810 protein-coding genes, 43 tRNA genes, 17 rRNA genes, 1 other RNA gene, 12 pseudogenes and 2 riboswitches (2 of these 885 cut by a window edge) are annotated in these 922,746 nt (G+C 44.5%); of the genes and pseudogenes, 366 read left to right on the forward strand and 517 right to left on the reverse strand.

The window, feature by feature from the left end; translation table 11 throughout:
* Positions 1-86 carry the beginning of a GTP 3',8-cyclase MoaA gene (moaA, locus tag IHV80_RS11115; protein WP_017632500.1) on the reverse strand. The gene continues 904 nt to the left of window position 1, outside the view, so 86 of the gene's 990 nt are visible here — the first part of the coding sequence; the start codon lies at positions 84-86; the stop codon falls past the left edge of the window.
* Positions 75-227: riboswitch (molybdenum cofactor riboswitch) on the reverse strand. Its footprint overlaps the gene before it by 12 nt.
* A 194-nt stretch (positions 228-421) precedes the next feature.
* On the opposite strand from moaA, the gene IHV80_RS11120 reads away from it, so the two are divergent.
* Positions 422-1,309, forward strand: coding sequence for a YvcK family protein (locus IHV80_RS11120; protein ID WP_192889092.1), 888 nt, complete (start codon positions 422-424; stop codon positions 1,307-1,309).
* Between the two features lie 88 nt (positions 1,310-1,397).
* On the opposite strand, the gene luxU is transcribed toward IHV80_RS11120, so the two are convergent.
* The 3 genes from luxU to uvrB form a co-directional block, all read right to left on the reverse strand.
* The gene (gene luxU, locus IHV80_RS11125) at positions 1,398-1,742 is read right to left on the reverse strand and encodes a quorum-sensing phosphorelay protein LuxU (RefSeq protein ID WP_065103213.1); all 345 of its coding nucleotides are present in this window, start codon (positions 1,740-1,742) and stop codon (positions 1,398-1,400) included.
* A 23-nt stretch (positions 1,743-1,765) separates the two neighbouring features.
* Entirely contained in the window at positions 1,766-3,154 is a 1,389-nt protein-coding gene (gene luxO, locus IHV80_RS11130) for a quorum-sensing sigma-54 dependent transcriptional regulator LuxO (RefSeq protein ID WP_017111109.1), read from the reverse strand.
* Positions 3,155-3,470: 316 nt separating this feature from the next.
* Positions 3,471-5,501: an excinuclease ABC subunit UvrB gene (gene uvrB, locus IHV80_RS11135; protein WP_017111110.1), complete on the reverse strand. Its 2,031-nt coding sequence runs from the start codon at positions 5,499-5,501 to the stop codon at positions 3,471-3,473.
* Between the two features lie 509 nt (positions 5,502-6,010).
* On the opposite strand from uvrB, the gene IHV80_RS11140 reads away from it, so the two are divergent.
* The 10 genes from IHV80_RS11140 to IHV80_RS11185 all read left to right on the forward strand — a co-directional run bounded on the left by IHV80_RS11140 (position 6,011) and on the right by IHV80_RS11185 (position 14,564).
* A tRNA-Asn gene (locus IHV80_RS11140) sits at positions 6,011-6,086 on the forward strand.
* Positions 6,087-6,440: 354 nt separating this feature from the next.
* Complete coding sequence (gene rsxA / locus IHV80_RS11145) at positions 6,441-7,019, forward strand: electron transport complex subunit RsxA (protein ID WP_004734039.1); 579 nt, start codon at positions 6,441-6,443, stop codon at positions 7,017-7,019.
* Between the two features lie 2 nt (positions 7,020-7,021).
* A complete protein-coding gene (gene rsxB / locus IHV80_RS11150) occupies positions 7,022-7,615 on the forward strand; it encodes an electron transport complex subunit RsxB (RefSeq protein ID WP_004734040.1) in 594 nt (197 codons plus the stop codon).
* A 7-nt stretch (positions 7,616-7,622) separates the two neighbouring features.
* Positions 7,623-10,190: an electron transport complex subunit RsxC gene (rsxC, locus tag IHV80_RS11155; protein WP_192889093.1), complete on the forward strand. Its 2,568-nt coding sequence runs from the start codon at positions 7,623-7,625 to the stop codon at positions 10,188-10,190.
* Positions 10,190-11,236, forward strand: coding sequence for an electron transport complex subunit RsxD (gene rsxD, locus IHV80_RS11160; protein WP_192889094.1), 1,047 nt, complete (start codon positions 10,190-10,192; stop codon positions 11,234-11,236). The genes rsxC and rsxD overlap by 1 nt, the downstream gene beginning before the upstream one ends.
* Before the next feature lie 12 nt (positions 11,237-11,248).
* On the forward strand, positions 11,249-11,878 hold the full coding sequence (rsxG, locus tag IHV80_RS11165) for an electron transport complex subunit RsxG (RefSeq protein ID WP_192889095.1): 630 nt from the start codon (positions 11,249-11,251) through the stop codon (positions 11,876-11,878).
* Entirely contained in the window at positions 11,878-12,570 is a 693-nt protein-coding gene (locus IHV80_RS11170) for an electron transport complex subunit E (protein WP_192889096.1), read from the forward strand. The genes rsxG and IHV80_RS11170 overlap by 1 nt, the downstream gene beginning before the upstream one ends.
* A 206-nt stretch (positions 12,571-12,776) precedes the next feature.
* Entirely contained in the window at positions 12,777-13,412 is a 636-nt protein-coding gene (nth, locus tag IHV80_RS11175; protein WP_010437137.1) for an endonuclease III, read from the forward strand.
* Between the two features lie 102 nt (positions 13,413-13,514).
* Entirely contained in the window at positions 13,515-13,931 is a 417-nt protein-coding gene (gene gloA, locus IHV80_RS11180; RefSeq protein WP_004734046.1) for a lactoylglutathione lyase, read from the forward strand.
* A gap of 198 nt (positions 13,932-14,129) precedes the next feature.
* The gene (locus IHV80_RS11185; RefSeq protein WP_004734047.1) at positions 14,130-14,564 is read left to right on the forward strand and encodes a DUF2753 domain-containing protein; all 435 of its coding nucleotides are present in this window, start codon (positions 14,130-14,132) and stop codon (positions 14,562-14,564) included.
* Between the two features lie 102 nt (positions 14,565-14,666).
* Here the strand turns inward: IHV80_RS11185 and motY are convergent, their stop codons facing one another.
* Positions 14,667-15,548 carry a flagellar protein MotY gene (motY, locus tag IHV80_RS11190; RefSeq protein WP_192889097.1) on the reverse strand — a complete coding sequence of 294 codons (882 nt, stop codon included), beginning with the start codon at positions 15,546-15,548 and terminating at the stop codon, positions 14,667-14,669.
* Between the two features lie 188 nt (positions 15,549-15,736).
* Between motY and rnt the strand changes: the two genes are divergently transcribed.
* From rnt to IHV80_RS11210, 4 genes are all read left to right on the forward strand, one after another.
* Positions 15,737-16,381 carry a ribonuclease T gene (rnt, locus tag IHV80_RS11195; protein WP_017061178.1) on the forward strand — a complete coding sequence of 215 codons (645 nt, stop codon included), beginning with the start codon at positions 15,737-15,739 and terminating at the stop codon, positions 16,379-16,381.
* Positions 16,382-16,445: 64 nt separating this feature from the next.
* Positions 16,446-17,771: a Na+/H+ antiporter family protein gene (locus tag IHV80_RS11200; RefSeq protein ID WP_102434030.1), complete on the forward strand. Its 1,326-nt coding sequence runs from the start codon at positions 16,446-16,448 to the stop codon at positions 17,769-17,771.
* Positions 17,772-18,031: 260 nt separating this feature from the next.
* On the forward strand, positions 18,032-19,375 hold the full coding sequence (locus tag IHV80_RS11205; RefSeq protein ID WP_192889098.1) for a response regulator: 1,344 nt from the start codon (positions 18,032-18,034) through the stop codon (positions 19,373-19,375).
* A 46-nt stretch (positions 19,376-19,421) separates the two neighbouring features.
* Complete coding sequence (locus IHV80_RS11210) at positions 19,422-23,771, forward strand: transporter substrate-binding domain-containing protein (RefSeq protein WP_192889099.1); 4,350 nt, start codon at positions 19,422-19,424, stop codon at positions 23,769-23,771.
* Positions 23,772-23,814: 43 nt separating this feature from the next.
* Here the strand turns inward: IHV80_RS11210 and IHV80_RS11215 are convergent, their stop codons facing one another.
* On the reverse strand, positions 23,815-24,444 hold the full coding sequence (locus IHV80_RS11215; RefSeq protein ID WP_192889100.1) for a DsbA family protein: 630 nt from the start codon (positions 24,442-24,444) through the stop codon (positions 23,815-23,817).
* Between the two features lie 96 nt (positions 24,445-24,540).
* A complete protein-coding gene (locus IHV80_RS11220; RefSeq protein WP_017076187.1) occupies positions 24,541-24,879 on the reverse strand; it encodes a Grx4 family monothiol glutaredoxin in 339 nt (112 codons plus the stop codon).
* A gap of 269 nt (positions 24,880-25,148) precedes the next feature.
* Here IHV80_RS11220 and sodB point away from each other — a divergent pair, with 269 nt between their 5' ends.
* The 3 genes from sodB (at position 25,149) to IHV80_RS11235 (ending at position 27,429) form a co-directional block, all read left to right on the forward strand.
* Positions 25,149-25,733 carry a superoxide dismutase [Fe] gene (gene sodB / locus IHV80_RS11225; protein ID WP_004734050.1) on the forward strand — a complete coding sequence of 195 codons (585 nt, stop codon included), beginning with the start codon at positions 25,149-25,151 and terminating at the stop codon, positions 25,731-25,733.
* Positions 25,734-25,967: 234 nt separating this feature from the next.
* Positions 25,968-26,471, forward strand: a complete 504-nt coding sequence (locus tag IHV80_RS11230; RefSeq protein ID WP_264158385.1) for a VC2046/SO_2500 family protein — start codon at positions 25,968-25,970, stop codon at positions 26,469-26,471.
* A gap of 274 nt (positions 26,472-26,745) precedes the next feature.
* Positions 26,746-27,429: an SDR family oxidoreductase gene (locus IHV80_RS11235; protein ID WP_192889101.1), complete on the forward strand. Its 684-nt coding sequence runs from the start codon at positions 26,746-26,748 to the stop codon at positions 27,427-27,429.
* Positions 27,430-27,649: 220 nt separating this feature from the next.
* Here IHV80_RS11235 and adhE read toward each other — a convergent pair whose 3' ends face one another.
* A complete protein-coding gene (adhE, locus tag IHV80_RS11240) occupies positions 27,650-30,364 on the reverse strand; it encodes a bifunctional acetaldehyde-CoA/alcohol dehydrogenase (protein ID WP_192889102.1) in 2,715 nt (904 codons plus the stop codon).
* Between the two features lie 640 nt (positions 30,365-31,004).
* Between adhE and IHV80_RS11245 the strand changes: the two genes are divergently transcribed.
* Together IHV80_RS11245 and IHV80_RS11250 are read left to right on the forward strand one after the other, a co-directional pair.
* Positions 31,005-31,643 carry a YchE family NAAT transporter gene (locus tag IHV80_RS11245; RefSeq protein WP_192889103.1) on the forward strand — a complete coding sequence of 213 codons (639 nt, stop codon included), beginning with the start codon at positions 31,005-31,007 and terminating at the stop codon, positions 31,641-31,643.
* A 146-nt stretch (positions 31,644-31,789) separates the two neighbouring features.
* Positions 31,790-32,635, forward strand: coding sequence for an ion transporter (locus IHV80_RS11250; RefSeq protein ID WP_192889104.1), 846 nt, complete (start codon positions 31,790-31,792; stop codon positions 32,633-32,635).
* A gap of 63 nt (positions 32,636-32,698) precedes the next feature.
* Here the strand turns inward: IHV80_RS11250 and IHV80_RS11255 are convergent, their stop codons facing one another.
* Complete coding sequence (locus IHV80_RS11255; protein WP_192889105.1) at positions 32,699-33,220, reverse strand: prepilin-type N-terminal cleavage/methylation domain-containing protein; 522 nt, start codon at positions 33,218-33,220, stop codon at positions 32,699-32,701.
* A gap of 120 nt (positions 33,221-33,340) precedes the next feature.
* A complete protein-coding gene (asd, locus tag IHV80_RS11260; RefSeq protein WP_017107353.1) occupies positions 33,341-34,459 on the reverse strand; it encodes an aspartate-semialdehyde dehydrogenase in 1,119 nt (372 codons plus the stop codon).
* Positions 34,460-34,969: 510 nt separating this feature from the next.
* Between asd and nhaC the strand changes: the two genes are divergently transcribed.
* A complete protein-coding gene (nhaC, locus tag IHV80_RS11265; RefSeq protein WP_192889106.1) occupies positions 34,970-36,406 on the forward strand; it encodes a Na+/H+ antiporter NhaC in 1,437 nt (478 codons plus the stop codon).
* Positions 36,407-36,487: 81 nt separating this feature from the next.
* Here nhaC and IHV80_RS11270 read toward each other — a convergent pair whose 3' ends face one another.
* The 3 genes from IHV80_RS11270 to yejK form a co-directional block, all read right to left on the reverse strand.
* Positions 36,488-37,666 carry a chemotaxis protein gene (locus IHV80_RS11270; RefSeq protein ID WP_192889107.1) on the reverse strand — a complete coding sequence of 393 codons (1,179 nt, stop codon included), beginning with the start codon at positions 37,664-37,666 and terminating at the stop codon, positions 36,488-36,490.
* 75 nt (positions 37,667-37,741) lie between these two features.
* Positions 37,742-39,142 (reverse strand): Hpt domain-containing protein, encoded by a 1,401-nt coding sequence (locus IHV80_RS11275; protein ID WP_192889108.1) that lies wholly within the window; start codon positions 39,140-39,142, stop codon positions 37,742-37,744.
* A 106-nt stretch (positions 39,143-39,248) separates the two neighbouring features.
* Positions 39,249-40,253: a nucleoid-associated protein YejK gene (yejK, locus tag IHV80_RS11280; RefSeq protein ID WP_017111125.1), complete on the reverse strand. Its 1,005-nt coding sequence runs from the start codon at positions 40,251-40,253 to the stop codon at positions 39,249-39,251.
* An 84-nt stretch (positions 40,254-40,337) separates the two neighbouring features.
* Here yejK and IHV80_RS11285 point away from each other — a divergent pair, with 84 nt between their 5' ends.
* The 3 genes from IHV80_RS11285 to IHV80_RS11295 all read left to right on the forward strand — a co-directional run bounded on the left by IHV80_RS11285 (position 40,338) and on the right by IHV80_RS11295 (position 42,631).
* Positions 40,338-40,565 (forward strand): YejL family protein, encoded by a 228-nt coding sequence (locus tag IHV80_RS11285; RefSeq protein WP_102433952.1) that lies wholly within the window; start codon positions 40,338-40,340, stop codon positions 40,563-40,565.
* Between the two features lie 28 nt (positions 40,566-40,593).
* Positions 40,594-42,402 carry a DUF3413 domain-containing protein gene (locus IHV80_RS11290; RefSeq protein ID WP_192889109.1) on the forward strand — a complete coding sequence of 603 codons (1,809 nt, stop codon included), beginning with the start codon at positions 40,594-40,596 and terminating at the stop codon, positions 42,400-42,402.
* Between the two features lie 138 nt (positions 42,403-42,540).
* Positions 42,541-42,631: transfer RNA gene (locus tag IHV80_RS11295), tRNA-Ser, on the forward strand.
* A gap of 456 nt (positions 42,632-43,087) precedes the next feature.
* On the opposite strand, the gene IHV80_RS11300 is transcribed toward IHV80_RS11295, so the two are convergent.
* From IHV80_RS11300 to IHV80_RS11310, 3 genes are all read right to left on the reverse strand, one after another.
* Positions 43,088-43,240 (reverse strand): hypothetical protein, encoded by a 153-nt coding sequence (locus IHV80_RS11300; protein WP_192890786.1) that lies wholly within the window; start codon positions 43,238-43,240, stop codon positions 43,088-43,090.
* Positions 43,241-43,309: 69 nt separating this feature from the next.
* Positions 43,310-44,494 (reverse strand): NnrS family protein, encoded by a 1,185-nt coding sequence (locus IHV80_RS11305; RefSeq protein ID WP_192889110.1) that lies wholly within the window; start codon positions 44,492-44,494, stop codon positions 43,310-43,312.
* A gap of 28 nt (positions 44,495-44,522) precedes the next feature.
* Positions 44,523-44,966, reverse strand: coding sequence for an RrF2 family transcriptional regulator (locus tag IHV80_RS11310; RefSeq protein ID WP_192890763.1), 444 nt, complete (start codon positions 44,964-44,966; stop codon positions 44,523-44,525).
* Between the two features lie 259 nt (positions 44,967-45,225).
* On the opposite strand from IHV80_RS11310, the gene IHV80_RS11315 reads away from it, so the two are divergent.
* Positions 45,226-45,316 (forward strand) — tRNA-Ser (locus tag IHV80_RS11315).
* A 65-nt stretch (positions 45,317-45,381) separates the two neighbouring features.
* Here IHV80_RS11315 and IHV80_RS11320 read toward each other — a convergent pair.
* Positions 45,382-46,302 carry a histone deacetylase family protein gene (locus tag IHV80_RS11320; protein ID WP_192889111.1) on the reverse strand — a complete coding sequence of 307 codons (921 nt, stop codon included), beginning with the start codon at positions 46,300-46,302 and terminating at the stop codon, positions 45,382-45,384.
* Between the two features lie 110 nt (positions 46,303-46,412).
* On the opposite strand from IHV80_RS11320, the gene IHV80_RS25335 reads away from it, so the two are divergent.
* Genes IHV80_RS25335 through IHV80_RS11330 form a run of 3 tightly spaced genes read left to right on the forward strand, consistent with a single transcriptional unit; the run spans position 46,413 to position 48,259 of the window.
* Entirely contained in the window at positions 46,413-46,538 is a 126-nt protein-coding gene (locus IHV80_RS25335; protein ID WP_264158386.1) for a hypothetical protein, read from the forward strand.
* Between the two features lie 25 nt (positions 46,539-46,563).
* Complete coding sequence (locus IHV80_RS11325) at positions 46,564-47,250, forward strand: SDR family oxidoreductase (RefSeq protein WP_192889112.1); 687 nt, start codon at positions 46,564-46,566, stop codon at positions 47,248-47,250.
* 7 nt (positions 47,251-47,257) lie between these two features.
* Complete coding sequence (locus IHV80_RS11330) at positions 47,258-48,259, forward strand: DUF3080 domain-containing protein (protein ID WP_192889113.1); 1,002 nt, start codon at positions 47,258-47,260, stop codon at positions 48,257-48,259.
* Between the two features lie 53 nt (positions 48,260-48,312).
* Here the strand turns inward: IHV80_RS11330 and IHV80_RS11335 are convergent, their stop codons facing one another.
* The 3 genes from IHV80_RS11335 to IHV80_RS11345 form a co-directional block, all read right to left on the reverse strand.
* On the reverse strand, positions 48,313-50,274 hold the full coding sequence (locus IHV80_RS11335; protein WP_192889114.1) for a DNA topoisomerase III: 1,962 nt from the start codon (positions 50,272-50,274) through the stop codon (positions 48,313-48,315).
* A gap of 127 nt (positions 50,275-50,401) precedes the next feature.
* Positions 50,402-50,950, reverse strand: coding sequence for an NAD(P)H nitroreductase (locus IHV80_RS11340; protein WP_192889115.1), 549 nt, complete (start codon positions 50,948-50,950; stop codon positions 50,402-50,404).
* Positions 50,951-51,138: 188 nt separating this feature from the next.
* Positions 51,139-53,148, reverse strand: coding sequence for an NADPH-dependent 2,4-dienoyl-CoA reductase (locus IHV80_RS11345; RefSeq protein WP_192889116.1), 2,010 nt, complete (start codon positions 53,146-53,148; stop codon positions 51,139-51,141).
* Between the two features lie 279 nt (positions 53,149-53,427).
* On the opposite strand from IHV80_RS11345, the gene sppA reads away from it, so the two are divergent.
* Positions 53,428-55,278, forward strand: coding sequence for a signal peptide peptidase SppA (gene sppA / locus IHV80_RS11350; RefSeq protein WP_192889117.1), 1,851 nt, complete (start codon positions 53,428-53,430; stop codon positions 55,276-55,278).
* Between the two features lie 118 nt (positions 55,279-55,396).
* Positions 55,397-56,413: an asparaginase gene (ansA, locus tag IHV80_RS11355; RefSeq protein ID WP_192889118.1), complete on the forward strand. Its 1,017-nt coding sequence runs from the start codon at positions 55,397-55,399 to the stop codon at positions 56,411-56,413.
* Between the two features lie 107 nt (positions 56,414-56,520).
* On the opposite strand, the gene IHV80_RS11360 is transcribed toward ansA, so the two are convergent.
* Positions 56,521-56,802: a YeaC family protein gene (locus IHV80_RS11360; RefSeq protein WP_192889119.1), complete on the reverse strand. Its 282-nt coding sequence runs from the start codon at positions 56,800-56,802 to the stop codon at positions 56,521-56,523.
* 113 nt (positions 56,803-56,915) lie between these two features.
* On the opposite strand from IHV80_RS11360, the gene IHV80_RS11365 reads away from it, so the two are divergent.
* Positions 56,916-57,722: a DUF2989 domain-containing protein gene (locus IHV80_RS11365; protein WP_102438818.1), complete on the forward strand. Its 807-nt coding sequence runs from the start codon at positions 56,916-56,918 to the stop codon at positions 57,720-57,722.
* 141 nt (positions 57,723-57,863) lie between these two features.
* On the opposite strand, the gene msrB is transcribed toward IHV80_RS11365, so the two are convergent.
* Entirely contained in the window at positions 57,864-58,262 is a 399-nt protein-coding gene (msrB, locus tag IHV80_RS11370; RefSeq protein ID WP_029225933.1) for a peptide-methionine (R)-S-oxide reductase MsrB, read from the reverse strand.
* A gap of 358 nt (positions 58,263-58,620) precedes the next feature.
* On the opposite strand from msrB, the gene gap reads away from it, so the two are divergent.
* Together gap and IHV80_RS11380 are read left to right on the forward strand one after the other, a co-directional pair.
* Positions 58,621-59,616 carry a type I glyceraldehyde-3-phosphate dehydrogenase gene (gene gap / locus IHV80_RS11375; RefSeq protein ID WP_029223576.1) on the forward strand — a complete coding sequence of 332 codons (996 nt, stop codon included), beginning with the start codon at positions 58,621-58,623 and terminating at the stop codon, positions 59,614-59,616.
* 243 nt (positions 59,617-59,859) lie between these two features.
* Positions 59,860-60,744, forward strand: coding sequence for a D-hexose-6-phosphate mutarotase (locus IHV80_RS11380; RefSeq protein ID WP_192889120.1), 885 nt, complete (start codon positions 59,860-59,862; stop codon positions 60,742-60,744).
* Between the two features lie 80 nt (positions 60,745-60,824).
* Here IHV80_RS11380 and IHV80_RS11385 read toward each other — a convergent pair whose 3' ends face one another.
* Positions 60,825-61,799, reverse strand: a complete 975-nt coding sequence (locus IHV80_RS11385) for a nucleoside hydrolase (protein ID WP_192889121.1) — start codon at positions 61,797-61,799, stop codon at positions 60,825-60,827.
* Between the two features lie 204 nt (positions 61,800-62,003).
* Between IHV80_RS11385 and rlmA the strand changes: the two genes are divergently transcribed.
* The 8 genes from rlmA to IHV80_RS11425 all read left to right on the forward strand — a co-directional run bounded on the left by rlmA (position 62,004) and on the right by IHV80_RS11425 (position 69,604).
* Positions 62,004-62,819: a 23S rRNA (guanine(745)-N(1))-methyltransferase gene (rlmA, locus tag IHV80_RS11390; RefSeq protein WP_192889122.1), complete on the forward strand. Its 816-nt coding sequence runs from the start codon at positions 62,004-62,006 to the stop codon at positions 62,817-62,819.
* Positions 62,820-62,894: 75 nt separating this feature from the next.
* Positions 62,895-63,854, forward strand: a complete 960-nt coding sequence (locus IHV80_RS11395) for a ChaN family lipoprotein (protein ID WP_192889123.1) — start codon at positions 62,895-62,897, stop codon at positions 63,852-63,854.
* Positions 63,855-64,107: 253 nt separating this feature from the next.
* The gene (locus IHV80_RS11400) at positions 64,108-64,461 is read left to right on the forward strand and encodes a hypothetical protein (protein WP_192889124.1); all 354 of its coding nucleotides are present in this window, start codon (positions 64,108-64,110) and stop codon (positions 64,459-64,461) included.
* 170 nt (positions 64,462-64,631) lie between these two features.
* Entirely contained in the window at positions 64,632-66,518 is a 1,887-nt protein-coding gene (locus IHV80_RS11405) for a BCCT family transporter (RefSeq protein WP_054542240.1), read from the forward strand.
* Between the two features lie 193 nt (positions 66,519-66,711).
* Positions 66,712-68,289: an alkaline phosphatase gene (locus tag IHV80_RS11410; RefSeq protein ID WP_192889125.1), complete on the forward strand. Its 1,578-nt coding sequence runs from the start codon at positions 66,712-66,714 to the stop codon at positions 68,287-68,289.
* Between the two features lie 205 nt (positions 68,290-68,494).
* Positions 68,495-68,803, forward strand: coding sequence for a ribbon-helix-helix domain-containing protein (locus IHV80_RS11415; protein WP_017084064.1), 309 nt, complete (start codon positions 68,495-68,497; stop codon positions 68,801-68,803).
* 79 nt (positions 68,804-68,882) lie between these two features.
* Positions 68,883-69,278: a VOC family protein gene (locus IHV80_RS11420; RefSeq protein ID WP_017084065.1), complete on the forward strand. Its 396-nt coding sequence runs from the start codon at positions 68,883-68,885 to the stop codon at positions 69,276-69,278.
* 35 nt (positions 69,279-69,313) lie between these two features.
* Positions 69,314-69,604 carry a putative quinol monooxygenase gene (locus tag IHV80_RS11425; RefSeq protein ID WP_017084066.1) on the forward strand — a complete coding sequence of 97 codons (291 nt, stop codon included), beginning with the start codon at positions 69,314-69,316 and terminating at the stop codon, positions 69,602-69,604.
* A gap of 61 nt (positions 69,605-69,665) precedes the next feature.
* Here IHV80_RS11425 and IHV80_RS11430 read toward each other — a convergent pair whose 3' ends face one another.
* A complete protein-coding gene (locus IHV80_RS11430) occupies positions 69,666-70,106 on the reverse strand; it encodes a YcgN family cysteine cluster protein (protein WP_017072529.1) in 441 nt (146 codons plus the stop codon).
* A gap of 159 nt (positions 70,107-70,265) precedes the next feature.
* On the opposite strand from IHV80_RS11430, the gene IHV80_RS11435 reads away from it, so the two are divergent.
* The 3 genes from IHV80_RS11435 to IHV80_RS11445 all read left to right on the forward strand — a co-directional run bounded on the left by IHV80_RS11435 (position 70,266) and on the right by IHV80_RS11445 (position 72,156).
* Positions 70,266-70,514: a YkgJ family cysteine cluster protein gene (locus IHV80_RS11435; RefSeq protein WP_004734153.1), complete on the forward strand. Its 249-nt coding sequence runs from the start codon at positions 70,266-70,268 to the stop codon at positions 70,512-70,514.
* Positions 70,515-70,616: 102 nt separating this feature from the next.
* Entirely contained in the window at positions 70,617-71,306 is a 690-nt protein-coding gene (gene aqpZ / locus IHV80_RS11440; RefSeq protein ID WP_192889126.1) for an aquaporin Z, read from the forward strand.
* A gap of 181 nt (positions 71,307-71,487) precedes the next feature.
* The gene (locus IHV80_RS11445) at positions 71,488-72,156 is read left to right on the forward strand and encodes an outer membrane beta-barrel protein (RefSeq protein ID WP_192889127.1); all 669 of its coding nucleotides are present in this window, start codon (positions 71,488-71,490) and stop codon (positions 72,154-72,156) included.
* A 97-nt stretch (positions 72,157-72,253) separates the two neighbouring features.
* Here the strand turns inward: IHV80_RS11445 and recR are convergent, their stop codons facing one another.
* The 7 genes from recR to IHV80_RS11480 form a co-directional block, all read right to left on the reverse strand.
* Positions 72,254-72,853: a recombination mediator RecR gene (recR, locus tag IHV80_RS11450; RefSeq protein ID WP_017111149.1), complete on the reverse strand. Its 600-nt coding sequence runs from the start codon at positions 72,851-72,853 to the stop codon at positions 72,254-72,256.
* Between the two features lie 81 nt (positions 72,854-72,934).
* The gene (locus IHV80_RS11455; protein WP_009848672.1) at positions 72,935-73,264 is read right to left on the reverse strand and encodes a YbaB/EbfC family nucleoid-associated protein; all 330 of its coding nucleotides are present in this window, start codon (positions 73,262-73,264) and stop codon (positions 72,935-72,937) included.
* Between the two features lie 180 nt (positions 73,265-73,444).
* Positions 73,445-75,721 carry a DNA polymerase III subunit gamma/tau gene (gene dnaX / locus IHV80_RS11460; protein WP_192889128.1) on the reverse strand — a complete coding sequence of 759 codons (2,277 nt, stop codon included), beginning with the start codon at positions 75,719-75,721 and terminating at the stop codon, positions 73,445-73,447.
* A 17-nt stretch (positions 75,722-75,738) separates the two neighbouring features.
* Complete coding sequence (apt, locus tag IHV80_RS11465) at positions 75,739-76,284, reverse strand: adenine phosphoribosyltransferase (protein ID WP_017106168.1); 546 nt, start codon at positions 76,282-76,284, stop codon at positions 75,739-75,741.
* 163 nt (positions 76,285-76,447) lie between these two features.
* Positions 76,448-76,819, reverse strand: a complete 372-nt coding sequence (locus tag IHV80_RS11470; protein ID WP_192890764.1) for a YbaN family protein — start codon at positions 76,817-76,819, stop codon at positions 76,448-76,450.
* A gap of 74 nt (positions 76,820-76,893) precedes the next feature.
* Positions 76,894-77,031 (reverse strand): hypothetical protein, encoded by a 138-nt coding sequence (locus IHV80_RS11475; RefSeq protein ID WP_017106167.1) that lies wholly within the window; start codon positions 77,029-77,031, stop codon positions 76,894-76,896.
* 148 nt (positions 77,032-77,179) lie between these two features.
* The gene (locus IHV80_RS11480) at positions 77,180-78,283 is read right to left on the reverse strand and encodes a response regulator (protein ID WP_192889129.1); all 1,104 of its coding nucleotides are present in this window, start codon (positions 78,281-78,283) and stop codon (positions 77,180-77,182) included.
* Positions 78,284-78,511: 228 nt separating this feature from the next.
* Between IHV80_RS11480 and IHV80_RS11485 the strand changes: the two genes are divergently transcribed.
* On the forward strand, positions 78,512-79,387 hold the full coding sequence (locus IHV80_RS11485; protein WP_004734167.1) for a LysR family transcriptional regulator: 876 nt from the start codon (positions 78,512-78,514) through the stop codon (positions 79,385-79,387).
* 118 nt (positions 79,388-79,505) lie between these two features.
* Here the strand turns inward: IHV80_RS11485 and purF are convergent, their stop codons facing one another.
* The 9 genes from purF to IHV80_RS11530 form a co-directional block, all read right to left on the reverse strand.
* The gene (gene purF / locus IHV80_RS11490) at positions 79,506-81,020 is read right to left on the reverse strand and encodes an amidophosphoribosyltransferase (RefSeq protein WP_017106165.1); all 1,515 of its coding nucleotides are present in this window, start codon (positions 81,018-81,020) and stop codon (positions 79,506-79,508) included.
* Positions 81,021-81,053: 33 nt separating this feature from the next.
* A complete protein-coding gene (locus tag IHV80_RS11495) occupies positions 81,054-81,545 on the reverse strand; it encodes a CvpA family protein (RefSeq protein ID WP_004734165.1) in 492 nt (163 codons plus the stop codon).
* A 61-nt stretch (positions 81,546-81,606) separates the two neighbouring features.
* A complete protein-coding gene (locus IHV80_RS11500) occupies positions 81,607-82,173 on the reverse strand; it encodes an SPOR domain-containing protein (RefSeq protein WP_102438841.1) in 567 nt (188 codons plus the stop codon).
* Positions 82,174-83,436 (reverse strand): bifunctional tetrahydrofolate synthase/dihydrofolate synthase, encoded by a 1,263-nt coding sequence (folC, locus tag IHV80_RS11505; RefSeq protein WP_192889130.1) that lies wholly within the window; start codon positions 83,434-83,436, stop codon positions 82,174-82,176.
* A 42-nt stretch (positions 83,437-83,478) separates the two neighbouring features.
* On the reverse strand, positions 83,479-84,405 hold the full coding sequence (accD, locus tag IHV80_RS11510) for an acetyl-CoA carboxylase, carboxyltransferase subunit beta (protein WP_192889131.1): 927 nt from the start codon (positions 84,403-84,405) through the stop codon (positions 83,479-83,481).
* A 176-nt stretch (positions 84,406-84,581) separates the two neighbouring features.
* On the reverse strand, positions 84,582-85,376 hold the full coding sequence (gene truA, locus IHV80_RS11515; protein WP_004734161.1) for a tRNA pseudouridine(38-40) synthase TruA: 795 nt from the start codon (positions 85,374-85,376) through the stop codon (positions 84,582-84,584).
* A 146-nt stretch (positions 85,377-85,522) separates the two neighbouring features.
* On the reverse strand, positions 85,523-90,634 hold the full coding sequence (locus IHV80_RS11520) for a FimV/HubP family polar landmark protein (protein ID WP_192889132.1): 5,112 nt from the start codon (positions 90,632-90,634) through the stop codon (positions 85,523-85,525).
* Between the two features lie 207 nt (positions 90,635-90,841).
* Positions 90,842-91,855 (reverse strand): aspartate-semialdehyde dehydrogenase, encoded by a 1,014-nt coding sequence (locus IHV80_RS11525; RefSeq protein ID WP_192889133.1) that lies wholly within the window; start codon positions 91,853-91,855, stop codon positions 90,842-90,844.
* Positions 91,856-91,867: 12 nt separating this feature from the next.
* Complete coding sequence (locus IHV80_RS11530; protein WP_192889134.1) at positions 91,868-93,001, reverse strand: 4-phosphoerythronate dehydrogenase; 1,134 nt, start codon at positions 92,999-93,001, stop codon at positions 91,868-91,870.
* A 99-nt stretch (positions 93,002-93,100) separates the two neighbouring features.
* Here IHV80_RS11530 and IHV80_RS25420 point away from each other — a divergent pair.
* A pseudogene (locus IHV80_RS25420) lies at positions 93,101-93,356 on the forward strand (hypothetical protein).
* Between the two features lie 134 nt (positions 93,357-93,490).
* On the opposite strand, the gene fabB reads toward IHV80_RS25420, so the two are convergent.
* Positions 93,491-94,702, reverse strand: a complete 1,212-nt coding sequence (gene fabB / locus IHV80_RS11535; protein ID WP_192889135.1) for a beta-ketoacyl-ACP synthase I — start codon at positions 94,700-94,702, stop codon at positions 93,491-93,493.
* A 128-nt stretch (positions 94,703-94,830) separates the two neighbouring features.
* Between fabB and mnmC the strand changes: the two genes are divergently transcribed.
* Positions 94,831-96,906, forward strand: coding sequence for a bifunctional tRNA (5-methylaminomethyl-2-thiouridine)(34)-methyltransferase MnmD/FAD-dependent 5-carboxymethylaminomethyl-2-thiouridine(34) oxidoreductase MnmC (gene mnmC / locus IHV80_RS11540; protein ID WP_192889136.1), 2,076 nt, complete (start codon positions 94,831-94,833; stop codon positions 96,904-96,906).
* 258 nt (positions 96,907-97,164) lie between these two features.
* Here mnmC and IHV80_RS11545 read toward each other — a convergent pair whose 3' ends face one another.
* The 3 genes from IHV80_RS11545 to IHV80_RS11555 all read right to left on the reverse strand — a co-directional run bounded on the left by IHV80_RS11545 (position 97,165) and on the right by IHV80_RS11555 (position 98,827).
* The gene (locus IHV80_RS11545; RefSeq protein ID WP_017111158.1) at positions 97,165-97,686 is read right to left on the reverse strand and encodes an NADPH-dependent FMN reductase; all 522 of its coding nucleotides are present in this window, start codon (positions 97,684-97,686) and stop codon (positions 97,165-97,167) included.
* Between the two features lie 337 nt (positions 97,687-98,023).
* Positions 98,024-98,287 carry a YfcL family protein gene (locus IHV80_RS11550; protein WP_004734185.1) on the reverse strand — a complete coding sequence of 88 codons (264 nt, stop codon included), beginning with the start codon at positions 98,285-98,287 and terminating at the stop codon, positions 98,024-98,026.
* Between the two features lie 9 nt (positions 98,288-98,296).
* The gene (locus tag IHV80_RS11555) at positions 98,297-98,827 is read right to left on the reverse strand and encodes an elongation factor P hydroxylase (RefSeq protein WP_192890765.1); all 531 of its coding nucleotides are present in this window, start codon (positions 98,825-98,827) and stop codon (positions 98,297-98,299) included.
* 301 nt (positions 98,828-99,128) lie between these two features.
* Here IHV80_RS11555 and IHV80_RS11560 point away from each other — a divergent pair, with 301 nt between their 5' ends.
* Positions 99,129-99,752, forward strand: coding sequence for a trimeric intracellular cation channel family protein (locus IHV80_RS11560; RefSeq protein WP_102436303.1), 624 nt, complete (start codon positions 99,129-99,131; stop codon positions 99,750-99,752).
* A gap of 108 nt (positions 99,753-99,860) precedes the next feature.
* Here IHV80_RS11560 and aroC read toward each other — a convergent pair whose 3' ends face one another.
* A complete protein-coding gene (gene aroC, locus IHV80_RS11565; RefSeq protein ID WP_004734182.1) occupies positions 99,861-100,946 on the reverse strand; it encodes a chorismate synthase in 1,086 nt (361 codons plus the stop codon).
* Positions 100,947-101,318: 372 nt separating this feature from the next.
* On the opposite strand from aroC, the gene IHV80_RS11570 reads away from it, so the two are divergent.
* On the forward strand, positions 101,319-101,822 hold the full coding sequence (locus IHV80_RS11570; protein WP_192889137.1) for a GNAT family N-acetyltransferase: 504 nt from the start codon (positions 101,319-101,321) through the stop codon (positions 101,820-101,822).
* 113 nt (positions 101,823-101,935) lie between these two features.
* Here the strand turns inward: IHV80_RS11570 and IHV80_RS11575 are convergent.
* Positions 101,936-102,012, reverse strand: a tRNA-Arg gene (locus tag IHV80_RS11575).
* A gap of 211 nt (positions 102,013-102,223) precedes the next feature.
* Here IHV80_RS11575 and folD point away from each other — a divergent pair.
* Positions 102,224-103,081 carry a bifunctional methylenetetrahydrofolate dehydrogenase/methenyltetrahydrofolate cyclohydrolase FolD gene (gene folD, locus IHV80_RS11580; RefSeq protein ID WP_017110310.1) on the forward strand — a complete coding sequence of 286 codons (858 nt, stop codon included), beginning with the start codon at positions 102,224-102,226 and terminating at the stop codon, positions 103,079-103,081.
* A 156-nt stretch (positions 103,082-103,237) separates the two neighbouring features.
* Here the strand turns inward: folD and IHV80_RS11585 are convergent, their stop codons facing one another.
* The 5 genes from IHV80_RS11585 to IHV80_RS11605 all read right to left on the reverse strand — a co-directional run bounded on the left by IHV80_RS11585 (position 103,238) and on the right by IHV80_RS11605 (position 109,045).
* Positions 103,238-105,052 (reverse strand): cation:proton antiporter, encoded by a 1,815-nt coding sequence (locus tag IHV80_RS11585; RefSeq protein WP_192889138.1) that lies wholly within the window; start codon positions 105,050-105,052, stop codon positions 103,238-103,240.
* A 215-nt stretch (positions 105,053-105,267) separates the two neighbouring features.
* Entirely contained in the window at positions 105,268-106,467 is a 1,200-nt protein-coding gene (locus tag IHV80_RS11590) for a NupC/NupG family nucleoside CNT transporter (RefSeq protein WP_017110312.1), read from the reverse strand.
* Positions 106,468-106,672: 205 nt separating this feature from the next.
* Complete coding sequence (locus IHV80_RS11595; RefSeq protein WP_016789605.1) at positions 106,673-107,593, reverse strand: LysR family transcriptional regulator; 921 nt, start codon at positions 107,591-107,593, stop codon at positions 106,673-106,675.
* 133 nt (positions 107,594-107,726) lie between these two features.
* Positions 107,727-108,725 carry a lytic murein transglycosylase gene (locus IHV80_RS11600; protein WP_192889139.1) on the reverse strand — a complete coding sequence of 333 codons (999 nt, stop codon included), beginning with the start codon at positions 108,723-108,725 and terminating at the stop codon, positions 107,727-107,729.
* A gap of 29 nt (positions 108,726-108,754) precedes the next feature.
* Positions 108,755-109,045: a YcgL domain-containing protein gene (locus tag IHV80_RS11605; protein WP_017110315.1), complete on the reverse strand. Its 291-nt coding sequence runs from the start codon at positions 109,043-109,045 to the stop codon at positions 108,755-108,757.
* Between the two features lie 222 nt (positions 109,046-109,267).
* Here IHV80_RS11605 and minC point away from each other — a divergent pair, with 222 nt between their 5' ends.
* The 4 genes from minC (at position 109,268) to IHV80_RS11625 (ending at position 111,658) form a co-directional block, all read left to right on the forward strand.
* Complete coding sequence (minC, locus tag IHV80_RS11610) at positions 109,268-109,930, forward strand: septum site-determining protein MinC (protein WP_192889140.1); 663 nt, start codon at positions 109,268-109,270, stop codon at positions 109,928-109,930.
* Positions 109,931-109,951: 21 nt separating this feature from the next.
* A complete protein-coding gene (gene minD / locus IHV80_RS11615; RefSeq protein WP_009848498.1) occupies positions 109,952-110,764 on the forward strand; it encodes a septum site-determining protein MinD in 813 nt (270 codons plus the stop codon).
* A 6-nt stretch (positions 110,765-110,770) separates the two neighbouring features.
* Complete coding sequence (gene minE, locus IHV80_RS11620) at positions 110,771-111,034, forward strand: cell division topological specificity factor MinE (protein WP_060982233.1); 264 nt, start codon at positions 110,771-110,773, stop codon at positions 111,032-111,034.
* A 204-nt stretch (positions 111,035-111,238) separates the two neighbouring features.
* Positions 111,239-111,658 (forward strand): glycine zipper domain-containing protein, encoded by a 420-nt coding sequence (locus tag IHV80_RS11625; protein WP_192889141.1) that lies wholly within the window; start codon positions 111,239-111,241, stop codon positions 111,656-111,658.
* Positions 111,659-111,728: 70 nt separating this feature from the next.
* On the opposite strand, the gene rnd is transcribed toward IHV80_RS11625, so the two are convergent.
* The 8 genes from rnd to IHV80_RS11665 form a co-directional block, all read right to left on the reverse strand.
* Positions 111,729-112,853: a ribonuclease D gene (gene rnd / locus IHV80_RS11630; RefSeq protein WP_192889142.1), complete on the reverse strand. Its 1,125-nt coding sequence runs from the start codon at positions 112,851-112,853 to the stop codon at positions 111,729-111,731.
* A 142-nt stretch (positions 112,854-112,995) separates the two neighbouring features.
* Positions 112,996-114,690: a long-chain-fatty-acid--CoA ligase FadD gene (gene fadD, locus IHV80_RS11635; RefSeq protein WP_192889143.1), complete on the reverse strand. Its 1,695-nt coding sequence runs from the start codon at positions 114,688-114,690 to the stop codon at positions 112,996-112,998.
* A gap of 106 nt (positions 114,691-114,796) precedes the next feature.
* Complete coding sequence (locus IHV80_RS11640) at positions 114,797-115,723, reverse strand: alpha/beta hydrolase (RefSeq protein WP_192889144.1); 927 nt, start codon at positions 115,721-115,723, stop codon at positions 114,797-114,799.
* A 52-nt stretch (positions 115,724-115,775) separates the two neighbouring features.
* On the reverse strand, positions 115,776-116,336 hold the full coding sequence (locus tag IHV80_RS11645; RefSeq protein ID WP_192889145.1) for a Slp family lipoprotein: 561 nt from the start codon (positions 116,334-116,336) through the stop codon (positions 115,776-115,778).
* 39 nt (positions 116,337-116,375) lie between these two features.
* Positions 116,376-116,681, reverse strand: coding sequence for a chromosome partitioning protein ParA (locus IHV80_RS11650; protein WP_192889146.1), 306 nt, complete (start codon positions 116,679-116,681; stop codon positions 116,376-116,378).
* 134 nt (positions 116,682-116,815) lie between these two features.
* Positions 116,816-117,517 (reverse strand): tRNA (adenosine(37)-N6)-threonylcarbamoyltransferase complex dimerization subunit type 1 TsaB, encoded by a 702-nt coding sequence (gene tsaB / locus IHV80_RS11655; protein WP_192889147.1) that lies wholly within the window; start codon positions 117,515-117,517, stop codon positions 116,816-116,818.
* A gap of 59 nt (positions 117,518-117,576) precedes the next feature.
* The gene (locus IHV80_RS11660) at positions 117,577-119,505 is read right to left on the reverse strand and encodes an ATP-dependent DNA helicase (protein WP_099165320.1); all 1,929 of its coding nucleotides are present in this window, start codon (positions 119,503-119,505) and stop codon (positions 117,577-117,579) included.
* 160 nt (positions 119,506-119,665) lie between these two features.
* A complete protein-coding gene (locus IHV80_RS11665) occupies positions 119,666-119,866 on the reverse strand; it encodes a hypothetical protein (protein WP_017079481.1) in 201 nt (66 codons plus the stop codon).
* A gap of 263 nt (positions 119,867-120,129) precedes the next feature.
* Here IHV80_RS11665 and purU point away from each other — a divergent pair, with 263 nt between their 5' ends.
* On the forward strand, positions 120,130-120,963 hold the full coding sequence (gene purU / locus IHV80_RS11670) for a formyltetrahydrofolate deformylase (RefSeq protein WP_192890766.1): 834 nt from the start codon (positions 120,130-120,132) through the stop codon (positions 120,961-120,963).
* 278 nt (positions 120,964-121,241) lie between these two features.
* Here the strand turns inward: purU and IHV80_RS11675 are convergent, their stop codons facing one another.
* A complete protein-coding gene (locus IHV80_RS11675) occupies positions 121,242-121,838 on the reverse strand; it encodes a VOC family protein (protein WP_192889148.1) in 597 nt (198 codons plus the stop codon).
* 349 nt (positions 121,839-122,187) lie between these two features.
* Between IHV80_RS11675 and argS the strand changes: the two genes are divergently transcribed.
* From argS to IHV80_RS11690, 3 genes are all read left to right on the forward strand, one after another.
* Positions 122,188-123,921 carry an arginine--tRNA ligase gene (gene argS / locus IHV80_RS11680; protein ID WP_192889149.1) on the forward strand — a complete coding sequence of 578 codons (1,734 nt, stop codon included), beginning with the start codon at positions 122,188-122,190 and terminating at the stop codon, positions 123,919-123,921.
* Positions 123,922-124,044: 123 nt separating this feature from the next.
* Positions 124,045-124,473 (forward strand): HIT family protein, encoded by a 429-nt coding sequence (locus tag IHV80_RS11685; protein WP_192889150.1) that lies wholly within the window; start codon positions 124,045-124,047, stop codon positions 124,471-124,473.
* A 140-nt stretch (positions 124,474-124,613) separates the two neighbouring features.
* Positions 124,614-125,141 (forward strand): YqhA family protein, encoded by a 528-nt coding sequence (locus tag IHV80_RS11690; RefSeq protein ID WP_192889151.1) that lies wholly within the window; start codon positions 124,614-124,616, stop codon positions 125,139-125,141.
* Between the two features lie 63 nt (positions 125,142-125,204).
* Here IHV80_RS11690 and IHV80_RS11695 read toward each other — a convergent pair whose 3' ends face one another.
* The 6 genes from IHV80_RS11695 to znuA all read right to left on the reverse strand — a co-directional run bounded on the left by IHV80_RS11695 (position 125,205) and on the right by znuA (position 133,105).
* Positions 125,205-125,435: a FeoC-like transcriptional regulator gene (locus IHV80_RS11695; protein ID WP_192889152.1), complete on the reverse strand. Its 231-nt coding sequence runs from the start codon at positions 125,433-125,435 to the stop codon at positions 125,205-125,207.
* Complete coding sequence (gene feoB / locus IHV80_RS11700) at positions 125,432-127,705, reverse strand: Fe(2+) transporter permease subunit FeoB (protein ID WP_192889153.1); 2,274 nt, start codon at positions 127,703-127,705, stop codon at positions 125,432-125,434. Before feoB ends, IHV80_RS11695 begins: the two co-directional genes overlap by 4 nt.
* A complete protein-coding gene (locus tag IHV80_RS11705; RefSeq protein WP_192889154.1) occupies positions 127,706-127,927 on the reverse strand; it encodes a FeoA family protein in 222 nt (73 codons plus the stop codon).
* A 471-nt stretch (positions 127,928-128,398) separates the two neighbouring features.
* Positions 128,399-128,581, reverse strand: a complete 183-nt coding sequence (locus tag IHV80_RS11710) for a hypothetical protein (RefSeq protein WP_192889155.1) — start codon at positions 128,579-128,581, stop codon at positions 128,399-128,401.
* 6 nt (positions 128,582-128,587) lie between these two features.
* Positions 128,588-131,938, reverse strand: coding sequence for a helix-turn-helix domain-containing protein (locus tag IHV80_RS11715; protein WP_192889156.1), 3,351 nt, complete (start codon positions 131,936-131,938; stop codon positions 128,588-128,590).
* A 282-nt stretch (positions 131,939-132,220) separates the two neighbouring features.
* Positions 132,221-133,105 (reverse strand): zinc ABC transporter substrate-binding protein ZnuA, encoded by an 885-nt coding sequence (znuA, locus tag IHV80_RS11720; protein WP_192889157.1) that lies wholly within the window; start codon positions 133,103-133,105, stop codon positions 132,221-132,223.
* 83 nt (positions 133,106-133,188) lie between these two features.
* Between znuA and znuC the strand changes: the two genes are divergently transcribed.
* Both znuC and znuB read left to right on the forward strand, forming a co-directional pair.
* Complete coding sequence (gene znuC, locus IHV80_RS11725; protein WP_192889158.1) at positions 133,189-133,968, forward strand: zinc ABC transporter ATP-binding protein ZnuC; 780 nt, start codon at positions 133,189-133,191, stop codon at positions 133,966-133,968.
* Positions 133,968-134,753: a zinc ABC transporter permease subunit ZnuB gene (znuB, locus tag IHV80_RS11730; protein WP_192889159.1), complete on the forward strand. Its 786-nt coding sequence runs from the start codon at positions 133,968-133,970 to the stop codon at positions 134,751-134,753. Before znuC ends, znuB begins: the two co-directional genes overlap by 1 nt.
* Before the next feature lie 175 nt (positions 134,754-134,928).
* Here znuB and sucD read toward each other — a convergent pair whose 3' ends face one another.
* The 8 genes from sucD to sdhC form a co-directional block, all read right to left on the reverse strand.
* A complete protein-coding gene (sucD, locus tag IHV80_RS11735; protein ID WP_004734209.1) occupies positions 134,929-135,801 on the reverse strand; it encodes a succinate--CoA ligase subunit alpha in 873 nt (290 codons plus the stop codon).
* Positions 135,801-136,967: an ADP-forming succinate--CoA ligase subunit beta gene (gene sucC, locus IHV80_RS11740; protein ID WP_192889160.1), complete on the reverse strand. Its 1,167-nt coding sequence runs from the start codon at positions 136,965-136,967 to the stop codon at positions 135,801-135,803. Before sucC ends, sucD begins: the two co-directional genes overlap by 1 nt.
* A gap of 206 nt (positions 136,968-137,173) precedes the next feature.
* The gene (gene odhB, locus IHV80_RS11745) at positions 137,174-138,382 is read right to left on the reverse strand and encodes a 2-oxoglutarate dehydrogenase complex dihydrolipoyllysine-residue succinyltransferase (RefSeq protein WP_009847318.1); all 1,209 of its coding nucleotides are present in this window, start codon (positions 138,380-138,382) and stop codon (positions 137,174-137,176) included.
* Between the two features lie 21 nt (positions 138,383-138,403).
* Positions 138,404-141,220 carry a 2-oxoglutarate dehydrogenase E1 component gene (gene sucA / locus IHV80_RS11750; RefSeq protein WP_065110959.1) on the reverse strand — a complete coding sequence of 939 codons (2,817 nt, stop codon included), beginning with the start codon at positions 141,218-141,220 and terminating at the stop codon, positions 138,404-138,406.
* 97 nt (positions 141,221-141,317) lie between these two features.
* Positions 141,318-142,031, reverse strand: coding sequence for a succinate dehydrogenase iron-sulfur subunit (locus tag IHV80_RS11755; RefSeq protein ID WP_009847320.1), 714 nt, complete (start codon positions 142,029-142,031; stop codon positions 141,318-141,320).
* A 12-nt stretch (positions 142,032-142,043) separates the two neighbouring features.
* On the reverse strand, positions 142,044-143,810 hold the full coding sequence (gene sdhA / locus IHV80_RS11760) for a succinate dehydrogenase flavoprotein subunit (RefSeq protein ID WP_004734214.1): 1,767 nt from the start codon (positions 143,808-143,810) through the stop codon (positions 142,044-142,046).
* On the reverse strand, positions 143,811-144,158 hold the full coding sequence (gene sdhD, locus IHV80_RS11765) for a succinate dehydrogenase, hydrophobic membrane anchor protein (RefSeq protein WP_004734215.1): 348 nt from the start codon (positions 144,156-144,158) through the stop codon (positions 143,811-143,813).
* Positions 144,152-144,544: a succinate dehydrogenase cytochrome b556 subunit gene (gene sdhC / locus IHV80_RS11770; RefSeq protein ID WP_012604532.1), complete on the reverse strand. Its 393-nt coding sequence runs from the start codon at positions 144,542-144,544 to the stop codon at positions 144,152-144,154. The genes sdhD and sdhC overlap by 7 nt, the downstream gene beginning before the upstream one ends.
* 414 nt (positions 144,545-144,958) lie before the next feature.
* On the opposite strand from sdhC, the gene IHV80_RS11775 reads away from it, so the two are divergent.
* A complete protein-coding gene (locus IHV80_RS11775; protein WP_004734217.1) occupies positions 144,959-146,248 on the forward strand; it encodes a citrate synthase in 1,290 nt (429 codons plus the stop codon).
* Positions 146,249-146,384: 136 nt separating this feature from the next.
* Here the strand turns inward: IHV80_RS11775 and IHV80_RS11780 are convergent, their stop codons facing one another.
* Positions 146,385-147,143 (reverse strand): Nif3-like dinuclear metal center hexameric protein, encoded by a 759-nt coding sequence (locus IHV80_RS11780; RefSeq protein WP_192889161.1) that lies wholly within the window; start codon positions 147,141-147,143, stop codon positions 146,385-146,387.
* Between the two features lie 150 nt (positions 147,144-147,293).
* Between IHV80_RS11780 and IHV80_RS11785 the strand changes: the two genes are divergently transcribed.
* The gene (locus tag IHV80_RS11785) at positions 147,294-148,052 is read left to right on the forward strand and encodes a DUF1853 family protein (protein ID WP_192889162.1); all 759 of its coding nucleotides are present in this window, start codon (positions 147,294-147,296) and stop codon (positions 148,050-148,052) included.
* Positions 148,053-148,183: 131 nt separating this feature from the next.
* Here IHV80_RS11785 and pgm read toward each other — a convergent pair whose 3' ends face one another.
* Together pgm and seqA are read right to left on the reverse strand one after the other, a co-directional pair.
* Positions 148,184-149,830, reverse strand: coding sequence for a phosphoglucomutase (alpha-D-glucose-1,6-bisphosphate-dependent) (pgm, locus tag IHV80_RS11790; RefSeq protein ID WP_192889163.1), 1,647 nt, complete (start codon positions 149,828-149,830; stop codon positions 148,184-148,186).
* 92 nt (positions 149,831-149,922) lie between these two features.
* Positions 149,923-150,462: a replication initiation negative regulator SeqA gene (gene seqA / locus IHV80_RS11795; RefSeq protein WP_102340823.1), complete on the reverse strand. Its 540-nt coding sequence runs from the start codon at positions 150,460-150,462 to the stop codon at positions 149,923-149,925.
* A gap of 93 nt (positions 150,463-150,555) precedes the next feature.
* Here seqA and IHV80_RS11800 point away from each other — a divergent pair, with 93 nt between their 5' ends.
* From IHV80_RS11800 to fldA, 3 genes are all read left to right on the forward strand, one after another.
* Positions 150,556-151,317, forward strand: a complete 762-nt coding sequence (locus IHV80_RS11800; protein ID WP_192890767.1) for an alpha/beta fold hydrolase — start codon at positions 150,556-150,558, stop codon at positions 151,315-151,317.
* A 108-nt stretch (positions 151,318-151,425) separates the two neighbouring features.
* Positions 151,426-151,644: a DUF2788 domain-containing protein gene (locus IHV80_RS11805; RefSeq protein ID WP_004734223.1), complete on the forward strand. Its 219-nt coding sequence runs from the start codon at positions 151,426-151,428 to the stop codon at positions 151,642-151,644.
* A 57-nt stretch (positions 151,645-151,701) separates the two neighbouring features.
* Positions 151,702-152,235 carry a flavodoxin FldA gene (fldA, locus tag IHV80_RS11810; protein ID WP_017106122.1) on the forward strand — a complete coding sequence of 178 codons (534 nt, stop codon included), beginning with the start codon at positions 151,702-151,704 and terminating at the stop codon, positions 152,233-152,235.
* A 96-nt stretch (positions 152,236-152,331) separates the two neighbouring features.
* Here fldA and IHV80_RS11815 read toward each other — a convergent pair whose 3' ends face one another.
* Complete coding sequence (locus IHV80_RS11815) at positions 152,332-152,841, reverse strand: DUF4442 domain-containing protein (RefSeq protein ID WP_192889164.1); 510 nt, start codon at positions 152,839-152,841, stop codon at positions 152,332-152,334.
* A 207-nt stretch (positions 152,842-153,048) separates the two neighbouring features.
* Between IHV80_RS11815 and fcrX the strand changes: the two genes are divergently transcribed.
* A complete protein-coding gene (gene fcrX, locus IHV80_RS11820; RefSeq protein ID WP_004734226.1) occupies positions 153,049-153,498 on the forward strand; it encodes a ferric iron uptake transcriptional regulator FcrX in 450 nt (149 codons plus the stop codon).
* A gap of 169 nt (positions 153,499-153,667) precedes the next feature.
* Here fcrX and glnS read toward each other — a convergent pair whose 3' ends face one another.
* Together glnS and nagE are read right to left on the reverse strand one after the other, a co-directional pair.
* A complete protein-coding gene (gene glnS / locus IHV80_RS11825; RefSeq protein ID WP_192889165.1) occupies positions 153,668-155,335 on the reverse strand; it encodes a glutamine--tRNA ligase in 1,668 nt (555 codons plus the stop codon).
* Between the two features lie 302 nt (positions 155,336-155,637).
* Complete coding sequence (gene nagE / locus IHV80_RS11830) at positions 155,638-157,155, reverse strand: N-acetylglucosamine-specific PTS transporter subunit IIBC (protein ID WP_264158438.1); 1,518 nt, start codon at positions 157,153-157,155, stop codon at positions 155,638-155,640.
* A gap of 517 nt (positions 157,156-157,672) precedes the next feature.
* Between nagE and nagA the strand changes: the two genes are divergently transcribed.
* From nagA to asnB, 4 genes are all read left to right on the forward strand, one after another.
* Positions 157,673-158,809 (forward strand): N-acetylglucosamine-6-phosphate deacetylase, encoded by a 1,137-nt coding sequence (gene nagA / locus IHV80_RS11835; RefSeq protein WP_192889167.1) that lies wholly within the window; start codon positions 157,673-157,675, stop codon positions 158,807-158,809.
* A gap of 2 nt (positions 158,810-158,811) precedes the next feature.
* Positions 158,812-160,026, forward strand: a complete 1,215-nt coding sequence (gene nagC, locus IHV80_RS11840) for a DNA-binding transcriptional regulator NagC (RefSeq protein ID WP_017106117.1) — start codon at positions 158,812-158,814, stop codon at positions 160,024-160,026.
* 83 nt (positions 160,027-160,109) lie between these two features.
* Positions 160,110-161,696, forward strand: a complete 1,587-nt coding sequence (locus IHV80_RS11845; RefSeq protein ID WP_192889168.1) for a cation:proton antiporter family protein — start codon at positions 160,110-160,112, stop codon at positions 161,694-161,696.
* A 234-nt stretch (positions 161,697-161,930) separates the two neighbouring features.
* Entirely contained in the window at positions 161,931-163,595 is a 1,665-nt protein-coding gene (gene asnB, locus IHV80_RS11850) for an asparagine synthase B (protein ID WP_102276093.1), read from the forward strand.
* Positions 163,596-163,669: 74 nt separating this feature from the next.
* Here asnB and rfaH read toward each other — a convergent pair whose 3' ends face one another.
* The gene (rfaH, locus tag IHV80_RS11855) at positions 163,670-164,176 is read right to left on the reverse strand and encodes a transcription/translation regulatory transformer protein RfaH (RefSeq protein WP_192889169.1); all 507 of its coding nucleotides are present in this window, start codon (positions 164,174-164,176) and stop codon (positions 163,670-163,672) included.
* A gap of 503 nt (positions 164,177-164,679) precedes the next feature.
* Here rfaH and IHV80_RS11860 point away from each other — a divergent pair.
* A pseudogene (locus IHV80_RS11860) lies at positions 164,680-166,064 on the forward strand (peptide MFS transporter).
* 90 nt (positions 166,065-166,154) lie between these two features.
* On the opposite strand, the gene hemH reads toward IHV80_RS11860, so the two are convergent.
* From hemH to htpG, 3 genes are all read right to left on the reverse strand, one after another.
* Positions 166,155-167,117 (reverse strand): ferrochelatase, encoded by a 963-nt coding sequence (gene hemH, locus IHV80_RS11865; protein WP_192889170.1) that lies wholly within the window; start codon positions 167,115-167,117, stop codon positions 166,155-166,157.
* Between the two features lie 278 nt (positions 167,118-167,395).
* A complete protein-coding gene (adk, locus tag IHV80_RS11870) occupies positions 167,396-168,040 on the reverse strand; it encodes an adenylate kinase (protein WP_009847341.1) in 645 nt (214 codons plus the stop codon).
* Positions 168,041-168,428: 388 nt separating this feature from the next.
* Complete coding sequence (htpG, locus tag IHV80_RS11875; protein WP_192889171.1) at positions 168,429-170,333, reverse strand: molecular chaperone HtpG; 1,905 nt, start codon at positions 170,331-170,333, stop codon at positions 168,429-168,431.
* 270 nt (positions 170,334-170,603) lie between these two features.
* On the opposite strand from htpG, the gene IHV80_RS11880 reads away from it, so the two are divergent.
* From IHV80_RS11880 to IHV80_RS11890, 3 genes are all read left to right on the forward strand, one after another.
* A complete protein-coding gene (locus IHV80_RS11880) occupies positions 170,604-171,509 on the forward strand; it encodes a transcriptional regulator (RefSeq protein WP_192889172.1) in 906 nt (301 codons plus the stop codon).
* Position 171,510: 1 nt separating this feature from the next.
* Positions 171,511-172,026 carry a regulatory protein ToxS gene (locus tag IHV80_RS11885; RefSeq protein ID WP_192889173.1) on the forward strand — a complete coding sequence of 172 codons (516 nt, stop codon included), beginning with the start codon at positions 171,511-171,513 and terminating at the stop codon, positions 172,024-172,026.
* Between the two features lie 212 nt (positions 172,027-172,238).
* Entirely contained in the window at positions 172,239-172,550 is a 312-nt protein-coding gene (locus tag IHV80_RS11890) for a SelT/SelW/SelH family protein (protein ID WP_192889174.1), read from the forward strand.
* Between the two features lie 33 nt (positions 172,551-172,583).
* On the opposite strand, the gene yfcE is transcribed toward IHV80_RS11890, so the two are convergent.
* From yfcE to IHV80_RS11915, 5 genes are read right to left on the reverse strand one after another with little or no spacing between them, the layout of a single operon-like run.
* The gene (gene yfcE, locus IHV80_RS11895) at positions 172,584-173,129 is read right to left on the reverse strand and encodes a phosphodiesterase (protein ID WP_192889175.1); all 546 of its coding nucleotides are present in this window, start codon (positions 173,127-173,129) and stop codon (positions 172,584-172,586) included.
* Between the two features lie 47 nt (positions 173,130-173,176).
* Positions 173,177-173,584, reverse strand: a complete 408-nt coding sequence (locus IHV80_RS11900; protein WP_192889176.1) for a CBS domain-containing protein — start codon at positions 173,582-173,584, stop codon at positions 173,177-173,179.
* Positions 173,581-173,931 carry a P-II family nitrogen regulator gene (locus IHV80_RS11905; protein WP_009847348.1) on the reverse strand — a complete coding sequence of 117 codons (351 nt, stop codon included), beginning with the start codon at positions 173,929-173,931 and terminating at the stop codon, positions 173,581-173,583. The genes IHV80_RS11900 and IHV80_RS11905 overlap by 4 nt, the downstream gene beginning before the upstream one ends.
* Positions 173,921-174,715 (reverse strand): DUF1538 domain-containing protein, encoded by a 795-nt coding sequence (locus tag IHV80_RS11910; protein ID WP_192889177.1) that lies wholly within the window; start codon positions 174,713-174,715, stop codon positions 173,921-173,923. Before IHV80_RS11910 ends, IHV80_RS11905 begins: the two co-directional genes overlap by 11 nt.
* Positions 174,712-175,446 carry a DUF1538 domain-containing protein gene (locus IHV80_RS11915; RefSeq protein WP_192889178.1) on the reverse strand — a complete coding sequence of 245 codons (735 nt, stop codon included), beginning with the start codon at positions 175,444-175,446 and terminating at the stop codon, positions 174,712-174,714. The genes IHV80_RS11910 and IHV80_RS11915 overlap by 4 nt, the downstream gene beginning before the upstream one ends.
* A 300-nt stretch (positions 175,447-175,746) precedes the next feature.
* On the opposite strand from IHV80_RS11915, the gene IHV80_RS11920 reads away from it, so the two are divergent.
* The 6 genes from IHV80_RS11920 to IHV80_RS11945 all read left to right on the forward strand — a co-directional run bounded on the left by IHV80_RS11920 (position 175,747) and on the right by IHV80_RS11945 (position 180,873).
* The gene (locus IHV80_RS11920) at positions 175,747-176,661 is read left to right on the forward strand and encodes a TIGR01777 family oxidoreductase (protein ID WP_192889179.1); all 915 of its coding nucleotides are present in this window, start codon (positions 175,747-175,749) and stop codon (positions 176,659-176,661) included.
* Between the two features lie 43 nt (positions 176,662-176,704).
* Positions 176,705-177,532 (forward strand): SDR family oxidoreductase, encoded by an 828-nt coding sequence (locus IHV80_RS11925; protein ID WP_192889180.1) that lies wholly within the window; start codon positions 176,705-176,707, stop codon positions 177,530-177,532.
* Positions 177,533-177,925: 393 nt separating this feature from the next.
* Entirely contained in the window at positions 177,926-178,780 is an 855-nt protein-coding gene (locus IHV80_RS11930) for a co-chaperone YbbN (RefSeq protein WP_192889181.1), read from the forward strand.
* Between the two features lie 211 nt (positions 178,781-178,991).
* Positions 178,992-179,921: an SPFH domain-containing protein gene (locus IHV80_RS11935; protein WP_192889182.1), complete on the forward strand. Its 930-nt coding sequence runs from the start codon at positions 178,992-178,994 to the stop codon at positions 179,919-179,921.
* Positions 179,922-179,924: 3 nt separating this feature from the next.
* Positions 179,925-180,374, forward strand: coding sequence for an NfeD family protein (locus tag IHV80_RS11940; protein WP_192889183.1), 450 nt, complete (start codon positions 179,925-179,927; stop codon positions 180,372-180,374).
* A 319-nt stretch (positions 180,375-180,693) separates the two neighbouring features.
* Complete coding sequence (locus IHV80_RS11945; RefSeq protein ID WP_017061927.1) at positions 180,694-180,873, forward strand: hypothetical protein; 180 nt, start codon at positions 180,694-180,696, stop codon at positions 180,871-180,873.
* Between the two features lie 83 nt (positions 180,874-180,956).
* Here the strand turns inward: IHV80_RS11945 and cueR are convergent, their stop codons facing one another.
* From cueR to zipA, 5 genes are all read right to left on the reverse strand, one after another.
* Entirely contained in the window at positions 180,957-181,349 is a 393-nt protein-coding gene (gene cueR / locus IHV80_RS11950; protein WP_065110942.1) for a Cu(I)-responsive transcriptional regulator, read from the reverse strand.
* Between the two features lie 103 nt (positions 181,350-181,452).
* Positions 181,453-182,256 carry a DUF2057 family protein gene (locus IHV80_RS11955; protein WP_192889184.1) on the reverse strand — a complete coding sequence of 268 codons (804 nt, stop codon included), beginning with the start codon at positions 182,254-182,256 and terminating at the stop codon, positions 181,453-181,455.
* A gap of 98 nt (positions 182,257-182,354) precedes the next feature.
* The gene (locus IHV80_RS11960) at positions 182,355-183,491 is read right to left on the reverse strand and encodes a porin (protein ID WP_192889185.1); all 1,137 of its coding nucleotides are present in this window, start codon (positions 183,489-183,491) and stop codon (positions 182,355-182,357) included.
* A 525-nt stretch (positions 183,492-184,016) separates the two neighbouring features.
* Positions 184,017-186,029, reverse strand: coding sequence for an NAD-dependent DNA ligase LigA (gene ligA, locus IHV80_RS11965; RefSeq protein WP_192889186.1), 2,013 nt, complete (start codon positions 186,027-186,029; stop codon positions 184,017-184,019).
* A gap of 92 nt (positions 186,030-186,121) precedes the next feature.
* A complete protein-coding gene (zipA, locus tag IHV80_RS11970; RefSeq protein WP_192889187.1) occupies positions 186,122-187,165 on the reverse strand; it encodes a cell division protein ZipA in 1,044 nt (347 codons plus the stop codon).
* Between the two features lie 229 nt (positions 187,166-187,394).
* Between zipA and cysZ the strand changes: the two genes are divergently transcribed.
* The 5 genes from cysZ to crr all read left to right on the forward strand — a co-directional run bounded on the left by cysZ (position 187,395) and on the right by crr (position 192,383).
* A complete protein-coding gene (cysZ, locus tag IHV80_RS11975; RefSeq protein WP_192889188.1) occupies positions 187,395-188,153 on the forward strand; it encodes a sulfate transporter CysZ in 759 nt (252 codons plus the stop codon).
* A gap of 223 nt (positions 188,154-188,376) precedes the next feature.
* Positions 188,377-189,345: a cysteine synthase A gene (gene cysK / locus IHV80_RS11980; RefSeq protein WP_192889189.1), complete on the forward strand. Its 969-nt coding sequence runs from the start codon at positions 188,377-188,379 to the stop codon at positions 189,343-189,345.
* Between the two features lie 302 nt (positions 189,346-189,647).
* Positions 189,648-189,905, forward strand: a complete 258-nt coding sequence (locus IHV80_RS11985; RefSeq protein ID WP_004734263.1) for an HPr family phosphocarrier protein — start codon at positions 189,648-189,650, stop codon at positions 189,903-189,905.
* Between the two features lie 137 nt (positions 189,906-190,042).
* Positions 190,043-191,767: a phosphoenolpyruvate-protein phosphotransferase PtsI gene (ptsI, locus tag IHV80_RS11990; RefSeq protein WP_114633877.1), complete on the forward strand. Its 1,725-nt coding sequence runs from the start codon at positions 190,043-190,045 to the stop codon at positions 191,765-191,767.
* Positions 191,768-191,873: 106 nt separating this feature from the next.
* Positions 191,874-192,383, forward strand: coding sequence for a PTS glucose transporter subunit IIA (gene crr / locus IHV80_RS11995; RefSeq protein WP_004737851.1), 510 nt, complete (start codon positions 191,874-191,876; stop codon positions 192,381-192,383).
* A gap of 573 nt (positions 192,384-192,956) precedes the next feature.
* Here crr and IHV80_RS12000 read toward each other — a convergent pair.
* From IHV80_RS12000 to IHV80_RS12015, 4 genes are all read right to left on the reverse strand, one after another.
* Positions 192,957-194,090 carry a flagellin gene (locus IHV80_RS12000; protein WP_192889190.1) on the reverse strand — a complete coding sequence of 378 codons (1,134 nt, stop codon included), beginning with the start codon at positions 194,088-194,090 and terminating at the stop codon, positions 192,957-192,959.
* A gap of 297 nt (positions 194,091-194,387) precedes the next feature.
* A complete protein-coding gene (locus tag IHV80_RS12005; protein ID WP_192889191.1) occupies positions 194,388-195,521 on the reverse strand; it encodes a flagellin in 1,134 nt (377 codons plus the stop codon).
* A gap of 121 nt (positions 195,522-195,642) precedes the next feature.
* The gene (locus tag IHV80_RS12010; protein WP_192889192.1) at positions 195,643-196,566 is read right to left on the reverse strand and encodes a Dyp-type peroxidase; all 924 of its coding nucleotides are present in this window, start codon (positions 196,564-196,566) and stop codon (positions 195,643-195,645) included.
* 65 nt (positions 196,567-196,631) lie between these two features.
* The gene (locus IHV80_RS12015) at positions 196,632-197,093 is read right to left on the reverse strand and encodes a DUF2919 domain-containing protein (protein ID WP_192889193.1); all 462 of its coding nucleotides are present in this window, start codon (positions 197,091-197,093) and stop codon (positions 196,632-196,634) included.
* Between the two features lie 109 nt (positions 197,094-197,202).
* Between IHV80_RS12015 and IHV80_RS12020 the strand changes: the two genes are divergently transcribed.
* A complete protein-coding gene (locus IHV80_RS12020; RefSeq protein WP_192889194.1) occupies positions 197,203-197,547 on the forward strand; it encodes a DUF2956 domain-containing protein in 345 nt (114 codons plus the stop codon).
* Positions 197,548-197,559: 12 nt separating this feature from the next.
* Positions 197,560-197,901: a DUF4156 domain-containing protein gene (locus IHV80_RS12025; RefSeq protein WP_192889195.1), complete on the forward strand. Its 342-nt coding sequence runs from the start codon at positions 197,560-197,562 to the stop codon at positions 197,899-197,901.
* A gap of 67 nt (positions 197,902-197,968) precedes the next feature.
* On the opposite strand, the gene IHV80_RS12030 is transcribed toward IHV80_RS12025, so the two are convergent.
* The gene (locus tag IHV80_RS12030; protein WP_029223467.1) at positions 197,969-198,256 is read right to left on the reverse strand and encodes a winged helix-turn-helix domain-containing protein; all 288 of its coding nucleotides are present in this window, start codon (positions 198,254-198,256) and stop codon (positions 197,969-197,971) included.
* A gap of 205 nt (positions 198,257-198,461) precedes the next feature.
* Here IHV80_RS12030 and IHV80_RS12035 point away from each other — a divergent pair, with 205 nt between their 5' ends.
* From IHV80_RS12035 to IHV80_RS12050, 4 genes are all read left to right on the forward strand, one after another.
* A complete protein-coding gene (locus IHV80_RS12035) occupies positions 198,462-198,809 on the forward strand; it encodes an ArsC family reductase (RefSeq protein WP_192889196.1) in 348 nt (115 codons plus the stop codon).
* A gap of 98 nt (positions 198,810-198,907) precedes the next feature.
* Positions 198,908-200,044 carry a succinyl-diaminopimelate desuccinylase gene (gene dapE / locus IHV80_RS12040; RefSeq protein ID WP_192889197.1) on the forward strand — a complete coding sequence of 379 codons (1,137 nt, stop codon included), beginning with the start codon at positions 198,908-198,910 and terminating at the stop codon, positions 200,042-200,044.
* 46 nt (positions 200,045-200,090) lie between these two features.
* Positions 200,091-200,765 (forward strand): M15 family metallopeptidase, encoded by a 675-nt coding sequence (locus IHV80_RS12045; protein WP_192889198.1) that lies wholly within the window; start codon positions 200,091-200,093, stop codon positions 200,763-200,765.
* Positions 200,766-200,773: 8 nt separating this feature from the next.
* Entirely contained in the window at positions 200,774-200,983 is a 210-nt protein-coding gene (locus IHV80_RS12050; protein ID WP_192889199.1) for a DUF2897 family protein, read from the forward strand.
* Between the two features lie 153 nt (positions 200,984-201,136).
* On the opposite strand, the gene bamC is transcribed toward IHV80_RS12050, so the two are convergent.
* Positions 201,137-202,183, reverse strand: coding sequence for an outer membrane protein assembly factor BamC (gene bamC, locus IHV80_RS12055; protein ID WP_017107221.1), 1,047 nt, complete (start codon positions 202,181-202,183; stop codon positions 201,137-201,139).
* A 48-nt stretch (positions 202,184-202,231) separates the two neighbouring features.
* Positions 202,232-203,110 (reverse strand): 4-hydroxy-tetrahydrodipicolinate synthase, encoded by an 879-nt coding sequence (gene dapA, locus IHV80_RS12060; protein WP_192889200.1) that lies wholly within the window; start codon positions 203,108-203,110, stop codon positions 202,232-202,234.
* 373 nt (positions 203,111-203,483) lie between these two features.
* On the opposite strand from dapA, the gene IHV80_RS12065 reads away from it, so the two are divergent.
* Both IHV80_RS12065 and bcp read left to right on the forward strand, forming a co-directional pair.
* The gene (locus tag IHV80_RS12065; protein ID WP_192889201.1) at positions 203,484-204,026 is read left to right on the forward strand and encodes a glycine cleavage system protein R; all 543 of its coding nucleotides are present in this window, start codon (positions 203,484-203,486) and stop codon (positions 204,024-204,026) included.
* Positions 204,027-204,038: 12 nt separating this feature from the next.
* Entirely contained in the window at positions 204,039-204,509 is a 471-nt protein-coding gene (gene bcp / locus IHV80_RS12070; protein WP_060468301.1) for a thioredoxin-dependent thiol peroxidase, read from the forward strand.
* A 139-nt stretch (positions 204,510-204,648) separates the two neighbouring features.
* Here the strand turns inward: bcp and IHV80_RS12075 are convergent.
* Together IHV80_RS12075 and IHV80_RS12080 are read right to left on the reverse strand one after the other, a co-directional pair.
* A pseudogene (locus tag IHV80_RS12075) lies at positions 204,649-204,996 on the reverse strand (AI-2E family transporter); the annotation flags it as partial.
* A 69-nt stretch (positions 204,997-205,065) separates the two neighbouring features.
* Positions 205,066-205,974, reverse strand: a complete 909-nt coding sequence (locus tag IHV80_RS12080; RefSeq protein ID WP_192889202.1) for a LysR family transcriptional regulator — start codon at positions 205,972-205,974, stop codon at positions 205,066-205,068.
* 174 nt (positions 205,975-206,148) lie between these two features.
* Here IHV80_RS12080 and IHV80_RS12085 point away from each other — a divergent pair, with 174 nt between their 5' ends.
* A complete protein-coding gene (locus IHV80_RS12085; protein ID WP_192889203.1) occupies positions 206,149-206,364 on the forward strand; it encodes a tautomerase family protein in 216 nt (71 codons plus the stop codon).
* Between the two features lie 59 nt (positions 206,365-206,423).
* The gene (locus IHV80_RS12090; RefSeq protein ID WP_192889204.1) at positions 206,424-207,449 is read left to right on the forward strand and encodes a quinone oxidoreductase family protein; all 1,026 of its coding nucleotides are present in this window, start codon (positions 206,424-206,426) and stop codon (positions 207,447-207,449) included.
* Positions 207,450-207,633: 184 nt separating this feature from the next.
* Here IHV80_RS12090 and IHV80_RS25205 read toward each other — a convergent pair.
* Positions 207,634-207,923, reverse strand: a pseudogene (locus IHV80_RS25205) (integrase core domain-containing protein); the annotation flags it as partial.
* Between the two features lie 457 nt (positions 207,924-208,380).
* On the opposite strand from IHV80_RS25205, the gene IHV80_RS12095 reads away from it, so the two are divergent.
* Complete coding sequence (locus IHV80_RS12095; protein WP_404818329.1) at positions 208,381-208,536, forward strand: thioredoxin domain-containing protein; 156 nt, start codon at positions 208,381-208,383, stop codon at positions 208,534-208,536.
* 139 nt (positions 208,537-208,675) lie between these two features.
* On the opposite strand, the gene IHV80_RS12100 is transcribed toward IHV80_RS12095, so the two are convergent.
* The gene (locus IHV80_RS12100) at positions 208,676-209,752 is read right to left on the reverse strand and encodes an AI-2E family transporter (RefSeq protein ID WP_192889205.1); all 1,077 of its coding nucleotides are present in this window, start codon (positions 209,750-209,752) and stop codon (positions 208,676-208,678) included.
* The gene (locus IHV80_RS12105) at positions 209,745-209,984 is read right to left on the reverse strand and encodes a sulfurtransferase TusA family protein (protein WP_076656902.1); all 240 of its coding nucleotides are present in this window, start codon (positions 209,982-209,984) and stop codon (positions 209,745-209,747) included. Before IHV80_RS12105 ends, IHV80_RS12100 begins: the two co-directional genes overlap by 8 nt.
* Before the next feature lie 177 nt (positions 209,985-210,161).
* On the opposite strand from IHV80_RS12105, the gene bepA reads away from it, so the two are divergent.
* The 4 genes from bepA to IHV80_RS12125 all read left to right on the forward strand — a co-directional run bounded on the left by bepA (position 210,162) and on the right by IHV80_RS12125 (position 213,125).
* Positions 210,162-211,616, forward strand: a complete 1,455-nt coding sequence (gene bepA / locus IHV80_RS12110; RefSeq protein WP_192889206.1) for a beta-barrel assembly-enhancing protease — start codon at positions 210,162-210,164, stop codon at positions 211,614-211,616.
* A gap of 124 nt (positions 211,617-211,740) precedes the next feature.
* Complete coding sequence (gene arsC, locus IHV80_RS12115; protein WP_017107214.1) at positions 211,741-212,091, forward strand: arsenate reductase (glutaredoxin); 351 nt, start codon at positions 211,741-211,743, stop codon at positions 212,089-212,091.
* Between the two features lie 6 nt (positions 212,092-212,097).
* Complete coding sequence (gene wrbA, locus IHV80_RS12120) at positions 212,098-212,691, forward strand: NAD(P)H:quinone oxidoreductase (protein ID WP_192889207.1); 594 nt, start codon at positions 212,098-212,100, stop codon at positions 212,689-212,691.
* Positions 212,688-213,125: a DUF2069 domain-containing protein gene (locus IHV80_RS12125; protein WP_192889208.1), complete on the forward strand. Its 438-nt coding sequence runs from the start codon at positions 212,688-212,690 to the stop codon at positions 213,123-213,125. Before wrbA ends, IHV80_RS12125 begins: the two co-directional genes overlap by 4 nt.
* 112 nt (positions 213,126-213,237) lie before the next feature.
* On the opposite strand, the gene IHV80_RS12130 is transcribed toward IHV80_RS12125, so the two are convergent.
* Entirely contained in the window at positions 213,238-214,503 is a 1,266-nt protein-coding gene (locus IHV80_RS12130; protein ID WP_192889209.1) for a DUF2066 domain-containing protein, read from the reverse strand.
* A 278-nt stretch (positions 214,504-214,781) separates the two neighbouring features.
* Between IHV80_RS12130 and IHV80_RS12135 the strand changes: the two genes are divergently transcribed.
* Positions 214,782-216,020, forward strand: a complete 1,239-nt coding sequence (locus IHV80_RS12135) for a uracil-xanthine permease family protein (protein WP_192889210.1) — start codon at positions 214,782-214,784, stop codon at positions 216,018-216,020.
* Positions 216,021-216,181: 161 nt separating this feature from the next.
* On the opposite strand, the gene upp is transcribed toward IHV80_RS12135, so the two are convergent.
* Positions 216,182-216,808, reverse strand: a complete 627-nt coding sequence (upp, locus tag IHV80_RS12140; protein WP_017060716.1) for a uracil phosphoribosyltransferase — start codon at positions 216,806-216,808, stop codon at positions 216,182-216,184.
* 169 nt (positions 216,809-216,977) lie between these two features.
* Here upp and purM point away from each other — a divergent pair, with 169 nt between their 5' ends.
* Together purM and purN are read left to right on the forward strand one after the other, a co-directional pair.
* Positions 216,978-218,018 carry a phosphoribosylformylglycinamidine cyclo-ligase gene (gene purM, locus IHV80_RS12145; RefSeq protein WP_108156392.1) on the forward strand — a complete coding sequence of 347 codons (1,041 nt, stop codon included), beginning with the start codon at positions 216,978-216,980 and terminating at the stop codon, positions 218,016-218,018.
* Positions 218,019-218,168: 150 nt separating this feature from the next.
* A complete protein-coding gene (gene purN, locus IHV80_RS12150) occupies positions 218,169-218,825 on the forward strand; it encodes a phosphoribosylglycinamide formyltransferase (RefSeq protein WP_192889211.1) in 657 nt (218 codons plus the stop codon).
* Between the two features lie 104 nt (positions 218,826-218,929).
* Here the strand turns inward: purN and IHV80_RS12155 are convergent, their stop codons facing one another.
* Both IHV80_RS12155 and lpcA read right to left on the reverse strand, forming a co-directional pair.
* Entirely contained in the window at positions 218,930-219,775 is an 846-nt protein-coding gene (locus tag IHV80_RS12155; RefSeq protein ID WP_192889212.1) for a class II glutamine amidotransferase, read from the reverse strand.
* A gap of 65 nt (positions 219,776-219,840) precedes the next feature.
* Positions 219,841-220,416, reverse strand: coding sequence for a D-sedoheptulose 7-phosphate isomerase (gene lpcA, locus IHV80_RS12160; RefSeq protein WP_017063379.1), 576 nt, complete (start codon positions 220,414-220,416; stop codon positions 219,841-219,843).
* Positions 220,417-220,743: 327 nt separating this feature from the next.
* Here lpcA and fadE point away from each other — a divergent pair, with 327 nt between their 5' ends.
* A complete protein-coding gene (gene fadE, locus IHV80_RS12165; protein ID WP_192889213.1) occupies positions 220,744-223,209 on the forward strand; it encodes an acyl-CoA dehydrogenase FadE in 2,466 nt (821 codons plus the stop codon).
* A gap of 187 nt (positions 223,210-223,396) precedes the next feature.
* Here the strand turns inward: fadE and IHV80_RS12170 are convergent, their stop codons facing one another.
* Together IHV80_RS12170 and dnaQ are read right to left on the reverse strand one after the other, a co-directional pair.
* On the reverse strand, positions 223,397-224,644 hold the full coding sequence (locus IHV80_RS12170) for a TIGR03503 family protein (RefSeq protein WP_192889214.1): 1,248 nt from the start codon (positions 224,642-224,644) through the stop codon (positions 223,397-223,399).
* 9 nt (positions 224,645-224,653) lie between these two features.
* Complete coding sequence (gene dnaQ / locus IHV80_RS12175) at positions 224,654-225,442, reverse strand: DNA polymerase III subunit epsilon (protein ID WP_192889215.1); 789 nt, start codon at positions 225,440-225,442, stop codon at positions 224,654-224,656.
* Between the two features lie 56 nt (positions 225,443-225,498).
* Here dnaQ and rnhA point away from each other — a divergent pair, with 56 nt between their 5' ends.
* Positions 225,499-225,963 (forward strand): ribonuclease HI, encoded by a 465-nt coding sequence (rnhA, locus tag IHV80_RS12180; RefSeq protein WP_017107203.1) that lies wholly within the window; start codon positions 225,499-225,501, stop codon positions 225,961-225,963.
* 119 nt (positions 225,964-226,082) lie between these two features.
* Here rnhA and IHV80_RS12185 read toward each other — a convergent pair whose 3' ends face one another.
* Positions 226,083-226,865, reverse strand: a complete 783-nt coding sequence (locus IHV80_RS12185; protein ID WP_192889216.1) for a class I SAM-dependent methyltransferase — start codon at positions 226,863-226,865, stop codon at positions 226,083-226,085.
* Between the two features lie 53 nt (positions 226,866-226,918).
* Here IHV80_RS12185 and gloB point away from each other — a divergent pair, with 53 nt between their 5' ends.
* From gloB to IHV80_RS12200, 3 genes are all read left to right on the forward strand, one after another.
* Entirely contained in the window at positions 226,919-227,677 is a 759-nt protein-coding gene (gloB, locus tag IHV80_RS12190; RefSeq protein WP_192889217.1) for a hydroxyacylglutathione hydrolase, read from the forward strand.
* Between the two features lie 70 nt (positions 227,678-227,747).
* The gene (locus IHV80_RS12195; protein WP_192889218.1) at positions 227,748-229,319 is read left to right on the forward strand and encodes a LysM peptidoglycan-binding domain-containing protein; all 1,572 of its coding nucleotides are present in this window, start codon (positions 227,748-227,750) and stop codon (positions 229,317-229,319) included.
* The gene (locus IHV80_RS12200; RefSeq protein ID WP_192889219.1) at positions 229,316-230,002 is read left to right on the forward strand and encodes a YIP1 family protein; all 687 of its coding nucleotides are present in this window, start codon (positions 229,316-229,318) and stop codon (positions 230,000-230,002) included. Before IHV80_RS12195 ends, IHV80_RS12200 begins: the two co-directional genes overlap by 4 nt.
* 115 nt (positions 230,003-230,117) lie before the next feature.
* Here IHV80_RS12200 and IHV80_RS12205 read toward each other — a convergent pair whose 3' ends face one another.
* The 21 genes from IHV80_RS12205 to rpsB all read right to left on the reverse strand — a co-directional run bounded on the left by IHV80_RS12205 (position 230,118) and on the right by rpsB (position 252,876).
* A complete protein-coding gene (locus IHV80_RS12205; RefSeq protein WP_192889220.1) occupies positions 230,118-230,960 on the reverse strand; it encodes an endonuclease/exonuclease/phosphatase family protein in 843 nt (280 codons plus the stop codon).
* Between the two features lie 61 nt (positions 230,961-231,021).
* Entirely contained in the window at positions 231,022-231,360 is a 339-nt protein-coding gene (glnB, locus tag IHV80_RS12210; protein WP_004738609.1) for a nitrogen regulatory protein P-II, read from the reverse strand.
* A 130-nt stretch (positions 231,361-231,490) separates the two neighbouring features.
* Complete coding sequence (locus IHV80_RS12215; protein WP_192889221.1) at positions 231,491-231,802, reverse strand: c-type cytochrome; 312 nt, start codon at positions 231,800-231,802, stop codon at positions 231,491-231,493.
* Between the two features lie 58 nt (positions 231,803-231,860).
* The gene (gene tilS / locus IHV80_RS12220) at positions 231,861-233,195 is read right to left on the reverse strand and encodes a tRNA lysidine(34) synthetase TilS (protein WP_192889222.1); all 1,335 of its coding nucleotides are present in this window, start codon (positions 233,193-233,195) and stop codon (positions 231,861-231,863) included.
* A gap of 124 nt (positions 233,196-233,319) precedes the next feature.
* Positions 233,320-234,279 carry an acetyl-CoA carboxylase carboxyl transferase subunit alpha gene (gene accA / locus IHV80_RS12225; RefSeq protein ID WP_192889223.1) on the reverse strand — a complete coding sequence of 320 codons (960 nt, stop codon included), beginning with the start codon at positions 234,277-234,279 and terminating at the stop codon, positions 233,320-233,322.
* A gap of 45 nt (positions 234,280-234,324) precedes the next feature.
* The gene (gene dnaE, locus IHV80_RS12230; protein ID WP_192889224.1) at positions 234,325-237,804 is read right to left on the reverse strand and encodes a DNA polymerase III subunit alpha; all 3,480 of its coding nucleotides are present in this window, start codon (positions 237,802-237,804) and stop codon (positions 234,325-234,327) included.
* 158 nt (positions 237,805-237,962) lie between these two features.
* Positions 237,963-238,583, reverse strand: a complete 621-nt coding sequence (rnhB, locus tag IHV80_RS12235; protein WP_192890768.1) for a ribonuclease HII — start codon at positions 238,581-238,583, stop codon at positions 237,963-237,965.
* 33 nt (positions 238,584-238,616) lie between these two features.
* Entirely contained in the window at positions 238,617-239,813 is a 1,197-nt protein-coding gene (gene lpxB, locus IHV80_RS12240) for a lipid-A-disaccharide synthase (RefSeq protein WP_192889225.1), read from the reverse strand.
* A gap of 123 nt (positions 239,814-239,936) precedes the next feature.
* Entirely contained in the window at positions 239,937-240,725 is a 789-nt protein-coding gene (lpxA, locus tag IHV80_RS12245; protein WP_192889226.1) for an acyl-ACP--UDP-N-acetylglucosamine O-acyltransferase, read from the reverse strand.
* A 1-nt stretch (position 240,726) separates the two neighbouring features.
* On the reverse strand, positions 240,727-241,179 hold the full coding sequence (gene fabZ / locus IHV80_RS12250) for a 3-hydroxyacyl-ACP dehydratase FabZ (protein ID WP_017107190.1): 453 nt from the start codon (positions 241,177-241,179) through the stop codon (positions 240,727-240,729).
* Positions 241,180-241,272: 93 nt separating this feature from the next.
* Entirely contained in the window at positions 241,273-242,304 is a 1,032-nt protein-coding gene (gene lpxD, locus IHV80_RS12255) for a UDP-3-O-(3-hydroxymyristoyl)glucosamine N-acyltransferase (protein ID WP_192889227.1), read from the reverse strand.
* Positions 242,305-242,309: 5 nt separating this feature from the next.
* Positions 242,310-242,810: an OmpH family outer membrane protein gene (locus IHV80_RS12260; RefSeq protein WP_029223473.1), complete on the reverse strand. Its 501-nt coding sequence runs from the start codon at positions 242,808-242,810 to the stop codon at positions 242,310-242,312.
* A gap of 27 nt (positions 242,811-242,837) precedes the next feature.
* Positions 242,838-245,243 carry an outer membrane protein assembly factor BamA gene (gene bamA, locus IHV80_RS12265; protein WP_017107187.1) on the reverse strand — a complete coding sequence of 802 codons (2,406 nt, stop codon included), beginning with the start codon at positions 245,241-245,243 and terminating at the stop codon, positions 242,838-242,840.
* A gap of 48 nt (positions 245,244-245,291) precedes the next feature.
* The gene (gene rseP, locus IHV80_RS12270; protein ID WP_192889228.1) at positions 245,292-246,650 is read right to left on the reverse strand and encodes a sigma E protease regulator RseP; all 1,359 of its coding nucleotides are present in this window, start codon (positions 246,648-246,650) and stop codon (positions 245,292-245,294) included.
* On the reverse strand, positions 246,647-247,855 hold the full coding sequence (gene ispC, locus IHV80_RS12275; protein WP_192889229.1) for a 1-deoxy-D-xylulose-5-phosphate reductoisomerase: 1,209 nt from the start codon (positions 247,853-247,855) through the stop codon (positions 246,647-246,649). Before ispC ends, rseP begins: the two co-directional genes overlap by 4 nt.
* A 50-nt stretch (positions 247,856-247,905) precedes the next feature.
* Complete coding sequence (locus tag IHV80_RS12280; protein ID WP_192889230.1) at positions 247,906-248,748, reverse strand: phosphatidate cytidylyltransferase; 843 nt, start codon at positions 248,746-248,748, stop codon at positions 247,906-247,908.
* A gap of 15 nt (positions 248,749-248,763) precedes the next feature.
* A complete protein-coding gene (locus IHV80_RS12285; protein ID WP_102314158.1) occupies positions 248,764-249,516 on the reverse strand; it encodes an isoprenyl transferase in 753 nt (250 codons plus the stop codon).
* Positions 249,517-249,614: 98 nt separating this feature from the next.
* Positions 249,615-250,172 carry a ribosome recycling factor gene (frr, locus tag IHV80_RS12290; protein WP_029225913.1) on the reverse strand — a complete coding sequence of 186 codons (558 nt, stop codon included), beginning with the start codon at positions 250,170-250,172 and terminating at the stop codon, positions 249,615-249,617.
* A 97-nt stretch (positions 250,173-250,269) separates the two neighbouring features.
* Positions 250,270-251,001 (reverse strand): UMP kinase, encoded by a 732-nt coding sequence (gene pyrH, locus IHV80_RS12295; RefSeq protein ID WP_009847418.1) that lies wholly within the window; start codon positions 250,999-251,001, stop codon positions 250,270-250,272.
* A 156-nt stretch (positions 251,002-251,157) separates the two neighbouring features.
* On the reverse strand, positions 251,158-252,003 hold the full coding sequence (gene tsf, locus IHV80_RS12300; RefSeq protein WP_017107181.1) for a translation elongation factor Ts: 846 nt from the start codon (positions 252,001-252,003) through the stop codon (positions 251,158-251,160).
* 138 nt (positions 252,004-252,141) lie between these two features.
* Entirely contained in the window at positions 252,142-252,876 is a 735-nt protein-coding gene (gene rpsB, locus IHV80_RS12305; protein WP_004734351.1) for a 30S ribosomal protein S2, read from the reverse strand.
* 458 nt (positions 252,877-253,334) lie between these two features.
* On the opposite strand from rpsB, the gene map reads away from it, so the two are divergent.
* The 3 genes from map (at position 253,335) to IHV80_RS12320 (ending at position 257,539) form a co-directional block, all read left to right on the forward strand.
* A complete protein-coding gene (map, locus tag IHV80_RS12310) occupies positions 253,335-254,213 on the forward strand; it encodes a type I methionyl aminopeptidase (RefSeq protein ID WP_017110387.1) in 879 nt (292 codons plus the stop codon).
* A 138-nt stretch (positions 254,214-254,351) separates the two neighbouring features.
* A complete protein-coding gene (gene glnD / locus IHV80_RS12315) occupies positions 254,352-256,973 on the forward strand; it encodes a bifunctional uridylyltransferase/uridylyl-removing protein GlnD (protein WP_192889231.1) in 2,622 nt (873 codons plus the stop codon).
* 182 nt (positions 256,974-257,155) lie between these two features.
* Positions 257,156-257,539, forward strand: coding sequence for a DUF3461 family protein (locus tag IHV80_RS12320; RefSeq protein WP_004734354.1), 384 nt, complete (start codon positions 257,156-257,158; stop codon positions 257,537-257,539).
* A 131-nt stretch (positions 257,540-257,670) separates the two neighbouring features.
* Here IHV80_RS12320 and truC read toward each other — a convergent pair whose 3' ends face one another.
* On the reverse strand, positions 257,671-258,420 hold the full coding sequence (truC, locus tag IHV80_RS12325; RefSeq protein WP_192889232.1) for a tRNA pseudouridine(65) synthase TruC: 750 nt from the start codon (positions 258,418-258,420) through the stop codon (positions 257,671-257,673).
* Positions 258,420-258,734, reverse strand: a complete 315-nt coding sequence (locus IHV80_RS12330) for a YqcC family protein (protein ID WP_192889233.1) — start codon at positions 258,732-258,734, stop codon at positions 258,420-258,422. Before IHV80_RS12330 ends, truC begins: the two co-directional genes overlap by 1 nt.
* A gap of 87 nt (positions 258,735-258,821) precedes the next feature.
* Here IHV80_RS12330 and IHV80_RS12335 point away from each other — a divergent pair, with 87 nt between their 5' ends.
* The gene (locus tag IHV80_RS12335; protein WP_192889234.1) at positions 258,822-259,862 is read left to right on the forward strand and encodes a DUF3549 family protein; all 1,041 of its coding nucleotides are present in this window, start codon (positions 258,822-258,824) and stop codon (positions 259,860-259,862) included.
* A gap of 98 nt (positions 259,863-259,960) precedes the next feature.
* On the forward strand, positions 259,961-260,269 hold the full coding sequence (locus IHV80_RS12340) for a DUF3301 domain-containing protein (RefSeq protein ID WP_019821602.1): 309 nt from the start codon (positions 259,961-259,963) through the stop codon (positions 260,267-260,269).
* Here IHV80_RS12340 and IHV80_RS12345 read toward each other — a convergent pair.
* Positions 260,235-260,753, reverse strand: a complete 519-nt coding sequence (locus IHV80_RS12345) for a GNAT family N-acetyltransferase (RefSeq protein ID WP_192889235.1) — start codon at positions 260,751-260,753, stop codon at positions 260,235-260,237. The genes IHV80_RS12340 and IHV80_RS12345 overlap by 35 nt on opposite strands.
* A gap of 768 nt (positions 260,754-261,521) precedes the next feature.
* Between IHV80_RS12345 and IHV80_RS12350 the strand changes: the two genes are divergently transcribed.
* The 3 genes from IHV80_RS12350 to IHV80_RS12360 all read left to right on the forward strand — a co-directional run bounded on the left by IHV80_RS12350 (position 261,522) and on the right by IHV80_RS12360 (position 263,209).
* Positions 261,522-261,809: a hypothetical protein gene (locus tag IHV80_RS12350; RefSeq protein ID WP_017110392.1), complete on the forward strand. Its 288-nt coding sequence runs from the start codon at positions 261,522-261,524 to the stop codon at positions 261,807-261,809.
* A gap of 70 nt (positions 261,810-261,879) precedes the next feature.
* Entirely contained in the window at positions 261,880-262,323 is a 444-nt protein-coding gene (locus IHV80_RS12355) for a YaiI/YqxD family protein (protein ID WP_004734361.1), read from the forward strand.
* Positions 262,324-262,447: 124 nt separating this feature from the next.
* The gene (locus IHV80_RS12360) at positions 262,448-263,209 is read left to right on the forward strand and encodes a MipA/OmpV family protein (RefSeq protein ID WP_192889236.1); all 762 of its coding nucleotides are present in this window, start codon (positions 262,448-262,450) and stop codon (positions 263,207-263,209) included.
* A 105-nt stretch (positions 263,210-263,314) separates the two neighbouring features.
* Here IHV80_RS12360 and IHV80_RS12365 read toward each other — a convergent pair whose 3' ends face one another.
* The 3 genes from IHV80_RS12365 to IHV80_RS12375 all read right to left on the reverse strand — a co-directional run bounded on the left by IHV80_RS12365 (position 263,315) and on the right by IHV80_RS12375 (position 265,673).
* The gene (locus tag IHV80_RS12365) at positions 263,315-264,901 is read right to left on the reverse strand and encodes an AbgT family transporter (protein WP_192889237.1); all 1,587 of its coding nucleotides are present in this window, start codon (positions 264,899-264,901) and stop codon (positions 263,315-263,317) included.
* A gap of 386 nt (positions 264,902-265,287) precedes the next feature.
* Positions 265,288-265,413 (reverse strand): type B 50S ribosomal protein L36, encoded by a 126-nt coding sequence (ykgO, locus tag IHV80_RS12370; RefSeq protein ID WP_010436457.1) that lies wholly within the window; start codon positions 265,411-265,413, stop codon positions 265,288-265,290.
* Positions 265,413-265,673, reverse strand: coding sequence for a type B 50S ribosomal protein L31 (locus IHV80_RS12375; RefSeq protein ID WP_017086223.1), 261 nt, complete (start codon positions 265,671-265,673; stop codon positions 265,413-265,415). Before IHV80_RS12375 ends, ykgO begins: the two co-directional genes overlap by 1 nt.
* 124 nt (positions 265,674-265,797) lie before the next feature.
* Here IHV80_RS12375 and tsaA point away from each other — a divergent pair, with 124 nt between their 5' ends.
* From tsaA to IHV80_RS12405, 6 genes are all read left to right on the forward strand, one after another.
* Positions 265,798-266,493, forward strand: coding sequence for a tRNA (N6-threonylcarbamoyladenosine(37)-N6)-methyltransferase TrmO (tsaA, locus tag IHV80_RS12380; RefSeq protein WP_192889238.1), 696 nt, complete (start codon positions 265,798-265,800; stop codon positions 266,491-266,493).
* Between the two features lie 101 nt (positions 266,494-266,594).
* Entirely contained in the window at positions 266,595-268,313 is a 1,719-nt protein-coding gene (locus IHV80_RS12385; RefSeq protein WP_016767589.1) for a proline--tRNA ligase, read from the forward strand.
* A gap of 203 nt (positions 268,314-268,516) precedes the next feature.
* A complete protein-coding gene (locus IHV80_RS12390; RefSeq protein WP_192889239.1) occupies positions 268,517-269,212 on the forward strand; it encodes a tellurite resistance TerB family protein in 696 nt (231 codons plus the stop codon).
* A 206-nt stretch (positions 269,213-269,418) separates the two neighbouring features.
* Complete coding sequence (locus IHV80_RS12395; RefSeq protein WP_192889240.1) at positions 269,419-269,622, forward strand: YaeP family protein; 204 nt, start codon at positions 269,419-269,421, stop codon at positions 269,620-269,622.
* Position 269,623: 1 nt separating this feature from the next.
* The gene (locus IHV80_RS12400; protein ID WP_102435086.1) at positions 269,624-269,815 is read left to right on the forward strand and encodes a DUF4250 domain-containing protein; all 192 of its coding nucleotides are present in this window, start codon (positions 269,624-269,626) and stop codon (positions 269,813-269,815) included.
* A 231-nt stretch (positions 269,816-270,046) separates the two neighbouring features.
* Positions 270,047-270,373 carry a hypothetical protein gene (locus tag IHV80_RS12405; RefSeq protein WP_076652442.1) on the forward strand — a complete coding sequence of 109 codons (327 nt, stop codon included), beginning with the start codon at positions 270,047-270,049 and terminating at the stop codon, positions 270,371-270,373.
* A gap of 244 nt (positions 270,374-270,617) precedes the next feature.
* Here the strand turns inward: IHV80_RS12405 and glyA are convergent, their stop codons facing one another.
* Positions 270,618-271,868, reverse strand: a complete 1,251-nt coding sequence (gene glyA, locus IHV80_RS12410) for a serine hydroxymethyltransferase (protein WP_102279424.1) — start codon at positions 271,866-271,868, stop codon at positions 270,618-270,620.
* Between the two features lie 347 nt (positions 271,869-272,215).
* On the opposite strand from glyA, the gene IHV80_RS12415 reads away from it, so the two are divergent.
* From IHV80_RS12415 to IHV80_RS12425, 3 genes and pseudogenes are all read left to right on the forward strand, one after another.
* A complete protein-coding gene (locus IHV80_RS12415; RefSeq protein ID WP_017106296.1) occupies positions 272,216-272,818 on the forward strand; it encodes a YitT family protein in 603 nt (200 codons plus the stop codon).
* Between the two features lie 82 nt (positions 272,819-272,900).
* A pseudogene (locus IHV80_RS12420) lies at positions 272,901-274,452 on the forward strand (winged helix-turn-helix domain-containing protein).
* 101 nt (positions 274,453-274,553) lie between these two features.
* A complete protein-coding gene (locus tag IHV80_RS12425; protein ID WP_192889241.1) occupies positions 274,554-275,462 on the forward strand; it encodes a hypothetical protein in 909 nt (302 codons plus the stop codon).
* 144 nt (positions 275,463-275,606) lie between these two features.
* Here the strand turns inward: IHV80_RS12425 and treC are convergent, their stop codons facing one another.
* The 5 genes from treC to gmhB all read right to left on the reverse strand — a co-directional run bounded on the left by treC (position 275,607) and on the right by gmhB (position 281,204).
* Positions 275,607-277,292, reverse strand: a complete 1,686-nt coding sequence (gene treC, locus IHV80_RS12430) for an alpha,alpha-phosphotrehalase (protein ID WP_192889242.1) — start codon at positions 277,290-277,292, stop codon at positions 275,607-275,609.
* A 284-nt stretch (positions 277,293-277,576) separates the two neighbouring features.
* Entirely contained in the window at positions 277,577-279,001 is a 1,425-nt protein-coding gene (gene treB, locus IHV80_RS12435; protein WP_032499611.1) for a PTS trehalose transporter subunit IIBC, read from the reverse strand.
* A gap of 204 nt (positions 279,002-279,205) precedes the next feature.
* Positions 279,206-280,150 (reverse strand): trehalose operon repressor TreR, encoded by a 945-nt coding sequence (treR, locus tag IHV80_RS12440; protein ID WP_192889243.1) that lies wholly within the window; start codon positions 280,148-280,150, stop codon positions 279,206-279,208.
* Positions 280,151-280,239: 89 nt separating this feature from the next.
* Entirely contained in the window at positions 280,240-280,575 is a 336-nt protein-coding gene (locus tag IHV80_RS12445) for an MliC family protein (RefSeq protein ID WP_192889244.1), read from the reverse strand.
* A 77-nt stretch (positions 280,576-280,652) separates the two neighbouring features.
* Positions 280,653-281,204: a D-glycero-beta-D-manno-heptose 1,7-bisphosphate 7-phosphatase gene (gmhB, locus tag IHV80_RS12450; RefSeq protein WP_192889245.1), complete on the reverse strand. Its 552-nt coding sequence runs from the start codon at positions 281,202-281,204 to the stop codon at positions 280,653-280,655.
* Positions 281,205-281,444: 240 nt separating this feature from the next.
* Between gmhB and metN the strand changes: the two genes are divergently transcribed.
* From metN to IHV80_RS12465, 3 genes are all read left to right on the forward strand, one after another.
* The gene (metN, locus tag IHV80_RS12455; protein WP_192889246.1) at positions 281,445-282,479 is read left to right on the forward strand and encodes a methionine ABC transporter ATP-binding protein MetN; all 1,035 of its coding nucleotides are present in this window, start codon (positions 281,445-281,447) and stop codon (positions 282,477-282,479) included.
* Positions 282,469-283,152, forward strand: a complete 684-nt coding sequence (locus tag IHV80_RS12460; RefSeq protein ID WP_004734372.1) for a methionine ABC transporter permease — start codon at positions 282,469-282,471, stop codon at positions 283,150-283,152. Before metN ends, IHV80_RS12460 begins: the two co-directional genes overlap by 11 nt.
* A 91-nt stretch (positions 283,153-283,243) precedes the next feature.
* Entirely contained in the window at positions 283,244-284,053 is an 810-nt protein-coding gene (locus IHV80_RS12465; protein ID WP_145571517.1) for a MetQ/NlpA family lipoprotein, read from the forward strand.
* A 92-nt stretch (positions 284,054-284,145) separates the two neighbouring features.
* On the opposite strand, the gene IHV80_RS12470 is transcribed toward IHV80_RS12465, so the two are convergent.
* From IHV80_RS12470 to IHV80_RS12500, 7 genes are all read right to left on the reverse strand, one after another.
* A complete protein-coding gene (locus tag IHV80_RS12470; protein ID WP_192889247.1) occupies positions 284,146-285,351 on the reverse strand; it encodes a carbohydrate porin in 1,206 nt (401 codons plus the stop codon).
* A gap of 395 nt (positions 285,352-285,746) precedes the next feature.
* Entirely contained in the window at positions 285,747-286,523 is a 777-nt protein-coding gene (locus IHV80_RS12475) for a Zn-ribbon-containing protein (protein ID WP_102306467.1), read from the reverse strand.
* Positions 286,524-286,749: 226 nt separating this feature from the next.
* Positions 286,750-292,047: a VCBS domain-containing protein gene (locus IHV80_RS12480; protein WP_226088492.1), complete on the reverse strand. Its 5,298-nt coding sequence runs from the start codon at positions 292,045-292,047 to the stop codon at positions 286,750-286,752.
* A gap of 8 nt (positions 292,048-292,055) precedes the next feature.
* On the reverse strand, positions 292,056-292,694 hold the full coding sequence (locus IHV80_RS25210; RefSeq protein WP_226088493.1) for a VCBS domain-containing protein: 639 nt from the start codon (positions 292,692-292,694) through the stop codon (positions 292,056-292,058).
* Between the two features lie 8 nt (positions 292,695-292,702).
* Positions 292,703-293,533 (reverse strand): VCBS domain-containing protein, encoded by an 831-nt coding sequence (locus IHV80_RS25340; RefSeq protein ID WP_404818328.1) that lies wholly within the window; start codon positions 293,531-293,533, stop codon positions 292,703-292,705.
* Complete coding sequence (locus IHV80_RS25345; protein ID WP_264158387.1) at positions 293,476-293,988, reverse strand: VCBS domain-containing protein; 513 nt, start codon at positions 293,986-293,988, stop codon at positions 293,476-293,478. The genes IHV80_RS25340 and IHV80_RS25345 overlap by 58 nt, the downstream gene beginning before the upstream one ends.
* 8 nt (positions 293,989-293,996) lie before the next feature.
* Positions 293,997-294,503, reverse strand: a complete 507-nt coding sequence (locus IHV80_RS12500) for a hypothetical protein (RefSeq protein WP_192889248.1) — start codon at positions 294,501-294,503, stop codon at positions 293,997-293,999.
* 367 nt (positions 294,504-294,870) lie between these two features.
* On the opposite strand from IHV80_RS12500, the gene IHV80_RS12505 reads away from it, so the two are divergent.
* The 3 genes from IHV80_RS12505 to IHV80_RS12515 all read left to right on the forward strand — a co-directional run bounded on the left by IHV80_RS12505 (position 294,871) and on the right by IHV80_RS12515 (position 298,827).
* Positions 294,871-296,184: a TolC family outer membrane protein gene (locus IHV80_RS12505; protein WP_192889249.1), complete on the forward strand. Its 1,314-nt coding sequence runs from the start codon at positions 294,871-294,873 to the stop codon at positions 296,182-296,184.
* Positions 296,184-296,795, forward strand: a complete 612-nt coding sequence (locus IHV80_RS12510) for an OmpA family protein (RefSeq protein WP_192889250.1) — start codon at positions 296,184-296,186, stop codon at positions 296,793-296,795. The genes IHV80_RS12505 and IHV80_RS12510 overlap by 1 nt, the downstream gene beginning before the upstream one ends.
* Before the next feature lie 373 nt (positions 296,796-297,168).
* Positions 297,169-298,827 carry an ABC transporter substrate-binding protein gene (locus tag IHV80_RS12515; protein WP_192889251.1) on the forward strand — a complete coding sequence of 553 codons (1,659 nt, stop codon included), beginning with the start codon at positions 297,169-297,171 and terminating at the stop codon, positions 298,825-298,827.
* A gap of 100 nt (positions 298,828-298,927) precedes the next feature.
* On the opposite strand, the gene syd is transcribed toward IHV80_RS12515, so the two are convergent.
* Positions 298,928-299,473 (reverse strand): SecY-interacting protein, encoded by a 546-nt coding sequence (gene syd, locus IHV80_RS12520; RefSeq protein WP_192889252.1) that lies wholly within the window; start codon positions 299,471-299,473, stop codon positions 298,928-298,930.
* 131 nt (positions 299,474-299,604) lie between these two features.
* On the opposite strand from syd, the gene queF reads away from it, so the two are divergent.
* From queF to IHV80_RS12550, 6 genes are all read left to right on the forward strand, one after another.
* The gene (gene queF / locus IHV80_RS12525) at positions 299,605-300,450 is read left to right on the forward strand and encodes an NADPH-dependent 7-cyano-7-deazaguanine reductase QueF (protein ID WP_192889253.1); all 846 of its coding nucleotides are present in this window, start codon (positions 299,605-299,607) and stop codon (positions 300,448-300,450) included.
* Positions 300,451-300,507: 57 nt separating this feature from the next.
* The gene (locus tag IHV80_RS12530; protein ID WP_192889254.1) at positions 300,508-302,766 is read left to right on the forward strand and encodes a tetratricopeptide repeat protein; all 2,259 of its coding nucleotides are present in this window, start codon (positions 300,508-300,510) and stop codon (positions 302,764-302,766) included.
* Between the two features lie 118 nt (positions 302,767-302,884).
* Positions 302,885-304,450: a GGDEF domain-containing protein gene (locus tag IHV80_RS12535; RefSeq protein WP_192889255.1), complete on the forward strand. Its 1,566-nt coding sequence runs from the start codon at positions 302,885-302,887 to the stop codon at positions 304,448-304,450.
* Positions 304,451-304,813: 363 nt separating this feature from the next.
* Entirely contained in the window at positions 304,814-306,178 is a 1,365-nt protein-coding gene (ppnN, locus tag IHV80_RS12540; protein ID WP_192889256.1) for a nucleotide 5'-monophosphate nucleosidase PpnN, read from the forward strand.
* 219 nt (positions 306,179-306,397) lie between these two features.
* Positions 306,398-307,174, forward strand: a complete 777-nt coding sequence (gene xni, locus IHV80_RS12545) for a flap endonuclease Xni (protein ID WP_192889257.1) — start codon at positions 306,398-306,400, stop codon at positions 307,172-307,174.
* Between the two features lie 161 nt (positions 307,175-307,335).
* The gene (locus IHV80_RS12550; RefSeq protein ID WP_192889258.1) at positions 307,336-308,097 is read left to right on the forward strand and encodes a DNA/RNA non-specific endonuclease; all 762 of its coding nucleotides are present in this window, start codon (positions 307,336-307,338) and stop codon (positions 308,095-308,097) included.
* A gap of 61 nt (positions 308,098-308,158) precedes the next feature.
* Here the strand turns inward: IHV80_RS12550 and rlmM are convergent, their stop codons facing one another.
* The 7 genes from rlmM to pomA all read right to left on the reverse strand — a co-directional run bounded on the left by rlmM (position 308,159) and on the right by pomA (position 315,330).
* On the reverse strand, positions 308,159-309,250 hold the full coding sequence (gene rlmM / locus IHV80_RS12555; protein WP_192852249.1) for a 23S rRNA (cytidine(2498)-2'-O)-methyltransferase RlmM: 1,092 nt from the start codon (positions 309,248-309,250) through the stop codon (positions 308,159-308,161).
* Positions 309,247-309,645: a DUF423 domain-containing protein gene (locus IHV80_RS12560; protein WP_192889259.1), complete on the reverse strand. Its 399-nt coding sequence runs from the start codon at positions 309,643-309,645 to the stop codon at positions 309,247-309,249. The genes rlmM and IHV80_RS12560 overlap by 4 nt, the downstream gene beginning before the upstream one ends.
* Positions 309,635-310,258: an alpha/beta fold hydrolase gene (locus tag IHV80_RS12565; RefSeq protein ID WP_192889260.1), complete on the reverse strand. Its 624-nt coding sequence runs from the start codon at positions 310,256-310,258 to the stop codon at positions 309,635-309,637. Before IHV80_RS12565 ends, IHV80_RS12560 begins: the two co-directional genes overlap by 11 nt.
* Positions 310,251-311,159 (reverse strand): transcriptional regulator GcvA, encoded by a 909-nt coding sequence (locus IHV80_RS12570; RefSeq protein WP_017106275.1) that lies wholly within the window; start codon positions 311,157-311,159, stop codon positions 310,251-310,253. Before IHV80_RS12570 ends, IHV80_RS12565 begins: the two co-directional genes overlap by 8 nt.
* A 667-nt stretch (positions 311,160-311,826) precedes the next feature.
* Positions 311,827-313,275, reverse strand: a complete 1,449-nt coding sequence (gene thiI, locus IHV80_RS12575; RefSeq protein WP_192889261.1) for a tRNA uracil 4-sulfurtransferase ThiI — start codon at positions 313,273-313,275, stop codon at positions 311,827-311,829.
* Positions 313,276-313,602: 327 nt separating this feature from the next.
* Entirely contained in the window at positions 313,603-314,550 is a 948-nt protein-coding gene (locus tag IHV80_RS12580) for a flagellar motor protein MotB (protein ID WP_065103068.1), read from the reverse strand.
* Positions 314,551-314,565: 15 nt separating this feature from the next.
* The gene (pomA, locus tag IHV80_RS12585) at positions 314,566-315,330 is read right to left on the reverse strand and encodes a flagellar motor protein PomA (protein WP_017106271.1); all 765 of its coding nucleotides are present in this window, start codon (positions 315,328-315,330) and stop codon (positions 314,566-314,568) included.
* 297 nt (positions 315,331-315,627) lie between these two features.
* On the opposite strand from pomA, the gene xseB reads away from it, so the two are divergent.
* From xseB to dxs, 3 genes are read left to right on the forward strand one after another with little or no spacing between them, the layout of a single operon-like run.
* On the forward strand, positions 315,628-315,870 hold the full coding sequence (gene xseB, locus IHV80_RS12590) for an exodeoxyribonuclease VII small subunit (RefSeq protein ID WP_004734405.1): 243 nt from the start codon (positions 315,628-315,630) through the stop codon (positions 315,868-315,870).
* 20 nt (positions 315,871-315,890) lie between these two features.
* Positions 315,891-316,775, forward strand: a complete 885-nt coding sequence (gene ispA, locus IHV80_RS12595; protein WP_192890769.1) for a (2E,6E)-farnesyl diphosphate synthase — start codon at positions 315,891-315,893, stop codon at positions 316,773-316,775.
* A gap of 21 nt (positions 316,776-316,796) precedes the next feature.
* Positions 316,797-318,680: a 1-deoxy-D-xylulose-5-phosphate synthase gene (gene dxs, locus IHV80_RS12600; RefSeq protein WP_192889262.1), complete on the forward strand. Its 1,884-nt coding sequence runs from the start codon at positions 316,797-316,799 to the stop codon at positions 318,678-318,680.
* A gap of 161 nt (positions 318,681-318,841) precedes the next feature.
* Here dxs and IHV80_RS12605 read toward each other — a convergent pair whose 3' ends face one another.
* From IHV80_RS12605 to IHV80_RS12675, 15 genes are all read right to left on the reverse strand, one after another.
* On the reverse strand, positions 318,842-319,201 hold the full coding sequence (locus IHV80_RS12605; RefSeq protein ID WP_192889263.1) for a putative quinol monooxygenase: 360 nt from the start codon (positions 319,199-319,201) through the stop codon (positions 318,842-318,844).
* A gap of 50 nt (positions 319,202-319,251) precedes the next feature.
* A complete protein-coding gene (gene pgpA / locus IHV80_RS12610; RefSeq protein WP_029222303.1) occupies positions 319,252-319,758 on the reverse strand; it encodes a phosphatidylglycerophosphatase A in 507 nt (168 codons plus the stop codon).
* On the reverse strand, positions 319,758-320,732 hold the full coding sequence (gene thiL, locus IHV80_RS12615; protein WP_192889264.1) for a thiamine-phosphate kinase: 975 nt from the start codon (positions 320,730-320,732) through the stop codon (positions 319,758-319,760). The genes pgpA and thiL overlap by 1 nt, the downstream gene beginning before the upstream one ends.
* 87 nt (positions 320,733-320,819) lie before the next feature.
* Positions 320,820-321,287 carry a transcription antitermination factor NusB gene (nusB, locus tag IHV80_RS12620; protein WP_004734399.1) on the reverse strand — a complete coding sequence of 156 codons (468 nt, stop codon included), beginning with the start codon at positions 321,285-321,287 and terminating at the stop codon, positions 320,820-320,822.
* Positions 321,287-321,757 (reverse strand): 6,7-dimethyl-8-ribityllumazine synthase, encoded by a 471-nt coding sequence (gene ribH / locus IHV80_RS12625; RefSeq protein WP_192889265.1) that lies wholly within the window; start codon positions 321,755-321,757, stop codon positions 321,287-321,289. The genes nusB and ribH overlap by 1 nt, the downstream gene beginning before the upstream one ends.
* Before the next feature lie 295 nt (positions 321,758-322,052).
* The gene (gene ribBA, locus IHV80_RS12630; protein ID WP_192889266.1) at positions 322,053-323,162 is read right to left on the reverse strand and encodes a bifunctional 3,4-dihydroxy-2-butanone-4-phosphate synthase/GTP cyclohydrolase II; all 1,110 of its coding nucleotides are present in this window, start codon (positions 323,160-323,162) and stop codon (positions 322,053-322,055) included.
* 108 nt (positions 323,163-323,270) lie between these two features.
* Positions 323,271-323,927 (reverse strand): riboflavin synthase, encoded by a 657-nt coding sequence (locus IHV80_RS12635; protein WP_048612249.1) that lies wholly within the window; start codon positions 323,925-323,927, stop codon positions 323,271-323,273.
* Between the two features lie 84 nt (positions 323,928-324,011).
* Positions 324,012-325,106, reverse strand: a complete 1,095-nt coding sequence (ribD, locus tag IHV80_RS12640) for a bifunctional diaminohydroxyphosphoribosylaminopyrimidine deaminase/5-amino-6-(5-phosphoribosylamino)uracil reductase RibD (protein ID WP_192889267.1) — start codon at positions 325,104-325,106, stop codon at positions 324,012-324,014.
* 40 nt (positions 325,107-325,146) lie between these two features.
* A complete protein-coding gene (gene nrdR, locus IHV80_RS12645) occupies positions 325,147-325,596 on the reverse strand; it encodes a transcriptional regulator NrdR (protein ID WP_192889268.1) in 450 nt (149 codons plus the stop codon).
* A gap of 154 nt (positions 325,597-325,750) precedes the next feature.
* Positions 325,751-327,001, reverse strand: coding sequence for a glutamate-5-semialdehyde dehydrogenase (locus tag IHV80_RS12650; protein ID WP_192889269.1), 1,251 nt, complete (start codon positions 326,999-327,001; stop codon positions 325,751-325,753).
* Between the two features lie 66 nt (positions 327,002-327,067).
* Entirely contained in the window at positions 327,068-328,252 is a 1,185-nt protein-coding gene (proB, locus tag IHV80_RS12655; protein WP_192889270.1) for a glutamate 5-kinase, read from the reverse strand.
* 76 nt (positions 328,253-328,328) lie between these two features.
* On the reverse strand, positions 328,329-328,718 hold the full coding sequence (gene crl / locus IHV80_RS12660) for a sigma factor-binding protein Crl (RefSeq protein ID WP_192889271.1): 390 nt from the start codon (positions 328,716-328,718) through the stop codon (positions 328,329-328,331).
* 145 nt (positions 328,719-328,863) lie between these two features.
* The gene (gene frsA / locus IHV80_RS12665) at positions 328,864-330,117 is read right to left on the reverse strand and encodes an esterase FrsA (RefSeq protein ID WP_029222300.1); all 1,254 of its coding nucleotides are present in this window, start codon (positions 330,115-330,117) and stop codon (positions 328,864-328,866) included.
* Between the two features lie 89 nt (positions 330,118-330,206).
* Positions 330,207-330,671 (reverse strand): xanthine phosphoribosyltransferase, encoded by a 465-nt coding sequence (locus IHV80_RS12670; protein ID WP_017084190.1) that lies wholly within the window; start codon positions 330,669-330,671, stop codon positions 330,207-330,209.
* Between the two features lie 84 nt (positions 330,672-330,755).
* Positions 330,756-332,045 (reverse strand): NCS2 family permease, encoded by a 1,290-nt coding sequence (locus tag IHV80_RS12675; protein WP_192889272.1) that lies wholly within the window; start codon positions 332,043-332,045, stop codon positions 330,756-330,758.
* Positions 332,046-333,098: 1,053 nt separating this feature from the next.
* On the opposite strand from IHV80_RS12675, the gene IHV80_RS12680 reads away from it, so the two are divergent.
* Complete coding sequence (locus IHV80_RS12680) at positions 333,099-334,571, forward strand: aminoacyl-histidine dipeptidase (RefSeq protein ID WP_192889273.1); 1,473 nt, start codon at positions 333,099-333,101, stop codon at positions 334,569-334,571.
* A gap of 141 nt (positions 334,572-334,712) precedes the next feature.
* On the opposite strand, the gene IHV80_RS12685 is transcribed toward IHV80_RS12680, so the two are convergent.
* Positions 334,713-335,252 (reverse strand): DUF3332 family protein, encoded by a 540-nt coding sequence (locus IHV80_RS12685; protein WP_192889274.1) that lies wholly within the window; start codon positions 335,250-335,252, stop codon positions 334,713-334,715.
* 271 nt (positions 335,253-335,523) lie between these two features.
* On the opposite strand from IHV80_RS12685, the gene IHV80_RS12690 reads away from it, so the two are divergent.
* Entirely contained in the window at positions 335,524-336,570 is a 1,047-nt protein-coding gene (locus IHV80_RS12690; protein ID WP_192889275.1) for a succinylglutamate desuccinylase/aspartoacylase family protein, read from the forward strand.
* A gap of 117 nt (positions 336,571-336,687) precedes the next feature.
* Here the strand turns inward: IHV80_RS12690 and IHV80_RS12695 are convergent, their stop codons facing one another.
* A complete protein-coding gene (locus tag IHV80_RS12695; protein ID WP_102437292.1) occupies positions 336,688-337,002 on the reverse strand; it encodes a DUF3622 domain-containing protein in 315 nt (104 codons plus the stop codon).
* A 350-nt stretch (positions 337,003-337,352) separates the two neighbouring features.
* Here IHV80_RS12695 and IHV80_RS12700 point away from each other — a divergent pair, with 350 nt between their 5' ends.
* Complete coding sequence (locus IHV80_RS12700) at positions 337,353-338,360, forward strand: adenosine deaminase (RefSeq protein WP_192889276.1); 1,008 nt, start codon at positions 337,353-337,355, stop codon at positions 338,358-338,360.
* Between the two features lie 129 nt (positions 338,361-338,489).
* Here the strand turns inward: IHV80_RS12700 and IHV80_RS12705 are convergent, their stop codons facing one another.
* Positions 338,490-339,674, reverse strand: coding sequence for an NnrS family protein (locus IHV80_RS12705; protein WP_192889277.1), 1,185 nt, complete (start codon positions 339,672-339,674; stop codon positions 338,490-338,492).
* A 288-nt stretch (positions 339,675-339,962) separates the two neighbouring features.
* Here IHV80_RS12705 and IHV80_RS12710 point away from each other — a divergent pair, with 288 nt between their 5' ends.
* Positions 339,963-340,517: a gamma-glutamylcyclotransferase family protein gene (locus tag IHV80_RS12710; protein WP_192889278.1), complete on the forward strand. Its 555-nt coding sequence runs from the start codon at positions 339,963-339,965 to the stop codon at positions 340,515-340,517.
* 105 nt (positions 340,518-340,622) lie between these two features.
* Here the strand turns inward: IHV80_RS12710 and IHV80_RS12715 are convergent, their stop codons facing one another.
* From IHV80_RS12715 to IHV80_RS12720, 3 genes are all read right to left on the reverse strand, one after another.
* Positions 340,623-340,955 carry a tRNA-binding protein gene (locus IHV80_RS12715; protein ID WP_102437284.1) on the reverse strand — a complete coding sequence of 111 codons (333 nt, stop codon included), beginning with the start codon at positions 340,953-340,955 and terminating at the stop codon, positions 340,623-340,625.
* 153 nt (positions 340,956-341,108) lie between these two features.
* Positions 341,109-341,327, reverse strand: a complete 219-nt coding sequence (locus IHV80_RS25220; RefSeq protein WP_226088494.1) for a hypothetical protein — start codon at positions 341,325-341,327, stop codon at positions 341,109-341,111.
* Complete coding sequence (locus IHV80_RS12720; protein WP_226088495.1) at positions 341,302-342,891, reverse strand: SgrR family transcriptional regulator; 1,590 nt, start codon at positions 342,889-342,891, stop codon at positions 341,302-341,304. The genes IHV80_RS25220 and IHV80_RS12720 overlap by 26 nt, the downstream gene beginning before the upstream one ends.
* 415 nt (positions 342,892-343,306) lie before the next feature.
* Between IHV80_RS12720 and ptsG the strand changes: the two are divergent.
* Positions 343,307-344,714 (forward strand): annotated as a pseudogene (gene ptsG, locus IHV80_RS12725) (PTS glucose transporter subunit IIBC).
* A 305-nt stretch (positions 344,715-345,019) separates the two neighbouring features.
* On the forward strand, positions 345,020-346,021 hold the full coding sequence (locus IHV80_RS12730; protein ID WP_192889279.1) for a substrate-binding domain-containing protein: 1,002 nt from the start codon (positions 345,020-345,022) through the stop codon (positions 346,019-346,021).
* 194 nt (positions 346,022-346,215) lie between these two features.
* Here IHV80_RS12730 and galM read toward each other — a convergent pair whose 3' ends face one another.
* From galM to galE, 4 genes are all read right to left on the reverse strand, one after another.
* Positions 346,216-347,295 (reverse strand): galactose-1-epimerase, encoded by a 1,080-nt coding sequence (gene galM / locus IHV80_RS12735; RefSeq protein WP_192889280.1) that lies wholly within the window; start codon positions 347,293-347,295, stop codon positions 346,216-346,218.
* A 137-nt stretch (positions 347,296-347,432) separates the two neighbouring features.
* A complete protein-coding gene (gene galK, locus IHV80_RS12740; RefSeq protein ID WP_192889281.1) occupies positions 347,433-348,593 on the reverse strand; it encodes a galactokinase in 1,161 nt (386 codons plus the stop codon).
* A 234-nt stretch (positions 348,594-348,827) separates the two neighbouring features.
* Positions 348,828-349,880: a UDP-glucose--hexose-1-phosphate uridylyltransferase gene (locus IHV80_RS12745; protein WP_192889282.1), complete on the reverse strand. Its 1,053-nt coding sequence runs from the start codon at positions 349,878-349,880 to the stop codon at positions 348,828-348,830.
* A 227-nt stretch (positions 349,881-350,107) separates the two neighbouring features.
* Positions 350,108-351,127 (reverse strand): UDP-glucose 4-epimerase GalE, encoded by a 1,020-nt coding sequence (gene galE, locus IHV80_RS12750; protein ID WP_192890770.1) that lies wholly within the window; start codon positions 351,125-351,127, stop codon positions 350,108-350,110.
* Positions 351,128-351,523: 396 nt separating this feature from the next.
* Here galE and ebgR point away from each other — a divergent pair, with 396 nt between their 5' ends.
* The 9 genes from ebgR (at position 351,524) to IHV80_RS12795 (ending at position 366,290) form a co-directional block, all read left to right on the forward strand.
* Positions 351,524-352,507: a transcriptional regulator EbgR gene (ebgR, locus tag IHV80_RS12755; protein ID WP_192889283.1), complete on the forward strand. Its 984-nt coding sequence runs from the start codon at positions 351,524-351,526 to the stop codon at positions 352,505-352,507.
* A gap of 324 nt (positions 352,508-352,831) precedes the next feature.
* Positions 352,832-355,963 carry a beta-galactosidase subunit alpha gene (gene ebgA / locus IHV80_RS12760; RefSeq protein ID WP_192889284.1) on the forward strand — a complete coding sequence of 1,044 codons (3,132 nt, stop codon included), beginning with the start codon at positions 352,832-352,834 and terminating at the stop codon, positions 355,961-355,963.
* 3 nt (positions 355,964-355,966) lie between these two features.
* Entirely contained in the window at positions 355,967-356,419 is a 453-nt protein-coding gene (locus IHV80_RS12765; RefSeq protein ID WP_192889285.1) for a beta-galactosidase subunit beta, read from the forward strand.
* 182 nt (positions 356,420-356,601) lie between these two features.
* Positions 356,602-358,026: an amino acid permease gene (locus tag IHV80_RS12770; RefSeq protein WP_192889286.1), complete on the forward strand. Its 1,425-nt coding sequence runs from the start codon at positions 356,602-356,604 to the stop codon at positions 358,024-358,026.
* Positions 358,027-358,613: 587 nt separating this feature from the next.
* On the forward strand, positions 358,614-360,047 hold the full coding sequence (locus IHV80_RS12775; RefSeq protein ID WP_192889287.1) for an amino acid permease: 1,434 nt from the start codon (positions 358,614-358,616) through the stop codon (positions 360,045-360,047).
* Between the two features lie 407 nt (positions 360,048-360,454).
* Complete coding sequence (gene ygjJ / locus IHV80_RS12780) at positions 360,455-361,519, forward strand: protein YgjJ (RefSeq protein ID WP_192889288.1); 1,065 nt, start codon at positions 360,455-360,457, stop codon at positions 361,517-361,519.
* A 15-nt stretch (positions 361,520-361,534) separates the two neighbouring features.
* On the forward strand, positions 361,535-363,910 hold the full coding sequence (ygjK, locus tag IHV80_RS12785) for an alpha-glucosidase (RefSeq protein ID WP_192889289.1): 2,376 nt from the start codon (positions 361,535-361,537) through the stop codon (positions 363,908-363,910).
* Positions 363,911-364,280: 370 nt separating this feature from the next.
* Positions 364,281-365,621 carry an MATE family efflux transporter gene (locus IHV80_RS12790; RefSeq protein WP_192889290.1) on the forward strand — a complete coding sequence of 447 codons (1,341 nt, stop codon included), beginning with the start codon at positions 364,281-364,283 and terminating at the stop codon, positions 365,619-365,621.
* Between the two features lie 366 nt (positions 365,622-365,987).
* Positions 365,988-366,290, forward strand: coding sequence for a DUF1330 domain-containing protein (locus IHV80_RS12795; protein WP_192889291.1), 303 nt, complete (start codon positions 365,988-365,990; stop codon positions 366,288-366,290).
* Between the two features lie 268 nt (positions 366,291-366,558).
* Here IHV80_RS12795 and IHV80_RS12800 read toward each other — a convergent pair whose 3' ends face one another.
* Positions 366,559-367,485, reverse strand: coding sequence for a LysR family transcriptional regulator (locus IHV80_RS12800; protein WP_192889292.1), 927 nt, complete (start codon positions 367,483-367,485; stop codon positions 366,559-366,561).
* A gap of 100 nt (positions 367,486-367,585) precedes the next feature.
* On the opposite strand from IHV80_RS12800, the gene chrA reads away from it, so the two are divergent.
* Positions 367,586-368,728, forward strand: coding sequence for a chromate efflux transporter (gene chrA, locus IHV80_RS12805; RefSeq protein ID WP_192889293.1), 1,143 nt, complete (start codon positions 367,586-367,588; stop codon positions 368,726-368,728).
* 41 nt (positions 368,729-368,769) lie between these two features.
* On the opposite strand, the gene IHV80_RS12810 is transcribed toward chrA, so the two are convergent.
* From IHV80_RS12810 to IHV80_RS12890, 17 genes and pseudogenes are all read right to left on the reverse strand, one after another.
* Positions 368,770-369,489, reverse strand: a complete 720-nt coding sequence (locus IHV80_RS12810) for a class I SAM-dependent methyltransferase (protein WP_192889294.1) — start codon at positions 369,487-369,489, stop codon at positions 368,770-368,772.
* A gap of 9 nt (positions 369,490-369,498) precedes the next feature.
* Positions 369,499-370,428, reverse strand: a complete 930-nt coding sequence (locus IHV80_RS12815; RefSeq protein ID WP_192889295.1) for a glycosyltransferase family 2 protein — start codon at positions 370,426-370,428, stop codon at positions 369,499-369,501.
* Entirely contained in the window at positions 370,425-372,188 is a 1,764-nt protein-coding gene (locus tag IHV80_RS12820) for a hypothetical protein (RefSeq protein ID WP_192890771.1), read from the reverse strand. Before IHV80_RS12820 ends, IHV80_RS12815 begins: the two co-directional genes overlap by 4 nt.
* 34 nt (positions 372,189-372,222) lie before the next feature.
* Positions 372,223-373,226: pseudogene (locus tag IHV80_RS12825) on the reverse strand (tetratricopeptide repeat protein).
* On the reverse strand, positions 373,223-374,194 hold the full coding sequence (locus IHV80_RS12830) for a type II secretion system F family protein (protein ID WP_192889296.1): 972 nt from the start codon (positions 374,192-374,194) through the stop codon (positions 373,223-373,225). Before IHV80_RS12830 ends, IHV80_RS12825 begins: the two are co-directional and overlap by 4 nt.
* A gap of 3 nt (positions 374,195-374,197) precedes the next feature.
* Complete coding sequence (locus IHV80_RS12835; protein ID WP_192889297.1) at positions 374,198-375,163, reverse strand: type II secretion system F family protein; 966 nt, start codon at positions 375,161-375,163, stop codon at positions 374,198-374,200.
* 9 nt (positions 375,164-375,172) lie between these two features.
* On the reverse strand, positions 375,173-376,624 hold the full coding sequence (locus tag IHV80_RS12840) for a CpaF family protein (RefSeq protein WP_192889298.1): 1,452 nt from the start codon (positions 376,622-376,624) through the stop codon (positions 375,173-375,175).
* A 33-nt stretch (positions 376,625-376,657) separates the two neighbouring features.
* Entirely contained in the window at positions 376,658-377,872 is a 1,215-nt protein-coding gene (locus tag IHV80_RS12845; RefSeq protein ID WP_192889299.1) for an AAA family ATPase, read from the reverse strand.
* A gap of 24 nt (positions 377,873-377,896) precedes the next feature.
* The gene (locus IHV80_RS12850; protein ID WP_192889300.1) at positions 377,897-378,388 is read right to left on the reverse strand and encodes a TadE/TadG family type IV pilus assembly protein; all 492 of its coding nucleotides are present in this window, start codon (positions 378,386-378,388) and stop codon (positions 377,897-377,899) included.
* Positions 378,388-378,816 (reverse strand): TadE/TadG family type IV pilus assembly protein, encoded by a 429-nt coding sequence (locus tag IHV80_RS12855; protein ID WP_192889301.1) that lies wholly within the window; start codon positions 378,814-378,816, stop codon positions 378,388-378,390. The genes IHV80_RS12850 and IHV80_RS12855 overlap by 1 nt, the downstream gene beginning before the upstream one ends.
* A 2-nt stretch (positions 378,817-378,818) precedes the next feature.
* A complete protein-coding gene (locus IHV80_RS12860; RefSeq protein ID WP_192889302.1) occupies positions 378,819-380,090 on the reverse strand; it encodes a Tad domain-containing protein in 1,272 nt (423 codons plus the stop codon).
* A gap of 16 nt (positions 380,091-380,106) precedes the next feature.
* Positions 380,107-380,376, reverse strand: a complete 270-nt coding sequence (locus IHV80_RS12865) for a hypothetical protein (protein ID WP_192889303.1) — start codon at positions 380,374-380,376, stop codon at positions 380,107-380,109.
* Positions 380,366-381,820: a type II and III secretion system protein family protein gene (locus IHV80_RS12870; RefSeq protein WP_192889304.1), complete on the reverse strand. Its 1,455-nt coding sequence runs from the start codon at positions 381,818-381,820 to the stop codon at positions 380,366-380,368. The genes IHV80_RS12865 and IHV80_RS12870 overlap by 11 nt, the downstream gene beginning before the upstream one ends.
* Positions 381,821-381,828: 8 nt before the next feature.
* Entirely contained in the window at positions 381,829-382,578 is a 750-nt protein-coding gene (gene cpaB, locus IHV80_RS12875) for a Flp pilus assembly protein CpaB (RefSeq protein WP_192889305.1), read from the reverse strand.
* Positions 382,571-383,920 (reverse strand): P-loop NTPase family protein, encoded by a 1,350-nt coding sequence (locus tag IHV80_RS12880; protein ID WP_192889306.1) that lies wholly within the window; start codon positions 383,918-383,920, stop codon positions 382,571-382,573. The genes cpaB and IHV80_RS12880 overlap by 8 nt, the downstream gene beginning before the upstream one ends.
* Positions 383,921-383,955: 35 nt before the next feature.
* Positions 383,956-384,486, reverse strand: coding sequence for an A24 family peptidase (locus tag IHV80_RS12885; RefSeq protein ID WP_192889307.1), 531 nt, complete (start codon positions 384,484-384,486; stop codon positions 383,956-383,958).
* Between the two features lie 174 nt (positions 384,487-384,660).
* Positions 384,661-384,834: a Flp family type IVb pilin gene (locus IHV80_RS12890; protein ID WP_192889308.1), complete on the reverse strand. Its 174-nt coding sequence runs from the start codon at positions 384,832-384,834 to the stop codon at positions 384,661-384,663.
* A gap of 194 nt (positions 384,835-385,028) precedes the next feature.
* Between IHV80_RS12890 and IHV80_RS12895 the strand changes: the two are divergent.
* Together IHV80_RS12895 and IHV80_RS12900 are read left to right on the forward strand one after the other, a co-directional pair.
* Positions 385,029-385,771, forward strand: a pseudogene (locus tag IHV80_RS12895) (helix-turn-helix domain-containing protein).
* An 83-nt stretch (positions 385,772-385,854) separates the two neighbouring features.
* Complete coding sequence (locus IHV80_RS12900) at positions 385,855-387,543, forward strand: AMP-binding protein (protein WP_076668192.1); 1,689 nt, start codon at positions 385,855-385,857, stop codon at positions 387,541-387,543.
* A 47-nt stretch (positions 387,544-387,590) separates the two neighbouring features.
* Here the strand turns inward: IHV80_RS12900 and IHV80_RS12905 are convergent, their stop codons facing one another.
* Positions 387,591-387,782: a hypothetical protein gene (locus IHV80_RS12905; protein WP_192889309.1), complete on the reverse strand. Its 192-nt coding sequence runs from the start codon at positions 387,780-387,782 to the stop codon at positions 387,591-387,593.
* 99 nt (positions 387,783-387,881) lie between these two features.
* Between IHV80_RS12905 and IHV80_RS12910 the strand changes: the two genes are divergently transcribed.
* On the forward strand, positions 387,882-388,787 hold the full coding sequence (locus IHV80_RS12910; protein WP_192889310.1) for a LysR substrate-binding domain-containing protein: 906 nt from the start codon (positions 387,882-387,884) through the stop codon (positions 388,785-388,787).
* Positions 388,788-388,843: 56 nt separating this feature from the next.
* Here the strand turns inward: IHV80_RS12910 and IHV80_RS12915 are convergent, their stop codons facing one another.
* A complete protein-coding gene (locus IHV80_RS12915; protein ID WP_065103021.1) occupies positions 388,844-389,050 on the reverse strand; it encodes a DUF1127 domain-containing protein in 207 nt (68 codons plus the stop codon).
* A gap of 103 nt (positions 389,051-389,153) precedes the next feature.
* On the opposite strand from IHV80_RS12915, the gene IHV80_RS12920 reads away from it, so the two are divergent.
* Both IHV80_RS12920 and IHV80_RS12925 read left to right on the forward strand, forming a co-directional pair.
* A complete protein-coding gene (locus IHV80_RS12920) occupies positions 389,154-390,104 on the forward strand; it encodes a LysR substrate-binding domain-containing protein (protein ID WP_102326217.1) in 951 nt (316 codons plus the stop codon).
* A gap of 45 nt (positions 390,105-390,149) precedes the next feature.
* Positions 390,150-390,362 (forward strand): VF530 family protein, encoded by a 213-nt coding sequence (locus IHV80_RS12925; RefSeq protein ID WP_017106559.1) that lies wholly within the window; start codon positions 390,150-390,152, stop codon positions 390,360-390,362.
* A gap of 224 nt (positions 390,363-390,586) precedes the next feature.
* Here IHV80_RS12925 and fusA (IHV80_RS12930) read toward each other — a convergent pair whose 3' ends face one another.
* Together fusA (IHV80_RS12930) and radA are read right to left on the reverse strand one after the other, a co-directional pair.
* The gene (gene fusA / locus IHV80_RS12930) at positions 390,587-392,674 is read right to left on the reverse strand and encodes an elongation factor G (RefSeq protein ID WP_017106964.1); all 2,088 of its coding nucleotides are present in this window, start codon (positions 392,672-392,674) and stop codon (positions 390,587-390,589) included.
* Between the two features lie 234 nt (positions 392,675-392,908).
* Positions 392,909-394,291: a DNA repair protein RadA gene (gene radA / locus IHV80_RS12935; protein WP_192889311.1), complete on the reverse strand. Its 1,383-nt coding sequence runs from the start codon at positions 394,289-394,291 to the stop codon at positions 392,909-392,911.
* 162 nt (positions 394,292-394,453) lie between these two features.
* Here radA and IHV80_RS12940 point away from each other — a divergent pair, with 162 nt between their 5' ends.
* A complete protein-coding gene (locus tag IHV80_RS12940) occupies positions 394,454-396,802 on the forward strand; it encodes a PilZ domain-containing protein (protein ID WP_192889312.1) in 2,349 nt (782 codons plus the stop codon).
* A 113-nt stretch (positions 396,803-396,915) separates the two neighbouring features.
* Here the strand turns inward: IHV80_RS12940 and serB are convergent, their stop codons facing one another.
* Positions 396,916-397,896 carry a phosphoserine phosphatase gene (serB, locus tag IHV80_RS12945; protein WP_192889313.1) on the reverse strand — a complete coding sequence of 327 codons (981 nt, stop codon included), beginning with the start codon at positions 397,894-397,896 and terminating at the stop codon, positions 396,916-396,918.
* Between the two features lie 109 nt (positions 397,897-398,005).
* Here serB and IHV80_RS12950 point away from each other — a divergent pair, with 109 nt between their 5' ends.
* Positions 398,006-398,617: a YtjB family periplasmic protein gene (locus IHV80_RS12950; protein ID WP_017108777.1), complete on the forward strand. Its 612-nt coding sequence runs from the start codon at positions 398,006-398,008 to the stop codon at positions 398,615-398,617.
* A 198-nt stretch (positions 398,618-398,815) separates the two neighbouring features.
* Here IHV80_RS12950 and deoD read toward each other — a convergent pair whose 3' ends face one another.
* From deoD to ubiT, 12 genes are all read right to left on the reverse strand, one after another.
* Positions 398,816-399,535, reverse strand: coding sequence for a purine-nucleoside phosphorylase (gene deoD / locus IHV80_RS12955; protein ID WP_192889314.1), 720 nt, complete (start codon positions 399,533-399,535; stop codon positions 398,816-398,818).
* Between the two features lie 63 nt (positions 399,536-399,598).
* Positions 399,599-400,819 carry a phosphopentomutase gene (locus IHV80_RS12960; protein WP_192889315.1) on the reverse strand — a complete coding sequence of 407 codons (1,221 nt, stop codon included), beginning with the start codon at positions 400,817-400,819 and terminating at the stop codon, positions 399,599-399,601.
* A gap of 76 nt (positions 400,820-400,895) precedes the next feature.
* A complete protein-coding gene (deoA, locus tag IHV80_RS12965) occupies positions 400,896-402,224 on the reverse strand; it encodes a thymidine phosphorylase (protein ID WP_192889316.1) in 1,329 nt (442 codons plus the stop codon).
* Between the two features lie 237 nt (positions 402,225-402,461).
* Entirely contained in the window at positions 402,462-403,238 is a 777-nt protein-coding gene (gene deoC / locus IHV80_RS12970; RefSeq protein WP_004734477.1) for a deoxyribose-phosphate aldolase, read from the reverse strand.
* A gap of 521 nt (positions 403,239-403,759) precedes the next feature.
* Positions 403,760-405,022, reverse strand: a complete 1,263-nt coding sequence (locus tag IHV80_RS12975; protein ID WP_192889317.1) for a NupC/NupG family nucleoside CNT transporter — start codon at positions 405,020-405,022, stop codon at positions 403,760-403,762.
* Positions 405,023-405,226: 204 nt separating this feature from the next.
* Complete coding sequence (locus tag IHV80_RS12980; RefSeq protein ID WP_192889318.1) at positions 405,227-406,039, reverse strand: TatD family hydrolase; 813 nt, start codon at positions 406,037-406,039, stop codon at positions 405,227-405,229.
* Positions 406,020-406,175, reverse strand: coding sequence for a DUF5363 family protein (locus IHV80_RS12985; protein WP_192889319.1), 156 nt, complete (start codon positions 406,173-406,175; stop codon positions 406,020-406,022). Before IHV80_RS12985 ends, IHV80_RS12980 begins: the two co-directional genes overlap by 20 nt.
* A 98-nt stretch (positions 406,176-406,273) precedes the next feature.
* Positions 406,274-407,854: a peptide chain release factor 3 gene (gene prfC / locus IHV80_RS12990; protein ID WP_012604694.1), complete on the reverse strand. Its 1,581-nt coding sequence runs from the start codon at positions 407,852-407,854 to the stop codon at positions 406,274-406,276.
* 174 nt (positions 407,855-408,028) lie between these two features.
* On the reverse strand, positions 408,029-408,484 hold the full coding sequence (rimI, locus tag IHV80_RS12995; RefSeq protein ID WP_192889320.1) for a ribosomal protein S18-alanine N-acetyltransferase: 456 nt from the start codon (positions 408,482-408,484) through the stop codon (positions 408,029-408,031).
* Complete coding sequence (locus IHV80_RS13000; protein WP_192890772.1) at positions 408,477-408,875, reverse strand: DNA polymerase III subunit psi; 399 nt, start codon at positions 408,873-408,875, stop codon at positions 408,477-408,479. The genes rimI and IHV80_RS13000 overlap by 8 nt, the downstream gene beginning before the upstream one ends.
* A gap of 155 nt (positions 408,876-409,030) precedes the next feature.
* Positions 409,031-409,534, reverse strand: a complete 504-nt coding sequence (locus IHV80_RS13005) for a GNAT family N-acetyltransferase (RefSeq protein WP_192889321.1) — start codon at positions 409,532-409,534, stop codon at positions 409,031-409,033.
* Positions 409,518-410,045 carry a ubiquinone anaerobic biosynthesis accessory factor UbiT gene (ubiT, locus tag IHV80_RS13010; RefSeq protein WP_065103009.1) on the reverse strand — a complete coding sequence of 176 codons (528 nt, stop codon included), beginning with the start codon at positions 410,043-410,045 and terminating at the stop codon, positions 409,518-409,520. Before ubiT ends, IHV80_RS13005 begins: the two co-directional genes overlap by 17 nt.
* Before the next feature lie 257 nt (positions 410,046-410,302).
* Here ubiT and IHV80_RS13015 point away from each other — a divergent pair, with 257 nt between their 5' ends.
* From IHV80_RS13015 to IHV80_RS13025, 3 genes are all read left to right on the forward strand, one after another.
* A complete protein-coding gene (locus IHV80_RS13015; protein ID WP_065103008.1) occupies positions 410,303-412,342 on the forward strand; it encodes a bifunctional diguanylate cyclase/phosphodiesterase in 2,040 nt (679 codons plus the stop codon).
* 212 nt (positions 412,343-412,554) lie between these two features.
* The gene (gene ubiU, locus IHV80_RS13020; RefSeq protein WP_192889322.1) at positions 412,555-413,568 is read left to right on the forward strand and encodes a ubiquinone anaerobic biosynthesis protein UbiU; all 1,014 of its coding nucleotides are present in this window, start codon (positions 412,555-412,557) and stop codon (positions 413,566-413,568) included.
* Positions 413,569-413,586: 18 nt separating this feature from the next.
* Entirely contained in the window at positions 413,587-414,465 is an 879-nt protein-coding gene (locus tag IHV80_RS13025) for a U32 family peptidase (protein ID WP_192889323.1), read from the forward strand.
* Positions 414,466-414,550: 85 nt separating this feature from the next.
* On the opposite strand, the gene IHV80_RS13030 is transcribed toward IHV80_RS13025, so the two are convergent.
* The 17 genes from IHV80_RS13030 to rlmE all read right to left on the reverse strand — a co-directional run bounded on the left by IHV80_RS13030 (position 414,551) and on the right by rlmE (position 432,992).
* Positions 414,551-415,888, reverse strand: a complete 1,338-nt coding sequence (locus IHV80_RS13030) for an MATE family efflux transporter (protein ID WP_192889324.1) — start codon at positions 415,886-415,888, stop codon at positions 414,551-414,553.
* A 94-nt stretch (positions 415,889-415,982) separates the two neighbouring features.
* Complete coding sequence (locus IHV80_RS13035) at positions 415,983-416,390, reverse strand: MarR family winged helix-turn-helix transcriptional regulator (protein ID WP_029225890.1); 408 nt, start codon at positions 416,388-416,390, stop codon at positions 415,983-415,985.
* Positions 416,391-416,532: 142 nt separating this feature from the next.
* A complete protein-coding gene (nlpI, locus tag IHV80_RS13040) occupies positions 416,533-417,456 on the reverse strand; it encodes a lipoprotein NlpI (RefSeq protein WP_192889325.1) in 924 nt (307 codons plus the stop codon).
* A 124-nt stretch (positions 417,457-417,580) separates the two neighbouring features.
* The gene (pnp, locus tag IHV80_RS13045) at positions 417,581-419,701 is read right to left on the reverse strand and encodes a polyribonucleotide nucleotidyltransferase (protein ID WP_192889326.1); all 2,121 of its coding nucleotides are present in this window, start codon (positions 419,699-419,701) and stop codon (positions 417,581-417,583) included.
* A gap of 379 nt (positions 419,702-420,080) precedes the next feature.
* Complete coding sequence (rpsO, locus tag IHV80_RS13050; RefSeq protein ID WP_004734493.1) at positions 420,081-420,350, reverse strand: 30S ribosomal protein S15; 270 nt, start codon at positions 420,348-420,350, stop codon at positions 420,081-420,083.
* Positions 420,351-420,731: 381 nt separating this feature from the next.
* Positions 420,732-421,685 (reverse strand): tRNA pseudouridine(55) synthase TruB, encoded by a 954-nt coding sequence (gene truB / locus IHV80_RS13055; RefSeq protein WP_192889327.1) that lies wholly within the window; start codon positions 421,683-421,685, stop codon positions 420,732-420,734.
* Positions 421,685-422,098 (reverse strand): 30S ribosome-binding factor RbfA, encoded by a 414-nt coding sequence (rbfA, locus tag IHV80_RS13060; RefSeq protein WP_017106942.1) that lies wholly within the window; start codon positions 422,096-422,098, stop codon positions 421,685-421,687. The genes truB and rbfA overlap by 1 nt, the downstream gene beginning before the upstream one ends.
* A gap of 134 nt (positions 422,099-422,232) precedes the next feature.
* Positions 422,233-424,923: a translation initiation factor IF-2 gene (infB, locus tag IHV80_RS13065; RefSeq protein ID WP_192889328.1), complete on the reverse strand. Its 2,691-nt coding sequence runs from the start codon at positions 424,921-424,923 to the stop codon at positions 422,233-422,235.
* Positions 424,924-424,945: 22 nt separating this feature from the next.
* Positions 424,946-426,433: a transcription termination factor NusA gene (gene nusA, locus IHV80_RS13070; RefSeq protein ID WP_065103003.1), complete on the reverse strand. Its 1,488-nt coding sequence runs from the start codon at positions 426,431-426,433 to the stop codon at positions 424,946-424,948.
* A 35-nt stretch (positions 426,434-426,468) separates the two neighbouring features.
* Positions 426,469-426,924, reverse strand: a complete 456-nt coding sequence (gene rimP, locus IHV80_RS13075; protein WP_004734501.1) for a ribosome maturation factor RimP — start codon at positions 426,922-426,924, stop codon at positions 426,469-426,471.
* A gap of 235 nt (positions 426,925-427,159) precedes the next feature.
* Positions 427,160-427,236, reverse strand: a tRNA-Met gene (locus IHV80_RS13080).
* A gap of 53 nt (positions 427,237-427,289) precedes the next feature.
* Positions 427,290-427,374, reverse strand: a tRNA-Leu gene (locus tag IHV80_RS13085).
* Between the two features lie 16 nt (positions 427,375-427,390).
* Positions 427,391-427,723 (reverse strand): preprotein translocase subunit SecG, encoded by a 333-nt coding sequence (gene secG, locus IHV80_RS13090; RefSeq protein ID WP_192889329.1) that lies wholly within the window; start codon positions 427,721-427,723, stop codon positions 427,391-427,393.
* A gap of 278 nt (positions 427,724-428,001) precedes the next feature.
* Positions 428,002-429,342: a phosphoglucosamine mutase gene (glmM, locus tag IHV80_RS13095; protein ID WP_017108756.1), complete on the reverse strand. Its 1,341-nt coding sequence runs from the start codon at positions 429,340-429,342 to the stop codon at positions 428,002-428,004.
* Between the two features lie 22 nt (positions 429,343-429,364).
* Positions 429,365-430,195 (reverse strand): dihydropteroate synthase, encoded by an 831-nt coding sequence (folP, locus tag IHV80_RS13100; RefSeq protein ID WP_192889330.1) that lies wholly within the window; start codon positions 430,193-430,195, stop codon positions 429,365-429,367.
* Positions 430,196-430,284: 89 nt separating this feature from the next.
* Positions 430,285-432,255 carry an ATP-dependent zinc metalloprotease FtsH gene (gene ftsH / locus IHV80_RS13105; protein ID WP_192889331.1) on the reverse strand — a complete coding sequence of 657 codons (1,971 nt, stop codon included), beginning with the start codon at positions 432,253-432,255 and terminating at the stop codon, positions 430,285-430,287.
* A 107-nt stretch (positions 432,256-432,362) separates the two neighbouring features.
* Positions 432,363-432,992: a 23S rRNA (uridine(2552)-2'-O)-methyltransferase RlmE gene (rlmE, locus tag IHV80_RS13110; RefSeq protein ID WP_017106934.1), complete on the reverse strand. Its 630-nt coding sequence runs from the start codon at positions 432,990-432,992 to the stop codon at positions 432,363-432,365.
* 114 nt (positions 432,993-433,106) lie between these two features.
* On the opposite strand from rlmE, the gene yhbY reads away from it, so the two are divergent.
* Positions 433,107-433,403: a ribosome assembly RNA-binding protein YhbY gene (gene yhbY / locus IHV80_RS13115; protein WP_004738252.1), complete on the forward strand. Its 297-nt coding sequence runs from the start codon at positions 433,107-433,109 to the stop codon at positions 433,401-433,403.
* Between the two features lie 125 nt (positions 433,404-433,528).
* Here yhbY and greA read toward each other — a convergent pair whose 3' ends face one another.
* Complete coding sequence (greA, locus tag IHV80_RS13120; RefSeq protein ID WP_017079993.1) at positions 433,529-434,002, reverse strand: transcription elongation factor GreA; 474 nt, start codon at positions 434,000-434,002, stop codon at positions 433,529-433,531.
* A gap of 515 nt (positions 434,003-434,517) precedes the next feature.
* Between greA and IHV80_RS13125 the strand changes: the two genes are divergently transcribed.
* Both IHV80_RS13125 and dacB read left to right on the forward strand, forming a co-directional pair.
* Positions 434,518-435,510 (forward strand): porin, encoded by a 993-nt coding sequence (locus IHV80_RS13125; RefSeq protein ID WP_192889332.1) that lies wholly within the window; start codon positions 434,518-434,520, stop codon positions 435,508-435,510.
* Between the two features lie 259 nt (positions 435,511-435,769).
* Positions 435,770-437,188, forward strand: a complete 1,419-nt coding sequence (gene dacB / locus IHV80_RS13130) for a serine-type D-Ala-D-Ala carboxypeptidase (protein ID WP_192889333.1) — start codon at positions 435,770-435,772, stop codon at positions 437,186-437,188.
* Positions 437,189-437,325: 137 nt separating this feature from the next.
* On the opposite strand, the gene IHV80_RS13135 is transcribed toward dacB, so the two are convergent.
* Together IHV80_RS13135 and tyrS are read right to left on the reverse strand one after the other, a co-directional pair.
* Entirely contained in the window at positions 437,326-438,171 is an 846-nt protein-coding gene (locus IHV80_RS13135) for a magnesium transporter (RefSeq protein WP_016768990.1), read from the reverse strand.
* A gap of 424 nt (positions 438,172-438,595) precedes the next feature.
* Positions 438,596-439,783, reverse strand: coding sequence for a tyrosine--tRNA ligase (gene tyrS, locus IHV80_RS13140; protein WP_017059402.1), 1,188 nt, complete (start codon positions 439,781-439,783; stop codon positions 438,596-438,598).
* A gap of 129 nt (positions 439,784-439,912) precedes the next feature.
* Here tyrS and IHV80_RS13145 point away from each other — a divergent pair, with 129 nt between their 5' ends.
* Positions 439,913-441,202: a peptidoglycan DD-metalloendopeptidase family protein gene (locus tag IHV80_RS13145; protein ID WP_192889334.1), complete on the forward strand. Its 1,290-nt coding sequence runs from the start codon at positions 439,913-439,915 to the stop codon at positions 441,200-441,202.
* 107 nt (positions 441,203-441,309) lie between these two features.
* Here IHV80_RS13145 and IHV80_RS13150 read toward each other — a convergent pair whose 3' ends face one another.
* The 3 genes from IHV80_RS13150 to erpA all read right to left on the reverse strand — a co-directional run bounded on the left by IHV80_RS13150 (position 441,310) and on the right by erpA (position 446,237).
* A complete protein-coding gene (locus IHV80_RS13150; protein WP_192889335.1) occupies positions 441,310-444,417 on the reverse strand; it encodes an efflux RND transporter permease subunit in 3,108 nt (1,035 codons plus the stop codon).
* A gap of 10 nt (positions 444,418-444,427) precedes the next feature.
* Positions 444,428-445,552 (reverse strand): efflux RND transporter periplasmic adaptor subunit, encoded by a 1,125-nt coding sequence (locus tag IHV80_RS13155; protein ID WP_192889336.1) that lies wholly within the window; start codon positions 445,550-445,552, stop codon positions 444,428-444,430.
* Between the two features lie 343 nt (positions 445,553-445,895).
* A complete protein-coding gene (erpA, locus tag IHV80_RS13160) occupies positions 445,896-446,237 on the reverse strand; it encodes an iron-sulfur cluster insertion protein ErpA (RefSeq protein ID WP_004734539.1) in 342 nt (113 codons plus the stop codon).
* Positions 446,238-446,533: 296 nt separating this feature from the next.
* Between erpA and hemL the strand changes: the two genes are divergently transcribed.
* From hemL to IHV80_RS13230, 14 genes are all read left to right on the forward strand, one after another.
* The gene (gene hemL, locus IHV80_RS13165; RefSeq protein WP_017106926.1) at positions 446,534-447,841 is read left to right on the forward strand and encodes a glutamate-1-semialdehyde 2,1-aminomutase; all 1,308 of its coding nucleotides are present in this window, start codon (positions 446,534-446,536) and stop codon (positions 447,839-447,841) included.
* A 320-nt stretch (positions 447,842-448,161) separates the two neighbouring features.
* Positions 448,162-449,247: an AI-2E family transporter gene (locus IHV80_RS13170; protein ID WP_192889337.1), complete on the forward strand. Its 1,086-nt coding sequence runs from the start codon at positions 448,162-448,164 to the stop codon at positions 449,245-449,247.
* Positions 449,248-449,357: 110 nt separating this feature from the next.
* A complete protein-coding gene (rsmC, locus tag IHV80_RS13175; RefSeq protein WP_192889338.1) occupies positions 449,358-450,380 on the forward strand; it encodes a 16S rRNA (guanine(1207)-N(2))-methyltransferase RsmC in 1,023 nt (340 codons plus the stop codon).
* Between the two features lie 216 nt (positions 450,381-450,596).
* The gene (locus IHV80_RS13180) at positions 450,597-453,986 is read left to right on the forward strand and encodes a response regulator (RefSeq protein ID WP_192889339.1); all 3,390 of its coding nucleotides are present in this window, start codon (positions 450,597-450,599) and stop codon (positions 453,984-453,986) included.
* A gap of 709 nt (positions 453,987-454,695) precedes the next feature.
* Positions 454,696-456,378, forward strand: a complete 1,683-nt coding sequence (locus IHV80_RS13185) for an ABC transporter substrate-binding protein (protein ID WP_102437736.1) — start codon at positions 454,696-454,698, stop codon at positions 456,376-456,378.
* Between the two features lie 169 nt (positions 456,379-456,547).
* Positions 456,548-457,534, forward strand: a complete 987-nt coding sequence (locus IHV80_RS13190) for an ABC transporter permease (protein ID WP_192889340.1) — start codon at positions 456,548-456,550, stop codon at positions 457,532-457,534.
* 2 nt (positions 457,535-457,536) lie between these two features.
* Entirely contained in the window at positions 457,537-458,562 is a 1,026-nt protein-coding gene (locus tag IHV80_RS13195) for an ABC transporter permease (RefSeq protein ID WP_192889341.1), read from the forward strand.
* 2 nt (positions 458,563-458,564) lie between these two features.
* A complete protein-coding gene (locus tag IHV80_RS13200) occupies positions 458,565-459,548 on the forward strand; it encodes an ABC transporter ATP-binding protein (protein ID WP_192889342.1) in 984 nt (327 codons plus the stop codon).
* 87 nt (positions 459,549-459,635) lie between these two features.
* A complete protein-coding gene (locus tag IHV80_RS13205; protein ID WP_192889343.1) occupies positions 459,636-460,631 on the forward strand; it encodes an ABC transporter ATP-binding protein in 996 nt (331 codons plus the stop codon).
* A gap of 97 nt (positions 460,632-460,728) precedes the next feature.
* Positions 460,729-462,450, forward strand: a complete 1,722-nt coding sequence (locus tag IHV80_RS13210; protein ID WP_192889344.1) for a glycoside hydrolase family 9 protein — start codon at positions 460,729-460,731, stop codon at positions 462,448-462,450.
* 2 nt (positions 462,451-462,452) lie between these two features.
* Positions 462,453-463,337 (forward strand): N-acetylglucosamine kinase, encoded by an 885-nt coding sequence (locus IHV80_RS13215; RefSeq protein ID WP_192889345.1) that lies wholly within the window; start codon positions 462,453-462,455, stop codon positions 463,335-463,337.
* 12 nt (positions 463,338-463,349) lie between these two features.
* On the forward strand, positions 463,350-465,296 hold the full coding sequence (locus IHV80_RS13220) for a beta-N-acetylhexosaminidase (RefSeq protein ID WP_192889346.1): 1,947 nt from the start codon (positions 463,350-463,352) through the stop codon (positions 465,294-465,296).
* 128 nt (positions 465,297-465,424) lie between these two features.
* A complete protein-coding gene (locus tag IHV80_RS13225) occupies positions 465,425-467,830 on the forward strand; it encodes a GH36-type glycosyl hydrolase domain-containing protein (protein WP_192889347.1) in 2,406 nt (801 codons plus the stop codon).
* A 74-nt stretch (positions 467,831-467,904) separates the two neighbouring features.
* Positions 467,905-469,317 (forward strand): phosphoglucomutase/phosphomannomutase family protein, encoded by a 1,413-nt coding sequence (locus tag IHV80_RS13230; protein WP_192889348.1) that lies wholly within the window; start codon positions 467,905-467,907, stop codon positions 469,315-469,317.
* A 136-nt stretch (positions 469,318-469,453) separates the two neighbouring features.
* Here the strand turns inward: IHV80_RS13230 and IHV80_RS13235 are convergent, their stop codons facing one another.
* From IHV80_RS13235 to hrpB, 10 genes are all read right to left on the reverse strand, one after another.
* Positions 469,454-470,482 (reverse strand): ABC transporter ATP-binding protein, encoded by a 1,029-nt coding sequence (locus IHV80_RS13235; protein WP_192889349.1) that lies wholly within the window; start codon positions 470,480-470,482, stop codon positions 469,454-469,456.
* Positions 470,482-472,107, reverse strand: a complete 1,626-nt coding sequence (locus tag IHV80_RS13240; RefSeq protein WP_017106912.1) for an ABC transporter permease — start codon at positions 472,105-472,107, stop codon at positions 470,482-470,484. The genes IHV80_RS13235 and IHV80_RS13240 overlap by 1 nt, the downstream gene beginning before the upstream one ends.
* Before the next feature lie 246 nt (positions 472,108-472,353).
* A complete protein-coding gene (locus tag IHV80_RS13245; protein ID WP_192889350.1) occupies positions 472,354-473,367 on the reverse strand; it encodes a Fe(3+) ABC transporter substrate-binding protein in 1,014 nt (337 codons plus the stop codon).
* A 295-nt stretch (positions 473,368-473,662) separates the two neighbouring features.
* Positions 473,663-474,892 carry an ammonium transporter gene (locus IHV80_RS13250; RefSeq protein ID WP_017106910.1) on the reverse strand — a complete coding sequence of 410 codons (1,230 nt, stop codon included), beginning with the start codon at positions 474,890-474,892 and terminating at the stop codon, positions 473,663-473,665.
* Positions 474,893-474,919: 27 nt separating this feature from the next.
* Positions 474,920-475,258, reverse strand: a complete 339-nt coding sequence (gene glnK, locus IHV80_RS13255; protein ID WP_192889351.1) for a P-II family nitrogen regulator — start codon at positions 475,256-475,258, stop codon at positions 474,920-474,922.
* A 259-nt stretch (positions 475,259-475,517) separates the two neighbouring features.
* Positions 475,518-475,886, reverse strand: a complete 369-nt coding sequence (locus tag IHV80_RS13260; RefSeq protein ID WP_192889352.1) for a YacL family protein — start codon at positions 475,884-475,886, stop codon at positions 475,518-475,520.
* A gap of 215 nt (positions 475,887-476,101) precedes the next feature.
* Positions 476,102-478,690 (reverse strand): bifunctional aconitate hydratase 2/2-methylisocitrate dehydratase, encoded by a 2,589-nt coding sequence (gene acnB / locus IHV80_RS13265; RefSeq protein ID WP_192889353.1) that lies wholly within the window; start codon positions 478,688-478,690, stop codon positions 476,102-476,104.
* A 274-nt stretch (positions 478,691-478,964) separates the two neighbouring features.
* Positions 478,965-481,307: a patatin-like phospholipase family protein gene (locus tag IHV80_RS13270; protein WP_192889354.1), complete on the reverse strand. Its 2,343-nt coding sequence runs from the start codon at positions 481,305-481,307 to the stop codon at positions 478,965-478,967.
* A 38-nt stretch (positions 481,308-481,345) separates the two neighbouring features.
* Positions 481,346-483,745: a penicillin-binding protein 1B gene (gene mrcB, locus IHV80_RS13275; protein WP_192889355.1), complete on the reverse strand. Its 2,400-nt coding sequence runs from the start codon at positions 483,743-483,745 to the stop codon at positions 481,346-481,348.
* The gene (hrpB, locus tag IHV80_RS13280) at positions 483,742-486,180 is read right to left on the reverse strand and encodes an ATP-dependent helicase HrpB (protein WP_264158439.1); all 2,439 of its coding nucleotides are present in this window, start codon (positions 486,178-486,180) and stop codon (positions 483,742-483,744) included. The genes mrcB and hrpB overlap by 4 nt, the downstream gene beginning before the upstream one ends.
* A gap of 94 nt (positions 486,181-486,274) precedes the next feature.
* Between hrpB and sfsA the strand changes: the two genes are divergently transcribed.
* The 7 genes from sfsA to panC all read left to right on the forward strand — a co-directional run bounded on the left by sfsA (position 486,275) and on the right by panC (position 492,339).
* Positions 486,275-487,000: a DNA/RNA nuclease SfsA gene (gene sfsA / locus IHV80_RS13285; protein ID WP_192889357.1), complete on the forward strand. Its 726-nt coding sequence runs from the start codon at positions 486,275-486,277 to the stop codon at positions 486,998-487,000.
* 135 nt (positions 487,001-487,135) lie between these two features.
* Complete coding sequence (dksA, locus tag IHV80_RS13290) at positions 487,136-487,582, forward strand: RNA polymerase-binding protein DksA (protein ID WP_192889358.1); 447 nt, start codon at positions 487,136-487,138, stop codon at positions 487,580-487,582.
* Positions 487,583-487,726: 144 nt separating this feature from the next.
* Positions 487,727-488,602, forward strand: coding sequence for a tRNA glutamyl-Q(34) synthetase GluQRS (gene gluQRS, locus IHV80_RS13295; RefSeq protein ID WP_192889359.1), 876 nt, complete (start codon positions 487,727-487,729; stop codon positions 488,600-488,602).
* Between the two features lie 183 nt (positions 488,603-488,785).
* Complete coding sequence (gene pcnB, locus IHV80_RS13300) at positions 488,786-490,141, forward strand: polynucleotide adenylyltransferase PcnB (RefSeq protein ID WP_065110811.1); 1,356 nt, start codon at positions 488,786-488,788, stop codon at positions 490,139-490,141.
* Positions 490,138-490,623: a 2-amino-4-hydroxy-6-hydroxymethyldihydropteridine diphosphokinase gene (gene folK / locus IHV80_RS13305; RefSeq protein ID WP_102543635.1), complete on the forward strand. Its 486-nt coding sequence runs from the start codon at positions 490,138-490,140 to the stop codon at positions 490,621-490,623. Before pcnB ends, folK begins: the two co-directional genes overlap by 4 nt.
* Before the next feature lie 22 nt (positions 490,624-490,645).
* Entirely contained in the window at positions 490,646-491,440 is a 795-nt protein-coding gene (gene panB / locus IHV80_RS13310) for a 3-methyl-2-oxobutanoate hydroxymethyltransferase (RefSeq protein WP_192889360.1), read from the forward strand.
* A gap of 8 nt (positions 491,441-491,448) precedes the next feature.
* A complete protein-coding gene (gene panC / locus IHV80_RS13315) occupies positions 491,449-492,339 on the forward strand; it encodes a pantoate--beta-alanine ligase (RefSeq protein WP_192889361.1) in 891 nt (296 codons plus the stop codon).
* Between the two features lie 112 nt (positions 492,340-492,451).
* Here the strand turns inward: panC and IHV80_RS13320 are convergent, their stop codons facing one another.
* The 3 genes from IHV80_RS13320 to IHV80_RS13330 form a co-directional block, all read right to left on the reverse strand.
* On the reverse strand, positions 492,452-493,222 hold the full coding sequence (locus IHV80_RS13320) for an ABC transporter permease (protein ID WP_102437696.1): 771 nt from the start codon (positions 493,220-493,222) through the stop codon (positions 492,452-492,454).
* Between the two features lies 1 nt (position 493,223).
* Entirely contained in the window at positions 493,224-494,141 is a 918-nt protein-coding gene (locus IHV80_RS13325; protein ID WP_192889362.1) for an ABC transporter ATP-binding protein, read from the reverse strand.
* Positions 494,142-494,452: 311 nt separating this feature from the next.
* Positions 494,453-496,084 (reverse strand): SulP family inorganic anion transporter, encoded by a 1,632-nt coding sequence (locus IHV80_RS13330; RefSeq protein WP_192890773.1) that lies wholly within the window; start codon positions 496,082-496,084, stop codon positions 494,453-494,455.
* A 286-nt stretch (positions 496,085-496,370) separates the two neighbouring features.
* On the opposite strand from IHV80_RS13330, the gene can reads away from it, so the two are divergent.
* Positions 496,371-497,030 (forward strand): carbonate dehydratase, encoded by a 660-nt coding sequence (gene can / locus IHV80_RS13335; protein ID WP_192889363.1) that lies wholly within the window; start codon positions 496,371-496,373, stop codon positions 497,028-497,030.
* Positions 497,031-497,123: 93 nt separating this feature from the next.
* Here can and hpt read toward each other — a convergent pair whose 3' ends face one another.
* Positions 497,124-497,654 (reverse strand): hypoxanthine phosphoribosyltransferase, encoded by a 531-nt coding sequence (gene hpt / locus IHV80_RS13340; RefSeq protein WP_010435974.1) that lies wholly within the window; start codon positions 497,652-497,654, stop codon positions 497,124-497,126.
* Between the two features lie 337 nt (positions 497,655-497,991).
* On the opposite strand from hpt, the gene IHV80_RS13345 reads away from it, so the two are divergent.
* Positions 497,992-498,597, forward strand: a complete 606-nt coding sequence (locus IHV80_RS13345; protein ID WP_048664508.1) for a LuxR/HapR/OpaR family quorum-sensing transcriptional regulator — start codon at positions 497,992-497,994, stop codon at positions 498,595-498,597.
* A 199-nt stretch (positions 498,598-498,796) separates the two neighbouring features.
* Here the strand turns inward: IHV80_RS13345 and lpdA are convergent, their stop codons facing one another.
* The 5 genes and pseudogenes from lpdA to ampD all read right to left on the reverse strand — a co-directional run bounded on the left by lpdA (position 498,797) and on the right by ampD (position 506,952).
* The gene (gene lpdA / locus IHV80_RS13350) at positions 498,797-500,227 is read right to left on the reverse strand and encodes a dihydrolipoyl dehydrogenase (protein WP_192889364.1); all 1,431 of its coding nucleotides are present in this window, start codon (positions 500,225-500,227) and stop codon (positions 498,797-498,799) included.
* 242 nt (positions 500,228-500,469) lie between these two features.
* Positions 500,470-502,356, reverse strand: a complete 1,887-nt coding sequence (gene aceF / locus IHV80_RS13355) for a pyruvate dehydrogenase complex dihydrolipoyllysine-residue acetyltransferase (protein ID WP_192889365.1) — start codon at positions 502,354-502,356, stop codon at positions 500,470-500,472.
* A 26-nt stretch (positions 502,357-502,382) separates the two neighbouring features.
* Positions 502,383-505,046, reverse strand: a complete 2,664-nt coding sequence (gene aceE / locus IHV80_RS13360; RefSeq protein WP_192889366.1) for a pyruvate dehydrogenase (acetyl-transferring), homodimeric type — start codon at positions 505,044-505,046, stop codon at positions 502,383-502,385.
* A gap of 62 nt (positions 505,047-505,108) precedes the next feature.
* Positions 505,109-505,870 carry a pyruvate dehydrogenase complex transcriptional repressor PdhR gene (pdhR, locus tag IHV80_RS13365; protein WP_004735446.1) on the reverse strand — a complete coding sequence of 254 codons (762 nt, stop codon included), beginning with the start codon at positions 505,868-505,870 and terminating at the stop codon, positions 505,109-505,111.
* Between the two features lie 483 nt (positions 505,871-506,353).
* Positions 506,354-506,952 (reverse strand): annotated as a pseudogene (gene ampD, locus IHV80_RS13370) (1,6-anhydro-N-acetylmuramyl-L-alanine amidase AmpD).
* An 83-nt stretch (positions 506,953-507,035) separates the two neighbouring features.
* Between ampD and nadC the strand changes: the two are divergent.
* From nadC to yacG, 8 genes are all read left to right on the forward strand, one after another.
* Entirely contained in the window at positions 507,036-507,926 is an 891-nt protein-coding gene (nadC, locus tag IHV80_RS13375) for a carboxylating nicotinate-nucleotide diphosphorylase (protein WP_192889367.1), read from the forward strand.
* Positions 507,927-508,181: 255 nt separating this feature from the next.
* Positions 508,182-508,607 (forward strand): pilin, encoded by a 426-nt coding sequence (locus IHV80_RS13380; protein ID WP_192889368.1) that lies wholly within the window; start codon positions 508,182-508,184, stop codon positions 508,605-508,607.
* Entirely contained in the window at positions 508,608-510,293 is a 1,686-nt protein-coding gene (pilB, locus tag IHV80_RS13385; protein WP_192889369.1) for a type IV-A pilus assembly ATPase PilB, read from the forward strand. It abuts the gene before it with no gap.
* A gap of 14 nt (positions 510,294-510,307) precedes the next feature.
* The gene (locus IHV80_RS13390; protein WP_192889370.1) at positions 510,308-511,537 is read left to right on the forward strand and encodes a type II secretion system F family protein; all 1,230 of its coding nucleotides are present in this window, start codon (positions 510,308-510,310) and stop codon (positions 511,535-511,537) included.
* Positions 511,538-511,605: 68 nt separating this feature from the next.
* Positions 511,606-512,475 (forward strand): prepilin peptidase, encoded by an 870-nt coding sequence (locus IHV80_RS13395; protein WP_192889371.1) that lies wholly within the window; start codon positions 511,606-511,608, stop codon positions 512,473-512,475.
* Between the two features lie 2 nt (positions 512,476-512,477).
* A complete protein-coding gene (gene coaE, locus IHV80_RS13400; RefSeq protein WP_192889372.1) occupies positions 512,478-513,092 on the forward strand; it encodes a dephospho-CoA kinase in 615 nt (204 codons plus the stop codon).
* Between the two features lie 26 nt (positions 513,093-513,118).
* Positions 513,119-513,859 (forward strand): cell division protein ZapD, encoded by a 741-nt coding sequence (zapD, locus tag IHV80_RS13405; RefSeq protein ID WP_192889373.1) that lies wholly within the window; start codon positions 513,119-513,121, stop codon positions 513,857-513,859.
* A gap of 80 nt (positions 513,860-513,939) precedes the next feature.
* Complete coding sequence (yacG, locus tag IHV80_RS13410; RefSeq protein WP_004735515.1) at positions 513,940-514,137, forward strand: DNA gyrase inhibitor YacG; 198 nt, start codon at positions 513,940-513,942, stop codon at positions 514,135-514,137.
* A gap of 452 nt (positions 514,138-514,589) precedes the next feature.
* Here the strand turns inward: yacG and rplS are convergent, their stop codons facing one another.
* From rplS to ffh, 5 genes are all read right to left on the reverse strand, one after another.
* Positions 514,590-514,943, reverse strand: coding sequence for a 50S ribosomal protein L19 (gene rplS, locus IHV80_RS13415; RefSeq protein ID WP_009847607.1), 354 nt, complete (start codon positions 514,941-514,943; stop codon positions 514,590-514,592).
* Positions 514,944-515,002: 59 nt separating this feature from the next.
* Positions 515,003-515,743: a tRNA (guanosine(37)-N1)-methyltransferase TrmD gene (gene trmD / locus IHV80_RS13420; RefSeq protein ID WP_065110800.1), complete on the reverse strand. Its 741-nt coding sequence runs from the start codon at positions 515,741-515,743 to the stop codon at positions 515,003-515,005.
* A gap of 26 nt (positions 515,744-515,769) precedes the next feature.
* The gene (gene rimM, locus IHV80_RS13425; RefSeq protein WP_009847609.1) at positions 515,770-516,324 is read right to left on the reverse strand and encodes a ribosome maturation factor RimM; all 555 of its coding nucleotides are present in this window, start codon (positions 516,322-516,324) and stop codon (positions 515,770-515,772) included.
* Positions 516,325-516,350: 26 nt separating this feature from the next.
* Positions 516,351-516,599, reverse strand: a complete 249-nt coding sequence (gene rpsP, locus IHV80_RS13430) for a 30S ribosomal protein S16 (RefSeq protein ID WP_004735508.1) — start codon at positions 516,597-516,599, stop codon at positions 516,351-516,353.
* A 212-nt stretch (positions 516,600-516,811) separates the two neighbouring features.
* Complete coding sequence (gene ffh / locus IHV80_RS13435) at positions 516,812-518,206, reverse strand: signal recognition particle protein (RefSeq protein ID WP_192889374.1); 1,395 nt, start codon at positions 518,204-518,206, stop codon at positions 516,812-516,814.
* 200 nt (positions 518,207-518,406) lie between these two features.
* Between ffh and IHV80_RS13440 the strand changes: the two genes are divergently transcribed.
* On the forward strand, positions 518,407-519,201 hold the full coding sequence (locus IHV80_RS13440) for a cytochrome C assembly family protein (protein ID WP_192889375.1): 795 nt from the start codon (positions 518,407-518,409) through the stop codon (positions 519,199-519,201).
* Positions 519,202-519,328: 127 nt separating this feature from the next.
* Entirely contained in the window at positions 519,329-520,600 is a 1,272-nt protein-coding gene (locus tag IHV80_RS13445; protein WP_192889376.1) for an HlyC/CorC family transporter, read from the forward strand.
* An 87-nt stretch (positions 520,601-520,687) separates the two neighbouring features.
* Here IHV80_RS13445 and luxS read toward each other — a convergent pair whose 3' ends face one another.
* The 33 genes and pseudogenes from luxS to hsdR form a co-directional block, all read right to left on the reverse strand.
* Positions 520,688-521,206, reverse strand: a complete 519-nt coding sequence (gene luxS, locus IHV80_RS13450) for an S-ribosylhomocysteine lyase (protein WP_192889377.1) — start codon at positions 521,204-521,206, stop codon at positions 520,688-520,690.
* A 24-nt stretch (positions 521,207-521,230) separates the two neighbouring features.
* The gene (locus IHV80_RS13455; protein WP_192889378.1) at positions 521,231-521,881 is read right to left on the reverse strand and encodes a transglycosylase SLT domain-containing protein; all 651 of its coding nucleotides are present in this window, start codon (positions 521,879-521,881) and stop codon (positions 521,231-521,233) included.
* A 10-nt stretch (positions 521,882-521,891) separates the two neighbouring features.
* Positions 521,892-523,460, reverse strand: a complete 1,569-nt coding sequence (gshA, locus tag IHV80_RS13460; RefSeq protein ID WP_192889379.1) for a glutamate--cysteine ligase — start codon at positions 523,458-523,460, stop codon at positions 521,892-521,894.
* A gap of 99 nt (positions 523,461-523,559) precedes the next feature.
* A complete protein-coding gene (locus IHV80_RS13465) occupies positions 523,560-526,418 on the reverse strand; it encodes a M16 family metallopeptidase (RefSeq protein ID WP_192889380.1) in 2,859 nt (952 codons plus the stop codon).
* Between the two features lie 9 nt (positions 526,419-526,427).
* Positions 526,428-526,889, reverse strand: coding sequence for a YqaA family protein (locus tag IHV80_RS13470; protein WP_004735497.1), 462 nt, complete (start codon positions 526,887-526,889; stop codon positions 526,428-526,430).
* A gap of 6 nt (positions 526,890-526,895) precedes the next feature.
* Entirely contained in the window at positions 526,896-527,849 is a 954-nt protein-coding gene (locus tag IHV80_RS13475) for an NADP-dependent oxidoreductase (protein WP_192889381.1), read from the reverse strand.
* A 171-nt stretch (positions 527,850-528,020) separates the two neighbouring features.
* Complete coding sequence (locus tag IHV80_RS13480) at positions 528,021-529,151, reverse strand: sodium ion-translocating decarboxylase subunit beta (protein WP_004735495.1); 1,131 nt, start codon at positions 529,149-529,151, stop codon at positions 528,021-528,023.
* 9 nt (positions 529,152-529,160) lie between these two features.
* Positions 529,161-530,942 (reverse strand): annotated as a pseudogene (gene oadA, locus IHV80_RS13485) (sodium-extruding oxaloacetate decarboxylase subunit alpha).
* 30 nt (positions 530,943-530,972) lie between these two features.
* Positions 530,973-531,228 (reverse strand): annotated as a pseudogene (locus IHV80_RS13490) (oxaloacetate decarboxylase subunit gamma).
* 373 nt (positions 531,229-531,601) lie between these two features.
* Positions 531,602-531,678: transfer RNA gene (locus IHV80_RS13495), tRNA-Arg, on the reverse strand.
* 71 nt (positions 531,679-531,749) lie between these two features.
* Positions 531,750-531,826 (reverse strand) — tRNA-Arg (locus tag IHV80_RS13500).
* A gap of 71 nt (positions 531,827-531,897) precedes the next feature.
* Positions 531,898-531,974 (reverse strand) — tRNA-Arg (locus tag IHV80_RS13505).
* A 71-nt stretch (positions 531,975-532,045) separates the two neighbouring features.
* A tRNA-Arg gene (locus IHV80_RS13510) sits at positions 532,046-532,122 on the reverse strand.
* A gap of 70 nt (positions 532,123-532,192) precedes the next feature.
* Positions 532,193-532,269: transfer RNA gene (locus IHV80_RS13515), tRNA-Arg, on the reverse strand.
* Between the two features lie 71 nt (positions 532,270-532,340).
* Positions 532,341-532,417 (reverse strand) — tRNA-Arg (locus IHV80_RS13520).
* Between the two features lie 70 nt (positions 532,418-532,487).
* Positions 532,488-532,564 (reverse strand) — tRNA-Arg (locus IHV80_RS13525).
* An 85-nt stretch (positions 532,565-532,649) separates the two neighbouring features.
* Positions 532,650-532,742, reverse strand: a tRNA-Ser gene (locus IHV80_RS13530).
* Between the two features lie 48 nt (positions 532,743-532,790).
* Positions 532,791-532,867: transfer RNA gene (locus tag IHV80_RS13535), tRNA-Arg, on the reverse strand.
* A gap of 46 nt (positions 532,868-532,913) precedes the next feature.
* Positions 532,914-533,006: transfer RNA gene (locus tag IHV80_RS13540), tRNA-Ser, on the reverse strand.
* A gap of 476 nt (positions 533,007-533,482) precedes the next feature.
* Positions 533,483-533,680 (reverse strand): carbon storage regulator CsrA, encoded by a 198-nt coding sequence (csrA, locus tag IHV80_RS13545; RefSeq protein ID WP_004415691.1) that lies wholly within the window; start codon positions 533,678-533,680, stop codon positions 533,483-533,485.
* A gap of 92 nt (positions 533,681-533,772) precedes the next feature.
* Positions 533,773-534,954 carry an aspartate kinase gene (locus IHV80_RS13550; protein ID WP_192890774.1) on the reverse strand — a complete coding sequence of 394 codons (1,182 nt, stop codon included), beginning with the start codon at positions 534,952-534,954 and terminating at the stop codon, positions 533,773-533,775.
* A 220-nt stretch (positions 534,955-535,174) separates the two neighbouring features.
* Positions 535,175-537,757 (reverse strand): alanine--tRNA ligase, encoded by a 2,583-nt coding sequence (alaS, locus tag IHV80_RS13555; protein WP_192889382.1) that lies wholly within the window; start codon positions 537,755-537,757, stop codon positions 535,175-535,177.
* A gap of 324 nt (positions 537,758-538,081) precedes the next feature.
* Complete coding sequence (recA, locus tag IHV80_RS13560; RefSeq protein WP_029223240.1) at positions 538,082-539,122, reverse strand: recombinase RecA; 1,041 nt, start codon at positions 539,120-539,122, stop codon at positions 538,082-538,084.
* A gap of 139 nt (positions 539,123-539,261) precedes the next feature.
* On the reverse strand, positions 539,262-539,756 hold the full coding sequence (gene pncC, locus IHV80_RS13565; protein WP_192889383.1) for a nicotinamide-nucleotide amidase: 495 nt from the start codon (positions 539,754-539,756) through the stop codon (positions 539,262-539,264).
* 416 nt (positions 539,757-540,172) lie between these two features.
* A complete protein-coding gene (locus IHV80_RS13570) occupies positions 540,173-540,367 on the reverse strand; it encodes a helix-turn-helix transcriptional regulator (RefSeq protein WP_017088307.1) in 195 nt (64 codons plus the stop codon).
* Positions 540,368-540,578: 211 nt separating this feature from the next.
* Positions 540,579-541,634 carry a type II toxin-antitoxin system antitoxin DNA ADP-ribosyl glycohydrolase DarG gene (darG, locus tag IHV80_RS13575; protein ID WP_192889384.1) on the reverse strand — a complete coding sequence of 352 codons (1,056 nt, stop codon included), beginning with the start codon at positions 541,632-541,634 and terminating at the stop codon, positions 540,579-540,581.
* A 145-nt stretch (positions 541,635-541,779) separates the two neighbouring features.
* On the reverse strand, positions 541,780-542,991 hold the full coding sequence (locus tag IHV80_RS13580) for a nucleotidyltransferase family protein (RefSeq protein WP_192889385.1): 1,212 nt from the start codon (positions 542,989-542,991) through the stop codon (positions 541,780-541,782).
* Complete coding sequence (locus tag IHV80_RS13585) at positions 542,988-543,455, reverse strand: Panacea domain-containing protein (RefSeq protein ID WP_102553259.1); 468 nt, start codon at positions 543,453-543,455, stop codon at positions 542,988-542,990. Before IHV80_RS13585 ends, IHV80_RS13580 begins: the two co-directional genes overlap by 4 nt.
* Positions 543,456-543,628: 173 nt before the next feature.
* On the reverse strand, positions 543,629-544,336 hold the full coding sequence (locus IHV80_RS13590) for a hypothetical protein (RefSeq protein WP_192889386.1): 708 nt from the start codon (positions 544,334-544,336) through the stop codon (positions 543,629-543,631).
* Positions 544,337-544,362: 26 nt separating this feature from the next.
* The gene (locus tag IHV80_RS13595; RefSeq protein WP_192889387.1) at positions 544,363-546,000 is read right to left on the reverse strand and encodes an RNA-directed DNA polymerase; all 1,638 of its coding nucleotides are present in this window, start codon (positions 545,998-546,000) and stop codon (positions 544,363-544,365) included.
* A gap of 64 nt (positions 546,001-546,064) precedes the next feature.
* The gene (locus tag IHV80_RS13600) at positions 546,065-547,504 is read right to left on the reverse strand and encodes a restriction endonuclease subunit S (protein WP_192889388.1); all 1,440 of its coding nucleotides are present in this window, start codon (positions 547,502-547,504) and stop codon (positions 546,065-546,067) included.
* Complete coding sequence (locus IHV80_RS13605) at positions 547,504-549,078, reverse strand: class I SAM-dependent DNA methyltransferase (protein ID WP_192889389.1); 1,575 nt, start codon at positions 549,076-549,078, stop codon at positions 547,504-547,506. The genes IHV80_RS13600 and IHV80_RS13605 overlap by 1 nt, the downstream gene beginning before the upstream one ends.
* Positions 549,079-549,258: 180 nt before the next feature.
* Positions 549,259-552,762 (reverse strand): type I restriction-modification system endonuclease, encoded by a 3,504-nt coding sequence (gene hsdR / locus IHV80_RS13610; protein WP_192889390.1) that lies wholly within the window; start codon positions 552,760-552,762, stop codon positions 549,259-549,261.
* Positions 552,763-553,003: 241 nt separating this feature from the next.
* Between hsdR and IHV80_RS13615 the strand changes: the two genes are divergently transcribed.
* On the forward strand, positions 553,004-553,696 hold the full coding sequence (locus IHV80_RS13615; RefSeq protein ID WP_192889391.1) for a hypothetical protein: 693 nt from the start codon (positions 553,004-553,006) through the stop codon (positions 553,694-553,696).
* A 109-nt stretch (positions 553,697-553,805) separates the two neighbouring features.
* A complete protein-coding gene (locus tag IHV80_RS13620) occupies positions 553,806-554,741 on the forward strand; it encodes an LPD25 domain-containing protein (RefSeq protein ID WP_192889392.1) in 936 nt (311 codons plus the stop codon).
* 189 nt (positions 554,742-554,930) lie between these two features.
* On the opposite strand, the gene qatD is transcribed toward IHV80_RS13620, so the two are convergent.
* From qatD to IHV80_RS13640, 4 genes are read right to left on the reverse strand one after another with little or no spacing between them, the layout of a single operon-like run.
* Positions 554,931-555,656 (reverse strand): Qat anti-phage system TatD family nuclease QatD, encoded by a 726-nt coding sequence (gene qatD, locus IHV80_RS13625; protein WP_082315266.1) that lies wholly within the window; start codon positions 555,654-555,656, stop codon positions 554,931-554,933.
* The gene (qatC, locus tag IHV80_RS13630; protein WP_192889393.1) at positions 555,656-556,987 is read right to left on the reverse strand and encodes a Qat anti-phage system QueC-like protein QatC; all 1,332 of its coding nucleotides are present in this window, start codon (positions 556,985-556,987) and stop codon (positions 555,656-555,658) included. The genes qatD and qatC overlap by 1 nt, the downstream gene beginning before the upstream one ends.
* Entirely contained in the window at positions 556,980-557,822 is an 843-nt protein-coding gene (locus IHV80_RS13635; protein WP_192889394.1) for a hypothetical protein, read from the reverse strand. Before IHV80_RS13635 ends, qatC begins: the two co-directional genes overlap by 8 nt.
* Positions 557,822-559,585 carry a KAP family P-loop NTPase fold protein gene (locus tag IHV80_RS13640; RefSeq protein WP_192889395.1) on the reverse strand — a complete coding sequence of 588 codons (1,764 nt, stop codon included), beginning with the start codon at positions 559,583-559,585 and terminating at the stop codon, positions 557,822-557,824. The genes IHV80_RS13635 and IHV80_RS13640 overlap by 1 nt, the downstream gene beginning before the upstream one ends.
* A gap of 645 nt (positions 559,586-560,230) precedes the next feature.
* On the opposite strand from IHV80_RS13640, the gene radC reads away from it, so the two are divergent.
* From radC to IHV80_RS13675, 6 genes are all read left to right on the forward strand, one after another.
* Positions 560,231-560,707, forward strand: a complete 477-nt coding sequence (gene radC / locus IHV80_RS13645; protein ID WP_102478615.1) for a RadC family protein — start codon at positions 560,231-560,233, stop codon at positions 560,705-560,707.
* Positions 560,704-561,141, forward strand: a complete 438-nt coding sequence (locus tag IHV80_RS13650; protein ID WP_192889396.1) for a DUF2787 domain-containing protein — start codon at positions 560,704-560,706, stop codon at positions 561,139-561,141. Before radC ends, IHV80_RS13650 begins: the two co-directional genes overlap by 4 nt.
* A gap of 46 nt (positions 561,142-561,187) precedes the next feature.
* Positions 561,188-561,631 carry a DUF2787 domain-containing protein gene (locus tag IHV80_RS13655; protein WP_192889397.1) on the forward strand — a complete coding sequence of 148 codons (444 nt, stop codon included), beginning with the start codon at positions 561,188-561,190 and terminating at the stop codon, positions 561,629-561,631.
* Positions 561,632-561,948: 317 nt separating this feature from the next.
* Complete coding sequence (locus tag IHV80_RS13665) at positions 561,949-562,716, forward strand: transcriptional regulator (RefSeq protein WP_192889399.1); 768 nt, start codon at positions 561,949-561,951, stop codon at positions 562,714-562,716.
* 47 nt (positions 562,717-562,763) lie between these two features.
* On the forward strand, positions 562,764-563,093 hold the full coding sequence (locus tag IHV80_RS13670) for a hypothetical protein (protein ID WP_226088531.1): 330 nt from the start codon (positions 562,764-562,766) through the stop codon (positions 563,091-563,093).
* Positions 563,094-563,143: 50 nt separating this feature from the next.
* Positions 563,144-563,380, forward strand: a complete 237-nt coding sequence (locus IHV80_RS13675) for a hypothetical protein (RefSeq protein WP_076655947.1) — start codon at positions 563,144-563,146, stop codon at positions 563,378-563,380.
* A gap of 291 nt (positions 563,381-563,671) precedes the next feature.
* Here IHV80_RS13675 and IHV80_RS13680 read toward each other — a convergent pair whose 3' ends face one another.
* From IHV80_RS13680 to IHV80_RS13705, 6 genes are all read right to left on the reverse strand, one after another.
* On the reverse strand, positions 563,672-564,943 hold the full coding sequence (locus IHV80_RS13680; RefSeq protein WP_192890775.1) for a lipopolysaccharide biosynthesis protein: 1,272 nt from the start codon (positions 564,941-564,943) through the stop codon (positions 563,672-563,674).
* A gap of 285 nt (positions 564,944-565,228) precedes the next feature.
* Positions 565,229-565,669: a ribonuclease HI gene (locus tag IHV80_RS13685; RefSeq protein WP_192889400.1), complete on the reverse strand. Its 441-nt coding sequence runs from the start codon at positions 565,667-565,669 to the stop codon at positions 565,229-565,231.
* Between the two features lie 79 nt (positions 565,670-565,748).
* Positions 565,749-565,937 carry an AlpA family transcriptional regulator gene (locus IHV80_RS13690; RefSeq protein WP_076655945.1) on the reverse strand — a complete coding sequence of 63 codons (189 nt, stop codon included), beginning with the start codon at positions 565,935-565,937 and terminating at the stop codon, positions 565,749-565,751.
* A 69-nt stretch (positions 565,938-566,006) separates the two neighbouring features.
* Positions 566,007-566,606: an inovirus Gp2 family protein gene (locus tag IHV80_RS13695; protein ID WP_192889401.1), complete on the reverse strand. Its 600-nt coding sequence runs from the start codon at positions 566,604-566,606 to the stop codon at positions 566,007-566,009.
* A 60-nt stretch (positions 566,607-566,666) separates the two neighbouring features.
* On the reverse strand, positions 566,667-567,347 hold the full coding sequence (locus tag IHV80_RS13700) for an inovirus Gp2 family protein (RefSeq protein WP_192889402.1): 681 nt from the start codon (positions 567,345-567,347) through the stop codon (positions 566,667-566,669).
* Between the two features lie 59 nt (positions 567,348-567,406).
* The gene (locus IHV80_RS13705; protein WP_132941812.1) at positions 567,407-568,087 is read right to left on the reverse strand and encodes an inovirus Gp2 family protein; all 681 of its coding nucleotides are present in this window, start codon (positions 568,085-568,087) and stop codon (positions 567,407-567,409) included.
* 758 nt (positions 568,088-568,845) lie between these two features.
* On the opposite strand from IHV80_RS13705, the gene IHV80_RS13710 reads away from it, so the two are divergent.
* A complete protein-coding gene (locus tag IHV80_RS13710) occupies positions 568,846-570,024 on the forward strand; it encodes a hypothetical protein (RefSeq protein ID WP_076655935.1) in 1,179 nt (392 codons plus the stop codon).
* Positions 570,025-570,132: 108 nt separating this feature from the next.
* Here IHV80_RS13710 and IHV80_RS13715 read toward each other — a convergent pair whose 3' ends face one another.
* Complete coding sequence (locus tag IHV80_RS13715) at positions 570,133-571,467, reverse strand: tyrosine-type recombinase/integrase (RefSeq protein ID WP_076655932.1); 1,335 nt, start codon at positions 571,465-571,467, stop codon at positions 570,133-570,135.
* A 174-nt stretch (positions 571,468-571,641) separates the two neighbouring features.
* Between IHV80_RS13715 and mutS the strand changes: the two genes are divergently transcribed.
* The gene (gene mutS / locus IHV80_RS13720; protein ID WP_404818283.1) at positions 571,642-574,227 is read left to right on the forward strand and encodes a DNA mismatch repair protein MutS; all 2,586 of its coding nucleotides are present in this window, start codon (positions 571,642-571,644) and stop codon (positions 574,225-574,227) included.
* A gap of 138 nt (positions 574,228-574,365) precedes the next feature.
* Here the strand turns inward: mutS and rpoS are convergent, their stop codons facing one another.
* From rpoS to rlmD, 13 genes are all read right to left on the reverse strand, one after another.
* The gene (gene rpoS / locus IHV80_RS13725; RefSeq protein WP_192889403.1) at positions 574,366-575,346 is read right to left on the reverse strand and encodes an RNA polymerase sigma factor RpoS; all 981 of its coding nucleotides are present in this window, start codon (positions 575,344-575,346) and stop codon (positions 574,366-574,368) included.
* Positions 575,347-575,443: 97 nt separating this feature from the next.
* Positions 575,444-576,358 carry a murein hydrolase activator NlpD gene (gene nlpD, locus IHV80_RS13730; RefSeq protein WP_192889404.1) on the reverse strand — a complete coding sequence of 305 codons (915 nt, stop codon included), beginning with the start codon at positions 576,356-576,358 and terminating at the stop codon, positions 575,444-575,446.
* A gap of 35 nt (positions 576,359-576,393) precedes the next feature.
* On the reverse strand, positions 576,394-577,020 hold the full coding sequence (locus IHV80_RS13735; protein ID WP_017108696.1) for a protein-L-isoaspartate(D-aspartate) O-methyltransferase: 627 nt from the start codon (positions 577,018-577,020) through the stop codon (positions 576,394-576,396).
* Complete coding sequence (gene surE / locus IHV80_RS13740) at positions 577,021-577,764, reverse strand: 5'/3'-nucleotidase SurE (protein ID WP_192889405.1); 744 nt, start codon at positions 577,762-577,764, stop codon at positions 577,021-577,023.
* A gap of 76 nt (positions 577,765-577,840) precedes the next feature.
* The gene (gene truD, locus IHV80_RS13745) at positions 577,841-578,887 is read right to left on the reverse strand and encodes a tRNA pseudouridine(13) synthase TruD (RefSeq protein WP_192889406.1); all 1,047 of its coding nucleotides are present in this window, start codon (positions 578,885-578,887) and stop codon (positions 577,841-577,843) included.
* A gap of 22 nt (positions 578,888-578,909) precedes the next feature.
* Positions 578,910-579,389 (reverse strand): 2-C-methyl-D-erythritol 2,4-cyclodiphosphate synthase, encoded by a 480-nt coding sequence (gene ispF / locus IHV80_RS13750; protein ID WP_004735397.1) that lies wholly within the window; start codon positions 579,387-579,389, stop codon positions 578,910-578,912.
* A 2-nt stretch (positions 579,390-579,391) separates the two neighbouring features.
* On the reverse strand, positions 579,392-580,093 hold the full coding sequence (gene ispD / locus IHV80_RS13755; RefSeq protein WP_192889407.1) for a 2-C-methyl-D-erythritol 4-phosphate cytidylyltransferase: 702 nt from the start codon (positions 580,091-580,093) through the stop codon (positions 579,392-579,394).
* On the reverse strand, positions 580,093-580,374 hold the full coding sequence (gene ftsB / locus IHV80_RS13760) for a cell division protein FtsB (RefSeq protein ID WP_004735394.1): 282 nt from the start codon (positions 580,372-580,374) through the stop codon (positions 580,093-580,095). The genes ispD and ftsB overlap by 1 nt, the downstream gene beginning before the upstream one ends.
* Before the next feature lie 263 nt (positions 580,375-580,637).
* A complete protein-coding gene (gene eno, locus IHV80_RS13765; protein ID WP_192889408.1) occupies positions 580,638-581,936 on the reverse strand; it encodes a phosphopyruvate hydratase in 1,299 nt (432 codons plus the stop codon).
* Positions 581,937-582,017: 81 nt separating this feature from the next.
* Positions 582,018-583,658 (reverse strand): CTP synthase, encoded by a 1,641-nt coding sequence (locus tag IHV80_RS13770; RefSeq protein WP_017108150.1) that lies wholly within the window; start codon positions 583,656-583,658, stop codon positions 582,018-582,020.
* Between the two features lie 132 nt (positions 583,659-583,790).
* Positions 583,791-584,606, reverse strand: coding sequence for a nucleoside triphosphate pyrophosphohydrolase (mazG, locus tag IHV80_RS13775; RefSeq protein WP_192889409.1), 816 nt, complete (start codon positions 584,604-584,606; stop codon positions 583,791-583,793).
* A 245-nt stretch (positions 584,607-584,851) separates the two neighbouring features.
* Positions 584,852-587,077 (reverse strand): GTP diphosphokinase, encoded by a 2,226-nt coding sequence (relA, locus tag IHV80_RS13780; RefSeq protein WP_192889410.1) that lies wholly within the window; start codon positions 587,075-587,077, stop codon positions 584,852-584,854.
* Between the two features lie 136 nt (positions 587,078-587,213).
* Entirely contained in the window at positions 587,214-588,533 is a 1,320-nt protein-coding gene (rlmD, locus tag IHV80_RS13785) for a 23S rRNA (uracil(1939)-C(5))-methyltransferase RlmD (protein ID WP_192889411.1), read from the reverse strand.
* Between the two features lie 165 nt (positions 588,534-588,698).
* Between rlmD and barA the strand changes: the two genes are divergently transcribed.
* Positions 588,699-591,512 carry a two-component sensor histidine kinase BarA gene (barA, locus tag IHV80_RS13790; RefSeq protein ID WP_102436054.1) on the forward strand — a complete coding sequence of 938 codons (2,814 nt, stop codon included), beginning with the start codon at positions 588,699-588,701 and terminating at the stop codon, positions 591,510-591,512.
* 194 nt (positions 591,513-591,706) lie between these two features.
* On the opposite strand, the gene acpS is transcribed toward barA, so the two are convergent.
* The 11 genes from acpS to rpoE all read right to left on the reverse strand — a co-directional run bounded on the left by acpS (position 591,707) and on the right by rpoE (position 600,977).
* Positions 591,707-592,087, reverse strand: coding sequence for a holo-ACP synthase (acpS, locus tag IHV80_RS13795; protein ID WP_017108688.1), 381 nt, complete (start codon positions 592,085-592,087; stop codon positions 591,707-591,709).
* A 77-nt stretch (positions 592,088-592,164) separates the two neighbouring features.
* Positions 592,165-592,902 (reverse strand): pyridoxine 5'-phosphate synthase, encoded by a 738-nt coding sequence (pdxJ, locus tag IHV80_RS13800; RefSeq protein WP_192889412.1) that lies wholly within the window; start codon positions 592,900-592,902, stop codon positions 592,165-592,167.
* A complete protein-coding gene (gene recO, locus IHV80_RS13805; RefSeq protein WP_017108686.1) occupies positions 592,899-593,627 on the reverse strand; it encodes a DNA repair protein RecO in 729 nt (242 codons plus the stop codon). Before recO ends, pdxJ begins: the two co-directional genes overlap by 4 nt.
* Before the next feature lie 102 nt (positions 593,628-593,729).
* Positions 593,730-594,701, reverse strand: a complete 972-nt coding sequence (gene era, locus IHV80_RS13810) for a GTPase Era (protein WP_004735384.1) — start codon at positions 594,699-594,701, stop codon at positions 593,730-593,732.
* Positions 594,694-595,371 (reverse strand): ribonuclease III, encoded by a 678-nt coding sequence (gene rnc / locus IHV80_RS13815; RefSeq protein WP_004735383.1) that lies wholly within the window; start codon positions 595,369-595,371, stop codon positions 594,694-594,696. The genes era and rnc overlap by 8 nt, the downstream gene beginning before the upstream one ends.
* Before the next feature lie 26 nt (positions 595,372-595,397).
* Positions 595,398-596,294 (reverse strand): signal peptidase I, encoded by an 897-nt coding sequence (lepB, locus tag IHV80_RS13820; RefSeq protein ID WP_192889413.1) that lies wholly within the window; start codon positions 596,292-596,294, stop codon positions 595,398-595,400.
* Positions 596,295-596,391: 97 nt separating this feature from the next.
* Positions 596,392-598,185: a translation elongation factor 4 gene (lepA, locus tag IHV80_RS13825; protein ID WP_102361365.1), complete on the reverse strand. Its 1,794-nt coding sequence runs from the start codon at positions 598,183-598,185 to the stop codon at positions 596,392-596,394.
* A 137-nt stretch (positions 598,186-598,322) separates the two neighbouring features.
* Entirely contained in the window at positions 598,323-598,793 is a 471-nt protein-coding gene (locus IHV80_RS13830; RefSeq protein WP_192889414.1) for a SoxR reducing system RseC family protein, read from the reverse strand.
* Positions 598,790-599,752, reverse strand: a complete 963-nt coding sequence (gene rseB, locus IHV80_RS13835) for a sigma-E factor regulatory protein RseB (protein WP_192889415.1) — start codon at positions 599,750-599,752, stop codon at positions 598,790-598,792. The genes IHV80_RS13830 and rseB overlap by 4 nt, the downstream gene beginning before the upstream one ends.
* Positions 599,749-600,372: a sigma-E factor negative regulatory protein gene (locus tag IHV80_RS13840; protein WP_029223232.1), complete on the reverse strand. Its 624-nt coding sequence runs from the start codon at positions 600,370-600,372 to the stop codon at positions 599,749-599,751. Before IHV80_RS13840 ends, rseB begins: the two co-directional genes overlap by 4 nt.
* Before the next feature lie 26 nt (positions 600,373-600,398).
* Positions 600,399-600,977 (reverse strand): RNA polymerase sigma factor RpoE, encoded by a 579-nt coding sequence (gene rpoE / locus IHV80_RS13845; protein WP_008223963.1) that lies wholly within the window; start codon positions 600,975-600,977, stop codon positions 600,399-600,401.
* Positions 600,978-601,366: 389 nt separating this feature from the next.
* Between rpoE and nadB the strand changes: the two genes are divergently transcribed.
* Complete coding sequence (nadB, locus tag IHV80_RS13850; protein ID WP_192889416.1) at positions 601,367-602,983, forward strand: L-aspartate oxidase; 1,617 nt, start codon at positions 601,367-601,369, stop codon at positions 602,981-602,983.
* A gap of 110 nt (positions 602,984-603,093) precedes the next feature.
* Here nadB and IHV80_RS25425 read toward each other — a convergent pair whose 3' ends face one another.
* Complete coding sequence (locus IHV80_RS25425) at positions 603,094-603,522, reverse strand: protein YgfX (protein WP_318842407.1); 429 nt, start codon at positions 603,520-603,522, stop codon at positions 603,094-603,096.
* Complete coding sequence (locus tag IHV80_RS13860; RefSeq protein ID WP_004735374.1) at positions 603,470-603,730, reverse strand: FAD assembly factor SdhE; 261 nt, start codon at positions 603,728-603,730, stop codon at positions 603,470-603,472. Before IHV80_RS13860 ends, IHV80_RS25425 begins: the two co-directional genes overlap by 53 nt.
* Positions 603,731-603,897: 167 nt before the next feature.
* Between IHV80_RS13860 and ygfZ the strand changes: the two genes are divergently transcribed.
* From ygfZ to IHV80_RS13875, 3 genes are all read left to right on the forward strand, one after another.
* A complete protein-coding gene (gene ygfZ / locus IHV80_RS13865) occupies positions 603,898-604,869 on the forward strand; it encodes a tRNA-modifying protein YgfZ (RefSeq protein WP_192889418.1) in 972 nt (323 codons plus the stop codon).
* 4 nt (positions 604,870-604,873) lie between these two features.
* Positions 604,874-605,335 (forward strand): aminoacyl-tRNA deacylase, encoded by a 462-nt coding sequence (locus IHV80_RS13870; RefSeq protein WP_192890777.1) that lies wholly within the window; start codon positions 604,874-604,876, stop codon positions 605,333-605,335.
* Between the two features lie 564 nt (positions 605,336-605,899).
* The gene (locus IHV80_RS13875) at positions 605,900-606,106 is read left to right on the forward strand and encodes a DUF1107 domain-containing protein (RefSeq protein WP_017108134.1); all 207 of its coding nucleotides are present in this window, start codon (positions 605,900-605,902) and stop codon (positions 606,104-606,106) included.
* Between the two features lie 135 nt (positions 606,107-606,241).
* Here the strand turns inward: IHV80_RS13875 and IHV80_RS13880 are convergent, their stop codons facing one another.
* Genes IHV80_RS13880 through IHV80_RS13890 form a run of 3 tightly spaced genes read right to left on the reverse strand, consistent with a single transcriptional unit; the run spans position 606,242 to position 609,255 of the window.
* A complete protein-coding gene (locus IHV80_RS13880; protein WP_192889419.1) occupies positions 606,242-607,465 on the reverse strand; it encodes an FAD-dependent 2-octaprenylphenol hydroxylase in 1,224 nt (407 codons plus the stop codon).
* An 11-nt stretch (positions 607,466-607,476) separates the two neighbouring features.
* The gene (gene ubiH / locus IHV80_RS13885; RefSeq protein WP_192890778.1) at positions 607,477-608,655 is read right to left on the reverse strand and encodes a 2-octaprenyl-6-methoxyphenyl hydroxylase; all 1,179 of its coding nucleotides are present in this window, start codon (positions 608,653-608,655) and stop codon (positions 607,477-607,479) included.
* Positions 608,656-608,679: 24 nt separating this feature from the next.
* Positions 608,680-609,255 carry a YecA/YgfB family protein gene (locus tag IHV80_RS13890; protein ID WP_017108131.1) on the reverse strand — a complete coding sequence of 192 codons (576 nt, stop codon included), beginning with the start codon at positions 609,253-609,255 and terminating at the stop codon, positions 608,680-608,682.
* 307 nt (positions 609,256-609,562) lie between these two features.
* Here IHV80_RS13890 and zapA point away from each other — a divergent pair, with 307 nt between their 5' ends.
* The 5 genes from zapA to serA all read left to right on the forward strand — a co-directional run bounded on the left by zapA (position 609,563) and on the right by serA (position 612,922).
* Positions 609,563-609,871 (forward strand): cell division protein ZapA, encoded by a 309-nt coding sequence (zapA, locus tag IHV80_RS13895; protein ID WP_192889420.1) that lies wholly within the window; start codon positions 609,563-609,565, stop codon positions 609,869-609,871.
* Between the two features lie 11 nt (positions 609,872-609,882).
* Positions 609,883-610,065, forward strand: a non-coding RNA gene (gene ssrS, locus IHV80_RS13900) — 6S RNA.
* 6 nt (positions 610,066-610,071) lie between these two features.
* Complete coding sequence (locus IHV80_RS13905) at positions 610,072-610,671, forward strand: 5-formyltetrahydrofolate cyclo-ligase (RefSeq protein WP_192889421.1); 600 nt, start codon at positions 610,072-610,074, stop codon at positions 610,669-610,671.
* Between the two features lie 103 nt (positions 610,672-610,774).
* Positions 610,775-611,431: a ribose-5-phosphate isomerase RpiA gene (gene rpiA / locus IHV80_RS13910; RefSeq protein ID WP_102436032.1), complete on the forward strand. Its 657-nt coding sequence runs from the start codon at positions 610,775-610,777 to the stop codon at positions 611,429-611,431.
* A gap of 261 nt (positions 611,432-611,692) precedes the next feature.
* Complete coding sequence (gene serA, locus IHV80_RS13915) at positions 611,693-612,922, forward strand: phosphoglycerate dehydrogenase (RefSeq protein ID WP_192889422.1); 1,230 nt, start codon at positions 611,693-611,695, stop codon at positions 612,920-612,922.
* A 119-nt stretch (positions 612,923-613,041) separates the two neighbouring features.
* Here the strand turns inward: serA and IHV80_RS13920 are convergent, their stop codons facing one another.
* Together IHV80_RS13920 and IHV80_RS13925 are read right to left on the reverse strand one after the other, a co-directional pair.
* Positions 613,042-613,755 (reverse strand): oxidative stress defense protein, encoded by a 714-nt coding sequence (locus IHV80_RS13920; RefSeq protein ID WP_192889423.1) that lies wholly within the window; start codon positions 613,753-613,755, stop codon positions 613,042-613,044.
* 110 nt (positions 613,756-613,865) lie between these two features.
* A complete protein-coding gene (locus tag IHV80_RS13925; protein WP_192889424.1) occupies positions 613,866-614,762 on the reverse strand; it encodes a LysR family transcriptional regulator ArgP in 897 nt (298 codons plus the stop codon).
* Positions 614,763-614,904: 142 nt separating this feature from the next.
* Between IHV80_RS13925 and IHV80_RS13930 the strand changes: the two genes are divergently transcribed.
* Complete coding sequence (locus tag IHV80_RS13930) at positions 614,905-615,534, forward strand: LysE/ArgO family amino acid transporter (protein WP_192889425.1); 630 nt, start codon at positions 614,905-614,907, stop codon at positions 615,532-615,534.
* Between the two features lie 25 nt (positions 615,535-615,559).
* Positions 615,560-616,042 carry a YbaK/EbsC family protein gene (locus IHV80_RS13935; RefSeq protein WP_192890779.1) on the forward strand — a complete coding sequence of 161 codons (483 nt, stop codon included), beginning with the start codon at positions 615,560-615,562 and terminating at the stop codon, positions 616,040-616,042.
* Positions 616,043-616,159: 117 nt separating this feature from the next.
* On the opposite strand, the gene mscS is transcribed toward IHV80_RS13935, so the two are convergent.
* The 5 genes from mscS to tkt form a co-directional block, all read right to left on the reverse strand.
* Positions 616,160-617,026: a small-conductance mechanosensitive channel MscS gene (gene mscS, locus IHV80_RS13940; protein WP_192889426.1), complete on the reverse strand. Its 867-nt coding sequence runs from the start codon at positions 617,024-617,026 to the stop codon at positions 616,160-616,162.
* A 377-nt stretch (positions 617,027-617,403) separates the two neighbouring features.
* Positions 617,404-618,480 carry a class II fructose-bisphosphate aldolase gene (gene fbaA / locus IHV80_RS13945; protein ID WP_004735492.1) on the reverse strand — a complete coding sequence of 359 codons (1,077 nt, stop codon included), beginning with the start codon at positions 618,478-618,480 and terminating at the stop codon, positions 617,404-617,406.
* Positions 618,481-618,635: 155 nt separating this feature from the next.
* The gene (locus IHV80_RS13950) at positions 618,636-619,799 is read right to left on the reverse strand and encodes a phosphoglycerate kinase (RefSeq protein ID WP_029223491.1); all 1,164 of its coding nucleotides are present in this window, start codon (positions 619,797-619,799) and stop codon (positions 618,636-618,638) included.
* Between the two features lie 166 nt (positions 619,800-619,965).
* Positions 619,966-621,015: an erythrose-4-phosphate dehydrogenase gene (gene epd / locus IHV80_RS13955; protein ID WP_192889427.1), complete on the reverse strand. Its 1,050-nt coding sequence runs from the start codon at positions 621,013-621,015 to the stop codon at positions 619,966-619,968.
* A 389-nt stretch (positions 621,016-621,404) separates the two neighbouring features.
* Entirely contained in the window at positions 621,405-623,399 is a 1,995-nt protein-coding gene (tkt, locus tag IHV80_RS13960; protein WP_192889428.1) for a transketolase, read from the reverse strand.
* A gap of 355 nt (positions 623,400-623,754) precedes the next feature.
* On the opposite strand from tkt, the gene metK reads away from it, so the two are divergent.
* The 8 genes from metK to ruvX all read left to right on the forward strand — a co-directional run bounded on the left by metK (position 623,755) and on the right by ruvX (position 630,502).
* Positions 623,755-624,909, forward strand: coding sequence for a methionine adenosyltransferase (metK, locus tag IHV80_RS13965; RefSeq protein WP_192889429.1), 1,155 nt, complete (start codon positions 623,755-623,757; stop codon positions 624,907-624,909).
* Positions 624,910-625,276: 367 nt separating this feature from the next.
* On the forward strand, positions 625,277-626,074 hold the full coding sequence (locus IHV80_RS13970) for a DUF2189 domain-containing protein (protein ID WP_192889430.1): 798 nt from the start codon (positions 625,277-625,279) through the stop codon (positions 626,072-626,074).
* 79 nt (positions 626,075-626,153) lie between these two features.
* Positions 626,154-626,654 carry a SprT family zinc-dependent metalloprotease gene (locus IHV80_RS13975; RefSeq protein ID WP_192889431.1) on the forward strand — a complete coding sequence of 167 codons (501 nt, stop codon included), beginning with the start codon at positions 626,154-626,156 and terminating at the stop codon, positions 626,652-626,654.
* Positions 626,655-626,751: 97 nt separating this feature from the next.
* On the forward strand, positions 626,752-627,483 hold the full coding sequence (locus tag IHV80_RS13980; RefSeq protein ID WP_192889432.1) for an endonuclease: 732 nt from the start codon (positions 626,752-626,754) through the stop codon (positions 627,481-627,483).
* A gap of 159 nt (positions 627,484-627,642) precedes the next feature.
* Entirely contained in the window at positions 627,643-628,374 is a 732-nt protein-coding gene (gene rsmE / locus IHV80_RS13985; protein ID WP_017077778.1) for a 16S rRNA (uracil(1498)-N(3))-methyltransferase, read from the forward strand.
* 9 nt (positions 628,375-628,383) lie between these two features.
* A complete protein-coding gene (gene gshB / locus IHV80_RS13990) occupies positions 628,384-629,334 on the forward strand; it encodes a glutathione synthase (protein WP_192889433.1) in 951 nt (316 codons plus the stop codon).
* A gap of 116 nt (positions 629,335-629,450) precedes the next feature.
* On the forward strand, positions 629,451-630,014 hold the full coding sequence (locus tag IHV80_RS13995) for a YqgE/AlgH family protein (protein ID WP_192889434.1): 564 nt from the start codon (positions 629,451-629,453) through the stop codon (positions 630,012-630,014).
* A 65-nt stretch (positions 630,015-630,079) separates the two neighbouring features.
* Positions 630,080-630,502, forward strand: coding sequence for a Holliday junction resolvase RuvX (gene ruvX, locus IHV80_RS14000; protein ID WP_004735480.1), 423 nt, complete (start codon positions 630,080-630,082; stop codon positions 630,500-630,502).
* Between the two features lie 371 nt (positions 630,503-630,873).
* On the opposite strand, the gene IHV80_RS14005 is transcribed toward ruvX, so the two are convergent.
* Positions 630,874-631,983: a PilT/PilU family type 4a pilus ATPase gene (locus IHV80_RS14005; RefSeq protein ID WP_192889435.1), complete on the reverse strand. Its 1,110-nt coding sequence runs from the start codon at positions 631,981-631,983 to the stop codon at positions 630,874-630,876.
* 14 nt (positions 631,984-631,997) lie between these two features.
* The gene (locus IHV80_RS14010; RefSeq protein WP_004735478.1) at positions 631,998-633,035 is read right to left on the reverse strand and encodes a type IV pilus twitching motility protein PilT; all 1,038 of its coding nucleotides are present in this window, start codon (positions 633,033-633,035) and stop codon (positions 631,998-632,000) included.
* 26 nt (positions 633,036-633,061) lie between these two features.
* Between IHV80_RS14010 and IHV80_RS14015 the strand changes: the two genes are divergently transcribed.
* The 7 genes from IHV80_RS14015 to hemW all read left to right on the forward strand — a co-directional run bounded on the left by IHV80_RS14015 (position 633,062) and on the right by hemW (position 637,916).
* Positions 633,062-633,766 carry a YggS family pyridoxal phosphate-dependent enzyme gene (locus IHV80_RS14015; protein ID WP_192889436.1) on the forward strand — a complete coding sequence of 235 codons (705 nt, stop codon included), beginning with the start codon at positions 633,062-633,064 and terminating at the stop codon, positions 633,764-633,766.
* Between the two features lie 82 nt (positions 633,767-633,848).
* Positions 633,849-634,667: a pyrroline-5-carboxylate reductase gene (gene proC, locus IHV80_RS14020; RefSeq protein ID WP_192889437.1), complete on the forward strand. Its 819-nt coding sequence runs from the start codon at positions 633,849-633,851 to the stop codon at positions 634,665-634,667.
* A 76-nt stretch (positions 634,668-634,743) separates the two neighbouring features.
* Positions 634,744-635,301 carry a YggT family protein gene (locus tag IHV80_RS14025; protein ID WP_004735475.1) on the forward strand — a complete coding sequence of 186 codons (558 nt, stop codon included), beginning with the start codon at positions 634,744-634,746 and terminating at the stop codon, positions 635,299-635,301.
* Between the two features lie 29 nt (positions 635,302-635,330).
* Positions 635,331-635,621: a DUF167 family protein YggU gene (gene yggU / locus IHV80_RS14030; RefSeq protein ID WP_009847703.1), complete on the forward strand. Its 291-nt coding sequence runs from the start codon at positions 635,331-635,333 to the stop codon at positions 635,619-635,621.
* Positions 635,622-635,649: 28 nt separating this feature from the next.
* Positions 635,650-636,081 (forward strand): DUF4426 domain-containing protein, encoded by a 432-nt coding sequence (locus tag IHV80_RS14035; protein ID WP_192889438.1) that lies wholly within the window; start codon positions 635,650-635,652, stop codon positions 636,079-636,081.
* Positions 636,082-636,129: 48 nt separating this feature from the next.
* A complete protein-coding gene (locus tag IHV80_RS14040; protein ID WP_192889439.1) occupies positions 636,130-636,729 on the forward strand; it encodes an XTP/dITP diphosphatase in 600 nt (199 codons plus the stop codon).
* Positions 636,729-637,916 (forward strand): radical SAM family heme chaperone HemW, encoded by a 1,188-nt coding sequence (gene hemW, locus IHV80_RS14045; protein WP_192889440.1) that lies wholly within the window; start codon positions 636,729-636,731, stop codon positions 637,914-637,916. Before IHV80_RS14040 ends, hemW begins: the two co-directional genes overlap by 1 nt.
* Positions 637,917-637,994: 78 nt before the next feature.
* Here the strand turns inward: hemW and glsB are convergent, their stop codons facing one another.
* Together glsB and trmB are read right to left on the reverse strand one after the other, a co-directional pair.
* Positions 637,995-638,915, reverse strand: coding sequence for a glutaminase B (gene glsB, locus IHV80_RS14050; RefSeq protein WP_009847707.1), 921 nt, complete (start codon positions 638,913-638,915; stop codon positions 637,995-637,997).
* A 187-nt stretch (positions 638,916-639,102) separates the two neighbouring features.
* Positions 639,103-639,822 carry a tRNA (guanosine(46)-N7)-methyltransferase TrmB gene (gene trmB / locus IHV80_RS14055; protein WP_029222028.1) on the reverse strand — a complete coding sequence of 240 codons (720 nt, stop codon included), beginning with the start codon at positions 639,820-639,822 and terminating at the stop codon, positions 639,103-639,105.
* A 165-nt stretch (positions 639,823-639,987) separates the two neighbouring features.
* Here trmB and mutY point away from each other — a divergent pair, with 165 nt between their 5' ends.
* The 16 genes from mutY (at position 639,988) to IHV80_RS14135 (ending at position 646,218) form a co-directional block, all read left to right on the forward strand.
* Positions 639,988-641,049 (forward strand): A/G-specific adenine glycosylase, encoded by a 1,062-nt coding sequence (gene mutY / locus IHV80_RS14060; protein WP_192889441.1) that lies wholly within the window; start codon positions 639,988-639,990, stop codon positions 641,047-641,049.
* Positions 641,050-641,077: 28 nt separating this feature from the next.
* Entirely contained in the window at positions 641,078-641,350 is a 273-nt protein-coding gene (locus tag IHV80_RS14065; protein WP_004735465.1) for an oxidative damage protection protein, read from the forward strand.
* 69 nt (positions 641,351-641,419) lie between these two features.
* Entirely contained in the window at positions 641,420-642,553 is a 1,134-nt protein-coding gene (gene mltC / locus IHV80_RS14070; RefSeq protein ID WP_192889442.1) for a membrane-bound lytic murein transglycosylase MltC, read from the forward strand.
* 103 nt (positions 642,554-642,656) lie between these two features.
* Positions 642,657-642,732: transfer RNA gene (locus IHV80_RS14075), tRNA-Phe, on the forward strand.
* A gap of 74 nt (positions 642,733-642,806) precedes the next feature.
* A tRNA-Thr gene (locus IHV80_RS14080) sits at positions 642,807-642,882 on the forward strand.
* Between the two features lie 7 nt (positions 642,883-642,889).
* Positions 642,890-642,965 (forward strand) — tRNA-Phe (locus IHV80_RS14085).
* A 56-nt stretch (positions 642,966-643,021) separates the two neighbouring features.
* Positions 643,022-643,097: transfer RNA gene (locus IHV80_RS14090), tRNA-Asn, on the forward strand.
* Between the two features lie 70 nt (positions 643,098-643,167).
* Positions 643,168-643,243 (forward strand) — tRNA-Thr (locus IHV80_RS14095).
* A gap of 7 nt (positions 643,244-643,250) precedes the next feature.
* Positions 643,251-643,326, forward strand: a tRNA-Phe gene (locus IHV80_RS14100).
* 56 nt (positions 643,327-643,382) lie between these two features.
* Positions 643,383-643,458, forward strand: a tRNA-Asn gene (locus IHV80_RS14105).
* Positions 643,459-643,832: 374 nt separating this feature from the next.
* Positions 643,833-645,458 carry a methyl-accepting chemotaxis protein gene (locus IHV80_RS14110; RefSeq protein ID WP_192889443.1) on the forward strand — a complete coding sequence of 542 codons (1,626 nt, stop codon included), beginning with the start codon at positions 643,833-643,835 and terminating at the stop codon, positions 645,456-645,458.
* Between the two features lie 235 nt (positions 645,459-645,693).
* Positions 645,694-645,769 (forward strand) — tRNA-Phe (locus IHV80_RS14115).
* 56 nt (positions 645,770-645,825) lie between these two features.
* A tRNA-Thr gene (locus tag IHV80_RS14120) sits at positions 645,826-645,901 on the forward strand.
* Between the two features lie 24 nt (positions 645,902-645,925).
* Positions 645,926-646,001, forward strand: a tRNA-Asn gene (locus tag IHV80_RS14125).
* A 36-nt stretch (positions 646,002-646,037) separates the two neighbouring features.
* A tRNA-Thr gene (locus IHV80_RS14130) sits at positions 646,038-646,113 on the forward strand.
* Positions 646,114-646,142: 29 nt separating this feature from the next.
* Positions 646,143-646,218, forward strand: a tRNA-Asn gene (locus IHV80_RS14135).
* A gap of 338 nt (positions 646,219-646,556) precedes the next feature.
* Here IHV80_RS14135 and IHV80_RS14140 read toward each other — a convergent pair.
* From IHV80_RS14140 to IHV80_RS14210, 15 genes are all read right to left on the reverse strand, one after another.
* A complete protein-coding gene (locus tag IHV80_RS14140; RefSeq protein ID WP_102555975.1) occupies positions 646,557-646,952 on the reverse strand; it encodes a DUF2391 family protein in 396 nt (131 codons plus the stop codon).
* A 976-nt stretch (positions 646,953-647,928) separates the two neighbouring features.
* A tRNA-Asp gene (locus IHV80_RS14145) sits at positions 647,929-648,005 on the reverse strand.
* Between the two features lie 30 nt (positions 648,006-648,035).
* Positions 648,036-648,151 (reverse strand): 5S ribosomal RNA (gene rrf / locus IHV80_RS14150).
* A 42-nt stretch (positions 648,152-648,193) separates the two neighbouring features.
* Positions 648,194-648,270 (reverse strand) — tRNA-Thr (locus IHV80_RS14155).
* 73 nt (positions 648,271-648,343) lie between these two features.
* Positions 648,344-648,459 (reverse strand): 5S ribosomal RNA (rrf, locus tag IHV80_RS14160).
* A gap of 92 nt (positions 648,460-648,551) precedes the next feature.
* Positions 648,552-651,445 (reverse strand): 23S ribosomal RNA (locus IHV80_RS14165).
* Positions 651,446-651,744: 299 nt separating this feature from the next.
* Positions 651,745-651,820, reverse strand: a tRNA-Ala gene (locus IHV80_RS14170).
* Between the two features lie 21 nt (positions 651,821-651,841).
* Positions 651,842-651,918, reverse strand: a tRNA-Ile gene (locus IHV80_RS14175).
* A gap of 67 nt (positions 651,919-651,985) precedes the next feature.
* Positions 651,986-653,540 (reverse strand): 16S ribosomal RNA (locus IHV80_RS14180).
* A 373-nt stretch (positions 653,541-653,913) separates the two neighbouring features.
* Positions 653,914-654,029, reverse strand: a 5S ribosomal RNA gene (rrf, locus tag IHV80_RS14185).
* A 92-nt stretch (positions 654,030-654,121) separates the two neighbouring features.
* A 23S ribosomal RNA gene (locus IHV80_RS14190) occupies positions 654,122-657,015 on the reverse strand.
* 355 nt (positions 657,016-657,370) lie between these two features.
* Positions 657,371-658,925 (reverse strand): 16S ribosomal RNA (locus tag IHV80_RS14195).
* Together the 16S, 23S and 5S rRNA genes with 4 tRNA genes alongside form the textbook arrangement of a ribosomal RNA operon.
* A gap of 588 nt (positions 658,926-659,513) precedes the next feature.
* On the reverse strand, positions 659,514-660,767 hold the full coding sequence (locus tag IHV80_RS14200; protein WP_192889444.1) for an HD-GYP domain-containing protein: 1,254 nt from the start codon (positions 660,765-660,767) through the stop codon (positions 659,514-659,516).
* Between the two features lie 83 nt (positions 660,768-660,850).
* Positions 660,851-661,258 carry a VOC family protein gene (locus IHV80_RS14205; RefSeq protein WP_029223348.1) on the reverse strand — a complete coding sequence of 136 codons (408 nt, stop codon included), beginning with the start codon at positions 661,256-661,258 and terminating at the stop codon, positions 660,851-660,853.
* Between the two features lie 476 nt (positions 661,259-661,734).
* A tRNA-Leu gene (locus tag IHV80_RS14210) sits at positions 661,735-661,819 on the reverse strand.
* Between the two features lie 208 nt (positions 661,820-662,027).
* On the opposite strand from IHV80_RS14210, the gene IHV80_RS14215 reads away from it, so the two are divergent.
* Positions 662,028-662,504, forward strand: a complete 477-nt coding sequence (locus tag IHV80_RS14215; protein ID WP_017107789.1) for an RDD family protein — start codon at positions 662,028-662,030, stop codon at positions 662,502-662,504.
* A gap of 62 nt (positions 662,505-662,566) precedes the next feature.
* Here the strand turns inward: IHV80_RS14215 and lptG are convergent, their stop codons facing one another.
* Both lptG and lptF read right to left on the reverse strand, forming a co-directional pair.
* Complete coding sequence (lptG, locus tag IHV80_RS14220; protein WP_004735337.1) at positions 662,567-663,637, reverse strand: LPS export ABC transporter permease LptG; 1,071 nt, start codon at positions 663,635-663,637, stop codon at positions 662,567-662,569.
* Positions 663,638-663,640: 3 nt separating this feature from the next.
* On the reverse strand, positions 663,641-664,741 hold the full coding sequence (gene lptF / locus IHV80_RS14225) for an LPS export ABC transporter permease LptF (protein WP_029225986.1): 1,101 nt from the start codon (positions 664,739-664,741) through the stop codon (positions 663,641-663,643).
* 192 nt (positions 664,742-664,933) lie between these two features.
* On the opposite strand from lptF, the gene pepA reads away from it, so the two are divergent.
* From pepA to IHV80_RS14240, 3 genes are all read left to right on the forward strand, one after another.
* A complete protein-coding gene (gene pepA / locus IHV80_RS14230; protein ID WP_192889445.1) occupies positions 664,934-666,454 on the forward strand; it encodes a leucyl aminopeptidase in 1,521 nt (506 codons plus the stop codon).
* 99 nt (positions 666,455-666,553) lie between these two features.
* Positions 666,554-667,003: a DNA polymerase III subunit chi gene (locus IHV80_RS14235; protein WP_192889446.1), complete on the forward strand. Its 450-nt coding sequence runs from the start codon at positions 666,554-666,556 to the stop codon at positions 667,001-667,003.
* Positions 667,004-667,105: 102 nt separating this feature from the next.
* Positions 667,106-669,979: a valine--tRNA ligase gene (locus IHV80_RS14240; protein WP_012604855.1), complete on the forward strand. Its 2,874-nt coding sequence runs from the start codon at positions 667,106-667,108 to the stop codon at positions 669,977-669,979.
* A 149-nt stretch (positions 669,980-670,128) separates the two neighbouring features.
* Here the strand turns inward: IHV80_RS14240 and IHV80_RS14245 are convergent, their stop codons facing one another.
* Together IHV80_RS14245 and IHV80_RS14250 are read right to left on the reverse strand one after the other, a co-directional pair.
* The gene (locus tag IHV80_RS14245; protein WP_192889447.1) at positions 670,129-671,130 is read right to left on the reverse strand and encodes a M48 family metallopeptidase; all 1,002 of its coding nucleotides are present in this window, start codon (positions 671,128-671,130) and stop codon (positions 670,129-670,131) included.
* On the reverse strand, positions 671,131-672,303 hold the full coding sequence (locus IHV80_RS14250) for a YjgN family protein (RefSeq protein WP_192889448.1): 1,173 nt from the start codon (positions 672,301-672,303) through the stop codon (positions 671,131-671,133). It lies immediately after the preceding gene.
* A 331-nt stretch (positions 672,304-672,634) separates the two neighbouring features.
* On the opposite strand from IHV80_RS14250, the gene IHV80_RS14255 reads away from it, so the two are divergent.
* Both IHV80_RS14255 and IHV80_RS14260 read left to right on the forward strand, forming a co-directional pair.
* Positions 672,635-673,039, forward strand: coding sequence for a DUF2061 domain-containing protein (locus IHV80_RS14255; RefSeq protein WP_192889449.1), 405 nt, complete (start codon positions 672,635-672,637; stop codon positions 673,037-673,039).
* A 79-nt stretch (positions 673,040-673,118) separates the two neighbouring features.
* A complete protein-coding gene (locus tag IHV80_RS14260; protein ID WP_192889450.1) occupies positions 673,119-674,024 on the forward strand; it encodes a bifunctional helix-turn-helix transcriptional regulator/GNAT family N-acetyltransferase in 906 nt (301 codons plus the stop codon).
* A 94-nt stretch (positions 674,025-674,118) separates the two neighbouring features.
* Here IHV80_RS14260 and IHV80_RS14265 read toward each other — a convergent pair whose 3' ends face one another.
* Positions 674,119-674,916, reverse strand: coding sequence for a glycosyl hydrolase 2 galactose-binding domain-containing protein (locus IHV80_RS14265; protein WP_192889451.1), 798 nt, complete (start codon positions 674,914-674,916; stop codon positions 674,119-674,121).
* Positions 674,917-675,040: 124 nt separating this feature from the next.
* Positions 675,041-675,457, reverse strand: coding sequence for a ribonuclease E inhibitor RraB (rraB, locus tag IHV80_RS14270; protein ID WP_004735324.1), 417 nt, complete (start codon positions 675,455-675,457; stop codon positions 675,041-675,043).
* 577 nt (positions 675,458-676,034) lie between these two features.
* On the opposite strand from rraB, the gene arcA (IHV80_RS14275) reads away from it, so the two are divergent.
* The 5 genes from arcA (IHV80_RS14275) to IHV80_RS14295 all read left to right on the forward strand — a co-directional run bounded on the left by arcA (IHV80_RS14275) (position 676,035) and on the right by IHV80_RS14295 (position 680,632).
* Entirely contained in the window at positions 676,035-677,255 is a 1,221-nt protein-coding gene (arcA, locus tag IHV80_RS14275) for an arginine deiminase (protein ID WP_009847726.1), read from the forward strand.
* A 156-nt stretch (positions 677,256-677,411) separates the two neighbouring features.
* Complete coding sequence (locus tag IHV80_RS14280; RefSeq protein ID WP_192889452.1) at positions 677,412-678,416, forward strand: ornithine carbamoyltransferase; 1,005 nt, start codon at positions 677,412-677,414, stop codon at positions 678,414-678,416.
* Between the two features lie 287 nt (positions 678,417-678,703).
* Positions 678,704-679,633: an aspartate carbamoyltransferase gene (gene pyrB / locus IHV80_RS14285; RefSeq protein ID WP_009847728.1), complete on the forward strand. Its 930-nt coding sequence runs from the start codon at positions 678,704-678,706 to the stop codon at positions 679,631-679,633.
* 12 nt (positions 679,634-679,645) lie between these two features.
* Complete coding sequence (pyrI, locus tag IHV80_RS14290; protein WP_192889453.1) at positions 679,646-680,107, forward strand: aspartate carbamoyltransferase regulatory subunit; 462 nt, start codon at positions 679,646-679,648, stop codon at positions 680,105-680,107.
* 135 nt (positions 680,108-680,242) lie between these two features.
* Positions 680,243-680,632, forward strand: coding sequence for a RidA family protein (locus IHV80_RS14295; RefSeq protein WP_004735319.1), 390 nt, complete (start codon positions 680,243-680,245; stop codon positions 680,630-680,632).
* A 124-nt stretch (positions 680,633-680,756) separates the two neighbouring features.
* Here IHV80_RS14295 and IHV80_RS14300 read toward each other — a convergent pair whose 3' ends face one another.
* The 8 genes from IHV80_RS14300 to mlaF all read right to left on the reverse strand — a co-directional run bounded on the left by IHV80_RS14300 (position 680,757) and on the right by mlaF (position 686,218).
* Positions 680,757-681,482: a 1-acylglycerol-3-phosphate O-acyltransferase gene (locus IHV80_RS14300; protein ID WP_102438164.1), complete on the reverse strand. Its 726-nt coding sequence runs from the start codon at positions 681,480-681,482 to the stop codon at positions 680,757-680,759.
* 152 nt (positions 681,483-681,634) lie between these two features.
* Positions 681,635-682,900 carry a UDP-N-acetylglucosamine 1-carboxyvinyltransferase gene (gene murA / locus IHV80_RS14305; RefSeq protein WP_192889454.1) on the reverse strand — a complete coding sequence of 422 codons (1,266 nt, stop codon included), beginning with the start codon at positions 682,898-682,900 and terminating at the stop codon, positions 681,635-681,637.
* Between the two features lie 8 nt (positions 682,901-682,908).
* Complete coding sequence (gene ibaG, locus IHV80_RS14310; protein WP_192889455.1) at positions 682,909-683,163, reverse strand: BolA family iron metabolism protein IbaG; 255 nt, start codon at positions 683,161-683,163, stop codon at positions 682,909-682,911.
* Positions 683,164-683,176: 13 nt separating this feature from the next.
* The gene (locus IHV80_RS14315; protein WP_102438160.1) at positions 683,177-683,485 is read right to left on the reverse strand and encodes an STAS domain-containing protein; all 309 of its coding nucleotides are present in this window, start codon (positions 683,483-683,485) and stop codon (positions 683,177-683,179) included.
* Entirely contained in the window at positions 683,485-684,108 is a 624-nt protein-coding gene (locus IHV80_RS14320; protein ID WP_192890780.1) for an MlaC/ttg2D family ABC transporter substrate-binding protein, read from the reverse strand. The genes IHV80_RS14315 and IHV80_RS14320 overlap by 1 nt, the downstream gene beginning before the upstream one ends.
* A gap of 40 nt (positions 684,109-684,148) precedes the next feature.
* Entirely contained in the window at positions 684,149-684,640 is a 492-nt protein-coding gene (gene mlaD, locus IHV80_RS14325) for an outer membrane lipid asymmetry maintenance protein MlaD (RefSeq protein WP_065104177.1), read from the reverse strand.
* Positions 684,641-684,642: 2 nt separating this feature from the next.
* Entirely contained in the window at positions 684,643-685,422 is a 780-nt protein-coding gene (mlaE, locus tag IHV80_RS14330; protein ID WP_192889456.1) for a lipid asymmetry maintenance ABC transporter permease subunit MlaE, read from the reverse strand.
* 1 nt (position 685,423) lies between these two features.
* Positions 685,424-686,218 (reverse strand): phospholipid ABC transporter ATP-binding protein MlaF, encoded by a 795-nt coding sequence (gene mlaF, locus IHV80_RS14335; RefSeq protein WP_192889457.1) that lies wholly within the window; start codon positions 686,216-686,218, stop codon positions 685,424-685,426.
* A 262-nt stretch (positions 686,219-686,480) separates the two neighbouring features.
* Here mlaF and IHV80_RS14340 point away from each other — a divergent pair, with 262 nt between their 5' ends.
* The 12 genes from IHV80_RS14340 (at position 686,481) to mgtE (ending at position 695,754) form a co-directional block, all read left to right on the forward strand.
* Positions 686,481-687,446, forward strand: a complete 966-nt coding sequence (locus IHV80_RS14340) for a calcium/sodium antiporter (RefSeq protein WP_102438152.1) — start codon at positions 686,481-686,483, stop codon at positions 687,444-687,446.
* Between the two features lie 34 nt (positions 687,447-687,480).
* Positions 687,481-688,452 carry an arabinose-5-phosphate isomerase KdsD gene (gene kdsD, locus IHV80_RS14345; RefSeq protein WP_192889458.1) on the forward strand — a complete coding sequence of 324 codons (972 nt, stop codon included), beginning with the start codon at positions 687,481-687,483 and terminating at the stop codon, positions 688,450-688,452.
* On the forward strand, positions 688,452-689,009 hold the full coding sequence (kdsC, locus tag IHV80_RS14350; RefSeq protein ID WP_192889459.1) for a 3-deoxy-manno-octulosonate-8-phosphatase KdsC: 558 nt from the start codon (positions 688,452-688,454) through the stop codon (positions 689,007-689,009). The genes kdsD and kdsC overlap by 1 nt, the downstream gene beginning before the upstream one ends.
* Positions 689,006-689,569, forward strand: a complete 564-nt coding sequence (gene lptC / locus IHV80_RS14355) for an LPS export ABC transporter periplasmic protein LptC (RefSeq protein WP_192889460.1) — start codon at positions 689,006-689,008, stop codon at positions 689,567-689,569. Before kdsC ends, lptC begins: the two co-directional genes overlap by 4 nt.
* The gene (lptA, locus tag IHV80_RS14360; RefSeq protein ID WP_017107769.1) at positions 689,550-690,044 is read left to right on the forward strand and encodes a lipopolysaccharide transport periplasmic protein LptA; all 495 of its coding nucleotides are present in this window, start codon (positions 689,550-689,552) and stop codon (positions 690,042-690,044) included. Before lptC ends, lptA begins: the two co-directional genes overlap by 20 nt.
* Positions 690,045-690,046: 2 nt before the next feature.
* Positions 690,047-690,772 carry an LPS export ABC transporter ATP-binding protein gene (lptB, locus tag IHV80_RS14365; RefSeq protein WP_017107768.1) on the forward strand — a complete coding sequence of 242 codons (726 nt, stop codon included), beginning with the start codon at positions 690,047-690,049 and terminating at the stop codon, positions 690,770-690,772.
* A gap of 54 nt (positions 690,773-690,826) precedes the next feature.
* A complete protein-coding gene (locus IHV80_RS14370; RefSeq protein ID WP_192889461.1) occupies positions 690,827-692,287 on the forward strand; it encodes an RNA polymerase factor sigma-54 in 1,461 nt (486 codons plus the stop codon).
* A gap of 62 nt (positions 692,288-692,349) precedes the next feature.
* On the forward strand, positions 692,350-692,637 hold the full coding sequence (gene hpf, locus IHV80_RS14375) for a ribosome hibernation promoting factor (RefSeq protein ID WP_192889462.1): 288 nt from the start codon (positions 692,350-692,352) through the stop codon (positions 692,635-692,637).
* A 1-nt stretch (position 692,638) separates the two neighbouring features.
* A complete protein-coding gene (gene ptsN, locus IHV80_RS14380; protein ID WP_017107765.1) occupies positions 692,639-693,100 on the forward strand; it encodes a PTS IIA-like nitrogen regulatory protein PtsN in 462 nt (153 codons plus the stop codon).
* A 1-nt stretch (position 693,101) separates the two neighbouring features.
* Positions 693,102-693,971, forward strand: a complete 870-nt coding sequence (rapZ, locus tag IHV80_RS14385; RefSeq protein ID WP_192889463.1) for an RNase adapter RapZ — start codon at positions 693,102-693,104, stop codon at positions 693,969-693,971.
* Positions 693,972-693,973: 2 nt separating this feature from the next.
* Positions 693,974-694,249 carry an HPr family phosphocarrier protein gene (locus IHV80_RS14390; RefSeq protein WP_048659270.1) on the forward strand — a complete coding sequence of 92 codons (276 nt, stop codon included), beginning with the start codon at positions 693,974-693,976 and terminating at the stop codon, positions 694,247-694,249.
* A gap of 149 nt (positions 694,250-694,398) precedes the next feature.
* On the forward strand, positions 694,399-695,754 hold the full coding sequence (mgtE, locus tag IHV80_RS14395) for a magnesium transporter (RefSeq protein WP_192889464.1): 1,356 nt from the start codon (positions 694,399-694,401) through the stop codon (positions 695,752-695,754).
* Between the two features lie 150 nt (positions 695,755-695,904).
* On the opposite strand, the gene pmbA is transcribed toward mgtE, so the two are convergent.
* Entirely contained in the window at positions 695,905-697,248 is a 1,344-nt protein-coding gene (gene pmbA / locus IHV80_RS14400; protein ID WP_099165089.1) for a metalloprotease PmbA, read from the reverse strand.
* A 118-nt stretch (positions 697,249-697,366) separates the two neighbouring features.
* Here pmbA and yjgA point away from each other — a divergent pair, with 118 nt between their 5' ends.
* Entirely contained in the window at positions 697,367-697,891 is a 525-nt protein-coding gene (gene yjgA, locus IHV80_RS14405; protein ID WP_017107760.1) for a ribosome biogenesis factor YjgA, read from the forward strand.
* A gap of 109 nt (positions 697,892-698,000) precedes the next feature.
* On the opposite strand, the gene thiQ is transcribed toward yjgA, so the two are convergent.
* The 5 genes from thiQ to mpl form a co-directional block, all read right to left on the reverse strand.
* Positions 698,001-698,705: a thiamine ABC transporter ATP-binding protein gene (gene thiQ / locus IHV80_RS14410; RefSeq protein ID WP_192889465.1), complete on the reverse strand. Its 705-nt coding sequence runs from the start codon at positions 698,703-698,705 to the stop codon at positions 698,001-698,003.
* On the reverse strand, positions 698,705-700,318 hold the full coding sequence (thiP, locus tag IHV80_RS14415; RefSeq protein ID WP_192889466.1) for a thiamine/thiamine pyrophosphate ABC transporter permease ThiP: 1,614 nt from the start codon (positions 700,316-700,318) through the stop codon (positions 698,705-698,707). The genes thiQ and thiP overlap by 1 nt, the downstream gene beginning before the upstream one ends.
* 98 nt (positions 700,319-700,416) lie before the next feature.
* Complete coding sequence (thiB, locus tag IHV80_RS14420) at positions 700,417-701,409, reverse strand: thiamine ABC transporter substrate binding subunit (protein ID WP_192889467.1); 993 nt, start codon at positions 701,407-701,409, stop codon at positions 700,417-700,419.
* Positions 701,410-701,462: 53 nt separating this feature from the next.
* Positions 701,463-701,582: riboswitch (TPP riboswitch) on the reverse strand.
* A 43-nt stretch (positions 701,583-701,625) separates the two neighbouring features.
* Positions 701,626-702,249 (reverse strand): flavin prenyltransferase UbiX, encoded by a 624-nt coding sequence (locus tag IHV80_RS14425; RefSeq protein ID WP_192889468.1) that lies wholly within the window; start codon positions 702,247-702,249, stop codon positions 701,626-701,628.
* 37 nt (positions 702,250-702,286) lie between these two features.
* Positions 702,287-703,645 carry a UDP-N-acetylmuramate:L-alanyl-gamma-D-glutamyl-meso-diaminopimelate ligase gene (gene mpl, locus IHV80_RS14430; RefSeq protein WP_192889469.1) on the reverse strand — a complete coding sequence of 453 codons (1,359 nt, stop codon included), beginning with the start codon at positions 703,643-703,645 and terminating at the stop codon, positions 702,287-702,289.
* A gap of 269 nt (positions 703,646-703,914) precedes the next feature.
* Here mpl and fbp point away from each other — a divergent pair, with 269 nt between their 5' ends.
* A complete protein-coding gene (gene fbp, locus IHV80_RS14435) occupies positions 703,915-704,925 on the forward strand; it encodes a class 1 fructose-bisphosphatase (RefSeq protein ID WP_192889470.1) in 1,011 nt (336 codons plus the stop codon).
* A gap of 92 nt (positions 704,926-705,017) precedes the next feature.
* Here the strand turns inward: fbp and IHV80_RS14440 are convergent, their stop codons facing one another.
* The 4 genes from IHV80_RS14440 to tamA form a co-directional block, all read right to left on the reverse strand.
* Complete coding sequence (locus IHV80_RS14440; RefSeq protein ID WP_192889471.1) at positions 705,018-705,374, reverse strand: DUF2799 domain-containing protein; 357 nt, start codon at positions 705,372-705,374, stop codon at positions 705,018-705,020.
* 81 nt (positions 705,375-705,455) lie between these two features.
* Positions 705,456-705,812 carry a gamma-glutamylcyclotransferase family protein gene (locus IHV80_RS14445; protein ID WP_192889472.1) on the reverse strand — a complete coding sequence of 119 codons (357 nt, stop codon included), beginning with the start codon at positions 705,810-705,812 and terminating at the stop codon, positions 705,456-705,458.
* Positions 705,813-705,866: 54 nt separating this feature from the next.
* A complete protein-coding gene (tamB, locus tag IHV80_RS14450) occupies positions 705,867-709,625 on the reverse strand; it encodes an autotransporter assembly complex protein TamB (RefSeq protein WP_192889473.1) in 3,759 nt (1,252 codons plus the stop codon).
* On the reverse strand, positions 709,622-711,334 hold the full coding sequence (gene tamA, locus IHV80_RS14455; protein ID WP_192889474.1) for an autotransporter assembly complex protein TamA: 1,713 nt from the start codon (positions 711,332-711,334) through the stop codon (positions 709,622-709,624). Before tamA ends, tamB begins: the two co-directional genes overlap by 4 nt.
* Positions 711,335-711,530: 196 nt before the next feature.
* Here tamA and msrA point away from each other — a divergent pair, with 196 nt between their 5' ends.
* Positions 711,531-712,160, forward strand: a complete 630-nt coding sequence (gene msrA, locus IHV80_RS14460) for a peptide-methionine (S)-S-oxide reductase MsrA (RefSeq protein WP_192889475.1) — start codon at positions 711,531-711,533, stop codon at positions 712,158-712,160.
* Between the two features lie 108 nt (positions 712,161-712,268).
* Here the strand turns inward: msrA and IHV80_RS14465 are convergent, their stop codons facing one another.
* A complete protein-coding gene (locus IHV80_RS14465) occupies positions 712,269-712,469 on the reverse strand; it encodes a DUF1107 family protein (protein ID WP_004735283.1) in 201 nt (66 codons plus the stop codon).
* Positions 712,470-712,721: 252 nt separating this feature from the next.
* Here IHV80_RS14465 and IHV80_RS14470 point away from each other — a divergent pair, with 252 nt between their 5' ends.
* The 7 genes from IHV80_RS14470 (at position 712,722) to IHV80_RS14500 (ending at position 718,381) form a co-directional block, all read left to right on the forward strand.
* On the forward strand, positions 712,722-713,273 hold the full coding sequence (locus IHV80_RS14470) for a YtfJ family protein (protein WP_192889476.1): 552 nt from the start codon (positions 712,722-712,724) through the stop codon (positions 713,271-713,273).
* 90 nt (positions 713,274-713,363) lie between these two features.
* Positions 713,364-713,654, forward strand: coding sequence for a DUF2607 family protein (locus tag IHV80_RS14475; protein WP_192889477.1), 291 nt, complete (start codon positions 713,364-713,366; stop codon positions 713,652-713,654).
* Positions 713,655-713,695: 41 nt separating this feature from the next.
* Positions 713,696-714,316 (forward strand): zinc uptake protein ZrgA, encoded by a 621-nt coding sequence (gene zrgA, locus IHV80_RS14480; RefSeq protein ID WP_192889478.1) that lies wholly within the window; start codon positions 713,696-713,698, stop codon positions 714,314-714,316.
* 139 nt (positions 714,317-714,455) lie between these two features.
* Positions 714,456-715,172: an ABC transporter ATP-binding protein gene (locus IHV80_RS14485; protein WP_192889479.1), complete on the forward strand. Its 717-nt coding sequence runs from the start codon at positions 714,456-714,458 to the stop codon at positions 715,170-715,172.
* Positions 715,169-716,428, forward strand: a complete 1,260-nt coding sequence (locus IHV80_RS14490) for an ABC transporter permease (RefSeq protein ID WP_192889480.1) — start codon at positions 715,169-715,171, stop codon at positions 716,426-716,428. The genes IHV80_RS14485 and IHV80_RS14490 overlap by 4 nt, the downstream gene beginning before the upstream one ends.
* 14 nt (positions 716,429-716,442) lie before the next feature.
* Positions 716,443-716,958, forward strand: a complete 516-nt coding sequence (locus tag IHV80_RS14495; RefSeq protein ID WP_086714267.1) for a DUF3299 domain-containing protein — start codon at positions 716,443-716,445, stop codon at positions 716,956-716,958.
* Positions 716,959-717,472: 514 nt separating this feature from the next.
* Positions 717,473-718,381, forward strand: coding sequence for a TIGR03899 family protein (locus IHV80_RS14500; protein WP_192889481.1), 909 nt, complete (start codon positions 717,473-717,475; stop codon positions 718,379-718,381).
* A gap of 150 nt (positions 718,382-718,531) precedes the next feature.
* Here IHV80_RS14500 and cysC read toward each other — a convergent pair whose 3' ends face one another.
* The 4 genes from cysC to cysD form a co-directional block, all read right to left on the reverse strand.
* On the reverse strand, positions 718,532-719,152 hold the full coding sequence (gene cysC, locus IHV80_RS14505) for an adenylyl-sulfate kinase (RefSeq protein ID WP_017107743.1): 621 nt from the start codon (positions 719,150-719,152) through the stop codon (positions 718,532-718,534).
* A gap of 24 nt (positions 719,153-719,176) precedes the next feature.
* Positions 719,177-720,901, reverse strand: a complete 1,725-nt coding sequence (locus IHV80_RS14510) for an SLC13 family permease (RefSeq protein WP_192889482.1) — start codon at positions 720,899-720,901, stop codon at positions 719,177-719,179.
* A 65-nt stretch (positions 720,902-720,966) separates the two neighbouring features.
* The gene (cysN, locus tag IHV80_RS14515) at positions 720,967-722,397 is read right to left on the reverse strand and encodes a sulfate adenylyltransferase subunit CysN (protein WP_004735272.1); all 1,431 of its coding nucleotides are present in this window, start codon (positions 722,395-722,397) and stop codon (positions 720,967-720,969) included.
* 18 nt (positions 722,398-722,415) lie between these two features.
* Entirely contained in the window at positions 722,416-723,324 is a 909-nt protein-coding gene (cysD, locus tag IHV80_RS14520; RefSeq protein ID WP_004735271.1) for a sulfate adenylyltransferase subunit CysD, read from the reverse strand.
* 450 nt (positions 723,325-723,774) lie between these two features.
* Between cysD and IHV80_RS14525 the strand changes: the two genes are divergently transcribed.
* From IHV80_RS14525 to IHV80_RS14575, 11 genes are all read left to right on the forward strand, one after another.
* The gene (locus IHV80_RS14525) at positions 723,775-725,751 is read left to right on the forward strand and encodes a bifunctional 2',3'-cyclic-nucleotide 2'-phosphodiesterase/3'-nucleotidase (RefSeq protein ID WP_192889483.1); all 1,977 of its coding nucleotides are present in this window, start codon (positions 723,775-723,777) and stop codon (positions 725,749-725,751) included.
* A 305-nt stretch (positions 725,752-726,056) separates the two neighbouring features.
* Positions 726,057-726,644: a DedA family protein gene (locus IHV80_RS14530; RefSeq protein WP_192889484.1), complete on the forward strand. Its 588-nt coding sequence runs from the start codon at positions 726,057-726,059 to the stop codon at positions 726,642-726,644.
* Positions 726,641-727,774 carry an ATP-grasp domain-containing protein gene (locus IHV80_RS14535; RefSeq protein WP_192889485.1) on the forward strand — a complete coding sequence of 378 codons (1,134 nt, stop codon included), beginning with the start codon at positions 726,641-726,643 and terminating at the stop codon, positions 727,772-727,774. Before IHV80_RS14530 ends, IHV80_RS14535 begins: the two co-directional genes overlap by 4 nt.
* Before the next feature lie 19 nt (positions 727,775-727,793).
* Positions 727,794-728,336 (forward strand): DinB family protein, encoded by a 543-nt coding sequence (locus IHV80_RS14540; protein ID WP_017078811.1) that lies wholly within the window; start codon positions 727,794-727,796, stop codon positions 728,334-728,336.
* 2 nt (positions 728,337-728,338) lie between these two features.
* Complete coding sequence (locus IHV80_RS14545) at positions 728,339-729,088, forward strand: NRDE family protein (RefSeq protein WP_192889486.1); 750 nt, start codon at positions 728,339-728,341, stop codon at positions 729,086-729,088.
* Positions 729,089-729,100: 12 nt separating this feature from the next.
* Positions 729,101-729,538, forward strand: a complete 438-nt coding sequence (locus IHV80_RS14550) for a YHS domain-containing (seleno)protein (protein WP_192889487.1) — start codon at positions 729,101-729,103, stop codon at positions 729,536-729,538.
* 10 nt (positions 729,539-729,548) lie between these two features.
* On the forward strand, positions 729,549-729,992 hold the full coding sequence (locus IHV80_RS14555; protein ID WP_192889488.1) for a hypothetical protein: 444 nt from the start codon (positions 729,549-729,551) through the stop codon (positions 729,990-729,992).
* 12 nt (positions 729,993-730,004) lie between these two features.
* Positions 730,005-731,765 (forward strand): lysophospholipid acyltransferase family protein, encoded by a 1,761-nt coding sequence (locus IHV80_RS14560; RefSeq protein ID WP_192889489.1) that lies wholly within the window; start codon positions 730,005-730,007, stop codon positions 731,763-731,765.
* A 71-nt stretch (positions 731,766-731,836) separates the two neighbouring features.
* A complete protein-coding gene (locus IHV80_RS14565) occupies positions 731,837-732,403 on the forward strand; it encodes a Crp/Fnr family transcriptional regulator (protein ID WP_061039609.1) in 567 nt (188 codons plus the stop codon).
* A 57-nt stretch (positions 732,404-732,460) separates the two neighbouring features.
* Positions 732,461-732,913: a GNAT family N-acetyltransferase gene (locus tag IHV80_RS14570; protein WP_192889490.1), complete on the forward strand. Its 453-nt coding sequence runs from the start codon at positions 732,461-732,463 to the stop codon at positions 732,911-732,913.
* Positions 732,913-733,761: a DMT family transporter gene (locus IHV80_RS14575; protein WP_192889491.1), complete on the forward strand. Its 849-nt coding sequence runs from the start codon at positions 732,913-732,915 to the stop codon at positions 733,759-733,761. The genes IHV80_RS14570 and IHV80_RS14575 overlap by 1 nt, the downstream gene beginning before the upstream one ends.
* Before the next feature lie 60 nt (positions 733,762-733,821).
* Here the strand turns inward: IHV80_RS14575 and IHV80_RS14580 are convergent, their stop codons facing one another.
* Positions 733,822-734,406: a LysM-like peptidoglycan-binding domain-containing protein gene (locus tag IHV80_RS14580; protein WP_192889492.1), complete on the reverse strand. Its 585-nt coding sequence runs from the start codon at positions 734,404-734,406 to the stop codon at positions 733,822-733,824.
* A 213-nt stretch (positions 734,407-734,619) separates the two neighbouring features.
* Here IHV80_RS14580 and IHV80_RS14585 point away from each other — a divergent pair, with 213 nt between their 5' ends.
* Complete coding sequence (locus IHV80_RS14585; RefSeq protein WP_017107729.1) at positions 734,620-735,240, forward strand: FKBP-type peptidyl-prolyl cis-trans isomerase; 621 nt, start codon at positions 734,620-734,622, stop codon at positions 735,238-735,240.
* 134 nt (positions 735,241-735,374) lie between these two features.
* Complete coding sequence (locus tag IHV80_RS14590; protein ID WP_192889493.1) at positions 735,375-735,869, forward strand: DUF2780 domain-containing protein; 495 nt, start codon at positions 735,375-735,377, stop codon at positions 735,867-735,869.
* Between the two features lie 381 nt (positions 735,870-736,250).
* On the opposite strand, the gene rplQ is transcribed toward IHV80_RS14590, so the two are convergent.
* The 37 genes from rplQ to fkpA form a co-directional block, all read right to left on the reverse strand.
* Positions 736,251-736,631 (reverse strand): 50S ribosomal protein L17, encoded by a 381-nt coding sequence (gene rplQ, locus IHV80_RS14595; protein WP_004729812.1) that lies wholly within the window; start codon positions 736,629-736,631, stop codon positions 736,251-736,253.
* Positions 736,632-736,655: 24 nt separating this feature from the next.
* Positions 736,656-737,648, reverse strand: coding sequence for a DNA-directed RNA polymerase subunit alpha (locus IHV80_RS14600; protein ID WP_004729813.1), 993 nt, complete (start codon positions 737,646-737,648; stop codon positions 736,656-736,658).
* A 22-nt stretch (positions 737,649-737,670) separates the two neighbouring features.
* Positions 737,671-738,291, reverse strand: coding sequence for a 30S ribosomal protein S4 (gene rpsD / locus IHV80_RS14605; protein WP_017076303.1), 621 nt, complete (start codon positions 738,289-738,291; stop codon positions 737,671-737,673).
* Positions 738,292-738,322: 31 nt separating this feature from the next.
* A complete protein-coding gene (rpsK, locus tag IHV80_RS14610; RefSeq protein ID WP_004738778.1) occupies positions 738,323-738,712 on the reverse strand; it encodes a 30S ribosomal protein S11 in 390 nt (129 codons plus the stop codon).
* Between the two features lie 19 nt (positions 738,713-738,731).
* Positions 738,732-739,088 carry a 30S ribosomal protein S13 gene (gene rpsM, locus IHV80_RS14615; RefSeq protein WP_004738779.1) on the reverse strand — a complete coding sequence of 119 codons (357 nt, stop codon included), beginning with the start codon at positions 739,086-739,088 and terminating at the stop codon, positions 738,732-738,734.
* Positions 739,089-739,236: 148 nt separating this feature from the next.
* Entirely contained in the window at positions 739,237-739,350 is a 114-nt protein-coding gene (gene rpmJ / locus IHV80_RS14620; protein ID WP_000868186.1) for a 50S ribosomal protein L36, read from the reverse strand.
* A gap of 39 nt (positions 739,351-739,389) precedes the next feature.
* On the reverse strand, positions 739,390-740,724 hold the full coding sequence (gene secY / locus IHV80_RS14625) for a preprotein translocase subunit SecY (protein WP_004736759.1): 1,335 nt from the start codon (positions 740,722-740,724) through the stop codon (positions 739,390-739,392).
* A 20-nt stretch (positions 740,725-740,744) separates the two neighbouring features.
* Positions 740,745-741,179, reverse strand: a complete 435-nt coding sequence (gene rplO, locus IHV80_RS14630; protein WP_004736758.1) for a 50S ribosomal protein L15 — start codon at positions 741,177-741,179, stop codon at positions 740,745-740,747.
* A 5-nt stretch (positions 741,180-741,184) separates the two neighbouring features.
* Positions 741,185-741,361 carry a 50S ribosomal protein L30 gene (rpmD, locus tag IHV80_RS14635; protein ID WP_004736756.1) on the reverse strand — a complete coding sequence of 59 codons (177 nt, stop codon included), beginning with the start codon at positions 741,359-741,361 and terminating at the stop codon, positions 741,185-741,187.
* A gap of 7 nt (positions 741,362-741,368) precedes the next feature.
* On the reverse strand, positions 741,369-741,869 hold the full coding sequence (rpsE, locus tag IHV80_RS14640) for a 30S ribosomal protein S5 (protein WP_004736754.1): 501 nt from the start codon (positions 741,867-741,869) through the stop codon (positions 741,369-741,371).
* A 14-nt stretch (positions 741,870-741,883) separates the two neighbouring features.
* Positions 741,884-742,237, reverse strand: coding sequence for a 50S ribosomal protein L18 (rplR, locus tag IHV80_RS14645; protein WP_017104678.1), 354 nt, complete (start codon positions 742,235-742,237; stop codon positions 741,884-741,886).
* Between the two features lie 9 nt (positions 742,238-742,246).
* On the reverse strand, positions 742,247-742,780 hold the full coding sequence (gene rplF / locus IHV80_RS14650) for a 50S ribosomal protein L6 (RefSeq protein ID WP_102543631.1): 534 nt from the start codon (positions 742,778-742,780) through the stop codon (positions 742,247-742,249).
* Positions 742,781-742,790: 10 nt separating this feature from the next.
* Positions 742,791-743,183, reverse strand: a complete 393-nt coding sequence (gene rpsH / locus IHV80_RS14655) for a 30S ribosomal protein S8 (protein WP_017104676.1) — start codon at positions 743,181-743,183, stop codon at positions 742,791-742,793.
* A gap of 29 nt (positions 743,184-743,212) precedes the next feature.
* Complete coding sequence (gene rpsN / locus IHV80_RS14660; RefSeq protein WP_004736747.1) at positions 743,213-743,518, reverse strand: 30S ribosomal protein S14; 306 nt, start codon at positions 743,516-743,518, stop codon at positions 743,213-743,215.
* A gap of 16 nt (positions 743,519-743,534) precedes the next feature.
* Positions 743,535-744,074, reverse strand: coding sequence for a 50S ribosomal protein L5 (gene rplE / locus IHV80_RS14665; protein ID WP_004738790.1), 540 nt, complete (start codon positions 744,072-744,074; stop codon positions 743,535-743,537).
* 24 nt (positions 744,075-744,098) lie between these two features.
* Entirely contained in the window at positions 744,099-744,416 is a 318-nt protein-coding gene (rplX, locus tag IHV80_RS14670; RefSeq protein ID WP_017108547.1) for a 50S ribosomal protein L24, read from the reverse strand.
* 11 nt (positions 744,417-744,427) lie between these two features.
* Entirely contained in the window at positions 744,428-744,799 is a 372-nt protein-coding gene (gene rplN / locus IHV80_RS14675; protein WP_004736740.1) for a 50S ribosomal protein L14, read from the reverse strand.
* A 161-nt stretch (positions 744,800-744,960) separates the two neighbouring features.
* Entirely contained in the window at positions 744,961-745,215 is a 255-nt protein-coding gene (rpsQ, locus tag IHV80_RS14680) for a 30S ribosomal protein S17 (protein ID WP_004736739.1), read from the reverse strand.
* The gene (rpmC, locus tag IHV80_RS14685) at positions 745,215-745,406 is read right to left on the reverse strand and encodes a 50S ribosomal protein L29 (RefSeq protein WP_004736737.1); all 192 of its coding nucleotides are present in this window, start codon (positions 745,404-745,406) and stop codon (positions 745,215-745,217) included. The genes rpsQ and rpmC overlap by 1 nt, the downstream gene beginning before the upstream one ends.
* Positions 745,406-745,816 carry a 50S ribosomal protein L16 gene (gene rplP, locus IHV80_RS14690; protein ID WP_004736736.1) on the reverse strand — a complete coding sequence of 137 codons (411 nt, stop codon included), beginning with the start codon at positions 745,814-745,816 and terminating at the stop codon, positions 745,406-745,408. Before rplP ends, rpmC begins: the two co-directional genes overlap by 1 nt.
* Before the next feature lie 11 nt (positions 745,817-745,827).
* Positions 745,828-746,526 (reverse strand): 30S ribosomal protein S3, encoded by a 699-nt coding sequence (gene rpsC, locus IHV80_RS14695; protein ID WP_004736734.1) that lies wholly within the window; start codon positions 746,524-746,526, stop codon positions 745,828-745,830.
* A gap of 18 nt (positions 746,527-746,544) precedes the next feature.
* The gene (rplV, locus tag IHV80_RS14700) at positions 746,545-746,877 is read right to left on the reverse strand and encodes a 50S ribosomal protein L22 (protein ID WP_004736732.1); all 333 of its coding nucleotides are present in this window, start codon (positions 746,875-746,877) and stop codon (positions 746,545-746,547) included.
* A 10-nt stretch (positions 746,878-746,887) separates the two neighbouring features.
* Positions 746,888-747,166, reverse strand: coding sequence for a 30S ribosomal protein S19 (rpsS, locus tag IHV80_RS14705; protein WP_004736729.1), 279 nt, complete (start codon positions 747,164-747,166; stop codon positions 746,888-746,890).
* A 19-nt stretch (positions 747,167-747,185) separates the two neighbouring features.
* Positions 747,186-748,010: a 50S ribosomal protein L2 gene (gene rplB, locus IHV80_RS14710; RefSeq protein WP_017104674.1), complete on the reverse strand. Its 825-nt coding sequence runs from the start codon at positions 748,008-748,010 to the stop codon at positions 747,186-747,188.
* Between the two features lie 14 nt (positions 748,011-748,024).
* Complete coding sequence (rplW, locus tag IHV80_RS14715) at positions 748,025-748,327, reverse strand: 50S ribosomal protein L23 (RefSeq protein ID WP_004738802.1); 303 nt, start codon at positions 748,325-748,327, stop codon at positions 748,025-748,027.
* On the reverse strand, positions 748,324-748,926 hold the full coding sequence (gene rplD / locus IHV80_RS14720) for a 50S ribosomal protein L4 (RefSeq protein WP_017104673.1): 603 nt from the start codon (positions 748,924-748,926) through the stop codon (positions 748,324-748,326). The genes rplW and rplD overlap by 4 nt, the downstream gene beginning before the upstream one ends.
* 16 nt (positions 748,927-748,942) lie before the next feature.
* Positions 748,943-749,572 (reverse strand): 50S ribosomal protein L3, encoded by a 630-nt coding sequence (gene rplC, locus IHV80_RS14725; RefSeq protein WP_004736763.1) that lies wholly within the window; start codon positions 749,570-749,572, stop codon positions 748,943-748,945.
* Between the two features lie 14 nt (positions 749,573-749,586).
* Complete coding sequence (gene rpsJ / locus IHV80_RS14730; RefSeq protein ID WP_004736761.1) at positions 749,587-749,898, reverse strand: 30S ribosomal protein S10; 312 nt, start codon at positions 749,896-749,898, stop codon at positions 749,587-749,589.
* Between the two features lie 479 nt (positions 749,899-750,377).
* Positions 750,378-751,562 (reverse strand): elongation factor Tu, encoded by a 1,185-nt coding sequence (tuf, locus tag IHV80_RS14735; protein WP_012604914.1) that lies wholly within the window; start codon positions 751,560-751,562, stop codon positions 750,378-750,380.
* Between the two features lie 146 nt (positions 751,563-751,708).
* Positions 751,709-753,805 (reverse strand): elongation factor G, encoded by a 2,097-nt coding sequence (gene fusA, locus IHV80_RS14740; protein WP_102438515.1) that lies wholly within the window; start codon positions 753,803-753,805, stop codon positions 751,709-751,711.
* 165 nt (positions 753,806-753,970) lie between these two features.
* Positions 753,971-754,441 carry a 30S ribosomal protein S7 gene (gene rpsG / locus IHV80_RS14745; protein WP_017073678.1) on the reverse strand — a complete coding sequence of 157 codons (471 nt, stop codon included), beginning with the start codon at positions 754,439-754,441 and terminating at the stop codon, positions 753,971-753,973.
* Positions 754,442-754,544: 103 nt separating this feature from the next.
* Entirely contained in the window at positions 754,545-754,919 is a 375-nt protein-coding gene (gene rpsL, locus IHV80_RS14750; protein WP_012604917.1) for a 30S ribosomal protein S12, read from the reverse strand.
* Positions 754,920-755,100: 181 nt separating this feature from the next.
* The gene (gene tusB / locus IHV80_RS14755; protein ID WP_192853361.1) at positions 755,101-755,376 is read right to left on the reverse strand and encodes a sulfurtransferase complex subunit TusB; all 276 of its coding nucleotides are present in this window, start codon (positions 755,374-755,376) and stop codon (positions 755,101-755,103) included.
* Between the two features lie 8 nt (positions 755,377-755,384).
* Positions 755,385-755,741, reverse strand: coding sequence for a sulfurtransferase complex subunit TusC (tusC, locus tag IHV80_RS14760; RefSeq protein WP_192889494.1), 357 nt, complete (start codon positions 755,739-755,741; stop codon positions 755,385-755,387).
* Positions 755,738-756,127, reverse strand: a complete 390-nt coding sequence (gene tusD, locus IHV80_RS14765) for a sulfurtransferase complex subunit TusD (protein ID WP_192889495.1) — start codon at positions 756,125-756,127, stop codon at positions 755,738-755,740. Before tusD ends, tusC begins: the two co-directional genes overlap by 4 nt.
* Positions 756,121-756,846, reverse strand: a complete 726-nt coding sequence (locus IHV80_RS14770) for a helix-turn-helix transcriptional regulator (protein ID WP_004729851.1) — start codon at positions 756,844-756,846, stop codon at positions 756,121-756,123. The genes tusD and IHV80_RS14770 overlap by 7 nt, the downstream gene beginning before the upstream one ends.
* Positions 756,847-757,062: 216 nt before the next feature.
* Positions 757,063-757,839 carry an FKBP-type peptidyl-prolyl cis-trans isomerase gene (gene fkpA / locus IHV80_RS14775; RefSeq protein ID WP_081229705.1) on the reverse strand — a complete coding sequence of 259 codons (777 nt, stop codon included), beginning with the start codon at positions 757,837-757,839 and terminating at the stop codon, positions 757,063-757,065.
* A 131-nt stretch (positions 757,840-757,970) separates the two neighbouring features.
* Here fkpA and IHV80_RS14780 point away from each other — a divergent pair, with 131 nt between their 5' ends.
* Positions 757,971-758,948, forward strand: a complete 978-nt coding sequence (locus tag IHV80_RS14780) for a WD40 repeat domain-containing protein (RefSeq protein WP_029223204.1) — start codon at positions 757,971-757,973, stop codon at positions 758,946-758,948.
* 5 nt (positions 758,949-758,953) lie between these two features.
* Positions 758,954-759,181 carry a SlyX family protein gene (locus tag IHV80_RS14785; RefSeq protein ID WP_004729640.1) on the forward strand — a complete coding sequence of 76 codons (228 nt, stop codon included), beginning with the start codon at positions 758,954-758,956 and terminating at the stop codon, positions 759,179-759,181.
* A gap of 161 nt (positions 759,182-759,342) precedes the next feature.
* On the opposite strand, the gene IHV80_RS14790 is transcribed toward IHV80_RS14785, so the two are convergent.
* The 5 genes from IHV80_RS14790 to kefG all read right to left on the reverse strand — a co-directional run bounded on the left by IHV80_RS14790 (position 759,343) and on the right by kefG (position 763,922).
* Positions 759,343-760,308 carry an isoaspartyl peptidase/L-asparaginase family protein gene (locus IHV80_RS14790; protein ID WP_192889496.1) on the reverse strand — a complete coding sequence of 322 codons (966 nt, stop codon included), beginning with the start codon at positions 760,306-760,308 and terminating at the stop codon, positions 759,343-759,345.
* Between the two features lie 219 nt (positions 760,309-760,527).
* The gene (gene slyD, locus IHV80_RS14795; protein WP_017104666.1) at positions 760,528-761,124 is read right to left on the reverse strand and encodes a peptidylprolyl isomerase; all 597 of its coding nucleotides are present in this window, start codon (positions 761,122-761,124) and stop codon (positions 760,528-760,530) included.
* Between the two features lie 94 nt (positions 761,125-761,218).
* The gene (locus IHV80_RS14800; protein ID WP_017632113.1) at positions 761,219-761,419 is read right to left on the reverse strand and encodes a YheV family putative zinc ribbon protein; all 201 of its coding nucleotides are present in this window, start codon (positions 761,417-761,419) and stop codon (positions 761,219-761,221) included.
* 135 nt (positions 761,420-761,554) lie between these two features.
* Positions 761,555-763,351, reverse strand: coding sequence for a glutathione-regulated potassium-efflux system protein KefB (gene kefB / locus IHV80_RS14805; RefSeq protein WP_192890781.1), 1,797 nt, complete (start codon positions 763,349-763,351; stop codon positions 761,555-761,557).
* Positions 763,338-763,922: a glutathione-regulated potassium-efflux system ancillary protein KefG gene (kefG, locus tag IHV80_RS14810; protein ID WP_192889497.1), complete on the reverse strand. Its 585-nt coding sequence runs from the start codon at positions 763,920-763,922 to the stop codon at positions 763,338-763,340. Before kefG ends, kefB begins: the two co-directional genes overlap by 14 nt.
* Before the next feature lie 173 nt (positions 763,923-764,095).
* On the opposite strand from kefG, the gene IHV80_RS14815 reads away from it, so the two are divergent.
* The 6 genes from IHV80_RS14815 to crp all read left to right on the forward strand — a co-directional run bounded on the left by IHV80_RS14815 (position 764,096) and on the right by crp (position 769,902).
* Complete coding sequence (locus IHV80_RS14815) at positions 764,096-766,018, forward strand: ABC transporter ATP-binding protein (protein ID WP_192889498.1); 1,923 nt, start codon at positions 764,096-764,098, stop codon at positions 766,016-766,018.
* Positions 766,015-766,485, forward strand: coding sequence for a TIGR02444 family protein (locus IHV80_RS14820; protein ID WP_192889499.1), 471 nt, complete (start codon positions 766,015-766,017; stop codon positions 766,483-766,485). The genes IHV80_RS14815 and IHV80_RS14820 overlap by 4 nt, the downstream gene beginning before the upstream one ends.
* A 207-nt stretch (positions 766,486-766,692) precedes the next feature.
* On the forward strand, positions 766,693-767,760 hold the full coding sequence (locus IHV80_RS14825; protein ID WP_192889500.1) for a hydrolase: 1,068 nt from the start codon (positions 766,693-766,695) through the stop codon (positions 767,758-767,760).
* 108 nt (positions 767,761-767,868) lie between these two features.
* Complete coding sequence (locus IHV80_RS14830; protein ID WP_010435208.1) at positions 767,869-768,081, forward strand: YheU family protein; 213 nt, start codon at positions 767,869-767,871, stop codon at positions 768,079-768,081.
* A 77-nt stretch (positions 768,082-768,158) separates the two neighbouring features.
* Positions 768,159-769,028 carry a phosphoribulokinase gene (locus tag IHV80_RS14835; RefSeq protein WP_004729650.1) on the forward strand — a complete coding sequence of 290 codons (870 nt, stop codon included), beginning with the start codon at positions 768,159-768,161 and terminating at the stop codon, positions 769,026-769,028.
* A 241-nt stretch (positions 769,029-769,269) separates the two neighbouring features.
* The gene (gene crp / locus IHV80_RS14840) at positions 769,270-769,902 is read left to right on the forward strand and encodes a cAMP-activated global transcriptional regulator CRP (protein ID WP_004729651.1); all 633 of its coding nucleotides are present in this window, start codon (positions 769,270-769,272) and stop codon (positions 769,900-769,902) included.
* A 176-nt stretch (positions 769,903-770,078) separates the two neighbouring features.
* On the opposite strand, the gene IHV80_RS14845 is transcribed toward crp, so the two are convergent.
* From IHV80_RS14845 to pilM, 18 genes are all read right to left on the reverse strand, one after another.
* Positions 770,079-770,870 (reverse strand): DUF1338 domain-containing protein, encoded by a 792-nt coding sequence (locus IHV80_RS14845; protein ID WP_192889501.1) that lies wholly within the window; start codon positions 770,868-770,870, stop codon positions 770,079-770,081.
* Between the two features lie 258 nt (positions 770,871-771,128).
* Positions 771,129-772,586: a succinylglutamate-semialdehyde dehydrogenase gene (astD, locus tag IHV80_RS14850; protein ID WP_192889502.1), complete on the reverse strand. Its 1,458-nt coding sequence runs from the start codon at positions 772,584-772,586 to the stop codon at positions 771,129-771,131.
* Positions 772,587-772,625: 39 nt separating this feature from the next.
* Positions 772,626-773,645 carry an arginine N-succinyltransferase gene (astA, locus tag IHV80_RS14855; RefSeq protein WP_009848917.1) on the reverse strand — a complete coding sequence of 340 codons (1,020 nt, stop codon included), beginning with the start codon at positions 773,643-773,645 and terminating at the stop codon, positions 772,626-772,628.
* A 106-nt stretch (positions 773,646-773,751) separates the two neighbouring features.
* Positions 773,752-774,963, reverse strand: coding sequence for an aspartate aminotransferase family protein (locus IHV80_RS14860; protein WP_192889503.1), 1,212 nt, complete (start codon positions 774,961-774,963; stop codon positions 773,752-773,754).
* Between the two features lie 465 nt (positions 774,964-775,428).
* A complete protein-coding gene (locus tag IHV80_RS14865; protein WP_192889504.1) occupies positions 775,429-776,007 on the reverse strand; it encodes an aminodeoxychorismate/anthranilate synthase component II in 579 nt (192 codons plus the stop codon).
* A gap of 188 nt (positions 776,008-776,195) precedes the next feature.
* Positions 776,196-778,790: an ExeM/NucH family extracellular endonuclease gene (locus tag IHV80_RS14870; RefSeq protein WP_192889505.1), complete on the reverse strand. Its 2,595-nt coding sequence runs from the start codon at positions 778,788-778,790 to the stop codon at positions 776,196-776,198.
* 385 nt (positions 778,791-779,175) lie between these two features.
* On the reverse strand, positions 779,176-780,192 hold the full coding sequence (gene trpS, locus IHV80_RS14875; RefSeq protein ID WP_017103608.1) for a tryptophan--tRNA ligase: 1,017 nt from the start codon (positions 780,190-780,192) through the stop codon (positions 779,176-779,178).
* Positions 780,193-780,378: 186 nt separating this feature from the next.
* The gene (locus IHV80_RS14880; RefSeq protein ID WP_192889506.1) at positions 780,379-781,065 is read right to left on the reverse strand and encodes a phosphoglycolate phosphatase; all 687 of its coding nucleotides are present in this window, start codon (positions 781,063-781,065) and stop codon (positions 780,379-780,381) included.
* Positions 781,066-781,183: 118 nt separating this feature from the next.
* Positions 781,184-781,858, reverse strand: coding sequence for a ribulose-phosphate 3-epimerase (gene rpe / locus IHV80_RS14885; protein WP_192889507.1), 675 nt, complete (start codon positions 781,856-781,858; stop codon positions 781,184-781,186).
* Positions 781,859-782,059: 201 nt separating this feature from the next.
* On the reverse strand, positions 782,060-782,908 hold the full coding sequence (locus IHV80_RS14890; protein ID WP_017104652.1) for a Dam family site-specific DNA-(adenine-N6)-methyltransferase: 849 nt from the start codon (positions 782,906-782,908) through the stop codon (positions 782,060-782,062).
* A gap of 69 nt (positions 782,909-782,977) precedes the next feature.
* Positions 782,978-784,495 carry an SPOR domain-containing protein gene (locus tag IHV80_RS14895; protein ID WP_192889508.1) on the reverse strand — a complete coding sequence of 506 codons (1,518 nt, stop codon included), beginning with the start codon at positions 784,493-784,495 and terminating at the stop codon, positions 782,978-782,980.
* 78 nt (positions 784,496-784,573) lie between these two features.
* Complete coding sequence (aroB, locus tag IHV80_RS14900) at positions 784,574-785,662, reverse strand: 3-dehydroquinate synthase (protein WP_017104650.1); 1,089 nt, start codon at positions 785,660-785,662, stop codon at positions 784,574-784,576.
* 25 nt (positions 785,663-785,687) lie between these two features.
* Positions 785,688-786,206 carry a shikimate kinase AroK gene (gene aroK, locus IHV80_RS14905; RefSeq protein ID WP_192889509.1) on the reverse strand — a complete coding sequence of 173 codons (519 nt, stop codon included), beginning with the start codon at positions 786,204-786,206 and terminating at the stop codon, positions 785,688-785,690.
* Positions 786,207-786,382: 176 nt separating this feature from the next.
* Positions 786,383-788,077, reverse strand: a complete 1,695-nt coding sequence (locus IHV80_RS14910) for a type IV pilus secretin PilQ (protein ID WP_192889510.1) — start codon at positions 788,075-788,077, stop codon at positions 786,383-786,385.
* Between the two features lie 59 nt (positions 788,078-788,136).
* Complete coding sequence (locus IHV80_RS14915; protein ID WP_192889511.1) at positions 788,137-788,655, reverse strand: pilus assembly protein PilP; 519 nt, start codon at positions 788,653-788,655, stop codon at positions 788,137-788,139.
* The gene (gene pilO / locus IHV80_RS14920) at positions 788,642-789,253 is read right to left on the reverse strand and encodes a type IV pilus inner membrane component PilO (protein ID WP_192889512.1); all 612 of its coding nucleotides are present in this window, start codon (positions 789,251-789,253) and stop codon (positions 788,642-788,644) included. The genes IHV80_RS14915 and pilO overlap by 14 nt, the downstream gene beginning before the upstream one ends.
* On the reverse strand, positions 789,246-789,860 hold the full coding sequence (locus IHV80_RS14925; RefSeq protein WP_192889513.1) for a PilN domain-containing protein: 615 nt from the start codon (positions 789,858-789,860) through the stop codon (positions 789,246-789,248). Before IHV80_RS14925 ends, pilO begins: the two co-directional genes overlap by 8 nt.
* On the reverse strand, positions 789,844-790,869 hold the full coding sequence (gene pilM, locus IHV80_RS14930; RefSeq protein ID WP_192889514.1) for a type IV pilus assembly protein PilM: 1,026 nt from the start codon (positions 790,867-790,869) through the stop codon (positions 789,844-789,846). Before pilM ends, IHV80_RS14925 begins: the two co-directional genes overlap by 17 nt.
* Before the next feature lie 151 nt (positions 790,870-791,020).
* Here pilM and IHV80_RS14935 point away from each other — a divergent pair, with 151 nt between their 5' ends.
* Positions 791,021-793,579, forward strand: coding sequence for a penicillin-binding protein 1A (locus IHV80_RS14935; RefSeq protein ID WP_192889515.1), 2,559 nt, complete (start codon positions 791,021-791,023; stop codon positions 793,577-793,579).
* Between the two features lie 125 nt (positions 793,580-793,704).
* Here IHV80_RS14935 and oxyR read toward each other — a convergent pair whose 3' ends face one another.
* Entirely contained in the window at positions 793,705-794,598 is an 894-nt protein-coding gene (gene oxyR / locus IHV80_RS14940; protein WP_192889516.1) for a DNA-binding transcriptional regulator OxyR, read from the reverse strand.
* Positions 794,599-794,802: 204 nt separating this feature from the next.
* On the opposite strand from oxyR, the gene IHV80_RS14945 reads away from it, so the two are divergent.
* Both IHV80_RS14945 and IHV80_RS14950 read left to right on the forward strand, forming a co-directional pair.
* Positions 794,803-795,531, forward strand: a complete 729-nt coding sequence (locus tag IHV80_RS14945; protein ID WP_004729672.1) for a glutathione peroxidase — start codon at positions 794,803-794,805, stop codon at positions 795,529-795,531.
* Between the two features lie 308 nt (positions 795,532-795,839).
* Entirely contained in the window at positions 795,840-797,306 is a 1,467-nt protein-coding gene (locus tag IHV80_RS14950) for a dihydrolipoyl dehydrogenase (protein WP_192889517.1), read from the forward strand.
* A 384-nt stretch (positions 797,307-797,690) separates the two neighbouring features.
* Here IHV80_RS14950 and IHV80_RS14955 read toward each other — a convergent pair whose 3' ends face one another.
* Positions 797,691-798,038: a RidA family protein gene (locus tag IHV80_RS14955; protein WP_004729674.1), complete on the reverse strand. Its 348-nt coding sequence runs from the start codon at positions 798,036-798,038 to the stop codon at positions 797,691-797,693.
* An 87-nt stretch (positions 798,039-798,125) separates the two neighbouring features.
* On the opposite strand from IHV80_RS14955, the gene IHV80_RS14960 reads away from it, so the two are divergent.
* Positions 798,126-798,374 (forward strand): DUF3624 domain-containing protein, encoded by a 249-nt coding sequence (locus IHV80_RS14960; protein WP_192889518.1) that lies wholly within the window; start codon positions 798,126-798,128, stop codon positions 798,372-798,374.
* Between the two features lie 253 nt (positions 798,375-798,627).
* On the opposite strand, the gene argH is transcribed toward IHV80_RS14960, so the two are convergent.
* From argH to argC, 4 genes are all read right to left on the reverse strand, one after another.
* Positions 798,628-800,502 (reverse strand): argininosuccinate lyase, encoded by a 1,875-nt coding sequence (gene argH, locus IHV80_RS14965; RefSeq protein ID WP_017086009.1) that lies wholly within the window; start codon positions 800,500-800,502, stop codon positions 798,628-798,630.
* Positions 800,503-800,849: 347 nt separating this feature from the next.
* Positions 800,850-802,061 (reverse strand): argininosuccinate synthase, encoded by a 1,212-nt coding sequence (locus IHV80_RS14970; protein ID WP_192889519.1) that lies wholly within the window; start codon positions 802,059-802,061, stop codon positions 800,850-800,852.
* A gap of 113 nt (positions 802,062-802,174) precedes the next feature.
* On the reverse strand, positions 802,175-802,963 hold the full coding sequence (gene argB / locus IHV80_RS14975) for an acetylglutamate kinase (RefSeq protein WP_192889520.1): 789 nt from the start codon (positions 802,961-802,963) through the stop codon (positions 802,175-802,177).
* Positions 802,964-802,975: 12 nt separating this feature from the next.
* Positions 802,976-803,980, reverse strand: coding sequence for an N-acetyl-gamma-glutamyl-phosphate reductase (argC, locus tag IHV80_RS14980; RefSeq protein ID WP_192889521.1), 1,005 nt, complete (start codon positions 803,978-803,980; stop codon positions 802,976-802,978).
* 153 nt (positions 803,981-804,133) lie between these two features.
* Between argC and argE the strand changes: the two genes are divergently transcribed.
* The 3 genes from argE to IHV80_RS14995 all read left to right on the forward strand — a co-directional run bounded on the left by argE (position 804,134) and on the right by IHV80_RS14995 (position 809,047).
* A complete protein-coding gene (gene argE, locus IHV80_RS14985) occupies positions 804,134-805,270 on the forward strand; it encodes an acetylornithine deacetylase (protein WP_004729680.1) in 1,137 nt (378 codons plus the stop codon).
* A gap of 251 nt (positions 805,271-805,521) precedes the next feature.
* A complete protein-coding gene (gene ppc, locus IHV80_RS14990; RefSeq protein ID WP_017091990.1) occupies positions 805,522-808,158 on the forward strand; it encodes a phosphoenolpyruvate carboxylase in 2,637 nt (878 codons plus the stop codon).
* A gap of 349 nt (positions 808,159-808,507) precedes the next feature.
* Positions 808,508-809,047 (forward strand): PadR family transcriptional regulator, encoded by a 540-nt coding sequence (locus IHV80_RS14995; protein WP_017104637.1) that lies wholly within the window; start codon positions 808,508-808,510, stop codon positions 809,045-809,047.
* 136 nt (positions 809,048-809,183) lie between these two features.
* On the opposite strand, the gene metF is transcribed toward IHV80_RS14995, so the two are convergent.
* From metF to IHV80_RS15010, 3 genes are all read right to left on the reverse strand, one after another.
* Entirely contained in the window at positions 809,184-810,083 is a 900-nt protein-coding gene (gene metF / locus IHV80_RS15000; RefSeq protein WP_029223209.1) for a methylenetetrahydrofolate reductase, read from the reverse strand.
* Positions 810,084-810,341: 258 nt separating this feature from the next.
* The gene (locus IHV80_RS15005) at positions 810,342-812,753 is read right to left on the reverse strand and encodes a bifunctional aspartate kinase/homoserine dehydrogenase II (RefSeq protein ID WP_192889522.1); all 2,412 of its coding nucleotides are present in this window, start codon (positions 812,751-812,753) and stop codon (positions 810,342-810,344) included.
* 2 nt (positions 812,754-812,755) lie between these two features.
* Positions 812,756-813,937 carry an O-succinylhomoserine (thiol)-lyase gene (locus tag IHV80_RS15010; protein ID WP_192889523.1) on the reverse strand — a complete coding sequence of 394 codons (1,182 nt, stop codon included), beginning with the start codon at positions 813,935-813,937 and terminating at the stop codon, positions 812,756-812,758.
* 208 nt (positions 813,938-814,145) lie between these two features.
* Between IHV80_RS15010 and metJ the strand changes: the two genes are divergently transcribed.
* Positions 814,146-814,466 (forward strand): met regulon transcriptional regulator MetJ, encoded by a 321-nt coding sequence (gene metJ / locus IHV80_RS15015; protein ID WP_004729686.1) that lies wholly within the window; start codon positions 814,146-814,148, stop codon positions 814,464-814,466.
* Positions 814,467-814,660: 194 nt separating this feature from the next.
* Here metJ and IHV80_RS15020 read toward each other — a convergent pair whose 3' ends face one another.
* Positions 814,661-815,950 carry a malic enzyme-like NAD(P)-binding protein gene (locus IHV80_RS15020; RefSeq protein WP_102438466.1) on the reverse strand — a complete coding sequence of 430 codons (1,290 nt, stop codon included), beginning with the start codon at positions 815,948-815,950 and terminating at the stop codon, positions 814,661-814,663.
* A gap of 333 nt (positions 815,951-816,283) precedes the next feature.
* Positions 816,284-816,502 (reverse strand): 50S ribosomal protein L31, encoded by a 219-nt coding sequence (gene rpmE / locus IHV80_RS15025; protein ID WP_192889524.1) that lies wholly within the window; start codon positions 816,500-816,502, stop codon positions 816,284-816,286.
* A gap of 332 nt (positions 816,503-816,834) precedes the next feature.
* Here rpmE and priA point away from each other — a divergent pair, with 332 nt between their 5' ends.
* The 7 genes from priA (at position 816,835) to rraA (ending at position 824,779) form a co-directional block, all read left to right on the forward strand.
* Positions 816,835-819,036, forward strand: coding sequence for a primosomal protein N' (gene priA / locus IHV80_RS15030; protein ID WP_192889525.1), 2,202 nt, complete (start codon positions 816,835-816,837; stop codon positions 819,034-819,036).
* 240 nt (positions 819,037-819,276) lie between these two features.
* Positions 819,277-820,281: a DNA-binding transcriptional regulator CytR gene (cytR, locus tag IHV80_RS15035; RefSeq protein WP_192889526.1), complete on the forward strand. Its 1,005-nt coding sequence runs from the start codon at positions 819,277-819,279 to the stop codon at positions 820,279-820,281.
* A 122-nt stretch (positions 820,282-820,403) separates the two neighbouring features.
* Positions 820,404-820,943 carry an SPOR domain-containing protein gene (locus IHV80_RS15040; RefSeq protein WP_065104139.1) on the forward strand — a complete coding sequence of 180 codons (540 nt, stop codon included), beginning with the start codon at positions 820,404-820,406 and terminating at the stop codon, positions 820,941-820,943.
* A gap of 223 nt (positions 820,944-821,166) precedes the next feature.
* Positions 821,167-821,715 carry an ATP-dependent protease subunit HslV gene (gene hslV / locus IHV80_RS15045; protein ID WP_192889527.1) on the forward strand — a complete coding sequence of 183 codons (549 nt, stop codon included), beginning with the start codon at positions 821,167-821,169 and terminating at the stop codon, positions 821,713-821,715.
* 58 nt (positions 821,716-821,773) lie between these two features.
* Positions 821,774-823,114, forward strand: coding sequence for an HslU--HslV peptidase ATPase subunit (gene hslU, locus IHV80_RS15050; RefSeq protein WP_192889528.1), 1,341 nt, complete (start codon positions 821,774-821,776; stop codon positions 823,112-823,114).
* A gap of 155 nt (positions 823,115-823,269) precedes the next feature.
* The gene (locus IHV80_RS15055) at positions 823,270-824,187 is read left to right on the forward strand and encodes a 1,4-dihydroxy-2-naphthoate polyprenyltransferase (protein WP_192889529.1); all 918 of its coding nucleotides are present in this window, start codon (positions 823,270-823,272) and stop codon (positions 824,185-824,187) included.
* Positions 824,188-824,260: 73 nt separating this feature from the next.
* The gene (gene rraA / locus IHV80_RS15060; RefSeq protein ID WP_192889530.1) at positions 824,261-824,779 is read left to right on the forward strand and encodes a ribonuclease E activity regulator RraA; all 519 of its coding nucleotides are present in this window, start codon (positions 824,261-824,263) and stop codon (positions 824,777-824,779) included.
* Positions 824,780-824,897: 118 nt separating this feature from the next.
* On the opposite strand, the gene zapB is transcribed toward rraA, so the two are convergent.
* Positions 824,898-825,140 (reverse strand): cell division protein ZapB, encoded by a 243-nt coding sequence (gene zapB / locus IHV80_RS15065; protein ID WP_017104626.1) that lies wholly within the window; start codon positions 825,138-825,140, stop codon positions 824,898-824,900.
* A 324-nt stretch (positions 825,141-825,464) separates the two neighbouring features.
* On the opposite strand from zapB, the gene glpX reads away from it, so the two are divergent.
* On the forward strand, positions 825,465-826,472 hold the full coding sequence (glpX, locus tag IHV80_RS15070; RefSeq protein ID WP_192889531.1) for a class II fructose-bisphosphatase: 1,008 nt from the start codon (positions 825,465-825,467) through the stop codon (positions 826,470-826,472).
* A 126-nt stretch (positions 826,473-826,598) separates the two neighbouring features.
* On the opposite strand, the gene IHV80_RS15075 is transcribed toward glpX, so the two are convergent.
* Positions 826,599-826,934 (reverse strand): NirD/YgiW/YdeI family stress tolerance protein, encoded by a 336-nt coding sequence (locus tag IHV80_RS15075; protein ID WP_192889532.1) that lies wholly within the window; start codon positions 826,932-826,934, stop codon positions 826,599-826,601.
* 18 nt (positions 826,935-826,952) lie between these two features.
* Positions 826,953-827,600, reverse strand: a complete 648-nt coding sequence (locus tag IHV80_RS15080; RefSeq protein ID WP_192889533.1) for an AcfA family outer membrane beta-barrel protein — start codon at positions 827,598-827,600, stop codon at positions 826,953-826,955.
* Positions 827,601-827,782: 182 nt separating this feature from the next.
* On the opposite strand from IHV80_RS15080, the gene IHV80_RS15085 reads away from it, so the two are divergent.
* Together IHV80_RS15085 and IHV80_RS15090 are read left to right on the forward strand one after the other, a co-directional pair.
* The gene (locus IHV80_RS15085; protein ID WP_192889534.1) at positions 827,783-828,403 is read left to right on the forward strand and encodes a helix-turn-helix transcriptional regulator; all 621 of its coding nucleotides are present in this window, start codon (positions 827,783-827,785) and stop codon (positions 828,401-828,403) included.
* Between the two features lie 102 nt (positions 828,404-828,505).
* The gene (locus IHV80_RS15090) at positions 828,506-828,853 is read left to right on the forward strand and encodes a DUF3135 domain-containing protein (RefSeq protein WP_192889535.1); all 348 of its coding nucleotides are present in this window, start codon (positions 828,506-828,508) and stop codon (positions 828,851-828,853) included.
* A gap of 91 nt (positions 828,854-828,944) precedes the next feature.
* Here the strand turns inward: IHV80_RS15090 and IHV80_RS15095 are convergent, their stop codons facing one another.
* A complete protein-coding gene (locus IHV80_RS15095) occupies positions 828,945-829,367 on the reverse strand; it encodes a DUF805 domain-containing protein (RefSeq protein WP_192889536.1) in 423 nt (140 codons plus the stop codon).
* Positions 829,368-829,452: 85 nt separating this feature from the next.
* Positions 829,453-829,800 (reverse strand): 5-carboxymethyl-2-hydroxymuconate Delta-isomerase, encoded by a 348-nt coding sequence (locus IHV80_RS15100; RefSeq protein ID WP_102438454.1) that lies wholly within the window; start codon positions 829,798-829,800, stop codon positions 829,453-829,455.
* 249 nt (positions 829,801-830,049) lie between these two features.
* Here IHV80_RS15100 and tpiA point away from each other — a divergent pair, with 249 nt between their 5' ends.
* Positions 830,050-830,820: a triose-phosphate isomerase gene (gene tpiA, locus IHV80_RS15105; protein WP_012604968.1), complete on the forward strand. Its 771-nt coding sequence runs from the start codon at positions 830,050-830,052 to the stop codon at positions 830,818-830,820.
* 159 nt (positions 830,821-830,979) lie between these two features.
* Here tpiA and pfkA read toward each other — a convergent pair whose 3' ends face one another.
* From pfkA to IHV80_RS15120, 3 genes are all read right to left on the reverse strand, one after another.
* Positions 830,980-831,942: a 6-phosphofructokinase gene (gene pfkA / locus IHV80_RS15110; RefSeq protein WP_192889537.1), complete on the reverse strand. Its 963-nt coding sequence runs from the start codon at positions 831,940-831,942 to the stop codon at positions 830,980-830,982.
* 315 nt (positions 831,943-832,257) lie between these two features.
* On the reverse strand, positions 832,258-833,166 hold the full coding sequence (gene fieF, locus IHV80_RS15115; RefSeq protein ID WP_192889538.1) for a CDF family cation-efflux transporter FieF: 909 nt from the start codon (positions 833,164-833,166) through the stop codon (positions 832,258-832,260).
* A 164-nt stretch (positions 833,167-833,330) separates the two neighbouring features.
* Complete coding sequence (locus IHV80_RS15120; RefSeq protein ID WP_192889539.1) at positions 833,331-833,840, reverse strand: CpxP family protein; 510 nt, start codon at positions 833,838-833,840, stop codon at positions 833,331-833,333.
* 180 nt (positions 833,841-834,020) lie between these two features.
* Here IHV80_RS15120 and IHV80_RS15125 point away from each other — a divergent pair, with 180 nt between their 5' ends.
* The 4 genes from IHV80_RS15125 (at position 834,021) to trmL (ending at position 837,392) form a co-directional block, all read left to right on the forward strand.
* Complete coding sequence (locus IHV80_RS15125; protein ID WP_192889540.1) at positions 834,021-834,710, forward strand: response regulator; 690 nt, start codon at positions 834,021-834,023, stop codon at positions 834,708-834,710.
* A complete protein-coding gene (gene cpxA / locus IHV80_RS15130) occupies positions 834,710-836,089 on the forward strand; it encodes an envelope stress sensor histidine kinase CpxA (protein WP_192889541.1) in 1,380 nt (459 codons plus the stop codon). The genes IHV80_RS15125 and cpxA overlap by 1 nt, the downstream gene beginning before the upstream one ends.
* Before the next feature lie 76 nt (positions 836,090-836,165).
* Positions 836,166-836,777 (forward strand): superoxide dismutase, encoded by a 612-nt coding sequence (locus tag IHV80_RS15135; protein ID WP_192889542.1) that lies wholly within the window; start codon positions 836,166-836,168, stop codon positions 836,775-836,777.
* A gap of 135 nt (positions 836,778-836,912) precedes the next feature.
* A complete protein-coding gene (gene trmL / locus IHV80_RS15140) occupies positions 836,913-837,392 on the forward strand; it encodes a tRNA (uridine(34)/cytosine(34)/5-carboxymethylaminomethyluridine(34)-2'-O)-methyltransferase TrmL (protein WP_009844716.1) in 480 nt (159 codons plus the stop codon).
* A gap of 190 nt (positions 837,393-837,582) precedes the next feature.
* Here trmL and IHV80_RS15145 read toward each other — a convergent pair whose 3' ends face one another.
* Positions 837,583-838,107 (reverse strand): FxsA family protein, encoded by a 525-nt coding sequence (locus IHV80_RS15145; protein WP_192889543.1) that lies wholly within the window; start codon positions 838,105-838,107, stop codon positions 837,583-837,585.
* Positions 838,108-838,391: 284 nt separating this feature from the next.
* Here IHV80_RS15145 and aspA point away from each other — a divergent pair, with 284 nt between their 5' ends.
* The 11 genes and pseudogenes from aspA (at position 838,392) to IHV80_RS15200 (ending at position 853,104) form a co-directional block, all read left to right on the forward strand.
* Positions 838,392-839,843 carry an aspartate ammonia-lyase gene (aspA, locus tag IHV80_RS15150; protein ID WP_017083812.1) on the forward strand — a complete coding sequence of 484 codons (1,452 nt, stop codon included), beginning with the start codon at positions 838,392-838,394 and terminating at the stop codon, positions 839,841-839,843.
* Positions 839,844-840,023: 180 nt separating this feature from the next.
* The gene (locus IHV80_RS15155) at positions 840,024-841,331 is read left to right on the forward strand and encodes an anaerobic C4-dicarboxylate transporter (protein WP_192889544.1); all 1,308 of its coding nucleotides are present in this window, start codon (positions 840,024-840,026) and stop codon (positions 841,329-841,331) included.
* A 509-nt stretch (positions 841,332-841,840) separates the two neighbouring features.
* A pseudogene (locus IHV80_RS15160) lies at positions 841,841-843,286 on the forward strand (YfcC family protein).
* 815 nt (positions 843,287-844,101) lie between these two features.
* On the forward strand, positions 844,102-845,325 hold the full coding sequence (gene arcA / locus IHV80_RS15165; RefSeq protein ID WP_192889545.1) for an arginine deiminase: 1,224 nt from the start codon (positions 844,102-844,104) through the stop codon (positions 845,323-845,325).
* A 73-nt stretch (positions 845,326-845,398) separates the two neighbouring features.
* Positions 845,399-846,310 (forward strand): carbamate kinase, encoded by a 912-nt coding sequence (gene arcC / locus IHV80_RS15170; RefSeq protein WP_004729718.1) that lies wholly within the window; start codon positions 845,399-845,401, stop codon positions 846,308-846,310.
* Positions 846,311-846,503: 193 nt separating this feature from the next.
* Positions 846,504-847,514: an ornithine carbamoyltransferase gene (locus IHV80_RS15175; protein WP_017063666.1), complete on the forward strand. Its 1,011-nt coding sequence runs from the start codon at positions 846,504-846,506 to the stop codon at positions 847,512-847,514.
* A 482-nt stretch (positions 847,515-847,996) separates the two neighbouring features.
* The gene (gene pyrB / locus IHV80_RS15180; protein ID WP_017062721.1) at positions 847,997-848,926 is read left to right on the forward strand and encodes an aspartate carbamoyltransferase; all 930 of its coding nucleotides are present in this window, start codon (positions 847,997-847,999) and stop codon (positions 848,924-848,926) included.
* A gap of 15 nt (positions 848,927-848,941) precedes the next feature.
* Complete coding sequence (gene pyrI, locus IHV80_RS15185; RefSeq protein ID WP_192889546.1) at positions 848,942-849,406, forward strand: aspartate carbamoyltransferase regulatory subunit; 465 nt, start codon at positions 848,942-848,944, stop codon at positions 849,404-849,406.
* 326 nt (positions 849,407-849,732) lie between these two features.
* Positions 849,733-850,221 (forward strand): arginine repressor, encoded by a 489-nt coding sequence (locus IHV80_RS15190; protein ID WP_017630898.1) that lies wholly within the window; start codon positions 849,733-849,735, stop codon positions 850,219-850,221.
* 175 nt (positions 850,222-850,396) lie between these two features.
* Positions 850,397-852,262 carry a protein-disulfide reductase DsbD gene (locus tag IHV80_RS15195; protein ID WP_192889547.1) on the forward strand — a complete coding sequence of 622 codons (1,866 nt, stop codon included), beginning with the start codon at positions 850,397-850,399 and terminating at the stop codon, positions 852,260-852,262.
* 212 nt (positions 852,263-852,474) lie between these two features.
* Positions 852,475-853,104, forward strand: a complete 630-nt coding sequence (locus tag IHV80_RS15200; protein ID WP_012604978.1) for a response regulator transcription factor — start codon at positions 852,475-852,477, stop codon at positions 853,102-853,104.
* On the opposite strand, the gene IHV80_RS15205 is transcribed toward IHV80_RS15200, so the two are convergent.
* Positions 853,101-854,852, reverse strand: coding sequence for a potassium/proton antiporter (locus IHV80_RS15205; RefSeq protein WP_192889548.1), 1,752 nt, complete (start codon positions 854,850-854,852; stop codon positions 853,101-853,103). The genes IHV80_RS15200 and IHV80_RS15205 overlap by 4 nt on opposite strands.
* A gap of 400 nt (positions 854,853-855,252) precedes the next feature.
* Between IHV80_RS15205 and IHV80_RS15210 the strand changes: the two genes are divergently transcribed.
* From IHV80_RS15210 to IHV80_RS15225, 4 genes are all read left to right on the forward strand, one after another.
* Positions 855,253-855,519, forward strand: coding sequence for a DUF4212 domain-containing protein (locus tag IHV80_RS15210; RefSeq protein WP_004729726.1), 267 nt, complete (start codon positions 855,253-855,255; stop codon positions 855,517-855,519).
* 10 nt (positions 855,520-855,529) lie between these two features.
* Positions 855,530-857,233 carry a sodium:solute symporter family protein gene (locus IHV80_RS15215; RefSeq protein WP_017108594.1) on the forward strand — a complete coding sequence of 568 codons (1,704 nt, stop codon included), beginning with the start codon at positions 855,530-855,532 and terminating at the stop codon, positions 857,231-857,233.
* A 188-nt stretch (positions 857,234-857,421) separates the two neighbouring features.
* Positions 857,422-857,808, forward strand: a complete 387-nt coding sequence (locus IHV80_RS15220) for a hypothetical protein (RefSeq protein WP_192889549.1) — start codon at positions 857,422-857,424, stop codon at positions 857,806-857,808.
* 12 nt (positions 857,809-857,820) lie between these two features.
* The gene (locus tag IHV80_RS15225) at positions 857,821-859,206 is read left to right on the forward strand and encodes a class II fumarate hydratase (RefSeq protein ID WP_192889550.1); all 1,386 of its coding nucleotides are present in this window, start codon (positions 857,821-857,823) and stop codon (positions 859,204-859,206) included.
* 111 nt (positions 859,207-859,317) lie between these two features.
* Here IHV80_RS15225 and IHV80_RS15230 read toward each other — a convergent pair whose 3' ends face one another.
* Together IHV80_RS15230 and IHV80_RS15235 are read right to left on the reverse strand one after the other, a co-directional pair.
* Positions 859,318-862,749 carry a hybrid sensor histidine kinase/response regulator gene (locus IHV80_RS15230; RefSeq protein ID WP_192889551.1) on the reverse strand — a complete coding sequence of 1,144 codons (3,432 nt, stop codon included), beginning with the start codon at positions 862,747-862,749 and terminating at the stop codon, positions 859,318-859,320.
* Positions 862,750-862,860: 111 nt separating this feature from the next.
* Entirely contained in the window at positions 862,861-864,051 is a 1,191-nt protein-coding gene (locus IHV80_RS15235) for a 3-phenylpropionate MFS transporter (protein ID WP_102438433.1), read from the reverse strand.
* 229 nt (positions 864,052-864,280) lie between these two features.
* On the opposite strand from IHV80_RS15235, the gene IHV80_RS15240 reads away from it, so the two are divergent.
* From IHV80_RS15240 to fis, 9 genes are all read left to right on the forward strand, one after another.
* A complete protein-coding gene (locus IHV80_RS15240) occupies positions 864,281-866,113 on the forward strand; it encodes a DUF294 nucleotidyltransferase-like domain-containing protein (protein ID WP_192889552.1) in 1,833 nt (610 codons plus the stop codon).
* 11 nt (positions 866,114-866,124) lie between these two features.
* Entirely contained in the window at positions 866,125-866,757 is a 633-nt protein-coding gene (locus IHV80_RS15245) for a 3'-5' exonuclease (protein WP_086715863.1), read from the forward strand.
* A 218-nt stretch (positions 866,758-866,975) separates the two neighbouring features.
* Positions 866,976-868,925, forward strand: a complete 1,950-nt coding sequence (gene acs, locus IHV80_RS15250) for an acetate--CoA ligase (RefSeq protein WP_017108601.1) — start codon at positions 866,976-866,978, stop codon at positions 868,923-868,925.
* A gap of 323 nt (positions 868,926-869,248) precedes the next feature.
* Entirely contained in the window at positions 869,249-869,698 is a 450-nt protein-coding gene (gene aroQ, locus IHV80_RS15255) for a type II 3-dehydroquinate dehydratase (RefSeq protein WP_009844692.1), read from the forward strand.
* A gap of 74 nt (positions 869,699-869,772) precedes the next feature.
* Entirely contained in the window at positions 869,773-870,225 is a 453-nt protein-coding gene (gene accB, locus IHV80_RS15260; protein WP_004729736.1) for an acetyl-CoA carboxylase biotin carboxyl carrier protein, read from the forward strand.
* 15 nt (positions 870,226-870,240) lie between these two features.
* Entirely contained in the window at positions 870,241-871,584 is a 1,344-nt protein-coding gene (gene accC / locus IHV80_RS15265; protein ID WP_192889553.1) for an acetyl-CoA carboxylase biotin carboxylase subunit, read from the forward strand.
* A 188-nt stretch (positions 871,585-871,772) separates the two neighbouring features.
* The gene (gene prmA / locus IHV80_RS15270) at positions 871,773-872,660 is read left to right on the forward strand and encodes a 50S ribosomal protein L11 methyltransferase (protein ID WP_102438425.1); all 888 of its coding nucleotides are present in this window, start codon (positions 871,773-871,775) and stop codon (positions 872,658-872,660) included.
* Positions 872,661-872,801: 141 nt separating this feature from the next.
* Entirely contained in the window at positions 872,802-873,770 is a 969-nt protein-coding gene (dusB, locus tag IHV80_RS15275; RefSeq protein ID WP_017104592.1) for a tRNA dihydrouridine synthase DusB, read from the forward strand.
* A gap of 23 nt (positions 873,771-873,793) precedes the next feature.
* The gene (gene fis / locus IHV80_RS15280) at positions 873,794-874,090 is read left to right on the forward strand and encodes a DNA-binding transcriptional regulator Fis (RefSeq protein WP_004729744.1); all 297 of its coding nucleotides are present in this window, start codon (positions 873,794-873,796) and stop codon (positions 874,088-874,090) included.
* Positions 874,091-874,165: 75 nt separating this feature from the next.
* On the opposite strand, the gene zntR is transcribed toward fis, so the two are convergent.
* Positions 874,166-874,588, reverse strand: coding sequence for a Zn(2+)-responsive transcriptional regulator (gene zntR, locus IHV80_RS15285; RefSeq protein WP_192889554.1), 423 nt, complete (start codon positions 874,586-874,588; stop codon positions 874,166-874,168).
* Positions 874,589-874,911: 323 nt separating this feature from the next.
* Between zntR and purH the strand changes: the two genes are divergently transcribed.
* Positions 874,912-876,504: a bifunctional phosphoribosylaminoimidazolecarboxamide formyltransferase/IMP cyclohydrolase gene (gene purH, locus IHV80_RS15290; RefSeq protein WP_192889555.1), complete on the forward strand. Its 1,593-nt coding sequence runs from the start codon at positions 874,912-874,914 to the stop codon at positions 876,502-876,504.
* Between the two features lie 85 nt (positions 876,505-876,589).
* Positions 876,590-877,879, forward strand: a complete 1,290-nt coding sequence (purD, locus tag IHV80_RS15295) for a phosphoribosylamine--glycine ligase (RefSeq protein ID WP_192889556.1) — start codon at positions 876,590-876,592, stop codon at positions 877,877-877,879.
* 122 nt (positions 877,880-878,001) lie between these two features.
* Here purD and IHV80_RS15300 read toward each other — a convergent pair whose 3' ends face one another.
* A complete protein-coding gene (locus IHV80_RS15300) occupies positions 878,002-878,700 on the reverse strand; it encodes a DUF1481 domain-containing protein (RefSeq protein WP_192889557.1) in 699 nt (232 codons plus the stop codon).
* A gap of 47 nt (positions 878,701-878,747) precedes the next feature.
* Complete coding sequence (gene hupA, locus IHV80_RS15305) at positions 878,748-879,020, reverse strand: nucleoid-associated protein HU-alpha (protein ID WP_017108607.1); 273 nt, start codon at positions 879,018-879,020, stop codon at positions 878,748-878,750.
* A 270-nt stretch (positions 879,021-879,290) separates the two neighbouring features.
* Between hupA and IHV80_RS15310 the strand changes: the two genes are divergently transcribed.
* Complete coding sequence (locus tag IHV80_RS15310; protein ID WP_017108608.1) at positions 879,291-880,454, forward strand: CNNM domain-containing protein; 1,164 nt, start codon at positions 879,291-879,293, stop codon at positions 880,452-880,454.
* 115 nt (positions 880,455-880,569) lie between these two features.
* On the opposite strand, the gene IHV80_RS15315 is transcribed toward IHV80_RS15310, so the two are convergent.
* The gene (locus tag IHV80_RS15315; RefSeq protein ID WP_029223215.1) at positions 880,570-881,157 is read right to left on the reverse strand and encodes a YjaG family protein; all 588 of its coding nucleotides are present in this window, start codon (positions 881,155-881,157) and stop codon (positions 880,570-880,572) included.
* Between the two features lie 71 nt (positions 881,158-881,228).
* Here IHV80_RS15315 and IHV80_RS15320 point away from each other — a divergent pair, with 71 nt between their 5' ends.
* Both IHV80_RS15320 and IHV80_RS15325 read left to right on the forward strand, forming a co-directional pair.
* Positions 881,229-882,155 (forward strand): D-2-hydroxyacid dehydrogenase, encoded by a 927-nt coding sequence (locus tag IHV80_RS15320; protein ID WP_192889558.1) that lies wholly within the window; start codon positions 881,229-881,231, stop codon positions 882,153-882,155.
* Positions 882,155-882,748 carry a uracil-DNA glycosylase family protein gene (locus tag IHV80_RS15325; protein WP_192889559.1) on the forward strand — a complete coding sequence of 198 codons (594 nt, stop codon included), beginning with the start codon at positions 882,155-882,157 and terminating at the stop codon, positions 882,746-882,748. The genes IHV80_RS15320 and IHV80_RS15325 overlap by 1 nt, the downstream gene beginning before the upstream one ends.
* A gap of 107 nt (positions 882,749-882,855) precedes the next feature.
* Here the strand turns inward: IHV80_RS15325 and hemE are convergent, their stop codons facing one another.
* Together hemE and nudC are read right to left on the reverse strand one after the other, a co-directional pair.
* Complete coding sequence (gene hemE, locus IHV80_RS15330; RefSeq protein WP_029223216.1) at positions 882,856-883,923, reverse strand: uroporphyrinogen decarboxylase; 1,068 nt, start codon at positions 883,921-883,923, stop codon at positions 882,856-882,858.
* 299 nt (positions 883,924-884,222) lie between these two features.
* Complete coding sequence (nudC, locus tag IHV80_RS15335; RefSeq protein WP_192889560.1) at positions 884,223-885,032, reverse strand: NAD(+) diphosphatase; 810 nt, start codon at positions 885,030-885,032, stop codon at positions 884,223-884,225.
* A 165-nt stretch (positions 885,033-885,197) separates the two neighbouring features.
* Between nudC and IHV80_RS15340 the strand changes: the two genes are divergently transcribed.
* The gene (locus IHV80_RS15340; RefSeq protein WP_017104580.1) at positions 885,198-885,695 is read left to right on the forward strand and encodes an Rsd/AlgQ family anti-sigma factor; all 498 of its coding nucleotides are present in this window, start codon (positions 885,198-885,200) and stop codon (positions 885,693-885,695) included.
* Positions 885,696-886,046: 351 nt separating this feature from the next.
* On the opposite strand, the gene rpoC is transcribed toward IHV80_RS15340, so the two are convergent.
* The 13 genes from rpoC to IHV80_RS15405 all read right to left on the reverse strand — a co-directional run bounded on the left by rpoC (position 886,047) and on the right by IHV80_RS15405 (position 899,965).
* Positions 886,047-890,249 carry a DNA-directed RNA polymerase subunit beta' gene (rpoC, locus tag IHV80_RS15345; RefSeq protein ID WP_102438409.1) on the reverse strand — a complete coding sequence of 1,401 codons (4,203 nt, stop codon included), beginning with the start codon at positions 890,247-890,249 and terminating at the stop codon, positions 886,047-886,049.
* Positions 890,250-890,338: 89 nt separating this feature from the next.
* Positions 890,339-894,367, reverse strand: a complete 4,029-nt coding sequence (rpoB, locus tag IHV80_RS15350; RefSeq protein WP_192889561.1) for a DNA-directed RNA polymerase subunit beta — start codon at positions 894,365-894,367, stop codon at positions 890,339-890,341.
* Positions 894,368-894,601: 234 nt separating this feature from the next.
* On the reverse strand, positions 894,602-894,967 hold the full coding sequence (gene rplL / locus IHV80_RS15355) for a 50S ribosomal protein L7/L12 (RefSeq protein ID WP_004729770.1): 366 nt from the start codon (positions 894,965-894,967) through the stop codon (positions 894,602-894,604).
* Positions 894,968-895,024: 57 nt separating this feature from the next.
* Positions 895,025-895,519, reverse strand: a complete 495-nt coding sequence (gene rplJ, locus IHV80_RS15360; RefSeq protein WP_017077558.1) for a 50S ribosomal protein L10 — start codon at positions 895,517-895,519, stop codon at positions 895,025-895,027.
* A 244-nt stretch (positions 895,520-895,763) separates the two neighbouring features.
* Positions 895,764-896,468: a 50S ribosomal protein L1 gene (gene rplA, locus IHV80_RS15365; RefSeq protein WP_192889562.1), complete on the reverse strand. Its 705-nt coding sequence runs from the start codon at positions 896,466-896,468 to the stop codon at positions 895,764-895,766.
* Positions 896,469-896,472: 4 nt separating this feature from the next.
* Entirely contained in the window at positions 896,473-896,901 is a 429-nt protein-coding gene (rplK, locus tag IHV80_RS15370; protein ID WP_010435555.1) for a 50S ribosomal protein L11, read from the reverse strand.
* Between the two features lie 213 nt (positions 896,902-897,114).
* Entirely contained in the window at positions 897,115-897,663 is a 549-nt protein-coding gene (gene nusG, locus IHV80_RS15375) for a transcription termination/antitermination protein NusG (protein ID WP_012605006.1), read from the reverse strand.
* A 13-nt stretch (positions 897,664-897,676) separates the two neighbouring features.
* Positions 897,677-898,054, reverse strand: a complete 378-nt coding sequence (gene secE, locus IHV80_RS15380; protein ID WP_017096511.1) for a preprotein translocase subunit SecE — start codon at positions 898,052-898,054, stop codon at positions 897,677-897,679.
* 223 nt (positions 898,055-898,277) lie between these two features.
* On the reverse strand, positions 898,278-899,462 hold the full coding sequence (gene tuf, locus IHV80_RS15385; protein ID WP_012604914.1) for an elongation factor Tu: 1,185 nt from the start codon (positions 899,460-899,462) through the stop codon (positions 898,278-898,280).
* 94 nt (positions 899,463-899,556) lie between these two features.
* Positions 899,557-899,632, reverse strand: a tRNA-Thr gene (locus IHV80_RS15390).
* Between the two features lie 14 nt (positions 899,633-899,646).
* A tRNA-Gly gene (locus IHV80_RS15395) sits at positions 899,647-899,721 on the reverse strand.
* 38 nt (positions 899,722-899,759) lie between these two features.
* Positions 899,760-899,844, reverse strand: a tRNA-Tyr gene (locus tag IHV80_RS15400).
* A 45-nt stretch (positions 899,845-899,889) separates the two neighbouring features.
* Positions 899,890-899,965 (reverse strand) — tRNA-Thr (locus IHV80_RS15405).
* Between the two features lie 210 nt (positions 899,966-900,175).
* On the opposite strand from IHV80_RS15405, the gene coaA reads away from it, so the two are divergent.
* A complete protein-coding gene (gene coaA / locus IHV80_RS15410) occupies positions 900,176-901,099 on the forward strand; it encodes a type I pantothenate kinase (protein WP_017078366.1) in 924 nt (307 codons plus the stop codon).
* A gap of 7 nt (positions 901,100-901,106) precedes the next feature.
* Here coaA and birA read toward each other — a convergent pair whose 3' ends face one another.
* A complete protein-coding gene (gene birA / locus IHV80_RS15415) occupies positions 901,107-902,072 on the reverse strand; it encodes a bifunctional biotin--[acetyl-CoA-carboxylase] ligase/biotin operon repressor BirA (RefSeq protein WP_192889563.1) in 966 nt (321 codons plus the stop codon).
* A complete protein-coding gene (gene murB / locus IHV80_RS15420) occupies positions 902,069-903,115 on the reverse strand; it encodes a UDP-N-acetylmuramate dehydrogenase (protein WP_192889564.1) in 1,047 nt (348 codons plus the stop codon). Before murB ends, birA begins: the two co-directional genes overlap by 4 nt.
* Before the next feature lie 66 nt (positions 903,116-903,181).
* Here murB and IHV80_RS15425 point away from each other — a divergent pair, with 66 nt between their 5' ends.
* Both IHV80_RS15425 and pssA read left to right on the forward strand, forming a co-directional pair.
* A complete protein-coding gene (locus tag IHV80_RS15425) occupies positions 903,182-903,613 on the forward strand; it encodes a GNAT family N-acetyltransferase (RefSeq protein WP_192889565.1) in 432 nt (143 codons plus the stop codon).
* Positions 903,614-903,704: 91 nt separating this feature from the next.
* Positions 903,705-905,045, forward strand: coding sequence for a CDP-diacylglycerol--serine O-phosphatidyltransferase (gene pssA / locus IHV80_RS15430; RefSeq protein ID WP_102435041.1), 1,341 nt, complete (start codon positions 903,705-903,707; stop codon positions 905,043-905,045).
* An 803-nt stretch (positions 905,046-905,848) separates the two neighbouring features.
* Here the strand turns inward: pssA and IHV80_RS15435 are convergent.
* The 16 genes from IHV80_RS15435 to rrf (IHV80_RS15510) all read right to left on the reverse strand — a co-directional run.
* A tRNA-Asp gene (locus IHV80_RS15435) sits at positions 905,849-905,925 on the reverse strand.
* Positions 905,926-905,992: 67 nt separating this feature from the next.
* Positions 905,993-906,108 (reverse strand): 5S ribosomal RNA (gene rrf / locus IHV80_RS15440).
* A 92-nt stretch (positions 906,109-906,200) separates the two neighbouring features.
* Positions 906,201-909,094: ribosomal RNA gene (locus tag IHV80_RS15445) — 23S ribosomal RNA — on the reverse strand.
* A 369-nt stretch (positions 909,095-909,463) separates the two neighbouring features.
* Positions 909,464-909,539: transfer RNA gene (locus tag IHV80_RS15450), tRNA-Val, on the reverse strand.
* A 32-nt stretch (positions 909,540-909,571) separates the two neighbouring features.
* A tRNA-Lys gene (locus IHV80_RS15455) sits at positions 909,572-909,647 on the reverse strand.
* A gap of 2 nt (positions 909,648-909,649) precedes the next feature.
* Positions 909,650-909,725 (reverse strand) — tRNA-Glu (locus IHV80_RS15460).
* A 91-nt stretch (positions 909,726-909,816) separates the two neighbouring features.
* Positions 909,817-911,371, reverse strand: a 16S ribosomal RNA gene (locus tag IHV80_RS15465).
* A 389-nt stretch (positions 911,372-911,760) separates the two neighbouring features.
* A 5S ribosomal RNA gene (gene rrf / locus IHV80_RS15470) occupies positions 911,761-911,876 on the reverse strand.
* 92 nt (positions 911,877-911,968) lie between these two features.
* Positions 911,969-914,862 (reverse strand): 23S ribosomal RNA (locus tag IHV80_RS15475).
* A 299-nt stretch (positions 914,863-915,161) separates the two neighbouring features.
* Positions 915,162-915,237 (reverse strand) — tRNA-Ala (locus IHV80_RS15480).
* Positions 915,238-915,258: 21 nt separating this feature from the next.
* Positions 915,259-915,335: transfer RNA gene (locus IHV80_RS15485), tRNA-Ile, on the reverse strand.
* A 67-nt stretch (positions 915,336-915,402) separates the two neighbouring features.
* Positions 915,403-916,957, reverse strand: a 16S ribosomal RNA gene (locus IHV80_RS15490).
* Between the two features lie 377 nt (positions 916,958-917,334).
* Positions 917,335-917,450 (reverse strand): 5S ribosomal RNA (gene rrf / locus IHV80_RS15495).
* Positions 917,451-917,544: 94 nt separating this feature from the next.
* Positions 917,545-920,438: ribosomal RNA gene (locus IHV80_RS15500) — 23S ribosomal RNA — on the reverse strand.
* Positions 920,439-920,793: 355 nt separating this feature from the next.
* Positions 920,794-922,348, reverse strand: a 16S ribosomal RNA gene (locus IHV80_RS15505).
* A 373-nt stretch (positions 922,349-922,721) separates the two neighbouring features.
* Positions 922,722-922,746 (reverse strand): 5S ribosomal RNA (rrf, locus tag IHV80_RS15510) (it continues 91 nt past the right edge of the window).

Genomic DNA, 922,746 nt, shown 5'->3' on the forward strand with positions numbered 1-922,746 from the left:
GTACATTTAAAGTTACAGACGTCTGTAACCGACAAGCGCAAATAATAAAATTTGCGATGGAATCTATCTTCGAATTGTTGCGCCACGGAACACCTTTCCAAACACGGGAGGCATAATCATTTCCAATTAAGCCCTTGTGACAACATGTCACTGGCTCTTGATGCGTATCGGTACAGCAAATACCACTGTGCGACTTAGCATGCGAGAGCTCGGAGTTATGGCAACTGAGCGTTATATTCATACGCGCAGTAGCTGAGTAATAAAATACTTAATATTTGTACGTGAATCTAGCTTTGATGACAAAAAACGGGTCACATCGGCAAAAAAAACGTATCAAACCCTCAAAATAACTCTTGTTGAGTATCTGACGAGAAGCATTTAACCTAAATTATAGTTGGTAATAATCTAACAAGAACAAAAAATGAATATTTACTCTTCAAAGAAAGTCGTAGCAATCGGCGGAGGCCATGGCTTAGGCCGTATGCTTGCTGCATTAAAAGACTTTGGTAGCAACGCAACTGGCATTGTTGCAACGACAGATAACGGTGGTTCAACCGGACGAATTCGAGACTGCCAAGGTGGTATTGCTTGGGGAGATACTCGTAACTGTATCAACCAATTGATCACAGAACCTTCCATCAGTTCGATGATGTTTGAGTACCGTTTTCGCGGTCAAGGAGAACTGGACGGCCACAACCTTGGCAATCTGATGCTTACTGCTTTGGACAACTTATCCGTTCGTCCGTTGGAAGCCATCAACCTGATCAGAAACATGTTGAAGGTCGATGTGAATATCGTCCCGATGACAGAGCATCCTTCCGATCTCACAGCACTATCAATGGATGGTCGCTGGGTTACGGGTGAAACCAACGTTGACGACATGACAGAAAAACTGCGCATGATGGACTTGTCTCCGGAAGTGCCCGCAACCAAAGAAGCCGTTGCAGCCGTAGAACAAGCCGACTGTATCGTTCTTGGCCCCGGCAGCTTCCTAACCAGTGTTATGCCCCCTCTTCTTCTTCCAGAGATTGGGAAAGCCATCGCAGAGAACACCAAGGCCAAAGTTATCTTCATCGAAAACCTTTCGCCAGAACATGGTCCTGCAGGAAAAATGACGCTTCAAGAACAGCTTGAATGGTGTGAACGTACCTGCAAAGCGAGAAAAATTGATGTTGTGCTGGGCAATACGCCGCACCCTGAACTTGAAGAACTTTGGAACTGCGTGACCACCGACCTTGCCTCTCCTAACCGAGATTGGCGACATGATCGTTTAAAACTTCAACAAGCGATTCGAGCTCAACTAGCTTAATGCTTAGGCTAAACCACAAAAACCAGTAAAAACAAAAAAGGAGCATCATGCTCCTTTTTAATATCTACTTATGCCACCATCATCCGTTTTAGAGATCAGTCATCAACTGCTGATATTCCGTGTACGTTGATAACAGAAGTTCTTGCATATCTTGAAAATCAACGTCTGTCACGGGTAACGCTTGTTTCACTTTGGCATCCACACTAATCGCAAAACTACACAAAGAATCGGCGCCAAAGCTCGCGGCGCTGCTCTTTAAGGCATGGCTAATGTCGGCCAGATACTTCGATGTATCCGTGTCCTTATTGAGATCTAGGTGCTCATAATATCCTTTCAATTCACCTAAAAATATTTCTAGTAACACTGGAACATTCTCTTGCCCGATTTCACCGGCAAGCTCATCAACTTTTTGCTGATTTAATACTTTCATCATCGTTCTTTCTTATTGTTTGTTGCTTACTGCTTCGCATTCCACGTTTGCAATTTACGGTATATCGTTGATGGACTGACATCCAAGAAACCTGCCGCGCGAGGGATGTTGCCATCACACGCTTTTATGGCCTGTTCAATTGCCGTTTTCTCAGTGATCCACAATGGGAAAATATCTTTTACCGTGATGTCTTCATTCTGCTTCTCTTTCAGTCGCAGACTGTTTTCAATAGGTTGATTCAATGGCGGCGGAAGCATGTTCAGAGTAATCTCTTTACCATTATTCAATACCACCACATTTCGTAATACGTTTTGTAGCTGACGAACGTTACCCGGCCACTCATATTGATTAAAGCGATCCAACACTTCCTGAGCAAAACGCACAAAGGCTTTACCTTCCTCAACAGACATATAGCCCAGCAGCGAGTACGCAATTTCAATAACGTCTTCCCCTCGCTCACGTAGTGGCGGCAAGTGCAGAGGAATCACGTATAAACGATAGTATAAATCTTCTCTAAAGCGACCTTCTTGTACTTCTTTCCAAGGGTCACGGTTGGTTGCACAAACAAAGCGCACATCAACGCTCTTCATTTTTGAAGAACCCACTTTCTGGAAAGTACCGGTTTGAATGAAACGCAGAAGCTTGGTTTGCAGTTCAAGATCCATTTCGCACAACTCATCGAGGAACAGGGTTCCACCATCTGCGAGTTCAGCAGCTCCTTGACGATCCGTTGCGGCACCAGTAAAGGCACCCTTAACGTGACCAAACAGTTCACTTTCAATCAAATCTTTAGGAATAGCGGCACAGTTAATCGCGATGAAAGGCTTATCACCACGCTTACTCGCAGCGTGAATCGCTTCTGCACACACCTCTTTACCGGTACCACTTTCACCCGTGATGAAGATACTCGCCTTACTCGATGCGGCAGAATCGATAGTTCGGTAGACCTGCTGCATGGTTTGGCTGCTACCAATGAAGCCTTGATAGTTTTGATTACCGGGATGTTCAGCGCTGTTTTTGAGTTTTGTCGCTTTACGGATCGCGTTGTTCACCGTAATACGAAGTCGGTCGGCTTCACACGGTTTGATAAGGAAATCTTGAGAACCATGACGCATCGCTTCAACGGCCGTATCGATAGAACCGTGAGCCGTCATAAAAATAACTGGAACTTCTGGGTATTTTTGTTTTACAGCAAATAGCACGTCCATACCCGTCATATCAGGTAGACGTAGATCTAATAAAATAAGGTCTGGGATTCGGTGATTCAAACTCTCAATTGCATCGCGGCCTGTGCCGACAATGTTGATATCAATCTCGAGCGGTGTAAGATACGAGCGATATAGAGCCGCTACCGAAGCGGTATCCTCTACCATCAACAAATACTTCGATTTGTTATCTAGCGTTTTTGATTGCATATCCTAGCCATTATAATTTGCATTTCTTATTATAATCGCATTCCGCTTTGCATTATGCAAATTAACCACAGTATTTGTGGAACATTTCTTTCTCTGTTTTAAACAATCAATGTGTTATCTATGTGGCACGAACGATGCAGTTATCTATATGACCTTCGGGTCACCTAGCCAACTGACGTTGTTAGTGGACTTTGTGTTCACAAACGTAAGCCAGTAGAACATTTCCTACTGGCTGTTTTTTTGTCTGAAATACTCGCACTCTTGTCTTTTCAGATATGTACTTTTTGAGTAAGAAATACGATTAGCTGAAGTGAGACTAGCTATTAGTAATAAACTGCTTTCTTAATTGTTCAATTTCATCACGCTTCTGTGCCGCCAATTCAAATTCCAAGTTCTGAGCATGTTGATACATCGCCGCTTCAAGCTTACTGATCTCTTTATCAAGCTGCTGTGGTGTAAGCACTGCATAACTTTCAGAAGGTTCAGCAACCTTAGATAGTGGAACTTGCTTAGATTGTCGCTGTTGTTTGGATTTAGTCAGGTCACCCAGCTCCATAATATCTTTGATATTACGTTTAAGCGCTTGTGGCGTGATACCTTGCTCTTCGTTGTAAGCTTGTTGTTTTTCTCTACGACGATCAGTCTCATCAATCGCTTTTCTCATTGATTTGGTAATCGAGTCACCATACAAGATAGCCCGACCTTCAAGGTTACGTGCCGCACGACCAATGGTCTGTATCAGAGAACGCTCAGAACGTAAGAAGCCTTCTTTGTCTGCATCAAGAATAGCCACCAGCGATACTTCAGGCATATCCAAACCTTCTCGAAGTAAGTTAATGCCCACCAACACGTCAAACTCACCCAGTCGAAGATCTCGAATGATCTCTACACGCTCGACCGTATCGATATCTGAGTGCAAGTAGCGAACCTTAACACCATGCTCACTAAGGTATTCAGTTAAGTCTTCTGCCATTCGTTTAGTTAGCGTCGTAACAAGCACGCGCTCTTCTTTGACTGAACGTATTCTGATTTCAGACAGTAAGTCATCAACCTGAGTCGCAACCGGACGTACTTCAATAATAGGATCAAGCAAGCCAGTCGGACGAACCACTTGATCAGCAATTTCGCCGTCTGATTTTTCAATCTCATAGTTACCAGGCGTTGCTGAAACGAATATCGTCTGCGGAGCGATCGATTCAAACTCTTCAAACTTCATCGGACGGTTATCTAACGCCGAAGGCAGTCTAAAGCCAAACTCAACCAAGGTTTCCTTACGAGAACGGTCACCTTTATACATCGCCCCTATCTGAGGAACCGTCACGTGTGACTCATCGATAATCAAAAGGCCGTCATTTGGCAGGTAATCAAATAAGGTTGGCGGTGCTTCTCCTTCATTACGCCCACTCAGATAGCGAGAGTAGTTTTCAATACCTGAGCAGAAACCCAGCTCCGTCATCATCTCGATATCAAACTGAGTTCTTTGAGAGATACGCTGTTCTTCGAGAAGCTTGTTGTTATCTTTTAAATATTGCGCCCTATCGCGCAACTCATCCTTAATCTTCTCAATCGCTTCAAGGATTTTCTCTCTTGGAGTGACATAGTGCGTTTTTGGGTAAACCGTAAAACGTGGTAAGTCTCTTTGTTTAATGGCACCGGTTAGTGGGTCAAAAATGCTAATGCAATCGACTTCATCATCGAACATTTCGATTCGGACTGCATCTTGATCGGATTCCGCAGGGAAAATATCAATCACCTCACCACGAACACGAAACTGACCGCGTTCAAACGCAACGTCATTTCGCGAATATTGAAGCTCAGCCAAGCGGCGTAAAATATCACGCTGATCCATCACCTCACCACGACTCAAGTGAAGCATCATTTTCAAATAAGACTTAGGATCACCAAGACCATAGATAGCCGATACAGACGCTACGATGATAGCGTCTTTTCTCTCTAATAAGGCTTTGGTCGCTGATAGCCTCATTTGTTCGATGTGGGCATTCACAGACGCATCTTTCTCGATGAATGTGTCTGTGGTCGGAACGTAAGCTTCTGGTTGGTAGTAATCGTAGTAAGAAACGAAGTACTCGACGGCATTATTTGGAAAGAAAGATTTCATCTCGCCATAAAGCTGAGCAGCCAACGTCTTGTTCGGCGCTAACAGAATGGCAGGTCTTTGCGATTGGGAAATGACATTAGCGAGAGTAAAGGTTTTACCTGAGCCCGTTACCCCTAATAGAGTTTGATGTGCCAAACCAGAATCTAATCCATCTAGTAATCTGGTTATCGCTGTCGGCTGGTCACCGGACGGGCTGTAGTCCGATACCAAATCAAAGAGTTTGCTCATAGGTTGCCATTTCCATACTGTGTTTTTAATCAGGTCATTGTCACTCTATGAGCCATCTCGTTGCAACTATTATCTAGAGAAATGCGCCTTAAGATTGAATATCAGTGATAGCTTTTATTTTTAGAACTTGGTATTATCCGTGCCCCTGCAAAGTTTCCTCAGCTAAATTACTCGAATTTTAATCCACTACTTTTCCCCAAAAAATCTAAAAATACCGCTTGTTTTACTGTTCGCTTTATAATCTACAAAAGTTATACAACCGTGATATTTTGGTACTATTCTTTTAAATACATCACGTTAGCTATAATTTTTGCATTTTCAGATTTACCTCAATTATTGTTGTTAAAGTTTCACACACACACTTATCCACAATTTTGGTGGATAACTAAAGCAAAGCTAAATCCGATAAGGCGTCCAAGAAAGTAAAGTTTTTTATCTTGTTTTTTTCTGCTATTTTTTATTGACAGAAAATAGGACTATTATTAGAATTCGCGTCGCTAACAAGCAATTCCCCTTTAGTTCAGTTGGTAGAACGGCGGACTGTTAATCCGTATGTCGCAAGTTCAAGTCTTGCAAGGGGAGCCAAATTAAAAGAAGCCGCATCACTCGATGCGGCTTTTTGCGTTTTGGGCTGTTTAAGGTCTGATTTACCCCTCATTTCAATCATTTCGCTCGCCGGAAATCAGCAACAGTCTCTGAACCGTTAACGGCAAGCGTCAATCCAATTTAGAATGATCTTGCTAAGGATCTACTCCAAACTCTCATATTAATCTGTCTCACCGATTAAATTTGTACGTCTATACTTACTGCAGCTTTGATAATCAATCGATTACCTGATGTTTTTTTCACCAAGTGTCTAAATCCCTAGTGATCCTTGGTTGTTATTAGGTGAGCAAAGCAGGATAATATCGGGATCGGAATCTCAAGAATTAATCCATTATGACCGAATACCTTTTGTTGTTGGTTGGCACTGTGCTGGTCAATAACTTTGTGCTAGTGAAGTTTTTAGGGCTATGTCCTTTCATGGGGGTCTCCAAGAAACTGGAGACTGCGATTGGCATGGGCCTCGCGACGACTTTCGTTCTAACGTTAGCGTCGGTATCTGCATACCTAGTAGAAACCTACATCCTTACCCCTCTGGGTATTGAATACCTGCGTACCATGAGTTTCATCTTGGTTATCGCGGTAGTCGTTCAATTTACGGAAATGGTCGTTCACAAAACCAGCCCAACTCTTTATCGCCTATTGGGTATTTTCCTACCTCTTATCACCACCAACTGCGCGGTGTTAGGTGTGGCACTTTTGAACATCAATGAAAACCACAACTTCATTCAGTCGATCATCTATGGTTTCGGCGCAGCGGTTGGTTTCTCTCTTGTTTTGATCCTATTTGCTGCGATGCGTGAGCGTATTGCGGTTGCTGATGTTCCAATGCCATTCAAAGGCGCATCGATTGCGATGATCACAGCAGGCCTAATGTCTCTGGCATTTATGGGCTTTACTGGTTTGGTGAAATAAGCATGAGTACCATTTTAATTGCGATCATTGCGCTAGCTGTTTTAGCCGCTGTTTTTGGCGCTATTTTGGGCTTCGCTTCTATACGCTTTAAAGTAGAAGCCGATCCTATCGTCGATCAAATCGATACCATTTTACCGCAAACTCAATGTGGCCAGTGTGGCTACCCAGGTTGTCGCCCATACGCAGAGGCGATCGCTAACGGAGACAAGATCAACAAATGTCCTCCTGGCGGCCAAGCAACCATTGAGAAACTAGCAGACTTAATGGGCGTAGAGGTTGAAGACTCCGCTCATGACTTAGATAACAAAGTAAAAACCGTTGCTTTCATTCATGAAGATATGTGTATCGGCTGTACCAAGTGTATTCAAGCCTGCCCTGTTGATGCCATTGTCGGTGGTACCAAGGCACTGCACACAGTAATCAAAGATGAATGTACAGGTTGTGATCTATGTGTCGCACCGTGCCCTACTGACTGTATCGAAATGATTCCAGTGGCAACAACGACTGAAAATTGGAAATGGCAGATGAACATCATTCCTGTTACTGACATCACTAACCAAGCAACTGATGCAACCGCGTCAGAGCCTAAGGCATAGGGTTAGTATGATCTCTTTAATCGAACAAATTCGCACGGGCTCTATTTGGAATTTTCCGGGCGGCGTGCACCCTGCTGAAAACAAGAAACAGTCAAATATTACTGATATCGTTCATGCAAGGCTCCCAGAAGAAATCGTTCTTCCGGTCAAACAGCACATCGGTAAGCCTGGTAACTTGTTGGTTGCTGTCGGTGATACCGTACTAAAAGGTCAACAACTGACGGCCTTAGAGACTGGTTTTACTTTGCCGGTACATGCACCAACATCGGGTGTCATTACCGCTATCGAACCACGAACCACCGCTCACCCTTCAGGCTTGAGCGACGTGTGCGTGGTTATTAAACCTGATGGCCTAGACGCTTGGGTTGCAAAACATCCGGTTGAAGATTTTTCTACAAAGACATCCGATGAACTGCTTGATGTAATTCGCCAAGCTGGTATCTCAGGCATGGGTGGTGCAGGCTTCCCTACCGCCAAAAAGCTTCAATCAGGCTTAGGCCGCACTGATATTTTGATCGTCAACGCTGCTGAGTGTGAACCTTACATCACCTCCGATGACAAGTTGCTTCAAGAGCATGCCGAAGAAGTACTAAAAGGCATCGAAGTGGTTGAACACATCCTTCAACCAAAGCTGACTGTTATCGGTATTGAAGACAACAAGCCAGCTGCGATAAAAGCACTTGAGATTGCGGCGAAAGACAAAGACATCGTCATTCGCGTTATCCCAACTAAATACCCTTCTGGTGGTGAGAAGCAACTGATCAAGATCCTCACCAATAAAGAGGTTCCTGCTGGCGGTATTCCTGCGGACATTGGTGTTTTGGTTCAGAACGTCGGCTCTCTTTATTCTATTAAGCGAGCGGTAATCGACGGTGAGCCTGTCGTTAACCGCGTGGTGACTTTAACCGGTAAGACCTTTAAGCAACCTCGTAACGTTTGGGCGCTACTCGGCACACCTGTACATGAATTGCTTGAAGAGTTTGGCTACAAAGCCGATAAAAAACTGCCGCGTTTGATTTTGGGCGGCCCTATGATGGGCTTCACCTTGCCACATGCCAATGTGCCAATTACCAAAACATCGAACTGTATTTTAGCGCCAACGCGCCGTGAGATTTCACCAAGCACTTACGAGATGGAATGTATTCGATGCAGTGCTTGTGCCGAAGCTTGTCCAGCATCACTACTTCCTCAACAGCTGCAATGGCATGCAAAAGCCAACGAGTTAGATAAGTGCGAAGAGCTAAATATTAAAGACTGTATTGAATGCGGTGCTTGTGCATTTGTCTGCCCAAGTGAAATCCCTCTTGTTCAGTACTACCGCCAAGCAAAAGCTGAAATTAAAACTCGAAAAGATGAAGCTGCAGCTGCAGAGCGCGCCAAAATTCGCTTTGAAGAGAAAAACGCTCGTATGGAGCGTGATAAAGCCGAGCGTGAAAACCGCTTCAAAAAAGCCGCTGATAATCGTCGTAAAGACATGAAATCAGCCGACGGTGACGACGCAATTGCTGCTGCTATCGCACGTGTTAAAGCACAAAAAACCGCAGCTGATCAGGCTCCAAATGAAGAGCCAACAGTGAAACCTGCGGTTGCAGCTGCGATTGCTAGAGCGAAAGCGAAACAAGCTGCGGCTCAGAAAGCAGACGGTGCTGAGCCAGACAACTCTGAAATGTCGAAGCTACGTGAAGAACGTAAGCGTCAAGCTCGAAAACGCAAAGCACAACAAGCAGCAGCTGATACTCCAGCTGAAAGCTCTGGCGATGCTAAGAAAGACGCCGTTGCTACAGCTATCGCACGTGCTAAAGCGAAGAAAGCGCAACAAGCGGAATCAACCTCTGATGCTCCAGCTGAAAGTACTGGCGATGCCAAGAAAGATGCTGTCGCTGCAGCTATTGCTCGCGCTAAAGCGAAGAAAGCACAACAAGCTGAATCTGCTACTGAAGCTCCAGCTGAAAGTACTGGCGATGCCAAGAAAGATGCTGTCGCTGCAGCTATCGCACGTGCTAAAGCGAAGAAAGCGCAACAAGCAGAATCTGCTGCTGAAGCTCCAGCTGAAAGTACTGGCGATGCCAAGAAAGATGCTGTCGCTGCAGCTATTGCCCGTGCTAAAGCGAAGAAAGCTCAGCAAGCGAAACAGGCAGAGACAACAGAAACTCCTGAGCCAGTGCTCGAAGTGGTAGCTGAAATTCAACCAGAAGCTGTCGATCCTAAGAAAGCTGCTGTTGCTGCGGCCATCGCTCGCGCTAAAGCGAAAAAAGCCCAGCAAGCGAAACAGGCAGAGACAACAGAAACTCCTGAGCCAGTGCTCGAAGTGGGAGCTGAAACTCAACCAGAAGCTGTCGATCCTAAAAAAGCTGCTGTTGCTGCGGCCATCGCTCGCGCTAAAGCGAAAAAAGCCCAGCAAGCAAAACAAGACGAAGCAGTTGAAGCGCCGGAGCCTGTGCTTGAAGTGGAAGCCGAGACTCGATCAGAACCCGTCGATCCTAAGAAAGCAGCCGTTGCTGCCGCAATTGCTCGTGCTAAAGCAAGAAAGGCGCAGCAAGAGCAAGACAAAAAGAACAATGAGGAGAAAGAGTAGTGGCCTTCTTTATCGCCAGCTCACCGCACGTACACAGTCGTAGAAGCACCCCTGATCTCATGAAATGGGTCGCTATTTGTGCATTGCCAGGTCTACTAGCTCAAACCTACTTCTTTGGATGGGGTACGCTCATCCAGTTAGTATTTGCTATTGCACTTGCTGTTACCTTTGAAGCCGCTGTAATGCTGCTAAGAAAACGTCCGCCAGTGATGGCATTGCGTGATTACAGCGCTGTTGTGACCGGTTGGCTACTCAGTGTCGCGATCCCCCCACACTCTCCGTGGTGGATTCTAGTCATAGGTATGTTCTTCGCTATCATCATCGCAAAACACCTTTATGGCGGCCTTGGGCAAAACCCATTTAATCCTGCGATGGTGGCTTACGTTGTTTTGCTGATCTCATTCCCAGTTCAAATGACCAGTTGGAATGCGCCGACCAGCTTAACCGCTGAAGCAACAAGCTTTGTTGACTCATTTTTGATGATCTTTACCGGTTTCAATAATGAAGGCTTATCTCTTCAACAAGCGCGTCTTGGTATTGATGGCACCACGATGGCAACACCACTCGATGCATTCAAAACGGCATTGACGGCAGGCAACACCGCTTCTGAAGCTCTGTCTCAACCGCAATTCAGCTGGCTAGCTGGCGTAGGTTGGGAATGGGTGAATCTTGCTTATCTAGTCGGTGGCTTAGTGCTTATCAAGCAACGCGTGATTCAATGGCATATTCCTGTGGCTTTCATCGGCAGCCTTGCGCTGTTTAGCCTAGTGTTCTTAGTTTTAACTCCCGGTGAAACTGCTTCTCCAACCATTCACCTATTATCTGGAGCAACCATGCTTGGTGCATTCTTCATTGCAACCGATCCAGTATCAGCTTCGACGACAGTGAAAGGTCGCTTAGTATTTGGTGCCCTGATTGGCGGGTTAGTCTTTATTATCCGCAGTTGGGGAGGTTTCCCTGATGGCGTGGCGTTTGCTGTATTGTTAGCCAACATGTGTGTTCCACTGATTGACTACTACACCAAACCTCGTACATACGGCCACTAAGGAGCGGATACCATGCTAAATGCTATTAAGAAAAACGGCCTTGTACTCGCGATTTTTGCGTGTGCTTCAACAGGTTTGGTGGCAGTAACTCACTACCTGACCAAAGATCAGATCAAGCAGCAAGAACAAGCTCAGTTACTGTCTGTTCTTAACCAAGTTATCCCGCACGATTTGCACGATAATGAACTCTTTTCAGCCTGTACTCTGGTTCAAGCAGAAGAGCTTGGTACTGGACAAGCGATGCCAGCTTACATTGCAAAACTCAATGGTGAACCAAGCGCGATTGCGATCGAAGCGATTGCACCAGATGGCTACAACGGCGCGATTAAGGTCATTGTTGGAATGAAAATCGACGGTACCATTTTAGGTACTCGCGTTCTTTCCCACCAAGAAACTCCGGGCTTGGGTGATAAGATTGATCTGCGTGTGAGTGATTGGATTCTCTCATTTGCTGGTAAGCAAGTGACAGATTCTAATCTTGACCGTTGGAAGGTTCGTAAAGATGGTGGTGACTTTGACCAGTTCACTGGCGCAACCATTACGCCAAGAGCTGTCGTGAAGTCAGTGAAGCAAGCGGTGCAGTACGTTAATCAGAACAACCAAGCATTGCTTGCTCAACCTCTAAATTGTGGTGGTGAATAATGAGTGACCATAAAACACTAATTAAAAATGGCATGTGGGCCAACAACCCTGCCCTAGTGCAACTTCTTGGGTTATGTCCGCTGCTGGCAGTATCGTCAACAGTCACTAACGCACTCGGGCTCGGTATTGCTACTCTGCTTGTCTTAGTCGGTTCGAACGTGTCTGTCTCTTTGGTTCGAAACCATGTCCCTAAAGAAGTCCGTATTCCAGTATTCGTGATGATCATTGCTTCACTGGTAACCTGTGTTCAACTTCTGATGAACGCTTACGCGTATGGTCTTTACCTCTCTTTAGGTATCTTCATCCCATTGATCGTAACCAACTGCATCATCATTGGCCGAGCTGAAGCCTTCGCGTCTAAAAACGAAGTTTTGCCTGCAGCTCAAGATGGTTTCTGGATGGGCCTTGGCATGACATCAGTACTGGTTGTATTGGGTGCGATGCGTGAGGTTATTGGCAACGGAACCCTATTTGATGGCGCCGACCTGCTCCTTGGTGATTGGGCTTCAATATTACGAATCCAGATATTCCAATTTGATAACAGCTTCTTGTTAGCCCTGCTTCCACCAGGTGCCTTTATTGGTGTGGGTTTCTTGATTGCTCTGAAAAACATCATCGACAACCAAGCTAAATCTAGACAACCAAAACAAGAAAAACCAGCCATTGAACGCGCTCGCGTTACTAATGTCTGATAAATTACAGTAGCTTAAACCCTGCTGAGTAGTTCAACCGCTCAGCAGGTAAATAGATTCACCAAGTACACATAATAATGACGCTCATAAGAGCGCGTAACCGATGATAAAGCCTGAACCATTGCGGAACTTGTTATTTTAAAACGAGTAAGTTTGAAAGAACTTCGCCGGAACTCAAGCCCTAACTATTTGAAAGTAATGTCGCTATGAACAATGTAAAACGAGTAGAAATACTTGAGCGGTTAAGAGAAAACAATCCAAAGCCAGAAACCGAGCTTAACTGGAACAGCCCTTTCGAGTTGCTGATCGCCGTGCTCTTATCTGCGCAGGCAACCGATGTCAGTGTTAACAAAGCCACTGATAAGCTTTACCCCGTTGCTAATACTCCACAGGCTATTTTCGACCTAGGTGTCGATGGCCTAAAAGAGTACATCAAGACAATCGGCCTATTTAATTCAAAAGCAGAAAACACCATCAAGACGTGTCGTATGCTGCTTGACCTACACAATGGTGAAGTACCGGAAGATCGTGCGGCATTAGAAGCCCTTCCTGGCGTTGGTCGTAAGACTGCCAACGTAGTATTGAACACCGCTTTCGGTTGGCCAACCATTGCCGTTGATACTCATATCTATCGTGTTTCAAACCGCACGAAGTTAGCAATGGGTAAAACGGTCGACGATGTTGAAGCCAAGCTGCTCAAAGTCATTCCAAAAGAATTCAAACTGGACGTCCACCACTGGCTCATTCTTCATGGACGTTACACCTGTGTCGCGCGTAAACCACGCTGTGGCAGTTGTATCATTGAAGACCTATGTGAGTTCAAGGAAAAAACTGACGTCTAAGTTCATAAGATCTAAGCGGATGAAGCTAAAAAGCGCCGCGTTTTCTAGCGGCATAAAACAGAATTACAAAAACGTATACATAGTTAAAGCTAGGAGCAAATCATGTCAAACGGTCGTATTTTACACACCATGCTACGCGTTGGTGATCTAGACAAATCTATCGAGTTCTACACCAATGTAATGGGCATGCAGCTGTTACGTAAGAACGAAAACAAAGAGTACGAGTACACACTGGCTTTCGTTGGCTTTGGCGACGAATCTCAAGGCGCTGTGATTGAACTGACTTACAACTGGGGTACGACTGAATATGACCTTGGTTCTGCTTTTGGCCACGTTGCTATCGGTGTTGATGACATCTACACAACGTGTGACGCAATTAAAGCAGCAGGCGGTAACGTGACTCGTGAAGCAGGCCCAGTAAAAGGTGGCTCTACGCACATCGCATTCGTTAAAGATCCTGACGGCTACATGATTGAGCTGATTCAGAACAAGCAAGCAAGCGCTGGTCTAGAAGGTTAATTCCTAAATACCTTTGCGAGATTAGGCTAAAACGCCTGATGAAATGAGCAAAGAAGCGAGCACTATGCTCGCTTTTTTTATTGCTCTCCCCATAATCGATATTCCTTACCAATTATTATTAACAATCTCACTGATGAAACTTTACATGATAATGATTATCATTTAAATTAACCACCTATTGATTAGTGAGGTAATACAATGATTAGCGAATGGGAAAAACACACGTTACTCGCCGATACGGCATTGCAGCTCGATGATCCTGTACGAAGTATTCTTCACTATCAGCAGGCATTGAACTTAAGCGAAGAAATTACAGAACGTACCGATATTCAGGCCGATGAACGCCTACTGATTTCGGTGATTTCTTGTCACAACCTCGCGCAATTCTGGCGCTGGGCCGGTGATACTGAGTACGAGCTTAAATACCTTCAACTTGCTTCGGAAAAAGTGCTGACGCTGATCCCTCAGTGCCCGAATACGCAGTGTTCAAGCTTTATAGACTCTATTGGTTGCTGTAAAAAAGCGCTTATCGATTTCATGAAACGCCACCCAAACCCTAAAATTGCTTCTATGGTGGAAAAGATCGATACCGCGACCAACTGTGAAATGATTGCTCGTTTCCGCCTGAACTAAGCAAGTTACTTTCGCAGGTACAACGTTTAGTTTGTTGATCCAGATACAAAAAGCCCGTCATGACGACGGGCTTTTTAATTTGAGCTTTAGATTTTACTGGAACTAAACCTGCGTTCTACCCAATGAGATAACAACGCGTCGGTTTTGATCTTTACCAATTGGTGAGTTGTTATCGGCAATTGGACGACGCTTGCCATAACCTTGCACTTGAATACGGTCTTCTGGCAAGCCTAGAGATTTAAAGTACTCTCTTAACGATTCAGCTCTGCGCTCTGAAAGGTTTTGACTAATGCCTTTGCTGTCGACAGAGTCGGTGTACGTTGCCACCAGCACAAGGTCGATGTCTTGATTGTAGCGAACATAATCAGCAATCTGGCTCAGCCTTTTACGTGACGACTTATTCAGCTGATCGCTGTTACGGTCGTAATGCAAAATAGTGAAAGAGATATCTTCAAAGCTGTAAGGCAATAAGTTAGCAACACAGTCACTGAACACATTGTATTTTTCTTGAAACAACACCGACGATAAGGACACTTCGATACGCTGATCTCGGCTTTGCCACTCTTGGTAACTGAATGTTGGGTAACGCCCTTTCTCCAACTCACTTAGGATGCCCCAAGCGGTTTGACCGCCAACGTAACCATCAAATTGTTGGAAGAACTTAATGGTTGTCATGCGATCGGCACTTTCGCCGGGGCGCCAAGGTGGTGGCATAGAAATCAAACTGACATTGCGAGTCGCACCCATTGGGCGGCGCATTTTAAGCTCAAAATCCAGAATGATTTTTTTACTCGCGCGAGATGAGAACTCAGCGTCACCAAAGTTTGGAATTGGGTGAACTAAGCGACATTCTAGTGGTGTGTTCGCCACCATCTCCCACTTCGACTGTTGAGGAGATGCTCCATAACGCTTTTCTTGTGCCATTACCGATGACGACATAAGTAGCGAAAATAGCATTGAACCTGTTATGAGTTGTTTCTTCATAAAGTGGAGTATCTCTTAAGCAATTCGTTTAACAATGCAGCCAATTGCCGCATTTCTCTCTCATGTTTAAATATGCAATTATCAAGCCGCAATGGGTTATGTAATTTATGATTTATTGCCCTTCCCTAGTTTTTATCACTGCTATTATCTGCAATAATGCAGCCTTAATCACACTTATTTGGGCTAACATGACTGTAGAAAACGAAGCTCTGACCCTAAAAAAACGCTTTCGTGGCTATTTTCCAGTGGTCATCGACGTGGAAACCGCAGGGTTTAACGCTGAAACCGATGCATTATTAGAAATCTGTGCCATTACATTAAAAATGGATGAGAACGGAGATCTGCACCCTGCATCAACGCTTCATTTTCACATTGAGCCTTTTGAAGGCGCAAATATAGAGCAGGCAGCATTAGACTTTAACGGAATTAAAGACCCATTTAGCCCATTACGTGGTGCTGTGTCTGAACAAGAAGCCCTTAAAGAAATCTACAAGCTAGTGAGAAAAGAACAAAAAGCTTCAGATTGCAGTCGCGCAATCATGGTTGCTCACAACGCTACATTCGATTTGAACTTCGTTAATGCAGCAAGTGAGCGCTGTAAGCTTAAACGCGTCCCTTTCCATCCATTTGCTACTTTTGACACTGCAGCTCTTAGTGGTCTTGCCTACGGTCAAACCGTTTTGGCTAAAGCTTGCCGCACTGCAGGGATGGAATTTGACAACAAAGAAGCACACTCTGCTTTGTATGATACGCAAAAAACCACAGAGTTATTTTGCGGCATAGTAAACAAATGGAAAGCCCTTGGTGGTTGGCCTCTTGTTGACGAAGAATAAAAATAGAGTCGGTAAACGTTCGTTCGTATTGCCTTCATAAAAAACACAACATCCCGAGAAAAATATGAATCCTGTTGTAATTTCAGTTTGCATCATGCTTGTTTTAGCTTTGATGCGCGTAAACGTTGTCGTTGCTCTTACGTTCAGCGCAATTATCGGTGGCGTAGCCTCTGGTATGAGTTTGAACGACGCAGTCGCGGCTTTCGAAAGTGGATTAGGTGGCGGTGCAACTATCGCACTTAGCTACGCAATGCTTGGTACCTTTGCTGTTGCTATCTCTCGTTCTGGTATCACAGACCTACTTGCTCAAAGCGTGATTAAGCGTATTCACGGCAAAGAGAACAGTGCGGCATCTAATGGTCTGAAATACGGCATCCTTGCGTCTTTGATCTTAGTGACCATGTCTTCGCAAAACGTGATTCCTGTACATATCGCCTTCATCCCAATTTTAATCCCACCTCTATTAGGCGTATTCGCAAAAATGAACCTAGACCGTCGTCTGGTTGCGTGTGTACTTACTTTTGGTCTGATTACTCCGTATATGGTTTTACCTATCGGTTTTGGTGGCATCTTCCTAAACAACATCCTGCTTAAAAACCTTCACGACAACGGTCTTGAAAACGTAGTAGCAAGCCAAGTACCAATGGCGATGTTGTTACCGGCTGCAGGCATGATCTTTGGCCTTCTTACGGCAGTATTCTTTACTTACCGTAAGCCTCGCCAATACAAAGAAACGTCTCATACTGTTGTTTCAACCGAAGTGAAAGAGATCAACAAGAAGCACATCCTAGTAGCTGCTGCTGGTATTGTTGCTGCGCTAACGGTTCAACTATCGACAGGTTCTATGATCATCGGTGCTTTGGCTGGTTTCATGGTATTCACCTTCGGTGGTGTAATCGCTTGGAAAGAGACACACGATGTCTTCACTAAGGGCGTTCACATGATGGCAATGATCGGTTTCATCATGATTGCAGCGGCAGGTTTTGCTGCGGTAATGAAGCAAACAGGTGGCGTTGAGTCTCTAGTTGAAGCGCTTTCAACAAGCATCGGCGACAACAAGCCTCTAGCAGCACTGCTTATGCTCATCGTTGGTCTATTGGTAACAATGGGTATCGGCTCTTCGTTCTCTACGATTCCAATCCTTGCGACTATCTACGTTCCTCTAGCGGCAGCATTTGGTTTCTCACCAATGGCAACAATCGCACTAGTGGGTACAGCGGCAGCGCTAGGTGATGCAGGTTCTCCGGCTTCTGACTCTACATTAGGTCCAACATCGGGTCTTAATGCTGATGGTCAACACGAGCACGTATGGGAAACCGTAGTACCGACGTTCCTACACTACAACATCCCACTGATCGTATTCGGTTGGGTTGCAGCTATGGTTCTGTAGTTAAAAATCAATACGTAATAAGCAACATCTTCTAAAGACCGCCTCGCGCGGTCTTTTTTTATCTAGAATCTTCATCCCCTTCGTTTCAAAAAAGCTAATCTCCTGAATTGACATCACTTTCTAAACATTATTCCGTGCGCATTGATATGCAACTTATGGCTATTAATGACATTTACACCTACACTTAAGTGTTTAATAAATAAGCCGCGAATTCATAGAAGATAAAGCGGCAATGGCTCAATACGTCAGAAGGCTACTATATGGATATACTCGCCCGATCGCGCTATCTCATCATTGATGACAGCAGCGTTATTCAAAGTGCAACCCGTGCACTGCTTATCAAACTAGGTGTTCCGAACAACAATGTGATTAGCGCATCCAATGCACAGAATGCGATTGAGGCTTGTCGCGCACATCGATTCGATATCTTATTGATTGATCACGATTTAGGATCAGGAAGTAATGGCTTACAGTTGCTGGAATTTCTGCAGCAGAAAGAGTTAATCAAACCTCAAACCCTTGTCTTTATAGTAACAGGCAACGATAGCCAAGATATCTTCTTTGGTTATGCTCATTTCGAACCTGACGGCTATTTGATTAAGCCAATACGAGCCGATGACATCATCAAGCGCGTCACATCTGCATTGTCTCGGCAGCAATATTTCTCAACATTAGAACAGGCTTATCTCAAGCATGGCCTCAACGCGGTAAAGCCACTATTTGGTAAAGCTCCTGACCCTTCGACTTTGAAAGATGCCATTATCTATATGGCGAACGTTCTGATCAAAAACCAAAAATTCGATGAAGCACAAGCCATGTTGAATGGACTGTTACAGCTCCATGACTACCTGCCCGCCAAGATTAAACTCATTGAAATACATATTGCTAAACAACATTATCACGATGCGTTAATCCAAATAGATGGCTTAATAGAAAACAGCCCTCGTAATATCAAACTGCAACAACTTAAGGTCAAGATCTGCCTCAACACCAGTGACTTCGAATTGGCCAACACCCTAATAGACCAAGTTCTCACGGTGAACAGCAGTAATATTGAACTGACCAACACCATGGTTTGGCTACAACTGTTAGATAAAAACGTCGAGCAAGCGACTCTCCACCTCAAGTCTCTTGCCCAATTAATCCCCCACTCAATTTGGGATTCAACAGGCAAACGAGCGCTCATCTTATGGGCAGACAGTTTAACGCTCACCCAGAAAGAGCTGGCGCTTTGGAAGCCTGAATCGGCTTGGCAGAGGCTCTCTCACTCACAAAAGTCATACGCACTAAGCAAGCCACTGCTAAAGCTTTGTCGTACTTTACAACTGATTCAGCTCGAGCAAAACGAGGTTGCAAAAGAGCGTATTGAGAGCATGTCGATAAACGAATTTTCAGTCGGTGATGTGGAAGCGTTCTTCTTGTTGGCACTGTGCTATCAAGCCTTAGGGTTACAAGACAAGTTCGATCAAATAAAACGCCAAATTGAAGCCCATTTAAAAGCAGATCACACTAGCCTTGCCCTGTTGCAACGTATGGCATTGCAGCAAGCTGATAATTTTGCATTACCCACACTAACAAAAGCACCACTGGCCGCCGTTAGTTAAGCATGCCGTCACTCTCCAATAAGTAAGTAAACGACAGGATGTCTTTATGCAAAATGATGCTTCAAAAACAAAAACGTGGTGGATTACCTTTTTCTTAAGCTACCTTTCAGTGTTGCTGTGGCCACTGCACACCTTTGCTGAAAACACACCATCAGTTAAGAGTGAGAACTCATCGAGTAACCAAGTTGTATTGCGGGTCGGTCTGCCTTCTTACGACATGATTCCCTACAGCTACCAACACCAAACGTCCTCAGGGAACACCGTTTCAGAAGGCTTGTTGATCAGTATGTTGGATGAGGTGTCGACAAACGCGGGCTTCAAATATCAAATTGAGCTGTACCCAACATTTAGTGGCGTACTCAGTGCATTTGAAAGAGGTGAATTAGATCTGCTAGTCGGTGTATCTTCAACCAAAGAGCGCCAAGAGTACATGACCTTTAGTGAGCCGATGTTCTCCATAAGACGAGCGGTGATTACCCAAAATAGAAAAATAAACGATTTAGGTGAGCTGGCAGCCGCCAATCTAGCATTGGAGAAAGGGTTTGCGCTCAATGATCTTCTCCCTAGCCTGCTTCCTGAAAGTCGAATTACAACATTAGACAGCACCCAAGCGGCCTTCACTGCAATACAGGAGAATCGTGTCGATGCTTACGTTGGCGATGCGCTTGCACTTTCTGCGTTGCTACGTGAGCAGCCTCGAGACTCACTCACACTATCGGTTCTTCCTGACTTGCCAGCCGATCACTTGCACTTTGCAGTCAAAAAAGGAAAACATAAATTACTCAGCCGAATCAATTTTGCTTTAGAGGACATCAAGGAAGGCTCACTGCAGTCGATTTACAACCAATGGCTTGCTCCCTCTCAACACTCTATGTTGCTCGATTACGGAACATTGAACTTAACCCAAGACGAAAAGAACTGGCTTGATAGCCACCCCAGCATCCCTGTTGGCACACACGCCAATTGGTACCCTTACGACTTTACCAATGAGCAACAGCAACACTCAGGCTTATCTGCTGACGTCTTAAAGCTAATAAGCAATGTGCTCGGCGTGTCATTCGAAAGTACCACTTACCTAACGCCAGAGGCAGCCGAGGTCGCCTTTAATCGCGGTGAGACAATGGTGCTGACCAACATCACACCAACCACAGATAAAGCTCGATACATGGACTTCACTCAAGCTTACAGCTTTGAGCCTTGGGTGCTATTAAGTCGCTCAGATCGATTAGGCAACTTTGCGCCAAGTGGATCCGAAGCCATCGCTGTGATCGAAAACTCTGGAGGCGCAACGGTTCTCCCTTCTCTCTGCCTGACTTGCCAAGCCGTTCCTTACATTAATCATGTCAGCGCCTTTCAAGCATTACAAAAAGACGACATCAGTTTTGCGCTCGCCTCACTTCATCGAGCAGCACCTCTACTGCACCAAGACTATGTCGGGCAATTTAAAATCACCGGCACCATCAACGAACAAAACAGCGCACCGCTGTCACTCGCAGTTAACTTCCGCCATCCCATGCTGCTGAGCATTCTCAATAAGGCCATTAGTGCGCTACCTGCCAATGAATTAGAGCGCTTGGAAAACAAGTGGCTAACCTACGAATATCAAGAAGGTCTGTCACCACGTGAAGTTGCTAAATGGTCAGCGATCATTGGGTTTGGGATCTTTATGGTCATTTTCGTGATCGTATTTTGGAATCGAAAAATGGCGGCTGAAATCGAGCAACGAAAAGTCGCTGAACAGAGAGCAAAAGCCGCAGAAGCTCATTTACAAACGCTGGCAGACAACATTGATGGAGTCGTACTTAAACATATTCAAACACATCCGCAACAGCCTTTAGATATCAAGTTTAGCTTCGTCAGTGCCGGTGTAGCCGATATGTTCGGCTTATCTGTTGATAGTGTAGAACAACACCCTCAACGTCTATTTGAGCTTATCTCGAAGGATAACTTGCCACTGTTTGAAGTCAGTATGCTCGATGCCATTGAAACCGGACATTGGGAAAGTGAACAACAAGTTCAGTTAGAATCAGGTGAAGCTAAATGGGTGAAATTTAATAGCCAAGTATCGAGCGGCCAAACCATTGAGTGGAACACGGTGATCACAGACATCAGCTTGCTAAAAAAGCAGCAGCAGGCTTTAGACAACGCACGCCAAAAAGCAGAAAGTGCGACCGCGGCTAAGTCACAATTCTTAGCCACCATTAGCCACGAGGTTCGTACCCCAATCAGTGGAATCTTGGGTTTACTGGAGTTAATGCAAGAACATCAGTTAAGCGAAGAGTTATTAAACTTGCATGGTGGATTGAATCAGTCGGCTCGTAACCTCCTGCACATCGTTAATGACGTACTCGATTACTCCAAAATTGAAGCCGGCAAACTAGAGCTTAACCCGACCGAAATCGAGCTTGGCAAAGTATTAGCGCGCATCGTGCAACCGCAATCCATTCACGCACAGCAAAAAGGTCTGGCCTTCCACTATTGGCAAGATCCAAATCTTGCTCAATGGCTGTTCGCAGATGATATACGACTCCATCAGATTCTGAATAACTTCCTCAATAATGCAATTAAGTTCACCGAACATGGGACGATTTCATTGCATGTCGATGTGATTGAGAAAAACGAGCATCAACAGAAAATTAGCCTCACCGTCTCAGACACGGGTATTGGTATCCCGAAAGACAGACAACAAAGCTTATTTCAGCCTTTTGAACAAGCTGACAAAACCACCAGCCGCCGTTTCGGTGGCACAGGGCTTGGACTGTCTATCGCTTTGAAGTTAATTGAACAAATGGATGGGGCCATAGAATTATCAAGTGAAGAAGGAAAAGGCAGTCACTTTACTGTTACCGTTACCCTCCCAACTTGTACTCCTGAACATGCAGTTAGTAACGCTTTGGCTCTATCACAAACGCTGATTTGCACTTCACAAACAGAGGATCCTATTAAACTAGATGTGGAGAATCACTCAAACGAGGTATATGTGGTTGGTTACGTTCTTCAACAAGAAGAGCTGTGTCGATATTTGAAACACTTCGACCTTGAACCCAAGGTTCTGCACATTAATCAAAAGCACTTGCTCAAAGAGATGGTCGTTAAACATCAGCCAAAACACATCTTTGTGGCGATGTCTGTATGGCAACAACTGGCGATTACCGACGCATGGATTCAGCAGCATACTCACTCAACACGCTTCACGGTGATCAACCAAAATCCGATGCTATCGCCAGAACCTTTAGGCAACTCTTGGTGCTTGTCGGTCAACCCGTTGTTACCCGACAACCTTATTCACGTTCTAACGAAACCCGTCAGTCACGACAATCTAATCTCACCATTGGATAGCGAAACTAAAGCGCCGATCGCCACAGAGACTCGCGAACAAGCTGAGAGCAATGGTAGGCTGATCCTGGTCGCTGAAGATCACCCAATAAACCAACAAGTGATTGCTAAGCAACTTGAAAGTATCGGTGTCCACGCCGATATTGTCGATAATGGAGTACTCGCACTTAATGCTTTAAAAGATAAGCGTTACGGGCTGCTTCTCACCGATTGCCATATGCCTGAAATGGATGGGTATACTCTCGCTTCAAGCATTCGTCAGATAGAACAACGCCGTGAAGAGCTTGAGCGAGAGACTCAAAGATTACCTATCGTCGCGCTGACAGCGAATGCCGTTCAAGGTGAGGATGCTAACTGTTACGCACATGGCATGGATGACTTCCTGGTTAAGCCCGTCTCGATTAAACAGATGAAGCTAACCATTGAGAAGTGGTTACCTACGATAAAGGATTCTGAACCAACGATTGAAACAGAGGCTCCCAATACAGAGCAACTAGATACACAAAGTCGGGACATGGACTCTTCATCAGACTTTACGTCTACGGGAGAAGAAGCCAATGAGTTTTCGATGCTGTTCCAAGACATTGAGCACTGCTTTGGGGAAAGTGACAACTTAGCGCCGAACGACGATGTTGCTCCTACTATCTCCCAAGATTCGTTCAATAGCGTGGATAATCAAGTCATCGATTATTCAGCACTCTATGATCTATTTGAAGATCACGATGTTGTGATGACCTTACTCGATGAGTTTGCCGCAAGTTTCGTTGAAGATAATGAACAAATAAAAATGCTGTGGACTAACAAGGAATATCAGCAAGTCAAAACCACATCGCACCGACTCAAAGGTGCAGCGAAAATGGTGGCTTGTGAGCAGGTCGCCTCACCGCTGGCAAACATCGAGGCTCTCACCAATGACCTCGTGACAGGAGCCATTAGCTTAGAACAAATAGAATCAAAAATTGAAGCTTCAATCGAAGAAGTGAATTCGATATTTGACTTGTTCATTGACGAAATGAACCAGCTACGGCAAACAAAAGAAAAGGCTTACTCTTATGAGTAAGCCTTGGACATAATTTGCGTTAACACAAACAGCTCTCGCTGAATTATGCAGCGGGAGCGTTATTCACCAATACTTCGCGAATAGACTTAAGCGTCGCTTCCGTCGAATGGTAATCTAATTCTACCTGCGTAAAAATACCATTAACTTCAAGCATTAACGTTGGGTAAGAATGCACACCGATCGCTTCTTTAAAGCCTAGCTGGTCATCTAATTCACTTTCCAATAACTTGCTAGAAAGGTCATTTTCAAACTGTTGTACATTCATACCTAACTCTTGAGCGAGTTGCAGATGCGTTTCTTGGCTGTGTGGCAACATCGCACGAAGATAGTAAGCATGTTGAATTGCCTCAAGCATCGCTTCGTAGTGGTCTTGAAAACCAGCAGCGATCACGGCGCGGCATGCCGGGTAAGTACTGCGAACAGGTTGACACTCTGTCCAAAATTCATGGTTGAATTCAGTACCTAACTTAGCTTCGATCTGCTTCCAGATAGCTTGCAGCTTGCCTTTCATCTCTTCTGACATTGGCTCATCAGAATCAGGAGCCAAACCGCCAACGACATAATTAAATTCAATACTCGCGGGCAGCTGCTGTTTTAAAAGTTCTAATGTTGGCTTATAACCCCAGCACCAACTGCACATTGGGTCATGCACATAATGAAGTTTTACGTCCATTGTTCATTCCTTATCGAGTCTTTCGAACCAGTCAAACAAAAAAGGAGCCTCATTAAGGCCCCTTCCATTCAATATTTAAGCGCAAAAGCTTAAAGATTACTCAGCGTCGTCGCCAGCTACTTTAGCAGCTGCTTCTTTAACGATTGGCTGAAGCTCACCTTTTTGGAACATCTCAAGAATGATGTCACAACCACCGATTAGCTCACCGTCAACCCATAGTTGTGGGAACGTTGGCCATTGTGCGTAAGCTGGAAGCTCTGCACGGATGTCAGGGTTTTGTAGGATATCTACGTAAGCAAATTTTTCGCCACACGCCATTAGCGCTTGAGATGCTTGAGAAGAAAAACCACAGCTTGGCAGCTTAGGAGAACCTTTCATGTAAAGTAGAATGGTGTTTTCTTCAATTTGCTGTTTGATTTTATCGATAGTTTCCATTGCTTCCTCGTTAATGGATTACGGCTTTTATTGCCTTTATTCTACCCCAAACCAAAAGAATAAAAACCACATAAAAAAAGCGGTTTATAAGCTAAGCTAACAATTCACACAAAAGTAATGAAATAAGCTTTTAATAAAGTAAAAACTTGCTAAACTATATCGCAAGTCAGCAAATTGACCGTGGTTGGCACCATAGCGAACCATGAATAATAATATCACTGGAAGCAATCGAAAGAGTTAACTCTTTCATATCAATGGAGAATTGAGCAATGGCATTTGAACTACCGGCTCTTCCTTACGCGAAAGACGCGCTAGAACCACACATCTCAGCAGAAACGCTAGATTTCCACCACGGTAAGCACCACAACACTTACGTTGTTAAGCTAAACGGTCTTATCCCAGGTACTGAGTTTGAAGGCAAAACACTAGAAGAGATCGTTAAGACTTCTACTGGTGGTGTTTTCAATAACGCTGCTCAAATCTGGAACCACACGTTCTACTGGCACTGTCTTGCTCCTAAAGCAGGCGGCGAACCAACTGGCGCTGTTGCAGAAGCTATCAACGCTGCATTCGGTTCTTTCGAAGAATTCAAAGCGAAATTCACTGATTCAGCAATCAACAACTTCGGTTCTTCTTGGACTTGGTTAGTTAAGAAAGCTGACGGTTCTCTAGACATCGTTAACACTTCTAACGCTGCAACTCCTCTAACAGAAGAAGGTGTTACTCCACTTCTAACTGTTGACCTATGGGAACACGCTTACTACATCGATTTCCGCAATGTTCGCCCTGACTACATGGCTGCATTCTGGAACCTAGTAAACTGGTCTTTCGTAGAAGAGAACCTAGCTAAGTAATTATTACTTATGCTGCGCTATTTATAGCGAGTTATCTATTGAAAGCTCATGCCTCGGCGTGAGCTTTTTTGTATCTGTCGTCTCCCAGATAAAAATCGCATCAATCAACAGACCGTAGTTTCCGCCTATCCCTACCTTTCATATCAGCCCAGCAGAAATTCGTTATTTGCCTGTAATTAAACTCTAAAGTTTGCCGACTCCATGCCGTTAAAGGTGTATCGAATGAGAGGCAACATGCAAATACATACTTTAGACAAAGCAGGAATCATCAACGAGCTGAAGTTCGGCATCGGGATCAGCCAAGCGGTTGAGCAAGGTCGCCGTGCAGATTTCGCGTTGTTGTTATCTATGTTCTCTAATGATGTTCGTGATTGCACGCCCATCGACACCATTGAAGTTAGCGAGACAAATGAAGATCGTCTACGTAAACACTTCGGCGTAGCAGATCCACAACCTTTGCGCTCGGACCAATCGTCTTATGAAATTTCGGCTCAACAGTCGGCTCAGTTTCATCAAGCAAGCCTTGCCAGTGCAAAGCTAAGCCATTACTTGAAACCTGAAGCGCTTGCTTTCATGCCTGAAGATACGCATGACTTTCCCGAAGAGGTTTATCAAAACCTTTCTGGTCATGATCGACGTAAATTGGCGAATAAACACTTGCCTGATTTGCCTCATGCCACGCTCTACAACGAATTGTCGACCGCTCAGCGTCAATATCAGATTCAAGCTCAGGTGTAGTTACTGGCTCCCCTTTCTGACTTTCTTAAGGCTCCTCTTTTCCCATCTTGTGTGCACCTACGAATTCATTGATACAAGTGATATGAATCACTAGCCTTAGGCATCTATAATTTCCAGTTTGTCGATTAACTCTTGAAGTTACTACAAAATGTGACGTGCCACTAAGTTCATAAAAACTTATTAATCGGCATACCTTAGTTTGAACCAATTCACACCCATTGTATGAAATTTGACCCATCCTTATCCGACATGGACGATTTGTTTAGGTACTGGGATGGAAATAAAAAGCTCAATCATATTGGTGACATCTGCCGGCTCGCGACTGGGAGGGACGATTGCGAACCACTTTGTTAACCTTGGAGCAACCGTTATTCTTTGTGACAACGACCCAGAAGCCCTTCAGGCAACTTATGAACAATGTGCTCGTTTTTCCGAATCTGTATACAGCTACACACTCAAAGGTAACGACAATCAAGATATCTTGAACGTGTTTGATTTCATTCAAACTACCTTCAATACCACACCCGATGTACTGGTCAATAACTGGATCAGTTCACCAATGCCGAGTTTAATTGGTGATCAACCTGTTAGCAGCTTTATCAACGATTTATCATCGATGGCCTCTACCCTTTTTGCATTTGGGCAAATCAGTGCTGAAAGGTTACGAGAAGAAGATAAAGAAGGTGTCATCGTGAATGTGATATCCCATGACGATTTTCATGATGTGTCCGGCTTAGAGAGCGCAAACTCAATGATAACCGGCTTTACCCACAGTTGGGCTAAGGAACTGACTCCATTTGGTATTCGAGTTGGTGGTGTTGTCCCTGCGGTTCATAACTCCGAGGGCAAACTTAACCGATGTCATTGGGCACAACTGCAAGACGAACTGACCAGAACAACCGAATACATCGTCTCTAATGATTACTTTAGTGGGCGTGTGGTTGCCGCAGAAGTTTAGAGAATCCCTTTAACGACAGCTGACCATGGCGAGTTTTGGCACTCTGGTTCCAGCTCATCAAGAAAACGTTGAACATAAACACTTACCTTCGACAACTTACGATATCTGTCTAACAGCAAACATAAAAAAAGCCCCAGTCTCTCGACTGGGGCTTTGTACTTTTCCCGATTAGATAAGGTTCGTGCTAGCGAAAACTTATCTCAAAACTAATGCTTACTTATTATGCGTTAGCTTTTTCTTTTTTAGCTTTTGGCGCTGCTTCTGCTTTCACTTCAGCTGGCTTTTGGTCTGCTTTCTTTAGGATAACAGTAGTACCTTCGAAAGTTTCACCTTCAACGTATGGTTGGCCGAAGTAAGAAGTTGTTAGAACTTCTTTAAGCTCAGTGATTAGAGGGTAACGTGGGTTAGCACCTGTACACTGGTCATCGAATGCTTCAACCGCTAGCTCGTCTAGTTTAGCGATGAAGTCAGACTCGTTAACACCCGCAGCTTGGATAGATAGTGGGATGTCTAGGTCAACTTTAAGCTCTTCTAACCAAGTCAGTAGACGTTCAATCTTCTGAGCAGTACGGTCACCAGCTTGGCTTAGGCCTAGGTGGTCAGCAACTTCAGCGTAACGACGACGTGCTTGTGGACGGTCGTACTGAGAGAATGCAGTTTGCTTAGTTGGGTTATCGTTCGCGTTGTAACGTACAACGTTTGAGATAAGCAGCGCGTTAGCAAGGCCGTGTGGTAGGTGGAACTCAGCACCAATTTTGTGAGCCATTGAGTGACACACACCTAGGAATGCGTTCGCAAATGCTACACCAGCGATAGTTGCTGCGTTGTGTACTTTCTCACGAGCGATTGGGTCTGCTGCACCGTTTTTATAGCTTGATGGTAGGTACTCTTTAAGCATCTTAAGAGCTTGTAGAGCTTGGCCATCTGAGTATTCGTTCGCTAGAACAGATACGTAAGCTTCAAGAGCGTGAGTTACTGCATCGTAACCACCGAACGCTGTTAGAGACTTAGGCATGTTCATTACTAGGTTCGCATCAACGATAGCCATGTTTGGCGTGATTTCGTAGTCAGCTAGTGGGTACTTAGCACCAGTCTTGTCGTCTGTAACAACAGCGAATGGAGTAACCTCTGAACCTGTACCTGAAGTTGTAGTAATACATACAAGCTCAGCTTTTTGACCCATTTTAGGGAACTTGTAGATACGTTTACGGATATCCATAAAGCGCATTGCTAGTTCTTCGAAGTGAGTATCTGGGTGCTCGTACATAACCCACATGATCTTAGCAGCATCCATTGGAGAACCGCCACCAAGAGCAAGGATTACGTCAGGTTGGAAGCTCTTCATTGCTTCAGCGCCTTTCTCAACAACAGATAGTGTTGGATCCGCTTCTACATCGAAGAATGTTTGAACTTCAATACCTTGTGCTTTAAGCAAGCTAACTACGTCATCAGCGTAACCGTTGTTGAATAGGAAACGGTCAGTTACTAGGAATGCGCGTTTCTTACCTTCTAGGTCGCCAAGAGCGATTGGAAGGCTACCACGACGGAAGTAGATAGACTTAGGTAGTTTGTGCCACAACATATTTTCAGCTCGCTTCGCTACAGTTTTCTTGTTGATAAGGTGCTTAGGACCTACGTTCTCAGAGATAGAGTTACCACCCCAAGAGCCACAACCAAGAGTTAGAGACGGTGCAACGTTGAAGTTGTACAGGTCACCGATACCACCGTGAGTAGTAGGGATGTTGATTAGGATACGAGCCGTTTTCATCTTGTCACCGAAGTAACGGATGCGGTCTGCGTTGATATCTTGGTTAGTGTAAAGACCAGACGTGTGACCGATACCACCAATTTCAACCATTGTTACTGCTTGAGCAACTGCGTTCTCGAAAGAAGACGCACGGAACATACCTAGAGTTGGAGACAGTTTCTCGTGAGCGAATTCGTCGTCGTAAGACACTTCGCCAAGGCCTTCACCAACAAGAATCTTAGTATCAGCTGGAACTTTAACACCCGCCATTTCAGCGATTGCAGTTGCAGGTTGACCAACGATTTTTGCGTTTAGGTTGCCGTCGATAAGTAGAACTTTACGAACTTTATCAGCGTCAGCTTTGCTTAGTACGTGACCTTTGTGAGATGCGAAACGCTCTTTCACTTCGTCGTATACTTCGTCCATTACGATTACAGCTTGCTCAGAAGCACATACTACGCCGTTATCGAATGTTTTAGACATAAGGATAGATGCTACAGCACGTTTAACGTCTGCTGTGTCATCGATAACTACAGGAACGTTACCAGCACCAACACCGATAGCAGGCTTACCTGAAGAGTATGCTGCTTTAACCATGCCTGGACCACCAGTCGCTAGGATAAGCGCGATACCGTCGTGCTTCATAAGCGCGTTAGAAAGCTCTACAGATGGTTGGTCGATCCAACCGATGATGTCTTTTGGTGCGCCCGCTTTAACAGCCGCGTCTAAAACAAGTTTAGCAGCGTCGTTAGTTGAGTTCTTTGCACGTGGGTGTGGCGAGAAGATGATGCCGTTACGTGTCTTAAGAGAGATTAGAGATTTGAAGATTGCTGTAGAAGTTGGGTTCGTTGTTGGAACGATACCACAGATGATACCTACAGGCTCAGCGATAGTCATCGTGCCTAGGTTGTCATCTTCTTCTAAGATGCCGCATGTTTTTTCGTCTTTGTATTTGTTGTAGATAAATTCAGATGCAAAGTGGTTTTTGATAACCTTATCTTCAACAATACCCATTCCAGATTCAGCAACTGCTTGTTGTGCTAGTGGGATACGAGCATGGTTAGCCGCAAGAGATGCTGCACGGAAGATTGCGTCAACTTTCTCTTGAGAGAATGTTGAGAACTCTTCTTGTGCTGCTTTAACGCGTGCTACCAGAGCATCTAGTTCAGCTAAGTTAGTTACAGGCATGGTGGATCTCCTAAAATAATAAATATTAAAAACTTTTTATTAAATTCGCTGCTTGCCTTTAACCTTAAACATCAGCGTTCTTAGTAAATTGCTTTCAGGGCTGAGTATATTATTTCACAGTGTGAAAAAAATTGACCCAGATCAGTTACCCAAAAAGAATTAACCAGAAAGTAGTAAGACAATCGCAAAAATGAACTTAAGACAATGATTTAAATAGATTTAAATCACACTTTCCGTTCGAACAAAAAACAAGCAAACAGACGGATTATTTATACATAGCGTCATAAACTGTAAAAAAGTTTCATTTTTAGTCCGTTAAATTACATGTATACATCTATATTCGTGCTACTGAGAGTATATCCATACCGTTGCAGCGGGCTAGATTCTGACATAATTTTTATTAAAAGCGTGCGTCGGTTAACATTTGCCCAAAGAACCATTACAACATGAAACACTAATAATCGGCTTGTAACATGACTAAAGTCAGCATTTGGATTCAATTAGTTTTTCTATAAAAAAGACCCTATTTCAGGTTAGTTTTTTTCATTCGTGCAATTTAGATTTGTCACTTACATTACGCGCTCTGGCTATTGACAGATCAACACCTCTTCCTTAAGTACGCAATTTGGAGATCACCCACATGCAAGGTTTAGAACTCGCAATTTTTATGCAATTCTTCCTTGGGCTTGTTGCTGCCGTAAACCCTATCGGCATCATGCCTGTTTTTGTTTCTCTTACGGCCCATATGGCCCCAGAAGAGAGGAACAGGACCGCATTACAAGCCAACATTGCTGTTGCCGTTATATTGATTGTTTCTTTAGTTGCAGGACAATTGCTTCTCGACATGTTTAGCATTTCGCTAGATTCATTTCGTGTTGCAGGTGGGTTGCTATTATTGAGCATCGCGTTTTCGATGATGAGCGGTAAACTCGGTGAAGATAAGCAGAACAAGCAAGAGAAGTCTGAATACGTCAGTAAAGAACAAATCGGTGTTGTTCCTTTGGCTATGCCATTAATGGCCGGTCCAGGTGCCATTAGTTCAACCATTGTCTACGGCTCTCGTTATCCAGCCGCAATCGACACGGTTGGCATTGGCATCAGCATTATTGCTTTTGCAACGTGCTCTTGGCTTTTATTCCGCTCGGCGCCGGTTATCGTTCGCTTTCTAGGTCAAACTGGGATCAACGTTATCACGCGTATCATGGGTTTGATTCTTGGCGCATTGGGCATCGAGTTCATCGCCAACGGCTTACGTAACCTATTCCCAGGATTAGCATAGCGCTAAACCGGCTTCTGGCGATTCAAAGCCAGCCTGTACGACATTATCGACGAGGCAAGTAAAGCAATTAGGCTTTCACTCGCCTCGTTATTGTGAAGCTTGTATAATGACTGTTAATACATTTAACAGAAGATGAATCTCTCCTTATGTCAGGTAAGCCACTCAAGCATCACTTGTACGTCATTATCTTTGGTACCCATACTCCAGCTGGACGTGCATTTGATATATCACTGATCGTTGCAATCTTGGCTTCGCTTTTGGTACTGATTCTAGAGTCCATCCCAAACGTCATGACCGAATGGTCACAACAGCTGCGCTATATCGAATACAGTTTTACTGCCCTCTTCACACTCGAGTATTTGTTAAGGCTCTATTGCTCTCCGAAACCAAAATCCTACGCCACCAGCTTTTACGGTGTTGTTGATCTATTAGCGATTCTTCCGACCTACCTAGCGATCATCTTCCCTGGCGCTTCGTTTATGGGTGTGGTGAGATTGCTTCGTGTCATGCGTATCTTCCGTATCCTAAAATTGGTTCGTTACCTGCAAGATTCCAATATTTTGCTGCGTTCACTATTAATGGCAAGACGAAAGATCCTCATCTTCTTCAGCACAGTCGGCATCTTGGTCGTTATCTTCGGCGCTCTGATCTTTGTTATTGAAGGGCCAGAAAACGGCTTCACGAGTATTCCCCACAGTATTTATTGGGCAATCGTGACTATTACAACAGTAGGTTACGGTGACATGATCCCTCAAACCGCGTTAGGTAAAGCGATTGCTTCGCTTACCATGCTACTAGGTTATTCCATCCTAGCGGTGCCGACAGGTATTATTACCGCAGAGTTGAGCAATGAGATGAACTCTCACAAAGAGTTGGTTAAGTGCCCGAACTGCAACCGTGCAGGCCATGATTCGGATGCAATGTATTGCAAGCACTGTGCAAGTGAATTAGCCGATCCCGACAAACGTGTCGTGACTGAAGAGAAAGAATAGATACCCATAAAAAAGAGCTCCGTTATGAGCTCTTTTTATTTTGTTAACTATCCGAATGACTCACTAACAACCGTCAGTAAAAACTTCGACTTTATAATCATCATTCGCTTCCATTGCAGCCGTATACTTCACATAACATTGAGTATTCTCGATAGCGATATTGAAGTCCTCACCCACCATATCATTAAGATACTCAGATCGAGTGATAACCCAAATATCAGGGTCTTGCATCGAACCGTTATTGTGAGCCGCCCAAGTCCACTCGGTGGTTAAATCGTGATAACCCGACTCTATTGCAAGGAAGTTTTCCATACCTCCTCTTTGAACTGCAGGATAACCGAACTGCACAGTACCGTAATCTGGAATGGAATAAGAAGCGTGATCTTCCATGCCTGCCACTGCGGCTTTTTCGAATGCTAGATCAGACGCCGTGTGAACTGATGCTCCTAGCCCTTCTATAACCGAAGCTCTAGCATCATGTTGTATGTTTAAAAACTTTGGCGCTGCGACAACCGCTAAAACACCAAGAATGACGATAACAACAACTAACTCGATAAGAGTAAAACCTTTGTGAGTTGCTTTCATTTTTGACTCCAAACTTTAAGACGCACGAAATGTAAGGTTTTAAAGTCAGACTTCTGTCATCAGATACAAAAAAAGCGCCCTGAGGCGCTTCTTAATTAATTATTCTCAAAAATGAGGCAGTTACGCTTTCTCAGCTAAGATGATGCGTAGAGTACGACGTAGTGGTTCTGCAGCACCCCAAAGCAGCTGGTCACCCACAGTGAACGCATTTAGGAAGTCGTTACCCATAGACATCTTACGTAGACGACCTACTGGTACAGACATCGTGCCTGTTACTTTCGCTGGTGTCAGCTCTTGAGCAGTAATGTCACGGTCATTAGGCACCACTTTAACCCAATCATTGTGAGTCGCGATGATCTCTTCGATTTCGTCCATTGGAACGTCTTGCTTAAGCTTAATAGTTAGTGCTTGAGCGTGACAACGCATTGCACCGATTCGAACACAAGTACCATCAATAGGGATTGGCTGACCATCTAGGCCAAGAATCTTGTTCGCTTCAACGCCCGCTTTCCACTCTTCTTTACTTTGACCGTTTTCACGCTTCACATCGATCCAAGGTATCAATGAACCCGCAAGAGGAGCACCAAATTGATCAGTTGGGAATGAAGAAGAACGGATCGTGTCAGCGACTTTCTTATCAATATCAAGAATTGAACTTGCTGGGTTCGCTAGTTCAGAGCTAACGCTGTCGTTGATAACACCCATTTGAGAGATCAGTTCACGCATGTTCTTAGCACCCGCACCAGAGGCTGCTTGGTAAGTCATGGCACTCATCCACTCAATCATGCCTTTTTCATATAGGCCACCTAATGCCATCAGCATTAAGCTCACCGTACAGTTACCACCAACGAAGGTATTGGTGCCACCGTGGATGCCTTGCTGAATCTGGGCCAAGTTAACCGGATCTAATGTGATGATGGAATCAGCATCCATACGCAGAGTAGAAGCTGCATCAATCCAGTAACCTTTCCAACCTGCTTGACGCAGTGCTGGATAAACTTTTGAAGTGTAATCGCCACCTTGACAGGTAATGACAGCATCAAGTTGTTTTAGGCTATCAATATCAAAGGCATCTTGAAGCAGACCCGCCTCTTTACCACCTAAAACAGGGGCTGGGATACCAATTTGAGATGTGCTGTAATAAACAGGCTCAATCAGGTCGAAGTCTTTTTCTTCAACCATACGTTGCATCAGTACAGAACCAACCATACCGCGCCAACCAACTAGACCTACTCTCATCTCTCACTCTCCATGTATAAATTAAAAATTGCTCTCCCCCATCTATAAGTTTTTCAGAAACAGAACTCAAGTGCTTTTTAGCAAAAAGTGTAACTTTTTCGTTTCTTTTAAGTGAACGCGATGAATAGTGCAGTTATCTCTGAAATAGCATTCATCGCCTTTGCCACTGATAAAGCACGCAATATGGTTAGCATCAAAGGTTTGGCCAATAAAAACGCTCTAATTCCCATCCTGATAGAACCAAGCCTTAACAGCAATTACCACTATTTAACAATAGTTAATCAGAATAATATTTTACACAACGAAAACAACGTGCGACAAAAATCAACATGTAACAGTCATGAATTTAACAAAAATTCAGACAATGCAACCACGATATGCTGACTTGATAGTCAAATATCACAACTTGGGTGTATTTTTTCGATATAATAAACTAATTACTGTAGTGTCCACGTCGTACCCCAAACTATAACGAAGCACTATAAATGCTCGAAATAACAAGAGGCTTTTATGAAGCAGAGTAAAACTCGTCTACCGAACCTGTTACAGGTAGTCATCGCGTTAGGACTATTTCTATCCCTTGCTTTTTCTTTTACAGCAAAGCTCGATCTTCCAATCCAACTTGCCTTGTACATCGGCTGGTTCATTATCATAGTGCTAGGTATTCGCCTTGGCCACGAATACAAAGACTTAGAAAAAGCAGCACTCAACGGAATATCTAATGGTTTAGGGGCAGTTTTAATACTTTTAGCGGTTGGCGCTCTTGTTGGTACATGGATCTCTGGCGGTATTGTACCCACCATCATTTACTATGGTCTGAAAGCTATCCACCCTTCTATCTTCCTTTTAGCTACCATGATCATCTGTTCTCTAACTGCTCTGGCAACTGGCACCTCTTGGGGAGCTGCTGGTACCGCCGGTATTGCGATGATGGGTATTGGCCAAGGCCTCGGTGTTCCAGCACCAATTACCGCCGGTGCCGTACTTTCGGGCTGTTACTTTGGCGACAAGATGTCACCTCTATCTGATTCAGTTATCCTTGCTTCATCTATGTCTGGTGTCGAAGTTGTTGAGCACATCAAGGGCATGCTGCCTGTCGCGTTAATCAGCTACGTGATTACTGGTATTATGTTTACCGCATTTGGCTTCCATTACGCGGGTAATGTCGACATGAGCCAAGTAGATTCTGTAATCAAAGCAATGGAAGTTCAGTTCTACATCACGCCTTACTCATTTGTTCCTGTGTTGATCGTACTTGGCCTACTGGCTTTCCGTATGCCTTCATTCCCAGTGATCAGCTTTGGTTCTCTGCTAGGTATTATCTGGGCAGTGATGATCCAAGAGATCGACTTCCTTACTGCATTTAACACAGCATGGGCACCGTTCTCTATTTCATCTGGCGTGGAGTTCATTGATTCGATTCTTAACCGTGGCGGCATGTCTTCAATGCTTGGTTCGGTTGCAGTTATCGTGTTTGGTTTAGGTTTCGGTGGCTTGCTGGATAAAGTTGGCGTACTAGAGACGATTGCTAAAGTGTTTGAGCGCCGAGTAAACAGCGCAGGCTCACTAGCAACCAGCACAATTGGTACGGCTTTCATGGGTAACGTGTTCGGTTCAGCAATGTATGTATCGCTCATCCTTACGCCAAAAATCTGTGCGAAGAACTACGACCGCTTAGGCTACAAACGTAAAAACCTTTCTCGTAACGCTGAGTTCGGTGGCACGTTGACGTCAGGTATGGTTCCTTGGAGTGATAACGGTATCTACATGGCGAGTATTCTGGGTGTTGCTACACTGTCTTACGCACCGTTCATGTGGTTAAGCTTCATCTGTATCATCGTGACTATCGTGACGTCTTACATGGGTTGGTTCGTTGATAAGTGTGAACCAACAGCACCTGCGTTTGAAGCTGAAGAAGCGACAGAGTTAAGCAAGCAACAAGCGTAAGTCATTCAAACGTTAATTGATTTAAATGCAAAAAGAGCGCCCTAGAGCGCTCTTTTTTGATCTACTTAGTTACTGAATTACTTATTTGTTGGCGGTTCGTTTACCCAACCAGTAACCGATGCCTAACGGTGCAAAGAACACCACCAAGATAAACAAGATGAAGTAAATAATCACACCTTTGATTAACTCCATCAGCTTATCAATCGCAAGTACCACCACCTCTTGAGAGACGCGATCAAGGTCTTGCGTGAACAGTTCTCTTTCTGAAGTCACAATACCTGCAATCTCGATGCGCTCTTTCACAATCATCTGTACTAGCGCTTCTCTCTCACGCGTCACCATCTTTTCCAACGCCACACGTTCATCGCTTAGCATCGCTAATTTTTGGTCTGTCTTATCGCTGAGGTCATTTAGCAATGGCTGCATTTCTGTCGACATAATAGAAGCCAGCGTTTGCATGTACTCAGGATTGTTTTCGATGAAGTCCTGCATGCTTGCTGATGTTTGACGAAGGCTTTCCAACGTCATCGACAAGTCTTCCCCCGTTAATGAGCTATTCAAAGCAACCAACTCTGCCTTCCACGTCATCAGTTTTGGCGTTTGATCAGCCATTACGCTTAAGCGATCTGATGCATCGCTCATCGCCTCAGGCATGGTTCCTAAGTTTTGCACGATTTGAGATTCGTCTTTACCTAAGTAAGTTAACCAATCGCGGTAAGCTGGCGTACTTCTAAATGTGAGATCTTTAAATGGGTGGCTAGCGGCAAACTGCTCGACGAACACTTGGCTCTTCTTAAAATCACTAGAACTCAATACGCCTTTTGCCAGTTTCTCTGCTTCTCGAGTAAGGTCGTGAGCGGTTTCTATTGCATGATCAGTTACGAATAGGTCAGCACCGTCGCCTTGTGTATAAAACTGGTCCATTTGAGCGGTAAACACCCACGAATCAATTAACGCTGACATTGGAGAAGTTTGGTAAGCCGCTTGCTGAAGTCCCTGCTCTGCGTGGATCTTCCAAAGCAGCACATAAGATTGATGTAGGGTATCGTCGGCAGGATAAGATTGAGCGATGAAATCAGCCGAATCTTCTACGCGAGTAAAGAAAATCTTAGCGTATTCACGCGTCATAATCCGAGCATTGAGCTCTTGTTGAGTCAGTGGTGTTGTTTGGCTATCTAACTTAACTTCCAAGAGAGAACAACCACTTAGAACAATGCTAAGTACCCACACCATCAAACACTTACTAGAAACACGCAACATATACACCTCAGACAAAGACTAATGGCGCGGATTGTATGAGCACTTCGTCAGAGTATTGTCAAAACTCTCGCAAAATTAGTGCGATTGATCTAAATACGCCATGGCAGAGTCGACTGAAGCCTGAATTGCCTGCTCTAACTCTTCAAGATCGTACTCACTGATCGCACGAGATTGCTTCATTGTCATCTCAATAGTCGCCGCAATAATCGCCAACCTCGATGCTTTGATACTTCCGGCAACGCCTTTTAAGCTATGTACGATTCGAGCTGCAGACGTCTCATCTTTTGTCAGCAAGGATTTGAATTTTGTATAATCATCGGCATGGTCTTGCACAAACACGCCCAACAACAAGCCCACAGATTCAGCGTCACCGTCCAGAGTCTCTAACATCTCTTCGATATCAATAGCAGGCTTTGAGTCCGTCACACTTACGACGTGTTTCTCGGCTAAATAAGCCTCTGCCTCTTGATGACTTGTTGATACCGCTTGAGGTTCATTCACTGAGTGCTGAATCGACTGCGCCCTTTCCGATGTGGCGGCAACATGGTTAGCCTGTTTTACATCAGAGAACGTGTCCTTTGAACCGGCCGTTTCTACTTGGTTCGCCTTAGCGTTCGAACTGTTCGCTCGTTTTCCTAAATTGGCCTCAAGTTCATGGTTCGAATCACTTTCAGCTTGTGATGCGCTCTTTTTAAAGCCAACTCCCCATAAAATCAATGCAATCATCGTGAGCAAACTTAAACCCAAGGCTGCAATTAATAAGTTGAACTGACTCTTATGGAACTGAGCTTCTAGCTTGATGATCTGCTCATTGACTGAGTTTTTCTTAATCTTATCAACCAAATAATTAAGCTGAGCGTAATCACCCAATAACGCAGAAGCATCAGCAAGTAACTGTTGCATGGCTTCTTGCTCTTTGGTTTTCAACGAATAAGATCGCTTAAGAATCGAGTCGAAAGAACGATACGTCGCCGACGAACTTTGGTTATCGGAGTACATAGCTTCAAATACCACAACACCAAATTCGTTTAACAGGGGCTTTAACTTAGATGAAGTCTTACTGTCAGCGCGCAATGCCTTGATGTTATCGACAATCGCTTGCACTTGGCTTTCTATTGGGATGAACTCATCAAACTTTTCTAAAAACTGATCAGCGACATATAGCAATTGATTAACGTCAGGGCGAAAAAACGCATGCTGAAAATCAGATTCAATCTGTAATCGAATCGAATACACCAACTGTGCATCAAGGGCTAAGTCATTGATACGGGACACTCGAAGCGGTTCAGAGAAGTAAAGTGACTGCCTTAACTCGGTAACACGAATGCCAAGTTCTTCAATTTGAGCAAGGGAATTGGTGTAAGAACGACTTAGCTGAAGAATAGCCAATGAAGGAAGTAACCACAGAGCCAGAAGTACAACCAAGAAAGTTGCAGGCTTTTTAAAGCGGTGAGGCTTTACCACTGATTGTTCCATCTATATTCCTTGTGCGTGTCAGCCTCACACCATTGCAGTTCATGAGAGTGTAAAGCAGAAAATAAGCGACAACATCCCGCTGCCGCTATTATCCATGAACTTGGCGCTATGACTTGTTACGAGTCAACTGGTCACGCAAGTTCGGCGGCGTTCCTTTAATCGTTAGTGTATCTGTCTCTGGATCGTAAAAAATACGCTCACCAAGAAGCAGACTATCAAAACTAACATTCAAACCACCACCCGCACCAACAAATTTTGTTAGTTTACGCATAGTTGCGCGATCTGCTGGGAAGCTATCTTCTAACTCATAGCCTTGTTCACTAGTATAGTCAAAGAAGCTCGTGCCATCGGTGCTTGCTGGCAATTCACCAGATAGCTCACGAACTTGGACTTCATCGCCCGCTTTTAACTGCTCGTTACAGTAATCTGCAACTTGCTTTTTATAGCTGATCGCTTCTTCTTTCTCCAACTTAGAGTCAGAAACGAAATCTTCTACCGCTTGCATCAGAACTTGGTTTTGCTGCTTAGCATCTAAGCCTACTTCTGCTTGAAGGAAGTCTAAGAAGAAGTCTGCAACTTTACGGCCAACACGTCCTTTAATGTAAGTAAGGTAACGGTTTGACTCTTTGTCTGTGTCGTATGTTGAAAGATCAAGGCGCGCAACAATATCCATCTTAGAGATATCAAGGTAATCAGTCGCACTGATGTCTAGCCCTTCAGTCACTTTCAAACTTTGGTTCGAAGGCAGTAAACCAATGAAAAGGTAGTCTGTCGCCAGTGATTGGTATTCAGCGAGTACCAAAGTACCTTCATCAGCAAAAGGATACTTTGAAAGCTCATCTTTTAGACGTAGCGCACTTTTTTGAGAGAAATCATAAAAACTTTGCTCTCCCGCTCGAAATTCATGCAACGACTGCTGGAATTCGCTGTCGGATTTGAAAGAACCAAACCCTTTACCTGCTTTTGAGTTGAACACTCGGTGAAGCTCAGCGACGAGGCTTTCAGACGAAGCATCGTTTTCTAGAGATTCAGCACGGTAGTTAACAATCAGTTCTTCCTGATCGTTCTTGCTTAACTGGTGTAAAATTACGTTGGAAAGGTGAAGGCTCATAGTGAAAATATTACCGTTCAGGTTTCAGTTGTCGTGCATAGTAGGTTATCATAAGCCGCTTTTACTATCATTATTAGAGTCCTTATGCCGATTATATCTAAATACACAGATGAACAAGTTGAAAAAATCCTAGCTGAAGTAGGTGCTGTACTAACAAAGCACAAAGCTTCACCAGAACTTTCACTGATGATCGCTGGAAATATCGCAACCAATGTCTTAAATCAGAACGTTGCTGCTTCACAACGCAAAGGAATTGCTGAAAAATTTGCCGAGGCTTTGGTTTCTTCTATTGAAGACAAACAGTCTCACTAAATTTGATTGACGGATAAAAGAATTATAAATGGTAGACAGCGCAAACTCTTATAGCGATCGTGTATCTCGACTGGTTGGTTGGGGACACTGGTTTGCATTTTTCAACATCATTGCGGCGATGTTGATAGGTACTCGTTATATTACTCAATCTGCTTGGCCAGACACCTTGCTGGGTCAATTTTATTTGGCTGCATCTTGGGTCGGTCATTTCGGCTTTCTAGTATTCGCTCTCTACCTATTAGTGCTGTTTCCACTCACTTTTATTCTTCCGTCGAGGAAGTTATTGCGCTTGGTTGCCGTTTGTTTCGCAACCGTAGGTTTAACTGTCCTTCTGATTGATACTCAAACGTATCAAAATATAAACCTCCACCTGACGCCTGTTGTGTGGGAGGTTTTATTCAGTGGAGAGGAATCTGCATTTACTTCTGATTTGCAGCACCTCTTCATTGTTATGCCGCTTATCTTCTTATTACAGCTCGGACTATCTGAGTGGGTTTGGCGTAAGCAGCGTAAACTGTCTCATAAACACGTTGGCCGTCCGATCACAGCCGTCTTCTTCTTGTGTTTCATCAGCAGCCACTTGACCTACATGTGGGCTGATGCGTACTTCTATAACCCAATTACCAGCCAAAAAGCGAACTTCCCACTGTCTTACCCAATGACAGCGAAAAGCTTTATGGAAAAACATGGTCTGTTAGACCGTGAAGAGTATCTACAGCGTTTAGAAGCAAACAAAGAGAACGTAAACTTAGTTAGCTACCCGCTAGAAAAAATTCAATACAACCGCCGCAGTGATGATCTTAATATCCTGATGGTGAGTGTAAATAACCTTCGCTCTGATGCGCTTAACGCCACAGCGATGCCAAACAGCTACGCATACTCACAGCAATCGATCAACTTCACCAATCACTACAGTTCAAGCAACGATATGTTTGGTATCTTCGGTTTGTTCTATGGCCTTCCGAGCAGCTATGCAAGCAGCATCGAAGCTCAAGGTTCAAGTGCAGTACTGTTGGACGTTTTAGATAATCACAATTATAAGTTTGCGGCTTTCAGTGGCGACAATTTTGACGATGCACTTTACTCGGAAATCATCTTCCGAGGCCGTGATGTTATGCCAGAGCAAGCAACTTATGATGACAAAAGCGCGATACAAGCTTGGTCTAACTGGATTCAATCACCACAAGCTAAACGTCCTTGGTTTAACTTCATTGAACTGACCACGCTGGATAACTTCTCTAGCTACGATTCAAGTTCAGAGTCAGACTCTACTTTGACCACGGCAGAACGCTTTGCTGCAGACTACCAAAAGTCAGCTCAAGCGGCCGATGCTCAACTCGCGACTATTTATGCGGAATTAGAACGTCTCGACCTAAAAGACAACACTGTGGTTATCATCACGTCGAACCATGGTACTGAATTTAACGAAACCAAGACCAATAGCTGGGGAGCTAACTCCAACTACAGCCGCTACCAACTGCAGGTGCCTTTGTTCATCAGCTGGCCTGGTAAGTCTGCTTCTGAATACACGCATCGCTCGAGTCATTTAGATGTGTCCGTAACACTGATGCAAGAGCTGCTTGGTGTCTCTTCAAATCCAACAGATTTCAGTAGCGGTCGCAGCCTGTTTGATGAACGTAAGAGAAAGTGGATCCTAGCGGGTGACTCTCGTGAACTGGCTCTTGTTACTGCTCAGCAAACAACGGTGTTAGATAAGTTTGGCAACTACAAACTGTATGACCAAAACTACAAACGCCTAAAAGATGTAAGCCCTCGCTTACCAGTATTAATGCAAGGCTTAACAGAGCTGCAGCGTTTCTACACAAAAAATGACTAACTAGTCACCATACAAAGAAGGGAAGCATGCTGCTTCCCTTTTTTATTGCCGCTAATGACTAGAAAATAAGCAACCAAACAAGATTATGATAATTAAGGGTTTACAAGGCACTCTCCCCCTTATATTATGCACGCCACTGGAGGGATGGCTGAGTGGTCGAAAGCACCGGTCTTGAAAACCGGCAACCGTTAATAGCGGTTCTAGGGTTCAAATCCCTATCCCTCCACCACATTAAAGAAAGCCGCTGAGAAATCAGCGGCTTTTTTGCATCTGACGTACAACCAATCGCCCCTAAGATCTGATCTTTCACAATCCCCAGGGACCTTCTTTGGTTACTTGATTGGTATCTGTTCTTACAACAAATCTGCTCCTCACGACACATCTGAATACTTCAAAGCGCTGTTACTACTCTATTTCTGTTTGACTATCGCCAGCCCTAGTTCAATGTATACTCCCCCCCGCGTTTCAGTCACCGATACAAATGTTAAACCACACTTACCTACACGCACGTTCATTGAATGTGATTAGCGAGCAGTACATGCCATTTGGGTAAAGTCATTAACTGAAGAGTCGAATCAAGTTTAGGGTTTTCTCGGACTCTCACTATTAATCCATAACAATAAAAAAATCCAGAGGCTTCATCGAAATCTCTGGATTTTTAAATTTGGCTTGAGCGCTGCTTGAATTAAGCGTTTTCTTGCTTAGTCTCTTGCTGCTCTGCTTGTTTCTTTTGTTCAGCTTCATTTGCTTTTTCTTCGTGGTTTGAACCACCACATCCGCCACAACAGCTCATAATCATGTTCTCTTTGGTTGTATTTAAGTAACTCAGTAAGGTCATAATATTAAAGATGCATTTAAAATGCAACTTTAATATTAGTCGAATTACCTACTTGTTATCTTGGAGTATTTAAGCTTTTGGTTTTATTAGAATTGGTAGGTACAGCACAGTGAAACAACTGTATGCGGCAATCCACAGAGCACTGGATAAGGTGATGATATAGACAATATTGTGGGTAAAGTACCCGCCAAACACTCGCACAATAAAAGCAAAGACAATGGCGATTAACGCCGCAGTCATTAATTTGCCAATCGCGATAGTTCGACCGGTATGTCCTAGCGACACACGTGAAATCATTGATAAGATCATCACTCCCATTCCACCCACGGTTAGCGCATGAATCGCTTGTGATTGCGTAACCAATGGTGAAATGATCGAAACGCCAAATAAAATAAGCCCTAACGAAATTGCCCAATAGCTTAAATGTAAAGTCCACACGAGGGGTGTCTTGAATGCTACCCATATTTTCCACCTTACCGCCCTAAGCGCGTTTGCCAAACCACTGACAATAAACACGGTAGCAACAATGCCTTGTGCAACGGGAAGTATCTGAAAGCTCAGCACAACGGCAAAAATCGTGCTGACTATGCTCAGCTTTTCAAGCCATGGTAATGCAGGAGTTCGTGGTGTCTGTGTGCCATTAGCGGTAAACATAGGAAAGACTCGTCCACCCATAATGCACATTACTAAGGTCACCAACAGCACCATGCCAGTACTCGCTTGCGAAATTAAGACGGGCTGCTGAAATAGAACACCATAATGCATCGCGGCATTGGCAAAAGTCATTAGCAGCAGAATAGGAATGAACAATAGATTTCGCCAAAGTTTCACACTGATAATATTATAAGCAAGAGAAATCATAGCGATAGGTAAAAACAACAAATCGATTCCAGCCACCAACCAAGGGCTTAGTATTCCTGGCAAGAACATAGCTACTCTCGCGCACAGCCAGATAGCCAGAAGCAACATTAACCCGCGTCCGTTGATGCTGCGGACACCCGTCCAGTTTTGTACTGCTGTAAGTAAAAAGCCCACCACGACGGTGGCTGCAAAGCCAAATAACATTTCATGAATGTGCCACCACATTGCTCCGCCATAAACATTCAGGGTTGCGCTACCATTCCAAAACGCAGCCCACCCGACTAACGCTGCAATACTAAAAAGTGACGCAAACAAGAAAAACGGTCGAAACGCGAGTTCAAAAAATGCTGTCATTGAGGCGCTATTATTGGGGTTTGCATTTAAATCTTTCATCATCATAAACCTAGTGAGTTAACCAAAATTAAATAACTTCAACCGCCAAGAGTTGTCCTAGCTTGTCGCTGTGCTCTGCGCCTAGGAGATCTTGTAAGCTATAAGCGTCTAAGCTTTTGTAAAAACACTCTTGAGCTTCAGCAAAGATAGTTTTCAATTGACAATTTGGTGTAATGACACAGCGATTATCCTCACCAAAGCATTCAACTAAGTTACGCTTATCTTCTAATTCTCGAACTAACGTACCAATATTGATCTGACTTGGCGGGCAACTCAGTTTCAAGCCACCATTTTTGCCACGGGTAGCGATCAAATGCCCTTTAAGGTTGAGCTGTTGGACAATCTTCATTAAATGGTTTTTAGAAATACCATAGCTGTTAGCAATGTCGCCGATGGTACTAAGAGATTGGTTGTTGATCGCTAGATAAATCAGAACTCGCAGGGAGTAATCAGTGTAACGTGTGATATGCATAGTGGGATATTTCACTTTATAAGATGTATTCATTATGAATCTTATAATCATTAAAGGCAAGATTAACCCTAGAGGGAGATACAGCAAGAAGCTAAATCTATACCTTTGCCTGCACTCTTAACTTCGTCTATTTCATCTCTTGTATTAGATGAATTTTCACTCTAGCAATATATAAACACACAAACTTGTTCATAAAAAAAGCAGTCAGTTAATAAGGGTATTTACAAGCGAAAGCCACCCTTATATTATACGCGGCATCGGAGGGATGGCTGAGTGGTCGAAAGCACCGGTCTTGAAAACCGGCAACCGTTAATAGCGGTTCTAGGGTTCAAATCCCTATCCCTCCACCACATTAAAGAAAGCCGCTGAGAAATCAGCGGCTTTTTTGTATCTGAAGATCACGCAGCTCAACGGTTCAGCTATTCACAGCCAATGCAGCGTTTAGTAACTGCATGTGGATCGGCACCAGATCTTTATGTTCCGACCGATAACCACCACCCACAACACACGCCATTGGAATCGCTTTACTCTTTGCTAAGTTGAGCATCAAACAATCGCGTTTAAATATCCCTTGTGTAGAAATATTCAAATACCCCAATTCGTCATCTTGATGAATATCGACACCCGCATCATAGATAATCAGATCCGGTTGATGATGAGCAATAGCCATGTTGGTGACCTGTTCAAAGCAACGCAGAAACTCCTCGTCTTCCGTTTCACGGCTTAACGGCACATCCAAGTCAGATACAGGTTTACGAGCAGGAAAGTTCTTATCACAGTGGAACGACAAAGTAATAATGTCGTCATTCTGTTGGCAAAGTGTCGCTGTACCATCGCCATGGTGAACATCACTGTCGACAATCAACACTTTATCTATATGTTCAAACGTTAGCGCATGCTTAGCCGCCAAAACCAGATCATTCAACAAACAGAAGCCACTGCCAAAATCTCGGTGCGCATGGTGATAGCCACCGCTGAGATGAATCGCTAAACCACTCTCGATAGCCATTTCTGCAGCCAAGCAGGTTCCACCACTTGAATAGAGTGTTCTTTCTATAAGCTGTTCGCTCCACGGAAAGCCGATACGTCTCATTTTTGCCGCAGGCAAATTTCCAGAAACCAGCAAATCGACATATTCACCATCGTGCACCTGCTTTACTTGTTCTACCGAAACAGGCATTGGCTGGAACACTTCGAATGCATTACTCCATTTGGGATCGCTATCCATGTGGTGCTTCACCGCACTGTGCAACAGTTGGTATTTATGGATAGGATAACGATGCCCTTCTGGTAAAGGCAATTGAGAATAAATTGGATGGTAAATTAAAGGAATCATAGTCAGGCGTATTACGTTTCAGTCTCAAAATCATAACAGTCTCATACTTGGCGACAACCCTAATTGATGATAATAATTATCATTAACTTTAATTAATTCCAGAGACAACAATGAAAAACGTAATACTCATCTGTGGTGTGATCTGCGGCTCTGTCGCAGCAGTAATGATTTTCGTGAGCATACTGATGGTCAGTTGGTGGAGCGTTGATTTTATCGCGTTAACCCATCACACTTAACTGATTGAACTAACAAGGAATCATTATGAGCGTTATTTTTATCACTGGTGCGAACCGAGGTATTGGTCTAAGCCTAGCCCAACACTACGTAAATGATCGCCACACCGTGTATGCCACCTATCGCGATGCTTCCACAGCACAAGAGTTACTTGCTCTCGCAAACGAAAACAGCAACCTTTCGTGCCTACAACTCGACATCACGGACTATCGATCCGTCAATGAACTTCCTTTAAAGCTTGAACCTATCGATGTTCTCATCAACAACGCTGGCTACTATGGTCCTAAAGGTTACGGGCTGGGTAATACCGATGTAGAAGAGTGGCGTCGTGTTTTCGAAATCAACACCATCGCTCCTCTCAAGCTCGTTGAATCCTTACTGCCTTTGCTAGCAAAGAGCCCAATAAAAAAGATCGCGTGCCTTTCATCAAGAGTGGGCAGCATGTCTGAAAACACATCAGGCGGAGGCTACATCTATCGTTCATCTAAAGCGGCTCTAAACTCGGTTGTGAAGAGTTTAAGCAACGACTTAACAGATAATGGCTTTACAGTATTAGCGTTACACCCTGGGTGGGTACAGACGGAAATGGGCGGACCTAACGCTCTTATTGATACAGAGACTTCGGCTAAAGGCCTTGTGACTCTAATAGAGTCATCGAATACTGAAGTGAGTGGTCACTTCTTTAATTTCGATGGTAGCGAAATAGACTGGTAGCCGTCACATGGGTCGTCGGGTTATCTCAAGCTTACTCGTACGTCTAACACCGTTGTGTCTAACAATGGTGTTAACTGGATGTGTCGATGACAGCCCACAGAACTATTTCGACGACTATCAGACCAAAATCGCCAACGTGCAAGATGCTGACGAGATACAGGAAGACTGGGAACTCGAAAGCTTACCGAGAAAGCGAGAACTGTTTATTGAAGTCCCTTCGCTCTCTATCGGGCTTATCGACAGTTATCAACTTCGACAATGTGGATTATTCAATCTGATTGCAGAGAGAAATTCCGTACTTGGAAAAGTCGCCGACGAGTTCCGGAATTACGATTATCAAGTCGCTCTACTGGAAGGTGTTGGTAAGTGTTTATCTAATAACGAATTAGATCCAGAGATCGTAGAATTACTCAGAGAAATCGAGCAACAGAAACTCGCACAATTTCCACTGCACCAATGGAATCTAATCTATGCCAGTGAAGCGATGCAATCGCAAATGCGTGGTAGTCAGTGGTTACGTGCTGATATCGGCGAACAAGTTCGACAGACAAGTGACGCCCTAGAGCATATCAATTTAGCGTTAAACACACCGCTAGTTTCCGGCAAGATTATTGAGGTTCAAGAAGGATTAGAGAAGAGTTCGACGCTTGGGGATTTGTACTACTCACTATCTCGTGCCTCTGTCGAGCTCGATATCATTACCCAACAGCTGACAACTTTTGATGCCAGCATCATCTGTGGCAAACAGCGAAACACCACTAAGTTTCGTTACCTCAACAATGTGTTCGAGCAACAATACATTAGCAAGGTTCAGCCTTACATGGCGCAATTGGATGGCTACTATCAACAGTTAGCCCCGCAACTTGGTATGTTTGATGCGCAACCTGACCTGCACAGTTATTACTTTCCGATCCAAGATGCACATCAAGCCTTTCGTGCCTCCACTCGCCGCCATGTTGATTACTGGCAACAGCTGTTTAAGCGCTGCGGACGCAAAGTCGGTCGTTAATCCCGACACCTACAATAGATAGCTTTTTGCTGTCAGTTCCTAACAATTAACTTTTAGCTTTTCGTTCCTTTCTTAGCATACGTTTTCTTTTTCGCACCACCGCCTTTGCGGCGTTTAAAGGCCGGTCTTTCGACTTTAGGAAGATGACGCAGAGACTCAGGGACTTCACCCGTTTTTACCTTGCCCATCAAGCCGTCGATCTTGCTTTCTAGTTCTTGCATGAAAGGTTGATACGCTTGATTTCGTTCAGCCATGCCTTGCAACTGATGCTCCCAGTGAGCGGTCATGTCGGGGAAGGTCGAGTCCTCAGGTAAGGCATTAATCAAACCTCTTCCCGCCGGGCTACTGTGAATACTTTTACCTTGTCGAGTTAGCAGTTGCCTCTTAAACAAAGTATCTAAAATGCCCGCACGAGTTGCCTCTGTTCCGAGGCCATCGGTCTCTTTCAAGATAGCTTTGAGGTCTTTATTTGCCACAAAGCGTGCAATACCGGTCATCGCTTGTAACAACGTCGCTTCGGTAAAGTGTTTTGGTGGCTCAGTTTTCTTATCGCCAATAACGCCTTCACGACACGTCAGTACCGTTCCTTTATCCAATGGAGGAACCGTGTCTGTGCCATCGCCTTTCTCTTCGGTATCCGTTTTACCCATCAACACTTTCCAACCTGGGTTAATAAGTTGGCGCCCTTTTGCGATGAACACGCCACCAGCGATATCAAACACAAGCTTGGCATCGGCAAAAATGGCCGGCGGATAAAACTGCATCAGATACTGACGAGCAATTTGCTGATAGATCTTCATCTCATTGGCAGACAGGCCATTCACCGATGATTTCTTCGGTGTTGGGATTATCGCGTGGTGAGCGTCGACCTTGCTGTCGTTCCATGCTTTTGATTTAAGAGAAAGATCCGCACCTTGAGCACCACTTTGCAGTTCTTTCGCATTATTAGCGATAGCGTCGACGACTGATTCTCGTTGCGAGTAGTGATCTTTAGGCAGGTATCGGCTATCAGAACGTGGATAAGTGATGAGTTTGTGTTTCTCATACAATGACTGACAAGTGTCGAGTACCTGTTGAGCACTCATTCCAAAACGCTTAGACGCATCAATCTGTAGAGCTGACAGCGAATAAGGAAGTGGCGCCGCTTGTTTGCTTTGCTTCTGCTCTGATTCCGTCACCGTTGCAGGCTGATTAGCAATTCGGTTAGCGACATTCTCAACTAGCTTTCGATTGAGCACACGGCCTTCTTCATCTTGCCAAGGTTTACATGCTTCGCTTGGTTTCCAACGCGCTCGAATATCAAAGCTCTGGCCGTTGTTTTGATAAGGGATCAGCGCATATAAAGTGAAGTAATCTTTCGGAATGAAGTTTTCGATTTCTTCATCACGTCTCACCACTAAACCAAGTACGGGAGTTTGCACTCGCCCTACCGACAAGACGCCTTGGTAACCCGCCTTTTGCCCTAACAAGGTATAGGCGCGAGTCATGTTCATGCCATACAGCCAATCGGCTCTAGAGCGCGCCAATGCAGAGATAGAAAGTGGAATAAAATCGCGGTTGCTGCGCATCTGAGAGAGCGCACGCTTTACCGCTGGCAAGTTCAAGTCACTGATAAGCAATCTGTCCATCGACTCTTTCTTAGCCTTGGACACCTTGCAGTAATCAATCACTTCATCAACCAGCAGCTGCCCTTCTCTATCCGGGTCACCTGCATGAACGATTTGAGTCGCGTCCTTCAATAGCTTTCGGATCACCGTGAGCTGTTTGCTTGACGTCTTACGTGGTCTCAGCTGCCATTGCTCTGGCACAATAGGAAGGTCTGCTAGGTTCCATTTCTTGTAGCGGTCGTCGTAAGCGTCTGGCTCAACCTGCTCCAATAAGTGTCCAATACACCAAGTCACCACATCCCCATTACCACATTTGATAAACCCTTGGTCTTTCTTCTGTGGATTCGGTAGTGCGGCGGCGATCGCGCGGCCTAGGCTTGGTTTTTCAGCAATAATAAGGCGAGACATGTTTTTCCAGATGCTACAAACAATTAGGGCCACATTATCTAACGTGGCCCCTAGAAATCAAGGAAAACTGGTTGTTTATACAGTGAGCATTCAACAATTCGTTGTGCCGCTGTTTTCCTGAAGAGCTCTATAAGAACTCGACGAACTTCGAGAAGTCTCGCTCTGGTACTTTCATTGGCGTACAGCCCGGAGTACCTAGGTATAGGAAACCAACAATTTCGTCGTCACCTTCTAGGCCGAATGCTTGGTGTACCTCTGGATGGAACATCCATTTACCTGAACGCCAAAAACCTTGGAAGCCTTGTGCGACTGCTGCCATTTGCATTGCTTGCGCAGCACAACCAGCAGACAGGTGTTGTTCGATAGCGGGCACTTTCTCGTGCTCAGTCACTTTTGCAATCACAGTGATGACCATTGGAGCTCGGAACGGCGCTTTCTTTACTTTCTCAATCACCGCTTCTTCACTTTTGTCCGCCTCAGCAGCACGAACCAAGATATCAGAGAGCTTTTGTAGCCCTGAACCTTGTGCGATAACAAAGCGCCACGGTGTCAGTGCGCCATGGTCTGGAGCACGTAAACCCGCTTTGATAATATTTTCTAACGCGACACCTTCAGGTGCTGGATCAGAGAGTTTTGCGATAGAGCGTCTGTTGAGCAATAGATCCAAAGCATCCATTTGAAGTCCTTACTGTTTCTTTATTATTTGTATAGTTGAACTGTAGCACAGAATACAAACGATAATAAATCTCAACAGGTGTGTATTTAACACTGATTTGAAACAATAAAGGCTCCTAAATCTATGACTTAGGAGCCTTATTTATCTGTCTAGTTCAAGCTTATCGAACAAGAGCATTCTGTTTATTGTTAGAGCTTAATGGCTAACTCAACACCTTGTCGAATAGCACGTACCGCATCAAGTTCACCCGCATAATCAGCGCCGCCGATAACATGAAGTTTGCCACCAAACTCTTGCCACATATCTTCAAACGGACGAACTGAAACTTGACCTGCACACACGATAACGGAATCGGCATCCAGCACCTGCTCTTTCTTATTCATGGTAATGTGCAGACCTTCATCATCAATTTTGTTGTAGCTGACACCACCCAGTAGGTTAACGCCACGCTTCTCTAGCGTACGCTTATGAATCCAACCCGTGGTTTTACCTGGGCCTTTACCAACACGACCTGCTTTACGCTGCATCACCCAAACCGTTTTATCACTGAATGAATCTGGGTAAGGGTAAAGCCCACCTGGGTGTTCCATGTTTTTATCAATGCCCCATTCGTGAAGCCAGTCATCTAAGCCATGAGAAGTTGGCTCTGTGAGCATGGTTGCCACATCGATACCGATACCACCAGCACCAACAATCGCGACCTTTTCGCCTACAGGTGTCTTTTCACGAATTAAGGTTTGGTAATCGACCACCTTTTCTTGATCAATCCCTTCAAGATTAAGCTTTCTAGGTTCAACACCCGCTGCCATCACGACTTCATCGTACTTAAGCAGCATCTCAAATGTCGCTTCGGTATCGAGTTTAAGATTTACACCGGCTGCATCAATCTGGTTCGCAAAGTAACGAATGGTTTCTCTGAATTCTTCTTTGCCCGGAATCTGCATTGCCAGTCTAAATTGGCCACCAATTCGGTCATTTTTCTCAATTAAATCAACCTTGTGTCCACGCTGCGCTAATGTGGTCGCACAAGCTAAACCTGCGGGCCCAGCTCCGACTACAGCAATGGTTTTGGTTGCTTGAGCTGGTTGCACAACAATTTCTGTTTCGTAACACGCTCGTGGGTTAACTAGGCAGCTTGCTCTTTTGCCCTTGAATACATTATCAAGACAGGCTTGGTTACAACCAATACAAGTATTAATAAATTGAGCTTGGTCTTGCGCGGCTTTATTGACAAAATCAGGGTCCGCCAAGAAAGGACGAGCCATAGAGACCATATCCGCCTGACCAGAGCTGAGAATGCGTTCTGCTTCTTCTGGCGTATTGATTCGGTTACATGTCACGACCGGAATAGACACATAAGGCTTAACCTTTTCCGTCACCCAAGAGAAAGCACCACGTGGTACTTGAGTCGCAATCGTAGGAATACGAGCTTCGTGCCAACCGATACCAGTGTTGATAATGGTCACGCCCGCTTCTTCAAGCTTTTGAGCAAGTAATACAACATCTTCAAACGTGCTGCCTTGCTCTACTAAATCAAGCATCGACAGTCTAAAAATGATAATAAAATCGTCGCCAACGGCTTCACGAATCGACTTAACGATCTCTAACGGGAAACGCATACGCTTCTCGTAAGAGCCACCCCATTCATCGTAACGCATGTTAGTACGCTTACAGATGAATTGGTTAATAAGGTAGCCCTCAGATCCCATGATCTCGACACCGTCATAACCGGCAACTTGAGCAAGCTCTGCACTATTTGCAAAGGCATCAATGGTCTTCTTAATCTGACGCGGGCTCATTTCGCTCGGTGCGAATTTGGCGATAGGCGCTTTTATGCCTGAAGCACTTTGAGCAAAAGGGTGCATCGCGTAGCGACCAGCATGTAACAATTGAAGGGCAATTTTACCGCCATGCTTGTGCACGGCCTCTGTGACAACTTGGTGAGCTTTCGCGTGTTTAACCTTGCTGAACTCAGCACTAAACGGAGTTAATCTGCCACGTAGATTTGGAGAAAAACCACCGGTTACAATAAGGCCAACGCCTCCTCTAGCTCGCTCTTCGTAAAATGCGGCGAGTTTGTGTAGGCCTTCTTTATTTTCTTCTAAACCCGTGTGCATTGATCCCATCAATACACGGTTACGTAACTGAGTAAATCCAAGATCGAGTGGTTCGAGTAAATGTGGGTACATGGCAGACATCACTTCTATTATTTTATCCTTGTGGTCTGACCACAGTATAGCTCAATCACCAAAAGTTCAAACAACCGTTTACATTTTTGTAACACCGATCATAATGCAGGACGTATTAATCGTTCAAAAGTCCTTAATATGACTACACTTAATGAGAATATATATCGATTAACAATTCTGGGTGTAGTTTGAGTTAGGGAATTATCGTAGGATACTAAGCAGTTAATATTATTGAGATTAATGGTACTACGACTTGTTAAAGCGACGTAATCTCACTGTGGAGACAGAATGAAAAAAATATTCAAATTTATCGGTATGATCTTTAAAGGAATTTGGAAGCTCATTACGTTTGTGCGTCTTGCGCTTGTTAACCTGTTCTTTTTGCTCAGTATCGCCATTATTTACTTTGTGTACTTTCACTCAGATACGACTCAACCAACCGTTCCGCAACAATCGGCATTGGTACTTAACCTTTCTGGACCGATTGTCGAGCAAAGTCGCTACATTAATCCGATGGACTCCGTGACAGGTTCACTGCTTGGCAAAGACCTCCCGAAAGAGAATGTTCTGTTTGATATCGTTGAAACGATTCGTTATGCCAAGGACGACGAAAACGTCACTGGTCTTGTTTTAGCACTCAAAGAGCTGCCAGAAACCAACCTGACCAAGCTTCGTTACATTGCTAAAGCTCTTAATGAGTTCAAAGCGACAGGTAAGCCGATTTATGCGGTGGGTGACTTTTACAACCAAAGCCAGTACTACCTAGCCAGCTACGCTAACAAAGTCTTCTTATCGCCAGACGGCGGCGTGCTGCTTAAAGGCTACAGTGCTTACTCGCTGTTCTACAAAACTCTATTAGAGAAGCTTGACGTAAATACACATGTATTCCGCGTCGGTACGTATAAGTCTGCAATCGAACCTTTCATTCGCGACGACATGTCAGACGCAGCGAAAGAGTCTGCTTCTCGTTGGTTAGGCCAACTGTGGGGTGCATACGTAGATGATGTCTCTCACAACCGTCAAATCGATGCGAAAACACTGAATCCAAGCATGGATACCTTCTTGAAAGAGCTTGAATCGGTTGATGGCGATATCGCTAAACTCGCTGAGAAGCTAGGTTTAGTTGACCAACTGGCAACACGCCAACAAGTGAGACTTGAATTGGCTGATGTGTTTGGCAGTGATGGTCAAGACAGCTACAACGCATTTGGTTACTACGAATACCGTTCAACCATGATTCCAGACATGACAAGCGAAGCACACGACGTAGCAGTTATTGTTGCTAGCGGCGCAATTATGGATGGTAAACAACCACGAGGTACTGTTGGTGGTGATACCACTGCAGCCCTACTTCGCCAAGCACGTAACGACGACAAAGTAAAAGCAGTTGTACTGCGTGTCGACAGCCCAGGTGGCAGCGCCTTTGCATCAGAAGTGATTCGCAACGAAGTCGAGGCGCTTAAAGAAGCTGGCAAACCTGTGGTGGTTTCAATGTCTAGCCTTGCCGCTTCTGGTGGTTACTGGATCTCAATGGGTGCAGACAAAATCCTGGCTCAACCAACCACGCTAACCGGTTCTATTGGTATCTTTAGTGTGATCACGACCTTTGAAAAAGGCTTGAACGACCTTGGTGTTTACACGGATGGTGTCGGCACTTCACCTTTCTCTGGCCTTGGTATTACAACAGGGCTCAGCGATGGTGCGAAAGACGCGTTCCAAATGGGCATTGAAAATGGCTACCGCCGATTCATTAGCTTAGTTGGAGAAAACCGTGGTATGGAGGTCGCTGCTGTCGACAAGATTGCTCAAGGTCGAGTATGGACGGGGCAAGATGCTATGCAGAAAGGTTTGGTTGATGAGATTGGTGACTTTGATGACGCAATTGAAGCCGCCGCTTCACTCGCTGAACTAGAAAGCTACAATATATATTGGGTAGAAGAGCCACTTACAGCGACTGAACAGTTTATTCAGCAATTCATGAACCAAGTTCAGATGTCGATAGGTCTTGATATTCAGTCGATGATACCAAGCAGTTTACAGCCTGTTACTCAGCAGTTAGCTCAAGATAGCCAACTATTAGGCAACTTTAACGACCCACAAGGACGTTATGCATTTTGTCTAAATTGCCAAGTTCAATAAGTTAAATCTAACGCTTTGTTATCAAGAGGCGCCTCTGTGTGAGGCGCCTCTTTTTATTGCACGATAATTCGCTATAATCGCCCCCCTGTTCCCTACATCACACTAAGTATTTATCGCCATGGAAAGAAAACACATCTACATCGCGTACACCGGCGGCACAATTGGCATGCAAAAATCTATTGATCACGGCTACGTTCCTGTCGCTGGTTTTATGGATAAGCAGCTAGCTGGCATGCCTGAGTTCCATCGCCCAGAGATGCCTGAATACACCATTCACGAATACGAACCACTTATGGATTCTTCTGATATGACGCCACTTGATTGGCAGACTATCGCTGATGATATTCGCGCGAACTACGATAAGTATGATGGTTTCGTTATCTTGCATGGCACAGACACCATGGCGTATACCGCTTCAGCTCTGTCTTTCATGTTGGAAAACCTTGGCAAACCTGTGATTGTGACAGGATCTCAGATCCCACTCGCTGAACTGCGTTCAGATGGACAAGCGAACCTGCTCAATGCACTTCATATTGCGGCTAACTACCCAATCAATGAAGTAACGCTGTTTTTTAACAACAAGTTGATGCGTGGCAACCGCAGTACTAAATCACACGCGGATGGTTTCAACGCCTTTACCTCACCAAACCTGACTCCACTGCTAGAAGCGGGTATCAACATTCAGGTGAGCAGCAATATTTCGGTCAACGAACAGCCAGAAGGCGCTTTTAAAGTCCATAACATTACACCGCAACCAATCGGTGTGATCACTATGTACCCTGGCATATCACACGAAGTGATTCGCAACACGCTACTACAGCCTGTGAATGCGATGATTTTGCTTACGTTTGGTGTTGGTAATGCACCACAGAACCCAGAACTGCTTCAGCACCTAAAAGACGCTTCTGAGCGTGGTGTGATTGTGGTTAACCTAACTCAATGTTTGGCGGGTAAAGTCAACATGGGTGGTTACGCTACGGGTTGTGCGTTAGCGGAAGCTGGCGTGGTGAGCGGTTACGATATGACGCCAGAAGCAGCGCTTGCGAAACTGCATTACTTGCTCAGCCAAAACCTAGGTTACGAAGAAGTAAAAAATAAGATGCAACAAGTGTTACGTGGTGAGATGAGCTTATAAGTAAGCGGGTATTTAAAAGCAGGTTAATATAGATTTACTGCTTAAAAATAAACAGCTTAACATTAAAAAGGGGTGGCACAGAGCCTCCCCTTTGTTGTAATTTAAACCTAATGATTCGGGTTAACCCTAACAATATCTTCTTGGTCTGATTTAAACTGTTTCTTGAGTTCAGCCTTTGATTTAAAGCTAATATCACCACCAGCCGCAATTGTCATATGCTGAGCTTCGTCATTATGTTTAGATTGGTATAACATGACAGCTTGCATACACGAATCACGTTGTTCTTTGGAAAGCGCCGCACCTTCTGGCCATTTGCCTGTTTCAACTGCATAAGTTAAACGCTCGTAGACCTCAGGAGTCATTGCGCTAAGAAGTTGTTCTGCATCCATGGTAGAGCCCTAGTTTTAACAATTTTCACCAGAAAATAACCTGTAACAGAATTGAGTCAAGAACCTCACCGAAAATAAGTGTAATTGATCACAAGTGAAGGAATATGAAGATTATGAAATGGTTGGCTATTGGCATATTGCCTCTTGCGCTTGCTGGTTGCCTTGAAGGGAACAAGAACACGGATCAGCTATGCCAAAGCAATTCGGCGTTACAATGTGAACAGCTCAATATGAACGACGGACAATGCCGCGTTGCACGTACTGATCTCATCTGGCATCGCTTCGAAGTTCTAAAACAACCAACCGAAATCAATAAGATCAAAGAATTTAAGTTGGTCGCCTCTTATAAGAAGTGTCTAGAGCTGGCTGCGCAAATTGAAACCATTGATCAATCTAAACTTCAAGAACGTCGCTTTACGGCTTTAATGCATAGTATTGAAGAGTCGGAACGAATCGTTAAAGAGCTGTCTCAGTCGGATACACCAGAAACACTCTACTTCTTGTGGTCACAAACCGGTGACACCAATGCCAGACGCAGTTTCTTGCAGTTAGAAGGAAAAGAAGCGTTAAACACGGCAGAAATGCAATATGCGTTAGCCACCTTCTACACGACTCGTGATCATGAAAAAACCTTAACGCTGCTCAATAATGCTTTAACGCTTTCCAACGGTTCTGCCGTCAATACCGAGATTTTCAAATCCATGGCCAGTATTAACCACAGCCTAGGTCATTTAGAAAAAGCGTATTTGTGGGCCATGGTCGCCAAAGATTTTGATGTACCCATCGCTTCAGAAGCAGAACTTAATGTGTTATACCGTTTCGACAAACCTCAATACAAGCAATTCAATGATGATGCCGAAAAGATTGTCGAAGCCATTGAAGACGGCGTTTACACCGCGTCCATAGTGCCGAACTATTAGTTTTGATTTATTAATGCGCAAAAAAACAGCTACCGTCATGGTAGCTGTTTTTATTTGTACTAGAGTTAACTCCACCCACTTGGCTATTCATCCCTTTAAGTGCCTGAAAGCAACTTGTAAGGATTAGACAATAGTTACAAGTTATTTCGTAGTTTTGTCATTTTTGTTGAAAATTAACGACACTGAGTTAACACAAAACCGCTCACCTGTTGTCTTCGGTCCATCAGGGAAAACGTGACCTAAATGGCTATCACAGGCTGCACAACGGATCTCTACACGCTTCATTCCGTGACTTAGATCTTCTATATAGCGCACTGCTTCATCATTCACAGGGGCGTCAAAGCTAGGCCAACCGCACCCTGAATCATATTTATTATCCGATATAAACAAAGGGGTTTCACAGCAGGTACAGCTATAGATACCCGTATCATGGTTATGTAACAACTTACCGCTATAAGGGGCCTCTGTACCACGTAGTCGACACACCTCATATTCATCATCAGTTAGGCGTTCACGCCAGTATTCATCAGGCTTTGTCATATTTTCTCCCTCGTGAATCACGTTAATATCCGTCCACATTCTCTTTTATTATATTTACTTTTTTCTATAAAGGCTTGCATATGAGTCGTTTTGTAGCACATACTTTCTCACCAGGAAACATTGTACATATACACTCATAAGTGAATCATCATTTAGGGGTATTTTACCCAACTGGAAGGGTTCAGAGCCAGTCGCAATGGTCAAATTTCAACCACTTACACCCAATTGTTAAGAAAAGCGTCGCTTTTTTTTGACATTAAACAAGTTAAGTCGGATTATCTATTGCAGATGTATACTGGATTCTGTAATTTTACTACCAGTTATCTTTAATCAGAAATTAAGTTGTGGAGCAACTACAATGACTATCAAAGTAGGTATTAATGGTTTTGGCCGTATCGGTCGTTTCGTATTCCGTGCAGCGCAAGAGCGCAATGACATCGAAGTTGTTGGTATCAACGACCTTATCGACGTTGAATACATGGCATACATGCTAAAGTACGACTCAACTCACGGCCGTTTCAACGGTACTGTTGAAGTTGAAGGCGGTAACCTAATCGTTAACGGTAAAACTGTACGTGTTACAGCTGAGCGTAACCCAGAAGATCTTAAGTGGGATGCTATCGAAGTAGACGTAGTTGCTGAAGCAACTGGTCTTTTCCTAACTGACGAGACTGCACGTAAGCACATCACTGCTGGCGCTAAGAAAGTAGTTCTTACTGGTCCTTCTAAAGATGCAACTCCAATGTTCGTAATGGGCGTTAACCAAGCATCTTACGCTGGTCAAGACATCGTTTCTAACGCTTCTTGTACTACTAACTGTCTTGCACCTATCGCTAAAGTACTTAACGATAAGTGGGGCATTGAGTCTGGTCTTATGACTACAGTTCACGCTACTACAGCAACTCAAAAAACTGTAGATGGCCCTTCTGCTAAAGACTGGCGCGGTGGCCGTGGTGCTTCTCAAAACATCATCCCATCTTCAACTGGTGCTGCTAAAGCTGTAGGCGTTGTTCTTCCAGAACTAAACGGCCTTCTAACTGGTATGGCTTTCCGTGTACCAACTGCTAACGTATCTGTAGTTGACCTAACTGTTAACCTAAAAGAAGCTGCATCTTACGAAGAAATTTGTGCTGCAATGAAAGAAGCTTCTGAAGGCGAAATGGCTGGCGTTCTTGGTTACACTGAAGACCAAGTAGTATCACAAGATTTCATCGGTGAAGTTCAAACTTCAGTATTCGATGCTAAAGCTGGTGTTGCTCTAACTGACAAATTCGTTAAAGTTGTATCTTGGTACGACAACGAAATCGGTTACTCAAACAAAGTTCTAGACCTAATCGCTCACATCTCTAAGTAATTTCTTTTTAGAAATAGCTTTAGATAAGCATTAGCGAAGACTGTTTTGAGCAGACTTTGAAAAAGGCGACCTTAGTGTCGCCTTTTTAATACCTGCTATCTTTTAAACGACTTCCGACTTCAATCCCGATCGCCAAAACACTGAAATTCAATTCCAATACTGACTCGGCTTGTCACTCATGAAATCACAAGCACCCTAGTTCTTGTCAGCATTTGAATTCAATTTCCTTAGAAGGATCATGTAATGGATTTATCTACTCTACCTGCACTGACTGTACTTTCTGACAACGTCACTATCGTTGAACATGAAGGTGTAAAATTGGTTCGCGTTATCCACGATAAAGCAAACGCAGCGATTTCGTTGTTTGGCGGTCATATCGTGTCGTTCCAACCACAAGGTCAAGAAGACCTAATTTGGATGAGCCAACAAGCTAAATTCGACGGAAAAACAGCACTACGTGGCGGTATTCCAGTATGTTGGCCTTGGTTTGGTCGCATTGCTGCACCAGCACATGGCTTTGCTCGTTCAAGCGAATGGCAATTGGTTGAGCACCGTGAAAACGAAACTGGCGTGATTGTAAGCTTAGGCCTAAAACCTAGCGAAGCGACTCTGGCAGTATGGCCTCATCAATTCGATGCTCGATTGAACGTTGAGATTGGCGACCAGCTAAAAGTAACTTTGGATGTGAAGAACACAGATTCGCAACCATGGACTTTCTCTGGAGCGCTGCACACTTACCTAAATGTTGGCGATATTCACAACACAACCACCACTGGTATGGGTGCTGAGTACATAGATAGCCTGCAAGGGGGCAAGATCTGCCAAGGTGGTGCTGAGTTGGTACTGACTGACACTATTGACCGTGTCTACACACAGCCAGAAGCGCAAATTCTTGTTGCCGACAAAAAGCTTGGTCGCACATTAACGGTTGAAAACCACGGCCATAACTCTGCTGTATTGTGGAACCCGTGGGCGGAAGGCGCTGCAGCTATGGGCGACATGCAAGACGACGGTTACCTAACCATGATGTGTGTAGAATCAACACTGCACGCACCAAGCCTAGAAGCAGGCAAAACGTTACAACCTGGCGAAAGCCACCAGCTGATTACATTGATTGCGGCTCAGTAAGCAGCTCAAAAAAACTCTTCAAAGGCCGGTTTATCCGGCCTTTTTTACAGCTATTTTTACAGCACTACGATGGCTATCAATTAGCTTTGCTGCTGTGAATAGTGAACTAAAGTTTCTCTATAGAGTGACAATAGAGCATTGTTGTCCACTTGAACGCCAACCTTTTGTGCAGGGAACGAACTCCATTCATCATTCATATAATTACGTTGGTCAGCTTTCTGAATCGTCATCCCTTCAGCTGGGCCATCAGTCACTACCCTGACCGAGCCACTACGACAGGTAAACAGAGATGGTTGGATGACATAAGCAATGGCTGAAGGATCGTGAACATGACAACCCTCCATTCCTACCTTTTCAGAATAGAACTTTAAGTAGTAACGGCTAACATCCCAGATAAACTGCCCTACCTCTCCAGCCTCATCTCGTAAATCATCAAGGTATTGACCAGTAAAGAAGCTCTCCTCAGTGACGTCTAATCCGATAATCACGACAGGCCATGATGCCGTAAACACCTTATCCGCAGCGTGAGGATCATCATGGATATTCGCTTCAGCAAATGGCGTCACGTTACCTCTATGGTCATTTTCACCGAACGCGCCACCCATAATGACCACTTCTTTTACTAAGTTGACAATTTCAGGATCCGCCTCCAGAGCGAGTGCAAGGTTAGTAAGAGGGCCAACCGCCACAAGAGTAATCTCTCCCGGCTCAGCTCTAACACTATCGATAATGAACTGATAAGCCGGCTTATCAATCGCTGTAACATCTAATGAACTTGGCGCTTTCACATCACCAAATCCAGCCTCGCCATGCACCACAACCGTGGCTCCAACGGGATCTCTTATTAACGGTTTATCCGTTCCCTTAGCCACAAGCGCCTTCATTCCAAACTTCTGTTTCAGATAAAGGGCATTCTGAGTACCGTTGTCTATCGTCGCATTACCATAAACGGTGGTGATGCCCATCAGCTCAATATCCGGATGCGCTTCTGCAAATAGGATAGCCATTGCATCATCGATGCCCGGATCTGTATCTAGGATGATTTTCTTTGTCATATCAGCTTCTAATTAAACAGTAGGAAGACGTAGACGATACCCAGAAAAAACGCAGATAAACGTGACCTAAACCTAAGCTCTGATTTTTATTGTAATAAGCCATAAGCTCACTATTCTAGAAGCAGATATTCTCGCCTTTTTATTTAGCCTGATGCAGACCTTTTTGATAGAATCTGCGCCCAACTCTATGCCTCTGAGATCGTCATGACTTACCAATGCCCTTTGTGTCACCAACCTTTATCTCAAAACGATCGAACGTTTAAGTGTGAAAAGAACCATCAGTTCGACCTAGCGAAAGAAGGCTATGTCAATTTGATGCCAGCACACCACAAACGCTCAAAAGATCCAGGGGACAACAAAGAGATGATGCAGGCACGTCGTCGCTTCCTTGAAGGTAACCATTACGATCCAATGCGCCAAGCGGTTGTTGGATTGTGTTCTCGCTATCTGCCAGAAGAGGCACCTAGCCTATTGGATATTGGTTGTGGCGAAGGTTATTACACCAACGAAATTGCGGTAAACCTTCAAGAAAAGAGTGGCGCTACTTTTGGTCTAGATATCTCTAAGATTGCTATCAAATACGCCGCTAAGCGCTACCCTTCTGTCGACTTCTCTGTTGCTTCGAGTCATCGCCTACCCTTTGCTGAAAATAGCTTAGACGGCATTCTGCGCATTTATGCGCCATGTAAGGCTGAAGAGTTACAGCGCACCATCAAAGACAATGGCGTCGTGATCACCGTGACACCAGCCAGTCGACACCTATATCAACTGCGTGATGCGATTTATGATGGCGTTCGCTTGCACGATGAAGATCCGGAAGTGATCGAAGGTTTTACGCTTGAGCACCAAGAGCAACTAAACTATATGATGGAACTATCGGGGTCAGACGCATTCGACCTGCTACAGATGACGCCGTTTGCTTGGAAAGCGAGTGAAGAGTTTAAACAACAACTCACTGATGCTGAGCAATTCAACTGTGAAGCTGACTTTATGCTGCGAGTGTACCGCAAACAAATTTAATTGATATTGATTATCGTTTGCATTGATATCTCATCTTGCCTCCTTTAGTATGCGTGTTCTTCAAGGAGGCATTTCATGCAACGTATTATTCTTATCGGATTGGCTACCCTGCTCACGGCATGTGCTAATCAACCTTCAAACAACACTTCTCAAAAAGTGGCTAACACGCAAACGGAAACCGTTTCCACATTCTATGATTATCAGTTTGCTTCCCCACAAGGCGAAACACTTTCTCTCGAGGCACTACCTCAACAGTTGATTGATGCTGATGTGGTTCTTATCGGCGAATGGCACACTCATTCGGCAATCCATCGCTTTCAAACCGACTTCTTAAAAGCGCGCCGCAACGCCACTTCAAACATTGCCCTTTCAATGGAACAGTTCACTCGAGAGCATCAAGACACATTGAACCAATATCTAAATGATGAAATTGGTGAGCAAGTTCTTATGTCTCAGGCGGCAGCTTGGCCAAATTACGAAAGTGATTACCGCGCGTTAGTTGAGTTCGCTAAAACCAATAACGTCGATATCATTGCGGCAAACGCACCAAAGCCGTTTGTACAATGTATTGGCCGTAAGGGTTTAACTTATCTAGATCAGCTGTCTTCAGAGCAACGAAACTGGGTTGCATCCGAAGTCGATACTGGCAATAGCCCTTACAAAGAAAAGTTCATGGCTTCCATGCATCACGGTACACCAGAGCAAACTGAAAAGCAGTTTGCCGCTCAGGTAACGTGGGACGAAACCATGGCAGAGTCGATTGTTGATTACCTAGCATCAAACCCCAATCAGCAAGTGATTCATGTGGCAGGCAAGTTCCACACTGAAGGTGGTTTAGGCACTGCGGCTTCTATTTTGCGTCGTAACCCTGATTTGAAAGTCGCCGTTATCAGCCCGGTTGACGAGTTCTCATCGGATACGAGTGACTACCAACTCAAAGTACTTTCTCCACCCGCTCGCTTTGTTCAAAAAGAGAACCGAATGAAGGCATACAAGCACCTGTCTAAGCGCGGTTCCGATCTCAAGTGCGACTAAATTCGCTATCCAGACTTAAGCTTTATTTAATTAAAGTCTGGTAAGCGAGGAACCTAACACGCTAAAAGCTTGTTCAATCGCGCCCTAAGATAAATATTGATATCGGCATAGGAATTGCTTAATTACCAAGCAGTTTTGATTAAGCAGAAGAAAACGTAATGTGCGAATAAAAAGCATCACTATCGATGATTAATTGCACAAGTTTTTCACACCTCTGCCGATACTATATTTAAGGATAGGTAAGGAGAGCGATATGACGCCAGTAGGAACGAGTAACACTCAGCTGTATTCACCTTCGCAAATAAACGCACAAGCTAAAAGCACTGAAGCTCAAAAGCCTGCACCTCTTAAGGTTGAGCAAAATACCGTGAAGCTTTCTGATGAAGGCAAAGCCCTATTGTCTGCCCTTAAAGAAATCGATAAAGAAGCCAAGAGAGTTGCAGCAGAGAATGAAACCGTAACTGATAAGGTTGAATCATTTGCTCATGGCGCGCTTGGTATGGATCACCCAGATAAGATTGAAGAAGAGGAAGATAACTCTTATTCAGCAGGGCAATACTTATCCGCAGCGGCAACGGTTGGTGGCATTCTTCTCGCTCTGCTTTAACATTACTTTCCTTTACTGCATTCCTTTCACTGCACCACGTGCATTATCCCTATTGCACTGAGCCTCTTTCATTGCAAAAAATCGATTTGTCGTCACGACAACAGACCCGATTTGTCCTAAAAAACGAGTTCACGACATAATTCCGTTCTCATTTTAATGGAATAATACTCGTGAAAAACTCTTTTGCGCTTATTGATAAGCCAACCTTTTTTGGTGCGATAGCACTCCTACTCACGATCATCTTCCCGCTAATTATGTTCCCAACTCAAGGGGCAGACTGGATTGCGGTAGCTAAAACCTTTATGACGGATCAACTTGGTTTCTTATACCTGGCGCTTGGACTCGCAGCTTGTGCCTTCATGGTTTACGTTGTGTTCAGTGACATGGGACAAATTAAACTGGGTGAAGCCGATGAAGAACCTGAGTTCAAAACCGCATCGTGGGCAGCAATGCTTTTCTGTGGGGGTATCGGGGCAAGTATCTTGTACTGGGGTTGTATTGAGTGGGCTTACTACTATCAATCACCACCTTTCCAACTAGAACCTGGCAGTGAAGAAGCCGTTCGTTGGGCTGCGACCTATGGTTTATTCCACTGGGGTCCAATTGCTTGGTCTATTTACCTAATCCCTGCGATTCCTATTGCCTACTTTTTCTATGTACGTAAACAACCTGTACTAAAAATTTCTAGCGCATTGATGCCAGTATTGGGTGAGCACCATAGCCGCGGTGTTGCGGGTAAAGTTGTAGATATCCTATTCATCTTTGGTCTATTAGGTGGCGCTGCGACAACGTTAGGTTTAGCTGCCCCTCTTATTACTGAAGGTCTTAACCACCTATTCGGCTTGCCAAAAAATAACGTAACTCAAGTTATGGTGCTTCTGGTTTGTACTGCGATATTCGCGTACTCATCGTATGCGGGCTTAGAAAAAGGCATCAAGATCCTCAGCAACATCAATTTCTGGGGCGCAATGGGACTATTGATATTTGTCCTGATCGCTGGCCCAACGATTTTCATGCTTGAAACAGGCTTAGACTCGATTGGTCGCCTATTGTCTAACTTCTTCGTGATGGCAACATGGGCTGAACCATTCGGCGGCTACGGTACGTTTGAAAACACACATTTCCCACAAGATTGGACTATTTTCTACTGGGCGTGGTGGCTAGTTTTCGCACCGAGCATGGGTCTGTTTGTTGCGCGTATCTCTCGCGGCAGAACCATTAAACAAATGGTGTCAGGCTCTATCTTCTTTGGTTCATTAGGCTGTTTCTTATTCTTCATGATCTTAGGTAACTACGGTTTATCCCTGCAGTTATCTGGTGAACTCGATGTCGTCGCAATCCTAAACGAAGAAGGCGCAACCAAGGCTATCTTCTCGATGCTGGCACAACTGCCAATGAGCACATTAGTGATCGCTGTGTTCACCTTGCTGTGTATTATTTTCACTGCAACAACGTTCGACTCGATTTCTTACATTCTGGCGTCAGTAGTACAAAACAACGTAACGGAAGAGCCAATGCGTTGGAACCGAATGTTCTGGGCATTTACCCTATCATTCCTACCGACGATTCTAATGTTCCTTGGTGGTTTAAGTACGCTTCAAACTGCTGCAATTGTCGGTGGCTTACCGCTACTGGCTATCTCTGTGATGTTGATGATCTCAGCTGTTCGTGCAACGAGCCTCGATTTGCGTCACCAAGAGAGTTACATCGAACCAACGATCAACATCGAAGAGCTGCCAGACATGGATCCATGGTCGGCAGAAGGTATGGCGTTGGCACAATTTGAGAAAGAAAAAGACGCAGCACAAGATGCAGCAGAACTTGAACGTGAAGCTTATAAAGCCCTTGCCGATGTGAAGAAAGAAATCCGCGCTTATGTTCTTGAACAGGGTGCCCAAATGGAAACACATGAGCTTCCTGAAAACCTACAACAAGCACTTGAGCAGGCTGAAAACAACCTAAGCACTGCTCAAGCGAAAAAAGTTGAGTTATCAGAGCAAGCTCAGAAAGCTCGAGTCGCGTTCAATCAGGTGGTTGCAGAACTGCCACTTGCTTGACATTAGCCATGACACAGTCCATTTATCTGGACTCTCCTAAATAAGCCAAAGGCTCACAGAAATGTGAGCCTTTTTATTGGCCAAAGCAAAAGTTTGAGTTATTGCTCAGTTTTATATTTCCGAAACAAATATGAAACGACTTTGACACACTTCAGTGTTCTAATCACCCTGCTTATATAAATAGGGATAAACAATGAAGCAGCTTATAAAACCAGTTATTGCCGTAATGGCAACTTCCACACTTTCATTTAACGTGCTTTCAGCGGAAATAAAAAACGTTATCTTAATGATTGGCGATGGCATGGGACCACAGCAAGTGGGTTTGTTAGAGACTTACGCAAATCGAGCACCGAATTCGGTCTATAAAGGGAACAAAACTGCCCTTTACCAACTGGCGCAAGAAGGAGTTATAGGCTCATCTCTTACCCACCCGGAAGACGCAATCGTGGTTGACTCAGCTTGCTCAGCGACCATGCTTGCGACTGGTATTTACAGCGGTTCAGAAGTGATCGGTATCGATTCTCAGGGTAACCATGTTGAGACGGTACTTGAGAAAGCGAAGAAAGCGGGCAAAGCGACCGGTTTAGTTTCCGATACGCGCTTAACTCACGCAACTCCGGCTTCCTTTGCCGCTCACCAACCTCACCGTTCTTTAGAGAATCAAATTGCATCCGATATGCTCGCTACTGGCGCTGATGTAATGCTCTCTGGAGGGCTGCGTCATTGGATCCCTAAATCGACCAACGACAAAGGTGAAACTTATAAGCAGCTTGAGCAGCTGACTCAAGGTGACATTTACCTAAAATCAAAGCGCAAAGACGACCGTAACCTTCTAACTGAAGCAGAGAAAGGCGGCTACCAACTGGCGTTTAACCGCAACATGCTAGACGACGCTAAGGGAGATAAGCTACTTGGCCTATTTGCTTACTCTGGCATGGACGATGGCATTGCTTACAGCAACAAGAAAAAGAGTGGCGAACGAACTCAACCAAGTTTGAAAGAGATGACACAAAAAGCACTCAACGTTTTATCCAAAGATGAAGATGGCTTTTTCCTAATGGTCGAAGGCGGCCAAATAGATTGGGCTGGCCACAGTAACGATGCAGGCACGATGCTGCATGAATTGCTTAAATTCGATGAAGCAATCCAGACTGTGTACGAATGGGCGAAAGATCGTGAAGACACACTCGTGATTGTAACCGCAGACCACGAGACAGGATCTTTTGGTTTCAGCTACTCGTCGAATAACCTACCAAAACCACAGAAACGATCTGGCGAAGCCTTCGCTGATCGCGACTATGCACCCAACTTTAACTTTGGCGCATTCGATATTCTTGATGGTTTATACAATCAGAAGCAAAGCTACTACGGCATGATCAGCGAATTTCAGAAGCTGGATAAATCACTACAAACACCTGAAAAGCTGGCTGAGATCGTCAACAAAAACAGTGAGTTCCCTATCACAGCGGAACAAGCGAAAAACGTATTAGCAAGTAAGCCGAATCCATATCGACTGGCTCAGCACAAATACCTAGCTAAAGAAGAAGTGCCAGCGATCAATGATTTCGATGCATTCTTCCCTTACAACGACCGTGGCAACCTGCTTGCACGTGAACAAGCAACAGGCCAAAACATCGTTTGGGGTACTGGTACACATACTCATACACCAGTGAACGTGTTTGCTTGGGGGCCTGCTGAAAAGATACTGCCCGTTTCGAAAATCATGCACCACTCAGAACTGGGTGAGTACATTAAACAGCAAGTAAACTAGTTCGGGTTCAGTCGAGATTCACCAAGCTAAATGAGAAATTATTTAACTGATAAATCATGCACTAAATAGATTACGACGACCAAAAAACTCAATATTTAAGCGCCCATAGGGCGCTTTTTTACAAGCTATTCGTCAATCATTATATTGACGAATAAAATATTAATCGACAGTATACAAACTTACCTTTCAATCGATGACCCCAAACATGTGTGAAATATTCGCTAAGCAGCCCAAAGAAAATTATCAATTTGTCACCCGCTCAATTCGGATTGAAGGCCATGCGACCAGCGTCAAATTAGAAGCTAGTTTTTGGTCCATACTAGAAGAGATTGCCAATAATCAATGCCTTTCAGTTCCGAAGTTCATTAGTACCATTTATAAAGAAGCATTACTGCATAATGGTGAAGTCACTAATTTTGCGTCGCTATTACGTTGTGCATGTTTAACTTATGCAAGCCAACCACTGCAAACAATGTCGTTCGCGAATAACCAACTCACCGCACAATCTATATAATTCACTCATTGTCGTACTCTAGTACTACCTATACTACTAAATCCATCAGTATTCTATCCGTATATAAAAAGGAAGAATAATGACAAAACTAATCCACAGTATGGTTCGAGTCAGTGATTTAGAGGCTTCAATCAATTTCTATTGCTCAGCTTTAGAATTAGAGATCAGCGACCAATATGTCTTCGACAACTTTACCCTCACCTATTTAGCAAACGCGAAAACAGCTTTCGAGCTAGAACTCACTTTCAATCATGATGCAACCGAGATATACACCCACGGTTCGGGTTACGGGCATTTAGCCGTGAGTGTTGAAGATATCGAACAGGCACATAAAAGAGTGACTCAATTAGGGATTACAGCCAGTGAAATTAAAGCTTTTGACCACAATCAGGCTCACCTTGCAACTTTCTTTTTCATTACCGACCCAGATGGTTACAAAATTGAATTTCTCCAACGTCAAGGTCGTTATCTTTAACTGAGATTAAAAATAATAAACAAGAGGGACTAACTATGATTCACTTAACCGCAGCTTTTACTGCGCAAAAAGGTCAAGAAGAAAATTTACGCAAGCTTCTAACAGACATGCTAGAGCCAACCAGAAATGAAAGTGGAAATATACGCTACAGCCTGTTCCAAGAAGCTGAAGATAACACTAAGTTTCTATTTCAGGAGCAATTTTCAGACCAGCAAGCGCTCGATACACATTGCCAAGCTCCACATTTTGTTTCACTTTTGAAAAACCTTGAAGGGGTGCTAGCAGAAGAACCTAACATCACTTTTTATAACGCGGTTGAGTCGTAATTTAAAGCCCCAAAACAACAAAGGCACTCTAGTGAGTGCCTTTGTTTTCTGAATATATAATCTACGTACGATTCGGGTGATTCAGGATGTGGTCTTCCCAATCGACAACATCAATTTCGTATACCACTTTGTTACGAACACTTTCACCAGCAGCATGCATCTCTGATTTAGAACCCGTGATCAATGGGTGCCACTCTGGAATCGGCTTAGATTCTGATAGAAGACGGTAAGCACAAGTATCTGGTAGCCAATGGAACTCATGAATCTTGTCACGAGTTAGCTTCAAACACTCTTCACCTGAAGTGAAGCGATTCGGGTAGTCTTTACACGAACATGTTTTGTCGTTTAACCAGCTGCACGCCACGTTGGTGTAGTACACTTCATCGCTATCTTCATCCATTAGTTTATGTAGGCAGCACTTACCGCAACCGTCACAAAGTGATTCCCACTCATTCTCGGTCATTTGCTCTAGTGTCTTTTCTTGCCAAAATGGATTCGTCATAGGATTACTTCTTACTCTTTTACTGGGGTGCGTGTTATACCGTTAGCCCATAAAAAGTTCAAGGATAAAAATTGTTCATTCTGTGATCCAATCAATAGCTGTCACTCCCATTGTTTTTTGCTACTATCGCGCACCCTGTTATTTAGTGAGTTTAATTTGATGGAATGTCGTTTAGGTTGTGGAGCTTGTTGTATCGCTCCGAGTATTACATCTGCTATTCCTGGAATGCCTAATGGCAAGCCTGCTGGCGTACGCTGCATCCAATTAAATGAGCAAGACCTGTGTAAGTTATTCGGCCAACCTTCACGCCCTAAAGTGTGCCACCAGTTCAAAGCCTGCCCTATTATTTGTGGAAAGACGGACCAAGAAGCACTCGATAACCTTATCGAATTAGAAGCGATTACCTAACCGATATTCGTTCTTTTATTCTGATTATCCTATATAAGATTTCACACCTTTGGTGAATCTAAACTATCTTATTGATACTAGTACAGATTAATAAGGACAGTTATGAACAGGTATATCGCAGAAATGTTTGGTACGTTTTGGTTAGTGTTAGGGGGCTGTGGTAGCGCCGTTCTAGCCGCTGCTTTTCCCGATGTCGGTATTGGCCTACTAGGGGTCTCTTTAGCTTTTGGTTTAACCGTGCTCACCATGGCGTTTGCTATCGGACATATATCCGGCTGCCATCTCAACCCAGCCGTCACTATTGGCCTTTGGGTTGGCGGGCGCTTTAAGGCCAAAGATGTGCCCCCTTACGTAGTCGCCCAAGTGATCGGCGGCCTTATTGCCGGTGGTGTGTTATATGTAATCGCTTCTGGGCAGGCGGGCTTTGACGTTGTAGCATCTGGATTTGCCGCAAATGGCTACGCTGAACACTCGCCAGGTGGCTATTCGTTAACAGCGGCACTTGTCTGTGAGGTGGTAATGACCATGGTGTTCCTATTCGTGATTATGGGCGCAACCGACTCAAAAGCACCAGCTGGATTTGCACCTATCGCGATTGGTCTTTGTTTAACCTTGATCCACCTTATCAGTATCCCCGTAACGAATACTTCAGTAAACCCAGCTCGAAGTACCGGAGTAGCCATGTATGTTGGCGGCTGGGCAGAGAATCAATTGTGGCTATTTTGGGTCGCTCCGATTCTTGGAGCCGTAATTGGCGCAATCATCTACAACGCTGTTCGTGGTAAAGATTAACTATAGATTTCACACCGCAAACTGACAAAGCCGCGAACTGAGCGGCTTTTATTTTGTTGCAAGCCCCCTAACTCCTCCACGTGATAACCTCTGGTTAACAGGGATATTCCATCGGTTCATTAGCGTTCAATTATCAGCCTTAGCATAATGCACGCAATTCCCTATACCTATGGACACAACAATGAACAAAACATTTCTTGTACTAGCTATCTCTTCTTTAACGGCAACAACAGCTATCGCTAGTGAATCAGCACCAACCCCTGAATTAATGCCAGAACCAATTAAAACCGAGTTTTTTGTTGGTGGTGGTTTAGGCTACCACTCGGCTAAAGCTCAAATATCAGAGCCTGGCTTTAAAGAAAGCAAAACAGCCAAAGGCGCTGCTTTCCATATTCGTGGCGGTGCTTACATTCAAGAAAACCATCGTATTACCGGTACAATTAACTTTACTGGTGACAACGAACTATGGCACAGCGGAGTTACTGACTACGATGATGAAATTAACCTAGACCTTGCACAAACCGAGTTCCTTGTTTCTTATGACTACGTTCATGCTATTAACTCTCAATTCTCCGTATTCGGTGGCGCGACTGTTGGCATAACACAAAACACTTTAAAAGTGGAGTATATTAATCTAATTGACCCTTCAGAGAATGGTTCAGCTAAATCTAAAGAAACCGACTTTGTGTACGGTTTACAAGCAGGTGTTCAATACAAGATCATGAAAAACGTTTCCGCCGATTTCCAATACCGTCATATGTTCGAATCATATTCTGAATCAGTGGATGGTGCGAAGCTGTCTGTACCAAACAACAGTGAATTTACCGTGTCTGTCGATTACCGCTTCTAATTGGGTAGTGATATTCAGCTAAAGTGAATATAGGGAAGATATTCAGACTGCCTTAATAAAGAAAAAGCCGCTTAGTGATATTCACCAAGCGGCTTTTTTAGATCTTATGACGACCGAGTAAGGAGTGCGAAAGCGTGGTGCCATCCACCAGCTCTAGCTCACCACCAACGGGAACACCATGGGCGATACGACTTGCGTTCACTTCATGGGCATTACATAGCTCAGCAATGTAATGCGCTGTTGCTTCCCCTTCAACTGTCGGGTTAGTCGCTAGAATTACTTCAGTGATATCGCCACGACGTAAACGGTAATCCAAGACATCGAGGCCGATATCACTTGGACCGATACCATCAAGTGGTGAAAGATGCCCCATAAGCACAAAGTAACGACCTGAATATTGGCCAGTTGCTTCAATGGCTGCAATGTCTGCAGGGCTCTCAACTACACAGATTTGACCGTTATCCTGACGTTTAGGATTGGTACAAATGTGGCAAGTATCTTCTTCAGTAAAAGTACGGCACTCATTACAATGACCAATTTCAGTCATTGCTTGGCTAAGAGCTTCAGCCAACTGTAGGCCGCCTTTTCTATCGCGCTGTAACAAATGAAAGGCCATACGCTGCGCCGACTTGGGGCCAACCCCAGGTAGACAACGTAAGGCCTCCATCAAATGCTCCAGCATATGACTGGTACGCATATTTAACCGTTCTAACTTTTAAAGTAACGGCCTATTTAAAATAGGCCGTTGATAGAGACAAGTCTCTTATAAATAAGTCGCTTAGAAAGGCATTTTCATACCTGGTGGAAGTTGCATCCCACCAGTTACGCCAGCCATTTTCTCTTTTTGAGTCTCTTCAACACGACGAGCTGCATCGTTGAAAGCGGCTGCGATAAGATCTTCAAGCATCTCTTTATCGTCTTCCATTAGGCTTTCATCGATATCAACGCGACGAACACTGTGACTACCAGTAATCGTAACTTTTACAAGGCCAGCACCTGACTCACCTGTAACTTCCATATTTGCGATTTCTTCTTGAAGCTTTTGCATGCGCTCTTGCATTTGCTGGGCTTGCTTCATCATGTTGCCCATACCGCCTTTACCAAACATGTTATTACTCTCTGGTCTAATTGGTTTATTAAAATCATTTAAGCTACTAAGGGCTTAAATGGGGGTTAAAGCTCTATGATTCAACCCCATGAGTTCAGTTCTCTGATTTGCTTTCCAAGGATGATATGCCCATCACTAAATGAAAGATGTATCCTGGTAGAACATTGCATTGGAGGAACGTTATATTGGACGAACGCTATCTCTATCAAGCTCGGCAGCAAAACGTCTTTCGATAAACTGTACGTTGGCATCATTCTCCAAACTGGAAAACGCGTCTTTCAACTTGCTTTGATACAGCCTTTCTCTTAATTCTAGTGGCGTTTCCCCACCATCGCCGATTTCCACACTCAAATGACACTCTTCTCCTAACACTGCATTGAGCGACTGTAATAGCTCGCTTTGTGCGCGGTCGGTATTCAAGTGAGCTTGGCTTGCTCTCAACGTTAAGGCAATCGAAGTGCCATTTTTATCAAACACTGAGTTCAACGCTAACTGTTCGACAAGCTTCGCGGTCTCTAGCTTTTGAATCGTGGCGGACCAGTCATCTTGAGCAATAGATTCTTTGAGCAATTTCTCGACCATTTCTGGTGTCTTGATATGCTCAAGCGCGCGCTTGATCTGAGTAGGTGTAAGCTCTTTGCTGACTTCTTTTACTACAGGTTTAGACGGTTTCCAACGATAAGGTTCATTATCATTGGTAACATTTTCTGTCGAAGAGGTCTTTAAAGAAGCTGGCGACACCCGCTCAGAACCACCGTGTTGCTGAGCAACTCGGTCAAGAACTGAAGTTTTAGCTGGTGTCGCTTTAGCCTTTTTTGGCGTTGAACCTTTGCTTTCTGGAGCAGCACTGCTTCTACGTTGCGAACGCAGTTGGTGGCGTAAACCACTCACTGGCGATGAAGAACGTGCTGGTTGTTCTTGTTGCGTCGGTTCGGTACTTGCCTGTTGAGGCTGGCTCTGATTCGTCGCTTGATTCTGCTGTGGTGGCATTTGCTGAGTCGTTGGACTCATCGCTTGCTCCGTACCGTAGCTAGGACGTTCGTCATAAGCTGGTGGCGCGTCATACTGACTGTGCGGGTAATCCTGTTCTGGATAACCTTGGTTGCCTGAATGATCAGCGTAACCTTGCGAATCTGAATATTGTGCCGGGTTCTGTTGCTGTTGCACAGACTGCTGCTGAACAGGTGGCTGAACAGGCGCTTGTTGCTGCACTTGAGGCTGCGAAGCCGCAGGAGCCTGAGCGGGCTGTCTCGGAGCGGCCATTGGCGCAGGTTGACTCACAGGCTGAGCAACGCTTTGAGCTGGAGCTTGTCCTTGAACTGCTGGCGCTGGGCTAGTCGACTCAGTCGAGATAGCCGTCGCACTAATTTGCTCTGCAGGTCTGAATGCCAACATACGCAGAACCACCATCTCAATGCCAACACGAGCGGTTGGTGATAATGGTAGGTCTTGACGCCCTTTCAACACAATCTGATAGTACAGCTGGATATCTTGTGGGCTCAACGCTTTGCTAAGCAGCTCTAGACGTTCAGCATCAGGCTGCGCTTTATCTAAGGTTGATGGCAGTGCTTGGTACATAGCCAAACGATGTAATTGGGTCGCAAGTTGACTCAACAACCCATCCCATTCCACGCCATTCTCGGCAAGGCCTTGGATGCAAGCCATCGCCACTTGTGGCTGCTTACTGCTGATAGCTTCAAGCAGATGAATCGCTTGGTCAGTGTCCAGCGTACCGAGCATATGAGCAACAGTGTCCGTTTCGACATTACCGTTACCCAACGCAATAGCTTGATCCGTTAGACTCAGTGCATCACGCATACTGCCGTCAGCAGCATGAGCAATCATGCCTAATGCACGAGACTCAGAGGTCACACTTTCCTGTTCAAGAATATGATCGAGCTGCTCGTGGATATTATCGACGCTAATCGGCTTGAGATGGAACTGAAGACAACGCGAGAGAATCGTAACCGGAAGCTTTTGTGGATCGGTCGTTGCGAGCAAGAACTTCACATACTCAGGCGGCTCTTCTAAGGTTTTTAGAAGCGCGTTGAAACTGTGCCTAGAGAGCATATGTACTTCATCGATCAGGTAAACCTTGAAGCGACCACGTGCAGGCTTGTACTGGACGTTGTCCAAAAGCTCACGGGTATCTTCTACCTTAGTTCGAGATGCAGCATCGATTTCAAGAAGATCAACAAAACGACCTTCATCGATCTCTTTACAGGTTGCACACTCACCACAAGGTGTTGAAGTAATGCCTGTTTCACAGTTTAGGCCCTTAGCAAATAAGCGGCCGATGGTCGTTTTACCGACACCTCGAGTCCCGCTGAACAGGTAAGCATGGTGCAACCTGTTCTGGCTAAGTGCATTCTCTAATGCTGTTAAAACATGGGCTTGACCAACCACTTCTTTGAATTTGGTTGGTCGCCATTTTCGCGCTAACGCAAGATAGCTCATGAATAATTCCGAAAGGATTAGTGACCGTCGAATTCGCAGATGCTAAACACTTCAAGGTCTAAACCTTGTAAGCGTTTTTCACCACCGATTTCTGGAAGGTTAATAACGAATGCAGCGTGCTCTACCACACCGCCAAGTTGACGGATCAACTTAGTTGTTGCTTCAATCGTACCGCCAGTTGCTAGCAAGTCATCAACCATAAGTACTTTGTCGCCTTCAACAATAGCATCCGTATGGATTTCTAACGTATCTGTACCGTACTCAAGCTCATAAGATTGTGCCACAACTTCACGAGGCAGCTTGCCTGGCTTACGAACAGGAACAAAGCCAACACCTAGCTCTAGAGCTAAAGGTGCACCAAACAAGAAACCACGAGCTTCAGTACCCACGATCTTAGTAAAGCCCATGTCCTTATATGTTTCCGCTAACAGTTCAATAGTCGCTTTGTACGCGGCTGGATCTTCCATCAAGCTTGTCACGTCACGGAATAAGATACCCGCTTTTGGGTAATCAGGAATGGTTTTGATGCTTGCTTTGATCAGAGCGATTTTTTCTGTGTTCATAATCTTATGCACTTCATTAGGCCGCTTTCCAAACTCTCGTTAACGAGTCAAACACGTTAATGCACTGGATTAAGGAAAGGTACGATTGGTATTCATTGCAACGAGAGTCATAACTCTGATTGCTGAAATAATAAACGCCCGCTATTGAAGCAGGCACACTGGCTTAATGGTAGTGATTTTCTTTGCTGTCAGCAACCAACTCATGGGTTGGAAGTCGCATAAACCATGTGAGAAGAATAACAAGTACACAAATTAGGAAGGCCTTGACCCAAATGATCGGGGCAAAGTAGATCGATACCGCAAAACTTAACAAGATAAAGAATACACCACGCGTTTTAACTTGCTTAGTCACAGCACCATGTTGATACCAATTGTTCAGTAACGGGCCGAGCGTTTTATGCTCATGCATCCATTTATGAACTTTAGGGTTGCTTCGCATAAAGCATGTGCTAGCAAGAAGGAGGAAAGGTGTTGTAGGCAGAACAGGTAAAACAATACCTAAAACCGCGAGGAATATACAAAGGCCACCAGCAATATTCAGGCTTATAACTCGAACGCTAATTGTGGCCTCCTTGAGTTAGCTATCATAGGTTGACTAAAATAACTTAACTAGAATGTTGCGTAACCATTGAATACGCGAATCAACGTTAGTGTTGCTGGTAGCAATGGAATCATTAAAAATGCGGCTAAAAAACCGAGAAAATAGAATACATTAAACGGGTCTTTAAAGTCTTTGTTATCTGCCATGATTGCTTCTTATTTTTGTTAGTAAAGGTAAGTATCTGGCGAACCAAACCCGCTTTGCTAAATCGACATTTAACAAAAAAGGCATAGCCACACCATTTGCGCAACTATACCTTAATCAATTATTCACAAAAACCGAGGAAAAATAGGGTTAATCAGTTGACCCTTGGTGGATATCTAAGCTGAAGCTCGCCGAACCCAGTAGGCTCAATGTCAGCTGACACCCCTGTTGAATGGGCAGGTCACGAGTAATGAAGTTCTTCTTACAGTTTTCGCCCAAACGCTCCCCTGCAGCAATATGTTGATTCAATTCACCATTTGACCACTGCCCATCTAAACCCGCAGGTAAAATAGAAATGGTTCCCTCAGCAAGATCGGCGACACCGAATAAAGCGTTAACTGGTGTTGAACACTTAGAGCATTGGATTCCTTTTTCTAGAATCTCAGCAATATCTTTGAGATCAGCATTAAAATCTTTGCGGTTTCTTAAGTAATCATGGAACAGAGCTCTCACCAACAATGTGGTTGCAGAGCCTCCCTTATCAGCAGACGACGAATCTACGAGGTAAAAAGCAAATTGCCCGTTCATCATCCACGCGTAATCGAAAACGAGTGGCATCATTTCTGTCGACTGCAGCAATCGGTAGCTACAGCGCCACGAACCTTGTTTGGTGTCTTTTTCAGGTAGCAACGCATGCAACAAGTCTTTTGCAGCACTTGGATTTTCTTGCAGATAATTTAGGTGCCAATGCAGTTCTTGGTCTTCGGGGATCTCTCCTCCGTCATCGACACAAAACCATTGGCTTGAGAAATCTCGTTGATCTGAAATATTGTCGAACGAATCTTTTAATGTATTCGCTATCGCACTTCCTAAGTGGCCATGATCTTCCAACGGTTTAGCTAGAAAGTCTTTGATACCAAAACGCAGTGCTTTTGCGACATCTGACATGTCATCGGTCCCTGATACAACGATCATAGGCAATGACGGGTACTCCAAGCTAAGCTCTTCTACTAGCTCGATGCCGTCCAAAATCGGCATTGATAAGTCACACACAATTAAATCTGGCGCTGAGTCTCTAAGCTTTTGCAGAGCGTCCAGTCCATTTTCAGCCTCAACCACTTTATAACCAATCTTTTCTAAGTACGCGCTGGTTATACGGCGAAAAATAGGATCATCATCAACCAACATAACGCATTTCTGGTTGGGAACTTCCTGAGCCGAGGTCATTACTGGCTGACTGTGAGTTTTGTACATAATCTATAACCTCACAAAACTAAGTCGAATTATTATTGTTATCTGTTCTAAGAACTAATATAAAACTTAGTAATAAAATGCTAAATACACAAATGTGCACTCTTTACTGGTAATTCGTGACGAGGGTTGGAATACTTGTAAATAGTGCAACGAGTTGACGTAACGCAAACATTGATCTCACTGTTACGTATAAATTAGATGAGATTGTAAACAAATGTGTCTGGATTTATGAAATTAGATGATTTAAACCTCTTTCGACTCGTCGTTGAAAATGGGAGCTACACCGCAACATCGCGCAAGACTATGATTCCGGTTGCGACCATTACACGACGCATCCAAGCCCTAGAAGATTCTTTGAACCTAAGGCTTCTCAATAGACACGCGCGTAAACTCTCTTTAACAGAGGCTGGCGAACGTTTTTTCAATGAATGCTCTCCGTTACTGCAACGTCTGTCTTCTACTGCAGAAGAGCTCACTGACGTATGTAAAGGTGCTTCAGGGAAGATTCGTATTACCGCGCCCTCCAACCTGACTAAGCGCATGATGATGCCGATGTTCAGCGAATTCATGACTCAATACCCTGATATCAATATTGAGTTAATGATGAATAACCAAGCTGATCAGCTCGACCCAACAGAGTGGGATGTCATTTTCAGAGTCGGTCCGCAGCGTGACTCAAGCTTAATTGCCAGAAAGATCAGTGAAGTCAAAGACATTCTGATCGCAAGCCCTGACTATTTAGCGAAGAACCCAGCTCCAAGCCACGCGGAAGAGCTGGCGAATCATTCTCTACTCAAAGGTTACCCACTCATTAAGTGGCAACTGAGTAACTCGAATGAAGAGACAGTGGTCAACAGCGAGAAAGGTCGTTTCAATGCCAATGCGCTTAATGTCGTGAGACAAGCCTGTTCTGAGGGCCTAGGTATCACCCTAATGCCCGATGTAATGATCCGTGAATACATTGAAGATGGCAGCTTAGTGCAAGTCTTAGAAGACTGGAGTGCTAACCCTCGTGATATTTACATGCTTTATAACCACAAAGACCACCTGCCAGAGAAGGTTAGATTGTTTATCGATTTTGTGATCGCATACCACATTCACTAAAATTCAATCCCCTTCCCCGCAAACAAAAAAACCAGAGCCGATGCTCTGGTTTTTATTACTCTTTCTCTATGAGTACGCTAACAATGATGATTTATCGCTAACTATAACTAGCGAAAAGCTAAGCACCTTCGTTATGTAACTCTAGGTTAGCGAGATCTTGTTGAATCTCACGCTCAACCTTTGAATCGTCATTACGTAAAGAGTCTAGGAAATCTAAGTAGGCTTGGTCGATATCGCCTGTTACATACTCGCCGTTGAATACTGACGTATCAAAACGAGAGATGTCTTGGTTACCCATACCTACAGCAGAGATTAAGTCTGGTAGCGTTTGGAAGATCAACGCGTCTGCGCCAATCTGTTTACAAATCGTTTCGTTGTCACGGCCATGAGCAATAAGCTCAGTCGCGCTTGGCATATCAATACCGTAAACGTTCGGGAAACGAACCTCAGGAGCAGCCGAAACCATGAAGACTTTGCTTGCACCAGAATCACGAGCCATCTCAATGATCTGCTCTGATGTCGTACCACGAACAATCGAGTCATCAACCAATAGAACGTTCTTACCTTTAAACTCAGAACGAATCGCGTTGAGTTTACGGCGAACTGACTTCTTACGCTGTTGCTGACCAGGCATGATAAACGTACGACCAACGTAGCGGTTTTTCACGAAACCTTGACGATATGGCTTATCAATCGCTTGAGCAATTCGTAGAGCGATATCATTTGATGTTTCAGGAATTGGAATAACCACGTCAATGTCTAAGTCTGCGTACTCTTCTTTAATACGCTTACCTAGCATCTCACCCATCTCAACGCGTGCGCTGTAAACCGAAATTTTATCGATGAATGAATCAGGACGAGCAAAATAAACAAACTCAAAAATACATGGGTTTAGTTGTGGGTTGTCTGCGCATTGTTTAGTGAAAAGCTCACCATCGAATGTTGCGTAGATAGCTTCACCAGGAGCAACATCGCGCATAAAATCAAAACCAACAGCGTCTAACGCTACTGACTCAGACGCAACCATGTACTCTGTTTTACCATTAATCTCACGCTTACCAAGACACAGTGGACGAATACCATGTGGGTCACGGAACGCGATCATACCGTGGCCGATGATCATCGCTGTCACTGCGTAAGCACCACGAATAGTACGGTGCACGTTTGCAACTGCGCGGAACACATCTTCTGAAGTCACATTACCTTTGACAGTATCGATTTCATGAGCCAATACGTTCAGTAGAACTTCAGAATCAGAGGTTGTGTTGACATGACGACGGTCTTTTTCGAACAACTTCTCACGAACTTCACTTGCATTCGTTAGGTTACCGTTGTGCGCCAACGTGATGCCAAAAGGAGAGTTTACGTAGAAAGGTTGCGCTTCAGAAGCACTCGAACTTCCCGCTGTAGGATAACGAACATGACCAATACCAACGTTGCCTTGGAGGCGTTGCATGTGTTTTGCTTCAAAAACATCTTTAACTAAACCGTTCGCCTTACGCAGACGGAAACGATTGCTTTCTATGGTACAAATACCAGCGGCATCTTGGCCACGATGCTGCAATACCGTTAAAGCGTCATAAATAGACTGGTTTACAGGTGTTGAACCCACGATTCCAACAATACCACACATGTCCTAATCCTCGATTTTCGACATTAACTGGCGCTAGAGCGCGCCAGATAAGAAACTAGATGTTGCTTGTAAATGCTCAAAGAACGGCGCAATGATTCGGCTAAACTCCGGAACCAACTGCGAATTCTCCCACCACTCAGAACTTGGGAATGCAGTAAACGCATCCATGAAAAACAACACTGCTGAGACAATCAGAACACCACGTAAACCGCCAAAAACGACACCGAGGATTCTGTCTGTACCCGACAGGCCTGTTTTCTGAACTAGTTGACCGATGACATAGTTAACTAAGGCACCAACAACTAACGTTGCAACAAACAATGCTGCTATCGCAGTTCCGTTACGAAACATCTCATCTTCGATATTGGTGAAGTACATTGCTAATTTAGCGTAGTACTGGCTAGCAATAAAAAATGCTCCAAACCAAATAACTAATGACAACGCTTCTTTAGCGAAACCACGAACTAAACTGATCACGGCAGAGAAGCCGATCACGCCTAAAATGACAAAATCTAACCAATTCATGAATTCTTCATCTTAAGTTGGCGCGCATTTTAACAGAAAAAATGCTGACGCAAACGTTTTCTTATGGATTTAACGGTTTAAATTTGAGCAATTGGCCTTTTGAACCCGTAATTTTTTCTAATTCCTTAATTTGTCGCTCAAGTTTGGATTTAGAGACATCGGGACCAATAATTACTCGCGTAAAAGTTTTTTCTTGCTTCGTGTGGGCTTGGTAACCGCGCTTTTGTAAATCCTTAACCATGCTTTTTGCATTGTCAGCATTCTTCAAAGCCATCAATTGAATGAGCCAAGCACTATCTTGGTATTCATTTTTTTCCGGTACCGGTTTAACCACCACGGCCACTTTGTCTGCTTCTTTATTATTTGAAGCCGACGCGGTTTGGGTTTCTGAATTACCACTTTCAATCACTTGCTCAACCGGAGAGTCCGGTAATGCAATCTGATCTTCAACGGGGTCGAGTACTTCAAAAACCTCAACATTACTATCAAGCTCAGGCTTAATCGGAATGCTTGCAAACTCCTCTTTATAATGGAGCTTCTTACCATCAAGTACGTCTGGCAATACGATAACGCCAATCGCTACTAAAATGATGGTGCCGACTAATCGGCTTTGGAATTTACTTGCCATTTAGTTTCCTTTTTTCTGCCAATGCTCCAAGACCTCTCCAACAGTATGGAAAGAACCGACCACCAACACAACATCATCACCTTTAACTGCAGATAAAGCCGCTTCAAACGCTGCTACAGGGTTTGAATGCTGCTCTACGCCTTGTGGGAGGCTTTGACATAATTCAGCTGCTGTTGCTGCACGTGGCCCTTGCAGTGAAGCTGGGTACCAATGTGTTGCAACTGGTGCTAATACTTCCAATGTCGCGGGAATATCTTTGTCATGAAGCATGGCGACTACAACGTGTAAATTTTTTCCTGCATACTTTTGAGTCACTTGTTGTGCAAAATACTCAGCAGAATGTGGGTTATGAGCCACATCTAACACAATCACGGGCTGGTCGCTAATTTGTTGCATGCGTCCAGGAAGCTGCGCGTTGTTCAAACCGTTAACGACATTGACATCACTGATACTAAGTTCTGAAGTCCCTAGCGCCATTAATGCGGTTGCCGCATTCGGTAGCGGCAAGCTAGGAATAGGCAATGCGTCCAGTCGAAATGCACCGCTATTCCAATTCCAGCTATCGCCATTTACTTCGTAGGTATATTGAATACCGACTTGGTAGAACTCAGCCTTAATGTCATCAGCATGTGCCGCAACCGTCGCAGGTGGCTTAGGTTGTCCGCAAATAGCAGGCTTACCACTACGATAGATACCCGCTTTCTCAAAGCCAATCACATTAATGTCGTCACCCAGCCAATCAACGTGGTCGACAGCCAAGCTAGTGATTACAGACACATCATGATCAACAATGTTCGTCGCGTCTAAACGCCCACCGAGTCCCACTTCTAATAGAACAACATCTACAGCTTCGGTTTGAAACGCACGTAACGCCGCTAACGTGCCGTATTCGAAGAAACTCAGGCTGATTTCACCACGCTCTTTCTCAATAAAATCGAAAGATTGAACCATCTTTTCATCAGACAGGTCTTGGCCGTTAATACGAACACGTTCGTTATAGCGAATTAAGTGAGGAGAACTGTAGACACCAACGGAGTAACCAGCATCCAATAGAATAGCTTCCATTAGGGCACATGTTGAGCCTTTGCCATTGGTTCCGGCAACGGTAATCACGTGTTTAGCAGGTTTGGTGAGGTTTGCCTTAGAGGCGACGGCCTGAACTCGGTCTAACCCAAGGTCAATAGCGCTTGTGTGGATGTTTGATAAATAATCAAGCCACATCTCTAATGAGGATGTGGCTTGAGGAATAGGTTGTTGACTCATCTAACTCATAACCATAATTAAGTAGGTTTGTTAGAAGGTACTTTACCCTTTTTCTGGCGCTTCTGGTACTTCATAAGTAGCTTCATTCGGTGAATCGTTCACAGAAACTACTAATGGCGAAGGCTGGTTGGTCATTTTAGCAACAAGGCTTGCAACGCGCTGACGCATCTCACGACGGTCAACGATCATGTCGATAGCACCGTGGTCAAGTAGGAACTCACTACGCTGGAAACCTTCAGGAAGGTCTTCACGTACAGTTTGTTCGATTACACGACGTCCAGCGAAACCGATCAGTGCTTTTGGCTCACCAATGTTGATATCACCAAGCATTGCCAAACTTGCAGAAACACCACCCATTGTTGGATCAGTCATGACTGAAACAAACGGTAGACCTTTCGCAGATAAACGTTCTAGCGCAGCACTGGTTTTCGCCATTTGCATTAGAGACATAAGCGCCTCTTGCATACGTGCACCACCACTTGCAGAGAAACAAACTAAGCCGCAGTTGTTTTCAATAGCAGCGTCTACTGCTTTCACAAAACGAGCACCAACAACAGAACCCATTGAGCCGCCCATGAATGAGAATTCAAAAGCACACGCTACGATAGGTAAACCAAGCAGTTCACCTTTCATTGCAACTAATGCATCTGTTTCACCACTGTTCTTCTGAGCAGTAGAGATACGGTCTTTGTAACGCTTAGAGTCTTTAAACTTCAGTTTGTCTTGTGGCTCAAGATCAGCACCTAGTTCGACACGCTCACCTTTGTCTAGGAAGGTATCCAGACGACGACGAGCTTTCATGCGCATGTGATGGTCACATTTTGGACATACTTCTAGGTTACGCTCAAGTTCAGCATGGTAGAGAACCTGCTCACAAGAAGTACATTTAGTCCAAACACCCTCAGGGATAGACGCTTTACGAGATGTAACGATGTTGCTTTTTTCTAAAATCTTTTCAAGCCAACTCATGGAAGACCTTTTTGTTTCGATTCCTCCGCTTGATTGCGAAAGAAATAAATTTGGGAATTATGCGTGGGAATTAAAGCACATAAAACAGCGACTGTAGATAAAAAACTGGTTGTACCTATTTTATCTCGCTATTTTACGCACTAAACCGTAATAATTTTTGAACCTAAGTCTCACATTTAGTTCAAATTATCCGGTAAAAATAGAGGGCCAATTGGCTCTCGTGGTAGCTCGAAATGTTCAGGATAATCAACATCAACCAGATACAAACCTTCCGCTTTTGCGGTTGCGCCTGCTACTTTTCGATCTTTAGCCTCTAAAAGCCACTGGATCCACTCCGGTTTCTGCTCACCTTTACCTACCGCAATTAAGCTGCCAGTAATATTCCTTACCATATGGTGAACAAACGCATTCGCTTTAATATCGATCACTATGTAGTGTCCGTGACGAGTCACATTTAAGTGAATCATATTTCGCCATGGGCTACGAGATTGACAATGTGTCGCTCTGAATGAAGTGAAGTCGTTCTCGCCTAACAAGTACTGACCCGCTTCATGCATTTTTTTCTCATCAAGGTGACCGTGGTAATGGCTCACTCCTGAATTAAGAATACCTGGGCGCAGTGCATGGTTAAAAATAATGTAGCGGTAACGACGAGCGGTAGCAGAAAAGCGAGCATGAAAATCTTCATTCACTTCTGTCGCCCAACGAACTGCAATATCTTTCGGCATGTTGGCATTAGCGCCCATTGTCCACGCCACCATCTTACGATCGACATTAGTTTCAAAGTGAACGACTTGTCCCGTACCGTGAACACCGGCATCCGTTCGGCCTGCGCACATAACTTCTACAGGGTGATTCGCGACAACAGAAAGAGCCTTTTCCAATTCTTCTTGGACACTTTTCACGTCTCGTTGGCGCTGCCAACCAAAGTAGTGGGTACCGTTATATTCAATACCTAAAGCAATTTTCATGTTCTTGTTCTCTTTGAAAATGGGCGAGAAGTATATACGGAAATCAGTGCTACCCCAAATCGGATGGGGTTAAATCTGCAATATTAAAAGAAAGGTCTGCGATAAAATAAAGGGTAGCCAATGCTACCCTTTACGTATCGTTTAATTTATCGGCCGTTAATCGTATCGATAAGATTCTTAGCCTCGCGGCGAATATCATCACTGCCGTCGACTATCGCTTCCTCTAAGAGCTTGATCGCTCCTTGTGAGTCGCTCATCTCGATATAGATTTTAGCCAAATCAAGCTTACCAGCAGCCTCTGCATTGCTGTCGACATCATAATTACCAATGTCACCGATTACATCTGGGAACTCGTTAAGGCCAACATCCAGTTTTAACTCTTCGTCATCTGGATTAATCGCGTCTTCACCTTCTTGTTCCACTTGAGCCATCAGTTCATCAATCGTCATGTACTGCTTATCACGACTGTTTCCTGATTCGGTTAAGTTGTCTTGTTGTGCCCAATTCTCTTCTTTGATTTTAGGTTCAACTTGTTGCTCGGCTGACGCCCAAATCTCTTGTTGATCATCAGGCACATCATTGTGCATGCTCGATTGTTGCTCTGGGGCTAAGTTAAAACCTTTCCAATCTTCACCACCGACTTCAAGCATCGCATCAATATCTAGCCCAGCGCTATCAATCGATGTGGCATCCAATGGTTTGTCGAACATGTTGTCGACAGAGTCTTGAACATCTTCTGAAAGTAACTCAGCCAGCGCTGTTTCATCGAAATCATCAAACCCTTCTAGAGGTTCGTCTTGCATCGTTGTTGGCACTGAGTTCGATTCAGCAGGCCCTGAATTTAATTCTGGAGCCGAACTCGGCAACTCATCGGGTTGTCCGAAAGTCGCCAGTTCAGGCTCTTCTGTATCTGCGAAAACGTCTGCATCTGAGAAACCGTTTGTATCCGATAAATCATCAGCATGACTGAAACTTTGCGGGTTTGAGAACAAGTCATGTAGCGCGTCTTGCTCTTCGCCTTGTGGGCTGAAAGACGTTAATGGTGTTGGCTTTTCAGCAAACGCATCAGAGATGGCTTCATCTTCACCGTATTCCGGCAGATCAAGCACATCCAGTTCTACGCCTTGGTCTTCCGCTACCGGCTCTGCACTGCTTTGTTCAATATCATCTAAAACAGAGTCCGCTTTAGCGCTCTCTTCATCGTATTCTGGTAGGTCAAGATCATCGAACTCAAACTTCTCTGTACCATCAGATAGATCTTGCTCTAACTGAGCTTCATCAGGTTCGCTAACCACTTCCGCTAACGCATCGTCTTCGCCAAACTCTGGAAGCTCGAAGTCATCGAAAGAGAATTCTTCAGATTCAACTGTCGGCTCGTCAGCTTTGATATCCTGAGTAACAGCGCTTGCTTCAGGAGCTAACGCGCTGACTTCAGGCTCAAGGCTATCTGGAGAGTCTACAGACGTTGTCACAGGCTCTAACGCAGCTTGTGTATCAGCCTCAGCTAATGCATCTTCTTCGTTAAACTCAGGCAGCTCAAAGTCATCAAAAGAGAATTCGCCTTCTTGCCCTACCTCTTCAACTTGTTCCGCCACTTCAGCTTGTGGTGCAGCTTCAACTTGCGGTTCATGGTCTAACTGAGGTTCAGCGTCTAAAAGAGACTCAACAGCAGGGGCTACTGGCTCTGGTGTTACTTCGGCATCAACTTCTGCCAAGGCGTCTTCTTCGTTAAACTCAGGAAGCTCAAAGTCATCAAAAGAGAATCCTTCTTCGCCTTCTTGCTCTACCGTTTCAATTTGTTCCGCCACTTCAGATTGTGGTGCAGTTTCAACTTGCGGTTCATGGTCTAACTGAGGTTCAGCATCTAACAGAGACTCAACAGTAGGAACCACAGGCTCTTCCGTTACTTCATCAGCTTGTGCCAATGTTTCTTGTTGAACCGTGTCATCTTCAATCAGCCAATCATCGTCTTCTGGTACACCGAACTCATTTGGAATGATTTCAGGCATATGCGCTGCACGAACTGGCTCTGGCTCTGGCTCTGGCTCTGGCTCTGGCTCTGGCTCTGGCTCTGGCTCTGGCTCTGGCTCTGGCTCTGGCTCTGGCTCTGGCTCTGGCTCTGGCTCTGGCAAGGATTCAACAACATCGTCGAGTTGATCGCTACCTTGAATTTTAGGTTCGAAGTCAAAATCAGAGTCAATGTTCGCTGGAGACTCTACATCGTCGATAGCTTCAGCTAACCAATCTTCAACCGTCTCTTCATCTTCTTCGGAAATATCATTTAAAGACGGTGGCGAAACTTCATTTTGTACGCTTGAAGCGGGCTCTAGAGCTTCATCCGATGGCATTTCAACGTCAGACATTGAGTTTTCAGATAGCAGTGAATCTATATCCAACTCATCGCTTTCATCAGGTGACATTACTTCAGCCGATGGAATTGCTTCATCTGCAGAGGCTTGGGTCGATTCTGAAGAAGAATCGAATTCATCTTCTAAAACAAGATCTTCAGAACTTGAAGCTGGTTCTTCAACCGATGCTAATGCGTCGCTATCAGAAGACATCAACTCATCAATCAACGCTTCATCTGTTGTTTCTAGTGAATCGTCAAGCAGCGCATCCGTTGCAGGTGCAACACCAAATAGATCATCGATAAAATCATCGCGATTAAAGTCTTCATCTTTTTCTGGTTTAACATCAGCACTGTCTTGCGTCAGTTCCGACTCTAACGATTCTTCGTTAGCTTGTTCAAGTTGTGATGTTTCACTGATGTCCGTTACTTGCTCAGGCTCGACTTCTAATGGTTCAGACGTTAACTGAGTAAGCTCAGCGTCTGAATCAAGGTCATCGTTGGCTTTACCAAAATCTAAGGCAGCATCTAACTCTTTATCAAACGCCTGTTCTTCTGATTCAAGCTCGTCTTCAATACCGCTTGTCAGTAAGTCATCAAACGGGTCCAAAGATTCCGCTTTCGGTGCGTCGGCTTCATCCGTTGAAAGCGAATTATCTGACAATTCACTATCAAGGAAGTCATCAAGTAAATCGGTATTTTCAGCATCGAGCTCAAAGTCATCATCCGAATCACTGATCAATTCATCCAGAGTTTCCGTGCTGTCTTCACTGATATTCAACTCATCATCAGTCGACAAACCTGAAAGCTCTTCCAGCTCAGATAGAGCATCGAAACCAAGCGGCTCATCTTCAGACTCTTTGTCTGATTCACTGTCCAGCATCTCGTCGAGCAGGTCGGTAAAGTTGCTTAAATCAACGTCGTCCCCTTCAAGTTGCTCATCAAGCAAATCCAGATTAGGGATATCAAGTGACGGTTGTTCTGTTGCTGGTGCACTCTGGGGTTGATCAGATAGCGCGGATTCATCTTCGTTTTCTAGTGGCTGATCAAACTGAGCCAAAATATTTTCGATGTCATCATCAGACGCTAAGCCGCTATTTAGGCTTGAGCTAATCTCATCATCGTTATCAAGGCTAAATGGGTCATTACCTTGTTCATTTTGCGCCGCAACTTGAGCAAAGATATCGTCAATATCATCATTGGCTGTCGGTGCTGCTGGCTCAGGATTTTGTTGTTCAGAGATTAAGGCATCGATATCAAAATCATCGGTGCTTAAATCGGTTGAAGCTGAACTACCCTGCTGCTCTGAGATAAGAGCATCAATGTCGAAGTCATCGGTCGCTGACGTGCCAATAGCTGGAGTCGCATCGTTTTGTTCTTCAGATATCAAGGCATCGATATCAAAGCTGTCATCGTCTTCGTCATCAAGCGCGAACAAATCATCCAATAACGATTGATCTAATTCGTTCGAACCTAGATCTTCCGTTGCTGATTCTTGAGCGAGTAGAGCTTCGATATCATCGGCAGACATTGGATTATCATCAGAAAGGTCGAAATCCCCTTCATCGGAATCCAGCGCGCTTTCAACCGTTTCGTCTAATGCACGCTCCATCTCTTCAAGGCCAAGAGCTTTCTCTTCGCCATTAACACTGATGCCATTGCTGCTGTCTAAATCAAGATCATCAAAATTCGTGTCTAAGTCGCCGTTTTCTCCGATGCTCGCAAATGGGTCATCGTCTTCACCATCTAGGTTGAAGTCTAAATCAGCGTCATCTAAGCCAGCAAAGATATCGTCTTCTTGGGCAAGCGCTTCATCGTCAAACAACTTGTTAGCATCATCCTCGGTACCAAACAATTCATCATCGAGAGACAGTTCGTTATCAAGGTCGTCCATTTCATCACCTAAGGTGATTGGCGCGACACTGCTTGGTTGCGGCTGAATAGGTTGTTCTTGAGTCGTTTGTTGCTGCTCATCGTTTTTAGAACGACGACCTAACAGCATTACAATGATCAGACCAAGCAACAAACCAGGAATAATCGCAAGTGCGGCAACGAGCCAACCATTAGATAACAGCTGATCCATGGCACTTGGCGCCATTTTTTCGATTTCAGCGTTCTTTCTTTTCTCTTCCGCGAGTAACTTCTCAACTTCGCTACGTATGCGGTCTTCATCACTGAGTTCGGTCTTTAGTCCATCTACTTCAGACTGAACATTCGATAGCATCAAACGAAGTTGGTGGTTTTTTTCTTCCAGAGATAACAGCTCAGTTTCAGAAAGCTCTAACTGTTTCTCAAGGTGGTTCATTTCCTTGGCACCCGTTAGCGGCTTGTTACTAACGATCTCTTTATTATCAATTATCGATTTATCGACAACCTTAGGTTCGCTAACCTTGGCTGTGGATTGTGTATTTTTAGGCGTTACGTCCGTTCGACTTGGTGCTTGGGTGTTTTTTGGTTTGGCGGCAACCGTTTTTGTTGTTGGCTTATCAAGCTTCGCGAGATGCGAGTTCATAATATTGATGGCTTGCTGCGTTGAACTTGCGCGAGTTTGTTCTAAAGAAGGCACACGTAAGTTGCTGGCAGGCAGCAGGCTATGGATATTCTGGTTTTCAAACGCTTGTGGATTTAAGCGATAAATTGCCAACAGGGTTTGCTGGACTGAAACGGAACTATCCGGGCGTAACTTTGAAGCAATAGACCATAGCGTTTCTGAGCCACGAGTTGGACCATAGAAACGAGAAGGCTCAGCGCTATTCGATTGCGCTCTTTGAAGAGGTTCTGAAAACGTAGGCGCTGATTGTATCTGACCATTAGGCCCTACAACTCGAATGGAATCTGCACGAACAACGGAAATCTGAGTCGCAATGATAAAGGCAAAAGGCATTAACCACGGCTTGAAAATTTGAAACATAAAAGGCTCAGCTAGGTGCTTAAATTCGGAAAAGTGATGATCTATTAAATATATCGGATAAATGACGTAAAACTATAGAGATGAAAACAAAAAATGTGTTGCAGCAACAATATTCGCAGCAATTTCACACAATTTGACTAACAATATTTTCAATCGATTAAAAAAGCCCCACTAAAGAGTGAGGCTTGATAATCAAAGCAATGAAGCTTAGAAGTAATCGCGAATCAAAACTTCAGCGATTTGAACTGCGTTGGTTGCTGCGCCTTTGCGTACGTTATCAGCTACTACCCACATGTTGACACCGCTGTGATGGCTGATGTCGTTACGAATACGACCAACCATTACGTGGTCTTTACCACCAGCATCACGAACCTGAGTTGGGAAGTCTAAAGCTTGGAAAACTTCAACGCCTTCCGTGTTCTCTAGAAGCTGAATAACTTGCTCTGCAGCGATTGGCGCGCGAGTTTCAACGTGTAGAGATTCAGCATGACCGTAGAACACAGGAACACGAACACAAGTCGGGTTCACCGTGATTGAAGAGTCAGCAAAGATCTTTTGAGTTTCCCAAACCATCTTCATTTCTTCACGTGTGTAACCGTTCTCTGTAAATTCATCGATTTGAGGAATACAGTTGAACGCGATCTGTTGTGAGAATGCTGACTTGTCAGCTGGCATGCCGTTAAGAAGCTTAGCCGTTTGACCTGCTAGCTCATCGATACCCGGCTTACCTGCACCAGACACAGATTGGTAAGTTGAAACGTTAATACGCTCAAGACCCACTTCATCGTGAATTGGCTTAAGTGCTACTACCATCTGGATAGTAGAACAGTTAGGGTTTGCGATGATGTTGCGGTTACGGAACTCAGCAATTGCTTCTGGGTTCACTTCTGGCACAACCAGAGGAACATCGTATTCATAACGGAAACGTGATGTGTTATCGATAACAACCACACCTTCGTCAGCCGCGATTGGAGCCCAACGTTCTGAAAGCTCGCTACCTGCAGAGAAAAACGCAATATGTACTTGAGACCAATCGAAGTCTTCTACGTTTTGTACTTGTATTGTTTTGCCGTTAAAACGGGAAGTTTTGCCTTCACTACGTTCACTTGCTAGTAAGTGCATTTCACCGACAGGGAATTTACGCTCTTTAAGTACTTCAAGAATGGTTTCACCAACCGCACCAGTCGCACCTAAAATAGCAATATTAAATTCTTGGCTCATTGTTTCTCTCTTTTATAAAGTTGGCTTTACCATAAAACCGAGTTTAGATAACGGCGTTAAATTACAAGATTCATCGCCCGTTAACTCGACTGCACTGTACTCTCTGCGGTCCCAATATTCTTTACGCATCTTGTCAAAAGAACCCGGCGTAGAGATATTGCGACGGAATAAGGCGTCGTCTTTGCGCACATCATAGATCAACTGAGTCAAATTGTGCAGTGTTGCTTCATCCCAAGCTCTATCTAATTTCATTTGAGGCACAGGTGCCGTCGGCAGAAGATCGCTTGCATAAGCACGTTGTTCAGTACCTAAGAACTCACAGTAGCTGTTGAAGATCATCGTAGTTCCGCGCGCTTTGCCCTCTAAACCGTAGCCCGCTACGTGAGGCGTTGCGAAAGCAAGCAGAGGAAGCAATTCCATGTCAACTTCAGGTTCAAACTCAAACACATCCAGAACCGCAGTAAAACCATCAGCTTTTTGCAAACGAGCTTTTAGCGCTTGGTTATCGACTACAGGACCACGAGCGGCATTAATCAGGATTTGTTCAGCACGAAAGTTGTTCAGCACTTTTTCGTTAATCATGTGGTGCGTTGGAAATTCACCCGTCTTGGTGATAGGCGTATGCAAAGTAATTACGTCAGATTGTTCTAACAACGTTTCAAGGTCGGTGAACTCACGAGTATCACCCTCTTGTTGTTTTAGAGGATCGTTCAGCAGTACTTTAATACCAATACCTTCAAGGCACTTTGCTAAGTAACTACCCACTTGACCAGCACCAACAATACCTACTGTTTTATCAAAAACAGAAAAGCCTTGTTGCTGAGCCAGCACCATCATCGCACTGAACGCATACTCAGCCACACCCACCTTGTTACAGCCAGGCGCTGCGGTGAAGAAAATACCACGCTCTTTCATCAATTCTTGGTCAACGTGATCCATACCAGCCGTTGCGGTTCCAACAAACTTAAGCTTGTTCGCTTTGCTGATCAGCGCTTCATTGACCTTAGTCACCGAGCGAATCATCAGAGCATCTACGTCAACAAGATCGTCAGCGGTTAGCGTTCGACCGGACTTCATTGTCACTTCACCTAGCTGGCTAAAAAGCGCTTCAGCATAAGGCATATTTTCATCGATTAAGATTTTCATTGGGAAGGTACTTTCGTTGGGGTCTATCGACCTTAAATGTGAATTGAAATGATTGTGCAAAATTCCACACACGGTGTCGAGTAGCAATTGGAATACATTATGAATAAAGGGCTGAATCACCTAACCTGCACAAACAAGAACAGAGCTAATCGTCGATACCCAAAATCAAAAGGCTAAAACGAAAAATGCCCGATTGAATAAACAATCGGGCAAACATCCAGAACAAAAGGATCCTATCTCGCTCTCCAGGAGACAGAGTCTTGCGTCTGTTCAACCAGTACTAACCAAAGTCACTACTGATCAAGCTCTGGAAACCTTTCAACTTCTAAACCTAGATCTAAAAAACAATGTTTAAAAACACGCTTAAAAACCTATGTTTAAAAAAGCTATGTTCTGATGGTCATGATTACTGGGTGACCTGTGCGTGTTGAATCTGCACTCACATCACCCATTAATGATTAACCTTTATTAATTTAACCTTGGCTTCAATTAGCCTTGGTATTTTTTGATTACTAGCGTTGCGTTCGTACCACCGAAACCAAAGCTGTTAGACATAACTGTCGTTAGCTCTTGTTCACGAGCTTCAGTTACGATGTCTAGGCCTGCGCCTGCTTCGTCTAGGTTTGCAACGTTAATGCTTGGTGCGATAAAGCCATTATCAAGCATTAGTGTTGAGTAAATTGCTTCGTGTACACCAGCTGCACCTAGAGCGTGACCTGTCATCGCTTTAGTTGCTGAGATTGCTGGGCTGTTGCCGCCAAAGACTTCTTGGATTGCGCCAAGTTCTTTAACGTCACCAACAGGAGTTGAAGTACCGTGAGTGTTCACGTAGTCAACGCCATCAACGTTTTGCATTGCCATCTTCATACAACGAACCGCGCCTTCACCAGAAGGAGCAACCATGTCGTAGCCATCTGAAGTTGCGCCGTAACCTACGATCTCACCGTAAATTTTTGCGCCACGAGCAACTGCGTGCTCAAGTTCTTCGATAACTAACATGCCGCCGCCACCAGAGATAACGAAACCATCACGGTCCGCATCGTAGGTACGAGAAGCAAGTTCTGGAGTGTCGTTGTACTTAGTAGAAAGTGCGCCCATTGCGTCGAACATCATAGTCAGAGACCAATCCAGTTCTTCACCGCCACCAGCGAATACAACGTCTTGTTTACCCAGTTGGATAAGCTCCATTGCGTGACCAATACAGTGTGCAGATGTCGCACATGCAGAACTCATAGAGTAGTTCACGCCACGGATTTTGAATGGTGTAGCAAGACAAGCAGAAACCGTAGAAGCCATTGTACGTGGAACCATGTATGGGCCAACGCGCTTAACGCCTTTTTCACGGATAATGTCTACAGCGTTAACTTGGTTTAGAGATGAAGCACCACCTGAACCCGCAACGATACCTGTGCGGTCATTAGATACTTGATCTTCTGTTAAACCAGAGTCAGTAATTGCTTGCTCCATTGAAAGATATGCGAATGCCGCTGCATCACCCATAAAGCGCATTTTTTTGCGATCGATATGGTCAGCAGGGTTCATTTTCAGGTTACCCCAAACTTGAGAGCGCAAGCCATTTTCCTTGAACTGCTCTGAAGCGGTAATACCTGATTTACCCTCTTTCAGTGATGCTAAAACTTCTTCGACGTTGTTACCGATACTTGAAACAATACCCATACCGGTGATTACGACTCGTTTCATGTGACATTCCTATAATTCTAAATTCAGCTAGATGATAACTAAGAAGCCTAACAAAAGTGGTCAGCTTTCCTAGAAATTCGTACAATCCCTACCAACATATCGCTTCAAATCACAAAATGATAGATTTTATGACTTCAATTACTAATGCAGAACTGGAATGGAATGAATCTGGCACGCCAGTTTCAGACCAATTTGACGACGTTTACTTCTCTAATGTTAACGGTTTAGAAGAAACTCGCTACGTCTTTTTAAAACAAAACCACCTTCCAGAGCGTTGGGTTGAACATCAACAACGCCGTTTTGTGATTGCTGAAACCGGTTTTGGTACGGGTTTAAACTTTCTCGCCGTCTGGCAATGGTTCGATGCTTTTCTTAAAGATAACCCACAAGCGATGACCAAAGAGTTACATTTCATCAGTTTTGAAAAATATCCTTTAAATAAAGATGATCTGATCAAAGCGCATCAGTCTTGGCCAGAATTAGCCCAGTATGCGACGCAACTCCAAGAACACTATCCGATTGCCCTGCCTGAATGTCACCGCATTGTGTTGGGCGATGGCGCGATCACTCTCGATTTATGGTTTGGTGATATTAAAGATTGTATGCCAAACGTGCCTACTCCGCAGGAAGGTTTGGTTGACGCTTGGTTCTTAGATGGCTTTGCGCCAAGTAAGAACCCAGAAATGTGGAATCAAAACCTCTTCAACGGCATGGCCAAACTGGCAAAACAAGATTGCAGCTGTGCAACGTTTACCGCCGCTGGTTTTGTTCGCCGTGGTTTAATCGAAGCTGGCTTTGCGATGAAAAAAGTTAAAGGCTTTGGTACTAAGCGGGAAATGATTGCTGGCCGACTTGATGAGAAGCACGCTCATACCAACATCAAACCTTGGTATGGCTTAGCTCAACACAGTGATTCACAAGATATCGCCATTATCGGTGGTGGTGTTGCCAGCGCTGCGCTTGCAAAAACGTTAAGCCGACGCGGTAAAGACATCTCGCTTTATTGTGAACACCAACAAGCCGCTGGAAATGCCTCGGGCAACAACCAAGGTGCCATTTATCCGCTACTCAGTGAAGCGACATCCAATGTTTCAAGAATATTTGGCCCGGGCTTATTGTTTGCCCGCCAGTTTATTAATCAAGCTGCACAATCAGTGAACTTTGATCACAGCTGGTGTGGCGTGAACATCTTGATGTGGGATGAAGGTTCAACCAAAAAGCTCAACCGTATGTTGAAAGGCAATTTCCACACAGACTTGATTCAGCGCTTAACGCCTGAACAAGCGAACGGCACGATTGGCTTACCTGTCGATAAAGAAAGTGTTTATTTTCCGTTGGGTGGTTGGTTAAGTCCCTTGCAACTGACACAAGGTTTGATTGGCAAGTTGGAAGAGACCAACCAAGTGAGCGCGCACTATCAACATCAAGTGACGCAACTTGAATGGCTCGAATCTGAACAGCAATGGCAGCTGACAATACAAACACCAAAAGGTGAAATTCAAACCAAGCACGATCAAGTGGTTGTCGCGAATGGACACAAGTTCACCCAATTTGAACAAACTCGCCCCGTACCTCTGACGCCAGTTAAAGGGCAAGTGAGTCATATCCCGACCACAGAAAATCTCAGCCAGCTAAAAACTGTATTGTGTTTTGATGGTTACTTAACGCCACAAAATCCAAATAACGGCCACCACTGTATTGGCGCAAATTACGATAAAACCAATATAGACCAAGAGTTTGATATTGAGATTCAACAACATAATGGCGAGCGCTTATGCGGGTCGCTACCAGAACAAGAGTGGGCCAAAGATGTCAATACCAGTGGTAACTTAGCACGCCAAGGTATCCGCAGCGTGAGTCGAGATCACCTACCATTCGTCGGTAATGTTGGCGATTTTGAATCCATCAAAGAGCAATATCAGAATCTGCACAACTTTAATCCTCAGCGTGATGCTATCGACGGTATCGAACCTGTTACCAGCTATCCGAACTTGTTCTGCTTTATCGGTTTAGGTTCGCGTGGTTTGAGCTCTACTCCTCTTTTAGCAGAAGTCTTAGCATCACAAATTTGTGGCGATCCTCTACCTCTTCCGGTTGATGTGCTCGAAGCCATTCATCCAAGTCGAATGTGGATTAGAAGATTACGCAAAGGCAAAGCGTTAACAGAAGGTTGGGTTTCAACGAAACAAGCCAGTGCGGAATAGTCGATTCTAGGCTAGGTCTAAATATTCAAATAAGTATTAAGCCGTGTTGGTCTTACGAGCTGATTTTTGCAGCGAAAGGCCAACATGACCTAGTACGACCCAAACAAAAAATCCCGAGCATTTCTCAATGCTCGGGCTTTGTTTTTCTAATCTTGTCTACGTCGCTGCTTCTTATTCTAGAGCAGTACGTTACTTTGCAGCGGCTCGTGACTTTACATCAGCTTGCTACTTTGCAGCTATTTGCTTTACTTTCCGCTTTTATAGCTTAGCAATCGCGTCTTTAATTTGAGCGGCAATCTCTTCGTTGCTGATTGAACCCGACTCAAAATCAAAGTTATCGTAGAAGCTAGGCACTGACAACGATGCTTTAACGTTACCACCAAAGTACGGAGCCGAACCTGTCGCTGCGCCAAGTACTGTTTGTGCGCCACCTGGGCCTGGTGATGTCGCTAGGTAAACCGCAGGCTTCTCACCAAACACTGAACGTTCAATACGTGTCGCCCAATCAAATAGGTTTTTATACGCTGCTGGATAGTGACCGTTGTGCTCAGCGAAAGAGATAACAAATGCGTCCGCTTCTGCTAGGTCACGCAAGAATGCTTGAGCGCCTTCCGCTTGGCCAATCTCTTTTTCAGTGTCTTCACTGAACATAGGAACGTTGTAATCGTTGATGTTTAGAACTTTAACTTCAGCACCTTCAATCAAGTTAGCTGCGTAAGTTGCTAGAGTTTTGTTGATAGAGGTAGAGCTGGTGCTTGCGCCGAATGCGATAACTTTCATGATGTGACCTTTTCTGTAATTCCGTTAAGTGGGATTAGAATAACGTAGTCAGAAAATGGAACCATCACAAGAAATGAACGGACTCATTCAAAAAATTCGAACGAGTCTCAAATAATACCAATCACAGTAAGTAAATGTTCAAAAATAGCGCAGGAAAAAGGCTTGAGAGCAAGGCAAAATTTTCGATAAGTAGTTATTCTACAATCAAAAATTCTAACGCTGTTATCGAGACTTTTAACCAGCTAGGTTGACCGGTTATTTACTACGATTGGTATAAATATTCGCTCAGCAAAATGGAAAGAAAGGGACTGAGCGGCTAACGATAAATGGCGAGCAGTTACGCTTGGTTTTGCAGCTCAACCCAAAGATCATTAACGATCGTGCGATCGGCTGGCGTCAATTCAGAACGCGCGTCTTCTAGGCTCTTCTCAATACGCAATTTAACTTCTGCTACGTCTTCAATGCCGTCTTCTTCACATGAAGCTACTGAAAGAGAAATATGACCACGTAAGTAACCACCAGCAAACAGTTCATCATCTGATGCGTTTTCAATGCGAGCATCAATTACTTCAAGTAGTTTTTCTTCAAATTCGATAATCATAATATTCTCTTATTTCACAATAAATTGGCTAGCACATAAAGGTTCTACATCGTAGAAGCTGCGCAATGCTTCAGAGAGCATTTTCACGCGAGGCGGCAAGCCAACTTCAAAGATACCCATGACTTCGCTGTGTACTTTATTCATAAAGGCCAAACGATCTGGCTCAAAATCGCCGTGTAGATTGTCACAGCTGACATTAAAAGGAAAGCCTGCGCTCGTCGCAATGATCCATTCATACGCTTGCGGACGGATTTCGACTTTTTCAAACTCGGCTTGAACCGACTCAGTACGGCCATCTGGCTCATACCAATAGCCAAAGTCTTCCAATAAACGACGTTCAGGGCCAGCAACGCACCAGTGCGCAATTTCGTGCAGCGCAGAAGCGTAAAAGCCACGTGCGAAGACAATTCTGTGGTGTGGGGTATCATCATCGGCAGGCAGGTAAATAGGCTCATCCGCGCCTAGCTCTAATTTAGTATTAAAGCTGCCATAAAAAGTCTGACTAAAAATATCGATAATGTCTGAATATTGGTGCGTCATAAAGCTTGCTTGAAATGAAATAAACAGGCGTATTTTGCTTTGTTTTATCGGCTTGGTAAAGCCCCTATCAGGCGTAATGTTAACGGCGCCAGTGCTCTTCACCATTACAAAGCGATCTCTCTCTACGATAGATAACCTCAAGTTACTCCAATTGATTACTTCAGCTAATCTGAAACCTCGATTCACGGTACAAATATTCATTCGTCAAAGGCTGTTTTTACTACTACACTCGCGCTTCATTTTTATATCCCCAAGGCCTATAACACTCAAATTTATAGACCTAAATTATAGAGCTACAGCAATGCTACTAAGTGTTTTGTATATCATAGGCATCACGGCAGAAGCCATGACCGGCGCTCTCAGTGCTGGCAAACAAAAAATGGATTGGTTTGGTGTAATGCTGGTTGCGAGCGCAACAGCAATCGGCGGCGGTACAGTACGAGATATCCTACTCGGCCATTACCCTTTAGGCTGGGTTGAAAACCCAGAGTACCTTGCGATCACTTGTGTGGCCGGAGTCATCACGACCGGACTTGCTAAATGGGTAATCAAGCTCAAAGGGCTATTCATTCGTTTAGATGCACTAGGGCTTATCGTATTCAGTATCATTGGTACGAAAGTAGCGATGACCATGGGTCTACATCCAATGATCTGTATGGTGTCTGCATTGGTCACTGGCGTGTTTGGTGGCCTGCTGCGCGATCTTATCTGTCGTCAAACGCCACTGGTTTTGCATGAAGAGTTATACGCATCTGTCGCCCTTGTCGCTTCAGGCTTGTACTTAGGCCTTCTTGAGCTCGGTATCAACGATGTGACAGCGACAATCGTGACATTGGTTGTAGGCTACTTACTGCGTATGGCTGCCGTAAGATTCAAATGGCGCTTGCCTTCGTTTCAACTTGATCCGGAAAGCTCTGTGCATTAGATATTCTCAATGACGCAGAATATAAAAAGGGTTGCTTCATTACGAAGCAACCCTTTTTTGTTTCTATCAAATCAGTTTCAATTCTGTTCTGAATAAAACGAAGCAGAACTAGATTTTTGGCGTTTCTGTTGTCACACCAAAGTTTTGACCACGATGGCGTAGCAAGTGATCAAGCAAGACAATCGCCAACATAGCTTCTGCGATAGGCACGGCACGAATACCAACACATGGATCGTGACGACCTTTAGTGATTAACTGTGTTGCTTCACCGTCTTTAGTGATGGTGTCACCAGGTACAGTAATGCTTGATGTTGGCTTAAGTGCAATACTTGCCACAATATCTTGACCAGTAGAAATACCCCCTAAGATACCGCCAGCGTGGTTGCTGCTAAAACCTTCAGGAGTTAATGGATCACGGTGTTCACTACCGCGCTGATTAACTACATCGAAGCCATCACCAATCTCAACACCTTTCACCGCATTGATGCTCATTAGAGCGTGCGCGATATCTGCATCTAGACGATCAAAGATCGGCTCACCAAGGCCTACAGGCACTTTAGTCGCAACTACTTGAATCTTCGCACCGATCGAGTTGCCTTCTTTTAGCAAGTCGCGTATCAGTTGGTCAAATTCCGGTACTTTGTCGGCATCAGGACAGAAAAAAGCGTTGTTTTCGATCTCGTTCCAATCCACTTTATCAATTGAGATATCACCCATTTGAGAAAGGTAAGCTTGGATTTCAACACCAAATTCTTGTTTCAGGTATTTCTTCGCAATCGCACCTGCCGCAACACGCATTGCAGTTTCACGAGCAGAAGAGCGACCGCCACCTCGGTAATCACGCACACCGTACTTTTGATGGTAGGTATAATCAGCATGCCCAGGGCGGAACTTGTCTTTAATTTCGGAATAGTCTTTAGAGCGTTGGTCTGTATTTTCAATCAATAGACCAATAGAAGTACCCGTAGTTTGGCCTTCAAATACACCGGATAAAATCTTTACTTCATCCGCTTCACGGCGAGCCGTTGTATAACGAGAAGTACCTGGGCGACGACGATCCAAATCTCTTTGAAGGTCTGCTTCGGTAATTTCTAATCCTGGTGGGCACCCATCTACGATACATCCTAGTGCGATACCGTGACTTTCTCCGAACGTAGTCACGCGGAAATGTTGTCCGATACTGTTTCCTGCCATTACTTCCTCTAAATCAGCCATCAATCAGAAGGTTTGATTCCTAAACCAACCAGCTAATAGCTTTACTTGTCTATTCTTCGTGAATTCATAGTGGCTTTATTACCAAATGATGTAAACCCCAAAAAACGAACAATTTTAACTTTCTATTACATGAGCCGAATGAAATGAATAACGAAGGAAATGAGTAGCGCATAATGAGTAGTGTTTTTAGTATGCCCGAAAGGCAAAAATCAGCACATTTGCCCTTTCCGGTTTATCGCCTTTAAACAAAGTCAGTCATTTTTCCCTCGTAACAAGGCCAGTTAACAAAGGTTAATGAACTCGGTTTAAATACTCTCTATGTTGTAGCCAAAAATAATAAGGAGAAAAGTGATGATCGAGTGGAGAGTTAAAAAATTTGCGGATCTGTCTGTTCAAGAGCTCTATGATTTCTTGCAACAAAGAGTCGACATTTTTATCGTCGATATGAACACACCATATAGTGACCTAGACGGCAAGGATAATCACCCAGAGACTTATCACGTCATGGGCTATGAGAACGAACGCCTTGTCGCTTATAGCCGAATTATGGCTCAAAAGCTGGGATACCCAGTTGATGTTCTTCCTCTACTGGATTCTGATGCGAATGATGTGTGTATCGGGAGAGTGATCGTAACAAAGGATTATCGAGGCAAACAGATTGGTAACCAACTGATGCAAGTGAGCTTTGATGCAACCCGCAAAGTGTACCCTAACTGTTCAATTTTTATTTCGGCACAAGCACACCTTAAAGACTACTATGGTAAATTCGGCTTCGACGTTGTCACCGATAGTTACTTGGAAGATGGGTGCAGTATGCTAGGTCTTAGATATACCCCACAGCTCATGGCCGTTTAGCAAAAGCCGAAAGACAGAGACATCGAAATACAAAACATGGTATTGATAGATTAAGTCGTTCTGAAATGCAAAAAACCCGACAACTCAGAGAGTTATCGGGTTTCTTTAAATAGTGGTACGCCCTGAAGGATTCGAACCTTCGACCACCTCCTTAGAAGGGAGGTGCTCTATCCAGCTGAGCTAAGGGCGCGCTACAGGAAAGGATTATACGAATTCGAATCAGTAAAGCAACGGCTTTATGTAACATTCTGATCCAAGTGAGTAAAAAAAGGGCAATGAGATTATAAGTGTTGGAAAATAGACCAAAGCAAACGTTTGCTTGATGGTAATCAAAAAGATTTTCTGGAATAATGCGCCCAAAACATCAGCCACTAACTTGAATATCAATACTAAGGAAATTCATGACTGCTCAAAATATTGATGGAAAGCTAATTTCTCAAACCGTTCGCTCTGAAGTTGCGGCACGTGTAAAGGCTCGTACTGAAGCTGGATTACGCGCTCCGGGCCTAGCGGTAGTTTTAGTGGGTGAAGACCCTGCCTCTCAAGTTTACGTTGGAAGTAAGCGTAAAGCGTGTCAAGAAGTAGGCTTCGTTTCAAAGTCTTTTGATTTACCAGCAACCGCGACCGAAAATGATCTGCTAACGCTAGTCGACCAATTAAATGAAGACCCTGAGATTGATGGCATCCTAGTTCAACTGCCTTTACCTGCAGGTATTGATACTACTCACGTTCTTGAGCGTATCACGCCAGAGAAAGACGTTGATGGCTTCCACCCATACAACGTAGGCCGTTTGGCTCAACGTATGCCTAAGCTACGCTCTTGTACGCCTAAAGGCATCATCACATTGCTTGACCGTTACAACATCGACTTACGTGGTAAGCACGCGGTTGTTGTTGGCGCATCAAACATCGTAGGTCGCCCAATGACTCTAGAGCTTCTTCTAGCAGGTTGCACAACGACCACATGTCACCGCTTCACCAAAGACCTTGAAGGTCATGTACGTCAAGCAGATGTTGTTGTGGTAGCAGTTGGTAAGCCTAACTTCATTCCTGGCGCTTGGATTAAGAAAGGCGCTGTTGTGGTCGATGTAGGTATCAACCGTTTGGAATCTGGCAAACTCGTTGGCGACGTTGAATACGATGTCGCAAAAGAGAGCGCAAGCTTCATCACACCAGTTCCAGGTGGTGTTGGTCCAATGACAGTGGCAAGCCTAATTGAGAACACAATGATTGCTTGTGAGCAGTTTCACTCGAAATAGCCCGCAAACGACAGTCTCGGTAGCAATACCTCTGGCATGAATTGACTGTTACTAAAATAGAATTAGAAAGCCGCAGCGTGAAAACGTTGCGGCTTTTTTGATACTGAGCAATTCGTTTTTGATACAAAACTAATCGCTTTTGATAGAGAGCACTCGCTACTTATCTGAAGTATCAATTCTTTCAGTTTGATCCGAAGGCGGCAATAAACTAATGATCGCACACTCAGTTGAGATGAGTTTTTCCAAATCAGAACCTTGCGTCACTAAACGGAAATCACCGCCAGTAATTACCCCAAGAGGAATGGCTTTAGGGTACAGAGCGTTAAACTCATTAAGGTCAAACGCTTCGGTCAAACCCGTGCTCTTAATTTGGCTGCCTTGAGCCATCAAGGAGTTAAGCTTGGAGTAGGTAATTCCTTCCGAAAACAAACTTCTGTTGCCATCTCGGCTCACTGAATGCCTTTCATGTTTAGCTTCTGTCGATTCAAGCTCGAACACCTTGTTTTCACCAAACTCATCTTGATAATGCATGCTGACTAATGGATTGGTTTGACGATAAGGCGAGACGATCATCGCACGCCCTATCCCGTCCAATTCCAAATTATTTTCCGCGTGGCTTGAGGCTGGGTTACCAAAATAGACATTCAGGTTATCCATACGCGCCAAACGAATGCTTTCCCAGTTGGTATCGGCTAGCACACTGTTGATGTTGTGTGTCGCCAGCACCTTGGCAAACTGTCTAGCAAAATGAGTCGCGCCGAAGAAGATAACCCCTTGCGCTTTCTCTTGCGTCACACCCAACCTTCTTGCCCACCAACTTGCGGTAAGGCTCTGAATCACAACCGTACCGATGATGACCAAGAACACCATTGGCACCAGTAGATCAGCCCCTTCAATCAATTGCTTCTCTTGAAGCTTGATAGCAAACAGGGAAGAAACTGCGGCAGCGACGATCCCGCGAGGTGCCATCCAACTCAAAAACCATTTATCCGCTGAGGTAAGATCCGTGCCGATCCCGCTGATCCACACACTCAGAGGACGAGCCACCAGCATGACGACCGCTAATAAGCCAATTCCGCCCCAACCTATCGAGAGGAAAGTCCCTGAATCGAGTCGACTCGCCAGTAAGATAAACAAGGCGGAAATGAGTAACACAGTTAAGGTCTCTTTGAACTCAATAATATCTTCAAGATCCAAGCCTTTCACGTTGGCGAGCCAGATCCCCATGATGGTCACTGTTAATAAACCGGATTCTTCACTCAGGTCATTGGAAAAAGAGAACGCCGCCAGCATTAACGTGAGAACAGCCACGTTACGCAAATAGTGCGGAACCCAATGCCCTTTCAGCATTTTGGCAATCAAATAGCCACCGATGATCCCTAAGCCTAAACCAATGGCTAAAGTCAGACCCAAGGCCGACAAAACATGGCTTGTAGGATCGGCTGAAGAGACAATGTATTCGTAAACGAGAACAGCAAACAGAGCGCCAATCGGGTCAATCACTATCCCCTCCCAGCGTAAGATGCTGCCTAACGAAGATTTGGGCTGAATGCTGCGCAGCATGGGAACAATAACGGTTGGTCCCGTCACCACCACCAAGGCAGCAAACAGCGCGGCTAATGGCCAACTGAAATCCACAAAGTAATAAGCACCAACGACAATGCACGCCCATGTAATCAACATGCCGAAACTCACGAGGTGCGTCACCATGCGACCATGACCTCTGATTTCCTTGAAATTCAAGGTCAAGGCACCTTCAAACAGAATGATGGCGACACCTAATGAAATCAGCGGGAATAACACATCACCAAAAATGGCATCGGGATTGAGGATGTTGAGACCGGGACCTAGAAGCAGGCCGACAATAAGAAGAGGAAGAATAGCAGGAAGACGTAAGCGCCAACCTAACAATTGACACGTTAAAGACAGCAGCCCAATTAACGCCAAGGATGAAGTAATCGACAAATCCATTTGTGCCCCTAAAAGGTTTGCACCACACCCTGTGGTACAAACTTATTAACTGAATAAGAAAAACTACGTCATTACACTATAGGATCTCTTTATCACACTAACCGAATATTATTGTGATTAATCAGTCACTTTACTAATGGGCAGCACAGTATTAAAGATCTAACTGGGTACTTAGAACCCAGCTAGAAAACACTTATCAATTAACGAGGAGGGGCTTAAAGAGAAAGCACCACGCCAGCAATCGCTGCGCTCATTAAGTTGGCAAGTACACCCGCACAAATCGCTTTAAAGCCGTATTGTGAGATGAAAGAACGACGCTCTGGAACTAAGCTACCCAGACCACCAATCAGAATGGCCATTGTAGAGATGTTGGCAAAACCACATAGTGCAAAAGTAACGATCGCTTTTGAGTGCTCACTCAGTGCGTCTTTTACGTCCATTAACTGGATAAAAGCCACAAACTCGTTCACAACGATCTTGTTACCGATCAGCGAGCCTGCAACAACAGCCTCAGACCATGGCACACCGATCAGCCATGCAACGGGTGCGAACACATAACCTAGGATAAGTTCGAAGCTTAGGTTTACGCCAAACCAACCACCAACAATACCTAACAAGCCATTCAGCATGGCAATCACACTGATAAAGGCCAGAAGTGTCGCACCCACAGCAACGGCAATACGCAGTCCAGACATAGCCCCATCTGCCATTGCCTCGACTACGTTTGTTGCTCGTGGAATTTCAACATCAGACTCAATATTTTCTTGAGCCTCATCTGCGTTACCTGGTACCAAAATCTTGGCCATCAATAGACCAGCAGGAGCAGACATGAATGCCGCAGCGATCAGGTAGTTCAAATCAACACCAAGCGATGCATAACCCACCAGCGTACCGCCAGCCACAGACGCTAAGCCACACACCATTACGGCAAACAGTTGTGAATCCGTCATGTGCTTCAAGTAAGGCTTAACCACCAATGGCGCTTCGATCATACCAACAAAGATGTTCGCGGTTGCAGACAGTGATTCCGCACGACCTGTACCTAAGAACTTTTGCAAAGCACCGCCGATAAGGTTGATCACCTTTGGCATAAAGCCGATGTGGTACAAACCTGAAATCAATGCAGAGAAAAAGATAATGATGCCAAGAACGTTAATAGCGAAGACAAATCCGTTATTCGTGAGGCCACCAAATAGGAAGTTAATCCCCTCTTGACCGTAGTTGATCAAGCTAGACACCGCACCAGTAGCTGCATTCAGCGCTTCTTTACCCATTGGCACATAAAGAACCAATAGCGCGAATGAGATTTGCAGCAAGAAAGCCAAAGAGACGGTTCTTAGCGGGATATTTTTTCTGTCCGTAGATAGTAACCAAGCGGCTACTAAAATAGTGATAATTCCAAGTAGGGAAGCCATATGCGTCAACCTAAAAGTTGTAGGTAGGAAAGGCGACGCATTGTATAGAGGAAATCGTTTGCGGCAAGGTGCGGTTGTTAATGTGATGTTGGGATTATCACTGCCTCACCTATGATTATATTAAAGCATTGAATTTTAATGATTTAACTTGCTCAAAAAGCATACTTTTTCCATATGGAAATTATATTTATAGATTAGGAAACAGTTAACGATGCAGCTCGACGCAGGTTTTGAGGTTTTCATCCCAATAAGTCGGCGAACCGATATGATCTTTAATGAACTCAATCACTGCAGAAAGCTTCTTCGGCATGTTCTTTCTACTCGGATATACAGCGTAAAATGGCATCAACTGGCTCGCTCGCCATTCAGGAAGCACTTGGATGAGCTTGCCTGTCCTAAACTCTTCTTTGACTAAGTAAGTCGCCAGATAAGCAACGCCCCACCCTGACACAGCCGCGTCTCGTACCGCTTCAGCTAAATCCACCGAATAATCGCCTGCCACTTTAACACTGAGGTTTTCTTGGCCGTTATCAAATGCCCACGATGTGTAGTCCCGTTCACGACTACGATAGATAAGGCAGTTATGGTCAATCAGATCAGATGGCACATGAGGAGTCCCTGCCTTAATCAGATAATCCGGGGATGCCGCCACCACAAACTGACTATCAGCTAAGCGCTGCGCAATATAACCTTCAGGCAAATCTTCATTATTGGTGATCCAGAGATCCAGTCGCTCTTCAATCATATCCACTTTGTAGTCGAACAAGTGAACCTCGATTCTCAATTGAGGATACAGCTGTCTAAGCTGATCAATCGCAGGAATGATATGCAGCGTGCCAAATGACTGTGACAAGCCCACTCGCAATATCCCAGAGATATCATCTCGTTGGCTGTCCATATCCATTTGAGCCGCTTTCACCGTGTTGAACAGCTGCTCACAGTGCTGATAGAACACTTCCCCTGCTTCGGTTAGTGTCAGGCTGCGTGTGGTTCTTTGCACCAGCTTGATACCTATCGAGTCTTCGAGCAAAGCAACTTGCTTACTGATGTGAGACACCGACACATTCAAACTTTTTGCTGCACTGGTAAAGCCTTCATGCTTGATTAACGCATGGAATATCACCATCTGTGCGGCTCTATCTGTTAGCACAAGACCACCTTTTAAAATCTCTGAAATATAAAAGAAAAAGGACTCCGAAGAGTCCTTTAGTTCGTTCTGCCTATGGTAGGCCAAATGCTATTCAAAGCGACTAGGTCGATTAATCAAACTTAATTCTGTCTGCTAAGTGGCTGACCGCCAACGCAAAGTAGTAAGAACGATTCCACTTCATTAACACATTGTAGTTGCTGTAAATGAGGTACGAACGACCTGTTTCATCGTCTGGCATAATTAGCCAAGCTTTAATATCTTCATCAAGCGTTGGTAATGGGCGATCGTCAAAGCGCTTAATACCGAGTTCAGACCACTCTTTTAAGTATTTCGCTTTATCTTCACCTCGGCCTTGCATCTCGATAGACACGGTTGCCGGAACATGAACCTGACGACCCCACGTATATTTGTCATCCCAACCTGATTGGCTGAGATAATTAGCCGCCGAAGCAAATACATCTTCTTCAGTGCCCCAAATATCTTTCTTACCATCACCGTTACCGTCAGCGGCATAAGCTAAGAATGAACTTGGCATAAACTGAGGCTGCCCCATCGCGCCAGCCCAAGAGCCTTTCATCTCTTTGGGTGCAATATGGCCTTGATCAAGAATCGTTAACGCTGCCATCGCTTCGCTGCGGAACAACGCTTCTCTGCGTCCTTCGTAAGCCATTGTGGTCAAAGCGTCGATAACACTGTAATTACCCGTGAATTTACCAAAATTACTTTCTACGCCCCATAGAGCGACAATGAACCTTGGTTGAACACCGTACTCGTCACCAATACGCTTTAACGCTGTGTAGTGTTTCTTATAGAGCGATCTTGCCTGTTTAACTTTCCAATCTGGAACCGCACGTGGAATGTATTCATCCAGAGTCAGTTTCTTCTCAGGTTGGTTCTTATCTGCTTTGACAGCTCTCGGCTTAAACGTCACACCATCAAAGGCTTCTTCAATGATCGCTTCAGAAATGCCTTGCTCACGGCCTTGCTGCTTTAGCTTTTCTACATATTGTTCAAAGCTAAGCTCTTCAGCCTGTACTGAACCGATAGTCAGGCTATTACCCAATAGCAATGCTGACACGGCTAATATGGTTTTAGAAAATTTACTCAACGATCATTCCTCCTTGAATTAGGTGGCTATCACTCTTCGTCTTGAACATTCTGCTGAGCTTTACGCTCTTTATGCAGTTCAAGTTCGTTAACCGGCGGAGGCGGAACCTGCAAAAAGAAACCATCGTTTTTTAGTGACTCTTTCACTTTTTCGATGCTGACTTGGGCAAGCGTGCGGCCTTCCATTTTAATTACCATTACAAAGCTAGGTTTACCAAACATTTGCATCAGTGCGTCAGGGACTTGTGAGAAATCATCCTTTTTCGGGATATAAAGGTATGTCCCTTCTTTTTTTGAGCTTTTATATATAGAACACAGCATGACAGACCTTTTTTAAATGTTTATGGCTACAAAACTCTCACTTGTGAGTTCAATAGTTTATGTTGATGAAATATTGGGGACAAAACGTTTATTTGACAACAAGATTACTTGCTGTGCTTGGTTTGGGAATATAACATGATAAACCTAGTTTCAGGCAATGCCCTTTATCTTTAAGATGAAAGAAATTGTACCTATCCGCAATTGAGGTCCTGTAGTTTTTCGATGTCTAGTAACCCAGATCTAAAAGGTAGCAGTTTCACGCTATCTGTTTTGCACTTATCCGATGATCAAGTCGAAAATGCAGTGTCTTTTCTCCAAGAGAAGGTAGACCAAGCACCTACTTTTTTTGCCGCAGCGCCTGTTGTTATCAACATAAGTAAAGTCGCTGGCGATATTGATTTCGTCCAGCTCAAAAATGGCATATCTCAAGCGGGTATGATCCCGGTTGGTGTGGCTGGTTGCGCAGATAAGCGCATGCAAAATTTAGCCAGAGATGCAGGTTTTGCCGTCATGACAGCGAGCAAATCTCCTTCTCAAGCACCGGCGAAGATGGCTCCGATAAAAGTGGTGAGAACCCCGATACGTTCTGGTCAGCAGGTGTATGCGAAAGATGGCGATCTATTGATCCTCAGTCATGTGAGCGCTGGCGCAGAAGTAATTGCCGACGGCAGTATCCATATTCATGGTACTTTACGTGGCCGTGCGATTGCAGGCGCAAGTGGTCAAACTGAAGCAAAAATAATTTGTAATGATTTACAAGCCGAGCTGGTTTCCATTGCAGGAAATTACTGGCTCAGCGATCAAATTGAAAGCGAGTACTGGCAGAAGAAAACCATGTTCAGTATGGCAAACGATGTATTACACGTTGATGTCCTCGCAATATAAGAGAAATAAAAGGAAAACAGAATGGCACGCATTATCGTTGTAACGTCGGGTAAAGGCGGGGTAGGCAAAACGACCTCCAGTGCAGCTATTGCCTCGGGTCTGGCTTTAAAAGGGAAGAAAACCGCAGTTATCGACTTTGATATTGGTCTGCGTAACCTAGATTTAATCATGGGTTGTGAGCGTCGTGTTGTGTACGACTTCGTTAATGTTATCAATGGTGAAGCGACCCTGAACCAAGCGATGATCAAAGACAAGCGTACAGAGAACCTGTTCATTCTTCCTGCTTCTCAAACTCGTGATAAAGACGCACTAACAAAAGATGGCGTTCGTCGTGTGTTCGATGAATTGGATGAAATGGGCTTTGATTTCATCATCTGTGATTCTCCTGCGGGTATCGAACAAGGTGCTCTAATGGCGCTTTACTTTGCTGATGAAGCGATTGTAACCACCAACCCTGAAGTCTCTTCTGTACGCGATTCAGACCGTATTCTAGGTATTCTTGACTCTAAATCTCGTCGTTCAGAAGACGGATTAGAGCCAGTGAAAACGCACCTTCTACTGACTCGCTACAACCCAGCACGTGTAACTCAAGGTGAGATGCTAAGTGTTGAAGACGTTGAAGAAATTCTACACATCTCTCTGCTGGGTGTAATTCCAGAGAGCCAAGCAGTACTGAATGCCTCAAACAAGGGGGTTCCCGTTATCTTTGACGAAGCAACCGACGCAGGTATGGCTTACAATGATACTGTAGAGCGACTACTGGGTAGCCAAGTGGACTTCCGTTTCTTAACGGAACAGAAGAAAGGCATCTTCAAAAGACTGTTCGGGGGCTAATACGCAATGTCATTACTAGAGTTTTTCAGACCACAAAAAAAGACAACCGCAAACCTAGCCAAAGAGCGTTTGCAGATCATTGTTGCTGAGCGACGCAGCCATGACGACCCTGCACCGTCATACTTGCCGCAACTGAAAGAAGACATCTTGAAGTGTATTGCGAAGTATGTGGAAGTCGATCCATCAATGGTTGATCTGACTTTCGAACACAAAGATGACGACATCTCCGTATTAGAGCTGAACGTTAAGCTTCCAGAAGAAGACAAGTAACACCGACCTCACCGACTACCAGTGATTGATTCACGGCTACTCAACTATCGAATAGCCGTGAGCTTTACCTCCTACCTCTTACAGCTCCCTCTTCGCTGAATTGATAACCCTCGGTTATCGGGCATATAAACAACAATCATTTCTCTCATCAATGTTTCATTTGTATTCTCTTCCTGTACTCACAGTCCAGATAGGAATTAATTTATGTCACTCCTTAACAATAAACTCAAAGCCATGCTCATCTCAGTGGCGCTTTTTATCACAGGATGTAGCTCACCTGCACTGGACGCTGAAAATGAGAATGCTGCTAGAAACAGAGGTGCTGTTGGTGGCGCTTTAGTAGGAGCAACACTTGGCGCGCTAACTGGCGATGCAAAGCTTGCTGCACAAGGCGCAGCTATAGGCGGAGTTACCGGTGGTGTAGCTGGTTCAATGAAAGACTTAGATGACTCCCGCCAAAGTGAGAACACTCAAGTACTGGCTGATGGAATGTCTCAAGACAATCGCAGCGACGCAGAAAAAAGAGTAGCGGAGTTAGAAGCTGAAATCCGAATTCGCGAATTAGAAAAGCAATTGGCAGACACCCAAGAGCAAGACAAGCAGACCACAGACCAAGACAGCTAATCAATGAAAAAATAGGGTAAGCCCGAATGAGCTTACCCTATTTGATATATCATCATGGAGTAGAGTAATTCTACTTATCTTTTATCGCTTTATTAAGCTTCTCGCCAACCACGTCTAGACGCCAACCTTGCATTACATCAGGTAGCTTCTCTGGGTTACGATCATACTTCCAAATCCAGCTTAACACTTGGTTAAGTTGCTTCTTCGACGCCAAAAACTCAGTTGCTAAACCACTGTGTTGCGATGCTGTTTTCACTTCATCTTTCAACACTTTGAATAGTTGCTTGTAACCTGGGTAGTCCATTAGACGTTCTACTGGCGCCGGGTATTCTTCTTCTGGCGTATGTTCAGCTAACTTTACAATTGAGCTGATCTTCGCACCATGGCGACGTACAGAGCGGTAATCAAACCCTTCCTGCTCCATATGCTTAGGGTCTTTCATTGCAAATCGAGCTACAGCCCATAAGTCTTGCTCTTTAAAGACAAAGTTCAGCGCTAAATCACGCTTAATCGCTTCTTTTAAACGCCAAGTAGCTAACGGTCTTAAAATAGCTAGCTGCTGAGGCTTAAGCTGCCACGCGCCTTTAATATCAAGGTAAGCGTTGTCTGGGTTTGCTTTACGGATGCGCTTAGCCACTTGTAAATCAGACTCTTGCTGAGCCGCTTCCCACCAGCCAGCTTCCATCACTTTTTCTAGAAGCTTGTTGTACATTGGCATCAAGTAGTGAACGTCTGCTGCTGCGTAGTCGAGTTGCTTTTGAGAAAGCGGACGAGCTAGCCAGTCAGTACGAGATTCACTCTTATCGAGGTCAACACCTACAAACTCAGAAACCAACGCTGCAAAGCCAGTTGAAAGACCATGACCTAAGAAGGCTGCCATGATCTGCGTGTCAACCATTGGTGTTGGCGTACAACCAAATGCATTCTGGAAAACTTCCAGATCTTCGCCACACGCATGCAACACTTTCAGTACTGAAGTGTCTTTTAACAACCCAACAAAAGGTGTCATTTCATCAAGAGCAATAGGATCAATCAGTGACAGCGTTTCACCATCAAATAACTGAATTAAGCCTAATTGAGGGTAATAGGTTCTTGTACGAACGAACTCTGTATCAAGCATAACAACATCGGCTTCACGTGCTTGTTGGCAAACTCGCTCAAGGTCTTTTACTTGGGTAATGATTTGATAATCCACAAAAACTCTCACTGATTTTACTTTGATCGCCGGATACAAAAATGCCGACATTAACTGTCGGCATTCTAACACCATTTTTCAGCGCTCGCTTAGATTAAGCGCCTGAATGGTTTCGGGTGCTAATTTCTCGCAAACCCGAGCATTACTCACTTGCGCGTTTGGCAAGCTCTGCGTCGTTTTCTTCACGAAGCACTCGGCGCAAGATTTTACCTACATTGGTTTTTGGTAGTTCCTCACGGAACTCAATCAATTTAGGGATCTTGTAGCCAGTTAAGTGTTCACGACAGTGCGCGATAATGTCTTCTTTGGTTAGGCTAGGGTCACGTTTCACAACGTAAATCTTAACTAACTCACCAGACACTTCATGAGGTTGGCCGATAGCCGCCACTTCTAACACTTTGCCATGCAGAGCCACTACATCTTCGATCTCGTTCGGGTAAACGTTAAAGCCAGACACAAGAATCATGTCTTTCTTACGGTCTACGATGTACAACAAGCCTTCGTCATCAAACTTAACGATATCACCAGTCGATAACCAACCATCTTGGTCGATCACTTCTTTGGTCGCTTCTGGACGTTGCCAGTAGCCTTGCATCACTTGAGGACCACGAACCTGCAATTCACCGACTTGGTCATTACCAACCACTTTACCTTCATCATCAACAATACGAACTTCTGTTGATGGAACTGGTAGACCGATTGCACCTGTGTAATCTTTCAGATCGTATGGGTTACCCGTTACCAAAGGAGCACATTCGGTTAAACCATAGCCTTCAAGTAGGTGAACACCTGTCGCTTTCTTCCATTGCTCAGCAACAGCGCGTTGAACAGCCATACCGCCGCCAACAGATAAACGCATGTTACTGAAGTCCAATTCGTGGAAATCTTCGTTATTCACTAGCGCATTGAACAAGGTGTTTACGCCAGTAATTGCGGTAAACGGAACCTTTTGTAGCTCTTTAATAAAGCCAGGAATGTCACGCGGGTTAGTAATCAGAAGGTTACGACCACCCATCTCAACAAACAGTAAGCAGTTCACAGTAAGGGCGAACACATGGTAAAGCGGCAATGCCGTTACCACCAATTCACGGCCTTCTTGCAGTAGCGGGCTATATGCCCCTTTCGCTTGAAGTACGTTCGCAATCATATTGCGGTGCGTTAGGATTGCGCCCTTCGCTACGCCCGTTGTACCTCCAGTGTACTGTAGGAATGCGATATCATCGCCAGCCATAAATGGCTTCACGTACTGTAGGCGACGGCCTTTGTGCAGCGCTTTTCTGAATGAGATAGCACCCGGTAGATCGTACTTAGGCACCATGCCTTTTACGTATTTCACTACGAAGTCGACAATCGTACCTTTTGCTCGTGGCAGCATTTGCCCCAAGCTGGTTAGCACAACGTGTTTAACCGGAGTTTTATCAACAACTTTCTCTAGTGTGCTCGCAAAATTAGAAACGATAACAATCGCCTTTGCGCCAGAATCATTCAGTTGGTGTTCAAGTTCACGAGGCGTATACAGTGGGTTGACGTTCACTGCAATCATACCTGCACGCAGCACACCAAAGAGTGCAATTGGGTATTGCAGCAGGTTTGGCATCATAAGCGCGACACGATCGCCTTTCTTCAGTTTTAGATCATTCTGCAAGTAAGCAGCAAAAGCACGACTGCGCTCTTCAAGCTTACGGAATGTCATGATAGACCCCATGTTCTCGAATGCTGGTTGGTCTGCGTACTTCTGTACCGACTGTTCGAACATTTCAATAAGAGATGGGTACTGATCTGGGTTGATCGTCTCTGGTACGTCACTTGGATAACGTGAAAGCCAAGGTTTGTCCACTATGTTACTCCTCGTTTATCAGCTGACGACTGCTTCGCCGCTTTTTATCATTGCGGTATTACAGCACAGCTTTAGTGCATGAGCACTAAAAGGCTCAAACACTTGTTTAAATTTTGTTAACTACACCAAGAATTAGCTCTGAAACTAGCTCTGGGCTCTCTAAATGGCAATGATGTCCGCCAGGAACAGTCTCTATATTCAGAGAACTATGGGCTGATTTGTAGCGATTATGCTGCAAATGTCGGAATCCATCATTTCCTAAAACTATTAATTGAGGGCATTCAATAGCCGCCATGATCGCTTCAGCATGCGCTTGTGACATTCGATATAACGAGTCACATTTTAGGTTAGGGTCGCATCGCCATTGCCAAGAGTTATCGAACTCGGCAATACCTTGATCATCAGTCGCTTGATCAAAAGCAGCTTGAGCAACAACAGCTCGATCAGCAGTACTTAGCTCAACGATTCCTCGTTCAACAATAGGAGCAATAAGTTCTGCTTTGATTTGATTGGCGTGAGCTCTCAGCTTAATAGCATCCTCAAGGCTTGCTAGAGGACGTGAAGGCTTTCTTCGCTGTCGAAGACGACTGAGTACCCCATCCCTCAAGCGAGAGACTGTTTCGTGGGGAGCTTCTGAAAGAGGTCCGTGACCTTCAATTTGAATTAATCCTGACACCTTTTCAGGAAAGGCGGCACTATAGCAACTTGCGATCAATGCACCAAGTGAATGTCCTACTAGTACCAGTCTGTTTGGTGATAATTTAGTCACCAACTGATGCAAATCATCAATATAGTCGTGAAACGGATAGTAACTGCCCGACTTATGCGATGAGAAGCCATGACCAAAGAGATCTATCGCAACCAGATGAGAGTTTGGTAAAAGTGCTTCTAGATTCGAGATAACAGAAGAGAAACTCGCGGAGTTATCTAACCACCCATGAATAAAAACGACCGTCGTAGCGGTCGTTTCTGGGTTACCAATCTGTTGTGTTGCAAGCGTCCCGCTCGCAAGGGAATATGACTTTTCAATCATCGAGAGTTTGTCGCCCTTAAATTGTTCTATTCATCGAGTTCACATAACCCGACTATTCCACGTCTTGAATCACACGTCCGTGCTTAGGCATTGTCTGAAAACTACGACAATGCAAGCTTCGGCAAGAGTAATAAGTAGGAGCAAAGTCGTTGATGACGACTCGTTCCGTGATCTGCCATAAGCGTTGATTGTAGACGTTCATCACTGGGAAGGTGTAAGGATAATCACCAATGGTGCCATCTTCAGTGCCATTCGATTTACCCACTAAGGTCACTAAACGGCCTTCAGAAAAACTTAAAGGTTCAACATACCCATCAATGTAAGCGACAAAGCGCCCTTTTGGCTCGGCATCAATATCTGGCTTACCGTTACTTGAGATAGGTAAGTTAACCACTTCAACACGAGTCTTATCTTGCATATTAGTGACTTTAGCAATCACGCCACCTAAACGAACATCGCCAGCGTCTGGCACTGTGTTTACCCACTCTTGATAGTCAGTCACAACTTGTTCCGAGTTTGCATTAAGTTCTTCAGGCAAAGAGGAGCACCCCATCACCATCGAAGAGAAAGCGACAAGGAAAAATAAGCGAGATTTAGGAATGAGAGAAAACATAATGCTGGTCCTTAGAACAGGATAAATAAAAGCACGAAGCTAGATATAAATATCGACCCCAATAAGCTTCGCAAGTTCCTCTTTTTTAGCTTGATTCATCACATCCATATACTCTTCCATCGCACGTCGTCCACGCCCTTCTGGAAGATCATATTGAACCTGAGCTTTGTGAATCTCAGATTCTTTGACTTGGCGAATGGAATGCGAGACAGCATTCGCGACCTTAGTTGGCTGACCAACTGAGGTTTTTGTATCGCCTTTTTTTACCTCATTCTTTTTATTGGTTCGATTGGTTTTGGATGTATTACCTATCGAAGAAGGAGGTAAGCCGTTTATTGAAACCATGCTTAAGGAATTTTGTACCTAATTTTAATGATTTTGTATCTGGTGATAATCACAGCTCTACAAGTTAGGCAGCAGAGCCAAAGTAAGGCGTGAAACAACACGCCTTAATTGTAGTTTACTCACAAACGAGCCGCTTACTCACGACCTGGCAGTTTCTTCCACGTCACTTTATCACGCAGATAAACTGGCTCAGAGTCTTCAGCTGCAACCGCTTTGCCTTCTGCATAAGCAAATTGAGCAAGGAACGCCATATCTTGCGCTTCTGGGAACAAAACCTCACACGCTTTGGTGTTGATCGCTAGTGTATCCATGTGCTCTGCGTACGCTTCCCAGCCGGTGCCTACTTTTGCCCATGTCTCAGAATCAGCTTCAAGCTGCGCAGCCAATTCGCTTGGTGGTATAACACACTCAGCGTCAACTGCAGTCCAACGACCATCTTGTTCACGGCTGTAACGAGCCCAGTACACTTCACTCATGCGAGCATCAATCGCTGTTGCTACGTGAATTTCACCAAATTTACGGTAGCTGCCCTGCGCCATCGCTGCCAATGTAGACACACCGATCATCGGTAAATCAGCACCAAAAGCCAAGCCTTGAGCAATACCAATACCAATGCGTACTCCAGTGAAGCTGCCCGGACCTTGGCCAAACGCGATTGCGTCGATATCGGTTAAAGCGATGTTCGCTTCTTTCAGTACTTCATCAACCATAGGTAGAATTTTTTTCGTATGGTCTCGAGGAGCCTCTTCGCTACGTGCGAACACCTGGTCACCCATTACTAGTGCAACTGAACAGTTTTCAGTTGCGGTATCTACTGCAAGAATTTTCGCGCTCATTCGTGTCTCAAATATTCGTTATCTAATCTAAAAATAATGGCTAAACTCAACAATGCCAATTACTCAGCAGCGGTTGAATGGTCTTTAGCTAAGAATTCTTTAATGATCCCTAAGTCACGGGTACGTGGGATGGGCGGTAAACTCGCCAAAAACACACCTCCGTAATCACGGGTCACCAAGCGGTTATCGCAAATAATCAAAGCGCCATTATCACGCTTATCACGTATTAATCGGCCCACACCTTGTTTCAAAGTAATCACTGCGTCTGGTAACTGCACTTGTGCAAAAGGATCACCCCCTTTTAGCTTACAGTCCTCGATTCGAGCCTTAAGTAACGGGTCGTCTGGGGCTGTAAAGGGCAATTTATCGATGATAACACAGCTTAATGCGTCGCCCCTAACATCGATCCCCTCCCAGAATGCCCCCGTGGCCACCAGCAATGCGTTACCTAATTCCATGAATTCCGCTAAGGTTTTTTGCTTACTGGTCTCACCTTGCAATAGAACGGGTACAGTAAGCGTTTCACGGAATCGCTCACCCAACTCTTTCATCATGCTGTGTGAGGTACACAAGAAGAAACAACGGCCTTGATTTTGCTCAATAACGGGAGCCAGCATTCTGACCAACTTGTCAGCCAAGCCCGGGCTATTGGGCTCTGGAAGATAACGAGGCACACACAAACGCGCCTGATTCGGATAATCAAATGGGCTCGGCAATGAAAACTGTGCCGACGGCTTTAATCCAAGTCGAGAGGTGAAGTGATCGAAATCATCCGAAACCGCTAGCGTTGCTGAAGTAAACACCCAAGCACCCGGTTTAAGCTCGATTTGTTCGTGGAATTTATCGGCAACCGAAAGAGGCGTGATGTGCAAAGCAAATTGTCGTGGCGTCGTGTCATACCAATAGGAATAACCGGTAATCGACACATCACATACACGTTCGATACGCGACTTAATCATAGTTGCGCGCTCGAAGGCCGTGTCTAACAACTGGCTTCGACCCAATGCTAATTTCAATACATCGACGGCCAGTTGCAACGCATCTTGTAAACGAACCAACTCTCTCGCAATCGACTCGGACTTTAACGCCTCTCGCCAGTTACCACGAAAGCCCGTGTCGCCGAGCACAATGCGTAAATCGGCTGCTGATTGAATTAGCCTCTCGCCAACCTTTTGCAGCTGACGCATGTCTTTGGCCTCAGTGCGGTAAGCAATTTCAATATCTTTGGCTAGTTCTTGGATTTGTCGGCTTGATACTGATTGGCCGAAATACTGACTGGCGATATCTGGGAGTTGATGCGCTTCATCGAAAATAAACACATCAGCCTCTGGAATAAGCTCACCAAACCCTGTTTCTTTAATCGCTAAATCTGCGAGGAATAGGTGGTGGTTTACTACGACAACATCCGAATCCATCGCTTTTTTACGCGCTTTCAGCACAAAGCAATCAGTGTAGCTTGGACACTCTTTACCTAAACAGTTGTCGTTCGTTGAGGTAATGGTTGGAATAACCGGGCTATCTTCAGCAATGTCATCACAGTCACCTAAATCACCAGTTTGAGTCGCTGAAGACCAGCTGCGTACTTTCACCAACTGAGCTAGCAATGTTGGATCGGTATGAGTGCCATGACTTTCGATCATCTGGCGGCTCAAGCGGTCTAAACACAAATAGTTTGAACGGCCTTTCAACAGAGCAACCTGACCATAAAAACCAAGCGCATCGACCATTAATGGTAAATCACGATGAAACAACTGCTCTTGAAGGTTTTTAGACCCCGTACTGATAATAGTTTTCTTGCCACTTAGCAGCGCTGGCACTAGGTAAGCAAACGTCTTACCAGTACCCGTCCCTGCCTCAACAACCAATTGGCTTTGTTGCTCAATGGCCTGTGAGACCGCCTCAGCCATGTCCAACTGAGCTTGTCGTGGTTGAAACCCAGGGATCGCTTTACCCAGAGCACCATCAGCAGAAAACGTTTTAGATATCATAGAGTACGTGGTTTAAAAAAATAGAAGGCGAATTATGGCAGGTTTAGTGAGCCGGTGCGAATCAGAAATGACTGCGCACCGGAGGTGTCTATCGAATAGAACATGGCAGGCTAAGTCCTTCTTATCAACCTAGCCCAAAACAAATGAAAGGGTTGTTTAACTACTTTCGATTCAAATAACGAGATAACCAAGGCGCACCAGTAAAGTCAGTGTCACTTGATTGCATGGCTTTAGCAGCATCAGTCGGAGAGGCCTTGCTTTCCCACATTTCATCAAGAACGTTGCCGTCCACCTGAACATCACCAACTAATGAATTTACACGCTTACAATACAACTTTTTCGCTAGTAACTCTTTATCCATAAATGATCACCTATGCATGGCTGAAATGTTGGCTCGCTCTAGTGGGACTTGACCGAGAATGTCGATTAAAACCGTCAGAAATCTAACCTCTACCTGAATTTATTAAGCCTCTCAATTTATTAATCCCCTAAATGAACGGTAGATTTTGTTGAAACCAAATTGATAATAGATTAATTATAACGGTGATATTGCGGCTCAGTTCACCGTTCGACAGCCTGCATTAAATTTGAAGAATAAAAATATTTCATGGAAGTAAGATGCAAATGGAAAGAAAAACTTTATTAACACATTGTACTGACGCCCCAGGCCTCATCTCAAAGATCACCAACATTTGTTACAAGCACCAACTCAATATTATTCACAACAATGAGTTCGTTGATAACACTAGTGGCCACTTCTTTATGCGTACCGAGCTAGAGGGTTACTTCAATGACGAAACCTTGCTTGCCGATTTAGATCAAGCGCTGCCAGAGAATGCAAAACGTAAGCTCATTGGTTCTTCTCGCAAACGTGTGGTGATTTTAGTCACCAAAGAAGCGCACTGCCTTGGCGATATTCTGATGAAGAACTTCGATGGCAGTTTGGATGTAGAAATTGCGGCTGTTGTTGGCAACTACGATACCCTGCAAAGCTTAACCGAGCGTTTTGATATTCCTTATCATAATGTTTCTCACGAAGGACTAAACCGTGAAGAACATGAGAAGAAGATGCTTGAAGTGATCGACCAGTATGAGGCGGACTATCTGGTGCTTGCTAAATACATGCGAGTGCTGACTCCGGGCTTTGTTGAGAAGTACAACCACAAGATCATCAACATTCACCACAGCTTCTTACCAGCATTCATTGGTGCTAAACCATACCAACAAGCTTATGAGCGCGGCGTAAAGATCATTGGGGCAACGGCGCACTTTGTGACTAATGATTTGGATGAAGGCCCAATCATTAAGCAAGATGTGATCCCTGTGGATCACAACTTCAGCGCGAAAGACATGGCGCAAGCCGGTCGTGACGTAGAGAAGAACGTATTAAGTAAAGCACTAAACAAGGTGATCAATGATCATGTGTTTGTTTACGGCAACAAGACCGTGATTCTGTAAGTTGTTTTTTTAAATACGATTTCCAGTTAGAACCCAATAAAAAACGCGTAATAGGCATACCCTATTACGCGTTTTTTGTATCTGAGCATCGGAGCCTCTTTATGAGATTCCCGATTACGCTCCTTCGGTTCTATCGGAAATGACGAACTCGTCCACGCGCCCTCGAACACTCAGTCAGCCTCTAAAGATAGACTCTGGCAGACACTATCAAGTACTTCGTCATTCCGACGAGCCTAAGCGAGACCAGGGATCTCTTCTAAGAACTTACCCAAGTCAAATTAAGCCTGCTCTGATTCCACAATCTTCTTCAAAGAGTGTGGATGCAGCTTGATGCAAATCCCTTGATGCTTAAAAGCTACCGTTGGGTTATTCAAACGCTCACCCTCACCTTTCGGGCTAGAAAGTTTTATCTTAACGCCTTGCTCAGCCAAGGTTTCAAACTTAACGGCGAACTGCGGATAGGTTTCTTTAAGATCCGCTAGATACTCATCGGCCGTTTGGGCGTGAGAAGGAATCACGAACTCAACGTGCTCCCAGTCTTGAGACGGGTAAATTTTGCCTTCTGCAGGGTACGGAAGCTCTAAACACTCAATCTTCCAACCAAGACTTTGCAATGGTTCATCGAAAGCCAACACAACAATTGGACGACCGTTAATCATCGCTTCTGAAATCGTAGAGCCGTATTCAGACCATGCTTGATGTGCTGATTTCGCAAGCTCAGTTTCATTGATTCTTAATGCAATATGATCCGCTTGAGCAAAGCTTAAATTCAAACCCAATGTATTTCCTAGGTTCTCAATTTTCGCCATAAACGTATCCAGGCGCGCAATCATTTGTTGTGGTTCTAGTTCGGCTTGCTTCAGGCTCATCGTCATTGTCTTTGTTCTCCAAATAATGGCTGCATGGTATCAGTTTTACTTTCAGCAACAAGCGTTGCTTTTGCAAAAAACACTCAATTGACTCCCTATCTCAACAACCTAAATAGACAAACTCAGCTTCTCAAAAGTTGTTTGTCAAAAACCCCTCAGGAAATGTGAATTTTCTATCAATCCGGCCTATAAGAAAGCTCTCAAAATTGGTATGATTACCGCCATTTTTGTGAACTTAAACAGAGTCTGTTGTTCATTTCAGCATTAAATCGTTAACTAGACGCATAATTAGCCAAATTTAATGCCCACGAAATAACGGCCACTCTTATTCATCCTTGAATTGAAGGAAACGCGTGTGAATATCCAAGCACTGATTAATGACAAAGTATCTCAGGCTCTAGAAGCCGCTGGCGCACCTGCAGGCTCTCCTGCGGCTGTTCGCCAATCTGCAAAACCACAATTTGGTGACTACCAAGCAAACGGCGTTATGGGTGTTGCTAAACGACTAGGCACTAACCCTCGAGAATTTGCTCAAAAAGTATTGGACGTTCTAAACCTAGACGGTATCGCTTCTAAAGTTGAAATCGCAGGTCCAGGTTTCCTAAACATCTTCCTAGATGAAGCATTCCTAGCACAACAAGCAGACGCTGCACTGGCTGACTCTCGTCTTGGTGTTGCAGCAGCTGAAGCACAAACAATTGTTGCTGACTACTCTGCACCAAACGTTGCAAAAGAAATGCACGTTGGTCACCTACGTTCAACGATCATCGGTGATGCTGTTGTTCGTACACTTGAGTTCTTAGGTCACAAAGTTATCCGTGCTAACCACATTGGTGACTGGGGTACTCAATTCGGTATGCTTATCGCAAACCTTGAGCGCATCCAAGCTGAGACTGGCGAAGTTTCAATGGAGCTTTCAGATCTTGAACAGTTCTACCGTGAATCTAAAAAGCTTTACGACGAAGACGAAGAATTCGCATTAAAAGCACGTGGCTACGTAGTGAAACTGCAAAGCGGCGACGCATACTGCGCTGAAATGTGGAAAAAGCTGGTTGACGTAACGATGGTTCAAAACCAACGTAACTACGATCGCCTAAACGTATCACTGACACGTGATGATGTGATGGGTGAAAGTATGTACAACCACATGCTTTCAAACATCGTTTCAGATCTACAAGCACAAGGCCTAGCAAAAGAGTCTGACGGCGCACAAGTTGTATTCCTAGACGAATACAAAAACAAAGACGGCGACCCGATGGGCGTTATCGTGCAAAAACGCGACGGTGGCTTCCTATACACCACAACCGATATTGCATGTGCTAAATACCGTTTTGAAGAACTTGGCGCAGACCGCGTACTTTATTTCATTGACTCTCGTCAGCACCAACACTTAATGCAAGCTTGGACTATCGTTCGTAAAGCGGGTTATGTTCCTGAATCTGTATCTCTTGAGCACCACGCATTCGGCATGATGCTAGGTAAAGATGGGAAGCCATTTAAAACTCGTGCAGGCGGTACAGTACGTCTTGCTGATCTTCTGGACGAAGCAGAAGTACGTGCAACTCAGCTGATTGAATCTAAAAACCCTGAGCTAGCAGAAGACGAGAAGAAAACCATTGCGAACACAGTTGCCATGGCAGCAGTTAAGTACGCAGACCTTTCTAAGCACCGTACAACTGATTATGTGTTCGACTGGGAAAACATGCTTGCATTTGAGGGCAACACAGCACCGTACATGCAGTACGCGTACACTCGTGTAGCTTCAATCTTTGCTAAAGCTGGCATTTCTATGGACTCTCTTGAAGGTGAAATCAAAATCACTGAAGAGAAAGAGAAAGCACTTATCGCGAAACTTCTACAATTTGAAGAAGCGGTACAGTCTGTTGCTCGTGAAGGTCAACCACACATCATGTGTAGCTACCTGTTCGAACTTGCTGGTCAATTCTCTAGCTTCTACGAAGCATGCCCTATCCTTGTGGCTGAAGACGAAACCGTTAAACAGAGCCGCTTGAAACTTGCTGCACTAACAGCGAAGACAATCAAGCAAGGCCTGTCGCTTCTAGGTATCGAAACTCTAGAGCGTATGTAGCTTGATCGCATGTAATCCTCTTCTCGGATTACGATGAATAAATACAAAGGTTGATGCGAGAGCATCAACCTTTTGTTTTATCTAACGTATACTAAATTCAAGAAATCGACATGGATAATAATAATGAGCTTTGAACTTCACCCACAGTTAGCAAAAGACACCACGCTTATCGGCGAATTTCCACTAAGCTTGGCACTACTAAGCAAAGACAGCGCAGTGCCTTGGGTTATCTTGGTACCGAAACGTGCCAACCTGAAAGAGCTGCACCATTTACCAATGAAAGAACAACAACAGTTCTTGCTTGAATCTCAAGCTGTAAGCCAAGCACTAGAAGCGACATTCCAACCTGATAAACTAAACTTAGGTGCACTGGGTAACATGGTACCTCAACTGCACATCCACCATATTGCACGCTTCAAAGACGACATCGCATGGCCAGGGCCTGTATGGGGTAACACCAAAGGCGAGCAGCGTACTGAAGAAGAACAGGCAACAGTACATACTCGTATTCAGAACGTGCTATCACTAAGCTCTATCTTCAAAAAAGCGTAACGATAAAGCTAACCTTGTTGATGTCGATCTACTCGGCATCAACATTATTACTCAAGCGTAATAATAATTCACAAAAACACCCCATTATCACAACAAGCACTCCTGTGTATACTTCTAGCACACAATATAGAGAGAGCATCATGAAACAAACCTTCAACCTATTTCGTCATATTAGCTGGATCGCTATCGTGTGTTCTATGCTTGCTTCCCTACTTCTATTTGTCATGGGGGCAGCGAAAACCTACTCAGCGTTCGCGGTTTTCATTCTCAACCAAACGCCACCAGAGTCACTGGCACATCTAGATACGACAGACATTGCAATTTCATACTTAATTAAGTCGTTGGACACATTTCTCATCGCCTTTGTACTTTTTATATTTTCTCACGGTGTATTCACTCTATTCATTTCTGATAAAAGCACAGCACCTACAAATGATGAGCAATCCAAAAAAATAAAAGTACTTAACTGGATTAAGACACCGAATATTGGTCACCTAAAAAACATTTTAGCTGAAGTGATCATCATCATTTTATTCGTGAAGTTTTTGGAGTTAGTGCTCGTCAACTTCGACAGTATTGGATGGGATATACTCGTTCTTCCCATCTCTATCCTTTTGCTTAGTCTCGGACTTAAAGTTCTAGGTCTAGGCGAAAGCAAAGAGTCCTAGACAAAAGAGCTAAAACGAAAAACCGCAGCTCAAGGGCTGCGGTTTTTGTTTAAGCTATCTGAACTACATCATCACATTCAATGACAAACCATCTTGCTTACTAATGGTGTAACGAATACGGGTTATATGACCCTGCTTATTCGTATCGACTAATCGAGATACTTTGCCCTTCTTAACCCATACACTCAGCATCGCATCAACACCGTCTTCACTCATTCCAAATTTAGACGCAAGCTCATTGCGAGCGGCAACACTATGGTTATCAATATATTGATGAAGTTCAGTCAAGATCATACTACTTGCACCTCAAGTACTTTTTGCTTGCTGCCTACTTTCTTGAACACTCGATAGGTCACTACAAAGCCACCAGCGATAGCCACCATCCATACAGCACTACTCACTGGGTGAGCTGCAAAATTTGCAGCTTGGTAATAAAACGTTGCGCCGAAATAACCAAGTGCCATTGTCCATACAGCAATGAAGCGCGCAAACATCTGACCAAACTCACGAACGTAAGCACCCATCGCAGCCACACAAGGTGTGTAAAGCAAGATAAGAATCAGGTAAGCAAATGCCGCATGGCCAGAAACGAATTTGTCCTTCAGATTGCCAAAGATAGACGAGTCAACCTCTTGATCCGCCGCTACAGAGCTTGAGTCCGACAAGTCGCCTACTTCAATGCCTAACGGATCTGAGTAGCTCAAGCCAGATAGGTTTTCAGGGATAGTCATTACCGCTTCTTGCAGGCTTGCCGCTAAATCGAATTCAGCCGCTTCTTCATCTGATGGCGTCGTGTACAAGCTATTTAATGTACCGACAACCGCTTCTTTGGCGAAAATACCTGTGATGATACCAACCGTTGCAGGCCAGTTCTCTTCAGTAATACCAATCGGTTGGAACACCGGCGTCACAACTTGTGCAGCTTTAGACAACACTGAATTTTCGCTGTCTTCGTTACCAAAACTTCCGTCCATACCTAAAGAGTTCAAGAAGCTCAGGATTGCCACAACCATTACGATTGTTTTACCTGCACCAAGCACAAAACGTTTCAATTTCTGCCACGTTTTTAGCATCACGTTTTGCACGGTTGGCAATTCGTAATCTGGCATTTCCATAACCAAGCTATCGCTGCTGCCAGGATAAATTGTATTTTTAAGGAATAGACCCGTGAACACAGAAGCAACAATACCCATGATGTACAAAGCGAATACTACGTTTTGTCCGGCACCCGGAAAGAACGCTGCTGCAAACAGTGCGTATACTGGTAGGCGAGCACCACATGACATGAACGGCGCCATTGATGCAGCCAGTTTACGCTCACGCTCTTGGTCAAGAGTACGTGTTGCCATGATCGAAGGAACGTTACAGCCAAAACCAAGTACCAGAGGGACAAAAGCCTTACCCGGCAAGCCGATTTTTTGCATCACTTTATCAAGTACAAATGCAGCACGCGCCATGTAGCCTGAGCTTTCTAGTACCGCTAAGAATAGGTAAAGCGCAGCGATTACCGGAATAAAGGTAGCAACCGTTTGAATACCACCACCGATACCATCGGCAAGGATTGTCACTAGCCAAACAGGTAAATGTCCGTCTAATAAGTGATGACCACCATCAACCAATAACGCACCTACACCAATATCAAAGAAATCGATAAACGCACTACCGATATTGATAGAGAACATGAACATCAAGTACATAATGACGAAGAAGAAAGGAATACCAACCCACTTGTTCAAAATGAATTGGTCTGCTTTTTCTGTGAAGTTCCGGCTTAGCTTGCCTTCACTGCGGCGGACACGCTTACAAAGGTCATGTAGAAAAGTGTATTTTGCATCGGCAACCGCTAGGTCAATATCAAAGTCAGCACTCAGGCGCACGCTATCAATTTGAATGCGAGGCTGAGGAGCAAGGCCATTTAGAACCAAGTAATCATTTTCTAAAGCACGAATCGCTAGCGCTCTATGCGATACATCAGCATCATCAAATTGAGATTCAACAGAAGGGATTAGTGCTTCTAATGCTGCGTCGTAATCGATAGAGATAGGGTCAAGGCTCACACCTTGAACAAGTAACTTATGAAGGCGTTCTTTAAAGCGAACCACTTGGCCTTTGTCGTTTGCAGACAAGCTCAGAACTGGACAGCCTAACTCTTTCTCTAGCGCTTTAAGGTTAATGATCTGACGCTCACGCTTTAATACATCCATTTTGTTCAATACAACGATCATTGGGCGACCCAACTCTCGCAATTGTAATGTCATGTACAAGCTTCTTTCTAAACAGCTCGCATCAACAACATTGATGATCACATCTGCTGGGTGAGTAAGCACAGCGCGAGATGCAATAGACTCATCGATGCTGTTCGCGTCATTACCACTGTCTAGTGCGTAGATACCAGGCAAATCGGTAAGCTGAAACTGATCACCAGCATGAGAATAGACACCCGTCTTCTTTTCTACGGTTACACCGACCCAGTTACCAACGTGCTGCTTGGCACCAGTCAGTGCATTAAATAATGTTGTTTTACCACTATTCGGGTTACCAACGGTTAGAACTTGATAATCCATTTAGATAACCTCGATTTGTTCTGCGATGCTTTCACGAATGGCGATTGAAACCCCTCTCACTTCAACTTGAAGCGGATCACCCATAGGTGCACGGCGAATCAACGTCACCTCGGTTTTTGGCAACATGCCCATGACCATAAGTTTTTTTCTAACTTCTGGTGTTAAACCTTTTAGTGCAACAATAGAAGCCGCTTTGCCTTGCTCTAGTTGTGAGAGTTTCATAAGTACCCAATTCGTGACTGATAATGAGAAAGATTGTTATTACCAGCATAATACACATACATGACCACAATTCTATTGTGTGAAATCAATGTTTTCGAAAATACACACTCGTAAATTTCGTTAAAAACGTTTACGTCAAAAACGTTACTTTCAACAAGCAACGAGAACTACCTCACTAGTACAAACCACCAAGAACCACACAAAACTATTAATTATCAACAACTTAAAATAATGTCGGTTTTCTCATGGCCATCTGTCGTTAATTTTATAAGTAAAATAAGTGGGCAGACGTATAGTTACTCCATCGAAGAGAAACTACTTCTCTTTAATTTTATTCCAGAGGTGATGTGGCTTGCCATATCACTCCGGCAGCAAGCGAAGGTGTCCTTGACACCCGTGGTGTAGTCCCCCCGGCTATGCCACGATATTTTTTTTCTTCCTCATTATATCCCTAGCAAATTTACTGCAACCCTAACTCTCTATCTCTATCTCTATCTCTATCTCTATCTCTATCTCTATCTCTATCTCTATCTCTATCTCTATCTCTATCTCTATCTCTATCTCTATCTCTATCTCGTATGAGCATAAAAAAGCCCCAACACGAATGTCGAGGCTTAGAGTATCTTTATCTATGTGGAAGTAGAGTGAACCCACAGCTCACTACTCTTCGTTATTTTCCGCAAACTTAGAGGGAGACATGCCAAAGTGGTGCTTAAACCTTTGGCTAAAGTAAGATGGGTCATTGAATCCAGAATCAAAGGCTACATCTGACACTTTTTCTCCCGCGAGTAAGCGCTCACAAGCATGTTCGAGACGAACTTCATTCAAGTGTTCCTTGAATGTCTTGTGATAAGCTAATTTAAAGCGTCGTTGTAAGCTTCTCTCAGACATAAACAAATACTTCGCAGCCGTTGCTGTACCAAACTCAGCATCAGCGTAGTGTTCACTCACAAGCTGTGAAACTTTATTTTTCCACTCTTGTTCCGCACTTACTTTTTGTTGTTCTGAGCTTGAGGTCGTGTGCTTAATCGTCTCGATTTGCTCTATGGTACTCGCCTCAAGGTTTTGCAATACTTGATATTCAATTGGCCAAGACAGCTGGACTTTATTTTGAGAATCCGAAATGAATGCATTAAGTTCACCACCACTTTGATTCATCAATAAGGGCAGCTTTTCAATATTAAGATCGGTTGATTTTCCACTACTATCGTTAATTGCTGAAGCCAATTTAGGGAAAGGCATGCCATGATCTCTTATCGTAACAACGAGATGACCTTTAACCTCTTCAACCAATATCACCATACTCTGCGATTTAAAATTTCGCTTGATGATACTCGCGACCAAGCTATTAAAGATAATATCGAGATTAAAATACAACAGCGACACATGTCGATGCTTGGTTTCAACGCTGATATCCAGCTCTATTCCCGCTTTGGTTAAGTCATCCTTCCAAGCTTTGAGTACCGACTCCAAGATCAAAATCACGTCGTAACAAACCGTTCCCTCTCCCTCTTGGCTATTGCTCAATTGAGCTAAACCGTTTTTTAACGCTAGGATCGGAGATTTACCATGGTCATCATTCCAGTTGGGTAACATGACAGCAATTTGGTTTACTTCAGCGGACAATTCTTTCGCTGTATGAGAAACAAGTGCATTTTTAACAGAGAGTTGCTTTTTGAGCTGTTGATTGGTCGTTAATAGAATCCGACTTTGATGCCTTAACTGATCGGTCTTTAAAGCGACTTGCGCTTTTAAATGTCTATTGGCAAAAGTCACATAGCGTGAACGCCAGAAGACAAGAATAGTGACCACACAAATAAGGAGTATCAGGAAACTCGCGGCTGCCCAATTACTTAGATACCAAGGCTCAGCTATCGAGAAGCTTTGATTGGTGGAAACAAAACGATAGTGAGAGTCCTTCACCGGTTTCACTTCAAGCGTATAGTCACCGGGAAGCAAGTGGTCTAGCGTAAGTAAGCCTCCCTCAAACTCGCTCCAAGGTTCATTGTCGTTGAGCCTATACTCCATAGCTGGAGCAAACGTCGCGGGTAAAATACCAAGCTTGAAACCGATGGAAGAGCCATAAGGTATCTCTTTTAAATCAACCGTTCTTCCGCCAAGCGATACTGTTTCTTGGTCAACACTGATCTTACTTAATAAGGCCCGGCTATGAGGCGTCGTCGATACCAGTAACTCATTAGACAATGCGCTGACCACGCCATACTTAGAGCCTAAAACGAGCCTAGACGATTGATTTTCTTCACTGTAAAACAACGCACAAGCACCCACCGCTAATTCATTGGTGATCAAGCCAAATGGTGAGCCGATGTGCTTATGCAACTGACCATCAAGACCGTAATAGCTGACCCCCTTTGATGATCCGAGCCACATACCATTGTCATCGCTGATTAAACAATTCGGGCTTATATTGTCTTCGACAAGAGCAATCTCTTCGATGATGTTGCTGTCATAAGGAATTCGGTACACACCGTAACTGCCCGCAAACCACTGAGAACCGTCCTTTGCTTGCTCAATATCGACAACTTTGCCAAATCGCTCACTCGAACGACTGAAACTGATTCTCTTATCGATAAATGAATAGAAGCCATGATCCGTGCCGATGTAAACACTGCCTTGCAAGCCTATATTTAGGTCTGTAATTTTGGCGGGGAGAAACTTATCGACTAACCAATCTGTGGCGTAAGACGCTAATTGCATGGTCTGGATCGATAAAGAATACAGGTTTTGTCCAGACGTCATCCACAAAACTTGGTTAGGCTGAAGAGCAAAATTCTCAACATGAACACCCTGAATCGCTCTCGGCAATTCAAGCGGTTCAGGATCCAACGTCTGGGTATTAAAACTAAGAATACCCTCTTCGGTGGCTATCCAGATTGAAGAACCTAAGACCTCAAAGTCTTGAACAGGTTTTGTATAAACACGAATTGGAAAATCTTCACTTTCCGAATCGACCAAATACAAGCCCATAGATGATGCAACCCAAGACAAATGTTCGTCAACGGGCTGCACTTTGTTGATCACGACGCTACTCGAGTGCATTCCCATTCCGTTAAGTGGCGTTCGAGAGAAAGTCTTACTAAACAATGAGAAATAGCGAATGCCATTATTGGTCGCGACCCACATACCACCAGCATGATCATTAATCAGCGAGTATATTTTCTCACCCGGTAATGAAAAGTCTTGATTGGTCGCACGCTTGAAGTGGATCGTTTCCCCCGTGATAAAATTGTAACTCACTAACCCATGCTCTGTACCAATCCAATATTGGTCTGAAGTTTCAGCGAGAGATAACACATGTGACCCACGAACATACGTCACTTGATCTGGGTTCGAGAGATCCACAATGACCGCACCATTTAAGGTACCGATGACTAGTTCACGCCGAGTGTTAGAGAAATAAATCGTTTCTATGTGATTCTTTTCCGATGCCGTGATGTGCGTAAACTCTTGTTGGTCAGAAAGATAGACACCGGCGCTGGTCGCCAAAACCCACTTCGACAATACCAACTCAGCATCGTTAATCTCGATATCGCTGCTGTTGTTGTATCGGTACAACTTAAGCAATGAATAGGTATTAAATTCCAAAGATTGGGTGTTATACGTATAGAAATTAGCGCCATCCGTGACCCAAATAAAGTCACCAGATGCACCGATATTAGCGATCTCAGCACCGGGGCTCAAACTGAAGGCGAGTTCATTGCCGATGCCAGGGCTATGTCGGTAGACCTCGTTGTCGAAAAAGGTCCAAAACTCATCATTAAGAAACGCGACGCTTTCCGAAGAAAACTCTAGAAGGCTCCCCTTTCTAGGAAGCAGAGTTCGTCCATCGTAAAAGAGCACTTTTCCATGCACATCATGGACCCACAGACCGCCACCTGCACCCAGATAGAGATTTTTAGCCGCAAGGAAATTCCCTTGTGCTTGAACAGGCAAAGGGTAAAAAACCGAGGGTGAAGTATCTACCGCTAATACGCTAAATGAAATGCTCATTAACATGAACATTCTTAAGATAATTTGAAACAACTTTTAATCCTGAACAGCAACAACACGCGAGGTACCTGTCACAATAATGTCTTATTATTGTGTACACAGAAAGTGGGTTTTTTTGTGCTTATTATTATCTTTCTATTTTAGCGGAAATTATCGAAGGAGAAAGAAGGTTTCTTATTTGTTGGAAGGTTTTATCTTAGCGGTCACGAAAATGCCGCAAGAAGCGGCATGATTCATAAATTAACGAGAGCAAAGTAGAGCAACTATACTCATCAGTATAAATTACTTTGCGCTTAAGCAACTGATGTAGCTATCTGTAAGTTGCTGAAGAAAATCGAAATAACTTCCGCTCTTCACTTCAACTTGAGAGCCAACAGGATCTAATTGACCTTGTTTAGTGTTGCTTCCGCGAGTTACAGATTCAATGACAGCAGGCGTAAATTGTGGCTCAGCAAATACACATTGGACATTGTCACGTACTAGCGTTTTTTTGATCGCTATGAGGCTTTTCGCACCCGGTTTTCTATCCGGATTCACAGTAAAGTAACCTAAGTTATTCAACTCAAACTCTTGCTCGAAATAGCCATATGCATCATGAAATACGTAATAGCCTTCGTCTTTAACTGGCGCAAGTTGCTCACGGATGGATTGTTCTTTCTCTTTCAAGTTAATCAGAAATGACTCTAAATTTTCTTGATAAGCCATTGCGTTATCTGGGTCTGTTTCAATTAGTTTAGCCGAGATGAACTTAGCTGCGACTTCAACTTGGTTGATACCTAACCAAAAATGAGGATCATGACTACCATGATCGTGCCCTTCATGTGCGTCGTGTTCTTCATGTCCGAATTCTCGTAATTCAATTCCAGGAATATCACTGATCTTGATAACGTTTTCTTTTGAACCAATCACCTTAGTCAAAAACGCTTCTAAGTCAGGGCCGAACCAAATCAACATATCAGCATCATGAACTTTTTTGACATCAGATGGTTTGAGAGCATAATCGTGCGGTGACGCATTGCTGTTCATCAACACATCCAGTTCGCTAACGCCTTGCGTTAATTCTGTCACAATCATTTGAATTGGTTTAAAGCTTGTTAGAATAGTACTGGCACTTGCAACACTTGGCGCTAAAAGCAAAGTAGCAAGTATAAAAGATGAACGTGACATAATTCCTCGATAATAGAAAAGTAGCTTAGGCTTGAGGTAAATGTTACATTATAACATTAGCGAATTGCAAATGAGTTCTATTCATGGATAACTTAATCCAACTAGATTCTGTCAGCGTCGAGTTTGACGGCCGAAAAGTTCTAGACAACATATCTCTAAATTTAGAGCGCGGCAGAATCACCACCCTAATTGGGCCAAACGGTGCAGGAAAATCTACACTGGTAAAAGTGGTTCTGGGTTTACAAACCAAGTTTTCAGGTAAAATAACTAAATCGAACAAACTGAAAATTGGCTATGTTCCACAAAAGCTAAAGCTCAATGATTCACTTCCCTTAAATGTCGAACGCTTTCTTAAACTGACAGGTAAGTTTAGTCAGCAAGAGATACTGGAAGCACTAAAATTGGTTGGTGCAGAACATCTGCAGAAAAGTAACATGCATCAGCTATCGGGTGGCGAGAACCAACGTGTTCTTATTGCTCGTTCATTGCTAAGAAGACCAGACTTACTTGTGCTCGATGAGCCAGCTCAAGGTGTTGATGTGCAAGGGCAAATAGACCTTTATGACCTGATTGATACCATTCGCCACCGCTTTGGTTGCGCTGTCTTTATGGTGTCACACGACTTGCATCTGGTGATGGCAAAAACAGATGACGTGATCTGTTTGCACCATCATATCTGTTGTTCAGGCGCCCCTGCGGATATCAAACACCATCCTTCATATATTGCATTGTTCGGCACTGCAACCCAAGAGACGCTGGCGTTTTATCACCACCAACACGAACATCACCATCATGACCTTGCAGGACAGCCTGTTAAGGGCGACGCGCACGAATGTTCAAACCATAAACACGGACACCACTAATGCTTGAGTTTCTTCTTCCCTCTATTTTAGCTGGCTTGGGCATTGCTCTGATCGCAGGTCCACTAGGTTCTTTTGTGGTTTGGCGAAAGATGGCCTACTTTGGTGACACGCTCGCACACGCATCTTTGATGGGCTTAGCGCTTGGTTTCTTATTCAATATTAACTTGTACTTGGCGCTGCTGATTTGTTGTTTGATGCTGGCAGTGTTGCTGGTTACCTTGCAAAAGCAAAAGCTGGTCGCGACCGATACCCTACTCGGTATTTTGGCGCACAGTGCGCTCTCTTTAGGTCTTGTAGCCGTCAGCTTCTTGGACAATGTTCGTGTCGATCTAATGAGCTACCTCTTTGGTGACTTGCTTGCGGTATCTCCGACGGATTTAGTGTTTATCTATGCGGGTGCCGCTGTGATTGGACTGGTATTAGCTATTTTTTGGCGACCACTATTATCAACGACCGTTAACGAAGATCTCGCGGCGGTTGACGGCATCAACATTGATTTAATGCGTCTTATTTTGATGCTGCTTGTAGGTATCGTAATAGCGGTGGGTATGAAGTTTGTTGGTGCGTTAATCATGACATCACTACTTATCATTCCTGCAGCAACGGCAAGAAAGTTCGCCAATACACCCGAACAAATGGCATTTCTTGCATCGATAATTGGTTCTATCGCTGTATTCGGAGGATTGAGCTTGTCATGGTTCTACGACACACCAGCCGGCCCTTCTGTTGTTATCAGTGCCGCGGCAATGTTTATGTTGTCTCAAATGTACAGAACTCGCACCTAAAGAGAAAAGTCGGGATTCGTTCTGGCTTTTAACAACACAACCGTTGATGCGGCAATCGTCTACAAAAGAATCGGTTACAAAAAAGTCGGTCACAAAAGAAAAAGGCTTGGTCAATGACCAAGCCTTTCTTATATCGTTCAGTTAGCTTCTATCTCATTCGATAAAAGCCAGCTGATTACCAACCTGTGATTTCACGTAGGCCTTTACCGATGTCAGCAAGAGACTTAACAGTCTTAACGCCTGCTGCTTCTAGTGCCGCGAATTTATCTTCAGCAGTACCTTTACCGCCAGAGATGATTGCACCAGCGTGGCCCATACGTTTACCCGGAGGAGCAGTAACACCAGCGATGTAAGATACAACTGGCTTAGTTACGTTTGCTTTGATGAACTCAGCAGCTTCTTCTTCCGCAGTACCACCGATCTCACCAATCATTACGATTGCTTCAGTCTCTGGGTCTTCTTGGAAAAGTTTTAGGATATCAATGAAGTTTGAACCTGGGATAGGGTCACCACCGATACCAACACATGTAGACTGACCAAAGCCTTCATCTGTTGTTTGCTTAACTGCTTCGTACGTCAGAGTACCTGAACGAGATACGATACCTACTTTACCCTTCTTGTGGATATGACCAGGCATGATACCAATCTTACACTCGTCTGGAGTGATAAGACCTGGACAGTTAGGACCGATCATGCGAACGCCAGTTTCTTCTAGCTTCACTTTAACGTCGATCATATCTGTAGTAGGGATACCTTCCGTGATCGTTACGATCAGTTCGATACCTGCATCAATAGCTTCTAGGATTGCATCTTTACAGAAAGGTGCTGGTACGTAGATAACTGTTGCTGTTGCGCCAGTTACTTCTACTGCTTCACGTACTGTGTTGAATACAGGAAGGCCTAGGTGAGTTTGACCACCCTTACCAGGTGAAACACCACCAACCATTTGCGTACCGTATGCGATCGCTTGGTCTGAGTGGAATGTACCTTGACCGCCAGTGAAACCCTGACAGATTACTTTAGTGTCTTTGTTAATTAATACAGACATTATTTAGCCTCCGCAGCAGCAACAACTTTCTGAGCAGCATCTGTTAGAGATACAGCAGCAATGATATCAACATCAGAATTAGCAAGTACTTCGCGACCTAGGTCTGCGTTTGTACCTTCTAGACGAACAACGACAGGAACTGTTACGCCAACTTCTTTAACTGCACCAATAATACCTTCAGCGATCATGTCACAACGAACGATGCCACCGAAGATGTTTACGAGTACTGCTTTAACATTGTCATCAGAAAGGATGATCTTGAATGCTTCAGCTACACGCTCTTTTGTTGCGCCGCCGCCTACATCAAGGAAGTTTGCTGGCTTGCCGCCGTGTAGGTTTACGATATCCATCGTACCCATAGCAAGGCCTGCACCGTTAACCATACAGCCAACGTTGCCATCAAGTGCTACGTAGTTCAGTTCCCACTGAGCTGCGTGCGCTTCGCGCTCGTCTTCTTGTGAAGGATCGTGCATTTCACGAAGCTTTGGCTGACGGTACATTGCGTTTGAGTCAATGTTGATCTTGCCGTCTAGACAAAGAAGATTACCTTCATTTGTAATAACAAGCGGGTTAATTTCTAGTAGAGCTAGGTCGTACTGAGCGAACATTTCACCAAGACCCATAAAGATCTTAACGAACTGTTTAATTTGATCGCCAGCTAGGCCAAGTTTGAATGCCAGTTCACGGCCTTGGTAAGCTTGAGGACCAACTAGAGGATCGATCGCTGATTGGTGAATCAACTCTGGAGTTTCTTCAGCGATTTTCTCAATGTCCACACCGCCTTCAGTTGACGCCATGAATACAATTCTGCGAGTTGCACGGTCAACAACAGCACCTAGGTAAAGCTCATTCGCGATGTTCGATGCTTCTTCAACTAGGATCTTTGTTACAGGTTGACCATTAGCGTCTGTTTGGTAAGTCACTAGGTTTTTACCTAGCCACTTTTGTGCAAACTCTTTAACGCCTTCTTTAGTGTCATGTAGCTCTACGCCGCCCGCTTTACCGCGACCACCAGCGTGTACTTGACACTTAACGACTTTCTTGGCTGTACTGATACGGCCTGCAGCTTCGAAAGCTTCTTGTGCTGTATCACATGCGAAACCTTCTGGTACAGGCAAACCGAATTCTGCAAACAGCTGTTTGGCTTGGTATTCATGCAAATTCATTTTGATATTCCGTTTATTTTCCCTTGAGGGATTATTATTTCCATAACGACACAGTTTCCTGTGGTACGTCTGTAGGGTCTTCTCAAATCAACTGCTGTCCATTTTCTAATGGCTTTACAGTTCAAGTGAAGGCCAGACGTTGAGCAGCCTAGCCTTTGAAACTTTTTACGTCTAGCTAACTGGGTTAACTAGACGTTTTAGAGATACTAAACGTCTAATAGCAGACGTGCAGGATCTTCTAGAAGCTCTTTGATTGTAACTAGGAAGCCAACTGATTCACGGCCATCGATTAGACGGTGATCGTAAGAAAGCGCTAGGTACATCATTGGTAAGATCTCAACCTTGCCATCAACAGCCATTGGACGATCTTGGATTTTGTGCATACCCAAAATTGCCGCTTGAGGCGGGTTGATGATTGGCGTAGACATTAGAGAGCCAAATACACCACCGTTCGTGATAGTGAAGTTACCGCCCATCAGCTCATCAACAGTTAGCTTGCCGTCACGGCCTTTGATTGCTAGCTCTTTGATGCCTTTTTCGATGTCAGCGAAACCTAGTGTGTCACAGTCTTTCAGTACTGGAGTCACTAGGCCACGTGGCGTTGACACTGCCATGCTGATGTCGAAGTAGTTGTGGTAAACGATATCTGTACCATCAATCGAAGCGTTAACTTCAGGGAAACGTTTCAGTGCTTCTGTTACTGCTTTCACGTAGAAAGACATGAAACCAAGACGCGTATCGTGACGCTTCTCGAATTGGTCTTTGTATTGCTTACGAAGATCCATGATTGGTTTCATATTCACTTCGTTGAAAGTAGTCAGCATTGCTGTGCTGTTCTTCGCTTCTAGAAGACGGTTTGCAACTGTCTTACGTAGGCGAGTCATTGGCACGCGTTTTTGGCTACGAGCCGCTGCTGGCGCTTCAACTGCAGGTGCAGATGCTGCTGCCGGAGCCGCTTTCGCTGCTGCTAGGTGTGCATCAATGTCTTCACGAGTAATACGACCACCAACACCAGTGCCTTTAACGTCAGCTGGTTGTAGGTTGTGTTCAGCAAGAAGACGACGAACAGCAGGGCTTAGTGCGTCGTTGCTTTCTTCTGTAAGTGCCGCTTTATGGCGCTTATCAGGAGAAGCTTCTGTATCTTCAGTCGTGTCTTTCGTTGGTTCACCAGCGACAGCACCAGGTTTGATTTTCGCAAGAAGCTGCTTAGAAAGTACCGTTGCACCCTCTTCTTCAATGATAGCTTCCAGAACACCCGCTTCAGGAGCCGGTACTTCTAGAACTACTTTATCTGTTTCGATGTCTACAATGACTTCATCACGTGCAACGGCTTCGCCTGGTTTTTTGTGCCAAGTCGCTACTGTTGCATCAGCCACAGATTCAGGTAAATCTGGAACCAGAATTTCAATTGTCATGTCTGTATTTTCCTTTTACTTCTAGTTCTTAAGTAGGGTCAAAGCGTCGTCTACTAACGCTTTTTGTTGTTTCAAATGTACCGACATATAGCCAACAGCTGGAGACGCTGATGCAGGACGACCTGCGTATTGAATATCAGCACCTACTGGGATAGCAGCTCGGAAATTATGTTGGCTACTGTACCAAGCACCTTGGTTTTGTGGCTCTTCTTGACACCAAACGTAATCGACTACATTTGTGTATTGAGCGATTGCAGCTCTCACGTCCTCGTAAGGGAACGGGTAAAGTTGCTCAATACGCACAATAGCGACATCGTCTTGCTCGTTCTTACGTCTTTGATCAAGCAGGTCAAAGTAAACCTTACCTGAACAGAATACGACGCGTTTTACGTTCTCAGGAGCCAGATCATCAATTTCTGCGATAGCTGGTTGGAACGTACCGTCTGCAAGATCTTCAAGAGAAGACGTACACAGAGGGTGACGAAGCAATGACTTAGGTGACATTACAATCAGTGGACGACGCATTGGTCTAACGACCTGACGACGAATCATGTGGTAAACCTGCGCTGGCGTTGAAGGAACAACAACCTGCATGTTTTGTTCAGCACACAACTGAAGGTAACGTTCAAGACGAGCAGAAGAGTGCTCAGGGCCTTGACCTTCATAACCGTGAGGAAGCAGCATTGTTAGGCCACATAGACGCGCCCACTTTTGCTCACCTGACGAGATGAATTGGTCGATAACAACTTGTGCACCGTTTGCGAAGTCACCAAATTGTGCTTCCCAAAGGGTTAGACCGCTTGGCTCTGCTGTCGCATAGCCGTACTCAAATGCCAACACAGCTTCTTCTGACAATACCGAGTCAAACACTTGGAATGGCCCTTGTTTGTCATGAATGTTCGCAAGAGGAACATATGTGCTTGCGTCAGTTTGGTTATGAAGTACAGAGTGACGGTGGAAGAACGTACCACGGCCTGAATCTTGGCCAGAAATACGAATACGCTTTCCGTCATCAACAAGCGTTGCATACGCCAGTGTTTCCGCCATACCCCAGTCGACTTGTTTCTCGCCATTAATCATGGCAGTACGATCGTTGTACAGTTTATTTACACGGCTCTGAAGCTTGTGACTATCAGGGTACTGACAAATTTTTGAACCCAGCTCTTTCAGACGCTCGATATCAATTTTGTTGTCCCATTCGATGTTCCAATCATGACCTAGGTATGGAGACCAGTCGACAGAGTGCATTGCCATTGGGCGCCACTCTTTAACCACAACTTCACCGTGATCAAGAGCATCGCGGTATTCGTTAACGAGTTGAGTTGCAGTATCAATACCAAACTCTCCGCGCTCCATCAGCACATCAGCGTATAGCTTACGTGGTGTTGGGTGCTTCTTGATTTTTTGGTACATCAAAGGCTGGGTTGCATTAGGCTCATCGGCTTCGTTGTGACCGTGGCGACGGTAACAAACCAAGTCGATAACCACATCACGTTTAAATGTATTACGGTAATCCAGCGCTAGACGAGCAACAAAAGCAACCGCTTCTGGATCATCTGCATTTACGTGGAAAATCGGTGCCTGAACCATCTTAGCGATGTCAGTACAGTACATTGTAGAACGAGTATCGCGAGGGTTAGAGGTTGTGAAACCAACTTGGTTATTCACAACGATACGAACCGTACCACCAACACAGAAACCACGAGCAAGTGACATGTTAAATGTCTCTTGCACAACCCCTTGGCCTGCAATTGCAGAATCGCCATGGATAGTAATTGGTAGTACTCGGCTGCCATCATTATCGTCTAAGCGATCTTGACGTGCACGAACCGAACCAATAACTACTGGGTTTACGATTTCTAAGTGTGACGGGTTAAATGCTAATACTAAGTGAACATTCCCACGTGGCGTTGCGAAGTCAGCAGAGAAACCTTGGTGGTATTTCACATCACCGGTTCCCCATGTATCGTCGTGCTTACCCGCAAACTCGTCAAATAGGTCTTGTGGCTTTTTACCAAGCACGTTGACCAACATATTTAGACGACCACGGTGAGCCATACCAACAACAACTTCACGCATACCTTGACCACCGGCATGACGAATAATTTCCTTCGTCATTGGGATCAACGCATCACCACCTTCCAATGAGAAGCGTTTTGCGCCTGGGAATTTAGCACCAAGATAGCGCTCAAGACCTTCAGCAGCAGTTAGCTCTTCTAGGAAAGCTTGCTTTTCTTCTTTATCGAAAGAGGGTTGACCAGAAACAGACTCTAAACGTTGTTGAATCCAACGCTTTTGCTCTGTGTTAGTCATGTGCATGTATTCAGCACCAATCGAACCACAATAAGTTTGCTTTAAAGATTTGTACAAATCTCGAAGCACCATCGTCTCTTGGCCAATAGCATAAGAGCCGACATTAAATGTCTCATTGAGGTCATCTTCGGTAAGAGTGTGGAAAGAAGGATCCAGTTCAGCGACTGTATCTCTTTTCCATAAACCTAGGGGGTCTAGGTTTGCTGCTTGATGCCCTCGGAATCGATAAGCATTAATCAGTTGCAGAACCTTTACTTGTTTCGCATCGACATCAGGATCACTAACTTGGACACTGTAATGCTTTGTTTCTTGAGCGAGTCGACGGAAGTATTCACGAACGCGAGAGTGTGGTTGTTCCACCGTTTCTGAAGCTTGCACAGGCAATTCTTCAAATACGCTTCTCCATTCGTCACTTACCGAGTCGGGGTCACTTAGATACAGTTCGTAGAGTTCTTCTACGTACGTTGCATTGGCGCCAGCCAAGTGTGAAGACTCGAGCCATGCCTTCATCACGCCGTTGTGCATATTTTCCCTTAACCAGTAGTTTTCACGTTTGCTGCGGTCTATGCCGAGCTATTAAAAGGCCGCCCCAAAACTTCTAGGGCGGCAATTTTTATATAACTTAAACCGAACGATTCACTAGCATGGTCTTGATGTGACCAATCGCTTTCGTCGGATTTAATCCCTTAGGACAAACACTTACACAATTCATGATGCCATGGCAACGAAAAACGCTAAATGCATCATCAAGATCGGACAGACGTTCGTCTGTCGCCGTATCTCGGCTATCTATTAGCCAACGGTATGCTGCAAGTAGGCCAGCTGGTCCGATGAACTTATCTGGATTCCACCAAAATGATGGGCATGAAGTCGTACAACATGCACACATAATACATTCATACAAACCATCTAAATGAGCGCGCTCATCAGGGCTTTGTAGGTTTTCACGAGCCGGTGGCACATTGCCATCAGACACTAAGAACGGCTTAACTTTTTCGTAGTTATCGTAGAACTGAGTCATATCTACGATTAAATCACGCACAACAGGCAAACCTGGAAGTGGGCGAATTACGATCTTATCTTGGCCAGAAAGTGCAGACAGTGGCGTGATACACGCCAATCCGTTTTTACCATTCATGTTCAAGCCATCGGAACCACATACACCTTCACGGCATGAACGACGGAATGAAATGGTTGGATCTTGCTCTTTCAAAAGAATAAGCGCGTCCAAAAGCATCATGTCAGAACCTTCTTCCACCTCTAGGGTGTACTCTTTCATGTAAGGCTTCTGGTCCACATCTGGGTTGTAACGGTATAAAGAGAAATTCAGTTTCATGGTCATGTCTCCTTAGTACGTACGTGCTTTCGGCGGGAATGCTTCACGATGGATAGGTTCCATGTTCACGCCACGCTTAGTCATACTTTCTGATTCAGGGTTGTAAAGTGAGTGACATAGCCATTGCTCATCATCACGATCTGGGAAGTCAAAACGAGCATGCGCTCCACGACTCTCTGTACGGAAGTTTGCTGCAACCGCGGTTGCGAATGCCGTTTCCATCAAGTTTTCAAGCTCTAAACACTCAATACGTTGCGTGTTGAACTCTGTCGACTTATCAGAAAGGTGTGCGTTCTTAAGACGCTCACGAATCACTTTCAGCTCTTCTAAGCCGTCAGCCATCGCTTTGCCTTCACGGAATACAGAGAAGTTGTTCTGCATACATTGCTGAAGGTCTTTACGAATTACCGCAGGGTCTTCACCGTCAGTACTGTTTTCCCAACGATTGTAGCGCTCTAATGAACGTTCAATGTCGGCTTCAGTTGCAGGTTTTGCTTCAGCTTGCTTGTTCAAAGTCTCACCAAGGTGAAGACCTGTAGCACGACCGAACACAACCAAATCAAGTAGCGAGTTGCCACCTAGACGGTTTGCACCGTGTACTGATACTGAAGCGATTTCGCCACAAGCGAATAGACCTTGAATTTCAACGTCTGAGCCGTCTTCAGTTTGTTTAATTGCTTGACCAGAAACCTGTGTTGGAACACCGCCCATCATGTAGTGACATGTTGGGATTACAGGAATTGGTTCTTTAACAGGATCAACGTGAGCGAAGGTACGAGAAAGCTCACATACACCCGGCAGACGAGATTCAAGCGTCTCTTTACCTAGGTGATCAAGTTTCAGCTTGATGTGTGGACCCCATGGACCATCACAACCACGACCTTCACGAATCTCAACCATCATCGAACGAGCTACAACATCACGACCTGCTAAATCTTTAGCATTTGGAGCATAACGTTCCATGAAGCGCTCGCCGTCTTTATTGAGAAGGTAACCACCTTCACCACGACAACCTTCTGTTACCAAAACACCTGCGCCAGCGATACCCGTTGGGTGGAACTGCCACATTTCGATGTCTTGCATTGGAACGCCAGCACGAATCGCCATACCAACACCGTCACCAGTATTGATGTGTGCATTGGTTGTAGAAGCGTAGATTCGACCAGCACCACCCGTTGCTAGGATCGTTGCTTTTGCTTTGAAATAGCATACTTCGCCTGTTTCCATACAAAGTGCAGTAGTACCTAAAATGGCACCGTCTTCATTTTTCACAAGGTCAAGAGCATACCACTCAGAGAATACGGTAGTTTTATGCTTGATGTTTTGCTGGTACAGCGTGTGTAGCAATGCGTGACCAGTACGGTCAGCTGCAGCTGCTGTACGAGCCGCTTGCTCACCACCAAAATTCTTAGATTGGCCACCAAACGGACGTTGGTAAATACTACCGTTATCGAAGCGAGAAAATGGAAGACCCATTTTTTCTAATTCGATAACCGACTCAGGGCCATTTTTACACATGTATTCGATAGCATCTTGGTCGCCGATGTAATCAGAACCTTTAACCGTATCGTACATGTGTTGTTCCCAGTGATCTTCATGCGCATTACCAAGAGCAACGGTGATACCACCTTGCGCAGACACAGTATGAGAACGAGTTGGGAAAACTTTAGAAAGCAACGCACAAGATAGGCCTTGCTCAGAAATTTGTAGCGCGGCGCGCATACCAGCACCACCAGCGCCGATTACTACAGCATCAAACTCACGAACAGGAATAGTCACTTACGCACCCCACAAAATAAACAGACCAGAGAAGAAATATCCTAGAAGAACCGCAACAACACCGACTTGAAGACCAACGCGCAATTTTGCACATTTGATGTAGTCAGTTAGTACTTGCCACAAGCCGATCCACGCGTGAACCAAAATTGAAGTAAGCGCTAACATGGTGAACACTTTAGTGAAAGTACCACCAAAGAATTGCGTCCAAGATGCGTAAGAAATATCACCTGAGAAAGCACAGAAGCTCACTAGGTAGATAGTGTAAAGCGTCATAATGATGGCTGTTGCACGAATCAATAGATAATCATGCACACCATTACGACCAAAAGTAGAAACGTTGTTTACCATACTAAGATCCCCGCTAGTAGAGACAATACCGCTGTTGCTGCGAATGCAACCTTCGCGCTCTTAGCGCCAGATTCCAGCTCTTCAAAGTGACCAAGGTCCATAAGAAGGTGACGAATACCACCAGCAATGTGGTAAGCCAAAGCGGTTAAAATGCCCCACAGAATAAACTTCACGAAGAAACCGTCGACAATGTCGCTAGCTTCCATAAAGCCTACAGGGGAAGAGAGGGAAATGGATAGTAACCAAAGCAGAATTCCGATCGCAACAAAAGTAATCACCCCAGACACACGGTGTAGGATGGAAGCTATTGCTGTGATAGGAAAGTGGATGGTCTGTAAATCTAAATTAACAGGTCTTGTCTTTCTTTCTTTCACGGGCTCGCTCACTCAGCTCCATTGAGCATGATGGTCATTAAATAACCTTATGTATTGTTATGGACAAAATTTGATTGCAAACCGTCAAAATTTAACATTAACTTAACAAATAACGTAAGTTGAGCCTTAGATAATTGTAAAATAATTGTTAATCGCTAGGTTTCTGAAGACACCTCACATTTCTTCTTAGCCTTGCATTTATAAGGTTTTAACCAAACTTTTCAGCGCCACTATACGGCTGGCAACATTCTAATACAATTGATGCAACAAATAATGCTACACAGAACAGATTTTTAACGAATTTAATGTAAAAAACACTAACAAGTGCACACAAAGCTGCAGAAAAATTGACTTTCTCACGTAAGACCAGTAAAAAAATGGCACATAAACATCCTGGACGGATTAATAATAACAAAGGAGATTGTTATGGCGGATAAGAAAGCTACCCTTCATATTGAAGGTCAAGCACCGATCGAATTGCCGATTACAGAAGGTGTACTTGGTACTCCAGTCATCGACGTTCGTACACTAGGTTCTAATGGTTTTTTCACTTTTGATCCTGGTTTTCTTGCCACTGCATCTTGTGAATCGCAAATAACTTATATTGACGGTGGAAAAGGTATCCTTCTACACCGTGGTTATCCAATTGATCAACTGGCCAACAACGCTGATTACTTAGAAGTTTGTTACATTCTTTTATACGGCGAAGCTCCTTCTCGAGCTCAATACGAAGAGTTCAAGACGACTGTCACGCGTCACACCATGGTTCATGAGCAAATTGCTAGTTTCTTCCACGGCTTCCGCCGTGATGCTCACCCAATGGCTGTTATGTGTGGTGTGGTAGGTGCGCTTGCTGCGTTCTATCATGATTCATTAGATGTTAATAACGACACACACCGTGAAATTGCGGCATACCGCCTAATTTCAAAAATGCCAACACTGGCTGCAATGTGTTACAAATATTCTATCGGTCAACCATTTATCTACCCGCGCAATGACCTAGGCTACGCAGAAAACTTCCTACACATGATGTATGCAAACCCATGTGAAGAATATGAAGTAAACCCTGTTGTTGCTCGCGCAATGGACAAAATCTTTACGTTACATGCTGATCACGAACAGAACGCTTCAACGTCAACAGTTCGTTTAGCAGGTTCTTCGGGTGCAAACCCATTTGCCTGTATTGCGGCTGGTATCGCTTCTTTGTGGGGCCCTGCTCACGGTGGTGCTAATGAAGCTTGCCTAATGATGCTTGAAGAGATCGGTAGCGTAGACAACATTGAAGAATACGTAGCAAAAGCAAAAGACAAAGATGACCCATTCCGCCTAATGGGCTTTGGTCACCGTGTCTACAAGAACTACGATCCACGTGCAACGGTAATGCGTGAAGCGTGTCACGAAGTACTTAAAGAGCTAAACATTCAAGATCCACTACTTGACGTAGCAATGGAACTTGAGCGCATCGCTCTTTCTGATGAGTACTTTGTATCGAAGAAACTATACCCGAACGTAGATTTCTACTCAGGTATCATTCTGAAAGCGATTGGCATTCCTGTATCAATGTTCACAGTAATCTTCGCGATGTCTCGTACTATCGGTTGGATTGCACACTGGAACGAAATGCACAGCGATCCGACGAACCGTATCGGTCGTCCTCGTCAATTGTACACTGGTGAAGAACAGCGTGATTTCCAAGCTCTACACGAGCGCGAATAGTAAGGTTTAGACTTTTCTAATCGATTAAAATCAAAAAGGGTTGATGTATTAACATCAACCCTTTTTTGTCTTTCAAGATTTTCTACCACTTCAATGAAGCTACAAATATCCAGACAAGCATAAACTCTCAGTGTGGCTATACAGGATTATCAATATCGATAAATTCAACATCTAAACCATGCTCTTTCTCTAGCCACTCACCTAATGCCTTCACGCCATAACGTTCTGTTGCATGGTGGCCTGCCGCAAAGTAATGAATATCTTGCTCACGTGCTGAGTACGTTGTTCGCTCTGAGATCTCACCAGAGATAAACGCATCAATGCCTTGAGAAGCCGCTAACTCAATGTAGTCTTGACCACCACCGGTACACCAACCGACAGTAGTAATCAATTTATCTTGGTTTTCTGGAGTAATGTGTAACGGCTTACGGTTCAAAGCTTGGTCAATCTTTTCTGCGAACTCAGCACCTGTCATTGCCGTTTTCAACTTACCGAACATCGCAACAGATTGTGGGTGCCCTTCTAAACCGCCTTCGACTTCGATATCAAGCAATTCAGCAAGCTTAGCGTTGTTACCTAACTCAGGATGAATATCAAGAGGCAAGTGGTAACCCAAAAGGTTAATGTCGTTTTTAATCAAAGTTCGAATGCGCTTGCCTTTCATACCACGAATCGCTTCTGACTCACCTTTCCAAAAGAAACCATGATGCACGAGCAAAGCGTCTGCATTCAGCTCTACAGCTCTGTCTATAAGTGCTTGCGAGGCAGTGACACCGGTAACGATGCGCTTTACTTCTGACGCACCTTCAACCTGTAAACCATTCGGGCAGTAATCTTTAATCTGCTGTGGTTGCAGTTTTTCGTTAAGTAGCTTTTCTAATTGTAAGTTATTCATTTTTATTTCCAGCTTACCTTTATAATAACGTCGTTATATCAATTTACGGGTAGAATGTCGAAAGCCCCAAGGCTATGTTTATAAAGAGCTACATTTATGAAGAACTGAGCTCTTTATAAAAAACAGATGATTGAAGTTTATGAGGAATAGATGACAGCACTGCAACGTTTTTACCAATGGGTTATCGACTCGCCACCGTTACTGGAAATCAAACCACCCGTTTCTGATCTCAGAGCCTTCTCAAGCCCTCATACCATCGATTCATCACATACATACAATGGTAATCCTAGGCTAGGTTTCCTATACCAGCATCTATGTGAACAAGTCATCGTTGCTTCGGATAATTATTCGATCAAGTACGATGAGATTCAGATTAATGTTGAGGGGAGAACACTCGGTGCTATCGACTTTATTCTCGAAGAACAGAGCAGCCGAAATCTGCAACATTGGGAAGTGGCGATTAAGTTCTACCTACTCCATCAACAGACATGGTTTGGTCCTAACTCTCACGACCAATTGGATAAGAAGCTCGATCGAATGCTTAGCCACCAGCTGGGTATGTCGTCTTCAACAGCCTTTGTTGAGCAATATCCAAAGATCGACGTCGACTCAAAGCACCTTTTGATGCAAGGTCGTCTATATACCAACCCATTCTTAGATCAAAAAGTACCTACTGAATGTTTGGGTTACGACATTAATTCAAGCCAAATCAACGGTTTTTGGTGTTATCAAAACCAAGCCCATTTAATTACTGAAGTGCTCTATCCTCTCACCAAAGAACAATGGGCAGCTGGCACTGATGACTTCACCTGTGAACCTATCACCGCGTTCGGTGACCGCTTCGTTCATGGGCAAACCAAATCAGGGCAGTTTTGGTTTGTGATGCCACAAAGTTGGCCGCACGGATAATCTACTTAGTTGCTTAGCAATTAAACTACTTAGCCTTAGCCGCTTTACCCACAAACTGATAAAAAAAGGGCTGATGCTTTCACATCAACCCTTTCACTATTTACTTGATGACTCTACTAATCTGTATTCGATTATAGGCCAGCGGCTGCAAATACTTGATTAACAATCTCTTGAGCTTCTGCTTCGATTGCTTTTAGGTGCTCTTCACCTTTAAAGCTTTCACAGTAGATCTTGTAGATGTCTTCAGTGCCTGATGGGCGAGCAGCAAACCAACCGTTCTCAGTCGTCACTTTTAGGCCACCAATCGCAGCGCCATTACCTGGAGCATGCGTTAGGCGTGCAGTAATCGCATCGCCAGCAAGTGTTTCAGCAGAAACCATCTCTGGAGACAACTTCTTCAGCACGTCTTTTTGTGCGCCATTTGCTACCGCTTGAATACGGTTGTACTTAGATTCGCCGTGTTTAGCAGCAAGCTCTTCGTAGTATTCTTGTGGGTTCTTACCCGTAACTGCAGTGATCTCAGCCGCAAGTAGACAAAGAATCAGGCCATCTTTATCTGTTGACCACGGTGTACCGTCTTTACGTAAGAAAGATGCACCTGCACTCTCTTCACCACCGAAACCAAACTGACCGTTATAAAGGCCATCAACGAACCATTTGAAACCAACTGGCACTTCGCAAAGCTCGCGACCTAAATCAGCAACAACGCGGTCAATCAGAGCACTTGATACCAGTGTCTTACCAACAGCAACGTCTTTGCCCCAACCTTCACGGTTACGGTATAAGTAGTCGATACACACTGCTAGGAAGTGGTTTGGATTCATTAGGCCTTTTGGCGTAACAATGCCGTGGCGATCGTAATCTGGGTCATTACCAAACGCTAGTTGGTAGTCGTCTTTAAGAGCCAGTAAACCTGCCATCGCGTATGGAGAAGAGCAGTCCATACGAACCACGCCGTCTTTGTCTAGAGACATAAACTGGAACGAAGGATCAACCGCTTCACTTACAAGAGTAAGATCTAAATTGTACGCTTTACCAATTTGACGCCAGTAATCAATACCGCTGCCACCCAGTGGATCAACACCAATTTTGATGTTTGCTTTCTGGATCGCTTCCATATCAACAACGTTAACCAAGTCAGCAACGTATGGTGCAACCAGATCCACTTCTTTTACTAACTCAGACTGCTTAGCCTGTGCGATAGGAGTGCGTTTAACGCCTTGCATTTGCTCAGCAATGATCACGTTCGCACGGTCTTCAATTGCTTGAGTCAATTCAGCCTCAGCTGGACCACCATGTGTCGGGTTGTATTTAATACCGCCGTCTTGAGGTGGGTTATGCGAAGGCGTGATAACAATGCCGTCCGCTTTTTTATCATTCACTCGGTTGTGCGTAAGAATCGCGTGCGAGATACCTGGTGTTGGAGTAAAGCCATTTTTTTCTTGAATAATAACTTCAACGCCGTTCGCTACAAGCACTTCGATAACAGTAGAAAACGCAGGCTCAGAGAGAGCGTGAGTATCTTTACCTAAGAAAAGTGGGCCTGTTGTACCCTGCTCAGCACGAACCTCAGCAACCGCTTGTGCGATCGCGAGAATGTGGTTTTCGTTAAATGTTGATTTGTCTGCTGTACCGCGATGACCTGAAGTACCGAACTGTACTTTGTGATCAGGGTTAGTAGCATCCGGCTGCTGTAAGAAATAGTTAGCCACTAAAGCCGGAATATTATGAAGATCTTCCTGCTGAGCTTTCTGCCCGGCACGAGGGTGCATAGCCATTTTTCGACATCCTTATATATAAAATTTAAAAACAAAAAAACCTCATAATATCTTCTTATCCATGGATATTATGAGGTTTAAATCAGATTTCGTTAAATTGAACCTGTTACTTTTTCTATCAATTCTGCTTGGAAACTCATGCGGCTCATAAGCTGCTCAACCATCTGTCTTTTACGGCTTGTATTGTTATTAGTAATAACCCAAAAAGGACTTTGTGGAATGGCTTTAGGCTTAGTGGTATTACCATTTGCAAGTAATGTCTCTTCATTGTCTGCAAAGTAAACACGCTTACGGCCTTTCACTTGAGTTGCTTCAGAAAAGCTTTCAGCGTCAATTTTATGCAGTGTCGATAACACCAGCATGAAACGATCAATGGCTTTCTTTAATGATGCAAACTCATCTGATATTAGTAATGAGCGCATTTCTTTAACGCCATCGAACTTCTCTGGAGTAAAGCCTACCTCTTTGCTAACAACGATACCTTTTGGCTCAACGCTCTCTTTGAACGGAACCATGCCTGGGCGATCTACTTGTAACAAGCGGCGCAGAATATCTGAAGCGCTTTCGCCAATACGTTCTGTCTGACCCGCGATATAACGGTATAGGTCTTCATCAACCTCAATTGTTTTCATTCGCTTTTCACAATCTCAATGTTTAAACTCAGGGGGATTATAGCGAGATCCGCGCGGATACTCTACGTCAAACCCACCATGAATAAGATAAAAATGTCAGTACAGCTCAACTATAAAATAGAAGGTGCGGGTCACACCATTGTTTTGATCCATGGATTATTTGGTAATCTGGACAACCTTGGCTTGCTGGCTAGGGATCTAAAAGCCGATCATCAGGTGATCAGCATTGATCTTCGTAACCACGGTCAGTCCTTTCATAGCGATACTCACGACTATAAAGCAATGGCACAAGACGTTGCTCAGCTGTTGGATGATCTTGAACTAAAAGATGTCACTGTAATCGGTCACTCTATGGGTGGAAAAGTCGCGATGGCGCTTACCCAGCATCTTGAATTAAACAAGCTGGTTGTGTTGGATATGGCTCCGGTTGCCTACACCCAAAGTAGTCACGACAACGTATTCGCAGGCCTACAAGCGGTGATCGAAGAACAACCAACGTCACGCTCAGACGCGCTAAAGGTTCTCGCAAAACATATCGAGATAGATGGGGTTCGCCAGTTCCTAACCAAATCTTTGTTCAAATCAGAACAAGGCATCATGGAATGGCGATTCAACGTTGCGTCACTGCTCGCCAATTACTCGCAGATCATTGGTTGGAAACCGATTGATAAAACCTCGGTCAAAACCTTGCTTATAAAAGGTGGGGATTCTGATTACCTCACCGCTGAGCACCAAACCGCCGTTCAACAGCAATTTTCCAACGCAAAGGCACATGTTATCGCCAATACCGGACACTGGTTACACGCGGAAAAACCAGCCGAAGTGCTCCGTGCAATCAGAAAATTCATCGCTTAAATATGTTGATTCGTCGATATAAATGAGAGCTGTGTAATCACAGCAGATTAACTTTATCTCACAAGAGTGATATAGTGCGCCCAAGCAAATTTGGTATATAAGGTTCCCATGCTTTACGACTACATGAACATCATTGAATCTATTGGTTTAGATCTTCTGTTTGCCGCGATTTTCTTTCTAATCGGAATGGCAATTAAAGACGTTCTAAAGGAAGGAAATGTTCCAGCATTTGGTCGTCGCATCGTATGGTTAGTACTTTTCCTTGGCTGCGCAGGTTTTATCGCAAAAGGGATAATCCAGCTAAGCTGGGAAGGAACTGGAATCTAACGATTTCCTCCGAACTTTATTACACCGACAACAGACAAAATTAAAGGTAATGATTCTATGGCAAGTGTAGGTCTCTTCTTTGGTAGCGATACAGGTAACACTGAAGCTGTTGCTAAGATGATTCAAAAGCAATTGGGCAAGCAGCTCGTTCAAGTTCAAGACATTGCAAAAAGCAGCAAAGAAGATATCGATAACTTCGATCTACTGCTGCTTGGTATCCCTACGTGGTACTACGGCGAAGCACAATGTGATTGGGATGACTTTTTCCCTGAGCTAGAAGCTATTGATTTCTCAACGAAGCTTGTTGCTATCTTTGGTTGTGGCGACCAAGAAGATTACGCAGAGTACTTCTGTGATGCTATGGGTACTATCCGTGACATCGTTGAAGCGAAAGGCGGTACTATCCTAGGTTACACATCAACTGAAAGCTACGAATTCGAAGCATCGAAAGGTTTAGTTGAAGGTGATGACAGCCAATTTGTTGGTCTATGTATTGACGAAGATCGTCAACCAGAATTGACTGACGAGCGCGTAACTAACTGGGTTAAACAAATCCACGAAGAGATGTGCCTAGCAGAGCTAGAAGACTAATTCTCTCGTCGTTATTAATTGTTACAATTAATAACGACAGTATAGATACGAAAAAACCTCCATCTTGGAGGTTTTTTTGTTATTTAGGCTTACAGATTAACATTCCGCTTCGAGTGCTTCGTCGTCATCTTCTCTGAATTGAGGCTTCTTTCTCACATATAGGGTTCGTTGTATTTCTGATACCACATTCCCCTTGTTATCTTTTACGTAGATAATAAACTCAGGAAAGCACTTCTCCCCTAACTGAGTTTGACGATAAATATCATCAAGTTGACCTTGGCTTATCTCGAAATCAGCGTACAAGTCAGACTGCCCTGGCTTGATAAAGTTGATGCTTGCTTCTTTATCCCAAACATAATATCGCTCACCTAAAATACCCATTAACATCAAAGAGTAAACAGGATCGGTTAGGGAAAATATACTGCCGCCATATTGAGTACGATTGGCATTTTTATTCCACCAACGTAACTTAAGCGCTGTCTTTACTACCCTAAAATCAGCGCTGATATGAGCTATCTTAATACCAGCCCCCCAGAAAGGAGGCCAAATGTTGAGAGCGAATTTTACGATGTTTGGTTTATATATTCTTGCAAGTTGCTTATTCATAACAACATTCCGTGTTCATATTAGAATTACCGCCACCTTAACTGGTCGTACCTCCACTATAAGTGAGATACTTCCAATTTACAAAACAGATTGTGATGTCAGTGAGTAACCCTTTGAAGTTCGTGGTTTATTGTTATGCCTGACTAAACTATAATGGTATTAATATTGAATTCTGTTAATTGCTGCAGATCATCAACAGGAAAGTATATGTCAGACAATAATCAAGCTCTAAAAGATGCTGGTCTTAAAGTGACCCTCCCACGGCTCAAAATTTTAGAAGTATTACAACAACCAGACTGCCAACATATTAGTGCTGAAGATTTATATAAAAAGCTGATCGACTTAGGTGAAGAAATCGGCCTTGCGACCGTTTATCGCGTACTGAACCAATTCGATGATGCTGGCATTGTAACTCGCCACCACTTTGAAGGTGGTAAGTCTGTATTTGAACTTTCAACACAGCATCACCACGATCACCTAGTATGTTTAGACTGCGGTGAAGTTATCGAATTCTCTGATGATCTTATCGAAGAAAGACAAAAAGAAATCGCTCAACGCTACAACGTACAGTTAACTAACCACAGTTTATACCTGTATGGTAAAAGCATCACTGGGGATTGCAAAGGCAACCCAGACGCACACAAAGCGAAGAAATAACTCAGAACGCTGGCTAAGGCCGGCGTTTTTTATTTGGGCTCATACGGTATTAGGTTTCACATCAGCTTGACCCACAATTTGTTATTTTATCCACATACAAAAAAACCGGCTCTAGGCCGGTTTTTTATTAAGCATATCTTGAGAAACTAAGCTTTAGGAAAACGAGCGATTAAGCTTCAGCTTTACCCCAAGTGTCACGTAAGCCAACCGTACGGTTGAATACTAGCGCGTCTGCTTTAGAGTCTTTCGAATCTACACAGAAATAACCTGTACGTTCAAACTGGTACGCTTGCTCTGCCACGCCTTCTGCTAGGCTAGGTTCAACAAAGCCGTTTAGCGTAACAAGTGACTCAGGGTTAAGCGTTGCAGCGAAATCATCAGCAACGGCTGGGTTTGCCACTGTAAATAGACGATCATACAAACGAATCTCAGCAGGCAGTGCTTTATCAGCTGATACCCAATGGATAACGCCTTTCACTTTACGGCCATCTGCAGGGTTCTTACCTAATGTTTCATTATCGTAAGAACAGAAGATAGTCGTAATGTTGCCTTCTGCATCTTTTTCGATACGCTCAGCTTTGATCACGTAAGCACCACGTAGACGAACTTCTTTACCTAGAACCAAACGCTTGTACTTTTTGTTTGCTTCTTCACGGAAGTCGTCACGCTCAATCCAAACTTCGCGTGTAAATGGAACTTCACGAGTACCCATTTCTGGCTTGTTAGGGTGGTTTGCCACTGTCAATGTTTCTACTGTATCAGCGTCGTAGTTTTCAATCACGACCTTGATCGGATCAAGAACAGCCATTGCACGAGGTGCATTTTCGTTCAGATCATCGCGGATACAAGATTCAAGTGAACCGAACTCAATCATGTTCTCTTGCTTAGTCACACCAATACGCTTACAGAACTCACGGATAGAGCTTGAAGTAAAACCACGACGACGTAGACCAGAGATAGTTGGCATACGTGGGTCGTCCCAACCTTCAACTAGGTTTTCAACCACAAGTTGGTTCAGCTTACGCTTCGACATTACCGTGTATTCAAGATTCAGACGGCTAAACTCGTATTGACGAGGTTGGCAATCAATCGTGATGTTATCTAGAACCCAATCATACAAACGACGGTTATCTTGGAACTCAAGAGTACAGATAGAGTGCGTAATGCCTTCTAACGCATCAGAAATACAGTGCGTGAAATCGTACATTGGGTAAATGCACCATTTATCTGCAGTCTGGTGGTGGTGAGCAAAACGAACACGGTAGATCACTGGATCGCGCATAACCATGAAAGATGAGCTCATATCGATCTTAGCACGTAGACATGCTTTGCCTTCTTCGAAGCCACCGTCTCGCATTTTTTCAAATAACGCTAGGTTTTCTTCAGGGCTACGATCGCGGTATGGGCTCGCTTTACCTGGCTCTTTTAGCGTGCCACGGTATTCACGGATCTGCTCAGGACTTAGCTCGTCAACATACGCTAAGCCTTTATTAATTAATTCCACAGCATAAGCGTAAAGCGTATCGAAGTAGTTTGATGAGTAACAAATATCACCAGACCATTCAAAACCTAACCAACTTACATCATTCTTAATTGACTCAACGTATTCAACGTCTTCTTTTTCAGGGTTTGTATCATCGAAACGAAGATTACATTGTCCCTGGTAGTCCTGAGCAATACCAAAGTTCAAGCAAATAGATTTAGCGTGACCAATGTGCAGGTAGCCATTTGGCTCCGGCGGGAAACGAGTATGCACGCTACTGTGTGTACCATCCGCTAAATCTTTATCGATAATTTGGCGAATGAAATTCGATGGACGAGCCTCAGCTTCACTCATCTATAGCACCTCTATGTATTTAGTATTGTCAGGGAAAGTTATCTTCCATACCCAAGAAAAAGGCGGCTTTTGCTGCCTATCAAAGATAGAAAGATCATTGTTGCTAATCATCCACAATTCTTCGCCTTTGCACAATAAGAACCATCAGTTAATTGTGATTATTTCTGCTAATCGATGAAGAATAGAACGAACCTTGTTCACTGGCCTTAAATGACAGGCACAAAAAAGCCTCCCGTGTGGGAGGCTTTCAATTTGAAACTTAGTTAAGAACCGTTGTTACGTCTTAATAAGTACTTCCTATACTACGGAAGTTTTACATCAGATAGGTCTTCACCTGCACCGATAGCTTTCATTTCGCCAGCGACGATTTCAGCTAGTGGGCCTAGGATAACCTGTAGGTTGTTCTCACCTAGTTTAACCACACCTTTAGCGCCAAGTTTCTTAAGAACAACTTCATCAGCGATAGAGCGGTCTTTAAGAGTTAGACGTAGACGAGTGATACAAGCATCGATTGAAGTCAGATTTTCGTGACCACCTAGAGCTTTCAGGTATTGACGAGCAACGTCACCTTTTGGCGCATCACCAGCAGGAGCTGCTGCAGCTTCGTCGTCATCTTCACGACCTGGCGATTTCAAGTTGAAAGCGCGGATTGCGAAAGAGAAAGTGAAGAAGTATAGAGCACCGAATGCTAAGCCAATCAATAGTAGAGTGAATGGTTTAGTTGCTAGACCCCAGTTCAATACGAAGTCGATTAGACCAGCAGAGAAACCGAAACCGTGCAGAGTACCAAACATGTTTGCCACTACTAGAGACAGACCTGTAAATACAGCGTGCATTGCGTATAGAGCAGGAGCTAGGAATACGAACATGAATTCTAGCGGCTCTGTGATACCTGTTAGGAATGAACAGAATGCAACTGAGAACAGTGCGCCACCAACTTGGCTACGTTTTTCAGCAGGAGCAGCTAGGTACATTGCAAGTGCAGCACCAGGTAGACCGAACATCATTACTGGGAAGAAACCGTTCATGAATACGCCAGCACCTTTATCGCCACCGAAGAAACGGTGTAGGTCGCCAGATTTAACTGTATCAGTCACTTCTTTAACAACAGTCGTAATCTCTGGAGTTACTGAGTTAGCGAATGTGAATGTGTGCTCTTGGCCAACAACTAGAGTTTTCGCTAGTGAAGGGTCAACACAAAGTTGAGTGATGTTAGCGAATGCGCCTTGACCAGCAACAACGATTTCTTGACATGTACCCATACCGAACCAGAAGTATGAGTTCAACACGTGGTGTAGACCTACAGGGATTAGTGCACGGTTAAGAGTACCGTAAACGAATTGGCCAACAGCACCAGACGTTGATACCGCATGAGCTAGTGCATCTAGACCAGATTGAATACCAGGCCAAACCACACCAGACACAGCACCTGCAACAAGTGCAAATAGACCGGCCATTATAGGCACTAAACGTTTACCCGCGAAGAAAGCCAGCCACTCAGGAAGGCGTGTTGCGTGGAAAGCGTTGTAAGAGTGACCCGCGATGATACCTGCGAAGATACCGCCGAAGAATGACATATTAACGTCAGCATTGATTGTCGTTGCTGTCGCTGTTAGTACGAAGTAAGCAACTGCACCAGCAAGACCCGCTGCGCCGTTACCGTCTTTAGAAAGACCAATCGCGATACCTAGACCAAATAGCAGTGGTAGGTTACCGAAGATAGCACCACCAGCTTCTGCCATGAATGGAATATCAAGTAGATCGCCTTGACCTAAACGTAATAGAAGCGCCGCAATCGGAAGCGTTGCGATAGGTAGCATTAACGCCTTACCCAGCTTCTGTGCATATCCTAGAATATTCACCAGTTGTTTCCCCCTATAGGATTTTTAGAATTCGTTTGAGAAACTTATTTTAGTCGCTCAATTTAGTCCTATTCAGTGTATTCAATTAATTTTGCTCCGCAAATTAAAAGCTTACCATTTGTGATCCTAATCACCAGTTTTTACCAAATCCAGAGGTTTTTGCTAGCGAGATCATAAAACTTATTTTATCATTCAAAAAAATGAACGTTTATAGATAAAATTGAAATCTAATTACTAGGCCTAAACAGCGGTATTCGAAGGTGGTAACACCCTAAGAATAGCTTCTAACACTAAGCCTAGCTGTATAATAAAAACCAATTGTTCATATATTTTTCAACAAGTTAAATACGCTTCACACTTAGAAGCCGTTTGCCTAAAAAGATAAATCGTTACGTAAATGATGCTCGCAAACTAAGTCCACATTTAGGTAACGAATAGAATTTTAAAGATCTCACGATATAAGGATTAGCTGACTATGTACGCGCTAAGTAACTGTAAAATTTACACTGGTAGTGATGTTCTCACTGATCATGCTGTTGTAATCGAAAACGAACTGATCAAAAAAGTCTGTCCAATCTCTGAATTACCAGAAGGCATCGAGATTCGCGACCTAAATGGTGCGAACCTAAGCCCAGGTTTCATTGACCTACAACTGAACGGTTGTGGCGGTGTAATGCTGAACGATGAGATCACTGCAGAAACCATGCAGATCATGCACAAAGCAAACCTGCAATCCGGTTGTACTAGCTTCCTTCCAACGCTAATCACTTCATCAGATGAAGACATGCGTGCCGTTATCACGGCAGCTCGCGAGTACCACAACCAATACCAAAACCAATCTTTAGGCCTGCACCTTGAAGGTCCGTACCTAAACGTTGCAAAAAAAGGCATCCACAGCGTCGATCACATCCGCAAATCTGATAGCGAAATGATCGAGCTTATCTGTGAGAACAGTGACCTTGTTGCGAAAGTAACACTGGCTCCTGAGCTTAACGACCCAGAACACATCGAGCGTCTACGTAAAGCTGGCGTAGTTGTTTCTATTGGTCACACCAACGCAACGTACGCAGAAGCGCGTCAAGGTTTTGAGTCAGGTATTACATTTGCAACTCACCTGTTCAACGCGATGACACCGATGGTTGGTCGTGAACCTGGCGTTGTTGGCGCAATTTACGATACTCCTGAAGTTTATGCGGGCATCATCGCTGACGGCTTCCACGTTGATTACGCAAACATTCGAATTGCGCACAAAATCAAGGGAGAAAAGCTTGTATTAGTGACGGATGCCACAGCTCCTGCAGGTGCTGACATGGAATACTTTATTTTTGTCGGTAAGAAAGTATATTACCGTGATGGTAAGTGTGTTGATGAAAACGGCACACTAGGCGGCTCGGCTCTGACTATGATTGAAGCAGTTCAGAATACAGTTGAGCACGCTGGTATCGCTTTAGACGAAGCTCTTCGCATGGCTACACTATACCCAGCTACGGCTATCGGTGTAGAAAGCAAGCTAGGTCGAATCAAAAAAGGCATGGTTGCAAACCTTGCTGTATTTGACCGAGATTTTAACGTTAAAGCGACTGTTGTTAACGGACAATACGAGCAAAATTAAGTATGAATGGCGGACAAATAGGTAACGTAGATTTAGTTAAACAACTAAACAGTGCGGCGGTATACAGACTAATAGACCAACAAGGGCCTATCAGTCGTATACAAGTGGCTGATGTAAGCCAACTCGCACCGGCAAGTGTTACAAAAATTACCCGCCAGCTTTTAGAGCGCGGCCTAATTAAAGAGGTTGCGCAGCAAGCGTCTACTGGCGGTAGACGCGCTATCTCCCTAACCACAGAAGTAGAACCTTTTCATTCTGTTGCTGTGCGATTAGGTCGAGACTACATTCAAATAAGCCTTCATGACCTTGGTGGTCGTGAATTGGCTTTCTTACAGCAAGACCTTAATTATTCAGATCAGTCAGACCTTACCCAAGGCTTGGTGAATAACTTGAAGGCTTTCATTGCTGAACACCAACCAAAGATCGATCAGTTGATCGCGATTGGCGTGACTCTACCAGGCTTGGTAAACCCGACAACAGGTGTTGTTGAGTACATGCCAAACACAGATATCGACAACTTGGCTTTGAGCGACATTATTCGTGACACATTCCATGTCGCTTGTTTTGTTGGAAACGACGTTCGAGGAATGGCGTTAGCTGAGCATTACTTCGGCGCAAGTAAAGACAGCCAAGACTCTATTCTTGTCAGTGTTCACCGTGGTACTGGCGCAGGCATCATCGTTAATGGTCAGGTTTTCTTAGGCCATAACCGTAACGTGGGTGAAATTGGTCACATCCAAATCGACCCGCTAGGAGAGCAGTGCCAATGTGGTAACTTCGGTTGCCTTGAAACTGTAGCGGCAAACCCTGCCATTGTAGAACGAGTTCAAAAACTCATTAAACAAGGTTACGAGTCTTCGCTAACAGAGCTTGAACACATCACTATCCAAGACGTTTGTGATCATGCTATCAATGGTGATGAACTTGCTAAGCAAAGCTTGGTTCGAGTGGGCAATCAGTTAGGTAAAGCTATCGCAATGACGATTAACCTGTTTAATCCTCAAAAAGTCATCATTGCCGGTGATATTACGAAGGCACAAGAGATTGTTTTCCCTGCAATTAAGCGCAATGTAGAGAATCAGTCGTTAACGACTTTCCATAGCGGCCTGCCTATTGTAGCATCACAGATCGATAAGCATCCCACGATGGGAGCTTTTGCAATGATTAAGCGTGCCATGCTCAACGGTGTGCTACTTCAAAAGCTACTCGAAGACTAAAGAAAACCATTCTGATTTTCCGCGGGCCGTGTTTGTATAAACACGGCCCGTTTTTTTAAGCTAGGGAACAACAACAACAAGTTATGGAACTTATATTAATATCCACTGCGTTTATCGCAGGATTTATTGCTTTAAAGTGTCACCTTCCCCCATTGGTCGGCTTTTTGGTCGCAGGCTTTGGGCTCTTTGCTCTGGGTTTTGAAACCAATGACACCATCATCACTTTGGCTGATCTAGGTGTCACCCTACTCCTCTTTACTATTGGCTTAAAACTCGATATTAAAACCCTGCTCTCTAAAGAGATCTGGGCTGGCGCTACAATCCACAACCTTTTATCCACTCTGTTTTTTGCAGTCGCCCTGTTTGGTTTTAAATTCCTAGGTATTTCATCACTGGCAGCCATGTCGATAGAACAGATCGTCCTACTCGGTTTTGCCCTCTCATTCTCTAGTACCGTATTCGCGGTTAAGTCTCTGCAAGAGAAAGGGGAAATGAATGCGACCTACGGAACGTTAGCGATTGGTATTCTAGTCATGCAGGATATTTTTGCGGTGGTCTTTTTAACGGCTTCAACAGGAAAAATGCCAGAATGGTATGCCATCGCACTGTTCGCCTTACCGTTCTTACGTCCATTATTCTACAAAGTACTCGATTGGGTTGGTCACGGTGAGATGTTGGTTTTGTTCGGCATCTTCTTCGCGTTAGTCGTTGGTGCAGGCTTGTTCCAATTCGTCGGTATAAAGCCCGACCTAGGCGCTCTTATCCTAGGTATGTTGCTTGCTGGTCACCCGAAAGCCTCTGAGCTGTCGAAGTCACTATTCAACCTTAAAGAACTGTTCCTTGTTTGTTTCTTCTTGAACATTGGCCTTTCAGAGCAGCCAACCATTCAAGGCTTTATGCTAGCCGTCTTGTTCTTATTATTACTGCCAGTGAAAGGCGTTCTTTACTTCTTAGTACTTAACCGCTTTAAGTTCCGTGTTCGAACATCTCTACTCACTTCACTATCACTGTTTAACTACAGTGAATTTGGCCTCATTGTTGGTGGCCTTGCCTTTAAGATGGGTTGGATGTCTGGTGATATCTTGGTTGCCGTGGCTATTGCGGTTTCACTGTCGTTCTTGATCGCTGCACCTCTGAACCGAGCTGGTCATAAGCTTTATCAACAATCTGGTAAATGGTTAAAAGAACATGCTGCAGAAAAGCTTCACCAACGTGATAAACGAATTGACCCGGGTCGTGCTCAGGTTCTGATTCTTGGTATGGGACGCATTGGTACTGGTGCCTACGACGAGCTCCGTTCACGCTACGGCAAAGTGAGTTTAGGTGTCGAGGTTCGTGAAGAAGCTGCACATAACCATAGAAGCCATGGGAGAAATGTGATTTCCGGTGATGCGACTGACCCCGATTTCTGGGAACGCATCTTAGATACCGCAAACGTAAAGCTGGTGATATTGGCAATGCCTCACCACCAAGGTAACCAAACCGCTTTAGAGCAATTGAAGTCGCGTGACTTTAAAGGCCAAATTGCCGCGATTGCTGAATACCCAGATCAACTAAAAACATTAAAAGAAAACGGTGTCGATGCAGCGTTTAACATTTATAGCGAAGCAGGTAGCGGTTTTGCTCGCCACGTTTGTGAGCAGTTAAACCCAAACATCAGTAAAATCTAGCCCTAAACATTATCTAGTTAACCTCTCAAAATTGCTGTTCTTTTGCACTTTTGAGAGGTTTTTGTTTAAAAAACCAACCGCAATTAGACACCACTCACCAAAACCACATTAAAATTAGATAATTTCTAACAGAAACCCCTTTATATTATTTTTTTGCTCACATTCGGTTGCTTTTTTTAGCCAGAATGGCAAATTGAATGCAGTTGATTTAGAAATTATTTAAAAGGAAGTTCTATGTGTTCAGTATTTGGCATTCTCGACATTAAAAGTGATGCCGCAGCACTTCGCCCTATTGCTTTAGAAATGTCTAAAAAGCTTCGTCACCGTGGCCCAGACTGGTCTGGTATCTATGCCGGTGAAAAAGCCATTCTTGCTCACGAGCGTCTAGCTATCGTCGGCTTAAACAGTGGTGCTCAACCACTATATAGCCAAGACAAGAAACACATTCTTGCAGTTAATGGTGAAATCTATAACCACAAAGAACTTCGTGCACGCTATGAAGATAAGTACCAGTTCCAGACTGACTCTGATTGTGAGGTCATTCTTGCACTTTACCAAGAAATGGGTGCCGACCTTTTAGAAGAACTTAACGGTATTTTTGCTTTCGTTTTATACGACGAAGAAAAAGATGAATATCTAGTTGGTCGCGACCACATCGGTATCATCCCGCTTTACCAAGGATACGATGAGCACGGTAACTATTACGTTGCTTCAGAAATGAAAGCATTAGTTCCTGTATGTAAGACGATCAGTGAGTTCCCTCCTGGTAGCTTCTACTCTTCAAAAGATGCAGAGCCTCAACGCTACTACATCCGAGATTGGAATGAATACGCAGCCGTTCAAGGCAACAGCACAAGCAAAGAAGAGCTGACTGAAGCACTAGAAGCTGCGGTTAAGCGTCAACTAATGACTGACGTGCCTTACGGTGTACTTCTATCTGGTGGTCTTGATTCATCAATCACATCTGCTGTCGCTAAACGTTTTGCGGCAATGCGTATTGAAGATGATGAGCAATCTGAAGCTTGGTGGCCACAACTGCACTCATTTGCTGTTGGTCTAGAAAATGCGCCTGATCTGATCGCTGCTCGTGAAGTTGCTGATAAGATTGGTACCGTACACCACGAAATGACTTACACCATTCAGGAAGGCTTAGATGCAATCCGTGATGTTATCTACCACATTGAAACTTATGATGTAACGACCATCCGTGCTTCAACGCCGATGTACTTGCTTGCTCGTAAGATCAAAGCAATGGGTATAAAAATGGTACTTTCTGGTGAAGGTGCTGATGAAATCTTTGGTGGTTACCTGTACTTCCACAAAGCACCAAACGCGAAAGAGTTCCACGAAGAAACTGTGCGTAAACTTCTTGCTTTAAGCATGTTTGATTGTGCTCGTGCGAACAAATCCTTGGCGGCATGGGGTGTAGAAGGTCGAGTACCATTCTTGGACAAAGAATTCATCGACGTCGCTATGCGTCTGAACCCTGAAGACAAGATGTGTGGCAACGGTAAGATGGAGAAACACATCCTACGTGAGTGTTTTGAAGACTACCTACCAGACTCCATCGCATGGCGTCAAAAAGAGCAATTCTCTGACGGTGTAGGCTACGATTGGATTGATACGCTGAAAGCAACCGCTGAAGACAAAGTAACGGACAAACAGATGGAAACGGCTCAATTCCGCTTCCCTTACAACACACCAACAACAAAAGAAGGCTACGCTTACCGTGAAATCTTTGAGGAGTTATTCCCTCTAGAATCAGCGGCAGAGTGTGTTCCTGGTGGTCCTTCGGTTGCATGTTCATCAGCAAAAGCCATTGAATGGGATGAGTCATTCAAAAACTGTGTTGACCCATCGGGTCGTGCGGTACAAGCTGTTCACAACGACTCTTACTAGGTCGTTAGGTACCAGTCAAAAACAAAAAAGGCGCATGATGCGCCTTTTTTTAAGCCTGTTTTTTATTGCTGCACTTATGCATGAGCTTGTAGCGCTTCGTTCTCTATGCTGATCGGCACAACTTGACTGATCATCTTAACGAGCATAATAGAGCGTGCTTCTCCATCCTTTTGATGAAAAATAGCCTCTACCCCAGCAAACTGACCACTATTGATTTTGACCACTTGCCCTGATTCAAACTCAACGCAGCACTCTTCAGATTCATCTTCGCAACACTTCTCAAACTCTTTCAGTTCATACACTAAGTCGCCTTGGACTTCATGTGGCCTTGCTCCAAACTTAATAAAGTCAACGACACCACGTGTTGAACGAACAGTAGTAAAACTTGGACCTTGTTCGTAGTCAAAACGTACAAAGATGTAAGATGGGAATAGCGGTTCTTTGACCTGCTTCTCTTTCCCTCTAACGACCTTCTTGACATCTATTTGAGGATAAAAGCACTCTACCCCCTGATTCTCTAAGTGTTGTTGAGCACGCTTCTGATCACCGCGCTTACAATAAAGTAAATACCAACGTTTCATTTTACTAGCCATTTTCTATTTTGGGACATATTACCACAAGCCTAAAACGGTTAATCACCGCTAATAAAATGAATCCTGATAAGCAATAAATTATGCGTAACAGACCAACTTATCAACAAAAAGCCATAGGGACAAAAAGTGGTTAAGCATTGTACAGGGAACATTTGCAGATAAAAAGACGCATTATTGTAAGGCTATGTATGCTACACACATAAAGAACAGCATGCTATTTATTTCCAAAAAACCATCCACCAAACCAATAAATTCAACCGTTAGCATTCGATAATTCTTTTAAAATGAACGTTATGCGCTCAACTCAAAACTGAAAAATTAGTTTGCAGCACGTATCATCTGGGCAACACCACCAATAAAAACCCTTATTTTCATAAACTTATGAAAAATCAGTTATCGTGACCATAAAAGACGCCTATTGCAGATGGTTATTCCACTCTGTATACATAAGTAACTATAAAATCTTTTAATACCAAAAATTAGTAAAACTTATGCCAAGCAATCACAACATATTTGGCCACCCTAGAGGCCTATTTCTACTCTTTAGCACCGAGCTATGGGAACGTTTCTCCTACTATGCAATGCGTGCAATTCTTGTTTTATTTCTTACCGATACCACTATTAATGGTGGCCTTGGTTGGTCAACAAAAGATGCCCTCGATCTTTATGGTATCTACACTGGTTTAGTCTATATCACGCCCTTAATCGGCGGCTGGCTTGCCGATAACTACTTAGGACAACGTAAATCGATCCTAGTAGGTGGTGTATTAATGGCACTAGGCCAATTTACGCTCGCTCTTCCTAACGGTGCTATTGGCTTAGACCAAGTAAATGCTCTTTATCTAGGTTTAGCACTGCTTATCAGTGGTAACGGTATGTTCAAACCAAACATCTCAACCATGGTTGGCGACCTATACCAAGAAGGCGATAACCGACGTGACGGCGCTTTCACCATTTTCTACATGGGCATCAACTTAGGCGCGCTACTGGGTGGCTTAATTTCAGGTGCTGCAGTCGACTCATTCGGCTGGAAAGCTGGCTTCCTAGCCGCTGGTATCGGTATGGTTATTAGCTTAGTTATGCAGTTGACGATGGCTCAGTCATGGTTAGGCAACATTGGCTCAGTACCTGCAGCTGCACGAGCGAAAGCACTGAACAAATCGAAAGAGAAAACACCACTGACCAAAGAAGAGTTCGACAGACTAAAAGTTATTCTGATTATGGGTCTGTTCGTAATTGTTTTCTGGGCTGGCTTTGAACAAGCTGGCGGTCTGATGAACATCTACACTCAACAATATACTGACCGTATGATTGGTGGTTTTGAAGTTCCGGCTGCATGGTTCCAATCTCTGAACCCATTCTTCATCATCACCCTCGCACCTATCATTGCCGCATTTTGGGTTAAGCTTGGTAAGCGCGAACCAAACTCTCCTGTGAAATTTGCAATGGCTTTGTTCTTCCTAGCTCTAGGCTTTGTGTGCATGATGGGTGCAGTAATGGAGCAAGGTGGCGACCTAACAGTGAAAACATCAATGCTTTGGTTAGTCGTGCTTTCTTCTTCCATACCCTTGGCGAGCTTTGTCTATCTCCTATTGGCCTGTCGTTGGTCACTAAGTTAGCTCCGCTTCGTCTAGCATCGTTAATGATGGGTGCATGGTTTGGCTTCAATGCTGTTGCAAACTACGTAGCTGGACTCGTGGGTTCTCACGTTGGTGAGCTTGGCGCAATGTCTATCTTCGGTGGTATCGCAATTACAGCGACAATAAGTGGCGTCTTACTGCTTCTTTGTGCTGGCAAACTTGTATCATGGATGCATGGTGTAGAAACCAACATGACGCTAGAAGCAGAACCAAAAGCAGAAACTTCGGTTGCTTAATCGCTAGATCTATTTCAAGAAGAAACATCAAGATCAAAAAGGGCTGCTCAATGAGCAGCCCTTTTGTTATCTATTCAATCGACATATCAGTTAGCGATGAAGCGCCACTAGTTCAGCCATCATGTCGATGTGTGAGTCTCTGTCGTTGAGACACATAATGTAGCTAAAGTCAGAACCACCAGCATCAATGAACGTCTCTTTACACTGGTCTGAAATCTCTTCTAACGTTTCTAAACAATCCACCGAGAATGCAGGCGCCATAATATCGATCTTCTTGATACCTTTGCTTGGAAGCGTTTCAAGCGTTTCGTCAGTATAAGGCTTCAACCATTCCTCGCGGCCAAATCGAGATTGGTATGTCATGGTGATGTCTTCCGTGGATACCCCTAACTCCGCAGCAAGCAATTTAGTCGTCGCTTCACAATGTTGAGGGTAGATATCGCCTTCATCGGCTAACCTTTTAGGGATGCCGTGGAATGAACACACCAAGTGATCGCCTCTGCCATTTTCTTCCCAATGGCTACGCACACTTTCAGCCAATGCTTTCGCATAGCTAGGGTGAGAGTAATAATCTCGAATAAAGCGATAGCTCGGGATAACAGGCATTTGTTTGAAGGCTTTAGTTAAACCATCAGAAACGGCCGCTGTCGTTGTGCCTGAGTATTGAGGGTATAAAGGCAACACGATGATGTCTTCAACACCCTGATCCATTAATTGCTCAACGCCGGTTTTAAGGCTTGGATTACCATAGGTCATCCCCAAAGCTACAGGCATCTTTAATTTTGTTTGTAACTTTTCAGCTTGTCTCTGCGAATAAACAAGCAGTGGTGAGCCTTCATCCATCCAAACAGACTGATAAAGTTTAGCCACTTTAGGTGCTCGAATTGGTAAAATCACCCCATGTAAAATAGGATACCAAAGCCAGCGAGTTAGGTTTACCACTCGTTTATCGTGTAAGAATTCACTTAAAAATCGGCGAACGCCAGCTGGAGTCGCGGTATCTGGTGTTCCTAGGTTAACCAGTAAAACGCCCTGCTTTTTATTATTTTCCATAGCTACCTGAGACTAATGTGTGATTTTCTGGAACGTAATATACTAATCTGCATAAGTTTAAGATCATTGTTACGCAACTAAATTTAAGAATAGTTGTTCTTAACCTTGGTTATAAGCAACATCATCTGGTCGTTAGCCGCGCGAGTCTAAGCCATAGCGCGGAAACAAGTGCACAATCGAGTTTATCTAGATTGGTATATGACTAAAAATTGAAACAAAAAAAGCGACCCTAAAGGTCGCTTCCAATATATCAAATTCTAAAACTGGCTGTTAGCCAATTATGCTAGTGCTTTCTCAAGTTCTGCACTAACTTCAGCAACTTGCTTAGTACCGTCGAACTTAAGGTACTTAGTATTGCCTGCTTCAGCTTCTTTACCGTAGTAAGAGATAAGCGGAGCTGTTTGATCGTGGTATACACCTAGACGTGCACGAACCGTTTCTTCTTTGTCGTCATCACGAACCACTAGCTCTTCGCCAGTGATGTCATCTTTACCTTCTTCTTTAGGCGGGTTGTACACATTGTGGTATGTACGGCCAGAAGGAAGGTGAGCACGACGACCAGCCATACGCTCAACAATCACATCGTCAGCTACGTCGAATTCAACAACGTAGTCTACTGCGATACCCATTTCTTTTAGGCCATCAGCTTGAGGGATTGTGCGTGGGAAACCATCTAATAGGAAACCTTTCTCACAGTCATCTTGAGCGATACGCTCTTTGATAAGACCAAGGATAATTTCATCAGAAACTAGCTGACCCGCGTCGATTACTGATTTAGCTTGCTTACCAAGCTCAGTACCCGCTTTGATAGCAGCACGTAGCATGTCACCAGTTGAAATTTGAGGGATACCAAATTTGTTCATGATGAAGTTAGCTTGAGTACCTTTACCCGCGCCAGGAGCACCTAGAAGAATGATGCGCATGTTTAATCCTCTTATAAAAATTATGATTTATACCGAAGCTCACTATCCCGCCTTTCTGGTTTAATTTAGGTCAAACAAGAGAGGTTAGGTAACAACTGAGGCTAAGCAAAACTGTAAACAGAAGCAAAACGGTAAGTTTCGGTATAACGTTTAAAAATCATACAACTGGAGACGATAGGTTCATAGTCCCAGCTGATTAGGTCGAGCATTCTATCACATTAATATTCAATTTGGCTGAAATTAAGACTAAAGAATGTATCGACAGCGTTTGCGTTCGTCTTGTTAGCGACTTTAACTACATTTCGATGAATTTAAGCGACGTTCATAAAAAAAGCCCGCATTAGCGAGCTTTTATTTATAATTATGAGCTTAGCCCAAAGTCGAAAGACTAACGTTTTGTCAGCAGTTCGTTGATTGCACCTAAGAATTGTGACGGATCTTCCATTGAGCCCTTTTCAGCAAGCATAGCCTGTCCAAGTAGTAGCTCAACCCAGCGACCAAACGCCTGTTCGTCCGCTTCATCAGCCATCTGCTTAACTAGCGCATGCTCAGGGTTAATCTCAAAGATGTACTTAACTTCAGGAGCAGCTTGACCCGCCGCTTCTAGAAGTTTAGCCATTTGTGTTCCCATCTCGAAATCGTCGGTAACAACAACAGCAGGCGTAGTTGCTAGCTTGAATGTCGTGCGAACCTCTTTAACACGATCACCAAGGTAAACTTGAGTGCGTTCAACAACAGACTTGAACTCTTCTTCCGTCTCTTTCTGCTTCTCTTTCTCTTCTTCACCTTCAAACTTGCTTAGGTCTAAGCCCGCCTTTGTGATCGACTGAAATTGCTTACCATCAAAATCAGTTAGGTAGTTCATCACATACTCATCAATACGATCGTACATTAGAACCACTTCAATACCTTTGGCTTTGAACTGCTCTAAGTGAGGGCTGTTCTTAGCAGCTGCATAGCTGTCCGCCGTTAGGTAATAAATCTTGTCTTGACCTTCCTTCATGCGTTCAACGTAAGAAGCAAGGCTGATTGTTTGATCAGCAGAATCTACTTCCGTTGACGAGAAACGAAGTAGACCAGCGATCTTCTCTTTGTTCGCCATGTCTTCCGCAGGGCCTTCTTTCAATACTAGGCCGAACTCTTTCCAAAACTCTAAGTACTTGTCGTTGTCATTCTTCGCCATACGCTCAAGCATAGTCAGAACACGCTTAGTACATGCGCCACGAAGAGACTGAGTCACTTTGTTGTCTTGAAGAATTTCACGAGACACGTTTAACGGCAGATCATTTGAATCAATTAAGCCACGAACGAAACGCATGTAAGATGGCATGAACTGTTCAGCATCATCCATAATGAATACACGCTGTACATAAAGCTTTAAGCCGCTCTTATGGTCACGGTTCATCATGTCCCAAGGTGCTTTAGCTGGGATGTAAAGCAGGCTTGTGTAGTCGTTCTTACCTTCAACTTTGTTGTGGCTCCACGTTAATGGATCAGCAAAGTCGTGAGATACGTGCTTGTAGAACTCTTGGTACTCTTCTTTCTCGATATCAGATTTGTTACGAGTCCAAAGCGCTTGCGCCTTGTTAATCTGTTCCCAATGCTTCTCTTCGGTGTCTTTACCTTCGTCATCTTTTACTGCAGTTAAGATAGAAACCGGGATGCCGATGTGGTCAGAATATTTACCAATCACTTCACGTAAACGCCACTCGTTCAAGAACTCTTTACCGTCTTCACGCATATGAAGAATAATATCAGTACCACGAGATTCTTTAGTGATGTCTTCAATGGTGTAGTCGCCTTCACCCGCTGAATGCCATTGCACGGCTTCATCGCTTGCCAGTCCAGCAGCGCGAGTTCGAACCGTTACTGCGTCTGCAACGATAAATGCAGAATAGAAACCGACACCAAATTGGCCAATAAGTTGAGAGTCTTTACTTTGGTCATCAGACAGCTTTGAGAAAAAGTCAGCCGTACCTGATTTAGCAATCGTGCCCAAATGCTCAATAACATTGTCGCGGCTCATGCCGATACCGTTATCAGAAATGGTCAGAGTGTTGGATTCTGCATTGAATGACAACTTCACGCCTAGATCCGCGTCGCCTTGGTAAAGGTCGCCATTTGATAGCGCTTGAAAACGAAGCTTGTCAGCCGCATCAGATGCGTTAGAGATCAACTCACGTAGGAAAATTTCTTTGTTTGAATACAGTGAGTGAATCATTAGATGAAGTAGTTGTTTTACTTCAGATTGAAAGCCACGAGTCTCTTTATTTTGCGTTGCTGTTTCGCTCATTTTTACTCCAAAACATCTATACTTTATGTTGAATACCGAAAGGGCCGTTACACAGGATGCCACTCTTATGTTCATTAACATGAGGATGACAAATGTAAATTCAAGGTCAAAAATCATAAAAACACTGTTTTGTTGATCTGTTTTTATTATCCTTGAGGGTGATAAATATAAAAGAACATAAAAGAAGCCATGATTTGGTGAAGAATGAACGGAACTTCACCTGAGATTTGTCTATTTCGCACCCAAAATCATCCAAAATAGAAGAATTCAATGAGCAATATCGGCACAAAGTTTATTCTCGCACAGCGGTTCGTATTCGATCCAAACAGCAATTCACTTGTTGATCAGGCCAGTGACGGTGAAGTCGTACGCCTTGGTAGCAATGAAAGCCGCATTCTCCTGATGCTGTCAGAAAGACCCAATGAAGTTATCACTCGCAACGAATTACACGAATATGTTTGGCGAGACCAAGGCTTTGAGGTGGACGACTCCAGCTTGACGCAAGCGGTATCAACACTCAGAAAAATGTTGAAAGACTCAACTAAGTCTCCAGAATTCGTAAAGACCGTACCAAAGCGTGGTTACCAGTTTATCGCTTCTGTCGAACGTTCTGCTCCACTTTCGTCAAGCGAACAACCAGTTATGGCTGAAATCGTAGAAAGTGAGATGGAACCGACCTTAGCATTTACGACGACAGCAGAAGAAGTGGTCACCGAGATGGCCGAATCAGAACCCGCGACTAAGGTTCAAGAGGTTAACGCTGAGGTAGAGCCGAAAGCTGAAACAAACATTGCCACTAGCAAAAATAACAATAAATGGACAAGCTTTAGTGTGTTGCTCGCCGCTATCATCATGCCAATTCTGGTATTAACGTTCACTAACCCAGCAGAATCAGAGTTCCTGACTCTGGCAGAAGTTGATGGAGTGAAGGTTCAGACCCCAATTAACCACCCAGATCTCACCAATTGGCTACCAGCGATAGAGAAATGTGTATTGCGTTACAACACCAATCATGCCGGAATGTTGAAACCGACTGAAGTGATTGCAACAGGCGGACAAACCAACTACCTTGCCCTCAACTACATTCACCCGCAAGATTACTCGAGCGAAAATGTAACCCTAAGAATTTACGCAAATCAGTCGGATGTAAACGACATTTGTAACGGTGGTCAGTAACATGAAATTAAAAGTATCGATTATTTTACTGGTTCTATCTGCATTTTTGAGTGGTTGGTTATATTGGGGCAGCGATGCAAAAGTAGAGCGCTTGCTCACTCAGCATGAATGGCAATCGAAAATGGTGACGCTGATTAGCGATAACAAACAAGCTGACTCAATAGGCCCGCTTCGTAAAGTTGAATTGTCATCTAATGCTAAATACTTACCGAACGGCACTTACCTGAGAATGTCAGTGGTTAGGCTATATAGCACCCAAACAGCACCTGCAAATGTGATCAACATCTCTGAGACCGGCCAATGGGATATCAACGATAATTACCTACTGGTTTCTCCGACAGAGTTTAAAGACGTAACCTCGGCTCAACGCCAGGATTTCTCACAAGAGCAGCTCGAACTGATCACTCAGGTTATCAAAATGGATGCCGAGCAAAGCCGACGCATCGATATCGTTAACCCGAAAGCTCTGCTACTGACTAGCTTGAACCACGGTTCTACTGTGTTGTTTTCAAACTAACTCTCTCGAGTAATAAATAAAGGGGCATGATGCCCCTTTTTTGTATCTAATTTCTAACATAAGATCTATCGATCTGTATTAATTCACTTACCCTATTGTCGAACTCTCCTCCTATCCAACTTTTCAAGTAACTAGCTCGTCAAAATGGCATTTGAAATATTAACGTTTGCCGTTGGTATTAAGTTACTGTTATAGAATTTAAAAGGTTAATCATGACGACAGAATCAAACTCGGTAAGTACATCAATCACCAAGGCAACAATCGCAATACACTATTGCCGTCAATGTAATTGGATGCTTCGCTCTAGCTGGTTATGCCAAGAACTGCTGCATACCTTCAGCGAAGAAATTGAACAGGTGAGCTTACACCCAGATACAGGAGGTCGATTTGAGATTTTTTGTAATGGAGTGCAGATCTGGGAAAGAAAAGTGGATGGAGGTTTTCCTGAGGCGAAAGTGCTGAAGCAAAGAGTTAGAAACATCATTGCTCCAGACAGAGATCTTGGCCACGTAGACTCAAAATAAGCCCTTTTCGAAGCCGTGACCGATTCAGTTTATTTACAACTGCCCGCTCACTAGTAGATCACCTTCAAGGCTAACCACTTTAAACGTACCGTTTTCATATAACCCATAGCTTGCAGCATGATCATTTCGTGGGAATGTCGCCGAGCTTGGATTAAAGATGAAGATGCCATCCTGATATTCAGCGACAGGAATATGAGTATGACCATGAGCAATCACATCGCCCGCTTTTAACGCTGGACGCTTACTTGAGTTGTAAAGGTGACCATGAGTTAAAAAGATACGCTGACCCGATTCTAGTAGCACCCACGAATAGTCCATCATCATAGGGAAAGACAGCAGCATTTGGTCCACTTCACTGTCGCAATTACCACGAACCGCGATGATCTCTTGAGAAAACTCATTCAGTTTTTCAGCAACCGCTGGCGGGTTGTACCCTTCAGGAATCGGGTTTCTAGGACCATGATTCAGGATATCGCCAAGCAAAACTAAATATTGAGCACCAGACGCTTGGTATAACGCTAATACCTTTTCTGTCGCTGGCAGTGACCCATGTAAATCTGAAGCAAAAAATAATTTCACACGTACTTCTCCATAAAATTTATGAGGCTATTGTACGTATCGAAAAGCTAAACGTCACCTCTCGCCATACCGTTGATCACGATATTATTGTAACTAACCATCCCAACTATCTTATTGTCACTGACCACCGGAGCGCGACTGATACCAAAACGTTCAAACAAGCGCGCACAATACTTCACATTCATATCAGCAGACACAGTCAAAGCAGGCTTGGTCATAATTTCATAAACGTTGGTTCGCTTTGGAGAACGGTTCTTAGCCAGTACTTTTTTGGCAATGTCATTCATCAACACGATGCCGTACTCATCATCCTCGTGGCGTTTATCGACGATGATCGCTTTAACTTTGTGTTTTTTCGCCATCTCAATCGCTTCCAATACCGTGGTTAACCCATCAATAATCACATACGTATTGGCCATTACATCGCCTACACGGATCTTTTCACTGGTACTCATAGTTCATCCTCCACAACCTTGGTTAACGTTTCGACTTGATGAGCGACGCCGACCGCATCTTCAACATCAATCTGCACAGCGATCCCCTGACCAGACTCCTGATCGAACTCCCCGACTTCACCGATGGTTTCAAGAATATGCCTCGCCAAATGCTCTTCAACCACAAACAGCAGCACATCTTTTTGCACCTCTAACGTTAAACCAAAGAAGGTACGTTTTTGGTTTAAGCCCTGCCCTCGGGCATTGTTAATCACCGTAGCACCGGTTGCACCCGCATCACGCGCGGCGTCGAGCACGATGTCTGTCTTGCTCTCTTCTACAAACGCTAAGATAAGTTTAAAGCGCATCTTTGCTCTCCTTAGAGAATTGTGATCGGTTTAGCCATTGCGTTATTTGGGCGTACCCCATCACGGATATAATTGGAAATAAGCTTGCGAATGCAATTAACCCAAAGCCATCGATCACCGGGTTTCTTCCTGGCACCGTTGACGCTAATCCCAAACCAAGTGCTGTTACTAAAGGAACCGTTACCGTTGAGGTCGTCACACCGCCAGAATCGTAAGCTAATGGAATAATCAATTTGGGCGCGTAAAAGGTTTGAATCACCACAATGACATAGCCAAAAATGATGTAGTAATGAATCGGGTCGCCAGCCACGATGCGATAACTGCCCAGAGAGATGCCAATCGCAACGCCTAACGCCACAGCGATTCTCAAGCCATTAATGCGAATACTGCCACCAGATACTTGGTTCGCTTTAATGGCCACAGCGATCAGTGAAGGCTCGGCTATTGTGGTACTAAACCCAATACAGAACGCGAAGAGGTAGACCCAATAATAATCAAACCAAGCCAACGCTTGACCTGAACTCAGTTTGAACTCCGTTAGAAAACTCGATTCCGTCAGCTGCATCGCCATTGTTTCACCGAGAGGAAACAGCGCGAGCTCTAGCCCCATCAAGAATAGTGATAAGCCAAGAATCACGTAGAAAAAGCCGAGTAATACTTTAGCGAGATTCGTAACAGGTTTACGTAATACCGCTAACTGAAAACCAAAGATAATGACCGCAATGGGGATCACATCGGTAACGGTACCAAGAAAGGTATCGACAAATTGCTGCACGCTGATCATGTCACTACCATTCCATAGACCATGACAAACATCATTGGCAACAGTGAAGCAAAAGCAATCAAACCAAAACCATCTATCATAGGATTCCGCCCCTTAATCGCAGACGCGAGACCCACTCCCAACGCCGTAACCAAAGGAACGGTAATAGTCGATGTTGTAACGCCTCCAGAATCGTAAGCAATCCCGATGATGTTCTCCGGAGCAAAAGCCGTGAGAACCACCACACCGATATAACCACCAATGATCATATACTGAATTGGCCAGCCTTTTAATATTCGCAATACGCCAAGCAAAATGGCGATACCCACCGACAACGCCACTGTAAATCGTAAGCCATTCGCGTAGTGCTCCATCTCCTCTAAAGAGTTAGGAATAACACCGCCCTCAGCGGCTACTTCTGCCGCTTCCGCAGCAACAGCTGTCAAAGCGGGTTCCGCAATGGTCGTGCCAAACCCCAAACAAAAGGCAAAGGTCAGTAACCAGAACACGCTCCCCTTGCGTGCAAATGCTTGAGCCATGGATTCGCCGATTGGAAACAGCCCTATTTCGAGTCCAAAAATAAAGAAGGTCAGCCCTAAGACAACCAGTACTAAACCAAATAAAATGGATAACAGATGAGGAAGGGGTTCCTGAAGGACAACGAGCTGAAAGAAAGCAATCACCGCTACAATCGGCAATAGATCTCTTAAGCTGCCTAGCATGGCTTTAAATAAAGCTAGCACTGCCCTCATCGCGATTCCTTCTCGTTGAGATAACGTCTGGTTATAAGTTACTCATAATGATGACAAATCCTTATCAAAGCTTATGTGACAAATATTACGCAGTTGGTAACATATCCGAGTAAAATCCATAAGTGTGATAACGGTACACATCCTAACTTGGTGAATTTAATTTCAATCTTTCATAAATTGAAAACACGTAATTTAGGTATCACACGATTGAAACCAACTGATCGTTATAGTGATTTTTTCGTATTGGTTGGCGATTAAAAACAAGCCACGTCTATAATTATGTTTAATAAGGAGATTGGTATGAAGATATTGTTAACTGGTGGTACTGGATTTATTGGCTCTGAATTGATCAAGAGTTGGAACACTGACGACGTGACTTTGCTGACAAGAAGTCCAGATAAAGCAAAGCAAAGCCTGCACCACCTGAACCAAAACAACCTTCACTACATACAATCCCTTGATGAACTCAACAACCTCAATGACTTCGATGTGGTGGTTAATCTTGCTGGTGAACCGATCGCAGACAAGCGTTGGAGCGAACAACAAAAAGAGAGAATCTGTAGTAGCCGCTGGCACATTACAGAAAAACTGGTCGAGTTAATTCATGCTAGCAGCAACCCACCCGAGGTTTTTATTAGCGGTTCAGCCGTTGGCTATTATGGCGATCAACAACAACAGCCGTTTGACGAGTCATTACAAGTTGAGGATGACAGTTTCCCACATAAAGTCTGTGCTCACTGGGAAGAGATAGCGAAGCGAGCCCAATCAGATAGCACGCGTGTGATCCTACTTCGAACGGGGATTGTGTTGGGCGAAAATGGCGGCGCACTTAAGAAGATGCTAATGCCCTACAAACTCGGTGTAGGTGGGCCTCTAGGTTCAGGCAAGCAGTACATGCCATGGATTCACATGCTAGATATGGTGAGAGCCATCAACCACTTGTTGTCTATTCCTCACGCTCAAGGCGAGTTTAATATGTGCGCTCCGCACCCTGTGACTAACAAACTGTTCAGCAGCACGTTAGCCAAACAACTGGGCCGACCTCATTTCTTGTTCACACCGAAATGGGCAATGTCGCTTCTGATGGGGGAATCATCATGCTTGCTATTCGACAGCATTCGATCCAAACCAAAGAAACTCACCGAAATGGGATTCATCTTTAGTTACTCAAGAATCGAACCTGCACTAAAAAACTTGTTACAACATCAAGACTAATTCTTTACCCTAGAGTTATAGAGACTCTAATAAAGGATTAAGCGTGAACAAGTCGATTCTTATTACTGGTTGTTCAACGGGTATTGGTTACACATGCGCTCATGCGCTTCAAAAGCGTGGTTTTCATGTCATTGCATCGTGTCGTCATCCGCAAGATGTGCAGCGTCTGCAAGATGAAGGACTGACCTGCATACAGCTCGACCTTTCTGATCAAGAAAGCATTGAACAAGCTGCACTGCTTGCTATTGAGCTGGCACCTAACGGATTGTATGGCTTATTCAACAACGGCGCTTATGGTCAAGCAGGAGCCTTAGAAGACTTGCCGACACAAGGGCTCAAAGAACAGTTCGAAACGAATTTCTTTGGTTGGCACCATCTTGTTTGTCAAATCCTTCCGCACATGCGCGAGCGCGGCGAAGGTCGCATCGTTCAAAACAGTTCAGTCCTAGGCTTTGCTGCAATGAAATATCGTGGCGCTTACAACGCTTCGAAGTTCGCGCTTGAAGGATGGACAGATACGTTACGTTTAGAACTGCATGGTAGCGGTATACATATCTCGTTATTACAACCAGGTCCAATTGAAACCCAGTTTAGAAACAACGCCCTGAAAGCATTCAATAAATGGATCACCATTACTGACAGCGCTCATCAGGAAGCTTATCAACAGCAAAAAGACCGACTCGAAAAAGAATCATCAAACAACGCTTTTGTTCTGCCTCCGGAGAGCTGCATAGAGCCCGTATTACACGCATTAACAGCGCGTAAACCTAAACTAAGATATCGAGTAACAACGCCGACCAAAGTCTTCGCTGTGCTAAAAAGGATTCTACCGAATCGTTGGCTAGACCCTATTTTGAGAAAAGCTGCATAATTTTCTAACTTTGAATGCATCGTCGCAAACTTTAATGTAACGATGTAATTTTTCCGTAACAATAAGATGTCATGATTTAGCCTATCTCATCGATTATCCCCAATTGATGAATCTACTTCTGGATATTTCATGACTTTAAACCGCCTGAATTGGGTTGGTGTGAGTCTGGCTATTACGTTGTTTATTCTGTTTTGAATATCTCACGCAACGCCTCACTAACCATCTCAAAGATTACGCTATGCCTTTCGTGTTGATATGCCAACTCTATCAACACTGAAGCATAGCGTTTTTTAATTTGTCTCTTTTACCTGAGATAACTAAGTTAGATCTTGAAGTTACCAGCATCTCCCCCCATATTTGCAACGTACCCACAAAACACCTCAAGGAACGTAAATGCAATCTCCGCATATTGTTGAACTTAATGAGCAGAACTTTCGTCAAGTATTAGAAACCTCAATGCAGACGCCTGTACTCATCCACTTTTGGGCACCAATGAGCCAAGAAAGTGCTCAGGTGATTCCTGAACTGCAAACATTAACTCAGCAATACAACGGTGCTTTTACTTTAGCTCTGTTGAATTGTGAACAAGAACAGGCAATTGCCAGCCAGTTTGGCGTGCAAGCTCTACCTACTATCGCACTATTTGTTAACGGTCAGCCCGTTGATGGTTTGGGTGGTCCACAAAGCATCGAAGCGATTGTTGAGATGTTAGGTAAGCATCTCCCTAATCAAGATGAACTCGCACTGCGCCAGGCTCTCGAACAGATGCAAGCAGGTGAACACGCACAAGCTCTCGCAGCAATGCAACAACTGCCAACAGAGTTGACGAGTAAAGGCGAAGTAAAACTGGCGATCGCAGAATGTTTACTAGAAACGCAGCAATTTGAGCTAGCAGAAACCCAACTGGCGACGATCCCTCTGGAATATCAAGACAACTACTACAAAGGCTTAGTCGCTAAACTCGGGCTGCATAAACAAGCAGCAGACAGCCCTGAAATTCAAGCACTAGAAACAACGCTTCAACAAAACCCAAGCGATGCTAAAACAGCCTCTGACCTAGCACTTCAGTACCACCAAGTGAACCGTAGCGAAGAAGCGATGGATTTACTGTGGTCATTCTTAGCGAAAGACCTCAACACGCTAGATGGTGATATGAAAAAAGAATTCATGGATATCTTAAGTGCACTTGGACAAGGCAATGCAGTTGCGAGCAAATACCGCCGCCAATTGTACTCTCTGCTTTACTAATTCGAACGCGAACAAGTTGATAATTACTGAGGAAAAATCACTTAGATAAATGATAGAAACCTCAGCAATCTTATCGCATAACACAAAGTAAAATGGGTCATAAAATCAAGGTTTTATGGCCCATTTCTCGTTTATAAATTTGCTCGAATTTTAAATATGAGCCAGTATGAGTAAAGAACTATCAAAAACTCACACTTGCAAAGGATTTTGTATGGCTATTGATACATTGATTACTATTGGCGTCTTTACTGCCGTCGCACTGCTCTTTATTTTCGCTGGTGTCAAAACCGTTCCACAGGGTAATAACTGGACTGTCGAACGCTTCGGGCGCTACACACACACCCTCCAACCAGGCTTGAACCTAATCATTCCATTCATTGATAAGGTTGGTCAAAAAATCAGCATGATGGAACGTGTGCTCGACATTCCAGCTCAGGAAGTCATTTCAAAAGATAACGCTAATGTCATGATTGATGCTGTCTGTTTTGTTCAGGTTATTGATGCGCCCAAAGCAACCTACGAGGTCAACGACCTTGAGCACGCTATCCGTAATTTAACCCTCACTAACATCCGTACCGTACTAGGATCTATGGAGTTGGATGAGATGCTTAGCCAACGTGACATGATCAATACTAAGTTGCTCAATATCGTCGATGAAGCCACAAACCCTTGGGGCGTCAAAGTTACACGTATCGAGATCAAAGACGTGCAGCCACCAGCAGATCTAACCGCAGCGATGAACGCTCAAATGAAAGCCGAGCGTAACAAGCGTGCTGACATTTTAGAGGCTGAGGGTGTAAGACAAGCTGAGATCCTAAAAGCCGAAGGTCATAAGCAATCAGAAATTTTAAAAGCGGAAGGCCAGAAGCAAGCAGCTATACTGCAAGCCGAAGCCCGTGAACGTGCAGCAGAAGCAGAAGCTAAAGCGACAGAAATGGTATCAAACGCGATTGCTCAAGGCGACATGCAAGCCGTCAACTACTTCATCGCACAAGGCTATACTGATGCTCTGAAATCAATTGGCCAAGCAGAAAACGGTAAGATCATTATGTTGCCATTGGAGGCTACGGGGTTAATGGGCTCAGTCGCAGGCATCGCCGAAATGTTTGCACAAAGCAATGACAAAGGCAGTAAGGACTAACTTATGTTCGAATTACTAGAACAAGTAAACCACTGGCATTGGTTGGCGTTTGGTCTAGCACTATTGGCTCTTGAGCTTATCGGAACGGCTGGCTACTTTCTTTGGATTGGTATATCAGCCATGCTCGTCGGCGCTCTTTTGAGTGCATTACCGCTAGGTTGGCAGATGCAATGGCTATCATTCGCCAGCTTCTCGTTGATCACCACTTGGCTATGGTGGAGAAGACAGTTGTCCAATGACAAGCACTCTGATGCTGGACGAGAGCTAAATCAAAGAGAAAAGCAGTTACTGGGACAAACCGTACTATTAACTGAAGATATCAAAAGAGGTAACTGCCGAATTAAGGTAGGAGACTCATCTTGGTCAGCAAGGGCTAGCCAAGATATCCCATCAGGCACTGAAATTAAGATAGTGGCGTTAGACGGAATAATCCTAATAATCCAGCCTTTATAGCTAATTGATATATAAAGCCTACATTATCGATAAATGTAGGCTTTAATAACTTTAGAGAGCAAAGAACAGTCGAATTATCATTACGATAGATTGAATGGCAAAAAAAATAAGTTCTTATTTCGTAAAGCTAAAAATTTTGGTTGAGCTAAAAAGGCATAAGAAAGTCTGACTTCTTAACCAAGATATATATGAATAGTGAGCCATGCTCTCGCTTAATTATAATTATTAAAAATGTTAAGTCCGTCCAATTTTTGAAATTTTCCTTTCCTTGTCCATACTTTTATTTATCTCAACAAGAGATAAACATAACGGAGTCAGTATGAGACATTTTCTAATAATTTTAACAGCGATATTCAGCCTGTCATTCGGCAGTGCTCTGGCTAGCAGTCAGTCTCCAGGTAACGGAAACATGGGGCCTATTGTGAAGTGTTCAGATGGAAACGCAGTCACTCATGTGCCATTGCTGATCTGCAAACACTATGGCGGAAAGGTGCTTTGATAGGTAACTAACGTCAGGCTAGTAATGTTCTTTGCTGCCTGACACACTGTTTGATTGCCAGATAAGTTTTAAAGAAAGATAAGTTATTTTCGGCCTGACAAATTATTTAAAATGGGGCATTCGTTTGAGGTATCTCCAGGGCAATCATGTACCCAAGATTGTAACTGAGCCTTCATCTTATTGAGTTCAGCAAGCTTCAACTCTATTTCATCTAACTTCTGCGTTGCTTTCTTTTTTACTTCGTAGCTTTCTCTGTTGGGATTCATCGCCAACTCAACAAGCGCCTTGCACTCATCAAGCGTAAATCCAACCATTTTAGCTCTCAGTACAAATTCTAACTGTTCGATGTGAATTTCGCCGTATTGCCTGTAACCATTATCGGAACGATGCGGAGGGCTCATCATGCCTTTACTTTCGTAAAAACGAATGGATTTAGCTGTTGTACCAACACGCTTCGCTACTTCACCAATATTCACTCTATTACCTATAATTCAAACGTTACCTAAAACGAAAAACCGCAGTACTGCTGTTATACAATATTGCGGTTGAAAAACATAGCTAGCGACTTACGTTAGAGGCTTATTCTTGCTCTAACAGCCAAATCATAGTTTGAGATTTTTCTTCGCTGTCTAGCTTATTGAACCAATATGAAACCATCTCGATTTCTTTTGATCCTTCAATTGATGCTGGAGAAGCGTTCTTACGATTTTTGAATGCCCAATCTGTCACTGCAGACTGCTCTTCTTTTGTTGCTTGTCCATACCAGTAGTTAACCATCTCTTGAGCTTGAGAAGCTTTTGGTTCTTCAGCAACAACCGCAGCTACAGGTACCGCAAGTGGGGCAACCGCGATCGCAGTATGATTATTTGCGCCGTTGTAGATCGTGTCGATATACGCTTTCGGCACAATGAAAGTTGTACTCATTACTGAGTTTTGTCCATCAAGCGTAAACTCTAAGTTCTTTTCTCTTGCTTGCTGAATATCAGCTTCGCTTAATGGAAATTTAATATATTGAGTCTTAGTACAGTGCTCGCTGCAGCTCTCTCTTGGGACTTGTCTATCTTCTAGCTCAAGCGTCTTTCCGAAAAAGCTTACGGTTTCGTATTCTTTATAACTCTGGAAGTAGCTAACATCCATGATAATTGAAGATTCTGGAGCCGAATTCTGTGTTACTTCTTTGTTATACGTAAAGTAGAGTGACGATTTCAGGATGTCCGCCCCTACATTCGCTTTACTTTCGGCAACGTAAGATTGTCCAGTTACCTGAATATAGCCACCTTTGGGCTGCACATCCGCCACTGAATCTGCAAAATTACTTTGTGAATCGAGTGAACTACAAGCTCCCAAAAATAATGATAATACAACTACACTAACTTTATTCATTATGACTAATTCCTTATGTTCACTATGGAAAAACGCTGGCAAAATAATTTACCAGCGTTTTGATTTTATTTAACTATTTTTAAGCTGATAACTTTAGCTTAGAAACCGTACTCAAGACCAACGCGAGTTACGATATCTGTATCAGCGTCACCAACAGTACGACCCGCTACACGTAGGTAAGGTACGAAACCGTTGTGGACTGCCATTAGCTGACCAGAGATGGTGTTGCTATCTGAGTTAGCTTCTTTCTTACCGTTAAGTTCAGATTCTAAGTTCGCTGCGTAACCCAGTTTGAAGCCGATTGGACCGTTCCAGTATTGACCAATAATTGAGTAAGAATCTTGTGTTTGCTTGCGGATACCGTTATCTAGCTCTTCGCCTTTAAACGCAGCTGCAAAACCAAATCCTGCAGGTAAGCTTGCTTCGAAACCAACGATGTATGCAAATGTATCATCATCGTAACCCGGAGTTACATCAGACTGGTATTGGTCCCCAGCATTTACAACTGTACCATCAGCCAAAGTAACTTTTTCTTGAGCAATTAGGTATTCACCACCAGTCTCAGCAACTACGCGTGTACCAGACTCTACCGCACCCATGAATGTGATTTTTTCGAAGCTGTACTTAGCACTTGCACCAACAAAGTTAGCATCACGAGTCGCTGCACCGCCACCGTTGTCGTTATCATCACGACCAACAGAAGCAGCAAAAGAGAAACCACCAAATTTAGCTGAATCGTAACGTACTTGGTTAGATTGACGATCGTAGTGACCGTTGATGCCGCCCCAATCGAATACAGAACCTAGACCAGGGTTAGAGAATGGCCAATCGACGATTTCGTATAGTGGCGTAAGAACACGACCCACACGTAGGTTACCCCAAGAGCCAGAAGCGCCAACAAACGTATCACGGAAACCAAGCACACCGCCTGAAACACCACCATGAGACCAGTCTGTGCTATCTACGTAACCAGATTCAATCTGCATTGTGATTAATACGTCATCAAACATCTCTTTATGAGCACGGAAGCCGATACGAGATTCATTCTCTACAGCGTAACCTGAGCTAGAGTCATTGTTATCAGTCGTGTTGTAGTTAACTAGAGAGATAGCTGCAACACCGTATACGTCAACGTTGAAATCAGAGTTGATACCAACTTCTTTCGCCATTACGCCTGTCGATAAAAGTGCAACTGTTGCACCTAGTAGAGTACGTTTGAAAATTTTGTTTTCCATGGAATAAAACTCCTAAAAATGGATATAGCTGTTTGAATATTTCCCGCCTAAAGTTGGCCGCCGTAGAGAGAAATACCTTTTCTTGTTTGAGAACCCTAAACTCTGAATTCTCTATTTCCTTTCTGGTTATACACATCGTGTGCATCCATGGCATTAAGACTAACTTCGCACTCAAAAAGATCAATGAGAACTTAATTTTCATCTAAAAAAATATGAGTTGGTGCAAATTTAGTAGGTACTTAGTGATCCAGCTCTACAAATAGATAAATCCTCACCACAACGACACCGACCTCAATAAAATCAATAACTTAGATGACACCTCGCTTTATAAAAACAGATGTGACTCGCAATTCTGATACAACTAGGATGGTATTTCATTAATGTTGAGCGGCATCACTGTCCCTTTTTGATAGTTCGTATAGGTACAAAATTCTCAACAATTAAAAAGACATCTAATTTGTAGCAGACACAAAAAAAGCACTCCCTTTAAAGGAGTGCTTTTGAGCTTTTTTTACCTTGGTTTACTTACGAAATAAGTGCAATTAGATCTTCTTCTGTTCTTATTTCGATACCTAAATCTTGTGCTTTAGTCAGTTTAGAACCAGCGGCTTCACCAGCGAATAAGATATCCGTTTTCTTAGACACGCTACCGGTTACTTTTGCACCTAAAGCCTGCAAAGCGGCTTTCGCTTCACTACGACCTAATTGAGATAATGAGCCCGTCAACACGACCACTTTACCCTCTAACGGTAGCTCTTGGTCATCCGCAACAGCTTCGATTGCAGGCCAGTTAACACCAAGCTCTAGCAACTGCTCGACTACGGCTCTGTTTTTCTCCTGCGAGAAAAAGCTCGTGAGATGACTTGCTACGATGTCACCAATATCTGACACTTCAACCAACTGTTCATGAGTTGCTGCTTGAACCAACTCCAACGTCTTAAAGTGCTGAGCTAAGTTCATAGCCGTCGCTTCACCCACTTCGCGAATCCCTAGAGAATAAAGGAAACGCGCTAATGTCGTGTCTTTAGCTTTATTAAGCGCACTCACTACATTCTGCGCTGATTTAGGCCCCATTCGGTCAAGAACCGTAATCACGCCCGCACTTAACTTAAAGAGATCAGCTGGAGTTTCTACCATTTCACGGTCGACAAGCTGCTCTATCACTTTTACGCCAAGACCATCGACATCCAACGCCTTTCTAGACACAAAATGCTTAAGCGCTTCTTTACGCTGTGCCTGACACACTAAACCGCCAGTACAACGCGCTACCGCCTCACCTTCGACACGTTCAACTGCAGAGTTACATACTGGGCAAGCATCAGGGAATACAATATCTCTTGCCGACTCAGGACGACGATCTTGTACCACAGCCACAATTTGTGGGATAACATCACCGGCACGGCGAATGATAACGCTATCGCCTACCTTCACACCTAAACGAGCGATCTCATCGGCATTGTGTAGCGTGGCATTACTCACCGTCACACCACCGACAAAGATTGGTTCAAGCTTAGCGACAGGCGTAATGGCTCCTGTGCGGCCAACCTGAAACTCAACATCATTAAGCAGAGTGATCTCTTCTTGAGCTGGGAACTTGTAAGCTATAGCCCAGCGAGGCGCTCGCGCAACAAAGCCGAGAGTTTCTTGTGCGGCAATGTCATCAACCTTAATCACCACCCCATCAATTTCATATGCCAGAGCATCACGGCGAGTCATGATATCTTGGTAATACGCTTTTACGTCCTCAAGCGAGCTTAGCTGCTTAGTTTCAGGACACATAGGTAAACCCCAACCTTTCAACTGTAGAAAGCGTTGGTAGTGGCTGTTTGAAAGCTCAGCGCCCTCTACAACACCGACACTGTATGCATAGAAAGCCAAGGGACGTTTAGCTGTAATGCGTGAATCAAGCTGACGTAGGCTACCTGCGGCGGCATTACGTGGGTTCACAAAGACTTTCTCACCTTTCTTCAACGCCAGTTCATTCAATTTGTCGAAGCCCGCTTTTGGCATAAACACTTCGCCACGCACTTCAATACGCTCTGGCCAACCTTCGCCTTGTAATTTAAGTGGAATCGAGCTGATCGTACGTACGTTTTCGGTAATATTTTCACCAGTCGCACCATCACCACGTGTCGCTGCCTGTACTAAGGTGCCGTTTACATAGAGTAGGCTCACAGCTAGACCATCAAGCTTAGGCTCACAACAGAAAGTCTTAAGATTTGCGGTTGGCGCTCGATCAGACATGCGCTTATTAAACGCATCTAAATCGTCATCAGAGAATGCATTGTCGAGCGAAAGCATTGGGATTTCATGAGCCACTTGCGTAAACCCATCTAAGGGCTGCCCACCGACACGTTGGCTAGGCGAATCCACCGTAACAAGATCTGGGTTCTCTTCTTCGATTTTTAGCAACTGTTGCATTAATCGATCGTACTCAACATCAGGAACCTCGGGGCTATCTTCTACGTAATAACGAACGGCATGATAGTGCAGAGTTTCTCTTAACTGCTCTAAGGTAACTTGAATCGATTCTTTCATATCATTCTCTGTCGTGATTGAAATATCAAAAAGGGCTCCCTTAGGAGCCCTTTTCTATAAATATAGATTATTTATAAGGCTAAACAAGACGGCTAGGCATTGGCTGCCGTCATAAAGTCTCTGATTTGTTTGCGATAGTCAGACAAACGATTAGGTGTCATTAAGTTACGTGACTCGTCCAAAACGTTTCCACCCATATCATCAGCAATTTTCTGAGCTGCACTCAGCATTACATTGAAGTTCTGATCAGCTTGACCGTAGCAAGGCAGCGTCATGAAGAACGAAATACCTCTCGTTGTAAAATCAGCAGGATCATCATGTTCTAGAGTTCCCGGCTGCATCATGTTCGCAACACTGAAAATAACTTTTGGTTCATCGCTAGATTGTGCAAAGCAGTGGTAGATAGACATCTCACCATAAGTTAGGCCGTTATTCTCCATACTACGGAAAAGTTCTGTACCTACGAATGGGATTTCTCCAGCACAATGAACATTAAGAACGATAACTTCTAGGCTAAGCTCTTCATCTGGCTTAGCTTCTTCAGTAGGCGCTGCGCTTTGTGGAGCAACGACTTCTTTCGCAACAAGCGGTTCACTTGGCGTCAATGCTTTGTTAGGAGCTAGCGGCTCAGTAACGGTATCAGTATTTTCTTCAAACGAACCATACTGCTCTTTAAAGCCAGCATGGTTTTCTTTTTGCTCGTCAGTCAATTCAAAGTTTGGAACCTCAGGTTCTGCGACTTCTAAGAGCTCTTCAGGCTCACTCTCGATCTGAACCGGTTCTTCTTTAACACTGAAAGAAGGAAGATCATTCAATTCGATGTCGTCTTCGATAACTTCTTTTGTTTGTGGTGCTGTTAGTGGGTCAGAGTCAATCAGCGGATCCGTAGCAGACGGTGAAACCGCAAAGTCCGGCTCTTTACGCTCTTTTCTGATTATCTCAAAATCATCTTCTGGGGCGAATGAACGGCTTGGGATCGTTTCAGCCTCATCTAAGCTATCGTTATCAAGCTTACCAAGCGGCTTATCTCCAAACTTTGCTTTCCCTTCTTTTTTACTCGTCCATAGACCATGGAACAATAATGCGGCGATAGCTAACGCGCCAACAATAATGAGTACAAATCGCAATTCCTGCATTTTTCGCTCTCAGCTTTCTTAGTCAACTAGCTATATAGATGCTGTCACTAAGTTGGGTTAATTTGGCCAATCTCACTACTCTATCAAAAGTAGCCACTGTTTTAGAACAACTTAATACAATTAGTTCCTTACATGGTGTGATTTTCGCCACGCTTTTTTTCTTAATTTCGGTCGAGTACACTAGGGATGTTTGCTATTTAACCAAATTCACATGTGACCTAATTTAAATATGACTATTGAATCTATTCCACGCTCAGGCTTTGGCTATTTTATTTTCGGAATAAAAATCGCTTTGTCACCGAGTATTCGTAAGTTTGTTTTACTTCCACTTATCGCTAACGTGTTACTCGTTGGTGGTGCTTTGTTTTATATCTTCTCCAACCTCAACACTTGGATTGAAGGATGGATTGGTGCATTGCCAAGCTTCTTGTCGTGGTTGTCATACATTTTATGGCCGCTACTTGTTATAACCGTCTTAGCCACGTTTTCGTATTTCTTTAGCACGCTCGCTAACTTCATTGCTGCGCCATTCAATGGATTACTCGCAGAAAAGGTAGAAGAGTTGCTTAGTGGCAAAAAAGTCAATGACGATGGTTTACTTGATGTTCTAAAAGATACGCCACGTATATTAGCGAGAGAATGGCGCAAGCTTGTCTACGTTCTGCCAAAAGCGATCGGTTTATTCCTACTTTTGTTAATTCCAGCACTCGGACAAACCGTTGCACCGTTTTTATGGTTTATCTTCACCGCATGGATGCTCGCTATCCAGTACGCTGATTACCCATTTGATAACCATAAAATCAAATTTGATGATATGAGAAACAATTTGAAACAAAAACAAGGTAAGACCTACAGCTTCGGCGCGCTTGTTTCTGTGTTTACGACAATCCCAATTTTAAACCTGATCGTGGTACCTGTTGCAGTTTGTGGGGCCACAGCCATGTGGGTTGTTGAATTCAAAGACCAAGCATTACACTCTCGTCGATAAACGAGCCAACTTGCCTTTCTGCGCCTATCTTTTGAGAATTCACTTACCAATAAAGATAGGCGTGAACTCTGCTACATATCTATATGATATAACTTTTTAATCCTTTTACCTTTTTTTCAAGTTGTTTAATCTAAATTCAAGCTGAACAAACATCGAAAGACACTAGACGGTAAAGTGATTGATATACTACGTTTAGTTCTGTCATTAAATGAAGGAATATCGCATGAGCAAGATCTACGAAGACAACACCCTAACGATTGGTAACACACCGCTAGTCCGCCTTAACAAAGTAAGCAAAGGTAACGTACTAGCTAAGATCGAAGCTCGTAACCCAAGCTTCAGTGTTAAGTGTCGTATCGGTTCAAACATGATCTGGGAAGCGGAAAAAGCAGGTACTCTGAAGCCAGGTATCGAGCTTGTTGAACCTACTAGTGGTAACACTGGTGTTGCTCTTGCATTCGTAGCTGCGGCACGCGGTTACAAGCTAACGCTAACTATGCCTGAGTCAATGAGCCTAGAACGTCGTAAGCTACTTAAAGCTCTTGGCGCAAACCTGGTACTTACAGAAGCACCGAAAGGTATGAATGGCGCGATTGCTAAAGCAGAAGAGATTGTTGCTTCAGACCCAGAAAAATACCTATTACTACAACAGTTCAACAACCCAGCGAACCCACAAATTCACGAGCAGACAACTGGTCCTGAAATTTGGGAAGCAACAGACGGCGAGATCGACGTGTTTGTAGCGGGTGTTGGTACAGGCGGAACTATCACTGGTACAAGTCGTTACATTAAAGGTGAAAAAGGCAAAGCCATCACTTCAGTAGCGGTTGAACCAGCAGAGTCCCCAGTTATCGCACAAGCGCTTGCCGGCGAAGAAATCAAACCCGCTCCGCACAAAATCCAAGGTATTGGCGCAGGTTTCATCCCTGGAAACCTAGATTTAGAGATTATTGACCGAGTTGAATCTGTAACTTCTGAAGAAGCGATTGAGATGGCTCAACGCCTAATGAAAGAAGAAGGTATCCTTGCGGGTATTTCATCTGGCGCAGCTGTTGTGGCAGCGAACAGAATTGCAGAACTACCTGAATTTGAAGGAAAAACCATCGTCACTGTACTGCCAAGTTCTGGTGAACGTTACCTAAGTACAGCCTTGTTTGCAGGCATCTTTACGGAAAAAGAGAACCAACAGTAATATGTGGTCAAATCAATTTTTCGTCCAAAAAAGCCCCGTTTAGGGGCTTTTTTGTTGATCCCTGCCCCACCTTTGGTAATATCAGCTCTGTTTTATTTTTCGCTTCAAAATAAAAGAAGCAATAAACAAATTCTGAAAGTCATGAGTACTCAACAAAAGACGACCATGGCTGGATAAAAATTTATAATCAGTCTAAGTTCTAACACGAACATAGCGTACTAGCCTCTAGCGAACTTACGTTAAAGCAGTTAAGCTGAACTGGTTACAAACTTACAAAAAATAAATTAATTGGGGTATATCAAATGTACGAGAAGCAAGTAGAAATCACAGCAGAAAACGGCCTTCACACACGTCCAGCTGCACAGTTCGTTAAAGAAGCAAAATCTTTCGATGCTGACATCACAGTGACTTCTAACGGCAAAAGCGCTAGCGCAAAAAGCCTGTTCAAACTACAAACTTTAGGCCTAGTAAAAGGTACTAACGTTACTATTTCAGCTGAAGGCCCTCAAGCTCAGCAAGCAGTAGACCACCTAGTTGCTCTTATGGATCAACTACACTAATACGGTCTCCTTCTTTCAAAGCCATTTTGCACAGCAAAGTGGCTTTGTTCGAAATAGATAGCAATAAGCGCGACATTTAGTCGACGACTTAAAGTCACACATTCTCCCGTTTACAGTTGAACAACTAAGGTAAGGCTATGATTTCAGGCATCCTAGCATCTCCTGGTATTGCTTTCGGTAAAGCACTACTACTTCAAGAAGATGAAATTGTCCTAAACACTCAATCTATCTCAGACGATCAAGTTGAAACAGAAGTTCAGCGTTTTTTTGACGCTCGTAACAAATCTTCTCAACAACTCGAAGTTGTAAAGCAAAAAGCACTTGAAACTTTTGGCGAAGAAAAAGAAGCAATCTTTGAAGGCCATATCATGCTGCTTGAAGATGAAGAGCTAGAAGAAGAGATTTTAGCACTCATCAAGAAAGACAAAATGCACGCAGACAACGCGATCTACACAGTGATCGAAGAACAAGCTGTCGCACTTGAGTCGCTTGATGATGAGTACCTAAAAGAACGTGCGACTGATATCCGTGATATCGGTACTCGCTTCGTTAAAAATGCACTAGGCATCAACATTGTATCTCTAGCAGATATCAATGAACAAGTTATCCTAGTTGCTTACGACCTAACGCCATCTGAAACTGCACAAATCAACCTAGACTACGTTCTTGGTTTCGCTTGTGACATCGGCGGTCGTACATCTCATACTTCAATCATGGCACGTTCACTTGAGCTTCCAGCTATCGTTGGTACTAACGATATCACTAAGCAAGTTAAGAACGGCGACATGCTTGTGCTAGACGCGATGAACAACAAGATCATCATCAACCCTTCTGATGCTGAATTAGCAGAAGCTAAGAAAATCAAATCTGATTTTGAAGCAGAAGCGGCTGAACTAGCAAAACTTAAAGATCTACCAGCTATCACTCTTGATAACCATCAAGTAGAAGTTTGCGGCAACATCGGTACCGTTAAAGACTGTGACGGTATCCTGCGCAACGGTGGCGAAGGTGTTGGTCTGTACCGTACTGAATTCCTATTCATGGACCGTACTGCACTTCCTACAGAAGAAGAGCAATACGTTGCTTACAAAGAAGTAGCTGAAGCAATGCACGGTGAGTCAGTGATTATCCGTACTATGGATATCGGTGGCGATAAAGATCTACCATACATGGATCTTCCACAAGAGATGAACCCGTTCCTAGGCTGGCGTGCAGTGCGTATCAGCTTGGACCGTCGTGAAATCTTACGTGACCAACTACGCGGCATTCTTCGTGCATCGGCACACGGTAAGCTACGTATCATGTTCCCAATGATCATTTCTATTGAAGAGATCCGTGAACTGAAAAAAGCAATCGAAGAGTACAAAGTTGAACTTCGCGCTGAAGGTCACGCATTCGATGAAGACATCGAAATTGGCGTAATGGTTGAGACTCCAGCTGCTGCTGCAATCGCACACCACCTTGCTAAAGAAGTGGCTTTCTTCTCTATCGGTACTAACGATCTAACGCAATACACTCTTGCAGTTGACCGTGGTAACGAGATGATTTCTCACCTTTACAACCCACTATCTCCAGCGGTTCTTCTTGTAATCAAGCAAGTAATCGATGCTTCTCATAAAGAAGGCAAATGGACTGGTATGTGTGGTGAGCTTGCTGGCGATGAGCGTGCAACGCTGCTTCTTCTTGGTATGGGTCTAGATGAGTTCTCTATGAGCGGCATCTCTATCCCTAAAGTTAAGAAAGTAATCCGTAACTCTAACTTCGCAGAAGTTAAAGCGATGGCTGACGAAGCACTATCTCTACCTACAGCTGCAGAAATTGAAGCTTGTGTAGAAAAGTTCATAGCTGAGAAAACTCAGTAATCACCAAGAGCTTAATAAAGTTAGACGGCTAAAAATAGTCGTCTAATTTGTTAGATTGGTATAGTATATTCTACAGAATAAAACTAAACGTTAGGAGCATGACACAATGGGTCTGTTTGACAAACTGAAAAAGCTAGTATCTGACGACAGCGCTGACGCTGGTGCAATCGAAATCATCGCACCTCTATCTGGCGAAATCGTAAATATTGAAGATGTGCCAGATGTTGTTTTCGCTGAAAAAATCGTTGGTGACGGCATCGCGATCAAACCAGCTGGCGACAAAATGGTTGCTCCAGTTAACGGTACTATCGGTAAGATTTTCGAAACTAACCACGCATTCTCTATCGAGTCTGACGACGGTGTTGAGCTTTTCGTTCACTTCGGTATCGATACTGTTGAACTTAAAGGCGAAGGCTTCACTCGCGTAGCTGAAGAAGGTCAATCTGTTAAAGCTGGTGACACTATCATCACTTTCGACCTAGCGCTTCTAGAAGAGAAAGCGAAATCTACGCTTACTCCAGTTGTTATCTCTAACATGGACGAAATCAAGGAGCTGAACAAGCTTTCTGGTTCTGTAACTGTTGGCGAAACTCCAGTTCTTAAAGTAACTAAGTAATCTCGATTACTTAACTGCTTTAATTAAAACGCTACCTAAGGGTGGCGTTTTTTGTGCCTGCTATATTTGTTTTAATGTCTCAGATAGCATTACTGACTCTCACACCGAAACCCTTCACCAAGCTCCCTAAACCAACCACACTCACCGTTTGCACCCTGCTATCAACCTAGTTTCTTATTAAACGCAGTTAATCGCGATTCAAGGCATTTCACCTATACATTAGATTACGCCTGTGTTTTTTAGCAAACAGGAGATCTCTGATATCTCGTTCTACTCGATTCTGAGATGACGACTAAATACTTCGATTAAGGTAATAAGCAATAGATCAATACTGCCCTATATTCGTCATTCCCTACAGTGAGGGACGAACGTGATAGGGAATCTCACTTTTGCTCCTGATCACCAACCCTACGATTTCCCAAGACCTTCTTTTACCAAATAACAGGCAATAAAAAACCCAGCCGAAGCTGGGTCTGTTTAGCGGCTCATCTCTCACCACGAGCTAATTTGAGGAAGCCTAACGTTAACGCTTATGATCAACAATGCTTATAGTCAACGTGGCCTTTCAATCGATTAACCTAGTAGGCTAAGTGCCGAGTTCGGTGCTTGCTTCGCTTGAGCAAGAATCGAGCTTGAAGCTTGAGAAAGGATCTGAGATTTAGTCATCTGAGTCGTTTCTTTCGCGAAATCGGTATCTTTAATACGGCTCTTAGATGCGTTAACGTTCTCGTTAATGTTGTCTAAGTTGCTGATAGCGTGGTCGAAACGGTTTTGGAAAGCACCCAGTTCAGCACGGTGGCTGTCTACGTACTTAAGTGCCGCATCGATAACTGCTACAGACTCTTGTGCGCCGCCAACTGATGTTACGTCGATAGTATCAACCGTTACATCTTTGCCAGGTTGCATGCCTAGTTCGCTAGCAAGGCTGCCAGAGAATGCTACTTCGCCTTCAACTTTGTTGTTACCAGTAAACATTTGTAGCTTACCGTCTTCAGTTACAGACGCTTTAACAGAATCTTGTTGACCGTTGATGTACGTTGCTAGCTCTTCGATGTCGTCACCCGCTTTCGCAGACACATCGATTTCTTGCGCTTGGCCGAAGTTATCAGTGAACGACATTTTTAGGTCGTTTGCGCCAGCTTGAACGTTCCAGTCTTTGTCTTTCGCGTTCTCAGTTTGGTAGCTCTTACCACCCATCTGAGCGTTATCAGAACGCATGTCTTTCAGTTGAAGCATTACTGCTTCACCGTTATCCGCACCGATTTGGAATGATTTAGTACCGTGAGTACCGTTAAGCAGCTTGTTGCCACCAAAAGACGTGGTTTCCGCGATACGGTTCAGTTCGTCGTTCAGTGCTGTTACTTCTTCTTGAATTGCTACACGCTCAGATTTTGAGTTTGAGCCGTTTGAAGATTGTAGAGACAAATCACGCATACGTTGCAGGATATTGGTTGTCTCGTTCATTGCACCTTCAGCAGTTTGTGCAATAGAGATACCGTCGTTCGCGTTACGAACAGCAACATCAAGACCACGACTCTGAACGTTCAAACGGTTCGAGATTTGTAGACCCGCAGCGTCATCTTTCGCGCTGTTGATTTTAGAGCCAGAAGCTAGACGCTCCATTGATGTTTGTTGTGCGCTGTTTGCGTTGTTTAGGTAACGTTGTGCTGTCATCGCTGAAACGTTGGTATTTACATTCACTGCCATGGTGACTTCTCCAATTGATTTTCCGGTATAGCGGTTTCCGACGTCTCGGAAAACCAAGTAGTTATCTCTAAGTTACTATTAATAACGGCGTGAATGCTGAAACCTTTAGGAAAAAAACAACAAAATTAAAGAAATAGCGAGAAAGGGGAAGAAAGCGTGACTAGCAGTAAAATTATCAAAAAAAGATCAGAAAAGCGCTAAAGTTGTCGAGATGTCAGTCGAGCGAAAAGTTGTATTTTTATTAACCAAAGGGCTTTAGTTAAGCTGAATTTCGTTTATAAGATTCGAGGTATTTCATTAACCCAGTAAGGTTAAGGCAAGATTCGGCGCTTGCTTTGCTTGAGCCAATATTGTGGTACTCACTTGCTGCAGTATTTGCTGCTTGAGCATTTGAGTAGTTTCTTTGGCGTAGTCGGTATCTTTGATTCGGCTGTTGGATGTCGCCAAGTTCTCATGAACGTTTTCAAGATTGTTTATTGCATGGTCAAAGCGGTTTTGCATCGCGCCTAATTCGGATCGATGACTGTCTACATACTTCATCGCTGTGTCCAAAATAGAGACAGCACGCTGCGCTCCACCCACATCGGTCACATTGATGTCATCGACTGATTCGTAATAACCCGCCGACATCGAAAGCTCACTGGCTAACGAACCTGAGAAAGAGATCGTGCCTGCCGTGTCTTCGCCTGACATATAGATCTGAAGTTGCCCTTCATCGTTGACAGAAGCCGAGACCAGATCCGTTTGACCATTAATGTAAGTCGCCAACTCTTCAATATCATCGCCCGCTTTCGCGTTGATGGTGATCTCTTGTGGCTGCCCAAAACGGTCGGTAAACGACATCGTAATATCGTTCTGGTCGGGTTTGACTTCCCACGAGTCGCTGGCCATGCCATTAGCGACATAGCTAAAGCCCCCCATGTTGATATCATCGGTGCGCATATTTTTCAAACCTATCTGCACCGCTTCACCAGAACTGCCACCGATTTGAAATGATGAGCTACCAAAACTACCGTTAAGAAGTTTTTTACCGCCAAATGAAGTGGTTTCAGCAATTCGATTCAACTCATCATTTAGAGCTGTCACTTCTTCTTGAATCGCCGTCCTTTCCGACTGACTATTCGAACCATTACTCGCTTGCAGTGACAAATCTCGCATGCGTTGCATGATATTGGTGGTTTCGTTCATCGCCCCTTCTGCAGTCTGCATAATGGAGATTCCGTCGTTAGCGTTCCGAACCGCGACATCAATGCCGCTCATCTGCGCTTCCAATCGATTCGAAATTTGTAAGCCAGCCGCATCGTCTTTTGCACTATTAATACGACTCCCTGAAGCTAAGCGCTCCAAAGATTGGTTCAGCATGTTGTTGGCATTCGACAGATTCCTCTGAGCCACCAGCGCTGAGACATTTGTATTAACAGTTATAGCCATAGACCTTCACTTACAAAAAGATGAATAAAACTCACGATTGCTCTTATATCGACCAATTCATCTAAAGCTTTAATAAAAAAGGAGCCCTGAGGCTCCCATTATTTATTCTATTTGAGGCGATTTACTTAACCGTTAATGCACTCAACATGTCAGTTGAAGGAGCAAAGTAGTAAGCGCCTGTCACCGCTTTAGTAAAACGAAGCAGTTGGTCTGTTTTACCATCTGTTACGCCGTACATGCTCTCTAGCATCGCATCAAAGTTATGACGAACGTTGCAGTAAGCAATGAACAATAGGCCGTGGTCGCCCGTTGCTGTGCCGTAAGGCAGGCTGTGACGAACAATTTTAAGACCCTTGCCTTCTTCTTTGATATCCACACGACCAACGTGAGACGCCGCTGGGACATCATCTAGCTCAATAGAGTCAGGTTTAGTACGACCAACGACTTTCTCTTGTGCCGATACATTCAATCGGTTCCAAGCAGGTAAGTTATGTACAAAACGTTGCACCATCACATAGCTACCACCAGCAAACTTACCTTCAGGCACAATCGCTACTTCAGCGCGCTGTGCGTCTTTCGGGTTTTCAGTGCCATCAACGAAGTCGGTCATGTCACGTGAATCTAGGAAGCGGTAACCGTAGGTTTCATCAACCACTTCAACGTCCGCAGCGACTTCAGATAGCAATTTACGTAGGATGAAGAAGTGCAGGTCATGTCGGTTTGAATGACAGTGAATCAGAACATCAGACAACGTACTCGGTGCAGTGACATCACCTTTGCCAAGCGCCGGGAAATCAATGAGGTCAGACGGAGCAGCTTGCTCGAACTTATCCCAAAAAGCTTTTGAGAACGCAACCGATGCCGTTAAGTTCGCATCTGGTTGAGTTTGGTTGAGCTCTTCGATTAGCGCAGGAATCTTTTGAAGTTCTGCTAGTACATTAGCAGTGTTAGCATTCACTTTTAATTGAACGTAAAGAGCGAAAGGCCCAGCTTCTGGCAAGATAGCACTTTGAACGTTAGGCTGCTCATTTGAGACATTAAGCATAGATTATTCCTTCCAGTTTTAGCTTCTAAGTATAATTGTGAATGGGACAAATGTTTTGATGAGAATCAGTCTTCGTGCTCAACCACTTTAAAGCAATCCCTAGCGGCATGACTATTGGTTAGAAAAAGCGCTAACCATAGGAGCAACAACAAGGTGATGCCATTTGACCAACGGAACCATCCGTTATCCAAATAGATTAAATAAAGGGTATGGGAACCTTGTGCCAAGATAGCCATCATTGTGACCCAACGCCCCCACGACACCACTTTATTGAGGCGCTTTCTATCTGGAGTTCTGAGTCCAAACAACCACATCAGTAGTAAGCTAGGGACACTCAAAGCAATTCCGACATAAAACATCTGGTGGTCAGGATAGATGATCTCGAGGATATCCGTTCCTGACTCTCGGCTTGCGCCCGCAACAATGAAAACGACCAAGGCTTTCGCAAGAAACAGCCAACCTAACCATAATAAGATTGGGGCTTTCAAAAAGCCGTGTTTGTCGTATTGTTCTATGGAGTACCGCACAAATCTCACTTTCACTTATTTTCAAACCAACACTTTAACGCAAATCATTCATACTTAACTAGGTTTGCGTTATCTTATTGGTTAATCCGTTTTAATTATCGAACTCAGTATGAAAAAGAAAACTAATACACCGTCTGTTGAATCTCAACAAGAAGCACTGAAGATAGCCAAAGCGACACAAAAGCCAGCTCAAACCAAAGAACAAACGAAGTTGATTGCTCAAGGTATCGAGAAAGGCATCGCACTTTACAAGAAACAGCAAAAAGAACGCAGTCGCCAAGCTGATAAAGCAAAGAAACGTGTACAGAAAGAGAAGCAGACTCAACAAGCTAATCCAGACGAAGAGAACAATGTAGACACGAGTATTGAAACGACATCAAATCACGCCAGTAAATTGCCGTGGTTACTATTGATCGCAAGCTGGGTTGGTTTCGCGATTTATTTGATGAAATAGCAGGGTAAACGTATGAAAAAGGAATTAGTCGCTTTAGCTATGACTGGCATGTTAATGGGGTGTACGACACCGACGACAGTCCCGCATAGCGAAGCTGACCAAGTACAAATGGATTATCACGGACTGATTGATATCAACAAGTGCGAGTACAAAGGGGAAGTCACAGGCAGCGAAGGCCACTGGTACAGCTATCTATTCTTCCCAAATGACACCCTGATTCAAGGCGCAATCAATGAGTTAAAATTCAACGCCATTGAATTAGGTGCAGACACCGTCATATTTACCCTTCCCCAAGACTTTAGTACTTCCGTCACTATGCTTGGTACAGCCTATCTGTGTAAAAAAGAAAATTAATCATTAAATCGGCATCTCGATATGCTTTGATTTTACGACGCCCAAAAGAAAGCCAGCTTTCGCTGGCTTATGCACTAAATCCAAGGCTTGTTGCTATATCGCCTTTACGTTCGATAACCCATTGACTATCAAATGGCCCCCAATCGGATAATTGGTAATAACCATCATTATGACGTCGCCCATCTTGAACAAACATAAGTTCGATACCGATCCCCGGTAACGCCTTGAGTACATCTTGAATAGTACGACGAGGCCAACCCGTTTTTTCGATGAGTTTAGGCACATTTGGCCTATCAAGGCTTTCCACTAACAATGCTAAATATAGCCGCCTTGCAAAAACAGGACTCAACTCCATTGACACCTCCTATATATGTGCAACTCAATTATTTCTTTTTTCGCTGACAACATGTTGAGGCTGATCAATAAGTCTCCAATAGTGACATTTTCTTACTGTTTTTTTTCACTCTATGAAATATTCCTCACTCTATTTTGTCTGAATTGCAGCTTCCTGATAGGATTCAACTCATAACAACGAAATAAAATCACCCAAAGGAAGAATAATGACTATCACTATGTTTGGCATTCCAAACTGCGACACCATCAAAAAAGCAAAAAAATGGCTAGAAGCTGAAGGCATTGAGTTCGAATTTCACGATTATCGTAAACAAGGTATCAACGAAGAGCTGGTAAAAACTTTTTGTGCAGAGCTTGGTTGGGAGTTGGTGCTAAACAAACGTGGTACGACTTATCGCCAACTGACTCAAGAACAAAAAGACACGCTAACGGAAGAAAAAGCCGTAGCTCTGCTTGTTGAGCAACCGGCAATGATTAAGCGCCCAATCTTGAAAGTTGATGGCAAGCTTCACATCGGCTTTAAAGCTGATCAATATGCCGCTATTTTTGCTTAAGCAGCCGCATAAAATTAAACAATAAAAGCGTTGATCCTCCCCTATTCAGCGCTCAACAATTAATGACTAGACGTTTTACTTAAACAAGGAATTCAAGGATGACAGATAGCCCAACTTTGGCTCTGGCAAAAGACCTCATTAGCCGCCAATCAGTAACCCCTGAAGATGCAGGCTGCCAAGATTTAATGATTGAACGCTTAAAAGCACTAGGCTTCGAAATCGAAGTGATGGTATTTGAAGATACTACGAACTTTTGGGCTCGCCGTGGTACAGAAGCTCCGCTATTTGCCTTTGCTGGCCACACAGATGTTGTACCTGCAGGCCCAATTGAGCAATGGAACACTAAGCCATTCGAACCGACTATCGTAGATGGTTTCCTACACGGTCGCGGCGCGGCAGATATGAAAGGTTCTCTGGCTTCAATGATCATTGCGGTAGAACAGTTCATTGCTAAACATCCTGACCACACAGGCTCAATCGGTTTCCTTATCACGTCAGATGAAGAAGGTCCTTTCATCAACGGTACGGTACGTGTTGTTGAAGCACTGATGGCTCGTGGCGAGAACATCGACATGTGTATTGTGGGTGAACCATCAAGTACTGAGTACGTCGGTGATGTCGTGAAGAATGGTCGTCGTGGCTCTATCACTGGCGATCTAACGGTTAAAGGCACACAAGGTCACGTTGCCTACCCTCACCTAGCGAACAACCCAGTACACAGCTCTCTGCTTGCGATCAACGAACTGGCAACGACCGAGTGGGATAAAGGTAATGATTACTTCCCACCAACCAGCTTCCAGATCCCAAATGTAAGTGCGGGTACTGGCGCATCAAACGTGATTCCTGGTGAATTTAATGTTCAGTTTAACCTTCGCTTTAGCACAGAGTTAAACAACGACATCATCGTTGAACGAATCACAAATACACTCGACAAGTACGATTTCGAATACGATTTGAAATGGACATTCAATGGCGACCCATTCTTAACAGACGCTGGCTCGTTGCTTGATGCTATTGTGGATGCCGTTGGTCACGTTAATGACGTAAAACCAGCACTACTGACTACAGGTGGTACATCTGATGGACGCTTTATTGCGCGCATGAAAGGACAAGTCGTTGAACTAGGTCCGGTTAATGCAACCATTCACAAGGTTAACGAATGCGTGAAAGTGGCTGACTTAGAGAAGCTAACCGACATGTACGAAAGAACACTAGTGAACCTGTTCGCTAAATAGTTCTTTCATCAGCGATAGATAGCATCTAATTATTGAGAGACGCGTTATGACACCAGAGCAGCTTACCGGACAATCAGATTCTCATCTAGAACCTAACCTGATTGGCACCAAGACCTTCTTGGTCCACGGTGATGTCAAAGATGATCTGAACAATTTGGTTGAAGCTGCTCAACTCGCTGGTTTTAAAATGGAGATTGCCAGTGGCTTTCGTGACTATGAAAGGCAATCTCTGATTTGGAACCGTAAGTTTTCTGGTGAAGTACCTATATTAGACTCAGAAAGCCAACCACTTGATGCTTCAACACTCAGTGAACATCAAAAGTTGTCGGCGATCCTGAGGTGGTCAGCGCTTCCTGGGGCGAGTCGTCACCATTGGGGTTGTGACTTTGATGTCTTTGCTCGCAATCACTTACCTGAAGGCGCACAGCTACAACTGGAACCATGGGAATACCTTACTGGCCACCAGCAAGCGTTTTACCAATGGCTTGTTGCCAATGCATCTCAATATGGGTTCTTCTTTCCTTACAGCCAAGATCTTGGTGGTGTGGCGATAGAACCTTGGCATATTAGCCACCGTAAAGTTTCACAGTTGTGTTTATCACAGTTATCTCCCACTTTACTTGGCAAGCAACTCCAATCTAAGCCAATATTAGGGTATGAGATAATTATGGAGCAGCTAGACGAGATCTATGCGCGCTTCGTGGCGAATATCAGTCATTAGGAGCGCTTATGTTGGAGTGGCTTACAAACCCTTGGGTTATCATCATCATCGTGGTTAGCGTTGTGGTGGGTAATATTGCTGCGCTCAAACAGACCGCCAATATGGATCTGACAGGTCGCAACAAGACAGAGAAAGACTTAGACAAGCTCAATCAATTGGATAAACAGAACCAAGAGAAAGATCCAGAAGATAAGTCCACAGAGAACAAAGACACTTAACCTAATGCCTTTGATGCGCTAGCCCCAACAAGTCAGGTGCGCTGTTATCCCTTGTTATCAAATAGACAACAGATAGATAAAACGCTGACAAACAAACATAAAAAAAGAGGACACAGTGTGTCCTCTTTTTATTTTTCAAAATCAGCTCAGTGCTTATTCAGCTTTTGCTTCTTTCTTGTCTTTGGTTTGATCAGCAACGTGTGCCAATACCGGAACCATTGACTTCAATAGCTCTTCTTCTACTGGCTTACCTGATGCATCCGTTACGTTAATTGACGTACGGTTACCAAGATCACCAAACAAGAAGGTGTAAGTACCTGGCGCTAAATCAATAGGTTGTAGGCCAATTGTTTCCCAGAACTCATCATCAGGCGCTGCGTATTTCGCTTTTACGGTACCTTGAGACTGGTTACGCTCTTCAAGCTCAAAGCCCATTTGAGGTAGCAGCTCAGGCAAGCGTTGCCACAATACGTTATAAGGCGTACGCGCGATAATCACAGGGAAACCACTGCGGTCAGCACCCATTGAAATAGGGATACGTTTCACTAACTCTTGCGCTTTCAGTGCAGCTTCAGCACGAAGGTTTTCATCGTACTTAGCCATCACAAGGTTCGTTAGGAACGCGTTGTAACGTTCTTTATTGGTTGCCGATACGGGTTTCTCTTCAGAACCTTCACGCCAATCAATCAGGTTAATCTTGAAGCCATGGCGATTGTTCGCTTGGAAACGAGAGATAGAATAGCGGCTGCCAATCTCTACTTCTTCGTCTTCAGAAACCCAAGTTACCCAATCGGTCTCAATGTCGTTCTCTGATTGCTCACGAATACCAATGCCACGCTGAGCTAGCATGTCTACCGCCGTTTGCCACACTCGGTCTGCTTCTTCAGCACGAAGAAGCCATAGTGTCACTTCACCGTTTTGACGCTCAGCACGAGCTCCTGGGATCAGCTCAAGAACCTGTTGAGGCGGACGAATATCCACTTGACGACCTGTACCACCACTGAATTCACCGCTTGGGATATCAAAATTTGGGTAGAACTGAGGTTGAGCATCTTCAGGCAATTGCCATTGTGAAAACTCAGGTGTTTCTAAGTATTCGAAATCATCTTTGGCTTGGCGACGTTGAGTCGGGCTGCCAGAACATGCTGTAAGAACGAAAACAGCCAGTGACCCAATCACTAGCTGGTGAGAATACTTCATTTATACTCCTAAATGCCGAAGGTTCGCTTCGGCATCACTTCATACGTTTTAGTAAATACACGCTTCAGTCATTGCTTGAGCAACAACAGGTTGAGCTGGCTTTGACAATTCAGTCAACGGCAGACGTAAGCCACCTTCAGCAATCAAACCCAGTTTATGAACCGCCCATTTTACGGGAATAGGGTTAGACTCAACGAACAAGTTTTTGTGAAGAGGCATCAAACGCTCATTGATCGCTTCTGCTTCTTCAAACTTACCTTCTTTCGCTAATTTGAACATGGTTGCCATATCAGCAGCTGCAACATTATTAGTTACAGAGATCACACCATCGCCACCACGCTTAACAAATTCAAGACCGGTTAAGTCATCACCACTTAGTAAGATAAAGTCTTCGCCACAAAGTTCACGGTGAATTGCAATTCTGTCGAGATCACCCGTCGCATCTTTCAGTGCAACGATATTTTCGATCTCAGCAAGGCGAGCAACCGTTTCTGGTAACAAGTCAACGGCAGTACGACCCGGAACATTGTATAGGATTTGTGGAACGTCACTGACTTCAGCAATCGCTTTGTAGTGTTGGTACAAACCTTCTTGAGTCGGCTTGTTGTAGTAAGGCGTTACGCTCAGGCAACCAGCAATACCAGAACCGTTCAACAAACGGCTGAATAATACTGACTCGTGAGTTGCATTTGCGCCTGTACCTGCAATAACAGGGATACGACCATCGGCAAATTCAACGATCTTATTGACGACTTTGACATGCTCTTCAATAGTGAGCGTAGAAGACTCACCTGTTGTGCCAACCGCAACCAGACCATCACTACCTGCAGCAACATGGTGCTCAACCAACTTTTTAAGGCTGTCGAAATCCACTTCACCATCTGTGTTAAATGGCGTAACTAGCGCAACGATACTTCCTGAAAACATGTCTATCTCCCTTAATTTATTCTTTTTGCATGTTACTGTAAGCTGATCAATAAACACAAGACATTAAAGTGGCTTACTGGCAACAACTGCATTAAATATTGTCGTATGTTTGAGGTAAAACGACTTCTAACGCCGTTCTATCTGAAAATTTAGGTCATCTACGCTCAATCTAACGGATAGGGCTAAACTAGATGTCAGTAACAGGTAAGCTGTCACAGCGCAGCATTATCTTGTTTTTTAGCCTCCTCGATATCCCTATCATTTGCTGTACATCGGAAGGCAAACTCCTCATAAAAGCCTCCCTCGCACACTTATTCCTTTTGTTAACTGTGCTAACATGCCTGCATCAATGGAATATAAAGAGACGTGATCTATGACTCAACATCTAGTAATCACAGCTGTGGGCACTGATCGCCCAGGTGTATGTAACCAAGTGGTTCATTTGGTCACCCAATCAGGCTGTAACATTATTGATAGCCGTATCGCCCTATTCGGCGAAGAATTTACGCTTATCATGCTACTGTCTGGAAAGGCAAACAACATCACTCGTGTTGAAACCACTCTGCCTTTGCTTGGTCAAGAGCACGACTTGATTACGATAATGAAGCGCACCTCAACTCATGATGTGATTGCGAACTCTTATACCGTAGAGGTCTTCGTTGAGTCAGAAGATAAAATCGGCCTTACCGAGCAGTTCACTCAGTTCTTTGCTGACCGCAACATCGGACTCGACTCGCTGAGCGCCCGAACCATCAATAAGTCCAAGGTTCAGCTCGACAACGACCAATTCCATATCTCTATTACCGCTTCTGTGCAATCAGAATGTAATTTGATGCAGCTACAAGAAGAATTCGACGCGCTGTGTCAGAGCCTATCCGTACAAGGCTCGCTCAACTTTATCAAAAACAGTCTTTAAAAAGGAAATATCATGAATACGCTAACGGCTGGTGTTCCAGCACCTGCTTTTTCTCTTCCAGATCAAGATGGCAATATCGTATCTCTTGGTGACTTCAAAGGTAAAAAAGTACTTTTCTACTTTTACCCAAAAGCAATGACTCCAGGTTGTATTGTGCAAGCAGAGGGCCTGCGTGATATCAAAGCACAGCTAGATGACCTAAACGTGGTTGTTTTAGGTGTGAGTGTTGATCCAGTAAAACGCCTACCTAACTTCGTTGCGAAAAAATCGCTTAACTTCACACTGCTGTCAGATGAAGACCACAGCGTGGCAGAGCAGTTTGGCGTTTGGGGTGAAAAGAAATTCATGGGTAAAGTATACGATGGTCTGCACCGTATTAGCTTCCTCATTGACGAAGAAGGTCAAATTGAACACGTCTTCAACAAGTTCAAGACTAAGACTCACCACGAAGTGGTTCTAGAGTACTTCAACCAAGAAGCCTAATGTCGATTTCAGTGAACTGATTCTCTAAGTTCATGCATAACGAATCTAAATACACTACTCACTAAAACAAATACAAAAAGGCCGAATATCATGGATATTCGGCCTTTTTAATACTGATTCAATTGCTATTGGCGTTCGATTACTGTTGATGTTCGGGGTCATCGTCGAGAGCATGACTCGGTAAAGCATTCCAAACCGCCTTCACTAATGTTGCAAGCGGAATAGCAAAGAACACACCCCAGAACCCCCAAAGTCCACCAAACACCAATACCGCGACAATAATCGCTACTGGGTGCAGGTTCACTGCTTCAGAGAACAGAACCGGAACCAACACGTTACCATCTAGCGCTTGGATGATGCCATACGCAAGTAACAGCCAGTAGAACTGAGGCTCTAGTCCCCATTGGAACAAACCAACAATCGCCACAGGTACCGTAACTGCTGCTGCACCGATATATGGTATCAATACAAAGAAACCCATATCTACACAGACAGAAAACGAAGTATAGTTAGGGAAAAAAGAATTATACTGATTTTTTGCAACAAGTCCCTTTTACTACTGGTCAGGGGTAGTCATAAACTCAATGAATTTTCTCGTTTTAAAAGGAGTATAACGAGCGTATGGATATATCAAGATGAATGGACGCGTTGTTCCAGAATACTCTTGTAAGACTTCAACCAGTTCCCCTCTTTGCAGCTCTTGCTCAACACTGAAACGATATACCTGCATCAGTCCCGCGCCACTTTTAACCAATGTCAGTGTGGCTAGGAAATCCTGCAGACAAAGTAAATGTCCCGTCGTTTCTATTTTGATCAAATTGCCTTGAGAAAGAAATGTCCACGGCACTTTTCGACCACTGCTAGGCAATATGTACTGTATACATTCATGATTCTGAAGGTCAGTAAGAACACGTGGCGCGGGATATTGTTGTAAGTATGACGGCGCAGCAACAATGATGAGTTCCGCATCCTCAAGGCGTCGTGCAATCAAACCTGAATCGTACAATTCACTCCCTCGAATAGCAACGTCATAATTATCCTCCGAAAAATCAATATTTTGATTGCTGACCTCTATATTGACTTTCAACTGTGGGTAAAGACCACAAAACTGATTTATCCGTGGTAATAAACGGTAATGAGCATACAGAGTAGGAACGCTGATGCTAAGCACCCCCACCGGCTCCTGAGTTTCCCCCGATATTTTATCTTCCGCTTCAATTAATTGATTCAAAGCATTTCGACAGTCGATGTAATAACGTTGACCTGTATCCGTCGTTCTCATATTCCGAGTCGTTCTAATGAACAGTCGAGTTTGTAATCTCTTTTCGAGTCGAGCAATAGAACGACTAACTGCCGCGGGAGTTACTCCAGCAGCATTAGCCGCTGCCGTAAAGTTACCCGTTTCCACGGTAAGGCAGAAAAGCTCGATGCTACTCATTTGTACATTGTCAAAATGTCGTTGCATAACACCCATAAAGGATTAATTACATTATGTATAAACTATAATGACCTGCCATCCATTTTTCAATCTAAAGTAATAAGTTATCTTCCTCTACAACATCAAAGCCAAGTTAGATCCAGAATCCAAACAACATCTGGCCCCCTGCATTGGCAACCAATCAAAGGAACCTAATTAAAAATGCCATACGTCAATATCAAAGTCACACGAGAAGGTGTGACTGCCGAACAAAAGAAACGTCTGATTGAAGGAACAACTGACCTGCTTTATCAGGTGCTCGATAAACCAAAATCGACGGTATTTGTAGTCATTGATGAAGTTGAAACAGATAACTGGGGGGTTGGCGGGGAAACAGTAACAACACTTCGAACAAATCGGAAAAGCGTCAATAACTAAACAATATTAGTGCTCGATATACTATCGACCATCTCAAACCATATACTGGAGTAAATCGTATGAAAGCAGCTGTTATTCATAAATTTGGTGGACCTGAAGAAATTAGATTTGAAGAGATTCCAACACCTCAGCCTGGTCCCGGAGAAGTGTTGATAAAAACACTGGCGATTGGAACAAACCGACTTGACCATTATGTTCGCTTAGGGCAGATTTCACCGGATTTAGTATTCCCCCATGTTCTGGGATCTGATGCTGTCGGTCAGGTAGTCAAACTCGGAAAGGATGTCACTGGGTTTGATATTGGTGATCGCGTGATTTCGATGCCAGGTTATCCACTTGACCCATCAGAATCACATGTCCATCCGGCCACCGTAGCCAGCAGTTACGCTATTCCAGGTGTTCACATTCAGGGAACCTACTCTGAATATATTGTCGTACCAGCACCGTGGTTGTTAATTGATAATACAGACTTACCTGTTGAGCAGATAGCCGCACTGCCAGTACCTCTGTTGATCGCTATTCGTTCTGTTGAAATAGTTGGCGAAGTTAAAGCGGGTGATACCGTCTTAGTACATGCGGGGGCTTCAAGTACAGGGATGATGAGCATTCAAATTGCAAAAGCACTTGGTGCTCGCGTCGTTACTACGGTACAAAATGAAAACTCAGCTAACATTGCCAAAGATTGTGGTGCTGATTTTGTTATCAATTCCTCAGAGCAAGACTTTGTTGCTGCCATCAATGAATGGACTGCCGGCAAAGGCGTGGACGTTGCTATTGATAATTTAGGAGGTGATAACCTTCAACAAACCATTCATACAGTGCGTCCTCAGGGCATTATCGTCTCTATGGGGTTCATGGCTGGTACTCAGGCGACAATAGATGTTCGTAACTTCTTCTTCACTCAAAAGCAGTTACGAGGAACATTAGTTGGAGATATTCAAGATTTTTCAAGATGGCTTCCAGCAATCAGAAAAGGGTTAATTAAACCATTGATTGACGGCACGCTACCGTTGTCCCAAGCAGCGCAAGCTCATGAGCGAATTGCAAGTAACCAAGCTCATGGGGCTATTATACTCATTCCTTGATGTTATCATTATTAGGAATAAGGTAATAAAATGTGTAATTGGTACTCTCTGTCACTAACTTATCTCCTTACAGTTAGTCACAGGTAATGTGTTTTAGCTCCTTAGAGCCGTCGTTCTTTGAAGTGACGGCTTAATAATTTGGTCTGCCTCACTCTCAAGCTATTGCGCCTACTGCATCTAGTAGTCAACAAATCCCGGACACTGGCTTAAGCCGGTTTTCTGCATTTACTGGCGATAGCCCATCATTAGTTTGATGAGACCGTTGTCGATTGTAGTAATTATCAGGTAATAACTGATGTCGTTCCCTGTCTGGGATTGTGTTAGGTAACCTGTTGTTGATACCCACTCGGTTTTCAAGCTTCTAAATAACCTTCCCATGTTAGCGTTGTTCCAACAATTACCACGACGGCTCATGCTTTGAGTTATACGATATCACCAAAATCTTTGATGATATTTACGACTGCGATACTGGCTGCTTACTCATTTAACCAGCTTCACGCATTACCTGACGTACCTTAAATAGCCCGACTTTGATACCTTCTGCACTCAACTGTCAGCAGAACCTCAACTCATATTGAAGGGGTCTTTAATTTGGCTAGCCAGACGAATACTATTGGCATCCGGCTTACACTACTTAGACTCGTAATAATAAAACGAAGCTACATTGAACAGCTCGCAAAGTATTTTGACTGATTCATGTTCCCTCAACTTGTCAATCAACGAGAACGTTCGAGTTCATCCAACATTACGAGAGCGGTGACCTTTTTAGTATGAATTTTCTCATTCTAACAGGTTAATACGAGTTTCTAATTCTTGGTTTTTCTTTTGCTCAGGTGTAAGGGCTTTGTCGTTAGAGTCATCCCTCTTCACTCAATTTTGAGTTGATAGACCCTGTGTCGTAAAGCTATTTCACCTACGTCCATAGAACTAGGTGCTTCAGGTTCTTCATAGGCAAGGTATATACGATGGCCTACACCGTATTAGCTTCCTAATTGACGAAGAAGGTCAGATTGAGCGCGTCTTCAACAAGTTCAAGACTAAGACTCACCACGAAGTGGTTCTAGAGTACTTCAACCAAGAAACTTAATGTCGATTTCAGTGAGCTGATTCTCTAAGTTCATGCCTAACGAATCTAAATACACGACTCACTAAAACAAACACAAAAAGGCCGAATATCATGGATATTCGGCCTTTTTAATACTGATTCAATTGCTATTGGCGTTCGATTACTGCTGATGTTCAGGGTCATCGTCGAGAGCATGACTCGGTAAAGCATTCCAAACCGCCTTCACTAACGTTGCAAGCGGAATAGCAAAGAACACACCCCAGAACCCCCAAAGTCCACCAAACACCAATACCGCGACAATAATAGCTACAGGGTGCAGGTTCACGGCTTCAGAGAACAGAACCGGAACCAACACGTTACCATCTAGCGCTTGGATGATGCCGTACGCAAGTAACAGCCAGTAGAACTGAGGCTCTAGTCCCCATTGGAACAAACCAACAATCGCCACAGGTACCGTTACTGCTGCAGCACCGATATATGGGATTAGAACCGAGAAACCAACCGCGACCGCTAACAACACTGAATAACGAAGATCCAAAATTGCGAAGGTTACGTAACTCACACCACCAACGATTAAAATCTCAAGAACCTTACCGCGAATGTAATTCGAGATCTGTTGGTTCATTTCTACCCATACTTTAGTCGCCAAACGACGATTTCGAGGGAGAACACCACTTGCCATTCTAATCATCTCTTCTTTATCTTTCAGTAAGAAGAAAATCAAAAGAGGTACAAGAATCAGGTAAACCGCCAGTGTCGCCAAGCTCACAAGAGACGCTAAAGAGCCTTTAACAACGCTTTCGCCAAAGCCTAGCGCTTTGTTCTTAGCGTTGGACATGACCGATTCAACAATCTGTAAATTAGCCAATTCTGGGTAACGATCCGGAATGGTAGCAATGAACTTTTGTAAGCTCCCGTACATACTTGGGATATCGTTGATAAGATTACCGACTTGCTCCCAAATAGTTGGCACCAAGCCAAATAGAGCAAGCAGCATCAGGCTAAAGAACAACATGATTACCAACATCACTGATGGTGTTCTTGGAACACCTAACCGTTGAAGTTGGGTAACAGGCCACTCAAGCAAGTAAGCCAATACAATTGCTACCAATAATGGCGCAATAAGATGACCAAAGAAGTAGATCGTAATAAAGCCGAATAGAATGATGGCAACCAAACTGACAGCGTGGGGATCAGAGAAACGTCGTTTATACCAACGATTGACCATTTCAAGCATCTGACTGCAATTCCTTTTTAGTGACGAGGAGATGATGGTAATTAGAGCAAACCTCAGTGATGACGTCATAGGCTTGCTTAGACAAAAAAGTAACAATATCTTTCATCGAGCTATTATCAGAGACATAAATTGACAATGACTGTCCGACTTCTAACTTTACACTGTGACGCTTGGCTAATAATAAAGCCATTGGACATCGCTCTTGGCGTAAATCTAGAATATTAGGTGTCATTCTTGGGCTCGATGCTTATTATAAGGGTCGTATTGTAATCTGTTTTTGAAAACGCGCCATCATTCATTCACTACCTTCATGATAGCGCACGCACTTGGTAAAGGTTAAATCAGATAAAGAACCAATTTGCATTGCACTTGTCTTACTGTCAGATGAAACGGAGTATTACTGACTAATATGTTTAAACGCGCTCGTTCAATTGCTTGCTTATGCATCGCAGCCACATTAAGCACACCAACTTTGGCAAATACCAATGGTTTGGAGCTACCGGATATCGGCACCGCTGCTGGCGGCACACTCACTATCGATCAAGAACTTATCTATGGTGATGCCTACATGCGCATCATCCGAAGCAGCCAGCCCATCGTCAACGACCCTGTTCTAAACCAATATATCGATACGCTCGGCCATCGCCTTGTCGCGAACGCGAATGATGTAAAGACCCCTTTTCAGTTCTTTATGATCCGTGACCGCAACATTAACGCCTTCGCTTTCTTTGGTGGTTACGTTGCGCTGCATTCAGGTCTGTTCCTGCATGCACAATCAGAAAGTGAACTCGCCTCGGTATTAGCGCACGAAATCGCGCACGTTACCCAACGTCACTTAGCACGCAGTATGGAAGATCAAGCACGTCGCTCTCCAGCCACCATCGCAGCGCTTGCAGCTTCTGTATTACTGGCAATTGCGGCACCCGAAGCGGGTATTGCTGCATTAACCGCAACAACTGCGGGTAACATGCAAAGCCAAATCAACTACACACGTAGTAATGAAAAAGAAGCTGACCGCTTTGGTATCAACACGCTCGCAAAAGCAGGGTTCGATGTAAATGCGATGCCACGTTTCTTCGGTCGTTTGGCTGATGAATATCGCTACGCAAGTACACCACCGCCAATGCTGCTAACTCACCCATTACCAGAAGACCGAATCACCGATTCTCGTGCCCGTGCTCGCAGCTATCCGCCACTTAAACTGGCTCCATCACTGGATTACCATCTAGCGAGAGCTCGTATTGTCGCGCGCTATGCGGGTATCAACAATGATGCGGCCTTGGACTGGTTTGAACGTCAGCTGAAGAAAGCACCGAAAGCTATGGTGCCTTCATTAGAATATGGCCAAGCACTGGTTTATCTAGATTCTAAAAAATTGGATAAAGCAGAGCCGATTCTGACCAAGCTCATCAACAGCGATCCAACCAACTTGTTCTATTTAGATGCGATCTCAGATCTGCACATTGAACAGAAAAAGCCTGAGATTGCGATTAAAGAACTTGAATCAGCACTGGTTCGTCAACCAAACAACTCGGTTCTGACCATTAACTACGCCAACGCGCTGATTGAAAATGAAAATTACCAAGAAGCCGTTCGCATATTACAGCGTTACACGCACGATAATCCGAACGACACAAATGGCTGGCACCTACTTTCAAAAGTAAATACTAGCCTAGGTAATAGCGACGAAGATCTTGCCGCTCGTGCTGAAATTTTGGCACTGCAAGCTAACTGGAACAAAGCGATTCAGTACTATACGCAAGCTAGCCAAATCGCAGAGCTCGGCAGCCTAAAGCAAGCTCGTTATGATGCTCGAATTGACCAGCTAATGATTCAGCGTGAGCGTTTCCTATCGTTGCAATAAATTCGTTTTATTGGCAGTAAGTCATTGTCAGAATAATAAGAAAGCTCAACGTTACACATCAAAGAAGTCACTCGGGTGGCTTCAAGTGAACAATTAAATCAAAAAATAATAATGAGGAAGAACCATGTCTGTCGTGATTTATCATAACCCACGTTGCTCAAAGAGCCGTCAAACTCTCGAACTACTTGAAGCAAACGGCGTACAACCAGAGGTTATCAAGTACCTAGACACTCCGCTGACTATCGAGCAGCTTAAAGTGCTTTTCACTCAGCTTGGTTTTACCAGTGTTCGCGAGATGATGCGCACCAAAGAAGCGGATTACAAAGAAGCAAATCTTGGTGATGCATCGGTGACTGATGAAGATCTTTTCTCAGCAATGGCTGCAAATCCAAAACTGTTTGAACGCCCAGTGGTTGTAGCAAATAACAAAGCAAAAATTGGTCGCCCACCAGAGCAAGTACTAGAGATCCTGTAAGCCAATATGAGCATTAACATTCTTGTTCTCTACTACAGCCGCCACGGCAACACACAAGCTCTAGCAAGACAGATTTCACGAGGGGTTGAATCCATCCCGAACTGCGAAGCCATGCTAAGAACGGTGAACGACGTGTACACGGTAGAAGAGCAGCTTGATTCACGTTATCAACCGACAGATCCTATCGCGACCTTACAAGAGCTCCGCTCTTGCGATGGCTTAGCACTAGGCAGCCCCGTCTGGTTTGGCAATATGGCTGGGCCAATGAAGCACTTTTGGGATAGCACGACATCATTGTGGATCAATGGCGATCTCATCGATAAGCCAGCTTGTGTATTTACTTCTTCTTCATCACTGCATGGTGGTCAAGAGACGACACAGCAAAGCATGATGTTGCCTCTACTTCACCATGGCATGTTAGTCGTGGGAATCCCCTACTCAGAACCTGCACTGCACACAACTCAAACCGGTGGCACACCCTACGGTGCAAGCAGTACCGGAGAGAGTGCTTCATTAAGCAAAGAAGAAATTGAGTTGGCACAGAACTTAGGTAAACGCTTAGCCCGCATCGCCATCAACCAGAAGGGAATCGCTCAATGATGTATATGCCAGAGAGACCTATGTCTCCCAAAACCCAGCTCTTTCGCTACCTCGCGTTAGCGGGTAACTTGTTGCTTTTATTTTGGGTAGTGGCTTGGCAGATGACGCTTTCACCGCACCCGCATCTAAGCAATGTCACACTTGCGATTGCTTGGGCTGTACCGCTGTTACTGCCGTTACCAGGCATTCTAGCAGGCAAGCCCTATACGCACGCTTGGGCGAATTTCGTCTTAATGCTCTACTTCCTACACGCGTTAACTATTATGTATGTAGACGGTGGAGAGCGTTTGTTAGCGGCTGTAGAACTACTCCTGACGACCCTAGGCTTCGCGGGCAATATCTTATTTACCCGTTTTAGAGCCAAAGAGTTAGGTATTAAGCTTAAACGCCTTTCTGAAGTAGAAAAGAAAGAGAAAGCTAAGTTCGAGCAGTAACAGTAATTCGATTTGTTTGAACTCATTACCCAATAAACAAAAAGCCCTGCGAGATTGCTCTAGCAGGGCTTTTTATGTATTCATTTCAATCAGTAACGTCAGCGGTCAATCACTAACGAACCCATTCGTATACAAGGCTAGGTTTAGGCGGTACAACCTGAATCTCTAGCACCTCTTCCGATGGTTCCGCATCAACTTCGACATCAGTGGCATTATTATTAGGCGTAGCCGTTTCGCTTGATGCTGATAGATTACTGCCTTTAATAATTTGAGTCTCGTTGGCTGACACTTCAACGTCTTCACTAGCGGGTTGTGAACCATCACCTACAGACATCGTATTATCTTGTGTTTCAAACTCTGGGCTAACTTCAGGTTCAATGTAAGACTCTTCAACCTTAGCGACTTGGCGAATGCTTTCAACTTCTTGCTCAAACTCTTGTTGAGTCGACAATAAGTGAATACGGAAGGTCACTTCATTGTTTTGAATCTTAAGGATATCGAGGCTTGCAACTGAGTTTAAACGCTTAAGTGCACTCTCCAACTGGAAGAAATCTTGAGCATTATTAAGGCTAATAAACTGAGTTAAAATTGATTCTGATGACTCACTCGCTACGGTAACGGCACTTTTACCCGCGTAGTAATTACTGATTTGGTCAACCAACTTCTTAGAAGCGGTGGCACTGTTACCTGATACCGACCCCGTCACTGGCGATTTTGGCGTGCTCGTCAGTTGGTTTGGTTTTTGGTCATACAAAGTCCAACGCAACCCGGAAGATTGAGCCCGAATAACCAATACGGCATCAACAGGGTAACGTTGACTCGCTTTGCTGATTGGTGAGACAAAGCTACCCCACAAATCAGAGGTCGCAATACCCGTAATATCATCAAAATCACCCACAGGTAGCGTTAGAGGCAACCCGCGCTCTTTTGCGTTCGCTTGTAAGCCTGAAGCCAATTGGGAGTTCGAATGTTCCCACACAATATTCTTGTCGTAGTTCTGCTCTTCCACCAGCCAAACAAGGATGTTTGAGCGAGTATCAGGCCAGTACGGCAATTGCGCTTGAGTCAATAGAGAACGGATTTGAGCACCGTTAAAACGCATACGCAACGTTGATTGGTCATTGCTTTCGCCAAAACTCATTTGAGACATATACTGCGAACTTTTACGCATCGCCTTTTGAATCGTCTCATTCGAAGCGACATCAGTTTGGCCAGTCGCACGTATTAATACCTGCTCCATACCTGTATTTCTTGCCACTTGTTCTGGCTGTTTGTCTTCAGCGTTAATCGCAACTTCAGCACTAAAGATATCTACTTGAGTTAAAGCATAACTCGGAGAGGCTAATAGTCCCATCAACAACAATGCTATGTAGCGCATACTGATCCTAATATTCAAATCTTGTGCCTAGATGATAAGCAACTATGGATTGAGGGGCAAGGTCGATAGCGCCCACTGTGTTTAATAACCTTAAAATATCACCTGGCCATGATAAATCGTTAACTTATAAACTGAATTTTTCGGGCATTGATCGATATAAAACATCACTAAGATAAATAAATTTGATCTATCCAGTGTAGCAATCGATTGCTAAGTGTTAGAATCCCGCGAATTTTATTTTTCACTTTTCATATAACGACCATTTTTAAGGACATCACATGAAAAATGCTTTGCAAGGTGCGCAAATGCTGTTTGTAGCTTTTGGTGCACTTGTATTAGTGCCGCTACTGACAGGGCTTGATCCCAATGTTGCACTCTTTGGCGCAGGTATCGGTACCCTTTTATTCCAACTTATTACACGCCGTTCAGTGCCAATCTTCTTAGCATCTTCTTTTGCATTCATCGCCCCTATCATGTTTGGTATTCAAACTTGGGGTGTCGGCGCAACCATGGGTGGTCTAATGGCGGCAGGTGTTGTGTATGTATTGATGGGTGCATTGATCAAAGTGCGAGGCGTAGCCTTTATCCATAAACTGCTTCCACCAGTTGTTGTTGGTCCTGTGATCATGGTGATCGGCTTAGGTCTTGCTCCTGTTGCGGTAAACATGGCGCTAGGTAAGACCGGTGATGGTGCCATTCAGCTTGTTGATGCCGATGCAGCGCTATGGATTTCTTCGATTTCACTACTAGTGACAATTGTCATCAGCGTTTTCTCAAAAGGCTTCCTTAAACTGCTACCTATCTTCGGTGGTATTGTCGCGGGTTACATAACCAGCTTAGTGTATGGTGCCGTAGACTTCACACCAGTGGCTCAAGCCGCTTGGTTAGCACTACCGAACTTCACCGCGCCAGAATTCAACATCAACGCTATCTTCTTTATGGTGTTTGTTGCGATTGCCCCCGCCGTTGAACACGTTGGCGATATGCTGGCTATCTCTAACGTAACCGGCAAAGACTACCTAAAGAAACCAGGTCTACATCGCACAATTACAGGTGACGGCGTGGCGACTATTGCAGCTTCTATGCTGGGCGCGCCGCCTAACACAACCTACAGTGAAGTAACAGGTGCGGTAATGCTGACGAAAGCATTTAACCCAGTAATCATGACTTGGGCAGCAGTAACTGCGATTGTTCTAGCATTGGTAGGTAAGTTAGGTGCTCTACTTCAAACGATTCCTGTTCCTGTAATGGGCGGCATCATGATTCTACTGTTTGGTTCAATCGCAACAGTAGGCCTGAACACCCTAATTCAGAACAAAGTTGACCTACACAAATCACGTAACCTTGTGATTGTCGGTATTACTTTGGTCTTCGGTATTGGTGGCATGGCATTTGGCATCGGTGACTTCAGCCTTCAAGGCGTAAGCTTATGCGGTATCGTAGCGATTCTACTGAACCTAGTCCTTCCTGAAGAGCTAGGCGACAACACCGTAGTAGACAAAGCGCAAATCGACTAACTGCAAATCGACAAACTGTAGAGGCTTGTGATCCTCAGTAAAGAGCATCACAAGTTAGCAAGATCAAAAAAAGGGAGAGCATCGAATGCTCTCCCTTTTTATTAATACGACTAATTCAACGAGTTAAGAAACGGTTTAGAGTAACTTAAGCTGAAACCGAATTACTTAGTACCGAAGATCTTATCACCAGCATCGCCAAGACCAGGAACAATGTAGCCCTTGTCGTTTAGCTTCTCATCGATTGCAGCCGTGTAAAGCTCAACGTCTGGGTGCGCTTTTTCTAGAGCAGCGATACCTTCAGGAGCCGCTACAAGCACAAGAATCTTAAAGTGCTTACAACCTTTCTCTTTCATCAGGTCAATCGTTGCGATCATAGAACCACCTGTAGCAAGCATTGGATCTACCACTAGAGCAATACGCTCGTCGATGTTAGATGCAAGCTTGTTGAAGTATGGTACTGGCTCAAGCGTTTCTTCGTCACGGTAGATACCAACAACGCTGATACGTGCACTTGGGATGTGCTCAAGAACGCCGTCCATCATGCCTAGACCAGCACGTAGGATTGGCACTACAGTTACTTTTTTACCTTTAATTTGGTCAACTTCAACTGGACCGTTCCAACCATTAATAGTTACACGCTCCGTTTCAAAGTCTGATGTCGCTTCGTATGTTAGAAGGCTACCCACTTCTGTCGCTAGCTCACGAAAACGCTTAGTGCTAATCTCACCTTCACGCATCAGGCCAATTTTATGTTTTACTAGTGGATGTTTCACTTCAACAACTTTCATTTCCAACTCCGACAATATTTAAACAAACCTGTAGATTATACACGAACTCTAAGGTTATTTCAGAATCTTTATTCTAATAAAAAAAACCGCGCAAACGTTTGCTCTTGGTAATCAAGCCCTGTTAGAATAGCGCCGTTTTCACATCCAACTTAAGTTCGAGGACTATCCCGTGAGTGGTAATACTTCTTCTCTAAGCTACAAAGACGCTGGTGTTGATATCGACGCAGGTAATGCACTAGTAGACCGTATCAAAGGTGCCGTTAAACGCACTCGTCGCCCTGAAGTAATGGGCGGTATTGGTGGCTTTGGCGCCCTATGTGAACTTCCAACGAAATACAAAGAGCCAGTGCTTGTTTCAGGTACTGATGGTGTTGGTACTAAACTTCGCCTTGCTTTGGATATGAAAAAACACGACACCATTGGTATCGACCTAGTGGCAATGTGTGTGAACGATCTAATCGTTCAAGGTGGTGAGCCGCTATTCTTCCTAGACTACTACGCAACAGGTAAGCTAGATGTAGATACAGCAGCAGACGTTGTTTCAGGTATTGCTGAAGGTTGTGTTCAAGCAGGTTGTGCACTAATCGGTGGCGAAACGGCTGAAATGCCAGGCATGTACGAAGGCGACGACTACGACGTTGCTGGCTTCTGTGTTGGTGTTGTAGAAAAAGCTGACATCATTGATGGCACTAAAGTAGCAGCAGGCGACGCACTTATCGCTGTTGGCTCAAGTGGTCCACACTCAAACGGTTACTCTTTGATTCGTAAAGTTCTAGAAGTTTCTGGTGCTGATAAGAATGAAGAACTAGAAGGTCGCACTATCGGTGAGCACCTACTAGAACCCACTAAAATTTATATCAAGTCAGCACTTAAGATGATCGCAGAGCATGACATTCATGCTATCTCGCACATCACAGGTGGTGGTTTCTGGGAAAACATCCCACGCGTACTTCCTGAAGGCACTAAAGCAGTGATTGATGGCAAGAGCTGGGAATGGCCTGCTATTTTCAGCTGGCTACAAGAGAAAGGAAACGTGGAGACATTTGAAATGTACCGCACTTTCAACTGTGGTGTAGGCCTAATTGTTGCTCTACCTAAAGATCAAGCAGATGCTGCTGTTGAACTACTGAAAGCTGAAGGCGAAAACGCTTGGGTTATCGGTGAAATCGCAAACGCTGAAGCTGGCGAAGAGCAAGTTGAAATCAAATAAGTGATACGTTCGCTTACTTAGTTAATAAATGAGGACCTATTGGTCCTCATTTTGCTATTTAGCCCGCAGAAAACCTTAGTTTATGTAGGTAAATTGTAAACAGTCCCGTTAATCAATTGCATTATCCAGTCTATGAAGAACAGCCATTCTATGAATAACAGTCACTCTAAGAAAAACATCGTCGTTTTAGTCTCAGGAAGCGGAAGTAACTTGCAAGCCATTTTGGATGCCTGTGACAGCCACACGATTGACGCCTCTGTTAAGGCCGTTTTCTCAAATAAAGCGGATGCTTTTGGTCTAGAGCGAGCAAAATCAGCGGGTGTTAACGCACACTCAGTTAATCCAAAAGACTTTGGTTCACGTGAAGAGTTCGATCATGAATTGATGGTTCAGATCGATGCTTACCAACCCGACCTGATTGTACTCGCTGGCTATATGCGTATTCTGAGTTCAGAGTTTGTTCGTCATTACGCGGGAAAAATGATCAATATCCACCCTTCTCTGTTACCTAAGTATCCAGGGTTGCACACCCACCAGCGTGCTATTGATGCGCAAGACAAAGAGCATGGCACCAGTGTCCACTTTGTTACCGAAGAGCTCGACGGTGGCCCTGTAATCTTACAAGCTAAGGTGCCTGTATTTGAAGGGGATGATGCAGACATGCTAGCAAGCCGAGTGCTCACCCAAGAACACTGCATTTACCCTATGGTCTGCAAGTGGTTCGCGGAAGATCGTTTATCAATGATGAACGGACAAGCTCTCTTAGACGCTAAGGCATTAGGTAAACACGGTTACGCAGAAGAGTAATTCGTCAGAAACTAAATTAAATCAAAAAAAGGCCGCTTACTGATTTATTGGTTCAGTAAGCGGCCTTTCTTTTATGCGGCTCAAACTTATACTATTCGAGACGTTTAGCTCAATGGTTCAGTCGGAGCTTGGCTTGCAACCTTTTTAGGTGCGTAAGCAACATCTTCCAGCTCTTTATGGTTATTGCCGATCAGCTCACCAAAATGAAACAGTGCGTATTCACCCGGCTTCATTCTAAACCACTCTTCATTACATGTTAGAGGCTGCGTTGCCACGACCGTAACCACATCATTTGGCGTAGTCTCTTCTTGAAAGTTTATCTCAACATCTTCATCAATCAGGCTCGCATTACCAAAAGGCGCACGTCTTGTTATCCAGTATAAGTGATTCGTACAGTAGGTCATGACGTACTCACCATCACTGAGCAGCATGTTAAAAACACCTTTCTCACGCAATTGGTCACAACATTCCGCAACAAAGCGAAACATGCCTTCCATGTCTTGTGGCGGTTCAGGAAAACGATCTTCTAATTGTTTAACTAACCAACAGAAAGAAAGTTCACTGTCCGTCTCACCGACAGGTCTGAAACGTCCACTAACCAGATCATCGTAATCCGTTAATTGGCCATTATGAGCGAAGGTCCAGTATCGCCCCCAAAGCTCACGGGTAAATGGGTGAGTGTTTTCTAGATTAACGCCACCACGGTTGGCTTGACGGATATGACTGACAACAGCTTGGCTTTTAATTGGGTAATTTTGAACTAACTCAGCAATCTTTGATTCACAGCTCGGGTTAGGATCTTTGAACGTTCGAAAGCCCTTCCCTTCATAAAAGGTGATTCCCCACCCATCACGATGCGGTCCGGTATTACCTCCACGCTGCATCAGGCCAGTGAAACTAAAACAAATATCAGTTGGCACATTCGCGCTCATACCGAGCAATTCACACATGGTTTAATCTACTCCCTTTTAAAACTAATGGAGCCTAAGCTGGGCTCCAAATGTCTGTAAAACTATTATTCCATTTCTTTTTCGACAAGCTGAATCACAATGTGAATGATCTTAATGTGAATCTCTTGGATGCGGTCAGCGTAACCAAAATGCGGAACTCGGATTTCGATATCAGCACAACCTGCCATTTTACCGCCATCTTTGCCGGTTAACGCGATGGTTTTCATGCCTTTAGCTTGAGCTGCTTCAATCGCTTTTAAAATGTTGGCAGAGTTGCCTGAAGTCGACAAACCAAACAACACGTCACCTTTACGGCCTACCGCTTCTACATAACGAGAAAAGACATGGTCGTAACCAAAATCATTACTTACACAAGATAAGTGGCTAGGATCTGAAATCGCAATACCAGCGTATCCTGGGCGATTTTCACGGTAACGGCCAGTTAGCTCTTCCGCAAAATGCATCGCATCACAGTGTGAACCACCGTTACCACAAGAAAGCACTTTGCCTTCTTGTTTAAATGAGTCAGCAATCAATTTTGCAGCGGCTTCAATTTGAGCGATATTGTGGTCATCGCTCAAAAACTTGTTAAGAACGTCAGCAGCTTCGTTCAATTCACTTTTGATTAGGTCTTGGTACATAAGGCTTATCTCTTATATTTTTTGACGCAACTTGAAGTGCGTGAAATGAGAGCTGAGGGTTTTTCCCTCTTTATCACTGAGTTTACCCACAAACATGAAATAGTGTCGATACTTAAGCTAAAAGATTGCCACCTTAATTAATATCTCAATGTAGAACAGTCCAATTATTCACCACCAACCTCTCACAATTAGAATTTTAACTCTATTAAGATCACTTTTTACCCAATTTAGAGTTTTACAAATATTTAATATTTTGTTTACACTTAACTGGTTAGACCTCTTACCTAAAATCATAACGATAAGTGATCTCTGAAAAGGAAATCGATCATGAACATATTGCTCTCCCTACTTGCCATGACAACCATCTTTGGTGCCTGCCTTTACCATAGAGTTAGTCTGGTACGTGCTTTAATCGTATTAACCGGTTCAATGGTTGTACTAACATTGTTTGGCGGTGTAGCTGTCACTGGCTGGCTTTGTTACCTCTTGGCCGTTGCAATGCTTGCTGTACCTGCAATTCGTCAAACCATCATCAGCCAAAAAGCGCTTTCTTTGTTTAAGAAAGTTCTCCCTGCAATGTCTCAGACAGAAAAAGAAGCATTGGAAGCGGGTACCGTATGGTGGGAGGCTGAGCTGTTCAAAGGCAAGCCTGAATGGAAGAAACTTCAGGACATTGCTGACCCTAAGCTCTCTGAAGCTGAACAAGCCTTTTTAGACGGACCTGTAAATCAGGTTTGTGAAATGGTGAACGATTACCAAGTGACGCATGAGTTAGCGGATCTACCACCAGAAGTATGGCAATTCCTAAAAGACCACAAATTCTTTGCCATGATCATCAAGAAGAAATACGGCGGTTTAGAATTCTCAGCTTACGCTCAGTCTTTGGTTCTACAGAAGCTAACTGGCGTTTCGAGCGTATTATCATCGACGGTTGGCGTACCTAACTCGCTTGGCCCTGGTGAGCTATTGCAACACTACGGTACAGAAGAACAAAGAAACCATTACCTGCCGCGCTTAGCTGAAGGTAAAGAGATCCCTTGTTTCGCACTGACCAGTCCAGAAGCAGGCTCAGACGCCGGCTCTATCCCAGATTACGGTGTGGTATGTAAGGGCGAATGGGAAGGTGAAGAAGTATTGGGCATGCGCCTAACTTGGAACAAGCGTTACATCACCCTGGCGCCTGTCGCAACTGTTTTGGGCTTGGCCTTTAAACTGCGTGACCCGGATGGCCTGCTTGGTGATCAAAAAGATCTTGGTATCACCTGTGCGCTTATCCCAACTGATTTAAAAGGCGTAGAGATTGGAAATCGCCATTTTCCGCTCAATGTCCCATTCCAAAACGGTCCAACTCAAGGCGACGACATCTTCGTACCGATCGATTTCATCATTGGTGGCCAGAAAATGGCAGGCCAAGGCTGGCGCATGCTGGTTGAATGTTTGTCGGTTGGTCGTGGTATCACACTGCCTTCAAACTCAACAGGTGGTATCAAGTCTGCGGCATTAGCAACAGGTGCGTACGCTCGCATTCGTCGTCAATTCAAACAACCAATCGGTCGCATGGAAGGGGTTGAAGAGCCACTAGCACGCCTAGCGGGCAATGCCTACGTGATGGATGCTGCGAGTAACCTGACCGTTGCAGGTATCGACCTTGGCGAAAAGCCTTCAGTTATCTCTGCCATCGTTAAGTACCACTGTACTCACCGTGGCCAACGCTGCATCATCGACGCGATGGATATCGTCGGTGGTAAAGGCATTTGCTTGGGTCCATCAAACTTCTTAGCGCGTGGCTACCAAGGTTCGCCAATCGCGATTACCGTTGAAGGGGCAAACATCCTGACTCGTTCAATGATCATCTACGGTCAAGGTGCGATTCGTTGTCACCCTTATGTTCTAAGCGAAATGGAAGCGGCTTATTCTGAAAGCAGCGATGCACTTGATAAGTTTGATTCAGCGTTAGCTGGACACGTTAGCTTTACGCTCAGTAACCTTGTTCGCAGTTTGTGGTTTGGTTTAACCGATGGTCGTGGTTCTGATACGCCAACACCAGCCAATAAAACTGACAAACAAACACAGCGCTACTACCAAAAATTGAACCGCTACAGCGCTAACCTAGCGCTACTGTCTGATATTTCAATGGCAGTACTCGGTGGTTCTTTGAAACGTAGAGAGCGTCTATCTGCAAGACTGGGCGACATCTTAAGTCAACTGTACTTAGGGTCTGCAACACTTAAGCGTTTTGAAAGTGAAGGCAGCCACGCTGAGGATCTACCGCTAGTACATTGGGGAATGCAAGATAGCTTACGTCAAACTGAAGTCGCGATTGATGAGTTCCTAGCGAACTTCCCTAACCCGGTAATTGGACGTCTACTTCGTGTTGTACTGATGCCATTTGGTCGTATTCGCCGTGCACCTAATGACAAACTGGACAGCCAAGTAGCGAACATATTGCAGACACCAAGTGAAACTCGTTCACGTATTGGCCGCGGTCAATACTTGGAAGCAACGGAATACAACCCTGTTGGTAAGATCGAGAAAGCACTAGAAGTGATTCTGCAAGCTGAGCCTCTATTCGATAAAGTTTGTAAAGAGACACATCAAAAACGCGCTTTCTTAAGACTCGATCTTGTTGCTCAATTAGGTCTTGAGAAAGGTATATTAAATGAGCAAGAAGCCGCGTTGCTTGTTAGCGCAGAAGAACATCGACTGTACACGATTAACGTTGACGACTTCGCACCAGAGGAACTCGCAGCAAAGTCACAATACCCTGGTCAATCGATTGATAACGTGGCCTAGCCAAAGTATCAGTTGTATCGGTATGTAATTAAGCAACTCAGTTACGAAACCAGATACACGAGAGAGACCAGAAGCAAAAACGGGACTCATAGAGTCCCGTTTTTTTATATCACAATCAAGTAGTCGCAATCTTACATCGATGATCTAAAGCGAACGCTGAATAACCTTGTCAGTGACTACTCCTGTTTTATTTAGGAGCTCTTAGCTGCATCTCAGGCTGAGCTTGTTTCTTTGCCGTCACTTTACGAATCACAAACCAGATCAACAAACCCAATAAAATCGCGACAACATTACCGATGGCGATGATGATCATACTGCGTTGTCGGTCATCTTCACGTTTCTGAAGAATCATCAACTCTGTCGCAATACGTTTTTGCTCGGCTAGCGCTTCTTCTTGAAGGCGTCTTGACTCCGCCAAGTCAATATCTTCAACAACACTGTATGATTGCTCTGTAATTGGAAAGATCAGGGGACGTTGACTTGAAGCATCGGTGGCGTAAACCATGCCTGACCAACTATAAATCCCCAAATCACCATTGTAAGGCACCTCTAGAGGCACTTTCATCGCATCGACTTCAGCTTGGCCTTGCTTATACGTTACATACTCATCAGGGGCTTTATGCTCAACATGAACGGCTAATGAGCTTGGGGCTATCATGCCCGGTTCACCTGATACGACAATAGTATGAGGCAGCCCTTCTTTACGAGATTGAATAAACGTCGTGGTGAGCGGTGTTGGGTAGACCAAAACCTCTTGCTCTTGCGCTCGAAGGAACACACCATTACCAGAAGTAATACGCGCACGGTATTTACCCGGCTCAATATCAATCGGTAACGACACCGTAAAAACGCCATCTCCGGCTTGTTCATCAAGACCACTGCCATCGTCGGCAAACTCGCCCATCACAACCGGAATGGGACGCGCCTCTCTCACCAAAGATTCTTCATTTTCAACGAACTTAGTAAAAGTAACCTTAAGCTTTACGCGATCTAAAAAATCACGCAACACAAGAGGCTTGCCGTCTGAGGTCAAACGAGCAGTAAACTTAATGTGTTCGGTTTGATACAGTTTGTCCGGGAAGTCATTGGCATCTAAAACTAGATGAGACAATAGCTTGATGTTGTTCTTAGGTGAGACCTTACCAACCGCTTGCCAAGGGCCTGGCATCGGTTTGTCGATAGATATGATGTCCATTGACGACTCTTCGTACCAACGGACATTATCGGCATTGCGCCAAGCGTAGTATTTCTTGCCGTCAGGGCGAACTAAAACGACAGGTTTAGAGTTATCGGCTCGATAAATCACAAAGGTGACTTGTTCAATACTGGGATCAACGCGAAAGCGGTTGTCCAATAAACTCATTACGGATTCCGTTGCCGCATGCAAGCTAAAGCTTAACAGCAATAAGTAACCGGTAGCCAATACCCTTAACATACTTTCTCCCTACTGACGCCAGAGGCAGCTTCCGCTTTTCTCGACGAGGTCTAAACGACTTTGATGCGCTTCTACTTCATCGGCCGTAGCTCGTAAAACCTTTAGGGATTTTCTACCACTTTCTACTCTTCGGATACTTTCTGCACCGCCATCTTGCTGGCCAGCGTTAAATTGCAGCGAAGTTTGTCCACCTGTCATCAATAAATAGACGTCAGCTAGAATCTCCGCATCGAGTAAAGCGCCGTGGAGAGTACGGTGTGAGTTATCAATACCATAACGGTCACACAAGATATCTAGGTTGTTTCTTTTACCTGGGAATATCTTTTTCGCCATTGCCAAGGTATCGGTAACTTTACAGTAGTCATCCGTTTTACCAATCGCAGGGTTAAGCTTCTCAAACTCATAATCCATAAAGCCCGTATCGAAGGGCGCATTGTGAGCCACCAGCTCCGCACCTTTGATAAAGTCGAGAAACTCTTTGTGTATATCTTGATACTCAGGCTTATCGACCAAGAACTCATCAGTAATACCGTGAACGCCAATCGCCTCTTCTTGAATGGCACGATCGGGCTTGATGTAGACGTGAAAATGACGCCCGGTCAATCTACGGTTGATGATCTCGACGGCACCGATCTCTACGATGCGATGGCCCATGTAATGAGGGCCACCTTCCGTATTCATACCGGTTGTTTCGGTATCGAGTACAATGATGCGCTTGTTTTCTGCGTTCGCCCCATTTTCTGATTTGGAGTTCGCTGCTGCGTCAACGCTTTGTTCTAGAGTGCTACTGGTATTCATAAGGATATCTGTGTCAGACTATGCCGATAATGTGCTTGAGGTAATAGTATCAAATCATGACGAAACAAGTTGAAATTTTCACTGATGGTTCTTGTTTAGGCAATCCAGGCCCTGGTGGCTATGGCATCGTGCTTCGCTATAAAAAAGTCGAAAAGACACTAGCAGAAGGCTTCACACTTACGACCAACAATCGAATGGAAATGCTCGCCGCAGTCATTGCACTTCAAGCACTCAAAGAACCATGCTCTGTGATTCTAACAACAGACAGCCAATACGTACGTCAAGGCATCACCCAGTGGATCCATAACTGGAAAAAGCGTGATTGGAAAACAGCTGATAAGAAGCCAGTTAAAAACGCCGACCTTTGGCAAAGGCTAGATAAAGAGACCGCGCGTCATAGCGTTGATTGGCGTTGGGTAAAAGGACACGCAGGTCACAGAGAGAACGAAATGTGTGATGACCTAGCGCGAACCGCGGCTGAAAATCCAACTCAAGAAGATACAGGCTATCAACCTAGCTAATTATATGGGTTCAATTCGATGTGATATTCGAACCAGATTTATAATGTTTTAAACTGATTGATAACTTCTTAAGCTAATTGATAATGCCTTAAACTAACTAATAGATGAAAAGCCGACTACTAGTCGGCTTTTTCTGTTTTTAGCGGATATGAAGCCTTGTTTGAATGCTGCGTGCGACGGCTATTGGTTCTAAAGCTTGCTCCAACTGGAGAAAAACGGCGTTTTAGGTGCCAATGAGGCTTAATCGGTTTGAGCGGATAAGTTCGCTTGCGAGCAACAATAAAGTATTGGCTTCCCGCAAAAGAAGCACAGCTGCCTAAGCTGTTCTCTAACCACGTCCACATCGCCTGATATTTACTCATCGGAAACAGCGCATAGGTATCGCAATGAATCACTTCATAGTTCAATACACCTAACCAGTCTTTAATTCGGTTTGGTGTATACATACGTCCACTCCAAGGTAAGCTGTTCTTTCGCCAAGGCAGTAAACTTGCGAGTCCGGTAATACTAAACGGATTGAAGCCAGTAATGATGATATAACCATCGTCCATCATCACTCGATCGACCTCTCTCAATAATCGGTGAGGGTCGTTGCTATAATCTAATTGATGACTGAGCACCACAACATCAAAGCTTTTCTCTAAAAAGGGTAAATTATAGCCATCCGCTATCACATTATGTAATGGGTTCTGGATATCTAGGTTTACTTGATGTTGAATGTTGCATGTGCAGCTAGAAATCTCACTACTGAGGCCGCCGAGCTTGAGCATATGGTAACCAAATAGCTTTGGGCACCACTCATCGAGTCGAGTTTGAATAGATTCTCTCAACCAGTCCCCATTGTGCAACTGTGCCCAAGTGTAAGGACACTCAAACTTTTTTCTGCTACGTGCTGGCTTCATCAATAATCTGTCTCACTTATTCTGTCTCACTAAAAGTGACTGGAGAACCAATAATGTTACATATCAAAAGCATACCTGCATTTAACGACAATTACATCTGGCTGATTGAAAATAGCGATCGCCGTTGTGCTGTCGTCGACCCTGGTGATGCTGCTCCAGTATTAGAGTACTTAGCAGACCATGAGCTAACTTTAGATGCAATCTTGATTACACACCACCACCATGATCACATTGGTGGCGTTCCAGAATTAGTCAGACAATTCCCAAGCGTAGACGTCGTTGGCCCTAGAAATGAGCCAATTCCAACCCTGACTCACCCAGTCGATGACGGTGACCAGTTGGAACTGTTTGGGGAAGTGTTTCTAGTATTAGGGCTTAGTGGCCATACTGCAGGACACATTGGCTATGTGGGTGATGCCAAGCTATTTTGTGGTGATGTGTTGTTTTCAGCGGGCTGCGGTCGAATCATGGAAGGTACACCACAACAGATGTTTGATGCGTTGAACAAGATCACGGCGCTGCCTCAAGAAACCGAAGTCTATTGTGCACACGAATACACAGCCGCGAATATCGCTTTCGCACTGGCTGTTGAGCCTGATAACCAACATTTGCAGCAATATCGTGACCAAGTGAACCGACTGCGCGCGCAAAATAAGTCGACCATCCCCACAAACTTGAGACAAGAGAAGTTCGTTAACCCTTTCTTACGTTACACCGAGCCAAGTGTAATCAAATCAGTCTCTAACCGCACCGAAAACACCGATCCTCTGTCGGTGTTCACTGCTTTACGTACGTGGAAGAACGAATTTTAACAAATCCAGACTTGTCACTCATAGGGGGTGGCAAGTATTATCATCGGCCGTTTATTAAAAAGGCTGTAACATGCGAGTTAAGTACAGCTGGGCTTTGGTACTACTACTTTCTGGTTGCCAATTAACTCAGTCAGAGAATCCAGACCAAGCTTCCGAGCAAACCAACACATCTCCTACTAAAGAAGTTTCTCAAACGAACGTTTCATCAGAAGCGACCAAAGAAGAACCCAAAGTTGAAGCGCCTGTCGTTAGTCCACAAACGCAAGAAGATGTTTGGAAACGTATTGCGATGCAACTTGAAATGGAAGTACCAGACCAAAAGAAGGTCGATTACTACCGAACTTGGTATCTAAAGCACCCTAGTCATCTAAAAACCGTCTCACAACGTGCTGAACCTTTCCTTTATCTGATCACAACGAAGATTGAAGAAAAAGGCTTACCACTAGAATTGGCATTGTTGCCGGTTGTAGAAAGTTCTTTCGATGCGTTCGCCTACTCACATGGTAGCGCTGCAGGTCTATGGCAATTTATTTCTGGCACAGGCAAAGACTACGGGCTAGAACAGAACTTCTGGTACGACGGTCGTCGCGATGTCGCCGCTTCTACCGATGCTGCATTGGATTTCTTATCAGACCTCAACAGACGTTTCGATGGCGATTGGAACCATGCCATTGCTGCCTATAACAGTGGCGGTGGTCGTGTAAGCAGTGCTATCCGCAAGAACAAGAAGCTAGGTAAGCCAATCGACTTCTTCTCTTTGGATTTACCAAAAGAGACCAGCAGCTACGTACCTAAGCTACTTGCACTGGCTGACGTGATTGCCAACCAAGAAAAGTATGGCATCGACATTCCGGCAATCCCTAACAAGCCGGTATTGACTCTGGTTAACCCAGATGAACAACTTGATCTGGCGATTGCGGCAAGCTACGCAGGCATTCCGGTAAAAGAACTGCAAGGCTACAACCCAGCTTACAACCAGTGGGCGACAGCACCAGAAAAACATCAGCAATTATTGCTTCCTCTAAGCTCTGTTGAGAAGTTCAATAAAGAAGTGGCGGCCAATAAAGGCAAAGGCATGAAGTTGGTGCGCTATAAAGTGCAATCTGGCGATAGCATCAGCGTACTGGCGAGTAAATACAACACCACCAGCAAAGTGATTCGCTCTGCAAACGGGATGAGCAACAACAATATCCGTATTGGTCAGCACCTACTTATCCCAACCTCAACCAAAGACGACAAAACGTACGCCCTAAGCGCTTCAAACCGCCTAGCAAGCACACAGTCGAAGAGTCGTGGCCAATATAAGCTTAGCCATACGGTAAGAAGCGGTGATAGCCTATGGACGATTGCACGCGCAAATAAAGTATCTCACCAATCACTGGCTAAGTGGAATGGCATGGGACCACGCGACACACTGCGTATTGGTCAAGAACTGGTCATTTGGAAGAATGGTTCAGACGGTGCCATCATCCGCACTATCTTTTATAACGTAAGATCGGGTGACACAGTCAGCGGTATTGCATCAAAGTTCAAAGTAAAAAGTGCAGATGTTGTAAAATGGAACTCTTTGCAGAACAAAAAATACCTACAGCCAGGACAGAAACTGAAGCTGTATGTTGATGTAACTAAGGTAAGTGTATGAACCCGTCAAGTAACCCACTCGTCATGCTGTTGGATATTTTCCGAGCACCAACAGCTTGTTTCTTAGCGCTTTATCAGCGCAGTGCTTGGGGATGGCAGCCCTACGTCGTATTAATACTCAGTCCATTTTTATTTTGGGGAGCCTATTTTTCGAATGTAGATTTCGCTTGGTTGAACGCAGAGCTGTCACAGCAACTCGCTCAAACCAACCCTGACCAATTGGCGTTACTTGACAGCAATACCCTACTCGCGAGTGAAATCATCAGCGATGTATTTGGTCGTACGTTAACCATCGCTCTGTTGGCTTTCTGGTTTAACTTAGCAACCAAGCCAAGCCAACATCAGCATAGTTACTGGCGATGGTTTGCAGCTTCGTCTGTTGTGATGTTCCCAGCTGTTTTAGGGGATGTGGCGAGCTACGCAAGCTTAATACTCAAGCATGGACATGTGATGAACTACGCTGCTGACTTGAACAGCTTAAACGGCTTAATCAAGTTACCGCTAACCAGTGACTGGTCGCAGTTTGCTAGCTCATTACCACTGCTATTGCCATGGTACATCGTGCTGGGTTATGCCGCAGTATTAACATGGACTGAGTTTGAACGCGGGCAAGCGCTTGTGATTTCAGGCTTACCATGGGTTGGCTATTACCTAATCTGGGCTCTCTACATTTTAATATTTTAAGTTGAAGAGATAAGGCTAGCGAAAACTCTCTAGCCTATTTGTTCCATTAGATTAACTAACATAACCACAATGTGAATAGCTAAACTCCAATGACTCATAAGTTAATAGCTTCTTACTATTTAGCCTTAAAGGTCACTCGCATAGGGTTATGATCAGAAGCGTCCGTGATGGGCGCCTTTGCTTTTTCCACTTCTAAGCCACGATAAAACACATGGTCTAGCACCAAACCCGTAATAAATTGAGTGCGGTTATCGGGTTCAAAAGCGACCTCTTTCAAGCCAACCTTTTCCAGTTCAGTTTTTAGTACAGAAAAGCGCGCCTCACTCCAGCTATTAAAGTCGCCAGCAAATATGACTGGTCCACGATACTTTTGTAGGTTGTCGGTTAAACTCTTGAGTTGAGCTTCGTAATCTTCAGTACCAAACGTAAAGTTCACCGCGTGGATATTAATGACCGCTAGCTCTTCACCATTACTCAATTGATAACGAGACCAAAGCGCCGATTTAGGCAGTTGAAGCCAAGGCTCTTCATGAGTATAAGCACAAGCTTCAATAGGTAAATGCGTCGCTAGATTGAGTACACCAGCACTTTGCTCAAAGGCTTCGAACGCATTCACTCGAGTACTTCCCCACTGGCCACTGGTTACCCATTGGCGAAGCCCTTCTGTCATACTCGCTTCTTGCAGTAACACTAAATCGCTTCCTGCCGAGAGTTTATTCAACTCACTCTGCCAATTACTTCTATTTTGCTTGTAGATATTCCACACGGTGAGGCTCAATCCGTCAGACACATCAATCGCCTTCGGTGTCGAGTTTTGGTAGCAGCTATAAACATCGTTACTGGTATTTTGAGAGGAAGTGATCAGGTTAGGTTTATTCGGGATCACGAAGATAAGATGAAAACTAGCAACAGCAAGTGTTATCAAGACTGCGATAACAATGATGGTTTTCTTAAACATATAGCACCCTACCAGAAATGAAAAAGGAGCGATAAACGCTCCTTTTAGGGTAATAGTTTTTTTATACGGCGTCTTCGTCTTCTTCGCCAGTACGAATACGTACCACACGTTCAACGTCAGTAATGAAGATCTTACCGTCGCCGATTTTACCTGTTTGCGCTGTTTCGATAATGGTATCAACACATTGGTCAGCCACTTCATCAGTCACAACAATTTCCAATTTCACTTTAGGTAAAAAGTCGACCATGTACTCTGCGCCACGGTATAGCTCAGTATGACCTTTTTGACGTCCAAAGCCTTTAACTTCAGATACTGTCATACCCGTAATTCCCACTTCTGCAAGTGCTTCACGTACATCATCAAGTTTGAATGGCTTGATAATGGCTTCAATCTTTTTCATGTTCATCCCTTAAACTGTGCGAATGGCTCATTATCGGTTAGCTATAGTAAACATTCAATGAAAAAAGCCAGAGCTTTAAAGCTCTGGCTCGAAATTTATCATCTTGTTTAATCAGCGCTTTGAGAAGGATTTACTTAAGGCTTGCGTAGTAAGCGGCTAGATTAGCGATATCTTCATCACTCAGCATGGAAGCTTGAGCCTGCATTACAGCAGCCAAACCACCGCTACGTTGCTGTGTTTTGTACGCATTAATGGATGAAACGATGTACTGCTCGTTTTGTCCTTTCAGGTTTGGGTAACCTGGGATCATCGCGATACCATCTGCACCGTGACACGCCGCACAGATCGCTGCTTTAGCTTGACCCGCAGCAACATCACCCGCCAGAGCGTTACCACTCAATAGTCCAAATCCAAGAACTAATCCTAGTGTAATTTTCTTCATTGCATATTCCATTAATTATTTTTATTAAAGTGACGTCGAATTGTGACACAAACTTTTTCTACTTGCTCCAAAGCGCTTCACAATCTTGACCTTCATAGTTTTTATCTACGAATAAGCCTAAAACAGCGATCACTCGATCGCCATCCATTAATATTGGCGTTCTACGCCTTAACCAACTGGGTACTTGGTATTCCTGAAAGAGCTTCTTGAGTTTTCTACTATGCCCGCGCCCAACAGGATGAGCCGAGAGTCCCTCAGGGTTAAAGATGACTCGTAGTGCTTCGCTTGTATTCGACAAACTAAAATTTTGCACATCACGCTTGTTAGATACGCTATCACTCAGCGCTGAATTTAAGTGTAGCTTCCCTAAACCATCGGGTAACGTCAGGCTCTCTCCCATTGAAAGATGGCTTTGCCAATCGGATAGGTCTTTAGTCTCTCTCACTAAATAGAGCTGATGATTAAAGCGTCGAACTTCGGCATCATTCAACACCAACTTAGGGTTAGCGTCCGCCTGAGCGCATGCAACTTCATCCCAAATAAGCTTGAGCTGTTTTTGACTCGGCATCGATTGCTTACAGTGGCTAAGCCACATTCTTATCAGTCGTGCTCGTAACAAGTCTGAGTGTTCGAATAACGCCTCAATGCTTAAGCTCTGGCTATCTCCCAAAGCTTGCTGGAAGTGTGATTCAAGCAACTCATCGAGCAGTAACTCTTGCTCTGCGCAAAGCTGGGCACTGCGACTGACCGATTCTCGAAAGCTTGGCCAGCGATCTGTTAATGTTGGCGTGACCTGATGGCGAATGAAGTTTCGGTCAAAGCGCAGATCCTGATTACTCTCATCTTCGACCCAAGTTAAGCCCATATTGCACGCAAATTCTTCAATACCCGCTCGAGTCACTGACAGCATAGGTCTCACAATGAACGCTTCTCCAAACGGCATCACTTGAGCCATTGAAGAGAGTCCTTTCGGGCCACTGCCACGTTTTAACGCCAACAAGAAAGTCTCAAGTTGATCGTCAATATGCTGGCCTGTAACAAGCACGTCACCTTGTCTAATATGCTGCTGAAAAGCTTGGTATCGAGCATCTCGAGCAAGTTTTTCAACACTCTCACCACTGTTGATATCCAGTGAGACTCGCTCTACAGCTAACGGAACCGACAAGGCTTCACACCATGCTTGGCATTGATTCGCCCAGTGATCGGCATTGTTGCTTAGACCATGATGAACATGTACCGAACAACACTCAATGCCATGAATTTGCGCGTACTGCGCCGCTAACTCTAACAAGACTCGAGAATCGACACCGCCACTGAAAGCCACGATCAATCTACTAGGCTTGAGTGCGCTTTGATGAAGTACCGATGTGAAGGTTTCGATTAAGTGAGTCATGAGCGAGTGAACCATGAGAGTAGGTTTGAAGGGATAATATTTTAATAATAAAAAAGGGTTGGCACTGAGTCCAACCCTTTCATCATCTTGTTACTTTAAGCTGCCTTATTTCAAGGCACGCTTATCAGCAGTAACCGTAGCTCATTAGGCGTTGGTAACGGCGCTCAAGAAGTGCTTCGTTATCAAACTGCTCTAGCTCTTCTAGCTGTTTAACTAGCATGTCTTTCATGTTCTGAGCAGTTTGTACTGGATCACGGTGCGCGCCACCTAGAGGCTCAGGAATGATTTCGTCGATAAGCTCTAGCTCTTTCAGACGAGGAGCCACTAGGCCCATAGCTTCAGCAGCTTGGGGGGCTTTATCTGAATCACGCCACAGGATTGAAGCACAACCTTCTGGAGAGATTACTGAGTACGTAGAGTACTGAAGCATGTTCACGTAGTCGCCAACACCAATCGCTAGTGCACCACCAGAACCGCCTTCACCAACAACGTTACAGATAACTGGCACAGATAGACCAGCCATTACTTTAAGGTTCTTTGCGATAGCTTCAGATTGGCCACGTTCTTCAGCACCAACACCTGGGTATGCACCCGCAGTGTCGATGAAAGTAATGATTGGCATGTTGAAACGCTCAGCCGTTTCCATTAGGCGAAGTGCCTTACGGTAACCTTCCGGCTTTGGCATACCAAAGTTACGAATCACTTTTTCTTTAGTCTCACGACCTTTCTGGTGACCGATAACCATAACAGGACGACCATTTAGACGAGCCATACCACCCACAATTGCTTTGTCGTCAGCGAAAGCGCGATCGCCCGCCATCTCTTCAAATTCTGTGAAGGCATGCTCCAGGTAATCTTTGGTGTACGGACGTTGAGGGTGACGAGCAAGTTGAGCTACTTGCCATGCACCTAAGTCACTAAAGATTTTCTGTTTAAGCTCTAAGCTTTTTTTCTCTAGTTGTTCAATTTCTTTGTCTAGATCTACCGCTGTGTCACCACCGTGACGTGAAACGTCACGTAGCGCTTCGATTTTTGCTTCAAGTTCAGCGATAGGCTTTTCAAATTCTAGAAAGTTCAGGCTCATCTATGAATCCTTGTTGATTCAGCTCCACAATCATGGAGCTAAATTTTAGTTAAATTCGAGTTCTACTTGGCTATTTCCAAGCAGCTGTTTTAATTCGTCTAGTAATGTATCACTTGGCGTCACACGCCATTCTGTGCCCAATGTTAACCGCGCTCTAGCGTCGGCACGCTGGTAGTATACATTGACTGGGACCGTTCCGGCTCTATAAGGTTCTAAGATTTGACTAAAGCGTTCAAAAAATTGACCATTAATTTGGGATTGGTCGATAGATATCGACACCCCACGAGCATATTTCTCACGGGCGCTTCCTAAGTCCATGACCTCGCGCGCGGACATTTTAAGCCCACCATTGAAATCATCAAAGCTGACCTGTCCAGAAACGACCACTATTTTATCTTTTTCGAGCAATTCAGCGTAGCGATCGAGCGCATCCGAGAACAACATCACTTCCATTCGCCCCGATCGGTCGTCGAGGGTCATCAAACCAATTCGAGTTCCGCGCTTCGTGGTCATTACCCTAGCAGCAATTACCAAACCTGCAATCGTTAAAGACTGGTCACGACGAGTTGGCGTGGCATCTTTCAAGCGACAGCTGGTGTATTTCGCGAGCTCTTTAATGTAAGCGTTAACTGGGTGACCTGTTAAATACAAGCCCAGAGTTTCACGTTCACCTTCAAGCCAAACCTTTTCAGGCCACTTCGGAACTTGGGTGTACTTGTGCTCCACCTCTTCCGGAGCATCGGTCAACACGCCAAACATATCCGATTGACCAAAAGACTCAGCGTGGTGATGTTGGCTTGCCGCCTTAACCGCATCTTTCAATGAGGCCATCATCGCTGCTCGGTGAGGACCTAATCTATCTAAGGCGCCTGACAGAATCAACTTTTCGATAACACGCTTGTTCACTTTTTTCAGATCGAGTCGTGCACAGAAGTCAAACAAGTCTTTAAAGTAACCACCCTTGTTACGCGCTTCGATAATAGCTTCGATTGGGCCTTCACCCACCCCTTTAATCGCACCGATGCCATAAACAATCGCGCCATCTTCATCCACATTAAAGCGGTATAAACCTGAGTTAATATCGGGTGGAAGAAGCTTGAGCTTCATACGGAAACACTCATCGACAAGGCCAATAACCTTCTCGGTGTTATCCATATCCGCGGTCATTACTGCCGCCATGAATTCCGCAGGGTAGTGCGTTTTCAACCACAGTGTTTGATAAGAAACCAGTGCGTATGCAGCCGAGTGAGATTTGTTAAAGCCGTAGCCCGCAAACTTCTCTACCAAGTCAAAGATCTTCATGGACAGTTCGCCATCAACACCATTGGCTTCAGCACCTTCTTTGAAGGTACCGCGCTGTTTTGCCATCTCTTCAGGCTTTTTCTTACCCATAGCACGACGCAGCATATCGGCTCCGCCAAGCGTATAACCCGCAAGGATCTGAGCGATTTGCATTACCTGTTCTTGATATAGGATGATGCCGTAAGTCGGTTCTAGTGTTTCTTTTAACGATTCATGTTGCCACGTTTCATCAGGGTAAGATACTGCCTCTCGTCCGTGTTTACGGTCGATAAAGTTATCTACCATGCCTGATTGCAGTGGGCCCGGACGAAACAAGGCCACCAATGCGATAATATCTTCAAAACAGTCAGGCTGTAGACGCTTGATCAGGTCTTTCATACCGCGTGATTCCAGCTGGAATACCGCCGTCGTTTCAGAATTTTGTAATAGGTTAAATGACGCTTGATCATCCAGAGGAATCGATTCAATACGAACCGGAGGTTTTCCCTCTTTCGCTAAGCGAGGGTTTACTAAGCCTAGTGCCCAGTCGATGATCGTCAGAGTACGTAGACCCAAGAAGTCAAACTTAACCAAGCCAGCTGTTTCTACGTCATTCTTATCGAATTGCGTTACCGGGAAGTTACCTTCCGCATCGGCATAAATAGGTGCAAAGTCGGTAATAGTGGTGGGCGAGATTACAACACCACCCGCGTGTTTACCGGCATTTCGCGTACAGCCTTCTAGAATTCGACACTTATCAATCAGTTCACGAACTTCTTCATCACCATCATAAAGTTCAGGTAATGCCGGCTCAGCGAGGAATGCTTTCTCTAGCGTCATACCCGGATCAGGCGGAACCAGCTTAGAAATACGGTCAACGAAGCCAAATGGGTGACCTAACACACGACCTACATCTCGAATTACCGCTTTCGCCGCCATGGTACCGAAGGTGATGATCTGCGAAACCGCATCACGACCGTACATCTCAGCTACGTGGTCAATAACTTGGTCACGTTTATCCATACAGAAATCGATATCGAAATCGGGCATGGATACACGCTCTGGGTTCAAGAAACGTTCAAACAGCAAGTCGTATTCAAGTGGGTCAAGATCGGTGATATCCAATGCGTAAGCCACCAAAGAACCGGCACCCGAACCACGACCAGGGCCTACTGGTACATCATTATCTTTTGACCACTGGATGAACTCCATTACGATTAAGAAGTAACCGGGGAACCCCATGTTATTAACAACTTCTAATTCGATTTTTAGTCGTTCATCATATTCAGGTCTACGCTCCGCTCGTACTTTCTCGTCAGGAAATAGAAACGCTAATCGACGCTCAAGACCTTCTTCTGATTTCTTAATCAAGAAGTCTTCAATCGCTAAGCCTTCCGTTGGGAAGTTAGGCAGGAAGTATTCACCTAAACGAACCGTCACATTACAACGCTTAGCGATCTCAACGCTGTTTTCCAATGCTTCAGGAATGTCCGAGAACAGCTCACACATCTCTTCTTCGCTACGGAGGTACTGTTGTGGACTGTAGTTTTTCGGTCGACGTGGATCGACCATGGTAAAGCCATCGTGAATCGCCACACGGATTTCATGGGCGTCAAACAAGTCTTCAGAAATAAATACCACTTCGTTGGTCGCGACAACTGGCAGGTCTTCTTGCTCGGCCAGTTCCAGCGCAAAGTGAAGATAAGACTCTTCATCCGGACGTCCTGTGCGGATCAGTTCCAGATAAAATCGGTCGGCAAAGTGTGTTTTGTAAAACTCGACACTACTTGCAACCAACTCACGGTTGCCTTTTAGCAACGCCTTACCAATCTCACCTTCTTTCGCACCCGATAAAAGAATCAGGCCTTCGGCATGTTCAATCAGCCACTCTTTATCAATCACTGGTTGATGCTGTACATGGCCGCGAAGGTAAGCTTTTGAAATCAATAACGTTAGGTTGTTGTAACCTTTGTTACTCGTTGCAATAACGGTGAGTTTAGTTAATTCGTCGCCAAACTCAGGAGACAGCATCAGGAAGTCAGCACCAATAATGGGTTTAATCCCGCACCCGTGGGCAGTACCGTAGAACTTAACCAAACCACATAGGTTGGTAAAGTCGGTCAGTGCTAGTGCGGGCATACCCATCTCAGCAACTTTCTTAACGAGTGGTGGTACCTTTGACAGGCCATCCACCATAGAAAAGTCACTGTGTACGCGAAGGTGAACAAATTTTGGATCTGACATTATTTTTCCTGAGTTCTAGACGTGAGCCTAGGATTACAACTGAATGTATTCTATTTTTTTCTACTGCAAGTAGGCAACTTTATTCGATGCCCCCCCTAATCAATAGGAAGCCACTATCAATAGTAAGCCAGAGCAATATAAAGTTTAATCAATGCGCTCTAATCAATGCCAAGAATACGTTTTACTGGTTTAAAGCTTTTGCGGTAATGATCAGTTACACCATGTTTTTCAATCGCTTCGAAATGTGCCTTGGTCGGGTAACCTTTATGTTGAGCAAAACCAAACTCTGGATGAAGTTTATCTAACTCTTCCATCTCTTGGTCACGAACCACTTTAGCGATGATAGACGCAGCGCTGATTTCAGCAACTCGCAAGTCCCCTTTCACAATCGCCAAGCCATCCATAGGTAATTCTGGAACACGGTTACCATCGATCAGAGCCATATCTGGCTGAATGCTCAGTCCTGCAATGGCACGCTGCATCGCTACCATGGTTGCTTGTAAAATATTTAGTTCATCAATTTCTTGCGGAGAACAACGACCAACCGACCATGCCAATGCTTTCTCTTTTATCTCAGGAAGCAGCGCAAGACGTTTCTTCTCTGACAATTTTTTTGAGTCGTTTAAGCCTTCGATAGGGTTATTAGGATCGAGGATAACGGCCGCAGTCACGACATCACCCACTAATGGTCCACGACCTACTTCATCCACACCAGCAAACAGCTGATAGCCTTGCGGATACTCAAACGGAGGAAGCTCTTTTTTCTCTTTTACTGCCATCATTCTTCTCTTAATGTTCTGTAAACACGCGCTTTATGACTCAACAAATGGTCGGTTAATCAGTTTCAACACTGCGTTAGCCGCCTGTTTATCCGCGTCTTTACGGATCCAGTGATGCATTTCAGTAAAGCGTTCAATAAGTGGCGCGTTGTCCGCTGAAAGCATCTTATCGACCGATGGGAAAAGGTAATCTGGGTGACACTCTTCAAGAATGTGCTCTTTTACGATTTCTTCACCCGCTAGGATATTCGGTAACGACACAAATTCTGTGATCGACAATTTCTTCACGATATAGCCAGTGAGCTTGTTGACCTTGTAGCCTACGACCATCGGACGCTTAAGCAACATACATTCAAGCGCAACAGTACCTGAAGCCAATAGAACTGAGTCGGAAGCGGTAATCACGTTTCTCGCAGTGTCTTCCACTAGCGTGAATTCCAACTCAGGCGCCGTCGCTTGCCAGATCTCGATAAACTGGTTCTTACGCTGTTCATTAACCAGTGCAACAACAAAATTAATATCAGGGTATTTCTGCTTAATACGCTGGCAGGTCTCGATAAATGGTTGAGCAATCAAACTCATTTCACCACCACGACTACCCGGCAGTACCGCTAGCCACGGCTTATCTTGATCTAAGCCCAAAAGTTCTCGAGCGTCTCGTTTACTCGGTTCCAAAGGAATCGCATCCGCCAACGTGTGGCCCACAAATTCACAGGCAACGTTATATTTATCATAAAACGCTTTTTCGAATGGCAGGAAAGCCAGAACTAAGTCAGTTGCTTTGTCGATTTTAAAGATACGTTTTGGACGCCAAGCCCAAACTGAAGGACTAACGTAATGAACCGTTTTAATGCCAGCGTTCTTAAGATCTAACTCAAGTCTCAGGTTGAAGTCAGGCGCATCAATACCAACAAACACATCAGGTGGATTTTGAGTGAAATACTTCACAAGCTCCGCTTTCACTTTGAGTAAGCGAGGCAAACGTCCAAGTACTTCAACCAACCCCATCACAGCAAGCTCTTCCATTTCGAAAAGAGACTCACAACCAAGGGCTTTCATTTTCGGGCCGCCAATACCGACGAATTCTGCATTTGGGTATTGCGATTTAATCGCTTTGATAAAACCTTCACCCAATGTGTCACCAGAAAGCTCCCCAACAACGATGCCCACACGCAGTGGTTCATTCGAAACAAAGTTCGAGGTGTTAGTTTGTGTATCTTGCTGTGCCATAGTTTTCCCTTCTCGCCTAAAGCAAAAAAGACCGCCTAATGAGTAGCGATCTTTTTGTTATACCAATCTGAATAAGTAATTATTGTCATACTTGCGCTGATTGGTACACAATCACATCAAGTATTAACGAATAATACCGCGCTCAGAGTTCTCTAGCATTTCTAGCATAGGAGTAACCGAAGTAAACTCTTTTGCCATTTCAACTAAAGCCGCTTTCGCCTCTTCAAGTGTTTTACCTGAACGGTATAACTCTTTGTACGCTTTCTGTAGTGCACGAATCTCTGATTTCTCAAACCCGTTACGCTTCAAGCCAACAAGGTTCAAACCAAATGGAGCTGCGTGATTACCTTGAGCAAGTACGTAAGGGAGTACATCTTGAACAACCGCAGAACAACCGCCAATGTACGCATAAGCGCCAATTGAGCAGAACGGGTGAATTGCAGACAATGCCATTACACCAGCGTAATCGCCAACCGTCACGTGACCGCCAAGGATAGCGTTGTTACCAATGTGAGTGTGGTTTCCAACGATTACATCATGCGCTACGTGAGCGTTTACACAAAACAAGTTGTCGTCACCAATCACTGTGGTTGCTTTGTCTTGAGTCGTACCACGGTGGATCTGAACGGCTTCACGAATCACGTTGCGATCACCGATCACTACTGTTGTTGCTTCGCCGCCATACTTCTTGTCTTGATTTTCTTCACCAATCACAGCGTGTGGGAAGATACGGTTTTCTTTACCAATGGTTGTGTGACCTTTAATCACAACGTGCGACATAATTTCTGTGTCGTCACCAATAGTCACAGTACCAGCAATGTAAGTGAAAGGCCCAACCGTCACGTTAGCACCGATAGTTACATCACCTTCGATTACTGCTGCCGGGTGAATTTTCGCTGTTTCATGAATCATATTAAAACTCTCTACGAGCACATTTAAGTTCAGCTGAACACACTACAGCACCGTCCACTTTAGCCACACCGTTAAATGATGCAATGCCACGACGTTCTTTTAGGAACTCAACTTCGATAACCAATTGGTCACCAGGTACCACTGGCTTACGGAATTTTGCTTTATCGACACTTGCGAAGTAGTAAAGTTCGTTGCCAGAAGGGGCACCAAAAGATTTAAATGCTAGAAGGCCTGTAGCTTGAGCCATTGCTTCTAAGATCAACACGCCCGGGAATACAGGAAGCTGTGGGAAGTGGCCTGTGAACTGAGGTTCATTAACAGAAACATTTTTAATCGCGGTCAGTGTTTTTTCTTTTTCAAAGCTAGTCACACGATCAACCATTAAGAATGGGTAGCGATGAGGTAATAGTTCCTGAATTTCAGTAATGTTCATCGTTGTCTGTTCAGTAGTCAAAGTCGTATTCCTATATATATTCTTTATTTAATTAGAAGGATTATAAACGAAAAAGACTCGCTGCACGCGAGCCTTTTATTAGAAATGCTGGAATTATGATTCCGCGCTCTTCTCGATAAGTTTTTCAACGGTTTTCAAACGCTTGTTCATTTCATCAATACGATGAACTCGCGTCGCTGTTTTACGCCAGTCTTTGTTTGGCTGTAAAGGAATACCAGATGAATACATGCCTTTCTCAGTGATGCTGCGCATTACCATACCCATACCGGTAATTGTAACGCCGTCAACGATTTCAATGTGACCATTAATCACACAACCGCCACCAATAATACAGTACTTACCTATCGTAGTGCTGCCAGCTACAATTGTACCACCAGCAATTGCCGAACCATATCCGATGTGAACATTGTGAGCAATTTGAAGTTGGTTATCTAAGATAACGTTATCTTCAATCACTGTATCGTCCAACGCGCCACGGTCGATGGTAGTACACGCGCCAATTTCTACACGATTACCAACGCGAACCGAACCGACTTGAGGGATTTTAACCCACTCGCCTTTTTCGTTCGCATAACCAAAGCCATCAGAACCAATCACTGTGCTTGATTGAATCAAACACGCAGTGCCAATGATCACTTCATGATAAATGCTTACATTAGCCCACAGCTTAGTGCCAACACCAATTTGAGCATTCTTACCAATAAAACAACCGGCACCAATGATCACGTCATCACCAAGGACAACACCAGATTCAATCACAGCATTTGCACCAATAGACACGTTTTGTCCAATGGTTGCATCACCAGAGATTGAAGCTGAATCAGCAATAGCCGCAGCCGGTGCAGGAGTAATGTCCAGCGCTTGAGCAACTTTAGCAAAAGCAACATAAGGGTCATTAACCACTATTACATTGGTTTTACACAGTTCGCGTTCACTCTCTTTAACCATAATAGCGGATGCTTTACAGTCACCTAGGTGTTTGCTGTACTTCACGTTAGAAAGGAACGTAATGTTTCCTTCTAGCGCTTTATCCATAGGAGCGACCGCTGAAACAGTAATAGTACCGTCTCCGTGTAGCTCTCCCCCGGTAATCGTTGCCAATTCGGCTAAAGTCAGATTCTTCATAAAACTTATTTCAGTGCTTTAATTACTTTCTCAGAGATGTTGTATTCTGGCTTGCCATATTGCAGAGCTTGAATATCAACAATCATGTCGTAGCCTTCTTTCTCTGCAACTTTTGTTACAGCATCTTGAATCACTTTGAATAGCTTCTGCTTCTCTTGTGCTTCACGACGTTGGCTTGCTTTTTCTAGTGCTTGAGCTTTGATTTTGTACTTGCTGTCCAATTGACCGACTTCGATACGAAGTTTTTCAATTTCATCAGGACCTAGCAATTCGCCATCACGCTTAAGCTTTTCGATCTTGGTCTTAGCTTCAGCTTGGATGCTTTGAAGCTCAGCCGCTTTATCTTTGAACTCTTCCTGCATTTTTTGAAGAACAACTTCACGCTGAGGTAGAGCCTGGAATACTTGTGCAGTGTTTACATAACCCACTTTTTGCGCAGCTTCTGCAGCTGTTGCAAAGAAAGAAGAGCTAAGAACTACAAGGCCTAAACCTGCTGCTTTAATCATATTTTTCAAAATATTGTCCTTTAAATATTAGAAAGTTCTACCAATGGTAAATGTGAAGAATTCCTCATCATCACCTTCGTAAATTTTAACCGGTTTCGCTAGAGAGAAAACCAGTGGGCCCATAGGAGACATCCACTGAAGGGCTGCACCATAAGATGAACGGTAATTGGTTGGATCTGAGTAATCGTAGTAGTACTGGCTGCCACTGTTAGGTGCGCCGCGGTCTACGAACTCGGTATCCCATACACTTGCCATGTCGAAGAAGACACTGGTTCGAATTTGGCTACGCGCTTCATCAGAAGCAAACGGTGTAGGTACAATTAACTCTAAACTCGCCAAAGCAACCGCGTTACCACCAACCGAATCATCGGTAGCAGAATCGTATGTAGGGTTGTTACCCGTGCTGTTTCCGTAAACGGCTTTTGGACCAGCGGAGTTAGAACCAAAGCCACGCAGCGTTGTAAAACCACCCGCGTAGTAGTTCTCATAGAATGGGAACAAGTTATCATTACCATCCGTTTGACCATAACCATTACCATAGCCTAATCGGCCACGCATCAATAGTGTGAACTCATGCTTTTTGGTCAGCGGGATGTAATGTTTTACATCGTACTGCGCTTTGAAGTACTTAGCATCAGAGCCGGGTACGGTCATTTTAGCAAAAGCACGTTGGTGGTTACCTTCTGTAGGGAAGAAACCACGGTTAAGGTTGTTACGAGTCCAAGAGATATTGATATCGAAGTCATCGGTTAGGATGTGTTCGTCACCATATTGGTCAATACTTCTCGCGAACTGCTCAACTTGGATATAAGTCGGAACGTTACCGATCTTGTTGTGCGTGTAGCCTACGCCAAATTCGATACGGTTAAGCTCATCCACAGGAAAACCCCATGTTAGGCTCGTACCATAACTTTGGTTGGTATAGTCGACGATACCCGCTTCAGATGCTTCAAACTCGTTGTAGAAGATCTTACCGCCCAAACTCACACCATCAAGGTTCCAGTATGGGTCACGGTAGTCCAAGCTCACGTTCTTTTGGTAATCGTTCATCATGGCGCTTACACCAACACGGTTACCAGAACCAGCAAAGTTGTCTTGTTGTAGACCAACTTGGAAGCTCACACCCGATTCAGTACCGTAGCCAACACCAAAGTTAATGCTACCTGAGTTTGCTTCTTTTACGTTGTAAACCAAATCGACTTGATCGTCACTACCTGGAACACGTACTGTTTGCACATCAACCGTTTCGAAGAAACCTAAACGGTTAAGTCGGCTCTTACCAGTATCAATCGATCGAGAGTTAAGCCAGCTGCCTTCCATTTGACGCATTTCACGACGTAGAACTTCATCTTTAGTCGAGTTGTTACCCGTAAAACGAATATCACGAACGTAGATACGGCTGCCCGCTTCTACATTGATAACCAGTGAAACTTCTTTGGTCTCATCATCGAATTCAGGAATAGTACGAACTTGTGGGTAGGCATAACCTGATTCACCAAGAATTCGCTTAACGCCTTCTTCTAAAGAAGTTACAGAAGAGCCGTTGTACGTATCGCCGTCTTCAAATGGTACTAATGCATCAAAGTCAGCCTCGCGGCCAATTAGCTCACCACGAAACGCGACATCTTTAACGGTGTAGGCTTCGCCTTCATCAATACCCAGCGTGATATAAACGCCTTTCTTGTCTGGAGAGATCGCAACTTGTGTCGAATCCACCTTAAACTTAAGGTAACCACGATCAAGATAGTAAGACTTCAGTGCTTCGATATCACCCGCTAAAACTTGCTTCTGATATTTTTCATCGGCAAGGAAATTCCACCAGGCAACATCTACGTTTAGGTTAAAACGGCTCAGGAGTTCAGCATCAGAATAGACTTCGTTTCCGATAAAGTTGATTTGCTGAATCTTCGCAGATACGCCTTCAGTGAACACAAACTTAAGGTCAGAACGGTTACGTGGCAATGGAGTCACAACCGCTTTTACTGTCGCGTTGTATTTACCTACGCTGTAATAAAAATCTTCAAGACCTTTCTCGATGTTACTCAGCGTTGTACGATCAAGCGCTTCACCTTCACGAACACCAGATGCATCTAGGTTCTGTTGAAGTTGCTCTTCTTTAATCGCTTTGTTACCCGAGAATGAAATGCTTGCGATGGTCGGTCGTTCTTTTACTTGAACAATCAATACACCTTCATCACGAAGTACTTTAACGTCCTCAAAGTTACCGGAAGCATATAATGCACGAATAATCTCAGATACATCGCCTTCTTCTACTTGATCGCCAATACGCACCGGCATTTTCAGTAGAGCTGCACCAAGTGCAACACGTTGTAAACCTTCGATCTTAATATCTTGAACTACAAAGTTTTGTGCTCCGTTCGCAGCCACACTAGTGGCCAATAGACTTGCGAACAGAATTTGCTTAATCGCCATACTTATTCTAATTATTCCTTGCTACTAACAATGCCTGTAAGAAACCATTCACAGACGAGTAAAATCGTTAAATATTGCCAGAGCCATCAAAGAGAAGATAATTGCACTTCCCAGTCGATACCCTATTTCCTGAACTTTCTCAGGGACGGGTTTACGAGTAATGGCTTCAATAGCGAAAAAGAGCAAATGTCCGCCATCAAGCATAGGCAGCGGAACCAAATTAATGATACCTAAGTTAACACTGATCAAAGCCAAAAAGCCCAAGAAGTAAACCAGACCATAATCGGCGGTTGTACCTGCACCTTTAGCAATCGAAATAGGGCCACTTAGGTTATTTAAGCCAACATCACCAACGATGAGCTTTTTAAGCATTGTCAGCGTCAAACCAATGATCTGACCTGTTTTATCAAATGCTTTTCCTACAGACTCAATTACACCAAATTGTAACTCAAAGCGATAATCTTCTGGCCATTCTGCGACTTCTGGAGCAATACCCGCATAGCCGATTGTTGAACCATCAGAAAGCTCGCGACTTTTTGGAGTAAGAACCAATTGCTGCTTCACACCATTTCGCAACACACTGACGTTTATCGAGGTTTCCGGATTCGCTCGAATTAACTCAACAACCGATTGCCACTGTTCAATAGGTTGCTCATTAATTTCGACAATCTTATCACCCGCTTCGAATCCTGCAGAGTAAGCAGCACCGTCTTCAATAATTTGAGCGAGCGTTGTCGATATTTCGGGCGAATACGGTCTAAAACCAAGCGTTGTCATTGCAGATTCAGTTTCTGGGTTAAACGACCAGTCTGAAATGTCCAATGTCACTTGTTGCTCAAAACCAATATCATCTGGAGAAGAAACCGTTACTGTCATGGATTGATCACCTATATGTGATATCAAACCCATGTTTACTGATTCCCAATCTGCGGTTTTGATTCCTGAAATAGATTTAAGTTCCATTCCACTTTCAATTCCGGCTTGTGCCACGATAGATTGAGGAGTGACCTCTCCAATTACCGGTTTAACCGCTGGTACACCGATCAAAAATACTAACCAATATGCGAACACCGCAAAGATAAAGTTAAATGCAGGACCTGCACCCACTATCGCTGTTCGTTTCCATAACGGCTTCTTATCAAAAGCGTATTGCTGTTCTTCGTCAGAAAGGTCGTCAACACGACCATCAAGCATTTTAACGTAGCCGCCTAATGGAATCACTGACAAGCTGTATTCCGTGCCATCGCGGCCAACTTTGCTCCAGATTGATTTACCAAAACCAATCGAAAACTTTTCGACTTTTACACCACAGCGACGAGCAACCCAGAAGTGTCCAAACTCATGAACAGCGACCAGAATGCCAAGCGCTACAATAAAAGATGCGAAGTTCCATAGAATTCCACTCATGCTAGCTGCTCTTTAATAAATTGAATGGCTATTTGACGAGACATATTATCGAGCTCAAGAAGGCTTTCCAAGCTATCTAAGCCCTCAGAGTTATATTGTTCACATACTTTGCTCATAACATGCTCGTTAATGATAGCAATATCGGTAAACTTCACTTGATTGTTCAAGAAAGCATCGACTGCAACTTCGTTTGCCGCATTAATTGCTGTTGTCGCATGCTGACCTAAGTAGCACGCTTCGATCGCTAATCTCAAACATGGGTAACGAGTTAAATCAGGCTCTAAGAATGTCAATTCACCAATCTTAGTGAAGTCCAATGGCTTAACACCCGCTTCAGTACGATCAGGGTAAGACATGGTCAGAGCGATGGGTGTCGCCATATCGGGCTCGCCCATTTGAGCCAGTACCGAGCCATCTTTGTACTGAACCATTGAATGAATCACAGACTGAGGGTGGATAATGACTTTGAGTTGCTCTTGAGAGGCATTAAATAACCACTTAGCCTCAATGTACTCTAAGCCTTTATTCATCATAGTTGCTGAATCAACAGAGATCTTAGGTCCCATTGACCAGTTAGGGTGTGCAATAGCGCGCTCAGGAGTAACAGATTCAAGCTCTGCAACATCGGTATAGCGGAAAGGACCGCCAGAACCCGTCAAGAGAATATGGTTGATACCGTTCTCTTCCATATTACAACGACCTAGATTAGTTTGTACGTTTTGCGGTAGGCATTGAAAGATAGCATTGTGTTCACTATCGACAGGAAGTAGCTCAGCGTCATATTTTTCTACTGCGTCGATGAACAGCTGTCCTGACATCACTAAGGCTTCTTTATTAGCCAGTAAGATACGTTTGCCAGCTTTAACTGCCGACATAGTAGGAAGCAGACCAGCCGCCCCAACAATCGCGGCCATCACAGTATCGACTTCTTTTAAAGAAGCGACCTGACACATCCCTTCAGAGCCAGAGAGCACCTCTGTTTTAGGATGGCTGGCAGACAATATTTCAGCTAATCGAGACGCTGCATCTGGGCACGCCATAGCTACGTAGCTAGGGTTCCACTTTTCAACTAACGCCAACATCTTGTCGACATTCGAACCTGCTGCTAGTGCGACAACTGAATAGAGCGTCGGGTTTTTCTCAACCACTTTCAGTGTACTTGCACCGATAGAGCCTGTAGCACCAAGGATAGTTAGATTTCGCATCGCATATGACCGTAGAAATGTAATAAAGGGCAGAATCACTGCCCTTTTTATTAGAATGCTAAATAAAGCAGAGCAAAGACAGGGAATGCAGCCGTTAAGCTATCTATTCTATCAAGTATACCACCATGACCAGGAATCAGATTACTGCTGTCTTTGACCCCGGAAACACGCTTAAACATGCTTTCAACAAGGTCACCAAGAACAGAGATAACAACCGTCACGAGGGTGATAACAATCATGTGAAGAGGACTGGTAAACTGGATATCAAACAAATCAGCAAAGATCCAAGCCACGATCACCGCAGTAATAATACCGCCAATAAGACCTTCAATCGTCTTATTTGGGCTTACCGCTGGCGCCATCTTACGCTTACCAAAGCTCTTGCCTGAGAAGTATGCGCCGCTATCTGCAGCCCACACTAGCAAGCAAACAAACATCACTAGCTTTGCACCATGGTAAGGATCCGCATCGATACCGTTAGCGCGCAGAATCACCACACTCCAAAAGAATGGCAGCAGAGTAAGTAATCCAAAGCCGTGTCTAAGAATAGAAGAGTCTTTCCATGCTGGCATAGACTTAGGATAAGTCACCGCCATACCACTCGCTATCACCCACCAAATCGATCCAATACTAAGAATGGCGTAGTGAGCACTAGAAAGGTTATTAAGGCTAAATGCATCAAAAGGGATAAAAGCAAAACTGGCAGCACTAACCACAACCGTTGGAATCAACGCTAAATAACGTGATTTGCTTTCAACAAACTGAGTCCACTCCCAAAAACCCAATAGCGTGATTACCGCTAATGAAAGTATAAATGTGGGAAGTGATAACTCGAAAATACCTAGAATAACTAGGGGAGCCAAAATCAACGCCGTAATAATTCGTTGTTTCAAACCAAAAAATCCTTATTAACTGTCCATCAGAGCTTTAATTTGCTCACCAGTGCATCCAAAACGACGCTCACGGTTTACAAACCAAGTCACAGCTTCTACTAAGCTGTCTTCATTAAAGTCTGGCCAGAATTGTTCAGTGAAATACATTTCAGCGTAAGCCAATTGCCAAAGCATAAAGTTGCTAATACGACATTCACCACTGGTACGAATCAGCAGATCAACTTCAGGAATATCAGACATTGTTAGGTGCTGTGTAATCATAGCTTCATCAATGTCTTCTACATTAATATCACCAGACTTTACCTGCTGAGCAATAGAGGTCATTGCTTGCTGAATATCCCATTTACCGCCGTAGTTAGCAGCAATATTGATAACCATACCGGTATTGGCGCTAGTCAAAGCCTCGGCTTCTTCTATCTTCTTTTGTAGTCGATCATTGAAACGACTTTTATCACCAATAACACGAAGTTGTAGATTATTCTTATGAAGCTTTTTTACTTCACTAGAGAGGACTGAGATAAACAGTTCCATCAAAATACCGACTTCTTCTTCTGGTCGACGCCAGTTCTCGCTGCTAAATGCAAAAAGTGTAACAGCTTTAATGCCAAGTCTGGCAGCAGAAGAGATGGTTTTTCGAACGGCTTGAACACCGTTTTTATGGCCAAAGACGCGAGGTTTGCCCTGAGCTTTTGCCCAGCGGCCATTACCATCCATAATGATAGCAATGTGTTTAGGAAGAGAGTCTGTGAACGCTTGAGAATTATGCATAAAAGAGTGAATCAAATTCTAATAGTCGAACAGAGTAGCATAAAAAAACGCTGAACAGTGAGTACAGCGTTTTTCCGGTAAGTAAAGAATATGGGAAATTAAACTTCCATCAACTCTTTTTCTTTCGTAGCTAGAACTTCATCTACGTTCTTAACAGCAACGTCAGTTAGCTTTTGAATTTCGTCTTGTGCTTTACGATCTTCATCTTCAGAAATTTCTTTGTCTTTCAGAAGTGCTTTAAGATCACCATTCGCGTCACGACGGATGTTACGGATAGCAACACGGCCACCTTCAGCTTCGCCACGAACGATTTTAACTAGGTCTTTACGACGCTCTTCCGTTAGCGGTGGAAGTGGAACACGGATAACTGTACCAGCAGACATAGGGTTTAGGCCTAGGTCAGACGACATGATTGCTTTTTCAACAAGAGGCGTCAGTGTTTTATCAAATACAGTGATCGCTAGAGTACGTGCGTCTTCAGCAATAACGTTAGCAACTTGGGTCAAAGGCGTTGGTGCACCGTAGTACTCAACAGTCAGACCAGAAAGTAGGCTCGGGTGTGCACGACCTGTACGAATCTTTTGCAGGCTGTTTTTTAGTGCATCAACACTTTTTACCATGCGCTCTTGAGCGTCTTTTTTGATTTCGTTAATCACAATTTCACCTTGATTATGTTCTTTCTTCAAGAAAGCTTTTTATTTGGAGTGATAAGGATAAGCTTACCAAAGTGTAAACCTCAGTAAGCCCGAAAAATTAGTCAGCATCGCTGATTAATGTACCTTCAGTTTCACCCATAACCACGCGGCGTAGTGCGCCTGGTTTATTCATATTAAATACACGGATTGGCATTTTGTGATCACGTGCTAGCGTAAATGCAGCCAAATCCATTACTTTCAATTCTTTCTCAAGAATCGTGTTGTAAGACAAAGTATCATACAGCTCTGCGTCTGGGTTTGCTACTGGGTCAGCAGTAAATACACCATCTACTTTCGTCGCTTTTAGAACTACGTCAGCTTCGATTTCGATACCACGTAGACACGCAGCAGAATCTGTAGTGAAGAATGGGTTACCAGTACCTGCAGAGAAGATCACAACGCGACCTTGACGCAGTTGGCTGATTGCATCTGCCCAGTTGTAATCGTCACACACACCTTTAAGAGGGATTGCAGACATTACACGTGCGTTTACGTAAGCACGGTGTAGAGCGTCACGCATTGCAAGGCCGTTCATTACCGTTGCAAGCATACCCATGTGGTCACCAACAACGCGGTTCATACCTGCTTCAGCAAGGCCTGCGCCACGGAAAAGGTTACCGCCACCGATAACAACACCTACTTGAACACCTAGTTCAACCAATTCTTTTACTTCTTGAGCCATACGATCAAGGATCGTCGGGTCAATACCAAAACCTTCTTCGCCTTGTAGTGCTTCACCGCTAAGTTTTAACAGAATACGTTGATACGCCGGTTTAGGGTTCGTAGTCATGGAGTTTACCTTCCAAAGAGTTGATGATTAACAGTCATGGATAAAAACTGATTAGCTCAGTTCGCATTCATAACAGCTAAAAGCCAAAAATAATTCACTATTCATAAAAAGACCGCAGCATATGCCACGGTCTTTTTTCAATCAATACGCTAAGGATTAACCTTGTTGTACCGCTGCAACTTCGTCTGCGAAGCTCATTTCAGCAGCTTTCTCGATACCTTCACCAACTTCTAAACGAACGAAGGTAGTAACTGATGCGCCTTTCTCTTTAAGAATGTCAGCAACAGTTTTCTTAGGTTCCATGATGAAAGCTTGACCAGTAAGAGATACTTCGCCCGTGAATTTCTTCATACGGCCGATAACCATTTTCTCAGCGATCTCTTGTGGTTTGCCTTCGTTCATAGCGATTTCAACTTGAACAGCTTTTTCTTTTTCTACTACGTCAGCAGGTACGTCAGATGGGTTAACGTACTCAGGCTTAGAAGCAGCAACGTGCATAGCGATGTGCTTAAGCGTTTCAGCTTCGCCTTCACCAGCAACAACAACACCGATTTTCTCGCCGTGACGGTAAGAAGCTAGTGCAACACCTTCAACAAGCTCAACACGACGGATGCTGATGTTCTCACCGATCTTAGTTACTAGAGCGATACGTGCGTCTTCAAACTTAGCTTGAAGAGCTGTGATGTCTAGACGTTCAGCTAGAGCCGCTTCAGCAACTTCGTTAGCGAATGCAAGGAAACCTGCATCTTTAGCTACGAAATCAGTTTGGCAGTTCACTTCAAGAAGAGCAGCAACGCCAGCTTCTTCTTTAATGATGATTGTGCCTTCTGCAGCAACGTTACCAGCTTTTTTAGCTGCTTTCGCTGCGCCAGATTTACGCATATTTTCAATTGCTAGCTCGATGTCGCCTTCAGCAGCAACAAGCGCTTTTTTACATTCCATCATGCCCGCTGCTGTGCGTTCACGAAGTTCTTTAACTAGAGCTGCAGTTACAGTTGCCATTCTCTATTCCTTAGTAAATTCTAAAAAAGATAAAAAACAGGGGCCTAATTAATTGGCCCCTGATATTGACTGTATTTAGTCCGTTAAGCCATCGATTATGACCGCTTAATATGAACTAAATATGGCTCAGAGCCGCTATTATTCAGCTTCTACGAAACCGTCTTTTTCAGCAGCAGCAGCGATAACAACATCTTTGTTACGGCCTTCTTTAACCGCGTCAGCAGCAGCGTTAAGGTAAAGCTGTACTGCACGGATTGCATCGTCATTACCAGGAATGATGAAGTCAATGCCGTCTGGGTTAGAGTTAGTATCAACTACAGCGTAAACTGGGATACCTAGGTTGTTAGCTTCTTTAACTGCGATGTGTTCGTGATCAGCATCGATTACGAATAGAGCGTCAGGTAGGCCGCCCATGTTCTTGATACCACCAAGAGATTTCTCTAGCTTCTCCATTTCACGAGTACGCATTAGAGCTTCTTTCTTAGTAAGCTTGTCGAAAGTACCGTCTTGAGCTTGCGCTTCAAGTTCTTTCAGACGCTTGATAGACTGACGAACAGTTTTGTAGTTCGTTAGCATACCGCCTAACCAGCGGTTGTTAACGTAAAACTGGTTGCTGTTGATAGCAGCTTCTTTAACAGCTTCAGATGCAGCGCGCTTAGTACCAACAAAAAGAACTTTACCTTTCTTCTCACCAACTTTAGCGATTTCTGCTAGAGCTTCGTTGAACATTGGTACAGTTTTTTCTAGGTTGATGATATGAACTTTGCTACGAGCACCAAAGATGAATGGCTTCATTTTTGGGTTCCAGTAACGAGTTTGGTGACCGAAGTGAACACCAGCTTTAAGCATATCGCGCATTGATACAGTTGCCATTTTAAAATCCTCTATGGGGTTAGGCCTCCACACTCCCCATGAATCCGACCCCTAACAACTAACCACTTTTTCAGCCGTTATCTGTGTTGTTGAGGCACCCCGGAACATGTGTCGGAATGTGTGTGATTTAAAGATATAAGTTAGTGGACACGAAGCTTGTTTCGCCAATTGGAGAAAACAGTCCTGATGTCCGGCGCGCTTTATACCATATTTTGTCCATCTATGGCTAGAAAAAAATATAAAAATGGCGGTTGCTATACTGATCTTTGACGCTGTATTTCTCTTATAAATAGTATCAATAACGCAAGAGGCAATCGGCTTAAAGTTGAACACTATTCAATCACGCTTAGTAGTATCCACCAGCATTGTATGGGTATCAGAATGTTGCGCTAAATTGCTGCACTGCTAGAATAGCCCCAATATGCACACTTAGGTGCTACCAAATTAAGAGATATGCAATGGCTGTAAAAATTAAAACTGCTGAAGAAATTGAAAAAATGCGCGTTGCCGGTAAGCTGGCTTCTGAAATTCTAGAGATGATTGAACCTCATATCCAAGTAGGTACCACGACAGAAGAACTGAATAAGATCTGTCATGAGTACGCTCTAGAAAGAGGCGCATACTCAGCACCACTTGATTACCACGGTTTCCCTAAGTCAATCTGTACGTCTATCAACCACATCGTGTGTCACGGTATTCCAGCATCACAAGATGAGACTGGTAGCACAGGTCAATTCAAACCTGCAGTATTGAAAGATGGCGATATTCTAAACGTTGATATCACTGTGATTGTTCCTGATGACGAAAATGCAGACCTAAGCACTCGTCCGCAAGGTTACCACGGTGACACATCTAAGATGTTCCTTGTGGGTGAAGTTTCTCCAGCAAACAAACGTCTATGTATGGTTGCTCAAGAAGCACTTTACGAAGGCATGCGCCAAGTAAAACCTGGTGTTCAGTTGGGTCAAATCGGTACGGCTATCGAGAAGTACATCAAAACCAACAATAAGAACAACCCACGCGCTAAGTTCTCTATTGTTAAAGATTACTGTGGCCACGGCATCGGTTCTGAGTTCCATGAAGATCCACAAGTGGTTCACTACAAAAACAGTGACCGTACCGTACTGAAAGCTGGCATGTGTTTCACAATCGAGCCAATGATCAACGCAGGTAAGTTTGGCTGCCGTCTTGATGACGAAGATAGCTGGACAGTGTACACAGCAGACAGCAAGAACTCAGCACAATGGGAGCACACACTGGTTGTAACTGAGACAGGTTGTGAAGTACTGACACTACGCAGCGATGACACGATTCCACGTATCATGAAGAACGCTTAGTTCAACAGGCTGAAACATCAGACTTTTAAAAATATCCTCGCATTGTCGGGGATATTTTTTTATCTGCGTAATTTCGATTTTCCATCACCTTCTGTTAAATTGTTAAATACTCTCATTTGCTTGCACGGATAGCAGACTATGCCTTATCAATGCCCTCTTACGTTCAATGACGAACAAATTGAAATCTGCGAATTAAAAAATCAACTCGAAATCTTCACGCAGTACCAAAAAGATGAATTTCTCAATCATCACCCAGTGACAGACTTAGTGTTGCTACGCTCTGAATATATGGATTTGCTCCTCAACCGATTATGGGATCATTTTGGATTCAGCAAACTGCCTCATATTGCGTTGGTCGCTGTGGGTGGTTATGGTCGCGGTGAACTGCATCCGTTATCCGACATTGATATCTTAATCGTATCGCAAAAGACGCTACCTCCAGCGCTTGGTGAAAAAGTCAGTCAGTTCATCACGCTACTTTGGGATTTGAGACTCGAAGTTGGCCATGCGGTACGCACCATTGCCGAATGTATTGAAATTGGTAGTGATGACTTAACCGTTGCGACTAACCTGCAAGAGTCGCGTTTACTGTGTGGCAGTGAAGACACCTTCCAAGAGCTGAAACTAAAGATTCATTCCGATTCATTTTGGCCAAGTGAGACATTTTACAAAGCCAAGATTCAAGAGCAAAGAGAGCGTCATGCTCGCTACCACGACACCACCTACAACCTAGAACCGGACATCAAATCAACACCCGGTGGGTTAAGAGACATCCACACTCTGAGTTGGGTAGCACGTCGCCATTTTGGTGCCACATCTCTACTGGAGATGAGCAAATACGGATTCCTAACCGATGCCGAATATCGCGAACTCGTCGAGTGCCAAGATTTTTTATGGCGCGTTCGCTTTGCATTGCATATCGAACTACGCCGTTACGACAACCGTCTTACCTTCGCTCATCAGGCTCAAGTAGCAGAACACCTTGGTTATACTGGTGAAGGCAATCGTGGCGTAGAAATGATGATGAAGGAGTTCTACCGCACACTTCGTCGTGTAGCAGAGCTCAACAAGATGCTGCTTAAACTGTTTGACCAAGCGATCATTAACGGCGGTCAAACACAAGAAGCGGAGATTCTCGACAACGATTTTCAACGTCGAGGCTCACTGATCGAAGCGCGTAAGCCTGCCCTATTCCAAGCTCGTCCAGAAACGATTCTCGATATGTTTATCCATATCGCTAACGACTCTTCCATCGAAGGGGTCAGCCCGCCAACCTTGCGACAGCTGCGTACGGCACGTCGCCGATTGAACCGCTTCCTGCATACCATTCCTGAAGCCCGTGACAAGTTCATGGACTTGGTTCGTCACCCAAATGCACTGCACAAAGCTTTTAGCCTGATGCATAAACTGGGTGTGCTATCGGCCTATTTGCCACAGTGGAGTCAAATTGTTGGTCAAATGCAGTTTGATCTGTTCCATGTTTACACCGTCGATGAACACAGTATTCGTCTTCTGAAACACATCAACCGTTTTAACCAAATTGAAAACCACGATAAGCATCCAATTTGTTGTGAAGTTTACCCGAGAGTTCAGAAAAAAGAGCTGCTGATCCTCGCCGCTATCTTCCATGATATAGGTAAAGGTCGCGGTGGTGATCACTCGGAAATCGGCGCAGTTGAGGCTTACTCCTTCTGTATCGAGCACGGATTATCAAAACCAGAAGCAAAACAAGTCGCATGGCTCGTTCAGAACCACCTGTTGATGTCTGTCACCGCCCAACGCCGTGATATCTACGACCCTGATGTCATTACCGAATTCGCGAAGAAGGTTCGTGATGAAGAGTCATTAGAGCTGCTGGTGTGCCTAACCGTCGCCGACATATGTGCGACGAACCCGGAACTATGGAACAGCTGGAAACGCACCCTGTTAGCTGAACTATTCCATTCGACGCAACGTGCACTGCGCCGTGGCTTGGAAAACCCAGTCGATGTCAGAGACCGTATTCGTCACAATCAACAGATGGCATCAGCTCTGTTACGTAAAGAAGGCTTCACTGCTCGTGAGATTGAAGTACTTTGGCAACGTTTCAAAGCCGATTACTTCTTACGTCACACACATAAGCAAATCGCTTGGCACTGTGAGCACTTACTTCGTCTAGAAGACCCAAGCCAACCGTTAGTTTTGATCAGTAAAAAAGCGACACGCGGTGGCACTGAGGTGTTTGTTTACTGTAAAGATCAAGCCGCACTTTTTGCGACCGTGGTGGCTGAGCTCGATAGACGCAACTTCAACGTTCATGACGCGCAAGTCATGGTCAGTAAAGATGGCCATGTTTTGGATACCTTTATCGTACTCGATCAGCATGGTGAAGCGATTGATGAAGCGAGACACAAAGCCGTTGCTAAGCATCTGACTCATGTATTGGCTGATGGCCGACCGACTAAGATTAAGACGCGTCGCACGCCACGTAACTTGCAACACTTTAAGGTCAAAACCTTAGTTGAGTTCCTACCAACAAAGAGCAAAAAGCGTACCTTGATGGAGTTAAGAGCCCTTGATACACCGGGGTTATTAGCTCAAGTCGGTGCAACCTTTGCCGAACTAGACATCAACTTGCACGGAGCGAAAATTACCACCATAGGTGAGCGAGCTGAGGATTTGTTTATTCTAACCAGTGAAGCGGGTGGAAGACTGTCTGAAGAACAAGAACAGGCGCTAAGAGAACGATTAACCGAACACGTTTCGGAACTCGCCCCTTAGAAAGCGAATTGAGTGCTAGAAGCGGGTTTAATAACCAAATAAGTGTGGGCAAAGATAGAGAGCGATCTTGCCCACAACTTACAATCAATTCACAGATATCAACTATCTAGCTCGTCGTTAGGCTGCTACATTGATCAAGTCAATTACATAAAAGTATTACATTCATAACCTAGAGGTCGCTTATGTATCCAAACCTCACTGGCTTAGGTATCCACGAACCTAAACAGATTGAACGTTACTCCCTTCGCCAAGAAGCGCACAAAGATATCCTGAAGATTTACTTTCGTAAGCAGAAAGGTGAACTGTTCGCGAAAAGCGTTAAGTTTAAGTACCCACGACAAGTAAAAAGTGTGCTTGTTAGCGGTGGTAATAATCAATACAAAGAAGTGACAGAGATTAACCGCAACCTCACTCTTGTGATTGATGAGCTCAACAAGATCACTAAACCTACACCAACGGCTGAGGTGGATGTGAAGCAGAAGATCCTTACCGACTTACGCCACCTAGAGAAAGTGGTATCAAGTAAGATCGCTGAGATCGAAGCCGATCTAGAAAAGCTAAAATGATCCCGCGATTAACGGCTAACTAGCCAACATTAGTTATGCCGTTAAGGTCGTACAGACATCAAAAAGGGCTGATATCACTATCAGCCCTTTGTTTTTTATTCTATTTTCTTTATTCACTTAAACGCGTGTGATTACTTAGACAAACATGTTTGAGCATCAATTAAGTTGGTATCCCACTCAAAGGTTTCAAATAACCTTAACCACGTTTCATCTAGGCTGGCCTTCATCACTAACTCTTTTTTAGTGAAAGGATGAATGAAACGCAACTCAGAAGCATGCAGCAACAGACGGTGTGAGTCTAAATCATCACGAAACAGTCGGTTATGCTGACCATCACCATGCGAAGTATCGCCAACGATTGGATGTCTTAGATGAGCCATGTGACGACGCAGCTGATGTTTACGTCCTGTCTTTGGCATCATCTCAACTAAGCAGTAACGACTGGTAGGAAAACGGCCTGTTGAATACGGCACTTCAACTTTCGCTAACGGCTCGTAAACAGTGACGGCCTCTTGTGGTTCTTTATCTTCTTTCGCGAACTTGTCTGCGATCTTATCCAACTCGACCTTGAGTGCATAATCGAGCGTATCGCCCTCTTCTATCCAACCACGAACAATCGCATGATAAGTCTTTTGCATCTCATGGTTGGCGAACATCGGCATCACCTCAGAAGCAACCTCACTCGACAGTGCAAACACCAACACACCAGATGTTGGTCGATCTAAACGATGCAAAGGAAATACGTGCTGACCAATTTGATCGCGCAGTGTCTGCATAACAAATTGAGTCTCGTGTTTATCCAACCATGAGCGATGCACTAGCATACCCGCAGGCTTATTCACCGCGACAAAATACTCATCTTGATAAATGATCTCTAACATTACGCGCATACCTCATCAATACTCAGAATCGTCACTAGCAGTTCAGCTTTGTCTGCCTCATTTTTCCACACTTCACCAAAATAGGGATGAATCGCAAAGCCTTTCGGTAGGCTCATTTGGGCATGCATCATTACGTTGATCTTTACGATAAAGATCCACTGCAACCACTCTTCCGGTTGTAGCAAATCAATCGCGAAAGGTTCAACACTTGCAAGCGCCTCATCCGAGGGTGGAAGCGTGCTCCACAGAGAACAGTGGCGCATTTGTTGTTCTAATTGTTGAAGTAAAAGAGGTAACTTTGTGGCAGCTGTCATTTTTCACCAAGTTATTTATCTAGTGACCTTGAAATTGGGGCATAGAGTACCATCTATTTAGGAAAGAAAGTTAGGAGCTTTATTACTATGGAAACCATTCACACGCTCACTCAGTTGCTAAAGAATAGCGGTTGCCAATACGACATCTACGACTTAGGTCGTCGTATCCAGAAAATCGACAACACCCTATTCTCTGATGTTGAGCAAGGGAAACAGCCATACCCGTTTCCACTTCAGAAACAAGCTCACTTAGCCATTAGCTACTGGAACGAACACAAACAGCCATGGATTTGGTTTCTAAAATTCAAACTGGACGAAAGAGGCCTATTACATCAAGGCGATGTGGGTAATTTTCTTAAGTTTGTTATCGAAGCAATGGGCACGCGTTTGAACGGTGATATCAGCGAAGAGCAACAACAAAAGCTGTCAAACAACCCTTATACCTTTAAGCCTTCTGAAGACAAAATGGCCGTATTCCATAGCCAAGTAAGAGCAGGTTTAGACTTAGCGACGAGCCAATATTACGAACACGCTCAACATTACTTCACTGGTGAGCTTGGTTGGGATAATTGGAAAACGGTTGGTCTACAAGGCATCACAGATATGTGCGCGCGTTTAGGAAGCCAACAAAACGGTGTATCAATTCGCAAAGCCATTAATAAGCTGCCATCAGAACCGCTATACGCAACGTTAGGTGCGCTTGAACATACACAAATCAATGACAAACTCGCGCAACGCTTACAAGAGCTTGCAGAGCATGAGATCGCAAGTAAAGAGCCTGATTTATTCTTACTTTCAGCCTTGGTTCGTGCCCTTTCCGGTGCAGAACAAAGGATCGCGAATAACATCATTAACCAAGTTCTGGCTAGTCCACGCTTGAGTCACCAAGAAGTGTTGATTGGTTTAGCGGGTCGCAGCTGGCACGCGCTGCAAGACCCTGCGATTGCTGAGCAATTCTTGCTGCGTCTCGCACAAACGGGGAATCAAAACCTGTTCAATCAGTTATTTGCAGATTTAGTGATGATTCCGACACTAAGAATGGTATTTTTACCCTTGTTGAATTCGAACCCATCACCTGAGCTCGCAAACGCATTAATTGAGTTACAACAAGCGACTAAGTCTCAATAACGGACTGACGACTAATTCAAGAGCGGGCTTGCTCTAGAGCTCGTTGAAATACGCTGTAATTACAATTGGAATAGAGATAAAAAGGAAGTATGGATTAAATGATAGATAACTTATTGGCTATTTTGTTTCTGTGCTTCTTTTGCTTTTTATTTTGGCAGCAGCGCAGGCAATCAGAGCTTGCGAAAGCTGCCATTGCGAGAAAGTGTAAAGAGCTAGACCTGCAATTATTAAGTGTCGCCTTCAGTGGTCATAAACTTAAGATGCGCCATGAGCTAACGACCATTTGGCGCTGGCATACTGTGTACCAATTTGAGTTTTCCGCATTAGGTGATGACCTGTACCAAGGAAAACTGACAATGGTAGGCTTCCGCTCTATGCGGTTTGAGCTACAGCCTCATAGAATGTAACGTCGCAATACGCGGTATAACTATATTCATGAAAAGGGCCAAACTGATCTTGTTTGGTCTCTTTAAATGCAAAGCCTAACTTTTCGAGTAACTTAATCGATGGGTTATGGCCGACATTAACGGTCGCGACAACATTCGTTAGGTGCTCTTCAAAGCACACCAAACTAAAAAAAGGTTTTAGCACTTCGCTAGCAAGGCCTTGATTCCAAAACTCCTTGTCTAGAATAAATCCCAGTTCATGCTTCCCTTCCTCAGACGAAACAAACAAATGTCCAAGGTATTCACGGGTCTGGTTATGGATAATTGCACGACAGAAACCGACGTTGTCGTTCAGTATTTCTTGAAATAGGTGTTTTGCAGAGGCAATAGAGTGCGGCCCGTTCATTTCCGCACGATTAATGGGGCAGCAATTCAACTTGATAAAGTCGTGTTGTAGCTGTTCAGTATAAGGTACTAACAGCGTTCTTGAGGTTGCTATCGTCATAAAACACTCCTTGTGTTGACCATTAGCAGAAAAGCAAATGTCGCGCTCTTAGATAAAAGCTCCTGAATTAAAGAGAGCCCCTAGATAGAGAAAAGCCTCAGATAAAGAAAAGCCCCGACACCGAAGTGTCAGGGCTAGGGTCTTACTCGCAGCAGTCCGGCTACTAATAAATGCTCCATGCATCATCCATAATAGTGGCTGTAATCCTTCAGCTCTTTCCTTTACTTCGCCGTCCTAGCGGTGTCCAATCATCCTGAAAGCTAACGATCCTAGTTAGCGCACATCACTTGTTCCGTGAGCGGTGTCCTTTACATCGTCCTGATGCTAATCCAACCCTTTAAATCCTAAAGGTGTCCATTGTCATTCCGTTGCAGCCAACTTCCTGTTAACTGAATGTATCCCTACAATGTCCTTACGCTCCATGCTTGACCACTCAATCCTAAGTAACCAAATCTTCATCCTGAAGATAACCAAATCCTTGGGGCTTTCCTGTTCCGTGTCAGAATCCTTCCGACAAGGTTTAATTTACGCGATTTAGGATTTCGGACAATAGATTTGCATCACATTTTGAATTCAAGAAAGTTGTTAATTATATAAAACAATTAAAATTCAAAAGCTTAACCATATGCATATCAATCTCTCTAGATAACTATTTGTGTTATCTCACAGCCTTTGTAAGAGATCTCTCACACGCGATGGGCTGTTTTATGATTCGCTATCATTCACTGGAGCGAGTAAAATGACAAAATACTAAAAATGGAGGTCAACATGCTGACAAAAGATGTGTCTGAAGAGTTGAAATCAGTGCTTGAAGGACTGCAAGCACAAGGGAAAGAGCCAACAGTTGCTTTAGTGAAAGCTCGTATGAGTACATCCGTTCCAATGCCGGCTTTGATTACAACCATCAAGAGCTGGAAAAGCGCGAATCGCGTACCTAAAGTGGAAGTCGCGACACAAGAAGAGCCGGCACTTGATCGCGTTAGCCAACTGGAAAAGCAAATCCTTGAACTTACCGCTCGCGTTGCCACGCTTGAAGCTAAGTTAACTGAACAGTAAGTTAACTGGTCAATAAGGCAACTGAGCAATAAGTTGACCGATAAATAAGCTAACAGAGAAATAGAACACTATGAAGATATGGGTTGATGCGGACGCTTGTCCCAAGGTTATCCGAGAAACAATCGTACGTGCAGCTGAGCGCACAGGGGTGGAATGTACCTTTGTCGCGAACCATTTGGTTCCCGTTCCCAAGCGTAATAACATTCATTCAATTCAAGTACCAAGCGGATTTGATATTGCAGATGATGAAATAGTAAAACGCACTGAACCCGGCGATCTAGTGATTACCTCTGACATCCCTCTGGCTGATGAAGTGATCACCAAAGGTGCGCTTGCTTTAAGCTCTCGCGGCGAGCTTTACACCAAAGAAACCATCAAAGCGCGTCTCAACATTCGTGATTTTATGGATACTATGCGTTCAAGTGGTATTCAAACTGGCGGACCAAGCACCCTTTCTCAAACCGACCGTCGTGAGTTCGCAAACCACCTCGATCGCCTGCTAGCTAAACGCTAACCGCTAACCGCAGTATTTGAATGACGGCAACTTTAGAAGTCGTCTCTTAATCGCTGTAGCCCCGATGAAATTTTAATCGACATACTCCGTTCTTGATATTTATTACAATAACGGAGTATTGCTTATGATTCGTCGAATCACCCTCTCACTATCCATTGTTTTTTGCAGCACCCAAGTTTCTTTTGCTGATGAAGGCTTTGCCGATGAAAACTTTGCAGATAAAGAGTTCGGAATCATCGGAGGCAGCATCACCTATGGTGAAAGTGTATTCTCCACTAAAAGTTCTCCTCAATTCGGAGTAACACCCAACCTATTCTATTCCGGCCCGAAAGGCTTTATTGATGGCAGCCTAGCCAATTGGCAACTGCTGCCTTTTGTCGGGCTATCTGGAAATTGGCGCTTTGCTGAAGTGTCAGACACTTTTGTGGACCTACCTAACGGCATTCAAGACAGAGATGGCAATGGAGAGTTAGGGATAACCTTAGGCACGGTAGGTGCACGCCTCACCTATTTACACGATGTGACCTCAGAGCATAACGGCTACGAAGTTCAGCTTCACTTAGGTAGAACGTTAGAAACCTGGACACAGCCATTCACTATCACGCCCTACATAGAAATCGACTATCGAGACAAAAAGCTCTCAAATCATCTTTACAGTATTTCCAACGCCGAAGCTTCATACTCAGGACTGAATCAGTTTGATTCTGGGTCGACGTTTGTTTATCAAGCGGGGTTAATCGGGCTCTATGAGTTCACGCCAACTTGGATTGGTATCACTCGAGCAGACTTGATTCATCACGACAGCGACAGCGACAGCGTGTTGATACAACGAGACTTGGGCTGGTCATTCGAACTAGGCGTCACCTATCGGTTTGCGGGATTGTAAGGTTACTCACTCAAACAAAAAGAGCCTGCATTGATGCAGGCTCTTGGGTATATCGTCTTTTATTCAGTTAATAAGCGATTCGAAATGTTCGCCTATCACAGTTCACTAAGGCGTGTAGTACGTTGCAGCGCCTGGACCTACTGGTAGACCGAATACGAAGACCCATAGGTAGAACAAGATACTCCAACCGAACATGAATACCATTGAGTAAGGCAACATTGTCGCGATCAGTGTACCGATACCTAGGTTCTTCATGTAGCGAGTTGCTACGGCAAGGATAAGACCGAAGTAGCTCATCATTGGTGTAATGATGTTCGTTGTTGAATCACCGATACGGTAAGCCGCTTGAATCGTTTCAGGTGCGTAGCCTACTAGCATTAGCATTGGAACGAAGATTGGCGCCGTTACTGCCCACTGTGCAGAAGCTGAACCGATCATCAGGTTAATGAAACCACACATTAAGATGAATGCGAAGAACAACATTGGACCCGTTAGGCCGATATCCTGAAGGAATGTTGCGCCACCTACAGCGACCACTTGACCAAAGTTCGTCCACTTAAAGAAAGCAACAAACTGTGCAGCAAAGAATACAAGAACGATGTACATGCCCATTGAAGACATAGACGTTGCCATTGCATTAATCACATCACGGTCATTCTTCATTGAACCAGTAACTTTGCCGTAAACAAAGCCAGGAATAGCAAAGAATACAAAGATAAACGCGACAATACTTTTCAGGAATGGAGAACCTGAAATCGTACCTGCCTCTGAACGTAGAACACCGTCTGCAGGAACCACAGTCCAAGCTAAAAGAGCACTCACGATTAATACAGCAACACCTGCAAGCTTAAGGCCTTTCTTCTCAACAGCAGTCAGCTTACCCATTGAGTCATTTGAAAGATCTTCAGATGCGTCTTCGTCATTGTATTTACCCAGTTTAGGTTCAACAATCTTCTCAGTTACCAATGCACCGGCAATCGAGATAAAGAAAGTCGAAACAAACATGAAGTACCAGTTTGATTCAGGGCCAACAGAGTAAGATGGATCAAGCATTTGTGCTGCTGTTTCTGTAATACCAGAAAGCAGTGGGTCAACCGTACCGATAAGTAGGTTTGCAGAATAGCCACCAGATACACCAGCAAATGCTGCCGCCAGACCTGCTAATGGGTGACGACCCAATGAGTGGAAAAGCATTGCTGCAAGAGGGATAAGTACTACGTAACCAAGCTCTGAAGCCGTGTTAGAGATAATACCGGCAAATACCACGGTTACAGTAACCATGCGCTGAGATGCACCCATTACCATGCCGCGCATTGCCGCAGATAATAGACCTGAGTGTTCAGCAATCGCAACACCTAGCATTGCAACAAGCACGGTACCAAGTGGCGCAAAGCCAACAAAGTTCTTAACTAAATTAGTTACGATGAGTTGTAAGCCTTCAGCATTAAGCAAGCTTACAACGTGGATCATGCCATCAGCAGCACGACCGCTAGCACCTTCTGGGCGAGGATCCATTACAGATACTTCGAAGTAACCAGCAATTCCTGAAGAGACTAGGATTGCGACACAGAAGATTGCGAAAAGAGTGATTGGGTGGGGTAAAAGGTTCCCCAAATATTCAACGCCATCGAGAAAGCGGGTAAAAATAGGTTTCTTTGGCGAGTTGTTTTTTATTGAAGCTGATGAACTCATCAGTTCCCTCCTTGTAGTGATTCCTGTGCAATTGTGACAAAAATGTTCAAATTGCCAGCGAAGAGTACGCGACAAAATTATCAATTAGAAATTCAAAATGTTACAAAATGTGTAACAAACGATGATTTTTAACTCTATTAAAACAATTAATTAGCAAATAAATCTACATTAAACACAAAAACCAGATTTATAATTCACAACAATGCATTCACTAGAAATATAACTCACAATATAACCCATTGATTCATTTGAAAATAAAACACACCATACCCTAAAATCACAATCAATATCCGGTCAGGTTCCTCTCGAAGGAAAAGAAAAACAGGCAAATGAATGAAGTTTGACTTTCCCCTCGTTTTTACACACGTGTCACATCATATTGACGGTTATTTTTGAACCGCTTTAAACCTTGGATTGGATTTACAGATGACATAGTGACGCCCTCTGCGCTTAACTATCTGGCAATCTGGGTGACGGCTTTTCGCACTTTTAAGTGATTTAACAACTTTCATTATTTAACTCCCTTACCTAATTGACCAAAACGACGAGTAAAGTTAGCAACACGCCCCTCTTTATGTAGCACTCTCTGTTTACCCGTATAGAAAGGATGCGATTTTGCAGACACTTCAATCGTGAAATAAGGGTAAGTATTGCCATCTTCCCATTCGATAGTACGCTCTGTTTTCAACGTTGAGCCAATCAAAAAGTACTCATCAACACTAGTGTCGTGGAACACTACTGTGCGGTAGTCCGGGTGAATATTCGGTTTCATTGTATTTCCCTAAATAATTAAATCGATACGTTATAACATCCCAAATGATAATTATTATCAAAAGAAAGACAAGCGATTTTGTGATATTTTTCCGCCATAGATCGTAATTAGAGAACGTCCACTCATGTACTCCATTGAACCTATTGGCTTTATAGAGTCTCCCTATAAAGAGAAGTTCGCGGTACCAAGGCAGCCTAGATTGGTGCCCACATCCACCTCAAGAGTCAGGCTGGTTGACGCAGCAAACTGTCTTGAGTCTGTTCGTGATATTGAGCAATTTAGCCATATGTGGTTGTTGTTTTTGTTCGATAAGAACCTTGAAGCAGGATGGAAACCAACAGTGAGGCCACCTCGACTTGGCGGTAATGAACGTATCGGTGTTTTTGCATCGCGTGCCACTTTTAGGCCGAATGGAATAGGCATGTCTGCGGTTGAGCTCAAAGGTGTGTCTCAAGAAAAGGGACAAACTTGGTTAGACTTGGGCAGTGTTGATCTCGTTGATGGTACGCCTATCATCGACATCAAACCTTATATCCCCTACTCGGATTCGATTCCCGATGCTCTAGGAGGGTTTGCCGCCGATGAACCTGAAGTGTTAGATGTGAACTTCTCGCAGCAAGCCCAAAGTAAGCTGTCTGGTCACCCACAGGCGCGCCATATCATTCAGGTGATCAAAGAAGTGCTAGGCCAAGATCCAAGACCCGCCTATAAGAAAGGCAAGCCAGACAGTAAGGAATATGCGGTAAATTTGTTCGATCTTAACGTGAAATTCGTTGTTGAAACGCTTTTCATCAATGTTACCGACATTGAACGCTTTTGAGATCCCAAATAGGCTGATATTATATGCGGCTATATCAGATTTGCTGTCGTAACTAACTGCAGCAAATTTTCTTTTATCAATGATGAAACGGATACCATAGAATGCGTACCAGTAACTACCTTCTTTCTACTCTGAAAGAGACTCCAAACGACGCAGAAGTTATCAGCCACCAGCTGATGCTACGTGCAGGTATGATCCGTAAGCTAGCTTCAGGTTTATATACTTGGCTACCTACTGGTCTACGTGTACTGCGTAAAGTCGAAAATATCGTTCGCCAAGAGATCGATAATGCAGGTGCCGTTGAAATCTTGATGCCCGTAGTTCAACCGTTTGAGCTTTGGGAAGAGACTGGCCGTTCTGAAAAGATGGGTCCTGAGCTACTTCGTTTCACAGACCGTCACTCTCGTCCGTTTGTTCTTAGCCCAACAGCTGAAGAAGTTGTAACGAGCCTAGTACGTAACGAGATCAGCTCTTACAAACAGCTACCTCTAAACCTGTACCAAATCCAGACTAAATTCCGTGATGAACGCCGCCCTCGTTTCGGCGTAATGCGTGCACGTGAATTCTCTATGATGGATGCGTACAGCTTTGATATCGACAAAGAAGGCTTAGAAAAGTCTTACCAAGCGATGCACGATGCTTACTGTAAAGCATTCGACCGCATGGGCCTTGAGTACCGTCCAGTATTGGCAGACTCAGGCGCAATCGGCGGCAGTGGCTCTCAAGAGTTCCACGTGCTTGCTGAAAGCGGCGAAGACCTAATCGCATTCTCTTCTGAATCAGATTACGCAGCGAACATCGAGAAAGCAGAAGCACTAGCTCCTACTGAAGAAGTTGCAGCGCCAACTCAAGAGATGGAACTGGTTGATACGCCAAACGCAAAAACAATTGCTGAGCTTGTAGAACAACACGGTCTAGCAATCGAGAAGACAGTTAAGACTCTATTCGTTAAAGCATCTGATGAAGTAGAAGCAGATATCATTGCTCTAATCATCCGTGGTGACCACGAGCTTAACGAAGTGAAGGCAGAAAACCTTCCACAGGTTGCTTCTCCACTAGAGATGGCTTCTGAAGAAGAAATCCGCGCACTTGTTGGCGCAGGTCCAGGTTCACTTGGCCCTGTTGGCCTAGAGCTACCATTCATCGTTGACCGCTCTGTTGCTGTAATGAGCGACTTTGGCGCTGGTGCAAACGTAGACGGTAAACACTACTTCGGTATTAACTGGGGTCGTGACGTAGAGCTTGCTCAAGTTGAAGACCTACGTAACGTAGTTGAAGGCGACCTTAGCCCATGTGGTCAAGGTACTATCCAACTTAAGCGTGGTATCGAAGTTGGTCACATATTCCAACTAGGTAATACTTACTCTAAAGCAATGAACTGTAACGTGCTTGGTCCTGATGGTAAGAGCGTAATCCTAGAAATGGGTTGTTACGGTATCGGTGTTTCACGTGTTGTTGCATCTGCTATCGAGCAAAACCACGATAAATTCGGTATCACTTGGCCAGACGCACTAGCGCCGTTCCAAGTTGCTATCGTACCGATGAACATGCACAAATCTGAGCGCGTTAAAGAAGCCGCTGAGAAGCTATACGCTGAATTAACGGCTATGGGTATCGAAGTTCTATTTGATGACCGTAAAGAACGTCCAGGTGTTATGTTTAAAGATATCGAGCTAGTGGGTATTCCTCACACTATCGTTATCGGTGATCGCAGCATGGACGAAGGTAACTTCGAATACAAAAACCGTCGTACTGGTGATAAAGAAGCTATCGCAATGGACACGGTTATCGAGCACCTTAAAGCTCAACTAGCGAAGTAATCCTATTGCTAGCTAGCTGCTAATAGATATTTAGTTAGATATTGAAAGGCTACCATTAGGTGGCCTTTTTTGTGCCTGTCGTTTCTCTTCAAACTCGCTCCTGTTTATCAGTAAAGTAAATAGCGTAAGTTAATCCCCTGTTCATCTTTATATCCGTATATTGGTTTCAACTACTCTTTGACACATTTACATTGGAGGTATCGATGGATATCAAAAGCTTACTTAACCAAGCACTTAAGTCAGATCTCGTTAAACAAGGTACTCAGAAGCTTTCCCAAGGATCTTCGAGTTTAAGTAGCCTCTCTCAAGGCAGTAACAGCAATGGCAAGAGTAGCAGTAAGAGCACACTAGGCGCCTTCGGGGCAGGCGCAGTTGGCGGCGGACTCTTAGGTGCGTTAATGGGTTCTAAGAAGACCAAGAAGATAGGTAAGAAAGCAGCCGGCATTGGTGGCGCAGCGGCTCTTGGCGCTCTCGCTTACAAGGTCTATAACGACTACCAATCTAAACAAGGCCAAACACCGAATGTCGAACAGGCTCAATTTGATGAGAACGATTCAAACCATAGCGTACTGATTCTAAGATCGATGATTGCCGCGTCCAAAGCCGACGGACATGTTGATGAAGAAGAGATGGCTAAGATAGAACAAGCCGTCGAGAACATGGGCGCGGATTATCAACTGACTAAATTGGTGTCTGAAGAATTGCACAAGCCACTCGACCCAAGTGAGATCGCTCAGCTAGCAACCTCACCTCAACAAGCAAGTGAGATCTACTTAGCCTCTTTGATTGTGGCCGACGAGCAGAACTTTATGGAAAAGGCGTATCTCAAAGAGTTGGCAAAGCAGCTCAACTTAGCTGATGAAGTCACTTATCAGCTTGAACAGCAAATATCCGACTAATCAGTAGATACTAAGCTACTCAATAAATACCAGCGAATCGTAAAAATCGAGCTAAGCGGCAAGAGCTAACCAATAGATATATAGAACATCAACAAAATGAGATATTGAGCAAGGACAAACTAACCCTGAACTTAATCAGATCTACTTTGTTTTTGCTTATCTCTATGTGTATATTGAGATCAGTTATCATTTGGTTAGGTATAAAAATGAAAGTATACGATTGTTGTGATTTGGTGCGTGAACTGTATTCTCAAATAGGCAGTGGCGACCAAGGCTATATTCCTAAAGCGATCACCTGCGCGGTAAAAACATTGAATGACCTTGCTGCGGATGAGTCTCTTCCTAAAGAAACAAGAGATAGCGCTGCATTTGCCGCAGCTAACCTACTGATCTCAGATTTCGAGGACTAATATGAACCTCGCTAACTTTGAAAAGATGGATCCTGTAATGTTGATGAGCATCGTCAACATGAAGCTACGTGACGACTTCGGCGGTGACTTGGACCGAGTGGTTAACTTCTACGAAATCGACAAAGCAGCATTGATCGCTAAACTCGCGTCTGCTGGTTTTGAGTTCCTTGCCGAAGCCAAACAGTTTCGATAGTCATTTAAAACAAGCTTGATTTGAAAGGCCAACCTCAGCGTTGGTCTTTTTTGTTGGTGATACGTATTTAATAAACATGTAGTTAGCCAGTTATAAATTATCTGTCTACATCTATACTTTTATATCTTAGAGTCAACGAACGCTCCTTGAACCAAAGCGTATTGTTGTATAGGCTACCTAAAATAGCATATAAAACTCATCACCAAATCTGATGATAGCGAAGGATTAACAATGAAAAGACTCGGACTTTTGGCAGTTTTCGCTGCAACACTGACGGCAGGTTGCGCTTCAAATACACAGCAAGACAACTTTCGTGAAGCCTCTTTTGAACTGTGTAACACCGAAGTCGATATTTACTCAGTAAGCCATGATGAAAGAGTACGTATTGTCTGTTCTGATGGCTCTAAATTCGCTTTAAACAGCGAAGACACGCTAGAAGTGATGCGCGATATCAATATCGACTACTGTGATGGCGAAGGCTTAGGTAAGTTCAACGAGAGCCGCCATTATTACTCATTCAAGTGTAAGTCTGGCACCCTGCTTAGCATCAGAAAATAGAACCAACACAAGAAAGCCACAAAGGGTTGATGTGCAAACATCAACCCTTTTTAGTACCCGCCTTTCTGTATTCTCAGATAACCCAACTCTCATACCTACAGATACAAAAAAAGGCCCCTAAAAAAGGAGCCTCTAATATCATCGTCTTTCAAAGTAGTCGTTTGAAATTCTAGGAGAGCACGCGGAGCTTACGGATGTAAGTGAGCATGCCCGACAACGAAGTTCAAATTACTACGAAGAAGAATTAAGCGTAAACAGGTAGACGCTTACAGATTTCTAATACTTTTGCTTTTGTCGCTTCGATAACAGACTCATCGCCCATGTTATCTAGGATGTCACACATCCAGCCAGCAAGAGCTTTCGCGTCTGCTTCTGAGAAACCACGACGAGTAATAGAAGGAGAACCGATACGGATACCAGACGTAACGAACGGGCTACGTGGATCGTTTGGTACTGAGTTCTTGTTAACTGTGATGTTAGCTGAACCTAGTGCTGCATCTGCTTCTTTACCTGTGATGTCTTTGTCGATTAGGTCAACTAAGAACAGGTGGTTCTCTGTAGAACCTGAAACGATGTTGTAACCGCGCGCTAGGAATTCAGCAACCATTGCTTTTGCGTTAGCAACTACGCGAGTTTGGTATTCTTTGAACTCTGGCTCTAGAGCTTCTTTGAACGCTACTGCTTTACCAGCGATAACGTGCATTAGAGGGCCACCTTGGCCGCCTGGGAATACTGCTGAGTTCAGCTTCTTGTAAAGATCTTCACCTTCGTTAGAAAGGATAAGACCACCACGAGGACCCGCAAGCGTTTTGTGCGTTGTAGTCGTTACAACGTGAGCATGTGGAACTGGGTTCGGGTAAACACCTGCAGCGATTAGGCCAGCAACGTGAGCCATATCTACGAAGAAGTAAGCACCTACTTTGTCAGCGATTTCACGCATGCGCTTCCAATCACAAACTTGAGAGTAAGCTGAGAAACCACCGATGATCATCTTAGGTTTGTGCTCGATAGCTAGCGCTTCCATCTCTTCGTAATCAATTTGGCCAGCTTCATCGATACCGTAAGGAATGATGTTGTAAAGCTTACCAGAGAAGTTTACTGGAGAACCGTGAGTTAGGTGGCCACCGTGCGCTAAGCTCATACCAAGAACCGTATCGCCAGCGTTTAGTAGCGCCATGTACACAGCGTTGTTCGCTTGAGAACCTGAGTGAGGCTGTACGTTCGCGTATTGCGCACCAAATAGTTCACACGCACGTTCGATTGCTAGAGTTTCAACTTTATCTACGAACTCACAACCACCGTAGTAACGCTTACCAGGGTAACCTTCAGCGTATTTATTTGTAAGTTGAGAACCTTGAGCTTCCATTACACGTGGGCTTGTGTAGTTTTCTGAAGCGATAAGCTCGATGTGCTCTTCCTGACGAAGAGTTTCTTCTTGGATAGCTGCGAATAGATCCGCATCGTAATCAGCAATGTTCATGTCACGCTTAAGCATCTGTATCTCCTGACTCAGATTGTACTGAAAGTTTCAAAAAAACCACACAACGACCGAAAGCAAACGTTTCCGTCACCGTTTTGATGTGACGCATTCTACATAATTTGATCTAGGTCATAAAGAGCTAATTGCAATTTTATCATGCAGTTTTTTCATAATCACATATAAGATTCATCATGGTTATTAAGCATATCCAACCAAAGATGACGCTTACTGTCAATTTTACGATTTACACCCTGTAAAACGCAGATTACATAGGTTTACCTTAATTTTGCCCCTCTAGCTACCGAAAGCTAAGGTTTTTATCTACTATACTCGCCTTTATTGGATAGGTAATTATAAAAACGATGGAAAAGCACACACGTAAAGAAGATTGGGTAGCAATCCTCACTGGCACGTTTTTAGTGGCGTTAGGCGTCTTCTTTTTACAGTCAGCAAACCTGCTTACTGGTGGCACGACTGGCTTGGCTCTGCTTTTGAGTCAATTTACGCCAGTAACCTTTGGTATTCTGTACTTTATTGCGAACTGTCCATTCTATCTATTGGCATGGAAACGATTTGGCCGTCACTTCGCAATAAGCAGTGCCATCTCTGGTGCTTTAGTGTCTGTATTTGCCGACCATTTATACTTGGTGATTTCGTTAGACGTTCATAATGAAATTTACTGTGCAGTCGCTGGCGGCTTATTAATGGGCTTAGGCATGTTGATATTGTTCCGTCATCGCTCAAGCTTGGGTGGCTTCAACGTATTGTGTCTGTTCATTCAAGATCGCTACGGTATCTCAGTAGGCAAAACCCAAATGGCCATTGATGCCTGTATTCTGTTTGCATCGTTCTTCTTTGTATCACCTTGGGTGATTGCCGTATCTGTTTTAGGCACCGCAGTATTGAACATCGTATTGGCAATGAACCACAAACCAACTCGCTACTCGGTGAATTACGCGTCTTAATACTAATCACCCTATGAATTACTAGCTGTTTTTAATAACAAAAACAGCTAGAATTTAGGTTTTATAAACCGTCGCCTTTTCTATGCAAGATTACCTCTCTAGCGCCAAAGACCAACAAGCCTCTATTTACATTGAAGGCTTGGAATTCAACCCCAACACACGAGTCTTAAGCTGCGACGAGCAGGTCATTGATTTAGAACCTCGTTCTATCGAGCTCTTAGAGTTATTTCTTACCAGCGTTGGTCAACCGCTCTCTGCCGAGTACATCATTGAATCGGTATGGCAAAGTAACTTCATTTCCAAAAATGTTCTGACAAACCGAATCAGTACCTTACGTTCAATACTTCAAAAACACCTACCAGAAAGCGATGCCACCAAGATCTTGGTGACCTATCCACGCAAAGGATACTTCCTCAATCCGAGCTCAGTGAGTTTGGCCAATACATCAGCCGAAATTACAGAAGTAACCGAGCCACCTCAGGCCAGCCGAAAGACATCACCTCTAAACCTTTTGTTACTGTCATTCTCTGCTGTGTTGCTGCTAAGCACCACAACTCTAGGTTATATGTTTTGGCACTCGTCAAACCAAGCCTCAGAGCTAGAACGTACACAGAGGCTGATTCCTAAGGTTGAGCTATTACTGAACCGCATCGATGCCATTGGTGATAATGCGAGAACGCATCGCAAAGCCGTTAAAGCGCTGCTGCTTCAACAGCAAATTGAATACGCTTATACCGATTTAGCCAACCAAGATGCGCCGAGTTACTTCGTTGACCCAATAGACAGCACACCTTTCTTTCCGGGTGCGAAGAACATGCGCACCAGTGATTACCTGCTCAATATTCAATTAAAAGATCAGGAAATCGATACACGCCTTGCGGCTAAAGTCAGCCTTATTTATCCAAGCTCAGGTAAGCTTGCCTTTCGTGGGTCTATTCAATAGAGATTGACACCCTCAGTGAAAGCCTAATGGAAATTAATCGAGAGCTGGCAAACTACTTTGCTTTGCCTGCCCCACTATCACCAGAGTGGTCTGTCAGTGATAAAGAGCTCAGCCATTTGCTTAACGAACCAACGCTAAAGCTAGATAGTGTGCCACTCAACGTAATGACTTCAACATTGATCGCACGACAAATGGCGCTCTTTGAGACTGACCACCAGCGACTGATCAGTTTCACTAGCCTTGTGCAAACACGCTTTAAGTTGATTCCCGACGAGCTCAAACTTTGGCTTGGGATCATTCATTTTAAGTTAAGAGATCTGCAAACTGCGAAAGAGTTTCTGACCAACACTGCGGGTAACTCGACCATCGAAAACGCACTGGTCTACATGATGATTTCCCATATTGCTTACAAGCAAGGGGACATGGATAAGTTTCGCCTCAACTACATGGAATCCTTGGTGGCGTTATTGCGAGTGGTTCCTTCAGAAGAGTTGTTTGCTCGCTTATCCAAACCGGAGTCGAAATCGACCTGTCTCCAGCCTTGGAAAAATCTAAAATTGAGCATCAATGAGCCACTGATCATCAAGCAATGGGAAAACCTAATGCTTAACTACTGCACGAGTGTCGGCCATCAATTTTCCGAATAAAGAAATATAAAGCATTTAAAAACAATAATTTAAATATAAATTAAGATCTTATGTATCTTCGTTTTTTGCCCTATTAGCCCTCTCAACAATAGCATTCCTAAAAACATCAGGCCGCTCTAGGCCAACTATATTAGGAATGCTCAACATGAAAAAATCCATGACGCTGCTTGCGACTTCTCTCTTTGCTCTTTATGGCTGTGGCGGCGGAGGTAGCTCTTCTTCTGGTTCAATTGGTGGTAATAAAGGTCCAAGTAATCAGGTGGATTACCCGATTGCGAGCTCTGCATTTGCCCCAAAACCAGTAACAACATTAGGCTACTCATTTACCAAAGATGGTCAGACTGAAGGCGTGATGACGATGAACTTCACGCCTTTAAGTGGTGAATTCATTATTGCGAGGTTAGAAGAAGAGACCGGCAATGAAGCGGTGGTTCAAGTTATCAATGACCTCATCAATTACGGCATCACCGAATTTTATGTTTCTGAAGACATCATGACGAATGTTGAAGGTACACAAGAAGACGGCAGCATTTATTTTGCAGGCCCCGACCGCGGTCTACACGAAATCACCAGTGCCTACTTTATTGGTAGCCAATACATCACAGCAGTGATGTACAGCAGCCCACTTTTCCGTTTAAAAGGAACTGACGTAAAAGATAGCAACCCAATCATTAATATCAGTGAGGAAACCGTTTCTTTGCAAGTGACGTTAGATGGTGAAGCGGTCGCTAACATGCTAAATGACTTTGAAGACCACTCATGGGTATCAAGTCTTCCAGCTGATGCCTCATGCCGAGTCACATGGCAACAACAGATTGAAGAAACTGGCGTACGTAAGAGTTTTAAGATCTCTGATAAATCAATCGAAGCTGCGAACCTAACAGAGAAAAACACCTACTACATCAACTGTGAAGGTATGGATTCAGCAGAATTTGGCACATCATCAGAGCGCTGGTTTAACCCAAGCATCGGCTTAATTGAACAAATTGAATTGATGTCTGTAGAGCAATCGAATATCGAAGAATCAGCAGCAAGACTGACCTCGATTAGCTAGCCTTGACCTAGGTTAACTAAACCTAAGCTTAACCGCAGGCTAACCGCAAACAATAAAAAAGGCTTTGGGAGCACTCCAAAGCCTTTGTTGAAACCTAAATCTTTAGGGGGACTGAGAATTAGGTTTATTGAAATCGTAACGAGGCTAATCTTCAATCAAGAGAATACGAGTCTCGTAAGGTCGTAGCACTTGGTGATGAGACGTAACTAAACTATCACCCACTTGATAATTGGATAACAGGCTCTTAGCCTTCATCATCTCAAAACGCTCAGGTAAAACACACTCTGTTTCTTCGCCATAATAGTTGTTAATGCATAGCAGAGTTTGCCCTTCACTCTCACGAACATACGCAAAAATGGATGGGTGCTCAGGCAGTAGGTCTTGATAACGACCATGAGTAATCACTGGCACTTCTTTACGTAACTCAATCAAACTCTTGTAGAAATAGAAAACAGAGTCTTTATCTTCCAACGCTTGCTCGGCATTGATCTCGGTGTAGTTATTAGCAACATCTAACCATGGCTGTGATTGTGAAAAGCCTGCGTAAATTTCATTGTTCCAATGCATTGGCGTACGAGAGTTATCACGAGATTTCTGCGCTAAAATCGCCATCATATCTTCATGATCCACACCATCACGGTTAACCATGATGTCGTACATATTGGTGCTCTCTACATCACGATATTGACTGATGTCGGTATAACCAGGGTTAGTCATACCAATCTCTTCACCTTGATAGATATAAGGTGTGCCTTGCATCATGTGCACAGAAGCAGCCAACATTTTGGCCGATTCAACACGATATTGTTGATCGTTACCCAAGCGACTCACTACTCTCGGTTGGTCATGGTTACACCAAAACAGTGCTCCCCACCCCTTACCATTCAGACCTGTTTGCCAGTGATTGAAGATCGACTTGAGCTGTAAGAAATCGAACGGAGCATTGGTCCATTTCTCACCGTTGGTGTAATCAACCTTAAGGTGGTGGAAGTTAAACACCATCGACAACTCACTGTTATCAATGTTTGAGTATTGCTGACAATGTTCCAACGTGGTTGAAGACATCTCGCCAACCGTAACACTGCCGTATTTCTGAAATACCGCTTCGCTGATCTCTTTTAGATATTCATGCACTCGTGGGCCATCAGTATAGAAACGGCGACCATCACCGATATCATCATTAGGGAAATCTTGCTGCTTTGAAATCAGGTTGATCACATCTAAACGGAAACCATCAACGCCCTTTTCAGCCCAGAAGCTGATAACGTCTTTTACTTCTTCACGTACAACAGGGTTTTCCCAGTTGAGGTCGGCCTGTTCTTTCGCAAATAAATGTAAGAAGTACTGCCCAGTGGCCTCATCCATTTCCCATGCATTACCACCAAACTTAGACTGCCAGTTAGTTGGTGCTTGACCGTTTACTGGGTCTTTCCAGATGTAGTAATCGCGGTATGGGCTATTTTTGTCACCCAATGCAGACTGGAACCATGCATGCTCGGTTGAAGTGTGGTTTACCACGATATCCATCACGATACGGATGCCACGTTGGTGGGCTTCAGACAGTAACAGGTCGAAGTCTTCCATGGTGCCGAATTGAGGGTTAATCGCGTAGTAGTCGGAGATATCGTAACCATTGTCGATCATGGGTGACGCGTAAACTGGGGTTAGCCAAATCGCATCCACGCTCAAATGTTTAAGGTAATCCAGTTTCGAAATGATCCCTTTGATATCGCCAGTACCTTTACTACCACTGTCGCAGAAGCTCTTTGGGTAGATTTGATAGATGGTTGCGGTTTTCCACCAACTTTCATCATGCTCAGTCATCGCCATCTCTAACACTCACTTACCAGAAAATATAAATAAAAAATCACCATGAAAATCATGGTCGAATAGCCGTTATACCAATCACAGTAAGTAAGTGTTCAGAAATAGCGCAGGAAAAAGGCTTGAGAACAAGGCGTAATTTTTTGATAAGTAGTTATTCTACAATCAAAAATTATAACGCAGTTATCGAGCGTTTTAACCAGCTAGGATGACCAGTTAGTTACTACGATTGGTATTATTCCTAAGAGAAAAAACGATGACTCACTTGAAGTCATCGCTTGTTAAATGCATTACGCGTTGGCGGTTTCTAGCTCGCCTTTCATCTGTGCTCGTTTATAGAAGAACAATGTCAGCGTTATCGGCAGTACAACTGCCACCAGCATCGCGACTAAGTAAATCGACCAATATTGCGGTTGAATCGATAAGATACCTGGTAAGCCACCAACACCGATACCATTCGCCATCACACCGGCACTGCCACAAATCGCGGCGGCCGCAGCACTGCCGATCATTGCGCTCAGCATTGGAAATTTGTATTTAAGGTTGATGCCGTACATCGCAGGTTCCGTTACACCTAGGTAAGCTGAGATTGCTGCTGGTACCGAGATGTCTCGTTCCCCTTCCCGCTTACTCAAAATAATGATGCCGACAACCGCAGAAGCTTGTGCAATGTTTGATAGCGCAATCAAAGGCCAGATAGGTGTGCCACCAAGATCTTGCATCAGTTGCAGATCCACAGCGTTGGTTGTGTGGTGAATCCCCGTAATCACCAAAGGTGCGTATAGGAAGCCAAAGACCACTGAGCCAAGAATCGCGAAGTCACCTGTCATTGCCACCTTGGCAGCAAATGCCACACCATCACCTAACATACGACCGAATGGGCCTATGAAAGCGTGCGCTAGAATCACAGACAAGATGATCGAGACAAATGGCACCACAACAAGATACAAATAAGAAGGAACAATGCGCTTAAGATTGGTCTCAATGAAGGCCAGAGCCACACCCGCTAACATCGCAGGGATCACCTGCGCTTGGTAGCCGACCTTCTCAATCACGAACAAGCCAAAATCCCACACCTCAGGTACCGATTTACCTATCATGTAAGCGTTCATCAACTGTGGAGAAACCAAGGTCACACCGAGCGTAATACCCAAAATAGGCGTTCCGCCGAGTTTCTTAACCGTTGCCCAACACACACCAACCGGTAGGAAGAAGAAAATAGCTTCGCCAATCAGCCACAAAAATGAGTGAACGGTTGCCCAGAATTGACTGATTTCAACCAAGGTTTTGCCGTCGAACATGCGAATGTCGCCAATCACATTACGGAAACCAAGAATCAAACCACCCGTAATAATGGCAGGCAGAAGTGGTACAAAAATTTCGGCTAAATGGGAGATACCACGCTCAAGGAAGTTCATATTCTGACGAGCCGCCAGTTTCGCCTCATCTTTTGATGATGCATCTTTGCCTGTTTGCTCAATCAGAAGTGCGTACACCTCATCAACCTCGGTGCCAATAACCACTTGGAATTGACCTGCGTTAGTAAAGCAGCCTTTTACCAGCTTTAGCTTCTCTAATTCTGCTTTGTTCGCTTTCTCTGTATCATTCAATACAAAACGCAGTCGAGTCAGACAATGGCTGACACTCGCAATGTTCTCTTTGCCACCGACTAACTCGATAAGACGCGCAACGTCTTGCTTCGCTATCTTACTCATACTACCCCACCCTGGTTTCATTCAATTACTCATCTAAACCATGCAGCTATAGCTACTCAGATTTAGATTTATGGGAACATTCCCAATCACGATTATTATAATGCCCACATGAATGATAAATTAAAATGGGAACAGTCCCATTAATTGAAAGAGATCACACTCTAATTTTAATCTAAGCGGTTCAATTTCGCTTGATTGAGTAGATTATAGAATAGGTGATTGGGTGTGATGAGAGATCTCAGCATTGCCTAAAAGCTGGGATATCAATAGATTAGCGGCCAATTTACCCGCGGATTGATACCCAGGATCAATGCTAAATACTCGCGGGAACAAGAAAGAGAGAAGATCATTACCACCAACGCCGGTGACGACCACATCTTCACGTTGTAGCTCTTGCAGGCGTTTGATTACGCCGAGGGCAATTGTGTCACTGGCACACACGATAGCTTGAGTTACAGGGGTAAGAACCTCATCCACCAGCTGATAAGCGCTTTCATGATGAAGTTGACCAGTACGATAATTCGCAATCAAACCAGTATTTTTACACCACTCAAGATAAGCCTTAAGACGCAGTTCACCGGTTGACTTATCACTTGGATCAACGCCAATGAAACCAACCTCAGAGATCCCCTGATCTGCTAAATGCGTTAACGCACTATTGATCACCTGTTGGTTATCATAGTTAATCGACGTCACGTTCTCGGTATCCAGAGCAATCACCACCGCTTTGTGTTCCCATGCTTCGATCGCTGGAATATCACAGTCCGTAAAGCCAAACACAATGATGCCATCTACGTTGCGACGCTTGAGTACCTGAAGGTGCTCATTGGCTTTTTCTCTATCTAGCTGACTTTCCATGATCACGACATCGTAATCCGCTCGATACAATTCGGTCAGCATAGTGCTAACAGCCTTGTTTTCAGAAGGAGAGTCCAAACGAGAAATAATCACGCCGATGACTTTCTGACTGCCACCACGCATAGACTGCGCAGACTTTGAAGGCGTGTACCCAGATTCTTGAATTACTCTTTCCACCCTTTCACGGGTTTCAGGTTTCACTTTTGGATCATTGGTCAGAACACGAGATACGGTTGACTTACCAACACCGGACAGCTTAGCAATATCGAGAATAGTGAGTTTTTTGCTCATAAAAAGTCTAACGTTAAAGGGAGAGAAGAAAAAGTGAGGGACATAATCCCTCACTTAACTGTTTGTAAATTTCAGCAGGTAACTATGACTTACTTTTGGCAATTTTTATAGACGACACGGCCAAGTTCTAGACGTGCGTTGTCACCTTTAGTACGCAAAGTAACGCTGTTGAGCAATTCAGAGGTGCCATCATCTAAGATGTATTTCGTTCCTGAGCCTGCCGCTATTTGAGTCAAGCGATATTCATTGTCAGGCAAACGTAATACCGCTTTTTCATTACCAAGGTAAGCCACCTTAAATGAAGCGTCAGACTCGCACTGATAAGTTACGAATTGATCATCCGATACTACGCTATCAGGCGCTGCTGATTTAGAGCACCCAACTAACGCTACCGAACATAGAGATGCTATCAACAAAGCTTTCATACTGCGTTCCTCATCTTTATATAGTGGGCAAATATAGTGAACAACACTCATTTGCATACTGAGCGATAGGTCTGTGTTTAGCCTTTCAGATATGATGGTACATCTTTGATGCTATCCAATACGACACTGGCAAGTGCCTCACCCTTTTCAGTCACGGGCTTACCGGTTCTCACCAATACTCGGGTACCAACACCAGCAGCTTCTGCTGCCATCATGTCTTCAGCTTTATCGCCGATCATGACAGAGTTAGCCATATCAATTTTCAGAAAGTCACGCGCTGAAATGAACATGCCTGGCTTTGGCTTACGACATTCACAATCTTGCTTGTAATCACCAATGCCATGCTCAGCGTGGTGAGGACAGTAATAGATGCCATCTAGCTCAACGCCGTTATCAACAAAGTTCCAATCCATCCACTGCGTCAAAGAAAGAAAACGATCTTCGCTAAACTTGCCGCGAGCAATACCAGATTGGTTGGTCACAAGTACCAATAAATAGCCCATATCTTTAAACGCTTTCGCCGCTTCAAATACACCATCGATGTATTCAAAGTCATGCTCATCATGTACGTAGCCGTGATCAACGTTAATCACACCATCACGATCTAAAAAAACAGCCGGTTTAGACAAAATTCAGTTCTCTATCAACTCTCTATTAATCATTAATTATTACACGCTTTATTTGCTTCATCACTATCTATTTAGTTTTGCGTTCGTTAACGATTTGTTTCTAACCTGGCAACACGATCGACGTTTAGCCGTCTAGACGTAAAAATATCTATTGACTTAGATCATAGAACACCATAGCATCGTCTGTAAATCGAACGAGCTATCGATATATTATTCTGTTTTACCTGCACGAGTTCCCCTATGATTAAAGTGAATCAAGTCAACAAGGTTTTCTATCAAGGCACTAAAGAAATCAATGCCTTAATTGATATCAACCTCCACATTCCTCAAGGTCAAATCTTTGGAGTCATTGGCTCTTCAGGTGCAGGCAAAAGTACCCTAATCCGCTGTGTAAACATGTTGGAAGCCCCTACCTCTGGTGAAGTGATTGTTGACGGTATTGACCTAACAAAACTCAGCAAATCAGAACTCAGCGAAGCGCGTCGTAACATCGGCATGATCTTCCAGCACTTCAATCTGCTGTCTTCTCGTACTGTTTTTAACAATGTCGCATTGCCTTTAGAGCTTGCTGGTAAAGATAAAGCGGTTATTGAGGCGAAAGTCAGTGAGTTACTTAATCTTGTAGGCCTATCAGACAAGCGTGACACCTACCCTGCCAACTTGAGTGGCGGTCAAAAGCAGCGTGTTGCGATAGCTCGCGCACTGGCATCTGACCCGAAAGTATTGTTGTGTGATGAAGCGACCAGTGCACTGGACCCTGCAACGACTCAATCTATTCTTGAGCTGCTGCGTGAAATAAACCGCAAGCTGAACATCACTATCCTGCTTATTACTCATGAAATGGATGTAGTGAAAAGCATTTGTCACGAAGTGGCGATCATTGGCGGTGGTGAATTAGTAGAGAAAGGGACTGTCGGTGACATCTTTGCACACCCTAAGACAGAACTCGCGCATCAATTTATTCGCTCAACGCTGGATCTAACGATTCCTGAAGATTACCAAGCACGCTTGCAAGAGACTCGCGTAAACAGCAGCTACCCGTTGGTACGTCTTGAGTTTACTGGCGCAACGGTTGATGCTCCGCTGATGACGCAGATTGCACGTAAATTCAATATCGATGTCAGCATCTTAAGCTCTGACCTTGATTACGCCGGCGGTGTGAAGTTCGGCATGATGGTCGCTGAGCTGTTCGGTAATGAAGCAGATGATAATGCTGCTATCCAATTCCTACGCGACAACAATGTAAAAGTAGAGGTGCTTGGTTATGTCCTTTAGTTTCAACGAGATTGCTGACTGGATCAGCCTTAACGGTAACCTTCTATTAGGCGCAACAGGCGAAACGCTTTACATGGTTGCTGTCGCTGGCATTGTTGGCTTCGCTGTCGGTATCCCATTAGGCGTGATTCTACATACGACTAAAAAAGGTGGTCTGTTAGAGAACACCAAACTAAACAAAATTCTCGGTGCGGTTGTAAACGTGGGTCGTTCAGTGCCTTTCTTAGTACTGATGGTTGCGATTATCCCATTGACTAAGATGCTGATTGGTACCTTCATCGGTACGACAGCAGCGATTGTTCCACTGACGATTGGCGCTATCCCATTCGTAGCTCGACTTATCGAGAGCGCGCTACTTGAAGTACCAACAGGTCTAGTAGAAGCAGCTCAATCAATGGGCGCAACACCAACACAAATCATCAATAAGGTTCTGCTTCCTGAAGCACTACCGACTATCATCAACTCAGTAACGATTACGCTAGTGACTTTGGTGAGCTACTCGGCAATGGCAGGTACTGTAGGTGGTGGTGGCCTAGGTGATGTCGCGATTCGTTACGGATTCCACCGTTACGATGTGACCATCATGGCTGTAACGGTAGTGATGTTGATTGTGCTGGTACAAATTATTCAATCAATCGGTGATTCATTAGTTCGCCGCGTTGACCACAGATAAAAACTGACAGCGTTATGCATTAATACCGAGTTTTTAAAAGACGTAACGTCATCTGAACCAAATTAAATAGAGTTATTAAAAGGAGATTATTATGAAATTTAACCTTAAAGGTTTACTTACTATCGCAGCAGCGGCATCAGCGCTAGTACTAGCAGGTTGTGGTGACAAAGAAGTCGACACTTCTAAAGTAAAAGTTGGCGTAATGGCAGGTGCTGAAGCACAAGTTGCTGAAGTTGCAGCTAAAGTAGCAAAAGAACAGTACGGCTTAGATGTTGAACTAGTAACTTTCACGGATTACGTAACACCAAACGCGGCACTGGATGATGGTTCTATCGACATCAACGCATTCCAACACGCACCATACCTAGATCAGCAAGTGGCTGACCGTGGTTACAAGCTGACTATTGCTGGTAACACGTTTGTTTACCCAATTGCAGGTTACTCTAAAGAAGTGAAATCTGTAGACGAAATCCAAGACGGCGCGCGTATTGCAGTACCAAACGATCCAACTAACCTAGGTCGTTCTCTACTTCTTCTTGAGCAACAAGGTCTGCTTGAGCTTCGTGAAGGCGCTGGTCTTCTAGCTACCGTTCGTGACATCGTTGGTAACCCTAAGAATCTAACGATTGTTGAACTAGACGCTGCACAACTTCCTCGTTCTCTAGATGACGTAGCACTGTCTATCATCAACACAACTTACGCGAGCTCTATCAACCTGACTCCGCAAAAAGACGGTATCTTCGTTGAAGACAAAGATTCTCCATACGTAAACCTAATCGTTTCTCGTGAAGAGAACCTAAACGCTGAAAACGTACAGAACTTCGTAAAAGCTTACCAAACTGAAGAAGTGTACAAAGCAGCTTCTGATATCTTCCAAGGTGGCGTAGTTAAAGGTTGGTAATCACCTAAACTACAGCATCGTATAGATACCCGAAGGGGCTGACTTAACGTCAGCCCCTTTTTTATTGATTACAGTTGGCTAAAAGAGTCGGCTTACCACCAAGCTTCTACTTGCATGCCGACACTCATTTCGCTGTTTTTACCTTCACCGAAGGCATTGTCATTTTCAGCATCATTTAGATAAGTCGCAAAGATACGGAATTCAGGACGCGACCAAAAGCCCACTTGTGGTACCCAAGCCTGAGCCACAGTAAACTTGCCACCCGCACTATCTTGGTTATTAATCGTTTCAACAAACCCGCCAATTTCAAGGATCGTACGCATACGCTTATCCCACTTGTAAAGCGGACGAATGACAGCGCTAAAAGAGTCATCATCGCTATTATTCGCACCAACACCCGTCGACATGGCATAACGAACAGTGTGGCCAAACTCGATGTTCTCACCAACAGCAAGCACACCCCAGTTAATCAATCGGAAGCCCTCAGCGTCATTATTGTTTGCATCACGCACGATACCTTTACCTGTACCAAAAGTCGTCATCTGCTCGGCATAGCCAGAGTTAGCGACTTGGAGAATGGTTTTGTTGAAGCCACCAGAAAGGTTTTGATTTAAGCTTGCCGTTAACATTACGCTGTCATCCGCATCGACCGTTTGACCTTGCTTTTCATTGGCGAAGTTCATATCAATACCGACCTCAAGATCTGCATTTTTCCATAGCGGAATCCCTGCATAGCGCACGTCTGCAATCATGGCTGTGGTCTCTTCCCCATCAAACACATCACCCGTAACGGTGTCTTGAATCAAAGCCACCGATAATTTACCTGGGCCCATATTGATGTGTTCAACACCAGCACCAATACCACTTACGTCCCAGTAGTAGTTATCAACGATATGTACATCATGACGTTGGTAGTAACGTTCACCCGCCCAAATTCCAATATCCTTATCTTCAAAAAGTCCTACTGCTTGAACATTCAATTGCACCACATCAACGCTTTTATCCGCAGCGTTCTCATCTTGGCCCTGCCAGTACGACAACATGGAATCAACTAAAAATGAAACGTCGTCCTCAGCATACACCTCTTTTCTAAAACCAAATTCGCCATACAGGTCATTTTCGTTGCCAAGTCGGCCAACTTTACTCACCTCCCATTTGCTATTTGAACCGCCTTCATTACTCAGGCCAACGCCACCGCGCATGTAGCCATTGAACTCCAATGGTGTGGTTTCATCAGCGTATAAATTAGGAGCAAGTAAAGCAGTAGAGAGTGCAGTAGCAATAGGTAACAGTTTCATCGTCCATTCCTTTCAGATCTAGAATCAAGTTATTTTTATGAATGGGAACATTCCCATGGGATCGATCCCATTTATATTGAGAGGAATATAAATTGAAAGAGAACTGATTGATTACTGTGATCCAGTTAACTATTGAAATGATCAAAAGTTGATGGGGGTGGAATTATCTTGGTGAATACTTAAGGACTACAGAGCGAGAGATAAAACACAGAATGGACGTGTTTAAGTACTAAATTCGTTCGACAAGATGGGTTCTCCCAATACTGATAAACGATCAATATTAAGGAATAAAAAGAGAAAGAAACGGGAAGCTAACAGGAAGAAAAATAGAGGGTAAAGTATCGAAGTATTGGTTAATACTTCGATACCCTAGATCTAGAATAAAGCTAAGTGGGTTACTTAATATGATCCCAAGAGATGTTCGATACCAAGCGGCAGTCATCACACTTAAAATAGAAAATGTCGTGGATAGGCGCATCAAGCAGCCATTCACCACCACACTGAGGGCATTTACGCTCTTTTTCAGCTTTTAAGCTAATCCCGCCCACACGGTACAAGTAGTAGTACGTTGGGATCTTAGTGAGATATTCAATGCGCCCTCTTAAGCCCCAGCCGCGTTTGAACAATACGCTTTTGGTATCACTGATCTCAGTCAGAGTTGCGTGTTCAGCACGACAGCCGCCCCCCATTTGGACTTCATCACAGGCTTGCCATTCAGTCTGCCATTTCAATACCGCTTTATGGTCGCCATTAAAGGTCGGTGGATTGCGGTACAAAGGGATCGGCAACAGGCTGTCACCACTACGTAACGGTGAGCAAGTATGAACGAAAGTCGTGTATAACACCTGCCAGCTCGGCGCTTCATCTTCTGCCACTTCTTCTGAGTTAAGATCTCGGCCAAGTAGACGCATTTTAGGCGCAAGTAGGCTCGCGTTAGACAAACGATCAAAACACACTTTAACGAAGTCAGAGTGATTACGCGGGTGCAAGCTATCTTGCTCTGGGCACACAACGCGAACATAGAATTCGCCGTCGCCCATCACGATTGGAAACTCACGGCCTAGCACTTGTCCGTTATAACGAAGTGCATCCATCAAGCCATTAACTGCCTTATCGACAGCACTGACCGTTGTGTTATCAAAACACTCAAATTGAAGTTCTAGTACGTACATAATTTACTATATGTGGTTCTATTAATAGCGTCATTATAACGACTATTTATACTATTGTACTTAGCTTAATAATACGGATGACCCCGAATTAAATAAATATTCGCTTATAGCTTAATCCTACGACCTGGAGATCTAGAGCAGCCAGTTAAAAACGCATATCATCTTCAGGCAAGTAGAAAAAAATTGATTGGCTTTCTACTCTGTTCAACACAAGCCAAACCACTTTTTACGTAAATGTTTGTTGTTGGAACAACTGTTCTACAATTTCATTGGATGTTGTCATAGCGCTCATATCGAAGCCTGATAAATCCAAGTTGGTCATCTCAACTGCAATAGATTGGCCAGATTCCGATTTGATCGCTAATTCAATACTACTATCCGCAGATAATGAGGCTGTAACATGCTCGAGTAGCATTTCCATATTAGCAACATCATCTCCAGTCAGGTCAAGAAGGTCTGTGAGGTCAATATTGTCGTCACCAAAAGTGAAATCAGTAATAGTATCGCGTGACAAACCATCCACTGAGCCTCGATCAAAGACAAAAGTGTCTTTGCCCTCTCCCCCCGTTAAGATGTCACTACCTAAGCCACCAATAAGTACATCATCACCTTCACTGCCAAGTAAAAAATCATCTCCTTGGTTGCCATGTAAGGTATCACTGCCTTGCTGGCCGAGTAGAATATCAATACTTTCAGAACCAAGAATCGTATTACCTAACTCATCGCCAGAAAGTGTCGCACTCTCTTGAATGACAGGGGCAGCTCCTTTTTCGGTTAGAATTAAGCTAAATACATTGTCACTGTTTTGCCCTTTACCGTCCGTAACCTCAAAAGCAAAATTCATATTTATTTGCTGACCATTCGACAAGTTAAAGTTCTCGTCTTGGGTAAAGTTATAACTGCCGTTTGAGTATACTTCCAAGATACCAAACTCTGTTGTCACACTCAGAACACCATTTTCACTAGCAACAGAAGAGGTCACATTGGGCGATGTATCAAAGCCCATAAACTCGGAATTCATCAATCTAAAATCATTAGTTTGAGTAGACACCTGTAGCGTATCACCATCGGGATCGAAGCTACCTGACAATAACTCACCAGCAATAGGCTCCGGCGTATAATGTTTAAGCAGTTGTCCTAGACTTTCTCCAGAGTCTACATATACGACAGTATCAGTAATGCCATTCATTGCATCCGCAACATTTTCGTCACCACGCGTCGCAATACCAATACCATAAACAGAAGCTTGGTTATCTTGAACATATTGCGCCCAGCGGTCACTTAGGTCATCAGCAACCACTGCCCCGTCTCTAGGATTCGGAGCTCCATCTGACATGAAGAAGATGGAATCATGACTATCGATTGGCTGTTCTTTAAGTAAAAGATCCCAATCCAGTTCACCTTGAGCGTTTAGGCCATCCTGCCACGGGAAACGATTAGAACTATCACTTGGCTCCATGACGGCTTCCAAGGCATCATTGTAATCGGTGTTCATTCCTCTATTGTCGATCCAACACCACTCATTCACATACTTATTGACATCCGTCAGGTAAGTCATGTCCGTGAGCTCACGTCCATTCAGTTCTGGCGGACGTGTCATCTCAAGAACGTCACCGAGTTCAAACCAACTTTGCTCTTCAGTTTCACCTGCAAATTTAACCAAACGAATGTAGCTATTTGAAGCTCCACCTTGTTGTATTAGATCTTCAACCATTTCATGTAGAGCTTCTGCTGCCTTATACGCTCTTGACTCAGTACGTGACGCAAGAACTTCATCCGGTAAGTCATTATCTCTATACGTATTCGTTCCATCAAAAGTCCGAGTCATACTGCTAGAGACATCGAACACAACTGTAATCTTATTGATAGGTTGCTCTTCTACTTCAGCAAAACCAACTACAGCTGTATTCTCCGGCGCCCTATTTTCAACGACATTCAGAGTAACTGTAGTTTGATCTAAGTCGCTGCCATCACTCGCTTCTACGATCAATTCATGAGCTGAAGAAAGATCAAAATCTAAGACATCTGAATTTTTTAACCAAATTTCGCCCGTATTACTGTCTATGTAAAATTTGTCACTATCATCCTCTTTAAGGGTATAAGTGATCGTATCGTTGTCAGGGTCAAATGCTGAAACTTTACCAACCAAAATTCCGCTCTCATGCTCAGCAACGTCAAAACTCATGGTGTCGGTGGTTGCTAAACCGTGTCCATCAGAGCCACGAATCTGATCTTCATCGGTTGGAGAAATAAATTCTGGGGCACCGTCTTTGATATTTATTGTAATATCGTTAGTTGCAATATCACCATCAGCATCAATGACTTTAAATGCAAAGCTTTCACTTTGATCAGCATCGACATTATTCGCTTTATAGTCATACCAACCATTTTCAAAATTAATCGTTAACTGGCCAAAGTTCGTTTCAACTTCAAGCAGAGAATGTTCTGAAACTTGAGAAGATATCCCATTAACATCCGTTTTCGATACTGTGCCTGTTTGTTTATCAAACTGGTAATTTTCACCTTTGATTTCAATAGAATTAACCCATTGAATTTCACCGCCAACTTGAGAAAAAACATCACTTTGAACTTCACCAGGAACGGTAGTCACTAAAACATTCTCTACATTTGACTCATCCACAACCAATGCAGAACCAGAACTAGTCGCCACTGGTTTGAGATAATTCAAAGAAGCACTATCGCCAATACCAAGCGCCCAAATATTATTAAAGGTATGCCCATTAGCTGACACTCCATTTTCCATCGCTAATTCGAGAATCAACTTTTCTTCGGCATCTGTCGGAGCCACTCGGCCAGCTAACAAGTCATCATAATGTGATTGGCTGCTAAAATGCGCCGGGTCTAAGTCATCCATTAAGCTTGTTCGAGCTTGAGAGGAATAGAAATCTTGACGAGTCCAGCCACTGAAATCTGAAGGCTGTCCATCAGAGATAAAGTACAACTGGGTATTAGAACCCGCGACTTGGCTAGAGAAACCATCAGCTGAAACAATGTCTTCAATCTGCTCGATCGCTTCATAATAGGGTGTCCAACCAGCTGGAGATACAGTAGCAAAGAAGTCTGTAATGTCTTGCTCTGACTCGATCCAACTAGAGGTTTTACCGCTTGGTGAACCAGAGTGAGTAGCAATTTTGAACTTCACATCTCCCAGTTCATGGTATTTCTCAAACATACTTTTTATTGAAGTTTGTGCTAGATCCCATCTTGTCGTTAGCACACCATTTGAATCCAGAACGGTATCCTTCATAGAGTCAGATGCATCTAGTGCAATCACGACCGAGTTAGACTGAGGTTGAACATCTTTTATCGTATGTTGATGAACTTCAGCTTCAGGAACAACATCAATCACTTCAATATTTAGCTGTGCTTGCTCCACTTGGTGACCGACATCTAGCGTGATATTTAAATCAAGCATCAATGAATCGTTACCTTGTTCTAGATGATCAAGTGCCGCATGTTGCGATACTTGATACTCACCAGTAGCCTGATCAATCTTTGCCGAAAGCACATCAACTCGATGACCATTAACCTCAGTAAACGCACTAAATTCTGTTTGGTCTTGAGAAAGTTCAAACTGGACTACCAGACCGTTACTCGTTAAGCCAGAAAGATCTTGTGTACTATCGAATCGATACTCCGCTTCTTCCGCTGAACCAAGATCTGCATCAAGTTCACCTTCGACAAATACGGTCTGATTCGTACCTAAGTCAGATTCTTCAAGAGTAACTGATTCATTATCAAGTGAAATAGATTCTCCGATTATGGTAACGGTAACGCTGGCTGTATCCTGCAATCCATCCTCATCTTGAATAGTGTACTCAAACTCTACGGTTTTAACTTCACCTGCACTTAATGATTGCTCTGTTAACGGTAAGCTATCTAGGTACTTTTCGGCATCAAAAACAAATTGACCGTTTTGAAGCGTTATATAGTCCGCCTGTGGGTAATCAACAATAGTTAACTCATCGTTTTCTGGGTCGCTATCATTGGTGAGCACATCTAAAGTTAATAGGCCGGTTCCGTGTGTATGATAATTACTATCGAAAGACGTTAAATCAGCAGACACTTCAGTAACGAAATATTCGGACCCTTTAGGGTCAACTACCCCATCTTTGTAGCCAATTGCAGACAATTCAATCGTATCAAAGTAGCGTCCGGAGGCATCAATAGAAACTAATTGGCTACCACCACGATTCCCTTCAAAGACACCTGTCGCAATTAATTCACCATCAAAATAGGCTTTCCATACGCCTTGTTCAATGCCAGGTTCCCAGCTTCCATTGTTTGTATCTGTCCATAAATTTTTAACTTCAATTTGTGCATGATTAGCTAGTTGATTATTAGCAAAAGTGAAACTCATCGCTTCACTCTTCTGAGTTGCATCATCGTAACCAATTTGACCAGATTGAACACGATCAGAAGGGTTATCAAGATCAGAATACACGCCGTATTTATTGTCACCATCCCCGGTGTAATCTGCCAGAGTTGCATCTGCAACTTTTTCTCCAGTCACACTGTCAATTACATAAAAGTCGACTTGGATATCGTCGCTGGTTATCCAATTCGATGAATCTAATGTTTTGATTTCATTCGTAATGCCTTTGTCATCTAGAGCAGTCGGACCTTCATTAACGTCACCGACTTTTATCTGTACTTGAGCGGTATCTGTCTCTCCGGACTCATCGGCAACGAGCACATCTACACTGTAGCTTTCAGTGTCTTCATAGTTGAGTGATATACCAGGTTTCAACGAAATTTCACCAGATGCAGCATCAATCTGAAAGAGATCAGTATGATTACTCAGAGAATAGGTCAATTGACTTGCGCTATCGACGTCAAATGCATCGACCTGACCAACAGGTTGACCCGGGCTATTTTCAAGCACAGAGAATGAGTAAACATCATCATCAGCGAACCCCAAACTGTTTAGGCCATGCGAATCGTTGTTGCCACTGACAAATTCAGGTTTATCATCTGAGCCAGTGATGGTCACTGCAATCTCATGCGTGCTGCCATCCGCAGTCGCAACCGTGAAAGTGCGAGTGATTGGAGTTGAGTCTGAATCTAGCGCTTGGACATCAGCGTGGTCATTGTTAAGTGTGTACGTCCATTCTCCATTTTCATCGATACTGAACGTGCCGTAATTGCCATCTTGAACATCGGTCTGCGTGGTAAACACCGCTTCGCCTAAATCCGGGTCGTCAACATTGAGGTTGCCACCGGTCGTCAGCTTCACGTCTTCTTGCACTGCGCCTTTATCATCACCCGGAATGCTTGGGGTGATAACCGCCGCGTCGTCTGAGCCGGTGATGGTCACTGCAATCTCATGCGTGCTGCCATCCACAGTCGCGACCGTGAAGGTACGAGTGATTGGAGTTGAGTCTGAATCTAGCGCTTGGACATCAGCGTGGTCACTGTTGAGTGTGTACGTCCATTCTCCATTTTCATCGATACTGAACGTGCCGTAGTTGCCATCTTGAACATCGGTCTGCGTGGTAAACACCGCTTCGCCTAAATCTGATCGTCAACATTGAGGTTGCCGCCGGTCGTCAGCGTCACGTCTTCTTGCACTGCGCCTTTATCATCACCCGGAATGCTTGGCGTGATAACCGCCGCGTCGTCTGAGCCTGTGATGGTCACTGCAATCTCATGCGTGCTGCCATCCGCAGTCGCGACCGTGAAGGTACGAGTGATTGGAGTTGAGTCTGAATCTAGCGCTTGGACATCAGCGTGGTCATTGTTGAGTGTGTACGTCCATTCTCCATTTTCATCGATACTGAACGTGCCGTAGTTGCCATCTTGAACATCGGTCTGCGTGGTAAACACCGCTTCGCCTAAATCTGGATCGTCAACATTGAGGTTGCCGCCCGTGGTTAGCGTCACGTCTTCTTGCACCGCGCCTTTATCATCACCCGGAATACTTGGGGTAATAACCGCTGCGTCGTCTGAGCCAGTGATGGTCACTGCAATCTCATGCGTGCTGCCATCCGCAGTCGCGACCGTGAAAGTGCGAACAATTAGAGTTGAGTCTGAATCCAGCGCTTGGACATCAGCGTGGTCATTGTTAAGTGTGTACGTCCATTCTCCATTTTCATCGATACTGAACGTGCCGTAGTTGCCATCTTGAACATCGGTCTGCGTGGTAAACACCGCTTCGCCTAAATCTGATCGTCAACATTGAGGTTGCCGCCGGTCGTCAGCGTCACGTCTTCTTGCACCGCGCCTTTATCATCACCCGGTTTACTTGGTGTGATAACCGCCGCGTCGTCTGAGCCAGTGATGGTCACTGCAATCTCATGCGTGCTGCCATCCGCAGTCGCGACCGTGAAGGTACGAGTGATTGGAGTTGAGTCTGAATCTAGCGCTTGGACATCAGCGTGGTCATTGTTGAGTGTGTACGTCCATTTTCCATTTTCATCGATACTGAACGTGCCGTAGTTGCCATCTTGAACATCGGTCTGCGCGGTAAACACCGCTTCGCCTAAATCTGGATCGTCAACATTGAGGTTGCCGCCGGTCGTCAGCGTCACGTCTTCTTGCACCGCGCCTTTATCATCACCCGGTTTACTTGGCGTGATAACCGCCGCGTCGTCTGAGCCAGTGATGGTCACTGCAATCTCATGCGTGCTGCCATCCGCAGTCGCGACCGTGAAGGTACGAGTGATTGGAGTTGAGTCTGAATCTAGCGCTTGGACATCAGCGTGGTCATTGTTAAGTGTGTACGTCCATTCTCCATTTTCATCGATACTGAACGTGCCGTAGTTGCCATCTTGAACATCGGTCTGCGCGGTAAACACCGCTTCGCCTAAATCTGGATCGTCGACATTGAGGTTGCCGCCGGTGGTTAGCGTCACGTCTTCTTGCACTGCGCCTTTATCATCACCCGGAATACTTGGGGTAATAACCGCTGCGTCGTCTGAGCCAGTGATGGTCACTGCAATCTCATGCGTGCTGCCATCCGCAGTCGCGACCGTGAAAGTGCGAACAATTGAGTTGAGTCTGAATCTAGCGCTTGGACATCAGCGTGGGCATTGTTAAGTGTGTACGTCCATTCTCCATTTTCATCGATACTGAACGTGCCGTAGTTGCCATCTTGAACATCGGTCTGCGTGGTAAACACCGCTTCGCCTAAATCTGGATCGTCAACATTGAGGTTGCCGCCGGTCGTCAGCGTCACGTCTTCTTGCACCGCGCCTTTATCATCACCCGGTTTACTTGGTGTGATAACCGCCGCGTCGTCTGAGCCAGTGATGGTCACTGCAATCTCATGCGTGCTGCTATCCGCAGTCGCGACCGTGAAGGTACGAGTGATTGGAGTTGAGTCTGAATCTAGCGCTTGGACATCAGCGTGGTCATTGTTGAGTGTGTACGTCCATTTTCCATTTTCATCGATACTGAACGTGCCGTAGTTGCCATCTTGAACATCGGTCTGCGCGGTAAACACCGCTTCGCCTAAATCTGATCGTCAACATTGAGGTTGCCGCCGGTCGTCAGCGTCACGTCTTCTTGCACCGCGCCTTTATCGCTTCCACTAATAATAGCGGATACTGATTCAGAAATAACATCAATACTAGAATTCAAAACAGTGTTCAAAGTGACTTGTTGAGCTTCATTTACCCCCTTAGTCTCAAAGAACGTTTTCGCTAAAACTTCCACGCCATCTCTTTCAATGCTTCCAGAAGTTATCAAACTAGAGCCACTGACATTGCCAGCCGCGGTAGCAAATTCACTCCCCAATAAAGTAGGGTCTAAGCCGTCTTCGAGAGCATTGAATAACGCAATAACATCTGGTGATATGTCAATATTTTTGTGTTGATCAACAAACGTAATTTCGGGTTCTTTATTGCCTTCAAACGTTTCGACAATAATTTCACCAGGAAACAACTGCTGCCCAGGTTCGACTACTTTAATTTTACCATCTAAACCTATAACAACATGCGTTTCTACTGCTAACTTCATTCTGTCGACCACTGCTCATATCCCCTAGAAATCATCGATTAGATTCATCAATCAAACCCAACACAACAACCTTATTCATTGACAATAAAAATAATTGGGTAATTTATCATCAAACGCCCCTATAAAACACGCACTTTTATAGGTTTAAATTTTCATGTTTTAAATTGGTTTTATTTTTATTCAAACAATAATATTTTATTAAAACATTCAAAATTGAAGAAGTGATATATATTTTTCGATTAAAAATAAGTTTGTAAACTGTAATAACCTAAGAATATTGAATGACATTCTTTAAGAATGGCCCTTCATTCTAAATCAATAAAAACAAATAATGATTTAAATATTATTAAAAAATTGGAGAATTTCCTTGAAGCTAATTTACTGTAGCTTACTGTGCAGTGTACTTTTATTACCACTACCTTCTTGGGCACAGTCTTTAGAGCAAGCGGTATCACAAACCTTTGCTACAAATCCAGAAATTAAAGGTGCGTTTAATGAATATATAAGCAAACGCTATTTAATTGATGCATCTACAGGAGCCTATAAACCGAGTTTGGATTTAGATGCAGGGATAGGGTATGAAGTAATTAATCCGGCTTCTGAAATCGCTCGCGGATCAACTGAAATGACACGTAGAGAAGCATCACTTACGTTAAATCAGTTGATATGGGATGGTTCAAAAACTCTGAATGATATTGATCGTGTCTCTGCAGATGCTGAGTCAGTTCGACTACAGCTATTATCGAATGCACAAAATACAGCACTCGACGTAGTCAGAGTTTATATTGAGACTATTGAAGGCTTTGAGATTCTTGCTCTATCAGAGAGTAATCTCGCAACACACGAAAAAATATACGTGGACATAAAAAAGCGCACTGATTCGGGTATCAGTTCAACTGCAGATCTCACGCAAATTGAAGCACGCCTAGCAAAAGCACACAGTAATTTAATCGCAGCTGAAAACAACTTGATTGACTCACAGACCACTTTCATGCGCCTTGTTGGAGAAGCTCCTCAGTCCCTTGTTTTTCCTCGAGCCGATAAAAACTTTATCCCATTAACGTTAGAGCTAGCTCAAGAGCAAGCCTATGAATCTCATCCTGTTATTAAAATATCACAAGTGGATGTTGAGTCTGCAAAATTCCAATATAAACAAAGCCAATCGAACTACTTCCCTACACTTTCATTTGAAGCTAAACAGAGCTGGAAAGAGGATGTAGGAGGAATAAAAGGTAGTAGCGATGAAACAACAGCGATGATACGACTTAATTATAATCTTTATAATGGAGGTCGAGATTCAGCAAAGAGCTCAGAAATGGCTTACCAATTAAACAAAGCCAAAGATTTACGAGAGAGAGCATATCGCTCAGTTAAAGAAGAGCTACAACTTTCTTGGAGCGCTTTAGAAATGACATCTCAACAAAAAGTGTTCCTTGCAGATCATGTGGACTCGGCTTCCGAAACAGTAATTGCTTACGAAAAACAATACTTAATAGGCAAACGTACTTTGCTCGATCTTTTGAATACTGAAAATGAACTTTTCGAGTCACGAAAAGGTTACGTTGAAGCAAAATACTCCGAGCAATACGCAAAATATAGAGTCCTTACTTCCACAGGCAACCTATTGAATGCATTGAGAGTTAACTTACCAAAAGAGTGGACAGATAAGGTGGATTACTAATGTACAAACAAACCATTTTTTGGTCTTTTCTATTTTTTACTTTCAACATTCAAGCAAGTGATGAGATTAGTTACATCCCAACCCCGACTATAAGTCAAGTTGCAGACCAGTTTGACCAAGATAGTGATGGGGTCATCAATGAAAGAGACCTTTGCCCAGACACCCCTCAATTTGCTGAGATAGACAATGATGGATGTGGAAGCCTTGTTGAGACAGAGGATTCATATGTTATTCGAATTTTATTCAATAATGACTCTGATACAATAAATTCAATTTATGATCAGCAAATAAAAGGTATGGTTAACTTCTTAAAGCAGTATTCGAATACCAAAATTGAAATTCAAGGTTACGCCAGTAACGTCGGAAACCACCAATACAACATGACTCTTTCGACACGAAGAGCTAAACAAGTTCGTAACAAAATAATAAGTTTTGGCATAAAAGAAAGTCGAATAAGGATTGTAGGCTTTGGTGATACTCAACTGAGTTCAAAAGGGATTGATGAAATAAGCCATGCTCTAAATCGAAAGGTTACAGCTACGGTTGTAGGGTATAAAGGTGAAGTAAAAGAAGAGTGGAGTATATTTACAACTCTTCCAAAAGTACACTAACACGATAAGATGGGATGCAGTGCATCCCATTTTTGTCTCAATATTGAGATTTCATAATAACAACTAAAAAACAACCACCTATTATTTATAAATGGTTATATTATTATCCGGAAAATTAAAAGTAAAATAAATGGGGTGTTAAAATTAGTAATCATTAGCAATCACTTCCCGCCAATATAATACTAGTGAAGTTTCATACATTACCAAAAGCATCAATACTCAACCAGATTAACAACCATCAAATAATGATTATAACAATATCGTTAATAGCGTACGTACACCATATTCCCAACTCTATATTTAGATTAATTCAACTATATCCACAGAGCTCGATTTACTTAAAAGCCAAAACACATTATATAGCGATATAAATATGACTGAAACATGCCTTCGCAGGCTAAACCAATTGTTGGGCCACTACGATCATTCAGTACTTTATGAAGTTAACTTAGACGAACTGGAAAACGTGTTTGCAACCTCCCGCCGTAACACATCCAACATTCTCAAAGTTTTAGGAGGTTACAATTGGATTTTCTGGCAACCAGGTATAGGAAGAGGGAAAAGTAGCACCATCCAAATAACAATATCAATGTATCAAGCGATCTACCAAACTCTTAGCAGTGACATCGAATCAAATAACTTTGACGTTATTGCCAAAATTCTACATACCTATCAAGAGGTTGCAGCTAACGCTTTAAATCAAGCAATGCTAGAATCCAATAGGAATAAAGACAAATCAAATTCTTTAGTGATCACTCAATACCCTTGGGTTAATGAACTAAATCCAACTTTGACTTACCGATTTTCAGAGCTACAAATAACTCGAAGTCTTTACGACACCTTACTCATAGTTAATGTACACGGGAAATTGGAGACTCAACTAGCCTATGATTACAGGGTAGATGGTAAACGTATCTACCTCTGGATCAGACCAGAAGTAATTTGCCATGATGGATTGCCTTTGACTATAGATGATGTGGTTTTTAGCCTTAGAGAACTAAAAAATACACAAGGCCCAGTTAGTCTATTATTCAAGCAAGTTGAAGATATCTATTTTTCAGAGTCTGAAAGAGCCGTTTGCATTCAACTAGAAAGTGAAAACTCACTTTTCCTATATTGTCTTGCTACAGCGAATGCTTCAGTTTTTACTAGTCGCAACCTTTCCTTCTCTAAGGAGAGAAATATACCAATCGGTACCGGTCCATTCTCGCTATCTTGTTGGGATAAAGATAAGGTCGTACTAAGAAAGAACCCACATTACTTTGCTAAAAACGCATTGCTTCAAGAAATAACACTTTCACACCAAGGCAGCCAACTTGAGCACTTTGTAAGTTTCAATCATCCAGCCCTCGAAACAGAAAAGCATCTAATCCAAGCCTTTTCATATTTAGCTTATAATATGCGTGAAAGTAGTGATATTTCACCCCACACGATCGATAACCTTTTTAAGTACCTAAAATCAATTCGAAATCAATTTAGCGCCAGTGAAAACTTACACCCAATGACACTAAATGAGTCTTCTTCATGCTCTATAAACCCGATTTCGACACCGATATTAAGTGGAAAGTTGGTCTTAACGCACCCGAAATGGACAATTAAGTATCTTGAGCACCTTTCTAACTGGTTAATTAAAAAAATTTCCGAGACAGGTATAATCGTGGATGTCGTTATCTTACCCAATGCAAGCACACCAGAAATGCTTAGAGATCAAGCCGATCTCTTATTTGTAGAAGAGGTTATAGAACAACCCTTAGAGTTCGGCCTTTATGAATGGCTGTTAGCCAGCACCGCCATTCGATTTATTTACCCTTATGAACAACTTTTAGAGCACACATCTGACCTTCATAAGCAATTAGCAAATGAAGATCAACTACCACAATTAATCACACGGTTTAATCAACTATGTTCTGAAAGCTCTTTACTCCCACTTTTTTGGGGACAAGAAGAAGTAGTTCAAGCGAAACAAGTTAATGGGCTTTACATAAACAAGTCGGGATACAGTGATTTTTATAAGCTTTGGATCAATAACTAACCAATAGTGTAAATATCATCGTCAACCTAGGCTTAGGTTGACGTTCCTAGTCTTTTGGTATCATAGAAAGTCTTCATTAGAAGAGATCACTTGATTCACCTTATACCGCTGGTAGTAACTTTTCTAAAAACTCTGCCAATGTCTCGGCTAATACATCACGATTTTTGGTGCCTAAGCGCTCTAGAATCACGTTACCTGTAAGGTTACAGATAGAGATAACATCCAGTTCAGCATCAGTCGCGGCAATGAAAACCGTTGGTTGTAGCTTCAAACGACGCTGAGTCACTAGGTGGCCTAATATGTTTTCTTGTAGGCATTCGAAGTCTTCATCACTCCAAATCTGTAATAGAGTCAGTTCGTTACCGTCAAAAGTCGCGTTCATATCAGCGCTGTACTGTGCGCCGTAGAACGTTTTGATGTCTTCATGCAACGTCAATTCAATACCAGTTTCAACGTTGGTGAAATCAGCGAACTGCTCACGTGGATAGTTTTTCCATAACACGGCATCGCCGCTCTTTTCTTCTACGCAAGGCGACACAATATCCACCAACTCCTCATTGCGAGGTAAACTTTGGTGTTGCTGTTGCCACGCATCAACGTATCGCTGACTAAAAGAAAGTAGTGCATCTTGAGCACGTTGAGTCATGAAAATCTCCTAAACACAAAATAATAAATAGAATCGAGGACCTTTCCGTGCCGATTAAGCGATGACTTAATGACAGGGTAATGGGGATTCAGTAAAATCGACCCCATTCTAATCGAATTTGAAACGAAAGTATGAGCAAATATTCTGACGCAAAAGAGCTAGCGGGTTTAACCCTAGGCCAAAAAACTGAGTACTCTAACCAATACGATGCAAGTTTATTGCAGCCAGTACCTCGTAGCCTAAATCGTGATGATCTTGCGCTAGACGGTGACCTGCCTTTTGTTGGCCATGATATTTGGACGATGTACGAGCTTTCGTGGCTAAACACCAACGGCCTACCACAAGTGGCTGTAGGTGAAGTTTTCATCCCTGCAACCAGCCCAAATTTAATTGAATCAAAATCTTTCAAGCTATACCTGAACAGCTACAATCAGACTCAATTTGAAAGTTGGGATCAAGTAACTGAGCGCCTGACCCAAGATTTGTCGGCATGTGCAGGCGAAACGGTGATTGTGCATGTAAACTCAGTAACTGATTACACCAACCAACCTATCGTGACGATGGAAGGTGACTGTATCGACAACCAAGACATCCAAATCACTAGCTACGATTTTGAAGCGTCACTGCTTGAGGGAGCTGCTGGTGAGAAAAACGTTGAAGAAACACTGCACAGCCATCTATTGAAGTCGAACTGTTTGATCACCAACCAACCCGATTGGGGCAGCGTTGAGATCGCATATTCAGGTAAGCAAATTGACCGTGAAGCTCTGCTACGCTATTTAGTTTCTTTCCGCGAGCACAACGAATTCCACGAACAATGTGTTGAGCGTATCTTCACTGATATCATGAAATACTGCGCCCCATCGAAGTTAACCGTATTTGCACGTTACACGCGCCGTGGTGGTCTGGATATCAACCCATACCGTTCAACAGAGCAAGATAGACCAAGCCACAATGAGCGTATGGCTCGCCAATAATCAGGCGAGAACCACCTACCTTATTTGAACCTATCCAATCTTTAAAGGGACCTTAAAATGCGTTGGTTATACGTTGTTAGTCTATTTATTTTAAGCTTAAGCACATCGGTCAATGCGTCGGTTTACTCGTCGGCGCTACTCAATGAAGCCAATAACTTGGTTGAGATCGAGCCGAGCCAAGCAAAACAAATGGCCAACAGCTACCTAACGCTTCGTGTCCTTTCTGATCAACGCGAGAAAAGCCCTTCTGCTATTTCTCGCGAAGAGACAGACTCTTCGATTCGAACGCCAAACAGCAGTATCGATGCGTATAAGATCTTAGCCAAGGCGGAATACAACCTTGGCAATATGCGTATTGCGATTCAGCACATAGACAAAGCCTCAGAGCTAGCTAAAACCTATAAGCTTGAATACCTGAAACTTGATCTGCAAATACTTAAAGTTAGACTGCTTTGGCTCAGCGATAAAAAATCAGCAAAAGCAAAAGCTGAACTCACCAGTATTGAAGCAAACCTAGAATCAATAAACAAAACGCTGCGTCTGACGGAAGGCATCACTTATAGATTAATCATGTTAAAGGCAGAAATAGCCTCTTATGAAAACAAAATAGACGAAGCAGAAAAATACTACCAACAGGCGAAAACGTTTCTAGATCAACGTTACTCTGAAAAAGTTACCATCGACTACCACATCGCCGTTGGTGAGTTTTACCTGACCCACAAAGAGTACAACCACGCGCTATCTGAATTGCTGTACGGCTACTGGAAATCAGTAGAAGGCAACCTGAGCTCGCGCTTGGCTAAAGTAAACCGCCTGCTGGCGCAGCTTTTTTTCGAGCGACAAGTCTTAGACAAAGCACTAGAACACCTTTCTCAAGCCGCTGATTTTTATGATAACTTTGAAAATTCACCGATCTTGGCACAAGTCCTTAAGAAAATGGGTGATGTATACTTCTACCAAGGTAAATATAACCTTGCTCTCGTGCATTTTTTCAACGTCCTTGATCACGAGAGTACTGACCGAGATATCCATCAAGTCATTGATATTAGACTCAGTTTATCGGCAACCTATCTGCGTCTTTACAACTACCCATTGGCAGAACAATACCTAACACGCGCCCTTGAACTGCTTGAATATACGGATATTCCCAAGCTAGAAGGTCGTGCTGCATTGCTCTCTGCCGGGCTCGCTTATCACCTTCAGCAGAGTGAGGATGTGATCAAACATGCCACTCGCGCACTGGAGATCTCGCGTCAGGTTGAGAACATGCGCCTTTCGCAGCGTTCGTACTACTTACTCTCTTTAGGCTATGAGCAAGCAGGAAAACCGCAACAGGCTTTAGAAAACCTTAAGCAATACAATAGTTTGGTTTCTTTAGAACAACAGAAGCTGAACCGCGTTGGTGAAGATGCTTTCCGTCAACAGAAAGAGTTCGCAGAGCAAACTCTTCACTATGCCGGCCAAGCGCAAGAGCTTGAAAAATACAAATTAGAGCATCGTAAATTCCAAAAGATCGCATTCGCCCTATTCTTGTTCAGCATCATTTTGTTCTTCTTTGTGCTGCGCCGAGGTTACATCATTCAAACCTTGGTTAAAGAAGTGGACTCGTTACGTACCGACCTCTTTACACACTCACGCTCAAAACTTCCTAATCTAAGAATGCTGAACGCGAAACTCTCAAATTCATTGGAACAAACTAGCCAAACTTTCGAACAGTGGCAACTTGGTGAATTGATTCATGAACCACTCAACGACCGTTTACGCTTCGCGATGATTGATTTACCGTTCCTACGCAATATGTATACACAGAATGGTTACAAAGCGGGTCTAGAATTAGAAGACGCTTTCGGTGAGTTCCTAAAATCTAAGCTTGAAGGCCCTGCTCGTGTCTACCATTTCTCAGATGCTAACCTACTTTACATCGAGCCAAACTCAGACCGTGATTTATCGCCTGAAGCCATGTTCAGAAAGATTCAATCTTGGGTGAATAACTTCGAACCGGAACGCAATATCAACCGAATTGTTCGCATGGGCATCGCTGACTACCCTTTCTTACCACGAGCTTACACCGCGATTAACGACCAAGAGTTGTTAGATGTATTGTTAATGTCGACTAACCTAGCGCGGGAAATCAGTCTTAAAGAACGAAACAGTCAATGGGTGTATCTCAAAGCCATTGATAATGCGCCCGCAGCAAGCCTTGCAACAGGTAACATAAGAGAAGCCTGTAAACATGCGATTAATCAAGGGTTAATAAAAATACAATCGTCCTACCAGAATGAGGACAACATCAAAAAAATGCTAAAAGATGACTGATTTGCGAGCGGTTAAGACCTGCAACTCGTGACCTTATTTTTAGTTTTGTTATTATCGATGCAATGGAATTTCATCTAAATGATCGTGATCGGTCTATTCGGCGCTAATTAATACATCTATGGGCATTCTCGAACAAGACATTCACGCGCAACTCCACCAGCTGAAAGTTCAGTTGGAACAAGTTCGTTTGACACAGAGAGACACCTCGTTCAAGTTTATTAGAGAACAGAAAGTTCTAAAGCGTATCGTCACATCTTTAAGTGATGCATGTGTTGGCAGTAACAGTCATTTAGATGAAAACCTCATTGCCCTGCGGGAAGAGCTTGAAAAGCAAAAAGACATCAGCTCAATGATCCCAAAATTGGCAGTATTAGAAAGGATGCTCAAGCAGAAAACCTTGGCTATGGATAAACAGAACGGATATCTGGACGATAGCATTAAGCACAGTGGTGAAACGCTACAACGCATAACTGGTCTCCCAGCGCAGTTGAAACGCGACCTACGAAACTTACTTAGCTTCTCCGAATGCAATGGCAGTCAGAAAGTCGACCACGCCATGAAGCTTCTCAGTATTTATGAGCGTGCCATAAAGATTATGGCGAACAACTCTCGCACTCATTTTGGTGATACGGCTCAATCTCCTGAGCAAGAATTACTTTCGGATCTTTCCACAGAATTACAGCACTTGATCACTGAACTCGATTTCGAGGGCGAATCTGGTGACTTGCTTATCGATATTCGAGCAAAGCTACTACTGGGTGTTTCGACACAAAACCTGCTGGAGTTATCACTTCAGATCCTCAAACTGGTTATTGAAGGCACTAATTTAGAGCGTAAGAAATCTGAACAGTTTATCGATCAACTCAATGCTTCACTCTCTTCCAGTATCAAGACTGCAGATCAAAATACCGATCAAAGCCAAAGCTATTTTGAGCACCGCCAAGGCCTTAACTCAGAGTTAAGCGACCTTGTCGTCAAAAGCCAAAACTCGGTTGATAAAGCCACTGATATTACTGTCTTAAAGCAGTCGATCAATCCGCTGCTTAGCGAGATAGCTTCGCTGTCAGAGCGACTCAATCATGCAGAGCAAAAAGAACAAGCTTTGATAGAACGAATGAGTTACGGAAAAACTCAATTAGACTCTCTCTACGAAGTGACCCAAGACTACAGAAAACGTCTTGAAGATCAGGCTCAGCGTATGCTGCTTGACCCACTCACTAAGGTCTACAATCGCACCGCTTTTACCGATCGCTTAGAGCTTGAATACCGTCGTTGGATTCGCGCGCAACACTCGCTTCGAGTCGTGCTATTAGACATTGATAATTTTAAAGCCATTAACGATAGCTTTGGTTATACCGCGGGTGATAAAGCCCTTAAAATCATCGCAAGAACCATCACTAAAGAAGTCGGTATTACTGATACTGTGGCTCGTTTTTCTGGAGAGGAATTCGTCTTATTACTTCCAGAACAAACGGATGAATATTGCCATCAGGTGATTCAGAACATTCAAGCTCAAGTTAGCCGCTTACCTTTTAAGTTCCGCGACCAACAGATCACCATTACTCTTTGTGCGGCAAGCACTCAGTTTAAAGAATCAGATACACCGGAAGAAGTGCTAGAGCGATTAAATAAGACACTGAATAAAGCAAAACAACGTGGCACCAACCAACTCATTTGGCACTAAGCCAGCCCAGCGTTTAATTTATTTCATTTTTTCAAATACTTATCACATACCAATTCCCTCAATGTTTGCTAAGCTAATGATTAACATTCGCTTAACAAGCATTTTTGACAAGCAATGCGTATATAAGCTTTTAAGTCTCTGGATATATGAACTTAAGAAACTGTATATATGAACCTAAGAATCAGTGTATACGTACTTAAGCATCTGTATATAGGCTCTTAAGCAATTCTAACTAAGTCATTAAGCAACGCTGTCGTAACCGTTTCGTCTGGTTAACTCTCTCACCTTTAACCAAACACTTTCAACGTTTGCTGCCAGAGGGTCACTTCAACGTCCCCCTGCTCTTTTCAACAAGGAGGCACTATGATCACTCATATCAGCCCTGCCGGTAGCATGGATTTACTCTCTCAACTTGAAGTTGAGCGTCTTAAGAAAACCGCGTCTAGTGATCTGTACCAACTGTATCGTAACTGTACGTTAGCGGTACTAAACTCTGGTAGCCACACCGACAACTCCAAAGAGTTGCTCGATAAGTATCAATCGTTTGATGTTGAGGTCGTGCGCCGTGAGCGTGGTATCAAGCTCGAACTGAGTAACCCACCAGAGCATGCCTTTGTCGATGGGGACATCATCAAGGGTATTCAAGAACACCTATTTTCAGTGCTGCGTGACATTGTTTACGTCAACATGCATTTAGCAGACAACCAAAGACTGAACCTAACCAATGCTACTCACATCACCAACCTCGTGTTTGGGATATTGAGAAATGCTGGAGCACTCACACCCGGCATTGAGCCGAACCTGATCGTGTGTTGGGGTGGCCACTCAATTAATGCCAGTGAATACCAATACACTCGCGAAGTGGGTAATGAATTAGGCCTGCGTGAACTGAACATCTGTACCGGTTGTGGACCGGGGGCAATGGAAGGTCCGATGAAAGGCGCTGCTATTGGTCACGCTAAACAGCGCTATACAGACCATCGTTACTTAGGCCTGACAGAACCTTCGATCATTGCGGCTGAGCCACCAAACCCAATCGTCAACGAACTGGTGATCATGCCAGATATCGAGAAGCGTCTTGAAGCATTCGTGCGTATGGCCCATGGCATCATTATTTTCCCTGGTGGCCCCGGCACTGCCGAAGAGCTGCTGTATATATTAGGGATCATGATGCACCCTAACAATGTCGACCAACCCATGCCGATTGTTTTAACGGGATCAAAAGAGAGTGAGGCGTACTTCCGTTCGATTGATAAGTTCATCGGTGAAACCTTGGGTGAAGAAGCACAAAAACACTATGAGATCGTGATTGATGACCCAGCACGCGCTGCGAAAATCATGAAACAAGCAATGCCAGATGTGCGATCTCACCGTAAAGAGACAGGTGATGCTTATAGCTACAACTGGTCACTGCATATTGAGCCTGAGTTCCAACTACCATTCGACCCTACCCATGAGTCTATGGCGGCACTCGATCTGCATATGGATCAGAAAACAGAGAGCCTTGCAGCGAATTTACGTAAAGCGTTCTCTGGGATCGTGGCGGGTAACGTTAAAGCCGAAGGCATTCTTGAAATCGAGAAACACGGTCCATTCCTGATTGATGGCGACAAAGAGCTGATGACCAAAATGGATCGACTGCTGAATGACTTTGTTGAACAGCATCGAATGAAACTGCCGGGTGGTACGGATTACGTTCCTTGCTATAAGATCGCACCGAGTAACTGATCGACCAAGTAACGATTATATCAAGTGACTGACGTACCAAGTGACTGATAGCAAAGCACTCATTGATCTTAAGGCATTCATCAGCCCGCGGTCAGAGCTAATAAGGCATAAAGCTAAACAAGTCATGGCGTTTACGTCGCTAACGTTTCAACTCACCAATTGATACGTTACTATAAGGGGCTAGCAGCCCCTTTTTTATTGCCTATTTAGTGGAAACTTATGTCTATCCATCTTGTTATTATCGATGCCTTAAACCTCATCCGACGCGTGCACTCTGTTCAGCCGGATCCCACCGATATAGCAAGAACCATCACCACAACGGCTCGCACACTCAACCGAATCCTAAACGAATCACAGCCAACGCACATCATCGCGGTATTTGATCATCACCTACAAGATCGAGGCTGGCGCGCTGAGGTACTGCCCGCCTATAAGCAAAACCGCAAGCCAATGCCAGAGCCTTTAATGAAAGGGCTCGATGCGATTCAGCAAGCATGGTGGGAGCTGGGTATTGATTCATTGCTTTCAGACGGCGATGAGGCAGACGATCTAGTAGCAACACTCGCGAAGAAAGTGGCTGACCACGGCGAAAAGGTCACCATCATTTCTACTGATAAAGGCTACTGCCAGTTACTATCTCCAACGTTACAGATCCGTGATTACTTCCAACATCGTTGGTTAGATAAGCCCTTCATTGAAGCTGAGTTTGGCGTTAAACCAGAACAACTTGCTGATTACTGGGGATTAACCGGCGTAAGCTCAAGCCAAGTTCCCGGGATCCCAGGAGTTGGACCTAAAGCGGCAAAAGAAATCCTAACCACGTATCCAGATATTGAAGCGGCATTCCTAGCTGAAGACTTACCGAAAAAGTATCGTAAGAAGTTCGATGAGCATATCGAGTCGGCTCGCGTATGTAAGCTCGTTTCTGCACTCAAAACAGACATCGATTTGGGCTTTAATCTGCAAGATATTCGCTTCTCAGGAAACCAAGCTTAACACTTCTGGATGTTCATCTTTTCTGTTGTGTTCTCCGTTACATTCACAACCTAATCATAATGTTAATCAATACCTTACCCAGTATTGATTAACATTGAGCCTTCATCACAGTCTTATTGATATAAGTATTTAATTTCATTGCTCCAATAAGGAGAAACACAATGAAAAACATACTATTACTATCATTAACTACCCTCTTACTTAATATCGCGCCTCTTGCTGCCGCAACCGAAGCCTGTGGTGAACACCTAGTTAAAGGTTTGCCTTCAGAATCCTCTGATCAAATACTTTGTCGAACCGGTTATGCCATTGGCTACAACTATTCCATGAAGAATGCTGATTGGGTCGCCTATCATGTCACCGCAGAAAGCGTCAATGGACAGTTCAAACGAAGTAACCGCTTTAAAGCCGATTCAGAACTCCCCGAATATGCCCAATCAACACTAAGTGACTACTCCAAATCCGGTTATGACCGCGGCCACCTTGCTCCGTCTGCAGCAATGGACTTCAGCGAAATATCGATGCAAGAAAGCTTCTTGCTAAGCAATATGTCACCACAGCTTCCAGGGTTTAACCGAGTTGGCTGGCGATTGCTAGAAGAGCATATACGTGACCTTGCCAATGAATATCAAGAGCTCTATGTGGTGACAGGCCCTATTTATGACGGGAATGAAACCTTTATTGGCAATGGCGTTATGATTCCAAGTGCATTCTACAAAGTGATTCTCGACCCGTATTACAACGATGCGATTGCTTTTATTGTGCCTCATCGTGACGTATCGAGCAGTGAACTCGCAAGCTTTGTCACAACCATTGATGAAGTAGAAACCCGCACCAACTTGGATTTTTTCGCAAACACTAGCGATGATGTAGAAAGTGATATGGAAGCAATGCTTTGGGAAATGTGGCCTACCTCAGAGTAAACCTCTTACAATAAAAAAACGCTCCTTATTAGGAGCGTTTTTTATGTTCATTAACCGCGTATTAGTACGGTGAGATATTCGAAAGCGACTGAATATGAACAGTGATCTCTTCACGATCATGATATAGGTGCTTCGCCTGCATTTTGAATTTCACTTTGTTATCGATAAGGAACTGTTTTAGGTTCTCGATATCTTGCAGTACTTCATCGTAGCGACCTTTCATTGGCAGCTTAAGGTTGAACAGAGCTTCTTTCGCCCAGCCTTTGATGATCCACTCACCCATTAAGTGAGCAACACGAGCTGGCTTCTCGACCATGTCACAAATAATCCAAGTCACGTTCTTACGGTCAGGTTCGAACTTAAAGCCATCCACCATGTGGTGCTTAATTTGACCCGTTTCCATTAGGCTATCCGCCATCATGCCGTTATCGACACAGTGAACAAACATAGAACGCTTAACCAATTGGTAAGTCCAACCACCAGGACACGCACCTAAATCTACGCCCCACATACCCGGAGCCAGACGCTCGTCCCACTCATCACGAGGGATGAATACGTGGAATGCTTCTTCTAGCTTCAATGTAGAACGGCTTGGCGCATCTGATGGGAATTTCAAACGAGGAATGCCCATGAAGAACTGTGAGTTGTTGGTTGGGTAAGAGTAACCAACAAAGCAGTGGCCCGGTGCGATAAAACATAAATGAAGCACTGGCTTCTTAGCGTTATCTTTCGCAGTCATCAGGCCTTTACCACGCATGGCTTGACGCATCGGCACAGTAAACTTACGGCAGAACTTCAAAAGCTCTTTCGCTTCATTGGTATCTGGCGTTTCAATACGGATATCACCACAACGTGGGAAACCTTCTTTCTCAGAAAGCGCCTCAAGAATTGGAGAGATACGGTCTTCTGTTGGTAGATCTTTGATTTCAACAGCAACCGCTAACATTTGACGAGCAAAGATCAGTGATTGGAAATCAACTTCTTTGATCAGCTTATCGGCTTCGCCAGCTTGATAACATTCAAACAATACAAAGCCTGTATTGCTCTTTAAGCGAGGAAAACCAAACACTTCCAGTTGTGTTGCCTTGTCTTGAATTTCGCCAGCACATTCTTTTTCAAAACCAGAGCGACAATAAAGTAGTACGTGTTTCACTGAGTTACCTCTTTTATATTCAAAGCAGCGAAGGAGAAGACTCCCCAACCAATGATAAATAGTAGACCACCAAACGGTGTTATAGGGCCAAACCATTTTATTCCTGTCAGTGCTAAGCCATAAAGGCTACCACTAAAACAAAGGATGCCGATGATAAAGCAAATTGCCGCAATGAAAAAATATTTTTGTGATTTAGCGCCAAGTTTCATCTGTAGCAGAGCACCACACGCCAATATCGCGAGCGTATGGATAAATTGGTATTGAACACCGGTCTCAAACACACCCAAAAGATACTCAGGCAAGATAGCTTTCAAACCGTGCGCGGCAAATGCCCCGAGCATTACGGCAATCGCACCAGAAATACCCGCGACAGTGAGTAAATACTTACTTCTCATTGAGCACCTCTTTGATAAACGCAGATAGCTTCTCGACTATTAAGGCTATGTTCTGTTGCTCGGTGTAACCAGAGCTCTTGCGTGGCTTAAAGCTATGATCGCCATCGGGAATAAACTCAACACGAATAGAATCCGACAAATCGAAATCAACAAACTCTTCACGTTTACCAAAGGTATCGCGTTCGCCTTGTAGAATAAGACACGGCTTCGCTAACTCAGCGAGATGTTCACCTTTGTATTTCTCTGGTTTACCCGGAGGATGAAAGGGAAAACCCAAACACGCCATCGCAGCCACCTTATCCAGTTCAGACAAGTGACTCGCCATGCGCCCTCCCATCGACTTACCGCCAATCACAAGCTTGTCGGCATCAACCTGTTCGATAATCTCTTGGTAAGCTTCAAGCAGCTTAGGGGCTCTGTCAGGTGGACGACGCTTACCATCTTCAGCTCGCTTGATCATATAAGGGAAATTGAAACGAATAACTCGTATTCCTTTAAACGCCAACCCTTTGGCTACCGACTGCATGAACTCATGATTCATGCCGGCACCTGCGCCGTGCGCGAAGACAAAGGTTACTGGGTTGTCTTCACCATCAATAATTAGGTTACTCATCGAGTAAGTCCTCTTGTTCGCTTTGTGCTTTCGCTAGCATCCAATCACGGAAGGTCGCAATACGCCCCATGTCAGCTTGCTTCTCATGACACACCACATAGAAGGCATTCTTACTAACTAACACTTCATCAAATGGAGCCAACAAGCGACCGGCCTCGATTTCAGGCTGAGCCAAAACATTGTTCCCCAGAGCAATACCTTGCCCATGGGCAGCAGCTTGCAACACCATGGTCGAGTGGCTAAAGATAGGGCCGTGGTTAACGTTAACGCCATCGATACCATTTTGCTTAGCAAACTGTTTCCAATCTTTTCGAGAGGTATCGTGCAATAGCGTATGACATGCTAAATCACTTAGAGATTCTAATGGTTTCGTTCCGAGCAGCACCGACGGTGAGCAAAGTGGAATTAAGTATTCTTGGTAAAGCTTATCGGCTCTAAGCCCCGACCAATTGCCTCGCCCATAGTAAATCGCCACGTCTACGTCATCAGTCAATGAACCTTCATCCATATCCACGGCTTTGATTCGCACATCGATATCCGGCTCTTGTTGATTAAAGTCAGCCAATCTTGGTACTAACCATTGAATAGCAAAACTTGGCGGTAAGCTGATGGTCAATGCGCCCTTCTCGCTCCGCTCAAGCACTTTGTCAGTCGCCTCAGCCAAAGAAGTGAAGATATCTTTAATATCTAAGAAATAGCTTTGTCCCTCTTCAGTCAACAGCAAAGAGCGGTTTCTTCGGCGAAAAAGCTTTAATGACAAGAATTCTTCAAGTGCTTTGATCTGGTGGCTAACCGCAGCTTGAGTCACAAATAACTCTTCTGCGGCACGCGTAAAACTCAAGTGTCGAGCCGCGGCTTCAAACACTCTTAAGGAGTTTAATGGGGGTAATCGACGAGACATAATTACTCTCTAAATAGGCATTAGTTTTTTTTATCTGAAACATTATAATTTGTCCATTGCCTAGCGGCCAGAGAAATTCTATATTTCATCCCGCAGCAGCTAGCCTGAACGGCTTGATTCTCTCTAGAATCAATTGGTTTAGCTCCTGCGATGTTGTGTTTGCAAAATCGTACTTTTCGAGTTGGGTAGAGTTCTACCAAATGTTTTGTTGCAGTTCTTTACTGGAACGAGGCATATACTTCCTGTATTTATTTTGACCTGTCTGTCAATTGGTTTACACCGCCTTTAAGGCGGTGTTTTTATGTCCAAAGCTAAATAACAACAAGTTTATCAATAGCTGTACTAATTAATCTTTATTATTTTTCATCGCTAATCACAGAATCAGACACCCACTCAAATAATCAACTGAACACACACAAATAGATCCATTGAGTTGCACTAAAAAGTAACAGAATACTTCAAGATACCCACACTTCTTCAGTCACATATAAACCCGTTTAGAACCCACTATTTCTATAAATAAGAACATCAATACTGAGCATCACGATAGCACGCCCGAACTCACGCCTCTGTCTGACTACTGTAAATCATTCAGATAAAAAATAAAAAAGCCGCTTACTTTTCAGTAAGCGGCTTTGCAAATGATTAACGGTTGGTCAACACACCACTATGGGCGGTAAACCTTAACGTTGTGGAAGCCTTGCTCTTGCAAATAAAGCGCTTGCAGACGACTCATGACACCACGGTCACAGTACAACAAGTACTCTTTCGCTTGGTCTAGGTCGCCAAACTGAGTTGAAAGCTTGAAGAACGGGATGTGTTTGATTTCAACACCATCGATCTCTAGTGGGCTTTCGTCTTCTTCGTCCGGGCTACGGATATCTAGAACGACAGCGTGCTCAGAAACTGCTTGAACTTGCTCCACTTCTGGTGCCTGTTCTTGGCTCTCTTTCTCGATATCACGGATATCCATAATACGAGCGTTCTCGATCACTTGATCCAGCACTTCGAAGTTAAACTTAGCTTCTTCCGCTTCTAGTTTGCCTTTCTTCGCTTTCACTGTTGGCTTCTTAGAGATAACACCACAGTACTCAGGCATTACTTTAGCGAAGTCTTCAGTACCAATCTTACGAGACAGGTCGATGATGTCTTCTTTGTCCCAGTTGATAAGTGGACGAAGGATCAAAGTGTCCGTCACGTTGTCGATATGGCGCAGGTTAGTTAGCGTTTGGCTAGAAACCTGACCAAGTGCTTCACCCGTTACTAGTGCTTCAATACCGAAACGCTCAGCAACCATACCACCAGCACGCATGAACATACGCTTCAGAACAACGCCCATTTGGCCGTCTTCAACGTTCTCAAGGATCTCTGCGACTACAGGTTCAAAATCGATAGAGATGAACTTCACCTTTGCAGATGAGCCGTATTTATTCCATAGGTAGTGAGAAACTTGCTTAACGCCAATCTCGTGAGCAGGACCACCAAGATTGAAGAAACAGTAATGAACCTTAGAACCACGTTTGATGTGCAGGTAGCTCGAAACGCCAGAATCAAAGCCGCCAGAGATCAAGCTAAGTAGGTCTTCTTGAGTACCTAGAGGGAAACCGCCGAGGCCTTTATGACGTTCAATCACTTGGTTTAGCTTGTCGTTCTCGACTTCAACTTTAACGGTAATATCTGGGTTTTTCAGTTTTACTTTTGCTGAGTCAACCGCTTGGTTTAGACCACCACCTACGTAGCGTTCTAGCTCGATAGAGGTAAAGTCATGTTTACCACGGCGTTTAGCTCGCACAGAGAAAGTCTTACCTTCAATAAGACCACGGCTGCGCTCAAGAACTTGCTCGTAAATATCGTGCAAGTCTTTAAATTCTGATTGCTGAACCTCAAGAGAGTGATGGATACCCGGAGTTTGCGTCAATACTTCGAGTGTTTCTTTAAAGTATTTGTCGCTCTCAGACGTCACTTCGATGTGGTCGCGACGATTGAAGACAGCTACAGACTCAGTACGACGCTGAAGAATAGTACGAATATTACGTTCTAGAATCTTTGTGAAGCGCTTACGCACCGATTCACTTTTTACAAAAATTTCCGGGTGGGGCTTAACAATAAATTTCATAGTACTTTCACGCCAATAAGGTTCACAATTTTAATAGGTTCATCACCACGTAAAAGGTCATTTCACATAGTTATTGAAGCAATAATAGATCAATATTAAATCTAAGGGCGCGAATTATACATGAGAAAGTCAAACAAGGAAAAGAGTGCGTGCTTTGGTGCCATCAATAAACTCACCTTGGTGGCAAACTACCGTCTCGATTTCATCCAAGCTCTTCTCTTCCATATCCTCTATTGTCTGCTTGGTACAAACACTTTTGTGTATCACACAAAGAAAAAGCCCAATCTACGACAGATTGGGCTTTGAAATGCATATTCTTGGTAAAGACTATTCAGCGATTGCTGGGACTTCTTCGCTATAGAGCGGCTCACCCTGCATGATACTGATCTCTACGCGGCGATTGAGGCTACGTTGCCATTCCGTATCGTTGGACTCGACAGGCTCTGTATCGGCCATACCACGCACTCTCAAACGTTGATGAGAGAAACCACGAACCTTTTCCATTTCTTGAGCAACAGACACCGCACGTTGCGATGATAAGTCCCAATTAGAACGGTAAAGCTCAGAATCGAGTCGCTGGTTATCGGTGTGTCCTGAGATTCGAACAATGCCGGGCACATCTTTAACAAGCTCAGCAACCTGTCTCACCAATGGTCGGAACTTAGGTTGAAGGAAAGCAGAACCCGATGGGAATGCGCCCTTCTCGCGAATTCTAATCACAATCTGCTGGCCAAGATTTTCAACTTCAATCGCACCTTGGTCGATCTCTCGCTCAAGTGCTTTCTTGATGCTTTCCATCAAGGTTTCCATCTCTTGCGATTGAGCCTCAGCTTGCTGTTGTTGCTGGTCTGACTCAGAGTTTTGATTGTCGTGAGTCGACACCTCTGGAGACTTGCCTCCGGTCATCTTGCCTTGGTCGCGCATCGTGCCGCCAGCACGCTCAGATTCACCTTCATGAAACTCTAGCGTTTGCTGAGTAATATCAATGGTCTGCTGCATGATCACATCAATCGGTGTCGGCTCAGGGCGACCTGGACGAAACTCCTGCGCAATGATGCTGGTCCCTTTCGGAATATCTTTAACTTCCAAACGGTTCTGTACACCGAATGCAAACTTCATCGAGCCAGCAATCTGCTTGAACTTCAATACGTCCATCTCAGAAAATGAGAGCAACAGTACGAAGAAACACATCAGCAATGACATCAAGTCAGCAAATGTTCCCATCCATTGAGGTAAACCGGGAGGAGGACATTTACATGGATTTTCTTCATCCATCTTCATTCTTCCCCCTTAATCAGTTTCACCATCAAGACTACGCTTACCTTCGTTCAGGTAACTCTTCAGGTAACCGTCAATCACTCGTGGGTTTTGGCCATCTTGAATGGCTAGCACACCGTCCATTACCAAGCGACGGTTGAGCGTCTCTTGATCACGACGTAGTGCAAGCTTGTCTGCGATTGGGAAGAACACCATGTTCGAAAGAATCGCACCATACAGAGTAGTTAAAAGTGCAACCGCCATCGCAGGACCGATCGCTTTAGGATCATCCATGTTTGAAAGCATCGCAACAAGACCAACCAAGGTACCGATCATACCCATCGCAGGGGCAACATCACCGAATGCAGAGAACACTTTCGCACCCTGCTCGTGACGCTCTGTAGTTAACGCGATGTCTTTTTGCAATGCCGCACGCACTACATCACCATCATGGCCATCGACTAATAGATCGATCCCCTTTTGCATGAAACTGTTACTGATTTCCATCTCTTCGAGTGCTAAGAAACCACCTTTACGTGCTGCATCAGCCATCTCTACAACTTTAGCGATAAGATCTTCAGGCTCGTCAGCTTTAAACATAAATGCTTTGCCAGCGATTTTGGTTGCTCCAAAGAATTGTCCCATGGTGAACTTCATCAGAACAACAAACGTTGAACCACCAACCACGATCAAAATGGATGTGGTGTCATAGAACATCCCGAGGCTTCCACCTAGGATCATTGCCATGATTACAAAGGCAAATCCACCAATCAAACCTATTAGGGTTGCTAAATCCACTGAGCACTCCTCATGCTTTTTTGTAGTTCTACGTCGACGATAATCTTCTTATCGGCCAGACTATAAGATCTTTTAGTAAATTCTTGGCCTAAGTATCACACTTTTAGTTTTTTGATCACAACTATTACCCGCTTTGCTCTTATCAACCAGTCATAAACTCGATAAAGGTAAGGTTATTAGATGAAAGTGGCTTGAAGCCTCTTAAAAACGAACTTTCTAGCAAAATTTATTGGTTACATTTGACCATATCAACGGCCTAAGGTAACGTTCGTTCATCTTTCCAAACGCAGATTTATTATGGCTACTAAGAAACCTGAAAATATGAGCTTTGAAGCGGCTATCGAAGAGCTTGATGGCTTGGTTGATCAACTAGAAAATGGTGATCTAGCTTTAGATGATGCGCTGAAAAAATTCGAACGAGGCATCTCCCTCGCTCGTGCTGGTCAAAGTAAACTAAACGACGCTGAACAGCGTGTTAGCATCCTACTGCAAAATGATGAAAATGCAGAACTTAGTGACTTTAACCCACAACCTGAATAACGAATTGTATGAGACCCCCTATGATCGAGACGTTATTGTCTTATCAAGCACGTAATAACGAGCAACTGAACCTTTGGCTTGACCGCCTGCCACACCAAAATCAGAACCTAATCAATGCGATGCGTTATGGGTTACTTTTAGGTGGTAAACGCGCACGTCCATTTCTTGTCTACATTACAGGGGAAATGCTCGGTTGCACCGCTGAAGAACTCGACACTCCAGCTTCAGCAATCGAATGTATTCATGCCTATTCTCTGATTCACGACGATCTTCCAGCAATGGATGACGACGAACTGCGTCGTGGCCATCAGACTTGTCACATCAAATACGATGAAGCAACGGCAATTTTAACTGGCGATGCACTACAAACTCTCGCGTTTACTATACTTGCGGAAGGCACATTAAGTGCTGACGGGGAAAGCAATCGCGTTCGAATGATTCAACGCCTAGCAGAAGCCTCTGGTGCACAAGGTATGTGTATTGGACAAGCGCTTGATATTGAAGCTGAAAACCGCTCTGTCACGCTAGAAGAATTAGAAGAAGTTCACCGTAATAAGACTGGCGCTCTAATGAAGAGTGCGATTCGTTTGGGTGCACTTGCTGCTGGTGAAAAAGCGTTGGAAGTAATGCCTCAATTAGACAAGTACGCCGATGCAATTGGGTTAGCCTTCCAAGTCCAAGATGATATTTTAGATATCACTAGCGACACCGAAACTTTGGGCAAACCACAGGGCTCTGACCAAGATTTGAACAAAAGCACCTACCCTTCTTTGTTAGGTTTAGAGGGCGCTCAAGAAAAAGCGCAAACTCTACTACAGGAAGCGCTTCAAGCTTTGGCTGCAATCCCATACAATACCCAGTTACTCGAAGAGTTCGCCCGATACGTCATCGAGCGCAAGAACTAAGACAATAAGCGCGCATTACCTATGACTCTTGATATATCAAAGTACCCAACTCTTGCTTTGGCTGATAAGCCAGAGGATTTGCGTCTACTTCCAAAAGAGACGCTTACACAGCTTTGTGATGAATTACGCACCTATCTTCTTAACTCAGTGAGCCAGTCAAGTGGTCACTTAGCGTCAGGCTTAGGTACGGTAGAGCTAACAGTAGCTCTGCACTATGTGTACAACACACCTTTTGACCAGTTGGTTTGGGATGTTGGCCATCAAGCATACCCGCACAAAATTCTAACGGGTCGCCGCGACCGCTTGTCGACTATCCGTCAAAAAGATGGACTGCATCCATTTCCATGGCGTCAAGAAAGTGAGTACGACACTCTTTCTGTTGGTCACTCTTCAACATCGATCAGTGCCGGACTCGGTATGGCGATCAGTGCGAAGAAAGAAGGCAAGAATCGTAAAGTCGTAAGTGTTATTGGCGATGGTGCGATTACCGCAGGTATGGCCTTCGAAGCCATGAACCACGCGGGCGATATTCACAATGACATGCTGGTTATCCTTAACGATAACGAGATGTCGATATCTGAAAACGTAGGTGCTCTAAACAACCATCTAGCTCAAGTTCTTTCTGGCAGTCTTTACACGTCAATTCGTGAGGGCGGCAAGAAAGTGCTATCGGGCGTTCCGCCGATTAAAGAGCTCGTTCGTCGTACAGAAGAACATCTAAAAGGCATGGTTGTCCCTGGCACCATGTTTGAAGAGTTAGGCTTTAACTACATCGGTCCAGTTGACGGTCACGATGTTAATGAGCTGATTAAAACGCTGAAGAACATGAGAGACCTAAAAGGCCCTCAGTTCCTGCATATCATGACCAAGAAAGGCAAAGGCTACGAGCCAGCTGAAAAAGATCCTATTGGCTACCACGGCGTACCTAAATTCGATCCTGCACATTCAAGTCTGCCTAAGAGCACCAGCTCTAAACCAACTTTCTCTAAGATTTTTGGCGACTTCCTGTGTGATATGGCCGCGCAAGATCCTAAGCTGATGGCGATCACGCCAGCAATGCGTGAAGGTTCTGGCATGGTACGTTTCTCTAAAGAATACCCAGAACAGTACTTCGATGTAGCGATCGCTGAGCAACACGCAGTGACGCTAGCAACCGGTATGGCGATTGCGGGTGATAAGCCAATTGTGGCTATCTACTCGACTTTCCTACAACGTGGCTACGATCAACTGATCCACGATGTTGCCATCATGGATCTACCCGTTATGTTCGCTATTGACCGTGCGGGTCTTGTCGGTGCCGATGGTCAAACACACCAAGGTGCGTTCGACTTAAGCTTTATGCGCTGCATTCCAAACATGGTGATCATGGCGCCAAGCGACGAAAACGAATGTCGCCAAATGCTGTACACTGGCCACCAGCACACAGGTCCAAGTGCCGTTCGTTACCCTCGTGGTAATGGTATGGGTACAGAGATTCAAAGTGAGTTTACTGCGCTTGAGATTGGTAAAGGTCGTATCGTTCGCGAAAGCAAAAAAGCAAAAGATGGCTCGAAAGTCGCTATTCTTAGCTTTGGTACTTTCCTTGAAAGTGCACTTCAAACGGCTGACGCTATCGATGCGACAGTTGCTGATATGCGTTTTGTGAAACCCCTCGATAAAGCTCTGATCAAACAACTTGCTGCTGACCACGATGTACTTGTGACAATCGAAGAAAACGCGATTGCAGGTGGTGCGGGCGCGGGAGTGATTGAATTCTTGATGCAAGAAAAGCTACTGATGCCAGTATTGAACCTTGGTCTACCAGACAAGTTTATTGCTCAAGGTACTCAAGACGAGCTGCATGAAGAGCTTGGCTTAGATGCTAAAGGGATTGAGCAATCAATCGCGGCTTATCTAGCTAAGTAAGGTCTTTACTAGGTAAGCGCCTAGCTAAGTGAGCCTGTAGTTAAATAGCAGAATCAAAAAAAGGTTGGCCCTAGGGTCAACCTTTTTAGTATCTGTTAACTCGCTAGCTAAAACTTATATCGCTCAACTAACTTTCGCTAACCCAACCTTATAGCCCCAACTTAGCAACAAGGCTTAAGCACTGGCGCGTCATAGTTCTCTGGTTCATCAGAGTAGATAGCAACGTTGAAGTTCTCAACCAAGCCTGTCTCATCAACACACTGCTCTTGGAAGAACTGTTGAATCTCACGACGTTGGCAATGCGCTTCAAACGCTTCGTTGTCCGTCCAGATCTCATTGAAAGCAATCGGGAAACTCTGACCTTCAGCAAACGGGCTCTGAATGTGACGAGTCACCGTGTATTGAATACAACCATCTTCACGCAGAGTGTTTGGCTCTAGTGATTTTAAAACTTCAAACAGTTCGTTCAGTTTGCCTTCTTTTGGCTGAAATTGAGCGATACAGTAAACCTTCTTAGACATTGTAATTCCTTGTTTTTATCTATTATTGTTCATTCTTTGGATATTGATTCTTAAACAAGCCAGCCTGAAAAATGAGCCACAGCATACAGCGAAATCGCCGCCATAATACCCGCCACGATATCATCAATCATGATACCTAAGCCGCCGTGAACTCGCTTGTCTAACCAACCAATTGGCCAAGGCTTTACCATATCGAAAAAACGAAACAGAACAAAGCCAGCGAATAGCCATTTCCAATCATTAACAGGAATACCCAACAACGGCACTAGGCCCATGGTGATCCAAAAGCCAGCAAACTCATCCCACACAATAGAGCCGTGATCGTGCACGCCCATGTCATCAGAGGTCACTTGGCATATTTTGATACCAATAATGCAGCTCACAACCACAAGGATGACATAAATAGGGAAAGGTAACTGAACCAGTAATAGATAAAATGGGATCGACGCAAGCGTGCCCATGGTGCCGGGAATAATAGGCGATAAGCCACTGCCAAACCCTGTTGCCAATAAATGCCAAGGGTTTTTAAGAGAGATTGCAGAAAGTGGATTTGTCATCAATTAACCTTAAAGTGATCGTAACCAGTTAAGTTCCAGCTTAGTGGTTCACCATTATTGTGTAATTCAAAATATTCTACAGGTCTTATCTGGCCAATGCAGGTGACTTTTGTTCCAGTGTGTGACAAAGCACTTTCCAATGAACCTTTATTTTCTTCCGGCACGGTAAAGCAGAGTTCGTACTCTTCACCACTGGTGAGCGCATACTGCTGCGCAGAAGCGATATCAGAAGAGAATTGACGTAATTCAGCGGAGATAGGTAACGTGCTCACATCAATGCTGGCACCGACCTGAGAACGCTTAAGGATGTGTTTTAAATCAGCAATAACACCATCAGAGATATCAATGGCAGACGAAGCAAGGTTCACCAGTGCCTGACCAGCCAAAACTCGCGGAGTGCTCAGGTAGTGCCTCTCTTCAAGCTCTCGCGCATAAGGCTTAGCTTTGTTCTGTTCTGGGTCTAATATCACCTCTAGGCCCGCTTTGCTGTCGCCTAAGTTACCCGTTGCGTAAATCCAGTCACCCACTTTCGCGCCATCTCTGCGTAGTGCTCGACCCTCAGGTACAAAGCCCTGCACAGTAAGCGTTAAACTCAGCGGCCCTTTGGTCGTGTCACCACCGATTAGTTGAATACCAAAATAGTCTGCAAGTTTGAAAAAAGAATCACAAAATGGGGCAAGCCACGCTTCATCGACTTCAGGCATGGTTAACGCAAACGAAACCCAAGCAGGCGTCGCGCCCATAGCCGCAAGATCACTGATGTTCGAAGCCAAGGCTTTGTGTGCCACCCAAGCTGGGTTTGCTTCCGCTAAGAAGTGAGTGCCCGCCACTAAGGTGTCCGTACTGATCGCAATCTGAACATTGCTTGGCGCTTTGACCAAAGCACAGTCATCGCCCGCTGCCAGGTGTACGTCTTTACGTTGTGGTTGTCGATTTACAAAATATTTTTCAATCAGGTTAAATTCGCCAGACATCACATGCCCTATCTTTGGTATTACAAAAATTTAGTTACAAAAAAGGCCAGCATAAAAGCTGACCTTTAGATTCAATATACGAACGTCTTATTTCTTACGAACGTGCGGTGCAGCTTTATCAAGCACACCGTTAACAAACTTATGGCTGTCTTCTGCTGCGAATACTTTCGCAAGCTCAATAGCTTCGTTGATAACCACTTTGTATGGTACATCTTCGCGACGAGTCATCTCGTACATAGCTAAACGTAGAAGCGCTAGTTCCATCAAATCCAGATCTTGCATAGGGCGAGATACGAATGGACGAAGCTTGCTATCAAGTTCCATGTGGCTAAGAGCAACACCAGTTAGTAGGTCGCGGAAGTATGCAACGTCTGTTTCTGGCATAGCTAGAGCAGGTTCTGCGGCATGATGCTCTTCTTCATCATACTTACCACCAGATAAGAACTGTTCTTCAACGGTAGCAATATTTTCTTTAGTAATTTGCCAAGAATAAATTGCTTGTAGAGCAAATTGACGTGCGTTACGACGTGCGGCTGGTTTCACACTGGCCCCCATTAGGAATCGATTTCAGAAAGAACGTTGATCATCTCAAGTGCGCTAAGTGCTGCTTCTGCACCCTTATTACCAGCCTTGGTTCCTGCGCGTTCAATAGCTTGATCGATCGTATCAACAGTAAGAACACCAAACGCTACTGGAAGAGAAAATTCCAGAGACACTTGTGCCAAACCTTTATTACATTCACTACAAACATAGTCAAAGTGAGGTGTACCGCCACGGATTACTGTACCAAGAGATACAATCGCATCGAACTTACCCGTTTTTGCAACGCGCTGCGCTACAAGTGGAAGTTCTACTGCACCAGGGCAACGAACAACAGTGATGCTGTCTTCGCTTACTTGTCCATGACGCTTTAAAGTATCGATTGCACCAGAAAGTAAACTTTCGTTAATAAAACTGTTGAAACGAGCAATAACGATAGCAATTTTTGCATTTGGCGCTGGGAAGCCACCCTCGATCACTTTCATAAGCCTTCCTTTAACTATTTTCATCAAGTGAGAATCGCCGGATTCTAGCACAAAACTGTGAGCAATATCTAATGCTAATTTAGAAGAACAGACACCGGAGATGTAAAGATGATAACGCAGCGCTACTCCCAAGCATATAGGAACAGCGAGTAACCAAGCTTGTGTATTGAACACGTTTTGAGTCGGACTTGGCTACTTTGGTCTTTTGGCAATATTTATCACCAAAAGAGCCTCTGAAATCATCGGTAAATTATGTCGCTACAAATGGATAAACGTCTGTTCACTGACACATGATTTATTCGCAAACGTACTCAACAACGTTAAGACCAAAACCACCAAGTGCATGGTAACGCTTAGTGCTTGAAGAAAGCAGGCGCATATCGTGAACGCCTAGATCTTGAAGAATCTGAGAGCCTACACCAACACGGCGAGAGGTACCTTGCTTCTTAGCCATTTTCGGTTGCTCATTTTTATCTTGAGCTTCGAACGTCTTCACTTTGTGGATCAAAGAATCAGACGACTCTTCGTTACCTAGAATAACCAACACACCGCCTTCGTCGCCAATGCGCTTCATCGCTTTATCTAGCGACCAGCTGCGCTCAGTACCGCGGTCGGAATGAAGCAGATCGGTAAACGTATCATGCAGGTGAACACGCACTAAAGGAGCACCTTCAGACAGGTCACCTTTTTGCATCGCGTAGTGGATCTGGTTATCAATCGTATCGCGGTAAGTCACAAGCTCAAAATCACCAAACTCGGTTGGCAAGTGGCACTGTGCAACACGCTCAATTGTCGTTTCTGTGTTATTGCGGTATTCAATCAAGTCAGCAATGGTGCCTAGTTTGATATCGTGTTTTTCAGCGAACACTTCAAGATCAGGGCGACGTGCCATGGTGCCATCGTCATTTAGGATCTCAACAATAACAGATGCTGGCTCACAGCCTGCTAGACGAGCTAAATCACAACCTGCTTCTGTATGACCCGCGCGAGTTAACACACCGCCTTCTTGTGCGGTCAGCGGGAAAATATGACCCGGCTGAACAAGGTCCGCCGCTTTTGCGTCTCTTGCCACAGCCGCTTGAACGGTAACAGCGCGGTCTGATGCAGAAATACCCGTTGTCACACCTTCAGCAGCTTCAATTGAAACCGTAAAGTTCGTCGTGTATTGAGCATTGTTGTCTTGAACCATAGGCGCTAGACCCATGCGATTTGAACGCTCTTTCGTCAATGTTAGACAAATTAAGCCACGACCATACATCGCCATGAAGTTAATGGCTTCTGGCGTAACATGTTCTGCTGCCATGATCAGATCGCCTTCATTCTCGCGATCTTCATCATCCATCAGGATAACCATTTTTCCTAGGCGAATGTCTTCAATAATTTCTTGAGGAGTACTAATTGGCATTGTTCTATATCCTTTGAAATGGTTCTGCTTCCTAGAACCGACACTATTTAAACCTGATGATATTGCTTCGCTTTACAAAGTGACGCTAAACACACTTCGTATTAACGGTTAGGCAAAACCATTCTGCTGTAAGAATTCCATCGTCAATCGAGATTCAGGCTCAGACTCTTGCTGTTGGCCTTGAAGTAGACGCTCCATATAGCGTGCTAACACATCGACTTCTAGATTCACTTTACGACCGACATTGAATTGGTCGATGGTGGTTTCAGAAGAGGTGTGAGGAACGATAGTCAGCTTGAATGCGTTCTTACGTAAATCGTTTACAGTCAAGCTAATACCATCAACCGTTACTGAACCTTTTTGAGCCACGTATTTTGAGATTTCTGCTGGCATTTCTACCCAGAACTCAATCGCACGACCGACTTGGTTACGTTCAACAATCTCACCCACACCATCAACGTGACCAGACACGATGTGTCCACCGAAACGCGTGGTTGGTAGCATTGCTTTCTCAAGATTAACTTTGTCGCCCGCTTGGTAATCGACAAAACCCGTTTTTTTCAGGGTCTCAAGCGAAAGGTCAGCACTGTAGCTGTGGTCGTTGAACTCAACAACCGTCAAACACACACCATTGGTCGCGATACTGTCGCCTAACTGAACGTCAGCCATATCAAGCTTACCCACGTTAACCGTTACGGTGATGTCTTCTCCGCGGGGAGTGATTGCACTCAATGTACCTACGGCTTCTACAATTCCTGTAAACATTTTAAAACTCTTTTTGTTGTCAACGACATGTATGAAGTTGGAGTGACTATTTCCACTGTGGTTTAGTCACGATTTATTTCGCGACTATTGGTTAGTCACAATAGGTTTCGTGATAATAGGTTTCGCAACAATACGAATATCCACGCCAACTTGTCGAACATCTTTAATTTCTAGGTCAATAACGTCGGACATTGAAGTGAGCCCTAACGCGCCCATCAAACCTCGTCCGTCACTACCCATAAGTTTAGGAGCTAAATAGAGGATTAGCTCATCCACCAGCTGCGCTTCAATCAAGCTTTTTGCTAATGTAGCGCCCGCTTCGACCCAAATATGGTCGATATGATTCGCAGGTAATTGACGCATCAGATCGTGTAAATCGAGCTGACCTGCATCCGTGGTAACGACTTCAATATCAGCAGACGCTTCGGCTACTCTCAACACTGATGTTGGCGACTGATATAATTTTAGCTCAGGACGCAGTTGATTTTGACGATCAAGAATCACGCGAATCGGCTGTCGTAGCTCGTCTTCAGCATAATGATCTTTGATACTGCTTGGCAACTCTGCCCAACGAACATTCAACGACGCGTTGTCTTCAATCACCGTCTGGCTGGTTGATAACACCGCACCTGATTTTGCTCGATAATGCTGAACATCACGACGCGCTTCTGGCGATGTAATCCACTGGCTTTGACCATTTTCTAATGCTGTTTGGCCATCAAGGCTAGCCGCCATCTTCAACTGAACGAATGGCATACCGGTTTGCATACGTTTGATAAATGCAGGGTTCAAGTCGAGAGCGTCTTGCTCTAACAAACCGATTTCAACCTCAATACCCGCATCACGCAGCATTTTGATACCACGACCGGCTACTTTTGGATTTGGGTCCTGCATGGCACAAATGACTTTGGCCACTTGAGCCTTAATCAAACCTTCAGCACAAGGCGGCGTTCGACCGTAATGAGAACAAGGTTCTAGCGTGACATAAGCAGTCGCACCTTTTGCTTTGTCGCCCGCCATTCGCATGGCATGTACTTCAGCATGAGGTTCACCCGCTTTAGCGTGAAACCCTTCACCAACGATCTGGCCATCAGTTTGTACAATAACACAACCCACATTCGGGTTTGGTGCTGTGGTGTAAATGCCGCGTTTCGCTAACTGAATAGCACGCGACATCATTTGAAAATCTAGGGGAGTAAAGTTAGACATGATTGAGGGGTTAATCCTCTAATTTAGCGATTTCTTCGCCAAACTCTCGAATGTCTTCAAAGCTGCGGTAAACAGAGGCGAAACGGATATACGCCACTTTGTCCAATTCTTTCAATTGGCCCATGACAAGATTACCAATCATCTCGCTTGATACTTCACGCTCACCAGTTGCACGGAGTTGTGACTTAATCGTACTGATTGCAAGTTCAATGGCATCAGCACTCACTGGGCGTTTTTCTAGGGCGCGCTGTACGCCACCCACCATTTTATCTTCATTAAATGGTTCGCGGTTTCCATTCGACTTTATGACTTTAGGCATCACAAGTTCTGCCGATTCGAACGTAGTAAAACGTTCACTACATGCAAGGCATTGACGGCGGCGACGAACCTGATGGCCATCGGCTACCAGTCTTGAATCGATTACTTTAGTGTCGTTCTCTGAACAAAAAGGACAATGCATATCACCTCCAAATAATTGAATATCAGTGTAACGGAATTGCCAAACGTTAGGAAAGAAAAAGGGCCAATTAAGGCCCTTTTGTGTGGTGATTCATTGATTATTGCTACGCGATAGCAATTTCTAAATGAGCTGAGGAGGAAAATTAACGTGAACGTTAACCTCGAACTAAATAGTTCGCTTTGCCCACCCATTTGTAGCTAGTTAGCTCTTCTAAGCCCATAGGACCACGAGCGTGCAGTTTCTGAGTAGAGACTGCGACTTCAGCGCCTAAACCAAACTGTGCGCCATCAGTAAAGCGAGTTGATGCATTAACGTAAACCGCCGCAGAACCGACTGAGTTAATAAAGCGCTCAGAGCTCTCTAGGCTGTTGGTCATGATCGCATCGGAATGACTCGCGTTGTGTACTCGCATGTGATCAATCGCTTCTGCAACATCAGCAACTACTTTTACGCCTAGCGTGTAGCTTAGCCATTCAGTGTCAAAGTCGCCTTCAACCGCATCACGTTGGTCTTCAAAACCCGCTAGCAGCGATTTTGCACTAGCATCGGCAACCAAGGTTACTTTGCCCGCTAAGCGCTGTGTTAGCTTAGCAAGGAAAGCTTCAGCAACAACTTCATGCACTAGCAGCGTATCCAATGAGTTACATGCTGATGGACGTTGGACTTTCGAGTTTTCAACCACATCCACAGATTTCTCAAGGTCAGCGCTCTCATCAACAAAGATATGGCTGATACCGAAACCCCCGATGATCACTGGAATAGTGCTGTTCTCTTTACACATTTTGTGCAAACCAGCGCCACCACGAGGAATGATCATATCTACGTAGTCATCCAACTTAAGCAGTTGAGAGACTAATTCACGATCGGGTTTCTCAATGTACTGAACTGAAGCTGCAGGAAGTTCCGCTTTCTCTAATGCAGACTGGATAACTTTAACCAGTTCCATGTTTGAGAAGAATGTCTCTTTGCCGCCACGTAGGATACTTGCGTTACCGGTTTTCAGACACAGTGCCGCGATATCGATCGTTACGTTCGGACGCGCTTCATAGATAACGCCAACCACGCCAAGTGGCACGCGACGACGAGACAGTGACATACCGTTTTCCAGTACCTTGCTGTCGATTTCGCTGCCTACAGGATCGTTCAGGCTAATGACATTACGAACGTCGTTAGCGATACCCGTTAAGCGCTCTTCATTCAGAAGTAGACGGTCAAGCAATGCGTCAGTTAAACCCGCTTCACGACCAAGTTCGATATCTTTCGCATTCGCTTCTAGAATCGTTGCTGCATTTGCTTCTAGCTCATCAGCGATGATCGCCAATGCTTTGTTCTTTTGCGCCGTTGATGCGGTCGCTAGGTGGAAAGCAGCGTCTTTTGCTGCGATACCCATATTAGTTAAATCCACGTTTAACTCTCCCTAAATTCTATCTATCTTTGGATGTAAAAAGGCGATTCGCCTTATCATCACTTGCTAATCTTGAATCACAACGAGGTCGTCACGGTGAATAACTTCTGAACCGTAATCGTAACCAAGGATGTCGCCAATATCTTTACTGTGCTTGCCTGCTATTTTTGCTAGGTCTTGGCTTGAGTAGCTAGCGATACCACGCGCTACTACTTTGCCTTTGCTGTCTGTGACTTGGGTTACTTCACCACGAGAGAACTCGCCTTTAACTCGAACCACCCCTTTTGCCAACAAGCTACTGCCTTTGGTGTTAACGGCATTCACCGCACCATCGTCAACCACGATGTCACCAGCAGAAGCTGGGCCTGCTAAAATCCAACGTTTACGGTTTTCCAAAGCTTCTGCTAAAGGCAAGAAACGTGTGCCTTGTGGATTATCACTCAATGAGTCAAACACCACATTCTCAGCACTGCCCGCTGCAATAATCACTTCAATACCAGCACGACGAGCAATATCAGCCGCCTGCAGTTTTGTTGCCATGCCTCCGGTGCCTAACGTAGTACCACTGCCACCTGCGATCTTACGCAGTGTGTCATCAATTGTTTTTACTTCTTTGATGAGTTCAGCATTTGGATCTTTGCGAGGGTCAGCCGTAAACAAGCCTTTTTGGTCAGTTAATAGCAAAAGCTTATCAGCGCCGCATAAAATACCAACCAAGGCCGACAAGTTATCGTTGTCGCCTACTTTAATCTCGTTGGTGGCTACTGCGTCGTTTTCATTCACGACAGGAATAATATCGTGCTCAACGAGCGCGTTGATCGTGTCACGTGCATTAAGAAAACGCTCGCGATCATCGAGATCTGCACGAGTCAGTAGCATCTGGCCAATTTTAAGGCCATAGATAGCAAACAAAGACTCCCAAACTTGAATCAATTGACTTTGCCCAACTGCCGCAAGCAATTGTTTGCTCGCCATCGAGTTGGGAAGTGCGGGGTAACCAAGGTGCTCACGTCCTGCTGCAATTGCACCAGACGAAACCATAACCACAGAGTGGCCTTGTTTTTTTAATTCAGCACATTGACGAACCAGCTCAACCATGTGAGCGCGGTCTAATGCCAATGTTCCACCAGTTAAGACACTGGTACCCAGTTTAACAACAACAGTTTTACGCTGTGTTGTTGTCCCGCTTTGATGATTTATTGTCATGAAGTCTTTTATGGATAAAACAAATAAGAGGTGATGTTTTAGCAATCAACAAGAGAATTCACAAGTAGAAAAGGTGCGAAATCGCACCTTTTTGCTTTATAGAGAAGAGTAACCTTTAAAATCAGACGAATTCGACAGACTCTTCGTCTAACTGAACGCTGATTTCAAATTTCTTTTGAAGTTCATCAATCAGCTTTTGGTGAAAGGCTTCCTGAGTTCGAGAGACCTCAGCCACCGCCTTTTTCGGTAATGGTAAAGGATCCCAGTTACCATCGATATTATATTTACCCGTGTTGTATTTCGCCGAAAATCCTTCTTCCGACTTATCCAACTCAAGCCACCATCCCCAGAACTCACGCTCTTCTGGTGACTTTTTATCGTTCACACACACCGACAAACAATCAAAAATGTAGTGGCCTTCTTCTGATTGTGGCTCTCTTAGATAAGGACCAATAGCCTTTAAAACATTTAACAAGCGGTAATGAGTGGGTTGTTGTGTCACTTCTGACATATTGAATCTCCATTTTCAATGTTAAGAATGACGTTACTCAGATTTTAAGCAAAAGACTAAAACAGCCTTTGGTTTTATAAATTATTACTGAGTATCAGGTACTTAGTTTGTACACTTTTCATGCTTAACTAATTTAGGAGAAATGTCATCTAAATAATTCATCCTCAAGCCACTTTATCGCTAATTCGAGGGATTGCTCATACCCCTGTGTAATTGATTTAGTTTTGATTTTCTTCGCTTTGCCGTAATCACTGTAAATAGCAACCAGTTGATTATCCAGATGCGGTGAAACAGGGTCACCTTCCAAAGCCAATGCCAAGATAGGAACACTCGTTTTACTGTTAGCCAGCAAACCTTGCACCTTCAATGACCAAGCCATCAGCTGCCCAGAAAGGCTATTGATATCCACCGCACCTTTGCCAAGGCGAGAAGCCAACACATCCAAATGCATCTTAGGCATCTGCTTTAGTTTGTCCGCATGAACAAAGATGTCGTGGATCGGAGCGCCAAGAGAGATACAGGCTTTGAGTTTGTGCTGCTCAAGGAAGGATAACCTCACCATCGCGTTACCACCGAATCGAAACCCAAACAGACCGACTTTATGGTGGTCTACCCATGGAATGTTAGGCAGTTCATTCAACACGGCTTGGTGCAGACAAGAAGAGTCTTCGGTCAACGGCCAGTGCGAACTGTGTCCTATCGACGGCATATCAATCGTTAGCATCGCAATGTTTTTCGGTGCTAGGTAATCTCTAAACAAACGCCACATGTCAGTTTGCAAGCTATCTAAACCAGCACTCACGATCACGACAGGTTGTGGTTTGTCTGTTTTGGTTAGGTGTAGGTTCGCCTTTATCTTTTTGTTTTGATATGGCACTTCGATTTGTTTGACGATCAATTTGGTGTGTTTGATCGCTTCAGAATACGCCGCGTTCGCTAATACCTGTGCCTGAGCAGCAAGGTTATCGTTCTTTAGATGTGGGTAGCCCGCAATGCTAAAGCACAAAGAGGCAGAAAATAGCTCTTCAGCCATCTCTTCACCACTCTTCTCATTAGAACGATTTTGATGCTGCATACCCAGCTTAGTCCACTCGTATGCCCAGTTACCACTGCGGTAGCCCATCACGGTATCTAACCACTCATCGGTGGTACGAGAATTATCGGATGAGGCGATGCGAGCCAATACCGCTTCTTGCTCTATCGGGTTTACGCCTTGCCATACCCATTGAAGACGTCTTAGGTTTCGATACCAAGATGAGTTCTGCTCTTCACGCTTTTTATCCAACAGTTCTTCTGAACTTGGCATGTAACGCGTGAGCATTGAGGTCTCTTTGGCCTGCTTGTGTTTTACAAACAAGGTTTCCGAAAGGTTCGAGCTCGTTTCTTCTGATTCAGACATTGGGATACTTAATAAGAAATGGTTGTTACTAATCATATAAAAAAAAATGACCCTATAAAGGGTCATTTCTCAAAAAACTAAGTTTACGCTTATTTTGACTTGCGATTTACCGGCTCAACGAAGCTTAGGCTAGTATCCCAAGGTTGCTCAATCCATGTGTCTTGAGCGATATCAACGATGTATTCATCTAACAAATCTGCGCCAGATGGTTTTGCACATACAGCGATCAGTTTCGCTTTAGGGTACATTTCGCGAAGCTTGCGTGCAGTGTCACCACTATCAACAAGATCTTCAACAATTAGGAAACCTTCGCCGTCACCTTCTGGTGCTTTAACGACTGTCATATCACGTTGATGATCGTGGTCGTAGCTAGAAATACAAATCGTATCTACGTGACGAATACCTAGCTCACGAGCCAAGATTGCACCAGGAACCAAACCACCACGGCTTACTGCCCAGATACCTTTCCACTGTTCTGCTGGCATTTGCTTTTCAGCTAGTTGACGGCAGTAAGTCTGCATGTTGTCCCAAGTGATAACGAATTTGTTGCTCATAGTATAAAACCTAATAATTTTGTCATGTTATTAGAGGCTATGCCTTACATAGCCTCTTCAGCGATTAAGCAGAAATCTAGACGATTAAGCGAAAATGTATTTAAGAATAAAGATAACCGACATTACCCACACAGCAGGTGAAACGTCGCGACCTTTACCACTTAGCAGCTTAATTGCGGCGTAAGCGATGAAACCTAGTGAGATACCCTCAGCGATAGAGTACGTCAGCGGCATAAGCAGACATGTTACCACGACTGGTGCAGCTTCCGTAAGATCACGCCAATCAATGCCAACTAAGCCAGACATCATCAGAATTGCTACATAGAAAAGTGCACCTGATGTTGCGTAAGCCGGAATCATACCTGCTAGTGGCGAGAAGAAAAGAGCCAGTAGGAATAAGATACCGACCACAACCGCAGTTAGACCGGTACGACCGCCTTCAGCAACACCCGCAACACTCTCAACGTAAGATGTCGTGTTTGATGTACCTAGCAATGCACCGATAGACGTTGCTGTAGAGTCAGCAAGCAGTGCTTTATTTAGACGAGGAAGTTTACCGTCTTCTTTGATTAGGTTTGCTTTCGTAGCAACACCAACCAGAGTACCCGCTGTATCGAACAAATCGACGAACAAGAATGCGAATACCACTGAAATCATACCGATTTCAAATACAGCAGAGAAATCAAGCTGCATGAATGTAGGTGCAAGGCTTGGTGGTGTAGACATGATGCCGCCGTATTGAACGTCACCAATAATAATACCAAGAGCCGTGATTGCTAGAATCGCAATCATTACTGCGCCTTTCACACCACGGTGAACAAGAGCAATCGTAAGGAAGAAGCCTAGTGAACCTAAGATGGGTGCAATAGCGGTAATGTCACCCAATGTAACTTTAGTCGCAGGGTTAGAAACAACGATGCCAGCATTACTAAGAGCAATAAATGCTAGGAAAAGGCCGATACCCGCAGAGATACCAACACGCAGAGACATAGGAATCGAGTTGATAATCCATTCACGGATCTTAAAGATACTTAAGAAAATGAAGATTACGCCTGATACGAAAACCGCTGCCAGAGCAACTTGCCACGTATAACCCATCCCCATAACAACTGCATAGGTAAAGAATGCGTTCAAACCCATACCTGGTGCTTGAGCGATTGGGTAGTTAGCAACAAAGCCCATGATGAAACAGCCAATAGCAGCCGCTAAACAGGTTGCTACAAATACAGCGCCATGGTCCATACCAGCATCAGCTAGAATCATTGGGTTTACAAAAATGATGTAAGCCATTGTTAGGAAGGTTGTTAGACCTGCGATGATTTCAGTGCGCACATTGGTGCCGTTTTCACTGAGTTTGAATAGCTTTTCGAACATTATCGAATCCTATAAGGGTAAAAAGTAAACGGTTGCGTAATCGATTGGCTGTGGATTATAAAGTTATCAAATAACAAATTCCAGATAGAATTAAGGCTCTAATCGATATTTATCAGAATGGCGTATGAAACAAAGCGATTAAAAACGTAGAGTTCAACAAGAAATAACCTTAATAAACAGTCAATTAAGATAAATAATCACGATGAAAAATCTTGGTTACTTTTTCGACCATCGGTTATTTTGATTGAGAATCTAGCCATTAAATTCTGAATTCAAACCCACAAGAGTTGTGTATTTTTCAACAGGATCAGTAATAAGTCGCAAATTGATATTTTGGCGTTTAAAAAACAACCGCAGAGAATGGGGTAAGTTGGTGTAGTAGGAAAAAGTAGCAGGCAAAAAAAACGCCACTCAAAACTGAGTGGCGGTAGAATCTGTCAACCAAAAGGGCTGTAAAAGAATTCCAATATATAGGGGTGAACAAACTGTTCAAGTCACATGCTTACGGTATTAGTAACCAAAGCTTGTTGGGTATGCAAAGTTGCTAGTGTAAACAGAGCTGTTAAGCCAGAACATTGCAGATGGTAAACCTTTCATAACTATCACCTTAATAAATCAATAAAAAACGAATTTGATTTCTCGGTTCCTTGGAGGCGATAAAACGGACTCATCCTTTGAGCATTTACTCTTCACTTCAGAAGTTGGTTATTAATATACCCGAAAGAAAAAAGATTACAAGTATTTTTTGCTATACGTCACACTTTTAGCTAATTATGGTTATTTAAGAAACTCAATCCTGTAATTAAATCACAAAACAGACTTAAACAAACGTTTGCTTACACCATTTATAAGCATCAACGCACTTACTTGTGATCAAATGAACAAGACCGCTTTCAAAAATTGAAACATTTGACGTTTAGAAGCGCTACTCGTCAAAAGCCTCAAGTGGTATGCTGTTGCCATCAAAACAGACCCATATTTTAGATTTTTGTTCTAGATTTTTACCCATAAGAATCATAAATATATGGTTACCAAATAAAAAAGGAGTCATCCGTGTCTGAATTCCATTCTGAGATCAGTAAATTATCCCCTGCCCCTATTTGGCAGTTCTTCGATAAGATTTGCTCAATCCCACATCCTTCTAAGCATGAGGAAGAGCTAGCTCAATACATTATTGCTTGGGCAACAGAGCAAGGTTTAAATGTACGTCGCGACCCAACGGGTAACGTATTCATTACTAAACCTGCAACGCCAGGCATGGAAAACAAAAAAGGTGTTGTGCTACAAGCGCACATCGATATGGTTCCACAAAAGAACGAAGACACGGTTCACGACTTCGCTAAAGATCCTATCCAGCCATACATTGATGGTGAGTGGGTTACAGCAAAAGGCACAACACTTGGCGCTGATAACGGCATGGGTATGGCTTCTTGCCTAGCGGTTCTTGCTTCAAACGAAATCAAGCACGGCCCTATCGAAGTTCTACTCACCGTAGATGAAGAAGCAGGTATGACTGGTGCTTTCGGTCTTGAAGCCGGTTGGTTAGAAGGCGATATCCTTCTTAATACCGATTCAGAGCAAGAAGGCGAAGTGTACATGGGTTGTGCTGGCGGTATCGACGGTGCAATGACTTTCGACATCACTCGTGATGCAGTCCCTGCTGATTTCGTTACACGTAAACTTACGCTAAAGGGCCTTAAAGGCGGCCACTCTGGTTGTGATATTCACACAGGTCGTGCAAACGCAAACAAATTGCTTGCTCGTTTCCTTGCGGGCCACGCAAAAGAGCTAGACCTTCGCATCGTAGAATTCAAAGGTGGTAGCCTTCGTAACGCTATCCCTCGAGAAGGTTTCGTAACGGTGGCAATACCAGCTGCAAACCAAGATAAACTGGCTTCGCTATACAACTACTACACTGAACTGCTTTCAACAGAGCTAGGTAAAGTAGAAGACAGCATTGTTACTTTTAACGAAGAAACTTCTGTAGAAATGGGCGCACTGGCGTCAGCAGACCAAGCTCGCTTTATCGCGGCACTTAACGCATGTCCAAACGGCGTGATTCGTATGAGTGACGAGATTGAAGGTGTTGTTGAGACTTCTCTAAACGTTGGTGTTATCACAACGGAAGAGAACTCAATCACTGTGCTTTGCCTGATCCGTTCTTTGATCGATTCAGGTCGTAGCCAAGTAGAAAGCATGCTTCACTCTGTTGCAGAACTCGCTGGCGCGAACATCGCGTTCTCTGGTGCTTACCCAGGTTGGAAGCCAGATGCAGATTCAGAAATCATGCATATCTTCCGCGACATGTACGAAGGCATCTACGGTCACAAACCAAACATCATGGTTATCCATGCTGGTCTTGAGTGTGGTCTATTCAAAGAACCTTACCCGAACATGGACATGGTTTCTTTCGGCCCAACCATCAAGTTCCCTCACTCTCCAGACGAGAAAGTGAAGATCGACACAGTTGAGCTATTCTGGAACCAAATGGTTGCACTGCTTGAAGCAATCCCAGAAAAAGCCTAATTTGATTAGCTATGTGTTTTTCAATAGATAGTGCTTTTCAATAAATCGTGCTTTCAGTAAACACCGTTTATCGACACAAAATAAAACAGGTACTCAATGAGTACCTGTTTTTGTATCTAAGCTTAGTAATCAAACAAATGATTAAGCGCGTGTAGCCGCGTAGCTTTCTAGCTCATCAATTGAAGTTTGTGCCACAACTTCGCCATCAATGAAGTACGTCACCATCTCGCCATCGCGAACACCGATTAACGTCGCACGCTCACCAGATTGGTAAGTAATGTCCATTTGGATAGTGTTTTCATCAATCTGCTGCATTTGACCTTTCTCGATCACATCTGCACTCGTAATAGGGCCTACTGGCGCTTCCGTTAGAGACGGATCTAGTTGGTGATTGATATCTAGGTACGTATCAGTTTTAGTATCAAAGATGTGCGGCGAACCAGTCAGTGGGTTGCTACCAGTCCAGAACTCTAGTGAGTTGAATACCAAGTAATCGGCAGCGATAGTTAGACCGTAAGCAGGTGCTAGCAACATGTTCAAACCACCACGTGCGTAACGGTTATCAACAGCCTTAACGTTGAACTTCATTAGATAACCGGTTACTGCGTTACTACCAACACAGCCAGATAAAGCGACAGAAACCACCGCCAGTGCAACGACTTTTGAAATTGTTTTTTTCATTTTTATCTCGATATATGAATTTGGCCGCCAAAAAATGGCGATGGATAATACCAATCAACCGAACGACAAATATCAGAGTTAAATCAATGTATTGTCAGAAAACTCGCAATTCGAAGCACGCTCTAATTAGCCAAATCAAAAATAGAAACCAATACAGAAGCCCCTTCATAAAAAACTTTTGCCGTGACCGTAAAGTGATTGATTCGTACTAAAAATCAACGATTGCTACATTCCGTGTTAACGAATTATCACAATGTTGAGAACAACCTAAATGGCAAGACTAAAACCTAATCAACCATTCGAATTACTTGGTTATACTGTTCAGCCAGGACAACGAATGGAGATTGAACTGCAAGCAGCTCAGCTTTATACCCATTCTCCACTTTCGATCCCGATTGAAATCATTCACGGTCGTCAATCAGGCCCAACACTGATGGTGAACGCGGCGATCCACGGTGATGAGCTAAACGGCGTCGAAATCGCAAGACAGCTAACCAATGCTATTGAACCTAAGAAGCTGAAAGGTACGCTGATTGTTGTGCCTATCGTTAACGTGTTTGGTTTTATCCATAAATCTCGTTATCTACCAGATCGTCGTGACCTAAACCGTTGCTTCCCAGGCAGTGAGAAGGGGTCACTAACATCACGCATCGCTCACACCTTCTTCGAGAACGTGGCGAAACACTGTGATTACATTCTGGATCTACACACGGGCGCGATTCACCGTACCAATCTGCCACAGATTCGTGCAAACCTATCAAACCCAGAAACACTGCGCATCGCGAAAGCGTTCGCAACACCAGTGATCATTGATTCACCACTGCGTGACGGTTCACTTCGTAGCGAAGCAGAAAAACTTGGTATCCCTGTATTAACTTACGAAGGTGGTGAAGCACTGCGTTTCGATCACCTAGCGATTCGTGCGGGTTACCTTGGCGTGCACCAAGTGATGAAAGAAATCGGCATGCTGCGCCCTAACCGTAAGAAGTTACCAGAGCCAGTATTGAGTAAATCCACCAGCTGGATCCGCGCTGAATCAGACGGTATTTTGCGTAACATGGTAAGACTGGGCGAACAGGTTGAAGCAGGGCAAACCCTTGCTTACATCAGCTCTCCATTAGGTCACCAAGAAGGCCAAGTAATCACAACCAAAGGCGGTATCGTAATTGGTCAGCAAACTCTACCTTTGGTAAACGAAGGTGATGCTGTTTTCCACATCGCTTACTTTAAGCAAGACGATGAAGAGGTAGGACAATCAGTAGAGAGCTACATTGAAGAAGTGGCAGAAGACGATTGGCTAACTGCGCTGAACAACTAAGTTTGCAGAGTCAGTTCGCTGAATAACGCTCAGAAATGCAAAAGCCCCAATATAGGTGACTATATTGGGGCTTTTTTCTGCTCTTCTTCAAACAAGAAGAGCATAAATTATTGCGACTTACTCGTCGTCTAGCTCTTCTGCGCGAGCTTTTGCACGTGCTTCACGCGCTTGCTCAGCTTTAAGCTCTTTAGTGTGACGAATTTCATCACGCTCTTTACGTTGCTCTGATTTACGATCGTTACGCTCAGCTTGGTTTGCAATGAAAGAAGCCAGTTCTTTCTCTGCCCACTCTTGTGCTAGAGCTTCAGTTTCGAAACCAGCTTCACGCTTAGATACTGTTGTGCTGCGAGACGTTACTTGACGAGTAATCTCTGCACACCAACCGTTGCGTTTTTCTGTAAGGCGGATATCAAATTTTTTGTTCTTAGACATGTTCTATTTATTCCTAAGGGAGATCATTAAGGGATCGGTCAACTTTGATAACTCCATCTAAGTGAGCATCTTTTAACACCATCCCTTGGTAAGCGCGGTATTAGAGCACAAATCAATGAGTATTGCTGCAAATATTTGCAGCAGATCACACTCCATTGCTGCAAATCCTTTGCGGCTCATTTCAATTCCTCCATAACCCTCTACTCACCAGCAATTTCAGCGCTGTTTTATCGACAACAATGAAATGGACTATGCTCAAACAGAGATAAATGAATCGCCTAAGACTTAATATCAATAGGCACTAATATCTCACCTACTCCGCCCATAATTAAAATAGCTAAGGAGTTGCTATGGATAGCTTCATCAAAAATTTACCGAAGGTTGAGCTGCACTTACACATAGAAGGCACACTAGAACCCGAGTTGATGTTCGAACTCGCCAAGCGAAATAACGTGTCGATTCCCTATGAGAACCCAGACCAAGTTCGCGAAGCCTATCAATTTCACAACCTGCAATCCTTCCTCGATATCTATTACCAAGGCGCCAACGTGCTACTCCACCAGCAGGATTTCTATGACCTGACTTGGGCTTACCTACTAAAATGCCAGCAAGACAACGTAGTTCACACCGAAATCTTTTTTGACCCACAGACTCACACCGAGCGTGGAATAGGTTTCGACACGGTTGTTGGTGGCATCACTCAAGCTTTACAACAAGCCGAACAGGAACTTGGGATAAGTAGCCAACTGATCATGTGCTTTCTGCGCCACCTTGATGAAGACAGCGCGTTCGAGACTCTCAAACAAGCCCTTCCCTATAAAGATAAAATCATAGCCGTTGGGCTAGATTCATCGGAGCAAGGCAACCCACCAGAAAAGTTTAAGCATGTCTTTCAAGAGGCCATCAACCAAGGTTTCCTAACCGTGGCACATGCAGGGGAAGAAGGACCAGCGCAAAATATTAGTGACTCTTTGAGCTTGCTAGGCATCACGCGAATTGACCACGGGGTTCGTTGTGCAGAAGACCCTGAACTGATGGAAGAGCTGGCTGCGAAGCGTATCCCACTGACGGTTTGTCCGTTGTCGAACACCAAGCTCAAGGTCTTCGACACCATGCAGCAACACAACATCGTAGAACTATTAAGAAAAGGGCTGTGCGTCACCATCAATTCCGATGACCCAGCTTACTTTGGAGGGTACATGAATGATAACTTCCTGGCTGTCGCCAATGCTCATCCATTGACGAAAAACGAATTAGCACAGTTCAGTATGAATGCCATTGAAGCGAGCTTTGTTTCCCCTCAAGTTCGACAAAAGCTCACCGCGCAAGTGCACCATTATCTAATCGTGAATACTTAACGAGCTAATAGATAATACTTAACGAGCCAGTAGAAACAGTGCACTTTTCAACACGACCAAAAAAGGGAAGCTCATTGCTTCCCTTTCATTATCTACAGGCTTAACGAGTAAGCTTAATCAATGTACTGATTACCCTGGGTGACCATCCACTCGCGGGGTTAATAACATCATGCCGAATTTCCAAATAAACAAACCGAACGCCAGCGTCCATAAACCTGCGCTGATATTGACCATCTCAAACAAGTATGCAGGGAAGAAAGTCACACCCAAACTACGCACTAACGCGGCAATGAAAATTGCTGCGAACGCTAACGCCATGCTTGGCCCTTTGTAAATAGCACGACCTGTGTGTCCCATGGTCACACGAGTAATCATAGCGAGAATCAGGCCACTCAAACCGCCAATCGCAAACAGGTGCAGCATGTTATGGCTGGCAAATGGGTTATCTAACAGACCACGTAACAGTAAGCTTAAAGGGATACACAAGTAAGCCGCATGCAGTGACCACACCAATGGCTCAGATAACGTCGTCCAAGGCTTCCAACGAACAAAGCGCACCAACTGAGTCACACCCGCAAAAACCATCAACTCATTACCGACTTGAGCAAAGCTCAGTGGGAAGAAACTCAACACAAATAAGCCAACCAAAGGTAGATTCGCTAGCCATTCCAACCAAACCAATGGCTGTGCTTTTTCAAAATCAAAACGACGTGCCGTGAAGAATGGAATCACTCGCCCGCCCATTACAGACAATAGCAAGGTAAACCACCACAACATCGCTTGCCATACCGCAGCCGACGGGAATGGAGGCATACCCTTAATGGTCGCGTAGCTCGCAAAGTTAGCCACGATAGCCAATACAAACAACGGAATAAAGAACAGGTTCTTCCACCCTTTCGATTTTACAACTCGAAATCCAATCTCATAAGCGGCGAAGATTAAGAACAGCGCCTCAACCGATGAGATCAACCATAACGGCGCTGGTGTCCAAAACAAGATACGAGGCACCAACCACAAGCCGACTAACACGGCTAATCGATGATGCTTGGTGCCATTGACGCCAGTCCACGTTTGTACGGCGGTTAAAACAAAACCCACAACAATCGCCATGGCAAAACCAAATAACATTTCGTGTACGTGCCACCACAGCGCTGGCACTGTTAATATCTCAGGCTGACCGTTTTGAAACATGATGACCCACGCCACAATGGCAATCACGGCATAGAGACTGCCGAGAAAAAAGAAAGGTCGAAAGCCTAAACGCAGGTAAGCTGGAATCGCGTCTTCTACACTTTTATCTGTGATATTTAACAAACTCACTCCTAATTCTCAGATAAACGGTCAAGGGGTTACCTAAACCAAATTTGGTGTGCATCGGAATCGATGCAATATGCTGATCACATTGCATGAAACGAGCCAAATAGATAAAGCCAGTAAAAACAAACACTCGCAGAGTTCACCCGCCAATAAACAAGTCTAAAAAACACAACCAAAGGAGTCATAAAGACCTATGCGTGTACAAATAGAAACTTACTGACTTTTGCCATGGCGACACATATAGTAAGACTAGACTTAAATGGAAGAACTCAGATAAGGAACGCGATGTATATTTTTGGTTATGGCAGCTTGATCAACTCTTCTTCACGTCAACTTACCGGTCAAACTGGGCAAGCGATCCCTGCGATTGTTCATGGCTTAGTGCGTCACTGGAGTAAGATCGATGACAGCTATGTTTTATCACCTTTGATCGTCAATCTTGGTGAGGGACAAGTGAATGGTGTTTTGCTTGAAGTCGATGATGTTGCATTGGCTGAATTTGATCGTCGTGAGCGTGGTTATCACAGAATCGAACTCAAAGCCGATCAGATAGAGAGCCAAACTGAGTTCAAGCAGGAGCAATCGATTTGGGTATACATCAAAGACGAGATTCAAGCGCCTTGTGAAAACAGCCCTATCGTCCAAACCTATGTGGATACCGTTATGGCAGGATGTTTAGAAGTGTCTGAAAGCTTTGCCGCGCATTTTGTGGAACATACGCAGGGTTGGCACCATCCATTAGAAAATGATCGCCACCAGCCCAAATACGGCAATCTTGCTGGCGTTTCTGATCACCACCACAGTGTAATCGATGGCTTGATACTGACCGTTCGTAGTTAGTCTTTGAGAGCTTTGGTAATTTTGGAGCTTCGATAATTTGGAGCTTTGAGAGCAGATAAGTCGATGAGCTTATAACGAATAGGCTCACCGACCAAACGAGACAACTTAAACCACTCGAATACCCGCTGGCATCGCACGTTCAGGTGTCAACAATACGCTTTCAGATTCATCATCCGTTTCCGCACACAGCAACATGCATTCAGAAGTATGGCCTCTCATCTTGGCTTTCGCTAAATTACACAACACAACAACCTGCTTGCCCATCAACTCTTCTTCTGTGTAATAAGGGACTAGGCTGGTCACTGTTTGTAGCGTCTTCTCACCCACATCCACCTGCACGATGTACAGCTTGTCTGCGTTTTCATGACGCACAACTTCGATGATCTTACCCACTCGCATTTCTAACTTAGCAAAGTCACCATAAGAGACAGTATCCATTTCTCACTTCCTATATTGATTTATTTTTTCACTTACTGATAATTTACTAAAATTCAGTAAAACACAAATCTAACACTAGCAGTAAGCCTAATAATTACAAGCGGTAAAGATCTCATTCTGATAAGTAAAGATCATAAAAGTTGTCAGCGACTGTTACCAAATCTCACTCAATTTTGGCCAACCCCAAGCCGTGATCTCCACGCCTTTAAAGATATCGAGAAAGCTGAGTGTTTGCCTATGGTGGAGCATCGGAGTAATCAAACCTTCGTAAATAAGCACAGAGCCCAGTTGCTCGAGCTGATTGAGGTATTCATTGGGTGAGAAGTCTTCTCGGATACGGTTAAGTTCAGCCACCAGCCACCAGCCATTCACTCACATCAGCTCCAATCTTGGCATGCAGCACAGGATCGCTCAAAAAGTACAACAGAGCCGATACTTGGCGATTGTCATCAAGGTTGAGGCTACTTAAGACGATCTCTTCACTGAAACCATCACCCTGTGCTTTCTCTATAAAGGTTTCAAATGAGTAGAGGTTTATCTGCGCTTCAATACCCTCTCTCGCCAATATTTGCACCGCTGCTTTGGCACTGCGTTGAACACCTAAATGTGAATAGCAGGCAATCTGAACGGATCTAGGCAATTCGATCGGTTGGCTTCTGATGTGTTTAACGTTATGCCAGAAAGGAAAAAAATTGTGCGCTATTTCGGCTCCAAATGTCGTTTCATTGAGTTCGAGCTGACGCCAGATTCCCTCTCCATTGAGTTGTTCACTCAACCAACGACGCTGAAGGTAAGACAAGCTTGAGTTGTTCTGATTGAAAATAACAAACAGACACCCTTCCTCTATTCGAGCTCTTAATGCGGTCTGTTGCGAGTCTGGCGTATTGCTGCTTTCCAATGCGCTCTCATTGGACTCACTGCTCGCGTTGGTGATGATTTTCTTAGAGTACTGCTCTGTGTCAGGAAGCGCCTGTGAATCGCCCGAGGCTTGCTCATGGTTCGCCGAGGCCGTGTTTAAAGACCAAATCGTCACTTTATCCGTCAGAGATCGGAAACCATGAAAATGCTCATTAGCCGCTAGGGTCAGCTTGCTGTCTGAGTGCTGTTCAAGGGCAAAGATGCCGCAACCGACAACATTAGATGATGAGTTTTTGAGTTGCTCCCGAGGTTGAAGCGAATATTTTAAGTCACTCATTAACGCAGCAAAGCCCTTGTCACTGCGACTGAGTTGAACAGAAAATCGATAAGGGGTTTCAACCGTGATGGCTTCAAGGTGGTCGAGTTCATTTTGATAGTAAGGAAGTGCTTGCAACTCAAGCAACAGTTGCGAGACAACCTCAGCATCTACCTTGTCACCAGAATGAAATCTCACAGAGGTACGAAGATAAAACGTCCATACTTTCCAATTTTCATCCGCTTCCCAATGGTGTGCAATATTGGGAATTAACTCACCCTCAGGGCTCATTGAAACCAAACAAGAATGGATCTGACGAATCAAATAGCGCTCGCTATTGCGATGCGGCTTTGTTGGGGAGAGAGAAGCAAACGGGCGATTATAAGTCAGTTGCACACTCACTTTACCTTCTGTCACTTGCGCTCCAGAAGTCTGCTTCAATAATTGTTCGAAAACCACTTGGTTGTATTCAAGAAACTCCAGAGCGCGGTCGTATTTGCTCTCTTTGATCCACTCCAATGCAATCGAGCGCTTCACCTCGGTGCGGTCGATGCGACGAATGAGAGTCGAACGCTGATTTCGCCCTACTCGTGGTATCCAAGCAATCCACTTTAACTCACTCATCTGTTTAAGAATCGCGCGCGCATGTCTTGGGCTGGTGCACATCTTGCCTGCGGTCTCAGCAAGCGTGACGGCATGCTCAACCAACAATTCAAATTCTTCTAGGCGTTCGTAGTATCGAAAAAGGTTAATGCTCTCCAAAACAGGCACTCCAAAGCTAAGTTTGAGTTCCTTATATTAGTTCACCAGTACCTAACTCAAGTAAAAAGGTCTAAAAACTTCGTTATAAGGAACTCAAAACCTAAAAATTACGCTCTTTTTTCCTGCCTCATTTTTAGCAAAAATAGCCTCAGATTCTAGCGCAGCGCTACGGTTGAGTAATTCAGGCAAAGATAATTCATCGATTGTTGAGTGCAAAAAAGCATTCACAAGAAAAGCCTCCCTCCACCACTGGCAAATTCACACTTTAAAAGCTTTAGCGATAGCAACCTACTTTATGTTTATGCTCCTACCCCCTGCAAACCATAATCTCGCTGCTATCGCTAATCCCCCTTTTGCCATGACTCACCGATGATATTGCGCCCCAAAATTTTATATAACAAATTGGAGTATATTTATGTTTGCTAACTTTTTTGCCAACCTGTCTAAGGTCGGTAAAGCCTTGATGTTGCCCATAGCCTCAATGCCCGCTGCAGGTATTTTATTGGGTATTGGCTCGGCGCAATTTGGGATAATCCCGCCTGTCGTTTCAGAATTAATGGCAGAAGCCGGTGGCGCTGTCTTCGGTAACCTGCCACTGATTTTTGCATTAGGTGTAGCGATTTCATTCACCAACAATGACGGTGTTGGTGCGGTAGCGGCAGGTATCGGTTATTACGTTTTGGTAGCGACACTGAAAGTAATGGCGGGCGTACTTGGTGTTGACCATATAGATACTGGCGTACTGGGCGGCATCATCTCTGGTGCCGTTGGCGCCTATATGTTTAACCGCTTTTACACCATTAAGATGCCAGCCTACTTGGCCTTCTTTGCGGGTAAGCGCTTTGTCCCAATCGTGACCTCATTTTCTATGTTGTTCTTGGGTATCGCGATTGCCTTTATCTGGCAGCCGATTGGCGCAGGTATTGATTGGTTTGGCGCTTGGGCAAGAACAAAACCCACTGATGGCATTTTGGGCTTATGGCACCGCTGAACGTGCATTGATTCCATTTGGTTTGCACCACGTTATCAACGTGATTATTCAGCTGCAAACGGGTGAATTCATTAACTCTGCTGGCCAAGTATTCCACGGTGAAATCCCACGTTTCTTCGCCGGAGATCCGAATGCCGGAAACCTAGCGGGTGGCTTCTTATTCAAGATGTTTGGCCTCCCTGCCGCAGCCATCGCGATTGGTCGCGCAGCGAAACCAGAGAACCGTACCAAGGTTATGGGGATCATGATTTCTGCAGCACTGACGTCATTCCTGACGGGCATCACCGAGCCAATCGAATTTGCGTTCATGTTCATCTCACCCTTGCTCTACGTGATTCACGCGATCATTGCTGGCCTTGCTTACCCACTATGTATTCTATTGGGTGTTAAACACGGCTATAGCTTTAGTGCGGGTTTAATCGACTATGTGACCTTCTTCGGTATCTCAACCAAAGGTTGGATGATCATTCCTCTAGGTCTGGCATACGCGGCACTTTACTACGTTGTGTTCACTTGGTTTATCAAGACGTTCGACTTGAAAACGCCAGGTCGCGAAAAGCAAGACGACAGCACAATCATCAACGACACCAGCTCTGAATTCGCCAGTGAATTGGTGAACGCGTTTGGTGGTAAGCAGAACATCTTGAGCACTGACGCTTGCATTACGCGCTTAAGAATCCAAATCGTCGAGCAAGACAAAGTCGACGAAGCGAAGCTGAAACAGCTCGGCGCTGCAGGTGTGGTAAGAGTAGGCACTGGCGTACAGGCTGTTTTCGGTGGCAACAGTGATGTTTACAAAACTCAAATGGTCGACTGGATGAACAATAACTAGTCCAAGACCAATACAATTCGCCAAGAGCGGAGACTGACGTTTTCGCTATCTAATTCGTGGTCGACTTTGTTGACCGCGATTTTCGCTGTTTCAGATGTTTTAGCTGTTAAACAATCTCACAATCTAACGACTTCCCTCTTTCCTACTTGCCCCACTAAAGATAACGTTTACATTTCATATATTGCTAATAAATTCATATACTAAGAGAACCACAACAAAATATAAAAAAGAGACCAATTGCACTTATTACACAATGGGTGTTTAATACTTCAGTTAACATTTTTTTAGCCCAAGAAAGGTCCCTAATGGCAACAATCAAGGATGTCGCAAAAGAAGCTGGTGTTTCTGTTGCAACCGTATCTCGAGTCGTAAATAAGTCTCCGAAGGCAAGCGCAAGCTCGATTGAGTCCGTCACCAAAGCGATGGTTAAACTGGGTTACCGCCCTAATGCGAATGCTCGTGCGTTAGTCAGCCAAAGTACCAACACGATCGGTGTTTTGGTCGGCGATATCTCCGATCCTTTCTTTGGCACGCTGGTAAAAGCGGTTGATAACGTTGCGCGAGAAAATGGTAAACATATCCTTGTCGGCAATGGCTCTCACGATCGTGAAGAAGAGAGACAAGCCATTGAACTGCTGATCAATAGTCGTTGTGATGCCTTGGTTATCCATTCAAAGGGATTAACGGATGAAGAACTCATCGCCTACGCAAAAGAAGTAAAGGGCCTTGTGTTAATCAATCGCTATATTGCCGAAATTGCTGAGCGTTGTATTTTCTTAGATAACAAGAAAGGCGCATACCTTGCCACGGAATATCTGATTCGTCATGGCCACAAAAATATCGCCTGCATCGCCTCTTCACACAGTATTGAAGATGCCGATGAACGTGTGCAAGGCTACCTAGCGGCATTAAGCGATTACAAGATCGAGTTATCTGAAAGCTATATCGAATGTTCGGCACCAACCAGTGATGGTGGTGAGTACGCGATGACTAACCTATTAACCAAGTCTCTGCCGATCACAGGCCTTGTCGCTTACAACGATTATATGGCAGCAGGTGCGCTGTCAGTGCTTGATGAGAACGGTATTCAAGCGCCAGACAAGGTTTCTATTGTTGGCTTCGATGACGGCTTAATCGCCCGTTATGTTCACCCTAAGCTGACTACGATCCGCTACCCTATTCAAATGATGGCAGAAAAAGCGACTCGCTTAGCACTTGTCCTAGCGAAAGGTGAAGGCGTATCATCAGAGCCGATGATGTTCTCTCCGACTCTGGTTCGTAGAAACTCGGTTGAGAAAGTCGTCTAATCCTAGACCAGTATCTTCCTTGCTCTCGCTAACCTGCTAATCCTCTGAGCATTAAGCCGTTAGCATCAAATATAGGATACAAAAAAAGCCCTAACAGAAGTGATTCTGTTAGGGCTTTCTTACCTTTCTCTCCCCAACAATAATTCCCTTTGTTAGGCGCCAATTTGGCATAAACCATTTTGAGCTAGAGCGAACTAGTTTGAATAATCCCCCGAAAATTCAAACTGATAACAGGTTCGGTAGCGGTATTCTTGTTCAGGCCTAAGAATACAACTACCCTGTTTCCACTCTGGATGGTTAGGTGAGTCGGGTAAGAACTGGGTTTCCAATGCAATTCCTGCGTAGTCTTCGTAGCAGCCACCATTTCGATTAGGTGTTCCGCCCAACCAATTACCGGTATACAACTGCATTGCAGGCTTGGTTGAAAAGACTTTCAGAGTGACAAGTGCATCAGGCGAAGTCACTGTAGCCGCACATTGATCGCGTTTACAGCCTTCCGCTAATAGAAAAGAATGATCGTAACCTTTGGCCGCTTTTTGCTGTTCATCACCCAATAAGCGTTCAGAGATCATCATAGGCTGATTGAAATCAAAGCTAGTTGATTTCACCGATTTCAAATTACCTAATGGGATACCCACCTTATTCGTCGGTAGGTATTGCGAGGCATTGATGCTGACAATATGAGACAAACAATCGTGATCGCTGTTTGCGCCAAGTAAATTAAAGTAAGCGTGGTTAGTTAGGTTCACGACCGTTGCTTTGTCGGTTGTCGCAAAGTACTCGATAGACACTCGGTTGTCTTCGGTTAACTCGTAGCTCACAGACACATTCAGCAACCCAGGGAAACCTTGGTCGCCATCAGCAGACACCAGACTATAAACAACCGACATCGGTGTTTGAGCGGTTAACTGCCAGCGGCGCTTATCAAAGCCATCTGAGCCACCGTGTAAAGTATTATCGGATTGATTCGCATCGAGCTTATAACCCGTGCCATCAATTTTAAAGCGACCATTAGCAATACGGTTGGCATAACGCCCGACCGTCGCACCAAGATAACTGGCTTGTTTCTGAAAGTTTTCCATTGAATCGACACCCAACAGAACTTCTCGTTGATTTCCCTTTACTGGCAAAATACAACTCAACCAAGTTGCGCCAATATCCATGAATGTTACTTGCATACCATGCTTGTTGGACAAGGTAACTAACTGAGCAGGTTGACCATCGTAGGCTGCCGTTTGTGTCATGGATTGATGCAAGTTCTGCTCTGATGTCATTCTAAATTCCTTCCTAGTGCCAACAAAAAGCCTCTACATTTAAGCAAAGGCTTTACCATTTGGCCTACCATGATCTTTTTACTTGGTAAGCGCTATCTTTCAAGCATGAAATCTCGAAACGCTAAATCGCGAAGCCGTTAGATTACTTCAATTAGGCCAGCGCCGTCTTTCGCTTGGCACACATAAATCGATTCTTTTAGGCCAGTCGCTGCTTGGTATTTCTGTTCTACCGTTGTTTTAATTTCATCCACTAAAGCGGGCGGAACCAATGCCACGATGCAACCACCAAAACCACCGCCCGTCATGCGCACGCCACCTTGGTCACCAATCACGTCTTTGACCATATCAACCAATGTGTCGACTTCTTTGACTGTGATTTCAAAATCGTCTCGCATTGAAGCATGAGATTCTGCCATCAACTCACCCATACGCTTCATATCATGAGTGCGCAGAGCTTGAGCCGCTTCAACCGTACGGTCATTTTCCGTAATCACGTGACGAGCGCGCTTAGCGACCATCTCATCAAGTTCCGACTCTTTGGCATTGAACTGTTCAATCGTCACATCACGCAGTGCTGGAACACCAAAGATGCGTGCAGCTTCTTCACATTGTTCACGACGCGTGTTGTATTCACTGTCGACCAAACCACGTTTCTTGTTTGAATTGATGATAACCACCGCCATGTCTTCAGGCATTGAAACCGCTTGAGTTTCTAGGCTACGACAATCCAACAGCATCGCATGGTTTGCAAGACCTTCAGCTGAAATCATTTGATCCATGATGCCGCAGTTACAGCCAACGAATTCGTTTTCCGCTTGCTGACCATTCAGAGCAACTTCTGCCTGACTGATCTCTAGGTTATACAACACCTTAAATGTCTGACCGATGACAACTTCTAGTGCCGCAGAAGAACTTAAACCTGCACCTTGAGGCACGTTGCCCGTTACAGAGATATCGGCACCTGTAAATTCAAAACCACGACCTTTTAAGCACTTCACCACACCACGAATGTAGTTCGACCACATCTTATCTTGTTGGAAAGTGATCTCTTGCGTTAAGTCAAACTCATCGACTGCATTGCCGTAATCCACCGACACAACACGAACGATGTTGTCGTCGCGCTTCGCTGCCGCAACAACCGTTTGGTAGTTAATGGCACACGGTAGAACAAAACCATCGTTATAGTCAGTGTGCTCACCAATCAGGTTCACACGACCCGGAGCTTGCACGATATGAGTCGCTTGATAACCAAGGACTTGCTCAAAAGACGCTTTCACGTTTTGGATTAGATCAGACATAAGTAAACTCTCTGCTTAAACTCTTTAATCAATTGGTTATGGCCCCTTTACGGCACCACTTTAATTCTTTTAGATTCCCTATCTCGTTCGTATCTCACGATAGGGAATGACAACATCAGCTTCTAAGCTCATAAACTCCTAGGAATTTAAGCTCCTAGGCTTCTCACCTGTCGTCCTTCCAGAATCGAGGAACAAGAAATCTAGAATCTTGCTTGTTATCTACAAAGCAACGAATTACAACTCTTTGTAGTGAATGTCGCTCAAATCACGAAGACGTTGCGCGGCTTGTTCTGCTGTTAAGTCGCGTTGAGATTCTGCCAACATTTCGTAGCCCACCATGAATTTACGAACCGATGCGCTGCGTAGAAGCGGCGGGTAAAAAAGTGCGTGCAGTTGCCAATGATCGATGTCGGTGCCTTCTTCGAAGAACGGCGCATAGTGCCAGCCCATTGAGTACGGGAATGAACACTGGAACAAGTTGTCGTAACGGCTCGTCAGCTTCTTAATCGCAAGTGCTAAATCATCACGCTGCTCGTCAGTCAGTTCACTCATACGGCGGATGTGTGTTTTTGGTAGCAACATGGTTTCAAATGGCCACGCTGCCCAATAAGGAACCACAGCAATCCAATGTTCAGTTTCAACCACAGTGCGTGAGCCGTCTTGCATTTCAGCTTCAACGTAATCCACTAATAGGTTCGAACCTTGCTGATCGAAGTACTCTTTCAGTAGCTTTTCTTTACGTTCAATCTCGTTTGGCAGAAAGCTGTTTGCCCAAATTTGGCCGTGCGGATGTGGCTGAGAGCAGCCCATCGCCTCGCCTTTGTTTTCGAACGCTTGAACCCACAGGTAATCTTTACCTAACTCTTCAATCTGCTCGTTCCAGGTATCAATCAAACCACGGATTTTATTAACCGGTAACTCTGGCAGCGTTTTGCTGTGGTCTGGAGAGAAACAGATAACACGGCTCAACCCGCGTACACCCTGAGTCTTGAATAGAGGGTTTTCAGACTCTGGAGCGTCAGGTGAATCAGGCATCAACGCCGCGAAATCATTACTAAATACATAAGTACCATCGTAATCTGGATTTTCGTCACCAGAGATACGCGTGTTAGTTGGGCACAAGAAGCACTCTTTTTCGTACTCAGGAAGCTGCGCTGTCGATGGTTTTTCGTCTTGGCCACTCCAAGGGCGCTTTGCTCGGTGTGGCGATACTAAAACCCACTGACCCGTTAATGGGTTATAACGACGATGCGGATGATCTACTGGATTAAATTCAACTTTTGACATGTTTAGATTGCTCTCAAATTTTGTGTCTTGGTCAATTCACCAAGATGAATAATTCTTCTACAAGGAGATTCCCTATCACGCTCGTTCCTCGCTGTAGGGAACGACGTTCAGAAATCGTAGTTTTAAAATTCGTCATTCCAGAATCGAGGCTCGAGATATCTGGAATCTCTCTTCATCTGTATTCCCCAAAGAAATTGGAGTTGCAGCTAACAACGCTGCGGCTTCAATTACGAAGGGGAATAGCCGTTCGGGTTATTCGACTGCCAATTCCACGTATCTGCCGTCATTTCCATCACGCTGCGTGTCGCTTTCCAGCCTAGCTCGCGTTCAGCTTTTTCTGTGCTTGCCCAACATTCGGCAATGTCACCAGCGCGACGCGGACACAATTCGTAAGGAACAGGCTTGCCCGATGCTTGTGCAAAGGCCTCTACCATCTCAAGTACACTCGAACCCTTGCCAGTGCCTAGATTGTAAATATGTAGGCCAGCTTTCTCGCCCACCGCTTTTAACGCGGCGACGTGACCGTCTGCTAAATCCATCACGTGGATGTAGTCACGAACGCCCGTACCATCAACGGTTGGGTAATCGTTTCCAAAGATAGAAAGCTTGTCTCTTCGGCCTACTGCCACTTGAGCAATAAACGGCATTAAGTTGTTTGGGATACCTTGTGGATCTTCGCCCATGGTGCCTGATGGGTGTGCGCCAACAGGGTTAAAATAGCGCAATAACGTCACGCTCCAGTCGTTTTCAGCGTTGAACAAATCGCTCAAACACTCTTCCACCATGTATTTGCTGCGGCCATAAGGGTTGGTCGTGTCACCCGTTGGTGAGCTTTCGGTAATTGGCACAATCTCCGGATCGCCGTAAACCGTTGCTGAAGAACTAAATACGATGCTTTTCACGCCTGCTTTTTTCATACTACGCGCCAATACCAATGAGCCATTGACGTTGTTATCGTAGTATTCCAGAGGCTTAGCGACCGATTCTCCAACCGCTTTAAGACCTGCAAAGTGAATCACCGCTTGAATGTCGGTTTCTGAAAACACCTTATCTAGAAAAGATTCATCACGAATATCACCAAGATAGAAAGTTGGTCGCTTACCGGTTAACGATTCAATACGTTCCAGTACCAGCTCTTTACTGTTGCAAAGATTATCGACAATGATTGGTTCCATGCCTGCCTGTATCATTTGAATGCATGTATGACTTCCGATGTAACCCATGCCGCCCGTAACCAGTACTTTCACAATCAACCTCTCTTTTGTTGTCATTCTTGGCATCATTCGAACCCATACTCGGTGGATTGGCGCCGTGTTATAGAAATAGTAGCAGTCATTTTGGCTACAATTCTGTGATCAAAACCACGAAGTGTAAACGTTTACACTAACTTTCACAGAGCATAGAGAACAACACATAGAAATAACCAATGGGCATTTACATCTAATCCATTGAATTTTAATAAGATAATTATAGATAGTTGAATTTGCGATATAGGGTGGGAGTTGAGGATTTATTTTACTAAAAGTTAATGCAATGACGTCCAGTTTGATTACAATAGGTCAGTAGAATAAAGAGGTGCATTGCATTTTTTACTAAAGATGTATTTTCCAAGCAACGCAATGTTCCAATAACAGGAAGTGAGTATGGCAACGTTAAAAGATATCGCAACTGAAGCAAATGTTTCATTGGCTACAGTTTCACGGGTTCTCAATGAAGATCCTACATTAAGCGTCAAGGAAGAGACCAAAAGGCGTATCTTTGAAATTGCCGAGAAGCTGGAATACAAAACCAGCAGCTCACGAAAAACCGTTAGCAGTAAAAAACAAAATCATCACTTCCTTGCCTTGTATAACTACAAGCAAGAAGCCGAGGTTAATGACCCTTACTACCTATCGATTCGCCATGGTATTGAAACTCAGTGCGAAAAAATGGAAGTTGGACTAACCAATTGTTATGAAAGCAAAATACAGGTTAACTCTAGCAATATTACCGGTATTTTATTAGTCGGTAGAATGACACAAGAAGTTATCGAGCAAGCAAAAAAGCTGACCGATAATATTTGCTACGTTGACTTTACTGATCACTCAGAACCTTATGATTCTGTCGATATCGATCTTGCTCGTATCAGCAAAGAGATCACCAACTTCTTCATTAACCAAGGTTATCAACGCATTGGTTTCATTGGTGGACAAGACGACATCAATACTTCAGACATTCGCGAAGTGGCTTTTGCTGAGTACGGCGGCCTTAAGAACGTAGTCAGTGAGCAAGATATCTATCGCGGCGACTTCTCTAGCTCGTCGGGCTACGACCTAGCGAAGAAAATGCTAGAGAGTGAGAGCTACCCGAAAGCCATGTTTATTGCATCAGATTCCATCGCTATTGGCGTTTTACGAGCGATTCATGAGCACGGATTGCGCATTCCTGAAGACATTGCGCTGATCAGTGTAAATGACATCCCAACCGCTAAGTTTACCTTCCCGTCTTTATCAACGGTTCGTATTCATTCTGAACTGATGGGAATTCAAGGTGTTAACCTTCTGATAGAGAAAGCGCGCGACGGAAGAACCATCCCACTTAGAGTCTATGTCCCAAGTAAACTCAAGCTGCGCGACACAACAAAATAATCATATAAATCAGATATATAAAATAAGGTCACCTTTATTTAAGGTGACCTTTTTTATGTCTTTCATATACGCCAGCATACGCATATCTCCATTCTGAAACACCCATCTAAATCACCAAATGGCATTCTTTTAAGTGGATCACACACCACTGTGAAAAGCCCACAAAAAACGTGATGGAGTTAAAGTAAAACGTTTTCACTAATTTCATTTAGTAAAACTTTTACTAATAATTACTTCAGTCCAAAAATACTCGTATTCACTACGACCCAATTACGCATAAGAACGTCGGTCAGCAAATTGCATCTAGGCCGAGAGAGAGGCAACGTGAACAACTGGGAAAACTTCCTGAACTTACATGAGAACCGTATGGCACCGCGTGCATACTTCTTCTCATACGCATCAGAAAAGAATGCAAAAACGTTTCAGCGTGAACTTAGCAGCCACTTCCAACTATTGAGTGGCCAATGGAATTTCAGCTATTTCACCAATCCACTATTGGTTCCTGAAGAGTTCTACTCTCAAGAAATGAAAGACTGGGGCCATATTACCGTTCCAAACATGTGGCAAATGGAAGGCCACGGCGATCTTCAATACACAGATGAAGGTTTCCCATTCCCAATTGATGTGCCTTTTGTCCCATCAGACAACCCAACTGGCGCATACCAACGCTCTTTCTTCCTTGGCGAAAGCTGGGACGAGAAACAAACCATCATCAAATTTGATGGCGTTGAAACTTATTTCGAAGTTTACGTAAATGGTGAATATGTTGGCTTCAGCAAAGGCAGCCGCCTAACCGCTGAGTTCGATATCTCTAGTTGCGTAAAAGCAGGCAACAACCTGCTGTCTATTCGTGTGATGCAGTGGGCCGATTCAACTTACATTGAAGACCAAGACATGTGGTGGACGGGCGGTATCTTCCGTGACGTTTACCTTGTGGGTAAAGAGCAACTGCACGTTCAAGACGTAACGGTTCGCACTGACTTCGACGACGCTTACCAAAGCGCAACCCTATCGTGCAACGTTGCACTAGAAAACCTAGCAGCAACCGCAAACGCAACCCTTGAGTACGCATTGCTTGATGGCAGCCAAGTTATCTCACAAGGCTCAGTAGATAACTTAACTGTTCCTAACCAACAGGCTGGCGGCAATGCGAATACTCAATTCTCTATCGATGTAGTGAACCCTGTTCAATGGAACGCTGAAAACCCATACCTTTACCAACTATTGCTAACGCTAAAAGACGCAGACGGCAAAGTGCTAGAAGTGATTCCACAACGTGTTGGTTTCCGTGATATTAAAGTTCGCGATGGTCTATTCTACATCAACAACAAGTACGTGATGCTGCACGGCGTAAACCGTCACGACAACGACCACCTAAAAGGTCGCGCTGTTGGTATGGATCGCGTAGAGAAAGACTTAGTGTTGATGAAACAACACAACATCAACTCAGTACGTACTGCGCACTACCCGAACGACCCACGCTTCTACGAACTATGTGATATCTACGGCCTATTCGTTATGGGCGAAACCGATGTCGAAACACACGGCTTTGCTAACGTTGACGACCTAAGCCGCATCACTAACGATGCAGCATGGGAAGCGGTGTTTGTTGAACGCATCGAACGTCATATCCACGCACAAAAGAACCACCCTTCAATCATCATGTGGTCACTAGGTAACGAGTCTGGCTACGGTTGTAACATTCGTTCTATGTACGATGCAGCGAAAGCGATTGATGACACGCGTCTGGTTCACTATGAAGAAGACCGTGATGCTGAAGTGGTCGACATCATTTCAACCATGTACTCACGCGCTCAGCTGATGAATGCCTTCGGTGAATTCCCACACGAAAAACCACGCATCATCTGTGAATACGCGCACGCAATGGGTAACGGCCCTGGCGGTCTAACCGAATACCAAAACGTGTTCTACAAGCATGATGCAATTCAAGGTCATTATGTTTGGGAATGGTGTGACCACGGCATTCTATCCCGTGATGAAGCAGGTACAGAGTTCTACAAGTACGGCGGTGACTACGGTGACTACCCGAACAACTATAACTTCTGTATGGATGGCTTGATCTACCCAGACCAAACTCCAGGCCCTGGCTTGAAAGAGTACAAACAAGTGATTGCCCCAGTTAAGCTTCGTGATTTCGATGCTCAAACTGGCACCTTCACAGTTGATAACAAACTTTGGTTCTCAAACATTAATGACTACACCATCACTGCAGAAATCCGCGCTGAAGGTGAGACCATTGCTGTACAGCACATCAAGGTTGAAGAACTGGCTGAAAACTCTAGCCGTGAACTGACGCTTAACTTACCGCAGCTTGATGAGCGTGAAGTGTTTGTGAACTTTACTGTGCGCAAAGATTCTCGTACGCCTTACAGCGAAGCGAACCACGACATCGCGGTTTACCAATTCCAAGTAAAAGAGCACACAGCACAGCTAGAAGCATTTACCAACAACAATGCGACGGCACTAAATGTGGAAGAGTCTCGCCTCGCTTACCTAATCAAAGGCCACAACTTTACTCTGAACTTCTCGAAAGTGAATGGCAAGCTGACGTCATGGTTAGTAAACGGTGAAGAACTGATTAAGTCAGAGCCGAAGCTGAACTTCTTCAAGCCAATGATTGATAACCACAAGCAAGAACACGATGGTTACTGGGAGCCTGCACACCTACAGATCATGCAGGAGCACTTCCGTAGCATTGACCTTGAGTTCGTGAATATCGAGCAAGTGAACGGCAAGGTTGAAATCACGACCACCAGCATCATTGCTCCACCAGTATTCGATTTCGGCATGCGTTGTGAATACCGCTACCAAATCAGTGCCGAAGGTCAGCTAAACGTTGAATTAAGTGGTGAACGCTACGGCAACTACCCACACGTGATTCCAGTGATTGGTTTCGATATGGGCATCAATGGTGACTTCGACCAAGTTCAATACTACGGCCGCGGCCCTGAAGAGAACTACCAAGACAGCAAACAAGCCAACATGATTGATGTGTATCAATCAACCGTAGCTGACATGTTTGAGAACTACCCGTTCCCGCAAAACAATGGCAACCGCCAACATGTTCGCTGGGCTGCGCTTTCAAGCCGCGCGGGTAATGGTATTGCAGTTAAACCACAGCAAGAAATCAACTTCAGCGCATGGTTCTACACCAACCAAAACCTACACCAAGCACAACACACCATTGAGCTAGAGAAGAGCGGTTACATCACGCTGAACCTAGATCACCAAGTGATGGGTTTAGGCTCAAACTCTTGGGGCAGCGAAGTGCTCGATTCTTACCGCGTGTACATGGATGAATTCCGCTACGGCCTAACGCTAGTTCCATTCCAAGCAGGCGACTGCCATGCACAAGCATTAGTAAATCATAACTTTGGTGATGAGTTCTTCACAGCGAATGCGCCAAAAACTCAACCACAACAGAACGAGGCATAAGCGATGATCGTTTTAGACAACCTAGAGCAATTTAAAGTCGTTTACCGCGACGGTCGTAAATGGCAACGCTGTGTCGAAGCAATTGAAAACATCGGCAACATCAAAGATAGCGTGATGTATTCAATTGGTGACTCACTGGCTTACGTGATTGAAGACGGTGTGGCTCGTAACACTGAAAACTTCACAGGTAATCGTCGCTACTTCGATGTTCATTACTACCTAGAAGGTCGTGAAACCGTTGAGTTTTCAGATAAATCAAAGCTAGAGCAAACCCAAGCTTACAGCGATGAGACTGACCGTGAACACCTAATGGGTAACGGTGAAACTCGTGAACTCATTGAAGGCCAAGTGGCGATCTTTGATAACAGTAAAGCTTACCGCTTTCACGGTGATAACCGAGTTCGCAAAGTAGTGCTGAAAGTGACCATTGAAGACGGTTACTTCCTTAATAAGTAAGTAACCGCAACTAAGCTACCGAAGTTAAACAACCGAAAGTAGCAACAACAAAATCTATTCACAGTGTGTTCTGAGGCTTGCCGTTCAAGGCTCAGTCACACTGCATAACGCCTTTACGCTTCTTCCCTACAAGGAAGCTTAAAGAAATAACGACTATAATTACGTGACCCTTGGAGGACACTATGTCTGAATCTGTACGCGGTAAGTTAGGTAAATTTGCCTTACTCTCCATGACATTTGCAGCGGTATTTAACGTTCGCAACATTGTAAATAACAACATCGAATTGGGATTGAGTTCAGCCCCTATCTTTTTGCTTGCTACTCTTATTTACTTCATTCCATTCGTATTCATTATTGCTGAATTCGTATCAGCAAATAAAAATTCTGAGTCAGGCATGTACGACTGGCTTAAACAACCTTTGGGCTCAAAAGCCGCCTACTTAGGTTCATTCCTCTATTGGTTCGTTAACCTATTCTGGTTTGTATCACTGCTACCTAACGTTATCGCATACGCGTCTTACGCAATGCTTGGCTACGAGTACGCCTTCTCTCCTATTGTGACTTCGGCAATCTCAATTGGTCTATTTGCGGCAGCAACGCACATCTCTACTAAAGGCGCGAGCTGGTTAGGTAAGATTGCAGAGATCGTAGCATACGGCGTATTTGCACTGTTCGCTGTTTACGTTATCGGCGCCATGATGGCACTCGGTGGTAACCATGAACCTGTAGAGCCAATCACGCTTGAAGCAATGACGCCAACCATCAACTGGGCAACGTTAGGCATCATGTGTTGGATCTTCCAAGCAGCCGGTGGTGCAGAAACCGCAGCCGCTTACCTAAACGATGTTAAAGGCGGTCATAAGTCTTTCATCAAGGTGATCATCAGCGCGGGTATCGCTATCGGTATCATGTATGCAGTCGGTTCTCTATTAGTGAACGTATTCGTTGCACGTGATGAACTAACTTATGCTGGCGGCATGGTTGAAATCTTCACTGGTATGGCTCAGTACTTCGACATTTCACAATCTCTGACAGGTCGCTTCGTCGGTATCATCCTATTCGTCGCTATGTTCGGTTCGATGATGATGTGGACAGCAGCTCCAGTAAAAATTCACTTCTCTGAAATCCCTAAAGGTGTTTACGGTGAGAAGACGACTGAGCTTAACGAACACGGCGTGCCAGTACGCGCAGCATGGTGGCAGTTTGCGTTCGTATTCCTAATGCTCGTTGTAAACGGCTTCGGTTCTGAGTCTGTACAAGACATGATGAACACAGCGATTAACCTAACAGCAGGTACGGCAATGTTACCGCCTATCTTCATCATGGTGGCGTACTTTGTATTCCGCTTGAAGCACGACGATACACCTCGTGACTTCCGCATGGGTACTCGCGTTCAAGGGATGGCCGTGGTATCGGTACTGATTGGTATCTTCGTTGTGAGCATGACGGCATCGGCATTCCCAACTGGGGTTGACCTAATGCAAGCCTTCTTCGTCAACGTATTTATGACAGCTGTATTCTCTGCAATCGCTTGGTGGTGGATCTCTCGCTTTGAAAAGAAGCAAGCAAGTAAAGAAGCAAAACTAGAAACAGCGAAACAATCATAATACTCAATTAAGGTTCGAAGAACATATCGACACCTCTAAAAAAAAGCGCCTAAATGGCGCTTTTTTTGTTTTAAATCAGCAAATTAAAAACTAAGAAAGACGAATAAAATCATTATTACGTCAAGGTTCTACTTCACGAAAAACGTTAATTAAATCGTAATAAAACCCGAATAAAAACCAAGGTAAAACATTAACTAAATTAATTTACTCAACATCACATATTTGAGCTGTTTAAGTTAACTTATCGTCGATTAATCTTTAATCTCCTTGTTGAAGAGATAACCAGTTATACACGATAAAAACGACACAAAGCCCCTACAAGCCTCACCAGTCGTAATGTGTAGAACTAAATAACCTTCAATGAACCTCTTAGCATTGCTAACCACAACTCAGTAATAACTTTACTGAAAACCAAGAAAGCACTGCTAATAAGTTCGATCGTAAAAATACAAAAATAATAAATGAGCCAAGCCTGACTTTATTGAGCGGGTGTTTGCCAAACCAACATAACAATAAAAACACGGCCTAGATTTCCCTCTCTAGGACCTAGTAATAACGATCATTAACGTGATTCACCGGAGAACATCATGTCCGATAATAAACGCAGTACGATAGGCAAGTTTGCCCTACTGTCTATGACCTTCGCGGCGGTATACAGCTTCAATAACATCATAAACAACAACATCGAGATCGGCCTTTCCTCGGCTCCGATGTTCTTTTTAGCAACCATCTTTTACTTTGTGCCATTTTGCTTGATCGTGGCTGAGTTTGTATCATTGAATAAAGACTCTGAGGCGGGTGTTTATTCTTGGGTTAAAAGCTCTCTAGGCGGTCGCTGGGCATTTATTTCAGCTTACACCTACTGGTTTGTTAACCTATTTTTCTTCACCTCTCTGCTGCCTAGAATCATCGCTTATGCGTCGTATGCTTTCTTAGGGTTCGAATACATATTTACGCCAATGACCACCGCAATCCTAAGTACCATTTTATTTGCGGTCGCGACGCACATTTCAAACAACGGTGCGAAGCTATTGGGGCCAATCACCTCACTAACATCATCACTCATGTTGTTGCTGACTTTGTCTTACATTTTGCTTTCTGGTGGCGCATTGATCGGTGGTATTGAGCCAGCAGACCCAATCACCATTGAAGCGATGACACCAAGTTTTAACTGGGCATTTCTTGGAGTAATAACTTGGATCTTCATGGCTGCTGGCGGTGCAGAATCGGTTGCGGTTTACGTCAACGATATCAAAGGCGGGCACAAGTCTTTCGTTAAAGTGATCATCATTGCCGGTATCTTTATTGGCGCGCTTTACTCGGTCGGTTCGGTATTGGCGAACGTGTTTGTTGCTCGAGAAGAGCTTAAATTTACTGGCGGCTCAGTGCAGGTGTTCGAAGGACTAGCAAGGCACTTTGGACTGTCTGAAATCCTAATGAATCGCTTTGTGGGCGTGATTTCATTCACAGCAATGCTAGGCTCTCTCCTAATGTGGACAGCGACTCCAGTTAAAATCTTCTTCTCTGAAATTCCGAAAGGTATCTTCGGTGAGAAGACCGTCGCACTTAACAAGCAAGGTGTACCGGAACGTGCCGCTTGGGTTCAGTTCTTCATCGTTATTCCACTGATGTTCATTCCAACACTGGCATCTGACACCGTACAAGATCTGATGAGCACCATCATCAACATGACCGCTGCAGCCTCTATGTTGCCGCCACTGTTCATCATGATCGCTTACCTGCACCTACGTGTGAAACTTGATCACCTACCACGTGACTTTCGCATGGGTTCACGCCGAGTGGGTATCACAGCGGTGTCGATTCTTATCGCTATCTTTACGGTTGGTTTCTTTGCATCAACCTTCCCAACGGGCGCAGACATCATGACCATCATCTTCTACAACGTGGGCGGGATTGTGATCTTCCTTGGCTACGCATGGTGGAAGTACGGTCAATATGAGAAAAGCTTATCTCCAGAAGAGAAAAAACTGGAAGCAAAACCTGAAGCGGCGAATGCTTAGTTTGGCTCCACATTCTGATTGAAAACTTAAGGCACTCCCATTTGGCGAGTGCCTTTTTATTTGTGGGTACATTTCCACTCAATACCCCGTTTTCACCAAAGCCATTCAAGAAAGAAGACATTCGAGTCAACAATCTAACCACCCGCAAAACAATTCACAGCTTGAATACCTACAACCCCAGCCATACCTCTGCAAATTCAACTTAAAGTCAAAACAAAAACAAGGTAAACATTTACTAAAAATAGATCACACTTTTGAACCTAATTAATTTTAAACATCAAAATTATCATTAATATCGGTCAGGTGATCGTAAGTAACCTGACCAATACGCCTTAAGAGCACCCCCTATTAGAAGTCAAGACTGCCTACGAGCCTTCATTTATTAACCCGACATAGAAGTGAATAAAATGAAATTTGGTTTTACTAAAACTACTCTTATTACAAGTTGTATTCTTGCTGCCTTAACTGCTAATGCAAACGCTGAAGAATCAGCTGCAAATCATAGTGACACTCAGCCCCCAGAAGCAGCCTCACAAACTCTATTTAACTTTTATGGTGAGCTTGGTCTAGGTGGTCACGTTGCATTAGAAGGTGATGACAAGGGTCGCTACGCTGACGGCACATACATCGAAGCAGGTCTCGCTATCGAGCATGGTAACTGGTTTGGTCTTGCATATATGGAAGGTTGGACAGTACAAGCTGACGATGAAGGCAATGCATGGGCAACTGGTCATGGTTGGGGCGGCTTTGAAGGTGGTTTTAACCGCTTCTACGCTGGCTACCGCACCGACGCGAAAACAGAGTTCATTGTTGGCCGCATGGACTCTTCATTGGATGACGTTCAATGGTGGGGCGATGCAACCGTCGAATACGGTTATGCAATCTCTAACACTCGCGATGTAAACGTAGGCGTAAAAATTCAAAACTTAGAAGGCAAGCTTCGCTACAGCGTTTCTTTCGCTCCTGAGTCTGACTTCTCTGAAGATGACGCTCTTATCCATTTCGGTAAATACGATAGCTTCGCAGACCAATGGAAAGACAAGAACGCCATGGTCAATGGTTACTTACAATATGACCTCACTGATGACCTAACATTAATGGGTGGCGGTGAAGTCCGTAATAACGATGGCGGTGAGCTATTCCTATTAGGTGCTGAATACAAAAATGTTGCTGCACGCGTTTGGCACGATACAGACAAGGGTAACCAAGAGTCTTTCGGCAGTGAGTCAGGTATTCAAACCAGTGCATGGTATGAAGCCGCACAAGGCGTATACCTATCGGCAGCTTATAACTATGCAAACAATGAGATTGATGGCATTGAAGACAAGATAACCTCTTACATCAATGCTGGCGTTTGGTACGAATACGGCAACGGCGCATTTGCTACTGCTTTCGACAGCCGCTTTGGCGTAGGCAGCGACACTGAAATCGGCGACGCACAAGTGTTCGCAATGCAATACTTCTACTGGTAATAACAGGAACTCATCATGAAACTGAATAAATCATTCGCAGCTCTCGCTATCGGTGCAGCACTTGTTGTTACTGGTTGTGCATCAAACTCTGGCTCAGAGCAACTGCAAGCTAACGAATTTAAGAATGTTATCGACCGCACTGGCTCACCAGAATACATGCGTGACTACGACTTCGATGACCACCAACGTTTTAACCCATTCTTCGACCTAGGCGCATGGCACGGTCACCTACTGCCAGATACTGCAGAAGGTATGGGCGGATTCCCAGGTACAGCACTGCTTACCGAAGAATACATCAACTTCATGGCTGATAACTTTGACCGACTAAGCGTGTTCAAAGATGGCAAAAAAGTCACGTTCACCATGGAAGCTTACAGCCTACCGGGCGCATTAGTTCAGACGCTGAAATCTGACGATGTGGCAGTAGAAATGACGATGCGTTTTGCTTCTAACCGTACCTCTCTGCTAGAAACCAAAATCACCACTGACTCCCCTGTTGAGCTAGTTTGGGATGGTGAACTACTAGAAAAGACGCATGCTAAAGAAGGCGAACCGCAAACTGATAAAACTATTGCGGAAACGTACCCTGAGTACAACCGTCAGATCGTTGCAACCGACGATGGCTTAAAGGTGACTTTCGGTAAGGTACGTTCAACGTGGGATTTATTGACCTCTGGCGAATCTGAATACCAAGTTCACAAATCAATTCCAACCCAAACCAAAGTGGATGGTTTAGCGTTTACTTCAACGGCAAACATTGAAGCATCGACAACTATCTACACCACATACTCGCATGTTCTAACGGCAGAAGAAGCACAAGCGGAACAGCCTGAAATCAAAAAGATCATGGCAAACCCTACCGATTTCTTAGCTGCATCAGAGGCGCGTTGGGAAGGCTACCTAGAGATGGGCTTAACCAACCCGAACGCAACGCCTGAGCAAGAACGAGTTGCGGTTAAAGCGATGGAAACGTTGAACGGTAACTGGCGTGGTGCGGCAGGTGCAATGGAGTTTGATTCAGTTACACCATCAGTAACGGCGCGTTGGTTCTCGGGCAACCAAACTTGGCCGTGGGACACGTGGAAACAAGCTTACGCAATGGCTCACTTCAACCCAGATGTGGCGAAAGACAACATCCGCGCGATGTTCGCTTACCAGATTCAGGCTGACGATGCCGTTCGCCCGTGGGATGAAGGCTACGTGCCAGACCTATTGGCTTACAACTTAAGCCCTGAGCGTGGTGGTGACGGTGGTAACTGGAACGAACGCAATACCAAACCAAGCTTAGCGGCATGGGCGGTAATGGAAGTCTACAAGACCACCAGCGACGAAGCTTGGCTTGAAGAGATGTATCCAAAACTAGTGGCATACCATGATTGGTGGCTACGCAACCGTGATAACAACGGCAACGGTGTTCCAGAATATGGCGCAGCACGCGACAAAGCACATAACACACCTGAAGGCGAAATGTACTTCACAGTGGTTCGTGGCGACAAACATGAAACAGTCGTAGGCCAAGCTGCACTCGATAAAGTCGTGGCTGAAGGTAACTACGATTACATCGAAAGCCCAGCTCAAACGGCAGCATCTTGGGAATCAGGTCGTGACGATGCAGCAGCATTTGGTTTCATCGATAAAGATCAGCTAGACGCATACGTCGCGAACGGTGGCAAGCGCAGTGATTGGGATGTTGAGTTCGCTCAAAACCGCGCTGAAGACGGCACGCTACTAGGCTACTCTCTGCTACAAGAGTCTGTTGACCAAGCAAGCTACATGTACAGCGATAACAAGTACCTAGCGGAAATGGCTGACATTCTGGGCAAAGATGCCGAAGCGAAAGAGTTCCGTGAAAAAGCTGAACATCTATCGAACTACATCAACACCTGTATGTTTGATGAGAGCACAAACTTCTTCTACGACATTCGCATTGAAGACAAACCATTGGCGAACGGCTGTGCGGGTAAACCGATTGTAGAGCGTGGTAAAGGCCCTGAAGGTTGGTCGCCACTGTTCAACGGTGCAGCGACTCAAGATCACGCTGATGCAGTTGTCTCAGTGATGAAAGATACGTCTGAGTTCAACACCTACGTTCCACTGGGTACTGCGGCACTGTCTAGCCCAGCATTTGGCCCAGATATTTACTGGCGTGGACGTGTATGGGTAGACCAGTTCTACTTCGGTCTAAAAGGCATGGATAGCTACGGCTACCGTGACGATGCGATTGAAATGGCAGGCGCATTCTTCGACCACGCCGATGGCTTGGTGCAAGACGGCCCTATCCGTGAGAACTACAACCCACTAAACGGTGAACAACAAGGCGCACCAAACTTCTCTTGGAGTGCGGCTCACCTATACATGCTTTACAACGATTTCTTTACTGACGCAGAGTAAATCGATCCCCCTAAACTGTCCTCTGAAATGTAAGTTAATAAATTTCAGGCTTTGGCACTCAGTATTTAGCTGAGTGCCTTTTTTTTATGGCTAGAAGAATGGAGACTCTGACTATTTGGCCTGCTATGATCCTTTTACTCTGTTCGCTGTACTCCGCAAGCACAGTCAAGCTTTTGTTCACTAAAAACAAAGAGTACTCTTGCTATGAAACTCCGCTCAAAAATTTCATCACTCACACTGAAATATTGGGTTCTGAAGACTTATTCGAATTTTATTTATCCTTATTAGTCTTCCGGACATTAATTTGATATGCGTTTACTCAATAATGGCTAAACTATAGTGTCGCTTACCCCTTTCTGAGAAAACCCAAATGCCTAATGCTGATTCCACCCTAAACAAACGTATGGGAATCGTTGCGCTCACCTGGCCAATTTTTATCGAAGTTCTTCTAAGAACTGCACTCAACACCAGTGATGTATTCATGTTGTCGGGATACTCAGACAAAGCCGTGTCTGCCGTTGGTGTTATATCTCAGATATCCTTTTTTCTGATCATCGTATCAACCATGGTCAGTAGTGGCACAGGCATCCTCATCGCACAATACAACGGTGCATCTCGTAGCCAAGAGAGCGCTCATGTGGGCGTGGCAAGTATTATCTTAGCCATTGTTACTGGCGTGTTGTTGAGCATTATCGCCGTTCTTGGCGCTGAATATTTCATCCCACTCTACCAACTGGAAGCTCAAGTCGAACAGTACGCTCAAGAGTACCTGTTCATCAGTGGCGCACTCACCTTCAATGTGACGATAGGTGTGGTTCTCACCACGATTCTACGTAGCCATGGTTATTCGAAATCGCCAATGGTCATCAATTTGATTGCCGGTGTTATCAACGTATTTGGCAACTACTGCGCACTCTACCAACCTTTTGGACTGCCCGTTTACGGCGTACAAGGGGTGGCTACCGCAACTGTGATTAGCCAATTAATCGGAATGTTTATTTTGATTGGTGTGGTGAGAAGTAAAGGCATTGAGCTACCGATGAAGCAGTTCAAATCTGTACCTAAAGCCATCTATCAAAAAATCATTAAGATCGGCTCAATGAATGCGGGAGAAGTACTTTCTTATAACATGGCGCAGATCAGCATTACCTTCTTTGTGGTGCAAATGGGCACCTCTTCATTGGCGGCGTTTACCTATGCGCAAAATATCGCTCGCCTCTCGTTTGCTTTCGCGCTGGCTATTGGTCAGGGTAGCCAAATTCAAACCGGATACTACATAGGCAAAGGTTGGATAGATGAAATAGCCAACCGTGTACAACGCTATTTTGTGGTTGGCTTCATCGCCTCTATCAGCATTACCTGCGTGGTCTATATTTTCCGATTCGAGATTTTGGATCTCTTCACTCAAGATCCAGAGATCATCGCGCTGACTGCCGCACTCATTGCAGGCTCGATACTTTTAGAAGCTGGTCGCGTGTTTAATTTGATTTTCATATCTTGCTTGAAAGCCGCAGGCGATATTAAGTTTCCTATCAAAATGGGAATACTCAGTATGTGGGGCGTTGGGGTTGCCATGAGCTATTTGCTTGGCGTGCACTGGGGCTACGGTGTATTCGGTGCTTGGATGGCGATCGCGATGGATGAGTGGCTACGAGGAATCATCATGGCATATCGTTGGCGAGCCAAAAAGTGGACTCGGTTCTCTTTCTAAGTCACTAAAAATATTACGCGTCACTTCGAAAATAACCAATAGTTCTGCGTTAAAACTCATGTTAAAGCGATGCCCAGAAAGCCCTCTGGGCACAACCTATAGAACACTTACAGCCATTCAAAGTTACAACCGAGAACAGACCGTCACAAGTAACCTCACGTTATGAGACTCATTGTCATTACTTATTGTAGCCACCTCAACTTGACGTCATTTCCACGTAACTAGGCTCGCTCTTCATTAGTTATAAATTCATCAAAAGCAAACTACTATTACCTTACTCGTTAGCTATATCGTTAACAGTCAAATGCCATGCACTAGCTGCTACTAATAGCACAGTGCCATTGGCATGATAAGGAGAACAAGATTATGTCTTACTACTCAGTATTAGAAGTTACGCCTACAACTGACGCATGGGTCGCTGATTACATCGAACCAGCAACAAGGCTCGTCATACAATATGGTGGTAAATATCTAGCGCGCACTGCTAGTCACGAATGTGTAGAAGGTAACGCGGAGCAACCAGCACTACGAGTCATCATTGAGTGGCCATCAAAACAAGCCGCCGTTGATTTTATGAATGACACAGAATATACCCCGCACTTACAAGCTCGAACGCAAGGCTCGATAAGCCATCATGCGTTAATTGAAGGTAAAGACGACCTCACTTAATTAAAGTCGGGGGAATCAAAGCGGACTTAGAACGAAAGAAAAGCGCTAGGGGGAGCTAGCGCTTTAAGACCAACTAAGTCCGTTTAGCGTGGTAGTTTTTTAAGCTATATCATAAGGATATAACCAATTTTTTTACTTAGGTAAATCAAAAAGCCTATTCTTTACGACTGCTTTGAGTCGTAAATTAAGTATAGTCATGATCTGTTAATTCACCTGTTTTTTTTAGGGATAATTTGAACCAGCTTGGCTATAAGTTACCGTGAATAAATTACTCACCAATCACAGACGAAATTGCTTTAGCAATCAATTTTCTAAGCAAATTATTTTTATCATCTAAGTGTTTTGCTTTGCGATAGACAAGCTGTATATCAAAATCTGGTACATCAATTGGTGGTTTCACCGCCAACAAAGTTTCCTCAGCACCCATATCATTGCGCGCCACTAGCCTAGGAACAATGCATAGCAATTCTCTTCCACGAATTAATCGCTTTACTGTTAAAAAATTACTTGAAGATATAGCGACTTTTCGACTGAAACCTAGCTCAGCCAATCGAATATCAACCCCCGTTTTTAGAGCCCCCGCAGGAGAAACAAGTGCATGTTCTACCGACACAAACTGATCTAAAGACATAGGTTCCTTAATGGATAGAACAGACGGATCGAACAAGCAGACATGTTGCTCTGTATACAAATGCTTTGTTCGATAAGGCTTTGGTACCTCACCAAAACTACCGATCGCGATATCGAGCTTGGCGTCTTCAAACACTTGTTGATAGTTGCTTCGATTGACATTGAATAACGTCACTTGAGAATAAGGCGAAGATTGCTTAATGAGATCAAACAACATTGGAGCGAACATCTGCTCTGCATAATCGGTAAGTCCGATCTTCCAAGTGCCTTTATAGGTTGCTACATCAAACGATTTAGACAACAGTACTTCTGACTGAATTGTATTGAGTAAGGCATCGACGGTGCTTGATAATTCAATGGCTCGATCGGTCGCTGCCATCTTGCTACCGACACGCTCAAACAACGGGTCATCAAACAGCTTTCTCAGTCTTTGTAAGCTATGACTCATCGCTGATTGGCTAACATAACAACGCTCAGCCGCCTTACTAACGCTGTTTGTTTTATATAGAGCTTGCAGTGCAATCAATAAGTTAAGGTCAATTCCTTTCCAGTTAAAATCAGCCACAAAACAATCCCATATAATTCATAGTTATAATTAAAACAATTAATTTGAATCATAGTTCAACTCCACCTAAATTACGCTAAACATTTATCTGGAATCGATCATGCTTTCAATTTTTAAAACCTTTTTCTGGCTTGGCTGGATTAGCTTTGGTGGACCAGCGGCACATATTGGCTACTTCCGTAAAACCTTTGTTGAGAAACTGAATTGGTTATCCGACGAAGAGTACGGGCAAATTGTCGCCCTCAGTCAATTTCTACCGGGTCCAGGCTCAAGTCAGGTTGGCTTCGCGGTTGGTTATAAAAAAGGTGGCTTAACCGGTGCTATTGCCGCATTTGTAGGCTTCACCTCCCCTTCTGTCATTCTGATGCTGATATTGGCCTTAGTGAGCAACCAGTTGTTAGAAGCGCCGCTTTTCATTTCAATCATCCACGGGCTTAAGTTACTCGCGGTCGTAGTTGTAGCTGATGCCACTTTCGGCATGTACAAAAATTTTTGCCAATCAAAGATAGCAACAGCACTGTGTGTGATAACCGCGATTGTTCTACTTTTGATTCCGGGGATATGGCCTCAAGTCTTAGTACTTCTATTTGCAGCAATCATTGGCAGCAAGTTCTTAACCTCGCAAGACTTAAAAACAACGCCTTCAACACATAAGATATCCATAACACCGCTTGTGATTTTTATAGCACTACTAGTTGGTTTACCTCTGTTCAGTGCATACTCCCAAGGCATCGAAGTGTTTGGTTTATTCTACCAAGCAGGCAGCTTGGTATTCGGTGGCGGTCACGTGGTTCTTCCGTTGCTACAGAATGGTATTGGCGACCAACTGTCTCAAGATACCTTCCTAACAGGCTATGCTGCTGCGCAAGCGGTTCCTGGCCCGATGTTTACTTTAGCGACTTACCTCGGTTATGTATTAATGCCGTCGTCGCCGATTACAGGTGCGCTTTTAGCAACGATTGCGGTGTTCTTACCGGGCTTCTTGTTGCTACTAGCTGTATTGAAGAACTGGCAGGCAATTGCGAGTAAGCCTCTAGTTTCTGGTGCGCTTACAGGTGTGAATGCAGCTGTTGTAGGTCTACTGCTGGCAGCTCTGTATCAACCCATCTTCACAAGTGCAGTGAGTAGCGGCTTAGACTTCGCTCTGATCATTGTGGGTGTTTGGCTATTGAAAACCGTGAAGATGCCGATTGTAGGTTTAGTGGGGATCTTCATGTTATTTGGTGCTACTACTGGCCTGTAACATTAAACAGGAAGTAGGAAGCTAACTGTTAGCTTCCTGCTCTATTGCCTAGAAACAATTTTAATTCCATGAAAATTGAAGAATAAGTTGCAGTCGATAAGGGGTGCAAAGCTCAACGGCCAAAACGAGTTTTGATTGTCCGGAAGGTAATAGTTTAAAAAGGCAATTAGGTTATTACATGGATTAACATGTTCCCTCGCCATTATGTAATCGTAATTCCACCCCTTTTTTAAACCGTGTTTTCTTGTCGTCATATAACGACCGACCTTCCACGCGACTCCAGGATCGGTAGGAATCAAAATAGATAACGTTCCCCCAGGTTTTAGCACTCGTAGCCACTCTTTGATCACCAAATGAGGCTCGTATAGGTGCTCCAATATATGAGTTGCGATCACACGATCAAAACTGTTGCTTTCAAAATCTAACTCACAAGCATTAGTTACGTTAAAAGTGAGTTTGTCATAAGTATTGATATGGCTGAGTTGCTTATCTGCTACTTCCAGTGCTGATGCATCACCATCACTAACAATGTATTCATCGAAGGTGTGTTTAACATGTAATAAGTGCTCACCAGTTCCAGAACCTACCTCTAATACTTTGGAGAAATGTTTATCTTCACCGAATGGCTTTTCACACGCAATATGGCCTGCCCTCATCACATACCCCGTGGTATTGCTCTCATAAACTCGCTCGTCGTATTCATCACTAAAACGAGATAAATAATCGAGCCACTCCTTATCTTCATCCTTGCTTATTCTCATACCAGAACCCTATTCCAATGGTTTGTTATCATTACATCTTAATATAGAAAGAATTCGCATCTCTCGCCGACCTCGTGACACGTTGTCTAGTATCAATCCACAGAAAAAAGACATAACCGCAATCAATGCAATCGAGCTAGACAAAACAGCTGTAGGTAGCCTTTCGACTAATCCTGTGTCAACGAAATCAACAATAACGGGAATGCCTAAGCTCAATGAAATAAGACCAAGCAATATCGAGAGCACGCCAAAGAAAAACATTGGTTTCACATCTCTCAATAAGAATAAGATAAAGTTGAGGATCTTGAGACCATCACTCAAGGTGTTCAGTTTACTGGAAGTCCCTTCAGGTCTAGATTGGTACTGAGTCGAGACTTCTTTAATTGACATATTATGGTGTAACGCATGCACGGTGAGTTCTGTTTCTATTTGGAAGCCATCGCTGAAGATAGGTGCAGTTTTGACAAATCGATGGCTCATAATTCGATAACCAGAAAATACATCATTCAATTGTGCATTAAATGCTAAGTTAATCAGTGATGAAAACATCTTGTTACCAAGGATATGTCCTTTAGGATACGCACCAGAAGAGCGATCTCGACTTCCAATAATCATATCAAGATTTTCTGTCTTTAATTGCTTGATCAACACTGGACATACTGACGCATCGTAAGTGTCATCACCATCAGCCATCACATAGATATCAGCGTCGATATCAGAGAACATCCGCCTCACGACCTCCCCTTTACCTTGGCGAGGCTCATGTCGCACAATCGCCCCAGCTTGTAACGCCTCGTTGACCGTATTGTCGGTTGAGTTATTGTCATACACATAAATAGACGCATCAGGTAAAGCTTTTTGAAAGGAAGCAACCGTTTTTCCAATGGCGCCCGCTTCGTTGTAGCATGGGAGTAATACTGCAATTTGTATTTTATTCATGAACCACTCCTTACTCTAAAAACTCGGTAACCACTCTCAATGTCATCGTGTACTATCTCTAACCAAGCAGGAGTATCTGTACTATATAGTTTTTTTATGAACGCCTCCTCTCCAGCAGAGTTTTTTAAAATAAGCAAATGAGGATCATTACCAACAACAATAATATCTATACTTTTATCTATAATTTTCCTTTCGACCAACCTAAGATCTTCTTCTAACATCACCTCAATAAGGAAGCTGTTACCAGTAATATTTCGGTGATAAGGTGCTGCGATAATACTGTTATTCGTTTTTGCTAATACTGGTGCACCAGTTTCTATTCCAGATAGAATTGTATGCGAACCAATACCATTATCTTTTAGTACCTTAAAGAGATTCGGTGATTTTTCATCATCACCAAAAGTGGTATTAATCTCATCTGTTGGCGATAAAGCAAGAATGACAAACGCTACCGCTAATGGAGCTCCAGAAAAAATAACAATTACTTTTAAAATTGAAGAGCGTATGTAGTCTGCGAGTTGTAGAACAACATATGCTTGGAAAGGAGCAGCTAAAACAAAACACAACCTCATCACCCTGATCTGCCAAAAAACTGCAAGGACCAAATTAAACATAAAGATGCAATACAAGATTGTACAGTGGTCGTTTTTGTTCTTAAAAAGTGGGTACAAAGTGGCAGGAATAACAAGTAAAGCATAATTTTCTATAGAGAAAAAACCATTACTAGATACGTATCTAGCGATAGATTTAGCTTCTGTAACTTGGTCAAGCCAATACAGCTTAAGTATCGGTGGGTAATCGATTAAGAGTGCACTGGTGAGTGATGGGTAAAGAACAACAACCGGAAGTAAAAACAATAGGCCAAGAGAACAGAATAACAAGGTTCTTTGAATTAAGTTTTTATCATCATTAAATAATCGATTATAAACATTAACAAATAGCCAACCACAAAAGAAAAGGATGATGAGAATAAATGATATTTCATCGTATTTAAAAATAAAAAACTCATCATAAGGTCGATTCAATAAAATCGCACAAATGCCAAAAATAGTGGAACTCGCGTATAACTTGGAAATATAGCCAAACCACTCATGGCGAAAAAAACCATAATACAAAGTATAAAGAACAAGGAAAATCATGAATAGCAATACGTTATCTAACCCAGTCCACAAAGATAAAGACAAGATGATAGATTGAGCATAAACACGCCATGAATGATTCAGGTGGCTAAGAGTAATCGGTGTTACGGCTAAAAACAGAGTCGCGAAGATAAGCTGAACATTATGATGATCAATAGAACCGGGTAAGAAGTGGATAATTGAAGGAGAAGAAATTGCAAACATCATGCTGATAAAACGATACTTACCCCCTAAAAAATGTTCACATAGGTAAAAGCATGACAACGCAAAAAACAATAAATAAAACAGTGGGACAATAGATATTGAAATCGTATACGCAATACTATCATCAAGCATAAATAATAGTGGAAAAGCAACTAACGATAGCATTAGGTCTGGGAAACGAGACCAATGAATGATAATACCATCAGCGGCATTAAAGTTACTCATAGGTTCAAGATACCAATGACCACTTTTCATCCACTCCTGAAACTGAACAAAACGCATATAATCGTCATTATCATTCAGTTCGAGTACTGAAACACTTTCCCACTTGTAAACAAAAATCACCGTGGCACAAACTAGCCAAATTACACAAATAACAATGATATCTTTATTAAAACTCTCACTTTTAGGCAATATGAATATCCTTTTCACTGAGCCAAAAATATAAATACTACTGTTCTATCTCTCTCACTTCCGCTAGTGCTCTATTTAAGTTTTCATTTGCTACCTTGTAATAAGACGCTTTCTTGTCGATAGCTTGCTGAAGATAAGGAACCGCTTCATCAGGCTTTCCTTGTAATATTAGGAAATAACCGACATTATTCAACGCTTCCGGGCCTCCATATGCCTCATGAAGACACTGGTTGCCTTTTTAATATCACCAGAAGCTAAATAAATAAGCGCCAGATTATTCTGAGCTTTTTCATTGTTCGGTTCTAACTCTAAAGCTGAACGCGTATATTGATACGCTTCCTTGTAATTACCGTACATATAGTGAGAATAGCCCATATTCAACAAAGCTTTTACCGAACTTTTGTCTATCATAAGTGATTTCTTAAAATACTCTTGTGCTATCTGATGTTTTCCATCGACATCTTCTAGCACACCAACCCCCATATAAGCCAATGCTGGTGATATACTATCGACCTTTAAACTGGCTACTTCACTTTGACTCAATGCTTGGTAGTTTTTAATCGTTTCACTGTTTTTTAAGCGAAGTTGGTCTGAATTAATCGCTTTAAAGAAATAGCTTCGTCCTTCATCTGTGCGGCGTTGCTTGGTATACAAAACACCTAACTGCTCCAATACTTTGGTATGCGCGGGATTAAAATCTAGTGCTGCTAGATAGGCTTTCTCGGCTAACGCATAGTTACCTCGAGATAAGTGTATTTGACCAATAGTAAACAGAGTTTTATCGTGAAATTCTTTTTCAGGGAAAGACAAAGAACGTATATATTCATACAATGCCAAATCTATATTATTGTCTCGCAGAGCAATATCACCACGCATTATGGCTTCTTTCTCATTAAGAGGCGGATTATCACTACTCAAAGTATCGATTGGTTTTCCTGAATACAATTCTGCGTCAAATTGATTGGTTGGTTCATCAGAAGAAGCACAACCTAGTAGTAACATTGGTAATAGTAGGAGAAGAAACTTACTATAGAAAATCATAAACTTGCTCCCGGCGCACTTAGTGCGTCCATTACGATCAATAATCCAGGGCCAAGTGCAACAATAAAAAAACAAGGCCAGATAAATATCAACATGGGGAATAACATTTTGGTTGGTATTTTCGCCGCAATTTCTTCAGCAGCTTGCTGGCGCTTATCTCGAAAGTCTTCAGTATAATCACGAAGTGTTTGCGCTAAACTTCCCCCCATTCTCGATGCATGGGAAAGTAAAGAAACCAAACCTTCCAACTCAACTAAACCGGTTCGTTCAATAAGCTGCCTAAGCGCATCTGGCATGGTTACACCCGCTTGAATTTTAGCAAACACCGTCTCTAGTTCATCTGCGAGCTCCGGTTGAGATACATAGAGTTCAGATGCGATACGTCCAAGAGCCGCATTAAAACCAAGCCCAGATTCAGTACACACGACGAGAAGATCAAGTGCATCAGGAACACCGTTTCTGATTTTTTTCTGACGCTCTTTTTGCAATTTACTCAGAATAATATTGGGCGTGAAAGTTCCAAGAAAAACACAGGTCATAATAAGTAAGTTATTGTAACTGCCACCTAATGAGATGTAATAAACCATAAAAGCGGCGATGATACCTATCAAGCTAGACAAAACCTTCAACGCATAGAAAACCGATAATGCATTCTTCTCATGAAAGCCCGCATGCATGAGCTTTTCGGAATAGGTTTCATTGTCCTTTTTATTACCTTTACTAATAAAAGGACTTAATGACTCCAGCGTATTAGAGAAGTCATAGGGCTTACGCCCCCCTGAACTATCACCTTCAGATATCTGTCTAAGCTTCTTGTCCAAAGGAGAACGAGCCCCCAAAAACAAGAATCCAAGAGTCAATGTTAACAAGACAGTAGTAAGCAAAATCATCGCATAAATAACCATCTGAGAGCTGATCCCAAACTCTGCTAACATCTGCTTCCAAACTTCAATATTTAGTAATTCCATGGGTTAAATCTCTATGCTGATGATCTTTTTAATCCACAAGGCTCCGATAGCCAAGAGAACAATACCGACGCTCACCATCGAGAGACCGCGAGGATCTTTATAGAGTGGCTCGATATACTCGGGACTAGCGACCCTTAAGGCGAAGAACAGACCAAATGGGGATAACGTTAAGATCCATGCGGATAAACGACTTTCAGCAGAGAGCGTTTTGATTTTTCTTTCCAGTTTAAAACGCGCTCTAAGTACTTCCGATACCTTTTGCAGGTTCTCTGATAAATTACCCCCAGTCTCTTTCTGCAACATCACAGCACTAGAAAAAGCCAACATAGAAACGGTTGGTACTCGTTCTGCCATCTGTAAAATCGCTAAACGTAGATCATAGCCATAATTAAGTAAGTTATAGGTGTTTTTAAACTCAGCGCCGATGGGGTCAGGGAGCTCTTCGCCAACTTCATTGAATGATTGAACTAGGGGCTGCCCAGCTTGTAATGCTCGTCGGATGATATCCAAAGCCTCAGGGAGCTGCTCTTCGAATCGAGCCATTCTATAGGTCACTCGATTTTGTACATAGAGATAGGAGATAACCCAAACAAAAATGAATGCAGCTACGCTAATAAACCACTCTTGGTTAGTCATTATTGATATAAATGAGAGCAATGTACTACAAAGAAAAACAATGAATAAGAAACGACTCAACGCCACTCTGATACCGGCTAACTCCAACATCTTTTTTAAACCAGCAAAATAAGGGATGACTACAAGCTTACGATCTATTGGTGATAAGTCTTTGTTATAATGTTCTTTTAATAAAGATAAACTCTCTTCATCGATATTACGTTGTGTCTCTTTCAAACGTCGAGACAACTCTTTATGCTTTGCTTTTTTACCAGCAGCAGGCAACAACAATGCTTGGGAAATAAACAGTACTGCGATAAACAATAAGGCCAATGAAACGCTTACATTATCCATATTCCCTCCTTAACCGTGAGTCTCAGTAAAGAGCTCAAAGGGTAGTTCAAGACCTCGTTTGACTAACTGGTCATGATATTGAGGAACTACTCCTGTGGCAGTGAAATAGCCGATAATATTGCCATCTTCATCAATACCTTTACGTTGAAAACGGAAAATTTCCGACATAGTAATCACCTCACCCTCCATGCCGTTGATCTCTTGAATACTGACCATGCGGCGCTTACCATCCTCTTGTCGCTCCATTTGAACAACAATATGGATAGCCGAAGCAATTTGAGCACGTAAGTTTTTGGTTGATATGTTCCACCCAGCCATAGAGAACATATTTTCGACACGACTTAGGGCATCACGAGGCGTATTTGCGTGAATAGTCGCAAGAGAACCATCGTGACCGGTATTCATTGCAGCTAACATATCAACGGCTTCGCTACCACGCACCTCCCCAACCACGATTCGGTCTGGTCGCATACGCAAGGTATTTTTAACCAATTCGCGCTGGCTGATTTCTCCCTTCCCTTCTAGGTTAGCAGGGCGAGTTTCTAAGCGAATGACATGAGGTTGTTGAAGTTGTAATTCGGCCGAGTCTTCTATGGTAATGATTCGTTGGTCTCGTGGAATGAAACCCGAAAAGATATTCAGTGTCGTGGTTTTACCTGACCCGGTCCCTCCAGAAATAAGAATATTCAGTTCGCCCTTAACCGCAGCTTCAACAAACTTGGCCATTTGGGGAGATACAGAGTTGTAGTCGATCAAATTATCCATCGTCAAGCGATCTACAGCAAAACGACGAATGGAAACGGAAGGCCCATCAAGAGCCAGAGGAGGGATAATAGCGTTCACACGTGAACCATCAACTAAGCGCGCATCTACCATAGGTGATGCTTCATCTATTCGACGTCCTACTTGGCTTACTATGCGATCGATAATGTTTCTCAGATGACGGTCATCAAGAAAAGTATATGGCGTTTTTTCGAGCTTACCTCTTCGCTCAACGTAAACACTTTTAGGGCCGTTGACTAATATATCTGAGACCGTTTGGTCTGCTAATAAAGGCTCCAACGGACCAAGGCCAAAAACCTCATCTTCTATCTGTTTGATTACCCGTTTACGCCCTTCCGCACTGAGTGCATGGCTACCATCTTCAGCCATTAACTGTACGATTGCTTCGTGTAAATCTAACTTAGCACGCTCTTTCTCCAAGCTCGAAAGCAATCCTAAATCCAGAGTTTCAAGAAGCTGCTTATGAAAAAAGTGTTTGATTGATAACTCTTGTTCCAAAACCTTTCGAGCTTCATCTATCGCCTTTTCCTTTTCAACGTTCGCTTCTGCATTCTTAGAGTGACTAGACTTCTCAACACTTGATAAACGTTCAGCATGATTAGCATCTTCTGAATCATGCGAAATCTGTTCTACTTTTTTTTCAAACTCTGGATTTACATTTTTTCGTTTAAAGAACATCACAATCCCTCGTGTTTACTTTTCGTCAACCCATTATGAAAACAGCTTTTTCAGCCACCCTTTCTCTTCTTGCTCTGGAGGCGAAATAACATGGGATAAGTCGATGATAGAGCGAGTAATAGAGCTTTTCTTTCTCGACTGAACTAACGGCTGCCCCAAGTTGGCACTTTCTAGCGCAACTTTAAAATCATTCGGCATTAGGTGTATGTCATGCTTACCCACCGCCTGCTCAATATCTTTTAGCTTAATCGAATGTCGCTTTTCATAACGGTTAACAATTACCTCTATTGAGTCACTTTGTAAGCCATACTCGAATTTCAGAGACTTAATTAATCGACTTGTGTTTTTGACGGACACTAAGCTCTGTTGTGAAACCAAAAGCACTTTAGTCGCTGGTGATATTGCAGATGCAAACACATGATCTAACCCTCTAGAGAGATCAATGATCACGTAAGGGTAAAAACGACGTAATATAGGAAGCAATCTGCCAATTTTCTGCGCTTGTTCAAAATCATCAGCATTATTCTCATGTTTAAAGCTTAGAACATGTAAACCAGATTCGTGTTTATTTACTAAAGATCCCAGAGATATTTCATCTAAGTCATTGGAGCTATTGATCGCATCAGAAACACTATAGGTAGGTACGATATTCAAGTAGTCTGGAATCACTCCAAATTGAAGATCGATATCAAGTAAAAGAACTTCGTTGGGATGTTGTCCGGCCATCTCGATGGCAGTATTTAACGCCAAAGTCGTTGCCCCCATCCCTCCTTTAGTATTCAAAAACAAAATAAACTCACCATAGTTCGAGTTTTCAAGTTTTTCGGAAGCCGTTTTCTTTAAAAGAGGAAGCAAATCTGAGAGGGTGACATTGTGAGACAAGAAGTCTGAGGCCCCTAAGCGAAGCGCGATTTTCAGTGACCCGTTATCACTTTCATCACCGAGTACAACTAAAGACAAATCCTTATCCTCTAATGATAAGTCATACCCCTGGAGCTCAACCATTTTTTGAGCCCAATTCTCATTGGCTTCTACAAAAATAAGCTCTGGCACATCTACGTTTTTTAGGTACTCCTCACTCATTGCCGCGAGAGAAAATGGCGTTACATGCACATTTCGACATTTCTTTAGCTCATGATTCATATGCGAAAGAAAACCGTCTGAACTGTAAATTAACCAGACCTTTAGGTTTGTTCTCAAACGCGTAATATCATTTTCATTAGGCGTTATTTTAATTGCTTCCCCCATACCACTACTCCTGTATTCCATAACTTATGGACATCGATTCCTTGTTTCAGAGTCAGCCCTAACAACACCTAAACTCTCTGCTGGTAAAATAGTTTCAAACGAGGGGGCGGTGAGGTACCCACCAGTACCAAAAAAGCTCAAATCACCGATTAACTGGACCCCGTATCCAGTGGCTCTAGCCCTTACAAATTTAATGGTACTAAATACAGGGTCAGTCTCGTAACCAGACGTAATTTCATTACCGTCAATATCCAAATAAGCGACTTCTAAATTCGTATTTGTAAACCCAATCAGAGGGATATCTCCCACGACCATTCCCGCGATATTATCTCTATCTGCCACGTAACACACCGTTGCTAACCTAGCTGCTTTTCTAGTGGCTTCGCTTACCATCTGCAGAGAAAAAATATAGGCTCCCAATGCCAAAATTATAAAAATCAAAAGAAAAACCAGCCATGACACTAGCGTAAACTCGATGATCGCAAGCCCTTTATTTCGTCCACTAAGCCTTTTCATCACAGTACCCTCATAACCGAAGTAACACTCAACGGAATGGACAAACTCTCCGATGAAAAGGGAATAGACAAGAAACGTGGGATATAGTCATACGTCACACTAACTCGTACATAAGTGTCACCAGAGGGGGGAGTTACTGTTACATCCGAAGTAGTCAACGAAGACAATACTGCTGTCCCTATCGTGTTCTGACCATAGACCACTACATTTTGAATTTCAGAGGTCGGCGCAATAGTTCCGCCGATAGTTCCATACACCTCACTAACCGCGTAGCGAGCACCATTTTGCACAGACTTCGAGATAACATTGTAGTGAACTAGAATATTGCCAAATTCCAAAACTAGTATCAGAAAAAACAATAATACAGGGGTTGCGATTACCACCTCTACGGCTGCAAAACCACTTTGAGATTTATTGAATAATTTCATGGCTATGACTCCCCACTATCAGGGTCCTTATACAATACGATTTTGTACGTCCCCTCTGTAGTCGACTGAGTACTACCAGAACCACTAACGACACTACAAGAATGTATAAACTCACCAAAAACCGCTGGTGTTCCTGAGTTATTTGTCGGAGCCTTTTGCAACAAGAAAAAACAGCCAATTTTATTTACTGTGAAGTCAGTGGCGCCGCCACTTTTACCGGAACAATCCACCATAGGTATAGGTAAAATACGACGCCAAGCAACACCGTTAGCAGCACAACCAGTGCCACCATTATTAGCTATGCACGTATTCGTATCGGACTCATATTGAGCATAGCTGTAGGTTCCGTCAAAATCGATAACTCCCGTACTAGCATCAATCGTAATTTCATCGGTCGGCTCTGTAGTCACATAATCTGAAGGGTAATCGGATGCCGATAAACCACCACCATAATCACCAAAACGAGTGTTCAACCCATCGCCTGTCGGGCCCACAGTGCCTCCAGGTTTGGTTGTGATATCGTCACCAATTGCTACAGGATAACTGTAGCTACCACCTAATCCTTCTTTGACTGTTTTACCACCGGAACCAAAATCCAACAGGTGGTAATTACCATTTCCCATTTCAGATAGTTTGTTATCCCCTACCTTAAGAGCATGCACGGTGCCGACCTCATAACCAAAAACATTGGTTATTGGTTCACCGGTAACATCATGATATCCATCTTCTGGGTCTATATCGTTATCCGAGGTACCGTCACCAATACAAACCCCAATAGGTACTACATTATTGACGACCTCTTGACCGGAACTAGGCCCGGCAACTGCACTCGCCGAAACACTTTTCTCTAATCCAAACATTTGAATGAAAAATTCATCCATATCCAATGAATCCACACGAACACGGACATAAACATCATCATCTACACCAAAAGTTGCCGTGCCTGTAAAATCCTGTGGATCATTCGAATAATCAATACTTATAGATGCTGTGGAAAAATCAAATTCATGATTTCCTGTAGATCCGGCCATAGCATTTAATGCTGTGCCTATTTCCGCATCCACGGCATCTTTATCTTTACTGTTGTCCAGAATAGTGGCAGCAGCCAACGCAGCTGAATCGACCGCGTTTTGTAGGCGTGTCTTATTCACAACCATATGGTTTATATCGACAGCTAGCGCTGAGACAGCTAAAAAAACCAGCAAGGCAGCGGTAATCATTATCACTACTAAGCCTTTCTGTTTTTTTGGACTTTGTGATACTCGATACAACATGTGAGTACCTCCAGATTTAATTAAACTCTTCTAAGATCTGGCTACTACTTTCAGAGAGATCATTTTCACCTCTGCCTACATATCTGTCGTAACCAATCTGCATCCGCTCCCCTGTACCATCTGGCACTTCGAGTAAATTCTCTTGGGTCGCATTAGGGTTATACGTTTGTTCTGTTTTAACTAATGCTACCGAATGCCCTAAACGGGCATCATTCGCACAGCCAACTAACACCATCACGAGAAAGACCATCATTATTCTAATCATATCTATCTCCTTATAAATCATGCCCAAATGAGCCTTCGCTACCACCATCTGTCGGTGGTATATCCTGTGAAGCTTGAGATTGTTCTGAATCCGATTCTGACGGTTCAGCTATGTAAGCACTTCGACCTAATAAGTAATATTCCAAGTCATTAGGATCAACAAAGGCATCGGTTGGCAGAGTCACTTTACTTCGGTCAACAGGTTTAGCGAGTCGAGGAGTAACAAGAATAACAAGCTCAGTTTCTCCAGATACATACTCTTGGCTATTAAAGAGTTGCCCTAAGATAGGGACATCGCCAATACCCGGCATTTTATTACTGATATCCCTAACATTCTCACTAAGTAAACCCGCAATACCAATAGTCTGCCCATCGGCTAACTCAAGCGTCGACGATGCACTTCGTCTAGTAATTGGAGGGATAAAATAAGTGGCATTTGTGGTTCCTGGATCAATCGTTAACGAGCTGCTATTGGCAATTTCACTGACATCAACAGCCAAGTTTAGATTGATCTTTTTATCACTGAGCACTGTTGGAATGAACTTCAACCCCACACCATATTCTTTATATTCAATCGTAATACCGTCTTCGTCAGGCACAGGGATTGGAAATTCACCACCGGCTAAAAACTCGGCCTTTGAACCACTAAGCGCGGTTAAGTTAGGCTCGGCTAAAACCTTAGCCACACCATTTTGTTTGGCTACATCCAAGGCAAAAGTAAACAAGGTATTGCTGTCAATAAACGATCCTAAAATGCCGTAATCAGTAGAGGTTGGAATATTAAAGATTGGAGTTGCTCCTAACACGCCAGCAGGAACGGATGAAGCACCCCAAGAAAAGTTAGAGCCACTTGTTTGGAAGAAATGAAAATTCGCATCAAACTTTCTTACCAAGCTTCTCTGAACCTCTGCAACCGTCACCTCTAACATGACTTGTTGAGCGCCACCAATAGACATTAGGTTAATAACACCTGTCGCCGCAGCTTGTTCACTGCCACTTTCTTTTGATTCGTCAGCAGCCTGCCCCGATGAATAAGTTTCCGCGATTCGCATCGCCACATTCATTTGTTGTTGGTTACTGACCTGACCACTCAGCAACAAACGATTCTGGGCACTGTGCACCTCGATAGTTTCATCAGGAAGGAACTCATATAATTTAGCTTTGAGGCTATTAAGATCATGAGTAACCTCAATATTAATAGACTCAATCAACTGACCTCGAGAGTCCCAAGCCATTAGGTTTGTCGCACCTAATTTTTTACCAATTAAAAACAGTTCATTTGATTTTAAAATTACAATATCTAAGACTTCAGGATCACCAAGAGAAACCTTCGCCGCTTTTCCCGACAGCACGACATGCGTAGATTTATGATGTGGAACCGTGACTGTTTTTCCTGTCTGCAATGCCGCAACACTGGCCGTCGAAAAACAAATCAGGCTCAAAACACACGCAATTAATATTTTCATATTTCACCTCAATCCTTGACGCGCACATTAGATGTTTCTGTACCTTTGATAATGGTGACACTTGGTCTAGGCACATATCGACGAACCACTTTTTTCTCAACTTCGTGTGGGTTTCTCAAGGTCAGTTGAATACTGCCTTTACTTTTAGCAGTGAGAAGTTTCTCTGCCTCTTTCGGCGTCATCTCAAGTGTTACCGCTCGTACGATAATCGGACTGTTTTCTTTCGTTTTAGCCGTTTGATCGACAGCCAAAACCTTAATATCTTTAAGAACCGTTTGAGTCGCTGCAGAATTTTTTCCGTAAGAAACAGTATTGAGAATATCAACCTTATTACCCGGTAATAAGAAACCGGCCACACCAATAACATCATCAACACGTATAGTTACCGCACGTTTATTTTCAGGGATCAGTGCTGCAAGCGTTGACCCTTCTCCTGGTACAGTAAATCGTAACTTGTGAAGCACCTCTCCGGAATAAATAGTATTGGCGACTACTTTTCCGATAAGCTCCGCTTTATCCGAATAGTTATTTTCATTAATCCAATCAACTTCCATCAACCTGGTAGTTAAGAACTGCTCCTCGATAATGGTTCCGGCTTCAATTTCTTGTGACGCCACAACAACGGGATGGCGTTCGATCGTTTCAACTTCAACGGTTGGCTGAACTTGATCATCCATCCACTGCTTAGCAAAAAATACAGCCGCTAAGCCGAATACTACGGACAGTAAAAACAGTAGGAAAACTTGACTCTTATTCATTATTCTCTTCCTCGTGTCCATCAGAGGTAAAATAGACTTCCCATGCCATGGAAAGGATATCGAATGTGATAACAGGTGGGAGTTGCTCAAACAAAAGAATGTCTTTGCTTATACCAACGAGATCTTTCGGTAAACATGGGAAAAGTGGCACCTTAAGAAGTGTGTGCATTTGAGACAAACGCTCAAAGAATCCGTCTTGAAGCTCTACTCCTTTATCAGCAACGACGCTCATCCATAAAGCTTCATAATCTCGCTGGTTAAGTGGCTTGAATTCAATCTTGTAACCTAAACGACGCAAAAAGGCAGGGTCGCTTATTTTCTTGGGGTTTAGATTGGTAGAAAAGGCTAGCGTTAGAACAAACGGCATCGTTATCTGCTGACCATTAGGCAGCGACAAATAATCGAATGAGTACTCCATAGGTACAATCCAACGGTTAAGAAGCGCATCTACCGGCATGGGCTGACGACCGAGGTCATCAATAATAAAAATCCCATTGTTTGCCATCATTTGAACTGGTGCTAACCAGACTCGACTATTCTCTGAATGATTGACTTCAAGCATATCCATTGTCAGTTCTCCCCCAACTTGGATATTTGGCCTTTCACAATTAAGCCAACGCTTGTCGTATTGATCTTTGAGGGAGACTCTTTGATCGCTGCCGTTACTATCCAGCGGTTTATGATGTTGTGCAGAAAACACCTTAATGATGTTGCCCAACGCATAAACGGCATAAGGAATGAAAACCGACGTATGCAGCGCATTGACAATGCGCGACGCTACAAATGTTTTACCAGTCCCCGCATGCCCATACAGCAACAAGGCTCGTCCGGAATTGATTGCTGGCCCCAATACCGAAATCATTTTGTCGACACCATATACATCATTCAGTGCTGCTTCGACATGTGGCCGAGTTACTAACTCTGCTCTTAGATCTTGCTGCTTTACCACATCACTATATTGGGTAAGTGAAACGGGGGCGGGACCTAAATAAGCATCACGTTTAAAGGCAAGATCAGCATCTTCAAGTCCTTTCTCAGAAAGTGAGTAACGGACATGACTATGAGAAACTGATGAGAGAGAAAGATCTGAGGTAGGTTGAAATACCTCTATTAATGACTTTTTCCTCAAAACGGCCAAAGCACTTTCTACAATATGTGTAACAACACATAAATAATTAGAGAGTTCTAAAACATCCGATTTAGGGTAAGCAGACAAGTGCTTGAGTACGAGGTTTTCAATAACAACTTCAGGAACACCCAACATATCAAGAGATGTAGGAACGATTGGGGCTGAGATTTGAGGCTTCAAATTTGTTGGAGCAGTACGCCCTATAATATCCATATTATTCCTCTCCACAAAGCGAACCAACAAAAGATTTAAGTAAAATAGCTATACATCGCTAATCCTATGACAACAGAGGGGGCAAAAGGCATCGTCACCTTATTTGAATATCTAGTATGCAAACTAACACTTTTATCTAATACTGGAGCTACGCCACCGAGCACAATTAGCTTATTTTCAAAATAGCCTTTGATACTAAGACTGCTCGAGTTGGAAAAGTTATATAGAAGATAGAAAGTTCCTATCACCCCAGAAGAAACTAAGATAAAGTAAGAAGCATCAAGTAATTGTCCCCACCCAAGATACATTCCTACAATACCTAAAAGCTTCACGTCTCCTGCAGACATAGCTCTTAACAAATATAAGAGCAATCCAAAGCAAAAAAACGCCACGAATCCAACTATGGACATTAGAAAAACATCAAAAGTATAATTGCCGTTAAACATTGATAAGATGTACACAAACAAAAAAAGAATCAATATTTTATTCGGTATACGATGTTTCTCAACATCGTATACCGAAACTGCAATTAGTAATGCCCAAAAAACTGACGGCTCATTTATCATATATTCAATTCATACACTCGATATAATGCTCTGGAATTTACTTAATAAAGCTGATGCCATCCCAGAAAAAACTAATCCAACAAAAAGAACAAGCGAGGCTGCACCAATCACATACTCGACCGTAGTTAACCCTGATTGCCGTCTCAGTCGGTTGTTATTCATGATTTCAAACCACTAACCAACATTGGCCACAATAGCATTCAATTTATTTGCAAGAGTATTGCCCAAGCCAGAAAATACGGTTGTTAAGCCCAATACCAACAATGCTGCACCGATTACGTATTCGATAACGGTCAGCCCCTCTTCATCCTTTATAAATTCTTTACAATTATTCAAAAACTTATCCATGATAACCTCTCCTTGATTTACGTATCAGGCTTTGTTTACCTGTAAACTAAATCTAGAGGTGAGAGATATATTAGGTTAGGATTTTTTTGCCATTTACTTGCACTTTTTTGTGGTACTTCTAATCTAATTACTATGCATCATGATTTGTCTATGTTTAAACACACAATTGAATATTAAATAGAATTGGAATTTATATGAAAGTAGTAACACCTTTATTATCAGACAAAGAAAGTAAATTTAACGATGTTATTATCAGCAAAGTAAGACACTACTTTCCTATTGAAAAATTTGGACAAGATATATCTATAATCAGTAATTTAGATGTAAGGTTAGTTTTTTTATATTGAATAGACCGGATAGATTTCAACTACTTACAATGGCTTTATCTATTTGCGAGAATCTAAATAAAAGAATAGTCATTATTTGCTCAGACCCGTTACCTAATATCGTTCGAAATCATAAGAATATATTTTTCATTATCGAAACAAACAGAAGTCATCTGACCAGTAAGTTAGAAGAGCTTAAGAGTAAAACACAACATATCTTCGAACCTCACTTCGATATCGACAGAGACACAAACAACAACAACCAGCTTCCGGTGAAAATCTTCACATCTGAAGTCGTGAACTTTGTTATGGACAACATCAACAAAGAAATCAGAGAAACAGAGATCGCAGAAAAATGCCACTGTTCAACGACCTACTTTTCTAAGAAGTTTCATCTACACTTTGGGGTAAGCTTTAGAGACTTTGTGTGCGATAAACGAATCCTGTTAGCTAAAAAGTTAATCGAAGCCGATACCGAATCAAAAATCGCTGTTATTTCTTACCAATGTGGATACAAGGATGTGTCGTATTTTTCAAGAATCTTTAAGAAAAGGACCGGAGTAACATCCGCAAGTTACAGACGTGCCTGCACGGATAACAGAAAACGCTAATTTTACTCCCTAAAAGAAAAAATCATGGTACATTTAACATGATTTTAACAAAAATAACTTAGCGAAAAACATGGAGTTAGACAATGATTCAGCCTAACGAGTTTAGCCAAGAAAAAGCAACAGCTCTCCCTACACCCAATGACATGATTTTAAAATGGGCAGAAGAACGCCCAGATGAAGTCTATTTAAAACAAATCATTAACCGCCAATTTGTTGAATTCACTTATAAAGAAGTGGCCGACAAAGCACTAAAACTGGCGTCAGCATTAGAAGGACTCGGAGCCCAACCTGGCGATCGAGTCGCTCTCGTTTCAAAAAACTGTGCAGAGTGGTTTATCTGTGATCTTGCCATGATGTTAGGAGATTTTGTCAGCGTCCCAATCTTTCCAACAGCGGGGGCAGACACCATTCAATACTGTATTGAACACAGTGAAAGTAAGATCGTAATTGCAGGTAAGCTTGATGATCCTGCGGCGACACAAAAAGTACTCGATGATAATCCAAGCTTAGTCAGCATCTCGTTACCCTACGATACCGCGGCGAAGTGCCAACACACTTTTGAGCAGCTTATAGAGACACATGAACCATCCACTAAACGACCTCAGCATCACGATGATAAGCTGATGTCGCTTGTGTATACATCGGGTACATCTGGGTTACCTAAAGGCGCAATGCTCACGTATGGTGCCTTTACATGGTCAGTTCAAAGGTTAATCGATCACATTGGTATCCAACCTGGTGATCGCCTGTTTTCTTATCTTCCGCTTGCCCATATAACCGAACGAGTGTACATCTTTGGTTCTTCCGTAATGGGTGGGGTGGTCACTGCTTTCCCTGAATCTTTAGACACGTTTATTGACGATGTGAAAATGCATCGTCCAACTTTGTTTATTTCAGTTCCTCGTTTATGGACCCTGTTCCAACAACGAATCCAGGATAAGCTGCCACAGAAAAAACTGAACTTCTTACTGAAAATTCCGTTTGTGAATAACATTATTAAGAAGAAACTGGCTGATGGTCTGGGTTTAGACCAAGCTCGCGTTCTTGGCTGTGGTTCAGCACCAGTATCACCGGCTTTACTCGCATGGTATGAAAGCGTTGGTTTACACATCACCGAGGCGTGGGGAATGACAGAGTCTTTCGCCTACAGCACGCTCAACTATCCATTTAGAGCAGACAAAATTGGTAGTGTTGGTAATGCTGGTCCGGGTATCGAACTCAAAATAGCTGAAGACGAAGAGATTTTGGTTCGAGGTAAAGGGCTATTCTCTGGTTACTACAAAAATGATATTGCAACTCAAGAGTCTTTTGATTCAGAAGGTTGGCTACATACGGGGGATATTGGTGATATTGACAGCGAAGGCTATTTAACGATTCGTGGACGTAAGAAAGATACCTTTAAAACAGCTAAAGGTAAGTTTGTTGCTCCCGTTCCAATCGAAAACAAACTCTTTGAATACAGCCGCGTAGAAATGATGTGTTTGATAGGCTTAGGCTTACCAGGCCCTATCCTGCTTGTTGTACCCCATGACTTCCCTAACTTTGATCGAGCTCGTTATGAGAAAACGACCAAGCGTGTTATTGAGAAGATGAATGAACAACTCGCCTCACACGAGAAGATCAAAGGCGTATTAATGATTAAGGAACCGTGGAGTATTGAGAATGGCGTGTTAACACCAACGCTTAAGATCAAACGACATATCCTTGAGCAGAAATATCACGAAGTCGGTCATAATTGGCCGAAAGATAAATTGGTGGTTTGGGAAGAGTAATCAAAATCGAGAAGGAGCCAGTACGGCTCCTTTTTTGTAAGCTCAAATTATAAGTACTTAGTATAATCACTTGCATCACTGTTTTCATATTCTAACCCTATGTCTTCTTTCACTCGACGGCTCAGCTGTTCTGAACATAAAACCTGATTGTTTTTCGCCTTAATCTTACTTCCTTTTATCTTCTTATTTTTAAATAACTTAGCACCATAAAATCTCGTCCAACTGATTAATTCTTCCATAATTGCTCTCTTGTATTTGCCATCGTTCTATCGTTATTATGAAAACAACCGGTTCGATAAGCGAACAACCATTCCTAACAAGAACTATAAGAAGAAGTTATGGACAATAGACTACGCCACCTTTCCGGGCTTCGTTACTTCGAAGTCGCAGCTCGCTTGAGTAGCTACAGTAAAGCTGCTGAAGAACTGTTTGTTAGCCAAGCTGCTGTCAGCCAAAAGATCCGTCAGTTAGAGGAACAATTGGAGTGCAAGCTGTTCCTCAGGAAAGGGCGTGAAATGGCATTGACTCAAGAGGGGCGAACTCTCTTCTTACATGTCTCGGGCGGATTCAAAGAGATCGTCGTAGGATTGAACAAGATTCAGTCTGAACCTCTGCAAGGCGTTATCGTTGTTCGAAGCCCTCCCTCTTTTGCATCGCGTTGGTTGCTGCCGAGGCTTTGGAAATTCTCAGTCAAACACCCTGAGATTCCAATCAAGATCCTCACAGGGTGTGACACACCAAACCTAAAGCATGGCGAGATTGATGTCGCGATTCGACAAGGGGAAGAGCTATGTGTTGAAGAAGGCTTGACTCTTGAGATGCTAATCAACGAACCGGTCTACCCTTTTTGTTCCCCCGAACTCGCAAACTCTTTAGAATTTACGTATCCAGAACAACTCCTCAAATGTTGGCTGATTCAGTTTGATAGCGGTTGTTTCCCGTGGGAGGAATGGTTTAGACAAGCAAATATATCGACCCAAAGCAGCACCATTCAATGGATGGAAGTAGGTACCTTTGATATGGGGTTAACGACAGTGATGGCGGGCCATGGAGTTTGCCTAGCAACGGATAGCTTAGCCGGAGACTTTATAGAACGCGGCCTACTTGTTAAACCGTTTAATATTGGGATGACACCTGGCGTTCAAGTTAACTTATGTTTTGATCCTAGCTCACCGAGAAAAGAGCGTATTGCTGCGTTTACTGAATGGCTACATGAAGAAGTTTCTGATATCTCAAAGATCTAGCGTTGGTTTTGGTGTAACTCTTCCTAAGAAGAAAGAGTTACGTCTGATCATCTGAATCACTCCCAAAATGATTTTCTCACCTCTTCATTAGCCTGACCTCTGGTAATACCAACATCTTCAAGTAAATGATCCGATAGTTCAGCTAGGTGCTTTCTCGTTCTACGGTTCTGAAGATAAAGTCTAAATTTAGAATAGAATTTCTTAACTGATAATGATGAAAAGAATGCTTGATGACTATTTGTTCCCGCAGTTATCGTATTCATAACCTTTCTCCTATTGATTTACTGCTTTGTTATGGTCAATAATCGACCAACAATGTACTTCCGACAAACGATAGATACTGGCATTCAGCTAAGGAAAACTAATGTGAGAGAGCGAACCCCACCTTTCCAAGGGATCTACTATTTTTATACTGCGGCTGAAACAGGCAGTTTTAAACTCGCGGCTGAGAAGCTGTTTGTCACGGCAGCTGCCGTCAGCCAACAAATTCGTCAACTTGAAGAGTGGTTAGGTGCAGACTTGTTTATTCGTCAGCACCGAAAAATAGTACTCACTCATGAAGGTGAAGTGCTTTACCTGCAAGCTAAGAAAGGCTTTGCCCACATTCAAGATGGTGTGAGGCGAATTAACCAAGACCCAAACCCTACTCAACTGTCTATTTCAACCGTGCCATCATTTGCCCAACATTGGTTGGTACCTCGAATTGGCGACTTTCGCGATCGTCATCCTGATTTATCCATGTTGATTGAACCGACCAATAAGCTAGTGACGTTTGAAGACTCTAATGTCGATGTCTGCGTTCGATATGGTCATGGTAATTATCCAAACATTGAATCACGTTGGTTAATGGATGAAGTGGTTTATCCTGTCTGCCACCCGATCTACCAAGAGAAGCATGGTATTTACGACATCGACGATCTACACAAAGCTGAGCTAATTGAAGACCGCTGGCCTGATATGGATTGGAATCTATGGTTAGATGTTGTTGGAGCAAAGGCAGGACGTTCATCACTGCAATTTGATGGTTCGCATTTTGTTTTAGAAGGTGCGTTATCCGTTCAAGGTGTCGCGTTGGTCAAGCACAGCTTGGTTTATCGGTATTTGCAGGAAAAGAAGTTGGTACGGATAGGTAACATCGCACTTAAGCCCAAATACAATTATTTCCTATGTGCGCCCGCTGGATATTTCCATCGCGAGAAAATCAAACGCTTTGAAGCTTGGATGCAAAGTCAGGTTCAGTTGTTTGGAAATAAAGGTCGAGAAGAACTTTCTATTATCGAGACAGATTACGAGCTTAAATGGTCTGATAATTCATAAAGCGAAACTGATATACTGAGCTCAAATAAATGGCGAGAACATCTCATGACACAAGAAAATAACCCACTTCACGGCATCACATTGCAGAAGCTACTGACTGAATTGGTTGAGCATTACGGTTGGGAAGAGTTGAGTTACATGGTGAATATCAACTGTTTCAAAAAAGATCCAAGCATTAAATCTAGCTTAAAGTTTTTGCGTAAAACAGACTGGGCTCGTACCAAGGTAGAGCAGATTTACATTGATTTGAAACGCTAGTCCCCTCTCTTTTTTAGCTCTATTTAAATTGGTTCCGTATCTAATTAATACGGGACCATATCACCGTATCAACCTCGCACCTCGTATCTCGCATCTCGCATCTCGCATCTCGCATCTCGCATCTCGCATCTCGCATCTCGCATCTCGCAGTATGTTACAAGCAACAAAAAGCCCCGCAAGCTTTCACTTGCGGGGCTTTTTTAGTCAATTTAGAAAAGGGCTAATTACTTACCAGCTTCTTTTTCTGCTTTAACTTTAGCGATTACTTCTTCTGCCACGTTCATTGGACATGGAGAGTACTGTGCGAATTCCATAGAGAATTGGCCACGGCCTGAAGTAATTGTACGTAGGTGACCGATGTAACCAAACATTTCTGAAAGTGGTACGTCAGCTTTAATACGAACGCCAGTTACGCCAGCTTGTTGATCTTTGATCATGCCACGACGACGGTTAAGGTCACCGATAACATCACCAACGTGATCTTCTGGAGTAAATACGTCAACGTTCATGATTGGCTCAAGAAGTTGCGCGCCAGCTTTAGGCATTGATTGACGGAATGCACCTTTCGCTGCGATTTCAAATGCGATTGCAGATGAATCGACTGCGTGGAAACCACCATCGTAAAGTTCAACTTCAACGTCTAGCGTAGGGAAGCCAGCTAGTACGCCGTTTTCCATCATGCCAGCAAAGCCTTTCTCAACAGCAGGCCAGAATTCTTTAGGTACGTTACCGCCAACAACTTTTGAAGAGAACGTAAAGCCAGAACCAGGTTCGCCAGGCTTGATACGGTAATCGATCTTACCGAATTGACCAGAACCACCAGACTGTTTCTTATGCGTGTAGCTATCTTCAATTGCTTGAGTGATAGTTTCACGGTAAGCAACTTGAGGAGCACCAACTGTTAGGTCAACGCCGTAAGTACGCTTAAGGATATCTACCTTGATGTCTAGGTGAAGTTCACCCATACCTTTCAGGATAGTTTCGCCAGTTTCTTCGTCAGTTTCAACTTGGAAAGATGGATCTTCTGCAACCATTTTACCGATAGCGATACCCATTTTCTCAGAACCGCCTTTATCTTTTGGAGATACAGCGATAGAGATTACTGGAGTTGGGAAAACCATTGGCTCAAGCGTTACTTGATCTTTAGGATCACATAGAGTGTGACCTGTTTGCACGTTCTTCATACCAACGATCGCAATGATGTCACCAGCTTGTGCGCTAGTTAGTTCGTTACGGTCATCAGCTTGCATCTCAACCATACGGCCAACACGCTCAGTTTTACCTGTGAATGAGTTAAGAATCGTGTCGCCTTTGTTCAATTTACCAGAGTAAATACGAACGAAAGTTAGAGCACCGAAACGGTCATCCATGATTTTGAATGCAAGAGCTTTAAACGTTTCTTCAGTAGAAACGATAGCGTGCTTACCAGTTTCTTCACCGTTCTCATCCATTAGAGGTTGAGGATCAACTTCAGTTGGAGAAGGTAGGTAATCTACAACAGCGTCAAGGATGATTTGAACACCCTTGTTCTTGAATGCAGAACCACAGTAAGTTGGGAAGAACGCTAGGTCACGAGTACCTTTACGGATACAACGCTTGATGTCTTCGATAGAAGGCTCTTCACCTTCCATGTAAGCTTCCATTAGGTCATCGTCTTGCTCTACAGCAGTTTCGATTAGCTCTTCACGGTATTGCTCTACGTCATCTACCATGTCCGCAGGAACATCTAGGATTTCGTAGTTTTCAGGAAGACCAGTGTCATCCCAAACGTATGCTTTACGGCTTAGAAGGTCTACAACACCCACGAATTCATCTTCGCGGCCGATTGGTAGAACCATAACTAGAGGAGTTGCACCTAGAACGTTTTTAACTTGGTCAACAACGTTGTAGAAATCTGCACCCATACGGTCTAGTTTGTTAACGAAGATCAGACGAGATACTTCTGATTCGTTAGCGTAGCGCCAGTTAGTTTCTGATTGTGGTTCAACACCACCAGAACCACAGAATACACCGATACCGCCATCAAGTACTTTAAGAGAACGGTATACTTCAACTGTGAAGTCAACGTGTCCAGGAGTATCGATAACGTTTAGACGGTGACCGTTCCAGAAACAGCTTACAGCTGCTGATTGGATAGTAATTCCGCGCTCAGCTTCCTGTTCCATGAAGTCAGTAGTTGATTCGCCATCATGTACTTCACCAGTCTTGTGGATCTGACCAGTTAGCTTAAGGATACGCTCAGTGGTAGTTGTTTTACCCGCATCAACGTGCGCGAAAATACCAATGTTTCTGTATTTCGATAAATCTGCCATTGTCTTACTCTGTTAATAGGATATAAAATGCGCGCAGAGTATATCACAATCTGTGAGGACTGATAGCTTTGCATGCATTTGGGACTAAAAAACTTTGCCTTTTCGTAACAAAAACGAAAAGGCAATCTGTAGAAACAATCTAAATGATTGTTAGGTTTAGTGCTAACCTAAAGCGTAATTAGCGTTCAAGTTAGACTGATTTTCTGCTGTATAGAGTAGCTGAAGTGAGCTCAATTACAACTCATCAAAAGCATTAATTGCCTCTGATAATTTTTTGACCCCGTGGATCTGCATTCCAGGAATGCCGCCTTTAGGCATGTTCGCAGCAGGCACTATCGCCCTCTTAAAACCATGCTTAAACGCTTCATTCAAACGCTCTTGTCCACTTGGTACTGGTCGAATCTCACCCGCAAGGCCTACTTCACCAAACACAACCACATCTTTCGGTAGTGCTCGGTCTCTAAAGCTAGAAAGTAACGCCATCACTAATGCTAGATCCGCGCTGGTTTCGGTTACTTTAACACCACCGACGACATTCACAAACACATCTTGGTCAGCCATTTGTAAGCCGCCATGTTTATGCAGCACTGCTAATAACAATGACAGTCGATTTTGCTCAAGACCAACAGCGACACGACGTGGGTTTGCTAGCTGCGAATAGTCCACCAACGCTTGGATTTCAACAAGAAGTGGACGCGTCCCTTCCCATACCACCATCACTGAACTGCCTGAGGTTTCTTCTTCACCACGAGAAAGGAAAATGGCTGATGGGTTGCTGACTTCTTTAAGGCCTTGGCCTGTCATTGCAAACACACCCAATTCATTGACCGCACCAAAACGGTTTTTGTGACTGCGCAGCGTTCTAAAACGACTATCCGTTCCGCCATCTAACAGCACGGAACAGTCAATAATGTGTTCAAGTACCTTTGGGCCAGCCAGTGTGCCATCTTTAGTTACGTGTCCAACTAAGAACACAGCAACGTTGTTTTGTTTCGCATAGCGCGTTAATGCCGTTGCTGACTCACGAACTTGAGCAACACTGCCTGGCGATGATTGAACATCAGCGACATGCATAACTTGGATCGAGTCGATAACCATGATCTTAGGTTGCTCTTTTTCAGCGACCTGACAGATTTTATCGACATTCGTTTCAGAGAGCATTTTCAGGTGCTCTTTCGGTAAGCCCAATCGAGAGGCTCGCATCGCTACCTGCTGTAAGGATTCTTCCCCAGTGACATAGAGAGTCGGTAATTGCGAAGAAAGCTGACACATGGTCTGCAGTAACAGGGTTGATTTACCTGCACCGGGATTACCACCGATCAGAATCGCAGCGCCAGGAACGACACCGCCACCAAGTACGCGGTCGAGCTCTTTGAAGCCGCTACTAAAGCGAGGGACTTCTTGCAGGTCAATCTCAGAGAGTGTTTGAACCGAAGAGTCCGTTGTGCCACCCGCATAACCACCACTGAGTCGTTCATTACGCGCAACTTGAGGTGAAGCTGCTAGCCTAACTTCTGTAATCGTGTTCCAAGCACCACATGCATTGCACTGTCCTTGCCAGCGTGGAAAGTCAGCCCCACAGTCATTACACACATAAGCTCGTTTTGCCTTAGCCATAAAACCTCAAATAATTTGCTTGGTAACTCGTAATTGTTGCTATTTTGTGACTTCGTTGACCGTACGCATGAAAATAAAAGTTGCAGTGAGGTCACGAATATTTAAAGATCAAATACAACTCGTCGATAACAATAATGCACCGTCCATTCTAACAAGAAAAGTATGCAGCAATCTGAAATTCTATCTGTAGCAGAGCGACTCATCCCAGCCTATCACGCTGAGGATTTTGACTTCCTTCTTTCTCAAATGACAGAAGGTGAATCCCCGTCTCTGAAATTGCTCGTTAAAATGGAACTGAATCGTATCATGGCTCCGTGTACAAAGAGCATTGATTTACGCGGACGTATTGATAATGAGTGCCGTCAGTTCACGCTCGACGGACGTAAACACTGGCTTGATGACATTGCGTTAAATGCGTATCAGCGCGGTACTAAGAAATTTAAAGGTTATACCGAAGGCACGTGGGAGTTAGTCATGACCCCGCGAACTCAGCCGCTTCGTAATATTGTTAAAACCTCTTCTCAAGGCAATAACGACATCACCAGTGCGAATAGCCCTTATGAAGCCGAAGCCATCAACCTAGGTTATGACCTAAAACGTCAAGAAAACCGACTCAAGATCAGTTCTCAGGTTGAGATCACCACATCTAAAGGCCAAAGCCTACACGGTGTGACAGTCGATATTTCACCTTCAGGTGCCAAATTCAAAGTACCGAGCACCTTTAGATATAACCTTGGCGAAATCATCGAAGTAAAATTCACAGAGCTTGTTGAGAAGTCTTTGGAAACAGACAGCAACGACATAGTGGAATTTCGGGTACTGGGCATTGACGAGTCTTACGAAAATAATGCCGTTAAGTTCCTGAGAACGATCAAGATTAGCGATTCAAGCCTCGTTGCTCGCTTGCTTGATGAATCTTTAAATAGCTCTAGCAAGAAAACCAGTCACGAGAATCAAGACCGGTTTATTCGAACTCGTACTCGAGGCATCGAACATACTTATCTCAAGCACACCTGTAACCTTCCGCTGTTCTTTAGTGGTAGCGAACTTAAACTGGCATTGCTAACCGATAACAACCATCCATTATGGCAATACTGGCATGATGAGCGAAACCAGCAAGCACTAGGAACTCTATTTAACGAGCAGCGAATGAACCTGCTTGCTAAGCCTGGCGTTAAAGGTACAAGTAACGTCATCTATTCGTTTACTCATGAGCATCAAAATAAGACTTTGTTCTATTCGATGATGCTGCCTGAGGCCTCTCGTGAACAAAGACAGTTGTTTTGGCACGTAGGTGGCAAACGCACCAGCTGGAAAGCGTTTAAGTTCTCGGTATTCGAACTATCGGATACCGAAAGACAAGCTCTCGCGAAACACTCAGATACGCTGGCTCAAAGCTCAGCGCAACTGACGCACTGTGGCATCTTGCAAGAAATTGGCGATCACGAAAGTGCTGCTGATTATCTATTGAGTGAAAAGCCACGCATTCCAAGCAGTGAACTAAACCGGTTCCGTCATCCACGTGCAGTGGTGGGTAATATTCAAAGTATCTACTTTGATTCTCAAACTCGCCGTAAAGAACCGAGATACCAATTTAAATCGCCGCTGCAGCTGACCTCTCAAGACGGGGCGGCTGCAAATGGAAACACCTTAGACATTTCTAAACGTGGTCTTAGCGTTACCCTTGAACACCCAATGGTTTTGAAGATTAATGACCCAGTGTTGGTGAACTTCAATGAGCTGCAGCTCTATGACAAAAAGCTACCACTCAGCACGGTTCCTTATCATGTTATTCGAGTGAGCCCCAACGGTCGTAATGTGCAATTGGTTATCGCTGAGAACGCCAAAACAATGCGCACCATCGCATTCTTAAATGGCCTAATTGATCAAAACCAAAGCAAGCTGGTTAAGAAGCAAGAAATATTACCAACCCACTCGCTCCTTGAATCTCTGCATAATATTTTACTGAGCAAGATGGTCAGTAACCCAATATTCATTGATAAACCAAGCTCAACACTGCGTTGTAAGATCATTGGTGTGAACTTCCCGCTGAATAAGCATCTAGCACTGCTCGCTAAGCTTGGTCACAACCAAAAGTTTTCACTGGAACCTATTTTTAAAGGACACTCTAACTCGCTATTAGCGGAGCCTTTGAAAAAGATTCAAGGTGCCGAGCCTAAACATCACGACGTGTACATTGCTGCGGTTAAATTTGGCGACAAGATCCAATCCGTACATACTAAATTGGTCAAGGATTTCGCGTCTGCAAAAGAACGCATCTTATTCATTAAGAAGGCACAACACTTAGGTGATGTGTATGTATTGCGAGTTACGACAGCGCCAATCTTCAATCCTTTGACCAGCTTGTTCCAATCGGACTTAGAAGAGTTGTCTCGAATCAGTATGCATCAAGCGAAAAAGCTAGAGAACGAGATTACCGCTTTTATCGGCTATGGCGAGATAGAAGATATTACTGATGAAGTGTTGATTCGATTAGAGCTAACTCGCTAATCCAAGCCTCTAGTTCATCGATATTCCAGAGACAAAAATAAAAAAGCAGGCTCATCGCCTGCTTTTTTGTGTCCGTTGTAAATACGCTTTTGTTTAGCGTTTAACGAATATGACTAAGGCTTCGCTTGCCAGCTAATTTTTTGCTGCTTAGCTAATACGCCAGACAAGATACACAGCACGCCGCCTAAACCTGCGTAACGCACAGCGGTTTGAGCTTGTTGCTCTACTTTCGGTTTCGCATGGTAGGCAATACCTAAGCCAGCAGAACGCATCATCACCAAATCATTGGCACCATCACCTACGGCAACGGTGTTGTGCAGTTCCAATTCATACTCTTCAGCAAGTTCTACCAAGATATCCGCTTTGGTCTGCGCAGATACAACATCGCCTAAGACTTCACCTGTCAGTTTGCCGTTAACGATTTCGAGAGTATTTGACTGTGCATGGTCAAGATCAAGCGTATCTTTTAAGTAATCAGAGAAATATGTGAAGCCACCAGAAGCAATCGCCGTTTTCCAACCAAGCTTATTCAGTGTGTTCACGAGTTCGACTAAGTCGGGCATGAAAGGTAGTGATTGACGAACCTGTTCTAAGATAGCTTCATCAGCACCTTTAAGTGCGCCTACTCGCTGGCGTAAGCTCTGTTCAAAGTCGAGTTCACCTTGCATCGCTCGTTCCGTGATCTCAGAGACTAACTCTCCAACACCCGCTAGCTTTGCTATTTCATCAATACATTCAATTTGAATTGCTGTGGAATCCATATCCATCACAATCAAACCTGGCTTAGATAAGTCTGGGACCTCGCTAAGGCAAGCATAATCAAGTTTTAAGGCCTGTAGGATTTCTTCGTGTGCTGGGGTTAAGTTTCCAGACATCAGCGCCACTTCATAATGCCCAACTTTCCATGTATCAAGAATGGTGTTGTAAGTGCCTGTGAAAAAGTCGATGTCATCAAAAGATTGGGGAGACAAGTACTCGCCGAATACAATCCAGTTGGCTTTGGCCTTAGCGAGTTGAGAAGCGAAACGAGTCTCGGGGAGTCGAGTTAATAATGTTGTATGCCTTTTAATCGGCAGATATTTCTGAGCGTCCATGTGTATGATTCCTAATTAACTATGCTAAACGTTAACCTATTGCAATTTGAAAACGCAAGTCTCAATATGTCTTAATCATAACATTTGTTTATTTCAGGCTTCGTGAAACATGAATGAATCATTGTTCTCAATACGTAACGCTTTACGAATGCTAGCCCTCATTTTGCTGGCTACTATGTTCGTTGTAACGATTAAAAATACGGTCGTGATCAGTAAAGGTAACGAGAAAATCCAAGCAAAGCAGCTAGAGACGCTGACTAAATTACTTATCTCGCAGGCCTCGCTTTCGGCCAGTAAAGCGATCACCCAACAAGATCAAGAACGACTGCTTGAACTGACCAATCAGCTTTCTCAAGATCGACTGGTATTCGATACCACCATCTATGATGCAGAGGGGATTCGACTGGCTTCGAGCGAAAAAGCACTCTCGGTACGCGAAGTTCTGGGCTTAGACACGCCACTTTCAACAGCAAGTATCGGCAGACAGCAATTAGTTGAACCTATCTACTCGCCAGAAAAAACGATCATCGGCTTTATTCGAGTGACCTTTGAAACAGGAAAAATGACAGCGATTTCTGATCACCATTACCGTAAGAGCGATCGTTACATGATCGGTATGGTCTTGATGGGGTTTGTCAGTGGCGTACTGTTTGTCATGCTCATTCGCAGAAGAAAAACCAAGTCTGGTGAGAACTTGCTGCTTAAGAATGCAAACTCATAAGCTCTCTCATAGAGCCTTGGAGTCACGAAATAAAAACCTCGGATTAGGCAAGATGAATTATTTCGATTGAAATCACATGGCCTTCAGAATCCAAGAAATAGTGCTCAGTAATAAATCATTACCAATAAAAAGCCCCGACGCTCAGGCAGCGACGGGGCTTTTTGTTATCTGTTAGCTTATCAAGCTATAGAAAAATGATTATTCTTGGTCACCAAGCAACACAGAATCAAGTGCAATAACCATCATGTCGTTGAAGGTGGTTTGACGTTCATCTGATGTGGTTTGCTCACCTGTTTTGATGTGATCCGATACAGTACAAATCGTCAGAGCTTTTGCGCCATATTCAGCACACACACCGTAGATACCCGCCGCTTCCATCTCTACGCCAACAATGCCGTACTTGTCCATGACTTCAAACATTTCAGGATCTGGCGTGTAGAACAACTCAGCCGAGAAAAGGTTGCCGACTTTGACGTCTACACCACGCGCTTTTGCTGCATCTTCTGCCGCACGCACCATTTTGTAATCAGCGATAGCCGCAAAGTCATGCCCTTTAAAGCGAATACGGTTCACTTTTGAGTCGGTACACGCACCCATGCCGATAACCACATCACGCACTTTAATATCTTCGCTTACTGCACCACAACTGCCGACACGAATGATCTTTTTCACACCAAAGTCTTTGATCAGTTCAGTCGCGTAAATAGAACAAGATGGGATGCCCATACCGTGCCCCATTACTGACACCTTACGACCTTTGTAAGTACCGGTGTAACCAAACATATTACGAACATCACACACCTGAACCACTTCTTCTAAGAAGGTTTCAGCAATGTATTTAGCACGTAGCGGATCGCCTGGCATTAGAACAACGTCAGCGAAATCACCCTTTTCAGCATTAATATGTGGAGTAGCCATTGAAAATATCCTTAATCTCAAAACAAAAAAGAAGAGAGAGGTTTCCCTCTCTCTAGCTAACTATTATAAAAAGCTTGTACCGTATCCCATTGGCGATGTGCCAAAGTATGACGCTAAACTTTGACCGATATCAGCGAAGGTATCACGACGGCCTAGAGAGCCAGCAGGAACCTTGTTACCGTAAACAATCACTGGGATATGTTCACGAGTATGGTCTGAACCCGGCCATGTTGGGTCACAACCGTGGTCTGCAGTTAGGATAAGCACGTCATCTTCTTTCATCATATCGATGATTTCATTGATGCGACCATCGAAGTACTCAAGCGCCGCTGCGTAACCAGCAACATCACGACGGTGGCCGTATGCTGAGTCGAAATCAACGAAGTTAGTGAACACGATAGTGTTGTCGCCCGCTTCAGTGATCGCTTCTTTAGTTGCTTCAAATAGCGCTGGAATACCTGTTGCTTTGGTTTTCTGAGTGATACCACAACCTGCGTAGATATCAGAAATCTTACCGATTGAATGAACGTTACCGCCCTTCTCATCAACAAGCTTCTGCAGGATAGTTGCCGCAGGTGGCTCCACAGAAAGATCGCGACGGTTACCAGTACGTTCGAATTGACCTTTACCAGCACCAATAAACGGACGAGCGATAACACGACCAATGTTGTAGTCAGCGAGCTCTTCGCGAGCAATCTGACAAAGGTCTAATAGGTTTTGTAGGCCGAATGTCTCTTCATGACATGCGATCTGGAAAACAGAGTCTGCAGAAGTGTAGAAGATTGGCAGGCCACTCTTCATGTGTTCTTCACCTAGGTTATCTAAGATTTCTGTACCCGATGAGTGGCAGTTACCTAAGAAGTCAGATAGACCAGCACGCTCAAGAATGCGGTCAGTCAGCTCTTTTGGAAAGCTGTTCTCTTTGTCGGTGAAGTAGCCCCAGTCAAACAATACCGGTACACCTGCGATTTCCCAGTGACCTGATGGCGTGTCTTTACCCGAAGACAGCTCAGCAGCGTGACCGTAAGCGCCAATGATCTCAGCGTCTGCATCCATACCAGGAGCAAAACGACCTGTAGACTCTTTGTGAGCCATCGCTAGACCTAGCTTAGACAGGTTTGGCAGCGTTAGTGGTCCTTTACGATCCGCGTTGTCTGCAAGGCCTTGATCACAATGGTCAGCAATGTGACCCATTGTATCCGAACCGACATCGCCGAATGTATCAGCATCCGCTGTTTCACCGATACCGAATGAATCTAAAACTAAAATAAATGCTCTTTTCATTTTCTTCACCAACTTATTGCTCTTTGCACCAGAACTCTGTTTATCGGTATACGCGAGGTATACCAATACCTGTTATTTACACGTCTTCAGAACGAATCTGACGGTAAACATCTGGCGTTGCTGTATATTCTCCGCCCACAGTGATTGCATTTTGTAATGCCGTCGCAGCTTCTTGCCACTGTTGTTCATTGCGAGCATGAATCATTGCTAATGGTTTATCATCGCTTGCTACTTCGCCAAGGCGAATGAAGCTATCAAAACCGACTGCGTAATCAATGCTGTCTGTTGCTACGCGGCGACCACCGCCCATACCAACTACAGCCATACCAATGGCACGCGTATCCATCGCTGATACTACACCGCTTTCAAGTGCGTACACTGGTTTAATAATGTCTGCTTTTTCTAGGTAGTTATCGTAGTTCGTTACGAAATCTGCTGGACCACCAAGGCCCGCAACCATCTTACCGAAGCACTCTGCTGCTTTACCGTTATCCAGTACTGCCATCAGTTTTTCACGCGCTTCATCTGAATCTTTTACTAGGTTACCCAGCACCAACATTTCCGCACACGACGCTAGCGTGATTTCCAACAAACGTGGATTACGGTATTCGCCTGTTAGGAATTGAACCGCTTCACGTACTTCGACTGCGTTACCCGCTGAAGAAGCCAGAACTTGGTTCATGTCCGTTAGGATTGCTGTTGTTTTAGTGCCAGCACCGTTTGCTACTGCAACGATAGACTTTGCTAGCTCTTCAGAGGCTTCATACGTTGGCATGAATGCGCCTGAACCGACTTTTACGTCCATCACTAGAGAATCAAGGCCAGCAGCCAATTTCTTAGAGAGGATTGAAGCCGTGATTAGCGAGATGTTGTCGACTGTCGCCGTGATATCACGAGTCGCGTAAACGCGCTTATCAGCTGGTGCTAGGTCGCCCGTTTGGCCGATAATCGCCACGCCTGCTTCTTTGGTTACGGCACCAAACACATCGTTAGTCGGTGTAATGTTGTAACCAGGGATAGATTCTAGCTTGTCTAGCGTACCGCCAGTGTGGCCTAAACCACGACCAGAGATCATTGGAACGAAACCGCCACATGCTGCCACCATAGGGCCAAGCATCAGAGAGGTTACGTCACCAACACCACCAGTAGAGTGTTTATCAACGATTGGGCCATCAAAGTTCATGTGGCTCCAGTCAATCACCATGCCTGAATCACGCATTGCACACGTTAGTGCGATACGTTCTGGCATCGTCATTTCATTAAAAAAGATAGCCATTGCGAATGCGGCAATTTGGCCTTCAGAAACCGTGTTTTTAGCTACACCTTGGATGAAAAAGTTAATTTCTTCTGTGGTCAGTACTTCGTTATCACGTTTTCTGCGAATAATTTCTTGAGGTAGATACATTAGTGCCTCCCAAACTCTAGTGAGTATGGTGTGTAGGGAAAGAGGTAATATGGAGTGACTTAACGCCACTCCATCAAACAGACTTGTTATTTTCAATACTCTAAATATTTGGCGTTGCAGCTAGGCGACCAGTGAGTTCATTCCTATGAGCATAGAGGCTCTATGTGATTAGGACGGCCGGCGAACCGGTGAACTTACGCAGTCAACAACGCTGCGGCGTCAAATATGACGAGTAAATTAGTATGCTGCTGGATCAGCAGTCTGGTCTGTCACTTCTAATGTATTAAGAAGGTTAGTTAGTAGGCTTGAAGCACCAAAACGGTAGTGCATGTTGTCTGCCCACTCAGCGCCTAATAGCTCATCAGCCATTGCTAGGTAAGCTTGAGCATCTTCAGCTGTACGAACACCACCAGCTGGCTTGAAACCAACTGTTTTTGCAACGCCCATGTCACGAATAACTTCAAGCATCATGCGCGCGAACTCAGGAGTCGCGTTTACTGGCACTTTACCTGTTGAAGTCTTGATGAAGTCTGCACCCGCTTCGATACAGATTTGAGAAGCTTTCTTGATCAGTGCTTCTTCTTTAAGCTCACCTGTTTCGATGATCACTTTAAGCGTGATATCACCACAAGCTGCTTTACATTGTTTAACTAGCTCAAAGCCAACTTCTTCGTTGCCAGCAATAAGAGCACGGTATGGGAATACTACGTCAACTTCATCTGCGCCGTACGCTACCGCTGCTTTTGTTTCTGCAACAGCAATTTCGATGTCGTCATTACCATGAGGGAAGTTAGTTACAGTCGCAATGCGTACTTCTGGAGTACCTTGCTCACGCAACGCTTTCTTAGCTGCTGGGATAAAGCGAGGGTAAATACAGATTGCAGCGGTGTTGCCAACTGCAGTCTTCGCGTCATGACAAAGCGCCACTACTTTCTCAGTAGTATCGTCGTCATTTAGCGTCGTTAGGTCCATAAGTTTAAGTGCACGTAGAGCTGCTGCTTTTAAATCGCTCATTTCTATCTCCGATCAATATATTCAAATAGTTAACTACTTCGCCTTCCATCCAGTATAGATGGATATTTAGTAATGCTCAGTAGCCACAAATGAACGGACTTGGTTCCCTGAAGACTTGATAACTTTCGCTACCAATTGCAATCCTTGTCACCGCACAGTACCAGTTTGGTCTATGGCACAACAAATCAGTCATGTTGTGTCTAACATCTATAGCGTATCGCTAAGTTTGGCTAAATCCCAGAAGAATAACCTTTAGATAAATCTAAGCGGTTACTTTCTTGCCAACAAGAGACATCCTATCCCTTAAGCTTATACATTATAGGTATCCATCAATAAATTGTAGTGCTCCTTAGAACGCAAACGGTTTGTATCTCAAAAAAACATTCTAGACCCATTTTCAACTCCGAGCATATATTCATGCTCTTGCAAAAAACACGGGGCCTAAAAACAAAAAAGCCCCGCAGCAATTTCTTGCTACGGGGCGATATTATTATGGCGTCTATATATCGATTTCTAACTGATTAGAAAGACAGGAAGAAGCCAGCAATTGTTGCTGCCATCAGGTTAGATAGAGTACCAGCAATAACCGCTTTAACACCCATACGAGCGATGTCGTGGCGACGGCTTGGTGCAATACCACCTAGACCACCTAGAAGAATCGCAATTGAAGAAAGGTTTGCGAAACCACATAGAGCGAACGAGATAATTGCTTGAGTCTTAACAGACATTGCTTGGCCAGTCGCTTCAACGATTTGAGCGTTCTCACCGATGTATGGTACGAAGTTTAGGTATGCAACGAATTCGTTAACAACTGTCTTCTGACCAATGAAAGAACCAGCGATAGTTGCTTCTTCCCATGGAACACCAATGATGAATGCTAGCGGTGCGAAGATCCAACCTAGAAGAAGTTCTAGAGTTAGGTGTTCCATACCGAACCAACCACCGATGCCACCAAGGATACCGTTGATTAGAGCAATTAGACCGATGAATGCTAGTAGCATTGCACCAACGTTAAGAGCTAGTTGTAGACCAACTGATGCGCCACCTGCTGCTGCGTCGATAACGTTAGCTGGTTTGTCATCGCCACCGTCCATTTCGTCAGCGATGTTATCGTCTGGCGTATCTGTTTCAGGCTTGATGATTTTAGCGAATAGTAGACCACCAGGTGCTGCCATGAATGACGCTGCAACTAGGTACTCTAGAGGTACACCCATAGATGCGTAACCTGCTAGTACACCACCAGCTACAGAAGCCAAACCACCACACATTACTGCGAATAGTTCAGAGTTAGTCATTTTAGGAACAAAAGGACGAACAACTAGAGGTGCTTCTGTTTGACCAACGAAAATGTTTGCTGCTGCAGACATAGACTCGGCGCGAGAAGTACCTAGAGCTTTCTGAAGACCACCACCAAGAACTTTGATTACAATTTGCATTACACCAATGTAGTAAAGTACAGAGATAAGTGCAGAGAAGAAAATCAGAGTTGGTAGTACTTGGAAAGCAAAGATGAAACCGATACCGTCAACTGAGAAGTTAACTAGGCTGCCGAATAGGAAACCAGTACCGTCTTTACCGTAGTCGATCACGTTTGCTACACCAGCAGAGAAACCTGCAAGTAGATCACGACCCCAAGGGATGTAAAGTACGAATGCACCAAGTGCGAATTGGATAGCGAAAGCGCCACCCACTGTTCTTAGATTAATAGCTTTGCGGTTGTCAGATAGTAGTACTGCGATTGCAATCAGTGCAACCATTCCGACGAGGCTCATAAACAGGCTCATAGTTTATGACTTCCTTATTAGTTATTTATTGGCGTGTTACAAAATGGGGCTATAAAGCGGAGGCAATTATACTCATGCGACCACTAATAAAGTAATGCCATCCTCACACTTTCGTACAAGATTCATGTACCATTCACACACAAATGTGAGCCAAATCACAAGCTCAATGCAATTTACGCAAACGATAAACAAAAACCTTCGATTTTATTCACATATACCGAATGCACGATGGCTATTTTGCCACATTTGCGCTGCAACCGATTGCTTTGTCTCATTTCTAAGCAAAATAAGTTCATTTAATATCGTAACTAAATGTTTGGAATGATTAACATTTCCTTGGTTTCCGTGCATAGGCATGTCGGGAGCATCGGTTTCCAACACCAAGCATTCAAGGGGCAATTTAGCGATAGTTGTGCGCGTTTTCTGTGCTCTTGGATAAGTTATCGTTCCACCGACGCCAATATAGAAACCGAGCTTGATCCACGCCAAAGCTTGCTGCTCACTCCCCGAAAAGCCGTGAATCACGCCACCCAAAGTGAATTTGTGCTGTTTTATTAGCTCAATAAGTCGGTTGTAAGACTTCCTTTCATGGATGATTAAAGGTAGTTCAAATGCCTTCGCGAGTTCCATTTGTTGGATGAAAAAACGCTCTTGCTTGTCTCTATCTACATCCACAAAGAAGTCGAGTCCGCACTCTCCTATCGCAACACATTGGCTCGTTCTTGAAGAGAGTAATTGGCGAAGTTCCAAAAACTGCTCATCCTCCGCTTGCTCTAAAAAGTAAGGATGGAAGCCTAATGCGTAGTAAACATTGGGGTGAGATTGAGCGATTTCATCAAGCTTCCTCCAATTACTCTGGCCAATAGAAGGAATCAGCAGCTTGTCGACTTGTGCTTGTTTCGCCTCTTTAACGTAACCTTCAATACCTTTATCAAGTGCAATAGTTTGCTCAAAGGTGTCAAAGTCCGCATGGCAATGAGTGTCAAACAGCGGAAATTCACTTAATTGCGGCGTCATTTTCCCCACTCTCTGCTTGTTTTCCTTGAGGATCACGGCGATAAGCCACACAGCTACGCTTGTTCTCAGGCGTTAAGCCAAGCTCTTCGCACCACTTATCGTATTTCTTAATCCAAGCTTTTATCCAACTGAACATACTTGCCTCACGCCTCTAACCTCAAATAACACGTATAAAAAAACGTCTATTGCAGAACAATAGACGTTTTTGTTTAACTCGAATAGAGCGCAGAGTAATTAGTGCTCGCGCGTCGCTCGGAATTGAACTTCTGGGAAACGTTCAGAAGCTAGGTTCAAATTCACCATTGTTGGTGCAATGTAAGACAGGTTATCACCACCATCTAACGCTAGGTTAGCTTGGCTCTTACGTTTGAATTCTTCTAGTTTCTTAGCGTCATCACATTCAACCCAACGTGCTGTTGCAACGTTCACACCTTCGTAAATCGCTTCAACGTTGTATTCCGCTTTTAAGCGCGCTACAACCACATCAAACTGAAGTACACCAACTGCACCAACGATCAGATCGTTATTTTGCAAAGGACGGAATACTTGAACCGCACCCTCTTCAGAAAGCTGAACCAAGCCTTTTAGAAGTTGCTTCTGTTTCAGTGGATCGCGCAGACGGATACGACGGAACAGTTCAGGCGCAAAGTTAGGAATACCTGCAAACTTCAAGCTTTCGCCTTGAGTAAAAGTATCGCCAATCTGGATTGTGCCGTGGTTATGCAGACCAATGATGTCACCAGCGTATGCTTTTTCAGCACGCGCACGGTCACCTGCCATGAAGGTTACCGCATCTGAGATACTCACGTTCTTACCAGTACGAACATGGTTCATCTTCATACCTTGGTCGTAAGTACCCGATACGATACGCATGAATGCGATACGGTCACGGTGTTTTGGATCCATGTTTGCTTGGATCTTAAAGACGAAACCAGAGAACTTTTCTTCAGTAGCTTCAACATCACGCTCATTCGCTTGACGCGTTTGAGGTGCTGGAGCCCATCGAGTTAGGCCGTCAAGCATGTGGTCAACACCGAAGTTGCCCAATGCAGTACCGAAGTAAACCGGAGTCAACTCGCCAGCAAGGAACAGTTCGTGATCAAACTCAGGGCATGCGCCGATAACCAATTCAAGCTCTTCACGAACGCTGCTCGCCAGATCTTCACCGACAGCTTCGTCCAGTTCAGGGTTATCTAGACCTTTGATGATGCGAACTTCTTGGATCTCATGGCCGTGGCCAGATTCATACAAGATCGTTTCATCACGGTGAATGTGGTAAACGCCTTTAAACTCTTTACCACAACCGATAGGCCAAGAGATTGGAGCACAAGCCATACCTAGCTCGCTTTCCACTTCATCTAGCACTTCCATTGGGTCACGAACATCACGGTCAAGTTTGTTCATAAACGTTACGATTGGTGTATCACGTAGACGCGTTACTTCCATCAGTTTACGAGTACGATCCTCGACACCTTTTGCAGCATCGATAACCATCAAACAAGAGTCAACCGCGGTTAGTGTACGGTACGTATCTTCCGAGAAATCTTCGTGTCCTGGAGTATCGAGTAGGTTTACTAGGCAATCGTTGTATGGGAATTGCATTACAGACGTAGTTACCGAGATACCACGTTCTTTTTCCATCTCCATCCAGTCAGATTTAGCGTGCTGGTTAGAGCCACGGCCTTTTACGGTACCCGCTTTTTGAATCGCGTTTCCGAATAAAAGAACTTTTTCAGTAATCGTGGTTTTACCCGCATCCGGGTGAGAGATAATTGCAAACGTTCTACGTTTGCTCACTTCTTGTTGGAAAGACATAGTCGCCCTTTGCTGATCTAAAGCGTAAAAAGGGCAAGTAGATAATACTTGCCCTTGAATTCTGTGTGCGGATTATACAGAAAGCGTGTCACTTTCTAAAGGGTCAGTTTACACCCTATTTTATTACTGATTCTGTGGTTAGCTATCTAGGGTTAGCTAAAAGACATAATATGACTAGCTAAAGGCCAGAAAAAGATAGCTCATAATGATCGCATCTTCATTGCCTTGCTTGGTTGGGTAATAATTACGACGGCGATCGACTTCATTAAAGCCAGCCTTCTCGTAAAGATTGAAAGCATTCACATTACTTTCACGAACTTCCAGCCAAGCACTTTCAGCGTCAGCTTGTTCACACATATCAAGAAAGTGTTCAACTAAAGCTTTGCCGTAGCCTTTACCTTGCTGCTTTGGGTCAACCGCTATCGTCAGCAAAGTAACTTCACCGACAATGTTCTGAGCATAGAAATAACCGACAACCTCTCCATCCACCTCAAGAACACGGTGGCTTCCTCCACGGCTATTAAGATCACGGATCATATTTTCAGACCAAGGATGAGAATGCGCAGCCTGTTCAATCTGCCAAATAGCGTCGAGGTGTTGTTCTGAAGTTGGTAATAATTGATTAGTCATAAGCACAAATTTGTTGCCATAAGTCGCGGCGATGTTGGTTATTACCGTTAATGTCAGACAGTAATGGAGATTGAAGTGTTTTAGCCTTCAGTTCATGGGCAGATTCACAACCAGCAAACCACACCCATTCAACCGAACCTAATTCCACAGCAGATAAATGTTGGGGTTGAAGGTGTAAAGCCTGAGATAAGTCGATCTTGATACTTTTAAGTACGCGTTCAAACATCACGGCGAGATCTTCCTGAGGTTTATCAGGCGAAACCAATAGTAACTTGCAGTCGCTCGATAGCGGAATCAATTCAGATTCGTAGCCAGCCAAGCGCTCTGGGTGACTGAGCTCCCATTGGCTGATGCCCATCTCTTGCAGGTATTGTGCGTGTGTTTGTGACATATCTAGCGGTGTAACCTTAGGTTTGTTGGTATTGGTCTTGTTAGAGCGAACTGAAAAGAAGCTCATTGGGGCTGATACTAACAAAAAATAAAGGAGCATCAAGCTCCTTTATTTAGACTAAATCAGTTTGCATCATATTGCTTAGTGAATAAGGCCTATAAGTCGTTAAACTCAGGGCTATAGGCAATCTTACCCGAACGGTCAGCAAGTACGCCGTCGACTAACTCGATAGCTTGGAAGGCACCTTCAGGTACATCCCAAATGCAGCTAAAGCCAAACTCACTTGCAGCTTTAAAACCAAAACGACCATAGTAAGCAGGATCACCGAGCACAACACAGGCTGGGTAACCAAAATCCACCAAAGTAGAGAAAGCTTCTTCAACCAAAGATTTTGCAATGCCTTGGTTTCTGCACTCTGCTTTTACCGCTAAAGGAGCTAAGCCTTGCCAGTTGTGGTCTTCGCCATCAAGCGTCACAGGGCTGAACATCAGGTGACCAACCACCTCGCCGTCATCTGAACAAGCCACCAGCGACAAGGTTAAATGACTATTCTCACGTAAGCTCATCACCAAGTTAGCTTCTGCATCCGTTTCAAAAACAGATTTCAATAAACGATCAATGACAAGTATATCTGCCGGTGCTTCAGTTCGAATAAGCATTCATTACCTCACTTTGTGTATCTGGGGATTGTACTCCCTTCTGCACAAAATCAGCTAATTGATTTAACAAAGTTTTCATCGGAGTCGGCAATAAGTCCAAATCTACGCTATCCATCAAGTTTTTGACTTCTAAACCCAGTTCAGTATCACCCTCAATCGACAGTCTACGCTGGAAAAAAAGCGTATCTGGGTCTTCTTTACGCCCTGCAATAAGCACAAGATCATTAAGGTTACCGCTAAAGCTTACATCTTCAGAAACCTCTTTATCAGCTACAACTAGTTGCTCATTTTGGTAGCTAATACACCAACTTAATCCCATATCTTTGATCGAAACTTTAAGCCACTTATCTTCAAGGAACTCAAAGTCACCGTCTTCTAGAGCTTCTTTGAATACACTTTTCAGCGCCTCCAATAAGGCTCTTTTTTGTACTGTTTTAGGCAATAACTGGACTGGAGATCGCAAAATTGATGCGGCATTTTGAACTAGTTGAGTGCGAATCTTGTTTATCACGTGACTTATCCGTAACTTTGTTAATAATATGGAATGCATCATAAATGATGTTAAAAACTCAGTTACTGTTATGTATCAAATTTACTCCTCTTTGATACTCGACCTTTAATATCCTGAAAATCACAGTTATAGTAACTCAGGTAATGAGAATTACAGCGAATCGCTGCGCTCACAGGTAGATACCGATAATTACACACAAGTAATAAGTATTTATCTATAGTGAATATTCAAGCTCTTGGAGAATTGGTAGTACTTTGATGCCTCCCCAGCAACTACAACATTGGTTTACTCAGTTAACTGCAAACAGCCCGTTCTTTTTTGCAGTTCTTGATGCTCAACATAATTACCTTATGGTTAATGAGCGTTACTGTGATATTGCTGGTTTAACTCAAACTGAGCTTACTGGCATGAATGATCGCCAAACCTTAGGCGAGCAATTCTACCAACACCTAAAGCCTTATTATGAGCGCGCATTCAATGGTGAAGCAATTGAAGCTGAAGTCACTCTCAACGAGACTGACCTCGATACTAGCCTTCATTTCAGCCTTGCCCCCCTCACTAATGGCAACAAAACCGATTACATCGTATTTCACGCCTTTGACACCTCAGAAAATCAAGTCCTCGTTCGCTCTCTAGAAGAATCTGAAGCGAAGTTCCACAAGCTATCTCAACTGCTGCCAGACGGCCTGCTTTTGGTTGAGAACGACTACATTTTGTCATCTAACCCAGCGGCAGCAAGATTACTTGGTTTCAACTCACCCTCAGAGTTGCTAGGTGAAGAGCTAGGCCGTCTGTTTATCGATGAACAAACCAAAACTGTCTTCAACAATAGGCTGAGTTCTATTATTTCCGAGTCGGGTTTGGTTTGTTTAACCGGGGCTCGATGTGGCTTTGAACGTAAGGTTCAACTTCATATCGATTCGACCGCTGTGCTAGGAAACAGTACACAATTAGTACTTATCCAAGATGCACAGGAAACAGCAAAACAGTTTACTCCGGCAAACAGTGAAGATGCCTATATTGATGCGCTCACCAAACTCTACAATCGAGTAGGGTTTACCAAGCGCCTTGAGCAATTCATTCACAACAACACACCCGTTGTGATGCTCTACTTAGACATTGATAACTTCAAGAATATCAATGATTCTCTGGGTCACCACATCGGTGATAAGGTCATCAAAGAAGTGGCTTCACGCCTAAAGCGCCTACTCCCTCGTCAAGCGGTAGTCGGCCACCTTGGTGGAGATGAATTTGGTATCATCCTGCCAGAGCCGGAACATCAACGAACACCGGAAGCCTTATCTGAAAAGATCATTGCTCTGATCAATCAACCCTTCGATCTTCACCATTTCAGTAAACGCTTAGCCTGTTCTATCGGCAGCGTGAGCTTTCCTCAAGACGGCACAGATGCACGAATCCTGCTGCAAAACGCCGATACCGCGATGTATGAAGCTAAAGATCGTGGTCGTAATCGTCTGATTAAGTTCAACGAGCAGATGAACAAAGAAGCGCGTATGCGACTTTGGCTTGAGATAGAGCTTCAGAAGGCATTGCAACAAAACGGACTCGAGGTTTGGTATCAGCCAAAGGTGAATGCCCGTGATTTCACCATCAACGGCGCAGAAGCTCTGGTTCGTTGGAAGCACCCTGTTGAAGGTTACATCAGCCCTGCCGCATTTATCCCAGTTGCGGAACGTGCAGGCCTTATCGAACAACTTGGGCGTGTGGTGATGCGTGAAGTATTTGCGACGGTTAAGCGTTGGAAAATGCAAGGCATCCTTCCAGGACGTGTCGCAATCAACCTTTCTCCAGAACAGTTTGGTAATCCAAAGCTGATTGATTACGTTGAAAAATTACTCCGTTCAACAGAGCTTGATCCAAGCGCGATTACGTTTGAATTGACAGAAAGTGCAGTGATGAGTGACAGTGATCACACGCTACAAATGCTCAACGCTATCAAGAAGCTCGGATTCGCCTTGTCCATCGATGACTTTGGTACAGGCTATTCATCGCTGTCTTACCTAGCTCGCTTCCCGATTGATGAGCTCAAAATTGACCGTGCTTTTATCTCTGATATCGATACGCTACCAAAGCAAATCACCGTAATCGAAAACATCATCAACCTTGGTAAATCTCTCGATTTAACCGTGGTTGCAGAAGGTGTCGAAACCAGTGAGCAAGCAACTCTGCTTTCTAACCTCAACTGTAGTTCCATTCAAGGTTTCCACTTCTATCGACCACAGCCGAAACAAGATGTTGAAGAGCTATTCGCACAAAACCGCCGCCACAAGAACTAGCGAAACAATACAAATTGGCTTCGTTATGAAAACAAGCCAAACCATAATAATTCGCTAACCTAAAACGACTCAAGACACAAAAGCGTCACTCGTCAGTACCTCAAACGGAGTAAAAGCAGATTTATCCATCTAAACCTGCCTTACATCAATTCCGTCATTCATAATTCTTCATAAAATGCCCGCTTCAATTTCATTCTACTGGTAGTGAGCAAATGGAACTCTTATGCCCAGCGGGTAACTTACCTGCTTTGAAAACCGCCATTGATTGCGGTGCGGATGCTGTCTATATCGGATTCAAAGACGATACCAATGCCCGACACTTTGCAGGCCTTAACTTTGCGGGTAAAAAGCTCGATCGTGCCGTGCAATACGTGCATGACCGCAACAAGAAAATTCACGTTGCCTTAAATACTTTTGCTCACCCAAATGGTTTCGAACGTTGGACTAATGCCGTAGACAACGCGGCAGCACTGGGTGTTGATGCGCTGATCATCGCAGATATTGCGGTTCTTGAATACGCAGCAAATAAATACCCGGATCTAGAACTGCATCTATCTGTACAAGCTTCTGCGACCAATGCGGCTGCAATCGACTTCTACCACAAGAACTTCAATGTAAAGCGTGTGGTATTGCCTCGTGTATTGTCGATTCATCAGGTCAAACAGCTTTCTCGTAACATCACCTCTGACGTTGACCTTGAAGTATTCGCTTTCGGTAGTTTGTGCATCATGGCTGAAGGCCGTTGCTACCTATCTTCATACATGACCGGTGAATCCCCTAACACGGTGGGCGCTTGTTCTCCGGCGAAATATGTACGCTGGCAAGAAACAGAAACAGGCCTAGAATCGCGCTTGAATGAGATCCTTATCGACAAGTACGTAGCAGGCGAAAACGCGGGCTACCCAACACTGTGTAAGGGCCGTTTTGAAGCGGATATCGATGGCGAACGTAAGCGATACCATGCACTTGAAGAGCCGACTAGCCTTAATACACTCTCAATGCTTCCAGAGCTATTTTCGGCCAACGTGGCTTCAGTAAAAATCGAAGGCCGCCAACGTAGCCCGGCTTATGTTGAACAGGTGACTCGTACGTGGCGTGCGGCCATTGATCGCTACTTAGCGAACCCAGAACAATACCAAGTAGAGCAAGCTTGGAATGCGACACTGGCGAACGTATCTGAAGGCACACAAACTACCCTTGGTGCTTACCACCGTAAATGGCAATAGCGCCAAATGGAGAACTCAATGAAATACGCATTAGGCCCTCTACTCTACTTTTGGCCAAAACAGGACGTTGAAAGCTTCTATGAGCAAGCAAAGTCTAGCTCTGCCGACATCATCTACCTTGGTGAAGCTGTGTGTTCAAAACGCCGTGAGATGAAAGCGAAACACTGGATGGATATTGCCAAAGAGCTGTCTGCTTCAGGTAAGCAAGTGGTGCTATCGACTATGGCGTTGTTGGAAGCGCCAAGCGAAATTAACATCATGAAGAAGTACATCGACAACGGCGACTTTGCGATTGAAGCCAACGACGTATCGGCAATTCAATTAGCCAGCGAAAGCAAAGTACCGTTCGTTGTCGGCCCAGCGGTAAATACCTACAACGCGCGCACGCTGAACCTGTTCTTGAAGCAAGGTATGACGCGCTGGTGTATGCCGGTTGAGTTATCTCGTGAATGGCTGAGCAACGTAATGACACAATGTGAAGAGCTTAATATTCGTAATAAGTTCGAAGTCGAAGTGTTTAGCCACGGCTACCTGCCGCTTGCTTACTCAGCTCGCTGCTTTACCGCTCGCGCTGAAAACAAAGCCAAAGACGATTGCGAAACCTGCTGCATCAAATACCCGACAGGTCTGCAAGTCGATAGCCAAGAAGGTCAGTCTGTTTTTAACCTTAACGGCATCCAAACCCAATCAGGTTACTGCTACAACTTAGTTAATGATCTACCAAGCATGCATGACTTGGTCGATGTGGTTCGTTTGAGCCCGTTAGGTCTCGATACCTTCTCTGAGATCAACAACTTCAAAGCCAATGAGCATGGTCAAAAACCAATGACTATTGAAAGTCGTCAATGTAACGGATACTGGCACCAACTTGCAGGTTTAGAAGTTAAGAACATCTAACTCATTTCATTGAGCCAATCAGTAACAGATACTAAAAGGTCTAGCATTCGCTAGACCTTTTATCATTCAGTTTAAGAAAAACGACCTACACCGTCGCGGTTTCCAGCGGCGCAACATCGAGCTTCTTTACGTCTTTGTAGAGCATGATCATAACAACTACGCTTAACGCGATATTGGACAATGGGTACGCAATCCAGATCCCCGGCACACCGTACAACTTAGGCATAATGTACAAGAACGGTAATTGGATAAGCATGTTACCTATCGTCACAAACATCGCCTTACTGCCCTTGTTCACCGCTTGATAGTAAGCACCCGCTACCACTAAGAAGCCATCAAGCGCCAATGCAAACATGTGTAGTCGAATACCTAACACGGTGTACTCTACCAGCTGAGGTTCATCCGAGTTAAAGACGGAAACAAACTCACGTGGGAACGCGTTCAGCAGCAATACAAACGCCACACCAATCAAGACAGAGCTCACCATCGCAATCTTCAATAACTTACGAATATTCGCTTGATTACGAGCACCATGGTTGTAACTCACTAAAGGCTGCATACCGTTCGCGATACCTTCCGCGGTGAGATAATAAACCGTCACGATGTAGCCCAAAATAGCATAAGCACCAATCATCAACTGGTCGCCATATTGAGAGAACAACGCATTATGCAGCGCTACCATCATCGAACCATAAGCGTACATAAAGAAGCTCGATGTACCAATGGCGAAAATTTCAGGAATAACCGATAACTTCAATCTCAGTTCATTCCAACGTAAACGCAAGTTTGCTCGACGTGAGAAGAAGTAAGCTAGGCCCAGACCTGTTACCACAAACTGAGCAATTGCGGTTGCCAATGCAGCACCTTTCAACTCCCAACCAAACTGAGCGATAAACAGATAATCCAGTACAATATTGATCACCGCACCGACAATCATCAATATGGTGGCTAAGTTCGGGCTGTCATCGTTACGCAGTAGAAACGGCATCGCAATAGAGCCTAAGGTAAAGATACTTGCGCCAATTAGGATATGTAAGTACTGCAGACCAAGCTCATACACTCGACCTTCCGCCCCCTGCCAAAGCAAAAAGTTATCAGCGAACAGGAACAACAATCCAGAGACAATTGGCGTTATCGCCAATAGCAAGGTTAGACCCGTAGCTAAGATCTGCTTGGCGCCTTTGGTGTCTTTTTCACCTTGGCGAATCGAGACAAGAGCACCCGTACCCACGCCCACTAACATACCAATGCCGAGAATCGAACCAATAACAGGCCACGCGACGTTAATACCCGCAAGTCCATCAGCACCTACATAGCGGCCGATAAAGATGCCATCTACCACTTGGTAAAGGCCATTAACCAACATAGCCGCTACGGTAGGAATTGTGTATCGCCAGAATTGACGACTAATTGAGTTACTCATTTCTTACTCTACTTTCTTTCATCTATTGAGCCGCACTAAAATGAGATACGACTCTAAAAATTAGTTAACAAGGCTAACTAAATATTTAAACTAATTACTTCAACGCTTTATCTAACAGTTGATTCAACAGTTGAGATTCTTGCTCAGATAAACGGCTCTCAAGCGTTTGTGCCATCACCTGATAAATCTTGCTCTCTTCTTCTAAACCAATTTCAGCTTTCTTGGTTAAGATGACCAATTTAGAGCGAGCATCCTCTAGCGAAGCTTGGCGTTCTACTAGCCCTTTTCTTTCTAGCCTTTGAACCATAGTCGTGGCTGAAGGTTTTGTCACCTGCATCTCAATAGCAAGATCTGTTAGCCGAATAGGCTCTGGTGAAGCTTGAATGACCTTCAAATAATCGTACTCATTGAAGCTCAATTGGCAGATAGGATCTTCATTCACTTGAGTTCGCCATATCTTAGAAGCAAAGCGTTCAATTTTTTCTAGATTCTGATCCAACATAGATTTCCAACCACAGAATTTACATTTAGTTAGCAAGACTAACTATTTTAATGTTGTTTGATTTAAAATCAACCAAAAACTAAATAACGCGCATAAAAAAACCGCTGACTGGCAGCGGTTTTTAGTATTCTTACTATGTCACTTACTTAGCGTTAGCTTCTTCTTCGGCAGCGGCCAACTTAGCTTGCGCTAAATGTTCAGCCTTAAGCGTGCTAAAAATACGGCTTAACTCTAAGAAAGAGTAACGATGTTCTACGTACTCATACACGTTAAAAGAAACCGCTAACTTGTACAAAGAGATAGCATTCGCGTAATCACCATTCATGTGGTGACGCTTAGCAAGGTAGAAATACGTTTCAGTCAGGCGTTGAGCTAGGAGCGTGTTGTCACGAGTCCCCGTTAGGATAGCTTTGAACGCCTGCTCTTCAGTAATATCTTCAAGCATGATCGCAACTAATACCCATCCCCACTGTTCATCACGACTCTCGTAACGCACTTGCAAATCAAGTTTCGCTTGTTCTGGCGTGAGTTCATGTTGAATGATGTAAAGCCATAGAGCGCGAAACGGATCGCTCGGATCATCGGCGTAGTGCTTCATCATCTCTTCATTGGCTAGGTCATAGCGCTCGCCATAGTAGAGTGCGATAGAGCGATTTCTTTCTGCATATGAGTTTGCAGAATCAAGCTCTAACGTAGAATCAAAAGATTCATAAGCGGCATCAAACTCCCCTACTTGCGTAAAGTAAACACCCAAAAGGTTGAAGATATCAGGTTGAGCGGGGTTCAATGAAAGAGATTGGTTGAAGTCAAGGCGCGCTAAGTCACGCAGACCAACACTGTCGTAGTAATTACCACGTTCAAACAGCATCTTAGCTCTAACTTCATCGTTCAAATCTGGGCGCTGTAATAACTGACTAAGGCGCGCTATTTGCACTTCTTGCTGGACACTTGGTTGAAGCGGTACAGCCATTGGTGGATAAACCCAACGTGAGGTGTTATCTGATGTTGTCGCACAACCAGTTAGTACAAGCAGTAAACACATACTCGCGGTTTGAAACCATTTCACAAATAATTACTCCTGTTATGACCGCAATAAAAAAGGGGAGCGATATGCTCCCCTTTATAACATGCTTTTTTACCAATGGGTTAGAAATCACTAAAAAGCGATAGTCCCATTAATAGACTAAGAATTACTCAGCAGCAGGTGCTTCGCCTTCAGCAGGCGTTTCAACTGCTTCTTTCATGCTTAGACGTACACGGCCTTGACGGTCAATTTCAAGAACCTTAACTGGTACTTCTTGACCTTCAGTTAGGTAGTCAGACACTTTCTCAACACGCTTGTCAGCGATTTGAGAGATGTGTACTAGACCATCTTTACCTGGAAGGATAGTAACGAATGCACCGAAGTCAGCTAGACGAGCAACTTTACCTTGGTAAATGCGGCCAACTTCAACTTCAGCAGTGATCTCTTCGATACGACGGATAGCTTCTTGAGCAGCTGCGCCTTCAGTAGCAGCAATCTTGATTGTGCCATCGTCTTCGATTTCGATTGTAGTACCTGTTTCTTCACAAAGAGCACGGATAACTGCGCCGCCTTTACCGATAACATCTTTGATCTTATCAGAGCTGATTTTCATTGTGTGGATACGTGGAGCGAATTCAGAGATATCTTCACGAGCACCAGAGATAGCTTCATCCATTACAGAAAGGATGTGCTTACGTGCACCTTGCGCTTGGTTAAGAGCAATTTGCATGATCTCTTTAGTGATACCTTCGATCTTGATGTCCATTTGAAGTGCAGTGATACCAGCGTTAGTACCTGCTACTTTAAAGTCCATGTCACCTAGGTGATCTTCGTCGCCAAGGATGTCAGAAAGAACAACGAAATCGTCGCCTTCTTTAACAAGACCCATTGCGATACCCGCAACAGAAGCTTTGATTGGAACACCAGCATCCATAAGTGCTAGAGATGTACCACATACAGAAGCCATTGAAGAAGAACCGTTAGATTCAGTGATTTCCGATACAACACGAACTGTGTATGGGAATTCATCAACAGAAGGCATTACTGCTTGGATACCACGTTTAGCAAGCTTACCGTGACCAATTTCACGACGCTTAGGAGAACCAACGAAACCAGTCTCACCTACACAGTATGGAGGGAAGTTGTAGTGTAGAAGGAAGTTGTCTTTCTTCTCACCCATTAGGCTGTCGATGATTTGTGCATCACGTTGTGTACCAAGCGTTGCAGTAACAAGTGCTTGAGTTTCACCACGAGTGAATAGAGAAGAACCGTGTGTACGTGGAAGAACACCAGTACGTACGTCTAACGCACGAACCATGTCTTTTTCACGGCCATCGATACGTGGGTTGCCAGCAATGATGCGGCTACGTACTACGTTTTTCTCTAGAGAACCAAGCATGCCGCGGATTTCGCGCTCATCTAGGTTTTCGTCTTGAGCTAGAAGAGCAGCAACCGCTTCAGTTTTGATTGCGCCAACTTGCTCGTAACGAGCCATTTTCTCAGTGATCTGGTACGCGTCAGATAGACGAGTTTCAGCTAGTTCAGCAACACGAGCTTTAAGCTCAGTGTTAACTGCTGGCGCTTCCCAGTTCCAAGATGGAGTTGCAACTTCAGCTGCAAATTCGTTGATCGCTTTGATTACAACTTGTTGTTGGTCGTGACCGTAAACAACAGCTGAAAGCATTTCTTCTTCAGATAGGTTATCTGCTTCAGATTCAACCATTAGTACTGCGCCTTCCGTACCAGACACAACTAGGTCTAGTTTAGAGTTTTCAAGCTCAGTATTTGATGGGTTAAGAACAAGTTCGCCGTCGATGTGACCAACACGTGCAGCACCGATAGGACCATTGAATGGAGCACCAGAGATAGCAAGCGCAGCAGACGTTGCGATCATAGTGATCATGTCTGGGTTTACGTCAGGGTTGATAGAAACAACCGTAGCGATAACTTGAACTTCGTTTTTAAACGCACTTGGGAAAAGTGGACGAATTGGACGGTCAATCAGACGAGCTGTTAGCGTTTCGCCTTCAGAAGGACGACCTTCACGCTTGAAGAAACCACCAGGGATTTTACCCGCAGCGTATGTACGCTCTTGGTAGTTAACTGTTAGAGGGAAGAAATCTTGGCCCGCAACAGCTTCTTTCTTAGCAACAACAGAAACGAATACTGATGTATCGTCCATAGTCGCCATTACAGCAGCAGTAGCTTGACGTGCCATTACGCCCGTTTCTAGAGTAACGGTGTGGTTACCGTACTGGAACGATTTTACAACTGGTTTTTCAAACATTGTATATCCTTAGCTCTAAAGTCATGACTTTAGATTAAGTGAAGAATGACTCAAGATATTACCAATCGCGACTAGTGAAAAGAGACTTGGGAATGATGCTTCTTTGTATGAGTTCATACGCCGAATTAAGACCAAATCCGCCTTTGAATAGTCGCGACCTATTGGCCGACATCTGTGACTGTAACGTCTTGAGAGGTTGATTGCCCGGCGTTGAAAACGCATAGGCGGGCGTAGTATAAACTATTTTTATTAGGAGAGGTATTTCCTATCAGAAAAAGCCAGATGATATTCTGTGCATCCGGCCAAACATTTTCTTACAGGCACAAAAAAAGGAGCATAAATGCTCCTTTTCTTCAAACTGTCTTTGCAGACATCGCTATTAGCGACGTAGGCCTAGACGCTTGATTAGGTCTTGGTAACGAGTAAGGTTTTTGCCTTTCAAGTAATCAAGAAGCTTACGACGGCTAGAAACCATACGTAATAGACCACGACGGCTGTGGTGATCGTGTTTGTGCGCTTTGAAGTGACCTTGTAGGTGGTTGATAGAAGCAGTAAGTAGTGCTACTTGTACTTCTGGTGAACCTGTGTCGCCTTCAGATTGTGCGTATTCTGCAACGATTGCTGCTTTAGTTTCTGCATTCAGAGACATAAATCTCTCCTGATAAGAGTAAGTTTATATTTGTAGCAGCCAATCTCTGATTCAGCCGCTACGCGAGCCGAGGATTATAGGGAAGTTTACGAGTTGGTGCAATAACAATCGAACTGATGAAAAACGAAAAAAGCGAACCATTAAAATTAAGGGCTCGCTTTCTATATTATTTACTCGTCTTTCACGACTCAGCGTTAATATCAGACTCGATTTAATACCAATCACAGTAAGTAAGTGATCAAAAATAGCGTAGGAAAAAGGCTTGAGAACAAGGCAGAAATTTTCGATAAGTAGTTATTCTACAATCCAAATTTATAACGACGTTATCGAGCATTTTAACAAGCTAGGATGACCAGTTATTTACTACGATTGGTACAGGCACTACGCTTGTGGCTCTTCATCTCTGAAAACAACCAAACGTTTCGGTGCAACTCGGCCATCTTCAGCAATTTGAGCAACGCCAACAAACAGCTTCTCTTCACCGCTTGTCATGCGAACTGTACCTTCAGCAGGAGCGCCTGAGACTTGAACGGGCATACCGTGCTGAACAAGATCAGTCAGTTCCGCATTCAAGTTAACTTCAGGTAAGTCTTCTACAGCCGTGTCCATTGGCATTAGCAATGGATCAAGCAACTCTTTAGGTGCAATTTCTTGCGCTTGTGCTTGTTCTAGAATTTCGTTCAGCTGCTCTAATGTAACCATGCGTTCATACGGATACTTTGCAACACCAGTACGACGAAGCATTGTCACGTGAGCACCACAACCTAGCATTTCACCAAGATCATCGGTGATCGTACGGATGTAAGTACCTTTAGAACAATGCACTTCCATCTCAACTTCATCACCTTCAAAGCGAAGTAGCTCAATAGAATACACCGTGATTTTGCGAGACTCACGAGGAACCTCGATACCTGCACGTGCATATTCGTACAAAGGTTTACCTTGATACTTCAATGCTGAGAACATTGAAGGAATCTGGTCGGTTTCACCTTTGAAGCTTGCAATGCAGCGTTCAAGTTGCTCTTGAGTCACGTTGATTTCACGCGTTTCAACCACTTCACCATCAGAGTCTGAGGTGTTGGTACGCTCACCAAGCTTAGCTATAACAACATAGCGCTTATCAGAATCTAATAGAAACTGAGAAAACTTCGTTGCTTCACCAAGACAAATTGGCAGCATGCCAGTCGCAAGAGGATCCAGAGCACCGGTGTGCCCTGCTTTCTCTGCAAAGTAAATACGTTTTACTTTTTGCAGTGCATCATTAGATGAAATACCTGTCGGCTTATCTAACAGAATTACCCCGTTTATAGGGCGACCTTTACGACGGCGAGCCATTACTCTTCGTCCTTAGACTGAGTATCCTCAGTACGGCCTGCTTCTTCTTGCTTACGCTTGTCGTCGTTCAATACTTCGCTTACTAGGTTAGACATACGCATGCCTTCAACCAAAGTGTTGTCGTAAGTAAAGCGAACTTCAGGCGTTAGACGGTGACGAATACGTTTACCAAGAGCCATACGAACTGGCACTTCATGCTCTTTAAGAGCAGCAAGACATGATTCAGGTGTTTGCTCACCGATACATAGGAAAGTCACGAACACTTTTGCGTATGCAAGGTCACGAGACACTTCTACATCTGAAATAGTTACCATACCAATGCGTGAGTCACGAACTTCACGTTGTAGGATAAGTGCTAGCTCTTTTTGAAGCTGCTGAGACACACGTTGTGTGCGGCTAAATTCTTTTGACATTTTCTTTTCTCACTTAGAAAGATGGGGGGCTTGGTAATTACCAGCCCCCCATGGTGTATTCAACAACCGATTACTTATTACCTTTACTAGTAATGTTAGTAACCTTAGTCAATATGTCGAGTCGTACAGACTGATTAGTCTAGAGTACGTTTAACTTCAACAATTTCGAATACTTCGATCTGGTCACCAACGCGAACGTCGTTGTAGTTCTTAACGCCGATACCACACTCGTAACCATTTTTAACTTCTTGAACGTCATCTTTAAAGCGACGAAGTGACTCTAGTTCACCTTCGTAGATAACAACGTTTTCGCGAAGTACGCGGATTGGGTTGCTACGCTTAATCGTACCTTCAGTAACGATACAACCAGCGATTGCACCAAGTTTAGGCGACTTAAATACGTCACGAACTTGAGCAAGACCAATGATCTCTTGACGGAATTCAGGAGCAAGCATACCGCCCATCGCCTGTTTCACTTCGTCGATCAGTTGGTAAATGATTGAGTAGTAACGTAGATCTAGGTTTTCATTCTGAACAGTACCACGCGCAGTTGCGTCAGCACGTACGTTGAAACCAAGGATGATAGCGTTAGAAGCTGCTGCAAGCGTTGCATCAGTTTCCGTAATACCACCAACACCAGAACCTACGATGTTCACTTTAACTTCGTCAGTTGACAGTTTCAGTAGAGAGTCAGCAATCGCTTCTACAGAACCTTGAACGTCAGCTTTAAGTACAACGTTAAGTTCAGCAACTTCACCAGCCGTCATGTTCGCGAACATGTTCTCTAGTTTCGCTTTTTGTTGGCGAGCTAGTTTAACATCACGGAATTTACCTTGACGGTAGTTTGCAACTTCACGAGCTTTACGCTCATCACGTACAACCGTTGCTTCATCACCTGAAGCAGGAACGCCAGAAAGACCTAGAATTTCTACAGGGATAGATGGACCTGCAGTTTCGATGTCTTTACCGTTTTCATCACGCATTGCACGAACACGGCCGTATTCTTGACCACAAAGAACGATGTCGCCTTTGTTTAGAGTACCAGACTGTACTAGTACTGTTGCAACTGGACCGCGACCTTTATCAAGACGAGATTCAACAACAACACCAGATGCCATGCCTTCTTTAACCGCTGTAAGCTCAAGAACTTCAGACTGAAGAAGGATAGCTTCTAGAAGACCATCGATGTTTGTACCCTGTTTTGCAGAGATGTGAACGAAGATGTTCTCACCGCCCCATTCTTCAGGGATAACGTCGTATTGAGCTAGCTCATTCTTAACGTTGTCTGGGTTTGCACCCTCTTTATCGATCTTGTTCACAGCAACAATCAGAGGAACGCCTGCCGCTTTCGCGTGCTGGATTGCTTCGATTGTTTGTGGCATTACGCCATCGTCTGCTGCAACAACAAGTACAACGATATCTGTCGCTTGAGCACCACGAGCACGCATAGCTGTAAACGCCGCGTGTCCAGGAGTATCAAGGAACGTGATCATGCCGTTGTCAGTATCTACGTGGTAAGCACCAATGTGCTGCGTGATACCGCCAGCTTCGCCAGAAGCAACGTGTGCTTTACGAATGTAATCAAGTGTAGAAGTTTTACCGTGGTCAACGTGACCCATGATAGTAACAACAGGAGCACGACCTTCTGCGATAGCATCGCTATCACGGTCAGCTAGCACTGCTTCTTCTAATTCGTTTTCTTTGCGAAGGATAACCTTGTGGCCCATTTCTTCAGCAACAAGTTGTGCTGTTTCTTGGTCGATCACTTGGTTGATAGTCGCCATAGCGCCCATCTTCATCATCACTTTGATAACTTCAGTTGCTTTAACTGACATTTTGCTAGCCAGTTCAGAAACAACGATAGTTTCGCCGATAGCAACATCAGATTTAGCAACAGTTGCTGACTTATCGAAGCCTTGCTGCATTGAAGTTGGTTTAGCAAGCTTACCTTTACCGCCACGACCACGTTGGTTACGACCACCACGGTTGTTGCCAGGTTGAGCTGCTGGAGCAGGTTTCTTCTTGCGACGACGAGGAGCTTTCTCATCTTTTTTATCAGCCGCATCTTCTGCTTCACGAGCATAAGTAGAAGTAGTCACATGGTAATCCGCAGATTTCTCTTGCTCTTTCTTCTTCTTCTCTTCTTCAGACCAACGTTCTTGGTTTTCTTCTGCTAACTTACGAGCCTCTTCAACAAGCTTAGCTGCTTCAGCTTCTGCTTTACGAGTTGCTTCTTGCTCTTGACGAGCTTTTAGTTCATCCGCTTCTTTTTTCACTTGTGCGTTAGCGTCTGCATTTTTTGAATTCATGTCTTTTTTAGCCTTATCAGCTTGTGCGCGTTGAGCCTTCTCTTCAGCTTCACGTTTTGCATCCGCTTCACGTGTTACTTTTGCTTCGGCTTCGCGCTGTGCTTTCTCTGCAGCATCACGTTTCGCTTGCTCTTCAGCATCGCGTTGTGCTTTCTCTTCCGCTTCACGATTAGCTGCATCCTCAGCCTCACGTTTCGCTTCATCTTCAATAGCGCTGCGCTTCACGTAAGTACGTTTTTTACGTACCTCTACTTGAACATCCTTACTCTTACCGCCTCCAGCGGCAACACTTAGCGTGCTGCGGGTCTTGCGTTGAAGAGTTAAACGAGTCGGTTCTGTTTCACCTGAAGTATCGCCGTGCTCCTTTTTAAGGTGCGTTAGCAATGTTTGCTTCTCTGAATCAGTCACTTGATCCGACCCTGCTTTCTTCATGCCTGCATCAGCAAGTTGTTCAATTAAGCGGTCAACTGGCGTACCAATCTCTTCACTCAGTGCTTTAACTGTTAATTGTGTCATACCGCTCTCTCTCCTTGCTGAATTATTCTTCGTCGCCGAACCAACAGATGTTACGCGCAGCCATAATCAGCTCGCCCGCACGCTCTGCAGTTAGGTCTTCGATGCCTTCTAGTTCATCAACGCCTTGGTCAGCTAGGTCTTCCAATGTAGCAACGCCTTTTGCAGCTAGCTTGTAAGCCATTTCACGCTCAAGACCTTCAAGTGCAAGTAGGTCTTCAGCAGGCTCAACACCATCGAAAGTTTCTTCTTTCGCTAGCGCTAGAGTAGTCAGTGCGTCTTTTGCGCGGTTACGTAGTTCTTCGACGATACCTTCGTCTAGACCGTCCACTTCAAGAAGCTCGTTTACAGGAACGTATGCTACTTCTTCAAGCGTCGAGAAACCTTCTTCAACAAGCATTTGAGCAAAGTCTTCTTCGATGTCTAGGTGCTTCATGAAGTTTTCAATTGAAGCAACGGCTTCTTCTTGGTGCTTCTTCTGAAGATCTTCAACAGTCATTACGTTCAGTTCCCAACCAGTTAGTTGAGATGCTAGACGTACGTTTTGACCGCTACGACCGATAGCTTGCGCTAGGTTGTCAGCTTCAACCGCGATGTCCATTGAATGTGTATCTTCATCAACGATGATAGAAGCCACATCAGCAGGAGCCATTGCGTTGATTACGAATTGTGCCGGGTTATCGTCCCAAAGCACGATATCGATACGCTCACCGCCAAGGTCGTTAGAAACAGCTTGTACACGTGCACCACGCATACCAACACACGCACCAACAGGGTCAATACGTTTGTCGTTTGTTTTAACAGCGATTTTAGCACGAGAACCAGCGTCACGTGCAGCACCTTTAAGTTCAATTAGCTCTTCGCCAATTTCAGGCACTTCAACACGGAATAGTTCAGCTAGCATTTCAGGCTTAGAGCGAGTAATGAACAACTGGAAGCCGCGAGCTTCTGGCTTAACTGCGTATAGAAGACCACGAACACGGTCACCTGGACGGAAGTTTTCACGAGGAAGCTGGTCATCACGAAGGATTACCGCTTCAGCGTTGCTACCTAGGTCTAGGATAATAGTGTCACGGTTTACTTTCTTAACAACACCAGTAACTAGCTCACCTTCGTTATCGATAAACTGCTCAACGATTTGAGCACGTTCAGCTTCACGTACTTTCTGTACGATAACTTGCTTAGCCGTTTGAGTCGTAATACGGTCAAACGTTACTGATTCGATGTCATCTTCAATGAAACCGCCAAGTTCGATCTCTGGGTCATCGTACTTCGCAGCTTCAATAGAGATTTCTTTTGTTGGGAATTCAACTTCCTCAACAGCTTCCCAACGGCGGAAAGTTTCGAAATTACCCGTTTTACGGTCAATTTCAACACGAACTTCGATTTCTAGTTCGCTTTTCTTTTTTGTTGCCGTTGCAAGCGCGATTTCAAGCGCTTCAAAAATACGCTCACGAGGAACTGCTTTCTCATTAGAAACAGCTTCTACTACCGCCAAAATTTCTTTGTTCATTAATCTAGCCTCTTAAGCTCATCTCTCTAGGAGAACTAAAATTTAGGGATCAGGTTAGCTTTCGCAATATTGCTCAGGACGAATTCTTCTTCTTGTCCTTCAACCAATACTTTTACTGTCTCGCCTTCAATAGATTGGATATCACCTTTCCATTTACGACGGTTGCCGACAGCCATTTTCAAAACGATGCTTACCTCGTGACCAATAAATTGTTGGTAATGCTCTGCTTTGAACAGTGGTCTCTCTAAACCTGGTGAAGAAACTTCAAGGTTATAAGCCACTGAAATTGGATCTTCAACGTCCATTACGGCACTTACTTGGTGACTAACCTCAGAGCAATCGTCTACATTGATACCATTTGGTGAATCGATGTAAATACGTAGCGTTGAGTGCTCACCAGCACGAATAAATTCTAATCCAACTAACTCATAACCTGATGCTGCTACTGGAGCGTCAAGCATTTCAGTAAGTTGTCTTTCTAAACCAGTCATTTAACCACTCCAGAAACAAAAAAAGGGCTCAAAGCCCAATTTAAATTCCAAGCAAACATTATCTAAATTGCATTTACAAATGCTTAGATAACAAAAAACCCCGTATAAGCCGGGGTTTTTGTTGCTGGACCCTTATATGTTAAGTGCCATCATATTTGATATTACACTTAACTCACAGTGAGGTTCACACTGTGCAAACTTGCTACCAATACATGCTATATAATAGCATTAAAATTGGTTGCGGGAGCCGGATTTGAACCGACGACCTTCGGGTTATGAGCCCGACGAGCTACCAAACTGCTCCATCCCGCGTCCGACTTGTGAGCATTATACGCCCAACAAGATGTTTTACAAGTTTGTAAACATGGTGCCGAGAGAGGGACTCGAACCCTCACACCCTAAGGCACTAGCACCTCATGCTAGCGTGTCTACCAATTTCACCATCTCGGCATCAAATTTTTGCAGATTATTGTGGAATCTCGTCGCCTTGCGCCGGAACTTCACTCACTGCCTCTTCAGCTTGCTGAATTACCTGACCTTCAGTCGGGTTAATCCATTGTGACTCAGTTTTATGTGTAGACATATTACCAAGCACTAAGCTAAGGATAAAAAATGTAGTTGCAAAAATTGCAGTCATTCGGGTAAGGAAATTTCCTGAGCCACCAGCACCAAACACAGTGTTTGAAGCGCCAGCACCGAATGAGGCTCCCATATCTGCGCCTTTACCTTGTTGAATCAACACTAGGCCAATTACACCAAGCGCTGCCAACAGGTAAATCACAAGTAGAACTGTAAACATTTTTCCACCTATGTTCCTAATTGTTGAGCCAGCGCCGTTCAAAAAATCATTTTCAAGAACAAGGCTAGCGACCTCCTAACTGAAGGCCGAGCAATACTAGCGAATGCGACGATGACTGACAAGGGGAATTTGCTAAAAAATAAGCCTTTAACAAGCGAGTGGTTAAAAAAAGGGCAAAAGCGACATAAAACTCGTTTATGTCGCTTTTCATCAAGGCATAAGTTAAACAGACTTAATCACAGGCATGATGATGCATGCCACAACGATAAACTATTTAATTAGCAATTCGCTTTTACAGCATCAGCAATCTTAAGTGCAGATTTCTGAACAAGATCAGCATCTTCACCTTCAACCATCACTCGCAATAGAGGCTCTGTGCCTGACTTACGCAGCAATACGCGGCCTTTTTCGCCCAGCTCAGCTTCTACTTCAACAACTGCGGCTTTAACCGCCTCTGCTTCTAATGGGTTTGAGTCGCCGCTGAAACGAACATTTTCTAGAACCTGAGGGTATAACGTCATACCTTGAGAAAGTTCATTCAGTGTCATTTCACTATCAACGACTGAAGCCAACACTTGCAGCGCTGCAACGATGGCATCACCGGTCGTTACTTTATCCAATAGAATCACATGGCCAGAGTTTTCTGCACCGATCTTCCAGCCTTTAGCAAGAAGCTGCTCCATTACATAACGGTCACCTACAGCAGCACGTACAAATGGAATACCTAATTGCTTAAGTCCATTTTCCATACCAAGGTTCGTCATCAATGTACCGACAACACCGCCTTTTAGTTCACCACGACGTAGCGCATCACGAGCAATGATGTAAGCGATTTGGTCACCATCAACTTTGTTGCCTAGCTCATCAACCATGATGATGCGGTCACCGTCGCCATCAAAACCAAGGCCTAAAGCTGCTTTTTCTTCAACCACTTTAGCTTGCAGAGCACGCACATCCGTCGCACCCACTTCATGGTTAATGTTGGTACCATTTGGCTCAACACCCATTGCAATGACTTCAGCACCCAACTCTTTAAACACAGCTGGCGCGATGTGGTAAGTTGCACCGTGAGCGCAATCAACCACAATTTTCATTCCCGCTAATGTCATTTTGTGTGGGAATGTACTTTTACAAAATTCAATATAACGGCCTGCTGCATCATTTAAACGTACCGCTTTACCTAGTACTGAAGACTCCACGCACTCGATATCTTTGTCTAGTTCGGCTTCGATTGCCAACTCAATTTCATCCGACAATTTAGTTCCTTCAGAAGAGAAGAACTTAATGCCGTTATCGTAATATGGGTTGTGCGATGCAGAAATAACAATCCCCGCCTCAGCACGGAAAGTTTGTGTTAGGTAAGCAACAGCCGGTGTCGGCATTGGCCCCGTAAACGTAGCCTGAAGGCCTGCAGCAGCTAAGCCAGCTTCTAAAGCAGACTCAAGCATGTAACCAGAAATACGAGTATCTTTACCGATAATCACTTTCTTTGTGCCCTGCTTTGCTAAAACACGACCCGCAGCCCAGCCAAGCTTCAAAACAAAATCAGGCGTAATTGGGTACTGACCCACTTTGCCACGTACGCCATCTGTGCCGAAGTAACGTCTTTTATCAGACATATTGATTTTCCTTAATTATTATTTAGTGATTGTTGTTCATCACTTCAATTATCTTCATCGCTTCCAATGTATCTTCTACATCGTGAACGCGAATAATTTGAGCACCTTTCATCGCCGCAATGGTCGCGCAAGTAACACTTCCTACCATGCAATCTGCTGGGGCTTTATCTAGCAGTTTAAAGATCATCGATTTTCTCGAGATACCCGCTAAGATTGGCAAGCCAAGCGTATGAAATTTTTCAAGGTGCGCTAATAGGTGGTAATTATGCTCTATCGTTTTACCAAAACCAAAGCCAGGATCGAGAACAAGTTGCTCTTTAGGTATGCCGACAACCTCACAAGCCTCAACCCTTTCTTTTAAAAAGTCTTCGACATCCGTGAAAACATCGTCATAGCTAGGGTTAGCTTGCATGGTTCTTGGCTGGCCTTTCATGTGCATCAAACAAACTGGAACTTGAGCTTGAGCAGCAGCTTCTAAAGCGCCCGGCTCTTGCAGAGCTCGCACATCATTGATCAAGTCAGCTCCCGCTTCAACGGCTTGACGCATCACTTCCGCTTTGCTGGTATCAATAGAAATCCACACATCAAAATTGGCTCGAATCGCTTTAATTGCAGGGATAACCCTTGATAGTTCATCCTCCAATGTAACTTCAGGCGCTCCCGGACGGGTAGATTCACCACCGATATCAATAATACTGACACCTGCTTTGATCATGCGTTCAGCTTGCTGCAATGCTTTCTCTAATGAATTGAATTGACCACCATCAGAAAATGAGTCGGGAGTTACATTGAGGATACCCATCACATGAGGACGGTCTAAAAGGAGTGTTTTGCTGTTTGCTTGTAATATCATAGAAGGCTGGTCTTAAAAGGTTAAAACACTTTGCGCTATAAACAGAAAAACCCTGAGCGTACTCAGGGTTTTAATTAATAGCTTAGCGATTAAGAGTCTTTGTTTTGAGCATCATCTGATTCAGACTTAGCTTCTTCAACTTTTGACTCTTCAGCTTTTGGTTCGGCTTTAGCTTCAGATTTCTCCTCAGCTTCAGGCTTAGCTTCTTCCTTTGCAGGTTCTGCTTTTGCCTGGTCACCCCAACCAGCAGGCTCACGAATATCAGTCTTACGTTCCATGAGGTCATCAATCTGACCCGCATCGATCGTTTCGTACTTCATAAGCGCATCTTTCATCGAGTGCATCAAATCCATATTATCTTCTAGGATTTGCTTAGCTCGAGCGTAGTTGCGGTCGATAAGAATGCGAATTTCTTCATCGATAAGTCGAGTTGTATCGTCAGAAACATGCTTCGCTTGACTCATGCCGCGACCTAGGAAAACTTCGCCTTCTTCTTCAGCATAAAGAAGAGGACCCAGCTTCTCAGAGAAGCCCCATTGCGTAACCATCTTACGAGCAATATCTGTTGCACGTTCGATATCGTTAGACGCACCAGTCGAAACCTTCTCTTTACCGTAGATAAGCTCTTCAGCAAGACGACCACCGTACAAGCTAGAAATCATTGACTCTAGATGTTGGCGAGACATGCTTACGCGATCTTGTTCTGGTAGATACATCGTCACACCAAGTGCACGACCACGAGGGATGATTGATACTTTGTACACTGGATCGTGTTCAGGTACCAAACGACCGACAATCGCGTGACCCGCTTCATGGTAAGCCGTTGACTCTTTCACTTCTTCAGACATAACCATTGAACGGCGCTCTGCACCCATCATGATCTTATCTTTCGCAAGTTCAAACTCAACCATAGATACATTGCGTTTGTTTCCGCGAGCAGCAAATAGAGCCGCTTCGTTAACAAGGTTCGCAAGATCTGCACCAGAGAAGCCTGGAGTACCACGAGCAATCAGAGATGGTTCAACATCGCCTGACAGTGGAACTTTACGCATGTGTACTTTAAGAATCTGTTCACGACCACGTACATCAGGTAGACCAACCACAACTTGACGGTCAAAACGACCTGGACGAAGTAGTGCTGGGTCTAGTACGTCTGGACGGTTAGTCGCAGCGATAACAATAATACCTTCGTTACCCTCGAAACCATCCATCTCAACCAGCATTTGGTTCAGTGTTTGCTCACGTTCATCGTGACCACCACCAACACCAGCGCCACGTTGACGACCTACTGCATCGATTTCATCGATAAAGATGATACATGGTGCGGCTTTCTTCGCTTGTTCGAACATGTCACGCACACGAGATGCACCAACACCAACGAACATTTCTACGAAGTCAGAACCAGATATAGTAAAGAACGGTACTTTCGCTTCACCCGCAATTGCTTTTGCAAGCAATGTCTTACCAGTGCCAGGAGGACCAACCAACAGAATACCTGTAGGGATCTTACCGCCTAGCTTTTGGAAACGACTTGGGTCACGAAGGTAGTCAACAAGTTCTTTAACGTCTTCTTTTGCTTCGTCACAACCTGCAACATCAGCAAACATCGTTTTAATTTGTTCTTCGCTCATCATTCGAGCTTTGCTCTTACCAAACGACATTGCGCCTTTACCGCCGCCGCCGCCTTGCATTTGACGCATGAAGAAAATCCACACACCAATCAGTAAGATCATTGGGAACCAAGAGATGAAGATAGTGCCAAGCAGGCTCTGCTCTTCAGGTGGTGTGCCCTGAACTTTCACGTTTTGGTTAATTAAGTCATCAAGTAGCTTCTGATCATAAACAGGCATGTAAGTTACATACTTAGCACCACCACCACGACGGGTGAAAGATATTTCACTGTTATTGAACTGTGCGTCTTGAATCTGGCCTTGGCCAACTTCCTGTACAAACGTGGTGTAATCAACTGCTCTGCCATTACTTTCACCAGGGCCGAAGCTCTGGAATACAGACATAAGCACTACAGCGATAACTAGCCACAGAATTAAATTTTTTGCCATGTCACTCAAGGTGTCAGCCTCTCGATAACTAATTGTAATTAAAGGTAGGGTACTACAGTTTGTAACCTGTAGCTATATTGTTAACGGTTCAAAATCGAACAGAATCGTTAACCTTTGTAACCAGTGGCTACGATAAACACTTCACGAGAACGAGCTCGAGAAGAGTCGGGTTTTCTGACCTTAACCGTTTTAAACATCTCACGGACATCTTTAACGTATTGGTCAAACCCTTCGCCTTGGAATACTTTAACAACAAAACTACCATTGGTAGCTAGAACTTGTCGACACATATCCAAAGCTAATTCAACCAAATACATAGCTCTTGGTTGGTCTACTGAGTTATTTCCCGCAATGTTAGGTGCCATGTCAGACATAACCACATCAACCATATTAGGTTGAATACGATCTAACAACGCTTCCAATACTGCTTCTTCGCGGAAATCACCTTGTAAAAAGCTCACCCCAGCGATTGGATCCATAGGTAACAAGTCACACGCAATGATTTGTCCACTGTCACCAATAATCTTAGCAGCATATTGAGACCAACCGCCAGGAGCTGCACCCAAATCCACAACGGTCATCGCAGGAGACAACAATTTATCTTTCGCTTGAATCTCTTCCATTTTGAAATAAGCACGTGAACGATAGCCTTTCTTTCTCGCCTCATTTGCGTACTTGTCGTCGAAGTGTTCCTTCAACCAACGGCCTGAACTGGCCGAGTGTTTCTGTTTACTCATTGGATACCTAAATTGGAGGAAAGTACTAATTGCTGAATAAATTATAGTCTTCAGCATTAGATGGCGTTAAAATAGGTTTTTTCAACCCTAATACTAAAGAAAATTGGCCGCGTAATGAACCTAAGTACCAAACAAAAGCAGCATCTAAAGGGCCTAGCTCACAGTTTAAAACCTGTAGTGCTAATGGGCGCAAATGGACTTACTGAAGCTGTTCTAGCGGAAATCGAATTAGCTCTAGACCACCACGAACTGATCAAGATTAAAGTAGCATCAGAAGACCGTGAGACTAAGCAACTAATTATCGATGCAATTGTACGTGAAACTAAAGCTGAGAAAGTACAAACTATCGGTAAAGTTCTTGTACTGTTCCGTCAGTCTGAAGCACGTAAAATCGAGATTCCACGCAAATAAGTTAGTTTGACATCAAACTAGCTCCGCAATCAGAAAGCCACAGAGCTTATCTTTTAGTGTAGCGTGAGAAACGAAAAAGGTCGCATTTGCGACCTTTTTACTTATTAGAACCAAAGTAAATTCAACTAGATGTATTCTACTTTGTCGATTTCGAAATCTTTATCGCCGCCAGGTGTAGAGATAATAACCTCATCACCTTCCATCTTACCAATAAGACCACGAGCGATCGGTGATTTCACCGAAATGCGGCCAGTTTTGATTTCAGCTTCATCTTCAGAAACGATTTGGTAACGGAACTCTTCATCAGTATCTACGTCAATCAAAGTAACCGTAGTACCAAAGATAACCTTACCTGTGTTATCCATTTGAGTTACGTCGATGATCTGAGCTAGCGATAGCTTGTATTCGATATCTCGAATTTGAGCTTCACAGATACCCTGCTCTTCACGAGCTGCATGATATTCAGCGTTCTCTTTCAAGTCACCTAGTTCACGAGCTTCACCAATAGCTGCTGAAATAATAGGACGTAGCTTAAGTAGGCGATCTAATTCGTCACGTAGCTTCTGAGCGCCACGTACTGTCATTGGAACCTTTTCCATTTTTTACCTCTATGCCAAAGCTTTCTTTGGCCAACATAAATCCACCCAACATACTTATTGGGTGATAGAAACAAAACGATTTGGCTTAGTGTAAACAAACTTGATGGCTAAATCACCTTTATTCCACTTTGTATTATAAAAGCTTTATCTAGGTCTAAATTACAGACATCACAAAAATGAATATTAACTACCCCATCAATAAGCTAGCAAATAAATACCTAAAAAAAACAAAAACAAACCAAATAAACGCAGATCACACTTTTATAAAAATTACATAAAAACAACAAGTTAAATAACAGTAAATATAATAAAACAGTGTTCACTATTTTTATTGATATCATTTTACTAGCTGACTATGGAACTTTAGGGGTAAAAAGTACCTCATGAATTGCTCTGGCAAGTTTCACGCTTTTGTTCTAAGCATGATTATGAAGCTTGATTAATACGAGCAATACACAAAAAGGATTTAAATCCTTGATAAATACCTTTATGGACAGTAATTAGGAATTAATAACATGAATAACAAGACTCTGATCGCTCTAGCAGTAGCGGCAACAGTATCAGCTGGCGCAAATGCAGCTAACGTATACAGCCAAGATGGTACAGAACTAAACGTTGGTGGTCGCGCGGAATTCCGTGGTGACTTCATTGGTAACGGTGGTGAAGAAGTTGAAGGCACAATGGCAAATAATAGCCGTTTCCGTCTTAACGTTGGTGGTACTACAGAAATCAACGAATCACTAAGCGGCTTTGGTTTCTACGAAGCAGAACAAACAGTAAATTCTTCTAGCGACAATGACGCTAATGATACTTTCAAACAGCGTTACATGTTTGCAGGTCTTCAAGGTGAGTTCGGTGCCGTTTCTTTCGGCCGCCAAGATACAGCAGCAGTACAAATCTCTCAAATGTCTGATGTAACGACATTTACTGGTGCTCAAAAAGAATTCATCAGCGCTGGTAACGAGCAAATCAACAACACTATCCTTTACACTGGCGAATTTGACGCTCTAACAGTGAAAGCAAGTTTAGTTGCTGGTGAGAAAAAAGATACTGACTCTTACGGCGTATCTGCAATCTACACTCTTCCTATGGGTCTAGGCTTCGGTCTTGGTTACTCAGCAGGTGACAATGGCGAGAACCTAGGTTCTGGCGACGCGATCATCGCTGGTGTAAACTACACACTTGATTCTCTATACCTAGCTGGTACATACACTACTGGTGAAGCAGACGATAAATTAAACTCTGACTTCAACGGTATGGAATTCGCAGCAACTTATGGCTTTGGTAACGGCTTTACTCTAATGGGTGCTTACCAAAAAACTGAAGTAGATAACCTACTAGGTCAATCTAGCGATCAAAGTGATTTCTTCGAAATTACTGGTGACTATGCATTCAACAACAACATGAATGCTTACGTTGCATACATGCTAAACAACATGGATGAGAGCACTAATGGCGCTAAAGACGCAGAAGATACTCTACGTCTAGGTCTAAAATACTCTTTCTAATCTGTTAACAAGCACTTTGTTTGTTATATGAAATCAAAGGTCTAGCTAACGCTAGACCTTTTTTATGTTTACTCCCTCAACTCCTAACACACCTCTAAAACTTCGTACTCTGCATTGATTATTTAACCCACGATTTTTAAAACCTATAATCAAAAACAGCTCTACCTTTGCATTGAAACTTAGCTCACATACGTGACCTTTGAGTCATAGTGAGATAACGTAGCAATGGTTTTGAAACGATTCACCTATTGGAACAAATATGTTCAAGTTTTATCTTCTTACTGCGTCCCTACTATCTTGCCCTGTATTTGCTTACACTCCTCTAGATAAACTACCAGATGGCAGCAGCACAAGTATCATTTTGGAATCACTGAGTGGCGATTCAAATGAAATGAATACCGACACTGATGGCTTTTATCCACCCGCCAGCACTTTAAAACTCGTTACGGCTTTGGCGGCTAAATTGGAACTGGGGGATGACTTTCACTACACGACCAGCATAGCTCGTTCTAATGAAGACGTTGTGATCTCATTCAGCGGTGACCCAACGCTACAACGAGAACACCTAAAAGGCCTTTTATCTCAATACGCTAAATCACAATCTAAAACCATCAAAGGTAACTTATACCTCGATAACTCGGCTTATACAGGCTATCAGCGAGCGGTTGGTTGGCCTTGGGACATTCTAGGCGTTTGTTACAGCGCGCCTTCTAGCGCGATGACTTTAGACAGCAACTGCGCACAAGCCTCTATTTATACAAAAGATAACGGCAGTACTCGGGTCTATATTCCAGCTCACTACCCGATAGACGTGACAACCACCGCTGCCACCGTAACTCGCTCTGGGCAGAAAGCCACACAATGCGACTTAGAGCTCATTACCACTCCAGACAACGCTTACAAGCTCTCTGGTTGCTTAGTTGAGCGTAAGAAACCACTACCGCTCAAGTTTGCGATTCAAAATCCAGATCTTTATACCTACCAAGTCGTGACCTCGCTTCTTAAAGAGCTGAAAATCCAAGTTAATGGCGATGTGATTGTTGGTAAAAAAGCTAAAGCAAACAAAACTACGTTAGTCGCGAGTCACCATTCTGAAAAGCTTCCTGAACTGCTCGATACCATGCTAAAGAAATCAGACAATCTGATAGCAGACAACCTAACCAAAACGCTGGGTGCAACGTTTTATGTCCAGCCTGGTAGTTTCAATAACGGTACTGAAGCGATAAAGCAGATACTGCTGACTAAGGCCAACATTAACCTCAGTAAAGCGCAGCTAGTCGATGGTTCAGGGCTATCTAGAAATAACCGCATGACCTCGCAAACCATGGCTCAGGTTCTGCGTTATATCTGGGAAAACGATCAACAGCTCAACCTGATTGGGGCTATGCCTACATCTGGCACTGATGGAACGCTCAAATACCGTCAAAGCATGAGAAAAGCACCGATCCAAGGCAACATTGTTGCAAAGAGCGGATCTTTATATGGCAGTTACAACATGGCGGGATACGGATTAGATAAAGCGGGGAATCCAAACTCTCTGTTTGTGCAGTTTGTCCGTGACTACTTCCCAGAAGAACAAGATCCAGACAAGCCAATAGAAGCACCAATTACCCAGTTTGAACGTATTTTCTACGCAGATGTAGTTGAATTCAGTCAAATACAGAGTAAATCTCAATAGCGGCTTACTTGTAAAAGGCTGTTAATTAAACAATAAAAAATGGCGCTGAAGATCGTATGATCTTCAGCGCCATTTTTCTTTCTAAGATGTTTTTCTTCGGAAGTGCTTTTTGTTTCCAAAGTATTTATTTGAAGGCGTTAAGCGATACCTAAGAATGAATTCACTACCGTGAAGTAGATCCACATCCCTGAAATATCGACTATCGAAGCTAAGACAGGGCTCACCAGCACCGCAGGATCTAACTTGAATAACCGCGCAACAATCGGCAATCCAGCGCCAAGCACGGTTGATATTGTCACTTGAATAAACAGAGCGACAGCAATCGCGTAAGCAATCATATTAATGTCGTAACCACCCGTTGATTGGTTGTCACTGAACAGTAAGATGCGGCCTATCATCACCAAGGCAATCGCAAGCGCCAAGCAGATAGCAACTCTAAACTCCTTCCACAGAACGTTCGCCCACTGGCGTTTCTTCAGCTCCCCTGTGGCTAAAGCCCTAATGACCAGAGTTGCAGCTTGTGTTCCTGTATTGCCACCTGCAGCAGCGATTACCGGCATATAGATCGCCAGAAGCACTAGCTGGCTAAGAATGTCTTCATACTGAGCAATGATAAGCCCTGAGACAATTCCCAGCAGTGCTAACGCAATAATCCAACCGATACGCTGCCTAACATGGCTAAGCACTCCAGTTGAAAGGTAACCTTGTTGAGGTTCAACCTCTGAATAGATCAGCCCTAGTTGGTGAGCTAGATGTCGAGAGCGCTTCTCAAAGCCCTGCTCTTCTAACTCACTAAGTAAAGTCTGAATCGTACTAAGAGAGCATTGCCCGAGTACTAACACCGCATCTTCAAGTGGCATGCGGTTCAAAAGGTTAATTTGTTGCTCACGTCCGTACTGTTGAAAGGCATTAGATACAGCTTGGATGTCTTTCTCTGAGTACAGAGCTTCAATAGATAAAAAAGTGTTGTTCATTACCGTCATGGCGAATCTCCCGATTGGCAAAGGTAACGACCATCAAAACAAATAGCTTATAGCGAGTACACCCAGAGCATATAACTCGTGTATCAAGAGCGTATAGCCCGTATATCAGGAGCGTATAGCTAAGCGCACCAAGAACTTAAAGCGCTAATGGATCTACTTGTTAGAATCTAGTGTGTGGAAAAGAATGAGGGGGAAAACAAAGATACCCTACCTGAACGGCAGGACAATAGATCAATACCGAGACAGGTTACTCTTCTCCATTCAAACTAGGAGGATGGTCGGTATTGTTCATAAAAATCTCCAGAATTACTGTCAATATGACAGCGCGCATAGTGTAGCAATGCACGTTCAAAAACTTCGTCAACTTTGTGTCAATAAAAAAGGCATCCGTGGATGCCTTTTGTTCAATTATTGATGCGCGTTATTACTTAATAGTAATACGAGCAAACTTACGTTTACCTACTTGGTAAACTGCAGTACCAGCTTCAGGTACGAATTTGCTGTCTTCAATCTTCTCGCCTTCAAGCTTAGCCGCGCCTTGCTTGATCATACGCATCGCATCAGAAGTAGAGTTTACAAGACCTGCTTCTTTTAGAACGTTCGCAATAGGTAGGCCAGCTTCGAATTCGAATTCAGGCATTTCATCTGGCACTTGGTTCTTAGCAAAACGGTTAACGAACTCTTGCTCGGCTGCTTCAGCATCGGCTTCACTGTGGAAACGAGCAATGATCTCTTTAGCCAGTAGAACTTTAACGTCACGCGGGTTCTTACCTGCATCAACGCCAGCTTTCAGCTCCGCAACTTCTTCAAGAGGACGGAAAGACAGTAGCTCGTAGTAGCTCCACATTAGATCGTCAGAGATAGACATGATCTTACCAAACATCTCGCTTGGTGCTTCACTAATACCGATGTAGTTATGCGCAGACTTAGACATCTTCTTAACGCCGTCTAGACCAACAAGCAGTGGCATCATTAGTACCGCTTGTGGTTTTTGACCAGCTGCTTTTTGCAATTCACGCCCCATTAGAAGGTTAAACTTCTGGTCAGTACCGCCAAGCTCAACATCGCTCTCTAGTGCAACAGAGTCGTGACCTTGAAGAAGTGGGTACATGAATTCGTGGATTGCGATCGGTTGACCACCAGCGTAACGCTTTTTAAAGTCATCACGCTCAAGCATACGAGCAACAGTTTGGTTAGAAGCAAGACGAATCATGCCTTCTGCACCAAGCTCAGATAACCACTCAGAGTTGAAACGAATTTGCGTTTTCGCAGGATCTAGAATCTTGAATACTTGCTCTTTGTAAGTCTCAGCATTCTTCAATACGTCTTCACGGCTTAGCGGTGGACGCGTTGAGTTCTTACCTGATGGGTCACCAACCATTGCAGTGAAATCACCAATAAGGAATGTCACTTCATGACCAAGCTCTTGGAAAGCACGAAGCTTGTTAAAGATAACCGTATGGCCTAGGTGGATATCTGGAGCAGTTGGATCGGCACCCAGCTTAATGCGTAAAGGACGACCTTCTTTTAATTTAGCAATCAGTTCGTCTTCTGGAATCAGTTCTTCTACGCCACGTTTGATCTCGGCTAGTGCAGCTTCAATACTCGCCATTCTTGTTCACTCCCACAGATTTGGCAAAAATATAATAATTAGACATCTTACTTGAATAGCGATGTATTTTGAAACCAGTTACACTATTCCGTCGTCGATTTTCATAATATTTACAGAACGAACCGGAACATGTTGTCTATTTTTGCACGCCTTCCTATTTTGCACCGGGCTTTTATCGCATTTTTTAGTGCCATAATTTTCGTCGCGATTTTCTTACTCCCCGACGTCAACAGTTTGCGTGACGATTCGGGCGCTTTAGTTGTGGGAAAACATTACCCACTGACTATCAATGCATCTGCGCTTATTGGCTCAAGTGATGCACCGCCGACGGCTGTGCTTAATTGGGAGAAATACACCGTTCGTTCTGGCGAAAGCACCTCTGTTTTATTTGAACGTATTGGCCTCTCATACCGCTTGCTGATCACGCTACTCAATACCAATAACGATATTAAGAAGCAGCTGTCTAACCTAAGACCTGGTGATGTATTGCAATTCGGTTTTGATGAAAACAACGACCTTATTCAGTTAAAACGACAACTTAGTGCGTTTGAAAGCTTCAAGATCACTAAGTCTGGTGATTCGTTTACCTCTAGTATCGACAAGAAAGAAGTTGCCTATCAATACAATTACGCTGAAGCCAACATCACGTCTAACTTCTGGAATGCCGGGGTAAGCGCAGGCCTAACTGCAAACCAAATAATGGAACTGGCAGGTATATTCGGTTGGGATATCGACTTTGCGTTGGATATTCGTAAGAATGACAGTTTCAAAATCTTGTACCAAGAGAAAGTGGTCGAAGGCGAAGTGATTGGTCGCGGAAAGATTATGGCGGCTGTGTTTAAAAACCAAGGTGATTCATTTACCGCGGTATTGGATGACAAGAGCGGCAACTACTTCGATGAGAATGGACGTGCGATGAAGAAAGCCTTCCTACGCTCGCCAATTGATTTCCGTCGTGTGACATCGAACTTTAACCCACGCAGAAAACACCCAGTGACAGGTAAGGTTCGAGCTCACCGAGGCACCGACTACGCAGCCCCTGTTGGCACACCTATCTGGGCGGCAGGTGATGGTATTGTACAGAAGTCAGGGTATAACCAATTCAATGGTAACTACGTGTTCATTCGACACAGCAACACCTACATCACCAAGTATCTGCACATGAAGCGACGTATGGTGAAAACGGGGCAGCGCGTAAAACAAGGTCAAACCATTGGTACTTTGGGTGGTACAGGTCGTGTTACTGGCCCGCACCTACACTATGAATTCTTGGTCAATGGCGTACATAAAAATGCGCGTACCGTGAAATTGCCACAATCGAAGTCGTTAACCGGTAAAGCAAAAGCAACCTTCATTGCTAACTCTGAGATTCGACTTAATAACCTTGAACGATATGGTCAGCTACTAGCGACCAATTAGGTTAAGAACCATATAAATCAACGGAAAGAGCGCCCACTAAGGCGCTCTTTTTTATTTCATAGAATCCGTTGCTGTGATTAAGCGTGATTGCTTCAATCACGCTTACCTTAACTACTAATGTTTTGGCTATCCTCAGTTTTTTTATCTCGCCCTAGCATCAGTAAGCAAGGCGTCAGCACCAAGGTTAGTACCGTCGCAAATGCCAAACCTCCAGCAATTGCAGTAGCTAGCTGTGACCACCATTGCGTACTCGGCGCACCAAACTCTATCTTTTGATTAATCAAGTCGATGTTCATCTCTAACACCATCGGCATCAAGCCTAAAATGGTGGTGACAGTTGTCAGCATTACCGGCCTTAAACGCTGAACACCAGTTCTTAGAATCGCATCTCGCTTATCCAAGCCTCTTTTAATTAGCTGGTTATAGGTATCGATCAGCACGATATTGTTGTTCACCACAATCCCAGCCAATGCAATCACCCCAATACCGGACATCACAATGCCAAACGGACGTTGGAAGATAAGCAAGCCAACAAACACACCAACCGTTGAAAACAACACCGCACTAAGAATCAAAAATGCCTGATAGAAGCTATTGAACTGAGTAATCAGAATCAAGGCCATGACCGCAAGAGCAACCATGAATGCACTTTGTAAGAAGGCTGAAGAGTTTTCTTGTTCTTCATTCTGACCACGGATACGGAACTCAACGCTACTCGGAAGCCCCAACTCACTCAGCGACTGTTCGATCTTTGGCAGTTCGAGAGCAAGGTTATAGCCCTCTTCCATATCCGCCATGATGTTCACGACTCGCTTACCATCGAGACGCTTAATCGTGTCTTGTTTATGATCAGGGACTATCTGTGCAAAATTGGTAATCGGCACTAAGCCAGCAGGTGTTTTGACTCTCAACTGGTCAAAGCGCCCGATATCTCTCTTGTCATTTGGATAACGCACCAAGATGTCGACCTCTTCTGATGAATCATCAGGCAGGTAATCACCGATCTTTAATCCATTAGTCACAAATTGAACGGTATTACCAACTAAAGTCGCGTCAGCTGCAAAACGGGCGGCATCGTCTCGGCGAATATCCACCTTCCAATCGATGCCGTCTTTGCTTGCAGTGTCGCTGATATTGGTCAGCGCTTGATTACCATCCGCCCAACTTCTTACAATCTTAGCCGCCTGATTGAGCTGTTCCGGTGTTTTAGCCGAAAGCTCAATCACTAAGTCATTTTCAACCGGAGGCCCTGCGTCTGGAAACTTATATTCGATCTCAACACCAGCGTATTGATCGGTTTGCACTTTTAACTCATCAATGATCGCCTTAACACTGCGACGGTATTGCCAATCCACAGGGGTGATCGATATCAAACCAATTTGGTCGTCACCACCAGTACGAGTGTAAACGGTATCGAACTCGTCATGATTCAACATCATCTGTTCAATATCACGCATGATGACATCTTTCTCTTGGATAGAAAGATCACCATGGGAGCGAACTTTGACGTTAAAGAATGGCGGATCAACTTCTGGGAAGAACTCTGCACCTAGACCGGCTTTGGAATACGTAAAACCAACCGCAACCGCGAGTAATATCGCACTGAAGAGAATCTTAAATGGGTGTTTAATCGCAATCGAAAGCGTGTGGTAATACGCCTTGGTTAAGCCAGTCGCCTGTGAGAAATCACCATTGTGCAATGCCACCATTCGCGCTTGGCTTTGAGGTGATACGTATTGAGGCTTGCCTATCAAACCGCCTAATACTGGCACAAACAACAGCGCCATAATCAATGACGCGGTTAAGGTCGCAATCAACGTTAATGGCAAAAACTTCATAAACTCGCCCGTCACATCCGGCCAAAACAGTAACGGAGCAAATGCCGCCAACGTTGTTGCAGTAGATGCTGTTATCGGCCATGCCATACGCTTAGCTGCATCTCGATAAGCCGCTTTACGCCCTTCGCCTTCTTGCATTCGCCTGTCGGCAAACTCGGTAACTACAATCGCTCCATCAACCAACATCCCAACCGCCATAATCAATGAGAAAAGCACCACGATATTCACGGTTAAACCAAACACAGACAGCACCAATAACCCAGTGAGGAATGACCCAGGAATTGAAATTCCGACCAATAATGCGGTTCGGACACCAAGAATGGCGATGATAACGATCACCACTAAAATGATGGCGGATAAGATATTGTTTTGCAGATCGTTGAGCATAATCTTCACATCTTTAGATTCATCCCAGGTGTATTTAACCAATAGGTTATTTGGCCATTCAGCTTGCTGCTGAGCACCTTTCATTACCGCCTTGACGAGCTCAACGGTTTCAATGATGTTTTCACCCGCTCGCTTCTTGATATCCAAGACAACCGCAGATTTACCATCTAAACGGGCAAAGCTTTCAGGGTCTCGAAACGCTCGACGAACCGTGGCCACATCACCAAAGGTCACGATCTGCTTACCATCCACTTTAATTGGTAGCTCAAGCACGTCTTTTAGAGAGTTAAACACCGAAGGAACTTTGACCGAGAAACGCCCATACCCGGTATCAACAAAACCGGCCGCAACCACTCGGTTATTCAAAGCGATCAAGTTGTAAATATCCGCTTGATCTAGGCTGTAGCTCTCCATCAACAGAGGATCAACAATGATTTCAACGATGTCATCGCGATCGCCTGCAATATCGACCTCTAAAATTTGGCGATAGCTTTCTAGTTTATCTCCAAGATCTCGGGCAATTTGCACTATGGTGCGCTCAGGAAGAGTGCCAAACAGAACCACTGACAACACAGGTTGCTCAGACGCGAGTGTCACCTCATTCACAGTCGGCTCGTCACTGTCTTCTGGTAGTTTAGGTTTAGCAAGATCAACAGCATCACGCACATCCGCCATCGCTTTAGTTAGGTCGACACCAACGTTAAACTCCAACACAACAGAGGCATGCCCTTCTGCTGCGGTTGCTGTCATCTCTTTTACGCCTTCAATCGACCTAAGCTCTTGCTCGATAGGGCGTACCAATAAACGCTCCGCATCGGTTGGCGAGATCCCTTGGTGCCCGACTGAAACGTAGATAATTGGAATGGTGATGTCTGGGCTCGATTCCTTAGGTATCGTGATATAAGTAACGACACCGGCGACAAGAATTAACGCTAAAAGGGAGAGCATTGTTCGAGCACGAGACAAGGCTGCATCAATAATTGAATACATCAGTTATCTCCTACTCTGCGGTTACGTTAGAGAGTTCAGCGCCTTGCTCAACAGCAATCACCGAGTCACCATCACGAACAAAGCCTTGCCCCACCGTGATGATATCGACACGCTGACCTAACCCCGTAAGCCACACTCCATCTTGCTCAGCTTTCACCAGTTGAATGCCGACAAATTTCACGATTGGTGAGTCATCAATTGAAACCAAAGTTTTAACCCCAAGATTACCGGCCTCATCTAGTGCCAACATGGCAGGTGTCACTTTGATTGCATCTCTGGTTTCTAGATTTAGGGTTACTTCAGCACTAACACCGGCAGGTAACAGACCATCAGAGTTATCGATTTCAATCTCAATTGGGAAGGTATTGGTTGAGGCAGAAGAGATTCGAGAAACATAACGCAGACGACCTTCCGCTTCTTCTCTCTCTAACAGGCGAACCAAAGCGGATTGATTGACTAACAAATGCTGGATATGACGCTCACTGACATCCGCCTCAATAACCAAAGGATCGAGGTCAATCACGCCAGCGACAGGATCGCCAACACCAACGAAATCACCGAGCTCCACCATCAAATCTTGAACCACGCCAGAGAAAGGTGAGGTAATCACTGTGTTCTTTAGAGCCAATTCCGCATTGCGCTTCATGGCCTTTGCTTCCGTTAGTGAAGCCTCTGCAGTGGTATAGGCAATTTCCCCTTGAAGCCCTCTCTTCTTCAAAGACTGCGCAGCTTTAAATTCTTTCTGTTTCAAACGATATAACGCCGATGCTCGCTCCAACTGGATCTCTAAATCGCCTTTATCAATCTGAGCAATGGCTTGTCCTGCTTTAACCAAATCGCCTTTAACAACATTCAGCCGGACGATTTTTCCCGCAACTTCCGCTCCCAATCGAGCATGTCTATCGGGCGCCGTTCGTCCATAGAGGTCAATCGTTTTGAAGGTGGGTGATGAACTGAATGTTTGAAAGGAAACCTTAGCCAATGGAATTTCTGTCGCTTTCTTCTCTGGCGACTCTTCCGCTTGTCCCACTCCTAAGCCAAGCCAGATAGACAACAACATCACTAAAATCAGCGAAACCAGCCACGGCTGCTTAAGTTTCTGAAAAAGTGGCGAGTTAGGAAATAGAGTGGGCATAACAAATCCTTTTGTCCGATGTAATTAAAGCGCGCTAATTGGCTTAACACGGTTATGTGCAACTTCCATATGCACAGAGATAACCTTAACAGACCAAAACCAAACGAAGTTGGACATTATCGACAGTTTAAAAAATATGCCGTGTACTAAAAATGAAGGGAATATGTTGAAAAATAATAGGTTAAATATCGAGGTAAATTCTGATTTCGATGAAAAAGCCTCACGGTCGACCGTGAGGCTTAACTTACTGCGGCTTTTTGGGGAGTCTATAAACACAAAAACGCCGAACATAGGTTCGGCGTTTGCAGTATTTCTAATGTAGCCTCAGCTTCTTCAGTTCAAGCTATACGCTGAATGAAGCACCACAGCCACATGTTGTTGTCGCGTTCGGGTTATTTACAAAGAAACGTGCGCCTTCTAGGCCTTCAGTGTAATCAACCATGCCGCCCATTAAGTACTGTAGGCTCATCGGGTCAACAACCAGCGTTACACCGCTGTTTACAATGGTAGTGTCGCCATCATTTACTTTTTCATCAAATGTGAAGCCGTATTGGAAACCACTACAACCACCACCTGTAATGTATACGCGTAGTTTTAGTTCTGGATTTTCTTCTTCAGCAATTAGCGTCTGTACGCGGGTAGCTGCTGCATCAGAAAAAGACAATGGGATATTTACTTCGCTCACGACAACCTCTCTTACCTGTGTCAAAAACAACATGATACAAATCTAATTCGAGACCATAGTTGTTGAGTATTTTCTTATATTCTGGGGATTATCTAATACCTGACTGAAACGTTCAAGTATTCACCACAGGATCGGTCCTTTTACTGTTGTAAACTCGCCATAATCTGACAATTAAAACGTGTAACCACACAAAACAACCAGATTCGGGGGATTATATCGGCGAAAGCATTCCTAGTTGGATTCGGGATAGGTACAATGCGAGCCAATTGGTCCGACAGTCAAAAGAGGATATATCAATGACCAAATCAGCAGAACTGTATCAAAAGGCACAGCAAACTATTCCAGGTGGCGTTAACTCTCCAGTGCGCGCTTTTAACGGTGTAGGTGGTTCTCCAATCTTCGTTGAGCGAGCTGACGGCCCACTTCTTTTTGATGCTGATGGTAAAGCATATATCGATTACGTTGGCTCTTGGGGTCCAATGATCCTAGGTCACAACCACGCGGTTATCCGTGAAGCTGTTATTGATGCAGCGCAACGTGGTCTAAGTTTCGGTGCTCCAACTGAAACTGAAATCAAAATGGCTGAGCTAGTATCTGAAATGGTTCCATCAATGGAACAGCTGCGTATGGTTAGCTCAGGTACAGAAGCAACAATGAGTGCGATTCGTCTCGCTCGTGGCTTCACTGGTCGTGACAAGATCCTTAAATTTGAAGGCTGTTACCACGGTCACGCAGACAGCCTACTTGTAAAAGCAGGTTCTGGCGCACTGACTTTAGGTCAACCAAGCTCTCCAGGTGTTCCTGCTGACTTTGCTAAGCTGACGCTAACAGCAACGTTCAATAACCTAGATTCTGTACGTGAAATCTTCGCGGCAAATAAAGGTGAAATCGCATGTATCATCGTTGAGCCAGTTGCGGGCAACATGAACTGCATCCCGCCAGTAGAAGGCTTCCATGAAGGTCTTCGTGAAATCTGTGACCAAGAAGGCGCGTTGCTGATCTTTGATGAAGTAATGACAGGTTTCCGCGTTGCAGAAGGTTGTGCTCAAGCTTACTACAACATCAAGCCAGACCTAACGTGTCTTGGCAAAGTGATCGGTGGCGGTATGCCAGTGGGTGCTTTTGGTGGTCGTAGAGATGTGATGCAATACATCGCACCAACAGGTCCAGTTTACCAAGCAGGTACGCTTTCTGGTAACCCTGTAGCGATGGCAGCTGGCTACGCGTGTCTGAAACTATTAAGAGAAGAAGGTAACGAGAAACGTCTTGCTGCGAAAACTAAACAGCTAGCGAGCGGTTTCAAACACCTTGCTGACAAACACGGCATTCCAATGCTAGTGCACCAAGTTGGTGGTATGTTCGGTTTCTTCTTTACTGATCAAGAAACCGTAACGTGCTACGAAGATGTAACCAAGTGTGATGTAGAACGCTTCAAGCGCTTCTTCCATCTGATGCTAAAACACGGTGTTTACTTAGCACCATCAGCATTCGAAGCAAGCTTTACGTCTCTTGCTCACGGTTCAAAAGAGATTGATGCAACATTAGAAGCAGCCGATCGCTGTTTCGCTATTATTGCTGCAGAAAGCAACGAATCAAACAGCTAACACTTTAGCTAAGCGTTTGAATTTAGGGCTGCATTACTGCAGCCCTTTTTAGTATTTGAGCCCTTGTGTTTAAGGCAAACACCTTAACGAAACAAGCTAACCCTGTACTAATAAGCCTTTAACGTTCCCAAAAAAGAAAAACCAGCAACATAATTGTGCCTAGAAACATTCGAAACCACGGGATCTCTTTTTTTGTTTGCTGTTCTTCATCTTGGCATTTTTTATCTTTACCACAACATCCCATAATGAAAACTCCTCATTGCTAACTCTCTGTTTTGCAGCCATTATAAACTCAGAACGTCAATATAGAGACCATTACTGTGTCAGAAAAACTCAAAATCAATACAAGCCACTGGGTAATCATCATTGCCCTACTCGCGGCGGCTTATGCTTGTTATCTGCTTATCGAACCGTACGTTAACTCAATCGTGATGGCATTTATCATTTCACTATTGATGTTTCCGATTCACGAATGGCTTGAAAAGAAGATACCGAATAAAGAGAACGTAGTCTCTCTACTTTCTTGTGTGATCCTCACTTTCATTATCGTCATCCCTTTGTTGGCGGTATTTGCAGCCATCGTGCAGCAAGGATCGTTATTCTCGCAAAACACCTATCAATGGGTAACACACGGCGGTATTCAAACCTTATTTGAACACCCTTTAGTCGTGAAAGCTTTATCGTTCGTGAACAATTATCTACCTTTTGACAATATCGAACCAAAAGCAATAGCGCAAAAAGTCGCAGAATTTGCCACCAGCTTTGGTTCAAAACTTGTGGGTATTAGTGCGAAGATCCTTGGTGATGCGACTAACTTCTTAATGGACTTTTTCTTAATGCTGTTTGTGTTGTTCTTCTTATTGAGAGATCACGACAAAATCATCAGCGTTGTTCGTCATATTTTGCCTTTATCTCGTAGCCAAGAAGACAAATTGCTAACCGAGATTGAGCAGGTTTCTAAATCAGCCGTGATGGGCTCATTCTTAACCGCAATAGCGCAAGGTTTTGCGGGCGGTTTAGGTATGTGGATCGCGGGCTTCCCAGGTCTATTCTGGGGCACAATGATAGGCTTCGCATCCTTTATTCCCGTGGTTGGTACTGCGCTTATCTGGATCCCAGCCGCAACCTACTTATTCCTAACGGGCGATACCACTTGGGCTATTTTCCTAACGGTATACTGCGTTGCGATTGTGGGCTCAATTGATAACCTACTGCGCCCGCTATTAATGCAGGGCAGCGCAGGCATGAACACCCTAATGATCTTCTTCTCATTACTGGGTGGTATTCAACTGTTTGGTTTAATAGGCCTGATCTATGGTCCACTGATCTTTGCTATTACGATCGTCCTTTTCAATATTTACGATGAAGAGTTTAAGGACTTTTTGAACCAGCAAGACAAGAGTTAACCTGCTCAACGTCAACTTGGTTGGCGAACGAGTATTAAACACTTCAAGCTTTGGGCGGATTATGCGAAAATCCGCCCTCATTTTTTGCTAACGATTCAATAGAGTGTCCTATGTCCGCCTACATTGCCCCAAGCCAGATTGCTCAGCGTCAACTCGCCTACTTTGAAGGCAAACATGTTTTAGTTGCTGGTGAGGCAGAAGACTTATTCCCTGTTGAGTTAGCCAAACATTGTGAATCTGTCACCGTGTATACCTCTAATTACAGCTATTACCGCCAATTAGATAACTGCAGCTCTATTCAACGTTTTTACGGTGCTGAGTTCACCGAAGAAACCAAAGCTGACTTGGTAATGTTGTATTGGCCAAAAGCAAAAGCGGAAGCGGAGTTCTTACTCGCGATGTTGTTTGCAAAATTAGGCAAAGACACTGAAATCGTTGTCGTTGGTGAAAACCGCTCAGGCGTGAAAAGCATTGAGAAGATGTTTGCCCCTTATGGCAAGGTCGTAAAATACGATTCAGCGCGCCGTTGTTCTTTCTACTGGGGTCAGTGCTTCGAGCAACCACAAGCTTTCAACCTACAAGATTGGTTTAAAACCTACACAGTTAGTATTGACGAGCAATCACTTACCGTTAAAAGCCTTCCTGGCGTATTTAGCCACGGTGCATTCGATGTGGGTAGCCAACTTCTACTGGATACTCTGCCAAAACTAAAAGGCAAAGTACTGGATTTTGGTTGTGGTGCAGGCGTGTTAGGTGCGGTTATGGCATCTCGTAACCCTGATATCGAGCTAGAAATGTGTGATATCAGCGCGTTCGCAGTCGCATCAAGCCAAGCAACCCTCGAAGCCAATGGTCTAGCGGGCAAAGTTTTCGCATCTGATGTTTATTCTGATACGTCTAAAGACTATCAGTTCATCATCAGTAACCCGCCTTTCCACTCAGGATTAGACACAAGCTACAGTGCAACGGAAACTCTGCTAGCGCAGGCGCCAAAGCACCTCAAGCGCTCTGGTGAGATGATTATTGTTGCAAACAGCTTCTTAAAATACGTGCCTATTATTGAACAAGCGTTTGGAAAATGCGCGACTCTAAATAAGACCACTAAATTCGCGATATACCACGCAAACAAGTAGCCTATCTAACACAGCGCAGGGTCATAATCTGCGCTGTCTGTTCATATTTTTATCAAAGCTCTATAAAAATGAGCTTTTGCACACGCTTTAAATACCACTTACTTGTCAAAGTAAAAAAACTCGTTAATTTCGTTAAATTGGAACCCATTAATTCTATTCTCTGTACTTGTTTTCGCCCCTTTTAGCAGTACATCAAAGGAAAGTAGTACCCAATTTATGTTTAGATTCTATCGAAAGCAGAAGTTTAAGCGCCTTCAAAATACCCTAATGTTGGCGTTTCTCGTCCTCAGTATTACCCCAGTGACACTTATCGCGATCTTTTTCCTCCAATCGCACAGTCAGGATCTTCAGGAACAAAGTACTTCGCACCTTGTTTCGGTCCGTGATACTAAGCAGCAACAAATCGTCGATTACCTACAGGCACAAGAATCGCAAGTCATGGGCTTCGTTCGCTCAGAGCTGGCCAATGCCAGTGGTGGGCGTTTCTACGGTTTAATCAATGCCTTTCAACGACTAGGCTTAGATATTGATGAAGCGCGCAGTAATGCTCAACAGCGCTACATTCAAGGTTCAGGCGATCAAATCAAAACATCTATTCTTCCTGAGTCGAGCAGTTTCATCGGAAGCGAACGCTATCGCTTGCTGCATAAGCGCTACCATAACTCATATCAAGAACTGCTTAAGCGTTCAGACTTTGATGACATTCTATTAGTCGACATTAACGGTAACGTTGCTTACTCCGTATTTAAGCGTGATAACTACGGTACCAACTTACTGACCGGCAAATACAAAGATTCAAACCTTGGGGTCACCTTTCAAAGGCTGGCTAAGGACGTAACAGACAAGCGTAAATCCAACGAAGATTACACCCCTGTTATCGTGTCTGATTTTAAAGACGAAAACGGCAAGCAAACCGCATGGCTCGGTGCACCTATTGTTCAACAAGGGTACTTGCACAGCTATGCGATGTTTAGACTGCCAATTAACGGTATTACCAAGCTTATTGCGGATCTAAACAAAAGCTCTAATATTCAAACACTTCTTGTTGGTAGTGACCACTTACCTCGCAGCCTTGCTCACTCTCAAGAGTCAATTAACCTAAGCTTAGATGTTGTCGACAAAGCTCTAGCTGGTGAAACAGCAGTAGGCACGTTTGACAACACTCTCGATCAGGCGATCATCGCCGCTTACACCCCGATTGAGCTTAAATACGCAACATGGGCATTGGTTGTCGAACTGCCGGAAAAAGAGGCGTTTGCTCGTATTCATCAATTAGAAAAGATCTTCGTGATTGTGATGCTGACAGCGATCATTCTCGTGGTCGTTGCATCGCACTACTTATCGAACTTCATCACCTCGCCATTGTTAAAGCTCACTTGGGCGGCCGAGAAGGTCTCAGCCGGCGATCTTGATGAAACGATGATCAATACCGAACGTAAAGACGAGATAGGTCGCCTAGCTGTTAGCTTTGAAAGGATGCAGCGCTCTATCCGTGAAAAAATGCTGCTGATTAGAAGTCAAAATGATGAGTTAGAAGACAACCTCAAAACGATTCAAAAGCAAAACGAAGAGTTGCAGCTTGCCAATAAACTGAAAGATGAATTCTTGGCGACGACTTCGCATGAGCTCAGAACACCACTGCATGGTATGGTTGGTATCGCAGAGGCATTAATATCTGGTGCGAACGGGCCTATTCCCGCCAACCAGAAGTACCAGTTGGATATCATCATCAATAGTGGTCAGAGATTGGCGACCTTGGTTGATGACCTGCTCGATTACCACAAAATGCGCTATGGCAGCTTAGATATTAAGAAATCAGCCGTTGATTTGTCTGCTGCCACCAGCTTAGTGCTTGAGTTATCTCATCACCTGTTAGGTAACAAACCAATCCGTATTATCAACCAAGTTCCAAGTGATTTAGGGTTAGTCTCGTCTGATCCTCAACGACTGGAACAAGTGATGTATAACTTGGTCGGCAATGCCATCAAGTACACATCCGAAGGTAAGATTGTTATCTCAGCAAGCGTTATCGACGACAACATTCGTGTACAAGTTGTCGATACCGGCCAAGGTATCCCAGCAGAATACCTAGAACACATCTTTGAACCACTCATTCAAGCAGGACAAGACTCAAGTAACTATCGCCAAGGTGCAGGGCTTGGGTTGTCCATTAGCCGTCAGCTGATCGAGCTAATGGGTGGCTCGCTGTACGTAAGTAGCCAGCCTATGCTTGGGACGACCTTCAGCTTCACATTGCCTCTAGCTACCCAGGAAGAGTTGGATAGCTACAATGAATCTGGGAGCTATTCACACTTCCAAGTGCCTGATTTGATTGATAACACTCAGCAAGAAAATAGCGTTATTAGCGAAGACCCGAACGGCCCGTTGTTAGTGATTGCTGATGATGAACCGGTCAACTTGCGCGTGTTAGACAGCTTCTTGAAATTAGAAGGTTATCGAGTTCGCACCGCATGCGACGGTCCGGAAACGATTGAACTGATTGAGAAAGAGAAGCCAGAACTGCTTCTACTCGACATCATGATGCCGGGTATGAGTGGCTATCAGGTGTGTGAAGCGCTGCGTAAGCAATATGACCATGCGCAATTGCCAATCATCATGCTCACTGCACTTAATCAAGCGGAAGACCGTGTTCGTGGCTTTGAAGCTGGTGCCAACGATTACTTATCTAAGCCGTTTAACAAACAAGAACTGGCTGCTCGAATCACAGCGCACTTATCCGCGAGTAAGGCCGAACAGAGACGCCTTGAGAATGACCTGCTGCAACTAGAGCTCAAACACCGAGCCATGGTTGAAGCTAACCTACTCGAAACTCAAGGACGCTTGTTAGAACAGTTAGAATCAGCTCCAGAAGCCATTATCTGTATTCGAGAAGACCAACGCATTCGCTTTGCCAACGAAGCGGCGGCGAAACTGTTTAGACGCGGACAAGAGCAACTTAAGCGCTCAATGGCCGATGAGATCATTGCACCTAAATACCTCAAGGTGGAACAAGCTCACTACTGTGGCGACATCGATATCTATATTGATGATACGCGTCAGCGCATACCAAGTGACATCCTTAAGCTGCCTGAAGGCTCAGGGCTCGATACCATGTATATCTTCAATGTCGGTGGTGGTGTTAACTCAAACCGTATCAATAACCTTGAAACGGCGGTTGAAGCGCTTTCAAGTTATGCTTTTGAAGGCGATAAAGACAAACTGCAACAACTGAAAGAGCTCGGCGGTGAGTTCACTCGCCTTGCTGATAAGGCAACCGGTGAAGGTAAAAACAAACAAGAACTAATGCGTGAAGTGTTGGTGGATGCGATGACCAATGCCATCATTTATTGGGAGTCAGTCACAGGTGAAACGAAGTTTGCTTTCGCAGAGAAGAGTGGTTTATGGCGTGTTTACTTAGACCGAAGCACGCTTCAAACACGAACCCTAGATAAATATCTACGCTTTGAAACCTTACCGAAGACGCCTCGCTGGCGCACGGTATTGAGTTCTATTGAGTTCATTCTAGAGCACTGTAAGGAACAGACACCAGAAAGAACTCATATTGAGATGCTAAGGGATAAACTACAGAAATTACTGACCAGCTAATCCTGAACTAACATCACGATACTTTAAATAATGGAGCCCACCTCGTGTGGGCTTTTTTGTACATAACATTCCGATTCGAAGAGCAATAACATCTGTTCGAATGCACTTTTTTCACGCCTTTAAACAAGAGGGATATCACGTTACTTGAGCTTTAATGCACCTTTAAAAAGTCGCGCTTACTCACCCTATTCTCCGCATTTTCTAACAGTCAGCTGACTCTTTGTTGCAGTTTGAGAAGCGAGTCACAACAGAACGGCAGATTTAATTTTCTAGGAAAATTTAACGTAAAATCAGCAAGTGACCAAGATCTACAATTACATCAATACAGAGCGAGGAATTATAATTAAAAGCCCCCTAAGTAAGTAGGCACTTACATTCTATCAAAACTACAAATTCAATTGCGAGTCACATCACCATAACAATTGCGCACAAAAAACCACCAAAGCACCCTATTTTGACGTTAATGACGTGTGGTTATGTGTTTTTAACGTTTTTGACGGGAAACGAGTTTGATTAATTCATCGATAAGGTGTTTTCTTACTCCTGCCAAAGGCCTACAGGCCACTCTTACCACTTCTCAGAAGAAGCAACAAATCTGGAGCAACGAAGAAGAGGTAGGCCTTTAACTAGAGTGTGTATCTACTAAACAATTAGCGACAGATAACATTCAATCCATTAGTGAAATGAAAGCAAATAGTAAGGAACAGCTATGCTTGCCAATATAAAAAAAACAGCACTAGCAACAGCAATTATTGCAACTGCTACAACAGGTTTTGCATCAGTAGCAACTGCTGCAGAACGCAGCGAACTGACCGTTCACCCGAAAGAGTACACTACATTCGTACGTAACTTTAACCCGTACCTTGGTGCTACTAACCTACATACTACAACTGACTTCATGTATGAGCCGCTAGTAGTATTTAACGAAATGCACGGTAACACTCCAGTGTTCCGTCTAGCTGAAAACTTCAAGATGTCAGATGATCTGATGAGTGTTGTTTTCGACATTCGTAAGGGTGTTAAATGGTCTGACGGAGAAACTTTCTCTGCTGATGATGTTGTTTTTTCTTTCAACCTTGTAAAAGAGAAGCCAGAGCTTGACCAGTCTGGTATCAACTCTTGGGTAACTTCTGTAGAAAAACTGAACGATCACCAAGTTAAGTTCAGCCTAACAGAAGCAAACTCGAACGTACCTTATGAGATTGCTAAAGTACCAGTAGTACCTAAGCACATCTGGAAAGACATTAAAGACCCATCAACTTTCACTAATGAAAATCCAGTGGGTTCTGGTCCATTTACAGAGATCGATACGTTTACAGCACAACTTTACATCCAGTGTGAAAACCCGAACTACTGGGATGCTGACAACCTAGATGTTGACTGTCTACGAGTTCCACAAATTGCGAACAACGACCAATTCCTAGGTAAAGTTGTAAACAGTGAAATGGACTGGACGTCTTCTTTCGTTCCAGATATCGACCGCACATACGCAGCAGCTAGCCCGAAACACCACTACTGGTACCCGCCAGCAGGTACACAGGCATTCATCGTTAACTTCAAGCACCCTGATGCTGCGAAGCATGAAGCATTGAGCAACGTTGAATTCCGTCGTGCTTTCTCTATGGCTCTTGACCGTCAAACTATCATCGACATCGCATTCTACGGTGGCGGTACAGTAAATGACTTCGCTTCTGGTCTTGGTTACGCGTTTGAAGCTTGGTCTGATGAAAAAACTCATGACAAGTACAAAGGCTTCAACACTTACAACGCTGAAGGCGCGAAAAAGCTTCTTGCTGACGCTGGCTTCAAAGATGTAAACAAAGATGGTTTTGTTGATACTCCATCTGGTAAGTCTTTCGAACTAATGATCCAATCGCCAAATGGCTGGACTGACTTCAACAACACAGTTCAACTAGCGGTAGAACAGCTAAACGAAATCGGCATTAAAGCGAAAGCTCGTACGCCTGACTTCTCTGTGTACAACCAAGCGATGCTTGAAGGTACATACGACGTAGCTTACACAAACTACTTCCACGGTGCAGATCCATACACGTACTGGAACAGTGCTTACAACTCATCACTTCAATCTGGTGATGGTATGCCTCGTTTCGCGATGCATTTCTACCAAAACGACAAGCTAGATGGTCTTCTAAACAGTTTCTACAAAACAGCTGATAAGAACGAACAGCTAGATATCGCACACGGTATTCAGCAAATCATCGCTGCAGACCAAGTAACGATCCCTGTGATGTCTGGTGCTTACATGTACCAATACAACACAACTCGCTTTACTGGTTGGTGGAACGAAGAAAATCCAAAAGGCCGTCCAAACATTTGGGCTGGTATTCCAGAGCGTCTACTTCATGTACTGGACCTAAAACCAGTTAAATAAGTAATCGTTCAATCTTTGCGGCGTAACTTCTTACGCCGCTTATAAAAATCCCCACACTATCAATTGAAAGTATGGCGCTAGTCGTCAGGGGATTTTTCGTTCCAAATTTCGCTAGGAGCGACCTGAATCCAGAAACAGGGAAACAGTCTGGGTGAGTAAGGTGTGAGTTATGGGTTATTTTTTAAGACGTTTGTCATTTTATTTTGTCGCGCTATTAGTTGCAGCGACGTTAAACTTTATTATTCCAAGAGCAATGCCTGGTGACCCAGTTACCATGATGTTTGCGAACGCTTCTGTACAAGTTACTCCTGAGCGTATTGCTGCAATGAAAGAACTATTAGGCTTCGTTGATGGCGGCTTAGTGGTTCAATACGTAGCATACATGAAGAACATTCTAAGCTGGGAGCTTGGTACATCAATCCAGTTCTACCCACTTTCAGTAAACACACTGTTAGGTGGCGCATTCGGTTGGTCGCTTTTCTTAGCTGGCACCGCAGTTATTCTTTCTTTCTCAATTGGTTCAATCCTAGGTATTTTTGCAGCGTGGAAACGTGGCAGCAAATACGATGCATTTGTTACTCCAGGGATGCTGATTCTACAAGCCGTTCCTCAAGTGGTTATAGCAATGATTGCACTATTTACTTTCGCAATCGGTTTGAAGTGGTTCCCAACAGGCTACGCCTATACCGCAGGTACGATACCTGATTGGACAAGCTGGGCATTCATTAAAGACGTTGCGTATCATGCTTTCTTACCTCTGGTGTGTGCTTCCATTGTTCAAATTGGTGGCTTCCTAGTGAACATGCGTAACAACATGATCAACCTACTAGCTGAAGACTACATCACGATGGCTAAAGGCAAAGGCCTTAGCGAAAACCGAGTGGTATTCAACTACGCAGCTCGTAACGCGATGCTACCAAGTGTCACTGCCCTTTCTATGTCGCTAGGTATGGCAATCGGTGGTCAGTTAATTATCGAAATCATCTTTAACTACCCAGGTCTTGGTAGCGTACTTTTCAACGCAATCAACGCTCGTGACTACCAAGTATTACAAGGTCAGCTACTTATCATGACGCTATTCATGCTGTTCTTTAACCTAGTTGCAGACATGCTTTACGTTGTTCTTGACCCTCGTCTTCGTAAGGGTGGTAAATAATCATGAAAGACTTTCTAAAACTCATTTGGCGTAACCCGATGGCCCTAACTGGCGTCATCATCCTAAGTATTTTTATCCTTGGCGCGATTGCTGCTCCATTGATCACCAAACACGTTCCAGACAAACGTACAGGTAATCCACACGAATACCCAGGCTTCGTTGTTAAGTCTGCACAAACAAGCCCTGATGGCTGGGTTGCTCAAAATCTAGCAGACGACCGTCGTACATTGATTATGTCTAAAAAGGCAGACCACGTACTTGGTACAACTCGTATGGGTCGTGACGTTTGGTCACAAGTGGTATACGGCGCACGTGTATCTCTTGCTGTAGGTTTTGGTGCTGGTCTAACTGTATGTCTACTCGCAACGGTTATCGGTGTTTCTGCTGGCTACTTTGGCGGCCGTGTCGATGATATTTTAACCGCCGCAATGAACATCATGTTGGTTATCCCTCAATACCCACTGCTGTTCGTAGTTGCAGCCTTTATCGGTGAGGCTGGACCACTCACCATAACCTTAGTTATCGGCTTTATGTCCTGGGCTTGGGGCGCGCGTGTTGTTCGTTCTCAAACCTTGGCACTACGCGAAAAAGAATTTGTAAAAGCAGCAGAAGTTTTGGGTGAATCTTCATTCCGCATCATCTTCGTTGAGATTCTGCCAAACCTTATCTCTATCGTTGGCGCGAGCTTCATCGGTTCGGTGATGTACGCAATCATGATGGAAGCAACGATTTCGTTCTTAGGTCTTGGTGACCCGAACACAATCAGCTGGGGCATCATGCTTTACAACGTTCAAACCTCTTCATCAATGCTGATTGGCGCTTGGTGGGAACTATTGGCTCCTTGTATCGCATTAACACTACTTGTAACTGGTCTTGCGCTACTTAACTTTGCTGTCGATGAGATTGCTAACCCTCAACTGCGTTCTCATAAAGGCATGAAGCGTTGGAAGAAACTTGCAGCTCAAGACAAAGAAGAACGCGAACCTGACTTACCACCACAAAATGCACTTTGGAGCGGAGATAAATAATCATGTCTAAACCATTAATTTCTATCCGTAACTTATGCGTAGATTACATCACTGAAGCTGGCGATGTTCGCGCGTGTAACAACGTAAGTTTTGATATCGCTCCAGGTGAAGTATTTGGCCTAGCCGGTGAATCTGGCTGTGGTAAATCAACGGTCGCTTTCTCTTTAATGCGTCTACATAAGCCGCCAGCATATATCAGTGGTGGCGAGGTTATCTTCAACGGTGAGAACATCCTGGAATACAGTGATGAACGCATGCAAGCGTTCCGTTGGAGCGAGATGTCCATGGTATTCCAAAGTGCAATGAACGCGCTGAACCCAGTATTACCAATGGAAGAGCAGTTCTGTGACGTGATTATGCATCACACCAACATGACTCGTGAACAAGCAAAAAAACGCGCTGAAGGTCTACTTGAGATCGTCGATATTCACCCAAGTCGTTTGAGTGACTACCCTCACCAATTCTCTGGTGGTATGCGTCAACGTTTGGTTATTGCTATCGCTCTTGCGCTGAATCCAAAGCTGATAATTATGGATGAGCCAACAACAGCACTTGATGTGGTTGTGCAACGCGAAATCTTGCAAAAGATCTACGCACTAAAAGAAGAGTTTGGCTTCTCGATTCTGTTCATCACCCATGACTTGTCATTGATGGTCGAATTCTCTGACCGTATCGGCATCATGTACTCAGGTGAGCTTATTGAGATTGCTAACTCTCAAGATATTCTAGAAAACCCTTACCACCCTTACACCAAAGGGCTGGGAAGTTCTTTCCCACCGCTAACAGGGCCAAAGACCAAGTTAGCAGGTATTCCGGGCAACCCTTTGAACCTCTTAGAGATTCCTGAAGGGTGTCGTTTTCAAGCTCGTTGTGACCGTGTACATGAAGCCTGCACCAAAGTACCGACCTCACTACGTGCAATCGAACCGGGACATTTGTCTAACTGCCACCTGTACGGCGACCCAATAGTACAAAGGAAGCTATAGCTTGCACGCTCACTCAGCGTGAATAAATAACAAAGTGGTTTAACCGCTCTAAAACAAGCAAAGCGAACAAGGATTCTGGAGACAATTATGAGCAAAGATTTCGGTCAATTATTGGTAGAAGGTAAGAACGTCGTAAAAGACTTCCCAATAAGCAGCACCACCATTCAAACCCCGATGATGCGTGCGATCAACGATGTGTCATTCAAAATGTACAAAAGCCGCGGCTTAGCGGTAGTTGGTGAGTCTGGCTCAGGCAAATCAACAACGGCAAAAATGATCGCAAAAATGTATGCGCCATCAGGCGGTACGATCGAGTACAAAGGCCGTGACATCCAAGAGATCTCAAGCAAAAAAGATCTTATGCATTACCGTGAAGGTGTGCAAATGGTATGGCAAGACCCGTTTGGATCTTTAAATCCAACGCACAACATTTTTCACCATATTGCTCGCCCTTTGTTAATCCATAAAAAGATCAAACCGGGCAATAAAAAAGAACTGCAGGAACGTGTATATGATCTTCTCGAGCAGGTTGGCTTAATCCCACCAAAAGCAACGGCAGAGAAGTACCCACACCAGTTATCTGGTGGTCAACGTCAACGTGTCAACCTTGCACGTAACATCGCGGTAGGGGCAGAAGTTGTATTAGCCGATGAGCCAACATCAATGCTCGATGTATCGATTCGTGCGGGTGTTTTAAACCTGATGGAAGAGATGAAGTTTGAGAAACAGATGTCTCTACTTTACATCACCCATGACATCGCAACAGCTCGTTACATCGCTGAAGATCTTTCGGTGATGTACGTGGGTCACATGGTTGAATGGGGCGATACCGATGACGTTATTGCTAACCCTCAACACCCTTACACCCAGTTGCTGGTTTCTGCGGTTCCAGATCCTAAGAAATCGATCCACGAACAATTGGCAGGAAATAAAGGGGAAATACCTCTTTGGACACCAGTATCAGCAGGTTGCCCTTTTGCAGGCCGTTGTACTCACGCAATGGACAAGTGTAAAGAGCAATTACCGGGTGTCACTCAACTCGCAGATAACCACTTTGTGCGTTGTTACCTACACGAAAGCTAAGCAATAAATGCCCGTTAGGGTCTACGGACCCTAATTATTTATCCTAAAAAATTTCAGGTACCTAGCCATAAGAAACTAGGACTTTTGGAGAACATTGATGCTGTTATTGACCAACCATATTGGCTACGAATCCACGGCTCCAAAGCAAGCTATCTTACAAACTAAGAAAGTTCGCTTATCAAGTACGACTGCACTATTAGTGTGTGCCGACAACCATATTACCGTGGGCAACTTCGATGTTGTAAAGCAAGGCCGCGTAGCAAACTGGCATCAAGGACAATTCTTCACAATCGATTTCAGTTCATTCACTGAACCTGGTCGCTACTACCTACGCTTTGACAATCTACGTTCAGAAGTCTTTGAGATTGGTAGCAACCTATTAATGAACCACACGTTTTCTGATGTGCTTCATTACTTCAAGTCTCAACGTTGCGGCGGCACTTTCGACAAAAAAGATCGACAAGCACAAATTCTAGGCACTGACAGATACGTCGATGTCCATGGCGGTTGGTACGACGCATCAGGCGATGTAAGCAAGTATTTTAGTCACCTGTCTTATGGTAACTACCTCAACCCTCAACAGATTCCGATGGTTGTTTGGAACATGCTCAAAAGCGTGCGCTTGACCAGCAATAACTCAGACTTCCCGAAATTCTCCATGACTCGTCTGATTGAAGAAGCTCTATTCGGTGCAGACTTCTTAGTACGCATGCAAGACGCTGCTGGATACTTCTATATGACGGTATTCGACAAGTGGAGCAAAGATATCAATCAGCGCGACATCTGCGCTTATGCCACTCAAGAAGGCCATAAATCAACGGACTTACAAGCGGGCTACCGACAAGGGGCGGGCGTTGCTATCGCCGCATTAGCTGCTGCATCAGAGCTTGAAACCTCGGGCAGCTATTCTAGTCAAACTTACCTTGAAACTGCCGCCAACGGTTACTGGCACCTAAAAGAGCATAACCTCCAGTATCTAAACGATGGCGAAGAAAACATCATCGATGAGTATTGTGCCCTACTCGCTGCCAATGAGTTGTACCGAGTTACACAAGATTCTCAATATCTATCAGAAGCAAGAACTTGGGCTAGTCGCTTAATCGCTCGTCAGCAATCCGATGATTCATTTACGCATTTCTGGTCGGCAAACTCTGATGGCTCTCGCCCTTATTTCCATGCAGCTGAAGCAGGCCTTCCAGTGATTGCTCTGTGCGAGTATATCGACAATGAAACTGATGCAGTTCTGAAAGAACAAGCTCGCACAGTTGTTGAAAAAGCATGTCAGTTCGAAATCAATATTACAGACAAAGTCATCAACCCATTTGGCTATCCAAGACAATACGTTAAGTCTGTCGATGGCGATAAACGCGATGCCTTCTTTGTCGCTCAACAAAACGAAACAGGCTACTGGTGGCAAGGTGAAAACGCGCGTCTTGGCTCAATTGCGACCATGGCTTACTTAGTTCAACCACATATTCAAGATACAGATCTTCAAAAGCGCTTAATCCAGCTTTCACAAAACAGCCTTGATTGGATTTTAGGATTGAACCCTTACCACATGTGTATGCTCGATGGTCATGGCCATAACAACCCAGACTACCTACCACAGCTTGGCTTCTTTAATGCGAAAGGCGGTATTTGCAACGGCATCACGGCTGGCTTTGACGATGAACAAGACATCGCATTCAAGCCACCAGCTCAAAAAGACGACATGCTACAAAACTGGCGCTGGGGCGAACAATGGATCCCTCATGGCGCGTGGTACTTACTGGCAACAGCAGCACAATTTAATCATTTAGCACAGTGTAAGGAGCAATAATCATGACTCTTTACTACATAGGTATTGATGGTGGTGGCACCTCCTGCCGAGCTCGCATTCGTGATGACCAAGGCAAACTGATTGGTGAAGCTAAGAGCGGCAGTGCCAACATCCTGTTGGGCGTTGATGTTGCGATGAATTCGATTGTTGATGCCATCACCAAAGCCGCACAACAAAGCCAACTAGACTCTGACGACTTTTCTAATATGCATGTTGGATTAGCACTGGCTGGCGCAGAGCAAAAATCAGCATGGTTCGACTTCATGGCACAAGCACACCCTTTCGCAAGCATGACTCTCAATACCGACGCTTACGGCGCTTGCATTGGTGCTCACAATGGACAAGACGGTGCAATCATGATCGGTGGCACAGGTTCATGTGGCATCTACTTAAACAACGGCGAACAACATGTTGTTGGCGGTCGTGAATTCCCAATTTCAGACCAAGGTGGCAGCGCAGTGATGGGCCTTCGTTTAATTCAGCAAGTTCTACTCGCTGAAGATGGCATTCGCAACAAAACTCCGCTGACTCAACACGTTATGAATCATTTCAACAACGATGTTGATGCGATCGTGGCGTGGTCGAAAGGCGCGATTCCAAAAGATTACGGTCAATTTTCTCCAGTCATTTTTCAATTGGCTAATGAAGGAGATGAACTTGCTATCGAGATGCTTAAGCAGACTGCAGCCGATATCGAAATGTTTGTGTTAGCGCTGCATCGAAAAGGCGCTGACAAGGTGTGCTTAATGGGAAGTATCGCTGAACGCATTCTCAACTGGCTATCACCACCAGTACAGCAATGGATCGTTAAACCTCAATTTGACGCTATCGAAGGCGCATTGATGTTTGCCGGGAAATCACAACACAACTTGTATCAACAGGCTTAGCAGGGAAGTTATATGAATTATCGCATCGACTTAGCTGTTCTTTCTGAACAAAAAAACAACTGCCGATTCGGCCTTACGGTACATAACTTAAGTGACCTCGACGTACAAGATTGGTCACTGCACTTTGCCTTTGACCGATTCATCCTTCCTGAGAGCTTATCGCAAGGTGAACTGACGCAAGTAGGAAGCTTTTGTTCGTTCAAACCAAATTCGTCAGTGTTAAAGGCGAACAACCATTACTACCTTGAATTCAGCATTCAAAGCGCCCCATTCCGTTTCTATTCTGACGGCCTAAATGATGCTTTTATCCAAACGCATCACCAAGGTGAAACATCGGTACTGCCTGTCGCAATATCACCAATTGTTCTGGCTTCACCATACCGTGAACGCAATCAGATACCTGAAGTGAACGCTGCTGAGATTGCATTGATTCCTCAACCAAATCAAATCGAAATTCAGCAAGGTAGCTTCAAGCTAAGCAGCGAATGTAAGATTGAGGTTCAATCTCACCTTGCCAATAAAGCAGCATATTGGCTGCAACAAGAATTGCTCTCTACCTTTGAAATGTCTCTTTCGAATGAGCTTTCAACTGAACTTTCAAAAGACGAAAGCGGCGACATTCTGTTTCGCAGCAATCCGACTTTAGACGAAGCCGAGTACAAGATCACCATCGCAGCACAGCAGATAATGGTTGAATCAGGTAGCCAATCTGGCTTCACACACGCAGTGGCAAGCTTGATTCAATTGGTTCAACAACTGGATGCAGAGTGCCTCTCTGTTCCATGTTGCAAAATCGCCGATCAACCTCGCTTCAAATACCGAGGCATGATGTTGGACTGCGCTCGTCACTTCCACTCGGTAGAGCAAGTTAAGCGTTTAATCAATCAACTGGCGCACTACAAATTCAACGTATTTCATTGGCATCTAACTGACGATGAAGGTTGGAGAATTGAGATTAAAAGCCTGCCTCAGCTGACTGAAATCGGCGCTTGCCGCGGCCCTGATCATGCGTTGGAGCCGCAATATACTCACCTTGCTGAGAACTATGGTGGCTTCTACACGCAACAACAAATTCGTGAAGTGATTGAGTATGCTGAGCAGCGCAGTATCACGGTTATTCCTGAAATCGATATCCCAGGACACTGCCGCGCCGCAATAAAATCACTGCCTGACATGCTGGTAGAGCAAGCAGACACCACACAATACAAGAGTATTCAACACTACAACGACAACGTGCTAAATCCAGGTTTACCGGGTACTTACCAATTCCTAGATGCCGTTATTGAAGAAGTGGCAGAGCTTTTCCCTAGCGAATTGATCCACATGGGCGCAGATGAAGTACCACCAGGTGTGTGGAGCAACAGCCCTGCCGCTCAAGCTCTGATGAAAGAACACCAATATCAAGACAGCAAAGATTTACAAGGCCACCTATTCCGTTATGCCGAGAACAAACTCAAACAACTTGGCAAGCGCATGGTGGGCTGGGAAGAAGCGCAACACGGCGACAAGGTCAGCAAAGAAACCATCATCTACTCGTGGCTCAGTGAAGAAGCCGCTGTGAATTGTGCTCGCCAAGGTTTTGATGTGGTGCTGCAACCTGCACAGTTTACCTATCTCGACATGACCCAAGATTATGCACCGGAAGAGCCGGGCGTAGATTGGGCTGCTGTTATCCCATTAGAACAAGCTTATACCTACGAAGCGCTTGCTGAGATATCCGACACCGACCCAATTCGTAAGCGGATCCGCGGAATTCAGTGTGCTCTATGGTGTGAGATCGTCACCAATCAAAAGCGCATGGATTACATGGTATTCCCAAGAATTAGCGCTTTAGCTGAAGGATGTTGGACACATAAAAACAACCGAAACTGGCTAGATTACTTATCTCGCCTAAAGGGTCACCTGCCATTACTCGACAGACTCGATGTTGACTATCGTAACCCTTGGAAAGCTCAATAAAACAAAACTAAAGCGCCACTCACTTCGAGTAGTTGCTAACTCAAATTAAGGTGCTCAGTTAGATAATACTCAGCATCACTATTTAAAAATTAGCTGCATAGATGCAGTTTGTTAAAAAGGAAATGACAATGAAATACGGCTATTTCGATAACGACAATCGCGAATACGTCATCACTCGCCCTGATGTACCAGCACCTTGGACAAACTACCTAGGTACTGAAAAATTTTGTACCGTGATTTCGCACAATGCGGGCGGTTACTCGTTCTACAATTCTCCGGAATACAACCGTGTTACTAAATTCCGTCCAAACGGTACATTCGACCGTCCAGGACACTATGTTTACCTGCGTGATGATGAGACGGGTGATTACTGGTCTATCTCTTGGCAGCCAGTGGCAAAAAGCCTAGATGAAGCGAACTACGAGGTTCGTCATGGCCTGTCATATTCAAAGTTCAAATGTGAATACAGCGGCATTACAGCAACCAAAACGCTATTCGTTCCTAAGGGCGAAGATGCAGAAGTTTGGGACGTTGTGCTAAAGAACAACACTGATAAGCCAAGAACCATCAGCACTTTCTCATTTGTTGAGTTCTCTTTCAGTCACATTCAATCAGATAACCAGAACCATCAGATGTCTTTGTACTCTGCGGGCACCTCTTACCAAGAAGGTGTTCTGGAATACGACCTTTACTACAACACTAACGACTTTGAAGGCTTCTACTACCTAGCGTCAACCTTCTCGCCAGACAGCTACGACGGACAACGTGACAACTTCCTTGGCATGTACCGAGACGAAGCAAACCCAATCGCGGTTGAAAATGGCAAGTGTTCTAACAGCGCGCAAACTTGTTACAACCACTGTGGTTCTCTGCATAAGCAATTTACCATTCAACCGGGTGAAGAGGTTCGCTTTGCGTACGTACTAGGTATCGGCAAAGGCAACGGTGAACGCCTACGTGAGAAGTACCAAGACACAGCAAACGTAGATGCCGCTTTCCAAGGCATCAAAGATCACTGGGACGAACGCTGCAACAAGTTCCAAGTTAAGTCTCCAAACGAAGGCTTAGACACCATGATCAACACGTGGACGCTTTACCAAGCGGAAACCTGTGTGGTTTGGTCGCGCTTTGCATCCTTCATTGAAGTGGGTGGTCGTACTGGCCTTGGTTACCGTGATACGGCGCAAGACGCGATCTCAGTACCTCATGCCAACCCACAAATGACCAAGAAACGTATTATCGATCTGCTTCGTGGCCAAGTGAAAGCGGGCTACGGACTACATTTGTTCGATCCAGACTGGTTCGATCCAGAGAAAGCCGACGTTGAGCCTTCAAAATCGCCAACAGTGGTTCCAACACCGTCAGATGACGACAAGATCCACGGCATTGACGATACCTGTTCTGATGATCACTTATGGATCGTACCAACCATCATCAAGTACGTGATGGAAACCGGTGAACACGATTTCTTTGACGAAGTGACTCCATACGCAGATGGTGGCGAAGCAACGGTTTACGAACACATGAAAGCCGCACTGAACTTCTCAGCAGAATACGTTGGTCAAACGGGTATCTGTAAGGGTCTTCGCGCAGACTGGAATGACTGTTTGAACCTAGGTGGTGGTGAATCTTCAATGGTTTCATTCCTACACTTCTGGGCTCTACAAGAATTTTTAGACCTGGCTAAGTTCCGAAATAACGATGCTGACGTTGCTAAATACACAGAAATGGCGGCTAACGTTCGCGAAGCTTGTGAAACGCACCTTTGGGATGATGAGGGTGGCTGGTACATCCGTGGTCTGACTAAAAATGGCGACAAGATCGGAACAGCTCAACAAACTGAAGGTCGAGTGCATCTTGAGTCAAACACGCTAGCGGTTCTATCTGGCGCGGTATCTCAAGAGCGTGGCGAAAAAGCGATGGACGCTGTTGATGAGAACTTATTCTCTGAATACGGCTTACACCTAAACTCTCCATCGTTCGCAACACCCAACGACGATATCGGCTTTGTGACTCGCGTTTACCAAGGCGTTAAAGAGAACGGCGCTATCTTCTCTCACCCAAACCCATGGGCTTGGGTAGCCGAAGCGAAGCTAGGTCGTGGTGACCGTGCGATGAAATTCTACGACGCACTAAACCCATACAACCAAAACGACATAATTGAAACACGCTACGCAGAACCTTACTCGTACGTGCAGTTCATCATGGGTAAAGACCACCAAGACCACGGCCGTGCAAACCACCCTTGGTTAACCGGTACGTCGGGTTGGGCTTACTTTGCGGTAACCAACTTCATTCTTGGTGTTCGCACAGGCTTTGAAGGTTTAACCGTAGATCCTTGTATCCCAACTGATTGGCCAGAATTCGAGGTGACTCGTCAATGGCGTGGTGCGACTTACAACATCACAGTTCAAAACCCGAATGCAGTAAGTAAGGGCGTTGCCTCTATCACGATTAACGGTGAGCAGATTGAAGGTGCAATCCCAGTACAAGCAGAAGGCAGCGTGAACGAAGTTATCGTTGTACTCGGCTAATCACTCAATTTGATGAACAGCTCCTATCTCAAGTCTTTACTGGCTTGAGGTAGTGAGACTAAAAGGATTTTCTAATGATTAAATTTGGTACTGGCGGCTGGCGCGCTTTCATTGGTGAAGAATTTACCAGAGAAAACGTCCGCTTAGTGGCACAAGCGCTCTCTAACATCATCAATAATGAAGATGCAGCGAAAAACGGCTTCGTTATCGGTTACGACCGCCGCTTCCTTTCAGATAAAGCCGCGTGCTGGTTTGCTGAAGTATTGGCAGCCAACAACATCAAAGTGAGCTTTATCGACAAGTTCGTTCCGACTCCTATCGTAATGTTCCAAGCGAAAGAGATGGGATGTATTTACTCTGCGTGTATTACCGCTTCTCACAACCCAGCGGACTATAACGGCATAAAGATCTTCATTGAAGGTGGCCGTGATGCTGATGAGATCATCACAGAAAAGATCGAACAACAAATTTCGACTTTAACCAGTGAAGATGTCGTCAGAGTCGATTTTGAACAAGCATTGAACGACAAAGAAATTGAAATCATCAATCCGATGAACGCCTTTGTTGACTCGATCATCAACGCGATTGATATCGAATCGATTAAACAAGCCAACCTACGAGTCCTGATCGATCCCATGTTTGGTGTAGCGAAAAACGCACTGCAAACCGTGTTAATCAGCGCTCGCTGTGATGTTGATGTAATCAACGATGGTAAAAACCCAGACTTTGGCGGATTGATGCCTTCTCCAAGTGCAGCAACGCTGTATCGCTTGAAGCACTTGGTGGCGGCTGAAGGTTACGACATTGGTATTGGTACCGATGGCGATGCCGACCGCTTGGGTATCATCGATGAGAAAGGTCACTTCATTCACCCTAACGAAGTGCTACTACTGCTTTACTACTACCTACTGGAATACAAAGGCTGGAAAGGCTCTGTCGTTCGTAATATCGCGACCACACATCTACTGGATAAAGTCGCTGCGGATCATGGTGAAAAGAGCTTTGAGGTTCCTGTAGGCTTCAAACATATCAGTTCTCAAATGGAAGCCGACGACTCACTGATTGGTGGCGAAAGTTCGGGTGGTTTAACCATTCGTGGCCACATAAAAGGTAAAGATGGCGTGTTCGCATCGAGCTTACTGGTTGAGATGATCAGTGTGACAGGTAAGAAACTCTCTGAGCTACTTGATGAAATCTACTCTAAGTATGGTTATGCGTATACGGCAGAAGGGGATTGCAAATTCAAACCTTCAGAGAAAGAAGCGCTCTACACCAAGATCTACGTAGAGAAACAACTGCCTGAATTTGAATACGAAATTGAAAAAGTCAGCTATGAAGATGGCGCTAAGGTGTACTTCAAGAATGGCGGCTGGGTCATTGCTCGCTTCTCAGGAACAGAGCCGTTACTAAGAATCTTCGCAGAAATGGAAGATAAAGACACTGCAGAACATGTTCTTCAAAAAGTGAAAGACTTCCTCTCTCTATAGGCTTATAGAGTGCAGCAGTTTTGTATAGGATTTAACAAATCACTGCCTTGTTAACGCCTATAAGTGAAGAACTCTTGCCCAGTACTTGATTAAAGTGCTGGGCTTTTTTGTCGCTGTCGCTTCTCGCTAGGCTTGGTTAGAACGCCAATACGCCTTTGGTATCGACTTTCACCGTTACTGGCATACCGAACTCAAGCGCTTCAGAAGACGTTGCTAGCAGTTTCTGACCATTAGCTTCAATCACATAACGACAGTGGTCACCCATAAACTGCTGTTCCAATACCGACAGGTTACTATCAACATCGTGGCTCGCCACAATATGCTGAGGCCTTAACAACAACGCACATTCAGCACCAATTTCGATCTGAGTCTGCGCTTTCGCTTCAATCAAACCTAAGCTTGTCTCAAACTCATGTTCAGAAATACGTTGTGCACCTAAATAACTACCGCCGCCCAAGAAGTCTGCAACAAACTTGCTTGATGGGTGGAAGTACAATTCTGACGCCGAGCCGTATTGTTCGATGACACCATGATTCATTACCGCCATCTTGTCAGCAAAGGCAAACGCCTCTTCACGACTGTGAGTAACAAAAATAGCCGTCACACCCTGCTTCTTGAAGATCTTACGAATCTGAGAAATCAACTCATGACGTACTTGAGTATCAATGTTGGAAAATGGTTCATCCAATAGCAGCAGGTCTGGCTTATATGCCAAAGAGCGCGCAATCGCGACACGTTGCTGTTGTCCACCAGATAGTTGATGAGGATAACGATCGCCAAATTGATCAAGATGAACAAGCTCAAGCATCTCTTTAACTTTCGCAGCCTTATCTTGCTCAGACATCTCACGTAGACCAAATGCCACGTTCTGATTGACAGTAAGATGTGGAAACAGAGCGTAATCTTGGAAGATCATGCCAATATTACGCTGCTCTGGTGGTAACCAATTCGCAGCGTCATCAATAACTTGGCAATTCAGACTCATGACACCACTGCTCAATGGAAGCAGGCCGGCAATCGCTTTAAGCAGCGTCGTCTTACCACAACCACTGGCACCAAGCAGACAAACAATTTCACCATGCTCAACTTCTAAAGAAAGAGATTCCAAAATAGTTTGGGACTCATACTTACAAGTCAGATCTTTAATTGATAATGCACAACTCATTAGTGTTTCTGCTCCAAGGAACGGTTTACGATGATCAGCGGAATTAAACCCACCAAGACTAACAACACAGCAGGCATAGCTGCTAATTCAAGGTGCTCATCTGACGCATAGTTATAAACATAAGTCGCGAGCGTTTCGAAATTAAAAGGACGCAGCAACAATGCCGCATTTAACTCTTTCATTGATTCGATAAACACCAATAAGCCTGCAATCAGTGCACCACGCTTAATCAGAGGGAGATGAACACGGCGTAACATCTGGTTGGTATTACAACCCATTGTTTTAGATGCCATATCCAAAGAAGGCGACACTTTACTTAAGCTACTTTCGATACTACCGATAGCTACAGCAGAAAAACGCACCACCATGGCAAATATCAGCGCAAACATAGAACCAGAGAAGATCAAACCAGGTCGCCCCCACTCCATCGCTTTCGCTATGTCATTAACTAAGTGGTCCATGAACAGCACAGGCACCATGACACCTATCGCCAACACGGTACCAGGAACCGCATAGCCCATTGATGCGAACCTCATGTAAGCCAGGTTTTTCTTACCAGGGCTAACACGTTGATTAAAGTTAACAATCAACGCAACGAGCACACCAATAATCGCAGCAACAACAGAGACATAAAGGCTATTAAGCGCATACTCTCTGAACTCTGGTGTCCAGCTTTGGGCAAAATATTTGTAGGCATATATGATTAACTGCGCGAGAGGGAATAAGAACGCAATACACACTAAACCCCAACACCAAAAGAGTGCCAACCACTTCTTCCAACCGATTAGCTCATAACGAAAGTCTTCACGGCTACTGAATTGATTCTGAAATAATTTCTGCTTACGACGGCTGTATCGCTCAGTACTCAACAACAGGATGACAATCACCAGCATAATTGCCGATATTTTTGCTGCGGCCGTTAAGCTCGAGTAGCCCAACCAAGTATCGTAAACCGCTGTCGTTAATGTGTTTACAGCAAAGTAACTCACGGTACCAAAGTCACCGATGGTTTCCATCGCAACAAGAGACAAACCTACCGCCATCGAAGGGCGCACGAGCGGTAATGAAATACGACGAAAGCTTTCCCAAGGAGAGCACTTTAATAAGCGAGCGGATTGCAGCAGGGATACGTTTTGCTCCATGAACGCCGCACGGCAGAGCAAATAAATATAAGGGTAAAGAACGAGAGACAGAACAATAATGGCACCCGACAAGGTTCTAATATCGGGGAACCAATACTCACCAGGCCCCCATCCCGTTAGATCTCGCAAGAGAATTTGAACAGGGCCTGCAAAGTCAAACCAGTCAGTAAAGATATAACCCACGATATAGCCAGGCATTGCCAATGGTAGCACTAGCGCCCATTGTAAAACACGCTCTCCAGGGACACGGCACATTGCCATGATCCATGCAGATGGAATACCAAAAATTAAAGACAGGAACATGGTTCCTATGACTAAAACCACCGTATTGTAGGCATAGGTGGGCATTACTGTGGACATCAGATGAGAAAATAGCTCATCGGTTTCTCCAACAGCAGTCGTGAATATCGCTAAGATTGGTAAAACGAGTAGTACAGCGATTATGCCGCTACTGGTGTTCCATAAATAATTCTTTTCTTTCATCGCCTAACTACAACGAGGCTTAATGAAATACATATGCATTTGCAAATACATCTCATGTCCTTTTAATGGTGGGGTTATTTATACTCATATACTCTAATGACTTCAAGGTGAGATGCACATAACTCAAGGGATCAACAGAGAGCTTTGTATCAAAAAGTGATTTCCCAAAAACAAACAACCCCAAGTGGCCAAAAAGTAGCTACTTGAGGTTGTAATTTTATGCGGGCCGAAGCCTACAATAATAAATTATAGATCGAACTTAACTTCATCTAATAGCTTGATTGCAGCCGCGTGGTGGTTTGCAATTTCATCTAGAGAAATAGTATCTGCTTTAAATTCGCCCCATGAAGCAACAAGCTCAGAAGGTTTAACGTCTGCTTTCACTGGGTATTCGTAGTTCACTTCTGCGTACATGCTTTGTGCAGTGTTACCAGATAGGAATTCCATCAGCTTAACCGCATTCTCTTCGTTTGGAGAGTATTTAGCCATTGCCATACCAGAGATGTTCACGTGAGTACCCGTTGTCTCTTGGTTAGGGAAGTTAATGTAAACAGAGTCAGCCCAAGCTTTTTGCTCTTTATCATTAATCATTTTGCCTAGGTAGTAGCTGTTACCAAGAGCAACATCACATAGACCTTCTTTAATCGCTTTAACTTGTGCGCGGTCGTTACCTTGAGGCTTACGTGCTAGGTTTGCTTTTACGCCTTCTAGCCACTCTTTCGTTTCAGCTTCACCTTTGTGAGCAATCATCGAAGAAACGAGAGAAACATTGTATGGGTGCTTACCGCTACGAGTACAGATCTTGCCTTTAAATTCAGGCTTAGTTAGATCTTCATAAGTGAACTCATCACCTAGACGACCAACACGGTCACGTGAAGAATAAACGCTACGTGTACGAGTTGTTAGAGCAAACCACTCGTTAGCAGTATCTTGGTACTGAGCAGGGATGTTCTTTTCAAGTACATCGCTTTCAACTGATTGAACTAGACCTTGTTTAGTTAGTTCAGATAGACGACTGATATCTACAGTTAAGACAACGTCAGCTGGGCTGTATTCACCCTCTTGAGCTAACTTCTCTGCTAAACCTTTTTTAGCAAACTTAACGTTTACTTTAATGCCAGTCTCTTTGGTGAACTCGTTGAACATTGGCTCAACAAGGAAAGGTTGACGGTAAGAGTATACGTTTACTTCTTCCGCAGCCATTGCTGTCGGGGCAATTACACCACACGCTAGAGCTGAAAGTGTTAGCAGTTTCTTCATTGTAAAATCCTTTATATCGAAATGATAATGTCTATCAGTTGTGTTATTATATTCATCAATAAAGTAATTACAATGATGAGAGACAAAAAAATAGTCTTGTAAGACTAATCAAACTCCCAGTTTTGTAACAAAACATTTCAGCAATTATGTCCGTCATAAGGCTTTCACATAGCTCCTGTAACCACGACGAGCTCTCTTACAATGTTCTGCCCAAATACAACAAAACCCCACAACGATTCGTTGCAGGGTTTTCTTTGTATTGCCTAACCATTTCAGATTAAGCAGTTACTGTTGATTATTTTACTGATACAAACTCAGGGTAAGCACCAACACCACAATCGTGCATGTCCATACCTTCAAGTTCTTCATCTTCACTGACACGAATACCGATTGTTGCTTTAAGCACTGCCCATACTGCTAGGCTAGCACCGAATACCCATGCAAAGATAACTGCTGCACCCAGTAGTTGAGCACCAAATGTTGCATCAGCATTGCTTAGTGGCACAGCCATTAGACCGAAGAAACCACATACACCGTGTACCGAGATAGCACCCACTGGATCATCAATCTTAGCTTTATCTAGGGCAATGATACTGAATACAACCAACGCACCAGATACCGAACCAATCGCTACCGAAAATAGTGGTGATGGAGATAGAGGGTCTGCAGTGATTGCTACTAAGCCAGCTAACGCACCGTTCAGAATCATTGTTAAGTCTGCTTTACCCCAAGTTGTTTTACATACTAATAATGCTGCAATCGCACCTGCTGCTGCTGCTGCGTTGGTGTTAAGGAAAATTTGGCCAACCGCTGTCGCGTTCTCAAAGTCAGAAACCATAAGTTGAGAACCGCCGTTGAAACCAAACCAACCAAACCAAAGGATAAATGTACCTAGCGTTGCCAGTGGCATGTTTGAACCAGGAATCGGGTAGATTTCACCGTTCTTACCATATTTACCTTTACGAGCACCCAGTAGAAGCACACCAGCTAACGCTGCTGAAGCACCAGCCATATGTACGATACCTGAACCCGCAAAGTCACTGAAGCCTGCTTCTGATAGGAAACCACCGCCCCAAGTCCAGTAACCTTCCATTGGGTAGATGAACGCTGTTAGCACGACAGAAAAGATAAGGAATGACCAAAGTTTCATTCGCTCAGCAACCGCACCAGATACCACAGACATTGCTGTTGCAACGAATACTACTTGGAAGAAGAAGTCTGATTCTAATGAGTGGTCTGCACCTTCACCTTGAGTACCAATCAGAGTACCAAATGACGGTAACCAGCCACCTTCGCCGTTATCGACATACATAATGTTGTAACCAACGACTAAGAAAGTCGTACAAGCAATCGCGTACAAACAAATGTTCTTAGTTAAAATTTCTGTGGTGTTCTTTGAACGAACGAGGCCAGCTTCTAACATCGCGAAGCCTGCAGCCATCCACATTACCAACGCACCTGAAATGAGGAAGAAAAAAGTGTCTAGTGCGTAACGTAGTTCCGTTACTGTTGTTGTAAGTTCCATATTAAAGTCTCCAGTCCTTGTAATTCTTTAAAGTGCTTCAGCATCCATTTCACCGGTACGAATTCGTACGGCTTGGCTTAGGTCATACACAAAAATTTTGCCATCGCCGATTTTTCCGGTGTGTGCCGCTTGGCTAATCGCTTCAACAACTCGATCTACATTTTCAGCTTGGGTTGCAATCTCTAACTTTATCTTTGGCAGGAAATCAACTTGGTACTCCGCACCACGATATAGTTCAGTGTGTCCCTTTTGACGACCAAACCCTTTCACTTCAGAAACTGTCATACCTTCAATACCGACATCAGAGAGCGCTTCTCGAACATCATCCAACTTAAATGGTTTAACTATGGCGTTTATTAATTTCATATTCTTTCCTTAAATTCTTCACTTAATCCGTTAATACTCTTATTACAATCCAAGTAGCGTGCCAAAATATTAAGTCGTTGATTTTAAATAACATGCAGATAATAAGGTCGTAAAAACGAAAAAGGCCGCACCAATATGGTGCGGCCTTTTCACTATCTTAATGCGTTGCACTGTCGTTGTTCCAGTTTTGGGCAACCAAGCCTTCAAAGCTCTAAATGACTCAAGAATAGGGGCTAACTAGCGAGTAGAAAGGTAGAGCTTAATAGCCTAAAAAGTCCATCCAGCGTTCGATAAGTCGCTCGAAATCATCGATTCCACAGCTTGCTTGGCTTTCACAATTATAGAAATCGAACTCACTGCCCTCTTCCATCTCTTGCTCATGACCTAACACGTTTTCTTGGATGGTTACGTCGTCTTCATTGATCGCTAGGCTGATCTCTTTGCCTAGTAGAGTAACTTCATTATTCAGATCCAAACGTGAACGCTCAATAAGCGCCATCACGTGGTCGAGCTTTTGCTTATCTTTACCGATCTCTTCTTGAAGCCAGCGGCCAACAATTTCATGACCCATGCTGCATTTCACATAGTATTCACCCATCAGAGTGTTTCTAGTAAATTCGAATTCCATAAGGCTCCAAAGCTCTAATAAAAAGAGGATTCAATAAAGAGGGTGTGGCAAAAATGAGGCGAGAGTATATAGCGAAGTCTATTGGAGATCGAGCCTGATTCATTCAGCATCAAACGAACCGTAAGAACGCAGAAACAAAAACGCCCTCTCACAAAGAGAAGGCGTTGTATTAGCAGTAAGTGCTTTACTGCACTTTATCGCACTCCATTAACCGCTTACGCAGGCTCCTGGAAGATAACTGTGTCTGCTTTGTCCGTGTACTGACCCATTTTATGGAAGTTCAAGTAACGGTAAGTATCGGCAGCGGTTGCATTAATCTTCTCTGCGTACGCCAAGTACTCCTCTTTAGTTGGGATACGACCAAGAATCGCACCAACAGCAGAAAGCTCAGCAGAAGCTAGATAAACGTTCGCACCATTACCCAAACGGTTCGGGAAGTTACGAGTAGACGTCGACATTACTGTCGAAGCGTCAGCAACACGTGCTTGGTTACCCATGCATAATGAACAACCCGGAGTTTCAATACGAACCCCAGCACGACCAAAGATGCCGTAGTAGCCTTCTTCTGTCAGTTGGTCTTTATCCATCTTAGTTGGCGGAGCAACCCATAGGCGAGTATTCAAAGAGCCATTAAACTCTTCAAGCATCTTACCTGCAGCACGGAAGTGACCAATGTTGGTCATACAAGAACCGATGAACACTTCTTGAATCTCAGTGCCTTGAACGTCAGAAAGAAGACGAGCATCATCTGGATCGTTTGGTGCACATAGGATTGGCTGATCGATGTCAGCAAGGTCAATCTCGATAACATGAGCGTATTCAGCATCTGAATCAGCAGCAAGCAACTCAGGGTTCGCTAACCACTCTTCCATTGCCGTAATACGACGCTCAATAGTACGAACATCACCGTAACCTTCAGCGATCATCCACTTAAGCATAACGACGTTCGAGTTCAGGTACTCTTCGATCGACTCTTGAGACAGCTTAACGGTACAACCCGCAGCAGAACGTTCAGCAGATGCATCAGAAAGCTCAAATGCTTGCTCAACAGACAGGTGTTCAACACCTTCGATTTCTAGTACGCGACCAGAGAATTCGTTGATCTTACCTGCTTTCTCTACTGTTAGTAGACCTTGCTTGATGCCGTATAGAGGAATCGCATGTACTAGGTCACGTAGCGTGATACCTGGCTGCATTTCACCTTTAAAGCGAACAAGGATTGACTCTGGCATATCAAGAGGCATAACACCTGTTGCTGCAGCAAATGCTACTAAGCCAGAACCTGCTGGGAATGAGATACCTAGAGGGAAACGAGTATGCGAGTCACCACCTGTACCAACAGTATCAGGCAGAAGCATACGGTTTAGCCATGAGTGGATAACACCATCACCCGGACGAAGTGAAACACCCGCACGATTCATGATGAAATCAGGTAGCGTATGGTGAGTGTTTACATCAACTGGTTTCGGGTATGCCGATGTGTGACAGAAAGACTGCATCACTAGGTCAGCAGAGAAGCCTAGACACGCAAGGTCTTTAAGCTCATCACGTGTCATAGGACCCGTAGTATCTTGAGAACCTACAGTTGTCATTTTAGGTTCGCAGTACTGACCCGCACGCACACCTTCAACGCCACACGCTTTACCTACCATCTTCTGAGCTAACGTGTAGCCTTTATCAGAAGCAGAAGGGTCGATCGGCTTAGCAAACAGATCGGTTTCAGCTAGGCCTAGAGCATCACGAGCACGGCCTGTTAAGCCACGACCAATGATCAGTGGAATACGACCACCAGCACGTACTTCATCTAGAAGTACTTTGCCTAACTCAAAGCTTGAGATATCTGCACCGTCTTTACGAACAACACCTTCATAAGGATAGATATCAATCACATCACCCATGTTCATGTCTTGTACGTTCAGCTCAATTGGTAGTGCGCCTGAGTCTTCCATTGTGTTGTAGAAGATCGGAGCAATTTTACCACCAAGACAAACACCGCCAGTACGCTTATTTGGTACGAATGGGATATCTTCGCCCATGAACCAAAGCACTGAGTTTGTCGCTGATTTACGTGAAGAACCGGTACCAACAACATCACCAACGTAAGCCAGTGGAATGCCGTCTTTTTGCATTTCTTCAATTTGAGTAATTGGACCAACGTTACCCTGCTCATCAGGAGTAATACCATCGCGTTCCATCTTCAGCATCGCTTTTGCATGTACTGGGATATCAGGACGTGACCATGCATCAGGCGCTGGTGATAGGTCATCAGTGTTCGTTTCACCAGTGACTTTGAATACTTTAACGGTAATTTTTTCCGCTACTTTCTCTTTAGCTGTAAACCACTCAGCATCAGCCCAAGACTGAAGAACTTGCTGAGCAGAAGCATTGCCAGATTTTGCTTTTTCTTCTACGTCGTAGAATGCGTCAAACATCAGTAGAGTATGAGAAAGCGCTTTAACAGCGATAGGAGCAAGCTCTGCATCATCCAGTAAAGAAACTAGAGATTCGATGTTGTAACCACCTTGCATTGTGCCAAGTAGTTCCGCAGCTTTTGCTTTGCTTACTAGTGGAGATTCAACTTCACCTTTAGTGATAGCCGTTAGGAAGCCCGCTTTAACGTAAGCAGCTTCATCTACACCTGGTGGAATACGGTTTTCTAGTAGGTCAAGAACAACAGCTTCTTCACCTTGGGGCGGGTTCTTTAAAAGTTCAACTAGGCCTGCTACTTGTTCAGCATCTAATGGTCTAGGAACAACTCCTTCAGCAGCACGCTCTGCGACGTGTTTACGGTAGGCTTCAAGCACGACTTTTTCCTCTCATTGCGGTTCCTTCTTTACATTGGTAATTATTAGTAAAATAAAGAAGCGAACATCCTTGGAAACTTGGCTCTCCATTGCCATTTTTGTCATTCAATTTGTATTGATGAGCGGCGTCATAGAGGCCAAACTGTGGGCGACAGAATAGCAAATTTAACGATAAATTAAAATCTTATCATTTTGACCAACATAGCAAGTTAAGACGAAAGTCCTACGATTTTTGCCTATTTAGTCAGAAAAAGAGCTATCCCGCGCATTATTATTAGTAAGATGTACCAATGATTAAGTAAACAGAATCGTAGTTATCTTCTGTTTTACCATAAGCCAAAATGATTGGCCCGATTGGTGAATCTACGCCAGCAAAGAGTGACCCAGCAGTAAACATGGGCGCTTCATCCAATGACAAATCGTTATTCGACCAAACGCCGCCATGTTCTATAGATGCGCCTATGTAAAATGGCGACTCAAACAAGCCGAAGTCATTTTCAAACCATTTATAGCGATAGATTAAACTGCCATATGCTAAGTTTTGTCCAATAAGACTATTTCTTGGTATTCCCGATAAGTTTAAGAAGCCTCCAAGCTCCTTTGGATCGATGGGGAACACGGAGTTTTTACTCTCTACCATGCCAAAATCGAACTTTGCGACTAAAGTATGCTTTTCAATACTCTGTGCCGCCATGAAATTAGCCGAAATCTCATAAACCGTGTCGCTTTCAGAGTTAAACTCGGAATCAGCCAGAGAGGAGTTGTTATCAAAGTCATCGTGGGAAATGAGATATTCCAGATCAACGAAGTAACCTTTGGTCGGCAAACTGAAGTTATCTAAGGTATCCAATCGATAACTCATAAACCCTCCGACACGTGTATATCCACCGCTACCCAGAGACGGTAACGAGGATACCTCAACATCACCATCACCATCGGTGTATCGAGCCCCCACTTTAAATTCTTGCCACAATGTAGGCTGATAACCTAACGCCAGTTCACCAATATACTCTTGGTAAGTCATTGGTAAGTAGTCTTTAGTTACGTCGAGAGTGGGCTCTTCGATATCGTCAATATTGGCAGGTAAGTTTCTTTTTTGATTGCTGTAAACAAGTGATGCCGATGTAAATAACTTCTGGCTTGAGAAAAAAGGAGAATACAACTCAGCCTCAATGAGCTTATCAGTGCCCATTTCTACATTCGTTCTTAACTCTGCACCATGCGAGTTGATATCGGTAAAGTTGGCAGAGACACCGATTGAATATTGGCTCTCGGTTGCAAAGTCATCTTCAAGATAAAATCGAAAGTTGAGGTAATTAGGGCCCCATGATTTTTCATTTACATCAACCTGCAGTTGATCTTCACCATCTACATTGTCAAATTCATAGGTGACCAGTTCAAAACGATCGAGCGCATACAAGTCTTTAACCTGAGATTCAATTTCACTGGTTTTAAGGACTCTACCTGAATCGAGGTTCAAACGATTGGCAATCAACTTATCTGAATAGTGGGTGTTATTATTGATAACGACCTTATCCACCACCGTTTTGTCACCATGCTTGAGCTGCTTTCGAGCTTTTTGTTTGTCATCAATATAGTGTTGGTAGTCCGCATTCGAGAGCGACAGCTTAGAGAGCTGCTCGGTATACTGCCTTGTTGCTTCGTATCCAGCATGGTAAGCCGTCGGCATTTTATCGAACTCTGTAGTCTCCATTTGCCCAACATCAGGACGTAGGAAAAAGTCATCGTCTGTTAACGTCGCGGCTTGCTCTTGAGTACTGCGTTGAACAAGGTAATTAGAGAGTTGGTCTGCTGCGGCTAAAAAGTTAGTGAAGTCTTCTTTGCTTTTGTAGTTAGTACTGATATCTACAGCAATAACGATATCGGCTCCCATTGCTCGAGCAACATCAACTGGCATGTTATTGGTGACACCACCATCAACCAGCATTCGCCCATCAACCTCATAAGGTGGAAGAGCGCCGGGTACCGACATACTCGCCATCATCGCATCAACAAGATGACCATGGTCGATGACCACCTCTTCAAGATCGATGATGTCAGTTGCGACGGAGCGATATGGAATAGCGAGGTTGTCGAAAGAATCGAGTGGAGATAAATTACCCGTCGTCTCGCGCAGAATACGCAACATATTCTGGCCTTGAACCACTCCTTTTCTGGCTTTGATTTCACCCCAACCTAAGCCGAGGTCGGTATTCAGTTGATAACGGTCTTCATACTCTTTGTCTCGCACTCGGCGATCACTACGGTTAACGCGATCGCGATAGCCGCGATTCCAATCAACCGTATAAATAAAGCTCTCGATCTCATCTGCGCTCATCCCGGTCGCATAAAGACCACCAACGTAAGCCCCCATGCTGGTACCGGTAATGTAATCAACCGGAATTTGCATCTCTTCTAAGGCTTTAAGCACGCCAATGTGGGCAGCACCTTTAGCGCCTCCACCAGCGAGAACGACAGCAACGGTTGGCCTTTTATGAGCTTCTTTAAGTTCAACATGTTCTGATGAATCAACCTGTGCCGCAGTAGCTGCAAACAGTTGAAAACTGATCACTGTACCGACAATACCTAAGCCACTCACTAACCAACGAGAAATCATTATCTAAACTATCCTTGTCATTCTTTTCTGTGATGACTTTACCACTGAAAAAGCTTCTTTAGCCACTGTTTTGGTTGACTTTCGCAACCCTTTTTAATGCTGCCACTCTCATCCCAAACCGGCAATTTCACCGCACCATCACAGTCAAACTCTAACGACCCTTCAGAAGTTCGAGTAAAGCTTGCGGTCACAATTCCTGTTGGCCAAGGCAGCAATAGCTGTTCTGGTGTTCTTTGTTTCAGGTAATCGGCATAGACACGCAACGCACCGCTAGAACCTGTTAGTTTAGTCGGTTTATTGTCATCTCGACCTAACCAAATCGTCGTTACTTCACGACCATCAACACCAACAAACCAACTGTCTCGGCTGTCATTACTCGTGCCGGTTTTACCCGCTAATCCCGCCCATGCAAACTGACCTTGTAGAAAACGGCCTGTACCTTCTGATACGCCACGCTTCATCGCATACGTTGTTAACCAAGCCGCTTGTTGATCAACGCTTTGTGAAACACGAGGAATCGATTGATACAACACCTCACCTTCACTATCAATAACAGAGCGAAGCGCAGACAATGGCGCGATACGACCAGAGTTGGTAATTGTTTGATACATCTGAGCAACCTGGAAAGGTGTCAGCGAGAACGAACCCAAGAACATGGATGGTACCGGACGAATTTCGTTTTTATCGACACCCAATTTCTCAATCGTATTGGAAACACTATCGATACCTAGCTGCATGCCCAAGCGAACTGTTGGTACGTTATAAGACTTAGAAAGCGCCACATATAACGGCACGTCTCCGCGGAACTTACGGTCAAAATTTCGAGGACTCCACACGCTGCCTTTACTGCCCTTCAAACTCAGTGGTGTGTCCATCAAGGTTGTGGCGAGCGTGTATTTCTGAGGTTGATCTAATGCTGTCAGATAAATAGCTGGCTTCACCAAAGAACCAATCGGGCGACTTGCATTCAGTGCGCGGTTAAAACCGTCATAACCCGTGCGCTTACCGCCGACCATCGCACGGATTTCACCAGTATTTCTATCAACGGCAATCGCAGCCGCTTCGAGCTTATTACCCGCCGTTTTAGACAGTTCAGGCACCTTACGTGCTATTGATTTCTCCAGTTTGTCTTGGGAGACCGGATCAAGAGAAGTAAAAACCCTGATGCCTTTTTGAGCCTCAAATCGATCGCCCACGTATTTCTTCAGCTCAATATTAACCTGCTGAAAATAAGCGGGTTGACGACTGGCAATACGCGGGTTGTCTTGAATATCCAGGTCACGACTCGCGGCCTCTTCATACTGCTTAGGCGTCAATATGTCTTGCTGCATCAACAAACGTAGAACCAAATCACGTCTTGTCTTAGCACGCTCAGGGTAACGGACTGGGTTGTAATACGATGGTCCTTTAACCATACCCACCAGTAAAGCTAACTGATCAATTCTAAGTTCTTGAATCGGTTGGCCGAAATACAAACGAGATGCCAAGCCGAAACCGTGGATCGCTTCACCACCATTCTGCCCAAGATAAACCTCGTTCAAATACGCTTCTAAGATACGGTCTTTGCTGTAACGATGATCCAAGATCAATGCGATATACGCTTCACGAACCTTACGCCACAAGGTACGTTCACTGGATAAGAAGAGGTTTTTGGCTAATTGTTGAGTCAGCGTACTACCACCCTGCACCGTTCGGCCGGCTTTAACGTTGACCACCATGGCACGTGCTATCGCTAACGGCGATACACCATCGTGCTGATAGAAATTTCGGTCTTCAGTTGCCAGCAATGCGTCAACCATCACTTCAGGGAACTGGTTACGTTTTAAGAACAAGCGCTGCTCATCGTTGCTTTTTTCAAGCATTCCAAGCATTTTCGGTTCAACACGCAGATACCCCATGTCGCCTTTCTTCTCTAGCGATTGGATACGAGTTAACTCGTTGCCATTGAAGTGCAACATTACATGACGATCCGCTTCTGGCCCATCGACAAACTCGAACGGACGACGAATCATTTCAATCTTGGTTGAAGAGGAAGAGTACTCACCCGGATGACGAGGAGAGTTCACCTTGCGGTAATTCAGCACGTCCAGTTCATTTTTGACTTGCACCAAGCTAACAGCTGTACCCGGAGATAAGTCCAACACGCGAGCGTAGACAACGGTTGGCAAATCAAACAGTTGACCTTCAAAGCGCTGCTTAACCACCGAATCCAAATAGATCCCAACAAATAACAACAGAGCTGCCGTCGCTAAACCCATCTTCCAAGCGATGCCCCATAGGGTCTTCAGCCAACCTCTGTTGCCCGTTTTCTTGGCTTTTGCCTTACCTTTCTTCGCTGTAGCTCTAGGTTTTCTTGGCTTGGCTTTGGACGCTGGTGACTTTTTTGCTGGCGCTTTTTTAGGTGGTGCCTTTTTCGGCGTTAACATTTTGGTCATCATCGGTTCAACTGTCGTTTGGTTTTAGTGGTTGCTACATGATTAGCAGGGTCATCCGGCCAAGGATGTTTGGGGTAACGGCCTTTCATTTCTTTTTGAACTTCTTTATACGCGCCAGCCCAAAAGCCAGCTAAATCCTGAGTGATTTGCAGTGGTCGTTGCGCAGGAGACAATAACTCAAGCACCACCTTTTTACGCCCTTGGGCAATCAAGGGTGAATCTTGCTCACCAAAGACTTCCTGCATTCGAACAGAGATCATTGGCTCCGATTGATATTGGTATCGAATCGACTTCTTACTGCCCGTTGGCATCAGGTAATTCGTAGGTAGCCATTGATCAATTTCTTGATTCAGAGGCCAGCCAAGATAAGCCGACAATGCTTGCTCGACCGAGATACTCGTCAATCCTTTTGCCGACTTAATACCATTCAAATAAGGTAAAAGCCACTCATCAAGATGACGCAGTAAGCTCGCTTCATCCATTTGTGGCCACTGCTGTTCAGGCAGCCACAACTCAGCACAGCGCACGCGCTCAACAAGCTGTTTAGCAGAAGCCGTCCAATTTAAACTTTCAAGTCCGCGTCGAGCGATATAATTCAACAACGCTTGGCTTATCTGATCAGAGTCAGGCTCTGGCAAAGGTTTCGTACTGATAATCAGCTTACCCAGTAATACCCTTTCTTCAGCAACCAAGCGACCGCGTTTTTCATCCCAATCCGCATAATCTTCACGCGTAAAAAGACCGGAGAATGAAGCCTCAAGCTGCACAATATCAATCGGCGTCGCTAAAAATATCTGACTTGCTCGTCCAGCAGTGCGCATCAAATCAATCACCACGATGTATTCGTTGTTTGCCAACGGGTCATCATCACGAACCTCGGCTCCATGGCCATTGGCCAGACGAAATGCACAGCCAGTCGCGCTCCTCGATTGGGCAATGCGGTCTGGAAAGGCCAAGCAAAGCACTAATGGTAGCAATGATTCATCGAGTTGTGACAAATCTAAGTGATGATTGAGTTTGCAGGCGAGACTTTTCGCTCGCTGCATCACGACACTGTTTTTCGAGTGCTTTCTTTGCTCAAGTCGATGCAGCGAATGCTGAATATCCGTCACGTTACGTTCAGGCTCTTCGAGCAAAGCAGCAGCGACAATCGCGACATTCAACAAGGCTTGGCTGTTTTGCTGCGCTTTGATCAACATACTGGCGATACGAGGCTCAATGCCCAAGCGCTGAGCTTGCTTACCGACCGGAGTAAATTGTCCATTACCATCTAATAATTCAAGCTCTTGTAACAGTTCTGTCGCTTGCTCAATCGATGCCTGTGGCGGAACATCTAACCAATGAAGCTCATCAGCACAGCTTGCTCCCCATTGCGTCAATTCGGCCACCAGCGAAGAGAGATCGGAATGAAGTATTTCAGGTTCTGGAACGGATGGTTGTTGCACCAACTGTGTCTCGCTGTATAAGCGAACACACAAGCCCTCTTCGATTCGCCCTGCACGACCCGCTCGTTGTTCAGCTGAAGACTGCGAGATTTTCACTTGCTCAAGTTTGGTGATTCCGGTTTTAAGATCGAACTTTGCGACTCGTTCCAGTCCCGAATCGACCACCAAACGAATCCCCTCAATCGTCAAAGAGGTTTCCGCAATGTTAGTGGCTAATACCACTTTTCGGCGACCTTGTTTTGACGGCGCAATGGCTCTCTGCTGCTGTTCAAAACTCAACTGTCCATACAAAGGACATACATCAATATCACTAGCAAGTTGTCCAAGCTGTGATTCAACTTGTTTTATTGCCGAGACACCCGGAAAAAAAGCCAAAAGTGAGCCCGATTCTTTCTCCATCAGAGATTGAATCACCTTTGCCATTTTAGGTACTAAATATTCATTCGAGCCTAACGGCTGATAACGGAAATCGACAGGGAAAGTCCGACCTTGAGATTCAACATACTTGGCATCGGGCAACAAAGATTGCAGTGCGTGTTGATCCAATGTCGCTGACATCACGATCACCTTGAGATCATCTCGCAGCGCTTCTTGGATCTCTAAGCTAAACGCTAATGCGGTATCGGCGTGAATGCTGCGTTCATGGAATTCATCAAAGATCACCATATCCACCCCGGTCAGTTCAGGGTCACTTTGGATCATTCTGGTCATGATCCCTTCAGTGACGATTTCCAAACGCGTTGCACTACTGGTTTTTGATTCACCACGAACTCTAAAACCAATACTCTCTCCCACCTTCTCTCCCAATTGACTCGCTAAGTAAGTCGCAATATTCCTAGCCGCTAAGCGCCTTGGTTCGAGCATGATAATCTTCCCTTTAACAGCATTGGTTTTTACCAACTGCAGAGGGAAAAACGTTGACTTACCCGCACCGGGAGCGGCCTTTAGAATAAGTTGAGTATGTGTTTCTATGCCAGCGAGCAGATCTGGCATCACAGCTTCTATGGGCAGTTGTGGCAATGGGAGAACCTTGTGGTGTAATGTTGGCAACATTGTACATAAAAACCCACCTGTCTAAATAAGTAATATGCACTTCAATCCCCCTTTAGAGCCAGCGACTCTTATTAAACGCTATAAACGTTTTCTCGCTGATATCACATTGCCTGACGACAGTGAGCGTACGATTCACTGTGCGAACACCGGAGCCATGACTGGCTGCGCCACACCCGGTAATACGGTTTGGTATTCAACCTCAGATAATACAAAGCGAAAATACCCAAACAGTTGGGAGATCTCAGAAACAGATAAAGGTCATCGAATTTGTGTAAATACTGCGCGAGCGAACCAGCTAGCAGTGGAAGCAATTGAAAATAAGACTATAGTTGAACTCTTAGGCTATGACGCTTTACGAACTGAAGTGAAATATGGCAGTGAGAATAGTCGAATTGATATTCTGCTGGAAGACAGTGAAAAGCCACCTTGTTATATCGAAGTAAAAAGTGTCACTTTGCTTGATGAGCAAGAAACGTCAATCGAAGGACAAGGCTTTTTCCCTGACTCGGTCACCACCAGAGGTCAAAAACACCTGCGTGAACTCACAGAAATGGCAGAATCTGGAAGTAGAGCCGTACTTTTATTCACTGTTTTACATTCAGGTATTGAAAAAGTATCTGCAGCACACCATATAGACGCCAAATATTCGTTATTACTAAAACAAGCACAAGACGCTGGGGTTGAAGTGCTTTGCTATAAAGCAGAGCTCAGCAGTACTCAAATACAACTAAAACAGGCTGTTGAATTTATCAATAGCTAGACAAAGATGATGAAGTAATCACTTTGACTACAAGTTTGGATAAGAGTATTTGCCAGAACCAGATCTTTCTGCTATAGATACCCGCCTTAAAATTAGCTGCTTTGCAGTTGACTAGGTGTAAATAGGAGATGCTGTATGCCAGAATCTAAGAAAAAAGCGCTAGGCATCCTAGCCATCGCAGGTGTTGGACCGTACCAAGAAAAGCCAGGTGAAGAGTACATGTCACCTGAGCAAACGGAACATTTTACAAAAATTTTAGCAGCTTGGCGCAACCAGCTCAGGGAAGAAGTTGATCGTACTGTGCACCACATGCAGGACGAAGCAGCGAATTTCCCAGACCCAGTTGACCGTGCTTCTCAAGAAGAAGAGTTCAGCCTAGAGTTACGTAACCGTGACCGTGAGCGTCGTCTTATCAAGAAGATTGAAAAGACACTAGATAAGATTGAAGAAGATGATTTTGGCTTCTGCGATTCTTGTGGTGTTGAGATCGGCATTCGTCGCCTTGAAGCTCGTCCAACAGCTGACCTTTGTATTGACTGTAAAACACTTGCAGAGATCAAAGAGAAACAAATGCAAGGTTAATTCTTGCTGATGTAAAAAAGGGAGCTTTTGCTCCCTTTTTTGTTTGTATTGAAAGCTATTTTCAACATGTGCTATCTCATTATCAAATAGCTACCAATACCAACAAATGGTTATTGTTGTTCTATCCAGACTAGGTTTTCACTCATGAGTTATATCGGGCGTTTTGCACCATCACCGTCAGGTCCTCTTCATTTTGGCTCACTGGTTGCCGCACTAGGTAGCTACTTTCAATCGAAATCACACCAAGGACAATGGTTGGTTCGTATGGAAGACCTTGATCCACCAAGAGAAATGGTTGGCGCTGCAGAACTCATCCTCAAAACACTTGAGGCTTATCATCTATTTTGGGATGGCGATGTGGTGTATCAAAGCCAGCGTCATGATTTTTACCAAGCTCAAATAGATACATGGGTAGCCGATAACCAAGCCTACTATTGCCAATGCACTCGTAAACAGATCAAAGCCCTTGGCGGCTTTTATACTGGGACTTGCCGTAAGGCTGAGTTAATTGATTCAGGTGATCAAGCCGTTCGCTTGCTTATGGCACATCCTATTGAATCGTTTACCGACATTCGCCATGGTGAAATTCATATACCGAAAGCACTGGCTGAAGAAGATTTCATCATAAAACGCAGAGATGGCTTATTCGCTTACAACTTGGCTGTCGTGCTTGATGACATCGATCAAGGCATCACAGAGGTAGTGCGAGGAGCCGATTTGATTGAGCCGACAGGCCGTCAAATTAGTTTATATAAAACACTCAAACAAAAAACAGTCAGTTACTTGCACTTACCATTGGCAACCGATGGCTTGGGTAATAAACTGTCAAAACAAAATCATGCAACTGCGATAGATCTCGACAATCCGAAACCGACGCTAATTAATGCGATGCGATTCTTAGGTTTTGATATCACCGAAGCCCTTTTGAGTGCTTCAATTGACGAGATTTTGTTTTGGGGCTGCCAGCAATGGAGCATTGCTCAATTGCCTGATAGTTTACAAAAAGAACACCGTGATTAACCCGAGTTCAGAGCTAAATAGCAAAAACGACACATAAAAATGCCATAACCAACAACTGTGGTTAAGCAGACGATGTTCTCAAATGGCTCGCGCTAAGCTATTATTAGCCGCAATTAAACTCTGCACTACCACTTTGGACTAAGAGAAAAACAAAGTTGGCGATACCTACTTTGTTCTAAACTAATGAATACAAACGACAATACCCCAAGCGAACAACGCGGATTCCACGAATTAGCACTGAATATTTATACTCGTCAAGAGCACAATATTTCACGCAAGCAGATCAGCGACAACGCACTAAAAGTATTATATCGCCTAAATGGGGCGGGTTTTGATGCATTTTTAGTCGGTGGTGGTGTGCGCGACATCTTATTGGGTTCTCAACCAAAAGATTTTGATATCGCAACCAACGCTACGCCAGAACAGATCAAAAACCTGTTTAGAAATTGCCGCCTAATTGGCCGCCGTTTCCGATTGGCACATATCATGTTTGGTCGCGACATCATCGAAGTTGCAACTTTCCGTGGCCACCATCAAGAGCCATCGAAAAACGTGTCTGCACAATCGAAAGAAGGCATGCTATTACGTGATAACGTTTATGGCAGCGTCGACGAAGATGCAGAACGTCGCGATTTCACAATTAACGCGATGTACTACAACATTGCCGATTACAGCATCCACGACTACGCGGGTGGTATCGAAGATTTAGAAGATAAACTGATCCGCTTGATTGGCGATCCTGAAACTCGTTACCGTGAAGACCCGGTACGCATGCTACGTGCTATGCGTTTCGCCGCTAAACTGGATTTCGATATTGAAGAAGATACTGCCGACCCAATCGAAGAGTTGGCACACCTTCTAAAAGATATTCCAGCTGCGCGTCTTTACGAAGAATCACTTAAGTTACTGCAATCAGGACACGGTTTAGAAACCTACCACTTAATGCGTGAGTACAATCTATTCCAACAGATGTTCCCAGCCGTAGCTGAGCACTTCACTGAAGGTTATGATTCTCATACCGAGCAGATGCTTGATTTAGTACTCGATTCAACTGACCTTCGTATAGACGATGGCAAGCGAGTAAACCCAGCCTTCATGTTTGCAGCGATTCTTTGGTACCCAATGAATAAGCTAGCGGACAAGTTGGTCGCTGAACAAGGCATGGCGCACTACGATGCGATCATGGAAGCAAGTAACATCATCCTTGATCAGCAAGTTAAGTCGATTGCGATTCCTCGTCGTCACACCGCGACTATTCGTGAAATTTGGCAGCTGCAGGTTCGACTTCCACGTCGCAACGGTAAACGTGCTGTACGCCTAATGGAACTGAACAAATTCCGCGCAGGCTACGATTTCCTAGAAATGCGTGGCGAAATCGAGGGTGGCGAAACCAAAGAGTTAGCAAAATGGTGGGAGCGTTATCAAACAGCCGGTCGCAATATGCGCCAAGCCATGGCTAACGACGTAGCGGCACCATCAAAATCAGGTCATCGTCGCCGTAAGACTTACCGTAATAAAAAAAGTAAGCAATCCGAATGATAACGGCTTATATTGCGGTCGGCAGCAACCTTGCCGACCCAGTTAGCCAAGCAAATTTGGCTATCGAAACACTAAAAAGCCTACCGCGATCAACGTTTATTGCGACCTCCAAGCTATATAGTAGCACTCCGATGGGGCCGCAAAATCAACCCGACTACATCAACGCGGTAGTGGCAATTCAAACCGAATTAACGCCAATTGAACTGCTTGATTGCACTCAAAAAATCGAGTTAGAGCAAGGGCGCGTCCGTAAAGACGAGCGTTGGGGACCAAGAACCTTGGATCTCGACATTGTACTTTACGGCAATGAGGTGATCGATTCAGAGCGCTTAACCGTTCCTCATTATGGAATGAAAGAACGAGAGTTTGTACTCTACCCGCTTGCTGAAATCGCACCAAGTTTACAACTCCCTGATGGGACTGAGCTGAGCGAACTACTCAAAGTAGTCGATCAAAATGGGCTCAATGTTTGGCAACAATAGCCAAGCGCATTAAGGAAACCCAATGAAAAAAGTAACCATTAACGACCTTATCAAGTGCAAACAAGAAGGCCGTAAATTCGCGACGTCGACAGCTTATGATGCGAGCTTTGCTCAATTATTCGAAAGCCAAGAGATCCCCGTATTACTTGTCGGTGATTCACTAGGCATGGTTTTACAAGGCCAAACTGACACATTGCCAGTAACAGTCGAAGAAATTGCTTACCACACTCGCTCTGTGCGTGCTGGTAGCCCAAACTGTCTTCTTATGGCTGATATGCCATTCATGAGCTATGCCACACCTGAGCAAGCTTGTGAGAGCGCTGCAACCATAATGCGAGCTGGTGCAAACATGCTTAAAATCGAAGGCGGAAGCTGGTTGGTTGATACCGTGAAGATGCTAACAGAGCGCGCTGTTCCCGTTTGTGCTCACTTGGGGTTAACCCCTCAATCAGTGAACATCTTTGGTGGTTACAAAGTTCAAGGCCGTGACGATGAGCAAGCAGACAAAATGGTTGCTGACGCGCTAGCTCTGCAAAATGCTGGCGCTCAAATCGTATTACTTGAATGTGTTCCGGCATCATTAGCCAAACGCATTACTGAAGCTTGTGATGTACCAGTAATTGGTATTGGTGCTGGCAACGTTACCGATGGTCAGATCTTAGTGATGCATGACATGTTCGGTATCTCTGCGACTTATATGCCAAGGTTCTCTAAGAACTTCTTAGCTGAAACGGGCGATATGCGTAAAGCCGTCGCTCTATATAAAGAAGAAGTAGAGAGCGCGCGTTTCCCTGATGAAGCTCATACAATAGCTTAGGAGTTACTATGCAAACTTTTGCTGAAATAGCGGCTCTTCGCGAGCAGATTAAACAGTTTAAGCGTGATGGACGTACCGTTGCTTTTGTACCAACAATGGGAAACCTTCACGAAGGTCACCTGACGCTGGTAAAGAAAGCGCGTGAATTAGCAGACATTGTTGTCGTGAGCATCTTCGTTAACCCAATGCAGTTTGACCGCGCTGACGACCTGAACAATTACCCTCGAACGTTAGAAGCTGATTTAAGCAAACTAACAGGCGAAGGTGTTGAGCTTGTGTTTACTCCAACGCCAGAAGTGATGTACCCAGATGGATTAGACAAACAGACGTTTGTTGAAGTACCTGGTATTTCGCACATGCTTGAAGGGGCATCTCGCCCAGGCCACTTCCGTGGTGTGGCGACGATTGTTGCTAAGCTGTTTAATATCGTTCAGCCAGACTTTGCATGCTTCGGCGAGAAAGACTTCCAACAGCTTGCGGTCATTAATCATATGACGACGGACCTTGCTTTAGATATCCAAATTATCGGCGTACCAACCGTTCGTGAGATGGATGGACTTGCGATGAGCTCTCGCAATAGCAACCTGACTATCGACGAGCGCCAACGCGCACCTGTGCTTGCTCGTACTATGCGTTGGATCAGTAGTGCTATTCGTGGCGGCCGTGACGATTACGCATCTGTCATTGAAGACGCAACCGACCAACTTAGAGCTGCAGACCTGCAACCTGATGAGATTTTCATCTGCGATGCTAAAACGCTGCAAGCCATCACTTCAGAATCGACTCAAGCGGTTATCTTGATGTCAGCTTTCCTAGGTAAGACTCGTCTTATCGATAACCAAGTTCTCGATTTGGTCACGGAAACGAAAGAAGAAGTGAAAGAAGAAACAGCGGAATAATCGCTCCCTGCTCTAGATGCGAAACAAAAGCACAAAACGCAGAACACAAAAAAGGTCGATGTAATATCGACCTTTTTCTTTACCTGTCATTCCAAAACTTACAAGTAATGCATTAACTACGTAAGCCGATGCCCTTTGTCACTAGGTAGTGAGCAATTCCATACAACACCACAATAAACACACCTAGTACGCTGAATGAAGTCACGATGCCAACATCAGACACACCCAAGAAGCCATAGCGGAACGCGTTTACCATATATACGATAGGGTTCAACTTCGACACGCTCTGCCAAACTTCAGGCAATAGACTGATTGAGTAGAACACGCCACCAAGGTATGTCAGCGGTGTCAGGATAAACGTTGGGATAATAGAAATATCATCGAACGTGCGTGCAAATACCGCATTAATCAAACCACCAAGAGAAAAGACTATCGAGGTCAAAAATACCGTCGCAATGATCACACCCCAGTGTTCAACCTGCAGGTCAACAAAGAATAGTGATACGAAGGTTACAATCGTACCCACTAACAAGCCACGCACCACGCCACCCATCACGAAGCCAGCGATAATCACGTAATTAGGAACGGGGGCCACCAGCAGCTCTTCAATGTTCTTTTGAAATTTCGCACTAAAGAACGACGAAGCGACGTTAGAGTATGAGTTGGTGATCACCGACATCATGATTAAACCCGGCACAATGTATTCCATGTAACTAAAACCGTTCATTTCACCGATACGAGCACCAATCAAGTTGCCGAAGATGATGAAGTAAAGTGTCATGGTAATCGCAGGTGGAACCAGCGTTTGCACCCAAATTCGAGTGAATCGGTTCACCTCTTTGGTCAACAAGCTACAAAAAGCTGTCCAATATAATTTATGCATGTTACTTGCTCCCCTCACGCACGATGCTCACAAATAGCTCTTCTAGACGGTTCGCTTTGTTACGCATAGAAAGGACTTTTACCTGTTGCTCTGTCAATTGAGCAAAGATAGTGTTCAAACCTAGGTTCTTGTCGATTTCGATCTCTAGCGAGCCATTGACCATTACTTGGCTGTTCACGCCATCAAGCTTAGGCTCTGCAGTGCCCTCTTCAAGATCAAGAATAAAGGTCTCAGCACTTAACTTACCCAGCAACGCTTTCATGGTTGTGTTCTCAATCAGCTCACCGCGATTGATGATACCGATGTTGCGACACAGCATTTCAGCTTCTTCTAGGTAGTGCGTAGTCAAGATAATGGTAATGCCCTGCTTCTCGTTGATCTCTTTCAGAAATTCCCACATAGAACGACGCAGCTCAATATCAACACCCGCTGTTGGTTCATCAAGGATCAGCAAATGAGGTTCATGCATCAGTGCACGAGCGATCATCAAACGACGCTTCATACCACCAGACAAGTTACGCGCACGTTCGCCACGCTTTTCCCACAAATCGAGTTGAGATAAGTACTTTTTCGCGCGCTCTTTAGCTAAAGTCTTCGGCACACCGTAATAACCCGCTTGTTGAAGAACAATCTGTTCAACGGTTTCGAAAGGGTTAAAGTTAAACTCTTGTGGCACTAATCCTAAGTTCTGCTTTGCTAGCTCAAGATCAGTATCGATGTCATACCCAAACACTCTAACCTTGCCTGAGGTTTTGTTCACGAGAGAGGAAATAACACCAATGGTCGTGGATTTACCCGCGCCGTTTGGACCAAGGAGCGCGTAAAAGTCGCCCTTTTTCACTTGTAAACTGATGCCTTTGAGAGCCTCAAAGCCCCCTGCATAAGTTTTTCTTAATTGCTCAATTTCTAATGCATACATAGAGATAGACTGCCATTTGCTATAGATAGATGTTGATGACCGAGTATGAGGAAGAGAGTGAAACTTAAAACGAGCTAGTTGAACACTAACCCAAAACTTGTTTACTCGGCCATTTTGCAAGCAAGTCTATCGTTGATTGACGATTAATACAAACATCGATTGATACTTTCTTTTTTAAAAGACGAGCAGTCTTATTGCCTGTAGATGTAAAAATGCCGCTAAGTCATTCGCTTAACGGCATTTTGTGTTCATAAATGAATTCGATTATATTCGCGAAAACCCAAACAGAGTTTAGCTAAAATTGTTTATTGCTAAACCGTTTCGAATTGATGCTCGTCTCTATCGACATAACTCGTAGCGGCGGTGAGCGCCTCATATCTGAATCGATAGGTGTTAGACTCAGGCACTAAATCAATCACATGGAATTTCTCTAGCTGCTGACGGGTATTCTCATTTGGACACAACAAATAAACCTCACATTCGGCATCAAGGGCATCTTTGATTGCGTTCTCTAGCGCAAGACCGACTGTCACGTCAATCATAGGCACATCCGTCAGATCTAAGATCATTGCTTCATAATCAGAGATGCTCGAGTGCTGACGCGATATCGCCTTCGAAACACTGAAAATCATCGGCCCAGAAAGGTAGAAGAACAAAACCTTACCGTTAGCGGTATCTAGCAGCTGACGTTCACTGTCCGTCAGCGGAATATCGTCTTCGTCATCACCATCACTGATGGACTTTACTTGTCTGGCTTGTTCACGACTCAAACGTTCAATAATTAGGATATTCGATATAAAGACACCAAGACCAACAGCAATAATCAAATCAACAAATACCGTAAGGAGCATCACGCCATACATCACGCCCATGCCCGCATAACTCACCTTGTGTGCACGCTGAATGAAACTCCAATCAAGAATATTGAAACCAACATACATCGCGATACCCGCGAGCACGGCCATTGGAATAGGTTCAGTCAAACCACCCGCCACCAATACCACCAGTGCCAGAACTAATGCACGAATAACACCTGAAAGTGGAGAACGAGCACCTACTTGGATATTCGTTACTGTCCCCATGGTGGCACCTGCGCCCGGCAAAGCGCCGAACAAACCAGAAATCATATTGGCGATGCCCTGTCCGCGAAGCTCCTTGTCAGAGTCATGCTCTTTACGGGTTAATGAGTCCCCGATCACCGCGGTAAGCAGTGTATCGATACAACCCAACGTACCCAACACCAAGGCATCAATTATCATGGTCGTGAACAGTTCAGGGCTAATCGTTGGAATAACTAAAGAAGGTAAGCCTGCTGGGATTTCACCAATACGACGGATAGAATCCGTATCGAAGATAATGACCGATAACAAGGTCACAGCAACTAGGGCAACCAATTGTGCAGGGACATACTTGCGGTATTTAGCAGGAAAACCAAAAAGGATACCGAGCGTTAATGCCCCTAAAAACAGTTCGCTGAACTTCATGTTCGCCAAGGTATCAGGCAGTGCAGAAAGCGTCCCCATCACCCCACCAGATGGAGCGGCGTGTCCTAATAATGGAGAAAGCTGTAAGATGATCAGAATAACGCCAATTCCTGACATAAAGCCGGAGATCACGCTATATGGCATCAAAGTAACGTATTTACCGAGCTTTAATGTCCCAAGCAATATCTGAAATGCACCCGCCATCATCACGACGGTAAAGGTCATTGCCATGCCAGTTTCAGGGTATTTAGCGACCATGCTGGTCATCACCGCCGTCATGATCACCGTCATTGGTCCGGTGGGCTCTGAGATCAAACTGCTGGAACCGCCAAATAATGCAGCAAACAGGCCAACCATAATGGCGCCCCATAAGCCCGCTTCCGCACCCGCTCCAGAAGCAACACCAAATGCTAACGCTAAAGGCAGTGAGATGATGGCTGTAGTGACACCGCCAAACATATCTCCTTTGAGATTGATATCCGCAAAACGACTTCCAAACAAAACACACCTTCCTGATGATGAAATGACAAACCTTATTACTTTAACAAATGAGTCTGTAACACAGAAAGTGTTAATTCAATCACATTATTCATGTCTTATAACCAGATGCTAGCTTCTACGCTAAGTTAATGATTTTAACAGCCAGAACACGTCAGATGAGTGCGAGTTGACACAGTTTTTACGAGATTGAATTTGTAACATTGTGTATAGTTATAATTCTTAATTAAGGGACGTAAGACGCAAAATGCCAGAGATTAAACAGCTTTTTGAAAACAACTCTAAATGGTCTGAAGAAATTCGTTCTCAAAGACCAGAGTATTTTACAACGCTTGAAGAGGGTCAAAACCCTGGTTTCCTATGGATCGGCTGCTCTGATAGCCGTGTACCGGCCGAGCGTCTCACTGGTTTGTATTCTGGCGAACTGTTTGTTCATCGAAATGTCGCTAACCAAGTGGTTCATACCGACCTAAACTGCCTGTCTGTTGTGCAGTACGCCGTAGATGTACTCAAAGTTAAACACATTATTGTTTGTGGTCACTACGGTTGTGGAGGCGTTAATGCAGCGATTGATAACCCTAAACTTGGTCTGATCAATAACTGGTTACTTCACATCCGAGATAATTATCTAAAGTACCGTAAGCAAATCGAGAGTCTTCCTCGTGAGCAATGGGGTGACAAACTGTGCGAAATTAACGTCGCAGAGCAGGTTTATAACTTGGGCAATTCAACGATACTGCAAAATGCGTGGGAACGTGGTCAAGAGGTTGAAATCCACGGTGTTGTTTACGGCATTGGCAATGGCAAATTGCAAGATCTTGGTGTGCGTTGCTCTAGCAATAACACGTTAGAAAATAGCCATTTAGATGCACTTGATAAAATCCTTTCGTCTCCAATTCTTGGTTAATTATTAAGATTTAAACCTTATCGTTTAATCACTAGATATAAGAAAGGCTCGCATTGTGCGAGCCTTTTTGTTTTGTCTTCAACAGAGTAATAATTACTCTTGAGGTACAACTTTACCGATGTACGGTAGGTGACGATATTTCTGTGCGTAGTCGATGCCCACACCAACAACGAATTCGTCAGGGATTTCAAAACCAATCCACTTAGTATCTACGATCACTTCACGGCGAGAAGGCTTGTCTAGCAGTGTACAAATCTCGATAGATTTAGGACCGCGTAGGCTTAAAATCTCTTTCACTTTAGTCAGTGTGTTACCTGTATCGATAATATCTTCTACAAGTAGAACATCTTTACCTTGGATATCGTCATCAAGGTCTTTCAAAATACGCACGTCACGCGAGCTTTCCATGCCGTTGCCGTAGCTAGATGCGGTCATGAAATCAACTTGGTGAGTTAAATCGATAGCACGAGCAAGATCCGCCATAAAGACAAAAGATCCACGTAATAAGCCAACTAGAACTAGATCTTCACTACCGTTGTAGTGTTCCGTGATCTGTTTACCTAGTTCATTCACTCGATCCTGAACTTCTTGCTCAGAGATCATGACTTCAACTGTATGCTTCATACTGCTCTCATTTTATTTGGTGATTGCGACAAGTGTAGACAGTTTTGCCATTGATGCCGCTCAATTTTGTGGGTAAGTCTAGCATTGCTCAAATACCCACACCACCTTATGGTTCGAATTTACTCACACATTCTCAACGAAGTGTGCGCTGGTGCCTTGTCTAATACTCTCTTCCTTTCACATCAATCCTGATCACGCTTTATGGATCAAGTTTGATGTAACTGCCTATAAAACAAGCTCAAAGGATTGACCATTCGCATATGCACCATTACACTCATCTTGGCTTAAATAATAATAAAATCATTAATATAAAAAATTCGTTGGCAAGGAAAACAAAATGGACTCAATCTCTAAGAGACCTAGAACTAGGCTTTCACCCCTAAAAAGAAAACTGCAATTGATGGAGATCGCTCTTGAAGTCTTCTCTCGTCGTGGCATTGGCCGTGGCGGTCATGCAGACATCGCAGACATTGCTCAAGTATCAGTTGCAACGGTATTTAACTACTTCCCAACCCGTGAAGATCTGGTTGATGAAGTACTTAATCACGTGGTTCGCCAATTCTCTAACTTCCTTTCAGACAATATCGACTTAGATATTCACGCAAAAGAAAACCTACATAATATTGCGACTGAAATGGTGACGTTAGTGGCTCAAGATAGCCATTGGTTGAACGTATGGTTTGAATGGAGTGCTTCGACTCGCGATGAAGTTTGGCCTCTATTCGTAACCACAAACCGCACTAACCAAATGTTAGTACAAAACATGTTTAGCAAAGCGATTGAGCGCGGCGAAGTTTGCGACGATCACGATCCTAAGCATCTAGCAAACCTATTCCACGGCATTTGCTACTCGCTATTCATTCAAGCGAAACGTGTTGAAACGCCTGAAGAGCTTTCAAGCTTAACGGATAGCTACTTGAACATGCTGTGCATTTATAAGTAAATTCGAGCTTCGAGATAAATTGTTAAAGGGTTGGCCTAATCGGTCAGCCCTTTTTTTGTGGAGTGTAGTCGCTCTTCGCATCTCGAGCGTAGCGTACACGCATCTCGAAGTGAAACGTTCCTGCACCTTACATCAGACATAAAAAAACCGCTGACGAATCAGCGGCTTTTAAAAACATTAGCGAGTGGCTAAAAAAGAATTACTTCTTCCTTTTCACTGCTTTTTTGTTTGGAAGGTCAGTGATTGAACCTTCGAATACTTCCGCAGCTAGACCAACAGACTCGTGTAGAGTTGGGTGAGCGTGGATAGTAAGTGCGATATCTTCTGCATCACAACCCATTTCGATTGCTAGGCCGATTTCGCCAAGAAGTTCACCACCGTTAGTACCAACAACAGCACCACCGATTACGCGATGAGTATCTTTATCGAAGATCATCTTAGTTACGCCGTCTGCACAATCAGATGCGATAGCACGACCAGAAGCAGCCCAAGGGAAAGTAGCAACTTCGTAGTTGATGCCTTCAGCTTTCGCTTCTTTCTCAGTCTTACCTACCCAAGCAACTTCTGGCTCAGTGTACGCAATTGATGGAATTACTTTAGGATCGAAGTAGTGCTTCTTACCAGAGATAACTTCAGCAGCTACGTGACCTTCATGCACACCTTTATGAGCAAGCATTGGTTGACCAACAACGTCACCGATCGCATGGATGTGAGGAACGTTAGTACGCATTTGCTTATCAACATTGATGAAACCACGCTCATCAACTTCGATACCTGCTTTTTCAGCGTCGATAAGTGCACCGTTTGGAACACGACCGATAGCAACAAGAACAGCATCGTAGCGCTCAGCTTCAGCTGGTGCTTTTTTGCCTTCCATTGACACGTAGATACCGTCTTCTTTCGCTTCAACAGCAGTCACTTTAGTTTCAAGCATTAGCTTGAACTTGTTCTTGATGCGTTTAGTGAAGACTTTAACGATGTCTTTATCCGCAGCTGGGATAACTTGATCGAACATCTCAACAACTTCAACTTTAGAACCTAGAGAGTGGTAAACCGTACCCATCTCAAGACCGATGATACCACCGCCCATGATAAGCAGTTTTTCTGGTACTTCGTTTAGTTCTAGTGCATCCGTAGAGTCCCAAATACGTGGGTCTTCATGTGGGATGAACGGAAGTTTGATTGGGCGAGAACCCGCAGCGATGATTGCGTTATCGAAGTTAACCGTAGTTGCTTCGCCTTCGCCTTCAACAAGAATGCTGTTAGGACCTGTGAACTTACCGAAACCGTTAACAACAGTAACGTTACGCATCTTAGCCATACCGCCAAGACCGCCAGTTAGTTGGTCAACTACTTTATCTTTCCAGATACGGATCTTGTTGATGTCCGTTTGTGGCTCGCCGAATACAACGCCGTGCTCTGCCATCGCTTTTGCTTCTTCAATTACTTTAGAAACGTGAAGAAGTGCTTTTGATGGAATACAACCAACGTTTAGACATACACCACCAAGAGTGCTGTAACGTTCAACTAGTACTGTTTCTAGACCTAAATCCGCACAACGGAATGCCGCTGAGTAGCCAGCAGGACCTGAACCAAGTACAACAACTTGGGCTTTAATTTCTTTGCTCATTGTGACCTCTTGTAGTCATTATCCCTAACAGGCTGAGTAGATGTTCTTAAAATTATTGGGCTTTCAAACAGGAAACATTTTACAGAGATGTTAACAGTGTGAAAGTAGCTTTAAGTTAGCCTGTGAGCTAGACAACAATTCCCCCGCAGTTTATGAGAAATGCCGGAAACTGTTCTCTAAAAATAGTCTTTGTATAAAGAATTAAGGTGACCCGAAAGCCACCTTAATAATTACTTTCTCAATTACAGTACTAGACGACGAATGTCAGATAGTGCGCTGTTTAGGAAAGTAATGAAGCGTGCACCTTCAGCACCATCGATCACGCGGTGATCGTATGATAGAGACAGTGGAAGCTGTAGACGTGGTTGGAATTCTTTACCATTCCAAACTGGCTTAATTTCAGACTTAGATACACCTAGGATACCTACTTCTGGAGCATTTACGATTGGTGTAAATGCAGTACCGCCAATACCACCAAGGCTAGAAATTGTGAAACAACCGCCTTGCATGTCTGCTGCTGTTAGCTTGCCAGAGCGTGCTTTCTTAGAAACAACCATTAGTTCTTCAGATAGCTCGTAAATACCTTTCTTGTTCACGTCTTTGAAAACAGGAACAACTAGGCCGTTTGGTGTATCAACTGCGATACCCACGTTTACGTACTTCTTAAGAATGATGCTTTCGCCATCGTCAGAAAGAGACGAGTTGAATGCTGGGAATGCTTCTAGCGCTTTAGCAACAGCTTTCATGATGAACACAAGTGGCGTGATCTTCATACCAGTGTCTTTCTTCGCTTCGATTGCGTTCTGTTCTTTACGGAATGCTTCTAGCTCAGTGATGTCTGCGTTGTCCCACTGTGTAACGTGAGGGATCATTACCCAGTTACGGTGCAGGTTAGCGCCAGAGATCTTCTTAATCTTAGAAAGCTTCTGAATTTCAGTTTCACCGAACTTGCTGAAGTCAACTTTTGGCCATGGTAGTAGACCAAGAGCAGAACCGTCGCCGCCTTTGCCAGATGCTGCAGCACCAGACTCTAGACGCTTAAGTGCATCTTTAACGTAAGACTGAACGTCTTCTTTAAGGATACGGCTCTTACGACCAGTACCTTTAACCTTAGAAAGGTTAACGCCAAATTCGCGAGCAAGACGACGAACAACTGGAGATGCGTGCGCGTAGTCACCGTTCTCTTGGAAGTCGCCTGCTGCTGGAGCTACTGCTTCTGCTTTAGGTGCAGGTGCTGCTGCCGGAGCTTGTGCTGGAGCGGAAGCCGCCACAGCTACTGGAGCTGCGCCTTCAACAACGAAAGTCATGATTGAAGAGCCTGTTGACACTTTGTCGCCAGCTGCAATCTTGATTTCTTTTACTGTACCAGCGAATGGTGCAGGAACTTCCATTGAAGCTTTGTCGCCTTCAACAGTAATTAGAGATTGCTCTTCTTCTACTGTATCGCCAACCGCTACCATGATTTCAGTAACTTCTACTTCGTCACCACCGATATCAGGAACGTTCACTTCTTTCTCAGCAGATGCTGCTGGAGCCGCTGCAACTGGTGCCGCTGCTGGAGCAGGAGCTGCTGCAACTGGAGCGCCAGAACCTGCCACTTCAAATACCATTACTAGAGAACCAGTAGATACTGAGTCACCAGAAGCGATCTTAATTTCTTTAACGATACCAGCGAATGGTGCAGGAACTTCCATTGAAGCCTTGTCACCTTCAACAGTAAGAAGAGATTGCTCTTCTTCTACTGCGTCGCCGATAGCTACCATGATTTCAGTTACTTCAACTTCATCACCACCGATATCAGGAACGTGAACTTCTTTAAGCTCAGCTGCCGCTGCAGGAGCAGCTGCAACTGGTGCCGCCGCTTCAACTGCTGGCGCAGCCGGTGCTGCTGCAGCACCTTCCGCTTCGAAGATCATGATAAGAGAACCAGTAGAAACAGAATCACCTTCTGAAATCTTGATTTCTTTAACGATACCCGCTTGAGACGCAGGAACTTCCATTGAAGCTTTGTCGCCTTCAACAGTGATCAGTGACTGCTCTTCTTCAACCTTGTCGCCAACGTTTACAAGAATCTCAGTTACTTCAACCTCGTCAGCACCGATGTCTGGTACATTAATTTCGATTGTCATTGTATTTACCTACCTTAATGCCAGTCTTATGCGTATTGCGGGTTAGTTTTTTCAGTGTCGATATCGAACTTAGCAATTGCTTCAGCAACAACAGACTTCTCGATATCACCACGTTTAGCCAGTTCAGTTAGAGCTGCAACTACGATGTAGCCAGCGTTAACTTCGAAGTGACGACGTAGGTTTGCACGGCTGTCAGAACGGCCGAAACCATCTGTACCAAGTACTTTGTAAGACTCAGTTGGCATGTACGCACGTACTTGCTCAGCGTAGTTCTTCATGTAGTCAGTCACTGCGATTGCAGGTTCTTTACCAAGAACAGTCGTGATGTACGGTACTTTCTCTTCAGCTTCTGGGTGAAGCATGTTGTCACGCTCTACCGCTTGGCCGTCACGAGTTAGTTCGTTGAACGACGTTACAGAGAATACGTCAGATGCTACGCCGTACTCTTCGCTTAGAATTTCAGCGGCTTTACGCGCTTCGTTCATGATAGTACCAGAGCTCATTAGTTGAACTTTGCCCTTAGCACCAGCGTGAGATTCAAGCTTGTAGATACCCTTACGAATGCCTTCTTCAGCGCCTTCTGGCATTGCTGGCATTGCGTAGTTCTCGTTCATTACTGTTAGGTAGTAGTAAACGTTCTCTTGGTTCTCACCGTACATGCGACGGATACCGTCTTGCATGATAACCGCTAGCTCGTAAGCAAACGTTGGGTCGTAAGAGATACAGTTAGGGATCGTGTTCGCTTGAATGTGCGAGTGACCATCTTCGTGCTGTAGACCTTCACCATTCAGTGTTGTACGACCAGCAGTAGCACCTAGTAGGAAGCCACGAGCTTGTTGGTCGCCTGCTAACCAAGCCATGTCACCAATACGTTGGAAACCGAACATTGAGTAGTAGATGTAGAACGGGATCATTGGTAGATCGTTTGTGCTGTATGAAGTTGCAGCAGCAACCCATGAAGCCATAGAACCTAGTTCGTTGATGCCTTCTTGAAGAACTTGACCAGACGTTGCTTCTTTGTAGTAAGAAACGATGCCTTTATCTTCAGGTGTGTATTCTTGACCGTGTGGGTTGTAGATACCAACCTGACGGAATAGACCTTCCATACCGAATGTACGAGCTTCATCACAGATGATAGGAACGATGTTCTTACCAATGTTCTTATCTTTAAGAAGGATATTTAGCGTACGTACATAAGCCATAGTTGTAGAGATATCACGCTTCTGTTCACCTAGTAGAGGTGCGAATGCGTCTAGCTCAGGAACCTTGAACTCTTGAGTAAACTTAGGAAGACGAGCAGGCGTGTAACCGTGTAGAGCGTTACGACGAGCGTGCATGTATTCGTACTCAGGCGAACCTTCTTCTAACTTCAGGTAAGGAAGCTCTGTGATTTTCTCATCAGAAAGAATGTCTTCTAGGCCTAGACGATCACGTAGGTGTTGAACATGAGTCATGTCCATTTTCTTAACACCGTGTGCAATGTTCTTACCTTCAGCCGCATCACCCATGCCGTAACCTTTAACAGTTTTAGCTAGGATTACAGTTGGCTTACCGTTTGTCTCTTTTGCATTGTTGAATGCAGCAAACAGTTTAGAAGAGTCGTGACCACCACGCTTAAGAGCGAAGATTTCGTCATCAGTCATGTCTGCAACTAGTGCAGCTGTTTCTGGGTACTTACCAAAGAAGTGCTCACGTACGTATGCGCCATCTTTAGATTTGAATGTCTGGTAGTCACCATCGATAGTTTCGTTCATTAGTTGAAGAAGCTTACCAGTAGTGTCTTTAGCTAGTAGTGAATCCCAGTTGCTACCCCAGATAACTTTAACAACGTTCCAACCTGCGCCTTTGAATAGGCCTTCAAGTTCTTGGATGATGCTGCCGTTACCCATTACAGGGCCGTCTAGACGCTGTAGGTTACAGTTGATTAGGAAACATAGGTTGTCTAGCTTCTCACGCGCAGCGAAAGAGATAGCACCACGTGATTCTGGCTCATCCATCTCACCGTCACCTAGGAACGCGTATACGCGTTGCGCTGAAGTTTCTTTCAGGCCACGGCCGTCAAGGTACTTAAGGAAGCGCGCTTGGTAGATCGCAGAGATAGGACCAAGACCCATAGATACAGTAGGGAACTGCCAGAACTCAGGCATCAGTTTCGGGTGCGGGTAAGAAGGGATACCTTTACCATCAACTTCTTGACGGAAGTTATCTAGCTGTTCTTCAGTTAGACGACCTTCAACGAATGCACGAGAGTAGATACCTGGAGAGATGTGACCTTGGTAATAAACTAGATCGCCACCGTCCGTCTCATTTGGAGCACGGAAGAAGTGGTTGAAACATACTTCGTAGAACGCTGCAGCTGACTGGTAAGAAGCCATGTGACCACCAAGGTCTAGGTCTTTCTTAGAAGCACGCAATACGATCATGATTGCGTTCCAGCGAATAATCGAACGAATACGACGCTCAAGAGTTACGTCACCAGGGTAAGCTGGCTCTTGTGCTGCTGGAATTGTGTTGATGTAGTTCGTGTTGATGCCTGTAGCCATATCAACACCATCTAAACGCGCTTTATCTAGAACTTGTTCTAGTAAAAACTGTGCACGTTCTACACCTTCTTCACGTACTACTGACTCAAGAGCTTCTAACCAATCTTGAGTTTCCAGAGCATCAACGTCATGCTTCATGTCAGACATGGCGATCTATCCTTTTTGTTAGTTGGATTCTACTAAACACGTAAAAAGCCGAAGTATTACGGCTATTTACCCTGTTGGATTCGACGTAAAGAACGTTCGCGGCGCGATTCTTCTTTGGTCAAATCCATCAATGTTTCTTCGATGTAAGCTAAATGAGAGTGTGACATTTCACGAGCCTGTTCTGGCTGTCCTGAAACGATCGCATCCACAATGTTAGCTCGATGTATACTCACTTTCTCCACAACGTCTTTACGACGATGCAACAGCTTTAAATTTTCTAAGACGTTTTGTTCGAGTAACGGAGCCAAGCTACGAACAATGTGCAATAACACCACATTGTGTGCTGCCTCTGTTAAAGCAATAAGAAAAGCCATCACCGCTGCAGATTCGGCTTCAATGTCACCTTTATCCTGCGCACCGTGAATTTTTTCTTGGCATGCTTGAATTCGAGCAAAGTCTTCATCAGTACCACGCAATGCCGCGAAGTAAGCCGAAATCCCTTCCATCGCATGACGCGATTCCAACAAGTCTAGTTGGGTTTCAGAATGGGAGGACAACAAATTAAGCAAAGGATCTGAAAAGCTTTTCCAGATATTTTCGCTAACAAACGTACCTCCACCTTGACGGCGAGTAAGCAAGCGTTTGGCTTCTAAACGTTGTATCGCTTCTCGGATTGAAGGACGAGACACATCGAACTGTTTCGCCAGTTCGCGCTCAGGCGGCAGCTGCTGCCCTGGAGCCAGTGTTCCTTCCACTATCAACCTTTCTAACTCTTGTTCGATAACGTCCGAGAGTTTTGGCTGACGAATCCTTTGATAAGCCATAGTTTGTTGTTCTTCTTTTTCTTCGCTGACAATTGGTAATACCAATTTTAAGTTGGGCAGAAATTAACATAATTAAAACGCCACTGTCCAGTGTAAAGTTGACCTGCATCATAGAACGCAGTGTGAATTAACCACGATTTAACAAATGAAATTTAAAACAGCAACCAAATTGGTCTTACCATTTACAGGGGTAATACTTTTGGGGAGTATTCGTGCTAGAAAGTTTCAGGATAAAAATGAATTGTTTCAGAAAGATTAGTGCCACTTGATTAAAAATCGAACCAAGTGCACATTAGAGGCAGAAATCCTGTTCATAAGTCTTAACATTAGAGCGTTTGATAAGCTCGTCACACTCTCGATTTATTGATGCTCACCGTCCGACCACTTCCTTTACAAAAGCACAACAAAAATTCACAAACAATTATGCTCATCATTGATTATCTAGAGCCCTTCAATGAGCAGAGTCTTATTGTGAGTTCGAATTTAGAAGCTCAGTTGACCTTGATATTTTTTCCAATCAAAAACCAAACCGGGGTCAGTTTTTCGTAGCGGGGCGATGTATTGATGGCCAGTGATACGCTGACGCGTAATCTGCGAGAAGTTCGACACCAGAGCCTCCGTTAATTGAGCCAAAGATTGGTATTGCTGCTCGGTATAAGCAACAAAGTCACTGCCCTCCAATTCAATGCCAATCGAGTAGTCATTACATCTTTCTCGGCCAGCAAAGCTCGATTGACCCGCATGCCAAGCTCGGTCTAAGAAAGAAACAAACTGCACCACTTCCCCATCGCGACGAATCAAGCAATGCGCCGAGACGCCCATTTGGTAAATCACCTTAAAAAACGGATGCTCAGCGGGGTCGAGTTTTCCCGTAAAAAACTGTTCAATGTAAGGTCCACCAAATTGCCCCGGAGGTAAACTGATGTTGTGAACCACCAGCAAAGAGATATCGTCACTCTTTGGCCTTGCATCAAAATAAGGGGAAGGAACACGCCGAGCGTTGTCATACCATCCGTTGGAGCTGATCGTCATCTTGGTCTCACTTTTTTTCTGCTAGCACAATAGATTGTGACCTTGCCCATCGAGCAGTCGCGCTAGCCTCTTTAATTTGAAGTTAAGCAAGAGTATCATTCCATTCCCACTCCCTTTCAAGATTAGATTTGCGATGAAAAACACACATAACAGCCACCAACGCCTTGATTACTTAAAAGAGCAACTGCCGCTAGAGATCGCTCGCTCAGTGGCTGAGACCATCAAAGAAGATCTAGGTGGAACGTTAGATCCAGCGGCTGATATCACGGCAAGTCTAATCCCAGCAGACGCAATCAACAGCGCAACCATCATTACACGTGAGCACGGTGTGTTCTGTGGTAAAGCTTGGGCTGATGAAGTGTTTAAACAATTGGGCGGTGAAGTCACTATCGAGTGGAACGTAGAAGATGGCGACAAGGTTGAACCAAACCAAACGCTTTGTTCGTTAACAGGCCCAGCACGCGCGCTATTAACCGGTGAGCGTAATGCCATGAACTTCATTCAAACGCTATCGGGTTGTGCGACAACAACAGCCATTTACGCTGACAAAATTAAACATACAGAGTGCCGCCTGTTAGACACTCGCAAAACGATTCCTGGCCTACGTAGTGCACTAAAATACGCAGTGGCTTGTGGTGGCGGTTTCAATCACCGTATCGGTGTTTTCGATGCCTACCTAATCAAAGAAAACCACATCATCGCATGTGGTGGTATCGAGAAAGCAATCTCGACGGCAAAAGAGCTTAACCCAGGCAAACCAGTTGAAGTAGAAACAGAGAGCCTATCAGAGCTAGAGCAAGCGATCAGTGCAGGTGCGGACATCATCATGCTAGACAACTTCACCACAGACATGATGCGTGAAGCCGTTAAAATAAACGCTGGTCGTGCAGCATTAGAGAACTCAGGTAACATCACTCTAGACACTATCGCAGAGTTCGCTGAAACGGGTGTTGATTACATCTCAGTAGGTGCACTCACCAAGCATTTAAAAGCGATGGATTTATCAATGAGATTCAAAGCTTAATTTATTGAAATATAAATAACTTATTTATAAAGGCACGGTTAACTATCGTGCCTTTTTTATTGCCTAAACTATCAGTATTTCAATCACTTATTTAAGTAGATCGCATAATTTTGCGCGCTATATGAAACACTACACTAATAAATACAAAACCACTCGCGACCACACCTGAACACCATTCCACTTCCCCATTCCGACTTCTATCCTCTCAATCAACCAGTGCCTGCACTGAAACAAACTAAACAATGGAATAGAACGATGAATAACAAAAATAGAAGAACAAATCAGAAAGGTTTCACGCTGATTGAATTGATGATTGTGGTGGCAATTATTGGCGCTCTATCAGCGATCGCGATACCCGCATACAAAGATTACGTAGCAAAAAGTGAAGTTGCAGCAGCAGTAGCAACTATGAAAGCTTTACTCACGCCGGCAGAACTAACCTATCAAGAAAAAGGGAAATTAGCAGCTAACACTGATTTAGGTGACTTAGGCATCTCCGCAGGTTCTAATGTATTAGGAACTATTAGTGTACCAACCGACAACGATATTAAATTCCTATTCGGATCAAAAAGTGCGATATCCAACGCCTACATCACATACTCTAGAACCGACACTGGCTGGGCATGTGCTGTAGTCTCAGGTGGCGTAAGTAACTTACCAACAATTGATAGTTGCTCATAAGTGCTAACCAACCTCCCAACCGTTCTACGTCAGGCTAATCTACTTAGCCTGACTCAAGAACAAGCCGTTGCGGAACATGTGCAAGCTTCAGGTGTTTCTACGCCTGAAGCTTTGCTCCTTCTGGACATATTCACAGGCGAGAGTCTCGCACATAACATTCAGGCCATCTTCGGCTTACCGTTAGTACAATTAACCAATACTGACTACGAAACCTTGTGTGACCAATTAGGGCTTCGTGAGCTGATTACCAAGTATCGCGCTATCCCGATTTCAGTTTCAAGTTCAACTCTCACACTTGCCTCGGCCGACCCAACCGACTTACAAGCTGAAGATGATTTCCGCTTTGCGACCGGATTACAAATCGAATTGGTTCTCGCTAACTACTCTGAATTAGAAGGCGCGATACGTAAGCTGTATGGCCGTTCTATTTCCGGGCAAGACTCCAAGCGCAAAGAGATCACTCAAGACGAACTCGCCAACCTCGTTGAAGTCTCCGACGATGAGATGACTTCGATTGAAGATCTCAGCCAAGACGACTCCCCTGTTAGCCGCTTTATCAACCAAATACTGGTCGATGCGGTACGTAAAGGCGCTTCCGATATCCACTTCGAACCTTATGAAGAAAACTATCGAGTGCGCTTACGTTGCGATGGCATCCTTGTTGAAATACAACAACCCGCCTCCCATCTAAGTCGCCGTTTATCTGCTCGCTTAAAGATCCTCGCCAAGCTGGATATCGCTGAGCGTCGCTTGCCTCAAGATGGTCGTATTAAGTTGCGGTTAAACGATGAAATCGCGATTGATATGCGAGTATCGACGCTACCGACGCTATGGGGTGAAAAGATCGTACTGCGTCTTCTAGACAGCAGTGCGGCTAATTTAGATATCGATAAGTTGGGTTATAGCGAGGATCAAAAAGCACTCTACCTCAATGCATTAAAGCGCCCACAAGGTATGATCTTAATGACCGGGCCAACCGGCAGTGGTAAAACCGTTTCTCTCTACACTGGCCTTCGAGTGCTTAACACCACAGAGCGCAACATCTCAACAGCCGAAGACCCGGTAGAGATAAATCTATGTGGTATCAATCAAGTTCAAGTCGCACCCAAAATCGGTTTTGGGTTTGCCGAAGCATTGCGATCGTTTTTACGACAAGATCCCGATGTGGTCATGGTCGGAGAGATCCGCGATTTAGAAACCGCAGAGATCGCGATCAAAGCATCGCAAACTGGACACCTAGTCCTTTCGACATTGCACACCAACTCCGCCGCAGAAACCGTAACTCGACTCGCTCACATGGGAATTGAACCTTTTAACCTTGCTTCATCATTAAGCTTGATTATCGCCCAACGACTGGCAAGACGATTGTGCAATCACTGCAAAGCAGCTGACGACTCTCCGGATATATTTCTGCGTCACTCTATCCCTAACAGCCAAACAATCTATAAAGCCAATCCACAAGGATGTAATGAGTGTAATCAGGGATACTCTGGGCGAGTGGGTATCTATGAAGTTATGCCATTTAGCGACCAACTAAAAAGCAGCCTGATCGACAAACCGAACGCGTTAGCCATTGAAAACTTGGCGCACCGAGAAGGCATGCGAACACTGCAAGAATCAGGGCTAGATAAACTGCTTGAAGGCACCACCAGCTATCAAGAACTACAACGTGTTCTGTATCTATAATTCACGGAGCGAGAATGAGTAGTAAGAACAAACAATCACAACTTAAAAGTTACCATTGGAAGGGCATAAACAGCTCCGGAAAGAAAGTATCAGGGCAAACCTTAGCATTGACGGAATTAGAGGTACGAGAAAAGCTCAAAGATCAGCATATCCAAATAAAGAAAATCAAAAAGAAAAGCATCTCAGCACTGACTCGTTTAACGCACCGAGTTAAGGCCAAAGACATTACCGTGTTGACTCGGCAACTCGCGACCATGTTAGCAACGGGTGTCCCTATCGTGCAGGCCATCAAGTTAGTCTCAGACAATCATCGCAAAGCTGAGATGAAGTCTATCTTGTCGCACATCTGTAAAGGTGTAGAAGCGGGCACTCCGATTTCAAAAGCCATGCGAACCGCAAGCCGTCACTTTGATGATCTGTATACCGACTTAGTTGCGACAGGCGAACTCTCAGGCAACCTAGCGCAAGTCTTTGAACGTTTGGCGACATACCGTGAAAAAAGTGAGCAACTAAAATCTAAGGTTATAAAGGCTCTCATCTACCCAGCAATGGTTGTAGCGGTCGCCCTTACCGTTTCCTACTTAATGCTAACCATGGTCATTCCTGAATTTGAATCGATGTTTTCTGGTTTCGGCGCAGACTTACCTTGGTTCACTCAGCAAGTGCTTTATCTTTCCCACTGGATGCAGGCCTACAGTTTCTATACTACTATTGGTATTGGTTTATTATTCCTATCCATTCAGCAACTGCGTCAGCGATCTTACTCGATTCGACTTTCAACCAGTCGTCTTGGTTTACGCTTCCCTATCCTGGGTGCTGTCATCACTAAGGCATCAATTGCAAAGTTCAGCCGGACGCTATCAACCAGTTTTAGTTCTGGGATTCCCATCTTAACGAGCCTTAAAACAACGGCTAAAACGGCGGGTAATCTACATTATGAAGCGGCAATCATCGAGGTTCACCGTGAGACTGCCGCAGGCATGCCGATGTACATTGCAATGCGCAATACCAATGCCTTCCCGGAGATGGTTTTGCAGATGGTGATGATTGGTGAAGAGTCCGGAAACCTTGATGATATGCTCAATAAAGTAGCTTCCATTTACGAGTTCGAAGTAGACAACACCGTCGATAACCTAGGTAAAATTCTCGAACCGCTGATTATTGTCTTTTTGGGTACGGTTGTTGGCGGCCTCGTTGTCGCGATGTACTTACCGATCTTTAATCTTATGAGTGTGTTAGGATAGCCAAAAGCAACTAAACACCCATGAGTAGCCAATCTCTACTCATATAGATCAAGTGGTAAAAGGACACTATGGAAGTATTTCACTACTATCCTTGGCTATTCCCCGTATTAGCTTTCATTTTTAGCCTTCTTATCGGCAGTTTTCTCAACGTCGTCATACACCGTTTACCGATTATGATGGAACGAGAATGGCAACAAGAGTGCTCGGAGTATTTCTCTCAATATAAAATTCCAGCGCCAGAGGGAAAGTTTAATCTCAGCATTCCTCGTTCTACCTGCCCAAAATGCAAAACCCAATTAAGGATAATAGACAATATACCAGTCTTAAGCTGGTTGTTCTTAAAGGGTAAGTGTCATACCTGTACGACTCCAATCAGCGCTCGCTACCCTTTAGTCGAACTGCTTACCGCAATCCTTTGTACTGTTGTCGCTAGCCACTTTGGTTTCAGTTACTACGCTATCGCCCTGATCTTTTTCACCTTTGCGTTGATTACCGCAACCTTTATCGATCTCGATACCATGCTGCTACCTGATCAAATCACCTTACCTTTAGTTTGGTCTGGTATCGCTTTAGCCCTGTTTAACGTCAGTCCTGTATCGCTTCAAGATTCAGTGATTGGTGCAATAGCAGGCTACTTAGCCCTATGGTCCGTTTACTGGCTGTTCAAGCTACTGACAGGCAAAGAAGGCATGGGTTACGGCGACTTCAAGCTTTTAGCAGCGCTTGGCGCATGGCTTGGTTGGCAGCACCTACCAATGATCATTCTTTTGTCATCGCTGGTCGGTTTAGTTTTCGGATTGATTCAACTTCGCTTGAAACAGCAAGGCATAGATAAAGCCTTCCCATTTGGTCCCTACCTCGCGATTGCTGGTTGGGTAAGCCTATTGTGGGGCAATGACATCATGGGTTGGTATTTCACTTCTGTGCTAGGGATTTAATCATGGCAATCATTATCGGATTAAGTGGTGGTATCGCCAGTGGCAAAACCACAGTAGCTAACCTATTCAATGAACACTTCAATATTGATATTGTCGATGCTGATATCGTGGCACGTGAAGTGGTCGCTCTAGGCAGTGACGGCTTAAAGCAGATTACAGAGCATTTTGGTGAGGCTATCTTGCTCGAAGATGGGACACTAAACCGAGCTAAACTGCGCGAAGTGATCTTCACTGATCCCACAGAAAAACAATGGCTCAATGATCTTCTTCATCCCATGATCCGTGACAAAATTGACAGTGACCTGTCTAAAATCACATCCCCGTATGGTTTATTAGTCGCACCGCTATTGGTTGAAAACCAAATGCAAGGCATGGCCGATCGCGTATTAATCGTAGATGTGCCAGCAGAAGTACAAATAGAACGGACGATGAATCGTGATAATGTTTCTAGGGAACAAGTTGCATCAATTTTAAAATCACAGGCTTCAAGAGAACAACGCTTAGCAGTTGCAGATGACGTGATTAAAAACCATACTAAAAACCAAGAACTTTTGCCTCAAATCACAGATTTACATCAAAAGTATCTGGCAATCAGTGCAGTAGATGGGTCAGAATAGAACAATGTTGAATGAAGGTTTGCTTGATGATCACCCACAAATTTGAACATCCTCTAAATGAGAAAACACGCATCTACTTAAGAGTCGAATCACTCTTGAGGCAGCTACACTTGTCTTCTACATTTTCCGATGCTCAACAGTATCAACTCTTTTTCCGTTCCATCTTTGATCTGATTGAAATCTTCGAACAGATCCAACTCAAGAGCGAACTGGCGAAAGACATTGAGAAGCAGCGTGTAACCTACAAAAGTTGGTTAGATGTTGAAGGTGTCGATCAAGAGATGCTGACATCATTGCTTACCGACATTGGTAACATCTATCGTGATCTGATGCAGGCAGAGCGTTTTGGGCAATCCCTAAAAGAAGACCGCTTCCTGAGTGCGATTCGTCAACGCTTCAATCTTCCAGGTGGCTCATGCTGCTTTGATTTACCCGCACTGCATTATTGGCTGCACCTGCCACTCGATAAAAAAATGAGAGATGCCAAATCATGGATGGATAGCCTACAGCCCCTCTATGAAGCGTTAACACTGTGGTTAAAGCTCACCAGAGAGACTGGTCACTTTAAAGAGCAAATTGCTCGTGCTGGCTTCTTCCAGAGCGATGCTGATGAAGCAAATATCCTTCGCCTTTCTATTCCAATGCAATACGGCGCCTACCCGATGATCTCAGGTCATAAGAACCGTTTTGCCGTTAAGTTCATGAGTTTTGAAACCGGCCAAGCCTGTACTCAAGATATCGAATTTGAATTGGCTATCTGCACCTAATTAATTTCCTTTTATAGTTTGGCTTGAGTCCTCACTCGAGCCTAAACTCACTATTATTACCCCTCAAATTAAGAATCACTATGTCGAAGAAAATCACCATCGTTAAATGCCCTCAATGTAATGCCGACGTTGAATGGGGCGAGCAAAGCCCACATCGCCCGTTTTGCAGCAAGCAATGTCAGATGATTGATTTCGGTGAATGGGCAGACGAAGAGAACAGCATCGCTGGCGCACCTGACATGTCAGATAGCGATGGTTGGTCGGAAGACCCGCACTAGCGAGTAAATTTTGAAGGATTGGCGTTTTACGGCAATCCTTTTTTATTACCTATAACACGGCGCTACTAGAGATTCCCTACTCCTTCCTTCGTCAGTCTAGGGAATGACGGTTTGTCCCTACGGGATTCTATTAGCCACAGCCTTCCTACTGGACCTCTACCTCAATAAGTCTTCATCATCCAATGCCAGATTCCGGTTACCCATTCGTCATTCTCAAGAGTGAGGAACGAACGAGTTGGGAATCTAATGACTTCGAACTAAATCATATACCTAGCTCTGGAACAGATTTCCGACGGTATGCTCACGCATGACACTCTTCTCTATTCTCGATATCCGCCCCAAGAGCGAGAAACGAGCGAGTAGGAGATCTCTTATCTGCGATAACTCTAAATCTCAGGCACAAAAAAGCGGAGCCAAATGGCTCCGCTTTTATCGATAGAATGCAAAAAGAATTACTTCTTAGTAAGCTTCTCTTTAATACGAGCTGACTTACCAGAACGCTCACGTAGGTAGTACAACTTGGCACGACGTACTGCACCACGGCGTTTAACTTCGATGCTATCAACCATTGGAGAGTGAGTTTGGAACGCACGCTCTACACCTTCACCGTTCGAAATCTTACGAACTGTGAATGCAGAGTGAAGACCACGGTTACGAATAGCGATTACAACGCCTTCGAAAGCCTGTAGACGCTCACGGTCACCTTCTTTTACCTTAACCTTAACTACAACAGTGTCACCTGGTGCGAATTTAGGAAGGTCTGATTTTAGTTGCTCTTCTTCAAGAGCCTTGATGATGTTGCTCATTTGTATAAATTCCTAGAATAAACTGATACTAAATTTAATAGGTTACTGCTTGCTTTTCGTTAAGAGCGTTGCTCTTTAATGAATTCAGCCAGTAATTGTTCCTGTTCGTCAGTCAGAGCTAGGTTTTCCAGGAGTTCTGGTCTTCTTAGCCAAGTTCGGCCCAACGATTGTTTTAATCGCCAGCGACGAATGTCCTTATGGTTTCCAGACTTGAGTACCGAGGGCACATCTTTATCGTCTAGCACCTCAGGGCGCGTATAATGGGGACAATCTAGCAAACCATTTGCAAAAGAATCTTCTTCTGCTGATGCGAAATCTCCAAGTACACCCGGAACAAACCGAGAGACTGAATCAATCAACGTCATGGCTGGCAGTTCGCCACCCGTCATCACAAAATCTCCAATCGACCATTCTTCGTCGACTTCAGATTGAATGATGCGCTCATCTACCCCTTCATAGCGACCACAAATAAGAAGCAAGTTCTCGTTTGTTGCCAGCTCTTCAACACCTTGTTGGTCGAGTTTACGACCTTGAGGTGAAAGGTAGATAACCTTCGTCTTTCCCGGTGCTGCCTGTTTGGCTGTTTGGATAGCGTCGCGCAAAGGCTGAACCATCATTAACATGCCAGGACCACCACCGTAAGGTCTGTCATCAACAGTGCGATGTTTATCATGAGTGAAATCACGAGGATTCCATGTCTCAATAGATAAAAGACCTTTTTTAACCGCTTGACCTGTTACTCCGAAATCAGTAACAGAACGGAACATTTCAGGAAACAGGCTAATTACGCCAACCCACATGTGTTCTCTCGCTCTGTAATTTGGAGTTAGAATCCAGGATCCCAGTCAACTTCGATCCGGCGAGCTTCGCGATCAACTTTCTTGATCACTTGCTCTTCAAGGTACGGGATTAACCGTTCCTTTTGGCCAAAAGCATCTTTAAGATTTGCTTTGATTACTAGAACATCGTTCGAGCCAGTTTCTAATAGGTCAGTGACCTCACCAAGGTTGTAACCTTTAGTGGTAAAAACTTGCATACCGAACAATTCGCGCCAGTAGAATTCATCTTCTGACAATTCTGGTAATGAAGCAGGGTCAATAGCAATTTCAAAGTTGGTCATCAGTTGCGCGTCTTCACGTACATCTAATCCCGCTAGCTTACATACATAGCCTTGGCCATGACGTTTCCAGCTTTCAACTTTATACTCAACCCACTCGCCCTTTAGCTTTAAATACCAAGGACTGTAATCAAATATGCTTTCAGCATTGTCTGTGTAGGAGAACACTTTAAGCCAGCCACGAATACCATAGGTAGACCCAAGTTTACCCATAACAATTCTTTCGTTTTGCTCGCTCATCGTTTCTTTACCCTTCATCGACATAAGCTATTTCTCTTTTTAAAAAAGAATTAAGCCGCTTTTTGAGCGTCTTTAACTAGCTTAGCTACGCGGTCAGATAGAGATGCGCCTTGACCAACCCAGTGGTTAACACGATCTAGGTCTAGACGTAGACCTTCTTCTTGACCTTGAGCAGTAGGGTTAAAGAAACCTACTTTCTCGATGAAACGGCCAGTTACAGAGTTACGGCTATCCGCAACTACGATTTGATAAAATGGGCGCTTCTTTGCACCGTGACGTGCCAAACGAATGGTTACCATGTCGTCCTCTTTGCTTTCTTAATAAAATAATTAACCCCAAGTATAAGTAAATAGCTTGGGGTCTCGTGCCAAATTAAAGCCCCGGAATTTTACTCTTATTCCGGTGCAATGCAAGGGCTTTAGCTATTTTTTCACCAACATAGCCACCGTACACTTTCTGTGACACGGCTAACACTATGAAAAGTAACGTAGCTAAAGCTTACATTTGTAGATTATCGGCCAAACGGGTTAAAACCACCACCCATTCCGCCCATACCTCCACCGCCGCCCATCATGCCCTGCATGTTGCGCATCATGCCTTTCATTCCACCCTTCTGCATTTTCTTCATCATCTTCTGCATTTGAGTGAACTGTTTCAGCATACGGTTTACATCTTGTACTTGAGTACCAGAACCTGCAGCAATACGCTTCTTGCGTGAGCCTTTGATTAGGTCAGGACGCTGGCGCTCTTTCATTGTCATAGAGTTGATGATCGCTTCCATTTGCTTGAACATCTTGTCATCAACTTTATCTTTTACGTTGTCAGGTAGCTGAGACATGCCTGGAAGCTTATCCATCATGCCCATCATGCCGCCCATGTTCTGCATCTGTCCTAGCTGTTCACGGAAGTCTTCAAGGTCAAAGCCTTTCTTCTCTTTGAACTTCTTAGCCAGTTTCTCTGCTTTCTCGGTATCAACGTTTTTCTGTAGGTCTTCAATAAGAGACAGTACGTCGCCCATACCAAGGATACGAGAAGCAACACGATCTGGGTGGAACGGTTCTAGTGCGTCAGTTTTTTCACCAACACCTAAGAATTTAATCGGTTTACCAGTGATGTGACGAACAGACAGTGCAGCACCGCCACGCGCATCACCATCCACTTTCGTTAAGATAACACCGGTAAGTGGTAGCGTATCGCCAAAGGCTTTTGCAGTATTCGCAGCATCTTGACCTGTCATTGCATCAACAACGAACAGTGTCTCTACTGGGTTAATTGCAGTATGAAGCTCTTTGATCTCGCCCATCATCTCTTCATCGATAGCCAAACGACCGGCAGTATCGACAATTAGTACGTCGTAGAATTTCTTCTTCGCGTGGTCGATTGCGGCGTTTGCAATATCAAGAGGCTTTTGGTCAGCTGAAGATGGGAAGAAGTCGACACCAACATCGCTTGCTAAGGTTTCAAGCTGTTTGATCGCTGCTGGACGGTAAACGTCGGCAGACACAACCAAAACTTTCTTCTTGTCACGCTCAGTCAGGAGCTTAGATAGCTTACCTACCGATGTGGTTTTACCCGCACCTTGTAGACCCGCCATTAAGATGACTGCTGGCGGTTGTGCTGCTAGGTCAAGAGCCTCGTTAGACTCCCCCATAACAGCTTCAAGTTCAGCTTGAACGATCTTAATGAACTCTTGGCCAGGTGTTAGAGATTTAGATACCTCAACACCAACAGCGCCTTCTTTTACGCGCTTAACAAAATCACGGACAACTGGCAGTGCAACGTCGGCTTCAAATAGCGCCATACGTACTTCACGCAGCGTCTCTTTAATATTGTCTTCGGTCAGGCGACCTTTACCGCTGATATTCTTCAGCGTTTTGGATAGACGATCCGTTAAATTATCAAACATAGTTTTCTCTTCGCTCAATCCTGCGACTATTACTGTGAGTATACATTAGCGTGGATTAGAGTCATACCCGTTGTAGAGCGTTAATCATCCACGCTTGTGATGTGAGACATTGTTCCCTTGGAATTGAGTGAGGTTCACCATAGCCCCAAAGAGCGATGCGAGGTATAATTCATCAATTAGTAATCATTTAAATGGATACCATGGACAGTCTTATTGCGATCGCAGCAGCCTTTCTTTATACAATGGCGATTTCCACGATCATTCCAGGTCTCGTGCACCAAACAGGAATCCGTGTAAAAACGGTGTTTATCAGCGCATTACTTGCTTTAGCTTTCCATGCTTGGTTGCTTGGCGATTTAATCTTTAATGCCAGTGGCCAAAACCTCAGTATCTTGAACGTTGCTTCATTGATCAGTTTGATCATCTCTTTGGTCATGAGCGGTGCTATGCTCAAAACCCGATTGTGGTTCATCTTGCCCGTCGTTTATAGCTTCGCTGCACTTAACTTGATGGCTGCTACTTTTCTTTCAAGCACCTTCATCAAACATCTAGAGAATGACCCAAAACTGCTTGTGCACATCTCTTTGGCGCTCTTCTCATACGCGACACTAACTATCGGCGCGCTATACGCTCTGCAACTCGCGTGGCTCGATCACAAACTTAAAAAGAAAAAAGCGTTAGTAATAAACCCTAATCTACCTCCATTAATGATGGTGGAAAGACAACTTTTCAAGATCATTCTTATCGGTAATGGTTTATTAACCGGCACCTTGCTGACTGGCCTTATCTTCGTACAAGATATGTTTGCTCAAGGAAAGGCGCACAAAGCCGTATTGTCTTTTATTGCTTGGGTTATCTACTCCATCCTTCTTTGGGGTCATTATCAAAAAGGTTGGCGTGGACAGAAAGTCACTTGGTTCGCCCTTGCTGGCGCCAGCATGCTCACATTAGCCTACTTCGGTAGCCGCTTCGTTCAGGAAATAATCCTGAATTAGTCTGTAAAATAAAGGCAAGGTCTCACACACCTTGCCTTTAAAATATTGAGTCCATTAGATTCAATTGACATCTCGACCATGTTCGGTCATAAATTAATCAAGATACAAAAATAGGAAAAGAATAGTTTTGGACGACATATCAACGGGTATCTTATTTGCGCTACTCGCGTGTCTCATAGTAATTTCTGGTTATTTCTCTGGCTCTGAAACGGGCATGATGTCCCTGAACCGCTACCGTTTAAAGCACTTAGCCAGTACGGGCCATAAAGGTGCCAAACGCGTAGAAAAACTTCTGAGTCGCCCAGACAGATTGATCGGCCTCATTCTCATCGGCAACAATCTCGTCAACATTCTTGCATCTGCGATCGCTACGATTCTTGGTATGCGTATCTATGGGGATATCGGCGTTGCAATCGCAACCGGAGCCCTGACCCTAGTGATCCTCGTATTTGCTGAGGTAACCCCAAAAACCATCGCCTCACTTTTCCCAGAACGAGTGTCTTACGCCAGCAGTATTCTATTAATGATACTGATGAAGGTGCTGTCACCACTGGTTATCTTGGTTAACTTTATTACTAACGGCTTCATCCGTATCTTAGGTGTCAAAGCCAGCCATGATGCGACCGACCATTTGAGTTCCGAAGAGCTTAGGACCGTAGTAAATGAAGCCGGAACCCTGATACCTCAGCGTCACCAAGATATGTTGGTGTCTATTCTAGATTTAGAGCACGTCACCGTGAATGACATCATGGTGCCACGTAATGAGATCACCGGTATCGACATCAATGATGACTGGAAATCGATCGTTCGTCAGCTCACTCACTCTCCTCATGGTCGTATCGTGCTATACCGCGATCAAATAGATGAAGTGGTTGGTATGCTGAGGCTACGGGAAGCTTATCGCTTAATGCTTGAAAAGAACGAATTCAATAAAGAGACATTGCTGCGTGCAGCCGATGAGATCTACTTTATTCCTGAAGCGACACCACTCAACATTCAACTGCTTAAATTCCAACGCAACAAACAGCGCATTGGTTTGATTGTCGATGAGTATGGCGATATCAACGGCTTGGTTACGTTGGAAGATATTCTAGAAGAGATCGTGGGTGAATTTACGACTTCTATTGCACCTAGTTTATCTGAAGAGATCACTCCGCAAAGTGATGGTAGTTTCTTAATTGAAGGTAGTGCCAATATCCGAGATATCAACAAAGGCTTGCAGTGGGCACTCCCTACTGACGGTCCAAGAACACTCAATGGCCTGATATTAGAACATCTAGAAGATATCCCAGAAAGTCACCTCAGTGTTCAGGTTGCCAGTCATCCGATGGAAATTGTTGAACTCGAAGAAAACCGCATCAAGCTAGTACGCGTGTTTCCACAGGTAGCTAACGGGTAATCGCTACTCGATGAAAAACAAAAGGCCCGGTTCATTGAACCGGGCCTTTTAGTATCTAACTCACCCTATCTAGGGTGTTACCAATAACTAGTCGATTTTAAGCTCTTGAAGCATCGACTCTGGCAGTGCCAGTTCATCATTTTTGTTTACAGAGATACCAGCAGCGATGATCGCATTGGCGATATCTTTCGCTTCATCCAAAGAGTGCATTGCAGCAGTACCACATTGGTATTCGTTCAACTCAGGGATCTTATTCTGGTTCTCAACTTTCAGTACATCTTGCATAGCCGCTAACCAAGCGTCTGCTACTTGCTGCTCTGAAGGCGTACCAATCAAGCTCATGTAGAAACCAGTGCGGCAACCCATCGGTGAAATATCAATGATCTCCACGTCTGAACCATTCAGTTGAGCTCGCATGAATCCAGCGTATAGATGCTCTAAAGTATGGATACCTTTTTCAGATAGGATATCTTTGTTTGGTGCAGTAAAACGCAGGTCAAATACCGTGATGGTATCCCCTTTTGGGGTTTGCATTGTTTTCGCAACACGAACTGCAGGGGCGTTCATGCGTGTATGATCAACAGTAAAACTATCTAATAAAGGCATTGCTATTCTCCATGACGGTTGGCTTTAGAAAAACCAACTTCGATTGTCTTCTAGTTCTTTGCGGCACTGTTTAAGTTGCCAGCCATAATCTTTTGCTTGCTGTTCGACTTTGCGGGCCACCTTAATCAAAGATGGCTTGCTGTTATACGATTTACGCTTAAAACCACCACGACCTTCATGATAAGCCAGGTATTGGTTATACGGATCCCAAAGTGAAACCCCTAACTGACGACGCGTCTCGCTGGTGTACCAGCCAATAAACATCAGTGCATCGTCAAAGTTGGTTCTTGAACCACCATTGTTGGTTGCCTTCTGGAAATCTTCCCAGGCAGGATCTTGGGCTTGTGCATAACCGTAAGCGCTGCTCACACGGCCCCACGGAATGAAGCCCAGAATGTAATCTTTTGGTGGGCGCGCATCATGACGATAGCTACTCTCTTGTTTAACAAAAGCCATCGCTACGTTGATCGGCGTTCCCCACTCTTCTTGCATATCTAACGCATCTTCGTACCACGAAGGGTGCTCTCTAAAGATACTGCAGATGTTACTTTGTTCTTTAGGCGGTGGCGTTGCACAACCAACCAACAGGCTAGAGACAACACCAACAGTCACTAAGGGTAGCCATTTTCCACTTACACGAGTGGACAGGCCTAATAAGGCTTGCTTCCTTTCCACCAAAGTCTCGCTATGCTTTTAAATACGAAAAATAATCCGTTAAGAAGCTGTCAAAATCTTGCATGCTTGCTTCTTCACTTTGTTGTTGAGCGATCATTGAGCGCTGAACTTCCGCTTCCATCAACTCAGCTGAGTAAACCTTATATTGATGCGCTTTGTGTTGTTGAGCGTAGGTTTTTCCTAACGCGCAACCAACTTTTCCTAAGCCACCTAATCTTTTAGTCTCTTCAAGTAACTGACCAGAAATGGTTAATTCTGGGTTATCGATCCAAGCTTCAAGCGTATCGCACGTTTCTTGGTATGCACGACCACCTTGCTCCGCATCCATCAACTCAGCGATAACACGAAGATCTTTGAATACGCGTTTAGCCCAATCTTGCAGAGACAGTCTCTCGCCATCACAACCAATCTTGAGTTCTAAACCAACCTGACGACCTTCTAAGATCACCTTGTTCCAGTTATCACGCCAGCATTCAAGTTCGCAGTTATCCATCTCAGCCGAGTCGGTTAACACACTCCAAGTTAGGAATAAATCTAAGAAGCGAACTTGTTGCTCATTGATACCAATTGAGCTGAATGGGTTTACATCTAAAGAACGAACCTCGATGTACTCAACACCAGCACGAGCCAGTGCTTCTGATGGCTTCTCACCACTTTTAGCAACACGCTTAGGACGAATTGGTGCATAAAGCTCGTTCTCGATTTGAAGAACATTGCTATTCAATTGACGGTATTCACCATCAACTTTAGTACCGATTTCGGCGAATTCTTCTGATGGTGTTCGGATCGCTTGATTCAAACCTTCAAGGTATTGGTCTAGGCTGTTGAAACCAATCTTCAATACGCTTTGAGCACTGTTGGTGTAGCCAAGATCGCTCAGGCGCAGTGCCGTTGCTTTTGGTAAGTACAGTGTCTCTCCAATCTTTTCAAAAGGTAGCTTTGTCTCTCTGCCTTTGATGAAAGAAGGACATAGTGCAGGTGAAGCACCGAAGAAATAAGGAATTAACCAACCAAAACGGTAGTAATTACGAATCAAACCAAAGTAAGCATCGGACTTAGAGTCACAACGCGCTTCTTCGGTTTGCTCTCCAAACAGGCTATCCCAAAAACTATCAGGGAAAGAGAAATTGAAGTGAACACCTGAAATAATCTGCATCAGGCTACCGTAGCGACGCTTTAGGCCTTCACGATATAGAGTCTTCATCTTGCCGTTGTTAGAGGTGCCGTATTGCGCTAGCTGAATGTAATCTTCACTGCCTACATAACAAGGCATAGAAAGCGGCCACATCTTTTCGCCATCTAACTTGGTTTGTGTGAAATGGTGGATATCAGACAACTGATTCAAAAGCGTCGGAACGTCGTTAGAAACAGGCGTAATAAACTCCAGTAACGACTCAGAAAAATCGGTCGTTACCCATCCGTTCATCAACGCAGATCCCAAAGCCTTTGGGTGCGGCCCAGTCGCAAGATGCCCATCTTCCGTGTAGCGTAACGTTTCCCTTTCAACACCACGACCAAATTGAGAGAAGGTCTTAGGGTTGGTTGCAACTTGCTTTAGTCGCGCAGCAAAATCAGTCAAAATTCAGTTCACTTATCTTATATCGTTCTGATTAGAACTATCATAAATTAGGTCGGAGGAGAAAAATAGAGTCTTTTCCCTCCCCCTTTAATGTGTACTCTAACGAATGATTTCAAGCTCTTCTATTGGAATATCTAACTTTTCTAGTTGAGGACGAAGCGAAGTCGCGTCGCCAACAACAATTATTTGATAATCATTCGGGTCAAACCATTTCTTAGATAGCTCGTTTAAGGTCTCTTTTGAGACAGTTTCAACTATCTGATTACGTTGTTGCAGATAATCTTCGTCAAGGCTTAGCGCAACAATATTACTCAACAACCCAGCCTTTTGACTTGGTGTTTCGTATTTAAGTGCATCTTGTTGACCGACGGCAAGGCGCATAAATTTCACCTCTTCGTCAGTTAATCCACTCTGACTGAATTCATTTAGCTCAGAGATAAACTCTTGAATCGATGGAACCGTCGCATTGGCTCTCACTTGAGCGCTGAATACTACCGCACCAGTTTCACGCGTACTGGCGAAGTAACCGCTAGCACCGTAAGTGTAGGCTTTGTCCTCACGTAGATTCTGGTTGATACGGCTATTGAAGTTACCGGCTAAATTAAAGTTAGCCAACTGGCTCAAATACAACTCACCGGTTGCGTCAAACGGTAACCCTTTACGAACCAGGCGAACAATACTTTGCGGCGCACCCGGTTTATCGACCAAGTACAGGTGCTGACCAGAAAGCTCTTTGACGATCTGTGGACGCGTTAGTGGTGCCGCATCGCCTTGCCATTGTTCAAAGAATTGTAGCTGCTTCCCAACCTCTTTCTTCGAAATGTCCCCTACAATAACAATATTAGCTCCCTCCGGAGTATAGTGCTGACTGTAAAACAGTTTTACATCGTCCAGAGTTAATGACTCTAGAGAGTCCTTAGTACCATCACTTGCACGAGCAAAAATACTGTCACCAAACAGCACTTCACGGGTTGCTTGAGAAGCCATCCAGTTTGGCTGCTGGTGCTGATAGACAACCCCTTCAAGCATCTGCTTCTTCACGCGTTCGAAGTCTTGCTCATCAAACTTAGGCTCGAATAGAACCTCTTGTACAATTGCTAAGGTTTGAGGCAGGTTTTTCTCTAGCGTAGAGACCGAAATGTCCGTGGTGTAACTTCCGGCGCTAATGCTGACGCTACTGCCAAGCTTATCTAAGGTCGCCTGTAACTCTTCAACCGTTCGTTTCGTCGAACCTTCTTCCATCATAGAAGCCGTTAAGTTCGCCAGGCCTTCTTGCCCTTTACGAACATAGCGTTCACCTGCAGGTAGTTGAATTTGTAACTGCACTGTCGGCGTTTCACTGGTCACGGTACCAATCAAGTCAGTGCCGTTCTCAAAATGCATGCGATACAGATCAGGCATGGTCGCTTCAACACCAAAGTTCACTTCTGGCATCACGCTGCGATCAAAGGTATTTGGTGCTTTTCTGAAATCAAGCTGGTCTTCAGTGACCTTGGCATATTCAGGTAACGTGCGAGCAGGAGTGGTGAATGTAGCTTCACGAACCGCTAGATCGAGCTGCTTCTTGGGAACAACACTCAAGGTAACCTTATGCTTACCCTCGATGAAATCTTGGTATGCCTTGCTGACGCTTTCTGGTGTTACCGCTCGGATTTGATCGAGTTGCGATTCAATACGATCCGGTTGACCATAGAAGGTCTGATTCGAAGCCAGTTGTGAAACTTTCCCTTTCACGCTTTGCAGAGCGAAAACCGCATCCGCTTCAGCCATACCGGTAATTTGGTCTAAGCGCTCTTGTTCAACCCCCTCTTTCGAGAACTGTTCTAAGGTATCCATCAATTCTTTGTTAAGAACCGTCAAATCACCTTTTTTACCAGAGTCGCCCATCGCATAAACATACATGGTACAAGCCAATTCAGCACAATCATGAAAAGAACCCGCGCTCACTGCTTTTTGCGTCTTAACCAAGTTTTGATATAGGTAACTGTTGGTGCCTGAACCTAAAACGTTAGACAATGCATTTAACGAAACTTGTGTCTCTTCACCACGATACGTCGTTGGCCAACCAACAAGCACCATTGGCTGACGAATGTTGTCTTCTAATGTGATGTACTTATCTTCAGTCAGCACTGCAGGTTGTTTCTCAGCTGCCTTAACTTCAGGGCCTTTAGGGATTGGACCAAAGTACTTGTTAACCCACTCTAGCGTGTCATCAACATCGATATCACCACCAATTGTTAATACGGCATTGTTAGGGCCATACCAGCGTAGGAAGAAGGCTTTAAGATCATTCACATCAACACGGTCTAAGTCTTCAACATAACCGATTGGTTGCCACGAATACGGGTGACCTTCAGGGTAAAGCGCTTCACCCATACGTTCCCACATTAAGCCATAAGGACGATTTTCGTAGCTTTGAGCTCGCTCGTTCTTAACCGTGCCTCTTTGAACTTCAAATTTCTTTTGAGAAACCGCATCCAACAAGAAGCCCATGCGGTCTGATTCCAACCACAGCATTTTCTCAAGCTGGTTAGAAGGAACGGTTTCAAAGTAGTTGGTACGGTCACGGTTGGTAGTACCGTTTAACGAGCCACCCGCTTCGGTAATGATCTTAAAGTGCTGTTGGTCACCGACGTTTTCCGAGCCTTGGAACATCATGTGCTCAAAAAAGTGAGCAAAGCCTGATTTGCCAATCTGCTCACGTGCGGAGCCTACGTGATAAGTGACATCAACATGCACCAGTGGATCGGAATCATCAGGAGAAAGGATAACGGTCAAGCCATTTTCTAGCTGATATTTCGCATACGGAATCACGACTTTATCTTTAGAAGGCTTAACTTCTTCTAATAAGGTGACACCTTCAGGTAGCGAAGAAAAGAAGGGTGTTGAGCTAGGTACATTATAAGAACAGCCAGCGATGGCGATAAGAGAAAATGTACCAAGTAAAACCTTTTTCATAGGTTCTCCTTAGAAAAAACCGAAATAGATAGCAGCAAGTAAGCTGTAGCGAGCGGCTTTGCCAATCGCTATCAAAATAACGCTAGGGATAAATTTCATTCTCAGCCAACCCGCAGCCAGACACAAAGGATCACCAATGATGGGCAACCAACTGAATAACAGTGTCCAGTAACCATAACGGCTCAGCCAAGCCATAGCCTTATGACCATGCTTTTCAGATTGAGTTCGATTAGGCAACCACAAACCAATCCAATAGTTGGTCAGGCCGCCTAATGTATTGCCAAGTGTCGCCAGAAGAATGATCGATGATGTTGAGAACTGATCTAAGCTCAATGCCGCAACCAGACTTGCTTCTGAACCGCCGGGCAATAACGTGGCACTCAAGAAGCCACTAATGAAAAGTACCCACAGCGCCGAGTCAGAGAACCACAGCGCTATGTTTTCAAATAGAGAATTAAAAAACTCTAGCACTGCATATCAACCTTCTTGCATTTTAAGTAGTACCTTGCCTCTGGTATGCCCGGTTTCAACCTGTAGATGAGCTGACTGCGCTTCGTCTAACGGGTAGATACCTTGAATTTCTGTTTTGAGCAATCCGACACTGACCATGTACAGCATAGTGTCCATTTGCTCTGGGTTTGGCTCAACCAGCATCCCTGATGCAGTAAAGCCTAATAATGTTGCTTTTTCGCAGATCAATTCTGCAGATAAAGTGGGGACTGTCACGACTCTTGCGCCATCTTTCAGACACTTCAATGCATCGAGAGCGGTGTCGCCACCGACCAAATCAATCAGCACATCAACATCGGATACTCTTTCTGATGCTGGCGCAAACTTATAGTTAATCGCATGAGCGCCTAGCGTTGCTAAGTAATCAAGGTTCGCTTCACTACAAGTTGTATAAACCTCGGCTTTCGCTGCCACTGCGATTTGAACCGCTAGATGACCAACACCGCCTGCGCCCGCTAAGATGAGTACGCGATCGCCCTCTTTCACTTCAGCTTTGTTGAGTGCTTGTGCTGCCGTTTGGCTGGCTAGTGGTAACGCGGCTGCCGCTTCTAGAGTGACCGAATCAGGAACCATGCTTAATGCTGCTTCTGGAACAGAAGCATATTGGCTGTAACCACCGCCTTGCAATGGAAAACCAATAAAGCCGGCTACGTTATCACCAATAGTAAAACGCTCTGCCTGCTCGCCTAGCGCGACAATTTGCCCTGAAATATCGTAACCAGGTACCCAAGGAAGGTTATCTTTATTCTGTGCCGCGGCCCAACCAAGGCCAGCTCGGGTTTTGACATCAATAGGATTAATACCTGAAAAAGAAACTTTAACCACGACCTCCCCGGCTTTAGGCTCAGGAATAGCGCTGGTTTGAATACTTAGGTTTTCGACGCCGCCGAATTGAGTAATCGCAATCTGTTTGTTTTCCATTTCCACATTTCCTTGATTGATAAAAGCCCTAGTGAGCAAACACCCTAATTGATAAAAAGAAAGGGACGCGAAAGCATCCCTTTGACTATAAACCATTTAATAAGGCGAAGTTAACCGCTCATTCGTAAATTGACGACCAATTAACGTAACGATACATGACTCAGCAGTTCATTAGCCCACTAGCGCTAATAGAATGCCGGCGGCAACCGCACTACCAAGTACACCTGCCACGTTCGGGCCCATCGCATGCATCAACAAGAAGTTCTGAGGGTTTGCCTCAAGACCAACCTTGTTTACAACACGAGCCGCCATTGGAACCGCTGATACACCAGCAGCGCCAATCAATGGGTTGATATCTTCTTTAGAGAAGCGATTAAGTAGCTTAGCCATTAATACGCCACCCGCCGTACCGATACTGAACGCCACCGCACCTAAACCTAAAATACCCAGCGTCTCTAAGTTCAAGAACGTATCCGCTTGAAGCTTAGAACCAACACCAAGGCCTAGGAAAATAGTCACGACGTTAATCAGTTCGTTTTGAGCTGTTTTTGAAAGACGATCAACCACACCCGCTTCACGCATTAAATTACCCAAACAGAACATACCCACTAGAGGTGTTGCTGAAGGTAGGAACAGAATCGTCATCAGTAATACAGCAAGCGGGAAAAGGATCTTCTCGGCTTTACCAACGTGACGTAACTGCGCCATTTTAATCTTACGCTCTTCAGGAGTCGTTAACGCTTTCATGATTGGTGGCTGAATAATAGGAACCAACGCCATGTAGCTATAAGCCGCTACCGCAATGGCACCTAATAAATCAGGAGACAACTTACTTGCCAAGAAGATCGCAGTTGGGCCATCGGCACCACCAATGATCGCAATCGAAGAAGCATCGGCCATCGAGAATTCCATTCCTGGAACATAGTTCAGCAAGATCGCGCCAAATAGCGTTGCGAAGATACCAAACTGAGCCGCAGCTCCTAGCCATAACGTTTTAGGGTTAGCAATCAACGCACCGAAGTCCGTCATTGCACCAACACCCATAAAGATCAGCAGTGGGAAAATACCCGTTTCAATACCAATGTAGTAGACGTAATAAAGCAAACCACCTGGATCAGTAAACCCAGCATTTGGAATATTTGCTAATACGGCACCAAAACCAATCGGTAGTAGAAGTAACGGTTCAAATCCTTTACGAATTGCCAAAAACAACAGTAAGCAACCGACCAACATCATACAGATCTGGCCGAACTCAAAGTTAGCAATACCTGTTTCAGACCATAAGGTCATCAATCCTTCCATGGGACTCCCTTACGCTAAGCTTAGTAGTGGAGCGCCTACAGTAACTGCATCGCCTTCTTTAACATTCAACTCTTGAACGATACCACCACGAGCTGCACGAACTTCCGTTTCCATCTTCATCGCTTCCAAGATCAGTAGCACATCACCTTCAGCCACTTCAGCACCCGGCTGAACGATAACTTTGAAGATGTTGCCCGCTAACGGAGCTGGAACTGCTTCTGCATCAGAAGCCGCAGCAGGTGCTGCTTGAGCCGCTTGTGCTGGTTTCGCTGATGGAGATACCGATGTCAGTTCACCTTGAGGGCCAACTTCAACATCATAAACTTGACCATCAACCTTCACGCTGTAGCTTTCAATCCCGCCAGCAGCAGGTTGTGGTACAGCCGCAACAGGAGCTGCCGTTTCTGCAGTCGGTGCAGGTTCAAATGCTTCAGGATTACGACGGTTCTTAGGAACTTAAGACCGACTTGTGGGAAGAGTGCGTATGTAAGCACATCATCAACGGTATCTTCAGCGAGTGAAATGCCATCTGATTTCGCTTTTTCTAAAGATCCGTCGTTAACGTATCCATTTCAGACTTAAGTAAATCAGCAGGACGACACGTGATTGGTTCAGCACCATCTAGCACTTTTGCTTGTAGTTCTGCATCAACCTCAGCAGGAGCTTGGCCGTATTCGCCTTTCAGCAGACCCGCAGTCTCTTTCGTGATGCTCTTATAGCGCTCACCTGTTAAGACGTTGATAACCGCTTGAGTGCCGACGATTTGAGAAGTAGGTGTTACCAAAGGAATGTAACCCAACTCTTTACGTACGCGCGGGATTTCTTCAAGCACTTCGTCCATACGATCGGCTGCGCCTTGCTCTTTAAGCTGGCCTTCCATGTTGGTTAACATGCCGCCAGGAACTTGAGCAATCAAGATGCGAGAATCCACGCCCTTAAGCTGACCTTCCCATTTCGCGTACTTTTACGTACATCACGGAAGTAAGCCGCGATTGGTTCGATCTGATCAAGCTTAAGATTGGTGTCGCGCTCTGTGCCTTCTAACATAGCAACAACCGTTTCGGTTGGCGTATGGCCGTAAGTACAGCTCATAGAAGAGATTGCGGTGTCTAGAATATCAATGCCAGCTTCAACAGCTTTAACGGCTGTAGCGGTTGATAGACCCGTTGTCGCGTGGCTATGCAGCGCTAGAGGTACATCACAAGACGCTTTGATGCGAGTGATTAGCTCTTCCGCTTCATAAGGCTTTAATAAACCTGACATATCTTTGATACATAGTGAATGACAACCTAAGTCTTCCAAGCGCTTAGCGAGATCAACCCACGTATCTGAGTTGTGTACTGGGCTGGTTGTGTAAGACAACGTACCTTGAGCGTGGCCGCCAACATCAATCGTTGCTTTCACTGCCGTTTCAAAGTTACGAACATCATTCATCGCATCAAAAATACGGAATACGTCCATGCCGTTCTTATGGGCACGTTCAACAAACTTTTCAACTACGTCATCCGCGTAGTGGCGGTAACCTAATAAATTTTGACCACGCAGTAGCATCTGCATTGGTGTGTTTGGCATCGCTTTTTTCAGCTCACGCAAACGCTCCCACGGATCTTCTCCAAGAAAACGGATACACGAATCAAACGTCGCGCCACCCCAAGTCTCTAAAGACCAGTAACCGACTTTATCCAGTTCTGCCGCAATAGGCAGCATATCTTCGATACGCATACGTGTAGCAAATAGTGACTGGTGCGCGTCACGAAGTACCACATCAGTGATAGCTAGTGGTTTAGACATGCTCATAAACTCCTTTTAATCCTTTAAATGCTACTTAGCAGTAGACGCACGGTATTGGTGAACCGCGGCCGAAATTGCTGCCACTACCTGTGGACTAACAGCAGAAGGGTTTGATTGTGATTTTTAATTTTTTAGGTGCTGCGATCGGTTCAGGTACTTCTTCTGGTACCAGTTTTGACATCAACCGAACGAGGTAAACTAGAATAGTTAGGAAAATAAAGACAACGGACATTCCCGTTATCATTAGAGTTGCTGCATCTCCTAGCAGGCTTCCAATATTAGTCATGTTGCTTCCTTTCTTCGTCATCCTGACATAGGTGCAGGATTTCAGCGAATAGTGATCCCGACCCATGGATTATCTCGATTGGTAAAAGTTTGTCAATTTTGTTTAAGGTTCTGTTACGGATAACGCACACATAAGGTTAATTATTCGCCTATCAGATCACATAAATCTGTCAAATGAGTCATTTTTAGATATTTAAACTGTGACTTAAACGGGGCTTTTAGGAGAAATGATATGAGAAAGGTGGAATAACAAAGAAGCAATCAAGAATTACTTTAAATACAACAAGTTAAAAATTCTTAAATTTAACATTATTGCAACAACATTACAGCAGACATAAAAAAGCCTCGTAAAAACGAGGCTTTCTCTAATAATGTGGTGCGCCCTGGAGGATTCGAACCTCCGACCGCCTGGTTCGTAGCCAGGTACTCTATCCAGCTGAGCTAAGGGCGCAACGGTTTCGACATTGAGCATAAAGTTAAAACTAAACATTCAACATCAGGATTAATGAAAACCCTAAATAGTGGTGCGCCCTGGAGGATTCGAACCTCCGACCGCCTGGTTCGTAGCCAGGTACTCTATCCAGCTGAGCTAAGGGCGCAACGGTTTCGATATTGAGCATCAAGTTAAAACTAAACATTCAACATCAGGATTAATGAAAACCCTAAATAGTGGTGCGCCCTGGAGGATTCGAACCTCCGACCGCCTGGTTCGTAGCCAGGTACTCTATCCAGCTGAGCTAAGGGCGCAACGGTTTCGATATTGAGCATCAAGTTAAAACTAAACATTCAACATCAGGATTAATGAAAACCCTAAATAGTGGTGCGCCCTGGAGGATTCGAACCTCCGACCGCCTGGTTCGTAGCCAGGTACTCTATCCAGCTGAGCTAAGGGCGCAACGGTTTCGATATTGAGTATAAAGTTAAAACTAAACATTCAACATCAGGATTAATAAAAACCTAAATAGTGGTGCGCCCTGGAGGATTCGAACCTCCGACCGCCTGGTTCGTAGCCAGGTACTCTATCCAGCTGAGCTAAGGGCGCAACGGTTTCGATATTGAGCATCAAGTTAAAACTAAACATTCAACATCAGGATTAATAAAAACCCTAAATAGTGGTGCGCCCTGGAGGATTCGAACCTCCGACCGCCTGGTTCGTAGCCAGGTACTCTATCCAGCTGAGCTAAGGGCGCAACGGTTTCGATATTGAGTATAAAGTTAAAACTAAACATTCAACATCAGGATTAATAAAAACCTAAATAGTGGTGCGCCCTGGAGGATTCGAACCTCCGACCGCCTGGTTCGTAGCCAGGTACTCTATCCAGCTGAGCTAAGGGCGCACGGTATCTTCAAGTGAAGAAGTTGTGAAATATATCACATTCTTGTTTCTACGAAACAAAAAAAAGGCCATAGGCCTGTAATGAATGGCGGTGAGGGAGGGATTCGAACCCTCGATGCGGCTACAAACCACATACTCCCTTAGCAGGGGAGCGCCTTCGGCCACTCGGCCACCTCACCTAATTCATTATTCTTATCCATTACTTTTTAACAAAGTAATCTAAAGAATGGTGCGCCCTGGAGGATTCGAACCTCCGACCGCCTGGTTCGTAGCCAGGTACTCTATCCAGCTGAGCTAAGGGCGCACATTGTTACTTCTGTGTTTGCTTGCAAATTCAAACGTGCAAGAAATGGCGGTGAGGGAGGGATTCGAACCCTCGATGCGGCTACAAACCACATACTCCCTTAGCAGGGGAGCGCCTTCGGCCTCTCGGCCACCTCACCGTCTTGCGGAGGCACATATTACGTTTTACCGAAAATATGTCAAACACTTTATTGAAAAAAACCGGACAAAAACATTCAACCGTTTGCAATTTAATCAAAGCGCTTGCAAATTGAACTTATAACATCCAATTAGCGCTTTTTCCCTTAAAAATTAAGGTGAAAGATTGGCAATAATTAACAGCGGAAAACAATTATCTAATTTATCTCGCAGTGAGTGTAACTGCTGTTTGCACCATACTACGGGATGCTCTATTTCACCATAGGGTAAGTCGGTAAAACTTGAACTATGGCAAACAAATATCACAATGCCTCAATAAGAGTTAACTCAAGCGGTGTGGCTTTTCTATATCAAGCATTCAGCCCGGCATCTTGAACTAAGCCAATTATTGAACTAACTAATCACTAAGTTGTGATTATGCTCCCCCAAGATCAAAAAAGGCTAGCAACAATGCTAGCCCCTCTTCTACGCAAAAGTATTAGTAGTTGCCAGATGCAACGTTACCATTACCTTTTTCAGCTTGAATGCGCATGTAGATCTCTTCACGGTGAACAGATACTTCTTTAGGTGCGTTAACACCAATACGTACTTGGTTACCTTTAACGCCTAGTACAGTAACTGTTACTTCATCACCAATCATCAGTGTTTCGCCAACACGGCGAGTCAAAATTAGCATTCTTTGCTCCTTGAGTAATCTCTAAATTTATCTAGCTACGAGAGCATTATCCAACAAAAGTTATATTTTCGTAAACTATCGATTGAGTTTATTTAACCAAAATGCACTTCTTTTTTAAGATAACCCTGTGTTTCACGCGCTACGATGTATGCATTGTGTAATATGTTAGCAGCCATATCGACTTGCGTTGGTGATATCACCAAAGTTAAAGACTGCTGCTGCAATAAGTGATGTTGTACATCAATTTCGCCTTCAGACAACAATCCATGTGAACTGACCACAATTTCTTGTGTTCGGCTTCCTACCACAGTTAACAAACTAACATATTCACTATTACGGATTTTTTCAGCAAAAACTAGTTTTAATTTAGCACTTATGTCCGGTTTGATAATGAGCGCTGCCCGTTCTGTTTCCTCGATCACACTACAGACTTCGATCCCTAACAACTGGCAATGCGACATGAGAGACGGTAAATCTTGATTCAAACACTCGATGCGAACCATATCTCTTTGAATGGCTATCCCAGCAATATCATTCAAACAGTCATTACCCGCGATAAGAGTTCCCTCGCCTTCTTCAAAGCTCGAAAGCACTCTCAATGGTACATTGTGTCGCCACGCATGCTGAACACACGGAAGGTGCAAAACCTTAGCGCCTCTGCGAGCCATTTCTTCCATAGAGGGAAAGTCTAAGGTATCTAGTTTCTTAGATTGCTTAACCACTCTAGGGTCGCAGGAATATACACCATCAACATCGGTATAAATCTGACACTCTTTCGCTTGAAGCGCGCCCGCCAACGCAACGGCCGTGGTGTCTGAACCACCTCGCCCTAAGGTTGTGATATCACCTTTCGCATTAACGCCTTGAAAACCTGCAACAATGACAATCTGGTCATCATCTAACAGCGCTTTAATAGGAGCGGTATCAATACGCTCAATCGTCGCATTATTATGATTAGAATCGGTGTGTATCTTGGCTTGATAGCCAGTCATCGATGTCGCTTCATAACCCAACTTGTGCAACGTCATCGCTAACAAAGCCATGGAAACTTGTTCTCCAGCCGTTAACAGCACATCCAACTCTCTAGCGTTTGGTACGCTATCAACTTGTGAAGCTAAATCAACTAACCGATTTGTTTCACCTGACATAGCAGAAACGACAACCAGGATCTGGTTCCCTTCATTTTTCGCTTCAATGATTTTCTCTGCTACATGATGAATTCGTTCTATTGAACCCACCGACGTTCCACCAAATTTCTGCACGATAAGAGGCATTTTCACCCTTCCTCACCTTCCCAAGACCAATGTCTATATATGACAAAAAAACACATACTCCGCGTCATGGCGAAGCAATAAAAAATTAACCAAGGAGTCTAACGTTACCATTAGACTTCTTGGTTAATCTCAATCAAACCTTTTTCAGACGTTCTTCCATTAGGCAAAATAAAAGATGCCCAATCAGTTGATTGGGCATCTTTGTATCAATTACTTAAGCTTAAAGACGCTCTTCTAGCCAAATACGTACTGATTTAAGCGCTTCAGGTAGTGCTTCAACGTCTGTACCACCCGCTTGAGCCATATCTGGACGACCGCCGCCTTTACCGCCAACTTGCTCAGCAACCATCTTAACGAGGTCACCCGCTTTTACTTTGCCGATAAGGTCTTTGGTTACGCCAGCAATTAAGCCAACTTTACCGTCTGCTACGTTCGCAATCAGGATGATGCCGCTACCCACTTGGTTTTTAGCATTATCAACCATAGTACGTAGGTTCTTGTTGTCTGCGCCTTCAATTGCCGCAACCAGAACTTTAGTACCAGAGATATCTTCCACTTTACCCATGATGTTTGCGCCTTCAGCTGCAGCCATCTTTTCTTTAAGTAGTTGGATTTCTTTCTCTAGCGATTTCGCTTTCTTAGCCGATTCAGCCAATTTCTCTTCGTAAGCGTTATTCTGAGCATCAACTGCATCTAGAGCAGCTTCACCAGTTACCGCTTCAATACGACGAATACCAGCAGCAATACCACCTTCAGAAGTGATCTTGAATAAACCGATATCACCGGTGTTGCTCGCGTGGATACCACCACAAAGCTCCGTAGAGAAATCGCCCATCGACAGAACACGAACTTCATCATCGTACTTCTCGCCAAACAGTGCCATCGCACCTTTTTCTTTCGCTGACTCGATGTCCATGATGTTCGTTTCAATCACATGGTTCTTACGAACTTGTGCGTTAACTAGACGCTCTACTTCTTTAATCTGTGCTGGTGTTACCGCTTCAAGGTTCGAGAAGTCAAAACGTAGGTTGTCTGGCTTAACTAAAGAACCTTTCTGAGCAACGTGCTCACCCAGTACTTCGCGCAATGCAGAGTGAAGTAAGTGAGTTGCAGAGTGATTCAGTGAGATAGCAGCACGACGCTCAGCATCAACGCGCGCTTCTACTTTATCGCCTTGAGCAAATACGCCTTCAACTAGCTCGCCGTGGTGTGCAAATGCATTACCTAGCTTCTGAGTATCTTGTACTTTGAACAGACCCGACGCTGTGCTTAGCGTACCAGCGTCACCACATTGACCGCCTGACTCTGCGTAGAATGGTGTCTCTTCAAGGATGATGATTGCTTTGTCGCCAGCAGATAGTGAAGAGACTTCTTCACCGTCAACGAATAACGCAGAAATCTCACCAGCACCTTCAGTACCTGTGTAACCACAGAACTCAGTGTTCGTGTCAACTTTGATCGTTGCGTTGTAATCAGTACCGAACTGACCCGCTTCACGTGCACGCTTACGCTGTGCTTCCATCGCCTTCTCAAAGCCTTCTTCATCGATGGTAAAATCGCGTTCACGAGCTACATCGTTAGTAAGGTCAGCTGGGAAGCCGTATGTGTCGTAAAGTTTGAATACTGTTTCACCGTCAAGCTCTTTGCCTTCAAGTGCGTCTAATGCGTCGTTAAGGATAACCATGCCGCGCTCTAGCGTGCGACCAAAGTTCTCTTCTTCGATGCGAAGTACTTTTTCAACAAGCTCTTGTTGCTTCTTAAGCTCTTCAGCTGCAGAGCCCATCACTTCAGCCAGTACTCCCACAAGTTTGTGGAAGAACACGCCTTGTGCACCAATCTTGTTACCGTGACGAACTGCACGACGAATAATACGACGTAGAACGTAGCCACGACCTTCGTTTGAAGGCATTACGCCATCAGCGATTAGGAATGAACAAGAACGGATGTGGTCAGCAATAACGCGCAGCGATTGGTTAGATAAGTCGTCGTGACCCACCACTTCTGCTGTCGCTTTGATTAGCTTTTGGAATACATCAATTTCGTAGTTAGAGTGAACGCCCTGCATGATTGCAGAGATACGCTCAATACCCATACCAGTATCGACAGCTGGCTTAGGTAGCGGTTCCATAGTGCCGTCAGCGTGACGGTTGAACTGCATGAATACGTTGTTCCAGATCTCGATGAAACGGTCACCATCTTCTTCAGGTGTACCAGGACGACCGCCCCAAATGTGCTCACCGTGATCGTAGAAAATTTCAGTACATGGACCACAAGGGCCTGTGTCACCCATTGTCCAGAAGTTATCAGATTCAAACTTCTTGCCGCCTTCTTTGTCGCCGATACGAACAATCTTGTCAGCAGGAATGCCTACTTTCTTGTTCCAGATATCGAATGCTTCGTCATCTGTCTCGTAAACCGTTACTAACAGGCGCTCTTTTGGCAGACCTAGTGTTTCAGTCAGGAATTCCCAAGCAAACCCAATCGCTTCTTCTTTGAAGTAATCGCCAAAGCTGAAGTTACCTAGCATTTCGAAGAATGTGTGGTGACGAGCCGTGAAACCTACGTTTTCAAGGTCATTGTGTTTACCACCCGCACGTACACAACGCTGAGCCGTAGTTGCTCGAGTGTAGGCACGTTTTTCGGCGCCTAAGAAGCAATCTTTGAATTGGTTCATACCTGCATTAGTAAATAGCAGGGTTGGATCGTTATGTGGAACTAACGATGAACTGTCTACGATTTGGTGTTCTTTGCTCTCAAAGAACTTAAGGAACGCGTTGCGAACCTCGTCAGTGCTCATGTACATGCAGCTCTTCCTGAAAATAGTCGAGTTAGAATTTTGCCGTATTGTAGATCATGGTTAAGGCTTCGACTAGTTTTCTTGTAGAAAAGACACCCTTGGGCAGGATTTTAGTTGGAATTCGATAAAATGAAGAATATTCCACTAGCTCAGGTAGGGGACAAACAAAAGAAATTGGCAAGCTACCTCAAACAACCAAGATCATCTAACTAGGCTCAGCAAGGATAGATATAGGCACTTCAATAAAAAAGCCCCGCATAACATATGCGAGGCTTCCTATTCTTTCAAAACGAATGTTTCTTTAAAACACCCGCTCTATAAAACGTTAGCTTATAGCTCTTCGTTTTCTTCTTCTTTCTCTGCGCCTTTCTCTTCAAGAACAGCAGGAGTCAGTAGCAATTCACGAAGCTTAGTGTCAAGTTCCAGAGCAATCTCTGGGTTTTCACGTAGGTGCTTACAAGAGTTCGATTTACCTTGGCCGATCTTGTCGCCTTTGTAGCTGTACCAAGCGCCCGCTTTCTCTACCAGCTTATTCTTAACACCTAAATCGATAAGCTCACCTTCGCGGTTAAAGCCTTTACCGTAAAGAATTTGAGTTTCAGCTTGCTTAAATGGCGCTGCAATCTTGTTCTTAACAACCTTGATACGAGTCTCGTTACCAACAACTTCATCACCATCTTTGATTGCACCTGTACGGCGAATATCAAGACGAACAGATGCGTAGAACTTAAGTGCGTTACCACCTGTGGTTGTTTCTGGGTTACCAAACATTACACCAATTTTCATACGAATTTGGTTAATGAAGATAGCCATACAGTTAGACTGCTTAAGGTTACCTGTTAGCTTACGCATTGCTTGAGAAAGCATACGCGCTTGAAGACCCATGTGGCTATCGCCCATTTCGCCTTCGATCTCAGCTTTAGGTGTTAGTGCAGCAACCGAGTCAATAACAAGAACATCGATAGCACCTGAACGAGCCAGTGCATCACAGATTTCTAGAGCTTGTTCACCCGTATCTGGTTGAGACACAAGCAAAGCGTCGATATCAACACCCAACTTTTGAGCGTAAATAGGGTCAAGTGCGTGTTCCGCATCAACGAATGCACACGTTTTGCCCACTTTCTGCGCTGCAGCAATAAGCTCAAGCGTTAGCGTTGTTTTACCTGATGATTCTGGACCGTAAACTTCAACGATACGCCCCATCGGTAGGCCACCAGCACCTAGTGCGATATCTAGAGATAGAGAACCTGTAGAAATAGTTTCTACGTCCATTGTACGGTTATCACCAAGACGCATGATAGAACCTTTACCAAATTGCTTTTCAATCTGACCAAGGGCTGCGGCTAACGCTTTTTGTTTATTCTCGTCCATTTCTATCTCCACATAATCGGTTGTCTCAACAAGCGACTTAGAATCTATTTCTAACCCACAAAGGGGTGACTAATTGGTTTTCATTATACTGTTGATTCATACAGTGTCTATACCTGTATGAAAATAATTTGTACAAATGTTACCTGTCTTCCATTGATAGGTAATCATAAATAACTTGCAGGGCATGGTGCGTGGCTTGTTGGCGTACTTGTGACCTATCGCCTGTAAATACATGCGTTCCTACTTTGTTCCATCCATTTGCAGCCTTCCAAGCAAAACACACGGTCCCTACCGGCTTATCTTCCGTGCCACCGCCAGGGCCAGCAATGCCGCTGATCGATACAGAAATAGTGCCGTTTGAATGTTGCAGTGCCCCGTGAGCCATTTCTATAACCACCGGCTCACTCACGGCACCAAATTCAACTAAGGTTTCAAGCTGAACACCGATCATCTCTTGTTTCGCTTCATTACTGTAGGTCACGAAAGCACGGTCAAACCAAGCTGAGCTTCCAGCAATATCCGTTACCGCGCTAGCAACACCACCGCCAGTGCAAGATTCAGCCGTCACTAATACATGTTTATGTTTCGCAAGTAAGTGTCCGAGTTTTTCACTAAGAGCTTGAGTCGTCTGCATCTTTGGCTTCCCTTATCTAGATGTATATCATTTGGATTTGCATCTTTTCGCATGTGTCGCTTTTCGCACGAAACGCTTTCACGTATCCTAAGCCGCAATAGAAATAAACGAAAGAAGTTAACTGTGAAAGCCGATCAAAAACATACTCCTGATGCATTAGTATGTAATTACATTAAAAACAACAACTTAAAATAAAACACATTAAAAAACCATACTTTTACCTACACTAACCAAAAAAGCTAACTCATTGATAGAAAAGAAACCTTAGTTCTCTACCTCGAATTCCAATTGGTTGCTTTTTGTCCGCACCTGCAAAATTTCAAGTTACAAACTAAAGTATTCTACAAACCTAAAACCCCGTGACATCCTATATCCTCGAAACAAAAAAAGAGGGCCCTAACCTGCCCCTCTCAAATCTATATGTTCTGCCTTTCCGCGACTTGTGCTTTTATCCAGTTCTGAATATCACTTTCAACCCAAGCAACTGAGCGACGGCTCAAGCGTACTTGCTTTGGGAACCGACATTCTCTTATGCCCCTGTAGATAGCAGAGCGACTCAAAGTCGTCATTTCAATCACAGCTTCTAATTTTATTAACTTAATTTTATTCATGTCATGCTTTACCTGAATATTGATGTTCACGGTAATGACATATATCTAAAACATTTTGGATGACGCCGCCAACTCCTTGCTGCATCATCTATCGCTAAAAAAATGAAACCCTTCCAACCAATATGACTGAAAGGGCTTTTTCATTAGCTAAGAACATAAGCCGCATAATAAATTGCTCGTCGAAATACAAAAGAGAGCGTAGGGTTTCACATCACAACGTAGGCGCTTTACTGTCTAACCATCCTTGTTCACTCAATCGATTCCAAGCAGCCAAAATATGAGCTGATTTCATATTTGCTTTTCTCGCACTCCATCCATGAACACCATTAATCACATCTTCACTCGTTAGAACTTTATCATCACATTCCTGAGTTGCTACCCAATGAACAGTTGATAGTAACTCCATACCATTTTGAGACTCAAAACCTTCTATTAGCTTGGTAACCTTATCAAAGCGCTGTTTAGTCTCTGTATGCTGCTCAAGTAAATTAAGTGCCTCTGTTACAGCATCGCCTTTAAGCTCAATCGGTGTTTCAGGCTTAGTTAGACCATCGGCATAACCTGATATAAAATGGCCTTCCATTTTATCAAGCACATGACGAAGTACGTCAGCATAAGGACCATAGTGATGCTTTTGAAAGACAACCTTGTTTAATGGCTCACCAACCGCTGTTAGAAAGTACACGAGCTTCTGCACTTCAAGTAAAGATAAGCGATAACCAAATCCCGTTGACACATAGCGCTCTATCAAGCCAAGCACAGCCGCTCGGCCCGTTGTCATAGCAGGTCGTTTAGTTTTATTTAGCATAGGTGCTGCTTGTGGTGGGTAGATCCGCCATTCAACATCAGGCATATCAGCTAAATGTTCTTTAATGAACAACTCGACTTGTTGCCAAGGTAATCCTCCCAAACCACTACCTAATGCTGGGATAGCGACCGATTTAAGTTCTAAACGCTTTACTTCCGCTTTCAAGCTATTTAAACCTTGCTCTATAAATTCAAGCTTAGAGTGGCCTTTCCAATGTGCTTTTGTTGGAAAATTAATCACATAAAATGGTGCACTGATTGAGTTTAGAGGTACGGATAATACTTGCCCGATTACGAGAGATTTATCATCACATGCTTTCTTATAAGCTTTAAAGTTATCAGGAAATGCTTTTTTAAATTGTAGAGCTAAGCCTTTCCCCATCACGCCTACCGTATTTACGGTATTGATGATAGCGTCAGCCTGATCATGCAAAATATTACCTGTCTGATAAATGATCATAGTAACCTCTAGTAATACCATTCAGGTCGAGCAAGGACCTCTGGCCAGTGTTCCTTGAATCAAAATACTAACTTCATTTGCTATAGCTTGTGTCTAACGCTAGCTTACTTATAGATACAATAACCATTGGGAGAAGGGATCTCTTTTAACTACCACTGAACTGCATAGCCTCTTGAAGCAATAACATAAATGAAGCACAGTCACCTAAATAATTGGGGTAAGCTTCTGATAGCTGTCCCATATTCTTAGTGGAGATAAGTAGAGTATTTATTCCAGAGTGGCTACGAGTCACTTTTTCCGCAGCGTTATAAACCGAAATAGCTTGGCTGTAATTGTCAAACTCCTCACTAAAGATAAGCTCCAATGAGTTTTCATCAATCATTAACAAAACATGTTCAGTTACATCATCACAACAAGCTTCAACCTTCTCAGATAAGATTCTAAAGGTTTTAAGCCTACCTAGTGCATTAATCTCGTCATTTAGCTCACGCAGCCTGATTGAGAATTGATCTTTATCTTCTTGACCTAACTCTATAGCCCCTTCAGCATCAGCTATATAACGACTCATGATCGAGAGCAGCTCTTCCCATTTAATTTGTAGGTCGTCTTTATCTTCATTGGCACTATGAGAATGAGTCTTTATCTTAGTTCCTTCCAAGATGTCCACTATTTCAACAGTGGTCGCCCAAAGGTGTTGAAGCCTAGTCCTCAATTGAGCTTCTATGTTAAAACTCTTGCCACTCGCATGATCATATCGATAAATCACATGTAAGCTTCTATAACCACAATCATTTGGTTTTTGGTTAGTGATATAATTATCAATATCTTTAATTCTAACTCGCCCTACCTTCTCTACAGTTCCTTGCAATTGAGATATTGCTAGCTCTAAAGACATCAAATCAGGGAATATCGCTCGGCATCCACCAATATCATTCATATTGGTTACACATGTTGCGTTCGCAGTGTTGCCATCAAGTGATTTACGTTGAAGCTTATCAATTATAGTTTCTAAGCGCTTTAATCGAGTTACTGGCTTAACATCTATACCGAGTTCACGACAACAACGACCAACAAGATAGGCAATAGTATTAAGAGGCTTTTCATGGGCGGCACGGAACTGCTGGATAGTGGCGGTGGCTGACTTAAGATCACCTTCTTTTTTACGAAGTCTTCTACCTGCTTTTTTCACTCCATTATTGGAATAAGAAAAGTCTTCAGCTGCACTTTCATCTACCGTACGTTCAAGGAAGTCTTGAAAGTTCAGTTCGTAATCGTCATGGAAGGTTTTGGATGCTTGTTCAGCAGATGGGGTGTCGTCAATTAGGAAACTGACGACACTTTTTTCTTTATTACTCACAGGCTAGTAGTACGTCCTGACTGTTTAATTTGCGTGTAGTGGGATTGAATTAGATGATCTGGGATCACTTTCTGGTGCGTTCCATCCCATACTTGATGCCACGGGCTACCATCACGGTGTGTTAGGTCCACCAACTGTGGTCCAGTTAAATGACCAAGTTGAGAAACAACATCCTTCACGATAGATTCGCTTTCAGCATCTAGAACCACATCACCCTGTTCGGTAATGACGTTCGCTCCGTACGACTTAAAACGGAAATACACAGATGGCACTACTGGACCAAACTTCCATGCAAATACGTCATCAACCACTAGAGGGCGTTGAAAATGTGCCAAAGACAGACCATGGCAAACATAAGTCAGTTTCTGTAGCTGCAAATTGGAGAAACATTTACCTTGCTCTTTCGCATGCTTAAGCAAGCTCAATGCAACATCTACAGCGCTGTAGGTATGATAAGTTTTCATTTTATTTATCCAATTTCGTCTAAAAGGTTTACATTTTTCAGTCGATGCAACGAAAATAGTGTAAACCATAGCCGTATTTTAAGACAGTGATTTTATTCGCAGTTAGATGCTCGTTCGCAAAAATTAGTAACATGTTAGGTAAAGATGTTACTACGTTAACTGCTGTTCGATAGCTAGATAAGTTTTGCTCTAGCTGACAATATCGTATTTTGAAGCAGCTCTACTGTTTCAATCACATTCCGTCCACCAGCAACTAAGCGGTGTAACTCCTCGAAATTGAATTGTACATATTTGTTTTTCCTCGGATTAAAAATAATACCGAATTTCCAAGGCTGCATATCTGGATTAGACAATGAATATGTGAAGTTAAGCAGCCAATACAGAAGAGTTTGGCGGTAATCACCCGCTGAAAAATTCTTATTCGTGCATTTTACTTCCACCAAACAATCGGCAAAACAAAAGTCTCCTTGGCTAGAAGATATCCACTCCAGTCCAGCAATAGGTGGTGAAATGGTGATCTCTTTTCCCTTTGCCAGCTCACCCAGTCCCAACACTAAGTTACTTGCAACTAATTGAATTAATCCTCTGTCTTTATCAGTTAACTGACTAGGTGTTTTAGCATCAAAAAAACGAGACTGCCTTTTTAAGGCCATATCTAGATAATCCCCCTCAATCAATTCCTCTCCTCGGAGTAAAAACTCGGCTCTAGCACAGGCTATCTCATAAAGCATAGCCGGACTTAAACTCATCTTGCTGAGTTCGACTTCTGAAACTGCCTCTATATTCTCAAGTTCCAACCATGTTTGATTTAGCCCCGCAACTATACCGGGGACCAACCCCGGAAATAGAATTTCGGAAATGCCGGGAATGTCTCTAGCCACAGTTCGGGGATCTGTGAATGGCAGTCTTAAGAATCGCATGATGCAGACCACCCCTTGTAAAGTTCAGCGAATGAATTTGATTCTTTACTCTCAAACCCTAGAGCCCAAGAGTGTTCAATTTTTTTCTTCACCCTGCCTCTAAAGTGATTTCCCTCATCCCCAAATTTGTATGACGCCAGCCAAAACATTCGTTGCAACTCTTCATGGCTAGCATCGTATCTGTTACTCGCTGATAAAAACCGCGACCTGCTTTTCCAATGTCGCCAACAATCAACACTAGCCCGCTTAACTGTGACAAACTCTGAATTGTTAAATCGTTCCTGAACAAAAACAGCTCGTGTTTGCGTTTCTTTAAATCTAATAGCCCGCATGAAATGTAAACAATTGGCCTCTGGTAGCAATAAGTGCTCACAGCTATCGATAACACGGTCCAAGCTAGAATCTATTGCTACATGGATCGAACTAAAGCGTTCGTCCGACCGTATCTTTGAAATACCCCTCATAATTTTCGACCATGATGCTCTAAATGCATTCACGTTTTTAGATTTCAATAAGGTTTGACAAAGCTGAGCTGCTGCTTGTGGGCTTTGAAATTCCAAAGTTCGACTTATTTGAGCGACTAAGTATGAATCAGGCTGACTCTTAAACGTCTCTGCTTGTAAAAGGTTTACTACATCAATCTCATTTACCGCCTGCTGTAACTCTTCATACTCTGCGTGAGGGTCATCAGTGTAAGGGTCAAAATACAAATCAATTTCTTTAAGTTTCCCAGCCTCCTCATCATCAGAGCTAAGCTGTGCTGTAACAAAGTTCTTATAGTGTAATGCACTTAAAAAAGTCGTTTTAGTACGGTTAAGGGACAAACCGTAATCTGCAAGGTATCTAGATAATGAAGATAAGGCTTTGTAAGCATCAGATTGGCTGCTTGCGATCAAAGTATAATCATCAACATAACGGTGCCAAGCTATACCTGATGATGCAAGTAGTTCATCAATTGCATGCATTAAGACTTCAGCTAACACACGTGAGCACTGCCCTCCGACAGGAAGACCAAATGATCTTCCTGAACTCATTTGGTTAAGTATTCTGTCTAGCTGAACAGAAACAGTAGAGTGCTCAGAGAAGAGGTCACCTATCAGGTTTTCCAAGCGATGGTGATAAATATGTTCATAGAACCCCGATACATCGGTTTGAACGACAACTGATTTATCATCTGCTAACAAAGGCTCATCGAGTGTAGCTGACTTATATGAGTACCAAGAATGCTCCTGCAAAAATAATCGATTGTCTTCATCAGAGTGTCGATATGAATGTGCCCCATCGTGCCTAAGAGGGGCTAGTTTTTCAGAAATGGCAATTGCAAGACCATTTATGTATACATTCCAAAATGGGTGTATCTTAGTTGTGATCCGAAAGCCACTAGTCCCACTAGGTACTAGAAGTCGCTCATGAAAAATGGAAAGAGAGTCAATTGTCTGCCTCGCGCTCTTTTTTCCCCCTTTCTCTAAGGTTTGGAAAAGATCGTAAGCAACCTTCGCAATATCGGCATGGCAATCAGAGATAAACCTGTTATCAAGATCAAAAGGGAGAGTATCGTTGTCTCCGTGAGCACCAACTTCTCTAGCAGCCTTGGCAAAATGCTCTAAAGTCACTTCTTTTGACATTTCACTACCTATTCTTGTTATTTGATAAAAAAAGAGTACGCATAAAGGCGTACTCAATAAAAAGTTACTTTGTTGCTTTCGCTGCGCGCTTCTTAGCGGCTTGCTCTTTCTTAGCTGCTTTGGCTAACGCTTCCGCTTCCTCGCGGGCCTTAGCAATACGCTCAAGCAGTTTATCGGCGGACTCATCGTTTGGATCTTGCGACACTAACTCACCGCGAAAGGCTTTGGCTAGAATACTTTGCGTAAGATTGTCTACCTTTGCTTGGGCTTTTTTCACCTGAGCTTCTATAGTGTCAGCAAACACGAAGTATTGTTCTACTAGGCGAACTATTTCTTTTTGTTCTTCGAGAGGAGGAACTCTAATTGGATAGCGTTTAAGAGCTTTACCAGTTAAATGTTTAATTGTTGTCCCTGTAAACAACTGATTCAAAGTCAAGCCATCTGCGTCATTCTTTAAGTTAAATGCCAACCATTCAGGAATCATTTCATCCATCACGCGTGCTCTATGTAAAGCCTTTTGAAAAATAATCTGTTCACCTGAGTTGGACCGCCAAACAGCACAACGACCGGGCTCACCTCCCTCACAAATTAAGACATCGCCTTTAACAAGTTGTAATTCTTGTTGCTCTGTTTCGCTAACAAGAATTTCTTGAACGCTCTTTAGGTCAAACTCAAACCACCTAACATTGATATTACCAAGGTATTTTGTTGATACACCTTGGTTTTTAGCTTTATCCAGCATTTTACCTAAACGACTATCGACCAACTCTGGATATTGCTTTACTTCCCATGAAAGCGGAACTTTAGGCCACTTCCAGTCAACGCTATATGGAGAATCAACACTCTCAACCTCACCACGCCACTCCTCCGTCAACTTACCCGATACAGCTGAAGCCAGTACCGACTGGCGGAAGCGTTTGAGTAAATTAGGGATACTATCTAAACGCGCTTTGATGGTGTCGACCTGCGCTAGTACCTCATCGAGTTTTTCTACGATGCGTTTTTGTTCGGCTAGTGGAGGTAAGCTAATATCTAAATTACGAACAACAGACAAGTTGATCCGAGATCGGGTCGAGCCTTTGGTATGTTCGTTGATCTGTTTTATTGCCTTCTCAGAGTTCAGGAGATAGGCTAAGCACTTGCGATTTACTTCCGGGTTCGGTCTAAACCTAACAATATCCGCAACGATTATCCCTTCATTTAGGTGCTCTGGCGCGATACATGTCAAACCTAAAGGTTCCCCAAGCTTCGTTATTAGCAAATCACCTGATTTGAAACTATGCCTTTTTAAAAATTCTGCTTTTTCATCTGTAACATATTTGATGTTTTTATCTAAAAATGCCATGCGCTTAACGTTTTGAATACGGACTATTGGAGTCCCTTCATCCGTATATTCAGAAGCTTTGAGGTTTGAGCCAAATGGCCCATCAACAATTTCATTTTTCGGGTCATTTGCAAGGTCAGAAGGAGTACAAGCAACCCAACCTTTCGGCAACTCACTCATTACTTTGCCTCCGGCTTTTCTGCTAAGCCAAATGCTTCTTCAAGTAATTGCTTTTGCTGATCAGCTTCATCATTTGCCCCAAGGCTTTGCATCAGTTGGTAAATTTCAGACATGGCTTCAGTAAGCTCTGCCATTGCTTCACCAGCTAGCACTTCAGGCTCAGGAAGGTTTTCAGCGCTAGTAGCTTCGAGGTCTTTAAGCCATGAGATATCTAAGCTATCGCCTTTTTGTTCACGAATGTATTCACGGTTAAACTTCTTCCAACGAGCGTTTTCTATTGTGTTTTCAGCGTCGCTCTCAACCTCACCAAGCTGTTGCCACACGCCTTCACTACGCGGTGATTGACCGTTAGCATCGCTACCATAAGCTTCAATAAAAGGTGCAAAGTGTCTTTCAGTCAATGGACGTCGTTTACCAAAAGTATTCATATTGGTACGCATGTCGTATACCCATGTATTGGTCGTACAGTTTTCTTCTTGGTCTTTGTTTTCTGGCGTGCCTTTTTGGAAAAATAGTACGTTAGTCTTCACCCCTTGAGCGTAAAAAATACCTGTGGGTAAACGCAGGATGGTGTGAAGGTTACACTTGTTCATTAGGTCCGCTCGAACCTTTTGCCCAACGCCCCCTTCAAACAAAACGTTATCAGGGAGTACGACAGCCGCGCGACCACCCGGCTTTAAATGACGATAGATGTGCTGTAAAAAAGCCAGTTGCTTATTACTGGTTTCATAGGTCAAATCATCACGAGTTGGACCACCGCCGCCTTTAGATGTGCCAAAGGGAGGATTAGAAAGAATCAGGTTCACTTTCGGTAGCTGCGCACCCTCTCCACTTAGAGTATTACCTTCATGGATGGCACCTTCACCCTCACCTTCAATACCGTGTAATAGACAGTTCATCAAAGCTAAGCGACGCGTAGAGGGAACCAACTCCATGCCGTTATAAGCTTTACGCTTTTGAAAATCTTGCTCTTTTTCACCTAAATCATAAAGGTCATCGGTTTTATCTTTAATAAACTCATGAGCAGCGATCAAGAAGCCTGCTGTACCTGCTGCGGGGTCTTGAATCGTTTCCCCAGCTTTCGGGTTCATTAACTTAACAATCGTGTCAATTAGAGGACGTGGAGTAAAGTATTGACCTGCGCCCGATTTGGTTTCATTAGCATTCTTCTCTAACAAGCCTTCATACAAGTCACCTAGACCATCTTCACGCGCTGAGAACCAATCAAGTTCATCAATGCGCTTTACCAATTGACTAAGATGCTTAGGCTCTTTAAGGCTTGTTTGTGCGCCAGCATAAATTGCAGCAAGTAATGGATCGTGGTGTTTACCCAGATCAAGTAGCATTTGACGGTAGTGGTCATACTGTTTAATACCGGTTTGAGTTGCGATATCCGACCAACGACACCCTTCAGGCAATACATGTTGAGTAATTCCGGCTTCCGCTTGTTCGGTTTCCATTTTTATGAACAACAACAACACTAATTCAGTGACGTAGTCCGTGTAAGTAATACCGTCATCACGTAGTACGTCACACAGTTTCCAAAGTTTTTGTACGATTTCATTGTTGTTCATTTTGCTTTTTCCTAGCAGGTGCACAGCTTGTTTTATGTAAACGAGCTGACAAAATACAAATAAAAATAATTAGGCTGAGTGTATCACTCAGCCTTTAAATTAGCTTTGGCCTTATGGTCGTTCATATACTGATTGACGACAATACCACCAGCACAGCCCTAGAGCGGAATGCAGTTTTTGTTAACCTTGTTGCTGCCAAATGTGCTCATTTAGTGCAGCTAAAACTTGCTCTAGCTGCCCATTCAAACGCTTATCTAACTCCATACAGCCACCATCTTGAGCAAAACTTCGATTAATATCATCCGTTTGTAAGACGACTTCTTTTTTAAGTTGCTTGGCAATGCGATCCAACCATTTGAGCTGAGGCTTAGTCCATGAATGCATGGCATAGATACTATCCATTGCCATATCTATACGTCGCTCATAAGGCATTAACGCTTCACCTAGCGCTGCCCTGCGTATGTGACCCACTATCGACGCTGCAATATCGCGATTCGTTGTCTTCTTCCATGCGCTTTGTAAATCGGCTTCTTTAAAATCTTGTTTATCCAGTAAAATACGAATCTCTTTTAACTGAGCACGAGTCAGCTCTTTGGGCTTACTCACAACGGCATTAAGAGCGGCATTACTGTTAAGATTATCTTTAATGAAGCGCTCAAATGCGGTGAGATAATCCTCTGGTTTACTGTAAGCGGAAAAGTTCTGCTCTCGAATGATGAACTCATCCTCATGATCAGAAATAATGTATTTCTCACCACCATTTAGCATTCCTCGCACACTCTCAACTCGCTTAGCCAAACTACTGTGCTGCTTTAGCATTTGTGCTGCTTGCTTAGGTCCAGCTTGGTGCAATTGCTGGTGGATTTTATCAGCAGGACATCCCCACTCTTGTTCAATACTTTCCAGCTCTTGTTTCAGGATTGGGTCTTTTTCTGCTCGCGTCTGCGCCTTGCGCATAACACGCATGACCTTTTGACTTAGTTCATCAAGAGCATCTTCTGCAAAGCTGCGTCCTTCTTCACTACCTGCTAAATCAAGATTACGCTCGTCAAACACTTCATCAATCAATTGCTCAATTGTAATATTCGGTCTTTTAACCACTGGCTTCATGGTGTTCACTTGCTCTAACGAGGCATACAGGTCAACCGGATCAAAGATTCTAAATACGGTTTTTCCAATTTCATCACAACGACGGGTAGCTCGACCTAACATTTGTTCGTACAAAATGCGCGACTTAACCCTGCGCATAAAGACAAGGTTACAAATCTTAGGTACATCAATGCCTGTAGTCAGTAGATCGACCGTAATTGCTACATTGGGGAAAGTTTCGTTTTTAAACTTACGGATGGCTTGCTTCACTTTATCCGTGCTACCCGTGATTTTTTGCACGGCATGAGCAGGAATATCATCACCATGGACCTTCTGGAGGGCTTCTACCAGTAAGCGTTCTACTCTATCTGCGTGTTGATCGGTAACACAGAAGATCATGGTTTTCTCTTGGCTGGTTGGATCGATATCTTCAGCTAGAGCTTCACACACCGTACGATCAAATTTCTCGTTAATCACAGTGCGGTTGAAATTCTCAACATGAAACTCAAGCTCGTCCTCAAGCTCTACACTATTCACTTCTCCCGATAAGGTATCAACAACGTCGACTTGCTCACCTTGATTGAATTTTATACCCGCTTGGTTAAGCCTAGTTTTATAGGTAATTGGAGTTTCATGGTCGATAAGATAATCTTCAGCCACCGCCTCACGATATGAATAAGTGTAAACTGGGGGGCCAAAAATCTCTGCGGTATGCGCTGCGGGAGTGGCAGTTAAACCGATTTTTACAGCATCAAAATAATCAAGAACACGACGGTAACTAGAACGATAAAGGTTAGGGTCTCGCGCTACTAACTCAGCTTCACCCAACTCTTGATCCAATGTATAACCACGGTGAGCTTCATCAACGATAATACAATCGTATTGGTCAACGGGTAGGATCACCGCATTATCATTGTCGCTGTCTTTATCTTCAAACAAACGCTTCACCATGGCCTGCACGGTCGCAACATGTACGCGAGTCTCGGCCTCTGGCAACTTATCTGACATTTCTTTTATGTCATAGATTTTGGACAAACGACGTTTTTGCTCTAAGGGTGTTTCATCAAAAGCTTCGGTCGCTTGATCACCTAGAGCTGAGCGGTCGACGAGAAATAAAATACGTTTAAATCTTTCCGTTTTGAGGAAGCGGTAAAGCAGACCAATGATGGTACGAGTTTTACCCGTACCTGTAGCCATGGCTAATAAGCTTTCACGTTTATTTTGAGCTAGTGCTTCTTCTACCGCGATAACGGCCTTTTTCTGATATGGTCTCAGCCCAAGGTACTCAAACGGCTCAACAACCATCTCTTGCTGTGCTTTATGGTGATCTCGATGCAGCAAGTCCAGTAGCCCCGCGGGACTCATAAAACTCTGACAGGCACGTTTAGCATTAGATGCTAAACGACAATCACGGAACCATGTTCCGCTTTGCTCTTGCATTTGACGCAAGAAAGGCTTGCCATTACAAGCAAAGACAAAAGGTAGTTTATAATTGGCTTCACCTTCACATCCTTGCCACGATTCGCTGTGTCCAGCCTCAATCCAAGCTGGCTTAATCTCGTCTTCAAGGTCAACGATACTTTGAGGGTCAAACTCTCTGCTATAACGCTCTGCTTGAGCAATTGCACCTGAGACGTTAATGCGTTTTCTCTTGGCTTCAACGGCTGCAATAGGGATTAAACCAACAAACAAGACATAATCAGCACGATGCTTCTGCCCCTGCATTTCCCATTCTGCAATTGCCATATTACGTCCTTTCTCAGGACGAACACCTTTGCGGTAATCAAGAACAACCGAGTCAGCTTCCCACCCAGCATCTCTCAACTGCTGATCGATAATGAATCGAGTTTGCTCTTCCGTTAAGTCAAAGCGGCTATTTTTAAGTATCTCGACACGCTGCTTGAGCGTTTTAGCTTCTTCAGCTTCATCGACGTTGGTTGATTGTTCTTGGCTGCGCTCACGTAATTGGGTTTCTAATTCACGAATGCGAGCTTTAGCTTTCTCTACACTCATTGAATCATTGGCTTCTAATACGGATAGCTGCTGCTTGAATCCAACCAGAGATTTGAATTGAGGGTGTGGTAAAGCAAGCTCAACCGATTGCTGCGCTTCCAACTGCTTAATGACTTCTTTTAGCCGCGCAATCTCTTTCTTGGATTGCTCGACCAATTCTGCTGTTTGCTCTTCAACTGGCGGTACATACTTTGCTGGCTGAAAATTAGCTTCACCAGTCTTAACTCGATAGTAAATCGTCGCAGCTTTATGAGAGATTTCTAAAGCGTGTTCCGCTGCAACCGGATTATTGTAATAACCATGCGCTGCTTTGTTTCCATGCTTTCTCAATGCATGAAATATTGTTAATCGTTCATCATCTAAGAATCCCCGGCTTCCCAACTCTTTTAGCTGGTCAAACGTTGATAAATTCGGGGTGAGCTTAACTAGCTCTGCGATAAAGCCAACGATCTCTTCGGAGAGTAAACGAACCTTAAACAAGGTAGTGTGAGGGTCTTGGTGCAAATTGCGCTCAGCCGAAAGCGCAATCGCATACAAAGTGTCATTAACCCCTTGTAAAAAATCAAAGTTTGACGAAGCCATGAGTGTCCCTAAACCAGCTATAACCTAGATGCAGTTTACATGATTTCATACTTATCCCATTCGTAATTTCATCATTACGTAAGAGAAAACTCACATTTCCCCTAAAAAGATAAAGTCTCCCTCAAGAGTAGAAGATTCATGAACAGATTACCCGCCTAATGTTTAGACCTACCTAAAACGAATCCAAACAGATTCAGATATATATCATAGATAGGAATCCCCAACCACAGGAGCCCTCCTTATGTCCTATGACATTGTCTATGAACAACTAGCACTGCGTGTACCAAAAAAAGATGTCGCTCAGCAAGCCTGTACCTTCTTCAGAGAACGCCTCAACCACACAGAAACCCAAAGCCCAAACGAACTCAAACAAGCCCTGCATGAACGTTACAGACTTAGACTGCGTGAAGATGACCTACTCATGCTCCACATGCTCATTGGCTCTAGCAATCTCTTTGACACGGAGACAAACAAACGAGCACGTAGCTGGCAGTTCTGTGGTGTAAACACATTCAACCAGCTACTCGTGAAATACGGTTGTGACTGGTCAGCAGCCGCTGAATCAGGAGATGTCAAACTCAATGGTCGTGACACCAAAGCAGAAGGTTGGATACGAGCATTACGTAACACTTTGAACCTCGCTAAAGACTATGGAGTGATGCCGTATTGTCACACCCTAGAGGTATGGCTTAAAGCACCATTAGATACCTCGAAACAAACCCAACTAGATGAGTTAAAAACGCAACTAAGTGATTTAGATGCAACTTGGAAAGAACGGCAACGATTTGATGACGATGGCTTTGATGTATCAATAAAACCCAAATCTGCTTTTGAGATGTGGCTCTTTCAGCAGCTCATCAATGGCTACCAAGGCAAGTGCTGGATAAATGGCTCAGAGCCGCCCTATCATGCTGTAAAGAAGCATTCTATCTAATACGTACCCAACAGCTTAACACCCCCAAAAACACGTTCACCCACCACTCTAGAGGCCATCTTGTTATCAAGGTGGTCTTTTTTATTTTATCCGTAGAAAGGAACCCACTATGCAAACAACACAACCAAACAGCTCATCCAAAGACCAACAGGATTCTTTACTCACATCAGAGGCAAAAAAAATTAAACCGACCATGGTACTTGTCCAATGGTCTGAGTCTCGCGAATTCACTGAAGAGACACTCTATGACTTTAATGAGTTCGAACAGAAAGCGCTGGAGGTTGCCAAACGCAACCCATTAGGCGGGTACGACAAAACAAAAGTAACCGTGACCTTCGATAATGAACATCAGCACGAATGCCGCTTGGATTTAGGGTGTGGTGGTAATGACCAAGGCTTTGCTGAGCACTGCTTAAGTATGGCTCGTTATTACCGCCAGCATAAAGGGGATGTCGATAAGCCTTGGCTTTATGACAAACACCACCAGCAGTTAATCGAACTCATAAACACTTATGAATTGGACCACTCATTCGTAAACCTAGGGCGTATGCAGGTTAAACAGGTCGAGGAGCAAGCTAAAGCTGAAGAAGCTGCAAAAGAAGAAGCCAAACAACAGGATCGGGAAAGAGCGTGGCGTAAACACCAGCAAGCGGAGGAGGCCTTTCAAGAAACCTTAGAAGTACCACAATGGGCAAAGGGCGTGATTGTTGCCACACTCACGGACTATGACGCTGAAATCAGTGAACCGTATGCAGGAGAGTTTCACACCAAAACGTTGAAGACTATTATTCTCGCGTGGTCGAAACACTCTCGAAACCTATTTCCAGAGCTGCGCAAAGCATGTCTGAATCACCCTGAAACGGCTTTTCTTAACGATCCAGATAAAAGCGTTGAACACCGTGAGCGCTTTGCCATGGGAGAAGGCTATTACCTAACCGATACCAAATACATTCGTTATGGATGGCAAGTCAAAAAGCGAAACTTTTACAGAGAGGACAACAAAGCACGGTATGTGCCTTTAGGTGAGATCGCGATAGGCGAATAAAAGAAAGAGAGGCGAATTGATCGCCTCTCTGGGTGGTCTTATTTTTTTCTGTTATCAACGACAGAATCGCTTGGTGATCACAGTCAACTTGCAAGGTTTGAAACTAATTTCTGGACATAAACGAGTTTGAGTCAGCTACCACATTGTGTCTTCGGATAAGCTGAATTAAGTAAAACCAAGTAAGCGAGCCTAACTAACAAGGCCTTTCAAATTAGCTTTGAGTATATCTCTTACTTCATCAGGAGAAATCCCCCACACCTCTGCCAAATACGGAATAACACTGGCCGCATCGGATGGATATAGAATTTTTCCTTTCACCTTGGCAAATGGACCATCTGTTTCCAATAAAATTCGATCTCTTGGTAGCCAAGAAATGACATTCTTCGCTCTTATCGAGAACAACATGGCTGGTCCTATAGAAAAATAACAACCAAGATCGATTGCTTTCAATGCTTGTCTTTTTGTTGCAAGAAACCAATGAAGAATAGGAGTGCCCGCTTTGGGGTGCTCTCTTAAGCATTCTAAAACGGCGTCAACTGCATTTAGGCTATGAATAGTTAATATTTTATCTTTTTGAGATTCACATTTTTGAAGAATATGATTAAAAACAATCAACTGGTCGTCAAAATGTTCTTTATAGCCCTTTGAACCATCAAGTCCAATCTCTCCAATATACCGTGTTTCTTCTATCAATGTATCAAACAGGGCAAGCTCGTTTTTTCTCTGATGAGCTAACTGGGGATGCAATCCAAGTGCCGTCCGACAGTTTTTAATATCACGCGTTAAATTAACAGTACCTTTGAAAGCCGAAGGTACTGTCGTAACAGATAATAGATAGCAACCAGTATCACTGATGTCTTTTAAAACCATGTCATAATCGGGGTAAAGATCGACATGGCAATGCATATCCATCATTATATTTTATTCGCCTCAAGAAACGTTTCTACTTCTTTGAGTCCACGTCTAATTGTAGACTCTAATTTGTCTCTTGTAGTTTGTTCATTCGGTAACGAGCCACTTTGTCTAATCCATCCCTTGTAGTCTTGAGATTTATTAAGCCTAATAATTGCAGTCTGCACCGCATGCAAATCATCTCTAGTATCTTTATCGTTATGAACAAATTTTAAATTCTTACTGACGTATGGAGCATCTTGTGTGAACCCTGCATGATGGACAGATGAACGTCTAATTAGGCAAGGAACACAATGACCACACTGCATATGTTTTCGATGCCAATGACTACAGGACACGCTCAACGGAATGGCCTTAGCTATTGCAACTTGATCAACACATTCCTTTAACATTTCACCCTTTGTTTGAAATTGGTATGGATTAACAAATGTCACGTTAAATCCAGCATCTTTCAAGAGTTCTTCAAGACGATTCAAGAAATATGGGTGAGTAGTCCGTGTACTGTGGCTGCCAATTCGTCGCCTTGTGAGTGGAGGGTTGATTGAAATATACCCATTCTCGGGAACAATAATTGTAGAAATACTACTATCTTCGTTAGCATTTCTCAGAGCAGAAATCCCCAACACAGCCATAGCTAAAAAGTTAAAGCTTCTTCCACGCATCGTGACATCAGTTTTACCTTTCAATCCAGCCATTAAACTAGGTGAAATGCTATAAGAAAGCTCACCATACTTAGACTTTAAAAGCTTCTTGATGTTCTCTTGTTTAACACCATCTCCACGGTAAGCATGACTAAGCAAAAGCGGTTTATAATTGGATTTACCATTTAGTATATCTATAGCGCCAACAGCACTATCTAACCCACCAGAGAAAAGACAAACTGAGTTTAGTCCTTTGAAGCTATTCAACCTTGCTTTTGATTTGTTACTAACAATAGGCTTAGGCACCTCAAGCAAAGTTTTCATAAACGTAAACTTCCACTGGTCACCAGTTAAGAAGCTCAAGATAGAACTAAGACGCTCCGATAAATTTCCCCATAATTTTTCGTTAAAAACCGGAATATGCAAGTGCATAACCCTTGACCATGCATCTGCCGCATTACCTCGAAGTTCAAATGTCTCAGCAGCAGTAACGGCACTAGCTATGGTTATCAAATCTAAAGCATCCGCATCAATACTAACCCCAAGCTCACGTACTTTCTTTAGTAAGCTACCCGAAGCTCTACTGTGCTTAGAGCTATCGTGTGGGTGCGTACCGAAGAGTTGCACTGGGTGGCAAGTCTTGGAATACTCGGGAAGCAAAGAAGGATTATGGTTAAAATAGAAATTAATCATTAAAAGACTCCCATTCATCTACAGTCTGCGATATCGCGTCAATTTGAATTTTAGTGATATTAGCCTGCGATAAATGCCCTCCATTATCACCCGTGAGCTTTTCTACTTTAGATTGAGTTATCACTTTTATTAGATCCCTTAATTCTTCTTCCATTTTGTGATGTTTACTAGGGTGTTCAGCATGAAACCAAGCCTTGCCCATTCCATCAACAACATCCTGAAAAATCAGATCAGTTAAATAGCAAGATATAGCTTCTGTTACCACATCATCTGTAAACATGGACTCATCAAACTTTTCTTCATCAGGCAATACTTCCGCTAATGCAAAATCTATTGCTAAACGCACAGGTTCAGCATCACCGTTATCAGGTGTTAGATGATCGCTAATACGATCTATAGCTTGGTCAGTAGTTAATCCATTCAACTCAGATAGAGAAAGGGTTCTATCGTTATACCTAACGCTGTCACCTTGCATCATCCCCAATAGACCGGAGCCAGCAGTGATACCGCTCGCTAGCCTGCGGCTCACTCCAGAACCTCCACCGGAGCTTCTGGAGTATTTCTTAAGAGAGCCTCTCAAATTAGAGCTGTCACTTCCTGATTTTGCGTAATCCCCGAATGCCCTTCTTGCCCCTGTCAGTCGATTTGGTGACGGAATATTAGGAACTGAGCCCGGAATCTGCTCTTGTACTTTTCCATTATCAACTTCCTGTGGTGGTACGCTAACGTCAGCTCCATTATCAGAACCAACTTCCACTGAACCGCCTTGCTCTGCCCATGGTGGTAACAACGGGCTCTTATTATTAGGTCCGGTACTTGATGCTGAAGTTCCCATTATTTAGTTGCCTCTAGTTCTTTAATCAATGATTCTAGCCATCGTTTCTTGGGAGCTTTCTTCACGAAAGCTAAAAAATTAGCCTTACACCTATCATCATGTGCTGCCAATTGCCTTGCTCCATATATTCCGGAGGTTTTTAGGCCCCATTCTTCAACTTTACGCAACTCTTCGATGAGGCTATCCATCACAGATATGTACTCTTCACTAGCTGTAAGTTCAATCAGTTCAGAACTCGCTTTACTGGATCTAGTTTTCTGTTTCAACAATCCTTCGAGCATTTTTTGTGCTGCGCCTGACATGACGCTATTAACAGAGCCCATCGGGATATTTTGTCTACTCAAGTATGCTGCCGCTGTTAGATCTACACCTGTAAACAAAGGTTTTAATCGAGCCCATTTTTCTAGGAAATGAACTTCTTTCTTCCATTCATCAGGTAGCCTTTCGCTATCAAACTCTTTATCTGTTCGTTCGAGTTCTTCAATGAGTTCTGGTTTACCACTCTCTGAGTCAATGAGTTCATACAGCCTATTTGTTGCTTGAATACCCATGCAGCGTTCAAAAATCACTAGCTTAGTTATTGTTCGCTCATCTAGCTGCATACCTCTACGATGTGCAGTTTTTTTCCTCATCTTAACTTGATTAAGTAAGCGCTTTACGATTCTTGGGTTGCCGTTTATGTTCGCAGACTCTGCCAATATTGGAGCCATCTGTTCTGCTATCTTAAACTCTTCTCTAAGCTCAGCGTCATCAAGCTCACACCTTTCTAGTAAATCATCTACCGAAATCTGCCCCTGTTTCCAAGAAAACCTGAGTGATTCTTCCAACCCTAGCCTCAAGCGGTCGAACTCTTTTATTGGGATACCTCTGTCTTGGGCAATTAGCATTATCAGATAGGCTCTAACCTCAGCAAAACCGGGCTTTGGAACATGTACAGGGATTTGAATCAGTTTATCTAGATAGTCAGTTTGGTGACGTACAGAAGCTCCCTTATGGAAATGAGGAATTGCCAAGCGAATCATATCCGGGTCAGCCGCAACAACAAATGCAGTATTTGGCATGAACAAAAACAATCTAATTGCTTCTAGTGTGGATATCGTATTCTCAGGTAAACATCTATCTAAGTTATCAACATAAACAATTACAGGTTTATCAAAAGCCTTTAGCAACGATATATAGGATTTTCTAAACTCTCTAATTTCTTTTGGAGGAGAGAGTTTCTTCTTAGCTTTTACAAGTCCTTTAGCCTTTTTAGCAACCTGACCTATTGCTTTAGTATCTTTCTGAACTGCTTCGAAATCCAAATCATCATCTTCATCAAAGGCATCCCCAGCCCAACCAAAAAAGTTCTGAATTGCACCGAATGTCGGCATTCCAGAAATAGCAGCAGCACCTTCAGCCATAAGACCCATAAACCTTACTTTGTCGATGCGCTTAGCAAAATCAAGAGCCTTCTCAAGTAGCTTTTCATCCTCAGCGGCAGCTTCAACCAGTTGTGCTGCAATGGTCTCTAACAATGCAGCTTTTGCATCGTCGTATCCTTGGAATGTCCATGCATCAAAATGAATCTGGATGTACTCTTGTTCTTCCTTCTCAAGTGCTTTAGCAGTCAACTCTAAAATTGTTGACTTACCTGCCCCCCAATCACCAAATACACCAATAGATATTGGCATTAACTCTTTCTCTGTAATGAGATCTTTGATTGATTCAGCAATCTCATTGAAATTTAAAAAATCGATCTTAGATTCTTTATCTGACCACATGTTTATATCCTGACAGTACTAATGACAACCGCGTCGATATTGATTCGGCTAACAGATCTCCAAGTTAAGTAATATTCTATTGAAGACGTTACTTCTCTGATGTCACAAACAGAAACAAGTATGTGCTTTGTTTCTTAATAATTTTGTCATTCTAATCTGTGGGTTTAGCAATTCAAAGATAATAAAACGCAGTTTGTGAGGTAAGAGTATGAGTCAGAGACTTGTCAGAACATTTTGATAAGAGGCTATGATAAATTGTGCACCAAGCGGCTGAACACATAAGAAATACCCCCTTATACAAACTGCAAAGCAGCTTACTTTGTTATGACATAACTGCCTGTTGGACAATTTGAAAGCAACTTGTTGGCTAAAATTATCCTAATGAAGATTTACTGGTCCCTAAACACGTTTGGGGGCTAGAATAACGACTCTACAAATTATACTCACCATCATCAAGCGACTCTCACCAACCCTCGCTCGTCCTAAACCCATCAGGTTTCCACTCTAAAACTAATAAGCCATATGAACTCATTAGAAGCTCACTACCACCTTCTTATCTACCAGAACTCTTCACCTTAAACCAAAAACATTCAGGCATATGTCATCAATGTGAATACCCATCATTGAATCCGACAGGAGCCCGTAATGGCAACTACCCAAAATTCTGATTACAAAAAACAACAGCGCTATCAGGAAAATGAAATCCTAGAGCATGCCGCTGAGATACTCGCCACACGCTATGTGCGTGGTGATGCCTTAATTAGTCCTAACGCCACTAAAGAGTATGTACGCTGCAAACTCGGCAGCTATGAACGTGAAGTGTTTGCTTTACTGCTACTGGATAACCAAAACCGACTGATTGAGTTTAAAGAGCTCTTTCATGGCACCGTCGATGCCGCCAGTGTCTACCCAAGAGAAGTAGTAAAAGCTGTGTTAGAGGTCAATGCAGCTGCGGTGATCATGGCTCACAACCATCCTTCCGGTGACTCTACCCCCTCACAAGCGGATAGACGTATAACCGAAAGACTCAAGGACGCTTTAGCGCTGGTGGATGTGCGCGTATTGGACCATATCGTAACGGGCGAAACCTGCACCTCATTTGCTGAGCGAGGCTGGTTATGATTGAACAACACTATGGTGATATCAGTATCAATGATGCACTGCTCTCGTCATTAGAGAGCCTTCTAGCAGGTCACACACTACCTGAGCATGCTGAGCGACTGGTACTGAACTGCCGTCAAATGAGTTACTACCGCCACCGTCAAGGACTGCACCCTATAGAGATACAGCTCAAACGAGAGTCAATCTCAGAGCCATGGGTCATCGTGTTCTTTGCAAGCTTTTCTTACCCTAATGACAACAGTACTTCAGTAGAGCCAGAATTGTACTTTCACCTTGCTAATCGTTGGTTTTATCAACCCGATACAGGTACAACGGATTTATCTCATCCAGAAGTGCAAGAGGTGCTCTCTGCTTGGGTGAACGCATTAACTCGCCACCTAAACCGAAACGTCTTTGATAGCGTGCAACTCTCGCTAGTCAGCTCGTTTAACTAATCCCCTACCTACTTTCTGATTTATCCCTAAACAAGGAGGACTGTCGATGTCCCAATTAGCCTTTACGTCATTACCTCTACCTGTTTCTAAGAAGCTGTATGCGTTACTCAATGTGCGTTACTCGGCACATTTGCTTAACAATGAAACGCTCTCCACCAGCCGTCATGTGGTCTTTAACTTTCGTGATAAAACTTACAGTGCTGATGCTGGTGGCTTTCACCCTGTCGAAATGTCTATTTGCCAATCTTCAACAGGAGAATGGTGTATTGAGTACATTACGGACTTTGCTTATATGGGGAGCTACTACCCTGAGTTTGAGAGGAATTTGGATTTTGACTTTCGCGCTCGTCAATGCTTTGCCAGCTATCACGGTTGGTTTTCAATGAAAGATAACCGTAACGCTGTCGAGCTGTATCGATTGTGGGAGAGTAATTTTCTCGCATACGTTGAGATGGAGGCATTCGACGACATTACCCTTACCCCGCAATAACTCATGACTTCCCTTCTTCTACAAACCATCAAACTTATCTCTGCCCTCATCACGTTACTTTCTCTTTCCCCTTTATTTGGTGCCATTGGAACCCTAACGACCTTAGGCTTTCTGGTGGTACTGCTGATTGGGTTGCTGGTAGCCATCTCAGAGCTGAGAGATAAAAACAACCATCGATAATGTTAATCGACTCACGCTTTCGCTAAGCCGATTGATGGCGCTTTAACCGTTGGACATTATGTGTCGAACCCACCTCTATTCTCCCGACATTAAATGTCCGACTCCGGTGTGGAGCGCTATGTATTGAGAGAGTAGTCATGAGCAATAAAACCAGCATTGAAGGCTTATCTGCTTTGCTGCACACGCTGATGCTTATTCCTCAACATCGATGGATCACCGTTAGGGAGTTGCAGCAGCAGTTAGCCCTAATCGATATCCACCGCACCACGCGCAGTATCAAACGCTACCTCGATGACATCATTGTGGAGGTGTTTAACGTGGAGTGTGATTCGATGAGCATGCCCCATGTTTACCGAAAAACATCCGAGCAGTTGCTGACGTTCAATAAGCAAGAAATGCTCTATTGGCAACTGACCAACAAGTACTTACAACCGCTTATTCCTGATGTACTGAATTATGGACAGGGTCGGTCCTCGGAGAGAGATAAACCCTTACCGGATAAGGCTTCAGCCATTTCAAAAGAACGACTTTGGCTAAGCAAAGTACACCTCAACCTACCTAATACGAGAAGCTGGAGTAACAAGCAGCAACAAGTCTTAGGGTCAGTCCATGAAGCATTACTTAACAACCGAATGCTAAAGGTCTCTAGCCAAGCTTTGCAGCAAGAGCAAACGCTCATTGAACCACTGGGACTCTCGGTTCAATGTGACGCGCTCTTGCTGCTCTTTCGGTTATCCGACCAACATCCAATACACACCGTTGCCTTACCACTCATCGATGAGGCCAGTGTATCGACATTTTCATTTACCTATCCCTCTGACTTCAATGTTGAGCAGTTCATGCTGGCTCACGAAGGAGCAGGCTACCCAGAATTTCACTCACCAATGAGGAGAGTAAACCCATGACCAAACTAAAACATCGACTAAACCAATCGGTTCGATACGCAGTCACGATGGCCCTGTTTATTGGAGCAACAGGATGCACTGAGCAGGAAGAGTCTCCTGAAGCCGTTGCGGATATAGAAGTATCGATCTCCACCAACTCTCATTGGGGAAGCTTAGTCTTTGACCTACAAGCCATCACCAACAACACCGTCATCACCGACGTTGTAATTAACCGAGGTAATTGTCGTATTCCTGCTGGCACGGCCTCAGAGCTCTCTAGAAACGTTTCATTGAAGTTCGGTGAAACCTACACGGGATATAGCAACAACTGCACCGTCGATAACGTGAAAGAAATTGAAGTCACTTCAACGGCTGGCACCTTTGTTTACACCTTCTAAACCGAAAGCAAAACGACTCATCTATTTATCAATACCAATAAGGATCGAATATGAAAAACATCACAACAAACACACTTGTTCTACTGACTACCCTAGCATCACCTTTTGTTTTGGCTCAAGGTGGTGGTTCGCTTGGAGGTAATCCATCGGTAGACACGGGAGCGGTTAACGTCAGTGTAGGTAAATGCACTCAATACAAGCTAGATGTGAAAGCAGCCCTAATCGCAGGTAAACAGGTATCGTCAGTTACGGTTCCTAAAGGTTGTGAAGCGATCACAGAAAAGTAATACCACCAGCAAAGGCTAAAAATGACAATGGGGAGCGTTATCGCTCCCTATTCTTTTTTTGCTTCTGTACATAAAAACACTTTCGGATTGGCGGTGCTCGTAACCGAGTGTAGCTCTCTTAAAAGACAACGCCGCACCCAATACTCCTTGTGTCAATGGAACCATAACTAACTCTTTGATAGCGATAAGCTTAATGACTCATACCATTTAAAGTAGACGCATTTTCCAGTCGACGTATAAGCAAGACCACATTTTACATTCGGTATAGGGTTGTGGCCTACCTTCCCTTATTTACACCGTTTGTGATTGTACAAGAGCAGACTCACGAATCTGCTTCTCTTTGAAACTCGATAATATAAACATCATCATGTATCCAGAGCACAATGCGGTAATGATCGCCACGACATTGTCAGTAAACGCCGATATTACATAGAACATAATTACTAGCGTTGCGATACCCGCGAGGCGTATAAATAGACTCGTTTTAAAGTGCCCGTTTGCTTTAATGTAGGCCAGTTGGTAGGCATTCAGCATCATAAAAATGAAGAACATCGAGAAGTGGAACAGTACTGGTACCGCTCCGATATATTCAGCAGGGAAAAGCGCTTCTACAAGGTTCGAACCAAACAGCAGCATCGTCAAGAAAAACGCCCCGCTGACAACAAATGACAACTTAAACACCCATCGACGGATAAGCTGAATCTCAGAGAATTCACCATTTCGTACCTTCACAGACAGTTCAGGCAGAACAAAGCGGTAAATTGGGAATACGAATAACATCGTCATGTATGTGAAGACCGGACGCACTACAACCTGAAAATCGCCCAGTTCATCGACGCTGAAGTAGCGTATAGTCAACAACACAGCAATGTAAATCATAAGAATGCTTGCTCCTGCTTCGAGTGTTGCAGTAAAGCTTTTTTTCACATAACCGTACATGTCTGAATTAAGCTGCACAGGCTTAATTGGCAGGGTCGATATCTCTTTTCTTCGGCTGATATACATATAGAGCGCCGTTATTAACGAAGATATGGTCAAACCATAGAACAACGCCGTTAACGCACTGAATCCAGCAATATAGTAAGCGAATAGAAACAAAGCCACGTTCAACGCAGGATCAAGCCAAGTGGTACGGTTAGTGATATCGTACAAACGATACATGGCAACTAAATTGGCAAAGTAGAGCTTAAGCCCCAAACCAAAAATGATGCCCACCAACTGTAAGTATTCGACACCAATATCTAAGCTGTGCTTGATGTAAGGAATCACCCCACCCCACGTCATTAGAACGACGAAAATAAGGGTAAAGCGGAAGATATTGATAATATCGATATCATTCTTAGTTTGAGAATACGTCACGACCATGGATGAGCGGAAGCCCGTCATCAGAATCATGGACAGAGAAATGATATCAACGACAGTATGAAAGAGTGCCAAATCGGCTTTTGCTACCCACCCCGCAAGCCAGATCTTGAAGGTAAAACCTATCGCAATGCTGAGTAATGTTGCCCATATACCGGAAAGAAACGCCTTCTTTACCTTGGTGACTGATTGTGAATGCATTTCGAATACTACTGTCATAGGTGAGTTCCCCTTATGGTATTGAAAACTATTCTCATTTACAACAAAACTCTGTTGCACCTCCTACGACTCTAGGGAAAAGTATGCTAGCCAGCAAAATGCGCTACTACCTGCTCTCGCCCCCACATCGCATCAGCCTATGGATATATGTTATCTATAAAAACGCTTAACGCTATCCTAAAGACGAATCACTGTTCCTAGGGGGCAAGGCATAAATACGACCGCACAGCCTGCTAGCGGTCTGCCAACAAACTGTGCTCTATCTTCTTACTCGGCTTCTGCCGCTTCAACGGCTAACAAGTCTGCCATGTCATTACCCTTATTACCTGAATGAGCTTTGACCTTTCTTACCTCTACGTATTTCTGTGAACGCAGTTCGTCGATTTGTTGCCATAGATGGCGGTTCTTTACTGGCTTTTTGTCTGACTTACGCCAACCTTTATCCTTCCAGTTATCTAACCAACCGTTATACCCCTTCACACAAAAGTCACTGTCTGAGTAGATGACATCGCCATCCTGCGCATACTCTAGACCTTCGATTAAGGCCATTAGCTCTAATTCTGCATTGGTGGTACTGCGTCTGATAGTGATGCCATCTTGATACTCTAGTTCACCGTGCTCATTAAAGGCTGCAATACCAATTCCACCCTGTGTGCATCCGTGTTGATTGTTTGGTGCTGCGCCATCTACGTAAATTGAAAAACTCATTTTATTTCTCTCTCTAATTGAAAAGGGAGCCCTCAATGGCTCCCTGTTGATGTGGTCAGTATGTTTGCTGTAAATTGGATTATTCTTGGCTCTCTCGTAATCCCAAGCATGATTCCATCCAATCATCAATCTCGCCATCAACCCAAGCAACAGCTCTATCTCCAAGGTTGACTGATAATGGAAAGTTACCGTTATTCATTTTTCGGTAAATCGCTGAACGACTTAAAGCCGTTTTCTCCATCACTTCTTTTAACTTTAGAAATCTCATTGGGAATGGTCTCCTGTATTTTGTATATACCCATGAGATAAGCCACCGCTGTAAAAAAGTGCGGTGGGGTTAATCCTCGCTAGAGCCAAAACAGTAATGCTCTTCTTCCCATGCCTCAGCTAAACGGCTCATGCGATGAAATACATTGTTCTTTACTACGCTACTTTTACTCTTGCAGCGCGTCCCTAAGCCGTAGTTACCTCGGTCGTTAAATAATACCAATGAACGCTCTTTGCCTTCGTAGTGGCTCTGTACAGCCTCTTGCCATGCCTCTTTAAGGTGGTTGGCTAATTGATTACGTTTATCCCAACAGATAGCGGAGCCAAAGTACTGGTTGTAATCAAGCAAGAGTATGACTTGGTAATTGTGTGAGGGGGATTTATCGGCTCGCTTACGCCACGAGCAATAGAGTGAGTCTGTATTAAGTTTCTTTTTAAGCTGGTGGATGTAGTCATTGATGATGGTTAAATCGGTGTCTGGGTGGTCTTTAGGAAGGTATAGCCCCAAATGCATGACTAACGTGAACTCAAACTGCTCTAGTGCCTGTTCAAAGAGGTTGGTCATACTCGTAAGGGCAGATTCATACAGCCCGTGCTCACTGTAGATCACGGGATAATCGTTAAAGGTGGTGGAATGGGTTATTGCTGGTGTATGGGGAGTGTGGGGCATGAGACAGTACCTATGGCTAGTTGAATGACATAAGTACTGCTTGTGGTGTGATTTTTTAGGTTATCGACGACTGCAACCAAAACTCGTACTACGGTTATCGCCGTGTTTGGTAATGGGCTTCGCGAGACGACTCATTCGATAGAAGAACTCGTTTAGCTGTAACGGGAACGTTTCTGTGTCGGAGAAAAGCTCAAAACCTTCATTGTTAGGGGAATACGCTAACCCTGAGCATCGTTGGTTAGAGTGAGCTTCCATCACCCTATCCCATGTCTTTCTTACTTTTTTGTAGAGAAAACGCCCCCAACTATCTCGACCTGTTCCTAAGCTTTGGAAGAGCTCTCGATCAAAGAGCAAGATAAGATGATACTGGCTAGTGGAGTCACACTCCCTCGCCCAGATATAGCGGATCACCGTTTGTGGATGTTGATAGGTGTTATTGGCGTATTTGTCCTTACAGAGTTCATTAGTCTCCAATTCTAAAGTATGAAAGAAATGGGCAAACACCGTTAGGTAATCGCCCCTGAAGTGACTCGGTAGATTTAGGTTGAGGTGAACAGCAAAGAGTCTCGGATATTGATTTAGTGCTTCAGTCAGTACTTGATCGATATCCTCCAAATACTCAAGGATAAGACCACTCTCGTGGTAGTAGAGTGGCTTTCCATTAAACGTTCGGTCATGAGTGACGGTGAGGTGGTTAGACGCTTCTGAGTGATGTTGAGTGGCGTTGAGCTGGTTTGGCATTCTAGTTCCTGTGGTTTGTTGTTAATCCCACAGGAACTGTCACTACCGTAATTTTTAAACTACTTATGACTATGGCCGAAATTCCGCCTACCGCTACCAAAGTGCTTCGTATCTTCTTTGGCTAAATAACTAATGTGCTTAAATAGCTCATCAAACGCGTCGTCAAAGTCATCAGAGTTACGGTTCAAGCGATGAATAACCACGCTGTCACTATTCTTCTTCTTTGAGAAATGTACTAATCCATTTGCCTCTTCATAATCAACACCGACGACTCTCGCCCATGCCTCCACGATAAAGGAGCCTAAATTATCATTTGGTGTTTGAGTTTGTCCCAACCAGTTAAATCTATCCTTATTGAACATGAGTAATAAGTGATAGTGGTCATTCATTGAGGTAGAGCGCTCTCTAACCCAAACATTTCGAACCTTGCAGGGATGAACCCTACCACCCTCTTGTCTTTTTTTTCGCTTGCCAGAGTAAGCTATCTGAGACTGTAACGAGCGGATAAAGTCAGTGATGACATTGCCACACTCTTCATTGGCTCTTAGCTTGGGAAATCTCAAATCTACACGGATAGCCATAAGACGAGGATAGTCATCTAATGCTCGTTCAATGGTGGCGTGCATTATTTCTAAGTAGTCGAGGTACAGTGGACCGTGTGCCGTCTGGATAGGATGACCAAGAAAGGTTTTCTTAATGGTGAGTCTAAGGTTTTTGTTTTTTCGAGAACGTACATTCATTGCTATCTATTCCTGTGTTGAGGTTCATAGATAGGTCGATGCCGTTATTTATAATGGTGTACTGTGAGTCACTTGGTGTGACTCAGGGATATGTGATGATGTAGTCGTGTACTAGGTATGGTAGATGTTTAGTTATTAACGTAATAATACTAACCAGACAGACATATCCTCCTTCCCCCGATCAAGGTTTAAAGCGTTTCAATTAGGCTTTCACACTATTCAAACCAACAACAAGCATACAAATAATCAACAACTGATGGTGCATTTTTATAGGAATGAAATACCCCTTCGCTTTCAAGTTACATGATGACAACTGAATACAAACAAAGGTGATAGGCTCATTTAACACTCCGGGTTATCTCAAATAACGCTCCTTCATCAACTAATCAAACTGATTCACTCCTATCATCTCTATTTCATGTTTTTATTTGAGAAGTTGGATGACGTACTCCCTTAAAGTTTGATTTTATACCAAAAGAAAGCAGTACTAATTTTTGCAAGACGACACTTCTCAACTACATGCTCAAACAAATTTTTCATAGAAGAAATAACAATAGATTACTGTAATACAAAACACCAAAATGTAGAACTTCTTAAAATAAACCTTATAGCACCATGATCAAGTATAGGGCCCACCCCATCTCAATCAATGAAAATTCTTGCCGAAATATTTCGATTTTTCTTGTCTATAATTTGTAATTTCCAACTGAAAAATATAATGTATTTCTTTCGAAAATGCCTACGAGAGTGCATGACTTATGAAAGGTCCTAGCTATCGATTTACCCTTGTGCGAGATACGGCTGATAACACTCAGCTTCGCTTTTACATAAGCTACCTATACTTCAAACAAAACAATCACCTATTAAATGGCTATGACTTATCTGTTATGCAACAGCGCGGTCTCAAGCATCACTTCACTGAAATTGTTGCTGAAAAACTAGACATTGAAACAGAAGTGTTAGAGAACGGAAGTTTCAGTCTTGATGTGAAGGAGCAGCTACAAACACTCTTGAATGACCTACTTTACATAGCAAAAAAATGCATAATTCCAAATTTCTATATATCTTGGCTCAACAGTACAAGGGCGGATTTTTTTCTTTACTCACTAATTAAACTATCCATAAAAAGCAACATACTGATAACAAGCAACCGTTATTCAAAAATTTATATAGGTCAGGTTTTTTGGCCTAAATTTAACTCTATTGGACACCAAACACGGGAAAGTAAGCTGCGTGATATTAAACGGAAAAGAATTGTTAAGGATAGGGAGCGTGAAGGAAAAGCCTGCGATCCTGAGCTGGTTGATCAGCTAGTCGACAAACTTATAGTAAAAGATAAAGAAGAAATAACTAAGATCCAAAAGGAGTATGAACCATACATAGAAGCCTTAAGGCCAATAGAACACTATGACCCGGTAAATGACCCGAATGCTATAGAAAAAATGATTGATCACTTCCATACCATTGCTTTTACAAAAGAAGCATATCGTTCTGAAAACATACGTTTCATCACGCAAGCTAAGCGGCTCTATCAGCAATGTTATGGCAAAGTGCCTGCATCTCGAGGCATTATGAAAAATGATAGTAGTGAGCTGATTAACAAAACCTACGAAAGACTTATTAAACAATACAGTATCCTTCGATTTTATCCGCCAGTTGAAAACCCTACCATTAGGCAATACTGCATTATCTCATTTCTTGACATCCTCTATACTACGACGAAGAAAGAAGAATTTGAAGATCGGTTCAAACTGATAGGAGATAAGTTTTCCTTAGACAAGAGTGAGTGCAAAGACTTCACTCTAACCTTTTCTCAAAAGCAATGGGATATGCTTATCGGTATAACTGAATCAAAGTATCCATCAAAAATCAAACAAGCTCTCAATAAAATAATCAGGCAAGAATATAAGAGTCTGAAAAAGACGAAAGAAGATTAACCATTTAAATGTCAGATGCAAATGGCAACGAGCAGAGCAGCCCTCAAGGTTAAAACTTATAGCGGTAAAGGGGATAAATATAGGCATCTCCCCCTTTACCCTACGACATTATACCACTTCGGGAAACTGAACAATATTAGTCTTAACGTTTACTATCGAGTCTAACTCATCAGCCCAGCGCTGTAGCCACTCTCGACACTCAGCTTCATAGCGGTGCAAATTATATGTTCCCTCAATGCCTTTAACACTATGCCCTAATACTGCTTCAGCAACTCCCGTAGGGCATCCCATACGTGCTAATTCCGTTCGTACTGTTCGTCGTAGATCGTGAGGAGTCCAAAGCGGCATATCAATCATTAATCCATCTCTACGCATTCGCCACGTATACTGAGTTAGTTGTTTTTGAACTACGTGAGAACCTCCTTTAGAAGTAGAAAAAACATAGATAGATTGAGGGTATGATTTAACCTCTTTCCATTTACGTAACCACTGAACAGCTTGAGAAGGCAGCTGAACATAACGAGAGTTACCATTTTTTGTTTCAGTTAAATAAATGGTGTTCTTATCAAAATCAATCTGCTGCCACTCTAAGTCGCAAACCTCTCCAGTACGACAGCCTGTCCACAGCGTCATTCGGAGAATACCTCTTATGTTTTTAGAAAAACTCGAATTCGGCAACCATTTGATAAATCTAGATAACTCAGAATGGTCTAACACTCTCTTACCTTTATTATTAGTCAGCTTAACCTTACTCTTCTTAAACTTATTAATAGCCAACAGCGCTGGATTGACAAAGTTTTCAGGGAGATAATCCATACCAATAGCATACTCATAGGCACTGGATAGCTCTCGTAACACAGAGCCTGCTTGTACTGGCGCACCTCTATCAATGATCCCTTGAATTAAATACGTAATGTCACTTTTGCCGACTTCCATAACAGATCTATCTCCAAGAAGAGCGACAATATCAACATACAAGGTTCGTCTAACTTCTTTTTGTCCTTTTGCCTTACGAGCTCCTGAGATCACTCCACCAGAAGAAGTAAATCTGTCTTGAATATAATTTTCTAAATAATGATCGATCACATCTTTGAGAGTAATGCTATTAACACGCTCAGTCTTTAATAACTTACGCCGCTCTTGTTCTTGCCTTTCTAAGTCAGCCTTTGGACATATTCCCCGCTCTCTTATGGCTTTCATTTCGCGAAGCTTAATGCGAGCTTGCTCAAGTGACATATCAGGAAAGGTACCTAGCTTAATCTGTACAAGTTTACCACCTGACTCTGGGCTTCTATAGCGATAGGTAAAAGTTTTCCTGCCCGTCTTTCCACAGGCTATTCTTAGCCCTCGGTTTTCTCCAGTATCAGACAAGACACCTTTCTTAGCCGTTAGCGCCTCAATTGTCTTATTCGTTATAGATTTGATATTCTTCTTATCAGCCATTTATCGGGGTCCCTTATCGCAATATTGTGCGGCGATTGTATTATCTAGTATAGGAAATAAAAAAACTACACTTTTACCTACACTAATGATCGCGCTGTAGTGAAATCCTTTGATACTTAGTGGGACTTGTTGAAGATCCCATAAATTCATAACTCATTGATTTAAAGTAACTTAATGCAAAAAGAAACCACTAAAAACAAAGACATAAAAGCAGCGCATACACCTATGATGCAGCAGTACCTAAAACTAAAAGCAGAAAATCCAGAAATTTTGCTGTTCTACCGCATGGGAGATTTCTACGAGCTTTTCTACGATGATGCTAAAAAAGCCTCTCAACTCCTCGATATTTCGCTAACCAAGCGTGGCTCTTCAAATGGTGAGCCTATTCCTATGGCTGGCGTTCCATACCACGCCGTTGAAGGTTACCTTGCGAAGTTAGTGCAGTTAGGCGAGTCCGTAGCAATTTGTGAACAGATTGGTAATCCAGCAACTTCAAAGGGCCCGGTTGATCGCGCTGTCGTAAGAATTGTGACACCCGGCACCGTGACCGATGAAGCATTGCTTTCTGAGCGTGTTGATAACCTGATTGCCTCCATTTACCACCACAATGGTAAGTTTGGCTACGCGACGCTTGATATTACTTCTGGCCGATTCCAACTATGTGAGCCGGAAACCGAAGAAGCGATGGCGGCAGAGCTACAAAGAACATCACCACGTGAACTGCTATTCCCTGAAGATTTCGAACCCGTTAATTTGATGGCAAGTCGTAATGGCAATCGCCGTCGTCCGGTATGGGAATTTGAATTAGATACAGCAAAGCAGCAACTCAATCAACAATTTGGTACTCGTGACCTAGTTGGCTTTGGCGTTGAAAGCGCAAAACTTGGTTTATGTGCTGCGGGTTGTTTGATTCAATACGTAAAAGACACGCAACGTACTGCTCTTCCACACATCCGTTCACTCACAATGGATAAGCAAGATCACTCAGTGATCCTTGATGCGGCTACTCGCCGTAATCTGGAGATCACCCAAAATCTTAGTGGCGGCACAGATAACACCTTAGCCGAAGTGCTTGATCACACCGCGACTGCTATGGGTAGCCGTATGCTTAAGCGTTGGTTACATCAACCAATGCGTAATATTTCAGCTCTTGATCAACGCCTAGATGCGATTGGTGAAATGAAAGATTTGGCTCTGTTTACTGAGTTACAACCAACGCTGAAACAGATCGGTGATATCGAGCGTATTCTTGCACGTCTTGCCCTTCGCTCTGCACGTCCACGTGATATGGCACGACTTCGCCAAGCAATGGAATACTTACCAGAGCTTGCAGAAACTCTGACGCAACTTAAGCACCCATACCTGACTCAGCTTGCTCAGTATGCATCTCCTGTGGATGAAGTATCAGAGCTGCTTGAGCGTGCGATCAAAGAAAACCCACCGGTGGTGATCCGCGATGGTGGCGTGATAGCTGAAGGCTACAACGCAGAACTCGATGAGTGGCGCGACCTTGCGGCTGGTGCAACCGAGTTTCTGGATAAGCTTGAGCAAGAAGAGCGTGAACGTCACGGTATCGACACGCTTAAAGTTGGCTACAACAACGTACACGGTTTCTTCATTCAAGTTAGCCGTGGACAAAGCCACCTTGTGCCACCACACTATGTTCGCCGTCAAACACTGAAAAATGCAGAACGCTACATTATTCCTGAGCTGAAAGAGCACGAAGACAAAGTTCTCAGCTCTAAATCGAAAGCCCTAGCTATCGAGAAGAAGTTGTGGGAAGAGTTGTTTGATTTGTTACTGCCTTATCTAGAGCGACTACAAAACATTGCTTCTTCAGTGTCTCAACTGGATGTTCTACAAAACTTAGCTGAACGTGCAGACACCCTTGATTACTGTCGTCCAACCATGACTGAGTCTGCTGGTGTACAAATTCAGGCGGGTCGCCATCCCGTTGTTGAACAAGTTATGGACGAACCGTTTATTGCTAACCCTATCGACCTTAATGATCAACGTAAGATGCTGATCATCACAGGTCCAAACATGGGTGGTAAGTCGACCTACATGCGTCAGACTGCACTCATTGCACTGATGGCTCATATCGGTTGCTATGTTCCAGCAGAAAGCGCGACGATTGGTTCTATCGACCGTATCTTTACGCGTATTGGCGCCTCTGATGATTTGGCTTCAGGCCGTTCAACCTTCATGGTTGAGATGACAGAAACCGCGAATATTCTGCACAACGCAACACCAAGTAGCCTGGTGTTAATGGATGAAATCGGTCGTGGTACCAGTACTTACGATGGCCTGTCTCTGGCTTGGGCAAGTGCAGAGTGGCTAGCTAATCAAATCAATGCGATGACACTATTTGCAACGCACTACTTTGAGCTAACTGAGCTACCAAACCAAATACCAACCTTAGCGAACGTACACTTAGATGCGGTTGAACATGGCGACAGCATTGCCTTTATGCACGCAGTTCAAGAAGGTGCGGCAAGTAAATCTTACGGCCTTGCGGTTGCCGGATTGGCTGGCGTACCTAAAGCAGTGATCAAAAACGCACGTGCGAAGCTGACTCAGCTAGAAGCATTGAGTATCGACTCTCCGACATCAAAACCAAGTGGCGTTGATATCGCGAACCAACTGAGCCTGATACCTGAACCAAGTGAAGTAGAACAAGCACTCGCGAATGTTGATCCAGATGATTTAACCCCTCGCCAAGCATTAGAAGAGCTCTACCGCTTGAAGAAGTTGCTTTAGTCTCTTTTCTCTTTCCAAGTAGGTTGCTATTGTCGTTTTGTACTGTCGCTTGAGTAGGCAGCATCAAATACAAAAAAACGCTGACTTAAAGTCAGCGTTTTTATTTGTCTTCTATTCAAAGAAACATCATCAGTTCATTTAGTCGTTTTCTACGTTGAACAGATTTTCCATGTTCAAGCCTTGCTTGATTAGAATCTCACGTAGACGACGAAGACCTTCAACTTGGATTTGACGAACACGTTCACGAGTCAGGCTGATTTCGCGGCCTACTTCTTCTAATGTTGACGGTTCATAGCCAAGTAATCCAAAGCGACGCGCAAGCACCTCTTTCTGTTTAGGGTTCAGCTCATCAAACCAGAAAATCAACGAATTCTTTATATCGCTATCTTGAGTTGAAACCTCAGGATCTGAGTTGTTGATGTCTGGAATAATATCCAGTAGCGCTTTCTCACCATCACCACCAATCGGCGTATCAACGGAGCTCACTCTTTCGTTTAGACGAAGCATCTTACTCACATCACCAACTGGTTTATCTAGCTTAGAAGCAATTTCTTCTGCCGTTGGTTCGTGGTCAAGTTTTTGTGATAGCTCTCGTGCAGTACGCAAGTAGATATTCAGCTCTTTCACAACATGAATTGGTAAACGGATAGTGCGAGTCTGATTCATTAGCGCACGTTCAATGGTTTGACGAATCCACCATGTCGCGTAAGTTGAGAAGCGGAAGCCGCGCTCTGGGTCAAACTTCTCTACGGCGCGAATCAAACCTAGGTTGCCTTCTTCAATAAGATCGAGAAGTGCAAGACCACGGTTGCTATAACGACGAGAAATTTTTACCACCAAACGCAGGTTACTTTCGATCATGCGTTTGCGTGCTGCTTCATCACCGCGTAGAGCTCGACGTGCATACAGCACTTCTTCTTCAGCGGTTAATAGTGGTGAGAAACCGATTTCGCCTAAGTAGAGTTGAGTAGCATCTAAACTCTTAGATGTAACTTCAGTCTCTTCTTTCGTTTCGGCTTTCTTTTTGACTGTTCGTTTTGCTTTTCCAAGAGCTTCCGGTTCCGTGGTTGCTTGGTTAAGATCGAACTCTTCTTTGGTTACTGCATTGCTTATACTCATAACGCCTCCCCCTGGCGAAATTAGCATGACATTACAACTTCATATGTCGCTAAATGACTGTGTCACTCCATACAATACGTAATTTTTCATACTGTATTTAAGGTAAATATCGTTTTGGATTAACGGATTTACCTTGGTAACGAATCTCAAAGTGCAGCCTAACACTGCTGGCTCCAGAGCTTCCCATTGTTGCAATCTTCTGCCCTGGTTTCACACTTTGCCCTTCAGATACTAATAGTCGGTCGTTATGCGCGTATGCACTTAAGTAATTATCATTGTGCTTCACAATCACTAGATTGCCGTAGCCTCGTAGTGCATTACCCGAATAAACAACCGTTCCCCCTGCAGTAGATACTATTGGCTGACCTCGCTGTCCTGCTATGTCTATGCCTTTATTTCCTTGTTCGCCTACAGAGAAATTCTTGATTACTCTCCCTTTAGTTGGCCATAACCATTTGGATACTTTATCACTTGTTGGTTTGGTGGACGGTGTAACATTCTGTTTACCTTTAGACCCAACATACTCCTTTGATTTGGATTGTTCAACCTTCTTTGGTGGATCTTTTTTCACCGGTTTGGCGGAAGTTTGCGCAGGCTTGGAATTAGAGCTCTTACTCTTTACTGGCGTAGTTTTAGGCTTACTACTCGCAGACGCTGTAGTGGCCGCGGCTGCAGGAGCAACCACTGCTGCTGCAACGACAGTTGATTTACCATACGCTGGCGCGCTATAGCTAGGACGCCATAACTTAAGCTTCTGTCCAGGATGAATAGTGTAAGGTGCTGCGAGGTTGTTATAACTCACAAGGTCTTTAACGTCTTTATTGGTGACATAAGCAATGAAATAAAGGGTATCGCCTTTTTTGACTTCATAGTAACTGCCACGATAACTACCACGATCGATCGATGAGTAATTCTTGTTTAGGCTAGAAACTGGCGCAGGCGAGTTAGCCGCACACCCAACAAGTGCACAGCTAAGTAACAAAGTACTTCCTTTAAAAACCTTCGAACGCATCGACTATCTATCCACCTACACCATTAGTCTTGTTATTAAGCTAACTCACCAGGAACAAGAGGTACAAACCTTACCATTTCAATCACGCTGGATAAGAACTCATCACCATGGCGAACAATTTTCAGCAACTGTTGCTCATCATCACCAACAGGAATCAACAAGCGACCACCATCTTTTAGCTGCTGCAGGAGTGCTTGAGGGATCGACTCCGCTGCTGCTGTTACAATAATGGCATCAAAAGGCGCCTTTGCTGCCCAGCCTTGCCAACCATCACCATGTTTGGTTGATATGTTGTAGAAGTCGAGCTGTTTGAGACGACGCTTAGCATCCCATTGCAATGATTTAATTCTTTCAACCGAATACACATGATCAACCAGCTGAGCCAAGACAGCCGTTTGATAGCCAGACCCCGTACCGATTTCTAAAACACGGCTATTTTGCTGTAATTCTAGCAACTCTGTCATCTTAGCGACAATGTACGGCTGAGAAATCGTCTGGCCCTGTCCGATAGGAAGCGCATTATTATCATAGGCTTGATGATACATCGCCTGTGATAAAAAGCTCTCTCTCGGCAGTTGATAAATAGCATCGAGAACCTTTTGATCCTGAATACCATTTTCAATCAGAAAAGTAATTAAGCGCTCTGCTTGAGGATTACTCACTTACTTCTCCCCTAACCATATTGTCATCGCACCTAGCGACTCATGCGCTGTCAGGTCAACTTGTAACGGTGTTACTGACACAAATCCATGCTCGATAGCGTAAAAATCGGTGCCTTCACCCGCATCTTGCTCTTTGCCAGGAGGGCCAAGCCAATAGATATCATGACCGCGTGGGTCTTTTTGCTTAATCATATCTTCAGCATGATGACGAGCACCTAGGCGTGTCACCTGAGTGCCAGACAACTGCTCCAAAGCTAAATCAGGGATATTGACGTTTAACAGGCGATTGGTTGGGATTGGGTTTACTAAATGTTGTTCGACGATACGACGAGCAATGGCCGCCGCTGTCTTAAAATGTTTTTTACCCACCAGAGAAAACGCCACCGATTGAACACCTAAAAAATGCCCTTCCATGGCTGCTGCCACTGTGCCTGAATAAAGCACATCATCACCTAGGTTAGCACCGTGATTAATACCCGTTAATACTAGATCGGGCATATCATTCTTTAGCAATTCATTTAACGCAAAATGTACACAGTCGGTCGGTGTTCCTTGTACCGAATATGTATTTTCGGTAATTTCTTGAACACGTAGGGGCTGTTCTAAAGTTAATGAATTTGAAGCACCCGAGCGATTACGGTCAGGTGCAACAATGATAATTTCAGCAAGATCACGTAATTCATTGGCCAGCTCATGAATACCTTGAGCGTGCACACCATCATCGTTGCTGAGTAAAATCTTCATCTTGTATCCTTTCTTTTGTTCCAATGCCAAGTCACTTAATTTCCGATATCAAGTGACTTCGCTCCAAGCAGAATCGTTATTGCTCGTAGCTTCGCTCTACGTGAACTTCTTCAACCAATTCACGAACAATAGCGGTTGCGAAACAACCCGCATCGAGAGAGAACTTAAGAGTGACATTGTCTTCGTTCACTTCCCACGCTAAACCCATCGGCTTTAACGAAGCTTCACGGCGATCATGGCGCATACGGTTGCCACAAATAAGAGCCATTAGATCCGGTTCAGCATCAAGATGTTTCTGCTCTAAAGCTTGAGACGCATCAGTCGTCGGTAACGCATTATCTCCAGCCAAAGCAACTGTAATAAACGTAGAACCGTTCGCGATATCTTGATTTACCGTTTCAATGTTGTCTGCAGTCACAGCTAATTGCGCGCCGTCTTTAACGACGATATCGCCAACCAATGCCGACGCAAACGCATCTTGCTCAATACGGTCAGAAAGGATTAAGTTATAGATCCAAGAACGAGCTGCAGAGAGATACAAGCTGCGCTTATTTTGATTACGCGTACGAACGTTTTCACGACCCCAACGACGAGCTTCAGATAAGTTGTTACCTTCATTACCGAAGCGCTGAGCACCAAAGTAATTTGGCACGCCGACTTGAGCGACTTTTTCTAAACGCTTTACCACATCATCACAGTCCGTTACTTCAGACAAAGTCAGCTCGAATTGGTTGCCAACTAAATCGCCTGGACGTAACTTTTTGTTGTGACGTGCTGTCGCCAAGATCTCAATGCTTGGATATTGTGCTAGAAAAGCAGAAAAGTCAGGTTCACCTTTTGGCAGATGCACGCTTAACCACTGCTCTGTCACAGCATGACGGTCTTTCAAACCAGCCCAACTGACGTCTTTCGACTTAACACCACACGCTTTAGCCAGCTCGTTTGCTACGAAGCTCGTGTTCTCACCAGTTTTACGAATACGCACCATTAAGTGCTCGCCTTCACCAGTAAACTCAAAACCCAAGTCTTCATTAACGACAAAGTGTTCGGCTTTTGCTTTTAGTTTTGCTTTCGCAGTTGGTTTACCGTTTAGGTAAGCCAATGAAGATAAAATATCTGACATGCTGTTCTTTTCGTGTTGGTGCTTACGCACTTTTAGTAATTAGGACCACCGCTTCACATGCGATGCCCTCTTTGCGACCTGTAAAACCTAAACGCTCAGTAGTCGTGGCTTTTACATTCACATTGCTAATACTCGTTTCTAAATCTTGAGCAATGGCTTGGCACATAGAGTCTATATGAGGAGCCATCTTTGGAGCTTGCGCCATGATAGTAATATCAGCATTACCAATCACATAGCCTTGCTCTTTTACTCGACGGTAAACATCTTTAAGTAATTCGCGGCTATCTGCACCTTTCCACTCATCATCCGTATCAGGGAAATGACGACCAATATCACCCGCTGCAATTGAACCCAGTAAAGCATCACATAATGCATGCAGGGCAACATCACCGTCTGAGTGTGCGATAAGACCTTGCTCATAAGGGACGCTCACGCCACCAATAATTACTGGGCCTTCACCACCAAATTTGTGTACATCAAAGCCATGGCCAATACGAATCATCATTATTCCTTATTCTGACTTAAATAGAACTCAGCCAAAGCCAAATCTTCAGGCTGAGTAATCTTAAAATTATCTGAACGCCCAGCAATTAGTGCTGGTGATAAACCCTTCCACTCAAACGCAGAGGCCTCATCGGTAATCGAAACGCCTTGTTGCAAGGCCTCGCTCAAGACTTTCCGTAAAGGCTGAGATCGAAACATCTGAGGGGTAAGCGCATGCCAGAGGTCTACACGATCAACCGTGTGTTCAATTTGTCCTTGCGCACCACGTTTCATTGTATCGCGAACAGGCGCAGCTAAAATCGCACCAACATCATGGGTCATAGCACCAGAGATCAGTTTGTCGATGTCGCTCAATTGGATACAAGGCCTAGCGGCGTCATGCACCATCACCCAATCACTGAGTTGCTGTTGGGCAATATAATCCAGAGCAGAAAGCACCGAGTCGGCCCTTTCCGTTCCACCGGAAACTCTGATCACTTGTGGATTAAGGTTAAGCGGTAATTCAGGGTAATAAGGATCATCGTCGCTGACCGCTACCACGATTTTAGACACCTGGGGGTGAGACAACAGTTTCTCAACGGTGTGCTCTAAAATCGTTTTACCGTGAATTAGAAGATATTGCTTGGGACGGTCTGCCTTCATTCGGCTGCCGACGCCCGCAGCAGGGACCACTGCAATAACGCTTTGAAGTTGGTTCGACATTAATGAGATTCCTCACCAATAATACGATAAAACGTTTCGCCTTCTTTCACCATTCCCAGCTCATGACGTGCGCGCTCTTCTATCGCGTCTAAGCCTTGGCGTAGATCGTCAATTTCCGCAAACATCTCAGCATTACGAAGATGAAGCTTTTCATTTACTTGCTGCTGAACTTGGATTTCGTTGTTCACACCGTAGTAATCAGAAATACCATTTTTACCGAGCCACAGTGTGTGTTGTAGCCAGCCAAACACTATGAGCAGTACTAAAGCAAAAATTCGCATAACACCTTTCGCCGGTTGAAAAAGAAGGAACTAGAATAAGGCACATATATACCATAATGAGCTTATTGGTGCGAGATATGTGGTGTCAGGGAATCAATAAGTCGGGGAATTATTGGACAGAATAGTGAGTGGTAACAATGAAGTTCCCTACACCTTTCTTCGTTAGTCTAGGGAATGACGAATTTGAAGCAAAAAAATGCCCCGCATTAGCGAGGCATTCAAAGCTTAGATTAACAATTCCTTTGGTTTAAAAACCAGAGAGATTATTGACCTTTAACTTCTTTAAGACCGTTGTAAGGAGCTTTAGAACCTAGAGCTTCTTCGATACGGATAAGTTGGTTGTACTTAGCAACACGGTCAGAACGGCTCATAGAACCAGTTTTGATTTGACCTGCAGCTGTACCTACCGCTAGATCAGCGATAGTTGCATCTTCAGTTTCGCCAGAACGGTGAGAGATTACTGCAGTGTAGCCAGCGTCTTTAGCCATCTTGATAGCAGCTAGAGTCTCTGTTAGAGAACCGATTTGGTTGAACTTGATAAGGATAGAGTTAGCTACGCCTTTCTCGATACCTTCAGCAAGAATCTTAGTGTTTGTAACGAAAAGATCGTCACCAACGATTTGAAGCTTGTCGCCTAGAAGTTCAGTTTGGTGCTTGAAGCCATCCCAATCTGACTCGTCAAGACCGTCTTCGATAGAAACGATTGGGAAGTTGTTAGCTAGTTCAGCTAGGTAGTGGTTGAACTCTTCAGAAGTGAAAGTTTTACCTTCGCCCTTCATGTTGTAGATGCCAGCTTCTTTGTCGAAGAACTCAGATGCTGCACAGTCCATAGCAAGAGTAACGTCTTTACCTAGTTCGTAACCAGCAGCTGCAACAGCTTCTGCGATAACTTCTAGAGCTTCAGCGTTAGATTTAAGGTTAGGAGCGAAACCACCTTCATCGCCAACTGCAGTGCTGTAGCCTTTAGACTTAAGAACTTTAGCTAGGTTGTGGAATACTTCAGCGCCGATACGCAGACCTTCTTTAAGAGTTTTAGCGCCAACTGGTTGGATCATGAACTCTTGGATGTCAACGTTGTTATCAGCGTGCTCGCCACCGTTGATGATGTTCATCATTGGTAGAGGCATAGAGAACTGACCAGCAGTACCGTTTAGCTCAGCAATGTGCTCGTATAGAGGCATGCCTTTCGCAGCAGCAGCAGCTTTTGCGTTAGCTAGAGAAACAGCAAGGATAGCGTTAGCGCCAAACTTAGACTTGTTCTCAGTACCGTCTAGATCAAGCATAACTTGGTCAACATCAGCTTGTGCTTTAGCGTCTTTACCAACTAGAGCGTCAGCGATTGGGCCGTTTACAGCTTCAATTGCTTTAAGAACACCTTTACCTAGGAAACGTGATTTGTCGCCGTCACGTAGCTCAAGAGCTTCGCGAGAACCAGTAGATGCGCCAGATGGAGCAGCAGCCATACCTACGAAACCGCCTTCTAGGTGTACTTCAGCTTCTACAGTTGGGTTACCACGTGAATCGATGATTTCACGACCTAGAACTTTAACGATCTTAGACATTGAATGTTTCCTTCTCGTTGAATATATAAATGTCAAATTTAAAGGTAGCAGCACAACTTACGCAGCTACCTGGATTCCTTTTTACTTTTCTAATTCGCCGCGCTGGAATTCGCCAGCCGCTTTAACGAAACCTGCAAACAATGGGTGACCATCGCGAGGTGTTGAAGTGAACTCTGGGTGGAACTGAGCAGCAACGAACCATGGGTGGTTCGGGTTCTCAATAACTTCAACCAGTTTCTTGTCCGCAGATAGACCCGATACTTTTAGGCCCGCTTTTTCGATTTGTGGACGAAGATTGTTGTTCACTTCGTAACGGTGACGGTGACGTTCATGGATCGTCGCGCTACCGTATAATTCGTAAGCTTTCGTCCCTTTCGCTAGGTGACAAAGCTGTGAACCAAGACGCATTGTGCCGCCTAGGTCAGATTTTTCAGTACGTTCTTCAACTTTACCTTCGCCGTCAATCCACTCAGTGATTAGGCCAACAACAGGGTATTTAGTTTCTTTGCAGAATTCAGAAGAGTGTGCACCTTCCATCTTCGCAACGTTACGAGCGTACTCAATAAGAGCAACTTGCATACCTAGACAGATACCTAAGTAAGGTACTTTGTTTTCACGAGCGTATTGTGCAGCAAGGATCTTACCTTCAACACCACGATCGCCAAAGCCACCAGGAACTAGGATTGCATCTAGGTCTTGTAGAATTTCTGTGCCTTTAGATTCAACATCTTGTGAATCTACATATTTAATTGTGACACTTAGGCGATTTTTCAAGCCTGCGTGTTTCAGCGCTTCATTTACTGATTTGTATGCGTCAGGCAGTTCAATGTACTTACCAACCATACCAATCGTCACTTCACCCGTTGGGTTAGCTTCTTCGTAAATTACTTGTTCCCACTCAGACAGATCAGCTTCTGGTGCATTGATACCGAAACGCGTACATACAAGATCATCAATGCCTTGAGCACGGATTAACTGTGGGATCTTGTAGATTGAATCTACGTCTTTCATAGAGATAACGGCTTTTTCTTGTACATTACAGAAAAGAGCAATTTTCTTACGTTCGTTTGCTGGGATAACACGATCTGAACGACAAACTAGGATGTCAGGCTGGATACCGATAGACAGCAGCTCTTTTACAGAGTGTTGCGTTGGCTTAGTTTTCACTTCACCCGCAGCTGCTAGGTATGGCACTAGAGTAAGGTGCATGAACATTGCGCGTTCACGGCCTAGTTCTACTGCTAGCTGACGAATCGCTTCCATGAATGGTAGAGATTCGATATCACCTACAGTACCACCAACTTCAACAAGCGCGATATCGTGGCCTTTAGCACCAGAGATTACGCGTTCTTTGATAGAGTTAGTAATGTGAGGAATAACCTGGATTGTTGCACCTAGGTAGTCACCACGACGTTCGTTACGTAGAACGTCAGCATAAACACGACCTGCTGTGAAGTTGTTACGCTTAGTCATCTTGGTGCGAATGAATCGCTCATAGTGACCAAGGTCAAGGTCTGTTTCAGCGCCATCTTCCGTAACGAACACTTCACCGTGTTGAGTCGGGCTCATAGTGCCTGGATCAACGTTGATGTAAGGGTCAAGCTTCATCATAGTCACTTTAAGACCACGAGCTTCTAAAATAGCCGCAAGAGATGCTGCAGCAATGCCTTTACCTAGAGAGGATACAACCCCGCCAGTAACAAAAATGTAATTTGTCGTCATGTTTAACCTGAAATTGGTTGAATGAGGGAAATGGATTACTTCTGGACGGGATGAAAATATACCAGAAGCCCCTTATCGCCACAACGTGAAATCTATCACACTGCAATTTTTTATTTTTTGCTTCAAATCAATTCATGATAAAAGCTTTGATGATCTTTTCTCCGCCACTTTGACTTCATCCCACATGGAATCAAGCTGTTGTAGAGAAAAGTCGGTCAAAATTTTATCTTGCTGACGAACTTTTTGTTCCACGCCTTTAAAGCGGCGTGAAAATTTCAGATTGGCTTTATTGAGAGCCGTTTCTGGATTTTTACCCAAATGTCGCACTAAATTGACCGTCGCAAACAATAAATCACCCAGTTCTTCTTCAACTAAATCTTCGTTTGGCGTTACTTGAAGCGCTTCTTCTAGCACCTCATCAACTTCCTCTAAAACCTTATCGGCGACTGGGCCAATAGAGTCCCAATCAAAGCCAAATTTCGCGACTTGCTTTTGAATTTTTGTAGCACGCGAAAGTGCAGGTAGAGAGTTTGGTATTGAGTCTAGAATACTTTCTTGAGTTTTGCCTGCCTGTGCTTTTTCTTTGGCTTTTTCAGCTTCCCAGTTAGCATTAATTTCTTCATCACTCGCAAATTCTGTATCAGAAAACACATGTGGATGACGGCGCGTCAGCTTCTCACTAATACCGTCGACCACATCAGAGAACTCAAACAAGCCCTGCTCTTTCGCCAGTTGGCTGTAGAAGATCACCTGAAACAACAAGTCGCCCAACTCTTCTTGTAGATTCGGCCAATCTTTGTTGTGAATCGCGTCCACCACCTCATACGTTTCTTCGATAGTATGCGGCACAATTGTTTCAAAATTTTGTTTCAAATCCCAAGGACAGCCACCTTCAGGATCGCGCAGCTTAGTCATAATCTGTTCAAGTTGTTCAATCGGGTGATTCATCGTTTTCTTCCTATTACTGTCTTTGATTTTTAAATTTATAACGTCTTCTAAAACTAAAAAGGTGAGCAGCCAAAACTACTCACCTTTGTTGATACTGTCTAATTCTCTAAATTACGCACCTTTCACTAAGCAGTTGTTACTTTAACAAGGCAACAAGCTTTCGCGATTCCTGAGCATAGCTCGCCTATGTGATGGAACAAGAAAGCGCAGTTAACGCAGTAAAAGTGACTAATGCAACGTGAAAGTTAGCCTAGACGTTTGACCGACATAACATCTTTGATTTGTTCTACTCGACTTGTCACGCGACTCAGAATCTCAATGTTGGTCACTTCCAAATCGAAATCCATCACCGACAACTGACGTTTATAGTCAATACGGCTCTTCATTGTCGTCACACTGACTTTTTCGTTCAAGAACAGGGATGTTATATCTTTCAACAAGCCGGTACGTTCCAGCGCCTCTACACGCAGCGTTAAGATATACGAGCCTACAAAACCATCGCCCCACACAGTATCGATGATACGTTCAGGAGCATGCAGATTAAGTTCACTCAACTGTTCGCAATCGCTGCGGTGTACTGAGATACCACGTCCTTGAGTAATGTATCCTTTGATCACATCGCCGGGAATAGGCTGACAACAACGAGCCAAGTGGGTCATTAGGTTATCGACACCTTCAACAACGACAGCATCCTTTTTCGGACGGCTCTGATGCGCTGGCTTATTGTCTGACTCAAGCAACTTCTCTAGCGCTTTCTTGTCTTCTTCTTCCGCCGTTGGCTTGTTGACCAAAGCATTGATGTGATTAACGACTTGGTTGATACGCAAATCACCGCTACCAATACCTGCATACAATTCATCTGGAGTGTTGACGTTGAATCGTTTCAGCGCGTATTGCTCAGCATCTTTCAGTGTTGCGCCGACTCTGCCTAGCTCTACTTCTAGAATATCTCGTCCGGCTTCGAGGTTTTTCTCACGACTCTGAGCGCGGAACCAGGCGTTAATTTTTGCACGAGCTCGACTTGAATGAACAAAGCCTGTGGTCGGATTCAACCAATCGCGTGAAGGGTTCGGTTCTTTTTGAGTGATGATCTCAACCTGATCGCCCATCGCCAATTTATGAGTAAACGGAACGATTCGACCTGCCACTTTGGCACCGATACAACGGTGTCCAACCATCGAGTGAATGTGGTAAGCAAAATCCAACGGTGTTGCACCCATTGGTAAATCGACCACATCACCGCGTGGCGTAAAGGCATAGACACGGTCATCAAAGACTTGGCTACGTACTTCATCCAGCATTTCGCCAGAGTCCGACATCTCTTCTTGCCAATCGATAAGCTTACGCAACCAGGTGATTTTCTCATCGTAGCCACTGCGTACGCCGCTAGATGCACCTTCTTTGTATTTCCAGTGCGCAGCAACGCCCAATTCAGAGTCTTCATGCATCTGCTTGGTACGAATCTGAATTTCAATGGTCTTGCCTTCAGGGCCAAGCACTACGGTATGAATCGACTGATAGCCATTCGGCTTAGGGTTCGCCACATAGTCATCAAATTCACTGGGTAGGTGTTTATATTTGGTGTGAACCACACCTAAGCCGGCATAACAGTCTTGCAGCTGGTCTGCGATAATACGCACCGCACGCACGTCAAAAAGCTCATCAAACTCTAAGCCTTTTTTCTGCATTTTACGCCAGATACTGTAGATGTGTTTTGGTCGACCGCTGACTTCAGCATTGATGCTTGAACGGTTCATTTCTGACGTGAGATCGTCAACAAAGTCGGTTATGTATTGTTCGCGCACAATACGACGCTCAGACAGCTGTTTAGCAATCTGCTTGTATGTTTCTGGTTGTTGGTAGCGGAAAGCGTAATCTTCAATTTCCCACTTTAGCTGACCAATACCTAAACGGTTTGCAAGAGGCGCATAGATGTTGGCACACTCTTTTGCTGCCGCACGGCGCACAGCATCAGGGGCCTTTTTCACTTCTATGAGGTTACAAATTCGCTCTGCTAGTTTGATGACTACGCAGCGGAAATCATCCACCATAGCAAGTAGCATTCGTCGAACATTATCGACTTGACCCGAGGCAGCACTGCCTTCAAGGGTCACATTTAGCTGGCCCAAAGCCGCCATTTCTTCCACGCCATCAATCAGCTTTACGGTTTCCTTGCCGTAACTTTCTTCAAACGCTTCACGCTCAAAAACACCGCTTGATACGACTGGGAAGAGTTGCGCCGCCACTAAGGTTGCGCGATCCATAGACAAGGTGACCAAGATTTCGATCATCTCGCGCCCACGCCAAAGCAGAAGTTCGCCTTGCTCGTGATCTTTTAATAACTCTTCACAGTGACGATAAACTTTAGTCAGTTTATTCGAGGTTTTTGCGTCTTGATTCAGTGACGCAATCCAATTATCTAGCTCAAACTGTTCGCTTGGGTTTAAATGTGCGCTTCGTACCGCAACCATCATGCCTTCCTAGTTATTATGTTTTATACCCAATTCAATATGACTAACTGGTTCCACGTTAGTTCGACTCATATTGATATCGGTGCAGGCAGCCCCGCACCTTTGTAATACATTTTTAAGCCTAATTTAAGGGCTTCTAAGCCTTGATAAAGAGAGCCATCGATTCGAGATGACTGGTATGAGGGAACATGTCCAACATGCCTAGCTTAGCCAATTGGTAACCTTGTTTTTCTAAGCTCTCTGAATCTCTAGCTAGAGTAGCAGGATTACACGAAACATAAACCACACGCTTCGCTCCTAACCCTGAAATTTGATCAACGATCCCACTCGCTCCTGCACGTGCTGGATCAAGTAAGATTTTATCAAATCTTTCTTTTGCCCAAGGTTGTGAAGACAGCTCTTCTTCAAGGTTCGCTTGGTAGAACTCTGTATTACTTAATTGATTCAAAATTGCGTTAGACGTTGCCTGCTGAACCATTTCATCGACACCTTCAACACCCACCACAAACGCAGATTGTTGTGCGATAGGTAGGCTGAAGTTCCCCAAACCACAAAACAAGTCGAGCACTCGCTCATCGGCTTGGGGTTCTAACCATTCAATCGCTTGAGTCACCATCTGTTGATTGACCTTTTGATTCACTTGGATGAAGTGGTTTGGCTCAAAAGGCAAGGTTACGCCGGTTTCGCTATAGCTTGGCGTATCACCCACCAAACGAATCAACTTGTCAGTTTCTGGCATAGAATACAGCGTAGTGCCTTCTGCCTGAGCCAACTCAATCAAAGATTGCTCATCTTTTTCAAGCAAAGGCTTAAGGTGACGTAGCACCATAACAGGGCCAGTATCCCCGATCACTAATTCAACGTGTCCTAAAGAAGTAAGGTTGCTGAAAGTATTCAGTAAATTTTTTAGCTTTGGCAGCAAGATATTGATACGAGGGTCAAGCACCGCACAATCGGTAATATTTTCAATCTGCTTACTTTGCTTTTTACGGAAACCAAATTGAAGCTGTTGTGTTTTTTTATCAACAAATAGGCTGATGCGCGCACGGCGGCGATAACCTGTTTCATCACCAATAATCGGTTCAACAACGTCTGTTTTATCTGTTTGATATTGGCTCATCAGGTGGTTCAAAGACTGCGCTTTATGTTCTACCTGAGAAGAGTAGCCAAGATGCTGGAGATGGCAGCCACCGCACTGATTAAAATGCTTACAGAAAGGCTTCAAACGCAGTTCGCTTGGCTCCAGTAATTTAATCAGTTTTGCTCGCGCATATTTACTCTTACTCTCGATGAGCTGAATAACAACCTGCTCACCCGGCAATGCACCATCAATAAAAACAGGCTTATTCTTTTGATAAGCAATCCCTGCCCCATTGTGATCCATTCGTTCAACCAAAACCGATTGATGCTTGGTCTCGAATTGAGTTTTCTTTTTTGGTTGAAAAAAACGTGCCATTGCTTGTGCCTAATGTATCTTTTAAGAAGTAATTTGTATCCAGGACTCACTATTATGTCTTGGAATCATTGTCGAACGTCACGGCTTTGATTAAGCTTACCGTTCACTTAACCGCCATTGTGCGCGTTATTTTCCCATATCCAGACCTCGATGTAATTAAAGAACATGACCAGATATGGCTTAAGAGCCCGTGTAATTACCTTAACTCTAGCTCCAACCCTAATTATTGGGCTGCTATTGAGTGCATTTTTTTCATTTAACCGCTATCAAGACCTTGAGGGTCAGGTGGTTAACACTGGTACTAGCATTATAGAACCGCTTGCGATTGCGAGCGCATCTGGCATGCAACTCGAAAGCCGAGAGTCCGTTCGCCAGCTCATCAGCTATGCACATCGAAAAAACTCTAACCTTGTGCGCAGTATCGCGGTGTTTGATGAACGCCATGAGTTGTTCGTAACCTCAAACTTCCACCCCGACTTTGAAAGCCTCACTTATCCCAAAGATAAGCCGATACCACATTTGAGCTCTTCGAACCTACTCGATAACACGCTGATTCTCAGGACGCCCATCATAGCTGAGGGGCAATACATCAACTCAGCCAACGGACAATCGCAAGCTAACCAAGCGATCGGCTATATCGCGATTGAGCTCGACCTATCTTCATTGCGATTACAGCAGTATCAAGAGGTGTTCTCTGCTTTCTTGGTGTTGATTCTGGGACTTGGTTTATCGGGCGTGTTTGCGTTCCGCTTAATGCACGATGTAACTCAACCGATCACGCACATGAAAAACATGGTTGACCGGATTCGACGTGGTCACCTCGATGTACGTATCGAAGGCAAGATGCATGGTGAGCTAGATTCACTGAAAAACGGTATCAACGCGATGGCGGTATCGCTGTCAGAGTATCACGTTGAGATGCAACACAGCATTGACCAAGCCACGTCTGATCTGCGTGAAACCCTAGAGCAATTAGAGATTCAAAACGTTGAGTTAGACATTGCGAAAAAACGCGCTCAAGAAGCAGCACGTGTTAAGTCTGAGTTCTTGGCTAACATGTCTCACGAATTGAGAACACCACTCAACGGTGTGATTGGCTTTACTCGTCAGATGCTTAAGACCCATCTATCGACCAGCCAAACAGACTACTTGCAAACCATTGAACGCTCTGCCAATAACCTACTTAGCATCATCAACGATATTCTTGATTTCTCGAAGTTGGAAGCCGGTAAATTAGCACTCGAAAACATTCCATTTGAATTCCAAGCCAGCCTTGAAGAAGTTGTAAACCTTCAAGCTACCAACGCCCACGAAAAAGGCCTAGAGCTGACACTTAAGATAGACCCGAAAGTGCCACCAGGCGTGGTTGGCGACCCATTACGTATTCAACAGATCCTAACCAACCTTGTTGGTAACTCAATCAAGTTTACCGAGCGTGGCAATATCGATATCAGTGTTGAACTTCGTTCTCAGACCGAAGACAATATCGAGCTTCAATTCATGGTTCGAGACACTGGCATTGGTATCTCAGAACGTCAACAAGCTCAGCTATTCCAAGCCTTCAGCCAAGCGGATGCGAGTATCTCTCGTCGCTATGGTGGTACCGGCCTTGGTCTCGTTATCACACAGAAATTGGTGAGCCAGATGGGCGGTGAGATCAGCCTAACCAGTCGCCTACACCAAGGTTCAACCTTCTGGTTTACTTTAAGGCTATCAACGACTGATATGCCAATGACCGAGCTTATCGAAACTCAATGTCTACAAGACAAACAGTTGTTGTTGATCGAGCCAAACATGCAAGCCGCATCAATCACTCAGCAGATCTTGACCCAAGAAGGGCTGGTCGTCACTTATCGTTCAGTGATGCCTGACGAAAGCACCTCTTATGACTACGTATTGCTTAACCTTGCCGCAAACCAAGAGTACCAACTTGATACCGTCAGTGGCTGGGCAATTGGTGCGAAGAAGATTGCCCAGAACGTAATTATTGGTACACCAAGTACTGAACTTGCATTAGGCGAGCAACTGATGAAAGAGGTCGATGTTCAATGCATTACCAAACCTCTCTCTCGTAAGAAGCTGCTGCAAACTCTGATCTCTAATCAAGCTCCAACCTTGATTGCTCCAGCGATTGAAACGCACTCAGAAGAAAAATTGCCGTTGACGGTACTGGCGGTAGACGATAACCCAGCCAACCTTAAGTTGATTACTGCGTTATTGAAAGAGCGAGTGGAAACCGTGATCAGCTGTACCAACGGTCAGCAGGCGATCGACAAAGCGACCACCACACCGTTTGATATCATCTTCATGGATATCCAAATGCCACAAATGGATGGTGTGACCGCTTGTCAGCACATTAAGAAGCTAGCTAACAACGCCAACACACCTATTATCGCGGTAACCGCACACGCCATGACGGGTGAACGAGATCGATTGCTAGCTGCGGGTATGGATGATTATCTGACCAAGCCTATCGAAGAACATGTCTTACAGCAGGTTCTACTCCACTGGAGTCCGGCTTCAGAGGTTGAGCATATCGATAAAATAGACCCTGAACACCCTGCCGTCGCAGTTGAGATCGATAGTAGCCAGCCGCAGGAAACGGAAGCGAACGTGCACAAAAACATCATCATTGATTGGCAGGCCGCAATGAAGCAAGCTGCTAACAAAGAGGATCTCGCACGCGATATGCTACGAATGTTAGTGGACTTTATTCCTGAGGTTTATGAAGCTGCAGAGAAAGCGATAGAAGACAACGACTTCCCTGTTGAAGAACTGATACATATCATCCACAAGATGCACGGTAGCAGCTCATACAGCGGCGTACCAAGGCTAAAATCGGTATGTGCGACGATAGAAAAAGAGTTGCGCTCAGGCACTTCCATTGAGGCCATTGAGCCAGAGCTGTTTGAATTACAGGATGAATTAGACAAAGTTCAGGCAACGGCGATCCATTACTTGCAGCCGATTAGCAGTTAAAAGTTAGCTGTTGCTAGTTGCTAGTTGCTAGTTGCTAGTAAACTGTAACGCGTTCAGATAATAAAAAAGCAGAGCCACGAGCTCTGCTTTTTTTAACTTGAATATTTGGTCAGTGTTAATCAATTCGTTCGGTGTCTAAACGCGTTCGTTGCCTAAACATGCTCGTAGTCTAAACACATGGTTCAGTCCCAAGTTTACGACTCAAGCAATACCGTCGCCACCGCGTAGTGCCGCTCATCGGAAATCGTCAGATGAATCGACTTTGTGCCATTCGCCAGTGCGATTTCCTGAGCTTTTTTATGCAAGCTCAAAACGGGCTTGCCATGCTCATCGTTCGATATTTCAAAATCGTGAAAGGTCACACCAAGAGCGATACCCGTGCCTAGCGCTTTAGATGCCGCTTCTTTAGCCGCAAAACGCTTCGCAAGATAACGCCCTTTTTGCTTGAGCTGCTGGAATACTTCAAATTCAGAATCCGTCAAAATACGTTGAGCGAAAGCCTCACCACTTCGTGACAGTGCTTTTTCTACACGTTCGATTTCTGCGATATCTGTACCTAATCCAACAACAGCCATGTTTACCTTACTATCAAACTTCGATTTATTGATTCTATTGGTTTTTGATTAACCACTTACTAGTAACTAGTTAGAAGTTAAGCGTTGTTACGTGCTGTTTCCATGATTGCTTTCATGTCTGCAACGGCTTTGTTCAAGCCATCAAACACTGCACGTCCCATGATCGAGTGACCGATGTTCAGCTCGTAGATCTCAGGAAGTGCCGCAATTGGTGCTACGTTGTGGTAAGTCAGGCCATGACCTGCATTGACTGTAATACCAAGATCATCTGCGTAGCTTGCGCCTGCAGCAATCTTTTTAAGCTCATCTTGCTGATCCTCTTCTGTTTTCGCATCAGCGTAATGACCAGTGTGAAGCTCAATGAAAGGCGCACCACATGCTTTTGATGCATCAATTTGCTCACGATCAGCATCGATAAACAGAGAGACCTTAATACCTGCAGCCGACAGTTTTTCGGTCGCCGCTTTGATCTTCTCTAGTTGACCGACAACATCCAAGCCACCTTCAGTGGTTAGCTCTTCACGCTTTTCAGGAACCAAGCAAACGAACTCAGGGTTGGTATCAAGTGCGATTTGAACCATTTCGTCCGTCACGGCCATCTCAAGATTCATACGAGTTTGGATAGTCTCAGCCAGAATACGTACATCACGGTCAACGATATGACGGCGATCTTCGCGCAGGTGAATCGTGATGCCGTCAGCGCCAGCACGTTCAGCAATCTCAGCTGCGTGTACTGGATCTGGATATTTAGTACCACGTGCATTACGTAGTGTTGCAATATGGTCGATATTAACGCCTAAAAGGATTGAGCTCATTTTCCAATACTCCGTGCTCTAGAGAGGGCTATTGTTGGCATAAATAGCTCTCTACTTTTTAATGGTTTGCCGCCAAGATACGGCTTTAAGGCTATGCGTGTAAAGCGTTTTGCCGCTTTTAACTGCTCTTTAGTGATAAACCTACGTTCACTGATTGCGATAAGTTCATCGCCCATAAAAGTCAGGTTATCTCGACGTACCGATGCGATAAAACCTTTCTGCTCTCGATAACGATAAGTCATGCTCGGATCAATCGGCTCACCGGTACCCGCACAGTGTAAAAAGTCGACGCCATACCCCATAGCGGAAAGTAGAGCCAATTCAAAACGACGTAGCGCTGGCTCAGGATTCTCATTATGAGCGAGTTCTGTTAAGGCATGAAGATAGTCGTGAAAAAATGCGGGCATGGCCACTTCGGCCATCAACACTCGCCCAACTAACTCATTGACGTACATGGCTGAATACAGATTGATCCCGGCAAGAGGAAGCCCCAAGCTGATGGGTTCAGCTTGGCGCAACGTTTTCATTGAACCATTACCGGACCACTTAAGCAGTAGAGGCGTAAAAGGTTGCAATGCACCTTTCAAATTAGAACGCTTACTCCGCGCACCTTTAGACATCAACGTCACCCGACCGTACTCTTCACTGAAGACGTCCAGAATCAGGCTCGACTCACTGTATGGTCGACGGTGCAACACAAAGCATCGCTGTAACCCTTCGCTCAATAACTTACCCTTCTTACAGATACAAAAAGAGAGAGTTCGCACTCTCTCTTGTATTTATATTCAATTCAACTTTCTTAATATCAGAAAGTGACGTTCAATATATTATAGATCGTCGATGTAGCCTAACGAGCGAAGTGCACGCTCATCGTCAGCCCAACCAGACTTAACTTTAACCCAAGTCTCTAGGTAAACCTTACGACCGAATAGTTCTTCCATATCGATACGAGCTTCACGACCAATTGTTTTGATCTTCTCGCCCGCTTTACCAATCACCATCTTCTTCTGACCAGTACGTTCAACAAGAATCAAAGCATTGATGTGGAAACCATCGTTATCTGGGTTGTAATCAAAACGCTCGATTTCAACCGTTACAGAGTAAGGTAGCTCTTCGCCTGTGAATCGCATCAGTTTTTCACGGATGATTTCAGAGGCCATAAAGCGCTGTGAGCGATCCGTTACGTACTCTTCAGGGAAGTGGTGCGTCGCTTTTGGTAAAGAGTTACGAACGTGCTTGCGCAGTACATCGATATTCTTACCTTGCTTCGCTGAAATTGGCACAACATCAAGGAAGTCCATCTTCTTAGACACTTCCATCATGTGTTGCATTACGTCGGTACGGTCTTGAACGTTGTCTACTTTGTTAATACAAAGGACAACTGGGAAATCTGTTTTTCTCAGCTTGTTCAATACCATTTCATCGTCGTCAGTCCAGTGAGTACCGTCAACAAGGAAAAATACTAGGTTCACATCGCTCAGTGAGCTGTTTGCCGCACGGTTCATCAAACGGTTGATTGCACGCTTTTCTTCGATGTGAAGTCCAGGAGTATCAACGTAGATCGCTTGGTAATCACCTTCAGTTTCTACGCCCATAATACGGTGACGTGTCGTCTGAGGTTTACGTGATGTGATCGAGATTTTCTGACCCAAAATATGGTTCAGAAGCGTCGATTTACCTACGTTTGGTCGACCCACGATAGCGATGAAGCCACAGTGTTGGTTTTCCGGTAGGCCCGTTTTTTTGCTATCAGATGAAAAGAATGCATCGATATCGAAATCTTGATTGTTATCAGACATTGCTTAGTTGCTCTAATGCTGTTTCAGCAGCCGCTTGTTCTGCCTTGCGGCGGCTAGTGCCTTTACCGATAACAGGTTTATCCACACCTGCCACTTCACACTCAACCGTAAACTCTTGGTTGTGTGCTTCACCTTTAATATTAGTCACTGTGTAGACAGGTAGGGGATTTCTTCGACCTTGTAAAAACTCTTGTAAACGAGTTTTCGGATCTTTTTGAGATACACCAGGCTGAATAGACTCTAGGCGAGATTGGTACCAGCTTAAAATAATGCGGCGAACAACCTCAGTATCACTATCTAAATAGACAGCACCGATGATCGCTTCTACTGCATCCGCTAGAATAGAATCACGACGGAAACCGCCACTCTTCAACTCACCTGGACCTAATTTTAAGTAATCTCCTAGTTCGAATTCACGACCTAGTTCTGCCAATGTATGACCACGTACTAATGTTGCGCGCATGCGGCTCATATCACCTTCGTTTACCTTAGGGAAACGGTGGTAAAGATCATCAGCGATAACAAAACTTAAAATTGAATCGCCCAGAAACTCAAGACGTTCGTTGTGTTTACCTGCGGCGCTGCGGTGAGTCAGCGCCAGATGGATAAGATCGGCATCATTAAACTGATAGCCAATCTTTCTCTCTAGTTTATCAATTGGAGAATTCATGCTCTCTCGATGTGTTATGTGATCGATTAGTGAATCCCACCGATGCGATTAAAACGCACACCAGTAGGAATCCATGTTGGAAGTACACTGTCTGAACCACGTTCGAATTCGAAGCTGATCCAAATAGCAACAGCCTTACCAACAAGGTTTGCTTCAGGGACAAAGCCCCAGTAACGGCTATCAGCACTGTTGTCACGGTTATCACCCATCACAAAGTATTGGCCTTCTGGAACGATCCACTCGTTAACACCATTGCGAGGTTGATATGCTTGCACACGATCACGGCGTAATGGGTTAACTAAAATTTGGTGCTCTACATCTCCAAGCTGTTCGTTCAGCTGAATCAGAGGCACACCATCTTGAATAAATTGGCTTTCTTCAACATTACTTAGTTTCACTGGTTCACAGCTACTTGTACCCTTCGCTTGAATGCAGACCTCTTTGCGGCTGCTGTAGCGAATTGTGTCGCCAGGCATACCAACAACACGTTTGATGTAGTCGATATTCGGCTGAGGTGGGTACTTAAATACGATTGAATCACCACGCTCTGGCTTGCCAGTTTCGACCAGTTGAGTGCGCCATACCGGGTCTTTAAGACCGTACGCGTACTTCTCTACTAAGATGAAATCACCAACCAAAAGAGTTGGCATCATCGAACCAGATGGGATTTGAAACGGTTCATAAATAAATGAACGCAAAACCAAAACAAATGCAATTACAGGGAAAATGGACACACTGTTCTCAACCCACCAAGGCTGAGCCGTAACTTTTGCGCTGGTTTCAGCGTCTAGGCCATTCGATTGTGCTTCAACGTCAGCCAGTTTTTGTTGGCGCTTCTTCGCCCACACAAACTTTTCCAACGCCCATACAATGCCGGTCACTAGAGTTACGATCACTAAGATAAGCGAAAATGTATTAGCCATTGATATCCCTTAAATTTCATTTCTTTAAAAATAACGAAAGTGAAAGAGTAGCGAGCTACTCTTTCACTTTCAATTATTCGTTTAACGCTGGATAAAGTTAATCTTTACCAACATGAAGAATCGCTAAGAATGCTTCTTGAGGCAGTTCAACGTTACCGATCTGCTTCATACGCTTCTTACCTTCTTTTTGTTTCTTAAGAAGTTTCTTCTTACGACTGATATCACCACCGTAACATTTTGCGATTACGTTCTTACGCAGTTGTTTCACTGTAGAACGAGCAATGATGTGGTTACCAATCGCTGCTTGAATCGCGATATCAAACATTTGACGAGGGATGAACTCTTTCATCTTCTCAACCAATAGACGACCACGAGACTGTGCAATATCTTTGTGCGTAATGATAGCCAGTGCGTCAACCGTTTCGCCATTAAGCAATACGTCTACACGAACCATATTCGACATTTCAAAACGTTGGAAGTTGTAATCCAGTGACGCATAGCCACGAGATGTTGATTTCAAACGGTCGAAGAAGTCTAGAACTACTTCTGCCATTGGCAGGTCGTAAGTCACAGCAACTTGCTTACCGTGATAAACCATATCAACTTGAACACCACGTTTTTCTACACATAAGGTAATTACGTTACCTAGGTAGTCAGACGGTACAAGGATATTACAACGAGCGATAGGCTCACGAATTTCTTCTACATCATTAGTCGCAGGCAGTTTAGCCGGGCTATCAACGTAAAGAATGCTGCCATCCGTTTTTACAACTTCGTACACTACGGTTGGTGCCGTTGTGATTAGGTCTAGATCGTATTCACGCTCTAAACGCTCTTGGATGATCTCCATGTGAAGCATTCCTAAGAAGCCACAACGGAAACCAAAGCCAAGTGCTGCTGAACTTTCTGGTTCGTAGAACAGTGATGCATCGTTCAGGCTTAGTTTGCCTAGTGCGTCACGGAAGTTTTCGTAGTCATCAGACGATACTGGGAATAGACCTGCGTATACCTGAGGCTTCACTTTTTGGAAACCAGGTAGACGTTCTGTGCTGCCGCCTTTTGCAAGCGTCAACGTATCACCAACAGGTGCGCCAAGGATGTCTTTAATACCACAAACAACCCAACCAACTTCGCCCGTATTTAGCTCAGTTGTGTCGATTTGCTTAGGTGTGAAGATACCTAGACGGTCAACACCCCAAACTTGGTCTGTCGACATTACTTTAATCTTGTCGTTCTTCTTCAACTTACCGTTCTTGATACGAACCAAAGAAACAACACCTAAGTAGTTATCGAACCAAGAGTCGATGATCAGCGCTTGTAGTGGCGCTTCTGGATCACCTTCCGGTGGTGGAATAGCAGTTACGATGTTTTCAAGAACGTCGTCAACACCGATACCGGTTTTTGCAGAACAACGAGTCGCTTCCATCGCATCGATACCAACGATCTCTTCAATTTCTTCAGCAACACGTTCAGGTTCAGCAGCAGGTAAGTCAATCTTGTTCAAGATTGGCACTACTTCCAGTTCCATTTCGATCGCGGTGTAACAGTTTGCTAGAGTTTGTGCTTCAACACCTTGACCAGCATCCACAACCAATAGCGCGCCTTCACAAGCTGCTAGAGAACGAGATACTTCGTAAGAGAAATCTACGTGTCCTGGAGTGTCGATAAAGTTAAGTTGGTAAGTTTCACCATCTTTCGCTTTGTAATCTAAAGTCACACTCTGCGCTTTAATTGTAATACCACGCTCGCGTTCTATATCCATAGAATCGAGGACTTGAGCTGCCATCTCACGTTCACTTAACCCTCCACAAACTTGGATTAAGCGGTCAGAAAGGGTCGACTTACCGTGGTCGATGTGGGCGATAATCGAAAAATTACGAATGTGCTTCATAGGCTTGGTGTGACTAAACTCTTTGAATAGGGATAATAAGAAAGCCGCGACGCGTCCAATCTACAGTCAGCATTGGTGGCGGCATTTCAATCAAGTTGGCAGATTCTACCCAATTTAAGGGCAAGAAGCATCATAAATTAGACGAGAGGCTCGCCAAGGATTCGAATCAAGACGACTTCTTGCTTGGATTTGTCTTCCATAGGTTTGGCTAACCGCTTCGCTAAGGCAATACCACCAGCAGTAAACAGCGCAGCAGTTAAGATAACAATGCCCTCGCCCCCTTGGAGTAAGGGTTGCAATAAGAGTTGTCCAAAACCAGCACCAATCATCAACATGAAAAGTGGAATGAGGTAAACAATCGCCGCCGACTGAAGTAGGCTTTTTTCTGGAAAGCCAATTTCTACGATTTGTCCTGCTTTAACTAAACTTTTGGTTTTAAGCTGCCAAAACAAAGATTTATTGCCGACAGCTTTAGTGACAATACCGGTTCCACAGCTTTTTTGAGAGGAACAGCTACTGCAACTGGTTTGTTGTTCGCAGCTCAGATGAACAAAAAATTGCTTACCTTTTTGTTCGACTGAGCTGACGGTAGCAAGCGCGGTCATCATTGTGCTGGAACCGAATTAGCAAACTTGATCGATTGAGCAATGCGCTTAGCGGTTGCTGGCGGAATGTCACCCACAACAGAGATCTCGCGGTTTCCATTCACTAAACTATGTAACGTTCTGCGTCCTTGACGCACCAACTGACCTTTCAATGAATGTTCATCTTTATCGGCAACATACACCGAAAAACTGAATAGCCCATCACTGAACAGTTGGCTCTCAACCATTTTATTGGTTGCCGCCATTGGATAACGACTGAGTTCTTTTGACTTAAAACCTTCCGGAATCCAAGACACTTCCCAGTTCGTTTCACTCACTAAGCCTTCAGGTAATGACAATACTTTCGGCAGTTGAGCGCTATTCAAGCCCCCCATCGCCTCTGCAATTTTGTCATTCACCACGTAAGAAATAGTGCGGTACTGTTCGAGGACTTCACCGTCACGATCAAGAAGGTCGGCACGTAACGGAAGACTGGTTTTTTCATCAACCCATACGACATAAGAATAGCGAAGCCCATCTTTCGGAACCACTCGCAATACTTGTGTGGTACTTCCAGCTTCACGAGCTCGACCAACTTTAACGAAATCGTAGTAGTCGTTGAGCGCGTCAATATCTCGGTTAATCATAGGAATGACAGGTGCAACCATACTGCCAGACTGGATAGTGAATGGTTCTGTACCCGGTTCTATATAGCTAACTTCGTTGCCACGTCGAATGACTTCGCGAACAGGGCCGCTTAAGTAAACAAGGTGTGCTAGTTGTTGGTCGTCGTTAACTGCATGACGATAAAGCAGAGGTTCAATACTGCTCTTCTTTATCAAAATATAGGAGAGTTCGTAATTTAGATGCTGACTGGCCTCGTTCATTTGATGCAATAACGCCTTTGCAGTAATTTCCTCTGCAAAGGCCGTTGGAGACATCAAGCTGAACAGTGTCAGTGCACTGACCAGGATTTTCTTCATTCAATGTCCGATTCTAGATGTGCATCTTGCATTGGCGATGCATCACTGTTTAATCTTAGCTGTAACTCATAATCTTCTAACAATGCATGAACGCGTTTGCGCTGCTCTTGCAAGTTAGCTTCAGATGCTGGTTTCTCAACAGAGTCACGCGTTAAGCTTACTGGTTCAGCAGAACCCGCAAACGGAATCGTCTGGAGTACTGGCAGCTGTTCTGGTGCTGCTGGGTCACTGCCACCATATTGTTGAACACCTAACACAACCGCTAGAGAAACACAGGCTGCAACAGCAACTTGTCCAAACTGTTGTAACCAAGCAGGAAGCTGGCGCTTCGCTTGCTGAGGTTTCGGTTGTTCTTCAATTGGAGCAACAACAGGTTCTACATTCACTTGGTGCAAGTTCGACATTGAACCGTGTGCTGGCTCGCTTTCAAGCGCAGCGGCAACACTGTTAGCAATGTTCCAACCTTGACTTTCTGGCGCATCCCCACGCATTACATCACCAATTAAATGGTAATTCTGCCAGGTATCCATGCTTTCTTGATCAGACTCCAACTCTGCAATCAGAGCTTTGTCGATCATTTCTCCATCCATGAGTGTCGAAAGCTTTTCTTTATCAGCCATTATTTTCACCATAATTATTACAAGTTCTAGCGTTGTAAAAGAGGTTTAATTTTCTTTTCCACTGCTTCACGAGCTCGGAAAATACGCGAACGTACGGTTCCTACAGGGCAATCCATTACTTCTGCAATCTCTTCGTAGCTCAAACCTTCGAGCTCACGCAGCGTCATTGCAGTTTTTAAGTCTTCTGGTAACGCTTCAATCGCACCAAAAACGACCTGTTTCAATTCTTTGGACAGCGTTAAGTTCTCAGGGTTCGATATTTCTTTTAACGCGCTGCCTGTTTCGTAATATTCTGCATCTTCTGCATCAACATCTGTTGCTGGCGGCCTACGGCTCTGAGCAACAATATGATTTTTAGCGGTGTTCACGGCAATTCGGTACAACCATGTATAGAAAGCACTTTCGCCACGAAAATTAGGTATCGCGCGGTAAGCTTTAATAAAAGCTTCTTGTGCTACATCAGGTACATCACCAGAATTATTCACGTATCGAGAGATAAGGTTACAAACTTTATTTTGGTACTTAACCACTAGTAAGTTAAATGCCTGCTTATCTCCACTCTGCACTCGCTCAATCAACACTTGATCGGTTAGCTGCTCGTTCATTCGAGCGGGTACTCCTATTGTTATAACCCTTACCTTCGCAGATATGGGTACTAATTATGCGAAATGTAGTATTGACACCACCGTCTACAAGAGCACTATTGTGACTAAGCCAAATACTGAAAGTTCCAACTTTCTTAAAATTATTTGCCATTATTGTTTCACAATGTGATGTAATAAAAATAGCTATCCCTATTAATTTGGGGAAACTTGAGCAAAAGCAATGGTATTGAGCAATTAAATATTTCTAGATAGCTGTCTATATCTTGATTTTGCATAGCGTTTTAGGATGGCACTCCGGGGATTATAACAGTCTTACCCCAACTCCTAAAACAAGACAGAGTCAATTGAGAGTGGACAACTCTACTATAGCCCGGGATTTAATAAGTTTTATGAACGCAAACCGTGAACATCAGTGTGATGTATTAGTGGTAGGAAGTGGTGCGGCAGGCTTGTCATTAGCCTTACGTGTAGCAGAACATGCAAAAGTAATTGTATTAAGCAAAGGACCACGTAGCGAAGGATCGACGTATTACGCACAAGGTGGTATTGCCGCGGTATTCGATGAATCAGACAGTATTGAGTCTCACGTAGAAGATACTCAAATTGCTGGTGCTGGGCTATGTGAAGAAGATACAGTTCAATTCATTGCTGAAAATGCAAAAGAGTGTGTGCAGTGGCTAATTGATGGCGGTGTTCCATTTGATAAAGATGAGAACAGCACCGAAGGCCAACCTAAATATCACCTCACTCGTGAAGGTGGGCACAGCCACCGCAGAATTTTGCACGCTGCCGATGCAACTGGCATGGCGATGCAAACCTCACTACAAGACAACGTCAATAATCACCCCAACATCGAGATCTTTGAGCGTCACAATGCGCTTGATTTGATCACTGAAGATAAAGTTGGTGGTTCAAAAGACAAGGTTATCGGTGCCTACATCTGGAACCGTAACCAAGAACACGTAGAAACCGTACGTGCTAAATTTGTGGTACTAGCAACTGGCGGCGCTTCCAAAGTTTATCAATACACTTCAAACCCTGATGTCTCTTCAGGTGATGGTATTGCTATCGCTTGGCGTGCAGGTTGTCGTGTCGCAAACCTCGAATTCAACCAATTCCACCCAACATGTCTATTCCACCCAGAAGCGCGTAACTTCCTTCTGACGGAAGCATTGCGTGGTGAAGGCGCTTATTTACGTCGCCCTGATGGTTCAAGATTCATGAAAGACTTCGACGAGCGTGGTGAACTGGCTCCTCGTGATGTGGTTGCTCGCGCAATTGACTTCGAAATGAAGCGTTTAGGCGCAGACTGTATGTATGTAGACATCAGCCACAAGCCTGAAGAGTTCATTACAACGCATTTCCCAATGATCCACACGCGTTTGATGGATTTGGGTATCGACATGACCAAAGAGCCGATCCCTATCGTACCGGCTGCGCACTACACTTGTGGTGGCGTTATGGTTAACCAACAAGGTCAAACCGATCTCACTAACTTGTATGCGATTGGTGAAGTCAGCTACACGGGCCTGCATGGTGCGAACCGTATGGCTTCGAACTCACTACTTGAGTGTGTGGTGTATGCTTGGTCAGCGGCAAAAGATATTGTTGAGAACATCGACCAATCTCAACTGTGTGCAGAACTTCCAGCGTGGGATGAAAGCCAAGTCACTAACAGTGATGAAGAGGTGATCATTCAACATAACTGGCACGAACTGCGCCTGTTTATGTGGGATTACATGGGGATCGTTCGAACTGATAAGCGCCTAGAACGTGCATTGCGCCGTATTCAGATGCTGCAACAGGAAACACACGAGTATTACAGCTACTTTAAGGTTTCGAACAATCTGCTTGAACTGCGTAACTTATTACAAGTAGCTGAATTGATGGTGCGTTGTGCGATGCAGCGTAAAGAGAGCCGAGGCCTACACTATACGCTGGATTACCCAGAGCTTGCAGAAGACAGCGGCCCAACCATTCTCACACCAGAGAGAAACCAATCATAAACATTGGTTTAAAGTTATTAGCGACTTAGTGCGTTAACTAAAAGCAATCAAATGAAAGGGAGCCAAGCGCTCTCTTTTCTTTTATCTACGCTTTCTTTTTATTGGATGCTCTAGTTTATCTCTCGGGCTCGTTGTAGGTTTGCCAGAAAATGTCGATACTCACGCTCATTGCAACTATCTCGCCATAACAGTACCGAATGCCCACATTCAAAACTCAGCTTAACGAAAAATTGCGCCCAAACCTTATCGACAGTCTTGAGAACATAATGTTGGTCATTCAATCTAACTTCCCCATCGAGCTTGTAATCGAAACAACCTTGAGCCGCATTAACCACAACCGTATCGGTTTTGAATAAAGAGATCATGAGATGCAAACAGTAGAGACTGGCAACAAGAGGGATGGAAGAGAATACGATGAAAAACAAAAGGCACCCAAAAATAGTGCCTTTTGCAAATAATGCGGAATATGAAGGGTTAAGCTGAAGCCTAACGAACCTTGCTGAGGTTATGTGCGACAATTTTATCAACCATTGATGCATGACCTAGGTTTTCACTGCGCCCGTGTCCCATCACCCAAGTAAACAGATCTGGGTCATCACACTCTAATAGAGAAACAAACTCTCGCTGTTCCTGCTCTTGCAATGAATCAAAACACTCTTCAAAAAATGGCATGATGACTACATCAAGTTCTAACATGCCGCGACGGCAACCCCATTTAATTCGTGCTTTCTGCTCTGCAGTGTACATTGGCTATCCTCACCTATAATTTTTCTTTCTCGGAGTGTAACAAGTCATACGCTCTGCAACTACTATGTGAGTCACAGTCCCTATCTAAGCTCACAAAAAAACCTAGGCTGACAAAGAAACAGAACCGGATTAACATAGAGCCAAATAAAATTTTTAGGAAAGATAAAATGGATTGGAAAAACACATTTCAGCCGCTCGCTCATACGCAAAATGAATCGCTTCCAGAACTGATGATGACATACGTGTCAGATTGGAGCGCAATTACCATGATGGGCGATGACAAAAAGTCGTACCTACAAGGTCAAGTTACGTGCGATGTCGTCACTCTTCCTAATGATGAATCTACATTAGGCGCGCATTGTGATGCGAAAGGAAAGGTATGGAGTATCTTTCGCTTGTTCCACCACAACGGTGGCTACGCACTCATGCAGCCTAAATCGGCAATTGAAGTCGAGTTAGTTGAAATCAAGAAATACGCCGTATTCTCTAAGGTTGATATCGAGCAAACGTCTGACGTTGTTATCGGTGTCATGGGCGCGTCAGCTGATCAATACATTGACTCCATTTCAGAAAGCCAAGGTAAAGTACGTGTTATCTCTGGTGGCACAGCAGTTCAAGTCTCTGACAACCGTTGGGCTCTACTTGTTACACAAGAAGTAGCCGAAACCTTGGTATCAAGCAGCTCTGCAGAAAAAGTATCGGAAGCGCTTTGGCAGTATCATGAAATTATTGACGCTCAGCCGAACCTATCGAAAGCAGAGCAAAATGAGCATATTCCTCAAGCACTTAACCTGCAAGCGATTGGTGGTATCAGCTTTTCAAAAGGCTGCTACACTGGCCAAGAAACGGTTGCTCGTGCTAAGTACCGTGGCATGAACAAGCGTGAAATGCGCATTGTTTCAGGAACGACTTCAGATGTACTGTCTCTAGAGAATACGATTGAACTAGAGCGTAGCGTGGGTGAAAACTGGCGTGGTGCAGGCAGACTATTAAACATGTATCAATTTGCGGATAACCACGCGATTGGTTTGATGGTGTTACCAAACAACCTTGATGACGATGTTCAGCTTCGATTGACAGCACAACCTGACCAAGCGTGGAACATTCTGCCACTGCCTTACAGCCTTGACGAAGAGTAACCACGTGGAAACACTGATTACACAATGGTTAGATCAACAGCAGGTGGACTATCGCCTGCTGATGCAAAGCAAACCAACCACCAGCATCGAAGAGACAGCGCAAGAACGAGGCATCGATGCCTCTCAAATGGTCAAGTGCATCCTGCTCAAGGATATGGGAAACCAGTATGCGTTAGCTTGTATTGCTGGTGATCGCTCTGTCGACCCTAAGAAAGTACGCTCGGTACTGAATTGCCGCCGAATGACCTGCGTATCACTGAAAGATGTTGAAGCTATCACCGGCTTTAAAGCTGGGTGTATCGGGCCGCTTGCTCTAAAGAGACACATGCCGATCATTTTTGATCCTTCCCTGCAGAACAACGCCTTCGTGACGATTAGCTCTGGCGATCGAATGGCTGGCATCGCACTGGATCTCGATGATCTTATGGCTTTGTGCGCCCCTATCGTCGCAGAGATCAGTCGATGATCGACTTTAAGGCGCAATTGATCGCAAACCTCACTTAAAGTTTTCATTAAATACATATTTTGTGTGAAGTTCGTCATAAGAAAAACACATTAATAGTAAATATTTAATCAAATTAAAAGCATAAGTAGTCACAAAGTTAAATCTGCGTTATTGTTAATTTACTGACTAGCCTTTAGGTAAACCAGTACAAGTGAATCCACTGAGTAACATCAGTATCCACTTTTGTGTAATGCATCTGTGACTATTCGCCCGTTTTAGACGGGCTTTTTTTATGTCTAAAATTTACAATTTGATTACACAAATAAAAAAATCCCGCCTATTCTTATACTTGTAACATCTCTACTGCTTAATACCGAACAGGAAAGTTCACGGCAGTTTCCCTACTCACTATTATTTTGAGGAGAAGCTCACGTAAAAATAGGTATTTACTATAGGAAGTGCTTAGAACAGCACAAATATCTAATAAACGTCAACTCTGCTGCATATTAATCCACGCTTATCACAATTATTATCACGGATTTTTTCTATAATATGCAGGCTAGGTAAATATAAGGATAATTAAGAATGAGACTGTTTAAGCGCTATACACCGGGTATGATTGCTAAACATGTAAGTCGACTTTTCAAAGGACGAATCTACATTTACGGCGTCGGCAAATTTGAGTTTGATAATGGCAAGCTCGTACTACCGGAGCGAGCAGAGAAACGTCATTTTCAAACCGTGAAAGAGATCAACAGTGAAATCATGAAGCTGCGTTGTGCATACGCCTAATCTGATTATCTAAAGAATTCGAAATAAAAAGGGTTGGCATATTAATGCCAACCCTTTTTTAGTGCTTATGATTCTGAAAACCTGTTCTGCGCGAGTTATTCGTTATGAATGCTCAATAGCTTAACCATTAAATCACTATCGGTGAGTCACGGGACGTTTTGCTAAATCAGGAAGGTTCCCTGATAGGCCGAGTGCTCTTTTCATAATTTCATCTTTTGCGCCAGGCAATTGACCCGCAAGCTTCATACCGATGCCACGAATCAACTTCTTGGCTGGATTATCGCCTTCAAACAGATCTTTAAAGCCCTGCATCGACGCAATCATCTTAGCCGCTTCTGCTTTTCTCCAGCGCTCATAGCCACGAAGGTTACGTTTAGTCCCAATATCCTCGCCAGCAGCCCACAGCGTTAACAGCTCTTGCGCTAAGCTTGCAGCATCTAATAGCCCTAGGTTGACACCTTGCCCCGCTAAAGGGTGAATCGTATGAGCAGCATCACCAACTAAAGCTACACGCTCTACCGCGAAATCTCGTGCGTATCGCATGCGCAGCGGGAAAGCAAAACGCTCACCAACCACTTCGCACAATCCAAGCTTGGCATCAAATTCAGCCGTTAGCTGTTTATTGAAATCAGCATCCGACATGGATACAAGCTTCTCGGCACGATTTGGTTCCGTAGACCAAACGATAGAGCTCATATTCGCTGGCTGCATTGGCAGGAACGCCAACGGCCCTTGCGGTGTGAATATTTGACGAGCAACACTATGGTGCGGTTCTGTTGTTTTGATGTTCGCGACAATCGCACTGTGGCCGTAATCCCAATGTGTCAGCGGGATATCTTGTTGTTTGCGAACCCAAGAGTTTGCACCGTCAGCTCCAACAACTAACTTAGCAGTCAGCGCTTGGCCATTGTCTAGAGTTAACCATGCTTCACTCTCACCAATCGCCATCGTTTTGCACGTGGCTGGCATATATAGGCTGACATTGTCTTGCTTCTTAACCTGCTCAAGCAATGCCAATTGAATCACGCGGTTCTCTACAATATGGCCAAGGTTAGGCTGCGCTAAACGTGTTGAATCAAATTCAATACGAGCGAAGCTATCTTGCTCCCATACTTCCATCGCTTGGTACGGAGCTGCACGTCTTTGATCAATACCTTGCCATGCACCTAGGTTACGCAGAATGACTTCACTCGAACGGCTCAGTGCCGACACACGCACATCGGGTAATTCACTAAGCCCTTCACTGGGCGCTTTGCCTTCAATGACCGCAACTCTTAAGTCACTGTCTTTCAAGGCGGCCGCAAGCGCTAGGCCAACCATGCCACCGCCCACAATGGCGATATCAACACTTTGCATCATTATTTTTTACCTTATCTATCTACTAGGCCAAGCGTATGACGCAAAAGTGGACCTTTAAGAGATGGGAGGTTATCGATTACAGCTAACCCAAGATTACGCCCAATACGAGCGGTCATAAAATCGTTTGAGAACAGATGAACTAGACTTGAAGTCAGCGTGATCGTGGTGTCTCTGTCTTGTTCTCTACGCTTTCTAAAGTTAACAAGACCAGTGTAACGCCCAACATCATCCAGTTGAGTACATAACTCTTCCGCCAAAGAAGCGACGTCACGAATGCCCAGGTTAAAGCCTTGGCCCGCAATGGGGTGAAGCGTTTGAGCGGCATTGCCTACGATCGCAAAGCGATGAGAAATATTCTGCTGGCGATGACGAAGGATTAATGGGTAACTCGCACGTTTACCCACTTTTTCTAATCGGCCAAGTCGCCAACCAAAGTCTTTCTGCAGTTGCTCAAGAAATTCATCATCGTTTAAAGCGATGACTTGCTGTGCTTGCGCTGGTGGCAGACACCAAACCAGAGACAAACGATTGTCACTCATCGGTAAGAGAGCAACTGGCCCATGATGGGTAAAACGCTCAAAGGCTCGACCTTGATGGGGTTCACTTGCAACAATATTGGCAATCACCGCAACTTGTTCAAAGTCATGTTCACTCAATGGGATATTCAATTGCTGACAGCACGTTGAGATAGCACCGTCAGCTGCAACCAATAACTTAGTTGTTACTATTTGTCCACTTGTCAGCTCAATCGTCGTTAACGATTCATCACGTTCAACGGTTCTAACCGACTCAGGGCAAAACATCGTAATTGCAGCTTCTGATTCTAATTTCTGCTGGTAGATCCGACCAACATCCGCCAACTCCACCACATAGCCAAGCGCATCAACCGCAAGGTCTTTACTGTAGATATCCGTCATTCCAGCATGACCTCGATCTGATACATGAATATCTTTGATCGGGGTTGCAACGGGAGCGATAGATTGCCACAACTGCAAAGAGTCAAGGATCTGCACTGTGCCATAAGACAAAGCGATAGAACGAGAATCGAATCCAGGGTGAGCTTGATGATCAACCTGATAAGGCTCCACTACCGCAATAGACAGAGAGCCTTGACTTAAGTGGTTCAGAGCAAGGGCTAAGGTTGCCCCCGCCATTGCACCACCAGCAATTACAACATCATACTGAGCCATCATAACCTCAAGCGAGCAAGCGAATTAGTGAATGGTTGGAGCGGCATCTTCAGATGGACGAGCACCAAACTCAGCATGAATCGTTAATGCACACGCTTTGACATGCTCGATAACGTGTTCTAGAAGCTGTGCTTGTTCTTCTAAGTCGTCTTCTTCATCAATACCCAACTTCGCCATCTCTTCCAGGTCAGCTAAGGCTTCTTTGGTGCCATCAGACGCTTTGTTTAATGGAGCGCCCACTAAACCCAAACCAGAAATAAAGTGATTAATCCAATCAGAAACACCGTCAGCAAGATCAAATAGGCTTGCACTTGCATCTTCATCAGGTAGCAACATAGATAATTCCATGCCAGAACCGGTAATTTCGCTGGTAGTCACCTTTAATGTAGCTTCAGCTAACGTTAAGACACGATCAGGCCAACCCATGCCTTCATTGGTGTAATCAAAGATCAGTGGTTGCCAGCTTTTATCTGTAAGGTTTAAACCTCCACTTAACATACCCGTTAACAGACCATGCATTTCAGCAGGTGTTACGGCTAGGCTTGCCGATTGAAGTTCAGTCGCAACCGTTAGGTAGTCAGGTAAAGTAGTTTCGCTCATCAGTAGCTCGCTCAGTTATTCTTTATATCGATAGTATAATCGTACCACTTCACCCCAATTCTGGTAAGCATCGATCCCCAGCAATTGAAGGATGACTGACTACCAAATGTTCAATTTGCTGAATTACTGTGTGCTCAAGCTCTCATTTACAAACAGTCACTCTGAAAAGCTTGAATCTTAATAGCGGTTTACCTATAGTTTCTCCCTCAGAGGAGATTGCTTCCTCAGCGGTGTTTGCTCTTTTTCTTTTTCAAAAATGAGAAAGTGCAACAGCCTTAAAAATAGCGCGTTAAAGAGTTCATCCATCATGAGTAATCAAGCGGTAGACGTTGAAATATTAGGAAAACTGACTCGAGTTAATTGTCCTCCTGGGCAAGAAGAGTCATTAATTGCAGCGGCGGCCGATCTTGATAATCGATTGAAAGAGATGGCTGAACGTACTAAGGTAACCAATGAAGTGAAGCTGCTAACGATCGCAGCTCTGAATATTTGTTATGAGCTACAAACTAAGAAGTTTGAAGCAAGCGACGAACAAGACGCACTGACCGAGCGAATGGAACAGCTCACGACATCACTTTCAGATGTCCTCAGTAAGGTTAAGCACGGACAGCAATAGCGTACACAAAATTTACCCTGGAGTGTTTGTCAGAGGATTCACGTCCCCGAGCCGATAAGCAATCCCTAAGGGTTAGTACTTGAGTGCTATTGAGCATGCTCGGTCCGCCGAGAAGCCTACGGTAATCATTGCTGATCCGCCTTGAACTCGCTGGTTCAAGGGCCATCTATTCTCAACGGCACTTTGGGGTATCCCTTCTTATGAAGACGCTCACACGCAGCGAATTTCGCAAACAGATCCGCATAAAACGCAATGCCTTATCTGGCGACCAACAAACTCAATCAGGTATAGACTTAGTTAAGCAGTGTTCTCAGCTCAATGAGATTCAGTCTGCTCAGCATATTGCACTTTATATCTCTATTGATGGCGAACTCGATACTCAGCCTTTAATTGAATGGTTATGGGCGCAAGGTAAGCAAACTTATTTACCAGTATTACACCCCTTCTCTGCCGGACACCTGTTATTTCTTCACTATTCTCCAGACACACCGACCGTCCTCAATAAATACGGAATCGTTGAACCTCAGCTAAATCAATTGCTCGTCAAGCCCTGCCAACAACTTGATCTTATTCTCACACCACTGGTTGGCTTTGACTCTCAAGGGCATCGCTTAGGAATGGGCGGCGGGTATTACGATCGCACTTTGGCTCGATGGTTTGAGACTGGCAACGGTGCAACCCCAATTGGTTTGGCTCATGATTGCCAACATGTCGATACCTTACCGACTGAAGAATGGGACATTCCGTTACCTAAAATCGTGACTCCGAGTAAAACTTGGCAATGGGAAAACAACCATTAAAGCGCTATAATCGCGCCCGCAAACGTTAACCTCGATATACAAACGTTAACTTCAATACGCGAATGATTAATTCAAAGCGCACGACCTTATTCAGGAGAATGGCATGACTCAAGATGAAATGAAAAAAGCAGCTGGCTGGGCAGCACTTCAATATGTTGAAGAAGGCAGCATTGTAGGTGTCGGTACTGGCTCTACAGTAAATCACTTCATCGACGCACTTGGCACAATGAAAGATAAAATCAAAGGTGCGGTTTCAAGCTCTGTCGCTTCTACTGAAAAACTAGAAGCACTAGAAATCAAAGTTTTTGAGTGCAACGACGTTTTCAAACTAGACGTTTATGTCGATGGTGCTGACGAAATTAACGGTTCACGTGACATGATTAAAGGCGGCGGCGCTGCTCTTACTCGTGAAAAAATCGTAGCGGCAATCTCAGATAAGTTTATTTGTATCGTAGATGGCACGAAAGCGGTTGATGTTTTAGGTAAATTCCCTCTTCCTGTTGAAGTTATCCCGATGGCACGCTCATACGTAGCTCGCGAGCTAGTGAAACTTGGTGGTGACCCAGTTTACCGCGATGGTTGCACAACAGATAACGGCAACATGATCCTAGACGTGTACGGCATGGCGATCGAAAATCCAAAACAACTAGAAGATATTATCAATGGTATCGCTGGTGTAGTGACGGTTGGCCTATTCGCTCATCGCGGCGCAGATGTGGTTATCACTGGCACGCCTGAAGGTGCAAAAATCGAAGAATAAATAATAGAAGATTGAGTTTTTCTGTTACTTCATTACATACGGTGCCTAAGGGCGCCGTTTTTTTTGCTTTATACCTGTAAAATTATGTCTTATTCCGTAATTTTCTTACCCAAAACATTTTTTTTTTGTTACTTTATTGTTCAGAAGACGCACAGGGAAAACGTTTGTCTCCTAACAAAGTGGTGAATTTGTTCCCCTTTCAGCCATTTTGTAGCACGTGCGCCGCATTTGCCCAACCTTTCCATTTTAAGGACGAGAACAATGGCCAAAGTTTCACTGGAAAAAGAAAAAATAAAAATTCTACTTCTAGAAGGTCTTCACCCTTCTTCTGTAGAAGTACTGCAAGCCGCTGGTTACACTAATATTGAGTACCACAAAGGCTCGCTACCTGAAGATGAACTTCTTGAAGCAGTTAAAGATGCTCACTTCATTGGTATCCGTTCTCGCACAAACATCTCCCAAGAAGTTATTGATGCGGCTGAAAAGCTGGTTGCAGTTGGTTGTTTCTGTATTGGTACTAACCAAGTAAACCTTCAAGCGGCAGCAAAACGTGGTATCCCTGTGTTCAACGCACCGTTCTCAAACACTCGAAGTGTTGCTGAGCTGGTTCTTGGTCAGGTTCTATTGCTACTGCGTGGTATTCCAGAAAAGAACGCTCTTGCTCACCGTGGCATCTGGAAAAAGAGTGCAGACAACTCTTACGAAGCTCGTGGTAAGCGTTTAGGTATTATTGGCTACGGTCACATTGGTACTCAGCTGGGTATTATTGCTGAAAACCTTGGTATGCGTGTTTACTTCTACGATATCGAAAACAAGCTGTCTTTGGGTAACGCAACTCAAGTCCATACCATGACAGATCTTCTGAACAAGTGTGATGTCATTTCTCTGCATGTTCCGGAAACCAATGAAACCAAGAACATGATGGGCAAAGAAGAATTCGAGCGCATGAAACCAGGCTCGATTTTCATCAATGCCGCACGTGGCACTGTTGTTGATATCCCTGCTCTTTGTGGTGCTCTAGATTCTGGTCACCTTGCGGGTGCAGCGATCGATGTTTTCCCAACAGAGCCAAAAACTAATGCTGACCCATTTGAGTCGCCATTGATGCAGTTCGATAACGTGATTCTCACCCCTCACGTTGGTGGTTCAACACAGGAAGCACAAGAGAACATCGGTGTAGAAGTTGCAGGTAAGCTTGCTAAGTACTCTGATAATGGCTCTACGCTATCAAGTGTTAACTTCCCTGAGGTTTCACTGCCATTGCATACAGGCACTTCTCGTTTGCTACACATCCACGAGAACCGTCCAGGTATTCTTACTCAGATCAACACCATCTTCGCTGAAGAAGGGATCAACATTGCAGGTCAGTATCTACAAACTGCCGCTGATATGGGTTATGTGGTTATTGATGTGGAAGCCGATCGTTCACAAGAAGCTCTGCTTAAATTGAAAGAGATCGAAGGCACAATCCGTGCTCGTCTTCTTCACTAATCGTCGAATTAGACCATAAGTAAAAACAGAAAAGGCTCTCGCAATGAGAGCCTTTTAGTATTTGGCCTATGGTAGGTAATTAGATCATGATGATCCAAAACCTTATTAAGGTGCGTTCACTACTCTTCTAATTGGTAGATCACGTTAACACGATCACGAATGGTGATCGTTGAATCTTCATAAGAGTTCGATTCCGTTCTTGCATCCATCGCCATTGAACGCATTAGCACGGGCTGTGAAGACTGTGCGTTGTAATCCACACGCCACACATCACCTAAATCACGCTCAAAACCATTCGCCAATGACTTGGCTTTCGATCTCGCATCCTTGATTGCTTCTAAACGAGCCTGCTCTTGATACTTAGCTTGATCACGTACCTGAAGTTGAATGTTATCGATCTGGTTAATGCCCTGACCAATAGCAATATCCATGTAATCATTTAGGTTAGCTAAATCATTAACTTGAACCGTCACATTACGTGAAGCACGGTAGCCAACCAGTTCAGGCTTACCATCTTTCGGGTAATGGTATTGAGGAGACAAATACAGGTTAGAGCTGTGTACGCTAGCCTCATCTACACCGGCTTGATGTAGTTTATTGAGGAAGCCTGTCACGACTTTATCAACCGTATTTTTAGCCTGTTCAGCGGTCATCGTCGATTCTACGACTCTAACAGAAAATGTTGCCATATCAGGTGTCGCAACTACTTCACCATAGCCCGTCGTTGAAATATGCGGGAAAGAGGGAGAGTCTGCCAATGACGGAAAGCTCACAGCACTCAACGCTGCAGTAAGAGTAAGAGACGTTGCTAAGATTTTTGGTACAAACTTCATTAGGAAAACCCATGCTGAACAAATGTTCTTTTATCATAGAGTAATTTGCCGCATAGCCAATCCTGATACCTAACTTCTAACAGAACTTTGACGATTAAAAAACCAACAACTTACTGTGGTAAGTGGTTGTGAGCATAACTTAATATGGCTTGAGAGATCTCTTTCAACACCCCACTTTCAAGCTGCCAATGGTGCCAGTAGATACGATAAGACAACAAGAAACCTGGCGTAACATCAATCAATGTTCCTGATTCCAACTCTTCAACAATCTGCAATCGAGGGATCAAACAATAGGCGACACCAGATAAGGCGAGTCGAACAAAAGCTTCTGAACTTCCTACCGTATGATTGATAACACTGTCTCTTGGAACATTAAAATGATCATGCAAAAATTTCTTATGCAGATCATCGTATTGATCGTACGAAACCGCGGGAGCTTTTGTTAGTGTCGAATAGTTCACTCCATCAGAGAAGTAGCGTCGATGAAAGCTAGGACTCGCCACACACACGTAGTCCATACGACCGAGATAGTCAGCGCTGCATCCAGGAATAGGCTGTGATTCAAGACTGATCGCCCCTGCTACTTCTCCACTCTTAATTTTTTCTATCGTTCTCGACTCACCATGAATCGCAAGGTTCAACTCAACTTGACGTGAGTTCATCACATCAGATAACGCGGGCAACAGCCATGTCGCCAAGCTATCAGCATTGGTCGCAATAGACAGAGAAAGGGGTTGGGTACCCTCTTCATTCATCAACTCAGGGACAAGCTCGTGCTCTAACAAGCGAACACGACGATACAAACCCAACAATTTTTTTCCTGCCGGTGTTGGCCTTGGGGGGCTTTCTCTCACAAGCGCGGGTTGGGCTAACCATTTTTCCAGTTGTTTGATACGTTGAGATACCGCAGATTGGGAGATGTACAACTGCTCAGCCGCCCTTTCAAAGCTACGTTGTTTCACTACTGCATCCAGTGCTTCTATCCATTTGTAATCCAATCCACGCATCAACTTGCTTCCTTTTTGACCTAATTACCATTAACATTAGCAACTCTAATAATAGATTAAAATCATTAATTATACTTATTTTAAGGGTCGGAGTATCTTCGCCATATAGCACGTAAATATCGTTAAATAAGTGGAGGTTAAAATGAATTTTTGGGTTTTATTACAAGGTTTTGGTCTAGGGGCAAGCATGATCATCCCTATTGGCGCTCAGAATGCGTACGTCTTAAATCAAGGGATAAAACGCAATCACCACCTAACCACAGCAACGATTTGTAGTCTGCTCGATACCTTATTCATCTCACTAGGTATTTTTGGTGGCGGAGCGATCTTGTCACAGAATGAATTACTGCTCACCTCTGTGACATTGGGTGGTATCGCCTTTCTTACGGTTTATGGCTTGCTATCACTGCGCAGTGCGTTCAGAACGCGTACCAGTGATGAATCAAAGGGTGAGATACTAGCTCGCGGTAAGCGTACTGTTATTTTAGGTGCATTGGCGGTAACCGTATTAAACCCACACCTCTATTTAGATACCGTAGTGATTCTAGGCTCTATTGGCGGGCAGTTTGAAGGCAACGACAGAATTGCTTTTGCTATAGGGACGATCTTAGCTTCATTCGTGTGGTTTTACTCTTTGTCATTAGGCGCTGCAAAGCTAGGCCCAACGCTATCTAAACCGCAGGTTAAGAAAGGCATTGATATCGCAGTCGCGACCATGATGTTTGCCATTGCTCTTGTGCTCGCTAATGGGTTAATTGAACAGTATTGGTAATCACATGAATATTATTGATAGCCACATAGATAGTTTAATCACCTTATATCAACGTAATATTGAACTGCTCACTCTAGCAAATATTACATACAGAGAATGGAAGCATGAACCTATTCTGGATTTTGCAACCGATGAGAAAGTCGCCCAACAACTTGGTTGGACTGGTACACACTCAAAAAGCTTATTCCTAAAAACCAAGGCGGGAGACTACGCGCTATACCTTACAGAAAAGGATAAACGCCTTGACAGCAAAGCGATCAAATCAGTGTTAGGAAAGCGTGTTTCCATTTGTAAGGATGAAGAAATGATTGAGCAGCTTGATTGTGTCCCTGGAGCTGTCTGTCCATTTGGTATACCACAACACGTAGAAATCATCATTGATTGTGAATTGCTCGAGCATCAAGAGCTCCTCTATACACCAGGACTCCCTGAGTACACCCTTGGATTTAGTGGTTCGCAATTAAAAGTGCTAGCTGCGCTATTGCCCAACCAAGTTCATTGGCTCTAGTGTAGGTGATAACTTATCCCTGCGTATTCGTTATAAACTATTCCAATCAACATTAAATAAAAAAGGCGGATAACCTCAGTTATCCGCCTCTGTCATAATAGAGCTAATCAGTGACGATTAAGCTTCTACTTTATTCATGTGAACATCCATTTGTGGGAATGGGATTTCAATACCTTCGTTATCCAAGCCTTCTTTGATTGCTTGCATAAGGTCAAAATACACATCCCAGTACTCTGCAGTTTTAACCCATGGACGAACCACGAAGTTAACTGAAGAGTCAGCTAGCGTATGAACACCAACTTGAACACCAGGCTCTTTTAGTACGCGCTCATCAGATTCGCAAATCTTAGTTAGCAAAGCTTTTGTCTTTTGCAGATCGGCGTTGTAAGAAACACCAATCATTAGATCAATACGACGCGTATCATGACGAGAGTAGTTAGTAATTGGGCTACCAATAACGCTACCATTCGGTACTACAACCATTTTGTTGTCTGGCGTTGTTAGAACTGTTTGGAAGATTTGAATTGAATCAACCGAACCTGCTACACCACCAATCTCCACGTAGTCACCAGACTTGAATGGACGGAATGCAACGATAAGTACACCAGCTGCAAAGTTAGATAGTGAGCCTTGTAGCGCTAAGCCTACCGCTAAACCAGCCGCACCAATAACAGCAACCACAGATGCAGTTTGAACGCCTAAACGACCAAGTGCAGCAATTAAAACAATAACAAACAACAAGTAACGAACTAAACCATGGACGAACTCCACAACTGCTCGGTCCATTTTCTTCTTCTGAAGAACCTTAGACACGCTATTCGCTACTGCTTTAACAATAATGTTACCAATAAATAGAATTATCAGTGCTGAGATAATGTTTACACCGTATTGAATAAACAGATCTGAGTTATTTGTTAACCACTGCTCTGCGTGAGACAAACCATCCACAAGTGGAGTCTCAATCGCTGTCGAACTATCAGCCATAATGTGCATCCTCTATATAATATGCTATGAGCTAAACTGCCTTAAGCCAAACTTACCCAACAACAAAATAAACCGTTCAATTTACGTTAAGTCGTTGTGTTAAAAGTAAATTAAAACCAAGTCCTTTTTATAAACTGAACCAAGTTCAGTTTTTCGGCACGATATCCTATCTTTGACAGATTGCAAAGTCATATTTATGTAAGCTTTTGAATTAATAAAACTTACCGATAAACACAAATACCGATAACTAAAAGACTACGAGATTTATTCACCGCACGCTAGGTTTTTCACATATTTAATACAAGTTTTTATCAGACATAAAAAAACCCGCTCAATGAGCGGGTTTTTAAAACTTAAAGAGTACTTAATTCAAAGAATTACAGTACGTCTACAGCGTTAAGGTCAGCGAATGCTTTCTCAAGACGAGTAACCATTGAAGACTGACCAGCACGTAGCCATACGCGTGGATCGTAGAACTTCTTGTTTGGAGCAGCTTCGCCAGTTGGGTTACCGATTTGACCTTGTAGGAAATCACGGTTCTCAGCTTCGTAAGTACGAACGCCATCCCATGAAGCCCACTGAGTATCAGTATCGATGTTCATTTTGATAACGCCGTAACCGATAGACTCTTGGATTTCAGCTTCTGAAGAACCTGAACCACCGTGGAATACGAAGTTAAGAGCGTCAGCTGCAATGCCAAACTTCTCAGCACAGTATGCTTGAGAGTCACGCAGGATAGTTGGAGTAAGTACAACGTTACCAGCTTGGTAAACACCGTGTACGTTACCGAAAGAAGCTGCGATAGTGAAACGTGGGCTAACTGCGTTTAGTTTCTCGTATGCGTATGCAACATCTTCAGGAGAAGTGTAAAGCTCAGATGCGTCCATATCAGAGTTATCAACGCCGTCTTCTTCACCACCAGTACAACCAAGTTCGATCTCGATTGTCATGTTTAGTTTAGCCATGCGAGCTAAGTAAGCTGCACATGTTTCGATGTTCTCTTCTAGAGACTCTTCAGAAAGGTCTAGCATGTGAGAAGAGAATAGTGGCTTACCAGTTTGTGCGAAGAACTCTTCACCAGCGTCTAGTAGACCGTCGATCCATGGAAGAAGTTTCTTAGCAGCGTGGTCAGTATGAAGAATAACTGGAACGCCGTAAGATTCTGCTACTGCGTGAACGTATTTTGCACCAGCTACAGCGCCAAGAATTTGTGCGCCTTGACCTTCAAGTTTAACGCCTTTACCAGCGAAGAAACCAGCACCGCCGTTAGAGAACTGAACAACAACTGGAGCTTTTGCTTTAGCAGCAGCTTCAAGAACAGCGTTGATAGTATCAGTGTTGATTACGTTTACTGCAGGAAGAGCAAATTTATTTGCTTTTGCTACTTCAAATACTTTCTGTACGTCATCGCCAGAAATCACACCAGGTTTTACAAAATCGAAGATCTTAGACATGGAAATAGTCCTATTTATTCTATCGTTTTAAGATTAAAAAACTTAAGTTTAAAAATTTGCAATCGTTTGCTCACAACTTATGCCATTCTAGCAAAAAAGTGTGATATGCAGCAAACGTTAAAAGGCGAGATTCACATCTCGCCTTTCTAAATCAATTATGCTTTAGCACGCTCTTCAAGCATTGCTACTGCAGGAAGTACTTTACCTTCAACAAACTCAAGGAAAGCGCCGCCGCCAGTAGAGATGTAAGAAACATCTGCTTTGATACCGAACTTGTCGATAGCTGCTAGCGTGTCACCACCGCCTGCTACTGAGAAACCTTCAGAATCAGCGATTGCTTTAGAAATACCAGCAGTACCCGCTTCGAAGTTTTTGAATTCGAATACGCCTACAGGGCCGTTCCAAAGAATCGTTTTTGCGTTGCCGATGATTTCAGCTAGAGCTGCTGTTGAATCTGGGCCAAGGTCGAAGATCATGTCGTCGTCTTGAACTTCAGAAACGTGCTTGATTTCAGCTTCTGCGTTTTCGTCGAATGCTTTAGCACATGCAACGTCAGTCGCTACTGGGATAGCACACTCTTTCATTAGCTTCTTAGCTGTTTCAACTAGGTCAGCTTCGTATAAAGACTTACCTACGTTGTGGCCTTCAGCAGCGATGAACGTGTTCGCGATACCACCACCAACAACAAGTTGGTCAGCGATTTTAGAAAGAGATTCTAGAACGGTTAGTTTAGTAGAAACTTTAGAACCACCAACAATAGCCACTAGTGGGCGAGCTGGGTTGTCCATTGCTTTACCAAGAGCTTCAAGCTCAGCAGCTAGAAGAGGACCAGCACACGCTACAGGAGCGTAAGTACCAACACCGTGTGTAGAAGCTTGAGCACGGTGAGCTGTACCGAATGCGTCCATCACGAAGATGTCACATAGCGCAGCGTATTGCTTAGAAAGTGCTTCTTCGTTCTTCTTCTCGCCTTTGTTAAAGCGAACGTTTTCAAGAACAGTGAGTTCGCCAGCGTTTAGCTCTAGGCCATTTACGTAATCTTTCGCTAGCTTAACTTCGCAGTCTAGTGCGTCGTTTAGGTAGTTAACTACAGGAGCTAGAGAGAACTCTTCGTTGTATTCGCCTTCAGTAGGACGACCAAGGTGAGAAGTAACCATAACTTTTGCGCCAGCTTCTAGGCAAAGTTTGATAGTTGGTAGAGATGCTAGGATACGTGCATCTGAAGTTACTTTACCGTCTTTTACTGGTACGTTTAGGTCAGCACGGATAAATACGCGTTTACCTGCAAGTTCCAGGTCAGTCATCTTGATCACAGACATGATTTGTCCTCTCAAATTTAAATAAAAATAAAGTTTTGGAAACTCAGCAACCCTGCTAAGCCTATAAATTATTCAACTGGTAATTCTTTAACTACTAGTAATATGTGGACACTTAGCATTTAATTCAAGCTAAAAAATAAATAATCCACACATTTGCTTCTAGGTCTTACTTCTTGCCTTCAGAAGCTTCCATTGCAAGAACCGTATCCAGCATTCGGTTTGCAAAGCCCCATTCATTGTCGCACCACACCAGCATTTTCACTAAGTGGCCGTTGCTCACTCGAGTTTGTGAACCATCAACAATTGCGCTATGGGGATCGTGATTAAAATCGATGGAAACGAGCGGCGCTTCAGTATAGTCAACTATATTGTGTAATGTACACTGGGATGCATTAACAATGGTTTGATTTACGTCATTAACTTTCACATTTGCATTAATTGTGACACTTAAATCCATCGCAGTGACGTTTACCGTTGGCACACGCACAGATATCGCTTCAAATTTGTTAGAAAATTTCGGGAAGATTCTTTCAATACCTTTATGCAATTTGGTATCGACAGGAATGATTGATTGGCTTGCTGCTCGAGTTCGACGAAGGTCGCTGTGGTATGCATCGATAACTTGCTGGTCATTCATAGAAGAGTGAATGGTCGTAATCGTACCGGACTCAATACCAAAAGCATCATCAAGCACCTTGATGATAGGGACAATACAGTTGGTAGTGCATGAACCGTTGGAAACGATTCGATGATCAGCTGTGATAGTGTCGTGATTCACACCGTAAATAATGGTGTTATCCAGATCGTTAGCACCAGGGTGTGAAAACAGCACCTTTTTCGCTCCAGCAGCAATGTGCGCTAGACCGTCATCACGGCAACCGTAAACACCGGTACAGTCGAGAACAATATCAACCTCGAGGTCACGCCAAGGCAACAACTCTATATCAGCAAGGTGTAAGATACGAATGGTATCAAACTCTCCTTTATCTTCAGCACCAATGCCATGATGAACATAGATGTGCTCTTGATCGTGAGAGATTTTCTTGCCGAAGCGGCCGTGACTGGTGTCGTATTGCAATAGGTGAGCCATAGCGTCAGGCTGAGCAAGCTCATTGACTGCTACTACTTTGATCTGTTGGCTTTTGCCACTTTCATAGACAGCGCGTAATACATTACGCCCTATTCTTCCAAATCCGTTTATCGCGACTTTTAGCATAGTTCCGTACATCTAACCAAAATTTCGTGCAACAGATGATAACTGAATCCTACCCAAAAGGCATTACTTGAATAACTCAGTCGACCTAGGACAGATTGTTCTGCTGCTTGTAGGGGTATACCAATCGTAGTAAATAACTGTTCACCCTAGCTTGTTAAAACACTCGATAACGTCGTTAGAATTTTTGATTGTAGAATAACTACTTATCGAAACTTCTTGTCGAAAAGAGCCGCCTTGTTCTCAAGCGTTTTTCCTACGCTATTTCTGATCACTTACTTACTGTGATTGGTATGAGTCTAGGAGAAAACAAATCCCAGATACAAAAAACCGAGCTCAGCGCTCGGTTTTTTCCGTCATTTAACTGTTAGCACAAGGCCATCAGTTAATGATTAAGCAAGAAGCTCTTTCGCTGTGTTTACTACGTTTTCAGTAGTGAAACCGAACATCTTGAATAGCTCGCCTGCTGGTGCAGATTCGCCGAACGTTGTCATACCGATGATCTTGCCACCGAAGCCAACGTACTTGTACCAGAAGTCAGCGATGCCAGCTTCTACTGCGATACGTGCTGTAACGTCAGATGGAAGTACAGACTCACGGTATTCAGCGTCTTGCTTGTCGAATGCGTCAGTTGCAGGCATAGAGACTACGCGTACTTTCTTACCTTCGGCTGTCAGTTCAGCAGCAGCGCTAACCGCTAGTTCAACTTCAGAACCAGTCGCGATAAGGATAAGCTCTGGTTTGCCTTCACAATCTTTCAGGATGTAACCACCCTTAGCGATGTTAGCCACTTGCTCAGCGTCACGATCTTGTTGTGCAAGGTTCTGACGAGAGAAGATAAGCGCAGAAGGACCATCTTTGCGTTCGATTGCCAGTTTCCAAGCAACAGCAGATTCAACTTGGTCACATGGACGCCATGTGCTCATGTTTGGAGTCAGACGTAAAGAAGCGATCTGCTCAACCGGTTGGTGAGTAGGACCATCTTCGCCTAGGCCGATAGAATCGTGCGTGTAAACTTGGATGTTCTGAATTTTCATCAGAGCAGCCATACGCATAGCGTTACGCGCGTATTCCATGAACATGAGGAACGTTGCGCCGTATGGTACGAAACCACCGTGCAGAGCGATACCGTTCATGATAGCCGTCATACCGAATTCACGTACACCGTAGTGGATGTAGTTACCTGAGAAGTCGTTCGCTTCAAGCGACTTAGAACCAGACCACATAGTCAGGTTAGAAGGCGCAAGGTCAGCAGAGCCGCCCATGAATTCAGGTAGCATAGCACCGAACGCTTCTAGAGCATTTTGAGATGCTTTACGTGATGCGATGTTTGCAGGGTTAGCTTGAAGGTCAGCAATGATTGCGTTTGCTTTCTCTTCCCACTCAGCTGGAAGCTCGCCGTTAGTACGACGTTTGAATTCTGCTGCTAGCTCAGGGTGAGCCGCTGCGTATGCGTCAAACTTTGCATTCCAAGCCGCTTCTTTAGCTGCGCCCGCTTCTTTCGCATTCCACTCAGCTGCGATATCTGCTGGGATTTCGAAAGGACCGTGTTCCCAACCAAGTGCCGCTTTAGTTGCTGTAATTTCATCAGCGCCTAGTGGAGCACCGTGACAGTCGTGCGTACCCGCTTTGTTTGGAGAACCAAAACCGATGATAGTTTTAGTACAGATAAGTGTTGGACGAGGATCCGCTTTAGCTGCTTCGATAGCCGCGTTGATAGCGTCAGCATCGTGGCCATCAACCGCTGGAATTACGTGCCAGCCGTAAGCTTCAAAACGCTTAGGTGTATCATCAGAGAACCAACCTTCCACTTCGCCATCGATAGAGATGCCGTTGTCATCCCAGAAAGCAACCAGCTTACCAAGACCTAGCGTACCAGCTAGAGAACATGCTTCGTGAGAGATACCTTCCATCAGACAACCATCACCCATAAACGCATAAGTGAAGTGGTCTACGATGTCGTGGCCTTCTTTGTTGAACTGTGCAGCCAATGCTTTCTCAGCCATCGCCATACCAACAGCGTTGGTGATGCCTTGACCTAGAGGACCCGTCGTTGTTTCGATACCAGGAGCGTAACCGTACTCTGGGTGACCAGGAGTCTTAGAGTGCAGTTGACGGAAGTTCTTAAGGTCTTCAATTGAAAGCTCGTAACCTGCAAGATGAAGCAGAGAGTAAATCAACATTGAACCATGGCCGTTAGACAGGATAAAACGGTCGCGGTCAGCCCACTCTGGGTTTGCTGGGTTGTGGTTCAAGTGACCACGCCAAAGAACTTCAGCGATGTCAGCCATACCCATAGGTGCGCCAGGGTGGCCTGAATTTGCTTGTTGAACGCCATCCATGCTAAGTGCGCGAATTGCATTGGCTAGATCTTTACGAGAAGGCATGTCTGCTCCTGAGTACATAAGCGATTTAAAAAAGAGATTGATGCTAAAATTTTCATTTTTATTAGCGCGGGTATTCTCTCAAACGACTTTAGTGACTGCAAACGTTTTACTGGCATTTTAACGGTCATTTTTCGCAATTTTCGAACATTTACATCACTTAGGAATGCCTTATCTCGAACGATACGCAAACGTTTAGTTATGACATATCATAAAAAAGAGCTTGTAATTCGACCGCTGGAATTTAGAATAGCCGTCTAGATGTAGAAACACCTACAAAATATACTGTATTTAATGGCGGCGCTTCCTAGCTTGCGACGCCTGAAATTAGCACCTAAAAACTAAAAGTGGAGCTCTCATGGCTAAGCACCTATTCACTTCTGAATCTGTTTCAGAAGGCCATCCAGATAAAATTGCAGACCAAATCTCTGATGCTGTTCTTGATGCCATCTTGGAACAAGATCCAAAAGCACGTGTTGCTTGTGAGACTTACGTAAAAACCGGCATGGTTATGGTTGGCGGTGAAGTAACAACGTCTGCATGGGTTGATATCGAAGAAATCACTCGTGAAACAGTTCGTGAAATTGGTTACGTTCATTCTGATATGGGCTTTGACGCTGACTCTTGTGCAGTACTAAACACAATTGGTAAGCAGTCTCCAGACATCAACCAAGGTGTTGATAAAGCCGATCCTAAAGATCAAGGCGCAGGCGACCAAGGTATCATGTTTGGTTACGCGACTAACGAAACACCAATCCTAATGCCAGCTCCAATTACTTACTCTCACCTTCTTGTTAAGAAGCAAGCTGAAGTACGTAAGAGCGGCAAGCTTGACTTCCTTCGCCCAGATGCAAAGTCTCAAGTTACGTTCCAATACGACCAAGGTAAGATCGTTGGTATCGATGCTGTTGTTCTTTCGACTCAACACTGTGATTCAGTAACGACACCTGACCTACGTGAAGCGGTAATGGAAGAGATCATCAAGCCAGTACTTCCTTCAGAGTGGATCAACAAAGACACTAACTTCTTCATCAACCCAACAGGCCGTTTCGTAATCGGTGGCCCAATGGGTGACTGTGGTCTAACTGGTCGTAAGATCATCGTTGATACCTACGGCGGCGCAGCTCGTCACGGTGGCGGCGCATTTTCTGGTAAAGATCCATCAAAGGTTGACCGTTCTGCGGCTTACGCAGCACGTTACGTTGCGAAAAACATCGTTGCTGCTGGCATGGCTGACCGTTGTGAGATTCAACTGTCTTACGCTATCGGTGTAGCAGATCCAACATCTATCATGGTTGAAACGTTTGGTACTGAGAAAGTAGCTCACGAAATCATCATTGAAGCCGTTCGTCAAAACTTCGACCTACGTCCATACGGTCTTCAAGAGATGCTGAATCTTCTTCAACCTATCTACAAACAGACAGCTGCATACGGCCACTTCGGTCGTGAAGAGTTCCCTTGGGAAGCAACTGACAAAGCGGCAATGCTTGCAGACTTTGCTGGCCTAAAATAATTTAGCCAAAGCAAACCACTTCTTTAAAGCCCTTACTTGCTAGTAAGGGCTTTATTTTTATGTACTTACCTCTCCCAACCCAATCTATCTGCCTTTCAAAAGACACCTTTACCGTTAACCACTTAGTATAAAAACCCACCGATAATTTGTGTTTTCGAACACTACTGACAATAGTTAAGGTAACTCCTAGGCGATCAAGCTCACATTTAACTCAAAGTAATTCAGTCTGATAGCTCTCGTTAAATGCACGCTAGAACAATAACTGGGACGAAAAAGAGCATTTTAGCTCAACACCATAATCCTCATATGATCGCAATACTGAGCTTTATGGAACTATAACTAGGACGTTATTTAACTAGGGGGATATATGCCTCGTACTGTACACCCATCCGAATTGAACGATAAAAAAGACAGAGTCAGCGATCGTGATTACGCTCGTACGATTCCTTGTAACCAAGTAAGCATATCCGCCCCATTTCACTGGCTTTCTCTCGCCCTGCATGACTTAGTGAAAATGCCAATAATCAGCGCATTTTACGGACTGTGCTTTATGGGAGCGGCAATCGTGATTGTTCAACTTGTCCAATGGCAAGGAACACACTTGGTCGTAATGCCAAGCCTGATCGTGTACATGCTGATAGGGCCCTTTCTTGCACTGGGCTTGTATGACGCAGCTTGGGAAAGAGAAAAAGGGCACAACGCCAGCCTACTGCACTCGATGAAAGCAATTACTCGCAACTCCACGCACCAATGGGCCTTTGCGATTGTGTTGATGGTTGCAATGATATTTTGGATGCGGATTGCTGCGTTATTGCATGCACTCTACCCTTCCGTACAAGGAGCACCATTAAGCGAGTTTGCGCCATTCCTTATTACTGGTTCGGTGATTGGATTGGTTATCGCGAGTCTCATATTCAGCATCTCAGCATTTTCGATTCCATTGATGATGGAAAGACGTGTTGATGTGATGAGTGCCATTTTCACTAGCTTCAACGCCGTTAAATCCAACATCCCTGCGATGGTCGTTTGGGCCGGTATCATTGGTACTGGTATCTTAGTCGGCTTCGCGACCTACGGTGTAGGTATGATTGTAACGATGCCATTACTTGGTTACGGAACATGGCATGCTTACCACGAAATCATCAAAAAGAAACATCACGTTTAAATCGTTTCACGATCGATGAGCAATGTTATAATGAGGCCTTAGCTTAAACGCTGAGGCTTTTTTTTGGAGTTAACAACGCTTGTCTTACACCGCGCAACAACATCGAGTAAATAAGAAACTGGGCGAATGCCTAGCTATTGCTAATCAACATTTTTCTCGTGAATTTCCATGTCCAACCGTCACTTACAAGTTAAGAGGAAAAGCAGCGGGAAAAGCCTACCTCCAGTTAAACGAGATAAAACTCAACCAAGTGCTATTCAGCGAAAATGAAGACGCCTTTATTAACGAAGTCGTGCCTCATGAACTCGCACATCTGATCACACATCAGGTCTTCGGACGAGTTAGGCCTCACGGGAATGAGTGGAAATACGTGATGGAAAAGGTATTCAATGTACCGGCCAGAACGACCCACAGCTTGGAGATCACCTCAGTGCAGGGAAAAACCTTTGAGTACAGCTGTGATTGCACCACTTATCCCCTGTCGATAAGACGACACAACAAAGTCATCCGCAACCAATCAACTTATCGTTGCCAACAATGCCAGCAAACCTTAGCTTTTACCGGCCTTCAACTGAGCTAAGTCTTAAGCTCACAAGTTAACGCGAATAAATGTAATAGAGAGAACTAACATTTGAGTGCTAGACTGTTGTTTATCATACTTTCATCAGTCTTCTTCTATGCAAAAAACCACTCTAAAAGCATTTGGCCTACCACTGTCTTTTTACCTATCAATAGTATTTGGCCTACTGGTAACCCAAAGCGTTTTCGCCGCTCCACCAAGTTCATTCTCCAAAGCAAAAAAAGAAGCCGTGAAGATTTATCTCGATCACCCGACTTCATTTTATTGTGGTTGTGACATTACTTGGAAAGACAAAAAGAAAGGTATCCCCGACCTCGACGGCTGTGGTTATCAAGTGAGAAAACAGCAAAAGCGCGCTTCCCGTATTGAGTGGGAACACGTGGTTCCAGCTTGGCAATTCGGCCACCAGCGTCAGTGCTGGCAAGATGGCGGACGTAAGAACTGCACTCGTAATGACAAAATATTTAAATCTATGGAAGCCGATCTCCATAACCTGACTCCGGCAATTGGCGAGGTTAACGGTGATCGCTCCAATTACAATTTCAGTCAGTGGAATGGAATGGATGGCGTGAGCTATGGTCAGTGTGAAATGCAGGTCAACTTCAAACAACGTAAGGTTATGCCGCCAGACAGAGCAAAAGGTTCTATCGCGCGTACTTATCTTTACATGAGCCAAGAGTATGGTTTCAAGCTATCTAAGCAGCAGACTAACCTAATGATGGCGTGGAACAAGCAATTCCCTGTCGATAAGTGGGAATGTACTCGTGATGAGCGAATCTATGCGATCCAAGGTAATCACAACCCATTTGTTTTCCCTGCTTGTAATTAACACGACTCAGGCAACCAACATCTCCAATAGCCTCCATCTCAAACAAGAGTTTCAGAATTGCCCCTGAAACTCTTGCTCTACCCTTGTTTTTTCAACTAAAAGCATCCATGTTAGGCAGAGACAAAATACCCAAATGACACTATTTATAGGTTTACCAGCATGAGAATCCCTCGTATCCATCACCCAGAACGCATTCATCAGTTAGGTTCACTCGCTTTAGGCGAAGATGCCGCGGGTCATGTTGGTCGAGTCCTTCGTATGAAAGAAGGTCAAGATGTTCTTCTATTTGATGGCAGTGGCGCTGAATTCCCTGCGACAATTGCTGAAGTATCAAAAAAGAACGTCACAGTTAATGTTACTGAACGTATCGAGCGTAGCAGCGAATCTCCGTTAGACTTACATTTAGGCCAAGTAATTTCACGTGGCGACAAAATGGAATTCACGATTCAGAAATCGGTTGAGCTTGGTGTGAACACCATTACCCCGCTGATATCAGAGCGCTGTGGCGTTAAGCTTGATACTAAACGCTTCGAGAAAAAGCTCGCGCAGTGGCAAAAGATTGCTATCGCAGCATGTGAACAGTCTGGCCGTAATACGGTTCCAGTTATTCGCCCTATCATGCAACTTGAAGAGTGGTGCAGCGAACCGAGTGAAGCGTTAAAGCTAAACCTGCATCCTCGTGCAAAATACTCAATTAATACCCTTCCAGAACCCATCAGTAAGGTACGCCTATTGATCGGTCCTGAAGGCGGACTGTCAGCTGAAGAAATCGGCATGACAGAACAATACAAATTTGAAGAGACGCTACTCGGCCCACGTGTACTTCGTACCGAGACAGCAGCTCTAACCGCAATTACTGCCTTACAAGTCCGTTTTGGCGATCTAGGCTAGGAGAAAAAAATGATCAAACTTGGCATCGTAATGGATCCAATTTCATCCATTAACATCAAAAAAGACTCTAGCTTTGCCATGATGCTTGAAGCTCAGCGTCGTGGTTACGAAATCCATTACATGGAAATGGATGATCTGCATTTAGATCAAGGCGTAGCCATTGCTGACACTAAGGTTGTTGAACTAAAAGAAGACCCAAACGGTTGGTACGAGTTCAAATCAGAACAGACTATCGCACTATCCGATTTAGATGCGGTACTGATGCGTAAAGATCCTCCGTTTGATACTGAGTACATCTACGCAACTTACATTCTTGAGCGTGCTGAAGAGAACGGTGCACTGATCGTCAACAAGCCACAAAGCCTACGTGACTGTAACGAGAAGTTGTTCACGGCTTGGTTCCCTGATCTGACACCAACCACTATCGTGACTCGTAAAGCTGAAAAAATTAAAGCATTCCGAGAAGAGCACGGTGACGTGATCCTAAAACCACTTGATGGCATGGGCGGCGCGTCTATCTTCCGAGTGAAAGAAGGCGATCCAAACGTATCCGTGATCATTGAGACCTTGACTAACCATGGTCAAAACTACGCAATGGCACAAACCTTTGTTCCAGACATCAGTAATGGTGATAAGCGTATTCTTGTCGTTGATGGTGAACCAATGCCTTACTGCCTAGCGCGTATTCCTGCTAAAGGGGAAACTCGAGGTAACCTTGCCGCTGGTGGTACAGGTGAAGCTCGTCCGCTAAGTGAAACCGATTGGGCTATCGCAAGAGCGGTTGCACCTGCACTAAAAGAAAAAGGCTTAATCTTTGTCGGACTTGATGTTATCGGCGATAAGCTGACTGAAATTAACGTGACAAGCCCTACTTGTATCCGTGAAATTGAAGCTGCTTTTGATATTTCGGTAACGGGCAAATTAATGGATGCAATCGAGCGTCGCGTTAACGCTAAATAGCCTAAACTAAAGAAAGCCTTAGCTATTCGAAAACACAGAAATATCTAGGCAAAGAACAATGAGCGGCTTTACGCCGCTCTTTTTCCTTTACTGGGAACACACTGGCAGGAGGCTCTATGAATTTAACGAACCACTTTCTGGTCGCTATGCCCGGAATGAAAGACCCATACTTTCAAAATTCGGTGATCTATCTTTGTGAGCACAATGACGAAGGTGCGATGGGTTTGATGATCAACGCTCCTATCGATGTCACTGTAGGCAGTATGCTTAAGCAAGTTGAGGTTGATTCTGAACAGCCGAAACCCAACCAAGCAAGCCTTAATAAGCCAGTACTTAATGGTGGGCCAGTCGCAGAAGATCGTGGGTTTATTTTGCACAAACCCAAAGGCAGTTATCAATCCAGCATCAACATGACGGATCAAATCTCGGTAACAACCTCGAAAGATATTCTGATGGTCTTAGGGACAGAAGATGAACCTATGCATTATCTGGTAGCACTTGGTTATGCAGGATGGGAACCAGGACAACTGGAAACCGAGCTAACTGAAAACTCATGGTTAACCGTTGAAGCCGATCCAAAAGTGATCTTCGACACGCCAATTTCGGATCGTTGGAAAGTTGCCGTGCAAATGTTAGGCATCAATGCGGCTCAGCTTTCAGCAGACGCTGGCCACGCCTAGCCCTACTCAGATCAATAAAATAAAATAAACAGACACTCTCAAACACAGATTAATTTGGAAGCCCCATGTCACGAACAATTATGGCATTTGACTACGGTACAAAAAGTATCGGCAGTGCGATAGGACAAGAAATCACAGGTACAGCAAGCCCTTTAAAAGCCTTTAAAGCGAAAGATGGCATCCCAAACTGGGACGATATCGAGAAGCAAATTAAGGAATGGCAGCCAAATCTTATTGTGGTTGGCCTTCCTACCGACCTTCATGGTAAAGATCTAGCAGCCATTACACCCAGAGCGAAGAAGTTCGCTAACCGTCTTAAAGGACGCTTTGGTGTGGATGTTGAATTGCATGATGAGAGACTTTCTACGACAGAAGCAAGGGCCGACCTTTTTGAAATGGGCGGCTACAAAGCACTAAGTAAAGGCAACGTTGATAATCAATCAGCTGTCGTTATTTTAGAAAGCTGGTTTGAAGCACAATATTCATAACGAAAATTAAGTGAACGAAATGTAACCTAACTTGTGATCCCACAAGAATTTCGCGTCGTAAAGACGTTGCAATTCAATCATAGGTAAGTGGGAGTTCACATGAAAATTTTTCTAGCAATCTCGCCGCTCTAGCAATATCAGCATGTAGTTCAATGGGTGGTGGCTCAGCGGGTTACACTGGCGAGTAATATCCGACTAAAATTAAATTAGAAAAAGAACGCGGCTACTCGAACGATAACAACAGCTTTGCAAACCACTAATTTATTCGCTTCACAAAAAAAACGCTTCTAGAGCGGGTTTTTTATTGGTTTTAAGATTAAGCACTAAGCACTAAGCACTAAGCACTAAGCACTAAGCACTAAGCACGGAATCTACCCCATATCTATCTTCACACCAGCCAAAGCACCAGTCCCGTAGTCATCATCACCACGTCTGGTTTTTAGCATCAAGCGCAAATCATTAGCCGAGTCGGCACTGTGGAACGCATCTTCTTCGCTGATCTTGCCTGCAACAACCAAATCATACAAAGCTTGGTCAAAGGTCTGCATACCAATCTCTTTCGATTTGGCCATAGTCGCTTTTAATTCATGTAACTCACCACGACGAATCAAGTCAGACACTCGTGGGCTATTGAGTAGAATCTCAAACACACCATGACGACCGCTGCCATTCTTATCACGGATTAATTGCTGAGCCACCACACCACGCAGATTCATCGACAAATCAAACAAGAACTGCTCTTTTTGTTCCTTCGGTACTAAGTGGAGAATACGTTCTAACGCTTGGTTCGCATTATTCGCGTGCAAGGTTGCCATACATAAGTGACCTGTTTCAGCAAAGGTCATCGCGTATTCCATGGTTTCACGGCTACGGATTTCGCCAATCAAGATCATATCTGGCGCTTGACGCAACGAGTTCTTAAGCGCAACTTCATAGCTCTCAGTGTCGAGCCCAACCTCACGTTGAGTCACGATACACTTTTTATGTTCGTGAACGAATTCAATCGGGTCTTCAACCGTCAAAATATGCCCCGAGCGGTTGGTATTACGATAGCCTGTCATTGCGGCCATTGAGGTTGATTTACCAGAGCCCGTCGCCCCAACCACCAGCACCAGCCCACGCTTTGCGATTGAAAGGTCTTGCAGTACATCAGGAAGCTTTAATTGCTCAAAGGTTGGGATGTTAGTCTCGATACGACGAATTACCGCTCCTGGTAGCTCTCGCTGAAAAAACGCACTGACACGAAAACGACCAAAATCACGCACAATAGCAAAGTTAGCCTCACGCGTTTTCTGATATTCATCGCGTCGATCTTGATCCATCATCGCGTCAAGCAACTGTGCGACCTGAGCCGAATTCAGCTTATCTCCCAGAGGTCGCAATTCACCATCCACACGAAACAGGATTGGCGCATCAACAGTGATATAAAGATCCGAAGCTTTTTGAGATAGCATCCCCTCAAGAATTTGATTCAATTCCATTTTGTTCACCTTGATTAAAACATTGAGGTTTCAATTTCGATCTTTTTCTCGACCTCTTCTGAATCAACCAAGCCTTGAGCCATCAGCTGCTTCGCATTTTGCTCCATTGTCTGCATACCGTGTGCTGCGCCCGTTTGAATAATCGAATACATCTGCGCGACCTTATCTTCACGAATCAAGTTTCTGATTGCAGGTGTCGCCATCATGATTTCATGACAAGCCACACGACCACCACCGACACGCTTTAACAGCTTCTGGGCAATCACCGAACGTAACGATTCAGACAACATTGAACGCACCATGTCTTTGTCGCTACCCGGGAATACATCGATAATACGGTCGATAGTTTTTGCCGCTGAGCTCGTGTGCAAAGTACCAAAAACTAAGTGACCAGTTTCAGCTGCGGTTAGCGCTAAGCTGATCGTCTCTTGGTCACGAAGCTCACCAACAAGGATTACGTCTGGATCTTCACGTAACGCACTACGCAACGCCGCTTTGAAGCTGTGGGTGTCGCGGTGTACTTCTCGTTGGTTGATTAGGCATTTGTTGTTGGTATGAACAAATTCGATCGGGTCTTCAATCGTCAATATATGCTTATTATGGTTACGGTTAACATAGTCCACCATCGCAGCCAAAGTGGTCGACTTACCTGAACCAGTGGGCCCTGTGACCAATACTAAACCTTTTTCGTAATTAGATATTCTTTCAAAGATCTCAGGAGCCCCTAGCTGTTCAAGGGTCGGAATCTCTACTGGAATGGTACGAAATACCGCAGAGCAGCCACGAGATTGGTTAAAAGCATTAACACGGAAACGACCAACGTTGGGTAATTCAAAAGAGAAGTCGACTTCCAGTTTTTCTTCGAACTCACCGCGTTGTGAATCACTCATGATCTCAAAAACCAAACGATGCACATCAGCATGACTCAAAGCTGGTATTCCAAGCTTCCTTACTTCACCATCTATACGTACCATTGGAGATACACCCGCAGAAAGATGTAGATCTGACGCGTTATGCTTTACACTAAAATCTAGTAACTCAGTGATATCCATTTATTTTCCCTTAAGTAAAGTCAGCTATGAGTAGTATTCAACAAAATATCGAACAAATCACCTCACAGATTCGCAGTGCTGAGCAAAAGTGCGGACGAGCTCCAGAGTCCGTGCAACTTTTGGCCGTCAGTAAAACTAAACCTATTGATGCGATTCTAGAAGCCGCACTCGGAGGCCAAGTTGCCTTTGGTGAAAACTATGTTCAAGAAGGTGTCGATAAAGTAAAACACTTTTCAGAACAACATTCTAACCTAAATTTGGAATGGCATTTTATTGGCCCAATTCAATCCAATAAAACCCGCCCAATCGCGGAAAGCTTCCAATGGGTGCATTCTGTCGATCGCGATAAGATCGCACAAAGGCTTAATGATCAACGTCCAAGCGAACTTCCGCCCCTGCAAGTCTTGATTCAAGTAAATACCAGCGGTGAAGAATCCAAGTCAGGAACTTCAGAAGAGACAGTTTTTGCCATCGCAGAGTTGATTTCGTCGCTTCCGAACCTCACTTTAAGAGGATTGATGTCGATTCCTGCAAACGTATCTGACTATCAATCTCAGCTTAAGGCATTTTCTCAACTGGCAGAGCTTCAACAAAAGCTCGCCGCGAAGTATTCAGACATTGATACCCTTTCTATGGGTATGAGTGGTGATATGGATGCCGCTGTTGAGGCTGGTAGCACCATGGTTCGTATTGGAACGGCTATCTTTGGTGCCCGAGATTACGCGAAGTAGCCGTAGTAAGTAACCAACGACAAGTACAAGTATTGATACCGCTTCGCTTTAACCGCGCAGCGACACGCTCAGGATTTTATATATGGAACATAAGAACATCGCCTTTATTGGGGCGGGAAACATGGTTCGCTCGATTGTAGCGGGCTTAGTAGCGAGTGGTTACCCAGCACAAAAGATTACTGCAACTGCACCTTCAGAAACCAGAAGGCTGCCGTTAGAACAAGAGTACGCCATCAATACCACCAGCGATAATATTGCCGCAGCAGAGCAAGCTGATGTTGTTGTGTTATCAGTGAAGCCACAAATGATGGCAGATGTATGTAAGCCCTTACAAAATATCGACTTCAGCAACAAACTGGTTATCTCAATTGCAGCAGGTATTAATGCGAATCGACTCAATGAGATGTTAAACTGCCAACTGAACCTAGTACGTGTAATGCCAAACACGCCGTCACTACTTGGTAAAGGGATGAGTGGCCTTTATGCTGACTCAACGGTTAGTCAGGGTGATAAAGAATTCGCTTCTCAGTTAATGCAAGCCGTAGGTGAAGTAAGCTGGGTTGAACAAGAGTCTGGCATCAACAACATCATTGCGGCGGCGGGTAGCGCTCCGGCATACTTCTTCTTGTTTATGGAAGCGATGCAAGCTGAAGCAATTAACCAAGGTTTTGACCAAGAAACCGCTCGTAAGTTAGTGCAGCAGTCTGCATTAGGTGCGGCAGAAATGGTGGTAGCGAATCCAAATACTGAGTTATCTACTCTACGTGAACAGGTGACTTCAAAAGGCGGGACGACCGCAGAAGCACTGCGCACGTTTAACGAACATCACCTATCAGACATCGTAGCAAAAGCCATGCAAGCGGCGGTTGCTCGAGCTGAAGAGATGGAAAAACTGTTTTAATACTAGTTACAGTACAAAAGCATTGTGTCGTTCGGGTTATACCTAAGCGGCAAGTAAATCCGAAAAAGGAAACAATATGAATTCGATGAGCTTTCTGATCTCGACCGTTTTTGATCTTTACATCATGGTTGTGATCTTGCGTATCTGGCTACAAGCATCACGTGCAGATTTCTACAACCCGTTCTCACAATTTATCGTAAAAGCGACACAACCGGTTGTTGCCCCACTACGCCGAGTTATTCCATCAATAGGCAGCCTTGACCTTGCGACTGTTGTTTTCGCTTATGTGCTGTGTGTACTTAAGTTCGTCGCTCTAAACTTGATTATCTCTGGCGGTGCGGCTGTATTTGATATTAGCTTCTTGATCTTTGGCGCACTATCTCTGCTCAAAGCGGCGGGTGGTTTAATTTTCTGGGTTCTACTAATCCGTGCAATCCTGAGCTGGGTTAGCCAAGGCCGTAGCCCAATCGAATACGTATTCCACCAGTTAACAGAACCAATGCTAACGCCAATTCGCCGTATCCTTCCTGATATGGGTGGCTTCGACCTAAGTGTGCTGGTTCTGTTCATTGTTCTGCAATTTGCGAACTTCCTAATGGGCGACATGATCGGTCCTATTTGGTATCAGCTATAATTCAAGTACGAACATCAGGTACTTTGACGATGCCAAAAGCAGTTTGGGCCGAAGAAGACGATATTCTTCTTAGGCTCTATATCCAACCCAAAGCAAGCAGAGACAAGATTGTCGGCTTGCACGGAGAGGAACTGAAAATTGCCATTACTGCACCACCGGTTGATGGCAAAGCAAATGCTCACTTAGCGAAATACCTTGCGAAACAATTTAAGGTCGCTAAAGGGCAAATTAAGATAGAAAAGGGAGAGCTCGGTCGGCATAAGCAAGTTCGAATATGCTCACCAAGCCAGATCCCAACTGAAGTCAAAGCCATCCTATGATGGCTTTTTGCTATTTATTGGAGTCATTATGCGTCTATGGATAACAGCACTACTCACCACTCTGATTGCCCTACCAAGCTCGGCAGGACAGTTTAAAAGTATCAAGGATGTCGAGGTTCATTACTCGGCTTTCAATTCCACGTTTTTAACGGCGCAGGTCGCTAAGCAATATAAGCTGAAACGAAACGGATACTCTGCGATTTTAAACATCAGCGTGCTAGACAACGCTTCCCTAGGTAAACCTGCGACAACGGCTAAAATTACGGGAACAGCGAGAAACCTGGTAGGTAACACTCGCACGCTTAACTTCCGTGAAATAAAGGAAGGCGATGCGATTTATTACCTCGCTGAATTTCCTATCACTCACGAAGAAAACATCACTTTTAATATCGATGTTAACGCAGGTTTGAAAGGCACAGGTCCACTGCGTTTCACACAAAAATTCTATATAGAAGAGTAGCTTCAAAGCTCACTTTTCTAGTCATTAACTTATTAGAGCCACATCCCTATGAGTAAGATTGTTTTAGCAACAGGCAACCAAGGCAAAGTTCGCGAGATGGCAGATATTCTGTCTGAGTTTGGTTTCGACGTTGTCGCGCAAAGTGAGTTTAATGTTTCAGAAGTCGCTGAAACGGGAACAACTTTCATTGAAAATGCCATCATCAAAGCTCGCCACGCTGCGAAAGAGACGGGGCTACCAGCCATCGCAGACGATTCTGGCTTAGAAGTTGATTACCTTAATGGTGCACCCGGTATCTACTCAGCGCGTTACTCAGGTGAAGGGGCGACTGATAAACAGAACATCGAAAAGCTGTTAGATGCTATGCAAGGTGTCGACGTTGAAAAACGCACGGCTCGTTTTCACTGTGTATTGGTGCTAATGCGTCACGAAAACGACCCGACGCCATTGGTATGTCACGGTAAATGGGAAGGTCGTATTCTTACTGAAGAGCACGGTGAGAATGGCTTTGGCTACGATCCTGTGTTCTTTGTACCAGAAGATAACTGCTCCTCAGCAGAGCTTGAATCGTCACGTAAGAAGCAATTATCACACCGTGGTAAAGCCCTCGCGTCATTATTTAAGACGCTCAAGGAGCAAGCTCTGTAATGCACAATGCAGCGCTTATACCACCAGCACTTAGCCTTTATGTACACATCCCATGGTGCGTACAAAAGTGCCCGTATTGTGATTTCAACTCACACGCTCTAAAAGCCGAGATCCCAGAAAAAGAGTACATCGATGCACTGCTTGAGGATCTTGATACTGATATCGAAAAGTACCAACTCAATGGCGCACCTCGCCCACTGCATTCGATCTTTATTGGTGGCGGTACCCCAAGCCTGTTTTCTCCTGAAGGAATTAGCCGATTGCTACAAGGCATTGAACAGCGCATCCCGTTCAAACCTGAAATAGAAATCACCATGGAAGCCAACCCAGGAACCATCGAAGCTGAGCGTTTTGCTGGTTACCAAAAGGCAGGAGTGAGTCGAATCTCGGTGGGTGTGCAAAGTTTTGAGCAAGAGAAACTGGAAAGGCTTGGCCGTATTCATGGTCAAGATGAAGCAGTGAATGCGGCTCATTTGGCGCATAAGATTGGGTTGAACAGCTTCAACTTAGATTTAATGCACGGCTTGCCCGATCAAAGCATTGATCAGGCCTTGGCTGATTTGGACAAAGCGATCGAGCTTGATCCTCCACATTTGTCTTGGTATCAACTAACAATAGAACCTAACACCATGTTCTATTACAAAACGCCAAAGCTACCTGACGATGATGACCTTTGGGATATCTTCGACTTAGGCCATAAGAAGCTCGCAGACGCAGGTTATGTACAGTACGAAATTTCAGGCTACAGCAAGCCGGGATATCAGTGTCAGCATAATCTCAACTACTGGCGCTTTGGTGACTACCTAGGTATTGGCTGTGGCTCTCATGGCAAGCTGAGCTTTGCAGATGGACGTATTGTTCGCACCACTAAGGTTAAACACCCTAGAGGCTACCTAGCAGCGTATCAGAATCTGGTGAAGCCCTATCTGTCGGATGAACTTGAAGTCCCTAATGAAGACCGCCCTTTTGAGTTCTTCATGAATCGCTTCAGGCTAATGGAAGCATGTCCAAAGCAAGATTTCATTGATACGACGGGGCTAGACTTTGACTCGATCCAGCCAACAATAGAGTGGGCCAAAGAGCTCGGTTATCTTAATGAAACCGACAGCCACTGGCAGATCACTGAAAAAGGAAAACTGTTCCTAAACGATTTGCTTGAAGCCTTTATGGCTGAAGAAGACGAATAGTTCGAGATTCGATAGATATGAAAAAGGGTTGTCGCTTTAACGCCAACCCTTTTTTCATTGTATTTACATTCAGATAAATCAGAAGATTGAGCGACCAATACGCTCAGAGAGTAATTCTAAAGCCTGAGTTCCTGCCAGTGAATTACCCGATGCATCCAACTCTGGAGACCACACCGCGATCGTCATTTCGCCAGGAACAATCGCAATAATCCCGCCACCGACGCCAGACTTTCCTGGCATACCAACACGATAAGCAAACTCTCCCGCCCCATCGTACAAACCACATGTCGCAAGCAAAGCATTCAGCTGTTTGGTTTGAACTGGCGTGATGATTTCTTTTTTAGTCTGAACCGACACGCCTTTGTTTGCCAAATAACTAAAGGTCTTCGCCAAGTCAACACAGGTCATTTTAAGCGCACAAGCATGAAAGTAATTGTTGAGTACGGGGATAACATCGTTCTCAAAATTACCAAATGAACGCATCAAATAAGCGATAGCAGCATTACGATCGCTGTGCATCATCTCAGAAGCGGCCACAACCTTGTCATACACAATATGTGTATCACCTGATAGCTGACGGACAAATTCTAGTAAACGGTGTCTTGGTGCTGACAGACGGCTTTGTAATAAGTCGGCAACGACAATCGCGCCAGCATTAATAAACGGGTTACGAGGGATGCCGTGCTCCATCTCAAGCTGAATCATCGAGTTAAAGGCTTGTCCTGAAGGCTCCTTACCTACTCGCTGCCATATCTCTTCAGGCTTATACAACACCATCGCCAACGTCAGGCTTAAAGCTTTAGAGATTGATTGCACAGAAAAGGCTTCATCGGCATCGCCAGCTTGAATAACTTCACCTTCATTGGTGTATACCGCAATCGCCAGCTTCTGGTTCGATACACGAGCCAATGCAGGAATATAATCTGCGACCTTTCCCTGACCAATTAAAGGGCGAACTTCATCTAAAATCTCGGCCAAAATAGCTTGAGTTGGTTTCATGTGTGCTTACTTCTTTATTGTTATTTTTGTAGGGGGTGTGACATTACTTTCTGTCCTTAAACCTTTATCGCAATAAAAGCCTAAGGACAAAAAAGCCAACATTACAATAATGTTGGCTTTAATCAATCCCATAAAGTGTAGGGTTTAATCCTAAGTCGGATTCACCTTCACTTAATTTGATTCAGAATTACTTAGTACGCTTGAACTTAATGTCCCAAACACCATGACCTAAACGGTGACCACGAGCTTCAAACTTAGTTAGCGGACGCTCATCTGGACGAGGAATGTAATCCCCATCTTCAGCGATATTCTTAAAGCCTGGAGCTACGTTCATCACTTCAATCATATGTTCTGCGTAGTTTTCCCAGTCTGTTGCCATATGGAAAATACCAGTATCAAGCTGCAGCTTACCGCGAACCATCTCTGCAAACTCAGCCTTAACAATACGACGTTTGTGGTGACGAGCTTTATGCCATGGGTCAGGGAAGAACAGTTGCAGTGTATGCAGGCTGCTATCTGGGATCATGTGCTCAAATACTTCTACTGCATCGTGACACATTACGCGTAAATTCGTTACACCCGCATCACGAGCTGTACCTAAACACGCACCAACACCTGGGCTATGAACTTCAATACCTAAGAAGTTTTTCTCAGGCGCATTCTTTGCCATTTCAACCAGTGATGCACCCATACCGAAGCCAATTTCTAGTACAACAGGGTTGTCGTTGCCAAACACTTCTTTCCAATTAAGAAGTTCTGGGTTGTAGTCGATACCCATTGTTGGCCAACATTCGTTCATCGCGTTTTCTTGGCCTTTTGTTAAGCGGCCTTCGCGGCGAACAAAACTACGGATCTTACGAACCAGTTTGCCGTCTTCAGTATATTCGTTAGTGGTCACTTCACTCATTGATTTTTGCCTGCACATTGATTAATCAAAGCGGGGATTATCCAAAGAATTGCCTCCGGTGCAAGTCTTTCCGTGGATAAATTCCCACACAATTTGTCTGTTTTACATCCAACCGTAAGTGTGGTGCAATTTCCCCCCTAATAATAGCAAAGCATAGAGCATGTCGTGACTCCTTTCGCAACCGCCATATTGAAGTGGTATGACGCCTTTGGGCGTAAAGAATTACCTTGGCAACAAAACAAAACCGCCTACACCGTTTGGCTATCTGAAATCATGCTTCAGCAGACTCAAGTCGCCACAGTGATTCCATACTACCAGCGCTTCTTAGAACGCTTTCCAACGGTTATTGACCTAGCGAACGCCGAGCAAGATGAGGTGCTGCACTTATGGACAGGGCTTGGCTATTACGCGCGAGCTCGTAACTTGCACAAGGCTGCCAAGATTGTTGCAGAGCAATATGGTGGTGAATTTCCGCTTTCTATCGAAGAGATGAACGCGCTACCGGGTATTGGGCGCTCTACTGCCGCTGCAGTGTTGTCATCGGTTCATAAACTCCCTCATGCAATCCTTGATGGCAACGTCAAGCGCACCTTAGCGAGAAGCTTCGCTGTAGAGGGTTGGCCAGGGCAAAAGAAAGTTGAAAATCAGCTGTGGGAACACGCAGAGGCACACACGCCCAATCAAGATGTTGATAAATACAACCAAGCAATGATGGATATGGGTGCGATGGTTTGTACTCGTAGTAAGCCTAAATGTACGTTGTGCCCGATTGAAAGCATGTGTGAGGCTAAGAAGCTCGATAGACAGCTTGATTTCCCAGGTAAAAAACCTAAGAAAGAAAAGCCAATAAAAGAAACATGGTTTGTGATTCTGTACCACGATAATCAAGTATGGCTCGAACAGCGCCCTCAATCTGGTATCTGGGGAGGACTATTCTGTTTCCCTCAAAATGAAAACGCAGAGATAGAACATCAGTTAGATCTTCGTTCGATCAAAGACAACGAAACCGATTCGACCAAGACCATGATTGCGTTTAGACATACTTTCAGCCACTACCACTTAGATATCACGCCTGTATTAGTAAAATTAGATAAACAACCAGATTTGATAATGGAAGGGACTAAAGGTCTCTGGTATAACTTATCAAAACCGGAAGAAATTGGCCTAGCCGCTCCTGTAAAGCAGCTTATTGAAAGCCTACCCTTTGAACTGAACGACGACGTTTGAATCAACGAACGCGATAAGAGGAACCACTATGAGCCGCACTGTATTTTGTGCTCGCCTTCAAAAAGATGCTGAAGGCCTAGATTTTCAACTTTACCCAGGTGACTTAGGTAAGCGTATCTTTGACAACATCTCTAAAGAAGCTTGGGGACAATGGCAAAGCAAGCAAACCATGCTTATCAATGAGAAGAAGCTAAACATGATGGATCCTGAACATCGTAAACTTCTTGAAACTGAGATGGTTAACTTCCTTTTCGAAGGTAAAGATGTCGTTATTGATGGCTACACTCCACCAAGCGAATAAGACATTTATTTAAGCAAATTTTAATGACATCATGGTTAACGCTGCGATGTCATTTTTGTATGAGGAACTATGAAAAAGCTAAGTTACTTCCTAACAGCCATGTTGTTAACTGGATGCAGTCGTGAATTTGTCGAAAGCATTTATGATGTTAATTACGAACCAACCAACCGATTTGTAAGTAATTTAGCGGAGCTACCCGGTCAGTTTGAAAAAGACACTGGGGCGTTAGATTCTTTAATTAATAGCTTTTCTGGCAACATCCAAAAACGTTGGGGCAGCAGTGAAGTAAAGATGGCAGGCAAGAGTAACTATGTGAAATACATAGATAATTACTTGAGTCGTTCAGAAGTAAACTTTAGCCAAGGCCTAATCACAGTTGAAACCGTCTCCTCAACGGATCCTAAAAAGCACCTCAAAAATGCGATAATGACGACACTTTTAACGCCGGATGATCCTGCGAATGTCGATCTATTCTCTTCCAAAAGCATCAAATTAGAAGGTCAACCTTTCCTCTATAACCAAGTCGTTGATCAAGATAAGAAGCCAATCCAATGGACATGGCGCGCTAATAAGTTTGCTGATTACCTGATCGCCAATAACTTAAAAACCAAGGAAGTCGACTTTAAAAAAGCGTATTACGTCGAAATTCCAATGGTGGCCGATCACGCCAGCAAACGAAGCTATAAGTACGCAGATATCGTTCGTCGCACATCTCAACGTTATGACATTCCTGAAGACTTGATTTACGCGATCATAAAGACAGAAAGTAGTTTTAACCCATACGCTGTGAGCTGGGCGAATGCTTATGGACTTATGCAGGTAGTCCCAAAAACCGCAGGTCGAGATGTCTTTAAGCTTGTCAAAAAGAAACCTGGAGAGCCGAGCCCTGAGTATTTATTCAATCCAGAAAACAACATTGATGCTGGAACTGCGTACTTTTACATCCTTAAAAATCGTTATTTGAAGGACGTGCAGCACCCAACCACACTCGAATACAGCATGATCTCAGCATACAACGGTGGCACTGGTGGGGTACTCAATACCTTCAGTAAGGACAGAAAGCGGGCAATGCGTGACTTAAATTCATTGCAACCTAGTCAAGCTTACTGGGCACTTACAAAGAAACACCCAAACAAAGAGTCGCGTCGATACTTAGAAAAAGTAACAAAATTCAAGAAAGATTTTAACCAAGGTAAAACGTAAGCCTCACTTTTGAATAAAAAAACAACTAACGAACGTTTTTTTTAATTATTTTCAAAAAAGGTGTTGACGGTTATGAAGAAAATCCGTTTAATAGCGCTCCGTTGCCCGGATAGCTCAGTCGGTAGAGCAGAGGATTGAAAATCCTCGTGTCGGTGGTTCGATTCCGCCTCCGGGCACCACAATTTGATTTGTTGGTGTCAATACTCTTTAACAGGGAGTAGCAACACGAACAAAAGCATAAAGAATTTAGTGTGCCGACTTAGCTCAGTAGGTAGAGCAACTGACTTGTAATCAGTAGGTCACCAGTTCGACTCCGGTAGTCGGCACCATTCTTTTGCCTCGATAGCTCAGTCGGTAGAGCAGCGGATTGAAAATCCGCGTGTCGGTGGTTCGATTCCGCCTCGAGGCACCATTATTTGGTTCTTAACAAATAATGGTCTTTATAGACCTGATGTTGAGACAAGTAATTCCCCTTTAGTTCAGTTGGTAGAACGGCGGACTGTTAATCCGTATGTCGCAAGTTCAAGTCTTGCAAGGGGAGCCATTTTAAAGAACTTCATTTTATATGAGGTTTTAATTAGAGAGTTTACTCTCTAAAGCAAAGAATTTAGTGTGCCGACTTAGCTCAGTAGGTAGAGCAACTGACTTGTAATCAGTAGGTCACCAGTTCGACTCCGGTAGTCGGCACCATTCTTTTGCCTCGATAGCTCAGTCGGTAGAGCAGCGGATTGAAAATCCGCGTGTCGGTGGTTCGATTCCGCCTCGAGGCACCATTATTTGGTTCTTAACAAATAATGGTCTTTATAGACCTGATGTTGAGACAAGTAATTCCCCTTTAGTTCAGTTGGTAGAACGGCGGACTGTTAATCCGTATGTCGCAAGTTCAAGTCTTGCAAGGGGAGCCACATTCAAGAAAGCCAAGTCGAAAGACTTGGCTTTTTTTCGTTTGAACAAAAGCTAGCTCTATTCAGTATTGCGGCCAGCTCAACATTAAGCCCTAATCATCCCCATAAAGTTAAAGATATCCCCCTTTCCTATCTCAACAGCACCGATCCTTGAATTCGTTCAAACTCTCTCGATGCAAACTCTGAAATTAAGCATCTTTAGCCGCTTATCATCACATAAAAACAAACAACATGGTGACCTGTTACTTTTTTTGCTTCGTAAATTTAATCTTCATCATGTTTTGATATCTTTCTGATATCTGCCTTACACGACTTAGATTAAGATTCGATGAATTATATCTAATACTAATTATTGAATCGCTACGCAGGAAAATATGAAATTAAAAACGCAAGCTTACTTATTATCGAGCATCATCTTGATCGCTCTGCTAGCGCTAACTGCTACTGGTTTATGGACCTTGAGAGTCGCTAGTAACATGGACAACAAAGCTCGTGTGACAGAGCTATTTAAGAGCGCATACAGCATTCTTACTGAAGTCGAAAAAATGGCTATTGATGGCACTCTAGAAGAACAACAGGCCAAACAACTTGCTACTCGCCTACTACGTAACAACATTTATAAAGACAATGAATACGTTTATGTTGCGGATGAAAACATGACGTTTGTTGCGACACCTCTAGATCCACAACTACACGGAACCAGCTTTAATGATTTTAAAGACGGTGATGGAAATAGCGTTGGCCAACTCATTCAACGAGTACTTGGCAATCGCACTGGCCAGATCATTGAGTACACCTGGACACAAAAGCTTCCAGACGGAACGATTGAAGAAAAACTATCTATTGCAGAGAAGACTCCGCATTGGGGTTGGGTTGTAGGTACAGGTATCGGGTTCAATGAAGTCAATGCACGTTTCTGGTCAACTGCTCAATGGCAATTGTTTCTATGTGTCGTGATTGCTGGCCTTATTTTATCAAGCCTAATTGTGTCTATTAAGCGAATGCTGGCACTTCTTGGCGGCGAGCCTAAAGATGTAAGAGAAGCGGTACAAGCCGTCGCAGAAGGCCGCATTCAAACCTCTTTTGAAACTCAGGCAACAAACGGCAGTATTTATCACGCCGTACAACAAATGAGTAAGTCGTTAGCCGAGCTAGTCTCAAACCTTAATGCATCAATGCTGGCATTAAGAGGTGAGTTACAGCGCGTGGAAGATCGTGCAGGTTCTATTGCTCAGCTGACCGAGACTCAGCAACAGTCGACTGAGATGATCGCGACAGCTATGACGGAAATGGCCTCTTCAGCCAACAACGTTGCTGATTCAGCTGGCGATACCGCTCGTAATACCGATGAGGCCGACAAACAGAGCCAACATACTCAGCGCCTAATTCATAACACGGTAGATAACATTCAAGGTTTAGCAGGCCAACTCGGCACAGCCAGTGAAGCCGTCGCCAACTTAGATAGCGATGTACATAACATAGTCAAGGTTTTAGACGTCATCGGTGATATTGCAGAACAAACTAACCTTCTAGCGCTAAATGCGGCAATTGAAGCTGCACGTGCTGGTGAACAAGGTCGCGGATTTGCTGTTGTAGCAGATGAAGTTCGCAACCTTGCTGGACGAACACAATCAAGCACGAAAGAAATCCAGCTAATGATCAATAACCTTCAAGAAGGCTCTCGTAACGCAATAAAAACTATGGAAGTGTGTGCGACTACCAGTGAAAGCACCGTAACAGAGTCTCAAAAGGCCTCTGAAGCACTACAACAGATAGTTGTGGCGTTAGAGTCTATTTCATCAATGAGTCATCAAATCGCGACAGCCGCCGCAGAACAGACTCAGGTAAGTGATGATATTTCGAAGCGTATCAATATGATCGAAGAAAGTGGCAACCAACTGAGTAATGTAGTGACAGAAAGTCATAACAGCACTCAAACACTCGCCTCTCTTTCTAACGAATTAGAAGCTTGGGTTAATAGGTTTGAAGTAAAACACTAAACTCCCAGCAAAATTCTTAAATATAAAAGCACGTTTTCATACGTGCTTTTTTTATTTCGACGCCCATTCAGTGTAGTTAACCGTACTTTTACTATCTTTTAGAGCATGCTAGACCTAGGTTTTTCGCCCCAAATGAACAAAAACAACCCACTAAGTATAGAAAATCATCAAACAATACTTTTTTTGCAATTTAATGTTGACCCAGAACGCGAAAACACGTTTAATACACCTCGTCGCCCGGATAGCTCAGTCGGTAGAGCAGAGGATTGAAAATCCTCGTGTCGGTGGTTCGATTCCGCCTCCGGGCACCACAATTTATTTGTTGGTGTCCTAGACAACAACAGTAAAGCACAAAGAAATATTATGTGCCGACTTAGCTCAGTAGGTAGAGCAACTGACTTGTAATCAGTAGGTCACCAGTTCGACTCCGGTAGTCGGCACCATTTCTTTAAAGCTTTAAGAATAATTCCCCTTTAGTTCAGTTGGTAGAACGGCGGACTGTTAATCCGTATGTCGCAAGTTCAAGTCTTGCAAGGGGAGCCAAGTTAATCATCAAGCGTAAGCTTTTTGATTTATGATGCCGACTTAGCTCAGTAGGTAGAGCAACTGACTTGTAATCAGTAGGTCACCAGTTCGATTCCGGTAGTCGGCACCATTCTCTTGATTAGAGACTAAACAATCAATTCCCCTTTAGTTCAGTTGGTAGAACGGCGGACTGTTAATCCGTATGTCGCAAGTTCAAGTCTTGCAAGGGGAGCCAATTAAAAAAAGCCGCATCATTGATGCGGCTTTTTTGCATCTGAAGATCTAAACTTATTCATACAAGCCCTCTCACCTTTCTACTACCTCATTTAATTCGAAAACCAACCCTTTTAATACTCTTCTAAAGCAATCAAACTCTTCTCTTTAATTCCGTTCAAGCTATCACAACAACAAACTAGTCACTCTTGTAAAAAGTCAGTCATCACAAACGTACTAGTTTGGTTACCTTGCTGAAAAACGCTAGTAATGAGTACGGGAATTAAAAAGCTAAAGAATGAATTCAAATAAGCTCTAGAAAGGCTCAGTGGATTCCTTAAATTGAAGTGATATACGGATTCACTCTTTATCGAAACTATCCACCACAATCGCTCCCATAGACGCTGGCATAGAAATAACAATCACCCTTTTGATAGATACAATTGGATCGCTTAACAAAGGCAGTTTATCCAAACAAGTCAGCACCAAAGCGACAACCAATGCAGTCATCACATAAGCAATAACAATTCTGAAAATAAACACTGGCAACCGAGCGATGATATCTTTCTGAAATACACTCTCATACGTATAAAAGCCAAGGAATACAGCAGACAATAGAAACAACAACATCAAGTTAGCTGTAGGTAAAGTCTCCCCTAACTTCCAGGCCTCTTCAGAAAAGGAAATCGGCACAGCTAAAGCAAAAGATCCTACAAAGATCTGGCTCGCATCTTCAAAGTTAAAGCTTAGTTTCATAGAACTACCTTTAAGGCTTTTGGACTCAATCAATTTATCGAAGTAATACCAAACTATCCGTTCATGATCTTGGAGAGTTTGGGCTTCCAACTAACAAAGATAACTTTGTGTAACTTTATACTAGTCGCATTTACCAAAGCACAACTTGAATTAGTAAGCAGTAAATCATTAATCATTAACTGCAGAGCAATACATTGCTAATAACTTAAATACTATCCTTGGAATTGTTAGCCTTTATTAAGCCCATTAAACAAGGTGCTCAAATCCGTTTCGGAATGGCTTTAGGTTGACTGTATGTAAGAGTCGTTAAGTAATAACAAACAAGCTCTACCACGCTCTAAAGAGGTTTCTGACGCACAGCAAGTTCTTGTCTCCATCAACGAATTCCAACCTAATAGGTAGTGATCTTTGCAGACAAGCATATGAACAATGCAGGATAGCGATACCTTAATAAGTTGAGTAGCTAATTATTATGTAGGCAGTTAAAACATATCTAAATCATTCTCGATTAGAATCGCTAGAAAGCCTAGTTATTAGTATCTAGATATAGTACATCGCAAGTGATTGGGATTGGGATTGTAGGTAACCCCGAGTAACGTTGCCTAAGATACAGGTAAACCTAGTCTGTAAAGACTGGTTTTATGAGAGGGGCTGAAATGGCCTAGGTTGACACGGTCGCTCAATGAGCTAAGCCCATTTTCAAAATGTAGAAAGCCTCACTATTTCTAACGAGGCATTTTGGTCAGTGATGGCATTGTTGGGAAACCTTTTGCGATACTGGCTGGGCGACAACCAAATAATGATGCCAGAAATGACGAAAGCCTAATCGTGAGATTAGGCTTTCTAATAAGAGGCAGAATAGTTGAAGTTTATGACTTCAGGTAAACCATCACGGGACTCGTTCGACCAAAGAAGAGAATTACTATTATTTAGATGTAAAAAAGCCCCGCTATTTCTAGCGAGGCTTCTAAATAAGTGGCGGAGTGGACGGGACTCGAACCCGCGACCCCCGGCGTGACAGGCCGGTATTCTAACCAACTGAACTACCACTCCGCAGTGTCTATTCAGCATAATGCAATTTAAGCCTGACGATGTCCTACTCTCACATGGGGAAGCCCCACACTACCATCGGCGCTATTGTGTTTCACTTCTGAGTTCGGCATGGAATCAGGTGGGTCCACAATGCTATGGTCGTCAAACAAATTCTATTGTTAATTTGACTAATCAAATCAACTAAATAATGGTGCTGATACCCAGACTCGAACTGGGGACCTCACCCTTACCAAGGGTGCGCTCTACCGGGCTGAGCTATATCAGCAATTCAAGAACCGTCTTAAAACGATTTTGAAAACTTTTTGTCTTCACTTTTAAAAAGTGAAAATAAATTTGGAGCCTGGCGATGTCCTACTCTCACATGGGGAAACCCCACACTACCATCGGCGCTATTGTGTTTCACTTCTGAGTTCGGCATGGAATCAGGTGGGTCCACAATGCTATGGTCGCCAAGCAAATTTTAAAATTCGGAAAGCTAATCTAAAAGTGTCTCTTCAAACTCATTCAAGGTCTGTCTTTGAGTCCACAAAACCCCTTGGGTGTTGTATGGTTAAGCCTCACGGGCAATTAGTACAGGTTAGCTCAATGCCTCGCAGCACTTACACACCCTGCCTATCAACGTCGTAGTCTACGACAACCCTTTAGGACGCTTATAGCGTCAGGGAAAACTCATCTCAAGGCTCGCTTCCCGCTTAGATGCTTTCAGCGGTTATCGATTCCGAACTTAGCTACCGGGCAATGCCATTGGCATGACAACCCGAACACCAGAGGTTCGTCCACTCCGGTCCTCTCGTACTAGGAGCAGCCCCTTTCAATTTTCCAACGCCCACGGCAGATAGGGACCGAACTGTCTCACGACGTTCTAAACCCAGCTCGCGTACCACTTTAAATGGCGAACAGCCATACCCTTGGGACCGACTTCAGCCCCAGGATGTGATGAGCCGACATCGAGGTGCCAAACACCGCCGTCGATATGAACTCTTGGGCGGTATCAGCCTGTTATCCCCGGAGTACCTTTTATCCGTTGAGCGATGGCCCTTCCATTCAGAACCACCGGATCACTATGACCTGCTTTCGCACCTGCTCGAATTGTCATTCTCGCAGTCAAGCGGGCTTATGCCATTGCACTAACCACACGATGTCCAACCGTGTTTAGCCCACCTTCGTGCTCCTCCGTTACTCTTTGGGAGGAGACCGCCCCAGTCAAACTACCCACCAGGCACTGTCCGTAACCCCGATTCAGGGGCCAACGTTAGAACATCAAAACTACAAGGGTGGTATTTCAAGGACGACTCCACCACATCTAGCGACGCGGTTTCATAGTCTCCCACCTATCCTACACATGTAGGTTCAATGTTCAGTGCCAAGCTGTAGTAAAGGTTCACGGGGTCTTTCCGTCTAGCCGCGGGTACACTGCATCTTCACAGCGATTTCAATTTCACTGAGTCTCGGGTGGAGACAGCGTGGCCATCATTACGCCATTCGTGCAGGTCGGAACTTACCCGACAAGGAATTTCGCTACCTTAGGACCGTTATAGTTACGGCCGCCGTTTACCGGGGCTTCGATCAAGAGCTTCGACCGAAGTCTAACCCCATCAATTAACCTTCCGGCACCGGGCAGGCGTCACACCGTATACGTCATCTTACGATTTTGCACAGTGCTGTGTTTTTAATAAACAGTTGCAGCCACCTGGTATCTGCGACTCTCGTCTGCTCCATCCGCAAGGGACTTCACTGATAAGAGCGTACCTTCTCCCGAAGTTACGGTACCATTTTGCCTAGTTCCTTCACCCGAGTTCTCTCAAGCGCCTTGGTATTCTCTACCCGACCACCTGTGTCGGTTTGGGGTACGATTCCTTACAATCTGAAGCTTAGAGGCTTTTCCTGGAAGCATGGCATCAATGACTTCACTACCGTAGTAGCTCGACATCGTATCTCAGCGTTAAAGAAAGTCCGGATTTACCTAAACTTTCCGCCTACATACTTGAACCTGGACAACCGTCGCCAGGCCCACCTAGCCTTCTCCGTCCCCCCATCGCAATTGTAAGAAGTACGGGAATATTAACCCGTTTCCCATCGACTACGCCTTTCGGCCTCGCCTTAGGAGTCGACTTACCCTGCCCCGATTAACGTTGGACAGGAACCCTTGGTCTTCCGGCGAGGGAGTTTTTCACTCCCTTTATCGTTACTCATGTCAGCATTCGCACTTCTGATACCTCCAGCAGCCCTTACAGACCACCTTCAACGGCTTACAGAACGCTCCCCTACCCCACATACCCTAAGGTACGTAGCCGCAGCTTCGGTGTATAGCTTAGCCCCGTTACATCTTCCGCGCAGGCCGACTCGACCAGTGAGCTATTACGCTTTCTTTAAATGATGGCTGCTTCTAAGCCAACATCCTGGCTGTCTGAGCCTTCCCACATCGTTTCCCACTTAGCTATACTTTGGGACCTTAGCTGGCGGTCTGGGTTGTTTCCCTCTCCACGACGGACGTTAGCACCCGCCGTGTGTCTCCCGGATAGTACTTACTGGTATTCGGAGTTTGCAAAGGGTTGGTAAGTCGGGATGACCCCCTAGCCTTAACAGTGCTCTACCCCCAGTAGTATTCGTCCGAGGCGCTACCTAAATAGCTTTCGGGGAGAACCAGCTATCTCCAGGTTTGATTGGCCTTTCACCCCTAGCCACAAGTCATCCGCTAATTTTTCAACATTAGTCGGTTCGGTCCTCCAGTTGATGTTACTCAACCTTCAACCTGCCCATGGCTAGATCACCTGGTTTCGGGTCTAATCCTAGCAACTGTACGCCCAGTTAAGACTCGGTTTCCCTACGGCTCCCCTAAACGGTTAACCTTGCTACTAAAATTAAGTCGCTGACCCATTATACAAAAGGTACGCAGTCACACCACGAAGGTGCTCCTACTGCTTGTACGTACACGGTTTCAGGTTCTATTTCACTCCCCTCACAGGGGTTCTTTTCGCCTTTCCCTCACGGTACTGGTTCACTATCGGTCAGTCAGTAGTATTTAGCCTTGGAGGATGGTCCCCCCATATTCAGACAGGATATCACGTGTCCCGCCCTACTCGATTTCACTGATTATGATGTGTCGGTTACGGGGCTATCACCCTTTATTGCGAGACTTTCCAGACTCTTCACCTGCATCATTAAAAGCTTAAGGGCTAATCCAATTTCGCTCGCCGCTACTTTCGGAATCTCGGTTGATTTCTCTTCCTCGGGGTACTTAGATGTTTCAGTTCCCCCGGTTTGCCTCCTGTTGCTATGTATTCACAACAGGATACGTGCTTATGCACGTGGGTTTCCCCATTCAGAAATCCCAGACTCAAAAGGTTATTACTACCTAATCTGGGCTTATCGCAAGTTATTACGTCTTTCATCGCCTCTGACTGCCAAGGCATCCACCGTGTACGCTTAGTCACTTAACCATACAACCCGAAAGGGTCTTAGTGTATGGCAACTAACCAAGGTTTTTGGTTGTCATCAAGAAGGGTTAATTCTTGATAACTGTTTGCCGGACTCAATTGTGAATCAAATAAATTTGATTCGAATACAAGACACTTGAATGTGTTTGTTGTGTTTATCTAATGAAAGATAAACATTGAGAACTTTTAAATTTGATTTGAATTACTCGTAAGTAATCAAATCAGTCAGCTTTCCAAATTGTTAAAGAGCTTGATTCATAAAGAACCATTTTTAAATATTTTCAGATAAAAACACTTAAAGATGGTGGAGCTATGCGGGATCGAACCGCAGACCTCCTGCGTGCAAGGCAGGCGCTCTCCCAGCTGAGCTATAGCCCCATCTTTGTTTCTAGTCGATATTGGTGGGTCTGAGTGGACTCGAACCACCGACCTCCCGCTTATCAGGCGAGCGCTCTAACCAGCTGAGCTACAGACCCAATATCGTCTCTTTTACTTTCTAAACCTAATCAATCTGTGTGGACACTCATCGTAAATATCTTCGTATAAGGAGGTGATCCAGCCCCAGGTTCCCCTAGGGCTACCTTGTTACGACTTCACCCCAGTCATGAACCACAAAGTGGTGAGCGTCCTCCTCGAAAGGTTAAACTACCCACTTCTTTTGCAGCCCACTCCCATGGTGTGACGGGCGGTGTGTACAAGGCCCGGGAACGTATTCACCGTGACATTCTGATTCACGATTACTAGCGATTCCGACTTCATGGAGTCGAGTTGCAGACTCCAATCCGGACTACGACGCACTTTTTGGGATTCGCTCACTATCGCTAGCTTGCTGCCCTCTGTATGCGCCATTGTAGCACGTGTGTAGCCCTACTCGTAAGGGCCATGATGACTTGACGTCGTCCCCACCTTCCTCCGGTTTATCACCGGCAGTCTCCCTGGAGTTCCCGACATTACTCGCTGGCAAACAAGGATAAGGGTTGCGCTCGTTGCGGGACTTAACCCAACATTTCACAACACGAGCTGACGACAGCCATGCAGCACCTGTCTCAGAGCTCCCGAAGGCACACCTGCGTCTCCGCTGGCTTCTCTGGATGTCAAGAGTAGGTAAGGTTCTTCGCGTTGCATCGAATTAAACCACATGCTCCACCGCTTGTGCGGGCCCCCGTCAATTCATTTGAGTTTTAATCTTGCGACCGTACTCCCCAGGCGGTCTACTTAACGCGTTAGCTCCGAAAGCCACGGCTCAAGGCCACAACCTCCAAGTAGACATCGTTTACGGCGTGGACTACCAGGGTATCTAATCCTGTTTGCTCCCCACGCTTTCGCATCTGAGTGTCAGTGTCTGTCCAGGGGGCCGCCTTCGCCACTGGTATTCCTTCAGATCTCTACGCATTTCACCGCTACACCTGAAATTCTACCCCCCTCTACAGCACTCTAGTTCACCAGTTTCAAATGCAGTTCCGAGGTTGAGCCCCGGGCTTTCACATCTGACTTAATGAACCACCTGCATGCGCTTTACGCCCAGTAATTCCGATTAACGCTCGCACCCTCCGTATTACCGCGGCTGCTGGCACGGAGTTAGCCGGTGCTTCTTCTGTTGCTAACGTCAAGAGATAGCGCTATTAACACTACCCCCTTCCTCACAACTGAAAGTACTTTACAACCCGAAGGCCTTCTTCATACACGCGGCATGGCTGCATCAGGCTTTCGCCCATTGTGCAATATTCCCCACTGCTGCCTCCCGTAGGAGTCTGGACCGTGTCTCAGTTCCAGTGTGGCTGATCATCCTCTCAGACCAGCTAGGGATCGTCGCCTTGGTGAGCCATTACCTCACCAACTAGCTAATCCCACCTAGGCATATCTTGACGCGAGAGGTCCGAAGATCCCCCTCTTTGGCCCGTAGGCATTATGCGGTATTAGCCATCGTTTCCAATGGTTATCCCCCACATCAAGGCAATTTCCTAGGCATTACTCACCCGTCCGCCGCTCGACGCCCATTAACGCACCCGAAGGATTGTTAGTGTCGTTTCCGCTCGACTTGCATGTGTTAGGCCTGCCGCCAGCGTTCAATCTGAGCCATGATCAAACTCTTCAATTTAAGATTTTGTGACTCAACGAATACTGACTTCAAAACTACTATGTAATTTTAAAGCTATTACCATTCCAACAGAATGGTAATGAATTGACTGTGCCAAATAACCGAAGTTATTCGTATTGGTCACTCAGTTCATTGAAATCAATTTTGATTCCGAAGAATCTGTTTTATCTAACGATAAAACGTTTTGATATTCATCAACGAGTGCCCACACAGATTGATAGGTTTAAATTGTTAAAGAGCTTTGCTTTCAGTGCCTTAGCACGTAAGCAGGACGCGTATAATACGCTTTCCACTTTGAAAGTCAACATAAAACTCTAAGAAACTTAGAACTCTATGGTGACTTGTCTAGAAACTAGACAAAGTCGAAATTAAAGCCTGGCGATGTCCTACTCTCACATGGGGAAACCCCACACTACCATCGGCGCTATTGTGTTTCACTTCTGAGTTCGGCATGGAATCAGGTGGGTCCACAATGCTATGGTCGCCAAGCAAATTTTAAAATTCGGAAAGCTAATCTAAAAGTGTCTCTTCAAACTCATTCAAGGTCTGTCTTTGAGTCCACAAAACCCCTTGGGTGTTGTATGGTTAAGCCTCACGGGCAATTAGTACAGGTTAGCTCAATGCCTCGCAGCACTTACACACCCTGCCTATCAACGTCGTAGTCTACGACAACCCTTTAGGACGCTTATAGCGTCAGGGAAAACTCATCTCAAGGCTCGCTTCCCGCTTAGATGCTTTCAGCGGTTATCGATTCCGAACTTAGCTACCGGGCAATGCCATTGGCATGACAACCCGAACACCAGAGGTTCGTCCACTCCGGTCCTCTCGTACTAGGAGCAGCCCCTTTCAATTTTCCAACGCCCACGGCAGATAGGGACCGAACTGTCTCACGACGTTCTAAACCCAGCTCGCGTACCACTTTAAATGGCGAACAGCCATACCCTTGGGACCGACTTCAGCCCCAGGATGTGATGAGCCGACATCGAGGTGCCAAACACCGCCGTCGATATGAACTCTTGGGCGGTATCAGCCTGTTATCCCCGGAGTACCTTTTATCCGTTGAGCGATGGCCCTTCCATTCAGAACCACCGGATCACTATGACCTGCTTTCGCACCTGCTCGAATTGTCATTCTCGCAGTCAAGCGGGCTTATGCCATTGCACTAACCACACGATGTCCAACCGTGTTTAGCCCACCTTCGTGCTCCTCCGTTACTCTTTGGGAGGAGACCGCCCCAGTCAAACTACCCACCAGGCACTGTCCGTAACCCCGATTCAGGGGCCAACGTTAGAACATCAAAACTACAAGGGTGGTATTTCAAGGACGACTCCACCACATCTAGCGACGCGGTTTCATAGTCTCCCACCTATCCTACACATGTAGGTTCAATGTTCAGTGCCAAGCTGTAGTAAAGGTTCACGGGGTCTTTCCGTCTAGCCGCGGGTACACTGCATCTTCACAGCGATTTCAATTTCACTGAGTCTCGGGTGGAGACAGCGTGGCCATCATTACGCCATTCGTGCAGGTCGGAACTTACCCGACAAGGAATTTCGCTACCTTAGGACCGTTATAGTTACGGCCGCCGTTTACCGGGGCTTCGATCAAGAGCTTCGACCGAAGTCTAACCCCATCAATTAACCTTCCGGCACCGGGCAGGCGTCACACCGTATACGTCATCTTACGATTTTGCACAGTGCTGTGTTTTTAATAAACAGTTGCAGCCACCTGGTATCTGCGACTCTCGTCTGCTCCATCCGCAAGGGACTTCACTGATAAGAGCGTACCTTCTCCCGAAGTTACGGTACCATTTTGCCTAGTTCCTTCACCCGAGTTCTCTCAAGCGCCTTGGTATTCTCTACCCGACCACCTGTGTCGGTTTGGGGTACGATTCCTTACAATCTGAAGCTTAGAGGCTTTTCCTGGAAGCATGGCATCAATGACTTCACTACCGTAGTAGCTCGACATCGTATCTCAGCGTTAAAGAAAGTCCGGATTTACCTAAACTTTCCGCCTACATACTTGAACCTGGACAACCGTCGCCAGGCCCACCTAGCCTTCTCCGTCCCCCCATCGCAATTGTAAGAAGTACGGGAATATTAACCCGTTTCCCATCGACTACGCCTTTCGGCCTCGCCTTAGGAGTCGACTTACCCTGCCCCGATTAACGTTGGACAGGAACCCTTGGTCTTCCGGCGAGGGAGTTTTTCACTCCCTTTATCGTTACTCATGTCAGCATTCGCACTTCTGATACCTCCAGCAGCCCTTACAGACCACCTTCAACGGCTTACAGAACGCTCCCCTACCCCACATACCCTAAGGTACGTAGCCGCAGCTTCGGTGTATAGCTTAGCCCCGTTACATCTTCCGCGCAGGCCGACTCGACCAGTGAGCTATTACGCTTTCTTTAAATGATGGCTGCTTCTAAGCCAACATCCTGGCTGTCTGAGCCTTCCCACATCGTTTCCCACTTAGCTATACTTTGGGACCTTAGCTGGCGGTCTGGGTTGTTTCCCTCTCCACGACGGACGTTAGCACCCGCCGTGTGTCTCCCGGATAGTACTTACTGGTATTCGGAGTTTGCAAAGGGTTGGTAAGTCGGGATGACCCCCTAGCCTTAACAGTGCTCTACCCCCAGTAGTATTCGTCCGAGGCGCTACCTAAATAGCTTTCGGGGAGAACCAGCTATCTCCAGGTTTGATTGGCCTTTCACCCCTAGCCACAAGTCATCCGCTAATTTTTCAACATTAGTCGGTTCGGTCCTCCAGTTGATGTTACTCAACCTTCAACCTGCCCATGGCTAGATCACCTGGTTTCGGGTCTAATCCTAGCAACTGTACGCCCAGTTAAGACTCGGTTTCCCTACGGCTCCCCTAAACGGTTAACCTTGCTACTAAAATTAAGTCGCTGACCCATTATACAAAAGGTACGCAGTCACACCACGAAGGTGCTCCTACTGCTTGTACGTACACGGTTTCAGGTTCTATTTCACTCCCCTCACAGGGGTTCTTTTCGCCTTTCCCTCACGGTACTGGTTCACTATCGGTCAGTCAGTAGTATTTAGCCTTGGAGGATGGTCCCCCCATATTCAGACAGGATATCACGTGTCCCGCCCTACTCGATTTCACTGATTATGATGTGTCGGTTACGGGGCTATCACCCTTTATTGCGAGACTTTCCAGACTCTTCACCTGCATCATTAAAAGCTTAAGGGCTAATCCAATTTCGCTCGCCGCTACTTTCGGAATCTCGGTTGATTTCTCTTCCTCGGGGTACTTAGATGTTTCAGTTCCCCCGGTTTGCCTCCTGTTGCTATGTATTCACAACAGGATACGTGCTTATGCACGTGGGTTTCCCCATTCAGAAATCCCAGACTCAAAAGGTTATTACTACCTAATCTGGGCTTATCGCAAGTTATTACGTCTTTCATCGCCTCTGACTGCCAAGGCATCCACCGTGTACGCTTAGTCACTTAACCATACAACCCGAAAGGGTCTTAGTGTATGGCAACTAACCAAGGTTTTTGGTTGTCATCAAGAAGGGTTAATTCTTGATAACTGTTTGCCGGACTCAATTGTGAATCAAATAAATTTGATTCGAATACAAGACACTTGAATGTGTTTGTTGTGTTTATCTAATGAAAGATAAACATTGAGAACTTTTAAATTTGATTTGAATTACTCGTAAGTAATCAAATCAGTCAGCTTTCCAAATTGTTAAAGAGCATAAAGCAAAAAGCTTTAATCAATAACTTACGTTATTAATTAAAGCTCTGGCTTTAACTAAATCTAAACCATCAATCTGTGTGGACACTCATCGTAAGTATCTTCGTATAAGGAGGTGATCCAGCCCCAGGTTCCCCTAGGGCTACCTTGTTACGACTTCACCCCAGTCATGAACCACAAAGTGGTGAGCGTCCTCCCCGAAAGGTTAAACTACCCACTTCTTTTGCAGCCCACTCCCATGGTGTGACGGGCGGTGTGTACAAGGCCCGGGAACGTATTCACCGTGACATTCTGATTCACGATTACTAGCGATTCCGACTTCATGGAGTCGAGTTGCAGACTCCAATCCGGACTACGACGCACTTTTTGGGATTCGCTCACTATCGCTAGCTTGCTGCCCTCTGTATGCGCCATTGTAGCACGTGTGTAGCCCTACTCGTAAGGGCCATGATGACTTGACGTCGTCCCCACCTTCCTCCGGTTTATCACCGGCAGTCTCCCTGGAGTTCCCGACATTACTCGCTGGCAAACAAGGATAAGGGTTGCGCTCGTTGCGGGACTTAACCCAACATTTCACAACACGAGCTGACGACAGCCATGCAGCACCTGTCTCAGAGCTCCCGAAGGCACACCTGCGTCTCCGCTGGCTTCTCTGGATGTCAAGAGTAGGTAAGGTTCTTCGCGTTGCATCGAATTAAACCACATGCTCCACCGCTTGTGCGGGCCCCCGTCAATTCATTTGAGTTTTAATCTTGCGACCGTACTCCCCAGGCGGTCTACTTAACGCGTTAGCTCCGAAAGCCACGGCTCAAGGCCACAACCTCCAAGTAGACATCGTTTACGGCGTGGACTACCAGGGTATCTAATCCTGTTTGCTCCCCACGCTTTCGCATCTGAGTGTCAGTGTCTGTCCAGGGGGCCGCCTTCGCCACTGGTATTCCTTCAGATCTCTACGCATTTCACCGCTACACCTGAAATTCTACCCCCCTCTACAGCACTCTAGTTCACCAGTTTCAAATGCAGTTCCGAGGTTGAGCCCCGGGCTTTCACATCTGACTTAATGAACCACCTGCATGCGCTTTACGCCCAGTAATTCCGATTAACGCTCGCACCCTCCGTATTACCGCGGCTGCTGGCACGGAGTTAGCCGGTGCTTCTTCTGTTGCTAACGTCAAGAGATAGCGCTATTAACACTACCCCCTTCCTCACAACTGAAAGTACTTTACAACCCGAAGGCCTTCTTCATACACGCGGCATGGCTGCATCAGGCTTTCGCCCATTGTGCAATATTCCCCACTGCTGCCTCCCGTAGGAGTCTGGACCGTGTCTCAGTTCCAGTGTGGCTGATCATCCTCTCAGACCAGCTAGGGATCGTCGCCTTGGTGAGCCATTACCTCACCAACTAGCTAATCCCACCTAGGCATATCTTGACGCGAGAGGTCCGAAGATCCCCCTCTTTGGCCCGTAGGCATTATGCGGTATTAGCCATCGTTTCCAATGGTTATCCCCCACATCAAGGCAATTTCCTAGGCATTACTCACCCGTCCGCCGCTCGACGCCCATTAACGCACCCGAAGGATTGTTAGTGTCGTTTCCGCTCGACTTGCATGTGTTAGGCCTGCCGCCAGCGTTCAATCTGAGCCATGATCAAACTCTTCAATTTAAGATTTTGTGACTCAACGAATACTGACTTCAAAACTACTATGTAATTTTAAAGCTATTACCATTCCAACAGAATGGTAATGAATTGACTGTGCCAAATAACCGAAGTTATTCGTATTGGTCACTCAGTTCATTGAAATCAATTTTGATTCCGAAGAATCTGTTTTATCTAACGATAAAACGTTTTGATATTCATCAACGAGTGCCCACACAGATTGATAGGTTTAAATTGTTAAAGAGCTTCACTTGTTGAGCGTCCCTTTTAAATAAGGAGCCTCTCGAAGTGGACGGCCATTCTAGCGTTTTAATTCTCAGTGTCAAACACTTATTGAGAATTAATTCCTACTTTTTAAAAGTAGGAGCGATTAATCGCTTTAAGCTAGTTGCCTTACTAACATTCTGCGCTGAAGCCTTGTGGCGTCTGCCGTGTCAGTGAGGCGGCATTATAGAGATGCCGCTCATATTGGCAAGCATTAAATACGTTTTTTATTGAAAAAAGAGGTTAAGCGAAGACATTTCAACCAAGGGCTTATTTATACCACTTTCAACCCAAGTTTCGAACAAATTACCCACAACACCCTGTGGATAACTACTCGCCATTATCAAAAAAATAAGATAAACGAGCCCTAGGGTTTAGATATTCTCTAACTTGTTCCGGTAATTTGCTTGGATGAACGGCATTGACAATTTTTATCTCTTTAGTAAAGAGGTCAATGATCGGGGCTTGGGTTCTTGGGACGCTAGGATCATAGATCAGTACATTCGGGTAAAGCATGTGTTTGGCATTAACTGAAATCACGATTCCAATTGATTCATTTGAAAGCTGCACGACAGTACCCGGTGGATACACTCCCATAAACTTAACTAACAGACTCAAGTTGTCCTGACTATATAGATGTTTGCAGTTCTTATATAAATGAGAGAGTGCTAAGTAAGGAATCTTTTGTTGGGATTGCGTTTTACCATGGCAAAGGTTATCGAATGCATTAGCTACTGCAACTATCTTTGCAAACTCATCAATCTCTTGCTCTTTTAGGCCTTCGGGATAACCAGAACCATCATTCATCTCATGATGTTGAGCAATCACCTTTTTAGCACTGTCAGGAAAGTCATCAATTCCTGAGACAATATCTGCACCATATTTGGTGTGAAGCTTTAGATAGTTCTCTTCTGGTACCGTCAGTGCGCTCTGCTTTCTTAATATCGCAACTGGTATTTTGATTTTGCCTACATCGTGGAACAACGCGGCAAATGAAAGATCTTTCAACTGTTGCGTATTGTAGCCTTTGGCTTTACCTATCATTAGCGCAACAACAGAGACATTTAATGTATGAAAATAGATGTCTTCAAAGTCAGCTTTTGCATTCATGAGATGCAAGGTTACGTTATCGTCACTCACTAGCGTTTCAACAATATCATCAACAAGAGCCTTAACCTCCCCTACTGCATCTAAGGGGCGATTACGGATTTTGGTCATCACTGAACGCATTCGAGCAAGCGAACGTTCGAACTCTTTCTCGCAATGACTCACCCTACGACGGTAAGAGCTTAGAGTTTCGATACGTTCATGCTTATCTTTCCACATTCTTTCCGCTTCAAGACTTACCTGTAAATCAGTATCAAGATCTTGTCCACTCACATGGTTAGCGGGTAAAGGTGATGTATCACTTTGGTTCGGGTTTATATAGACGTGCTTAATCCCAAGGTGTCGAATGACCTTTACTTGAGCATCATCTTTGATTTTAAAGCTATTGAGTAGAAATGGGTGTTCATTCCATTTTACTGGGAGTCGTATATGTAGACCGGGCTGAATGCGATCTACGGTAATCTTTATGCTGCCCATTTTTATATATAATATTGATTATTAATCTCTATTTATAATTCTAATAAAACCAAGCAGCAATTTCACTATCCAATTTCACAGGTTCAACTTAAAGAATCACAATGCACCATCCAACGTATACCGAACTTGTCTTCGACTTTGCCAAACCGGGCGCCCCAAAAAGTATCCGCTAGCGGTGTCATTATACGCCCGCCTTGCTTAAGCTTTTCAAAGATGTGTTCCTGAGTCGCGGTATCTTCGGTAACAAGCGAGAGTGCCAGGTTGTTACCTTCGAGTTCCTTGGCTTTAACACCATCAGACATCATGAGCTTCATACCGAACGCTTCGAACTCAGCATGCATAATCCAATCAGGTTGAGCTCCCTCTATTACTTGTGGCGCATCACTAAAAAGTTGTTTCGATAAAACCACACCGCCAAAACACTTATGGTAAAAATCCAACGCTTCATTACAACGGCCATCAAAAAACAAATAAGGGGTTACTGTCAGCATATCTCTCTCCTCTGCTATTTCTTTAAACATAGACAATAGAAGACAGAATGATAGGTAACATTCTGATTTAAGATGATTAATTTACTAGGAATTTGAATTACGAAAGGAAACGGTGAGATTTAGGGATGAAGCATAAAGATCTGACTGATTAATGAAGCCTTCCTGCCGCCACCACGAAGGCAACACTTCCTACTCTCCAGATACAACAAAGCCCCGACTTGAGTCGAGGCTTTGTCATTTAAATATGGTACCGGTAGGTGACTTGGCTGGGCTTGCATCCAAGCCGACACGCTAGGTTAGGAATTCACAAACGTCCAAAACGACGAAAGGTCGCTATAATAGCGACCTTTCTGTGTTTGGGGGCGGTTAGGCGGAGTGATTGGACAGACACTCCTGCCGCTACCACGAAGGCAACATTTCCTGCTCTCCAGATACAACAAAGCCCCGACATGAGTCGAGGCTTTATCATTTAAATATGGTACCGGTAGGCGGACTTGAACCGCCACGCCCGAAGGCAACGGATTTTGAATCCGTCGTGTATACCAATTTCACCATACCGGCATTATCTTGGGGCATTATCTTGGGGCATTGCCCTTTCGATGTCTGGCATTATACGTATGCGAACTGATGTGGCAAGTATAAAAACTTGAATTCATGTGTGTTTGCCGATAATTTCGCCACTAAGTCATAAGCTGTGCGTCATGTCTCTTTTCACGCTAAGCCTTAGCCTATATTCTGACGCCTAAATTTTTGAAGAAGTAATAACACCATGACATCAACAAACACAATGCCACCAGCAGGAGTAATGCGCCGATTTGGTGCCTTGTTCTATGACGCCCTTATCGTAATTGCTATTGAAATGTTGGCGGCTGGCGTCATTGTCGCTCTGCTGCACGCTCTCATGGCTCTTGGCGTCTTTAACCATAGCGGTTATGCCGATGTTAGTGACTTCTTAACGAACCACCCAATCTGGAGCCCTGCATATACTTTCTACTTAGTCGTAGTTTGGGTGTACTTCTTTGTTTTCTTCTGGACAAGAGCAGGCCAAACGCTAGGAATGAGAGCTTGGAAACTGCGTGTTCAAAACAAAGATGGCTCAGCAATTACCGTAACCCAAGCGCTGATTCGCTTAGGAACCTCAGGATTTGGATTGGCAAACTTATGTGTTCCATTCGATCCTCAGAAGCGTGGCTTTCACGACATCTGGGCGAAGACTGAAGTAGTAGTGCTACCACAAGCACGATAACGCTATTAACCTCACTACAATCAAGATCAAAAAAGGAAGGCGTTATGCCTTCCTTTTTCTATTTACAGTTTCCGTCTCAAGAGCATGATGGCAATTCCGAGGAACACCACGCTCGGAGCGAGCGCCCCAAAGGCCGGTGGTATTTGATAAACCAAACTGACCGGGCCAAAGAACTCACTGGATATATAGAAAGTAAAACCTGCAATAACCCCCGATAGAATCCTTGCTCCCATAGTCACACTTCGCAATGGACCAAAGATAAACGACAGTGCCATCAACATCATGACCGCTATCGAGATAGGCTGAGTTATCTTTCTCCATAAAGCGAGTTCATAGCGTGATGCATCTTGCTCCGACGCTTTAAGGTAGGAAACATAATCATACAGTCCACTTAAAGAGAGCTCTTCTGGCTTAACCGTTACAATCGCAAGCTTATCTGGAGCAAGTGATGTCTTCCATGAGTATGTAGGTAGACTTTCTTTGGTAATTTGAATCTCATTTTCGAACGACGTGATCTCGACATCGTTCATTGTCCAAACGTTGTCTCCGACGTAATCCACTTCTTCAGAATATATCGCCGTCTTAAGTGCCTTATTTTCATCAAAGCGCCACATGTTCAAACCATATAACTTTTCATCGTCAATTTTGACAACGAATATAAAGTCATTAGCATCACGCGCCCATACCCCACTTTGGGTAGAGATGATATTACCACCAGCAATCGATATGGTTCTTAAGTCACGAGCCATCTTCTGTGCTTGAGGAGCTCCCCATTGACCAAGAAGAGTCACAACGATCATTAATGGAATAGCGGTTTTGAGTACCGATAGGCCAATATCTAACTTAGAGAAACCCGCAGCCTGCATCACCACTAGCTCAGAACTCGCAGCAAGCATACCCAGTCCAATCAATGCGCCAAGTAATGCGGCCATTGGAAAGAACATTTCGATATCACGAGGAACACTCAATAGAACGAAATACAGCGCTTGTAATAGATCATAAGTACCACGACCAACCTTTCTCAGCTGCTCTACGTACTTGATAATCCCAGAAAGACCAACAAACGTCACCAATACCAATGACGTAGTTGCGATGATGGTTCTGCCTATATATAAATCGAGAATCTTAAACACGGCTTAAGCTAACCTTTTATTCTTGAATTTTTCTTTCAAACGCCTTACTGGCACGCTATCCATAAAGTTTGCACCAATCGCGACAAATAACAATAACGCATTAATTGGCCACATGCCGACTACCGCAGGGATACTCCCCTCTTCAATCGAAGATTTAGTTGCACTGATTGCTAAGAAATAGGTTAGGTAAATTAGAATGGCTGGGCCAATTTTAGCGAAACGACCTTGTCGAGGGTTCACCGCAGACAGCGGCACAACAAGCATGGTCAACAATGGAATACAAAGCACCAATGAAATTCGCCACTGTAATTCCGCTTTCGCACTGTTTTCTGGGTTGCCAATCAGTTCGAGCGTAGGAATGGCCTCCCAATCTCGACCTTTTTTCTCGACCTCACGCTGACCAATTAAGCCTTCGTACTCTTCAAAGTGCGTCACCATATAATCAAGACGTGTCGGAATCCCTTCATGACGAGTACCATCATACATAACTATGACTTGGCGACCATCGCTGAGCTCTTTTACATCACCCGACTTAGAGAACATCACACTAGGCAATACCGAATCACGTGGGCGCATTTGAGCAACGAACACATTTTCTAACTTATTACCGTCGATATCATCAATGAAAACGACAGAAGAACCATCCGGCGTGCCTTCAAACTTACCTTTTGGCAGTAAATCAACACTGTTCTCTGCAGCCACCTCTTCATACATTTGCTCAACTTTGTCTTGCGACCAAGGAGATAACCAAAATGAGTTAAAAGCGGCAACAGAAGCGGTAATCAAAGCCAAATAAAGCGCAGATTGGATAAGGAATTTGTTACCAATACCCGTAGCGTTCATTACGACTATTTCACTTTCAGCGTAAAGGCGGCCAAAAGTAAGCAAAATACCAATATAGATACTGAGAGGAAGCATCAATAAGCCCATAGCTGGCATATTTAGACCAACAATCGACAATATGAGGCTCGCAGGAATATCACCATCAGAGGCGTCCGCTAAAACACTGATGAATTTTTGGCTGAGAAACACGAGAAAGAGAACAAAAAAGATCGCAAATTGGCTCTTGATTGTCTCGCGGATCAAATATCTAACAATAATCACGCTCAAATTACCTATACAAAACTTGTTTTTTTGATTGAATCACTATAATTTCCCGTTGAACCTTTTATTTTTTTAAATTTTTAGCTAAGTGTTAGCGTTCTTCTTTAAGGTTAGTTCCATTATAGGATCCAACAAGTAAGAACCCATTATCTAACATTTAGTTCGATTTGTCTTCAGGATGTAGGAGTACGCATGGAGTTCAGTGTAAAAAGTGGCAGCCCAGAGAAACAGCGCAGCGCATGTATCGTTGTCGGTGTATTCGAACCGCGCCGCCTTTCTCCAGTAGCCGAGCAATTAGATAAGATTAGCGATGGCTATATTAGTTCACTGCTTCGTCGCGGTGATCTAGAGGGTAAACCTGGCCAGATGCTGCTACTGCATCAAGTACCTGGTGTACTTTCAGAACGTGTTCTACTGGTAGGCTGTGGTAAAGAACGTGAGCTAGGCGAGCGTCAATACAAAGAAATTATCCAAAAAACCATCAGCACACTAAACGAAACAGGTTCTATGGAAGCGGTATGTTTCCTTACAGAGCTTCACGTTAAAGGTCGCGACACTTACTGGAAAGTTCGTCAAGCGGTAGAAGCGACTAAAGATGGTCTTTACACATTTGACCAATTTAAGAGCAACAAACCAGAGACTCGTCGCCCATTGCGTAAATTAGTATTCAACGTACCAACACGTCGCGAGCTAAGCCTTGGCGAAAAAGCGATCTCTCATGGTCTTGCTATTGCTTCAGGTGTGAAAGCATCTAAAGACCTTGGCAACATGCCACCGAACATCGCAAATCCTGCTTACCTAGCTTCTCAAGCTCGTCGTTTAGCTGACGATTATGAGACAGTAAAGACTAAGATCATCGGTGAAGAAGAAATGGAAAAGCTGGGTATGACTTCATACTTAGCAGTAGGCCGTGGCTCTAAGAACGAATCTATGATGTCTATCATGGAGTACAAAGGTGCTGCTGACCCAAATGCAAAACCTATCGTTCTAGTCGGTAAAGGTCTTACTTTCGATTCAGGCGGTATCTCACTTAAGCCTGGTGAAGGCATGGATGAGATGAAGTACGACATGTGTGGTGCTGCATCTGTATTCGGTACAATGAAAGCATTGGCGAAACTTAACTTGCCAATTAACGTTGTTGGTATTCTAGCAGGCTGTGAAAACATGCCGGGTAGCAATGCTTACCGCCCAGGTGACATTCTAACAACCATGTCAGGCCAAACAGTTGAAGTACTCAACACTGATGCTGAAGGTCGCTTGGTTCTATGTGATGCTCTAACCTACGTTGAGCGTTTTGAACCTGATTGTGTTGTTGACGTTGCAACACTAACTGGCGCATGTGTTATTGCTTTAGGTCACCACATCAGTGGCGTTCTATCAAACCACAACCCTCTTTCTCATGAACTTGTAAATGCTTCAGAGCAAGCAAGTGACCGTGCATGGCGTCTACCTATGGCAGACGAGTACCATGAGCAGCTAAACAGCCCGTTTGCTGATATGGCAAACATCGGTGGCCGCCCTGGCGGTACTATCACCGCAGGTTGTTTCCTGTCTAAATTCACTAAAAAGTACCACTGGGCTCACATCGACAGTGCAGGTACAGCGTGGAAGTCAGGTGCAGCGAAAGGCTCGACAGGTCGTCCTGTCTCAATGCTAGTCCAATTCTTATTGAACCGCAGCTGCCATGAGACTGAAGAGCAATCTTCAAAATAATGAAAAGGGCCTACGGGCCCTTTTTTAATAAGCGCTATTTGTTAGATCCTGTTAACCAAGTAACATTGATATCCACGATTTTCAGTTCGAGTGTTAAGTATGCAGACTGCTACGTTTTACATTGTGTCTCCAGACAGCCCGCAAGCCAGCGAGGAGGGTTTTGCTCACTATGTGTTGTTTCTTGCGCAGCATTTTGCAAAACAAGGCGCTAAACTTTATCTCAACTGTAACGATAAAGATCATGCTGAGCATATCGCTGAAGTTTTTTGGCAGGTAGAACCTACTGAGTTTATCGCCCACAACTTGGTTGGCGAAGGCCCAAAATATTCAACGAATATTGAGATAGGCCATCAAGGTGTCAAACCTAATTGGAACCGCCAATTGGTAATAAATCTGGCCGATAATCATACAACCTTTGCGAACGCCTTTGCTCAGGTGATAGACTTCGTTCCTTGCGAAGAAAAACCTAAGCAACTCGCTCGAGAAAGGTATAAAATTTACCGTCAGGCTGGATATCAGCTACAAACTATCGAGATTCAACATCCATAGTCAAACCTCATAGTTAAAGCTATCTTTGGATTTAGATTCAAGATGCTTCACTTATGAAGTTTGACCACGATTAACCATTCACAGTATCCGTTTAAGAGCACTATGGAAAAGACATACAACCCAACATCAATCGAACAAGCTCTGTATAAGACTTGGGAAGAGAAAGGCTACTTTAAGCCACACGGTGACACATCAAAAGAAGCTTACAGCATCATGATCCCGCCACCGAACGTCACTGGTAGCCTACACATGGGTCACGCGTTCCAAGATACGATCATGGATACGCTTATCCGTGCTCAACGTATGAAAGGCAAAAATACGCTTTGGCAAGTAGGTACTGACCACGCTGGTATCGCAACTCAAATGGTTGTTGAGCGTAAGATCGCTGCTGAAGAAGGCAAAACAAAACACGACTACGGCCGTGAAGCTTTCATCGACAAGATCTGGGAATGGAAAGGCGAATCAGGTGGCACGATCACTCAACAGCTTCGTCGTCTTGGTGCATCTGTAGATTGGGATCGTGAGCGATTCACTATGGATGATGGCCTATCGGCTGCAACTCAAGAAGTGTTTGTTCGTCTATACGAAGAAGATCTAATCTACCGTGGTAAGCGTCTAGTAAACTGGGATCCTAAACTGCACACTGCAATTTCTGATCTTGAAGTTGAAAACAAAGACAAAAAAGGTTTCATGTGGCACTTCCGTTACCCACTAGCGAATGGTGTTAAAACCGCTGACGGCAAAGACTACATCGTCGTTGCGACTACGCGTCCTGAAACCATGCTTGGTGATACTGGCGTTGCGGTTAACCCAGAAGATCCTCGCTACAAAGATCTTATCGGTAAAGAAATCCTGCTTCCTATCGTAAACCGTCTTATCCCTATCGTAGGAGATGAGCACGCTGACATGGATAAAGGTACGGGGTGTGTGAAGATCACGCCAGCTCATGACTTTAACGATTACGAAGTGGGCAAGCGCCATAGCCTACCAATGATCAACATCCTAACGTTCAACGGTGATATCCGTGATGCGGCTGAGATCTTCACAACTAACGGTGAAGAGAGCGATGTGTACTCAACAGATCTTCCAGCTAAATACCAAGGTATGGAGCGTTTTGCCGCTCGTCGTGCAACGGTTGCTGAATTTGAAGAACTAGGCCTACTTGAAGAAATCAAAGATCACGATCTAACCGTTCCTTACGGTGACCGTGGTGGCGTGGTTATCGAACCAATGCTGACTGACCAATGGTACGTGCGTACAGCGCCTCTTGCTGCTCCTGCTGTTAAAGCCGTTGAAGATGGTGAGATCCAATTCGTACCTAAGCAGTACGAAAACATGTACTTCGCGTGGATGCGTGACGTGCAAGACTGGTGTATCTCTCGTCAACTTTGGTGGGGTCACCGTATCCCAGCATGGTACGACAACGATGGTAAAGTTTACGTAGGTCGCACTGAAGAAGAAGTTCGTGAAAAGAACAACCTTTCACCGGTAATTGTTCTTAAGCAAGACAACGACGTTCTTGATACATGGTTCTCTTCTGCACTTTGGACGTTCGGCACACAAGGTTGGCCTGAAGACACTGAAGCAATGAAAACATTCCACCCATCAGAAGTACTAGTATCTGGTTTTGATATTATCTTCTTCTGGGTTGCTCGTATGATCATGATGACCATGCACTTCGTGAAAGACGAAGACGGCAAGGCTCAAGTACCTTTCAAAACCGTTTACATGACGGGCCTTATCCGTGATGAAAACGGCGACAAGATGTCTAAGTCGAAAGGTAACGTACTTGATCCAATTGATATGATTGACGGCATCGGCCTTGAAGAGCTAGTAGAGAAGCGTTGTGGCAACATGATGCAACCTAAACTGGCTGCTAAGATCGAAAAAGCAACACGTAAAACTTTCGAAGATGGTATCGAACCATACGGTACTGATGCACTACGTTTCACTCTTGCTGCTATGGCTTCAACTGGCCGTGACATCAACTGGGACATGAAGCGTCTTGAAGGTTACCGTAACTTCTGTAACAAACTATGGAACGCAAGCCGTTACGTATTGATGAATACAGAAGAGCACGACTGTGGCATGTCACTGTCTGTAGAAGACCGTGCAAACATGGAATTCTCTCTAGCTGATAAGTGGATTGAATCTCAGTTTGAAGTTGCTGCGAAAGAGTTTAATGCTCACCTAGACAACTACCGTCTAGACATGGCAGCAAACACGCTTTACGAATTCATCTGGAACCAATTCTGTGACTGGTACCTAGAGCTAACTAAACCTGTTCTTTGGAAAGGTACTGAAGCTCAACAACAAGCGACTCGTTACACGCTGATCACGGTTCTTGAGAAAACTCTGCGTCTTGCACACCCTGTTCTTCCTTACATCACTGAATCTATCTGGCAAAGCGTTAAGCCGCTAGTAGACGGCGTTGAAGGCGAGACAATCATGACTCAAGCGCTTCCTCAGTTTAATGAAGCTAACTTCAATGCTGAGATCGTTGACGATATCGAGTGGGTTAAAACTTTCATCACAGCTATCCGTAATCTACGTGCGGAATACGACATTGCCCCAAGCCAAGGCTTAGAAGTAATGATCAAAGTCGCTGATGAGAAAGATGCAGCTCGTATCGAAGCAAACAAGATCGTTCTTACTTCTCTAGCTAAGCTAGACGATATTAAAGTTCTAGCAGACGGCGAAGCAACTCCAGCTTGTGCAACTAAGTTAGTTGGCAAATCAGAGCTGATGATTCCAATGGCGGGTCTTATCGACAAAGATGCAGAGCTTGCTCGTCTAGATAAAGAAGTAGCGAAGACTCACGGTGAGATTAAGCGTATCGAAGGTAAGCTAGGTAACGAAGGTTTTGTTGCTAAAGCACCAGAAGCGGTTATCGCGAAAGAGCGTGAAAAGCTTGAAGGCTACCAAGAAACTCTTGTTAAGCTTGAAGAGCAAAAAGCGACAATCGCAGCTTTATAATCCATGCGATAGTTTTTAAGTAAGAAAAAGGGCAGATTATTATCTGCCCTTTTTATTGTCTAAAATTCGGTGCTAATTGTTTGATTAATATAAATTACAATTAGATAACAATGACTTATACATTAACACTAACCTTTTTCACTAAACAACTAATGTACGTCCCTCAATGATTCAATCCGTTCACCCAGTTCAGGATGAGAACTGAGCCATGTGGGTAGTTCAGCATGTCCATCAGAATCTTTTCCTAACAATTCAAACATCTCAATCATAGCTTGATTAGAACCATGCAGCTCGATCATCGAATAGGAAGCAAATGAATCCGCTTCTCGCTCTACATCTTGTGATTGACCATTATTTGCAACAAACACACCAAGACCAGTAAGGTTATCAATGATCCCAGAGCTTTCACCTGTCAAAGCCGCTACAGTTACTGACAACAAACTTGATCGAACCAACACCTTCATTACATGCTGGTGCTGAACATGTCCTAATTCATGTAACAAGATACTGTCTAGTTGCTCTTCCGCTGTAGTCAATCTAACGAGATCATCTAATACGATGATTGTCCCAGCACTCAGCGCAAAAGCATTGGCGCCAAGCTCTGAAGAACGAAAAGCCAACTGTACATCGCCTTCAATGCTCATTTTTTGCAACTGCCTTTCAAAGCGCTGTCGAATGTGGCGCTGTCGTTCTTCCGACAGAGTAGAACTCTCAAAGAACTGTTCATCTAAAGACTCTAAAACCTGATTTTCAACCAGTCTAGGCACCGAATCAGGTAGATAAGTGACTATTTGATGAGTTAACCACGGGATCCCATGAGTGAACATAGAAATAGTAAGTAACACGAGAACAACACTACTAACTAAGATAGCCGTGATGTTCTTCTCTAATTTACCTAAGAAATTATGTTTACCTCTGTCTCTCAAATAGATGTCCAGTTCATCACTTTCCTCCGTGATAAATTGCCATCCATCTGGGAATTTGAGCTTTGTTGGAGCGGATCCAACGCCTCGCATAATTTCAACACGTTCAAAATATGCAGAGACAATAGAGCCATCCACACTAAGGAGCAGTTTATCAGGATGAGAGGTATCTAAAATGGCCTCGCAGCGTTCAGAACTACGAGGCGGGTGTGCAACACCAGAGATCATTTAGCCAATACCAAGATCAACATTAAACGCTTGAGCTATTTCATCAGAAATAGCCGATTCCACATCAGACGGTTGGTCGTTTGCTATTAGTAAATCTAAATTGCCTTGTACATACGAATTCTCCGACAAGTAGTTCATCGTTCTTACCATCACCCATGGTCTAGCTAACCCGAGGGTAATCACTTGAAGCAAGAAGTTAGTTAATACTAAAAACATGTAGCCTTTTATCGTTAATGTCGAAGCAAAACTTAACGTTGAATCGGCCTCATTTTCTTTTCCTTCAAGCACTAACTCAGAAAAGGTGTAATTTCTAATTTTTACTTGAATGTAAGCAGCAATCGCAATACTCATAACAATGAAAGCAAAGTAGTAAGCAACTATCACTGAAGTCAAACTTCCGTTGTTAGTGATTTCGGATAACGATTCAGGGTTGGTGATCATACTGAAACCAACGGTACTGAAGAGAGCCAAGACGGCAACAATAGAGGCTACCAACCATGTAATCATACTGGTTAAGTATACTTTGAAATAAAAGCCATCTTGGTAATCAGCTTTAAACTGACGATCGCCATAGCGATAACCATTAGAAAAATAATTAGCGATACCGGCAAGTAGCCAGGATTGTAAATAAACATAAGAAGGTATGGATAGTAAAATGGCGATACCACCAGCAATCATGTTCATTTGCATAGTAAATATTATTGCCATGATTGCCGTAAATACGCCGACAGTCACAACAAGACCGCGCCCAAGAATTGCCCAGTAGGCTCCGGAAACAGTACCATTGAAAGAGAAGTGAACATTTCGAAAGCTTGTCATTGCAGAATCAAAACGAGCATTACTGCGAGATAACAATGGTAACAATGCAAAAAAAACCAGTAATAAAACCAATGCCACCTGAGGGGCAAACTGATTACTGACTCCCCAAGCGACGACACAAATCACCGCAATAATACGCCCTTTTAGGATCTGCATTGGTTGCCCATGATATTCAAAGCTATCACCTGCGATCGACGTATGGCCATAGAAATAGCGCTTATTGCGTACTTTTGCCCACGCCGAATAAATACCGAGCGTGATCACTGATAGTAGAATGTTAACAATCCATATTCCAAAGTACTCTTTCCCTTTCCCACGAAAGAGAACCTTAGTTTCCAACTCTTTGTTTTCCATTTTAACTCCATCTGACGTTCATCATTAAATCATGCGCATCTTGGTGCGCATTGAGAGGATGCACGCTATAGAAACACGCCATGCTAATCAATAACCTGAACGGATAAATCAAAGGGAGTTATCATAACTTTTGCAAATAATAACAAGGAGTTGAATAAGCCTTACTAAGATATTTATCACTATACAGTTACATTCAACCAGAGATTATTTTACCCCTAGAATCCTTTGATAGCTTTTACCTATCAAAACAATCTTAACCACCCATTAGATTTAATGATAATAATTCTCAATAATGACTCTATCAAAACAACACAACGACTGAGTAATTATCATGAAAAAGACACTAACCTTTGCTGCATTACATTTTACTATCGCATTTAGTGTCGCTTACGTACTAACAGGCGACATCTTAATTGGCAGCTTAATTGCCATGATTGAGCCCTCTGTGAATACTGTTGCTTTCTATTTTCATGAAAAGGCATGGGCTCAAGTTCCAGCGCTTAAAGCTCGTCAGTGGATGACTAAATTAAAAACAGCAAGCTTCGCTACTATCCACTTTAGTGTTGCCTTTACCGTTGTCTACTTATTGACTGGCGATGCCTTTGTTGGTGGTGTAATGGCAACGTTAGAACCCGCTTTGAATACCGTGGCTTACTACTTCCATGAGAAGGTGTGGTTACGAAAAGCAGAAAGCCAAGCAGCACAACCACAGTTTTGTTTGCACCAACATGCTTAACCTAGAGAGTTTACGGTTGACATGGTTGCGATGCGCAATTAAATTATAGTTGTACATCGCAACCATATTAAGAGGCAACATGACTTCAGCACAACTTAGAGAATTATCACGTCAGCTCGTTCGACAACTTGGAATGCTAGACAAAGATTGTGGTGATATTGCACTGCCTCCGATTCAAGCTCATACACTGATTGAACTAGAACAACAGCCATTAACCGTGAATCAATTAGCGGATAAGCTCAATATTGATAAGTCCAACGCCAGTAGAGCAGTCAACAATCTAGCGAAGAACTCGTTAATTCAAACCTCACCACACCCCAACGATAAGCGCAGTATTGTCGCTTCAGTAACACATCAAGGGATAAACACTCTTGCCCAACTTCACAGTCAACAGAATCAATTTTATGACTCGGTACTTGAGCGTTTAACGGAAGCAGAAACTCAACAAGTTTCGGGGGGAATTGAGCATTACCTTAAAGCACTGCAACAAAGCCACGCTTCAAGTGATGTGGTGGTTCGTCCTCTACAACAACAGGACAACACCGAAGTTGCCAATGTAATTCGCCAAGTCTCTTATGAAAACGGGCTAACTGAAGAGAAAGGCTATGGTGTGGCGGATCCCACCTTAGGAGACATGTTCAGTGTTTATAACAACGAAAGATCTCAGTATTGGGTGATTGAACTTGATGGAAAGGTTGTCGGTGGTGGTGGGTTTGCACCATTAGCAGGTATGCCAGAAGTCTGTGAACTGCAAAAAATGTACTTTTTACCAGAAACCAGAGGCAAAGGCTTAGCGAAGAAGTTGGTTAATATGTCGATGGACAAAGCTAAGGAACTGGGTTATCAACATATGTATCTAGAAACAACCGAATGTCTTAATGCCGCCGTTAAACTTTACGAAAAATTGGGCTTTGAGCACCTTGATTCAGCCTGGGGAGAAACAGGCCATGACGCTTGTGAGGTTGTCATGGCCAAAACGCTATAATATGTTTTTGAAATAGGGTTAACGTCGGCAGTTCATTAGAGGACAAGCGAGTGAGCAAATTGATTCATTGTGTAACGGGCTAATTAAATAACCGCTAGTTACGTAAAAAGTTACTCGCGCAAGAGGCTGGATTCAAGGCGACAAAAGAGCTTTCTTTCTGTCCATCCAGTTCAACTTCTAATTGATATAAATGCTTAGGGTTGGGGTTCTCAAGATCAAAAAGGATCGGAGCTTCAACCTGAAATACAACACCAGTATGCTCAGCTCGTACATCTATTGGCATGACTAGTGTCATACCGTTGAATTTGATTGATGCAGAGACTAGTCCTGCTTTTAGTGTCTGATAAATAACATCCACTTTAAACTCGCAGCCACCACCGTGGTGCCAGATTTGCTCGGTGACGACTTGCTCAAGCTTCACATTACGAACAAACTGCAAATACGGTGTGTGCCAAATCCCAATACGTGAATCTGATTTAGCAACGGCTGCTGAAGATACAGAGTCATCCATATCCTCTTCAAGCAACAGGCTCTCCTCTTCTTCAAGGAAAAGGATCTCAAAACGATTTCGACCAAGCTGCATATAAGGGCGGATGTCTTTGCGATATTCAGCTTCGCTGCCATCACAGTCAAATACGGCAACGCCATTGAGTCGTACTTCTGCAAAGTAGTCAACGCCTGCGACGACTAGCTCAACAAATGGGCACGCCAACATGGCATCATCCACTTCGATGTCATGCATCAGGTGCCACTCTTGCTCTGCAATTTCTTCTTCACTCAAGCTATTAGGGAGCTTTGAGCTTAATGGAGCAGGAAAGGTAATGTCATCTTGTGGGATTGAGAGATCCGTCAGTGGCGAGATTTGCCAAAGACCATCGAGAGGTAGCCGCATGTCATTCCTTGAGCTAGATCAATTTTGACCGCATTATAATGAATGAATGCATATAAAGACATTTATTTTTCTGAGGACAAAAAAATGCCAGCTCAAGGCTGGCATTCTTTAAAACTGGGAGAGATTACTCTTCGTCTTCATCATCTTCGTCAGGGTAGATAGCATCTTCACCTTCGTAGTAAGTACCCCAACCGTCGTAGATAATGTCAAACTTCTCTGCAAGATTTACAAGCTTTTCAACTTGCTCATCAATCGCTTCTGCGTTCAGAGTACACTGCATCGTTGCATCACAACAAAGTAGCTTATTGCCATCTTCGTCCTCTGTCTCTTCAGCTTCAAGCACTTCAAAGCCCATTTTGAATGCTTCAACAACGGCTTTCTCAAGTACTGCGAAATCTTCAGCGAATAGGTGATGCTCGATATCGTATAGAGCTTCAGGATCGCTACCATCTTCGATTAGTGCTTCAATGATGTCGCGAGTCTCTCCTTTTTGAAATTCAATTAATTCCGCTACTGATAGATATTCATCTTCGTGAGACATGTGTCTGCTCCAGAGTGTTGACTATGAAAAGATCAAATTTGATTGCCACGAAATATGGCACGGATCGCCTAGAAAAGCCACCTAGATCAGGCGTAGAAGAGTAAGTTTATCGCTAGATAACAGAAGGGATATCAATTAAAAAGTGAAATCAAAATCACAGAAACAAATTTTCAACATATTATTAACCATCGTGTGTTTTAGCATTTCATTTTTATTGTTACTTTTAGCCTTACTCCCTCAAAATTGAGTGGATAGTCATATCAGATGCATACGGTCGATCACTTCATTGATGCATAAAACCTCACTTAAAAGTAAATAACTGCATAAATTTTGAATGGAAAATCATGTTCACCAAGCAAAATGGATTATCGAATCACTGAAATTTGAGCATAGATCCGCAAAAAGTTTGTTCCAGAACCTAACCTTTCGATTGGATTTTAATATTAACAATTCAACATAACTCAGCATTTAAAACCAAAAATATCAAAATAACATAACCTTTACACAAGTTTCAAAACTTGCATATTACGAACAAGCTTGTCATAAATAGACGCTGGATTAATAGTAAGGATGCAAAATGAGTAAGCTGTACGTTGGCTCCGAAGTCGGTCAATTAAGACGAGTTCTCCTAAATAGGCCTGAAAGGGCACTCACCCACCTCACCCCTTCTAACTGTCATGAGCTACTCTTTGATGATGTACTTGCAGTAGAAGCGGCTGGTGAAGAACACGATGCCTTTGCGACGACACTTCGTAACCAAGACGTTGAAGTGTTATTACTGCATGACCTACTGGTTGAGACACTCGCTGTAGCTCAAGCTCGTGAGTGGCTGCTTAATACTCAAATCTCTGATTTCCGTTACGGCCCTACATTCGCACGTGATTTAAGAGAGTACCTTGCTCAAATGGACAATGAGCACTTAGCCACGATCCTACTTGGTGGTTTAGCCTACTCTGAACTTCCTATTAAATCTTCTTCAATGCTACCGAAGATGCACCGCCCGCTTGATTTCGTTATTGAGCCGCTACCTAACCATCTATTTACCCGCGATACTTCTTGTTGGGTTTATGGAGGCGTCTCTCTTAACCCTATGATGATGCCCGCTCGCCAACGAGAAACGAATCACTTGCGAGCAATATACCGTTGGCACCCTGTATTCGCCGGCCAAGACTTCATTAAGTATTTCGGTGATGAAGATCTTCATTACGACAATGCGAATATTGAAGGTGGAGATGTACTGGTTATCGGTAAAGGCGCTGTTCTTATCGGTATTTCAGAGCGTACTAAACCACAAGGTGTTGAAAACCTAGCGGCTAGTTTATTCAAATCCGGTCAAGCTAAAGAAGTGATTGCGATTGATTTACCGAAGCATCGCTCTTGTATGCACCTTGATACGGTCATGACGCACATGGATATCGACACATTCTCAGTCTATCCAGAGATCGTTCGCAAAGACCTAGATACTTGGCGCTTAACGCCGAAAGAAAATGGCGAAATGCGAGTAGAGAAAGCTGAAAACTACCTAACAGCGATTGAAGGCGCGCTGGATCTCGATCAACTGAAGATCATCACAACTGGTGGTGATAACTACGAAGCTGAACGTGAGCAGTGGAATGACGCTAACAATGTACTGACGGTTAAACCGGGTACGGTTATCGGTTATGAGCGTAATGTCTACACCAATGAGAAATACGACAAAGCCGGTATCGAAGTTCTGACGATTCCGGGCAATGAGCTAGGTCGTGGTCGTGGTGGCGCTCGCTGTATGAGCTGTCCTATCGAAAGAGACGGTATCTAAGCTACAAAACTCAATAAAACGAACACACTAACTTACCTAGGCCAGTACCATTGTACTGGCCTTTTTTATTATTTTAATAAAATAAATATTCACAAATATAGCATTATTATGTTTAACTAAGTTCTTCATTGATTCTATATACCCAAGGAGCGAGAGATGGCCTTTAATCTTCGCAATCGTAACTTTCTAAAACTTCTCGACTTTACTCCTAAAGAGATTCAGTTTTTGCTCGACCTGTCTGCCGATCTAAAAAAAGCAAAGTATGCAGGTACCGAGCAGAAAAAGCTTAATGGTAAAAATATCGCTTTGATCTTTGAAAAAGCATCAACTCGAACACGTTGTGCTTTTGAGGTAGCCGCCTTTGATCAAGGTGCTCAAGTCTCTTACTTAGGTCCTTCTGGCTCTCAGATTGGTCAGAAAGAATCAATGAAAGATACAGCGCGTGTATTAGGTCGTATGTACGATGGTATTGAATATCGTGGTTTTGGCCAGAGTATTGTCGAAGATCTTGGCGCTTATGCGGGTGTACCGGTTTGGAATGGTCTAACCGATGAATTCCACCCTACTCAGATCTTGGCTGATTTCCTCACTATGCTTGAGCATGGTCGAGGAAAGCATCTGCATCAAATCAGTTTTGCTTACCTAGGTGATGCACGTAACAACATGGGTAATTCTCTGTTAGTGGGTGCGGCGAAAATGGGTATGGATATTCGCCTTGTCGCGCCTAAAGCGTTCTGGCCAGAAGAACAGCTTGTCGAAGAATGCCAAACTATAGCCCAAACTACAGGTGCAAAAATCACGCTAACAGAAGACGTTACCGAAGGTGTGAAAGGCTGTGATTTCCTTTACACCGATGTTTGGGTTTCCATGGGTGAAGCACCAGAAGCTTGGGACGAACGTGTGGCGGTAATGACGCCTTACCAAGTGAATATGGATGTCATAAAGCTCACAGGCAACCCTCAAGTGAAGTTCATGCATTGCCTGCCTGCTTTCCACAATAATGAAACCGTGATCGGCCAGCAAGTCGCAGACAAATATGGAATGAACGGTTTAGAAGTAACAGACGAAGTATTTGAGTCTGACTACTCGATTGTGTTTGATGAAGCAGAGAATCGCATGCACACCATCAAAGCGGTAATGGTCGCGACACTTGGCCAATAGAGAATAATGAAAGTAAACAAAAGCTTGATGTAATCGCTTGCGCTCACAAATTGAAAGCGTATAATTCTCGGCAATTTGTCTGAGAGTAGTGAAAATGACGCCAACCAATGTTGTGATAAAACATAATGATATTGTGAAAACACATAATAAAATTGTGAAAACACCAAATATTGCTCGCAAGCTAGCATGCTTGCCAGGCCGTCTATTCTGCTTTTCAGCACTTTTTTAAAGCCTCCCATTATGGGGGGCTTTTTTATGGCCAATACATTATTGTGGGGAAGAAGATCATGGCGAATTCGCTCTATCAAAAGCACATCATCTCAATTCCAGAGCTTTCTCGTGAAGAGCTAGAATTAATTGTTCAAACGGCAGGTCAACTCAAAGCGGAACCAAACCCAGAACTCATCAAGAACAAAGTTGTTGCAAGCTGCTTCTTCGAACCTTCAACGCGAACTCGTCTCTCTTTTGAAACGGCAATTCAACGCATCGGTGGTGACGTGATTGGTTTCGACAGCGGTGGTAACACGTCACTGGCGAAGAAAGGCGAAACGCTAGCAGACTCAGTACAGGTTATCTCTTCATACGTTGATGCTTACGTAATGCGCCACCCTCAAGAAGGCGCAGCGCGTCTGGCTTCTGAGTTCTCTAACGGTGTACCTGTGATTAACGCGGGCGACGGCGCAAACCAACACCCAACACAAACACTATTAGACCTGTTCTCTATTGCCGAAACTCAAGGTCGCTTAGATAACCTTAACGTTGCATTCGTTGGTGACCTTAAGTACGGCCGCACGGTTCACTCGCTGACTCAAGCACTAGCGAAGTTCGACAACATCTGTTTCTATTTCGTTGCTCCAGAAGCACTGGCGATGCCTGACTACATTTGTGAAGAGCTTGATGAAGCGGGAATCAAGTACCAACTACTGACAGACATGGAAGATGTGATTCCTGAGCTGGATGTTCTGTACATGACTCGAGTTCAGAAAGAACGTTTTGATGAATCGGAATACGCGCACATCAAATCAGCGTACATCCTGACGGCTCCTATGCTGGAAAATGCACGTGATAACCTAAAGGTTCTACACCCTCTGCCTCGCGTTGACGAAATTACGATTGACGTCGATAAAACACCTTACGCTTACTACTTCCAACAAGCAGAGAACGGTGTTTACGCGCGTGAAGCATTGCTAGCCCTTGTTCTTAACGAAACGCTGTAGAGGAGACATATCATGTCTAAAGAGACTCAATTAAAAGTTGAAGCCATCAAAAACGGAACGGTAATCGACCACATCCCAGCCAACATCGGGATCAAGGTACTCAAGTTGTTCGACATGCATAACTCTAATCAGCGAGTGACGATTGGCCTAAACCTACCGTCTTCTGCACTAGGTGGAAAAGACCTACTCAAGATTGAGAATGTGTTTATCACCGAAGAACAAGCGAGCAAGCTGGCTCTTTATGCACCTCACGCGACCGTTAACCAAATTGAAGATTACGAAGTGGTTAAGAAGCTAGCATTAGAGCTTCCTGAGCAAATCAACGATGTGTTTGAGTGTCCAAACACCAACTGCATTACTCACAACGAGCCCGTTGAAAGCAGCTTTAAAATCTTTGAAAAGAAAGAAGATATTCGATTGAAGTGTAAGTACTGCGAAAAAGTCTTCTCTCGTGAGATCGTGACAGAAAGATAACGTCATACGGCAACGCCGATCGAACGCAAAAACTATTCAATACCTCGCCCGTGCGGGGTATTTTGCTCTTTACCTATCCTAAGTTTGAAGGCACACTGAAAATCGCTTTTTATCTAATAACTGACGGAATAACCAATGACTAAAGTACTTCACACAGAATCTGCTCCAGCTGCAATCGGCCCATATGTACAAGGCGTTGACCTTGGCAACATGGTTCTGACTTCTGGTCAAATCCCAGTAAATCCAGCAACTGGTGAAGTATCTGCTGATATCGCAGAACAAGCTCGCCAATCTCTAGACAACGTTCAAGCGGTTGTTGAAGCTTCTGGCCTGACTGTAAAAGACATCGTAAAACTAACGGTATTCGTTAAAGACCTAAACGACTTCGGCACAGTAAACGAAGTTTACGGTAAATTCTTTGATGAGCACGGCGTTGCAAACTACCCTGCACGTTCATGTGTTGAAGTAGCACGTCTGCCAAAAGATGTAGGTATCGAGATCGAAGCTATTGCGGTTCGTAAATAGGTTTTAATCTCTAGATTAAACGTCTTCTAATAAACGACTTAGCGTAATGCTGAGTGTTTATCAGATACAAAAAAGGTTGCCTAATTGGCAACCTTTTTTATTGTCTGTTGTTTTGCTTAGATGATTACTTCTTATTAAGCTCAACGACTTCTTTGTCTAACTCTTCAAGTTTAGCGGCCATTTGCTCGCGGGCTAGGTTAGCGAGTTGGCGAACATTAGACTTATCGTAGTCTTCAGTGCTGATTGGTGGCAGCATTTCAACAATCACATGACCATTGTTCCAACGGTTCAGCTTCACGCCACCTGTTGAGCTACACACGATAGGAATAATAGGTAAACCAGCGCCAATTGCAGCATGGAAAGCACCTGTCTTAAATGGCAACAAGCCACGACCACGAGAACGAGTTCCTTCAGGGAACATCCACACTGAGACATCACTCTCTTTAAGGCTAGTAACCACTTGGTCAATCGTACCTACCGCTTTGCTGCGGTTAGCTCGGTCAATTAGGATATTACCCGTCAGCCAATACAGCTGACCAAAAAGAGGCATCCACGCTAGACTCTTCTTACCAACAGTCACGACTTTAGGCGTTACCGCTGATGAAATCGTGAATAGATCCCAGCTATTTTGGTGGTTCGCAACGTAAACGTGTTGGCCACGAGAATAGGCATCTTCCGGGATACGAAGCTCTAACTTCATGCCGAAGATCTTCGACATGCGACCGAAATAGCGGCCAAAGGTAAATACGTGTTTCGGATTACGTGGACTAAGTAGACAGTAACCACAACCAAATACAAACATAAGAATCGCAAATATCGCCAATGCGAAAATACGTAATATTGCTATCATTTTGTTCCTCACCAACCGCAAAGCTCATTTATCGACTCACACTAAGGTGTACAACAGAGTCACTAGCGGTAAATACAACTATAAAAAAGCCGAAACCAAGGTTCCGACTTTTGTGTTTTTATCTTACTGATTCATGAACTCACTAACCTAAGTTAGCTCGACTCACGAAATCGCGTAATGTTTGCGCCTAAGGCTGAAAGTTTATCTTCAATCTTATCGTAACCACGATCGATGTGATAAATACGGTCAACGATGGTTTCCCCTTGAGCAATACAACCAGCAATAACAAGGCTCGCAGATGCACGAAGGTCCGTTGCCATGACTTGAGCGCCGCTCAATTTCTCGGTTTCACCACAGATAGCTGTATTACCTTCGATCTCAGCTTTTGCGCCCATTCGCTGTAATTCAGGAATGTGCATAAAGCGGTTTTCAAAGATAGTCTCAGTGATCACACCACTGCCCTTCGCCATCATGTTAAGCAGAGTAAACTGAGCTTGCATGTCTGTTGGGAAGCCAGGGTGAGGTGCTGTTACGATTTTCACCGCTTTCAGCTCACGATCTGTCATATCTAGGCTAATCCAGTCGTCGCCCGTTTCAATCTTCGCACCCGCTTCTTCAAGCTTAGCTAAAGCTGCTTCAAGAAGATGAGCGTTGGTATTACGACAAACAACTTTACCGCCAGAAACTGCAGCCGCTACAAGGAACGTACCTGTTTCAATGCGATCAGCAACCACAGAGTGATGACCACCACCAAGACGCTCAACGCCTTCGATAGTAATCGTGTCTGTACCTGCGCCAGAAATCTTAGCACCTAGTTTGTTTAGGAAATCAGCCGTATCAACAATCTCAGGCTCGCGCGCAGAGTTGTCTAATACTGTTGTCCCTTCCGCTAATGTTGCTGCACACATGATAGTAATCGTAGCGCCTACGCTTACTTTATCCATCACGATATGCGCGCCTTTCAGACGGCCATCAACACTTGCTTTTACATAACCATCTTCCAATTTAATGGTCGCACCTAGTTGCTCTAGGCCATGGATATGCAAATCAACAGGTCGAGCACCAATTGCACAACCACCAGGAAGTGACACTTGGCCTTCACCAAAACGAGCAACTAGAGGACCCAAAGCCCAGATAGAAGCACGCATTGTTTTCACTAAATCGTAAGGCGCACAAAATTCATTAATTTCGCTGCCATCAACATGAACACTACCATTACGTGATACTTTTGCGCCTAAACGCTTAAGTAGTTCCATCGTAGTATCGATGTCACGTAGGTGAGGAACATTACTCACTTCAACCGGCTCTTCAGCAAGGATTGATGCGAATAAAATAGGTAGCGCTGCATTTTTTGCGCCTGAGATCGTCACTTCACCGCTTAACGGCTTATCCGATCCAATAACTCGAAACTTTTCCATCATAAACCTTAAAGTGACATCAGTTTCTTATCACGTCCCCACTCTTCTGGCGTGAAAGCCTTAATAGAAAGAGCATGGATGTCATTGCGTTGAATGTATTCCATTAGTGGGCCGTAGATTAGTTGCTGCTTCTTAACTCGATTCATGCCATCAAAACATGGATCAACGGCAACAACTTCGTAATGACTGCCTTCACCCTTCACGAAAATCTCCTGAAGGTTCAGTGCTTCTGCTAATAATTCTTGTACTTTTGTGCTGTCCACAAATAGCTCCTGCCTAATTTTTTATGTGTTCTGCCATCATTGGCTGGATATTGCTCAATTGGAACAACGTTCGCAATTGTTCTGGCACGAAACTGAGCATTATATGACAGTTTTGATTTTTTGCATGCTCTAATAAGTGAATTAGCATCACCATTCCTGCTGAATCGACTCGATTTATATGGCTAAGGTCAATTTCAACGTCTGATTCCGTCGTTTGCCACTTTTCCAATATACGCCAGATTGCAGGGACACTGTCTCGGTCGATATCACCGAGCAGCTGATACTCTTTAGAGCTTAGTGCTTGCCATTGAGAATGGCTCATTATTTGTTACTCTCAAAACGAATCGGTTGTGCGGCCAGTTTTTCTAGTTCGTCGGCAACTTGTAAGATGCCTTCTTGACGAATCTTAGTATTCCACTCTGACTGCTTACTTGAAAGTAGGCTAATGCCTTCAGCAACCATATCAAATGCCTTCCACTCGCCTGATTTTTTGTCTTTGCGCAGCTTAAATTCAAGCTTAATGTTTGGGCGTGGCGTATCGATGATATCTACCTTGATACTGGTAATACGGCTATCCGCTTTGATTTTTGGCTCAGGACCAAATTGAATCGTCTGATCCGAGTACTGAGTCAGCACTTGAGCATAAGAAGAAACGAGGTACTTACGGAATGCATCGATAAATACACGTACGTCTTTTCTGTCCGCCCCTTTTAGGTTAGGTCCTAACAACTTAAGTGCCGCATATTGTGCGTTCACATAAGGCATCAATTCTTCTTCCACAATAACCTTCAATAATTCAGGATCATTGTGGATGTTCTCTTGCTCGTTCTTTAGGCGTTCAAAAGACACTTCTGCAACTTGAGTCATCATCTGATAAGGCTGAGTGCGGTCAATCGATTCTTCGGCAAAAACTTGAGTTGTCATCAGTAAAGCAACCGCTGCCATAAACCATTTTTTCAATAGGTTGTTAGTCTTTAACATGAGACTACTCCTTAGCTTCGTTATCGTCAGAACCGCCAACGCTATACAGCACCTGTCCAATCAAATCTTCTAGTACTAATGCTGATTTGGTGTCTTCAATTGAGTCACCATCAACCAACATCTCTTCATCTTCAAAAATGAAGCCAGGAACAAGACTGATGTATTGCTCACCAATTAAACCAGACGTTAAGATTTGAGCACTAGAGGTATCAGGAAATTGTGAGTACTTCGCATCAATAGACAGTTCAACCACAGGGAGATAACTTTCAGTATCAAGCTGAATACTCTGAACTCGGCCAACAACCACGCCACCTACCTTCACCGGAGAGCGAACTTTCAGGCTACCAATGTTGTCAAAGGTCGCTTTTAAGTTGTAAGTATGGTTTGAACCTAGACCTTTTACGTCAGCGACTTGAAAGATCATGATTAAGATTGCGCAAATTCCGGCAATAACAAAGGTGCCGACCCATAATTCTAATTTTCGAGTTTGTTGCATGATTAATTCCCAAACATCAATGCGGTAAGAACAAAATCTAGCCCTAATACCGCTAGAGAAGAGTGCACTACTGTGCGTGTGGTTGCCTGACTAATACCTTCAGAGGTCGGTACCGCATCATAGCCATTGAAAAGCGCGATCCACGTTACGGTGATAGCGAAGACCATACATTTGATCATGCTGTTGCCAATATCTCGACCCAGCTCAACAGAAGATTGCATCGCAGACCAGAAACTACCGTGGTCAATACCTTTCCAATCAACACCCACTATTTGGCCGCCCCAGATACCTACTGCCATAAAGATCATAGCAAGCAAAGGCATTGAGATAAGCCCGGCCCAAAGTCGTGGTGCAATAATCCGTTTAAGAGGATCGACCGCCATCATTTCAAGGCTAGAGATTTGTTCCGTCGCCTTCATTAAGCCAATTTCCGCAGTCAATGCTGAACCAGCACGCCCGGCAAATAAAAGCGCCGTTACCACAGGGCCGAGTTCACGAAGCAACGACAACGCGACCATTTGACCAAGATTACCTTCAGCGCCGTAATCAATTAATACGACATAACCCTGTAGGCTAAGTACCATACCGATGAACAGACCCGAAACTAAAATAATAGCCAATGACTGAACGCCAACGCTATAAAGTTGTTTAACTAATAAAGGGAAGTTTTTTAGTCTCGGGATGCCAAACAAAGCGCCAAATAACATCAGGCTTGCTCGACCAAATGACTCACAGATCGCAAGTGTTCGTTTACCGACACCCGCAATAGTTTTCGCAATCATATTAAAACAAATCCTTTTCTAGACTCTTTGCCGGGAACCTAAATGGCACAGGGCCATCCGCATCACCTTGCAAAAATTGCTGCACTCTTGGATCACTATTGTTGTACAGCTCGTCAGGCGATCCACTTGCTATGATTTTGCCATCAGCAAGCAGATAAACTAAATCAGCAATACTCATCACCTCTGGCACATCATGGGATACAACAACAGAGGTTAAACCCAAAGCCTGATTAAGGTTACGGATTAGCTCAACAAGCACACCCATAGTAATTGGGTCTTGGCCGACAAAAGGCTCATCGTACATAATCAGTTCCGGATCCAAAGCAATCGCACGAGCCAAAGCCGCTCGCCTTGCCATGCCGCCGGATAGCTCACTTGGCATCAATTGAGCCGCGCCTCGCAAGCCTACCGCTTCAAGTTTAAGCAAAACAACAGTACGAATGAACTTCTCGTTAAGCTCAGTATGTTCGCGAAGGGGAAATGCCACGTTATCAAAGACATTGAGATCCGTAAAAAGTGCACCCGACTGGAAAAGCATGCTCATTTTTTTACGGGCTTGATATAACTTACGGCGTGACAACGCAGGAATATTATCGCCATCAAACCACACTTCCCCAGCATCTGGAGGCAGTTGACCGCCAATCAAACGAAGTAAGGTGGTTTTACCAATCCCAGACGGCCCCATGATTGCAGTAATTTTGCCTTGAGGTACCTCTAAGCTAATGTCATCAAAGATAACTCGCTCGCCTCGAGAGAAGCTGAGGTTTTTAACCTTCACAAGCTCAGTATTCAACATGACCTGTTGTTTCCTTGCTCTAAAAAACATCAATTATGGCTGTAATAATAATGAGTCTACTTTAGAATTAAAAGCACTGTTCGATTAATTACATAAAACAAAAAGACAGGCAGGGATTTGAAAGCATTGAAAAATTCACCTTTCGAGTGCATTTCTTTATCACTAACCCTGAATTAATTTGTAGAGTGACTTCCCTTTTATCTATCAACAAGTCAAAATTAGCGGTTAATTCTCCGTTTTTTATTAATTTTTAGGAATCATCATGCTTGAAGCGATTGCGTTTCTCATTATCGGTCTAGGTTTTTTGGTGTGGAGTGCAGATAAACTGGTTTATGGAGCCGCTGCTCTTGCCCGCAACTTCGGTATTTCACCTTTAGTTATCGGTATGACGATTCTTGCAATGGGATCTTCTGCACCAGAAATGATGGTTTCAGCAACAGCTGCTCTCGACGGAAAAACAGATACTGCAGTTGGTAACGTTTTAGGTTCTAACATCGCTAACATCGCTCTGATTTTAGGTATTACAGCGCTTATCAAGCCGCTATCTATCAGCTCTGGTGTGATTCGCCGTGAACTACCATTAATGATTGGTGTCACTCTATTAGCTGGCGCTTTGCTGTGGGACAACCATTTAGGGTTCTACGAAGGCGTATTGTTGTTTGTTCTTTTTGCCGCATTCTTATTCGCAATGCTACAAATCAGCCGCAGTGAGAAAAAGAATGGTGATGCCTTTCTTGAAGAGCAAGAATCTGAAGTTCCTGAAGGCGTAAGCAACCCTAAAGCCGCAATGTGGGTAGTGGTTGGTCTAATTATCTTACCTCTAGCTGCCAATATGTTGGTTGATAATGCGGTTGTTATCGCGAAGTTCTTTGGCATGAGCGACCTGGTAATTGGTTTAACTATCATTGCCGTTGGCACCAGCCTACCTGAACTTGCAGCATCTCTTGCAGGTGTAATGAAGGGTGAAGATGACATGGCCGTGGGTAATATCATCGGTTCAAACGTATTCAACATACTTGCTGTTATGGGTATTCCGGGCATCTTAAATCCATCAATCCTGAGTGAATTTGCGATGGGTCGTGATTTCTGGGTAATGCTAGGCGTATCCCTACTGCTTGTTGTAATGGCACTCGGTAAATCTCGCAGTGTGAATCGTATTGAAGGTGGCGTATTGATTGTGACGTTTGTGGCGTATCAAAGTTACCTACTAATGAACATGTCAGCTTAATTATTGATTTAACTTCCCGTACTTGGAGTATTTGATGTCTCAGTCATTCGATTATCGCAGTGTTGCAAAGCAAGTTTTGGAAACCGAAGTTGCAGGTCTTACTCAATTGGACCAATATTTTAATGATGATTTTTGCAAAGCTTGCGACCTTATCCTGAACAACAAAGGAAAAGTGGTTGTGATGGGCATGGGGAAATCTGGCCACATCGGCAACAAAATAGCAGCAACGTTGGCAAGTACAGGTACATCCGCTTTCTTCGTACACCCAGGAGAAGCCGCGCATGGTGATCTAGGTATGATCGGGGCTGGTGATGTTGTGATAGCGATATCCAACTCGGGTGAATCAGGTGAAATCCTGAGCCTATTTCCGGTATTGAAGCGCTTGAACATCAAGATCATCAGCATGACCGGTAAGCCAGCTTCAAACATGGCGACTTTATCTGATATTCATTTACAAATATCCGTGCCAGAAGAAGCGTGCCCGCTAGGACTTGCGCCAACAACCAGCACCACGGCAACCTTGGTGATGGGTGATGCATTAGCCGTTGCACTTTTACAAGCCAGAGGCTTTACTGCGCAAGATTTTGCTTTGTCTCACCCTGGCGGCGCTTTGGGTCGACAACTATTATTGAAGCTTGAAGATATCATGCACACTGGTGATGAACTTCCTGTCGTTGCACCTAACGCCCTAGTCAGAGATGCTCTACTAGAGATATCGCAAAAAGGTCTCGGTATGACCGCGGTTGTTGGCGATAACGGTCAAATGGCAGGTATTTTTACCGACGGTGATTTACGTCGTATTCTAGATAAGCGCATTGATATTCATAGTACGCAGATCGGCGATGTAATGACACAAAACCCAACCGTTGCCGAACCAAACATGCTCGCGGTTGAAGGCTTAAATCTGATGCAAGCAAAAAGCATTAATGGTTTGATGTTATGCCATGAAGGCAAACTCGTCGGTGCCCTAAATATGCATGACTTACTCAAAGCAGGGGTAATGTAATGACAAACACTGTAGAAACCTTATATGGCACAGCAGACGCAGCCGTGTTCGAAATGGCAAAAGATATCAAACTGCTGATTTGCGATGTTGATGGTGTATTCTCAGATGGTCGCATCTACATGGGCAACAACGGCGAAGAACTGAAAACATTCCACACTCGTGATGGCTACGGCATTAAATCGCTGATGAACGCGGGCATTGAAATCGCGATCATCACCGGCCGTAAATCTCAAATTGTTGAGAACCGCATGACAGCTCTTGGTATTAAACTTATCTACCAAGGTCAAGATGATAAAGTTAAAGCCTACCAAGATATTTGCGATAAGCTTTCTGTAGACCCAATCAATACGGGTTACATCGGTGACGATCTGATCGATTGGCCAGTGATGGAAAAAGTTGGCTTGAAGGTATGTGTGGCAGATGGTCACCCACTACTTGCTAGACGAGCGAATTACGTGACAACCATTAAAGGTGGTCATGGTGCGGTGCGTGAAGTCTGCGATCTTATCCTACAAGCAAGAAATGAACTCGACATGCATAAAGGTTTAAGCATATGAGTTTTACTCGTATTATCTATTTAATACTCATATTTATTGCTTCTTGGTCGACCTATTACTTGTTCGACAAAGAGCAAAGATCAACGATACAAGTAGCTCCAAATTTAGAGCTGCCGGCTTTTAGTGGCAAAAGTCTAGATAACATCAGTTATGACGAAAGTGGTATTCGTAGCTATCAGGTTGAATCCACCTATTTGGAACACTACTCCGTTGTTGGCGATACACATTTTCAAAACCCCGTTCTCTCTGTTTTCCGCGAAGGACATACGATTGAATGGCAAGTGACCGCTGATCGCGCGATCATGGATGAAAATCAAGTCGTTACTTTTTATGATAACGTGGTAGCCAAGAACCTATTGCCAGAAGCGAGCTTCGATACTATGACAACCGATAAAATGGTTGTTGAGCTCACTAGCCGAGATTTTTATTCAGAGACTCCGGTCCATATGATCGGTACATTTTTTGAAACTGAGGGGCAAGCAATGAAGGGTAACTTCGGTACCAACAATGCAACCCTCTTTAATTCTGTTCAAGGTAGATATGAAACTCTTACCCCTTAGTTTACTTGCTTTTGCCTTTGCTGCGCCAAGCGTATACGCCCTATCTTCGGATAGCGAGCAGCCTGTCTATATTGATTCAGACAGTCAGCAACTGGATATGAAAAGCAACAAAGTCACATTCATCGGCGATGTTGTTCTTAAGCAGGGCAGCATCAATATCAATGCTGATAAAGTGATTGTTACTCGAAACGCGGTCAACGGTGAAATTGAAGAAATTCAAGGCTTCGGTAAGCCAGCAACCTTCTCTCAGCTTACTGATGACGGGAAGACACTCTACGGCGAAGCTGACGACTTACATTACCAGCTTGTTGCGGACAGATTGATCATGACCAAGAATGCAATGCTATCTCAAGATGGCAGCATCATTCGTGGTTCTAAAATCACTTACCAGATCGGCTCTCAAAAATTAGTCGCTGACAGTGGTGAGAACAAACGTGTATCAACGGTTTTACAACCCACTGAAGTGAACAAGTAATCATGGCAGTCCTTACAGCAAAGAACCTAGCGAAAACATACAGCAAGCGTAAAGTCGTCACCGACGTAAGCTTACAGGTAGAGTCAGGCCAGATCGTAGGATTACTTGGGCCCAACGGCGCAGGTAAAACCACGTCTTTCTATATGATTGTTGGCTTAGTTGCGCGTGATGAAGGCACTATCAGCATTGATGACCTCGACATCAGTATCCTGCCAATGCACAGTCGTTCACGCCTTGGTATTGGTTACCTGCCTCAAGAAGCGTCTATTTTCCGTAAGTTGTCAGTTGAGAACAACATCATGGCCGTTTTACAAACGCGTGATGAACTGACTCACGAACAGCGTCAGGATAAGCTAGAAGACTTACTTGAAGAGTTCCACATCCAACATATCCGAACCAGTAATGGTATGGCTCTGTCGGGTGGTGAGCGCCGTCGTGTTGAGATTGCCCGAGCACTTGCAGCCAATCCTCAGTTTATTCTATTGGATGAACCGTTTGCTGGTGTTGACCCAATCTCAGTTATTGATATCAAAAAAATCATTGTTCACCTGCGCGATCGCGGCTTAGGCGTTTTGATTACCGACCACAACGTTCGCGAAACATTGGACGTGTGTGAAAAAGCTTACATTGTGAGCCAAGGGCACCTGATTGCAGAGGGGACTCCTGAAGATGTTCTCAATAACGAACAAGTTAAACAAGTTTATCTAGGCGAACAATTCCGTCTATGATTATATAGAGAGTATCGAGAGTTCTTAGAATAATAACTAGGTAAGTACCACTGAATGAAACCCTCATTACAACTTAAGCTAGGCCAACAGTTAGCAATGACTCCTCAATTGCAGCAAGCGATCCGTTTGTTGCAATTGTCTACATTAGATTTGCAGCAAGAGATTCAAGAAGCACTAGAATCCAACCCACTACTCGATGTCGAAGAAGGCAATGAAGAAACGCCTACATCAGAAGAGAAACCTAGCAGTGACGAGAAAGAAACAGTTGAAACCGCGGAACCGGACTTACCAGATAGCTCCGAATTAATCGAAAAATCAGAGATTGGCAACGAACTAGAAATCGATACCACTTGGGAAGACGTTTATAGCGCGAATACCGGAAATACGGGTATTGCCATTGACGATGATATGCCCGTCTATCAAGGTGAAACAACGCAAAGCCTGCACGACTACCTACTTTGGCAACTCGACCTCACTCCGTTCTCTGAAACTGACAGAACCATAGCCTTTGCACTGATTGATGCCATTGATGACTATGGGTACCTAACCGTAACGTGCGAAGACATCCTCGAAAACTTCGACAACGAAGAGATCGATCTTGATGAAGTAGAAGCCGTACGCAAAAGAATCCAACAGTTTGACCCGCTTGGTGTCGGTTCTGTGAACCTTCAAGATTGTTTGTTACTGCAACTGGCAACCTTCCCTCAAGACACGCCTTGGCTCAACGAAGCTAAGTTAGTACTTACTAGCCATATCGATCAACTCGGTAATCGTGATTACAAACTGGTCATCAAAGAGACTAAGTTGAAAGAAGCAGAACTACGTGAAGTTTTGCAGCTCATTCAACAACTGGACCCTCGTCCTGGCAGTAAGATAACCCCAGACGAAACTGAATATGTCGTTCCCGATGTATCGGTATTCAAAGATCTGGGCAAATGGTTAGTGACCATTAACCCCGACAGCGTACCTAAACTGAAAGTAAATCAGCAATACGCTGACTTAGGTAGCAAAGGTAATAGCGCCGATAACCAATACATCCGCTCAAATTTGCAAGAAGCAAAATGGTTAATTAAGAGCCTAGAAAGCCGAAATGAGACGCTACTCAAAGTTGCACGATGTATTGTTGAACATCAACGCGGTTTCTTCGAACATGGCGCAGAAGCCATGAAGCCGATGGTACTTAATGATGTGGCTTTAGCTGTCGACATGCACGAATCGACTATTTCTCGTGTAACGACTCAGAAATTCATGCACACCCCTCGTGGCATATTTGAACTCAAATACTTTTTCTCTAGCCATGTCAGTACTGACAATGGCGGCGAATGTTCATCGACAGCAATTCGCGCGCTCATTAAGAAGCTTGTCGCGGCTGAAAATACCGCAAAACCTCTCAGTGATAGTAAGATTGCTGCTTTACTGGCTGACCAAGGAATTCAGGTAGCTAGACGTACGATAGCGAAATACCGTGAGTCTCTGGGCATTGCCCCATCGAGTCAGCGTAAACGTCTGTTATAAGCTTATTTAGTTAGCTATTTAACTAAGTGATATATCAGACAACAAACTGAAAAGGAAAGTCTATGCAAATCAATATTCAAGGCCATCACGTTGATCTTACCGATTCAATGCAAGACTATGTTCACACCAAATTCGACAAACTTGAACGCTTTTTTGACCATATCAATAGCATTCAAGTTGTTTTAAAAGTTGAGAAAATCAATCAAATTGCAGAAGCGACCCTTCATATAAATCAAGGCGAAATTCATGCAACAGCAACAGATGAAAATATGTATGCTGCGATTGATTCATTGGTTGATAAACTCGTTCGCCAACTCAACAAACACAAAGAAAAGCTAAGTAGTCACTAACATGCAATTAAGCGAAGTACTTTCATTGGACTGCACCAAAAGTGCAGTCCAATGCACAAGCAAAAAAAGAGCCCTTGAGCTCATCAGTCAAATCGCCGCTGAAAGCTGCGGTCAAGATTCAACAGAACTGTTTGAGTGCATGTTGAGTCGTGAAAAGATGGGCAGTACTGGTATCGGCAATGGCATCGCTATTCCGCATGCTCGTATGAATGTCAGTGATAAAGCGATTGCTGTATTACTGCAATGCCAAGAGCCCATCGAATTTGATGCGATTGATAACCGTCCTGTCGACCTATTATTTGCTCTGCTTGTTCCTAGCGAACAATGTAAAGAACATCTAAAAACCCTTTCTTGTATGGCAGAACGACTTAACGATAAGCAGACCCTTAAACAGTTGCGTAATGCTCAGAGTGATCAAGAGCTTTATGACATCATGATTCAAGTGCCAACTTGCGAGCAATAGCATGCGATTAATCGTTGTTAGTGGCCAATCTGGGGCCGGTAAAAGTGTTGCGCTACGAGTTCTTGAAGACTTGGGGTATTACTGTGTTGATAACCTACCAGTAAATCTACTCAGCGACTTTGTCGAATCAGTAAGAGAAATCAATCAGAACGTTGCCGTCAGCATTGATATCCGTAACCTGCCGAAAGAGCCGAAATTGGTCACAGATACGCTAGAACAACTAGAATCTGCAACCGACATCGACCTCAATGTGTTGTTCCTAGATGCGAGCAAGCAGACGCTACTGAAACGCTACAGCGAAACACGCCGAATCCACCCTCTTTCGATTGGTCAAGACAAGTTATCACTTGAACAAGCTATCGATTTAGAGAAAACCCTTCTGACCCCTCTCGCTGAGCAAGCTTGCATCGTCATTGATAGCAGTGACTGCAATCTTTACGAGTTAAGTGAAAAGGTTCGATTTAAAGTTGAAGGAAAAGAGAAGCAAGAATTAATCATTGTCTTTCAATCTTTCGGTTTTAAATATGGTCTACCTAGTGACGCTGACTATGTGTTTGATGTTCGTTTCTTGCCGAACCCTCACTGGGAACCAGCTCTTCGACCATTGACTGGGCTTGATGCGCCTATTCACTCTTTTCTAGAAAAACACTCTGAAGTGCTTGAACTCAAACAGCAGATCCAGGGCTTTGTAGAGCAGTGGCTACCGATGTTAGAGAAGAACAATCGGAGTTACCTAACGGTCGCGATTGGTTGTACCGGTGGCAAACATCGCTCGGTGTATTTAACGCAAAAAATTGGTGAGTACTTCGACCAACTTGGACACCAAGTTCAAATTAGACACGCCTCCCTAGAGAAACAACAGCAGGTTTAACCATGGAATTAACTCGAACTGTACTGATCCAAAATCGTTTGGGTCTTCATGCTAGAGCGGCGGTAAAGTTAGTTGAGCTTGCACAAAGCTTTGATGCCACTATCACTATCCATAGTGAAGAAGACAAAATCGCGACAGCCGACAGTGTTATGGGGCTGCTCATGTTGGAATCAGCACAAGGGCAACATATCACCATTCAAGCCGCGGGCACTGATTCGCAACAAGCCTTGGATGCTGTCTGCCATTTAATTGAAGACAAGTTTGATGAGGGTGAGTAGCTCGAAATCATGACGCCAAATACCCAATAGTCTGGAGGAACTTCCGGACACAATTAAATCTTAGTTCTACCTAAGTTAATGATTTAAATAAGCCCCAGAATTAAGTTACTATTCCAAACATTGTTAGAATAATGAGATAGGAGGAAAATATGGCAGAGCAATTAGAATTCGACCAAGCTCACCAAACCCTCCAAGAAGTCAGCGAAGCCCTAGAAAACGGCCGATTTGTTCACGTACGCCGACTACTTCAGGACATGGAACCTGAAGATATTGCACACCTTTTAGAAGCCTCCCCTCGCAAAAGTCGTGATGTACTCTGGCAACTCACCGATCCTGAAGACTACGGTGAAATTCTTGATGAGCTAAACGAAGACGTCAAAGATGCTCTTGTGTCAAAAATGGCACCAGAAACCTTAGCAGAAGCAACCGAAGGTATGGAAACCGATGACGTCGCGTACGTACTTCGAAGCCTACCCGACGATGTTTCTCGCGAAGTCCTTTCTCAAATGGACTCCGTTGATCGTGCTTTAGTTGAAACGGCACTATCGTACCCAGAAGATTCAGCGGGTGCGTTAATGAACACCGACGTAATCACGATCCGTGGTGATGTCGATGTTGAGGTCGTCCTGCGTTATTTACGTATGCGTGGTGAATTACCAGACGCTACCGATGCATTGTATGTTATCGACGATGATGAACGCCTCATTGGTAACCTATCACTCAGCACGCTGATTACGACGCAACCTGATGTTGCGGTTTCCGAAGTAATGGAAGATGCAGACGAAGCTATTGCTGTTGAAACCAGTGCCTCTGATCTCGCTAGTCTGTTCGAACGCCGTAACTGGGTATCTGCTCCTGTTGTCGATGTAAATCAACACCTTGTCGGTCGTATCACTATTGATGATGTGGTTGATGTCATTCGTGAGGATGCTGAACACTCGATGATGAGTATGGCGGGTATGGATGATGACGAAGATACCTTCGCTCCGGTCGTCAAATCCGCTCGTCGTCGTAGTGTCTGGTTAGGCGCAAATGTTTTAGCTGCACTCGCCGCTGCGTCTGTGTCTAACATGTTTGAGGCGACACTGAATGAGATGGCAGCCATTGCTATTTTGATGACCATCGTACCGTCCATGGGCGGTGTTGCTGGTAACCAAACCGTCGCTCTGGTCATTCGTGGTTTAGCACTTGGTCACATCGGTGACAGTAACAAACGCGAACTACTACTTAAAGAAGCCTCTATCGGCTTCCTTAACGGCATTCTATGGGCCGTTATCATTGGCGGTATAGTGGTTGCTTGGAAAGGCAATTGGATCTTGGGAGGCATTATCTCAGCAGCGATGATGACAAACTTGATTGTCGCGGGTATTGCTGGTGTAACCATTCCTGTGATGCTGAAGAAAATGAATATCGACCCAGCCCTTGCTGGCGGCATGGCTCTCACCACGGTGACCGATGTGATTGGCCTATCGGTGTTCTTAGGCTTAGCAACCATACTTATCTAAACCATACTCACCTAAAACATAGCTATCTAGTGCGAATAAACAGATAGCCTATTTTAAGTTAAGACGCTAAATACAAAAAGGGAGCTCAAGGCTCCCTTTTTAATACGTCATATTTAAGCTTCAGATTAAAACTAAAGCAAATTAAGTAAATTACTCACCCGCGACTTTCATCGACTCAAGCAAGATAGAACCGGTTTGAATTTGCGAACGAGTTTCAACGTCATTACCTACCGCTACAATCTGAGTGAACATGTCTTTTAGATTGCCTGCGATCGTCACTTCCGATACTGGGTATTGGATCTCTCCATTCTCAACCCAGAAACCTGCTGCGCCACGAGAGTAATCACCAGTCACGGTATTCACACCTTGCCCCATCACTTCAGTAACTAGGAAACCTGTGCCTAATTCTTTTAGCATTTGCTCAAAGTTTTGACCGGTAGATTTAACGAACCAGTTATGGATGCCACCCGCATGGCCTGTCGGTGTCATTTCCATCTTACGAGCGGCATAGCTAGTAAGAAGGTAAGTTGCTAACACACCATCCGTGATAATTTCACGATCTTGAGTGTAAACACCTTCGCTGTCGAACGGGCTAGAAGCCAAACCACGTAAGATATGTGGACGCTCAGAAATATTGAACCAATCTGGCAGGATTTTCTGACCTAGGTGATCCAGTAAGAACGAAGACTTGCGGTAAAGGTTACCACCACTAATTGCCATCACAAGGTGGCCAATTAGGCCTGTAGCGACGTCGTTAGCGAACATGATTGGGTATTGACCTGTTGGAAGCTTCTTCGCATCCAAACGGCTTACAGTCTTTTCTGCAGCTTCTTGACCAACACGCTCAGGCGTCCAAAGCTCATCACGGTGACGTGCAACGGTGTAGCTGTAGTCACGCTCCATTTCGCCATTAGCACCCTCACCAATGACACAACAGCTTGTGCTATGACGGCTTGATGCGAAGCTGGCCAGTAGACCGTGGCTGTTACCATAAACCTTAACGCCATAATGACTGTCATAGCTTGCGCCATCACTTTGTTTGATCTTGTCGCTGTACGCGAGTGCTTGTCTTTCGGCAGCAATCGCAATCTCAGCAGCATAGTCTGGATTCGGCTCATCCGGGTGAAAAAGATCCAAATCAGGAATTTCTTTCACCATATATTCTTTAGGTGCAGGACCGGCAAAAGGGTCTTCAGAGGTGTATTGAGCAATATCGAGCGCGGCTGCGACGGTTTGAGCAATCGCCTTCTCACTCAGATCAGATGTAGATGCGCTGCCTTTCTTCTGGCCGCGATAAACAGTAATGCCTAGAGCACCATCACTATTAAATTCAACGTTTTCCACTTCACACATGCGTGTGGAAACACTTAAACCCGTTGACTTAGTAATAGCGACCTCAGCTGCGTCTGCACTCACTGATGCCATATCCAACGCTTTAGCTACTGCGGCTTCTAGCTCAACTCTTTGCTGGGCGACTTGCTGTTTTACATCCATATCTATTCTAATTTTTTAGGTCAATATTACGTAGGATAACAAGAATTTCGCTTTCTCCCCAAGATTCTTGCTAAAATAGGCAATATATTCGTTTGAGATAGTGACATAGGCAGAAAAGATGGCTCGCAAAAACCAAAAAGCCCCATGGGAACCAGAAGAAGAAATCATCTGGGTAAGTAAGACTGAAATGAAAACGGACATGGACGCCCTGCAAAAGCTGGGAGAAGAGCTTGTTGAACTAAAGCCTTCTATTCTTGATAAGTTTCCTTTGTCTGAAGATCTGGCTTTAGCGATTAAAGATGCACAGCGCTTTAAAAATGAAGCAAAGCGCCGTCAGCTTCAATACATTGGTAAAGTAATGCGCAATGTAGATCCAGAGCCGATTCAAGCGGCTTTAGATAAGATTCGCAACAAACACTCTCAAGCAACAGTTGAACTGCACAAACTAGAGCAACTGCGTGACCGCGTTGTTGCTGAAGGTGATGCTGCCATTTCAGACGTTATGGATATGTACCCTGAAGCAGACCGTCAACGTCTTCGTCAGTTAGCTCGTCAAGCTAACAAAGAGAAAGCGGCAAATAAACCTGCTAAGTCTTCTCGTGAAATCTTCCAAATCTTAAAAGAGCTAAAACTAGGCGACTAATCTTCGTCTCCCTTGACTCAAAAAGATAATAAAAGACCTAGCACATGCTAGGTCTTTTTGTATTCGACGCTCTCAATATCAACAAGTATTCAATATCAGGACTCAGTCGTTATTCTCCAGCTCGAACAAAGGAACTCAACTCGCCTTGTGGGTGCTCGACAGTTAGCGCATCTATCGAGTCTTCAACTAAAACCTTACCCAGAGCCACAAACACAAACTTGTTCGCGATACTGCGCGCATCACCTAAGTGGTGTGTCACCATCAAAACAGTAATGTTTCGCTCTGCTGCTAATCGCTTCACTAAGCTCAGCATCTCTTCACGAAGCAAAGGATCAAGCGCAGAAAAGGGCTCATCAAGCAGCCAAATATCATGCGGCTGTACAAAACATCGAGCTAGCGCAACACGCTGACGTTGACCCCCCGATAAATGCTCAGGCAATCTATCTAAATACTCCGCGACCCCAACTTGTGCGGCTGCTTGCTCAACTTCGAGTTTTTGGGTTGCGGTAAGCTTTAACCCTGGATGCAGCCCTAAACCAATATTTTCACGCACGGTAAGATGAGCAAACAGGTTATGCTCTTGAAACAGCATAGCCAGTGGGCGTTGATGCGCCTCTTTACCTATCAAGGATTGCCCTGCTACCGAGATCTCACCCGAGGTCGGCTCAATAAAACCAGCAACCAGCGCCAGCAGTGTTGATTTACCAGCACCACTAGGCCCCATCAATGCAACAATGTCGCCCTGCTCTGCTTGAAAATCAAAACGAAACAACTCTTGGTGATAGTGGTAGTCCACATCTTTCATCACTAACATCATCGGTTCCTTAATTTTTTAGCGTTGAGATTTGAGGTTCGAGTAAATAAAAATTCAATGAGGCTAAAACTGCCCACACTCAACAACAGCAGACTGACCGAAACAACGGCTGCGGCTTCCATCTGATAGCTGCCTAGTAATTGGAATAGATACAAAGGTAATGTTCTAAAATCATGGCTACCAAACAAGGCAATCGCACTTAAATCTCCCATTGCAAGCATGAAGCTGATTGAAAATGCGTGTGCCATAGGTTTGCGTAAAGCTCGCCACTCCACCAGCCTAAAGCGAGTGAAACCCGTCATCCCTAAGCTCGCGCATACATATTGATACTGCTGAGACAGGTGCAGCATAGGTTGAGCCAAGGTTTTAATCACGTAAGGTAGCGCCATCAAGCTGTTCACCGCGATCACAATAAAGAAAGCCAAGCTGAACACATCGGTAAATGAACGCAACAATAAGAAAAGACCAGTGCTAATCACTAGCCCCGGTGTCACTAAAATAATAGTGCCAATCAACTCGATTTTATCAGCTCGAAAATTCTTATTTTGCAAGCGCCATGCTCGACTAGTAAGCAGTATCGCAATACCAATAAAAACAGCGATAACACTAGCTAAAGAAGCGACACGAACTGAGGTCATTAACGCCGCCCAAAACGGTTCACTGCTGAGCACCGTCAAAGCTTGAGAGTTAATACCACTAAAGATAACCATGGCTAATGGCGGCAATACCAGCATTGAGACTACGATGATCCAAAAGCTATCCCAAGCTTTTGCCCACCAGCTGTCCTTAACCAAATATTTATCTTCCGACAGCTGACTGGCTGTCACAGAGATTGGCTTAGACAAGCGCTGAATACTCACCGCTAATACACCACACAGCAGCATTTGCCATATTGCGAGTAACGCACCAGCCTGTAGATCAAAATCGAACTTAATCGCTTGATAGATTGCCAACTCGATAGTGGTCGATTTCGGGCCACCACCAAGAGCCATTACAGTAGCAAAACTGGTGAAGCACAGCATGAAGACTAAACCACAAACATGTGGCAGTTGTTGCCTTAAACGTGGCCATTCGACCCATTTAAATTTATTCCAATGACTCATACCCAAATGAGCACACAGTTTATGTTGCTCAGCTGGCACGGTATCCAAAGCTTGTAAAAGCAGACGGCTAGCATAAGGCAGATTAAAGAAGACATGTGCGAGCAAAATGCCATTCAAACCATAAATTGAGAATGGCAATTCAATGTCGAAGTTAGCCAAAAATTTAGCTAACCAGCCACTGTTGCCATAAATCGCGAGCAAGCCAAATACACCGACCAACACAGGCAGAACCAAGGTCGACGCGAACAGCCTTAGCAACAAAGCTCGTCCAAAAAATTGCCTGCGACACAGAGCGTGCGCAATAGGTATAGCAAAGCCAACACTCAGTAAAGTTGAGAGTGTCGCTTGATAAAAACTGAATTTCGTTACATGCCAATAGTAAGGATCGGACCATACTTGGCTGATATCAAGAGAAGGGGCATTGCTAAGCAATGCCCCAACTGCTGAAACCACGAAGGCGGCAATGAGTATCGCAACCCAAATCCCGACCTTAGGTGTTTTCTTTATCATAAATTGATTTGTTACCGTAAATAGTTCGCTCAAAGTATATCGAACGAACCTTTAAATACAGAAAGCTAATTTTTAAAGTAAGTTAGAAAGCTCATTTTTTAAAAAGTAAGTGCACTCTGCCATTCTCGGATCCAAGGCTTGCGCTTAGCGGCGATTTCTTCAGGCGTAAAGCTCAGAGCTTTTTGCGGCACCGTTAACTGCTCGAACCCCTTTGGTAGTTCGATGTCAGTAACTGGGTACATCCAGTTACCCGTTGGCATCGCCGATTGGAACTCATCACTTAGGATAAATGCCATAAATTCATCAGCCAGCTTTTCGTTCTTGCTGCCTTTGACCTTAGCTGCCACTTCCACTTGAGTGTAATGACCTTCTTCAAAGCTTGCTGCTGCGTACTTAGAATCACTTTCTGCAATAATGTGGTAAGCAGGAGAAGTCGTGTAAGACAAGACTAAATCCGACTCGCCTTCTAAGAACATAGAATAAGCCTCAGACCAACCTTTAGTCACAGTAACCGTTTTCTGATCGAGCTTCTTCCACGCCGCTGTCGCTTCATCACCGTAAACAGACTTCATCCATAGCATCATGCCTTGACCCGGCGTTGAAGTACGCGGGTCTTGGTAGATAACCTTGAGGTCGTCACGTTGCTCAACCAGCTCTTTCAAACTCTTAGGCGGGTTTGCTAATTTCTCTTTGTTATAGATAAACGCAAAGTAACCAAAATCATAAGGAACAAAGGTGCTGTCGTTCCAACCGTTAGGAAGTGTCACTGATGACGTATCAACACTGTGCTCAGCCAATAAGCCCGTCGCTTTCGCTTCAGCCATTAGATTGTTATCTAGGCCTAACACGATGTCTGCTTTACTGTTACCACCTTCAAGACGCAAGCGGTTAAGAATAGACACGCCATCTTCTAGCGCGACAAAATTCACATCACAGCCACACTTTTCTTCGAATGCTTTTTCAACGGCCGGGCGAGGGCCCCAATCGGCAGCAAAAGAATCATAGGTATATACAGTTAGAGTATTGTCTGCAGCAACGGCAGAAAAAGAGATGGCTGTTGTAACAGCAAGGGTTGTTAATGTGAATTTCACTGGACGCTCTCCATGGTCTGAGCGGCACAGGTTTGAGGGAGGAGAACGGTAGAAGTTGTTCCTAACTCAATTCCTACGCCAGCATTATCTGGTTCAGGTTTACGGGTCCCAAGCGCTTACTTGATCTCAGCTCGCATTCATTATTTGAATGGTTCGCTCCCCGATGAGTGTTCAGAATTGTAATTCGAATTTTAACAATAAGCTATCAAGTTTGGATCAATTACGTTGATCGTAACCCCAACGTGGCACTAAACCTTGCTCGATACCAAGATGATCCAGAATGCGCGCCACCATAAAATCGACTAGGTCTTCGATCGACTTAGGTTGATGATAAAAACCCGGAGCAGCAGGCATGATCGTCACGCCCATGGTCGAGAGTTTGTGCATGTTCTCTAAATGCAGCGTAGAAAATGGCGTCTCACGAACCACCAATAACAGCTGGCCTCGCTCTTTCATAACTACGTCAGCTGCTCGCTCGATCAGGTTATCTGATAGACCATGAGCAATTGAAGCCAAGCTTCCCGCAGAACATGGACACACCACCATCTGCTTCGGCGCTGCTGAACCAGAGGCCACCGGAGAGAACCAATCATCTTTGCCACACACCACCAGCTTTTCTGGGTCGCAACCTAAATGCTTCACCAAAACTTGTTTCGCTGTGTCAGGCCCAGCAGGTAACTTAAGTTCATGCTCTGTCGCCAACACCACTCGCGCTGCAGACGATATCAGTAAATAAACCTGATAATCTGCCGCCAATAAGCATTCAAGTAAACGCAGTCCGTAAGGCGCACCAGATGCGCCTGTGAAAGCGAGGGTTATAGCTTTATCGTGTTTTGTCATGTTCTCAATTACTTCAAATTATAAGGTCTTGGATCGGTTAAGCTTTGAGTGCCAACGCATCCAACAGTTTTTGGTGAATACCACCAAAGCCACCATTACTCATTACCAAGATTTGGTCGCCCGCTTGTGCCTCTGAGACAATTTTAGCAACGAATGCGTCCATGTCATCACTCACGTGTGCGGGTTGATGGCACGCATCGGCAACGTCTTGTACAGACCAATCAATGTTATCCGGCTGGAATAAGTAGGTAGAATCCGCCTGCTTGAGCGAATCAGCCAAAGTTTCTTTGTGTACACCACGCTTCATGGTGGCAGAACGAGGCTCTAAAACGGCAATGATTTTTTTCGTGTCGACCTTATTACGTAAACCGCCCAGCGTAAGTTCAATCGCTGTAGGATGATGAGCAAAATCGTCATAGACAGAAACGCCTGCCACTTCGCCTTTAAATTCTAAGCGACGCTTGGTATTAATAAAGGTAGCCAACGATTCGCAAGCGAGATCAGGTTTCACACCCACGTGTCGTGCTGCGGCAATCGCCATCAAAGCATTGCTGACGTTATGATCGCCAACCAAATCCCAATCGACGGTTCCAACACATTCACCTTGGAAGTACACCTCAAATTTAGAGCCGTCTTTAACTAATTTCTTGGCATCCCAATCACCGAGTTCACCACTCAACTCAGTTTCACTCCAGCAGCCACGAGATAACACATCTTGTATCGCGATATCTTGCTTCGGTGAGAAAATACGGCCATTACTTGGCACAGTGCGAACTAAGTGATGGAACTGACGCTTGATCGCTTCAAGATCATCAAAGATATCCGCATGATCGAATTCGAGGTTGTTCATCACTAACGTTCTTGGGTGATAATGAACAAACTTAGATCGCTTATCAAAGAAAGCACTGTCGTATTCGTCGGCTTCCACCACGAAAAACATGCTGTCACCAAGGCGAGCAGAGATACCAAAGTTACCTAGCACACCACCCACAAGGAAGCCCGGCGCGTAACCGCAGTCTTCAAGGATCCATGCCAGCATGCTCGATGTTGTTGTCTTACCATGCGTTCCCGATACCGCCAAAACCCAACGGTCATGCAGCAAGAACTCTTGCAACCACTGCGGCCCGGAAGTGTATCTAAGGTTGTTATCCAATACATACTCTACACAAGGGTTACCACGGCTCATCGCATTACCAATGACCACTAAGTCAGGTCTTGGTTCTAATTGGCTCGGGTCGAACCCTTCAATAATCTCTATCCCCTGAGACTCCAACAAGGTGCTCATTGGAGGGTAAACATTCGCGTCACTACCAGTAACCTTGTGACCTAATTGACGAGCCAATACCGCAGCACCACCCATGAAGGTGCCACAAATTCCTAAGATATGAATATGCATATATTGCTTCCAAACGCTTGGCCAAATGAGCCATGTCTAAATCAAACTACTTGCACTCATTATCATTAAATGGCGATTAAAAGCGAGTCACAATGCAAAACAAATTTAGTCGACATAGTAAGTGAGATCTGTGTCGCTTAGTTCATTACCATTAAAAAGATCTAACCTTTAGAATTTAGGTAAGCGTCTAGATGAATAAAGCCCATATAAGAGGCTAATTCTACAGTGCTCAAATCCCCCTAATATTCAGAGAAGTTTAAGGAAATAACATGTCTGAGATGCGCACCCTTGGTGAATTCATTGTTGCAAAACAAAATGACTTCCCCCATGCAAGTGGTGATCTATCATCCCTTTTGTCATCAATTCGTCTTGCTGCGAAAATTGTTAACCGCGAAATTAACAAAGCAGGTCTTGTCGACATTACTGGCGCTGTTGGTACAGACAACGTTCAAGGTGAAGAGCAACAAAAGCTAGACCTATACGCGAACGACAAGTTTAAAGCTGCACTTGAAGCCCGAGACCAAGTTTGTGGTGTTGCGAGTGAAGAAGAAGACGAAGCCGTTGCCTTCAATAAAGAGCTCAACAAAAACGCAAAATACGTCGTATTGATGGATCCACTTGATGGTTCTTCAAACATCGATGTGAATGTATCTGTTGGTACAATCTTCTCTATCTACCGTCGAGTATCACCGATTGGTACTCCGCCAACACAAGAAGATTTCCTACAGCCTGGACACAAGCAAGTGGCCGCGGGTTACGTAATTTACGGTTCTTCAACCATGCTTGTTTACACAACAGGCGCTGGCGTAAATGGTTTCACCTACGACCCATCACTGGGTACCTTCTGTCTATCTCATGAAAACATGATGATCCCTGATGAAGGAAAAATTTACTCGATCAACGAAGGTAACTACTTCCGCTTCCCTACGGGTGTTAAAAAGTACATCAAGTACTGCCAAGAAGATGAGCCGAGTGACAACCGCCCTTACACCTCTCGTTACATTGGTTCTCTCGTATCAGATTTCCACCGTAACCTGCTGAAAGGCGGCATCTACTTATATCCAAGCACACAAAGCCACCCTCAAGGTAAGCTGCGTTTGCTTTACGAGTGCAACCCAATTGCTTTCCTTATGGAGCAAGCTGGCGGTATCGCTTCAGACGGTGCTCAACGCATCATGGATATCAAACCAACAGAGTTACACCAACGTGTACCTTTCTTTGTTGGTTCAACAGACATGGTTCGCAAAGTCGAAGAGTTTCTTGAACTTAACCAAGACTAACCCTCTCGTTTATTTCTCAAAATAACATCATTAAAAAAGCCAGCATTCACATGCTGGCTTTTAACTATTCAATGAGCTAATTGTTCGTTAGGTTATCGAACATCAAACTTCGATTCTGCGCCTCGTTCATAGTTAAAGCGGAACCATTTATCGACGTCATCACAAATTCCAAGGTAAGTTTCACCACGGCGTCCTAGCGCTCTTGGATTTTGAGAACAGTACTGAGTTTTACCCACTTCATAACCTTGGTCATAAGCGGCATACAAGTTTGCATCAATTGATGGTGAAGACGCGGCTTCAGCCAAACTTGCTTCAGTCTGCTTGGTTTTTCCTTTCAGCGCCATTTCTTCGCCAAAGCTCTGCCAATCGGTCGTATTCATTGATGTTGGTGGCGGGGTTTGCGCACAACCAAATAATATTACTGATAGCACCAATAATATATATTTCATAATTTCCTCCTGATGGAAAAGACTAGCTCGTACATTGAGACTTTTAGCTATTTCGTCAGAATGCTTCCAGTAGTTCATTCACTATAACGGGTTATCCCGCTTACACCAGTTACCCGAAAGTATTTCTTTATTAGCTGTTAGATCAAGCTGATACAAATATACCCATGCTAATCCAAATATAGTCTCTATTTGCTCGCGACGATACTCAACAGGAACATCTTCTAGCCGATCGAGCGACTCCAAAACTTCGTCGTTAATGATATAGACCTCGCCAGCGACACTTTTCTTTCCAAAAATCATCGCCGGATATGCACCTAAATCAAAAAGGGCAAATGTCTCTGGTGTATCAAAGCGCCCCAACAACTCACAATGCTGCAAATAGTGGTGATTAGACTGGCCTTGTCTCAATGTGCCATAGACGAATACAAGATGCTGCATAAACCCTCCACAAGCCATTCATACTTGTACTTCGATGAATGGCTGAAACATTCTCTACTCGAATTCAAATTGATAGAGGAGATCCACTGCACTGTCTAAACCCGAAACGGCTTCAACATAGAGGTCCTGCATCAGTCGGTAACGAACGGTAAACTCACCTAACGAGTTGAAAATACCCACGCCATACTTCACCTGTAAGCCAGGCAGAATGTAGCCACTAACCGTTACTTGTGAGTCATCACCAGAACCTGCGGTATCCAGTTGTAAATCTTGCACACCAAATGCTTCGCCAATTTCGCCGACAACCTTGCCGCTCTTAGCCAAGCTCAAGCCAATTAAGGTGGTTGTCATCGAACCGCTCGACTCACCATCAATATCTTGGCCACGCAAAATATAAGACAGCGCATTCGCTTGAGGCATCGCTGGGTCAGAATAAATCTCGATAGTCGGCTCTGTCGCAGGGCCTGTCACTCGAATACCGGCGGTCACATCATCCTGAGTATTATCAGGGTTACGTATCGCATTGATTGCTACGTATGGCTGATCCGGAGGACCATTCATAAGGATCTTACCTTCTTCGATCAACAGGTCTTGTCCAAATGATTGGTAAGTACCATTGACGATGTTTACTTCACCGGTAATGAATGGGCCTTGATCTTTTTGAGCCACATTGAGCTTACCGACCAATTCACCTTCAAGACCGAAAGCGGAAAGTTTAAAGTCATCACCGATTGAGATATTAATATTGGTCATAACATTAAATGGAATCGTGTCTTCACTTTCTGGCTCAAGATCTTTATTCAAGATAACTTGATCAGAGGACACACCAACCGCTGACGGCGGCAAGTCTTCGACTACAATTCGTCCCCAAGGTAATGCTATGTCACCGGTGATTTTCGCAAGCTCTGGCGTGACATCAATGGTCATGTCAGGAACAACCTTAACCTTGACCATCGGTGGGATATCAACCATCAATTCATCGGCAAATACTCTGACATTAGAGTGCCATGCTTGAAGATCCTGCCAGTCCCCGGAACCCTCGATATCAAGGTGACCATCCGGTGTTTCAACATTGGCATCTAACTTCGCGCTATAGCCGTCAAAATCGAGGTCAATACGACCATCTTTAATATCCACTGGCGTGACATCGCCTTTGACTTGAATACCATCAACAGAGAATTGACCAAAGACTTGAGGGTGCATTAAAGAGCCTTTTACTTTTAAATCACTCTCAAGATCCGCCTTCAATAGGCTGTATTCACCAAGAATCGGCTGTAAGAAATCTAGATGGAACGTGGTCAGCTTAATTGCCGCATCGACCATTTTGTCTTCAGCGAGGATATCCGGTAGCGACACCGTGCCAGACAGATCACCATTATCAGACACATCCAGCTTAAAATCGGCGTTCAATTGGTTGTCTTTCAGCTGTGCATTCAATGCAACGCTTTCCCAACCCAGCGTGATTGGCTCTCCGACTTGCTGAACAACCTGACCTTTCGGCATATCGACGCTAACCGTCACCTCAGGCTCACCTTGTTCCGACCACTTAGCATGAGCGGTCGCATTCACTAAGCCCTGTAGTTGCGTCTCTTTAGGCACAAAGGCTTTAATCTGTTCGAAGTCGAATTGGTTGATCGCCAATTTCGCCTCACCTGACTTTCCGACACGAACGTCTTCATCCAAACACACACTCGAACCCGATTGATTCCAACAGTGTGCTTGTACATCAGCAAACTGCTTGTCGATATCCGCCTTAATCGCGACAGGTTGAGCTAACACCCAAGGTCCTTGCTGAGTGGTAATTTTGACTCTGTCTAACGACCCATCCCAAATAAGAGAAGGCTTTTGAATCAACTCACCGGAAATAGCTAAGCTTGTAGACACGATGTCGGATATCACATCAAGTGTCACGGTATGCTTCTTCTCACCACCATTCACCGTTAAGTCGATGCTTTCAACGCTTTGATCTTGATAGGTTAAGTTCTTGGCTTTTAATACAAGATCAGCTTGAGCCTCAGGTAATGGCAGTGGAACCACAGAGCCATTGAGCGACAAGGATTCCAGTGTAGCCTCGTTATTCCAATCGACCTTATCAACATTTAAAGCAAGATCGACTTCAGGCTCTTTCGTTGGACCGCTCAGTTGGATGCTACCGATCACTCTGCCTTTTAACTCAGGAATACTTTTTGCAAGCTCAGGGAAGAAGATCTCAACGCCCATGTCCCATTGCTTATCAAGCTCACCCAGCGCCTTAATCGAGTTAACACCGTGAGCCAAACTCAAACCACTGGTTCTCAGTTTAGGTTCGCCGCTCGCGCTGCGATCCGACGCTGACAACTGCCCTTCGATATCCAGAGGGTATTCTCGCAAGATCCCTTCGATATCGAGCTTAGGCAGTTCAATCGCCCAACCACCCGCTTGCGTCAGTTCACCTGAAGTGACGATGCTTCCGCTAATATTACCTTCAGCTTCTGGCCACTGCAGACCCGGTTGAATGTCTTTGAGCGTCACATCGGCTTGCCAATTAACGAGCTTCTTCCAGTTCGCTTTAACTACACCATTTAATTCGCCACCCAAGGTATTCAGTTTCAATCGTTCAAGTTCAATCTGTTCAGTGGTGCCTTTGCCTTGCAGATCTATCGTTAAGGCCGGGATTTCCTTACCATCCGCTTCGCCTTTGAGCTGCACATTAAAACCATCTAATGAGCCATTGGCTTTGAATTTCTCAATTGCAGCTTGGTAATCACTTTTTCCGGTAAGAGGCCATTGCGCTTTACCTCCCTCTAAAAGAAGGTCAAATGGTAGAGTTGGCTCTAGGGGTTGAATATCCCCAGACAGTTTTGCCTCAATCAATTCAGAAAACTGAGAATCTAGATGCAGCTTAGCCACGCTGCCTTGCGCTTTCAGCGACAGTTTCTGGCCAGCAAGGTCGGTTTCTTTCACCAAAGCATCTAAAGAAAGATCTAACGGGTAACCACCTTTAAGCTCAACCTTAGCCGCAAGATTAGCGCGTGCTTGTGGCATATCGAGCTCTAGAGTGGAAACATCTACCGCATGTTTACCTGCTCGAGCTTCTAGCCCAAGGTGGTTCACTACAATTGGGGTTTCTTGTTCTAAGGTGAAACGGTTGAGGTCCAAACGCTCCAGTACAACCTGTAAAGGAATCCAGACTTCAGGCAGCTCGATCGCTGTTTTAGCGGTTGGTTCTGGCTCTACCTTTTCAGTTTGCGGTTCTTCTGTCGACTCAGCAAGCTTAACTTTGAGGTCATTGAACAAGGTTGGAGATACCGTCAGCTTTTCACCCTGCATGCTCAGAGCGGTTGAGAACAAGCTCCATTCAATTTCATGCCCCAAGATATTCAGTTTGATATCAGACAAAGCAATACGGTTGATCACTATTGGTAGTGGTGTTTTCACCGATGTCACTGGCGGAGTCGGTTCTGTTTCTTCTGTAGAGGCAGGAGGCAATTCCGTAAATGCGAAGTCCAAACCTTGAATCGCTAAGCGGTCGACACACAACTTAGGGTCGAGTAAACAGCGAGGATTAATAGCCAAGTTCAGCTTTTGAACCTTGGTGTCGATATGCAAGCTGTCATCTTTAAACCGAACATTATTAAGTGTAAAGCTTGGGAACAGAGCCCCTTTGGTGCTTTCCACTTTAAGTTGTGGCAGTGCTTTTTCAGCGCCCCATAGCACTGTGTTCAATCCTGGATTGGTGAACAAAACAAAACCGAGCAGGGCTATCAACAACAGCAAAATAGACGTCAACGAAATCGACGTCCATTTAATGCATTTGCCCATCACTTTGATCATAATTCTGGCCCTAAACTAAAGTGCAATTGGAACTCATCGCCTTTCTTCGCATCTAGACCCCAAGCAAAATCTAAACTCACAGGACCGACAGGCGACGCCCAACGAACCCCGACACCGGTACCGTGTTTCCATTCAGGTTTGTCATTGAATGCATCACCAATATCGTAAAAAGCCGCACCCCACCAATTGCCAACCAAGCGGTATTGGTATTCAAACGAGCTGGTTGCAATGAATTTTGCACCCGTTAATGCACCACTTTCATCACGAGGAGATATAGATTCATAACCATAACCACGGATACTGTTGTCACCACCGGCAAAGAACCTCAGCGAGGGGGACAGCTTCTCAAATTCATCGGCAAAGTTTCCGCCAAACTGAAGTCGAGTTAAGCCGCGGTGATTATTACCGATGCTGCGAATCCATGCCGTTTGCCCTTGGAAACGCACCAACTTGGTTTCCGACAGTAAGGTGTCGTCAGCTGCTTCAACCATGATGGTTTGCTTGTCGCCCCACATTGGCATCGAACCACCACGAGTTCGAGTTCGTGAGAAAGAGATACCCGGCAACACGAATTGCGCTAAGTCATCTTGCAAACCTTGTTCATAGTTTTCGATCAAGTATCGAATAAACACCGTACGTTGCCAGCCATTATCCAGACGCCAATATCTTTCTAAGGCTAAGTTTGATTCCAAACTTTTGGTATCACGGTTATCTAAGTTCTTCATGCCGTACTTGATTTGATAGTAGTCATTAAGTACGTCATCTAACGGAATCTTATAAGTAGCAGTAATCGTCTGCTCCGGCTTAGAAATCGATAGGCTGCTATTGAAGCTATGGCCTCGGTCGTTAACCCAAGGCTTCTTCCATTTAAGGGTGCCTTTTACCCCAAGATCGGTTGAAACACCGATACCAGTTTCAATTTGATTACGCGCTTGCGGTGCAAGGCTGACCTTCATCGGAATTTCTCGGCCTTCGCCGAGTTGGCTTAAATCAGGTTCAACAAATACAGAAGAGAACCAATCCGTATTGGACAAGTTTTGGTTGTACTCACCGACTTTGGTAATCGAATAAGGTTCGCCATCCTCAAATGGTTTGAGTGATTGCACCTTGTCATCTCTGATTTGACTGCCAGTAACCTGAGTCGTGCCAAAATGATAGCGAATACCACTGTTGTAATGAAGACGAACGTAAGCACGGTTTAATTCCGGGGCAACCTCTAACTTGCTGACGTCATACGCACCATCAAAATAGCCTTTCGCTAATCCAAGGTTACGCATCGACGATTTCAAAGAGTCGTAACTACCATGATTGAGAACCGAACCTTTAGAAAGTTTGCTCTTAGCGATTAAAGCCAAAAAGTCAGGATCATCTTTTGCTTCGCCGCTAAGCACGATATCAGATGTATAAATAAGAACAGGTTCGCCCGGCTCAACAGAAACAATGAGCTCAGAATCATCTTCAGAGTGAGAGAATTTGATTGTAGGTTGGTAGTAACCCAACGCATTGAGGGCTTCTTTGATCATCGATTCCAAACGAGATTGGAACCTTAGTGAAATCGCATACTCTTCTTCAGGAATGGCACTTAGATAAGCATCAACATTGTCCTCAAGCGCTCCATCAAGCCCTTTAATCTCAAGGGATACGTCGGCATAAGCAAGCGTCGATGACAGTAGAGTGCCAATCAGAACTGGTAAAGTTTTTCTTATCATGTTTAATTGGTTGAAGAAGTTATCAATACGTTAATAAGTGAAAAGAAATAATACCGCTAAAAAGGCATTGAGTCTGTAACAAATCTGGTAATAACACGGTCTAATTTAAAGACTTAGTCAATATTAACCAACCGTTAATATGAACCTACAGTTAAATTAAACCAACGCGGTAAACGTATGCGAAAAGGAATATAACATGCTAAACAAACAACAACTGGTTTCCGCAACAACCGCTTTACCGGGAAATGCGAACCCAATTCAAATCACTGAGCGCCATTTCGTTAATCAAACGGATCTACTTGACCCGCCTACGGGGTCTCAACAAGAAGTTCTGCTCGGTATGGGGTGTTTCTGGGGAGCTGAACGTCTGTTCTGGCAATTAGAGGGCGTTATCTCTACCTCAGTTGGTTACGCAGGTGGGTACACAGTAAACCCGACCTATGAACAAGTATGCTCAGGACAAACAGGTCATACTGAAGTAGTTCGTGTTGTTTTTGATAGCGAGCAAACCTCATTAGCAACGTTGCTTGAAACCTTCTGGGAAAGTCACGATCCCACTCAAGGTATGCGCCAAGGTAATGATTTAGGCACTCAATATCGCTCCGCTATCTACACTTTCAGTGAGCAGCAACAATTGATTGCGGAACAATCTAAGCAAGAATACCAACGAGCGGTCACTGAATCATTAGGCAACGAGATCACGACGGAAGTTCTGCCAGCAGGAAAGTATTTTTTTGCGGAGACGTACCACCAGCAATATCTAGCAAAAAATCCTAATGGCTACTGTGGTTTGGGCGGAACCGGTGTGTGCTTCCCTCCACAATAAACGGTGCTAGGACGCAAACTAAAACGACATCCATTAAAAAAGGGCTTCCATTAAGAAGCCTTTTTTCATTGTTATCTATTTCGAATGAGACAAATCGATAAGTGTCAGTTACACCGGCAGCGCAGCAATCGTGCCGTTAACTTCTTTAAAAATGGTGAGCTTTTGTTTGTCAGAAACTTCAGGGAGAAGCACTTTGCCTTGGTCGAAGCGAAACTCTCCGATACCTTCAATAGCAAACTGGCCTTTGAACAGGACTTTAACGAAACGCGCCACTTGATGTGGACGGTAAGTAGAAAATTTTCTTAACATAATACAACCTCAATTCCATTTGAGTACTACAGTTACCTGCCTGAACATCGCCTTGTTAAAAGCACATATAATTGCTAAATCCTTTAGCAAACAGCAAGATAATCTATTGTTCATCTCGATATTGATGCATTATACCTTTTGGTAACAAGCCTGCAACTTGTTTCTACATCGTACGATAAAAAAGTTAAAGAGGCATTTTTCAAATTTCATATTATACTTCCAGTGCAAACCAATAAGCGGAACAAAAATATAATGAAAAACAAAACTCTACTGGCTTTTTTAGCCGCAGCCTCTCCACTCTTCGCCAATGCTCACAACCTATCTGTAGGTGCAACTCTGCCTGCTGTCGATGTTAGCAGCTATGGTGAAATCGTACTAAACGACGGAAATACCGGATATCAAGCTTGGGCAACCAACAATCTCCTAGGTAAAGTTCGTGTCGTTCAAGCTATCGCTGGCCGTAGCAGCTCTAAAGAGCTCAACGCACCACTGATGGCAGCCATTACAGCATCGAAGTTCTCAGAAGACAGCTACCAAACCACCACCATCATCAACCAAGATGATGCTATCTGGGGTACAGGTTCTTTTGTGAAATCGTCTGCCGAAAGCAGTAAAGAAGAATTTCCATGGTCTTCTATGGTGCTAGATGAAGACGGAGCCGTCGCGTCATCATGGGCTTTAGCAGAAGAAAGCTCAGCGATTATCGTTCAAGACAAGCAAGGTAAAATATTGTTTGTTAAAGAAGGCGCTCTCAACGAATCAGAAGTCACGCAAGTTATTGAATTGATTAAAGCGAGCCTTTAATCAGATAATCGCGTCTTTTTCGAGACCTGACCGAAGGATATTGTTATATTATAACAGTATCCTTTTTTAATTCTGTGGTTAATCATCCTCATGTGGCAAAACACACCTAACAATGTGAAACGCAAAACAGGCTTCTTGCTTGGGCTGATGCTCATGTTAAGCGTGTTAGCTGCAACACATATGGTGGATGTTGCCCCCGATCACCACACTTCGCATCATTGTGAGCTGTTTTCGATAAATCAGTTCATTACTGCGCACTCACTTCCACAGGTTCCAGAGTTCCATTCAGAATTTACTGCCACGATTACAGAGTCTGTAATTTCGTTACAGCGCCTGTATTTCGCTTATTTGGCACGTTCACCTCCTGTAAATATCGCTTAATTACCACTACTTTTTAATTAACCTTTATTCAGGAAAAAAACATGAAACCTACTATTTTAGCCGTTGTTATCGGCATGACTGTCTCAACGAATGTTCTAGCTAACGAAGAATTCCGCTCTCACGAAGCACACGTGCACGGTAAAGTTGAAGTGAACATCGCTCAAGATGGACAAGAGCTGCTTGTTGAAGTAACTGCGCCTGGTGCCGATGTGGTTGGCTTTGAGCATGCTCCAGAAACTGCCGAGCAAAAGAAAGTATTTGAACAAGCTATCGCGCAACTGAACAAGCCAGAAGAACTATTTAGTTTCAACAATGCAAGCTGTACGCTGAAGTTCAAATCAGTGACGAACACCCTAGAAGACGATCATGATGACCATGAAGGCCATGACCACGCGGAACACGATCATGACGGCCACGAAGGCCATGACCACGCGGAACACGATCATGATGACCACGAAGGCCATGACCATTCAGAAGGTGGCCACGGTGAGTTCACGGTTGAGTATCATTACCAATGTTCAGACATTGCGAAGCTAGATACGGTGAACACTCAATGGTTCTCTAAGTTCAGTAACACAAAATCAATGACGGTGAACCTGCTAACTGACAGCGCTCAAATTCAAGAAGTGCTTAACGCCGATCGTGTTAGTTTTCGATTCTAATCAGTATTAGATTGAATTAAACGTAGATAAGCAGCCAAGTAAGTATTCACTTACTTGGCTGTACAAATCGGTGTGCTCTGGGAATTTATTATTCTAATAACGGTCCAGTAAATACACCGCTTTAATTATTGGAGCTAATATGTCTTCTGACAGTTCATCACTTGTCGTCAAACTTGAAAATATCAGCTTTCGTTGGAAGCCTGAGCTATCCCCAACTCTAGAGATTCCTTCACTGCACATCCAAACCCAAGAGCACCTTTTCATTAAAGGTCCCAGTGGTTGCGGAAAATCGACATTATTAGGGCTGCTGACCGGAATTAACCAAGCAGATCAAGGTGAAGTCTCTATCTTAGGCCAAGACCTCACTCAGCTAACTCCTCGTCAAAGAGACAAATTCAGAGCCGATCATATTGGTTATATATTCCAACAATTTAACCTGCTTCCTTACCTGTCTGTGATCGACAACGTGACGCTTCCTTGTCAGTTCTCAGCAATTCGCAAGCAACAAGTCACTAAGAGTCAGAACAACCTGCAAGCCACCGCACAAGATTTATTGTTACGACTAAAACTGCCTCAGGCTCTAATGGATAAACCCGTTACTGAGTTGAGTATTGGCCAACAACAACGTGTCGCGGCAGCTCGTGCTTTAATCGGCCAACCAAAGATCATCATTGCTGATGAACCGACATCCGCTTTAGATCATGACAACCGAGAAGCTTTTATCGAACTGTTGTTAGAACAAGCCAATCAAGCGGGTTCTACTCTGATCTTTGTTAGTCATGATCCAACATTAGAAAAACTGTTCACTCGAACCATAGATTTAAAAACCGTTAACCAAGCTAAGGTTGTCGTATGAAAGTAATTACTCACTTAGCCTTAAAAAGCGTACTCAACCGTAAAGCCACCGCTATTCTGACCATTCTCACTGTAGCAGTGTCCGTCATTCTCTTACTCGGTGTTGAACGCGTTAGAACCGAAGCCAAGAGCAGCTTTGCTAATACGATTTCGGGTACTGACCTTATCGTCGGAGGTCGCTCTGGTCAGGTAAACCTGCTGCTTTATTCTGTATTCAGAATCGGTAATGCAACCAATAACATCGACTGGAAAAGCTACCAAGAATTTAGCCAACATAAAGCGGTAAAGTGGGCGATACCCATCTCACTGGGTGATTCACATAAAGGCTTCCGTGTCATGGGCACAAACCATAGCTACTTTGAAAATTATCGCTATGGGAGTAAGCAACCACTTACTTTCCAACAAGGAAAAGAATTCAATCAGCTATTTGATGTGGTGATTGGTGCTGATGTCGCGAAGAAGTTAGATTACAAGATTGGTGATCACATCATTCTGGCGCACGGTATCAGTGATGTAGCCTTCAGTCGCCACGACAACCTGCCCTTCACGATTGTGGGAATACTCGCGCCAACGGGAACACCGGTAGATAAAACCGTGCATGTTTCGCTAGAGGCAATTGAAGCTATTCACGTAGGCTGGGAATCGGGTGCTAACTTAGGCCACACGCCGGATGCTGAAACGCTCAAGAGCTACGACTTCCAACCTAAACAGATTACCGCGATGATGGTTGGGCTTAACTCGAAAATCCAAACCTTCGCACTGCAACGAGAGATCAATAACTACCGCCAAGAGCCGTTGAGCGCCATTATGCCGGGCATTGCTCTGCATGAATTGTGGGGAATGATGGCCGTAGCAGAACAGGCGCTATTAATTGTATCAGGGTTTGTTGTAATCGCAGGACTGTTAGGGATGTTGAGTAGTCTACTCACTAGCTTGCAAGAAAGGCGTCGAGAGATGGCCATTCTGCGCGCGATGGGAGCAAGGCCTCGCCATGTATTTGGTTTGCTAATTAGTGAAGCCAGTGCACTGACCTTCCTCGGTATCACACTGGGTGTTGCAGTCTTGTTTGCCCTGATCGCAGTAGTTGCTCCTATTGTGCAACAAAGTTATGGTATCAACATATCGATATCCGCAATCACACCTCATGAGTGGAAACTGCTTATGTTGGTGCAAGTTGCCGGAATCATTATCGGCTTTATTCCCGCTTTCAGAGCTTACCGTCAGTCATTGTCTGATGGCATGACTATTCGAATCTAAAATAGGAACCTACGATGCAACGCAAATTCCTACTGATACTTGGGTTACTTATGTTCCCATTTATCAGCACAGCTCACGCTGACGCCACTCAGACTGACGAATCGGTATTAACACTCGATTGGATTGACTTAATTCCAGAATCGGAGCGAGCACAACTAGACTCATTTGGCATGCCGATGGTTAACCACGACAGTATGGACAAACCTCAACAATCGACACTTGGCGCTGTTCGTCCGGAGTTGAATGGCAGCACTGTGAAGATCCCAGGCTTTGTGATTCCATTGGAAGGCGATGAGAACATGATCACTGAGTTTCTGTTGGTGCCATACTTTGGCGCATGTATCCACGTGCCACCGCCGCCACCGAACCAAATCATCTATGTGAAGTTCCCTAAAGGAGCACCAATCCAGCAGTTATGGGATGTGATCTATTTAGTCGGTACGCTGAAAACGGAATCAATAAGCCACGACTTAGCTCAGACAGGTTATCTTATTGAAGGTACTGCAATAGAAGAATATGACGACATGTAGTCATTAGAAGGGTGGCTCAAGGATGAGCTGCCGTCACTGAACAAAAGATATTATTCAATAACAGTTTTATAACGATATTGTTTGACTAGATTACGCGATGTAATTAGACAAATAAGCTAGCACAGCTACATAAGTAGCGAGTAATAACCCTATACTAAGCTGTTTCTTCAGCTTGTTATCATTGACTTGATTCATAACTCCTCCTTGAGAATTACAACAAATTTAACATTTTATTATCATTAGCAAAAGTAAAATTTTGTTGAAGTCTTCAACTCTGCACGCAAAATCTAGCCACCAATAAAATAAAGAGTTACATTTTAGACAGTTATACCAATCACAGTAAGTAAGTGATCAGAAATAGCGTAGGAAAAAGGCTTGAAAACAAGGCGGAATGTTTAGATAAGTAGTTATTCTACAATCAAAAATTCTAACGCAGTTATCGAGCATTTTAACAAGCTAAGGGGAGCAATTATTTACTACGATTGGTATTGAGTCATCTCCTAACGGTACTCTTATGTCAGAAACCAAACAGCCAGTAATCATTGAGCATGCTAGCGATACACAGCACAAGCATGAGAAAAAGCCTCATATTGCCGACAGCACAAGCAGAATGCTGCACATAGCACAAAGCTTCGGCTTAGATTCCTTAATCAGTCATAGTACAAAACCAAGCGATAAAGCTGAGAGTACGCTTATCGAACGGGCGCTATTACGAGAGAAAAAACGCAAAGAACTGCGTCAAAAGAATCTAGAACAGATTCTGAAATTGGCGCACTCTTCATGTAAGGACGAAGCGGCTGGAGATCCTGATCAGGACTGGTTATATCGCTTTTTCGATATGGCACAAGAGATCCACAATACATCGATGCAGAGACTATGGGCTCAGGTATTAAAAAGAGAAGTCACCAACCCAGGTTCGACGTCGATGAAGGCGCTGCAGATCTTGCAAGACATGACACCAAAAGAAGCGCTCACCCTACAAAGAGCGGCGTCACTTGGCTGTAGTTTTGGTAGTGATAGCAGCAGAAAGCTATTACTTGGTTTTAAGTCTCATGCTGGAATATTCAGCTTTGGCAAAAGAGACACGACCAACACCATCAACCTTGGTGGACACAACCTGCCCTACTCTAGCCTACTCCATTTGATTGAGCTCGGTATCATTCTAGGCACTGAATTAGAGTCTGGTGAGATTGATTTCGACCCAGCGTTACACCTGACTTATCAAGGTAAGAGCATGTCACTGGCGCCTATATCAAAAGGGGTTAAGCTGGTTTACTACCGATTCAGCCCAACAGGTAATGAGCTGTGTACCTTACTTGGCAACAAGCCCAACATGCAGTACTACGACCAACTGATTGCTCTATTGAGTCAGAAGTTCACGGTACAAACAGAAGTGAAAAGCAGCGTGAATTACACCGTCTAAACGTTAGACGGTGTAATTAATGAAGAATATTGAGAAGAATAAAGAGAATCTAGAGGATAGGTTTCTTGTCTCGGTAAACCAAGGCTTCACTATTTATCCGTTTTGAATAAGCAGATAAACAGGCGAATAGCCTTAGTCATACCAACGATCTCAATTGGCTAAAATATTACGCTTCTCTAAAGCATCAATACACAATTCGACCAGTTCATCGAGTGTCTTCTCACCCGCAGGTAGATCTATCTCAGGGTTCTGAGGTGCCTCGTATACTGAGCTAATACCGGTAAAATTCGGGATTTCTCCAGCGCGTGCTTTCTTATACAAACCTTTAGGATCGCGCTGTTCGCAAACCTCAAGTGGCGTATTAACAAACACCTCGAGAAACTCACCTTCCGGTAATAAATCACGTACCAACTGTCTCTCCGCTTGATGTGGAGAAATAAACGCAGACAACACGATCAACCCCGCATCCGCCATCAATTTAGCGAGCTCACCAATACGACGAATATTCTCTCGACGGTCTTGCTCAGAGAAGCCAAGGTCGCTACATAATCCGTGACGAACATTATCGCCATCCAATAAATAAGTATGGTAACCAAGCTGTGCCAAGCGGTTTTCTAATGCTCCAGCGACTGTCGACTTCCCAGAACCAGATAACCCCGTGAACCAGAGCACGGCTGGCTTTTGTGATTTCAGATTAGAGCGAAATGCTTTATCAATCGAGTGTTGATGCCACACAACATTCTCATCTTTTGGTTTGAGTACTGCGGTCATAATTAGTCCTTTAAATAAACAGCATTAAAATGGGAAAAAGTAAGGAATTAGGGTCAGCACCAAGCCCGAGTAGACAATCGAGATTGGGATACCGATGCGTAGATAATCCGTGAGATGGTAATTACCTACGCTATAAACAAGTAAATTGGTTTGGTAACCGTATGGCGAAATAAAGCTAGCGCTGGCACCAAACAGAACCGCCATAATGAATGGCATAGGGTCAACGCCATAGCCGATAGCCATGCTGTAGCCAATTGGGAACGATAGTGCTGCGGCCGCGTTATTGGTCACCAACTCAGTCAGAACCAAGGTCATGAAATAGGTCGCGACTAACGCACCAAACACGCCCCAGCCATTAAAGGCTTCCATAAACATCAGCCCCATCCGCTCAGACAAACCCGATGAAATCATCAGTTGAGCAATAGAAAGTGCAGAACCAACGATCACCACAATATCAACCGGAAAACGGCGACGAAGCTCACCAAGTTGCACCACGCCAAAGGCCACCAGCAACAGTAAGAAACCAGCCAGCCCTTTGATAATCGGCACGACTTCAGCAAGGGCTAAACCAATCACACAGGCAAAACCGAGCAATACAAACGTCGACTTATCAGCATCAAGCTTGGCACTCGAGTCCAAGTCATTCATCAACACAAACTCTTTGTTGTGTTGCTGGCGCTGCTCTTCAAAACGCTTACCGGGAACCAAAATCAAGGTATCCCCGGCCGTTAGTGTGATGTTTCCAAGACCACCTTCGAGACGTTCATGACCACGACGAATAGCGACCACAACCGCATCAAAACGATCTCTAAACTGGCTGGTTTTCAGGGTTTTGTTACAGAAACTTGCCGATGAACTCACCACGACCTCAACAAAGCTCTGGCCGTTAAGGTGATGCTGGCCAAACAGGGTTAATCCTTGAATTTCTTGCAGTGTCGCTACACTTTCAACGTCGCCACAAAACAGCAGTCTGTCACGAGCTTGCAGTATAAAGTCAGGGTCAATAGACGCCGTTGTTTTACCGTCACGAATCACTTCCGCTAAAAACAATTTTCGTAATGCTCTTAGGTTATTCTCGCTGACGCTGCGGCCAACCAAAGGAGAACCCGGCTCCACTCTAGCCTCTAAAAAGTAAGGCAGATCGTCCTGCGATCCATCATCATAGCTTGGCAAGAAGTAGCTCAAAGGAATAAGGATCAATACACCACCGACCAAGACAGCTAAACCGATCAAGGTGGGCGTGAAAAAGTTTAAGCTCGGCAAACCCGCATCTTCAACAAAGCTATTGATGATCAAGTTGGTAGAAGTGCCGATCAATGTCAGGGTTCCACCTAAGATGGCAGCATATGACAAAGGGATAAGCAGTTTAGATGGCGCATGTTGTTGATTACGTTTGATCGCCCCGATCAAAGAAACAACCACCGCCGTGTTATTAGTAAAAGAAGAAAGTAACGCTGTGGAAATACCCAACTTCGCAACCACGGTACCTAGCCTACCTTCAGAGATATTACGGCTAACCCAACTGATTAAGCGAGTTTTCTCCAACGCACTTGATGCGAGGATAAGAAGAATTAAAGTCAGTAATGAGGAGTTAGTGAAGTTATTGGCTAAGCTCGACAAGTCGATCATGCCAGCCATAAAAGCAATAAACGCCGCGCCAGCAAAGATAAAGCTTGGCTTAATACGGGTAACGAGCAGGCAAGTAATGATGCCGAGCAAAATCGCTAATACAAATCCTTGTTGCCACATATACCCGTCCTTTATGGCGGAAACGATGGGTTTCCGCCTGATTCAATAAGCTGTTACTTAGTCGTCTATGACTTCAGTAGTTGGCTTAGATCTTTGGCATCCCAATGAGGGAAGTGCTTACGTACCAATGCGTTGAACTCAAGCTCAAATGCAGAGAAGTTACCGACTTGCTGTTCAACAGAGTCCAAACGGTCTCGAATCAAACCTGCACCAACCGTAACGTTGGTTAGACGGTCGATAACGATGAAGCCACCGGTATCGGCACTCTCACGGTATTTATCCAATGCGACAGTCTCGTTCAATGACCATTCACATAAGCCAATACCATTCAGTGGTAACTCATCAACTGCGTGAGTCGACAGGTTGTTAATGTCGTATTGGTGACGAACCGTTTCAACCTGACCGACGGTTTTCTTGCCTGCGATTTTGATGTCGTAAGCTTTACCCGGTTGCAGTGGCTGCTCTGTCATCCACACGATGTCTGCTAATACGTGGTTAGTGGATTCAATTTGTGCATTTTCCAACACAATCAAATCACCACGGCTGATATCGATCTCATCTTCAAGAGTCAGCGTTACCGCCAAACCCGCTTGTGCTGATTCAAGCTCACCATCAAAGGTCACAATGCTTGCTACCTTAGAAGTTTTACCTGAAGGCAACGCCTTGATTTCATCACCCACGCTGACACGACCAGAAGCCACTGTGCCGGCAAAGCCACGGAAATCTAAGTTAGGACGATTGACGTACTGCACTGGAAAACGGAATTCACCCGCAGAGCGTTTTTGGTCAATGTCGACGTTCTCTAGTACTTCTAATAGAGATGGGCCTTCGAACCATGCAAGCTCTTTACTTGGTGCAGCAACGTTAATGCCTTCAAGTGCCGAGACGGGCAAGATCTGAATATTGGTCTCACCCTCTAGGTTTTCTGCAAACTCTAGATACTGATCGCGAATCTCCTCAAAACGATCTTGCGAGTACTCGACGAGATCCATTTTGTTGACTGCGACGATGAAATGCTTCAAACCAAGTAGGTTAGAAATAAACGAGTGACGACGTGTTTGATCCAGTACGCCCTTACGTGCATCAATCAAGATCACAGCCAGATCACACGTTGAAGCACCTGTTGCCATGTTACGCGTGTACTGCTCATGCCCTGGTGTATCAGCAATAATGAATTTACGCTTTTGAGTCGAGAAGTAGCGATAAGCCACATCGATCGTAATGCCTTGCTCGCGCTCAGCCTGCAGACCATCAACAAGCAGTGCCAAATCAGGCTTCTCACCCGTAGTACCCACTCGCTGGCTATCTGAATGAACCGCTGCTAGCTGATCTTCATAAATCTGTTTTGTATCATGGAGTAAGCGACCGATTAGGGTACTTTTACCATCGTCTACCGAGCCACAAGTTAAAAATCTAAGCATAGATTTATGCTGATGCTGACTTAGATAACCTTCAATCCCTAGTTCAGCCAATTCGGCTTCTACTGCACTATTCATTTTTCTTTCCTTAGATTCTTAGAAATAACCTTGGCGCTTTTTCAGCTCCATTGAGCCCGACTGATCATGGTCAATCGCTCGGCCTTGACGCTCACTGGACGTCGCCACCAGCATCTCTTCAATAATGCCTGTTAGCGTATTCGCCTCAGATTCAACCGCTCCGGTTAGTGGATAACAGCCTAAAGTACGAAAACGAACGCTTTTCTCTTCAATCACTTCACCTTCTTGCAGCTCCATACGGTCATCATCAACCATGATCAGCATGCCATCACGCTCAACTACAGGGCGTTTGTCTGAAAGGTAAAGTGGAACAATATCGATGCTCTCTAGGTAGATGTATTGCCAGATATCAAGCTCAGTCCAATTAGATAGCGGGAAGACACGAATGCTTTCGCCCTTATTAACCTGACCGTTGTAGGTGTGCCAAAGCTCCGGACGCTGGTTTTTTGGATCCCATGTATGGTTCTTATCGCGGAAAGAATAAACACGCTCTTTCGCGCGAGATTTTTCTTCATCACGACGCGCACCACCAAAAGCGGCATCGAACCCGTACTTGTTTAACGCCTGCTTAAGGCCCTGAGTTTTCATGATGTCAGTGTGCTTCGAAGAACCATGCACGAATGGGCTACACCCCATCTCAATACCTTCTGGGTTCTTATGTACTAAAAGGTCAAAGCCGTACTTTTTAGCCGTACGGTCACGAAACTCAATCATCTCGCGGAATTTCCAATCCGTATCAACGTGTAATAGTGGGAAGGGAATCTTACCTGGGTAAAACGCTTTGCGAGCTAAATGAAGCATCACAGAAGAATCTTTACCGATGGAGTACATCATCACTGGGTTATCAAACTCAGCTGCCACTTCACGGATAATATGAATACTTTCCGCTTCGAGCTGTTTTAGGTGGGTTAAACGTTCTTGGTCCATTTCAGTGCTTCCTTTAAGGCTCGCGTTACGAGCAATTCATTACTTAGTCTTGCCAAGCATGGGATTTAACTCATCCACTTGAGTGAATGGGAGTATTGGCACTAGAAGAAAACAGAAGCTTCGTTTTGAGCTATCCTTGCTATTCATCTGCCTGATACGTCCTTGATATAGGCATTATGACGAGCCTCTCATATTACTGGAAATTCTAAAATTTCATTTTTTATTCGAAAAGCTGATAAGGGATGAGATTCATCGATAAATAGGTGAAATGAATGGACTTATACTATCGATGTGATTTGTACATCGATTGAGCAGCTTTGGGAGGCGTCTTGCAGAACACCATAAAGTAATCGATCTAAGTCACGAATTAACATTCGTTGTAATCATTGTTTCATTCGGTTTTGTTACATTACGCAACGAATTTTCTACTATCCACTTTGGAGCTACAAAATGAAAGTTGCAATGAAACCTTTGTCATTGGCTGTACTTGCGGGTCTTGGTTTGACTCTAGCAGGCTGCACAACAACACCAGATACCGATGAAGTGATTAAATTACGTGTCGTAGAAACGACGGATATCCATACCAACCTAATGGATTACGACTACTACAAAGACAAGCCATCGAAAAAAATCGGCTTAGCACGTACTGCAACTCTAGTAAAAGAAGCTCAAAGCGAAGTAACCAACAGCGTATTAGTTGATAACGGTGACTTGCTGCAAGGTAGCCCAATGGGTGACTATATGGCAGACAAAGGCATCGAAGCTGGCGAAGTTCACCCTGCATATAAAGCAATGAACCAACTAAGCTACGACGCTGCAAACCTAGGTAACCACGAATTCAACTACGGTCTTGAGTTCCTAGAAGAGTCTATCAACGACGCTGATTTCCCATACATCAGTGCTAACGTTTACGACGCAGAAACCAAAGAACACTACTTCACGCCTTACATCATCAAGACGCACACGTTCGAAGATACTGCTGGCGTAAAGCACGAAGTAAAAGTGGGTTACATCGGTTTTGTTCCACCACAAATCATGACGTGGGATAAGAAGAACCTAGAAGGCAAAGTGATCGCTCGCGATATCATTGAGACGGCTAACGAATTAGTGCCTCAAATGAAAGCGGAAGGCGCAGAGGTGATCGTTGCTATCCCTCACTCAGGCGTATCAACTGACCCATACAAAAATGGTGAAGAGAACTCAACGTTCTACCTATCTGAAGTAGACGGCATCGATGCGATCGCATTCGGCCACTCTCACGCAGTGTTCCCAGGTAAAGGTTTTGATGACATTCAAGGCATCGACAACGAAACTGGCACAATGAACGGCGTTGCGGCAGTAATGCCTGGTCGTTGGGGTAGCCACGTTGGTGTTATGGATCTAACACTTGCACAAAAAGACGGTAAGTGGGAAGTCGTTAAAGGCCAATCAGAAGCACGCCCTATCTACGATAAGATCGAGAAGAAATCTCTTGCCGCAGCTGATGAAGGCATCGTAACGGCACTAGAAAAAGACCACGCAGGTACTCGTGAGTTTGTTAACCAACCGATTGGTAAAGCAGACGATGTAATGTACAGCTTCCTGTCTCTAGTACAAGACGATCCAACAGTTCAAATCGTTAACCTTGCACAGAAGGATTACGTTGAGCAGTTCATCCAAGGTGACCCTGACCTAGATGGTACGCCAGTACTTTCAGCGGCTGCACCATTCAAGGCTGGCGGCCGTAAGAATGACCCAGCAAACTTCACTGAAGTTGAATCTGGTCAACTGACATTCCGTAACGCAGCTGACTTGTACCTTTACCCGAACACGCTAGTCGCGATGCAGGTAACAGGCCACGAAGTAAAAGAGTGGCTTGAGTGTTCTGCTGGTCAATTCAACCAGATCGACGTTAACTCAACTGCTCCACAATCATTAATCGAGTGGGATAACTTCCGTACTTACAACTTCGATGTTATCGATGGTGTTGATTACCAAATCGACGTAACTCAACCTGCGAAATACGATGCAAACTGTAAAGTGGTTAACCCTGATTCACAGCGTATTGTTGGTCTAACTTACCAAGGTAAGCCAATCGACATGAAGCAAGACTTCCTGATCGCAACCAACAACTACCGTGCATACAGCGCTAAGTTCCCAGGCACAGGTGAAGACTTCATCGCATTTGATGCACCAGATGAGAACCGTACTGTTCTTGCAAACTACATCTCTCGCGTAAGCAAAGAGCAAGGTCAAGTTAGCCCAAGCGCGGATAACAATTGGTCATTTGCGCCAATCAAAACGGATAACAAGCTAGATATCCGCTTTGAAACATCTCCAAGCGACAAAGCAGCAGATTTCATTAAAGAGAAGGGTCAATACCCGATGAAACGTGTTGCGACTGACGATGTTGGTTTTGCTGTTTACCAGATTGACCTAACTAAATAGATTGCTTAAGTAATCGATAGTTAACGTTCTGAAAGGCTGAGTTTAACGACTCAGCCTTTTTCTTTTCTTATCCAAAGCCCTAATTTTTTAACGACAAACTCTCGTTAAACCCGCTTCCAAATACCACGCCTTTAGCTTCAAAACGGCAGTCAAACAGCACGACTCAAACCACCAATTGAATTAATCCAACACAAAAAAACGCTAATCAGTTGTAAGTTTTTCTCTGCTCCTCCTGTCTATTTAATTTACTACACTCAATGAATGGTCATTAAGCCATTCATCTATAGGATAGATAAGGACATTTGATGAGCACCGTCGAGAGCATTCAAGCATGGTTACATTCAGGAGAGGAGTCGCTGCTATGGCTGATGCTTGGCATCATCGCGCTTTCTTACCTGCTTGAAGATCTGGCGATTGTTACGGCGGCAGGTTTGGCAACTCAAGGCTTAATACTTCCTCAATATGCGTTGCTTGCCATTTTCATCGGCATTGCCACAGGTGATCTCGGTCTCTATTACCTAGGTAAATCAGGACGTTATTTCCGAGGCGTTCGTTACAAAGCCCTCACCAACCGATACTTTCGTGCACTTCGCACTAAATTACGTCAAAACGCTTTCAGCAGTCTTTTTGTCATCCGCTTTATTCCTGGGCTTCGTACCGTCGGCTTTACCTTAAGTGGTTTTTTCGCAATCCCACTGCCTACTTTCTTGTTTGCTGTCATTAGCGCCACCGCGATCTGGACTGGCATTGTCTTCTCTGCCATCTACTATTTAGGGACATCAGCGTGGCTGCAAGCCTCTGAATATCAATGGATAGTTATCCCGTGTGCCATCGCTTTGCTGTTTATCGGTAATCGATTAATGAATAAAACCTACTCTAGAGGATTATCATGAGTTCACCGCAAGATATTCGCATCATTCCCGCACATCAAATCAATGCAGGCATGCCCTTGCTTGAAAAAGATACCGTGCGCAGTGTCTCTCCTTATGAGTTTCTTCCCACTTGGTTTTTCTACACGCCAGTGGTAATTCAAAGCCTGATGCAAGGGTTACGGCACTTTGACTGGGCGCTACCGCTCATCGCCAACCCAAGTATTAAGTTAAGCGGCATGGTAGGCGAATCGAAACACGAGATACTGAGCCTTGCCGGATCATCGAGCCAGCGTTGGATCTCTCCGTTTATCACCCTAACCAAAACGGATCTTAGCAGTAAGAAACAAGCTGAAGATGCGCGCAGTGCACTCATACAATCGGATCTCGATTTTCCCATTGTGGCTAAACCGGATCTTGGCTGTCGAGGCGTTGGCGTTAAGCTGATCAACACACAAGATCAACTTGAGCAGTATGTTGAATCTTTCCCAAATAATGCTCGCTTTCTACTACAAGAAAAAGCGCCTTATCAAGCCGAAGCGGGTGTTTTCTATGTTCGTTACCCAAACAAAAAGCAAGGCGAGATCATCTCGATCACACTCAAATACGCACCAATGGTGATGGGTGATGGCATCTCGACACTCAAACAGTTAATTGAAAATAGCCCGCGCGCTGGGCAACTTAGTCACCTCTATCTGCCAAGGCATCAAGATAAATTGGATCAAGTGCTCGCAGAGGGCGAAGAGTTCCAACTCGCGTTCGCAGGTAGCCATAGCCGTGGTTGTATCTTCCGAGACGGCAATCAATACATCACTCAGGCTTTAACCCAACGCTTAGACGAGATATTCGACGACTTCGATGGTTTCCACTTTGGTCGACTCGACGTCAAATTCAAAGACATGCACAGCCTAATGAACGGCGAGGATTTCACTATCCTTGAGGTCAATGGAGCAAGCAGTGAGGCTGGGCATATCTGGGATCGCAACACACCATTGCGAGAGATATTTTCTACGCTACTTCTGCAATACCGCATTCTTTTTGATATTGGCGCTCAGCAAAAACAGCGAGGCCACCAGCCTCCTTCCTTTAAGAGCCTGTTTACCGCGTGGCAAGAAGAGCGACGTCTTGTTCAACAATATCCGACCACCGATTAACTTTGTACGAGGATCATGAATGAACCCCATAGCCCAACCGAGCGCCCTCACTTCTTTCTCTCCTAGTATCAAGGGAGCGGTAGAAATATTGAATCAGGGTTTAGAGTTTTTGTTAGCGATATCTGACAGCGACTATCTGACACGAGCAAAGCCGCACGTCACAAGCTCTATTGGTGAGCACACTCGTCACACGCTCGATCTTTTTCACGCTTTAATTTTAAAAGAGAATGCGACCGTTGATTATAACACTCGTCGTCGTGGTCACCCCGTCGAATTCGACAGGTCGATTGCGTTGAAAGAGATCCATTACGTGATCAACTGGCTTGAACGATTAGACCGCAGAGATCTCGAAGCGCCTATCATGATCCAAACCGAAGTTTCAATGGATACACAAGTATTCGCAAGCCTGCCTTCTACGCTAGAAAGAGAAGTCACCTTTGCCGCGCTGCATGCCAATCATCATTACGCGATGATCAAAGTGATCACCACCTTTCTTGATGTCGAAACATGCAACACCTTTGGTTACGCCCCAACCACCAGCAGCTATTTGAGGGAGCAATAATCATGTGTTCAGTATCTTGGCTGCTTGAAGAGAATGGCTATCAAGTCTTTTTTAATCGTGATGAACAAAAGACACGAGCGCTGGCGATGCCGCCTAAACAATATCGAGTCAACGGTGTCGATATCATCATGCCACTCGATCCAACCGGTGGTGGTAGCTGGATCAGTATCAATGAGTTCGGGCTTTCGCTATGCCTACTCAATAACTATCAAGGCATCGTGCCTGATGGCCTTTTAGTCAGCCGTGGTTTGTTACTCAAGAACCTATCATCGAGTCGTAATATCAGTCAGCTCTCTGAAGCATTTCATAAGCTCGACCTGCACTCTTTTGCCCCGTTTACCTTGCTGGCTTTCGCGCCGAACTTAACTCAACACCATGGTTTAGTTATCGCCTACATGTGGGATGGCATTAAGCAAAAAATAGTCGACACTGATTCTCCGCTCTTCTCATCCGGTGTTGATTTAGAGCGAGTGCAAGCCTATCGACAAGCGAAATACGACCAGCTTATGGCGGCAGGTAAGAATCAACAGAACTTACTTAAGTTTCACTCTCACCATCACAGCGAACAGCCTCATTTAGCGACCTGTATGCATCGTGAAGACGCGCACACAGTGAGCTTCACACATTTACGCAATCTACACGGCCAAGCCTCTATGTTTTACGCACCCGGCTCGCCTTGTGAACCCATTAAACCATGCCAGATAAATCAACAGCGTTTTACCTTCGATTTATCACCAGCAATCAATCTATAGATGGAGTCCATCATGAGAAAACTATTAACCATGGTCATGCTACTTGTTAGCCCTTACGTGTTTGCCGCCGATGAAATCTACACCGGATTCTTTAGCAGCAAGGCACTCGATGGCTACGATACTGTGGCTTATTTCACGTCACGTAAGCCCATTGAAGGCAGTAAAAAATTCAGCACAGAGTACAAAGGCGCGGACTGGTATTTCTCTTCTGAAAAGAACCTGACTTTATTTGTTAATAATCCTGAAAAATATGCACCTCAATATGGTGGCTATTGCGCGTGGGCTGTTTCAGCAAAAAGTGACTTTGCACCCGGTGATCCTAATCAATGGACAATTGTTGATAACAAGCTTTACCTCAACTACGACCAAGAGATCAAACAGCGTTGGGAACAAGACCGAGCACAACATATTCAAAAAGCCGACACCGTTTGGCCGCAACTGATCAAATAAGGGAATAACCATGACATTCACTCCAGCTAAACATATCCCTGCGGCATTTATCGCTTTCGTATTTATTCAGTCGCTGTTTTTTAAGTTCACAGGCTCATACGAGACAGAACATATCTTTGGCACCTTGGCGACATGGTCTGGCTTAAGTTGGTTCGGTTCATTTGGCGGCTATTTGATTGGGTTCGCTGAATTGATTGCTGCCATTTTATTATTTACTCGTTGGCATGGCCTAGGTGCCATCATGAGTGTTGGGATTATGAGTGGCGCAATTTTCTTCCACCTGTTTACGCCGCTCGGTATTCAAATGCCTGAGTTTAATGCAGCAGGTAAAATTGTCGGCTATGACGGCGGATTACTGTTTGGTATGGCATGTCTCGTGTGGCTGTGCGGTGCATTTTTAAGTGTGAAAGATTTCAAGAATCAAGACGGTTTCCTAAACAACTTTAGTCAATAAGGTAGCTTCATTATGATTGATAGTCCTTTTCGTTTACCACGTTACACGCCTTTTGGTTTAGGTGAGTCTGTTGTCGAGTGGGCAACTGGGCTATCTAAGCTAGACAAACTCTATCAAGATAGACCGGATGAGTTATCTAGCTTTGAATTCATGCATCACACCCTGTCGGCATTGAATATCGACTATTCCGTTTCAGCAGGCGCTACTGATAATATCCCAGAAGAAGGACCTGTAGTCATTGTGGCTAACCACCCGCTTGGCGCAATTGAAGGTGTGATCCTTGCTGATCTCGTAGGATCGGTAAGGAAGGATGTAAAGGTGTTGGCGAATGAGTTGCTCAAGCGACTACCTGAACTGGATGATCTTTTCATCGGAGTCGATGTCTTTAATAGTAAAGAATCGAAACGAACCAACGCTAAAGCCATTAGAGATGCGAATCGTCATTTGGCAGACGGTGGATTGCTGATTGTATTCCCTGCTGGCGAAGTCTCGAGTTACCGTAAAGGGGCAAAAACACTGACAGACATCGCATGGAGCAAATCGGTTGCCAAGTTCGTTAAACGACACCAAGCCACTACGGTTCCTATCTTTATCAATGGTAAAAACAGTGAGCTCTTCTATCAAGCTGGCCGTATCCATCCGTTGTTAAGAACCGCTCTACTCGGCCGTGAACTTCTTAATAAACAAGCGACCACCATCTCTATCTCTATCTCTATTGGCTCATCGATTCCGTATTCGGAGATAAAATCGTTCGAACAAGAGATGGATATCGTCAACTATCTGCGACTCAATACCTATCTGATGAGTCAACAAGATAGTCCTAGCACAGCAGTCCATGCGCCCTCTTTTGACACTCAAGTGATAGCGCCAATCTCACCAGAAGTATTGTCAATCGAGATTAATTCGCTCCCGGAAGAGATGAAACTGCTCGAGCAAGGTGACTTCGAAGTCTACTGCACACCGAGCCAGTCGATCCCCAATTTAATGCGTGAGATTGGTCGAGTCAGAGAGGAGAGCTTCCGTGAAGTCGGTGAAGGGAGCGGGCTTGCCTGTGATTTAGATGAGTATGATCTTTATTACCATCAACTGTTTGTCTGGAACAAAACTAAGGCTGAATTAGTCGGTGCATATCGACTCGGTATGGTCGACAAGTTAATCGCAGAGCATGGGCTTGACCAGCTCTACTCTCGAAGTCTGTTTAACTACAATCAAGAGTTCATTGATACCTTAGACAACAGTATTGAGCTTGGGCGTTCTGTAGTGAGCAAGCCTTATCAAAAGAGCCTTAACTCGCTGTTACTATTATGGAAAGGCATCGCGGCCTTCGTGTATCGTCATCCTCAATACACCCATCTATTCGGCCCAGTCAGTATCAGTAATGATTACAGCCACAATGCTCGTCTGTTGATCGCGACGACCTTATCGATTCACCATTACGATGAGGAAAAAGCGAATTTGGTTTCGCCTTCGTCACCACTCAATACCAGTAATCATGTGTTCTGGCAAAATCACCTGTTATCGTCATTAGCTAGTGTTCCCTTGCTCTCTAAAGTGTTAGCACGTATGGAGCAAGGAAAAGGCCTACCTGTACTACTGCGCCAGTATCTAGGGATGAACGGCAAATTGGTGTGCTTCAACGTCGACCCATCATTTAATGATGCTTTAGATGGTTTGATTGTCGTTAACCTTAAAAAAGTACCCTTGAAAACCCTAGGTAAGTACATGGGCAGAGAACTCGCTCAAGACTATCTAGAGCAACACGCTCGACGCTGATTTAGCTCACTCTGTACCTATACTCAAATAAGTGCGATGATTTCGGCACTTATTTGGGTTAGGTTATTTCCATGCACACCTCTTTTATCGAACAACTACAAAGCTTCGACTTCTCTGAAAGTCAGATTGAATCTCTATTGGCTGTCGCGAAACCGCTTGAGCTACCAACCAGACACATCCTGATCAATCAAGGTGAGATGGCGAGTTCAATCTACTTTGTACTTGAGGGCTTGTGCCACGCTTGTTATCTCACTAATGACGGTAAGCAATACAGCAAAGAGTTCTACTGGGAGCAAGACTGGATCATCGGTTTTGAGAGTCTGATAAAAAGCCAAGCTTCCCCTTACCTGTTAGAAACACTCACACCCATCACAATGTTAGAACTGCCAATGAATGCGGTTATCGAGTGGCGGGCATCAAACAACCCTCTGTATTTAAAGTTGTTAGAAACTCAGCTCATGCATAAGGAAAACAAAGAACGCTTTATGCTGCTCTATACTCCAGAGCAACGCTATCAGCTTTTCTGCGAACATTATCCCGACCTTGAACAGCGCTTGAACGACAATCAAATTGCGGCCTACTTAGGAATAACCGCGATCAGCCTGAGCAGAATTAAAGGTCGAATTAACAATAGTTAATGCCAACAATCATCGCGCATAGTACATTCAGAGCATCGATAACCTCTGGATGTAAACATGATCACTTGGCACTCAATTCCCTTCTCTGAACTTTCAACACAACAGCTTTACCAACTACTTAAATTACGAGTAGATGTATTCGTCGTTGAGCAAAATTGCCCTTATCCAGAGCTCGACGGTAAAGATATAATCGCAGGTGTTGAACACTTGCTTGGCTATGCTGACGCAGAGCTGGTGGCGTGTGCACGCTTGTTACCACCAGGCACTTCTTACGACAACACTAGTATCGGCCGAGTGGCGACTAAACAATCGGCAAGAGGTGATGGTTTAGGGCATCAATTGATAAAAGAAGCGTTAACACGCTGTGAGGCTCTTTGGCCGAGCACGACTATCGATATCGGCGCGCAACAACACCTAGAGAACTTCTATACGAGCCACGGCTTCAAGACGATCTCTGAGATGTACTTGGAAGACGATATTCCCCACGTCGATATGAGATTAGAGAAGTAATGTCGAATGTCACTGTCGGTATCCTATTACTAATTGCAGGTAACTTGTTTGCCTCACTTTCGGACGTAGCGGTAAAACTATTGAATGGCGAAGTGCCAGCCCTTCAGTATATTTTTTTCCGACAGTTGATATCTCTGCTCATCATCACCCCTTTGTGGCTACAGCAGAAAAAAGAACAACGACGCTTACAGCAAGCCAAAGTGACCATCATACGTGGACAGCTGATATTAATTGGCAGTGGATGTATGGTCGTCGCAATTACCCATCTATCTTTGGCCACCGCTAACGCTGTATTTTACGTCGCACCCTTGTTGATGTTGCCTCTCTCAATGTTTTTACTCAAAGAGCAACCCGCACTGGGTAAGGTGATAGCAACAACCATCGGCTTCGTTGGCGCACTGATTGTCTTAAGGCCATCACAATTTCATGGGGCAGCACTGTTTGCATTAGGCACAGCGTTGACGCTCGCTCTGTTCAATGTATTGGTGCGAAAGCTCCCTAGTGAGCAATCTGTAGTCACGACGCTGTGGTGGACAACGTTATTCTCTATTCCAGCATCATTAGTACTGTGCTTCCTATACTGGCAACCGGTATCTGCGGAGCATTTGGGATACATAGTACTCAGCGCAACACTCATATTGAGCTATAACGGCCTTGCTGTTTCCGCCTATCAGAAAGCGCATTCTAGTCAAATCGCCTTAGCTGAATATTCAGGCTTAGTGTTTGTCGCGCTAATAGGCGCAATATGGTTCGATGAGATACCAGATACGTTAACTTTTATCGGTATTATGCTGATCATCTTGCCACTCGCCCCTTTCAAGCGACCAAAAAAAAGAGCTAACACTTAGCTCTTTTCTATCGTCTATCTATGTCTACTAAAGCGTATAGCTCAAGGTTCTTCGTTAGACCTATTTGCTGCGGCCAAAGCCACCGTCAGACAAACGGAAAAACATCACCGAAGTGTCGCCTTTCTCTAGCTGAAGAATATCCAGCTGCCCAGTTTCGGCTAGCTTGAATCGAACCAGCTGACCTTTTCTGATCTGACTAAGCGGCTTGTCTGAACCTTCAATCCGTACTAACGCATTCAGATCAGACAAGGGCAAATCGTTGTTTCGAAAAACCTGTGCCAACGTATCGCCCTGCTTAACCAGGTACTCCTGCCAGTTGTTGTTACTCGGTTCTGATGAACTGCTCTTGGTATTTTGCTGTTCGCTTAAGCCAACGGTATTTATCTCAAGCTCAACGCGCGATGTGGTTGGGGCAGCGTCTACTTTAGGTTCTGGTAGCGGCACAAAAAGTAAGATTAATACGATCGGTGAAATCACCATCAATAGTCTCTGGTGTAATTTCGGTAACGCCCCCCAAGTTTGTACTGTTGAGGTTTTCATTTTCTTTATATCGATCGAACTTAATTTCTCTTTGACCTGATTCAGTCGATCCTTGAACTCTGCTAAGTGGTCTACTTTCTGTTTTTTCTTTTGACGACGATTCATGCCACTGCGTCCTATACATTGAATAACTACAGTATAAAAACCAAAGTACCAACAGTATAGATCTTTCCGCTACAACAGAGGCCAAAGCAAGAAAATTGACATAGCTGTGATTTGGACACGGTAAAGCGTAAGTGATCAGGGGCTAGCCGTTTATTCAGGCTGCTAATACTGGTATTCTTACCCTTTTCGTACTGACAAAAAGAGTGACTTTTAATGTCTGAAGTAAAATTTGAAACTGTAGAGCAAAAAGCTAGCTACGGTATCGGTCTACAAATGGGCCAACAACTTGCTGGTTCTGGTCTTGAAGGCCTAAACGTTGACGCAATCGCTGCTGGTATCGCAACAGCTCTAGTTGGTGACATGCCAGCTATCGAAGTTGACGAAATCAACAACGCACTACAAGAGCTACACACTCGTGGTGAAGCTGCACGTCAAGAACTAGCTAAAGCTGCAGCTGCTGACGGCGAAGCTTTCCTATCTGACAACGCTCTTCGTTCAGAAGTAACAGTTCTTGAGTCTGGTCTTCAGTACGAAGTACTAACTGAAGGTACTGGCGAAATCCCTACTGCAGACAAGCAAGTACGTGTTCACTACCACGGCGAACTAACTGACGGTACTGTTTTCGACAGCTCTGTATCTCGCGGTCAACCTGCTGAATTCCCAGTAACTGGCGTAATTCAAGGTTGGGTACAAGCTCTACAAATGATGCCTGTTGGCTCTAAGTGGAAGCTATACATCCCTCAAGATCTAGCATACGGTGAGCGTGGCGCAGGTGCTGCAATCCCACCATTTGCTGCTCTAGTCTTTGAAGTAGAACTTCTAGCTATTCTTTAATTTTTATAAAAACCTTTAGTAAAACAAAATACTATAGGCAAATAAAATTGAAATAATCCAACGGCGATGTGACTACATCGCCGTTTTTCGTTTATAGTGAATAGGTCGATTACTTTATTACTTAAGGAAGAATAATGAAGAAAATACTCATCACTATGCTCAGCAGCCTTGCTGTAGTCTCTTGCGCTAGCACGAGCGATTCTGAACAAACCAGCTCATCATCAGATACCAACTATTCCCAACTATCGCAAACTGCCCTGATGGCAGCGGTGAATATGTGGTCTCAACAAAATGAAACAACACCACTTGCTGATACCGTTGCTGACCAAGCGTCTGTAACAAGCGATCAAGCTATTGGTGGAATAGGTTCAATGTTGGCGCTTGCACAAAATTCACTTGGATCTGCCGACAATAAAGAACTCGCATCACTCATTCCTGGGATGTCTTCACTTGAAGCTACTGGCTTATCATCAGTTCTAAGCTCACAAGGTGCTGTAGAAAGTGCTTTTTCAGGATTAGGAATGGATTCTTCAATGATTACAACATTCGCACCAATCATTCTTCAAACACTTCAATCTCAAGGTGCAACCAGTGGATTGATGGATTCGCTTGCAGCTATATGGCAGTAGACAAGAACATCGCGGTTAGCGATTAGCGATTAGCGATTAGTAGAATATTGTAAGGGCACCTCGGTGCTCTTTTTTGTGCGTGGAGGAAAATGGATTTGAGATACGAGATACGAGATACGAGATACGAGATACGAGATACGAGATACGAGATACGAGATACAGATACGAGATACGAGATACGAGATACGAATGATACGAGATACGAGATACGAGATACGAGATACGAGATACGAGATACGAGATATTTTTGAATAGTGAAGCAGAGAAGGCAAGAATAAATGCCAAACATCGTGGTGCAAGTTTCAACCTTTAAAGACGCAAAGTCCAGATACAAAAAAGCCGAGCTAATGCTCGGCTTTTGTATTAAGAATCTAGTATAGATTACTCAGCTGCTTCTTCAGCAGCTGGGCGGTCTACAAGCTCAATGTAAGCCATTGGAGCTTTATCACCAGTACGGAAACCACATTTAAGAATGCGAGTGTAACCACCTTGGCGAGCCGCGAAACGCGGGCCTAGTTCATTAAATAGTTTTGCCACAACTTCGTTATCACGAGTGCGAGCAAATGCAAGACGACGGTTAGCAACACTGTCTGTCTTAGCTAGGGTAATCAACGGCTCAATTACGCGACGTAGTTCTTTTGCTTTAGGCACGGTAGTTTTAATAACTTCGTGACGAACAAGAGAGCTAGCCATGTTGCTGAACATCGCTTTGCGATGACTGCTGTTGCGGTTGAGTTGACGACCACTTTTACGATGGCGCATGACCTAATCCTTCTAACTTTTCGATTAATCTTCAGCGATTGACGCTGGTGGCCAGTTTTCTAGGCGCATGCCTAGAGAAAGACCACGTGAAGCAAGCACATCTTTAATCTCTGTAAGAGATTTCTTACCAAGGTTTGGCGTTTTAAGTAGCTCAACCTCAGTGCGCTGTACAAGATCACCGATGTAGTGAATCGCTTCTGCTTTCAAACAGTTAGCAGAGCGAACTGTTAGTTCAAGATCGTCTACAGGACGCAGTAGGATAGGATCGAATTCTGGCTTCTCTTCCTTCTCCTCAGGTACACGTACATCACGAAGATCTACGAACGCATCCAATTGTTCAGCTAAAATAGTAGCTGCACGACGGATTGCTTCCTCAGGTTCAAGAGTACCGTTCGTTTCCATATCGATAACAAGCTTGTCTAAGTCAGTACGTTGTTCTACACGTGCCGCTTCTACAGCGTAGGCGATTTTATCGACCGGGCTGTAAGTAGCGTCAACAAGTAGACGACCGATTGGACGCTCATCTTCTTCAGTATGGATACGAGCTGAAGCTGGAACGTAACCACGACCACGTTCAACTTTGATACGCATAGCGATCTCAGCGTTGTCATCCGTTAGGTGACAAATAACGTGCTCAGGGTTAGCGATCTCTACATCACCATCGTGGGTGATGTCACCTGCAACAACAGGGCCTGAGCCTGATTTGTTCAGTGTAATAAACACTTCATCTTTGCCTTCAGCAACGCGTACAGCCAAACCTTTAAGATTTAGAAGGATTTCTAGGATATCTTCCTGAACGCCTTCTTTAGTGCTGTATTCGTGTAGCACACCTTCGATTTCAACTTCTGTTACGGCACAACCCGGCATAGAAGATAGAAGAATGCGGCGAAGAGCATTACCTAGAGTGTGGCCGAAACCGCGCTCTAATGGCTCAAGAGTTACTTTCGCGTGTGTCGTATTGATCTGTTCAATGTCAACAAGACGCGGCTTAAGAAATTCTGTTACAGAACCCTGCATTGTGTCCTCTCTTTTTTTAACCTTACTTAGAGTAAAGTTCGACGATCAAGTGTTCATTGATGTCAGCTGATAGGTCAGAACGCTCAGGCATACGCTTGAATGTACCTTCCATCTTGCTAGCATCTACTTCAATCCAAGTTGGCTTTTCACGTTGTTCAGCAACTTCTAGAGCCGCTTTAATACGAGATTGCTGTTTAGCTTTCTCGCGGATAGAAACAACGTCGTTTGCCGCTACTTTGAAAGAAGGAACGTTTACAACTTTACCGTTAACTAGAATAGACTTGTGGCTAACTAGTTGACGAGATTCAGCACGAGTAGCGCCAAAGCCCATACGGTAAACTACGTTATCAAGACGACCTTCAAGAAGCTGAAGCAGGTTTGCACCTGTGTTGCCTTTAAGACGTGCAGCTTCTTTGTAGTAGTTGCGGAATTGTTTTTCTAGAACGCCGTAGATACGACGAACTTTTTGCTTCTCACGAAGCTGAACGCCATACTCAGATAGACGACCGCGACGAGCGCCGTGTACACCTGGTGCGTTATCAATTTTACACTTGGTATCGATCGCACGGACACCAGACTTAAGGAATAAGTCAGTACCTTCGCGACGGCTAAGCTTCAGCTTAGGACCCAAATATCTTGCCATGATCTTTCTCCAATATTCCTAGAAACGAAACTTAAACGCGACGTTTCTTAGGTGGACGACAACCGTTATGAGGGATTGGTGTCGCATCAACAATGTTAGTGATACGGAAACCAGCAGCGTTCAGTGCACGAACAGTAGATTCGCGACCTGGACCTGGACCCTTAACCATAACTTCCAAGTTCTTTAGGCCATATTCTTTAGCCATTTCACCACAACGCTCAGCTGCAACTTGTGCTGCGAACGGAGTAGATTTACGAGAACCACGGAAACCTGAACCACCAGCTGTAGCCCATGCAAGAGCGTTGCCTTGACGGTCAGTGATAGTTACGATTGTGTTGTTGAAAGAAGCATGGATGTGCGCTACGCCATCAGCTACTTGCTTGCGTACGCGCTTACGCGCGCGAGTTGGTTGTTTTGCCATTGTACTCTACCTTATCCGACTATTTCTTGATCGGCTTGCGCGGACCCTTACGGGTGCGAGCGTTGGTTTTAGTACGCTGTCCACGTAGTGGTAGACTGCGACGATGACGAAGACCGCGGTAACAGCCAAGGTCCATAAGACGCTTGATGTTCATCGATACTTCACGACGTAGATCACCTTCTACAGTGTACTTAGCTACACCATCACGCAGTTGATCGATCTGCTCTTCAGTTAGTTCACTGATCTTAGCATCTTCAGCAATACCCACTTCAGCTAGAATAGCTTGAGAGCGAGTTTTACCGATACCGTAAATTGCAGTAAGTGCAATTACAGAATGCTTATGATCAGGAATGTTAATGCCGGCTATACGGGCCATTATTCACTCCTAAGGGGTTCATAAAAGAATTATCCGCAGCAAAGCCCGTGATGGATACGCTGCGGCATACTACTTCTTTTGCACGCAAAAGGTAGGCCGAGGAATATACTCGACTCTACCTTGTATTTCAAGTAAAAATTTCTGCTAATTAGCCTTGGCGTTGCTTATGCTTTGGCTCACTGCAAATCACGCGAACGACACCGTTACGCTTGATAACTTTACAGTTACGGCAGATTTTTTTAACGGAAGCACGAACTTTCATTGCTAAACTCCGTAATGGAATCTAAATGCTACAACCGGATTAACGGCCGTAACCTTTAAGATTCGCTTTCTTTAACACAGAATCATACTGTTGTGACATCAGATGAGTCTGTACCTGTGCCATGAAATCCATGATAACAACCACTACGATTAGTAGGGATGTGCCGCCAAAGTAGAAACGAACGTTCCACGCGACCATCATGAACTCAGGAATCAGACATATAAAAGTAATGTATAGAGCACCCGCAAGGGTTAGTCTAGTCATCACTTTATCGATATATTTCGCTGTCTGCTCACCTGGGCGGATACCGGGTACGAATGCACCAGACTTCTTCAAGTTATCAGCTGTTTCACGTGGGTTAAACACCAACGCTGTATAGAAGAAACAGAAGAAGATTATAGCTGCTGCATAAAGCATTACATACAAAGGTTGACCTGGGCTAAGAGCTAATGACACGTCAGTTAACCAACCGAACGCGCTGCTTTCACCATTTTGACCAAACCATTGCGCTAATGTTCCTGGGAACAAAATAATACTTGATGCAAAAATCGCTGGTATAACACCTGCCATATTAATCTTAAGTGGCAAGTGAGAACTTTGTGCTGCAAACACTTTACGACCTTGTTGACGCTTCGCATAGTTAACGACAATACGACGTTGACCACGCTCCATGAAAACTACGAAGTAAATTACAGCAAAAGACAATACCGCGATAAACAACAGAAGAAGCACATGCAATTCACCTTGACGCGCTTGCTCGATTGTTTGACCGATTGCAGAAGGCAATCCAGCAACAATACCTGCAAAAATCAGAATGGAAATACCATTACCGATTCCTCGCTCAGTGATTTGTTCACCTAACCACATCAAAAACATGGTACCAGTTACTAAACTCACGGTAGCAATAAGCGTAAACATGGTTTGGTTGATAACAACCAGATTGTCGACCATGTTTGGTAAGCCTGTTGCGATACCAATAGCTTGGAATGTTGCAAGTACAAGCGTGCCGTAGCGTGTATATTGGCTTATCTTACGACGGCCTGCTTCACCCTCTTTCTTGAGTTCCGCTAACGCTGGATGAACTACAGTTAGCAATTGGACTACGATCGATGCCGAAATGTACGGCATGATACCCAATGCTAATATAGATGCACGCTCAAGAGCACCACCGGAGAACATGTTAAACATTTCTACGATGGTACCTTTTTGCTGATCGAACAAATCGGCAAGTACAGCTGCGTCAATACCAGGGATCGGCACAAAAGAGCCGGCTCGGAATACTAAAAGTGCACCAATTACGAATAACAAGCGCGACTTTAATTCACTTAAGCCGCTCTGAGCACTACGAAAATCTTTTCCTGGTTTCTTAGCCATCTGTACCTCGTTCCTCGAGATTATTCCTCGATTTTACCGCCTGCAGCTTCGATTGCAGCTTTAGCGCCTTTAGTCACGCGTAGACCTTTAACAGTCACAGCTTTGCTTAGGTCACCAGAAAGAACGATCTTAACAAACTCGATGTTCTTAGTGATAACGTTAGCAGCTTTAAGGCTGTTAAGATCAACTACGTCACCTGTTACTTTCGCTAGCTCAGCTAGACGAACTTCAGCAGACACTAGGCTCTTACGAGAAGTGAAACCGAATTTAGGTAGACGTTGTTTTAGAGGCATTTGACCGCCTTCAAAACCTGGACGAACAGAGCCGCCAGAACGTGACTTTTGACCTTTGTGACCGCGGCCACCTGTTTTACCAAGGCCAGAACCGATACCACGACCTACACGCTTCTTAGAAGGTTTAGAGCCAGCAGCCGGTGATAGAGTATTCAAACGCATTCTGATTACTCCTCAATCTTAACCATGTAGTAAACCTTGTTGATCATACCGCGTACGCACGGTGTATCTTCAAGTTCTACTGTATGGTTGATGCGACGAAGACCTAGACCTTTAAGACACGCTTTGTGCTTAGGTAGGCGACCAATTGAGCTTTTAGTTTGAGTTACTTTAATAGTTGCCATCGTGTTCTTACTCCGAAATAGATTCAACAGTTAGACCACGTTTAGCAGCAACCATTTCTGGTGACTTAACGTCTACTAGAGCACCAATCGTTGCGCGAACAACGTTGATTGGGTTCGTTGAACCGTATGCTTTAGAAAGTACGTTATGTACGCCTGCAACTTCAAGTACGGCACGCATTGCACCACCGGCAATAACACCTGTACCTTCAGCAGCTGGCTGCATGTAAACTTTAGAGCCCGAATGACGACCTTTCACCGGGTGGTGAAGAGTGCCTTCGTTAAGCGCAACAGTAACCATGTTACGACGCGCTTTTTCCATTGCTTTTTGAATCGCAGCAGGTACTTCACGAGCTTTGCCGTAACCGAAACCTACGCGACCATTACCGTCACCAACTACTGTTAGTGCAGTGAAGCTCATGATTCGACCACCTTTAACCGTCTTAGATACACGGTTAACAGCGATCAGCTTTTCTTGCAAATCATTAGCTTGTTGTTGTTCTTTAGCCATCTTCCAACCCTACCTTAGAATTTCAGACCAGCTTCGCGAGCAGAATCTGCTAGCGCCGCTACTCGACCGTGGTATTGGAAACCAGAACGATCAAATGCAACTGTAGCTACGCCTTTTTCAAGAGCGCGCTCAGCAACAGCTTTACCAACTGCTTTAGCTGCATCAACGTTACCAGTGTTCTTAACTTGCTCACGGATCGCTTTTTCTACAGTAGAAGCAGCTGCGATAACCTCAGAGCCGTTTGCCGAGATAACTTGAGCGTAAACATGGCGAGGAGTACGGTGTACTACCAAGCGAGTTGCGCCAAGTTCTGCAATCTTACGACGTGCACGTGTAGCACGACGGATGCGAGATGCTTTCTTATCCATAGTGATACCTTACTTCTTCTTAGCTTCTTTAGTACGCACATTTTCATCTGCGTAACGAACACCTTTACCTTTATAAGGTTCAGGAGCACGGTAAGAACGAATGTCAGCCGCAACTTGACCTACTACTTGCTTATCGCAACCAGTAATGATGATCTCAGTTTGGCTAGGGCACTCAGCTTTAATACCTTCAGGTAGAGCGTGCTCTACTGGGTGAGAAAAACCAAGAGTTAGAGCTACAGTATTGCCTTTCATAGCAGCACGGTAACCAACACCCTTAAGAGTTAGCTTCTTAGTGAAGCCCTCAGTAACACCCACAACCATGTTATTAACTAGAGCGCGAGCTGTACCAGCCTGTGCCCATGCGTTAGTAACGCCTTCTTTCGGACCGAAAGTAAGCTTGGTTTCTTCCTGTGCAATAACTACGGCGCTGTTAAGAACGCGAGTAAGCTCACCTTTGCTACCTTTTACAGTAACTTCTTGGCCGTTTAGTTTCACCTCTACGCCAGCTGGAATAGCGACAGGTGCTTTAGCAACACGAGACATAATCTACTCCTTAAGCTACGTAACAGATGATTTCACCGCCAAGACCTGCTTTACGAGCAGCACGGTCAGACATCAGACCCTTGGAAGTAGAAACAACTGCAATACCAAGACCACCCATCACTGTAGGTAAAGAGTCTTTATTCTTATAAACTCTTAGACCAGGACGTGATACACGCTTGATTTGCTCGATTACAGGTTTAGCTTGGAAGTACTTAAGAGTAACTTCTAGCTCAGGTTTTGCTTCGCCGTCAACAGCGAAGTCTACGATGTAACCTTCAGCTTTAAGTAATGCAGCAATTGCAACTTTAAGCTTTGAAGAAGGCATTTTTACAGCAACTTTGTTTGCTGCCTGACCGTTGCGAACGCGGGTCAGCATATCCGAAATCGGATCTTGCATGCTCATAAGATTTACTCCAAATGATTAAGTGGCAATTACCAGCTAGCCTTACGAAGACCCGGAATCTCGCCTTTCATGCAAGCTTCGCGAACCTTAATACGGCTTAGACCGAATTTACGTAGGTAACCGTGTGGACGACCAGTTTGGTTGCAACGGTTGCGCTGACGTGATGCACTTGAATCACGTGGAAGAGATTGCAGTTTAAGAACCGCATTCCAACGATCTTCTTCAGATGCGTTTACATCGCTAATGATAACTTTTAGCGCAGAACGCTTTTCAGCGAACTTAACTACTAGTTTTGCACGTTTAGCTTCACGTGCTTTCATTGATTGTTTAGCCATAACAGTAACCCTACCCTTACTTACGGAATGGGAAGTTAAAGGCAGCCAGCAGAGCTCGGCCTTCCTCATCGGATCCCGCAGATGTCGTGATAGTAATATCAAGACCGCGGACACGATCGACTTTATCGTAGTCGATTTCCGGAAAGATGATTTGCTCGCGAACGCCCATGCTGTAGTTACCGCGTCCGTCAAAAGACTTAGCGCTAACACCACGGAAATCACGTACACGTGGAAGTGCGATAGAGATTAAACGCTCTAAAAATTCCCACATGCGCTCACCACGCAAGGTTACTTTACAACCGATTGGGTAGCCTTCACGAATTTTGAAACCAGCTACAGATTTACGCGCTTTAGTGATAAGTGGCTTTTGACCAGAGATCGTTGCCATATCAGCTGCTGCGTTTTCTAGCAGTTTCTTATCGTTGATTGCTTCACCAACGCCCATGTTTAGGGTGATTTTCTCAATCCTAGGGACTTGCATGACGCTTGTGTAGCTGAACTCTTTGGTAAGCTCAGCGACTACAGACGACTTGTAGTAATCATGCAGTTTCGCCATAGTAGAACTCCAAATTACTTCTAATTAGTTAGAAACAGTTTCGCCGTTAGATTTGAAGAAACGAACTTTCTTGCCATCTTCGATACGGAAACCGATACGGTCTGCTTTACCAGTAGCCGTGTTAAAAACTGCAACGTTAGAAGCATCAATAGCTGCTTCTTGTTCAACGATGCCACCTTGTTGACCTAGAGCCGGAACCGGCTTTTGGTGTTTTTTAACAAGATTGATGCCTTCAACAACAACTTTACCAGTTGTCAGAACCTTAGTTACTTTACCTTTCTTGCCTTTATCTTTACCAGCAAGAATGATTACTTCGTCATTACGACGGATTTTAGCTGCCATGTTGCCGCTCCTTACAGAACTTCAGGTGCTAGTGATACAATCTTCATGAATTTCGCGTTACGAAGTTCACGAGTCACAGGACCAAAGATACGTGTGCCGACTGGTTGCTCAGTAGTGTCATTTAACAATACACAAGCATTACTGTCGAAGCGAATGACAGAACCGTCTGGGCGACGAACGCCTTTACGGGTGCGCACTACTACCGCCTTCAGAACATCACCTTTCTTTACTTTACCGCGAGGAATCGCTTCCTTCACTGTAACCTTGATGACGTCACCGATATGTGCATAACGGCGGTGAGAGCCACCCAGAACCTTAATACACATTACCTTGCGCGCGCCAGAGTTATCTGCTGCGTCAAGTGTACTTTGCATCTGGATCATTGTTAGTGCTCCGCTAAATATTAAAACTAGACCCTCTCGGGTCGGGCTGCCTCTTTAAAAGGGACGCGAATTGTACCACCCTTTTTTTAAATTGGGTAGACAAAAAACAAGCGGCTCCAAAAAATTATTTGGAGCCGCTTTAAGTTATAGAATTACAAAGATTAAATCTTCGCTTTTTCTAGAACTTTAACCAATGTCCAAGACTTAGTCTTAGACAGAGGACGACACTCAGCGATTTCAACTTTGTCGCCTAGGCCACAAGTGTTGTCTTCGTCGTGTGCGTGTACTTTAGTCGTGCGTTTGATGAACTTACCGTAAATTGGGTGTTTTACAGTACGCTCAATAGCAACAACGATAGACTTGTCCATCTTGTCACTTACTACACGGCCTTGCTGGATGCGGTTAGTTTCGCTCATTATGCGCCTGCCTTTTCAGTCAAAACAGTTTTCACACGTGCGATGTCACGGCGTACAGCTTTTAGAGTATGAGTTTGCTGTAGTTGACCAGTTGCAGCTTGCATGCGCAAGTTAAACTGTTCACGTAGCAAATTCAATAGCTCAGCGTTAAGCTCTTCAACGTTCTTTTCGCGTAGATCTTGTGCTTTCATCACATCACCTGCTTAGTTACAAAAGTAGTTTTAACAGGCAGTTTACGTGCCGCTAGGCGGAACGCTTCACGTGCCAACTCTTCAGGTACGCCATTCATCTCGTACATAACTTTGCCTGGTTGGATTTGAGCAACCCAGTACGCAACTGAACCTTTACCTTTACCTTGACGAACTTCAAGAGGCTTTTCAGTAATCGGTTTGTCTGGGAACACACGGATCCAGATTTGACCTTGACGCTTAATGTGACGTGTCATAGCACGACGTGCCGCTTCGATTTGACGTGCAGTCAGACGACCACGGCCAACAGCTTTAAGACCGAATTCGCCGAAGCTCACTTCAGTACCTTTAGCTAGACCACGGTTACGACCAGTCATAACCTTGCGGAACTTAGTACGTTTTGGTTGTAGCATCGTTCGACTCCTTACTTACGGCCTTTACGCTGCTTCTTAGGCTTATCGCCTTTAGGCTCTACTGCGTTAGCAGCTGGCATACCGCCTAGAATCTCACCTTTGAAGATCCAAACTTTAATGCCGATCACACCGTATTGAGTGTGAGCCGAAGAAGTTGCGTAATCAATGTCTGCACGTAGAGTGTGTAGAGGCACACGGCCTTCACGGTACCACTCTGAACGTGCGATTTCAGCGCCGCCAAGACGGCCGCCTACTTGTACTTTGATGCCTTTAGCGCCTAGACGCATAGCATTTTGTACCGCACGCTTCATTGCACGACGGAACATAACACGACGCTCTAGTTGAGACGCGATGCTATCAGCTACAAGCTGACCATCTAACTCAGGTTTACGTACTTCAGCGATGTTAATCTGCGCTGGTACACCTGCGATTTTAGCTACAGCTGCACGTAGTTTCTCTACGTCTTCACCTTTCTTACCGATAACAACGCCAGGGCGAGCAGTGTGAATAGTCACACGGATGCTCTTAGCTGGACGCTCGATAACGATACGAGATAATGATGCTTTTTGTAGTTCCTTAGTAAGGAACTGACGTACCTTGAAGTCGCCGTCTAGGTTGTCAGCGAATTCGTTGGTATTAGCAAACCATGTAGCATTCCAAGGCTTAACGATGCCAAGACGAATACCATTAGGATGTACTTTCTGACCCATTGCTTAATCTCCTAGTCTTTAGCGATCTGCTACAACAATAGTGATGTGGCTTGAACGCTTCAAGATACGATCCGCACGACCTTTAGCACGAGGCATAATGCGCTTCATGATAGGGCCCTCATCTACGAAGATTTTAGCGACATTTAGATCGTCGATATCTGCACCTTCGTTATGTTCCGCGTTAGCGATAGCTGACTCAAGAACTTTCTTAACTAGTACAGCAGCTTTTTTGTTGCTGAAAGTTAGAATTTCTAGAGCCTGGTCTACCGACTTACCGCGAATTTGGTCTGCAACTAAGCGAGCTTTCTGTGGAGAAATACGAGCAAAGTTATGTTTAGCTAAAGCTTCCATCATCTACTCCTTATTTCTTCTTAGCTTTCTTATCTGCAGCATGACCGCGATAAGTACGAGTTGGTGCAAATTCGCCCAGTTTGTGACCGATCATTTCTTCGGTAACGAAAACTGGAACGTGCTGACGACCATTATGGACAGCGATGGTCAAACCAATCATTGTTGGGATGATCATTGAGCGACGGGACCAAGTCTTAATAGGCTTTTTGTCTCCGCTTTCCACCGCTTTCTCTACCTTCTTCAGCAAGTGTAGGTCAATAAAAGGACCTTTCTTGAGAGAACGTGGCATGGCGATTCCTCTTTATAGATTATTTATTACGACGACGTACGATGTACTTGTCAGTGCGTTTGTTCTTACGAGTCTTGAAGCCCTTAGTAGGAACGCCCCAAGGAGAAACTGGGTGACGACCACCAGATGTGCGGCCTTCACCACCACCATGTGGGTGATCCACCGGGTTCATTACTACACCACGTACGGTTGGACGTACGCCGCGCCAGCGTGAAGCACCAGCTTTACCAAGTTCACGTAGCATATGCTCAGAGTTACCAACTTCACCGATCGTTGCACGACCTTCAGAAAGTACTTTGCGCATCTCACCAGAACGTAGACGGATAGTTACGTATGCACCATCGCGAGCGATGATTTGTACATATGCACCAGCCGAACGAGCTAGTTGAGCACCTTTACCAGGCTTAAGTTCAACACAGTGTACAGTAGAACCTACTGGGATGTTGCGCATCGGCAGAGTGTTACCTGCTTTGATTGGCGCATCAGAACCAGATTGAATCTGGTCACCTGCGTTAACACCTTTAGGTGCAATGATGTAACGACGCTCACCGTCTGCGTACAGAACTAGAGCGATGTTAGCACTACGGTTTGGATCGTATTCTAAACGCTCAACTTTCGCTGGGATACCGTCTTTAGTACGTTTGAAGTCAATCAAACGGTAATGGTGCTTATGACCACCACCGATGTGACGTACTGTGATACGACCGTTGTTGTTACGACCACCGTTCTTAGAGTTTTTCTCTAGAAGTGGTGCGTATGGCTTACCCTTGTGCAGGTCAGCGTTAACAACTTTAACGACGTGACGACGACCAGGGGAAGTCGGCTTACATTTAACAATAGCCATTTTTACTACTCCTGTTATTCCGCGCCGCCAACGAAGTCAAGATCTTGACCTTCTTTCAAAGTAACGTAGGCTTTTTTCACGTCTGAACGACGGCCTTCACGCATACCTTGACGTTTGGTCTTACCCTTTTGTACAAGAGTATTTACTGACTTAACTTCAACTTCAAATAGCTTTTCTACAGCTGCTTTGATCTCTTTCTTAGTTGCATCTTTAGCTACTTTGAAAACGATAGTGTTCGCTTTCTCAGCCGCCATAGTTGCTTTTTCAGAGATGTGCGGAGCACGTAGAACTTTTAAGATACGTTCTTCAGTGATCATGCTAGCATCTCCTCAACTTGCTTAACTGCGTCAGCAGTCATTAGAACCTTGTCGAATGCAATTAGAGATACTGGATCAATACCAGCAACGTCACGTGCGTCAACTTTGTACAGGTTACGAGCAGCTAAGAATAGATTTTCATCTACTTCGCCAGTTACAATCAGAACGTCGTTAAGCTGAAGCTCATTAAGCTTAGCTAAAAGTTCTTTTGTTTTTGGTGCTTCTACAGAGAAGTTATCAACAACGATTAGACGCTCTTGACGAATCAACTCAGAAAGAATGCTTTTCATAGCACCGCGGTACATTTTCTTGTTAACTTTTTGGCTGTGATCTTGTGGTTTCGCAGCAAAAGTAACACCACCTGTACGCCAGATTGGGCTACGAATTGTACCAGCACGTGCACGGCCAGTACCTTTTTGGCGCCATGGCTTAGCACCGCCGCCTGATACTTCAGAACGAGTCTTTTGAGCACGAGTACCTTGACGAGCACCTGCTGCATACGCAACAACTACTTGATGTACTAGAGCTTCGTTAAAGTCACGTCCGAAAGTAGTCTCGGAAACAGTTAGTGCATCAGCACCTTTAACCATCAATTCCATTACTTACTCCTAGACGTTATGCTTTAACAGCAGGTTTTACGATCACGTTACCGCCTGTTGAGCCTGGTACTGCACCTTTAATAAGGAGTAGATTGCGCTCAGCGTCAACACGTACGATCTCTAGGTTTTGAGTCGTTACACGCTCAGCACCCATGTGACCTGCCATTTTCTTGCCTTTAAACACGCGGCCTGGAGTTTGACATTGGCCAATTGAACCCGGTGCGCGGTGAGACAAAGAGTTACCGTGAGTCATATCTTGAGTAGAGAAGTTCCAACGCTTGATAGCGCCTTGGAAGCCTTTACCTTTAGATGTACCAGTAACGTCTACTTTTTTAATTTCGTTGAAAAGTTCTACGTTTAGCTCAGCGCCAACTTCAAACTCTTCGCCGTTTTCTAAACGGAATTCCCAAAGACCGCGACCTGCTTCAACACCCGCTTTCGCGAAGTGACCAGCTTCAGGTTTAGTTACACGGTTAGCTTTCTTAGCACCAGTAGTTACTTGGATTGCTGCGTAGCCGTCTGTCTCAAGAGTTTTAACTTGAGAAATACGGTTCGCTTCAACCTCAACAACAGTTACTGGGATAGAAACGCCTTCTTCGGTAAATACGCGGGTCATACCCACTTTACGTCCGACTAGACCAATCATTATTCTTATCTCCCTTAACCTAGGCTGATTTGAACATCAACGCCAGCTGCAAGATCAAGACGCATTAGAGCATCAACAGTTTTATCTGTTGGCTCAACGATGTCGATCAAACGCTTGTGAGTACGAATTTCGTACTGGTCACGTGCATCTTTGTTGACGTGTGGAGAGGTAAGAACAGTGAAACGCTCTTTACGAGTAGGAAGTGGAATAGGACCACGAACCTGTGCGCCAGTACGTTTTGCTGTTTCAACGATTTCCGCAGTTGAAGCATCGATTAACTTGTAATCAAACGCTTTAAGGCGGATACGAATACGTTGGTTCTGCATGAGACAGAGCTCCAATTATTAAAAATTACACAAACAATATCGCCACTCAAGCTCGAAAGAACGAGAGAATGCCGATTGATTTATGTGAAACCGTAGCATCCAAAATCAGGACGCATTGTCAGTTAACTTTTGAAGCAAATACAAGATTTGCTATTTTTATTAACCGCGAACATAAGCTGAGTATACATTACTAGGTAAGACCTACTCCTCAGTGCTCATTGGTTCACAAACCGGCGTTAGCCAGTGCGATGCATTATACAGATCACATTTTGGTATGCAAGTGGCGTTGGAAAAATAATCGGAATTTCTTTGATGGGGGTAATCAACGGTAGTTGAATGACGAAAGTCGAATTACAAAGAACAGGGGGACACTTGGGGAATTGTAAAAACGAAAGGGGTCAGAAAAACAAAAGGGAAGCCGAAGCTTCCCTTTTTTAATGCAGTTCTTCTAATGAAGAGTGTGCAAAATCAATTCGCGATTAAGCGAAGATTTTAGCTACAACACCAGCACCAACTGTACGGCCACCTTCGCGGATTGCGAAACGTAGACCTTCGTCCATTGCGATTGGAGCGATTAGCTCAACAGTCATTTGAACGTTGTCACCTGGCATTACCATTTCTACGCCTTCTGGTAGAGTGATATCGCCTGTTACGTCAGTTGTACGGAAGTAGAACTGTGGACGGTAACCCTTGAAGAAAGGAGTGTGACGGCCGCCTTCGTCTTTAGAAAGTACGTATACTTCAGACTCAAACTTAGTGTGTGGGTTGATTGAACCTTTAGCAGAAAGTACTTGGCCACGTTCAACGTCATCACGCTTAGTACCACGTAGAAGTGCACCAACGTTCTCACCTGCACGACCTTCGTCAAGCAGCTTACGGAACATTTCAACACCAGTACAAGTAGTAAGAGTAGTTTCTTTGATACCAACGATTTCTACTTCGTCACCTACACGTAGGATACCGCGCTCGATACGACCAGTAACTACAGTACCACGACCTTGGATTGAGAATACATCTTCAATAGGTAGTAGGAACGGTAGATCAACAGCACGCTCTGGAAGTGGAATGTAAGAATCTAGTGCTTCTGCAAGCTCAACGATCTTGTCTTCCCACTGCTTTTCGCCGTTTAGAGCGCCAAGTGCAGAACCTTGAATTACTGGAAGGTCGTCTCCTGGGTACTCGTACTCAGAAAGAAGTTCACGAACTTCCATTTCTACTAGCTCAAGTAGCTCTTCGTCATCAACCATGTCACATTTGTTCATGAATACGATGATGTAAGGGATACCAACTTGACGACCAAGTAGGATGTGCTCACGAGTTTGTGGCATAGGGCCATCTGTAGCAGCAACAACTAGGATACCGCCGTCCATTTGAGCAGCACCAGTGATCATGTTTTTAACATAATCGGCGTGTCCAGGACAGTCTACGTGTGCGTAGTGACGTTCAGGAGTATCGTACTCAACGTGAGAAGTTGCGATTGTGATACCGCGCTCGCGCTCTTCTGGAGCGTTATCGATAGATGCGAAATCTTTAGCAACACCGCCGTACACTTTTGCAAGTGTAGTACAGATAGCAGCAGTTAGAGTTGTTTTACCGTGGTCAACGTGGCCGATAGTACCAACGTTTACGTGCGGTTTCGTACGTTCAAATTTTTCTTTAGACACAATCGTGTTCCTTCCTAGTTATGATTCGCCACGTTCATTATTGAGCGAGACGCGCCAGAAATTGCTATTTTATGCGCCAACTCTCGTTAGCGCAATATTTGGACGCATTGATCTTTCAAAAAATGAAAAAAATGCATCCCTTTTGTTTAACCACGCTCTGCAATGATTGCATTAGCAACATTTTTTGGCACTTCAGCGTACTCACTAAACTCCATAGAGTAAGAAGCACGACCTTGTGTCGCAGAACGCAAATCAGTTGCGTAACCGAACATGACAGACAACGGAACTTGTGCACGAATTATCTTCAGGCCAGCTGTCCCCTCGTCCATACCTTCGATGATGCCGCGACGACGGTTAATATCGCCAACAACGTCACCCATCCAGTCTTCTGGAGTAGTTACTTCAACTTTCATCATAGGCTCAAGCAAAACTGGTTGCGCTTCTAGCGCACCCGTTCTGAAAGCCATAGAGGCAGCGATTGTAAACGCCATCTCACTTGAATCTACTTCATGGTAAGAACCATCATATAGTGTAGCTTTGATATCCAAAACTGGATAGCCCGCTAATACACCATTGTTCATTTGCTCTTCAACGCCTTTAGCGACAGAGGTAATGAACTCTTTTGGCACGATACCATTGGCAATTTCATCTACGAAGACAAAGCCTTCACCGGCTTCTGATGGTTCCAGTTTCAGCCACACGTGACCGTACTGTCCTTTACCACCATGTTCGCGGATAAATTTACCTTCAGCTTTCGCTGTACCACGAATGGTTTCACGATAAGCAACTTGCGGATTACCAACGTTGCAGTTCACGCTGAATTCACGTTTCATGCGGTCAACGATGATATCTAAGTGCAGTTCACCCATGCCAGAGATTAGTGTCTGGCCAGTTTCGTCATCCGTTTCAACACGGAACGATGGATCTTCTGCCGCTAGCTTGCCTAACGCGATAGTCATTTTATCTTGATCAGCTTGAGAGCGAGGCTCTACAACGATCTGAATAACTGGATCTGGGAATTCCATACGCTCAAGAACAATTTTATGGTTCTGATCACATAGCGTTTCACCAGTAGTAACATCTTTAAGGCCGATAATGGCTGCGATGTCACCTGCTCGTACTTCTTTTACTTCTTCACGTTTGTTTGAGTGCATTTGAACAATGCGCCCTAAACGTTCACGTTGTTTCTTCACAGAGTTGTAAGCTGTTTTACCGCTTTCAACAACACCAGAGTAAACACGGATGAAAGTTAAAGTACCAACAAATGGGTCTGTTGCAATTTTAAATGCTAGCGCTGAGAACGGTTCTTTGTCGTCCGCGTGACGCTCAATTTCATTCTCGTCATCATCGATACCTTTAATTGCAGGTACATCGACTGGAGAAGGAAGGAAATCAACAACTGCATCTAGAACAGCTTGTACGCCTTTGTTTTTGAAAGCACTACCGCAAGTTGCAAGTACGATTTCATTATTAAGGGTACGAGTACGAAGACCTTGTTTGATTTCAGCTTCTGTCAATTCACCTTCTTCAAGGTACTTATCCATCAGCTCTTCATTAGCTTCTGCAGCAGCTTCAACAAGTTCTATACGATATTCTTCAGCCATTTCTTGCATGTCTGCTGGAATGTCTTCGTACGTAAAAGTCATGCCTTGGTCAGCTTCGTTCCAGTTGATTGCCTTCATCTTGATAAGATCGACAACACCCTGGAAGTTTTCTTCAGCACCAATGTTAAGTTGAATAGGCACAGGAGTCGCACCTAGGCGGTCCTTAATCTGTTCAACTACGCGCAAGAAGTCTGCGCCTGTACGGTCCATTTTGTTAACGAAAACCATACGTGGAACTTGGTACTTATCAGCTTGACGCCATACTGTCTCTGACTGAGGTTCAACACCAGATGAGCCACAGAAAACAACAACTGCACCATCAAGTACACGCAGAGAACGTTCTACTTCGATAGTAAAGTCAACGTGTCCAGGAGTGTCGATGATGTTGATACGGTGGTCAGAATACTGAGCTTCCATACCACGCCAAAACGTAGTAGTTGCTGCTGAAGTGATCGTAATACCGCGCTCTTGCTCTTGCTCCATCCAGTCCATGGTTGCTGCACCATCGTGAACTTCGCCGATTTTGTGAGAAAGACCGGTATAGAACAGAATACGTTCACTTGTGGTTGTTTTACCTGCATCTACGTGAGCAACGATACCGATATTACGGTACTGCTCAATAGGAGTTTTACGAGCCACGGTTGAATCCTCTTATTAGAGACTTAGGGACTATTGCTATGTCTAGATTATGCGTTAAAAGCGATGCTTCGCTAAAAAGCTTTGCCCTAGAAATAGCAATAGTTCCTAGCATAAGCATAGGAACTAAAGAAGTGCTGCAAGGAACCTTGCAGCACTGAAAAGGTATTACCAGCGGTAATGTGCGAACGCTTTGTTTGCGTCAGCCATGCGGTGAACGTCTTCACGTTTCTTAACCGCAGTACCTTTGTTCTCAGACGCGTCTAGCATTTCAGCAGCTAGGCGTTGAGCCATAGATTTTTCACCACGCTTACGCGCAGCTTCAACTACCCAACGCATAGCAAGAGCGTTACGGCGAACCGGACGAACTTCTACAGGTACTTGGTAAGTTGAACCACCCACACGGCGAGATTTAACTTCTACCGCTGGGCGAACATTTTCAAGAGCTTCTTCAAATACAGCTAAGTGATCTTTACCAGATTTCTCAGCCATAGTTTCTAGTGCAGTGTAAACAATCTTCTCTGCAGTAGATTTTTTTCCGTCAACCATAAGGATGTTAACGAATTTTGCCAGCAGTTCAGATTTGAACTTAGGATCTGGAAGGATCTTACGCTGGCCTATTACGCGACGACGTGGCATGGAATTTCTCCGTTGTCTTCTTCAGGTTTTTTCCAAAACTTTTCAGAATAATAAATAAATAGTGTTTGGCCTTACTTAACGCTTTCTTTTAAAAAAAGACGCATTAAGACTTAGGACGTTTCACACCATACTTAGAACGACCTTTCTTACGGTCGTTAACGCCTGCACAGTCAAGTGCACCGCGAACAGTGTGGTAACGCACACCTGGTAAATCTTTAACACGACCACCACGGATAAGAACAACACTGTGTTCTTGAAGGTTATGACCTTCGCCGCCGATGTATGAAGTAACTTCAAAGCCGTTAGTTAGACGAACACGACATACTTTACGTAGTGCTGAGTTCGGTTTTTTTGGAGTAGTAGTATATACGCGAGTACATACACCACGTTTTTGTGGGCACGCTTCTAGTGCAGGCACGTTGCTTTTAACAACCTGCTTTACACGAGGAGTACGTACCAACTGGTTAATAGTTGCCATTAACTAGCTCCTGATTTACTTGAAAGTAAGCTTGATGAAAAATCTAGCCCTATTACACATAGTGTAAATAGGGACGCAAAATTCTATTCAGCAGTGGGATGTGTGTCAAGAAATATACAGATCTTTTTTAGCCGTCTAGAGCTCAGGATGGTCTTTTTTTAACCATGCTGATAAAACACAGCTACCAAGTCACTGATTTGTCGTTCAAAACAGTCAGTTTGACGAATCCATCGAAGTCCACTTGATTCAGAGTGCTTGAAGCAAGTTGTTGTAAACCTCGGCTATCTAGATCTGTTTTTAATACCGACACGTGTTCAACGGTTGAGATTTGATTGAATAACTCATGATTTGGAAGGCAAACATACACCGCATCTTCAACCAAAAGGATGTGATCCTGTTGTTGCGAGTACGCCAATGCAAGCTTGAGTTTGTCTACTGATTTTACAATATGAAGCATAACGTTCCCTAGAAAGTCAGTATTTTTTGGCTCTGAGCTAACTTCTGCGTCAACTCACTCACTTCTAGCACAGTCACATCGATCAGTAAGTTATCTGTCGAGAGGCCGAACTGATTGAGGCTATGCTGACATACGTAAACCTGCTCGATATCGTAGAGATCCATGAGCTTGAATGCAGAAATATAGTCACGTGATAGGGATTCATCAGGCTGTTGAGCCTTGAGAAGCTGTGTAACGCCATCACCAACAAAGAATACGGTAATGTCTTCACTATAGGCTGAAGCCGCTAGCAGTGCGTCTAGCCCTTCCCTACCCGCAGCCGTCGTATGAGGGAAAGTGTTAAATACAAAGGCCAATTTACTCAAAACTGCACAACCCTATCTTGCGTTAAAAGTGCTTCAGATAAGCTCCCTAAGCCAGCTTGGGTAAACCCAGTCGCTAAGTTAGATGCACTCAATTGATGTTGCGTGGCTTCTTCAGTGCTGATCACTCCGCGTCTGAGCGCAGCTGCAACACATGTCTCTAGGCTAACATCGTACTCATCCGCCAGCTTTTGCCAAGCGGAAGCCAAGTCAAATTCATCATTAGCAGGCACAGTAATGTCAGAGCCATTGCTGACACCATCTTGATAGAAGAACACACTGTCGAGTTTGTGGCCCAGCTTCAATAGAGCCACGGCAAACTGATAAGCACTTCTTGCGGATTGTGAGCCGTAAACGGGCCCATTAACTAGGAGTGTATAGCTTAACAACCCTCTTCATCCTCTGTTTTGCGTTGACGGATGTATAGGTACACGGTGTGCTTAGAGATATTCAATCGCTCAGCCACACGGTTAATCGCATCTTTGATATCGAAAATACCTTTGTCGTAAAGCTCCATCACGATTTGACGGTTCTTAGTATTGTTCGATACTGATTTGTCTGCATTGATTTCTTCAATTGTGCGCTCAACCGTTTGGTCGACAAGTTCTTCTACATCACTTGCAAAGTTTACTGATGAGGCAGCTTCGTCCGCATCTTGCGTAGGCATGAAAGATTGCAATACTTGTGAGAATGGCGCATCTAAGTTTACGTTAATACACAACAAGCCAATCACTCGGTCTTCACCATTGCGGATAGCAACCGTGATCGACTTCATCAATACTCCGCCTTTAGCGCGAGTAAAGTATGAACGTGAGAAATTACGCTTAGAACCTTCAATATCTTTCAGCATCTTTAATGCAAGATCGGTGATCGGCGAACCAACCTGGCGACCTGTATTTTCGCCGTTGGCGATTTTAATCGCAGAAGTATTGAGGTCTTCTAAAGAGTGTAAAACGATTTCACAAAACGGACCGATAAGACTCGCAATACCGTCAACCACGGCCTCATAAGATCTTAAGATAATTTTATCGTGTTCACTGAATGGCATGACGTGGACTGATTCCATTTCAAGTAACACATCCGCATTGACTGTTTCTGTAGTAGTCACTTATTCCTTACCTTCGTGTGAAAAATCAACAAATTTATGTAAGTTTATCAGAAAATTTTAATTGCACACCTAGCTAACATTGCAACTAGTGATTTAGAACAACTTTAAAAATCAAATACTCATTTAAAAAGCAAAAAAAAGCCCAACTCAACGTTAGGCTTTTTATTCAATCTGCGTATTTTAATACGAGATATTCATTCGATACTTTGTTCGATATTACTGAGCAGGAGCTGCTTCAGCGTTATCGATTTTCAGTAGCTCAACTTCAAATACTAGCGTTGAGTTAGCTGGGATAGTCGGTGTGTCTTGCTCACCGTATGCTAGCTCTGGCGGGATTACGAATTTGTACTTAGATCCAACTTGCATCAGTTGTACGCCTTCAGTCCAGCCTGGGATTACGCGATTTAGTGGGAATGTTGCTGGTTCGCCACGATCGTAAGAGCTATCGAACTGAGTACCGTCTGTTAGCGTACCTTTGTAGTGTACTTGAACCGTATCTGTGTCTTTTGGAGAAGCGCCTTCGCCAGCTGTCATAACTTGGTAAAGTAGGCCAGATTCAGTTTGCTTCACGCCTTCAGTCTTAGCGAACTCTGCGCGGAAGTCATCACCCGCTTTCTTCACTTCAGCTGATTTCTCTGCCGCTTGTGCTTGCATGGTTTCAGCAACACGCTTGTCTAGAGCTTCAAGTGCAGCGCGAGTTTCTTCTTCATTCAGTGCAGTTTTCTCTGCAAATACGTCTTCAATACCTTGAAGAACCATATCTTTGTCTAGGTTAATGCCTAGCTCGCTTGGCTTATCAATGCTTGTGCTTAGGTAGTTAGCGAAAGATACACCGATTGCGTATGCCGCTTTGTCATCTTCTGTTTTAAAGTTTACTGCTTCAACTTTAACTTCTTCTACCTGTGGAGCTTCTGCCTTTGGTTCTTCTTTCTGACAACCAACTGCTAGCATAACCGTTGCGGCAAGCAGTGATACTTTTAAAACTGATTTCATTGAATTCTCCAATTAATGGCCAAGCCATTGGTTATTGTGCACAAATCTAATGATTAGATTGGTGTGAATACGTTAGTTATAACAATATACTAGTCATATGTCTTTCGACAAAAACCGGATTATTAGACGTGATGCAAATATTTTTCCATTCATTGCTATGTGCTATTGTCATCACCTTGTTAAATGGATGTTTTTTCTTCCAAGATGATGAGCAACGTTGGGAAATTGAACCCAATGGTGCCACCAGCTTTGCCCTGAGCAGAGATGGACGCTTCGCTCTACTCTACTCTCAGCAAAAACACTTACTGCTCTGGGACTTAGACCAAAACAAAGAGCTCGCTCAACTCGGCCCGCAAGATCAATCCGAAAACCAAATATCGCGTATTCGCATCTCTGACAATGGTCGCTTTGCGATTACCGCAAGTCAGATGAATTTCGCCGTTTGGGACTTATCTTGGACTCAAGCTGAAGGGCTTTGGTCTATTTCCGATGGCTTGATTCGCGATGTCGACATATCCAGCAATGGTGAAAAAGTCTTACTTGGTCTGTCTAACGGAAAAGCCATCTATGTGGACTTAGTCACCGGACGCCGTCTGGAGTTCCTCGCCCACCGAGAAAAAGTTAATTCCGTCTCCCTATCTTCGAATGGGCGCTACGCATTATCAGGTGGTAACGACTACAAAGCTTACCTTTGGGATACCGAATCAGGCTTGGTGTTACGTACCTTCGAGCATGAACAAAGAGTAGTACGAGTTGCACTACAACGGGATGGAGAATTGGCTTTTACTTCTGATGGCGGCAACCAAGCGATGATTTGGGATCTAGAAACAGGTGAACCTCAAGCGCAATTACAGAGCTGGTCTCGACAGCTGATATTCTCTAGTGCTCGCTTTTCTGACGACGGCAGTATGTTGGTGACGGGTACACCATCAAGCCAAGTGAGTGTGTGGAATACTCAAGATGGAAAACGAATTTCTCGTCACGATGCCGAGCCATTAAAAGATGCTCGCCCTCCCCGTGCGGTAGTGTATGATGCAGCCTTTGATGAAAAGAACCGTGTGATATCGGGCACCTCTGCGGGCATCGCCCAAGCTTGGAATGTGGATTAAGAACGATGACAGAAAAGCGAATTGAACAACTAGAAAGCCGCGTGAATGACCTAGAATGTCAGTTGGCTTTCCAAGAACAAACCATTGAAGAACTCAATGAAGCGCTTAGCCAACAACAGATGTTGATCACGAGAATGCAAGATCAAATGAAGTTCGTGGTGGGTAAAGTGAAAAATATGGATGGCTCAAACCTCGCTGACGCATCAGAAGAGACGCCACCTCCACACTATTAAGTGCGGTTCCAAATAACGAATTGGTTCTAGTGACGCATATCGCTAGAAATCTAAATCTAAATCTAAATCTAAAACAAAAGGGCGACAGATTCTTATCTGTCGCCCTTTTGCTTGTTTAGTCTGCGCTAACTCAACCAAAGCTAGTTAAGCCAAATACAAGCTTAATCATCGGCATAAATCTTCACTTCCACACGGCCGTTAGTATCAACACTCGCGCGATACATTCCTGAACTGTTCATAGCGAAGTGAATATCACCTTGACCATCGATAGCGATCAAGCCGCCTTCTCCGCCTATGGCTTTCAGTTCACCTTGGATAATGTGTTCACAAGCCGTATGCACATCTTCTTTGAGATAACGCATTCGTGCAGCCACATCACTGGCAACCATCTTTCTAAGGAAGAACTCACCCATGCCTGTCGTTGAAACAGCCACGTTGCCATTCTCAGCAACAGTGCCTGCACCGATGATTGGAGAATCCCCCACACGACCGTATTTTTTATTGGTTACGCCACCAGTGCTGGTTGCGGCGGCTAAGTTGCCAGCTTGATCTAACGCCACCGCGCCAACGGTGCCATACTTTTTATCGTCTGGGTATTTTTGAGCTTGTTGCTCATCGTATTTTGCTTCAGACAAAGCAAAGATGCCTTTATCTTTCATCGACTGAAGTTGGTCATAACGACGCTCAGTAAAGAAGTAATCCTGCTCGGTGAAGGTGTACTCATGCTCAAACGCAAACCTCTCTGCGCCTTCACCAATCAGTAATACGTGGTCGCTTTTAAGCATCACATCACGAGCCAACTCTATCGGGTTTTTAATATGACGGACACCGGCAATAGCCCCCGCGTCCATTTCGCGACCATGCATAACAGAAGCATCCATCTCAACAAATTCATCATGAGTCAGAACCGAACCTTTACCGGCATTAAAGTGTGGGCTGTCTTCCATCACTTTAACCGATGCAACCACCGCATCTAGAGCATCGCCGCCCGATTGCAGTACTTGATAGCCGGCTAAAACAGACTTTTCCAAAGCATCGGTAATACCCGTTTTTAATTCATCGCTCATTTGCTCTCGTAAGATGGTTCCTGCACCACCATGAATAGCAATTGAAAAAGGCTGTGACATGCGAACTCTCCACTGACGTCGTCTTATAATGTTGTGCTATCAATACCACATTCATGGTTTGATGTCTGATAGATAAAACCAAACTTTTTACGAAGGCTTAGATTTACGGACACTTAGTTCGGTAGATTAAAAGTCAGCTCAGAAAGCTCGGCTCCTAAACGAAAAAAACCTCCACAAGGGAGGCTTTCAATATTCTTAAACTAAACCGTTAATTCGGTATTAGTGAGAACCACAGCTACCGCCGCCGCAGCAGCCGTCTTTTTTCTCTTCACCGTGGTCATGGCCTTCGCCACCACAGCAACCGCCTTCGTGGTCGTGATCATGGTCGTGACCGTGGCTGCCACAGCCGCCTTCTTGGTGTACGTGACCGTGTTGAACTTCTTCTTCAGTCGCTTCACGAACAGCTACAACTTCAACGTCAAACGTTAGAGTTTGGCCAGCAAGCATGTGGTTACCGTCAACAACAACTTCGTCGCCATCTACTTCAGTCACTTCAACTGGGATTGGACCTTGGTCAGTATCCGCTAGGAAACGCATGCCAACTTCGATTTGCTCAACACCTTGGAACACGTCAGCAGGAACACGTTGAACTAGGTCATCGTTGTGATCGCCGTATGCGTCTTCTGGAGTAACAGTTGCTGAGAACTTGTCGCCAGCTACTTTGCCTTCAAGCTCTTTTTCAAGACCTGTAATTAGGTTGTTGTGACCGTGAAGGTAATCTAGTGGAGCTTCTGCAGTTGATTGGTCAACTACTACGCCATCTTCAAGTTTCACTTGATATGCAACACTAACTACTACGTTCTTTTCAATTTTCATGAGAGCTCCAAGGAGGTTTGGACTAAGCTCGAACAGTTGAGCTTAGGAAAAATTCTGTACCGAGGTATTATGGGGATCAATTAACGAAACTCAATCATTCTGGCTTAAAAATACCGATCATTTCTTGATTCGCGTGTTCAGATTTCTCTACAGTTTTCGGTTTACGCTGCTCTGTGAAGTCGCAATCGACGCATTCCACCAGCTCGATATTATTTTCAACCCACCAGCGAAGTGTGTCTTGAGTGTTGCAGCTTGGGCAGCTCGCCCCAGCAATAAAGCGTTTTTTCTGTTTCACGTTCATATCCTTTACTACTCTGGATTCACAGTTCTTCCCACTCGCTCAATTTAAGGCTAAGCAGAGACCGTGTTTATTCTTAGATTGGCTCTTTTAAGTGATTGTTTTTAACTCAGGCTATATTTCTAGACTAGGCTACTGCCAATAATTTCGAGATTGGTGATCATTTTCCATCTCGTGTCCAAAAATCTCTTCAAGCTCTTTACGAGCCTCTTTCGCTCTTTGGGCTAACTCGGCATCTTCGTTATGCTGAGGGAGTAACTCTTTCAGCATACCATTATCCAATTTCCTAAAGTGTGCTTCTGCTCGCTTCGCTTTGTATGGATGCATGCCAAGTTCGGTCAGTGTTTGACGACCTAAATCTAATGCCCCAAGGAAGGTTTCACGCGAATAGTTGCTCACACCATGGTTAAGTAATTGATACGCTTCAACACGGCTTCGAGCACGCGCTAAAATCTTCAACTGTGGGAAGTGTTGCTTACACAAATCCACGGTTTTCATGATTTCATCGGGAGAGTCGGTACACAACACAATCGCTTCCGCTTTGTCAGCTCCCGCAGCTCGTAATAGTTCAAGGTGAGTAGAGTCACCGTAGAATACCTTGTAGCCGAACTTTCTAAGGATGTGTATTTGGCTAGCATCACTTTCAAGGACGGTGATACGAATCTTATTGGCATACATCAGACGACCAATGATCTGACCGAAACGACCAAAGCCCGCAATAATCACTCGAGGACTGCGATCAACTACATCCGAAGACATCGCACTTTCACTGATTTGATTTAGCTGACGAGCAAAGAATCGATCTTGCAGCTTAAGCATCAATGGCGTGGTCACCATAGAAAGGCTCACAACAACCAGTAAGAACGACACTTGGGCGCCGCTTAAGATACCTTGTGCACTCGCCGCGGTAAAAATAACGAAGGCAAACTCACCACCTTGGCTGAGAATCATCGCCATTCGGCTGCGCGCTTTAGCTTGAGTACCGAAGATACGAGCCAGCGCATACAGCACCAAACCTTTCAATACGACCAGAGACGACACTGCGATAAGTATTGCGAATGGGCTTTCTGCCAATAAACCTAGGTTTACCGCCATACCCACAGAGATAAAGAACAAACCAAGCAGCAACCCTTTGAATGGGTCAATCGCGATTTCTAACTCGTGTCGATATTCACTTTCAGCCAGAAGTACGCCCGCCAAGAAAGTACCCAGAGCCATCGACAAACCAATCTGTTGCATGATGACAGCAATACCAATCACCAATAACAGCGCTGCGACCGTGAACAACTCACGAACACCGCTCATGACTACATATCGAAATAGTGGTCTTAACAAAAAGTGACCACCGACAAGCAAGCCAATCACACCACCTAGCATCCACAGCATATCAGCCCAACTGCCGCCCGTGTTACCAGCAAGCAAAGGCAGCATCGCCAACATAGGGATTACGGCAATATCTTGAAAAAGTAATACTGCAAAGCCTGACTGCCCCGCCTCTTTGCCACCGAGCTCTCGCTCTTCAATAACACGTAAGGCGATTGCAGTCGAAGATAGGGCTAAGCCCATACCTATGACCAAACTAGTTTGCCAAGTTAATCCGAACAAACAGGCGATGGCGGTAATAATCAGAGTGGTTATCAGCACTTGCGCGCCACCCAATCCGAGAATAGGTGCTCGCATCTGCCATAACTTTTTAGGGTTAAGTTCTAAACCAATTAGAAAGAGTAGCAGTACCACCCCGAACTCGGAGAAATGCAAAATCGCTTCTACATCGCTGATTAAACCGAGCCCCCATGGGCCAATTGCCACACCGGCTAATAGATAGCCTAATACCGAACCTAAACCTGCGCGCTGCGCGATAGGTACCGCAACCACTGCTGCGGCTAAAAAAATAACGCTACTTTGTAGAAAATCGTTAGTCAGAGCCATCATTCGCTCCTATATCTTGTAGCGGGTCTCGCAGCCAATTTCGATAAGCTTCCGCGTGTTGGTAACGCGTCATATCCGAGACGTTTCTTGCCCAGTGTAGAACTAAAGGTGACATCCAGTGCATCTGACACAAAGCGGCGGTTAACTCGAATGGCTGCAAAATTTCTTGTAATGGATATTTATTATAGCCTGTCTCTCCAAATGCCTCTTCTTTACCACCGGTAGTAATCACACTGCGCCAGTGTTTTCCCTTAAGGGCACTCTGCTCACCAAACGCAAAACCTTTGCCTAATACTCGGTCAAACCACTCTTTTAGTAGTGATGGGCATGAATACATAAATAGAGGGTGTTGAAAGACAATAACATCATACTGAAGCAGTAGCTCATGCTCATAAGGCACATCAATAAAGAAATCAGGATACGTCGCGTAGAGATCATGGATTTTGACATGCCCAAGCGACTCTATCTTTTTGACCATCATTTGATTGGCAATAGAGGTTTGTGGCTCAGGATGTGCGTAGATCACTAGCACCTTTGGCACAGCTTTTTGTGTCGAGGGAGTATTACTCATTCCTTTGAAACATTCCTTTTAGAGCTAAACGGTGGCAAGGCCACAAGAATTTAAGCAAAAGTTATTAATATGTTATTGGCATCATAACGCAAATTGCATTGTGATCGACTTTTATCTGGATTCAGCCTACTATGCAGGCGTCTGTTCACCTCTAATTTCTATGCTACCTCTATATGATTACTTTCTCTGATATTCAATTGCTACGCGGCGGTAAGCCACTTCTCGACCAAGCATCTGCAACCCTTCATCCTGGCGACAAAGTCGGTTTAGTAGGTAAAAATGGCTGTGGTAAATCTACGCTGTTCGCCTTAATTAAAGACGAGCTATCGATTGATGCCGGTTCATTCAGTAAACCCGCTCACTGGGAAATGGCTTGGGTTGCACAAGAAACCCCAGCCTTAGAAAGAAAAGCCATTGAATATGTGATTGATGGTGACAGAGAATATCGTGGCCTTGAAGAGCAGCTGGCGAAAGCTGAACAGGCCGACAACGGCACACTGGTAGCAGAAATACATGGCAAGATTGAAACCATCGGTGGTTACACCATCAATTCACGAGCAGCTGAATTACTTGATGGCCTTGGTTTTCGCCAAAAACAAATGACGTGGAACCTGACTCAATTCTCAGGTGGTTGGCGTATGCGCTTGAACCTAGCGCAAGCCCTACTATGTCGCAGTGACCTACTACTACTCGATGAACCTACCAACCACTTAGACTTAGATGCTGTGATGTGGCTAGAGCGCTGGCTACAAAACTACCCAGGCACACTAGTTCTTATCTCGCACGATAGAGACTTCTTAGACCCTATCGTCAACCGCATCGTGCATGTTGAAAACCAGCAGCTGAACGAATACACCGGTAACTACTCGTCGTTTGAGACTCAACGTGCTCAAAAACTGATCCTGCAACAAGCGATGTTCCAAAAGCAGCAGAAACAGATGTCTCACATGCAGAGCTACATTGATCGTTTCCGCTACAAAGCCTCAAAGGCTCGCCAAGCGCAAAGCCGTATTAAAGCGCTTGAGAAAATGGAACAAGTGCTACCTGCTCAATTTGATAACCCATTCAGCTTTGAATTTAGAGAGCCAGACGCGCTGCCTAACCCAATCATGATGATGGATGAGGTATCGGCAGGCTACGATGACAACCTGATTCTAGAAAAGATTCGCCTTAACCTCGTTCCAGGTAGCCGTATCGGTTTGCTGGGCCGAAATGGTGCAGGTAAATCAACGCTGATCAAACTGCTTTCAGGCGAACTGAAGCAGCAAGGTGGTGAACTGAGCTATTCGCAAGGTGTTAAGATGGGTTACTTCGCTCAGCATCAATTAGAGACGCTGCATCCAGAAGAAACGCCACTGCAACACATGATGCAGATTGCGCCTAAACACACTGAGCAACAATTGCGAGATTACCTAGGTAGCTTCGGCTTCCAAGGTGAGAAAGCACTCGATAAAGTGGCTCCTTTTTCGGGTGGTGAAAAAGCACGATTGGTACTGGCTCTGCTGGTATGGCAAAAACCGAATCTATTGTTACTCGATGAACCAACCAACCACTTGGATCTCGACATGCGTCAAGCGCTGACCTTCGCGCTGCAAACGTTTGAAGGTGCGATGGTTATCGTATCGCACGACCGTTACTTACTGCGTGCAACAACCGATGACTTGTACCTAGTACATGACCGTCAGGTTGCACCATTTGATGGTGATCTTGACGATTACTATAAATGGCTAACTGAACAGCAAAAAATTGAACGTAAAGAAGCGCAAGCATTAGCTCCGGCTAAAGACAGTGCAAATAGTGCGGCATCGAAGAAAGAACAAAAGCGTAAGGAAGCCGAGTTCAGAAAACTGACCGCACCTATTCGCAAACAATTGACTCAGTTTGAAAAGAAAATGGATAAGTTGACGCTTGATCTTGAAGAGGCTGAACAGCAATTATCTGACACTTCACTTTATGAAGCTGAAAATAAGGCTAGACTGAATAAAGTACTCGCTCTGCAAGCGAGCAGTAAATCACAGCTAGAAGAAGTTGAAATGGATTGGATGTCCACTCAAGAAGAGCTTGAGCAAATGGAACAGGAAATGGATAGCTTATGAGCCCAGAGCACGCCCCGATATCACTAACACTGGAACGACTATGGCAATTTAGCCTTCAGTATTACAGTGTGCGTGGTGTAAAGGATGCGTGCTTAGCTTTACAAAACCAGTTCCACGGCAACGTCAATCTACTGCTGCTTCTCAAATGGCTTGATGAGCAGCAATTGTCTTTTGCTGAAGAAGAGTGGCACAAAGTACAGCAGTGTTTAAGCCGCTCTGAAACTCTTCTTCATAGCTATCGAGAGCTGCGTAAGCATCTCAAACCTCAAGTCGTCGATTCTCTCTACCGCGAAGCACTCCAGTTTGAGCTGCAGCTAGAGAAGCAACAGCAATCTGATCTCGTCGACTGTATCAACTCTCTGCATCTCTCTGGCAATCAACAATCGCCACTCGCGTTTGAATATTGTCGGCTACTCGGCGCAGAAAACCTCTATGATGCTTTTTCTGAACCAGCCCCTCAGCCTTAACTCGTTACCTTTCCCTTTTATTCCATCAAGATCCAAGCTTAACCTCGATATTATTCAATCAGTTACTCATGGCGTGTTTTTTTAGCCCGTCTCTGTGAAACCCTTGCGCTTATGCCGAGAATCAACCAAGCTCAAATAAAAACGTGGGCGTTTCGCTAAAAGCTCAACACTTTATCAAAGCCCATAAAAGAAGCATGGACTGTTTTTATGACAATATTTACCGCTGCAGCTGGTTTATCAAATCCTCACCTACAAACCTTGGTGCCACGATTTATTAGAAAGCAGGCGTTGTTTGCTCCTCAATGGCAAACCTTAGAAACACCCGATGGTGACTTTCTCGACCTTGCATGGAGCGAATCCCCCGATGGTGGCAGGCCCAGTAGTGACAACTCGAGTAATGACCATCCAAGCAGTGACAACCCAAGCTCTGATAACCTAAGCTCTGACAAACTAAGCTCAAGCAAACTAAGCAATAAGCCCATCTTCATCCTATTCCATGGATTAGAGGGGAGCTTTGAGAGCCCATATGCCAATGGACTGATGAACGCGTTTGCTAAGGATGGTTGGTTGTCCGTGATGATGCACTTCAGAGGTTGTAGCGGAAAACCGAATCGCTTGGCTCGAGCTTACCACTCTGGAGAGGTCGAAGATGCTCGCTTCTTTTTGAGACACCTGCATTCAAGATTTCCCAATAACCCTAAGGTTGCGGTTGGCATCTCGCTGGGCGGCAACATGTTGGCTAATTATCTCGCCGACTACGCAGATGATCCGTTAATATCAGCGGCTACAATTGTCTCTGCGCCCTTTGACCTTGCTTGTTGCTCAAGTCGTATCGAACAAGGCTTTTCCAAACTCTACAAAAAGTACCTGCTCAATTCTTTGAAATCGAATGCGTTGAAGAAGCATAAGTTGCTACAAGAGAAGATTGGCATCTCAGCGGAAAGCATCAAGAAGATCGACAAGCTGTATGAGTTTGATGAACGAATCACTGCACCTCTGCACGGGTTCAAGAATGCACAAGACTATTACGCACAATGTTCAGCCTTGCCTAAATTGAATCGGATTAAACTGCCGACTCAGATCATTCATGCCAAAGACGATCCTTTCATGACCGATGATGTGATCCCAAAATTCGTTCTGCCCGATAACATCGATTATCGACTGTTTCAAAAAGGTGGGCATGTTGGGTTTATTACTGGCAGCACACTCAAGCCAAGGTTTTGGTTAGAAGAAGCGTTGCCTGCCTACTATGAAAGTATCCAAGATTCGGCATAATGACCGAGCCTTAGTAAATAGAAGTAAAAGTATTACTAAGCACACTCATTTCCACATCAACAAACATATCTATGAACATATCCATGAACATAAAAGAGAGAAGTATTTATGATCATCCCATGGCAAGACATTGCGCCAGAGACACTGGAAAACCTCATCAAAGAATTCGTGCTACGTGAAGGCACAGACTATGGTGACGTAGAGGTTTCACTGCAAAACAAGATTGACCAAGTGAAACATCAATTAGCCTCAGGAGAAGTCAGCATCGTGTTTTCTGAGCTCCATGAAACCGTTGATATTCAAGTCACAAAACGCTTCTAGGCTGCGCTCATAAAGGAGCCGTGTTATAGTGGTAAACGATTGCTAACAAGTAAGTTACTCAAAAGACAAGGGTTGTCATGTCCGCTAAACATCCAATTATTGCGGTGACGGGTTCATCTGGAGCCGGCACCACCACCACCTCAGAAGCCTTTCGTAAAATGTTCAATATGATGGACGTGAAGGCTGCTTGGGTTGAGGGGGATAGTTTCCATCGCTTCACTCGCCCAGAGATGGATGTCGAGATCCGTAAAGCGCGCGAGCAAGGTAAGCACATCAGCTACTTTGGTCCACAAGCTAACGATTTTGGCGCATTAGAAGAGTTCTTCCGTCAATACGGTAATGAAGGCACGGGCAAAGTCCGCAGCTATCTACATACCTTCGATGAAGCCGTTCCTTACAACCAAATGCCCGGCACTTTTACGCCATGGCAAGAGATCCCTGAAAACTCAGATGTGATGTTTTACGAAGGCCTTCATGGTGGCGTAGTCGATGGCGACATTAACGTCTCGCAACACGTCGACCTGCTGATCGGCATGGTACCTATCGTAAACCTAGAGTGGATCCAGAAATTCGTTCGTGACACACGCGATCGTGGGCACTCTCGCGAAGCGGTGATGGACTCTATTGTTCGCTCAATGGATGATTACCTTAACTACATTACCCCGCAGTTTTCGCGCACTCATATCAACTTTCAGCGTGTCCCAACCGTAGATACATCGAACCCACTGAACGCCAAAGGGATTCCTAGTTTAGACGAAAGCTTCGTTGTTATACGTTTGCGTGGTATCAAAAACGTCGATTTCCCTTACCTTTTGGCAATGATTGATGGCTCATTTATGTCACGTCATAACACGCTTGTGGTGCCAGGAGGTAAAATGAGTTTTGCTATGGAGCTCATTGTAAGGCCAATCCTACAACAACTAATCGAAACCGGAAAAATAGGTTAACAAAACGTCATTCTGGTTGATTACTTTTCATACCGTGATCATGTGCACAATTTTGCGTAAAAAATCGTAGCTTGGTCACGATTAAAATCAAGAAATAGTACCTGAAAAAGGATACTATTCTTAAACGAAACACAAGATAGCTTGCAGCACTCAACGAGTGCTCTTATCCTAACTGAGTCAATTCAGGCTTAGCTAAAATACGGAAAGCGGCAAGCATACCCTGCAGAGGAAGTGAGATATTATGGTTCTAGGTAAACCTCAAACCGATCCAACATTAGAGTGGTTCCTTTCACACTGTCATATTCATAAGTACCCTTCAAAAAGTACTTTGATTCATGCTGGTGAAAAGGCAGAAACCTTGTACTACATCGTTAAAGGTTCTGTGGCTGTTCTTATCAAAGACGAAGAAGGTAAGGAAATGATTCTTTCTTACCTAAACCAAGGCGACTTCATCGGTGAACTTGGACTTTTCGAAGAAGACCAAGAACGTACTGCGTGGGTTCGTGCTAAATCTCCTTGTGAAGTAGCTGAAATTTCTTTCAAGAAATTCCGTCAACTTATCCAAGTGAACCCAGATATCCTGATGCGCCTTTCAGCGCAAATGGCAAACCGTCTACAAGTAACTAGCCAAAAGGTTGGTGACTTAGCGTTCCTTGACGTAACCGGTCGTATCGCTCAAACGCTACTTAACCTAGCGAAACAGCCAGATGCAATGACTCACCCTGACGGCATGCAAATCAAGATCACTCGTCAAGAGATTGGCCAGATCGTTGGTTGTTCTCGTGAGACAGTAGGTCGTATCTTGAAGATGCTTGAAGAGCAGAACCTAATTTCTGCACACGGTAAGACTATCGTGGTATACGGCACTCGTTAATCTCGATTGACTGAGCCAAAAATTTGAAAGCCACCAAATGCGAATTTGGTGGCTTTTTTGTTTTCTAAAGATCAGATGCGGGAACCGATATTAGAGATCGGACTTCGCTCTTCTAAAGTATCTCGAAGCGAAGCTTACCCGCATCTCTAGGGCAAAGCCCATACTCGTATCTTTCTTTAACCGTTGGTGCTTTCAAAGATCTTGTCAGCCGATGCTGCGACAAATCCTGTATAAAGCTCACCATTAGCCATCGCATAACGCTTAGCGAACTCATAGAAGCCACCAGGAATCATCTCATTGCCTTCAACAAATGAAACTGGGACTTTGTCTGCCATTGTTGATGATTGCTCTAATAAGACCTCTGGAGAGCCTTTAACCTCACCACCAGACGCATTGATAGTGAAGCCTGATTCACTCAGATAATCATTCACTGCCTGCACTTCATCAAAAGTATCAAGTTGGTTCACACTCACCGTAAAGTGGTTTGCACCGTAGCCATGAGCTGCGAGCCAAGAAGCGTATTCACTCTCTTTTGCTAGTACTTGGAAATCCGCGAAACTCAGATCCCAAAGGCGACCACCAAACAAGAACTCATGACCTTGAAGCTTGCTTGCGTCTACTTGCTCAACCAACTTAGCAACGATCTGTTGTAAGTCATTTGAACACTCTTCTACCTTCAACTCACTAATGAACACTTTCGGTTGGTTTGGGTCTGGGTGCTCGTAGTGCTTAGCCACTAGCTTCTTGCTCTCAAACAAGTAATCGCCACACGCCTTGTAACCCAATTCAAGGAAAGGCTTGGCCAGTGTTTCAATACCTAGCGGTGCTACATTGAAAGTACGCAGTGCAATGTGATCATTAATCAGAGCTTCGTCTTCTTTCAGCAAGTGATGTACTTTCTCAGCCGATGGACAAAGCCTGTGAATGTAATCGTCCCATAGTGATTTAAAGAGTAGATCGGGCGTCATGGTGACTCCTTGTCAGAGGTTCTAGCAAGCTAGTAATTTGGATTAGAAAGGGAGAGGCTGGACATAGAGTCAGCAGCCATCAGCCTGTGACATACTTGTTCTATTATTATTTACCGCCCAATCGAGGTGTCGGACGTGGGTGAAAATAGGAAGCGATAACACTGCTTCCTTATTACACAATTAACCAATGAAGCTGTTATTCATGAACCTAGAGCTCATAAGCCTATGATTCATGAACTTATAGCTTAAGAGCTTAAACTAAAGCTCAATACCTGGGCTAAATGTCGCTGGCAGTTGAGTTTCACCACCTTCCATTGACGCCATTGGGTAAGCACAGTAATCAGCCGCATAGTAAGCACTTGGGCGTAGGTTACCTGAAGCACCCGGGCCACCAAATGGTGCATCACCACTTGCGCCTGTTAACTGGCGGTTACGGTTAACAATACCCGCACGGATATGGTCAACGAAGTATTCCCACTCTGAATCGTCTGTTGAAACTAGGCCTGCAGACAAACCAAAGCGTGTGTCATTAGCCAGTTCCACTGCTTGCTCTAGCGATTGGTAACGAACCACTTGCAGCAATGGGCCGAAGTACTCTTCATCTGGCAATTCAACAATGTTAGTTGCATCGATAATACCCGGAGAAACAAATGCCGCTTCGCCCGCTTTTGCTTCTACTAGGCTTACACCACCTAACGATTGCAGATTAGCTTGCGCGTCCAGAATGAACTTAGCCGCCGCCTCAGAGATTTGTGGACCCATGAAGGGTGCTGGCTCAGCGAATGGCTGATCGACACGAATCTTCAAGGTAGCCGAAACTAACTTATCAAGCAGTTGATCACCCTTATCTCCAACGGGAACATACAAGCGACGTGCACATGTACAACGTTGACCCGCACTGATGAAAGCCGATTGGATAATGGTATAAACCGTCGCGTCAGCATCACCAAATTGATCACTGATCACCATTGGATTGTTACCGCCCATCTCTAGCGCTAGCATCTTGCCCGGTTGACCAGCAAATTGACGGTGAAGGATATGACCAGTATTAGCACTACCTGTGAATAGTACGCCATCAAGGCCTTTAGCATCAGCCAGTGCGATGCCTGTCTCTTTGGCACCTTGTACTAGGTTAATCACGCCAGCAGGAAGGCCAGCTTCTTGCCATAGTTTCATCGCAAACTCACCCGTCCAAGGCGTCTGCTCTGACGGCTTAAATACCACGGTATTACCCGATAGCAGAGCTGGGACAATATGACCGTTAGGTAGGTGACCTGGGAAGTTATAAGGGCCAAATACCGCCATAACGCCTAATGGACGATGACGCAGTACGATTTGGTTGCCCGCCGCTTCACGCGAAGCCTCACCAGTACGTTCGTGGTAAGCACGAATAGAGATAGCGATTTTACCCGCCATTGCGCCCGCTTCAGTGCGAGTTTCCCAAATCGGTTTACCCGTCTCTTTTGCAATAATCTGTGCAATCTCTTCGCTGTTCTCTTTTACCTTCTCAGCAAAGTTCAACACGATCGCTTCACGCTCTGCAAAGCTCAGTTTTTTCCAAACTAAGAACGCGTCACGAGCCGCTGCTACTGCAGATTCAACCTGCGCTGGTGTTGCACTATCGCCTTGCCACACCACTTCATTGTTGTATGGGCTTACTGATGTCATGGCGTCGCCTTGACCTGCCACCCACTGCCCTGCTATCCACTGAGTCATACTTCTATCCTTAAAATCTTCGACAGATAATCGCCGCTCTTACTGAGCCAACATGCGAACGAATTCGCCTTCTTTTACTTCAAGAGCGCTTGCTACTTCAGATGATAAAATCACTGTGTCGCTTGCTTGGTCATACGCACCTTTCGCGGCTACTGCGCGGAAGTTCTCAAACGAGGTATTACCAATTAGGAAGTCTTTAGAGCTGGAGTGCTCTGCAATTTGAACCTGTGCTCGAATCGCATGACGCACTGATTCAATGTTTCTTAAATCACACTCAACCGTCGGGCCTGCATCAAAGATGTCGACATAACCACGGTTAGTAAAACCTTCACGTTCCAGCAACTTAAGTGCAGGACGTGTATTATCATGTACCTCTCCAATCACCGCCTGAGCCTCTTTGCTCAGTAGGTTCACGTAGATAGGCAGCTTCGGCATTAGGTCAGCAATGAAGCCTTTCTTACCAATACCAGTTAGGTAATCTGCAAGCGTGAAATCAATTGAGAAGAAGTGCTCTTGCAGCCATTGCCAGAAAGGAGAATTACCTTCCGCATCGGATACACCACGCATCTCAGCAAAAATCGTTTTAGAGAAACGCTCTGGGTGCTCAGACATGATCAGGAAGCGACACTTAGACATCAAACGACCATTCAATCCACCACGGAAAGCTGGGCGCAAGAACAGTGTGCAGATCTCACTGCATCCTGTGTAGTTATTGCCGAAAGTCAGTAGCTTCACGACGTTATTCACGCCAAGCTTTTGCGATGAGTGAACCACTTTGCTGATGTGGTAAGAGTAAAACGGAACATCCCAGCCAATTGAGGCTTCGATGCCTGTCGTACCGGCGACTTCTCCCGTTTCAGTGTCGAAGCCAACCATTAGGTAGCCTTCATCACCGGGTTCAGTCACGTCTTGTTTAGCAAAGCTGTATTCAGAATGAGTAATTCGGTTGGTTAACAGTTCTTCGTTAACCGGAAGAGATGTGAATCCGTGACCAGATTCAACCGCGCAGGTATGCAGCGCATCGTAATCAGATAATTTTATTGGGCGAACAACTAGCATCAATATTCCCTCCAGATGCAAAACAGGCCCAAAACCAGAAGCTTGGGCCTTTAGCATACGTCATGGGATCGCTCTAATGGCGATCATTCCTATGACGCCGCTCAGGCTAAACTAGCGTAGCGATTGCTTTGTCTAGTTTTGATAAACCTTCTTCAATTTCTTGTGTAGTGATAACCAGTGATGGCGTGAAACGAACCACGTTTGTGCCCGCAACCAGTACCATCAAGCCTTGCTCGCCTGCTGCTACTAATACATCACGAGCACGACCTTGCCATGCTTCATTAAGCGCAGCACCTAGCAATAGGCCTTTACCGCGAACTTCACTGAATATTTGGTATTTGTCGTTAATCTTAGCTAAACCATCACGGAACATTGCTTCACGCTCTTTCACGCCAGCCAAAGTTTCAGGCTGGCTAACCACGTCAACAACCGCTTCAGCAACGGCACATGCCAGTGGGTTACCACCGTAAGTAGAACCGTGCGTACCCACTTTTAGATGTGTCGCGAGTTTAGATGTTGTTAGCATTGCGCCGATAGGGAAACCACCACCTAGTGATTTCGCAGTGGTTAGGATGTCAGGTGTAACACCTAGGCCTTGGTAAGCGTAAAAGTTACCCGTACGGCCATTACCTGTTTGCACTTCATCAAAGATAAGCAATGCATTGTGTTTGTCGCACAATTCACGAACTGTGTTCACGAATTCAGATGTTGGAGAGATGATACCGCCCTCACCTTGCAGAGGTTCCATCATGATTGCACAAGTGCGATCAGAGATGTGCGCTTCTAGCGCTGCAATATCGTTATAAGGCAGGTGCGTAACATCACCTGGTTTAGGACCGAAGCCATCAGAGTAAGCCTCTTGTCCACCAACGGTTACGGTAAAGAAAGTACGACCGTGGAAACCTTGTTTGAATGCAATGATTTCAGATTTCTCAGGACCGTGAACATCCACCGCCCAACGACGAGCTAGCTTCAATGCTGCTTCGTTCGCTTCTGCACCTGAGTTGGCAAAGAATACTTTTTCTGCAAAACATACTTCTGTTAGCTTCTTCGCTAGACGCAATGCAGGTTCATTGGTCATTACATTACTTAAATGCCAAATCTTGTTTGCTTGCTCAGTAACTGCGTTAACCATTGCTGGGTGACAGTGACCCAAACAGCTCACAGCGATACCACCAGCAAAGTCGATATACTCTCGGCCTTGTTGGTCCCAAACGCGTGCGCCTTCCCCTTTTACTGGGATCATTTCCATTGGGTTATAACAAGGCACCATCACCTCATTAAACAGACTACGTTCTACTTTTTTTTCCACTGTCATCGTACATTCCTTTTCGATACCGCAAGCTTCGCAAATAAGCGTACTGGTTCATAAGTGAGACAAAGATATTTTCTCTCGCCATAATCCCGCTGCAGCATTATATTTACATTTAATTAACGCTTTCAATAGTAGATTATTCTTTAGCCATCCCTAACAACCAGCTAAACGTCACTACCTATGACTATTTATGCATCAATTAATCTGTTTTATGAAGCTTTTTTTACTTAAACGCATAACCAGTAACAGCAAAGCCTTACTGGCATTGCTGTATATAGGGTTCGAGACGAAATAAGGCGAATAATTTTGCATAGGCTAAAAACTTAGCCTGAAGAGAGAGAAATGTTATAAAAAGTGATCGGCGTCAGAGGAGTAAGAGACGCGTAGCGCCCGAATTTAAACGCTTAACGAATAGGCTAACAGGTTTAACTGGCTTATTTAGACGCAGAAAGAGTCAAATTTAAACACTCAACGCGCTAAGAAGTTAGCGAGAAGCTGGTGTCCTTGCTCTGTTTTAATCGACTCAGGGTGAAATTGTACGGCATCAATCGGCAAGGTTTTGTGTTGATAACCCATGATCTCATCCATGCTGCCATCTTCAAATTCTGTCCAAGACGTCAGTTCAAAGCAGTCAGGTAACGTGCCATTTTTCACCACTAGAGAATGGTAACGTGTCACGGTTAAAGGGTTATTAAGCCCTTGAAAAACGCTCTTGCCATTGTGGCGTATTGGAGAGGTTTTACCGTGCATCACTTGTCTGGCTCGCACCACTTCACCACCAAAGACTTGAGCAATGGCTTGATGACCAAGACACACACCTAAGATCGGCAGTTTACCAGCGAAGTGTTCAATGACTTGCAGAGAGACTCCCGCATCATCAGGCGTACAAGGGCCCGGCGAGATAACAAGGTGGCTAGGATTTAGCGATTCAATGCCCGCAATATCAATCTCATCGTTGCGAACAACTTTCACAGTGACCCCTAACTCACAGAAATACTGATACAAGTTATAGGTAAAAGAGTCGTAGTTATCGATGATAAGTAACATGGGTCGAAATCGTTTGCTAAATACTAAATGATTGGGAGATATAGGGGCGGTATTGTGCAATACCCATGGCGAAAGGCAAGTGGAAACTGCATTTCGCCAATAATTAAGGCCAACCTGAGTTGACCTTAATTGTTTACAGATAACTTTCAGTTACCTGAATCAGGTTGCTTGCATGATTAACGATGTCGCTACTTGCGACGACGCCACATTGCTAAGCCAAACAATGACATCAGTGCACCGAAGCCAAATGAACCACCCACTCGCAGTTCAAGAACAGCAGGATCATGATCCGACGAACGGAAGTGATCTTGGTACTTAGGTAGGTCACCTTTGAACTCTTCGTTATAGTCAAACAACGTCGACTCACCACCATTGATATGCCAATCAGTAGCATCCACAACCATGTCTTTCAGGCTGTCACTGATCAACAAATGATCCAAGGCACCGACTTCATCATTGTATGAGTAGCTCCAGCTGTCTGGGTGCTTTTGAGCCACAGCATTAATGTAGCCGTAGTTCTTAGTGATCACAGCACCACTGTCACCAAACTGCTCAACGCCGTCAATGTAAGTGTTACGCGCCGCTTTAATTTGCTTACCGTATTTCTCTTCAGAGTAATCCGTCAGTACCAACATTGGGTCTTCCATGCCGTACGAGTTCATATCACCCAGAATCACTTTATGGCCTTTGATGCCATCTAGCGCTTCACCCAGCGCAACCGCGGCTGCCACGCGGAAGTTCTCACATGAACCTTGCTTGTCGGCATCAACGCCACCTTGGCCGCCCTGCTCAACAGGAGCTGCATCTTCCCAACACTTAGAACCTTTCGATTTAAAGTGGTTGATCGCTACAGTGAGCTTCTCTTTGGTGCCTTTAACTTTAAAGGTTGGCGCCAATGAGTCACGTTGGTAGTTTTTACCGTCTTCAATCACCTTACCAGAATCGTCTAATACCTCTGGTGCTTGTTGGCTTGGCATCGCGATAACACGACTGTCTTTAAGCTTAACCACTTTCTTACGGTAGATAACACCCGTTGTAATGACATCAGTACCAATCGAGTCCATCTCATCGGTTACGCCATCTTCATTTGAATCGACAGCCACAAAGGTATAGCGGTCTTTCTTACGCTCAATACGATCATTCAGTTGGCTAACCAGCTGCTGAATGGCAGAACCTTCACCAAAGCCGTTGTTCTCAATTTCCATCAAACCAATGATGTCAGCATCTAAGCGAAGAATTGCGTTCACAATCTTCTCTTGCTGCATCTCAAACTCAGTCATGGTGTTCGCGCCACGGTTGTTACCATGTTGATTCGCATCACCACCAAATGGAGAATTGAAGTAGTTCAAGACATTGAAGGTCGCGATACGCAGATCGCCTTCATCCATATCAGGCTTGTCAGTACGTGGGTCATTACGGATAAAGTTCTCAGCCGAGATCTGGTTAGTTGTCACTAAGCGATACTCACCGTAGCTGTAGGTCAATACGCCTTCTAGGCCAACAATGGTGTCATCGATACGGATGTAGTCTTCCGTCGAGCCATCTTGGTCAATATCGGTACGGCCAAAGTCTGGATAAAAAGGAACTTGTCCGTCACCCGCTTTTTGATCGGTTTCAACGAAAAGACGACGGTCTGCGTTATCTTCCGTTTGTTGTTTCGCGTCTTCAGAACCTGCTGCGAAAAGCTGGTTCGGCTGCATGTTAATACGCTCATGCGCCAGTACCATATTATTACGACGACCTGCGTAGTCATAACCAAAGGTACGAGTTACACGCATATCAAGCGCTTCTGTTGTTTTCACCAACATGCCTTCATAGCGTTCAAGCGTTGCAGCGAAGTTTTCATCACTGTCTAGAGCTTCAATCGCCGTTGCTTCAGGCGCTTGTTGTTCGCCCTGTTTTAGCCATTGGTTGTTTTCAACTTTAAGCTGAGTATGGCTGTAGTATTCTTGAACCTTACCTTTCACACACACTACATCGCCCGCAGCCAGTTCTGAGCTCGATTGATTCGTGTGGATAAATAGACCTTCAGAAGTACTTGAATTGAAGTCATCCTCAAGTGCTTGCAGATAGAAGCCTTTGGTTATGCCCGTTGTCACCGCACTCACAACACCTTTCACGAAGTACTCATCGTCAGTGATGTACGGGTAGCCATCAATGAACGGTGATGTTGCGCCCTCTCCTTGGATCTCTTGAATGGTTGTGAATACTGGATCAGAGCCATCTTGTGTACAAGTGAACGCTTCTGGCAGCTCAACACTGTCTAGTGAACCTAGGCCTTCAATGCTGTCTTTTGGTAGCGATACCCACTGTGAAGCATCAAATGTCACCGATGGTGTTTGTGTCGCACGAACCAAAGTAACATCTTTACCCCAGTCCACATCGCCCATCAAACCAACAACATCATGTACCGATCCATCTGAATTCAAGATAGCCAGCGGGTCGTCACCGTTATGATTAGCGATAGAAGCATTAATGATGTCAGCTTGAGCTTTAATCTCATCACTCGCGCTAGAATGTGCGACCACAAGTACTTCACCGGGTGCTAAAACGTGGCCATCTAAAGGTAAAGTGGCACCCCATGTTCCGTTGCCGTTCGCTGATTTAGCCAGTGAATAACCATCTAAATTAATGCTGCTATCGCCGTTATTAGCAATCTCAACCGCTTTGTTGTAGCTGCCGCCTTCCACATATTGTGAAATAAACAAATCAGCGTGTGCACTTGCCGTTAGCAAGCTACCAATTGCCACTGCTAGCAATGAAGGTTTGTGTAAAAGAGCCATCCGTTTCACCTGAGTTCATCGATTTATAGTCACTGCCATCTATGGGCAGTCATGTATTTTGTGGTAACTATCAGGTTTATTTATGAAATGAATAAGTCAGTTGGCAAGAAAATGAGGAACTTATCACTTTGGAATCATCAATTGTTTGGCACGTTATATATTTCCAACATATATAGAAATGAGCATCAATTTATAAAGCTCAGGAGTGCTGAATAAGATCATCTGCACAGCATTAAAGTGATGAATATGCTAGTCAGATACTCCGTAAATCATCAATTCAAACAAGGGATTTTCGAGGAAGGTAAATGGAATGGGCATTAAAAAGCCCAAAGTAAACAAAAGCTACTTTGGGCTCAAATTCTCAAACGAGTTGTGTTAGTTCACCCTATGGGCGAGTAACAAAACCTACCGCTTCGTATGCTTTTTTCAGTGTTACTGCAGCACGTTCAGACGCTTTTTCAGCACCCGCTTTCATTACTGCGTCCATGTAAGCACGATCAGCACGGATACGGTGATATTCAGATTGAATCGGCTCAAGCATCTCAACCAATGCTGCGCCTACATCCTTCTTGAACGGACCGTACATCTCAACGCCTTGGTATTGCGCTTCGATCTCTTCAAACGTTTTACCCGTCGCCGCAGAGTACAGACCCATTAGGTTAGAGATACCCGCTTTGTTTTCCCAATCGTGAGCAATTCGTGGTGGCGTTTCTGCATCGGTTTGCGCTTTGTTGATCTTCTTGATGATCGACTTAGGCTCTTCTAGCAGAGTAATTACGTTCTTACGGTTATCATCCGACTTAGACATTTTCTTAGTCGCATCTTGCAGGCTCATTACACGTGCATTCACTGTTGGAATGTAAGGTTCTGGAACTTGGAAAATTGGTGTTTCAGGGCCGTAGATGTTGTTAAAGCGATTGGCGATATCACGCGCTAGCTCTAGATGCTGTTTCTGGTCGCTACCTACTGGCACTTGGTGAGCACCGTAAAGCAGGATATCTGCAGCCATCAACACTGGGTAATCGTATAGGCCTACGTTTACGTCATTTGAGTGACGTGCAGACTTATCTTTAAACTGAGTCATACGGCTCAGTTCACCCATTTGTGTGTAACAGTTAAGAAGCCAACCAAGTTGAGCATGCTCTGGTACGTGTGACTGAACAAATAGCGTGCTCTTCTTTGGATCAACACCGACAGCAAGACAGATTGCTAATGCGTCTAGAGTCGCTTCATGCAGTGCTTTCGGGTCTTGGCGAACCGTAATTGCGTGAAGGTCTACAACACAGTATTGGCAATCGTAATCATCTTGCATCTGTTGCCATTGACGTAGAGCACCCAAGTAGTTACCGATACTTAGTTCACCAGATGGTTGAACACCACTCAATACGATGGGCTTGCTCATGGTTTTAATTCCTTTGCTTGGTAGCTTGGTTTTTCACTTCGCTTGTTAACTTCGCTTGTTAACTTCGCTTGTTCGCCTAGCTTCTTAACTTAAATATAGAAAAGCCGCGTAGCTCTTTCTACGCGGCTCATCCAGTGTACTCATTGACAAGTATTTTGCTAGTAGGTTTGCTAACTTTTGTCCGCTTTATGCTGAAACTAGAACGACATCTAGTAATTGCGCAATGTTGTCTGCGACATAGTCAGGGTTTGATGCTGAAATCGGCTCACCGTGGTTGTAGCCGTAAGTCAGACCAAACGAGTGACAGCCTGCATTCTTAGCCGCTTTGATGTCATTGCTTGAATCGCCAACCATCAGCATCTCTTCAGCCTTCACATTGTGCTTTTCTAGCAACCAGTTCAGCGCCACTGGGTTCGGCTTTTTCTCTGGGAAAGAGTCGCCGCCCAACACATCAACAAAGTACTTACCGATACCATGCTGCGCCAGAACGTCTGGTACAAATTTCGATGGCTTGTTGGTAACAAGTACCATAGTGAAACCCGCTTTATCCAGCTCAGCCAGTGTCTCTTTAACCGATGGGTAAAGGTGACTCAGCTTGTGACCGCCCTGCTCGTAGAAATCATCAAACAGGATGCGCGCTTTTTTTAGTAGTTCAGGCTCAAGGCTTGGGTCAACCGTAAGGTTGCGGCTCAGTGAACGTCCGATAAGAACATCAGCACCATTACCTACATAGTCACGAACTTGTTCTTCGCTTACTGAAGAAAAACCCAGTTCCTGACAAGCTTGGTCAGCGGCGACAGCCAAATCAGGCACGCTATCTAATAAGGTTCCATCCAAATCAAAGGCGAGCAGTTTTATTGAGCTTAATGACATCTTACTTTCCTATTTATAATTGTTGCCTTATGAGTTGAGCTATAAGACGTAAAAAAGGGGCTAATGAGCCCCTTAATCTAAATTTTTGATTTTAGGTCAACAGACCTTAGTTCTACTTTTATGCGTTAACTTTTGCAAGCTCTGCACGCATCTCATCAATCACTTCTTTGTAGTCCGGTTGATTGAAGATAGCGGAACCTGCAACGAACATATCTGCGCCCGCTTCTGCGATTTCACGGATGTTATCAACCTTCACGCCGCCATCAATCTCAAGGCGGATATCACGGCCTGAGTCGTCAATAAGTTTACGAACAGCGCGCAGCTTATCAAGTGTGTGAGGAATGAAAGATTGACCGCCAAAGCCAGGGTTCACTGACATCAGTAGAATCATGTCGACTTTGTCTAGGATGTAATCAAGACAAGAAAGTGGCGTTGCTGGATTCAATACTACACCCGCTTTACAGCCGTGCTCTTTGATCAGCTGTAGAGTACGATCAACGTGCTCAGAGGCTTCAACATGGAAGGTAATCATTGATGCGCCAGCTTTAGCAAACTCAGGCACGATGCTATCTACAGGCTTAACCATTAAGTGAACATCGATAGGAGCAGTAATACCGTAGTCGCGCAGCGCTTTACAGATAGGTGCGCCAAAAGTCAGGTTAGGTACGTAGTGGTTGTCCATCACATCGAAGTGCACAACATCAGCCCCGGCTGCGAGTACTTTCTCTACGTCTTCACCAAGACGAGCAAAATCTGCAGACAAAATCGATGGAGCGATTAGAAAATCTTTCATACCAAACCTCTTAAGAGTGAGTAAATTGCGAATATCACCGCCTTGGTGACATCTCATATACAAATACAAGACTCAATCCCAAGACTATTTGGTGTGCAATTCTACCTAAGCACCTAAGCAGATCCTAGCAGTTCGAAAGATTAGTTTATGAAAGTACCCGTGGAGCACTCAATTTGATGAGTTCGAGGGTTATTCTGACTACTACAATTCAGTTGAAGCGTGTTGCTGGTTTTTCTCTTTGTGAAAAAGTGCCAGTAACTCATCGACTTTATTGCGCCCTGCGCCATTACGGCTAATGGTGCGCTTAACCTTAACCACGTTCAGTTCCGCACCATGGTATAAACGGCGCGTTAAGGTGGTGTCATGGTTTGAAATCAAGACAGGGATGCCTCGTTCCATTGCCGCTCTTTCTGCAACATCAGCCAAGGCTGCTTGGTCATCTAAGCTGAAGCCATTACCCGCATAAGAGGTAAAGTTAGCGGTGCTAGACAATGGCGCATAAGGAGGATCACAATAAACCACACAACCCTTACGGGCGCGGCTAAAGGTCTCACTATAGCCTTCACAAACAAACGTCGCTTTTTTCGCTTTCTCAGAGAAAAACTCAAGCTCAGCTTCTGGGAAGTAAGGTTTTTTGTAAGAACCAAACGGAACGTTAAAACCACCTTTCTTGTTGTATCGACACAAGCCATTGAAGCCAAATCGGTTCATATACAAGAAAGCAAGCGAGCGATACATGACATTGTCGGTACCATTGAACTCAGCTCGAATATCTAAAAAGACTTCTTTGCGATTATTCTCAGGACAGAACCAGCGCTTCGCTTCAGAGATGTAGGTTTCAGGGTCAGTTTTAAGAAGGTTGTACAAGTTGATAAGATCGGGATTGATATCCGCTAGCAAGTACTGTTCAAAATCAGTATTCAAAAACACTGAGCCGGCACCGACAAACGGTTCTACCAATTTTCGAGCAGGTGGCAGGTGACGTTGGATGTCTTCAACTAGGCCATATTTACCACCAGCCCATTTTAGAAAGGCACGCTGCTTTTTCATTTACTGCTCTATCTATCAACTCAAAAATAAGGCTGCGGAATGTAACATATTTTGAGGCTAAGCTCAGGGTTATTTCGCACGTTCTATCTCTCGATGTACTTGATTCATCGATTTTGCCCAAGGTTCCAACTGTTGAAGTGGTTTTGATAAAGCACTTACCGCGTCTCGCGCCACTTGAATCGTCGGATAATCTTGATAAGTGATGATAAACCACTTGGTGTCGTTACGAAGAGTTGGATAAATACGAACCTTACCCTCGACTTCATATTCTTCAATAAAAGACTGAACATCTTCTAATGACGTCATCGCGCTCAACTGTAAGGTATAAGCGCGTGGTGAGATAGCTTGTAACTCTTCGCGAGCAAATGAGAAGGTGATCTTTTTCGTCGGCGGTGTTGATTCAATTAGGTCAGAATCGTCATCAACTGAAGCTGGTGACTCGTTTTTCGCTGCATCAGGTTGCGAGCTAACCTCTGCACCTGTGTTTTCTTCAACGGCAGCATCAATCGCACTGGTATCAGCACTTTTCGGCTTGTCATCCAGCAAGGCATCAACCACATCAGAAGTAATCACCACACGTTGCTGCTCTTGTTTCACCTCGCCAACACTGGCTGTACCTTCCACCACAACCGGTGGTAAAGATGAACTGTCATCGTCAGCACCTTGGTAACTCATGTCGGTGTCGGTTTCAGAATCAACCGTACCATCAATTCCAGCTTGCTCAGTACCACTTTCTACTTCAACCGTCGGGATAACTGTCTGTTCAATTGGAGCAATGAGAGATTGCGCTTTATCATCAGGGGTTGGCTGACTGAACATCCACCAGTAACCGCCGCCGATAACAACCAATAACAACGCCACCACAATCGCGATATTGATAGGTGAACCAATGATTGAGCGAATAATAATCCTTTTTTCCACTTTCAATTCTCCTAAGGCCATTAACTCACCGGGCAAAGGTTGCGTTTTATTAAACGCACGTCGCACGCGAGCTTCAGACTCATCATCAACATATCGAATCACCAGTGATTCAAAGAAATGTTCAGCTTCGGGTTGGGATAGGTTATCGATTTCTAGATCGATAGGCTTGTGTTGTTGACCGTAGCTCAGACGTGTTAACAGCGGGTCTAAATGGCCAGTTTCCGAGAAGAGAACGATATTGATCGTCCATTGAGGATTAGATTGAGCCTCAAGTACCAGCATCCATAGTTCGGATACCAAAAGCTCTGAGAGTCGGTGGGCATCATCGATAACGATAACCACATGACACGAGTCTCCATCCAGTAACCGTGCAAGGCTATCTGATAAAGAGTCATGTTGATTAAAGAGTGGATCAGAAACGATCTGACTAAGAATAAGAGCTCGGTGTTGCTGATCATCTTGGCTAGGGTGACAAAGCAGTAAACACTGATTCTTTTCTGTCGACCACGCTTCTAGATAACGCTGAGCTAACCATGAACGGCCAGAGCCCGTTTTACCAGCCACCGTGACTAGGTTTGAGCCAAAGTTAGTCAAAAGCTGTAAGCGTTCTAATAGCTCAACTTGAGATTCTAACTCTAATACTCTTAATTCATGAGCCAAACTCATTGGGGATCCCTACTGATAAGATCGATCAGTAAAACGCTTCCGTTGCCTAGGGATTAACTAGGCAACATCGCACCAAATTTAAAGAGTACGGCAGAAATCAATCGCTTGTTTAATGATGTCTTGAGGCACATCAGCGACCACTTCAGCAGTACCAATACTTGTTGGTAATACCAAACGTAACTGACCAGACAGCACTTTTTTATCACGCATCATGTGCTTCATAAAGTCTTCAAAAGACATGCTTTCTGGCGTATGGATTGGCAATTTCGCATTCTTGAGTATAGAAATAATTCGCTCAAGCTGCTGCTGAGAGATCAGTCCCTGTAATTGAGCCGTTTTGGCTGCCATTACAGTACCTGAAGATACAGCTTCGCCATGTAGCCAATTACCATAGCCTAGTTCAGCTTCAATCGCATGACCAAATGTATGACCTAGGTTCAATAACGCTCTGATTCCTGACTCTTTTTCATCGATAGCAACCACTTCAGCCTTAATTGCACAACAACGAGCAATTGCGGTGATCAGTGCTTGTTCATCAAGTTGATAAAGTTTCTCTAGATTCAGTTCCAACCAATCAAAGAAGGTTTCATCATAGATGATGCCGTATTTGATGACCTCAGCAATACCCGCTGCAAACTCACGCTCAGGAAGCGTTGATAAACAGTTCGTATCGATGATGACAGATTTTGGTTGATAGAAAGCGCCGATCATATTCTTGCCAAGGGGATGGTTCACTGCGGTTTTACCACCTACAGAGGAATCCACTTGAGAAAGAAGTGTCGTCGGGATCTGAATGAAATCAATACCGCGTTGGTAACAAGAGGCAGCAAAACCGACCAAGTCACCGATAACACCACCACCTAAAGCAATCACCACCACATCGCGGCTGTAATTTCCTTCAAGCATGTAGCTCATCACTGAGTTGAACGTTTCAAGTGTTTTGTACTGCTCACCGTCTGGCAACTCTAAAAGAGAAGTTTGACAGCCTACTTGATCCAATAGCGATAAAATTTTATCGGCATAAAGAGGCGCTACTGTCACATTACTGATAACAACAACTTTCTGTTTGCCTGATAAAAAAGAAAGGTACGCCGGGTCTTCAAATAACCCGGCGCCAATAGAGATAGGGTAGCTACGCTCAGCTAGATTGACCGTAATCCGTTCCATGGGTTTGCTCTCCGAAAAAATGAACTTAACGTTCTTCTAGCATTTTTACGATCTGGTTGGCTACCACTTTTGCACTTTGATCGTCAGTACGAACTGTGTAGTCCGCCACTTCGTCGTATAGTGCGTTGCGAGATACAGCTAGATCTTCTAGCACATCACGCGGGTTGTCTGTTTGAAGTAGAGGGCGTTTCTTGTCGCGGTTAGTGCGAGCAAGTTGCTTTTCAATTGTTGTCTCTAGGTATACAACAATGCCTCGTGCAGATAGACGGTTACGGTTTTCTTTGCTCAGCACTGAACCACCACCTGTCGCAAGAACAATACCTTGTTCTTCTGTCAGATCGTTGATTACAGATTCTTCGCGCTTACGGAAACCTTCTTCGCCCTCAACATCAAAAACCCATGCGATGTCTGCGCCAGTGCGCTCTTCGATCACAGTGTCAGAGTCTAGAAACTCCATATGAAGTTGGGAAGCTAGGTGTCTACCAATTGTACTTTTGCCGGCGCCCATTGGGCCAACAAGAAAAATATTGCGTTTCTCAGCCATGTTTTTAGCAGTAATTTACAACGTTAATTCAATGACATCGCCACAAGGTAGGTCAGTACAAGTACTGAAATTAAAAGGCCCGTGGCACCGATTCCTCACAGATAATTCGTGATAAGACCCGAAATTATCAAGGTTAGGTGCCACTAATGCAACTTTATTTTTAATCTAATTGTTCATTACTGAATCACAACTTTGGGTGTGACAAAAATAAGTAGTTCACTTTTACCCACATTTTCATAACTGCGACGGAACAATGCACCCAAAACTGGCAGGTCTCCCAACAGAGGAACTTTATCCACCGTGCTGCTTACGCTGTGTTGAAATATCCCGCCAAGAACGACAGTTTCACCATTATTAACAAGCACTTGCGTACCTATCCTTTGCGTGTCAATTGCTACCGCTTCACCGGTTCCGGTTTTTACCACTTGCCCTGGTCTATCTTGAGTCACGCTCAAATCCAATACCAAACGATTGTCGGGGGTTATCTGCGGTGTGACCTTAATACTCAAGACTGCTTTTTTAAATGCGACGGAAGTTGCACCACTGGAAGAGGATTCTAAATAAGGGATTTCAGTACCTTGCTCAATGTAAGCGGGCTTTTTATTAGTGGTGATTAAGCGTGGGCTAGAAATAATCTCAGCTTTTGATTCTTGTTGTAGTGCCGACAATTCCAGATCAAGCAAGGTATCTGAACCCAGCTTGGCCACCTGAAACGCAATGCTTGATGCATTAGGCGATGTCGCCCCTAGATTAACGTTAAGGTAATCGTCAATCGCACTATCCCCACCATTATCGTCATACGGTGCAATTTGTGATGGATGATTACCCTCTATCGAGCCGCCGACTTTGAAGCTTCCGTTGGTCGAAGAAACGCCCCAGCGCACGCCTAACTCATCAAGGTTACCTTCGGTCACTGTAACAATACGCGCCTCTATCTGAACTTGCTTCACGGGAATGTCTAACGATTCAATGATGCCTCGTATCACCGCAATGTTTTCTTCCAATTCACGAATGAGCAGCGAGTTAGTTCTCTCATCAATGGTAATCGAGCCACGATCAGACAGCATACTCACCGCCCCATCCCCACCAATCATATCGGCGATGTCGGTCGCTTTAGCAAAGTTAATCTTGATGATTTCCGATTTAAGCTCACCCAACTCTTCTTCCAAACGAGATTTTTCTAAGGCTTGCTGCTCTCGAAGGTCAAGTTCAGCTTTTGGCGCAACCAAGATGACATTACCATCAACGCGCTTATCTAAGCCTTTAACTTGCAAGATAATGTCGAGAACTTGCTGCCAAGGTACGCCATCTAACCGTAAAGTGAGGTTCCCTGAGACCGAGTCAGACACCACCAGGTTGAAATCGTTATAATCGGCAATGAGTTGAAGAACATTACGAACAGGAATGTCTTGGAAGTTAATTGAGATAAGTTTGCCCTCTTTCTCCAACACACTCTTCTCAACGGCTCTCTCTTTAACCAAAGGCTTACTCACGATGACCTCGATAAAGCGACCTTTTAGGTTGTACTCATATTGATAATCATCAGCGATCGTGGCTAACAGTCGGGTACTCGGCGTTTCTCTGAAGACCTCAACCCCTTCAACTAAGGTGGCAAAATCTTTTACATCCAACAAATAGAGCTTGTCGTCATCAACCTTAGTATTGAGCAGTTCAATGCTCAGCCCTTCTTGAACTCTTTGAACATCGACCACCGCAGTGCTGGTTGCCAATTCAATAATGATGACCGCATCTTTGTTCTTGTTGACCCTGAAATCGATGTTGTCCAAATTATTGGGTGATGTCTCTGCGTAACTCATCACGCTAAAAAACAACATCATAGACAGCAGTACACCCTGTAGCCCTTTGTTCATTATCTCGCTTATTCCTTTAATCATAGTTACATCTCATATCCACATCGTGTGGCATTGGTTTACTTCAGAGCCAGCCTAACGTTGCGCTTATGCCAACAACCTAAGCCATCTGGAAGAGTTTCATTAATCTGAACGTACTGGCTCGTCACCTTAGTCACTCGGCCATTGTTGAGGCCGATAAACTGGCCTTTCTTCACATTCACCACGTTGCCCCTTGGTGTTTGCACTAAACCAAACACACTTGAGCCACTGCCCATCACGCCTCTTAAACGCAGCTTACTCAGCGGGTACTTCTCTAGCTTGCCATTGCGAGAGCGTGCGCTCGGTTGCCAACAGTCTTTCTTAACCAGAGGTTGGTTTTGCACAATGGCTTCTTTGGGAAGTTCAAAGGGAGGGCGAAATGCTCTTCGCTGATAGTTAGCGGCTGAAAACTCCGTTGCTGGGACAAGTTGCTCGACCTCTTTTTTTGCTTTGGCTTCAACTTGCACCACAAAATCTTCTAACGAATCTTGATTGGCTTTACAGCCCATCAGCGCGAGTAATAACAAGGTTGAATACAACGCTCTATTGGATTTCATCGTCTACCTCCGGTTTAAACTGGTAGGTATAAGCGCGAACTCGGAAGTGCAACGTGCTGCTTTCTTGACTGACTCGCTGCCAATTCACATCATCGAAGCTAATAATGCGCGGCAGCTTTGCGATGGCTGCGGAGAAGTCGCCAATCTCGTGGTAATCACCAGTTAGCTCGATATTGAGTGGTAAGCGATAAAGAAACTCTTTGTTCTGCTTTTGTCCCCAATCAATTCGAGTAAAGGTCAGCGCATTATCTAAGCCAAGTTCATTGACGGAAGCCAACATACTGGCGAGCTCTTTTTGCACAGGTAATTGCTCTAACAGATAATCGTAGCGGCTAGTCAGTTCATCCAACTGGCTCTGAAGTTTAGGTAGAGCAGCGACCTTATTGGCTTTAATCCTTAAAGTGGCTTTCAAAGTCTGCTCTTGCTGCTTCAATTGTTGCAGTTCATCATCCATTGGCATGATGTACAGCCAAACGCCAACGCCCTGAATCAATACCATCAGCAGTAGAACCACCGCTAATTGAGGCAGTAACGGCCATTCAGTGATCTCATCGACATCAAGGTCTTGCAAGCTGACCATATTTTGAAAACTAGCCATGGTTCGCCCCCGTATCTTTTATCTTCGCGGTTGTGCTCTCTGCGGTTGTTTTTTCTAAAGAAACAGGGCTAAACACAAAGGAGACCTTGAAGGTCTGGAACTCCTTATTGAAGCGCTTGCGGTTATGAACAATTGAATGCATTTCGACACTTTCAAGTGACTCGGAGCGCTCTAAATTATCCAACATAGTCGCGAGGCGAGCGGTACTGTCGCTGATGCCCGACATTTCAATTTCCTGACCATTCATCTTTATCTTGTCGACATAGACGCCCTCAGGAATCAGCTCCGGCATCAGGTTCATAAAGTCGGTGGTCTTGTTGCGCCCAAGCTGTAAGGACTCCACAACGTCGAGTCGAGTCAGGATCGCTTTATGTTCTTGCTCCGCAACTTTCAGCGACTGAATTTGTCGGTCGAGCTGGGCAATGTATTGCTTTAGGTAAGTAAGACGAGCTTGCTGCTTGTCTTGTTGGTCATGAAAATAGGTACCGACTGCCCATTGCCCTGCAAGCGCGATGATGACGCCAAGAATGACCAGATGAACAAAGCGCTTTTTGTGCTGAGTGCGAATCTCATCGCGCCAAGGCAGCAGGTTAATTTGATGCAACATGCTTTCCCCCTTGCCATTTGAGTCCGCTCATCGCCATACCCGCGGCAATCCCAAAATGTTGCCAGTCCATGGGTAAGCGACGCTTCTTCGCGACCTTATTTTCAAATAACGACAAAGGATTCAGCGATTCACAACTTAACTGAAAATGTCTTTGTAACTCTTCCGTCAGCATCGGCGTGCTGGCTCCCTCGCCCATCAACCAAATCCCGGATATCGGCTGAAGTGCATTCACCGAGGAATAGAGTTGTAACTGACGCTTGAGCTTTTCGATCAAATTAACAATAAACCGATGTGTATCCTCAGCCGTGCCGAACACATCCTCTATATCATTAGGGCTGTCAGTACCGCGAAGGTCTTGAGTACCAAAAGCGATGTCTTTATAGAAGGATGCCGAATCCTGCGGGATAATCCCGAGCGAGGTTTGGTCGATTCCGATATCAACCAATAACCAATTCTTTTTTTCTGGATAAAGACGAGAAGCCAACTGCCAAATATTGAGCAGGCCATGTGCTTGGGTGTCGACGACGACAGGTTTAAAGCCGGCTTTGTTTAAAGCATCCGCCCGACTCTCCACTACTTCTTTGCGAGTGGCATACACCTGATAACTGCTTGTCGATCCTTTACCAAATCGTTTGTCTTCCAGCTTTACAAAATCTAAACTCAGCTCCTCGATAGGAAAGGGAGACTGGTGAGCAAAGGTTTGATAGATCGAAAACTCTTTTTCTCTGTCTTCTAATTCACTCTCTATTTGCAGTACTTTGCTGATCACCGTGTTATCAGGTACCGAAATGGCGACGTTGCGGCAGCCAAAAGGCAGACCTTTCCTAAGTTCTTTGAGTTTCTTAACAGTTTTCTGATACTCCAGAGTATGGTTAGCTGTAAAAATGTCGTCCGAAATCGGCAGCTCTTTGTATCCCACTAAGGCATACAACTCCCCAACGGGTTTTAGGACCACAGCTTTGATGCTGTGATGATTTATATCTATACCTGTAATTAATGATGAACCCATGTGACCTAGCTCCTGAAGTGCCAAGCATTTCGTTGATTATCTAGGGGTTGTGATTATTAGTTAAATAAGCGTTAATAAACGAAAGCTAAGTTTTTAACCTAGAGTACAAGGGTTTGCTGCTTATCAGCCTTAACTAATCAGGGATTATCCGGTGAAGTTCATAAAGCGATTATTCATATTTACATTGATTTGCATGATTCTTGGAGTCAGTACAATTTTCGGGTTTTATTATTACGTAAAACCCGAGTTACCTGATGTTGCCACTTTGCGTGACGTAGAACTCCAAACCCCGATGCAAGTCTTCAGTCAAGACGGAAAACTGATCTCTCAATTTGGTGAAAAGCGTCGTAACCCAGTGACTTATGACGAGATACCTCGTCACCTGGTTGAAGCCCTGATTGCTACCGAAGACAGCCGTTTCTACGAGCACCCAGGTATTGACCCAATTGGTATTACTCGTGCTGCGATCGTGGTTGCGATGTCAGGTTCTGCCAAACAAGGTGCGAGTACCATTACTCAGCAACTAGCGCGTAACTTCTTCTTATCTAATGAGAAAAAGATCATGCGTAAGATCAAAGAGATCTTCATTGCGATCCACATTGAGCAACTGCTTAGCAAAGAAGAGATCATGGAGCTGTACGTAAATAAGATCTTCTTAGGCCACCGTTCATATGGCTTTGGCGCTGCTGCACGCGTTTACTTTGGTAAAGACCTCCCTGAACTGACTCTGAGTGAAATCGCTACGCTGGCGGGTATGCCAAAAGCACCATCAACCATGAACCCTATCTACTCGCTTGAGCGCGCGACAAACCGTCGTAACGTGGTATTACGTCGCATGTTAGACGAGCAATACATCACTCAAGAAGAGTTCGATGAAGCGCGTAATGAAGTACTTATCTCTAAATACCACGGTGCTGAAATTGAACTCAGCGCACCGTATGTTGCTGAAGTGGCACGTGCTTGGATGGTGGAACGCTACGGCGAAGCTGCTTATACGTCAGGCATGAAGGTCTACACGACCGTTGATTCAAAACTGCAAAAAGCCGCTAACCAAGCCGCGATTAAAAACCTACTTGGCTACGATGAACGTCACGGCTACCGTGGTGCTGAAAAAGTATTGTGGCAAACCGAGCAATCAGCTTGGGATCATGAACAAATCGTCAAACACCTTAAGTCTCAACCAACCTATGGTGATCTTGTGCCTGCCGTTGTGACGGATGTAGATGCGAAGAGTGCAAAGATCTGGGTTAAGAACCAAGGTGAAGGCTCTATCGAATGGCAAGGCATGAACTGGGCGCGTAAATTCCTAACGGATAATCGCCAAGGCCCTGCCCCATCTCAAGCAAAAGAGATTCTTGCGGTTGGTGAACAGATCTGGGTTCGCCATGAAGCAGTAACAGGCGACGAAGTCTCTGAAGAGCCAACAGAAGAAGCAACGACGGAAACTGAAACACCTGTTGTATGGCGACTAAGCCAAGTACCAAATGCGAACACCGCTTTTGTTGCAATGAACCCGAACAACGGCGCAGTACTGTCGATGGTGGGTGGCTTTAACTTTGTTCACAACAAATTCAACCGTGCGACGCAATCTATTCGTCAGGTTGGTTCTGGTATCAAGCCATTTATCTACTCAGCAGCGATTGATAAAGGCCTAACGTTGGCATCATTGATCAACGATGCGCCTATCAACCAATGGGATAAGAGCCAAGGTACAGCATGGCGACCAAAGAACTCACCACCGACTTACGTGGGTCCAACTCGTTTACGTATTGGCTTAGCGCAATCTAAAAACGTAATGGCCGTGCGCGTATTGCGTGAAGTGGGCTTAGATGACACACGTAACTACCTAACACGCTTTGGCTTTGATATTGACGAAGTACCTCGTTCTGAAACTATTGCTCTGGGTGCGGGTAGCTTAACGCCAATGAAGGTAGCGCAAGGTTACTCAGTATTCGCTAATGGCGGTTACTACGTTGAACCTTTCTACATCAGCCACATTGAGACACCATTTGGTGAGACAGAGTTTGAAGCAACGCCAAAAGTGGTTTGTAAAGATGATTGCCAAGAGCAAATCACCACAGACCCAATGGCAGACGAGTTTGCTGAGCATGATGTTGACGCTAAAGTGCAATACGCACCTCAGGTTATCTCTGCACAGAACGCATTCCTTGTTCGTGAAATGATGTACAGCAACATTTGGGGTGGCGGTGATTGGAGCCAAGGTACAGGTTGGAACGGTACTGGCTGGCGTGCTCAACCGTTGAAGCGTCGTGACATTGGCGGCAAAACCGGTACAACCAATGATTCGAAAGATACTTGGTACAGCGGCTACGGCCCTGGCATGGTTGCAACGGTATGGGTCGGTTTTGATAACCACAACCGTAATCTAGGCAGGACCAAAGCAAACTCGAACCTTGGTAAAAACCAGATTACAGGAGCAGAAGCTGGCGCGAAAACAGCAGAACCTGCATGGGTTGATTTCATGGGAACGGCGTTAGCCGGTGTCCCTGCCCAGCGTAAAGAACTTCCGGAAAACATCATCCGAGTTCGTATCGACCGTGAAACTGGCTTACTGACCAACAAGTTCGATAGCTCATCAATGTTCGAGTACTTCGAGAAAGGCACAGAGCCAACCGAATACATCACTGAACGTTTCAATGACGACATCTACTCAACGTCATCAGGCGAAGCAGTAGAAGAGCTGTTCTAGTCGTTAGCTGAACCAACAAAAAAGGGTTGATATGAATTCATATCAACCCTTTTTAATATCTGCTATTTCAGCTTTCTTAATATCTACAACTTGAACTTTTTGTGTCTACTATTGCAAGCAGGCAGCTACATCGCTTTATCTAATTGAGTTCGGATAGCCTCAGCCAATTGCTCAAAGCGCCCCTTTAACGGAGAACCCGGTCGGTAAGCAACAACAATGCGACGTGAAGGCGTTGGATTCACTGCAGGCACATAACACACGCCATCTTTTTGCTTTTCCTTCGGTACCGATAGCTGAGGTAATAAAGTAATACCCGCTCCTGCTGCTACCATGTTGCGTAGCGTTTCTAAGCTGGTCGCTTTAAAACGTTCATCGTCTTTTGCACCCGCAGCAAAGCAGAAGCCTAGAGCTTGATCTCTTAAACAGTGACCGTCACCTAACGCCAACACTGTCTGTCCATTGAGCTGAAGCATATCTACCGTGTCTTGCTGAGCCCACTCATGGTCACATGGAACTGCAACACTTAATGGCTCGTCATACACATCAATCTCTTTGAACACCGCCGTTTCATCAACCGCAGCTAATACCAAGCAATCAAGTTTGCCATCTTCCAACTGGCTCACCAATTGATGAGTCTGAGCTTCGTGCAGGTAAAGCTCAAGATCTGGGAAGCTCTCTTTCAGATGAGGAATGATTTTAGGCAAAATGTACGGGCCAACGGTCGGGATAAATCCAATGTGCATTGGTCCCGTCATCGCTTCGCCGTGTCCACTCGCCATATCTTTAAAGGTCTTCACCTCGTTGAGAATACGCTTGGCTTGCTCAACAAGTTGTAAGCCTGATTCTGTAAATATTACCTTTCTTGGACTACGCTCGGTTAGCTGAAGACCGATTTCATCTTCGAGTTTGCGTATCTGCCCACTCAAAGTAGGTTGACTGACGAAGCACGCCTCTGCCGCTTTTCTAAAGTGCTTATGCTCTGCGAGCGCCACCAAATATTCAAAGTCACGAATGTTCATGATCAGTCTCTTATCTAAAGTCTTAATCGAGACATTTTACAATAAAATGCTCTTGATAGAATTTACCTATCAAAACCATAACATCAAACGATTAGAGCTATCAAAGGATTTATCTAATAATGGGCTCAACGAAACGAAACAGAGCAAAGAAAAACGTTAAGCTCTGATAGAACAAAATTAAAAATACTATTTAAGGAAATCAATATGTTTGCATCTAAAGAAGGTCAATCAATCCCTCAAGTAACATTCCCAACTCGCCAAGGCGATGCATGGGTTAACGTAACGACGGAAGAGCTATTCAAAGACAAGACAGTTATCGTATTCAGCCTACCAGGTGCGTTTACACCAACATGTTCTTCAAGCCACTTACCTCGTTACAACGAACTGCACTCAGTGTTCAAAGAAAACGGTGTTGATGACATCCTTTGTGTTTCTGTAAACGACACGTTCGTAATGAACGCATGGAAAGCAGACCAAGAAGCTGAAAAAATCACATTCATCCCAGATGGCAACGGTGACTTCACAGACGGCATGGGTATGCTAGTTGAGAAAAACGACATCGGCTTCGGCAAACGTTCATGGCGCTACAGCATGCTAGTTAAAAACGGCGTGGTAGAAAAAATGTTCATCGAAGAAGACGTACCAGGCGACCCGTTCAAGGTTTCTGATGCTGATACTATGCTTAACTACCTTGCTCCTGAGCACAAAGAGCAAGAGTCAATCACAGTATTCACTAAGCCAGGCTGTCCTTTCTGTATGAAAGCGAAACAAAACCTAATCGACAAAGGTCTAAACTACGAAGAAGTCGTTCTAGGTAAAGATGCAACAACAGTAAGCCTACGTGCAATCTCTGGTCGCACAACCGTTCCTCAAGTCTTCATCGGTGGCAAACACATCGGTGGTAGCGAAGAACTAGAAACTTTCCTAGGTTAATCACTTAGTCGCTAATAAAAGCTTAGCAATTAAATAACTTCGTAATACCAGCTAACCCACCCTCTTGTGGGTTAGCGATTCCAAACCACTCTTATCTGAGCTTTGGAAAAAGAATATAGCTTGTGACTCGCCCGTCTTTAACTAACCTATAGTTAGTAATAAGAAGCAGTTAGTAACAAAAAGCTGAATCACAAGCTAAACCGAATAAAACAGAATCACAAAACTGACCCGCTATCCTGACTCTCAAAAAATCACCAGAGTTGGAGGGGTTCGTTCACACTAAATTTAGCCATTGCGAGAAAATTATTATGAAACAAGTCAATGTAGATGTAGCAGTTATCGGGGGCGGTACGGCAGGTCTAGGTTCTTACCGCGCTGCAAAAGCACACACTGACAGTGTCGTGATGATTGAAGGCGGCCCTTACGGTACAACCTGTGCTCGTGTTGGTTGTATGCCATCTAAACTGCTTATTGCAGCTGCAGAAAGTGTACATCACATCGAGAAAGCTCCGGCTTTTGGCGTTCACCCACAAGGTGATATCGTGATTAACGGCCGTGAAGTGATGGACCGAGTGAAGTTTGAACGTGACCGTTTTGTCGGTTTTGTTTTAGAAGGTGTTGATGAAATCCCAGAGCAAGACAAGATCTCTGGATACGCAAAATTCTTAGACGACAACACGCTACAAATTGATGACCACACGGTTGTGACCGCTAAGCGTATTGTTATCGCGACGGGTTCTCGCCCAGCATACCCTGCAGTTTGGAACGAGCTTGGTGATCGCCTGATCATTAATGATGACGTATTCAGCTGGGATGATTTACCAGAATCAGTTGCGGTATTTGGCCCTGGTGTTATTGGCCTAGAGCTTGGTCAGTCACTACACCGCTTGGGTGTGAAAACAAAACTGTTCGGTTTAGGTGGTCAAGTTGGCCCAGTAACCGACCCAGAGATCATGGCTTACGCAGACAAAGCCTTCAATGAAGAGTTCTATCTAGATGCTGATGTAAAAATCGAAAGCATGAAACGTATTACCACTGAATCGGGTGAGGCTCGCGTCGAAATCCAGTTCATCAATAAGCAAGGTGAACTAGAAACTAACATCGTTGAGTATGTACTGGCAGCAACAGGTCGTCGTCCGAATACTGACAAACTCGGCCTAGAGAACACCTCTCTAGAGCTTGATGAACGTGGTGTGCCAATTGCCGACCACTACACGCTACAAACATCACTGCCATCAGTATTTATTGCCGGTGACGCAAGCAACCAACTGCCTCTACTGCATGAAGCAGCAGACCAAGCACGTATTGCGGGTGATAATGCAGGTCGTTTCCCTGAGATTCGTGCAGGCCTACGCCGCTCTAAAATCTCTGCGGTATTCTCTGATCCACAAATCGCGATGGTTGGTGAAACATACAAAGAGATCATAACCCGCTTAGGCACATGTGGTTGTTTCGCAACGGGTGAAGTGTCTTTCGAGAACCAAGGTCGTTCACGAGTGATGCTACGCAACAAAGGTATTCTGCACGTTTACGGCGAACAAGGTACAGGTCGTTTCCTTGGTGCTGAAATGATGGGACCAAACGCAGAACACTTAGCTCACTTGTTAGCATGGGCACACCAGAACAAGATGACGGTTTCTGAAATGCTAGACATGCCGTTCTACCATCCAGTAATTGAAGAAGGTGTACGAACCGCGCTGCGTGACCTCAACGCGAAACTGCACTTAGGTCCAGAGATGGTGAAACACTGTCTAGACTGTGGTCCTGGTTGTTAATCTCGGTTGATTGAGACAGAACACATAGATTAGATACTAAAAAGGAAAGCCATTGGCTTTCCTTTTTGTTTTTGGCTAAACGCGCCAGCAAGTCCAAATCAAACTCGTCATTCCAGAACTGAGGTACGAGGTATCTGGAATCTCTTATCACATATAAATAGAGATTCCCGACTATGCTCCTTCGTCGCTACCGGGAATGACGATAATTTTCCTATATCGTCAATCCGAAGCTAACCAGTATAACAACGCTTTTCAAAACGCATCTAAGCTGAATCCAACCAAAATGACATCAGTTGAACCAAAACTTAACCCGTCATTCCAGAACCGAGGGGCCAGGTATCTGGAATCTCTTAAACCCGTTACTTATCGCCAAATACTAGAGAGTTACTTCTCAGCTGCAATCACAGAGATCTCAACTAATAGCGCTTCACGAGCCATATCACCAGTCACACATGCGCGAGCTGGAGCGTGACCTTCTGGAACCCATGCATCCCATACTGCGTTCATTTCTTGGAAGTCTTTCATATCTTTCAAGTAAATTGTTGCTGACAGCATGTGCTCTTTGTCGCTACCTGCTTGCTCAAGTAGCGCTTCTACTTTATCTAACATTGTCTGTGTTTGCTCTGTGATGTCTTTGGTTGCATCAGCACAAACTTGGCCACATAGGTAGATAGTACCGTTGTGTTTAACAATACGGCTCATGCGTTGCTTAGTTTCTTGGCGCTCAATCATCGACTTTCTCTCTCTATGTCACCGTGATCCAATATCTTGTGACGTGGTATTATCAAGGCAACAAGCATAACGCGAATTAAGCCTAAGATGACATGTGTTCATTGCAATAAAAATGAAAAAATCTTCAACAAACTCGGTCGCTGCCAACGTTGCATGAATCAACTGATGGTGTTGTCGTTAGTAAGTTGGGGAGCATGGTGGTTATTTTTCAGAGAAGACCCGAAAACCATCAATGCAATCGCCTTGGTGATGGCCGCGTTGGCATTCAGTAGTTTGCTGTCGCTGCATTGGATAATGAAGTTTTTGGTTCTGCCTCTAAGGAACAAGAAGCGTTAGCTGATGGTTTTTTTGAGATAAGTGATAACGGTTAAATACCGATTCAATGACCTGATAGTGCTTCGATTTAGCAGCCCATCCTCACTTCCCAAACAGCAGATAGAAAAAAGCCCCAGAACCAATCGATTCTAGGGCTTTCTTAGAAAATTCTAAGAAAAAGCAGTGGTACTTTAATAGACCGGACTTTTCTTAGTTTGTTCCCAAAAAAGATCAGATTTTTGATCTTTTTTTTAGGAGCTATAAAATCAATGCCTTATGCAACATTCACCTTAGCAATAATCTGCTCTACCAAGTTCACTTCCAACGCCACTTCATCACATGCATGTTGACGAGGACACTGGTCACAATCTTTCAGCACCTTCTCAGGTAGCAGAGATTTCGATGTCGGTAAGAAGTCATGCTTCATAAAGAACTCCGGCGTACGAGTCAGTACAAACACTTTCTTGATTGCCATTTGACGAGCCTTCTCAACAAGGTGTTGCACGATTGCAGTCCCCTGCCCTTGACCTTGCCAGCCAGCTTCAACACCCAACGAACGAATTTCCGCTAAACCAGAGTCATACACATAAAGTGATGCACAACCCGTTACCTCGCCATGATGCTCAGCGACCGCGAACGAGCCAATATCACGCACCAGTTCATTACGAGAACGAGGTAGGTTTTCACCTAAGTTAGCCCAGTAGGCCACCATGCCTTCCAATGATTCGATATCGGTCAAACGAGCTGGACGAACTTTAACGATGGAAGTATCACGCTGTGATAAACGCTTCTCAGCTTGGTCAACCGCGTAAGCGACTTGCTTCGGTGATACACCACCCAGCGCGCTACGTTTCTCAAGACACGATTCAATGGTCAAGATGTCATACACATCATCCTCAATCACCTCAGAGAATTCTTTCATCTCTGCGATGGTTAATTCTTCTAATGCGCAGCCTTTAGCAATCGCCGCAACTACCGTCACACCAACAATATGGTGAGCTTCACGGAAAGGAATGCCTTTCGCTACTAGGTAATCAGCCAGTTCTGTTGAGTTTGCATAACCTTGCTTCGCGGCTTCAAGCGTACGTTCGCCGTTCACTTTAATGCCGTCAAAACAAAGAGCAGCCATTTCCATACAATCATTCCAAGTGTCTAAAGCATCAAACAGACCTTCTTTATCTTCTTGCATGTCTTTATTGTAAGCCAAAGGCAGTGCTTTCACTGTCATCATCATTGCGGCTAATGAACCGTATACACGGCCAGTTTTGCCACGGATAAGCTCTAGCGCATCCGGGTTTTTCTTTTGTGGCATCAGAGATGAACCTGAAGTCACAGTATCTGCTAACTCGATGAAGTTCGATTCACCTGAGTTGTAGAAAATCATATCTTCTGCAAGACGTGAAAGGTGAAGCATAGAGATAGAAGCGATCGACATCAGCTCCATCACATGATCACGGTCAGAAACTGAATCTAGAGAGTTACGCGTTGCACGACGGAAACCTAAGTTGTGAGCTAACTCTTCGCGGTCCATCGGGTAAGCGGTTCCTGCAAGGGCACCAGAACCCAGCGGACATGTATCTAGACGCTTAATCGCATCATTCAAACGAGAATAATCACGCTCAAGCATTTCAACGTAAGCCAAGCACCAGTGAGCAAAAGTTACCGGCTGAGCACGTTGTAAGTGAGTGTAGCCAGGAAGCACGGTTTCTTGATGCTGAGAAGCAACGTTCACCATTTGGCTTTGTAGGCGATCAAGCGCTAACAGCAGCTGATTACCTTGTTGACGACACCAAAGCTTAAGGTCCGTCGCTACTTGGTCATTACGAGAACGGCCAGTGTGAAGTTTTTTGCCCAAATCACCGACTTTACCGATAAGTTGTTGCTCAACCCAGCTGTGAATATCTTCTGCATCAGAACGTAAGATCTGTTCAGGGTCTTCCATCACTTCGAGTTTTAACTCGTTCAGTGCAAGCTCTAGTCTTTGCTGCTCTTCTTCTGTTAGAACATTGACCGACTGTAGAGCCTTTGACCAGGCAATAGAGCCCACAATGTCTTGCTCAGCCAATCGGTAATCAAAACGAAGAGAATCGTTAAAATCTTTGAACCGCGTGTCTGCTGCTTGGGTAAATCTACCGCCCCATAATGCCATTGTGTATCTCCTAATTGCACAGTGCTCACTGTTTTTGCAAATGATAATTCTGATTAAGATTCAGTATTTTTCTGATGGTTTAAACTTACGGCAATTCAAAATGAAAATAAAGTATTAATTCATTATTTTCACATATTTATTCACCAAAAGATCATTCCATTGATTATTTTCAGCGTAGAGCGCGAATTATATGCCATTCAATGGTAAAAGCTGAAGCTGATTTATTAAGCGAATAGAAAACAAAAAGCCCATTCACTGTTTAGTAGTAAATGGGCTTTGCATAATAATGTCGGTTTACTGGCCTTTAATCTTTCGCTAAAGGCTAGATCGCTAACTCATTGTTAGGATTACTTTTGGCTATTCAAAGCACGGATACGGCTTGATAGCGAGTAAAGACGGATGAAGCCTTCAGCGTGGCTTTGGTCGTAAACTTCATCTTCACCGAAGGTTGCAAACTCTTCTGAGTACAGGCTGTTATCAGAACGCTTCTGAGTCACCGTTGCGTGGCCTTTGTAAAGTTTGATAACCACTTCGCCATTCACGTCTTGTGCTAGCTCTTCTGTCGCTGCAAGGATTGACTTACATAACGGAGTGAACCAACGGCCATCGTATACAAGATGAGAAGCCTTAACACCTAGCTCTTCACGGAATTCGAATGCCGCTTTATCAAGAACCAGTTGCTCTACTGCACGCAGTGCTTCCATCATGATGGTGCCACCTGGGGTTTCATAACAACCACGAGACTTCATGCCAACAAGACGGTTTTCTACGATATCGATACGACCAACACCGTGCTTCGCACCCTTCTCATTTAAGTAAACCAGTGCGTTGTATGGCGTCATTGTTTCGCCATCAACCGCTACCACTTCGCCTTTTTCAACTTTAAGCGTCACTGTTTCAGATTCGTTTGGCGCTTGCTCTGGGTCTACAGTCCAAGCCCAGCAATCTTCATCAGGTGCGTTCCATGTATTTTCTAGAACGCCACCTTCTGTTGAGATGTGCCATGCGTTTGCATCACGCGAGTAAATCTTGGTAAGAGAAGCGGTACAAGGAATGTTGCGCTCTGCTAGGTAGTCTAGACACTCTTCACGGCTCACTAGATCCCACTCACGCCATGGTGCAATTACGTGTAGATCCGGTGCTAGTGCAGCAAATGCGCCTTCAAAACGAACTTGGTCATTACCCTTACCTGTACAGCCGTGACATAGTGCGTCTGCACCGACTTTACGTGCAACTTCAACCTGAGCTTTCGCAATGATTGGACGAGCCATCGAAGTACCTAGTAGGTATTTACCTTCGTAGTAAGCGCCTGTCTTTAGCGTTGGGTAGATGTAATCTGCCACCATCTCTTCTTTCAGGTCAGCGATGTAACACTCAGAAGCACCAGAAGCTTTTGCTTTCTCTTCAATGCCAATCAGCTCTTCATCACCTTGGCCAACATCAGCAACAAATGCGATAACTTCACAGTCATAGTTCTCTTTCAACCATGGAATGATTACTGATGTGTCTAGACCGCCAGAGTAGGCTACTACAACTTTCTTTACGTTAACTTTGCTCATTTTCTTTCTCCTAGTTTCCATACTGCACATGGCGGTCAGCGTTGGAAATGACTTCATAATTATATGTTTATTTAGTTTGTCTAAATTCTTTAAGTAGTGACTCGCTGTGAGACCTACTGAGGTAAAAACTGTGTTCCTATGCTCTTACCTGAAAAAAGTTGTGTCAGTTTGTCTGGGTATCGCCAAGTGGCGACTTCGATTGGTCGTCCGAGGTCGTTAGCCGCTTCTAGTGCAGCTTTAACCTTAACGATCATGCCGTCAGTAATTACTTTACCTGCGATGAGGTCATCAGCTTGTTGTTGATTAAGGCTTGGAATCAGGTGACCTTTACCATCCAACACACCACTCACATCAGAAAGCAGTACCAGTTCAGCATCAAGTGCGCCTGCAACGGCAACCGCGGCTTGATCGGCATTAACGTTCATCAGTTGGCCTTGCTCAGTCAGACCAATAGAACTAATGATTGGCAATGCACCAGCATTAAGGATGGCTTGCAGAACGGTTGAGTCGCCCGGCTCAGCCTTACCTACCGCACCCAATTCAGGGTTCAGCTCGCTGACTTTACATAAGCCACCGTCTGCTAGGCTCAAACCAACGGCATTGATACCGTCTTTAATCGCCTGACCTTGAAGTAATTTGTTGGCTGTGCCCGCTAGCGCACCTGCGATCAGAGGGATTTGATCATAAGGGGTAACACGTAACCCTTCTTTCTTAACTGTTTCGAGATTTAGCTTACTCATCAAATCATCAACAAGATAACCACCACCGTGAACGATCACGATTGGTCGTTTTGCCTGTTGTTGGTAAGCAGAGATAGCACCAAATAACTTGCTAAGTGTTTCACCACAAGATAGCGCAGCGCCACCTAACTTTATGATTAATGGTTGATTATTAAGGCTCATATCTAGATTCCCTTACACTAACGCAGTTAATGGCGCAAAACCATAACGTAAATTCAAACACTGCATCGCTTGGCTAGATGCACCCTTTAATAAGTTATCAATCGCTGAAACAACGATGATGTGTTGACCTTGAACTTTCCAACCTAGGTCGCAGAAAGGTGTCTGTTCTACATCTTGAATTCTTGGCAATGTCTCTTCGAGTAATCTCACGGCTGGCTTACCTTGATAAGCTTGCTCGAAGGCATCTTGTATCTGTTGTTCTGTCACACCGTCAGCCAATTTCATGGTGATGGTCGCTAAAATGCCACGCTTAAAGTTTCCAAGGTGCGGGGTGAAAATTACATCACATCCTAGGTGTGCAGCCATTTCTGGTTGATGACGGTGATTAAATACACCGTAAGCTTGTAAACTCACCTCACAGAAGCTGTTGACCATGCTCGCCTTACGACCGGCTCCGGTGACACCACTGGTTGCGTTAATCACTGGCCATTGCTTCTCATCCAGTAACTTTGCTTCAACCAAAGGCTTAATCGCCAGTTGTGATGCTGTTGGGTAACAACCCGCGACTGCAACAAGCTGAGCTTCTTTAATTTCTTGTTCGTTCCATTCAGCTAAACCGTAAGCCGCTTTATCTAGCCATTGTTCGTGTTGATGCTCAAAACCGTAAAACTCTTGATAGAAGTTTTCGCCTTTAACTCTGAATGCCCCCGATAGGTCGAACACTTGGCAATCGTTCTCAAGGAAGATTGGCGCTAGGTCGTGACTTACCTCGTGTGCAGTGGCTAAGAAAATCACATCCGACTGCTTTGCCACCTCTTCTGGATTCGTTAATGGCTGTACTGGCATATCAATCAAGCCAGCTAACTTACCGTGCAGTGCCGCAATAGGTTTACCTGCGTCTACACTATTGGCTGAGACATATAAACCTGATAGCGTGAGCTCAGGGTGTCTGTTTATCATTAGAGCCAGTTCTGCTCCTGTGTAGCCGCTTGCGCCAATGATCGTGGTTTTCAACATCTCAACACATCCATTCTTGAGGTAAGTTACATTTCAAATTTGACTATTCATACTTAATTTTTAGCTTTATTTGATTTCTTATGCATTAAATATGATTTAATATGTGTTTTACCGACTTATGGTTTTCCTGTCAATAGTAGAAGTGAAGTTATTATGCAATTACCGAGTTTTCTTGAGGTCTATAAAGGCCTGATTTCCACCGACTCCATTAGCTCGACCGATCCAAGCTGGGATCATGGCAACGAGAAAGTGATCGAAAAAATGGCTCAATGGTTTAAAGACGTAGGCTTTAGTGTTGAGGTGGTAGAGGTCGAACCCGGCAAGCATAATATGGTCGCAAAGATGGGTTCTGGCGAAGGGGGCTTACTGCTTGCAGGACACAGCGACACCGTGCCATTCGATGAAGGACGTTGGAACTTCGATCCTCACGCACTAACAGAACACAACAATCGCTTCTACGGATTAGGCACGGCCGATATGAAAGGCTTTTTCGCTTTCGTTTATGAAGCCGCGAAGAAGATGGATTGGAGCAAACAGACTAAGCCGCTATATGTATTAGCAACCTGCGATGAAGAAACCACCATGCTAGGTGCGCGTCACTTCACTGAGAATGCGCCATTCAAACCGGACTACTGCATCATTGGTGAGCCAACTAGCCTAGTGCCGATTCGTGGTCATAAAGGCCATGTTGCTAATGCTGTGCGAGTAACGGGTAAGTCAGGTCACTCTTCTGATCCGGCGTTAGGCGTCAACGCCATCGAGATTATGCATGAAGTGCTGTTTGCTTTAATGCAGCTGCGTGACAAGTTAGTCAAGGAGTACCACCACCCAGGTTTCGCCATTCCAAGCCCTACTCTAAACCTTGGTCATATTCACGGTGGGGACAGCGCTAACCGTATCTGTGGCTGTTGTGAACTACACTACGATGTTCGTCCTTTACCGGGCATCAGCTTAGACGGTTTAGATAACATGCTGCGCAGTGCGCTCAAAGAAGTAGAAGCAAAATGGCCGGGCAGAATTGAGATTACTCCCCTGCATGAGCCAATCCCAGGCTATGAGTGTCAGCACGACCATCCATTTATTGGTGGAATGGAATCAGTTTGTGAAATTGAATCGCAAACCGTGAACTACTGTACTGAAGCACCTTTTCTTCAAGAGTTATGTCCAACCTTAGTGTTAGGTCCAGGCTCAATTGACCAAGCTCACCAACCGGATGAGTTCTTAAGCTTCGATTTTATTGACCCAACAATTGATGTTCTGAGTAAATCTATCCGTAAATATTGTTTCTAGTTATTACTTCCCTTCCAATATTTTCGTATAAAAGCCACCCAAAAAGGTGGCTTTTATTCTGTTATCCCTGACACAGCCTCATCTTGTAATTAAATTTCACTTTTTCTCTAAGTTTTGAAAAATTTACTTCTCCCGCATTTTTAAACCTAATAATTGCAAACTTAGAATGCTTTATTTGACTAGATACAGCACTTTTCGCTAGATTGTGTACTTAACAAGGAACAATGGATGTAATTTTTTTACGAGGCAGGATGACAATGAACGAGAAATACGCCGCTCTCAAGAGTAACGTAAGCATGCTGGGACGCTTGCTAGGTAACACAATCCAAGATGCACATGGTGACGTTATCTTAGAGAAAGTGGAGACTATCCGTAAACTTTCCAAATCCGCCCGCGCAGGCAACAAAGCTGACCGTGACAGCCTAGTTGAAGAAATCAAAAACCTGCCGAACGAACAACTCACTCCTGTTGCTCGTGCATTTAACCAATTTCTCAACCTCACCAACATGGCAGAGCAATACCACACCATCTCTCGCCACTGTGAGGAGCATGTTTGCGAACCAGACGTGCTGCAATCTCTATTTTCTAAACTCAATCAAAATGACATCAGCAAGCTAGACGCGGCTCAAGCCGTTCGCGACCTGAACATTGAACTCGTTTTGACTGCTCACCCAACAGAAATCACTCGTCGAACCATGATCAACAAGCTGGTTAAGATCAACGAGTGTCTGTCTAAATTAGAACTAAGCGACCTATCACACAAAGAACGTGTGAAAACAGAGCGTCGCCTAGAGCAGCTTATCGCGCAAGGTTGGCACTCTGATGTGATCCGTCAGCAACGCCCGACACCACTTGATGAAGCTAAGTGGGGCTTTGCGGTTGTAGAAAACTCTCTATGGGAAGCCGTACCTGATTTCCTACGTGATATGGATGGCCGACTAAAAGGCTACCTTGGTGAAGGCTTACCAATCGATGCACGTCCAGTTCACTTCTCATCTTGGATGGGTGGTGACCGCGATGGTAACCCATTCGTAACGCACACCATCACCAAAGAAGTACTGCGCCTATCTCGCTGGAAAGCCGCTGATCTGTACCTAGGTGACGTGAACGAGCTGATTACCGAACTGTCGATGACTAAGTGTAATGATGCCGTTCGTGAGCTAGCAGGTGATGAGCATGAAGCTTACCGTGCAATCCTAAAGAGCCTACGTACTCTGCTGAACAACACATTAGAAGTGCTTGACGCAAAACTGCACGACGCTGAAGTACCGAAGAAAGAAACACTACAGAACATCGACCAACTTTGGACACCACTTTACGCGTGTTACCAATCGCTGCACGAATGTGGCATGGGCGTAATCGCAGATGGTTCTCTGCTTGATACCCTACGTCGCCTAAAAGCATTCGGTGTACATTTAGTTCGTCTCGATGTTCGTCAAGAAAGCACACGTCACTCAGACGTCCTATCTGAACTGACTCGCTACCTAGGCATTGGCGATTACGACCAGTGGAGCGAGCAAGACAAGATTGCTTTCTTAACCAATGAATTAAGCTCAAAACGTCCACTGCTACCGCGCGACTGGGAGCCATCTGAACAAGTCAAAGAGGTTTTAGACACCTGTAAGGTGGTTGCTGCTCAACCTCGCGAAGCCTTTGGTGCTTACGTAATTTCTATGGCTCGTACAGCATCGGATGTGCTGGCTGTTCACTTGCTTTTGCAAGAATGTGGTTGCCCGTACCGCATGGACGTATGTCCATTGTTCGAAACGCTGGACGACTTGAACAACTCAGAAGCAGTAATGAAACAGCTAATGAGCATCGATTTGTACCGTGGCTTTATCCAGAACCACCAAATGGTGATGATCGGATATTCTGACTCAGCAAAAGATGCTGGCGTAATGTCTGCAGGTTGGGCGCAATACGACGCAATGGACAAGTTGGTTAAGGTTTGTGACGAAGAAGGCATTGAACTGACTCTATTCCACGGTCGTGGCGGTACGGTTGGTCGTGGTGGTGCTCCGGCACATGCTGCACTTCTTTCTCAGCCACCTAAGAGCTTGAAAGGCGGGTTACGTGTAACAGAGCAAGGCGAAATGATCCGCTTTAAGCTTGGCTTACCAGATGTTGCCGTAAACAGTTTCAACCTATACGCAAGTGCGATTCTAGAAGCGAACCTTCTGCCGCCACCTGAGCCAAAGCAAGAGTGGCGCGACCTAATGGAAGTGCTTTCTCAAGTTTCTTGTGAGGCTTACCGCAACGTAGTTCGTGGCGAAGAGAAATTTGTACCTTACTTCCGTCAAGCAACACCTGAGCTAGAGCTAGGCAAACTGCCACTCGGTTCTCGACCTGCAAAACGTAACCCGAACGGTGGCGTAGAAAGCCTGCGAGCGATTCCATGGATCTTCTCTTGGAGCCAAAATCGCTTGGTACTTCCAGCTTGGTTAGGTGCAGGTGAAGCAATTCAATATTCTGTCGATCAAGGGCATCAAGCGCTACTTGAAGAGATGTGTCGCGAATGGCCGTTCTTCTCAACTCGTCTGGGCATGCTGGAAATGGTGTACTCGAAGTGCAACATGGAAATTGCGAAGTACTACGACCAACGTCTTGTTGATAAAGAACTACTGCCGTTAGGTGAGTTACTGCGTGAACAGCTGCAAAAAGACATCAAAGCCGTACTAAATGTAGAGAACAACGAGAACCTGATGCAAAGTGACCCTTGGGGACTTGAATCAATTCGCCTTCGCAACATCTACGTTGAGCCACTAAACATGCTTCAAGCGGAACTGCTTTACCGTACTCGTAAGTGTGAAACACCACCTGCAGAGCTAGAAGAAGCACTAATGGTGACAATTGCAGGTATTGCGGCAGGTATGCGAAACACTGGTTAATCAGTGATTCCCACCATAAAAAGAACAAAAGGTCGCCATGTGCGGCCTTTTTATTTCGCCATATAACCACTAATAAGTATTTTGTCAGTTTTTTGGGTTATTTTGTCCATGTATTCTACTTTATGCTTATTATTTAGATATACTACTGCTCCGCTGCAGAAACACTCCAAAAAAATAATCTGCAGCAACTTGACCAATAAACTGGTCAACCTAGGTGATAAACGGCTTTGTAAGGTGACATAACCAACCGCCGAGTTGGTGCTACTTAGACATAACCAATATAACGTGCCATTAGAAGCACACTTGTTGTCTAAGTATTTGTTTACTGTTTACCATTTGGATTTCAGACATGTCATTACCACACGTAATTCTAACCGTTTTAAGTACACGCGATGCTACTGGTTACGATATCACAAAAGAATTCTCCGCAAGCATTGGTTACTTCTGGAAAGCTAGCCACCAACAAGTTTACCGCGAGCTAAATAAAATGGCTCAGAACGACCAAGTAACTTGCGTGCTTGAACCTCAAGAAGGCAAACCTGATCGTAAAGTTTACTCTATCACTGACGCTGGTCGTGGCGCTCTAGGTGAATGGTTTGAACAACCGACTGCACACCCAACGGTTCGTGATGAATTCTCAGCTAAGCTAATGGCTTGTGCTGTTCAAGCATCTGACCCGTACCGTGTACAACTTGCTGAGCTAGTAGAAGAGTCTCGCAAGCTGGTTTCTCACTACAAAGAGATTGAAGCAGCCTACTACGCAACACCATCAACGCTAGACAAGCAAGCGCGCCTTGAGCGTCTAACACTTCGTCGCAACCTACTCATCCGTGAAGCATGGATTGTATGGGCTGAAGAAGTACTGCTTGAACTTGGTGCTATCGCATAAACTAGAAGCTAGAAGCTAGAAGCTAGAAGCTAGAAGCTAGAAAAGTAAAAGGCTTGCACTCTTAGAGTCCAAGCCTTTTTTGTATCTGTAGGATTTGAGATTTTATCGCCGATGGCGTTTTATCAGAGCTTTTGAACTACAGCGCAGCAATTTGTGGACGAACGCCTAGCGTATGGCAAAGTGCGTAAGTCATCTCTGCACGGTTTAGCGTGTAGAAGTGGAAGTCCTTCACACCTTCACGGCTCAACGTGCGAACCATATCAATCGCTTGGCTCGCGCCTACTAACTGACGAGTCGTTGGATCATCATCCAAGCCTTCGAATTGCTTCGCCATCCAGCCCGGTACTTTTACGTTGTTCATTGCAGCAAAGCGAGAAGCTTGTTTGAAGTTAGACACCGGTAAGATGCCCGGTACAATCTCAACATCAACGCCAGCCGCCACGCAACGGTCACGGAAACGTAGGTAGCTTTCTACATCGAAGAAGAATTGCGTAATAGCACGGTTTGCGCCCGCATCCACTTTACGTTTTAGGTTAATAAGATCAGATTGAGCGCTCTTCGCTTCAGGGTGAACCTCAGGGAATGCCGCTACCGAGATATCAAAATCATGGCGCGACTTAAGCAGTTCAACTAGGTCAGAGGCATACATCTCTGGAGCACCGCCGCCAGCGGGAATATCACCACGCAGAGCAACAATACTTTCAATCCCATTTGCCCAGTAATCGTCGGCTATTTGAATCAGCTCTTCACGACTAGCATCGATACACGTTAAGTGTGGTGCTGCCACTAGGCCAGTTTGGTTTTTGATTTCTTTAATGATTGAGTGGGTACGATCACGTTCGCCCGAGTTTGCACCATAGGTTACCGATACAAATTTAGGTTGAAGTGTTTTAAGACGGTGAACAGAGTTCCACAGTGTTTCTTCCATCTTCTCACTGCTTGGTGGAAAGAATTCAAATGACACATTGATGTTGTCAGAAAGCTCAGCGATATTCTGATTCAAAGCGTCGATATGGCCTGCGTGTGTGTATCCCATCTTACTCTCCCTGTGGCAAAAGCAACCACTAAAAAATCTTAAATCCTTCAAACGACGTTTAGACGTCTATATGTCCATAGAATGTATTGAATACGATTTAATGTCAACAGATCGATTATGAATTTTTCTCAAGTAGATCGTGAGTAAAACTCAAGTCGATTGATGGGTCGCAAAGCAGAAATAATGTAGAAAAAAGGCTGAAAAACACATCGTGCTTTCAGCCTTATTTATCTTAGTGGATAGTATGCTATTTAGCGTTTAAAACAGACTAGACATTCTGTTTAGGTCCGACTGAATCGCCCCCGCTGTCACTTCACGACCGGCACCTGGGCCACGAATAACCAATGGATTATCTTTATACCATTTACTCTCAATCGCAAAGATGTTGTCGCAAGGCAGTAAGTTCGCCAGTGCGTGCTCTTTCGATAATGCCTCAACACCTACCGTTGCCTTACCATTCTTCTCTAAACGCGCTACGTAACGTAGAACTTTCTGCTGAGAATGTGCTTTTTCTAAACGTTCAGCCAACTCTTCGCTCAGCACAGAAGCCTTATCAAAGAAATCATCAACTGATAGGTCTTGCAGCTCTGCTGGTACCAGTGATTCCACTTTTACGTTTTCAGGTTCAATATCTAAACCCGATTCACGCGCCAGAATCACCAGCTTACGCATCACGTCTGAGCCGTCGAGGTCAGCACGAGGATCCGGTTCCGTCAGGCCTTGTTGCCACGCTAAGTCAACCAACTCACTGAATGGCACTGTGCCATCGAACTGTTGGAATAACCAAGACAAAGTGCCCGAGAAGATACCCGATAGTGCGATGATGTCATCGCCGCTTTCACGCAGGTCACGTACCGTGTGGTTAATCGGTAAGCCAGCACCTACTGTCGCGTTGTACAACCAATGACGGCTGATCTTAGCGAAAGCATCTTGAACTTGGTGGTAATACTCGCTTGATGCAGAACCGGCCACCTTGTTAGCCGAGATCAGGTGAATACCTTGCTGTGCGATTTGCAGATATTTTGCTGCAAGTACAGGGCTTGCGGTGACATCAAGTACCACTGCTTCATCGTAGCCCTGAATAGAGCCCAAACGCTCTAACCAGTCGTTACCATTGTTAGCAATCGCTTCGTCATCAAAGCGTTTACCAACTGAAGTCGCATCAATGCCTTGTTCGTCGAACCAATAGGTTTGGCTATCAACCACCGCAACCAACTCAAAGTTCATTCCACGGCGCTTTTCAAGTTCCGCTTTTTGCTCAGCAAACAGACTTAACCAACTTGAACCAATGTTGCCCTTGCCACATAAAGCAATCGCAACACGCTTCTGCGCTTGGAACAATTGAGAGTGAATGCCTTTCACTAGGCTTGATGTCTCACTCTTACGAATCACAGCCACCAAACTCAAGCCTGAGTTCGCTTCTGAAATGAATTCAACCGGCGAGCTCTTAAGTTGTTGGTAGAAACCGTAGCAATGATTCGGGTTTTTAGTCACCCCCGCACCCACCGCCGCAATCAGAGAGAAACCTTCTTTGAGCTTAATCTCAGCTTCAATCGCGTGGTCTTGTAGATATTCCAGAGCGCCACCAGCAATCTCTTCTGTGTAAGCAAGACGCAAGCAGTGCTGATCCGGTTCAAGCTCATAAGCAAGCGGCTCTAATTGAGCGCGCTTAAGCCCTTCCAGCACTTCACTTTCTAGACGGTCAAAATCATGGCCGTGACCAAAGGTCAGTTGCACGATAAGAACTTCATCCAAAGAGGTAATGATTTTTGCACCACGACCTGATGCCAGAACTCGCTCTATCTGTGTAGAGCCCGCTTCAGGCTGATAGCTGCAACGTAAGCTGAGATCCATAGCACTTTGTGCCACAGGCTGCAGCGTTCGGCTATGCAGCACGGGAGCGGCTAGGCGAGCTAGTTCGCTGGCTTCATCAAGACGAAGCAGTGGCAATAAACACGCATCTGAAACCAAACGTGGGTCGGCACTGTATACGCCAGCCACGTCACTCCAAATCGTCACACGTTCAACTTCAGCCAAAGCACCAATCACAGTTGCTGAGTAATCCGAACCGTTACGGCCGAGCAGTACCGTTTCACCTTCGCAGTTCTGAGCCATAAAGCCCGTAATCACCACGCGACAATGGGCATGCTGCGCTAGGGCTTCTTTAATCAGAGGATAAGAGCGTGCGCGGTCAACTTCAGGTTGAGCACCCGCTTCTGCACGTAAAAAGGCACGTGCATCTTGAGCAACCGCTTGTAAGTCATGCTGGCACAACAAAGTCGCCAACAAACGTGAAGACCAAACCTCACCATGACCAAGCACTTGCGCTTTCTGTGCTTCGCTCAAGGGAGCTGTGAGCTCACCCAAAGCGGTAAATTCTTGTTGGATGGTTGCCGTTAGTTGAGAAGCAACTTCACCTTCAAGCAATGCTTCAATCAGTTCAAGCTGGAACTGACGAAGGGTTTGTAGGCATTCATGAGCAATGCGGCCATCTTTGTCGAGCGCTTCAACAAACTCAATCAAACGGTTGGTAGTTTTACCTGCCGCCGATACAACGACTAGATCGGTTGCTGATGAGTATTCTCTAAGAATGTTGACCACGCGTTGGTAACATTCAGCGTTCGCTAAACTGCTACCACCAAATTTATGTAGCTGGCGAAAGGTTGCCATTATTAACTCTCCCCTTCAGCGATAAAGCCTTGTGTTTTTTCGAAGGCTTGCTTGAGATCGTCGATTAGGTCTTCTGCATCTTCAAGGCCAACAGAAAGGCGTAGTAGCTGTTGAGAAACACCCGCTTCTGCTAGAGCTTCTTCGCCCATCGCACGGTGAGTCATCGACGCAGGGTGACAAATCAGGCTTTCAACACCACCCAGTGATTCAGCCAAAGAAAATAGCTCTAACTTATCTACAAAATATTTAAGTGCTTCAAAAGAGCCCGCAAACTCAAAGCTCAACATGGAGCCAAAGCCCAACTGCTGTTTCTTGGCTATCTCGTGACCTGGATGTTCAGGAAGGCTTGGGTGGTAAATCGTACCCACCAGATCTTGTTGTTGCAGAGCCGTCAGAATTTCACGTGAACTTTCTTCGTGAACACGCATACGCGCACCTAGCGTACGAATACCGCGGAGCGTCATGTAGCTATCAAATGGTGTGCCGGTTGCACCAATACAGTTGCCCCACCATGCTAGTTCTTCAGCGTGCTCTTCAGTTTTCGTCACCACAACGCCACCAATAACATCCGAGTGTCCGTTGATGTATTTAGTGGTTGAATGAATAACAAAATCAGCACCCAGCTCTAAAGGCTTTTGGAACACAGGCGTCAAAAACGTGTTATCGACAGCAACCAGAGCACCCACTTCTTTCGCTTTGCGGCAAGTTTCTGCAATATCAACCACACGAACTAATGGATTCGATGGCGTTTCAATTAAGATCAACTTTGGCTTAAGCGCGATCGCGGCATCCAGCGCGGCTTGATCCGATTGATCAACAAACAGAACTTTGAAGTCACCTTTAAGTGAGCGTGTGTTAAACAGACGGTAAGTGCCGCCGTAGCAATCGTGTGGTGCGATAATAAGATCATCGCCACCTAAGAAAGCAGAAACCCATAAGTTAAGCGCCGAAGTACCACAGTTAGTAACAACCGCGCCTTTACCAGACTCAAGCTCAAACAGTGCCGTTTCTAATAAACCACGGTTTGGGTTACCAGAGCGGGTATAGTCATACTTTGGCACTTCACCAAAAGCGGGAAACCCATAGTTAGTCGAAAGATAAATTGGTGGGACAACGGCATGGTGTTGCGTGTCTGACTCGATACCAGTACGTACTGCGATGGTTGCTGGCTTCCGGCTGCTCATAGGTGCTTCCTTACAAGTTTTGCGTCTGAGAATCACAGCTGCTTGTCGGCATTTTGCGGCTGTGTTAGATATATGTTATTCACTTTACTTTCATAAACGTGAGACGTCAACACTTCTAGACGTCCATATGTCTTTGCTTATGGCAGTAAATCCCGCTAAAATCACCACTATTAATTTATTCTAACAACTAAAGTGATGAAGGTACGCAATGGCCGACTGGAATGGTGAATACATAAGCCCATATGCTGAGCATGGAAAGAAAAGCGAACAAGTAAAGAAAATTACAGTTTCTATCCCTCTAAAAGTGTTAAAGGTTCTTACTGACGAGCGCACTCGCCGCCAGATTAATAACCTACGCCATGCAACAAACAGTGAGCTACTGTGCGAAGCCTTTCTACATGCGTACACAGGCCAACCACTACCAACGGATGAAGACCTTCGTAAAGACCGTCCAGACGATATTCCTACTGAAGTGAAAAAACTGATGACAGAGATGGGTATCGAGTTCGAAGCATTTGACGAAGAATAACAATAACTCAGTCACTGCCTTCAATATTGATTCGCGATAACTGAACCCTATTTGTAACATCAACCACTACGTCCTCTATAACTGCGCAGTGAATGATAGACATAAAAAAACCGACTCCTAATGGGTCGGTTTTTTATTATTCTTTTTCACTCAATCGCGAAGCCGCAATCACAAGCGGCTACGCCATCCAGTGTCTATGCCATATAGTTAGCAGGCATCTCAATACGAGCAACGCCAGACTCAACCGCCGCTTCCGCTACTGCTTTTGCTACGCGAGGAAGTAGACGTGGATCCATTGGCTTAGGAATGATGTAACCTTTACCAAACTCCAGTGCAGTTTCACCCGCAGCAGCCAGTACTTCAGCCGGAACTTCTTCTTTCGCAAGTTCACGAATCGCTTTAACAGCAGCCAATTTCATTTCGTCATTGATTTCGCTCGCACGCACATCGAGCGCACCACGGAAAATGAATGGGAAACAAAGTACGTTGTTTACTTGGTTAGGATAATCACTACGGCCAGTACCCATAATAAGGTCAGAACGAACTTCATGAGCAAGCTCAGGCTTGATCTCTGGATCTGGGTTTGAACATGCAAACACAACGGGCTTATCAGCCATCAGCGTTAGTGCTTCTGCTGGTAACAGGTTAGGACCCGATACGCCCAAGAACAGGTCAGCGCCTTCGATAACATCTTCAAGCGTGCGCTTGTCCGTGTTATTTGCGAACAGCTCTTTGTATTCGTTTAGGTCATCACGACGAGTGTGGATCACACCTTTACGGTCAAGCATGTAGATTTTCTCACGCTGAGCGCCACACTTAATCAGTAGCTCCATACATGCTACAGCCGCTGCGCCAGCACCTAAACAAACGATCTTACACTCTTCCAGTTTTTTACCTTGAAGCTCAATCGCATTCAGCATACCCGCTGCCGTTACAATCGCAGTACCGTGTTGGTCATCGTGGAATACAGGTACATCACAACGCTCAATCAGGCGACGTTCAATCTCAAAACAATCTGGTGCTTTGATGTCTTCTAGGTTAATACCACCGAATGTATCTGCGATATTCGCAACCGTATCAACGAACTCATCGATTGTGCGGTGTTTTACTTCAATATCGATAGAATCTAAACCAGCAAAACGCTTAAACAGTAGCGCTTTACCTTCCATTACAGGTTTAGAAGCAATAGGGCCAAGGTTACCTAGGCCAAGAATCGCAGTACCGTTAGAGATAACAGCAACCATGTTGCCCTTACCTGTGTATTTATAGACGTTATCAACGTTCTGTGCGATCTCGCGAACAGGCTCAGCCACGCCAGGGCTGTAAGCAAGTGCTAGATCTTCTGCAGAGTTTGCAGGCTTCGTCAGTGCTACGGCAATTTTGCCTGGAATTGGGAACTCATGATAATCAAGAGCTTGCTGACGGAATCGTTCTTGAGGCGATAATTCTTGAGAGGATTGGTCTTGGCGGCTGTCTTCAGACATAGGTGTAGGTTCCTAGGATATTATTATTTGGGGGATCTTGTTCATGTTAATAGATGTACTTCAAAGTTCCTAGGTAGTTAAAGCCTCTGTCTCATTAAAAAACGAGATTTCACTACTAATAAGACCAGTGAGCAGTTGAAATTGCTATCGCTTGTTGAACTTTCAAGCGGATTTCTAGGAAGAGTGATAAAGGGGAAAGTAATGAAGCCAAACTCAAGTCGACAGCCTATCGTCGAGATAAACGGAGAGCGTTATAAAAATTAGTGTTTCCTCAAATTACAGGCAACAAAAAAGGACACCGAAGTGTCCTTTTTCATGTCTAAATAGCGAGAATTACTTCTTGCTAGAAAGAGCACCGAAACGCTTGTTAAAGCGATCTACACGGCCGCCTGTATCTACGATACGTTGCTTACCAGTGTAGAATGGGTGACATTTGTCACATACGTCTAGGTGAATACCATCTTTACCTAGAGTAGAGTTGAATTCGAATGTGTTGCCGCAAGAACAAGTTGCTGTTACTGCTTTGTATTCTGGGTGGATACCGACTTTCATGGGAAAACCTCAGTTAGGCCGTGTCGCTATACGATTCTATGCCGCACACCACACGTAGTTAAAAAATAAAATAAAGACACCGCAGCATCACTAAAAAGCGATAAAGCCATACCTTTAAGGCGCAGTATATTAATGAATCTGTGAGGTAGGATCAACTGATTTGATACATTTTTCGCCAACACTTTCTTTAAACCCTCTATATAAGCATCATTTTTTAGTTCAGCTAGCATTCAAGCCTCAAGTAAGCTCTGTCATCCAAACTGCTCCTCGAATTTAACGTTCTTATCCTTTAGACTGTTCGCTCTCGTCAACTCAGATAAAGCCATCCCTTTATGCGTCCAATGATTGCCCGTGTGGCACTGCCTGTACCACTCGACAAGCAGTTCGATTACAAGATTCCTAGCCACCTATTTCCGATTATTGGTGGGCGAGTCTCTGTGCCTTTCGGACGACAAACCTTAACTGGTATTGTGACGGCTCTGGTTAACGAGTCTGAATTCGAGCTAGACAAACTTAAGCCCATTAAAGCCCTATTAGATAACCAACCCGTTTGGCCTGAATCGGTCTACTCACTATTAATGTGGTGTAGCCAATTTTATCAGTATCCACTAGGTGAAACTTTTGCCAATGCTCTGCCAAGCGCTTTACGAAAAGGTAAAGCTGCTGACTTCGCAACGCTTGTCGAATGGCAACTGACCCCACCAGGTAGAGACCAATTCATGCAAGGCTTTGGTCGCGCCGTCAAGCAAGCCAAAGTGATGCACATGCTTGAGCACGGCCCGGTTCCTCATCAGGAGTTCATTGATGAAGAAGTGGGAAGCGCAGTACTCAAGACTTTGGAAGAGAAAGGTTGGATTGAATCGATAGAGAAAAAACCAAAGCGTCATGCATGGCCAACGGATCTCGAAAACGACCAAGACAAACCAAAACTCAATGCTGAGCAAGCCATCGCGATTGCGACCGTAAATAGTCAAACCGATTTTGGTTGCTTCTTGCTAGAGGGTGTCACTGGTTCAGGTAAGACCGAAGTCTACCTAAATATGATTAAGCCGATTCTCGACCAAGGCAAACAAGCGTTAGTCTTGGTACCTGAGATTGGTCTCACTCCACAAACAATTAACCGCTTTAAGCGACGCTTTAATGTGCCTGTTGAGGTTATCCACTCTGGATTAAACGATTCTGAGCGACTCAATGCATGGCTATCAGCCCGCGATAAAATTGCAGGCATCGTGATTGGTACGCGCTCGGCTCTGTTCACGCCGTTTGCTGATTTGGGCATTATCATTGTTGATGAAGAGCATGACGCCTCTTATAAACAGCAAGATAGTCTGCGCTACCACGCTCGTGATGTCGCGATCATGCGTGCTCATAAGGCGCAAATCCCGGTGGTTTTGGGTTCAGCTACACCGGCTTTTGAAACACTGCACAACGCCCAGATAGGTAAATACAGCTACCTTACCCTCACCTCACGCGCTGGTGTCGCACTGCCGACCACCAATAAAGTGTTGGATGTTAAAGGGGAGTATCTGGAAAGTGGCTTGTCTGCGTCGTTAATTGCAGAAATGCAAAGACACTTAAAAGCGGGCAACCAAGTGATGCTGTTCCTCAATCGCCGCGGTTTCTCCCCAGCATTGATGTGCCACGACTGTGGTTGGACAGCCGAATGTAAACGCTGTGATGCCTACTACACCTATCACCAGTACAGTAATGAAATGCGCTGCCACCATTGTGGTTCGCAGCAGCATATCGTACACAATTGCCAAGGCTGTGGTTCAGCTAACTTGGTGACGGTGGGTGTCGGCACCGAGCAACTTGAAACACAACTTGGTCAACTGTTCCCTGAATACAAAACCATTCGTATTGACCGCGATAGCACCCGCCGAAAAGGCAGCCTAGAAAGCGCGCTAGAATCGATTCGTAAGGGTGAATACCAAATACTGATCGGTACACAGATGCTTGCCAAAGGGCACCACTTCCCTGACGTGACACTTGTGGCGTTATTGGACGTTGATGCCTCTTTATATAGTAGTGACTTCCGCGCCTCTGAAAGACTGGCTCAGTTATTCACTCAAGTTGCAGGTCGAGCAGGTCGAGCCAGCAAACCTGGTGAGGTTATCTTACAAACTCACCATCCAGAACATGGCTTGTTACAAGCACTTCTGCACAAAGACTATAACCACTTTGCCCAGACAGCTCTGGCTGAACGCAAACAAACGATGTTGCCGCCTTATACCTTCATGACTCTGTTTAGAGCAGAAGCGAACGACACACGCTTGGTGGAAGAGTTCTTGCGTCAAGTTCGTCACACATTGGAATCTCATCCACTGTTTGACCAATATTGCATGGTGCTCGGCCCAACTCCTGCGCCATTGGCAAAACGAGCAGGTAAATCTCGCTGGCAGCTGATCTTGCAAACACAAACTCGTTCATTAATGCAAAAGCTATTAATGAGTGCGAAGCCGGCAATTAATATGTTACCCGCTGCGAAAAAAGTCCGCTGGTCACTCGATATTGAGCCGCAAGATCTGAGCTAAACCCACTCGGGTTAAAACTAATGATAAGTTTGTTCACAAATATTTCATATTTCTCGTGAGCAACTTCACACTAGTCATGTGATTTTTGTTAATCTAGCCGTAACTTTACACGGATGAAACGAATAAAATATTGCAATAAAAAAAGTGTTAGCAACACTTTCACAATATCTATCCGATTGTATTAATTATTCATGCCTTAGATACTTAGGCAGCAAAGGAACTTAAAAGAGGGTTTAATTTATGGCGACAATGAAGGATGTTGCCCAGCTAGCAGGCGTCTCAACCGCAACGGTATCACGTGCATTGATGAACCCTGAGAAAGTCTCAGTTTCGACTCGTAAACGAGTAGAGACAGCAGTACTTGAAGCTGGATACTCACCCAATACATTAGCTCGAAACTTACGTCGCAACGAATCAAAAACCATCATCACTATTGTTCCTGATATCTGTGACCCTTATTTCGCTGAGATCATCCGTGGTATCGAAGATGCTGCAGTAGAAAATGATTACCTAGTTCTGCTTGGCGACAGTGGCCAGCAGAAAAAGCGCGAATCATCATTTGTTAACTTGGTATTCACCAAACAAGCTGACGGCATGCTGCTGTTAGGCACCGACCATCCATTTGATGTCAGTAAGCCTGAACAAAAGAATCTACCGCCTATGGTTATGGCGTGTGAATTTGCACCCGAGCTTGAATTACCAACGGTACATATCGACAACCTGACCTCTGCATTTGAAGCCGTGAACTACCTAGCTCAATTAGGTCATAAGCGTATTGCTCAAATCTCTGGGCCAACCACTGCAACTCTGTGTAAGTTCCGCCAACAAGGTTACCAACAAGCACTGCGCCGCGCTGGAGTATCAATGAACCCAGCTTACAGCACAGTGGGCGACTTCACTTTTGAAGCTGGCGCGCAAGCAGTTCGTCACTTATTGGCACTTCCAGAGCAACCAACCGCGATTTTCTGTCACAACGATGCGATGGCAATTGGTGCGATTCAAGAAGCGAAAAAGTTAGGTTTACGTGTTCCCCAAGACTTATCGATTGTTGGCTTCGATGACATCCAATTCGCTCAATACTGCGATCCACCGCTAACGACTATTTCTCAACCTCGTTACGAAATCGGACGCCAAGCGATGTTGATGATGCTCGACCTACTTAAAGGTAACGATGTGCAAGCAGGTTCACGCCTACTTGAAGCCAAACTCGTGGTTCGTGGCAGCACAGCACCACCTCGAATTTAGGCAAGATAAATACCCATACAAACCTGCGGCACATTTTGATGTGCCGCTTCCATTTCTGCACTATTATCCTCGCTCAATCTGGATTACCATGAGAGCAGAACTATCAACTATCGAATTGTCTTGTGGCTAATAGAGATTATGTAAAGCGCGGTCGTGGCACGAAAAAACCGACCAAGAAGCAAGCCCCTCGCCGTAAACCTTGGCGCAGCGGTCTTTTGGCGATCCTCCTTGCCGGTGGTTTTGGTTACGGACTTTACTTACTGAGTAATGATCCTGAGCCGCCCACACCAGTGCCTGAGGTGAGCAAGCCGAAACCTAAGCCAAAACCAGCGAAAGTGATTCCACCTCCTCCAGAAGAGAAGTGGGACTACGTTGAAACGCTGCCAAGTCGTGAGATTGAAGTTAAAGCCAAAGAGCAAGAGATCTCAAAGATCCCTTACATCATGCAGTGTGGCGCTTACAAAACCGCTTCTCAGGCAGATGCTCGTAAATTGGATATTGCTTTCCAAGGTATTTCGAGTGAAATCCGTAAGAAAGACGGCAGTAGCTGGTACCGTGTGGTTCTAGGGCCATACAAGTTTAAGCGTGACGCCGAGCGCGATCGCCACAAACTACAACGAGCAAAAATCGAACCTTGCGCTATTTGGAAAGACACCGAATAGATTTAGCGATAGTCGCAGTCTTAATCTTAGCAAAAGCCGAAAACCAAACTCCGAAAGCCTCCCATTGTGGAGGTTTTCTTTTATCCCCTCCCCTTTAACCAAATTTCCTTACAACTTCCGCCGATAAGTTGCGCGACATCACTCGACCTTCCTTGAATTATCCGAGCACCATCCTCATATACTTTTTATACCCAAAGATAAGAAATATTAAGAGGCCCTACTCGTGACTACCATTGTATCTATACGTCGTAATAATAAAGTCGTCATCGCGGGTGATGGACAAGTATCTCTAGGCAACACCGTAATGAAGGGCAATGCCCGTAAAGTGCGCCGCCTATACAACAATAAAGTACTGGCTGGTTTTGCTGGCGGTACGGCTGATGCTTTCACGCTATTCGAAAAATTTGAAAGCAAGCTGCAAATGCACCAAGGCCACCTAACCAAAGCTGCCGTTGAGCTGGCGAAGGATTGGCGTAGCGACCGTGCTCTACGTAAATTAGAAGCACTGCTAGCAGTAGCGGATGAGACCGCTTCATTGATCATCACTGGTAACGGTGACGTAGTTCAACCAGAGAACGACCTGATTGCTATCGGTTCAGGCGGTAACTTCGCTCAAGCAGCGGCTACTGCATTATTAGAAAATACAGATTTAGATGCGCGTGAAATTGCAGAAAAGTCGCTGAACATTGCTGGCGATATCTGCGTATTCACCAACCATCACCACACTATTGAAGAACTAGAGAGCACCGTTGAGCTGCCAAAGCCAGAGTAGCGACCGCTTCCATCAATAACGTTGTATTCAACAGTGATTAAAGAATTAAGGAAAAACCATGTCTGAGATGACTCCTCGCGAAATCGTTCACGAACTCAATCGCCACATTATCGGCCAAGACAACGCTAAGCGTTCAGTAGCCATCGCACTACGTAACCGCTGGCGTCGTATGCAGCTTGAAGAAAGCCTGCGTGTTGAAGTATCACCAAAGAACATCCTGATGATTGGCCCTACCGGTGTGGGTAAAACTGAAATTGCTCGCCGCCTAGCGAAACTGGCGAATGCGCCGTTCATCAAAGTAGAAGCGACTAAGTTCACTGAAGTCGGCTACGTAGGTAAAGAAGTTGAAACCATCATCCGTGACCTAACGGACGTTGCGATCAAGATGACGCACCAGCAAGCGATGGGAAAAGTACAATACCGCGCTGAAGAGCAAGCTGAAGAACGCATTCTTGATGCCCTTTTACCACCAGCACGCGATGCTTGGGGTCAGAACGAGCAATCAACGGAAGAGACAACCTCTTCAAACACTCGCCAGATTTTCCGCAAGAAACTGCGCGAAGGTAAGCTAGACGACAAAGAGATCGAAGTTGATGTAGCGGCACCGCAAATGGGTGTTGAAATCATGTCACCTCCAGGTATGGAAGAGATGACTAACCAGCTACAAGGCATGTTCCAAAACCTCGCTGGCGACACCAAGAAAAAGCGTAAGATGAAAATCAAAGACGCATTCAAAGCACTGACTGAAGAAGAAGCTGCGAAGCTTGTGAACCAGGAAGAGCTAAAAGAGAGCGCGATCTTCAACGCTGAAAACAACGGCATCGTCTTCATCGATGAGATCGACAAAATCTGTAAGCGTGGCGACAGCTCAGGCCCAGACGTATCTCGTGAAGGTGTTCAACGTGACCTGCTTCCTCTTATCGAAGGCAGCACAGTATCAACTAAGCACGGTATGGTTAAAACTGACCACATCTTGTTTATCACATCAGGCGCATTCCAAGTGGCTAAGCCATCAGACCTGATCCCTGAACTGCAAGGCCGTCTGCCAATCCGAGTTGAACTTGAAGCGCTTTCTGCACATGACTTCAAACGTATTCTTACTGAGCCAAAGGCGTCACTGACAGAGCAGTACATTGCCCTGATGAAAACAGAAGATGTCGGCATTGAGTTCACTGAAGATGGCATCAACCAAATTGCTGACGCAGCATGGCGTGTGAACGAAACCACTGAAAACATCGGTGCGCGTCGTCTACACACAGTCATGGAGCGCCTAATGGATGAGATTTCATTCGACGCAACAGACAGAGCAGGCAGCAAATTGGTGATTGATGAAGCTTATGTAATATCTAAGCTTGGCGAGCTCGTGGAAGACGAAGACCTAAGCCGCTTCATCTTGTAGCACAGGAAACTCCAACTTATTGCTCTATCTCAAAGAAATAGCAGCTAATAAGCGAATTCAAGGCCCACTTTCGAGTGGGCTTTTTATTACCCGAAAAATGGGCGTATACTCAAAACACAGTTTGAAACGAAGACTTACAAAGAATTAGACCTACGATGAAACAATCTCTATTGATTTGGCTTGATGCCGCACGACCAAAAACTCTGCCTCTCGCACTTGTCTCTATTCTTACAGGAAGTAGTTTAGCGTTCGCCAACGACCAATTTTCTTTGTCGATAGCCCTGCTGGCATTTTTAACTGCCACGCTATTACAGATTTTATCGAATTTAGCGAATGACTACGGCGATGCGATTAAAGGCACGGATAACGACAAACGCCTAGGCCCGATGAGAGCCATGCAATCGGGCGCTGTCACCGCTCAAACCATGAAACAAGCGATCATTCTCAATATCGTATTTACGGTAATCGCAGGGTTGATTCTTATTTTTCATGCACTGAGTTCACTCGAAAGTATCTTATCTTTCATTGCTTTAGGTGTTTTAGCTATTGTCGCAGCGATTGCCTATACCGTGGGTAATAAACCTTATGGTTATATTGGCCTTGGCGACTTGTCGGTGTTTATCTTCTTTGGCTTGTTAGGGGTTTCAGGTACTTACTTCTTGCACACAGGTCATGTAGAACCAAGTCTGTTTCTCCCAGCACTAGGCTGTGGACTAATGGCCGTTGCCGTTCTCAACATTAACAACATGCGTGATATTGAAAACGACAGCGAATGTGGCAAGCGCACCATGGCAGTTCGCCTAGGTCAACGTAAAGCTAAGCAATACCATTTCGCATTACTCGGTTTGGCTCTTGCGTCTTTCGCCATCTACCTACTGATTCAAGAAAAACCGGTCTGGATTAGCCTGCCGTTTTTACTCAGCATTATTATTGTGTACAAGCATGGCAAGGCCGTTTGGGAAACCGAAAAACCTGCTCAGATTGCACCGATGATGCCAGTCATTGTGAAATGTTCACTGGTTACTAATCTACTGTTTGCAGGGGTTGTCGTAGCTCAAACTCTATTGAGTTAATTGAGACTAATCATTGCAAAGGGATCAAGCACCGATATACTCAAAGTAAGCTCATTGTTCAAAAGGTATGCTAATGGAATACAACACTTCAGCACTGTGCGACATATATTTGGATCAAGTTGATGTCGTGGATCCAATGTTCAGTAATTTCGGTGGACGAGCGTCATTCGCCGGACAGATCTCGACGATAAAATGTTTTGAAGACAACGCATTAATTCGGTCTGTATTAGAACAAGATGGTCTGGGGCGGGTGTTGTTGATCGATGGTGGCGGCTCACTGAGAAAAGCGCTGATCGATGCTGAAATAGCTCTGCTTGCCGAAGACAATGAATGGGAAGGTATTGTGATTTATGGCTGCGTACGCGAAGTCGACGAGCTAGAAGACATGAACCTTGGTATTCAGGCTTTGGCCTCTATTCCCGTTGGTGCGAGCCAAGAAGGTGTCGGTGAATTAGACGTACCGGTCAACTTTGGCAGCGTAACTTTCTTACCGGAAGATTACCTCTACGCAGACAACACGGGCATCATTCTTTCTGCTGAACCTTTGGATGTTGAGCTTGATTTGGATGTTGAAGAAGAAGAGCCAGAGTAACGATTCCAACGAGCCCCACCCAAGCTAACATTCGTAAACCAGCACTTTGCAAATTAGAACAACAAACAAAAACGCCCGCTACTGAGTAGCGGGCGTTTTTTTAAATCTGAAGAGTTGATTACTCTACGTCATCCATTTTACCTAGAAGGTTACGGATGCGATCTTGCCATGCAGAGTGCTCTTCCTGCATTTGCTGAGTTTTTTGCTCTAGGTCGTGGCGGCTAGCTTTTAGCTCACCAGCTTCTGTTGCTAGTGCTTCTTTTTCTTCTTTAAGCTCTTCCACTTCCATTTGAAGAAGTGCAATTGTATCTACTGCTGTTTGAATTTTTGCTTCTAGCTGCTCTAGTACTTCAAAAGACATTCTGGCCTACCTTTAAGTTATCCGTTTGATGGTGAAGGTCTACTCCACTTATTTCCCCATTCTACTCAGCAGAGCAAGGATAAACACTCTATATATTCGATATTTTGCGCCATTCGATGAAAAAAACAGCGCTTTTTACCGAATATTGACGTGAATTATTACTACCGCGACAACAGACTGATTATTTTGATGAATATTACCTGTTTTCACCTGCAAATTGATCGAGAGCAATCCCCAAAAAACAAAAAGGCAAACGTTTCCTTTGGGATATGGTAAAATTCGCCGCGAAATTTCTATTCCCCCTTTGAAAATTTTGGAGTCCGCATGAAACGCGATTTAGCAATGTCATTCTCTCGTGTCACTGAAGGTGCAGCACTAGCTGGTTACAAGTGGCTTGGCCGTGGCGATAAAAACGCTGCAGATGGCGCTGCTGTAGAAGTAATGCGTAGCCTACTGAACAAAACCGAAATTAGCGGTGAGATCGTTATTGGTGAAGGTGAAATCGATGATGCACCTATGCTATACATCGGCGAAAACGTCGGTATTGGCGGTGATGCTGTAGATATCGCCGTTGACCCAATTGAAGGGACACGCATGACAGCAATGGGCCAATCAAATGCATTGGCTGTATTGGCTGCAGGCGAGAAAGGCAGCTTCCTTAAAGCGCCTGACATGTACATGGAAAAATTAGTTGTTGGTCCTGGCGTAAAAGGCGTAATTGACCTAGAACTGCCACTGACAGAAAACCTAAAAAACATCGCCAAAGCTTTAGGCAAAACACTCGATACACTAGTAGTAACCACACTTGCTAAGCCACGTCATGACCAAGTGATTGCCGACATGCAGGCGATGGGCGTTCGTGTATTCGCAGTGCCAGACGGTGATGTTGCTGCTTCTATCTTAACGTGTATGCCAGACAGCGAAGTGGACGTAATGTACTGCATCGGCGGCGCGCCTGAAGGTGTCGTTTCGGCTGCAGTTATTCGCGCACTCGATGGCGACATGCACGCACGTCTGCTTCCTCGTCATGAAGTAAAAGGCGATACAGAAGAGAACCGCAAACACGGTGAGCTTGAATTAGAGCGTTGTGCTGAGATGGGCGTAACGGCGGGTATCGTGTTGAAGATGGAAGACATGGCTCGTAGCGACAACGTTGTGTTCTCTGCAACGGGTATTACTAAGGGTGACCTTCTAGAAGGCATCACTCGTACAGGCAATATCGCAACCACAGAAACACTGCTTATCCGTGGTCGCTGTCGTACTATTCGTCGTATCAAGTCTATTCACTACCTAGAGCGTAAAGACCCAGAAGTGATTGGTCACATCCTGTAAGCCGTATCCGGTATACAGCAAGTAGATATAGATAAGAGCCTAAAGAGCACCACCTTATCTTCAGCCAATATAAAAATCCCCATTAACTGAGTTAGTGGGGATTTTTTAATGGAAAGCGAATACAAGTTAGATTTTTTGGATCATATCCACGTCAATCTGTGTCGTTGTCCATTCAGAATCGACCTCACCACGGATAGTGACTTTGTCTTCTGGCGAGACCTCTTGCCCCATCCAGTTTTCATGTTCGATTTCCACTTCAATTTCACCACTGCTGTCTTTAAACAAGTAGAGCTCGCCTCCTAGAGATCGCACAATATTACCGGTTAACACAACAAAGCTATCCTCCGCCGCACTCTTAGCTTGTTGAACATTACTCACTGCTGGGGCACTTGGGCCATTAAACGCAGCCAATGCAGAACTCGACATCAGAGTAAGTGTCATTGTGAAAAGCAGCTTATTCATACTGATGATTCCCTGGAGTTAAAAGTAGTAAGTCGAGCTAACATTCAAAGATGCGGTGTTGGTATAGCTATCAAGTTGGTACTTTGCATTTGCACCGACAGTGAAACCGGAAGCAATTTCGTATTCCGCACCAATAGAAACCATTGCGCCAAACTCGTCATTCTTTTCTGAACGAAGGAAAAGCGTGTTATTCAGCTCCATATCATCGTTGATCACAAGCTCGTGCTCTTCTGATTTACGAGCCGTTGACTCATATTGCGTATAAGTCACACCCGCTTTCATTTTCGTTGTCCATTTATCGTTAACGGCATAGCTGAATACTGGGGCTAACGTGATTTGTTTGGCTTTGATTGAAGAGTCCCACTCCATTTCGTGTTGGTACATCTGACCATTGATATCAACGATACCCAGATTTTTCGAGCGCTCATCATCAAGCTCAAATTGGCTGTAACCCAGCTCAATCGCCCATGATTCATTAATTGAGTAACCAACAAAGCCACCCAAAATACCGTCTTCCAGTTCAGGATTAAGATTCACGCCGTCAGCCTGAAAAGAAGTTTCAAAATCGTGAACTGTCGAACCGAATCCGTATTCCAAACCAACATAAGGCGCAGCAGCAACTGAAAATGAGTTTAGGGCGAGGGCTACTAGGATTGTTTTTTTCACTGTATTTTTACCTCTTTATTTCGATAGAGGCATTATCTGAAAACGGCCGTGAAGTGATCGTGAAGAAAAAGAAAATTCTCAGGTATTTATAAATGCAGAGCAGAGAAAATGACAAAATAGTAAATGGTTTGCTTTATAAACACCTTGCCTCATAATAGTAAGGTTCACGAGGTAGAGATAGTATGAAAACAAGCGACAAAATCTTACAGACCATTAAACGTCAAGGCGCAGTAACCGCGAAACAATTGTCAGAAGAATTTGGCATGACGACAATGGGGGCAAGACAGCACCTACAAAGTTTGGAAGATGACGGTATTCTTGCGTTTCATGACGTCAAAGTAAAAGTAGGTCGCCCAACTCGTCATTGGTCACTGACTCAACAAGGTCATGGTCAATTTTCAGATCGACACGGTGAGCTCACGATTCAAGTGATTGATGCTGTTGAGAACCTATTTGGTAAAGAGGGACTAGCTAAAGTAGCCGCTGAACGTGAACAGCACACGTTAAAGCAGTACCAAGCCGCCCTATCTGGCTGCGATAATCTACTGAGTAAACTTGAAAAACTAACCCAACTTCGAGAAGAAGAAGGGTATATGGCTGAACTTCAAGATCAAGGCGATCACTACATCTTGATCGAAAACCACTGCCCTATCTGTAAGGCTGCGACTCGCTGCCCTAGCTTGTGCCAATCAGAACTCAATGTTTTCAAAGAATTACTCAAAGATGAATGTCATGTGAGCCGTACTGAACACATCATCACTGGCGAACGTCGTTGTACTTACACCCTAACGCCCAGTCACTGATTCTGTCTCAATATTGAGAAAACCAAAATAGAACGAAATTTGTACAGGTTTCTTTCTTAAGCTTAAAGCATATGAAACATGCTTAATGCTAAGGAAGGAACAATGGGACATCCACAGCCAAATCAAAAACTGCCCCCCTTTGATGAACTTGTCCAACTCGCAAAAAGCGATCCGAAAGCATTCAATCAATTCAAACACGAGATGTGCGAACAGATGATCTGTTCAGCTTCAGAACCCATGCAAGACAGGCTTCGTGCCCAACAGAGCCACATCGACTTAGTGGTTAGCCGTTGTAAAAATCCACATCATACCAATGTCGTACTTATGAAAGAGTTAAGCTGCCAAGTGTGTAAGTTCCAAGATGCGCTACAAGGTCGTTGCAGCTTTGAAGAAACTCAGCCTGAAAATGTCGTGCCTTTTAGACCTAATACAGAACCCAAAATGTATTAAACGGATACGAATTAAAAGTAGACAAGTAAGCGGTATTAAAAACAAAAAAGGGAGCGCAATGCTCCCTTTTAACTGATGAATCATCCAATCTTTATACTGGGTCTTCGCCGTAGTCGTTACGACCTTCTGTGCCTTTCAATAAGCCGCATTCAATCAGAATCCATAAGCCACACACTAACGCAGCAACCGTTGCCGCCATATGAATAGGCGATACCGACTCTGTCGTGGTCGCTGCCATTGGTGAAGCAAGGCGCCCTAGCACGAGCGGCACATTCAACAATAGCCAGTAGTTCGACTTGTTGCGGTCGTGCCAGCGCTTAGCCGTGACCGCAAGATCTGGGATAACCAGCAACAGTAGGAAGATCGGTAGCAGAATGTAAGAGTACGCAGGAAACAAAACAGAGATACCGGAAGCAAAGCCCGTAATCGCTATATAATAGAAAATATTCCAAATCCAGTAAGTCTTACGACCAATTCTCCCCTTGAAAGAGAGCAGTAAATCTTTCATCGACATCTTAAATACTCAAAAATTAATACGCTACCAAAAAGTTAGCAGCAAATAGTTAGTTAATCACTTTTAGTAAGTTGATTCTTTTTAGCTAGTTAATCACTTTCTGAAAGCAACTTTTATCCATATCTCGTATGTTGACCGTTAGGCTACGGATATGGCTTGCCTGTTCTTGTAGGGTTTGCATCAACAAACGCGACAATTCTCTTTTCTGTTCTTCGGTACGCCCTGCAAGTAACTCGAAGCTAATATGAACAAAATCTACATTGTCCTCTTCATCGCCGACCAACCAGTTATGACAGCGCAGTGAACGAGACTTCACAGAAGGCACATCAAACAAACCACAGTTTAATGTAACTTGATGAAGATCTTCTAGTAAACCTTGGATATTCACTCGCTCATCCACTGAATTTGAGTACTCTAGAACTAGATTCGGCATTATTACTTCCTATTGTTAACGCAATCGTTTGTCCCTTAATAGCAACTAACGATGAAGAATCCGAGAAGTTAGCTATTATTCTGTCTGCCGGATCACTGATATTTGCTCAAAATCTACTCTGACCATTGAGTAAGATCCAAGAAAGTCATGACCACAGTCATGATCTGTTGATATTATTCTGTTATATTATTTCGTAATAAAGTTTACTTTTTTACATTCGATTTATTTAAATACTTTGGAGATATTCCTATGCGTCATCCTGTAGTTATGGGTAACTGGAAACTAAACGGCAGCAAAGAAATGGTTGTTGATCTACTAAACGGTCTTAACGCTGAACTTGAAGGCGTAACAGGCGTAGACGTAGCAGTTGCTCCACCAGCACTTTTCGTTGATCTTGCTGAGCGTACGCTTACTGAAGCGGGCAGCGCTATCATCCTAGGTGCTCAAAACTCTGACCTAAACAACAGCGGTGCATTCACTGGCGACATGTCTCCAGCAATGCTTAAAGAGTTCGGCGCATCTCACATCATCATCGGTCACTCTGAGCGTCGTGAATACCACGCTGAGTCTGACGAATTCGTTGCTAAGAAATTCGCATTCCTAAAAGAGAACGGCCTAACTCCAGTTCTTTGTATCGGTGAATCTGAAGCACAAAACGAAGCAGGCGAAACTGTTGCTGTATGTGCTCGTCAACTTGACGCAGTTATCAACACTCAAGGTGTTGAAGCTCTTGAAGGCGCTATCATCGCTTACGAACCAATCTGGGCTATCGGTACTGGTAAAGCAGCTACAGCTGAAGATGCACAACGCATCCACGCTCAAATCCGTGCACACATCGCTGAGAAATCTGAAGACGTTGCTAAGAAAGTTGTTATCCAATACGGCGGTTCTGTTAAACCAGAAAACGCAGCAGCTTACTTCGCACAACCAGACATCGACGGTGCTCTAGTTGGCGGCGCAGCTCTAGACGCGAAAAGCTTCGCAGCTATCGCTAAAGCAGCAGCTGAAGCAAAAGCTTAATTTAAACGTCACCGTTTAAATGAATGAAAGGTCAACTTAGGTTGGCCTTTTTTATTACCTGTCGTTTGGGATTCAAGCTTCAAACTCAAACAATAGGCACAAAAAAACCGCTGATAAATCAGCGGTTTTTAAACTCTTCAAGCTAATGCTAAACGTGGCTTAGAACAACTCTTCTGCAACGCGGAATAGCTCAGAACGGTCTGGGTTCTGCATGTTCTCGATACAGTCGATGATGTCGTGGTGAACAAGCTCTTCTTTCTCGATACCAACACAACGACCGCCGTGGCCTTCCTGAAGAAGGTGAACAGCGTAGTTACCCATGCGAGAAGCCAATACACGGTCAAATGCTGTTGGGCGACCACCACGTTGGATGTGGCCAAGAACCGTTGCACGAGTTTCACGACCTGTTGAAGATTCGATCTCTTTCGCAAGTTCGTTCGCGTCCATCATTAGCTCAGTTAGAGCGATGATTGCGTGCTTCTTACCCTTCGCAATGCCATCTTGGATATTGCTGATTAACTGATCTTTATCTAGGCCAGTTTCAGGGGTAATGATGTACTCACAACCGCCGGCGATTGCTGACATAAGCGTAAGGTCACCACAGTGACGGCCCATGATTTCAACAATAGAAATACGTTGGTGAGAAGAAGACGTGTCACGTAGACGGTCGATTGAATCGATAACTGTGTTAAGCGCAGTTAAGTAACCGATTGTGTAGTCAGTGCCTGCGATATCGTTATCGATAGTGCCTGGAAGACCGATACATGGGTAACCCATCTCTGTCAGTTTCTTAGCACCCATGTAAGAGCCATCACCACCGATAACAACAAGTGCTTCGATACCGTGTTTTTTAAGGTTCTCGATGCCTTTTTCACGAACTTTAACATCTTTGAATTCAGGGAAACGCGCAGAACCTAAAAAAGTACCGCCGCGGTTGATGACGTCAGATACGCTTGAACGGTCAAGCTTTTCAATACGATCTTCAACAAGGCCTTGGTAGCCATCGTAAATGCCGTAAACTTCAATGCCAACGGATAGTGCGGTACGAACTACGCCGCGTACTGCTGCGTTCATGCCTGGAGCGTCACCACCACTGGTCAAAACACCGATCTTCTTAATCATGCTCACCCTCGATTTTTGGGAATCTATTATTCAATTCTTTTACTTGCCGACTGTATATCAGCAAGATTTTAAATCTGTATATGTGCTTTATGTTACATTTCCTCAATAGGAATAGCACTTAAATCGCGTAAATTTATGTAACATTTCTACTTCTGTAAGAGTATTACAGTTTTACTCAGTAACTTTGTTGATTCACATCAGAATCAACATTAATTGTTATGCGGTGGTTTTTGTATCACCAAAGAATTAGCAATTTTTACTCACTCTAGTTTAAAAGCTACCCACTTACCATTTGCGGGCTGCTTTTCCTACCCATTACCAGGAATGAAATTTCTGCTGCTTCTCAGGTCCAAAGACGACCGAATATGGGTCTTGATGAATTAATACATCAGCATCAGGGAACACGGAGATAAGCTTAGCCTCTACTTCATCAGAAATGCGATGCGCTTCAATAAGTGGGATATTATCTTCCAATTCTAAATGCAATTGGATGAAGCGAATCGGCCCCGAACGACGCGTTCGTAATTGGTGTACACCCAACACGCCTTCCACACTCAATGATGTCTCTTTAATCTGTTTCAGTTCTTCATCTGGCAGTTTATGATCAAGAAGAGATTGCACTGCTTCCATCGCCATTTGGTAAGCGCTGTACAGAATATAGATACCAATACCGACTGCAAACACTGAATCCGCCTGACCAATGCCAAACCAGCTCAATGCCAATGCCAACATAATGGCCGCATTCATGTAGAGATCCGTCTGGTAATGCAGTGAGTCAGCCGCAATGGCTTGGCTACCGGTTTTGTTTACGACATGCTTTTGGAATCGAACCAAACCGAAGGTCATCACCATCGCGAATAAGCTGACGTAGATACCAATTTCTGGGGAGTTCAATTCATGAGGTCTAAAGAAGCGTTCAATCCCGTTAAGGATAAGGAAACAAGCCGAGCCAGAGATAAACATCGCCTGCGCTAATGCGGCAAGGGATTCGGCCTTACCATGACCAAAGGTGTGTTCTTTATCGGCGGGCTGTAAAGAGTAGCGAACCACGATAAGATTGACGACAGAGGCCGCAATATCCAACATTGAATCCACTACGGAAGCCAACAGACTCACAGAACCTGTCACCCACCACGCTGCGACTTTCACTATCAATAAAATAGTGGCGATGGTGGTGGCTGCCCAAGCAGCAAGCGTAACTAAACGTGCGTATTCTTGTTTCATAATTTGGCTATAAAGTGACTGATAGCACAAAGTATAACCCGCAAACAATCAATTGAATATGACAGCCATGATCTAAAATATTCATTTCTAGGGATCAAAAAAAGCGGCACTCGGCCGCTTCTTTCTAAACACTTTCATTCAATCCGGCTTTCTCAGGCCATGAACTACTTGTCTTTATTCATGTGTTTTTCCATTTTGTCAGCACACTTAGCCATGCGCTCTTGCTGGATTTCTTTCAGTTGAGTCTTTTGCTCAGCCGTTAGTACGCTCATCATTTGGTGTTGTTTCTTAAGCATTGCTACGCGACGCTCAGTTTGCTTCTCAACCATTTGGCTTGCTAGGTCGTTTGCTGCCGCTTCATCGAAGTTGTCAGCCAATACCAATGCTTGAACTTTCTCGTGGTGCGCTTTCATTTTCGCCATTTTGTCGGCTTTGTTGCCAGCGTGTTTTTCTTTCATCTCTGCACGATTCGCTTCGCGCATCTCTTTCAATTCTGTTTTCTGTGCATCAGTCAGGTCTAGCTGACGCATCACTTTCTTATCGAAGCCGCCACATTTACCGTGCATGCCTTTGTGGTCGCCTTTATCGCCGCCGCCATATGCGAACGCGCTTGCTGTACCTAACATTAGTGGAAGTGCCGCAGCTGCTAGTACAAGTTTCTTAGTCATTTTCATAATTGTTGCCTCAATTCGGTATAATAAGTCATGTGTTGCGTCTGTTTCTCAGCGCTTGAATATAGATTAGTCTTTCCCTCGTAAAGTGACGTTTAGAAAGCGTAAAGAATCGTAAAGAGTGAAAGTTGACGAATAATTAGCAGTATTATTAACCTATAACCCCCCAATTAAGGCTTCCCAATGGCGAACATTCTTCTTATTGATGACGACACCGAGTTAACCGGCTTACTTAAAGACATTCTGAGCTTTGAGGGATTTACTGTTTCCGAAGCTAATGACGGCTATGCGGGGCTCGAGGCCATCAATGATGAGATAGACTTGGTCCTATTGGATGTGATGATGCCACGTCTCAATGGCATGGAAACCCTTAAGAAGCTAAGAGAAAATTGGGAAACACCGGTATTAATGCTGACCGCCAAAGGTGAAGAGATCGATCGTGTGATTGGCCTTGAACTTGGCGCTGATGATTACTTACCAAAACCGTTCAGTGACCGAGAATTGCTTGCTCGTATTCGTGCCATCTTGCGTCGTACACAAACCGCTGCAGCACCTAAATCAGCCAGTGATACCATTCAATACCAAGACATCGAAGTGTTCCCGGGCAAACAAGAAGCTTACTGTAATGGTCAGCAAATCGATCTCACCACCACAGAATTCGCACTGCTTAGTCATCTGATTCAGAATCCGGGGCAAGTGATCACCAAAGAAGCGTTAAGCTTAGATGTGTTGGGTAAAAGACTAGCGGCATTTGACCGTGCAATTGATATGCATATCTCTAATCTGCGTAAGAAGATTCCAGAACGTACTGACGGTAAATCTCGCATCAAAACCTTACGCGGTCGTGGCTATTTATTGGTAGAGGAAGGTTAATGCGTATACCTAAAATCACTAGCTTATATGGACGTATCTTTGCCATCTTTTGGTTCACCATGTTACTGGTGCTTTTATCCGTATTATCTCTACCGCACTTAGACCCTCGAGTGGCGCGAGATGTGCCCGCCGATCATCTCAATAAATTAGAGCGTATCGCTAAAGGCACCGAAAAACGCTACGCCAGAGAACCGAATCTGGGGAAAATCATCTTCCAACTTGAGGCACCACGTAGCCGTAAGGATTCTCGTACTCGCATCTATTTAACCGACCTTGAGGGCGCAGTCCTAACCTCAAAAAGGCATTCGGACTACAAGCTTAAAGCGATTCGTAACTTTGTGACCTCAATTGATAACCCAGAGGTACCAAAGCAAAAGCTTTACGGACACTACATGGTCGCTGGGCCAGTGCCGATTACACTCGCTGGTGAAGAACTGTTGATGTACGCCGGAGTGAAATGGAACCAACCTCCACCATTTTTGCTACGACTGTTTGATAGACCTCTACAGCTATTGCTTGCCGTCATGTTAGCGAGTACTCCACTATTACTTTGGTTAGCTTGGGCACTGAGTCAACCGGCTCGCAGGCTTGAACGCGCAGCACAACGTGTAGCAAAGGGTCAGTTTGAGGTCGACCCCACACTTGAAAAAGGCACATCAGAATTCAGACAAGCCGGTGAAAGCTTTAACCAAATGGTCGAAGCGGTAAACCAGATGATTTCGGGGCAACAGCGACTACTCTCTGATATATCACACGAGCTCCGCTCTCCACTGACTCGCCTGCGCATGGCGAATGCACTGGCGATTCGTAAACAAGGTGATAGCCCAGAGCTTGATCGTATTGATACCGAGGCGCAGCGTTTAGAGCAGATGATCAGTGAGCTACTGACGCTATCTCGCATGCAAGTTGACAGCCATATTACTCGTGAGGTTCAACCTATATCGAGCCTGTGGGAAGAGATCTTAAAAGATGCAGAGTTTGAAGCTGAACAAATGGGTAAATTGCTGACCTTTTCGGATATCCCTGAACGCTCCATTTCGGGGAACCCTAAGCTGCTGATGAGTGCGTTAGACAACATTACACGCAATGCGATCTACTACGGCAAAGACCAAGTAGATGTGCAATTCCATGTGGTCCAAGATCAGCTAACAATTTGCGTCAATGATAATGGTGATGGTGTACCAGAGGATGAACTGGACTCTATCTTCAGACCTTTCTACCGTGTTTCAACGGCGCGTGACAGAAACTCTGGCGGCACAGGTCTCGGGTTAACCATTACTGAAAGTGCGATTCGCCAACACAGCGGAACCATCACAGCCAGTCGCAGCACATTGGGCGGACTACACCTGGAAATTACCTTGCCTATCCTACCGGTGTAATACCCCCACAAAGACCGCAGTTGATAATGATTGCCATTATCATTATGGTAAATCCTCTAATTATGGAGGATTTACCATGTCACACACTTTCCCAGCTCTACCCTATGCTTACGATGCTCTAGAACCTTACATTGATGCGAAAACGATGGAAGTGCATTACAGCAAGCACCATAGAACCTACTACGATAAGTTTGTTGCAGCTGTCTCTGGCAGTAAACTTGAACAGCAATCTCTAACCGAGATCTTCGCAAACATTTCTCAGCACAGCCCTGCGGTTCGTAATAATGGCGGCGGTTACTACAACCACATTTTGTATTGGAATTGCATGTCTCAAGACGGTGGTGGTGAACCGACGGGCGAACTTGGTGAGGCTATCAAAAGTACATTCGGAGATTTCAAAGCGTTCCAAGAGTTGTTCGCGCAAGCGGCGATCAATACCTTCGGTTCTGGCTTCGCTTGGTTAGTAGTAGAAGATGGACAACTGAAGATCATCTCAACCTCAAACCAAGATAATCCTTGGATGGATACGGTAGCCAGTAATGGTGAGCCGATTCTTGCCCTCGACGTTTGGGAACACGCCTACTACATCAGCTACCAAAACCGTCGCCCTGATTACATCAATGCATGGTGGAACGTGGTGAATTGGGCCGCGGTTTCTGAAAACTACGCACAAGCACTCGCTAAATAAGTTTAACGACTGCATAAGCCTAACGACAATAGCGAGTCTTAATACCGTCACTCGCATAACCAGAGGTGGTGAACTGTACTCACTCAGCTTGCCACCGTATACTCTGGCTATCTTTGATTATTCTTGTGAACCAACATGTTTGATATCGCTCTATACGAACCAGAAATTGCGCCCAATACGGGTAACATCATCCGCCTATGTGCTAACTGCGGCGCAAACCTGCACCTAATTGAGCCACTTGGCTTTGATTTTGAAGAGAAGAAAGTTCGTCGTGCTGGCTTGGATTACCACGACCTAGCGCGAGTTAAGCGTCACAAGAACCTAGAAGCCTTCCTTGAGTATCTAGAGAACGAACGCGAGGGTGATTTCCGTATCTTCGCTTGCACGACTAAAACTACGGGTCACCACGTTGATGCTAAATTCCAACAAGGTGATGTGTTGATGTTTGGCCCTGAAACACGCGGCCTGCCTGCAGAGTTCATCGAAAGCATGCCAATGGAACAACGTATTCGTATTCCTATGATGCCAGACGCACGTAGCCTAAACCTATCTAACGCGGTTGCTATCATCGCTTTCGAAGCGTGGCGACAAATGGGCTTTGAAGGCGCGGTATAATAACAATCTCAGTAAATAACCGCTCACACGGCCTGTTACCTGTTCCTGCTAACAATAGTAAATAGCTAACACGCAATAAAAAGGCTCTTACCATTATCTCTTTCTTGCGAAGGATAAAGGTAAGAGCCTTTTCTGTTTCTGTTCTTATTGTCTTTATCTTTCTATAAAGACAAACAATATAGCAGCAAAATTAGTTTAAGCGATTACGATCGTTGTCATCGTCTTTCTTCTCAAACTCACCCTCAAAGGTGTTGCCATCTTTTGATGGGTCAGATGGGTCACGATTGAAAGGGTCTTGTCCAAATGGGCTCTGGCCAAAACCAGCTTGTCCACCAGCATGGAAGCCACCAGACATATTGGTCACCACCATTTTTTCCATCATTTTCTTAGCAATCATCGCTCTTGGTGCTGGTAGCAATACCAACATACCGAGTGCGTCCGTCATAAAGCCCGGAGTCAGCAGCAATACACCTGCAACCGCAAGCATCACTCCTTCAAGAATCTGTTGTGCTGGCATTTCGCCTTGTTGTAGTCGACCTTGCACAGACATAAGTGTCTGAATACCTTGGCTACGAACAAGCGATGCACCAACAAATGCAGTAATCAAAACTAACGCAATAGTTGGCCACAACCCTAAGAAGCCACCAACTTGAATAAATAGACCAATCTCAATGATAGGTACGAAGATAAATAGTAATAATAAGATAGGAAACACACGCCCTCCTTTGTTACTCCCAGTTTACGCTGAAAGCTCTATCAATCTCAAATTTATCCTGTAAATAAGCGTGTTTATTGACCGAGAATAACTTTGCAAAATATTGACGAAACAAAAACGAAAAAGGTGATCAACTTACTATTTTTATGCGCTAGGTACAGTATCATGTGCCACATAAGTCAGGACGGATTTATCAGCCCAATATTCTAGCGAACGGAGTATTTGCACACAGAATAGGCTAATAACTAACTATATAATCAGAATAATTCTCTAAGGATCCTGTTATGGCTAATCTATCAGAAGCTCAAGTTGAAGCTCCTCAAGCTACTCGTCTCGAAGAAGATCTACTAGGTCAACGTCATGTTCCGGCTGATGCTTACTACGGCATCCACACTCTACGCGCAGTTGAAAACTTCAACATCTCAAATGTAACGATCTCAGATGTACCTGAATTCGTTCGCGGTATGGTGATGACAAAGAAAGCAGCGGCTTTAGCAAACAAAGAGTTAGGTGTAATCCCAAGCGAAGTGGCTAAATACATCATCGAAGCTTGTGACCTAATTCTAGACACTGGCAAGTGTATGGATCAGTTCCCATCGGATGTATTCCAAGGTGGTGCTGGTACTTCTGTAAACATGAATGCTAACGAAGTAGTGGCAAACGTGGCACTTGAACTTATGGGCAAAGAAAAAGGCCAATATGAGTTCATCAACCCAAATGACCATGTAAACCGCAGCCAATCAACTAACTGTGCTTACCCAACTGGTTTCCGTATCTCTGTGTACAACAGCGTTCGTAAACTGATTGACGCTATCGAGTACCTAAAAGGTGCATTCGAGCTTAAGAGCCAAGAATTCAACACAATCCTGAAGATGGGTCGTACTCAACTTCAAGACGCTGTACCTATGACGGTTGGCCAAGAGTTCCACGCTTGGGCTGTAACCATCAATGAAGAAATCAAAAACCTAGAATACACTTCAAAGCTTCTGCTTGAAGTTAACCTAGGCGCAACGGCTATCGGTACCGGTCTGAACGCAGCACCGGGTTACCAAGGCCTAGCAGTGAAACACCTAGCAGAAGTAACTGGCCTAGAGTGTGTAGCCGCTGAAGATCTTATCGAAGCAACGTCTGACTGTGGCGCATACGTAATGACGCACGGTGCACTTAAGCGTCTAGCGGTTAAACTGTCTAAGATCTGTAACGACTTACGTCTTCTTTCTTCAGGCCCACGCACTGGCTTCAACGAGCTAAACCTACCAGAACTGCAAGCGGGTTCTTCAATCATGCCTGCTAAAGTAAACCCAGTTGTACCTGAAGTAGTAAACCAAGTTTGCTTTAAAGTTCTAGGTAACGACAACACGGTTTCTTTCGCAGCAGAAGGCGGTCAGCTTCAACTGAACGTAATGGAACCTGTTATCGCACAAAGCATGTTTGAGTCTTTAGACATCCTAACAAACGCATGTGTGAACCTACGCGACAAGTGTGTAGACGGCATTACTGTGAACAAAGAAGTATGTGAATCTCACGTATTTAACTCTATCGGTATCGTAACTTACCTAAACCCATACATTGGCCACCACGAAGGTGACATCGTTGGTAAGATTTGTGCAGAAACAGGTAAGAGTGTTCGTGATGTAGTTCTAGAGCGCGGTTTATTGAGCGAAGAAGAACTTGATGACATTTTCTCTGTTGAAAATTTGATGCATCCTCAGTATAAAGCGAAGCGCTACGAATAAAGTTAGCGAGAAAGGGCTCCAAGCGGAGCCCTTTTTTAGGCTCCAATACGGTTAACCCTGCTTATTTTGTGGATTTCCGTTGGTTGCATTTTTGCTTAATCGAATCTAAACCATAGAACTATTATCTGAACATTCTCTCAATGAGTGGTCACATAATAAAATCTAAATGAGGTGTTACTTATGATTGCAGTAGAACTATTTATCGTCCTGCTCTTTATCTTTTTGGGGGCCAGAATTGGCGGTATCGGTATTGGTTTTGCCGGTGGTGCTGGTGTTATTGCCCTTTCACTTATTCTTGGTGTTCCAACAAGCCAATCTTTCATCCCGATCGACGTAATCTTGATCATCATGTCGGTTATCACCGCAATTGCAGCAATGCAGGTTGCTGGCGGTATGGACTGGTTGGTGCAAATTGCAGAAAACTTTTTGCGTAAGCACCCTGAACGCATCACCTTTTACGCGCCAATCGTGACCTTTGTAATGACATTGATGGCGGGTACTGGCCACACAGCATTCTCAACGCTTCCTGTAATCGCAGAAGTAGCGAAAGGCCAAGGCGTGCGTCCTTCTCGTCCACTGTCTATCGCAGTAGTAGCCTCTCAAATTGCTATCACAGCTTCTCCAATTTCGGCAGCGGTTGTGGCATTCGCAGCAATGCTGGCACCATTTGGTGTTGATTACCTAACGCTATTGATGGTTTGTATCCCAACAACCTTCATCGCTTGTATGGTTGGTGCGGTTGTCGCTAACTACATGGGCAGCGAACTGAAAGACGATCCTGTTTACCAAGAGCGTCTAGAAAAAGGTCTAATCAAACTGGCAACAGAAGAGAAACGCGAGATCCTTCCAACAGCGAAGAGAGCGACTTACATCTTCCTAGCGGCGATTGGTTTCGTTGTTTGTTACGCAGCAGCTATCTCTAGCTCTGTTGGCCTAATTGAAAACCCAGCTCTGGGCCGTAACGAAGCAATCATGTCTGTGATGCTGGCAGCTGCTGCTGCAATTGTTATGTTCACTAAGATTGATGCAGCGAAGATTTCTTCAGCGCCAACATTCCGCTCCGGTATGACAGCGTGTGTATGTGTACTTGGTGTGGCTTGGTTAGGTTCTACGTTTGTAAACGCACACGTTGCTGAAATCAAAGACGTAGCAGGCGCTCTACTGGCTGACTACCCATGGATGCTGGCTCTTGTTCTGTTTTTCGCTTCTATGCTGCTTTACTCTCAAGGCGCAACAACAGTTGCACTAATGCCTGCAGCTCTAGCGATTGGCGTAGCACCACTAACAGCCGTTGCTTCATTTGCTGCGGTAAGTGCGCTGTTCGTACTTCCAACTTACCCTACGCTACTAGCAGCGGTTGAGATGGATGACACAGGCTCAACGCGTATCGGTAACTACGTATTCAACCACCCATTCTTCATTCCAGGTGTGGTAACAATCAGTACTGCGGTAGCACTAGGCTTCGCATTCGGCGGTCTGTTTATCTAACATTCGCTGATGATAAAAACTTTAAAAGGAAGCTTCGGCTTCCTTTTTTGTTTTCTGCTCAATGTGTTATTTGATACACGTCAAATAACCATTATAAACTTTAAAAACCAACCAAAAATAAAGTTTGAATAAAATTCCAAGATTATTCACGCGATTAATTAGGAATGCCTACCCAATCAATCTCCCCTCAATTCCCCCTCTTCCACACCGAATATTAATCCAAGCTAACTAACCAAAAAACCTTGCTGTTTTTATGCCATTTTTAAGTCCTCTCATTGGCAACTATTTTTGTGAACAGCAACAAATTTAAATAGCTAGGTAAGGCATAAAATAACCGCAGCTAAATTAAATTCAACTTCATTTGGATCAGTAAATATAAAACTAACTTAATTTAAAGTCAGCAACTTTATATCGTTGGGTACTTTATAAGTGTCAGTGTATTTACAATCTATAAATCATTAGTCGCTAATTCACATCACTTTTATTTAAGATGATGTAAGGAGATAGCCATGACGACTCAGACAATACCAAGCGAGAAAAAAAGGGCGGCTTCTTTGCCAATTTTAAATTCCCTTCTGCCTACACCATTTTATTTATTCTTATTGCGTTCGTAGCGCTCCTTACCTGGGTTGTTCCGGCAGGCCAATACGACCGAGCCATGAATGAAGAACTCGGTCGAGAAGTACCCGTAACCGGAACCTATCAAGCCGTAGAAGGTAACCCTCAAGGTGTAATTGACGTACTACTAGCGCCTATTGACGGTTTCTACGACCACAATAGCTATGAAGCTGCGGCCATCGACGTTTCACTGTTCATCTTAATCATTGGTGGCTTCTTAGGGCTAGTAACCAAGACTGGCGCGATTGATGCTGGTATCGAACGCGTCACCGCCCGCCTCGAAGGGCGAGAAGAGCTGATGATACCAATACTGATGGCACTGTTTGTTGCAGGCGGTACTGTCTACGGCATGGCAGAAGAGTCACTCCCATTCTATACGCTACTTGTACCTGTAATGATGGCCGCTCGCTTTGACCCTCTGGTTGCTGCTGCGACGGTATTGCTTGGCGCAGGGATTGGGGTGCTAGGTTCTACCATTAACCCATTCGCGACCGTTATTGCTGCCAACGCCTCTGGCATTCCATTTACCGACGGTATCGCACTGCGTGTTGGAATGCTGATTATTGGTTGGGGTATTTGTGTCGCTTACGTTATGCGTTACGCAAGAATGGTTCAAGCTGACCCAACAACATCAATTGTCTACGACAAATACGAAGAGAACAAAGCACATTTCCTTGGTAACGCGAGTGGGGAAAACTTGAATTCACCGCGACTCGTAAACTGATTCTGACTATTTTCGGTGGCTCTTTCGCGGTGATGATTTACGGCGTATCTGTTGCTGGATGGTGGATGGCTGAGATCTCTGCAATGTTCCTGGCAGCGACAATCATCGTCGGAATTGTGTCCGCATGAGCGAAGAAGAGTTTACCACCAGCTTCATTGATGGTGCCCGCGACCTACTTGGTGTAGCGCTTATCATAGGTATTGCACGTGGTATCGTAGTCGTGATGGACCGCGGTATGATCACCGACACCATTCTTTTCTCTGCAGAACAAATGGTTACCGGGCTATCTTCGGTTGTCTTTATTAACGTGATGTTCTTCTTAGAGATTCTATTGTCATTCTTAGTGCCGTCGACCTCTGGTTTAGCGGTACTGACTATGCCGATCATGGCACCGTTGGCTGACTTTGCAGGCGTAGGTCGTGACCTTGTTATCACCGCTTACCAATCAGCATCAGGCTTGGTTAACTTAATCACTCCAACCTCTGCGGTGGTAATGGGTGGCTTGGCGATTGCTCGAGTCCCTTACGTACGCTGGGTAAAATGGGTAATGCCATTAATCGGCATCTTGATGGTGTTCTGCATCGTTGTGCTGAGTATTGGTGCGCTTATCTAGACAACTCCAACCAACAAACTTCATCTTCTCGTTCAAAGCCGCTTTCTTAGCGGCTTTTTTATCGCTATCGATCAAAGCCAACTCCATTTACCGAAACAGCCTCACGAGCTGCACACGCTTCATTTAACCCTCTCAATGACCTATCTCAGTAGCAAAACTTAAACGAGCAAAAACCACTTTCGACAAAGAATAAACCTACGTTTAAACATCAAGGTTAAGGCTAATAAAACGCCAAGTATTCTTCGTTCTTATATTTATACAAATATTTAGTCATTTATTAGCGTTAATTATATTTAAAGTAATTCAATCCATAATCACCAAAGGATAAATAGGAGCGGTTTTTATAGAAAACCTGCTTAAAACACCTAATTATAAAGTGTGACCACAATAGCTTTATTCGCATTTAAATTGTTAAAGAATAATTAATTCCACATACAAAATTAAATATATAAATACTAACATTGCATACTTCCAATCTAAGCTCATTCTTATCAATAAAACCACTTTGCATATAATCCCTCACAAGTTAGATTCTAGCCAGACGAATGAAAAAAGCATGCATAATATTCCCAAGGAGTTAACTATTTAGAAAGGACTAACAATAGTTGAAAGTGCATAAAGTTTGTTAAAACCCTTAATTTTAAAGGGCTGAGGGATAAAAAACGATTTGTGATAGATCTCTAAGAATACCTGACTAGCAGGCGTAATATTAATTCCAGACAAGAGATATGAATAAATAATTCATTCTTCTCAACTGAAAATAAATAATTACTCTTAGCAATAAAGTAATTCAAATATATAAGAGAGAGACGATCATGAGTAAGTTCTATGTAGGTTCTGAAATAGGTCAATTACGCCGCGTTCTAGTTCACCGCCCAAGACGCGCACTGACTCACCTAACACCCTCTAACTGTCACGATTTGCTGTTTGATGACGTACTGGCTGTTGAGCGTGCAGGTAAAGAGCATGACGCATTTACTCAAACGCTACGTGATCAGGGTGTTGAAGTTCTTCTTCTTACTGACTTGCTAGCAGACACACTAGCCGTGCCAGAAGCGAAAGATTGGCTACTAAGCTGCCAAGTATCTGATTACCGTTTGGGTAAAACATTCGCAAATGACGTGCGCTGCTACTTGGGCGACTTACCAAATCTAGAGCTAGCAAAAATCCTAACAGGCGGTTTGTCTTACGCTGAGATGCCAATGAAATCATCTTCAATGATGCAAGGCATGCACGCACCAACCGACTTCATTATCGAGCCTCTACCAAATCATCTATTTACTCGCGATACATCTTGCTGGGTATACGGCGGTGTCTCTATCAACCCAATGGCAAAACCTGCTCGTCAACGTGAAACAAACCACGTTCGCGCTATTTACCGGTGGCACCCAACATTCGCAGGCCAAGACTTCATTAAATACTTCGGTGATGAAGAAAAAATCAACTACGACAACTCAACGATTGAAGGTGGTGACGTTCTTGTGCTCGGTCGTGGCGCGGTTCTTATCGGTATGTCTGAGCGTACAACAGCACAAGGTGTTGAGCACTTAGCATCTAGCCTATTCAAACACGGTCAAGCGAAACAAGTTATCGCAATGCAGTTACCAAAACACCGCTCTTGCATGCACTTAGACACCGTTATGACGCACATGAACGAAGATACGTTCTCTGTTTACCCTGAAGTGGTGAGTAAAGACGTGCAGTGCTGGAACCTAACTGGCGATGAATCAGGCACTGTGAAAGTGAAAGAAGAAGGCTACTTCGTAACGGCTATCGAAAAAGCACTTGGCGTAGACAAGCTAAACCTAATCACGACAGGTGGTGACAACTTCCATGCAGAGCGTGAACAGTGGAACGACGCGAACAATGTACTAACGGTTAAACCTGGCGTCGTGATTGGCTACGAAGGCAACACATACACCAATGAAAAATACGACAAAGCTGGTATCACAGTGCTGCCAATTCCAGGAGACGAACTTGGCCGCGGTCGCGGTGGCGCACGCTGCATGAGCTGCCCAATTGAACGTGATGGTATCTAATCACTAAGACGAAAACGGCCAAGTTGAACGATCTTGAATAATCTCAGCTTGGCCAAAATGAGAGAACACAATTATGACTAAGCAAACTGTTGTTGTTGCACTCGGCGGTAATGCCCTACTTCGTCGCGGTGAGCCGTTAGAAGCCGATGTTCAACGCCGTAATATTGAAACCGCGGTTAAAACCATCTCTGAAATCGCAAAAGTGTACAACGTGGTGTTAGTGCACGGTAATGGCCCACAAGTTGGCTTACTTGCCTTGCAAGGTTTGGAATACAAAAAAGTAAACCCATATCCGCTAGATGTGTTGGGCAGTGAAACTCAAGGCATGATCGGCTACATGCTGATGCAAGAGTTTAAGAACTACCTGCCTGACCGCAACATCTCGTGCATGTTGACCCAAATGACGGTTGATCCAAACGATCCTGCCTTTGCGGATCCAACTAAGCCGATTGGCCCGATCTACGAAGAAGCAGAAGCGCGTGAGTTAGCAGAGAAGTTCCACTGGATCGTAAAACCCGACGGCCAACATTTCCGTCGCGTAGTACCAAGCCCACGCCCAACCGGCATTGTTGAACACGAAGCGATCACTCAACTTATCGATGCGGGTCACCTTGTGATTTGTACTGGCGGTGGTGGCATCCCAGTGAAAAAAGAGAATGGCAAATTAGTCGGTGTTGAAGCGGTTATCGACAAAGACATGTCAGCGGCTTTCTTGGCGAAACAATTGGATGCAGATGCACTGCTTATTCTGACTGATGCTGAGGCTGTGTACCTTGATTGGGGCAAACCGACTCAACACGCACTGCGCAGCACTACACCAAGCGAATTGGCGAAGTTCACATTTGATGCCGGCTCAATGGGGCCAAAAATTGAAGCATCGTGCGAATTCATTCAGCAAGGCGGCAAGGTAGTGGGTATCGGTGCACTCGAAGACGGTTTGCAAATCCTGCAAGGCCAAGCGGGCACCAATATCACCAAAGGTTAACGCACTATCGAGCTTTATTACCTTGAAAAACTTAAAGCTTGAGAACCTTAAACCTTGAGAGCTCTTAAAGCTTACGAAAACAGATTAAACGAACAAACAGAACCGAACAAATTTAACTAAATATTGAATCGCGCTTTCTTGAATTTTCTTTCCCTGTAACAAGGAAGCGCCTAAATCTAAAAAGGAATACATCATGGCTTTTAACCTACGCAATCGTAACTTCCTAAAACTACTAGATTTCACTCCACGCGAAATTCAACACTTGTTAGATCTTTCTATGGAGCTAAAAAAAGCGAAGTACAACGGTTACGAACAGCCAACACTGACTGGCAAAAACATTGCGCTTATCTTTGAGAAAACATCAACTCGTACTCGCTGCGCATTTGAAGTTGCCGCATTCGACCAAGGTGCTCGAGTTTCTTACTTGGGCCCATCTGGCTCTCAAATTGGCCACAAAGAATCAATGAAAGATACAGCTCGCGTTCTTGGCCGTATGTACGATGGCATTGAATACCGCGGCTTCGGTCAAGAGATCGTTGAAGAGCTTGGCGCTTACGCTGGCGTACCAGTATGGAATGGTCTGACTGACGAATTCCACCCAACACAAATTCTTGCTGACTTCCTAACTATGACGGAATACGGCCGTGGTAAACAACTGCATGAAATCAGTTTTGCTTACCTAGGTGATGCTCGCAACAACATGGGTAATTCTCTGATGGTTGGCGCGGCGAAAATGGGTATGGACATTCGCCTTGTTGCACCAAAACAGTTCTGGCCACAAGAAGAGCTATTGGCTCAATGTCGTGAAATTGCTGAACACACTGGCGGTAAAATCACGCTAACAGAAGATGTTCAAGAAGGCGTGCAAGGTTGTGACTTCCTATACACCGATGTTTGGGTATCAATGGGCGAAGCAAAAGAAGCATGGGCTGAGCGCATCAACCTAATGATGCCTTACCAAGTGAACATGGAAATGATCAAAGCGACTGGCAACCCACATGTGAAATTCATGCACTGCCTACCCGCTTTCCACGGCGAAGATACCACAGTCGGCAAACAGCTTGCTGCTGAATATCCGCAGCTTAAAGATGGCGTAGAAGTGACGGATGAAGTGGTCGAATCTGAATACTCTATCGTGTTCGATGAAGCAGAAAACCGTATGCACACCATCAAAGCGGTAATGGTTGCAACGCTAGGTAGTTAATAAGCTAAACAGTTAAAAATCTTAGAAGCAAAGCACTCTCTTATTGTTCAAGAAGTCGATAAGTCGAGTGCGATAACAGGGAAATGCGGGTGGCGTACTTGGGATTTAGCCCTTGGATAAAGCCCGCATTTTTTTTCATTCGACTGAAAAGATTATCGCCCCAAAAAACACAAGTTTTTCAGTTTCAACAAAGGCTTAAATGGAAGTTAAAAACGGACGTTATTTCGCATAAAAATCCATTAAATGAATACTTTACAGAAAGTATTGCATGGCGTTTTTATCTGAGTATAATCCTCCGCAATTTGTCTTAAGAGAGCAAAAAATGAACTGCAATTTTGTCGCACATGATTGTCAAACTACACGTCCGAGAGTGGCGTTGGTGTCATTTTTATTTTGCTCTATTGATCGTTTCGAAGCCTCCTATTTTTAGGGGGCTTTTTTTTGTCCGCAATTTGACTGTATGCATAGAAGGAAGACCCGTTATGGCGCATTCGTTATTTAACAAGCACATCATCTCCATACCTGAGCTCACTCGTAATGAACTGGAGCTTATCGTCGACACCGCAGCAAGGCTCAAGGCTGAGCCAAACCCAGAGTTGCTGAAAAATAAGGTCGTTGCGAGTTGCTTCTTTGAGCCTTCAACTCGAACTCGCCTTTCATTCGAAACCGCAGTTCAACGCCTTGGTGGCACCGTCATCGGCTTTGATAATGGCGGAAACACCTCACTAGCGAAAAAAGGCGAAACACTTGCCGATTCCGTGCAGGTTATTTCATCTTACGTCGATGCCTTTGTGATGCGTCACCCACAAGAAGGTGCAGCACGTTTGGCCTCTGAATTTTCGAATGGGGTTCCAGTGGTCAATGGCGGTGATGGTGCCAACCAACACCCGACTCAAACCTTGCTAGATCTGTTCTCAATTTACGAAACGCAGGGCACGCTCGATAACCTCAATGTGGCGTTCGTCGGTGACCTAAAATATGGCCGCACCGTGCACTCACTGACGCAAGCACTGTCGAAATTCAATAACGTTCGTTTCTTCTTTATCGCACCAGAAGTATTAGAGATGCCAGATTACATCTGTGAAGAATTAGAAGAGATGGGTATCCAATACAGCACTCACAGCAGCATTGAAGAAGTAGTGCCGGAACTGGATGTTCTGTACATGACTCGTGTACAGAAAGAGCGGTTTGATGCATCGGAATACGCACACATGAAATCAGCTTACATCCTCACCGCCGATACATTGAAAGACGCACGCCAAAACATGAAGGTACTTCACCCGCTGCCACGCGTCGACGAAATCACCACTGACGTCGATAAAACGCCACACGCTTACTACTTCGAACAAGCTGAAAACGGTGTATACGCTCGCGAAGCCTTATTGGCCCTAGTTCTTAACGACACTTTATAAGCAGGAGAAACAGTCATGGTTAAACAAACTCAGCTACAAGTAGAAGCGATCCGTAACGGCAGCGTGATTGACCACATCCCTGCGCACCTTGGTATCAAAATCCTTAAACTGTTTAAGCTGCACAAGACAGAACAGCGCATCACTATGGGGCTAAACCTGCCATCATCGGCACTTGGTCATAAAGACCTAATCAAGATTGAAAACATCTTCCTGACCAAGGAACAAGCCAACCAATTGGCTCTTTATGCTCCGCAGGCAACGGTCAATCAGATTGAAGAGTACAAAGTGGTTAATAAGCTAACCCTTGTACTGCCAGAGCAAATCCACAGTGTGTTCTCTTGCCCAAATAGCAACTGTATTTCACACGGTGAACCTGTCGAAAGTCACTTTAAAGTGCAGTTAAAACGGGAAAAAGTGCAGCTAAAATGTCACTACTGTGAAAAAGTATTCTCTCGCGAGATCATGAGTGAAATTCGCTAACCCTTAGCGCCATTACCTCCGCAACAAAAACCTTTAATTAACTATGGATATTTATTCCTAACACGGAATAAATATCCATTTAACCAAAGAATAAAACTCCACAATAAAAGCAATTGACTAGAATTTTGTTTGGTGATCGCCTTCAAAAAGATAACTATCCTTTAGTGTTAGACTCAATGCATAGATGATCATATATCTCGCATACCCTTCCTCTCTACTTCGGGATTCATCGGTAAGCCTAATTAATAACCGTACTCTACGGCTTTGGGAGTGCGTTCTACGCTATGGACAAGCGATATCCACACGTTGGCCTTAAGGAGTTGTTCATGAACGAAATCACTGAGCACGGTTGCTTGTATTCAGCTGAAGATAAAACACTGACTGCGGCGTGCAAACGCTTACTACAACAACAAAGCTTCTCGACCCAAAATCAACTGCGCGAGAAACTGGTCGAGATAGGTTATACCGGCATTAGCCAATCAACCGTATCTCGTATTTTGTCACAGCTTGGCGTGGTAAAAATCCAGAACGCCTGTGGCAAAAAGGTGTACTGCATAACAGTTGAAAGTGCACCTGTTCGTGTCGATGCGTCCATCTCATCACAGATTGAATTAATTACTCATAACCAAGCGATGGTGATAGTAAAAACCCACCCTGGTTGTGCACAGTTGGTCGCAAGATTGGTTGATATCGACCCACATACCGAGATTATCGGCACCGTTGGTGGCAACGACACCGTGTTAATTATTCCAAAAGACACGACCAACATAGACGCTTGCGAACAAGTGGTAAAAGCACGCTTGGGCGTTGCCTAAATGTCTTATTGGCAAGGTCTGTTCACTGCAGTTGCTCTACTGACTATCTCTCGACTGCCTACGAAAGTGGCTCACCCGCCCTAGCGGATATTTTCTGGTCGATGAAACTAATCACAAACTATTACGGTCTGATTGAGTTAAGATACCTTCAACTCCATTTTGATGACTAAATAGTATGCGACGACTTGCCACATTACTTTTTGTTTGCGTTTCCCTATTCACCCAGCCTGCGTGGGCGCTTTTTGGAAATGACAACGCCGAGCCAAGCTTCGGAGGCAATAACAATGGTTTTGTCCCTGTAGACCAAGCTTTCCCTTTCAATTACTACCAGCAAGACGGCAAGCTCCTTCTCGACTGGCAAGTAAAAGAGGGCTACTACCTCTATCAACATAGCCTCTCTTTCACCGGCAAAAACCTCGCGATCGGCAATGTTGAAATGGAAGACGGCCAACCACACCAAGATGAATTCTTTGGTGAGGTGAGCATTTATACGCAGCCGCTATTCGTGCAAGTTCCGCTACAGAGTTACCAAGATGGCTCACAGTTGATCGTTAAGTATCAAGGCTGTGCGGACGCTGGGTTCTGCTACCCGCCAGAGATTCGAGTAATCGACATTGAACCGTTTACTGCGACGAGTCCTGGGGATATGAAAAGCAGTGATGTACAAAACAGTGGTGCCTCACAAGGTTCATCTGATGCAACTAGTGAAGCTGACAATTCAGTACAACCCTCTTCTCCTACAGCTGACGCAGCAAGCAATACCACTCAACAAACCAATACTCCCGTTTCAAAAGAAGCAGGCTTAGCCGATAAGCTCGGTGACAGTTGGTGGACTCCTCTCTTGTTCTTAGCACTCGGTGTTGGTTTAGCGTTTACGCCGTGTGTGTTGCCTATGTATCCAATTCTAACGGGTATCGTTTTAGGTGGCGGCAAGCTCAGCCAAGGTCGAGCGCTGATGCTGTCGTTCATTTACGTGCAAGGCATGGCCTTAACCTACACCTTATTGGGTTTAGTGGTTGCCTCTGCCGGCATGCAGTTCCAAGCGGCTATGCAGCACCCTTACGTGCTGATCGCCTTGAGTGTTCTGTTCGTGGCGTTAGCGATGTCGATGTTTGGCGTTTATAATCTACAACTTCCAAGCAGCATCCAAACTTGGCTCAATAACCAAAGCAATAAGCAGCAAGGTGGCAATACTCTAGGCGTGTTCGCGATGGGTGCTATCTCTGGCTTAGTGTGTTCACCTTGTACTACAGCACCACTGTCTGGAGCATTGCTGTACGTTGCTCAAAGTGGTGACCTATTTACCGGTGCAATTGCCCTTTATGCCTTAGCGATCGGTATGGGTATTCCACTGGTCTTAGTCGCGGTATTTGGTAACAAGTTACTGCCGAAAGCGGGCGGTTGGATGGATAAGGTTAAGGTCGTATTTGGCTTCATCTTACTTGCGGCGCCAATCTTCCTATTAGAACGTATCATCCCTGAATTTTGGGCGACGGTACTTTGGTCTGGCCTTGGTTTCATCGCCTTTGGTTGGCTTTACCACAGCAAGAATACACTACCATTCGGTGGCTGGAAGCAAAGTGCAGTGGGCATCATCGCGATGCTCGGACTATTCGCTTCAGCGCAACCTGCCTTAAATTACTGGTTTGCAGAAAAGAGCGTGGTGGTTGAACAGCAAATCCAATTTGCGCGCGTCAACACGGTAGAAGAGTTAGAAATCCAGTTGATTGAAGCGAAGAAACTCGGTAAGCCAGTGATGCTCGATTTCTACGCCGATTGGTGTGTCGCATGTAAAGAGTTTGAGAAGTACACCTTCCATCAAGCCGATGTAGAGAACAAGCTTTCTGATTTTGTCCTTCTTCAAGCGGATGTAACGAAGAACATGCCCCAAGACATTGAATTGCTTAAACAGTTACAGGTGCTAGGTTTACCAACAATTGAGTTCTGGGACAGCAAGGGTAACCATGTTCCAAATGCTCGTGTCACCGGTTTTATGCCTGCAGATGTATTCTTAAAACACATGCAAGACCACCAGCTATAACGACGACATTCGTCTAAATATAAGCAAGAACGAAAGCCGCACCGCCCCTCCGTAACGAGATGGCAGTGCGGCTTTTTTGTGATTACAGGAAACACTTTCCAAGAACAGGGATAAAAGTCGATATGGTTCAGACTTTTAATGCATAGATATTGTCCACATACTCAATCAGGATGATAATAAATATTAACTAAATTGTTAAAAGTATGAACGTCATGGACTCGACCTATACCATCATCATTGCTGATGACCACCCTCTCTTTCGCAACGCCCTGTTTCAGTCAGTTCATATGGCGATCAGCGGTGCGAACCTGCTTGAGGCCGATTCTCTCGATGCCTTACTGACTCTGCTGAAAAAAGAAGATGAACCTGACCTGTTGCTTCTCGACCTTAAAATGCCGGGAGCAAACGGGATGTCGGGCTTAATTCAACTGCGTGCTGAATATCCAGATTTACCGATTGTGGTGATCTCAGCTAGTGAGGATGCCAGCGTTGTAACTCAAGTGAAGAGCCACGGTGCCTTTGGCTTTATTCCTAAATCGAGCGATATGCGTGAATTGGTGAGCGCACTGAATCAAGTGCTGAATGGCGACCCGTTCTTCCCTGAAGGGCTTATCACCAACAATGCAGCCTGTAGCGACCTTGCGGAAAAACTTTCCACACTGACGCCTCAGCAATACAAGGTTTTAGGGATGCTTTCAGACGGCCTGCTGAACAAGCAAATCGCGTATGAATTGAATGTTTCAGAAGCGACCATCAAAGCACACATGACAGCCATCTTCCGTAAACTGGATGTGAAAAACCGAACTCAGGCAGTTATCTTGCTACAAGAAGTCCACAACTAAGCTTCACTGATATCCTCTTCTAAAGTCGTCTTAGGCAAACATAAACCCAGCTTGACGACTTTATGATCATCTATCTCAGCAACCACCCAATTAATGTCATGCCACTCGAAGCTATCGCCCAGTACTGGATGCGCGCCTAACTCTCGTTCAGCCAATTGTTTTAGGGTCATGTCGCGCTCTTCTTCCGAGCCAAGTTCAATACCATAGCAGTCACTAACGGCTGCAATTGATAATCCAACCTCAAGGAAGAAGTCACCAAAGAATCGAGCTGCGTCTTCCGCCAAAGGTGCCTCACTGAATAGCTCACTTAAGCTATCTAGGTCTTTATCTTGACCCAAGACACAGAGAATATCGTTCGCCTCTAACACGGTACTGCCCGATGGGTGGAGCAAGGCATCTTTTCTAAACAGTGCGGTAATTCGCGTCCCTTCTGGCATAGACAAGCGCTTAAGCGGTTCGCCAATACACCACTTTTCCTCTTTCAACTTATAGACAAACATCTCCCACTCACTGGTAGGGTAGATCTCAATGCCGGTACGAGAAATAGGTGTCGGTGTTGGCGGTAAGGTCACTTTAGCGAGCCTCGCGACTTTCATTAAGCTGCCGCCCTGAACAATCAGCGAAACCATAACCACGAAGAAGGCGATATTGAAGTACAACTGAGCATTAGGCAGGCCAGCCATCATCGGGAATACCGCCAGAATGATCGGCACAGCACCACGTAAACCCACCCAAGAAACAAACCAACGTTCCTTGGTGGTAAAGCTTCTGAACGGCAGTAAACCCAACCAAACAGACAGTGGACGAGCAAACAAAATCATACCGAAGGCCAATGCCAACGCAGGAAGTGCAATGTCCATCAATGTCGATGGTGTAACCAATAAACCAAGCACCAAGAACATCACGATCTGGCTTAGCCACGTCATACCATCAAGAACATTTAGAATAGAGTGTCGAGAGCGCGTCGGACGATTACCAATGAACAGGCCCACTAGATAAATCGACAAGATACCGCTTCCGCCAAGCATGTTAGAGAACGCAAACAGAGCCACGCCACCACTAAGCACGAGAATTGAGTAAAGGCCATCAGCCAGTTGCACTCGATTGATTAGGCTCCACAGAACCCAACCACCACCGATGCCAACAAGGGTGCCGATACCAAACTGCATCGCAAAGCTTTGCAATAGGAAGTTCATTCCCATCTCGGCATCAGGATTACCCAGCAGCGCGATTAAAGTTACCGTCAGGAAGACAGCCATTGGGTCATTGGTACCAGATTCGATCTCTAGGGTTGAGCCAACACGTTCATTGAGGCTTTGCCCTTTCAACAGAGAAAATACCGCAGCCGCATCGGTCGAACCGACGATTGCGCCAACCAAGATGCCCTGCATCAATGACAGATCAAACAGCCAAGCCGCCATGAGTCCGGTTAAGGTGGCTGTGCATGCCACACCTATTGTGGCTAGTGAGAGTGACGGCCAGAAAGCGACTTTGAAGCTTGCGACCTTGGTTCGCATACCGCCATCAAGCAGGATCACAGCAAGCGCAAGGTTACTCACCAAGTAGGTCAGTGAGTAATCATCGAAATTAATGCCACCAGGGCCATCTTCGCCCGCCAACATACCAACGAACAAAAAGATCAAAAGAATCGGAACGCCCAATCGCGAGGACACTTGCGAGAAAAGCACACTGATGGCGATGAGTACGGCACCAGTCAGAAATAAGTGATTAATGGTTATTGCGTCCAATTCGTTCCCCCAAAGAATAAAACTCGAGCTTTAAGCATGTTGATCTTCTGCCGTTAAGCAAGGAACGGCCGAAGAAAGTACCGCAGTTACTATAACAAACTTATGTTTCGCTTCGTGTCATAAGCAGGACTAAATACAGTTTCTCGGTCATTTAGTTGTTAAATTTTATGACTCGCACTCTAATTCATCCCTTTTTGTTAGACCTTTGGCTAATTTAACATCATTGTAACATCACATTTTTCTATGGTTCTGCTTCCTAACCCCCATATTTCAGCACATTAGCGCGAATACCATCCCGACTAAAGTTGCACAGATCCCTTGACTCATCCTTGCTACATTCTAAATCGTAACATTACGTTAACACAGCAATTTCTAAAGAAATGGAATAAAGGAGAAGGCAATGGCGTTCGAATCTACGGAACATGCTCAAGCCTACTGGAAGGAAAACTTGGGAATAATGGGAACACTACTCGCAATATGGTTTGTGGTGTCTTATGGCGCTGGCATCTTATTTGTGGATGTCCTAAATACCATTCAATTTGGCGGATTTAAGCTAGGTTTTTGGTTCGCTCAACAAGGTTCAATTTATACCTTCGTGGCGTTGATATTTATTTACGTTGTTCGCATGAATAAGCTGGACAAAAAATACAACGTACAGGAAGACTAGAGGCTAGAACATGGATATTCAAACTTGGACGTTTATTCTCGTCGGTATTACTTTCGCAGTATATATCGGCATCGCAATCTGGGCTCGCGCTGGAACAACCAGTGAATTCTACGTTGCTGGCGGCGGCGTACACCCAGTAGCAAACGGCATGGCAACAGCCGCTGACTGGATGTCGGCAGCATCATTCATCTCAATGGCAGGTATCATCTCATTCGTTGGTTACGACGGTGCGGTTTACCTAATGGGTTGGACAGGTGGTTATGTACTACTTGCGCTATGTTTAGCACCTTACCTACGTAAGTTCGGTCAGTTTACGGTTCCTGATTTCATCGGTGAACGTTACTACTCGAAAACAGCACGTATGGTAGCGGTATTCTGTGCAATCTTCGTATCATTTACATACGTTGCAGGCCAGATGCGTGGTGTTGGCGTTGTATTCTCTCGTTTCCTAGAAGTTGATATTAACCTAGGCATCATCATTGGTATGGGTATTGTGTTCTTCTACGCAGTACTTGGTGGCATGAAAGGCATCACTTATACGCAGGTAGCTCAATTCTGTGTCCTCATTTTCGCCTTCCTTGTTCCAGCAATCTTTACCTCAATAATGATGACGGGTAACCCACTTCCACAAGTTGGTATGGGCTCTACTCTCTCAGGTACGGATGTATACCTACTTGATAAACTGGATGGACTAACAGAAGAACTCGGATTTACCGCCTATACCGAAGGTAACAAGAGCATGGTAGATGTATTCTTCATCTGTGCGGCTCTAATGGTAGGTACTGCCGGTCTTCCACACGTAATCATTCGTTTCTTCACGGTACCAAAAGTACGTGATGCTCGTATCTCTGCGGGTTGGGCTCTACTGTTCATCTCATTGCTATACACAACAGCACCAGGCGTTGCAGCATTCGCTCGTGTAAACATGATCGAAACGATTAACGGTCCAGACATGCAAGGTGTCGCAGCAGCAGACGCACCAAGCTGGTACAAAAACTGGGAAAGCACAGGTCTAGTCGGTTGGGAAGATAAGAACGGCGATGGCAAAATGTTCTACTCGGGCGATGAACGCAACGAGATGAAGATTAACCGTGACATCATCGTACTGGCTTCTCCAGAGCTAGCGAAACTACCAAACTGGGTTGTAGCACTACTTGCAGCCGGTGGCCTAGCCGCCGCACTATCAACAGCCGCTGGTCTACTATTGGTTATCTCAACGTCGATTTCACATGACTTGTTGAAGAAAGGCTTCAGACCAAACATGACCGACAAGCAGGAGCTGTTAGCCGCTCGTTTGGCAGCCATGGTCGCGATTGTTGGCGCAGGTTACTTGGGTATTAACCCACCAGGCTTCGTAGCACAGGTAGTAGCGTTTGCCTTCGGCTTAGCCGCAGCATCCTTCTTCCCTGCCATCATCCTAGGTATCTTCTACAAGAAGATGAACAAGGAAGGCGCAATTGCAGGTATGTTGTCAGGTATTGCCTTCACAGCAAGCTACATCATCTACTTCAAGTTCATTAACCCAGCAGCAAGCACACCTGAAAACTGGTGGTTTGGTATCAGCCCAGAAGGCATCGGTACGCTAGGTATGTGTCTAAACTTCGTAGTATCGATTGCTGTAAACAAAGTAACAGCTGAAGTACCACAAGATGTACAAGATATGGTTGAGAACATCCGTTACCCGAAAGGCGCAGGTGAAGCTCACGACCACTAAGCAGAGATGTTTAGCAAAAAATGAATCAGTACTTACATTGTAGGGATTAGGTACTAATTCCAAGAAAGCCGATACATAAAGTATCGGCTTTTTCTTTTTCTGCTCATTTTATAAAAAGACAAACAAAGGGTTGTTTTTAACGCCTCACTTGATAATAATTATCATTAACATCCATTAAAGAGATGCAAATGATGATGAAAGAGCAGCAGGTTCTCTACTCAAGATTTTACAAAGCACAGGATCGCTTTGCTTCATTAGAACAAGTTCAAGGCCACGAGCCTTTTGTGATTCGAGACTACATCGAGTGTGCACTTACGCTTTCCGCTTACTATGAAAAGCATGCCGCCCAAGAAAACATCTTGTTATGTGAACTATACCTGCGCCAAGTTTTCTTCCATTTGATTGAAGCGATTGAGTCTCCTGACCGTAGTTTCACCTTTCGTCATATCTGCCTAGACTCTATTCACTCACCACTATTTTATTTGAAACGCCATTACTGCCAGCAACCACAAGGCCAAGCGCGTTTTTTGAATATCAGCCAAACACTACAACAAGTCCAAGCCCCACTTGGCTAACAAGGATAGAACATGACCCTACAATTTCGAATTGAAAAAGACAGCATGGGGGAGGTTAAAGTCCCTGCGGATGCGCTATACCAAGCACAAACCCAACGTGCCGTAGATAACTTCGCGTTTAGTTCACACAAGATGCCAACCAGTTTTATTCAAGCTCTGGCGTTAATTAAGCTTGCCGCCGCCGATACCAATGCTCAATTAGGTTTACTGGAAGGTGATATTGCCAACGCGATAGCAGAAGCCAGCCAAGAGATCATCGATGGTAAGCATCTCGATCAATTCCCAATCGATGTCTACCAAACCGGCTCTGGCACCAGTTCTAACATGAACGCCAACGAAGTGATTGCGACACTAGCGTCAAGAAGCTTGCAAGGCGACGTGAACCCGAATGATCACGTCAACATGGGCCAGAGCAGTAACGATGTGGTACCAACTGCAATTCAAGTCAGTGTCGCACTCACTGCTGAAAATAAATTACTACCTGCACTAACCCACCTCTCTGAAGCACTTACCATCAAGCAACAGGAGCTTGCTCAGGTAGTGAAGACGGGCCGTACTCATCTAATGGATGCGATGCCGATTACCTTTGCTCAAGAGCTTGGTGGTTGGAAATTTCAGATTGAACATGCCAAGCAAGCAATAGAAAGCAGCTTGCCAGCAGTCAAGGCGCTTGCTCAAGGTGGTACAGCGGTAGGTACGGGGATCAATGCCGACCCACGCTTTGCCGATAAGTTTGCGAGTAACCTCTCTCAATCAACGAAGATCAGTTTTACCTCGAGTGAAAACTTCTTTTTTAACCTCAGCAGCCAAGACGCGATCGTTGCGCTGTCTGGTCAGCTCAAAACTGCAGCAGTTGCGATCATGAAGATCTCAAACGATCTTCGCTGGATGAATTCAGGACCATTAGCTGGCTTAGGGGAAATTGAGTTGCAGGCTCTACAACCGGGTTCATCGATCATGCCTGGTAAAGTGAACCCTGTAATTCCAGAAGCAGCTGCAATGGCGGCAGCACAAGTGATTGGCAATGACACCACCATTACGGTGGCTGGGCAATCGGGTAACTTCCAACTGAACGTGATGCTGCCTGTGATTGCTCATAACGTATTAGAAAGCATAGAACTGTTAGCCAACAGCTCAGTCGCGTTGGCTGATAAAGTAATTGCGACTTTCACTGTGCGCCAAGACAATCTTGATTTAGCGCTTTCAAAGAATCCAATTCTGGTGACCGCACTTAACCCTGTGATTGGCTACCTAAAAGCGGCGGATATCGCCAAGAAAGCCTACAAGGAGGGCTTACCAATTCTTGATGTTGCAGAAAGAGAAACTGATCTCAGCCGAGAAGAACTCAGCAAGCTGCTTGATCCAAGCACACTGACGCAGGGTGGTATTGCAGGTTAGTTAGAAAGCTGACAGGCATTTGCTGAAACTCGCTGAAATAGCAGAGACAAAAAAGGCCTCATACGAGGCCTTTTCACTATCCGCTCACAAATCCAAACGTGCTAATCCAAATTAACTCACACGATTCAATACCGCTCTGAGTTTTAACGGTTTTACTGGCTTAGCAATAAAGCTGAAGCTGTTGGCCTTTATCGCAGCTAACATGTCATCGGTTCTATCGGCACTGATGATGACCCCTTCAAAAGAATCTCCAAGACGCAAACGACATTGCTGCAACACTTCGAGACCCGTTCGGCCATTATCGAGGCGATAATCAGAGAAAATTACATCCGGCTGCCAATCATTATCAAGGCACTGCAAGCTTTCGACTAAGTCGACGGCGGTCTTAACCTCACAGCCCCAACGTCCAATCAAGTTTTCCATACCAACTAAGATTTCTCGTTCATTATCGACACACAATATTTTCAGATGTTCGATGTCGCTGGTCGCCATTGGCGCCGAAGCTTGCACAACCGGAGCAACTTTTTCAGCTCTCGCTAAGTTGATGGAAAAGACGCTGCCTTGTCCTGGCCATGAACGCATCGATATTTGATGACCGAGAACATGGGCAATACCTTTCGAGATCGCTAACCCTAACCCCAAACCTTGATCGGCACGAACTTGGCTACCACGCGTAAACTCTTCGAAGATCTCTTGTTGCTTGTCTTCGTCGATACCGGTTCCGTTATCCCACACATCGATTCGCACCTGACCATTTACTCGTCTCGCACCGAGAACGACTTTACCCTCAGGGTTATAGCGGAACGCATTAGTCAAAAAGTTCTGAATCACGCGTCTCAATAATTTAGGATCCGAGTGAATAAACAGTGACGATGGGATCATCTGGAATTGAATCTTCTGCTGCGTTGCCAAAGCACTAAATTCAGCATTCAAATTGGTCAGCACATCATGCACGGCAATCGCGTGAATGTTAGTTTCTAATTTTCCTGACTCTAATCGCGAGATATCAAGCAGGTCGCCAATCAGATCTTCAGCCGCACCCAACGCACTTTCGATATGAGAAGAAAGCTGCTTCTCCTCTTGCTCTTTCGCCACCTCAGACAGCGACGAAGCAAATAGACGCGCGGCATTGAGCGGCTGCATCAAATCGTGACTTACTGCGGCAAGAAAACGGCTCTTAGATTGAGATTCTTGGTCAGAAATTTGAGTGGCTTTAACTAAACGCTGATTGAGCTTTTCAAGCTCTTGAGTTCGCTCATGAACCCTCGACTCCAAACTTTCATTGGCATCTTTTAGCGCTTGCTCTGCTTGTCTGAATACCGTGATGTCGGTAAAGCTCATTACAAAGCCACCACTTGGCATCGGGTTACCTTGCACCTCAATCACTCGGCCATCAGGACGAATACGAGATGAGGTGTGTCGTGTGCCTTGCTCGAGGTGATAAACACGACGTCGAACGTGATCTTCTGGGTCACCCGGACCACACAAGCCTTGTTGAGCATTGTGGCGAATCACATCTGAAATGGGCCGGCCGACTTGAATCAATCCAACAGGGAATTCAAACAGTTCTAAGTAACGTTGATTCCACGCCACCAGCCTCATTTGTTTGTCTATTACTGCAATGCCTTGCCCTATGTGTTCAATCGCACCTTGCAATAAACCACGACTGAAATCGTACAGCTCTGATGCTTCATCTACGATGGTCGCCACTTCCTCAAGCTGCATATTTCTGCCCTGCAAGGCCGAAGTGAGTACTAACTTTGCGGAAGAAGCACCAAATACCCCTGCGAGCACGCGCTCTGCGTGTCGAATCAAACTAGCAGGCGCTTGTTGATTAGGAAGTAACGGCTGGCCGTGTTGCTGCCAATAGCTGTGTAAGGCACTTTTCGCTCGCTTTCGACCGACAAAACGCGAGGCGAGCATCTCTAACTCCGCCACCGTGACTCGGTTCTGATAGAGGCTGATATTTTCATTTTCAGGCAGTGGCGTACCAACAAATGCTGCTGATTGTAAGCGCTCACTTAGGCTTGGTCGTGTCGTCATCGAGACCACTACATAACACAGGGTATTGAGTAAGATACTCATCACGATACCCCAGTTTGAACTGCTGACATCCCAACTACTCAGCAACTCTGGCGGCGTAATCATCCACAGCAGTAAATTACTGTCGCTATCGCCCGCCAACATACTGGTTTGGCTCATCAGGGTGATCAGCCAAATCACTGAACCGACTAATAAGCCAACATAAACGCCCTTTCGATTACCCAGACGCCAATACAAACCACCGATCAAGGCGGGGGCAAACTGCGCAATCGCCGCAAAGGAAAGAAAGCCGATCGCCGACAGAGAATGAATGGTATCGAGCGCCTGATAAAATGCCCAAGCACCCAGCAGCAGTAATAGGATCAGCCCACGACGAATCACCAATAACAAGCCAGAAAAATGTTTATGCGTTCTTTGCGTCAAGCGCATACGACGCAACAACAGTGGCATCACAAGATCATTCGATACCATGATCGCCAATGCAATGGTCGAGACAATCACCATACCACTCGCCGCCGAGGTACCTCCAAGAAAAGCCAGCAAAGCAATATGATTGGCTCCTTCTGCCATCGGCACGCTGATCACATAAGTATCAGCCGGCATACCAGTAAGTAATCCCTGACCTGCCCAAGCAATCGGTAGAACAAATAGCCCCATCAGAATGAGATAAAGAGGAAATAACCAGCGAGCGGTGTGTAAGTCTTGAGGTCGTTCGTTTTCAACCACCATGGTGTGAAACTGACGCGGCAGACAGACAATCGCCAACATCGTGAGAATAGTGTGAATCACTAACGTGGGAATATTGGGCGATTCATAAGTGGAAGCCGCAACATCAAGCAAGTCGATTTTATCGCTACTCATCGCGAGGTAAATGATAAACAGACCAACAATCAAGAAGGCCGCTAGTTTTACAATCGACTCAAACGCCACCGCCATCATCATGCCACGGTGATGTTCCGTGTTGTCGATATGCCGCGTACCAAAAAGCATCGTAAAAATCGCTAATGCACCGACTACAAACCAAGAGACGTGATAATTCTGATATCCGAAATCTTCGGCAAGATCGGGAGCTACAATCTCCAAGCCCATCGTGATACCACGTAGCTGTAGCGCGATATAAGGAAGAATACCGACCACGGCAATCACAGTGACGGCAACAGCCAAGCCCTGAGACTTTCCATAACGAGCCGCGATAAAGTCGGCAATAGAGGTGATGTGTTCACGCTTCGCGATGAGGATCAGCCGAGCTAAGATCCGCCACCCCAACGTGAAAACTAAAATAGGGGCGAGGTAGATGGGCAAGAACGACCAAGGGTTATTACTGGCCTGCCCGACCGTTCCGTAGAAAGTCCAAGAGGTACAATACACCGCAATAGAAAGGCTATAGATCCATGGACGCCAGCGTGATAGCCAACGAACTTGCCTGTCTCCATACCACGCGATCAGAAATAACACGCCCAAGTAAGCTAAAGAGACTGGAATTACTACCCATCCTTGCATTGAAAACCCTTTCTTCATCCATAAAAAAACCTCTCCATAAGGGAGAGGTTTCATTTAACTAGGGAAGTGCGTTTAACTCAATCGCATCGCTTGAATTCTGTGCTTTGGGCTTTAATTCTGAGCATCAGATTGAGCAGAGGCTGTTTGATTGACTTCAACAACTGAACTTCTCTCATCCAACTTAATGAATAAAGCTAATCCGCCCATCGCAGCCATGCCCCAGAAAATATTCGCTCCCCAAAGCTCATAACCCCAACCGCTTAAAGTGGTCATTAACGCGATAAAGGCGCCAAGTGGGATCGCGTTGTACAGAGCTTGCAGGGCGACCATCTTGTTCTGTTCTTCAGATTGGATGTATTGAATCGCAGCGATGTGCGCCATGGCGAATGTCACGCCGTGAAGCAGTTGCACAAGAATCAAAGCCGCGATCGCGGTAGTCGATGCGGTAATTCCCCAACGAGCCATCACACCTAATGCTGCTATCACGAACAGAGTACGTAACGTGATTCCAGAAAACAGTCGCTTGCTCAAAGCAAACACAGCCACTTCTGCAACAACACCTAAACTCCACAAGTAACCAATAATCGCTTCAGAGTGACCCGCCTCTTTCCAATAAATCGCACTAAAGCTGTAGTAAGCAGCATGGCTACCTTGCAGTAGGGCCATCAAGGCTAAAAATTTAACCACTGACGACTCTCTTAGTAATTCACCTAATTTTGGTCGTACCGCTTGTTGCTCAGAGTGTGTCACCGGCATCACGTTAGGGTTTCTCATCGCCAATACTAATGACATCAGCACACCAGCAAACGCCGTATACAAAATCATGTCAGTACCGAATTGCGCGACCAAATAACCAACCACAGTCGAACCGGCAATAAAGGCAATCGAACCCCATAAACGAGTGCGCCCGTAGTCGAGCATATTAAGACGACTATAGTGGTTAGCCATCGCATCCGAGAGTGGAATGATTGGCCCATAACATAGGTTAAACAGAACCGTTGCTAACAGCATCAATATAAAACTGCCGCCAGTGAAGAAGTGGAAGCCAACAAACAGCAGTGCCGCGAAGCTCAAACAACGCAAAGCTGGCATTAAATGCTCAACTTTATGGATACGTGGCGTAATCACCAGGTTAGCTACACAACGCGTCGCAAAGCCAATACCAATTAGGACACCAATGTCACCCGCAGAAACGCCTTGGTCTTCAAACCACAGCGCCCAAAATGGCAAATAAACACCATAGGCAAAAAAGAAACCAAGAAAATACTGGGAGATCCAGCCATAGGGAGAAGGGCTAAACATAAATAACCTATAAAATGTGCGGAAAAAGGCAGAACCAATTATGCCTACGTCGCATACGATGAAAAAGGGAATTATTGAGGAGATAACATTCCTGTATTCAATCAATATCGATATCCCATTTGACTAAGATATCCGGCGCTCACCCGCACCCACGATCGCATTTAGACTAAAGTCGTCTGGAGCTTCGCTGGTAATTTGTCAGACTGAAAAGAGACTCCTACTTCTTTCGATGCTTATGCCTGATAAATTTAATATGCAGCACCCGCCCTTCGATAGCCTATCCAACACGGAGCAGTTAACGCTGCGCTCCTCATTGGATGTGGTTTATTACCGAGCACACGAGGTGATATTGGAGGCAGACCGCCCAAGTCGCCATCTGCATATTCTGATTAAAGGCGCTGTTGAAGAGCGCGCGAGCAGCGATGGAGAGATCTACGCACACTATGCCAATGACGATATCTTCGATGTACGCAGTCAGTTTGAGCCTCACACCAAACACCAATATATCGCACTTGAAGATACGCTAAGTTATCTACTGCCAACCGATATCTTTCTCGAGCTTTACCACGCCAATGGCCAGTTTGCCGCTTACTTTGATAGCAACCTTTCGACTCGAAAAGCGCTAATTGAAGCCGCTCAACAGCAGCAGAATCTTGCCGAGTTCATACTGACCAAAGTGGACGAATCGATCTATCACCCTCCACTGATACTGGAACCCGGCCAACCTATCAACCAAGTCACTCAAACCCTTAAAGAACAAGGGCTGGACTCGGCCTTAATTCATTTAGAACATGATGATCCAAAAGCTTTTAGATCATCATGTACCTTTCCATATGGAATCGTCACAAGAACCAATTTGTTGCACGCGGTAATGCTCGATAATCGTCCACTCGATACGGCGGTTGGCGAGATAGCAACCTTCCCTGTTTTGCATGTTAATCAAGGCGACTTCTTATTTAACGCCATGATCACCATGACCCGAAATCGCGTAAAAAGGCTGATGGTTTGTGATGGTCAAAACGCAGTGGGTATGGTCGATATGACGCAAATACTCAGCGCGTTCTCCACTCACTCGCACGTGCTTACTTTGCGAATTGCGCGGGCCACCAGCATTGAAGAGTTGGCCATGGCTTCAAACAAACAGCGTCAATTGGTCGAAAGCCTACTCAGTAACGGTATTCGCACACGCTTTATCATGGAGCTAATTTCAGCCGTAAATGAACAGATTATAGAGAAAGCGTTTGAGCTGGTTATCCCGCCAGCGCTGCACAATCATTGCTGCCTGATCGTGCTTGGGTCTGAAGGACGCGGGGAGCAAATTCTCAAAACCGATCAAGACAACGCTCTGATTATTCAAGATGGTTTGGAATGGCACCAGTGCCAAAGTGCCATGAACGACCTCACCCATACCCTGCAACAATTAGGTTACCCACTGTGCCCTGGCAATGTGATGGTCAACAATCCCAAATGGGTACATTCACAGCAAGAGTGGAAACAAACTCTGACGAGTTGGGTAAAAAAAGCGACGCCAGATACGGTGATGGATATTGCGATTATGGCGGATGCACACGCAGTTGCAGGCAATAGAGATCTGCTACTCCCTGTTAAGCAGCACTTGAGTGATTTGATGCTCGGACAAGAATTAATTCTTACGGAATTCTGCCGCCCCGCGCTGAACTTCTCGGTTCCCCTCACCCTATTTGGCAATGTGAAGCAATCCAAGTCAGGGCTCGACATCAAACAGGGCGGTATTTTCCCTATCGTGCACGGTGTGAGAGCACTTTGCCTTGAACATGGTGTCACGGTAAACAACACCTTTGAACGTATTGAACAGTTGGTCATCAAGAAAGTGCTCGAGCAAAGTACCGCCGATAACCTTAATGAAGCGCTCAAACAATTCTTTAAGTGGCGCTTAACCCAAAGACTTTCTCAACAGCACAGCAGCAACAAGATTAACGTCAAACTAATGGAGCGAGCAGACAGAGATCTGCTTCGTCATAGCCTGCATGTGGTGAAGAAATTCAAACAATGGCTCGGCTATCACTATCAGATACGAGATTAGGCGATTGAACGATGAATAGGTTGGTTCGCTATTACTGGCATCACAAGCTCAAAGGCTCTCCCTATCAGCCTCTCTTTACTGCGCCAATTGATCACGAATATGTCTCACTCGATTGCGAAACCACCAGCCTAGACCCCAATCAGGCAGAATTAGTTACTATTGCCGCGACAAAGATCATCGGTAACCGAATCATTACCAGCCAACCTTTTGAAGTCCGATTGCGCGCCCCTCAATCGCTCGATTGCAATTCAATAAAAATCCACCGTATTCGTCATCAAGATCTAAAGCACGGCATCGAAGAAAAACAGGCTTTAGTTGAGTTACTGGATTTCATCGGAAATCGTCCTTTAGTCGGCTATCACATCCGTTATGATAAAAAAATTCTCGACCGCGCCAGTTTAAAACAACTTGGATTTCCACTGCCTAACCGATTAGTCGAAGTGAGCCAACTTTATCAAGACAAACTCGAAAGACAGCTACCCAATGCCTATTTTGATCTCAGTATGGACGCCATTTGTCGCCAGCTCGATTTACCCATCCCCGTCAATAAACATGATGCATTACAAGACGCTATCTCTGCAGCTCTGATCTTTGTGCGCCTGAAACATGGTGACCTGCCTCGTTTCAACTCTTCTTATTCTTAATTCAACCACTGGCTCTTCACATAGAGAGCAATATCTCAAAAATGAACTTAACTCGCTATTTTGTAAGTGAAAAGCAGCGTCTCATCCTAAAGTCTAATTGTGGAAATCGCCGTCCTAGCCGAGAGTGATAACACAACGACGGTTCTGTAATAGACCTAGAAACTGAACACAAAGGAAGTTGCCAGTTCATTAGGAATGTAGGCACAAGGAGAGATGCAATGAGTGAAGCCCACGTTTATCCGGTAAAAGAAAATATTAAATCAACCACACACGCGGATAATGACACTTACCTAGCCATGTACCAGCAATCTGTTTCTGACCCTGAAGGCTTTTGGGGTGAACACGGAAAAATCGTTGATTGGATTAAGCCTTTCACACAGGTAAAAAATACCTCTTTCGACCCTGGCCATATCGACATCCGCTGGTTTGAAGATGGCACGCTTAACGTTTCGGCTAACTGTATCGACCGCCACCTTGCTGAGCGCGGTGATGAAGTCGCAATCATTTGGGAAGGCGATGACCCTGCCGATGATAAAACCCTAACCTTTAACGAACTACACAAAGAAGTGTGCCTGTTTTCAAATGCTCTGAAAGAGCAAGGCGTACGTAAAGGTGATGTAGTTTGTTTATACATGCCAATGGTTCCAGAAGCTGCGGTTGCCATGCTTGCATGTACCCGCATCGGTGCGGTTCACACAGTGGTATTCGGTGGTTTCTCACCTGAAGCACTGTCTGGTCGTATTATCGATTCAAATTCTAAAGTCGTGATCACTGCCGATGAAGGCGTGCGTGGCGGCCGTGCTGTTCCACTGAAGAAAAACGTCGACGAAGCACTGACTAACCCTGAAGTGAAAAACATCGAGAAGGTTGTGGTATTCAAACGCACTGGCGGCGATGTTGCTTGGCACGAACACCGTGACGTGTGGTGGCATGATGCTATCGCAAACGTATCGGCAGATTGCCCACCAGAAGAGATGAATGCGGAAGATCCACTATTCATTCTTTATACATCAGGCTCAACAGGCAAACCTAAAGGTGTTATGCACACCACAGGTGGTTACCTAGTTTATGCAGCCATGACCTTCAAATACGTATTCGATTACCAAGAAGGCGAAACCTTCTGGTGTACTGCGGATGTGGGCTGGATTACCGGTCACACTTACCTTGTTTACGGACCGCTTGCCAATGGTGCGAAAACCATCCTGTTTGAAGGCGTGCCGAACTATCCGAACACAAGCCGCATGAGTGAAGTGGTCGATAAGCATCAAGTAAATATTCTTTATACTGCGCCAACGGCTATTCGAGCTCTAATGGCAAAAGGTAATGAAGCGGTTGAAGGGACTTCTCGTGACAGCCTAAGAGTCATGGGATCTGTTGGCGAACCTATCAACCCAGAAGCGTGGGAGTGGTACTACAAAACGATTGGTAATGAGCAGTCTCCGATTGTCGATACATGGTGGCAAACAGAAACGGGCGGTATCTTAATCGCACCTCTACCAGGCGCAACCGACCTAAAACCGGGTTCGGCGACTCGCCCATTCTTCGGTGTGCAACCCGCGCTTGTCGACAACATGGGCAACATCATTGAAGGCGCGACTGACGGCAACCTTGTGATTCTTGACTCTTGGCCAGGACAAATGCGTACCGTTCATGGCGATCATGACCGTTTTGAGCAGACTTACTTCTCTACCTTTAAAGGCATGTACTTTACCAGTGATGGTGCTCGTCGTGATGAAGACGGTTACTACTGGATTACTGGTCGTGTGGATGACGTACTTAACGTGTCAGGTCACCGCATGGGCACTGCTGAGATTGAATCGGCACTAGTAGCATTCGATAAGATTGCAGAGGCAGCGATTGTCGGCATTCCTCATGATATTAAAGGCCAAGCAATTTACGCTTACATCACGCTGAATGATGGTGAATTCCCAACCGCAGAGCTTCATAAAGAAGTGAAAGACTGGGTACGTAAAGAGATTGGCCCAATCGCAACACCAGACGTACTGCATTGGACAGACTCTTTGCCAAAAACTCGTTCGGGTAAAATCATGCGTCGTATCCTACGTAAGATTGCCACAGGCGATACTGGCAACCTAGGCGATACGTCGACACTGGCAGACCCAAGCGTGGTCGATAAACTGATTGCAGAGAAAGCAGAACTGGCATAAGCAACCCGTCACATTAGCTTATCACTGTTTAAAACAGACCATTAATAAACCGTCACCTATGTGGCGGTTTTTTTATGGCTGATCTTGATCTCAAATATCTTCGATAAAATTAAGGCAATCGCGGTTTTTTGTTAAGTTGATAACAATTTCATGCCGTACTTATAGGAGATTAGACCAGTAAATTGCTGCGATTTGCGCTGAATTAGCTATAATCTGGTTCTAATTTTTAAATTTGGGTTTTTCTTACTGGAAATTAACCCCAAATTTTCAATAAAATGGCAACATTCACATTCGTAAACACGATAAAGGAAGATAGCCCCACAATGTCTACAAAGTTTCGCATTCTAGTTTTAAATGGCCCAAACCTTAACCTGTTAGGCCTTAGAGAGCCGGCACACTACGGTTCTCAAACACTTGACCAGATTATTAGCTCTTTGACCGAGCAAGCGAAAACACACGATGTTGAGCTGTCTCACTTACAGTCAAATCGTGAGTATGAACTGATTGAAGCTATCCATAGTGCTTATCAAAATGTTGATTTCATTATTATCAACCCAGCGGCCTTTACACATACCAGTGTGGCGTTGCGTGATGCACTACTTGGTGTTGCTATCCCATTTATTGAGGTTCACCTATCGAATGTTCACGCACGTGAACCATTCCGTCACCACTCTTACCTATCTGATAAAGCAGAAGGTGTGATTTGTGGCTTAGGTGCCCAAGGTTATCAATTTGCTTTGACGGCTGCGCTCAACAAGCTCAACGCAAAGTAAATAAAAACAACGAACTATTACTAACCTACTCAGTCAAAGAGTAAGTTCAATCAACAGATAAAGAGAAAGAAACAATGGATATTCGCAAAATCAAAAAGCTAATCGAATTGGTTGAAGAGTCTGGTATTTCTGAGCTAGAAATCTCTGAAGGTGAAGAGTCAGTACGAATCAGTCGTAACAGCCCTGTATCTGCAGCGCCTATTCAATATGCAGCGGCTCCAGCTCCTGTAGCGGCAGCAGCACCTGCGGCGGCACCTGTAGCAGCAGAAGCAGCAGCTCCTGCGGTTCCAGCTGGTCACCAAGTTCTTTCTCCAATGGTTGGTACTTTCTACGGCGCTCCAAGCCCAGATGCAAAACCATTCGTTAAAGTTGGTCAATCTGTAACTGCTGGCGAAACTCTATGTATCGTTGAAGCAATGAAAATGATGAACCAAATCGAAGCTGATAAGTCTGGTGTTGTAACAGCAATCCTAGTTGAAGACGGTCAACCAGTAGAATTCGACCAAGCTCTAGTAATTATCGAATAATAGAGAGCACTTATTATGTTAGATAAATTAGTAATCGCGAACCGTGGTGAAATTGCACTGCGTATTCTGCGAGCATGTAAAGAGCTTGGCATCAAAACGGTAGCGGTTCACTCAACCGCTGACCGTGAGCTTAAGCACGTACTTCTTGCTGATGAAACCATTTGTATTGGTCCAGCTCGCGGTATCGATAGCTACCTGAACATTCCTCGTATCATCAGCGCAGCTGAAGTTACAGGTGCAGTCGCTATTCACCCAGGCTACGGCTTCCTATCTGAAAATGCAGACTTTGCAGAACAGGTAGAGCGCAGTGGTTTTATCTTCGTTGGCCCTAAAGCTGAAACCATTCGCATGATGGGTGACAAAGTGTCAGCTATCACGTCAATGAAAAAAGCCGGTGTACCTTGTGTACCAGGTTCTGACGGTCCTCTTGATGACGATGAAGTAAAAAACAAGGCGCACGCTAAGCGCATTGGCTTCCCTGTAATCATCAAGGCATCTGGCGGCGGCGGCGGTCGTGGTATGCGTGTTGTTCGTTCTGAAGCAGAACTAACAGAAGCTATCGCAATGACTCGTGCTGAAGCAAAAGCATGTTTCAATAACGACATGGTTTACATGGAAAAATTCCTAGAAAACCCACGTCACATTGAAGTACAAGTGCTTGCAGATGGCCAAGGTAATGCTATTCACCTAGGTGAGCGTGACTGTTCAATGCAGCGTCGTCACCAGAAAGTTGTGGAAGAAGCTCCAGCACCAGGTATCACTGAAGAGATGCGTAAGTACATCGGCGACCGTTGTACTCGTGCATGTCTTGAGATTGGTTACCGCGGCGCAGGTACGTTTGAATTCCTATACGAGAACGGTGAGTTCTACTTCATCGAAATGAACACTCGTATTCAGGTTGAGCACACGATTACTGAAATGGTAACGGGTATCGATCTAGTGAAAGAGCAACTTCGCATTGCTGCTGGTCAGCCTCTATCATTCACACAGGATGATATTAAGCTGCGCGGCCACTCAATCGAATGTCGTATCAACGCGGAAGATCCGGTTCGCTTCCTACCTTCTCCAGGTAAGATTACGCGCTTCCACGCTCCAGGCGGCATGGGTGTACGTTGGGAATCTCACATCTACACTGGCTACACAGTGCCACCGCATTACGATTCAATGATCGGCAAGCTGATCACTTACGGTGAGAACCGTGACGTAGCGATTGCACGTATGAAGAACGCACTAGCAGAAATGATTGTTGAAGGTATCAACGTCAATACTGAGCTGCAATTAGCGATTATGAACGACGAAAACTTCCAACACGGTGGTGCAAACATCCACTACCTTGAGAAGAAACTTGGTCTGCAATAGAAGCTAGCCTTCCGTAATACGTTCTCTGCAGAACAGTAATAAATGCTCACTTCGGTGGGCATTTTTGTTTTTAAACACTCGCAAAAATCAATCAATAATCCCTCTTATAATCCGCGGTGTTTTGGTGAATTTGCTCATATTTTCTGCTAGACTCCCCATCCAATTTTTCTCATATAGAAGATGCAGCCATGCCTTGGATTCAAATCAAGCTTAATGCGACCAATGAAAATGCCGAACAAATCGGCGACATGTTAATGGAAGAGACTGGTGCTCTTTCTGTAACTTTCCTGGATGCACAAGATACCCCTGTATTTGAGCCTCTGCCGGGTGAAACTCGCCTTTGGGGTGATACTGACATTCTCGCGCTATACGACGCTGAGATTGATACTGGTGTCGTTCTAGCGCAGATTAAAGCAAGTAACATGTTCCCTGCAGACTTTGCTCATAAAATCGAGCAGATTGAAGACAAGGACTGGGAACGCGAATGGATGGATAACTTCCACCCAATGAAGTTTGGTGAGCGTCTTTGGATCTGCCCGAGCTGGCGTGATATCCCAGAACCTGACGCTGTGAACGTCATGCTAGACCCTGGTCTTGCATTTGGTACAGGTACTCACCCAACAACGGCATTGTGTCTTGAATGGCTGGAAGGCTTAGACCTTACAGGCAAAACCGTGATCGACTTCGGTTGTGGCTCTGGCATTCTTGCGATCGCTGCGATCAAACTGGGCGCTGAAAAAGTTATCGGGATCGACATTGATCCTCAAGCTCTGCTTGCTTCAAAAGACAACGCACAACGCAATGGTGTTGCTGAGCAGCTAGAGGTGTTCCTACCACAAGATCAACCTGAAGGTCTGATTGCTGACGTTGTGGTTGCTAACATTCTTGCAGGTCCATTACGCGACCTTTCAGGCATCATCAAAGGCCTAATTAAGCCAACGGGTGTGCTTGCGATGTCGGGTGTTTTGGATACACAAGCAGAAGATGTTGCGACTTATTATCGTGATGAGCTTCACATTGATCCAATCATTGAACAACAAGAATGGTGTCGAATCTCTGGTCGCAAGCAAGGCTAGACAAGACTTTGGGCGCTAATTGACTGAATTTTAAGCAAATTACAAAAACAAATTGTAAATGCTCAAATATTAGTCTTTTCACGCAGCGAAAAAATGCGTAAAATGCGCGCCCTTGCTGGTACAGAACTGTGATGACATTTTTTGAAAATCGGAAATTATCAACTTAAGAACAATCTAATCGTCGCTCCTATGGCTGGCGTAACGGATAGACCATTCCGTGAGTTGTGTCTTCGTTACGGTGCGGGGATGGCAGTCAGTGAAATGATGTCCTCCAATCCGAAAGTTTGGAAAACGTCAAAGTCTCAGCAGCGTATGGTACATGAAGGCGAATCGGGCATTCGTTCAGTACAAATCGCTGGTGCAGATCCACAGCTTATGGCCGAGGCTGCTCAATTCAATGTTGCTAACGGTGCGCAAATCATCGATATCAATATGGGTTGTCCAGCCAAAAAAGTGAATAAGAAGCTTGCGGGCTCAGCCCTACTTCAGCATCCAGAACTCATTGAAGATATTCTGAAAGCTGTGGTAAATGCTGTCGACGTTCCAGTAACGTTGAAAACGCGCACAGGCTGGGATACAGACAATAGAAACTGTGTCCAAATCGCTAAAATAGCCGAAGACTGCGGCATACAAGCTCTTGCCCTTCACGGGAGAACTCGCGCTTGTATGTACAAAGGTGAGGCAGAATACAAACACATTAAAGCAGCAAAACAAGCAGTATCTATTCCGGTTATCGCTAACGGTGATATCGATAGCCCGGAAAAAGCTAAGTTTGTGCTGGAGTACACTGGCGCTGATGCTTTAATGATAGGTCGACCTGCCCAAGGACGTCCTTGGATTTTTAACGAAATCCTACACTATTTGGAAAACGGCACCACGATGGATCCGCTCCCGACTTCGGAAGTGAAAGACATCATGCTTGGTCATGTGAACGCTCTACATGAATTTTATGGCGAGTTTTTAGGCCCCCGAATTGCTCGTAAGCATGTGGGTTGGTACCTAAAAGAACATGAACAGGCGAGTGAGTTTCGCCGTACCTTCAACGCATTCGAAGCAGGTGATCTGCAGCTTGAAGCGCTAGAAGGTTTTTTTGATAACGTTGCACCATAATTACGAGAAGAGCTAGACCGAATATGTTCGAACAAAATCTGACTTCAGAAGCATTGACAGTAACTACAGTTACATCACAAGACCAAATCACGCAGAAGCCTCTACGTGACTCAGTTAAAGCATCATTGAAAAATTACCTTGCTCAATTAAACGGTCAAGAAGTCAGCGAGTTATACGAATTAGTATTAGCTGAAGTTGAACAGCCACTACTAGACACTATCATGCAGTACACTCGCGGTAACCAAACTCGCGCAGCAACCATGATGGGTATTAACCGCGGTACTCTTCGCAAGAAACTTAAAAAATACGGCATGAACTAATCGTTCTTTCGTAATTAATTGAATTGAAAGCCAAGCTCATTTATTGAGTTTGGCTTTTTTTTGCTTATGAGACGGCTAACGGCAGCGACGATCATTTGCAGAATCCAGCGCCGCTAAAATAGAACAATGACTTGCATCATCATCACTATGACCACAGCACGCATCATTGATCTTTTTAAGTGCCGTTCGAATCTTGGTCAGCTCCGTTATCTTTTCATCAATCATCTCTAACTTAGAAGAAGTAATCGACTTCACTTCAGCGCAACTGTGTTGAGTCGCTTCAAGGCGAATCTCTAACAATTCTTTGATTTCATCTAAACTCAGCCCTAACTCTTTAGATTTGAGAATAAACGTCACCTGCTTTTGGTTATTTTCATCATACAGACGATAACCCGACTCACTGCGACTGGCTGGTGCAATCAGGTTATTCTTCTCATAAAAACGCAAAGTATCGGCTGTCACACCGCATCTTTTCGCCAATTCGCCAATCTGAAACATATTTTTCCCTATTCTTTCATCCATTCCACTATTAACCTTGTTGTTACTTTTCAGGCTGAAATGGCACTTTTCATAATTAATTTTGAGATGCCAAACGATTGCGCGAGCTTTTTTGTAATAAATTAGTTAGAATCTGCGCCATCAAATTTGGAGTTGGTTATCTTATAGCTTGATTATAAGAACACCCAAAAGGTCTTTACCAAAACTGGCCAATATTTTATCTCTTACTGGTATCTAAGATACTCCACGCTGAGAAGATAGAAACAAGTTCTTTTTTGGCAAATATCTTTATTTTAACCCCATGAATTTGAGGAAATGGAAGCATGAATAACGCTCGTCCAATTCGCCGCGCTCTCATCAGCGTATCAGACAAAACTGGTATCGTTGAATTTGCACAAGCTCTTGCTAACCGTGGTGTAGATATCTTATCTACTGGTGGCACTGCTCGCCTGCTTGCTGAAAAAGGCATCTCTGTAACAGAAGTATCTGACTACACTGGCTTCCCAGAAATGATGGATGGCCGTGTTAAGACTCTGCACCCGAAAGTTCATGGTGGTGTTCTAGGCCGTCGTGGCCAAGATGATGACGTGATGGAAACTCACGGTATCAACCCTATCGATATGGTTGTTGTAAACCTATACCCATTCGCAGAAACCGTTGCTAAAGAAGGTTGTACCCTTGCTGACGCTGTTGAGAACATCGACATCGGTGGCCCAACAATGGTTCGCTCTGCAGCAAAAAACCACAAAGACGTAACGATCGTTGTTAACGCACACGACTACGAGCGCGTTGTCGCTGAAATGGACGCGAACGAGAAATCTCTAACACTAGAGACTCGCTTCGACCTAGCTATCGCAGCATTCGAGCACACAGCGTCTTACGACGGCATGATCGCTAACTACTTCGGCACTATGGTTCCTAGCTACGGCGAGAACAAAGAAGGTGATGAAGAGAGCAAATTCCCTCGCACGTTCAACCAACAGTTCGAGAAGAAACAAGACATGCGCTATGGTGAGAACAGCCACCAAGCAGCCGCATTCTACGTTGAAGCGAACCCTGAAGAAGCATCTGTTTCTACTGCTCGCCAAATCCAAGGTAAAGCGCTTTCTTACAACAACATCGCTGACACTGACGCAGCACTTGAGTGTGTGAAAGAGTTCAATGAACCAGCATGTGTGATTGTTAAGCACGCTAACCCATGTGGTGTTGCACTAGGTGAAGACATCCTAGAAGCTTACGACCGCGCATTCAAAACAGACCCAACGTCTGCATTTGGCGGCATCATCGCATTCAACCGTGAACTAGACGCAGCAACAGCAACGGCTATCACTGAGCGTCAATTCGTTGAAGTTATCATTGCACCTTCTGTTTCTGCTGAAGCAGTAGCAATCGTCGCCGCTAAGAAAAACCTTCGCCTGCTTGAGTGTGGTGAGTGGACAACTAAGACAACTGGCTTTGACGTGAAACGCGTTAACGGCGGCCTGCTAGTTCAAGACCGCGACCAAGGCATGGTTTCAGAAGACGACCTAAAAGTAGTGTCTAAGCGTCAACCAACGGCTGAAGAGCTGAAAGATGCATTGTTCTGCTGGAAAGTGGCTAAGTACGTTAAGTCTAACGCGATCGTTTACTCGAAAGGTGACATGACTGTTGGTGTTGGCGCTGGCCAAATGAGCCGCGTTTACTCTGCAAAAATCGCAGGCATCAAAGCGGCAGACGAAGGTCTACAGGTTGAAGGTTGTGTGATGGCATCAGATGCATTCTTCCCATTCCGTGACGGTATCGACGCGGCAGCAGAAGCGGGCATCAAGTGTGTTATCCAACCGGGCGGCTCTATGCGTGATGAAGAAGTTATCGCAGCAGCAGACGAACACGGCATGGCGATGATCTTTACTGGCATGCGTCACTTCCGCCACTAATATTCTGTTTATCTAAACGATTAGTAGCTATCGAGCCTCTCAACTTTGAGGGGCTTTTAAGAATTAAAGACTTAAGGATTGAAACATGAACGTATTAATCATCGGTGCTGGCGGTAGAGAACATGCTTTGGGTTGGAAAGCGGCACAAAACCCAAATGTTGAAACGGTATTCATCGCTCCAGGTAACGCAGGTACTGCACTTGAGCCGAAACTTGAGAACGTAAACATCGGTGTTGAAGACATCGCAGGTTTAGTGGCGTTTGCTCAAGATAAAAAAATCGAACTGACTATCGTTGGCCCAGAAGCACCACTCGTAATTGGTGTGGTTGACGCGTTCCGCGAAGTTGGCCTACCAATCTTTGGCCCAACTCAAGCAGCGGCACAGCTTGAAGGTTCGAAAGCATTCACTAAAGACTTCCTAGCTCGTCATGAGATCCCAACAGGTTACTACTCAAACTTCACTGAGATTGAGCCAGCTATCGCTTACGTTCGCGAGCAAGGTGCTCCAATCGTAGTAAAAGCTGACGGCCTTGCTGCAGGTAAAGGCGTTATCGTTGCGATGACCCTTGAAGAAGCAGAAGACGCAATCAAAGACATGCTAGCAGGCAACGCATTTGGCGAAGCAGGCAGCCGCGTAGTGATCGAAGAGTTCCTTGAAGGTGAAGAAGCAAGCTTCATCGTAATGGTTGACGGTTCTAGCGTACTTCCTATGGCCACCAGCCAAGACCACAAACGTGTTGGTGACAAAGATACAGGCCCTAACACGGGCGGTATGGGTGCTTACTCTCCTGCACCGGTTGTGACTCCTGAAATCCACAACCGTATCCTTGAGGAAGTTATCTACCCAACGGTACGTGGTATGGATGCAGAAGGCGCGCCTTACACCGGTTTCCTATACGCAGGCCTAATGATCGATGCTGACGGCACACCAAAGGTTATCGAATACAACTGCCGCTTCGGCGACCCAGAAACGCAACCTATTATGATGCGTATGGAATCGGATCTTGTAGAGCTTTGCCTAATGGCTATCGACGAGAAACTCGACGAAGCAGAATCGAAGTGGGATCCACGCGCTTCTATCGGTGTTGTTCTTGCGGCTGGCGGTTACCCTGCTGACTACGCAAAAGGTGATGTGATTTCACTGCCGACAAGCGAAGTTGAAGGCCAAAAGGTTTTCCACGCAGGTACCACAAATAACGAAGCTGGGGACGTTGTGACAAACGGTGGCCGAGTACTTTGTGCGACAGCACTGGGTAACACGGTTTCTGAAGCTCAGGAGCGCGCTTACGCGTTAACTAAGCAAGTTACTTGGAATGGTATGTTCCACCGCAATGACATTGGTTACCGTGCGATTGCGCGCGAGCAAGAGCAGTAATCTCTCTCGAACTCATTGTAGTTAGCTGAATCAAAAAAGGCGCCTAGGGCGCCTTTTTTAATATTTAAAATTCATTGCTGTTCGCTTACAAAGTGTTTGGCCTATTGTAGGTCAAAAACTCTCTACTCACTTAGGAGTGATGGCCTTTGAATACATTGATGGTTTTCATCGGCTAATACCAATAACTCAGCAACCGACACTTTACGTAGCGATACCTTCCCAACAAGAGCACCATAACTCTCTACTGAAGCAAGACGATTTATAACGATGCTTGGTAAGGTCTTGTTAAACTCAAAGTACTCGAATTGATCGCCTGAACACGTCTCAAATATCTCACCATTCCAGTAACCCTGAAGAAGTTCTAATCCTTCATCGTTTTGCTTCTCTGTGATATCGAGAACCGAAATCGCCTGCTTTTGGTAGTTTTCCAGCTGCTCTGATTGAAGTGGCAAGATTTTGCTACCGATACGGTATTGTTGATACACGGCCTCACCAGACTGATTAAAGCGCACATGAACACGATAAGGAGCTAACGCTTGTGAGTCGTCACGTAGTTCGCCTTCACGAATAAATTCACGCAATACACCATCAGACCAAGCATAGTCGGTTTTGTACCAGCCATAGTCGCCCATTGTGACGTAGTCAGCAGAAGAGTGTGGTTGTGTTAGCTTGTTGGTGACCCAGAAGAAACTTGTCGCGTCGCCCATGACTTGGCCGCCGGTATAGGTTTCAAATTGCTCTAGGTTTTTGCCGGGGCTTGTTGAAGAACAGCCGATAAGAAATGTAGATAACAGTGAAACGAGAAGAAATGCTTTTTTCATAAAACCTGTACCGAGGTGAGAGTAAAACTACCTCGGTACAGTTTAGATTATTTCACTGAATCTTTCAGCGCTTTACCTGCAACAAATGCTGGAACATTTGCAGCAGCGATTTGGATCTCATCACCAGTTTTTGGGTTACGACCAGTGCGAGCTGCACGGTGGTTTACTTTAAAAGTACCAAAACCAATTAGCTGAACTTGATCGCCATCTTTAAGAGTCTCAGTCACGCCACCAAGAGTTGCTTCTAGAGCAGCTTTAGCTTGTGCTTTCGAAAGGTCCGCTTTTTCAGCAATAAAGTCGATTAATTGAGTCTTGTTCATTTTAGGTTTCCCTTCTTAGTATTTTCGAATTCAATTAACTCTAAAACATAAATGCCCTATCTGGCAAAGGTTTGTCGTCGATCTTTAGCTCTAATGCCGTAGTTTTAGCCATAATATGAGTAATAACTCACAATTTGTTACTGATTTTATTGAGTAAGCCCTTGTTTAAAAGGGGCTGAGAGTGAAATTAATGATGACCTAGCCACTACTTATTCTCTATAATCCACCTTGAATCGCTGACAAAGCGTACAATTTAATTTAAGGGCAAACATGCTGCTGCTAACTATTTACGTCTCCATTGCTATTGGAGTTTCTTTCATTTGTTCTGTTTTGGAAGCTGTACTTTTGAGTATTAGTCCGAGCTACATTGCTCAACTAAAACAAAATGGGCACCCTGCAGCCGCGTCTTTAGACAAACTGAAAACAGATATTGACCGCCCACTCGCGTCAATTTTGACGCTCAACACCATCGCACATACTATTGGTGCGGCAACCGCAGGTGCACAAGCGGCTGTGGTTTTTGGCAGCCAATGGTTAGGTGTCTTCTCTGCAGTGCTCACTCTGGGTATTTTGGTGCTGTCTGAAATTGTTCCAAAAACGATTGGTGCAACCTACTGGCGTCAACTTGCTCCAGCATCATCAACGGTACTGCGTTGGATGGTGTTCTTCCTAACTCCGTTTGTTTGGTTCTCAGAACAGATAACCAAACGTCTAGCTCGTGGTCACCAAGCACCTAAGATGCGTGACGAGCTATCAGCGATGGCTATTTTGGCAAAAGAGAGTGGCGAGTTCGCAGAAGGCGAATCAAAAATCCTAAGCAACTTATTAGGCATTCAAGACGTTCCTGTTACCCAAGTAATGACACCTCGACCTGTAGTATTCCGTGTAGATGCAGAGATGAGCGTCAATGTGTTCCTTGAGAAACACAAAGACACGCCGTTCTCACGTCCATTGGTCTACAGCGAACAAAGTGACAATATCATTGGTTTTGTTCACCGTCTGGAGCTGTTTAGATTGCAACAAGCGGGTTGCGGTGAAAAAGCGTTAGGCGAAGTCATGCGCCCTATCCACGTGTTATTGAACAACATGGGTCTAGCCAAAGCCTTTGACCAAATGATGGCAAATCGCCTGCAATTGTCTTTGGTTGTTGATGAATACGGCACCATTCAAGGCATCATCACCTTAGAAGATATCTTTGAGCATTTAGTTGGCGAAGAGATCGTTGATGAAGCGGACAAGACCACAGACATGCAAGAACTTGCGTTTCAGCGTTGGGAAAAATGGAAAGAGACACACGGTGTTATCGAAAACCGTGATGAAGAGGACGAGCTAGAGAAAGAAACTCCAGCAGACAACGATGCCTCAGATTCTAAATCAGCGGATGATGATGACGCATCAAAAGATAATGCATCAAAAGACAAAGCTCAGAACTAAGAGCTAAGAAACAAAAGAAAAAGACGCTTAATCGAAGTTTGAGAGCGTCAGATACAACAAAGGCTCCCTAGGGAGCCTTTGTTTTTTTATTCTATTCGCTACAACTCAACATCCGTTATAGCGCAACACCAATGTTGCTCACTGGGTCTTCACGCAGTTCATGACGCAGATCTTTAATCAGTTCAAGGTCGCGCTCTGTCGTTTCTCGAAGTGGTCGGAAGATCGCCCATTGAACGTCCCACTCTTCACATACCGCTTCATTTTCTTTCTGGTTTTCATTCGTGACTTCTTCAGCACCTTGAGCGAATTCAAGTTCTGCAACCGTCTTAACCGACTGTTGGCTCACTTTAATCACCGATTCAAGCATGTGTTCACGATCAAGCAGGCCGTGTATTAACGTTGCTAAGCCTTGGCATGCGTCCATTGCTGGATAAACACCATAAAAATCAAAATCATCACCGCTAGGGAATAGCTCTTCTACTTTCTCAAGTTGACGCTCAAAGTTCACCTTTGCCGTTTTAACCGTTAGGATTTCCCAAATGCTATCCAAAACATCACGATAGATTCGAGCTTCCGCAAATTCTGTATTCTCACAAAACATGGCATAGTTAGGATACATACGCTCACATAGACACGCCATAAAGGTAATTTGTTGCCAAGGTTCTAACTTTTCAAGACGAACCTGCAATGGATTCTGAAGCATAGTCACTCAATAAATGCAGAAAAAGACAGCGAAAGTGTACTTGATAAACCCTGGGGGGAAAAGGTAAGCCGATGAACAATTTTACGAATAAGCTCTATATTCTTACCGAGCATGACGATACTTACACACAACTGATTGTAAACCGAGATTTACCTGACCTAGAAATCACCACAAACCCCGAGTTAGCGGAGATCGTCTTGGCCTCTCCTCCCCTCATAGCAGAGCGTCTTGATGAGTTTAAGCATCTGGATTGGGTGCAAAGTACCTATGCAGGGATCAACAAATTAACCCAACCGAATTTGCGTCAGGACTACACACTGACCAACGTCAAAGGCATCTTCGGCCCTGCCATTGCCGAATACGTATTGGGTTACACAATCAGCCACTTTAGACACTTCACTCATTACCACCAGCAACAACAACAGCGAAACTGGCAGCCGCAGCTTTATACCAGCCTAACCGACAAAACCATGGTGATTTTGGGAACAGGCTCAATTGGCAGCCATTTGGCGAAAACCGCTTCTGCGTTTGGTATCCATACCATTGGGGTCAACCGGACAGGTATCCCATCAAAGCAAGAAACCTTTAAAGACACCTTCCACATTAATGAATTAGAAGCCGCTCTCAAACAAGCGGATATTGTAGTGAACACACTGCCATCAACGGATGAGACCTACCAACTGCTTAATCAAACCACCTTAAGCTACTGCTCTAACGTATTGCTGTTTAATGTAGGTCGTGGGGAAAGCGTAGACAATAAAGCGTTACTGCTTGCGATTAAGAATAAATGGGTTGAACACGCATTCTTAGATGTCTTTGAATGCGAACCTCTCACGCAAGAACACCCGTTTTGGAAATTACCGCAAGTGACCATCACTCCACACATTGCGGCTCTAAGTGAGCCTAGGCAAGTCGTGGAGATCTTCGCCAATAATTACCAACAATGGCGAGATGGCTTTACACTGAATAACATCATTGATTTTGATAAAGGCTACTGATGTTCTCATCACTGCTCACCGAGATACGACAATGCACCGCTTGTGAGCCTCATCTATCACACGGTGCAAACCCAGTGATTCAGGCACACCCAAACGCGCGCTTGTTAATCATAGGTCAAGCGCCCGGTATCAAGGTTCATGAATCATCTGTCCCTTGGAATGATGCCAGTGGCGAACGATTGAGAGAATGGTTAGGGATGGATAGCGATACGTTTTATGACGAACAAAAAGTCGCGATTGTCCCGATGGGCTTTTGCTATCCAGGAAAGGGAAAAAGTGGCGATCTACCGCCACGAAAAGAGTGCGCCGCGCTATGGCACCAAAAAGTACTGCAATCACTGCCCAACATCCAAATGACCTTGCTGATTGGTCAGTATGCGCAAAACTATTATCTCAAAGATAAAGCCACCAGCACACTCACTGAAACAGTACGTAACTGGCAGGCTTGGGCTCCAGAACTTTTGCCACTTCCCCACCCGTCACCACGTAATAATATCTGGCTCACGAAAAACCCATGGTTCGAAAGTGAAGTCATTCCATATATCAGGAACCACATATCAGAGCATTTGGCCTACCATGATCCAAATACCTAATTAGCTGCACACAATGATGGTTAAGCCGATATTGAATGCAGATGAAAAGGTAATAAAAAAGCGCTGTCGATTTCTCGACAGCGCTTTTTCTAAAAACACATACTTAATTACTTATGGTATGGCTTAGATAGGTCGTGAACTGCGTCCACAAATACACCAGCATTTTCTGGTGGCACATCTAGGTGAATACCGTGGCCAAGGTTAAATACGTGGCCAGTACCGCCGTCACCAAAACCTTCAAGGATAGTGCCGACTTCTTCACGAATACGCTCAGGTTGTGCGTAAAGTACTGATGGATCCATGTTGCCTTGTAGAGCCACTTTATCGCCAATACGTGCTTTTGCATCAGCAATATTGATTGTCCAGTCTAGGCCAACTGCATCACAGCCAGTCGCTGCGATAGATTCTAGCCACATGCCACCGTTCTTAGTGAACAAAGTAACCGGTACACGGCGACCTTCGTTTTCACGGATTAGGCCATCTACAATTTTGTGCATGTACTGCAGTGAGAACAGATTATAGTCACGCGGAGTAAGCACACCACCCCATGTGTCGAATACCATTACCGATTGAGCACCCGCTTTAATTTGCGCGTTCAGGTATTCAATAACGGTGTCAGCAAGCTTATCTAGAAGTAAGTGCAGCGTTTGTGGTTCTGCGTACATCATCTTCTTGATCTTAGTGAACGCCTTCGAGCTACTGCCTTCAACCATGTAAGTTGCCAGTGTCCAAGGGCTACCAGAGAAACCAATCAGTGGCACTTCGCCTTTCAGGTCTTTACGAATCTGACGAACGGCATTCATTACGTATTGAAGCTCGCCTTCTGGATCAGGTAGGCCAATCTTCTCTACGTCAGCTTTACAAGTAATCGGACGCTCAAATTTAGGGCCTTCACCTGTTTCGAAGTACAAGCCTAAACCCATAGCATCTGGGATAGTTAGGATGTCAGAGAACAAGATTGCCGCATCAAGAGGGAAACGACGCAAAGGCTGAAGGGTTACTTCTGATGCTAGTTCCGCATTCTTGCACAAAGACATGAAATCGCCTGCTTCTGCACGCGTTGCTTTGTATTCAGGAAGATAGCGACCCGCTTGGCGCATCATCCATACAGGAGTGCAATCAACAGGCTGCTTTAAAAGTGCGCGTAAATAGCGATCATTTTTTAATTCGGTCATTCCGTTCAATTCCAATTCAATCTTGTCTAGTTTTGATGGCAAGTATTCTAACACTGATTGAGGGGTAAAAGCTGTGTGCTTTGCAACCTAGATCAAGTTATTAACTTTTAAATCAATGCTTAATTTGCCCCCAATTGCAGGCGCATGTTAAAAATTTGTTTGCTAGCGAAAATTACAATTATAATATCTGAGTAGTCACTACTCAGCATCTCATAACGACATCTTACTTACCCCCTCCACTTGTGGAGGGTTTTTTTTAGCTTTTGACCACCCATAGGCCAAATACCATCACAGGCCAATTAGTGCTCGAGCGTCTGCTCCGTAGCACCAACTTTCATCACGTCATCAACTGTTTTCTCAATCAACTGTCTCGCAATGGTTCCAACAGGAGCAACATCAGGCAGGTTTGTTACGTCAAACCATTGGGCATCCGACAATTCACTGTAATCTGGTTTGAGCACTCCACCAGCATAGTCAGCAAGAAAGGCCATCATCATACTCGATGGAAACGCCCATGGCTGGCTACCAAAGTAACGAATATTACTCACATCGATACCCGTTTCTTCTTTGACTTCTCGCGCCACACACTGCTCTAAGGTTTCTCCAACCTCTAGGAAGCCCGCTATCACGGTATACATGCCTGTTTTATGCCTTGGGTGCTGCGCAAGCAATATCTTGTTGTCGTTTCGCACAGCGACAATGATGCACGGGAAGATTCGAGGGTAATGAAGAGTTCGACAGTCTCCGCACTGCATCGCAACCTGATTGTGATTTAGATGATTGCGACCGCCGCACTGTGGACAAAAACGTATGCTTTGAGTCATGTGCCCGTACTGGATAGCCTTACTCGCCATAAGAAAACTCGATTCAGACCAGTGCAATAACTCACGTAGGTTGACCATGGTCAGTTCACTCTCGACATCGCAGTCGTTGAGCCAATAGACCGGACGACCTTGATGCTGACCAATACAGATAGCGTGATCAACACTGAGCCCTAACTCATCAGCCGAGCCATAAGGAAACTGGTCGTTATTAACCCAAATATCACTACCAGAAACGACGCACCAATAAGCTTGCTCTGTCATTTTTGTATCACTTTTTTTTAACATCCCTATGCCTCATTGCTTGCAGTTCGTTCATTTTACTGGCAATCTAATTTCATACTAGAGTTGTAGCAGAGAATATTTCAAGCTATTACTTTTAGTAGTTCCCAATAAACGGACCTTGCTTAGGCAATTACCATGATCACAAGGTTGTGATCAGATCATGAGGACATGGTCATGCTAAATAAATTCAAACAAATACAAGAACAATGGGGTGGCTCTAATGAGGTCATCGATCATTGGCTCGAAACTCGACAGTCTCTAATCGTTGAGTATTGTAAGCTTGCCGCTCTACAGCCTTCATCATCGAAAGCAACGGCAATCACCGAACTACCCTCTCCAGAAGCGCTCCAAAAATTCAGCCAACATCTTGTTGATTACATCTCCGAAGGTCATTTCAAAATCTATGACATGGTGATGGACAAGTGGCAGTCTACTGGCTTCAAAGCAACAGACGAAATTAACCAATCTTATGGTCATATCGTCCTTACCACAGAGCCACTACTTAACTTTACTGATAAGTACGCCGCCATCAAAGCCAGCGATGCATTAGAGAGCTTTGATAGTGATTTATCTTTGATTGGTGAGATTATTGAGGCGAGATTTGAGGTTGAAGATCAACTGATACAGCAAATTGCCGATAGCCTAGCGGTTCCGCCAGGAGCATAGCTGGCTAACTATCTTGTAAGCTTACCTCTGTGTAAGCTTTTTGTTTTGTCTATGAATCATGAAAGCAAGAAGCTTAGGGCTTTGTAGATACTCTCTTATCGCTACCTATCCGTACATATTTCTGCATATCAGCAACCTACACATCCAGCTTACGGTTCTCTATATAAACCCGTAGAGACAGTAACGTCATTAACTCTATTCCAGAAATGAAGCACATAACTCACTTGAAACTTGTACCAAAGATACAAGTTTGCCCCTGTAAGTATTAATACGATTTAAGCCAAACGACAGATACAAAAAAGGCACCCGAAGGTGCCTTTTTTCTTATCTCTTAGAGACTACTCGTAGAGTTTACTCTTCTGAAGAGAAACCAGCATTTAGAAGTGCTGCTAGATTGTCAGTAGCTTGTTCAGCTGAAGGACCTTCTTGCTCTTCTTCACGTTGCTTTTGACGCTCTTGGTGGTATGCGAAACCAGTACCAGCTGGGATCAGACGACCAACAATAACGTTCTCTTTCAGACCGCGAAGGTCATCACGCTTACCAGAAACCGCAGCTTCTGTTAGTACGCGAGTCGTTTCTTGGAACGATGCAGCTGAGATGAATGACTCAGTTGCAAGAGATGCTTTAGTAATACCTAGTAGATCACGTTCGAAACGTACTAGTTCTTTACCTTCAGCTTCTAGCTTACGGTTAGCAATCTTAACATTGTGGTACTCAACTTGTTCGCCAGGTAGGAACGGAGAGTCACCAGAATGAGTGATTGTACACTTACGTAGCATTTGACGAACGATAGTCTCGATGTGCTTATCGTTAATCTTTACGCCTTGTAAGCGGTAAACTTCTTGAACTTCGTTCGCGATGTACTGAGTCACAGCGTGGATACCACGTAGACGCAGGATATCGTGTGGAGTTTCAGGACCGTCGGCGATTACATCACCACGTTCAATCTTCTCACCTTCGAACACGTTCAATTGACGGTGCTTAGGAATCATCTCTTCGTAAGCGTCACCGCCTTCACGAGTGATTACTAAACGACGCTTACCTTTCGTTTCTTTACCAAACGACACAGTACCTGTGTGCTCAGCAAGGATCGCAGGCTCTTTAGGCTTACGAGCTTCGAATAGGTCTGCTACGCGTGGTAGACCACCGGTGATATCTTTGTTTCCGCTCGATTTTTGAGGGATACGAGATAGTGTGTCACCAATGCCAACTTCAGCGCCATCTTCGATGTTTACAATCGCTTTGCCAGGTAGGAAGTAGTGAGCTGGCATATCAGTACCAGGAATCATTACATCGTTACCTTGCTCATCAACAAGTTTGATAGCTGGGCGCATATCTTTACCTGCTGCTGGGCGAGCTGCTGCGTCTGTTACTTCACTTGAAGAAAGACCAGTTAGATCGTCAGTTTGACGAGAAACTGTAATACCATCGATCATATCTACGAATTGGATACGACCTGCCACTTCAGTGATGATTGGCATGGTATGCGCTTCCCAGTTAGCAACAACTTCACCAGCCGTTACTGCTGCGTTGTCGCCTTTGGTTAGCATCGAACCGTAAGGAAGTTTGTGCTTCTCTTTCGTACGGCCGAATTCATCAATAATCGTCATCTCAGATGCACGAGAAGTGATAACCAGTTTCTTATCTTTGTTGATTACAAACTTAGCATTGTGAAGTTTCACAGTACCAGTTGTCTTAGCTTGGATGCTGTTCTCTGCTGCTGCAGTAGATGCCGCACCACCGATGTGGAACGTACGCATTGTAAGCTGTGTACCCGGTTCACCGATAGATTGTGCAGCGATAACACCAACTGCTTCACCTTGGTTTACTAGGTGGCCACGTGCTAGGTCACGACCGTAACACTGTGCACAACAACCGAAGTCTGCATCACAGGTAACAACTGAGCGCACTTTCATGCTATCTACAGAGTTGTCTTCCATGATTTGACACCACTTCTCATCAATCAGAGTATTACGTGGAATCAGTACATCTTCAGTACCAGGCTTAAGAACATCTTCAGCAACTACACGACCAAGAGCAAGCTCAGAAAGTGCAACTTTAACGTCACCACCTTCGATGTGAGGCATCATGTCGATACCTTCATGCGTGCCACAGTCATGTTCGTGTACTACAACGTCTTGTGCTACGTCTACTAGACGACGAGTTAGGTAACCCGAGTTAGCTGTTTTCAGTGCTGTATCCGCAAGACCCTTACGAGCACCGTGCGTTGAGATAAAGTACTGAAGGACGTTTAGACCTTCTTTAAAGTTCGCAGTGATCGGCGTTTCGATGATAGAACCATCTGGACGCGCCATCAGACCACGCATACCTGCTAGCTGACGAATCTGAGCTGCAGAACCACGTGCGCCTGAATCGGCCATCATGTAGATGCTGTTGAACGATTCTTGCTGTTCTTCTTCGCCGTCACGGTTAATAACTGTTTCAGAAGAAAGGTTATCCATCATTGCTTTCGCAACACGGTCGTTCGTAGACGCCCAGATATCGATAACTTTGTTGTAACGCTCACCCGCAGTAACAAGACCAGATTGGAATTGCTCTTGGATTTCGCGAACTTCTTCTTCTGCATCAGAAATTTCAGTGTACTTAGCCGCTGGAACAACCATATCGTCGATACCAACAGAAACACCTGAAAGTGCTGCGTATGCAAAACCTGCGTACATGATTTGGTCAGCAAAGACTACAGTGTCTTTTAGACCAAGCTTACGGTAACACTCGTTAAGAAGAGTAGAGATCTGCTTCTTACCTAACTTTTGGTTAACGATGCTGTACGGAAGGCCTCTAGGAACGATCTGCCAAAGCATTGCACGACCTACAGTCGTATCCACTAGGCCAGTGTTCGTTGTGCTGTTGCCGTCTTCGTCTACTACAGTTTCAGTGATACGTACTTTAACGCGAGCGTGTAGCTCAGCAGTCTTAGTACGGTATGCCTTTTCAGCCTCTTCAGGGCCAGCAAGGTACATACCTTCACCTTTCACGTTGATCTTGTCACGTGTCATGTAGTAAAGACCCAATACAACATCCTGAGAAGGAACGATGATCGGATCACCTGATGCTGGCGACAGAATGTTATTCGTCGACATCATTAGGGTACGAGCTTCTAGCTGTGCTTCTAAAGTTAGAGGCACGTGTACAGCCATTTGGTCACCATCGAAGTCGGCGTTGTATGCCGCACACACTAGTGGGTGAAGCTGAATCGCTTTACCTTCGATTAGTACTGGTTCAAACGCTTGGATACCTAGACGGTGAAGTGTAGGTGCACGGTTAAGCAGTACTGGGTGTTCGCGGATAACTTCGTCTAGGATATCCCAAACGATCGCTTCTTCGCGCTCTACCATTTTTTTAGCAGCTTTGATTGTCGTAGCCATGCCACGAGTTTCTAACTTGCTGTAGATGAATGGTTTAAATAGCTCAAGTGCCATCTTCTTAGGAAGACCACACTGGTGTAGACGAAGGTATGGACCAACTGTGATTACAGAACGGCCAGAGTAGTCTACACGTTTACCTAGAAGGTTCTGACGGAAACGACCTTGTTTACCCTTGATCATATCAGCAAGAGATTTCAGAGGACGCTTGTTAGAGCCAGTAATCGCACGACCGCGACGACCGTTATCTAGAAGTGCATCAACAGACTCTTGCAGCATACGCTTTTCGTTACGTACGATGATGTCCGGAGCAGCTAGCTCTAGAAGACGCTTCAAACGGTTGTTACGGTTGATCACACGACGGTAAAGGTCGTTCAGATCTGAAGTCGCAAAACGACCGCCATCTAGTGGAACTAGAGGACGTAGATCTGGCGGTAGCACTGGAAGTACAGTTAAGATCATCCACTCAGGCTTGTTGCCTGAAGAGATGAATGCTTCAACTAGCTTCAAACGCTTAGTAACTTTCTTACGCTTAGTTTCTGAGTTAGTTGTTTCTAACTCTTCGCGCATTTCTTCCACTTCTTGATGAAGGTCCATTGTTGAAAGCAGATCTTTGATCGCTTCAGCACCCATCTTAGCAGTGAATTCGTCACCCCACTCTTCTAGACGATCCAGATACTCTTCTTCAGTAAGCATCTGAGATTTTTCTAGATCAGTCATACCCGGTTCAGTTACTACGTACATTTCGAAGTAAAGAACACGCTCGATATCACGCAGAGGGATATCCATTAGTAGACCGATACGAGACGGCAGTGATTTTAGGAACCAGATGTGAGCAACTGGTGAAGCTAGCTCGATGTGGCCCATACGGTCACGACGAACTTTAGTCTGTGTAACTTCAACGCCACACTTCTCACAGATAACACCACGGTGCTTCAGGCGCTTGTATTTGCCACAAAGACATTCGTAATCTTTAACTGGACCAAAAATACGAGCACAGAACAGACCATCACGTTCAGGTTTGAACGTACGATAGTTAATTGTTTCTGGCTTTTTAACTTCACCAAAAGACCACGAACGGATCGTGTCTGGTGAAGATAGACCGATTTTGATTGCATCAAATTCTTCGGTCTTATGCTGTGCTTTTAGAAAGTTTAATAAGTCTTTCACGTTCAGCTCCTGTAAGGAGTTAAAGGAGCTCACCGACTAAAGTGAGCCCCCTTTGCCAAGTAATCCAATCTTCTTTTAAAAAAGAGGGATTACTCTTCGTCTTCTAGCTCGATGTTGATACCTAGCGAGCGAATCTCTTTCAACAGTACGTTGAACGACTCTGGCATGCCAGGTTCCATGCTATGGTTACCATCTACGATGTTCTTATACATCTTAGTACGGCCGTTAACGTCATCTGACTTAACTGTTAGCATTTCTTGTAGAGTATATGCAGCACCGTATGCTTCTAGTGCCCATACTTCCATCTCACCGAAACGCTGACCACCGAACTGAGCTTTACCACCAAGTGGTTGCTGAGTTACTAGGCTGTAAGAACCAGTTGAACGAGCATGCATCTTGTCATCAACCAAGTGGTTCAGTTTCAGCATGTACATGTAACCAACAGTTACAGGACGCTCAAACGAATCACCAGTACGACCATCAAACAGTTTAAGCTGACCAGATTCTGGCAGATCACCCAGTTTAAGTAGTTCTTTGATTAACGCTTCTGAAGCACCGTCGAACACAGGAGTAGCAATCGGTAGACCGCCACGTAGGTTCTTGATCAGTGTACGAACTTGATCATCAGACAGTTCAGCAATATCAACTTTCTGACGAGTATCACCAAGATCATAAACCTTCTGTAGGAACTCACGGAACTTATGCAGTTCTTGTTGTTCCTTAACCATTTGGTTGATCTTGTCACCGATACCTTTAGCAGCCAAACCTAAGTGTACTTCTAGGATTTGACCGATGTTCATACGCGATGGTACACCCAGTGGGTTTAGTACGATGTCTACAGGCTGACCTTTTTCATCGTATGGCATGTCTTCAACAGGGTTAATCTTAGAGATTACACCTTTGTTACCGTGACGACCCGCCATCTTATCGCCAGGCTGGATACGACGTTTAACCGCTAGGTAAACTTTAACAATCTTAAGAACGCCAGGTGCTAGATCATCACCTTGAGTGATTTTACGACGCTTAGTTTCAAACTTCTTATCGAAGTCTGCCTTTAGCTCATCCCACTGCTCAGCAAGTTGCTCAAGCTGTGTTTGTAGCGCATTGTCTTCTAGAACTTGCTCTAGCCATTGCTTACGACCGATCGTATCAAGCTTAGCTTCAGAGTAACCACCAGACAGAAGTACAGCTTTAACGCGGTTAAGAAGACCACCCTCAAGAATTTGGAACTCTTCAGTAAGGTCTTTCTTAGCTTCTTTAAGCTGCATCTGTTCGATTTCAAGTGCACGTTTGTCTTTCTCTACGCCATCGCGAGTGAAGACTTGTACATCGATGATAGTACCCGAAACAGAGTTTGGTACACGTAGAGAAGTATCTTTAACATCAGATGCTTTCTCACCGAAGATAGCGCGTAGTAGCTTCTCTTCAGGAGTCAGTTGAGTTTCACCTTTAGGTGTCACTTTACCAACTAGGATGTCGCCACCCTTAACTTCAGCACCAATGTAAACGATACCTGACTCGTCTAGTTTAGACAGAGCAGACTCACCTACGTTTGGAATATCAGCTGTGATCTCTTCAGAGCCCAGCTTAGTATCACGAGCCACACAAGATAGTTCTTGGATGTGGATTGTCGTGAAACGGTCTTCTTGAACTACGCGCTCAGATACTAAGATCGAGTCTTCGAAGTTGTAACCATTCCAAGGCATGAACGCGATACGCATGTTTTGGCCAAGAGCAAGTTCACCAAGGTCAGTTGAAGGACCATCAGCTAGAACATCGCCGCGTGCAACTGGTTCACCAGGAAGTACAGTTGGACGTTGGTTAATACATGTGTTTTGGTTCGAACGCGTGTACTTAGTTAGGTTGTAGATATCGATACCAGCTTCGCCAGGTACCAATTCATCTTCGTTAACCTTAACTACGATACGAGAAGCGTCAACAGACTGAACTTGACCACCACGTTTAGCAACCGCTGTAACACCAGAGTCAACTGCGATGTTACGTTCAATACCAGTACCGACTAGAGGCTTATCAGCTCTAAGTGTTGGTACAGCTTGACGTTGCATGTTCGCACCCATCAATGCACGGTTCGCATCATCGTGTTCTAGGAACGGGATAAGCGAAGCAGCGATAGATACTACTTGGTTTGTCGCAACGTCCATGTAGTCAACGTGATCGCGTGGGTGAAGACCAGATTCACCTTTTTGACGAGCAGTGATTAGCTCGTCAGCAAACGTCGCTTCTTCAGTAAGAACCGTGTTTGCCTGTGCGATAACGAATTGACCTTCCTGGATTGCAGACAGGTAATCAACTTCTTCTGTTACTACACCATCTACAACGCGACGGTACGGAGTTTCTAGGAAACCGTAATCGTTACAACGCGCAAACGCAGATAGCGAGTTAATCAGACCGATGTTTGGACCTTCAGGCGTTTCGATCGGACATAGACGACCGTAGTGAGTTACGTGAACGTCACGTACTTCAAAGCCTGCGCGTTCACGAGTTAGACCACCAGGACCTAAAGCAGAGATACGACGTTTGTGCGTAACTTCTGACAATGGGTTGTTTTGGTCCATAAACTGTGACAGCTGTGAAGAGCCAAAGAATTCTTTAACTGCAGCAGAGATCGGTTTAGCGTTGATAAGATCTTGAGGCATGATTGCATCAAGGTCACCAAGGCTTAGACGTTCTTTAACGGCACGTTCTACACGAACTAGACCAACACGGAATTGGTTTTCTGCCATTTCACCTACAGAACGGATACGACGGTTGCCAAGGTGGTCGATATCGTCCACTTCGCCTTTACCGTTACGGATGCCAATCAGTTTCTTCATCACTTCAATGATGTCTGATTCATCCAGAGTACCGCGCTCTTCTTCTTCTTCACGCTCAATAGAGCTGTTGAATTTCATACGGCCTACAGTTGATAGGTCGTAACGATCTTCAGAGAAGAACAGGCTTTCGAATAATGATTCTGCAGCTTCTTTTGTTGGTGGCTCGCCAGGACGCATCATGCGGTAGATTTCTACCAATGCAGAGATGCGATCTACTGTGCTATCTGCACGTAGAGTGTCTGACATGAATGGACCATGGTCTAGGTCATTCGTGAACAGAACTTCTAGAGATTTGTGACCTGCTTGAGATAAGTTAGCAAGTGCCTCTAGGCTGATCTCTTGGTTCGCGCCAACGATGATCTCGCCAGTTGCTTCGTTGATGTAATCTTTCGCAGCAATCTTTTCAACGATGTACTCGACAGGTACTTCGATGTGCTCAACGCCATCTTTTTCAAGCTGACGGATATGGCGAGCAGTTACACGGCGACCAGTCTCAACGTAAGTCTTACCATTTGATTCGATGTCGAATGACGCAGTTTCACCACGTAGACGATCAGGAACCAACTCCATAAGTAGAGTTTGGTCTTTCACTTCGAAGTTCACTTTGTCGAAGAACAGATCTAGGATCTCTTCTGTCGATTTACCAAGTGCACGAAGGATAATCGATGCTGGTAGCTTACGACGACGGTCGATACGTACGAATAAGTTATCCTTAGGATCGAACTCAAAGTCTAACCATGAGCCACGGTAAGGAATTACACGTGCGTTATAAAGAACTTTACCAGATGAGTGGGTCTTACCCTTATCACTGTCGAAGAACACGCCTGGGCTTCGGTGCAGCTGGGATACGATAACCCTCTCGGTACCATTAATTACGAAAGTACCATTGTCCGTCATAAGCGGAATTTCGCCCATGTAGACTTCTTGTTCTTTAATGTCTTTTACAGTACCTGCAGGCGCATCTCTATCAAAGATAACTAGACGCAGTTTAACGCGTAGTGGCTTTGAGTAAGTTACACCACGAATTTGACATTCTTTAACATCAAATACTGGCTCACCAAGACGGTAGCTAACGTATTGCAGCTCTGAATTGCCGTTGTAGCTCTGAATTGGAAATACAGAACGAAAAGCAGCCTCAAGACCGTATTGACCTTCTGGATCCTGTTCGATGAATTTATCGAAAGAATCAAGCTGGATCGATAACAGGTATGGAATGTCCAAAACTTGTGGACGAGTACCAAAATCCTTACGGATGCGCTTTTTCTCGGTATAAGAGTAAACCATGGGGTTCCTCAGCTCGCTGATAAGTGACCCAAACTGTCCAAACGCTCATTAGAGTGGGACAGTGACTAACAGCTGTTTATTGTGGTTAACAATTATTTCGAAGAAATAACTGTTTTTTTGCTCAGGCGATGACGCTTAAACAGCGGGAAATTCATCATAGCCCTACAGCGCAAAAAGGCCGGTGGTTAATAAACCACCAGCCAATAGCCTCGCGGCTAGGAAATTAAGTAATAATTACTTGATTTCAACAGAAGCGCCAACTTCTTCTAGCTGTGCTTTAAGAGCTTCAGCTTCAGCTTTGTCAACGCCTTCTTTAAGCGCTGCAGGAGCTGAGTCTACAAGACCTTTAGCTTCTTTAAGACCTAGGCCAGTTGCGCCACGTACAGCTTTGATAACTTGTACTTTGTTTGCGCCAGCGCCAGTAAGGATAACGTCGAATTCAGTTTGCTCAGCAGCAGCTTCAGCAGAAGCACCACCAGCTACAACTGCAGCAGCAGCAGTAACACCGAATTTTTCTTCCATAGCTTCGATAAGCTCAACAACTTGCATTACAGACATTTCTGCAACTGCGTCTAGGATTTGCTCGTTAGTAATAGACATAACAATTCTCTTTTAAGTCAACAATAAGTTTAAATAGCAACCAGTGAAAAGCAAGGCTTATGCCGCAGCTTCTTCTTTTTGGTCGCGAACAGCAGCGATAGTACGAACCAGCTTGCCAGCAGAAGCTTCTTTCATGCACATCATTAGGCGTGCGATAGCTTCGTCGTAAGTTGGTAGTGTCGCTAGTACATCAGCATCAGTAACTGCGCCTTCAAATGCAGCAGCTTTGATCTCGAATGTTTTGTTCTCTTTAGCGAAGTCTTTGAAAAGACGCGCTGCAGCACCAGGGTGCTCGTTAGAGAACGCAAGTAGGCTAGGACCAGTAAATGTGTCTTGTAGACACTCATACTCAGTACCTTCTACTGCACGGCGTGCTAGTGTGTTACGAACAACTCTCATGTAAACACCCGCTTCGCGAGCTTGTTTACGTAGAGAAGTCATCGCGCCAACAGTAACGCCACGAGAGTCAGCTACAACTGCAGAAAGTGCACCACTGGCTGCTTCGTTGACTTCAGCAACAATTGCTTTTTTGTCTTGAAGATTTAAAGCCATTTGGATTAACCTCTGGTTGTGATTACAGCACTCAATATAAAATATATTGAGCGTTTACGATGTTATTTAAAAATGAATAAATTCATTTCAAACGACAACATCGCCTACGTAGGTTTTATTAAGCTTTACCTTAAAAAGGTTCGGCGCCTACGGTCTTGGGATAGACGATTATGAATTGCTTCAAAAATCACCCAACCACAAATATTAGGCGCAGAAGTATACACTAAATCTGCGCCTAAGCAAATTAGTTTGCTTGTGTGTCAAGACTAGCTTGATCAACAGCAACACCAGCACCCATCGTAGTAGAGATGCTTACTTTCTTCAGGAAAGTACCTTTCGCTGAAGAAGGCTTAGCTTTCTTAAGAGCAACTAGAAGTGCTTCTAGGTTCTCTTGAAGCTGGTTAGCTTCGAAAGTTGCTTTACCGATAGTAGTGTGGATGATGCCGTTTTTGTCGTTACGGTAACGAACCTGACCAGCTTTAGCATTTTTAACTGCTTCAGCAACGTTAGGAGTTACAGTACCAACTTTAGGGTTTGGCATTAGACCGCGTGGACCTAGGATTGTACCTAGTTGACCAACAACGCGCATTGCATCTGGAGAAGCAACAACAACGTCAAAGTCCATTACGCCTTTTTTCACTTGCTCAGCAAGCTCTTCCATACCAACGATATCTGCGCCAGCTTCTTTAGCTGCTTCTGCGTTTGCACCTTGAGTGAACACAGCAACGCGGATTTCACGGCCAGTACCGTGAGGTAGCACAGTTGCGCCACGTACGTTTTGGTCAGATTTACGAGCATCGATGCCTAGGTTAACAGCAACATCTACAGACTCAACGAATTTAGCAGTTGCTAGTTCTTTAAGAAGAGCAATAGCTTCGTTGATTTCGTATTCTTTAGTTACTTCAACTTTGTCGCGGATTACGCGCATACGCTTAGTAAGTTTTGCCATGATCTTATCCCTCTACCACTAGGCCCATTGAACGAGCAGTACCAGCAATAGAACGCTTCATTGCTTCGATGTCAGCACCAGTCATATCAGCAGCTTTAGTTTCTGCGATTTCCTGTACTTGAGCGTCAGTTACTGTGCCCACTTTTTCAGTGTTTGGACGACCAGAACCAGACTTAACGCCAGCAGCTTTCTTAAGAAGAACAGCAGCAGGTGGAGTCTTAGTTACGAACGTGAAAGAACGGTCGTTGTATACAGTAATAACTACTGGAGTAGGTAGACCTTTCTCAACAGATTCTGTTTTTGCGTTGAACGCTTTACAGAATTCCATGATGTTCACGCCGTGTTGACCTAGAGCAGGACCAACCGGTGGACTTGGGTTTGCCATACCAGCTGCAACTTGCAGTTTGATATAAGCTTCAACTTTCTTAGCCATGATATTTCCTAAATATTTGGGTACATGCGCTAGCCTTTAGGCGAGCTCCCCTTAATTTCATAAATTACTTTTTACTTCCTAAGAAGTAAAAAGGCGCGAAATTATAATCATAATTCGCGCCTTTAACAACCCTAAAAAGGTGATTTTTTATACTCTTTCATTTTGAACAGCTTGTTAAATAGTTATCAACAGCTTACTCAAACTAACCGAGTCTTAGTCTAGTTTTTCAACCTGACCGAATTCAAGCTCAACAGGTGTTGCACGACCAAAGATCGATACAGATACCTTAATGCGGCTCTTCTCGTAATCCACTTCTTCAACAGTACCGTTAAAGTCAGCAAATGGACCATCGTTCACACGAACCACTTCACCCGCTTCGAACATTGTCTTAGGACGTGGAGACTCGCTCGCTTTCTCTAGACGGTTCAAGATAGCATCAGCTTCTTTGTCAGTGATTGGTGCAGGACGATCAGAGGTACCACCAATGAAGCCCATAACACGAGGAATGCTGCGTACTAAGTGCCATGATTCATCATTCATGATCATTTGCACTAATACGTAGCCAGGGAAGAACTTACGTTCGCTTTTACGGCGTTGACCTGCACGCATTTCCACTACTTCTTCAGTAGGTACTAAAACGTCACCAAAGAATTCTTCCATGTCGTGCATTTTAATATGTTCGCGTAACGATTGAGATACACGACCTTCATAGCCAGAAAAGGCTTGAACTACATACCAACGTTTTTTTGGAGCTTCACTCATGAATCAGAACCCTCTACACCCCAGTCGCTAGAGAAACTAAACGGACCATAATGCCGTCAATTCCCCAAAGCACTAGAGACATAACAATACATACAGCTAAAACGATCAATGTAGTTTGCATAGTTTCTTGGCGAGTAGGCCAAACAACTTTACGAATCTCCATACGAGATTCTTTTGCAAAATCGATCGCAGCTTTACCTTTAGTTGTTGTTGCTGCAACGCCTAGTGCGGCAGCAATCAGCACAACTACACCTGCAGCGCGAATTACAACAGACAATTCACCATACAGGTAATTACCCACAACAGCAGCAGCCAACAGTACAAAAGCGACTACCCACTTCATTGTATCTGCTGCACCTGAGCTATCAGGAGTTTCAGCGTTTGCTTTCATAAAACCAACCTGTGATAAGTCTTAAATATAGACGACAATAACCCCGCTGTTGCAGGGCACATTCCTTTGCGTTGCAAAACAACACATCTAACAGTCATTTTAGTCAAAAAGACTGTTTAATTCTTTGCTAAGAGCTAAAATTGATGCCAAAACACCCAACTCTTTTTTCAGCGCAGAAAAAGGGCATCAAATGATGCCCTTTTTACTAGTGGTTCGTCAAATCTTATGCAAAGATTTTAGCTACAACACCAGCACCAACTGTACGGCCACCTTCGCGGATTGCGAAACGTAGACCTTCGTCCATTGCGATTGGAGCGATTAGCTCAACAGTCATTTGAACGTTGTCACCTGGCATTACCATTTCTACGCCTTCTGGTAGAGTGATATCGCCTGTTACGTCAGTTGTACGGAAGTAGAACTGTGGACGGTAACCCTTGAAGAAAGGAGTGTGACGGCCGCCTTCGTCTTTAGAAAGTACGTATACTTCAGACTCAAACTTAGTGTGTGGGTTGATTGAACCTTTAGCAGAAAGTACTTGGCCACGTTCAACGTCATCACGCTTAGTACCACGTAGAAGTGCACCAACGTTCTCACCTGCACGACCTTCGTCAAGCAGCTTACGGAACATTTCAACACCAGTACAAGTAGTAAGAGTAGTTTCTTTGATACCAACGATTTCTACTTCGTCACCTACACGTAGGATACCGCGCTCGATACGACCAGTAACTACAGTACCACGACCTTGGATTGAGAATACATCTTCAATAGGTAGTAGGAACGGTAGATCAACAGCACGCTCTGGAAGTGGAATGTAAGAATCTAGTGCTTCTGCAAGCTCAACGATCTTGTCTTCCCACTGCTTTTCGCCGTTTAGAGCGCCAAGTGCAGAACCTTGAATTACTGGAAGGTCGTCTCCTGGGTACTCGTACTCAGAAAGAAGTTCACGAACTTCCATTTCTACTAGCTCAAGTAGCTCTTCGTCATCAACCATGTCACATTTGTTCATGAATACGATGATGTAAGGGATACCAACTTGACGACCAAGTAGGATGTGCTCACGAGTTTGTGGCATAGGGCCATCTGTAGCAGCAACAACTAGGATACCGCCGTCCATTTGAGCAGCACCAGTGATCATGTTTTTAACATAATCGGCGTGTCCAGGACAGTCTACGTGTGCGTAGTGACGTTCAGGAGTATCGTACTCAACGTGAGAAGTTGCGATTGTGATACCGCGCTCGCGCTCTTCTGGAGCGTTATCGATAGATGCGAAATCTTTAGCAACACCGCCGTACACTTTTGCAAGTGTAGTACAGATAGCAGCAGTTAGAGTTGTTTTACCGTGGTCAACGTGGCCGATAGTACCAACGTTTACGTGCGGTTTCGTACGTTCAAATTTTTCTTTAGACATGGGGTGTCCCTCTAGGTACGGATTAGGTGGCTTAAAATAAGACCACGCAACCAAAAAAAATGGTTTTTTATTAAAAGGAGAAGAAGCTTTAGACTGGTGCTAATACCCAGAGTCGAACTGGGGACCTCACCCTTACCAAGGGTGCGCTCTACCGACTGAGCTATATCAGCACACAAAAATGAGTTGGAGCGTGCAGCGGGAATCGAACCCGCATCATCAGCTTGGAAGGCTGAGGTAATAGCCATTATACGATGCACGCGACACGTAACTCTTTTGAGCTATTTAACCTTTAGAATATGGTGGAGGGAGACGGATTCGAACCATCGAAGGCAGTGCCGGCAGATTTACAGTCTGCTCCCTTTGGCCACTCGGGAACCCCTCCAAATTTTGATCTTTCTCTCGCTCTCTATAAATAGAAGGGAGAAAGTGGTGCCGACTACCGGAGTCGAACTGGTGACCTACTGATTACAAGTCAGTTGCTCTACCTACTGAGCTAAGTCGGCACAAGTGGGGCGCATTTTATTGAATGATTTTCCACCTTGCAATAGTAAATTGCAAAAAAGTGAAAAATTCTCCTATCAAATTCATATATACGGTTATTTAGCTCAAGGTTTCTGCCTTTAATCCGCATCTAGTAAAGGAAGATATTTAATTTATCTATCGCTTGATGTATTTTCCATGCACTTGTTTTGTTATCCACTATAGAGTTTTGTATGAGCCCATTTATGTCATTTGACCGCGCGCAGTGGTCTGAACTAAGGAATTTAGTTCCGATGACACTTTCTGAGAGCGACTTGAAAGAGCTTCAAGGCATCAATGAAAAGCTGACAATGGAAGAAGCAGTAGAGATTTATCTACCACTATCGCGCCTATTAAACCTCTATGTGGCCGCTCGACAAAATAGAAACTCAGTACTTCATCAATTTCTGGATAAGAAAGAGACAGCACCACCATTCATTATTGGTATCGCGGGTAGTGTGGCGGTAGGGAAAAGTACAACCGCTCGTCTACTGAAAGCGTTGTTATCTCGTTGGGAAAACCACCCTAAAGTTGAACTGGTTACGACAGATGGCTTCTTATATCCCAATGAAATACTGGAAGAAAAGGGCTTGATGAGTAAGAAAGGGTTCCCTGAGTCTTATGATATTAAAGCGCTAGTCAATTTTGTATCAGATGTGAAGGCATGTAAGCGTAATGTGACAGCACCTGTGTATTCTCACCTCACCTACAACATTACCAAGGAAGTAAAAGAGGTCGACTTACCCGATGTGCTCATCATTGAAGGACTCAACGTTCTGCAAAGCGGTATGAATTACCCACATGAGCCTCATAGAGTCTTTATTTCAGACTTCCTCGACTTCTCGTTATATGTCGATGCTGAAAGCGCTCAAATTCAACAATGGTATGTAAATCGTTTTATGAAGTTTCGTGAGGGTGCCTTCGCTAAACCAGGGTCATACTTCGGGCACTACACTAAATTGTCAGATCTAGCCGCTAAGGAAAAAGCAGAAGGTATTTGGCAATCAATCAATGGTTTGAACCTAGAGCAAAATATCCTTCCGACCAGAGAAAGAGCTCACCTGATTTTACGCAAAGGCGCTGATCATATGGTTGAAGAAGTGTTACTAAGAAAATAATAACCTCTTAGTCCCCTTTTCTTAGAGATATCTCTCCACCGATATAGCTCTCAACACCGTTCTCAGTTTTGAGTAACACTGCGCCTTGTTCATCGATACCCTGCACAACACCTTCAATTTCTCGAGGTCCAATGATCAGTCTAACGTTGCGACCTAAGAAGTTATCTAAACGATTCCAGCGTTCGACAAAATTCGACATCCCTTTCAACTCATAGTCGACGAGTGACTTGTCCCAAGCATTAATCAAAGCTTGAGCTAAGTCATTACGATCCGGAACTTTCCCACCACACACTTCTTTGAGGGAAGTCCATGGCTGGCCAATACCTGATGTTGTTGGATCCATCGATAGATTAAGCCCCAAACCAATCACGATATGAGCAGCACCACCAGATTGCCCTGACAGCTCTACCAAGATGCCTGCGAGTTTCTTATCATTATGATAAAGGTCGTTCGGCCACTTTAGTTTAACACCTTCAATCCCCATATCTTCCAACGCCTCTACAACGGCGACTCCGACCACTAGGCTCAGTCCCATAGCCGCAGCCATACCGGCATCGAGTCTCCAGTACATTGAAAGGTAAAGGTTGGCGCCGAATGGCGATACCCATTCGCGACCACGACGTCCACGACCTTCAGCTTGATATTCAGCAACACAGACCGAACCTGACTCAAGGGTGCTGGTTCGCTCTAACAGGTGTTGGTTTGTTGAACCTATGATTGGAATCAACTCCAGAGAAGCTTCACTGCTGACAACAGACAACCTCTCCTGATCGAGCATATCCAAACGACTGGCTAACTTATATCCCTTACCTTGCACTCGATAGATATCCAAACCCCACTCTTGAATACCTTTGATATGTTTGCTGATAGCGGCTCTCGACACACCAATCATTTCACCCAGATCTTCACCAGAATGAAACTCACCATCAGCAAGACATTTTAGTAATGTGAGCTTGGTACTGTGTTCTCTCATGCCATTGCCTCCAAGGCCTTGTCTAAGTTTGTCTCACTGTCTTGGCCCATAAAGCGAACTTCGTGTTCCAATGGAATGTCGAACTTGCCCAGGACAGCTTGACGTACTCGTGCTGCAAGCCTGAGGATATCCGCAGCAGACGCTTCATCATGATTGATGATAACTAAAGCTTGGTTTGGATGAACTTGAGCACCACCTTCAATCACACCTTTGAACTGGCATTGATCAATGAGCCACCCAGCGGCGACTTTGATCATGTCGTTACTCTCGTAACCGACGATGTCTGGGTATAACGCAGACAACCGATCAAAATGATCTTTAGTGATCACGGGGTTTTTAAAGAAACTTCCCGCATTACCTTGCACGGATGGGTCTGGCAGCTTGCTTGAGCGTATAGCACACACTTCATCGAATATAGAACGAGGAGAAAGTGTCTCTAATGGTAAGCTTTTAAGCGGACCATAGTGGTTACATGGTTTCCACTCTTTAGCTAATGTTAAACCAATCGCGACAACAATCGCTTTGCCATAGAGAGCGTGCTTAAAAATAGAATCTCGGTAACCAAAGAGACATTCATCTTTGCTTAATCGCTTAACTGTATAAGTATCCAGGCACAGAATATCAACGTATTCACATACATCTTGTAGTTCCACGCCATAGGCGCCGATATTCTGAATAGGCGCAGAACCTGAGCAACCAGGGATCATGGCTAAGTTCTCTAGACCACCCAGTCCATGATCAACACTCCACTCAACAAGGCTAGGCCAGTCTTCCCCACCAGATACATGTAGAGAATAACTTTCTGAGCTTTCTGTTAACTCAATGCCACTTAATCGATTAATAATGACCAAGCCCGAAAAGTGCTCAGTAAAGAGCATATTACTCCCTTTCCCGAGCATTAATTTAGGCAAAGCAGACCATTGAGGGTCTTGATATACGGAGATGAGTTCATCAACAGAGGTGACTTCGACAAGTACATCGCAAGTCTGCTCGATCGAAAAAGTATGAACATTTTTTAAGCTAGCGTTGAGATAAGATTGCATGGCGATATTTAATTAAATTACACTGCCGACATTCTAACGCAGATAAACAAATGGCGCAGTGACTGAATGAACAATGTCATCATTACTCAATTAGACCCCGTAAAGGTTCCCCTCGTTAAGCGTTTTTACAAAGAGCATTACCCAGCAGGTAAAGCCAACAAAAGCGAGCAAATCTACTCATTAGAACTAGATGGCCAGTTATGTGGTGTAGTTCGCTTTCGAACGATAGAAGATGCACGCTTACTTACAGGAATGGTTATCTCTAAGGAATACCGCGGCAAGCGATTAGGTTCACAGCTAATGGATTATTGTGTTCTTCACACACTGACGGAAAAAGATTATTGCTTCGCGTATTCTCATCTGACTAATTTCTACAATCGTCATCAATTCATACAAATCGATCCTAATGAACTACCAAATGGTTTAAGAGTCTTATATGAGCGCTATTCGAATAGCGGAAAAGATCTCATTCCTATGCATTATCAGCAAAATTGTTAGAGAATGACTCGATTATCTAGTATTTGATGCTATCCCTTTGGTAAAATTGAAGGTTCGCAATTTTGCATATTTTTAAGGTAAAACAGTCAATATGATTGCTAGTAGGAATCCATTCATACAGTTGCCAACCATAGCGCAGAATCCTGACAAGTTTGAAGTACTGCTATCAGCGCAAGAGTTCCGAACTCGCTTACTTGATGAGATATCTCGTGCAACTACTCGTATTAGTTTAGTTGCTCTGTATCTTGAAGATGATGACGCTGGCCGTGAGATCCTAACTGCCTTATACGAAGCAAAGCAAAAGAACCCAGAATTAGACGTGAGCGTTTGTGTCGATTGGCATAGAGCTCAGCGTGGATTGATTGGTGCGGAGTCCTCTGAGGGCAATGCAGCAATGTACAAAGAGTTTGCTGATAAATACCAGCACACCGTACCAGTTTATGGCATTCCTGTTCGTGGCAAGGAAGTATTTGGTGTATTGCATCTAAAAGGCTTTATTGTCGATGACAGCGTCATATACAGCGGTGCTAGCCTTAATAATATCTACCTAAGCTATCACGACCGCTATCGTTTCGATCGCTACCATGTTTTAAACAACGCAACGCTAGCTGACTCAATGTTCTCCTATGTCCAAGAACAAATGATCTCAGACATCGCTGTTTATGATCTTGCTGATAAGAACAAACCGCTAACTAAAGAGTTAAAGCCAGCAATCCGTCAATTCAGAGCATCATTAGCACGCTCTCAATACAAGTTCGATTCTCAAGAAGTCTCAGCAGATCAAGTTGCTGTAACTCCTTTAGTTGGTATAGGTAAGAGACGTAATCGCCTAAATCAGGGAATTAACCAACTGGTTGCTCAAGCTAAAGATGAAATTTTCATTTGTACGCCATATTTCAATTTTCCACCAAGCCTAGCGAAGGAAGTGAAGAAAGCACTTAAGCGCGGCGTAAAGGTCACGATTGTTGTCGGCGATAAAACAGCAAATGATTTCTTTATTTCACCGGAAGAAGAGTTTAAAACGATTGGTGGATTACCTTACTTATACGAATTGAACCTGCGTCGATTCGCGAAGGCTAATGAAGCGAATATAGCAAGTCGTAACCTGTCTATCCGACTTTGGCAACACGATTCCAACAGCTTCCACTTGAAGGGCATTTGGGTTGATAAACGCTACATGCTGCTAACGGGTAATAACCTAAACCCACGCGCATGGAAGTTGGACTTAGAAAATGGCATATTCATCCAAGATAACTATCATCACCTAACGGATAAATTCCAAGCTGAGGTTGATAATATTGTTCAGCACACACAGCTTATTTGCACCTATAAACAGTTAGATAAAGTTGATAGCTACCCGATGGAAGTACAGAAACTGATTCGAAAAATCACTCGAGTTAAAGCAGACAGAGTTCTTAAACAAATACTCTAAATCGTCGTATTCTTCGTAGTCTAAATGCCTAGCAATTGCTGGGCATTTTTATATCAGCGTTAGAACCTCAACTAACCCCGAGTGCCGATATCTCTTCTGAAGTTACCCATCAAGAATCTACTAACACTTACTCACAAGATAACTCTTATGAGATATTCAAAAAACATACATAGGAGGGGAATAACGAGATATGAGTCATATGTGAGAGCCACAGAAGCTTGATACTTCAGATTAGTTACAGTTGCCGCCTTATAGCGCGACTTCTATTTAACCAGGGAGCAGTTTAAGTTGCCTCACAGAGAATATTAATAACCGGGATTACAACTTCGAATCTGAGTTCAAGTCGTATACTTAATCTTCTGATATCACACCAGCCATCCTATCGATATTCATTAATAAGCCGAGAAACAACGAACCTTACTATTACTAACTAAGCTTATTGCTAATTGCATCACAGGTGCTCCACAGAAGCTTATCTACCAAGACTAAATCTAACCGGCGTAACAGAAAGCCTAAAAATGGAAAAAAGCTCTACAATTTCTAGCTGGGCGTTCTAATTAATGGTGATTCAAGAGCTAGTGGCCATGAATAGCCTTTGTGCGGAAGTCGTAACCAAGAGTTAACTCATGCCTCAGAAACAACGAAAGTCTAGTCGTAAGACTAGGCTTTCTGATAAGTGGCGAAATGGCCGGGGTTGCGGACTTCGGGTAAACCCTTTGTGGGACTCATTCGACTGAAGGGAAAAATACTTTTCTTGAGATGTAAAAAAGCCCTGCTATTTCTAGCAGGGCTTTTTTAATAAGTGGCGGAGTGGACGGGACTCGAACCCGCGACCCCCGGCGTGACAGGCCGGTATTCTAACCAACTGAACTACCACTCCGCAGTGGTCAACTCACTAAGTGAGCGTCCATATCTCCAGGTCGGTCAACCTAAAGATTTAATTTAAAGCCTGGCGATGTCCTACTCTCACATGGGGAAACCCCACACTACCATCGGCGCTATTGTGTTTCACTTCTGAGTTCGGCATGGAATCAGGTGGGTCCACAATGCTATGGTCGCCAAGCAAATTTTAAAATTCGGAAAGCTAATCTAAAAGTGTCTCTTCAAACTCATTCAAGGTCTGTCTTTGAGTCCACAAAACCCCTTGGGTGTTGTATGGTTAAGCCTCACGGGCAATTAGTACAGGTTAGCTCAATGCCTCGCAGCACTTACACACCCTGCCTATCAACGTCGTAGTCTACGACAACCCTTTAGGACGCTTATAGCGTCAGGGAAAACTCATCTCAAGGCTCGCTTCCCGCTTAGATGCTTTCAGCGGTTATCGATTCCGAACTTAGCTACCGGGCAATGCCATTGGCATGACAACCCGAACACCAGAGGTTCGTCCACTCCGGTCCTCTCGTACTAGGAGCAGCCCCTTTCAATTTTCCAACGCCCACGGCAGATAGGGACCGAACTGTCTCACGACGTTCTAAACCCAGCTCGCGTACCACTTTAAATGGCGAACAGCCATACCCTTGGGACCGACTTCAGCCCCAGGATGTGATGAGCCGACATCGAGGTGCCAAACACCGCCGTCGATATGAACTCTTGGGCGGTATCAGCCTGTTATCCCCGGAGTACCTTTTATCCGTTGAGCGATGGCCCTTCCATTCAGAACCACCGGATCACTATGACCTGCTTTCGCACCTGCTCGAATTGTCATTCTCGCAGTCAAGCGGGCTTATGCCATTGCACTAACCACACGATGTCCAACCGTGTTTAGCCCACCTTCGTGCTCCTCCGTTACTCTTTGGGAGGAGACCGCCCCAGTCAAACTACCCACCAGGCACTGTCCGTAACCCCGATTCAGGGGCCAACGTTAGAACATCAAAACTACAAGGGTGGTATTTCAAGGACGACTCCACCACATCTAGCGACGCGGTTTCATAGTCTCCCACCTATCCTACACATGTAGGTTCAATGTTCAGTGCCAAGCTGTAGTAAAGGTTCACGGGGTCTTTCCGTCTAGCCGCGGGTACACTGCATCTTCACAGCGATTTCAATTTCACTGAGTCTCGGGTGGAGACAGCGTGGCCATCATTACGCCATTCGTGCAGGTCGGAACTTACCCGACAAGGAATTTCGCTACCTTAGGACCGTTATAGTTACGGCCGCCGTTTACCGGGGCTTCGATCAAGAGCTTCGACCGAAGTCTAACCCCATCAATTAACCTTCCGGCACCGGGCAGGCGTCACACCGTATACGTCATCTTACGATTTTGCACAGTGCTGTGTTTTTAATAAACAGTTGCAGCCACCTGGTATCTGCGACTCTCGTCTGCTCCATCCGCAAGGGACTTCACTGATAAGAGCGTACCTTCTCCCGAAGTTACGGTACCATTTTGCCTAGTTCCTTCACCCGAGTTCTCTCAAGCGCCTTGGTATTCTCTACCCGACCACCTGTGTCGGTTTGGGGTACGATTCCTTACAATCTGAAGCTTAGAGGCTTTTCCTGGAAGCATGGCATCAATGACTTCACTACCGTAGTAGCTCGACATCGTATCTCAGCGTTAAAGAAAGTCCGGATTTACCTAAACTTTCCGCCTACATACTTGAACCTGGACAACCGTCGCCAGGCCCACCTAGCCTTCTCCGTCCCCCCATCGCAATTGTAAGAAGTACGGGAATATTAACCCGTTTCCCATCGACTACGCCTTTCGGCCTCGCCTTAGGAGTCGACTTACCCTGCCCCGATTAACGTTGGACAGGAACCCTTGGTCTTCCGGCGAGGGAGTTTTTCACTCCCTTTATCGTTACTCATGTCAGCATTCGCACTTCTGATACCTCCAGCAGCCCTTACAGACCACCTTCAACGGCTTACAGAACGCTCCCCTACCCCACATACCCTAAGGTACGTAGCCGCAGCTTCGGTGTATAGCTTAGCCCCGTTACATCTTCCGCGCAGGCCGACTCGACCAGTGAGCTATTACGCTTTCTTTAAATGATGGCTGCTTCTAAGCCAACATCCTGGCTGTCTGAGCCTTCCCACATCGTTTCCCACTTAGCTATACTTTGGGACCTTAGCTGGCGGTCTGGGTTGTTTCCCTCTCCACGACGGACGTTAGCACCCGCCGTGTGTCTCCCGGATAGTACTTACTGGTATTCGGAGTTTGCAAAGGGTTGGTAAGTCGGGATGACCCCCTAGCCTTAACAGTGCTCTACCCCCAGTAGTATTCGTCCGAGGCGCTACCTAAATAGCTTTCGGGGAGAACCAGCTATCTCCAGGTTTGATTGGCCTTTCACCCCTAGCCACAAGTCATCCGCTAATTTTTCAACATTAGTCGGTTCGGTCCTCCAGTTGATGTTACTCAACCTTCAACCTGCCCATGGCTAGATCACCTGGTTTCGGGTCTAATCCTAGCAACTGTACGCCCAGTTAAGACTCGGTTTCCCTACGGCTCCCCTAAACGGTTAACCTTGCTACTAAAATTAAGTCGCTGACCCATTATACAAAAGGTACGCAGTCACACCACGAAGGTGCTCCTACTGCTTGTACGTACACGGTTTCAGGTTCTATTTCACTCCCCTCACAGGGGTTCTTTTCGCCTTTCCCTCACGGTACTGGTTCACTATCGGTCAGTCAGTAGTATTTAGCCTTGGAGGATGGTCCCCCCATATTCAGACAGGATATCACGTGTCCCGCCCTACTCGATTTCACTGATTATGATGTGTCGGTTACGGGGCTATCACCCTTTATTGCGAGACTTTCCAGACTCTTCACCTGCATCATTAAAAGCTTAAGGGCTAATCCAATTTCGCTCGCCGCTACTTTCGGAATCTCGGTTGATTTCTCTTCCTCGGGGTACTTAGATGTTTCAGTTCCCCCGGTTTGCCTCCTGTTGCTATGTATTCACAACAGGATACGTGCTTATGCACGTGGGTTTCCCCATTCAGAAATCCCAGACTCAAAAGGTTATTACTACCTAATCTGGGCTTATCGCAAGTTATTACGTCTTTCATCGCCTCTGACTGCCAAGGCATCCACCGTGTACGCTTAGTCACTTAACCATACAACCCGAAAGGGTCTTAGTGTATGGCAACTAACCAAGGTTTTTGGTTGTCATCAAGAAGGGTTAATTCTTGATAACTGTTTGCCGGACTCAATTGTGAATCAAATAAATTTGATTCGAATACAAGACACTTGAATGTGTTTGTTGTGTTTATCTAATGAAAGATAAACATTGAGAACTTTTAAATTTGATTTGAATTACTCGTAAGTAATCAAATCAGTCAGCTTTCCAAATTGTTAAAGAGCATGAGACTTTAAGAACCAGTGTTCTAAAATTCACATTTTCTAAAGACTCTCAGGGTCAAACACACCAACCAACGACAAAAGAAGTGGTTTGGATATGACTATAACCAAGAATATTTAGAGAATGGTGGGCGATACCGGGCTCGAACCAGTGACCCCCTGCTTGTAAGGCAGGTGCTCTCCCAACTGAGCTAATCGCCCACGATAGTTTTAATTCCTTCGCGGAGAAAGAATGGTGGGTCGTGCAGGATTCGAACCTGCGACCAATTGATTAAAAGTCAACTGCTCTACCAACTGAGCTAACGACCCAATGGTATCCCGTAGGGGAGTCGAACCCCTGTTACCGCCGTGAAAGGGCGGTGTCCTAGGCCTCTAGACGAACGGGACACTGGATATTGAAGAACTTGGGAGTTCTTCGTCTCTTTTACTTTCTAAACCTAATCAATCTGTGTGGACACTCATCGTAAATATCTTCGTATAAGGAGGTGATCCAGCCCCAGGTTCCCCTAGGGCTACCTTGTTACGACTTCACCCCAGTCATGAACCACAAAGTGGTGAGCGTCCTCCTCGAAAGGTTAAACTACCCACTTCTTTTGCAGCCCACTCCCATGGTGTGACGGGCGGTGTGTACAAGGCCCGGGAACGTATTCACCGTGACATTCTGATTCACGATTACTAGCGATTCCGACTTCATGGAGTCGAGTTGCAGACTCCAATCCGGACTACGACGCACTTTTTGGGATTCGCTCACTATCGCTAGCTTGCTGCCCTCTGTATGCGCCATTGTAGCACGTGTGTAGCCCTACTCGTAAGGGCCATGATGACTTGACGTCGTCCCCACCTTCCTCCGGTTTATCACCGGCAGTCTCCCTGGAGTTCCCGACATTACTCGCTGGCAAACAAGGATAAGGGTTGCGCTCGTTGCGGGACTTAACCCAACATTTCACAACACGAGCTGACGACAGCCATGCAGCACCTGTCTCAGAGCTCCCGAAGGCACACCTGCGTCTCCGCTGGCTTCTCTGGATGTCAAGAGTAGGTAAGGTTCTTCGCGTTGCATCGAATTAAACCACATGCTCCACCGCTTGTGCGGGCCCCCGTCAATTCATTTGAGTTTTAATCTTGCGACCGTACTCCCCAGGCGGTCTACTTAACGCGTTAGCTCCGAAAGCCACGGCTCAAGGCCACAACCTCCAAGTAGACATCGTTTACGGCGTGGACTACCAGGGTATCTAATCCTGTTTGCTCCCCACGCTTTCGCATCTGAGTGTCAGTGTCTGTCCAGGGGGCCGCCTTCGCCACTGGTATTCCTTCAGATCTCTACGCATTTCACCGCTACACCTGAAATTCTACCCCCCTCTACAGCACTCTAGTTCACCAGTTTCAAATGCAGTTCCGAGGTTGAGCCCCGGGCTTTCACATCTGACTTAATGAACCACCTGCATGCGCTTTACGCCCAGTAATTCCGATTAACGCTCGCACCCTCCGTATTACCGCGGCTGCTGGCACGGAGTTAGCCGGTGCTTCTTCTGTTGCTAACGTCAAGAGATAGCGCTATTAACACTACCCCCTTCCTCACAACTGAAAGTACTTTACAACCCGAAGGCCTTCTTCATACACGCGGCATGGCTGCATCAGGCTTTCGCCCATTGTGCAATATTCCCCACTGCTGCCTCCCGTAGGAGTCTGGACCGTGTCTCAGTTCCAGTGTGGCTGATCATCCTCTCAGACCAGCTAGGGATCGTCGCCTTGGTGAGCCATTACCTCACCAACTAGCTAATCCCACCTAGGCATATCTTGACGCGAGAGGTCCGAAGATCCCCCTCTTTGGCCCGTAGGCATTATGCGGTATTAGCCATCGTTTCCAATGGTTATCCCCCACATCAAGGCAATTTCCTAGGCATTACTCACCCGTCCGCCGCTCGACGCCCATTAACGCACCCGAAGGATTGTTAGTGTCGTTTCCGCTCGACTTGCATGTGTTAGGCCTGCCGCCAGCGTTCAATCTGAGCCATGATCAAACTCTTCAATTTAAGATTTTGTGACTCAACGAATACTGACTTCAAAACTACTATGTAATTTTAAAGCTATTACCATTCCAACAGAATGGTAATGAATTGACTGTGCCAAATAACCGAAGTTATTCGTATTGGTCACTCAGTTCATTGAAATCAATTTTGATTCCGAAGAATCTGTTTTATCTAACGATAAAACGTTTTGATATTCATCAACGAGTGCCCACACAGATTGATAGGTTTAAATTGTTAAAGAGCTTTGCTTTCAGCGCCTTAGCACATAAGCACATAAGCACATAAGCAGGACGCGTATAATACGCTTTCCACTTTGAAAGTCAACATAAAACTCTAAGAAACTTAGAACTCTATGGTGACTTGTCTAGAAACTAGACAAAGTCGAAATTAAAGCCTGGCGATGTCCTACTCTCACATGGGGAAACCCCACACTACCATCGGCGCTATTGTGTTTCACTTCTGAGTTCGGCATGGAATCAGGTGGGTCCACAATGCTATGGTCGCCAAGCAAATTTTAAAATTCGGAAAGCTAATCTAAAAGTGTCTCTTCAAACTCATTCAAGGTCTGTCTTTGAGTCCACAAAACCCCTTGGGTGTTGTATGGTTAAGCCTCACGGGCAATTAGTACAGGTTAGCTCAATGCCTCGCAGCACTTACACACCCTGCCTATCAACGTCGTAGTCTACGACAACCCTTTAGGACGCTTATAGCGTCAGGGAAAACTCATCTCAAGGCTCGCTTCCCGCTTAGATGCTTTCAGCGGTTATCGATTCCGAACTTAGCTACCGGGCAATGCCATTGGCATGACAACCCGAACACCAGAGGTTCGTCCACTCCGGTCCTCTCGTACTAGGAGCAGCCCCTTTCAATTTTCCAACGCCCACGGCAGATAGGGACCGAACTGTCTCACGACGTTCTAAACCCAGCTCGCGTACCACTTTAAATGGCGAACAGCCATACCCTTGGGACCGACTTCAGCCCCAGGATGTGATGAGCCGACATCGAGGTGCCAAACACCGCCGTCGATATGAACTCTTGGGCGGTATCAGCCTGTTATCCCCGGAGTACCTTTTATCCGTTGAGCGATGGCCCTTCCATTCAGAACCACCGGATCACTATGACCTGCTTTCGCACCTGCTCGAATTGTCATTCTCGCAGTCAAGCGGGCTTATGCCATTGCACTAACCACACGATGTCCAACCGTGTTTAGCCCACCTTCGTGCTCCTCCGTTACTCTTTGGGAGGAGACCGCCCCAGTCAAACTACCCACCAGGCACTGTCCGTAACCCCGATTCAGGGGCCAACGTTAGAACATCAAAACTACAAGGGTGGTATTTCAAGGACGACTCCACCACATCTAGCGACGCGGTTTCATAGTCTCCCACCTATCCTACACATGTAGGTTCAATGTTCAGTGCCAAGCTGTAGTAAAGGTTCACGGGGTCTTTCCGTCTAGCCGCGGGTACACTGCATCTTCACAGCGATTTCAATTTCACTGAGTCTCGGGTGGAGACAGCGTGGCCATCATTACGCCATTCGTGCAGGTCGGAACTTACCCGACAAGGAATTTCGCTACCTTAGGACCGTTATAGTTACGGCCGCCGTTTACCGGGGCTTCGATCAAGAGCTTCGACCGAAGTCTAACCCCATCAATTAACCTTCCGGCACCGGGCAGGCGTCACACCGTATACGTCATCTTACGATTTTGCACAGTGCTGTGTTTTTAATAAACAGTTGCAGCCACCTGGTATCTGCGACTCTCGTCTGCTCCATCCGCAAGGGACTTCACTGATAAGAGCGTACCTTCTCCCGAAGTTACGGTACCATTTTGCCTAGTTCCTTCACCCGAGTTCTCTCAAGCGCCTTGGTATTCTCTACCCGACCACCTGTGTCGGTTTGGGGTACGATTCCTTACAATCTGAAGCTTAGAGGCTTTTCCTGGAAGCATGGCATCAATGACTTCACTACCGTAGTAGCTCGACATCGTATCTCAGCGTTAAAGAAAGTCCGGATTTACCTAAACTTTCCGCCTACATACTTGAACCTGGACAACCGTCGCCAGGCCCACCTAGCCTTCTCCGTCCCCCCATCGCAATTGTAAGAAGTACGGGAATATTAACCCGTTTCCCATCGACTACGCCTTTCGGCCTCGCCTTAGGAGTCGACTTACCCTGCCCCGATTAACGTTGGACAGGAACCCTTGGTCTTCCGGCGAGGGAGTTTTTCACTCCCTTTATCGTTACTCATGTCAGCATTCGCACTTCTGATACCTCCAGCAGCCCTTACAGACCACCTTCAACGGCTTACAGAACGCTCCCCTACCCCACATACCCTAAGGTACGTAGCCGCAGCTTCGGTGTATAGCTTAGCCCCGTTACATCTTCCGCGCAGGCCGACTCGACCAGTGAGCTATTACGCTTTCTTTAAATGATGGCTGCTTCTAAGCCAACATCCTGGCTGTCTGAGCCTTCCCACATCGTTTCCCACTTAGCTATACTTTGGGACCTTAGCTGGCGGTCTGGGTTGTTTCCCTCTCCACGACGGACGTTAGCACCCGCCGTGTGTCTCCCGGATAGTACTTACTGGTATTCGGAGTTTGCAAAGGGTTGGTAAGTCGGGATGACCCCCTAGCCTTAACAGTGCTCTACCCCCAGTAGTATTCGTCCGAGGCGCTACCTAAATAGCTTTCGGGGAGAACCAGCTATCTCCAGGTTTGATTGGCCTTTCACCCCTAGCCACAAGTCATCCGCTAATTTTTCAACATTAGTCGGTTCGGTCCTCCAGTTGATGTTACTCAACCTTCAACCTGCCCATGGCTAGATCACCTGGTTTCGGGTCTAATCCTAGCAACTGTACGCCCAGTTAAGACTCGGTTTCCCTACGGCTCCCCTAAACGGTTAACCTTGCTACTAAAATTAAGTCGCTGACCCATTATACAAAAGGTACGCAGTCACACCACGAAGGTGCTCCTACTGCTTGTACGTACACGGTTTCAGGTTCTATTTCACTCCCCTCACAGGGGTTCTTTTCGCCTTTCCCTCACGGTACTGGTTCACTATCGGTCAGTCAGTAGTATTTAGCCTTGGAGGATGGTCCCCCCATATTCAGACAGGATATCACGTGTCCCGCCCTACTCGATTTCACTGATTATGATGTGTCGGTTACGGGGCTATCACCCTTTATTGCGAGACTTTCCAGACTCTTCACCTGCATCATTAAAAGCTTAAGGGCTAATCCAATTTCGCTCGCCGCTACTTTCGGAATCTCGGTTGATTTCTCTTCCTCGGGGTACTTAGATGTTTCAGTTCCCCCGGTTTGCCTCCTGTTGCTATGTATTCACAACAGGATACGTGCTTATGCACGTGGGTTTCCCCATTCAGAAATCCCAGACTCAAAAGGTTATTACTACCTAATCTGGGCTTATCGCAAGTTATTACGTCTTTCATCGCCTCTGACTGCCAAGGCATCCACCGTGTACGCTTAGTCACTTAACCATACAACCCGAAAGGGTCTTAGTGTATGGCAACTAACCAAGGTTTTTGGTTGTCATCAAGAAGGGTTAATTCTTGATAACTGTTTGCCGGACTCAATTGTGAATCAAATAAATTTGATTCGAATACAAGACACTTGAATGTGTTTGTTGTGTTTATCTAATGAAAGATAAACATTGAGAACTTTTAAATTTGATTTGAATTACTCGTAAGTAATCAAATCAGTCAGCTTTCCAAATTGTTAAAGAGCTTGATTCATAAAGAACCATTTTTAAATATTTTCAGATAAAAACACTTAAAGATGGTGGAGCTATGCGGGATCGAACCGCAGACCTCCTGCGTGCAAGGCAGGCGCTCTCCCAGCTGAGCTATAGCCCCATCTTTGTTTCTAGTCGATATTGGTGGGTCTGAGTGGACTCGAACCACCGACCTCCCGCTTATCAGGCGAGCGCTCTAACCAGCTGAGCTACAGACCCAATATCGTCTCTTTTACTTTCTAAACCTAATCAATCTGTGTGGACACTCATCGTAAATATCTTCGTATAAGGAGGTGATCCAGCCCCAGGTTCCCCTAGGGCTACCTTGTTACGACTTCACCCCAGTCATGAACCACAAAGTGGTGAGCGTCCTCCTCGAAAGGTTAAACTACCCACTTCTTTTGCAGCCCACTCCCATGGTGTGACGGGCGGTGTGTACAAGGCCCGGGAACGTATTCACCGTGACATTCTGATTCACGATTACTAGCGATTCCGACTTCATGGAGTCGAGTTGCAGACTCCAATCCGGACTACGACGCACTTTTTGGGATTCGCTCACTATCGCTAGCTTGCTGCCCTCTGTATGCGCCATTGTAGCACGTGTGTAGCCCTACTCGTAAGGGCCATGATGACTTGACGTCGTCCCCACCTTCCTCCGGTTTATCACCGGCAGTCTCCCTGGAGTTCCCGACATTACTCGCTGGCAAACAAGGATAAGGGTTGCGCTCGTTGCGGGACTTAACCCAACATTTCACAACACGAGCTGACGACAGCCATGCAGCACCTGTCTCAGAGCTCCCGAAGGCACACCTGCGTCTCCGCTGGCTTCTCTGGATGTCAAGAGTAGGTAAGGTTCTTCGCGTTGCATCGAATTAAACCACATGCTCCACCGCTTGTGCGGGCCCCCGTCAATTCATTTGAGTTTTAATCTTGCGACCGTACTCCCCAGGCGGTCTACTTAACGCGTTAGCTCCGAAAGCCACGGCTCAAGGCCACAACCTCCAAGTAGACATCGTTTACGGCGTGGACTACCAGGGTATCTAATCCTGTTTGCTCCCCACGCTTTCGCATCTGAGTGTCAGTGTCTGTCCAGGGGGCCGCCTTCGCCACTGGTATTCCTTCAGATCTCTACGCATTTCACCGCTACACCTGAAATTCTACCCCCCTCTACAGCACTCTAGTTCACCAGTTTCAAATGCAGTTCCGAGGTTGAGCCCCGGGCTTTCACATCTGACTTAATGAACCACCTGCATGCGCTTTACGCCCAGTAATTCCGATTAACGCTCGCACCCTCCGTATTACCGCGGCTGCTGGCACGGAGTTAGCCGGTGCTTCTTCTGTTGCTAACGTCAAGAGATAACGCTATTAACGCTACCCCCTTCCTCACAACTGAAAGTACTTTACAACCCGAAGGCCTTCTTCATACACGCGGCATGGCTGCATCAGGCTTTCGCCCATTGTGCAATATTCCCCACTGCTGCCTCCCGTAGGAGTCTGGACCGTGTCTCAGTTCCAGTGTGGCTGATCATCCTCTCAGACCAGCTAGGGATCGTCGCCTTGGTGAGCCATTACCTCACCAACTAGCTAATCCCACCTAGGCATATCTTGACGCGAGAGGTCCGAAGATCCCCCTCTTTGGCCCGTAGGCATTATGCGGTATTAGCCATCGTTTCCAATGGTTATCCCCCACATCAAGGCAATTTCCTAGGCATTACTCACCCGTCCGCCGCTCGACGCCCAACAAATCCTCCGAAGATTCAATGTTGTCGTTTCCGCTCGACTTGCATGTGTTAGGCCTGCCGCCAGCGTTCAATCTGAGCCATGATCAAACTCTTCAATTTAAGATTTTGTGACTCAACGAATACTGACTTCAAAACTACTATGTAATTTTAAAGCTATTACCATTCCAACAGAATGGTAATGAATTGACTGTGCCGATTAACTACAAGTAGTTAAACGTATTGGTCACTCAGTTCATTGAAATCAATTTTGTTACCGAAGTAACTGTCATTACCTAAGTAATAACGTTTTGATATTCATCAACGAGTGCCCACACAGATTGATAGGTTTAAATTGTTAAAGAGCTTTGCTTTCAGTGCCTTAGCACGTAAGCAGGACGCGTATAATACGCTTTCCACTTTGAAAGTCAACATAAAACTCTAAGAAACTTAGAACTCTATGGTGACTTGTCTAGAAACTAGACAAAGTCGAAATTAAAGCCTGGCGATGTCCTACTCTCACATGGGGAAACCCCACACTACCATCGGCGCTATTGTGTTTCACTTCTGAGTTCGGCATGGAATCAGGTGGGTCCACAATGCTATGGTCGCCAAGCAAATTTTAAAATTCGGAAAGCTATAATCTAAAAGTGTCTCTTCAAACTCATTCAAGGTCTGTCTTTGAGTCCACAAAACCCCTTGGGTGTTGTATGGTTAAGCCTCACGGGCAATTAGTACAGGTTAGCTCAATGCCTCGCAGCACTTACACACCCTGCCTATCAACGTCGTAGTCTACGACAACCCTTTAGGACGCTTATAGCGTCAGGGAAAACTCATCTCAAGGCTCGCTTCCCGCTTAGATGCTTTCAGCGGTTATCGATTCCGAACTTAGCTACCGGGCAATGCCATTGGCATGACAACCCGAACACCAGAGGTTCGTCCACTCCGGTCCTCTCGTACTAGGAGCAGCCCCTTTCAATTTTCCAACGCCCACGGCAGATAGGGACCGAACTGTCTCACGACGTTCTAAACCCAGCTCGCGTACCACTTTAAATGGCGAACAGCCATACCCTTGGGACCGACTTCAGCCCCAGGATGTGATGAGCCGACATCGAGGTGCCAAACACCGCCGTCGATATGAACTCTTGGGCGGTATCAGCCTGTTATCCCCGGAGTACCTTTTATCCGTTGAGCGATGGCCCTTCCATTCAGAACCACCGGATCACTATGACCTGCTTTCGCACCTGCTCGAATTGTCATTCTCGCAGTCAAGCGGGCTTATGCCATTGCACTAACCACACGATGTCCAACCGTGTTTAGCCCACCTTCGTGCTCCTCCGTTACTCTTTGGGAGGAGACCGCCCCAGTCAAACTACCCACCAGGCACTGTCCGTAACCCCGATTCAGGGGCCAACGTTAGAACATCAAAACTACAAGGGTGGTATTTCAAGGACGACTCCACCACATCTAGCGACGCGGTTTCATAGTCTCCCACCTATCCTACACATGTAGGTTCAATGTTCAGTGCCAAGCTGTAGTAAAGGTTCACGGGGTCTTTCCGTCTAGCCGCGGGTACACTGCATCTTCACAGCGATTTCAATTTCACTGAGTCTCGGGTGGAGACAGCGTGGCCATCATTACGCCATTCGTGCAGGTCGGAACTTACCCGACAAGGAATTTCGCTACCTTAGGACCGTTATAGTTACGGCCGCCGTTTACCGGGGCTTCGATCAAGAGCTTCGACCGAAGTCTAACCCCATCAATTAACCTTCCGGCACCGGGCAGGCGTCACACCGTATACGTCATCTTACGATTTTGCACAGTGCTGTGTTTTTAATAAACAGTTGCAGCCACCTGGTATCTGCGACTCTCGTCTGCTCCATCCGCAAGGGACTTCACTGATAAGAGCGTACCTTCTCCCGAAGTTACGGTACCATTTTGCCTAGTTCCTTCACCCGAGTTCTCTCAAGCGCCTTGGTATTCTCTACCCGACCACCTGTGTCGGTTTGGGGTACGATTCCTTACAATCTGAAGCTTAGAGGCTTTTCCTGGAAGCATGGCATCAATGACTTCACTACCGTAGTAGCTCGACATCGTATCTCAGCGTTAAAGAAAGTCCGGATTTACCTAAACTTTCCGCCTACATACTTGAACCTGGACAACCGTCGCCAGGCCCACCTAGCCTTCTCCGTCCCCCCATCGCAATTGTAAGAAGTACGGGAATATTAACCCGTTTCCCATCGACTACGCCTTTCGGCCTCGCCTTAGGAGTCGACTTACCCTGCCCCGATTAACGTTGGACAGGAACCCTTGGTCTTCCGGCGAGGGAGTTTTTCACTCCCTTTATCGTTACTCATGTCAGCATTCGCACTTCTGATACCTCCAGCAGCCCTTACAGACCACCTTCAACGGCTTACAGAACGCTCCCCTACCCCACATACCCTAAGGTACGTAGCCGCAGCTTCGGTGTATAGCTTAGCCCCGTTACATCTTCCGCGCAGGCCGACTCGACCAGTGAGCTATTACGCTTTCTTTAAATGATGGCTGCTTCTAAGCCAACATCCTGGCTGTCTGAGCCTTCCCACATCGTTTCCCACTTAGCTATACTTTGGGACCTTAGCTGGCGGTCTGGGTTGTTTCCCTCTCCACGACGGACGTTAGCACCCGCCGTGTGTCTCCCGGATAGTACTTACTGGTATTCGGAGTTTGCAAAGGGTTGGTAAGTCGGGATGACCCCCTAGCCTTAACAGTGCTCTACCCCCAGTAGTATTCGTCCGAGGCGCTACCTAAATAGCTTTCGGGGAGAACCAGCTATCTCCAGGTTTGATTGGCCTTTCACCCCTAGCCACAAGTCATCCGCTAATTTTTCAACATTAGTCGGTTCGGTCCTCCAGTTGATGTTACTCAACCTTCAACCTGCCCATGGCTAGATCACCTGGTTTCGGGTCTAATCCTAGCAACTGTACGCCCAGTTAAGACTCGGTTTCCCTACGGCTCCCCTAAACGGTTAACCTTGCTACTAAAATTAAGTCGCTGACCCATTATACAAAAGGTACGCAGTCACACCACGAAGGTGCTCCTACTGCTTGTACGTACACGGTTTCAGGTTCTATTTCACTCCCCTCACAGGGGTTCTTTTCGCCTTTCCCTCACGGTACTGGTTCACTATCGGTCAGTCAGTAGTATTTAGCCTTGGAGGATGGTCCCCCCATATTCAGACAGGATATCACGTGTCCCGCCCTACTCGATTTCACTGATTATGATGTGTCGGTTACGGGGCTATCACCCTTTATTGCGAGACTTTCCAGACTCTTCACCTGCATCATTAAAAGCTTAAGGGCTAATCCAATTTCGCTCGCCGCTACTTTCGGAATCTCGGTTGATTTCTCTTCCTCGGGGTACTTAGATGTTTCAGTTCCCCCGGTTTGCCTCCTGTTGCTATGTATTCACAACAGGATACGTGCTTATGCACGTGGGTTTCCCCATTCAGAAATCCCAGACTCAAAAGGTTATTACTACCTAATCTGGGCTTATCGCAAGTTATTACGTCTTTCATCGCCTCTGACTGCCAAGGCATCCACCGTGTACGCTTAGTCACTTAACCATACAACCCGAAAGGGTCTTAGTGTATGGCAACTAACCAAGGTTTTTGGTTGTCATCAAGAAGGGTTAATTCTTGATAACTGTTTGCCGGACTCAATTGTGAATCAAATAAATTTGATTCGAATACAAGACACTTGAATGTGTTTGTTGTGTTTATCTAATGAAAGATAAACATTGAGAACTTTTAAATTTGATTTGAATTACTCGTAAGTAATCAAATCAGTCAGCTTTCCAAATTGTTAAAGAGCATAAAGCAAAAAGCTTTAATCAATAACTTACGTTATTAATTAAAGCTCTGGCTTTAACTAAATCTAAACCATCAATCTGTGTGGACACTCATCGTAAGTATCTTCGTATAAGGAGGTGATCCAGCCCCAGGTTCCCCTAGGGCTACCTTGTTACGACTTCACCCCAGTCATGAACCACAAAGTGGTGAGCGTCCTCCCCGAAAGGTTAAACTACCCACTTCTTTTGCAGCCCACTCCCATGGTGTGACGGGCGGTGTGTACAAGGCCCGGGAACGTATTCACCGTGACATTCTGATTCACGATTACTAGCGATTCCGACTTCATGGAGTCGAGTTGCAGACTCCAATCCGGACTACGACGCACTTTTTGGGATTCGCTCACTATCGCTAGCTTGCTGCCCTCTGTATGCGCCATTGTAGCACGTGTGTAGCCCTACTCGTAAGGGCCATGATGACTTGACGTCGTCCCCACCTTCCTCCGGTTTATCACCGGCAGTCTCCCTGGAGTTCCCGACATTACTCGCTGGCAAACAAGGATAAGGGTTGCGCTCGTTGCGGGACTTAACCCAACATTTCACAACACGAGCTGACGACAGCCATGCAGCACCTGTCTCAGAGCTCCCGAAGGCACACCTGCGTCTCCGCTGGCTTCTCTGGATGTCAAGAGTAGGTAAGGTTCTTCGCGTTGCATCGAATTAAACCACATGCTCCACCGCTTGTGCGGGCCCCCGTCAATTCATTTGAGTTTTAATCTTGCGACCGTACTCCCCAGGCGGTCTACTTAACGCGTTAGCTCCGAAAGCCACGGCTCAAGGCCACAACCTCCAAGTAGACATCGTTTACGGCGTGGACTACCAGGGTATCTAATCCTGTTTGCTCCCCACGCTTTCGCATCTGAGTGTCAGTGTCTGTCCAGGGGGCCGCCTTCGCCACTGGTATTCCTTCAGATCTCTACGCATTTCACCGCTACACCTGAAATTCTACCCCCCTCTACAGCACTCTAGTTCACCAGTTTCAAATGCAGTTCCGAGGTTGAGCCCCGGGCTTTCACATCTGACTTAATGAACCACCTGCATGCGCTTTACGCCCAGTAATTCCGATTAACGCTCGCACCCTCCGTATTACCGCGGCTGCTGGCACGGAGTTAGCCGGTGCTTCTTCTGTTGCTAACGTCAAGAGATAGCGCTATTAACACTACCCCCTTCCTCACAACTGAAAGTACTTTACAACCCGAAGGCCTTCTTCATACACGCGGCATGGCTGCATCAGGCTTTCGCCCATTGTGCAATATTCCCCACTGCTGCCTCCCGTAGGAGTCTGGACCGTGTCTCAGTTCCAGTGTGGCTGATCATCCTCTCAGACCAGCTAGGGATCGTCGCCTTGGTGAGCCATTACCTCACCAACTAGCTAATCCCACCTAGGCATATCTTGACGCGAGAGGTCCGAAGATCCCCCTCTTTGGCCCGTAGGCATTATGCGGTATTAGCCATCGTTTCCAATGGTTATCCCCCACATCAAGGCAATTTCCTAGGCATTACTCACCCGTCCGCCGCTCGACGCCCAACAAATCCTCCGAAGATTCAATGTTGTCGTTTCCGCTCGACTTGCATGTGTTAGGCCTGCCGCCAGCGTTCAATCTGAGCCATGATCAAACTCTTCAATTTAAGATTTTGTGACTCAACGAATACTGACTTCAAAACTACTATGTAATTTTAAAGCTATTACCATTCCAACAGAATGGTAATGAATTGACTGTGCCAAATAACCGAAGTTATTCGTATTGGTCACTCAGTTCATTGAAATCAATTTTGATTCCGAAGAATCTGTTTTATCTAACGATAAAACGTTTTGATATTCATCAACGAGTGCCCACACAGATTGATAGGTTTAAATTGTTAAAGAGCTTTGCTTTCAGTGCCTTAGCACGTAAGCAGGACGCGTATAATACGCTTTCCACTTTGAAAGTCAACATAAAACTCTAAGAAACTTAGAACTCTATGGTGACTTGTCTAGAAACTAGACAAAGTCGAAATTAAAGCCTGGCGATGTCCTACTCTCACAT

The sequence above is a fragment of the Vibrio bathopelagicus genome, from assembly GCF_014879975.1.
GTDB lineage: Bacteria > Pseudomonadota > Gammaproteobacteria > Enterobacterales > Vibrionaceae > Vibrio > Vibrio bathopelagicus.

What these genes read in the sequence shown, in the direction of transcription:
- IHV80_RS11785 (WP_192889162.1), top strand. Translation starts at nt 147,294, where the DNA reads ATGACAGCACTGCAACGTTTTTACCAATGGGTTATCGACTCGCCACCG.
- IHV80_RS15425 (WP_192889565.1), top strand. Translation starts at nt 903,182, where the DNA reads ATGAACAATGTCATCATTACTCAATTAGACCCCGTAAAGGTTCCCCTC.
- ubiU (WP_192889322.1), top strand. Translation starts at nt 412,555, where the DNA reads ATGGAACTCTTATGCCCAGCGGGTAACTTACCTGCTTTGAAAACCGCC.
- rplS (WP_009847607.1), bottom strand. Translation starts at nt 514,943, where the DNA reads ATGAGCAACATCATCAAGGCTCTTGAAGAAGAGCAACTAAAATCAGAC.
- rpsS (WP_004736729.1), bottom strand. Translation starts at nt 747,166, where the DNA reads ATGCCACGTTCTCTCAAGAAAGGTCCTTTTATTGACCTACACTTGCTG.
- can (WP_192889363.1), top strand. Translation starts at nt 496,371, where the DNA reads ATGCCAGAGATTAAACAGCTTTTTGAAAACAACTCTAAATGGTCTGAA.
- fbaA (WP_004735492.1), bottom strand. Translation starts at nt 618,480, where the DNA reads ATGTCTAAGATCTTCGATTTTGTAAAACCTGGTGTGATTTCTGGCGAT.
- zrgA (WP_192889478.1), top strand. Translation starts at nt 713,696, where the DNA reads ATGAAACCTACTATTTTAGCCGTTGTTATCGGCATGACTGTCTCAACG.
- IHV80_RS12560 (WP_192889259.1), bottom strand. Translation starts at nt 309,645, where the DNA reads ATGAGAAGTAAGTATTTACTCACTGTCGCGGGTATTTCTGGTGCGATT.
- rlmD (WP_192889411.1), bottom strand. Translation starts at nt 588,533, where the DNA reads ATGGCACGTTTTTTTCAACCAAAAAAGAAAACTCAATTCGAGACCAAG.
- IHV80_RS12770 (WP_192889286.1), top strand. Translation starts at nt 356,602, where the DNA reads ATGTCTGAATCTGTACGCGGTAAGTTAGGTAAATTTGCCTTACTCTCC.
- IHV80_RS12910 (WP_192889310.1), top strand. Translation starts at nt 387,882, where the DNA reads ATGGACAATAGACTACGCCACCTTTCCGGGCTTCGTTACTTCGAAGTC.
- IHV80_RS11755 (WP_009847320.1), bottom strand. Translation starts at nt 142,031, where the DNA reads ATGAAACTGAATTTCTCTTTATACCGTTACAACCCAGATGTGGACCAG.
- IHV80_RS15300 (WP_192889557.1), bottom strand. Translation starts at nt 878,700, where the DNA reads ATGAAAAAAGCATTTCTTCTCGTTTCACTGTTATCTACATTTCTTATC.
- IHV80_RS12870 (WP_192889304.1), bottom strand. Translation starts at nt 381,820, where the DNA reads ATGAAAATATTAATTGCGTGTGTTTTGAGCCTGATTTGTTTTTCGACG.
- IHV80_RS12090 (WP_192889204.1), top strand. Translation starts at nt 206,424, where the DNA reads ATGAAAGCAGCTGTTATTCATAAATTTGGTGGACCTGAAGAAATTAGA.
- IHV80_RS14545 (WP_192889486.1), top strand. Translation starts at nt 728,339, where the DNA reads ATGTGTTCAGTATCTTGGCTGCTTGAAGAGAATGGCTATCAAGTCTTT.
- rapZ (WP_192889463.1), top strand. Translation starts at nt 693,102, where the DNA reads ATGCGATTAATCGTTGTTAGTGGCCAATCTGGGGCCGGTAAAAGTGTT.
- trmD (WP_065110800.1), bottom strand. Translation starts at nt 515,743, where the DNA reads ATGTGGGTTGGCGTAATTAGCCTGTTTCCTGAAATGTTCCGTTCTGTT.
- tsf (WP_017107181.1), bottom strand. Translation starts at nt 252,003, where the DNA reads ATGGCAACTGTAACTGCAGCTCTAGTTAAAGAACTTCGTGAACGCACA.
- IHV80_RS12195 (WP_192889218.1), top strand. Translation starts at nt 227,748, where the DNA reads ATGCGAGTTAAGTACAGCTGGGCTTTGGTACTACTACTTTCTGGTTGC.
- IHV80_RS14065 (WP_004735465.1), top strand. Translation starts at nt 641,078, where the DNA reads ATGAGCCGCACTGTATTTTGTGCTCGCCTTCAAAAAGATGCTGAAGGC.
- mlaD (WP_065104177.1), bottom strand. Translation starts at nt 684,640, where the DNA reads ATGCAACAAACTCGAAAATTAGAATTATGGGTCGGCACCTTTGTTATT.
- IHV80_RS14465 (WP_004735283.1), bottom strand. Translation starts at nt 712,469, where the DNA reads ATGTTAAGAAAATTTTCTACTTACCGTCCACATCAAGTGGCGCGTTTC.
- IHV80_RS12135 (WP_192889210.1), top strand. Translation starts at nt 214,782, where the DNA reads ATGAAAAATGCTTTGCAAGGTGCGCAAATGCTGTTTGTAGCTTTTGGT.
- hpf (WP_192889462.1), top strand. Translation starts at nt 692,350, where the DNA reads ATGCAAATCAATATTCAAGGCCATCACGTTGATCTTACCGATTCAATG.
- lptA (WP_017107769.1), top strand. Translation starts at nt 689,550, where the DNA reads ATGAAACTCTTACCCCTTAGTTTACTTGCTTTTGCCTTTGCTGCGCCA.
- IHV80_RS14215 (WP_017107789.1), top strand. Translation starts at nt 662,028, where the DNA reads ATGACATCAACAAACACAATGCCACCAGCAGGAGTAATGCGCCGATTT.
- odhB (WP_009847318.1), bottom strand. Translation starts at nt 138,382, where the DNA reads ATGACAATTGAAATTCTGGTTCCAGATTTACCTGAATCTGTGGCTGAT.
- dksA (WP_192889358.1), top strand. Translation starts at nt 487,136, where the DNA reads ATGCCAGAATCTAAGAAAAAAGCGCTAGGCATCCTAGCCATCGCAGGT.
- IHV80_RS13770 (WP_017108150.1), bottom strand. Translation starts at nt 583,658, where the DNA reads ATGACGACAAATTACATTTTTGTTACTGGCGGGGTTGTATCCTCTCTA.
- seqA (WP_102340823.1), bottom strand. Translation starts at nt 150,462, where the DNA reads ATGAAAACAATTGAGGTTGATGAAGACCTATACCGTTATATCGCGGGT.
- IHV80_RS13670 (WP_226088531.1), top strand. Translation starts at nt 562,764, where the DNA reads ATGGCCCTGTTTATTGGAGCAACAGGATGCACTGAGCAGGAAGAGTCT.
- IHV80_RS14010 (WP_004735478.1), bottom strand. Translation starts at nt 633,035, where the DNA reads ATGGATATCACTGAGTTACTAGATTTTAGTGTAAAGCATAACGCGTCA.
- minC (WP_192889140.1), top strand. Translation starts at nt 109,268, where the DNA reads ATGTCTAGTAACCCAGATCTAAAAGGTAGCAGTTTCACGCTATCTGTT.
- IHV80_RS13615 (WP_192889391.1), top strand. Translation starts at nt 553,004, where the DNA reads ATGTCCTATGACATTGTCTATGAACAACTAGCACTGCGTGTACCAAAA.
- dnaQ (WP_192889215.1), bottom strand. Translation starts at nt 225,442, where the DNA reads ATGAATACCAGTAGCACTCTAGAACAAAGCGTTGACGCAGCAGCGAAC.
- IHV80_RS13840 (WP_029223232.1), bottom strand. Translation starts at nt 600,372, where the DNA reads ATGGCTGATAAAGAAAAGCTTTCGACACTCATGGATGGAGAAATGATC.
- IHV80_RS15320 (WP_192889558.1), top strand. Translation starts at nt 881,229, where the DNA reads ATGAACAATTTTACGAATAAGCTCTATATTCTTACCGAGCATGACGAT.
- truC (WP_192889232.1), bottom strand. Translation starts at nt 258,420, where the DNA reads ATGTTAGAGATCATTTATCAAGATGAGTATTTTGTCGCGGTGAATAAG.
- IHV80_RS13245 (WP_192889350.1), bottom strand. Translation starts at nt 473,367, where the DNA reads ATGAAGAAACTGCTAACACTTTCAGCTCTAGCGTGTGGTGTAATTGCC.
- IHV80_RS11590 (WP_017110312.1), bottom strand. Translation starts at nt 106,467, where the DNA reads ATGGCTTCCCTACTTGGAATTATCACTATTTTAGTAGCCGCTTGGTTA.
- IHV80_RS13715 (WP_076655932.1), bottom strand. Translation starts at nt 571,467, where the DNA reads ATGGCTGATAAGAAGAATATCAAATCTATAACGAATAAGACAATTGAG.
- xseB (WP_004734405.1), top strand. Translation starts at nt 315,628, where the DNA reads ATGGCTACTAAGAAACCTGAAAATATGAGCTTTGAAGCGGCTATCGAA.
- wrbA (WP_192889207.1), top strand. Translation starts at nt 212,098, where the DNA reads ATGAGCATTAACATTCTTGTTCTCTACTACAGCCGCCACGGCAACACA.
- mscS (WP_192889426.1), bottom strand. Translation starts at nt 617,026, where the DNA reads ATGGCTGATAGTTCGACAGCGATTGAGACTCCACTTGTGGATGGTTTG.
- cysK (WP_192889189.1), top strand. Translation starts at nt 188,377, where the DNA reads ATGAGCAAGATCTACGAAGACAACACCCTAACGATTGGTAACACACCG.
- IHV80_RS14235 (WP_192889446.1), top strand. Translation starts at nt 666,554, where the DNA reads ATGCAGACTGCTACGTTTTACATTGTGTCTCCAGACAGCCCGCAAGCC.
- luxS (WP_192889377.1), bottom strand. Translation starts at nt 521,206, where the DNA reads ATGCCTTTATTAGATAGTTTTACTGTTGATCATACACGCATGAACGCC.
- IHV80_RS12010 (WP_192889192.1), bottom strand. Translation starts at nt 196,566, where the DNA reads ATGCTTAATGTCTCAAATGAGCAGCCTAACGTTCAAAGTGCTATCTTG.
- mgtE (WP_192889464.1), top strand. Translation starts at nt 694,399, where the DNA reads ATGGCAGAGCAATTAGAATTCGACCAAGCTCACCAAACCCTCCAAGAA.
- IHV80_RS11200 (WP_102434030.1), top strand. Translation starts at nt 16,446, where the DNA reads ATGAATCCTGTTGTAATTTCAGTTTGCATCATGCTTGTTTTAGCTTTG.
- IHV80_RS14540 (WP_017078811.1), top strand. Translation starts at nt 727,794, where the DNA reads ATGAACCCCATAGCCCAACCGAGCGCCCTCACTTCTTTCTCTCCTAGT.
- IHV80_RS14280 (WP_192889452.1), top strand. Translation starts at nt 677,412, where the DNA reads ATGGCCTTTAATCTTCGCAATCGTAACTTTCTAAAACTTCTCGACTTT.
- zipA (WP_192889187.1), bottom strand. Translation starts at nt 187,165, where the DNA reads ATGCAGGAATTGCGATTTGTACTCATTATTGTTGGCGCGTTAGCTATC.
- pilO (WP_192889512.1), bottom strand. Translation starts at nt 789,253, where the DNA reads ATGGCTAGTTTTCAAAATATGGTCAGCTTGCAAGACCTTGATGTCGAT.
- asnB (WP_102276093.1), top strand. Translation starts at nt 161,931, where the DNA reads ATGTGTTCAGTATTTGGCATTCTCGACATTAAAAGTGATGCCGCAGCA.
- glnS (WP_192889165.1), bottom strand. Translation starts at nt 155,335, where the DNA reads ATGAGTGAAGCTGAGGCTCGTCCATCGAATTTCATTCGCCAAATTATC.
- IHV80_RS14015 (WP_192889436.1), top strand. Translation starts at nt 633,062, where the DNA reads ATGAGTAGTATTCAACAAAATATCGAACAAATCACCTCACAGATTCGC.
- IHV80_RS14925 (WP_192889513.1), bottom strand. Translation starts at nt 789,860, where the DNA reads ATGTTGCATCAAATTAACCTGCTGCCTTGGCGCGATGAGATTCGCACT.
- IHV80_RS13205 (WP_192889343.1), top strand. Translation starts at nt 459,636, where the DNA reads ATGAGCAAAGATTTCGGTCAATTATTGGTAGAAGGTAAGAACGTCGTA.
- yacG (WP_004735515.1), top strand. Translation starts at nt 513,940, where the DNA reads ATGTCGAAGAAAATCACCATCGTTAAATGCCCTCAATGTAATGCCGAC.
- IHV80_RS14780 (WP_029223204.1), top strand. Translation starts at nt 757,971, where the DNA reads ATGCAAATATTTTTCCATTCATTGCTATGTGCTATTGTCATCACCTTG.
- IHV80_RS12405 (WP_076652442.1), top strand. Translation starts at nt 270,047, where the DNA reads ATGAAAAGACTCGGACTTTTGGCAGTTTTCGCTGCAACACTGACGGCA.
- IHV80_RS11705 (WP_192889154.1), bottom strand. Translation starts at nt 127,927, where the DNA reads ATGAAACTCTCACAACTAGAGCAAGGCAAAGCGGCTTCTATTGTTGCA.
- IHV80_RS13920 (WP_192889423.1), bottom strand. Translation starts at nt 613,755, where the DNA reads ATGAAGTTTGTACCAAAAATCTTAGCAACGTCTCTTACTCTTACTGCA.
- IHV80_RS13325 (WP_192889362.1), bottom strand. Translation starts at nt 494,141, where the DNA reads ATGTATGCATTAGAAATTGAGCAATTAAGAAAAACTTATGCAGGGGGC.
- IHV80_RS13235 (WP_192889349.1), bottom strand. Translation starts at nt 470,482, where the DNA reads ATGAGTTGTGCATTATCAATTAAAGATCTGACTTGTAAGTATGAGTCC.
- secY (WP_004736759.1), bottom strand. Translation starts at nt 740,724, where the DNA reads ATGGCTAAGAAACCAGGAAAAGATTTTCGTAGTGCTCAGAGCGGCTTA.
- IHV80_RS11715 (WP_192889156.1), bottom strand. Translation starts at nt 131,938, where the DNA reads ATGAGCATTTCATTTAGCGTATTAGCGGTAGATACTTCACCCTCGGTT.
- IHV80_RS14470 (WP_192889476.1), top strand. Translation starts at nt 712,722, where the DNA reads ATGAAAAACAAAACTCTACTGGCTTTTTTAGCCGCAGCCTCTCCACTC.
- folP (WP_192889330.1), bottom strand. Translation starts at nt 430,195, where the DNA reads ATGATATTACAAGCAAACAGCAAAACACTCCTTTTAGACCGTCCTCAT.
- IHV80_RS13135 (WP_016768990.1), bottom strand. Translation starts at nt 438,171, where the DNA reads ATGACGGTAATGAACAACACTTTTTTATCTATTGAAGCTCTGTACTCA.
- IHV80_RS12880 (WP_192889306.1), bottom strand. Translation starts at nt 383,920, where the DNA reads ATGGATATTATAGGGCGTACTGCTCCAACAAATTTGAAGCCTCAAATC.
- IHV80_RS13680 (WP_192890775.1), bottom strand. Translation starts at nt 564,943, where the DNA reads ATGCATTCACAATCAGTCACCAAGGTAAAGAAGGCGTTTCTTTCCGGT.
- IHV80_RS11330 (WP_192889113.1), top strand. Translation starts at nt 47,258, where the DNA reads ATGGGTCGTCGGGTTATCTCAAGCTTACTCGTACGTCTAACACCGTTG.
- epd (WP_192889427.1), bottom strand. Translation starts at nt 621,015, where the DNA reads ATGCTAAAAGTCGCGATAAACGGATTTGGAAGAATAGGGCGTAATGTA.
- IHV80_RS14495 (WP_086714267.1), top strand. Translation starts at nt 716,443, where the DNA reads ATGCAACGCAAATTCCTACTGATACTTGGGTTACTTATGTTCCCATTT.
- IHV80_RS12745 (WP_192889282.1), bottom strand. Translation starts at nt 349,880, where the DNA reads ATGTCAAAAGTTGAATTTAATCCAGTAGATCATCCGCATCGTCGTTAT.
- IHV80_RS12460 (WP_004734372.1), top strand. Translation starts at nt 282,469, where the DNA reads ATGTCCTTTAGTTTCAACGAGATTGCTGACTGGATCAGCCTTAACGGT.
- IHV80_RS11420 (WP_017084065.1), top strand. Translation starts at nt 68,883, where the DNA reads ATGACAAAACTAATCCACAGTATGGTTCGAGTCAGTGATTTAGAGGCT.
- cytR (WP_192889526.1), top strand. Translation starts at nt 819,277, where the DNA reads ATGGCGACAATGAAGGATGTTGCCCAGCTAGCAGGCGTCTCAACCGCA.
- dnaX (WP_192889128.1), bottom strand. Translation starts at nt 75,721, where the DNA reads ATGAGCTATCTTGCGTTAGCGCGAAAATGGCGACCAACCAAATTCAAA.
- lpxD (WP_192889227.1), bottom strand. Translation starts at nt 242,304, where the DNA reads ATGAAGAATCTGACTTTAGCCGAATTGGCAACGATTACCGGGGGAGAG.
- priA (WP_192889525.1), top strand. Translation starts at nt 816,835, where the DNA reads ATGCGTCCAATGATTGCCCGTGTGGCACTGCCTGTACCACTCGACAAG.
- IHV80_RS14510 (WP_192889482.1), bottom strand. Translation starts at nt 720,901, where the DNA reads ATGTGGCAACAAGGATTTGTATTAGCGATTTTGCTCGGCATCATTACT.
- IHV80_RS11935 (WP_192889182.1), top strand. Translation starts at nt 178,992, where the DNA reads ATGGCTATTGATACATTGATTACTATTGGCGTCTTTACTGCCGTCGCA.
- IHV80_RS13145 (WP_192889334.1), top strand. Translation starts at nt 439,913, where the DNA reads ATGTTGTCTATTTTTGCACGCCTTCCTATTTTGCACCGGGCTTTTATC.
- minD (WP_009848498.1), top strand. Translation starts at nt 109,952, where the DNA reads ATGGCACGCATTATCGTTGTAACGTCGGGTAAAGGCGGGGTAGGCAAA.
- IHV80_RS14390 (WP_048659270.1), top strand. Translation starts at nt 693,974, where the DNA reads ATGGAATTAACTCGAACTGTACTGATCCAAAATCGTTTGGGTCTTCAT.
- IHV80_RS13345 (WP_048664508.1), top strand. Translation starts at nt 497,992, where the DNA reads ATGGACTCAATCTCTAAGAGACCTAGAACTAGGCTTTCACCCCTAAAA.
- zapA (WP_192889420.1), top strand. Translation starts at nt 609,563, where the DNA reads ATGAGTAATCAAGCGGTAGACGTTGAAATATTAGGAAAACTGACTCGA.
- rpmC (WP_004736737.1), bottom strand. Translation starts at nt 745,406, where the DNA reads ATGAAAGCACAAGATCTACGCGAAAAGAACGTTGAAGAGCTTAACGCT.
- IHV80_RS11520 (WP_192889132.1), bottom strand. Translation starts at nt 90,634, where the DNA reads ATGTTTCAAATTTTCAAGCCGTGGTTAATGCCTTTTGCCTTTATCATT.
- lpxB (WP_192889225.1), bottom strand. Translation starts at nt 239,813, where the DNA reads ATGGCACAGCAAGATACACAAACTAACACCTCGAACTTTGTTTCGAAT.
- IHV80_RS14035 (WP_192889438.1), top strand. Translation starts at nt 635,650, where the DNA reads ATGCGTCTATGGATAACAGCACTACTCACCACTCTGATTGCCCTACCA.
- IHV80_RS14265 (WP_192889451.1), bottom strand. Translation starts at nt 674,916, where the DNA reads ATGCGGCTACCTCTCGATGGTCTTTGGCAAATCTCGCCACTGACGGAT.
- rplE (WP_004738790.1), bottom strand. Translation starts at nt 744,074, where the DNA reads ATGGCGAAACTGCATGATTACTACAAGTCGTCTGTAGTCGCTGAGCTT.
- dacB (WP_192889333.1), top strand. Translation starts at nt 435,770, where the DNA reads ATGTTCAAGTTTTATCTTCTTACTGCGTCCCTACTATCTTGCCCTGTA.
- IHV80_RS12155 (WP_192889212.1), bottom strand. Translation starts at nt 219,775, where the DNA reads ATGTGTGAATTGCTCGGTATGAGCGCGAATGTGCCAACTGATATTTGT.
- rplP (WP_004736736.1), bottom strand. Translation starts at nt 745,816, where the DNA reads ATGCTACAACCAAAACGTACTAAGTTCCGCAAGGTTATGACTGGTCGT.
- IHV80_RS11410 (WP_192889125.1), top strand. Translation starts at nt 66,712, where the DNA reads ATGAAGCAGCTTATAAAACCAGTTATTGCCGTAATGGCAACTTCCACA.
- IHV80_RS13155 (WP_192889336.1), bottom strand. Translation starts at nt 445,552, where the DNA reads ATGCCCACTCTATTTCCTAACTCGCCACTTTTTCAGAAACTTAAGCAG.
- oxyR (WP_192889516.1), bottom strand. Translation starts at nt 794,598, where the DNA reads ATGAACATTCGTGACTTTGAATATTTGGTGGCGCTCGCAGAGCATAAG.
- IHV80_RS13700 (WP_192889402.1), bottom strand. Translation starts at nt 567,347, where the DNA reads ATGCCAAACCAGCTCAACGCCACTCAACATCACTCAGAAGCGTCTAAC.
- bamA (WP_017107187.1), bottom strand. Translation starts at nt 245,243, where the DNA reads ATGGCGATTAAGCAAATTCTGTTCGCAAGTCTATTGGCCACTAGTGTG.
- nusA (WP_065103003.1), bottom strand. Translation starts at nt 426,433, where the DNA reads ATGAACAAAGAAATTTTGGCGGTAGTAGAAGCTGTTTCTAATGAGAAA.
- prmA (WP_102438425.1), top strand. Translation starts at nt 871,773, where the DNA reads ATGCCTTGGATTCAAATCAAGCTTAATGCGACCAATGAAAATGCCGAA.
- apt (WP_017106168.1), bottom strand. Translation starts at nt 76,284, where the DNA reads ATGAACACAGAAAAAATCGCTCTGATCAAAGCAAGCATCAAAACCATT.
- rpiA (WP_102436032.1), top strand. Translation starts at nt 610,775, where the DNA reads ATGACTCAAGATGAAATGAAAAAAGCAGCTGGCTGGGCAGCACTTCAA.
- serB (WP_192889313.1), bottom strand. Translation starts at nt 397,896, where the DNA reads ATGGACGCTCAGAAATATCTGCCGATTAAAAGGCATACAACATTATTA.
- IHV80_RS13180 (WP_192889339.1), top strand. Translation starts at nt 450,597, where the DNA reads ATGTTTAGATTCTATCGAAAGCAGAAGTTTAAGCGCCTTCAAAATACC.
- rpmJ (WP_000868186.1), bottom strand. Translation starts at nt 739,350, where the DNA reads ATGAAAGTTCGTGCTTCCGTTAAAAAAATCTGCCGTAACTGTAAAGTT.
- IHV80_RS11660 (WP_099165320.1), bottom strand. Translation starts at nt 119,505, where the DNA reads ATGATATCTAAAACGTTTTCTGCTGATGGTGCTCTGGGTAAAGCGATC.
- map (WP_017110387.1), top strand. Translation starts at nt 253,335, where the DNA reads ATGGCTGTAAAAATTAAAACTGCTGAAGAAATTGAAAAAATGCGCGTT.
- rpsB (WP_004734351.1), bottom strand. Translation starts at nt 252,876, where the DNA reads ATGGCAACTGTATCAATGCGCGATATGCTTAAAGCTGGTGTTCACTTC.
- rnt (WP_017061178.1), top strand. Translation starts at nt 15,737, where the DNA reads ATGACTGTAGAAAACGAAGCTCTGACCCTAAAAAAACGCTTTCGTGGC.
- accC (WP_192889553.1), top strand. Translation starts at nt 870,241, where the DNA reads ATGTTAGATAAATTAGTAATCGCGAACCGTGGTGAAATTGCACTGCGT.
- IHV80_RS13665 (WP_192889399.1), top strand. Translation starts at nt 561,949, where the DNA reads ATGAGCAATAAAACCAGCATTGAAGGCTTATCTGCTTTGCTGCACACG.
- IHV80_RS13550 (WP_192890774.1), bottom strand. Translation starts at nt 534,954, where the DNA reads ATGCCTCTTATCGTGCAGAAATTTGGTGGAACGTCGGTGGGTTCAATA.
- IHV80_RS13035 (WP_029225890.1), bottom strand. Translation starts at nt 416,390, where the DNA reads ATGTTGGATCAGAATCTAGAAAAAATTGAACGCTTTGCTTCTAAGATA.
- aqpZ (WP_192889126.1), top strand. Translation starts at nt 70,617, where the DNA reads ATGAACAGGTATATCGCAGAAATGTTTGGTACGTTTTGGTTAGTGTTA.
- mnmC (WP_192889136.1), top strand. Translation starts at nt 94,831, where the DNA reads ATGACTTCAATTACTAATGCAGAACTGGAATGGAATGAATCTGGCACG.
- dnaE (WP_192889224.1), bottom strand. Translation starts at nt 237,804, where the DNA reads ATGTCAGATCCAAAATTTGTTCACCTTCGCGTACACAGTGACTTTTCT.
- IHV80_RS25425 (WP_318842407.1), bottom strand. Translation starts at nt 603,522, where the DNA reads ATGCATCAATGGTTGATAAAATTGTCGCACATAACCTCAGCAAGGTTC.
- IHV80_RS11560 (WP_102436303.1), top strand. Translation starts at nt 99,129, where the DNA reads ATGCTACTAAGTGTTTTGTATATCATAGGCATCACGGCAGAAGCCATG.
- IHV80_RS13125 (WP_192889332.1), top strand. Translation starts at nt 434,518, where the DNA reads ATGAATAACAAGACTCTGATCGCTCTAGCAGTAGCGGCAACAGTATCA.
- IHV80_RS12205 (WP_192889220.1), bottom strand. Translation starts at nt 230,960, where the DNA reads ATGTTTAAGAAAACCATCATTGTTATCGCAGTCTTGATAACACTTGCT.
- IHV80_RS12730 (WP_192889279.1), top strand. Translation starts at nt 345,020, where the DNA reads ATGGCAACAATCAAGGATGTCGCAAAAGAAGCTGGTGTTTCTGTTGCA.
- rimI (WP_192889320.1), bottom strand. Translation starts at nt 408,484, where the DNA reads ATGACTAATCAATTATTACCAACTTCAGAACAACACCTCGACGCTATT.
- pyrB (WP_009847728.1), top strand. Translation starts at nt 678,704, where the DNA reads ATGGCGAATTCGCTCTATCAAAAGCACATCATCTCAATTCCAGAGCTT.
- murB (WP_192889564.1), bottom strand. Translation starts at nt 903,115, where the DNA reads ATGCAATCTTATCTCAACGCTAGCTTAAAAAATGTTCATACTTTTTCG.
- IHV80_RS12765 (WP_192889285.1), top strand. Translation starts at nt 355,967, where the DNA reads ATGATCGTTTTAGACAACCTAGAGCAATTTAAAGTCGTTTACCGCGAC.
- rpsL (WP_012604917.1), bottom strand. Translation starts at nt 754,919, where the DNA reads ATGGCAACTATTAACCAGTTGGTACGTACTCCTCGTGTAAAGCAGGTT.
- IHV80_RS11365 (WP_102438818.1), top strand. Translation starts at nt 56,916, where the DNA reads ATGAAATGGTTGGCTATTGGCATATTGCCTCTTGCGCTTGCTGGTTGC.
- rpoB (WP_192889561.1), bottom strand. Translation starts at nt 894,367, where the DNA reads ATGGTTTACTCTTATACCGAGAAAAAGCGCATCCGTAAGGATTTTGGT.
- IHV80_RS12085 (WP_192889203.1), top strand. Translation starts at nt 206,149, where the DNA reads ATGCCATACGTCAATATCAAAGTCACACGAGAAGGTGTGACTGCCGAA.
- IHV80_RS14530 (WP_192889484.1), top strand. Translation starts at nt 726,057, where the DNA reads ATGAGCACCGTCGAGAGCATTCAAGCATGGTTACATTCAGGAGAGGAG.
- sodB (WP_004734050.1), top strand. Translation starts at nt 25,149, where the DNA reads ATGGCATTTGAACTACCGGCTCTTCCTTACGCGAAAGACGCGCTAGAA.
- IHV80_RS11665 (WP_017079481.1), bottom strand. Translation starts at nt 119,866, where the DNA reads ATGGATAAAGAGTTACTAGCGAAAAAGTTGTATTGTAAGCGTGTAAAT.
- IHV80_RS11585 (WP_192889138.1), bottom strand. Translation starts at nt 105,052, where the DNA reads ATGGATTTGTCGATTACTTCATCCTTGGCGTTAATTGGGCTGCTGTCT.
- IHV80_RS11985 (WP_004734263.1), top strand. Translation starts at nt 189,648, where the DNA reads ATGTACGAGAAGCAAGTAGAAATCACAGCAGAAAACGGCCTTCACACA.
- IHV80_RS14845 (WP_192889501.1), bottom strand. Translation starts at nt 770,870, where the DNA reads ATGACGCCCGATCTACTCTTTAAATCACTATGGGACGATTACATTCAC.
- IHV80_RS12100 (WP_192889205.1), bottom strand. Translation starts at nt 209,752, where the DNA reads ATGCTTGAAATGGTCAATCGTTGGTATAAACGACGTTTCTCTGATCCC.
- argH (WP_017086009.1), bottom strand. Translation starts at nt 800,502, where the DNA reads ATGGCATTATGGGGCGGTAGATTTACCCAAGCAGCAGACACGCGGTTC.
- rseB (WP_192889415.1), bottom strand. Translation starts at nt 599,752, where the DNA reads ATGAAGAAAATCCTGGTCAGTGCACTGACACTGTTCAGCTTGATGTCT.
- IHV80_RS11220 (WP_017076187.1), bottom strand. Translation starts at nt 24,879, where the DNA reads ATGGAAACTATCGATAAAATCAAACAGCAAATTGAAGAAAACACCATT.
- IHV80_RS12865 (WP_192889303.1), bottom strand. Translation starts at nt 380,376, where the DNA reads ATGATTTATAAGGAGATAGATATGATTAGAATAATGATGGTCTTTCTC.
- rplB (WP_017104674.1), bottom strand. Translation starts at nt 748,010, where the DNA reads ATGGCTATTGTTAAATGTAAGCCGACTTCCCCTGGTCGTCGTCACGTC.
- ispF (WP_004735397.1), bottom strand. Translation starts at nt 579,389, where the DNA reads ATGATTCGTATTGGCCATGGCTTTGATGTACACAAATTTGGTGGTGAA.
- feoB (WP_192889153.1), bottom strand. Translation starts at nt 127,705, where the DNA reads ATGGATTATCAAGTTCTAACCGTTGGTAACCCGAATAGTGGTAAAACA.
- rimM (WP_009847609.1), bottom strand. Translation starts at nt 516,324, where the DNA reads ATGTCGATGAAGGGTAAAGAAACGATGAGCGAGCAAAACGAAAGAATT.
- rplK (WP_010435555.1), bottom strand. Translation starts at nt 896,901, where the DNA reads ATGGCTAAGAAAGTTGAAGCTTATATCAAACTGCAAGTTGCAGCTGGT.
- rpsM (WP_004738779.1), bottom strand. Translation starts at nt 739,088, where the DNA reads ATGGCCCGTATAGCCGGCATTAACATTCCTGATCATAAGCATTCTGTA.
- IHV80_RS11430 (WP_017072529.1), bottom strand. Translation starts at nt 70,106, where the DNA reads ATGACGAATCCATTTTGGCAAGAAAAGACACTAGAGCAAATGACCGAG.
- qatC (WP_192889393.1), bottom strand. Translation starts at nt 556,987, where the DNA reads ATGATTAATTTCTATTTTAACCATAATCCTTCTTTGCTTCCCGAGTAT.
- rfaH (WP_192889169.1), bottom strand. Translation starts at nt 164,176, where the DNA reads ATGAAACGTTGGTATTTACTTTATTGTAAGCGCGGTGATCAGAAGCGT.
- msrB (WP_029225933.1), bottom strand. Translation starts at nt 58,262, where the DNA reads ATGACAAAGCCTGATGAATACTGGCGTGAACGCCTAACTGATGATGAA.
- IHV80_RS15230 (WP_192889551.1), bottom strand. Translation starts at nt 862,749, where the DNA reads ATGCAAGGATGGGTAGTAATTCCAGTCTCTTTAGCTTACTTGGGCGTG.
- IHV80_RS11930 (WP_192889181.1), top strand. Translation starts at nt 177,926, where the DNA reads ATGCAATCTCCGCATATTGTTGAACTTAATGAGCAGAACTTTCGTCAA.
- IHV80_RS13025 (WP_192889323.1), top strand. Translation starts at nt 413,587, where the DNA reads ATGAAATACGCATTAGGCCCTCTACTCTACTTTTGGCCAAAACAGGAC.
- IHV80_RS14835 (WP_004729650.1), top strand. Translation starts at nt 768,159, where the DNA reads ATGTCCGCTAAACATCCAATTATTGCGGTGACGGGTTCATCTGGAGCC.
- IHV80_RS14240 (WP_012604855.1), top strand. Translation starts at nt 667,106, where the DNA reads ATGGAAAAGACATACAACCCAACATCAATCGAACAAGCTCTGTATAAG.
- pncC (WP_192889383.1), bottom strand. Translation starts at nt 539,756, where the DNA reads ATGCAGACGACTCAAGCTCTTAGTGAAAAACTCGGACACTTACTTGCG.
- IHV80_RS12035 (WP_192889196.1), top strand. Translation starts at nt 198,462, where the DNA reads ATGACTATCACTATGTTTGGCATTCCAAACTGCGACACCATCAAAAAA.
- acs (WP_017108601.1), top strand. Translation starts at nt 866,976, where the DNA reads ATGAGTGAAGCCCACGTTTATCCGGTAAAAGAAAATATTAAATCAACC.
- nhaC (WP_192889106.1), top strand. Translation starts at nt 34,970, where the DNA reads ATGAAGCAGAGTAAAACTCGTCTACCGAACCTGTTACAGGTAGTCATC.
- pfkA (WP_192889537.1), bottom strand. Translation starts at nt 831,942, where the DNA reads ATGATTAAGAAGATCGGTGTTTTGACCAGTGGTGGTGACGCTCCAGGC.
- IHV80_RS11800 (WP_192890767.1), top strand. Translation starts at nt 150,556, where the DNA reads ATGTCAGTACAGCTCAACTATAAAATAGAAGGTGCGGGTCACACCATT.
- nudC (WP_192889560.1), bottom strand. Translation starts at nt 885,032, where the DNA reads ATGTTAAAAAAAAGTGATACAAAAATGACAGAGCAAGCTTATTGGTGC.
- IHV80_RS12940 (WP_192889312.1), top strand. Translation starts at nt 394,454, where the DNA reads ATGCAGCAATCTGAAATTCTATCTGTAGCAGAGCGACTCATCCCAGCC.
- IHV80_RS13595 (WP_192889387.1), bottom strand. Translation starts at nt 546,000, where the DNA reads ATGTCAAAAGAAGTGACTTTAGAGCATTTTGCCAAGGCTGCTAGAGAA.
- IHV80_RS12470 (WP_192889247.1), bottom strand. Translation starts at nt 285,351, where the DNA reads ATGAAACTGTTACCTATTGCTACTGCACTCTCTACTGCTTTACTTGCT.
- IHV80_RS14200 (WP_192889444.1), bottom strand. Translation starts at nt 660,767, where the DNA reads ATGGGCAGCATAAAGATTACCGTAGATCGCATTCAGCCCGGTCTACAT.
- cysZ (WP_192889188.1), top strand. Translation starts at nt 187,395, where the DNA reads ATGACTATTGAATCTATTCCACGCTCAGGCTTTGGCTATTTTATTTTC.
- IHV80_RS11270 (WP_192889107.1), bottom strand. Translation starts at nt 37,666, where the DNA reads ATGTTGCGTGTTTCTAGTAAGTGTTTGATGGTGTGGGTACTTAGCATT.
- rplL (WP_004729770.1), bottom strand. Translation starts at nt 894,967, where the DNA reads ATGTCTATTACTAACGAGCAAATCCTAGACGCAGTTGCAGAAATGTCT.
- IHV80_RS11605 (WP_017110315.1), bottom strand. Translation starts at nt 109,045, where the DNA reads ATGCTGTGTTCTATATATAAAAGCTCAAAAAAAGAAGGGACATACCTT.
- IHV80_RS15090 (WP_192889535.1), top strand. Translation starts at nt 828,506, where the DNA reads ATGGGACATCCACAGCCAAATCAAAAACTGCCCCCCTTTGATGAACTT.
- IHV80_RS12415 (WP_017106296.1), top strand. Translation starts at nt 272,216, where the DNA reads ATGGAAAAGCACACACGTAAAGAAGATTGGGTAGCAATCCTCACTGGC.
- IHV80_RS11815 (WP_192889164.1), bottom strand. Translation starts at nt 152,841, where the DNA reads ATGAATAAGCAACTTGCAAGAATATATAAACCAAACATCGTAAAATTC.
- arcA (WP_192889545.1), top strand. Translation starts at nt 844,102, where the DNA reads ATGAGTAAGTTCTATGTAGGTTCTGAAATAGGTCAATTACGCCGCGTT.
- IHV80_RS15340 (WP_017104580.1), top strand. Translation starts at nt 885,198, where the DNA reads ATGGTCATGCTAAATAAATTCAAACAAATACAAGAACAATGGGGTGGC.
- ppnN (WP_192889256.1), top strand. Translation starts at nt 304,814, where the DNA reads ATGATCACTCATATCAGCCCTGCCGGTAGCATGGATTTACTCTCTCAA.
- IHV80_RS15135 (WP_192889542.1), top strand. Translation starts at nt 836,166, where the DNA reads ATGTCACACACTTTCCCAGCTCTACCCTATGCTTACGATGCTCTAGAA.
- IHV80_RS13220 (WP_192889346.1), top strand. Translation starts at nt 463,350, where the DNA reads ATGAATTATCGCATCGACTTAGCTGTTCTTTCTGAACAAAAAAACAAC.
- IHV80_RS12330 (WP_192889233.1), bottom strand. Translation starts at nt 258,734, where the DNA reads ATGACAGCTGCCACAAAGTTACCTCTTTTACTTCAACAATTAGAACAA.
- IHV80_RS11170 (WP_192889096.1), top strand. Translation starts at nt 11,878, where the DNA reads ATGAGTGACCATAAAACACTAATTAAAAATGGCATGTGGGCCAACAAC.
- prfC (WP_012604694.1), bottom strand. Translation starts at nt 407,854, where the DNA reads ATGTCTTTCCAACAAGAAGTGAGCAAACGTAGAACGTTTGCAATTATC.
- lepA (WP_102361365.1), bottom strand. Translation starts at nt 598,185, where the DNA reads ATGAAGCACATTCGTAATTTTTCGATTATCGCCCACATCGACCACGGT.
- IHV80_RS12685 (WP_192889274.1), bottom strand. Translation starts at nt 335,252, where the DNA reads ATGAAAAAAACAATTTCAAAAGTCGTTGCACTGGCGGTGGTTTCTGTC.
- IHV80_RS12950 (WP_017108777.1), top strand. Translation starts at nt 398,006, where the DNA reads ATGAATGAATCATTGTTCTCAATACGTAACGCTTTACGAATGCTAGCC.
- IHV80_RS11650 (WP_192889146.1), bottom strand. Translation starts at nt 116,681, where the DNA reads ATGGTTTCAATAAACGGCTTACCTCCTTCTTCGATAGGTAATACATCC.
- IHV80_RS13710 (WP_076655935.1), top strand. Translation starts at nt 568,846, where the DNA reads ATGAAAGGTCCTAGCTATCGATTTACCCTTGTGCGAGATACGGCTGAT.
- radA (WP_192889311.1), bottom strand. Translation starts at nt 394,291, where the DNA reads ATGGCTAAGGCAAAACGAGCTTATGTGTGTAATGACTGTGGGGCTGAC.
- panC (WP_192889361.1), top strand. Translation starts at nt 491,449, where the DNA reads ATGCAAACTTTTGCTGAAATAGCGGCTCTTCGCGAGCAGATTAAACAG.
- IHV80_RS15190 (WP_017630898.1), top strand. Translation starts at nt 849,733, where the DNA reads ATGAACGAAATCACTGAGCACGGTTGCTTGTATTCAGCTGAAGATAAA.
- arsC (WP_017107214.1), top strand. Translation starts at nt 211,741, where the DNA reads ATGTCTGTCGTGATTTATCATAACCCACGTTGCTCAAAGAGCCGTCAA.
- lptC (WP_192889460.1), top strand. Translation starts at nt 689,006, where the DNA reads ATGAGTTTTACTCGTATTATCTATTTAATACTCATATTTATTGCTTCT.
- yhbY (WP_004738252.1), top strand. Translation starts at nt 433,107, where the DNA reads ATGAACCTAAGTACCAAACAAAAGCAGCATCTAAAGGGCCTAGCTCAC.
- IHV80_RS12510 (WP_192889250.1), top strand. Translation starts at nt 296,184, where the DNA reads ATGTACAAACAAACCATTTTTTGGTCTTTTCTATTTTTTACTTTCAAC.
- nth (WP_010437137.1), top strand. Translation starts at nt 12,777, where the DNA reads ATGAACAATGTAAAACGAGTAGAAATACTTGAGCGGTTAAGAGAAAAC.
- trpS (WP_017103608.1), bottom strand. Translation starts at nt 780,192, where the DNA reads ATGAGCAAGCCCATCGTATTGAGTGGTGTTCAACCATCTGGTGAACTA.
- acpS (WP_017108688.1), bottom strand. Translation starts at nt 592,087, where the DNA reads ATGGCTGTTGTTGGATTAGGTACAGATATCGCAGAAATCGAACGTGTA.
- cpxA (WP_192889541.1), top strand. Translation starts at nt 834,710, where the DNA reads ATGCGTATACCTAAAATCACTAGCTTATATGGACGTATCTTTGCCATC.
- IHV80_RS11890 (WP_192889174.1), top strand. Translation starts at nt 172,239, where the DNA reads ATGACGACAGAATCAAACTCGGTAAGTACATCAATCACCAAGGCAACA.
- coaA (WP_017078366.1), top strand. Translation starts at nt 900,176, where the DNA reads ATGAGCCCATTTATGTCATTTGACCGCGCGCAGTGGTCTGAACTAAGG.
- galM (WP_192889280.1), bottom strand. Translation starts at nt 347,295, where the DNA reads ATGACATCAGAGCAGAACTTGCATCAATCCATGACACAAACGGCAGCC.
- IHV80_RS15325 (WP_192889559.1), top strand. Translation starts at nt 882,155, where the DNA reads ATGTTCTCATCACTGCTCACCGAGATACGACAATGCACCGCTTGTGAG.
- nadB (WP_192889416.1), top strand. Translation starts at nt 601,367, where the DNA reads ATGAACGCAAACCGTGAACATCAGTGTGATGTATTAGTGGTAGGAAGT.
- IHV80_RS12500 (WP_192889248.1), bottom strand. Translation starts at nt 294,503, where the DNA reads ATGAAGTTAGCAGTAGAAACGCATGTTGTTATAGGTTTAGATGGTAAA.
- IHV80_RS12400 (WP_102435086.1), top strand. Translation starts at nt 269,624, where the DNA reads ATGAACCTCGCTAACTTTGAAAAGATGGATCCTGTAATGTTGATGAGC.
- IHV80_RS15315 (WP_029223215.1), bottom strand. Translation starts at nt 881,157, where the DNA reads ATGCTTCAGAATCCATTGCAGGTTCGTCTTGAAAAGTTAGAACCTTGG.
- mlaF (WP_192889457.1), bottom strand. Translation starts at nt 686,218, where the DNA reads ATGTTGAATACTGAGCTTGTGAAGGTTAAAAACCTCAGCTTCTCTCGA.
- IHV80_RS11205 (WP_192889098.1), top strand. Translation starts at nt 18,032, where the DNA reads ATGGATATACTCGCCCGATCGCGCTATCTCATCATTGATGACAGCAGC.
- purN (WP_192889211.1), top strand. Translation starts at nt 218,169, where the DNA reads ATGAATAACAGTCACTCTAAGAAAAACATCGTCGTTTTAGTCTCAGGA.
- IHV80_RS11695 (WP_192889152.1), bottom strand. Translation starts at nt 125,435, where the DNA reads ATGATCTTGACTGAACTTCATCAATATATTGATAACCATAGTGTTGCC.
- IHV80_RS14255 (WP_192889449.1), top strand. Translation starts at nt 672,635, where the DNA reads ATGAAAAAGACACTAACCTTTGCTGCATTACATTTTACTATCGCATTT.
- tusB (WP_192853361.1), bottom strand. Translation starts at nt 755,376, where the DNA reads ATGCTTCATATTGTAAAATCAGTAGACAAACTCAAGCTTGCATTGGCG.
- rsxC (WP_192889093.1), top strand. Translation starts at nt 7,623, where the DNA reads ATGATCTCTTTAATCGAACAAATTCGCACGGGCTCTATTTGGAATTTT.
- IHV80_RS11320 (WP_192889111.1), bottom strand. Translation starts at nt 46,302, where the DNA reads ATGATTCCTTTAATTTACCATCCAATTTATTCTCAATTGCCTTTACCA.
- IHV80_RS14955 (WP_004729674.1), bottom strand. Translation starts at nt 798,038, where the DNA reads ATGATTGAGCGCCAAGAAACTAAGCAACGCATGAGCCGTATTGTTAAA.
- IHV80_RS13860 (WP_004735374.1), bottom strand. Translation starts at nt 603,730, where the DNA reads ATGTACACTGCAGAGCAGAAAGCACGAATTAAATGGGGTTGCCGTCGC.
- fadE (WP_192889213.1), top strand. Translation starts at nt 220,744, where the DNA reads ATGAACATATTGCTCTCCCTACTTGCCATGACAACCATCTTTGGTGCC.
- tyrS (WP_017059402.1), bottom strand. Translation starts at nt 439,783, where the DNA reads ATGGCGAGTATTGAAGCTGCACTAGCCGAGATCAAACGTGGCGTAGAA.
- IHV80_RS11290 (WP_192889109.1), top strand. Translation starts at nt 40,594, where the DNA reads ATGGTAGACAGCGCAAACTCTTATAGCGATCGTGTATCTCGACTGGTT.
- IHV80_RS14340 (WP_102438152.1), top strand. Translation starts at nt 686,481, where the DNA reads ATGCTTGAAGCGATTGCGTTTCTCATTATCGGTCTAGGTTTTTTGGTG.
- folC (WP_192889130.1), bottom strand. Translation starts at nt 83,436, where the DNA reads ATGAGTCAACAACCTATTCCTCAAGCCACATCCTCATTAGAGATGTGG.
- IHV80_RS11255 (WP_192889105.1), bottom strand. Translation starts at nt 33,220, where the DNA reads ATGAAAGCAACTCACAAAGGTTTTACTCTTATCGAGTTAGTTGTTGTT.
- aceF (WP_192889365.1), bottom strand. Translation starts at nt 502,356, where the DNA reads ATGACAATCGAAATTAATGTACCAGACATCGGTGCTGACGAGGTTGAA.
- IHV80_RS13320 (WP_102437696.1), bottom strand. Translation starts at nt 493,222, where the DNA reads ATGCATAAATTATATTGGACAGCTTTTTGTAGCTTGTTGACCAAAGAG.
- metF (WP_029223209.1), bottom strand. Translation starts at nt 810,083, where the DNA reads ATGGGATACACACACGCAGGCCATATCGACGCTTTGAATCAGAATATC.
- IHV80_RS13015 (WP_065103008.1), top strand. Translation starts at nt 410,303, where the DNA reads ATGCCTCCCCAGCAACTACAACATTGGTTTACTCAGTTAACTGCAAAC.
- rplX (WP_017108547.1), bottom strand. Translation starts at nt 744,416, where the DNA reads ATGGCAGCTAAAATCCGTCGTAATGACGAAGTAATCATTCTTGCTGGT.
- IHV80_RS11395 (WP_192889123.1), top strand. Translation starts at nt 62,895, where the DNA reads ATGCAACGTATTATTCTTATCGGATTGGCTACCCTGCTCACGGCATGT.
- IHV80_RS13195 (WP_192889341.1), top strand. Translation starts at nt 457,537, where the DNA reads ATGAAAGACTTTCTAAAACTCATTTGGCGTAACCCGATGGCCCTAACT.
- IHV80_RS12320 (WP_004734354.1), top strand. Translation starts at nt 257,156, where the DNA reads ATGTATCCAAACCTCACTGGCTTAGGTATCCACGAACCTAAACAGATT.
- hpt (WP_010435974.1), bottom strand. Translation starts at nt 497,654, where the DNA reads ATGAAGCATACAGTTGAAGTCATGATCTCTGAGCAAGAAGTTCAGGAT.
- IHV80_RS11335 (WP_192889114.1), bottom strand. Translation starts at nt 50,274, where the DNA reads ATGTCTCGCCTTATTATTGCTGAAAAACCAAGCCTAGGCCGCGCGATC.
- minE (WP_060982233.1), top strand. Translation starts at nt 110,771, where the DNA reads ATGTCATTACTAGAGTTTTTCAGACCACAAAAAAAGACAACCGCAAAC.
- lpcA (WP_017063379.1), bottom strand. Translation starts at nt 220,416, where the DNA reads ATGTACCAAGACCTAATCAAAAGTGAATTGAACGAAGCTGCTGACGTT.
- IHV80_RS15010 (WP_192889523.1), bottom strand. Translation starts at nt 813,937, where the DNA reads ATGAGCAGCCGGAAGCCAGCAACCATCGCAGTACGTACTGGTATCGAG.
- rbfA (WP_017106942.1), bottom strand. Translation starts at nt 422,098, where the DNA reads ATGTCAAAAGAATTTAGCCGCACACAACGTGTGTCTCAGCAGCTTCAA.
- argB (WP_192889520.1), bottom strand. Translation starts at nt 802,963, where the DNA reads ATGAGCCTTAATAATCAACCATTAATCATAAAGTTAGGTGGCGCTGCG.
- IHV80_RS12530 (WP_192889254.1), top strand. Translation starts at nt 300,508, where the DNA reads ATGCGTTGGTTATACGTTGTTAGTCTATTTATTTTAAGCTTAAGCACA.
- pyrH (WP_009847418.1), bottom strand. Translation starts at nt 251,001, where the DNA reads ATGACTACGAACCCTAAACCGGCGTATCAACGTATTCTGTTAAAACTT.
- pnp (WP_192889326.1), bottom strand. Translation starts at nt 419,701, where the DNA reads ATGTTTGAAAAACCAGTTGTAAAATCGTTCCAGTACGGTAACCACACC.
- adhE (WP_192889102.1), bottom strand. Translation starts at nt 30,364, where the DNA reads ATGCCTGTAACTAACTTAGCTGAACTAGATGCTCTGGTAGCACGCGTT.
- metJ (WP_004729686.1), top strand. Translation starts at nt 814,146, where the DNA reads ATGGCCGACTGGAATGGTGAATACATAAGCCCATATGCTGAGCATGGA.
- IHV80_RS14790 (WP_192889496.1), bottom strand. Translation starts at nt 760,308, where the DNA reads ATGTCACAGCCTTTTTCAATTGCTATTCATGGTGGTGCAGGAACCATC.
- IHV80_RS12080 (WP_192889202.1), bottom strand. Translation starts at nt 205,974, where the DNA reads ATGCAACGACATTTTGACAATGTACAAATGAGTAGCATCGAGCTTTTC.
- IHV80_RS12395 (WP_192889240.1), top strand. Translation starts at nt 269,419, where the DNA reads ATGAAAGTATACGATTGTTGTGATTTGGTGCGTGAACTGTATTCTCAA.
- rpoE (WP_008223963.1), bottom strand. Translation starts at nt 600,977, where the DNA reads ATGAACGAGCAGCTAACCGATCAAGTGTTGATTGAGCGAGTGCAGAGT.
- ubiH (WP_192890778.1), bottom strand. Translation starts at nt 608,655, where the DNA reads ATGGCTCAGTATGATGTTGTAATTGCTGGTGGTGCAATGGCGGGGGCA.
- IHV80_RS14560 (WP_192889489.1), top strand. Translation starts at nt 730,005, where the DNA reads ATGATTGATAGTCCTTTTCGTTTACCACGTTACACGCCTTTTGGTTTA.
- IHV80_RS15005 (WP_192889522.1), bottom strand. Translation starts at nt 812,753, where the DNA reads ATGGCAACCTTTCGCCAGCTACATAAATTTGGTGGTAGCAGTTTAGCG.
- astD (WP_192889502.1), bottom strand. Translation starts at nt 772,586, where the DNA reads ATGACTCAGTGGATAGCAGGGCAGTGGGTGGCAGGTCAAGGCGACGCC.
- rplJ (WP_017077558.1), bottom strand. Translation starts at nt 895,519, where the DNA reads ATGGCTTTAAATCTTCAAGACAAAAAAGCAATTGTTGCTGAAGTCAAC.
- surE (WP_192889405.1), bottom strand. Translation starts at nt 577,764, where the DNA reads ATGAAGATTTTACTCAGCAACGATGATGGTGTGCACGCTCAAGGTATT.
- ftsH (WP_192889331.1), bottom strand. Translation starts at nt 432,255, where the DNA reads ATGGCAAAAAATTTAATTCTGTGGCTAGTTATCGCTGTAGTGCTTATG.
- rpsP (WP_004735508.1), bottom strand. Translation starts at nt 516,599, where the DNA reads ATGGTAACCATTCGTTTGGCACGTCACGGTGCAAAGAAGCGCCCATTT.
- IHV80_RS14110 (WP_192889443.1), top strand. Translation starts at nt 643,833, where the DNA reads ATGAAATTAAAAACGCAAGCTTACTTATTATCGAGCATCATCTTGATC.
- nrdR (WP_192889268.1), bottom strand. Translation starts at nt 325,596, where the DNA reads ATGCATTGTCCTTTTTGTTCAGAGAACGACACTAAAGTAATCGATTCA.
- IHV80_RS14295 (WP_004735319.1), top strand. Translation starts at nt 680,243, where the DNA reads ATGACTAAAGTACTTCACACAGAATCTGCTCCAGCTGCAATCGGCCCA.
- rpsQ (WP_004736739.1), bottom strand. Translation starts at nt 745,215, where the DNA reads ATGAGCGAAACTAACCGCATCCAGCAAGGCCGTGTAGTAAGTGACAAG.
- relA (WP_192889410.1), bottom strand. Translation starts at nt 587,077, where the DNA reads ATGGTTGCGGTACGAAGCGCACATTTAAACCCAAGCGAACAGTTTGAG.
- IHV80_RS11525 (WP_192889133.1), bottom strand. Translation starts at nt 91,855, where the DNA reads ATGAGCCAAGAATTTAATATTGCTATTTTAGGTGCGACTGGTGCGGTT.
- truB (WP_192889327.1), bottom strand. Translation starts at nt 421,685, where the DNA reads ATGGCTCGCCGTCGTAAAGGTCGCCCTATAAACGGGGTAATTCTGTTA.
- pgpA (WP_029222303.1), bottom strand. Translation starts at nt 319,758, where the DNA reads ATGACAAATCCACTTTCTGCAATCTCTCTTAAAAACCCTTGGCATTTA.
- IHV80_RS12355 (WP_004734361.1), top strand. Translation starts at nt 261,880, where the DNA reads ATGAAGATATGGGTTGATGCGGACGCTTGTCCCAAGGTTATCCGAGAA.
- purD (WP_192889556.1), top strand. Translation starts at nt 876,590, where the DNA reads ATGAACGTATTAATCATCGGTGCTGGCGGTAGAGAACATGCTTTGGGT.
- IHV80_RS12425 (WP_192889241.1), top strand. Translation starts at nt 274,554, where the DNA reads ATGAAAAAATCCATGACGCTGCTTGCGACTTCTCTCTTTGCTCTTTAT.
- IHV80_RS12605 (WP_192889263.1), bottom strand. Translation starts at nt 319,201, where the DNA reads ATGTCTAAGAAGGTTTACTGTATCGCTCAATTTCAGCCAAAAGAAGGC.
- IHV80_RS11920 (WP_192889179.1), top strand. Translation starts at nt 175,747, where the DNA reads ATGAAGATATTGTTAACTGGTGGTACTGGATTTATTGGCTCTGAATTG.
- IHV80_RS12855 (WP_192889301.1), bottom strand. Translation starts at nt 378,816, where the DNA reads ATGAAATTATTCAATAAATCTCAAAGTGGTTTTGCAGCCGTAGAGGTG.
- rraA (WP_192889530.1), top strand. Translation starts at nt 824,261, where the DNA reads ATGGAATACAACACTTCAGCACTGTGCGACATATATTTGGATCAAGTT.
- mrcB (WP_192889355.1), bottom strand. Translation starts at nt 483,745, where the DNA reads ATGATGACCAAAATGTTAACGCCGAAAAAGGCACCACCTAAAAAAGCG.
- glnB (WP_004738609.1), bottom strand. Translation starts at nt 231,360, where the DNA reads ATGAAAAAGATTGAAGCCATTATCAAGCCATTCAAACTTGATGATGTA.
- IHV80_RS12130 (WP_192889209.1), bottom strand. Translation starts at nt 214,503, where the DNA reads ATGCGCTACATAGCATTGTTGTTGATGGGACTATTAGCCTCTCCGAGT.
- pyrI (WP_192889453.1), top strand. Translation starts at nt 679,646, where the DNA reads ATGTCTAAAGAGACTCAATTAAAAGTTGAAGCCATCAAAAACGGAACG.
- pmbA (WP_099165089.1), bottom strand. Translation starts at nt 697,248, where the DNA reads ATGGATGTAAAACAGCAAGTCGCCCAGCAAAGAGTTGAGCTAGAAGCC.
- IHV80_RS14370 (WP_192889461.1), top strand. Translation starts at nt 690,827, where the DNA reads ATGAAACCCTCATTACAACTTAAGCTAGGCCAACAGTTAGCAATGACT.
- fabB (WP_192889135.1), bottom strand. Translation starts at nt 94,702, where the DNA reads ATGAAACGAGTCGTAATCACCGGTATGGGTATTGTTTCAAGTATCGGT.
- serA (WP_192889422.1), top strand. Translation starts at nt 611,693, where the DNA reads ATGGCCAAAGTTTCACTGGAAAAAGAAAAAATAAAAATTCTACTTCTA.
- IHV80_RS12885 (WP_192889307.1), bottom strand. Translation starts at nt 384,486, where the DNA reads ATGATAAATGAGCCGTCAGTTTTTTGGGCATTACTAATTGCAGTTTCG.
- IHV80_RS13185 (WP_102437736.1), top strand. Translation starts at nt 454,696, where the DNA reads ATGCTTGCCAATATAAAAAAAACAGCACTAGCAACAGCAATTATTGCA.
- rplN (WP_004736740.1), bottom strand. Translation starts at nt 744,799, where the DNA reads ATGATCCAGATGCAAAGTACACTTGACGCAGCAGATAACTCTGGCGCG.
- IHV80_RS12340 (WP_019821602.1), top strand. Translation starts at nt 259,961, where the DNA reads ATGATAGATAACTTATTGGCTATTTTGTTTCTGTGCTTCTTTTGCTTT.
- pyrB (WP_017062721.1), top strand. Translation starts at nt 847,997, where the DNA reads ATGGCGCATTCGTTATTTAACAAGCACATCATCTCCATACCTGAGCTC.
- IHV80_RS13690 (WP_076655945.1), bottom strand. Translation starts at nt 565,937, where the DNA reads ATGAGATTTCTAAAGTTAAAAGAAGTGATGGAGAAAACGGCTTTAAGT.
- secE (WP_017096511.1), bottom strand. Translation starts at nt 898,054, where the DNA reads ATGAAAGCAAACGCTGAAACTCCTGATAGCTCAGGTGCAGCAGATACA.
- IHV80_RS13030 (WP_192889324.1), bottom strand. Translation starts at nt 415,888, where the DNA reads ATGAGTAACTCAATTAGTCGTCAATTCTGGCGATACACAATTCCTACC.
- rpe (WP_192889507.1), bottom strand. Translation starts at nt 781,858, where the DNA reads ATGAAAGATTTTCTAATCGCTCCATCGATTTTGTCTGCAGATTTTGCT.
- IHV80_RS11910 (WP_192889177.1), bottom strand. Translation starts at nt 174,715, where the DNA reads ATGATCAGCGTGCAGCAATTTGTCGATACCTTTCTTGGTACCGTTACC.
- recA (WP_029223240.1), bottom strand. Translation starts at nt 539,122, where the DNA reads ATGGACGAGAATAAACAAAAAGCGTTAGCCGCAGCCCTTGGTCAGATT.
- IHV80_RS12335 (WP_192889234.1), top strand. Translation starts at nt 258,822, where the DNA reads ATGGAAACCATTCACACGCTCACTCAGTTGCTAAAGAATAGCGGTTGC.
- IHV80_RS13250 (WP_017106910.1), bottom strand. Translation starts at nt 474,892, where the DNA reads ATGGAACTTACAACAACAGTAACGGAACTACGTTACGCACTAGACACT.
- cysN (WP_004735272.1), bottom strand. Translation starts at nt 722,397, where the DNA reads ATGAATAGTGCAGTAGAAGCCGAATTGGCTGAACTAGGGATTGAAGGT.
- trmL (WP_009844716.1), top strand. Translation starts at nt 836,913, where the DNA reads ATGTTTGATATCGCTCTATACGAACCAGAAATTGCGCCCAATACGGGT.
- folK (WP_102543635.1), top strand. Translation starts at nt 490,138, where the DNA reads ATGATAACGGCTTATATTGCGGTCGGCAGCAACCTTGCCGACCCAGTT.
- ppc (WP_017091990.1), top strand. Translation starts at nt 805,522, where the DNA reads ATGACAATGAACGAGAAATACGCCGCTCTCAAGAGTAACGTAAGCATG.
- tkt (WP_192889428.1), bottom strand. Translation starts at nt 623,399, where the DNA reads ATGCCTTCTCGTAAAGATCTAGCCAATGCAATTCGCGCACTTAGCATG.
- IHV80_RS12185 (WP_192889216.1), bottom strand. Translation starts at nt 226,865, where the DNA reads ATGAAGCCAGCACGTAGCAGAAAAAAGTTTGAGTGTCCTTACACTTGG.
- IHV80_RS12050 (WP_192889199.1), top strand. Translation starts at nt 200,774, where the DNA reads ATGTTGGAGTGGCTTACAAACCCTTGGGTTATCATCATCATCGTGGTT.
- IHV80_RS12690 (WP_192889275.1), top strand. Translation starts at nt 335,524, where the DNA reads ATGGCAAGACTAAAACCTAATCAACCATTCGAATTACTTGGTTATACT.
- IHV80_RS13240 (WP_017106912.1), bottom strand. Translation starts at nt 472,107, where the DNA reads ATGAAAGAAAAGAATTATTTATGGAACACCAGTAGCGGCATAATCGCT.
- pgm (WP_192889163.1), bottom strand. Translation starts at nt 149,830, where the DNA reads ATGGCTATGCACCCTCGTGCCGGGCAGAAAGCTCAGCAGGAAGATCTT.
- aroB (WP_017104650.1), bottom strand. Translation starts at nt 785,662, where the DNA reads ATGGAACGGATTACGGTCAATCTAGCTGAGCGTAGCTACCCTATCTCT.
- rsxA (WP_004734039.1), top strand. Translation starts at nt 6,441, where the DNA reads ATGACCGAATACCTTTTGTTGTTGGTTGGCACTGTGCTGGTCAATAAC.
- yggU (WP_009847703.1), top strand. Translation starts at nt 635,331, where the DNA reads ATGCCAAAAGCAGTTTGGGCCGAAGAAGACGATATTCTTCTTAGGCTC.
- tamB (WP_192889473.1), bottom strand. Translation starts at nt 709,625, where the DNA reads ATGATCAAAGTGATGGGCAAATGCATTAAATGGACGTCGATTTCGTTG.
- IHV80_RS14585 (WP_017107729.1), top strand. Translation starts at nt 734,620, where the DNA reads ATGTCTGAAGTAAAATTTGAAACTGTAGAGCAAAAAGCTAGCTACGGT.
- tsaB (WP_192889147.1), bottom strand. Translation starts at nt 117,517, where the DNA reads ATGAGCGCGAAAATTCTTGCAGTAGATACCGCAACTGAAAACTGTTCA.
- IHV80_RS11120 (WP_192889092.1), top strand. Translation starts at nt 422, where the DNA reads ATGAATATTTACTCTTCAAAGAAAGTCGTAGCAATCGGCGGAGGCCAT.
- IHV80_RS14315 (WP_102438160.1), bottom strand. Translation starts at nt 683,485, where the DNA reads ATGAGCCATTCTCAATGGCAAGCACTAAGCTCTAAAGAGTATCAGCTG.
- IHV80_RS14025 (WP_004735475.1), top strand. Translation starts at nt 634,744, where the DNA reads ATGAATTCGATGAGCTTTCTGATCTCGACCGTTTTTGATCTTTACATC.
- IHV80_RS14895 (WP_192889508.1), bottom strand. Translation starts at nt 784,495, where the DNA reads ATGAGTTTGGCTCATGAATTAAGAGTATTAGAGTTAGAATCTCAAGTT.
- rimP (WP_004734501.1), bottom strand. Translation starts at nt 426,924, where the DNA reads ATGACTGGTTTAGAAAGACAACTTACTGAAATGCTTGACGCTCCAGTA.
- IHV80_RS12105 (WP_076656902.1), bottom strand. Translation starts at nt 209,984, where the DNA reads ATGACACCTAATATTCTAGATTTACGCCAAGAGCGATGTCCAATGGCT.
- tpiA (WP_012604968.1), top strand. Translation starts at nt 830,050, where the DNA reads ATGCGTCATCCTGTAGTTATGGGTAACTGGAAACTAAACGGCAGCAAA.
- IHV80_RS12515 (WP_192889251.1), top strand. Translation starts at nt 297,169, where the DNA reads ATGACTGAAACATGCCTTCGCAGGCTAAACCAATTGTTGGGCCACTAC.
- IHV80_RS12020 (WP_192889194.1), top strand. Translation starts at nt 197,203, where the DNA reads ATGAAAAAGAAAACTAATACACCGTCTGTTGAATCTCAACAAGAAGCA.
- IHV80_RS11495 (WP_004734165.1), bottom strand. Translation starts at nt 81,545, where the DNA reads ATGAATTGGTTAGATTTTGTCATTTTAGGCGTGATCGGCTTCTCTGCC.
- rplR (WP_017104678.1), bottom strand. Translation starts at nt 742,237, where the DNA reads ATGGATAAGAAAGCATCTCGCATCCGTCGTGCTACACGTGCACGTCGT.
- IHV80_RS11500 (WP_102438841.1), bottom strand. Translation starts at nt 82,173, where the DNA reads ATGGCAAGTAAATTCCAAAGCCGATTAGTCGGCACCATCATTTTAGTA.
- IHV80_RS11780 (WP_192889161.1), bottom strand. Translation starts at nt 147,143, where the DNA reads ATGAATAACTTACAATTAGAAAAGCTACTTAACGAAAAACTGCAACCA.
- alaS (WP_192889382.1), bottom strand. Translation starts at nt 537,757, where the DNA reads ATGTACATGAGCACTGACGAGGTTCGCAACGCGTTCCTTAAGTTCTTT.
- eno (WP_192889408.1), bottom strand. Translation starts at nt 581,936, where the DNA reads ATGTCTAAGATCGTTAAAGTTCTAGGTCGTGAAATCATCGATTCACGT.
- IHV80_RS12700 (WP_192889276.1), top strand. Translation starts at nt 337,353, where the DNA reads ATGGATAGCTTCATCAAAAATTTACCGAAGGTTGAGCTGCACTTACAC.
- IHV80_RS13970 (WP_192889430.1), top strand. Translation starts at nt 625,277, where the DNA reads ATGCCTCGTACTGTACACCCATCCGAATTGAACGATAAAAAAGACAGA.
- IHV80_RS14825 (WP_192889500.1), top strand. Translation starts at nt 766,693, where the DNA reads ATGACAATATTTACCGCTGCAGCTGGTTTATCAAATCCTCACCTACAA.
- IHV80_RS11300 (WP_192890786.1), bottom strand. Translation starts at nt 43,240, where the DNA reads ATGACCTTACTGAGTTACTTAAATACAACCAAAGAGAACATGATTATG.
- IHV80_RS13390 (WP_192889370.1), top strand. Translation starts at nt 510,308, where the DNA reads ATGAGTAGTAAGAACAAACAATCACAACTTAAAAGTTACCATTGGAAG.
- lptB (WP_017107768.1), top strand. Translation starts at nt 690,047, where the DNA reads ATGGCAGTCCTTACAGCAAAGAACCTAGCGAAAACATACAGCAAGCGT.
- IHV80_RS13230 (WP_192889348.1), top strand. Translation starts at nt 467,905, where the DNA reads ATGATTAAATTTGGTACTGGCGGCTGGCGCGCTTTCATTGGTGAAGAA.
- IHV80_RS13905 (WP_192889421.1), top strand. Translation starts at nt 610,072, where the DNA reads ATGAAGACGCTCACACGCAGCGAATTTCGCAAACAGATCCGCATAAAA.
- IHV80_RS14485 (WP_192889479.1), top strand. Translation starts at nt 714,456, where the DNA reads ATGTCTTCTGACAGTTCATCACTTGTCGTCAAACTTGAAAATATCAGC.
- uvrB (WP_017111110.1), bottom strand. Translation starts at nt 5,501, where the DNA reads ATGAGCAAACTCTTTGATTTGGTATCGGACTACAGCCCGTCCGGTGAC.
- IHV80_RS12845 (WP_192889299.1), bottom strand. Translation starts at nt 377,872, where the DNA reads ATGGGGGAAGCAATTAAAATAACGCCTAATGAAAATGATATTACGCGT.
- chrA (WP_192889293.1), top strand. Translation starts at nt 367,586, where the DNA reads ATGCTTTCAATTTTTAAAACCTTTTTCTGGCTTGGCTGGATTAGCTTT.
- IHV80_RS11625 (WP_192889141.1), top strand. Translation starts at nt 111,239, where the DNA reads ATGTCACTCCTTAACAATAAACTCAAAGCCATGCTCATCTCAGTGGCG.
- nagE (WP_264158438.1), bottom strand. Translation starts at nt 157,155, where the DNA reads ATGCTACCTATCGCAACGCTTCCGATTGCGGCGCTTCTATTACGTTTA.
- IHV80_RS11310 (WP_192890763.1), bottom strand. Translation starts at nt 44,966, where the DNA reads ATGCATATCACACGTTACACTGATTACTCCCTGCGAGTTCTGATTTAT.
- gloB (WP_192889217.1), top strand. Translation starts at nt 226,919, where the DNA reads ATGTTACATATCAAAAGCATACCTGCATTTAACGACAATTACATCTGG.
- ligA (WP_192889186.1), bottom strand. Translation starts at nt 186,029, where the DNA reads ATGAAAGAATCGATTCAAGTTACCTTAGAGCAGTTAAGAGAAACTCTG.
- IHV80_RS11385 (WP_192889121.1), bottom strand. Translation starts at nt 61,799, where the DNA reads ATGACAAAGAAAATCATCCTAGATACAGATCCGGGCATCGATGATGCA.
- IHV80_RS11185 (WP_004734047.1), top strand. Translation starts at nt 14,130, where the DNA reads ATGATTAGCGAATGGGAAAAACACACGTTACTCGCCGATACGGCATTG.
- fis (WP_004729744.1), top strand. Translation starts at nt 873,794, where the DNA reads ATGTTCGAACAAAATCTGACTTCAGAAGCATTGACAGTAACTACAGTT.
- IHV80_RS14960 (WP_192889518.1), top strand. Translation starts at nt 798,126, where the DNA reads ATGACATGTGTTCATTGCAATAAAAATGAAAAAATCTTCAACAAACTC.
- gshB (WP_192889433.1), top strand. Translation starts at nt 628,384, where the DNA reads ATGATCAAACTTGGCATCGTAATGGATCCAATTTCATCCATTAACATC.
- glpX (WP_192889531.1), top strand. Translation starts at nt 825,465, where the DNA reads ATGAAACGCGATTTAGCAATGTCATTCTCTCGTGTCACTGAAGGTGCA.
- xni (WP_192889257.1), top strand. Translation starts at nt 306,398, where the DNA reads ATGTCTATCCATCTTGTTATTATCGATGCCTTAAACCTCATCCGACGC.
- IHV80_RS12900 (WP_076668192.1), top strand. Translation starts at nt 385,855, where the DNA reads ATGATTCAGCCTAACGAGTTTAGCCAAGAAAAAGCAACAGCTCTCCCT.
- IHV80_RS14950 (WP_192889517.1), top strand. Translation starts at nt 795,840, where the DNA reads ATGAAACAAGTCAATGTAGATGTAGCAGTTATCGGGGGCGGTACGGCA.
- rsxB (WP_004734040.1), top strand. Translation starts at nt 7,022, where the DNA reads ATGAGTACCATTTTAATTGCGATCATTGCGCTAGCTGTTTTAGCCGCT.
- IHV80_RS11675 (WP_192889148.1), bottom strand. Translation starts at nt 121,838, where the DNA reads ATGACGATGAGCCTGAAGCAAGCCGAACTAGAACCACAACAAATGATT.
- IHV80_RS15155 (WP_192889544.1), top strand. Translation starts at nt 840,024, where the DNA reads ATGATTGCAGTAGAACTATTTATCGTCCTGCTCTTTATCTTTTTGGGG.
- nlpD (WP_192889404.1), bottom strand. Translation starts at nt 576,358, where the DNA reads ATGCGTTCGAAGGTTTTTAAAGGAAGTACTTTGTTACTTAGCTGTGCA.
- greA (WP_017079993.1), bottom strand. Translation starts at nt 434,002, where the DNA reads ATGGAAAAGGTTCCAATGACAGTACGTGGCGCTCAGAAGCTACGTGAC.
- nusB (WP_004734399.1), bottom strand. Translation starts at nt 321,287, where the DNA reads ATGGGGGCCAGTGTGAAACCAGCCGCACGTCGTAACGCACGTCAATTT.
- arcA (WP_009847726.1), top strand. Translation starts at nt 676,035, where the DNA reads ATGAGTAAGCTGTACGTTGGCTCCGAAGTCGGTCAATTAAGACGAGTT.
- IHV80_RS11285 (WP_102433952.1), top strand. Translation starts at nt 40,338, where the DNA reads ATGCCGATTATATCTAAATACACAGATGAACAAGTTGAAAAAATCCTA.
- IHV80_RS11805 (WP_004734223.1), top strand. Translation starts at nt 151,426, where the DNA reads ATGCTTTACGACTACATGAACATCATTGAATCTATTGGTTTAGATCTT.
- IHV80_RS13225 (WP_192889347.1), top strand. Translation starts at nt 465,425, where the DNA reads ATGAAATACGGCTATTTCGATAACGACAATCGCGAATACGTCATCACT.
- queF (WP_192889253.1), top strand. Translation starts at nt 299,605, where the DNA reads ATGAGCAAATATTCTGACGCAAAAGAGCTAGCGGGTTTAACCCTAGGC.
- ptsI (WP_114633877.1), top strand. Translation starts at nt 190,043, where the DNA reads ATGATTTCAGGCATCCTAGCATCTCCTGGTATTGCTTTCGGTAAAGCA.
- rpsK (WP_004738778.1), bottom strand. Translation starts at nt 738,712, where the DNA reads ATGGCAAAACAACCAACTCGCGCGCGTAAGCGCGTACGCAAGCAAGTA.
- rpoS (WP_192889403.1), bottom strand. Translation starts at nt 575,346, where the DNA reads ATGAGTATAAGCAATGCAGTAACCAAAGAAGAGTTCGATCTTAACCAA.
- bamC (WP_017107221.1), bottom strand. Translation starts at nt 202,183, where the DNA reads ATGAAGTATTCTCACCAGCTAGTGATTGGGTCACTGGCTGTTTTCGTT.
- kdsD (WP_192889458.1), top strand. Translation starts at nt 687,481, where the DNA reads ATGTCTCAGTCATTCGATTATCGCAGTGTTGCAAAGCAAGTTTTGGAA.
- IHV80_RS12715 (WP_102437284.1), bottom strand. Translation starts at nt 340,955, where the DNA reads ATGGATACTGTCTCTTATGGTGACTTTGCTAAGTTAGAAATGCGAGTG.
- IHV80_RS12445 (WP_192889244.1), bottom strand. Translation starts at nt 280,575, where the DNA reads ATGAAAGCTTTGTTGATAGCATCTCTATGTTCGGTAGCGTTAGTTGGG.
- galK (WP_192889281.1), bottom strand. Translation starts at nt 348,593, where the DNA reads ATGTCTGATCTAATCCAAAACGTGAAAGCGTCTTTTGAGCAAGTCCTT.
- IHV80_RS14860 (WP_192889503.1), bottom strand. Translation starts at nt 774,963, where the DNA reads ATGACAGTGGAAAAAAAAGTAGAACGTAGTCTGTTTAATGAGGTGATG.
- IHV80_RS12390 (WP_192889239.1), top strand. Translation starts at nt 268,517, where the DNA reads ATGGATATCAAAAGCTTACTTAACCAAGCACTTAAGTCAGATCTCGTT.
- IHV80_RS13210 (WP_192889344.1), top strand. Translation starts at nt 460,729, where the DNA reads ATGCTGTTATTGACCAACCATATTGGCTACGAATCCACGGCTCCAAAG.
- pssA (WP_102435041.1), top strand. Translation starts at nt 903,705, where the DNA reads ATGATTGCTAGTAGGAATCCATTCATACAGTTGCCAACCATAGCGCAG.
- ygjK (WP_192889289.1), top strand. Translation starts at nt 361,535, where the DNA reads ATGAAACTGAATAAATCATTCGCAGCTCTCGCTATCGGTGCAGCACTT.
- tsaA (WP_192889238.1), top strand. Translation starts at nt 265,798, where the DNA reads ATGTACTCCATTGAACCTATTGGCTTTATAGAGTCTCCCTATAAAGAG.
- hemH (WP_192889170.1), bottom strand. Translation starts at nt 167,117, where the DNA reads ATGGAAAATAATAAAAAGCAGGGCGTTTTACTGGTTAACCTAGGAACA.
- rpsE (WP_004736754.1), bottom strand. Translation starts at nt 741,869, where the DNA reads ATGGCTAAAGAACAACAACAAGCTAATGATTTGCAAGAAAAGCTGATC.
- msrA (WP_192889475.1), top strand. Translation starts at nt 711,531, where the DNA reads ATGCTAAACAAACAACAACTGGTTTCCGCAACAACCGCTTTACCGGGA.
- cysC (WP_017107743.1), bottom strand. Translation starts at nt 719,152, where the DNA reads ATGACCGCAGTACTCAAACCAAAAGATGAGAATGTTGTGTGGCATCAA.
- IHV80_RS12775 (WP_192889287.1), top strand. Translation starts at nt 358,614, where the DNA reads ATGTCCGATAATAAACGCAGTACGATAGGCAAGTTTGCCCTACTGTCT.
- nagA (WP_192889167.1), top strand. Translation starts at nt 157,673, where the DNA reads ATGTACGCGCTAAGTAACTGTAAAATTTACACTGGTAGTGATGTTCTC.
- deoC (WP_004734477.1), bottom strand. Translation starts at nt 403,238, where the DNA reads ATGAGCGATTTAAAAGCAGCAGCTCTACGTGCACTTAAACTTATGGAC.
- IHV80_RS11940 (WP_192889183.1), top strand. Translation starts at nt 179,925, where the DNA reads ATGTTCGAATTACTAGAACAAGTAAACCACTGGCATTGGTTGGCGTTT.
- IHV80_RS14945 (WP_004729672.1), top strand. Translation starts at nt 794,803, where the DNA reads ATGTTTGCATCTAAAGAAGGTCAATCAATCCCTCAAGTAACATTCCCA.
- IHV80_RS12985 (WP_192889319.1), bottom strand. Translation starts at nt 406,175, where the DNA reads ATGTTCAGTTGGATAAAAGCTTGGATTAAGAAATACGATAAGTGGTGC.
- rlmE (WP_017106934.1), bottom strand. Translation starts at nt 432,992, where the DNA reads ATGAGTAAACAGAAACACTCGGCCAGTTCAGGCCGTTGGTTGAAGGAA.
- IHV80_RS12550 (WP_192889258.1), top strand. Translation starts at nt 307,336, where the DNA reads ATGAAAAACATACTATTACTATCATTAACTACCCTCTTACTTAATATC.
- qatD (WP_082315266.1), bottom strand. Translation starts at nt 555,656, where the DNA reads ATGATGGATATGCATTGCCATGTCGATCTTTACCCCGATTATGACATG.
- accD (WP_192889131.1), bottom strand. Translation starts at nt 84,405, where the DNA reads ATGAGTTGGCTTGAAAAGATTTTAGAAAAAAGCAACATCGTTACATCT.
- truA (WP_004734161.1), bottom strand. Translation starts at nt 85,376, where the DNA reads ATGAAAATTGCTTTAGGTATTGAATATAACGGTACCCACTACTTTGGT.
- metN (WP_192889246.1), top strand. Translation starts at nt 281,445, where the DNA reads ATGATTAAAGTGAATCAAGTCAACAAGGTTTTCTATCAAGGCACTAAA.
- IHV80_RS12285 (WP_102314158.1), bottom strand. Translation starts at nt 249,516, where the DNA reads ATGCATAATTCTCAAGCGTTCACAGACTCTCTTCCTAAACACATTGCT.
- fbp (WP_192889470.1), top strand. Translation starts at nt 703,915, where the DNA reads ATGTCTGAGATGCGCACCCTTGGTGAATTCATTGTTGCAAAACAAAAT.
- IHV80_RS12835 (WP_192889297.1), bottom strand. Translation starts at nt 375,163, where the DNA reads ATGGATAATGTAAGCGTTTCATTGGCCTTATTGTTTATCGCAGTACTG.
- nagC (WP_017106117.1), top strand. Translation starts at nt 158,812, where the DNA reads ATGAATGGCGGACAAATAGGTAACGTAGATTTAGTTAAACAACTAAAC.
- IHV80_RS14250 (WP_192889448.1), bottom strand. Translation starts at nt 672,303, where the DNA reads ATGGAAAACAAAGAGTTGGAAACTAAGGTTCTCTTTCGTGGGAAAGGG.
- IHV80_RS12710 (WP_192889278.1), top strand. Translation starts at nt 339,963, where the DNA reads ATGTATATTTTTGGTTATGGCAGCTTGATCAACTCTTCTTCACGTCAA.
- thiQ (WP_192889465.1), bottom strand. Translation starts at nt 698,705, where the DNA reads ATGTTAGTGATGAAAGATGTGGACTACCACTATCACCAAGAGTTGTTT.
- IHV80_RS13830 (WP_192889414.1), bottom strand. Translation starts at nt 598,793, where the DNA reads ATGATGACCGCGCTTGCTACCGTCAGCTCAGTCGAACAAAAAGGTAAG.
- dxs (WP_192889262.1), top strand. Translation starts at nt 316,797, where the DNA reads ATGACTCTTGATATATCAAAGTACCCAACTCTTGCTTTGGCTGATAAG.
- astA (WP_009848917.1), bottom strand. Translation starts at nt 773,645, where the DNA reads ATGCTAGTTGTTCGCCCAATAAAATTATCTGATTACGATGCGCTGCAT.
- IHV80_RS11545 (WP_017111158.1), bottom strand. Translation starts at nt 97,686, where the DNA reads ATGAAAGTTATCGCATTCGGCGCAAGCACCAGCTCTACCTCTATCAAC.
- rpsD (WP_017076303.1), bottom strand. Translation starts at nt 738,291, where the DNA reads ATGGCAAGATATTTGGGTCCTAAGCTGAAGCTTAGCCGTCGCGAAGGT.
- IHV80_RS13005 (WP_192889321.1), bottom strand. Translation starts at nt 409,534, where the DNA reads ATGCTTATTCGAACTGAAGCACCGGCAGATATACTTGTCATTGATCGT.
- IHV80_RS12905 (WP_192889309.1), bottom strand. Translation starts at nt 387,782, where the DNA reads ATGGAAGAATTAATCAGTTGGACGAGATTTTATGGTGCTAAGTTATTT.
- nusG (WP_012605006.1), bottom strand. Translation starts at nt 897,663, where the DNA reads ATGAGTGAAGCTCCAAAAAAACGTTGGTATGTAGTTCAAGCCTTTTCT.
- IHV80_RS15235 (WP_102438433.1), bottom strand. Translation starts at nt 864,051, where the DNA reads ATGTTTAGCCCTTCTCCCTATGGCTGGATCTCCCAGTATTTTCTTGGT.
- purU (WP_192890766.1), top strand. Translation starts at nt 120,130, where the DNA reads ATGGAAAGAAAAACTTTATTAACACATTGTACTGACGCCCCAGGCCTC.
- bcp (WP_060468301.1), top strand. Translation starts at nt 204,039, where the DNA reads ATGAATACGCTAACGGCTGGTGTTCCAGCACCTGCTTTTTCTCTTCCA.
- IHV80_RS14500 (WP_192889481.1), top strand. Translation starts at nt 717,473, where the DNA reads ATGTCAGAAACCAAACAGCCAGTAATCATTGAGCATGCTAGCGATACA.
- IHV80_RS14205 (WP_029223348.1), bottom strand. Translation starts at nt 661,258, where the DNA reads ATGCTGACAGTAACCCCTTATTTGTTTTTTGATGGCCGTTGTAATGAA.
- thiP (WP_192889466.1), bottom strand. Translation starts at nt 700,318, where the DNA reads ATGATAAAGAAAACACCTAAGGTCGGGATTTGGGTTGCGATACTCATT.
- IHV80_RS14815 (WP_192889498.1), top strand. Translation starts at nt 764,096, where the DNA reads ATGATTACTTTCTCTGATATTCAATTGCTACGCGGCGGTAAGCCACTT.
- IHV80_RS11955 (WP_192889184.1), bottom strand. Translation starts at nt 182,256, where the DNA reads ATGAATAAAGTTAGTGTAGTTGTATTATCATTATTTTTGGGAGCTTGT.
- rpsC (WP_004736734.1), bottom strand. Translation starts at nt 746,526, where the DNA reads ATGGGTCAGAAAGTACATCCTAATGGTATTCGTCTTGGCATCGTTAAG.
- htpG (WP_192889171.1), bottom strand. Translation starts at nt 170,333, where the DNA reads ATGAGCGAAACAGCAACGCAAAATAAAGAGACTCGTGGCTTTCAATCT.
- IHV80_RS14570 (WP_192889490.1), top strand. Translation starts at nt 732,461, where the DNA reads ATGATCACTTGGCACTCAATTCCCTTCTCTGAACTTTCAACACAACAG.
- ribBA (WP_192889266.1), bottom strand. Translation starts at nt 323,162, where the DNA reads ATGCCAATTAGTACTCCTCAAGAAATTATTGAAGACATTCGCCTAGGA.
- sdhD (WP_004734215.1), bottom strand. Translation starts at nt 144,158, where the DNA reads ATGGTAAACAACGTTTCTACTTTTGGTCGTAATGGTGTGCATGATTAT.
- fcrX (WP_004734226.1), top strand. Translation starts at nt 153,049, where the DNA reads ATGTCAGACAATAATCAAGCTCTAAAAGATGCTGGTCTTAAAGTGACC.
- IHV80_RS11325 (WP_192889112.1), top strand. Translation starts at nt 46,564, where the DNA reads ATGAGCGTTATTTTTATCACTGGTGCGAACCGAGGTATTGGTCTAAGC.
- aroC (WP_004734182.1), bottom strand. Translation starts at nt 100,946, where the DNA reads ATGGCAGGAAACAGTATCGGACAACATTTCCGCGTGACTACGTTCGGA.
- ribD (WP_192889267.1), bottom strand. Translation starts at nt 325,106, where the DNA reads ATGATGTCGCGTGCTATTCAGTTAGCGAAACGCGGCATTTACACCACA.
- IHV80_RS13675 (WP_076655947.1), top strand. Translation starts at nt 563,144, where the DNA reads ATGAAAAACATCACAACAAACACACTTGTTCTACTGACTACCCTAGCA.
- IHV80_RS11945 (WP_017061927.1), top strand. Translation starts at nt 180,694, where the DNA reads ATGAGACATTTTCTAATAATTTTAACAGCGATATTCAGCCTGTCATTC.
- IHV80_RS12670 (WP_017084190.1), bottom strand. Translation starts at nt 330,671, where the DNA reads ATGAGCAACAAATTCGTTATCACTTGGGACAACATGCAGACTTACTGC.
- purH (WP_192889555.1), top strand. Translation starts at nt 874,912, where the DNA reads ATGAATAACGCTCGTCCAATTCGCCGCGCTCTCATCAGCGTATCAGAC.
- deoA (WP_192889316.1), bottom strand. Translation starts at nt 402,224, where the DNA reads ATGTATCTACCTCAAGAAATTATTCGCAGAAAACGTGATAACGAAGTA.
- pilM (WP_192889514.1), bottom strand. Translation starts at nt 790,869, where the DNA reads ATGGGTTCATCATTAATTACAGGTATAGATATAAATCATCACAGCATC.
- hupA (WP_017108607.1), bottom strand. Translation starts at nt 879,020, where the DNA reads ATGAACAAGACTCAATTAATCGACTTTATTGCTGAAAAAGCGGACCTT.
- IHV80_RS12915 (WP_065103021.1), bottom strand. Translation starts at nt 389,050, where the DNA reads ATGAATACGATAACTGCGGGAACAAATAGTCATCAAGCATTCTTTTCA.
- rplQ (WP_004729812.1), bottom strand. Translation starts at nt 736,631, where the DNA reads ATGCGCCATCGTAAAAGTGGTCGTCAACTCAACCGCAACAGCAGTCAT.
- hemE (WP_029223216.1), bottom strand. Translation starts at nt 883,923, where the DNA reads ATGACCGAATTAAAAAATGATCGCTATTTACGCGCACTTTTAAAGCAG.
- IHV80_RS13950 (WP_029223491.1), bottom strand. Translation starts at nt 619,799, where the DNA reads ATGTCTGTGATCAAGATGACTGACCTGGAACTTGCAGGTAAACGCGTA.
- IHV80_RS14320 (WP_192890780.1), bottom strand. Translation starts at nt 684,108, where the DNA reads ATGGCAGCGGTTGCTTTACTGATGACAACTCAAGTTTTTGCCGAAGAA.
- rnhB (WP_192890768.1), bottom strand. Translation starts at nt 238,583, where the DNA reads ATGGCAGTAAAAGAGAAAAAAGAGCTTCCTCCGTTTGAGTATCCGCAA.
- IHV80_RS11900 (WP_192889176.1), bottom strand. Translation starts at nt 173,584, where the DNA reads ATGAGTACCAGTGAAAAGATCCGTGTAGGCGATGTAATGGCCAATACG.
- era (WP_004735384.1), bottom strand. Translation starts at nt 594,701, where the DNA reads ATGTCTGATAACAATCAAGATTTCGATATCGATGCATTCTTTTCATCT.
- lepB (WP_192889413.1), bottom strand. Translation starts at nt 596,294, where the DNA reads ATGGCTAATACATTTTCGCTTATCTTAGTGATCGTAACTCTAGTGACC.
- IHV80_RS12980 (WP_192889318.1), bottom strand. Translation starts at nt 406,039, where the DNA reads ATGACGCCGCAATTAAGTGAATTTCCGCTGTTTGACACTCATTGCCAT.
- IHV80_RS15095 (WP_192889536.1), bottom strand. Translation starts at nt 829,367, where the DNA reads ATGTCGATGAAAGATTTACTGCTCTCTTTCAAGGGGAGAATTGGTCGT.
- IHV80_RS13600 (WP_192889388.1), bottom strand. Translation starts at nt 547,504, where the DNA reads ATGAGTGAGTTGCCGAAAGGTTGGGTTGCTTGTACTCCTTCTGACCTT.
- IHV80_RS11435 (WP_004734153.1), top strand. Translation starts at nt 70,266, where the DNA reads ATGGAATGTCGTTTAGGTTGTGGAGCTTGTTGTATCGCTCCGAGTATT.
- IHV80_RS12695 (WP_102437292.1), bottom strand. Translation starts at nt 337,002, where the DNA reads ATGTCTAAGAACAAAAAATTTGATATCCGCCTTACAGAAAAACGCAAC.
- pdxJ (WP_192889412.1), bottom strand. Translation starts at nt 592,902, where the DNA reads ATGAGCTCAATCCTTTTAGGCGTTAATATCGACCATATTGCAACACTA.
- metK (WP_192889429.1), top strand. Translation starts at nt 623,755, where the DNA reads ATGGCTAAGCACCTATTCACTTCTGAATCTGTTTCAGAAGGCCATCCA.
- proC (WP_192889437.1), top strand. Translation starts at nt 633,849, where the DNA reads ATGGAACATAAGAACATCGCCTTTATTGGGGCGGGAAACATGGTTCGC.
- fkpA (WP_081229705.1), bottom strand. Translation starts at nt 757,839, where the DNA reads ATGAAATCAGTTTTAAAAGTATCACTGCTTGCCGCAACGGTTATGCTA.
- IHV80_RS15200 (WP_012604978.1), top strand. Translation starts at nt 852,475, where the DNA reads ATGGACTCGACCTATACCATCATCATTGCTGATGACCACCCTCTCTTT.
- IHV80_RS12850 (WP_192889300.1), bottom strand. Translation starts at nt 378,388, where the DNA reads ATGAAAAGGCTTAGTGGACGAAATAAAGGGCTTGCGATCATCGAGTTT.
- IHV80_RS12810 (WP_192889294.1), bottom strand. Translation starts at nt 369,489, where the DNA reads ATGAGAATAAGCAAGGATGAAGATAAGGAGTGGCTCGATTATTTATCT.
- rpsG (WP_017073678.1), bottom strand. Translation starts at nt 754,441, where the DNA reads ATGCCACGTCGTCGCGTAATAGGCCAGCGTAAGATCCTTCCAGATCCT.
- rnhA (WP_017107203.1), top strand. Translation starts at nt 225,499, where the DNA reads ATGACGAAACAAGTTGAAATTTTCACTGATGGTTCTTGTTTAGGCAAT.
- IHV80_RS12975 (WP_192889317.1), bottom strand. Translation starts at nt 405,022, where the DNA reads ATGAGCCTGTTTATGAGCCTCGTCGGAATGGTTGCACTGATTGCAATC.
- infB (WP_192889328.1), bottom strand. Translation starts at nt 424,923, where the DNA reads ATGACACAATTAACAGTTAAAGCACTGAGTGAAGAGATTGGTACGCCA.
- IHV80_RS15075 (WP_192889532.1), bottom strand. Translation starts at nt 826,934, where the DNA reads ATGAATAAGCTGCTTTTCACAATGACACTTACTCTGATGTCGAGTTCT.
- IHV80_RS11550 (WP_004734185.1), bottom strand. Translation starts at nt 98,287, where the DNA reads ATGATTATCGAATTTGAAGAAAAACTACTTGAAGTAATTGATGCTCGC.
- ygjJ (WP_192889288.1), top strand. Translation starts at nt 360,455, where the DNA reads ATGAAATTTGGTTTTACTAAAACTACTCTTATTACAAGTTGTATTCTT.
- IHV80_RS14005 (WP_192889435.1), bottom strand. Translation starts at nt 631,983, where the DNA reads ATGGAATTGAATCAAATTCTTGAGGGGATGCTATCTCAAAAAGCTTCG.
- slyD (WP_017104666.1), bottom strand. Translation starts at nt 761,124, where the DNA reads ATGAAAATTGAAAAGAACGTAGTAGTTAGTGTTGCATATCAAGTGAAA.
- hemW (WP_192889440.1), top strand. Translation starts at nt 636,729, where the DNA reads ATGCACAATGCAGCGCTTATACCACCAGCACTTAGCCTTTATGTACAC.
- tilS (WP_192889222.1), bottom strand. Translation starts at nt 233,195, where the DNA reads ATGACTCACTTAATCGAAACCTTCACATCGGTACTTCATCAAAGCGCA.
- IHV80_RS14600 (WP_004729813.1), bottom strand. Translation starts at nt 737,648, where the DNA reads ATGCAGGGTTCTGTAACAGAATTTCTTAAGCCGCGTCTTGTTGACATT.
- rraB (WP_004735324.1), bottom strand. Translation starts at nt 675,457, where the DNA reads ATGTCTCACGAAGATGAATATCTATCAGTAGCGGAATTAATTGAATTT.
- birA (WP_192889563.1), bottom strand. Translation starts at nt 902,072, where the DNA reads ATGAGAGAACACAGTACCAAGCTCACATTACTAAAATGTCTTGCTGAT.
- IHV80_RS12580 (WP_065103068.1), bottom strand. Translation starts at nt 314,550, where the DNA reads ATGGATGAAGAAAATCCATGTAAATGTCCTCCTCCCGGTTTACCTCAA.
- IHV80_RS12960 (WP_192889315.1), bottom strand. Translation starts at nt 400,819, where the DNA reads ATGAAAAGAGCATTTATTTTAGTTTTAGATTCATTCGGTATCGGTGAA.
- adk (WP_009847341.1), bottom strand. Translation starts at nt 168,040, where the DNA reads ATGCGCATCATTCTTCTAGGTGCTCCTGGCGCGGGTAAAGGTACTCAA.
- crl (WP_192889271.1), bottom strand. Translation starts at nt 328,718, where the DNA reads ATGTCAGAAGTGACACAACAACCCACTCATTACCGCTTGTTAAATGTT.
- IHV80_RS12125 (WP_192889208.1), top strand. Translation starts at nt 212,688, where the DNA reads ATGATGTATATGCCAGAGAGACCTATGTCTCCCAAAACCCAGCTCTTT.
- rsxG (WP_192889095.1), top strand. Translation starts at nt 11,249, where the DNA reads ATGCTAAATGCTATTAAGAAAAACGGCCTTGTACTCGCGATTTTTGCG.
- IHV80_RS11845 (WP_192889168.1), top strand. Translation starts at nt 160,110, where the DNA reads ATGGAACTTATATTAATATCCACTGCGTTTATCGCAGGATTTATTGCT.
- IHV80_RS14820 (WP_192889499.1), top strand. Translation starts at nt 766,015, where the DNA reads ATGAGCCCAGAGCACGCCCCGATATCACTAACACTGGAACGACTATGG.
- IHV80_RS14865 (WP_192889504.1), bottom strand. Translation starts at nt 776,007, where the DNA reads ATGTTACTTATCATCGATAACTACGACTCTTTTACCTATAACTTGTAT.
- asd (WP_017107353.1), bottom strand. Translation starts at nt 34,459, where the DNA reads ATGAGAGTAGGTCTAGTTGGTTGGCGCGGTATGGTTGGTTCTGTACTG.
- IHV80_RS13440 (WP_192889375.1), top strand. Translation starts at nt 518,407, where the DNA reads ATGGACAGTCTTATTGCGATCGCAGCAGCCTTTCTTTATACAATGGCG.
- IHV80_RS12030 (WP_029223467.1), bottom strand. Translation starts at nt 198,256, where the DNA reads ATGGAGTTGAGTCCTGTTTTTGCAAGGCGGCTATATTTAGCATTGTTA.
- znuB (WP_192889159.1), top strand. Translation starts at nt 133,968, where the DNA reads ATGCTTGAGTTTCTTCTTCCCTCTATTTTAGCTGGCTTGGGCATTGCT.
- IHV80_RS14550 (WP_192889487.1), top strand. Translation starts at nt 729,101, where the DNA reads ATGAGAAAACTATTAACCATGGTCATGCTACTTGTTAGCCCTTACGTG.
- IHV80_RS11685 (WP_192889150.1), top strand. Translation starts at nt 124,045, where the DNA reads ATGAGCTTTGAACTTCACCCACAGTTAGCAAAAGACACCACGCTTATC.
- aspA (WP_017083812.1), top strand. Translation starts at nt 838,392, where the DNA reads ATGGCTAATCTATCAGAAGCTCAAGTTGAAGCTCCTCAAGCTACTCGT.
- IHV80_RS14475 (WP_192889477.1), top strand. Translation starts at nt 713,364, where the DNA reads ATGTGGCAAAACACACCTAACAATGTGAAACGCAAAACAGGCTTCTTG.
- IHV80_RS11215 (WP_192889100.1), bottom strand. Translation starts at nt 24,444, where the DNA reads ATGGACGTAAAACTTCATTATGTGCATGACCCAATGTGCAGTTGGTGC.
- IHV80_RS13930 (WP_192889425.1), top strand. Translation starts at nt 614,905, where the DNA reads ATGAATTTTTGGGTTTTATTACAAGGTTTTGGTCTAGGGGCAAGCATG.
- hrpB (WP_264158439.1), bottom strand. Translation starts at nt 486,180, where the DNA reads ATGCCAGATCTGCTCGCTGGCATAGAAACACATACTCAACTTATTCTA.
- mazG (WP_192889409.1), bottom strand. Translation starts at nt 584,606, where the DNA reads ATGAATCACCCGATTGAACAACTTGAACAGATTATGACTAAGCTGCGC.
- IHV80_RS14880 (WP_192889506.1), bottom strand. Translation starts at nt 781,065, where the DNA reads ATGTCATTAAGCTCAATAAAACTGCTCGCCTTTGATTTGGATGGAACC.
- IHV80_RS15210 (WP_004729726.1), top strand. Translation starts at nt 855,253, where the DNA reads ATGGCGTTCGAATCTACGGAACATGCTCAAGCCTACTGGAAGGAAAAC.
- IHV80_RS11210 (WP_192889099.1), top strand. Translation starts at nt 19,422, where the DNA reads ATGCAAAATGATGCTTCAAAAACAAAAACGTGGTGGATTACCTTTTTC.
- csrA (WP_004415691.1), bottom strand. Translation starts at nt 533,680, where the DNA reads ATGCTAATTTTGACTCGCCGTGTTGGCGAAACACTGATGATTGGTGAT.
- IHV80_RS14445 (WP_192889472.1), bottom strand. Translation starts at nt 705,812, where the DNA reads ATGCAGCATCTTGTATTCGTCTATGGCACATTGAGACAAGGCCAGTCT.
- IHV80_RS13705 (WP_132941812.1), bottom strand. Translation starts at nt 568,087, where the DNA reads ATGAATGTACGTTCTCGAAAAAACAAAAACCTTAGACTCACCATTAAG.
- ispA (WP_192890769.1), top strand. Translation starts at nt 315,891, where the DNA reads ATGATCGAGACGTTATTGTCTTATCAAGCACGTAATAACGAGCAACTG.
- radC (WP_102478615.1), top strand. Translation starts at nt 560,231, where the DNA reads ATGGCAACTACCCAAAATTCTGATTACAAAAAACAACAGCGCTATCAG.
- IHV80_RS13150 (WP_192889335.1), bottom strand. Translation starts at nt 444,417, where the DNA reads ATGTATTCAATTATTGATGCAGCCTTGTCTCGTGCTCGAACAATGCTC.
- folD (WP_017110310.1), top strand. Translation starts at nt 102,224, where the DNA reads ATGACTGCTCAAAATATTGATGGAAAGCTAATTTCTCAAACCGTTCGC.
- recR (WP_017111149.1), bottom strand. Translation starts at nt 72,853, where the DNA reads ATGCGTACCAGTCATATGCTGGAGCATTTGATGGAGGCCTTACGTTGT.
- accB (WP_004729736.1), top strand. Translation starts at nt 869,773, where the DNA reads ATGGATATTCGCAAAATCAAAAAGCTAATCGAATTGGTTGAAGAGTCT.
- IHV80_RS15055 (WP_192889529.1), top strand. Translation starts at nt 823,270, where the DNA reads ATGAAACAATCTCTATTGATTTGGCTTGATGCCGCACGACCAAAAACT.
- IHV80_RS12065 (WP_192889201.1), top strand. Translation starts at nt 203,484, where the DNA reads ATGACTCAACATCTAGTAATCACAGCTGTGGGCACTGATCGCCCAGGT.
- zapB (WP_017104626.1), bottom strand. Translation starts at nt 825,140, where the DNA reads ATGTCTTTTGAAGTACTAGAGCAGCTAGAAGCAAAAATTCAAACAGCA.
- IHV80_RS12815 (WP_192889295.1), bottom strand. Translation starts at nt 370,428, where the DNA reads ATGAATAAAATACAAATTGCAGTATTACTCCCATGCTACAACGAAGCG.
- IHV80_RS15085 (WP_192889534.1), top strand. Translation starts at nt 827,783, where the DNA reads ATGAAAACAAGCGACAAAATCTTACAGACCATTAAACGTCAAGGCGCA.
- sfsA (WP_192889357.1), top strand. Translation starts at nt 486,275, where the DNA reads ATGCACTTCAATCCCCCTTTAGAGCCAGCGACTCTTATTAAACGCTAT.
- crp (WP_004729651.1), top strand. Translation starts at nt 769,270, where the DNA reads ATGGTTCTAGGTAAACCTCAAACCGATCCAACATTAGAGTGGTTCCTT.
- argC (WP_192889521.1), bottom strand. Translation starts at nt 803,980, where the DNA reads ATGTTGAAAACCACGATCATTGGCGCAAGCGGCTACACAGGAGCAGAA.
- ebgR (WP_192889283.1), top strand. Translation starts at nt 351,524, where the DNA reads ATGGCAACGTTAAAAGATATCGCAACTGAAGCAAATGTTTCATTGGCT.
- coaE (WP_192889372.1), top strand. Translation starts at nt 512,478, where the DNA reads ATGGCAATCATTATCGGATTAAGTGGTGGTATCGCCAGTGGCAAAACC.
- IHV80_RS13270 (WP_192889354.1), bottom strand. Translation starts at nt 481,307, where the DNA reads ATGATTTCTCGTTGGTTAGTGAGTGGCTTAGGTATTGTCGGTACAGTG.
- IHV80_RS14890 (WP_017104652.1), bottom strand. Translation starts at nt 782,908, where the DNA reads ATGAAAAAGCAGCGTGCCTTTCTAAAATGGGCTGGTGGTAAATATGGC.
- IHV80_RS15100 (WP_102438454.1), bottom strand. Translation starts at nt 829,800, where the DNA reads ATGCCGAATCTAGTTCTAGAGTACTCAAATTCAGTGGATGAGCGAGTG.
- yjgA (WP_017107760.1), top strand. Translation starts at nt 697,367, where the DNA reads ATGGCTCGCAAAAACCAAAAAGCCCCATGGGAACCAGAAGAAGAAATC.
- IHV80_RS15310 (WP_017108608.1), top strand. Translation starts at nt 879,291, where the DNA reads ATGCTGCTGCTAACTATTTACGTCTCCATTGCTATTGGAGTTTCTTTC.
- glnK (WP_192889351.1), bottom strand. Translation starts at nt 475,258, where the DNA reads ATGAAATTAATAAACGCCATAGTTAAACCATTTAAGTTGGATGATGTT.
- IHV80_RS11380 (WP_192889120.1), top strand. Translation starts at nt 59,860, where the DNA reads ATGGATTTATCTACTCTACCTGCACTGACTGTACTTTCTGACAACGTC.
- crr (WP_004737851.1), top strand. Translation starts at nt 191,874, where the DNA reads ATGGGTCTGTTTGACAAACTGAAAAAGCTAGTATCTGACGACAGCGCT.
- IHV80_RS12005 (WP_192889191.1), bottom strand. Translation starts at nt 195,521, where the DNA reads ATGGCTATAACTGTTAATACAAATGTCTCAGCGCTGGTGGCTCAGAGG.
- secG (WP_192889329.1), bottom strand. Translation starts at nt 427,723, where the DNA reads ATGTTTACAGTTCTACTTGTGATTTACCTGTTGGCAGCGCTTGGTGTA.
- glyA (WP_102279424.1), bottom strand. Translation starts at nt 271,868, where the DNA reads ATGCTTAAGCGTGACATGAACATTGCTGATTACGATGCGGATCTATTC.
- arcC (WP_004729718.1), top strand. Translation starts at nt 845,399, where the DNA reads ATGACTAAGCAAACTGTTGTTGTTGCACTCGGCGGTAATGCCCTACTT.
- rpmE (WP_192889524.1), bottom strand. Translation starts at nt 816,502, where the DNA reads ATGAAAGTCGGTATCCACCCAGAATACAAAGCAGTAACAGCAACTTGT.
- ykgO (WP_010436457.1), bottom strand. Translation starts at nt 265,413, where the DNA reads ATGAAAGTTGTTAAATCACTTAAAAGTGCGAAAAGCCGTCACCCAGAT.
- pdhR (WP_004735446.1), bottom strand. Translation starts at nt 505,870, where the DNA reads ATGGCTTATCAAAGGATTCGTCAGCCAAAACTCTCGGACGTTATCGAA.
- IHV80_RS11885 (WP_192889173.1), top strand. Translation starts at nt 171,511, where the DNA reads ATGAAATTAAAAGTATCGATTATTTTACTGGTTCTATCTGCATTTTTG.
- fldA (WP_017106122.1), top strand. Translation starts at nt 151,702, where the DNA reads ATGGCAAGTGTAGGTCTCTTCTTTGGTAGCGATACAGGTAACACTGAA.
- hemL (WP_017106926.1), top strand. Translation starts at nt 446,534, where the DNA reads ATGACCAAATCAGCAGAACTGTATCAAAAGGCACAGCAAACTATTCCA.
- sppA (WP_192889117.1), top strand. Translation starts at nt 53,428, where the DNA reads ATGAAAAAAATATTCAAATTTATCGGTATGATCTTTAAAGGAATTTGG.
- sucC (WP_192889160.1), bottom strand. Translation starts at nt 136,967, where the DNA reads ATGAATTTGCATGAATACCAAGCCAAACAGCTGTTTGCAGAATTCGGT.
- glnD (WP_192889231.1), top strand. Translation starts at nt 254,352, where the DNA reads ATGCCTTATCAATGCCCTCTTACGTTCAATGACGAACAAATTGAAATC.
- IHV80_RS11640 (WP_192889144.1), bottom strand. Translation starts at nt 115,723, where the DNA reads ATGATTGAAAAGTCATATTCCCTTGCGAGCGGGACGCTTGCAACACAA.
- luxU (WP_065103213.1), bottom strand. Translation starts at nt 1,742, where the DNA reads ATGATGAAAGTATTAAATCAGCAAAAAGTTGATGAGCTTGCCGGTGAA.
- IHV80_RS12000 (WP_192889190.1), bottom strand. Translation starts at nt 194,090, where the DNA reads ATGGCAGTGAATGTAAATACCAACGTTTCAGCGATGACAGCACAACGT.
- IHV80_RS11305 (WP_192889110.1), bottom strand. Translation starts at nt 44,494, where the DNA reads ATGAAAGATTTAAATGCAAACCCCAATAATAGCGCCTCAATGACAGCA.
- gloA (WP_004734046.1), top strand. Translation starts at nt 13,515, where the DNA reads ATGTCAAACGGTCGTATTTTACACACCATGCTACGCGTTGGTGATCTA.
- thiL (WP_192889264.1), bottom strand. Translation starts at nt 320,732, where the DNA reads ATGTCTGGCGAATTTAACCTGATTGAAAAATATTTTGTAAATCGACAA.
- IHV80_RS12465 (WP_145571517.1), top strand. Translation starts at nt 283,244, where the DNA reads ATGAAATTTAACCTTAAAGGTTTACTTACTATCGCAGCAGCGGCATCA.
- IHV80_RS14260 (WP_192889450.1), top strand. Translation starts at nt 673,119, where the DNA reads ATGACTTCAGCACAACTTAGAGAATTATCACGTCAGCTCGTTCGACAA.
- frsA (WP_029222300.1), bottom strand. Translation starts at nt 330,117, where the DNA reads ATGTCTGAATCAGAAGAAACGAGCTCGAACCTTTCGGAAACCTTGTTT.
- IHV80_RS12635 (WP_048612249.1), bottom strand. Translation starts at nt 323,927, where the DNA reads ATGTTTACAGGAATTGTAGAAGCCGTAGGTACATTGAGTGCAATCACT.
- hsdR (WP_192889390.1), bottom strand. Translation starts at nt 552,762, where the DNA reads ATGGCTTCGTCAAACTTTGATTTTTTACAAGGGGTTAATGACACTTTG.
- IHV80_RS13875 (WP_017108134.1), top strand. Translation starts at nt 605,900, where the DNA reads ATGAGACTGTTTAAGCGCTATACACCGGGTATGATTGCTAAACATGTA.
- rplD (WP_017104673.1), bottom strand. Translation starts at nt 748,926, where the DNA reads ATGGAATTGATGGTTAAAGGTGCTGATGCACTAACTGTTTCCGAGACT.
- IHV80_RS15195 (WP_192889547.1), top strand. Translation starts at nt 850,397, where the DNA reads ATGCGACGACTTGCCACATTACTTTTTGTTTGCGTTTCCCTATTCACC.
- IHV80_RS14440 (WP_192889471.1), bottom strand. Translation starts at nt 705,374, where the DNA reads ATGAAATATATATTATTGGTGCTATCAGTAATATTATTTGGTTGTGCG.
- IHV80_RS11445 (WP_192889127.1), top strand. Translation starts at nt 71,488, where the DNA reads ATGAACAAAACATTTCTTGTACTAGCTATCTCTTCTTTAACGGCAACA.
- IHV80_RS13000 (WP_192890772.1), bottom strand. Translation starts at nt 408,875, where the DNA reads ATGTCACAAACACACGCACAATACCTGCAAGAGATGGGCATCAGCCAA.
- IHV80_RS11345 (WP_192889116.1), bottom strand. Translation starts at nt 53,148, where the DNA reads ATGTCTGCCATGTACCCACATTTACTCGAACCACTCGATCTTGGATTT.
- IHV80_RS12045 (WP_192889198.1), top strand. Translation starts at nt 200,091, where the DNA reads ATGACACCAGAGCAGCTTACCGGACAATCAGATTCTCATCTAGAACCT.
- upp (WP_017060716.1), bottom strand. Translation starts at nt 216,808, where the DNA reads ATGAAAGTTGTTGAAGTGAAACATCCACTAGTAAAACATAAAATTGGC.
- cysD (WP_004735271.1), bottom strand. Translation starts at nt 723,324, where the DNA reads ATGGACCAAGAACGTTTAACCCACCTAAAACAGCTCGAAGCGGAAAGT.
- yejK (WP_017111125.1), bottom strand. Translation starts at nt 40,253, where the DNA reads ATGAGCCTTCACCTTTCCAACGTAATTTTACACCAGTTAAGCAAGAAC.
- IHV80_RS25335 (WP_264158386.1), top strand. Translation starts at nt 46,413, where the DNA reads ATGAAAAACGTAATACTCATCTGTGGTGTGATCTGCGGCTCTGTCGCA.
- IHV80_RS12365 (WP_192889237.1), bottom strand. Translation starts at nt 264,901, where the DNA reads ATGAGTTCATCAGCTTCAATAAAAAACAACTCGCCAAAGAAACCTATT.
- IHV80_RS11555 (WP_192890765.1), bottom strand. Translation starts at nt 98,827, where the DNA reads ATGACGCACCAATATTCAGACATTATCGATATTTTTAGTCAGACTTTT.
- znuC (WP_192889158.1), top strand. Translation starts at nt 133,189, where the DNA reads ATGGATAACTTAATCCAACTAGATTCTGTCAGCGTCGAGTTTGACGGC.
- ribH (WP_192889265.1), bottom strand. Translation starts at nt 321,757, where the DNA reads ATGAAAGTGATCGAGGGTGGCTTCCCAGCGCCAAATGCAAAAATTGCT.
- IHV80_RS14995 (WP_017104637.1), top strand. Translation starts at nt 808,508, where the DNA reads ATGTCATTACCACACGTAATTCTAACCGTTTTAAGTACACGCGATGCT.
- hslU (WP_192889528.1), top strand. Translation starts at nt 821,774, where the DNA reads ATGTCTGAGATGACTCCTCGCGAAATCGTTCACGAACTCAATCGCCAC.
- IHV80_RS12535 (WP_192889255.1), top strand. Translation starts at nt 302,885, where the DNA reads ATGGGCATTCTCGAACAAGACATTCACGCGCAACTCCACCAGCTGAAA.
- ptsN (WP_017107765.1), top strand. Translation starts at nt 692,639, where the DNA reads ATGCAATTAAGCGAAGTACTTTCATTGGACTGCACCAAAAGTGCAGTC.
- rpsN (WP_004736747.1), bottom strand. Translation starts at nt 743,518, where the DNA reads ATGGCTAAACAATCAATGAAAGCACGTGAAGCTAAACGTGCAAAACTA.
- IHV80_RS14565 (WP_061039609.1), top strand. Translation starts at nt 731,837, where the DNA reads ATGCACACCTCTTTTATCGAACAACTACAAAGCTTCGACTTCTCTGAA.
- IHV80_RS13695 (WP_192889401.1), bottom strand. Translation starts at nt 566,606, where the DNA reads ATGCCCCACACTCCCCATACACCAGCAATAACCCATTCCACCACCTTT.
- IHV80_RS11915 (WP_192889178.1), bottom strand. Translation starts at nt 175,446, where the DNA reads ATGAGGGCAGTGCTAGCTTTATTTAAAGCCATGCTAGGCAGCTTAAGA.
- IHV80_RS12345 (WP_192889235.1), bottom strand. Translation starts at nt 260,753, where the DNA reads ATGACGATAGCAACCTCAAGAACGCTGTTAGTACCTTATACTGAACAG.
- IHV80_RS13890 (WP_017108131.1), bottom strand. Translation starts at nt 609,255, where the DNA reads ATGAGCGAAACTACTTTACCTGACTACCTAACGGTTGCGACTGAACTT.
- IHV80_RS11905 (WP_009847348.1), bottom strand. Translation starts at nt 173,931, where the DNA reads ATGCGCTTTAAACTTATCTTAGCGTTTGTAGAAGAGAGCAAGACAGAC.
- pcnB (WP_065110811.1), top strand. Translation starts at nt 488,786, where the DNA reads ATGAATACAAACGACAATACCCCAAGCGAACAACGCGGATTCCACGAA.
- ffh (WP_192889374.1), bottom strand. Translation starts at nt 518,206, where the DNA reads ATGTTTGATAATTTAACGGATCGTCTATCCAAAACGCTGAAGAATATC.
- aceE (WP_192889366.1), bottom strand. Translation starts at nt 505,046, where the DNA reads ATGTCTGACATGAAGCATGACGTTGATGCTCTGGAAACTCAAGATTGG.
- IHV80_RS15240 (WP_192889552.1), top strand. Translation starts at nt 864,281, where the DNA reads ATGCTTATGCCTGATAAATTTAATATGCAGCACCCGCCCTTCGATAGC.
- IHV80_RS12830 (WP_192889296.1), bottom strand. Translation starts at nt 374,194, where the DNA reads ATGGAATTACTAAATATTGAAGTTTGGAAGCAGATGTTAGCAGAGTTT.
- tamA (WP_192889474.1), bottom strand. Translation starts at nt 711,334, where the DNA reads ATGATAAGAAAAACTTTACCAGTTCTGATTGGCACTCTACTGTCATCG.
- rsmC (WP_192889338.1), top strand. Translation starts at nt 449,358, where the DNA reads ATGTCCGCCTACATTGCCCCAAGCCAGATTGCTCAGCGTCAACTCGCC.
- IHV80_RS13925 (WP_192889424.1), bottom strand. Translation starts at nt 614,762, where the DNA reads ATGCGTGGATTGGATTACAAATGGATAGAAGCACTGGATGCAGTAGTG.
- IHV80_RS13995 (WP_192889434.1), top strand. Translation starts at nt 629,451, where the DNA reads ATGAATTTAACGAACCACTTTCTGGTCGCTATGCCCGGAATGAAAGAC.
- IHV80_RS15225 (WP_192889550.1), top strand. Translation starts at nt 857,821, where the DNA reads ATGACCCTACAATTTCGAATTGAAAAAGACAGCATGGGGGAGGTTAAA.
- IHV80_RS13190 (WP_192889340.1), top strand. Translation starts at nt 456,548, where the DNA reads ATGGGTTATTTTTTAAGACGTTTGTCATTTTATTTTGTCGCGCTATTA.
- IHV80_RS14830 (WP_010435208.1), top strand. Translation starts at nt 767,869, where the DNA reads ATGATCATCCCATGGCAAGACATTGCGCCAGAGACACTGGAAAACCTC.
- ispC (WP_192889229.1), bottom strand. Translation starts at nt 247,855, where the DNA reads ATGCGAAATCTAACTATCCTTGGTGCTACAGGCTCTATCGGTGCAAGT.
- deoD (WP_192889314.1), bottom strand. Translation starts at nt 399,535, where the DNA reads ATGGCTACTCCACATATTAATGCTGAAAAGGGTGATTTCGCTGACGTT.
- IHV80_RS13650 (WP_192889396.1), top strand. Translation starts at nt 560,704, where the DNA reads ATGATTGAACAACACTATGGTGATATCAGTATCAATGATGCACTGCTC.
- IHV80_RS13330 (WP_192890773.1), bottom strand. Translation starts at nt 496,084, where the DNA reads ATGTTTGGCGGTGTCACTACAGCCATCATCTCACTGCCTTTAGCGTTA.
- bepA (WP_192889206.1), top strand. Translation starts at nt 210,162, where the DNA reads ATGTTTAAACGCGCTCGTTCAATTGCTTGCTTATGCATCGCAGCCACA.
- IHV80_RS11235 (WP_192889101.1), top strand. Translation starts at nt 26,746, where the DNA reads ATGGAAATAAAAAGCTCAATCATATTGGTGACATCTGCCGGCTCGCGA.
- thiI (WP_192889261.1), bottom strand. Translation starts at nt 313,275, where the DNA reads ATGAAATTTATTGTTAAGCCCCACCCGGAAATTTTTGTAAAAAGTGAA.
- IHV80_RS13880 (WP_192889419.1), bottom strand. Translation starts at nt 607,465, where the DNA reads ATGATGCAAAGTGTTGATATCGCCATTGTGGGCGGTGGCATGGTTGGC.
- rsmE (WP_017077778.1), top strand. Translation starts at nt 627,643, where the DNA reads ATGAGAATCCCTCGTATCCATCACCCAGAACGCATTCATCAGTTAGGT.
- IHV80_RS14140 (WP_102555975.1), bottom strand. Translation starts at nt 646,952, where the DNA reads ATGAAACTAAGCTTTAACTTTGAAGATGCGAGCCAGATCTTTGTAGGA.
- IHV80_RS12840 (WP_192889298.1), bottom strand. Translation starts at nt 376,624, where the DNA reads ATGTTCTTTAAACGAAAAAATGTAAATCCAGAGTTTGAAAAAAAAGTA.
- glsB (WP_009847707.1), bottom strand. Translation starts at nt 638,915, where the DNA reads ATGAAACCAACTCAAGCTATTTTGGCCGAGATTTTAGATGAAGTTCGC.
- IHV80_RS11645 (WP_192889145.1), bottom strand. Translation starts at nt 116,336, where the DNA reads ATGTTTTCTCTCATTCCTAAATCTCGCTTATTTTTCCTTGTCGCTTTC.
- IHV80_RS14525 (WP_192889483.1), top strand. Translation starts at nt 723,775, where the DNA reads ATGAAAGTTGCAATGAAACCTTTGTCATTGGCTGTACTTGCGGGTCTT.
- IHV80_RS12215 (WP_192889221.1), bottom strand. Translation starts at nt 231,802, where the DNA reads ATGAAGAAAATTACACTAGGATTAGTTCTTGGATTTGGACTATTGAGT.
- fusA (WP_017106964.1), bottom strand. Translation starts at nt 392,674, where the DNA reads ATGGCAGATTTATCGAAATACAGAAACATTGGTATTTTCGCGCACGTT.
- kdsC (WP_192889459.1), top strand. Translation starts at nt 688,452, where the DNA reads ATGACAAACACTGTAGAAACCTTATATGGCACAGCAGACGCAGCCGTG.
- IHV80_RS11485 (WP_004734167.1), top strand. Translation starts at nt 78,512, where the DNA reads ATGAAATTAGATGATTTAAACCTCTTTCGACTCGTCGTTGAAAATGGG.
- ftsB (WP_004735394.1), bottom strand. Translation starts at nt 580,374, where the DNA reads ATGCGAATTTTTGCTTTAGTACTGCTCATAGTGTTTGGCTGGCTACAA.
- rseP (WP_192889228.1), bottom strand. Translation starts at nt 246,650, where the DNA reads ATGAGTGGAATTCTATGGAACTTCGCATCTTTTATTGTAGCGCTTGGC.
- IHV80_RS14590 (WP_192889493.1), top strand. Translation starts at nt 735,375, where the DNA reads ATGAAGAAAATACTCATCACTATGCTCAGCAGCCTTGCTGTAGTCTCT.
- IHV80_RS11360 (WP_192889119.1), bottom strand. Translation starts at nt 56,802, where the DNA reads ATGGATGCAGAACAACTTCTTAGCGCAATGACTCCTGAGGTCTACGAG.
- mpl (WP_192889469.1), bottom strand. Translation starts at nt 703,645, where the DNA reads ATGCATATTCATATCTTAGGAATTTGTGGCACCTTCATGGGTGGTGCT.
- gap (WP_029223576.1), top strand. Translation starts at nt 58,621, where the DNA reads ATGACTATCAAAGTAGGTATTAATGGTTTTGGCCGTATCGGTCGTTTC.
- purF (WP_017106165.1), bottom strand. Translation starts at nt 81,020, where the DNA reads ATGTGTGGTATTGTTGGAATCGTGGGTTCAACACCTGTAAACCAGTCT.
- znuA (WP_192889157.1), bottom strand. Translation starts at nt 133,105, where the DNA reads ATGTCACGTTCATCTTTTATACTTGCTACTTTGCTTTTAGCGCCAAGT.
- IHV80_RS11570 (WP_192889137.1), top strand. Translation starts at nt 101,319, where the DNA reads ATGATCGAGTGGAGAGTTAAAAAATTTGCGGATCTGTCTGTTCAAGAG.
- aroK (WP_192889509.1), bottom strand. Translation starts at nt 786,206, where the DNA reads ATGGCTGAGAAACGCAATATTTTTCTTGTTGGCCCAATGGGCGCCGGC.
- IHV80_RS14970 (WP_192889519.1), bottom strand. Translation starts at nt 802,061, where the DNA reads ATGAGCAAAGTTAACGTAAAGAAAGTTGTAGTAGCCTACTCTGGCGGT.
- rplW (WP_004738802.1), bottom strand. Translation starts at nt 748,327, where the DNA reads ATGATCACTGAAGAACGTATCTTAAAAGTTCTACGTGCTCCGCACATC.
- treC (WP_192889242.1), bottom strand. Translation starts at nt 277,292, where the DNA reads ATGGCGATGACTGAGCATGATGAAAGTTGGTGGAAAACCGCAACCATC.
- IHV80_RS13635 (WP_192889394.1), bottom strand. Translation starts at nt 557,822, where the DNA reads ATGGGAACTTCAGCATCAAGTACCGGACCTAATAATAAGAGCCCGTTG.
- IHV80_RS13200 (WP_192889342.1), top strand. Translation starts at nt 458,565, where the DNA reads ATGTCTAAACCATTAATTTCTATCCGTAACTTATGCGTAGATTACATC.
- IHV80_RS11960 (WP_192889185.1), bottom strand. Translation starts at nt 183,491, where the DNA reads ATGGAAAACAAAATTTTCAAACGTACTCTACTAGGTGCAACAGTTGCA.
- rpsJ (WP_004736761.1), bottom strand. Translation starts at nt 749,898, where the DNA reads ATGCAGAACCAACGTATTCGTATCCGCCTTAAAGCGTTTGATTACAAG.
- panB (WP_192889360.1), top strand. Translation starts at nt 490,646, where the DNA reads ATGAAAAAAGTAACCATTAACGACCTTATCAAGTGCAAACAAGAAGGC.
- mlaE (WP_192889456.1), bottom strand. Translation starts at nt 685,422, where the DNA reads ATGATTGCGAAAACTATTGCGGGTGTCGGTAAACGAACACTTGCGATC.
- motY (WP_192889097.1), bottom strand. Translation starts at nt 15,548, where the DNA reads ATGAAGAAACAACTCATAACAGGTTCAATGCTATTTTCGCTACTTATG.
- treB (WP_032499611.1), bottom strand. Translation starts at nt 279,001, where the DNA reads ATGAGTAAGATAGCGAAGCAAGACGTTGCGCGTCTTATCGAGTTAGTC.
- ansA (WP_192889118.1), top strand. Translation starts at nt 55,397, where the DNA reads ATGGAAAGAAAACACATCTACATCGCGTACACCGGCGGCACAATTGGC.
- tuf (WP_012604914.1), bottom strand. Translation starts at nt 899,462, where the DNA reads ATGTCTAAAGAAAAATTTGAACGTACGAAACCGCACGTAAACGTTGGT.
- IHV80_RS12025 (WP_192889195.1), top strand. Translation starts at nt 197,560, where the DNA reads ATGAAAAAGGAATTAGTCGCTTTAGCTATGACTGGCATGTTAATGGGG.
- aroQ (WP_009844692.1), top strand. Translation starts at nt 869,249, where the DNA reads ATGTCTACAAAGTTTCGCATTCTAGTTTTAAATGGCCCAAACCTTAAC.
- IHV80_RS11400 (WP_192889124.1), top strand. Translation starts at nt 64,108, where the DNA reads ATGACGCCAGTAGGAACGAGTAACACTCAGCTGTATTCACCTTCGCAA.
- IHV80_RS13605 (WP_192889389.1), bottom strand. Translation starts at nt 549,078, where the DNA reads ATGAACAACAATGAAATCGTACAAAAACTTTGGAAACTGTGTGACGTA.
- IHV80_RS14555 (WP_192889488.1), top strand. Translation starts at nt 729,549, where the DNA reads ATGACATTCACTCCAGCTAAACATATCCCTGCGGCATTTATCGCTTTC.
- sucA (WP_065110959.1), bottom strand. Translation starts at nt 141,220, where the DNA reads ATGCACAACGGCGTGATGAAGGCATGGCTCGAGTCTTCACACTTGGCT.
- rpsH (WP_017104676.1), bottom strand. Translation starts at nt 743,183, where the DNA reads ATGAGCATGCAAGATCCGATTTCGGATATGCTGACCCGCGTTCGCAAC.
- rplO (WP_004736758.1), bottom strand. Translation starts at nt 741,179, where the DNA reads ATGCGTTTGAATACTCTATCACCGGCTGCTGGCTCTAAACCTTCTAAG.
- IHV80_RS14870 (WP_192889505.1), bottom strand. Translation starts at nt 778,790, where the DNA reads ATGGCTCTTTTACACAAACCTTCATTGCTAGCAGTGGCAATTGGTAGC.
- IHV80_RS11775 (WP_004734217.1), top strand. Translation starts at nt 144,959, where the DNA reads ATGGCGGATAAGAAAGCTACCCTTCATATTGAAGGTCAAGCACCGATC.
- rnc (WP_004735383.1), bottom strand. Translation starts at nt 595,371, where the DNA reads ATGAATTCTCCAATTGATAAACTAGAGAGAAAGATTGGCTATCAGTTT.
- IHV80_RS12890 (WP_192889308.1), bottom strand. Translation starts at nt 384,834, where the DNA reads ATGGATAAGTTTTTGAATAATTGTAAAGAATTTATAAAGGATGAAGAG.
- gluQRS (WP_192889359.1), top strand. Translation starts at nt 487,727, where the DNA reads ATGAGTTATATCGGGCGTTTTGCACCATCACCGTCAGGTCCTCTTCAT.
- IHV80_RS11340 (WP_192889115.1), bottom strand. Translation starts at nt 50,950, where the DNA reads ATGGATGCTTTGGATCTATTGCTCAACAGACGCTCTATCGCAAAACTC.
- murA (WP_192889454.1), bottom strand. Translation starts at nt 682,900, where the DNA reads ATGGAAAAGTTTCGAGTTATTGGATCGGATAAGCCGTTAAGCGGTGAA.
- IHV80_RS11475 (WP_017106167.1), bottom strand. Translation starts at nt 77,031, where the DNA reads ATGGCAGATAACAAAGACTTTAAAGACCCGTTTAATGTATTCTATTTT.
- IHV80_RS11455 (WP_009848672.1), bottom strand. Translation starts at nt 73,264, where the DNA reads ATGTTTGGTAAAGGCGGTATGGGCAACATGATGAAGCAAGCCCAGCAA.
- darG (WP_192889384.1), bottom strand. Translation starts at nt 541,634, where the DNA reads ATGATCATTTATCAGACAGGTAATATTTTGCATGATCAGGCTGACGCT.
- IHV80_RS13570 (WP_017088307.1), bottom strand. Translation starts at nt 540,367, where the DNA reads ATGAATAAAATTAAGTTAATAAAATTAGAAGCTGTGATTGAAATGACG.
- IHV80_RS15020 (WP_102438466.1), bottom strand. Translation starts at nt 815,950, where the DNA reads ATGTCTGAAGACAGCCGCCAAGACCAATCCTCTCAAGAATTATCGCCT.
- IHV80_RS13685 (WP_192889400.1), bottom strand. Translation starts at nt 565,669, where the DNA reads ATGAGTTTTTCAATTTACGTAGATGGCGCAGCACCAAACAATCAACAC.
- IHV80_RS14245 (WP_192889447.1), bottom strand. Translation starts at nt 671,130, where the DNA reads ATGATCTCTGGTGTTGCACACCCGCCTCGTAGTTCTGAACGCTGCGAG.
- trmB (WP_029222028.1), bottom strand. Translation starts at nt 639,822, where the DNA reads ATGAGTGAAGTGACCACTAACGAATATACTGAAGACGGCAAACTGGTT.
- luxO (WP_017111109.1), bottom strand. Translation starts at nt 3,154, where the DNA reads ATGCAATCAAAAACGCTAGATAACAAATCGAAGTATTTGTTGATGGTA.
- IHV80_RS12200 (WP_192889219.1), top strand. Translation starts at nt 229,316, where the DNA reads ATGAACCCGTCAAGTAACCCACTCGTCATGCTGTTGGATATTTTCCGA.
- IHV80_RS12675 (WP_192889272.1), bottom strand. Translation starts at nt 332,045, where the DNA reads ATGTTCGAAAAGCTATTCAAACTCAGTGAAAACGGCACCAATGTGCGC.
- IHV80_RS11690 (WP_192889151.1), top strand. Translation starts at nt 124,614, where the DNA reads ATGAAACAAACCTTCAACCTATTTCGTCATATTAGCTGGATCGCTATC.
- accA (WP_192889223.1), bottom strand. Translation starts at nt 234,279, where the DNA reads ATGAGCCTGAACTTTCTAGAATTTGAAAAGCCTATCGCTGAACTTGAA.
- IHV80_RS15120 (WP_192889539.1), bottom strand. Translation starts at nt 833,840, where the DNA reads ATGAAAATGACTAAGAAACTTGTACTAGCAGCTGCGGCACTTCCACTA.
- cpaB (WP_192889305.1), bottom strand. Translation starts at nt 382,578, where the DNA reads ATGAATAAGAGTCAAGTTTTCCTACTGTTTTTACTGTCCGTAGTATTC.
- lpdA (WP_192889364.1), bottom strand. Translation starts at nt 500,227, where the DNA reads ATGAGCAAAGAAATTAAAGCCCAAGTTGTTGTACTTGGTTCAGGTCCT.
- IHV80_RS15215 (WP_017108594.1), top strand. Translation starts at nt 855,530, where the DNA reads ATGGATATTCAAACTTGGACGTTTATTCTCGTCGGTATTACTTTCGCA.
- rlmA (WP_192889122.1), top strand. Translation starts at nt 62,004, where the DNA reads ATGACTTACCAATGCCCTTTGTGTCACCAACCTTTATCTCAAAACGAT.
- truD (WP_192889406.1), bottom strand. Translation starts at nt 578,887, where the DNA reads ATGTCAGATATTTTATCTTCATTGGCTTACCTAAACGGTAAACCAACT.
- IHV80_RS12360 (WP_192889236.1), top strand. Translation starts at nt 262,448, where the DNA reads ATGATTCGTCGAATCACCCTCTCACTATCCATTGTTTTTTGCAGCACC.
- rplC (WP_004736763.1), bottom strand. Translation starts at nt 749,572, where the DNA reads ATGATTGGTCTAGTCGGACGTAAAGTGGGTATGACCCGCGTATTTACC.
- rplF (WP_102543631.1), bottom strand. Translation starts at nt 742,780, where the DNA reads ATGTCTCGTGTTGCTAAAGCACCTGTCGCTATTCCAGCTGGCGTAGAG.
- IHV80_RS14575 (WP_192889491.1), top strand. Translation starts at nt 732,913, where the DNA reads ATGTCGAATGTCACTGTCGGTATCCTATTACTAATTGCAGGTAACTTG.
- IHV80_RS13980 (WP_192889432.1), top strand. Translation starts at nt 626,752, where the DNA reads ATGCAAAAAACCACTCTAAAAGCATTTGGCCTACCACTGTCTTTTTAC.
- IHV80_RS11595 (WP_016789605.1), bottom strand. Translation starts at nt 107,593, where the DNA reads ATGGTGATATTCCATGCGTTAATCAAGCATGAAGGCTTTACCAGTGCA.
- IHV80_RS15125 (WP_192889540.1), top strand. Translation starts at nt 834,021, where the DNA reads ATGGCGAACATTCTTCTTATTGATGACGACACCGAGTTAACCGGCTTA.
- IHV80_RS12170 (WP_192889214.1), bottom strand. Translation starts at nt 224,644, where the DNA reads ATGTTAAGGGTATTGGCTACCGGTTACTTATTGCTGTTAAGCTTTAGC.
- mutS (WP_404818283.1), top strand. Translation starts at nt 571,642, where the DNA reads ATGCAAAAAGAAACCACTAAAAACAAAGACATAAAAGCAGCGCATACA.
- IHV80_RS15175 (WP_017063666.1), top strand. Translation starts at nt 846,504, where the DNA reads ATGGCTTTTAACCTACGCAATCGTAACTTCCTAAAACTACTAGATTTC.
- ygfZ (WP_192889418.1), top strand. Translation starts at nt 603,898, where the DNA reads ATGGATTGGAAAAACACATTTCAGCCGCTCGCTCATACGCAAAATGAA.
- IHV80_RS12860 (WP_192889302.1), bottom strand. Translation starts at nt 380,090, where the DNA reads ATGTTGTATCGAGTATCACAAAGTCCAAAAAAACAGAAAGGCTTAGTA.
- IHV80_RS14040 (WP_192889439.1), top strand. Translation starts at nt 636,130, where the DNA reads ATGAGTAAGATTGTTTTAGCAACAGGCAACCAAGGCAAAGTTCGCGAG.
- syd (WP_192889252.1), bottom strand. Translation starts at nt 299,473, where the DNA reads ATGACTCAACGTGCTCAAGATGCACTACTTTCTTTTAGTCAGCGATAC.
- IHV80_RS11530 (WP_192889134.1), bottom strand. Translation starts at nt 93,001, where the DNA reads ATGAAAATCTTAATCGATGAAAATATGCCTTATGCTGAAGCGCTTTTT.
- rpsO (WP_004734493.1), bottom strand. Translation starts at nt 420,350, where the DNA reads ATGTCTCTGAATGCAGAAACTAAAGCAGCAATCGTTGCAGAATACGCA.
- lpxA (WP_192889226.1), bottom strand. Translation starts at nt 240,725, where the DNA reads ATGATTCATGAAACAGCGAAAATTCACCCGGCAGCAGTAATCGAAGGT.
- IHV80_RS11425 (WP_017084066.1), top strand. Translation starts at nt 69,314, where the DNA reads ATGATTCACTTAACCGCAGCTTTTACTGCGCAAAAAGGTCAAGAAGAA.
- IHV80_RS14910 (WP_192889510.1), bottom strand. Translation starts at nt 788,077, where the DNA reads ATGAACAAAGGGCTACAGGGTGTACTGCTGTCTATGATGTTGTTTTTT.
- dapA (WP_192889200.1), bottom strand. Translation starts at nt 203,110, where the DNA reads ATGTTTTCAGGAAGTATCGTTGCGCTAGTTACGCCATTTAACACAGAT.
- kefB (WP_192890781.1), bottom strand. Translation starts at nt 763,351, where the DNA reads ATGGCTCTGACTAACGATTTTCTACAAAGTAGCGTTATTTTTTTAGCC.
- IHV80_RS14300 (WP_102438164.1), bottom strand. Translation starts at nt 681,482, where the DNA reads ATGATAGCAATATTACGTATTTTCGCATTGGCGATATTTGCGATTCTT.
- IHV80_RS14580 (WP_192889492.1), bottom strand. Translation starts at nt 734,406, where the DNA reads ATGAATCGTCGTCAAAAGAAAAAACAGAAAGTAGACCACTTAGCAGAG.
- IHV80_RS12375 (WP_017086223.1), bottom strand. Translation starts at nt 265,673, where the DNA reads ATGAAACCGAATATTCACCCGGACTACCGCACAGTAGTGTTCCACGAC.
- IHV80_RS14915 (WP_192889511.1), bottom strand. Translation starts at nt 788,655, where the DNA reads ATGAAATCCAATAGAGCGTTGTATTCAACCTTGTTATTACTCGCGCTG.
- IHV80_RS11415 (WP_017084064.1), top strand. Translation starts at nt 68,495, where the DNA reads ATGTGTGAAATATTCGCTAAGCAGCCCAAAGAAAATTATCAATTTGTC.
- IHV80_RS13640 (WP_192889395.1), bottom strand. Translation starts at nt 559,585, where the DNA reads ATGTGGTCAGATAAAGAATCTAAGATCGATTTTTTAAATTTCAATGAG.
- IHV80_RS14785 (WP_004729640.1), top strand. Translation starts at nt 758,954, where the DNA reads ATGACAGAAAAGCGAATTGAACAACTAGAAAGCCGCGTGAATGACCTA.
- zntR (WP_192889554.1), bottom strand. Translation starts at nt 874,588, where the DNA reads ATGTTTCAGATTGGCGAATTGGCGAAAAGATGCGGTGTGACAGCCGAT.
- kefG (WP_192889497.1), bottom strand. Translation starts at nt 763,922, where the DNA reads ATGAGTAATACTCCCTCGACACAAAAAGCTGTGCCAAAGGTGCTAGTG.
- IHV80_RS13655 (WP_192889397.1), top strand. Translation starts at nt 561,188, where the DNA reads ATGTCCCAATTAGCCTTTACGTCATTACCTCTACCTGTTTCTAAGAAG.
- rplA (WP_192889562.1), bottom strand. Translation starts at nt 896,468, where the DNA reads ATGGCAAAACTTACTAAGCGTATGCGCGTAATCCGCGACAAAGTTGAA.
- IHV80_RS12925 (WP_017106559.1), top strand. Translation starts at nt 390,150, where the DNA reads ATGACACAAGAAAATAACCCACTTCACGGCATCACATTGCAGAAGCTA.
- IHV80_RS12790 (WP_192889290.1), top strand. Translation starts at nt 364,281, where the DNA reads ATGCCTAATGCTGATTCCACCCTAAACAAACGTATGGGAATCGTTGCG.
- IHV80_RS14490 (WP_192889480.1), top strand. Translation starts at nt 715,169, where the DNA reads ATGAAAGTAATTACTCACTTAGCCTTAAAAAGCGTACTCAACCGTAAA.
- treR (WP_192889243.1), bottom strand. Translation starts at nt 280,150, where the DNA reads ATGAGCAAAAAACTCACTATTCTCGATATTGCTAAGCTGTCCGGTGTT.
- IHV80_RS12475 (WP_102306467.1), bottom strand. Translation starts at nt 286,523, where the DNA reads ATGTACGTACTAGAACTTCAATTTGAGTGTTTTGATAACACAACGGTC.
- IHV80_RS13380 (WP_192889368.1), top strand. Translation starts at nt 508,182, where the DNA reads ATGAATAACAAAAATAGAAGAACAAATCAGAAAGGTTTCACGCTGATT.
- ispD (WP_192889407.1), bottom strand. Translation starts at nt 580,093, where the DNA reads ATGTCGAACCAACTTCAAAGCGTTATTGCAGTGGTCCCTGCTGCGGGC.
- sucD (WP_004734209.1), bottom strand. Translation starts at nt 135,801, where the DNA reads ATGTCTGTATTAATTAACAAAGACACTAAAGTAATCTGTCAGGGTTTC.
- IHV80_RS13480 (WP_004735495.1), bottom strand. Translation starts at nt 529,151, where the DNA reads ATGGAAGGATTGATGACCTTATGGTCTGAAACAGGTATTGCTAACTTT.
- mltC (WP_192889442.1), top strand. Translation starts at nt 641,420, where the DNA reads ATGAAAAAGCTAAGTTACTTCCTAACAGCCATGTTGTTAACTGGATGC.
- IHV80_RS12565 (WP_192889260.1), bottom strand. Translation starts at nt 310,258, where the DNA reads ATGAGTAACCTAATTATTGATGGTGAAGACAACCCAGTAACCTTTGTC.
- IHV80_RS15245 (WP_086715863.1), top strand. Translation starts at nt 866,125, where the DNA reads ATGAATAGGTTGGTTCGCTATTACTGGCATCACAAGCTCAAAGGCTCT.
- IHV80_RS14425 (WP_192889468.1), bottom strand. Translation starts at nt 702,249, where the DNA reads ATGACAAAACACGATAAAGCTATAACCCTCGCTTTCACAGGCGCATCT.
- IHV80_RS13475 (WP_192889381.1), bottom strand. Translation starts at nt 527,849, where the DNA reads ATGGAAAACAAACAGATTGCGATTACTCAATTCGGCGGCGTCGAAAAC.
- IHV80_RS12260 (WP_029223473.1), bottom strand. Translation starts at nt 242,810, where the DNA reads ATGATTAAAGCAGCAGGTTTAGGCCTTGTAGTTCTTAGCTCTTCTTTC.
- pepA (WP_192889445.1), top strand. Translation starts at nt 664,934, where the DNA reads ATGGAGTTCAGTGTAAAAAGTGGCAGCCCAGAGAAACAGCGCAGCGCA.
- IHV80_RS12570 (WP_017106275.1), bottom strand. Translation starts at nt 311,159, where the DNA reads ATGTCTCGTCGATTACCCCCATTAAACTCCTTAAGAGTGTTTGAAGCC.
- barA (WP_102436054.1), top strand. Translation starts at nt 588,699, where the DNA reads ATGACCAGATATGGCTTAAGAGCCCGTGTAATTACCTTAACTCTAGCT.
- IHV80_RS13620 (WP_192889392.1), top strand. Translation starts at nt 553,806, where the DNA reads ATGCAAACAACACAACCAAACAGCTCATCCAAAGACCAACAGGATTCT.
- IHV80_RS13260 (WP_192889352.1), bottom strand. Translation starts at nt 475,886, where the DNA reads ATGGAATTCGAATTTACTAGAAACACTCTGATGGGTGAATACTATGTG.
- rplV (WP_004736732.1), bottom strand. Translation starts at nt 746,877, where the DNA reads ATGGAAGCTTTAGCTAAACATAACTTTGCTCGTATTTCTCCACAGAAA.
- IHV80_RS12795 (WP_192889291.1), top strand. Translation starts at nt 365,988, where the DNA reads ATGTCTTACTACTCAGTATTAGAAGTTACGCCTACAACTGACGCATGG.
- glmM (WP_017108756.1), bottom strand. Translation starts at nt 429,342, where the DNA reads ATGTCTGATAAAAGACGTTACTTCGGCACAGATGGCGTACGTGGCAAA.
- IHV80_RS11480 (WP_192889129.1), bottom strand. Translation starts at nt 78,283, where the DNA reads ATGTACAAAACTCACAGTCAGCCAGTAATGACCTCGGCTCAGGAAGTT.
- ruvX (WP_004735480.1), top strand. Translation starts at nt 630,080, where the DNA reads ATGTCACGAACAATTATGGCATTTGACTACGGTACAAAAAGTATCGGC.
- IHV80_RS12350 (WP_017110392.1), top strand. Translation starts at nt 261,522, where the DNA reads ATGCTGACAAAAGATGTGTCTGAAGAGTTGAAATCAGTGCTTGAAGGA.
- IHV80_RS14535 (WP_192889485.1), top strand. Translation starts at nt 726,641, where the DNA reads ATGAGTTCACCGCAAGATATTCGCATCATTCCCGCACATCAAATCAAT.
- IHV80_RS13215 (WP_192889345.1), top strand. Translation starts at nt 462,453, where the DNA reads ATGACTCTTTACTACATAGGTATTGATGGTGGTGGCACCTCCTGCCGA.
- IHV80_RS12385 (WP_016767589.1), top strand. Translation starts at nt 266,595, where the DNA reads ATGCGTACCAGTAACTACCTTCTTTCTACTCTGAAAGAGACTCCAAAC.
- rpmD (WP_004736756.1), bottom strand. Translation starts at nt 741,361, where the DNA reads ATGGCAACTATTAAAGTAACTCAAACTAAAAGCTCAATTGGTCGCCTA.
- IHV80_RS15220 (WP_192889549.1), top strand. Translation starts at nt 857,422, where the DNA reads ATGATGATGAAAGAGCAGCAGGTTCTCTACTCAAGATTTTACAAAGCA.
- pyrI (WP_192889546.1), top strand. Translation starts at nt 848,942, where the DNA reads ATGGTTAAACAAACTCAGCTACAAGTAGAAGCGATCCGTAACGGCAGC.
- nadC (WP_192889367.1), top strand. Translation starts at nt 507,036, where the DNA reads ATGAAAAACACACATAACAGCCACCAACGCCTTGATTACTTAAAAGAG.
- IHV80_RS13395 (WP_192889371.1), top strand. Translation starts at nt 511,606, where the DNA reads ATGGAAGTATTTCACTACTATCCTTGGCTATTCCCCGTATTAGCTTTC.
- zapD (WP_192889373.1), top strand. Translation starts at nt 513,119, where the DNA reads ATGATCACCCACAAATTTGAACATCCTCTAAATGAGAAAACACGCATC.
- dapE (WP_192889197.1), top strand. Translation starts at nt 198,908, where the DNA reads ATGACAGATAGCCCAACTTTGGCTCTGGCAAAAGACCTCATTAGCCGC.
- IHV80_RS13465 (WP_192889380.1), bottom strand. Translation starts at nt 526,418, where the DNA reads ATGAAAAAGGTTTTACTTGGTACATTTTCTCTTATCGCCATCGCTGGC.
- IHV80_RS11250 (WP_192889104.1), top strand. Translation starts at nt 31,790, where the DNA reads ATGTCAGGTAAGCCACTCAAGCATCACTTGTACGTCATTATCTTTGGT.
- fieF (WP_192889538.1), bottom strand. Translation starts at nt 833,166, where the DNA reads ATGAAACAAGAATACGCACGTTTAGTTACGCTTGCTGCTTGGGCAGCC.
- argE (WP_004729680.1), top strand. Translation starts at nt 804,134, where the DNA reads ATGCAATTACCGAGTTTTCTTGAGGTCTATAAAGGCCTGATTTCCACC.
- IHV80_RS11275 (WP_192889108.1), bottom strand. Translation starts at nt 39,142, where the DNA reads ATGGAACAATCAGTGGTAAAGCCTCACCGCTTTAAAAAGCCTGCAACT.
- IHV80_RS13585 (WP_102553259.1), bottom strand. Translation starts at nt 543,455, where the DNA reads ATGAAAACTTATCATACCTACAGCGCTGTAGATGTTGCATTGAGCTTG.
- IHV80_RS11245 (WP_192889103.1), top strand. Translation starts at nt 31,005, where the DNA reads ATGCAAGGTTTAGAACTCGCAATTTTTATGCAATTCTTCCTTGGGCTT.
- IHV80_RS11230 (WP_264158385.1), top strand. Translation starts at nt 25,968, where the DNA reads ATGCAAATACATACTTTAGACAAAGCAGGAATCATCAACGAGCTGAAG.
- IHV80_RS11880 (WP_192889172.1), top strand. Translation starts at nt 170,604, where the DNA reads ATGAGCAATATCGGCACAAAGTTTATTCTCGCACAGCGGTTCGTATTC.